Origin of the sequence: Paraburkholderia terricola (assembly GCF_003330825.1) — a bacterium.
Taxonomy (GTDB): Bacteria; Pseudomonadota; Gammaproteobacteria; order Burkholderiales; family Burkholderiaceae; genus Paraburkholderia; species Paraburkholderia terricola.
In genome coordinates, this window is record NZ_CP024941.1 from 1 (window position 1) to 917,256 (window position 917,256).

At 63.4% G+C, this 917,256-nt stretch carries 790 protein-coding genes, 6 tRNA genes, 1 other RNA gene, 8 pseudogenes and 3 riboswitches (1 of these 808 only partly in view); of the genes and pseudogenes, 424 read left to right on the plus strand and 381 right to left on the minus strand.

The window, feature by feature from the left end; translation table 11 throughout:
- From dnaA to CUJ90_RS33095, 7 genes are all read left to right on the plus strand, one after another.
- Entirely contained in the window at positions 1–1,596 is a 1,596-nt protein-coding gene (gene dnaA, locus CUJ90_RS00005; protein ID WP_114161651.1) for a chromosomal replication initiator protein DnaA, read from the plus strand.
- Between the two features lie 218 nt (positions 1,597–1,814).
- Positions 1,815–2,918: a DNA polymerase III subunit beta gene (gene dnaN / locus CUJ90_RS00010; protein ID WP_073427907.1), complete on the plus strand. Its 1,104-nt coding sequence runs from the start codon at positions 1,815–1,817 to the stop codon at positions 2,916–2,918.
- 114 nt (positions 2,919–3,032) lie between these two features.
- Positions 3,033–5,507: a DNA topoisomerase (ATP-hydrolyzing) subunit B gene (gene gyrB / locus CUJ90_RS00015; RefSeq protein ID WP_073427908.1), complete on the plus strand. Its 2,475-nt coding sequence runs from the start codon at positions 3,033–3,035 to the stop codon at positions 5,505–5,507.
- 630 nt (positions 5,508–6,137) lie between these two features.
- Complete coding sequence (locus CUJ90_RS00020; RefSeq protein ID WP_114161652.1) at positions 6,138–8,171, plus strand: integrase catalytic domain-containing protein; 2,034 nt, start codon at positions 6,138–6,140, stop codon at positions 8,169–8,171.
- 53 nt (positions 8,172–8,224) lie between these two features.
- On the plus strand, positions 8,225–9,151 hold the full coding sequence (locus CUJ90_RS00025) for a TniB family NTP-binding protein (protein WP_006050594.1): 927 nt from the start codon (positions 8,225–8,227) through the stop codon (positions 9,149–9,151).
- Positions 9,148–10,995, plus strand: a complete 1,848-nt coding sequence (locus CUJ90_RS00030) for a TniQ family protein (protein ID WP_114161654.1) — start codon at positions 9,148–9,150, stop codon at positions 10,993–10,995. The genes CUJ90_RS00025 and CUJ90_RS00030 overlap by 4 nt, the downstream gene beginning before the upstream one ends.
- 465 nt (positions 10,996–11,460) lie before the next feature.
- Positions 11,461–11,775 (plus strand): BPSL0761 family protein, encoded by a 315-nt coding sequence (locus CUJ90_RS33095; protein WP_083803834.1) that lies wholly within the window; start codon positions 11,461–11,463, stop codon positions 11,773–11,775.
- 409 nt (positions 11,776–12,184) lie between these two features.
- Here the strand turns inward: CUJ90_RS33095 and CUJ90_RS00050 are convergent, their stop codons facing one another.
- The 4 genes from CUJ90_RS00050 to tnpA are packed head-to-tail and all read right to left on the minus strand — an operon-like array spanning position 12,185 to position 15,152.
- Entirely contained in the window at positions 12,185–12,781 is a 597-nt protein-coding gene (locus CUJ90_RS00050; RefSeq protein WP_114161655.1) for a plasmid pRiA4b ORF-3 family protein, read from the minus strand.
- Between the two features lie 11 nt (positions 12,782–12,792).
- Positions 12,793–14,337 carry an IS66 family transposase gene (gene tnpC / locus CUJ90_RS00055; protein WP_114161656.1) on the minus strand — a complete coding sequence of 515 codons (1,545 nt, stop codon included), beginning with the start codon at positions 14,335–14,337 and terminating at the stop codon, positions 12,793–12,795.
- 51 nt (positions 14,338–14,388) lie between these two features.
- The gene (tnpB, locus tag CUJ90_RS00060; RefSeq protein ID WP_074295443.1) at positions 14,389–14,736 is read right to left on the minus strand and encodes an IS66 family insertion sequence element accessory protein TnpB; all 348 of its coding nucleotides are present in this window, start codon (positions 14,734–14,736) and stop codon (positions 14,389–14,391) included.
- The gene (gene tnpA / locus CUJ90_RS00065; RefSeq protein WP_244219940.1) at positions 14,733–15,152 is read right to left on the minus strand and encodes an IS66-like element accessory protein TnpA; all 420 of its coding nucleotides are present in this window, start codon (positions 15,150–15,152) and stop codon (positions 14,733–14,735) included. The genes tnpB and tnpA overlap by 4 nt, the downstream gene beginning before the upstream one ends.
- 102 nt (positions 15,153–15,254) lie before the next feature.
- Here tnpA and CUJ90_RS00070 point away from each other — a divergent pair, with 102 nt between their 5' ends.
- Positions 15,255–15,506: a MerR family transcriptional regulator gene (locus CUJ90_RS00070; protein ID WP_232292305.1), complete on the plus strand. Its 252-nt coding sequence runs from the start codon at positions 15,255–15,257 to the stop codon at positions 15,504–15,506.
- A 74-nt stretch (positions 15,507–15,580) separates the two neighbouring features.
- Positions 15,581–15,784: a hypothetical protein gene (locus CUJ90_RS00075; RefSeq protein WP_006050589.1), complete on the plus strand. Its 204-nt coding sequence runs from the start codon at positions 15,581–15,583 to the stop codon at positions 15,782–15,784.
- Positions 15,785–15,822: 38 nt separating this feature from the next.
- On the opposite strand, the gene trfA is transcribed toward CUJ90_RS00075, so the two are convergent.
- Complete coding sequence (gene trfA, locus CUJ90_RS00080; protein WP_006050588.1) at positions 15,823–16,914, minus strand: plasmid replication initiator TrfA; 1,092 nt, start codon at positions 16,912–16,914, stop codon at positions 15,823–15,825.
- 939 nt (positions 16,915–17,853) lie between these two features.
- Here trfA and CUJ90_RS33100 point away from each other — a divergent pair.
- Positions 17,854–18,393, plus strand: coding sequence for a hypothetical protein (locus CUJ90_RS33100; protein ID WP_232292304.1), 540 nt, complete (start codon positions 17,854–17,856; stop codon positions 18,391–18,393).
- On the opposite strand, the gene CUJ90_RS00085 is transcribed toward CUJ90_RS33100, so the two are convergent.
- The 11 genes from CUJ90_RS00085 to CUJ90_RS00140 all read right to left on the minus strand — a co-directional run bounded on the left by CUJ90_RS00085 (position 18,348) and on the right by CUJ90_RS00140 (position 32,941).
- The gene (locus tag CUJ90_RS00085) at positions 18,348–18,740 is read right to left on the minus strand and encodes a hypothetical protein (protein WP_244219941.1); all 393 of its coding nucleotides are present in this window, start codon (positions 18,738–18,740) and stop codon (positions 18,348–18,350) included. The genes CUJ90_RS33100 and CUJ90_RS00085 overlap by 46 nt on opposite strands.
- 6 nt (positions 18,741–18,746) lie before the next feature.
- Positions 18,747–19,031: a PAAR domain-containing protein gene (locus CUJ90_RS00090; protein WP_083803833.1), complete on the minus strand. Its 285-nt coding sequence runs from the start codon at positions 19,029–19,031 to the stop codon at positions 18,747–18,749.
- A gap of 42 nt (positions 19,032–19,073) precedes the next feature.
- Entirely contained in the window at positions 19,074–20,039 is a 966-nt protein-coding gene (locus CUJ90_RS00095) for a DUF6708 domain-containing protein (RefSeq protein ID WP_006050585.1), read from the minus strand.
- Positions 20,040–20,049: 10 nt separating this feature from the next.
- On the minus strand, positions 20,050–22,620 hold the full coding sequence (locus CUJ90_RS00100) for a T6SS effector BTH_I2691 family protein (protein ID WP_006050584.1): 2,571 nt from the start codon (positions 22,618–22,620) through the stop codon (positions 20,050–20,052).
- A 34-nt stretch (positions 22,621–22,654) separates the two neighbouring features.
- Positions 22,655–23,458 carry a DUF4123 domain-containing protein gene (locus CUJ90_RS00105; RefSeq protein WP_006050583.1) on the minus strand — a complete coding sequence of 268 codons (804 nt, stop codon included), beginning with the start codon at positions 23,456–23,458 and terminating at the stop codon, positions 22,655–22,657.
- A gap of 8 nt (positions 23,459–23,466) precedes the next feature.
- Positions 23,467–26,010, minus strand: coding sequence for a type VI secretion system Vgr family protein (locus CUJ90_RS00110; protein ID WP_006050582.1), 2,544 nt, complete (start codon positions 26,008–26,010; stop codon positions 23,467–23,469).
- Positions 26,011–26,704: 694 nt separating this feature from the next.
- Positions 26,705–27,607 (minus strand): plasmid partitioning protein RepB C-terminal domain-containing protein, encoded by a 903-nt coding sequence (locus tag CUJ90_RS00115; protein ID WP_114161658.1) that lies wholly within the window; start codon positions 27,605–27,607, stop codon positions 26,705–26,707.
- Positions 27,604–28,473 (minus strand): ParB/RepB/Spo0J family partition protein, encoded by an 870-nt coding sequence (locus CUJ90_RS00120; RefSeq protein WP_422879692.1) that lies wholly within the window; start codon positions 28,471–28,473, stop codon positions 27,604–27,606. Before CUJ90_RS00120 ends, CUJ90_RS00115 begins: the two co-directional genes overlap by 4 nt.
- A gap of 29 nt (positions 28,474–28,502) precedes the next feature.
- Entirely contained in the window at positions 28,503–30,068 is a 1,566-nt protein-coding gene (locus CUJ90_RS00125; RefSeq protein WP_114161660.1) for a recombinase family protein, read from the minus strand.
- A 169-nt stretch (positions 30,069–30,237) separates the two neighbouring features.
- Positions 30,238–30,681, minus strand: coding sequence for a hypothetical protein (locus tag CUJ90_RS00130; RefSeq protein WP_114161661.1), 444 nt, complete (start codon positions 30,679–30,681; stop codon positions 30,238–30,240).
- A gap of 910 nt (positions 30,682–31,591) precedes the next feature.
- A complete protein-coding gene (locus tag CUJ90_RS00140; protein WP_114161662.1) occupies positions 31,592–32,941 on the minus strand; it encodes a reverse transcriptase family protein in 1,350 nt (449 codons plus the stop codon).
- Positions 32,942–33,797: 856 nt separating this feature from the next.
- On the opposite strand from CUJ90_RS00140, the gene eat reads away from it, so the two are divergent.
- The 3 genes from eat to eutC are packed head-to-tail and all read left to right on the plus strand — an operon-like array spanning position 33,798 to position 37,433.
- The gene (gene eat / locus CUJ90_RS00145; RefSeq protein ID WP_114161663.1) at positions 33,798–35,201 is read left to right on the plus strand and encodes an ethanolamine permease; all 1,404 of its coding nucleotides are present in this window, start codon (positions 33,798–33,800) and stop codon (positions 35,199–35,201) included.
- A gap of 43 nt (positions 35,202–35,244) precedes the next feature.
- On the plus strand, positions 35,245–36,639 hold the full coding sequence (locus CUJ90_RS00150; RefSeq protein WP_114161664.1) for an ethanolamine ammonia-lyase subunit EutB: 1,395 nt from the start codon (positions 35,245–35,247) through the stop codon (positions 36,637–36,639).
- Entirely contained in the window at positions 36,636–37,433 is a 798-nt protein-coding gene (gene eutC / locus CUJ90_RS00155; protein ID WP_114161665.1) for an ethanolamine ammonia-lyase subunit EutC, read from the plus strand. The genes CUJ90_RS00150 and eutC overlap by 4 nt, the downstream gene beginning before the upstream one ends.
- Before the next feature lie 5 nt (positions 37,434–37,438).
- Here the strand turns inward: eutC and CUJ90_RS00160 are convergent, their stop codons facing one another.
- Positions 37,439–37,834, minus strand: a complete 396-nt coding sequence (locus CUJ90_RS00160; protein ID WP_114161666.1) for a DUF779 domain-containing protein — start codon at positions 37,832–37,834, stop codon at positions 37,439–37,441.
- Between the two features lie 65 nt (positions 37,835–37,899).
- Complete coding sequence (gene adh, locus CUJ90_RS00165; protein WP_073430374.1) at positions 37,900–39,420, minus strand: aldehyde dehydrogenase; 1,521 nt, start codon at positions 39,418–39,420, stop codon at positions 37,900–37,902.
- 319 nt (positions 39,421–39,739) lie between these two features.
- Between adh and CUJ90_RS00170 the strand changes: the two genes are divergently transcribed.
- A complete protein-coding gene (locus tag CUJ90_RS00170; RefSeq protein ID WP_114161667.1) occupies positions 39,740–40,783 on the plus strand; it encodes a helix-turn-helix domain-containing protein in 1,044 nt (347 codons plus the stop codon).
- Here CUJ90_RS00170 and CUJ90_RS00175 read toward each other — a convergent pair.
- On the minus strand, positions 40,777–43,170 hold the full coding sequence (locus tag CUJ90_RS00175) for a heavy metal translocating P-type ATPase (protein WP_244219942.1): 2,394 nt from the start codon (positions 43,168–43,170) through the stop codon (positions 40,777–40,779). The genes CUJ90_RS00170 and CUJ90_RS00175 overlap by 7 nt on opposite strands.
- Positions 43,171–43,250: 80 nt before the next feature.
- Between CUJ90_RS00175 and cadR the strand changes: the two genes are divergently transcribed.
- From cadR to CUJ90_RS00205, 6 genes are all read left to right on the plus strand, one after another.
- Complete coding sequence (gene cadR, locus CUJ90_RS00180) at positions 43,251–43,682, plus strand: Cd(II)/Pb(II)-responsive transcriptional regulator (RefSeq protein WP_114161668.1); 432 nt, start codon at positions 43,251–43,253, stop codon at positions 43,680–43,682.
- Positions 43,683–43,803: 121 nt separating this feature from the next.
- Complete coding sequence (locus CUJ90_RS00185; RefSeq protein WP_073430372.1) at positions 43,804–44,004, plus strand: hypothetical protein; 201 nt, start codon at positions 43,804–43,806, stop codon at positions 44,002–44,004.
- A 36-nt stretch (positions 44,005–44,040) separates the two neighbouring features.
- On the plus strand, positions 44,041–45,444 hold the full coding sequence (gene dbpA, locus CUJ90_RS00190; RefSeq protein WP_114161669.1) for an ATP-dependent RNA helicase DbpA: 1,404 nt from the start codon (positions 44,041–44,043) through the stop codon (positions 45,442–45,444).
- Between the two features lie 324 nt (positions 45,445–45,768).
- Positions 45,769–46,923 carry a pyridoxal phosphate-dependent aminotransferase gene (locus CUJ90_RS00195; protein ID WP_114161670.1) on the plus strand — a complete coding sequence of 385 codons (1,155 nt, stop codon included), beginning with the start codon at positions 45,769–45,771 and terminating at the stop codon, positions 46,921–46,923.
- Between the two features lie 144 nt (positions 46,924–47,067).
- Positions 47,068–47,862 carry an ABC transporter substrate-binding protein gene (locus CUJ90_RS00200; protein ID WP_073430369.1) on the plus strand — a complete coding sequence of 265 codons (795 nt, stop codon included), beginning with the start codon at positions 47,068–47,070 and terminating at the stop codon, positions 47,860–47,862.
- Positions 47,863–47,991: 129 nt separating this feature from the next.
- Positions 47,992–48,846: an AraC family transcriptional regulator gene (locus CUJ90_RS00205; RefSeq protein ID WP_114161671.1), complete on the plus strand. Its 855-nt coding sequence runs from the start codon at positions 47,992–47,994 to the stop codon at positions 48,844–48,846.
- A gap of 36 nt (positions 48,847–48,882) precedes the next feature.
- On the opposite strand, the gene CUJ90_RS00210 is transcribed toward CUJ90_RS00205, so the two are convergent.
- Complete coding sequence (locus tag CUJ90_RS00210) at positions 48,883–49,470, minus strand: LysE family translocator (protein ID WP_114161672.1); 588 nt, start codon at positions 49,468–49,470, stop codon at positions 48,883–48,885.
- A 421-nt stretch (positions 49,471–49,891) separates the two neighbouring features.
- Between CUJ90_RS00210 and CUJ90_RS00215 the strand changes: the two genes are divergently transcribed.
- The 4 genes from CUJ90_RS00215 to CUJ90_RS00225 all read left to right on the plus strand — a co-directional run bounded on the left by CUJ90_RS00215 (position 49,892) and on the right by CUJ90_RS00225 (position 53,787).
- On the plus strand, positions 49,892–51,055 hold the full coding sequence (locus CUJ90_RS00215) for a DUF4382 domain-containing protein (RefSeq protein ID WP_114161673.1): 1,164 nt from the start codon (positions 49,892–49,894) through the stop codon (positions 51,053–51,055).
- A gap of 51 nt (positions 51,056–51,106) precedes the next feature.
- The gene (locus CUJ90_RS32760) at positions 51,107–51,274 is read left to right on the plus strand and encodes a hypothetical protein (RefSeq protein ID WP_167363294.1); all 168 of its coding nucleotides are present in this window, start codon (positions 51,107–51,109) and stop codon (positions 51,272–51,274) included.
- A gap of 254 nt (positions 51,275–51,528) precedes the next feature.
- Positions 51,529–52,224, plus strand: coding sequence for a phosphatase PAP2 family protein (locus tag CUJ90_RS00220; protein WP_114161674.1), 696 nt, complete (start codon positions 51,529–51,531; stop codon positions 52,222–52,224).
- Positions 52,225–52,560: 336 nt separating this feature from the next.
- Positions 52,561–53,787, plus strand: a complete 1,227-nt coding sequence (locus CUJ90_RS00225) for a glycosyltransferase (RefSeq protein ID WP_114161675.1) — start codon at positions 52,561–52,563, stop codon at positions 53,785–53,787.
- Positions 53,788–53,961: 174 nt separating this feature from the next.
- Here CUJ90_RS00225 and CUJ90_RS00230 read toward each other — a convergent pair.
- Positions 53,962–54,037: transfer RNA gene (locus tag CUJ90_RS00230), tRNA-Lys, on the minus strand.
- A 208-nt stretch (positions 54,038–54,245) separates the two neighbouring features.
- Here CUJ90_RS00230 and CUJ90_RS00235 point away from each other — a divergent pair.
- Both CUJ90_RS00235 and CUJ90_RS00240 read left to right on the plus strand, forming a co-directional pair.
- Positions 54,246–54,650 carry a PaaI family thioesterase gene (locus tag CUJ90_RS00235; RefSeq protein ID WP_073430364.1) on the plus strand — a complete coding sequence of 135 codons (405 nt, stop codon included), beginning with the start codon at positions 54,246–54,248 and terminating at the stop codon, positions 54,648–54,650.
- Between the two features lie 36 nt (positions 54,651–54,686).
- Positions 54,687–55,562 (plus strand): patatin-like phospholipase family protein, encoded by an 876-nt coding sequence (locus tag CUJ90_RS00240; RefSeq protein ID WP_114161676.1) that lies wholly within the window; start codon positions 54,687–54,689, stop codon positions 55,560–55,562.
- Between the two features lie 99 nt (positions 55,563–55,661).
- Here CUJ90_RS00240 and CUJ90_RS00245 read toward each other — a convergent pair whose 3' ends face one another.
- Positions 55,662–56,675 carry a D-2-hydroxyacid dehydrogenase family protein gene (locus tag CUJ90_RS00245; protein ID WP_073430392.1) on the minus strand — a complete coding sequence of 338 codons (1,014 nt, stop codon included), beginning with the start codon at positions 56,673–56,675 and terminating at the stop codon, positions 55,662–55,664.
- Between the two features lie 376 nt (positions 56,676–57,051).
- Here CUJ90_RS00245 and CUJ90_RS00250 point away from each other — a divergent pair, with 376 nt between their 5' ends.
- Positions 57,052–58,908, plus strand: a complete 1,857-nt coding sequence (locus CUJ90_RS00250) for a phosphoenolpyruvate carboxykinase (GTP) (RefSeq protein ID WP_114161677.1) — start codon at positions 57,052–57,054, stop codon at positions 58,906–58,908.
- Between the two features lie 343 nt (positions 58,909–59,251).
- Entirely contained in the window at positions 59,252–60,352 is a 1,101-nt protein-coding gene (locus tag CUJ90_RS00255; protein WP_073430361.1) for a LysR family transcriptional regulator, read from the plus strand.
- A gap of 140 nt (positions 60,353–60,492) precedes the next feature.
- Here CUJ90_RS00255 and CUJ90_RS00260 read toward each other — a convergent pair whose 3' ends face one another.
- From CUJ90_RS00260 to dprA, 3 genes are all read right to left on the minus strand, one after another.
- Positions 60,493–63,156 carry a DNA topoisomerase III gene (locus CUJ90_RS00260; RefSeq protein WP_114161678.1) on the minus strand — a complete coding sequence of 888 codons (2,664 nt, stop codon included), beginning with the start codon at positions 63,154–63,156 and terminating at the stop codon, positions 60,493–60,495.
- A 247-nt stretch (positions 63,157–63,403) separates the two neighbouring features.
- On the minus strand, positions 63,404–63,781 hold the full coding sequence (locus tag CUJ90_RS00265) for a thioredoxin family protein (protein WP_073430359.1): 378 nt from the start codon (positions 63,779–63,781) through the stop codon (positions 63,404–63,406).
- Positions 63,782–63,849: 68 nt separating this feature from the next.
- Positions 63,850–65,250 (minus strand): DNA-processing protein DprA, encoded by a 1,401-nt coding sequence (gene dprA / locus CUJ90_RS00270; protein ID WP_114163400.1) that lies wholly within the window; start codon positions 65,248–65,250, stop codon positions 63,850–63,852.
- A 242-nt stretch (positions 65,251–65,492) separates the two neighbouring features.
- Between dprA and def the strand changes: the two genes are divergently transcribed.
- The 14 genes from def (at position 65,493) to CUJ90_RS00340 (ending at position 78,420) form a co-directional block, all read left to right on the plus strand.
- Entirely contained in the window at positions 65,493–65,996 is a 504-nt protein-coding gene (def, locus tag CUJ90_RS00275) for a peptide deformylase (protein WP_083084996.1), read from the plus strand.
- A gap of 31 nt (positions 65,997–66,027) precedes the next feature.
- The gene (gene fmt / locus CUJ90_RS00280) at positions 66,028–67,017 is read left to right on the plus strand and encodes a methionyl-tRNA formyltransferase (protein ID WP_114161679.1); all 990 of its coding nucleotides are present in this window, start codon (positions 66,028–66,030) and stop codon (positions 67,015–67,017) included.
- A gap of 113 nt (positions 67,018–67,130) precedes the next feature.
- Positions 67,131–67,772 carry a LysE family translocator gene (locus CUJ90_RS00285; RefSeq protein ID WP_073430356.1) on the plus strand — a complete coding sequence of 214 codons (642 nt, stop codon included), beginning with the start codon at positions 67,131–67,133 and terminating at the stop codon, positions 67,770–67,772.
- 102 nt (positions 67,773–67,874) lie between these two features.
- The gene (gene htpX, locus CUJ90_RS00290; RefSeq protein ID WP_073430355.1) at positions 67,875–68,732 is read left to right on the plus strand and encodes a zinc metalloprotease HtpX; all 858 of its coding nucleotides are present in this window, start codon (positions 67,875–67,877) and stop codon (positions 68,730–68,732) included.
- 311 nt (positions 68,733–69,043) lie between these two features.
- Positions 69,044–70,483, plus strand: a complete 1,440-nt coding sequence (gene rsmB / locus CUJ90_RS00295; RefSeq protein ID WP_114161680.1) for a 16S rRNA (cytosine(967)-C(5))-methyltransferase RsmB — start codon at positions 69,044–69,046, stop codon at positions 70,481–70,483.
- Complete coding sequence (locus CUJ90_RS00300; protein WP_073430353.1) at positions 70,480–71,079, plus strand: DUF4390 domain-containing protein; 600 nt, start codon at positions 70,480–70,482, stop codon at positions 71,077–71,079. Before rsmB ends, CUJ90_RS00300 begins: the two co-directional genes overlap by 4 nt.
- Entirely contained in the window at positions 71,069–73,483 is a 2,415-nt protein-coding gene (locus CUJ90_RS00305; protein WP_073430352.1) for a sensor histidine kinase, read from the plus strand. Before CUJ90_RS00300 ends, CUJ90_RS00305 begins: the two co-directional genes overlap by 11 nt.
- Complete coding sequence (gene esaR / locus CUJ90_RS00310) at positions 73,484–74,173, plus strand: response regulator transcription factor EsaR (protein ID WP_114161681.1); 690 nt, start codon at positions 73,484–73,486, stop codon at positions 74,171–74,173.
- 97 nt (positions 74,174–74,270) lie between these two features.
- Positions 74,271–74,346, plus strand: a tRNA-Phe gene (locus tag CUJ90_RS00315).
- 432 nt (positions 74,347–74,778) lie between these two features.
- The gene (queC, locus tag CUJ90_RS00320; protein ID WP_073430350.1) at positions 74,779–75,510 is read left to right on the plus strand and encodes a 7-cyano-7-deazaguanine synthase QueC; all 732 of its coding nucleotides are present in this window, start codon (positions 74,779–74,781) and stop codon (positions 75,508–75,510) included.
- Positions 75,511–75,642: 132 nt separating this feature from the next.
- A complete protein-coding gene (gene queE / locus CUJ90_RS00325) occupies positions 75,643–76,275 on the plus strand; it encodes a 7-carboxy-7-deazaguanine synthase (RefSeq protein WP_114161682.1) in 633 nt (210 codons plus the stop codon).
- A gap of 9 nt (positions 76,276–76,284) precedes the next feature.
- The gene (queD, locus tag CUJ90_RS00330) at positions 76,285–76,728 is read left to right on the plus strand and encodes a 6-carboxytetrahydropterin synthase QueD (protein WP_090518804.1); all 444 of its coding nucleotides are present in this window, start codon (positions 76,285–76,287) and stop codon (positions 76,726–76,728) included.
- A gap of 211 nt (positions 76,729–76,939) precedes the next feature.
- A complete protein-coding gene (locus CUJ90_RS00335; protein WP_114161683.1) occupies positions 76,940–77,722 on the plus strand; it encodes an HpcH/HpaI aldolase family protein in 783 nt (260 codons plus the stop codon).
- Between the two features lie 50 nt (positions 77,723–77,772).
- Positions 77,773–78,420: a tetratricopeptide repeat protein gene (locus CUJ90_RS00340; protein WP_244220031.1), complete on the plus strand. Its 648-nt coding sequence runs from the start codon at positions 77,773–77,775 to the stop codon at positions 78,418–78,420.
- 133 nt (positions 78,421–78,553) lie between these two features.
- Here the strand turns inward: CUJ90_RS00340 and rodA are convergent, their stop codons facing one another.
- The 5 genes from rodA to CUJ90_RS00365 all read right to left on the minus strand — a co-directional run bounded on the left by rodA (position 78,554) and on the right by CUJ90_RS00365 (position 85,022).
- On the minus strand, positions 78,554–79,702 hold the full coding sequence (gene rodA, locus CUJ90_RS00345; RefSeq protein WP_073430345.1) for a rod shape-determining protein RodA: 1,149 nt from the start codon (positions 79,700–79,702) through the stop codon (positions 78,554–78,556).
- A gap of 10 nt (positions 79,703–79,712) precedes the next feature.
- Entirely contained in the window at positions 79,713–82,061 is a 2,349-nt protein-coding gene (gene mrdA, locus CUJ90_RS00350) for a penicillin-binding protein 2 (protein ID WP_114161685.1), read from the minus strand.
- Between the two features lie 145 nt (positions 82,062–82,206).
- Positions 82,207–82,719, minus strand: coding sequence for a rod shape-determining protein MreD (gene mreD, locus CUJ90_RS00355; RefSeq protein WP_073430343.1), 513 nt, complete (start codon positions 82,717–82,719; stop codon positions 82,207–82,209).
- Positions 82,716–83,825, minus strand: a complete 1,110-nt coding sequence (gene mreC, locus CUJ90_RS00360) for a rod shape-determining protein MreC (RefSeq protein ID WP_114161686.1) — start codon at positions 83,823–83,825, stop codon at positions 82,716–82,718. The genes mreD and mreC overlap by 4 nt, the downstream gene beginning before the upstream one ends.
- Positions 83,826–83,978: 153 nt before the next feature.
- Positions 83,979–85,022 (minus strand): rod shape-determining protein, encoded by a 1,044-nt coding sequence (locus CUJ90_RS00365; RefSeq protein ID WP_004189550.1) that lies wholly within the window; start codon positions 85,020–85,022, stop codon positions 83,979–83,981.
- Between the two features lie 379 nt (positions 85,023–85,401).
- Here CUJ90_RS00365 and gatC point away from each other — a divergent pair, with 379 nt between their 5' ends.
- The 5 genes from gatC to CUJ90_RS00390 all read left to right on the plus strand — a co-directional run bounded on the left by gatC (position 85,402) and on the right by CUJ90_RS00390 (position 90,629).
- The gene (gene gatC / locus CUJ90_RS00370; RefSeq protein ID WP_073430341.1) at positions 85,402–85,701 is read left to right on the plus strand and encodes an Asp-tRNA(Asn)/Glu-tRNA(Gln) amidotransferase subunit GatC; all 300 of its coding nucleotides are present in this window, start codon (positions 85,402–85,404) and stop codon (positions 85,699–85,701) included.
- 149 nt (positions 85,702–85,850) lie between these two features.
- Positions 85,851–87,338: an Asp-tRNA(Asn)/Glu-tRNA(Gln) amidotransferase subunit GatA gene (gene gatA / locus CUJ90_RS00375; protein WP_114161687.1), complete on the plus strand. Its 1,488-nt coding sequence runs from the start codon at positions 85,851–85,853 to the stop codon at positions 87,336–87,338.
- Positions 87,339–87,343: 5 nt separating this feature from the next.
- Positions 87,344–88,819 carry an Asp-tRNA(Asn)/Glu-tRNA(Gln) amidotransferase subunit GatB gene (gatB, locus tag CUJ90_RS00380; protein WP_114161688.1) on the plus strand — a complete coding sequence of 492 codons (1,476 nt, stop codon included), beginning with the start codon at positions 87,344–87,346 and terminating at the stop codon, positions 88,817–88,819.
- A 141-nt stretch (positions 88,820–88,960) separates the two neighbouring features.
- A complete protein-coding gene (locus CUJ90_RS00385; RefSeq protein ID WP_114161689.1) occupies positions 88,961–89,800 on the plus strand; it encodes a PPK2 family polyphosphate kinase in 840 nt (279 codons plus the stop codon).
- Between the two features lie 49 nt (positions 89,801–89,849).
- Positions 89,850–90,629 carry an exodeoxyribonuclease III gene (locus CUJ90_RS00390; protein ID WP_114161690.1) on the plus strand — a complete coding sequence of 260 codons (780 nt, stop codon included), beginning with the start codon at positions 89,850–89,852 and terminating at the stop codon, positions 90,627–90,629.
- 39 nt (positions 90,630–90,668) lie between these two features.
- Here CUJ90_RS00390 and CUJ90_RS00395 read toward each other — a convergent pair whose 3' ends face one another.
- The 7 genes from CUJ90_RS00395 to argB form a co-directional block, all read right to left on the minus strand.
- Positions 90,669–91,862, minus strand: a complete 1,194-nt coding sequence (locus CUJ90_RS00395; protein WP_422879705.1) for a M48 family metallopeptidase — start codon at positions 91,860–91,862, stop codon at positions 90,669–90,671.
- Between the two features lie 68 nt (positions 91,863–91,930).
- Entirely contained in the window at positions 91,931–93,325 is a 1,395-nt protein-coding gene (locus CUJ90_RS00400) for an AmpG family muropeptide MFS transporter (protein WP_114161691.1), read from the minus strand.
- A 14-nt stretch (positions 93,326–93,339) separates the two neighbouring features.
- Complete coding sequence (gene metW / locus CUJ90_RS00405; RefSeq protein ID WP_073430335.1) at positions 93,340–93,948, minus strand: methionine biosynthesis protein MetW; 609 nt, start codon at positions 93,946–93,948, stop codon at positions 93,340–93,342.
- Positions 93,945–95,090, minus strand: a complete 1,146-nt coding sequence (gene metX, locus CUJ90_RS00410; RefSeq protein WP_083084981.1) for a homoserine O-succinyltransferase MetX — start codon at positions 95,088–95,090, stop codon at positions 93,945–93,947. Before metX ends, metW begins: the two co-directional genes overlap by 4 nt.
- A gap of 298 nt (positions 95,091–95,388) precedes the next feature.
- Positions 95,389–96,066: a nucleoid occlusion factor SlmA gene (gene slmA, locus CUJ90_RS00420; RefSeq protein ID WP_114161692.1), complete on the minus strand. Its 678-nt coding sequence runs from the start codon at positions 96,064–96,066 to the stop codon at positions 95,389–95,391.
- Complete coding sequence (locus CUJ90_RS00425) at positions 96,033–96,833, minus strand: pyrimidine 5'-nucleotidase (RefSeq protein ID WP_073430332.1); 801 nt, start codon at positions 96,831–96,833, stop codon at positions 96,033–96,035. The genes slmA and CUJ90_RS00425 overlap by 34 nt, the downstream gene beginning before the upstream one ends.
- A 206-nt stretch (positions 96,834–97,039) precedes the next feature.
- Entirely contained in the window at positions 97,040–97,939 is a 900-nt protein-coding gene (gene argB / locus CUJ90_RS00430) for an acetylglutamate kinase (protein WP_073430331.1), read from the minus strand.
- A 265-nt stretch (positions 97,940–98,204) separates the two neighbouring features.
- Here argB and CUJ90_RS00435 point away from each other — a divergent pair, with 265 nt between their 5' ends.
- Positions 98,205–98,429 carry a cysteine-rich CWC family protein gene (locus CUJ90_RS00435; protein ID WP_083084972.1) on the plus strand — a complete coding sequence of 75 codons (225 nt, stop codon included), beginning with the start codon at positions 98,205–98,207 and terminating at the stop codon, positions 98,427–98,429.
- 40 nt (positions 98,430–98,469) lie between these two features.
- Here the strand turns inward: CUJ90_RS00435 and CUJ90_RS00440 are convergent, their stop codons facing one another.
- Positions 98,470–100,107 (minus strand): tetratricopeptide repeat protein, encoded by a 1,638-nt coding sequence (locus tag CUJ90_RS00440; RefSeq protein WP_114161693.1) that lies wholly within the window; start codon positions 100,105–100,107, stop codon positions 98,470–98,472.
- Between the two features lie 131 nt (positions 100,108–100,238).
- On the opposite strand from CUJ90_RS00440, the gene CUJ90_RS00445 reads away from it, so the two are divergent.
- Both CUJ90_RS00445 and CUJ90_RS00450 read left to right on the plus strand, forming a co-directional pair.
- Positions 100,239–101,549, plus strand: a complete 1,311-nt coding sequence (locus CUJ90_RS00445) for an ATP-binding protein (RefSeq protein ID WP_083084969.1) — start codon at positions 100,239–100,241, stop codon at positions 101,547–101,549.
- Entirely contained in the window at positions 101,546–102,088 is a 543-nt protein-coding gene (locus CUJ90_RS00450) for a response regulator transcription factor (protein ID WP_073430327.1), read from the plus strand. Before CUJ90_RS00445 ends, CUJ90_RS00450 begins: the two co-directional genes overlap by 4 nt.
- Positions 102,089–102,224: 136 nt before the next feature.
- Here CUJ90_RS00450 and hslU read toward each other — a convergent pair whose 3' ends face one another.
- The 9 genes from hslU to CUJ90_RS00495 all read right to left on the minus strand — a co-directional run bounded on the left by hslU (position 102,225) and on the right by CUJ90_RS00495 (position 111,859).
- Positions 102,225–103,571, minus strand: a complete 1,347-nt coding sequence (hslU, locus tag CUJ90_RS00455; protein ID WP_083084967.1) for an ATP-dependent protease ATPase subunit HslU — start codon at positions 103,569–103,571, stop codon at positions 102,225–102,227.
- Between the two features lie 10 nt (positions 103,572–103,581).
- On the minus strand, positions 103,582–104,118 hold the full coding sequence (gene hslV, locus CUJ90_RS00460; RefSeq protein WP_083084965.1) for an ATP-dependent protease subunit HslV: 537 nt from the start codon (positions 104,116–104,118) through the stop codon (positions 103,582–103,584).
- Positions 104,119–104,510: 392 nt separating this feature from the next.
- Complete coding sequence (dksA, locus tag CUJ90_RS00465; RefSeq protein ID WP_006050516.1) at positions 104,511–104,930, minus strand: RNA polymerase-binding protein DksA; 420 nt, start codon at positions 104,928–104,930, stop codon at positions 104,511–104,513.
- A gap of 662 nt (positions 104,931–105,592) precedes the next feature.
- Entirely contained in the window at positions 105,593–106,687 is a 1,095-nt protein-coding gene (locus tag CUJ90_RS00470) for a CobW family GTP-binding protein (RefSeq protein WP_083085066.1), read from the minus strand.
- Between the two features lie 199 nt (positions 106,688–106,886).
- Entirely contained in the window at positions 106,887–108,089 is a 1,203-nt protein-coding gene (locus tag CUJ90_RS00475) for a class I SAM-dependent rRNA methyltransferase (RefSeq protein WP_114161694.1), read from the minus strand.
- A gap of 90 nt (positions 108,090–108,179) precedes the next feature.
- On the minus strand, positions 108,180–109,103 hold the full coding sequence (gene xerC, locus CUJ90_RS00480) for a tyrosine recombinase XerC (RefSeq protein ID WP_114161695.1): 924 nt from the start codon (positions 109,101–109,103) through the stop codon (positions 108,180–108,182).
- 26 nt (positions 109,104–109,129) lie between these two features.
- Positions 109,130–109,849 carry a DUF484 family protein gene (locus CUJ90_RS00485; protein WP_114161696.1) on the minus strand — a complete coding sequence of 240 codons (720 nt, stop codon included), beginning with the start codon at positions 109,847–109,849 and terminating at the stop codon, positions 109,130–109,132.
- Positions 109,850–109,966: 117 nt separating this feature from the next.
- The gene (dapF, locus tag CUJ90_RS00490; RefSeq protein ID WP_114161697.1) at positions 109,967–110,830 is read right to left on the minus strand and encodes a diaminopimelate epimerase; all 864 of its coding nucleotides are present in this window, start codon (positions 110,828–110,830) and stop codon (positions 109,967–109,969) included.
- Between the two features lie 144 nt (positions 110,831–110,974).
- Positions 110,975–111,859, minus strand: a complete 885-nt coding sequence (locus tag CUJ90_RS00495) for a lipid A biosynthesis lauroyl acyltransferase (RefSeq protein WP_114161698.1) — start codon at positions 111,857–111,859, stop codon at positions 110,975–110,977.
- 296 nt (positions 111,860–112,155) lie between these two features.
- Here CUJ90_RS00495 and metK point away from each other — a divergent pair, with 296 nt between their 5' ends.
- On the plus strand, positions 112,156–113,346 hold the full coding sequence (gene metK, locus CUJ90_RS00500; RefSeq protein WP_114161699.1) for a methionine adenosyltransferase: 1,191 nt from the start codon (positions 112,156–112,158) through the stop codon (positions 113,344–113,346).
- Between the two features lie 510 nt (positions 113,347–113,856).
- Here metK and CUJ90_RS00505 read toward each other — a convergent pair.
- Positions 113,857–114,228, minus strand: coding sequence for a hypothetical protein (locus CUJ90_RS00505; protein WP_073430388.1), 372 nt, complete (start codon positions 114,226–114,228; stop codon positions 113,857–113,859).
- 461 nt (positions 114,229–114,689) lie between these two features.
- Between CUJ90_RS00505 and CUJ90_RS00510 the strand changes: the two genes are divergently transcribed.
- Positions 114,690–115,451, plus strand: a complete 762-nt coding sequence (locus tag CUJ90_RS00510; RefSeq protein WP_083084955.1) for a phytanoyl-CoA dioxygenase family protein — start codon at positions 114,690–114,692, stop codon at positions 115,449–115,451.
- A gap of 108 nt (positions 115,452–115,559) precedes the next feature.
- Here CUJ90_RS00510 and CUJ90_RS00515 read toward each other — a convergent pair whose 3' ends face one another.
- The gene (locus CUJ90_RS00515; protein ID WP_073430317.1) at positions 115,560–115,766 is read right to left on the minus strand and encodes a DUF3185 family protein; all 207 of its coding nucleotides are present in this window, start codon (positions 115,764–115,766) and stop codon (positions 115,560–115,562) included.
- 227 nt (positions 115,767–115,993) lie between these two features.
- On the opposite strand from CUJ90_RS00515, the gene mgrA reads away from it, so the two are divergent.
- The gene (mgrA, locus tag CUJ90_RS00520) at positions 115,994–117,037 is read left to right on the plus strand and encodes an L-glyceraldehyde 3-phosphate reductase (RefSeq protein ID WP_073430316.1); all 1,044 of its coding nucleotides are present in this window, start codon (positions 115,994–115,996) and stop codon (positions 117,035–117,037) included.
- 70 nt (positions 117,038–117,107) lie between these two features.
- Here mgrA and CUJ90_RS00525 read toward each other — a convergent pair whose 3' ends face one another.
- Positions 117,108–117,293, minus strand: coding sequence for a hypothetical protein (locus CUJ90_RS00525; RefSeq protein WP_073430315.1), 186 nt, complete (start codon positions 117,291–117,293; stop codon positions 117,108–117,110).
- A 268-nt stretch (positions 117,294–117,561) separates the two neighbouring features.
- A complete protein-coding gene (locus CUJ90_RS00530) occupies positions 117,562–118,857 on the minus strand; it encodes an MFS transporter (protein ID WP_422879693.1) in 1,296 nt (431 codons plus the stop codon).
- 396 nt (positions 118,858–119,253) lie between these two features.
- Here CUJ90_RS00530 and CUJ90_RS00535 point away from each other — a divergent pair, with 396 nt between their 5' ends.
- Together CUJ90_RS00535 and CUJ90_RS00540 are read left to right on the plus strand one after the other, a co-directional pair.
- A complete protein-coding gene (locus CUJ90_RS00535; protein WP_006050502.1) occupies positions 119,254–119,466 on the plus strand; it encodes a hypothetical protein in 213 nt (70 codons plus the stop codon).
- 104 nt (positions 119,467–119,570) lie between these two features.
- Positions 119,571–120,599, plus strand: coding sequence for a serine/threonine protein kinase (locus CUJ90_RS00540; protein WP_073430387.1), 1,029 nt, complete (start codon positions 119,571–119,573; stop codon positions 120,597–120,599).
- Between the two features lie 45 nt (positions 120,600–120,644).
- Here the strand turns inward: CUJ90_RS00540 and CUJ90_RS00545 are convergent, their stop codons facing one another.
- Positions 120,645–122,546, minus strand: coding sequence for a DUF3857 domain-containing transglutaminase family protein (locus CUJ90_RS00545; RefSeq protein ID WP_114161701.1), 1,902 nt, complete (start codon positions 122,544–122,546; stop codon positions 120,645–120,647).
- Positions 122,547–122,874: 328 nt separating this feature from the next.
- On the opposite strand from CUJ90_RS00545, the gene CUJ90_RS00550 reads away from it, so the two are divergent.
- The 8 genes from CUJ90_RS00550 (at position 122,875) to CUJ90_RS00585 (ending at position 132,362) form a co-directional block, all read left to right on the plus strand.
- Positions 122,875–123,612, plus strand: coding sequence for a PepSY-associated TM helix domain-containing protein (locus CUJ90_RS00550; protein WP_114161702.1), 738 nt, complete (start codon positions 122,875–122,877; stop codon positions 123,610–123,612).
- A 1,150-nt stretch (positions 123,613–124,762) separates the two neighbouring features.
- Positions 124,763–125,269, plus strand: a complete 507-nt coding sequence (locus tag CUJ90_RS00555) for a (2Fe-2S)-binding protein (protein ID WP_114161703.1) — start codon at positions 124,763–124,765, stop codon at positions 125,267–125,269.
- A gap of 10 nt (positions 125,270–125,279) precedes the next feature.
- Positions 125,280–127,664 carry a xanthine dehydrogenase family protein molybdopterin-binding subunit gene (locus tag CUJ90_RS00560; protein ID WP_114161704.1) on the plus strand — a complete coding sequence of 795 codons (2,385 nt, stop codon included), beginning with the start codon at positions 125,280–125,282 and terminating at the stop codon, positions 127,662–127,664.
- Between the two features lie 21 nt (positions 127,665–127,685).
- Entirely contained in the window at positions 127,686–128,483 is a 798-nt protein-coding gene (locus CUJ90_RS00565) for an FAD binding domain-containing protein (RefSeq protein WP_114161705.1), read from the plus strand.
- A gap of 126 nt (positions 128,484–128,609) precedes the next feature.
- Positions 128,610–129,497, plus strand: coding sequence for an AAA family ATPase (locus CUJ90_RS00570; protein WP_114161706.1), 888 nt, complete (start codon positions 128,610–128,612; stop codon positions 129,495–129,497).
- 5 nt (positions 129,498–129,502) lie between these two features.
- Positions 129,503–130,780: a vWA domain-containing protein gene (locus CUJ90_RS00575; protein ID WP_114161707.1), complete on the plus strand. Its 1,278-nt coding sequence runs from the start codon at positions 129,503–129,505 to the stop codon at positions 130,778–130,780.
- On the plus strand, positions 130,771–131,367 hold the full coding sequence (locus CUJ90_RS00580) for an SRPBCC family protein (RefSeq protein ID WP_114161708.1): 597 nt from the start codon (positions 130,771–130,773) through the stop codon (positions 131,365–131,367). The genes CUJ90_RS00575 and CUJ90_RS00580 overlap by 10 nt, the downstream gene beginning before the upstream one ends.
- The gene (locus CUJ90_RS00585) at positions 131,340–132,362 is read left to right on the plus strand and encodes an XdhC family protein (protein ID WP_073432406.1); all 1,023 of its coding nucleotides are present in this window, start codon (positions 131,340–131,342) and stop codon (positions 132,360–132,362) included. The genes CUJ90_RS00580 and CUJ90_RS00585 overlap by 28 nt, the downstream gene beginning before the upstream one ends.
- Before the next feature lie 290 nt (positions 132,363–132,652).
- Here CUJ90_RS00585 and bcaP read toward each other — a convergent pair whose 3' ends face one another.
- From bcaP to CUJ90_RS00620, 6 genes are all read right to left on the minus strand, one after another.
- Positions 132,653–134,047: a branched-chain amino acid transporter BcaP gene (gene bcaP / locus CUJ90_RS00590; protein WP_114161709.1), complete on the minus strand. Its 1,395-nt coding sequence runs from the start codon at positions 134,045–134,047 to the stop codon at positions 132,653–132,655.
- Positions 134,048–134,342: 295 nt separating this feature from the next.
- Positions 134,343–134,999, minus strand: coding sequence for a response regulator transcription factor RqpR (gene rqpR / locus CUJ90_RS00595; protein ID WP_114161710.1), 657 nt, complete (start codon positions 134,997–134,999; stop codon positions 134,343–134,345).
- A gap of 10 nt (positions 135,000–135,009) precedes the next feature.
- Positions 135,010–135,879 carry a sensor histidine kinase gene (locus tag CUJ90_RS00600; protein ID WP_114161711.1) on the minus strand — a complete coding sequence of 290 codons (870 nt, stop codon included), beginning with the start codon at positions 135,877–135,879 and terminating at the stop codon, positions 135,010–135,012.
- Between the two features lie 431 nt (positions 135,880–136,310).
- A complete protein-coding gene (locus CUJ90_RS00605) occupies positions 136,311–137,081 on the minus strand; it encodes a ferredoxin--NADP reductase (RefSeq protein WP_073432402.1) in 771 nt (256 codons plus the stop codon).
- 606 nt (positions 137,082–137,687) lie between these two features.
- Positions 137,688–138,485, minus strand: a complete 798-nt coding sequence (locus CUJ90_RS00615; protein WP_083084936.1) for an endonuclease/exonuclease/phosphatase family protein — start codon at positions 138,483–138,485, stop codon at positions 137,688–137,690.
- A gap of 56 nt (positions 138,486–138,541) precedes the next feature.
- Positions 138,542–139,036 carry a hypothetical protein gene (locus CUJ90_RS00620; RefSeq protein WP_114161712.1) on the minus strand — a complete coding sequence of 165 codons (495 nt, stop codon included), beginning with the start codon at positions 139,034–139,036 and terminating at the stop codon, positions 138,542–138,544.
- Between the two features lie 270 nt (positions 139,037–139,306).
- On the opposite strand from CUJ90_RS00620, the gene CUJ90_RS00625 reads away from it, so the two are divergent.
- The 4 genes from CUJ90_RS00625 to CUJ90_RS00640 all read left to right on the plus strand — a co-directional run bounded on the left by CUJ90_RS00625 (position 139,307) and on the right by CUJ90_RS00640 (position 143,736).
- Positions 139,307–140,284, plus strand: a complete 978-nt coding sequence (locus CUJ90_RS00625) for an AAA family ATPase (protein WP_083084933.1) — start codon at positions 139,307–139,309, stop codon at positions 140,282–140,284.
- 299 nt (positions 140,285–140,583) lie between these two features.
- Positions 140,584–141,690, plus strand: a complete 1,107-nt coding sequence (locus CUJ90_RS00630) for an NAD(P)/FAD-dependent oxidoreductase (RefSeq protein ID WP_073432398.1) — start codon at positions 140,584–140,586, stop codon at positions 141,688–141,690.
- Positions 141,691–141,878: 188 nt separating this feature from the next.
- On the plus strand, positions 141,879–142,190 hold the full coding sequence (locus CUJ90_RS00635) for a high-potential iron-sulfur protein (RefSeq protein ID WP_114161713.1): 312 nt from the start codon (positions 141,879–141,881) through the stop codon (positions 142,188–142,190).
- A 253-nt stretch (positions 142,191–142,443) separates the two neighbouring features.
- Complete coding sequence (locus tag CUJ90_RS00640; RefSeq protein WP_073432396.1) at positions 142,444–143,736, plus strand: MFS transporter; 1,293 nt, start codon at positions 142,444–142,446, stop codon at positions 143,734–143,736.
- Between the two features lie 34 nt (positions 143,737–143,770).
- On the opposite strand, the gene CUJ90_RS00645 is transcribed toward CUJ90_RS00640, so the two are convergent.
- Together CUJ90_RS00645 and CUJ90_RS00650 are read right to left on the minus strand one after the other, a co-directional pair.
- Complete coding sequence (locus CUJ90_RS00645; RefSeq protein ID WP_114163402.1) at positions 143,771–145,288, minus strand: amidase; 1,518 nt, start codon at positions 145,286–145,288, stop codon at positions 143,771–143,773.
- Between the two features lie 239 nt (positions 145,289–145,527).
- On the minus strand, positions 145,528–146,226 hold the full coding sequence (locus CUJ90_RS00650; RefSeq protein WP_114163403.1) for a dienelactone hydrolase family protein: 699 nt from the start codon (positions 146,224–146,226) through the stop codon (positions 145,528–145,530).
- Between the two features lie 683 nt (positions 146,227–146,909).
- Between CUJ90_RS00650 and CUJ90_RS00655 the strand changes: the two genes are divergently transcribed.
- Complete coding sequence (locus tag CUJ90_RS00655; RefSeq protein WP_073432394.1) at positions 146,910–148,055, plus strand: branched-chain amino acid ABC transporter substrate-binding protein; 1,146 nt, start codon at positions 146,910–146,912, stop codon at positions 148,053–148,055.
- Between the two features lie 187 nt (positions 148,056–148,242).
- Here the strand turns inward: CUJ90_RS00655 and CUJ90_RS00660 are convergent, their stop codons facing one another.
- A complete protein-coding gene (locus CUJ90_RS00660; RefSeq protein WP_114161714.1) occupies positions 148,243–149,454 on the minus strand; it encodes an MFS transporter in 1,212 nt (403 codons plus the stop codon).
- A gap of 191 nt (positions 149,455–149,645) precedes the next feature.
- Between CUJ90_RS00660 and CUJ90_RS00665 the strand changes: the two genes are divergently transcribed.
- The 3 genes from CUJ90_RS00665 to CUJ90_RS00675 all read left to right on the plus strand — a co-directional run bounded on the left by CUJ90_RS00665 (position 149,646) and on the right by CUJ90_RS00675 (position 152,519).
- Positions 149,646–150,308, plus strand: a complete 663-nt coding sequence (locus CUJ90_RS00665; RefSeq protein WP_114161715.1) for a HugZ family pyridoxamine 5'-phosphate oxidase — start codon at positions 149,646–149,648, stop codon at positions 150,306–150,308.
- 394 nt (positions 150,309–150,702) lie between these two features.
- Positions 150,703–151,005 carry an H-NS histone family protein gene (locus CUJ90_RS00670; protein WP_073432391.1) on the plus strand — a complete coding sequence of 101 codons (303 nt, stop codon included), beginning with the start codon at positions 150,703–150,705 and terminating at the stop codon, positions 151,003–151,005.
- A 272-nt stretch (positions 151,006–151,277) separates the two neighbouring features.
- Positions 151,278–152,519 (plus strand): cation diffusion facilitator family transporter, encoded by a 1,242-nt coding sequence (locus CUJ90_RS00675; protein WP_114161716.1) that lies wholly within the window; start codon positions 151,278–151,280, stop codon positions 152,517–152,519.
- A 79-nt stretch (positions 152,520–152,598) separates the two neighbouring features.
- Here CUJ90_RS00675 and CUJ90_RS00680 read toward each other — a convergent pair whose 3' ends face one another.
- The 3 genes from CUJ90_RS00680 to CUJ90_RS00690 all read right to left on the minus strand — a co-directional run bounded on the left by CUJ90_RS00680 (position 152,599) and on the right by CUJ90_RS00690 (position 154,426).
- Positions 152,599–153,057: an Lrp/AsnC family transcriptional regulator gene (locus CUJ90_RS00680; protein WP_012431468.1), complete on the minus strand. Its 459-nt coding sequence runs from the start codon at positions 153,055–153,057 to the stop codon at positions 152,599–152,601.
- Positions 153,058–153,146: 89 nt separating this feature from the next.
- Positions 153,147–153,785, minus strand: a complete 639-nt coding sequence (locus CUJ90_RS00685; RefSeq protein WP_114161717.1) for a 3'-5' exonuclease family protein — start codon at positions 153,783–153,785, stop codon at positions 153,147–153,149.
- Complete coding sequence (locus tag CUJ90_RS00690) at positions 153,782–154,426, minus strand: MBL fold metallo-hydrolase (RefSeq protein ID WP_083084918.1); 645 nt, start codon at positions 154,424–154,426, stop codon at positions 153,782–153,784. The genes CUJ90_RS00685 and CUJ90_RS00690 overlap by 4 nt, the downstream gene beginning before the upstream one ends.
- Positions 154,427–155,061: 635 nt before the next feature.
- Between CUJ90_RS00690 and CUJ90_RS00700 the strand changes: the two genes are divergently transcribed.
- Positions 155,062–155,667, plus strand: coding sequence for a septal ring lytic transglycosylase RlpA family protein (locus tag CUJ90_RS00700; RefSeq protein ID WP_422879706.1), 606 nt, complete (start codon positions 155,062–155,064; stop codon positions 155,665–155,667).
- A gap of 149 nt (positions 155,668–155,816) precedes the next feature.
- Here the strand turns inward: CUJ90_RS00700 and rsmI are convergent, their stop codons facing one another.
- The gene (rsmI, locus tag CUJ90_RS00705) at positions 155,817–156,695 is read right to left on the minus strand and encodes a 16S rRNA (cytidine(1402)-2'-O)-methyltransferase (RefSeq protein WP_114161718.1); all 879 of its coding nucleotides are present in this window, start codon (positions 156,693–156,695) and stop codon (positions 155,817–155,819) included.
- 37 nt (positions 156,696–156,732) lie between these two features.
- Here rsmI and CUJ90_RS00710 point away from each other — a divergent pair, with 37 nt between their 5' ends.
- The 5 genes from CUJ90_RS00710 to CUJ90_RS00730 all read left to right on the plus strand — a co-directional run bounded on the left by CUJ90_RS00710 (position 156,733) and on the right by CUJ90_RS00730 (position 159,299).
- Positions 156,733–157,182, plus strand: a complete 450-nt coding sequence (locus tag CUJ90_RS00710) for a YraN family protein (protein WP_422879694.1) — start codon at positions 156,733–156,735, stop codon at positions 157,180–157,182.
- A gap of 226 nt (positions 157,183–157,408) precedes the next feature.
- Entirely contained in the window at positions 157,409–157,996 is a 588-nt protein-coding gene (locus tag CUJ90_RS00715; protein ID WP_114161720.1) for a phosphoheptose isomerase, read from the plus strand.
- A gap of 22 nt (positions 157,997–158,018) precedes the next feature.
- Positions 158,019–158,813, plus strand: coding sequence for a BON domain-containing protein (locus tag CUJ90_RS00720; protein ID WP_073432383.1), 795 nt, complete (start codon positions 158,019–158,021; stop codon positions 158,811–158,813).
- Positions 158,810–159,160, plus strand: coding sequence for a c-type cytochrome (locus CUJ90_RS00725; protein WP_114161721.1), 351 nt, complete (start codon positions 158,810–158,812; stop codon positions 159,158–159,160). The genes CUJ90_RS00720 and CUJ90_RS00725 overlap by 4 nt, the downstream gene beginning before the upstream one ends.
- Before the next feature lie 63 nt (positions 159,161–159,223).
- A tRNA-Ala gene (locus tag CUJ90_RS00730) sits at positions 159,224–159,299 on the plus strand.
- A 175-nt stretch (positions 159,300–159,474) separates the two neighbouring features.
- On the opposite strand, the gene CUJ90_RS00735 is transcribed toward CUJ90_RS00730, so the two are convergent.
- Positions 159,475–159,726 carry a hypothetical protein gene (locus CUJ90_RS00735; protein ID WP_114161722.1) on the minus strand — a complete coding sequence of 84 codons (252 nt, stop codon included), beginning with the start codon at positions 159,724–159,726 and terminating at the stop codon, positions 159,475–159,477.
- Positions 159,727–160,291: 565 nt separating this feature from the next.
- Between CUJ90_RS00735 and CUJ90_RS00740 the strand changes: the two genes are divergently transcribed.
- Positions 160,292–161,107 (plus strand): CBS domain-containing protein, encoded by an 816-nt coding sequence (locus CUJ90_RS00740; RefSeq protein WP_114161723.1) that lies wholly within the window; start codon positions 160,292–160,294, stop codon positions 161,105–161,107.
- 690 nt (positions 161,108–161,797) lie between these two features.
- On the opposite strand, the gene CUJ90_RS00745 is transcribed toward CUJ90_RS00740, so the two are convergent.
- Positions 161,798–163,999, minus strand: coding sequence for a glycosyltransferase (locus CUJ90_RS00745; RefSeq protein ID WP_244219944.1), 2,202 nt, complete (start codon positions 163,997–163,999; stop codon positions 161,798–161,800).
- A 411-nt stretch (positions 164,000–164,410) separates the two neighbouring features.
- Between CUJ90_RS00745 and CUJ90_RS00750 the strand changes: the two genes are divergently transcribed.
- From CUJ90_RS00750 to CUJ90_RS00795, 9 genes are all read left to right on the plus strand, one after another.
- Positions 164,411–165,343 (plus strand): hypothetical protein, encoded by a 933-nt coding sequence (locus CUJ90_RS00750; RefSeq protein WP_114161725.1) that lies wholly within the window; start codon positions 164,411–164,413, stop codon positions 165,341–165,343.
- A gap of 224 nt (positions 165,344–165,567) precedes the next feature.
- Positions 165,568–165,864, plus strand: coding sequence for a hypothetical protein (locus CUJ90_RS00755; RefSeq protein WP_114161726.1), 297 nt, complete (start codon positions 165,568–165,570; stop codon positions 165,862–165,864).
- A 2-nt stretch (positions 165,865–165,866) separates the two neighbouring features.
- A complete protein-coding gene (locus tag CUJ90_RS00760; protein WP_114161727.1) occupies positions 165,867–167,204 on the plus strand; it encodes a DUF3987 domain-containing protein in 1,338 nt (445 codons plus the stop codon).
- Positions 167,205–167,453: 249 nt separating this feature from the next.
- Entirely contained in the window at positions 167,454–168,659 is a 1,206-nt protein-coding gene (locus CUJ90_RS00765; protein ID WP_244219945.1) for a DUF3296 domain-containing protein, read from the plus strand.
- 331 nt (positions 168,660–168,990) lie between these two features.
- A complete protein-coding gene (locus tag CUJ90_RS00770; protein WP_244219946.1) occupies positions 168,991–169,314 on the plus strand; it encodes a hypothetical protein in 324 nt (107 codons plus the stop codon).
- Between the two features lie 442 nt (positions 169,315–169,756).
- Positions 169,757–171,070, plus strand: coding sequence for a YagK/YfjJ domain-containing protein (locus CUJ90_RS00775; RefSeq protein WP_114161728.1), 1,314 nt, complete (start codon positions 169,757–169,759; stop codon positions 171,068–171,070).
- A gap of 1,094 nt (positions 171,071–172,164) precedes the next feature.
- Positions 172,165–173,226: a DUF6602 domain-containing protein gene (locus tag CUJ90_RS00785; RefSeq protein WP_152035320.1), complete on the plus strand. Its 1,062-nt coding sequence runs from the start codon at positions 172,165–172,167 to the stop codon at positions 173,224–173,226.
- Between the two features lie 38 nt (positions 173,227–173,264).
- Positions 173,265–173,759, plus strand: coding sequence for an AbiJ-NTD4 domain-containing protein (locus CUJ90_RS00790; RefSeq protein ID WP_114161730.1), 495 nt, complete (start codon positions 173,265–173,267; stop codon positions 173,757–173,759).
- 3 nt (positions 173,760–173,762) lie between these two features.
- Positions 173,763–174,143 (plus strand): hypothetical protein, encoded by a 381-nt coding sequence (locus CUJ90_RS00795; protein WP_114161731.1) that lies wholly within the window; start codon positions 173,763–173,765, stop codon positions 174,141–174,143.
- A gap of 319 nt (positions 174,144–174,462) precedes the next feature.
- On the opposite strand, the gene CUJ90_RS00800 is transcribed toward CUJ90_RS00795, so the two are convergent.
- The 6 genes from CUJ90_RS00800 to CUJ90_RS32255 form a co-directional block, all read right to left on the minus strand.
- A complete protein-coding gene (locus CUJ90_RS00800) occupies positions 174,463–175,911 on the minus strand; it encodes a hypothetical protein (RefSeq protein ID WP_114161732.1) in 1,449 nt (482 codons plus the stop codon).
- A 96-nt stretch (positions 175,912–176,007) separates the two neighbouring features.
- Entirely contained in the window at positions 176,008–177,390 is a 1,383-nt protein-coding gene (locus CUJ90_RS00805; protein WP_114161733.1) for an AlbA family DNA-binding domain-containing protein, read from the minus strand.
- A gap of 136 nt (positions 177,391–177,526) precedes the next feature.
- On the minus strand, positions 177,527–179,305 hold the full coding sequence (locus CUJ90_RS00810) for a caspase family protein (protein ID WP_114161734.1): 1,779 nt from the start codon (positions 179,303–179,305) through the stop codon (positions 177,527–177,529).
- Between the two features lie 126 nt (positions 179,306–179,431).
- Entirely contained in the window at positions 179,432–179,563 is a 132-nt protein-coding gene (locus CUJ90_RS33560; RefSeq protein WP_277998129.1) for a hypothetical protein, read from the minus strand.
- A 150-nt stretch (positions 179,564–179,713) separates the two neighbouring features.
- Positions 179,714–180,628 (minus strand): hypothetical protein, encoded by a 915-nt coding sequence (locus CUJ90_RS00815; RefSeq protein ID WP_114161735.1) that lies wholly within the window; start codon positions 180,626–180,628, stop codon positions 179,714–179,716.
- Positions 180,629–180,668: 40 nt separating this feature from the next.
- Positions 180,669–181,106, minus strand: coding sequence for a hypothetical protein (locus CUJ90_RS32255; protein WP_152035321.1), 438 nt, complete (start codon positions 181,104–181,106; stop codon positions 180,669–180,671).
- Positions 181,107–181,590: 484 nt separating this feature from the next.
- Between CUJ90_RS32255 and CUJ90_RS32260 the strand changes: the two genes are divergently transcribed.
- A complete protein-coding gene (locus CUJ90_RS32260) occupies positions 181,591–182,034 on the plus strand; it encodes a hypothetical protein (RefSeq protein ID WP_152035322.1) in 444 nt (147 codons plus the stop codon).
- 209 nt (positions 182,035–182,243) lie between these two features.
- On the opposite strand, the gene CUJ90_RS33105 is transcribed toward CUJ90_RS32260, so the two are convergent.
- From CUJ90_RS33105 to CUJ90_RS00830, 3 genes and pseudogenes are all read right to left on the minus strand, one after another.
- Complete coding sequence (locus tag CUJ90_RS33105; protein WP_244219947.1) at positions 182,244–182,888, minus strand: toxin-antitoxin system YwqK family antitoxin; 645 nt, start codon at positions 182,886–182,888, stop codon at positions 182,244–182,246.
- Positions 182,885–183,289: a hypothetical protein gene (locus CUJ90_RS33110; RefSeq protein ID WP_244219948.1), complete on the minus strand. Its 405-nt coding sequence runs from the start codon at positions 183,287–183,289 to the stop codon at positions 182,885–182,887. The genes CUJ90_RS33105 and CUJ90_RS33110 overlap by 4 nt, the downstream gene beginning before the upstream one ends.
- An 88-nt stretch (positions 183,290–183,377) precedes the next feature.
- Positions 183,378–183,884: pseudogene (locus CUJ90_RS00830) on the minus strand (hypothetical protein); the annotation flags it as partial.
- Between CUJ90_RS00830 and CUJ90_RS33115 the strand changes: the two are divergent.
- A pseudogene (locus CUJ90_RS33115) lies at positions 183,869–184,036 on the plus strand (transcriptional regulator); the annotation flags it as partial. The pseudogenes CUJ90_RS00830 and CUJ90_RS33115 overlap by 16 nt on opposite strands.
- Here the strand turns inward: CUJ90_RS33115 and CUJ90_RS00840 are convergent.
- From CUJ90_RS00840 to CUJ90_RS33120, 9 genes are all read right to left on the minus strand, one after another.
- Complete coding sequence (locus CUJ90_RS00840) at positions 184,014–184,652, minus strand: cysteine peptidase family C39 domain-containing protein (protein WP_114161737.1); 639 nt, start codon at positions 184,650–184,652, stop codon at positions 184,014–184,016. The pseudogene CUJ90_RS33115 and the gene CUJ90_RS00840 overlap by 23 nt on opposite strands.
- Positions 184,652–184,939 (minus strand): hypothetical protein, encoded by a 288-nt coding sequence (locus CUJ90_RS00845; RefSeq protein WP_114161738.1) that lies wholly within the window; start codon positions 184,937–184,939, stop codon positions 184,652–184,654. Before CUJ90_RS00845 ends, CUJ90_RS00840 begins: the two co-directional genes overlap by 1 nt.
- On the minus strand, positions 184,936–185,319 hold the full coding sequence (locus CUJ90_RS00850) for a hypothetical protein (RefSeq protein ID WP_114161739.1): 384 nt from the start codon (positions 185,317–185,319) through the stop codon (positions 184,936–184,938). The genes CUJ90_RS00845 and CUJ90_RS00850 overlap by 4 nt, the downstream gene beginning before the upstream one ends.
- Positions 185,320–185,432: 113 nt before the next feature.
- Positions 185,433–186,242, minus strand: coding sequence for a DUF4942 domain-containing protein (locus CUJ90_RS00855; RefSeq protein ID WP_114161740.1), 810 nt, complete (start codon positions 186,240–186,242; stop codon positions 185,433–185,435).
- 57 nt (positions 186,243–186,299) lie between these two features.
- On the minus strand, positions 186,300–187,364 hold the full coding sequence (locus CUJ90_RS00860; protein WP_114161741.1) for a hypothetical protein: 1,065 nt from the start codon (positions 187,362–187,364) through the stop codon (positions 186,300–186,302).
- Positions 187,361–188,281: a recombination directionality factor gene (locus CUJ90_RS00865; RefSeq protein ID WP_114161742.1), complete on the minus strand. Its 921-nt coding sequence runs from the start codon at positions 188,279–188,281 to the stop codon at positions 187,361–187,363. Before CUJ90_RS00865 ends, CUJ90_RS00860 begins: the two co-directional genes overlap by 4 nt.
- A 60-nt stretch (positions 188,282–188,341) precedes the next feature.
- A complete protein-coding gene (locus CUJ90_RS00870) occupies positions 188,342–189,337 on the minus strand; it encodes a YqaJ viral recombinase family nuclease (protein WP_114161743.1) in 996 nt (331 codons plus the stop codon).
- Between the two features lie 73 nt (positions 189,338–189,410).
- Positions 189,411–190,379, minus strand: a complete 969-nt coding sequence (locus CUJ90_RS00875) for a DUF932 domain-containing protein (RefSeq protein ID WP_114161744.1) — start codon at positions 190,377–190,379, stop codon at positions 189,411–189,413.
- A 141-nt stretch (positions 190,380–190,520) separates the two neighbouring features.
- Complete coding sequence (locus CUJ90_RS33120; RefSeq protein WP_244219949.1) at positions 190,521–191,291, minus strand: glycine zipper 2TM domain-containing protein; 771 nt, start codon at positions 191,289–191,291, stop codon at positions 190,521–190,523.
- A 294-nt stretch (positions 191,292–191,585) separates the two neighbouring features.
- On the opposite strand from CUJ90_RS33120, the gene CUJ90_RS00885 reads away from it, so the two are divergent.
- From CUJ90_RS00885 to CUJ90_RS00940, 12 genes are all read left to right on the plus strand, one after another.
- Complete coding sequence (locus tag CUJ90_RS00885) at positions 191,586–191,846, plus strand: type II toxin-antitoxin system HigB family toxin (protein ID WP_114161745.1); 261 nt, start codon at positions 191,586–191,588, stop codon at positions 191,844–191,846.
- Positions 191,843–193,060 (plus strand): ImmA/IrrE family metallo-endopeptidase, encoded by a 1,218-nt coding sequence (locus CUJ90_RS00890; protein ID WP_114161746.1) that lies wholly within the window; start codon positions 191,843–191,845, stop codon positions 193,058–193,060. The genes CUJ90_RS00885 and CUJ90_RS00890 overlap by 4 nt, the downstream gene beginning before the upstream one ends.
- A gap of 61 nt (positions 193,061–193,121) precedes the next feature.
- Entirely contained in the window at positions 193,122–194,174 is a 1,053-nt protein-coding gene (locus CUJ90_RS00895) for a beta family protein (protein ID WP_244220034.1), read from the plus strand.
- 19 nt (positions 194,175–194,193) lie between these two features.
- Positions 194,194–194,448, plus strand: a complete 255-nt coding sequence (locus CUJ90_RS00900; RefSeq protein ID WP_114161748.1) for a multiubiquitin domain-containing protein — start codon at positions 194,194–194,196, stop codon at positions 194,446–194,448.
- Positions 194,423–195,610, plus strand: a complete 1,188-nt coding sequence (locus CUJ90_RS00905; RefSeq protein WP_114161749.1) for a ThiF family adenylyltransferase — start codon at positions 194,423–194,425, stop codon at positions 195,608–195,610. The genes CUJ90_RS00900 and CUJ90_RS00905 overlap by 26 nt, the downstream gene beginning before the upstream one ends.
- On the plus strand, positions 195,597–196,025 hold the full coding sequence (locus CUJ90_RS00910) for a ubiquitination-like system serine protease family protein (RefSeq protein WP_114161750.1): 429 nt from the start codon (positions 195,597–195,599) through the stop codon (positions 196,023–196,025). Before CUJ90_RS00905 ends, CUJ90_RS00910 begins: the two co-directional genes overlap by 14 nt.
- 345 nt (positions 196,026–196,370) lie before the next feature.
- Positions 196,371–196,598 carry a helix-turn-helix domain-containing protein gene (locus tag CUJ90_RS00915; protein WP_114161751.1) on the plus strand — a complete coding sequence of 76 codons (228 nt, stop codon included), beginning with the start codon at positions 196,371–196,373 and terminating at the stop codon, positions 196,596–196,598.
- Positions 196,599–196,653: 55 nt separating this feature from the next.
- Positions 196,654–199,086: an EcoAI/FtnUII family type I restriction enzme subunit R gene (gene hsdR / locus CUJ90_RS00920; RefSeq protein ID WP_114161752.1), complete on the plus strand. Its 2,433-nt coding sequence runs from the start codon at positions 196,654–196,656 to the stop codon at positions 199,084–199,086.
- 34 nt (positions 199,087–199,120) lie between these two features.
- The gene (locus CUJ90_RS00925; protein WP_114161753.1) at positions 199,121–200,896 is read left to right on the plus strand and encodes an N-6 DNA methylase; all 1,776 of its coding nucleotides are present in this window, start codon (positions 199,121–199,123) and stop codon (positions 200,894–200,896) included.
- Positions 200,896–202,788 carry a restriction endonuclease subunit S gene (locus CUJ90_RS00930; protein WP_114161754.1) on the plus strand — a complete coding sequence of 631 codons (1,893 nt, stop codon included), beginning with the start codon at positions 200,896–200,898 and terminating at the stop codon, positions 202,786–202,788. The genes CUJ90_RS00925 and CUJ90_RS00930 overlap by 1 nt, the downstream gene beginning before the upstream one ends.
- A gap of 17 nt (positions 202,789–202,805) precedes the next feature.
- Complete coding sequence (locus CUJ90_RS00935) at positions 202,806–204,641, plus strand: AAA family ATPase (protein WP_208645230.1); 1,836 nt, start codon at positions 202,806–202,808, stop codon at positions 204,639–204,641.
- Complete coding sequence (locus tag CUJ90_RS00940; RefSeq protein WP_152035323.1) at positions 204,638–205,489, plus strand: HNH endonuclease family protein; 852 nt, start codon at positions 204,638–204,640, stop codon at positions 205,487–205,489. The genes CUJ90_RS00935 and CUJ90_RS00940 overlap by 4 nt, the downstream gene beginning before the upstream one ends.
- Before the next feature lie 338 nt (positions 205,490–205,827).
- Here CUJ90_RS00940 and CUJ90_RS00945 read toward each other — a convergent pair.
- Positions 205,828–207,003: pseudogene (locus CUJ90_RS00945) on the minus strand (tyrosine-type recombinase/integrase); the annotation flags it as partial.
- Positions 207,004–207,075: 72 nt separating this feature from the next.
- Positions 207,076–208,440, minus strand: coding sequence for a tyrosine-type recombinase/integrase (locus CUJ90_RS00950; protein WP_114163407.1), 1,365 nt, complete (start codon positions 208,438–208,440; stop codon positions 207,076–207,078).
- A gap of 751 nt (positions 208,441–209,191) precedes the next feature.
- On the opposite strand from CUJ90_RS00950, the gene CUJ90_RS00955 reads away from it, so the two are divergent.
- The 4 genes from CUJ90_RS00955 to CUJ90_RS00970 all read left to right on the plus strand — a co-directional run bounded on the left by CUJ90_RS00955 (position 209,192) and on the right by CUJ90_RS00970 (position 214,924).
- A complete protein-coding gene (locus tag CUJ90_RS00955) occupies positions 209,192–210,733 on the plus strand; it encodes a sensor domain-containing diguanylate cyclase (protein WP_114161757.1) in 1,542 nt (513 codons plus the stop codon).
- 74 nt (positions 210,734–210,807) lie between these two features.
- Positions 210,808–211,437, plus strand: coding sequence for a DUF2239 family protein (locus tag CUJ90_RS00960; RefSeq protein ID WP_114161758.1), 630 nt, complete (start codon positions 210,808–210,810; stop codon positions 211,435–211,437).
- A gap of 359 nt (positions 211,438–211,796) precedes the next feature.
- The gene (locus CUJ90_RS00965) at positions 211,797–213,362 is read left to right on the plus strand and encodes a methyl-accepting chemotaxis protein (RefSeq protein ID WP_114161759.1); all 1,566 of its coding nucleotides are present in this window, start codon (positions 211,797–211,799) and stop codon (positions 213,360–213,362) included.
- Positions 213,363–213,616: 254 nt separating this feature from the next.
- Positions 213,617–214,924, plus strand: a complete 1,308-nt coding sequence (locus CUJ90_RS00970; protein WP_114161760.1) for a solute carrier family 23 protein — start codon at positions 213,617–213,619, stop codon at positions 214,922–214,924.
- A gap of 960 nt (positions 214,925–215,884) precedes the next feature.
- Here CUJ90_RS00970 and CUJ90_RS00980 read toward each other — a convergent pair.
- On the minus strand, positions 215,885–217,540 hold the full coding sequence (locus tag CUJ90_RS00980) for a Na+/H+ antiporter (protein WP_083084847.1): 1,656 nt from the start codon (positions 217,538–217,540) through the stop codon (positions 215,885–215,887).
- 384 nt (positions 217,541–217,924) lie between these two features.
- Between CUJ90_RS00980 and CUJ90_RS00985 the strand changes: the two genes are divergently transcribed.
- Complete coding sequence (locus CUJ90_RS00985) at positions 217,925–219,202, plus strand: sensor domain-containing phosphodiesterase (RefSeq protein WP_073432234.1); 1,278 nt, start codon at positions 217,925–217,927, stop codon at positions 219,200–219,202.
- 35 nt (positions 219,203–219,237) lie between these two features.
- The gene (locus CUJ90_RS00990) at positions 219,238–219,933 is read left to right on the plus strand and encodes a copper homeostasis protein CutC (protein ID WP_114161762.1); all 696 of its coding nucleotides are present in this window, start codon (positions 219,238–219,240) and stop codon (positions 219,931–219,933) included.
- 99 nt (positions 219,934–220,032) lie between these two features.
- Here CUJ90_RS00990 and CUJ90_RS00995 read toward each other — a convergent pair whose 3' ends face one another.
- The 9 genes from CUJ90_RS00995 to CUJ90_RS01035 all read right to left on the minus strand — a co-directional run bounded on the left by CUJ90_RS00995 (position 220,033) and on the right by CUJ90_RS01035 (position 232,099).
- Positions 220,033–223,620 (minus strand): indolepyruvate ferredoxin oxidoreductase family protein, encoded by a 3,588-nt coding sequence (locus CUJ90_RS00995; RefSeq protein WP_114161763.1) that lies wholly within the window; start codon positions 223,618–223,620, stop codon positions 220,033–220,035.
- Positions 223,621–223,857: 237 nt separating this feature from the next.
- Positions 223,858–224,859 carry an ion channel gene (locus CUJ90_RS01000; protein ID WP_114161764.1) on the minus strand — a complete coding sequence of 334 codons (1,002 nt, stop codon included), beginning with the start codon at positions 224,857–224,859 and terminating at the stop codon, positions 223,858–223,860.
- 60 nt (positions 224,860–224,919) lie between these two features.
- Positions 224,920–225,165 (minus strand): hypothetical protein, encoded by a 246-nt coding sequence (locus CUJ90_RS01005; protein WP_083085059.1) that lies wholly within the window; start codon positions 225,163–225,165, stop codon positions 224,920–224,922.
- Between the two features lie 65 nt (positions 225,166–225,230).
- Positions 225,231–225,461: a hypothetical protein gene (locus CUJ90_RS01010; protein ID WP_073432230.1), complete on the minus strand. Its 231-nt coding sequence runs from the start codon at positions 225,459–225,461 to the stop codon at positions 225,231–225,233.
- 119 nt (positions 225,462–225,580) lie between these two features.
- The gene (locus tag CUJ90_RS01015) at positions 225,581–226,498 is read right to left on the minus strand and encodes a carbohydrate kinase family protein (RefSeq protein ID WP_114161765.1); all 918 of its coding nucleotides are present in this window, start codon (positions 226,496–226,498) and stop codon (positions 225,581–225,583) included.
- Positions 226,495–227,781 carry an AGE family epimerase/isomerase gene (locus CUJ90_RS01020; RefSeq protein ID WP_114161766.1) on the minus strand — a complete coding sequence of 429 codons (1,287 nt, stop codon included), beginning with the start codon at positions 227,779–227,781 and terminating at the stop codon, positions 226,495–226,497. The genes CUJ90_RS01015 and CUJ90_RS01020 overlap by 4 nt, the downstream gene beginning before the upstream one ends.
- On the minus strand, positions 227,778–228,764 hold the full coding sequence (locus tag CUJ90_RS01025) for a LacI family DNA-binding transcriptional regulator (RefSeq protein WP_114161767.1): 987 nt from the start codon (positions 228,762–228,764) through the stop codon (positions 227,778–227,780). The genes CUJ90_RS01020 and CUJ90_RS01025 overlap by 4 nt, the downstream gene beginning before the upstream one ends.
- A gap of 202 nt (positions 228,765–228,966) precedes the next feature.
- A complete protein-coding gene (locus tag CUJ90_RS01030) occupies positions 228,967–230,820 on the minus strand; it encodes an EAL domain-containing protein (RefSeq protein ID WP_114161768.1) in 1,854 nt (617 codons plus the stop codon).
- Positions 230,821–231,073: 253 nt separating this feature from the next.
- Positions 231,074–232,099, minus strand: coding sequence for a bile acid:sodium symporter family protein (locus CUJ90_RS01035; protein ID WP_073432225.1), 1,026 nt, complete (start codon positions 232,097–232,099; stop codon positions 231,074–231,076).
- Between the two features lie 593 nt (positions 232,100–232,692).
- Here CUJ90_RS01035 and CUJ90_RS01040 point away from each other — a divergent pair.
- The 5 genes from CUJ90_RS01040 (at position 232,693) to CUJ90_RS01055 (ending at position 240,178) form a co-directional block, all read left to right on the plus strand.
- Positions 232,693–233,217, plus strand: coding sequence for a hypothetical protein (locus tag CUJ90_RS01040; protein WP_244219950.1), 525 nt, complete (start codon positions 232,693–232,695; stop codon positions 233,215–233,217).
- 195 nt (positions 233,218–233,412) lie between these two features.
- A complete protein-coding gene (locus tag CUJ90_RS32265; RefSeq protein WP_152035324.1) occupies positions 233,413–233,616 on the plus strand; it encodes a hypothetical protein in 204 nt (67 codons plus the stop codon).
- Between the two features lie 165 nt (positions 233,617–233,781).
- Positions 233,782–234,867, plus strand: a complete 1,086-nt coding sequence (locus tag CUJ90_RS01045; protein WP_073432223.1) for a porin — start codon at positions 233,782–233,784, stop codon at positions 234,865–234,867.
- A gap of 194 nt (positions 234,868–235,061) precedes the next feature.
- On the plus strand, positions 235,062–235,997 hold the full coding sequence (locus CUJ90_RS01050; RefSeq protein ID WP_073432222.1) for a LysR family transcriptional regulator: 936 nt from the start codon (positions 235,062–235,064) through the stop codon (positions 235,995–235,997).
- A gap of 395 nt (positions 235,998–236,392) precedes the next feature.
- Positions 236,393–240,178 (plus strand): methylmalonyl-CoA mutase family protein, encoded by a 3,786-nt coding sequence (locus tag CUJ90_RS01055; protein ID WP_114161770.1) that lies wholly within the window; start codon positions 236,393–236,395, stop codon positions 240,176–240,178.
- Positions 240,179–240,256: 78 nt separating this feature from the next.
- Here CUJ90_RS01055 and CUJ90_RS01060 read toward each other — a convergent pair whose 3' ends face one another.
- On the minus strand, positions 240,257–241,216 hold the full coding sequence (locus tag CUJ90_RS01060; protein WP_114161771.1) for an NAD(P)H-dependent flavin oxidoreductase: 960 nt from the start codon (positions 241,214–241,216) through the stop codon (positions 240,257–240,259).
- 292 nt (positions 241,217–241,508) lie between these two features.
- Between CUJ90_RS01060 and CUJ90_RS01065 the strand changes: the two genes are divergently transcribed.
- On the plus strand, positions 241,509–242,399 hold the full coding sequence (locus tag CUJ90_RS01065) for an alpha/beta fold hydrolase (RefSeq protein WP_114161772.1): 891 nt from the start codon (positions 241,509–241,511) through the stop codon (positions 242,397–242,399).
- A gap of 55 nt (positions 242,400–242,454) precedes the next feature.
- Here CUJ90_RS01065 and CUJ90_RS01070 read toward each other — a convergent pair whose 3' ends face one another.
- Entirely contained in the window at positions 242,455–242,925 is a 471-nt protein-coding gene (locus CUJ90_RS01070) for an Lrp/AsnC family transcriptional regulator (protein ID WP_073432218.1), read from the minus strand.
- Between the two features lie 108 nt (positions 242,926–243,033).
- Here CUJ90_RS01070 and CUJ90_RS01075 point away from each other — a divergent pair.
- Positions 243,034–243,932: pseudogene (locus tag CUJ90_RS01075) on the plus strand (DMT family transporter).
- 339 nt (positions 243,933–244,271) lie between these two features.
- Here CUJ90_RS01075 and CUJ90_RS01080 read toward each other — a convergent pair.
- From CUJ90_RS01080 to CUJ90_RS01105, 6 genes are all read right to left on the minus strand, one after another.
- Complete coding sequence (locus tag CUJ90_RS01080) at positions 244,272–245,192, minus strand: MBL fold metallo-hydrolase (RefSeq protein WP_114161773.1); 921 nt, start codon at positions 245,190–245,192, stop codon at positions 244,272–244,274.
- Positions 245,189–245,644 (minus strand): MaoC family dehydratase, encoded by a 456-nt coding sequence (locus CUJ90_RS01085; RefSeq protein ID WP_114161774.1) that lies wholly within the window; start codon positions 245,642–245,644, stop codon positions 245,189–245,191. The genes CUJ90_RS01080 and CUJ90_RS01085 overlap by 4 nt, the downstream gene beginning before the upstream one ends.
- Positions 245,641–245,865 (minus strand): DUF1289 domain-containing protein, encoded by a 225-nt coding sequence (locus tag CUJ90_RS01090; RefSeq protein ID WP_114161775.1) that lies wholly within the window; start codon positions 245,863–245,865, stop codon positions 245,641–245,643. The genes CUJ90_RS01085 and CUJ90_RS01090 overlap by 4 nt, the downstream gene beginning before the upstream one ends.
- A 4-nt stretch (positions 245,866–245,869) precedes the next feature.
- Positions 245,870–246,391 (minus strand): YbaK/EbsC family protein, encoded by a 522-nt coding sequence (locus CUJ90_RS01095; RefSeq protein WP_114161776.1) that lies wholly within the window; start codon positions 246,389–246,391, stop codon positions 245,870–245,872.
- Between the two features lie 29 nt (positions 246,392–246,420).
- Positions 246,421–247,347 (minus strand): hydroxymethylglutaryl-CoA lyase, encoded by a 927-nt coding sequence (locus CUJ90_RS01100; protein WP_073432212.1) that lies wholly within the window; start codon positions 247,345–247,347, stop codon positions 246,421–246,423.
- Positions 247,348–247,422: 75 nt separating this feature from the next.
- A complete protein-coding gene (locus tag CUJ90_RS01105) occupies positions 247,423–248,364 on the minus strand; it encodes a 2-hydroxyacid dehydrogenase (RefSeq protein WP_114161777.1) in 942 nt (313 codons plus the stop codon).
- A gap of 359 nt (positions 248,365–248,723) precedes the next feature.
- Between CUJ90_RS01105 and CUJ90_RS01110 the strand changes: the two genes are divergently transcribed.
- Positions 248,724–249,326, plus strand: coding sequence for an RBBP9/YdeN family alpha/beta hydrolase (locus tag CUJ90_RS01110; RefSeq protein ID WP_073432210.1), 603 nt, complete (start codon positions 248,724–248,726; stop codon positions 249,324–249,326).
- Positions 249,327–249,452: 126 nt separating this feature from the next.
- Entirely contained in the window at positions 249,453–250,478 is a 1,026-nt protein-coding gene (locus CUJ90_RS01115; protein WP_073432209.1) for a sulfate ABC transporter substrate-binding protein, read from the plus strand.
- Between the two features lie 91 nt (positions 250,479–250,569).
- On the opposite strand, the gene bioB is transcribed toward CUJ90_RS01115, so the two are convergent.
- The 12 genes from bioB to CUJ90_RS01180 all read right to left on the minus strand — a co-directional run bounded on the left by bioB (position 250,570) and on the right by CUJ90_RS01180 (position 264,855).
- A complete protein-coding gene (gene bioB, locus CUJ90_RS01120) occupies positions 250,570–251,682 on the minus strand; it encodes a biotin synthase BioB (protein ID WP_114161778.1) in 1,113 nt (370 codons plus the stop codon).
- A 33-nt stretch (positions 251,683–251,715) separates the two neighbouring features.
- Positions 251,716–252,435 carry a dethiobiotin synthase gene (bioD, locus tag CUJ90_RS01125; RefSeq protein ID WP_114161779.1) on the minus strand — a complete coding sequence of 240 codons (720 nt, stop codon included), beginning with the start codon at positions 252,433–252,435 and terminating at the stop codon, positions 251,716–251,718.
- Positions 252,432–253,616, minus strand: a complete 1,185-nt coding sequence (bioF, locus tag CUJ90_RS01130) for an 8-amino-7-oxononanoate synthase (protein WP_114161780.1) — start codon at positions 253,614–253,616, stop codon at positions 252,432–252,434. Before bioF ends, bioD begins: the two co-directional genes overlap by 4 nt.
- On the minus strand, positions 253,616–254,977 hold the full coding sequence (gene bioA, locus CUJ90_RS01135) for an adenosylmethionine--8-amino-7-oxononanoate transaminase (RefSeq protein WP_114161781.1): 1,362 nt from the start codon (positions 254,975–254,977) through the stop codon (positions 253,616–253,618). Before bioA ends, bioF begins: the two co-directional genes overlap by 1 nt.
- 1,153 nt (positions 254,978–256,130) lie before the next feature.
- Positions 256,131–257,396 carry a dienelactone hydrolase family protein gene (locus CUJ90_RS01140; protein ID WP_114161782.1) on the minus strand — a complete coding sequence of 422 codons (1,266 nt, stop codon included), beginning with the start codon at positions 257,394–257,396 and terminating at the stop codon, positions 256,131–256,133.
- 572 nt (positions 257,397–257,968) lie between these two features.
- Positions 257,969–258,418 (minus strand): YchJ family protein, encoded by a 450-nt coding sequence (locus tag CUJ90_RS01150; RefSeq protein ID WP_114161784.1) that lies wholly within the window; start codon positions 258,416–258,418, stop codon positions 257,969–257,971.
- A 7-nt stretch (positions 258,419–258,425) separates the two neighbouring features.
- Positions 258,426–259,556, minus strand: coding sequence for an acyl-CoA dehydrogenase family protein (locus tag CUJ90_RS01155; RefSeq protein ID WP_114161785.1), 1,131 nt, complete (start codon positions 259,554–259,556; stop codon positions 258,426–258,428).
- 27 nt (positions 259,557–259,583) lie between these two features.
- Positions 259,584–260,261 (minus strand): SDR family oxidoreductase, encoded by a 678-nt coding sequence (locus tag CUJ90_RS01160; RefSeq protein WP_073429301.1) that lies wholly within the window; start codon positions 260,259–260,261, stop codon positions 259,584–259,586.
- A gap of 64 nt (positions 260,262–260,325) precedes the next feature.
- Positions 260,326–261,519, minus strand: coding sequence for an acetyl-CoA C-acetyltransferase (locus CUJ90_RS01165; RefSeq protein WP_114161786.1), 1,194 nt, complete (start codon positions 261,517–261,519; stop codon positions 260,326–260,328).
- Positions 261,512–262,288 (minus strand): carbonate dehydratase, encoded by a 777-nt coding sequence (can, locus tag CUJ90_RS01170; RefSeq protein ID WP_073429303.1) that lies wholly within the window; start codon positions 262,286–262,288, stop codon positions 261,512–261,514. The genes CUJ90_RS01165 and can overlap by 8 nt, the downstream gene beginning before the upstream one ends.
- Positions 262,289–262,383: 95 nt before the next feature.
- The gene (gene aceK / locus CUJ90_RS01175; RefSeq protein ID WP_114161787.1) at positions 262,384–264,228 is read right to left on the minus strand and encodes a bifunctional isocitrate dehydrogenase kinase/phosphatase; all 1,845 of its coding nucleotides are present in this window, start codon (positions 264,226–264,228) and stop codon (positions 262,384–262,386) included.
- A 222-nt stretch (positions 264,229–264,450) separates the two neighbouring features.
- Entirely contained in the window at positions 264,451–264,855 is a 405-nt protein-coding gene (locus CUJ90_RS01180) for a MerR family transcriptional regulator (protein ID WP_083084801.1), read from the minus strand.
- A gap of 187 nt (positions 264,856–265,042) precedes the next feature.
- Between CUJ90_RS01180 and CUJ90_RS01185 the strand changes: the two genes are divergently transcribed.
- Complete coding sequence (locus CUJ90_RS01185; protein WP_114161788.1) at positions 265,043–266,113, plus strand: MBL fold metallo-hydrolase; 1,071 nt, start codon at positions 265,043–265,045, stop codon at positions 266,111–266,113.
- A 90-nt stretch (positions 266,114–266,203) separates the two neighbouring features.
- Here the strand turns inward: CUJ90_RS01185 and CUJ90_RS01190 are convergent, their stop codons facing one another.
- The 6 genes from CUJ90_RS01190 to argS form a co-directional block, all read right to left on the minus strand.
- Positions 266,204–267,790 carry an ABC transporter substrate-binding protein gene (locus tag CUJ90_RS01190; RefSeq protein WP_114161789.1) on the minus strand — a complete coding sequence of 529 codons (1,587 nt, stop codon included), beginning with the start codon at positions 267,788–267,790 and terminating at the stop codon, positions 266,204–266,206.
- A 261-nt stretch (positions 267,791–268,051) separates the two neighbouring features.
- On the minus strand, positions 268,052–268,879 hold the full coding sequence (locus CUJ90_RS01195; protein ID WP_114161790.1) for a helical backbone metal receptor: 828 nt from the start codon (positions 268,877–268,879) through the stop codon (positions 268,052–268,054).
- 3 nt (positions 268,880–268,882) lie between these two features.
- Positions 268,883–269,656, minus strand: a complete 774-nt coding sequence (locus tag CUJ90_RS01200) for an SDR family oxidoreductase (protein WP_114161791.1) — start codon at positions 269,654–269,656, stop codon at positions 268,883–268,885.
- Between the two features lie 16 nt (positions 269,657–269,672).
- Positions 269,673–270,311, minus strand: coding sequence for a thiol:disulfide interchange protein DsbA/DsbL (locus CUJ90_RS01205; protein WP_073429446.1), 639 nt, complete (start codon positions 270,309–270,311; stop codon positions 269,673–269,675).
- 176 nt (positions 270,312–270,487) lie between these two features.
- The gene (locus CUJ90_RS01210) at positions 270,488–271,282 is read right to left on the minus strand and encodes an SPOR domain-containing protein (protein ID WP_073429310.1); all 795 of its coding nucleotides are present in this window, start codon (positions 271,280–271,282) and stop codon (positions 270,488–270,490) included.
- Between the two features lie 79 nt (positions 271,283–271,361).
- Positions 271,362–273,152: an arginine--tRNA ligase gene (gene argS, locus CUJ90_RS01215; protein ID WP_114161792.1), complete on the minus strand. Its 1,791-nt coding sequence runs from the start codon at positions 273,150–273,152 to the stop codon at positions 271,362–271,364.
- Positions 273,153–273,638: 486 nt separating this feature from the next.
- Between argS and CUJ90_RS01220 the strand changes: the two genes are divergently transcribed.
- The gene (locus CUJ90_RS01220; protein WP_073429312.1) at positions 273,639–273,965 is read left to right on the plus strand and encodes a DUF1840 domain-containing protein; all 327 of its coding nucleotides are present in this window, start codon (positions 273,639–273,641) and stop codon (positions 273,963–273,965) included.
- Between the two features lie 123 nt (positions 273,966–274,088).
- On the opposite strand, the gene CUJ90_RS01225 is transcribed toward CUJ90_RS01220, so the two are convergent.
- The 7 genes from CUJ90_RS01225 to CUJ90_RS01260 form a co-directional block, all read right to left on the minus strand.
- On the minus strand, positions 274,089–274,298 hold the full coding sequence (locus tag CUJ90_RS01225) for an acid-shock protein (RefSeq protein WP_073429313.1): 210 nt from the start codon (positions 274,296–274,298) through the stop codon (positions 274,089–274,091).
- Between the two features lie 167 nt (positions 274,299–274,465).
- A complete protein-coding gene (metH, locus tag CUJ90_RS01230) occupies positions 274,466–277,183 on the minus strand; it encodes a methionine synthase (protein WP_114161793.1) in 2,718 nt (905 codons plus the stop codon).
- 84 nt (positions 277,184–277,267) lie between these two features.
- The gene (locus CUJ90_RS01235) at positions 277,268–278,338 is read right to left on the minus strand and encodes a homocysteine S-methyltransferase family protein (protein ID WP_073429315.1); all 1,071 of its coding nucleotides are present in this window, start codon (positions 278,336–278,338) and stop codon (positions 277,268–277,270) included.
- Between the two features lie 252 nt (positions 278,339–278,590).
- Positions 278,591–278,848: a BTH_I0359 family protein gene (locus CUJ90_RS01240; protein WP_007179533.1), complete on the minus strand. Its 258-nt coding sequence runs from the start codon at positions 278,846–278,848 to the stop codon at positions 278,591–278,593.
- Between the two features lie 119 nt (positions 278,849–278,967).
- Complete coding sequence (locus CUJ90_RS01245; protein WP_114161794.1) at positions 278,968–279,756, minus strand: alpha/beta fold hydrolase; 789 nt, start codon at positions 279,754–279,756, stop codon at positions 278,968–278,970.
- A 180-nt stretch (positions 279,757–279,936) separates the two neighbouring features.
- Positions 279,937–281,241: a DUF3108 domain-containing protein gene (locus tag CUJ90_RS01250; protein ID WP_114161795.1), complete on the minus strand. Its 1,305-nt coding sequence runs from the start codon at positions 281,239–281,241 to the stop codon at positions 279,937–279,939.
- A 301-nt stretch (positions 281,242–281,542) separates the two neighbouring features.
- Positions 281,543–282,562, minus strand: a complete 1,020-nt coding sequence (locus CUJ90_RS01260) for an IclR family transcriptional regulator (protein ID WP_412534863.1) — start codon at positions 282,560–282,562, stop codon at positions 281,543–281,545.
- A 19-nt stretch (positions 282,563–282,581) separates the two neighbouring features.
- Here CUJ90_RS01260 and CUJ90_RS01265 point away from each other — a divergent pair, with 19 nt between their 5' ends.
- From CUJ90_RS01265 to rfaE2, 6 genes are all read left to right on the plus strand, one after another.
- The gene (locus CUJ90_RS01265; RefSeq protein WP_083084788.1) at positions 282,582–283,565 is read left to right on the plus strand and encodes a fumarylacetoacetate hydrolase family protein; all 984 of its coding nucleotides are present in this window, start codon (positions 282,582–282,584) and stop codon (positions 283,563–283,565) included.
- A gap of 263 nt (positions 283,566–283,828) precedes the next feature.
- Positions 283,829–285,001, plus strand: coding sequence for an ABC transporter substrate-binding protein (locus CUJ90_RS01270; protein ID WP_244219951.1), 1,173 nt, complete (start codon positions 283,829–283,831; stop codon positions 284,999–285,001).
- Positions 285,002–285,056: 55 nt separating this feature from the next.
- On the plus strand, positions 285,057–285,953 hold the full coding sequence (locus CUJ90_RS01275) for an enoyl-CoA hydratase/isomerase family protein (RefSeq protein WP_114161798.1): 897 nt from the start codon (positions 285,057–285,059) through the stop codon (positions 285,951–285,953).
- A 156-nt stretch (positions 285,954–286,109) separates the two neighbouring features.
- A complete protein-coding gene (locus CUJ90_RS01280) occupies positions 286,110–286,919 on the plus strand; it encodes a PhaM family polyhydroxyalkanoate granule multifunctional regulatory protein (protein WP_114161799.1) in 810 nt (269 codons plus the stop codon).
- A gap of 595 nt (positions 286,920–287,514) precedes the next feature.
- Positions 287,515–288,387 (plus strand): ferritin family protein, encoded by an 873-nt coding sequence (locus CUJ90_RS01285; RefSeq protein WP_073429324.1) that lies wholly within the window; start codon positions 287,515–287,517, stop codon positions 288,385–288,387.
- Positions 288,388–288,568: 181 nt separating this feature from the next.
- Positions 288,569–289,051, plus strand: a complete 483-nt coding sequence (gene rfaE2 / locus CUJ90_RS01290; RefSeq protein ID WP_073429325.1) for a D-glycero-beta-D-manno-heptose 1-phosphate adenylyltransferase — start codon at positions 288,569–288,571, stop codon at positions 289,049–289,051.
- A gap of 72 nt (positions 289,052–289,123) precedes the next feature.
- On the opposite strand, the gene CUJ90_RS01295 is transcribed toward rfaE2, so the two are convergent.
- The 3 genes from CUJ90_RS01295 to CUJ90_RS01305 are packed head-to-tail and all read right to left on the minus strand — an operon-like array spanning position 289,124 to position 291,136.
- The gene (locus tag CUJ90_RS01295) at positions 289,124–289,363 is read right to left on the minus strand and encodes a hypothetical protein (protein WP_073429326.1); all 240 of its coding nucleotides are present in this window, start codon (positions 289,361–289,363) and stop codon (positions 289,124–289,126) included.
- A 52-nt stretch (positions 289,364–289,415) separates the two neighbouring features.
- Positions 289,416–290,234, minus strand: coding sequence for a type III pantothenate kinase (locus CUJ90_RS01300; protein ID WP_114161800.1), 819 nt, complete (start codon positions 290,232–290,234; stop codon positions 289,416–289,418).
- Positions 290,231–291,136, minus strand: coding sequence for a biotin--[acetyl-CoA-carboxylase] ligase (locus CUJ90_RS01305; protein ID WP_114161801.1), 906 nt, complete (start codon positions 291,134–291,136; stop codon positions 290,231–290,233). The genes CUJ90_RS01300 and CUJ90_RS01305 overlap by 4 nt, the downstream gene beginning before the upstream one ends.
- 106 nt (positions 291,137–291,242) lie before the next feature.
- Between CUJ90_RS01305 and CUJ90_RS01310 the strand changes: the two genes are divergently transcribed.
- The 10 genes from CUJ90_RS01310 to CUJ90_RS01355 all read left to right on the plus strand — a co-directional run bounded on the left by CUJ90_RS01310 (position 291,243) and on the right by CUJ90_RS01355 (position 300,023).
- Positions 291,243–292,376: an MlaE family ABC transporter permease gene (locus CUJ90_RS01310; RefSeq protein WP_073429329.1), complete on the plus strand. Its 1,134-nt coding sequence runs from the start codon at positions 291,243–291,245 to the stop codon at positions 292,374–292,376.
- Positions 292,373–293,251, plus strand: a complete 879-nt coding sequence (locus CUJ90_RS01315) for an ABC transporter ATP-binding protein (protein ID WP_073429330.1) — start codon at positions 292,373–292,375, stop codon at positions 293,249–293,251. The genes CUJ90_RS01310 and CUJ90_RS01315 overlap by 4 nt, the downstream gene beginning before the upstream one ends.
- Positions 293,252–293,267: 16 nt before the next feature.
- Complete coding sequence (locus CUJ90_RS01320; protein WP_073429331.1) at positions 293,268–294,230, plus strand: MlaD family protein; 963 nt, start codon at positions 293,268–293,270, stop codon at positions 294,228–294,230.
- Between the two features lie 29 nt (positions 294,231–294,259).
- Positions 294,260–294,898 carry an ABC-type transport auxiliary lipoprotein family protein gene (locus tag CUJ90_RS01325; protein ID WP_073429332.1) on the plus strand — a complete coding sequence of 213 codons (639 nt, stop codon included), beginning with the start codon at positions 294,260–294,262 and terminating at the stop codon, positions 294,896–294,898.
- Between the two features lie 31 nt (positions 294,899–294,929).
- Positions 294,930–296,087, plus strand: coding sequence for a VanZ family protein (locus tag CUJ90_RS01330; RefSeq protein ID WP_114161802.1), 1,158 nt, complete (start codon positions 294,930–294,932; stop codon positions 296,085–296,087).
- 201 nt (positions 296,088–296,288) lie between these two features.
- Positions 296,289–296,612, plus strand: a complete 324-nt coding sequence (locus CUJ90_RS01335; RefSeq protein ID WP_073429334.1) for a (2Fe-2S) ferredoxin domain-containing protein — start codon at positions 296,289–296,291, stop codon at positions 296,610–296,612.
- 8 nt (positions 296,613–296,620) lie between these two features.
- Positions 296,621–297,265, plus strand: a complete 645-nt coding sequence (locus CUJ90_RS01340) for an alpha/beta hydrolase (protein WP_114161803.1) — start codon at positions 296,621–296,623, stop codon at positions 297,263–297,265.
- A 317-nt stretch (positions 297,266–297,582) separates the two neighbouring features.
- Positions 297,583–298,812 (plus strand): D-alanyl-D-alanine carboxypeptidase family protein, encoded by a 1,230-nt coding sequence (locus CUJ90_RS01345; RefSeq protein WP_073429447.1) that lies wholly within the window; start codon positions 297,583–297,585, stop codon positions 298,810–298,812.
- Positions 298,813–298,825: 13 nt separating this feature from the next.
- On the plus strand, positions 298,826–299,782 hold the full coding sequence (locus CUJ90_RS01350) for a D-amino acid aminotransferase (protein ID WP_114161804.1): 957 nt from the start codon (positions 298,826–298,828) through the stop codon (positions 299,780–299,782).
- On the plus strand, positions 299,754–300,023 hold the full coding sequence (locus tag CUJ90_RS01355) for a DUF493 family protein (RefSeq protein WP_073429337.1): 270 nt from the start codon (positions 299,754–299,756) through the stop codon (positions 300,021–300,023). The genes CUJ90_RS01350 and CUJ90_RS01355 overlap by 29 nt, the downstream gene beginning before the upstream one ends.
- A 12-nt stretch (positions 300,024–300,035) precedes the next feature.
- Here the strand turns inward: CUJ90_RS01355 and CUJ90_RS01360 are convergent, their stop codons facing one another.
- Complete coding sequence (locus CUJ90_RS01360; RefSeq protein ID WP_073429338.1) at positions 300,036–301,004, minus strand: transcriptional regulator GcvA; 969 nt, start codon at positions 301,002–301,004, stop codon at positions 300,036–300,038.
- 98 nt (positions 301,005–301,102) lie between these two features.
- On the opposite strand from CUJ90_RS01360, the gene CUJ90_RS01365 reads away from it, so the two are divergent.
- The 3 genes from CUJ90_RS01365 to lipA all read left to right on the plus strand — a co-directional run bounded on the left by CUJ90_RS01365 (position 301,103) and on the right by lipA (position 303,284).
- The gene (locus CUJ90_RS01365) at positions 301,103–301,429 is read left to right on the plus strand and encodes a DUF2917 domain-containing protein (RefSeq protein ID WP_083084769.1); all 327 of its coding nucleotides are present in this window, start codon (positions 301,103–301,105) and stop codon (positions 301,427–301,429) included.
- A 111-nt stretch (positions 301,430–301,540) separates the two neighbouring features.
- On the plus strand, positions 301,541–302,266 hold the full coding sequence (gene lipB, locus CUJ90_RS01370; RefSeq protein WP_114161805.1) for a lipoyl(octanoyl) transferase LipB: 726 nt from the start codon (positions 301,541–301,543) through the stop codon (positions 302,264–302,266).
- A 13-nt stretch (positions 302,267–302,279) separates the two neighbouring features.
- On the plus strand, positions 302,280–303,284 hold the full coding sequence (lipA, locus tag CUJ90_RS01375) for a lipoyl synthase (protein ID WP_073429341.1): 1,005 nt from the start codon (positions 302,280–302,282) through the stop codon (positions 303,282–303,284).
- Positions 303,285–303,402: 118 nt separating this feature from the next.
- On the opposite strand, the gene CUJ90_RS33565 is transcribed toward lipA, so the two are convergent.
- From CUJ90_RS33565 to CUJ90_RS01385, 3 genes are all read right to left on the minus strand, one after another.
- The gene (locus CUJ90_RS33565; protein ID WP_268801995.1) at positions 303,403–303,537 is read right to left on the minus strand and encodes a hypothetical protein; all 135 of its coding nucleotides are present in this window, start codon (positions 303,535–303,537) and stop codon (positions 303,403–303,405) included.
- Between the two features lie 57 nt (positions 303,538–303,594).
- Positions 303,595–304,026 carry a hypothetical protein gene (locus CUJ90_RS01380; protein WP_244219952.1) on the minus strand — a complete coding sequence of 144 codons (432 nt, stop codon included), beginning with the start codon at positions 304,024–304,026 and terminating at the stop codon, positions 303,595–303,597.
- Positions 304,027–304,194: 168 nt separating this feature from the next.
- The gene (locus CUJ90_RS01385; RefSeq protein ID WP_083084766.1) at positions 304,195–304,878 is read right to left on the minus strand and encodes a histidinol-phosphatase; all 684 of its coding nucleotides are present in this window, start codon (positions 304,876–304,878) and stop codon (positions 304,195–304,197) included.
- Between the two features lie 235 nt (positions 304,879–305,113).
- On the opposite strand from CUJ90_RS01385, the gene CUJ90_RS01390 reads away from it, so the two are divergent.
- Together CUJ90_RS01390 and CUJ90_RS01395 are read left to right on the plus strand one after the other, a co-directional pair.
- Positions 305,114–306,781, plus strand: coding sequence for a Na/Pi cotransporter family protein (locus CUJ90_RS01390; protein ID WP_073429343.1), 1,668 nt, complete (start codon positions 305,114–305,116; stop codon positions 306,779–306,781).
- Between the two features lie 105 nt (positions 306,782–306,886).
- A complete protein-coding gene (locus CUJ90_RS01395) occupies positions 306,887–307,984 on the plus strand; it encodes an IS5 family transposase (protein ID WP_073432981.1) in 1,098 nt (365 codons plus the stop codon).
- 154 nt (positions 307,985–308,138) lie between these two features.
- Here CUJ90_RS01395 and CUJ90_RS01400 read toward each other — a convergent pair whose 3' ends face one another.
- On the minus strand, positions 308,139–308,909 hold the full coding sequence (locus CUJ90_RS01400) for a DeoR/GlpR family DNA-binding transcription regulator (protein WP_073429344.1): 771 nt from the start codon (positions 308,907–308,909) through the stop codon (positions 308,139–308,141).
- Between the two features lie 216 nt (positions 308,910–309,125).
- Here CUJ90_RS01400 and ugpQ point away from each other — a divergent pair, with 216 nt between their 5' ends.
- From ugpQ to CUJ90_RS01440, 8 genes are all read left to right on the plus strand, one after another.
- Complete coding sequence (gene ugpQ, locus CUJ90_RS01405; protein WP_114161806.1) at positions 309,126–309,911, plus strand: glycerophosphodiester phosphodiesterase; 786 nt, start codon at positions 309,126–309,128, stop codon at positions 309,909–309,911.
- A gap of 101 nt (positions 309,912–310,012) precedes the next feature.
- A complete protein-coding gene (locus CUJ90_RS01410) occupies positions 310,013–311,125 on the plus strand; it encodes an ABC transporter substrate-binding protein (RefSeq protein ID WP_073429346.1) in 1,113 nt (370 codons plus the stop codon).
- Positions 311,126–311,294: 169 nt separating this feature from the next.
- On the plus strand, positions 311,295–312,233 hold the full coding sequence (locus tag CUJ90_RS01415; RefSeq protein ID WP_073429347.1) for an ABC transporter permease: 939 nt from the start codon (positions 311,295–311,297) through the stop codon (positions 312,231–312,233).
- Positions 312,230–313,021: an ABC transporter permease gene (locus CUJ90_RS01420; protein ID WP_114161807.1), complete on the plus strand. Its 792-nt coding sequence runs from the start codon at positions 312,230–312,232 to the stop codon at positions 313,019–313,021. Before CUJ90_RS01415 ends, CUJ90_RS01420 begins: the two co-directional genes overlap by 4 nt.
- Before the next feature lie 19 nt (positions 313,022–313,040).
- Positions 313,041–314,111 carry an ABC transporter ATP-binding protein gene (locus CUJ90_RS01425; protein ID WP_073429349.1) on the plus strand — a complete coding sequence of 357 codons (1,071 nt, stop codon included), beginning with the start codon at positions 313,041–313,043 and terminating at the stop codon, positions 314,109–314,111.
- A 396-nt stretch (positions 314,112–314,507) separates the two neighbouring features.
- On the plus strand, positions 314,508–315,788 hold the full coding sequence (locus CUJ90_RS01430) for a dicarboxylate/amino acid:cation symporter (RefSeq protein WP_073429449.1): 1,281 nt from the start codon (positions 314,508–314,510) through the stop codon (positions 315,786–315,788).
- A 51-nt stretch (positions 315,789–315,839) separates the two neighbouring features.
- The gene (locus CUJ90_RS01435) at positions 315,840–317,840 is read left to right on the plus strand and encodes a sensor histidine kinase (RefSeq protein WP_114161808.1); all 2,001 of its coding nucleotides are present in this window, start codon (positions 315,840–315,842) and stop codon (positions 317,838–317,840) included.
- 18 nt (positions 317,841–317,858) lie between these two features.
- On the plus strand, positions 317,859–319,211 hold the full coding sequence (locus tag CUJ90_RS01440; protein WP_073429351.1) for a sigma-54-dependent transcriptional regulator: 1,353 nt from the start codon (positions 317,859–317,861) through the stop codon (positions 319,209–319,211).
- Between the two features lie 77 nt (positions 319,212–319,288).
- On the opposite strand, the gene CUJ90_RS01445 is transcribed toward CUJ90_RS01440, so the two are convergent.
- The gene (locus tag CUJ90_RS01445) at positions 319,289–319,819 is read right to left on the minus strand and encodes a TlpA disulfide reductase family protein (RefSeq protein WP_114161809.1); all 531 of its coding nucleotides are present in this window, start codon (positions 319,817–319,819) and stop codon (positions 319,289–319,291) included.
- Between the two features lie 188 nt (positions 319,820–320,007).
- On the opposite strand from CUJ90_RS01445, the gene CUJ90_RS01450 reads away from it, so the two are divergent.
- Positions 320,008–320,691, plus strand: coding sequence for a hypothetical protein (locus CUJ90_RS01450; RefSeq protein WP_244219953.1), 684 nt, complete (start codon positions 320,008–320,010; stop codon positions 320,689–320,691).
- A gap of 333 nt (positions 320,692–321,024) precedes the next feature.
- On the opposite strand, the gene CUJ90_RS01455 is transcribed toward CUJ90_RS01450, so the two are convergent.
- Positions 321,025–322,620 carry a YifB family Mg chelatase-like AAA ATPase gene (locus CUJ90_RS01455; RefSeq protein ID WP_114161810.1) on the minus strand — a complete coding sequence of 532 codons (1,596 nt, stop codon included), beginning with the start codon at positions 322,618–322,620 and terminating at the stop codon, positions 321,025–321,027.
- Positions 322,621–322,740: 120 nt separating this feature from the next.
- Positions 322,741–322,995, minus strand: a complete 255-nt coding sequence (locus CUJ90_RS01460) for an accessory factor UbiK family protein (protein WP_073429355.1) — start codon at positions 322,993–322,995, stop codon at positions 322,741–322,743.
- 396 nt (positions 322,996–323,391) lie between these two features.
- On the opposite strand from CUJ90_RS01460, the gene CUJ90_RS01465 reads away from it, so the two are divergent.
- The 7 genes from CUJ90_RS01465 (at position 323,392) to ptsP (CUJ90_RS01495) (ending at position 331,089) form a co-directional block, all read left to right on the plus strand.
- Complete coding sequence (locus CUJ90_RS01465; protein ID WP_006048089.1) at positions 323,392–323,730, plus strand: P-II family nitrogen regulator; 339 nt, start codon at positions 323,392–323,394, stop codon at positions 323,728–323,730.
- A 44-nt stretch (positions 323,731–323,774) separates the two neighbouring features.
- Positions 323,775–325,271: an ammonium transporter gene (locus CUJ90_RS01470; RefSeq protein ID WP_114161811.1), complete on the plus strand. Its 1,497-nt coding sequence runs from the start codon at positions 323,775–323,777 to the stop codon at positions 325,269–325,271.
- Between the two features lie 245 nt (positions 325,272–325,516).
- The gene (gene gshA / locus CUJ90_RS01475; RefSeq protein WP_073429357.1) at positions 325,517–326,806 is read left to right on the plus strand and encodes a glutamate--cysteine ligase; all 1,290 of its coding nucleotides are present in this window, start codon (positions 325,517–325,519) and stop codon (positions 326,804–326,806) included.
- Between the two features lie 101 nt (positions 326,807–326,907).
- Positions 326,908–327,864: a glutathione synthase gene (gene gshB, locus CUJ90_RS01480; RefSeq protein ID WP_073429358.1), complete on the plus strand. Its 957-nt coding sequence runs from the start codon at positions 326,908–326,910 to the stop codon at positions 327,862–327,864.
- A 332-nt stretch (positions 327,865–328,196) separates the two neighbouring features.
- Positions 328,197–328,715 (plus strand): PTS sugar transporter subunit IIA, encoded by a 519-nt coding sequence (locus CUJ90_RS01485; RefSeq protein ID WP_073429359.1) that lies wholly within the window; start codon positions 328,197–328,199, stop codon positions 328,713–328,715.
- Positions 328,716–328,822: 107 nt separating this feature from the next.
- Positions 328,823–329,092 (plus strand): HPr family phosphocarrier protein, encoded by a 270-nt coding sequence (locus CUJ90_RS01490; RefSeq protein ID WP_054035732.1) that lies wholly within the window; start codon positions 328,823–328,825, stop codon positions 329,090–329,092.
- Between the two features lie 248 nt (positions 329,093–329,340).
- Positions 329,341–331,089 (plus strand): phosphoenolpyruvate--protein phosphotransferase, encoded by a 1,749-nt coding sequence (gene ptsP, locus CUJ90_RS01495; protein WP_083084756.1) that lies wholly within the window; start codon positions 329,341–329,343, stop codon positions 331,087–331,089.
- A gap of 81 nt (positions 331,090–331,170) precedes the next feature.
- Here the strand turns inward: ptsP (CUJ90_RS01495) and CUJ90_RS01500 are convergent, their stop codons facing one another.
- The 3 genes from CUJ90_RS01500 to gpmA all read right to left on the minus strand — a co-directional run bounded on the left by CUJ90_RS01500 (position 331,171) and on the right by gpmA (position 334,737).
- The gene (locus tag CUJ90_RS01500; protein WP_114161812.1) at positions 331,171–331,929 is read right to left on the minus strand and encodes a HesA/MoeB/ThiF family protein; all 759 of its coding nucleotides are present in this window, start codon (positions 331,927–331,929) and stop codon (positions 331,171–331,173) included.
- Between the two features lie 184 nt (positions 331,930–332,113).
- Positions 332,114–333,694, minus strand: a complete 1,581-nt coding sequence (locus tag CUJ90_RS01505) for a S41 family peptidase (RefSeq protein WP_083084753.1) — start codon at positions 333,692–333,694, stop codon at positions 332,114–332,116.
- A 296-nt stretch (positions 333,695–333,990) separates the two neighbouring features.
- The gene (gpmA, locus tag CUJ90_RS01510; RefSeq protein ID WP_073429363.1) at positions 333,991–334,737 is read right to left on the minus strand and encodes a 2,3-diphosphoglycerate-dependent phosphoglycerate mutase; all 747 of its coding nucleotides are present in this window, start codon (positions 334,735–334,737) and stop codon (positions 333,991–333,993) included.
- 137 nt (positions 334,738–334,874) lie between these two features.
- Here gpmA and CUJ90_RS01515 point away from each other — a divergent pair, with 137 nt between their 5' ends.
- From CUJ90_RS01515 to CUJ90_RS01535, 5 genes are all read left to right on the plus strand, one after another.
- Complete coding sequence (locus CUJ90_RS01515) at positions 334,875–335,300, plus strand: rhodanese-like domain-containing protein (protein ID WP_073429450.1); 426 nt, start codon at positions 334,875–334,877, stop codon at positions 335,298–335,300.
- Positions 335,297–335,560, plus strand: a complete 264-nt coding sequence (gene grxC, locus CUJ90_RS01520; RefSeq protein ID WP_073429364.1) for a glutaredoxin 3 — start codon at positions 335,297–335,299, stop codon at positions 335,558–335,560. Before CUJ90_RS01515 ends, grxC begins: the two co-directional genes overlap by 4 nt.
- 153 nt (positions 335,561–335,713) lie before the next feature.
- A complete protein-coding gene (gene secB / locus CUJ90_RS01525) occupies positions 335,714–336,184 on the plus strand; it encodes a protein-export chaperone SecB (protein WP_073429365.1) in 471 nt (156 codons plus the stop codon).
- A 22-nt stretch (positions 336,185–336,206) separates the two neighbouring features.
- Positions 336,207–337,205 carry an NAD(P)H-dependent glycerol-3-phosphate dehydrogenase gene (locus CUJ90_RS01530; RefSeq protein ID WP_083084752.1) on the plus strand — a complete coding sequence of 333 codons (999 nt, stop codon included), beginning with the start codon at positions 336,207–336,209 and terminating at the stop codon, positions 337,203–337,205.
- Positions 337,206–337,314: 109 nt separating this feature from the next.
- Positions 337,315–337,863: an O-acetyl-ADP-ribose deacetylase gene (locus tag CUJ90_RS01535; RefSeq protein WP_114161813.1), complete on the plus strand. Its 549-nt coding sequence runs from the start codon at positions 337,315–337,317 to the stop codon at positions 337,861–337,863.
- Here CUJ90_RS01535 and trmL read toward each other — a convergent pair.
- Both trmL and CUJ90_RS01545 read right to left on the minus strand, forming a co-directional pair.
- Positions 337,836–338,306: a tRNA (uridine(34)/cytosine(34)/5-carboxymethylaminomethyluridine(34)-2'-O)-methyltransferase TrmL gene (gene trmL, locus CUJ90_RS01540; protein ID WP_114161814.1), complete on the minus strand. Its 471-nt coding sequence runs from the start codon at positions 338,304–338,306 to the stop codon at positions 337,836–337,838. The two genes, CUJ90_RS01535 and trmL, sit on opposite strands and share 28 nt — an antisense overlap.
- Positions 338,307–338,324: 18 nt before the next feature.
- Positions 338,325–339,119, minus strand: coding sequence for a ComF family protein (locus CUJ90_RS01545; RefSeq protein WP_114161815.1), 795 nt, complete (start codon positions 339,117–339,119; stop codon positions 338,325–338,327).
- Positions 339,120–339,201: 82 nt separating this feature from the next.
- Between CUJ90_RS01545 and CUJ90_RS01550 the strand changes: the two genes are divergently transcribed.
- The 8 genes from CUJ90_RS01550 to CUJ90_RS01580 all read left to right on the plus strand — a co-directional run bounded on the left by CUJ90_RS01550 (position 339,202) and on the right by CUJ90_RS01580 (position 346,442).
- Positions 339,202–340,167, plus strand: coding sequence for a methyltransferase domain-containing protein (locus tag CUJ90_RS01550; protein WP_073429370.1), 966 nt, complete (start codon positions 339,202–339,204; stop codon positions 340,165–340,167).
- 303 nt (positions 340,168–340,470) lie between these two features.
- A complete protein-coding gene (locus CUJ90_RS01555; protein ID WP_073429371.1) occupies positions 340,471–340,944 on the plus strand; it encodes a DUF2244 domain-containing protein in 474 nt (157 codons plus the stop codon).
- Positions 340,945–341,009: 65 nt separating this feature from the next.
- Entirely contained in the window at positions 341,010–342,647 is a 1,638-nt protein-coding gene (gene coxB / locus CUJ90_RS01560; protein ID WP_114161816.1) for a cytochrome c oxidase subunit II, read from the plus strand.
- A gap of 44 nt (positions 342,648–342,691) precedes the next feature.
- A complete protein-coding gene (ctaD, locus tag CUJ90_RS01565) occupies positions 342,692–344,305 on the plus strand; it encodes a cytochrome c oxidase subunit I (protein WP_073429373.1) in 1,614 nt (537 codons plus the stop codon).
- Between the two features lie 116 nt (positions 344,306–344,421).
- Positions 344,422–344,556: a cytochrome oxidase small assembly protein gene (locus tag CUJ90_RS33125; RefSeq protein WP_090518769.1), complete on the plus strand. Its 135-nt coding sequence runs from the start codon at positions 344,422–344,424 to the stop codon at positions 344,554–344,556.
- Positions 344,557–344,598: 42 nt separating this feature from the next.
- Entirely contained in the window at positions 344,599–345,213 is a 615-nt protein-coding gene (locus CUJ90_RS01570; protein WP_114161817.1) for a cytochrome c oxidase assembly protein, read from the plus strand.
- Positions 345,214–345,243: 30 nt separating this feature from the next.
- On the plus strand, positions 345,244–345,453 hold the full coding sequence (locus CUJ90_RS01575) for a DUF2970 domain-containing protein (protein WP_073429375.1): 210 nt from the start codon (positions 345,244–345,246) through the stop codon (positions 345,451–345,453).
- 131 nt (positions 345,454–345,584) lie between these two features.
- On the plus strand, positions 345,585–346,442 hold the full coding sequence (locus tag CUJ90_RS01580) for a cytochrome c oxidase subunit 3 (protein WP_073429376.1): 858 nt from the start codon (positions 345,585–345,587) through the stop codon (positions 346,440–346,442).
- Positions 346,443–346,600: 158 nt separating this feature from the next.
- On the opposite strand, the gene CUJ90_RS01585 is transcribed toward CUJ90_RS01580, so the two are convergent.
- Positions 346,601–346,810, minus strand: a complete 210-nt coding sequence (locus CUJ90_RS01585; protein ID WP_073429377.1) for a twin transmembrane helix small protein — start codon at positions 346,808–346,810, stop codon at positions 346,601–346,603.
- Positions 346,811–346,921: 111 nt separating this feature from the next.
- Between CUJ90_RS01585 and CUJ90_RS01590 the strand changes: the two genes are divergently transcribed.
- The 5 genes from CUJ90_RS01590 to CUJ90_RS01610 all read left to right on the plus strand — a co-directional run bounded on the left by CUJ90_RS01590 (position 346,922) and on the right by CUJ90_RS01610 (position 351,053).
- Positions 346,922–347,638, plus strand: a complete 717-nt coding sequence (locus CUJ90_RS01590; protein WP_073429378.1) for an SURF1 family protein — start codon at positions 346,922–346,924, stop codon at positions 347,636–347,638.
- Between the two features lie 69 nt (positions 347,639–347,707).
- Positions 347,708–348,373, plus strand: coding sequence for an SCO family protein (locus tag CUJ90_RS01595; protein ID WP_114161818.1), 666 nt, complete (start codon positions 347,708–347,710; stop codon positions 348,371–348,373).
- A gap of 25 nt (positions 348,374–348,398) precedes the next feature.
- Complete coding sequence (locus tag CUJ90_RS01600) at positions 348,399–349,508, plus strand: COX15/CtaA family protein (RefSeq protein ID WP_114161819.1); 1,110 nt, start codon at positions 348,399–348,401, stop codon at positions 349,506–349,508.
- Between the two features lie 5 nt (positions 349,509–349,513).
- The gene (gene cyoE, locus CUJ90_RS01605; protein ID WP_083084739.1) at positions 349,514–350,419 is read left to right on the plus strand and encodes a heme o synthase; all 906 of its coding nucleotides are present in this window, start codon (positions 349,514–349,516) and stop codon (positions 350,417–350,419) included.
- A gap of 4 nt (positions 350,420–350,423) precedes the next feature.
- Positions 350,424–351,053: an SCO family protein gene (locus CUJ90_RS01610; protein ID WP_114161820.1), complete on the plus strand. Its 630-nt coding sequence runs from the start codon at positions 350,424–350,426 to the stop codon at positions 351,051–351,053.
- Between the two features lie 70 nt (positions 351,054–351,123).
- Here the strand turns inward: CUJ90_RS01610 and CUJ90_RS01615 are convergent, their stop codons facing one another.
- A complete protein-coding gene (locus tag CUJ90_RS01615; protein WP_073429383.1) occupies positions 351,124–351,414 on the minus strand; it encodes a YciI family protein in 291 nt (96 codons plus the stop codon).
- A 251-nt stretch (positions 351,415–351,665) separates the two neighbouring features.
- On the opposite strand from CUJ90_RS01615, the gene CUJ90_RS01620 reads away from it, so the two are divergent.
- A complete protein-coding gene (locus CUJ90_RS01620; protein WP_114161821.1) occupies positions 351,666–353,474 on the plus strand; it encodes a methyl-accepting chemotaxis protein in 1,809 nt (602 codons plus the stop codon).
- Positions 353,475–353,786: 312 nt separating this feature from the next.
- Positions 353,787–354,599 (plus strand): MetQ/NlpA family ABC transporter substrate-binding protein, encoded by an 813-nt coding sequence (locus tag CUJ90_RS01625; protein WP_114161822.1) that lies wholly within the window; start codon positions 353,787–353,789, stop codon positions 354,597–354,599.
- A 75-nt stretch (positions 354,600–354,674) separates the two neighbouring features.
- Here CUJ90_RS01625 and CUJ90_RS01630 read toward each other — a convergent pair whose 3' ends face one another.
- Positions 354,675–355,601, minus strand: a complete 927-nt coding sequence (locus tag CUJ90_RS01630) for a bifunctional helix-turn-helix transcriptional regulator/GNAT family N-acetyltransferase (RefSeq protein ID WP_073429386.1) — start codon at positions 355,599–355,601, stop codon at positions 354,675–354,677.
- 22 nt (positions 355,602–355,623) lie between these two features.
- Here CUJ90_RS01630 and CUJ90_RS32270 point away from each other — a divergent pair, with 22 nt between their 5' ends.
- From CUJ90_RS32270 to nagE, 6 genes are all read left to right on the plus strand, one after another.
- Complete coding sequence (locus CUJ90_RS32270) at positions 355,624–355,830, plus strand: hypothetical protein (RefSeq protein WP_152035325.1); 207 nt, start codon at positions 355,624–355,626, stop codon at positions 355,828–355,830.
- Positions 355,831–355,972: 142 nt separating this feature from the next.
- Positions 355,973–356,707 carry a GntR family transcriptional regulator gene (locus CUJ90_RS01635; RefSeq protein ID WP_114161823.1) on the plus strand — a complete coding sequence of 245 codons (735 nt, stop codon included), beginning with the start codon at positions 355,973–355,975 and terminating at the stop codon, positions 356,705–356,707.
- A 93-nt stretch (positions 356,708–356,800) separates the two neighbouring features.
- Entirely contained in the window at positions 356,801–357,904 is a 1,104-nt protein-coding gene (gene nagA / locus CUJ90_RS01640; RefSeq protein ID WP_114163410.1) for an N-acetylglucosamine-6-phosphate deacetylase, read from the plus strand.
- Positions 357,897–358,904: an SIS domain-containing protein gene (locus CUJ90_RS01645; RefSeq protein WP_114161824.1), complete on the plus strand. Its 1,008-nt coding sequence runs from the start codon at positions 357,897–357,899 to the stop codon at positions 358,902–358,904. Before nagA ends, CUJ90_RS01645 begins: the two co-directional genes overlap by 8 nt.
- A gap of 12 nt (positions 358,905–358,916) precedes the next feature.
- Positions 358,917–361,508, plus strand: a complete 2,592-nt coding sequence (ptsP, locus tag CUJ90_RS01650; RefSeq protein WP_114161825.1) for a phosphoenolpyruvate--protein phosphotransferase — start codon at positions 358,917–358,919, stop codon at positions 361,506–361,508.
- A 110-nt stretch (positions 361,509–361,618) separates the two neighbouring features.
- Complete coding sequence (gene nagE / locus CUJ90_RS01655; RefSeq protein ID WP_114161826.1) at positions 361,619–363,403, plus strand: N-acetylglucosamine-specific PTS transporter subunit IIBC; 1,785 nt, start codon at positions 361,619–361,621, stop codon at positions 363,401–363,403.
- 148 nt (positions 363,404–363,551) lie between these two features.
- Here the strand turns inward: nagE and cydX are convergent, their stop codons facing one another.
- The 5 genes from cydX to rpoH form a co-directional block, all read right to left on the minus strand.
- On the minus strand, positions 363,552–363,668 hold the full coding sequence (gene cydX / locus CUJ90_RS01660; RefSeq protein ID WP_083084727.1) for a cytochrome bd-I oxidase subunit CydX: 117 nt from the start codon (positions 363,666–363,668) through the stop codon (positions 363,552–363,554).
- 28 nt (positions 363,669–363,696) lie between these two features.
- Complete coding sequence (gene cydB, locus CUJ90_RS01665) at positions 363,697–364,833, minus strand: cytochrome d ubiquinol oxidase subunit II (RefSeq protein WP_114161827.1); 1,137 nt, start codon at positions 364,831–364,833, stop codon at positions 363,697–363,699.
- A 34-nt stretch (positions 364,834–364,867) separates the two neighbouring features.
- Positions 364,868–366,475, minus strand: a complete 1,608-nt coding sequence (locus tag CUJ90_RS01670; protein WP_114161828.1) for a cytochrome ubiquinol oxidase subunit I — start codon at positions 366,473–366,475, stop codon at positions 364,868–364,870.
- Positions 366,465–366,725, minus strand: a complete 261-nt coding sequence (gene cydP, locus CUJ90_RS01675; RefSeq protein WP_073429394.1) for a cytochrome oxidase putative small subunit CydP — start codon at positions 366,723–366,725, stop codon at positions 366,465–366,467. The genes CUJ90_RS01670 and cydP overlap by 11 nt, the downstream gene beginning before the upstream one ends.
- A 356-nt stretch (positions 366,726–367,081) precedes the next feature.
- Positions 367,082–368,017 carry an RNA polymerase sigma factor RpoH gene (rpoH, locus tag CUJ90_RS01680; RefSeq protein ID WP_073429395.1) on the minus strand — a complete coding sequence of 312 codons (936 nt, stop codon included), beginning with the start codon at positions 368,015–368,017 and terminating at the stop codon, positions 367,082–367,084.
- 362 nt (positions 368,018–368,379) lie between these two features.
- Here rpoH and CUJ90_RS01685 point away from each other — a divergent pair, with 362 nt between their 5' ends.
- Both CUJ90_RS01685 and CUJ90_RS01690 read left to right on the plus strand, forming a co-directional pair.
- Positions 368,380–368,943 carry an acyloxyacyl hydrolase gene (locus CUJ90_RS01685; RefSeq protein WP_114161829.1) on the plus strand — a complete coding sequence of 188 codons (564 nt, stop codon included), beginning with the start codon at positions 368,380–368,382 and terminating at the stop codon, positions 368,941–368,943.
- A gap of 42 nt (positions 368,944–368,985) precedes the next feature.
- Complete coding sequence (locus tag CUJ90_RS01690) at positions 368,986–369,369, plus strand: nuclear transport factor 2 family protein (RefSeq protein ID WP_073429397.1); 384 nt, start codon at positions 368,986–368,988, stop codon at positions 369,367–369,369.
- A 175-nt stretch (positions 369,370–369,544) separates the two neighbouring features.
- On the opposite strand, the gene ybiB is transcribed toward CUJ90_RS01690, so the two are convergent.
- Entirely contained in the window at positions 369,545–370,516 is a 972-nt protein-coding gene (gene ybiB / locus CUJ90_RS01695; RefSeq protein WP_083084724.1) for a DNA-binding protein YbiB, read from the minus strand.
- Positions 370,517–370,730: 214 nt separating this feature from the next.
- Here ybiB and CUJ90_RS01700 point away from each other — a divergent pair, with 214 nt between their 5' ends.
- Both CUJ90_RS01700 and maiA read left to right on the plus strand, forming a co-directional pair.
- Positions 370,731–371,429: a fumarylacetoacetate hydrolase family protein gene (locus tag CUJ90_RS01700; RefSeq protein WP_114161830.1), complete on the plus strand. Its 699-nt coding sequence runs from the start codon at positions 370,731–370,733 to the stop codon at positions 371,427–371,429.
- 27 nt (positions 371,430–371,456) lie between these two features.
- Positions 371,457–372,101, plus strand: coding sequence for a maleylacetoacetate isomerase (gene maiA, locus CUJ90_RS01705; RefSeq protein ID WP_114161831.1), 645 nt, complete (start codon positions 371,457–371,459; stop codon positions 372,099–372,101).
- A gap of 86 nt (positions 372,102–372,187) precedes the next feature.
- On the opposite strand, the gene ftsY is transcribed toward maiA, so the two are convergent.
- Positions 372,188–373,363 (minus strand): signal recognition particle-docking protein FtsY, encoded by a 1,176-nt coding sequence (ftsY, locus tag CUJ90_RS01710; protein ID WP_114163411.1) that lies wholly within the window; start codon positions 373,361–373,363, stop codon positions 372,188–372,190.
- 239 nt (positions 373,364–373,602) lie between these two features.
- Between ftsY and rsmD the strand changes: the two genes are divergently transcribed.
- The 3 genes from rsmD to CUJ90_RS01725 all read left to right on the plus strand — a co-directional run bounded on the left by rsmD (position 373,603) and on the right by CUJ90_RS01725 (position 375,165).
- A complete protein-coding gene (rsmD, locus tag CUJ90_RS01715) occupies positions 373,603–374,217 on the plus strand; it encodes a 16S rRNA (guanine(966)-N(2))-methyltransferase RsmD (RefSeq protein WP_083084721.1) in 615 nt (204 codons plus the stop codon).
- Positions 374,218–374,329: 112 nt separating this feature from the next.
- Positions 374,330–374,845 (plus strand): pantetheine-phosphate adenylyltransferase, encoded by a 516-nt coding sequence (gene coaD / locus CUJ90_RS01720; RefSeq protein WP_073429401.1) that lies wholly within the window; start codon positions 374,330–374,332, stop codon positions 374,843–374,845.
- A gap of 62 nt (positions 374,846–374,907) precedes the next feature.
- The gene (locus CUJ90_RS01725; RefSeq protein WP_073429402.1) at positions 374,908–375,165 is read left to right on the plus strand and encodes a YfhL family 4Fe-4S dicluster ferredoxin; all 258 of its coding nucleotides are present in this window, start codon (positions 374,908–374,910) and stop codon (positions 375,163–375,165) included.
- A gap of 78 nt (positions 375,166–375,243) precedes the next feature.
- Here the strand turns inward: CUJ90_RS01725 and hisC are convergent, their stop codons facing one another.
- From hisC to CUJ90_RS01765, 8 genes are all read right to left on the minus strand, one after another.
- Complete coding sequence (hisC, locus tag CUJ90_RS01730; RefSeq protein WP_114161832.1) at positions 375,244–376,323, minus strand: histidinol-phosphate transaminase; 1,080 nt, start codon at positions 376,321–376,323, stop codon at positions 375,244–375,246.
- A gap of 38 nt (positions 376,324–376,361) precedes the next feature.
- Positions 376,362–376,964, minus strand: coding sequence for an aminoacyl-tRNA hydrolase (gene pth, locus CUJ90_RS01735; protein ID WP_114161833.1), 603 nt, complete (start codon positions 376,962–376,964; stop codon positions 376,362–376,364).
- A 143-nt stretch (positions 376,965–377,107) separates the two neighbouring features.
- Positions 377,108–377,728 carry a 50S ribosomal protein L25/general stress protein Ctc gene (locus CUJ90_RS01740; protein ID WP_073429405.1) on the minus strand — a complete coding sequence of 207 codons (621 nt, stop codon included), beginning with the start codon at positions 377,726–377,728 and terminating at the stop codon, positions 377,108–377,110.
- 164 nt (positions 377,729–377,892) lie between these two features.
- Positions 377,893–378,849 carry a ribose-phosphate pyrophosphokinase gene (locus tag CUJ90_RS01745; protein ID WP_073429406.1) on the minus strand — a complete coding sequence of 319 codons (957 nt, stop codon included), beginning with the start codon at positions 378,847–378,849 and terminating at the stop codon, positions 377,893–377,895.
- Between the two features lie 46 nt (positions 378,850–378,895).
- Positions 378,896–378,972: transfer RNA gene (locus tag CUJ90_RS01750), tRNA-Gln, on the minus strand.
- Positions 378,973–379,024: 52 nt separating this feature from the next.
- Positions 379,025–379,906 (minus strand): 4-(cytidine 5'-diphospho)-2-C-methyl-D-erythritol kinase, encoded by an 882-nt coding sequence (ispE, locus tag CUJ90_RS01755; RefSeq protein WP_073429407.1) that lies wholly within the window; start codon positions 379,904–379,906, stop codon positions 379,025–379,027.
- A gap of 65 nt (positions 379,907–379,971) precedes the next feature.
- Positions 379,972–380,604, minus strand: a complete 633-nt coding sequence (gene lolB, locus CUJ90_RS01760) for a lipoprotein insertase outer membrane protein LolB (protein ID WP_073429408.1) — start codon at positions 380,602–380,604, stop codon at positions 379,972–379,974.
- Positions 380,604–382,445 (minus strand): tetratricopeptide repeat protein, encoded by a 1,842-nt coding sequence (locus CUJ90_RS01765; protein WP_083084711.1) that lies wholly within the window; start codon positions 382,443–382,445, stop codon positions 380,604–380,606. Before CUJ90_RS01765 ends, lolB begins: the two co-directional genes overlap by 1 nt.
- An 86-nt stretch (positions 382,446–382,531) precedes the next feature.
- Between CUJ90_RS01765 and mutM the strand changes: the two genes are divergently transcribed.
- Complete coding sequence (mutM, locus tag CUJ90_RS01770; protein ID WP_114161834.1) at positions 382,532–383,362, plus strand: bifunctional DNA-formamidopyrimidine glycosylase/DNA-(apurinic or apyrimidinic site) lyase; 831 nt, start codon at positions 382,532–382,534, stop codon at positions 383,360–383,362.
- 5 nt (positions 383,363–383,367) lie between these two features.
- Positions 383,368–384,495 (plus strand): A/G-specific adenine glycosylase, encoded by a 1,128-nt coding sequence (mutY, locus tag CUJ90_RS01775; protein ID WP_208645231.1) that lies wholly within the window; start codon positions 383,368–383,370, stop codon positions 384,493–384,495.
- 32 nt (positions 384,496–384,527) lie between these two features.
- Here the strand turns inward: mutY and CUJ90_RS01780 are convergent, their stop codons facing one another.
- The 11 genes from CUJ90_RS01780 to kdsD all read right to left on the minus strand — a co-directional run bounded on the left by CUJ90_RS01780 (position 384,528) and on the right by kdsD (position 393,937).
- Positions 384,528–385,160, minus strand: coding sequence for an LON peptidase substrate-binding domain-containing protein (locus tag CUJ90_RS01780; RefSeq protein ID WP_073429412.1), 633 nt, complete (start codon positions 385,158–385,160; stop codon positions 384,528–384,530).
- A gap of 39 nt (positions 385,161–385,199) precedes the next feature.
- On the minus strand, positions 385,200–386,093 hold the full coding sequence (gene rapZ, locus CUJ90_RS01785) for an RNase adapter RapZ (protein WP_073429413.1): 894 nt from the start codon (positions 386,091–386,093) through the stop codon (positions 385,200–385,202).
- Between the two features lie 97 nt (positions 386,094–386,190).
- Positions 386,191–387,159 carry an HPr(Ser) kinase/phosphatase gene (hprK, locus tag CUJ90_RS01790; protein ID WP_073429414.1) on the minus strand — a complete coding sequence of 323 codons (969 nt, stop codon included), beginning with the start codon at positions 387,157–387,159 and terminating at the stop codon, positions 386,191–386,193.
- Between the two features lie 127 nt (positions 387,160–387,286).
- Positions 387,287–387,802 (minus strand): PTS sugar transporter subunit IIA, encoded by a 516-nt coding sequence (locus tag CUJ90_RS01795; protein WP_073429415.1) that lies wholly within the window; start codon positions 387,800–387,802, stop codon positions 387,287–387,289.
- 284 nt (positions 387,803–388,086) lie between these two features.
- Positions 388,087–388,443, minus strand: a complete 357-nt coding sequence (hpf, locus tag CUJ90_RS01800; RefSeq protein ID WP_073429416.1) for a ribosome hibernation-promoting factor, HPF/YfiA family — start codon at positions 388,441–388,443, stop codon at positions 388,087–388,089.
- A 171-nt stretch (positions 388,444–388,614) separates the two neighbouring features.
- Entirely contained in the window at positions 388,615–390,129 is a 1,515-nt protein-coding gene (locus CUJ90_RS01805) for an RNA polymerase factor sigma-54 (protein WP_083084707.1), read from the minus strand.
- 184 nt (positions 390,130–390,313) lie between these two features.
- Complete coding sequence (lptB, locus tag CUJ90_RS01810) at positions 390,314–391,099, minus strand: LPS export ABC transporter ATP-binding protein (RefSeq protein ID WP_073429418.1); 786 nt, start codon at positions 391,097–391,099, stop codon at positions 390,314–390,316.
- Positions 391,096–391,767, minus strand: a complete 672-nt coding sequence (lptA, locus tag CUJ90_RS01815) for a lipopolysaccharide transport periplasmic protein LptA (protein ID WP_114161836.1) — start codon at positions 391,765–391,767, stop codon at positions 391,096–391,098. The genes lptB and lptA overlap by 4 nt, the downstream gene beginning before the upstream one ends.
- 21 nt (positions 391,768–391,788) lie before the next feature.
- Positions 391,789–392,397, minus strand: a complete 609-nt coding sequence (lptC, locus tag CUJ90_RS01820) for an LPS export ABC transporter periplasmic protein LptC (RefSeq protein ID WP_073429420.1) — start codon at positions 392,395–392,397, stop codon at positions 391,789–391,791.
- Positions 392,394–392,954, minus strand: coding sequence for a KdsC family phosphatase (locus CUJ90_RS01825; protein WP_114161837.1), 561 nt, complete (start codon positions 392,952–392,954; stop codon positions 392,394–392,396). The genes lptC and CUJ90_RS01825 overlap by 4 nt, the downstream gene beginning before the upstream one ends.
- Positions 392,954–393,937, minus strand: a complete 984-nt coding sequence (kdsD, locus tag CUJ90_RS01830; RefSeq protein WP_114161838.1) for an arabinose 5-phosphate isomerase KdsD — start codon at positions 393,935–393,937, stop codon at positions 392,954–392,956. Before kdsD ends, CUJ90_RS01825 begins: the two co-directional genes overlap by 1 nt.
- A gap of 149 nt (positions 393,938–394,086) precedes the next feature.
- Between kdsD and CUJ90_RS01835 the strand changes: the two genes are divergently transcribed.
- From CUJ90_RS01835 to purU, 5 genes are all read left to right on the plus strand, one after another.
- The gene (locus CUJ90_RS01835) at positions 394,087–396,090 is read left to right on the plus strand and encodes a monovalent cation:proton antiporter family protein (RefSeq protein ID WP_073429423.1); all 2,004 of its coding nucleotides are present in this window, start codon (positions 394,087–394,089) and stop codon (positions 396,088–396,090) included.
- A 41-nt stretch (positions 396,091–396,131) separates the two neighbouring features.
- Positions 396,132–396,698: an adenine phosphoribosyltransferase gene (locus CUJ90_RS01840; RefSeq protein WP_073429424.1), complete on the plus strand. Its 567-nt coding sequence runs from the start codon at positions 396,132–396,134 to the stop codon at positions 396,696–396,698.
- A 54-nt stretch (positions 396,699–396,752) separates the two neighbouring features.
- Positions 396,753–397,367 (plus strand): LysE family translocator, encoded by a 615-nt coding sequence (locus CUJ90_RS01845; protein WP_073429425.1) that lies wholly within the window; start codon positions 396,753–396,755, stop codon positions 397,365–397,367.
- Positions 397,368–397,404: 37 nt separating this feature from the next.
- Entirely contained in the window at positions 397,405–398,253 is an 849-nt protein-coding gene (locus CUJ90_RS01850; RefSeq protein ID WP_114161839.1) for an NUDIX hydrolase, read from the plus strand.
- A 116-nt stretch (positions 398,254–398,369) separates the two neighbouring features.
- Entirely contained in the window at positions 398,370–399,239 is an 870-nt protein-coding gene (gene purU / locus CUJ90_RS01855; protein ID WP_083084697.1) for a formyltetrahydrofolate deformylase, read from the plus strand.
- Positions 399,240–399,326: 87 nt separating this feature from the next.
- Here purU and CUJ90_RS01860 read toward each other — a convergent pair whose 3' ends face one another.
- Positions 399,327–400,547, minus strand: coding sequence for a PepSY-associated TM helix domain-containing protein (locus tag CUJ90_RS01860; protein ID WP_114161840.1), 1,221 nt, complete (start codon positions 400,545–400,547; stop codon positions 399,327–399,329).
- A gap of 387 nt (positions 400,548–400,934) precedes the next feature.
- Here CUJ90_RS01860 and CUJ90_RS01865 point away from each other — a divergent pair, with 387 nt between their 5' ends.
- Complete coding sequence (locus CUJ90_RS01865; protein WP_167449643.1) at positions 400,935–403,055, plus strand: TonB-dependent siderophore receptor; 2,121 nt, start codon at positions 400,935–400,937, stop codon at positions 403,053–403,055.
- 73 nt (positions 403,056–403,128) lie between these two features.
- On the opposite strand, the gene CUJ90_RS01870 is transcribed toward CUJ90_RS01865, so the two are convergent.
- Both CUJ90_RS01870 and uvrA read right to left on the minus strand, forming a co-directional pair.
- The gene (locus CUJ90_RS01870; RefSeq protein ID WP_073429430.1) at positions 403,129–404,214 is read right to left on the minus strand and encodes an AI-2E family transporter; all 1,086 of its coding nucleotides are present in this window, start codon (positions 404,212–404,214) and stop codon (positions 403,129–403,131) included.
- A gap of 32 nt (positions 404,215–404,246) precedes the next feature.
- Positions 404,247–407,120 carry an excinuclease ABC subunit UvrA gene (gene uvrA / locus CUJ90_RS01875; protein ID WP_073429431.1) on the minus strand — a complete coding sequence of 958 codons (2,874 nt, stop codon included), beginning with the start codon at positions 407,118–407,120 and terminating at the stop codon, positions 404,247–404,249.
- A gap of 355 nt (positions 407,121–407,475) precedes the next feature.
- Here uvrA and CUJ90_RS01880 point away from each other — a divergent pair, with 355 nt between their 5' ends.
- Together CUJ90_RS01880 and CUJ90_RS01885 are read left to right on the plus strand one after the other, a co-directional pair.
- Positions 407,476–408,663 (plus strand): MFS transporter, encoded by a 1,188-nt coding sequence (locus CUJ90_RS01880; RefSeq protein WP_114161842.1) that lies wholly within the window; start codon positions 407,476–407,478, stop codon positions 408,661–408,663.
- A 173-nt stretch (positions 408,664–408,836) separates the two neighbouring features.
- Positions 408,837–409,385 (plus strand): single-stranded DNA-binding protein, encoded by a 549-nt coding sequence (locus CUJ90_RS01885; RefSeq protein ID WP_114161843.1) that lies wholly within the window; start codon positions 408,837–408,839, stop codon positions 409,383–409,385.
- A 141-nt stretch (positions 409,386–409,526) separates the two neighbouring features.
- On the opposite strand, the gene CUJ90_RS01890 is transcribed toward CUJ90_RS01885, so the two are convergent.
- The 6 genes from CUJ90_RS01890 to CUJ90_RS01915 all read right to left on the minus strand — a co-directional run bounded on the left by CUJ90_RS01890 (position 409,527) and on the right by CUJ90_RS01915 (position 416,229).
- On the minus strand, positions 409,527–410,354 hold the full coding sequence (locus tag CUJ90_RS01890) for an ABC transporter permease (protein ID WP_114161844.1): 828 nt from the start codon (positions 410,352–410,354) through the stop codon (positions 409,527–409,529).
- Positions 410,355–410,391: 37 nt separating this feature from the next.
- A complete protein-coding gene (locus CUJ90_RS01895; protein WP_114161845.1) occupies positions 410,392–411,645 on the minus strand; it encodes an ABC transporter permease in 1,254 nt (417 codons plus the stop codon).
- Positions 411,646–411,682: 37 nt separating this feature from the next.
- Positions 411,683–412,729 (minus strand): ABC transporter substrate-binding protein, encoded by a 1,047-nt coding sequence (locus CUJ90_RS01900; RefSeq protein ID WP_083084686.1) that lies wholly within the window; start codon positions 412,727–412,729, stop codon positions 411,683–411,685.
- 1 nt (position 412,730) lies between these two features.
- Positions 412,731–413,924, minus strand: coding sequence for an ABC transporter ATP-binding protein (locus CUJ90_RS01905; protein ID WP_114161846.1), 1,194 nt, complete (start codon positions 413,922–413,924; stop codon positions 412,731–412,733).
- A gap of 32 nt (positions 413,925–413,956) precedes the next feature.
- Complete coding sequence (locus tag CUJ90_RS01910; RefSeq protein ID WP_114161847.1) at positions 413,957–415,120, minus strand: SRPBCC family protein; 1,164 nt, start codon at positions 415,118–415,120, stop codon at positions 413,957–413,959.
- Positions 415,121–415,302: 182 nt separating this feature from the next.
- Complete coding sequence (locus CUJ90_RS01915; RefSeq protein WP_073429439.1) at positions 415,303–416,229, minus strand: LysR family transcriptional regulator; 927 nt, start codon at positions 416,227–416,229, stop codon at positions 415,303–415,305.
- A 198-nt stretch (positions 416,230–416,427) separates the two neighbouring features.
- Here CUJ90_RS01915 and CUJ90_RS01920 point away from each other — a divergent pair, with 198 nt between their 5' ends.
- From CUJ90_RS01920 to argE, 4 genes are read left to right on the plus strand one after another with little or no spacing between them, the layout of a single operon-like run.
- Complete coding sequence (locus tag CUJ90_RS01920) at positions 416,428–417,786, plus strand: flavin-containing monooxygenase (RefSeq protein ID WP_114161848.1); 1,359 nt, start codon at positions 416,428–416,430, stop codon at positions 417,784–417,786.
- Positions 417,787–417,840: 54 nt separating this feature from the next.
- Entirely contained in the window at positions 417,841–418,278 is a 438-nt protein-coding gene (locus CUJ90_RS01925; protein ID WP_073429441.1) for a RidA family protein, read from the plus strand.
- 10 nt (positions 418,279–418,288) lie between these two features.
- Complete coding sequence (locus tag CUJ90_RS01930; protein WP_114161849.1) at positions 418,289–418,966, plus strand: DUF1028 domain-containing protein; 678 nt, start codon at positions 418,289–418,291, stop codon at positions 418,964–418,966.
- Entirely contained in the window at positions 418,959–420,122 is a 1,164-nt protein-coding gene (argE, locus tag CUJ90_RS01935; RefSeq protein WP_114161850.1) for an acetylornithine deacetylase, read from the plus strand. The genes CUJ90_RS01930 and argE overlap by 8 nt, the downstream gene beginning before the upstream one ends.
- 29 nt (positions 420,123–420,151) lie before the next feature.
- Here the strand turns inward: argE and CUJ90_RS01940 are convergent, their stop codons facing one another.
- The gene (locus CUJ90_RS01940; RefSeq protein ID WP_114161851.1) at positions 420,152–420,979 is read right to left on the minus strand and encodes a bestrophin-like domain; all 828 of its coding nucleotides are present in this window, start codon (positions 420,977–420,979) and stop codon (positions 420,152–420,154) included.
- Positions 420,980–421,287: 308 nt separating this feature from the next.
- On the opposite strand from CUJ90_RS01940, the gene CUJ90_RS01945 reads away from it, so the two are divergent.
- Together CUJ90_RS01945 and CUJ90_RS01950 are read left to right on the plus strand one after the other, a co-directional pair.
- Positions 421,288–422,934, plus strand: coding sequence for a methyl-accepting chemotaxis protein (locus CUJ90_RS01945; protein WP_114161852.1), 1,647 nt, complete (start codon positions 421,288–421,290; stop codon positions 422,932–422,934).
- Between the two features lie 1,037 nt (positions 422,935–423,971).
- The gene (locus tag CUJ90_RS01950) at positions 423,972–425,102 is read left to right on the plus strand and encodes an IS481 family transposase (protein ID WP_114161853.1); all 1,131 of its coding nucleotides are present in this window, start codon (positions 423,972–423,974) and stop codon (positions 425,100–425,102) included.
- Positions 425,103–425,223: 121 nt separating this feature from the next.
- On the opposite strand, the gene CUJ90_RS01955 is transcribed toward CUJ90_RS01950, so the two are convergent.
- The 8 genes from CUJ90_RS01955 to CUJ90_RS01985 form a co-directional block, all read right to left on the minus strand.
- The gene (locus tag CUJ90_RS01955) at positions 425,224–426,393 is read right to left on the minus strand and encodes an IS4 family transposase (RefSeq protein WP_244219930.1); all 1,170 of its coding nucleotides are present in this window, start codon (positions 426,391–426,393) and stop codon (positions 425,224–425,226) included.
- A 281-nt stretch (positions 426,394–426,674) separates the two neighbouring features.
- The gene (locus CUJ90_RS01960) at positions 426,675–427,484 is read right to left on the minus strand and encodes a c-type cytochrome (RefSeq protein ID WP_083084673.1); all 810 of its coding nucleotides are present in this window, start codon (positions 427,482–427,484) and stop codon (positions 426,675–426,677) included.
- Entirely contained in the window at positions 427,481–429,106 is a 1,626-nt protein-coding gene (locus CUJ90_RS01965; RefSeq protein WP_083084671.1) for a b(o/a)3-type cytochrome-c oxidase subunit 1, read from the minus strand. Before CUJ90_RS01965 ends, CUJ90_RS01960 begins: the two co-directional genes overlap by 4 nt.
- Positions 429,093–429,662 (minus strand): cupredoxin domain-containing protein, encoded by a 570-nt coding sequence (locus CUJ90_RS01970; protein WP_114161855.1) that lies wholly within the window; start codon positions 429,660–429,662, stop codon positions 429,093–429,095. The genes CUJ90_RS01965 and CUJ90_RS01970 overlap by 14 nt, the downstream gene beginning before the upstream one ends.
- A 2-nt stretch (positions 429,663–429,664) precedes the next feature.
- Positions 429,665–429,841 carry a hypothetical protein gene (locus CUJ90_RS32770; protein ID WP_167363320.1) on the minus strand — a complete coding sequence of 59 codons (177 nt, stop codon included), beginning with the start codon at positions 429,839–429,841 and terminating at the stop codon, positions 429,665–429,667.
- Positions 429,842–429,865: 24 nt separating this feature from the next.
- Positions 429,866–431,137: a c-type cytochrome gene (locus CUJ90_RS01975; protein WP_421380608.1), complete on the minus strand. Its 1,272-nt coding sequence runs from the start codon at positions 431,135–431,137 to the stop codon at positions 429,866–429,868.
- A 119-nt stretch (positions 431,138–431,256) separates the two neighbouring features.
- Positions 431,257–431,973 carry a c-type cytochrome gene (locus CUJ90_RS01980; protein WP_114161856.1) on the minus strand — a complete coding sequence of 239 codons (717 nt, stop codon included), beginning with the start codon at positions 431,971–431,973 and terminating at the stop codon, positions 431,257–431,259.
- A gap of 496 nt (positions 431,974–432,469) precedes the next feature.
- Positions 432,470–433,357: a LysR family transcriptional regulator gene (locus CUJ90_RS01985; RefSeq protein WP_073432550.1), complete on the minus strand. Its 888-nt coding sequence runs from the start codon at positions 433,355–433,357 to the stop codon at positions 432,470–432,472.
- Positions 433,358–433,454: 97 nt separating this feature from the next.
- On the opposite strand from CUJ90_RS01985, the gene CUJ90_RS01990 reads away from it, so the two are divergent.
- The 8 genes and pseudogenes from CUJ90_RS01990 (at position 433,455) to CUJ90_RS02025 (ending at position 444,838) form a co-directional block, all read left to right on the plus strand.
- Positions 433,455–434,783: an MFS transporter gene (locus tag CUJ90_RS01990; protein ID WP_114161857.1), complete on the plus strand. Its 1,329-nt coding sequence runs from the start codon at positions 433,455–433,457 to the stop codon at positions 434,781–434,783.
- A gap of 306 nt (positions 434,784–435,089) precedes the next feature.
- Positions 435,090–435,758: a response regulator gene (locus CUJ90_RS01995; RefSeq protein ID WP_114161858.1), complete on the plus strand. Its 669-nt coding sequence runs from the start codon at positions 435,090–435,092 to the stop codon at positions 435,756–435,758.
- 136 nt (positions 435,759–435,894) lie between these two features.
- A complete protein-coding gene (locus CUJ90_RS02000; RefSeq protein ID WP_114161859.1) occupies positions 435,895–436,581 on the plus strand; it encodes a response regulator in 687 nt (228 codons plus the stop codon).
- Between the two features lie 112 nt (positions 436,582–436,693).
- Positions 436,694–437,338, plus strand: a complete 645-nt coding sequence (locus CUJ90_RS02005) for a response regulator (protein ID WP_114161860.1) — start codon at positions 436,694–436,696, stop codon at positions 437,336–437,338.
- A 239-nt stretch (positions 437,339–437,577) separates the two neighbouring features.
- Positions 437,578–438,324: an aquaporin Z gene (gene aqpZ / locus CUJ90_RS02010; RefSeq protein ID WP_083084659.1), complete on the plus strand. Its 747-nt coding sequence runs from the start codon at positions 437,578–437,580 to the stop codon at positions 438,322–438,324.
- Positions 438,325–438,379: 55 nt separating this feature from the next.
- A pseudogene (locus CUJ90_RS02015) lies at positions 438,380–442,806 on the plus strand (ATP-binding protein).
- A 510-nt stretch (positions 442,807–443,316) separates the two neighbouring features.
- Positions 443,317–443,751 (plus strand): CHRD domain-containing protein, encoded by a 435-nt coding sequence (locus CUJ90_RS02020; RefSeq protein WP_114161861.1) that lies wholly within the window; start codon positions 443,317–443,319, stop codon positions 443,749–443,751.
- A 121-nt stretch (positions 443,752–443,872) separates the two neighbouring features.
- Positions 443,873–444,838, plus strand: a complete 966-nt coding sequence (locus CUJ90_RS02025) for an alpha/beta hydrolase (RefSeq protein ID WP_114161862.1) — start codon at positions 443,873–443,875, stop codon at positions 444,836–444,838.
- On the opposite strand, the gene CUJ90_RS02030 is transcribed toward CUJ90_RS02025, so the two are convergent.
- Positions 444,808–445,650, minus strand: coding sequence for an EcsC family protein (locus tag CUJ90_RS02030; protein WP_114161863.1), 843 nt, complete (start codon positions 445,648–445,650; stop codon positions 444,808–444,810). The genes CUJ90_RS02025 and CUJ90_RS02030 overlap by 31 nt on opposite strands.
- Positions 445,651–445,788: 138 nt before the next feature.
- On the opposite strand from CUJ90_RS02030, the gene CUJ90_RS02035 reads away from it, so the two are divergent.
- Together CUJ90_RS02035 and CUJ90_RS02040 are read left to right on the plus strand one after the other, a co-directional pair.
- Positions 445,789–447,384 carry an MDR family MFS transporter gene (locus CUJ90_RS02035; RefSeq protein WP_073432560.1) on the plus strand — a complete coding sequence of 532 codons (1,596 nt, stop codon included), beginning with the start codon at positions 445,789–445,791 and terminating at the stop codon, positions 447,382–447,384.
- 31 nt (positions 447,385–447,415) lie between these two features.
- Positions 447,416–447,922, plus strand: coding sequence for a MarR family winged helix-turn-helix transcriptional regulator (locus CUJ90_RS02040; RefSeq protein WP_114161864.1), 507 nt, complete (start codon positions 447,416–447,418; stop codon positions 447,920–447,922).
- A gap of 85 nt (positions 447,923–448,007) precedes the next feature.
- On the opposite strand, the gene CUJ90_RS02045 is transcribed toward CUJ90_RS02040, so the two are convergent.
- On the minus strand, positions 448,008–449,285 hold the full coding sequence (locus CUJ90_RS02045) for an amino acid deaminase (RefSeq protein ID WP_073432562.1): 1,278 nt from the start codon (positions 449,283–449,285) through the stop codon (positions 448,008–448,010).
- A gap of 146 nt (positions 449,286–449,431) precedes the next feature.
- Here CUJ90_RS02045 and CUJ90_RS02050 point away from each other — a divergent pair, with 146 nt between their 5' ends.
- The 3 genes from CUJ90_RS02050 to CUJ90_RS02060 all read left to right on the plus strand — a co-directional run bounded on the left by CUJ90_RS02050 (position 449,432) and on the right by CUJ90_RS02060 (position 452,263).
- Positions 449,432–450,322: a MurR/RpiR family transcriptional regulator gene (locus tag CUJ90_RS02050; RefSeq protein WP_073432563.1), complete on the plus strand. Its 891-nt coding sequence runs from the start codon at positions 449,432–449,434 to the stop codon at positions 450,320–450,322.
- 3 nt (positions 450,323–450,325) lie between these two features.
- Positions 450,326–451,807 carry an N-acyl-D-amino-acid deacylase family protein gene (locus tag CUJ90_RS02055; RefSeq protein WP_073432564.1) on the plus strand — a complete coding sequence of 494 codons (1,482 nt, stop codon included), beginning with the start codon at positions 450,326–450,328 and terminating at the stop codon, positions 451,805–451,807.
- Positions 451,808–451,876: 69 nt separating this feature from the next.
- Positions 451,877–452,263: a RidA family protein gene (locus tag CUJ90_RS02060; protein WP_073432565.1), complete on the plus strand. Its 387-nt coding sequence runs from the start codon at positions 451,877–451,879 to the stop codon at positions 452,261–452,263.
- Positions 452,264–452,323: 60 nt separating this feature from the next.
- On the opposite strand, the gene queF is transcribed toward CUJ90_RS02060, so the two are convergent.
- The 3 genes from queF to ilvA are packed head-to-tail and all read right to left on the minus strand — an operon-like array spanning position 452,324 to position 455,594.
- Positions 452,324–453,148, minus strand: coding sequence for an NADPH-dependent 7-cyano-7-deazaguanine reductase QueF (gene queF, locus CUJ90_RS02065; RefSeq protein ID WP_073432566.1), 825 nt, complete (start codon positions 453,146–453,148; stop codon positions 452,324–452,326).
- Positions 453,145–454,047: a 5'-nucleotidase gene (locus tag CUJ90_RS02070; RefSeq protein ID WP_073432567.1), complete on the minus strand. Its 903-nt coding sequence runs from the start codon at positions 454,045–454,047 to the stop codon at positions 453,145–453,147. Before CUJ90_RS02070 ends, queF begins: the two co-directional genes overlap by 4 nt.
- 23 nt (positions 454,048–454,070) lie before the next feature.
- Entirely contained in the window at positions 454,071–455,594 is a 1,524-nt protein-coding gene (ilvA, locus tag CUJ90_RS02075) for a threonine ammonia-lyase, biosynthetic (protein WP_114161865.1), read from the minus strand.
- 502 nt (positions 455,595–456,096) lie between these two features.
- On the opposite strand from ilvA, the gene CUJ90_RS02080 reads away from it, so the two are divergent.
- The 18 genes from CUJ90_RS02080 (at position 456,097) to CUJ90_RS02165 (ending at position 478,871) form a co-directional block, all read left to right on the plus strand.
- On the plus strand, positions 456,097–460,191 hold the full coding sequence (locus CUJ90_RS02080; protein WP_073428290.1) for a DUF3683 domain-containing protein: 4,095 nt from the start codon (positions 456,097–456,099) through the stop codon (positions 460,189–460,191).
- A gap of 34 nt (positions 460,192–460,225) precedes the next feature.
- Complete coding sequence (locus tag CUJ90_RS02085) at positions 460,226–460,654, plus strand: HIT family protein (RefSeq protein ID WP_073428289.1); 429 nt, start codon at positions 460,226–460,228, stop codon at positions 460,652–460,654.
- A gap of 84 nt (positions 460,655–460,738) precedes the next feature.
- On the plus strand, positions 460,739–461,152 hold the full coding sequence (locus tag CUJ90_RS02090) for a gamma-butyrobetaine hydroxylase family protein (RefSeq protein ID WP_073428288.1): 414 nt from the start codon (positions 460,739–460,741) through the stop codon (positions 461,150–461,152).
- A 66-nt stretch (positions 461,153–461,218) separates the two neighbouring features.
- Positions 461,219–461,950, plus strand: a complete 732-nt coding sequence (ubiE, locus tag CUJ90_RS02095) for a bifunctional demethylmenaquinone methyltransferase/2-methoxy-6-polyprenyl-1,4-benzoquinol methylase UbiE (protein WP_073428287.1) — start codon at positions 461,219–461,221, stop codon at positions 461,948–461,950.
- Between the two features lie 38 nt (positions 461,951–461,988).
- The gene (locus CUJ90_RS02100; protein ID WP_114161866.1) at positions 461,989–462,978 is read left to right on the plus strand and encodes a Tim44 domain-containing protein; all 990 of its coding nucleotides are present in this window, start codon (positions 461,989–461,991) and stop codon (positions 462,976–462,978) included.
- Positions 462,979–463,132: 154 nt separating this feature from the next.
- Positions 463,133–463,777 (plus strand): ubiquinone biosynthesis accessory factor UbiJ, encoded by a 645-nt coding sequence (locus CUJ90_RS02105; RefSeq protein ID WP_114161867.1) that lies wholly within the window; start codon positions 463,133–463,135, stop codon positions 463,775–463,777.
- A gap of 15 nt (positions 463,778–463,792) precedes the next feature.
- The gene (gene ubiB / locus CUJ90_RS02110) at positions 463,793–465,370 is read left to right on the plus strand and encodes a ubiquinone biosynthesis regulatory protein kinase UbiB (protein WP_073428284.1); all 1,578 of its coding nucleotides are present in this window, start codon (positions 463,793–463,795) and stop codon (positions 465,368–465,370) included.
- Between the two features lie 40 nt (positions 465,371–465,410).
- Positions 465,411–466,031: a class I SAM-dependent methyltransferase gene (locus CUJ90_RS02115; protein ID WP_073428283.1), complete on the plus strand. Its 621-nt coding sequence runs from the start codon at positions 465,411–465,413 to the stop codon at positions 466,029–466,031.
- A 223-nt stretch (positions 466,032–466,254) separates the two neighbouring features.
- The gene (locus tag CUJ90_RS02120; protein ID WP_083084632.1) at positions 466,255–466,650 is read left to right on the plus strand and encodes an FmdB family zinc ribbon protein; all 396 of its coding nucleotides are present in this window, start codon (positions 466,255–466,257) and stop codon (positions 466,648–466,650) included.
- Between the two features lie 75 nt (positions 466,651–466,725).
- Positions 466,726–467,379, plus strand: a complete 654-nt coding sequence (locus CUJ90_RS02125) for a DUF502 domain-containing protein (protein ID WP_073428281.1) — start codon at positions 466,726–466,728, stop codon at positions 467,377–467,379.
- 76 nt (positions 467,380–467,455) lie between these two features.
- A complete protein-coding gene (gene aspS / locus CUJ90_RS02130) occupies positions 467,456–469,255 on the plus strand; it encodes an aspartate--tRNA ligase (RefSeq protein ID WP_114161868.1) in 1,800 nt (599 codons plus the stop codon).
- Positions 469,256–469,424: 169 nt separating this feature from the next.
- Positions 469,425–469,979: a dihydroneopterin triphosphate diphosphatase gene (gene nudB / locus CUJ90_RS02135; RefSeq protein WP_114161869.1), complete on the plus strand. Its 555-nt coding sequence runs from the start codon at positions 469,425–469,427 to the stop codon at positions 469,977–469,979.
- Positions 469,976–471,235, plus strand: coding sequence for a cardiolipin synthase ClsB (gene clsB, locus CUJ90_RS02140; protein ID WP_073428278.1), 1,260 nt, complete (start codon positions 469,976–469,978; stop codon positions 471,233–471,235). The genes nudB and clsB overlap by 4 nt, the downstream gene beginning before the upstream one ends.
- Before the next feature lie 231 nt (positions 471,236–471,466).
- A complete protein-coding gene (locus CUJ90_RS02145) occupies positions 471,467–472,066 on the plus strand; it encodes a TetR/AcrR family transcriptional regulator (protein WP_073428277.1) in 600 nt (199 codons plus the stop codon).
- A 114-nt stretch (positions 472,067–472,180) separates the two neighbouring features.
- Positions 472,181–473,968 carry an acyl-CoA dehydrogenase C-terminal domain-containing protein gene (locus CUJ90_RS02150; protein WP_114161870.1) on the plus strand — a complete coding sequence of 596 codons (1,788 nt, stop codon included), beginning with the start codon at positions 472,181–472,183 and terminating at the stop codon, positions 473,966–473,968.
- Between the two features lie 110 nt (positions 473,969–474,078).
- Entirely contained in the window at positions 474,079–476,514 is a 2,436-nt protein-coding gene (locus tag CUJ90_RS02155; protein WP_114161871.1) for a 3-hydroxyacyl-CoA dehydrogenase/enoyl-CoA hydratase family protein, read from the plus strand.
- Between the two features lie 293 nt (positions 476,515–476,807).
- Positions 476,808–478,007, plus strand: a complete 1,200-nt coding sequence (locus CUJ90_RS02160) for an acetyl-CoA C-acyltransferase (RefSeq protein WP_114161872.1) — start codon at positions 476,808–476,810, stop codon at positions 478,005–478,007.
- A gap of 93 nt (positions 478,008–478,100) precedes the next feature.
- Positions 478,101–478,871, plus strand: a complete 771-nt coding sequence (locus CUJ90_RS02165) for an enoyl-CoA hydratase (protein WP_114161873.1) — start codon at positions 478,101–478,103, stop codon at positions 478,869–478,871.
- Between the two features lie 36 nt (positions 478,872–478,907).
- Here CUJ90_RS02165 and fdhD read toward each other — a convergent pair whose 3' ends face one another.
- Positions 478,908–479,738: a formate dehydrogenase accessory sulfurtransferase FdhD gene (gene fdhD / locus CUJ90_RS02170; RefSeq protein ID WP_421380613.1), complete on the minus strand. Its 831-nt coding sequence runs from the start codon at positions 479,736–479,738 to the stop codon at positions 478,908–478,910.
- A 178-nt stretch (positions 479,739–479,916) separates the two neighbouring features.
- Between fdhD and CUJ90_RS02175 the strand changes: the two genes are divergently transcribed.
- Together CUJ90_RS02175 and CUJ90_RS02180 are read left to right on the plus strand one after the other, a co-directional pair.
- Positions 479,917–480,393, plus strand: a complete 477-nt coding sequence (locus CUJ90_RS02175; RefSeq protein WP_073428271.1) for a nitrate reductase associated protein — start codon at positions 479,917–479,919, stop codon at positions 480,391–480,393.
- Positions 480,394–480,564: 171 nt separating this feature from the next.
- Positions 480,565–483,675, plus strand: coding sequence for an EAL domain-containing protein (locus CUJ90_RS02180; protein ID WP_083084624.1), 3,111 nt, complete (start codon positions 480,565–480,567; stop codon positions 483,673–483,675).
- A 43-nt stretch (positions 483,676–483,718) separates the two neighbouring features.
- Here the strand turns inward: CUJ90_RS02180 and CUJ90_RS02185 are convergent, their stop codons facing one another.
- Positions 483,719–484,333, minus strand: a complete 615-nt coding sequence (locus CUJ90_RS02185) for a glutathione S-transferase (RefSeq protein WP_114161875.1) — start codon at positions 484,331–484,333, stop codon at positions 483,719–483,721.
- A 161-nt stretch (positions 484,334–484,494) separates the two neighbouring features.
- On the opposite strand from CUJ90_RS02185, the gene CUJ90_RS02190 reads away from it, so the two are divergent.
- The gene (locus CUJ90_RS02190) at positions 484,495–485,424 is read left to right on the plus strand and encodes a LysR substrate-binding domain-containing protein (RefSeq protein WP_114161876.1); all 930 of its coding nucleotides are present in this window, start codon (positions 484,495–484,497) and stop codon (positions 485,422–485,424) included.
- A 53-nt stretch (positions 485,425–485,477) separates the two neighbouring features.
- Here the strand turns inward: CUJ90_RS02190 and CUJ90_RS02195 are convergent, their stop codons facing one another.
- Positions 485,478–485,873 (minus strand): acyl-CoA thioesterase, encoded by a 396-nt coding sequence (locus CUJ90_RS02195; protein WP_073428267.1) that lies wholly within the window; start codon positions 485,871–485,873, stop codon positions 485,478–485,480.
- 319 nt (positions 485,874–486,192) lie between these two features.
- Between CUJ90_RS02195 and CUJ90_RS02200 the strand changes: the two genes are divergently transcribed.
- Positions 486,193–488,082 carry an ABCB family ABC transporter ATP-binding protein/permease gene (locus CUJ90_RS02200; RefSeq protein WP_114161877.1) on the plus strand — a complete coding sequence of 630 codons (1,890 nt, stop codon included), beginning with the start codon at positions 486,193–486,195 and terminating at the stop codon, positions 488,080–488,082.
- A 53-nt stretch (positions 488,083–488,135) separates the two neighbouring features.
- Here the strand turns inward: CUJ90_RS02200 and murU are convergent, their stop codons facing one another.
- On the minus strand, positions 488,136–488,849 hold the full coding sequence (murU, locus tag CUJ90_RS02205) for an N-acetylmuramate alpha-1-phosphate uridylyltransferase MurU (protein ID WP_114161878.1): 714 nt from the start codon (positions 488,847–488,849) through the stop codon (positions 488,136–488,138).
- A gap of 3 nt (positions 488,850–488,852) precedes the next feature.
- Positions 488,853–489,941, minus strand: coding sequence for an aminoglycoside phosphotransferase family protein (locus CUJ90_RS02210; RefSeq protein ID WP_114161879.1), 1,089 nt, complete (start codon positions 489,939–489,941; stop codon positions 488,853–488,855).
- Positions 489,942–490,163: 222 nt separating this feature from the next.
- Between CUJ90_RS02210 and CUJ90_RS02215 the strand changes: the two genes are divergently transcribed.
- From CUJ90_RS02215 to rsmA, 4 genes are all read left to right on the plus strand, one after another.
- Positions 490,164–492,530, plus strand: coding sequence for an LPS-assembly protein LptD (locus tag CUJ90_RS02215; RefSeq protein ID WP_083084614.1), 2,367 nt, complete (start codon positions 490,164–490,166; stop codon positions 492,528–492,530).
- A 73-nt stretch (positions 492,531–492,603) separates the two neighbouring features.
- Positions 492,604–493,968 (plus strand): peptidylprolyl isomerase, encoded by a 1,365-nt coding sequence (locus CUJ90_RS02220; protein ID WP_114161880.1) that lies wholly within the window; start codon positions 492,604–492,606, stop codon positions 493,966–493,968.
- Between the two features lie 5 nt (positions 493,969–493,973).
- Positions 493,974–494,984: a 4-hydroxythreonine-4-phosphate dehydrogenase PdxA gene (gene pdxA, locus CUJ90_RS02225; protein WP_114161881.1), complete on the plus strand. Its 1,011-nt coding sequence runs from the start codon at positions 493,974–493,976 to the stop codon at positions 494,982–494,984.
- A gap of 96 nt (positions 494,985–495,080) precedes the next feature.
- The gene (gene rsmA, locus CUJ90_RS02230) at positions 495,081–495,953 is read left to right on the plus strand and encodes a 16S rRNA (adenine(1518)-N(6)/adenine(1519)-N(6))-dimethyltransferase RsmA (protein ID WP_114161882.1); all 873 of its coding nucleotides are present in this window, start codon (positions 495,081–495,083) and stop codon (positions 495,951–495,953) included.
- 93 nt (positions 495,954–496,046) lie between these two features.
- On the opposite strand, the gene CUJ90_RS02235 is transcribed toward rsmA, so the two are convergent.
- The gene (locus CUJ90_RS02235; protein ID WP_114161883.1) at positions 496,047–496,982 is read right to left on the minus strand and encodes a DMT family transporter; all 936 of its coding nucleotides are present in this window, start codon (positions 496,980–496,982) and stop codon (positions 496,047–496,049) included.
- Between the two features lie 287 nt (positions 496,983–497,269).
- Between CUJ90_RS02235 and CUJ90_RS02240 the strand changes: the two genes are divergently transcribed.
- The 3 genes from CUJ90_RS02240 (at position 497,270) to CUJ90_RS02250 (ending at position 499,297) form a co-directional block, all read left to right on the plus strand.
- A complete protein-coding gene (locus CUJ90_RS02240; protein WP_114161884.1) occupies positions 497,270–498,391 on the plus strand; it encodes a porin in 1,122 nt (373 codons plus the stop codon).
- A gap of 87 nt (positions 498,392–498,478) precedes the next feature.
- Complete coding sequence (gene gloA, locus CUJ90_RS02245) at positions 498,479–498,865, plus strand: lactoylglutathione lyase (protein WP_073428257.1); 387 nt, start codon at positions 498,479–498,481, stop codon at positions 498,863–498,865.
- Between the two features lie 33 nt (positions 498,866–498,898).
- Positions 498,899–499,297: a DUF4440 domain-containing protein gene (locus CUJ90_RS02250; protein ID WP_073428256.1), complete on the plus strand. Its 399-nt coding sequence runs from the start codon at positions 498,899–498,901 to the stop codon at positions 499,295–499,297.
- Positions 499,298–499,303: 6 nt separating this feature from the next.
- Here the strand turns inward: CUJ90_RS02250 and CUJ90_RS02255 are convergent, their stop codons facing one another.
- The 8 genes from CUJ90_RS02255 to CUJ90_RS02290 form a co-directional block, all read right to left on the minus strand.
- A complete protein-coding gene (locus tag CUJ90_RS02255; protein WP_114161885.1) occupies positions 499,304–500,206 on the minus strand; it encodes a M48 family metallopeptidase in 903 nt (300 codons plus the stop codon).
- Positions 500,207–500,250: 44 nt separating this feature from the next.
- The gene (locus CUJ90_RS02260) at positions 500,251–501,009 is read right to left on the minus strand and encodes a lysophospholipid acyltransferase family protein (protein ID WP_073428254.1); all 759 of its coding nucleotides are present in this window, start codon (positions 501,007–501,009) and stop codon (positions 500,251–500,253) included.
- A 40-nt stretch (positions 501,010–501,049) separates the two neighbouring features.
- Positions 501,050–501,604 (minus strand): D-glycero-beta-D-manno-heptose 1,7-bisphosphate 7-phosphatase, encoded by a 555-nt coding sequence (gene gmhB / locus CUJ90_RS02265; RefSeq protein WP_073428253.1) that lies wholly within the window; start codon positions 501,602–501,604, stop codon positions 501,050–501,052.
- Between the two features lie 10 nt (positions 501,605–501,614).
- Positions 501,615–503,714: a glycine--tRNA ligase subunit beta gene (glyS, locus tag CUJ90_RS02270; RefSeq protein ID WP_114161886.1), complete on the minus strand. Its 2,100-nt coding sequence runs from the start codon at positions 503,712–503,714 to the stop codon at positions 501,615–501,617.
- Positions 503,715–503,729: 15 nt separating this feature from the next.
- The gene (gene glyQ, locus CUJ90_RS02275; RefSeq protein ID WP_073428304.1) at positions 503,730–504,737 is read right to left on the minus strand and encodes a glycine--tRNA ligase subunit alpha; all 1,008 of its coding nucleotides are present in this window, start codon (positions 504,735–504,737) and stop codon (positions 503,730–503,732) included.
- A 136-nt stretch (positions 504,738–504,873) separates the two neighbouring features.
- Positions 504,874–506,484, minus strand: a complete 1,611-nt coding sequence (locus tag CUJ90_RS02280) for an FMN-binding glutamate synthase family protein (RefSeq protein ID WP_114161887.1) — start codon at positions 506,482–506,484, stop codon at positions 504,874–504,876.
- Positions 506,485–506,724: 240 nt separating this feature from the next.
- Positions 506,725–507,894: a tRNA 2-thiouridine(34) synthase MnmA gene (gene mnmA / locus CUJ90_RS02285; protein WP_114161888.1), complete on the minus strand. Its 1,170-nt coding sequence runs from the start codon at positions 507,892–507,894 to the stop codon at positions 506,725–506,727.
- A gap of 57 nt (positions 507,895–507,951) precedes the next feature.
- Complete coding sequence (locus CUJ90_RS02290) at positions 507,952–508,434, minus strand: NUDIX hydrolase (protein WP_073428249.1); 483 nt, start codon at positions 508,432–508,434, stop codon at positions 507,952–507,954.
- 274 nt (positions 508,435–508,708) lie between these two features.
- Here CUJ90_RS02290 and CUJ90_RS02295 point away from each other — a divergent pair, with 274 nt between their 5' ends.
- From CUJ90_RS02295 to CUJ90_RS02305, 3 genes are read left to right on the plus strand one after another with little or no spacing between them, the layout of a single operon-like run.
- On the plus strand, positions 508,709–509,851 hold the full coding sequence (locus tag CUJ90_RS02295; RefSeq protein ID WP_114161889.1) for a Re/Si-specific NAD(P)(+) transhydrogenase subunit alpha: 1,143 nt from the start codon (positions 508,709–508,711) through the stop codon (positions 509,849–509,851).
- A gap of 25 nt (positions 509,852–509,876) precedes the next feature.
- Positions 509,877–510,206: an NAD(P) transhydrogenase subunit alpha part 2 gene (locus tag CUJ90_RS02300; RefSeq protein WP_073428247.1), complete on the plus strand. Its 330-nt coding sequence runs from the start codon at positions 509,877–509,879 to the stop codon at positions 510,204–510,206.
- Positions 510,206–511,660, plus strand: a complete 1,455-nt coding sequence (locus tag CUJ90_RS02305; RefSeq protein WP_114161890.1) for an NAD(P)(+) transhydrogenase (Re/Si-specific) subunit beta — start codon at positions 510,206–510,208, stop codon at positions 511,658–511,660. The genes CUJ90_RS02300 and CUJ90_RS02305 overlap by 1 nt, the downstream gene beginning before the upstream one ends.
- 46 nt (positions 511,661–511,706) lie before the next feature.
- Here CUJ90_RS02305 and CUJ90_RS02310 read toward each other — a convergent pair whose 3' ends face one another.
- Both CUJ90_RS02310 and CUJ90_RS02315 read right to left on the minus strand, forming a co-directional pair.
- The gene (locus CUJ90_RS02310; RefSeq protein WP_073428245.1) at positions 511,707–512,447 is read right to left on the minus strand and encodes a helix-turn-helix transcriptional regulator; all 741 of its coding nucleotides are present in this window, start codon (positions 512,445–512,447) and stop codon (positions 511,707–511,709) included.
- 153 nt (positions 512,448–512,600) lie between these two features.
- Positions 512,601–512,984: a VOC family protein gene (locus tag CUJ90_RS02315; protein ID WP_083084589.1), complete on the minus strand. Its 384-nt coding sequence runs from the start codon at positions 512,982–512,984 to the stop codon at positions 512,601–512,603.
- 333 nt (positions 512,985–513,317) lie between these two features.
- Here CUJ90_RS02315 and CUJ90_RS02320 point away from each other — a divergent pair, with 333 nt between their 5' ends.
- The 3 genes from CUJ90_RS02320 (at position 513,318) to CUJ90_RS02325 (ending at position 524,661) form a co-directional block, all read left to right on the plus strand.
- A complete protein-coding gene (locus CUJ90_RS02320; protein ID WP_114161891.1) occupies positions 513,318–522,065 on the plus strand; it encodes a hemagglutinin repeat-containing protein in 8,748 nt (2,915 codons plus the stop codon).
- A 13-nt stretch (positions 522,066–522,078) separates the two neighbouring features.
- The gene (locus CUJ90_RS32275; RefSeq protein WP_143326654.1) at positions 522,079–522,393 is read left to right on the plus strand and encodes a hypothetical protein; all 315 of its coding nucleotides are present in this window, start codon (positions 522,079–522,081) and stop codon (positions 522,391–522,393) included.
- Positions 522,394–522,897: 504 nt separating this feature from the next.
- Entirely contained in the window at positions 522,898–524,661 is a 1,764-nt protein-coding gene (locus CUJ90_RS02325; RefSeq protein ID WP_114161892.1) for a ShlB/FhaC/HecB family hemolysin secretion/activation protein, read from the plus strand.
- Between the two features lie 443 nt (positions 524,662–525,104).
- Here the strand turns inward: CUJ90_RS02325 and CUJ90_RS02330 are convergent, their stop codons facing one another.
- From CUJ90_RS02330 to CUJ90_RS02350, 5 genes are all read right to left on the minus strand, one after another.
- A complete protein-coding gene (locus CUJ90_RS02330; RefSeq protein ID WP_114161893.1) occupies positions 525,105–526,394 on the minus strand; it encodes a THUMP domain-containing class I SAM-dependent RNA methyltransferase in 1,290 nt (429 codons plus the stop codon).
- Positions 526,395–527,047: 653 nt separating this feature from the next.
- Positions 527,048–527,746, minus strand: coding sequence for a PqiC family protein (locus CUJ90_RS02335; RefSeq protein ID WP_114161894.1), 699 nt, complete (start codon positions 527,744–527,746; stop codon positions 527,048–527,050).
- On the minus strand, positions 527,743–529,401 hold the full coding sequence (locus CUJ90_RS02340; RefSeq protein WP_073428238.1) for a PqiB family protein: 1,659 nt from the start codon (positions 529,399–529,401) through the stop codon (positions 527,743–527,745). Before CUJ90_RS02340 ends, CUJ90_RS02335 begins: the two co-directional genes overlap by 4 nt.
- Positions 529,394–530,044, minus strand: a complete 651-nt coding sequence (locus CUJ90_RS02345) for a paraquat-inducible protein A (RefSeq protein WP_114161895.1) — start codon at positions 530,042–530,044, stop codon at positions 529,394–529,396. The genes CUJ90_RS02340 and CUJ90_RS02345 overlap by 8 nt, the downstream gene beginning before the upstream one ends.
- Positions 530,045–530,051: 7 nt before the next feature.
- A complete protein-coding gene (locus CUJ90_RS02350; RefSeq protein ID WP_244219957.1) occupies positions 530,052–530,843 on the minus strand; it encodes a paraquat-inducible protein A in 792 nt (263 codons plus the stop codon).
- A 418-nt stretch (positions 530,844–531,261) separates the two neighbouring features.
- Between CUJ90_RS02350 and CUJ90_RS02355 the strand changes: the two genes are divergently transcribed.
- The 4 genes from CUJ90_RS02355 (at position 531,262) to CUJ90_RS02370 (ending at position 534,591) form a co-directional block, all read left to right on the plus strand.
- The gene (locus CUJ90_RS02355; RefSeq protein WP_083084579.1) at positions 531,262–531,822 is read left to right on the plus strand and encodes a cytochrome b; all 561 of its coding nucleotides are present in this window, start codon (positions 531,262–531,264) and stop codon (positions 531,820–531,822) included.
- A gap of 8 nt (positions 531,823–531,830) precedes the next feature.
- Positions 531,831–532,394, plus strand: a complete 564-nt coding sequence (locus CUJ90_RS02360; protein ID WP_073428234.1) for a YceI family protein — start codon at positions 531,831–531,833, stop codon at positions 532,392–532,394.
- Between the two features lie 68 nt (positions 532,395–532,462).
- Entirely contained in the window at positions 532,463–533,032 is a 570-nt protein-coding gene (locus CUJ90_RS02365) for a YceI family protein (protein ID WP_073428303.1), read from the plus strand.
- Between the two features lie 281 nt (positions 533,033–533,313).
- Positions 533,314–534,591: an MFS transporter gene (locus CUJ90_RS02370; RefSeq protein ID WP_114161896.1), complete on the plus strand. Its 1,278-nt coding sequence runs from the start codon at positions 533,314–533,316 to the stop codon at positions 534,589–534,591.
- A gap of 110 nt (positions 534,592–534,701) precedes the next feature.
- Here the strand turns inward: CUJ90_RS02370 and secF are convergent, their stop codons facing one another.
- The 5 genes from secF to queA form a co-directional block, all read right to left on the minus strand.
- Positions 534,702–535,652 (minus strand): protein translocase subunit SecF, encoded by a 951-nt coding sequence (secF, locus tag CUJ90_RS02375; protein ID WP_073428232.1) that lies wholly within the window; start codon positions 535,650–535,652, stop codon positions 534,702–534,704.
- A gap of 18 nt (positions 535,653–535,670) precedes the next feature.
- Positions 535,671–537,734: a protein translocase subunit SecD gene (secD, locus tag CUJ90_RS02380; RefSeq protein ID WP_073428231.1), complete on the minus strand. Its 2,064-nt coding sequence runs from the start codon at positions 537,732–537,734 to the stop codon at positions 535,671–535,673.
- Between the two features lie 118 nt (positions 537,735–537,852).
- Complete coding sequence (yajC, locus tag CUJ90_RS02385) at positions 537,853–538,182, minus strand: preprotein translocase subunit YajC (protein ID WP_073428230.1); 330 nt, start codon at positions 538,180–538,182, stop codon at positions 537,853–537,855.
- A gap of 206 nt (positions 538,183–538,388) precedes the next feature.
- Positions 538,389–539,594, minus strand: coding sequence for a tRNA guanosine(34) transglycosylase Tgt (tgt, locus tag CUJ90_RS02390; protein WP_114161897.1), 1,206 nt, complete (start codon positions 539,592–539,594; stop codon positions 538,389–538,391).
- Between the two features lie 204 nt (positions 539,595–539,798).
- Positions 539,799–540,854 carry a tRNA preQ1(34) S-adenosylmethionine ribosyltransferase-isomerase QueA gene (gene queA / locus CUJ90_RS02395; RefSeq protein ID WP_114161898.1) on the minus strand — a complete coding sequence of 352 codons (1,056 nt, stop codon included), beginning with the start codon at positions 540,852–540,854 and terminating at the stop codon, positions 539,799–539,801.
- Between the two features lie 148 nt (positions 540,855–541,002).
- Here queA and recG point away from each other — a divergent pair, with 148 nt between their 5' ends.
- The 7 genes from recG (at position 541,003) to ubiA (ending at position 548,360) form a co-directional block, all read left to right on the plus strand.
- On the plus strand, positions 541,003–543,408 hold the full coding sequence (recG, locus tag CUJ90_RS02400) for an ATP-dependent DNA helicase RecG (protein WP_114161899.1): 2,406 nt from the start codon (positions 541,003–541,005) through the stop codon (positions 543,406–543,408).
- Positions 543,409–543,529: 121 nt separating this feature from the next.
- A complete protein-coding gene (locus tag CUJ90_RS02405; RefSeq protein WP_114161900.1) occupies positions 543,530–544,489 on the plus strand; it encodes a hydrogen peroxide-inducible genes activator in 960 nt (319 codons plus the stop codon).
- 193 nt (positions 544,490–544,682) lie between these two features.
- Positions 544,683–544,805: a hypothetical protein gene (locus CUJ90_RS33570; protein WP_277998130.1), complete on the plus strand. Its 123-nt coding sequence runs from the start codon at positions 544,683–544,685 to the stop codon at positions 544,803–544,805.
- 102 nt (positions 544,806–544,907) lie between these two features.
- Positions 544,908–546,362 carry a catalase gene (locus tag CUJ90_RS02410; protein WP_114161901.1) on the plus strand — a complete coding sequence of 485 codons (1,455 nt, stop codon included), beginning with the start codon at positions 544,908–544,910 and terminating at the stop codon, positions 546,360–546,362.
- A gap of 86 nt (positions 546,363–546,448) precedes the next feature.
- On the plus strand, positions 546,449–546,610 hold the full coding sequence (locus CUJ90_RS32775; RefSeq protein WP_167449644.1) for a hypothetical protein: 162 nt from the start codon (positions 546,449–546,451) through the stop codon (positions 546,608–546,610).
- A 154-nt stretch (positions 546,611–546,764) separates the two neighbouring features.
- Complete coding sequence (locus CUJ90_RS02415) at positions 546,765–547,253, plus strand: Dps family protein (protein ID WP_073428224.1); 489 nt, start codon at positions 546,765–546,767, stop codon at positions 547,251–547,253.
- Positions 547,254–547,496: 243 nt separating this feature from the next.
- Positions 547,497–548,360 (plus strand): 4-hydroxybenzoate octaprenyltransferase, encoded by an 864-nt coding sequence (gene ubiA / locus CUJ90_RS02420; RefSeq protein WP_114161902.1) that lies wholly within the window; start codon positions 547,497–547,499, stop codon positions 548,358–548,360.
- Positions 548,361–548,583: 223 nt separating this feature from the next.
- On the opposite strand, the gene proC is transcribed toward ubiA, so the two are convergent.
- The 6 genes from proC to CUJ90_RS02450 all read right to left on the minus strand — a co-directional run bounded on the left by proC (position 548,584) and on the right by CUJ90_RS02450 (position 555,672).
- The gene (gene proC, locus CUJ90_RS02425) at positions 548,584–549,399 is read right to left on the minus strand and encodes a pyrroline-5-carboxylate reductase (protein WP_114161903.1); all 816 of its coding nucleotides are present in this window, start codon (positions 549,397–549,399) and stop codon (positions 548,584–548,586) included.
- 54 nt (positions 549,400–549,453) lie between these two features.
- The gene (locus CUJ90_RS02430) at positions 549,454–550,152 is read right to left on the minus strand and encodes a YggS family pyridoxal phosphate-dependent enzyme (RefSeq protein WP_083084565.1); all 699 of its coding nucleotides are present in this window, start codon (positions 550,150–550,152) and stop codon (positions 549,454–549,456) included.
- 28 nt (positions 550,153–550,180) lie between these two features.
- Positions 550,181–551,407, minus strand: coding sequence for a glycolate oxidase subunit GlcF (glcF, locus tag CUJ90_RS02435; RefSeq protein ID WP_114161904.1), 1,227 nt, complete (start codon positions 551,405–551,407; stop codon positions 550,181–550,183).
- Between the two features lie 8 nt (positions 551,408–551,415).
- Positions 551,416–552,504: a glycolate oxidase subunit GlcE gene (gene glcE / locus CUJ90_RS02440; RefSeq protein WP_073428302.1), complete on the minus strand. Its 1,089-nt coding sequence runs from the start codon at positions 552,502–552,504 to the stop codon at positions 551,416–551,418.
- Between the two features lie 163 nt (positions 552,505–552,667).
- A complete protein-coding gene (locus CUJ90_RS02445) occupies positions 552,668–554,161 on the minus strand; it encodes an FAD-linked oxidase C-terminal domain-containing protein (RefSeq protein ID WP_114161905.1) in 1,494 nt (497 codons plus the stop codon).
- Between the two features lie 95 nt (positions 554,162–554,256).
- Positions 554,257–555,672 carry an FAD-linked oxidase C-terminal domain-containing protein gene (locus CUJ90_RS02450; RefSeq protein ID WP_114163413.1) on the minus strand — a complete coding sequence of 472 codons (1,416 nt, stop codon included), beginning with the start codon at positions 555,670–555,672 and terminating at the stop codon, positions 554,257–554,259.
- 241 nt (positions 555,673–555,913) lie between these two features.
- Between CUJ90_RS02450 and CUJ90_RS02455 the strand changes: the two genes are divergently transcribed.
- Both CUJ90_RS02455 and hmpA read left to right on the plus strand, forming a co-directional pair.
- Entirely contained in the window at positions 555,914–556,468 is a 555-nt protein-coding gene (locus tag CUJ90_RS02455) for a cob(I)yrinic acid a,c-diamide adenosyltransferase (protein WP_114161906.1), read from the plus strand.
- An 84-nt stretch (positions 556,469–556,552) separates the two neighbouring features.
- Positions 556,553–557,758 (plus strand): NO-inducible flavohemoprotein, encoded by a 1,206-nt coding sequence (hmpA, locus tag CUJ90_RS02460; protein WP_073428217.1) that lies wholly within the window; start codon positions 556,553–556,555, stop codon positions 557,756–557,758.
- 58 nt (positions 557,759–557,816) lie between these two features.
- On the opposite strand, the gene CUJ90_RS02465 is transcribed toward hmpA, so the two are convergent.
- The 3 genes from CUJ90_RS02465 to aroG all read right to left on the minus strand — a co-directional run bounded on the left by CUJ90_RS02465 (position 557,817) and on the right by aroG (position 559,765).
- The gene (locus CUJ90_RS02465) at positions 557,817–558,149 is read right to left on the minus strand and encodes a helix-turn-helix domain-containing protein (protein WP_073428216.1); all 333 of its coding nucleotides are present in this window, start codon (positions 558,147–558,149) and stop codon (positions 557,817–557,819) included.
- 2 nt (positions 558,150–558,151) lie between these two features.
- The gene (locus CUJ90_RS02470) at positions 558,152–558,490 is read right to left on the minus strand and encodes a type II toxin-antitoxin system RelE/ParE family toxin (protein ID WP_073428215.1); all 339 of its coding nucleotides are present in this window, start codon (positions 558,488–558,490) and stop codon (positions 558,152–558,154) included.
- A 201-nt stretch (positions 558,491–558,691) separates the two neighbouring features.
- Positions 558,692–559,765 carry a 3-deoxy-7-phosphoheptulonate synthase AroG gene (gene aroG, locus CUJ90_RS02475; RefSeq protein WP_083084561.1) on the minus strand — a complete coding sequence of 358 codons (1,074 nt, stop codon included), beginning with the start codon at positions 559,763–559,765 and terminating at the stop codon, positions 558,692–558,694.
- Positions 559,766–559,821: 56 nt separating this feature from the next.
- Between aroG and CUJ90_RS32575 the strand changes: the two genes are divergently transcribed.
- Positions 559,822–560,055: a hypothetical protein gene (locus CUJ90_RS32575; protein ID WP_161553678.1), complete on the plus strand. Its 234-nt coding sequence runs from the start codon at positions 559,822–559,824 to the stop codon at positions 560,053–560,055.
- Positions 560,056–560,160: 105 nt separating this feature from the next.
- Here CUJ90_RS32575 and tldD read toward each other — a convergent pair whose 3' ends face one another.
- The 3 genes from tldD to CUJ90_RS02495 form a co-directional block, all read right to left on the minus strand.
- Positions 560,161–561,627, minus strand: coding sequence for a metalloprotease TldD (gene tldD, locus CUJ90_RS02485; RefSeq protein WP_073428213.1), 1,467 nt, complete (start codon positions 561,625–561,627; stop codon positions 560,161–560,163).
- Positions 561,628–561,731: 104 nt separating this feature from the next.
- Positions 561,732–562,586, minus strand: coding sequence for a carbon-nitrogen hydrolase family protein (locus CUJ90_RS02490; RefSeq protein WP_073428212.1), 855 nt, complete (start codon positions 562,584–562,586; stop codon positions 561,732–561,734).
- Positions 562,587–562,715: 129 nt separating this feature from the next.
- The gene (locus tag CUJ90_RS02495; protein ID WP_114161907.1) at positions 562,716–566,900 is read right to left on the minus strand and encodes a YhdP family protein; all 4,185 of its coding nucleotides are present in this window, start codon (positions 566,898–566,900) and stop codon (positions 562,716–562,718) included.
- A gap of 186 nt (positions 566,901–567,086) precedes the next feature.
- Here CUJ90_RS02495 and glnE point away from each other — a divergent pair, with 186 nt between their 5' ends.
- The gene (glnE, locus tag CUJ90_RS02500) at positions 567,087–569,879 is read left to right on the plus strand and encodes a bifunctional [glutamate--ammonia ligase]-adenylyl-L-tyrosine phosphorylase/[glutamate--ammonia-ligase] adenylyltransferase (protein ID WP_114161908.1); all 2,793 of its coding nucleotides are present in this window, start codon (positions 567,087–567,089) and stop codon (positions 569,877–569,879) included.
- A gap of 76 nt (positions 569,880–569,955) precedes the next feature.
- Here glnE and recN read toward each other — a convergent pair whose 3' ends face one another.
- On the minus strand, positions 569,956–571,626 hold the full coding sequence (recN, locus tag CUJ90_RS02505) for a DNA repair protein RecN (protein WP_114161909.1): 1,671 nt from the start codon (positions 571,624–571,626) through the stop codon (positions 569,956–569,958).
- A 73-nt stretch (positions 571,627–571,699) separates the two neighbouring features.
- The gene (locus tag CUJ90_RS02510; protein WP_073428208.1) at positions 571,700–572,602 is read right to left on the minus strand and encodes an NAD kinase; all 903 of its coding nucleotides are present in this window, start codon (positions 572,600–572,602) and stop codon (positions 571,700–571,702) included.
- A gap of 384 nt (positions 572,603–572,986) precedes the next feature.
- On the opposite strand from CUJ90_RS02510, the gene hrcA reads away from it, so the two are divergent.
- The 3 genes from hrcA to CUJ90_RS02525 all read left to right on the plus strand — a co-directional run bounded on the left by hrcA (position 572,987) and on the right by CUJ90_RS02525 (position 575,669).
- Positions 572,987–574,006, plus strand: coding sequence for a heat-inducible transcriptional repressor HrcA (gene hrcA / locus CUJ90_RS02515; RefSeq protein WP_073428207.1), 1,020 nt, complete (start codon positions 572,987–572,989; stop codon positions 574,004–574,006).
- A gap of 175 nt (positions 574,007–574,181) precedes the next feature.
- A complete protein-coding gene (gene hemH / locus CUJ90_RS02520; protein ID WP_083084556.1) occupies positions 574,182–575,252 on the plus strand; it encodes a ferrochelatase in 1,071 nt (356 codons plus the stop codon).
- A gap of 9 nt (positions 575,253–575,261) precedes the next feature.
- The gene (locus CUJ90_RS02525) at positions 575,262–575,669 is read left to right on the plus strand and encodes an RNA-binding S4 domain-containing protein (protein ID WP_073428205.1); all 408 of its coding nucleotides are present in this window, start codon (positions 575,262–575,264) and stop codon (positions 575,667–575,669) included.
- Here CUJ90_RS02525 and CUJ90_RS32780 read toward each other — a convergent pair.
- Positions 575,655–575,807 (minus strand): hypothetical protein, encoded by a 153-nt coding sequence (locus CUJ90_RS32780; RefSeq protein ID WP_167363274.1) that lies wholly within the window; start codon positions 575,805–575,807, stop codon positions 575,655–575,657. The genes CUJ90_RS02525 and CUJ90_RS32780 overlap by 15 nt on opposite strands.
- A gap of 388 nt (positions 575,808–576,195) precedes the next feature.
- Between CUJ90_RS32780 and grpE the strand changes: the two genes are divergently transcribed.
- The 5 genes from grpE to pabB all read left to right on the plus strand — a co-directional run bounded on the left by grpE (position 576,196) and on the right by pabB (position 582,764).
- A complete protein-coding gene (gene grpE / locus CUJ90_RS02530) occupies positions 576,196–576,792 on the plus strand; it encodes a nucleotide exchange factor GrpE (protein WP_073428204.1) in 597 nt (198 codons plus the stop codon).
- A gap of 42 nt (positions 576,793–576,834) precedes the next feature.
- A complete protein-coding gene (locus tag CUJ90_RS02535) occupies positions 576,835–577,281 on the plus strand; it encodes a thioredoxin family protein (protein WP_114161910.1) in 447 nt (148 codons plus the stop codon).
- A 152-nt stretch (positions 577,282–577,433) separates the two neighbouring features.
- On the plus strand, positions 577,434–579,386 hold the full coding sequence (dnaK, locus tag CUJ90_RS02540) for a molecular chaperone DnaK (RefSeq protein WP_073428202.1): 1,953 nt from the start codon (positions 577,434–577,436) through the stop codon (positions 579,384–579,386).
- A 266-nt stretch (positions 579,387–579,652) separates the two neighbouring features.
- Positions 579,653–580,795 carry a molecular chaperone DnaJ gene (gene dnaJ, locus CUJ90_RS02545; RefSeq protein WP_073428201.1) on the plus strand — a complete coding sequence of 381 codons (1,143 nt, stop codon included), beginning with the start codon at positions 579,653–579,655 and terminating at the stop codon, positions 580,793–580,795.
- 25 nt (positions 580,796–580,820) lie between these two features.
- Complete coding sequence (gene pabB / locus CUJ90_RS02550; RefSeq protein WP_114163414.1) at positions 580,821–582,764, plus strand: aminodeoxychorismate synthase component I; 1,944 nt, start codon at positions 580,821–580,823, stop codon at positions 582,762–582,764.
- A gap of 84 nt (positions 582,765–582,848) precedes the next feature.
- Here the strand turns inward: pabB and panB are convergent, their stop codons facing one another.
- From panB to CUJ90_RS02585, 7 genes are all read right to left on the minus strand, one after another.
- Positions 582,849–583,664: a 3-methyl-2-oxobutanoate hydroxymethyltransferase gene (gene panB, locus CUJ90_RS02555; protein ID WP_083084552.1), complete on the minus strand. Its 816-nt coding sequence runs from the start codon at positions 583,662–583,664 to the stop codon at positions 582,849–582,851.
- A 36-nt stretch (positions 583,665–583,700) separates the two neighbouring features.
- Positions 583,701–584,381 (minus strand): deoxynucleoside kinase, encoded by a 681-nt coding sequence (locus CUJ90_RS02560; RefSeq protein WP_073428199.1) that lies wholly within the window; start codon positions 584,379–584,381, stop codon positions 583,701–583,703.
- On the minus strand, positions 584,378–584,926 hold the full coding sequence (gene folK / locus CUJ90_RS02565) for a 2-amino-4-hydroxy-6-hydroxymethyldihydropteridine diphosphokinase (protein ID WP_083084550.1): 549 nt from the start codon (positions 584,924–584,926) through the stop codon (positions 584,378–584,380). The genes CUJ90_RS02560 and folK overlap by 4 nt, the downstream gene beginning before the upstream one ends.
- A 48-nt stretch (positions 584,927–584,974) precedes the next feature.
- Positions 584,975–586,573, minus strand: a complete 1,599-nt coding sequence (gene pcnB / locus CUJ90_RS02570) for a polynucleotide adenylyltransferase PcnB (protein WP_114161911.1) — start codon at positions 586,571–586,573, stop codon at positions 584,975–584,977.
- Positions 586,570–587,256 carry a histidinol-phosphatase gene (locus CUJ90_RS02575; RefSeq protein WP_073428196.1) on the minus strand — a complete coding sequence of 229 codons (687 nt, stop codon included), beginning with the start codon at positions 587,254–587,256 and terminating at the stop codon, positions 586,570–586,572. The genes pcnB and CUJ90_RS02575 overlap by 4 nt, the downstream gene beginning before the upstream one ends.
- Complete coding sequence (gene hda / locus CUJ90_RS02580) at positions 587,249–588,010, minus strand: DnaA regulatory inactivator Hda (RefSeq protein WP_073428195.1); 762 nt, start codon at positions 588,008–588,010, stop codon at positions 587,249–587,251. The genes CUJ90_RS02575 and hda overlap by 8 nt, the downstream gene beginning before the upstream one ends.
- A gap of 85 nt (positions 588,011–588,095) precedes the next feature.
- Positions 588,096–589,172, minus strand: coding sequence for an AI-2E family transporter (locus tag CUJ90_RS02585; protein WP_073428194.1), 1,077 nt, complete (start codon positions 589,170–589,172; stop codon positions 588,096–588,098).
- A 95-nt stretch (positions 589,173–589,267) separates the two neighbouring features.
- On the opposite strand from CUJ90_RS02585, the gene purM reads away from it, so the two are divergent.
- Entirely contained in the window at positions 589,268–590,323 is a 1,056-nt protein-coding gene (purM, locus tag CUJ90_RS02590) for a phosphoribosylformylglycinamidine cyclo-ligase (protein WP_073428193.1), read from the plus strand.
- 62 nt (positions 590,324–590,385) lie between these two features.
- Here the strand turns inward: purM and miaA are convergent, their stop codons facing one another.
- Together miaA and mutL are read right to left on the minus strand one after the other, a co-directional pair.
- Entirely contained in the window at positions 590,386–591,333 is a 948-nt protein-coding gene (miaA, locus tag CUJ90_RS02595; protein WP_114163415.1) for a tRNA (adenosine(37)-N6)-dimethylallyltransferase MiaA, read from the minus strand.
- Between the two features lie 43 nt (positions 591,334–591,376).
- On the minus strand, positions 591,377–593,404 hold the full coding sequence (gene mutL, locus CUJ90_RS02600; RefSeq protein ID WP_114161912.1) for a DNA mismatch repair endonuclease MutL: 2,028 nt from the start codon (positions 593,402–593,404) through the stop codon (positions 591,377–591,379).
- 193 nt (positions 593,405–593,597) lie between these two features.
- Here mutL and CUJ90_RS02605 point away from each other — a divergent pair, with 193 nt between their 5' ends.
- On the plus strand, positions 593,598–594,269 hold the full coding sequence (locus tag CUJ90_RS02605; RefSeq protein ID WP_073428190.1) for a DedA family protein: 672 nt from the start codon (positions 593,598–593,600) through the stop codon (positions 594,267–594,269).
- Positions 594,270–594,383: 114 nt separating this feature from the next.
- Here CUJ90_RS02605 and CUJ90_RS02610 read toward each other — a convergent pair whose 3' ends face one another.
- The 13 genes from CUJ90_RS02610 to ydfG form a co-directional block, all read right to left on the minus strand.
- Complete coding sequence (locus CUJ90_RS02610) at positions 594,384–594,752, minus strand: hypothetical protein (RefSeq protein ID WP_114161913.1); 369 nt, start codon at positions 594,750–594,752, stop codon at positions 594,384–594,386.
- Positions 594,753–595,092: 340 nt separating this feature from the next.
- Positions 595,093–596,892: a chloride channel protein gene (locus CUJ90_RS02615; RefSeq protein WP_114161914.1), complete on the minus strand. Its 1,800-nt coding sequence runs from the start codon at positions 596,890–596,892 to the stop codon at positions 595,093–595,095.
- Positions 596,893–596,970: 78 nt separating this feature from the next.
- Positions 596,971–597,384 carry a MarR family winged helix-turn-helix transcriptional regulator gene (locus CUJ90_RS02620; RefSeq protein ID WP_073428187.1) on the minus strand — a complete coding sequence of 138 codons (414 nt, stop codon included), beginning with the start codon at positions 597,382–597,384 and terminating at the stop codon, positions 596,971–596,973.
- 85 nt (positions 597,385–597,469) lie between these two features.
- Entirely contained in the window at positions 597,470–598,645 is a 1,176-nt protein-coding gene (locus tag CUJ90_RS02625; RefSeq protein ID WP_114161915.1) for an HPP family protein, read from the minus strand.
- Positions 598,646–598,869: 224 nt separating this feature from the next.
- Positions 598,870–598,945: transfer RNA gene (locus tag CUJ90_RS02630), tRNA-Lys, on the minus strand.
- A 183-nt stretch (positions 598,946–599,128) separates the two neighbouring features.
- Positions 599,129–599,878, minus strand: coding sequence for a tol-pal system protein YbgF (gene ybgF, locus CUJ90_RS02635; protein WP_073428185.1), 750 nt, complete (start codon positions 599,876–599,878; stop codon positions 599,129–599,131).
- A gap of 19 nt (positions 599,879–599,897) precedes the next feature.
- Entirely contained in the window at positions 599,898–600,407 is a 510-nt protein-coding gene (gene pal, locus CUJ90_RS02640; RefSeq protein ID WP_073428184.1) for a peptidoglycan-associated lipoprotein Pal, read from the minus strand.
- Positions 600,408–600,438: 31 nt separating this feature from the next.
- A complete protein-coding gene (tolB, locus tag CUJ90_RS02645; protein ID WP_073428183.1) occupies positions 600,439–601,731 on the minus strand; it encodes a Tol-Pal system beta propeller repeat protein TolB in 1,293 nt (430 codons plus the stop codon).
- Between the two features lie 137 nt (positions 601,732–601,868).
- Positions 601,869–602,876 (minus strand): cell envelope integrity protein TolA, encoded by a 1,008-nt coding sequence (gene tolA / locus CUJ90_RS02650; protein ID WP_073428182.1) that lies wholly within the window; start codon positions 602,874–602,876, stop codon positions 601,869–601,871.
- Positions 602,873–603,316: a protein TolR gene (gene tolR, locus CUJ90_RS02655; RefSeq protein ID WP_073428181.1), complete on the minus strand. Its 444-nt coding sequence runs from the start codon at positions 603,314–603,316 to the stop codon at positions 602,873–602,875. Before tolR ends, tolA begins: the two co-directional genes overlap by 4 nt.
- 10 nt (positions 603,317–603,326) lie before the next feature.
- Positions 603,327–604,004 carry a protein TolQ gene (gene tolQ / locus CUJ90_RS02660; protein ID WP_007179119.1) on the minus strand — a complete coding sequence of 226 codons (678 nt, stop codon included), beginning with the start codon at positions 604,002–604,004 and terminating at the stop codon, positions 603,327–603,329.
- Between the two features lie 154 nt (positions 604,005–604,158).
- Positions 604,159–604,638: a tol-pal system-associated acyl-CoA thioesterase gene (gene ybgC / locus CUJ90_RS02665; protein WP_073428180.1), complete on the minus strand. Its 480-nt coding sequence runs from the start codon at positions 604,636–604,638 to the stop codon at positions 604,159–604,161.
- 58 nt (positions 604,639–604,696) lie between these two features.
- Positions 604,697–605,443, minus strand: coding sequence for a bifunctional NADP-dependent 3-hydroxy acid dehydrogenase/3-hydroxypropionate dehydrogenase YdfG (gene ydfG / locus CUJ90_RS02670; protein ID WP_114161916.1), 747 nt, complete (start codon positions 605,441–605,443; stop codon positions 604,697–604,699).
- A 238-nt stretch (positions 605,444–605,681) separates the two neighbouring features.
- Positions 605,682–605,790: riboswitch (ZMP/ZTP riboswitch) on the plus strand.
- 166 nt (positions 605,791–605,956) lie between these two features.
- On the opposite strand from ydfG, the gene glyA reads away from it, so the two are divergent.
- The 7 genes and pseudogenes from glyA (at position 605,957) to CUJ90_RS02710 (ending at position 610,875) form a co-directional block, all read left to right on the plus strand.
- Entirely contained in the window at positions 605,957–607,204 is a 1,248-nt protein-coding gene (gene glyA / locus CUJ90_RS02680) for a serine hydroxymethyltransferase (protein WP_114161917.1), read from the plus strand.
- Positions 607,205–607,210: 6 nt separating this feature from the next.
- The gene (gene nrdR, locus CUJ90_RS02685; RefSeq protein ID WP_012431825.1) at positions 607,211–607,693 is read left to right on the plus strand and encodes a transcriptional regulator NrdR; all 483 of its coding nucleotides are present in this window, start codon (positions 607,211–607,213) and stop codon (positions 607,691–607,693) included.
- A gap of 199 nt (positions 607,694–607,892) precedes the next feature.
- Positions 607,893–608,459, plus strand: coding sequence for a GspH/FimT family pseudopilin (locus CUJ90_RS02690; protein ID WP_167449645.1), 567 nt, complete (start codon positions 607,893–607,895; stop codon positions 608,457–608,459).
- On the plus strand, positions 608,456–608,902 hold the full coding sequence (locus tag CUJ90_RS02695; protein WP_114161918.1) for a type IV pilus modification PilV family protein: 447 nt from the start codon (positions 608,456–608,458) through the stop codon (positions 608,900–608,902). Before CUJ90_RS02690 ends, CUJ90_RS02695 begins: the two co-directional genes overlap by 4 nt.
- A 146-nt stretch (positions 608,903–609,048) precedes the next feature.
- A pseudogene (locus CUJ90_RS02700) lies at positions 609,049–609,831 on the plus strand (PilW family protein); the annotation flags it as partial.
- 89 nt (positions 609,832–609,920) lie between these two features.
- Positions 609,921–610,433: a pilus assembly PilX family protein gene (locus tag CUJ90_RS02705; RefSeq protein ID WP_244219958.1), complete on the plus strand. Its 513-nt coding sequence runs from the start codon at positions 609,921–609,923 to the stop codon at positions 610,431–610,433.
- Positions 610,434–610,443: 10 nt separating this feature from the next.
- Positions 610,444–610,875, plus strand: coding sequence for a type IV pilin protein (locus CUJ90_RS02710; protein ID WP_114161920.1), 432 nt, complete (start codon positions 610,444–610,446; stop codon positions 610,873–610,875).
- 46 nt (positions 610,876–610,921) lie between these two features.
- On the opposite strand, the gene CUJ90_RS02715 is transcribed toward CUJ90_RS02710, so the two are convergent.
- The 3 genes from CUJ90_RS02715 to CUJ90_RS02725 form a co-directional block, all read right to left on the minus strand.
- Positions 610,922–611,392 carry a DUF3318 domain-containing protein gene (locus CUJ90_RS02715; protein ID WP_073428173.1) on the minus strand — a complete coding sequence of 157 codons (471 nt, stop codon included), beginning with the start codon at positions 611,390–611,392 and terminating at the stop codon, positions 610,922–610,924.
- Positions 611,393–611,510: 118 nt separating this feature from the next.
- The gene (locus tag CUJ90_RS02720) at positions 611,511–611,897 is read right to left on the minus strand and encodes a phage holin family protein (protein WP_073428172.1); all 387 of its coding nucleotides are present in this window, start codon (positions 611,895–611,897) and stop codon (positions 611,511–611,513) included.
- Positions 611,898–612,033: 136 nt separating this feature from the next.
- A complete protein-coding gene (locus CUJ90_RS02725) occupies positions 612,034–612,336 on the minus strand; it encodes an ElaB/YgaM/YqjD family protein (RefSeq protein WP_028198798.1) in 303 nt (100 codons plus the stop codon).
- A 343-nt stretch (positions 612,337–612,679) separates the two neighbouring features.
- Here CUJ90_RS02725 and CUJ90_RS02730 point away from each other — a divergent pair, with 343 nt between their 5' ends.
- On the plus strand, positions 612,680–613,318 hold the full coding sequence (locus CUJ90_RS02730) for a peroxiredoxin (protein ID WP_073428171.1): 639 nt from the start codon (positions 612,680–612,682) through the stop codon (positions 613,316–613,318).
- Between the two features lie 111 nt (positions 613,319–613,429).
- Here CUJ90_RS02730 and CUJ90_RS02735 read toward each other — a convergent pair whose 3' ends face one another.
- Positions 613,430–614,620: an acyl-CoA dehydrogenase gene (locus tag CUJ90_RS02735; RefSeq protein ID WP_114161921.1), complete on the minus strand. Its 1,191-nt coding sequence runs from the start codon at positions 614,618–614,620 to the stop codon at positions 613,430–613,432.
- 95 nt (positions 614,621–614,715) lie between these two features.
- On the opposite strand from CUJ90_RS02735, the pseudogene CUJ90_RS02740 reads away from it, so the two are divergent.
- Positions 614,716–615,501: pseudogene (locus CUJ90_RS02740) on the plus strand (IclR family transcriptional regulator); the annotation flags it as partial.
- A gap of 73 nt (positions 615,502–615,574) precedes the next feature.
- Here the strand turns inward: CUJ90_RS02740 and CUJ90_RS02745 are convergent.
- Positions 615,575–616,408 carry an EAL domain-containing protein gene (locus tag CUJ90_RS02745; RefSeq protein ID WP_073428169.1) on the minus strand — a complete coding sequence of 278 codons (834 nt, stop codon included), beginning with the start codon at positions 616,406–616,408 and terminating at the stop codon, positions 615,575–615,577.
- Between the two features lie 305 nt (positions 616,409–616,713).
- Here CUJ90_RS02745 and hmgA point away from each other — a divergent pair, with 305 nt between their 5' ends.
- Together hmgA and fahA are read left to right on the plus strand one after the other, a co-directional pair.
- The gene (gene hmgA / locus CUJ90_RS02750; protein WP_114161922.1) at positions 616,714–618,060 is read left to right on the plus strand and encodes a homogentisate 1,2-dioxygenase; all 1,347 of its coding nucleotides are present in this window, start codon (positions 616,714–616,716) and stop codon (positions 618,058–618,060) included.
- Complete coding sequence (fahA, locus tag CUJ90_RS02755) at positions 618,057–619,361, plus strand: fumarylacetoacetase (RefSeq protein ID WP_114161923.1); 1,305 nt, start codon at positions 618,057–618,059, stop codon at positions 619,359–619,361. Before hmgA ends, fahA begins: the two co-directional genes overlap by 4 nt.
- Before the next feature lie 20 nt (positions 619,362–619,381).
- Here the strand turns inward: fahA and CUJ90_RS02760 are convergent, their stop codons facing one another.
- The 4 genes from CUJ90_RS02760 to CUJ90_RS02775 all read right to left on the minus strand — a co-directional run bounded on the left by CUJ90_RS02760 (position 619,382) and on the right by CUJ90_RS02775 (position 624,313).
- Positions 619,382–621,082, minus strand: coding sequence for a PQQ-binding-like beta-propeller repeat protein (locus CUJ90_RS02760; protein WP_114163418.1), 1,701 nt, complete (start codon positions 621,080–621,082; stop codon positions 619,382–619,384).
- Between the two features lie 119 nt (positions 621,083–621,201).
- On the minus strand, positions 621,202–622,368 hold the full coding sequence (locus CUJ90_RS02765; protein WP_114163419.1) for an MFS transporter: 1,167 nt from the start codon (positions 622,366–622,368) through the stop codon (positions 621,202–621,204).
- A gap of 126 nt (positions 622,369–622,494) precedes the next feature.
- Positions 622,495–623,306 (minus strand): IS5 family transposase gene (locus CUJ90_RS02770; protein ID WP_114161924.1). Its coding sequence is split into 2 segments (ribosomal slippage): positions 622,495–622,967 and positions 622,967–623,306, totalling 813 coding nucleotides; the frame shifts between segments, so codons are not numbered across the junction.
- Positions 623,307–623,491: 185 nt separating this feature from the next.
- Complete coding sequence (locus tag CUJ90_RS02775) at positions 623,492–624,313, minus strand: crotonase/enoyl-CoA hydratase family protein (RefSeq protein ID WP_114161925.1); 822 nt, start codon at positions 624,311–624,313, stop codon at positions 623,492–623,494.
- A 128-nt stretch (positions 624,314–624,441) separates the two neighbouring features.
- Between CUJ90_RS02775 and CUJ90_RS02780 the strand changes: the two genes are divergently transcribed.
- Positions 624,442–625,059: a plasmid fertility inhibition factor family protein gene (locus CUJ90_RS02780; protein WP_083084513.1), complete on the plus strand. Its 618-nt coding sequence runs from the start codon at positions 624,442–624,444 to the stop codon at positions 625,057–625,059.
- A gap of 71 nt (positions 625,060–625,130) precedes the next feature.
- Here CUJ90_RS02780 and CUJ90_RS02785 read toward each other — a convergent pair whose 3' ends face one another.
- Positions 625,131–626,129 carry a 2-hydroxyacid dehydrogenase gene (locus CUJ90_RS02785; RefSeq protein ID WP_114161926.1) on the minus strand — a complete coding sequence of 333 codons (999 nt, stop codon included), beginning with the start codon at positions 626,127–626,129 and terminating at the stop codon, positions 625,131–625,133.
- 438 nt (positions 626,130–626,567) lie between these two features.
- On the opposite strand from CUJ90_RS02785, the gene CUJ90_RS02795 reads away from it, so the two are divergent.
- Entirely contained in the window at positions 626,568–627,791 is a 1,224-nt protein-coding gene (locus CUJ90_RS02795) for a pyridoxal-phosphate-dependent aminotransferase family protein (RefSeq protein WP_114161928.1), read from the plus strand.
- A gap of 347 nt (positions 627,792–628,138) precedes the next feature.
- On the opposite strand, the gene CUJ90_RS02800 is transcribed toward CUJ90_RS02795, so the two are convergent.
- Positions 628,139–629,350, minus strand: coding sequence for an MFS transporter (locus CUJ90_RS02800; RefSeq protein WP_114161929.1), 1,212 nt, complete (start codon positions 629,348–629,350; stop codon positions 628,139–628,141).
- Positions 629,351–629,702: 352 nt separating this feature from the next.
- Here CUJ90_RS02800 and xdhA point away from each other — a divergent pair, with 352 nt between their 5' ends.
- The 3 genes from xdhA to xdhC are packed head-to-tail and all read left to right on the plus strand — an operon-like array spanning position 629,703 to position 634,240.
- A complete protein-coding gene (gene xdhA / locus CUJ90_RS02805; protein ID WP_114161930.1) occupies positions 629,703–631,220 on the plus strand; it encodes a xanthine dehydrogenase small subunit in 1,518 nt (505 codons plus the stop codon).
- A 29-nt stretch (positions 631,221–631,249) separates the two neighbouring features.
- Entirely contained in the window at positions 631,250–633,616 is a 2,367-nt protein-coding gene (gene xdhB / locus CUJ90_RS02810) for a xanthine dehydrogenase molybdopterin binding subunit (RefSeq protein ID WP_114161931.1), read from the plus strand.
- A gap of 21 nt (positions 633,617–633,637) precedes the next feature.
- Positions 633,638–634,240, plus strand: coding sequence for a xanthine dehydrogenase accessory protein XdhC (gene xdhC, locus CUJ90_RS02815; RefSeq protein ID WP_422879695.1), 603 nt, complete (start codon positions 633,638–633,640; stop codon positions 634,238–634,240).
- 112 nt (positions 634,241–634,352) lie between these two features.
- On the opposite strand, the gene CUJ90_RS02820 is transcribed toward xdhC, so the two are convergent.
- The 3 genes from CUJ90_RS02820 to CUJ90_RS02830 all read right to left on the minus strand — a co-directional run bounded on the left by CUJ90_RS02820 (position 634,353) and on the right by CUJ90_RS02830 (position 637,850).
- Positions 634,353–635,327 carry a LysR substrate-binding domain-containing protein gene (locus CUJ90_RS02820; RefSeq protein ID WP_083084507.1) on the minus strand — a complete coding sequence of 325 codons (975 nt, stop codon included), beginning with the start codon at positions 635,325–635,327 and terminating at the stop codon, positions 634,353–634,355.
- 316 nt (positions 635,328–635,643) lie between these two features.
- Positions 635,644–636,288, minus strand: a complete 645-nt coding sequence (locus tag CUJ90_RS02825) for a 2-hydroxychromene-2-carboxylate isomerase (RefSeq protein WP_114161932.1) — start codon at positions 636,286–636,288, stop codon at positions 635,644–635,646.
- A 95-nt stretch (positions 636,289–636,383) separates the two neighbouring features.
- Positions 636,384–637,850, minus strand: a complete 1,467-nt coding sequence (locus tag CUJ90_RS02830; protein ID WP_114161933.1) for a TAXI family TRAP transporter solute-binding subunit — start codon at positions 637,848–637,850, stop codon at positions 636,384–636,386.
- Positions 637,851–638,500: 650 nt separating this feature from the next.
- Here CUJ90_RS02830 and CUJ90_RS02835 point away from each other — a divergent pair.
- Together CUJ90_RS02835 and CUJ90_RS02840 are read left to right on the plus strand one after the other, a co-directional pair.
- Entirely contained in the window at positions 638,501–638,854 is a 354-nt protein-coding gene (locus CUJ90_RS02835) for a BON domain-containing protein (protein WP_073428155.1), read from the plus strand.
- A 357-nt stretch (positions 638,855–639,211) separates the two neighbouring features.
- Positions 639,212–639,460 (plus strand): hypothetical protein, encoded by a 249-nt coding sequence (locus CUJ90_RS02840; protein ID WP_073428154.1) that lies wholly within the window; start codon positions 639,212–639,214, stop codon positions 639,458–639,460.
- A 101-nt stretch (positions 639,461–639,561) separates the two neighbouring features.
- Here the strand turns inward: CUJ90_RS02840 and CUJ90_RS02845 are convergent, their stop codons facing one another.
- From CUJ90_RS02845 to CUJ90_RS02855, 3 genes are all read right to left on the minus strand, one after another.
- Positions 639,562–640,350: a sulfite exporter TauE/SafE family protein gene (locus CUJ90_RS02845; RefSeq protein ID WP_114161934.1), complete on the minus strand. Its 789-nt coding sequence runs from the start codon at positions 640,348–640,350 to the stop codon at positions 639,562–639,564.
- 289 nt (positions 640,351–640,639) lie between these two features.
- Positions 640,640–641,299: a LysE family translocator gene (locus CUJ90_RS02850; RefSeq protein WP_114161935.1), complete on the minus strand. Its 660-nt coding sequence runs from the start codon at positions 641,297–641,299 to the stop codon at positions 640,640–640,642.
- A 529-nt stretch (positions 641,300–641,828) separates the two neighbouring features.
- Positions 641,829–643,754 carry a hypothetical protein gene (locus CUJ90_RS02855; RefSeq protein WP_114161936.1) on the minus strand — a complete coding sequence of 642 codons (1,926 nt, stop codon included), beginning with the start codon at positions 643,752–643,754 and terminating at the stop codon, positions 641,829–641,831.
- 842 nt (positions 643,755–644,596) lie between these two features.
- Between CUJ90_RS02855 and CUJ90_RS02860 the strand changes: the two genes are divergently transcribed.
- Positions 644,597–645,682, plus strand: coding sequence for a glycosyltransferase family 4 protein (locus CUJ90_RS02860; protein ID WP_083084500.1), 1,086 nt, complete (start codon positions 644,597–644,599; stop codon positions 645,680–645,682).
- A 25-nt stretch (positions 645,683–645,707) separates the two neighbouring features.
- Here the strand turns inward: CUJ90_RS02860 and CUJ90_RS02865 are convergent, their stop codons facing one another.
- The 4 genes from CUJ90_RS02865 to CUJ90_RS02875 all read right to left on the minus strand — a co-directional run bounded on the left by CUJ90_RS02865 (position 645,708) and on the right by CUJ90_RS02875 (position 651,361).
- Positions 645,708–648,098 carry a PIG-L family deacetylase gene (locus CUJ90_RS02865; protein ID WP_073428149.1) on the minus strand — a complete coding sequence of 797 codons (2,391 nt, stop codon included), beginning with the start codon at positions 648,096–648,098 and terminating at the stop codon, positions 645,708–645,710.
- 109 nt (positions 648,099–648,207) lie between these two features.
- Positions 648,208–648,660, minus strand: a complete 453-nt coding sequence (locus tag CUJ90_RS02870; RefSeq protein ID WP_073428148.1) for a GDP-mannose mannosyl hydrolase — start codon at positions 648,658–648,660, stop codon at positions 648,208–648,210.
- Between the two features lie 63 nt (positions 648,661–648,723).
- On the minus strand, positions 648,724–648,873 hold the full coding sequence (locus CUJ90_RS32785; RefSeq protein WP_167363273.1) for a hypothetical protein: 150 nt from the start codon (positions 648,871–648,873) through the stop codon (positions 648,724–648,726).
- A 112-nt stretch (positions 648,874–648,985) separates the two neighbouring features.
- The gene (locus CUJ90_RS02875) at positions 648,986–651,361 is read right to left on the minus strand and encodes a hypothetical protein (protein ID WP_090518720.1); all 2,376 of its coding nucleotides are present in this window, start codon (positions 651,359–651,361) and stop codon (positions 648,986–648,988) included.
- A gap of 795 nt (positions 651,362–652,156) precedes the next feature.
- On the opposite strand from CUJ90_RS02875, the gene CUJ90_RS02880 reads away from it, so the two are divergent.
- The 9 genes from CUJ90_RS02880 (at position 652,157) to CUJ90_RS02920 (ending at position 664,607) form a co-directional block, all read left to right on the plus strand.
- Entirely contained in the window at positions 652,157–653,140 is a 984-nt protein-coding gene (locus CUJ90_RS02880; RefSeq protein ID WP_073428147.1) for a GlxA family transcriptional regulator, read from the plus strand.
- Positions 653,141–653,229: 89 nt separating this feature from the next.
- Positions 653,230–654,804: a sugar phosphate nucleotidyltransferase gene (locus tag CUJ90_RS02885; protein WP_073428146.1), complete on the plus strand. Its 1,575-nt coding sequence runs from the start codon at positions 653,230–653,232 to the stop codon at positions 654,802–654,804.
- Positions 654,805–654,867: 63 nt separating this feature from the next.
- On the plus strand, positions 654,868–656,253 hold the full coding sequence (locus CUJ90_RS02890; protein ID WP_073428145.1) for an undecaprenyl-phosphate glucose phosphotransferase: 1,386 nt from the start codon (positions 654,868–654,870) through the stop codon (positions 656,251–656,253).
- 68 nt (positions 656,254–656,321) lie between these two features.
- Positions 656,322–657,461, plus strand: a complete 1,140-nt coding sequence (locus CUJ90_RS02895) for a polysaccharide biosynthesis/export family protein (protein ID WP_083084490.1) — start codon at positions 656,322–656,324, stop codon at positions 657,459–657,461.
- 48 nt (positions 657,462–657,509) lie between these two features.
- On the plus strand, positions 657,510–659,744 hold the full coding sequence (locus CUJ90_RS02900; RefSeq protein ID WP_073428144.1) for a polysaccharide biosynthesis tyrosine autokinase: 2,235 nt from the start codon (positions 657,510–657,512) through the stop codon (positions 659,742–659,744).
- Positions 659,745–659,854: 110 nt separating this feature from the next.
- Positions 659,855–660,973, plus strand: coding sequence for a GDP-mannose 4,6-dehydratase (gene gmd / locus CUJ90_RS02905; RefSeq protein ID WP_083084487.1), 1,119 nt, complete (start codon positions 659,855–659,857; stop codon positions 660,971–660,973).
- A gap of 5 nt (positions 660,974–660,978) precedes the next feature.
- Entirely contained in the window at positions 660,979–661,935 is a 957-nt protein-coding gene (locus CUJ90_RS02910) for a GDP-L-fucose synthase family protein (protein ID WP_073428293.1), read from the plus strand.
- 114 nt (positions 661,936–662,049) lie between these two features.
- The gene (locus CUJ90_RS02915; RefSeq protein ID WP_073428142.1) at positions 662,050–663,192 is read left to right on the plus strand and encodes a glycosyltransferase family 4 protein; all 1,143 of its coding nucleotides are present in this window, start codon (positions 662,050–662,052) and stop codon (positions 663,190–663,192) included.
- An 80-nt stretch (positions 663,193–663,272) separates the two neighbouring features.
- Positions 663,273–664,607, plus strand: a complete 1,335-nt coding sequence (locus CUJ90_RS02920) for a glycosyltransferase WbuB (RefSeq protein ID WP_073428141.1) — start codon at positions 663,273–663,275, stop codon at positions 664,605–664,607.
- Between the two features lie 31 nt (positions 664,608–664,638).
- Here the strand turns inward: CUJ90_RS02920 and CUJ90_RS02925 are convergent, their stop codons facing one another.
- A complete protein-coding gene (locus CUJ90_RS02925; RefSeq protein ID WP_235004834.1) occupies positions 664,639–665,097 on the minus strand; it encodes a hypothetical protein in 459 nt (152 codons plus the stop codon).
- 193 nt (positions 665,098–665,290) lie between these two features.
- Between CUJ90_RS02925 and CUJ90_RS02930 the strand changes: the two genes are divergently transcribed.
- Both CUJ90_RS02930 and CUJ90_RS02935 read left to right on the plus strand, forming a co-directional pair.
- On the plus strand, positions 665,291–665,911 hold the full coding sequence (locus tag CUJ90_RS02930; RefSeq protein WP_073428139.1) for a DapH/DapD/GlmU-related protein: 621 nt from the start codon (positions 665,291–665,293) through the stop codon (positions 665,909–665,911).
- A 165-nt stretch (positions 665,912–666,076) separates the two neighbouring features.
- Complete coding sequence (locus CUJ90_RS02935; RefSeq protein WP_073428138.1) at positions 666,077–667,816, plus strand: FAD-dependent oxidoreductase; 1,740 nt, start codon at positions 666,077–666,079, stop codon at positions 667,814–667,816.
- A 138-nt stretch (positions 667,817–667,954) separates the two neighbouring features.
- Here CUJ90_RS02935 and CUJ90_RS02940 read toward each other — a convergent pair whose 3' ends face one another.
- Both CUJ90_RS02940 and CUJ90_RS02945 read right to left on the minus strand, forming a co-directional pair.
- Positions 667,955–669,169: a glycosyltransferase gene (locus CUJ90_RS02940; RefSeq protein WP_084561378.1), complete on the minus strand. Its 1,215-nt coding sequence runs from the start codon at positions 669,167–669,169 to the stop codon at positions 667,955–667,957.
- Positions 669,166–670,653, minus strand: a complete 1,488-nt coding sequence (locus tag CUJ90_RS02945) for a hypothetical protein (RefSeq protein WP_073428137.1) — start codon at positions 670,651–670,653, stop codon at positions 669,166–669,168. Before CUJ90_RS02945 ends, CUJ90_RS02940 begins: the two co-directional genes overlap by 4 nt.
- A 283-nt stretch (positions 670,654–670,936) precedes the next feature.
- On the opposite strand from CUJ90_RS02945, the gene CUJ90_RS02950 reads away from it, so the two are divergent.
- The gene (locus CUJ90_RS02950; RefSeq protein WP_073428135.1) at positions 670,937–672,085 is read left to right on the plus strand and encodes an acyltransferase family protein; all 1,149 of its coding nucleotides are present in this window, start codon (positions 670,937–670,939) and stop codon (positions 672,083–672,085) included.
- Between the two features lie 119 nt (positions 672,086–672,204).
- On the opposite strand, the gene CUJ90_RS02955 is transcribed toward CUJ90_RS02950, so the two are convergent.
- On the minus strand, positions 672,205–673,392 hold the full coding sequence (locus tag CUJ90_RS02955; RefSeq protein ID WP_073428134.1) for a glycosyltransferase: 1,188 nt from the start codon (positions 673,390–673,392) through the stop codon (positions 672,205–672,207).
- Positions 673,393–673,733: 341 nt separating this feature from the next.
- On the opposite strand from CUJ90_RS02955, the gene CUJ90_RS02960 reads away from it, so the two are divergent.
- Both CUJ90_RS02960 and CUJ90_RS02965 read left to right on the plus strand, forming a co-directional pair.
- The gene (locus CUJ90_RS02960; protein WP_073428133.1) at positions 673,734–674,987 is read left to right on the plus strand and encodes an oligosaccharide flippase family protein; all 1,254 of its coding nucleotides are present in this window, start codon (positions 673,734–673,736) and stop codon (positions 674,985–674,987) included.
- Positions 674,987–676,063, plus strand: a complete 1,077-nt coding sequence (locus tag CUJ90_RS02965; RefSeq protein WP_073428132.1) for a glycosyltransferase family 4 protein — start codon at positions 674,987–674,989, stop codon at positions 676,061–676,063. The genes CUJ90_RS02960 and CUJ90_RS02965 overlap by 1 nt, the downstream gene beginning before the upstream one ends.
- Positions 676,064–676,157: 94 nt before the next feature.
- On the opposite strand, the gene CUJ90_RS02970 is transcribed toward CUJ90_RS02965, so the two are convergent.
- Both CUJ90_RS02970 and CUJ90_RS33130 read right to left on the minus strand, forming a co-directional pair.
- On the minus strand, positions 676,158–677,012 hold the full coding sequence (locus CUJ90_RS02970) for a hypothetical protein (RefSeq protein WP_244219960.1): 855 nt from the start codon (positions 677,010–677,012) through the stop codon (positions 676,158–676,160).
- A 279-nt stretch (positions 677,013–677,291) separates the two neighbouring features.
- Entirely contained in the window at positions 677,292–677,843 is a 552-nt protein-coding gene (locus CUJ90_RS33130) for a hypothetical protein (RefSeq protein WP_073428292.1), read from the minus strand.
- A gap of 96 nt (positions 677,844–677,939) precedes the next feature.
- Between CUJ90_RS33130 and CUJ90_RS32280 the strand changes: the two genes are divergently transcribed.
- From CUJ90_RS32280 to CUJ90_RS02995, 5 genes are all read left to right on the plus strand, one after another.
- Positions 677,940–678,524 (plus strand): hypothetical protein, encoded by a 585-nt coding sequence (locus tag CUJ90_RS32280; RefSeq protein WP_152035326.1) that lies wholly within the window; start codon positions 677,940–677,942, stop codon positions 678,522–678,524.
- Positions 678,499–679,641, plus strand: a complete 1,143-nt coding sequence (locus tag CUJ90_RS02980) for a GNAT family N-acetyltransferase (protein ID WP_159442546.1) — start codon at positions 678,499–678,501, stop codon at positions 679,639–679,641. Before CUJ90_RS32280 ends, CUJ90_RS02980 begins: the two co-directional genes overlap by 26 nt.
- A gap of 367 nt (positions 679,642–680,008) precedes the next feature.
- On the plus strand, positions 680,009–682,777 hold the full coding sequence (locus CUJ90_RS02985) for a type VI secretion system Vgr family protein (protein ID WP_073428129.1): 2,769 nt from the start codon (positions 680,009–680,011) through the stop codon (positions 682,775–682,777).
- A 37-nt stretch (positions 682,778–682,814) separates the two neighbouring features.
- A complete protein-coding gene (locus CUJ90_RS02990) occupies positions 682,815–684,335 on the plus strand; it encodes a hypothetical protein (protein ID WP_235004832.1) in 1,521 nt (506 codons plus the stop codon).
- Complete coding sequence (locus tag CUJ90_RS02995; RefSeq protein ID WP_073428128.1) at positions 684,332–685,438, plus strand: Imm72 family immunity protein; 1,107 nt, start codon at positions 684,332–684,334, stop codon at positions 685,436–685,438. Before CUJ90_RS02990 ends, CUJ90_RS02995 begins: the two co-directional genes overlap by 4 nt.
- 328 nt (positions 685,439–685,766) lie before the next feature.
- On the opposite strand, the gene CUJ90_RS03000 is transcribed toward CUJ90_RS02995, so the two are convergent.
- A protein-coding gene (locus CUJ90_RS03000) for an IS5 family transposase (RefSeq protein WP_114161924.1) occupies positions 685,767–686,578 on the minus strand; the annotation gives its coding sequence in 2 pieces (ribosomal slippage) (positions 685,767–686,239 and positions 686,239–686,578; 813 coding nt in all).
- A 198-nt stretch (positions 686,579–686,776) separates the two neighbouring features.
- Between CUJ90_RS03000 and CUJ90_RS03005 the strand changes: the two genes are divergently transcribed.
- From CUJ90_RS03005 to CUJ90_RS03020, 4 genes and pseudogenes are all read left to right on the plus strand, one after another.
- Positions 686,777–687,502, plus strand: a complete 726-nt coding sequence (locus tag CUJ90_RS03005) for an Imm72 family immunity protein (RefSeq protein WP_244219961.1) — start codon at positions 686,777–686,779, stop codon at positions 687,500–687,502.
- Positions 687,503–687,694: 192 nt separating this feature from the next.
- The gene (locus tag CUJ90_RS03010) at positions 687,695–688,780 is read left to right on the plus strand and encodes an Imm72 family immunity protein (protein WP_073428126.1); all 1,086 of its coding nucleotides are present in this window, start codon (positions 687,695–687,697) and stop codon (positions 688,778–688,780) included.
- 49 nt (positions 688,781–688,829) lie between these two features.
- Positions 688,830–688,953: pseudogene (locus CUJ90_RS33135) on the plus strand (PAAR domain-containing protein); the annotation flags it as partial.
- Positions 688,954–688,977: 24 nt separating this feature from the next.
- Positions 688,978–689,250 (plus strand): hypothetical protein, encoded by a 273-nt coding sequence (locus CUJ90_RS03020; protein WP_073428125.1) that lies wholly within the window; start codon positions 688,978–688,980, stop codon positions 689,248–689,250.
- A 121-nt stretch (positions 689,251–689,371) separates the two neighbouring features.
- On the opposite strand, the gene glmS is transcribed toward CUJ90_RS03020, so the two are convergent.
- The 4 genes from glmS to CUJ90_RS03035 all read right to left on the minus strand — a co-directional run bounded on the left by glmS (position 689,372) and on the right by CUJ90_RS03035 (position 694,675).
- A complete protein-coding gene (glmS, locus tag CUJ90_RS03025; RefSeq protein ID WP_114161938.1) occupies positions 689,372–691,189 on the minus strand; it encodes a glutamine--fructose-6-phosphate transaminase (isomerizing) in 1,818 nt (605 codons plus the stop codon).
- A 134-nt stretch (positions 691,190–691,323) separates the two neighbouring features.
- Positions 691,324–692,574: an O-antigen ligase family protein gene (locus tag CUJ90_RS03030; RefSeq protein WP_073432959.1), complete on the minus strand. Its 1,251-nt coding sequence runs from the start codon at positions 692,572–692,574 to the stop codon at positions 691,324–691,326.
- A gap of 344 nt (positions 692,575–692,918) precedes the next feature.
- Complete coding sequence (locus CUJ90_RS32285; RefSeq protein ID WP_143031972.1) at positions 692,919–693,125, minus strand: hypothetical protein; 207 nt, start codon at positions 693,123–693,125, stop codon at positions 692,919–692,921.
- A 311-nt stretch (positions 693,126–693,436) separates the two neighbouring features.
- Complete coding sequence (locus tag CUJ90_RS03035) at positions 693,437–694,675, minus strand: GNAT family N-acetyltransferase (RefSeq protein ID WP_073432960.1); 1,239 nt, start codon at positions 694,673–694,675, stop codon at positions 693,437–693,439.
- Positions 694,676–695,109: 434 nt separating this feature from the next.
- Between CUJ90_RS03035 and CUJ90_RS03040 the strand changes: the two genes are divergently transcribed.
- Complete coding sequence (locus CUJ90_RS03040; protein ID WP_114161939.1) at positions 695,110–696,291, plus strand: GNAT family N-acetyltransferase; 1,182 nt, start codon at positions 695,110–695,112, stop codon at positions 696,289–696,291.
- Positions 696,292–696,294: 3 nt separating this feature from the next.
- On the opposite strand, the gene CUJ90_RS03045 is transcribed toward CUJ90_RS03040, so the two are convergent.
- Together CUJ90_RS03045 and CUJ90_RS32290 are read right to left on the minus strand one after the other, a co-directional pair.
- Positions 696,295–698,229 (minus strand): acyltransferase family protein, encoded by a 1,935-nt coding sequence (locus CUJ90_RS03045; RefSeq protein WP_073431356.1) that lies wholly within the window; start codon positions 698,227–698,229, stop codon positions 696,295–696,297.
- 314 nt (positions 698,230–698,543) lie between these two features.
- Positions 698,544–698,747, minus strand: coding sequence for a hypothetical protein (locus CUJ90_RS32290; protein ID WP_143031974.1), 204 nt, complete (start codon positions 698,745–698,747; stop codon positions 698,544–698,546).
- 82 nt (positions 698,748–698,829) lie between these two features.
- On the opposite strand from CUJ90_RS32290, the gene CUJ90_RS03050 reads away from it, so the two are divergent.
- Positions 698,830–699,969: a GNAT family N-acetyltransferase gene (locus CUJ90_RS03050; protein ID WP_073431357.1), complete on the plus strand. Its 1,140-nt coding sequence runs from the start codon at positions 698,830–698,832 to the stop codon at positions 699,967–699,969.
- 22 nt (positions 699,970–699,991) lie between these two features.
- Here CUJ90_RS03050 and CUJ90_RS03055 read toward each other — a convergent pair whose 3' ends face one another.
- On the minus strand, positions 699,992–701,128 hold the full coding sequence (locus tag CUJ90_RS03055; protein WP_073431358.1) for an MraY family glycosyltransferase: 1,137 nt from the start codon (positions 701,126–701,128) through the stop codon (positions 699,992–699,994).
- A 676-nt stretch (positions 701,129–701,804) separates the two neighbouring features.
- On the opposite strand from CUJ90_RS03055, the gene CUJ90_RS03060 reads away from it, so the two are divergent.
- From CUJ90_RS03060 to CUJ90_RS03095, 8 genes are all read left to right on the plus strand, one after another.
- Entirely contained in the window at positions 701,805–702,806 is a 1,002-nt protein-coding gene (locus tag CUJ90_RS03060; RefSeq protein WP_244219962.1) for a right-handed parallel beta-helix repeat-containing protein, read from the plus strand.
- Positions 702,807–702,945: 139 nt separating this feature from the next.
- Positions 702,946–705,198: a polysaccharide biosynthesis tyrosine autokinase gene (locus CUJ90_RS03065; protein WP_114161941.1), complete on the plus strand. Its 2,253-nt coding sequence runs from the start codon at positions 702,946–702,948 to the stop codon at positions 705,196–705,198.
- Positions 705,199–705,285: 87 nt separating this feature from the next.
- Positions 705,286–706,563 (plus strand): Vi polysaccharide biosynthesis UDP-N-acetylglucosamine C-6 dehydrogenase TviB, encoded by a 1,278-nt coding sequence (gene tviB / locus CUJ90_RS03070; protein WP_114161942.1) that lies wholly within the window; start codon positions 705,286–705,288, stop codon positions 706,561–706,563.
- A 59-nt stretch (positions 706,564–706,622) separates the two neighbouring features.
- Positions 706,623–707,714, plus strand: coding sequence for an SDR family oxidoreductase (locus CUJ90_RS03075; protein ID WP_073431362.1), 1,092 nt, complete (start codon positions 706,623–706,625; stop codon positions 707,712–707,714).
- Positions 707,715–707,796: 82 nt separating this feature from the next.
- Positions 707,797–709,092, plus strand: a complete 1,296-nt coding sequence (gene murJ, locus CUJ90_RS03080; RefSeq protein ID WP_114161943.1) for a murein biosynthesis integral membrane protein MurJ — start codon at positions 707,797–707,799, stop codon at positions 709,090–709,092.
- Entirely contained in the window at positions 709,089–710,354 is a 1,266-nt protein-coding gene (locus tag CUJ90_RS03085; protein ID WP_114161944.1) for a glycosyltransferase family 4 protein, read from the plus strand. Before murJ ends, CUJ90_RS03085 begins: the two co-directional genes overlap by 4 nt.
- On the plus strand, positions 710,351–711,532 hold the full coding sequence (locus CUJ90_RS03090) for a glycosyltransferase family 4 protein (protein ID WP_073431365.1): 1,182 nt from the start codon (positions 710,351–710,353) through the stop codon (positions 711,530–711,532). The genes CUJ90_RS03085 and CUJ90_RS03090 overlap by 4 nt, the downstream gene beginning before the upstream one ends.
- Positions 711,529–712,710, plus strand: coding sequence for a glycosyltransferase family 4 protein (locus CUJ90_RS03095; protein ID WP_073431366.1), 1,182 nt, complete (start codon positions 711,529–711,531; stop codon positions 712,708–712,710). Before CUJ90_RS03090 ends, CUJ90_RS03095 begins: the two co-directional genes overlap by 4 nt.
- 45 nt (positions 712,711–712,755) lie before the next feature.
- Here CUJ90_RS03095 and CUJ90_RS03100 read toward each other — a convergent pair whose 3' ends face one another.
- Positions 712,756–713,970: a zinc ribbon domain-containing protein gene (locus CUJ90_RS03100; RefSeq protein WP_167449641.1), complete on the minus strand. Its 1,215-nt coding sequence runs from the start codon at positions 713,968–713,970 to the stop codon at positions 712,756–712,758.
- Between CUJ90_RS03100 and CUJ90_RS03105 the strand changes: the two genes are divergently transcribed.
- Complete coding sequence (locus CUJ90_RS03105) at positions 713,906–715,348, plus strand: tyrosinase family protein (RefSeq protein ID WP_114161946.1); 1,443 nt, start codon at positions 713,906–713,908, stop codon at positions 715,346–715,348. The genes CUJ90_RS03100 and CUJ90_RS03105 overlap by 65 nt on opposite strands.
- A gap of 63 nt (positions 715,349–715,411) precedes the next feature.
- Here CUJ90_RS03105 and CUJ90_RS03110 read toward each other — a convergent pair whose 3' ends face one another.
- The 3 genes from CUJ90_RS03110 to CUJ90_RS32585 form a co-directional block, all read right to left on the minus strand.
- Positions 715,412–716,278, minus strand: coding sequence for a transposase (locus tag CUJ90_RS03110; RefSeq protein WP_073431369.1), 867 nt, complete (start codon positions 716,276–716,278; stop codon positions 715,412–715,414).
- 953 nt (positions 716,279–717,231) lie between these two features.
- On the minus strand, positions 717,232–718,449 hold the full coding sequence (locus tag CUJ90_RS03115; RefSeq protein WP_114161947.1) for a pectate lyase family protein: 1,218 nt from the start codon (positions 718,447–718,449) through the stop codon (positions 717,232–717,234).
- A 1,580-nt stretch (positions 718,450–720,029) separates the two neighbouring features.
- On the minus strand, positions 720,030–720,473 hold the full coding sequence (locus CUJ90_RS32585; protein ID WP_161553679.1) for a hypothetical protein: 444 nt from the start codon (positions 720,471–720,473) through the stop codon (positions 720,030–720,032).
- A gap of 41 nt (positions 720,474–720,514) precedes the next feature.
- On the opposite strand from CUJ90_RS32585, the gene CUJ90_RS03125 reads away from it, so the two are divergent.
- Positions 720,515–720,991 (plus strand): SRPBCC family protein, encoded by a 477-nt coding sequence (locus tag CUJ90_RS03125; protein WP_073431371.1) that lies wholly within the window; start codon positions 720,515–720,517, stop codon positions 720,989–720,991.
- Between the two features lie 42 nt (positions 720,992–721,033).
- Here CUJ90_RS03125 and CUJ90_RS33715 read toward each other — a convergent pair whose 3' ends face one another.
- Both CUJ90_RS33715 and CUJ90_RS33720 read right to left on the minus strand, forming a co-directional pair.
- Entirely contained in the window at positions 721,034–721,336 is a 303-nt protein-coding gene (locus tag CUJ90_RS33715; RefSeq protein ID WP_114161948.1) for a diguanylate cyclase, read from the minus strand.
- Positions 721,337–721,397: 61 nt separating this feature from the next.
- Complete coding sequence (locus CUJ90_RS33720; RefSeq protein WP_114161949.1) at positions 721,398–721,646, minus strand: GGDEF domain-containing protein; 249 nt, start codon at positions 721,644–721,646, stop codon at positions 721,398–721,400.
- A gap of 944 nt (positions 721,647–722,590) precedes the next feature.
- On the opposite strand from CUJ90_RS33720, the gene groES reads away from it, so the two are divergent.
- Together groES and groL are read left to right on the plus strand one after the other, a co-directional pair.
- Complete coding sequence (gene groES / locus CUJ90_RS03140) at positions 722,591–722,881, plus strand: co-chaperone GroES (protein ID WP_073431374.1); 291 nt, start codon at positions 722,591–722,593, stop codon at positions 722,879–722,881.
- 52 nt (positions 722,882–722,933) lie between these two features.
- Positions 722,934–724,568: a chaperonin GroEL gene (gene groL, locus CUJ90_RS03145; protein ID WP_114161950.1), complete on the plus strand. Its 1,635-nt coding sequence runs from the start codon at positions 722,934–722,936 to the stop codon at positions 724,566–724,568.
- A 148-nt stretch (positions 724,569–724,716) separates the two neighbouring features.
- Here the strand turns inward: groL and cysC are convergent, their stop codons facing one another.
- The 3 genes from cysC to CUJ90_RS03160 all read right to left on the minus strand — a co-directional run bounded on the left by cysC (position 724,717) and on the right by CUJ90_RS03160 (position 727,030).
- Complete coding sequence (gene cysC / locus CUJ90_RS03150) at positions 724,717–725,346, minus strand: adenylyl-sulfate kinase (RefSeq protein ID WP_073431376.1); 630 nt, start codon at positions 725,344–725,346, stop codon at positions 724,717–724,719.
- A gap of 19 nt (positions 725,347–725,365) precedes the next feature.
- Positions 725,366–725,677, minus strand: coding sequence for a hypothetical protein (locus CUJ90_RS03155; RefSeq protein WP_114161951.1), 312 nt, complete (start codon positions 725,675–725,677; stop codon positions 725,366–725,368).
- A 492-nt stretch (positions 725,678–726,169) separates the two neighbouring features.
- Complete coding sequence (locus CUJ90_RS03160) at positions 726,170–727,030, minus strand: hydroxymethylpyrimidine/phosphomethylpyrimidine kinase (protein ID WP_073431377.1); 861 nt, start codon at positions 727,028–727,030, stop codon at positions 726,170–726,172.
- Positions 727,031–727,318: 288 nt separating this feature from the next.
- On the opposite strand from CUJ90_RS03160, the gene CUJ90_RS03165 reads away from it, so the two are divergent.
- The 8 genes from CUJ90_RS03165 (at position 727,319) to CUJ90_RS03200 (ending at position 734,393) form a co-directional block, all read left to right on the plus strand.
- On the plus strand, positions 727,319–727,489 hold the full coding sequence (locus CUJ90_RS03165) for a rubredoxin (protein WP_007178992.1): 171 nt from the start codon (positions 727,319–727,321) through the stop codon (positions 727,487–727,489).
- A gap of 233 nt (positions 727,490–727,722) precedes the next feature.
- The gene (locus CUJ90_RS03170) at positions 727,723–729,135 is read left to right on the plus strand and encodes a FimL-related protein (protein WP_114161952.1); all 1,413 of its coding nucleotides are present in this window, start codon (positions 727,723–727,725) and stop codon (positions 729,133–729,135) included.
- 259 nt (positions 729,136–729,394) lie between these two features.
- On the plus strand, positions 729,395–729,973 hold the full coding sequence (locus tag CUJ90_RS03175) for a YqgE/AlgH family protein (protein ID WP_073431379.1): 579 nt from the start codon (positions 729,395–729,397) through the stop codon (positions 729,971–729,973).
- On the plus strand, positions 729,970–730,410 hold the full coding sequence (gene ruvX, locus CUJ90_RS03180; RefSeq protein WP_073431380.1) for a Holliday junction resolvase RuvX: 441 nt from the start codon (positions 729,970–729,972) through the stop codon (positions 730,408–730,410). The genes CUJ90_RS03175 and ruvX overlap by 4 nt, the downstream gene beginning before the upstream one ends.
- On the plus strand, positions 730,397–730,939 hold the full coding sequence (pyrR, locus tag CUJ90_RS03185) for a bifunctional pyr operon transcriptional regulator/uracil phosphoribosyltransferase PyrR (RefSeq protein WP_114161953.1): 543 nt from the start codon (positions 730,397–730,399) through the stop codon (positions 730,937–730,939). The genes ruvX and pyrR overlap by 14 nt, the downstream gene beginning before the upstream one ends.
- A 148-nt stretch (positions 730,940–731,087) precedes the next feature.
- Positions 731,088–732,113: an aspartate carbamoyltransferase catalytic subunit gene (locus tag CUJ90_RS03190; protein ID WP_073431382.1), complete on the plus strand. Its 1,026-nt coding sequence runs from the start codon at positions 731,088–731,090 to the stop codon at positions 732,111–732,113.
- A 127-nt stretch (positions 732,114–732,240) separates the two neighbouring features.
- Complete coding sequence (locus tag CUJ90_RS03195) at positions 732,241–733,521, plus strand: dihydroorotase (RefSeq protein ID WP_114161954.1); 1,281 nt, start codon at positions 732,241–732,243, stop codon at positions 733,519–733,521.
- 35 nt (positions 733,522–733,556) lie between these two features.
- Positions 733,557–734,393 (plus strand): lysophospholipid acyltransferase family protein, encoded by an 837-nt coding sequence (locus tag CUJ90_RS03200; protein WP_114161955.1) that lies wholly within the window; start codon positions 733,557–733,559, stop codon positions 734,391–734,393.
- 74 nt (positions 734,394–734,467) lie between these two features.
- Here CUJ90_RS03200 and CUJ90_RS03205 read toward each other — a convergent pair whose 3' ends face one another.
- Positions 734,468–735,352 (minus strand): symmetrical bis(5'-nucleosyl)-tetraphosphatase, encoded by an 885-nt coding sequence (locus tag CUJ90_RS03205; protein ID WP_114161956.1) that lies wholly within the window; start codon positions 735,350–735,352, stop codon positions 734,468–734,470.
- Positions 735,353–735,553: 201 nt separating this feature from the next.
- Here CUJ90_RS03205 and CUJ90_RS03210 point away from each other — a divergent pair, with 201 nt between their 5' ends.
- The 5 genes from CUJ90_RS03210 to rfbD all read left to right on the plus strand — a co-directional run bounded on the left by CUJ90_RS03210 (position 735,554) and on the right by rfbD (position 740,332).
- Complete coding sequence (locus CUJ90_RS03210) at positions 735,554–736,465, plus strand: GDP-mannose 4,6-dehydratase (RefSeq protein ID WP_083085717.1); 912 nt, start codon at positions 735,554–735,556, stop codon at positions 736,463–736,465.
- Between the two features lie 452 nt (positions 736,466–736,917).
- Positions 736,918–737,979 (plus strand): dTDP-glucose 4,6-dehydratase, encoded by a 1,062-nt coding sequence (gene rfbB, locus CUJ90_RS03215; protein WP_114161957.1) that lies wholly within the window; start codon positions 736,918–736,920, stop codon positions 737,977–737,979.
- Positions 737,980–737,989: 10 nt separating this feature from the next.
- Entirely contained in the window at positions 737,990–738,883 is an 894-nt protein-coding gene (gene rfbA / locus CUJ90_RS03220) for a glucose-1-phosphate thymidylyltransferase RfbA (protein WP_073428794.1), read from the plus strand.
- A complete protein-coding gene (gene rfbC / locus CUJ90_RS03225) occupies positions 738,868–739,419 on the plus strand; it encodes a dTDP-4-dehydrorhamnose 3,5-epimerase (RefSeq protein ID WP_073428795.1) in 552 nt (183 codons plus the stop codon). The genes rfbA and rfbC overlap by 16 nt, the downstream gene beginning before the upstream one ends.
- 10 nt (positions 739,420–739,429) lie before the next feature.
- Positions 739,430–740,332: a dTDP-4-dehydrorhamnose reductase gene (rfbD, locus tag CUJ90_RS03230; protein ID WP_114161958.1), complete on the plus strand. Its 903-nt coding sequence runs from the start codon at positions 739,430–739,432 to the stop codon at positions 740,330–740,332.
- Here rfbD and CUJ90_RS03235 read toward each other — a convergent pair.
- On the minus strand, positions 740,329–741,225 hold the full coding sequence (locus CUJ90_RS03235) for a glycosyltransferase family 2 protein (protein ID WP_083085722.1): 897 nt from the start codon (positions 741,223–741,225) through the stop codon (positions 740,329–740,331). The genes rfbD and CUJ90_RS03235 overlap by 4 nt on opposite strands.
- A 164-nt stretch (positions 741,226–741,389) precedes the next feature.
- Here CUJ90_RS03235 and CUJ90_RS32590 point away from each other — a divergent pair, with 164 nt between their 5' ends.
- Genes CUJ90_RS32590 through CUJ90_RS03260 form a run of 5 tightly spaced genes read left to right on the plus strand, consistent with a single transcriptional unit; the run spans position 741,390 to position 747,528 of the window.
- Positions 741,390–743,996, plus strand: coding sequence for a glycosyltransferase family protein (locus CUJ90_RS32590; RefSeq protein WP_161553680.1), 2,607 nt, complete (start codon positions 741,390–741,392; stop codon positions 743,994–743,996).
- Positions 743,984–744,955 (plus strand): CgeB family protein, encoded by a 972-nt coding sequence (locus CUJ90_RS03245; protein WP_114161959.1) that lies wholly within the window; start codon positions 743,984–743,986, stop codon positions 744,953–744,955. Before CUJ90_RS32590 ends, CUJ90_RS03245 begins: the two co-directional genes overlap by 13 nt.
- Positions 744,955–745,914, plus strand: a complete 960-nt coding sequence (locus tag CUJ90_RS03250; RefSeq protein ID WP_114161960.1) for a glycosyltransferase family 2 protein — start codon at positions 744,955–744,957, stop codon at positions 745,912–745,914. The genes CUJ90_RS03245 and CUJ90_RS03250 overlap by 1 nt, the downstream gene beginning before the upstream one ends.
- 38 nt (positions 745,915–745,952) lie before the next feature.
- Entirely contained in the window at positions 745,953–746,801 is an 849-nt protein-coding gene (locus CUJ90_RS03255) for an ABC transporter permease (RefSeq protein ID WP_244219965.1), read from the plus strand.
- 7 nt (positions 746,802–746,808) lie between these two features.
- Entirely contained in the window at positions 746,809–747,528 is a 720-nt protein-coding gene (locus CUJ90_RS03260) for an ABC transporter ATP-binding protein (RefSeq protein WP_027801963.1), read from the plus strand.
- A gap of 101 nt (positions 747,529–747,629) precedes the next feature.
- Here the strand turns inward: CUJ90_RS03260 and CUJ90_RS03265 are convergent, their stop codons facing one another.
- The 4 genes from CUJ90_RS03265 to CUJ90_RS03280 all read right to left on the minus strand — a co-directional run bounded on the left by CUJ90_RS03265 (position 747,630) and on the right by CUJ90_RS03280 (position 754,021).
- Positions 747,630–748,682 carry a methyltransferase domain-containing protein gene (locus tag CUJ90_RS03265; RefSeq protein WP_114161961.1) on the minus strand — a complete coding sequence of 351 codons (1,053 nt, stop codon included), beginning with the start codon at positions 748,680–748,682 and terminating at the stop codon, positions 747,630–747,632.
- 59 nt (positions 748,683–748,741) lie between these two features.
- Entirely contained in the window at positions 748,742–749,974 is a 1,233-nt protein-coding gene (locus tag CUJ90_RS03270) for a glycosyltransferase family 4 protein (protein WP_114161962.1), read from the minus strand.
- A complete protein-coding gene (locus CUJ90_RS03275; RefSeq protein ID WP_114161963.1) occupies positions 749,967–752,714 on the minus strand; it encodes a rhamnosyltransferase WsaF family glycosyltransferase in 2,748 nt (915 codons plus the stop codon). Before CUJ90_RS03275 ends, CUJ90_RS03270 begins: the two co-directional genes overlap by 8 nt.
- A 167-nt stretch (positions 752,715–752,881) precedes the next feature.
- A complete protein-coding gene (locus tag CUJ90_RS03280; RefSeq protein ID WP_114161964.1) occupies positions 752,882–754,021 on the minus strand; it encodes a hypothetical protein in 1,140 nt (379 codons plus the stop codon).
- Positions 754,022–754,399: 378 nt separating this feature from the next.
- Here CUJ90_RS03280 and CUJ90_RS03285 point away from each other — a divergent pair, with 378 nt between their 5' ends.
- Genes CUJ90_RS03285 through CUJ90_RS03300 form a run of 4 tightly spaced genes read left to right on the plus strand, consistent with a single transcriptional unit; the run spans position 754,400 to position 759,118 of the window.
- The gene (locus CUJ90_RS03285) at positions 754,400–755,245 is read left to right on the plus strand and encodes a glycosyltransferase family 2 protein (RefSeq protein WP_114161965.1); all 846 of its coding nucleotides are present in this window, start codon (positions 754,400–754,402) and stop codon (positions 755,243–755,245) included.
- A complete protein-coding gene (locus tag CUJ90_RS03290; RefSeq protein ID WP_114161966.1) occupies positions 755,242–756,198 on the plus strand; it encodes a UDP-glucose 4-epimerase family protein in 957 nt (318 codons plus the stop codon). The genes CUJ90_RS03285 and CUJ90_RS03290 overlap by 4 nt, the downstream gene beginning before the upstream one ends.
- Positions 756,199–756,206: 8 nt before the next feature.
- On the plus strand, positions 756,207–757,229 hold the full coding sequence (locus CUJ90_RS03295; RefSeq protein ID WP_083085737.1) for an MraY family glycosyltransferase: 1,023 nt from the start codon (positions 756,207–756,209) through the stop codon (positions 757,227–757,229).
- A gap of 11 nt (positions 757,230–757,240) precedes the next feature.
- Positions 757,241–759,118: a polysaccharide biosynthesis protein gene (locus CUJ90_RS03300; RefSeq protein WP_083085738.1), complete on the plus strand. Its 1,878-nt coding sequence runs from the start codon at positions 757,241–757,243 to the stop codon at positions 759,116–759,118.
- A gap of 61 nt (positions 759,119–759,179) precedes the next feature.
- Here the strand turns inward: CUJ90_RS03300 and CUJ90_RS03305 are convergent, their stop codons facing one another.
- Positions 759,180–760,280: an MraY family glycosyltransferase gene (locus CUJ90_RS03305; RefSeq protein WP_114161967.1), complete on the minus strand. Its 1,101-nt coding sequence runs from the start codon at positions 760,278–760,280 to the stop codon at positions 759,180–759,182.
- A gap of 272 nt (positions 760,281–760,552) precedes the next feature.
- Here CUJ90_RS03305 and CUJ90_RS03310 point away from each other — a divergent pair, with 272 nt between their 5' ends.
- The 8 genes from CUJ90_RS03310 (at position 760,553) to atzF (ending at position 772,195) form a co-directional block, all read left to right on the plus strand.
- Entirely contained in the window at positions 760,553–762,103 is a 1,551-nt protein-coding gene (locus CUJ90_RS03310) for a methyl-accepting chemotaxis protein (RefSeq protein WP_114161968.1), read from the plus strand.
- A gap of 172 nt (positions 762,104–762,275) precedes the next feature.
- A riboswitch (guanidine-I (ykkC/yxkD leader) is annotated at positions 762,276–762,375 on the plus strand.
- A 57-nt stretch (positions 762,376–762,432) separates the two neighbouring features.
- A complete protein-coding gene (locus CUJ90_RS03315; RefSeq protein ID WP_073431710.1) occupies positions 762,433–763,503 on the plus strand; it encodes a putative urea ABC transporter substrate-binding protein in 1,071 nt (356 codons plus the stop codon).
- Between the two features lie 36 nt (positions 763,504–763,539).
- On the plus strand, positions 763,540–764,355 hold the full coding sequence (locus CUJ90_RS03320) for an ABC transporter permease (RefSeq protein WP_114161969.1): 816 nt from the start codon (positions 763,540–763,542) through the stop codon (positions 764,353–764,355).
- Positions 764,352–765,167, plus strand: coding sequence for an ABC transporter ATP-binding protein (locus tag CUJ90_RS03325; RefSeq protein WP_114161970.1), 816 nt, complete (start codon positions 764,352–764,354; stop codon positions 765,165–765,167). The genes CUJ90_RS03320 and CUJ90_RS03325 overlap by 4 nt, the downstream gene beginning before the upstream one ends.
- Positions 765,168–765,185: 18 nt before the next feature.
- On the plus strand, positions 765,186–765,890 hold the full coding sequence (locus CUJ90_RS03330) for an urea amidolyase associated protein UAAP1 (RefSeq protein WP_374709808.1): 705 nt from the start codon (positions 765,186–765,188) through the stop codon (positions 765,888–765,890).
- A 14-nt stretch (positions 765,891–765,904) separates the two neighbouring features.
- Positions 765,905–766,546: an urea amidolyase associated protein UAAP2 gene (locus CUJ90_RS03335; protein ID WP_208645232.1), complete on the plus strand. Its 642-nt coding sequence runs from the start codon at positions 765,905–765,907 to the stop codon at positions 766,544–766,546.
- Positions 766,547–766,731: 185 nt separating this feature from the next.
- Positions 766,732–770,358, plus strand: coding sequence for an urea carboxylase (uca, locus tag CUJ90_RS03340; protein ID WP_114161972.1), 3,627 nt, complete (start codon positions 766,732–766,734; stop codon positions 770,356–770,358).
- Between the two features lie 25 nt (positions 770,359–770,383).
- Positions 770,384–772,195, plus strand: coding sequence for an allophanate hydrolase (atzF, locus tag CUJ90_RS03345; protein ID WP_114161973.1), 1,812 nt, complete (start codon positions 770,384–770,386; stop codon positions 772,193–772,195).
- A 34-nt stretch (positions 772,196–772,229) separates the two neighbouring features.
- Here the strand turns inward: atzF and galE are convergent, their stop codons facing one another.
- The 4 genes from galE to CUJ90_RS03365 form a co-directional block, all read right to left on the minus strand.
- A complete protein-coding gene (galE, locus tag CUJ90_RS03350; protein WP_114161974.1) occupies positions 772,230–773,252 on the minus strand; it encodes a UDP-glucose 4-epimerase GalE in 1,023 nt (340 codons plus the stop codon).
- A 12-nt stretch (positions 773,253–773,264) separates the two neighbouring features.
- On the minus strand, positions 773,265–774,413 hold the full coding sequence (locus tag CUJ90_RS03355) for a glycosyltransferase family 4 protein (RefSeq protein WP_073431669.1): 1,149 nt from the start codon (positions 774,411–774,413) through the stop codon (positions 773,265–773,267).
- A gap of 69 nt (positions 774,414–774,482) precedes the next feature.
- Positions 774,483–775,310, minus strand: coding sequence for a glycosyltransferase (locus tag CUJ90_RS03360; RefSeq protein ID WP_114161975.1), 828 nt, complete (start codon positions 775,308–775,310; stop codon positions 774,483–774,485).
- Positions 775,307–776,569: an oligosaccharide flippase family protein gene (locus CUJ90_RS03365; RefSeq protein ID WP_114161976.1), complete on the minus strand. Its 1,263-nt coding sequence runs from the start codon at positions 776,567–776,569 to the stop codon at positions 775,307–775,309. The genes CUJ90_RS03360 and CUJ90_RS03365 overlap by 4 nt, the downstream gene beginning before the upstream one ends.
- A 292-nt stretch (positions 776,570–776,861) precedes the next feature.
- Here CUJ90_RS03365 and CUJ90_RS03370 point away from each other — a divergent pair, with 292 nt between their 5' ends.
- The 5 genes from CUJ90_RS03370 to CUJ90_RS03390 all read left to right on the plus strand — a co-directional run bounded on the left by CUJ90_RS03370 (position 776,862) and on the right by CUJ90_RS03390 (position 782,754).
- Positions 776,862–778,256 carry a phosphomannomutase/phosphoglucomutase gene (locus tag CUJ90_RS03370; RefSeq protein ID WP_114161977.1) on the plus strand — a complete coding sequence of 465 codons (1,395 nt, stop codon included), beginning with the start codon at positions 776,862–776,864 and terminating at the stop codon, positions 778,254–778,256.
- 369 nt (positions 778,257–778,625) lie between these two features.
- On the plus strand, positions 778,626–779,567 hold the full coding sequence (gene waaC, locus CUJ90_RS03375; protein ID WP_244220005.1) for a lipopolysaccharide heptosyltransferase I: 942 nt from the start codon (positions 778,626–778,628) through the stop codon (positions 779,565–779,567).
- Between the two features lie 48 nt (positions 779,568–779,615).
- Positions 779,616–780,500: a Kdo hydroxylase KdoO gene (kdoO, locus tag CUJ90_RS03380; protein WP_083085761.1), complete on the plus strand. Its 885-nt coding sequence runs from the start codon at positions 779,616–779,618 to the stop codon at positions 780,498–780,500.
- 67 nt (positions 780,501–780,567) lie between these two features.
- Positions 780,568–781,878, plus strand: coding sequence for a lipid IV(A) 3-deoxy-D-manno-octulosonic acid transferase (waaA, locus tag CUJ90_RS03385; RefSeq protein ID WP_114161979.1), 1,311 nt, complete (start codon positions 780,568–780,570; stop codon positions 781,876–781,878).
- A gap of 126 nt (positions 781,879–782,004) precedes the next feature.
- On the plus strand, positions 782,005–782,754 hold the full coding sequence (locus tag CUJ90_RS03390) for a Fic family protein (RefSeq protein ID WP_114161980.1): 750 nt from the start codon (positions 782,005–782,007) through the stop codon (positions 782,752–782,754).
- Between the two features lie 4 nt (positions 782,755–782,758).
- On the opposite strand, the gene ureG is transcribed toward CUJ90_RS03390, so the two are convergent.
- From ureG to urtA, 13 genes are all read right to left on the minus strand, one after another.
- Complete coding sequence (ureG, locus tag CUJ90_RS03395; RefSeq protein WP_114161981.1) at positions 782,759–783,412, minus strand: urease accessory protein UreG; 654 nt, start codon at positions 783,410–783,412, stop codon at positions 782,759–782,761.
- 11 nt (positions 783,413–783,423) lie between these two features.
- Entirely contained in the window at positions 783,424–784,104 is a 681-nt protein-coding gene (locus tag CUJ90_RS03400) for an urease accessory protein UreF (protein WP_073431678.1), read from the minus strand.
- Complete coding sequence (gene ureE, locus CUJ90_RS03405; RefSeq protein ID WP_114161982.1) at positions 784,091–784,711, minus strand: urease accessory protein UreE; 621 nt, start codon at positions 784,709–784,711, stop codon at positions 784,091–784,093. The genes CUJ90_RS03400 and ureE overlap by 14 nt, the downstream gene beginning before the upstream one ends.
- A 2-nt stretch (positions 784,712–784,713) precedes the next feature.
- Positions 784,714–786,420, minus strand: a complete 1,707-nt coding sequence (gene ureC, locus CUJ90_RS03410; protein WP_083085768.1) for an urease subunit alpha — start codon at positions 786,418–786,420, stop codon at positions 784,714–784,716.
- Between the two features lie 55 nt (positions 786,421–786,475).
- The gene (locus CUJ90_RS03415; RefSeq protein ID WP_114161983.1) at positions 786,476–786,781 is read right to left on the minus strand and encodes an urease subunit beta; all 306 of its coding nucleotides are present in this window, start codon (positions 786,779–786,781) and stop codon (positions 786,476–786,478) included.
- 12 nt (positions 786,782–786,793) lie between these two features.
- Positions 786,794–787,096 (minus strand): urease subunit gamma, encoded by a 303-nt coding sequence (gene ureA / locus CUJ90_RS03420; RefSeq protein ID WP_011487082.1) that lies wholly within the window; start codon positions 787,094–787,096, stop codon positions 786,794–786,796.
- Between the two features lie 177 nt (positions 787,097–787,273).
- Entirely contained in the window at positions 787,274–788,077 is an 804-nt protein-coding gene (locus tag CUJ90_RS03425) for a transporter substrate-binding domain-containing protein (protein ID WP_073431682.1), read from the minus strand.
- 228 nt (positions 788,078–788,305) lie between these two features.
- Positions 788,306–789,223 (minus strand): urease accessory protein UreD, encoded by a 918-nt coding sequence (locus CUJ90_RS03430; protein WP_114161984.1) that lies wholly within the window; start codon positions 789,221–789,223, stop codon positions 788,306–788,308.
- 105 nt (positions 789,224–789,328) lie between these two features.
- Positions 789,329–790,021, minus strand: a complete 693-nt coding sequence (gene urtE, locus CUJ90_RS03435; protein ID WP_114161985.1) for an urea ABC transporter ATP-binding subunit UrtE — start codon at positions 790,019–790,021, stop codon at positions 789,329–789,331.
- A gap of 976 nt (positions 790,022–790,997) precedes the next feature.
- Entirely contained in the window at positions 790,998–791,861 is an 864-nt protein-coding gene (gene urtD / locus CUJ90_RS03440; protein ID WP_114161986.1) for an urea ABC transporter ATP-binding protein UrtD, read from the minus strand.
- On the minus strand, positions 791,858–793,042 hold the full coding sequence (gene urtC, locus CUJ90_RS03445; RefSeq protein WP_073431686.1) for an urea ABC transporter permease subunit UrtC: 1,185 nt from the start codon (positions 793,040–793,042) through the stop codon (positions 791,858–791,860). The genes urtD and urtC overlap by 4 nt, the downstream gene beginning before the upstream one ends.
- Positions 793,042–794,688: an urea ABC transporter permease subunit UrtB gene (gene urtB / locus CUJ90_RS03450; protein WP_114161987.1), complete on the minus strand. Its 1,647-nt coding sequence runs from the start codon at positions 794,686–794,688 to the stop codon at positions 793,042–793,044. Before urtB ends, urtC begins: the two co-directional genes overlap by 1 nt.
- 140 nt (positions 794,689–794,828) lie before the next feature.
- A complete protein-coding gene (gene urtA, locus CUJ90_RS03455) occupies positions 794,829–796,127 on the minus strand; it encodes an urea ABC transporter substrate-binding protein (protein WP_083085774.1) in 1,299 nt (432 codons plus the stop codon).
- Between the two features lie 431 nt (positions 796,128–796,558).
- On the opposite strand from urtA, the gene aptA reads away from it, so the two are divergent.
- On the plus strand, positions 796,559–797,890 hold the full coding sequence (gene aptA, locus CUJ90_RS03460; protein WP_114161988.1) for an omega-aminotransferase AptA: 1,332 nt from the start codon (positions 796,559–796,561) through the stop codon (positions 797,888–797,890).
- 43 nt (positions 797,891–797,933) lie between these two features.
- Here the strand turns inward: aptA and CUJ90_RS03465 are convergent, their stop codons facing one another.
- From CUJ90_RS03465 to CUJ90_RS03485, 5 genes are all read right to left on the minus strand, one after another.
- On the minus strand, positions 797,934–799,241 hold the full coding sequence (locus tag CUJ90_RS03465; protein WP_208645233.1) for a DUF3443 domain-containing protein: 1,308 nt from the start codon (positions 799,239–799,241) through the stop codon (positions 797,934–797,936).
- A gap of 27 nt (positions 799,242–799,268) precedes the next feature.
- A complete protein-coding gene (locus tag CUJ90_RS03470; RefSeq protein ID WP_114161990.1) occupies positions 799,269–799,736 on the minus strand; it encodes a DUF2844 domain-containing protein in 468 nt (155 codons plus the stop codon).
- A 215-nt stretch (positions 799,737–799,951) separates the two neighbouring features.
- On the minus strand, positions 799,952–801,469 hold the full coding sequence (locus tag CUJ90_RS03475; protein WP_114161991.1) for a TolC family outer membrane protein: 1,518 nt from the start codon (positions 801,467–801,469) through the stop codon (positions 799,952–799,954).
- A gap of 16 nt (positions 801,470–801,485) precedes the next feature.
- A complete protein-coding gene (locus tag CUJ90_RS03480) occupies positions 801,486–801,809 on the minus strand; it encodes a rhodanese-like domain-containing protein (RefSeq protein ID WP_114161992.1) in 324 nt (107 codons plus the stop codon).
- Between the two features lie 81 nt (positions 801,810–801,890).
- Positions 801,891–802,544, minus strand: coding sequence for a protein-L-isoaspartate O-methyltransferase family protein (locus tag CUJ90_RS03485; protein ID WP_073431694.1), 654 nt, complete (start codon positions 802,542–802,544; stop codon positions 801,891–801,893).
- 288 nt (positions 802,545–802,832) lie between these two features.
- On the opposite strand from CUJ90_RS03485, the gene CUJ90_RS03490 reads away from it, so the two are divergent.
- The 6 genes from CUJ90_RS03490 (at position 802,833) to CUJ90_RS03515 (ending at position 809,692) form a co-directional block, all read left to right on the plus strand.
- Entirely contained in the window at positions 802,833–803,891 is a 1,059-nt protein-coding gene (locus CUJ90_RS03490; RefSeq protein WP_114161993.1) for a LacI family DNA-binding transcriptional regulator, read from the plus strand.
- A 3-nt stretch (positions 803,892–803,894) separates the two neighbouring features.
- Complete coding sequence (locus CUJ90_RS03495) at positions 803,895–805,382, plus strand: sugar ABC transporter ATP-binding protein (protein ID WP_114161994.1); 1,488 nt, start codon at positions 803,895–803,897, stop codon at positions 805,380–805,382.
- A complete protein-coding gene (locus CUJ90_RS03500; RefSeq protein WP_073431697.1) occupies positions 805,363–806,376 on the plus strand; it encodes an ABC transporter permease in 1,014 nt (337 codons plus the stop codon). The genes CUJ90_RS03495 and CUJ90_RS03500 overlap by 20 nt, the downstream gene beginning before the upstream one ends.
- A gap of 78 nt (positions 806,377–806,454) precedes the next feature.
- Entirely contained in the window at positions 806,455–807,432 is a 978-nt protein-coding gene (locus tag CUJ90_RS03505; protein ID WP_073431698.1) for a substrate-binding domain-containing protein, read from the plus strand.
- A gap of 34 nt (positions 807,433–807,466) precedes the next feature.
- On the plus strand, positions 807,467–808,519 hold the full coding sequence (locus tag CUJ90_RS03510) for a sugar phosphate isomerase/epimerase family protein (RefSeq protein WP_114161995.1): 1,053 nt from the start codon (positions 807,467–807,469) through the stop codon (positions 808,517–808,519).
- Positions 808,520–808,540: 21 nt separating this feature from the next.
- Complete coding sequence (locus tag CUJ90_RS03515; protein WP_114161996.1) at positions 808,541–809,692, plus strand: Gfo/Idh/MocA family protein; 1,152 nt, start codon at positions 808,541–808,543, stop codon at positions 809,690–809,692.
- A 50-nt stretch (positions 809,693–809,742) separates the two neighbouring features.
- On the opposite strand, the gene CUJ90_RS03520 is transcribed toward CUJ90_RS03515, so the two are convergent.
- The 5 genes from CUJ90_RS03520 to CUJ90_RS03540 form a co-directional block, all read right to left on the minus strand.
- Positions 809,743–810,003, minus strand: coding sequence for a hypothetical protein (locus tag CUJ90_RS03520; RefSeq protein WP_073431701.1), 261 nt, complete (start codon positions 810,001–810,003; stop codon positions 809,743–809,745).
- 71 nt (positions 810,004–810,074) lie between these two features.
- A complete protein-coding gene (locus tag CUJ90_RS03525) occupies positions 810,075–813,284 on the minus strand; it encodes an efflux RND transporter permease subunit (protein ID WP_114161997.1) in 3,210 nt (1,069 codons plus the stop codon).
- A 15-nt stretch (positions 813,285–813,299) separates the two neighbouring features.
- Positions 813,300–814,502 (minus strand): efflux RND transporter periplasmic adaptor subunit, encoded by a 1,203-nt coding sequence (locus CUJ90_RS03530; protein WP_114163422.1) that lies wholly within the window; start codon positions 814,500–814,502, stop codon positions 813,300–813,302.
- A 157-nt stretch (positions 814,503–814,659) separates the two neighbouring features.
- On the minus strand, positions 814,660–815,820 hold the full coding sequence (locus tag CUJ90_RS03535; protein WP_083085789.1) for an ABC transporter substrate-binding protein: 1,161 nt from the start codon (positions 815,818–815,820) through the stop codon (positions 814,660–814,662).
- Positions 815,821–815,852: 32 nt separating this feature from the next.
- On the minus strand, positions 815,853–816,794 hold the full coding sequence (locus CUJ90_RS03540; protein WP_073431704.1) for a CysB family HTH-type transcriptional regulator: 942 nt from the start codon (positions 816,792–816,794) through the stop codon (positions 815,853–815,855).
- Positions 816,795–817,010: 216 nt separating this feature from the next.
- Between CUJ90_RS03540 and CUJ90_RS03545 the strand changes: the two genes are divergently transcribed.
- The 6 genes from CUJ90_RS03545 (at position 817,011) to cobA (ending at position 823,242) form a co-directional block, all read left to right on the plus strand.
- Entirely contained in the window at positions 817,011–818,690 is a 1,680-nt protein-coding gene (locus CUJ90_RS03545) for a nitrite/sulfite reductase (protein ID WP_073431705.1), read from the plus strand.
- A gap of 22 nt (positions 818,691–818,712) precedes the next feature.
- Positions 818,713–819,270, plus strand: coding sequence for a DUF934 domain-containing protein (locus CUJ90_RS03550; protein ID WP_073431706.1), 558 nt, complete (start codon positions 818,713–818,715; stop codon positions 819,268–819,270).
- A complete protein-coding gene (locus CUJ90_RS03555) occupies positions 819,267–820,013 on the plus strand; it encodes a phosphoadenylyl-sulfate reductase (RefSeq protein ID WP_114161998.1) in 747 nt (248 codons plus the stop codon). The genes CUJ90_RS03550 and CUJ90_RS03555 overlap by 4 nt, the downstream gene beginning before the upstream one ends.
- Positions 820,014–820,128: 115 nt before the next feature.
- Positions 820,129–821,091 (plus strand): sulfate adenylyltransferase subunit CysD, encoded by a 963-nt coding sequence (cysD, locus tag CUJ90_RS03560; RefSeq protein WP_073431708.1) that lies wholly within the window; start codon positions 820,129–820,131, stop codon positions 821,089–821,091.
- 21 nt (positions 821,092–821,112) lie between these two features.
- Positions 821,113–822,429, plus strand: coding sequence for a sulfate adenylyltransferase subunit 1 (locus CUJ90_RS03565; protein WP_073431709.1), 1,317 nt, complete (start codon positions 821,113–821,115; stop codon positions 822,427–822,429).
- Positions 822,430–822,486: 57 nt separating this feature from the next.
- The gene (gene cobA / locus CUJ90_RS03570; RefSeq protein ID WP_073431713.1) at positions 822,487–823,242 is read left to right on the plus strand and encodes a uroporphyrinogen-III C-methyltransferase; all 756 of its coding nucleotides are present in this window, start codon (positions 822,487–822,489) and stop codon (positions 823,240–823,242) included.
- Positions 823,243–823,377: 135 nt separating this feature from the next.
- On the opposite strand, the gene CUJ90_RS03575 is transcribed toward cobA, so the two are convergent.
- From CUJ90_RS03575 to lptF, 6 genes are all read right to left on the minus strand, one after another.
- Complete coding sequence (locus tag CUJ90_RS03575) at positions 823,378–824,547, minus strand: IS4 family transposase (RefSeq protein ID WP_244143167.1); 1,170 nt, start codon at positions 824,545–824,547, stop codon at positions 823,378–823,380.
- 225 nt (positions 824,548–824,772) lie between these two features.
- A protein-coding gene (locus tag CUJ90_RS03580) for an IS3 family transposase (RefSeq protein WP_244219966.1) occupies positions 824,773–825,902 on the minus strand; the annotation gives its coding sequence in 2 pieces (ribosomal slippage) (positions 824,773–825,644 and positions 825,644–825,902; 1,131 coding nt in all).
- A 105-nt stretch (positions 825,903–826,007) separates the two neighbouring features.
- The gene (locus CUJ90_RS03585) at positions 826,008–827,177 is read right to left on the minus strand and encodes an IS4 family transposase (protein ID WP_244143167.1); all 1,170 of its coding nucleotides are present in this window, start codon (positions 827,175–827,177) and stop codon (positions 826,008–826,010) included.
- Between the two features lie 278 nt (positions 827,178–827,455).
- Positions 827,456–827,836 carry a sirohydrochlorin chelatase gene (locus CUJ90_RS03590; RefSeq protein ID WP_073431946.1) on the minus strand — a complete coding sequence of 127 codons (381 nt, stop codon included), beginning with the start codon at positions 827,834–827,836 and terminating at the stop codon, positions 827,456–827,458.
- 10 nt (positions 827,837–827,846) lie between these two features.
- Positions 827,847–828,995 carry an LPS export ABC transporter permease LptG gene (gene lptG / locus CUJ90_RS03595; RefSeq protein ID WP_073431947.1) on the minus strand — a complete coding sequence of 383 codons (1,149 nt, stop codon included), beginning with the start codon at positions 828,993–828,995 and terminating at the stop codon, positions 827,847–827,849.
- A gap of 3 nt (positions 828,996–828,998) precedes the next feature.
- Positions 828,999–830,096: an LPS export ABC transporter permease LptF gene (lptF, locus tag CUJ90_RS03600; RefSeq protein ID WP_114162000.1), complete on the minus strand. Its 1,098-nt coding sequence runs from the start codon at positions 830,094–830,096 to the stop codon at positions 828,999–829,001.
- Positions 830,097–830,233: 137 nt separating this feature from the next.
- Between lptF and CUJ90_RS03605 the strand changes: the two genes are divergently transcribed.
- From CUJ90_RS03605 to CUJ90_RS03615, 3 genes are all read left to right on the plus strand, one after another.
- Positions 830,234–831,745: a leucyl aminopeptidase gene (locus CUJ90_RS03605; protein ID WP_114162001.1), complete on the plus strand. Its 1,512-nt coding sequence runs from the start codon at positions 830,234–830,236 to the stop codon at positions 831,743–831,745.
- 52 nt (positions 831,746–831,797) lie between these two features.
- The gene (locus tag CUJ90_RS03610; RefSeq protein ID WP_114162002.1) at positions 831,798–832,214 is read left to right on the plus strand and encodes a DNA polymerase III subunit chi; all 417 of its coding nucleotides are present in this window, start codon (positions 831,798–831,800) and stop codon (positions 832,212–832,214) included.
- A gap of 93 nt (positions 832,215–832,307) precedes the next feature.
- Complete coding sequence (locus tag CUJ90_RS03615) at positions 832,308–832,952, plus strand: DUF2486 family protein (protein ID WP_114162003.1); 645 nt, start codon at positions 832,308–832,310, stop codon at positions 832,950–832,952.
- A 73-nt stretch (positions 832,953–833,025) separates the two neighbouring features.
- Here the strand turns inward: CUJ90_RS03615 and CUJ90_RS03620 are convergent, their stop codons facing one another.
- Together CUJ90_RS03620 and ilvD are read right to left on the minus strand one after the other, a co-directional pair.
- Positions 833,026–833,367 (minus strand): c-type cytochrome, encoded by a 342-nt coding sequence (locus tag CUJ90_RS03620; RefSeq protein ID WP_114162004.1) that lies wholly within the window; start codon positions 833,365–833,367, stop codon positions 833,026–833,028.
- 196 nt (positions 833,368–833,563) lie between these two features.
- Positions 833,564–835,237, minus strand: a complete 1,674-nt coding sequence (gene ilvD / locus CUJ90_RS03625; protein WP_114162005.1) for a dihydroxy-acid dehydratase — start codon at positions 835,235–835,237, stop codon at positions 833,564–833,566.
- A gap of 191 nt (positions 835,238–835,428) precedes the next feature.
- Here ilvD and CUJ90_RS03630 point away from each other — a divergent pair, with 191 nt between their 5' ends.
- Together CUJ90_RS03630 and lgt are read left to right on the plus strand one after the other, a co-directional pair.
- Entirely contained in the window at positions 835,429–836,409 is a 981-nt protein-coding gene (locus CUJ90_RS03630) for a LysR family transcriptional regulator (protein WP_114162006.1), read from the plus strand.
- Between the two features lie 134 nt (positions 836,410–836,543).
- Entirely contained in the window at positions 836,544–837,449 is a 906-nt protein-coding gene (gene lgt, locus CUJ90_RS03635; protein WP_073431955.1) for a prolipoprotein diacylglyceryl transferase, read from the plus strand.
- Positions 837,450–837,543: 94 nt separating this feature from the next.
- Here lgt and CUJ90_RS03640 read toward each other — a convergent pair whose 3' ends face one another.
- From CUJ90_RS03640 to CUJ90_RS03660, 5 genes are all read right to left on the minus strand, one after another.
- Positions 837,544–838,275: an SIMPL domain-containing protein gene (locus CUJ90_RS03640; protein WP_073431956.1), complete on the minus strand. Its 732-nt coding sequence runs from the start codon at positions 838,273–838,275 to the stop codon at positions 837,544–837,546.
- Positions 838,276–838,509: 234 nt separating this feature from the next.
- Positions 838,510–838,968: an EVE domain-containing protein gene (locus tag CUJ90_RS03645; RefSeq protein WP_114162007.1), complete on the minus strand. Its 459-nt coding sequence runs from the start codon at positions 838,966–838,968 to the stop codon at positions 838,510–838,512.
- Positions 838,969–839,063: 95 nt separating this feature from the next.
- Positions 839,064–839,245, minus strand: a non-coding RNA gene (gene ssrS, locus CUJ90_RS03650) — 6S RNA.
- 112 nt (positions 839,246–839,357) lie between these two features.
- Positions 839,358–839,672, minus strand: a complete 315-nt coding sequence (locus CUJ90_RS03655; protein ID WP_073431958.1) for a cell division protein ZapA — start codon at positions 839,670–839,672, stop codon at positions 839,358–839,360.
- A complete protein-coding gene (locus tag CUJ90_RS03660; protein WP_073431959.1) occupies positions 839,669–840,025 on the minus strand; it encodes an ATPase in 357 nt (118 codons plus the stop codon). The genes CUJ90_RS03655 and CUJ90_RS03660 overlap by 4 nt, the downstream gene beginning before the upstream one ends.
- A gap of 207 nt (positions 840,026–840,232) precedes the next feature.
- A riboswitch (cobalamin riboswitch) is annotated at positions 840,233–840,487 on the plus strand.
- A gap of 89 nt (positions 840,488–840,576) precedes the next feature.
- On the opposite strand from CUJ90_RS03660, the gene CUJ90_RS03665 reads away from it, so the two are divergent.
- From CUJ90_RS03665 to CUJ90_RS03695, 7 genes are all read left to right on the plus strand, one after another.
- A complete protein-coding gene (locus CUJ90_RS03665; RefSeq protein ID WP_114162008.1) occupies positions 840,577–842,484 on the plus strand; it encodes a TonB-dependent receptor plug domain-containing protein in 1,908 nt (635 codons plus the stop codon).
- Between the two features lie 27 nt (positions 842,485–842,511).
- The gene (locus CUJ90_RS03670) at positions 842,512–843,573 is read left to right on the plus strand and encodes a FecCD family ABC transporter permease (RefSeq protein ID WP_114162009.1); all 1,062 of its coding nucleotides are present in this window, start codon (positions 842,512–842,514) and stop codon (positions 843,571–843,573) included.
- Complete coding sequence (locus CUJ90_RS03675; RefSeq protein ID WP_114162010.1) at positions 843,570–844,367, plus strand: ABC transporter ATP-binding protein; 798 nt, start codon at positions 843,570–843,572, stop codon at positions 844,365–844,367. Before CUJ90_RS03670 ends, CUJ90_RS03675 begins: the two co-directional genes overlap by 4 nt.
- 34 nt (positions 844,368–844,401) lie before the next feature.
- Positions 844,402–845,463 carry a nicotinate-nucleotide--dimethylbenzimidazole phosphoribosyltransferase gene (gene cobT / locus CUJ90_RS03680; protein WP_114162011.1) on the plus strand — a complete coding sequence of 354 codons (1,062 nt, stop codon included), beginning with the start codon at positions 844,402–844,404 and terminating at the stop codon, positions 845,461–845,463.
- A 33-nt stretch (positions 845,464–845,496) separates the two neighbouring features.
- Positions 845,497–846,273: an adenosylcobinamide-GDP ribazoletransferase gene (locus CUJ90_RS03685; protein ID WP_083085811.1), complete on the plus strand. Its 777-nt coding sequence runs from the start codon at positions 845,497–845,499 to the stop codon at positions 846,271–846,273.
- On the plus strand, positions 846,258–846,848 hold the full coding sequence (gene cobC, locus CUJ90_RS03690) for an alpha-ribazole phosphatase (RefSeq protein WP_083085813.1): 591 nt from the start codon (positions 846,258–846,260) through the stop codon (positions 846,846–846,848). Before CUJ90_RS03685 ends, cobC begins: the two co-directional genes overlap by 16 nt.
- Positions 846,849–847,069: 221 nt before the next feature.
- A complete protein-coding gene (locus tag CUJ90_RS03695) occupies positions 847,070–848,485 on the plus strand; it encodes a Fic family protein (RefSeq protein ID WP_114162012.1) in 1,416 nt (471 codons plus the stop codon).
- Positions 848,486–848,487: 2 nt separating this feature from the next.
- Here CUJ90_RS03695 and CUJ90_RS03700 read toward each other — a convergent pair whose 3' ends face one another.
- The 4 genes from CUJ90_RS03700 to cobU all read right to left on the minus strand — a co-directional run bounded on the left by CUJ90_RS03700 (position 848,488) and on the right by cobU (position 851,995).
- Positions 848,488–849,378, minus strand: coding sequence for a cobalamin-binding protein (locus CUJ90_RS03700; protein WP_114162013.1), 891 nt, complete (start codon positions 849,376–849,378; stop codon positions 848,488–848,490).
- Positions 849,379–849,460: 82 nt separating this feature from the next.
- Positions 849,461–850,501 carry a threonine-phosphate decarboxylase CobD gene (gene cobD, locus CUJ90_RS03705; protein WP_114162014.1) on the minus strand — a complete coding sequence of 347 codons (1,041 nt, stop codon included), beginning with the start codon at positions 850,499–850,501 and terminating at the stop codon, positions 849,461–849,463.
- A gap of 4 nt (positions 850,502–850,505) precedes the next feature.
- Positions 850,506–851,441 (minus strand): adenosylcobinamide-phosphate synthase CbiB, encoded by a 936-nt coding sequence (gene cbiB, locus CUJ90_RS03710; protein WP_114162015.1) that lies wholly within the window; start codon positions 851,439–851,441, stop codon positions 850,506–850,508.
- Positions 851,441–851,995: a bifunctional adenosylcobinamide kinase/adenosylcobinamide-phosphate guanylyltransferase gene (cobU, locus tag CUJ90_RS03715; RefSeq protein WP_114162016.1), complete on the minus strand. Its 555-nt coding sequence runs from the start codon at positions 851,993–851,995 to the stop codon at positions 851,441–851,443. The genes cbiB and cobU overlap by 1 nt, the downstream gene beginning before the upstream one ends.
- A gap of 214 nt (positions 851,996–852,209) precedes the next feature.
- On the opposite strand from cobU, the gene CUJ90_RS03720 reads away from it, so the two are divergent.
- Complete coding sequence (locus tag CUJ90_RS03720) at positions 852,210–853,703, plus strand: cobyric acid synthase (RefSeq protein WP_244220006.1); 1,494 nt, start codon at positions 852,210–852,212, stop codon at positions 853,701–853,703.
- Positions 853,704–853,844: 141 nt separating this feature from the next.
- Positions 853,845–854,261 (plus strand): DoxX family protein, encoded by a 417-nt coding sequence (locus CUJ90_RS03725; RefSeq protein WP_114162017.1) that lies wholly within the window; start codon positions 853,845–853,847, stop codon positions 854,259–854,261.
- Between the two features lie 138 nt (positions 854,262–854,399).
- On the opposite strand, the gene CUJ90_RS03730 is transcribed toward CUJ90_RS03725, so the two are convergent.
- Positions 854,400–854,819 (minus strand): PaaI family thioesterase, encoded by a 420-nt coding sequence (locus CUJ90_RS03730; RefSeq protein ID WP_073431971.1) that lies wholly within the window; start codon positions 854,817–854,819, stop codon positions 854,400–854,402.
- Between the two features lie 210 nt (positions 854,820–855,029).
- On the opposite strand from CUJ90_RS03730, the gene CUJ90_RS03735 reads away from it, so the two are divergent.
- Positions 855,030–855,668, plus strand: coding sequence for a ParA family protein (locus CUJ90_RS03735; protein ID WP_114162018.1), 639 nt, complete (start codon positions 855,030–855,032; stop codon positions 855,666–855,668).
- An 87-nt stretch (positions 855,669–855,755) separates the two neighbouring features.
- Here CUJ90_RS03735 and panD read toward each other — a convergent pair whose 3' ends face one another.
- From panD to CUJ90_RS03755, 4 genes are all read right to left on the minus strand, one after another.
- Positions 855,756–856,142, minus strand: a complete 387-nt coding sequence (gene panD, locus CUJ90_RS03740) for an aspartate 1-decarboxylase (protein WP_073431973.1) — start codon at positions 856,140–856,142, stop codon at positions 855,756–855,758.
- Positions 856,143–856,192: 50 nt separating this feature from the next.
- Positions 856,193–857,026, minus strand: a complete 834-nt coding sequence (gene panC, locus CUJ90_RS03745; RefSeq protein ID WP_073431974.1) for a pantoate--beta-alanine ligase — start codon at positions 857,024–857,026, stop codon at positions 856,193–856,195.
- A gap of 191 nt (positions 857,027–857,217) precedes the next feature.
- The gene (locus CUJ90_RS03750; RefSeq protein ID WP_073431975.1) at positions 857,218–858,093 is read right to left on the minus strand and encodes a segregation and condensation protein A; all 876 of its coding nucleotides are present in this window, start codon (positions 858,091–858,093) and stop codon (positions 857,218–857,220) included.
- Positions 858,094–858,097: 4 nt separating this feature from the next.
- Positions 858,098–858,283 (minus strand): DUF3460 family protein, encoded by a 186-nt coding sequence (locus CUJ90_RS03755; RefSeq protein ID WP_073431976.1) that lies wholly within the window; start codon positions 858,281–858,283, stop codon positions 858,098–858,100.
- A gap of 427 nt (positions 858,284–858,710) precedes the next feature.
- On the opposite strand from CUJ90_RS03755, the gene CUJ90_RS03765 reads away from it, so the two are divergent.
- The gene (locus CUJ90_RS03765) at positions 858,711–860,549 is read left to right on the plus strand and encodes an autotransporter assembly complex protein TamA (protein ID WP_114162020.1); all 1,839 of its coding nucleotides are present in this window, start codon (positions 858,711–858,713) and stop codon (positions 860,547–860,549) included.
- 28 nt (positions 860,550–860,577) lie between these two features.
- Positions 860,578–864,921 (plus strand): translocation/assembly module TamB domain-containing protein, encoded by a 4,344-nt coding sequence (locus CUJ90_RS03770; protein WP_114162021.1) that lies wholly within the window; start codon positions 860,578–860,580, stop codon positions 864,919–864,921.
- Between the two features lie 147 nt (positions 864,922–865,068).
- Here the strand turns inward: CUJ90_RS03770 and metG are convergent, their stop codons facing one another.
- On the minus strand, positions 865,069–867,210 hold the full coding sequence (metG, locus tag CUJ90_RS03775; RefSeq protein ID WP_114162022.1) for a methionine--tRNA ligase: 2,142 nt from the start codon (positions 867,208–867,210) through the stop codon (positions 865,069–865,071).
- Positions 867,211–867,560: 350 nt separating this feature from the next.
- Entirely contained in the window at positions 867,561–868,214 is a 654-nt protein-coding gene (locus tag CUJ90_RS03780) for a YiaD family glycine zipper/OmpA-like lipoprotein (RefSeq protein ID WP_073431981.1), read from the minus strand.
- A 339-nt stretch (positions 868,215–868,553) separates the two neighbouring features.
- Between CUJ90_RS03780 and apbC the strand changes: the two genes are divergently transcribed.
- From apbC to CUJ90_RS03810, 6 genes are all read left to right on the plus strand, one after another.
- Positions 868,554–869,642, plus strand: a complete 1,089-nt coding sequence (gene apbC, locus CUJ90_RS03785; protein ID WP_073431982.1) for an iron-sulfur cluster carrier protein ApbC — start codon at positions 868,554–868,556, stop codon at positions 869,640–869,642.
- Between the two features lie 132 nt (positions 869,643–869,774).
- A complete protein-coding gene (locus CUJ90_RS03790) occupies positions 869,775–870,308 on the plus strand; it encodes a superoxide dismutase family protein (protein WP_073431983.1) in 534 nt (177 codons plus the stop codon).
- A gap of 302 nt (positions 870,309–870,610) precedes the next feature.
- Positions 870,611–871,180, plus strand: coding sequence for a dCTP deaminase (gene dcd / locus CUJ90_RS03795; RefSeq protein ID WP_012432068.1), 570 nt, complete (start codon positions 870,611–870,613; stop codon positions 871,178–871,180).
- 87 nt (positions 871,181–871,267) lie between these two features.
- A complete protein-coding gene (locus tag CUJ90_RS03800) occupies positions 871,268–873,553 on the plus strand; it encodes an arginine/lysine/ornithine decarboxylase (protein WP_073431984.1) in 2,286 nt (761 codons plus the stop codon).
- 11 nt (positions 873,554–873,564) lie between these two features.
- On the plus strand, positions 873,565–874,293 hold the full coding sequence (locus CUJ90_RS03805) for a lysozyme inhibitor LprI family protein (protein WP_244219967.1): 729 nt from the start codon (positions 873,565–873,567) through the stop codon (positions 874,291–874,293).
- Positions 874,294–874,488: 195 nt separating this feature from the next.
- A complete protein-coding gene (locus tag CUJ90_RS03810; protein ID WP_114161853.1) occupies positions 874,489–875,619 on the plus strand; it encodes an IS481 family transposase in 1,131 nt (376 codons plus the stop codon).
- A gap of 753 nt (positions 875,620–876,372) precedes the next feature.
- Here the strand turns inward: CUJ90_RS03810 and CUJ90_RS03815 are convergent.
- The 3 genes from CUJ90_RS03815 to zwf form a co-directional block, all read right to left on the minus strand.
- A complete protein-coding gene (locus tag CUJ90_RS03815; protein WP_073430796.1) occupies positions 876,373–878,289 on the minus strand; it encodes a bifunctional transcriptional regulator/glucokinase in 1,917 nt (638 codons plus the stop codon).
- Entirely contained in the window at positions 878,267–878,974 is a 708-nt protein-coding gene (pgl, locus tag CUJ90_RS03820; protein ID WP_114162023.1) for a 6-phosphogluconolactonase, read from the minus strand. Before pgl ends, CUJ90_RS03815 begins: the two co-directional genes overlap by 23 nt.
- A 162-nt stretch (positions 878,975–879,136) precedes the next feature.
- Positions 879,137–880,600, minus strand: a complete 1,464-nt coding sequence (zwf, locus tag CUJ90_RS03825; protein WP_114162024.1) for a glucose-6-phosphate dehydrogenase — start codon at positions 880,598–880,600, stop codon at positions 879,137–879,139.
- 542 nt (positions 880,601–881,142) lie between these two features.
- Between zwf and CUJ90_RS03830 the strand changes: the two genes are divergently transcribed.
- From CUJ90_RS03830 to CUJ90_RS03845, 4 genes are all read left to right on the plus strand, one after another.
- Positions 881,143–882,390, plus strand: a complete 1,248-nt coding sequence (locus CUJ90_RS03830) for an ABC transporter substrate-binding protein (RefSeq protein WP_073430793.1) — start codon at positions 881,143–881,145, stop codon at positions 882,388–882,390.
- Between the two features lie 225 nt (positions 882,391–882,615).
- Positions 882,616–883,554, plus strand: a complete 939-nt coding sequence (locus CUJ90_RS03835; RefSeq protein ID WP_073430792.1) for a carbohydrate ABC transporter permease — start codon at positions 882,616–882,618, stop codon at positions 883,552–883,554.
- Entirely contained in the window at positions 883,544–884,401 is an 858-nt protein-coding gene (locus CUJ90_RS03840; RefSeq protein ID WP_073430791.1) for a carbohydrate ABC transporter permease, read from the plus strand. The genes CUJ90_RS03835 and CUJ90_RS03840 overlap by 11 nt, the downstream gene beginning before the upstream one ends.
- A 115-nt stretch (positions 884,402–884,516) precedes the next feature.
- A complete protein-coding gene (locus CUJ90_RS03845; RefSeq protein WP_083085490.1) occupies positions 884,517–885,632 on the plus strand; it encodes an ABC transporter ATP-binding protein in 1,116 nt (371 codons plus the stop codon).
- A gap of 61 nt (positions 885,633–885,693) precedes the next feature.
- Here CUJ90_RS03845 and CUJ90_RS03850 read toward each other — a convergent pair whose 3' ends face one another.
- From CUJ90_RS03850 to trxB, 5 genes are all read right to left on the minus strand, one after another.
- Entirely contained in the window at positions 885,694–886,611 is a 918-nt protein-coding gene (locus tag CUJ90_RS03850) for a LysR family transcriptional regulator (RefSeq protein ID WP_073430789.1), read from the minus strand.
- A gap of 90 nt (positions 886,612–886,701) precedes the next feature.
- Positions 886,702–887,361, minus strand: coding sequence for a glutathione S-transferase family protein (locus CUJ90_RS03855; RefSeq protein ID WP_114163425.1), 660 nt, complete (start codon positions 887,359–887,361; stop codon positions 886,702–886,704).
- Between the two features lie 148 nt (positions 887,362–887,509).
- The gene (locus tag CUJ90_RS03860; protein ID WP_114163426.1) at positions 887,510–888,130 is read right to left on the minus strand and encodes a trimeric intracellular cation channel family protein; all 621 of its coding nucleotides are present in this window, start codon (positions 888,128–888,130) and stop codon (positions 887,510–887,512) included.
- A 13-nt stretch (positions 888,131–888,143) separates the two neighbouring features.
- Positions 888,144–888,902, minus strand: a complete 759-nt coding sequence (locus CUJ90_RS03865) for a Smr/MutS family protein (RefSeq protein ID WP_073430788.1) — start codon at positions 888,900–888,902, stop codon at positions 888,144–888,146.
- 174 nt (positions 888,903–889,076) lie between these two features.
- Positions 889,077–890,075 (minus strand): thioredoxin-disulfide reductase, encoded by a 999-nt coding sequence (gene trxB, locus CUJ90_RS03870; RefSeq protein ID WP_114162025.1) that lies wholly within the window; start codon positions 890,073–890,075, stop codon positions 889,077–889,079.
- 394 nt (positions 890,076–890,469) lie between these two features.
- On the opposite strand from trxB, the gene CUJ90_RS03875 reads away from it, so the two are divergent.
- Positions 890,470–892,785, plus strand: coding sequence for a DNA translocase FtsK (locus tag CUJ90_RS03875; protein WP_073430786.1), 2,316 nt, complete (start codon positions 890,470–890,472; stop codon positions 892,783–892,785).
- A gap of 256 nt (positions 892,786–893,041) precedes the next feature.
- The gene (gene lolA / locus CUJ90_RS03880; RefSeq protein WP_114162026.1) at positions 893,042–893,785 is read left to right on the plus strand and encodes an outer membrane lipoprotein chaperone LolA; all 744 of its coding nucleotides are present in this window, start codon (positions 893,042–893,044) and stop codon (positions 893,783–893,785) included.
- 147 nt (positions 893,786–893,932) lie between these two features.
- On the opposite strand, the gene CUJ90_RS03885 is transcribed toward lolA, so the two are convergent.
- Positions 893,933–895,033, minus strand: a complete 1,101-nt coding sequence (locus CUJ90_RS03885) for an IS5 family transposase (RefSeq protein WP_073432307.1) — start codon at positions 895,031–895,033, stop codon at positions 893,933–893,935.
- A 102-nt stretch (positions 895,034–895,135) separates the two neighbouring features.
- On the minus strand, positions 895,136–896,056 hold the full coding sequence (locus tag CUJ90_RS03890; RefSeq protein WP_114162027.1) for a LysR family transcriptional regulator: 921 nt from the start codon (positions 896,054–896,056) through the stop codon (positions 895,136–895,138).
- Between the two features lie 158 nt (positions 896,057–896,214).
- Between CUJ90_RS03890 and speB the strand changes: the two genes are divergently transcribed.
- Positions 896,215–897,204, plus strand: a complete 990-nt coding sequence (gene speB / locus CUJ90_RS03895) for an agmatinase (protein ID WP_073430783.1) — start codon at positions 896,215–896,217, stop codon at positions 897,202–897,204.
- 79 nt (positions 897,205–897,283) lie between these two features.
- Here speB and cytX read toward each other — a convergent pair whose 3' ends face one another.
- Positions 897,284–898,600 (minus strand): putative hydroxymethylpyrimidine transporter CytX, encoded by a 1,317-nt coding sequence (gene cytX, locus CUJ90_RS03900; RefSeq protein ID WP_114162028.1) that lies wholly within the window; start codon positions 898,598–898,600, stop codon positions 897,284–897,286.
- A gap of 300 nt (positions 898,601–898,900) precedes the next feature.
- Here cytX and CUJ90_RS03905 point away from each other — a divergent pair, with 300 nt between their 5' ends.
- From CUJ90_RS03905 to minE, 8 genes are all read left to right on the plus strand, one after another.
- Positions 898,901–900,214, plus strand: coding sequence for a replication-associated recombination protein A (locus CUJ90_RS03905; RefSeq protein ID WP_073430781.1), 1,314 nt, complete (start codon positions 898,901–898,903; stop codon positions 900,212–900,214).
- 146 nt (positions 900,215–900,360) lie between these two features.
- A complete protein-coding gene (gene serS, locus CUJ90_RS03910) occupies positions 900,361–901,656 on the plus strand; it encodes a serine--tRNA ligase (RefSeq protein WP_073430780.1) in 1,296 nt (431 codons plus the stop codon).
- 174 nt (positions 901,657–901,830) lie between these two features.
- A tRNA-Ser gene (locus CUJ90_RS03915) sits at positions 901,831–901,920 on the plus strand.
- Between the two features lie 752 nt (positions 901,921–902,672).
- The gene (gene map / locus CUJ90_RS03920; RefSeq protein ID WP_073430779.1) at positions 902,673–903,458 is read left to right on the plus strand and encodes a type I methionyl aminopeptidase; all 786 of its coding nucleotides are present in this window, start codon (positions 902,673–902,675) and stop codon (positions 903,456–903,458) included.
- Between the two features lie 192 nt (positions 903,459–903,650).
- Positions 903,651–904,184, plus strand: coding sequence for a GNAT family N-acetyltransferase (locus tag CUJ90_RS03925; RefSeq protein WP_073430778.1), 534 nt, complete (start codon positions 903,651–903,653; stop codon positions 904,182–904,184).
- A 224-nt stretch (positions 904,185–904,408) separates the two neighbouring features.
- Entirely contained in the window at positions 904,409–905,224 is an 816-nt protein-coding gene (gene minC, locus CUJ90_RS03930; protein WP_114162029.1) for a septum site-determining protein MinC, read from the plus strand.
- 105 nt (positions 905,225–905,329) lie between these two features.
- On the plus strand, positions 905,330–906,145 hold the full coding sequence (gene minD, locus CUJ90_RS03935) for a septum site-determining protein MinD (RefSeq protein WP_027799748.1): 816 nt from the start codon (positions 905,330–905,332) through the stop codon (positions 906,143–906,145).
- 14 nt (positions 906,146–906,159) lie between these two features.
- Positions 906,160–906,414, plus strand: a complete 255-nt coding sequence (gene minE / locus CUJ90_RS03940; RefSeq protein WP_012432104.1) for a cell division topological specificity factor MinE — start codon at positions 906,160–906,162, stop codon at positions 906,412–906,414.
- Positions 906,415–906,446: 32 nt separating this feature from the next.
- Here minE and CUJ90_RS03945 read toward each other — a convergent pair whose 3' ends face one another.
- Positions 906,447–906,632 carry a hypothetical protein gene (locus tag CUJ90_RS03945; RefSeq protein ID WP_114162030.1) on the minus strand — a complete coding sequence of 62 codons (186 nt, stop codon included), beginning with the start codon at positions 906,630–906,632 and terminating at the stop codon, positions 906,447–906,449.
- A 143-nt stretch (positions 906,633–906,775) separates the two neighbouring features.
- Here CUJ90_RS03945 and CUJ90_RS03950 point away from each other — a divergent pair, with 143 nt between their 5' ends.
- A complete protein-coding gene (locus CUJ90_RS03950) occupies positions 906,776–907,087 on the plus strand; it encodes a YXWGXW repeat-containing protein (protein WP_073430775.1) in 312 nt (103 codons plus the stop codon).
- A 192-nt stretch (positions 907,088–907,279) separates the two neighbouring features.
- Here the strand turns inward: CUJ90_RS03950 and CUJ90_RS03955 are convergent, their stop codons facing one another.
- On the minus strand, positions 907,280–908,698 hold the full coding sequence (locus tag CUJ90_RS03955; RefSeq protein ID WP_073430774.1) for a chloride channel protein: 1,419 nt from the start codon (positions 908,696–908,698) through the stop codon (positions 907,280–907,282).
- A 214-nt stretch (positions 908,699–908,912) separates the two neighbouring features.
- Between CUJ90_RS03955 and waaC (CUJ90_RS03960) the strand changes: the two genes are divergently transcribed.
- Entirely contained in the window at positions 908,913–909,917 is a 1,005-nt protein-coding gene (waaC, locus tag CUJ90_RS03960) for a lipopolysaccharide heptosyltransferase I (RefSeq protein WP_073430773.1), read from the plus strand.
- Positions 909,918–910,467: 550 nt separating this feature from the next.
- Positions 910,468–910,605: a hypothetical protein gene (locus CUJ90_RS32795; protein ID WP_167363299.1), complete on the plus strand. Its 138-nt coding sequence runs from the start codon at positions 910,468–910,470 to the stop codon at positions 910,603–910,605.
- A gap of 89 nt (positions 910,606–910,694) precedes the next feature.
- Here the strand turns inward: CUJ90_RS32795 and CUJ90_RS03965 are convergent, their stop codons facing one another.
- The 3 genes from CUJ90_RS03965 to CUJ90_RS03975 all read right to left on the minus strand — a co-directional run bounded on the left by CUJ90_RS03965 (position 910,695) and on the right by CUJ90_RS03975 (position 913,363).
- Positions 910,695–910,874 (minus strand): hypothetical protein, encoded by a 180-nt coding sequence (locus tag CUJ90_RS03965; RefSeq protein ID WP_114162031.1) that lies wholly within the window; start codon positions 910,872–910,874, stop codon positions 910,695–910,697.
- Between the two features lie 91 nt (positions 910,875–910,965).
- On the minus strand, positions 910,966–912,273 hold the full coding sequence (locus tag CUJ90_RS03970) for an MFS transporter (protein WP_114162032.1): 1,308 nt from the start codon (positions 912,271–912,273) through the stop codon (positions 910,966–910,968).
- 523 nt (positions 912,274–912,796) lie between these two features.
- Positions 912,797–913,363: an energy transducer TonB family protein gene (locus CUJ90_RS03975; RefSeq protein WP_083085463.1), complete on the minus strand. Its 567-nt coding sequence runs from the start codon at positions 913,361–913,363 to the stop codon at positions 912,797–912,799.
- Between the two features lie 238 nt (positions 913,364–913,601).
- Here CUJ90_RS03975 and CUJ90_RS03980 point away from each other — a divergent pair, with 238 nt between their 5' ends.
- Entirely contained in the window at positions 913,602–913,907 is a 306-nt protein-coding gene (locus CUJ90_RS03980; protein WP_073430769.1) for an NIPSNAP family protein, read from the plus strand.
- Positions 913,908–914,151: 244 nt separating this feature from the next.
- On the opposite strand, the gene argH is transcribed toward CUJ90_RS03980, so the two are convergent.
- Positions 914,152–915,558: an argininosuccinate lyase gene (gene argH / locus CUJ90_RS03985; protein ID WP_073430768.1), complete on the minus strand. Its 1,407-nt coding sequence runs from the start codon at positions 915,556–915,558 to the stop codon at positions 914,152–914,154.
- Between the two features lie 133 nt (positions 915,559–915,691).
- Positions 915,692–916,504, minus strand: coding sequence for a helix-turn-helix transcriptional regulator (locus tag CUJ90_RS03990; RefSeq protein ID WP_114162033.1), 813 nt, complete (start codon positions 916,502–916,504; stop codon positions 915,692–915,694).
- 151 nt (positions 916,505–916,655) lie between these two features.
- On the opposite strand from CUJ90_RS03990, the gene CUJ90_RS03995 reads away from it, so the two are divergent.
- A protein-coding gene (locus CUJ90_RS03995; protein ID WP_114162034.1) for a class I SAM-dependent methyltransferase crosses the window boundary here: on the plus strand, positions 916,656–917,256 show its 5' portion. Its footprint extends 152 nt past the window's final position; the window shows 601 of its 753 coding nt (coding positions 1–601); its start codon is at positions 916,656–916,658; its stop codon lies beyond the right edge, outside the window.

Below are 917,256 nucleotides of genomic sequence, written 5' to 3' on the forward strand. Positions count from 1 at the left end.
ATGAACGATTTCTGGCAACACTGTTCCGCATTGCTGGAGCGCGAGCTCACGCCCCAGCAGTACGTGACGTGGATCAAACCGTTGGCCCCGGTCGCCTTCGACGCCGCTGCGCACACGCTCAGCATTGCCGCGCCGAACCGCTTCAAGCTCGACTGGGTCAAGAGCCAGTTCTCCGGCCGCATCGCCGATATGGCCCGCGATTTCTGGCAGGCCCCCGTGGATGTTCAATTCGTGCTCGACCCGAAAGCCGGTATGCGCGCGCCGGCGGCAACGGCGCCGGCCCAGGCGCGTCCGTCTTCCGGGCCCGGTTCGATGGGCGGTGGCCAGCCGTCTGGCTCGAACGGCGGCGGGGTCGCCGTGGACGCGGCCGTCGGCGCGGTGCAAGCGGCGCACGCTGCGCGCGCCAACGGCGCGATGGCTATGCATCATGCGAACGCCCGCGCGGCGGCTGACGATGCCGCCGACCTCGATCTTCCTGGCCTCGACGCGAACGAAGCGGCAGCCGCCCGCCGCACGTGGCGTCCGGGTCAAAGCGCGAGCTCGAACGGCAACGGCGATAACGACTCGATGTACGAGCGTTCGAAGCTCAACCCGGTGCTGACCTTCGACAACTTCGTGACGGGTAAAGCCAACCAGCTGGCGCGCGCCGCGGCGATTCAGGTCGCGGACAATCCGGGCATCTCGTACAACCCGCTGTTCCTGTACGGTGGCGTGGGTCTCGGCAAGACCCACCTGATCCACGCGATCGGCAACCAGCTTCTGATGGACAAGGCCGGCGCGCGGATTCGCTACATTCACGCGGAGCAGTATGTGTCCGATGTGGTGAAGGCGTACCAGCGCAAGGCGTTCGACGACTTCAAGCGCTACTACCACTCGCTCGACCTGCTGCTGATCGACGATATTCAGTTCTTCTCCGGCAAATCACGCACGCAGGAAGAGTTCTTCTACGCGTTCGAGGCGCTGGTGGCGAACAAGGCGCAGGTGATCATCACCAGCGACACGTATCCGAAGGAAATTTCCGGCATCGACGACCGCCTGATCTCGCGCTTCGACTCCGGCCTCACGGTGGCGATCGAGCCGCCCGAACTGGAAATGCGCGTCGCGATCCTGATGCGCAAGGCGCAATCGGAATTCGTGAGCCTGAACGAAGACGTTGCGTTCTTCGTCGCCAAGCATTTGCGCTCGAACGTCCGTGAACTCGAGGGCGCGTTGCGCAAGATCCTCGCGTACTCGAAGTTCCACGGCCGTGAAATCACGATCGAACTGACGAAAGAAGCGCTGAAAGATCTGCTGACGGTGCAAAACCGGCAGATTTCGGTGGAAAACATCCAGAAGACCGTCGCCGACTTTTACAGCATCAAGGTCGCGGACATGTATTCGAAGAAGCGTCCGGCGAACATCGCGCGGCCGCGGCAGATCGCCATGTATCTGGCGAAGGAGTTGACGCAGAAAAGTTTGCCGGAAATCGGCGAACTGTTCGGCGGGCGCGACCACACTACCGTTCTGCACGCGGTGCGCAAAATTGCCGACGAGCGCAGCAAGGACGCGCAACTGAACCACGAATTGCACGTACTGGAGCAGACCCTGAAGGGCTAGGCGGCTCCATGGAAAAATCGATCTGTTTATTTCGGAACTCGCCCCCATTTTAGGGAAGCGGTTCCGTTTTCAGGCACAATACAGGTTTAACCGCCCGGCGGCCGCGGGCGGATTTCACGCCGTGACGGGCGCTGCGTGGCGCCGGCGGGGGGCCGGGGCTGCGTGCCGGAAAACTGGTAAGCCAGGCGCGCAGGTCGTCATATCAACGAAGGAACTCTATGCAACTGGTCAAGACCGAACGCGATAACCTCCTCAGGCCGCTGCAAACCGTGAGCGGCATCGTCGAACGCCGCCATACGTTGCCGATCCTCGCCAATTTGCTGATTACCAAGAACGGCCCGGACGTGTCGTTCCTGTCGACCGACCTCGAGTTGCAGATCACCACACGCGCCGATTTCGGCGTGGGCGGCGATTCGGTCGCGACCACGGTGGCGGCAAGAAAGCTCCTCGACATCTTGCGCGCGATGCCTGACGGACAGGTCACGCTGACCCTGAACGACAAGCGCTTGACCGTGCAATCCGGCAAGAGCCGCTTTGCGCTGCAAACGCTCGCGGCCGACGAGTTCCCGACCGTCGCTCAGGCTAAAGACTACGGCGCGAACCTCGTGGTTCCCCAGAAAACGTTCCGCCAGCTACTCGGCATGGTCCATTTTTCGATGGCCCAACAGGACATCCGCTACTATCTGAACGGCATGCTGCTGGTGGTGGACGGCGACCAGTTGATGGCGGTCGCAACCGACGGCCATCGCCTGGCGTTCTCGTCGATGAAGATCGAAGGCTCGTTCGCACGCCAGGAAGTGATCATTCCGCGTAAGACGATTCTCGAATTGCAGCGCCTGCTGGAAGACATCGACGACACCCTGGAGATCGACATCGCGCCCACGCAGGTGAAATTCACGTTCGGCCAGGTCGAACTGGTGTCGAAGCTGGTGGAAGGCAAATTCCCCGACTTCCAGCGCGTGATTCCGAAGTCGCACAAGAATCAGTTCGTGATCGGCCGCGAAGAACTGCAGCGCTCGCTGCAACGCGCCGCGATTCTGACCTCGGACAAATTCAAGGGCGTGCGCTGCATCATCGAGCCGGGCCAGTTGAAGATCATGTCGACCAACGCCGATCAGGAGGAGGCGCAGGAAGAACTGGAAATCGCGTACGACGGCGACAGCGTCGATATCGGGTTCAACGTCACGTATCTGCTCGACGTGCTCGCGAACCTGAAGGTCGACATGTTGCAAGTGAGCCTGGGCGACGCCAGCTCCAGCGCGTTGATCACGATTCCCGAGAACGACGAATTCAAATACGTCGTGATGCCGATGCGCATCTAACGCGTCCAAAAACCACGAACACACCAAGGGGCGCAGCGCCCCTTTGGCGTTTTTATGGTGTTTTGAAAAGTCCCGAGCAGCAACCTTGCAGTAACGCAGAACCGGAAAAAATCCATGACTGAAACGAACAATTCGCAACCCGATAACAGCAGCTACGGCGCTTCCTCGATTCAGATCCTCGAGGGTCTGGAGGCGGTGCGCAAGCGGCCCGGGATGTACATCGGCGATACATCGGACGGGACCGGTCTGCATCACCTCGTATTCGAAGTGCTGGACAACTCGATCGACGAAGCGTTGGCCGGGTACTGCAACGACATCCAGGTGATCATTCACGCGGACAACTCGATCTCGATCACCGACAACGGTCGCGGCGTGCCCACCGGCCTGAAGATGGACGACAAGCACGATCCGAAGCGCAGCGCCGCTGAAATCGTGATGACCGAGTTGCACGCGGGCGGCAAGTTCGACCAGAACAGCTACAAGGTGTCCGGCGGCCTGCACGGCGTGGGCGTGTCGTGCGTGAACGCGCTCTCGGCGTGGCTGCGCCTCACGGTGCGCCGCGACGGCAAGAAGCACTTCATGGAATTCCACCGTGGCGTGCCGCAGAACCGCGTGCTCGAAGAGATCGACGGCGTGACGGTGTCGCCGATTCAGGTGATCGGCGACACGGAAAACCGCGGCACCGAAGTGCACTTCCTCGCTGACGCGACGATCTTCGGCAATGTCGAATACCACTACGACATTCTCGCCAAGCGGATTCGCGAACTGTCGTTCCTGAATAACGGCGTGCGGATTCGCCTGCTCGATCAGCGCAGCGGCAAGGAAGAAGATTTCGCGTTCGTGGGCGGCGTGAAGGGTTTTGTCGAGTACATCAACAAGAACAAGGCCGTGCTGCACCCGAATATTTTCCACGTGAGCGGCGAGAAAGACGGCGTGGGCGTGGAAGTGGCGATGCAGTGGAACGACAGCTACAACGAAAACGTGCTGTGCTTCACGAACAACATTCCGCAGCGCGACGGCGGCACTCACCTGACCGGGTTGCGTGCGGCGATGACGCGCGTCTTGAACAAGTACATCACCGATCACGAAGTCGCTAAGAAGGCAAAGGTCGAGACGGCCGGCGACGACATGCGTGAAGGGCTGTCGTGCGTGCTGTCGGTGAAGGTGCCGGAGCCGAAGTTCAGCGCGCAGACCAAGGACAAGCTGGTGTCGTCGGAAGTGCGCGCGCCGGTGGAAGATGTGGTCGCGAAGGCGCTCGAGGAATTCCTGCTGGAAACGCCGAACGACGCGAAGATCATTTGCGGCAAGATCGTCGATGCGGCGCGGGCGCGCGATGCGGCTCGCAAGGCGCGTGAAATGACGCGTCGCAAGGGCGTTCTGGACGGCGTCGGTTTGCCCGGAAAGCTGGCGGATTGCCAGGAGAAGGACCCGGCGAAGTCGGAGATTTATATCGTTGAGGGCGACTCGGCGGGCGGCTCGGCGAAGCAGGGGCGGGATCGGAAGTTTCAGGCGATCTTGCCGCTACGCGGCAAGGTGCTCAATGTGGAGAAGGCGCGCTATGACAAGCTGCTTTCTTCGGAGCAGATTGTGACGCTGATTACTGCGTTGGGTTGCGGGATCGGCAAGGAAGATTACAACCTGGACAAGCTGCGTTATCACCGCATCATCATCATGACCGATGCTGACGTGGACGGCGCGCACATTCGAACACTGCTGCTGACATTCTTCTATCGGCAGATGCCGGAGATGATCGAGCGCGGGTATATCTATATCGCGCAACCGCCGCTCTTCAAGATCAAGGCGGGCAAGGACGAGCGGTATATGAAGGATGAGTCCGAGGTTAATGCTCACATTCTGAAGCTGGCGTTGCAGGGGTCGGAACTCGTGCCGGCTGAGAACGCGACGGCGATTACCGGCGATGCGTTGGGTGAACTGGCTCGGGCTTATTTGCTTGCTCAAGCCGTGGTGAATCGTCTGAGCCGGTTGTATGACGCTGGGGCGCTCGAGGCGGTGATGGACGGGGTCGTGATCGACCTTTCCAGTGAGGAAGCGGCGGAAGCTTCGGCTAAGGCGCTTGAGGCCAAGCTGCGGGATGATGCGTTAAAGCCCGAGGTCACCGTTACGACGATGTATGACCCGGTGCGTGAACTGCGCTCGCTGAAGGTGGCGCGGACGCATCATGGGAATCAGAAGGTGTCCGTGCTGGATCAGGATTTTCAGTTGACCGCTGATTACCAACAGCTGATTAATACCGCTAATACGTTTAAGGGGTTGATTGGGGCTGGGGCTGTCATTAAGCGCGGTGAGCGGAGTATGGCGGTTAATGACTTCAAATCTGCCATGAAGTGGTTGCTGGCGGATGCTGAACGCAATATCTCGAAGCAGCGATATAAGGGCCTCGGTGAAATGAACCCTGGGCAGCTTTGGGAGACTACGATGGATCCGACCGTGCGTCGCTTGCTTAGGGTGCAGATCGAGGATGCTATTGCGGCTGATGGGATCTTTACTACGCTCATGGGGGACGATGTGGAACCGCGTAGGGCTTTTATTGAGTCGAATGCGTTGCGGGCGGGGAATATTGATGTTTAGTGTCCGTTGTAGCGGGAACCATAAGGTGAGATTTTGGGAGGCATCCATTGAGACTTTTATTGAATGATGCGTCCCGATAGCTCAAGCTGATGACGTCCCGTTAAGCGCTATTCCGAAAGGAAAAACGGCCACCTTTATGAGGTGGCCGTTGTGTTTTTAGTGAGAAGTCCCGGACTGGGGTTCGCGATAGTCGCCGGCGGTCTCGCCTTCGAACAACACTGCCGCCGGCTACCTAGTCATAGCGATGGCCTAATGTCAGATGAAGCTAGGTGGCTTTTTTCTTAATAGCTTGGGTTTGTCGACGACGGAAAAATAGCGACGTCTTCCAATCCGATGTCGACAAACCGTGGAATGTGGCGAAGTTGGTGACGGTGGAGTGAGTGAGGCGATGGGGGGCTGCTGCTTGCTGAGTTGCATTAATTTCGGTTACGAGGCCTCGATTTAGTTTCGGTTACGGGGGCTCTTACCTGCCGCTGAGCCTTACCAGACAGGACGTAGCTAGAATTAATGTAAAAAGGCCGCTGGAGCTTTTTCCAGCGCCTTTTTTTGCGCTCACATCTGCGCGACTCTGCAAGTTTCGGCCGCATATGGCGACCTGAGCCACCTCTGCCTGATTGAGGAGCTGCGGCCATGATGCCCGACCTGCGCGCTGGCGACAGGTTGTCGCCGCCCGGTAAGCCGGACAGCTACTTCGAGGTGCTGGACAGTCACCTCCATGCCGGCTCAATCCACATCTTCGATGCCGAGAAACGTGAGGCCCGGTATGACGATGAACCGCGCCTCCGAGCCGCAATTTCGGAAGGCAGCCTGGTCCTGCATCGAAAAGGGATGCCGCGCGTCAGCATCGCTGCTCAATACGACAACCATGCACTGCACGACCAGGTCCGTGTGCTGACCTATGCCCTAAGGCGCATTGATGAAATCCGTGAGCAACGCGGCATTTCGTTTGACGCAGCCATTCCTCTGGCCCGTGATGCTTATGGAAAGGAGCGAGTGGGGCAACTGCTGGTTCGTCCGTTTCCCTCGCGCGCGACCCTGTACCGGGCTCACAAGAATCAACGGCTTGGCCTTCCGGTCCTCAAGGGTGACAGGAATAAAGGCAATTCAACGGCCAGGTATTCAAAGGAGCTTGTCGAATTCGTCGAAGAGGTCATCGAGAGCGAATACCTGGTCACCGAATCGAAGTGGACAGTTCTCGACACGACGGAATACATCGACCGTGAGGCGCGACGTCGTGGCCTGCATGTTGCGAAGCACGCTATCAGCCGCAAGTTCGTATGCGCGAGGATTCGTGACCTGACCGTCGATGCCGAATACGACCGCATGGACCCGCTCGACCGTGTCGCTGGCAAGTCATATGCGAAAAAGCGAATTCGGGCGGCGTTCCCGTTCGCCCGCATCGAGCAGGACGCTCTGCACCTGCCATTCGTCGTGCGCACACCTGATAGCACCGCCCGGACCGTCTATCTGGTACTGGCGATTGATGTCTGTACCGGATATCCCGTGGGATGGCATCTCGTCAATGGTTCGCCACGGGAGATGGATTCACTTTTGTGCCTCGAAATGTATTTGACGCCGGCCAAGGCAGCCCGCTTTGCAGAGCTTGGCATTCTTCACGCGCTGAACATTTTTGGCACGCCCGCACAAGTGATTTTTGATAACGGCCCAGAGACAAAGGGAGGACGAATTTTCCGCCTCGAGCGGCTAGGAATGGACGTCAAGCACTGCAAAGCAAAAGAAGCTCAAGGCAAGCCATTCATCGAACGCCTGAACAGGTCGCTCAAGGAGGCACTTCAGCGTCTCCCAGGATGCACGCGCTTCGAGGGAAAGGATGGAGTGCGCGACCCGGAGGCGCTGGGCGACGAGTTGATGACTGTCGAAGCACTCGAGAAGTGGATTGTCAGGTGGCTTTATGAGGACTGGGTCAACAGCCCGCTCGAGCGGCTATGTTGGGACGAACTGCTGGTCGATTCAGTCAAGGGCAAGACGCCACTTGAACGCCTGACTTACCAGACCGAAGAAATGGGGCAACCCATCACCATGCCGCCACCGCGTCATGAATGGATGGCGGCACTCTTCGAGCACGAGCCGTGCACGTTGAGCGCCCACACAGGTATCACCCTCAAGCATGGATTCAGGTACAAGGGCGAAACCATTTCGTACCTGCTGGCCACGCATGGCGACCATGCTGAACTTCACGTGGTCTACAACCCTGACGATTTCCGCCAGGTGTATGTATACGAGGGAAGTGACCGTCCGCTCGTCACGTTAACGCACGAACACGTTCGCCCGGACACACCGGCTTGGACTTTCGCAGAAGCTAAGGCCCGAATCGATACGGGCATGAAAAACTGGACGGCTCCGGACGCAAAGGTCCAATTCGAGCGCGACATGGACGAGGCGGTCACCGGAAACGGAAAAGCCAGCAAGCGCAAGACCCGCGGTAAGCGCGAGGAAAACAGGGAATCCGTGCGTCGCGCCAGAGACGGCCTGGCAATTCAGCGAGCCATCGACCGGCCGCTCTCAGCGGAAGCGCCGTTTGGACCTGCACCTTCGACGAATCCGTCATTGCCGACGGAAGATTTTAAGCGCGTCGTCATCTCTTACGACAACGCGCCGTCAATGGAAATCGTAGACAGAAACACTGGAGAAAAACTGCTGTGACGCCAGCCCAACTACTGCGTAAAAGAATTGAGGAATGCGAACTTGGACATCCTATGTTCATGGCGCACCTCACTGCGCTCAAACGGCGCGTCGATGACGCCCTCGCCGAATTTGCACCCAAAATTGTTCGCGTTCCGGGGCCCAGCCGGGCGGGCAAATCCTCGCTCATCGCGCGCCTGGCGCGCGACTACCCCGCCAACCGCATCGACGGCCGGCGCCATGTGCCCATTCTGGTCGTGAAGGTACCCCCGTCTGCGACGGTCAAACTACTTCCTAATAGCGTGCTGGCTGCGTTAGGCATCCAGGTTCCCCGCAGCATGACTGCGGGCGCGATGTTCGACCTGATGGCGGAGCAACTTCGCCTGGCTGGCACTCGCGTGGTGATTTTCGACGAGATTTCGCACCTCGTTGACGAAGGGTCCCGAGTGCCTCCTCGCGCAGCAGGCGACTGGCTCAAGACCCTTTCAGACACGCTCCGCATGACGCTGATTCTCTTCGGCATTCCGCGACTCGAGCGGCTTTTCTTGGCCAATGAACAGCTGCGCAGCCGCGCTTGCCCACCGCGCAACTTTGTTCCGTACGACGCAAGCGACGCCGACCAGATGACCGCTTATGGCGACTGCGTCGTCGCTTACGCTCGCCTGTTCTCTGCGGCGGGTTATCGCATCGACGTGCCCGCAGACGTACTCACCCAGCAATGCTATCTGCTCACCGGCGGCCTCATAGGCGTGCTCGCCGACTTCATGCGCGAGCTGGCCAGCTGGATTGCGAACGAAGCGCCGCGTGCCATTACGTACGCTGACTGTCGCGAGGCGCTTAAGGATGTCAGTCACGCGGGGTCACCGCACAGACTGTCATTTCAGGACTCTGGCCTCGGCGCAGTCGTGGAGCCAGCGGCGCTGAAGCAGGCATACGTTCATGTCCTGACCAGTAACGCAGCGTCCGTACCAATTCGTAAAAACTCAGGAGTGAAGCAATGAGCCTCGTTATCACCTACGCGCCGAAGGACGATGAGTCCGGAATGGGCTTTTACCGACGCCTCGCCGCGGGCAATGCGCTTTTCAGTTGGCGCGACCTTGCAAGTACGGCGGGTGTCGAGCGTAATCGCCGCGCCTTGCTAACGCGCACAGCCGACGTGGCCCGTAACCTCGGCCTGGAATCAGCGTGGACCGAATTCAGCCGGCAACAGGAAGACCTCTGCCGGGGTTGGGGAGGGCTGCACCGTGCGCAATCTGACGCCGTGTGTCCCGCGTGCCTCGCTGAGTCGCCTTACTTGCGACACCACTGGGAGCACGCCTATGTCACCGCGTGTTCGCAGCATCAAATCCTGCTGGTCGACCAGTGCGACGCCTGCGGAAAGCACCTGTCGCAGGAGCGGCTCTACATCGGATTGTGCTCGTGCGGTCATGACCTGGGCAACTTGCCGCGTGTGCGGGCGACTCGCGGTCAGCAGTGGCTATCGACGCTGATTGCGAGCAACGGTCAGCAGTCTGGCAGCGTCAAACCGCCTGTGCACGGCGTGGACATCAACGTGCTGGTAAAAGTCATCCGCACGCTTTGTCAGTACGCGGACCCGACGAGCCCCGGGTTGCCGCGCAGCGCGGCATTGCCGAAATTTATCGCCGATGCGGTCGAGTTTCTTTCGCCGCTCGAAGCGTTGCTGGTGGACTGGCCGACGGGCTTCCGAAGTCACGTCGAGCAGCGCATTGCTGCCGGTCGCAAAGATGCCCGCACGCTGAACACGTTGCTCGGCGACTGGTACATCAGATTGCGCAAGCTCTGCCTCGGCACTGCGCTCGAACCTCTGATTCAAATTGTCATCGACGTCGCCGCGCAGAAGTCCGAGTGTGTTCTGGGCATGGATTCGGCCAAAGGCATGGCCGAAGATGCGACGGGCTACATGCGCGCGCCAGCTGCTGCGAAGGCTATCGGCGTCAGCGTTTCAAGTTTGCGTGACTCGATAGACGCTGGCGAGTGCGAACACCGCGCGCGACGCACTGGCACCCGCGGCCAACTGTTCGAAATTCCGTGCGCTGAGGTAGAGCGCATACAGCGGCAACGCGCCGGGTGGATTTCCGACTACGACGCCAGCGAACTGGCGGGCGTGCCTCCCATCGTGCTCGAACGCATGAAAACCGGCGGGGTGGTCCGGTCAGACAAGCGCTGGCGCGAAGACCTCATGAAAGGTGGTCCGGTTGAACGTCAATCCATCCTGGATTTGTATGAGCGTGTGGAACGATGGGCGCAGCCCATTGCGCTGGCCGACGACGCGACGCTCACGTGGGCGCAGTTGACCAGCCGGCGTATGGGTGACAGAAAGGCAATCGAGTCGCTGATGCAAGCCATCGCAACTGGCAAGGTGAAAGCTGTCGCGCGCGGCAGGAATCTCGGCGAAATGTCCTTTCTGACGACAGATGTGTCGCAGTATTTCGGCACTCCGCTGCTTGAGGCCGGCATGTCAATTCAGCAACTGGCCAAAGCGACTGGATGGAAATGGGAGTCCATCCAGAACTGGGTGGACGAAGGACTGCTGGCATCGGAACTGATTCAACGGCGCGGTCAGCCTTGTCGCGTCGTGCTGCCGTCACAGTTGCTGGAGTTCCGTCAGGCCTACGTTCCGCTAGCGGACCTTGCCCGTGCCATGGGTTCGAGGTCATCGGCACTGTCCCGCTCGCTCCCCGGCGTCGAACTGGTCGGTGCGAAGCAGCTTCCTGACGGCGCCACGCGCGGCGCGCTGCTGCGTATCGCCGAGCTCGGCCGGCTGGCGGTTATCGGTGCGAGAGCAGGGCATGACCTTTTTGTGCCTGCATCGTTGACGCCATGAACCAGCGAGCGACACGTCGAATGACCGGCATGCTCCGGCCGGCGAATTGTGCGCCGGTCGGGACGTGGTCGGGCCCGCACGGAGTGCCACCCTGTCTCTCCGTCTAAACGAAGCGTATGGCTCTCTACCACCATCAGGAGACTGCGATGCCCATCTGGAAACCGCGACCCGCTTCCGAGATTCCAAGGATTCCGTTGTCCCGTTGGCGCATATTCGAGACCGAGGATGGGAGTCGTCATTTTGTTGGCGTGGATATGTTTGACCGGTCGGGACGCGTTAGCTCCCCGATAGTGACGTTCGACCCGGTCACTATGCAGGGCACGACTCACACTGGACGCATTTACGAGCTGGTCGGCAGCAAAGGCTCGTCATTGAACGTTGACTACGTCTGGATGCGGTGGTGCGAACTGTACGAGGTGATGTCGTACACCGACGTCACCGAACGTCTGCTTGACGGAGCTGGTGATGACGACCCCACTTGAGCGTACGAAAGCCGTGACTGATACCCGGGAGCTATTGCGGATGCTCGCCCGTGCCGACGAAATAACCATCGGCGGTCTTGTCCAGACGGTGGCGCTAGGCCTGCTCAGGCACTATCCGCTCGACATCGACCTGGACGTGTCGGCCGCTGCATCACCCGAAATCTGGGCCGCGCCGAAACGCCGACGGTCTTGCTCTACATCAGCGATAGAACGTCGAACACCCATTCCCAGTCGCAGTGAAGCTGATGAGATTCGCAATCAAGGAACCGACGATGGCCAGACGGCATGTGGTTCCTGAGGACTTCCCGAGAGAGCCATCGCCCGGACTGGTGCCGGGTACGCAGCCAAAGCTTCTTGTGCGCAAGACGCACGGGCGGTATTACACCGGTCTCACGGACGAAGAGCTGTGGACACGCTATGACGCGTGCGAGGACCTGGCGGGTCAGCTCGCGGAGTACGCGTCGCGAAAGATGTCTGCGTCTGGCCTGTCGTTGGACGATGCACTGGAGCGGGTCGAGAAAGGTCTGAAAGCGAAGGTGGATGGCGGCCAGTGGGATTTTTCTCGCGCAGAGATAGCGTGGACGTGGAATCGCTTGCATAAGCTGCTGTCGGCAGCGCGAAATGGCATAGGAGGCAGTGGGGGGTTGGTAACAATACGCGCCCACCGCACGTTCTCAGTAAGCGTCAATCTGAGGCCGTCTTGACGATCAGACCTTGACCTCTGAGAGCCGCTGATTCGTGAGCACGAGATCGAAGGCGGCGGGATCGAAGCTGCCGCCACACCACTCGAGGAAGTGGTCGTGCTCCTCGTGCGTCGGATCGGTGATCGCTTCGAGGAAGTCGGCATATCCTGGAACTCCACCGACGTCTTCCGGTGGACACGCATTCTGCCCGTCCAGGCACAGCGGCCGGCGCATGTCTGGATCAGGCGTCAGCGCCTTCTCGACCTTGATCCGATGCTGCCAGTTGTCACCGTAATCGTAGACGTAGGTGAATGACTTCAGCCCGCCCAGCGCCTTCGCCAGCGTGACCCGTGCCTCATTGAGCATCGGTGGATCGCTCTGGAATCCGAAGTCATCAGGTTCACCATAGTTGGTTTCGCCGAAGACGAACTCGTGCAGGTGCCCGCCCTCCCAGCCCATGGCCAGTTGCAGCACGACATGCAGCTTGCCCAGCCGGATCGAGCCGGGAACGATGATTCGTCGCCAGATCGCCGGCTTGATGTACTTCAGCTCAACGCGCAGTACGTAATCGGGCACTGGCGCCTTGACCAGGCGCACGGCAGGTTTGCGGGGTTGGACCATCGGGTTGATTGTCAGGCGGCTTGCTGCTCGATGTGTGCAGCCGGCATCAGGCGCCACGGCAGCAACTCGTCGATGCGGTTGATGGGATGATCGGCGATGCGCTCAAACACCGTGCGCAGGTAGGCAAACGGCTCGATGCCGTTCAGGCGCGCCGTACCGATCAGGCTATAGATCACCGCCGCGCTTTGGCCACCGCCGTCGGAGCCTGCGAACAGATAATTGCGCCTGCCGAGAACCAGCGGCCTGATCGCGCGCTCCGCCGTATTGTTGTCCACCTCGATGCGCCCGTCTTCGCAATAGCGTATGAGTGCATGCCAGTGCCCCAGCGAGTATCTGATCGCCTTCGCCAGCCCCGACTTCGCCGATACCTGTGACAGCGTGTGTTCGAACCAGGCCTTCAGTTCAGCGAGCAATGGGGCCGAGCGCAGCTGACGCGCAGACAGGCGCACGTCCGGCGTCTGGCCGCGAACCTCGCGTTCAACGGCATACAGCGCCCCAATGCGGCGCAGTGCTTCCTCGGCAATTGGTGAGCTGTCCAGCTTGTACAGGTCGTAGAACTTGCGCCGCGCATGCGCCCAGCACCCGGCCTCGATGACCGTGCCGTCACGATACAGCGCGTCATACCCGCTGAAGGCATCTGCCTGCAGGATTCCCGTGTAGCCCGCCAGATGTTCCCGAGGTCGTTCACCTTTGCGGTCGGGTGAGTACCTGTACCAGACGGCTGGTGGCGCGCGGCTCCCTGCCGGGCGGTCATCCCGCACATAGGTCCACAGGCGCGCCGTGCGTGTCTTGCCACGCCCCGGCTCCAGCACCGGCACGGGCGTGTCGTCGGTATGGATCTTGTCTGCGGCGCGCACGTAACCACCGAGTGCGTCTGACAGGGGTTGCAGCAGCGCAGCCGCTTCACGCACCCACGAAGCCAGTGTTGCCCGGTCCAGTTCGATGCCCGCGCGGCGATAGATGCCGGCCTGCCGGTATAGCGGCATATGGTCAGCGTACTTCGCGACGACGACCTGTGCGAGCAGCCCCGCACCCGCCATCGAGCGTGCTATCGGCCGCGAAGGTGCCGGCTTCTGTACTACTGCGGCACAGCGCGGGCAGCTCAGCTTCGGACGTACGTGGCGCAGTACCTTGAAGTAGCCGGGCACATAGTCGAGCACCTCCGAGACGTCTTCGCCGAGCGCCCGCATCTGTTTGCCGCATTCCGGGCATCCGCAGTTTGACGGCGCATGCACAACCGTTTCGCGAGGAAGATGTGCAGGGAAGTGCCGTGACTTGCGGCGCAGTGGAACAAGGTTCGTAGTGGCCGGCGTATCCGCAGTCGCGTCGGCATCAGGCGCCTTCGCCGGTGCGGCCATATATGGTTCATGAACAGGCAGCTCACCGAGGGCGAGCTGCAGCTGGTCCATCAGTTCTGTCATGCGCTCAGATGAGCGGCCATACTGCCATCGCTTCAGTCGCGAGATCTCGGCCAGCAACTGCGCGATGGTCTCGTCGCGCGAGGCAACGATGCGCTTGAGAGCGGCGATGTCATCGGGCAGATGGCGGGCTGGCATGCATGCCAGTGTAAATGAAGGCCACGCGCTTGTGGGCTCCCGCACCCTGCCTTATGCCGCGTGCGTCGGCTGCCACGTCCGCTCGGGATGCCGCCAGTCAATCCCTTCGAGCAGCATCGACAGTTGGGCGGCTGACAGATGGACTGTTCCCGAGTCCGCCTGCGGCCACACGAAGCGTCCACGCTCGAGTCGTTTCGCGTACAGGTTCATGCCGTCGCCGCTCCACCATAAAATCTTGATGAGATCACCGCGACGCCCGCGAAACAGGAAGATGTGCCCCGAGAAGGGATCACGTCCGAGTGCTGACTGCACTAGCGCGGCAAGTCCATCCATGCCACGGCGCATATCGGTAACGCCCGCTGCCAGCCATACGCGGGTACCGCCTGGCGGCGCAATCATGCTGGCATCAGGCAGCGCAGCACGAGGCGCAACTGCACGGGGTCGACCATGCCCGTGACGCGTACACGGGCACCATTCAGTTCGATCTCGATGCCCGACGCTGCTGGTACGCTCTCGCGATGTGGCTCGACAGGCTGTAGAGCGAGCGACGCCGGTTCTGCGGTCTCGCCGGTCGGTGCATCAGGTAGCGCTACGGGCAGCAACACCGCTGTGCTGTTCGCCACTCCTTCAAACAGGCCCGCCCGCAGTTGCCGGCGCCACTTGAACACCATATTGGGATTCAGTCCGTGCGCCTGCGCGAGCTTGGCCACCGAAATACCCGGCTCGCACGCCGCGACGGCAACTTGCCGTCGGTACTCTGGTGTGTAATTCGGTCGGCCCTTGCGGTTCGATGATCGCGCATTCCGTGTGTCCAAAGTAGTCCCCATCACTTGAAGTAACGGACATCACTTTGGACACCGGCTTCAGCTCTGTCCATGCGGCCACGGAATGACGCTTACCGTTCTCACGTTATGAGTATGGATTCCGGGATGATTGCCGAGGGGGCCGTTGTGACTATCGCAGAAGCAGCAAACTACCTGTTCGTCAGTCGTCCACACGTTCGCAAGCTCTTCGCCGCAGGAAAACATACTGAGGTGTTGCCGAGAGACCCAACTGGCCGCATCAATATCGACGTTTTTTCCGTAGAGTCATACCGGACTGCGAGGGACGCCGCGATGCGCGCCTATGTCGATTCGCAGACCGAGGACAGCGACCCGTTGGGACTATGAGAGTGGGTTACGTCGGCCTGTGATTCGGGTACCCGACCGTTTAACCATCGCTCGCCGCTAATGAGGAGGGAAATATGTCTTCGCCAAACAGTCTGGACCTGGATATTGCGCTTCGGAAGATTCACAAGCTGGCTATCGCAGACGGCGATTTAGGGTTCGCCTACTGGCACGCAATCGGGCAGCTTCTACGGCGAGCAGGTGATATGCAAGCCGAAATAGATTTCCTCACAAAAGAGCTGGAACGATGTCGCGCCATGCTTGCTCGAAATAGCGGCTGAACTTCGCGAGCACTATCGTTACGTCACCTATCAGGAGGTCATGCCACCCACGCGGTGCGAACTACGTAAATGGTCTTGCTTTCCTTGGAGAAGTGATAGCTCGCCACGCGGCAGCATGCAGGCGTGAATGGGTCCTTGAGCTTTTCCAATGCGCGCACGAGACTGGCCCTGAAATTACTCTTGCTGGGCCCGTATCCGCAGAGCTGATGCAACAGTTCAGCCGGCAGCGGCTTCGGCTGAGCGTGCCCCGCGTAAAAGTTTGCGAGCCATCCTCGCAGTCCATCATATCTTGCGGCGTCATTTTCGACAGCTGTCCACGCGCCCGGTCCGAACAGCTCCGCCACGGAAGTCGTGACCCGAAGCAAAAGCGCGTCACGGCCTTTGAAACCTTCAACGGACTCACTACCCTCGAACTTCACCGACAGCAGCCTGGGCACCTCGATGTTCATGCGCTCCTGGCGAATGCGCACATGGGCAAAGCTCAAGCGCAGCAGACTGGCCCGTATGGCCCTGTGCGCCTTGACGCTGTAACTGTTTCCCAAGCGGCTCGCGAACTCATAGAACGTGGTTCGCTGATACTGCAGACTCTCTTCAGGGCAAATGGGTAGGTCACGGTAGTATTCGAGGCAGGTCGAGTAGACCAGCCGGTCGAACTGACAAAGGCGGTACCCGCTGAACATCATGGTGGTGTCTTTGAACGTACCAATTTTCTCTTCAGCCACCGGACCGGTCGAGCCGCCCGCGAGCAGGTCTGCGCTGTCGGCCTGCACACCTCGCGTCGCCGCAAACAGGGCTGAGCGGAGAAACACGTTCGGCAGCGCTCGCGCTGTTGCGGACCAGCCCGGCAGATACACTTCCGCGCCCACGCGGGTAGCCTGTCGCCGCCGAGAATGATGAATCTCGTACGCCGTGGCATTTGCGGGAAGTTCGGCGACCGCGACTTGTTCGAGCGACTTTCTCTTCCGGCGTTCGAGTCCGTCGGCGATGTCATGGAGCCGCTTCGCCGCGTCGAGTACAGTACGCTGCCGGTCGGGAGCAGCAGTCAATGCCGCGTCGGCCGTGAGATGCGCAAGAGTACGCAGGTCGGCGACGTTGCCCCCCGGATGCTTTGTCCCCCGCGGCCTAATCATTGTGCTGCTCCGGGAGCTGGACCATGGCTTTCGTTGTCTGCGACATCGCGGCGTCAACGACGTGGAATCGGAATAATTCGGGAGCTGTGCACCGCGGAAAGCGCAGGCCGCTCGAATAGCGCACCGGTCGAAGCGGGCAACGTAAATCTGGTCTGGTCATGACGAGGACGTGCAGGTTGGTGATACCTGTGTATATGCGCGCCGGACGACCATGGCATCACGACGATGGGCCTTGCAGCACTACCAGCCCAAATATCCCAAAAAAATCAGGGTAGCTCCGCTTCGGCTGCGGATTGTGCGACTTGTACTCCGCATCGGCGCGGCTTGCACCCTGCATCGCCGGCACGCGTACCCCACATCACCGCATCGTGTACTCTGCATCGCATTCCGCGTGGCCGACGCGAAGAATAACCACTGAAGTCAGGAAATTATCGCCGGCCGCCGCATGGCCTAATATCTGTAGACTCTGTAATCGAGATAGCCGGGCGAGTGCAGCCCAAGGCGGGCGAGCTTCTTCGTCAACTGACTTCCGGTGCTCCGAGGCGGCGCGGATGCCTCCAGCCGACTCGGCCTGCATTTTTTAGTCGCGCGACATCGCCCGATGTTCAAGGAAAACGGCGATGCGACGCGACTCATCGTGAATGCAAGCGCCAGTCACCGCCCTGGTCAGCAAGGCGTGCCTCCCGCGAGTCTCCTGTCACGCCCAAGTTCGCAGGCAACCGGACGGTCATCGCAAACGCCATCCGCTACGAGAACCGGAATTGAATCCTCGGTCGACGTCTTGCTGACCAGGGCGGCCGGTACTACACCGCGCGTCTTGAGTGCTGCTACCACCCCATGGGCGTGGCGCCTCTCGTTTATGAATGCCCCTCCAACAGTCCCGCCCTCACCGCGCTTCCGGGCGCGCGACGCAACTTCCGCCTTCCAGTGAATGCCCCAATGCGCGCTGAAAAGCCAGTCTCCGGTGCGCCGGTGAACCTCAATGTGAATCGGCGGTTCGCATCAACGATGACTGCGGACGAATACCTGGCCAGCATGCAGGCTTCCGCCGAAACACCGGGTGCCGGCGCCGCGCAAACAATAGCCCGGCCCGACGCGATACCGCTCGTCAATGACAGGCACCATCCGTTCTTGCTGTTCAGCGACTCCTTCTCGACGTGCAACAACAAGGGTGAATCAGCTCTGGTCGTTCGCCGCCGCGTTACCGCGCACGAATCCGTAGCCGGCAGATGCATCCGTTTTCTGCGGGCGACTTCACGACAGTTTGGCGAGCAGCTTGATGAAGTTGCGCTTCGCGCGATACGCAGCCCGAATCTCCTCCAGTTCACTCGCGAACTCTGCACGTTCATCCACCCGCGCCCGCAGCATGCTGATAGCCCGCACGATTTCGAACGCCTCGTCATATCGGGCGTTGCGCGTACCGCCCTCGGCCGCTACCGGAAGCAGCCGGTGATACAGGCGATGGCCTCGTGCGGATGAGTCTTGCCACGGACCGACGCCATTTCAGGCCATAGCTGCGTGGCGACCGGGCCGCCGGTGAATGTTTCCCATGCGACCTCGTTCTCCTTGCCAGCAAGAAAAATCCTGACCAGTTCGGTTCGCGTGCCGCGTTGCCAGACGGTGCGCTTCAATTTTGCAGTCGCTTCCTCTTCGCTGACCAGCGCCCAGAGATGTTTGAGTGCACGCTCCCGGGTTTCTGCCTGTCTGCCGGTGGCAGTCGCGACCTCCATTAAAGCCGGAAATGCTTCAGCCGTCGGATGGGTCTCGAAACGTCGCCACGCGTACGCATCCGCCTTCTCGAATTCGCTACGCCGCAGATACCGCACTCGTCACTAAGTGGATAGAGAGCCACGTGTCTGAGATGCAACGAGCTTGGGCAACGGTTCGCAAGCGCATTTGCAGACGTCATTTTCCAACGCAACCTGCTTACCCATTACTGATACGGTATGTGGCGTACCGTCAGTGATGATGACACCCTCTTTGTCGCAGCTGTGGCATTTGACGACGCCGCCGATGTAAGCCAGTGGTTTTCCGTCCAGCGATGACCCACTTATGCCGTCCATTACGACGCCGTTACGGTCAGTTGTGTCGCCCTGAACGATGAATCTACGTCCCATGTCTTTATCTCTGAGAGCAATGTTTTCGGTACGGGTGTCGCGCTAGGCGCGCGCAAGCGGCGCGGCTGATGTATCACGGCAGGCGACCTCGACTTCCGCGGGCCAGACGGGCTCTCGACTTGTTAGCTGCGCGATGTAATGAAGCACTGATAGTAAGAAAACCGGTCCGCTCATCACAAAGGAAAAGGCTCGCAACGCCGAGCTCGCGCGACCAATATCGCCTAGCCCGTAGAACCAGACGCTCATTGAGTTGCGCAAGGACGGTTCCCGCGGCAAATACTTCTTCACCGGCGGAACGGCGGTCCTGCCTTCTTCCATATATCGCCGGATGAACTCGAAGTTTGCCTGCACCTGATAGAGAACCTGTCGTCCATATTCGGAAGACTCGTTGGCACCATTTACGGTGCGCAAGCCGAAACTGAATGTATTGACTACCTTACTGGTGTCGTCTAGCACAAGACATCGCATCATCGTTGGCGCTCCGCCCATCATGGAGTTGGAAGCCTGCCTGTGCACATAGAAGAATGCCTTGTCCCACGGAACCTGAACGACACCGCCCGGGCCGTTGTGGCGGAACGCATAGACCATCCGTGTTCGGCGGTTGAACCTGACCGACTTATGGCGATAGTTAAAACAATCCTTGAGTAGTAGGACAATGGTAAAGGCGCAGCCGGCAAGCGCGACGGCACACAGAGCCCAACCGGATGCACTGAACCAGGCCGCGTCCCCATTGCGGACAATCGCCGCCGGCACCTCTATCGAGTCCATCGCGTTCGAGATGGCAAGAAATAGCAGGACCGGGAACCCAACCAGAAAAGCCATAAGACACCAGCCCACCTGGAAAAAGGATGCGTCGCAAATTTCAAGGTATGTGTCGTTCATGCCAAAGACCGTGTAGGCGTCTGCGGCTTCGTCTGCTACCGGCTTGCGAACGTCTACGCGTCTCAAAGCTTCCTTCTCGGTGACGGGGCGGTTGAAGGCAATCCGCGTCATGTAGTCATATGCCATATCATCTCGCTCACGAGGTCAAGGCCTCAAACTGCTTACGTTCGTCCTCGGCAGAGAAGTGCTCGTCGCCCGTGCCGAAGATGCATTTGCTTAGCCATTCATCGATTTCGCGATGCTTTTTCCATGCTATCAAGATTCCAATAACAATGAGAATAATCATGAGCGGGAGAACGAGGCTCGTCGCGCCGGCGATTGTCGCGACACAGAGAATCGCGCTCGCTATAGCGGAAGCGCCATATAAGCGCGCGAGCATCGCATGTCCCTGTTTCATTTCCGACTGGGATTGCTTGTAGTCATACCACGCGCCTATCAGTCCGGCGACAGCACCTATCGTACGACCAGCGATTTCGATGAACTTACCATAGCGAGCCATAACTGCAGAGTAGCGGAGCTCCAGTTTGCCGAGCGCCTTGAAACCACTTCCTACGGTCTGGCCGCCAGCAGCCCAGGTAGACACAATTGCAGCCCAAAATTTTTGCTGGGTTTCCGTCCGGTTCAACGCGCTCGACTTTTCAAGCTCCTTGCTGGCGAGCATCCAGTTCACACCATTGAAAATGACACCAATCGCACCATAACCGACTTCGCCTTGCGTCACGGCTCGGAACTTCGGCAGGAAGCTGGACGTCACGTTCTCTTCCGTCAGCACTGCCCGCACACCCGGCCCGAATATCGCATTTCCAATGGCCCGACCGGACTTCGCCTCCGCTGATGCTGCGAGAGCTTCGTCGGCATTGAAAAGGACGTATTGTGGGACTTTAATGGGTCCATCCTGAGGAGATGAGGCCTTGAACGACTTGCGAAGGTTGTCTTTCAGGGAATTCAGGCTTGGCCGCCGATTCGCTGGCATCTGCTCATAAATCTCTCGAGCCATGTATGAAAGCCACTGGTTAAGATTTCCTTCCACGGGTTTATAGACGACGGTCGTTTTCGTGCGCAGACACATGCAGGCGATGAAGACCTTCGTGCCGACGGCGTCGCCTCCGCGTGCAATAAAGTTTGCAACCGGCCCACCGACCTGATGGATGATGCTGGCGCCGACCTTGTCCGCGCGCAGCAAAAGACCAGCTTCCTCGCGCTCGAGAATCTCGTTGGTGACGTTGTTGGACTCGATAAGCTTTGCGAGCGGTTCGCGCAATTCAGTCAAAGGAAATGCGGCCGCTTCCTTAACTTTTTCCGCGGTCGGGTTGTGGTTAAGCACCAAGGAGCGCAGCAACGGGTTGTGTCTATCCATTACATCGCCTTGTGCCCATTGGAGAATCAGGTCAAACACCTGCTTGCGGTCGGCAGAATCAGCAATGCACGCATGAAAGAGCTCAGCGTAGTCGATGCCTTTGACCGGGTCGTGTTCATGGTAGTCGAAGGCGAACACGGTCTTCAGGGCAGTGCTTTTTAACCAGGCTACATGGTCATCCGCGATTGGATTGAGTGTGCTGTCTTCCACCTGTTGCATGTTTTTTTTCATGTCATTGCGGAACTGCGTAACCGCATTCGGACTGTAAGACTCGGTGTACGGCTTCCAGGCGGCCGTCTTCACTGACTCCATCTCGCGTTCCGTCTGCGTATCGATGGACTGTACTTGCCGCTCGTACGCCTTCCCGCCATCGAATAGTGAGTACAGCGCGTAGGATTCAGCCGCCTGCCCCTTGAGTTGTTCCGCCGCAGCGTTTTCGTCCTGCTCTGCGCTTTCTTCGATTGCGGTTTTAAGCCCCTCAATGGCGCTAGCGGTCCACAGCTTGCGTTGATAGGGCGCCATCGCGGCCCCATACGCCAGAACCTGTTCAGTATTGATTTCCTGCGTGATACCAGCGGGGTCCCACAGCGCAAAGAAAAGCCCTTGTCCTTTGACATGCGAATCCATGGAATCCTTGAGAGCCTGGGCTTGCCCTGTCCGGTCCATGAAGTGAAAGGGCGAACCGGAAGCTGCAATGGCAAGTCCACCTTTGTACTCGAGCACAAAGTCTGCAAGATGGTCAATCTTCTCTGCGTGCTTCTGAGTGTGGTTGCCGCCCGCCCAACCCGCAGCGTCGAGCATCTGCATCCGATGGTCACGACAGCCGCTTTCGTTCGTCTCATAGCGTTTGCGTACTGGCGCAGTCCACCGCACATCGCTGAACGCGAGATAAACCTTACCTGCCTTCTTGGGCTGTTCGATGCTGATGCACTGCGCGAGTTGCATATGCCCCGCCTGCTTGCAACTGAACGCCTTTTCCTGGGCCGGACTGAGGTCGGCATCAAGCGGGTAGTTGAAGACGTAGCCTTCCGTCGTGACACCGTAAATCTGCCACTTGTTAGTGGACGGATAGTAGACGTGAATGAAACCCTTTCGAACCGAGCGCAGGAAGTAGCTGGCCTTCTTTGCGCCGACTGCTGTCACACCGTCGCCAAATTGCCCTTTGGGCAACGCGAGCGCGGTCGCCCCGCCGAGATTGTGCGCACCGCTTGCCGCAGCTGCGGCGTAACGGACGGGCAAGATAAGAAGGCCCTTCTTCTCGCACATGTCACAGCTAGTCGGCCCGGCCGCATTTGCTTTCGCGTTCGCTGACGCGGCTTGTACCTTGGGAATGTTGCTTGCGGTTGCCATGATGGCTCTCTCTTTTCGTTATTCGCTGTCGCGGTCACACGTACGACTGGGTGTCATGGAAAATTTGCGCCCATTCTTCGTCGGACCATTGTGTCGTGACCTCCGCATAGGACGAAGACGCGCTGCGTTGCAGGGCCGCGATAACCTTAGGATGTCGGTCAAAGTGAGGGGAAACGAGTGCGCCCTGAACAACGAATACCGCAAGGTCCTCGTCGGTGAGGCTGTAACGGGCGCCTTTTTCAAAGAGCGAATCAAGTTGGCGCGCCGTGCGATGGTCGGTAGCCTCGCCCGCTTCACCGATGGATTTCAACGCCTTCTCAATGAGGTGAAGCCGCGTCAACGTCGCGCGCTGCTCCGCCGTCGGCTTGAAGGGCAACACAGGTTCGAGTGGACGCTCGACTGTTGCCCAGCCTTGGTTATTGTCAAGATAGCGCCAACGATTGACCGGCCCGAAAAGCGCCGAAAGCTGCTCCGGTTGAAGCACCCACGGAAGGTGCCGGAAGACTCGAGGGTCGTAAAAGCGAAACACGGAATATCCCTCGGACTCGCGAGCCAACGCGATGGTGCTCCTGAGAGAGGCCATCAGGTCCCCGGCGCTCGCTTGAGTCTCGAGGAGTGCGCACGCGCGTGGCGGCCGACCAGCTTCGAAGTCCTTGCTGGCGATAGCCTGGATGACCGGTACCTGCTGTTCCGGATGCTCAATCGCATACAGAATCGGCATCACGCCCTTCAACTCAGGCATGGCGGGGGGAACAATCTCGCCAATCTCAAACATTCGAGGCGCCGCGCCCAGGTCGACATGCCCATTGTCCGGCTCAACAATCAGATAAAGGTCCATGGGAGCGCCTAGTCAACAATGGCGGCACCGGCCCGCGCGGCGGAAGCGAACTTTTGCGCACAGGCTTCAGTGGACGGTAGTTGGGCCGTACTGTTCTCGCTCGCCGGTCCTTCGAATGAATGCTGGCTGCCTTTCACTTCGACGAGACCTGGCGCGTGTACGTAGATGTTGCCGCCGGCGATGCGAATCGTGGCACCTCCCGCTGTCAGTTTGATTTCTTTCTGCGCAGTAATATTGACGGCGTCAGAGGTCGAAACGACCATAACCGTCCTATCGGCCGTGATTTCCACGTTATCCGACTGGGCCTGCAACTCGACCTTTCCTTTACCCGCAAATAGCTTCATCCCTGCGTTCTGCACGAAGAAGCTAAGTTTCTCGCCCACGCTTGCAATGAGTGACTTGGACGCGGCAATGTGCGTGCTGGCGCCACTCACGATGTTGACGTGCTCGGTCGCCGCGGCCTGAATGGATTTCTGTGTCGACAGCCCAATACCGGATGGGCTTGCCAGCAGCATCACTGGCTGGGAGAAACCGTTCGCCTCGCCTGTCCCACCCCCGCCCGTGTTGCCGCCGCCTGTGTTCGATTGAACGGCATTTTGTGTCGCGGCGGCGAAGTCGTTGATTGTGTCCTGCGCATCCTGAAGCCCTTCCGCCTGACTACTGGTGGCCACTTCTGAACGCCGCTCCACTACGCCGCCCGAATCGACGAGATGCTGACGCGCTTCCTTCACATCGAGCGGCTGGCTCGACGTGCCGCCCCGCGCATAGGTCGACAGATACATGCCCTGTCCGGCACGTACCGCTCCGTAAGAATTCGTCTTGAGGTCGAAGCCCTTCCCGACGAAGGAGCCACGAGTGTTACCTTGCTGGTCGATGAGGTATCCAAGATGCAAGTAGCTCTCGGACGTACTGCTAAAAAGCTGAGCGCGGTTCTGGCCCGTCGAATCGTCCATTACGAGCTGGTTGTAGCCTGTGCCCTGAAATTCCTTCGATTTGTAACCCGACAGCAAGCCGTTGGAATGCCATTGCGGTGTCTGCTGTCCGTTGAACAGACTGCCGCTGACGACCGGTCGGTCACAATCGCCGTCCAGGTAGACGATTCCCACTTCATGTCCCACACGCGGGACAAATACCCCGCCGAGCGTCCCACCGGCATTTGGTGACATGACGCGCAGCCAGCAGGAAGCCTTTTCATCTGCGTCGCTGATGCGGTCCCAGTGCATTTGCACTTTGACCCGATTGAGGCTGTCCGTGAAGACCTCCTCCTGATTCGGGCCGACCACCGTCGCGGTCTGGGTATGCATCAGGGGCTTACGGTGTTCGAAGGGGCTACGAAACGGAACGGTGCGTCTCTGCGTTTCGAGTTCGACGAGGAAGAAACCTTCGCCACCCAACGCGTCCTTTACATTGAAGACGTCGGACGAACCCGCGTGATATGAGCGAGCTTCAGCAAGTTGTGACTGGAGGCTGTGGCGGAACTGTGTTCCCGTCGAAACGGGCAGGTTGTTCTCGATGTACCAAGTGACGGCCAGAATCGCGAACTGACGATTTTCCGCGCTATCCGACGAGAGAGCGGTTGCGCCGTCAAGTTGGAACCAGCGACCCACATCGGCCCGCCGTACGCTGCCTGTCGCAAAGAAGCGCTTCGCGCGGGACTCCCATTCTTCCATCCGGGTCTTGGACAAAGCGTTGCCACGAGCACTGTCGCCATAGGTATAGGCGCCCGTGTACTCATACACCTCCGCCTGGTCGGGCAGGTCGCCCTGCCTGTCAACTGTCGGTGTGGACAGCTCTTTGTTAAAAGTTGGATTCTTATAGTCGAATGTGCGCGTGGTGTAGCTCGTGCTCTGCAACGTGCGCGCTCCGCCCCACTGAACTATCGCGTCCGTTTCGCTTCCAGCGCCTGCGCGATAAAACGGTACCTCTTGAGGCGTTAGAGCTTTAACGGTGTAGAGGTCGTCGGTGATGACCAGCGTGTGCGCTTTGCCATCGCCCGCCTGTTCAAAATAGCCGAAAAGACCTTCGGCTTCCATAATCCGGTGCACGAAGTTCCAGTCGTCTTCATATTGAACACAGAACGACCGTGGAGCTAGCTGGTTACGCAGGTCAAAGCGATACGCGCCGCTTGACTGGGGATGCTCGTCGAATACCGTCGAAATAATGTCTTCTGCCGTCTTGTCCTGAAATATCCGCGCGTCACTGCGAAATTTCAGGAAATGCAGCCACGACGAAAAACTAATCTGGTAAAGCTGAACGCTGCCGTCGGAGCCCAAAAATCGCGCAGTATGAACGTAGCCGTGACGCGGTAAATACGAAGAGTCAGTCTGTTGCGTCCAGAGCGTGACCGGTTTCGCAATGAGGGTTTTGAGCTCTATCGAATCTTTTAGCGAAGCGACATCGACAGTAAAGTCGTAGTTGCGGCCAATGCGCGAAGTGCCGACGACGCGGACTGGCACTAGCGCATTTGCGCCCAACGCAGTATCGAGTTTCAACAAGCGTCGGGATTGGTCCATCCCCGCGCTCAGCACTGTTGCCAGGTCATTTACCGTCATTTCCGAGTAAGCCCCAAATTGCCACGCCGAATAATATGATGAAAATCCGCGGCGGACAATTTTTGTAAAACGCGTGTGGCAGGGACCAATTCGGCACCATTTACTAACCAGGGAATATAAAAGGTATTTTTTGCCGCTCCACCGACGACTGCCTGCCGTAACAAGATAGTCAAGTAGCGGCCAGCACCTGTGCCGGCCGAATGCGTCGAAATTGTGACCACCCAACTCGCGTCGTCACGAGTGGCCAGCGGGGCCGCTATTGCGAATCGACAGTCTTCGCGCCACCCGGTCAGCGCTCGCGCATTTTATGTATTGGAAGCCATTAACTGGCTGTGCCATGGGTCATCTTTCCAACCCGGTCGATTGGCCGTCGACCTCGATACTAGCCAAGCCACCTGTTCTTCCAACAGTACTAACCGGACGATGCCGTATAAGGCCTCCCTGATAATCTGAAAGTTCTGTCCTATGCATTATGAATGGAATGATGCTGGGCCGACGCTTCATCGAGAAGGTCGCTCGCGACCAAAATGCTGCTGCTATTAACACTGCCAAAATCGAACGGGCGGCAATCACTGCGTCGCCGGCTTGCGCGGAAACTTTAAGGCAGACAGTAGGAACGCGCAACTGCTGTCAGCCTATTGCCGCGTTCGCGAGACGGCGACATAACGTGGACGGTAACTCTGTGCGGACGCGACTAAATTGCCACGCTGAATTGCTGCTGGTCGAGAGAGATGGTTGCAATGATGGACTCGAACTCCGCCATCAAATCCGGATGGCGTTGTGCAATGTATTGCCGCGCAGATTCGTTTTCGAGGAGCTTGGCGAGATACCCTTTCGCAAGCACAAGATTCAACACATCTTGACCGTAGTTCTGTTCAACGAGCTTGTACTGCCCCTGCAGATTGCTCATTTCCCGCTCCATTTTCGCCATCTGCTCGGGGCTAACGCCGGTCAGTTTGCGTGGCTTTCTGCCCTCCACGAGAAGTGCTGTCGGCGTAGCTACCAACAATGCCTCGGCGTAAGAGACGGACACATTGTTCGCGGCCACCATCAGTTCAACGCATTCAACCTGCCGTGTGGGCTTCATTTTGCGAATAGCGCGAACAAGCTCCGGCGAGAACTGCCGGTCCCCGAGAAGTTCAGCCGCCTCTGGGCACACGCCGTCGAGCAGCGACATCTTCTTCATGATTTGGGATACATCCACGGAAAGAGCTTTCGCCAATCGTTCGGGCGATACGCCTCGGTCAATCACGCGCCGAATCATATAGTGCTCCTGGATTGTCGAAAGGCGATTGACACGATTGTTGTATGTGTAGGTCTCATCGTCGGTCGCGACGAGACAGGCAGCCCGCTCGTGCCCCAACCCCTGGATGGCGAGTAAGCGCAGATGACCATCCAGTAGAACATGCTGTCCGGACGACTGGTCCGCAGCTGTTACAGAGAGCGGTTCTATGAGGCCTACCTCCTCAATGGAGGTTTTTATCTGTTTGAATTTACGCGAGTCGACCACGGGTGCCGGTATCCTGCGCGATGGCAGGATGCTGGAGACCAGCACCGACAGCGGCTCGGGGATGAATCCAAGACTTACGCCGGTCATGTGGCGCCTCCAGTTGGCCAAACGCGTTCCGCAAGATACCTCGGCAGGCTGGCCAGTCCCTCGGCGCGCAGCAGGTTGATGAAGTTTTCATCGGCAAGCATTTGCCTCAACGCACCCACCACAAAAAGCAACCGCTGTTGGGTGAATTCGGCCTTTCTGACCATGGATTTCTGACGTTCTACCTCGCGCTCATACGTCCGCACGAGACTCGAGGTCGTGACGGCGGCAGACTTGCTGGTCATATTGTGCGCGGTGCTTCGCCCGAGCGCCTTCCTGCGTTCGATGACACGACGAGCGCTCATCAGTTGCTTGCCCCGGAGTTTTCCCGACTCATAGGCCCCCTGGAGCGCTGCTTGAATTTCGGCGTCGTCGTCGCCGGCCCCAACAATCATCAGGGCGGCATTCAGGGGAACCAGGCCTTTCTCTACTGCAACCACAAGCCTCTCTTCTCCCTGATGCAGCAGCGTGAGGATGCCGTGAACATAAGTTGGTGCAAGACCTGTCTTTTCTGCAATGACCTTCGGCGCATATCCCTGCTCCTGCAATTGCCGAATGCCGGCGAGCCGTTCGAGTGGGCGACACTGTCTGCGCGCGATGTTCTCGGTCAGACTCATTACGAACGCTTCCTCATCGCTCACGCTCACGACGAGTGCGGGAATAGTCGCTTCCCCAAGCGAGCGGAACGCCTTCAATCGCCCCTCGCCGCACACAAGCAGATATTTTTCTATGCCGCTGGTCGTCGCTCGGGGCGTGACCACGATAGGCTTTTTCAGACCGATGGTCTTGATGTTATCGACGATTTCCTTAAAAACCCGACCGTTGCGTTCTCGCGGATTGATGACTTCAATCTGGGCAATCGGGACCATCCGGATTTCTCCGGGCTGCTGCCGCGAGTTCACGCTACTCTCCTGAGACGGGCGCGCTCAGCCATGCCGTAGAGGTAGTCCAGGGTATCGAACCGATAACTTTCAAACTCGATTGGATTCTGGTCGGCGAGGTGAATACGCGGTTGCCCAAAATCGAGGCGAGGCAACAGATAGTAGTCCAGCGCGCAAGCATTTGTCTGGTCGAGCCGGACCGCAACAGTGATGTCCGGCAGGAGGCTTGTATCAAAGCGCACCTTCCAGTGATTCCGACCATTGTCATGCGACTGGCAGCGCGCCAGCACGATGCAGGCCGTGAACTCGTCGTTGACTGTCAGCAGGTCGGTTGCCGGGTCGCGTATCACCGTGCCGCCCAAATCGGCGATTCTCCTTTCCGTCTGCGCGATGATTTCTGGATGCAGTTGTCGAAGGAAACGGTTGGTCTCAATGTATCGATAGTCTCGGCCAGGAGTAAAACCGACTGTCTGGTAGGCACGAATCAAGCTGCCGAACCGATAAACATAGACCGACGTAGATGGCATGCCATCTGTTTCATCAATCACGACGCCAGACAAAAACCCGCGACTGCGGTACAGGTTGCGCAACCGCTCGATTAGCTCCTCATTCGAATAATGCCGCGCCCTCGCTCTCATAATGCCCTGAGCCGTGTAGAACGTTTCGCCTGGCACAATTGCCTGAAATGCTCCCTCCTTTCGAATCCACATGTCCGGCGTGTTGGTCACCCGCATCTTTTTCAGCTTGAACGACACACGGTTATATACGTTGTTGCCGATGTATTTCTCATTGGTCAATACTTCCCGCACCGTGGCCCGAGTCCACTCCCGGTCAAGGTCGGTCCGCACGTGCATGCCGTTCAGGCGAGCTGCGATTTCGTATTCGTCGAGCGACTCATCGATAAACCAGTTATAGATTAGATTGACAGTTCGCACCTCGCTCTCCGGCCCCGGCATGAGGATTACCCGGTCCGTCTGCAGGCTTTTATGTTCGCCCCGACACAGCTCCGCCTTCATGAGTCCGTGCTCATCGACCAATACCCGGCGAAGCCCATAACCGGCTGGGCCTCCTTGCCGAAAACCCATCTCAATTAAACGGCACTGCCCCGCGAACACTTTCGCGGACAATTCTCGACTGTACTCACCAGCCATTGCCCGCTTGACACCTTTCACGATGGTCGAGACAGGCGACCCGTCGTTCTCGAACTGCTCGGCGCAGTACGCAACCTGGATGCCAGCACGGCGGCAGATGTACTCGTAGTACGCGCTCTCGTCGGCATCCTGGAATCTCCCCCAGCGACTCACGTCATAGACGAGGATTACGCAGAAATCGGCCTTGCCATTAGCGACATCGGAGATGAGATTCTGAAGGGCCCGGCGGCCGTCGATTCGAAGACCGCTTTTACCCTCGTCGGCGTAGGTGCGGACGATTTCGAATCCTCGGCGGGTCGCGTAGTCCCGAATTCGGTCGCGCTGGTTCTCGGTCGAATACTGCTGGTGCTCGGTCGACATACGGACGTACTCAGCTGCCCGTCCTGCCATGGAGCCGGCGACGACTGCTGGACCCGCGCTATTGATTGACATGCTCCGCTCCGCAACTCAGACACAGACACGCGGCAGGCACCGAGCGCAATGGGAGCCCCAAAATGCGAACGCCGCGGCTTCACATCAGGCGGTGGCGTTTGAAAGCGAACGGTGACAAGGCAAAGGTAGCAGGCCAAACGCCAATGTGTATCACGTCATCTCTTTGCAATCACACGGGCGGTGCTGGCGGGGCAGACAGCACGGCGATGTGAACGGTCCACGCGTCCATTTTTGCAGCGCTGGCATCATCCGCGTGACGCAGCACATAGAAGCCAGAGCCCAGCGGCCGGGGGAGTTCGAAGACATCCATCTTTGCAATCGGCTTGAAACTCCGTCGTGCATTGCGCATCCGCTGCATGCTGCTGTTGCGCTCCCGATACGCCGGATGTGCAGCTCGATATTCGCGCCAATAGCCGGCGTGGCCTGCGCGCCATCTCGCCTGAGCACGGGCCTGGTTGTCGCGATAGTCGCGGTCGATACGGAGCCGGTGGTTCTGCCAGTCGCGTCGACGGGCGCGCTGGCAAGCTTCCGACGAGCAGTAACGCTGACGGGGAACATGCGCCAGCGGCACGAACGCGTTGCCACACGCGAGACAGAGGCGGGGGGATTTCATGAGTGCCCTCGAGGTCGGGTTGCGACGGGCAGACGCCGACGCCTCGACCAGCCACCGAAACGGCTGGCCTGAGACGGGATAGAGAGGGGTTTAACTCGGTAGTTGCTTCGTTAAACAGCCATCGCTGTCTGCTTGGCGCGTGAGTAGGTCAGTCTCGGAAACTTGGACATTTCTTGACCACCGGCGTGCATCGAGATGGGTCGCTCACGACGGCCCTATGGGAGATGGCGATGGGAGAGCTTCGCCAGGAAGGTACCCCGTTGTCATGCCGGTTCAGCTGCGTGCAAAAAAATCTCACGCGATGCTTCCCCAAATCCCATCCGATGCGTCCCACAGTCCGCAGAGCCTTGTCTGACGGGACCAAAAATCTCACGTTTTGAGTGTCGCTACACCCGTCTGTAGATAGACGCATAACCTGAGAAAAACAAACCCATAAGTTGAGAAATTTATGGGTCTTTTCTTTTGGTAGCTTGAGCTTATCGAGGATTCCTTGTCAGGCAAAGAGGTCGCGCACGCGTTCGAAGGGGAGGCCTGATTCGGCGGCACGTCGAACCTTCCGTTCGAGCACATGGTTTAACGGAATCCCCCTATCGAGGGCGTCGAACAGGTCGAGTCCGTCCATACAGATAACGCGCTTTGCTCGACCGAAGGCGGCCAACCCGTCCGGCGTGAAGCCGCTGTTGCTTACGAACAAGCCGCGGGCCCATGCCGGTTTCTGCTCCAGCTTCCCGTGAAAAGCGTGCAAATCGGCAGCCGGGGTCTGGGCTGGCCGATTAGAAGGATGGGGCATTCTATGCAAGCTGATGCGGCCTGCATCTGTTGGGACTGACGGTTTTTGCCAGCGTAGTGGAACGTGAAGCTGGAAGACGATCTACGAGCCTACGAGGGGTTCCAACCGCTCGATGCCGCTTCATGACTGGTCTCTCTCGTCCCACCCAATCCGCTCAAAGATCCCTTTAAGCTTCTCCCCCCTCGCCGCATTCAGCATCGTGACGTGCGCGACCCTTCCCGCGAGATGCGCTCGAAAATCCGTGTGAGCGTCTCTATTCTGGGAGCGCGGCCCGTGCCGCACGCAATTGGTAAGCAGGGCCTTGAGAGCGTCAAACGCCGGTCGCTCCAGATTCGGATGGCTATTCACCACGACCCCAGCCAGATGCTGCCTCACCGCATGACGCATCACCCGCGTCTTCCGCATGTTCACCGCAAACCCTTCCTCGATGGCAATCGCCGCCACGCGAATCGACAAACGCTCGGTCATCCGCGAGAGATCGTTCCCACCAGAGAAAGCCAGATCATCCGCATACCGCGTATAGCTCGCCCCAACAGACCGCGCCAACCCAGCCAGGCGAAGATCCAGTCGAAACGCACACAGATTCGCCAACGCTGGCGAAGTCGGCGCGCCTTGTGGCAGATGCCGGTTTCGATAGCGTTGCCGTTCCTGCCAGTCGATCCTGTCGCGCACGTCCGGCGCCAGCAGGCGACCACTCGGCACCCGATTGGTACACAGCGCAGTCAGCGCTCGCGCAACTTCCAACGGATAACCCAAAGCATGAATCGCAGAGTAAACACGTCCCGCATGAACCGACGCAAAAAAATCGGTCAGATCGAAGCGAAACACAACCGCTTTTCCAGCGTGAGGCGCCGCGAACGTGACCGTGTTCCTGCCGCGCCGAAAACCATGCACCGCATCGTGAGCGGGAATCCGGTCGAGCAGGCCATGCAGCACTTTCCGCTGCAATTCCCGCAACCGCGACTTGGGAATTTCGATGATTCGACATCGACCGTCGCGTTTCTCTATCGCCTTGTAGGAATAGTGGTGAAGCCGCGTCGTCGCATCGTGAGCCGCTACACGCCAGCGATCTGCAAACCAGTCCAACTCCAGGGGTTCCACATCGAGCCACGCAGCCAGATCGCCGAGTGTCGGCAGTTGCGGCAGCGTGACGTCCCGCAACCAGCGCGGAGCAGGTCGCTGAACAGGCGGTCGCGTGAGCACACGAACAATGCGCGGACGGTTCTCGCTTCTCCACGCCGCAACAAAGCCCGCGGTTTCAGCGATGATCTTCGACAGGTGTTTGGCTTCGACGCTGTCCCAGCGCGCGCCAAATCGTCTCTCGACCCGGCGCGCCAATCCAGTCATCCAGTCGGCGGACTCGCCCAATACGCGCGTCATCCGCTCGACCATCGTGGCCGGATCGGCAGGCCCGGCGAGCATGGCGTCGGCGATCGCGTAGGTGACGACTTGCAGGGAAGATTGCGGCATAGAGCAAAGGAGGGCGGGACGGCAGTCAACGCGTCTTGTGCTGCGTGAGCGTATTTGCGCAACGCGCAACAACGGGCTCATGCGACGAACTGCGGAGGTCATTCTGATCCACGGGGTAGCCCCGTAGTGCCCGGAACGTATGCGGCCCGAACCGGGGCAAGCTTGACCAACCGTCCCGCGACGCGACGATAAGCGACGGGCTCGCAGCTTGTCAACGCCTTGGTAGTGCGAACATTTTTGCGATAAACGCACCGGCGCTGCGGCGCATGAATCGAGGGTTTGCGCCAAAGCCTTTCCTCCTTGGCCGGGCGACACAAAGCCGTCCAACTTATCCACAGTCCCCTCTGGACAACTTTTGTAAAAGCCGCCTGACACGTTGTGGGCGAAACCTTGATAAGGCCGCGGCGTCGCCGGACGGCACAAAAGTTTTCCCTGGCTGCGCGTCGCTGTCCGCAGGCGCTTCGCAGGGTTATCGATTCCGCAGGCTTCTGATTCGCAAACGAAGTTTCAGGTTATCCACAACCGCATCCCATGCTTGTTAACTATTACTACGTATACATATACAAAGACTATAAAAACCAGAGAGACATCCGCGAAGCCCGCTGCACAAGCGGGCACCGAGCAGGCAAAGCGGCGGACAAGGCATCAAACCAGACGTTCGGCAAAACATCACCCGCCCATTCAATCCTCGCCAAACAGCCCCGCAGTTAAGCGCCCACTGATATAACCCCCGCCAAAATTTGCCGAATTTCGATAACACCTCGATTAATGGCTCACTACCATCGGCGGAAGCCTGTCCGCCCATGCACCGCAAAGCCTTGCGGCGTCGAGCAAGCGGCACCCTCAGGAGAGTCCGATGAAAACAGAGTCCAGCAGTCAGCACGTCGGTAAGGTCACGCATCACGAGTTGAAGCAGACGCTCGGCACGTGGCAATTGTGGGGAATCGCGGTCGGCCTCGTCATTTCCGGTGAGTATTTCGGCTGGAGCTATGGCTGGGCGAGCGCGGGCACGCTGGGCTTCGTCATCACGGCGGTCTTCATCGCCGCGATGTACACGACCTTCATTTTCAGTTTCACCGAACTCACCACGTCGATTCCGCATGCGGGCGGCCCGTTCGCCTACGCGCGGCACGCGTTCGGCCCGACCGGCGGTTATCTGGCGGGCGCGGCGACCCTCGTCGAATTCGTGTTCGCTCCCCCGGCGATCGCATTGGCGATCGGCGCCTATCTGCACGTGCAATTTCCGGGTCTCGAGCCGAAGCACGCGGCGATGGGTGCGTATCTCATCTTCATGGCGTTGAATATCGTCGGCGTGCAGATCGCCGCGGCCTTCGAATTGTGCGTGACGCTGCTCGCGATCTTCGAGTTGCTGGTGTTCATGGGCGTGGTGTCGCCGGGGTTCCAGTGGTCGAACTTCACGAAAGGCGGCTGGGCCGGCGCGGATACCTTCAGCATGGGCTCGTTTCACGGCATGTTCGCGGCGATTCCGTTCGCGATCTGGTTTTTCCTTGCGATCGAAGGCGTCGCGATGGCCGCCGAGGAAGCGAAGAACCCGAAGCGTTCGATTCCGATCGCCTATGTCGCCGGCATCCTGACGCTGGTGGTGCTCGCGATCGGCGTGATGGTGTTCGCCGGCGCGGCGGGCGACTGGACCAAGCTGTCGAACATCAACGATCCGCTGCCGCAAGCGATGAAGTACATCGTCGGCGAAAACAGCGGCTGGATGCATATGCTGGTGTGGCTCGGCCTGTTCGGACTCGTCGCGTCGTTTCACGGCATCATCCTCGGCTATTCGCGGCAGATTTTCGCGCTGGCTCGCGCGGGCTATCTCCCGGAGTGGCTCTCGAAAGTGCATCCGCGCTTCAAGACCCCGCATCGCGCGATCCTGGCGGGCGGCGTGGTCGGTATCGCCGCGATCTATAGCGACGAGCTGATCCAGTTCGGCGGCCAGACGCTGACGGCGAACATCGTGACGATGTCCGTATTTGGCGCTATCGTGATGTATATCATCAGCATGATGTCGCTGTTCAAGCTGCGCCGCATCGAGCCGAACATGGAGCGCCCGTTCCGCGCGCCGCTGTTTCCGTTCTTTCCGGCGTTCGCGCTGGTGGCCGCGGTGATCTGTCTCGGGACGATGGTCTACTTCAACTTTCTGGTGGCCGTCGTGTTCGCAATCTTCCTCGCGCTGGGCTACGTCTATTTCCTCTTGACGCGCCATCAACGCGAAGCGGCGCCGGCGGACGCCTTGCTGGAAGAGTGACGAATCGAGCCGCTGTGCGAGCAGCGGCGATGGAGTCGTAAAGATGAGCTATACGGAGACGATCGGCAGCCGCGCGTATCGCTTTGCCGATCTGAAAACATTGATGGCGAAGGCAAGCCCGCAGCGTTCCGGCGACCAGCTCGCCGGCGTCGCGGCGGCGAGCGAGGAGGAGCGCGTCGCGGCCAGGATGGCGCTCGCGCAGGTGCCGCTGCGCACGTTCCTGAACGAAGCGCTGATCCCGTACGAAAGCGACGAAGTCACGCGTCTCGTGATCGACGATCACTCGCAAGAGGCGTTCGCCGACATCGCGCATCTGACGGTGGGCGACTTCCGCAACTGGCTGTTGAGCAGCGCGACCGACGCCGACGCGCTCACGCGCATCACCGCCGGCCTCACGCCGGAAATGGTCGCGGCGGTCTCGAAGCTGATGCGCAACCAGGATCTGATCGCGGCGGCGCGCAAACGTCCGGTGATTACGCGCTTTCGCAACACGGTCGGTTTGCCGGGGCACATGTCAGTGCGCCTGCAGCCGAATCATCCGACGGACGATGTGAAAGGCATCGCTGCCTCGATGCTCGACGGCCTGATGTACGGCTGCGGCGACGCGATGATCGGCATCAATCCGGCCAGCGACAATCTCGGCGCGATCACCAGGCTGTTGCTAATGATCGACGACTTCCGCCAACGCTACCAGGTGCCCACGCAATCGTGCGTGCTCACCCACGTCACCAACACGATCGCCGCGATCGAAAAAGGCGCGCCGGTCGATCTCGTGTTTCAGTCGATCGCGGGGACGGAAAAAGCGAACGCCGGTTTCGGCATCTCGCTCGCGCTGCTGCAGGAAGCGTATGAAGCGGGACTGTCGCTGAAGCGCGGCACGGTCGGCAACAATCTGATGTATTTCGAAACGGGCCAAGGCAGCGCGTTGTCGGCGGACGCGCATTTCGGCGTCGACCAACAGACCTGCGAAGTGCGCGCCTATGCGGTGGCGCGCAAGTTCAATCCGTTTCTCGTCAACACGGTGGTCGGTTTCATCGGGCCGGAGTATCTGTACGACGGCAAGCAGATCACGCGCGCGGGTCTGGAAGACCATTTCTGCGGCAAGCTCTTGGGCGTGCCGATGGGCTGCGACATCTGCTACACGAATCATGCCGAAGCCGATCAGGACGACATGGACAATCTGCTCACGCTGCTCGGCGTGGCCGGCATCAACTTCATCATGGGCATTCCGGGCGCGGACGACGTGATGCTCAACTATCAAAGCACCTCGTTCCACGACGCGCTTTACGTGCGCGACGTGCTCGGCTTGCGCCGCGCGCCCGAATTCGAAGCGTGGCTGGAGTCGATGCGAATCACCGACGCGCGCGGCGCGCTGCTGAGCGCATCCACGCAACAACCGCTCCTGGAAGGCGCGCGCGACTGGATGGGCATAGCATGAGCGACTTCCTCGAAAAGAACCCGTGGAACGCGCTGCGCCAGTTCACCAACGCGCGTATCGCGTTGGGCCGCGCGGGCAACAGCTTGCCAACCGAGCCGTTGCTCGCGTTCAACCTGTCGCATGCGCAGGCGCGTGACGCCGTGCATCATCCGCTCGATACCGACGTGCTGCACGAACAGTTGCGCGCGCAGAACTTCAGGACATTGGACGTGCATAGCGCCGCGCCGGATCGCGAGCATTACTTGCGGCGTCCCGATCTCGGCAGGCGGTTGAGCGACGAAAGCCGCGAGGCGCTGAAACAGCTCACGGTCGATTCGCCCGAGGTCGTGTTCGTGATCGCCGACGGCCTCTCGGCGTTCGCGGCGTCGAAGCAGTCGATTCCGCTTTTGCAAGCCGTCCGCACGAAACTCACGGATTGGAAGATCGGGCCAGTGGTGGTCGCACGCCAGGCGCGCGTCGCGCTCGGCGACGAAATCGGCGAGTTGCTCGGTGCGAAACTGGTGGTCATGTTGCTCGGCGAGCGGCCAGGCTTGAGTTCACCCGACAGCCTCGGCATCTACCTGACGTACGCGCCGAAAGTGGGTTGTAGCGACGCGCAACGCAACTGTATTTCGAATGTGCGTCCCGAAGGTCTCGACTATCCGGCGGCCGCGCACAAGTTGCATTACCTGCTCACGCATGCAAGGCGCCTAGGCGTCACCGGCATCGGCCTGAAAGACGATAGCGACGCGCTGCTCGCGAGCGCGGCGCCAACGCCCTCGATCAGCGACGCGTCAAACTCGAGCGCTGAATAAAACAATCAGGCATCCGCCCGCGCCACCGGATGCTTTGCGAGCCACGCGTTCTCGTCGTCCTCGAAAAGCCGCGAGCGCGTCAGGAACCGTAATCCGCTAGGCCGTTCCAGCGAAAACATGCCGCCATTGCCGGGCACCACGTCGATGATCAACTGCGTGTGCTGCCAATATTCGAATTGCGAGTTGCTCATGTAAAACGGCACGCTGGCAATCGTTCCGAGTTTGACATCGGACGAACCCACCATGAATTCGGCTTGCGGAAACATCATCGGCGCGCTGCCGTCGCAGCATCCGCCGGATTGGTGGAACAGTACCGCCCCGTGTTCGGCGCGCAGCTTGTCGATCAGTTCGACCGCGGCGGGCGTTGCGATTACGCGGGCGACTTCCTTCTCATCAGCCATCACATGTCCTCGCTAAAAAGAAGCGAGCCGCGCAAGGCGGCCCGCTGGAACGTGAGCGCTACCGCTCAGAAGAAACCGAGCGGCTTCTCGCTATAGCTCACGAGCAGGTTCTTGGTCTGCTGATAGTGGTCGAGCATCATCTTGTGATTCTCACGGCCGATGCCCGATTGCTTGTAGCCGCCGAACGCCGCGTGCGCCGGATACGCGTGATAGCAGTTGGTCCATACGCGGCCCGCCTGAATCTGCCGGCCGAAACGGTAGGCGCGCGTGCCGTCACGCGTCCAGACGCCGGCGCCCAGGCCGTAGAGCGTATCGTTGGCGATGTCGAGCGCTTCTTCCTCGTTCTTGAACGTCGTCACCGAAACCACCGGGCCGAAGATCTCTTCCTGGAAGATGCGCATCTTGTTGTGGCCGCGGAATACGGTCGGCTTCACGTAATAGCCCTTGCTCAGTTCGCCGTCGAGCTGATTGCGCTCACCGCCGATCAGACATTGGGCGCCTTCCTGCTTGCCGAGATCGACATATGACAGGATTTTTTCCAGCTGTTCCTGCGAGGCCTGCGCGCCGATCATCGTCTTCGTATCGAGCGGGTGCCCTTGCGTGATCGCGGCGACGCGCTTCAATGCGCGCTCCATGAAGCGGTCGTAAATCGTTTCCTCGACCAGCACGCGCGACGGACACGTGCACACTTCACCCTGATTCAACGCGAACATCGCGAAGCCTTCGAGCGCCTTGTCGAAGTAGCTGTCGTCCTGGCTCATCACGTCGGCGAAGAAAATGTTCGGGCTCTTGCCGCCGAGTTCGAGCGTCACCGGAATGATGTTCTGGCTCGCGTACTGCATGATCAAACGGCCGGTGGTGGTCTCGCCGGTGAACGCGATCTTCGCGATGCGTTTGCTCGATGCAAGCGGCTTGCCGGCTTCCAGGCCGAAGCCGTTCACCACGTTCAGCACGCCCGGCGGCAGCAGGTCCTGGATCAGTTCCATCAGGACGAGAATCGACGCGGGTGTCTGCTCGGCCGGCTTCAACACGACGCAATTGCCGGCGGCAAGCGCGGGCGCGAGCTTCCACACCGCCATTAGAATCGGGAAATTCCACGGAATGATCTGACCGACCACGCCGAGCGGTTCGTGAAAGTGATAGGCGACGGTGTCGTCGTCGATCTCCGAGATCGAGCCTTCCTGCGCACGCGCGCACCCGGCGAAATAGCGGAAGTGATCGATCGCGAGCGGAATGTCCGCAGCCATGGTTTCGCGCAACGGCTTGCCGTTGTCGATCGTTTCCGCGACCGCGATACGCTGCAGATTCGCTTCCATCCGGTCGGCGATGCGGTTGAGGATGTTCGCGCGGTCGGTGGTCGAGGTCTTGCCCCATGCAGCTTTTGCGCGGTGCGCGGCGTCGAGCGCGAGTTCGACATCGGCTTCACGCGAACGTGGGATCGACGTGAACGGCTCGCCGGTGATCGGCGACACGTTGTCGAAGTACTCGCCGCCCACCGGCTTGACCCATTCGCCGCCGATAAAGTTCGCATACTGCTTTTTGTACGGGAATTCGGTGGTCAGAAACTGCATCTCTGCGTGATTCATCAGTGTGCTCCTCACATGTTTAACGGGCTCTATTCGGCGCGATGTTTCGCTGGGCCGCAACAGCGTAGAGCCAGAAGTGTGCCAATGCACCGCACTGGTGAGCCGTGCACGCGCAGCACGCACTCGCACCCGACATGACGGGTTGCCCCGTTCAAGCGGAGACAGGTGAACGTATCGTTTCGGATCAACGCGCGCGGCGCTGTTCATGAAATGAACAGGCGGCCGGGCATGCGTGGACGCGCGTGCAAGCGGATCGCCCAATCCGTTCGGCATGGGAATTGCCTTGTTTTCGCCGATATTCCGTTTTCGCCGATCCGGTATGACGATTGAAGCCCATCCCGAGAGCCTGACAGGTTCAACGCTCGCGCAGCAGCCCAGCTTCTGCGTGCAGACTTGCGTCGCTCACGACGCCGACGAGCAGGCGCGCAACCTGCACGGCTGGCATCAGACCTACGACCAGTTGACCGCCGGCCGTTTTATCGGCGGCCTGACGGAGTTGTGTCTCGACGATATGCAGGTGTTCGTCGAGACGACCAGCCATACGCTGCGGCAAACCTGCGAGGTGCGAAAGGACGCGTACTGGTTCGGCATTCCCACGTGCCCCGCCGGCTCGGGACGTATCGACGCGCAAGTGATCGCGGGCGATGCGCTCGCATTCCGTCCGGGTGGGATCGAATTCGAATTGCTGACCTCGGCGGGCTACGAGATTTTCGGCGTGGTGGTGAAGGGCGAGGTGCTGCGCCGCTATGCGGCGGAAGTGGAGCGCATCGGTTTGGCCGAGCATCTGCCGAATACGGCGGTCGTGCCGATCGGCCTGCCGCGCAAGGAGCGGTTGTGCGCCTCGCTGCGCCAGCTTCTCGACGACGGAGCGGCGCGCGGCACGCCGCTCTCCACGTTGGCGCGCGGCAACTTGCAGGCGTCGGTGCTCGCGTCGCTGTTCGACGTGGGCGCATTGCCTGGCGGCGAGCCGCTGGCGATGCCCGCGCGTGCGCGTCGTCAGTCGATCGTTTCCGAAGCGCGCGAGTATGTGCTCGCCAACCGCGAGCGCGCGGTCAACGTGCCCGAGTTGTGCGAGCGCCTGCACGTGAGCCGGCGCACGCTGCAATACTGCTTTCAGGACGTGCTCGGCATGGCGCCCGCCATCTATCTGCGCACGATTCGCCTGAACGGCGCGCGGCGCGATCTGTGCAATGCGTCGCGTGAATCACGCTCGGTGCAGGACGTCGCGGCGGCGTGGGGCTTCTGGCATCTGAGCCAGTTCGCCACCGATTACCGGAAGCTTTTCGGCATGCGGCCGTCGGATACGTTGAAGGCCGGGATCGGCGCGTTTCAAACCACGGCGAGTCGTTCGTTCGCTCACTGATCTGATTGGCGCAGCAGTCGCAGTCCGTTCGCCACCACCAGAAGACTCGCGCCCACATCGGCGAACACCGCCATCCACATCGTGCCGAGGCCCATCACCGTCAGCACGAGGAACACGCTCTTGATGCCGAGCGCCAGCGCGATGTTCTGCACCAGCACCGAATGCGTCGCCTTCGACAGACGGATGAACAGGGGAATCTTGCGCAGGTCGTCGTCCATCAGCGCGACGTCGGCGGTTTCGATCGCGGTGTCGGTGCCCATCGCGCCCATCGCGAAGCCGATGCTGGCGCGCGCCAACGCGGGCGCGTCGTTGATGCCGTCGCCGACCATGCCCACTGCCGCGCCGTCCTTCGACCACTGCGCCACCGCGTTCAGCTTGTCTTGCGGCAACTGATCGCCGCGCGCTTCGTCGACGCCGACCTGCTGCGCGATCGCCTCGGCGGTGTGCGGATTGTCGCCGCTGAGCATCGCGGTACGCACGCCGAGGCGGTGCAGATCGGCGATGGCGGCGCGGCTCGTCTCCTTCACCGTGTCCGCGACGGCGAACAGCGCGAGCACGCGTTCGGCGTCGGCCAGCATCACGACGGTTTTGCCCTGGCGTTCGAGCGCGTCGAGCCGCGCTTCGAGCGATGCCGAACAGCGCCCGGGTTCTTCGATCAGGCGATGATTGCCGAGCCAGTACGGCGTGCCGCCGATGTCGCCGCGCACGCCGCGTCCCGCCAGCGCCTCGAACGCATCGACGGTCACGCTCATCACGCCGCCTGTCCTGGCCGCCGCCGCAATCGCCATCGACACGGGATGGTCCGAGCGGCCAGCGAGACTCGCCGCGAGCGTCAGGCAACGGGGCTCGTCGAGATCCGCGAGCGTTTCGAATTCCGTCTGCACCGGCTTGCCGTGCGTAATCGTGCCGGTTTTATCGAGCGCGAGCCGGCTCAGCTTGCGGCCCTGTTCCAGAAAGGCGCCGCCTTTGATCAGAATGCCCTTGCGGGCGGCCGCGGCGAGGCCGCTGACGATCGTCACCGGGGTCGAGATCACGAGCGCGCAAGGGCAGGCGATCACCAGCATCACCAGCGCCTTGTAGACCCACTCGCGCCACAGCCCGTCGAGAAAGAGCGGCGGCAGCACCGCCACGGCGAGCGCGACGCCGAACACGGCCGGCGTATAGATCCGTGCGAACCGATCGACGAAACGCTGCGTCGGCGCTTTGCTGGCTTGCGCTTCCTCGACCGCGTGAATGATGCGCGCGAGCGTCGTATTGCTGGCCGAGGCCGTCACCCGATAATCGAACGAGCCCGCCTGGTTGATCGTGCCGGCGAACACGGCGTCGCCCGCTGCCTTGTCGACCGGCAGGCTTTCGCCGGTGATCGGCGCCTGATTCACGCTCGAGCGGCCCGCGGCGATTTCGCCGTCAAGCGCGATTCGCTCGCCCGGCTTCACGCGGACCAGCGCGCCCAGCGCGATCGCTTTCAGGTCCATCGAGCGCCAACTGCCGTCGGGCTGCCGCACGCTCGCCTGTTCGGGCGTGAGTTGCATGAGGCCCTCGATCGCATTGCGGGCGCGGTCCAGCGACTTGGCCTCGATCAGTTCGGCAATCGTGAAGAGCACCATCACCATCGCGGCTTCTGGCCATTGGCCGAGGATCAGCGCGCCCGTCACCGCAATGCTCATCAGCGCGTTGATGTTCAGGTTGCCGTTGCGGATCGCGAGCCAGCCTTTCCGGTAGGTCGTGAGGCCGCAAGAAGCGATGGCGGCGAGCGCGAGACCCGCGGCTAGCCACATCGGTGCGCCGAGCCAACCGACGGCCTCTGCGCCCGCCGCGGCGACGCCCGCGAGCGCGAGCGGCCACCACGGCTTCGACGGTACGTGAGAAGCGGCGGCGGGCGTGGTGTCCGCGTCGTCGTTCGCGAGTTCGGGCGTGAAGTCGAGCGAGCGCAGCGCGGAGAGGATCGAGTCGAGCGCCTCGGGCGCATGCACGACCGTCAGCACGCGCTGCATCAGGTTGAAGTCCACGCCGCGCACGGACGGCATGCGGCTGAATTTCTTGCGGATCAGCGCTTCTTCGGTCGGACAGTCCATCTGCATGATGCGGATCGCGGTGCGCACGTCGCTGCCGACGATTTCCGAACGAGGAAGCGGAGACGGCGGCGCGAGTGAAACGGGCGCGGGGACGCAGCAGCTTGCGGCGACGTGGTTGTGAGCTTGTGCATTGCCCTGGCTGTGGCCGTGATCGTGTCCGCGACATTCTCCTGTCGCATGCGCGTGTTTGCGGTTCGGCTCACCGTCGACTGCCACCGGCTGGTGGCCGCAGCTTGCGCCGTGTTCATCGCCATCCGCACAGGCTTTCGGCTGTTCATGGCGGTCGGCTTCGGCGTGATGAGCGTGGGGCATAGGTGGCTTCCTGGTTCGATTTGTGGTCTAGTAAACACCTTGAAGCCACTACAAGGTCAAGACCGCCACCCGGAGGGTCCATGAAAATCGGCGAACTGGCGAAAATCGCCCATTGCACGACCGAAACCATCCGCTTCTACGAAAAAGAAGGCTTGTTGCCCGAAGCGGAGCGCACCGAGGCCAATTACCGCAGCTATACCGCGAGGCACGTCGAGCGGTTGCGCTTCATCCGCAATTGCCGCGCGCTCGACATGACCCACGACGAGATTCGTGCGTTGCTGCTTCTCACGGACGCGCCGGCGAACGGCTGCGGCGGCATCAACGATTTGCTCGACGAGCACATTGCGCACGTCGACACGCGCATCGAGGAATTGACGCAGTTGAAAGTGCAGCTCACCACGCTGCGCGAGCAATGCCACGGTGAACAGGCCGTCGAAGACTGCGGCATCGTGCAGGGCCTCAACGACATGGACGTGAGCGCGACGCGGGCGCGGCATACGCATCTGGGTTGAAGCGCGCGGCGCGTGAGCGGCGGCAACCACGGCAACCGCGGCGGCGACCCAAACCTCATTCACGGCCAGGCCGTTCGTGCGGCCCGTCCCATAGACAATCGAATCCAGTTGGAGAATCAACGTGTTTACCTGTAGAAACCAGTCCTGCGGCGCGCAATGGGAGCAGTCGGACGTCGTCATCAAGAACGAGGGCCAGGGGCTCCTGTTCCGTTGCCCGATGTGCGGCGCGCGCAATTACGTCGAACGTTTCGACGCGGACGATGGCTCGGTGCTGTACGAGCAGATCGAAGGCCGTCCCTCCCCCGGCCCGATGGCCGTTTAGTCCCCAGCCTTCAGTCGATAGCGAGTCATCACCTCCATGAACAGTCCCACCACCGCGGGCGCGCCGTTTAGCCAACTGGCGCTGCCGCCCGCGACGCTCGCCAACCTCACGCAACTCGGCTATGTCGAGATGACGCCGATCCAGGCCGCGAGCCTGCCCATCGCGCTCGCCGGCCACGATCTGATCGCGCAGGCGAAAACCGGCAGCGGCAAGACGGCGGCGTTTTCACTGGCGCTGCTCAACCGCCTCGACGTGCGCAACTTCGCCGTCCAGGCGATGGTGCTGTGCCCGACGCGCGAGCTCGCCGATCAGGTCACGCAGGAAATCCGCCGCCTCGCGCGCGCCGAGGAAAACATCAAGGTGCTGACGCTGTGCGGCGGCACGCCGATGCGTCCGCAAACGGCGAGCCTCGAACACGGCGCGCATATCGTGGTCGGCACGCCGGGCCGCATCATGGACCACCTCGAGCGCGGCAGCCTGCCGTTGCAGTCGCTCAACACGCTGGTGCTCGACGAGGCCGACCGCATGCTCGACATGGGTTTCTTCGACGATATCGCGACCGTGGTGAAGCAATGCCCGAAAGAACGGCAAACGCTGCTGTTTTCCGCGACGTACCCCGAAGGCATCGTCAAGCTGAGCCAGCAATTCCTGCGTCACCCGAAAGAGGTGAAGCTCGCCGAGCGGCACGACAATACGAAGATCCGTCAGCGCTTTTATGAAGTGACCGAGGACGAGCGTCTGCATGCCGTCGGTTTGCTGCTGAACCACTATCGTCCGGTGAGCACGCTCGCGTTCTGCAACACCAAGCAGCAGTGCCGCGATCTGCTCGACGTACTGCGCGCGCAAGGTTTTCATGCGCTCGCGCTGCATGGCGAACTCGATCAGCGTGAACGCGACCAGGTGCTGATCCAGTTCGCAAACCGCAGTTGCTCCGTGCTGGTCGCCACCGACGTCGCGGCGCGCGGCCTCGACATCGCGCAACTGGAGGCGGTGATCAACGTCGACGTGACGCCGGACCCCGAAGTGCACGTGCACCGCATCGGCCGCACGGGCCGCGCCGATCAGGAAGGCTGGGCGCTGAGTCTCGCGAGCATGAACGAGATGGGCCGCGTCGGCAGTCTCGAACAGGCGCAAAAGCGCGACGTCGAATGGCACAAGCTGTCCGAGCTCAAGGCGGCAAGCAACGAACCGCTGTTGCCGCCGATGGAAACGCTGCAGATTCTCGGCGGCCGCAAGGAAAAAATCCGCCCCGGCGACGTGCTCGGCGCGCTGACCGGCGAGGCCGGTTTTGCCGGCTCGCAGATCGGCAAGATCAACGTGACGGAAATGTCGACGTATGTGGCGGTGGAGCGCAGCGTCGCGCGCGAAGCGGTGCGCAAGCTCAGCGCCGGCAAGGTGAAGGGCAAGAAGGTCAAGGTCCGCATGATGGACGACGCCTGACAGCCGGGCGGTCCGGCTGTCGAGGTTGCCGAGGCTGCGATCGGTCACGATCGCGGCCTTGAACATCCGCATCACATTACTTCATACCTGCGCTGTTTTCCGCGTTGCTCCAGCGGCCTCAATTCCTCCCCGAAAGCCCAAGCCCATTGGCCTCGCCGATGCGGCAAGCCTTCTCGCCGGCCATGACGTAAACGCATGCCGCGCATGACAAAGTTTCGATTGTGACGATTCTTTGGCTGATGCCTAATCACCGAACCGGACGGAACCGCCGCGCAGTCGGCTGTGCGCGAACCCGCCGCCGGATGGAGAAAGGGAGAAAGTTTTATGCAGAGCGCCATGCAAGCCCGCTCGAAACTGCCTGACGTAGGCACGACGATTTTTACCGTGATCGGTCAACTGGCCGCGCAATACGACGCGCTGAATCTGTCCCAGGGCGCGCCGAATTTCGCGCCGGACGCGAAACTGGTCGACGGTGTCGCTCAAGCCATGCGCGCCGGTCACAACCAGTACGCGCCGATGGCCGGCATCGCTGCGTTGCGCGAAGCGCTCGCGGACAAGGCCGAAACGCTGTACGGCGTGCGCTACGATCCGGCCAGCGAAGTGACCGTGATCGCGAGCGCGAGCGAAGGGCTGTATTCCACGATCAGCGCCTTGGTGCATCCGGGCGACGAAGTGATCTACTTCGAGCCGTCGTTCGACAGCTATGGACCGATCGTCCGCCTGCAAGGGGCGACGCCGGTCGCGATCAAGCTCTCGCTGACCGATTTCCGCGTGAACTGGGACGAGGTCGCCGCCGCGATCACGCCGAGGACGCGCATGATCATCATCAACACGCCGCACAATCCGACCGCGACGGTGTTTGGCGAGGCCGACATCGCGCGCCTGAAGGCGGTAACGCGCAACACCGATATCGTGATTCTCGCCGACGAAGTCTACGAACACGTGGTGTTCGACGGCGCTAAACATCAGAGCATGGCGTGCGATGCCGAACTCGCGGCGCGCAGCGTGATCGTCTCGTCGTTCGGCAAGTCGTATCACGTGACCGGTTGGCGCGTCGGCTATTGCCTCGCGCCCGCCGCGTTGATGGACGAGATTCGCAAGGTCCATCAGTTCATGGTGTTTTCCGCCGATACGCCGATGCAGTACGCGTTCGTCGACGCATTGGCGAATCGCGACAGCTATCTCGGCTTGTCGGCGTTCTATCAGAAGAAGCGCGACCTGCTCGCGCATGCGCTCAGCGATTCGCGCTTCGAATTGTTGCCGAGCGAAGGCAGCTTCTTCATGCTCGCGCGTTTTCGCGGTTTCTCCGACGAAAGCGATAGCGATTTCGTGCTGCGCCTGATTCGCGATGCACGCGTTGCGACGATTCCGCTGTCGGCGTTCTATACCGATGGCACGGATTCGGGTTTGATCCGCCTGAGTTTCTCGAAGGACGACGCGACGTTGATCGAAGGTGCGCGGCGTTTGTGCGAGATCTGATTAGCGACATCTCATGCGCGGCTGCATGGGAAGAGAAGGCCGCATTTTTTGACCAAAGTATGATCGTCGCGAGATGACGCCGCGGTGACGCCAGGCGCGTTGCCCGACGGCGCTACAACAACATCGAAGAGAAAGGGACCAGCCATGAAATTGCTCAAACCGCTATTGGCGCTGACGTGCGCATTCACGTCGCTTGCGGCGTCGTCGGTCGCGATAGCCGCCGACACCTCGACGCTGCGTTTCGGACTCGAAGCGCAGTATCCGCCGTTCGAATCGAAAGGCCCGAACGGTGAATTGCAGGGGCTCGATATCGACGTCGGCAATGCGGTATGCGCCGCCGCGCATTTGACCTGCAAATGGGTCGAGACCTCGTTCGACGGTTTGATTCCCGCGCTGCAAGGCCGCAAGTTCGACGCGATCAATTCGGCGATGAACGCCACCGAGCAACGCCGCCAGGCCATCGATTTCACCACCGTCGTATATCGCGTGCCGACGCAACTGATCGCGCGGCGCGACAGCGGTCTGCTGCCGGCCGCCGAATCGTTGAAGGGCAAACGCGTCGGCGTATTGCAGGCGTCGATTCAGGAAACCTTCGCGAAGACGCATTGGGAATCGGCGGGCGTCACCGTCGTGCCGTATCAGGACCAGAATCAGGTTTATACGGACCTCGTCGCGGGCCGTCTCGACGCGACGCTCGTGCTGGCGCCGGCGGGTGAGACGGGTTTTCTGTCGAAGCCCAGCGGCAAGGATTTCGCGTTCGTCGGCAAGCCGGTGCGCGACGACAAGATTCTCGGCAGCGGTATCGCCTACGGGATTCGCAAGGGCGATACGGCGCTGCGTGAGCAGTTGAACGCGGCAATCGCAAAGGTGCAGGCCGACGGTACGGTGAAAACGCTGGCCGCGAAATATCTCGGCAATATCGACGTGACGGCGAAGTAGTTTCGCCGCGCGTTGCGGTGCGCCGCGCCGCATGCGTTCTCCACCAGTTCGCTTGTTGACGGTGCGTTTGACGGCTACGATACGTGGGCTTCGCCGCGGCGAGGTCTGCTTGAGAACCGGAGAGCGCATATGAACGAGATGAGCGGAGCGGCGACGGCTGCAATCCACACCAAAAGCGCTCGTGCGCCGAAGTTCTGGCGCAGTGACGCGCTGCCGTTCATCGAGGCGCGTTCCATCGACGACGGCCGCGAAGTCTGCTACGCCAAACATTCGCATGAAACGTTTTCGATCGGCGCGGTTACCGGCGGACGCAGCGTATACGTGAATCGTCGCGCGCGCGAATGGATCGGCGCGGGCGCGGTCGTCATGATGAATCCGGATGACGTGCATGCGTGCAATCCGGTGGCCGACGAGCGCTGGTCGTATCGAATGCTGCATGTCGATGTCGCGTGGCTCAACCGGCTGCAGCACGAACTGGGCTTCAGCGAGAATCACGCGTTTCGCGCGTTCTCGCAGACCATGACGACTGACGCCGCATTGTTCGACGGCCTGAACCGGCTGTACGGGATTCTCGTGGACGGCACGGCCGAAACCATGCGCAAGGAAAGCGCGGCCGTCACGTTCTTTTCTGAAGTACAACAGAAGCTGAACCCGGCGCCCTTGCCCGATCACGACACGAGCCTGCAACTCTCGCGGGCGGCGGAATTCATCGCGGCAAACTGCACACGTTCGCTAAAACTCGAGGACGTCTGCAAGGTGGCCGAGTTGTCCGCCTCGCATCTGATCCGCGCTTTTAAACAGCGCTACGGCATGACGCCGCACGCGTATCAGATCAATCGGCGTATTCAGTACAGCCGCGCGCAACTCAGGCGCGGTCGTCTGATCGCGGAGGTCGCGCTCGACGCGGGTTTCGCCGACCAGGCGCATTTGCAGCGCACCTTCAAGCGGTTGGTCGCGGCCACGCCGGGGCAATATCGCAGTTGAGGCACGCGCCCGCATGCGGGCGCCTGGCCTGGCGCATCACGCGGCCAGCAGATACAACGCGCTGGCCGCAAGCAATGCCGCCACCACACGATTGAACAGCCTGACGCTTTTCGACTCCTGCAAGTAGCGTCGCAGGAACGCGCCGGCATAGGCCCAGCTCGCAATCGACACGTAGCAAATCACGAAATACACGACGGTGAATTGCCACACGAGCCGACCATCGCCGTCGGCCGCATAGGCGCCCATGCCGGCGAGCGACGCGAGCCATGCTTTCGGGTTGAGCCATTGCATGGCCGCGCCGTACATGAACGACGGGCCGCGCGACGGTTTATCCGCGCCCAACTGGCCGCTATCGACGGCGAGTTTGTAGGCCATATAAAGCAGGAATGCGACGCCCGCCCATTTGACCGCGCTGATCAGAGCGGGGACATGCGCGAGCAGTTCATGCAGGCCCAGGCCGATGAGCAGAAGCAGCAAGGTGAAGCCGACGGTCGCGCCGGTAACGTGGCGCATGCTCGCGGCGAGTCCGTGCCGGGCGCCGGCGCTGAGCGCGACGACATTGACCGGCCCCGGCGTGATCGACGAAGCCAGCGCGAAAGCGGCCATGGAAAGTAAGACGGTCATCTGATGCCTCGATACGTGAGTGCGCGGGATTGGCGACGCTCAACGGTAGCGGGCAACAAGACGGACTGTATTGAAGGAAATTGCTTTTCAGCGATGGCGGCGCGCGAAGCCGATGCCGCCAGCCAACAGGGCGTGAAATTCTTTGTAACATGCGGCGCGCGCCGACGCTCGTCAGACCTCTGCAAATTGTGTGCACGGCAGGAAAGTTGAGCGGACTTCGTGATCAGGCGACCAGCGGCGGACTGTGGCTCGTCCGTCGCCACGGACCGGCACATTGCACGCCATGAGAGCGTGGACGCCAAAGTTGCTGCGCTGCGCAAGCGCGGAACGCTCGCGGACAAGTTACGCTTCGTTGCAAATTCTAAAAAGGCCGTGCCCCCCTTTTTGTATCCTTCATTCACAAAAACTTGGGGGAACAAACATGAAAACGATACTTAAGGCATGCATCGGTTTGCTGGCTATTCCAGTCATGCTGGCCGGATGCGGCGGAGGCGATGGAGGTTCAGGCGGTGCGGCCGGCACGCTTCATGTGGCCATGACAGACTCGCCGTCCTGCGGGTTCGATCACGTTTACGTGACGGTCTCGAAGGTCCGGGTCAATATGAACGCGCAGGCGGGTGACAGTGACGCCGGTTGGTCCGACGTGACGCTGGCAAGCCCGCAAAAAATCGATCTGCTTTCACTCACCAACGGCGTGCTGGCGGATCTCGGACAGACCGTGCTACCCGCTGGGCAATATCAGCAAATCCGCCTCGTCCTGGCGCAAAACCAGGGCAATACGCTCGCCAATTCGGTGGTGCCCACCGGTGGCGCCGAGCAGGCACTGGCAACGCCGAGCGCGACTCAGAGCGGCTACAAGATCATCCGTCCGTTCACCGTTCAGCCGAATACGCTTGTCGACCTCGTGCTCGATTTCAATGCGTGTAAATCGGTCGTGCAGAAGGGTAACGGCTCCTACAGCCTGAAGCCGGTCGTGACCGCCACGCCCACGGTGGTGAGCGGGACGATCTCGGGCTACGTGGCGCCGGGGCAAGCAGGTGCGGCCGTGTACGCCGAGCAGAACGGCCAGGTCATCAAAGGCACGGTCGCGGATGCCAACGGGCAGTTCATCTTGACGCCGCTGGTGCAGAGTTCGACGAACGGTAACTACGATGTCGTGATCGTCGAGAACAACTTCGCGACGGGGATCGTACGATCCGTGCCGGTCGTGGTGAATTCGTCGACGGCTGTTTCGACGTCGGGCGCGCCGATCGCCTTGCCTGCTTCGATCATGCGTACGGCTAGCGGCACGGTGACGCCGGTGAGCGCTCAGGCAATCGTCAGGGCCTTGCAGTCGGACGGTGCCGCGACGTACGAGATCACGTCGTCCAATGCGAATCTGGACACGGGCGCGTACTCGCTCAATCTGCCGGCTGCGGCGCCGCTTACCGGAACGTACTCGGGCAGCCTGCCGGTCGCGCTGGCAGCGGTGCCCGCGTCGGCGGGGATTTACACCGCGGAAGCCGATTCGATCACTGGCGCGACGCAATCCGCGGCGGTCAACGTGACGACGACGAATCAGGCGAACGTCAACTTCGCCTTCTAATAATCAACGAGTGCAGTCGGGAGGGAGCGTGCTCCCTCCCTGGAGAGAAACATGACAAGAATGATGTGTATCTGGATCGCAAGCGCGAGCTTGCTCGGGGGATGTGCGCTGTATGTGCCGGATCAGCCGGGTGTGGTGGTGGTGCCGCAGGGTGGCCATCAGGGCGGGCCGGGCAATGGCTTCTGTCCGCCGGGACAGGCGAAGAAGGGCAACTGCTGAGGAAACAGGTGACGGCCGCGCAATCAACCTGCGCGGCCGATTTCCGATCCGTGGCTTATTCAAGCTCACGAGAGATCCGCGCGATTCCATTGACGGGATCGCGCTTCCCCGATTAGAACGGCGTGCCGTGCGGGTTTTGACGGCGCGTCTTTTTTGCTTCTTAAGGGCATGCAAACCCCGACAGACGGCATCCGCATCGGAAGATGTGGCCGCCCTCGCGGGAAGAAATCGACATTCGAAGTGGATGCGTTGAGATGAACAGTTTCGATACGGCGGTGCAGGTTTTCCTCACGCAACACGCTTTTCAGTCGGCGACGATCAATCACATCATCAGGGTGATTGCGGGCCAGGCCAGTTTCAAGGGCTTCGTGCTCGTCCCCGTGTTGTGGTGGATGTGGTTCGGCCGCAGCGAGCGCACAGGGTGGAAGCGCGAGATGATCATCGCGACCGTCGCGAGCGGCCTCGCCTCGCTCGCCGCGGGCCGGCTCCTCGCCGCCTCATTGCCTTTCCGCGAGCGGCCGCTTTATGACCCGGACCTGCATCTGAACTTTCCGTCGGTTGGTCTGCAAGACGCGATCGTGCGCACGTGGAGTTCATTTCCCAGCGATCACGCGATGCTGTGGACGGCTATCGCAACCGGAATCTTTCTGATCAATCGGCGCGTCGGCACGCTTGCGCTGCTCTATACGGCGGTTTTCATCTGCCTGCCGCGGGTTTATCTCGGACTGCATTATCCGACCGACGTACTCGTCGGAATGGCGCTCGGCATGGTCTCGACTTATCTCGCGACACGGGACGCCGTGAGGGTGCGTTTCGCCGCGCCGATTTTGCGGCGGATGCAGATGTTTCCCGCGCCGGGATATACGTTCGCGTTTCTTTTGAGCTTCGAACTCATTACGCAGTTTGATGATTTACTGCTGTTCGTGCATGCGGGGTTGAAGGTGTTGTGATGATGGAGCGCGAGACCGCGGATAACGATTTCTAAACCGCCGCGCACACGAAAATGCGGATGGGTTCATCTCCGGCGGTTGCCCCAATAATCAAGAGTTTGGTAACCTCACCGGTAATCGCCGCGGCACATTCAAGAATGCCGGGACCGGGCCGATAATAAAGTAAGATCAGTACCGATCTCACCCATGGTTTTCTGCTGGGACGCGTCGGCGGGAAGTCCAATATCCCGCCATGCGGCAGCCCCGAATGGACCAATAGACGGCGGGTTCTCCAATAACAACTACACACCGATGATTAGCGGCCCCGGTTGCGAGAACTTCAAGAAACACGAGTGCATGTCCAATATCGAATCTCCACCTGAGAACCACCAACGTATCCGTGTTCTCTTCCACATCACGGATTTCAACGACGGCGGTATCGAATCTTCGCTGATCCAGTGGCTGAGGATTCTCGATCGAACCCGCTTCAAAGTTTCGCTATCGGTGATGCACACGTCGCCGGCATTCGAAAATCGCTTTCGCGCGCTGATCCCGCCCGATGTGGACGTGGAAGTCCTCGTGGATCGTCCGTGGCTCGGATATTTCCAGTCGAAGCGATATGGGCGGCGTCTCGGCAAACTGGGGCGCATCGCGCGCGACGTCCACAATACGTTGGCGGTGCGTCCGCATGTGGCAAAGCGGGCGGCACGGCTTGCGCATGGCGTGGACGTTATCGTCGACTTCGACATGTCCTTGCGTCGGCTTTCCGGCCGCTTCGACGTCGCGTGGCTGGGCGTCAACCACTTCAGCTTCGACGCGCGTCTCGGCGGCCGGCATCGCAAGATCCAGCGTCTGCTGACCCAGTACCGGCGTTATCACGGCGTTGCCGCGTTGAACCAGCATATGGCCGACGAGGCGGCGCGGATTTTCGAGGGCAAGTTGGAGCGAGTGATTGTCTTGCCGAACGCCATCGATATTGAATCGATCCACGAGCGCGCCTCGGCGCGCCACGGCGACATTCAGGTGACGCCCGATGGCGCGCCCTACATCGTTTCCGTCGCGCGTCTCGATGAGGTTCAGAAGGATCATCGAACGCTATTGCGCGCGTATGCCGAACTGGCGCGGCGAGGTACCGTTGCCGAGCATCTGGTCATTGTCGGGAACGGCGCCCATCGCGAGGAACTGGAGAGCCTGGCGCACGAACTGGGTGTGCGCGAACAGGTGCATTTCGCGGGCCAGCAAGACAATCCGCACCCCATCGTGGCAGGCGCATCCTTACTGGTTTTGAGCTCGAAATACGAGGGAATGCCGATGGTGTTGCTGGAAGCCCTGGCAATCGGCAAGGCAATCGTCGCGACCGATTGCCCGACTGGGCCGCGCGAGATTCTCGATGGTGGAAGAGCCGGCGCTCTTTTGCCGGTGGGCAATGTCCGTGCGATGGCGGATGCGATCGAGCGGCTGTTGACGGACCGCCGGACTCGCGAGGCATTGAGCGCTCGGGCCCGGACGCAGGCGGCGCATTACGGTATCGAGGAGAGTAATCGCAGGCTGCTGTCGTTTCTCGAGGCGGTGGGGGCGGCGTAGGCGATCTGGAGATGGACCGCGTTTGCCGGTTTTGCTGGAGACGCGCCTGGCGGGTGAGGTCGGTCCGTAAGCTTGTTGGTCTGGCTTGGCTGGAAATGCCTGCCCCCCTTTCGACAGGGGATACGGAAAGCAAAAAGCCCGGTCACAAGGACCGGGCTTTTTGCTTGATATCTTTGGTGGGGCGTGAGTGACTCGAACACTCGACCTACGGATTAAGAGTCCGCTGCTCTACCAACTGAGCTAACGCCCCCAACAGAAGCGAAATTATGCAGAAATTTCGCGAGCTTGCCAAGTCCCCCTCGCAGATTTCTTAAAAAAAATATTCGCCCTGATCGACTCGAATAACCCCTCGGCCGACCAACATCCACCGACAACGCGCCGCGTTCAGCGTCCCGGTATCATGTCGCGGACACGTGCCGCGCGAAGCGTCGCGCGCTTTCGACCGGAGGCTGGCTGCAATGGATGACAAAGAGATTATCGATCTGCTCGACCGCATCCTCGCGCCGTGGGTCCGCGCGCTCACGCTGGCTCCGGTCAAGGTCGACGACGCCGGCGCGACGCTGCGCCTGCCGTTTTCCGGTGGATTTCGCCATTCGGGCGGCGTGATCTGCGGCCAGGTCTTCATGGCCGCCGCCGACACCGCGATGATCGTCGCTATTTCCGCCGCGCTCGGCGGCTTCAAGCCGATGAGCACCGTCTCGCTCAACATCAATTTCATGCGCGCGGTCCGCAACGGCGACGTGCTCATCACCGCGCGCGTGCTCCGCATGGGCCGCAATCTGGTGTTCGGCGAAGTCGAATTGTTCGACGAAGCGGGCAACATGGCCGTCCACGCCACCACCACCTACGCGCTGCTCGACTAGAGCGCGGCCGCGAGCCGCATCAAAGGGAAAGCCAGGATGTTCGATCAGGTCGTATTCGCAGGCGGCGGCAATCGCTGCTGGTGGCAGGCGGGTTTCTGGGACGTGGCGCAACCGGCCTTGCACATCCGCCCACGCGTCATTGCCGGCATTTCCGCCGGCGCCGCCACCGCGTGCATGCTCTACACGCGCGATTCCGATTGGGTCATGCGCTATTACGAAAACGCGTTGCGCCACAACACCCGCAACGCCTATTGGGGCAATCTGCTGCGGGGCGAGTCCGTGTTTCCGCATTACCGCATCTACCGGCAGGCGCTGCTCGACATCTACGGCGACAAATTTTCCGCGCTCGCCGATGCCCCGGAAATCCGCATCGGCGTGTCGCATCTGCCGCGTTGGCTCGGCGCGCGCAGCGCGGTCGCCGCGGGTCTCATCGCGTACAACATCGAAAAATACGTGCGCAAGACGCTGCATCCCACGCTGGGTCAGACGCTCGGTTTTCATCCGGAATTCGTGCGCGCGCAGGATTGCGCGACCGTCGAGGATCTCGCGGATCTGATTCTGCAATCGTCGAGTACGCCGCCGTTTACACCCGTTCTGCGGCGCAATGGCCGGCCGGTGCTGGACGGCGGAATGGTGGACAACGTGCCGGTCGGCGCGCTCGATGCCGATGCGCCAGGCAACGTGCTGGTGATGGTCACGCGTCTTTATCCGCGGCCGCAGATGTTCGTCGTGCCGCACGGCGTGCAGCAACGGCTCTATGTGCAGCCATCGCGCAAGGTGCCGATTTCGAGCTGGGATTACACGAGCCCCTCGCAGATGGCGCATGCGTACAACCTGGGGCGCGTCGATGGCGAGGCTTTCCTCGAACGCATGCCCGATCTTCTGGAAGCCGGCGCGCACGAAGTGCGTTGAGCCGGCGGCGTTGTTTTAGCCCAGCGAGCGGGAGAACCGCGCCGCGCCAAACCAACCGAACCGCTTCGCGAACAACGCCGCTTGACGAACGCTCGACGCTCAGCGCCGCCGTCCACCCTGCAACGCTTCGGGATTCGCCACACTGGCCGTATCGCCAGCGTCGAAAGCCAGAATGTTGTTGAACGCCGCGGTGAAGTACTGCTCGTAGCTTTCGCGTTCGACATAGCCGATGTGCGGCGTGCAGATCACGTTTTCCATGCGCAGCAGGCTATAGCCCTGCAGAATCGGCTCGCTTTCGTAGACGTCGATTGCGACCATTCCCGGGCGGTTGTGCGACAGCGCGTTGACCAGCGCATTTTCGTCGAGCAGCTCGGCCCGGCTCGTGTTGACGAGCAACGCGGTCGGCTTCATCCGCATCAAGTCTTCCTGCTTGACGATGCCGCGCGTGTCGTCATGCAGACGCAGATGCAGCGACAGCACGTCGCTCTGCTCGAATAGCGCCTCGCGGCTCTCGGCCACGCCGTAGCCGTCGGCGCGCGCCGCTTCGCGCGAATGCTCGCGGCCCCAGATCAGCACGTTCATGCCGAACGCCTTACCGTAGCCCGCAACCAGCCGGCCGATCTTGCCGTAGCCCCAGATTCCGAGCGTCTGACCGCGCAGCACCTGGCCCAAGCCGAAGTTCGGCGGCAACGCGGACGTCTTCAAGCCGGATTGCTGCCAGGCTCCTTGCTTAAGGTTTGCCACGTATTGCGGAATTCGCCGTTGCGCCGCCATGATGAGTGCCCACGTCAGCTCGGCCGGCGCGAATGGCGAACCGCTGCCTTCCAGCACGGCGATACCGCGCTCCGTGCATGCCGGCAGATCGATGTGGCTGGACACCTTGCCGGTTTGGCTGATCATGCGCAGACGCGGCAGTTTATCGAGCAGTTGCGAGTTGATGCGGGTCCGTTCGCGAATCAGAACAAGCGCGTCGACTTCGGAAAGACGACTCGCCAATTGGCCGAGACCGCGCACGGTGTTGTTGAAAACCTTGACCTCATGGTCGGCCAGCAGTTGAAAGCAGTCGAGCTTGCGAACGGCGTCCTGGTAATCGTCGAGGATGGCAATCTTCATGGTATGTGTCTTGCGACGCACCATAGCGGTGCGGAACGGAGTGTTATGCTGACTGTCCCAGCATGTGACTTGGGTCACATGCTGGTCTGGCTGGATGCCTTAACGTAGAAGCTGTCGCCAAGAACGGCAGTGCCACGTCAAAGGTCGATTGATATCGTTTTTAACAGTTTGTTGCGTGTTGAGGCAAGCCGCTTTACAGACGGTTGCAGAAGGCCGCCGGTAGGCGCTTCCGCCCAACAAGCTGTGTAGCCCATGATGACCTGCACAATTGCGCGTCGAGTGGTGGAAACGTCGACGCGATGAATTGGACGCCTCTCGCATGCAGCGTCACTGGGCTTGTACCGTTTTCTTTTGCTTTCATAACGGAGACAAGTCGATGAATCATCCCTCATTCGAAGGACAGCCCACCGTCGAGGCGCCCGCGTGGGTCAAACACCGAAAGCTGATCGACTGGGTTCAGCGCATTGCCGCCATTGCCAAGCCTGCCAGGATCGTCTGGTGTGACGGCTCCCAGGAAGAATACGACCGCCTCTGCGCGCAAATGGTCGAAGCAGGCACCCTCAAGAAGCTCAATCCCGCCAAACGCCCCAATTCTTATCTGGCATGGTCCGATCCCTCGGACGTGGCGCGCGTCGAAGACCGCACCTTCATCTGCTCGCAGCGCCCGGAAGACGCCGGTCCCACCAATAACTGGATTGCACCGGCCGAGATGCGAACCACGCTCGACGGTCTGTTCGACGGCGCCATGCGCGGCCGCACGATGTACGTGGTGCCGTTCTCGATGGGCCCGCTCGGCTCACCGATCGCGCATATCGGTGTGGAGTTGAGCGATAGCCCCTACGTGGTGACGAACATGCGCATCATGACGCGCATGGGCCGCAAGGTGTACGACGTGCTGGGCGAGAACGGCGACTTCGTGCCGTGCGTGCATTCGGTCGGCGCGCCGCTCGAGGCAGGCGCTAAAGATGTGCCCTGGCCGTGCAATTCGACGAAATACATCGTTCACTTCCCCGAATCGCGCGAAATCTGGAGCTATGGGTCCGGCTATGGCGGCAATGCGCTGCTCGGCAAGAAGTGCTTCGCGCTGCGCATCGCGTCGACCATGGGCCGCGACCAGGGGTGGCTCGCCGAACATATGCTGATTCTTGGCGTGACGTCGCCGGAAGGGCGCAAGCATCACGTCGCGGCCGCGTTTCCCTCGGCCTGCGGCAAGACCAACTTCGCGATGCTGATTCCGCCGCAAGGGCTGAACGGCTGGAAAATCTCCACGATCGGCGACGACATTGCATGGATCAAGCCGGGCAAGGACGGCCGCTTGTACGCGATCAATCCGGAAGCCGGCTACTTCGGCGTGGCGCCGGGCACAAGCGAAAAGACCAACTTCAATGCGATGGCGACGTTGAAGGAGAACGTGATCTTCACGAACGTCGCGCTCACCGACGACGGCGACGTCTGGTGGGAAGGCATGACCGACGAGCCGCCCGCGCACCTCATCGACTGGCAGGGCAAGGACTGGACGCCGGCCGGCGCGAAGGAGAGCGGGCGCAAGGCGGCGCATCCGAACGCGCGCTTCACGGCGCCGGCCGCGCAATGTCCGTCGATCGATCCCGAGTGGGAAAATCCGGCGGGTGTCGCGATCGACGCGTTCATTTTCGGCGGCCGCCGTTCCACCACCGTGCCGCTCGTCACCGAAGCGCGCAACTGGGTCGAGGGCGTCTACATGGCGGCGACCATGGGCTCCGAGACAACCGCCGCCGCCGCGGGCCAGCAGGGCGTGGTCCGCCGCGACCCGTTCGCGATGCTGCCGTTCTGCGGCTACAACATGAGCGACTACTTCGGCCACTGGCTGAAAACCGGCGAGCGTCTGGAGCAGTTGAACGCGAAGCTGCCGAAAATCTTTTGCGTCAACTGGTTCCGCAAGGGCGAGGACGGCAAGTTCGTCTGGCCTGGATTCGGCGAGAACATGCGGGTGTTGAGCTGGATGGTCGGCCGCATAGAAGGCACGGCTCAAGGCGAGGAGCATGCGTTCGGCGTATCGCCGCATTACGAGGACATCGACTGGAGCGGCCTCGATTTCAGTCGCGAGCAGTTCCACCAGGTGATTTCCGTGGACGATAAAGCCTGGCGCGACGAACTCGCGCTACATGCCGAACTCTTTGACACGCTGCAACATGGTCTGCCGCCAGCGCTGGCGCAAGCAAAACGCGCCTTGGAAGGCAAGTTTATCGCCTGATCATGTGAGCGTTCGCTTCACAGACAAAGCCGCCTCCGGGCGGTTTTTCTTTTGGGTCTGCCGTTCAAGCGCCATTTTTTGCCTTTGGATAGTAGCGAAGCAGCCCTGCCGGCTGTTCGAACAAAAAAGCCCGTTCAAGCTGCATCGCAGCACATTGTTTCCTGATTCGGAACAATCGGCGCCCATGCCCTACGTTGGGGAATACAGTGGCACGAAAACCGACAAAATTTCCGCTTTCGCGGGCAACTTCTGCACGATTTCGGGAGTCGTAGGAGAATTCCAAGTTCCGCTTCACTGGTTTTCACTAATTGTCAGGAAGCAGCAATACGGCAGGAGTCGTTATATGGATCATTTGCAGTCGATGCGAGTTTTCGTCAAAGTGGCGGATCTCGGCAGTTTCGCCCGCGCTGCGAGCGCGATGGATATTTCCAACGCAGTTGCCACCCGTCACGTTGCCGATCTCGAAGGGCGTCTGGGTACGCGGTTGCTCAATCGAACCACCCGCAGTTTGTCTCTGACCGAATCCGGCCAGGTTTATCTCGAGCGTGCGCGCCAGATCCTCGACGAACTGGAAGACGTCGAGCAGATGGTGGTCGCGCGAAATCACGAGCCGGTCGGCACGTTGCGAATCGTCGCACCGGTCGTGTTCGGCCTGCATAACCTCGCGCCCGTGCTGCAGACGTACGCCGAGCGCTATCCGAAAGTCATTCCCGATGTCACGCTGGTCGATCGCCAGGTCGATCTGGTCGAAGAAGGCTTCGACGTGGGCGTAGTGATCGCACGGCAAATGCGCAGCGCAAGCATCGTCACGCGGCGTCTGACCACCGGCTGCATGACCGTGTGCGCCACGCCGGCCTATCTGGAGAAGCACGGCACGCCGACGCGTCCCGAGCATCTGCTGGAGCATCCGTGCCTGAGCCTGCCGTCCGAGTACTGGGGCGACGAGCGGGTGTTTACCGGCCCGGAAGGCGAAGTACGGGTGCGGCCGTCGAACGTGATCGTGGCCAACAACACGGAAATGTTGCGGCAATTTGCGTTGCTTGGCATGGGCATCGCAATCCTGCCGAGCTATCTGATCGGCCGCGATATGACACGCGGCAGGCTCGTGCGTCTGCTCGGCGACTACCGTCTGCCGCAGGTGGAGATCAACATTGCGTATCCCAGCCGTCGTCACTTGCCGGCGAAGGTGCGTACGTTCATCGACCATCTGGTCGAGCATTTCAGCCAAACACCGAACAGCTTGCTCGGCGAACAGTGGATCAAGGACGGCCTTGGCCGGCCCGCCACGTCCGGGGCGCTCGATTCGGCGGACTCCATGCCGCCGGAAGCGTTCGACGGCGCTGAGCCGCTCTCACGCCTCCTGGATAGCGAGTTATCGCCAGTGCCAAGCACTTTGGCAAAGACCACGAATCGTCCGAGGACGACGGTTTTGTCGCGGCTGTAAGCGGTGGGGCGATGGGGACGGTAGCGCTTCCCGGCACGCAAAATGAAAAAGGCGCAGTCACGTAAAGTGACTGCGCCTTTTTTCTGGACACGCACAATGGCGGCCGGCAGTTCAAGAACTCCCGGTCGCCGGTTTTTGAATCACGAGCCCGTCTTTCGAGCCACCGCTTTCTTCGCCGGTGCCTTCTTTGCAGCCGCGGTTTTGGTCGCGGATGCCCTTTTAGCCGCCGCTTTTTTTGCCGCAGGCGCGGTCTTCACCGCGACCTGCGCTTCTTCGTCATCCGAGTCCGTCGCGGCGTCGGCAGCCGACTTTGCCGCTGCGGCCTTCGCAGCCGTTTTGGCGGACGGTTCCTTCTTCTCGAACTCAAAGCCGATCTTGCCGTCGTTCTGCTTGACGAGGAACGCCTTGAAATTGCGGCCCGTGCGCGACGACTTGAAGTTCGTCAGCAGATCGGTGCGCCCCTCTTCGAGCAGCTTGGACATCTGCTCGCGGGCAATTTCCTGCTGCAGAATGACCTTGCCCGAGCGGAAGTCGCAAGTCTTCGGATTGGCGACCGAGTTCTCGCAGACATAGCTCATGCCATGCTCGAACACGTGCCCCTTGCATTTCGGGCATGCGCCGACCGGTTGTTGATCGGAGAAGTCCGGCGGTTCCCCATCTTCGCCGCCTGAATCCTGGCCGAAATCAAACTCCAGCTTGTAGTTCTTGATTTCGTCGTCGAGCGACAGCTTCAGGATTGCCGAGAAGGGCCGGCCCATCTTGCTGCGGAAACCAGAGAGTGGTCCGATCGTCTTGTTCTGCAACAACTCCTCGACTTCGGGAATCTCGAACTGACGTCCGCCGGGAATCTTCGAAATCGAGAACTCGCATTTCGAGCAGGCAAAGCGCCGGTAGTTTTCCTTCACCTGACCGCCGCAATTCGGACACGGCGTCTGCAACGTGGCGTAATCGCCGGGAATCGTGTCGGAATCGTATTCCTTCGCGCGCTTGACGATGGTTTGCGTCATGCGGGCAATTTCCTGCATGAATGCGTCGCGCGGCAGGTTGCCACGCTCCATCTGCGAGAGCTTGTACTCCCATTCGCCGGTCAATTCCGGCGCGGTCAGTTCCTTCACGCCGAGGCCGCGCAATAGCGTCATCAACTGGAAGGCCTTGGCGGTCGGAATCAGATCGCGGCCTTCGCGGATCAGATACTTTTCACCGAGCAGACCTTCGATGATGGCGGCGCGCGTGGCCGGCGTGCCGAGGCCTTTGGCCGCCATGGCTTCGCGCAGTTCATCGTCCTCGACCAGCTTGCCCGCGCCTTCCATGGCCGACAGCAAGGTCGCTTCGTTGTAGCGTGCGGGCGGCTTCGTGACCAGTTGCTGGGCGGCGATCTTGTCGGTCTTGACCTTTTCGTCCTTCTGCACCGGCACGAGGTTCGCGTCTTCGCCGCTGATTTCACGACCGTAGATTTGCAGCCAGCCCGGCTCCACCAGCACCTTGCCTTCCGTCTTGAAGTGATGGCCGACCACTTCCGTGATCCGCGTCGTCACCTTGAATTCGGCGGCCGGGAAGAACACCGAGAGGAAGCGCTTCACGACCAGGTCGTAGAGCTTCTGTTCCGGCTCGGACAGATTCTTCGGCGCTTGCAGCGTCGGGATGATTGCGAAGTGATCGCTGATCTTCGAGTTGTCGAAGATGCGCTTGTTCGGTTTCACCCAGCCCTTGTCGAGCACCTGCTTGGCGAACGGCAGATAGTTGTTGCTCTCCTTGAGCATGCCGAGCGTCTGCTTGACCGTATCCATATAGTCTTCCGGCAGCGCGCGAGCGTCGGTCCGGGGATAGGTCAGCACCTTGTGCTTTTCGTACAGCGCCTGGGCGAGACCCAACGTGTTCTTCGCCGAGAAGCCGAAGCGGCCGTTGGCCTCGCGCTGCAAGCTGGTCAAATCGAACAGCGCCGGCGACAGTTGCGTGGACGGCTTGGATTCTTCCGTTACCGTGCCGATCTGGCCGCGGCAGGCGGCGACGATGGTCTCGGCCGCGGGCAGCGCCCACAGACGCGAATCGCGTTTCTCCGGGTCGAACTCGTCGCGCTTGAATTTCGGATCGAACCAGCGGCCTTCGTAAAAGCCGGCCGCGCAGACGAAGTCCGCTTTCACTTCCCAATAGTCGCGCGGCACGAAGCGGCGAATTTTCTCCTCGCGCTCCACGACGATCGACAGCGTTGGCGTCTGCACCCGCCCGACCGTGGTAAGGAAGAAGCCGCCGCCCTTGCTGTTGAACGCGGTCATTGCGCGCGTGCCGTTGATGCCGACCAGCCAGTCCGCTTCCGAACGGCAACGCGCCGCATCGGCGAGCGGCTGCATTTCCTCGTCGCTACGCAGACGAGCGAAGCCGTCGCGGATCGCGGCCGGCGTCATGGATTGCAGCCACAGGCGTTGCACCGGCTGCTTGGCTTTCGCGTGCTGCGCGATCAGGCGGAAAATCAGCTCGCCCTCGCGCCCCGCGTCGCATGCGTTGATCAGGCGGTCGACATCCTTGCGCTTGAGCAGCTTGGTCAGCACCTTCAGGCGCGACTCGCTCTTGGCGATCGGGTTGAGATCGAAATGCGGCGGAATGACGGGCAGATTGGCGAAACTCCACTTGCCGCGTTTGACTTCGTAGTCTTCGGGCGCGGCGATTTCCAGCAGATGGCCGACTGCCGAGGAAAGGACGTACTCGTCGCTTTCGTAGTATTCGTCATGCTTGGTAAAGCCGCCCAAAGCGCGCGCGATGTCGTTCGCGACGGAAGGCTTTTCGGCGATGATCAGTGCTTTGGACATGACTCGATGTGAGGTTGGTAGATCAGGGTTGATGGCCTTGAGTGCGCTTTCTCCAGCGCGACCCTCGTTTGCGACCTTTGCGACCCAATAACGACCGCTTTATAGCACACGCCGTGAAAGCGGCGTGTCAAGTGCATGAAAAGCGCGCCATCATAATTGCGCGCCTGGTAATCGGGCAAGCTGCGGCAAACGCGCGGTGCACCGCCCGCAACGTCCGTGCCGCAAGGCTGGACGGCCGGCGCTACGTTCAGGCCACCGCCAGCGCGGGTCGCAGTTTCGGCGCACCGCTGATGCCGGGCACGGCCGTCAGGTCGGACAACATCCGCTCCACGATTGCCGCTTGCGGCAATACGGTGCCGAAAAAACGTGTCGTGATCGAGTCTTCGATCAGGATGGTGGGGAAATTCTCGACATCCAGATCGTCGAAACGGTCCGCGTGGGTTTCGATGTCTATCCATGCGAAACAGATATCCGGGTGCCGATCGGCCAGCTTGTCGAAGGCGTCCCGATACTCGCGACAGGTTCCGCACCACTCCGCGCACAGACACGCAACGAACAGCGTGTCCGGGTCGTTGACGCGCTCGGCGATCCGGTCTTGGTCGGTGTCGAGGTTTAGCGCGGGCATGGTGGTTCCTTACGTACTTTTGTCAGGTGCTTTGGCGCGAATGTAGCATGGCCGATTCCGGATCGTGGTCAACCTTGTGCACCGCGGGGGCGGCCTGGGCTCGCCCGCATGAAGCGGCCGCCGGGTAGCGCGGTCACCTGGCCGGCAAGTTCGAGTTGCAGCAAGGTGGTTTGTAAAGCCGCGTCCTCCATCTCGGTGCGGGTGGCAAGAATTTCAAGCGTGGCGGGCGCGTGGCCGAGCGCCGCGAGCAGTCGCTCGGCTTCCTTGCTGAACGTGGGCGAGGGCGGACTGCATGCTTGTGTCGAGGCGGCGTTCGCCCGAGGCGGCGCGCTTGTTTGCGGCCCTGCAAAGTCGGACGAAGTAGCGCCTGGTGGCGTCTGTGCGGACGCCGCCACTTTTGCCGCTTGCGCCCCGGCTGGCTCGGCCGCCGACTCCTTCGCGTCTGTGGAATTCGTCCGCGCCGCTGCGGCGTCCGGCACCACGGCTGTCGTGGCACTCACCTTCCGCGGATGCCGCGAATCGGCTCCGTCCCACCGAACCGTTCGCGTGCCGGCAGCCTTATCTCCCGCCAGCCTGGCGAAGCCGAGTTCCTCGAGTACCTCGTCGGGTGTCTCAACCAGCTTCGCGCCTTGCTTGATGATCCGATGACAGCCACGCGAAAGCGGCGCGTGGATCGAGCCGGGCAGCGCGAAGATATCGCGGCCCATTTCGTTGGCGAGCCGCGCCGTGATCAGCGATCCGGAGCGCATCGCGGCCTCGACGATCACGACACCGCTCACGAGCCCAGCGATCAGGCGATTGCGCTGCGGGAAGTTGGCGGCGCGCGCCGGCGTGCCAAGCGGCCATTCGGACAGGATCGCGCCCTGCACCGCGATCTGCCGCGCGAGCGCATGATGCGCCGCCGGGTACACCAGGTCCGCGCCGGTGCCGATCACCGCGACCGTGCCGCCGATACCTTCCAGCCCGCCGCGATGCGCCGCGCCGTCGATGCCGAGCGCCAGCCCCGACACGATCGTCACGCCGGCGGCCGACAGCTCCCGCGCGAAACGCTCCGCATCCTCGACGCCTTGCGGCGTGGCGCTGCGGCTGCCCACCAGAGCGACCGCGCGCGTGTGCAGCAGATTCAGCCGGCCCTTTATATATAGCAGTGGAGGCGGATCAGGCATGGTTAGGAGCGCGGGCGGGTACGCAGGGTCGTCGAGCGTGACGACCTGGTTGCCGGGCAGCGCGCGCCACGCGAGAACCGCGTCGAGCTGGGCGTCGAGATCAGGGCCCGCGGGAGCCAGCGCGGCGCGCGCGGCGGTTTCGCCGGCGATCGCGGCAAGCGTCGCGTGCGATTGATGGAAGATTGCTTCCGGCAGCCCGAAAGCGCCGAGCAGTAAGCGCAGCGCGGCCGGTTTGAGCCCTGGTGCGAGCGAGAGCCGCAGCCACGCGGCGAGTTCGATATCGGTTGCGGGCAAGGTGTGCATTGCGAGTGAATCCTCTTGCAGGGCCAGCGGGCAGGCGGGCGCCATGCTAAAATTTTCATCATCCGAAATAACCGCAGCGCCGCGCCCACCCGCGCGGGCTCGTCGTTGGCGCACGAGGCGCGTTGAATCGAACCGGTTCGACACCATCTATCCTGTGCGCAATGCGATGCGCCCACAACCTGGCCGAACGGCTAACGCGAGCCTTCCACCGGTCAGCGGCGCCCAAAATCACATTCAAGATCATGGCTTTACTGAACATCATCAATTACCCGGACAAACGGCTGCACAAGATTGCGAAACCGGTCGAGGCGGTCAACGACCGCATCCGCCGCCTCGTCGCGGACATGGCTGAAACGATGTACGCCGCACCCGGCGTGGGCCTCGCCGCGACCCAGGTGGACGTGCACGAGCGCGTGATCGTGATCGACGTGTCGGAGACGCACGACCAGCTGCTCGCTTTCATCAATCCGGAAATCATCTGGTCAAGTGACGAAAAGAAGCTGTCCGAAGAGGGCTGCCTGTCGGTGCCGGGGATCTATGACAACGTCGAGCGCGCCGAGAAAGTGCGTGTGCGCGCGTTGAACGAGAAGGGCGAGACCTTCGAGATGGATTGCGAAGGGCTGCTCGCGGTGTGCATTCAGCACGAGATGGATCACTTGATGGGCCGCGTGTTCGTCGAATATCTGTCGCCGCTGAAGCAAACGCGCATCAAGAGCAAGATGAAGAAACTCGCCCACGCAATGTAATGCGCGTCCACCTCGCCTACTGCTCCCGTTCATGAGCCATTCGTTGCGCGTCGTCTTTGCCGGTACGCCGGAGTTCGCCGCGGCCGCGCTGGCCGCGATTCACAGCGCCGGTTTTCCCGTGCCGCTCGTATTGACCCGAGCCGACCAGCCTGCCGGACGCGGAATGAAAATGCAGGCGAGCCCGGTCAAGCGCTACGCGCAGGAGCACGGGATCGCTGTCGCTCAACCGCCTTCGCTGCGCCGCGCAGGCAAATATCCGGCCGAAGCCGCAGCCGCGATCGATCAGCTACGCGCCACGCCGCACGACGTCATGGTGGTAGCCGCCTACGGTCTCATCCTGCCGCAGGAAGTGCTGGAGATTCCGCCGTTTGGCTGCATCAACATTCACGCATCGTTGCTGCCGCGCTGGCGCGGCGCGGCGCCGATCCATCGCGCGATCGAAGCAGGCGACGCCGAAACCGGCATCACGCTGATGCAGATGGACGCGGGCCTCGACACCGGCGCAATGATTTCGGAAACGCGCACGCCGATCTCCGACGACGACACCACCGCCACGCTGCACGACCGTCTCGCGCAAGACGGCGCGAAGCTGATCGTCGAGGCGCTGATCGAACTGGAGCGCAACGGCAAGCTGGCGGCAACGCCGCAGCCGGCGGACGGTGTGACGTACGCGGAAAAGATCGCCAAGCACGAAGCAGCGCTGGACTGGCGCCGCCCGGCCGCGGCGCTCGCGCGCCAGGTGCGTGCGTTCGATCCGTTTCCCGGCGGCGTGGGCATGCTGGAAGACGGCATGTCGATCAAGGTCTGGTCGGCTGCCCCGGTGGACGCGGCTGGCAATCGCGCCGCAGCCGGCACGATCATGGCGGTATCCGCCGAAGGCGTGGTCGTGGCCTGTGGCGAAGGCGCGCTGCGTCTCACGCAACTTCAGAAACCCGGCGGCAAGCGTCTGCCGGTGCGCGAATTCCTGGCGGGCGCGACGCTGGCCGCTGGGCAGCGTTTCCAACTTCCCGAAGCAAAATAACAGACTCACGCGGGTCTTGAACATCGTCCGTTCGGCCGAGGCTCACGGCCGCCGCCGCGAGCCGGCGGCGCGTTAGAATCACTTAAGCAACGGTCCAGGTTTCGAGGATTTCCATGTTCGGCATCACCCATTTTGAGTTCTTCGTCGTCGCGGTCTTTTTGCTGAACGTGACGCCCGGTCCCGATACGGCTTACATAGTCGGGCGCAGCGTCGCTCAGGGCCGCGGCGCGGGTCTGATGTCGGTGCTCGGCATCTCGGCCGGCTCCTGCGTTCATTCGCTCGCCTGCGCGTTCGGCTTGACCGCGCTGCTGGCGGCGTCGGCTACAGCGTTCACGATCATCAAGTTCGTCGGCGCCATCTATCTGATCTATCTCGGCGTGCGCCTGATTTTCGCCAAACCGGCCACGGATCAAGCGGGTGGTGAAGCGCGCGGGGCCGGTGCCCCCAAGTCGCTGCGCCAGCTTTTCCTGCAAGGCTTCTGGACCAATGTGCTGAATCCTAAGGTCGTGCTGTTTTTCGTGTCGTTCTTCCCGCAATTCGTGACCACCGGCGGCGATCATAAAACGCTGGCGTTTCTCACGCTCGGCGGCGTGTTCGTCGTCATGAGCATGATGTGGAACAGCTTCGTCGCATGGATCGCGGGTAGTGTGACGCAACGTTTTTCCGGCAAGCCGTCGGTGAAGAAGTGGCTGGATCGCGGCGTCGGCGGTGCATTCGTCGGTTTGGGCATCAAACTCGCCACCGCATCAAGATGATTGAATTTTCCTCACGCGCCCATATCTAACATTTCGCTTACAATCAGGCGCCGCGATCATGCGGCGCAGAGATGAACCGCGTTAGGGCAAGGAGTTGCAGACATGTTCAATTGGGTCAAAACCGCGATGTTGATGGCCGCGATCACGGCCCTTTTCATCGTGATCGGCGGGATGATCGGCGGGTCGCGCGGCATGATGATCGCGCTCGTGATCGCCCTCGGCATGAATTTCTTTTCGTACTGGTTCTCGGACAAAATGGTCCTGCGCATGTACAACGCGCAGGAAGTCGACGAAACCAGCGCGCCGCAGTTCTATCGCATGGTGCGCGAACTCTCCACGCGCGCGAATCTGCCGATGCCGCGCGTCTATCTGATCAACGAAGACGCGCCGAACGCATTCGCCACGGGCCGCAATCCGGAGCACGCCGCGGTTGCCGCGACCACGGGTATTTTGCGCGTGTTGTCGGAGCGCGAAATGCGCGGCGTGATGGCGCACGAACTGGCGCACGTGAAGCACCGCGACATTCTCATCTCGACCATTTCGGCGACCATGGCCGGCGCGATTTCCGCGCTGGCGAACTTCGCGATGTTCTTCGGTGGCCGCGACGAAAACGGCCGTCCCACGAACCCGATCGCGGGCATCGCCGTCGCGCTGCTGGCGCCGATCGCGGGTGCGCTGATCCAGATGGCGATTTCGCGCGCGCGGGAATTCGAAGCGGACCGTGGCGGCGCGCAGATTTCCGGCGACCCGCAGGCGCTTGCCTCGGCGCTCGACAAGATCCACCGCTACGCGAGCGGCATTCCGTTTCCCACGGCCGAGCAGCATCCCGCTACCGCGCAGATGATGATCATGAATCCGCTATCGGGGGGCAGCATCGCGAATCTGTTCTCCACGCACCCGGCCACCGAGGAACGCATCGCGCGTCTGATGGAAATGGCGCGCACGGGGCGCTTCGAATAACGAGCGACGAGCGCTGCGTGCAGTCAACGTGGTGCGATGAAGGGCGAGCCCGCGGGCTCGCCTTTTTTTCGGGCAGTAAAAATCGCGCGAGCGGCAACGGCGTCCCGCGTGCGCGCGAAGTCGCGCAGAGCCTGGCTTCGCGAAACCCGAACGATCTACGCGGCGTATGCGCTAACTACGGGCTCGACCGTCTCCTTCACGCAGCCCTCGGCTCCGCCAAGCCCCCCGTCGCACAAGCCCCGTTGCCGCGCCACGCTACAATGTCCGCTGTTTGCGTCGCGCGCACCGCGCTACCCGCCCTTGCCTTTTTCATGACCCAAAAATCTTCTTCGCGTTCTGCTTCGCCGTCGGCGCGTCCGCGCGAATCCCGTTTGTCGATGCTGCATCTCGCGCCCGAATCGCTCGCCTTCGCGCTCGACAGCGCGGGCCAGGCCGTCGGCGCCGTGCGTCTCGGCGCGGCTTTGCCCGCCGCGCTGCAATCCGTATTCGTGAACGCGCCTGAGGGTAGCGCCGCCGCCGCACGCGGCGCGGTGCAGGACATTGCGTACCGCACCATGCGGCGTCTCGCAACCGCCGAATGGCTGATCGCGAAACTGGTGAAGAAAGCGCCGCCGCCGCACGTCGGCCACGTGCTCGCGTGCGCGCTGGCCTTGCTCGTCGACGACGAAGCGAGCGCCGCCTACACCCCGTTCACCGTGGTCGACCAGGCGGTGAGCGCGATCGGCGCGCGTCGCGAATTCGCGTTCGCGAAGGGCCTCGTCAACGCGGTGCTGCGCAATTTTTTGCGCGAGCGTGAGGCGCTGCTGAACGCCGCGCAAGCCGACGAAGTCGCGCGCTGGAACTATCCGGCGTGGTGGATCGAGGCAGTGAAACGCGCATGGCCCGACGCCTGGCAAACGGTGCTCGCGGCCGGCAATAGCCAAGGCCCGCTCACCCTGCGTGTGAACGCCCGCCGCTCGACGGTGGACGCCTACCTGCAAGTGCTCGCGGACCATCACATTCTGGCGAGCAAAGCCGGCGACCACGCCGTCAAGCTGGCCGCGCCAATGCCGGTTGACCGCATTCCCGGCTTCGAGGACGGTGTAGTCTCAGTGCAGGACGCCGGTGCGCAACTCGCCGCTCAACTGCTCGGCGTGCGCGACGGCATGCGCGTGCTCGACGCGTGTGCCGCGCCCGGCGGCAAGACCGGTCATCTGCTCGAACTCGCCAACCTTCAACTCGTGGCGCTCGAAAGCGACGTCTCGCGCGCGCGCCGCATCGGCGAAAACCTGCAGCGGCTCAAGCTCGAGGCGGAAGTGCGGATCGGCGACGCGGGCGCGCCGGCAAAATGGCACGACGACATCGACCAGCCGTTCGATCGCATCCTGGCCGATGTGCCGTGTTCGGCGTCGGGCATCGTGCGGCGTCATCCGGATATCCGCTGGCTGCGCCGCGAATCCGATATTCCCGCACTGGTCGCCGAACAGCGCCGCATTCTCGGCGCGCTTTGGCCGCTCGTGAAGCCAGGCGGCGAGTTGCTCTACGTTACGTGTTCGATCTTTCCAGAAGAAGGCGAATTGCAGGCGCAGTGGTTTGGAAACAAGTATCAGGATGCGGTACGATTGGACGCGCCGGGGCAACTTTTACCTACAGTCGCTCGCGCGCCCGCCGATACATCGGCCGGTTCCGATGCCGGACAACTCGCTGAAGCGAGCGACGGCGCGAACTCAGACCACGACGGATTCTTCTACGCGCGCTTTCAGAAACGGTGACCATCAAACGCTTCCTTCCGCTTCGGCTCGCCGCCGTGCTCTGGATCGCGCTGGCCGTATGGCTGGCCGCACCGGGCGTGGCGCACGCCGACTCGATCGCGGTGCAGCGTGCGTCGCTGCAAGCCGACAACTCCGGCTGGAGCCTCGACGCGCGTTTCGACTTCGACTTGAACAGCAATCTCGAAGACGCCGTCAATAAAGGCATTCCGCTTTACTTCACGACCGACTTCGAACTGAGCCGGCCGCGCTGGTACTGGTTCGACGAGCAACCGGTGAGCGTGTCGCAGAGCATCCGCCTGTCGTTCCAGCCGCTGACGCGCGAATACCGCGTGTCGAGCGTGTCGTCCGGCGGTTTGCAGCTCGGCTTCACCACCCTCAAGGACGCGCTCGCGGTGATCAAGCACATTCCGTCGTGGCATGTGATCGAGCGCAATCAGGTGAACGTCGGCGAGACTTACACCGCGTCGGTGCGCATGCAACTCGACATCGCGCTGATGCCCAAGCCGTTCCAGATCGACGCGGTGAACAACCGCGACTGGAACCTCGCGTCCGAATGGAAGCGCTTTACCTTCACGGTGACCGAACGTGCTAAATAGAGTGCGCCGAGCCACCAGTGTCAGCAGCGTCGTCGTGCGCGTGCTGGTGTCCACGGTCGCAGTGACCGCCGTGCTGCTGCTCGTGCTGCTGGCCGCGGCGAGCGCGAATACCGAATTCTTCGACCGCTATTACCAGTGGCTCTATGCCGCGAACCTCGTGGTCGCGATGATCTTTCTGCTGGTGGTGGCGACGCTCGTCATCATCATCATCGTGCGGCTGCGAAAGGGGAAGTTCGGCACGCGGCTGCTGGCGAAACTCGCGTTCTTCATGGCGCTGGTCGGCGTGGTGCCGGGCGGCATCATCTACGTCGTCTCGTATCAGTTCGTGTCGCGCAGTATCGAGTCGTGGTTCGACGTGAACGTGGAAACCGCCCTGACCTCGGGCCTGAATCTCGGCCGCGGCATGCTCGACGCATCGCTGTCCGATCTGCAAACCAAGGGCCGCCTGATGTCCGAACAGCTGGCGAGCGCGGACGCGGCCGGCACCACGCTCACGCTCCTGCGCTTGCGCGATCAGTTCGGCGTGCAGGACGCGACGATCGTCGAACCCACGCGCAGCATGTCGGGCGCGACGCCGGATATGCATGTGGTCGCGCAAGCCTCCAGCAATTACGCGACGCTCGTGCCTAACGATCTGCCCACGCCGCTGATGATCGACCAGGCGCGCGGCCGCGGTTATGCGGCGATCGAAGGCGAAGTCGACGGCGATCCGCGCGCGCATGGCAGCAAGGGTGCGTTGCGGCTGCGCATCGTGCAGCGTATTCCCGATTCGAACGCGGCGCTGCTGCAGCCCACTGAACGCTTCCTGCAACTCACGCAGCCGGTGCCGCCATCGCTCGCGCGCAACGCCGACGCGGTGCAGCGCGCGTATCGCGAGTATCAGGAGAAGGCGCTGGGGCGCACCGGCTTGCGCAAGATGTATATCGGCACGCTCACGCTCGCGCTGTTTCTCGCCACCTTCATCGCGATGATGCTGGCGCTCGCGCTCGGCAATCAGCTCGCGCGGCCGTTGTTCCTGCTTGCGCAGGGCACGAAGGAAATTACCGAAGGCGACTACACGCCGAAGCGCGAAATCAAGTCGCGCGACGAATTGGGCTTCCTCACGCAATCGTTCAACGCGATGACGCGGCAGTTGTCCGAGGCGCGCGCGGCGGTCGAAAACAACCGCATCGCGCTCGAACATTCGAAGGCGTATCTGGAAAGCATTCTCGCGAACCTGACCGCGGGCGTGTTCGTGTTCGACCGGCAATTCCGTCTCACCACCGCGAACCGCGGCGCCGAGCGGATTTTCCGCCAGCCGTTCCAGACGGTGATGGGTTCCGCGCTCGAGCAGATCGGCGTGTTGAGCGAATTCGGCGGCATGGTGCGCAAGGCCTTTGCCGATCGCGAAGCGGCGAGCGGCGACGGTCACGACGACCGCGGCCATTGGCAGCAGCAATTCTCGGTGCAGGTGCCGGGCGAGACGGAGCCGCTCACGTTGCTCGTGCGCGGCGCGCGCCTCGTCTCCGCCACCGACCGCGACGCGGAAGACATGCAAACGTCCGGCTACGTGGTCGTGTTCGACGACATTTCCGACGTGATCTCCGCGCAGCGTTCGATCGCGTGGGGCGAAGTCGCGCGGCGCCTCGCGCACGAGATCAAGAATCCGCTCACGCCGATCCAGCTTTCCGCGGAGCGTCTGCAAATGAAGCTCGCCGACAAGCTGTCGCCGACGGACGCCGATGTGTTGAAGCGCGGCGCGACCACGATCGTCAACCAGGTCGCGGCAATGAAGCAGATGGTCGACAATTTCCGCGACTATGCGCGCACGCCTCCGGCCGTGCTCGCGCATCTGCAACTGAACGAACTGGTCAGCGAGGTGCTGACGCTGTACGGTATCGAGGAAGGCAAAAGCGCGATTCAGGTCGAACTCGCGGCGTTGCCGGCGATTCGAGGCGATGCGACGCAATTGCGTCAGGTGATTCACAACCTGCTGCAGAATGCGCAGGATGCGGTAGCCGACGTCGAACAGCCGCATGTGCTGCTCGAAACGAGGACAGTAGAATACGGAGACCCCGACGCGGAAGGCAAAGTACGTGTCGCGGTGCGTCTGACGGTGTCGGATAACGGACCCGGTTTCCCCACGCGCATCCTCACCCGTGCATTCGAGCCTTACGTCACGACCAAGGCCAAAGGTACGGGTCTGGGTCTTGCGATGGTCAAGAAGATCGTCGACGAACATGGCGCGCGCATCGACGTTCGCAACCGGATGAAAGCGGGCGATGTGGTCGAGGGCGCGCAGATTTCGATTCTCTTCCTTCAACTGGCAGACGATGCCGCGGCGCCCGAGACAGGGTCGCGGCCGGCGCACGGCGGTGCGTCGCAGGGAACGACAAAAGCAACAGTGCAGACAAGGGCAGCGTAAATGGCAACCATCCTGGTGGTAGATGATGAAATGGGCATCCGGGAATTGCTCTCGGAGATCCTGAGCGACGAGGGGCATGTCGTGGAGGCCGCGGAAAACGCGCAGGAAGCGCGTGAGTTCCGCTTGCGCCAGGCGCCGGATCTGGTGCTGCTCGACATCTGGATGCCCGACACCGACGGCGTGACGTTGCTCAAGGAGTGGGCCGCGCAGGGGCAACTGACCATGCCGGTGATCATGATGTCCGGTCACGCAACCATCGATACCGCGGTGGAAGCGACCAAGATCGGCGCGCTCAATTTTCTCGAGAAGCCGATCGCGTTGCAAAAGCTGCTGAAGGCCGTCGAGCAGGGCCTCGCGCGTGGCAATGCGGCGAGTGCGCCCGGCGGCGCGGCGGCGAAGCCGATGTTGCCGGTCAGCGCCTCGGCCGTGGCTTCGGCGGCCGCGTTGCCGATGCTGTCCGCGGACGGTATGGGCAGCGGCGCGTTGGCTGCGCAAACGGCCTCGATTTCGTTCGATATCCCGTTGCGCGACGCGCGCGACGCCTTCGAGCGCGCGTACTTCGAATATCACCTCGCACGTGAGAACGGCAGCATGACGCGCGTCGCCGAAAAAACCGGCCTGGAGCGCACGCACCTGTACCGCAAGCTTAAGCAGCTCGGCGTCGATCTCGGCAAGAACAAAGGGGAATAAGTAGCCCTTGCGGCCGGCGCGCGAGCCGCTCGGGGCAGATTTTTCGAGAAGGGACTTGCCCGCCTGCTGACCCTTTGATATCATTTCGTTCTTCGTTGGCCCGGTAGCTCAGTTGGTAGAGCAGCGGATTGAAAATCCGCGTGTCGATGGTTCGATTCCGTCCCAGGCCACCAGGATTCAGCCCCAGGAAATCGCAAGATTCCTGGGGCTTTTCCTTTTCTGACGGGCTTTCGTTTCTTGGGCCTGTACGCGCGGTGTGCCGAGACAGGCGCGGCGGTATTCGGCGTCGCATGATAAAATCGCGTCAGTTCAAGGACTTGCATGCGAGTGGGTCGCCTGAGTGCCGCTGCGCCAGCCAAGTCCTTTGGCGTTTCTGGGCGGACCTTTTGCGCTGCAACCCGGCATGGGAGCGGCCAGGGCGACAATCGGCAACTGGCACCAAAGCTTTCGCCCGACGATCAACGGTATAACGCCCAGCGACTCTGCGCGCGGAAGGCGCGGCCTATACTGATTTGGGCCGGCAGCAGTGCCGGCACGCGTCGCGTTGCTCGCATGGCGCACCTCGCGCAGCGCGACGCGGCGCTCATCATTCACGGAGTTTCACGGTGATCCGCAAAGACGCTAAACGTAGCGCTCTCGTGCTGTTTTCCGGCGGCCAGGATTCCGCCACGTGCCTCGCCTGGGCGCTCGAACGCTATGAAACGGTCGAGACGCTCGGCTTCGATTACGGTCAGCGGCATCGCGTCGAACTTGAATGCCGCGAAGGATTCCGTCAGGCCGTCGCGCGCGCATTTCCGGCGTGGGCGAAGCGCCTCGGCGACGATCATATGATCGACTTGTCGGTCTTGGGCTCGATCAGCGATACCGCCATGACGCGCGAAATCGCGATCGAAGCCACGGCCAACGGTTTGCCGAATACGTTCGTGCCGGGCCGTAACCTGATGTTCATGACGATTGCCGCGGCCATCGCGTATCGGCGTGGTTTGCAGGTGCTGGTCGGCGGAATGTGCGAGACGGATTTTTCCGGCTATCCCGATTGCCGCGACGACACGATGAAGGCATTGCAGGTTGCGTTGAACCTCGGCATGGACTCGCGTTTCCTGCTCGAAACGCCGCTCATGTGGCTCGACAAGGCGGACACGTGGCGTCTCGCGCACGAGCTGGGCGGCGACGAACTGGTCGAGTTGGTGCGCGTTGAAACGCATACATGCTACGTCGGCGAGCGCGCGGAATTGCATGCGTGGGGTTTCGGTTGCGGCGAATGCCCGGCGTGCCGCTTGCGCAAGCGCGGCTACGAAGCGTATCTGGCGGGCGAAAAGGTCACCGAGCCGGTGTGAGGCCGGGTCTGGTTTCAACGCCGGCATACGCCGCGCGGCGAACTTGAATACGGGGCGCTGGGCAGCACCTACGCCTGGCCCCGGCAGCATGCGAACAGGCAGCATCTTCAGGAACACGAGGCAAAAAGCAGCATGACTTACGCGGTCAAGGAAATCTTCTACACGTTGCAGGGCGAGGGCGCGAACGCCGGGCGTCCGGCCGTGTTCTGCCGGTTCGCCGGCTGCAATCTGTGGTCGGGCCGCGAGGAAGATCGTGCGGATGCCGTGTGCCGCTTCTGCGATACCGATTTCGTCGGCACCGATGGCGAGAACGGCGGCAAATACCGTAGCGCCGAGGAACTCGTGCAAATGATCGCGTCGCTGTGGCCGCAAGGCGAGGGCGAGCGCTTCGTGGTGTGCACCGGCGGCGAGCCGATGCTGCAGATCGACCCGCCGTTCGTCGACGCGCTGCATGCGGCCGGCTTTGAAATCGCCATCGAAACCAACGGCTCGCTGCCGGTGCTCGAGACCATCGACTGGATTTGCGTGAGCCCGAAAGCCGGCGCGCCGCTCGTCGTCACCAAGGGCAACGAACTGAAGGTCGTGATTCCGCAGGACAACCAGCGCCTGTCCGACTACGCGAAGCTTGACTTCGAGTATTTCCTCGTCCAGCCCATGGACGGCCCGTCGCGCGACATCAACACCAAACTCGCGATCGACTGGTGCAAACGCCATCCGCAATGGCGCCTGTCGATGCAGACCCACAAGTATCTGAACATTCCCTGACTTGCCGTGCTGACGATTACACGAAAACTCGAATTCGACGCGGGCCACCGCATCCCCGATCACCGCAGCCAGTGCCGTAATCTGCACGGCCACCGCTATGTGCTCGAAATCACGCTGCAAGGCGATCTGGTCGACACCGAGGGCGCGCCCGACCGCGGCATGGTGATGGACTTCGCCGATGTGAAGTCGCTCGCCGTCGAGCATCTGGTCGACAAGTGGGACCATGCGTTCCTCGTCTACGAAGGCGATACGCAGGTGCGCGGCTTTCTGGAAACGATGGCCGGCCACAAGACGGTCGTCCTCGACCGCATTCCTACTGTCGAGAATCTTGCCGCCGTGGCGTTCGACATTCTCGCGAACGTCTACGACGCGCATTACGGCGTGAATCTGCGTCTGCACAAGCTGCGTCTGTACGAGACGCCGAATTGCTGGGCCGACGTGGTCCGCGATTAAGCGCCAGGGCCGATCGCGCACGCCGAACCCCCGCGTTATTGTCACGGTATGATCGCTCCGATAACCATACGGAGCGAGACATGCCGGTCACCGCATTGCGTCGCAGCAGGCAGCCGGGCCGCGAGAGTCCTGGCGTTCGCCTGCACTGCATCACCCGCATCCTGAGTCGCTTTCCGCACGACGTATCCCGTCGCCGTGACGGAGCGCGCCGATGAGCACTTTCACCAATCCCCTCAAGCAACGTTTGAAGGAAGCCGATCCGCTGTTCGGTCTGTGGCTGTCGCTCGGCAGCGACGCCGCGGCGGAGGCGCTCGCGCACGCGGGTTTCGACTGGTTGCTGATCGACATGGAACACGCGCCGAACGATAGCGGCGACGTTACTTCGCAATTGCGCGCGATCGCGGCGGCGCATCTGCCGAGCGAGCCGGTGGTGCGCGTGCCGGCCACCGAGGCGTGGCTCGTCAAGCGCGTTCTGGATGCCGGCGCGCGCACGCTGATGTTCCCGAATATCGCGTCGGCGGACGAAGCGGCGCATGCCGTGCGTCTCACGCAATATCCGAGCGCCGAGGCGCTCGACGGTCAGCGCGGCGTCGCCGGCATGGTGCGGGCGGGAGCCTACGGCATGCGGCGCGACTACGTGCAGACGGCGAATGCGCAGATCTCGACCATCGTGCAGATCGAGTCGGCGCGCAGCCTCGAGGAAGTGGAAAAGATCGCGGCGACCCCAGGCGTCGATTGCCTGTTCGTGGGTCCCGCCGACCTGGCCGCGAGTCTCGGTCATCTCGGCGATTCGAAGCACGCCGACGTGCAGGCGGCGATGGCGCGCATCGTCAGCGCCGCCGACAAGGCTGGCATCGCGGCGGGCATTTTCGCCATGGACGCCGTGAGCGCGAGGCAGTATCGCGATGCCGGTTTTCGTTTTATCGCGCTGGCCGCCGACGTCTTATGGATGTTGCGCGCGACTCGCCAGGCGTTGCAGGAGGTGAGGTCATGAAGGTGAAGGTGCAGGGCGTCGTCGCGCGCCTGGCGATTGCGGCGGTGTTGATGGCGAACGTGGCGGCGCATGCGCAGGACCGGGTCCCGAAGCCCTCCGATGCCGAGACGCAAACCGCGGTCGCGGACTACAACGCCGGCAATCTGACCGCGGCGCTTGCCGAATTCCGCAAGGCCGCCGAGCGCGGCAGCCGGCTCGCCGAGTTCAATTACGCGATGATGCTGCTCAACGGCGAAGGCACCCCGGCCAACGTCGACGAAGGCAAGAAATGGCTGCGCAAGGCCGCCGACGCCAACATGTCTCACGCGCAATACGTGTACGGCAAGATGTACGACGATGGCGAGTTCGTCGGGCGCGATCCGGTCGAGGCGCATCGCTGGTTCCTGAAGGCCGCGCAGCAAGGACACGTGCAGGCGGAGCTTGCGCTTGCCAACCAGTTCCTCGACGGCCGCGGCACCGAGCGCGACAACAAGCAGGCATTCGTCTGGTACAAGAAAGCGGCAGAGGGCGGCGACATGACCGCGCAATACGTGACGGGCTCGTTCTACGAGCGCGGCGGCGACGGCGTGGACAAGAACCTGAACGTGGCGCGTGCCTATTACGCGGCCGCCGCGGCACAGGGCGATCCGGCGGCGCGGCTCAAGTACCAGGAGCTCAGCACGCAGTTGCGGGATCGGAAGGAAGTGAAACCGCAGTGAACGATGCAGTGAACGAGGCCGTAAACGAAACAGGGCGCTCCTTGCGGTGCGCCCCTTCCGGTTCGTCGAATTCGTTGCGGCGCTTTGTTTGCGACAGCCCGCATCGGTTTGCGGTTGCCAGCGCGCTGGAGCGCTAGCTCTGCATCAACCGTTTCTGTCGCGCGACGTTCATGATCAGGCCGGCCGCGACCCCCAGCGTAGTGAGCGCGGTGCCGCCGTAACTCATGAACGGCAACGGCACGCCTACCACCGGCAAGATTCCGCTCACCATGCCGATGTTGACGAACGCGTAGGTGAAAAACGCCATCGTCAGCGATCCGGCCAGCAGACGTCCGAACAGCGTGGCTCCATTGGCCGCGATATAGAGTCCGCGCGCGATCAATAGCATGTACAGGACGAGTAATACGATCCCTCCCGCCAGCCCGAATTCTTCGGCGAACACGGCGAAGATGAAGTCGGTGTGCTTCTCGGGGATGAATTCCAGATGCGCCTGCGTGCCCTTCAGCCAGCCCTTGCCGAGCGGGCCGCCCGAGCCGATTGCAATCACCGCCTGGATCGTATGGAAGCCCTTGCCGAGCGGATCGGAGGTCGGATCGAGCAGCGTGCAGATGCGGTGCTTCTGATAGTCGTGCATGAGCGGCCACTGCACTTGCGGCTGGCAGATCTTGTCCTGAAACGCCGCGATGGAGCCGACCGCGATCACCCCGGCAAGCAGCACCGGCACGATCAGCTTGAAACTCAGACCCGCGAAGTAGATCACGAAGAACCCGGCCGCGAACACCAGCACGGCGGTGCCGAGGTCGGGCTGCTTGGCGATCAGGCCGACCGGCACCGCGAGAATCAGCAGACCGACCAGATAGTCGTACCAGCGCATCACGCCCTCGCGGCGCTGGTAGTACCACGCGAGCATCAACGGTGTGGCGATCTTCAGCATCTCCGAAGGCTGGATCACCACGCCGACGTTGATCCAGCGCTTCGCACCCTTGCGCGTGAGGCCGAACAACGCCACCGCGACCAGTAACGCGATCCCGAACGTATAAAGCGGGACGGCGAAGCGCATCAGCATGGTGGGCGGCACATTGGCAAGCGCCCACATCAGCAGGAACGTCAGCATGATGTTGCGCAGTTGATCTTCCACGCGGCCGGGAACGTCCAGACTCGCGCTGTACAACGTGACGAGGCCGACGCACAACAGCAGGAACACGATCAGTGCGAGCGGACGGTCGAAGCCCGCGAACATCCGCTTGATGCGGTCGAGCCAGGCGCGCTTGTCGAATTGCATGCCTTTCTCCTTACTCGTCGATGCCGCCGGAAACCGGCTGGCGTGGCGACGTGGGCTGAGTGCCGTTATCCCGCGACGGTTCTCCGACGGGATTTCCTTCCGGGCGTGCGGCGGCGCTCGGCGCCGGCTCGCTACCCGGACGGGGTGGATGCGGAGCGCGGGGTTTGCGCGGCGTCTTTACGGCGGAGGACGCGGGCGTGGCTGCCGACGCCCCGGTACCCGTTGCAGCGGGCGCCGACGAGGCCACCGCCGCCGATGCAGCCGCCGATGCGGATGCCGCCGCCGCGGCAGAAGCCGCCGCTGCCGCCGAAGCCGCGCCCGGCATCGGCAACGCCGTGAAGCCCGCGGCGATCCTGACCGGCTGCGTCGCCGCATCCTGAGGTGCCGGTGCGCCGCCCACTTCGGGCGCGGAGGCATCCTGGGTCGCGGAAGCCGCAGTCGCGATAGCCGCTGCTTGCGCGCCGGGCTTGTTCTTGCCGACGAGGTAATAATCGAGCACACGTCGCGCGATCGGGCCGGCGGATTCCGCGCCCCAGCCGCCGTTTTCCACGATCAGCGCGAGCGCGATCTTCGGCTGCTCGGCGGGCGCGAACGCAATGAAGAGCGCGTGATCGCGCAGGTGCTCGGCGGTCGTCGCATGGCCGCGGTAGTTCGCGCCCTGCAGCGAGTAAACCTGGGCCGTACCGGTCTTGCCGGCCGCCAGATACGGCGCGCCGATGAACAGTTTCGACGCCGTGCCGTTGGTCACGACGCCTTCCATCGCGCGCTTGATGATGTCGATATCGGATTGCTTCACGGCGAGCTTGTCGGTCGGATCGCGCACGACCGCGCGAGTGTCCTTGGTGATCGGATTTTCGACGTCGCGCACGAGGTGCGGCTTCATCACGACGCCGTTGTTCGCAAGCGTGGCGGTGGCGTGCGCGAGCTGCAAAATCGTGAACGAGTTGTAGCCCTGGCCGATGCCGAGGCTGATCGTTTCACCTTCGTACCAGCGTTGCTGCTCGGGCTTGCGATACGCCTTGCGCTTCCAGTCGGTCGAAGGAAGAATGCCGCGCGCCTCGCCCGAAATGTCGATGCCGGTGATCTGGCCGAAACCCCACGGCTTCATGAAGCCGGCGATCGCATTGACGCCGAGATCGTGCGCGAGCATGTAGAAATACGTGTCGTTCGACACCACGATCGCGCGGTTCATGTCGACCCAGCCCTGGCCCGAGCGCACGTCGTTGCGGAACGTGTGGCCACCGAACGTGTACGAGCCCGGATCCTGGAAGCCCCAGCCCGGCGTGCGCTTGTGCAGCGTCAGCGCGGCGAGCGCCATGAACGGCTTGTAGGTCGAGCCCGGCGGATAGGTGCCGTGCAGCGGGCGGTTCAGAAGCGGGTGATCCGGCGAGTTGTTGAGCTCGTCCCAGGTTTGCTGATCGATGCCGTCGACGAACGAATTGGGATCGAAGCTCGGCGCCGACACGAAGGCGAGCACGTCGCCCGTGGCCGGCTCGATGGCGACCAGCGCGCCGCGGCGGCCCGCGAATGCCTGCTCGGCGACCTGCTGCAAGCCGATATCGAGCGACAGCACGAGGTTGTTGCCGGGCGTCGCCTGGGTGCGCGACAACGTCCGCACCGGCCGGCCGCCGGCGGTGACTTCGACTTCCTCGAAACCGGTCTGGCCGTGCAGCTCGGTCTCGTAGCTCTGCTCGACGCCGATCTTGCCGATGTAGTCGGTGCCCTTGTAGTTGTTCGCGTCCAGACGCGGATCGTAGTGGTCCGGGTCCTTGTCGTTCTGGTCGCTGGCGTCGTCGATGCGTTCCTGGTCGCGCTGCGAGATCCGGCCGATATAGCCGATCACGTGCGCCGCGGTCGGCCCGAGCGGATATTGGCGGAACAGGCGCGCGCGCACTTCCACGCCGGGGAAACGGAAGCGCTGCGCGGTGAAGCGCGCGACTTCGTCGTCGGTGAGGCGGGTGCGAATCGGCAGGCTCTCGAAGTTCTTCGAGTCTTCCTGCAGCTTCTTGAAGCGGCGCCGGTCGCGTGCGTCGATCGAGACGACCGTGGCCAGGCTGTCGATCACGTTTTCGAGCGAATCGTTCAGCTTCGACGGCGTGATTTCAAGCGTGTAGGCCGAGTAGTTCTTGGCCAGCACCACGCCGTTGCGGTCGGTGATGATGCCGCGGTTCGGCACGATCGGCGCGACCGAGATGCGGTTTTCGTCCGCTTGCAGCGAGTACTTGCTGTAGTGCCAGACCTGCAGAAACAGGAAACGGAAGCCGATCAGCCCGAAGCAGACGAACACGAACACGCCCGCCGCCGCCACGCGCACGCGGAACTTCGAGAGCTGTTGCTGAGTGTCCTTGAATTCGGTCATGCGATTCTGCAAAAGGCCGGGTCGCGGCCATCATGAGTGTGCGCCTGATCCGGTCGGAACCGGGAGGCATGAACGGCGATGTGCGTCGAGCGGGCCGCGGGCGTGGGTTCGACTGGAACGGCCGGCGCGCTCGCTGCGTGATCGATCAAATCGGCCGGGTGTCGTCCGGGTCGGCCGGGCGGCGTTGGGGCATCAACAGCAGGATGCTTGCAATCGGCCACAGCGCGGCTTCCACGAAGCCGTCGATCAGATAACCCCAGCCCGGAAACGCCGCGCCCGTCAGCAGACGGATCACGAACGGCACCAGTTGCGCGACCACGAGAAGCGGCATGACCGCGAACGTCTGCACGCCGAGCGGCATCCACAGCACCCGGCGGTGGATCGTGATCGCGCCATACGACAGCAGCGTGTACGCCAGCGCGTGCTCGCCGAGCAGGCTGGCGTTGTGCACGTCCATCAACAAGCCGAGGAAGAACGCGATGCCCATGCCGACTTTGCGCGGCTGGTGCACGTTCCAGAACAGCAGCACGAGGGCGACGAAGTCCGGCACGCCGACGAGGCGCCCCCACGGCATCAGGTTCAGCAGGAACGCCGCAGCGAGACTGAACGCGATGAAGTACGGATTGACCGGCTGCAGAATGTATTGCGGACGGTTCATGGTTGCGCCCCCGGCGCGGCTTGCGGCTTCACGTTCTTGTCAGCGGTCGGCTTCTTTTCGGCGGCGGACTTTTTCTCCGTGGCGGGCGCGGCCGGGGTTTTCTCAGGAGGCCTGGCGGCGGCCGCGGGTTTTTCAGCCGGTTTCCCGGCTGGCTTGGCTGCGGACTTATCCGCCGCAGCCTTGCTGTCCGCACCCTTGCCGGCTTTCTTGGCCTTCGCGGCTTCTTTCGCCGCGGTGGCCGGATCGGGCTCTTCCGGCGGACGCGGCGGTATGTCGTTCACGTAATGCAGCACCAGCAGCTGACGCGCGCCGCGCACCGGTGCGACCGGCAGGCAGATCACGCGCGCAAAGGCGGTATCGGCCTGTTTGTCGACCCGCACCACCTTGGCGACCGGCAGCCCCGGCGGATAAATGCCGTCGAGTCCGCTGGTGACGAGTTCGTCGCCGGTTTGCACGTCGGCGCTGATCGGCACGAAACGCAGATCGAGCGTATCGCCCTTCGGCGTACCGTAAATCACGCTGCGCAAACCAGTGCGCACGATCTGCACGGGCACCGCCTGATCCTTGTCGGTGAGGAGCGTCACCTCGGCCTGCAAGGGGAACACGCGCGTGACCTGGCCGACCACGCCGTCTTCATTGACGACCGGCGAGCCGTTCTGGATGCCTTGCTGCGCGCCACGGCCGATCACGACCTTCTGCGTGAACGGATCGCGTGTGTCGTACTGGATTTCAGCGGGCAGCGATTGCGTGGTGGCGCGCTGCGACAGTTGCAGCAGCGCGCGCAGATGGGCGTTCTCGGCGGCCAGTTCGGCGGCTGTATTGGCTTGCTGCGAGAGTTGCAGGTCTTTCGTGCGCAGCTTGTCGTTTTCGCTGCGCAGCGTGGCGCTGGTCACCGCGAGGTCGGCGGCACCCATGAAGACGTCGCGCGGCACGAGGGCCGCGCGCTGCAACGGGTAGAGACCGGCACCGAGCACGCCGCGAACGATCTCGAGCGTTTTGAACCGTGCATCGGAGATCAGCAGGGCCAGCGCCAGCACGACGAAAAACACCAGCCGCGCGAGTGCGGATGGGCCTTGCTTGAACAGGGGCGGCGGACTGTATTCCATGGTCGGCGCCGGGGGCGTGAGCGGTTGGGTGAGACGGCGGCGCGCCGGGGACGCGCGTTCAGCACGCGGAGGCTGGAAGGTCCAGCCAACGGCAAACCGGCCCGCAAGGGGCCGTTTGCCTGATCCGCGCTACTGACATGGAGACGGGCTCGCTTACTCGTACGAGAAGATGCTGCCCAGCTTGTCCATGCGTTCGAGCGCCATGCCCGAGCCGCGCACGACGCACGTGAGCGGGTCTTCGGCGACGAGCACCGGCAGGCCGGTTTCTTCCGCGAGCAGGCGGTCCAGATCGCGCAGCAGTGCGCCACCGCCCGTGAGCATCATGCCGCGCTCGGCGATGTCGGCGCCGAGTTCCGGCGGCGTTTGTTCGAGTGCGATCTTCACCGACGACACGATCTGGTTCAGCGGATCGGTGAGGGCTTCGAGAATTTCGTTGCTGGAAATCGTGAAGCTGCGCGGAATGCCTTCCGACAGGTTGCGGCCCTTCACTTCCATTTCCTTGACTTCCGAACCGGGGAACGCGGAGCCGATTTCTTTCTTGATGGCTTCGGCGGTTTGTTCGCCGATCAGCATGCCGTAGTTGCGGCGGATGTAGTTGACGATGGCTTCGTCGAACTTGTCGCCGCCCACGCGCACCGAACCTTTATATACGATGCCGCCGAGCGAGATCACGCCGACTTCCGTCGTGCCGCCGCCGATGTCCACGACCATCGAGCCGGTAGCTTCAGACACCGGCAAGCCAGCGCCGATCGCGGCGGCCATGGGTTCTTCGATGAGATAGACCTGCGAAGCGCCGGCACCGTGCGCGGCTTCCTTGATGGCACGACGCTCGACCTGAGTCGAACCGCACGGCACGCAAATGATGATGCGCGGCGACGGCGAGAACATGCGCGATTCATGGGCAGTTTTGATGAACTGCTTGATCATCTGTTCGGTAACGGTGAAGTCGGCGATCACGCCGTCTTTCATTGGGCGGATCGCCTCGATGTTGCCCGGCACCTTGCCGAGCATCTGCTTGGCTTCCTTACCGACTGCCTGAATGGTTTTCTTGCCGTTGGGACCGCCTTCCTGGCGGATCGAGACCACCGACGGTTCGTCGAGAACGATACCTTTGCCACGCATGTAGATGAGCGTATTGGCAGTGCCAAGGTCAATGGCCAGATCGTTGGAGAAATAGCTGCGCAAAAAACCGAACATTCAAAATCCTGTCTCGCTTGGCGCCGGGCCTCGCAACGTATGCGCAGGGCGGCAGCGGAAAAAATAACAGCCTCAACCGGGCGAAATGGGCGCCGCTGATCTTGAAGCTGCGGGGGAGTCTACCGGAGGCCGGTGCAAAGCCACGTTAGAAAAATCCGAACCATCTCTGAGAACTGATCGGAAAGGCCGTGTTAAGTCGGTCCGGGTTTGGGTCGAACGCGTAATGATACCTTATAATTTTGGATGTTTTGAAGGAAACGGCTGGCACTTTTTGCCACCGCTGGCCCCTTTTTCGAGGTCTTCCTCCTGCGTCGTAACCCGCTGTCGCGGCATTGTTTTTTCGTTGCCGCGGCGGTCCACCACATTTTCCGGTGACTGCATGGCTCTGACCCTGACCGATGTAAAACGCATCGCGCATCTCGCGCGGCTCGACCTTGCCGAAGCCGACGCCGAGCACACGCTCGTCCAGCTCAATGACTTCTTCGGCCTCGTCGAGCAGATGCAGGCGGTCGATACCACCGGCATCGCCCCGCTTGCTCATCCGATCGAGCAGATCGAAGACGTCGCGCTGCGCCTGCGCGACGACGCGGTAACCGAAACAGTCGAACGCGAAGCTTTCCAACGCCCGGCGCCGGCCGTGCAAGACGGCCTGTACCTCGTGCCGAAGGTGATCGAGTAAGAATCGCGCATCGAGCCCGGCACGGCGTGCGAACGGAATACCGCTCGAATCCGCGCCATCCGGCTTCCTCGGCTCGGCTTGCCGGCGGGCAGCCGAACGCCCAAACGGCAGCGTTGCCCGCGCTGCCGCGCTCTTCAGGATAAAACGCAATGCATGAAAAAAGCTTGACCGAACTGCGCGCCGCACTGGCGGCCAAGGAATGCTCCGCAGTCGAACTGGCCCAGTTGTATCTGAAGCGGATCGACGCCGCCAATAGCCTCAACGCATTCATCCAGGTCGATGCCGATCTGACGCTCGCGCAGGCGAAAGCCGCGGACGCGCTGCTGCACACCGGCCACGCGGGTCCGCTGGCCGGCCTGCCGATCGCGCATAAGGATGTGTTCGTCACCAAGGGCTGGCGCTCCACCGCCGGCTCGAAGATGCTGTCGAACTATCAGAGTCCGTTCGACGCAACCGTGGTCGCGCGTCTGCAGAACGCCGGCATGGTGTGCGTGGGCAAGACCAATATGGACGAGTTCGCGATGGGCTCGTCCAACGAGAATTCGCATTTCGGCCCCGTGCAGAATCCGTGGGATCGCCAGGCTGTGCCGGGCGGTTCGTCGGGCGGCTCGGCGGCTGCGGTCGCCGCGCGTCTCGCGCCGGCCGCCACCGGCACGGATACGGGCGGCTCGATCCGTCAGCCGGCATCGTTCTCGGGCATCACCGGCATCAAGCCGACGTACGGCCGCGTGTCCCGTTACGGGATGATCGCGTTCGCCTCGTCGTTGGATCAGGGCGGCCCGATGGCGCGGAACGCCGCGGACTGCGCGACGCTCCTCAACGCAATGGCCGGTTTCGACGAACGCGACTCCACGAGCCTCGTTCGCGACGACGAAGACTACACGCGCTACATCGGCAAGCCGTGGCAGGAAGACGGCGCCAGCAAGCCGCTCGCCGGCTTGCGCATCGGCCTGCCGAAAGAGTATTTCGGCGCGGGTCTCGCCGACGACGTGCGTGCCGCCATCGACGCCGCGTTGAAGCAATACGAAGCACTCGGCGCAACGCTGGTCGAAGTCTCGTTGCCGAAAACCGAACTGTCGATCCCCGTCTACTACGTGATCGCGCCGGCGGAAGCTTCGTCGAACCTGTCGCGTTTCGACGGCGTGCGCTTCGGCCATCGCGCCGCGGAGTATCGCGATCTGCTCGACATGTACAAGAAGTCGCGCGCCGAAGGTTTCGGACCTGAGGTGAAGCGCCGTATTCTCGTCGGCGCCTACGTGCTGTCGCACGGCTATTACGACGCGTACTACCTGCAGGCGCAAAAAATCCGCCGCATCATCGCCCAGGATTTCCAGGAGGCGTTCAGGCAGTGCGACGTGATCATGGGACCGGTCGCGCCGTCGGTGGCGTGGGATCTCGGCGCGAAAGGCGACGACCCCGTGCAGATGTATCTGGCCGACATCTACACGCTGTCGGTGAGTCTCGCCGGGTTGCCGGGCATGAGCGTGCCGTGCGGCTTCGGCGCGGGCGCGAATGCGCAGCGTCCGGTGGGTCTACAGATCATCGGCAACTATTTCAATGAAGCCCGGATGTTGCAGGTGGCCGACGCGTTCCAGCGCGCGACCGACTGGCACCGCAAAGCACCGGCAGGAGTGTGAGCACCATGACCAAGCAATGGGAAGTCGTGATCGGTCTGGAGACCCACGCGCAACTGTCGACCCAATCGAAGATTTTCTCGGGCGCCTCGACGCAGTTCGGCGCCGCGCCCAACACGCAGGCGTGCCCCGTCGATCTCGCATTGCCGGGCACCTTGCCCGTGATGAACCGCGGCGCCGTCGAGCGTGCGATCCAGTTCGGTCTCGCGATCGGTTCGACGATCGCCCCGCGCAGCATCTTCGCGCGCAAGAACTACTTCTACCCCGATCTGCCCAAGGGCTATCAGATCAGCCAGTATGAAATCCCCGTCGTGCAGGGCGGGCAGGTGAAGATCCAGGTGCCGGCCAACGAAAAGGCGGGCAAGGAAGCGTACGAGAAAGTCGTCAACCTCACGCGCGCTCACCTTGAAGAAGACGCCGGCAAGTCGCTGCACGAAGACTTCGCGGGCATGACCGGCATCGACCTGAATCGCGCGGGCACGCCGCTGCTGGAAATCGTCACCGAGCCGGAAATGCGCAGCGCGGCGGAAGCGGTCGCCTACGCGAAAACGCTGCACACGCTCGTCACGTGGCTCGGAATTTGCGACGGCAACATGCAGGAAGGCTCGTTCCGTTGCGACGCGAACGTGTCGGTGCGCCCGGTCGGTCAGGCGGAATTCGGCACGCGCGCCGAAATCAAGAACCTGAACTCGTTCCGCTTTCTGGAAGAAGCGATCCAGTACGAAGTGCGCCGTCAGATCGAATTGATCGAGGAAGGCGGCACGGTGGTGCAGGAAACGCGGCTGTACGATCCGGACAAGCGCGAAACGCGTTCCATGCGCAGCAAGGAAGACGCGCACGATTACCGCTATTTCCCCGATCCCGATCTGATGCCGCTCGTGATCGATCCGACGTGGGTCGAGCGTGTGAAGCGCGAGATGCCGGAATTGCCGGCAGCGATTCAACAGCGCTTCGTGACGCAATACGGCCTCACGCCGTACGACGCGAACATGCTCACCTCGAGCAAGGCGATGGCCGCGTACTACGAAGCGGTGGTCGCCAAGGTCGGCCCGGCGAACGCCAAGGTCGCGGCCAACTGGCTCATGGGCGAGGTGTCGTCGCAACTGAATCGCGAAGGCCTGGATATTGCCGAAAGCCCGGTTTCGTCCGCGCAGCTTGCGCTGTTGTTGCAACGTATCGCCGACGGCACGATCTCGAACAAGATCGCCAAGGAAATTTTCCTCGCGATCTGGGAAGAAAAGGCCACCGACGAAGCCGCCGCGGATCGCATCATCGAGGCCAAGGGTTTGAAGCAGATTTCGGACACCGGCGCGCTGGAAGCGATCATCGACGAAGTGCTCGCCGCGAACCAGAAGTCGGTCGAGGAATTCCGCGCCGGCAAGGACAAGGCGTTCAACGCGCTGATCGGCCAGGCGATGAAGGCGACCAAGGGCAAGGCCAATCCGGCGCAGGTGAATGAGCTGTTGAAGAAGAAGCTGTCCTGAGCCGGCGCAGTTCAGACGCAGTTGGGGAAACCCGGTTGAAGCGCGAGCTTCAGACATCGCGGGCCGTTGCCGGAAACGAAAGTGGGGCAACGGCCCGTTTCATTTACGGGCCCGTTTGAACGCAGATCACGGAGAGTGTGAATGGCGAAGCAACCCGAACTCGACGACTTCCGCGTGCCGTATTTCGAGGCCGGCAAGAAGAACGGCAAGTTCTCGCTCGGCAACGTCGACCCCGCCGCAAGGCCGTTTTCGAGCGGTTCGAAAGACGCCGACCGGGCGCGCTTGTCCGAGATCGGCGCGAAGCTCGACATACAGCAGGAGTGTCTCCACGCGCAGCAGAAGCGTCGCGTGCTGCTGGTGCTGCAAGGCATGGACACGAGCGGCAAGGACGGCACCATCCGCGCGGTGTTTCATGAAGTCGATCCGCTCGGCTTGCGCATCGTGCCGTTCAAGGCGCCCACCGCCACCGAACTCGCGCATGATTTTCTGTGGCGCGTGCATTCGCAGGCGCCCGCCGCCGGCGAGCTGACCGTCTTCAATCGCAGTCACTACGAAGACCTGCTCGTGCCCACCGTGCTCGGCACGTTGGATGCCCAAGGCTTCGAGCAACGCTGCCGCCACATTCGCCAGTTCGAGGAGATGCTGGCCGATAGCGGCACGACCATCCTCAAGTGCATGCTGCACATTTCGAAAGACGAGCAGCGCGTGCGCTTGCAAGCGCGCATCGACGATCCGAGCAAACACTGGAAGTTCGACGTGTCCGATCTCGATGCCCGCAAGCACTGGGACAAATATCAGGCGGTGTATCGCGACGCGTTGGCGGCGACGTCGACCGAATACGCGCCGTGGTACGTGGTGCCGGCCGATTCGAAAACGCACCGCAACGTCGTGATCGCCGAGTTGCTGCTGCGCACCTTCGAATCGTTGAAACTCGCATATCCGCCGCCCAAGGAATCGCTAAGGGGTGTCAGGGTCGCGTGACCCCGTGCCCTCCGCTACCAGAAACGAATCGACATCAAAAAGGAACGACATGTTGCGTGTGATTACCGCCAACCTGAACGGCATCCGCTCAGCGGCCAAGAAGGGCTTTTTCGAGTGGTTCGGCGAGCAGCAGGCCGACGTGCTGTGCGTGCAGGAAATCAAATGCTCGCAGGACGATATGACGCCGGAATTCATGGCGCCGCACGATTTCACCGGCTACTTCCAGCATGCGGTGAAAAAAGGCTATAGCGGCGCGGGCGTGTACACCCGCCATGAGCCGGACGAAGTGGTGATCGGTTTCGGCAGCGAGGAGTTCGACCCGGAAGGGCGCTATGTCGAATTGCGTTTCGGCAAGCTGTCGGTGATCTCGGTGTATGTGCCGTCGGGATCGAGCGGTGACGAGCGTCAGCAGGCCAAGTACCGTTTCATGGACGAATTCATGCCGCATCTCGCTGAACTCGCCAGGGAGCGCGAGGTGATCGTGTGCGGCGACGTGAACATCGTCCACAAGGAAATCGACATCAAGAACTGGAAGAGCAACCAGAAGAACTCAGGCTGCCTGCCGGAAGAGCGCGCATGGCTGACCAGGCTTTTCGACGAAGTGGGTTACGTCGACGTGTTCCGCACGCTCGACCAGCGGCCGGAGCAGTACACATGGTGGAGCAATCGCGGCCAGGCTTATGCGAAGAACGTAGGGTGGCGGATCGATTATCAGATCGCGACGCCGGGCATCGCGGGCAAGGCGAAGCGCACCGACGTGTTCCGCGACATCAAGTTCAGCGACCATGCGCCGCTGACCGTCGATTACGATCACCAGATCGACAAGTAGTCATTGCCCGAGCCGCACGCGGCGTGCGGCTCGCGAAATTCACTCGCGGGCCAGCTTGCGGCGCGGACGGCCTATGCCGCCGTAGTCGGGCAACTCGTCGATCGTTTTGTCGATGGCCTTTGCGTAGAGCGGCAACATGTCCGGCAAGCGCTTGATGATGTCCTGGCGGCGCGCCTGCGTGTACGGATGCACGTAGATGAAACCTTGCTCGCGGTTGGCGCGCGTCGCCGCCGCCAGTTTGTCCCACAGCCCGATGGCCGCGCGCGGATCGAAGCCGGCGCGCGATGCGATATCGCTGCCGATCACGTCGGCTTCCGTCTCGTCGGTGTTTTCGTACTTCATTTCGAGCAACTGCGAACCGATGCCGAGCGGCGCCACGCCGAGATCGGCGAGACCGAAGAGTTGCGGGATCGCGCCCGACGAACTGATCTGTCCCGCCTGCCGTTCGCCGAGCCGCTCGCGCGCATGCTCGCGCAGCGCGTGCGCGATCTCATGCCCGAGCAGCATGCCGAGTTCGTTGTCGTTCAGACGCACCCGGTCGAGCAGTCCGCTATACACGACGATCTTGCCGCCAGGCAGACAGTACATGCGGATATCGTTCGAGCGCACCACCGCGACGTCCCACTTCCAGCCCTTGGCCCGCTCGTTCCATTTCAGCGAGTAGGGAATCATCTTGTCGAGCATCGAACGCACGCGCGTGACGTGCGCGTCGGCATCGCTGTACAGGCGATTCGCGTGCTCCGCGCCATAGGCGATCTGATCGAACTCTTCGGCGGCTTGCGTTTCGAGCACCGGCGAGGGGATCAGGTTGCGGAATACCAGGTAGCCGCCGTAGCGTAGCTGTGTGTTGGGGCCGTACGAGGGCGACGCCGGCTCGCTGGCGGCGGTTGCCGACGTGGCGGCGGGCGCCTTGGCGGCTGCGGGCGGTGACGATGTGGCCGCGGGGGTGCGCGGCGTCACCGGCGCCGGGGGCGGTTGCGGCGAAGGCGGCGTGACGGCCGCGGGCGTGCTGCCGGCATTGGCGGCGCCGTTCGCGCCGGGCGTCGATGTCGAATTCTCGGGGCTCGCCGGGCTCTGCGCCGGTTTTGCCGTTGGCGCTGCGGAGGGTGGCGTTGCGGTTGCCGATGTCGGTGCGCTAACGCCGGCCGCCGGGGCCGTGGCGTAGGCGTTCAACGGCATGACGGCCCATGCGAGGCCCGCGCAGCCGAGCGCCCGTACCACATGCAGCGCGATGCGGCCAGGCTCGAACGCCTGCGCCTCGGCGCTATCCCGGCGCCCCGCGCGCGTTGCCGCAAGCGCCGTCACGACTGAGTCCTCCACGGCGCGATGCGCAGCAGAAGCAGCATGCCGGGCAGCGCCAGCACCGTGCAGACGATGAAGTAGTCGAACCAGCCAATCTGCGCGACCACGTAACCGCTTGCCGCCGACGCCAGCGTGCGCGGCACCGAAGCGAGACTCGTGAAAAGCGCGAACTGCGTGGCCGTGTAGCGCGGATCGGTGGTGCTGGCGATATACGCGGTGAAAGCCGCCATCGTCAGGCCGGTGGAAAAGGTCTCGAATCCGTAGACGAGCGCCAGCGCGACCGAGCGCGGCTCGAGCTGCACGGCCCAGTCGATGCCCACCAGCGCCAGCAGCTTCGTCGTGCCCTCGCTCAGCCACACGGCGATGTCGTAAATCACCGCGAGGCCCGGCGAGGCGGGCCCGAGATGCGCGAGCCACGCGAAACCGAGCGTCGACACCATTTGCAGCACGCCGAAGATCCACAGCCCGCGGCCGATGCCGATCTTCATCAGCCAGATGCCGCCGACGATCCCGCCCGCGAGACTCGCGCCGAACGCGGTGGTCTTCGCGATCACGCCGACCTGCGTGCGCGAAAAGCCGATGTCGAGGAAGAACGACGTGGACAGCGTGGTCGCCATCGTGTCGCCGAGCTTGTACAGAAAGATGAAGCCGAGCACGAACAGCGCGCCGCGCCAGCCGTCGCGGTGAATGAATTCGCTGAATGGCTGCACGATCGCCTCGCGCAGATTCTTGGGCGGCGTGCCATGCACTTCGGGCTCGCGCACCACTAGCGTCATCACCATGCCCGGCAGCATGAACGCTGCCGTGACGATGAAAACGGTGGTCCACGGCAAATGGTCGGACAGAATCAGCGCGAGCGATCCAGGGACCAGCGCCGCGATCTTGTAAGCGTTCACATGAACCGCATTGCCGAGCCCCTGCTGGGTATCGCTCAGCAATTCGCGCCGGTAGGCGTCGATCGAGATATCCTGGCTTGCGCCGAAGAACGCGACGAGCGCCGTCAACGCGGCCACCGTCCAGATCGAATCGCGCGGCGACACGAAGCCGAGCGTCGCGATCGCGCCGGCGACCAGAATTTGCGTGACCAGCATCCAGCCGCGCCGTCTGCCCGGACGCCAGCCCGGAAAACGCGGCACGTAGCGGTCCATCAGCGGCGCCCAGATGAATTTCCAGGTATAGGGAAACTGAATCAGCGCAAACAGGCCGATTTCCTTCAGGTTGACGCCTTCAGAGCGTAACCACGCCTGCACCAGATAGACGAGCGTGAACAGCGGCAATCCCGACGTGAAGCCGAGAAAGACGCAAATCAGCATGCGCGTATTCAGGAATGCGCGCCAGCCGGGATGTTCTTCGTGAGCGGTAAGTGCGGGCGCCTCATGCGGCGGGTTCGACATGTGGATAACTTGCGTTAGCTTTTCTTGACGCGATAGACCGCAAGACTACCACGCCAGTTCGCCCCCCATCGCACCGCCTGACCTTCGTGGAGGACGACGCGGTCGAGAATCTCGATGCCGACTTCGGGCGCGAGCGCCTCGAAATCCTTGATGGTCAGCACCCGCACGTTCGGCGTGTTGTGCCACTGATAAGGCAGCGACTTCGACACCGGCATGCGGCCTTGCAGGACCGAAAGCCGGTGCGCCCAGTAGCCGAAATTCGGGAACGAGACGATGCATTCCTTGCCGACGCGCACCGTCTCGCGCAGGATCGCCGCCGTCTGATGAATGGTTTGCAGCGTTTGCGACAGAATCGCGAAGTCGAAACTGCGGTCTTCGAACAGACGCAGGCCGTCTTCCAGATTCTGCTGGATCACGTTCACGCCGTTTTGCGTCGACGCCAGCACGCCCGCGTCGGTGATTTCGATGCCGTAGCCCTGCACGTCCAGCTCTTCGGTGAGCAGCGACAGCAGCGAGCCGTCGCCGCAGCCCAGGTCGAGCACGGTGGCGCGCGTTTCGACCCAGCGGGCGATCGCGCGGAAGTCCGGGCGTAGCGCCAGGTAATCGAGTGCTCGCTGGTTCATGCGTTCACCTCGTTCGCAATGCGTTCGTAATAGGCGCGCATCAGGTTGTGATAGCGCGCGTCGTCGAGCAGGAAGGCGTCGTGGCCGTGCGGCGCGTCGATTTCAGCGTAGGTGACCGTGCGCTTGTGATCGAGCAGCGCCTTCACCAGTTCGCGCGAGCGGGCCGGCGCGAAACGCCAGTCGGTCGCGAAGCTGGCGATCAGGTATTTCGCCGTGGTGTGCGCGAGCGCGGCGGTCAGATCGCCGTCGAAGGCCTTGGCCGGGTCGAAGTAGTCGAGCGCGCGGGTAATCAGCAGATACGTGTTCGCGTCGAAGTAGTCGGCGAATTTGTCGCCCTGGTAGCGCAGATACGATTCCACCTCGAATTCCACGTCGAAGTTGAAGTTGTACGCATCGAGCGCGCCTTCCGCGCGGCGCAGCGAGCGGCCGAATTTCTCGGCCATGTCGTCGTCCGACAGATAGGTGATATGGCCGATCATGCGCGCGACGCGCAAGCCGCGCTTCGGCTTCACGTTGTGCGCGTAGTAATTGCCGCCGTGAAAGTCGGGATCCGACAGGATCGCCGAGCGCGCCACCTCGTTGAACGCGATGTTCTGCGCCGACAGCTTCGGCGTGGACGCGACCACGATGCAGTGCGCGACGCGCTCGGGATACATCATGCTCCACGCGAGCGCCTGCATGCCGCCGAGGCTGCCGCCCATTACCGCGGCAAAGCGCGTGATGCCGAATTCATCGGCGACGCGCGCCTGGGCGTTGACCCAATCTTCGACCGTCACCACGGGGAACGTCGCGCCGTACGGTTTGCCCGTGGCCGGATCGATGCTCATCGGCCCGGTCGAACCGAAGCACGAGCCCAGGTTGTTCACGCCGATCACGAAGAATCTGTTGGTGTCGAGCGGCTTGCCGGGGCCGACCATGTTGTCCCACCAGCCGAGGTCCTTCGGATTGTCGGCATACACGCCGGCCACGTGATGCGAGGCGTTGAGCGCGTGACAAACCAGCACGGCATTGCTGCGCGCGGCGTTGAGCGTGCCGTAGGTCTCGACCATCAGGTCGTAACCGGCCAGCGAGCTGCCGTTCTGCAAACGCAGCGGCTCGGTGAAATGCATTTTTTGGGGAGCGACGATACCGATCGATTCCATTCATTCCGCCATTTGACAAAGACAGGGCGGCTAGATGGCGTCGGCGAAGCACGGAGAGGAACGACTGTGTGCGCGGCTGACGACCTCTTTAGCCGCATTTATAGTGAACCGCGGGATCTTCCCGGCAGTTCGCGCGCCCGCAATCGAGTCAGCAAATCGGCGCGTGATGGATGTTCAGGAGCGCGGCCCCGGATGCTTCGTGGTGCCGCAGTCAGGCGCAAAGTATAGCGGAAAATCCCATGCGGCAGCGTCGCGGGCACGGTCCTGGCGCGACATCATCCGAGATGCGCGGCGTGGACTATTGGAGAATCAGCAGGAGCTGCGCGTCGGCATGTTCGGCGGGCATGCGCGCGAAACCGCTGCGCACATAGCGATGCCAGCGGCCGATGATATAGCTCAGCAAAAGGCTCGCGCGGACGGCGGGGTCGTAGCCGGCGGGCAGCGGGACGGCAACGTTTTCGCCCGTGATTGCTCCTGCTTCCATGTGTGCCACCCGCAGACATTGTTTCAACGACGCCTCGACGCGCTCCAGCATCTGATTCACACGCTCGGTCAGCCGTTCGTGCTCGCCGACCAGCGCCTCGCACGTCAACACGCGCGTCATGCCGGGATTCTTCGCGGGGAAGTTGAGCAGCATCAGCGCGATCGCGCGAGCTTGCAGCACGCCGTTGCTTTCCTTGTCGGCGATCTGGTTGATGAGCCCGAAGATGGTTTGCTCGATGAACTCGATCAGCCCTTCGAACATTTGCGCCTTGCTGGCGAAATGGCGGTAGAGCGCCGCTTCCGACACGCCGAGCCGGGCGGCGAGCGCCGCCGTGGTGATCTTTTCGCTCTTCGGCGCCTCCAGCATGGCGGCGAGCGTCTGCAGGATGTGGACGCGGCGCTCGCCCGGCTTCAGGCGCTGCGCGCGCCCGGCGACGGGCGCTGTGCGCTCGTGTTCGGCTAAGGCTTCGTCGGGCTTGTCGATCGGCTGCATGGCTGTCGTCCCTGCTGTCCCTTCAATCGAACCGAGCGGGTGCCCAGTCGAAGCGATTTTAACGAACGAATGGTCCGATCGACATAGTGCGGCCGGCCGGTGCCCGGCAGGCGCGTCGGCACGCCGTCCGCATGCGGCTTGCGCGGCAGATGGCCGGTGATCCACACGGTGCGGATGCCGAGGCGCCGATAGTGCTTTAAATGCGAGCGCGTGTCTTCAACGAGGATCACGTCCTTGAGCGACACATGCGCGTCGCGCATCGCCTTGCGCAACATCGCGTGGTCGGGTTTGGCGCGCCAGTTGCGGCGATCGCGCATGTGCTCGATGGCAATCACCTGTTCGAACAGACGCTCGATGCGCAGCTTGGCGAGCACCGCGCGCGCATAGCTTTCGGGCGCGTTGGTCAGCACGATCTTGCGGCCCGGCAGCGCCGCGACGAGGCGCGCGACACCGCGTTCGTGGCGAATCATCGAACCGAGGTCGGGAAACGTATGCACGACCTTCAGGAAGTCGTTCGGATCGAGCGGATGATGGCGCGCGAGACCGAGCAGCGTCGCGCCGTAGCGCTGCGTGTAACCGGTGCGCAAGCGGTTGGCTTCGTCCATTTCGACTTGCAGCGCGTCGATGATGTACTGCGTCATCGCCTGATTGATCGCCGGAAAGATCGCGTGCGAAGCGCGGTGCAGCGTGTTGTCGAGATCGAACAGCCAGACCGGGCGGCCGCCAGCGATGTGCGGGCGGCGGCGTCGGGAAGTGGGAGTGCGCATGATGAAAGGCGCCGTTCAGGCGCGAGCGGTCGCATTACGCGGCAAACGCGGACGGTTCGCGGCGCGGACGGCGATTGAGGAAGGGTGAGTGTGTCGGCGTGAGACGCTGGCGTGCAGCGGGATAACGGCCAACGAAGCAGTGAAACGACGCGGCACACATGGCGCGTCTTGCGAGCGCGCCGTGCGTGCCGGGTTTGAGGCAGGAATCAATGCGAGCGGATCATCGTGCCGAACGGCTGTTCGGTGAGGATTTCCAGCAGCACCGAGTGCTCGATCCGGCCGTCGATGATGTGCACCGAACGCACGCCGCTCTTGGCCGCGTCCAGCGCCGACGAGATTTTCGGCAGCATGCCGCCGGAGATCGTGCCGTCGGCGAACAGGGCGTCGATTTCGCGCGCTGAAAGATCGGTGAGCAGATTGCCTTCCTTGTCCATCACGCCCGGAATGTTGGTCATGATGACCAGCTTTTCCGCGTTCAGCACCACGGCCAGCTTGCCGGCGACCAGGTCCGCGTTGATGTTGTACGACAGGCCGTCTTCACCGAAGCCGATCGGCGAGATGACCGGAATGAACGCGTCGTCTTGCAGCGCCTTCACGACGGCCGGATTGATTGCCTCGACTTCGCCTACCTGGCCGATGTCGACGTATTGGCCGGGGTTGTCGCGATCCGGCATTTGCATCTTGCGCGCGTGGATCAGGCCGCCGTCCTTGCCGGTGAGGCCGACCGCATGACCGCCGAAATGATTGATGAGCGTGACGATGTCCTGCTGCACCTCGCCGCCGAGCACCCATTCGACGACTTCCATCGTCTCTTCGTCGGTGACGCGCATGCCCTGGATGAACGTGCCCTGTTTGCCGATCTTCTTCAGCGCCTGATCGATTTGCGGACCGCCGCCGTGCACGATGACCGGGTTGATGCCGACCAGCTTCAGCAGGATCACGTCGCGCGCGAAGCCTTGCTTCAGGCGCTCTTCGGTCATGGCGTTGCCGCCGTATTTGATGACCACGGTCTTACCGTGATATTGGCGAATGTAGGGCAGCGCCTCGGCCAGGATTTCAGCCTTCAGGGTGGGCGCAATCTGCGAAAGGTCGGGAAGCTCGGACATGGCGGCAGGCTCGGGCACGGGACGGTTAAAACAGGGCGAATTGTACAGGACTGGCGCGTTGCAACAGGGTTTTCGACAGCGACGGCGACGCCTGAGCGCGCCGGTTTTGTACACCGCGCAGAGGCGGCCCGCCACCTGTAGCCGACGATCGAGCGTACCGCTGTTGAGACGCGCCCCGCAATTGGCCGAATGGACGACTGACGGAGCTTCGCCAGTCGTGGCATCATTTCCTGACCAAGGCTGAAGCGAGACCACCTGGCACGTCATGAAACCGTCCGCCTCCCGCTCCGAAGGCAGCGCGCGCTGCCCGCGCTGCGGTAACGCTTTTGATTGCGGCATGCATGCCCAGCCGTCCGAGTGCTGGTGCCGCGAGATGCCGGTGCTGCCGGCAGACAGACTCGATCCGGCCGGCCGTTGCCTGTGTCCCGAATGTCTTGCCGCGGAAATTGCACGAGCGGCTCGGGAGCGACCGAACGCCGGTTCGTCCTGAAGCAGGCGCAAGCGGCGCGGCTTCGACGAAACGCGGCGCTCTATGCCACGCGATGCCGCGCCGCGAGTGCGCTCAGGTCACGGGCGACGTTTTCCAGCACCGGCTCCCATTGCCCGAACCGTGGCTGCCGGTACAGCGTCGCGCTCGGATACCACGGGCTGTCGCGCCGATCGAGCAACCAGACCCAATGCGGGTTGACGTCGAGCAGCACCCAGGTGCGCTGGCCGAGCGCGCCGCTCAAATGCGCGGCCGACGTGCACACCGTGATCACGAGGTCGAGCGCGCTGACGAATGCGGCGGTATCGTCGAAGGTTCTGAATTCGGCGGTGTAGTCCGTCATGGGCAGGCCGGCTGCTCGCGCCGCCGCAACGTCAGCGTTCGCGCCCGGTTGCAACGAATAGAAGGACACGTTCCGCATGCCGCTGAAATGGGCCGCATAACGTTCCCAACCGACGCGCCGGAACGGATTGCGCTGATGGCCGTGGCTGCCGGTCCACGTGAGTCCAACCTTGAGCCTCGTTTCTCCGGCGAGCCGTTCTTGCCACGACGCGCGGGCTGCCGCGTCCGCGTGCAAATACGGCGTGGCGCGCGGAATCGTGTCTTCGCGCGTGTCGAAAATCAGCGGCAGGCTGAGTAGCGGTATTTCGTAATCGAACGGCGGGAGCGAATCGACACCGCCGCCGGCCGAATAGGCGTCGACATGGTGACCGAGGCTGCGCGCGAGCAGCGCGCCCATCTGCGGAAACGAATTCCAGACGAGACGGCCGCCGTCGCGATGAACACGCTCGGCCAGCATCGGCATGTAGCGGCAGAACTGCAAGAGATCGCCCATGCCCTGTTCGCCCCACACCAGCAGCGTTTTGCCGCCGAGCGGTTCGCCTTGCCAGGTGGGCGCCGGCATGACGGGGCGGTTGCCGCTCAGTTCCTGGGCGCCGTCCCAGCGCGCTTCGTGCGAGAGCCAACCGGCCGCGTAATCGCCTCGCACGAGTTGCAGCATCGCGAGATTGGAGCGCATCTTCGCGTCGTCGGGCGCCAGCGCGCAAGCCGCTTCTCCCGCTTGCGCCGCCTCGTCCCAGCGTTGTGCCTCACGCAGCGCCAGCGCATAGTTGTTGTGCGCCAGCGGGCTGCCCGGCGAGCATTGCACGGCTCTCGCGCCGGCTTCGATCGCGAGCGGCACGTTCATGCTCATGCGGTATACGTTCGCGAGATTGGTCCAGCCGTCCGCATCGTCGGGATCGTCGCGGACGGTGCTCTCGAGCAGCGCCAGTTGCTCGCTCAGGTCGCCGCCGGTAAGCATCAATGCGGCGGCGAGATTGCCGCGCAGGCGCGGAAGCTGCGGATCGATTGCGAGCGCCCGGCGATAGGGCGCGATTGCGTCGGCGTGCCGATTTGTCATCTGCAGTGTGTAGCCGAGGCGGAAGTGCGGAATGGCGCTTTGGGGATCGAGTTGGGCAATAATGGCGGCGAGTTGGATCGCGTCGGCGTGCCGGTTGCGCTCACGGAGCGCGGCGGCGAGCGAATCGAGCGAGGCGTCGTCGAGCGGATGGATTTCTGCCGCGGCGTTGAGCCATCGAGCCTCCTCTTCGGCCGCGCCGTTTTTCCTGGCCGCGGCGGCGCGCAGCAGGAAGGTCAGGAACGCTGAGAGGGCGTGCGTCTCGCTATCAGAGGTGGGCTGCATGAGTGGATTGTGCGGTGGAAGAACCGATGATGACCGATCGGTCCGTGCGAGGCGTTCGCAAAAAATGTCATCTTACCCGCGCGAGGTGGCTGCATAAGTCGTACCGGTCCGAACAGGTGAGCTAAAGAGTCATGCATCGTATAACCAACACCGGCCGGGTCAATCTCGGTCATCTGTTCTGGCTGCGCAGCCTCGCCATCATCGGGCAACTGGTGACGATCGCGGTCGTGCAGATGTTCGTCGGCGTGCACTTGCCGTTGCCCGCGATGCTGCTTGTGATTGCCCTCGAAGTGATCTTCAACGCACTCACATGGTGGCGCGTCTCGCAGCAGCGGCCCGAGTCCAATATGGAGCTGTTCGGCCAGATCTGGGTCGATCTCGGCGCATTATCCGCGCTGCTGTTTCTCTCCGGCGGCACCACCAATCCATTCGTTTCGCTGTATCTGCCGTCGCTCGCGATTGCCGCCGCCGTATTGCCGTGGCATCTGATGGCGTGGCTCGCGGCGTTCGCCGTGGCCTGCTACGCGGTACTCGGTTTCGACTCCGTGCCGCTGAATCTCGACAACCCCGCGAATCTGTTCGACTACTATCGGGCCGGCATGTGGGTGAACTTCATGGTCAGCGTCGGGCTGATCGCGTGGTTCGTCGCGCGTATGTCGCGGGCTCTGCGGCTACGTGACGCAGCGCTCGGAGAAGCGCAGCAGCGCTTGCTTCACGATGAACGCGCGGTCGCGCTCGGCGTGCAGGCCGCCACCGTCGCGCACGAAATCGGCACGCCGCTGTCCACCATTGCGATGCTGTCCGAGGAATTGCGCGACGCGGCGCGCACCGACAAAGGACTCGCGCCGTACAGCGCCGATCTGGAATTGCTCGAACAGCAGATGACACTGTGCACGTCGGCGCTTGCCCGATTGCGTAGCCGCGCATCGACAACCACCAACCGTCAACTGATCGGCGAGTGGCTGGAGTCGTTCGGCGAGCAGTGGCGCTTGCGGCATCCGCATGTGAAGTTCGAACGGCTCGGCGTGCCGCCCGCGGACGTCAGCCTTGACGATACGGTTGCCGTGAGTCAGATTCTCACGATTCTGCTCGACAACGCCGCGCGCGCGAGTCGCGATCACGTGACGTTGTCCTGCGCGCTTGCGGCTCGCGGCGACCAGATCGTATTCGAAGTATGCGACGCGGGCCCCGGCATTCCGGCGCCGCTGCGCGGGTCGCTCGGCACCATGCCGGTCGACAGCACGCAGGGCGGACACGGCGTGGGCCTCTATCTGGCGTTTTCGGCGGCCGCGCGTCTCGGCGGATCGATCGAACTGACCGATGTCAGTCCGATCAAGCCGCGCGGCACGCGCGCAGTCCTGCGACTGCCGCTCGCGGGGCGCAAATTAGCAGGCGCGGGCCGCCAGGGCGCCGCGCCATCCAACACGGAGAAACAGGCATGAGTGACAAGAATTTTCTGGTGATCGACGACGATGAGGTGTTCTCCGGCATCCTCGCCCGCGGTCTCACCCGGCGTGGTTATACGGTGAGCGAGGCGCATAACGCCGAGGAGGCGATCAAGCTGGCGAATCAGCAGAAGTTCAGCCAGATCACGGTGGACCTGCACCTCGGCAACGACTCCGGCCTCACGCTCGTCGCGCCCTTGCGCGACTTGCAGCCCGACGCGCGCATGCTGGTGCTGACCGGCTATGCCAGTATCGCGACGGCGGTGCAGGCGGTGAAAGACGGCGCCGACAACTACCTCGCCAAGCCGGCCAACGTCGAGACGATCCTGTCGGCGCTGCAAAGCGAGGCGAGCGCGCTGCAAGCCGAGGAGGCGATCGAGCATCCGACGCCGTTGTCGGTCGCGCGTCTTGAGTGGGAGCATATTCAGCGCGTGCTCGCCGAGCATGGCGGCAACATTTCGGCTACCGCGCGTGCGTTGAACATGCATCGCCGGACGCTGCAGCGCAAGCTGGCGAAGCGGCCGGTCAAGCAGTAAGCGCGAGCCGATTCCTCCGCTTGCGTCGCGGCGGAAAACAAAACGGGCTGCCTTGGCAAAGGCAGCCCGGTTTTTATCGTGACGCTTGATCTGCTTCAGGCAATGCGCGCAGCTCGTATTGGCATCAGCAGCGGCATCACAGCACGTAACGCGACAGATCTTCGTCTTCGGCCACTTCGTTCAACGCGCGATCCACATAGGCGGCGTCGATCTGCACCGTCTTGCCCGAATGATTGCCGGCCGCGAACGAGACTTCCTCGAGCAGCTTTTCGATCACCGTGTACAGCCGGCGCGCGCCGATGTTCTCGGTCTTCTCGTTCACCGAGTACGCGATTTCGGCGAGACGGCGAATGCCGTCGTCGGCGAATTCGAGGTGCACGTCTTCAGTGGCGAGCAGCGCCTGGTATTGCTTGACGAGGCTCGCATCCGTGGACACCAGGATCGATTCGAAATCCTTCACCGACAACGAATCCAGTTCGACGCGAATCGGAAAACGGCCTTGCAGTTCGGGAATCAGATCGCTCGGCTTGGCCAGATGGAACGCGCCGCTCGCGATGAACAGGATGTGATCGGTCTTCACCATGCCGTACTTGGTGTTGATCGTCGTGCCCTCGACGAGCGGCAGCAGATCGCGCTGCACGCCCTGACGCGACACCTCGCCGCCGCCGGCTTCATTGCGCGACGCGATCTTGTCGATTTCGTCGAGGAACACGATGCCGTTCTGCTCGACGTTCTGCACCGCCCGGGTTTTCACTTCCTCGTCGTTGAGCATCTTGCCGGCTTCTTCGTCGGTGAGGACTTTGAGCGCTTCCTTCACCTTCATCTTGCGGCGCGTTTTCTTGCCGCCGCCGATGTTCGCGAACATCGAGCGGATCTGCTCGGTCATGTCTTCCATGCCCGGCGGCCCCATGATGTCCATGCCGACTTGCGGCTGTTCGACGTCGAGTTCGATTTCCTTGTCGTCGAGCAGGCCTTCGCGCAGACGCTTGCGGAACGTCTGACGCGTGGTGCCGCCTTCGTCGGCGGTGTCCACGGCGCTCGAACTCGCGCCGAAACCGACCGGGCGCGCGCTCGGCAGCAGAATATCGAGGATGCGGTCCTCGGCCTGATCCTCTGCCTTGGTGCGCACCTTGCGCATTTCGGTTTCGCGCGTTTGCTTGACCGAAATTTCCATCAGATCGCGCACGATGCTGTCGACGTCGCGGCCCACGTAGCCAACCTCGGTGAACTTGGTGGCCTCGATCTTGATGAACGGCGCGTCGGCCAGTTTCGCCAGGCGCCGAGCGATTTCGGTCTTGCCGACGCCGGTCGGGCCGATCATCAGGATGTTCTTCGGCGTGATTTCCTGGCGCAGCGGTTCTTCCACCTGCTGACGCCGCCAGCGGTTGCGCAGCGCCACGGCCACCGCTTTTTTCGCGCGGCCTTGGCCGATGATGTGTTTGTCGAGTTCCGAGACGATCTCGGCAGGGGTCATGGTGCTCATCGTGGGGTCCTTACTCGATCGTCTCGATAACGCGGTTGTGGTTCGTGTAGATGCACATGTCGCCGGCGATCTCCAGTGACTTCTCCACGATTTCGCGGGGCGACAACGCCGTGTTGTCGGTGAGCGCTTTCGCCGCGGCCTGCGCGTAGGCGCCGCCCGAACCGATCGCGCAGATGCCGCCTTCCGGATCGAGCACGTCGCCGTTACCGGTGATGACGAGAGTGGTGGTCGCGTCCGCCGCGATCAGCATGGCTTCGAGACGGCGCAGCATGCGGTCGGTACGCCAGTCCTTGGCGAGTTCGACGGCGGCGCGCGTGAGATTGCCCTGGTGTTTTTCGAGCTTCGCTTCGAAGCGGTCGAGCAGCGAGAAGGCGTCGGCCGTGCCGCCGGCGAAGCCGACCAGCACCTTGCCGTTATAGATGCGCCGGACCTTCTTCGCCCCGCCCTTCATGACGATGTTGCCCAGCGTGACCTGGCCGTCGCCGCCGAGCGCGACCTGGTCGCCGCGGCGCACGGAGACGATCGTCGTGCCGTGAAATTGCTCCATATGCGTTCCTCTTTGCAAAACGGGTAGGACGCGGCAGCGCAGCCACCGCATGAATCCGGCAAGCGGACGGCGCGCGACGCTGAAACCGGACCGGCCGGTGCGCGCGCTCGTACAACGCATGTTCGATTTATTTTAGGGCGTACGCGGTCATATCAAGAGCCGGCAAATGGCATAAGACAAAAAACCGTGTTTCGGCGGAAGTGCGCGTGCGGAGTAGGCAAACTTCGCGGGCAGGGCGAGCGAGGCGCTAAAGCGCCGGCAGCAGGCGTGGAGCGGGATGGTCGGCGCGAACCGACGGGTGTCGCGCAAAAGAAAAAAGGCGCACGGACCACCGTGCGCCTCTCGACGAAGCAGCGTAACAGGGCGCGGAGCCGAAGCCGCGCCGCAGGCGTTCAGTCGCCGAACAGCTTCTGGCGCAGTTCGCGGCGTTCCTGCGCTTCGAGCGACAGGGTGGCCGTGGGGCGGGCGAGCAGACGCGGGATGCCGATCGGCTCACCGGTTTCCTCGCACCAGCCGTAATCGCCGGAATCGATGCGCGCGAGCGATTGCTGCACCTTCTTCAGCAGCTTGCGCTCGCGGTCGCGCGTGCGCAGTTCGAGCGCATGCTCTTCCTCGATCGTTGCACGGTCGGCCGGGTCCGGCACGATTACGGTTTCGCGCAGGTTCTCGGTTGTTTGGCCGGCATTGCGGAGAATTTCCGCCTGCAGCTGTTCGAGCTTGTTCTTGAAGAAAGCGAGCTGATCCTCGTTCATGTAATCCTTGTCGCTCATCTTCAGGATTTCGGCTTCGGTCAAGAGTCGTTTCGTCGTCATCTGGCTTACTTCTTCAATGTGAGGCAAAACTCTTACATAGTGCCCGCACTTTCGTATTGCCCGCAAAGGCGCTTGTGGACGCTGAACGCGGGGCTCGCACCGACGCTGAACTGTCGTGACGCCCAAGCGCCTCCGCGCCCACACACCGGGCGTCGCTACGCCAATGCGGGGCCGAACTCCTCTGGAAACCGGTTCTCAAATGCTCCTGAGGCATTGCTTGCCGCCAGCACGCCTTTCAGGCTGTGCCTGCCGGCATCATCGGCGCGTTTCCGGATAAGGTTTTCCGGCGCCGCTTCAGGCCCGGCACGGTGAACGCGCTGACCGGGCAATTCGTTGTCATTCTCCAGTGGGCACGTATTGTAACTGAACCACAATCCGGCACGGCAACCGGTGAAAATCCCCCTGCGCTGCCGCGATATCCCGAAAATATAACGCGCGCAGCACCAAAAAGCGATGCTCGTGCACGTTTAATACAGCAGGGTTTTCACGCGTTTTTCATACATACGACTTTTCGCCCGCCTTTCGGCGCCGTTCAGCCGGATTCGGCAGAGGATTGGCCTCGATTTTCCCATTGCGCATAGATGCGATTCGAGCGCCGCGCATGGCGGGCGCCGCCTGCTGGCCGGCCCGCGGCGATGTCGCTCATGCGCATGGGCATGCGCTTACGCGAGGCAAGCGTCCAACCCGTCCGTGATGAGGTCTTGCGGCAGTTCGATGCCGATGAACACCATCTTGTTGGTCTTCTTCTCGACCGGTTGCCACTTCGCGGCCAGATCGCTGCCCATCATTTGATGCACGCCCTGGAACACGACCTTGCGGTCGACGCCCTTCATATACAGCACGCCCTTGTAGCGCAGCAGGCGCTCGCCGTAGATTTGCAGAATCCCGCCGAGGAAGTCCTCGAGCTTGTTCGGATCGAACGGACGGTCGTTGCGGTACACGAACGACTTGATTTTGTCGTCGTGATGCGCGTGGTGGTGGTTCGTGTGAGCGTGGCCTTCGTGATCGCAATGGCCGTGGTCGTGATCGCAGTTTTCGTGATCGTGGTCCGCGTGCGTATGGCCATGCTCGTCGTGCGCGTGAGCGTGGCTGTGCGCATGGTCGTCTTCGACGAGGAAGTCCGGATCGATCTCGAGCTTCGAATTCAGGTTGAAGCCGCGCAGGTCGAAGATTTCCTTGATGTCGGCGTCGCCGAAATTGACGACCTTGATCGCCGCCTTCGGGTTCATGTGCAGCAGGCGGTGGCGCAGATCGGCCACGTGCTGTTCGTCGACCAGGTCGGCCTTGGTGATGAACAGGCGATCGGCGAAACCGACCTGGCGCTGCACCACTTCATGCTCGTCCAGTTGTTGGTTCGCGTGCTTCGCGTCGACCAGCGTGATGATCGCGTCGAGCAGGAATTCGTTGGCGATCTGGTCGTCCATGAAGAAGGTCTGCGCGACCGGGCCCGGATTGGCGAGCCCGGTGGTCTCGATCACGACGCGGTCGAAATCCAGCTTGCCGGACTGTTTCTGCGCCGCCAGATCGCCGAGCACGCGCGAAAGATCGCCGCGGATCGTGCAGCAGATGCAGCCGTTGCTCATCTGAATGATCTGTTCGCCCGTGTCCTGCACGAGGATTTCATTGTCGATGTTCTCTTCGCCGAACTCGTTTTCGATCACGGCGATCTTCATGCCGTGCTTTTCGTTCAGGATGCGCTTGAGCAGGGTGGTTTTGCCGCTGCCGAGAAAGCCGGTCAGGATGGTGACTGGAATCATGTTGGTCGCCTGTATGTACGTGAAACGGTCCGTAATGGAAAGCATCGCGGGCGCGGCGGCCTGGCGGCGCGCGGCCCTGTCTAGCCGGTTATTGAAACATATCTGTCAAGCCGGCGCTGGCCGGCGGGGTTCGAGCCGGCACGGCGCGCACGCCATGTGCGCGGCATGGCGCGGCAAATAGACCTGAAACTATGGGCGATCACGCGATTTGCAACAATAGGCCTTTCAGGTATTCGCCTTCCGGGAAAGCGGTGAGCAGCGGATGATCCACCCCGGCGCCGAGGCGCTTGAGAATCCGCGCATCCACGCGCGCGTCGGCCGCCGCGCTCGCGACGATCTTCTGGAACAACTCGGAGTCGATTGCGCCGGAGCACGAGTAGGTGAAGAGCAGCCCGCCCGGGCGCAACAGCTTCAGGCCAGTCAGATTGATGTCCTTGTAGGCGCGCGACGCGCGGTCCACATGTTCACGCGACGGCGCAAATTTCGGCGGATCGAGCACGATCAGGTCGAAGCGCTCGCCCTCGTCGTACAGGCGCCGCAGTGTCTTGAAGGCGTCGGCGTCGAGCCACGCGGCGCGTTCGGCATCGAAGCCGTTGGCCGCCACGTTCTGCTGCGCGAGCGCCAAGGCCTCGCCCGACGAATCGATCGACACCACGCGTTTGGCGCCGCCTTTCAGGGCCGCCAGCGAGAAACCGCCCGTGTAACAGAAGCAGTTCAGGACGTCGCGATCCTGAGCGAGTTGCTGGACCAGCAGGCGGTTGTCACGCTGATCGACGTAGAAGCCGGTCTTGTGGCCGTTGCGCACGCCGACGTGATAACGCACACCGTTTTCGCTGGCGATCAACGTCTCCGACGGCGCTTCGCCCGCGAGCACGCCGGTGATCTGTTCGAGTCCTTCCTTCTGGCGAATCGACACGTCCGAGCGCTCGTACACGTTCGGGCAGCCAGTCGCTTCGACCAGCGCCGCCACGATCGCTTCCTTCCACGCTTCGACGCCCGCCGCCATGAACTGGCAGACCAACTGGCTGCGCTGTCCTTCATCCTCGGCGACGTAGTGATCGACGATCAGGCCGGGCAGTCCGTCCGCCTCGCCGAAAATCAGCCTCACGGCGCCGGTGTCATGCACCATCGTTTGACGATGCGCGAGCGCGCGCTGCACGCGGCGCTTGAAGAACGCGTGATCGATCGGCTCGGTTTCGTCGAAGCTCCACACGCGAGCGCGGATTTGCGAATGCGGGCTGTACGCGGCGCGCGCGAGAAAGCGGCCGTCGTGCGCGCGCACCAGCACGGTGGCGCCGGGAGCGGGATTGCCGTCGACCCGGTCGATCGCGTTGGCGTAGACCCACGGGTGGCGGCGCAGCAGCGATTTTTCTTTCGACGGTTTGAGCGTAACGGTATTCATCAGGGTGTCAGCAGGGCAATGGGCCGTGGGGTAGAAGCATGCGGCCGGTGAAGCAAGGCGGAAACTGCAAACTGCAAAAAGAAGGCGGAGTCAGTCGCGTTTTTTGGCGCGCGGGTGCGCCTGATCGTAGACCTGCGCGAGATGCTGGAAATCGAGCGCGGTGTAGACCTGGGTGGCGGTGATGCTGGCGTGGCCGAGCAGTTCCTGCACCGCGCGCAGGTCGCCGCTCGATTGCAGCACGTGCGTGGCGAACGAATGGCGCAACACGTGCGGATGCACGTTGGCGGGAATCCCGGCGACCAGCGCCGCGCGCTTCACGCGGTCCCGCACCACGTTCGGCGACAGACGATTGCCGCGCGCCGACAGAAACAGCGGATGCGGATCGTGCTTGACCATCTGCTCGCGCACCGCGAGCCACGCGTTCAAGGCCTCGATCGCCTTGCTGCCGACCGGCACGACGCGGCGCCGGTTGCCCTTGCCGAGCACTTCGACTTCGGCGGACTCCAGCTTGAGCCAGCCGGCGGAGCGGTAGCCGCCGGCATCGGCGAAACGGGCGTCGAGGCCGACGAGTTCCGACAGACGCAGGCCCGACGAGTAGAACAGTTCGAGCATGGCGTGATCGCGCAAACCTTCGAGCGACGCGGCGGGCGGGCTTTCCATCAGGCGCGTGGCGTCGTCGACGGAAAGCGCCTTGGGCAGCGCCTTGGGCTGTTTCGGCGCGCGCACGGTGGCGACCGGGTTGGCCGGCAGATCGACGCGGCCGGCGAACCAGCGGTAAAACGCGCGCCACGCCGAGAGCCGATGGCTGATCGAGCGCGCCGTCAGTCCGCCCGCGTGCGCACGCGACACGGCGCCGCGAATGTCGACGGCGGTGAGGCTGGCGAGCGGCCGCCCCTTGGCCAGCAGCCGGAGTTCCTCGAGTTCGTGGATGTAGCTGCGCAGCGTATGCGCCGACAGCCGGCGCTCGTGTTCGAGATTCGACAGATAGGCGGCGATCGGGTCGGCTTCGGTCACGATGTTTTTATAGCGGCGCGATGTGCTCAGCGCGGCAGCAGACGGCTCAGCGCCGCGCTCGCCAGCGCGCCGATCTGCGTGAGGAAATCGGTGGCCATCCCCTCGTGGAATCTGCGCGGGTCGGCCGAACCCATCACCAGCAGGCCGAAGGCGGGCGCTTCTTCCTTGCCTTCCGGGTCGCGCAACGCGAGCAATGCGATCGATTCAGTGGCGTGCGCGGATTCGGCGGTGCTGCCCGCCGCCGACGCTTCCTCGCTCACGACCGCCGCCGGCAACAGCCATTGCGCCGCCTCGAAGCCGGTGTTCGCGCCGCAATACGGCGTGGCGAGGCTGTTCGCGAAGAGCCGCACTTCCTCGCCGACATGGCGCGCGAAGTCGGCTTGCGCATAAGGCTCGGCCACGTCCCACACGCGCAGCGCGGCTTGCGGCACGTCGAAAATATCGCGCAAGCCGGTGGCAATCGTGCGCGGCAGCGCATACGGATCGCGCTCGGAGATTACGCGGATGGTCCAGCGATTGAATTTCGACGCGATACTGTCGTTCTCGTGACCATAACGCAGCAGTTCGGCGAGGCGCCGTTCCAGATGCTTGTTCTTGTCGCGCAGCATTTCCATCTGCCGCTCCTGCAGCGACACCGCGGCTTTGCCGTGCGGGTTCGCAAGCCGGATCGTCGCGAGCATCTCCGCGTGTTCGGCGAAGAATTCGGGGTTGGCGAGCAGGTATTCGGCGACTTCGCGATCGTTCATGGTTTCAGCTAGAGGACTACGGGCCGACGCGGTGAGGGGCGCATCGGTCAATGGGTTTAATCGGCCGCTCGACCGGCAGGTTCATCGGAGAACCCGGTCGGGCAATTCAGTCGCAACTCAATCGGCCAACTCGATCTCGCCTTCGAAGACGGTCACCGCCGGGCCGGCCATCAGGAGCGGCTGGCCGTCCTGCGTACCGTCCCACGAGATCGTCAACTTGCCGCCATGCGTGTGCACGAGCACCGGCGCGTCCAGCAGTCCGCGGCGGATGCCCGCGGCGACCGCCGCGCACGCGCCCGTGCCGCACGCCAGCGTTTCACCGGCGCCGCGTTCGTAAACACGCAGCCTGATTTCGCCGCGGCCGACGATCTGCATGAAGCCCGCGTTCACCCGCTGCGGGAAGCGGGCATGCCGCTCGATCACCGGGCCTTCGATCAGCACCGGGAATCCCTCGACGTCGTCCACTACTTGCACGGCGTGCGGATTGCCCATCGATACGACGGAGATCCAGCGGGTCGCGCCGTTCACGTCGAGTGGCCAGAGCGTATCGGCGCCTTCGCGGCGGCCTCCGAGACCCTTGGTCGCGAACGGCACGCGCTCGGGGTCGAACACCGGCGTGCCCATGTCGACCAGCACTTCGCCGTTTTCCTGCATGGTCAGCGTGATGATGCCGTTTTGCACTTGCACGCGCACGCTGCGCTGATCGGTCAGGCCGCTGTCGCGAACGAACTTGACGAAGCAGCGCGCGCCGTTGCCGCAATGCTCGACCTCGCCGCCGTCGCAATTGAAGATGCGATATCTGAAATCGACACCGTTCACGGTGGGCTTTTCGACCAGCAGCAACTGATCGGCGCCGACGCCGAAGTGCCGGTCCGCGAGCGCGCGCACCTGCGCCGGCGTGAGATTGACCGGTTGGCGGTAGCCGTCGAGCACGACGAAGTCGTTGCCCGCGCCGTGCATTTTGGTGAATTTCAGTTTCATCTCGCTATTGTAAGTGACGCGCCCGCGGCTGAGCCGAACGCCGCATTTTTTCCACCGGCTCACCCGCGGCGGTTGTCTGTGCGCTCGGGCACGTTTTTCGAAGACCGCTTTGAAAACCTTGGCGCAAGCCGCGTCGAAAACCGCTCAATACACGCTCGGCTGGCCCGGCGGGCGCGTCTTGAAGCGCTTGTGCACCCAGTAATACTGCTCGGGAATCAGCGGAATCTGCGTTTCGAGGAAGGCGTTCATGCGTCGCGCATCCGCGTCGTCGTCGTCGCTCGGGTAGTGTTCCCACGGCTCGAACACCCGCAGCCGGTAACCCTTGTAGTTCGGCAGCACCTCGCCGATGAACGGCACCACTTGCGCATGCCCGACCTTCGCGAGACGGCCCACCGCGGTCAGCGTGCAGGTCGGCACGCCGAAGAACGGCACGAAGGTGGAATTGCGCGCGCCATAGTCCATGTCCGCGCCGAGCATGACCGGCTTGCGTTCGCGCAGCCAGCGCAACACGACGCGCGCGCTGTCGGCGCGGCTCGCCATATCCGCGCCGAAGCGCGCGCGCGCCGCCTTGGCGACTTGCTCCAGTTCGGGGTTCGACATTGGCTGATACAGCGAGCCGCAGTGGCGCTTGAGCGAGTAGTTGAGGAAGATCGAGCCCGCCTCGATACCGACGAAGTGAAAGCCGAGAAACAGCGTGGGCGGCAGGTTCGGGTCGGTGAGATCGATCGCGCTGTCGAGTTCGATCAGCTTTTCGAGCTTCTTCGCCGAGCCGAACCACTGCACGCTGCGCTCGACATAGCTGCGGATCGCATGACGGAAATGCTGTTGCGCGATCTCTTCACGGCGCGCGTCGCTCCATTCGGGGAAGCACAGCTTCAGATTGATATGGACGATGCGCTTGCGGTTGCTCGGAACCTGGTAGAGCAGCCAGCCGAGCCCGTCGCCCAGGCGGGCGATGAAACCATAGGGCAGCAGCGCGAACAGTTTCAACAACCCGATCGCGAGCCTCGCGCCATAGCGGCTCAGCATGCGACCTCCAGGGAAGACGTGGATGAGGCGTTCTGCGTGACGGGTTCAAGGAAAGCGGAAGAATTGACGTAATACCGCACTCGTGGACACTCTGTGACAATCAAGGGAAGTCGCTATAATAAGGGCTTCGCCGAGTTAATAGACAACTTGCGGGGCGAAGCCGGCGGGTGCGATCCACGTGAAATGACGTGATATGCGCCCATCGGTAAGGTAATCCGCTAAAGCGTCGCCGCTTCAAGGCTCCCGAAGCTGGCTACGTGAAACTCAACCGTAACCACACAACAGGAGTCTGCAACGTGGCAAACGACTATCTCTTCACCTCCGAATCGGTCTCCGAGGGCCATCCCGACAAAGTCGCGGACCAGATTTCGGACGCCATTCTCGACGCCATCCTGTCGCAGGACAAATACTCGCGTGTTGCAGCGGAAACGCTGTGCAACACGGGTCTCGTCGTGCTGGCCGGTGAAATCACCACCACCGCGAACGTCGATTACATCCAGGTCGCGCGCAACACGATCAAGCGCATCGGCTACGACAACACCGACTACGGCATCGACTATCGCGGCTGCGCGGTGCTCGTCGCGTACGACAAGCAGTCGCCGGACATCGCCCAGGGCGTGGACCGCGCGCACGACAACAACCTCGATCAAGGCGCCGGCGACCAGGGCCTGATGTTCGGTTACGCCTGCAAGGAAACGCCCGAACTGATGCCGTTGCCGATTCACCTGTCGCATCGTCTGGTGGAGCGTCAGGCGAATCTGCGTCGCGACGGCCGCCTGCCCTGGCTGCGTCCGGACGCGAAGTCGCAAGTCACCGTGCGTTATGTCGACGGCAAGCCGCATTCGATCGACACCGTCGTGCTGTCCACGCAGCATTCGCCGGACATCGATCTGGCCGTGCTGCGCGAAGCGGTGATCGAGGAAGTCATCAAGCCCACGTTGCCGGCCGATCTCATCAAGGGCGACATCAAGTTCCTGGTGAACCCGACCGGCCGGTTCGTGATCGGCGGTCCGCAGGGCGATTGCGGTTTGACGGGCCGCAAGATCATCGTCGATACCTATGGCGGCGCGGCGCCGCATGGCGGCGGCGCGTTCTCGGGCAAGGATCCGTCCAAGGTCGACCGTTCGGCTGCTTACGCCGGCCGTTATGTCGCGAAGAACATCGTGGCCGCCGGCCTCGCTTCGCGCTGCCTCATCCAGGTGTCGTACGCGATCGGCGTTGCCCAGCCGACTTCGGTGATGGTGAATACCTTCGGCACGGGCCGCGTGTCGGATTCCACGATCACGAAGCTCGTGCAGGAGCATTTCGATCTGCGCCCGAAGGGCATCATCCAGATGCTGGATCTGCTGCGCCCGATCTACGAGAAGAGCGCGGCCTACGGCCACTTCGGCCGCGAAGAGCCGGAATTCACATGGGAAGCCACGGACAAGGCGCTGGCGCTCGCCGAAGCGGCCGGCACGGAACCGGTTGTGGCGTTGGCGGAATAAGCCGGCAAGTCGTTCGCCGTTTGCTTTTGTAAAAAACCCCGTCGGCGTGAGCCGACGGGGTTTTTTCTATCTGTGCGATCCGCACGGACGCGGCGCGCCTACGGTCGACGCCACAGCGGCGGCGGGCACGCGCTGTCGCAAATGGACGCGCACGGCGTCACGCGAGGCCAAGGATTGCGACGTTCGGCGCGCTCAATGATCCGCGAGGCGCCGGCCTACAGCGGCGGGCTCCAGCGCGCCGAACTCAACGCGCCGAACCCGACGCGCCAAGCTCAACGCGCCGAACTCAACGCGCCGAACCCGACGCGCCGAACCCGACGCGCCGAACTCAACGCGCCGAACTCAACGCGCCGAACTCAACGCGCCGAACTCAACGCGCCGAACTCAACGCGCCGAACTCAACGCGCCGAACTCAACGCGCCGAACTCAACGCGCCGAACTCAACGCGCCGAACTCAACGCGCCGAACTCAACGCGCCGAACTCAGCGCACCAAACCCAACGCACCAAACTCAACGGCTCGCGAATGCAAACGCAAACCAGCCGGTGCTGCCGCTCGTCGACATGCGGCGCGGCCGGCGGCTCGTGCTCTGCGGCACGGCGACCGGCGCCGCACGGCGGGTAGCGGCGAGGCGCAGCGGCGTCGGTTTGCGCAGCAGCGTGCGGAGCGAAAAACGGCGCGAACCGCCTTGCAGACGCAGTGCCGAAAAGAAGGTATGGAACCAGGTGCGAATGCCGTCGACCGCTTTGGCCTCGCGCCATTGTTCGCCCAATGCGCGAGTGCGCGTGGCGTGGTGACGCAGCGCACGCACGACGTGGCGGCGCGCCGGACGCGCCGCTTTCAACGCGGCGCGAGTAAGACGGGTGCTCAGAAGAGTATGCATGGCTTCAGAAGTGGGCAACGTGTCGCGCGACGGAATGTGTGCCAACCGCAGCACCAAATGTGCCAATGGCGTGGTCGCGAGGGACGGCGTGAAAGCCCGGAATTCGATTTGAAAGGGCACGAGGGACGGCGGAATCGGCGTGGACGGCCTGTGCGCGCCGTGAAAGTGCGGGAATGGCGATCAACATGCGTGCAGGCTACACGCGATTCGTGACGTCAGAAAGTCCGTTTTTACCCTGCGAGCCAGGGTTTTCACGGGGCGCCCGATTGCCGCGCGCGCCCCTCAGCCGTGCCCTCCATGATCGACGATCGTGCGTGTTTGCCCATCGAGCGTGCTAGACGGTTCGTCGTTGGGAACCGGGGTAATGCGTATCTCATGACCTTTCGCAAGGCGAACAGCACGCAGCCTGATCGCGCCCGTTTTACAATCGAGCATCAGCTAGTCGACAGTCGCGGAGCACCATGTCACTTCACTCGAAGAAAGAGCAGATTCACACGTTGCGGGAGCAGGGCTTTGTCGTCGTGCCCGGACTGGTGTCGCCGGAGCGTTGCAGTGAACTCAAGCAGATTGCCCAGCGGCAGTTAGAGGAAGCCGCGGCGCCGATCGAGTTCGAGGCGGATCTGCAGTACCCGGGCGCGCCGACGTCGAGGCATGCGGCAGGCGGTCATACGGTCCGGCGGCTGCTGGATGCGTATGGGCGTCATCCGAGCTTCGCGCAATGGGCCACCGCGCCGGAAATTCGCGGCTGGATGGAGCTGTATTTCGGCGAGGAACCCCGCCTGTCGCGGGCGCATCACAACTGCATGATGACCAAACATCCCGAGTACGGCAGTTTGACCGGCTGGCATCGCGACGTGCGTTATTGGTCGTTCGAACGGGACGACCTGGTGTCGGTGTGGCTCGCTATCGGTTCGGAGACGGTGGACAACGGCGCACTGTGGCTGGTGCCGAAGTCGCACAGTGCGGCGTTCACGTCCGACCGGTTCGACGAAGCCAAGTTTTTCCGTTCCGATCTGGAAGAGAATCAGGCATGGATTCGCAACGCGGTCTCGCCTGAACTCAAGGCCGGGGACGTGGTGTTCTTTCATTGCAACACACTGCATTCGGCCGGCAAGAATCTCAGCGATCAGGTGAAGTTTTCTCTCGTGTACACCTATCACGGCGCGAGCAACGTGCCGTTGCCCGGTACGCGCTCGGCCGCGAAGCCCGAGATCGCTTTTTAAGTTTCTGACCGAAGCGGCGGCGCTCGTTCGCGTGCGTCCAAAGCGCGCGGGATGCAACGCGCCGCCCGCGCGGCAAGCCGCTTACCGCTTGCGCCTTATCGCTTACGCTTACCGCTTGCGTCCGGACAACGCCATTCCGGTCAGCCCCGCGATAGTGGCGATGACACCGCCCACGATCAGCATGATCGCCTTGTTGGTCGGCGAGCCGGTGAACACGCGCGACACGTCGCTGCTAACCGAATTGAACGCCTGCCCGCCGAAATACAGCAGCACGATACCGCCGACAATCAGCGCGATTGAAATCGCCTTCGCCATGCACTTCTCCCATCAGCCTTGATCGGCGAAAGTGTAGGGGACCCGCCAGCAATCGTCCATCCCGCATGCTGGGCGTCTGCACGCATTGCGTCGATTGGCTACCATAACGATCTTGCCGCACGCAGTCGCACGAACATTACATAAACATAAAGACAGCACGCCTCCCGCACCATGCGATTCCCCACGCCCGACATAATCGGGCGGCCTCAACATCAAGGACTCTAGCAATGGCTTACGAAGCAGCTTCAGAACGCTATTCGGACATGCAGTACCGCGTCTGCGGCAAGTCGGGTCTCAAACTGCCGGCGCTGTCGCTCGGCTTGTGGCACAACTTCGGCGATACCACGCCGATCTCCACGCAGCGCGACATTCTGCGCACGGCCTTCGATCTGGGCATCACTCACTTCGATCTCGCCAACAACTACGGCCCGCCGTACGGCAGCGCGGAAACCAATTTCGGCCGGCTCTTCAAGGACGATTTCAAACCGTATCGTGACGAACTGCTGATTTCGTCGAAGGCGGGTTGGGATATGTGGCCGGGCCCATACGGCCAGGGCGGCGGCTCGCGCAAGTATGTGCTTGCGAGCCTCGATCAGAGCTTGCAACGCATGGGCCTCGATTACGTCGACATTTTCTATTCGCATCGTTTCGACGCCGACACGCCGCTCGAGGAAACAGCCGGTGCGCTGGCGAGCGCGGTGCAGCAGGGCAAGGCGCTGTACATCGGCATCTCGTCGTACTCGGCGACCAAGACGCTCGAAATGACGAAGCTGCTCGCCGAATACAAGGTGCCGCTGCTGATTCATCAGCCCGCGTACAACATGCTCAATCGCTGGATCGAACATGAACTGCTCGATACGCTGGAGAAGGTCGGCGCGGGCGCCATCGCCTTCACACCGCTCGCTCAGGGCCTGCTGACCGGCAAGTACCTGAACGGCGTGCCGGAAGACGCGCGCGTGAACAAGCCGGGCGGCGGTTCGTTGAAGCAGGAGCATTTGAGCGCGCAAAACATCGAGCACGTGCGCAAGCTCAATGACATCGCCGCGCGTCGCGGGCAAAGTCTTGCGCAGATGGCGCTCGCCTGGGCGCTGCGCGATTCGCGCGTCACGTCGGTGCTGATCGGCGCGAGCCGTGCGGAGCAGGTGCGCGAGAACGTCGGCGCGTTGAAGAACCTCGCGTTCTCGAAGGAAGAACTGGCGGAGATCGATCGCTACGCGACCGAAGGCGGCATCAACCTGTGGGAAAAACCGTCGACGGATCAGGCGATCTGATCCGCGCGAGTTTCACGCCGCGGATATGCCGTGGAGAAGAGAAAGCCGCCCGGGAGGCGGCTTTTTTTCGCTATACCAGCGCGGGTAAGCCTTCGACCAGCACGACCGCGAACACCACACCGAGGAGCGCCCCCAGGACCCGCAGCACGTTGTGCCGGAATTCCGTCTTGCACGGAAGCGCGCCGACAAACAGCGCCCCGGCCAACGCCATCGGAATCACCAGGATGAAATCGCCGATCGTGAAGTAGGTCGTCATAGTCGTCTCCTTATGTATTACCGGCGCAAGCAGCGGCTCTGTTTGGTGGAGTCGTGCGCTGCCAACGTCCGATACGAGTATAGGTGACGCTCCAGCCAACGTAACGACGCATCGAGCTGCGGCCTTGCTTATTCGCAAGCCGCTGAGCCCGCGCTGCCAAGGCGCGCCGCAATTGGCGCGCCGCAACAAACAGCGCCAAAACGGCGAAGCGCATGCTTACGCGGGCCTTACTTTCGATGGCGATCCGATGCGCAGCGAATCGACTCGATCAAGCGGCTGTGCGTTCGCGTGCGCGCAACCCACGCAATCTCAAGGCCGCCGCGAGGCCGATGACGAGCAGCACGCCCACTAGTCCCGCGACGCCGTTCCATCCGTAACCGGCCCATACGTGACCGCCATACGAACCAACGAGGCTCGAACCGAGGTAATACGCGAGCAGATACAGCGCGGCGGCCTGGCCCTTGGCTTCTCTCGCGAGCCGGCCGACCCACCCGCTTGCCACTGAATGTCCCGCGAAAAAGCCAAAGGTCACACACGCGATGCCGAGCGCGATCGCCGTCAGCGGATGCAGCAGCGTGAGCGCAAGACCGAGCGCCATCAGCGCCAGGCTGCCGATCAGCACGCGAGCGCGACCGAACGTATCGGCCATGCGCCCCGACAACGGCGAGGCGATCACGCCCGCCAGATACACGACGAAGATCGCGCCGATCTCCGCCTGACTCAATCGATAAGGCGGCGCCAGCAGCCGGTAGCCGATGTAGTTGTACAGCGTGACGAAACTGCCCATCAGCACGAAGCCGAGCAGAAACAGCAAGGGCAGGCCGGGTCGCGTGAACTGTTTGAGCAGCGCGGTGCGGTGATGGTTGAAACCCAGCCCGCGCCGCGGCACGAAATGATGCGACGGCGGCAGCAGCGCGCGAAACGCGAGCGTCGACAGAATGCCGAGCACGCCGATCGTGCCGATCGCGACCCGCCACGAAAACAGATCCGCGACAACACCGGTAATCACACGCCCGGCCATGCCGCCGATCGCGGTGCCGCCGACATAGAGGCCCATCGCCAGGCCGAGCCCTTCGGGGTGTACTTCTTCGGCGAGATACGCCATCGCGACGGCGGGCACGCCGCCGAGCGCGAGTCCTTCGAGCGTGCGCAACACGAGCAGTTGATGCCACTGCGGCGCGATCGAGACGCCGATCGTCAGCAGCGCGGACGCCATGAGCGATAGCGTCATCAGATGGTGGCGGCTCCAGCCTTCCGAAACGAAACCGGCGATGAACACGGCAAGCGCGAGCGCCGCCGTGGTCAGCGACAGCGACAAACTGCTTTCGGCCGGCGTCACATTGAACGCCGCTGAAAACGACGGCAGCAACGGCTGCACGCAGTACAACAGCGAGAACGTGGCATAGCCCGCAAACAGCAGGGCGATGCTGGGACGCCAATAGGCACGCGTGCCGCGTTCGAGATAGGGAATGGGGTGGGCGTCGGGCACGGCGGGGAACATGAAAGAGGCGGAAAAAGAAAGAGCCGAAGCGATAGGCCGATGACACTCCGGCGGCGCGACCAAGGAATCTCCGTTGGCGGGTGCAACGCATTGAAAGGCGTTAACGATACGCTGAAAAAAGCGCTGAGGTGGCGCGCCGGCCATGATGGGCGGACTGTCGGACCGCTGCCTGTTTTTGATATCTCGCCCTCGCAGGGTTTATGATGGTCTCGTTACGGCGCGCTCGGCATCATCGGCTCGGCGCACCGTGATGGGGATGACGCGAAACGACGGGTGAAGTCCCTTTTGTTCGCGCTATCCACGGCCCCGCAAAACGGGAACAATGATTCGAAATTCTCACGCGGTTGACGCGCAGCAGATTGGGGGCGTTCGCAACGTCATCGGCGAAGCGGCGCTTTTATCATCACCTTGACCGGCGAGGAAACCATAAAGCCGGCTATGGGAGAACGGGGAAACATCATGCAAATCGGTTCCATTGTCCGATCGGTGCATATCGCCGTGCCGCAAGGCGCGCGCGGGATCGTCATGCGCATTCTCGGCGACATGGCCATGGTGGCGTGGTATGCCGGCGAGCCCGGCGCTTCGCCGCAACTGAACACTGAACCCTTTTTCCTCGAAGACCTGATCGATACCGGCGAACTCGTGCGTCCGTCGAGCGCGCAGATGCATTGAAAGCAGTTTGCGTTCGACTTGTCTGTCAGTTGTAAGACGCGCGACGAGCGGCGTGGTGAGCCGTGACCCTCGTCTTTGACGGCGGCACGGCGCACAATGCGCCCATGAACAACGACACTCCCGATTCGCGGGACGACGCCGATAGCGCCGTCCCTTTCGCCCGGCTCAGGCCGGAAATCGTGCTCGACGCGCTCGACAGCGTGCTCGCCAGCGTCGGTGTGCGTACCGATGGCCGCATGCTCCCGCTCAACAGCTACGAGAACCGCGTCTACCAGGTCGGCGTCGAAGACGGTCCGCCCGTGGTCGCGAAGTTCTATCGGCCGGAGCGTTGGAGCGACGCCGCCATTCTCGAAGAACACGCGTTCGTCGCCGATCTCGCCGCGCGCGAAATTCCGGCGGTGCCCGCGCGTGTTTTCGAAGGCCGTACCCTGCATGACTTCGACGGTTTTCGCTTCTCGATCTTCGAGCGGCGCGGCGGGCGCGCGCCCGATCTGGACCGGCGTGACACGCTCGAATGGCTGGGGCGTTTCATCGGCCGCATTCATGCCGTTGGGCAGACGCGGAACTACATCGAGCGTCCCACGCTCGACATCCACACCTTCGGCTATGAGCCGCGCGACTTCCTGCTGTCGCAGCGCTTCGTGCCCGACGATGTGCGCACGGCATGGGAAACCGTGGTGAACCTCGCGCTCGAAGGCGTCGAGCGAGCGTTCGAGCGCGCGGGCGAGATTCGCATGATTCGCATGCACGGCGATTGCCATCCGAGCAATGTGTTGTGGACCGACGCGGGTCCGCATTTCGTCGACTTCGACGACAGCCGCATGGGTCCGGCGGTGCAGGATTTGTGGCTGCTGCTGCCGGGTGAGCGCGCCGAGGCGTCGCGTGCATTGACGGATCTGCTTGCCGGTTACGAAGACTTCTGCGATTTCGAGCCGCGCGAACTTCATCTCGTCGAAGCGTTGCGCACATTGCGTTTGATTCACTACCAGGCGTGGCTCGCGCGTCGCTGGGACGACCCGGCGTTTCCCGCCGCGTTCCCGTGGTTCAACACGCAGCGCTATTGGGAAGAGCGCATCCTCGAACTGCGCGAGCAGCTCGGCGCGATGCAGGAAGGCCCGTTGTGGCCGGTTTAAGCGGTTGGTGTTCGCGCGCCCGCGCGGCTCAATGTGTTCAGCGCTTCAAGGCGCCTGCGATGCCACATTCGACGATTCCACCAGCGTCGACTTGACGATCACTTCGGCGCGCACGTCGCGCCCGATCGCTTCGATCGCGGGGCGCATCTGCGCGAAGTCGTCGGGCGTGCAGACGTCGCTGTCGAAATGGGTGGCGCCCTCGCGCGTCATCGTCACCGCGTTGCTGTGCGGATCGAGCGTGTACTGCGACTCGAAATCGACGAAGCGGTTTCGCGTTCGCTGCGCCTCCGGCATGTCGAGCACGCGAAAATTGGCCGGCAATTCGACGCGCGCCCGTTCATGCAACACGAGGTTGTGGCAGACGAACGGCTGCGTGCGCTCGCGTTCGCCGAGCCAGTAACGCGCGTCCGCCGCGAAGCCGCCGGCGAGGCTGGTCAGCGCCGGAATGGCCGCTGCCGCGCCCGGCACCACGAGATTCTCCAGCGTGCCCTTCATCGTGATGGTCAGCGGGCCGTCGGCGACCGTGAGGTCGCTGGTGGCGAGCGTCGCGGTGCCGCGCAGATTGGCGCTGCGCAACTCGGACTGGATCGACTCCTCGCGTTGCGCGTGAGTCTGCCGGCGTAGCAGGGCGCGCGTCTGTTCAACGGACGCGCCGGACGCTTCCAGCCGATACGTGAAGCTCGCGGAGCCATCCGGCTGGACCTTGATCGACAGGTCCGTGCTGCGCGTCACGAGCGCGGTGGCGGGTGTTCGCGCGAGTACGCCCTGGCCGACGAGCACGGTCGGCCGGTTCATATCGGACGAGGGCAGAAAGCCGAATTCCACATTCGACGCAGTGGAGTCGGCGTAGAGCTGCAAGTCCGGCAGCCATGTGATGACGTGATTGATGACGCCATAGCCCGGCACGCTCGGCAGCGTGTAGATCGTGCCGCTGCTGATCAAGGCCGGCTCGTTGCGGATGCCGACCGCGTCGAGCAGCGCGCCGTAGAGCGCCACGTGATCCTTGCAGTCGCCATAGCGGTTGACGAGGACCGCGCTCGCGCTGTGCGGCACCACGGCGCCGCGTCCGACGTTGATCGCCACGTAGCGGATACTGCGGCGCACCCAGTCGTACAGCGTCTTGGCCTTGTCGCGCGGCGTGCGGTCATGCGCCGTGAGGTTCCGCGCGAGCAGCGTGACGGCGGCGTCGCGCGCGTCCGGATCCGCGGCGGACGCCCGATAGCTTGCGGCGAACGTGGCGTAGTCGGGGAAGGTGGACACCATCAGCCGGTCGCCGTATGACACGTATGCAATCGAGCCGCGTTCGAGGCGGCTGAAATGCGCCTTGTCATAGCGGTATTCGTAGCGCGTGCGGCCCTCGCGCGTCACCGGTTCGAGCGCCGTGAAGCCGCGCGCGTCCGCATAGAGCGGCTTGTTGGCGGGCAGATCGTAGATCAGACGGAAGTTGCGCGTCGGCGCGAGTTCGGGCGCGGTGAAGTCGCTGAATTCTCCCGGCACGATCGGCTGCTTTTGCGTTTTGCGGTAGGTGAGATGCACGCGCGCGCCGGGTTCGACGGCAGGGAACACGATCACCTTTTCCTGGATGTCCTGGAACATCGGTGCGTCGAACGAGCGCGCTTCCTGCACGTCGCGGATCTGCTCGGGCTGCACGTCATGGCGTACGCCGTCCGCGGTGGTCGTGTAGGCCTCGAGGATCTGCACGTCCGCCATGTTGCGGTTGAACCAGACGTATTGCTGCGCCGCCCGCGCGACGCCTGCTTCGTTGTTGACGCGCAGCGTCATTGAATCGAGCTTCGCGTAGGAGCCGTCGGCGTTGACGGTGAAGGTCTGGGTTTCGCCTTCGTTCGTATAGGGATCGTCCAGTTTCGCCGCGCTGTTCGCGTTCGCGGCGTGGACGCCGGCAAGCCAGCCCAACGAGGCAAGACAGACCCAGGAGAAAAGACGCATGGCAGGCAGGTATCCAGAACCGCAACATTGACGGGATCGCCCGCTAGAGTCCGTTTGCGCCGTCTGGATGTCAAGCGGATGTCGCGCGCTGCGATTGAGCAAATACCATTATCGTGTAATGATAGCGATTCTCAATTGAAAGGCATCGCCAGCGTTCGTCACATTTCTCCTCCTCTGTGACGGCCAGCCAGCCTCTCAACCGGACGGCCCGGACCGCAAGCCGGGTCGTCCGGCCCCTCCTTTCGATACCTCATTCACTGCTGCTGTGAGCGTGCGCGTTGTCGCCGCGCGCCGGCGATGATTAACCTGCTGCGCCTGGAGCCTGGATGTGAACGCGCCTGAATCGATCGACTTGAAACCTGCCGCGGGTGGCACGCAATACAGCGCTCACGCTCCAGAGCGCGGTCGTCATCTGATGGACGCCGCCGAGCAGGCGGCGCGGCGCCAGCGTTCGCGGCGCGCGAATTTCATCAAGTGGCTGCGCAAGGTGCATGGCTGGGTCGGCTTGTGGGGCGCGGTGCTCGGGCTAATGTTCGGCGCGACGGGTTTCCTGTTGAATCATCGGGCCGGGCCGCTGAAGGTGTCGTCGGGTGAGCCGCAGGTCGAGGAGATGCAGATTTCCGTGCCGCAGAAGCAACTGCACTCGCCGATGGACATGGCGAAGTGGCTCAAGAGCGAGCTGAAGATCGACGGCAAGCCGGGCAAGGCGAAACGCGAGCCGGCGCATCCGGTGGCCTGGGGCGATCGCAGCACGATGCAGCCGGAATTCTGGCAGGTCGGCATTTTTGGGGCGACGCAGAATGTGCAGGCTGAGTACTGGGTGGGCAATGGCTTTGTCGCGGTGAAGCGCACGCACAACTCGTTTCTTACCACGATGAATAATCTGCACCGCGGCGTGGGATTGAGCGTCGGGTGGGTGTTGTTGATCGATACGATCGCCGGCGGGATGATTCTGCTTTCGTTGACTGGTGTGTTGCTGTGGACTGAGCTGAATAAGCGTCGGTTGGTGGGGGTGGTGTTGGTGGGTGGGTCGGTTGTTGCTGCTGTGGTTTGTGGGTTGATGTAGTGGTTTTTTTTTGCCTGGGCGGTGGTGGTTGTGCTGTTATGGCGTTGGCCTTTCCTTGTGTTGTTAGTGGTCTATTAGTGTTGCCCCTGTGCGGGGCGGCACCTACTTTCTTTGCCGGCCGCAAAGAAAGTAGGCAAAGAAAGCGGCTCACACCGCCAGCTTTGAAGCGGGTCCCCTGGCTTGGAGGGGGCAGTGGTGCATCTGGAATCGGTGTCCTCGCGCATTCGACGCTCGTGACACAGCAGTCATACTTCCCGCCTCGCGCTGCGCGCTCGCCGGAAGGGGCACGCGCGGAAACCGGCGGTTCATTTGTGCGTGGTGGGAGCCATCGGCTTCGCCTCGGCGATGCGCGAAACCAGACGCGCTCGTGACAAGGCAGTCATTTCTCCGGCTGCGCTTCGTCAAACCGCAGGCTGCTTCGGCGGTCAGCAGTACATCTCCACACCTTTAGTGCTGCACGCGCCAAGCGCCGCTTCACCAACCGCTGGCGACTTCCCGCGCGTCGATGCGCCGTCAGACTATTAACGCCGCGCCGCGCCGCGCCGCGCCGGAACCGGCACCGAGATCGGCACTTAGGGCGTTGTGTTTATGGCGTTGCCTCCAGCGCGCTGCGACCAGCGGCATCTCCAAAACAACCGCGCGGTTTCAGCACCTCGCCGAGGCGAAGCCGATGGCTCCCACGTGCGCAAACGAAGCCCATGGTTTCCCTGGCAGACCCCTCCGCGACGCACGCAGTGCGGAGTGGGAGCGGATGACGGCCTGGTCACTGACGCTAGCTGCGCGAGGGATCATCCGTTTATCGCACCACTACGCCCTCCAAGCCAGGGGACCCGCTTCAGAACTGGCGGTGTGAGCCGCTTTCTTTGCCTACTTTCTTTGCGGCCGGCAAAGAAAGTAGGTGCCGCCCCGCACAGGGGCAACGCCAATAGACCACTAACACCACAAGAAAAGGCCAACAAACCAACCCCACAAACCCCACAACCCCCACCGCCGCCCAGGCGAAAAAAATTCCACCCCGCGCCCTCCCAATTTGTGCTTTACTTTTCGGCAGACTCATAAAAAACCGCAGCACCCTATCGGACCCCACGAGCAGGCAGCTGAAGGCAAGAAAAACCAAAGGTCCGGTCTCACCCCATCAGGAGACAACTTCATGGCGATCAGCATCAGTCTGACGGTGAACGGCGCGCCCATCAGCGCCTCAGTCGACCCCGGCACCCTACTTGTCCAGTTCCTTCGCGATCAACTTCGCTTAACCGGTACGCACGTCGGCTGCGATACCGCGCAGTGCGGCGCCTGCACCGTCCATCTGAACGGGCGCGCGGTCAAGGCCTGCAACATTCTCGCGGTGCAAGCCGAAGGCGCGAACGTCACCACGATCGAAGGGCTCGCGAAAGACGGCGCGCTCCATCCGATGCAGGCGGCGTTCAAACACTGCCACGGCTTGCAATGCGGCTTCTGCACGCCCGGCATGGTGATGAGCGCGGTCTCGCTCGTCGAGCGTCGACCCAATGTCACCGGCGACGACGTGCGCGCCGAGCTCGACGGCAATCTGTGCCGCTGCACGGGCTACCACAACATCGTCAAAGCCGTGCTCGAAGGCGCCGAAGGGATGAAGGCATCCAGCGCCGCCCCGGCCGCCGCGCCGGCCACCGCCTGAGGAGCAGACGATGAACGCACCCGACTCCCATCGCCTCGTCGGCGCATCCGTCGAACGAAAGGAAGACTATCGCTTCCTCACCGGCAACGGTCAGTACACCGACGACATCGTCCTACCCCAGCAAACCTACGCGGTGTTTCTGCGCTCGCCATACGCGCATGCGCGGATCAAGCGCATCGACACCGCCGCGGCGAAGCAGTCGCCCGGCGTGGTGGCGATCTTCACCGGCGCCGACATGGCCGCGGACAACGTCGGCGGCCTGCCGTGCGGCTGGCTGATTCACAGCACCGACGGCAAGCCGATGAACGAGCCGCCCCATCCGATCATCGCGCACACGAAAGTGCGGCACGTCGGAGATCAGGTCGCGCTCGTGATCGCCGATTCGATCAATGCCGCGAAAGACGCCGCCGAACTGATCGATGTCGACTACGACGTGCTGCCGGCCGTGGTCGACACCGCGCACGCAGCCGATCCGGGCCAGCCCGCGGTTCACGACGAAGTGCCGGACAACGTCTGCTACAACTGGGGCCACGGCGACAAAGCCGCGACCGACGCCGCGTTCGCCAAGGCCGCGCACGTCACCACGCTCGACATCGTCAACAACCGGCTGATTCCGAACGCGATCGAACCGCGCGCGGTCAACGCGAGCTATTCGGCGCAGGACGACGGCTACACGCTCTACGTCGCGAATCAGAACCCGCACGTCGAGCGCCTGCTGATGGCCGCGTTCGTGCTGTCGTTGCCGGAATCGAAGCTGCGCGTGATCGCGCCGGACGTAGGCGGCGGCTTCGGCTCGAAGATTTTCCTGTACGCCGAGGACGTCGCGCTGACGTGGGCATCGAAGAAGATTCGCCGTCCGGTGAAATGGACCGCCGAGCGCTCGGAAGCTTTCGTCTCGGACGCGCATGGCCGCGATCACGTCACCAAGGCCGAACTGGCGCTCGACGCCGACGGCAAGTTCCTCGCCATGCGCATCCACACGATCGCGAACATGGGCGCGTATCTGTCCACCTTCGCCTCGAGCGTGCCGACCATTTTGTACGCGACGCTGCTCGCGGGACAGTACGCCACGCCCGCGATCTATGCCGAGGTGAAAGCGGTTTTCACCAACACCGTTCCCGTCGACGCTTATCGCGGCGCGGGCCGCCCCGAAGCGACATTCGTGGTCGAACGCCTGGTCGAAACGGCGGCGCGCGAGATGAAGCTCGATCCGGCGGAAATTCGCCGCCGCAATTTCATCCGCGAGTTTCCGTATGCGACGCCGGTCGGCCTCACCTACGATACCGGCGACTACGAAACCATTCTGGCCCGCTCGCTCGAACTCGCCGACGTGAAAGGCTTCGAGGCGCGCCGCCAGGAATCGGAGAAGAACGGCAAGCGGCGCGGCCTCGGCTACTCGTGCTACATCGAAGCCTGCGGCCTCGCGCCGTCGAACATCGCGGGCGCGTTGGGCGCGCGCGCGGGCCTGTTCGAGGTCGGGCAGATTCGCGTGCATCCGACCGGCTCGGTGACCGTGTTCACCGGTTCGCATAGTCACGGCCAGGGACACGAGACGACCTTCGCCCAAGTGGTCGCGGACCGGCTCGGCATTGCATTGGAAAGCGTCGAGATTGTCCACGGCGATACCGGGCGGATTCCGTTCGGCATGGGCACCTACGGCTCGCGCTCGATCGCGGTGGGCGGCTCGGCGATCATGAAGGCGCTCGACAAGATCGAAACCAAGGCGAAGAAAATCGCCGCCCATCTGCTCGAAGCGGCGGCGGAAGACATCGAGTTCAAGGACGGCGTGTTTCGCGTCGCGGGCACCGATCGCACCAAGGCGTTCGCGGAAATCTCGCTCGCCGCCTACGTGCCGCACAACTATCCGCTCGACGTGCTCGAACCGGGTCTCGAGGAAAGCGCGTTCTACGATCCGAGCAACTTCACGTATCCGTCGGGCGCGTACATCTGCGAGGTCGAGGTCGATCCGGAGACGGGCGTGTGCAACATCCAGCAGTTCACCGCGGTCGACGATTTCGGCAACGTCATCAATCCGATGATCGTCGAAGGCCAGGTGCATGGCGGGCTCGCGCAGGGCATCGGCCAGGCGATGCTCGAGCGCTGCGTGTACGACGACGAAAGCGGCCAACTGCTCTCCGGTTCGTACATGGATTACGCGATGCCGCGCGCGTCCGATCTGCCGAACTTCACCGTCGAAACCTCCAAGGGCACGCCGTGCACGCACAACCCGCTCGGCGTGAAAGGCTGCGGCGAAGCGGGCGCGATCGGCTCGCCGCCGGCGGTGATCAACGCGATCATCGACGCGCTCGCGCCGCTCGGCGTGACCGACCTGCAAATGCCGGCGACGCCGCATCGCGTGTGGTCCGCGATTCACGCCGCGAAGCAACCCCATTGAGATCCTAGCGGAGCATTCGACATGTATTCATTCGAGTATCAACGCGCGACGGATCCCAAAGCGGCCGCCGCAGCCATCGCCGCCGACAGCGACGCCAAGTTCATCGCGGGCGGCCAAAGCCTGCTGCCCACCATGCGGCTGCGCCTCGCGCAACCGTCGCAACTGATCGACGTGACGCGCATTCCGGCGCTCAAGACGATCGCCGTCGACGCCAAAACGGTGACGATCGGCGCCGCCGTCTGTCATGCCGACGTAGCGGAGCACGCGGAAATCCAGCGCGTGTTGCCGGCGCTCGCGGAGCTTGCCGAGCACATCGGCGACCGCCAGGTGCGCGCGCTCGGCACGATCGGCGGCTCGCTCGCCAACAACGATCCCGCCGCCTGTTATCCGGCTGCGGCGACGGGCTTGGACGCGACCATCGTCACCGACCGGCGGCGCATTTCGTCGAGCGATTTCTTCGTCGGCATGTACGAGACCGCGCTGGCGCCCGACGAGCTGATCGTCGCGGTGGAGTTCCCGGTGCCCGAGCGCGCGGCCTACGAGAAATTCCGCAATCCGGCTTCCCACTTCGCACTCGTCGGCGTGTTCGTCGCGAAGTTCGCCGGCGGCGTGCGCGTCGCGGTGACGGGCGCGGCGGCTTCGGTGTTTCGAGTGCCGGAACTGGAAAGCGCGCTCACGGCGAATTTCACGCCCGACGCGGCACGCGCGGTCAGCGTGCCCGCCGACGATCTGAACACCGACATGCATGCCAGCGCCGAATATCGCGCGCATCTGATTCCGGTGCTGGCCGCGCGAGCGGTGGTGAAGGCGAACGGTTAGCGGACTCCCGCTGTTTGCGGTCGAAGTGGCATTCGCGGGCAGCGGAACGCCACTTCCGCCGCGTTCGCTCACGCACGCGCGACGGCCATGCCGACTCGCGTTTCACCGTGCAGATTCAGGACCATCATGCAGCCTGCTTCCATCGACGACACCCTCACGCAACTCGCCGCGCAAAGCTACTTCGCCAGCCGCGAACTCGCGACCGCGTTGTATCTCGCGCTGCGCATGGAGCGGCCGTTGTTCGTCGAAGGCGAGCCGGGCGTCGGCAAAACGGAACTCGCCAAGGCCGCGGCGGGGATGCTCGGCACCGCGATGCTGCGGCTGCAATGCTACGAAGGCCTCGACACCGCCAGCGCGCTCTACGAATGGGACTATCCGCGCCAGATCATGGCGCTGCGTCTCGCCGAGGCCGCCGGCGAACGCCCCGACAACGACACCTTGTATCGCGGCGAATTCCTGCTGAAGCGTCCGCTGCTGCAGGCGCTGATGCCGGACGAAAACCATCCGGGCGCGCGGCGCGTGTTGCTGATCGACGAAATCGACCGCGCCGACGAGCCGTTCGAAGCGTTTCTGCTGGAACTGCTGTCAGACTTCCAGGTATCGATTCCCGAATACGGCACCGTCCGCGCGGAGCAGAAACCGCTCGTCGTGATGACTTCGAACCGCACGCGCGAAGTGCACGACGCGCTCAAGCGCCGCTGCCTGTATCAATGGATCGGCTATCCCGAGCGCGATCGCGAACTGGAAATCGTCGCCGCGCGGGCGCCGCAAACCTCGGCGCAATTGCAGCGGCGCGCGGTCGATTTCGTGCATCGGCTGCGCGGCATGGATCTGTTCAAGGCGCCCGGCATCGCGGAAACGATCGACTGGTGCCGCGCGCTTGAAGCGCTCTCGGTGACGGAGCTCGATCCGCAATCGGTGCAGAACACGCTGGGCGTCCTGCTCAAGTATCAGGACGATCTGGCGCGCGTCGACGCCGCGCAAATCGCGCAGTGTCTTTCCGAGCCGGGATAGCGGGCATGAGCAAGCGATCGGATGCGAGCGGCGGTGATTCGGCTGGCGTTGGCGAGAAGGCCGGAGCGTCCCCCACGCTCGCTCGCAACGTCGTGCATTTCGTGCGCGTGCTGCGCGGCGCGGGTTTGCCGATGTCGCCCGCGCAAGCCGTCGATGCGATCGCCGCGTTGCACTGGATCGACCTCGGCCGCCGCGACGACGTGCGCGCCGCCCTCGCCGCCTTGCTGGTATCGGCGCCCGACGAGCGCGAACTGTTCAACGCCGCGTTCGACCTGTTCTGGCGCGATCCCGATTGGGAAGGCAAGCTGCGCGCGCTGCTGCTGCCGAAGGTCCGCGACGGGCTGCCGCCGCCCAAACGCAACAACCGTCTCGCGGACGCGCTTGCCGTGCGCGCGCCGCCGTCGCCGCATGCCAGCGCGCAGCAGGAAACCGAGCAGCACGAATTGCACGCGCACATCAGCTTCAGCGCGGAAGAGCGCCTGCGTCACCGCGATTTCGACTCGCTGTCCGCTGACGAATGGCGCAGCTTGCGTCATCTGATCCGCGGCCAGCGCCTGCCGCTCGCCACCGAGCCGACGCGTCGCCTGAAGGCCGCCTCGCACGGCACGCACGCGGACTTGCGCGCGAGCGCCCGGCACGCGGTGCGCGCGGGCGGCGACTGGACCGTGTGGAAGTATCGCGCGGTGGTCGAACGCAAACCGCCGCTGGTGTTGCTGCTCGACATATCCGGCTCGATGAGCAGCTATTCGCGCGCGGTGCTGTATTTCTGCCACGCGCTGTTGCAGTCGCGCGAACGCTTGCAGGTGTTTCTGTTCGGCACGCGTCTCACCAACGCGACGCGCGCGCTGCGCGAGCGCGATCCCGACGTGGCGATCGCGGCGCTCGCCGATCAGGTGGTCGACTGGTCGGGCGGCACGCGGATCGGCGCCGCGCTCGCCGAATTCAACCGGCGCTGGGCCCGGCGCGTGCTCAGCGGCCGGGCCACGGTGCTGCTCGTGACCGACGGCCTCGATCACGAAGCGATCGACGTGCTCGGCGCCGAAATGGCCCGCCTGCGCCGCTTCGCGCACCGTATCGTGTGGCTCAATCCGCTGCTGCGTTTCAGCGGTTTTTCACCGAAGGCGCGCGGCATACAGGCGATCCTGCCGTATGTCGACGCGCATCGTCCGGTTCATAATCTAGACAGTCTGGCCGCGTTCGGCCGCGATCTCGCGCAACTCACGCGCGCGCCGCGTTCGGGCGCATCCGCCACGACATCCGCGGGAGCAATGCCATGGAACTGAGCGAAACTCATACGCTGCCCGTTTCGCAGCAACGCGCGTGGGAAGCGCTGAACGACACCGACATCCTGCACGCGTGCATTCCCGGCTGCGAGACCATCGAAGCGGACGGCGAGCACGCGTACAACGTGGTGCTGAGCGCGTCGGTGGGTCCGGTGAAGGCGCGCTTCAAGGGGCGCATGCAACTGACCGATATCGAGGCGCCGAACACGTACACCATCGTGTTCGAAGGCCAGGGCGGCGCGGCGGGCTTCGGCAAGGGCACCACGCGCGTCACGCTCGCGCCCGAGGGCGACGAGGCGACCCGGCTCGAATACACGGCGAGCGCGCAGGTCGGCGGCAAGCTCGCGCAGATCGGCTCGCGTCTGGTCGACGGCGCGGCGCGCAAGCTCGCCGGCGAGTTCTTCAAGCGTCTCGGCGTTCAGCTAGGCGGCGACGCGGGCGCCACGGCGGCCCCCGCTGTCAGCGAGCCTGCAGCCGATGAAACGATGCCGCAAAATAGCGAATCGCATGAGGCTGCGGACAGCGAGTCCGGCGGCGATGCACCGAAAAGGAAGAAATCATGGACAGCGTGGATCTCGAAGTCCTGAAGTCCAGCGCACGATGGCTGGAAGAGGGACATCGCGCGCTACTGGTGACGGTGGTGAAGACGTGGGGCTCGTCGCCGCGTCCCGAGGGCGCGATGCTCGCGGTGCGCGACGATGGACTCGTGGTGGGGTCGGTATCGGGCGGTTGCATCGAAGACGATCTGATCGACCGCGTGCGGCAAAGGGGCATCGAACAGACGCGCCCCGAGGCGGTGAAGTACGGCATCACGGCGGAAGAGGCGCATCGCTTCGGCCTGCCTTGCGGCGGCACGATCCAACTGGTGCTCGAACCGCTGACGCCGCACAGCGGCATTGCCGAACTGTGCCGCGCGGTGGAAGACGGACGCCTCGTGGCACGCGAAGTGGATATGACGACGGGCGCCGTGCGGCTCGATCATGCGCAGGCAACGGACGGCGTGCATTTCGACGGCGAGCGTCTGCTGACGATTCACGGCCCGCGTTACCGGATGCTCGTGATCGGCGCGGGGCAGTTGTCGCGCTATCTGTGCCACATCGCGGTGGGGCTCGACTATCAGGTGACGGTCTGCGATCCGCGCGAGGAGTACACAGAGGAGTGGAACATTCCGGGCACGAAGATCGTTCGCACGATGCCGGACGATACGGTGACCGAGATGAAGCTCGATGAGCGTTGCGCGGTGATCGCGCTGACGCATGATCCGAAGCTCGACGATCTTGCGTTGATGGAGGCGTTGAAGACGCCGGCTTTTTATGTCGGCGCCCTGGGTTCCAGACGGAACAATCAGGCGCGGCGCGAGCGGTTGAAGGAGTTCGATCTGAACGACACTGAACTCGCGCGCTTGCATGGGCCGGTCGGGATTTATATCGGCAGTCGGACGCCGCCTGAGATCGCCGTGTCGATTCTTGCCGAGGTGACGGCGGCCAAGAACGGGGTTTCCTTGCCTACCTTGCTGCAGGTTGAAGGCGCCAAGGCAGCGCGGGAGATTGCGGCTTCGGGTGGAGCGGCTTGTAGCGTTTGATTTTTGTGTCACCGCAGTGTTGTTGGTGGTGTTTCCGGTTCTTCTTCCGCATGTCCCGGTTTGCCGCTGCGTCACGCTGGTCCGAGCCGGCAGAGGTCTTGGATCATCGCTCGGGTCGGCCGTCGAACTGCGCGGTTCACGGTCCTGCCGCTCCAGCGCTTTCATACGTCGAAGAAAGTAGGTGCTGCCCCGCACAGGGGCAACGTCAATAGACCACTAACAAATCAAGGAAAGGCCAACCCACCAAGGCAACGAACCCAAACCGCCGAGCAGGCAAAAAACCAAAACCCCTACTTAACCGCCAACTTCGACCGCCGCCGCGAATACCCAAAGTAAATAACCATCCCAACGAGCAACCAGACCACAAACGCCACCCAGGTGACAGCCTGAAGATTGGCCATTAAAAACAGACAGGAGGCAACAGCCAACACCGGCACAACCGGCACGCCAGGGCAGCGAAACGCCCGAGGCAACTCAGGATGCGTCTTACGCAAAACGAGCACCGCAATCGACACCATCGAAAACGCGGCCAGGGTTCCGATGTTGATCAGCTCGGCCAGCACCTTCAACGGCACCAGCGCACCAATCAAACCGAAGAAAATCCCCACCAGCCACGTAGTAAAAAACGGCGTGGCAAACCTCGGATGCACCCGCGACAGTCTCGCGGGCAACAAGCCATCACGCGACATCGCGAAGATCACCCGCGTCTGCCCATAAGCCATCACCAGAATCACCGTCAGCATGCCCAGCACGGCGCCCAGGTCGATAAAGCCGGCCACCCACGTTTGACCCGCCACCTGCAACGCGTACGACACCGGATTCGGAATATCCGCGAACTGCGCCGACGGCACGATGCCCGTGACAACCGCCGCCACCGCCACGTACAACACCGCGCACACGCCCAGCGATGCAATGATCCCGATCGGCAGATCGCGCTTCGGGTTCTTCACTTCCTCGGCCGCGGACGACACCGAATCGAAACCGATGAACGCGAAGAACATCACCGCCGCCGCGCCGAATACGCCGCTCCAGCCATTCGGCATGAACGGATGCCAGTTGGCCGGCGTCACGTGAAAGACGCCCACGCCGATCACCAGCAGCACCACGGTCACCTTGATCGCCACCATGACGTTGTTGATTCGCGTGGATTCGCGCACGCCGACGGACAGCAACGCCGTAATCGCCATCATCACGAGGAACGCGGGCAGATTGAAGAACGTGTCCTGGCCCGGCAATGCGCCCGGCGCCGCCGTCAACGCAACGGGCAACGAAACGCCGAAGCCCGACAGCAGCGATTGCAGATAGCCCGACCAGCCCACCGATACCGCCGACGTGGCCAGCCCATACTCCAGCATCAAGTCCCAGCCGATGATCCACGCGGCCAGTTCGCCGAGCGTCGCGTACGAGTAGGTGTAGATGGAACCCGCCACCGGAATCGTCGACGCGAACTCGGCGTAGGCCAGTGCGGCGAAACCGCACGCGATCGCCGCGACCAGGAAGGAGACCATCAGCGCCGGCCCGGCCTGGACGGCGCCCGTGCCGGTCAGCACGAAAATACCTGTGCCGATGATGGCGCCGACACCGAGGAAAGTCAGATCGAGCGCGCCGAGCGCTTTCTTCAGGCCGGCGTTCTGAGCGCTCGCCGCGATCATGTGCTCGACGCTCTTCGTGCGAAACAGGGACATTGGCGGGGTCTCCAGTAGTGCACGCATCTTGCGCGCCGAATGTCGGAAAACCCACGATTTTAGCGGATGCGCGCCGCCGCACCATTTTGGGATCAGCTTTTAACGGGCGATGGTGAAGGGCGGAAAATCCCTGCCAGCGGGATGCCGATGGCACATTCCCGCGCCGGACAATGGCCATCGGCAAAGCCTTCGCACGATGCGCGGCCGGGCCGCTCAGAATCGCTCTCGCGCACGCTCGCCCGTCGGGGCGCGCGCTGTTCAGCGCGCCGCGGCGTCGCGTTGCCGGAAGCAGATGTCAGCCCGCCATCGCCGGATTCAGATCGACCAGGCGGTTGCTCATCACATAGAAGGTCAGTTCGGCGTTGTTGCGCAGCTTCATCTTCTCGAGTAGCCGTGTGCGATACACGCTAACCGTCTTCACCGACAGCGACAGCGCCGCGGCGATGTCCGTCAGCCGTTTGCCCGATGCGAGCATGCACAGCGTCTGATATTCGCGATCGGAAAGCTTCTCGTGCGGCAATTGTTCGCCGTCGAAGGAGACGTAGTCGGCCAGCGCTTCGGCCATCGCCGGGCTCACGTATTTGCGGCCCGCGGCGACCTGCTGGATCGCGCCGATCATCTGCGCGGCATCGACCGTTTTGGACAGGTAGCCGGCGGCCCCGGCCTTCAACGCGCGCACCGCGTACTGGTCCTCGCGATACATCGAGAACATCAGCACGGCCACGCGCGGCGCCTTGCGCTTCAGACGCTTGAGCACTTCCACGCCGTTCATGTCGGGCAGCGAAATGTCGAGCAGCACCACGTCGTAGCCATGCAGGGTGACGGCGTCGAGCGCTTCGGTGCCACTTTGCGCCTCGGTGACTTCGCGGGCGACGCCACGGTCGAGCAGCAATTGACGGACACCTTGGCGAACCACCGCGTGGTCGTCGGCGATCAGGATACGCAGACTCATGACGGCGTGCTCACGATTGCAGCGCGCGGCGTTCGACGTGAGGCGCGTTCGCCAGCATCGCGTCCCACGCAAAACGCGCATGCACGAGCGTGCCGCGCGATTCCCTGGCGCCGTCGCCGCGGCGCTGGCCAACGCGCCGGGCGCCCACGCGCAGCGTGCCGTCGAAGGCCGCGCAGCGCGCCTGCATGCCGCTCAGGCCGAAATGGCCGCGACGGCTGCGCGCGTTGCGCGTGACGCCGATGCCGTCGTCGCTGACGATCAGCGTGAGATGACGGCGGCTGGTTTCGATCCGCACGTCGGCGGATTCGGCGCGCGCGTGCTTGGCAATGTTGTTGAGCGCTTCCTGCGCGACACGGAACACGGCCAGCGCCGCTTCGGCGGGCAGGCGCGTGAGACGCACGTCGGCCGCGCAGACAAAGCTCGTGCGCAACTGCGTGCGCGTGGCGAAGTCGCCGGTCCATTGCGCCAGCGCCCCGACGATGCCGGCCTCGAGCGACGGCGCATGCAGTTCCGCGACGGCCTGGCGGCTGGCGGCGCACACGGCGTCGAGCGAACGGTTGGCGACGGCGAGCGCGGCGGCGCACTGCGACGGCGCGTCGGCGGGCAGCCAGGTTTCGACGCCAGCCAGCGCGAAGCGCGTCGCGGTCAACTCGGCGCCCACGCCGTCGTGCAGTTCGCGCGCCACATGGCGGCAGGCGGCTTCCTGTGCCTGCACGAGTTCGGCCGACAGTTCGCGCACCCGGGCGCGCAGCCGCGCCAGTTCACGTTCAACCGACGGCGACGCCACGACGGCACTGGCCGCGACGGACGCGTCGCATCCGTCACGCGGCGGTGACGGCGGCAGAGGCGAGGCGAACGGGACGACAGTCGACGTATCCATGACTTTCCCTCTCAGGAAGCGGGGCGGACGACGAAGCGCGTGCGCGTCGGCGGCGCGAAGACGAAAGAACGCATGCGAGTCTCAAGCCTCCAGGTGCGGCCGGAACACGTACGGTTCGACGGCCGGATTACTACGGTCGAGTGTAACGAAATTTACATTCAGTAACATGTAGCGCGGACTCTGGCAGGCATGCCGGAGCGGCGGTCGTGTGCCGCGATAATATCTCAAAAAAAGAAATAATGTAGGCGCACCAAGGCTTAGCGCCGATATTTCGCGCGACGGTTGACGTTCCGCAACACCGGCTCTGTCAGAAGAACACTGACGCGAAATGTCAGGCCGAGCGCGTCAACTTGTAACCGCCAAACAAAAAAGGAGCCCGGAGGCTCCTTTTGCCGAGTCCGCGGCGCGAGCCGCGAATTCGAATGTACGTCTTAACCGACGAACGCCTTTTCGACCACGTAGTGGCCCGGCGCGTTGTTGCTGCCTTCCTGGAAGCCCAGGTCGTCGAGCAGCTTGCGCGTGTCGCGCAGCATGTGCGGGCTGCCGCACAGCATCACGCGGTCGTCTTCGAGCGAGAAGCCCGGCACGCCGAGGTCGGCGAACAGTTTTTCCGTTTCGATCAGTTCGGTGATGCGGCCGCGGTTCTGGAATGCCTCGCGCGTGACCGTGGGGTAGTACAGCAGCTTTTCCTGCACCAGTTCGCCCAGGTGCTCGTGCGCCGGCAGGTGCTCCGTGATGTATTCCTTGTACGCCAGCTCGTCGACGAAACGGCAGGTGTGCGTGAGCACCACGCGTTCGTAGCGGTCGTAAATGTCCGGATCTTTGATGATCGACATGAACGGCGCGAGGCCTGTGCCGGTGGAGAGCAGCCACAGCGTCTTGCCCGGCAGCAGGTTGTCGGCCATCAGCGTGCCGACCGGCTTCTTGCCGATCAGGACTTCGTCACCGACTTTCAGATGCTGCAGACGCGACGTGAGCGGGCCGTCCTGCACCTTGATGCTCAAGAATTCGAGGTGCTCTTCGTAATTCGCACTCGCGAGACTGTAGGCGCGGATCAGCGGCTTGCCTTCGACTTCGAGGCCCACCATCGTGAACTGGCCGTTTTCGAAACGGAACGACGGATCGCGCGTGCAGGTGAAGCTGAAAAGCGTATCGGTCCAGTGATGGACGCTCAGGACGGTTTGTGAATTGAGGTTGCTCATGGCTTCTTGGATAGTGCGAAAACAAAGGCGGCCAGTCGTTTTAGCCGGCCGGCACGGCAAGGGCGATGCTGCGCTGACCCGAGGTCGGAAAGCACGCGCAATCCGCTATTTTACCGCGCCGGCTGCCCGAAGGCGGCGGTGCGGCGGTTGAGCGTGGTCAAGCGGATGACTGAAGCCGGCCGCGTCGGCGCCGGAATGTCGTGCATACCGGCACCGCGAAGTACCTGGCGTGGATGCGGCCGCGCTTCGGCAAAATGTCCGGCGAGGGACGAACGCCGCGCGGGGCGGCAGCCATCGGCTGTCCGGCATGCGCCGGATAGGCGCGCCACACGGGCAACATTTTCGAGATCATACCGAAACCCGCCGTGCGCTGCAGCATTGACCCTGCTGATAAAACTGGCAAACGCTGAGCAAGTGAGCATGAAACGCGAGGAAATTGCGCCTTGCGAAAATGGCTCGCGCGAGTGGGGCGGCTTACTTTTCCCGAGCCGACTGGTCCCTGCCGTATTGGTACACAGCGGCGCGCACGCGACCCGATGAATCGCTGTAATGCCTTCAGGAAAAAGGCTTTTTGCGTTTTGTATTTTGGTTACTTCGAGCGAGCGCTTATTCAACCCGCAACCGCGCCATATACGGCAAGTGATCCGAAAGCCACGCGGTTTCCTGGGTCGGCGGAATCCACTCGATCGGCTTCATGCCGCGCACGAACATCTTGTCGAGCGCGAGCGCCGGTGAAAAGGCGGGGAAGGTGCGGCCCGATTCGCCGAGCAGCGTCGCCACCTCATGCAAGCCGTGCTCGCCGAAGAGCGGCACCGAATCATTGCGCCAGTCGTTGAAGTCGCCCGCCAGGACCAGCGGACCCTCCGGCGCTTCCTTCGCGATCCAGTGCGCGATCCAGTTCATCTGACGCAAACGCGCCGAGCGCGTGAGTGCAAGGTGCGCGCACAGCAGCGTGACCGAATGACCGCCGAAGGTCGCGCGCGCCACCAGCAAACCGCGTTTCTCGAAGCGATGCGCGGAAATGTCCCAGCGTCCGCCGAGATCGAGCGGATGCGGCGACAGGATCGCATTGCCATGCCGCCACGACGGCTTGAATACGTTCGGCCCCAGCGCGATCTCGAGTTCCAGCGCGCGCGCGATCTCGGTGGCCTGGCAGTGCCAGATGTCGCTCAACGGATCGGCGACCGGCGCGCCGAAACTGCTCGCCAATACCGGCGACGGCATGCGCCGCGCCATGGCTTCCTGCAAAAAATACGCGTCGGCGTGAGTCGACTGAACCCAGCGCTGCATCGCCTGCCACGCTTGAAAGCCAAGCGGCGTGCGGCCTTTGTGCAGGTTCCAGCTCACCGCAACGAAATCCTTGGGCGCAATGCCCTCGCGGATCAATTCTTCTGGGTTTCGCATGCCGCGTTGTCCACGTGTTCTGTTTGGGCTTCGGTTGTTCGGTTCGGTTGTTCGCTTCAGTTCATGCTGCTCTCGACTCCCGCACGCACGCGGTAGACGAGGTTCGGGTCCTTGTCGACGATCGTCCAGCTCGCCCATTGGCCGGTCGGCACCTTGAGGCCCGGATGGGTGGCGCTCACCTGGCGCGGTTGCGGCGGCAGCTTGCAGCCGGTGTCGGTTTGGCGCGCGGCGTTTTCCTCGAAGGTTTCCTGCGCTTCGATCGACATGGTGACCTCGTTGGTATCCGCCTGCAGCGGCGACACCGTCAGCGTGCGCGCCAGATCGATGCTGCCGGCAGGCTGGTCTTTACATCCGACGTTATGCTGCACCATCTTGTGATGCGTATCCGTGCGCGCCTGGCCGACCGTGGTGGTGCCCTCGAACGCGTCGATCTGCTGGCCGTCGCGCATCACCTGCAATTGCCATTGCACGACCTGCTGGGCCGGCCGTTGCTGCGCGCTCGCAAGCAGCGAGGTGCCGAGCAGCACGGCCACGAGACTGGTTTTCCACATAAAGAAAATCTCCGGTTACTGCGTCCGGCAGTGTAGTCAGAGAGGGCCATCTTACCCCCGATGGACGCAACACTTTTGTGACCTATGCACGAGGGCCGGGTTCAGCAATGGTGCATTTCAGATGGGGCGGTGAGGCCGCTAAAACAACCCGTCGTTAGCAGCAGAGCCGCATGACTGCTGGCTTGCACACGATTCTGGCGTCATTACACTGGACTTGAAACGGTGTCCGCGAGGCGCCGCCGCAGCAAGACCAGCCAGACGGGGTGAGCGATGACAACAGCAATGGTCAAACAGGAAATCGCCGTGGCGTCCTTCAGCCGGGTGTACGACCTCGATCAGGTCGAGACCGCGTTGAACGATCTCGGCGAAGGCGCGAACGAGGCGCTGCGCGCCACGTACGAAAAGATGCTGAAAACCGGCAATTTGCGCTTTTGCGTGAAGCCGAACCGGATGCCGTCGATCGACGATCTGATCGACGCGCTGCCCAACTTTTCCGCGCCTCTCGACGATATCCGCAAGCAGGTCGCGCTGTGTCTTGAAACCGACGACCGGCTCGAACTGATGCCGATCCTGCTGCTCGGCGACCCCGGCATCGGCAAGACGCATTTTGCCAAGCAGCTGGCGCGCCTGCTCGGCACCGCCTATCAATACGTGGCGATGAGTTCGTTGACGGCCGGCTGGATTCTCTCGGGCGCTTCCTCGCAATGGAAAAACGCGAAGCCGGGCAAGGTGTTCGATGCGCTCGTGAACGGCAGCTATGCGAACCCGGTGATCACCGTCGATGAAATCGACAAGGCCTCCGGCGACTCGCAATACGACCCGCTCGGCGCGCTGTACGCGCTGCTCGAACACGACACCGCGCAGACTTTCATCGACGAGTTCGCCGAGATTCCGATCAATGCCGGCCACGTGATCTGGATCGCGACGGCCAACGACGAGCGCTCGATCCCCGAACCGATCCTCAACCGGATGAACGTGTACGAGATTCCGTCGCCGGATCATGACGGCGCGCGCCGCATCGCGCAGTCGATCTACGACGAGATCCGCTCGGCGCACAACTGGGGCCTGCGCTTTCCCGAGACGCTCGGCGACGCCGCGCTCGACGCGCTCAAGCAGGCATCGCCGCGAGCGATGCGTCGCGCGATATTGAATGGATTCGGCGCGGCGCGCATCGACGGACGCGACAGCATCGAAGCTGGCGATATCCGCCTCGACTACGGAAATCGCCGAAAACCGATCGGTTTTTGAGCGGTTTTTGCACAAAAGCCGCCTGCGGGCGGCTTTTTCACGGCGGCAAACCGGGCCTTCTCCATACGATTGTGTTCGCCCCGTCCGGGGCTTTGAAACTGCTCAACGGCCGAGCGCCCGCAACCGTTCACGACGGCGGCCATTGCTGTCTGTGCGGCGTCGTACAATTTGCATAGCGGTTGCGATAGGGCAGATGCGTTCGACAGCGAGCGGTGTGCGGCACTCGATAGCCGCATCCTGTCCTCATGTGTATCGGGTGAACGAGGCAGCGCGCGGCGAAATCGGCTGCGTCAAGGGACATGGACCAAATCGAATGTGTAGTGATCGGCGCCGGCGTGATCGGCCTGGCGGTGGCGCGCGCACTGGCGGCGCGCGGACATGAGGTGATCGTGCTGGAGGCGGCCGAGGCGATCGGCGTGGGCACCAGTTCGCGCAACAGCGAGGTGATTCACGCGGGCATCTACTATCCGCGCGGTTCGCTCAAGGCCACGCTTTGCGTGCGCGGCCGCGAGTTGCTTTACGACTACTGCGCCGCGCGCAACGTCCCGTATTCGCGTTGCGGCAAACTGCTGGTCGCCACCTCGCGCAATCAGATCCCGCAACTCGAAAGCATCATGGCGAAGGGGCGCGACAACGGCGTGCTCGACCTGATGCGGATCAGCGGCGACCAGGCGCAGGCGCTCGAACCGGCGCTCGAATGTGTCGAGGCGGTGTTCTCTCCGCAGACCGGCATCGTCGACAGTCACCAGTTGATGCTGGCGCTTCAGGGCGATGCGGAGCGCGACGGCGCGGTGTTCGCGTTTCATGCGCCGGTCGAAGCGATCGAGGCGAGCAACGGCCGCTTCATCATCAAGGTGGGCGGCAATGCGCCGACCACGATCAGCGCCGCATGCGTGATCAACAGCGCCGGTCTGCACGCGAACGCGCTGGCCCGCAAGATTCGCGGACTCGACGCGCGCCACGTGCCCCCGCTCTATCTCGCGCGCGGCAACTACTTCAGCATTTCGGGGCGCGCGCCGTTCAGCCGCCTCATCTATCCGATGCCGAACGAGGCCGGTCTCGGCGTGCATCTGACGATCGATCTCGGCGGCCAGGCGCGTTTCGGTCCCGACGTCGAATGGGTCGACACGATCAACTACGACGTCGATCCGCATCGAGCGGAATCGTTCTATGCGGCGATTCGCACGTACTGGCCCGCGCTTCCCGACGGTGCGTTGCAGCCCGCTTATGCGGGGATTCGTCCGAAGCTTTCGGGCCCCGGCGAGCCCGCCGCCGACTTCGTGATTCAAGGCCCGGCCGCGCATGGCGTGCGCGGGCTCGTCAATCTGTTCGGGATCGAATCGCCCGGCTTGACGGCGTCGCTCGCGATTGCGCGGCGCGTCTGCGAACTGAGCGGGCGGGAGTGACCGGCATTCACCTGGCGGCCCGCCTTGCGCGGATCGAACCGCATCGCACGCGTGACGTTCGAGCCTGGCGTCGTACCGATTCGCTTATCTCTATCATTTGAGTCGTCACGCGCGGCGGCTTCGTTGCTATGCTTGGGGACCGCTGTCATCAGAACGGCGATCAGTTCATATAAACGGAGTGAGTCCCCATGAAACCTTCCCGTCGTACGTTTTTGATCACGAGCATCGGTGTGGCGTCCAGCTTCGCGCTGTCGCGCCAGGCTTTCGCGGATGCACCCAAGGTCGCCGAAAGCGACCCGACCGCGCAGGCGCTCGGCTATAAGGAGGATGCGAGCAAGGTCGACAAGGCCAAGTTCGCCAAATATGCGCCGGGCCAGGACTGCGGCAACTGCAGTTTTTATCAAGGCAAACCCACCGACGCCTACGCCGGCTGCCCGATGTTCGCGGGCAAGCAGGTCGCGGCTAAGGGGTGGTGCAGCGCATATAACAAGAAGGTCTGATGCCGCTCTTGCCGCGTGTGTATTCGATATCGCGGCAGATGCGCTGCAACATGCCCGCGCGAGATTCAGCGCGGATGATCGAGGCGTCTGCCGCTCAGTGCGGCAGACGCCTTTTTGCTGCTTGAAAACAGCTTGCGCCCTCTTTACACTCCGTGACGGCCGCTGCGGGCAGCGTCGGTTTGTCCGGCGTACTCACGCGCCTCTACGTTGATACGACGCACCGCGAGACACTTTTCGCAAGCTGGAGATTTGAATGGCACCAGCGTCAAGTAGCCTCCACAGACGGGCCGTCGCCGCGGCGGTGATCGGCAATGCGCTCGAGTGGTATGACTTCACCGTGTTCGGTTTCCTGACGGTGGTGATCGCGCAGTTGTTCTTCCCGGCGGCCAACGATTATTCGTCGCTGCTCCTGACCACCGCGACCTTCGGCGTCGCTTTCGTGATGCGGCCGGTCGGCGGCATCGTACTCGGACTCTATGCGGATCGCGCGGGACGCAAGGCGGCGCTGTCGCTCGTCATCGCGCTGATGACGCTCGGCATTCTGCTGCTCGCGATCGCGCCGCCGTATTCGGCGATCGGCATCGGCGCGCCCTTGATGATCGTGCTCGGGCGTTTGCTGCAAGGCTTTTCCGCCGGCGGTGAGTTCGGCAGTTCGACCGCCTTGCTGATCGAAGCGGCGCCGTTCTCCAGGCGCGGCTTTTACGGCAGTTGGCAGATGTCGAGCCAGGCGGCGGCGCTCCTGCTCGGCGCCCTGGTGGGCGCGTTGGTCACGCGCGGCCTGTCGCCCGAGGCGTTGAAGTCCTGGGGCTGGCGCGTGCCGTTCATTCTCGGCTTGATCATCGGGCCGATCGGCTTTTACATTCGCCGGCATCTTGCCGATTCCGAAGTTTTTTTGCTCGCGAAAAAAACCGCGCGGCGCGCGACACTCGGCGAACTGTTCCGAAACCATAGCCGCGACGTGCTGTGCGGGCTAGGCGCGGTGATCGCGCTCACGGTGACGATCTACGTACTGATCAGCTATCTGCCGACCTTCGCGGTCAAGCAACTGAAGCTGCCTTACGGGCAATCGTTTTATGCGGTGATCGTCGGCAATCTGCTGTTGACCGTGCTCTCGCCGCTCACCGGCGCATGGTCCGACAGGATCGGACGCAAGGGGCTGTCGTTGTGGTCGCTGGCGATCACGCTCGTGATCATCTATCCGCTGTTCGCATGGCTCGCGGCAGAGCCGAGCGTGTCGAAACTGATACTCGTGCAGGCGCTGCTGTCGATCACGCTGTCCGGCTACTACGGGCCGTTCGGCGCGCTGATCGCCGAACTGTTCCCGGCTAACGTGCGCTCGATCGGTCTCTCCCTTGCCTACAACGTCGCGGTGATGATATTCGGCGGCTTCGGGCCTTTCATCGTGACGTGGCTCATCAAGACCACCGGCTCGCCGCTCGCGCCGACGTACTACGTGATGGCCGGGCTGGCGCTCTCCCTCGTCGCGGTGGCGTGCATGCCCGGCAAGCGCCACGCGGATCTCGACGCGCAGCGCAAACCGGCGTGAGCGTCGTCGAGACGATGAGCGGGCGTTACTCCATCTAGCTGCGCGCCGGCATCAGCGGCGGCCGCTTGTCGAACCACGGCCGCGCCGCTTCGAGTTGCGCGGCCAGCCGAAACAGCGTTGCCTCGCCGCCGTCACGCGCGGCGAATTGCACACCGACCGGCAGGCCGCGCGCGTTCCAGTAAAGCGGCACCGACATCGCCGGCTGCCCGCTCAGATTGAACAGCTCGGTGCATCCCGCCCACGCGAATGCCTTGTTCGACGCTTCCATCAGCAGCTTTTTCATTAGCGGTTCGAGCGGCATCGCGGTGACGGCGCGCATCTGCATGCGTTCCGCGGAGGTGGGCTGCATCTCGCCGATCTTGATCGGCGCCGCCGCGAGCGTCGCGCACAGAATCACGTCGTAGCGGTGCAGCAGATCGGTGAGGCGTTCGGTGATGCGGCGTTGTTCCTCGAGCGCGGCGGGCAAGCCGCGTTCGCCGAGTTTGCGGCCGACGTGCGCCATCGCCCACGTCGAGATTTCGAATTCCTCGCGCAGCGGCTTGCGACCGGTGATGCGGTCGGCGTTCAGCACGAGTTCTTCGGCGGTCACCGACCAGAGCGTCAGAAACGCATGGCGCACAGCCGCGAAATCAATGCCGAGCGAGACGGGCTCGATGTTGTGACCGAGCGAGCGCGCGAGTTGCGCGGCGTCCTCGAGCGCGGCGCGCGAGTCGGCGGAGAGCGAAGGCGCGAGCATCGGTTCGGTGACGTAGGCGATATTCAACGGCTTGCAGGGTTCGCGGCTCGCACCGAGGAACGTGCCTGGCGCACCGGACGGTCTGTCCGCATTGCCCGCCAGCAGATCGAGCAGCAACGCGCTGTCGCGCACGCTGCGCGATACCGCATGATCGACGCCGAGTTCGCCGGCGGCGCTCGGCGTGGCGCGCGGCACGCGCCCGCGAGAGGGTTTGAGACCGAACAGTCCGCAGCATGACGCGGGAATGCGGATCGAGCCGCCGCCGTCCGACGCATGCGCGAGCGGCACGATGCCCGCCGCGACCGCCGCTGCCGCGCCGCCGCTCGAACCGCCGGGCGTATGGTCGAGATTCCACGGATTGCGGCACGCGCCGAACAGTTCGGGTTCCGTATAAGGCATCTGGCCGAGCTCGGACGTGCTGGTCTTCGCGAAGATATTGAGGCCGGCCGCTTTCGCGAGTGCGACCACCGGCGCGTCCTCGGTGGGAATGAAGTGCCGATAGTGGCGGCTGCCCATCGACATGCGCAGCCCGGCGACCGGCGCGCCCAGATCCTTGATCAGAAAGGGCACGCCTGCGAGTGCTCCTTGCGCGCGGTCGCTGTCGGCATGGTTCGCGCCGTTTGCCCGCTTCGCGTCGTCGCGCGACGCGCGTTCGCGCGCCGCGTCGTAGTCCTTCAGCACGATCGCATTGATCGCGGGATTGACGGCCTCGGTGCGCGAGATCGCGATGTCCAGCAATTCGCGCGCGCTGGCTTCGCGGGTTCGCACGAGTTCGGCGAGGCCGATGGCGTCATGGGCGAGATAGTCGGATTGCACCACGGATGAGCCCTCGCGAGTCGAGTGTTGGACCTGCCGGTTGCCTATGCGCGCGACGAACCGCTCTGCCGGAGATTCGCTGGGCGGGGTTCATCGCCATGCATCGAGGAGGACGGCGCGCCGTCTGTGGGGAGAGTACCTGAGTTGCGGGGGTGAACTGCACGCGCGGATCAAAAGCGCGCGTGACGGTCACGGGCCACGGGTCACAGCCGCGAGTTTCGCGAGTTATAGCCGGCGAATTACAGCCGCTCACCGAGGAAGGCCAGCGTGCGGCCATGCGCGAGCGCGGCGGCGCGCTGGTTATACGACGCACGGTCCGAGCAGTTGAAGCCGTGATCGGCGTTCGGATAGATGTGAAACTCGGCATCGGTGCGGCCGGCGAAGCGCTCCTGAACCTGGCCGACCGCCGACACCGGAATATTCGCATCGAGTTCGGCGTAGTGGAATTGCATCGGCACCTTGATCTTCGCCGCTTGCTCGAGCTGATTCTGGATGCCGCCGCCGTAATAGGCGACCGCGCCGTCGAGCGTGCCTTGCGCCGCCGCCAGGTAAGCGAGCCGTCCGCCGAAGCAGTAGCCGATTGCCGCAATCTTGCCGGTCACTTCCGGCATGGCGCGCAGCGCCGCGGCGGTCGCGCCGATATCGGCGACGGCCTGATCGACGTTGGTCTTTTGCAGCAGTTCGATGCCCTTCGCGCGATCCGCGCCGTCATACGTCAACTCGACGCGCGGCTGCACGCGCCAGAACACGTCCGGCGCGAGCGCGACGTAGCCGTCTTGCGCATACTGATCCGCGACCGAGCGGATATGGCTGTTCACGCCGAAGATTTCCTGGATGATGATGACGGCCGGTCCCTTGCCGCCATTGGGCAACGCTAGGTAGCCGCCGAAGCTGTCGTTGCCGGCGGGGATGTCGATCCATCGGGAAGTCGTGCTCATGCTGCTCTCCAATATACCCATGCGCCGCTGCGCGAGGTCGGTCTGAATGAAGCCAAGGCTTGAATGCCTGAAGCGGGCGGTCAGTTTGCCACCAAAAGAAACGCCTTGCAGGACGCCCCCTGCGCCGCGAAGGCGCACTCGACGAAGCGCGGCGCGCGGTGAGAACCGCGTGCGGCGAATGACCATGCTCGATGATTCATCTTTCGGCGGCCGGCGCGAATCGTCGCGCTGGCGCATTTGCTTCGGTGTGATTCGAGCGCGTTCGCACGCGTCTCGCGCGCGCCCGTATAAAGCCTGTTTTTAGGCAAAAAACATGACCGAAGCATTAACGGTTTAACACGCTAAAAGCGTTGAGCCGCGCGGTTAGACGAAAGCCTCACATAGCGGAAACCCGCATGGGTTGGTGCTTTCCAGTCGATGCGTCCAGTCGGAATCGGTCGCTGTTGGATAAACGCTATTAGTGTTGATCCCACTTCCTCAAAAAAGCCCCACAAATTAATTTGATGGCCTACACTTGCGCGCAAGTACGGCTTGCCGCCTGCCACAAACAGTCCGGCAAACGTGCTTGCCAAGTGCATGAACGATGCAACCGGCGTGGTCGTCCACGGGATTGAGCGACACGTGTTGGTGAAGCGGGGGCACAGGCGATTACGTTGTTTTTGGGACCGAAACTGGAGACTTACATGAACATCAAGATTCAAAAGCTGTTGCCCATCAGCGCTGCGGCGATGCTGTTCGCAACGTTGGCAACAACGGCTGCAGCCGACACGGTCGTGAAGATCGGTCACGTTGCGCCGCTCACTGGCGGTATCGCTCACCTGGGGAAAGACAACGAAAACGGCGCGCGCCTGGCAGTTGAAGAAATCAACGCCAAGGGCCTGACGATCGGCGGCCAGAAGGTCACGCTGCAACTCGATCCGCAAGACGATGCAGCCGACCCGCGCACGGCTACGCAAGTCGCGCAGAAACTGGTCGACGACAAGGTCGTCGCGGTGGTCGGCCACCTGAACTCGGGTACGTCGATCCCGGCTTCGAAGATCTATAGCGATGCGGGCATCGTGCAGATCTCGCCGTCGGCAACCAACCCGGCCTACACGCAACAAGGTTTCAAGACGACGTACCGCGTCGTGGCAACCGACGCGCAACAAGGTCCGGCGCTGGCTAACTACGCCGCCAAGGGTCTGAAAGTGAAGAGCGTCGCGATCGTCGACGACTCGACCGCTTACGGCCAGGGTCTCGCAAACGAATTCGAAAAGACCGCCAAGTCGCTGGGCCTGAAAGTGATGTCGCATGACGCGACGAACGACAAGGCTGTCGACTTCCGCGCGATTCTGACGAAGATCAAGGGCGAAAACCCGGACGCGATCATGTACGGCGGCATGGACGCCACCGGCGGCCCCTTCGCCAAGCAAGCCAAGCAGCTCGGCCTGCGCGCCAAGGTGCTGGCAGGCGACGGCGTGTGTACCGACAAGCTGGCCGACCTGGCAGGCGACGCAACCGACAACATCGTTTGCTCGGAAGCCGGTATGGCGCTCGAAAAGATGGCCGGCGGCCCGGCGTTCCTCGCCAAGTATCAGAAGCGTTTCGGTCAGCCGATCCAGATCTACGCGCCGTTCACGTATGACGCGGTGTACATCGTCGTCGACGCCATGAAGCGTGCGAGCTCGACCGATCCGGCGAAGATCCTGGCAGCGATGCCGAGCACCGACTACAAGGGTGTGATCGGCGAAACCACCTTCGACGCGAAGGGCGATCTTCAGCATGGCGTGATCTCGCTGTACAACTACAAGTCGGGCAAGAAGACGCTGCTCGACGTGGTGAAGATGTAAGACTGCATGTCCGAAGGCAGCGTTTGTCTGTCTTCGGTCGAGCGGTTAAAAGGCACGCGCGCCGTAGGGCTCGCGTGCCTTTTCTTTTATGCGTGGTCGATATGCCGATTCAAGGCGCCGCGCTGGCGCAATCGTTTGCCCGCGCGTGAATGGATAGGCTGGGTGTCGTGCGCGGCCCGCGCTCGTGTCAGATCTTCAAACGACGCAGCACCTTCGGTCCGGCAATCGCGATCAATGCGCAACACACGGCCACCACGGACAAGCCGATCGGCAAACTGGTCGCCTGCGTCACGGCGCCGATGATCACCGGTCCAAGCAGCAGCCCGAAGTATGCGAGTCCGGCGACGTGCGCGAGTCCTTCCGCAGCGTGAATGCCCTTGACGCTCGCCGCCGCCGCGAACAGCACGGGCATCATGTTCGCGAGGCCGAGCCCCATCAGCGTGAAGCCGACGAGCGCCGCCACCGGGTTGGGCAGCAGCAATGCGCCGACCATTCCGGCGCCGGCGAGCGTCGCGCTCGCCATCACCAGTTGTGGCGCGCCGAAGCGGGCGCGCACCGCGTCGCCGGCGAAGCGCGCCGCCGCCATGCCGCCCGAGAACGCCGCATACGCGGCACTCGCGAGCGCGGGCGTGCTCAGCACGACGTCGCGCATATAGACAGTGGCCCAGTCGTACATCGCGCCTTCCGCGATCAGCGCGACCAGGGCCATCACGCCGAGCGCCCACAAGGCCGGCGAGCGCCAGCGGTTGGCGCGCGGCGTGGCGGCGTCGGGATGCTCGGCATGCGGCACGTGCGGCAGCACGGCGGGGCAGGCGGCGATCAGAACCAGCGCGCTGACCGCCGCGGCCAGCGCGAGATGCAGCGCCGGCGCCATGCCGCGCGACAGCAACGCGCCGCCAGCCGCCGCGCCGAACATCCCGCCGACGCTGAACATGCCGTGCAGCGATGACATGATCGGCCTGCCGAGCGCCTTTTCGACGGCGCTGGCTTCGGCGTTCATCGCGACGTCGAGCGTGGCCATGCCCGCGCCGAAAATCGCCAGCACGATCAGCAGCAGCCAGTACGCCGGCACGATCAGAATCAGCGCCGCGCACGCCGCCATCACGAGGCCGCCAGCGAGACAGGCGCGGCGCGTGCCGACTCGCGCGATCCACGACGCATTGGCCGCCATGGCGCCGATCGAGCCGCCCGCCACCGCGAGCAGCGCAAACGAGAGCATCGCCGCATTCAGATGGAAGCGGTCGCGCACCGTCGGCACGTGCACGCCCCACGACGCGTACATCATCCCCGCGATGAAGAACACGGCCATCGTGGCGAGGCGGGCCCGCTGCCTGGCTGTGTCGGACAGTTCGCGGTGAGCGGCAGGAAGGGCGGCGAAGTCGGAAGAGCGGTCGGACACTGAGATCCCGTGGACGGATGACACGCGGAAAGCGCGTTGCGGTGAATTTCCGATTCTAGCGAAGCGGCCGGGCTTATGCTTGCGAGGCGCTTTCAGGAGACTTGGAAGCCGGTACTTGAACGCCTACGATTATTTGAGCCATACGTGACGGACGCATTAGGGGCGTCCGCTATCCATCGAGGAACGCGTACTTGAACATTCCCGCTCATGCTCCGCTGCATCTGCTGCACACGACTGCCGTCGGCACGCTGGCTACTCACGCTCGCGAGCCGGAGGGCTTTCCTTATCCCACCGTGCTGCCGTTCGCGCCGGACCCGCGGCATCGCCCGACGATTCTCATCAGCCGGCTCGCCGAGCACACGCACAATCTGCGCGCCGACCCGCGCGCCGGTTTCCTCGTCGTCGACGCACCCGACGGCGACGTGCTGAGCGGTCAGCGCGTGACCTTGCTGGGCACCTTCGAAGCGATCGACCCGGCTCCCGAGGTCGTGCAGCGCTATCTGCGCTATCACCCGGATGCGCAACGCTATCTCGCGCTCGGCGATTTCACGTTCTGGACCCTGCAAATCGAGCGTTTGCGCTATATCGGCGGCTTCGGTGCGATGGGATGGCTCGACGGCGCGGAACTCGATCCGCTGCCGCCGCTCGGTTTCGACGAGGAAAGCGCGCTGCTCGCGCACTTCAGCGACTATCGTGAGGGCGTCGACGGTGTGCAACTGCTCGGCCTCGACCGATATGGCGCCGATCTGAAACTGAACGGAGCACGCCGCCGCTTTGCCTTCGAGGACGCCAAACGCGATCGCGAAGCGTTGCATGCGGCAGTGGAAGATTGCATGCGGCGACACGCCAATTAGGTGATTCATTGCCATGCCGGGAAAACACGCATGCGGCAATAACACCGCGCAACAAGTCTGACAATATGTTACGGGATTGCAGCTAAGCTGTCATGAAATGAAATGTTGATGCTGGATCGACATCTTAAGTTTCATTTTTTGATAATTAATCCAATAATTACTGATACCGGTTGGAATGCTTCTGTAAAAATCTCAATCCATCTATTCGGAACATGTGCGCAACCCCACGTTGATCCGAAATTTTTCGAAACGAAATTGAATTAATTTTCTCCGCCCGCTTTTATTGTCTTTCTATTTTGTGTTAATCTCGCCGTCAAATTCCGAGGCATGATCACTTACAAGGGCAAGCCGGCTTAAGACTGGCAGTCATTTATCCGAACCACAAAGGGAATCTATGTCTTCCTACAAGGAACTACTCGCACAGCGCGAGAAGCTTGAAAAGCAGATCGAAGAAGCGAAGTCGCGCGAATACGCGGAAGTGTTGAATGAGATCAAGCAGAAAATGGCCGATTACGGCATTACGCTGGCGGAACTCGGTGGCGGCCGGGCTGCCAAGGGCGCTAAAGCCGGGCGTCCGCGTGCAGGTGTCGCACCGAAATATCGCGACCCGGATAGCGGTAGCACATGGTCGGGCCGTGGCAAGCCGCCGCGCTGGATCGCCGGTCTGGACCGCGATAAATTTCTAATTCAGAAATAATCCCATCGCATCAATAGTCGTACAAATAGGTTCAATCAGCCGCGCACATGATGCGTTGCTGTCCGACAAAAACCGCGTACCAGTCAGGGCGCGGTTTTTTTATTGCGTCAGCGTGCTGCCGCGGTCTCTTGCATACGCTCGAAATGGTTCGAACACGAATGCTTTTCGTTTAGATAAGCAACTGATTTGAAAGGATATTTCTGGCATTTTCCGCTCGTTTTCGAGATGCGGCGGGTAGAATACAGGGATTGAACTTTTCATCTGCTTCTCCGATGCCTTCCGTCGCCGCAGTCCAGTCCGCAGAGAAACAGCACGTTGCGCGCAAAAGCACCCTTGTGAGTATTGCGCTCAACGCGGTGTTGATGACGCTGCAAATCTTCATTGGCGTGTTTGCTCACTCCCAGGCACTCGTCGCGGACGGCATCCATTCGCTCGCCGATCTGATTTCCGATTTTGTCGTCCTGATCGCCAATCGGCACAGCGGCGCAAAGCCCGACGCGGATCACAATTACGGACACAGCCGCTATGAAACGGTGGCTTCGTTATTTCTGGGCGGATTGCTGATTGCGGTGGGCGTCGGCATGTTGTGGCGTGCCGGCACGCGTCTCGCCGATCTGGAAAGCATCCCGGCCGTGCATATGAGCGCGCTCGTCGTCGCCGTGCTGGTGCTGATTTCAAAAGAGAGCCTGTTTCGCTACATGCTGCGCGAAGCGCAGCGCGTGCGCTCGGCCATGTTGATCGCGAACGCCTGGCATGCGCGCTCCGATGCGGCGTCGTCGTTGGTGGTGGCGATCGGCATTGTCGGCAGTCTCGCCGGGGTGCGCCTGCTCGACCCGATCGCCGCGGCGATCGTCGGTTTCATGGTGGCGCGCATGGGCTGGATGTTTGGTTGGGACGCGCTGCAAGATCTCTCGGACCGCGCGCTCGATCAGTCGGCTACCGCCGACATGCGCGCGCTGCTGCTCTCCACGCCGGGCGTGCGCGACGTGCATGAAATGCGCACGCGCAAGATGGGCGACTTCGCGCTTGTCGACGCGCATATTCTGGTCGATCCGCTGATTTCGGTCTCGGAGGGCCATTACATCGCCGAGTCGGCGCGCTTGCGGGTGCTGACCGACAATCGCGTGCTCGACGCTCTGATTCACGTCGATCCGGAGAACGATGCGCTCGCGCGTCCGCCAGTCGATCTGCCTACCAGGGAGCGGGTGGTTGCCGAGGTGGACGCCGCCTTGGCCGCGGCCGGCGTGAAAGCCGCAGCGGTCAACATCCACTACCTGAGCACGGGACTCGACGTCGAAGTGGTGTTGCCCGCGCTGGTTTCCGACGCGGACGGCGGGCGACGGTTAGCGCGCGTCGATCTAGGTGCGCTCAAGCGTCGCCTGGGCGCCCGCAAACTCGACGTACTGCAGGAATTGAACGCGCCCTCGGCCGGCGGATCCGATTCGGCGGCAGTGACGGGGAGCGGTGGGTCGATCGCGCGCGCGAAGGGCGCGGAGCGGCACAGTACCACCTGATCGCGGCGCGGGCACGAACGGCGTCACTAGATAAACCGAAGCGCCAAGGATCGAGCGCGGCGGCGGAATCCACTCTTCTTTACAGCGGCAATTGCGTGTCGAATTTGATTTCGCGCAGCACGACGCTCGTGCGCACCTGCGCGACGGCGGGAATCTTGAAGATGCGTTCGTGCAGAAAGCTGTCGTACGCCTTGATGTCGGGCGCGACGATCTTGAGGATGTAGTCCGATTCTCCGGTCGTGCTGTAGCACTCGGTGACTTCCGGACAGGTGGCGATTTCCCGCTCGAACTGCTCCACGCCGCCTTCGGTATGGCGCGTGAGATGAATGTGCGCGAGCGCGCAAACATGCAGCCCCAGCTTTTCGCGATCGAGCAGCGCCGTGTAGCGCTGGATCACCCCCGATTGCTCCATGTCCTTGATACGCCGCCAACATGGGGTGCTCGACAGGCCGACCTGGTCGGAAATCTCCTGCACCGAACGGCGCGCGTCGAGCTGTAGCAGACGCAGGATTTTTTGAGAGAACGTATCGAGTGTCAACTGCGCCTCCGTTTGCGTCGCCGTATCATGCATGGTAGAGGGCGCGAAAACGAAACGCAATCTAAAACGGCTCCAACGAGGGAGATTCCCTAATTTGCCGGTTCCTCAGCGGCGTTTTGTCCTGAGCCGTCCCCATCTTTAGCTGTTGCGAGTACCGCGGCCTGGGTTGCCGCCTGGGTCGCGCGCAAGTCCTTCAGCATGTTGCAGAAGAGCGCGCCCTGTTCGATCGCATCGTCCAGCGCCACATGCGTATGCGGATGCTCGTCGAACCAGTGTTTCGGAAAGCGCGGCTTGATGTTCTTGCGGTACGGCAGGCCGGTCATCGCGAACGCAAGCGTCTTGATGTCGAGCGCCGACCACGAAAACGGGCAGCGGCCGACGAACCGCATCATGTACCAGAACATATAGGTGAAGTCGAAGCCCGCCGGCATCGCCACGAATACCGGCTTGCCCGGCAAGGCCTCGACCCAGTCGACGTAAGCCGTCAACGCGGCCGCGGGATGCTGCAAGTCCTTGCGGCAGGCTTCCCACGCCTCGGGCTGCGTCTTCCACCATGCTTCCTGCACCGGATGCGGCTTGGCGTCCTCGAGCAATTCGAGATTCGCCGAGAAAGTGGCGATCAACTGCTTGTCTTCCGTGTAGGCGGCGGAGGCGAAACTGAGCATCGAATGCGGGCCGGGAATCGGACCGTCCGCTTCGACGTCGGTGCTCACATAGATTTCGCTCATGCCTCGACTCCGTCGGCGACATACGGATTGGTGCGGCGCTCGTCACCGAACGTCGAGGTGGGCCCGTGGCCGGGCACGAACGTCACGTCGTCGCCGAGCGGCCAGAGTTTTTCGCGGATCGAACGCACCAGGTCCGCGTGATTGCCGCGCGGAAAATCCGTGCGGCCGATCGAACCGGCGAATAGCACGTCGCCCACCAGCGCCAGCCGATGCGCGCGGCTAAAGAACACCACGTGACCCGGCGTGTGTCCGGGGCAGTGATAAACCTCGAGCGTTTCGTCGCCGAACTGCACGGTGTCGCCGTTGTGCAGCCAGCGGTCCGGTTCGAACGCGTCGGCGGCGGGGAAACCGAAGCGGGTGCTTTGATCCGGCAGCTTGTCGAGCCAGAACCGCTCGTCGGGATGCGGGCCTTCGATCGGCACGCCGTAGTGCATGGCGAGCGTCTTCGCGCCGGCGCAGTGATCGATATGGCCGTGCGTGAGGAAGACTTTTTCGACCGTCACGTTCTGGCGCGCGATCTCGCCCTGGATGACGTCGAGGTCGCCGCCCGGATCGACGACGGCCGCGCGTCCGGTCGCCTCGCACACGAGCAGCGAACTGTTCTGCTGGAACGGCGTGACAGGGATCAAGGTGACTTTCATGAGTGACGGCGCCGCAGGTAAAACGCTGATTGTACCGGCCTCTTGCCGACTCTCGCGGAGGCCGCCGAGGTCCGTGGTCGGCGACTTTTGTCTGCTCATTTTTGCAGCACGCGTGAAAATTCATCAAGGTTTTCAGTCGCTTGCCGTCTCAAAAATTTCTTTTAGGTATAATGCCGCTATGCACGGGTCATTGTGCATGCCACACGGCGATGCGTCCCCATCACAAAAGGGGCGCGGGATCGCCAGTCAAGTATGGGCCGCCGCAGTTGTCGGCGGCCGTCAGGTATCGATGCATTCGATGCACACGTCTTGCCCAGCCAGGCGCCGCGCGCCTGCTACGGACTTAACGTCCGTGACGCTGGGTGGGGCCTACGCCGCCGTTCCTGTGCGCTGAGTTTCGCGCGCAAGAACGTGTTTGCCACGTTCGATGGCGGCATGTGGGGTCTGGTCAGGCTGCCGGGGACAGGTTGCGCCAGACGTGAAAATTAACCGTGCGGTAGCGGCTGGTTAGCCGCATCCGGGCTTTGACGTACTGCGCTCATCTGCGCGGCGCGTTGTCGTCCCTTATCGCCGGAGTCGCAGGCAACACGCTCAACTTTCGCGTGATGCGGCTCGACAATGTGATTACACGTCTTATGAAAACTCGGTTATCCCGTGGTCTGGGGACTCTTTTTGCTTTTTTTGTGCTGGCCGGCTGTGCGACCCCTCCGGACGCCCGCAACACCTCGGCAAGCGGTGCGCCGCTGAGCACGAAAAACGCGCAAGCGACCTCGTTCGGGCCGCAAGCCTTCGGTAGCGCGCCGGCATCTGGCGCCGCGGCCCAAGGTCCGTCGCTGGCCGACGCGAAGCCTCTTACCGAGGACGGCCCCGCCGCCGCGGATTTCCGCCAGACCGGTCGCGCGTCGTGGTACGGCCGCGCCTTCCATGGCCGCCGCACCGCCAACGGCGAGCGTTACGACATGCATGCGCTCACCGCCGCACATCGCACGTTGCCGCTCGGTTCTTTTGTGCGGGTGACCAATCCGGCAACTTCGCGCTCGGTCGTCGTGCGTATCAACGACCGCGGCCCGTACGCGCGCGGCCGAGTGATCGATCTGTCGATGGCCGCCGCGAACGCACTCGACATGCGCCACGCCGGTACGGCGCGGGTCAAGATCGAGGGTTTGACGCAGCAGGAAGCACGCGCCGCGCGTAACGAAATGCTGGCGTCGAACGCGTCGGGACCGAGCGCGGAGAAATAAAGTGATGACGGCGGGCGTGTTTCGCGCGCGCTCGTGGTTGCCGCGCGGCACGATGGGCAGATCATGCTCACGCGTTGCCGCAGGAACGAAAAGGGCTGCACAGTCGAACAACTGTGCGGCCCTTTTTGTTTGCCCCTGTTGCCCTCTGTTTATGCTTCGTCTTTCTTCAGCGCCAATGCGCGGGTGTATAGCGCATTGCGCGACGCTCCGGTGATAGCCGCCGCGACTTTCGCCGCGCTGCTCACCGTCAGTTCTTCCAGCAAGATGCCCAGCAGAGCGTCGTGATCGTGTTCGCCGGCGGCCTCGGGCTGCGCACCTTCCACCACTAGCACAAATTCACCGCGCTGCCGGTTCGGATCGGCCGCGAGCCACGTTGGCCCTTCGGCCAGGGTGCCGCAATGCAGCGCTTCGTGTAACTTCGTCAATTCCCGTGCGATGAGCAGCTTGCGCTCGCCGTCGAAAGCGTCGGCCAAGGCTTGCACCGTTTCGACGATCCGGTGCGGCGCTTCGTAGAACACCATTGCGTGCGGATGCTTCGCGAGCGCTTGCAGCGTCGCGGCGCGCGCCTTTGCCTTCGGTGGCAGAAAGCCGAGGAACGAGAACGTCGCCACCCAGTCGCCGGCCGCGCTCAATGCGGTCGCGAGCGCGCTCGCGCCTGGCAATGGAATGATCGGATAGCCGGCTTCGCGTACTGCGTCCACGAGTTTCGCGCCGGGGTCGGAGATGCCCGGCGTGCCCGCATCCGACACGTAGGCGACACGTTCGCCGGCTTGCAGATGCTCGATCAGGCGCTGCGCCGCCGCGCGCTCGTTGTGCTGATGGACCGCGACGAGCGGCTTGGAAATGCCGTAGCGCGCGAGCAGTTGACCTGTGTTGCGAGTGTCTTCGGCGGCGATGCGGTCCACCAGTCCGAGCACATGCAGCGCGCGCAGCGTGACGTCGGCGATGTTGCCGATCGGCGTCGCCACCACATACAGCGCGGCGGTGGGGTACTGCTGCCCTTGCGCGAGTTCGGAGAGAGGAGTCATGAGGCAGAAGACGCAAACAGACGGAAGAAGGCCGCCATTGTGCCACGCAGGGCCGGGCGATCCGGGCGGCGGCCCGCCGGCGCGGCGCGCATCCGCCGACCGGCACAACTTTTCGAGATCAACTGGGTCGAAATTCGTCGGCTCCGCTTTCGAGGCGCGCGCGCAGGAATTCTTGCAGCGGCAGCGCTTGCGGTTCGTCGCGCGTAACGTGTCGTGCCGTGGCGGCGAAATCGATCTCGTGATGCGCGATCGCGACGGCGCGCTGGTGTTCGTCGAAGTCCGCGCGCGGGCGCAACGGCACTATGGCGGCGCGGCGGCGAGTATCGGCTGGCAGAAGAAGCAGCGGATCGTGCGCGCCGCGCGGCATTATCTGGCGAGTCGCAGCCAGTGTTCACAAAATGAGCCTGCATGCCGTTTCGATGTGATTGCGTTCGAAGCGGGTCGGCTTGTCTGGCTGCGCGATGCGTTTCGCGCAGACGAAGTCTGACGCCATGCGCTGAGAAGGCGCGTGAGTGCGATAAACTTGCGCTCGCGTGCGGGCCACGGGGCGATGCCGACGATGCGGCCAGCAGCGTGTCTCGCGATGTTCGTCACGCGACCGATGAGTGCGCTGCATGACCGGCATGGCTCGTCAACGTAACGCGACTTCGCAATACGACTTCACAACACGGCCGCGCACTGCGGTCCATTCGCGGTAGAAAGATAGAGACTCGATGTCAGTCGAACGCATTCAACAACACTTCCGCGATAGCGCGGCAGTCAAACTCGAAGCCTTGGAAACCCTGTCGATGCCGATCGCCGCCGCGATCGACACGATGTTCGCCGCGCTCGCCAACGGCAACCGCATTCTGGCGTGCGGCAACGGCGGCTCGGCGGCGGACGCGCAGCATTTCGCCGCCGAACTGATCGGCCGGTTCGAGCGCGAGCGTCCGGGCCTGCCCGCGATCGCGCTTTCCACCGACACGTCGGTGCTTACCGCGATCGCCAACGATTATTCGTTCGAGCAGATTTTCTCGAAGCAGGTCTGGGCGCTCGGCCAGCCGGGCGACGTGTTGCTGGCGATCACCACCTCGGGCAATTCCGCCAACGTGCTCGCCGCGATCGAGGCCGCGCACGAGCGCGAAATGATCGTGGTCGCGCTGACCGGCAAGGGCGGCGGGCGCATGCAGGACGTATTGAGCGACACCGATATCCACGTGTGCGTGCCGTCCGATCGCACCGCGCGTATCCAGGAAGTGCATTTACTGACCATCCATTGTCTGTGCGACGGCATCGATGCCATGTTGCTGGGCGAAGACTGACTGATTCAAGGAGAGCTGGTTGATGAGCGTATTCCGCGTCAAGAAGACACTGGTGAGAACCGTGCTCGTGGTTGGGTTCGCGGCGGGGTTGTCCGCGACGTTGCAGGGTTGCTTCCTTGCGGTTGCCGGCGCGGCGGGCGGCGGCGCGCTGGTGGCGACCGACCGGCGCACGCTCGGCGCGCAGACCGAAGACCGTGAATTGCAGGTGAAGGCGCTGTCGCAGATCAGCCAGAATCTGCCGGACGCGGCGCACGTCAACGTGGCGGTGTTCAATCGCCGCGTGCTGCTGACCGGCGAGGTGCCGGGCGAAGTGTCGAAGCAGCGCGCCGAGACCATCGTGCGGGGCTTGAACAACGTGAATACGATCGTCAACGAACTGGCGATCATGCCGGCGACCTCGTTCTCGTCGCGCACGAACGACACGTATCTGGAGACGCGTGTGAAGACCGCGCTGATCGCGGAGAAGAATATTTCGGCGAACAACTTCAAGGTCGTGGCCGAGCGTGGCTCGGTCTATCTGATGGGGCTCGTCACGATGGACGAAGGCAATCGCGGCGCCGACGTCGCGAGCCGCGTGCCGGGTGTGACGCAGGTCGTGAAGGTGTTCCAGTACATCCAGCCGCAGGAAGCCACGGCCGCAGCCGCTGCTGCGGGAACCGCGCCGGTGGCCGCGTCGCAACCGGACGCCAGCGCTCCGACGATCGGGGCGATTCCGGATTCGTCGGTGAGTTCGCGCCCGCTCGAACAGCAGGCGCCCGCGCCGGTTACCAATTCGAACTCGGTGCATCCGGGTAATCCGAAGGCGACGACGCCGTGAAGCGGGGCGTGGCTGTCTTTGCTGCCACATTGACGCTTGGCGTGGCGGCGAGTGCTTTCGTATCCACGGCGCACGCTGACGATACGCCGCGTGGTCGAATGGTCGCGAACGCGAATGCCTGCATGGGATGTCACGCGGTGGACCGCAAACTGGTCGGGCCGTCGTTCCAGCAGATCGCCGCGAAGTACAAGGGTGACGTCCAAGCGCCGGCGAAATTGTCGCGCAAGGTGAAGGAGGGCGGCTCCGGCGTGTGGGGCATGATTCCGATGCCGGCGCATCAATCGATGAGCGATGCGGACATTCGCACGGTGGTGGATTGGGTGCTTGCCGGCGCGCCATCGAAGTGACTTTTGGCGTGCCGCGGCGCTTGGCAAAACGGAAAATGCTTGTGCTAGAATTGTTCGCACATTGGGGGGGTAGCTCAGCTGGGAGAGCGTCGCGTTCGCAATGCGAAGGTCGGGAGTTCGATCCTCCTCCTCTCCACCAATAAAATCAAAGGGTTACAGGTGTTTTGCCTGTAACCCTTTTGTGTTTCTGCGGCCCGTGTAACCGCTGCGTAACCAAATTTGTTCCACTTCGATCTATCTCCCTCCGTGTCGGGAGCTCGGCGTGGTCGCTGACCGTGGAACTCGACAAGGCCCGAAGGGCCACCCCACAGGGATCAGGCGTTCTTTGATTGCGAGTCGCCGCAAACGTAATCGATCTGGTAGCGGAACGCGAGCATAAATTTCACTCGATGGCGGCGCATTTTGGTGATCTGAGAAGAGAGCATGTGCCATGCCAATCGAGCGGCGTGCGTCTCGCGTTCGGCCGCAAGGCGTTGCCGCTCAAGCTCCTCTGCCTCGCGCCTCGCAAACGCCGGCTCGAACGCGCCCTGCGTTTCGGCGGCACGCGTCTGCGCTGCCTTGAACAACTAGATCGCCCGGCCGAGCAGCGCCGATCATTTCCGCAGTGATGGGCACGCGCGCGATGAGCTAGGGCTCCACTCGGCCGGCCACGGCGTTGGCCGACTCGCGGTCATGGAGTGTCGCGGTGACTTCGCGGTTAGAGTGCAGCCGCGCCCGAGGTTCCGGCTGCCGACGCTCACGAAGCCGTTGTGGTCCAGCACAATCTTTGCGCGGAGTCTCGGCACATGAAACAGCTGGTGGCCGGCGGCGAGCACTTTTCGAAGGGGCGAAAGTCTTGATGCGCCCGACGCGAAAAGTTCGACCTCGAACACCGTATGCACGTTCTGCCGCGCCCAAACGCCCAGCACGCACTCGGAAACGCGCGATGTCAGGTAGGGTAGAAGGCCAGAAGGTCGGCCTCGCATTGCGCCACAGCGGCTTTGCTCTGGCGATGAATATGCTTCGCGTGAAAGCGGATATGCGCTTTGTTTCGAGCAATGCTGATTTCTTTTTTCTGAATCGTGCGAGCGGCCTGCGTCTGCAGCTCTACAATCGTGCTCCATCTATTTTCACCCGGAGACGAGTGTACCGATGGCAAAAGAGCCGCCACCGCCCCTGCGCCCACTCAGCGCAGGTGAGCGCGTGTATTACCGTGACGAGCTGCGAGCCGCCCGCTACGCTGCGCTCGCGGATTCGGAGAGCTTTACGGAAATCTGCTTTGTCATCGAAGCGCTCGGGCTGCGCCTGCTGGGCAGACAGGAGGCCATGGGAGAATACAAGGAGCGGATCGCAGAGTGTGCTCAGGGTTCACCTCTGTTCGGACTGTTGCCGCAGACATTTCCGGCGACCTTCAAGACGTTCGAGGCGCTATACCGGACAGTCAAACAGGCCCGTAACGACGCGATGCATACTGGGGCATACGCCCGACACGCAACTGAAGCAGCCATCGAGCTGTGCATTGGACTCGAAGAGGCCTTGATGACGAACGGCAAACCTGACGTGGGCGACGTAATGGTCAAGTCGCCAATCACGGTCGAGCCTTGGCAGCCCGTGGCGCACGCAAGACAGTTAATGCTCATGCACTCTTTCTCATTCCTGCCTGTGCGGATCGGCAACACCTGGTATCTCATATCGGAGCTCGGACTCGCGCGATACCTGAACGTCGGCGTTAAAAAGAAGGCGGAACGCCTAGGAAAGTCGATCGACGCTGCTATCGCAGATGGGATGGAATTGAAGGACGTCCACCCGGAAGCGATCCTCCGCGCCACGGACTCGACGGACAAGGCGCTCGCTGCTGTGCCCGGCCAGGACGGCCCCTCGCTCTGGCTCGTCGTCGAGACCCTTTGCGTCGACGGAAAGGATCTGACGCGCCTCGCAGGCGTGTTGTCCCCGTTCGAGCTCATGTAATCAGCGGTCGAGGCCAGCCCGCATCGCCACCAGTCATGGTGGGCAAGCTGCGCCCCCATCAAATCTTACGAGCGCTGGACCGGTCTCATCGCCAGCTCGGACTGGCTAGGAAACAATGCGCTTCTTAGCGCGTGTGCATCCGCAATCTAGAGGCAGGTGAATTTGGCAACTCTCGTCGTAACTGGTTTTCTCTTCTCTTCTGTTGCCTTTCTTCTGTAGGCCGCGATTTGCACCACGAGGTCGAATAACCGCAACTGACCACATCCGGAAGTTCGTCTGGGGTGGCCAGCTCGTCGCGCGACCCGCAGTGCTGCGAACTTCATCTGTCGATCCTTCACGGTTCTTCGCCGCCTCGCCCGCCGAACGGCGGCCTTCGAATTGCGGTCGGAATGTCAGCAACCGCGCCCGCGACAGACGTGTCGCCGAACGACTACATCTTTGTCGACCGAAAGACCGAAAGTCTGCATCGGGCCGCTAACCGCTGTTGATCACGGCGCCCCGACCGGCCACAGCCTGTCTGGAGTCTTTGGTCTGACAGCCGCGTCTGCGGCCGCTAGTGTTGGCCGAACGCGGTCCGGCGTTGAGCTTCCGCAGTTAGGCGGTGGGCAAACGATCGAACTGGGGAATGTAGCTGGACGACGGAGTATCCGGGGGAATGGCTGCCGATTCTTCAGTGGGCCGTCACGACCATCACGGCCGCCAACATCTCGTATACAGAGCCGGCAAGCGCATGCGGGACTGCGCGACATTCTGCGCGTCTCGCACGATTACCCGCTCGACAATACCCAGACGCTCAAGCATTTCGACTTGTTGAGCCACCGATCCCTCATCCGGCGAGAACAGGTTTTGAACTTCACTGAGCGCGAAATCGTCGATCCTCCCTGCACGCAGATTCCGGAGAAACGTCGGAGCAACACGGAAATCGTCGGTGGCCTCATCGAAGCTGAGTTCCGATAATCTCGTCATGGCGGAACGCAGAATCGATTCGCTGAACAGCGGCACGGTATCGAGATGATAGTTAGCCGCTTCCGGCAAGTCTCGCATCAGTACGAGCAGCAAGATCAATTGGCGTGGAGAGACACGTCCATTCCCGTTTCGCGTTGAATGCCAGAGCCACTCCTCGAATGGGCGCCCGTCGACTTGAGCCGGGAACAGAAGTCGCAACGCATCGCCAACCAGAGGTTTGTCGCCGTCGAATGCGACATTCCTAAGGCGCTGGAGGATCGGATTCGCGAATATGCGATCAAGCATCATCTTGATCAGCGCTTCGGTTTGCCACTGCAGGTTGAGTCTGCGGGTTACCAGTTTGTTCTTCTCCTGGATGTCATAGGTCTCAAACAGATCGCTCCGAATGAAAATCATTAGAGTGATCTCGGAACCATGCGCGGGACTGGACTCGGCGAGGAACAGTCCCTGCACCAACGGCTCCTGAATTTGTCGCTGGTATTTGTGGACCTCGTCGATGCGATCGACCGCGACAATCACCCTGCACCCTTCAGCCTTCAGTGCTGCGCACGTTTCGCGTAGAAACTCAGTCAGATCGATCGGCCGCCCGCCGTGAACCTTCCCGGCCGACTTGGGTGGGTCAAAGACCACGGGCCCCAACTGAATCTTCAACGAGCCATGCGTCAACCACTTCAAAAGGCGCTTCAACGGTCCCACACGCTCGCCTTTGTTGGCGATACCAGGAAGAGCCTCGCGCAACTCGGCCGCCAACTTGGATTGAGTGGGCGACTCGGTTCTCAGATGGACCGCCAGTGTACTTGCGACCGATAGCAGCCACGCTGCGCGGAACTGATCGGCGGTAGACAGAGATTTGCCATCAGACTCCAAGCGCAACACGAACTCTGCGGGATCCTCGAGCTTCAATATTAAGACTTTGCCATTCTCCACATCCTCGGAATCCGCAAGGGTGGCGAACAGCGCACTCTTACCCGCACCACGGTCCCCGACGACAATGTTTCTGCGTCCGTTGAGTAGGTCATCTAGCCCGGCTGGTGGCACAAAGTGATCGGCCAAAAGCGGATCCCGTTCGGCCTCCTCTGCGCCGAAGTCAAGATCGCCAAGGCACGACGTCGCGGGCGGCATCACGCCAATTGCGCGAATGAGCTCCGGACCTAATGTTGGGTCGAGCAGGCGGATGTAGTCGCCATCATCGACCACTGGTGCTAGTTCAGCAATGCGCAAGCTGTCAGACGTCAGTTCACTCTTTCTCAGTCCCGCCCCTTCACTCAGCACCAGGCGGATCAGAGGGCGCGCGAGCGCATCGAGCGGTACGCCGATGCGATCGGCATGACGTGCTAACAGCGCTTCGAGCACCTCGCGCGCTTGTCGGGGGGCTACAGCCTCCTGCTCGATCGTACCTTCGTCAGTTCCCGCGACGATTTGCGAAAGCGTCAGCAGTGCGAGCCGCGGGTTGCCGGCGGAGATATGCGCGGTACGATCAATCACTTCTTCTGAAGCTTCAGGTTCGATCCTTTTGAGGTATTCGGCCAGTTCGGCCCTGCTCCATGGCACGGCGTCGATTCGTCCGTAACGGGCGCCCGGGAATCGTCGACGAACTTCTTCCATGGCATCTGGAATGGTTGCCACCACTACCTGAACACCAGCTTGTCCGAGTCGCAAGGCGAGTTGCGCGATACTACTCATCGATTCGCCCGTTCGTTGGAAATCATCGAGCAATATCAGCGCATCGTCAGCATGACCCACAATCGCCTCAACCCCTGACTCCAGTGCACTTTCGGACGAACTCGCCACAACGCGCGGAGCAATACGATCCTGCAGCACCCGGCCGAGAGCATCAACCAAGTTTGCAATGCTCTCGACGTCTGTCAGATTAACGTACGCGCTCGGGCGCCCAGTGGCCTCCCATTCCCGGGAGAGCTTAAACATCAGCGTCGTCTTACCGGCTCCTATCTCACCGCATAGGAAAATCGGGGAGGTTCCATTGACCACCTCCCTTCTAAGGCTATGCATCACCTCAGTTTCGAGGTAGTAACGCACCTGTCCGTCAGCTGGACGCAAAGATCCCTGTATCCGCCCGTCATTCATTCTTGATCCCCGTTCGCGAGCTAAACTCGAGACGATCGTTCATTTTGCCAGATTATTACAGGTTAATTCGGGCGCGCGCTAAGGTTGGCGCTCTAGCTTGAGCCCGAGGCTTGCAGACTGTTCAATGAACAAGGAAGCTACGCGAACTGAGGTTGACGCTATCCAGCTGAGCGAGAGATCCTTGGCTGGTGCCCAAAGCAAGTAACGACCCACTGGACCGATTTTCAACACGCTACAGGTTCCTGAACATCCATGACAGTGCAAGCTCCGAAGGTCCAGCGTATCGCTGAACCGTTGTACGAGGAAAACCTGCCCGACAAGCCGTGTATCACGCTCGACGAGGTGATCAGCTTGATCGCCCGGCATGGCGTTGAGATTCCTGAGGAAGAGGCCAGGCAGATCGAAGATTTCATTGAGAAGTTGCTCAATAACTCGGTGATGTCTCGGTTCCAGCGCGGGTTGCCACCGGCCGCGGTGATGGAATCTCTTTATCGTCGCTGGTTTGCGGCGAGTCGGCTGCATTGGGAACTGATGGAGCATGCGAATCGCAGTCCAGTGTGGCGAAACTGGAGCGTGACAGGCCAGCCGGTCCGTCTCGACGCTGAAGGTAGGAATCGGGCTATGGCCATACTGGCGCGCGTGATTTCCTACAACCAGGATCGATTCAACGATTTCCTGTCTGGACGAGAGCAATTGACCCAGTGGTCGACTACAGCTGATTCTGCGGCTTTCAATGCAGAAGATCGCAAGTGGCTGAATGCCCTTGGTTTCGAGACGAAAGAGGTGCTCGAATTCTTCCGAGCGAAGGAGCCACTGCGCGAGGGGCACGAAGGGGAGCCAGAGTCAACGTCACAGATTTCAGTGGCTTCAATTCCGAGCGGCGAAATAGCAGTAAATGTCGATGCCGTTGTACCTAACCCTGTTAGGCAAAAGCAGCGACGGAATGAATTGGACGATGTCATTGACAAGGCTATCGCATCGGTTGATTCCTATCGAACACCTACAGTCTGGCAGGCCCTTCGGGAGCTCGCACTGGCCGGCGAACTACCTTTTACAGGCGGGTTGGATGAGAACGGCTCGCTCATGTACACAAAAGATCAATATTCACGTGACGAGAAGGAACTTGCCGTCCTTACCAAAAAGTCTCTCGGCTTGCGCTTAATTCGACGTGCGGGACGCGCTTGAGAAGAGCGACGCACGGAAATAAGCTTCGATAGCCTACCGCAAGCTTCGATCGTCTTCGATAGCCTTCGCGAAGCTTCCGAAGCCTCCAGCCCGCGACTATTGTTCGCTCCACGCTGTTTGCAGTGATCTGGGGCGATCTAGATCGAAAGAATTTGATCTAGATCGCCCCAGCTCTTGCGACGCGAAACCCCCCTTTTGTTTCGTACTTTGCTAGGAGCGAAAAAATGCAGCAACGCGTCATCACCCAGGCGAACAGTCCGGATCGCAGCCTGCCTCTCAACCAACCACCTCGGCCGGTTGTTCAGCACGCTTACATCCGTCCCAGTCACGTTGACACCGCCGTTGCCGCACTGATGTTGTTGGTCGCGCCGGAAACGATGCTCAAGTCGCACAGTCTGAACGGCCATTACTCGGGTATCCGCCCGGTTCGCCTGCCATCACGCAAGCTGGCTTGGCCAATCGCCGCGATCGAAAAGCTGCTGAATGGGTCGGCCGCTGTTGAGGCGGCGACGGAGGTGTAATCGTGCTTCACTCCATCCACTGCGCTCTGTCCGTCGATCCGGCTCGCTTTCCCAAGGAAGCGCTACCGCCGAGGCTCCTGCGCATTGCTACGAGATTGACTGATGCAAAGAGGATCACTCCGTCGATTGCCATCCCGATTCTTAACAATGGTGCCGCGTTGGCGGTTTCACCGCGCTTCCGCATCAGACTGCCGGGCGGTGGCCACAAACCAGTGAATAACATGAGCTGGATTACTTCACCTTCGGCACAAGGGCGCTCTCTGACGGCGGATCTCGCGTACGAGCCCTTCCACGATCGGGTGTTTCGCGCAGCGGCCAAAGGCGACAGCCTTACCCCGAAATCCAAGGCCCCGCTCTCGCTGTTTCACAATGCGACTCCAGAGGCAATTGTTTGCGGCATGCCAGGTGGGTTGGCGGCCGGGGTGCTGGATGATGAAGGCGCCTTGCCACGCAACCCCCGCTTCGTGCAGAACATCCCGGTGTTCAACCGGGGATTTGACGACGCGCCGATCATCACCGACACAAAAAGGGGCGGTCGAATTGTCGTCGAATCGCCGAACCTCAGCATGGCGATCCTGACGCAGCCGGAAGTGACTGCGCGTTTTGATGCGCGCCACGCCCAACTACTCCGCAGTAGCGGTAGTGCCAGCCGCGTACTCGTAGTCCATATTTGCCATATGGCGTCGCCGCGGTTCATGCCGGAGGGGACAGTGCCGGAAGTCGATATGTCGGAATGGAACGATCTCGTGAACGGCCACCTCGACGAAGCGGAATCCGGCATCGCACGCGGTATGACGGACCGACACGAGCTTAGTTTTGTAGCAGAGGCTGAACGCTGCCTTACGTCGTTTCACAACGAAAACATGGTGCGAACCATGCCGGGAGGAGATCTCGTTCTGTTGCCGGAGCACGGCGCACGGCAGATGGAGAACGCTGCGCGCCTGGCTGGTGCTTTTCACGCATTCGAGCGGATGTCGGGGCACATCTCCGCAGAAACCACTGAGTGCGCAGTGACAGTCGTACGCTGGCATACGGAGCAATACAAGCTGCGCTTCATACCACAGCCGAATGTGCCACAAGAGTACGAGGAGGCCGATCGCCTCGAACAATGGCTGCATGGGTTCGTGTATCGAACAGGAGCATTGTCTCTCAGACGTAGCGAGTTGCGTGCATACGCGCCTGAGATGGGCTTGAGTAAGGCGGCGGTAGAACGGGCGCTGACGGTGCTGTGCTCCTCGAACTACGCCCGGATTTCGCTCGGGAAGTCAACGTGGGTCGAGTTCAATCCGGCTTATTTTCACCCGCGGCGTCACGTAAATCCCTGGGGCGTGCAGTTCTGACCGAACCTGGGCGCGGTGGCGCCCTTTATGCACAGACTTGCGGGACTTCGCCAACCGAAATTTGGTGGTAGCAATCGAAGCAACGGCCGGTGAACACTTCGAAGGTTGATCAGTACTACTAGTTGATGATTGATCGCAGCCAAAATCGTGATCGACGTAAGCAAGTAGATGCACAGCCGTGAATGGCGGTGGAGACCAACATTAATCGCGTCGAATGCCGTAGGCGGTTGACGCGAAAAGGACTTTGACATGGCACCAAAAAAAGAATGGCTCGATGCAGAACGAGCACAGCAACTGATGGACGACGCACTTGCCTTCAAGGAAGTGCACAACCGCGTATTCGGTGATCGCGACTCCGAAATCCTGCATAGCTTCACGCAGGGCTCCTTGTATTCAGTCATTGCGTTTGTGCAACAGGTGATCCGGACGAAGGACGTGGCGTACAGAATCGTTGACCGGAACGGTAGGAAGAAGGCGATCGAGGCATCGACGTTGGCCCGGTACTTCGGATTGCTCGGAGGGATGGCGCGCGTGTATTCGCGCCGGTACAGCTATTCGCCGCTCCTTGATCTTTTCTTTGCCATCTACGCAAAGCACGCAATTCGTCAGTGTACTTTGCGAGGTCCGAGCCGGCAATTCGACAGCTGCTCGATTGAAGGGGAGGTGTTTGAAGACTTCGTTAGGTGCCTGCGTGAAGAAGGTACGCGTGTTGGCATCGTCAATCAGGTCAACGACTGGGAAAACACCAGCGACGAAAACGACCGGAACGTTCGGCAATATGTTGAGACGCTGTTTGATAAACATGGATCACTCTTGCCAGTCGATGTAGATCTTTGCTACGGAAGTTCGTGCGTCGACGAAGGGCAGATGTTCGAATTCGCTACGGCGATTGCGCGGGAGCACGACGAAGACATGGCGTTCCTGTACGGCAGCGAGGCTAATGCTGCTGACACGCACGAACCGATACCGCAACACCAAGTTGCCACGGTGATAACCGACCGGGACCGTCTTTGCACGAATATGCGTGCGAAGCCGTCAATCTTCGGGAGCATGGTCGGGTACGTGTGGCGGATCGAATGGGCTTGCACCGGGTTCTACCTGCACATGGTGCTTCTGTTCGAGGGGTCGACGCCGACGACCGACGTTTGGTTGGGCGATCAAGTCGGTCAATACTGGGTAGAGTCCGTCACCAAAGGCCGTGGTTCCTTTCGCAACCTGAAGCGTTCTCGCCGAAAACTCGATGATGGTTCGGTGGTGACCGGGAAGATCGAACAGAGCGAGACAGAAAAGTGCGGGACGTTGACGCGCGCGCTTTGTTGCATGGCGCGGAGGGATCGATACGTTGTCGTGAAGCCTTTGTCGAAGTGCAAACGCTTTGGCATGGGGCGTAGGCCGTCGACGAAGCCAGATAGGGCAAGGGCTGGCAGAGCCGAGTCCAGACGCAGACCCCAGTAAGGGTGTTCCCCGCGGGCAGAGGTGGCAAGCGTTGATGCCTATCAGAGATAGCTCTTCAACCATATCCGAGGTAGCTCTTCCCCTTATCCAGCAAGCCCGCGGGGCATCTCTTACACCGGCTTGCCATCTGATCCCTTGGACGGGACATAACGTTGCCGGCAGCCCGAACAGTGCCTGACCGCCGGTCCGCCACGTAGTGGTCTAGACGGGCGTCATGATTGATTCGTCGTTGATCGGCGCGTGTTTCGGGGCGGTCAACGATTCGTGAGATACCAGGTCCTCAGGTATCGGAGGGTGGACGGTGCCAACAGAATTTTTACAGGAAACGAACATGAACATGAACGGAAATGGAAAGCATGGCCCAATGGGTGAGGTGATGTCGCGTGCGCGAGGCGACAGCTCGAAGCGTGCGCTCAATGAACTTGACATCAACGCGCTCCGGTCGGGCCTGGAGGCGTTCACGCCCCCGAAGAGGTACACGGCGATCGAAATCGTGCGCGTGTTGTTTCCCTTACTCGAGACGAAGCGTAAAGAAGGCGCTTCGCCGGAACAACTTGCCGAGGTTCTGGGCGAGAACAATTGGGAAGTTTCGGTGCAAACGCTGAAGACGCTTATGTCGAAGGTTCGTAAAGAGCGAAGCGATCAGCGAACGTGAAGCGACAAGGTCGCGATTGAGCACTCCGATGTCCGCCGGTGGACACCGGGATGATGGGGCGTGTCGCTCGCGCATTCTCGTGACACCGCGCACGGAACACTCATGCAGTTTCGCATGCTCCGTTCGGCTCAGGCGAGGTGGCGAACACTAACTTGACTACCTCTAGTACGGGATGCGTTTCACGCTGCCGACGTGAAAGCTTCGTAGTCCAACCGCGGCATCCACAGTAATGAAGTAGAGAAGCAATTCCGGTTCTTACCTTGTTAGGTTTTTAGGTTGAATGCCTCATCTCAGATAGCTTGATGTTTCGTTGAATCATCCGACTCTGATACATCAATGGATCTCGAGATCTCTCACGTCGAACCGTTGATCACCTTGCTGGGGATATACAAGAGGACGCCGATCCCCATGGATAAGTTGAAGAACGAATAAGAGAAGAACGATGAGCGAAATCACTCAAATAAGCGAAGTCGCTCGAGGCGACGCAGACATCGAAAGGTGGTTGCTCGATTTTGCGATCAACTCGATGAAGAAAAACGACAAGCGCAGACCTCACGACGGTGCTGATACGCGTGCGGAAGATGCAGCAACGATCACGAAGTGCATCCGAGACATCATCGACTCGGACGACACGCTGTTTAGCATCGTTCGCAAAAGCGGTATCGCATTCGAATCTCCTCGGCTGCTTAGACTCGTTCCGACACAACTCGGAACGAAGTTCTTGCACTGCCTGGACATCGACGTCGAATATCTCAGCATGGGAGAGTCGATAGACGAAGCCAATCCGTTTGTGGGCCTCTTCAAGCGAGCGGTTGACCGCAACCATATGGACGATCTAACGGCGGGTCTGCAACTGAGCCCGGCCCGATACGAGCTGCGATTCTTGTCATCGATGCGACGGGGCCTGTTTGATGATGACGTGTCGGCGTTTGCATATGCGTTAAATGACGCAGTGGAGGAGATTCGAAAGCAGGGTAGAGCGAAGCCCTTCCTCGACGAGTTGACGCTTCATCTTAGACGCGCAGCGAAGAACTATCGTTCAATCGTCAAGCTGCTTCGAGCACTGTTCGAGAAGCATCGTCGCCTGCTGATCATCCGTGTGGACTTTGAATACATGAAAGCAACCCGGTCGATACCCTATGCGGAAGTGCGTAAGCACGCAAACGCTTTGGTCCGGTATCTGAAGCGCATCCGGCATCGCAACCGTAAGATATTCAAGGCCTACGTGCTCAAGCTCGAATACGCGCTTCGTCGGGGCTGGCATTTTCACGGCTTGATCGTGCTTGATGGCCACGTAGTTCACGGAGACATCCACTACGGCAAGAAGTTCGGCGAGCACTGGAATAAGGTGACGACCAAAGGAAAAGGCGGCTACTACAACTGCAACGCCACGCCCCGCAAGTACGGCAAAACTCTCGGCGTCGGGATGGTTGAGCGTCATAACCGGGATCGTCGCCACGCGCTGGAAACGATCGTTGCCGGCTATCTCGCGAAGCCGGACTTCTACGCGCCGCTGATGAAAGCCGACGGCGACCGTCTGCTGTTCAAGAGCGAATTGCCGAAAATGCGAGCAGTAAAGCGCGGACGCAGGAGCCTGAGGGCCGATGCATCGCTTATACCCGATTGCAATCCGTTTCCCTTCGAGGTAAAGCGGGGCAACGCGGCCGGGAACTCATTCGATGTCGAGTCGTTTGATGAGTCGGTTGCCGAAGTGATCTCGCTTGATGGTGATTGGGGAGATCAAATCGAGCCATAACAGGCCCAATTATCATGCGGCTACCTCGGGGTGGGCATCGAATCACGGTGCTCACCAAGACGCTGCTATGGGCTTTGCGGGCAAGGAAACCGACCGCTCGTTCCATGCTTGAACGCTGCGTGTCCGGCCCCACCCGTCTGGCGAGACCTATCGAAGAGTGAAGGGTGGCTTGGGGTGTCGCCGACCGTCGATGTGGGCTTTCGCGTATTCAACCGCAAACTGGCAAGCCGCTTGCTCGGACGCGCATAGCCGAGAATACCGAGCGCTTCCCGTTTGCCGCTCCGGTGTGTAACCAGTGCGGTTGCAGCGTAGCCTGGCATCGAGACCGAGGCCAGAGGCATAATGGTCGATGTCTTGTATTCCACGGGATCAGCATGCATGGCGGTTTCTCCGTGGTCGCCCGCTCAGCAAGCCGGCACATCTCGACGACACTACGTCGTGGTGATAGACCGGTGGCCGCTCGACGCCAACCTATCCATGCTCGCCGTCTCTTTCGCGAACATATCGGTGACGAATCGCTGATTCGCGTTAAGCCGACTGCGACGGCGTGCACGCTGACGATGGGGCGTTAGGGTTTGTCGTGGAAGCTGGGTGAGCAGGAAAGAAGGTGACGAAACCGAATAAATGGGGCTATAACGATTCCGTTTTCCGGTTGGCTGTGTCGGTGTGGGCGAGGAACTGGAAAGGCCCGCCAGCCGGTTGTAACCGGCTCCAATTCAATTTTAGGCCAGTCGCGCGGAAGAATTGCGTGAGTCTCGCTGTGCCGATCCTGCGACTTCACTGGTTGCACAAGGGCTCGGCACGACCGAAGCGCGAGTAGATCTCCTGCTGGATTTTGTGTGCGTGGTCGTGCTGGAAGGAGCCGCCTGTCTGCCCGGTGCTTCGCCGGACCCGAGGCGGTCGCGTCCGATCTGAATAGACCATGTTGCAATGGGAAGGCGGTTGTGCCGAAATCGAAAGCGGCGCCGGAGGGGCGTGTTGAGTAACGCTTGCCAAGGGGATCGTCGTCTTGGCGCGATTCGTATTGCTTTTCGCGCTTGCCGTTGCATAGGCAGAGACCTCCATACTCGGTAGCTTCAGTCGGCGATAATGTCGTGCGAACATCGCTTCGCGATTTGCCGGTCAGTTTGAATGTCGAGCGCCGAGCCGACTTGCTCGTCTGGCAGACGAGCCAGGCGACGCCTCCCAAGGTCCAGCTTCTCTGCAAGATTGCCAAAATGACAAAACAGCAAGTAGGAAACGCGCTGCAGGCGCTTCTAGACGAAAAGATGCGGGTGTTTGCCGAAGCCTTTGTTGATGGATCGCGGCGCCTTTTCGTCGATGATAAAGGGGCACTGGTCCATCCCGGTGAGTTCGGCTCATACCGAGAGGCCATCACTCATGTCTTTTTGCGTGCTTTTATTCCGCAGCGAATGGCGGCCGACTCAGGTTTCGTCGTAACGTCATCGGGTCACATCAGTACGCAGTGCGACGTCGTCATCTACGACCGCTCGGTGACGCCGCTGCTGCAGAACGACTATAAGCAGCGATTCTTCCCTTTGGAATCTGTCTGTGCGGTGGGTGAAGTTAAATCGGTCATGTCATTGGCGGATCTCAAGGCGGCGCTGCGGAAGCTCTCGGGCGTGAAGTCCCTGCGGGACACGCTGTACGAGCCGAGGTACGTGCACTGCGTCAAGGAGGACGGGCTTGCTTCTGAATACGAGCCGCATCGCGATGAACGCGATCAGATCATCACGTTTCTGATCTGCGAAGGATTTGCATTTGACATTGCTGACAAAATGGAAGAGGTGCTGTCGTGTTACATTCAGGAACATCCTCAATACCCGTCGAACCTTCGCCATAACTTCGTTTTAAGCATCCGGGACGGATTGCTGACATACGTGCACCACTCTGGCCCACTGTTTCCGTTTCCGACGAAGTCGACTGAGGTGGTGCACTACGACAATACCTCTGAACCTCAGCGGGTCACAGTCGAGGGGCGTCGAATGAAAAATCGCCTAGTGATGCCGCATCCAGGATCATTCGAGCATCTCAGGCATTTCTCAACCATGATGCATCAAGCGCTCACGATAGTCTCTGTGTTGTTTCCGGATATGGGAAGGTATATTCAAGCGCAAGACGATGTCTGGTACAAGGATGTCGACGCTGTCGCCTGAGCGCTGCTGCATCTGATTGTCGTAAGGGGGACCGGCACATGAAGAAGTTTTATACGGAGCGGCATGGCAGTATCAAACCGAGGATCGCGGAGGTGCTGGACGACGCGGCACGTAGCGCACTTCTGACGCTTGTATGCGCCCGTATGGACGAGGAATGGTTCGGCCTAGCCTTTCCCGAAAAGTGCAGCGACGGCTATGCATATGCCGGAACGGATTTCGGCAAGCTCAAAGCTACGATGACTGGATACGGCCTCTTATGGCCCCGGGAACCAGTCGATCACGATGCCCCGCCAGATGATGGCGCGATTTTCGATCTGGTCGAGTTCTCTTACGAGTACGTTGCCGAAGCGCTTTATCCCGAGTTCCACTCGTACATGAGCCATTCGCATTACACGTACGACCAGGAGAGCGGTCGGCAGAAGTTTGCCTTGGACGTGAATCGCATCTTCGAACGCAATGGCATGGCTTTCGAACTGGTCGATGGTGAAGTGATCCGCCTTGCCCCTGCTGTTATCGACGATGAACTGGTCTAAGCATTGTTTCAGACTGGCGACGCAGCGCTCGATAGTCTGCTTGAGACTGCGCGACATAAGTTCCTGAATCGTTCTACGGATGTGAGGCGAGAAGCGCTCGAGAAGTTGTGGGATGCGTGGGAGCGTCTGAAGACACTTGAACCGGGCAAGGACAAGAAAGCCAGTACAGCGGCGTTGCTGGACAAGGTATCGTCGGAGCCAGTGTTCCGGGAGTGTCTTGAACACGAGGCTACCCGACTGACCGAAATTGGCAACACGTTCATGATTCGGCATACCGAGATGAACAAGGTGCCAATTGTCGAGTCGTCACAGATCGATTACCTATTTTCTCGGATGTTCGCTCTGATCCGCCTGGTTCTGAAGACAACGGGCCGCGGTGGGTAGATGCCTGTCGGCCGCGTGCGAACCCACTGGCGGGTCGTGAATGAAGGCAGTCCGGTCGGCGACTATCCGTTAGCAGCTGATGGCACTGCCATGCCTGACCTTGGCAAGCGCCGGAACGGCCAAAATTGGGCGTGGATGATGAAGGCGATCTGTGCGAAGCGCAATTACCATCCGATTCGCGCCGATGCGCCAACCGCGTCGCATTGGAAGCGTGGGTCTACCCAAACCGCCGGTGCGCGGGCGCCGCACGACAGCTAACCCGCGGCAGACACGGCGTTCTCAAATCGGATCGACGCGGGTTGCGGCGGGTAAAGAGAATCTAACGTGTGCGGGGAGGGCGATCGTCTGGCACCGGCTCTGAAAGCTGTCTGATTGGGCGATTGAGCGTGTAGTAGTCGTAGTAGTGGTCGCTCGACCGACTGATCGATAGCAGAATGCGATTCGTCAGCGTGCGCAGGACTTTGTTTTCGCGGATGGCCTGGATAGCTCGGTCTTCAGCGATACCGCCGCCGTGCGCCGCCCGGTTCCTGTTCAGCCATACGTCTCTTTCGAGCGCACTGACATCCAGCCCTATCGCCGCAAAGAATCTGTCGGCCAGAAGGCCCTGCGGCGCCGAGTTCAGATGCTGCGCCTTGTTGCCCAGCATTCGCTTCTCGTCGGGCGACAATGCGGAGTCCTGGATGCACCGATTGATCTGCGTGTATAGGTTTTGCCAAGCGGCATCGTCGGCCACGATGCGACTGTGAATTGCAGTGCCCGTCTCGCCGAAGTACGTTCGCTGCAGCGCCTCGATTGCTGCCCCAAAGTGCGCCGCGGCCATGTGTATGGGTGCCGCGATGGCGTGCCAGTAGTTCCAGAACGCGTTGCGGAGGTTGTAGATGTCGTAGGCTTCGAACAGCCCAGACGCCAAACGGCCCAGTAGCGCAGCATCAACTTCACCTTCGTAGCGCGTTCCGAGTGGAGCCGGGGGACGACCACTGATGTCAGCCGCGTCTTCGACAAGCGCGTGTCCCGCCCTCCCGAGGAATGAGCTCGGCTTCCATTCGGCGTCGAAAGTGGTGCTTCCGAGGTGGATGAAGTAGTCGCCCAGGCAGAAGGAAAGGCATTGTCTGATGCGCGAACGGGTCTCTTCGTCGGGCAAGCCGAGGTAGAGAATAAATCCCGGATCTTGTACGTGTTCCGGTTTCGCGCGAGATTGGCCGATGACGACGTCCCAGCCGCCAACAGAAAGCCGGGCACAGGAGCGGCTATGCTTCTCCGACGTCGACGTTAGTGGAATGACAATCTCTCCGCGTGCCGATTGCAATGTCCTGCTCTTTTGCTCAGTTTGCTCAACATCGTCGGAATCTGGCCATATAAAACTGCCCGACAGGTTTCCTATCCAGTCCATCACGTACAGCGCTTCGCCTGCATAGCTGTGGGTCCAATGCAGTGACTGGATCGTTGAGGTCTGAACCACCTTGCGTTCCTCTGCCGAAGTGGTCGTGCGGTACTCCAAAGGGATAACGCCGTGCGCGGTGACGGTAGCGCCGCCATGCATGCCCTGCCAATGCACCGCACCATCTGCCGTCCAGACCCGGTTTGCCACCGACTCGGAACGAATCGCCCCGCCGTCCGCTGCCGAGATGGTTTCCAGCACGAGATCGAGACGGCGGTTCCGCCTGACGACAAACGAGGTCACCGGGCCAAGCAATGGGCCGTGGTCAGTGACCGTATAAAATCGGCTGTCGATTCCGGTCTCAAAGAACTCCCACTCCTGGTAATCCATTTCTATCGCCCACCTTGTTAGAGTTGTACGTTTCCTTCGAAAATTTCTGAGGTGACGAACGGCTGCGGAGGAGGGTTGGTGGTGCACAACGCCAAGCTAGCGTGAGAGCGGAAACCCAAATGCGTCACTCGACTGCGTGTCCAATATGCTTCTCCACGACTCCGGCAGCACCTTTCGGTTGCTCGCCCCTGCTCGTGCGTAAAGGTAGGCGTCGTGTTGCACGGCGACTGGCTTTTGCGCGGCTGAGAGGACTTCGACAATCACTATAAGCGCTTCGTTGAAGTAGGTCCGGGAAAGGTGGAATTCGACTTCTCCCTGAATGGAGCCTTTGATCTTGCTTTTCAGCAGACCGAGATACCGATCGATGCAACCTTCGTCAGCCGACGCTTTGGCCCACCGCTCCAATTGCTGCTCGATGCCGACCGGAATACAGTCATCGTCAACTCCGATGTAGATATGGCCACCCTGCGTGTTAGCGAACGCGACTACCGTTGTTACGATCTCCCTTAGCTTTGTCTTGTTTGCTCCCGTGCCGAGAGGTTGTTCCGGTTCGATGAAGGGCTTAAACTCGACACCCTGACCTTCCCCATCATGCAGGGCCTTCCCAATCTGTTCGCCGAGTGATCGTTGCTTTGGTCCGAGGATCTTCTTCCCCAGTGACATGCCGGATAGGCGATCCTCGCGATGAAAATCGAAAACCGAACAATCGTGGTCGATCAGGTAGTACTCTAGGCGGTCGATGTGAGCGGGGACTGCGATCCTGCACATTGAGTTTTCCACTGGCGCGTCGAAATGGCGGATTGCCGTTCCTTCCCAATATGCACCTTTTGTGATGAGAGAGATCTGATCAACCTGGGTTCCTGCTACGGTGATATTCAGCGTTCCGTCATCGGATATTCTCGCATCAGAAACATATGCCCTGGTCTCGGGCAGCAAGAAGAAAATCTGATCGTTCCGGCCATCGTGACTCCCGTGGTACACGCGGAATGGCAACCAGTCGCGGGCCGCCTCTTCAAAATCAGGGTAGTACGGTTGATCTGGCAACAAGAGCGGTGCCACGTATGCGTGAGCGTGCGCCCCGGCGTGACCGATGCGTAGGCCGACAACCAGCCCGGCGCTAGCCAAGTACTCGTTGTTCGGAGGTACGAGGTCAGTGCGCCATTGAAGTGGCGCCTCGCGCGTCAGCCTTAGGTCGTCAAACACAGCGAACCCATTCGTTAGTTCGGTCGCGAATTCGAGGCATTGCGTTGCGGAGAGCATGTCCTCGTACAGGATAGCCTCTTCATATCGGCGAGTGGAGGCAGCAATGGGCATCTCCCCATCGCAACGGAACCATTCGACGGTACAGCAAAGTAGTTTCCATTTGCCGTTACCGCCTATTAGTACGGCGCGTCGGCGAAAGCGACCCGTTCCGTTAACATTTGCGAGATATTCGACCAGTTTGTTAGGCAATGCGTCTGAGGTGTACTCGGGATTCATGATTCAAGTTGCCGTTCGCATAGGTTCCAGCACGTTTGTCCAAAGGTGGCGCGCGAGTTGCAGCAGAAGACTGTACTTCATGGTCGCGATTGTGTCTGGGGGCTATCGTTGTGTTCGCAGTATTTTTGCAAGACGACTATTCGTCGTCATCGTCCCAGTCAGCCTCATCGACGTAACGGAGCGCATTCTCGTAGGGGACACCTGCTAGCGAGTACAAGCGCACGGTACCCGCTTGATCGAGCACGGCAAACTGCTCGGCGTCGAGAAAGCAGATACCTTCGATGCCGGTGGCGCGGCCGGCGGCGTTGTCAACGACCTCAATCTCTCGTCCGTCCCGGTGATCGAGGAGATAAAGCAAACCCTCACGGCTGGCGACGACAAGAATTGGCGACGACGAGGTGCTTGCCGAGAACAGCAGGTCGTTTGACGCAAGACTGTCGCTGAGGCAGCTTCCCTGTTCAGCTGTGAGGCTTTCTGGCTCAAAGAGAAAGCGGCGGATGATCTCATTGTCGGTCGCCGTGTTCAGAATTGATTGCATGCGAGCCGCCGGCGTTCGCACGGTTCGCCCGAGTTCGCGTGTCCATACGACCTTTCGTGATGTTAGCGAGATCTTGTACACCTTTCCTCGCGAGCCACCGATTACCACGTGGGGGTCGTCCACACGACAAATGAAGTACAGCATTTCTTGCGTGTGAAGATCGATGTCTCGAATCACCGGCTCGCCGCTGCCGAACTCGACTTCGCACAATCCGCCCGAGGAGCCGCCAATCCAGGCTCGCGTTTCGTCGAGAAACAATGCCGTGTACCAGGACTGATTCGGGGTGTCGACCTCACGGACGCTCCGACGGGGTATGTCAACGAGATAATAGCTGGAGGTTCCTCCGAAAATCACGTGGTTGCCCGCAGGTGACGACGCAACCCACAGAGGTTCCTTGATCCCGAGCTTCACACGCCGGTACCGTCCTCGTTTTTCCTCTTTCCACAACGTATCCTGATGGTTATAGACGATCAGGCCCTCTCGCCAGGTGGTCATTAACTGCACCTGCTCATCAAAAGTGTAATAACCCTGGCCGGCGATCCCGTCCACGCAGTGGGCTTTGCGACTTCCATCCCTGTACGCGATGACGCGGCGATCGTGAGGGTCCTTTACGAGCCCCCTTGTGCTGTCAACAAGCGGGGTTTCAACTGCGATAGTTGCCACGACATTTGGAAGATCGCTAAAGGTCAGGTCTGACGACAGGTTCGAATAGAACCATGGTCGCTGACGACCATTGCTCGCGGTGGAGACTTGCATGCCGACGTCTTTGAAGACGTCCTCTACCGTGAGACGGTGCTTCAGCAGCAACGGGCTGAGTTGAGCACAGTACGGACCGTTTGAGCCGGAGCCGTCGGACGCGGATTCGCCAGAACTTGTCGAATAAGCGATCAGGGTATTGGGGTGAACTTGCCCGCCACGGTGTTTTGCAGCTGTCGCAAGCTCCTCAAAGCGAGTTCTCTCATCCGAGGTCCAGGACGTCTCGCTTGTGCGGCAGCAGTCCAGGATTAAAATGCGTGGAGTCGCTTCAGGGTGCGGTTCGCCCAGGATTTCCGTCGTGGACACGGCATACTGGGGAATCAATGGTGCACTTCCGCCCGGCATGTCAACGGGGTAGAGATAGGTCAGTCCGTGCTGCTCGCAACCATGTCCGGCGTAGTAGAAAACCGCATAAGACGGTGTGGCAACGATTTTCGCGCAGAACCCGGCGATGGCTGCGCTCATTCGGTTGGCATCGAGATCTGTGTGTAGTTCGGTCTCGAATCCTCGATCCTTGAGATCTTTCGCGATCTGTCCGGCATCGGGGGCCGCATTCGCGAGCTGATCAAAATCTTTGGCAACGTAATTGCCGTTGCCGATTACGAGCGCGATTCTTTTCACTTGCTTTTCCCGGAATTTGTGTCAAGGTTTGCCGCCGCGATTGGCGCATCTCGCGAAATGAGCTTCAATCCCCGCCGATGATAAGCAGCCACCGGGCACAAAGAAATGACCCCCAAATCCTTGATGTCAGGCCAGATGCGTGCATGCCTCCGGCGGCGAGAGGCGATCAGCGTGCCTTTCGATCCTCTCAAGCTGGTAGCCGAATCTGTAGAGCGGAACGATGCAGCATCTGTTCTGCTGGCGCAGGGCGAGCTTCATGATGCACCCTTCGTGCAGTTCGGAGGTCTTGTCACTTGGCAATGATCCGTTGAATCTCCAGTTGAGTCTTGTCAGTACGGTTGTGGATGTAGAGATGATCGCTTCACGTCCCGAGCGCGAAGGTTCCGCCAGGTCGCCCACGGACGCCGACTATTTGAAGTTCGGGTACTGAATATCGGCTGCGAGGGAACAGACTAGACGATGATCGTTCACGTGGATCAAAGTGAGGTCATCGCGATCTTGCGCGCCGATGAAGAACAGATAGCCTTTCTCCTTCGAATCACGCGGACCTTCCTTGCGCGTCGCATCGATTTCCTTTGCGACAACGGTTCGTCGGGTCTTGCTCCAATTGCGCCAGTCGACTCGTACCCGAAAAGGCCATTGAGGTGCCTTGCTATCTCCCCATTCACCAGCACTCAATGTGACTTCGAGGTGGTCGTCGGTCCGTATTGGTGCGCTCCATGCAAGTTCCGCATAAAACAGTTTTGGCTCACCGAGCTGCGCGAGAGTGTCCCATTTGAGTTTCCTGAAGGCCGTCAGGTACGTTTTCGCCTCGACGCCGGGGATCTCAAGAACGCGATCGCGATCGTAGGGGAAGTTGATGAAGCTGCGGCAAATCGGCCGAATTGTGTTGGCTTCTGTCTGACGCTCCGTCCTGTTATCAGCGGGAGGGCGGGTTTGTCCGCCGCTAGTAGCTGTCGGTGCGGGCGTTATGTCTGTAGCGTCAATATCAGGGGCTCCCGTTAGACGGGGCGTACGAAGCACAAGCCGGGACGGATAGCGCGCTGGAAATCCGGTTTCCTGATTAGTGAGCCTTTTGGTCTTGCCGCGGCGTATCCATTCCACCTGCTTTTCGACGTCGCAATCCGCCTTGTGAGTCGTCGGGTCGCGCATCTGAAAATACGGCCGTGGGATGTTCTCTGGCTTGTAGGACATGGGCCAGAGCTTCGCCTCGCAGCCGATGCAGGCGTAGCGATCCTTGTCCACACCCCCCGTCAGCTCGATTTCCCACAGGTCTTCGGCCTCAACGATCTTACGAGTGCTTGTGTCCAATGCTGAATGCATGCATACCTCTTACGATGCTTGCCGTACGTTCTCTGTGACACTATTCGAAGCTGATGTTCTCGGTTGTTGCCCAGCCCACCTTGTTCGCGCACTGGCCCGACAGTATTTTCACTTTCTGCCACATATCGAGACCAGCCATTTTTGCCGTTTCGCCATAAAGCGAAATAGGTGTGCCGGCCGGCGCCACGCAAACTTGAAGGGCTGGGACAGTGGCGGCATCCAATGTGGGGCGCGAAACGACGAGACTTGCACCAGCTGAGCGATTCCGCAGGACGTAACCCTTCTCATGAGGGGCTGCCGAACTGCCATAGTTGATCGTCACATTTCCCTGGTTTGTGCCAATGGCGGGGCTTTCAGTACCTGCGGTAGACACTTGAACCTTCGGTTCATTTTGCGATGCCGCTACCGGCGGATAGAAATACAACGCGAGACTAACGATTGATGCGGCGGAGCCCCAAAGCCCAATCTTTTCTACCATTGACAGATCCTTGTGCCATGAAAGCAGTTTCGAAAAAAACATGATGTCGTGTTAAAGCTGTGTAGTCTCCTTGGTATATCGGTGCAAATGCCGTTATCTTTAGTGCGAACTTGGCTGTTTTTATGCGTATTGCGTGCGCCTCGGTATGGCGAGGGAGTCCGATGTTGTTTACGCGTGCTTTGCGACGCGAGGTGTGCGAATCGGCGCGCCACCAAGATCGCGACTATTTGTCATGCGGCCTTACTCTGAATCTAACTCAACATCACCGCGTCACCATTGCGTATGTGCCTGAAGACTTTGATCAGGGTCGGACAAATATCGGCAAGCAGCGCATTGAGCTGTGGCAACTGCGGATAGCTGGAGCGAGGTACTGCGCCACAGTCATGTACTATAGGAGCGAGCCAAGAAATCGTCGAGTCAATGCCCGTCTGGCCGACACATCACATTGGTTTTCATCGATTCTTTACCTTGAGAGCTTCAAACAATGCCAACTACCGGCTTTCACTCGGAATGGATTACCATCAGATCCACGCATTTTCACCGAATCCTTTTGGAATGTCGGGCGAGCTTTCCCGCTGACGATGAGCAATTAATCGCGAGAGTCGCAGTTGAACTGCTGGACAGAAATTCATCTGGCGAGGCTAGGGTGCTGAGCGTTTACTACGACGACAAATCGTGTATGCACAATGTCCTCATCGCTTCCACAGATCAAAATGATCGTACGCTTGAGGATACTCTTCGTGATGTCCTTCAAGCCATTTTTGGAAACGGGAACCCGCAGGTAGAGTTTATCCATGTCGCCCCCGGCGATACCAGCTCCGATCATTACGACCACATGGAGCATCTAAGCGTTGGCGCTGATGTAGCGGTTAATCGCTGGAAGCATCGGGACGACGAGTACATGAAAACTGTATTGTCTCCAAGCTGAAACCAGGAACAACGAAATTGCACGTTGATGTGCCTAGCGTTCTCCACGATTGTTTCGCTTACCGACGCATCGGGGCTACGTTCATTACATACTCGTATCCGGTGCGAACCTTTTCGTTGCCGGCGCGGTTGAGCAAAAAAAAATCCGGGCGTGCATGGCGAGGTGCGCCCTACGGCGCACCTCTGGCGGCGATGACCGAATTCGCGAGACTAGCTAGGTTGCTTGCCCGCCTTGCACCATGATTGCCATTCACCGAGTTGATCCGCCGTGACCATCGCATCGGCGCCGTTTTCACGACGGTACGCTGCGGTCCATGCGTCGACGCAAGCGGTTGAGCCAGGCGACGTGTTGGAGACTGTTCGGCCAGGTACGGCAGGGGCGGAGGGATGTTTGCCTGTGCGACAGGACTCTTCCCATTGCTGCTTCAGTTCTGGTGCCGGAAACGCTGGATGGTCGGGCACCGCTCGATAAGCGTCATCCCATTCGTTTATGCAAGTATCGAAGTTCGAGCCGTCCGCGCCCACTTCGATACCGTCAGAATAGGTCTTGTCGGAGATCAGCGTACCGTTGGCGTCCCATTCCTTGTACGCCCCGTTCAGCTTGCCGTTCGTATAGGTTGACCTGAGGGTGATCTGCTTGCCGTTGGGCGCGTAGTGGACGACTTCCCCCTCATACTTTCCGTCGACGAATGTTGCGCGCTTAGCGACCGCACCGGTATTCGGATCGAAGGCTTCCTCGGTGCCCGCCGCGATGCCCTTGTCCCAAGGGAAGGTGTGAATGAGTTTGTGATCGGTCCAGCTATACACCTTTTCTGTACCCTCGGGCTGTCCGTTGCTGAATGTCACCTCCATCACGGACCATCGTCCTGCCCACCGGAAAGCTTGAACGAACCGTCGAGCGCGCCGTGCTTAAACGATGTTCCGATGCGCACGACGTCCGACTGCGGCGTTTTGCAGACCGCCGGGCCGTCAAGCAGGCCGCCGTCGATCTGGACATCACACATGGCGCCGGAGAGCAGGGTTTCGGCGCCCGATCTGCCGAGGAACGACTGAGCATTGTTTTCAGCCGCGGGCACGCTGCCGGCGATGGCGATGGCGATGGCGATGGCGATGGCGATGGCGATGGCGATGCTCGCGAGTTTGCCCGTGAGCTGAAACCCGGCTTGGCCGATCAGCAGCAAGCGATCAGGAACGTTCGTGAGTTTCCCGGAAAACGGTTCGTTGGCGCTTCCGTCATAGACTTTGCCATTCACCATCTGAGCGTTGCGATAGTCGAGTACTCCGCCTTTGCAGCTGGCGAGAATTACGGCTGTAAACGCAATGGTGGCGAGCGCCGCGCTGCGGTGTTGGCGCACCGAGCGACTTCGGCAGGCTGATCATGATGACATTGGCGTTGCGCGGATACGCCGACCACGAACCTGTAACCGGATAGCTGTTCGTGTCGGTCCCGTTATAGGTGCAACCCGAGGCATCGCTTTTGTCGACGGTCGCAATGCCGTTCGCTTTGATGTTCAGCAGAAGGCAACCGCCGCCGATGTCCGTCTGTGTCCCCACTGCCTGCTGTACCGACGTGTACGCCGTGTTGGGATCGCCGAGCGTGTACAGCACCGATCCGTTGACGGTCGTCGCCGAGTTCACGTCCGTGCCATTGATCCAGGGCAGGCCAAGCCCCTGATTGACGAGCATCACGCGATCGTTCGCGTACGCCGTGGTGGCAAGCCAGGCAGTCGTCCCGGAGGGGAACGTGCCGGACATCGCGCCGCGCACGGGATTGCGGTAGTCGATCTGCAGCGCGCTTGAGAGCGGTTGACCGCTGACGTCCGTGGTGCGATACGAACCCGTCACCTGATCGGGTCGAGACGCTGGCGAACATCTGCCATGCGCTTGGCATCACGCTCGCGTCGCTGTTCGGGCCGCTGGACGGCGTTTCGCTTGCACCGACCGGTATGCGCCGCACGGATGCGGCGACGCCACCGGAAATCAGGCGCAGCCGGTACCGGTAGCGCCGTCGTCCAGCAGCCGGATCGACACGGTACCAACCACGTTCGCCCGGATTGTTGCTCTGGCCGTGATGTAAGAGGCGTACGACTCCCCGAATTCCAGCCGCGCGTTGCACGCGGCCAGCATCGGCGCAGTCTCTGCCGGATCGAGCAGCAGCAGCGCTTTCGGTATCGTGTCCCGTTCCTCGATTCCAGTCACCAGCGCTGCATGTACGTTACCGGTTCGACGGTTGACGACCCAGACGATCACTGGCCATCCCGCAGCCAGTTCCTCCGGGCAGAAGCGCAGGAGTTCACCGGACGTACCTGAGAGATGAACCGGCAGCACGCCCGCGTTGAGTTCACAGACAAAGCCGGCGAGCGCGGAAGGCGTCAGGCCGTGCAGGTAGTGCAGCCATGCCCGGTCCCAGAATCGCGCAATGGGACCGCTCGGGTAAGCCCGGACATCGACGGCATCGGCCAGCCTGCCGAGCATCGCGAGCGCCATCGCCGCGCAGTGCAGCGCGCTGCCGCCATCCCAGTCACATTGCCGGCTGAAGAGCGGCTCACGCTTTCCCGCAAGCGTGAGCTGCCGTCCCGGATGCAGCGCCGGATGCAGCTTCTGGATCAGGGTGGACATCAATAGTCCTCCGGCAACAGGATCGTCGTGAGCGCGCGGTCGGCCTCGGTGATTAGCCAGACCTTGCCGCCGCCCGGTATTGCGTAGCTCGACAGCAGCCGTTTGCCGGACAGCAGCGCGAGTTCGTTGGCCGCTAGGTCTTCGGCGGGAAGCTCACCCCAGTCACCATGAATATGACGCGCCAGCAGCCGTATGGGATGGATGCCGGCAGCATGGAGCGCGGCTTCTGCCGCGGGCGTGATGGCGGTGCGCCCCATCGGGAAGCGTGGGCCATTGATGGAGTTCATGCGCGAAGCTCCTCCTCGTATTGAGTGGCGGCCCAGGCTGGATACCGGCGGCGTGCCGGCTGGACTTGGGGCATGCCGTCTTGGGGCACGACATCATTGAGACGCTCGATGGTCGTGTTCGCGCGATTCCATTCGGTGACCACGAGAATGCGCGTCTGGTCAGGCAGGCGGTAGACGGAGATGAGTCGCAGGCCGGTCGCGATCGACAGGTCGTTCTGGCGCCTGTCATCTTCGGAGACGATGCCCCAGTCGCCGGCGATATGGCGTAGCACGATGCTGATAACGGGAACGCCGTTCGCGCGCAGTGCGGTGAGTGCAGCGGGTGAGACGAGCAGCCTGCCCGGCTGAAACAGCGGCTTGAGTCGGGTCGGTTCATGCATGTGTCGCTCCTGGGAATGGACGAGCACGTGGCTCCGGAAGAACCGGATGCGTGACACGTGGAAAGCGGGTGAGGAAGTGAGGAAAGGAAAACGGGGGGCTGAACCGCCCGGGATCAGCGTGCTTCTGAGGCGAGAGCGTTCGGATAGTGCTTTGCGAGGATCAGGTTCATCTTCTCGACCAGATCGGGGCGCGCGAAGGTCAGGTGCCCGTTGCCGTTCTTGAACCACCTCAGGTGGAACCAGTCATTCCCAGCTTCCGTCTGCCGCGATTGCCGGGCTTCCGAGATGAGGCAATACGCGCCATGCCGGTGATCCGGCTCCGGCTTGCCGTCAAGCACGCAGAACGCGCGGATCAGGTCGTCCAGCTCATCGGTGACGCGGTGATTTGTGCTGCCCTGCGAGAGCAGGTACTTCACGATGATGCGTTTTCCGAACCTGAACGGCTGATTCGTTTTGTAGTTCCACGACAGACGCCGGAAGCACTGGAGCACGCCGCCTTCGAACATGTCGCCACGCGAGCCGTAGAGCTGCGTGAATGTGGCTTCGATATTAGCGGCGGTGAGTTCGGGTACGTCGCCATCGGAAAGCTGGCGGTTCCACTGGTCACGGGCCTGTGCGTCCATGAAGGTGCGCAGGCCCGACTCGTCCATCAGATAGGTCCAGCCACCCACGTCGATCACGCGCGTGATGGCGTCTTGAGCCTCGTCGCGTTTTGCATATTCCCCTGTAACGGTTGGCCTGCCACGACAGGCATAAGCGTCATCAAGCACGAGTCGCGGGAAGCCGAGATGCGCGGCTTTCGCAAGCTGTTCGGCTTCGTGAAGCAGGTCGAGTGCGGCGCGCACGCGTTCGACGACGGCGGTCCGCTGGTTGGTGAGATTGGTGACGCTGATACTTTTGACGAGATTGGTGGTCGCTTCCATACCGCTCCGCTGGGTGGGTTTGTCGGAAAAGAAAACGCCGGGCACGAGACCTGGCGTTTATGCCGTGGCGTTGCGCCCGGCGAGTTGTCGGCGTAGCGCGCTCGCCCGTGCCTGGGAACAACCGAGATGCCGGCGGATGTCGGCCACGGTCGGGCGGACGTGACCGGCCGCGACGGCCCGGGCGAGCTGCACGAGTTCACCGCCGGCAGCACCAGGCGGTGCGCCGTCCGGTAACGGCGTAACGGGATCGTCACGGTGCGGGCGGTCGCGCGCCACGATGGCGCGACGCCCAGTCGCCGCATCGTGACTGACGGCCGCCCCGACGTGACTCGCTGTGACTCCTGTCGCGACTGGGGGAGTCGCGTCAGGCGCGTCCACGACCGGCGCGGTGGTTACCGGTGCCGCGTCCGTCACGGCTGGGACGACGACCGGCAACCGTGACGGACGAAGCGCGACGACCCACAGCAGGCACGCCACGCCTTCGAGTACTGCGGCGAACGCCAGTCCTGACTGCAGATCTACACGCGCGGCAGTCACGCCCAGTAGCGCGGCGAGTCGTGCCGTGACCGGATCGCCGAGTAATGCATCGCGTTGCGCCCTGGCCCGGTCACGCTCCCCCTCGATGCGTCCTACGTCATCGGCCTCGGCGTTCAGCGCGTCGAGCCTCGCAGCCAGGGGCCGGCGACGTGCATCAAGCTTTGTGCAGTCGCGGGAACAGTGCGCGAGGTCGATCCACGCCAGCTGCCGGGTGAGCGTTGTGCGCTCGGCCATCACAACCGTCAGGCTGCGCACCCGCGCGGACGAGGGAACGACCACTGCCGCCGCTCGCCGTTCTCCCGCATGCTGTTGCGCTAGCACAAAAAACGTGACGTGACCGTAGCCTGCCGTCGTCATGCACGCGAACCATAGAAGGGTACCTGTCGCTCGCACGACGGGCGGCTCGCCACGGACCAGGGCGGGCAGCAGATGGGCGCTGACGACGAGTACCACGCCAATCGCAACCCACGCGACCCGCTCGGACAGTGTGGCGCCGCGCTGCAGTCCTGCCAGAACCGCCAGGCAGAGCGAGGTACCCGTTGCGCCGATCGCCAGCGCGAGCGGCAGACGGGATGTTGCCCTCATGCCGCAGCGCTCCTCAGAAGCGTTGCCTTCCGGTCGAGCTTGTCACGCAGCGATGGACGTGACGCTTGCGGTGTTTCAGTCCCGGCGGCAGGGCGATCCTCCAATTCGCCAGTTGTTGATCCGGAATAGAACTCGTCGACGACTGCGCCACCATCCTCGATACTCTCCTCGAATGCACCATTACTGAAGCCGGCGTGCGCGGCGGTATCGAGCGCCTGCTGATCGAATCCGGCCGCCTTGCGCCGCGCATCGAGTTCGCGCGCCTGCACAATGGCGTCTTCAAGCGTGCTGCCGGCGCGTACGGCCAGGTCCACGTAGTAGATCGCCGATCTGTAGCTTTGCGTCGTGGACTTGCCTCGCAGTTTCAGTTCCAGTGGTAGGCACGCGAGCAGGTTGCCCGAAACCGCGGCGAAGTAGTGCAGTCGCGCGGCAAGCGTACGAATCGAGTTATACGACGTGGTGCGGAAGATGAACGAGCCCATCTCGTCTTCGTCGCCGATCAGCGCGTTCAGTCGGCCATAGGGCTTGCACGCGCCCGCCTGGCCGAACGCGCAACCGTCCGGTGACGGACAGGGGAGTTCCTCGATACCGGCGTCCCCCGCGCGCCGGCAGGTCTCACCGTCTCCGACGCAGACGGGGCGGCCCGTCTCGCGGTCGAAGCATGAGTACTCGGCGCGCAAGTTCAGGTCGGGATCGTTGAAGAGGAAGCGAACGGGAATGGCGCGCAGCTTGCCGGTGCTCTGCTTGCGCAGCGATTCGTGCAGTGGATGGAGCACCCATTCGCCACGCTGCTGGATTTGCGTAGTGATTGTGAAAGCGTCGTCTTTTTCGGGAAGGCGCTTGCCTTGCCTTTCGACGACGCGACCTATTGAGATTCGCCCGATGATGGGCGGCGTAATGGCGAGACCTTTGAGCATGGGACTTCTCCTGTATAGGTAGGAAGAGGAATGGGCGGCGGGGGCGCGCAGTGGGGGCGGTCAGCTGTTCACGAGGAACCGCCGTGAGCCCGGCTTCGTGACCGCGTACTGCGAGTCAAGCCCGGGGTGGTCGGCGAGTAGCTGTTTCAGATCGACGGCGGCACTGTCCCTGCTGCGCCGGTACGAAACGGAACCCGTCGCGAATTCCGCCCGGTCGGCCTCGCCCATGGCCTGTACGATGGTCTGCCGCAGCTGGCTCTCGACCTGCTGGCGTGACTCGATGTCGGTCCGCACGGCTACGAGATCGGCAAACATCGCCGACAGTTTCCGATCGTTTGTGAAATCGACGGTGCCGCCTGTGCCCGGATACAGGCAGCGCAGCGCGCGATCCGCGGAATCCGAACCGTCGGCTGCTGGCGGGGTGTCGGTTTCGACGTGCCTCCAGAAATCCGATTCGAGTTCGATCAGTCGGGCGATCAGCGCGTCGTCGCGCTCGACGCGATGCACTTCGAGTTTCTGGCCACAGAGCAGTAAGGCGACATCCGCCGCCTGTCTGCCCGTCACCGCGAGCTGGTGCTGTGCCTGGATCTGCACATATTCCGGTACCCCGTCACGCCAGAGCCGTGCACCGAATTCTCCCGCCGTCTTGCATTCCAGCAGCTGCACATCCCGAGAACCTACGACTTCACGGTCAATGTTGGCGAGCATCCACGGAATTGACCGATGCCGGAGCACGGCATTGACGCGCCGCACGCGGTTGCCGGTTTGTTTGGTGTAGCTCGCCGCGACTATCGGCTCGAGCAACGTCCCCCAGTAAACCGGCTCGGTCGTATCGTCGGGATTGGGCAGAGGAAGACTCGCGTCGCGACCGGTCTTGATGAGCCACAATTCGAGCGCGCTTTGATACGGGTGCAGGCCCACGGCAGCTGCCGCATCCGACCCTCCGATCCCAGATTTCCTCACCTCAAGCCAGTCTTCACGAGAGAGGTCCTTCGTTTCGACGAGCCGAAGCGCAGGGTGATTCCTGCCGCGTCTGGCCAGATCTGCCAAAGCCATTTGCTGTCTCCAGAAAGAGAAAGGCCCGGCGGGGTAGATCCCGGCCGGGCCGTATGACGTCATGGACATGGATTCAGGCGACGAGCTTCATGGCTTCGTCCCAGGCACGCTGCTTAATTGTTGCGCCCGCACCAAACCAGGCGGCATCGAGGCGGTGATCCTCGCTACGCGCGCGGCGATGATGGTCCGTGTACTCCGTTACCGCATTCAGCAATCCCCATGCGGTGCCCGATGCGGACGCCAGATCGGCTCCCTTGCCGCGACCGGTATAGAGCTGGCCGACAGCCTTTATCGCGCGCTCGTTCACGGAGAGCGCGTCCCGGTCCGGGGTGGCTGCCGGGGAATACGTGAGAACGCGCCGCAGGAACTTCTCCGCGCCGGCATCGTTGACCTTGCATTCCGACAGTGCCTTCATACGAACCATGAAGGAGTCCCAGGACGAAACGGCAATACCGAGCTGGCGCTTCACCGCCTGCGCATCGAACTGCGAGCGGTGCGGAACCTTCACGGCGCATGTGCCATCGCCCAGCGCAATGGCGAGCGTGTTGTTGCACACGACGCGCACGCTGGTGAACTGCGCGGTCGTGGCAAGCGAGCCATCGCAGGCTGTCGCCAGCAGCAGATAGCCGTTGACGGTATCGCGCCCCTTGAGCGTGGCGGACTGCCCGGTCCTTGCAAGCGCCCAGAGCTTTTTGCCTTCCTTAAGCACGCCAGCTGTCTCCAGCTCGTAGCCGCCGACTTCCGTGAGGTCGCGGTAAAACTCCAGGATCTCGGAAGGTTGCACGACCTGATAGCGGGCGGATACGACCGAGAGCGGCGCTTTGGTGTCCGAGCGAAAAAGAACCTTTTGTTCGGGAAAGGCGTGGATCGACCCGAGATTCCGGTTGCCAGCGGCAACAAAGCGCACTTCGGCCTCCTCAATGCGCCAGTCCATACCGGCAGCACGAGCCCAGACTTCGAGCGGTTGTTTTGGGGCGAGATTGTTGCCCAGGCCGTGCCATGGTTCGGCCCCGGCGTAGGCCATGGATTGAACGAGATGCATGAATAGCTCCTTGTAAACGGCATAAAGCCCGGCAGCAAGCCGGGCACGATGGGAGAAGCGGGGAAATCGAAGCAAGAGAAATGGAAACGGGAGGGCAGGGCTGAAGTCAGTTCAGCGGAACCCGTGCGCGACGAGCGTCGCTTACGAGCGAGCTGCGCTGAATGTGTGGCCGCAGGAGAGACATACATTGTTGTCGAGCACGTTGTCGTCGATCGCCGCGCCGACAGCGGAACCGGCGGCACATCCGGCGGCACTGCCGAGCAGTCCTGCGATCACGGCACCCGCGAGGCCGCCGAAGAGGGAGCCGACCGGCCCCAGGACGGCACCGGCTACCGCACCGGTTTCCGCTCCCGCGAGCGCCGCAGTCATGCCGCCCGTCGCCCCTGCAACGCTGCCGATGGTGCTGCCCGCCTTGCGCGCACGGTTGAACGTGTCGATGCGTGAAGAGCGGCATTGGGGACAACGCGACATCGAACCGGATGAAGGCGACGTGGTTTCCGCATAGTTGACGCGCGATGCTGAGTCGAACGACGCAGACGCGTCATGCGTTTCGCGTGCCAGTGCTTCATGCAACTCATGTTCCAAGTCATCGGTGTTCTGGGCGTCGGGCGATGGGCGTTGGCTCAAGGGCTCCGACGCGTCGCGTAAATCGTCGCGATGGCTGGAGGTCGGGTGTGCGCAGTGTTCGTGCCGGTGGGCGTTAGCATCCCATTCGATCGTCTCGCCAGGCGTGAACGATGCGCCCGCGGCTTCTACGGGGTGCTTAGGGGCCGTGGAAGCGGCGGCAGGGGCTGCGGGCGCAGGGGGAGCGGGGCGCGGACGATTCATCTTGTTGAGCGAGTACAGCCCGATCGCGAACATGACGACAAGTACGACCGTGAGGACAATGGAAATAAGGATGGTGGGATTCACGTGAACTCCTGAGCGTAGTGCGCCCGTGCGTGGCTGCGCGGACGGAGCGGCCAGGGCGGCCGGGATCAGGAAGGTGATATGTGATTGAAAGTTTCTGGAATCGCTGTCCAGTTTAGGCAAAGTCAGCTGAGCTCATGAAGAGCTCACGCTCGATGGCGCAACCCATAGAACACAACTAGCCCCCTCGGCTCCCACCCCGGCACGTTGCCGATTCGCCAGCGATAGGAAATCCCAATTTGGGAACTTTACAGCGGGCTGTGTTGGCGCTATAGTGTTCCCAACTTGGGAACAGACATGCGGCTACTCGGTAAAGACAAGCTTCAGGTTGCTTTGGACAAGGACGCCCAACTCTGGCTGCGAAGCTGGATTTCGGAGTTGATGTCGGCGCATTGGAAGGACGCGGCGGAACTGCTCGCGCAGTTTCCGCGCGCGACGGCTACAGGGGCGGACACATTCATCTTTCGCGTGGGGGCAGCCGTGTGGAACATCGAACTTGCTGTGCATTTCCCGCAGGAGATTGCGCTGGTGGTAGGCATGGAACGAGCAGCATCATGAGCGAAGTGAAGGTTATTAGGTCGGACGAGCAGTATCGAGACTATCTGGAACAGGTGCACTGGTTGATGCGGCAGCATCCGGAGCGCGGCAGTCAGGATGCAGAGCGGCTGGAGTTATTGTCGGTGCTGGTTGACGACTACGAGGCGCACCGTTACCCGGTCGAAGCACCGGATCCTGTTGATGCGATTTTGTTTCGTATGCAAGAGCGCGGACTCAAACAGTCTGATCTGGTGCCGTACTTCGGCACGCGAAGCCGAGTTTCGGAGGTTCTCGGAAGAAAGCGTCCGCTAACAGTTCCGATGATTCGCGCGTTGTCGATCGGTCTCGGGATCTCCGCTGACACGCTGATCGGCCTCGCGTCGGTCAATGAAGAGAAATCGGAAGATTCAGTTGATTGGTCGAAATTTCCGGTCAAAGAGATGGTGGCTCGGGGTTGGCTGTCGAAGCTGTCCTCGAAGACGACAAAGAGTGCGGATGAATTGGTAAAAAACTTCATCGCGGACGTTGGACTCCAGTTTGGAGCGACAGCGTTTCGTAGAACAATAGGCGGACACGCTTATTCTCCGACGACGAAGTATGCCCTGCATGCCTGGCTTGCGCGTGTGATCCAGAAGGCCAGAGCTGCAAAGAATCCTGCACGCTCTTTTTCGCCAGAAGTGTTTTCGGCCGAGTTTCTTCGCGAGATCGCGCAATTGAGCTGGTTCGAGCAGGGCCCGTTGCTGGCCGTTGAATTTCTGGAGAAGCACGGAATCGTGGTCGTAATGGAGCCGCAGTTGAAGGGTACGGCTTTGGACGGCGCCGCTTTGAAAGATAATGACGGAACACCGATCGTGGCAATGACACTCCGTCAAGATCGTTTGGACAACTTTTGGTTCACGTTACTGCACGAAGTTGCTCATCTATGGAAGCACGTTAGCCAAGATGAGACGTTCCTTGATGACTTGGATGCCTCAAGCGAGGATCGGAGAGAGGTTGAGGCAAATAGGCTTGCTCGTGAGGCATTTATCCCGCGCGTAACCTGGAAAAGAAGTGACGCCTTCATGGCGCCGAGCAAGGAAAACATAGATGCGCTTGCCCGGGAATTAAAAATCAGTCCGGCTGTGATCGCGGGTCGGCTGCGGCGTGAGCTGAACAATTTTCAGCTCTTCAATGACGTGGTCGGCTACGATCAGGTTAAACGGTTATTCGCGAATCGATTGGGTCAGGGAGTATAAATTGCTTACTTATGTGCCTATCCTCCGAGCGAAAGACGGGGAGTTCGATGCCTTGCGACACATGCACGATCGCGTTGCCCGATCAGTGATGCCGTTGCTCGACGTCCAAAAGCAACCGCCGCAAACCTCCAAAAAGCCTAAGTCGCTCCAGGACTACCTGAGCGATGTGGCCGGAAAACTTGCCGATGCGCACAACGATCGTCCGCTGTTCGTTGACATGTTCACTTTTGGTCCTGCCGATAAAGTTGAGAGCGGGGAGCATGTTTATACGTATTTCTGTGGCGAGCTGCATGCGCACGGCATGAATTTTCATGCCGTTGTGGGTATGGACCGCTGGTCGAACAGCGAGTACCGGGCCGCGATCGGCCACGTGTTAGCGATGAACGGCGGCAAGGCATTGCTGCGCCTCGAGACTGAAGATCTCGAGGACATGTCCGATCCGACCATGTTTGATGACATGCTTGGCGATGTGCTGGATGAGTGCGGTTTGGTCGCGAAGAACCTTCCCGTACTGATTGATCTTGGCGATATTCGGAACCTGCCTATCGCTGATTTATTGCCGGATGTTTCCTCAGCTCTCGAGTTCCTGCGTATTCGCGGCTTTGTCCAGGTCGTGATCGCAGGCTCTTCAATGCCTACAAGTATCAACGAGGCGGTCAAAAAGCATAATTCCGCAGCTTTTCTCCAACGGGGCGAAATGATCTTGTGGAAGACGTTGCTTCCGTCGACCCCGGGAGTGCGGGTGGTTTTCGGTGATTACGGTGTACGTAGTCCGAGGTCGAGCGACGCAATGTCGCCTGACACTAACGGCAAGATCCGATACACGGTTGGGAACGAGTTTTTCATCGTTCGTGGACATTCGATGAGGATCGGCCCCAAGGGCGGGCAGATGTGGGCCCTGGCACACTTTATCGTGACGTCGCCGCAATACGCGAAGGAAGGGTTTAGCTGGGGTGATGAAATGATCAAGCAGTGCAGCGAGCACAAGATCAAGGGTAGTTCCACCCAGTGGATTGCCTTTGATACCAGCCATCACCTAGCTTCGGTTGTTGCAGAGATCTACGAATATGCCCGTACGATAACTGGCATCAGCGCGTTGAATCAGCCTGCATAAAGCTTAAAAGGAGGCTGTAATGGCTCACGAGCCGCAAACCGTCACGATCATTGTCGAAGGCACTCCGCATCAGTGGCCCAAGAACGAGGAGATCTCGTATGCCCAGGTCGTCACGTTGGAGGTGCCTGACTACTCGCCGAATTCTGGCATCAGCTACGCAGTCAAGTACACGCGCGGCGAGGGCCATAAACCGGAGGGTATCTTGTCGCCGGGTGAGTCGGTGAAGGTTAAAGAAGGGATGGTGTTCAGTGTTTCAGAAACTGGTCAATCATAACGAGGACCTTCAGCGCCTGGTCGAGAAGGGCTACGCCGTGGCGTTCGACGGCCCGCACCTGATCGTGCGTGACATCCCGTATCTCGATGCTGCCGGATCGCTGCACTGGGCCGCATTCGTCGCGAAGCTGGTCTTCGTCGACGAGGTGCGCGTCGTCCAGGACGACCACCAGGTCTACTTCAGCGGCGGTGTGCCGCACAACATGGATGGGACGCCCGTCCAGAATCTTGCCGGCGGTTCGCATACGTTCGCCTTGAGCAAGAACTCTGAAGACGTGGTTGTGCAGCGCTCCTTCTCAAACAAGCCCCGCTCGACGGGCAAATTCGAGAACTTCTTCGACAAGATCGAGAGCTACGCGGCGCTTATCGCCGGACCGGCCATGTCGCGCCACAACGTGACTCCATACACGTTCAGGATCGTCGAGACCGAGCAGGAGCCTTCTGTTTTCAAGTTCCAGGACACGCTCACGAGCCGCGCTGAGATCACCGAGCTCTCGCGCAGGTTCGCTGATGAAATCGTTGCCATCATCGGGCTTGGCGGGACCGGCAGCTTCGTACTCGACTACATCGTCAAGACGCCGGTCAAGGAGGTTCGGGCCTTCGACCTCGACCCGTTCCATGTCCACAACGCCTTCCGCTCGCCAGGTCGCCTAGTCGCGAGCGAGCTCGGCAAGTCCAAGGCTGAGGTGTACGCGGACCGCTACGGCAACTTCCGCCACGGGTTGGTGCTGCAGCCGAAGCTGCTGGACAGCGCTTCAGCCAGCGAACTCGACAGCGTGACGTTCGCCTTCGTCTGTGTGGATAAAGGTTCAGCGCGCGCCGAGGTCTTCCGCATGCTCATCGAGAGAGGCATCCCTTTCATCGACGTGGGCATGGGACCATCGCTATCGAAGCAGGGCCCAATCAAGGGGATGCTGCGCACGACTTACTTTGCTCCGGAGAAAGCGGCCGACATTCTAGCTTCGGGCTACGCGGAGACGCAGGACGCGCCCGAGGATGTATATAGGACCAACATCCAGATCGCCGAGCTCAACGCCTTGAACGCTGCCATTGCCGTAATCCGGTTCAAGCAGTTGCGTGGTTTCTACGTGGACGACGTCCAGGGAAACAACTTTCTCTTCGACATCCGAGATTTGAAGATTGCATCCAATGCCGAAGATTGAGCAACTGCGCCTCGAGCGCGTCCATTACATGCCGAAGGTCCTCGAGCCGGGCGTGCTGTACGCTTCAGAAGAGTTCGGCACTGCCGCTCATCTGTGCGCCTGCGGCTGTGGGGCAAAGATCCGCACGCCGCTCGGGCCCACCGAGTGGAAGCTAGAAGAGACGAGCAACGGCCCGAGCCTGAGTCCTTCCGTAGGCAATTGGCAGCAGCCCTGCCGGTCCCACTACTGGATCTGGCGAGGGGGAGTCGAGTGGCATGGTGACTGGACGGAGGCGCAGGTCCAGGCCGGCCGACGCCGCGAGCACCAGCGCCGAAGGGCGTACTTTGCCGAACGCGAGAAGCAGCGCCGCTCTCAAACACAGTCGCCTGGTCAGCGCATCTGGAACTTCATCAAGAACTTCTGGCGCCGTCGCTAGACCTGTTGCCCGAATGCTGGTGCGCGGCACGGCCGGCGAGCCCTTCCCGCCGTGCGTCATTTTCTACTTGGAGTCGGCCGTTCAGGAGGCGCATCCGTACAGCCTCTTGAAATGCAGCTCACCACGCGAGTTTAGCCTTGGGAGGAAATTCGCTAACCTAGGCGAGACAGTGACCACATGTCCGGGCATGCGAGGACAAGCCTGCACACGGCGCGAAATCACGAACGGTAGTAGTGATCGAGTAGTACGGTCAGTTCCAACCGGGTATGCTAGACTTCATAATTAAAATCGTCGCTTAGTTGATGATTTCGTTGCCCTTCTGATCCCATTCGTCCTGGTGCGTAAGTGATTCGAATTCATCTGTCGCGCCTGATGGGCGAGAACAAGGAAAAGATCGTCGACTTGCTTCGTTCAACTGGCTTGTCGCGTAACACGGTCACAAGTCTCTATCGCGAGACTTCGGCGCGCATTGACCTAGAGACTCTCAATGCCATCTGTAGGCACTACCAGTGCAATGTCGCCGATATTCTGGAATATGCACCGGATGTGGACACCACCGCGACGAATGATTGATCGAGGCATTTTCAAGCCAAGGAGGTAGTCAGCGGCAGAACGAGGGGAGAACCGGGTGGATAAGCACGAGCTAAGCGAACGAGATATTTGCACCAAGTTCATTACCCCTGCCATTCGGGCGGCCGGGTGGCGGCAGGACCAGTTTCGTGAGGAGGTGGCACTCACCGATGGCCGTGTGATGGTGCGCGGAAAGCTCGCTGCGCGTATCAAAAATCCCGACGCCAAAGGCGGCCCTAAGCGGGCCGACTACGTTCTCTACGCCCGCCCTAACGTCCCAATTGCCATCGTTGAAGCCAAGCAGGCCAAGTATTCTTTGGGGCATGGGATGCAGCAATCCTTGGCCTATGCCGAGATGTTGGATGCGCCCTTTGCGATTAGCAGCAATGGCGATGGCTTCCTGCTGCATGACCGCACAGGCCTGACGCAACCCGTCGAGCGCGAACTCGCGCTCACAGAATTTCCGTCACTGGACGACTTGTGGCCGCTTTACAAGCAATGGAAAGGCCTTGTCGATGCCGTCGCCGCCAAGCTGGTCGAACAGCCCTTCTACACCGATGGCAGCGGCAAGGAGCCACGCTACTACCAGCGTGTCGCAATCAACCGCACCATTGAAGCCATCGCCAAGGGCCAGCAACGGGTACTGCTGGTCATGGCCACCGGCACTGGCAAAACGTACACGGCCTTCCAGATCATCTGGCGACTGTGGAAAGCCAAAGCCAAGAAGCGCATCCTGTTTCTGGCTGACCGCAACATCCTCGTCGACCAGACGATGCAGCAGGACTTCGCCCCGTTTGGCGAGGTGATGCACAAGGTCACCAATCGCGAGGTCAAGAAGAACTACGAGATCTATCTGGCGCTCTACCAAGCCGTGACGGGCAGAGAGGAATGGAAGCAGATCTACCGCCAATTCCCTGCGGATTTTTTCGACCTCGTGGTGATCGATGAATGCCACCGTGGCAGCGCCGCCGATGATTCGGCCTGGCGTGACGTGCTCGACTATTTCAGCAGCGCCACTCACCTCGGCCTGACCGCTACGCCTAAGGAAACCAAGGAGGCCAGCAACACTACTTACTTTGGCGCCCCCGTCTATACGTACTCGCTCAAGCAAGGCATCGAGGATGGCTTCCTCGCGCCCTACAAGGTCATCCGCATTGCCACCGACGTCGATGCCGTGGGCTATACGCCTGAAAAGGGCAAGATCGATAAGCTCGGCCAGGCGGTCGAGCAGCGCCTTTACAACACCAAGGATTTTGACCGCAACCTAGTGCTGGAAAAGCGCACCCGCTTGGTGGCCAGCAAGGTCTGGGAATACCTAAGATCTACAGACCCGATGGCAAAGAGCATCGTCTTTTGCGACGACCAGGACCACGCCGAGCGCATGCGGCAGGAGCTGGTGAAGATCATCCCAGCTGCGGCCAGCAACCGACGCTACGTGATGCGCATCACCGGTGACGATAACGAAGGGAAGTCCCAGCTTTCCTACTTTATCGACAACGACGAGCCTTATCCGGTCATTGCCACCACGTCTAAGCTGCTCACTACGGGGGTGGATGCCAAAACCTGCAAGCTCATCGTACTGGATCAAAATATCAACTCGATGACTGAGTTCAAGCAGATCATCGGCCGCGGCACACGGCTGCGCGAGGACTACCAGAAACTCTACTTCACGATCATGGACTTCAAGGGTGCCACGCGTTTGTTCGCTGACCCAGACTTCGACGGCGAACCGGTGGTGATTTACGAGCCCAAGCCTGATGACCCAGTGGTGCCGCCGGATGTCACTGAAGTGCCTAGCATAGGGGAACTCGAACCGCCGTCCTATCGCCCTGACCTGATAGGCGGCGATGACACGCTCCCCGATGGCAATACGGGTGGTGGCGGAGAAGGTCGCGTTAAGTACGTGATCGACGACGTAAATGTACGCGTCGCCGTCGAGCGTTCGCAGTACCTCGACGCCGACGGTAAGCTCATCACCGAAGATTACCGCGTCCTGCTGAAGGACGAAATTAAGAAGGCCTTGCAATCGGAGTTTGGTAGCCTCACCGATTTCCTGCGCCGCTGGAACAGCGCCGAGCGCAAGCTGGTCGTGCTGGAAGAACTGACCGACCACGGCGTGCCGCTGGACGTCCTGCAACAGGCCGTGCCCAACGGCGCGGAACTCGATGTCTTCGATCTCGTTGCCCACGTCGCATTCGACCAGAGGCCGCTGACCCGTAGCGAGCGCGCCAACAACGTCAAGAAGCGCAATGTGTTTGGCCAGTACGGAGAACAAGCCCGAGCCGTACTCGAAGCACTGCTCGAGAAGTTTGCCGACCACGGCGTACAGGATCTCGAGGATGCCAAGGTGCTGGAATTGCCGCCTTTCGACCAGTTCGGCAGCAAGACGCAAATCCGGCGCGGTATTTTCGGCAGCATCGAACGATACACCCAAGCCGTACAGGCTCTCGAACAAGCACTGTACGACCAGGGCGAACAGAAGCAGGCTTGATCTATCTCAGACCTCGTGATACGAGAATGACAAAATGAACCTAAGTAGCACCATTAAATCCATCCAGGACATCATGCGCAAGGACGACGGCGTCGACGGCGACGCCCAGCGTCTTGGCCAGCTTACCTGGATGCTCTTCCTCAAAGTCTTTGACCAGCGTGAAGAAGAATGGGAAGACGATGACCCAAAGTACCAGTCCCCGTTGCCTGAGCACGCGCGGTGGCGCAACTGGGCCGCCTATGTTGCGGGCGTGGACGGCAAAAAGGCACCCCAAAGGGCTGCCAGCGAGATTATCGGCTTCGTGAACAACGAGTTGTTCCCCACGCTCAAGGAACTTGATGCCAATGCGAGTAGGCAGCACAAGGTGATCCGCAGCGTCTTCGAGGACGCCAACAATTACATGAAGTCTGGCACCCAGCTGCTGGCAGTGATCGAGAAGCTGGAAGAAGCCATCAACTTCCACGACTTCAAGACGCGCGCTAACTTAGGCGACGTTTACGAGCAACTGCTTAACGATCTGCGTGGCGCCGGCAACGCCGGTGAGTTCTACACACCGCGAGCGATCACGCAGTTCATGGTAGATCGCGTCGATCCGCGGTTGAAGAGCAAGGATGTAGTTCTGGATCCGGCGTGTGGAACTGGAGGTTTCCTTACAGCCGCCATTGACTATTTGCGAAATCAGCGGACGACCAAGTCAGGCGCAAGAGAGCAAAAGACCATCGAGGAAGCCATTCGCGGCATCGAAAAAAAACAGCTGCCGCACCTGCTATGCACCACTAACATGCTGCTGCACGGCATCGACGTACCCAGCCAGATAGAGCACAAGAACACCCTTGGCATCGGCTGGAACGAATGGAGCACCAACGACAAGGTGGACTGCGTCATCACCAACCCGCCGTTCGGCGGCTATGAAGATGACGGCGTCGGCAGCGACTACCCGTCTGACCTTCGTACACGCGAGACGGCCGACATGTTCATGGCCCTCATCATTAAGAAGCTGCTGAAGGAAAACGGCCGCGCTGCCGTGGTCCTGCCAGATGGCTTTTTGTTTGGCGAGGGCATCAAGGCTACGCTAAAGAAGCTGCTGCTGCGCGATTGCAATCTGCACACCATTGTTCGTCTGCCCAAAGGGGTGTTCGCGCCTTACACCACCATCAAGACCAACTTGCTGTTCTTCACTAAGCGCGCGATGGTGGACGACGGCACTGAGCACTTCCACACCGAGACGATCTGGTACTACGAGCATCCGTACCCGTCGGGCTACAAGAGCTACAGCAAGACTAAACCGATCCGATTCGAAGAGTTCAAGCCGGAACAGGACTGGTGGGGCACTGAGGCCAACGACTTTGCCGACCGCGTAGAGAATGCATTCGCCTGGAAGGTGGATTTTAAGACTAGGCGCGAGCAGGCCGAGGCTGCGGCGCAGCCGCATTGGGACCGCGCCGAACGATTGAGCAATGAAGCCGTTGCGCTGGATAATCGCATCCGTGAATTGCGAGACTCCATCAAGGGCGTGAGCAATGCCAAACAACGCCGGTCGGCGGAGAACGAGATTGAAATGCTGCGCCCGCAAGTCGAAGGCCTGCGCCTGCAAGCCCGCGACGCCCAGGTTGCTGGCGACCGTCTGTATTGGCCGATCTACAATCTTGACTTGAAGAACCCCAATGCTCCGGAAGAAGAGAGCCACGATCCCGACGTGTTGCTGGAGAAATACAAGACCCTACTCGGCCAGATCGAGGAAACAGAAAATAGCCTAAAGAATGAACTCGCCACCGCACTAGCGCACCACTTCGTCAGCGAGGAGGTGTGATGGATGCGCAACAGTTCTTGGCTGAGTTTGGGCATATCGCAGATGCACCTGGAGGAGTGGCGCGGTTACGGGAGTTGGTGCTCCATCTCGCAGTTTCGGGAAAATTGAGCAATCAAACTCCTGGAGAGCAGGCTTGCGATTTTCTTGAAGAGATCAACGCAACGCGGCAAGCCCTTCAGGCGGATGGGGCGATCCGAGTAAACCGAAAGGTTCGATCCGCGAGCGATTCAGGAAATTGGGTTATTCCAGCGAATTGGATTTGGTGCCGGTTCGGTGAGCTTTGCAGCTTCTCTGCAGGTCGAACGCCTTCGAGAAAAGAAGGGCGATACTGGAACAGCGGTGGCTACCCATGGTTCTCGATAGCGGATTTGAAGCACGGCCAGGTCGTCGCAACGTCTAATGAGTCTGTTTCCGACGTTGCACGTTTAGAGGTATTCAAGGGTGCCCCGAGTCCGGCTGGCTCCCTTTTGATGAGTTTCAAGCTTTCGATCGGAAAGCTCAGTGTGCTTGGCGTCGACGCCTATCATAATGAGGCGATCGTAACGATTGATCCATTTTCAGCCGTTCTGAAGGAATATTTCTTTAAATGCTTGAATGGGTTTGATCTTGCGGCTGGCAACAAGGCTGCAATTAAAGGAAGTACTCTAAATAAGGATTCCTTATCTAATATTTTCATTGCACTACCGCCGAAAAATGAGATTCCCCGCATCGTTGCCAAAGTCGATGAGTTAATGGTCTTGTGTGACCGGTTAGAGATGCAGCAGAAAGACCGCCGCAAACTTCAAAACACTCTGCGCCAGTCCACCCTAGAAGCCCTCGCTAGCGCTCAAAGCACGTACGAACTGAAGGAAAGCTGGGAACGCCTGCAATCCAACTTCGAGTTTCTGTTCGGCGAGCCGGCGGATGTTCGACTTCTCCGCGATATGCTCTTCGATCTGGCGCTACGGGGCGTCCTTTTGGCAGAGTCGAAACTGAATGCGAGCGATGAATCTTCGAGGGAGGACCGGCGCCCACTTCCAGATGGATGGGAATGGAAAACGTTAGCCGACCTTTCCGAATACATCACCAGTGGATCGCGAGGCTGGAAAGCCTACTTGTCGAGTACGGGTGATTCTTTCATTCGTTCTCAAGACATTCGTCAGGATGCCCTAGTCTTTGAAAATCCCGCCTTCGTCAGTTTGCCGGAGCGAGTCGAGGGCAAGAGAACCCTGGTTCGCCCAGGTGACCTTCTGCTTACGATCACCGGTGGAAATGTCGGCAGATGCGCAGTTGTTCCTGGGCTGTCTAACAGCGCTTATGTTAGCCAGCACGTGGCTCTGATTCGACTGCAAAAAACGAGCCTGTCTGAGTTCATTCACTGCTGGATGATCAATGCTTTTGGCGGCCGAGCTTTCTTGGCGCAATACATCTATGGCGACAAGCCGGGGCTGAACCTTGTCCAGGTAGGTAGCGTCCCAATTCCAGTTCCGCCGGCGCATATTTTGCCCGAGATATTGACAACTTTACGCAGGCATCGGCAGCTATGTGATGCCTTCGCTCAGCAGCTCAAGGCCAAGAGCGATGTTGCGGGAAAGCTCTGTTCCGCCGCGATCGCATCCCTCACTGGCATCAGCATCGAACAAAACGTGGATACCTCTGTGAAAGCCCCGCAAACCGAACTGAATGCTCCACTGCGGCTGAGCACTTCGCCCGATGTGAAAGCTCACGCCCCTCTCGCCAAATTTTTGGCGCGCAATAACGGCGAGATGCAGGCACGCGATCTCTGGCAGCGCTTCGGCGGTGAGATCGACGCATTCTACGCGCAACTTAACGTTGAAGTGGCGCACGGTTGGATTGCCGTGCCTGCGGTGGCTAACGTCCGTGAGAAGGCCGCCGAAGCGGCGGAAGGCTGAGTATGCGGCTGCGACACTTGGCCATTCCACACTTTCGCAATTTGCGCGAGATGGTGATCGATTTCGCGACGGAGCTCTCGCCTATGCCAGGCGCAGCCACCGATGCGACGCCCGAGGCCATCCGGAGCCATGCCTTGATTGGTCAGAACGGGACCGGCAAGTCCAACTTAATCGAGGCGCTGGTCACCATCTTTCGCGACGTGGATCTCAATCGAGATGCTGCGTTTGATTACACGCTGGAGTACGAGATTCGTGGCCATATCGTGCGGATTCAGGCCGACACTACGAAGCAAAAGCGGCCCTATGTTTGGGTGGATGGTGATCGTGTTACACAGGACTATTTGAACAAGAACGATCCGCCCGAGAAGATTCCGCGTGACGAGAGGCGTGGCCCGCGTTTGTTGCCAACGCACGTCTTTGCTTACTACTCGGGCCGCAACGAGCGTATCGAAGCCTTGTTCCAGGAGCATCAACGCCGTTTCAACCAGCGCCAGGAGATCGCCACGGACGAGGTGCTACCCGAGCAGCTACTTACCCACTTCACTGCAAGCGACGCGGATATTAGGGCAGTGGACGAAGCGAAACGTCGCAGAGAGACCCGGTTGAAGCAGGCCGGCGATGACCGTCTGCGCCGACTGTTCTATTGTCGCGGCGGCCACAGTCAGTTGGTGCTGTTAGCGTGCCTACTATCGGACGACCCGGTATTCCAGAAGGTACTGACGAGTCTGCACATCGAGTCGCTGGAATCTGCGTTGTTTGTGCTGAAGGAGCCGCACCGGTTGCGCATCAAACGCCGTGAAGGGAAATTCGACGAGAGCGAATTGAATGAAGGCGATCCGCGTTTCTGGTACGCGCGCGGCAATGTAGTGAGTGAATTCCTCGACAAGCTATGGCAAGTGGCCTGGGCGCCTATCGAGCAGGAAACCAACAAGCAGATTGATTTCCGCGGCCGCACCGAGAGGCAACGCCAGCTCTACTTATTTGTTCCTAGCCATACCAATCTGAAAAAGTTGGGCGATCTGGTAGGGGGCACGGACAGCTTTTTTCGCTATGCCGAAGGCGCCTACATTGGCGACTTGATCGACGAAGTACGCATCACGGTCAAGAAGCTCGACGAGCATGGCGGCAAAGTGAGCTTCACCCAGCTCTCTGAAGGCGAGATGCAGATGCTGACTGTTCTCGGCTTAATGCGTATCACGCGGGAAGACCATTGCCTGTTCCTGCTCGACGAGCCGGACACGCACCTGAACCCGCTGTGGAAGCTGCGCCTGTTCGATGACATCAAGGATGCGATGGGGAACGAGGCTGGCCTAGGTGCGTCAGGGGAGTCGCAGGTCTTGCTGACCACACATGACCCGATCCTGCTCGGAAGCCTGCAACGTGAGCAGGTACACATTCTGCGCCGAGGCGCCGACAGGACTGTGGTAGATGTGCCGGATGAAAATCCGCGCGGCATGGGTGTAGCTGGGCTACTCAAGAGCGAATTGTTTGGTTTGAGTTCAACGTTGGATCAGCGAACCATCGAAGACTTAGACCGACGAAACGAGCTACTCGCTAAGGAGGCGAAGCACGAGCTTACCCGGAATGAGACGACCGAGTTGGAGCGCCTGAAGGCATATCTGACTGACCTTGGGTTCTCGCGCGAGTACAAGGATCCCCTTTATCAATTGTTTATCCAGAAGATGTACGAGGCACGCAGTTTACCGATGGCGCAGTTGCTGACGTCGGAGCAGCAGGCCCATCAAGACCAGTTGGCTCAGCAGATTACCAAAGCCATGATTGCGGATAAGCGTTTAAGTGAAATGGAGTCGCTTGCGAAAGCCTTAAAACCGACGAAGGCGGGCGAACCATGAGGCCAGTTCGCATTCCTCCAGGTAGTTCGCCTCCGCAAGACTGGCTAGACGAAGCCGCGGCGTTAACTGAGCAGCTCACTAATGCTCCCGATGACAAAGCACGCATTGCCTTGGCATTCGCACATAGGCAGCTTTGGCGTGATCCAAGACTTTTGAATTGGCTGACGGACATCCACCACCGTAAGTGCTGGTACAGCGAAGCGAAAGAATCCGTGTCGTCGTACCACGTGGATCATTTCCGACCCAAAGGCCGTGCGGCACAAATGGACGGAACTCAAAGAGCGGGCTACTGGTGGCTGACCTTCGACTGGAAAAATTATCGCCTTGCGGGACAGCTTCTCAACGTCAAGAAGCGAGATCTCTTTCCTGTGCAGATGCCAGGTATTGCGCAGCCGACGGCGTTGCCATCTCTGCTGGCAGAAGGGTCTCTGCTCATTGATCCGCTTGCAAATGAAGCGTGGTTTGTGTCGTTTGAGCGTTTCGACGATGGAGAGTGCGTAGCAACGCCTAGCCCTGGCTTGTCACAGCAGAACGAGGATCGGGTAAGGCTCACTATCGATGTGTTGGGCCTGAATCGCCTGCGTTTGCTCAACAAGAACCGGGCAGAGATTTGGGACAAGTGTCTTGAGCGAATCAAGGAGTTCGAAACCGCAGATTCGCACGCGCTGTTAGAGACACAGAATGCGCTGCGCCTAGTGGCTGCACGAGCCCTCGCGCAACTCTGTTCGGAGGATCAAGAATTCTCGTCCGTTGCAAAGGCGTGTGTCGAAAAACAGGCACCGAAGGCACTGTGCCTGTTTGTACATGATCTCCTTGCACATCCAGAACTGCTCAAGTTTGCGGCCTGACCTATGACGATACGTCCTTACCGTTTCATGAGCTTGAGCTTTTGGTGACAGAACTCGCTCCGTTAGCGTAAGTGGCGTCACGCTATGGAGCGACCTCAGGGACTGGCGAATTTTCGGTCTGAATAATGAGCAACGGCAAACGCATGTGCCAGATAGCGGAGCAATTTTGCCAAAGCCAAGTACGAAATTGGTACGGTGGTCTTGTCGGCTAAAAGGCCATTGAGATCGGATTGGGACATGAGCACTTCAAGCCGGCATCGGCTGTCGGCAGCGCGAGCTGACGTTGGTTTTGTGTGCGTGCTGGAATCGCTCGTGTCCGCCGCTGGGGTGTCCTTGTCGGCTTTCAACCGATCCAGATAGTCAGCCCACGCCTGCATCATGTCAATTCGGTCTTCAAGGAACCTTGTCCGATTATAAGCAGTGCCGAGAATATCGGGCACTCGATGCGCAAGTTGGTGCTCTATGACTTCCGCCGGAAAGCGAAGACGCTCATGAAGAATCGTTCTCGCCATAGCGCGAAACCCATGGCCAGTGATCTCAGTTTTCGTATCAAACCCTAGCCGCTGTAATGCTGCGTTTATTGCTGCTGAGCTCATCGGCTTTCTGCGATCTCGGCCGGGGAATACAAATCGCCAATTTCCTGTAAGGACATGCAGCTCTCTCAAGATTTTTACTGCCTGAGTCGCAAGTGGCACGAGATGTTCGGTTTTTGTTTTCGATACGATAAAGCGCCACTCGCGACGATCCAGATCGAACTGCGACCATTCCGCCTGACGGAGCTCCCCGGGGCGGACGAACAACAGAGGCGCTAGTCGCAATGCTGCACCAACGACAGACGTGCCGGCGAATCCGTCTAGCGCCCGCAACATTTCACCCACTTTGTCCGGGTCAGTAAGAGCGGCGAAATGCGTGTGCTGATTCGGCCGCAACGCGCCGCGTAGATCAACGCTCACGTCGCGCATCGCGCGGCCGGTTGCAACCGCGTATCGGAAGATCTGCCCACAGGTCTGATGGAGTCGATGTGCGGTGTCGTTTGCGCCACGCAATTCGGCACGGCGCAACACTTCGAGAACCTCTGGCGCAGTTATCTCCGCAATTGGGCGTGGCCCCAGCAATGGAAACGCATCCTTCACGAGGCGCCCCAGAATTTTTTCCGAATGGCTGTCGGTCCATCCCGGCGCTTGTCTTTCAAACCACTCCAGCGCAACGACCTTGAATGTATTTGTTGAGCTCAATAGCGTGAGGCGCTTTTTCTCCTTCTTGGCTTGGCTCGGGTCGATTCCATCTGCCAGCATGGCACGTGCTTCGTCCCGCTTCCTGCGGGCTTGAGCGAGCGTTACGTCCGGATAAACCCCCAAAGCAAGCCTTTTTTCGCGAGCATTGAATCGATACTTTAAGCGCCAATATTTTCCACCTGTAGGAGCAACTTCAAGATACATGCCGCGACCATCTGAGATCCGGTATGTTTTCTCCCGTGGCGCTGCCCGTCGAACTTCCAGATCGGTAAGAGACATGGTGAACCTCGATCTATGGACGAGACCAAAACTGTATTTGGTGCTCGCCCCGATGCGCTCGGGAGCAGACCGTCACTTCGGCGGTTCAAACTCGAGCTGCGCTTGCTCAAGCATCCAGGCTTCAATCTTGTCGTGCCACGCACGTAGCAGGTCGAGAGGTCGGCGGCGATAGTGCTTCTCAGCAAGTGCGGAAGGCTTATGCCCCTGGATTTGAGCGACGACGCCGACCGGAACCTCGACCCACTCTGAAAGTGTGCCAAAGGAGCGGCGGAGGCCATGCAGCGAAATGTGAGGCAGACCCGTTGGAGCCAACGCTCGATTGTGCGCGTGACGCGGTTCGGCAATCTTTCCGTCCGCTGCAGTTTTACTGGCGAACACCCATTCGGAAGGCTCCCACCGCTCCCCCTTTTCTGAGAGACGCGCGGCTTGGCGTCTATTTGGGGGCATCTCGTTGAGCCGCTGAAGGTGACGCAGTAGGCTCGCTAAGTATGGGGTGAGCGGGATGGTCCGACCGCCGGTACCTTCAACTTTGTCGTTCATCGTCAGGCTCCTCCATCGGAAGTCCACATCTTCCCAGCGCAGTGCGGCTAGCTCCTCCCGGCGGGCTCCTGTGATCAGGAGGCCCTGCAGGTATGCACTGATGACCGGATTCGCGATGCCACGTACGGCGCCAAACCAAACAGAAAGCTGCTCCCGCTGTAGGCAGTCGTCCTTTGCGGCGCTGCGGGGGAGAATGCCTTTGACCTTCGGCGACGAATAGGCGTCGTGGGGAATGATGCCCGCGTATGCCTCGTCGCTGTCACACCATCGAATGAACGCTTTGAACAGGCCGAAGGCATGACCGGCATTTGTCGGTCCCCGGGGTATCTCAGCCTCGAGCCACTCCGACATGGACGTCGCCGTGATCTCGGTCAATCTCCGCGGCATGAGCGGGGCCAATGGCCCACGCACCTTTTCTTTGCCGCCGCGTTTAGCAATACCGCCACCGGGCGAGGAGAGGTTGATGTGATCGATGATGTATCTTTCGGACCGTGGTTTTTTCGTTTTGGGGGAGATCTTCGTTCGCAGATGCTCCAAGTAGTGCTCCCACGCTTCGCCGACAGTCACGTCCTTACGGCGCTTCGCTGCTTGGCGGGCCTCGTGTTCGGCCTTCTGCTCGGCCTCTCGCTCTCGCGGATCAACTCCGCCGTCGATAAGCGTCTGGAGATTGCGAGCGCGCTCCTGCGCCTTGTCGATCGTCCAGCTCCTCGGATCGCCGATCGTCATCCGGACCGTCGAGCCATGGATCTTCCCTTGATAGATGTAAGCCTTGGCTCCGCTAGGCGTGGCTCGCAAGCCGAGCCCGGGAGTCTTACTGTCCCAAAGAAATGACTGCGACTTACCCTCTTCGCAGCGATGCGCCTCTACACGAGCCGCAGTGAAGTTGACCTTCGCCACCAAACCTCCTTGCCCATACGCCGGCGGTTCCATGTAACCGCCATGTAACCGGATTATGCGCCAATAGAGGAATTTCGATCAACAGCAATGAGATGCGAGTCCAGTAAAATTCGTTTAAATTCATGGAATTGATGGCTTTAATAAGCGCTAATCCATCTCAATCAATGCCGACTTGTTCGCATTCGCAATGCGAAGGTCGGGAGTTCGATCCTCCTCCTCTCCACCACCGAAGTTGCAGTTAGCAATGTCTTTCACGGAAACCCCGAAGGTCTATCGTCCTTCGGGGTTTTTTATTGCCTGCGTTGATCAAGTTCTTAAACTGGCAGGCGCAAGCAGAACGCCAGCGTCGACCCGTCGGAAATCTCGCCTACAGTGTTTGAGGCCGGAGCCTCAATCCGCGAAGCCGCGCGATCCCAGCCAGCTATCCTCGATGCCCCGTTCCTCCCGACAATCGCAATCCGATATGGCAGTCATCGACATGCATTGACGCGCACATGGCCGCCAACTCGAATCCGGGCAACCACACATCCACGACGAGAAACACGCAATACGCAACACCGCAACCGCGGCAAATAGATTTTCCAACGCTACCCAACACCCGCCACTAACGCATCAAAACCCCCTCTTCTCGGCCATTCGCCACCTCCATCGTCTGCTACCCTACCGAAATCCCGGCCCGCGCCCGCGCACGCCGCCAACCCCAACCTCCCCCGCGCGCGGCCCGCGCCAGCCTCGAACGACGAAAAAAACCATGGTGATGCGCCACCCGAACATTGTGATTGCGATCAGCATCGTGCTGGCCAGCGCGATACTCGCGATCGCCGTGTGGGTGCTCGCGCAAATGCACGACGACGCGTTGCGGCGCGCGCAGGATTCCGTCTTCAACGTGTCGCTGCTGGTCGAGCGCGACGTGTCGCGCAATCTCGAGATCTACGACCTGTCGTTGCGCGCGGTGATGGAGGGGCTGAAACAGCCTGGCGTGCAGGACTTGCCGCAGGCCATGCGTCAACTATTGCTGTTCGACGGCTCCGCCGGCGCGAAGGATATGGGCTCGATTTTCGTCCTCGACGAAGCCGGCGACATCAAGTTCGACTCGCAAGCCTCGCCGCCGCGCCGTATCAACCTCGCGGATCGCGAGTACTTCAAGGTGCAGCGGGATTCTCCCGACGTGAGCCTGTACGTCAGCCGTCCATTTTTGCCGAAGATCGCCGGCAAGGAAGTCAGCATCGCGTTGAGCCGGCGTATCTCCCGGCCGGACGGCAGCTTCGGCGGCGTGGTCGTCGGCACCATGCGCCTGAGTTATTTCCGCGGCCTGTTCGCCGATATGAATCTCGGCCCGGGCGGCTCGATGGCGTTGATGCTGAGCGACGGCACGATGCTGATGCGACGACCCTACGATCCAAAAATCATCGGCCGCAATCTGAAGGGCACCGCGAATTATTCGCGCTTTCTCCTGCAGCCGAGCGGCGATTTCTTCGGCACGGCGGCGATCGACGGTGTGGAGCGCTGGTACGCGTTCCGCCATATCGACATGTATCCGCTGATCCTCGACGTCGCGCTTTCCACGCGCGACATCTATGTGGAATGGCGGCGTCGCGCATGGATCATCGGCTCGCTGATCGGCGCGCTCGACCTGACGATCATCGCGCTTGCGATCCTGTTCTCGCAGCAGTTGCGGCAACGCCGCGCCGCCGAGGAAGAGTTGCGCGTGCTAGCGCGCACCGACGGACTCACCGGCCTGAACAACCGCCGCATCTTCGAGCAGGACCTGGACGAGGAATGGGGCCGCGCGCAACGCCATGCGTGGCCGTTGTCGATGTTGTTGATCGACGTCGACAGTTTCAAGGGCTTCAACGATCTGTATGGCCATTCCGCCGGCGACGCGGCGCTCATCGAGGTCGCGCGCTGCATCACGAACAACTTGCGGCGTCCCGGCGATACCGCGGCGCGCTACGGCGGCGAGGAGTTCGCGGTGCTGCTGCCGGACACCGACGAAGCCGGCGCAATGAACCTTGCCGAGCAGATTCGCGCCGCGATTCAGGAGCGCGAGATTCGCCACGTGGCGAGTTCGCACCATGTGCTGACGGTCAGCATCGGCATTGCCTGCACGAGCGGCCAGATATTCGCCACGGCTCGCGAGCTGATCAACGCAGCCGACGAGGCGCTCTACGAAGCCAAGGACGCGGGCCGCAATCGCACTGTCGCCTATGGCACGGCCACGCAAGCGCCAGGCGGCGACACCGGCGTCCCAGGATACTTAACTCCAGAATTCTCGCCCCACATCTATCGTTAATTTCATCCGGGTAATATATTGCTTTTGTATTTTACCCGGCTATAATTCGACAAATTCTTTTCTGGGAGTTTGTCATGACCGTTTATCGCGCTACTTGCACTGCCTTCGAAGGCCACCGCCGCATCGCGTCCGGCGCCCTCTCCGACGTAGCGCTAGCGGTCAGGGCGGTGCTGGCGCGTGGCGAACAGGCGCCGGTGCTGATCTTCGACGACGCCACGAGCCACCCGGTCGAGTTCGATCTGCGCGGCACGCCCGAAGAGATCGTGGCGAGGCTCGCGGCCGAGCATGCAGGTGAAGAAGCCGAAGCTGCGCAAACCACCCCCGCCTCCGACGCGACGGCTGAGGACCCCCCGCGCGGGCGAGGTCGGCCCAAGCTGGGTGTGGTGGCAAGGGAGGTGACCTTGTTGCCGCGTCATTGGGACTGGCTGAACGGGCAGCCGGGCGGCGCTTCAGTGGCGTTGCGCAAACTGGTCGAGGCGGCGCGTGTCGCCGGCGAGCACAAGGATCGTCAGCGTGCGGCGCAAGAAGCGGTGTATCGCTTCATGACCGCGCTGGCCGGCAATCTGCCGGGTTACGAGGACGCCACGCGCGCGCTGTATGCGGACGATCGGCCGCGCTTCGAAGCGTTCGTCGCTGCCTGGCCGGAGGACGTGCGCAATCACACATTGCGTCTCGCGAGCCGCGCTTTCGTCGAGCAGACATGAACGGGCGCGGCTCGCAGCGAATGCATGCGATGAAACGCACAGGCAAAAAAAAGCCGCTCACACCGGGGAGCGTGAGCGGAAAGTCGGAGAGTTACAACAACATCGCTTGCGCTTACTCATGGGGGTCAACGCAGCCAATAAAGTCTAAGCAGTGCGCGCGTGCGTATATATAAGACAAATCCCAATCATGTCCGGATCTAGCCGTAAGAACGCGCAGACGTTCGGGGGCTACGCTATTAAGCCCGGTTGAACGTCCCATTTCGCTTATTCCCGTCATTTATCGCTTCAGCCCCTTGCCATCGCGGCCGTAAAGAGAAGGAGAGAAGGGCCCCAAACAGAAACTTAACCAGGATGGCGAAATGAAGTGGTTCGACCGCATGACCGTGTTCCGAAAGCTGCTGCTCGCATTTGCCGTCGTGATCGGCTTTTCGGTCGTAATCGGAGGAATGGCGTTGGCGGCGCTTTCGTCGCTGCATGAGATTTCCGACGCCATTGCCGATAAAAGCATGGATGGCCTGTATTGGCTCGAAGAGGCGAACCGTCACAAGATCGACGCCGATCTTGCCGCCGCGAATCTTGGCTATGCCACCGACGACGCCGGCCGCCAGAAGCTGAAGGACGGCATCGTCGCATCGCTCAAGGACATGCATGGCGCGTACGACCAGTATCGCCCGACCATCGCGAGCAGCAAGGGCCGGGAGCTGTTCGACGAAGTGCTGCGCAAGTCGGCGCTTTGGGAAGCTATCGTGCACCAGCAGATCGGTCTCGAACCGATTCCCGCCGGAGTCGACAACAACGAAGTCGTGCGCCGGGCGATTGCGTCGAGCGAGGCGCTGCGCGATCGCATCGTCGCGCTGATCGACTTTCGCCGGCAGCAGGCGGACGACTTGCAGGCCCAGTCGGCCAGCAAGTACGAGCGCATGCATCTCGTGATGCTCGGGCTGGTGCTCGGCGCGATCGTGGCCGGCGCGCTGCTCGCGTCGACGATCGCGCGCCGCCTGTCGCGCCAGCTAGGCGGCGAGCCGTACTACGCGATGGAGATCGCCAACCGCATCGCGGACGGCGACTTGAGCGTGCGCGTCGACACCCGCGCGGGCGACACCGACAGCATGCTGTTCGCGCTGCGCAACATGCGTGAACGGCTGGCCGGCATCGTGTCGGGCATCAGCGTGTCGAGCGAATCGATCCTGATGGCTTCGGGCGAGATCGCGCAGGGCAACACCGACCTGTCGCAGCGCACCGAAGAGCAGGCCGCCGCGTTGCAGGAAACCGCGTCGAGCATGCAGGAACTGACGTCGACGGTAAAGACGAACGCCGAGAACGCGCAGCAGGCGGGCAGCGTGGCGCACGGCGCGTCGGAGGTGGCGGCGCGCGGCAGCAGTCTCGTCGGCGATGTCGTCGAAACGATGCGCGAGCTGGCGGCCGGTTCGAAGCGCATGACCGACATCATCGCCGTGATCGAAGGCATCGCGTTCCAGACCAACATTCTCGCGCTCAACGCTGCTGTCGAAGCCGCGCGCGCGGGCGAACAGGGACGCGGCTTTGCCGTGGTGGCGGGCGAAGTGCGCTCGCTCGCGCAGCGCAGCGCGGTGTCGGCCAAGGAGATCAAGGCGTTGATCGAAAGCTCGACGGCGCGCGTGGGCAGCGGCGCCCAACTGGCCGAGCGGGCCGGTCAGACGATGGCCGACGTCACGCTCGCGGTGAAACGCGTGACGGACATCATGGGCGAGATTTCGTCGGCGTCGCAGGAACAAAGCACGGGCATCGAGGAAGTCAATCGCGCTGTCGCGCAGATGGACGACGTGACTCAGCAGAACGCGGCGCTCGTCGAGCAGGCGGCGGCCGCGGCGTCGTCGATGGCGGACCAGGCGAGGCAATTGCAGGCGGCCGTCACGGTGTTCTCACTGGAACCGCGGCGCGGCTGATTTTTCGTCGCCGACTCTTCGCGCAGGCGGGCTGTTGCGTCGGCGTGATTGGGAGGCGAGGCGTTCGTCGCGGGTTCGAACCGGTCGATCAGCGCGGTTGTCGTCACCTCATCGGCCTCGTATCGCGATCGGTTCAGCGCGCCTTTCGCCGCCCTTGCCAGGCCAGGTGGCACTCCGTACACTCGCGCGTAATTCCTGGGCGGCGCGTTTTCGGGCGCCGTCGCCATCACGCCGAACAGAGGAGAACCCCCGCCATGGCCGATTCCTATTTCCCGCGCTGGCGCGCGCAGTCCGCCGCCGCCGAGGGCCGCATCGTCGGTATCGACGAACGGCTTGCGTGGCCGCAGATGTTCGCGATGGGCATTCAGCACGTCGTCGCGATGTTTGGTTCGACGGTGCTCGCGCCGCTCCTGATGGGCTTCGATCCGAATCTGTGCATCTTCATGTCGGGGATCGGCACGCTGCTGTTCTTCGTGGTGGTGGGCGGGCGCGTGCCGAGCTATCTCGGCTCGAGCTTCGCGTTCATCGGTCTCGTGATCGCCGTGACGGGGTACGGCGGGCAGGGCCCGAACATGAACATTCCGGTGGCGTTGGGCGGGATCATCGCGTGCGGCGTGGTGTACGCGATCATCGGGTTGATTGTGTCGGCGGTCGGCACCCGATGGATCGAGACGCTGATGCCGCCGGTGGTGACGGGCGCGATCGTCTGCGTGATCGGTTTGAATCTTGCGCCGATCGCGGTGCGCGGCGTGAGCGCCAGCAATTTCGATTCGTGGATGGCGCTCGTGACGGTGCTGTGTGTCGGCGCGGTCGCGGTGTTTGCGCGCGGCATGCTGCAGCGTTTGCTGATTCTGGTGGGGCTGCTGATGGCGTATGCGATTTACGCGATCGTCACGAACGGCCTCGGCATGGGTAAGCCGATCGATTTCTCGATCGTCGCGAACGCCGCGTGGTTCGGCATGCCGCACTTCACGGCGCCGGTGTTCGAGCCGCGGGCGATGACCTTGCTCGCGCCGATCGCGGTGATTCTCGTCGCGGAGAACCTCGGGCATATCAAGGCAGTGAGCGCGATGACCGGTCAGAACCTCGATGGCTATATGGGTCGCGCATTTTTCGGCGATGGTCTCGCGACGATAGTCTCCGGTTTTGCCGGCGGCACGGGCGTGACGACTTACGCCGAGAACATCGGCGTGATGGCCGTGACCAAGATCTATTCGACGCTGGTGTTCGTGATTGCTGCCGTGATTGCGCTGGTGCTGGGTTTTTCGCCGAAGTTCGGCGCGGTGATTCGGACCATTCCGGGACCGGTGCTGGGCGGCGTGTCGATCGTCGTATTCGGTTTGATTGCCGTGACCGGCGCGCGGATCTGGGTCGTCAATAAAGTGGACTTTGCCGACAATCGCAATCTGATCGTTGCCGCGGTGACGCTCGTGCTTGGGGCGGGGGATTTTTCGTTGAAGCTTGGTGGGTTCGGGCTGGGTGGGATTGGGACTGCCACGTTTGGGGCGATTATTCTTTACGCCTTGCTCAGGGGGGAGCCGGCGCGGGGGCCGGTGGGTTGAAGGTGGGGTTTGGCCTGCTCGGCGGTTTGGGTTGTGGGGTTGGTTTTTTGGCCTTTGCTTGATTTGTTAGTGGTCTATTGGGGTTGCCCCTGTGCGGGGCGGCACCTACTTTCTTTGCCGCCGCAAAGAAAGTAGGCAAAGAAAGCGGCTCACACCGCCAGCTTTGAAGCGGGTCTCCTGGCTTGGAGGGGATCGTGGTGCATCTGGAATCGGTGCCCTTGCACATTCGACGCTTGTGACAAGGCCGTCATACTTCCCGCCTCGCGCTGCGCGCTCGCCGGAAGCGGCGCGCACGGAAACCAGCGGTTTCATTGGGCGCGGTGGGGCCATCGGCTTCGCCTCGGCGAGACGCCGAAAAGCCAGGTGCTGTTTCAGATGTGTCGCTGGTTGCACGACACCGGTTGTGGATTGTGGGGCGGGTCGCCGGTCGCCGGTCGCCGTGCTGAGCGTCCGGCCGCGCGCCGATGCGCCGGCAAATTGTCGGCAAAGTCGCCGGCATTCGATGCAGTGACGCCGGGCGCACGCAGCGCTATTGGTTTGGAGAACTGCGGCTGACGGCGGTTTGTCTGCGGCATCGAGAACTGCTGCCGACCGCGAAGCGCCGTGCGACTTTATGAAGTACCGCGACGGCGCGCGCAGCGTCGCCGGAAGAATGACTGCCTTGTCACGAGCGCGGAGTGCGCGAGGGCACCGATTCCAGATGCACCACAGTCCCCTCCAAGCCAGGAGACCCGCTTCAGAACTGGCGGTGTGAGCCGCTTTCTTTGCCTACTTTCTTTGCGGCGGCAAAGAAAGTAGGTGCCGCCCCGCACAGGGGCAACGCTAATAGACCACTAACAAAGCAAGGAAAGGCCAACAAACCAAGCCCAACAAACCAAGCCCAACAACCCAAGCCCAACAACCCAAGCCCAACAACCCAAGCCCACAACCACAACCAAAACCGCCGAGCAGGCCAAACCCTTACCGCCTCCGAACAGTCAAAGCCGTCTCCGACAAATCCACCTCCCGCATGAGCTTGTTCAAAGTTTCATCGTTAATCGCCTGAGAACCACGCAGCGCGAGCAGCGTCTTCCTCTCGGCTCGCATCGCCGCCAGCTTCATCCTGAACTCCAACGCATCGGCGCGGCGCGCCAACTCGCGCGGCTCCTGGTCCTCTCCGAGCGTGGCGAGCCGCCGTCGATAAAGGTCCATCACGCGCGCGGTCACATCAGCGGCATACGCCGATGCCGCTTCGTCCAGATTCGCGCACTCGCTATCGTGCACATCGTCGACAGCGCGAATCGCCGCCTGCGCCGCCAGCTTGCGCGCGAAAACTTCCTCCGCCGCATGCGGATCCTTGCCGCGCCGCCAGCCGCGCAGCAACAACGGCAAGGCAACCACCGCGACCAGCAGCGACAGCAGAATCACGCCCGACGCGATGAAAATCGCGAGGTCGCGGCCCGGCAAAGGCACGCCGCCAGGCAACACCTCCGGCAACGACAGCACGCCCGCCAGCGTCAGCGCGCCACGCACGCCGGCCACCGTCGTCACCGCCACCGTGCGCAAGCCCGGCACCGCGTTCGCCACGCCGTGCTTCGCCGCGCCGCGGCTCGCGAACCAGCGCAGCAGCCACACCCACACGAAGCGCATCGCATACAGCGCGGCCCCGACCGCGGCGATGTAGCCGATCAGCAGCCACACCTGCGCATCGCCGGTCTCGTGCGCGTCGAGCAGAGCCCGGCCGAAAATGTGCGGAAACTGCAGCCCCAACAGAATGAACACCATGCCATTGAAGACGAACTCGATCATCGTCCACGTGCTGTTTGCACGGATGCGCGACGATACCGAGCCGGCGTTCACGATGCTCGTGTAATTCATCATCATGCCGGCCGCGACCGCGGCGAGAATGCCCGATAACTCCAAACGCTCGGCGATCAGATAAGCGGCGAACGGAATCAGCAGCGTCATCACGACGATCGGCGCCGGATCGCCTTCTTCCGTGAGGTTCAGAAAGCGTGTCGACACAATGCTGAACAGCCAGCTCGCGGCCGCGCCCGTCGCGAGTCCGCCGGCGGCGATGATCACGAAGCTGATCGACGCGTCGCGCAGCGAGAACACGCCGGTCAATGCCGCGGCAATCGCGAACTTCAATGCGACGAGGCCCGACGCGTCGTTCATCAACGCCTCGCCTTCGAGGATATGCATGAGCCGTCCGGGAATCTTGCCCTTGCCGGCGATGCCGGAGAGCGCCACGGCATCGGTCGGCGACAGCACCGCGGCGAGCGCGAATGCAACCGGCAGCGGCATCGACGGCACCAGCTCATGGACGAAGTAGCCGACCGCGAGCACCGTCATGAAAACCAGCCCGAGCGCGAGCATCAGGATCGCGCGGCGCGCCATGAAGAATTCGCGCTTGGGAATGCGCCATCCGTCCGCGAACAGCAGCGGCGGAATGAACAGCATCATGAAGATTTCCGGATCGAACGTGACGTGCAGTCCAAGCCGCGGCCACGCGAGCATGGCGCCGATCGCGATCTGCACGAGCGGCAGCGGCAACGTGAGCGGCAAGAGGCGCGTGACGACGCCTGACGCGGCAACCGCAAGCAAAAGAATCAATACGGTGAAGACAATTTCCATCGGTCTGTTTCTGAGCCTATAACGTGTTTATCCGTGATGTCGACGGCCTCGCCGCGTCATGCCGCGCGGGCGGAAGGCCGAAGTTTAGCCCGAGGACGCACGGCGCCCATGCGACCCCGGCACGGCTTCGAGCGAGCGGGCCGCGAACGAGGCAGCCGAGCGCGCGAACCGGGCGGCGCACCTAAAGAGTGCCTGCCGCGCCCCCGCGCGGCGCATTGGCCCTTTTGCCGGTGCAATCTTTCATGCGAATTACTTACCAAGGTGCGTTAGCGCGCGCATGGAGCTTGCTTAACCCATATCGACAACGCACATTTTGAGAGAGACGGCGCCGAGGTTGCTCGCTTCCGCGTTCGGACCGGCCCGGCTTTCGCGTGAGAGGATCGCATGACGATTGCGCAGCAGGAAAGGACGGCCAGTGCGCCGCATGGTTTCGACGTCGAGGTGACGTCGGGACTCGAACGTTTTTCGGTTCAGCATGGCGAGCTGACGCTGACGAGCGTGTTTCAACCGATTTTCAGCCTCTCGCATATGCGGGCGGTCGGCTACGAGGGACTGCTGCGCGCGCACGACGCGCTCGACCGTCCCGTGTCGCCGCTCGACGTATTCGGCGAGGCCGCGCGGGTCGGCGACGTCCTTCAACTGGACCGGCTCTCGCAGACGCTGCATCTGGAAAACTTCAAGGTGCTCGGCGCCGAGCGCGAATGGCTGTTCCTCAACGTGCATCCCGGCGCGCTCACCGATCCGTACCACGCCGCCGCATTGCTGGCCAATCTGCGGCGGCTCGATCTGCCGCCGCGGCGCATCGTGCTCGAAGTGCTCGAACAGCGCGCGGAAGATCTCGAACGTCTCGCCGACGCCGTGCGCCAGTTCCGCGACCGCGGCTTCCTGATCGCGCTCGACGATTTCGGCGCGGGACATTCGAACGTCGAGCGGATCTGGCAACTGAACCCGGACATCGTGAAGCTCGATCGCATCATGCTGTCGCACGCCGCGCATCGCGCCGACATGGCGACGATCTTGCCGGGACTCGTCGCGCTGCTGCACGAAGCGGGCAAGCTCGTGCTGATCGAAGGCGTCGAAACCGAGCACGAAGCGCAGATGGCGCTCGCCTGCAACGCCGACTTCGTGCAGGGCTTCTTCTTCGGCCGCCCGAGCCCCGCCGCGGCGGACGCCCTCCAGGCGACGACTTGCATCAGCGACCTCACCGAGCGCTATCGCGAACAGGCCGAAGCGCGCGAGCGCCACAATGCGAGCCGCCTCGCACCGTATCTGCGCGCCTTCGAGCGCGCGGCGGAGCGGCTTGCCGCCGGCGAGCCGCTAGAGGAGGTCTGCTGGAATTTTCTCGCGCTCGATCACGCCGCGCGCTGTTTCCTGCTCGATTCGAAAGGCCGGCAGGCGGGCCGCAATGTCGTGCTGCGCGCCGATCGAGCGGCGCATGAAACGCGCTTTCTGCCGCTCGCCGACGCGCAAGGGGCGAACTGGCTGCGTCGTCCGTATTTCCGCGCGGCGATCAATGCGCCGGAACGCGTGCATGTGACGCGTCCGTATCTGTCGATCAACGAGGCGTTGCCGTGCGTGACGCTTTCGGTGGCGACGCGCGTCGGCGCGCAAACCTGCGTGCTGTGCGGCGACATCGACTGGGTGGACGAAGAGCGGTTCTGAGATGATGTCGTTTTCCACGACGCGCGTTCATCCTCATGTCCGTTCTGCTCGAAGTCATTGCCACCACGGTGGCCGATGCGCGCCTCGCCGCGCAAGCCGGCGCCGACCGTCTCGAACTCGTCACCGCGATGGGCGAGGGCGGCCTGACGCCGAGCGTCGGCTTGATCGAGGCGGTGGTGAGCGCGGTCGATATTCCTGTGAATGTGATCGTGCGGCCGCACAGCCGCTCGTTCGTCTACGACGCCGACGACTCCGCGGTCATGCTGCGCGACGTGCGCGCGGCAAAAGCGGCGCGCGCCAACGGCGTGGTGATCGGCATGCTGACCCAGGCAGGGCAGATCGACCGCGACGCACTCGCCCGCGCGATCGACGCGGCCGACGGCCTCGCGATCACCTTCCACCGCGCATTCGACGAAGCGCGCGATCTGCAAGAAGCGCTCGACGTGCTGCTCGAATTCGAAGCGGTGACGAACGTGCTGACGTCGGGCGGAAAAGCCTCGGTACTCGACGCGCAAGCAACGCTAGGCGACCTGGTCAGGCAAGCGTCCGGCTCGCATTGCACGGTGCTGGCCGGCGCGGGCTTGACGGTCGACGCGGTTGCCGGCTTCGTCCGCGCGACGCAAGTGCAAGCGGTGCATTTCGGCTCGGGCGTGCGCGTCGGCGGCAAGGGGCTCGCGCCGGTCGATGCCGCCAGGGTTGCGCAAGTGAGAGCGCTGCTGAACGCGGCATAGCGCGGCATAACGCGCGCGCAAAGCGCGATAAAAAATGCCGCTTCGGAGCCGAACCCCGAAGCGGCATTTGCAACACGCACATGCCCACGCACACGAGCCTTACTTCGCGACCACCACCGGAATGCCGCGCAACTGCCCGGCGCCTTTCACCTCGTCCAGCGACTTCTTCACGCACGCGCCCGTTGCTGCTTCGATCTGCAAGCGCGCGGCGAGATCGCGTTCGCCACGCTTCACGCCCGCCAGATTCGCCAGCTTCACGTGACCATAACCGCGCACGCGAGCATGCAGGTCGGCCAGCTTCGCGACGTCTTCCAGGTTGTTCGCGTTGAGCTTTGCAAACGCGCGTTGCAGCGTGGTTTCGTAATCGTCGGCGAGTTCGCGCTCCATCTTGCGTTCGAGCGTGCGGCCGAACGGATCGAGCATCGTGCCGCGCAGGCCGCGCCATTTCGCCAGCATGCCGAGCACCGGCCACATCCATTGACCGAAGGTTTTCTTGGCCGGGTTGATGCCGGGCTGCGGACGCGTCAGCGTCGGCGGCGCGAGATTGAACCTGATGCCGAAGTCCTTGCCCGCCACGCCTTCGAACTGCGCTTCGAGCGCCTCGCGGAATGCGGCGTCCGTATGCAGGCGCGCCACTTCGTATTCATCCTTCACGGCGAGCAGACGGTAGAACGTGGTCGCCACCGCGCGCGTGAGGCGCTCGCTCCGTGCGTCCACCGCGGTCTCGGCGCGACGTGCAGCATCCACCAGCGCGCGATAACGCTTCACATAGCGCTCGCCGCCATACGTTTGCAGACGCCCCTCGCGATGCGCGATCAGTTCATCGAGCGTATCGACGCGCACCGTTTGCTTCGCGACATGCCGCGCTTCCCACAATGCTTCGAGCGCGGCGGGGTCTTCGGCGGCGAGCCGGCCGATCGAGAACGCCAACTGATTCATCTGCACGGCGACGTTGTTCAACTCGATCGCGCGCATCATCGCGGCGAACGATACCGGCACGAGACCGAGCTGCCACGCATAGCCGAGCATCAGAATGTTCGCGCCGATGGTGTCGCCGAGAAAGCGCGTGGCAAGCGCTTGCGCGTCGCACGTGGACATGCGTTCCGCACCTGCCGCGTGACGCATCTTGTCGATCAGCGCATCCGCATGCAGCGTCGCGTCGGGGTTCTGCACGAAGCTCGCATTCGGAATCGCATGCGTATTCACGACGATGCGCGTGCGGCCATGACGCACCGTTTGCAGGGCATCGGCGCTCGCGCCCACCACCATGTCGCAGGCGAGCAGCACGTCGGCCTGTTGCGTGTCGATCCGCACCTGGTTGAGCCATTCGTCGCGCGCGGCGAAGCGCACGAACGACAGCACCGAGCCGCCCTTTTGCGCGAAGCCCATGAAGTCGAGCACCGACGCGCTCTTGCCTTCCAGATGCGCCGCCATGCTGATCAGCGCGCCGACCGTCACGACGCCGGTCCCGCCGACGCCCGTCACCAGAATGTCGTAGGGCGCGGCGTCGAGATGCGTCGCGGGAACGCGCAACGCAGCGACGCGCGCCGCCAGCGCTTGCGGATCGAACGCCACGCCCGCGGCTTTCTTCAGCTTGCCGCCTTCCACGGTGACGAAACTCGGGCAGAAGCCGTTCACGCAGGAATAATCCTTGTTGCACGACGATTGGTCGATGCGCCGCTTGCGTCCCAATGCCGTTTCAACGGGTTCCACCGACAGGCAATTCGATTGCACGCCGCAATCGCCGCAGCCTTCGCAGACTTCCTCGTTGATGAACAGACGCTTGTCGGGATCGGGGAATTCGCCTTTCTTCCTTCTGCGCCGTTTTTCCGCCGCGCAGGTCTGGTCGTAGATCAGCACCGTCACGCCGTCGGTGTCGCGCAATTGGCGCTGCATGGCGTCCATTTCGCTGCGATGGTGAAACGTCGTGCCCTTAGGAAACAGATCGTGATGGCCGTCGTATTTCTCCGGCTCGTCGCTCACCACGACGAAGCGCGACACGCCTTCGGCTTCCACCTGGCGCGCGATCTGCGGCACCGAGATGCTGCCGTCGACCGGCTGCCCGCCCGTCATCGCAACCGCATCGTTATAGAGAATCTTGTACGTGATGGTGGCTTTCGCGGCCACCGCCTGGCGGATCGCGAGAATGCCCGAGTGAAAGTACGTGCCGTCGCCGAGATTCTGGAACACGTGACGCGTTTTCGTGAACATCGAATGCGACGCCCAGTCGACGCCTTCACCGCCCATCTGGATCAGCCCCGTCGTGTCGCGCTCCATCCACGAAGCCATGAAGTGACAGCCGATGCCCGCTTGCGCGATCGATCCTTCCGGCACTTTCGTCGATGTGTTGTGCGGGCAGCCCGAACAGAAATACGGCGTGCGCTTCACGCTGTCCGCGGCGTTCGAGAGAATGTGCGGCGCGACCAGATCGACCACGCGCTCGCGCCGGTCGAGCGCGGGTTTGTGTTTGGCGAGCCAGTTCGCGAACACCGGCAAGATACGCGAAGGCCGCAATTCACCGAGCGACGACAGCAGCATCGTGCCGTCCTCGGCATGCTTGCCGATCACGATCGGCCGCGTGCCTTGCGTGCGGTTGTACAGATAGTCCTTGATCTGCTGTTCGATGACCGGGCCCTTCTCCTCGATCACCAGCACTTCGGACAAACCGGCAACGAACGCGTCGATGCGCGTCATCTCCAGCGGAAACGACAAGCCGACCTTGTAGATCCGCACGCCGGCCGCGTCCAGATCGGCGACCGTCAGATCGAGCCGGCGCAGCGTCTCCATCAGGTCCAGATGCGCCTTGCCGCAAGTGACGATGCCCACGTTCGCGTGCGGGCTCGGCGCGATCCATTTGTCGATGCTGTTGGCGCGCGCGAAGTGGCGCACCGCGTCGAGCTTCGCGTGCATGCGCGATTCGATCGTCAGGCTCGGCAGATCGGGCCAGCGGTTATGCAGGCCGCCGGCTGGCGTCTGGAAATCGTGCGGCGGCGTCCATTCGGTATGCAGCGCGTCGAGGTCGACGGTCGAGCCCGATTCGACCGTCTCGGAGATCGCCTTGTAGCCGACCCACGCGCCCGAGAATCGCGACAACGCCCAGCCGTACAAGCCGAATTCGAGCATGTCGGCGATGTTGGACGGATTCACGATCGGCATATGCCAGGCCATCATCGCGAAGTCGCTCTGATGCGGCATCGACGACGACACGCAGCCGTGGTCGTCGCCCGCCACCACCAGCACGCCGCCGTGCGGCGACGAGCCGTATGCGTTGCCGTGCTTGAGCGCGTCGCCGGCGCGATCCACGCCGGGGCCCTTGCCGTACCACATCGCGAACACGCCTTCGACGGTGCGCTCCGGGTCGGCCTCCACGCGCTGCGTGCCGAGCACGGCAGTGCCGCCGAGTTCCTCGTTGATCGCCGGCAGGAAGCGAATATCGCTCGCCGCGAGCAGTTTGTTCGCTTTCCACAACTGCTGATCGACCATGCCGAGCGGCGAGCCGCGATAGCCGCTGATGAAACCGGCGGTGTTCATGCCGCGCGCCCGATCGAGCGCGCGCTGCATCAACGCGAGGCGCACCAGCGCCTGGGTGCCGGTCAGGAAAATGCGGCCGCGCGTCGCGGTGAGGTTATCGGACAGCTTGTAATCGGCGAGAGCGGGCGTGCCATCGATGGGCAGGCGAGCGGTCATGGGTGAGTCTCCATTATCTGCATCCGCGCGCCGTGGGTGGGGACCACATGGGCGACGCGGCGAAAGAGACTCTATTTTTCAGCGCCGATTAGAGTAGATTTTTTCTAGTTCGAACGGCTGACGGCGAATGAGCGAGAAGAGTCGCGCATTTTGCCGACGTTTCGAGAGGGATTTGCCAGGCGGGCGGAGGCTTCGGGTATGCCCTGGTGTTCCCGCGCGACGCCCAAGGCGGCGTATTCAGTTCCCGGCGACCGTATCCGGCTGCGCGGTCGCGGCGGCCCGCGCCGTGACGTCGAGCGGTGCCGCGTCGAGCGGCACGATCTCGTCGAAATGCGAGTAGTCGATGTGACTCACGCCATCCACCTCGCTCATGACGTCCACGAAGCGATGCTGCCAGTAGATCTCGTCGAACGTCCACACGTAGCGCGCCTGCATGGTTTGCGCAGTGGATTCGTCGACCCCTTCGAGCGTCAGCAGCAGCGAGGTGTCGCGATTCTTGAGCGTTTCGGCGGTTTCGCCGAACAGCGGACTGCTTTCGTCGATGACGTGCATGAGGCTCCAACCCAGCTTGAATACGGGATGCTGGTCCCGCACGAGCGTCAGGTCGTGGAGCTTGCGCAGCGTATAACCCTCGGCGGTGGTTTCCCTGCGCAGAATGCGCAGCTTCGCGCGCGCTTCGGCGATGACGTTCTGACGCGCGTTGGCCGTGCGCACCATCAGCGTCATGCGGCCATCGAGCGGCCGCACGACCGCATAACGGGCGAACATGATCTTGGCGTGCGGACGCGAAAAGCGCGCGAAGATCAGGCCCGTCGCCAACGCGATGCTCGACATGCCGATGAAGATTTCGAGCGTGGCGATCCAGTGCGCGTAGGTGGTTCGCGGATGCATGTCGCCGTATCCGACGGTCGCGAGCGTTTCGACGCTGAAGAAAAACGCGCCGCCGAAGCCCGGCGGAAACTGATTGGCGATCGCCTCGTCACCGAGCATGTAGAGCGCGGCGAACGCGGTGTTGAGCACCAGGAACAGCACCGCGAGCGAGACGAAGAACATCGGCCAGCGCACCACGAGCGCGCGGTGATAGAGGTCCTGCCAGAGCGGCGTGGGCATGCCGTGCGCGATCACCACGCGATCGTCGAGGCGCATCTCGCGGCCGCCGGGCGTGCGGCGCCGCCGCGCACGCACGCCAGCGTCGCCGAGGCCGGTGCCGGAAAATCGGTCTGAGGGTTCGCTAGCCATTGCGTGCTCGTGGAGATGAAAACGCGCAAAGCGTAGCACGGCGCCTTGCGCGCGTTCGCGCTACGGAAATGTTCGCGGCTTGGGTATGCCGGCGCCGTGCTCGATATCGTTGACGGCTTGCTGATGCGCGGCGGCGACCGCTTCGGCTTCGTCGGCGTAACCGTCGTCGCCGCCGACGGTCGCCCACGTTTTGACCGCTTTCTCGCGATGCCGGATTTCGTATTCCGCGTCCCAGCGCGCGCCGTTGAGTTCGAGTGGGCGGACGTGAATGGAGTACACGCCGTAGAGGAAGAGCTGTTCAGCCATGATCGCCTCCAGCCGGTTGTTCGGGTGGCGCAGCGCGCGACGCAACGCGGCGCCGGTTTGACTACCTAGAGTTCGATTTCCCCGAGAATACGGTGAGCGAGCGCCTTGGCTTCCTCGAGCGCTTCCTCCGGCGTCGACGAAGTCGCTTCCACTTCGTAGACCGTCGTCTCCTGATCGTTGGCTCCGCCGCCTTCGTCGCGCGTGAGGGTGACGAGGCCCTGGTACGAGTCGGTCTGTAACTCTCTTACCGAGGCGGTAGCCGTGTAGATGCCTTTGGTGTAGGTGATGTCGTCCATGGCGTCGCTCCTTCTTCCAAAGGTTTCGGTTTTTTCATGCTAGCACGATGATCGAGCTTCGGTTTTCGCGGCGCGGCGCTCCGTCGTCATGACAATGCGCGCCGCGCAAGACAGCGGAATTACAGCAGCGCGACGACTTCATCCAGCGACGGCGCGTGCGCGCCGGCGTGCCGGCAAGCCGCCGCGCCAGCGGCCAGCGCGAACGCCAGATGCTCCGGCCAGGCCCGCTGCGGCGCGGTCATCAAGCTGAACAGCAAGCCGCCGATGGAAGCGTCTCCCGCCCCCACGGTGTCGACCACCTCGACGCGCGGCGGCCGTGCTTCCGTCAGCATCGCGCCGTCGATCAGCATGGCCGTTTCCGGTCCGCGCGTCACCAGCACGGCGGCGGACGGATTCATGGCTTGCAGTTGCGCGAGCGCGGCGGCCTCGTCGTCGGTCTTGAAGAGCAGGCGCAAATCCTCGTCCGAGACCTTGATCAGATCGGCGAGCGCGGCCATCTTGCGCAGCGTGGGCGCATACCCATGCTCCATCAGATTCCGGTAATTCGGATCGAAGCTGATCTTCACGCCGCGCGAGCGCAGTTCGGCCGCCAACCCGGCCAGCGTATCGCCGAGCGGCTGCCGCACGAGGCTGATGCAGCCGAAGTGCGCCCACTTCACCTGCTCGATCCAGCCGGCCGGCAAGCGCGCCGGGTCGAACGCCAGGTCCGCGCCGTTTTCGCCCATGAAAAAATACGCGGGCGGATGCGTCTGATGAACGATCGCCAGCAAGGGCGGGCGCTCCACGCGCTGCATGAAGCGCATGTCGAGCCCGGCGGCGACGCTCGCGTTCCACAGTTCGTCCGAGAAATTGTCGACGCCGAGCGACCCGGCGCACGCGGTCGGCAAACCGAGCCGCGCGACGCAGCGCGCCACGTTCCAGCCGGCGCCGCCGGGACGCGACAGCCATTGCGAGGGGCCAGTGCGCACGAGATCGGTGAGGATGTCGCCGGCCGAGACGAAGAGAGGGAGTGCGCTATTCGCGCTGAGGTCGTTCATTTCGTCTGCTCCGCGGATTCCTTCGCAGCGGCCGTGCTGTCGGGCAGTGCGTGCGCCAGCACCTCGTAGCACGCGCCCATCGTGTGATAGTCGGTCTTGCCGGCGGGACTCTTTTCGTCGCTGTACTTGCGGTTGTCGCAGGTGAGGATGCGATACCACGCGCCATGCTTGTGATCGACGAAGTGCGCCCAGCTATAGCGCCAGATCTCGTCGTACCAGTCCCAGAAGCGTTCGTTGCCGGTGCGCTTGCCGAGCAGCGCGGCGGTGGCGAAGGTCTCGGCCTGGACCCAGAAGTATTTGTCGTGGTCGCACACGGTGCCGTCCGGGCCGAAGCCGTAATAGAGGCCGCCGTGGTCTTCGTCCCATGCGTGCGTCATCGCGGCGTCGAACAGTTCGATCGCGCGCGGCAGCAGCCACGGCAACGGACGGTAGCGCTCCAGAATCAGCAGCAGCTTCGCCCATTCGGTTTGATGTCCCGGCTGAAAGCCCCACGGGCGGAAGATGTTCGAGCTGTCTTCCTCGTTGTAATGCCAGTCCACCGACCAGTCCGCGTGAAAGTGCTCCCACACGAGCCCCTGCGAGAGCTTCGCCTGGCGCAGCGTGATATTCGACGCGACCCGTTCCGCGCGATCCAGATAGACGAGGTGGCCGGTTGCTTCATGCGCGGCGAGCAGCGCCTCGGTGGTGTGCATGTTCGCGTTCTGCCCGCGGTACGAACTCACGCGCCATTCGGGCGATGCCTCGTCGGCGTAGAGACCGGCGGCGGGGTCCCAGAAGCGGTGTTCCATCAGTTCGAAGGTCGCGCCGATCATCGGCCTCGCTTCCTCGACGCCCGCCATCGCCGCATGCGAATAGGCGAGCAGCACGAACGCGAGACCGTAGCAGTGGCGCGTGGCGTCGAGCGTGCGCTTCTTGCCGTCCCGCCATTCGAGCTCCCAGTCGTAGCCCTCGTGGTGCGGGTCCCAATGCACTTCGCGCAGGAAGCGCAAGCCGTGGCGCACGTACTCGAGATGCCGCGGGTCGCCGAACTGGCGATACGCCATCGCGTAGTTGAAGACGTAGCGGCAACTGCTCACCAGATGCCGCGTGGTTTTGTCGTAGACGGAACCGTCGTCGCGGAAAAAATGAAAGAAGCCGCCGCTCGGATCGAGCACGTTCGGCGCGTAAAAGCGCAGCGTGTCCTGCACATGCGCGAGCAGGAAATCGCGGCTGCGGAAACTGTCGACGGGCGGCACGGCAGCGGCCGCGCCGTTTGCGGGTTGATGCGGATCGGATTGCGTCATGGCTTTTCCATCAAAGTACTGGCACGGGCAATGAGATGAACGGGCAAGCGGATTTCCAGTTCGGCAGGCGCGTCTTCGAGCAGCAACTCCACGCCGCGCCGGCCGAGCGCTTCCTTGTCGACCGAAATGGTGGACAGCGGCGGCGTGGCGTGGGCGGCGGCGGGAATGTCGTCGAAGCCGATGATGGCGATGTCCTCGGGCACGCGCAGGCCGCGCGCGAGGCACGCGCGCAGCGCGGCGAGCGCGGCGGCGTCGTTGTAGGCGAACACGGCGTCGGGCCATGGGCCGGGCGCGTCGAGCAACTGATGCATCGCGCGCGCGGCGCCGCTGTCGGGGTCGAGGCCGGCGTCGATGGTCACTTCAAGCGACGGGTCGAACAGCAGCCCCGCTTCGAAAAACGCGCGCCGGTAACCGAGCGCGCGCTGGGCGATGCTGAAGTGCGCGAGCGAGCCGCCGATGAACGCGATGCGCTTGCGCCCCTGCCCGAACAGATGCCGCATGGCGAGCATGGCGCCCGCGGCGTTGTCGAGGTTCACCGAGCGCAGGCCGGGCGCCCACAGGTCGATCAGCACGAGCGGACGGCGCATCGCCACCAGCGTGCTCAACGTTTCGGGTTCGACGAAACCGGCGATCGCCACCGCGTCCGGCGCGTGCAGGCGCATCTGCTGGATCACGTCCTCGGTGGGACCGGCGGTCAGCACCGACGGGACGATGCCGCGTTCGCGGCACGCGTCTTCCACGCCGTGCAGCACGTGCGAAAAAAACGGGCTGACGGCGAAATTATTGTGCTGACGATGCAACAGGAAGGTGAGACGGCGAATGCGCGGACGCAATTGGGCGGCGTCGTAACCGAGCTGCCGCGCCGCTTCGACCACGCGCACGCGCGTGGCTTCGGAGAGGCCGGGCTGGTTCTTCAGTGCACGGGAGACGGTGCCGATCGACACGCTCGCCGCGCGGGCGACGTCGCGGATGGTTGTGGCCATCGAATGACACGGCCGAGCAGGGCCGCACGGTGTTTGAATTCGGGCGATTGTATAGTAAAACCCGCCGGAAACACCTTTGGAAACCGGCGATCCACACCCGGAAATACCCGTAGATGTTGAGGTTGGCCCGGAATTTGTCGTTTAGTAAAATTCACTAAACATGGCGTGGATCGTGGCTCCAAGGGCTGTTGCTGTTGCGCATTCAGTCGAAGGGCGCTTGAAGAACGGCCTCGGCCTGGCCGCGTAATAACGTCAGGCTTTCCTCCGCGTCGATCAGGACGAAACCGCTCGTCTCGTGCTTCGCGCGACGCTTCGCCAGCGCCGCGACCGAGGCGATCTCCTCGCTGCTGTAGAGCGCGGGGCCGCCGTCCGGTGCCACGCGCACGCAGCCGATCGCCATCGTCACGAAACCGAAGAAGGTCGGATTGCCGCGCCGGTCTTCGCCGTGGATGCCGCCCGCGAGCCGGTCGGCGGGCGCATAGAAGCGCTGCGCGCCTTCGTTGAACACGTGGATCGCGCGCAGCACGCGCTCGCGCCAGTCCTCGCTCTGGAACAGGATCATGAAGTCGTCGCCGCCGACGTGGCCGAGAAAATCGCGCGTCGGATCGCACACGTCGGCGAGCACGGCGGCGGCGAATTTCAGCACTTCGTCGCCTTGCCAGTAGCCGTACTGATCGTTAAAGGGCTTGAAGTGATTCAGGTCGACGTAACACGCGTGAAAGCCCGCGTCGTTGCCGAGCAGGCGGGCGATATGCGAGCTGATCGGAATGTTGCCCGGCAGGAAGGTCAGCGGATTCGCGTAGCGCGCGGCTTCGATGCGCACCTCGGTCACCGCGCGCACGAGGTTCTCACCGGTGCCCAGCCCCGCGTATTTGCCGTTCTCGGTGATCACGAAACCGTCGGCGAGATAGCGCTGGTCGTCGCTTGCGAGCAGCCTGGCCATTTGCTCGACGGTCATCGATTTCTCGATGATCACCGGCGATGCGTTGGCGAACAGCAAACACGGACGCTTGCCGAACAGCTCGCGGTGGTACGGCAGCGCGTAGCGGTCCATGAAGCTGCGGCGGTTGATCAGCGCGACGGGTTCGTCATGTTCGACCACGGCGACCGCGTGCAGGTCGGGCAGACGGTTGAACAGTTCGAGCACGTCGTTGTTGGTGGCGTGACGCGGCAGCGCGGGCGCATGCACCAGCATCTTCGCCGACGCCATGCCGCCCGACGGCGACGCGCCGCTCGCCATGCGCGTCGGCTCCGGGAATACGGCGATGTGACCGGCGCGCAGCGCGTCGCGGGCGTCGTCGGTTACGTGGCGCGCCGGCTGCGCATGCGGGCGGCCGAAAAAATAACCCTGCCCGCAGGCGATGCCCATGTCGCGCACCACGATCAGATCGGCTTCGTTCTCGATACCCTCGGCCACCAGTTGCGCGCCGCTCGCGCTGGCGAAGTGCTGCATCGCGCGCACGGCTTCGAACTTGAGCGGATCGCAGGCGATGTCGTGAATGAAGAAGCGGTCGATCTTCACCACATCCGGTTGCAGCCGCACCCACAGATTCATGCTGGCGTTGGCGGTGCCGTAGTCGTCGAGCGCGAATTGCGCGCCCGCCGTGCGCAGCGCCGAGATCACCGGCAGGAAGCTGCCGACGTCCGCGATCATGCTTTGCTCGGTCAACTCGATCACGATGCGCTGCGGGTCCAGCCCGCGATGCCGCAGCAGCGCGAGCGTGTCCTCGCGCGCGTCGGCCAGTTGGCGGATCGCGCCCGCGCTGAAGTTGAGGAACAGCTTGCCGTCCACGCCGAGTCTCGCGAACGCCTCGATGCAGGTGTGCGCGGCGGCGCGTTCGAGTTCGATCGCGCAGCCCTCGGCGAGCGCCTGCGAAAACAGCGCGAACGGCGCTTCGAGCGGCGTGCCGGCCGGGCCGCGGATCAGCCCTTCGTAGCCGAGAATCGCGCCGTCCTCGAAATCGATGATCGGCTGGAATACGGCGGACAGATCGCGCCGGGAAATCAACTCCGCGATGCACGGCGTGGCGAATCGGGAGGGCGAGCGAGGTTGCATGGCAGGTAGGCGTAGCGATCGACGTTCGGCTTATCGGCCCGCCTGGCGTGGAATTAAGTGAAGTTTTAGTGAAGCGTCGCACTGGATTGGTGCGCGAGGCCAGGCGCCTCCAGGATTTTGCCTATGCCGTCCGGCCGAGGCGACAGCGGCGGCGTTTGCGCGTGAAATAACAAAAAAGCCGCACGCGGCGGCTTTCTTCAAATGACGCTCAGGGAGGGCGCTTATGAATGTCCTGATTGCATTGCGCGCGTATTCAACGGCGCGCCACGGCGGCGGCGGACCGCTCGCGCGCGGCGGCGCGGGTTTCGCCGCTGGTGTCGCGGGCGCCCCAGCGCTGCGCGAGCGCGGCGCACACCATCAACTGGATCTGGTGGAACAGCATCAGCGGCAATACCACGGCGCCCACCGCATGCGAGGCGAAAATGACCTTGGCCATCGGCACGCCGGCGGCAAGGCTTTTCTTCGAACCGCAGAAGATGATCGTGATCTGGTCGGCGCGGTTGAAGCCGAGCCGCTTGCTGACGAACATCGTCGCGGCCAGCGCGAGCGCGAGCAGCACGACGTTGACCACCAGCAGGCCGCCGAGCGCGGAGAGCGGAATCTGATGCCAAAGGCCCTGGTTGACCGCTTCGCTGAACGCGCCGTACACCACCAGCAGGATCGAGCCCTGGTCCACGAACTTCAGCACGCCGCGGTTGCGCTCGATCCACTTGCCGATCAGCGGCCGCAGCAACTGCCCGGCCACGAACGGCACCAGCAGTTGCAGCACGATATTGCCCACCGTATGCCACGGCGAACTGCCGCCGGCGGCGTGATTGGTGACGAGGAGGCTGACGAGCGCGGGCGTGATGAAAATGCCCAGCAGGCTCGAGGCCGACGCGCTGCACACGGCGGCCGGCACATTGCCCTTCGCAATGGAAGTAAACGCGATGGACGATTGCACCGTCGACGGCAACGTGCAGAGGAAGAGGACCCCCGCATAGAGCGCCGGCGTGACAAGTGGCGAAAGGAGCGGCTTAAGGGCGAGGCCGAGCAGCGGAAACAGCGCGAACGTGCTGAGCAGCACTACCAGATGAAGACGCCAGTGCGTCGCCCCCGCAATAATCGCTTCGCGTGAAAGTTTTGCGCCGTGCAGGAAAAACAGCAGGCCGACCGCCACGTTCGTCACCCAGTCGAACCCGGCGGCGGCCTGCCCGTGAACCGGCAGGAAGCTGGCAAGGATCACGGTGCCGACGAGGCACAAGGTGAAGTTGTCGGGAAGCAGTTTCGGGCGAGCCATGTCGGAATCTCGATTCGGTGATGCGGAAAAGCGCACGGCAAACGCGCGTGCAAGTCGCCAGCCTCAAGCTATGGGAGGCGTCTATTGTTGTTGAAAATCGATTGAAAAAGCAAATTCATTTGCCGAATTCATTAATGAATAGCCTGCATCCAATCACATGAGCAAGCGGCTGGCCGGCTATCGGTGGTCGCCGTTCAAGATTCGCGAGGCGGTTTGTCCGGTCCATGGTTTCGACAATCGGGCGAAGAATCCGGGGGCGATTGGTCGTAAGCAAGCGTGAGCCAGGTGCCCTCGGCGATGCCCCCGAGCAAGCGGTTCCAAGGCTTTAACGCAAGCGCACTGTCGCGGAAAAACGTCGCAGTAACAAGGTGTTACATCCGCGGTTGGGGCATAACACTTTTTGGCTCGACACCCTTTGTCAGCACCCATAAATTACGCTTCAAAGGCCATCGGGATGCTCCCGCGCCGCGATATATCCGCAGCGCTCGTGCCAGTCCCAGAACAAGTCCATCGCAGCTCGAACGGTGGGTTTCAGGCAAGTCTTCGGGCATGAGAGTCACTGGGTGGACGCGTTGTCGAGAACGAAGCACTGGGTGTTGGGCGCAGTCATCGCCGCGCTGTGCTCGTTCGCCTATGCAAAAGCGCCGGGCATGCTGCACGGCGGCGGTGGCGGTGGGTACGCGTCGGGAGGCGCGGCACATGCGATGCGCGGTGACGCGCGCAACGACAACCGTTACTACGGCGCGCCCAACGCAAGGCCGGCCCGCAACGACACGGCTGACCGGAACATGCGCCTGCCGCGCGGCGGTGCGGACCTGGCTGGCGGCATTTACGCGAACGGCTTCGGCAACAACGAGCCGCGCATGCGTCGGATTGCAGGACCGTCGGGTCCCGCCTATCCGGGCGTGGGACGCGGCGGCATCCAGTACGCGGGCGCGATTAAGCCGGTGAGCGCCGAATCGCGCTCCGCGCAGCGGCCGCCGGGCAATGGGCCGGTTCGCAGCGGTTCGATCCGCGCCGACGTCGCCCGCTATAACGAAGAGCGCGGCTCGACGCGCGCCATGCCGCGCCAGTCGGACGATCCGCGTCAACAGGAAGGTTCGCCGTACCGGAACTAGCCGTCGCACGGTGACGCAGCCGTCGCCGTTCTTGTTGCACGGGCAGGCAAACGCTCGCTCGCGGGTACGACAAGCGTTGTTCGCTTCCTTCTTCCTCTCCTTCGCCGCATTACTGCGGCGCTCGCCCGTTTTCCAGGCGGCCTTGGCATCGTCCGAAATGCCCCCGCCAATCTGACGTTTCGACGCCACACTTTTTTGAAAACGCTCGGCAGCGAACCGTCTCCCATCGTCAAATTTGGTGGTTTGCGCGGCGGCGCGTCATCCGCATGCCGTCTGAAGCGGTGTTACCCGGCCCGGCGCAATGTCAGCACTGTTTTTGATGGCGCGGCGAGCTTTGCGGCGCTGCCGCGCGGGCGGCTGGAACACGCGCTTTATCAGGCCGATAAGCGACAAAACTAATCAGACCGATATACCCGCAATAACCAACGATATTTTTGTCCATAAAAATGGTCCGCAAAGATGGTCCCGCCCAGATTGGCTCGATCACCGAACGGACAACAACAATGGTTCGCGCGAGCTTCCCCTTTCGCACAGCCACCCCTTTTGACAAAGACAGGAGAATCCATGAAAACAAGCATCAGCCGTGCGCTGAAGACCACTCTCAAGGCAACCGCGTGTGCCGCTCTGCTGGCCAGTGCATCGTCTGCTTTTGCGCAATCGAGCGTGCAGCTTTACGGTCAGGTCGACGAATGGGTCGGCGCGCAGAAGTTTCCGGGCGGCAAAACGTCGGTGCAGGTGTCCGGCGGCGGCATGTCCACGTCGTACTGGGGCTTGAAGGGGGCTGAGGATCTGGGCAACGGCTACAAGGCGATTTTCACGTTGGAAGACTTCTTCCGCGCGCAGAACGGCCAGTACGGCCGCTTCAGCGGCGATACGATGTTCTCGCGCAATGCGTATGTCGGTATCGAATCGCCGTACGGCACGGTCACCGCCGGCCGTCTGACCACCCAATTGTTCGTATCGACGATCCTGTTCAATCCGTTCATCGACTCGTATGTCTTCTCGCCGATGGTCTATCACGTCTACCTCGGACTCGGCACGTTCCCGACCTACTCGACCGATCAAGGCGTGACGGGCGACTCGGGTTGGAACAACGCGGTGCAATACTCGTCGCCGAATTTCAACGGGCTCTCCGCGAGCGCGATGTACGCACTCGGCAACACGACGCAGAACGGCGCGAAAAAGTGGAGCGGCCAGGTGCTGTACTTCCACGGCCCGTTTGCGGCGACCGCGGTGTACCAGTACGTGAACTTCAACAACTCGCCGGGCGACCTGGGCAGCTTCGATTCGTCCGGCGTGCCGGGCCTGAAGGCGCAGGGCGTGGCGCAGCTCGGCCTGTCTTATGACCTCAAGTACGTGAAGCTTTTCGGTCAATACATGTACACGCACAACGATCAGACCTCGACGAGCTGGCACGTGAACACGGCGCAGGGCGGCGTCTCGGTGCCGGTGGGCCCGGGCACCGTGATGGCGTCGTACGCGTATTCGCGCGACGGCGGCGGCTTCGACCAGACCCGTCAGACGGCCGCGGTCGGCTACGACTATCCGCTGTCCAAGCGCACCGACATCTACGCGGCCTACCTGTACGACCACATCACGGGCCAGTCGAGCGGCAACACCTACGGCGTCGGCATGCGCGCCAAGTTCTGAGCGTGCCGCGCGGCGTCTGCTTCGCGGCAGTCGCCGCATGACGGCTAACCTGCCGCGGCAATATCCGCAAGGCCCGCTTTCTCCCGAAGGCGGGCTTTGTCGTTTCTGACGTCCGCGCGTAGCCGATCCGCTCACCGTCTGGTTGATAAACCCTGCAAAATGACGCTGATTAATTCCCTCAGCGAGCGATTGAGATGGACACCCTCGTCAGCATGAAAGTGTTCCGCCACGTGGTCGAGATCGGCAGCTTTGTCGGCGCGGCCGAGCGGATGGAGATGTCGGCGGCGATGGCGAGCAAGCACGTGATGCACCTCGAACAGCAACTCGGCGCGCGTCTTTTGAACCGCACGACGCGGCGCGTCGCGCCGACCGAGGCGGGCCGCGAATACTACGAGCGCCTCTCGCAGGTGCTCACCGAACTCGAGGAGGCCGAGCAGGCGGTCGGCGCGGCGAGCGTCGTGCCGCAGGGGCGCTTGCGGGTGTCGTCGCTGTCGGCGTTCGGCTTGAGCCACGTGATGGCCGCCGTGGCCGACTACGCCGCGCAGTATCCGCAAGTCACCGTCGACATGACCTTGTCCGACCGCGTGGTCGAACTGATCGACGAGGGCTTCGACGTCGCGATCCGGGCCTCGCCGGGCGGGCTGAAGTCGTCCTCGCTGATCGCCCGGCAGATCGCGACCGCTCACCTGGTGCTGTGCGCGTCGCCGGCCTATCTGCGCCGTCACGGCACGCCGAAAACCGTCGCCGATCTCGCCCGCCATAACTATCTGCACTATGCCGGCGTGTCGGCGCTCGAAATCGCGCCCGGCATGGGCGACGCCTCGCGCATGCGTCTGTCGGGCAACCTGATCGTCAATCATCTGGAAGCGCAACGCGTGATCGTGCTGCAAGGCGCGGGTATCGCGTTGCTCGGCACCGAGGTGATCGGCGACGATCTGGCCGCGGGGCGTCTCGTGCCGTTGCTGGTGGACGAGGTGCCGCCGCGCGAGCTGCCGATTCATGTGGTGTATGCGAGCCGCCGGCATCTGTCGGCGAAGGTGCGTTCGTTTGTCGACTTCCTGGCGGAGCGGTTCGCGAACGAATCGCTGTGGCCGTCGCTGGAGCAGATCAAGGCGTTGGCCGCGCGTTAGGCGCTGGCGGTGCGCCGCCGTTCATCGGTGATGACGGACGACGCCAAAGTTGCCTATCGGTGATGGTCGGGCTAACTGGCGCGCCGCACGCGGGGGGTAGGGGAAGCGGCCTGCCGCGCCAAACGCGTCAAACGCGCCAAACGCGCCAAACGCGCCAAACGCGCCAAACGCGCCAAACGCGCCAAACGCGCCAAACGCGCCAAACGCGCAAAACGCGCAAAAGACGCAAAAGACGCAAAAGACGCAAAAGACGCAAAAGACGCAAAAGACGCAAAACGTGGCAAAGGCGAAGGACGCCAGCCACGCCACACCCCGCCTCCATCCCGCCCGGACGCCGCCCCTCGTTTAGCTATACTGGTTGCCAGCACCCATACGCGTAACGATCTGGGGGAGACATGACCGATCTGTCCACGCCGCGGCGCGCCGGTAGCCACAAGCTGCCAGCGGGCCGGCGTCTGCGTTTCGTCACGGCCGCCGCGCTATTCGACGGACACGACGCGTCGATCAACATCATGCGGCGCATCCTGCAGGCGAGCGGCGTCGAGGTGATTCACCTGGGCCACAACCGCTCCGTCGATGAAGTCGCCACCGCCGCGCTGCACGAAGACGCCGACGGCGTCGCCGTGTCCAGCTATCAAGGCGGGCATAACGAATACTTCCGCTATTTAGTCGAACTCTTGCGCGCGCGCGGCGGCGAGCGCATCAAGGTATTCGGCGGCGGCGGAGGCGTGATCGTCCCCGAGGAAATCGCCGAGCTCGAACGCTACGGCGTGGAGAAAATCTATTCGCCGCATGACGGTCAGCGGCTCGGCTTGCAAGGCATGATCGACGACATGATCGCGCGTTGCCTGGAAGCCGCGCGTGCCGTCGAGGGCAGCCGGGAAAATGCGGTGGGTGCGTGGATCGCCGATCTGTCGGCGCGCAGGTTGCCGCGTTTGGAAGCGCGCACGGAGGCGTCCGCCGACCATCAAAGCGGCGGCGGTCGCGATCCGCTCCACAACGCTCGCGAAGCCGGCGAAACGGCGCAAGCGGACACCGTCCCGCACACCGTCGGCAAGGCGTCCGCCGACCATCAAAGCGGCGGCGGTCGCGATCCGCTCCACAACGCTCGCGAAGCCGGCGAAACGGCGCAAACGGACCCCGTCCCGCACACCGTCGGCAAGGCTTCCGCCGACCATCAAAGCAGCGGCGGCCGCGACCCGCTCCATAGCGCTCGTCAAGCCGGCGAAACGCCACAAGCGGACACCGCAAAGGCGCCCGCCGTCACGCCCACTGCTCCCGTCCTCGATGCACGCGATTCGGTATCGCCCACCTTCCGCCGACTCGCGCAACTGATCAGCGCGTTCGAAACGGGCGGCGTCGCGCCGGCCGAGCGCGAAAAACTGTCGGCGCTTGCGAAGGCGGCCGAGGTACCCATCCTCGGCATCACCGGCACCGGCGGCGCGGGCAAATCCTCGCTCACCGACGAACTGGTTCGCCGTTTCCGGCTCGACCACGGCGACGCGCTCACCATCGCCGTACTCGCCATCGACCCGTCGCGCCGCAAATCCGGCGGCGCGCTGCTCGGCGACCGCATTCGCATGAACGCGATCGCCGACTGGGGCGGCGGCGCGCGCGTGTACATGCGCTCGATGGCGACGCGCGAAGCGTCGAGCGAAATCTCCAACTCTTTGCCCGACGCGCTCATGCTGTGCAAAGCGGCGGGCTTCGATCTGATCGTCGTGGAGACGTCCGGGATCGGCCAGGGCGATGCGGCGATCGTGCCGTTCGTCGACGAATCGCTGTATGTGATGACGCCCGAGTTCGGCGCGGCCAGCCAGTTGGAGAAAATCGACATGCTGGACTTCGCTGGCTTCGTCGCGATCAACAAGTTCGATCGCAAGGGCGCGCCGGACGCGTTGCGCGACGTCGCCAAGCAGGTGCAGCGCAATCGCGGCGACTTCGCGAAGCCGCCCGACGCGATGCCGGTGTTCGGCACGATCGCCTCGCGTTTCAACGACGATGGCGTGACCGCGCTGTATCAGCAAGTGGCAAGCGCGCTGCGCAAGCACGGCTTGCGCGCGGGCGGCGGCCGTCTGCCCACGCTCGATAACGTGCGCTTTTCGAGCGGCCGCAACGCCATCGTGCCGCCGGCCCGTGTGCGCTATCTCGCCGATGTCGCGCAGACGGTTCACGCTTACCGTGAGCGCGCCGACGCGCAAGCGCGCGTGGCGCGCGAGCGTTGGCAACTGGTCGAAGCGCGCCGCATGCTCGGTGAAGCAAATGCGGGCGAGGGTGCGAATGCGGGCGCACATAACAGTGCGATCTCGACGTCAACGGCGAGCGTAGCGTCCTCCGCAGAACAAGCGCCCGAACAAGCCACCACCGCCGAAACCCCGCTCGACAGCTTGATCGCCCAGCGCACCGCCGCCCTCGGCGAACGCGAACGCCAACTACTCGAAAGCTGGCCGCAAACCGTCGCCGCCTATTCCGGCGACGAACACGTCGTCCGCATCCGCGACCGCGAGATTCGCACCGCGCTCACCGTCACGACCCTGTCCGGCTCCGAAGTCCGCAAGGTCGCACTGCCGAAGTTCGTCGACCACGGCGAAATCCTGCGCTGGCTGATGCTCGACAACCTGCCCGGCTACTTCCCGTTCACCGCCGGCGTGTTCCCGTTCCGCCGCGAAAACGAAGACCCGACGCGCATGTTCGCCGGCGAGGGCGACCCGTTCCGCACCAACCGCCGCTTCAAGCTGCTCTCCGAGAGCATGCCGGCCAAGCGTCTTTCGACGGCCTTCGATTCCGTCACGCTCTACGGCGAAGAGCCGGACGAGCGGCCGGACATCTACGGCAAGGTTGGCAATTCGGGCGTGTCGGTGGCGACGCTCGACGACATGAAAGCGCTCTACGACGGCTTCGATCTGTGCGCGCCGGAAACCTCGGTCTCCATGACGATCAACGGCCCCGCGCCGACCATCCTCGCGATGTTCTTCAACGTCGCGATCGATCAGCAGATCGCGCGTATGGAACAGCAGCACGGCCATCCGCTCACGCAAGACCAACTCGCCGCGGCGCGCCGAGCCGCGCTTGAAAACGTGCGCGGCACCGTGCAAGCCGACATCCTGAAGGAAGACCAAGGGCAGAACACCTGCATTTTCTCGACCGAGTTCAGCCTGAAAGTGATGGGCGACATTCAGGCGTATTTCGTCGAGCACGGCGTGCGCAATTTCTATTCGGTGTCGATCTCCGGCTATCACATCGCCGAGGCCGGCGCGAATCCGATTTCGCAACTCGCCTACACGCTCGCGAACGGCTTCACCTATGTCGAGGCCTATCTGGCGCGCGGCATGTCGATCGACGATTTCGCGCCGAACCTGTCGTTCTTCTTTTCAAACGGCATGGACCCGGAGTACACGGTGCTGGGCCGCGTCGCGCGACGCATCTGGGCCATCGCGATGCGCGAGCGCTATGGCGCGAACGAGCGCAGCCAGAAGCTCAAGTATCACGTGCAAACCTCGGGCCGCAGCCTGCATGCGCAGGAAATCGACTTCAACGATATTCGCACCACGCTGCAGGCGCTGATCGCGATCTACGACAACTGCAACTCGCTGCACACCAACGCATTCGATGAAGCGATCACCACGCCCACCGAGGACTCGGTGCGCCGCGCGGTGGCGATCCAGTTGATCATCAATCGTGAATGGGGTTTGGCGAAGAACCAGAACCCGAATCAGGGCAGCTTCGTGATCGAGGAACTGACCGATCTGGTGGAAGAGGCGGTGTTGGCCGAATTCGATCGGCTCACCGAGCGCGGCGGGGTGCTCGGCGCGATGGAAACCGGTTATCAGCGCGGGCGCATTCAGGACGAATCGATGCTGTACGAGCATCGCAAGCATGACGGCTCGTATCCGATCGTCGGCGTGAATACATTTTTGAGCGCGCATCCGCATGAAGCGCCGCAGCCGATCGTGCTGGCCCGCTCCACCGACGCGGAAAAACAAAGCCAGTTGAAACGTCTGCGCGACTTCCAGGCGCGGCATCGCGAGGACGCGCCCGCGGCGCTCGAACGCCTGAAGCGCGCGGTGATCGACGATGAAAACGTGTTCGCGGTGTTGATGGATGTCGTGCGCGTTTGCTCGCTGGGGCAAATCACGCACGCGTTGTTCGAAGTGGGCGGGCAGTATCGCCGCAATATGTGAGGCGGGTATGAGCCGCGGCTCGGCAGCAGACGTACGAGCCGCGACCAACCGCCTTGAAGCGAAGCACTCGCCTCGCGCTCAGCGCGCAATCCCCAGCCGTGCCTTCGCATCGTCGTATTCCTTCGATAAGCGCCGCACCAGTTCCGCGACGCTCGGCACGTCGTCCATCAAACCGACGCCCTGGCCCGCGCCCCAAATGTCTTTCCACGCCTTCGCCTTGTCGCCGCCGAAGTTCATCTTGGTCTTGTCCGATTCCGGCAGCGCGTCCGGGTCGAGCCCCGCGTTCACGATGCTTTCGCGGATGTAGTTGCCGTGCACGCCGGTGAACAGGTTCGTGTAGATGATGTCCGACGCCGTGGAATTGACGATGGCCTGCTTGTAGCTGTCCACCGCGTGCGCTTCTTTCGTGGCGATGAAACGCGTGCCCATGTACGCGAGGTCCGCGCCCATCGCCTGCGCGGCGAGAATCGAGCCGCCGTTGGCGATCGAGCCCGACAGCACGATCGGGCCGTCGAAGATGCGCCGCACTTCGCCCACCAGCGCGAACGGCGAAGTCGTGCCCGCGTGGCCGCCGGCGCCCGACGCCACCAGGATCAGTCCGTCGACGCCCGCTTCCAGCGCCTTCTGCGCATGGCGCAGATTGATCACGTCGTGCAGCACGATGCCGCCGTAGCCATGCACCGCATCGACGATTTCACGCGCGGGCGCGCGCAGGCTGGTGATGAAGATCGGCACCTTATGTTCGACGCACACACGCACGTCGTGCTCGAGCCGCGTATTCGACTGATGAACGATCTGGTTGACGGCAATCGGCCCGATGATCGCATCGGGATGGGCGGCCTTGTGATCGGCGAGCTGCGTCTGAATCTGCGTGAGCCATTCGTCGAGCAATTCCGCGGGGCGTGCGTTCAGCGCGGGAAACGAACCGACAATGCCGGCCTTGCATTGAGCCAGAACCAGTTCGGGATAGCTGACGATGAACATCGGCGAGGCGACGACGGGCAGCGCAAGTTTTTGCAGGACGGCGGGCAATGCCATGATGCGAGTCTCCTGATTTGAGCGACCGGTGCGGCGTGCAGCGCCCGGCGATGATGAGTTTAGCGGCACCTGGCCGACGGCGCTTCGAAGCTCGCGCATCTGTCCATCATGCCGCCGTCTATTAAAGAACGGTCGTTCGATTATAGGCGAAGCGCCTCGCTTGCGTTCGCGTGTTGCTTTGGAACGGTTGGAGGGAGTGTTCAGGTTCTATGCTTGCGTGGGCTAACCCACTCGGGGTGTACATATTGCGCTCCTACAATGCACAGACTTCCAAACGACACGAGACTCCGTTATGGCCTTCGAGAAATTCACGCCCTTTCGCGTCGCCACGGGCGATGTCGACATTTTCGGAGTGAAGGGCGGAGCGGGGCCGCCGCTTCTGTTGCTGCACGGTCATCCGCAATCGCATCTGATCTGGCGGCGCTGCGCCGCGCAACTGGCCGAACACTTCACCGTCATCGCCACTGATCTACGCGGCTACGGCGCGTCGGACAAACCGCCGAGCGACGCCGCCCACACGCCCTATTCGAAACGCGCGATGGCGGCCGACCAGGTCGCCGTGATGCGCCACTTCGGCTTCGAACGTTTTCTGGTGTGCGCGCACGACCGCGGCGCGCGCGTCGCGCATCGCATGGCGCTCGACCATGCCGACGCCGTCGAGCGTCTGATGCTGCTCGACATCGCGCCGACGCTCGCGATGTACGAAGCCACCGACCGCGCGTTCGCCACGCATTACTTCCACTGGTTCTTCCTGATCCAGCCCGAGCCGCTACCCGAGACGTTGATCGGCGCGAACCCGGCCGCGTATGTCGATTCGGTGATGGGCAGCCGTCATGCGGGGCTGGCCGCGTTCGAACCCGACGCGCTCGACGCCTATCGCTCCGCGCTCGCGCAACCCGGCGCGGTTCACGCGATGTGCGAGGACTACCGCGCGGCGGCGAGCATCGACCTCGAGCACGATCGCGCCGATATCGAGCGGGGCCACAAGATCGGCTGTCCGCTGCGTGTGCTGTGGGGCGACAAGGGCGTGATCGAAAAGTGCTTCGACGCGCTGGCGGAATGGCGCCGCGTGGCGCGCGACGTGAGCGGCCGGTCGCTGCCTTGCGGGCATTACATTCCCGAAGAGGCGTCTGAGCCACTGCTCGCGGAAATGCTGTCTTTCTTCGAAGCGGTCGAACAGTAAGCCGCTTCATTCATGCGCGAGCGCCCGCTTGTTAAGAGCCCGCCGCGCCCGCCGCTCAACCGAGCGGCGGCAAGCGGCGCGCGACCGGCGTCGACTTGACGATCGCGGTGCTGGTTTCCGCCCGCTCGGTGACTTTCGACAGAATCTCATCCAACTGCTCGATCGAATGCAGATACAGGCGGCAGATAAAGCAGTCGTCGCCCGTCACCTTGTCGCATTCGACGAACTCCGGAATGCGCCGGATCACTTCCTCCACCAGATGCAACTGACCGGGCAGGGGCTTCACGCGCACGATCGCCTGCAACGTGAAGCCGAGCGCGCGCGGATCGATCTGCACCGTGAAGCGCTCGATCACGCCTTGCGCTTCGAGCCTGCGGATGCGCTCCGCCGTGCTCGGCGCCGACAGGCCGACCGCACGCGCCAGTTCGGCGACCGGCTGACGGGCGTCCTCGGCGAGCGCGGCGAGCAGCGCCCGGTCGGTTTCGTCGAGCGACGCGGGCACAGAGGGAGCAAGGCGTTTGATCACGATGGCCTTCGATTCTTAGGTTTAATCGCCGGAAGGCTTAAGTTTAGCCATGTATTGGCGTCGTCGGATTAATTACACTGCCTGTCGATTCAATTCGAGGATCGAATCATGGCTTCAAATGAAATTCGCCGCGGGGCCGCGGAGATGAGCATGGCCATGCTGATGTCGGCACCATCGGCTGGCTGGTGGTGTCGTCGCAGCAGAGCTCGTTCAACGTGGTGTTCTTCCGCTGCATTTTCGGCGGCGCGACCTTGGCGCTGGTGTGCGCCGTATTGGGTCTCTTCAGGCGCAAGCTGTTTTCGTGGACGATGCTCGGCCTCGCCTTGCTCGGCGGCGCGGCGATCGTGCTGAACTGGGTGCTGCTGTTCGCGGCGTATTCGCGCGCGTCGATCTCGATGGCGACGGCCGTCTACAACACGCAGCCTTTCATGCTGGTCGCGCTTGGCGCGCTGATTTTTCGCGAGCGCATTAGCGCGTCGACGGTGGCATGGCTGGTGGTCGCGTTCATCGGCCTCGTGTTCGTCGTGAAAGTCGAGCCGGCGGTGTTGGCGGTGCCGGGGCAGTATCTGGTGGGCGTCGCCTATGCAGTGGGCGCGGCGGCGATGTACGCGGTGTCGTCGATCATCACGAAGCGGCTCAAGGGCACGCCGCCGCATCTGATCGCGCTGATTCAGGTGTCGCTCGGCGTGGTGATGCTCGCGCCATTCGTGCGTTTCGACGCGCTGCCGACCAATGGCGTGCAGTGGCTCGAATTGATCGTGCTCGGCGTGGTCAATACCGGCCTCATGTACGTGCTGCTTTACGGCGCGATCCAGAAGCTGCCGACTTCGATGACCGGCGCGCTGTCGTTCATCTATCCGGTGGTGGCGATCATCGTCGATCGAATCGCGTTCGGGCAGACGCTCGCATGGATTCAGATACTCGGCGCGGTGCTGATTCTGCTCGCGGCGGCCGGCGTCAATCTCGGCTGGCGAATCGTGCCGCAGAAGCGCTTGTCGTCGACGTGACGAGCCTCCGCTTGCTCGCGTTCCGTGTGGATGCTACGGATTCCGGAACGAGGCATTGTTCATATGGGCGGATCAATGCGCGAACGGATCGCGCGCAAAGCGAGCGGCCATGCGGGTTCGCGCGACACCACCTGTATGCCGGATTAAAACGCGGCGTCAAACTTCTGTAGGGAAATCACTGATGCGGTCGCAAATCCGGCGCGCGTATCATTCGTAACGACGCTGATCACGTCCGACAGAATTTCCGCCGCTCGCCATTCTCAATGGTCGAGCGGCTTTCTTTTTGTGGCGACGGTTTTTAGCCGCACGCCGCTTGGACCCCACACCAGCGCGTGAGCGTCAAGCCTGACGGGCGACGATGCGCGCGCCGTCCACCGCCAGCGGCCCATTTCGCGCCGCGAGTTCCTCGACGATCTCCCGCACCAGCGCCGGCCATTCGCCGCGCGGCTTGAGCATCGACGCGGCGGCGCGCATCGCGGCAGCTTCATCGAGCATTCGCAGCAGGACGTCGAAGCCCATCTCGCGGACTTCGAGCAGCTTGAACACGATCAGCACCTTCAACGCATTCCTCGCATTGCGCGCCGGATCGGCTCGCAACCATGCGACGCGCGAAAACGCCCGCTCCAACGCTTGCCCGACATTCGTGAAAGGCGCGCCGTGGCCGGGAATCACGAGGCGCACGTCCCGTTCCGCAATTGCTTCGAGCACCGCTTGTTCCTCGGCGAAACCGCTTTCACCTTCCAGCTCGGGGAAAATCACGCCGAAGCCGTTTTCCCACAGCGCGTCCGCGCTGATCAGGATGCGCTCGTCCGCGCAATACAGCATCAGCGAATGCGGATCGTGGCCGGGCGCACCGAGCACCTGCCAATCGAGCGCGCCGAGCCGCAACCGCACGCCGGGCGCGATGGTCTCGGTGAAGCTGAAGCGCTCGCAAGTTTGCCCCGTCGCGCGAAACGTCAGACGCGTTTCGTCCCATGCGCGCACGGCGTCGGCTTCGGAGACGGGAATCGCGGTCCTGCACGGCCACGTTGCCTGCAAGAGCGCGTTACCGCCGCAGTGATCCGAATGCAGATGCGTGTTGACGATCAGATCGAGCGGCCGCGCGCCGAGCGTCTGCCGCACCAGGGCGAGCGTTTGCGGCGCATGCGTCGCATAGCCGGTATCGACGAGCGCGGCGCACGCATCGTCGATCAGTAGCACGTTGTTCGACGAGAGCCAGCCACGCTCGAATACCTTGATGGATGGTGGCAGCGCAATCACGATGCGTTCGCCGATGCTTCGGGCTTCGGCATCACCAGAACGGTGGACGTGCCGATCAACACAGTGTCGCCGCGCTGGTTCACCACCGCTCCATCGAGATGCGTCAGATCGCCGTTCAGGCTCGGCTTCCAGTAGGCGTCGCGCACGCGCCAGGTGATCGTGAGCGTGTCGTTCGCATGGACCGCCTTTTTCAGCTTGATGTCGAACTCGAGACCGAGCGGCTGCGCGTAGGTCGAAAAATGCGTCGCCAGCAGCGCCATGAAATAGGCGGTGGGCTGCGTGCCCGAAGCGATCAGCCCGCCGAAGCGGCTTTGCGCGGCATAGGCGTCGTCGTGATGCAGCGGGTTCAAGTCGTTGACGAGCGTGGCGAACGATTTCACCGAATCCGCCGAAAGCGCGAGCGTCGAGCTGAACGTCTCGCCTATCGTGACGATGCGCGGCGGCGCGTTCATCGCGGCACCTTGGCTTGCATCGCCATGAACTGCGCGTGACGCGCCTCGATCGCGTCCCACACCGCGCGCTTCGCGTCGTTGTCGAACGAGGACCAGCCGGCGATTTCGTCGATGCTGCGCAGACACCCCTCGCACCAGCCGGTCGACGCGTCCATCTTGCAGACGTTGATGCAGGGCGACGGCACGGCAGCGCCGTCGTCGTGGCCGAGGCTTTCGGTCATGGCTTCACGCGGTTTCGCGCAGCGCCACGTCGATCACCGGCGCACCCGTCAGCGTAATCAATTCCTGTGCCGTGAGATTGAACACCGCATGCGGATGGCCCGCCGCGGCCCACAAGCTGTCGAGCGTCAGCAGGTCGGCATCGATCAGCGTCACCGGTTCGGTCGCATGGCCGATCGGACACACGCCGCCGATCGCATAGCCGGTTTTTTCGCGGACGAACTTCGCATCCGCGCGGCCGATCTCGCCGACCTGCTCGGCCACCTTCTTCTCGTCGACGCGATTCGCGCCGCTCGCGACCACCAGCACGGGCGCGTCGTCCTCGCGACGGCGAAACAGGATCGACTTGGCGATCTGCGCGACCGAGCAGCCGAGCCCGGCGGCGGCTTCGGCGGAAGTCTTGCCGGTTTCCGGCAGCATCACGATGCGGCCGGCGTGGCCGCGCTCGCGCAGCAACAGCGCGACGCGGCGCGCCGAGTCGGGCAGCGCGGCGAGATTGTCGGATTCGAGGAAAGCGTCGTCCATCATTGTTTTAGATCCTGATTGATTGGCTGAGGTCAAACACAGTTGCCCGCTTCGCTGCGCGCCTTGGCGAGCAGCGCCTTGCCGGCGCGCGATACGTTGGGCCGGCCGATCGACGTCGAGATGAAATCGCCGATCGCCACGACTTGCGCGAGGTCGATGCCGGTTTCGATGCCGAGGCCGTTCATCAGATACAGCACGTCCTCGGTCGCGACGTTGCCGGTCGCGCCCTTCGCATACGGACAGCCGCCGAGCCCCGCCACCGACGCGTGATAAATCTCGATGCCTTCCTGCAACGCGGCGTAGATGTTCGCGAGCGCCTGGCCGTAAGTGTCGTGGAAGTGGCCCGACAGACGTTCACGCGGAAACACCTTGGTCACCGCATCGAACACTTCGCGCGTGCGCTTCGGCGTGCCGACGCCGATCGTATCGGCAATGTCGATTTCGTCGCAGCCGAGCGCCGCGAAACGTTCGACCACATCGACCACCGAGGCCACCGGCACCTCGCCTTGATACGGGCAGCCCAGCGCGCACGACACGCTACCGCGAATCCGCAGGCGGTTTTCCTTCGCCGCGCGCGCCACGGGTGCGAACCGGTCGATGCTTTCCGCGATGCTGCAATTGATGTTCTTCTGCGAAAACGCTTCGCTGGCCGCGCCGAAAATCACGATCTCGTCGGCGCGCGCGGCGAGCGCGCCTTCGAAGCCGCGCATGTTCGGCGTCAGCACCGAGTAGATCGTGCCTGGGCGCCGTTCGATACCGGCCATGACGTCGGCGCCGTCGGCCATTTGCGGCACCCATTTCGGCGAGACGAACGACGCCGCTTCGACGTTGCGAAAACCCGCCGCCGACAAGCGGTTGATCAACTCGATCTTGATCGCCGTGGCGACGAATTCCTTTTCGTTCTGCAGCCCGTCACGCGGACCGACTTCGACGATTTTCACTTGCTGCGGTAAGGCCATGATGTGTCTCCTGCCGCGCTTGGCGGCGCTCCTTCATTGATGTCTCTCAGTGCCTGCTCGGGGCTCACCCGGTTCTCAATACCCGCGTTCGATATTCACCACGCCGCTGACCGTTTCGCCGCGCGCGAGCGCCGTGATTTTCCGCGCGACCTGCGCGACGCTTTCCTCGCGCAACGTCAGCGCGGAGATGTGCGGCGTGATCGTGATACGCGGCTCCCGCCAGAACAGATGATCGGGCGGCAACGGCTCCTCGCGGAACACGTCGAGCGTGGCGGCGGCGAGTTGGCCGCTCGCAAGCGCTTCGAGCAGATCCTGTTCGACCAGATGCCCGCCGCGCGCGACGTTGATCAGATAGGCACCGCGCGCGAGCTTCGAGAAGGTGCGCGCGTTCAGCACGTCGGCTGTATCCGGCGTATGCGGCAGCAGATTCACCAGCACTTTCACGCCGTCGAGAAATGAGCCGAACTGCGCCTCGCCGGCGAAGGTCGTGATGCCCTCGATGTGCCGCGCGCCGCGGCTATAACCGCGCACCGGCATGCCGAAGCCCGCGAGCGTTTGCGCGACATGCGCGCCGAGCACGCCAAGCCCGAGCACGCCGACCGTGAAGGTCTCGCGCGGATGCGGTTCGAGCACTTCCCAGCGGCGTTCGCTTTGCAGTGTCTGGTATTCGTCGAAACGGCGCAGGTAGCGCAGCACCGCGTGCGCGACGTACTCGGCCATTTGCGGCGCCATGCCGGTGTCCTCCAGGCGGATCAACTGGGCGTTGCGCGGCAAGATGCCGGGCTGTTCGCTTTCGAGCGAGAGGATCGCATCCACGCCCGCGCCCAGATTGAAGATCGCGCGCAAGTCGTCGCGGCCGGCCAGCATCTCGCGCGGCGGCCGCCACACGACCGCGAAGTCCGCCGGCGCGGTGTCGCCAGGCTGCCACTCGCGCAGATCGGCCTCGGGCAGCGCGCGGGCAAAGTCGTGAAGCCAGGCGGCGGCATCGGCATGCGGCATGTAGAAGAGGATTTTCATACGGTCAGGAAGACGCCTGCGTTGTCGGGGCGGATTGCGGGGAAGGCCCGTTGTGACGGCTGCGACGCGCGCGGCGCTTCAGACGACGCTTGCGGCATGGAGCCTCCTCCTTTTATGGGTAGGCTTCATTCTACTTTTTCGACGCCGATCGCGCGCGTTTGCGGACGGCCGTGCAATTCGCCGGTCACGCGGCACATGGCGCCGGCCGTGTCGCGGGCCAGTCGCCAGCCACGTCGACAGTCACGGCGCCGCCATCTCGACCGCCATTCAGCCCGATAAACAAAGCACAAAAACTTGGTTCGTTCGCGCGGCGCGCAGCGGGACAATACCTTCCCGGATTCCCTTTGCGAGGGACAGACATGCTTTCATGCACCAAATCGACATGGCCGCCGCGGCTCGTGACCGTGCCCGGTCTGCACGGCAGCGAGGGCGCGCATTGGCAAACATGGCTGGAGCGGCAGTTCGCGCGCTCGCTGCGCGTCGAACAGGCCGACTGGGACGCGCCGGACCTCGCGCTGTGGGCGAAGTCGCTGCGCGATCTGCTCGCGCGCGAGCGCGGACCGTTCGTGCTGGCCGCGCATAGCTTCGGTTGCCTCGCGACCGCGCATGCGCTGCAGCAGGCGTCGTATGCAAACGACGTGGTCGGCGTGCTGTTCGTCGCGCCCGCGAGCCCGGAGAAATTCGGCTTCGCGGGAACGTTCGACGCGCGGCGCCTCGGCGTGCCGTCGATCCTGATCGGCAGCGAAACCGATCCGTGGATGCCGCTCGCCGGTTCGCGCGATCTCGCGCAGCGTTTCGGCAGCGCGTTCGTCAATCTCGGCGACGCGGGGCATATCAACACCGCGGCCGGTTTCGGCCCCTGGCCGCGAGCCAAGTATTTCATCGACACGCTGGTGCATTGCGCCGCGCCATTGCGCTTTCGCGAGGATGCCTTCGAGGCCGCGCAGCACGCATTCGTTTGAGGCTTCGCGCCGCGCTCGAGGCGCCGGCCCCGGCACGAGTGAGCCAGTAAGCGATCCGTTAGAATCCCGCTTCATGCCGCGCGTTCGTGCGGCCACCGGTTTTCATCATCGATAGGCGGGGACAAGATGGCAGGCAAGACGGGCACATCGCGCTGGCTGGCAGCCGGCATGACGGCAATCACGCTCGCGCTCGGCGGCGTGTCGACGGCGCACGCGCAAGCGTCGTTGCTCAACGTCTCGTACGACGTGACGCGTGAGTTGTACAAGGACATCAACGCCGGCTTCATCGCGGCGTACAAGCAGAAGACCGGCGAGACCGTGTCGATCCGCCAGTCGCACGGCGCGTCGAGCGCGCAGGCCTTGTCGGTGCTGCAAGGCTTGCAGGCCGACGTGGTGACGATGAACCAGCCGAACGACATCGACCTGCTCGCCGAAAAGGGCCAACTGGTGCCGACCAACTGGCGCGCGCGCATGCCGAACGACAGCGCGCCGTACACCACGACGATGGTGTTCCTCGTGCGCAAGGGCAACCCGAAGCACATCAAGGACTGGGACGATCTCGCCAAGCCCGGCGTGCAGGTGGTGATCGCCAATCCCAAGACCTCGGGTAATGGCCGCTACACGTATCTGGCCGCGTGGGGTTATCGCAAGCAGCACGGCGGCACCGACGCGCAGGCGCTCGACTTCGAAAAAGCGATCTTCAGGAACGTGCCGGTGCTCGACACGGGCGGCCGCGGCGCGACCACCACCTTCACGCAGCGCGGCATCGGCGACGTGCTGGTGACGTTCGAAAACGAAGTCGCGCTGATGAACACGGGTGTGGGCGCGGGCAATTTCGAAGCGGTGTATCCGTCGGTGAGCTTGCTGGCGGCGCCGCCCGTGGCGATCGTCGACAAGGTGGTGGACAAGCGCGGCACGCGCAAGGAAGCGCAGGCGTATCTCGACTATCTGTGGTCGGCGGCCGCGCAGGAAATCATCGCGCAACATCATCTGCGTCCGCGCGACAGGAACGTGCTCGCCAAGCATGAGGCGGAGTTCAAGCCGATCAAGACCTTCACCGTCGAAGAGATGTTCGGTAGCTGGCAGAAAGCGCAGCAAACGCATTTCTCCGATGGCGGGACGTTCGATCAGATCATCGTGGATAGGAAGTAAAGCTTCGGGTGAAGCACAAAGGCCGCCTTCGGTTCGTTACCGAGGCGGCCTTTTTTATTGCGCGAATTGCTATCGCATGCGCTTGTTACGTTTAGTTGGGCGCGGCGTGCGAGTCATGACCGTGTTCGCAGCCATGCTCGCAACCGCTCTGATCGAGCGGCATCTGTTGCGCCGCTTCCGCCCGAATCCCCAGGCGCTCCAACAGCTTGCGATCCGCCTCCGCTTGCGGATTGCTGGTGGTCAGCAACTGATCGCCATAGAAAATCGAGTTCGCGCCGGCGAGAAAGCACATGGCCTGCAACGCTTCGTTCATCTGCTCGCGTCCCGCCGACAGACGCACCATCGCGCGCGGCATCGTGATGCGTGCAATCGCGATCGTGCGCACGAACTCGAACGGGTCGATCGCTTCCGTGCCGGTCAGCGGCGTGCCTTCCACTTGCACCAGGTTGTTGATCGGCACCGACTCGGGATACGGCTCCATGTTCGCCAGTTGCGCGATCAAGCCAGCCCGCTCGCGGCGCGACTCGCCCAAACCGACGATGCCGCCGCAGCACACGTTGATGCCCGCGTCGCGCACCCGTTCGAGCGTGTCGAGACGGTCCTGATACGTGCGCGTCGAAATGATCTGGCCGTAGAACTCCGGCGACGTATCGAGGTTGTGGTTGTAGTAGTCGAGGCCCGCTTCGCGCAGAGCTTGCGCCTGGTGCGTCTCCAGCATGCCGAGCGTCACGCAGGTTTCGAGACCCATCGCCTTCACGCCGCGGATCATGTCCTTGATCGGCTCCAGGTGCCGGTCTTTCGGATTGCGCCACGCGGCGCCCATGCAAAAGCGCGTTGCGCCGTTTTGCTTGGCGGCGCGCGCGGCGGCGAGGACTTCGTCGACCGGCATCAGCTTGTCGGCCTGCAGGCCCGTGTCGTGATGCACCGACTGCGGACAGTACGCGCAATCTTCCTCGCAGCCGCCCGTCTTGATCGACAGCAGCGTCGACAGTTGCACGGTGTTCGCGTCGAAATGCTCGCGATGTGTTTGCTGCGCGCGGAACATCAGATCGTTGAACGGCAGTTCGTACAGCGCGACGATGTCGGCGACGCGCCAGCGCGCGAGTTGCTTGCCGTCCGATGCGGCGCTGTTGGCGTTGTGATTGGCATTGCTGTTGGCGGCCGCCGTGTCGACCGGCGTCGGAGCGATGTTCAGTTGCGTCATGTCGTCAATCCTCATGGATGGATGTGATGTTGATCAGCGCCGCGCATGGCGCAGCGTCTGCAAGAGTCGGTCGATGTCGAGCCGGTCCGCCGCGAGTTCGGGCGAAGCCGGGCTCAGATGCGGCACGATGCCGAGCAAGGGCGCGTCGTGTTCGCGCGCAAGATGCTCGCGGATCGACGCGATGTTTTCGTCGGGGAACGTCATGTCGGGGTCGACACGGTTCGCCACCCAGCCGGCGAGCGTCAGTCCGCGCGCGGCGATCGCTTCGGCGGTGAGCAGCACATGGTTGATGCAGCCGAGGCGCAGGCCGACCACCAGCACGACCGGCAGTTTCAAGGCGACGGCGAGATCGGCGGTGTCCGCAGTCGCCGTCAACGGCACGCGAAAGCCGCCGACGCCTTCCACGACCACGACGTCCGCGCGCTTCACAGCCTCGGCATGGCAAGCGACGATGTGCGCGATATCGAAGGTGACGTTTTCGAGCGCGGCCGCGATGTGCGGCGCGGCCGGTTCTTTCAGCAGATAGGGCGTGCGAATGTCGGGCGGCAGCAAGACGTTCGATGCGGCGTCGAGTTGATCCGCGTCCTCGTTATGCAGAACGCCGTCGAGTTCGAATGCGCCGGCGGCGATCGGCTTCATCGCGGCGGCTTGCAGGCCTTCGCGAACGAAGCCGCGCAACAGCGCCGACGAAACGAACGTCTTGCCGATTTCCGTATCCGTGCCGGTGACGAAGAGAGACAGCGCCGTGCTCATGCCGCTTTCGCTCCCGCTTGTTGCAAGCCCGCTTCGAGCCGGTCGAGATCCGCTTGCGCGTGCGCGGCGGAAAGCGAAATACGCAAGCGCGACGTGCCGGTGGGCACGGTCGGCGGACGAATCGCCGGCACCCACAGACCCGCGCGGTCGAGCAGGGCGGCGATGTCGAGCGTGGCTTCGTTCGCGCCGATGATGAGCGGCTGCACGGCGGTATGCGAATCGACCGGAAGCCACGGCGTGGCTTTCAGCATCTCACGCGTGCGTTCGATCAATTGCCGAAGATGCGCGCGCCGCGCATCGCCTTCGTCGCCGCCGATGATGCGCAAACTCGCCGACACCGCATACGCGGCGGCAGGCACCGAGGCCGTGGTGAAAATGTACGGACGCGCGCGCTGCACGAGCCATTCGATCACGGTGCCGTGCGCGACGACGAACGCGCCCGAGACGCCCGCCGCCTTGCCGAGCGTGCCGATCGAAATCAGGTTCGGCGAGCGCAGCGCGGTTTGCGCGATTGCGCCGCGGCCTTGCGGACCGAGCACGCCGAAGCCATGCGCGTCGTCGAGAATCAGCCACGCGCCGTGTTGCTCGGCGAGTTCGAGCAGACGCGGCAGCGGCGCGATATCGCCGTCCATGCTGAAGACCGTATCGGAGACGATCACTTTCACTTCCGCGTCGGAAGCGTCGAGCATCGCGCTCAACGCTTCGGTATCGCAGTGGGGGTAGATCTGCACGTCGGCGCGCGACAGGCGCGCGCCGTCGATCAGCGACGCGTGATTCAATGCGTCGGAGAAAAGCGTCGTGCCGCGGCCCGCGAGCGCGGTGAGCGTCGCGAGGTTCGCCATGTAGCCGGTGCTGAAGTACAGCGCGCGCGCATTGTCGACGAAGCCGCCGACGAATTCCGCGAGGTCGTCTTCGAGTTGCGCATGCGCGCGCGAGTGGCCGCCGAGCAGATGCGAACCGCCGCTGCCCGCGCCATAGCGCCGCGCGCCTTCGCCGATCGCGGCGATCAGTTGCGGATGCGCGGCGAGGCCGAGGTAGTCGTTACTGGCGAAGCCGATGATCTCGCGGCCGTCCACCGTCATGTGCGCGGCGCACGGCGTGTCGGCGGTGCGGCGGCGACGGCGCAGGCCGCGTGCGTCGATGTCCTTCAGGCCTTGTGCAAGTGTGTCGAGCAAGTGCATTAGCGCGCCTCCGCGAGCGTGGCTTCGAACGTTTCATGAGTGCGCGAGGCGAGCAGCGCAAGTTCTTCGTCGTCGAGAATGTACGGCGGCATCAGATACACGGTGGTCGAAATCGGGCGCAGCAGCAGCTCGCGCTGCAACGCGTTTTCGAAGAAGCGGCGCGAGAATGTCCTCGCGTGTTGAGCGTCGTCGATCACCGCGTCGAACGCGAAAATCGTGCCGCACTGGCGCAGATTGCGCACCTGCTCGTGCCCAGCGAGCGGAGCAAGCGCGGCCTTCAGTTTCGCGGACTTCTGCGCGTTGACGGCGAGGACGTTGTCGCTCGCGAACAGGTCGAGCGTGGCGAGCGCCGCGCGGCACGCGAGCGGATTGCCGGTGTAGGAATGCGAATGCAGGAAGCCGCGCGCGGTGTCGTCGTGATAGAAGGCCGCGAAGATTTCATCGCGCGACAACACGATCGAGAGCGGCAGATAACCGCCGCTAATGCCTTTCGACAGACACAGAAAGTCCGGCCAGATACCCGCTTGCTCGCATGCGAAGAACGTGCCGGTGCGACCGCAACCGACGGCGATTTCATCGGCGATCAGATGCACGCCGTACTGGTCGCACAACGCGCGCAATCCGGCGAGATACGACGCGTCGTGCATCGCCATGCCGGCTGCGCATTGCACGAGCGGCTCGACGATCAGCGCGGCGATTGTGTCGGCGCGCGCTTCGAACAGCGAGCGCACGTGATCGAGCGCGCGGCGCGCGACGTCGGCGGCGGTCTCGCCAGGCTGCGCGAGGCGCGCATCGGGCGACGCGACGACGTGCGCGTGGCGGATCAGCGGGTCGTAGGCGTCCTTGAAGAGCGCGACGTCGGTGACGCCGAGCGCGCCGATGGTCTCGCCGTGGTAGCTGTTGGCGAGGCAGACGAATTCCTGCTTGTCGGCGAAGCCGCGATTGCGCCACGAGTGGAAGCTCATCTTCAGCGCTATTTCGACGGCGGATGCGCCATCGGACGCGAAGAACGCGTGGCCGAGCGTGTTGCCGGTGAGCGCGCCGAGGCGCTCCGCGAGTTCGATGGCCGGCTCGTGCGTGCAGCCCGCGAGCATCGCGTGTTCGAGCGTGTCGAGCTGGTCTTTCAGCGCCGCGTTGATGCGCGGGTTCGCGTGGCCGAACAGATTGACCCACCAGGAGCTGATCGCGTCCAGATAGCGGTGATCGGCGCGGTCGTAAAGCCACGCGCCCTGGCCGCGCGCGACGGGAATGAGCGGCAGACGCTCGTGGTGCTTCATCTGCGTGCAGGGGTGCCAGACGGCGCGCAGGCTGCGGGCGATCCAGTCTTCTCGTGATGACGGTTGTGTTGCCGGGTTTTGCAAAGCGGGTACTCCAGGATGCTTTTTGCCGCTGCGCGTACGGCTTTTTAGGGCCGTTTCGTTGCGCTGCGCGCGGCGTTTGGCGATGCGCGCGGGGTCGAGATTAGCGGTTTATTTCGTTGCGCGCACCTGCGCTGGAATTTGGGGTTTTGCTTGCTGGGCTGGGGTTTGGGGCTGTTCGATGCAGGTCGTTTCTGTTTTCTCGTGAAGGTCGATGATCGGTGCAGTTGACGACGGCAAAGTAGTGGGATGTAGGTGGGGTTTGGCCTGCTCGGCGGTTTGGGTTGTGGGGTTGGTTTTTTGGCCTTTGCTTGATTTGTTAGTGGTCTATTGGCGTTGCCCCTGTGCGGGGCGGCACCTACTTTCTTTGCCGCCGCAAAGAAAGTAGGCAAAGAAAGCGGCTCACACCGCCAGCCTTGAAGCGGGTCCCCTGGCTTGGAGGGGATTGTGGTGCATCTGGAATCGGTGTTCTCGCGCACTCCGCGTTCGTGACAAGGCAGTCATACTTCCCGCCTCGCGCTGCGCGCTCGCCGGAAGCGGCGCGCACGGAAACCAGCGGTTTCATTGGGCGCGGTGGGGGCCATCGGCTTCGCCTCGGCGAGACGCTGAAATGCCAGGTGCTGTTTCAGATGTGTCGCTGGTTGCAGGACACCGGTTGTGGATTGTGGGGCGGGTCGCCGGTCGCCGTGCTGAGCGTCCGGCCGCGCGCCGATGCGCCGGCAAATTGTCGGCAACTCGCCGGCATTCGATGCAGTGACGCCGGGCGCACGCAGCGCTATTGGTTTGGAGAACTGCGGCTGACGGCGGTTTGTCTGGGCATCGAGAACTGCTGTCGACCGCAGAAGCGCCGTGCGACTTTATGAAGTACCGCGACGGCGCGCGTAGCGTCGCCGGAAGAATGACTGCTGTGTCACGAGCGCGGAGTGCGCGAGAACACGGATTCCAGATGCACCACGATCCCCTCCAAGCCAGGAGACCCGCTTCAGAACTGGCGGTGTGAGCCGCTTTCTTTGCCTACTTTCTTTGCGGCGGCAAAGAAAGTAGGTGCCGCCCCGCACAGGGGCAACGCCAATAGACCACTAACAAATCAAGCAAAGGCCAAAAAAAAATCAAACCCCAAAAACCAACCCCGCCGAGCAGGCAAAAAAACCGACCCTCACTCCCGGCTAGCAATAGCATGCCGACCTTGATCCGCACCGCTCGCAGCGGTCTGAGTACCCCCAGAACCCCAAACAACCGCGTTATCCACCGCATACAACCGGCAAGGCGCCGAACTCTGCTTCTGGCAATTGGCAATCGCCACCGACATCGGATCGTCGCCGCCCTCGGCCCACGACCACGCGCCGGTATCCGACACGGCAAAAGCCCGGCTAGGATATTGATGCAGGAAGTTCCGATAGCCATTGCGCCCGGCTTCGTCGACGAACGGCACCGCATCCACCGCATCGACAGCGGCAAACCCGCTCGCCTTCGGCAACGAAGGATCGGACACGCGATACTGCACGCCCGTGGGCATGCCCACGCGGGCCAGGAAAGCCTCGACGGCCGGCCACCACACATGCACGCCGTCGCGGTCGCCCACCAGCCGATGCGCGTCGTTCTTGTAGTTGCCGAAATCCACCATCTTCGCGCTCGCGCCATGCTCGGCATACGCGGCGTACATGCCCGCCACCAGCGGCGCGGTCCACACCGAGTCGTTATCGCCGTACATCCACAACGACGGCACCTTGGTCTTTTCACCGTACGCGCCGAATGCGCGCGTGAGGTTGGCCTGCCAGCCGCTGCACGCGTCCTGCCGCAAACCGCCCGAGAAATTGATCAGCGCCCGCACGCCCGGCGCGGCTTCGGTGCCGTAGGCCATCGTCGCGAGACCGCCGTGCGAGGTGCCGGCCACCACGATATGCGTAGCGTCCACGTAAGGCTGCTTCGACATGTAGCCGATGGTGGCCGCCACGTCGCCGGCCTGGCTCATGCCATTGCGTTCGACGTCGCAACCGTCCTGCTGATAAACGCCGTCCGAATGGCCGAAGCCCTGGCGGTTCGGCGCCACCACCACGTAGCCGCGGCGCACGAATTCGCGCGCGAACGGCAGCGGGTTGCTGCGTTCCTGCGTGCGCGGGTCGCCGGGAATCTTGCCGTGGTTGAACACGATCATCGGAAACGGGCCTGGGCCGTCCGGTTTGTAGATCGTCGTTTCGAGCGTGACCGCGCCGGCAGCGTCCACCGGCACGCGGATGATTTTTTCGTTGAGGCCCGCAGCCGGCAGATAGACGTCGTCGTCGAGCGCGATGCGCGGCACCTGCGCGCGGGCGAGAGGTCCCGCCTGGGTGTCGGCGAGCGGAGCGGCGTGCGCGACGGCGACAGCGCACGCAGCCGCTGCACAGATCACCGCACACTTCGTCAGAACCTTGCTGAACACCATTAACGCATCCGCCTCAAAAACTTGCCTGAATACCGTCATGCCCACTTGTCCAGAACGGCTGCTGACATTTTGCTTTCACCGGTGTTTTCGACACGCAAAAACATACCCGCGTACTGCTGCGCGAAGCGCACGCACGCCACTGGAGATCGCACGGGATTGAACCCAAACGGCCGACGCGACCCCACGCGCCGATGATGAGCGCCACCCATGCTGCCCGGAAGCGCCGCCGAACCCACACTATCTGGTGACCGGCAGCGTCCTTGCGCATTTTGCGTAGCCGGTTATGACCGGCTTTCGCAACGTGACGCCATGAAGCTACGGCCTCATCCTGGCACGACAATTTTGTTTTGTGCAATCAAGGAGAACCCGCGACGAAAAAATTGCCGTGCGCGGCTTGGGCTCATGCGGGCTGGAAGACGCTGGTCTCGCCGGCGGCCGGCTGCACGAGGCAAGGTGGCGGGCGCATGGGCTGTGGCGCCGGGCCAACACGAACAGGAAGCCGGTCTTTGAGGGCCGCATGTGAACGCGCCTCGCAGGCTGGCGCATGGTGTAAGGCTCGGGAAGGCGTCGGGCTATTCGCTCACGTCGCCGTCGACATAGCGCCAGCGGCCGTCCTCATCGCGTATGAAGCGGCTCAGCTCGTGCAGCCGGTGCGCGCGGCCACCCACCTTGTAACGCGCGACGAATTCGACCGTCGCGTGATCGGCGTCGGTTTCAGCGAATGCCTTGATCTGAAGTCCGAGCCAACGTGGCGCATCGGGCGCGGCGGGGTCCGCGTCGAGGTCGGCGGGGCAGGTGTGCGGCGCCCAGGTGGCGCGCAAATAATCCGTCGCGCCGAGAACGTACGCGCTGTAACGCGAGCGCATCAGTTCGAGCGCGCGCGGCGCCGCTTCGCCGCCGTCGATGTAACGGCCGCAGCATTGCGCGAAGCGGGGCGCGCGGGCGCCGGCGCGCTGGCCGGGCGCGGCGCCGCCGCAGGGACAGTCGGATGGACGCTGCGCCGGCAACAATGGCTCGTTCATTGGACGTTCAGCCAAGACCGCGAGCGATCAGGATCTTCTGGATGTCGCTCGTGCCTTCGTAGATCTGGCACACGCGGACATCGCGGTAAATACGCTCGACCGGGAAGTCGCTCAGATAGCCGTAGCCGCCATGAATCTGCAAGGCCGCGGAACAGATGCGCTCGGCGGCTTCTGAGGCGAACAGCTTGGCCATCGCGGCTTCGGTGAGGCACGGCTGGCCGGCGTCTTTCAGCGCAGCGGCATGCCAGATCAGCTGACGCGCGGCCTCGAGTTGCGTCGCCATGTCGGCGAGGCGAAACTGCACGGCCTGGTGCGAGAAGAGCGGCGCACCGAAGCTCTCGCGCTCCTTGGCGTAGGCCAACGCCGCCTCGAACGCGGCGCGCGCCATGCCGACGCTTTGCGCGGCGATGCCGATGCGCCCGCCTTCGAGCCCGGACAGCGCGATCCGATAGCCTTCGCCTTCCGCGCCGATGAGGTTCGCGGCCGGCACGCGGCAGTCCTCGAAAATGATCTGCGCCGTATCCGACGAATGCTGGCCGAGCTTGTCCTCGATTCGCGCGACGACGTAGCCCTTGGTATCGGTCGGCACGATGAACGTGCTGATGCCGCGCTTGCCCGCCGCCTTGTCGGTCACGGCCATCACGATCGCGACGTTGCCGTTCTTGCCGCTCGTGATGAACTGTTTGACGCCGTTCAGCACGTACGCGTCGCCGTCGCGGGTCGCGGTGGTGCGCAGCGCGGAGGCGTCGGAGCCGGCCTGCGGTTCGGTCAGGCAGAACGCGCCGAGCATCTCGCCGCGCGCGAGCGGCGTGAGCCAGTCGCGCTTCTGCGCGTCGTTGCCGTAGCTCAGCAGGATGCTGCACACCGGGCAATTGTTGACGGAAATGGCGGTGGACGTGCCGCCGTCGCCAGCGGCGATTTCCTCGAGGATCAGCGCGAGCGCCAAGGCGTCCATGCCCGCGCCGCCGTAGGCTTCGGGCACCAGCACGCCGTATGCGCCGAGTTCGGCGAGTTGCCGATGCACGTCGTGCGGAAAAACCCGCTCGCGGTCCCACCGCGCCGCGTGCGGCGTGACGGCTTCGCGCACGAACGTGCGCAGCGCGTCGCGCACCATCAGGTGGTCCTGGTCAAGCACCATCGCTCAGTCTCCTCATTCTTGGCGCTCTCACCAGTCGAGCGGCGTGCCGTCGTATTGATAGAAGCGGCCATTGAACGCCTCGCGCGCGGCCGCGGCCTGTGCCAGCAATTCGCGCATGCCGGTGACGCTGCGCGCCGGATCGATCGCCGCCTCGGCGCCGCCCATGTCGGTGCGCACCCAGCCCGGATGCAGCGAAACGCAGGTCGCGCGCCTGACCTCGAGCGACGCGAGTTTCAGCGCGTTGTTGAGCGCCGCCTTGCTCGCACGATAGAGCCAGCCGGTCGTGCCGCCCGCGTCGCCGATGCTGCCCATCTTGCTCGAGATCACCGCGAACACGCCGCCGGTTTCCTCGACGAGCGGCAGCAGGATCGGCATCAACTGCATGGGACCGCGCACGTTGGTGTGCATGACATGGTCGAAGTCGTCGGCGGTGATGGTCTCGATGCCCGCGGTGCGCGGGCCGTAGACGCCCGACACGACGATCGCCGCATCGAGCCGTTCGCCGTCGAGCTTCCAGCCGAGCGCGGCGATTTCGTCGGGCGCGGTGACGTCGACGGAAAAAGTCTCCGCGCCGAGTTCGTTCAATGCGTCGAGCGCGGCCCCGTCGCGCGCGGTGGCGAGCACGCGCCAGCCGCTCTTTTTGTATTGCCGCGCAAACTCCTGGCCGATGCCGCGCGACGCACCCACGATCAACACTGTCTTCATCGAATCACCTCGAGCCTCAACTGCCGCAACGGCCCCGACTGCCTGGAGTGCCTGGAGCCGCGCGTCAAACCAGTTCGATACCCATCGCGGTGGCTTCGCCGCCGCCGATGCACAGCGTCGCGACGCCGCGCTTCAAGCCGCGCTGTTTCAGCGCGCCGATCAGCGTGACGAGAATCCGTGCGCCCGACGCGCCGATCGGATGCCCGAGCGCGCAAGCGCCGCCGTTCACGTTGACCTTTTCGTGCGGCAAACCGTGCTCCTTCATCGCGGCCATCGTGACGACGGCGAACGCTTCGTTGACCTCGTACAGATCCACTTCGTCCGCGCGCCAACCGTTCTTCTCGAACAGCTTGCGAATCGCGCCGACCGGCGCGGTGGTGAACTTCGCCGGCTTCTGCGCGAAGGTCGAATGACCGACCACGCGCGCGATCGGCTCGACACCGAGGCGCTTCGCGGTCGACTCGCGCATCATCACGAGCGCGGCCGCGCCGTCGGAAATCGACGACGAGTTCGCCGCCGTCACCGTGCCGGTCTTGCTGAACGCGGGCTTGAGCGTCGGAATTTTTTCGAGGTTCGCCTTGAACGGCTGCTCGTCGCGATCGATGCTCACCTCGCCCTTGCGGCTTGCGACTTTCACCGGCGCGATTTCCCACGCGAACGAGCCGTCCTCGTTCGCGCGCTTCGCACGGTTCAGCGACTCGACGGCGAACGCGTCCTGCGCCTCGCGCGTGAAGTCGAACGACGCCGCGCATTCCTCGGCGAACGTGCCCATCAGGCGGCCTTTCTCGTAGGCGTCTTCCAGGCCGTCGTAGAACATGTGGTCGAGCACCTGGCCGTGGCCCATGCGCATGCCGCCACGCGCCTTGGGCAGCAGATACGGCGCGTTCGTCATGCTCTCCATGCCGCCCGCGACGATCACCTCGACCGAACCCGCGGCCAGCATGTCGTGCGCGAACATCGCCGCGCGCATGCCGGAGCCGCACATCTTGTTGACGGTGGTGCTGCCCGTGGCGAGCGGCAAGCCGGCGCCGAGAGCCGCTTGACGCGCGGGCGCCTGACCGAGCCCGGCGGGCAGCACGCAGCCCATCACCACTTCGTCGATCTGCCCGGGTTTCAGGCCCGCGCGTTGAACGGCGGCTTCGATCGCGACCGAACCGAGTTGCGGCGCGGTCAACGAAGCGAAGTCGCCTTGAAATGCCGCCATCGGCGTGCGGGCAACGCCCACGATGACGATCGGATCAGCGTTTGTCTCACTCATGTTTCAGCTCCTTGATCACACCTTCGACGATCGCCGGCACCTCGCCGAGTTGCGCGGCGTCGGCCGCGACCATGTCGTTGTCCGCGCCGTGCGCGCCGCTTGCCGATACTCCCGCGACGCAGCCCTGATAAACCGCGTCGAGCGCGCCCGGTTCGCCGACGGTCATGCCGAGATTGCGCACCTTGCCATCATGCACGCCGTACACCCAGCCGTGCACGGTCAGTTCCTGGCCGCGCGCCCAGGCATCGTTGACGATGGTCGTGCGGCACACGTTCACCACCTGCTCGATGGTGTTCAGTTCGACCAGCCGCCGATGCCGCGCTTCACCGAGCGGCCATTCCTCGATCAGCGCCGCATGCTTGGTGCGCACGTCCTGCACGTGATGCAGCCAGTTGTCCGCGAGACCCACGCGGCGGCCGTGCAGCGCCGCGCCGACGCCCGAGCAGCCGTAGTGGCCGACCACCATGATGTGCTTGACCTTCAGCAGATCGACGGCGAACTGGATCACCGACAGACAGTTCAGATCGGTATGCACGACCACGTTGGCGATGTTTCTGTGCACGAATACTTCGCCCGGCGGCAGGCCGATGATCTGGTTGGCCGGCACACGCGAATCGGAGCAGCCGATCCATAGATATTCGGGCGTCTGCTGATGCGCGAGGCGCGAAAAGTACTCGGGGTCTTCGGAGAGCTTGCGAGTCACCCACGCATCGTTGTTGTCGAAGAGATGCGCGAGCGGGTTCGGAGGAGTGGAAGCGTTCGAGTTCATGGTGCGTCTTGGCGGTTGCTCGACCGATAGACCGGTCGGTGTCGTTACATAAGGTTTCGGACGATGCGTTCAGCAATGCGGACGGCGCAGGATGTTCACGCCACCCGCACGCTGCGCTCGTCGGCTTGCGCGTCCGTTGCGTCTGATGGGGCCGGTGCTTTCGCAGCATCGGCGAAGCGTTCCGGATAGCGGATGCAAAAGCGCACACTGCTGTCGTACGGGAAAAAGTCCGGCAGTTCGCCTTTCAGTAGATGATCCTTGTGCCGCTGCCACAGCGCGGGATCGAAAAAGTCCGCGTGATGCCGCATGAAGGAACGGCGCACGCGCGGGTCGCCGAGCAGGAACGTGCCATACGTCTCCGGGAAAATGTCGTGCACGCCGACCGAGTACCACGGCTCGCCCGACATTTCGTCTTCCTCGTTGCGCGGCGTGGGCACCGCGCGCACGTTGCAGTCGGTCAGGTATTCGATTTCATCGTAGTCGTAGAACACGACGCGGCCGTGACGCGTCACGCCGAAGTTCTTGTACAGCATGTCGCCCGGAAAAATGTTCGCCTGCATCAGTTCCTTGATCGCGTTGCCGTATTCCTTGATGCCGTGATCGACGTCCTCGTCGGAGCCGTGTTGCAGGAACAGATTGAGCGGCACCATGCGGCGCTCGATATACATATGGCGGATCACGAGGTTCTCGCCGTCGTATTCGAGCAGCGACGGCACTTCCTTTTCGAGTTCGCGCACGAGCGCTTCATCGAGCCGCGAGCGCGGCAGCGCGACGCTCGAATATTCGAGCGTGTCGGCCATGCGGCCCAAACGGTCGTGCCGCTTGACGAGCTGATACTTCTCCTGGATCTGCGCGCGCGTGGTTTCCTTCGGCGGCGGGAAGCTGTCCTTGATCAGCTTGAATACGTATGGGAAAGACGGCAGCGTGAACACCAGCATCACGAGCCCCTTGATGCCGGGCGCGACGATGAACTGGTCGCTGGAATGCGACAGGTGATGCAGCAGATCGCGATAGAACAGATTCTTGCCCTGCTTCTGCAAGCCCACCGAGGTATAGATTTCCGCCTTCGGCTTGCCCGGCATGATCGTGCCGAGAAACTCCACGTAAGCGGACGGCACTTCCATATCCACGAGGAAATACGAGTGCGAGAAGCTGAAGATGATCAGCAACTGATCGCGCTTGAGCAGCACCGTGTCGAGCGCGAGCACGCCCGGCCTCACATGACGCAGCGGCACCGCGAACGGCAACAGCAAATCGCCGTTGATGATCCGCCCGACGATATACGCCGACTTGTTGCGGAAGAACAGCGACGAGAGCACGTGAATCTGGAAGTTGGGCGCTTCGTCGAATACGCCGAAGGCGTCGTGAATCGCCTGCATCACGCAGCCGACGTCGCGTGTCAGATCCTCGAACGGCGTCTCCAGTTGAAAGTTCGTGACGATGCGCTCGAGCGTGGCGGCAAGACCGTCCTTGCCGGGGTAATACGCGCGATACGTCGGCTTCGCGGCCGGTTCGTCGTTCTCGATGTATTCGGTCGAGATCGCCGGCCGCACGAAAATGAAGGCGTTGTTGAAATACGAGCGATGCAGGATCTTGCAGCAGACTGAATTGAAGAACGTCTCCGCGCACTCGGGCTGGCGGTGCGTGGTCAGAAGGCCGATGTAGTGCAGCTTGATCTGCTGCCACACATCGCTGTCGATATTTTCCGCGTCGTATTCGTCTTGCAGCAGTTCGACGCATTCCTCGACGCGATCGTCGTATGACGTAATGCGATCGCGCGCGAGTTTTTGCAGGCCGTGCCAGTCGCCGCGTTCGAACAGCGTCTTGGCATGGACCGCGGCCTCGCGAAAGATGCGGTAGTGGCGCTCGAATCCTTCGAGCATCGTCTGGGCGACGTCAAAGCCGATCTGCGACGACAACAGTTTGGGGAAGTGATTCATGTCGACCGTGCATTCGTCCCATGTCGTGAAGACACCCGTGATTGTATCGTCCGGGTGGGCCCGCGACGCATCGCGCCGCTCGACTCATGCCTTGGCGCATGCCGCGCCCGGCGTGCATTTTCGCGGGCGTTCGCCGACTTTCCGGCTATCTCCGCTCAATGCGTCAGTTTGGCATGCCTTAATCGGCTCAACTGCCGGCAAAAAAATTTGCGTGGTCCGCTTTCATGCGGGCCTGGCTTCGCGTGTGCCGCTTTCCAGCAGCGCGCGCGCCTGGGTTTCGTATTGCGCGAGGTCTTCGAGCGTCGCGTTCAGGTCTTCCAGTTGACGTTCGAGCACTTCGCGATGGCGCGCGACCGTGGCGAGGAACGCGTGCAATTGCGCGACGGTGTCGGTCGGCGATTCGTACACGTCCAGCAGATCGCGGATCTCCGACAGCGTGAAGCCGAGCCGTTTGCCGCGCAGCGTGAGCTTGAGGCGCGTTCGGTCGCGGCCTGAATAGACGCGGCGCAAGCCGCTCGATCCTTCGCGGCTTGGCGAGAGTAAACCCTGGTCTTCGTAGAAGCGGATGGCGCGCGGCGTGACGTCGAATTCCCGCGCGAGCTCGGTGATCGTGTATTGCGTGTTCATCGGGGCATGCCGTGGCCGGGCAGAAAGTTGGATTGGACGATAGAATCAACGTTAACGTTATCGTCAACTTGAGCGAAACGCAACCAGGCGCAATACGGCACCGGCATGCCCCAACCGGGCCGCAACCACGCCGCCCGGCATCGCATACCTCGCCATGCCGGACGGCCGACGGAGGAAGACACCCGCAATGAATGCACTCGAACATCAACTCGACTATCCGTTCAACGACAGCTTGCCGGAAGCCGGCCACGCGATGGAAGTCGCGCCCGGCGTGTTCTGGCTGCGCATGCCGCTACCCTTCGCGCTGGACCATATCAACCTGTGGCTGTTGCGCGATGAGATCGACGGTCAGCCGGGTTGGACGGTGGTCGATTGCGGCATTACGTCGGACGCGATCAAGGAGAACTGGGAGAGAGTATTCGACTCGGTGCTCGACGGCCTGCCGGTGCTGCGCGTGATCGTCACGCATTGCCACCCGGATCACATCGGTCTCGCGCACTGGGTGTGCGCCGGCGGCGACAAGCAACGCTGGGACGCCCGGCTATGGATGACGCTCGGCGAGTACATGCAAGCGCGCGTGATGGCGGCCGGCGACGGCTCGAATGCGGGCGGCGAGGGCGCGGCGCGTCACTTCGCGCGGCACGGCGTGACCGACGAAGCGTCGCTGGACAAGCTGCGCGCCCGCAAGAGCTATTACGCGAGCCTCGTGCCGGCGATTCCCGGCCAATACCGCCGTTTGCGCGAAGCGGACGGCGTGAGGATCGGCGGCAAGACGTGGCGGGTGGTGACGGGCTTCGGCCATTCGCCGGAGCACTGCGCGCTGCACTGCGAGGAGACCGGCGTGCTGATCTCCGGCGACATGGTGCTGCCGCGCATTTCGACCAACGTGTCGGTGTTCGACATCGAGCCGGAAGGCTCGCCGCTCGCGCTGTATCTGGAATCGCTCGGCCGTTACGAGACGATGCCTGAAGAGACGCTGGTGCTGCCGTCGCATGGCAAGCCGTTTCGCGGCGTGCGCACGCGCATCAGGCAACTGCGCGAGCATCACGACGCGCGCCTCGCCGAAGTGCGCGAGGCGTGCGCCGAAAAACCGCAAAGCGCAGCGGATATCGTGCCGCTGATGTTCAAACGCCAGCTCGACATCCACCAGATGACGTTTGCGATGGGTGAAGCCTTGGCGCACTTGCATCTGCTGTGGCTCGCGGGCACGTTGAAGCGCACGCAGGCTTCGGATGGCGTGATCCGGTTTGCGGCTTGATCGGTTTTACCCTTCAACCTTTTGATGAAAAAAGCCCGGTGCTTTCGCAACCGGGCTTTTTCATGCGGTTTCGTTCAAGCCTAAGCGGTATTACTGCACGGCCACCGTGCCGAAGTTCTGCCGGCCAAACGGGCTCACGTGATAACCGCTCACGTTCGTGCGCGTGATCGCCGCCGCGGTCGGATAACCGAGCGGAATCCACAGCGCCTGGTCGTGGATGATCTGCTGTGCCTGTTCATACGCCTTCGCACGCTTGGCCTGGTCCGGCGTGGCCTTGCCGTCCGCGATCAGCTTGTCGAGGTCCTCATTGCAGAAGCGCGCGAAGTTGATGCCCGACTTCACCGCGTTGCAACTGAAGAGCGGCGACAGATAGTTGTCCGGGTCGCCGTTGTCGCCGGCCCAGCCCATGAACAGCGAATCATGCTGGCCTTGCTTCGCCTGCTTGATGAGTTCGCCCCATTCGATCACCTTCACGTCCGCCTTCACGCCGATCTTCGCGAAGTCGGCCTGCAGCAGTTCGGCGCCGGCCTTCGGATTCGGGTTCAGCACGCTGCCGTTCGGACGCACCCAGATCGTCGTTTCGAAGCCGTTCGGGAAACCCGCGTCCGCGAGCAGCTTCTTCGCTTTCGCCGGATCGTACGGCCACGCCTTCACCGCCTTGTCGTAGCTCCACGTGTTCGGCGGATACGGGTTCACGGCCGGCGTGGCGGTATTGTCGAACACTGTCTTGAGATACGTGGTGCGATCGAACGCCATGTTCAGCGCGGCGCGCACCTTCTGGTTGTCGAGCGGCTTTTTCTGCGTGTTCAACGCGACGAACGCGGTCATGAAGGCGGGCGTCTTGACGATATCCAGCGACTTGTCGGTTTTCGCGTCGGCGAGATCCTGCGGCTTCGGCGACAGGGCGATCTGGCATTCGCCCGCCTTCACCTTCTGCGCGCGCACGGTGGCGTCCGGCGTGATCGCGTAGATCAGGCGATCGATCTTCGGCTTGGGACCCCAGTAGGTCGGGTTCACGTCGTAGCGAATCACCGCGTCTTTCGTATAGCTCTTCAGTACGAACGGGCCGGTGCCGATCGGCTTCGCGTTCAGATCGACCTGCTTGCCGGCCTTGAGCAATTGATCGGCGTATTCAGCCGAATAGATCGACGCGAAACCCATTGTCAGGATCGGAACGAAGGTCGCGTCCGGCGCGTTCAACTCGAACTTGACGGTGCTGTCGTCGACCTTGGTGACCGCCTTGATGAGCTTGGGCAAGCCCATCGACTGCGCATGCGGAAAGCCGCTCGCGCCCGCCACCTTGTGCCACGGATTGCTGTCGTTGAGCATGCGGTCGAACGTGAACACCACGTCGTCGGCATTCAGCGTGCGAGTGGGCTTGAAGTAATCGGTGGTCTGGAACTGCACGTTCGGACGCAGATGGAACGTGTAGGCGAGGCCGTCGGCGCTCACCTCCCACTTGTCGGCCAGCGCCGGCACCACCTTCTTCGTGGCCTCGTCGTATGAGACCAGCGAGTTGAAGACCACGTCCGCCGACGCATTGGTCGTCACCAGCGAATTGAACTGCACGACATCGAAGCCGTCGGGGCTCGACTCGGTACAGACGGTCAGCGGTTTGGCGAGCACGAGCGCGGGCGCCGTGAACAGTACGGCGGCTGCGAGCAGTTTGAAGCGCATAGGATCTCCCATAACGAGCGCGGTCAGGCAGTGCGTCTTGGTGTGCTTGTGTTCCGGTGGCGGGTGGCGGGTCGTCAAGGGTAGCCGACGCCCGCCTCTATGATTGTGATACGTTTCCGGCGCTGCCGCATGGGTGGATGTCGCCTCCATCGACGCGGCGCGGCCTTCGCGAAAGCTTATCGAAGGGTGCTGGCGGCGACAACCACTTAATCCACATATCCATATGGACGGCGGGACGGCGGGACGGCGGGACAGCGGCGCTTATCCCCGCGCGGCGCGTTGCATCAGATAGTCGATGCCCTCGATCGCGCGCACGCCGTACCACGACACCAGTTCGCCATCGATCAGTTCGATACGCTTCCTCGCCAGCCGCGGATCGCGTTTCAATGCATCGCAATGCGCTTGCGTGAAGCGATAGGGTTCGCTGGACAGCAGAATGCGATCGACATCGGCAAGCCACGGAGCATGGTCGAAGTCGAGCGTGGTGAGCACGGGATAGCGAGCGGCGCCCGCCGCACCGCCTCGCACATCGGGCAGCGTGCGCCAGTTGACGAGCCGCAGCATGGCGGCGATATAGGTATCGCGCGCGACGCTCATCCACGGCTCACGCCAGATCAGATACAGCACGTTTTGCGTGGGAAACGTATGCGCTGCGGCTTCATGCAGGCGGTTTTCGAGCGCGTCGCTCAGGCGCCGCGCTTCCTCTTCACGGCTGAAAATCGCACCCAGCAGCGTGTAGAGCGATTGATTGTCTCGCGGCGTGCGCGGATGCGTGACGACGATATGCGGCACGAACGCGCGCAACTGGTCGACGGTATCGCGCTCGTTTTCGTCGACATTGACGATCAGATGGGTAGGGCGCAACGCGCGAACGGCGTCGATATTCACGGCCTTGGTGCCGCCTACCTTGCGCACCTGGCGTACCTTCTCACGCGGATGCACGCAAAAACCGGTGCGCCCGACGATCTGCCTGTCCAATCCCAAGGCAAACAGCAGTTCAGTGATGCTCGGCACCAGCGAGACGATGCGCGCCTCGGCGCTCGCCGGTTCGTGCGCGACGCCGGCTGCATCGACCGCACTGTTCTCCATGGCCTACTCGGTGACGGCGCGCGGCTTGCGCGGCGCGCGTTCGAAAACGCGGTCGTAGAGCCAGCGCGGCAGCACATGCAGCAGCATCGCCGCGATGCGCATTTGCCACGGAAACACCGCAAAGGCGGTTTGACGCTCGATCGCCCCGGCAACCTTCACCGCGAAACGGTCGGCGTTCATCAGGAACGGCATGGTGTACGGGTTGTGCTCGGTCATCGGCGTGCGGATATAGCCGGGCGCGATGGTGACCACGCCCACGCCGTGCGGCCGCATCTCGACGCGCAACGCTTCCAGGTACTTTTGCGCCGCCGACTTCGACGCGCTGTACGCGCCCGACCCCGGCAAGCCGCGCACGCCCGCGACGCTGGCGATGCCGACCAGCGTGCCGCGTTTCGCGGCGACCATCGCGGCGGCGAACGGCTCGAAGGTCGCGACCATGCCGAAGTAATTGATATCCATCACTTCGCGGAACGTGCGCAGGTCGCCGTGGCCGGTGAGCGCGCCGCGGCTGATCCCGGCGTTGGCGATCACGACGTCCGGCAAGCCATGCTGCGCGATGAAGCGCGTGGCCGCCTCGGCGAGCGCCTCGGCGTCGCGAACGTCGACGGCGTAGATAGAGACAGCGTTTTGGGGATGGGACTGCTGGAAAGCCGCGAGCGCGTCGCCGCGGCGGGCGACGAGGCCGAGAATCGCGCCGCGCCGCGCATATTCGGCGGCGAGCGCGAGGCCGATGCCGCTCGACGCGCCGGTAATGAAGACCTTCAACGGTGAACTCATTCCGGCGCCTCGGACATTACATCTTCTTGGCGCGGACCTGCTGCACCAGGTAGTCGAGGACGTCGAGCGTGCCCGTCAGGCTGTTGGTCGCGGCCGGACCCGTCTCATACTTGCCCTGCACCGCCAGCGTCGGCACGCCTTCGATCTTGTAGCTTTCGAGCATCTTCTTGTCTTTTTGCAGCGCGCTTTGCGTCGAGAACGAGTTGTACGCTTCCATGTACTTCTTCGGATCGACGCCGTTCTTCGCGAGGAATTTGGCCTGATCTTCCGGCGTCAGCAGGTAGTTCTTGTTGACGTGGATTTCCTTGAAGATCGTCGGCGTGAGTTTCTCACTGAGGCCGAGTGCTTCGAGCGCGTGGAACATCTTCGAATGCGGAATGAAGTCGTCGCGGAAGGCAACCGGCACGCGCTTGAACACCACGTCCGGGCCTTGCTTCTTCACCCAGCCGTCGAGGTACGGGCCGAATTCATTGCAGTGCGGGCAGCCGTACCAGAAGAACTCGATGACTTCGATCTTGCCGGCCGGCACGTCGGTGGGTTGCGCCGTGGACAGCACGGTGTAGTCCTTGCCCGACACCGGCGTGGCGGGCGCGGCATGCGCCGCGGCGGCGATGAGGCCCAGCGAAAGGAACAGAATGCTCAGCAGTTTTTTCATGTGTTGATGACCCAAGTAGGCGGTAAAGCGGTGGCGCCACGCAATGCCCGTCACCGTTTGTGAATCGGCGTTGAACGTTTTCAGTGTTCCGTTGCCTGTGACACGCGCCGTTCGCCGATAGTTCATCGGCGGCGCGCTCCGGCAAATCAAGGTTTATTGGTGATTGGCGTGTTGCTTCATTGTTTCGTAAAGCGGATCACGGCGGTATCCACGCCCGCGTCGGACAGACGCTGACGGCTCGAATTCATGTCCTCGAACTTGGAGAACGGCCCGATGCGCACGCGATAGTACGTGACACCGCCCGCATCGCGCTGCGTGACCTTCGATTCAAAACCCTGGAACGCGAGACGCGCGCGCTGTTGCTCGGCGTCGGCGGCGGTCTTGTAGGCGCCCACTTGCAGGAAGTAGCCGGTGTTCGCATCGCCCGGCGCCGGCGCCGCGCCCGAACCGGGCTTGGCGTTGGCGGTCGTGGCCGATGACGTGCTCTTCGGCGCGGAGCCCGCGGCGGTCGCGCTCGGCGCGCTCTCGCCCGGCTTCTTCACGGGCGCCGTTGCCGTGCCGTTGTCCGGGGCGGGCTTCGGCGCGATCGCCGTGCCGTTCGCATTGCCGTTATTGGCATTGGACGGCGGCACTTCGACGATTTGCGGTTCTTCCAGCATGCCCGACTGGGTCTGCGCGTTGGTCGCGCCGGGCGCGGTGTTCGGCGGTGCGGGTTGCGCGGCTTGCGGCACCGGCTGGCCCGGCGTCTTGCCTTGCAGCGGACGGTTCGGATCGTATTGCTGCGGCTGGCTCGCGCCGGCATCGGACGCCGCGGGCGGCGCCACCTTCGAGACGAACGGCGTAGGCGCACGGGTGATATACAGCGCCACCACTACCGCGATCGCAAGGCCGACGATCAGGCCCAGCACGATGCCGAGAAAAGTCCCCCCGGTTTGTTTCGATTGCTTTGTTGTGCGGCGTGGTTTTGCCATCGTATGAATCACCTACGAAAAGAATCCTGGAACGGCCGCCGATTATAGCGACGGCCGCATGCATGTTGCGCCGGAGGACTTACATCTTGACGGGAGCGGAGACGCCGATCGTCGCGAGACCGTTGGCCAACACCTGGCGCGTGGCCGCGAGCAGCGCGACGCGTGCATTGCGTTCGGCTGCATCGTCGACCAGCACGCGCTCGGCTCTGTCATTGTAGAACGAGTGGAATTCCCCGGCGAGGTCGCGCAGGTAGAACGCGACCGCGTGCGGCGCGAGTTCGTCGGCCGCGTGTTGCAGCATGTCGGGGAATTCGGCGAGCTTGTTCAGCAAGGCCATGGCGCGTTCGCTGGTGAGCGGCGCGACGTTCACGTTGGCGAGCGTGCTTTCGTCCATGCCGTAGCGCGCCTTGCATTCGGCGATGACCGAGCAGATTCGCGCGTGCGCATATTGCACGTAATGCACCGGGTTTTCGTCATTCTGTTTCAACGCGAGGTCGATGTCGAACACGAATTCCGTATCGGCCTTGCGCGAGATCAGGAAGAAGCGCACGGCGTCGCGGCCGCGGCGAATCGTCTCTTCGTCGATCAGGTCGACGGCGGCTTCCGTGCCCGGCGTCGCGCCGCCCGACCATTCGATCAGGTCGCGCACCGTCACATAACTGCCGGCGCGCTTCGAGATCTTCACCTCCTCGCCGTTGCGCATCACCGTGACCATTTTGTGCAGGACGTAATCGGGGTAGCCATTCGGAATGCCGACGCCGAGACCTTGCAGACCGGCGCGCACGCGCGCGATCGTGCCGTGGTGGTCGGAGCCCTGGATGTTGATGACCTTGGTGAAGCCGCGTTCCCACTTGGCGACGTGATAGGCGACGTCCGGCACGAAGTACGTGTAGGTGCCGTCGGTCTTGCGCATCACGCGGTCCTTGTCGTCGCCGTCGTCGGTGGTGCGCAGCCACAGCGCGCCTTCCTGCTCGTAGGTCTTGCCGGCGGCGATCAGCGCCTCGACGGTTTTCTCGACGCGGCCTTCCGTGTATAGCGACGACTCCAGATAGTACTGGTCGAACTTCACGCCGAAGGCCTGCAAGTCCATGTCCTGCTCGCGGCGCAGATAGGCGACCGCGAACCGGCGGATCGCTTCGAGATTTTCGACGTCGCCCGCGCCGGTGACCGGCTCGCCGTCGCTCGCCGCCACCGTGACGCCGTTCAGATAGTCTTTCGCGATGTCGGCGATGTACTCGCCGTTGTATGCCGAAGCCGGCCAGCCCGCATCGCCGGGGGCGAGGCCGCGGGCGCGCGCCTGCGTGGACAGCGCGAGCGTGTGGATCTGCACGCCGGCGTCGTTGTAGTAGAACTCGCGATGCACGTCCCAGCCTTGCGAGGCCAGCACGTTCGAAAGCGCGTCGCCGAGCGCGGCCTGGCGGCCGTGGCCGACATGCAGCGGGCCCGTGGGGTTGGCCGAAACGAATTCGATCAGCACGTGCTTGCCGGCGTCGCGTGACGAGCGGCCAAACGTCTCTTTCTCCGCGAACACGGCGGCGATCACCGCCTGCTTCGCGGCAGCCGCGAGGCGCAGGTTGATGAAGCCGGGGCCGGCCACTTCGGCGGTTTCGATCAGACCCAGGGCGCGCGGCTGCGCGAGCAGCGCGTCGACGATCTGTTGCGCCAGTTGGCGCGGATTGGCGCGCAGCGGCTTGGCGAGTTGCATCGCCACGTTGCACGCGACGTCGCCGTGCGCGGCGACCTTGGGACGCTCCAGCGTGATGGTGGGCGACACGAAAGCGGCTTCGGTCGCGCCTTGGGAGGCTTGCGCCACCTGCTTCACCGTATCGGCGAGCAGTGTTTCGAGAGTGTGTTTATGTGCGGGCAGCATGCTTGTTGCGAGTCCAGTGAGGCAATCCGGTGATGCGGAAGAGGCACCGGCCGCGCGACGGGCGCAGCCGGTTCGTCAGAAGCGTGGAAAGCGGCGATGTGCCCGCCCGGATTTGCCGGGCGCGCCGGGCACATTAGCGGCGCCACGGGGCACATTGCCTGCGTCGCGGTGAGCGCGGCGTGCGGCGACATGCAAGGGCTGCGCGGCGGGCAGCAAGCGGTGGCAACAACCGCTTGCCGTTGCACGCGGCGCCTAAGCGGGGTGGGCCAACCGGGCCCAGCCGCGCTACCTGCGCCATGCCGCGCGCGGCGCATGGCGGCGCGCTTTTCCGTCCAGACGGATTTTAGCAGGTGCTAATATGTTCAATGAGATGCCCGGCAAGGGCCGTGGCCGCCGCGCCTGATCGGCGGGCTAACGTAACGCGCGCCGGCAGTCGTCCACGAGCCGCTCGCGCGTCGATCCAACATAACGAAAAAGGGAACAGACATGCTGATTACTTTCAAATGCCGCGCCTGCCCCGACGTGGTGATGCTGGAGAACCTCGCACAGTATCTGGTCGGCATCATCGGTAAACGCCTTGGCGAGCGGGGCGTCGTTGCCCATGATGAACTGGGCGTGGCGATCGCGAAACTCGAAGCGGCCATCACCATCGACAAGCAGGAACGCGCCGAGCACGACGGCCATTTCCATGAAGGCGAGGAAGGTCACGAGCATCATGAAATTCCGCCGGGACTCGCGCAGCGCGCGTACCCGTTCCTCGACATGCTGCGCGCGGCGCAGAAGGAAAACGCGGATATCGTGTGGGGTCTGTGATCCCGGCGCGATGTCGGTGACGGCGCGCTTTGCGCCGCTGACGCCGGTGTGCCAATGAAAAGAGCCCGCTGAGTGCGGGCTCTTGTGTTTACCGGACGCGAACAACCGGCCGGCGTGCGCTGCTTACTGGCTGGCGGCCTCCGCCGGGGCCGCTGCCGGCGCCGACGCACCCTTCTTCATTTTCTGCTTCCTGGGTTTCTTGACGTGCTTCACGGTGGGCGGCGAATACGAGCTGACCGCGCTGGAGCCGCCGGGAGCGGCAGGCTGGGCCAACACCGCCGGGGCGCCCAAGGCAAGGGAAACTGCAGTCAATAACAGCGTCAGCTTCTTCATATGATTCTCTCCGTCGACGATTGCAATTAGATGAGCCGACGCGTTTTTCGGCCGCGTCTGGCGGTAAAAGCAATTCAGTCTACAAAGACGAAAATTACGCCGCCGCAAATATTCAGTGTTTCCCGCCCGATATAGTGGGTTTGACGCCACGCCACGCCACGCCGTGCCTAGAGCAATGGTGCGAGAGCCCGTTCGGCATCGGCCTTCGACAACGACATGCGCTGTGCGTAGTCTTCGAGTTGATCCTGACCGATCTTGCCGACCGAGAAATAGGTGCTGTCGGGATGCGCCAGATAGAAGCCGGAGACGCTCGCCGCCGGCAGCATGGCGAGCGATTCGGTCACGGTCATGCCGATTTCATTGGCTTGCAGCACGTCGAACATATCGCGCTTCACCAGGTGGTCCGGGCACGCCGGATAGCCGGGCGCCGGGCGGATGCCGCGATACTTTTCCGCGATCAGTTCGTCGTTGGAAAGCGTTTCGGCGTTCGCGTAGCCCCACAGATCGCGCCGCACGCGCGCATGCAGCGCCTCGGCAAAGGCTTCGGCGAAGCGGTCGGCGAGCGCCTTGAGCATGATCGCGCTGTAGTCGTCGTGATCCTTTTCGAACTGCTTTTCCTTCACGTCCACGCCGAGGCCCGCCGTGACCGCGAACATGCCGATGTAGTCGGCCACGCCCGAATCCTTCGGCGCGATGAAGTCGGCAAGCGACCGGTTCGGCCGCATCACGCCGTCCACCACCGGCCGCACGCTTTGCTGACGCAGGTTGCGCCAGGTCAGCGCGACTTGCGAGCGTGATTCGTCCGTGTAGATTTCGATGTCGTCGTCGTTCACCGTGTTGGCCGGCAGCAGCGCGATCACGCCGTTGGCTTGCAGCCAGCGGCCCTGGATCAGGCGCGCGAGCATCGACTTGCCGTCGGAGAACACACGCCGCGCCGATTCGCCGACGATCTCGTCGTTCAGGATCGCGGGGTACGGGCCGGCCAGGTCCCAGGTCTGGAAGAACGGACCCCAGTCGATATAGTTCGCGAGTTCGTTCAGATCGAAGTTCTTGAACATGCGGCGACCGATGAACTTGGGCTTGACCGGTTGATAGCTCGCCCAATCCACTTTGGTTTTGTTCGCACGGGCTTCGGCGAGCGTGACCATCGGCAGCGCTTTCTTGTTGGCGTGCTGAAGGCGGATACGGTCGTAGTCGGCCTTGAGTTCGTCGACGTACTTCGCCGCGCCTTCGTCGGAGAGCAGGCTCGACGCCACCGACACCGAGCGCGACGCGTCCGGCACGTACACCACCGGGCCTTCGTAATGCGGCGCGATCTTCACGGCGGTGTGCACGCGCGACGTGGTCGCGCCGCCGATCAAAAGCGGTATCTTCTTGATGCGGAAATGATCGTCGCGCTGCATTTCGGACGCGACGTAGGCCATCTCTTCCAGGCTCGGCGTGATGAGCCCCGAGAGGCCGATGATGTCCGCGCCCTCGACCTTTGCTCTCGCAAGAATGTCGTTGCACGGGACCATCACGCCCATGTTGACCACTTCGAAGTTATTGCACTGAAGCACCACCGACACGATGTTCTTGCCGATGTCGTGCACGTCGCCCTTGACGGTGGCGATGACGATTTTGCCCTTCGCGCGCACGTCGCCGCCGGCGGCGGCCAACTGCTTCTTTTCTTCCTCGATGTACGGAATCAGGTGCGCGACCGCCTGCTTCATCACGCGCGCCGACTTCACCACTTGCGGCAGGAACATCTTGCCCTGGCCGAACAGATCGCCGACGACGTTCATGCCGTCCATCAGCGGACCTTCGATCACGTTGATCGGCCGGCCACCCGCCGCGGCGATTTTCGCGCGCACTTCCTCGGTGTCTTCGACGATGAAGTTGGTGATGCCGTGCACCAGCGCATGCGACAGACGCTTCTCGACCGGCTGATTGCGCCATTCGAGGTTCTCTTCCTTCTTCGCGGCGCCGGTCTTGAACTTGTCGGCGATTTCGAGCAGACGGTCGGTGCCGTCTTCGCGGCGGTTCAACACGACGTCTTCCACGCGCTCGCGCAACTCGGGGTCGAGCTCGGCATACACGCCGAGTTGCCCGGCGTTGACGATGCCCATGTCCATGCCGGCCTGGATCGCGTGGTAGAGGAACACGGTGTGGATCGCTTCACGCACCGGATCGTTGCCGCGGAACGAGAACGACACGTTCGACACGCCGCCGCTCACCTTCGCATACGGCAGGTTCTGCTTGATCCAGCGCGTGGCGTTGATGAAATCGACGGCGTAGTTGTTGTGCTCTTCGATACCCGTTGCGATCGCGAAGATGTTCGGATCGAAGATGATGTCTTCGGGCGGGAAGCCCACTTCGTTCACGAGGAAGTCGTACGAGCGCTTGCAGATTTGCGTCTTGCGCTCGAACGTATCGGCCTGGCCTTGCTCGTCGAACGCCATGACCACGGCGGCCGCGCCATAGCGGCGAATCAGGTTCGCGTGATGGCGGAACGCTTCCTCGCCTTCCTTCAGCGAGATCGAGTTGACGATCGCCTTGCCTTGCACGCACTTCAGGCCCGCTTCGATCACTTCCCACTTCGACGAGTCGATCATGATCGGCACGCGCGCGATGTCCGGCTCCGACGCGATCAGATTCATGAAGCGCACCATCGCCGCTTTCGAATCGAGCATCGCCTCGTCCATGTTGACGTCGATGACCTGCGCGCCGTTTTCCACCTGCTGACGCGCGACCGCGACCGCTTCGTCGAACTGGTCGTTCAGGATCATTCGCGCGAACGCCTTGGAGCCCGTCACGTTGGTGCGTTCACCGACGTTGATGAAGAGCGTCCCGGAGGTGACGTTGAACGGCTCGAGGCCGGCAAGGCGCATGGTGTGATCGGTCATGGCGTAGGTGCGAGTGATTTGCGGGCGATTGATGCGTCTGTTTCGATGGCGGGAAGCGGCGGCCCGGAATCCGGGCCGCCGTTTTCAGGCTGCGTCGCGGTACTGCGTCGGCCATTGGCGCGGCTTCACTTCAGCCAGCGCCTTGGCGATCGCCGCGATATGCTCCGGCGTCGTGCCGCAGCAGCCGCCGGCGATATTCACGAGGCCCGCCTGCGCGAATTCCTTGAGCAGCCCGGAGGTATCGGCGGGCAATTCGTCGAAGCCGGTGTCGCTCATCGGGTTCGGCAAGCCCGCGTTCGGATAGCACGACACGTAGGTGTCGCACAGCTTCGCCAGTTCGGCGATGTACGGGCGCATCAGCGCCGCGCCCAACGCGCAGTTCAGGCCGAACGTGAGCGGTTTGGCGTGACGCAGCGAGTTCCAGAACGCCTCGACGGTCTGCCCCGAGAGAATGCGCCCCGACGCGTCGGTGACGGTGCCCGAAATCATGATCGGCAGACGCTCGCCGGTGTTTTCAAACAGCTCGTCGAGCGCGAACAACGCGGCCTTCGCATTGAGCGTGTCGAAGATCGTTTCGACGAGGAACAGATCCGCGCCGCCGTCGAGCAAGGCCTTGGCCTGTTCGTAGTACGCCGTGCGCAATTCGTCGAAGGTAACGTTGCGTGCACCAGGATCGTTCACGTCGGGCGAAATGCTCGCCGTCTTGGGCGTGGGCCCGATCGCGCCGGCGACGAAGCGCGGCTTGTCGGGCGTCGAATACTTGTCGCACGCCGCGCGCGCGAGCTTGGCCGACTCGAGATTCATCTCGACTGCAAGCGCTTCCATGCCGTAGTCGGCTTGCGCTACCGTGGTCGCGCCGAACGTGTTCGTTTCGATGATGTCCGCGCCCGCGGCCAGGTATTGCTCGTGAATCTCGCGGATGATCTGCGGTTGCGTGATCGACAGCAGCTCGTTGTTGCCCTTGATGTCGCGCCCATAGTCCTTGAAGCGCTCGCCGCGATAGCGGGCTTCGTCGAGCTTGTAACGCTGGATCATCGTGCCCATTGCGCCGTCCAGGATCAGAATGCGCGACTTGAGCAGCGCGGGCAGCGCCGCGCCGCGCGTGTAGGCGGCGTCGGGACGGGCTGACGGGGCAATTTGAGCAGGCTGGTTCATGGCGGACTTGGGCTTGCGCCGGCTTTTCTCGGGAGCCTGTCATTGTAGCCGCTGCTGCCCGGTTCCGCCGGGCGCGGGCCGGAGCAACCATGCCCGCAATCGGGGCATGCGCCGCGCGGATAACAAAACGGCCCAGCAAGGCAAAAGCCTGCTGGGCCGTTTCATGCTGCTGACCGCCTTATAAGGGCCGCCGGCGGAGCCGGACGGCGCGGTCGATGTAGGTCGCCAAAAACGTTGAGCCGAACCCTGCGGTTAGTGAAGAATGACCGGTTGATGCATCAGGCTGTCGAACTGGCCGAGAAATTCGTCTACTTCGTCCAGCGACGGTTCCTCTTCGATCAGCTTTTGCACGTGCTCGCGAAAACGCGCCGCCATTGCACCGTCGATGTAAATTTCGCGCTGCATGTTTTTATCGACGATCTCATAGCCACCCGACTTCATGGCCAGCGGACCTTCCTGCGGCGGAAACTCGACGACACAATAGTTGGGGCTGTTATAGATCATTTGCATGGCGACACTCCTTATTTCCGTTGGCTCCTGGCCGTTCCTGCGCCATATCTGGAGCTTGTGGTGTGGAATTCAAGGGGTGGGTCCGGGATTGACGCTCCTAAAGGTTCCGAACCTACCGGTTAGACCGGTCTTTCAAGAAACGTTTCAAGCAGTGCAGCAAAACGGTGAGCTTGCTCGACAGGCGCAAGATGAGCGGCGTCGAGTAGTTCGAACTGCGCGCCTTCGATGGCGTCTGCTACCGCCTGTGTCGCAGCAGGCGGCGTGCCCGTGTCGTGGCGGCCCGCCACGGTCAAGGTTGGACAACGTATGGCTCCCAGCTTACTGCGTACGTCGAAATCGCGCAGGGCTTCGCACGCCTTGGCGTAGCCTTCCGGCAACGTATGGCTCAGTACCTCGCTGATCTGTTCGACCGCTTCGGGGTGCGCGGCCTGAAAGCCGGGCGTCAGCCAGCGGCTCAGTGTGGCGGATACCAGCGGCGCCATCCCGTCGTGGCGGGCCGCGGCGGCGCGTTGATCGAAAAGCGCGCGGCCCTCGGGCGGCGTCCCGCCCGTGCTGTCGGCAACGGTCAACGTATCGACGCGCGAAGGGTAGTCCAGTGCGAATTGTTGCGCGACCATGCCGCCCATCGACATGCCGACCAGATGCGTGCGAGGTGCGTCGAGCGCATCGAGCAGCGCGGCGAGGTCGCGCGAAAGATCGGCGATGGTGAAGGGTTCGCTCGAGACCGCGGTTTCTCCGTGACCGCGCAGGTCGTAGCGCAGCACGGTGTAGTCGTCGCGGAAATAGCCGGCGAGCTGGTCCCACACGGACAGGTCGCCGCCGAGCTGGTGGATGAACGTGAGCCAGGGGCCGCCGCCCTCATTGCTCAGCACATAGCGCGTCTCGATGCCGTTGATGTTCACTTGCATACGGGCTCCTTGAAGGGAACGCAGTAGAAGGATCCATTCGCGCGCTGTAGCGGGCGTCGGACGACACGCCGTTACCACATCATACTCAGCGCCGCGCAAACGGTCGGAACTGTTTGTGCGAGCGAGCGTTGACGCGGAAGTTTCGCGATTTGCTCGAGACCGTGCTCGGGTCCCAGGCTTTCAGGGCTTGATGATGCCTGGGTTATTGGCGGGATCGGACGAATCGGCGGGAGCGGGTGGCGCGGGTTCCGGCCCCGGCCCGGACGGAACCGCTGACGTGCCTGAAGGCGGCGGGCTCGCCGAATCATCAGGCGACGCTGTGCGGCCATCGCCAATACCATTGGCTCCTCCCGCATTCGACGAACCGACGGCACCATTGGCGTCGAGCTTGCCGCGCCACACCAGTTCGAATTGCGTGCCGTTCGGCTCGGTCTGCAGGATTCTCGCGGGAAGCCAGCCGAGCGAAGGCGCGAGCCACACGTCGATGCGGCGCCGGTCGCCCTCGCGGCGGGGCAGGCGTTTGAAATGGCGCGTATCGAGGTAGCCCTGAGCGGTGCGGATGGTTTCGTCGCCGATCGTCTCGACCGGCCAGTTTTCGCCGCTATCGCTGTCGGCCACGAAGAATTGCCGCGTCACGCCCGGTTGGTAGGCGGCGGGATCGCCACGCACCAGGCTCGCAAGCTGCATCACCATGCTGAAACGGTCTTGCGCGCCGTCGGGCAGCGGCAGTGTGGTCGGCGTGCGCGTAAAGGCGATCTTTTTGTCGACGCGATTGAAGATCGAAATGTCTTCCGCGCGGCGGCCGCGTTTTTCGACGTACTGATCCGGCGCGAGGCCGAATGCGTCGATGCGGCCGTGGCTCGAATAGACGAATGTGCCGACGAACGGCAACGGCACGGAGACGACCATTTCGTAGTTTTGCGCGCTGCTGGACCAGTGGATCGTGCCGGGCTGGTTACGCACGCCGTTGTAGAACGTGTCGTATTGCAGTTCGCCGGATGGCGGAACGGAGAACTTCACGCCCGGTGATGCTTGCGGTGCGCTCGCGCCTGCGGGCGCGCTGGCTGCACCGGCGCCGCTGGCACCCGCATTGGAGTTCGCATTTGCGTTCGCATTGGGGGCGCTTGCCGCGGTGTCCGATGCAGCAGCCGGAGCTTGCGTCGCCGGCTGCAACGCCGTCAGCACATGTTCGCGCGGCTTGCTCGGAACTGCCTTATGCGTCGGCGCGGGTGTTGGTGCTTGCTGCGCGGCGGCCGGTTTCCGCTCGATGCGTTCAGGCGTCAGCAGCGCGACCTGCACGGGGACATGCTCGTTATCCGACGGATTCAGCGTCGCGCGGTTGCGCTCGAACCATTGCGCGGCGATCCAGTGCAGAACGGCCACCAGCACGAGAGCCGCAATCCACCGCCACGCGCGCGAGCCGGCGCGCTGCGCGGCGGGCGGCAGGCGGTCGGAGCGGCGGCGTGCGGTGAAGGGTGAGGCCATTTTTTGGCGATGAATGCGTGCGGAAGGAAGTGTCGGGATTGGACAACGCCTGTGGGCATGTGCGCGGCGGCTACCGTGAAAAACCGCCGCAAAAACCGCCGCCGAATGCCGCCGCAAAATGCCGCGAAGAACTGGCGGGCCGCATCGGCCCGCCGAGCCGCGAGGCCGGCAGCGAACGGATTCGACCGCGCCGCCGCAAACGATGTTCCGCGACGGCGAAATCGCACCCACGCCGAAGGCATCGAATCGCGTCAAGCTGGCAACGTCAGCGTGCCGACCTTATGCCGCGCGGGCTCGAACCCTAGCGGGGCGTCGCACTATACCCCAACTCATACGAGAGCTTCTGCGCGCATTCGCGCAACGCCGTATCGATCTCGCCGCCCCAGCGGATATCGAACGCACCCTCATGGCCCAGCGCCACGATGCCGAGCGCGAGTTCGCCGGTGGAGTCGAACACCGGCATGCAGAAGGCGTGGATGGTCGGCAGCAGCATGCCTTCCACGCGTGCCGCTTCATGCCGCCGCACGTCGGCGAGCACACGCTCGACCTCTTCGTGCGTGCGCGGCCCGCCCATATGGGACGAGCGGCGCGAATCGGCCAGTTCGCGTTCGAGCATCGCCGCCGTCTTGCTCGACGGCAGATACGCGGCAAACAGCAGACCGGTCGCGGAGCCGAGCAACGGCATGACGTCGCCGAGTTTCAGCGATGCCTTGGCCGGATGGCTCGATTCCATCCAGTGAACCATTGTGGGTCCCTGATTGCCCCAGACCGCGATGCCCACTGTCAGGTCGAGCCGCTCGCGCAGTTCGGCCAGCGCAATGCGCGCGAGCTTCACGCCGTCGACGCGCGCGAGCCGAGCAAGCCCCAATTGCAACGCGAAGCCGCCCAGTTCGTAGCGACCCGACAGCGGATCCTGCGCGACCACGCCAAGGCGCAGAAAACTCACCAGATAGCGATGCGCCTTCGCCGGGCTCATGCCGGCGCGTTGCGCCAGATCGCGCAGCATCATGGCGCGCGGCTCGTGGGTCAGCACGTCGAGCAAGCGGAAACCGACTTCGATCGACTGAATGCCCGAGCGCAGTTTTTCCTCGCCGGTCTCGACGCTTTCGTCGTCGGTTTCGGGCGTATCGAGCGGCTCAGCGGAGTCGGCGTTGCTGTGAATCGCGCCGGAGCGGGCAGTTGGAGGCATGAGCGAGGCGCACGGAGCGCGTTTAAACGACGGTGAGAAAGGTGCCTTGATCGGCGTGGCTCGCGGCCGAAACCTGCAGTCGCTTGGGCCGCGCCGATTCACCATCGTAGAATAGATTCCTTCCATCGTCACCAACACGGTTCACTCCCCTATGAAACTTGCCACGCTGAAGGACGGCACGCGCGACGGCCAACTGATCGTCGTGTCGCGCGACCTGCATACCGCGGCCATCGCCGACGCGATCGCGCCCACGTTGCAGCGCGTGCTCGACGACTGGACCTTCTACGCGCCGCAATTGCAGGAACTTTACGAAGCGCTCAATCAGGGCCGCGCGCGCAACACCTTCGCGTTCGACGCGAAGGAATGCATGGCGCCGCTGCCGCGCGCATTCCAATGGGCCGACGGGTCGTCGTATGTGAACCATGTCGAGCTGGTGCGGCGCGCGCGCGGCGCGGAAATGCCGCCCGAGTTCTGGACCGATCCGCTGATGTATCAAGGCGGCAGCGACGACTTCATCGGCCCGAAAGACGATGTGCTGTGCGCGTCGGAAGCGTTCGGCATCGACTTCGAGGCGGAACTCGCCGTGATCACGACCGACGTGCCGATGGGCGCCACGCCCGACCAGGCGCTCAGAAGCGTGCGTCTGATCACGCTCGCGAACGACGTCTCGCTGCGCAATCTGATTCCCGCCGAACTGGCGAAAGGCTTCGGCTTTTTCCAGAGCAAGCCGGCCACCTCGTTCGCGCCGGTCGCCGTAACGCCCGACGAACTCGGCGAACATTGGCGCGAAGGCCGCGTGCATCGGCCGATGATCGTCCACTGGAACGGCAAGAAGGTCGGCCAGCCGGACGCGGGCACCGACATGGTGTTTCACTTCGGCCAGTTGATCGCGCACGCGGCGAAAACGCGCAATCTGCGCGCCGGGACGATCGTCGGTTCGGGCACGGTGTCGAACAAGGATGCGAAGCGCGGCTACTGCTGTATCGCCGAAAAGCGCTGCCTGGAGACCATCGAGCACGGCGCGCCGCAAACCGAGTTCATGCGCTACGGCGATACCGTGAAGATCGAAATGTTCGATGAAGCCGGCAAGTCGATTTTCGGTTCGATCGACCAGGGCATCGCGCCGCTGGATTGAAGCGGCGAAAGGGTTTCGCCCGATGCCGCGGCCCCGGCGCGCCGCTACACTGACTGGCGCGGCCGCATGCCTCGGGGTGGCCCGCCGCCGTTCATCGCGAGCGTCGGCGCGCGCGGTACAAACAATCAGCAAACAAGCCGCAAAAAAAGCAGCACGACATCGGCAGTACATCAAAAAACGAAAGACCGACGTGAGGAGACAGCATGCCGCGACTTGAATCCCTTGAACCTGCAACCGGAGACGCTCGCGCCACGAAAGCCCGCATGGGCAAATCGCGTCTTGCGCTTCAGCGTATCGCCGCCGGACTCAGCGCCGCGCTCGCCGCGTCATGGCCCGCCCTGGCGCTCGCGCAGGTAAAGATCGGCCTCGTGTTGTCGCTGACCGGACCGGCCGCATCGCTCGGCATTCCCGCCCGTGACACGGCCACGCTGCTGCCCAGACAGATCGGCGGCCAGAGCGTCGAATACATCGTGCTCGACGACGCGTCCGACACCACCCAGGCGGTGCAGGACACCAAGAAGCTGATTTCGGAGAATCGCGTCGACGCGATCATCGGCTCCTCGATCACGCCGAATTCGCTGTCGATGATCGACGTGGTCGCCGACGGCGAAACGCCGATGATCTCGCTTGCGTCGTCGGCGAAAATCATCGAGCCCGTCGACGCCAGGCGCCATTGGGTCTTCAAGACGCCGCAGACGGACGCGATGATGGCCTCGGCCATCGCCGAACACGCCAGCACGCGTGGCGTCAAGACGATTGCGTTCATCGGCCAGGCCGACGCGCTCGGCGAGACGTTCTACGTCGAGGTCGCGAAGTTCGCGCAGTTGCATCGCATCAACGTGGTCGCGAGCGAGCGTTTCAACCGCACCGATCCGAGCGTGACCGGCCAGGTCCTCAAGATTCTCGCGACGAAGCCCGACGCGGTGGTGGTGGGCGCCGCCGGCACGCCCGCCGCGTTGCCGCCGAAGACGCTCAGGGAACGCGGCTACAAAGGGCTGATCTATCACAATCACGGCGTCGGCAACAACGACTTCCTGCGCGTGTGCGGCGCCGATTGCAACGGCACGTTCCTGCCCGCCAGCCCGGTGCTGGTGGCCGCGCAATTGCCGGCCGATCATCCCGCGAAACGCCTCGCGCTCGACTACATCGCGCGCTTCGAAGCGCTGCGCGGACCGGGCAGCGTGTCGGCGTTCGGTTCGTACACGTGGGACGCGGGCATGCTGCTCAGCAACGCCGTGCCGGTCGCGCTGAAGACGGCCGCGCCGGGCACGCCGGAGTTTCGTCGCGCGCTGCGCGATGCGCTCGAAGGCACGCGCGGTCTCGCGGACACCAACGGCGTGGTCAACATGAGCGCCACCGACCACCTCGGGCTCGATCAACGAGCGCGCGTGATGGTCGAAATCAGAAACGCGAAGTGGGTTTATCAGTCGCGCTGAACGGGTTTTTAGCGCAGCGGTTTCAACCGATGCATCGATCGACGGATTACCTGCCATGTCTCACGCACCCTATCGCAACGACGCGCATTACGCGCACTACCAGGCGCTTCAATTGCACCGCCATCCGCACGGCGTGCTCGAAGTCGTGATGAGCGGCGAGGGCGCGAACCGCAGCGCACTCGCCACCGCCGACGCGCGGATGCATTTCGAGCTCGCCGAAATCTGGCGCGACATCGATCGGGATCCTCAAGTGCGTGTCGCGATCATTCGCGGCGAAGGCAAGGGCTTTTCGGCGGGCGGCGATCTGCAACTGGTCGAGGACATGGCGACCGATTTCGACGTGCGCGCGCGCGTGTGGCGCGAGGCACGCGATCTGGTCTACAACGTCATCAACTGCAGCAAGCCGATCGTCTCGGCGATGCACGGCCCGGCGGTCGGCGCGGGGCTCGTGGCGGGCCTGCTCGCCGATATCTCGATCGCGGCGAAGACGGCGCGCATCATCGACGGGCATACGCGTCTGGGCGTCGCCGCCGGCGATCACGCGGCGATCGTCTGGCCGCTGCTGTGCGGCATGGCGAAAGCGAAGTATTACCTGATGCTGTGCGAGCCGGTGAGCGGCGCGGAAGCGGAGCGGATCGGCCTCGTATCGCTCGCGGTCGACGAAAACGATCTGCTGCCCAAGGCCTTCGAGGTCGCGCGCAAACTGGCCGACGGCTCGCAAACGGCGATTCGCTGGACCAAGTATGCGTTGAACAACTGGCTGCGCTCGGCGGGGCCGGCGTTCGATACGTCGCTCGCGCTGGAGTTCATGGGGTTTGCCGGGCCGGATGTGCGCGAAGGCGTGAGTTCGCTGCGCGAGCGGCGCGCGCCCGACTTCGGCGGAGCGGATCCGTGGAGTGGGCGGCCGCAAAAGTCGGCCCGCGGCGCTGCGTCGGACGACGAGAATTCCTGAGGCGCGGCGGCGCGCAGCCTACGCAGCGTATCAAGATGCGCCGGCAAAAAACGGCCACGAGCGAGACGCAAAAGCAGGCGCCTCGCACGGTATCATCGAATCAGACGCGCGCGGGACGGCGCTATTTCCTTCCCTTCAAGCAGCGAGGCGACAAGCATGACCGATACACCTGGCTCCACGCCGCCCTTTCCCGGCTTCCCTGGCTTTCCGCCCGCTGAAATGCTCGACCAGATGTGGGGCATGATGCGGCTCTCTCCGTTCGGCTCGGCTTTTTCCGGCGCGCAACCCGGCGCCGGCCTCGGGCCGTCGCTCTCGATGATGTCCGACATGATGGCGCCGCTCACCAGCGTCGAGGAACTCGACAAGCGCATTACCGACATGCGCGCCGTCGAGCAATGGCTCAAGCTCAATCTGAGCATGTTGCAGTCCGCCATTCAGGCGCTCGAAGTGCAGCGCGCGACGCTCGCCACGTTGCGCGCGTTCGGCGCGTTCGCGCAGGCGTCGATGGAACAGCCGGCTGCATCCGCCGCGCCGAGCCCGTCACCGGCGACCGGCTGGCCGCATTCCGACGCGCCGCGTCCAGCCTCTAGCAGTGCCGGGCCATCGGGGGCATCGTCTCCGGGCGCGGCCGAATCGGCGGGCGATCAGGACGAGGCCCCCGCGACCACTCCCTTCGACGCCTCCGCGTGGTGGAACCTGCTGCAATCCCAGTTCAATCAGATCGCCCAATTCGCGATGACACAGCCCGCGGCGGGCGCCGCAACAGGCAGTTCGCCGACGGAGTCCCCGGAAGAGGAGGCGAAAGCGCCGGCGTCGGGAGGCGCGCAGCCGTCTGACGCGCGCGAGGAGCCCGAGTCGGTGCCGCAAGCCGCGCCCAGGCGACCGGCGGCGAAGCGGGCATCGACATCCACGAAGCGCACGGGCAGCGCGAGCGTGAGCCCGCGAGTCGCGAAAAAGTCCGTTTGACGGCGGCAATGAAACGGGGCGCGACTGGCGCGGCATCGACATAGACGACGCAAAGCGCGCAAAAGACGCACGAACGGGCGGTGCCCATTCAATCGAGAACTCGAATTCACCGCCTGTCATGGTTTTGCCCCAGATCGTCCACCACACTCGCTGGATCGCATGGTTCATTGAGGCAGGTCAATCGGGCACCGCACTTGCGGCCGCTACCGCGAGGGTCCCGTAAAGTCAGCGTGCTATGATTGTGTAAGCTTTATCTGGCTTTTGGGCGTGCGCTGAAAACAACCAATCCAGCCGCCCTTGCTCCATTCGCCGCCGGCACCACCGGCGCAGGGCTGGACGGCGCGGCTTCATCGCAAAACTGGCTCGACCTCAGGCACAGGGTATCCCTCACCCACGGTTGGCCGCGCAGCGCGTCATCAAGATCAGGCGCCCGCGCAAACGCCCGGACTTCTTGCTGCCCGGCGCATCCAGGCAGCCGATTACCGCGTAAAATTGAATGCTTGGCCGGCGAACGGTGCGTTCGTTCGTCGTCAGCAAAAGTGCTACATGTAGTAGTGACAGACACAGACAGTATGCGCAGAACAGGGGTGGGACTATGAACACCATGCTTTATCCGGAACTTTATAAATCGCTCGAATCCGTTCGATGGGACATGGAGAAAGACATTCCCTGGGACAAGTTCGATGCATCGCTCTTGACCGACGAGCAGGCCGCGACGATCAAGATGAACGCGATCACCGAATGGTCGGCGTTGCCCGCCACGGAAATGTTTCTTCGTGACAACCACCACGACAGCGATTTCTCCGCGTTCATGAGCGTGTGGTTCTTCGAGGAGCAAAAGCATTCGCTGGTGCTGATGGAGTATCTGCGCCGCTTCAAACCGGAAATGTGTCCGACGGAAGAAGAACTGCACGCCGTGCGTTTCGAATTCGATCCGGCGCCGCCGCTCGAAACGCTGATGCTGCACTTCTGCGGCGAAATCCGCCTGAATCACTGGTATCGCCGTGCGGCAGAGTGGCACACCGAGCCGGTCATCAAGCATATCTACGAAACCATTTCGCGCGACGAAGCGCGTCATGGCGGCGCTTATCTGCGCTACATGAAGAAAGCAATGGCGCAGACCGGCGACATCGCGCGCGCGGCCTTCGCCAAGATCGGCGTGTTGATGGCGTCGGCGCGCCGCACCGAAAAGCCGCTGCACCCCACCAATCTGCACGTGAACCAGGCGCTGTTCCCGCGCGACACGATTCAGTCGCGTCTGCCGGATCCGGAATGGCTCGAACGCTGGCTCGACGAGCAAATCCGTTTCGACGACGGCTGGGAAAAGAAGGTGGTCGAACGGATCCTGCATAATCTGTCGATCCTGTTCGAGCGCACGTTCAATACGGCGCAGGAATTGAATCGCTACCGCAAGGAAGTGGTTGCGCGCTTGCAGGCCGACCAGAAATCGGCTGGGCAGCCGGCTTGATGGCTGTGAATTCGCTGGCTTGAGTTTGCCGGTATGAGTCGACTCCGGCGGCGCTCGCGCCACGAACAGGTCTTACGGTTTCAAAGAACGGTCCGGCAGGCGTGAGCTTGCCGGACCGTTTTGCTTCGTGCCGCCCAACGTGTATCGTGGCGGCACTTTCCCGTTTCTTTCCGACTCCGTCATGGCTGCTACTTTCGAACGCAAGATTCTCACGCGCGATGCGCTGGTCGAGCTCCGTCCCTCGTTGAGCGCGCCGGTGGTATTTACCAATGGGGTATTCGATATCCTGCATCGCGGGCATGTCACGTACCTGGCGGACGCGAAAGCGTTGGGCGCCTGTCTGATCGTCGGCGTGAATAGCGACGCCTCGGTCCGCATGCTAGGCAAGGGCGACGATCGGCCTATCAATAACGAGGCTGATCGGATGGCTCTGCTGGCGGCTCTGGAGAGCGTCGATTACGTGGTGTGCTTCGGCGAAAAGACGCCTGTCGAGTTGATTTCGGCACTGCGGCCGGATGTGCTCGTCAAGGGCGGTGACTACGACATGGATGCGTTGCCCGAGTCGGCCATCGTGCGCGGATGGGGCGGGAAGGCGTTGGCGATCCCGTTCGAGCATGACCGCTCGACCAGCGCGCTGCTGAAGAAGGTTCGCACGCAAGGCTGAACGACGCGCTCGCTCGCGCGCCGCGCAAGTCTCATGTGCTTACGCGCTGTCTGCGCCCCTTCGTGCGTCTGCTTACTGAGGCAAGGCCGATGCCGCGATCGGCGCGGCCGGCGCCGGGCCGCCGACTACCGGCTGGTCGGCGGCCTGAGCCGGCGTGATGGGTTGAACGCGCAACCACTCCGGATGGACTTGCCGGTTCAAATGGTTAGGCTCGCGTCCTCCGGCTGTGGGCGGGGGCCCGAATACGCCGCGCACCGCGACGAATGCCAGCAGGTTGGCAAGAAAGAGTATGGCGATCAGCCAGCGCAGCATTGTTGTTCTCTCACTCCGAAAATCGGGCCGCCGTTATCTTGATGGGCGGAACTCAGGCGCCGCGTTGCATCGCGCGTTCGGCGGCAATCAGCGCAAGACCGGACAGCACGAGCGAATCGTGGCGAGTATGCGGCACTTTGAGCGCGCTTGTCACTTCATCGGCGGCGCCGCCGCTCACTACCAGACGCACCGGCACCTGCCATTCTTCCTGCAAGTCGCGCCACATCCGCTCGATCAAGCCGGCTTGCGCCAGCGTGCAACCGGCCGACAGCGAACGCGGCGTGTCCGTCGCGAAGAACGGGCCGCGGTGCGCCGCCCGGAGCGTGCCGCCGGCGTCGAGCAGGCCGCGCGCCGCGTCGGCGTCGAGCGTCGGCAGTTGCGCGGTGTGCTCGCCCAGTGAGCGCATCATCAAGGTCCAACCCGGCGCGATCAGGCCGCCGACAAAACAGCCGTCCGCCCGCAACGCCTCCAGCGTGGTCGCCGTGCCGAACGTCGCGATCAGCAGAGGTTCGCCGGGAAACGCCGCGTGCGCGCCGATCATGCCGGCCCAACGGTCGCTGCCGAGCGCGTGCGGCGTGGTGTAGCTGTTGGTCACGCCGCATTGCCGCGCGCAGGCGCGAATCGTCGTGAGCGGCAATTGCGGCCAGCGAGTGGCAAGCAGCGCTGTGATCCGCGCCGCGACGCCATCGCCCGCGACGTTCGATAACCATGCGCTGCCGGGCGTCGGCAAGTTCGACCACTGAAGAGCGTCTTCGGCGCCGTCGTGCGCCAGCGCCCCCGACGCGATCCGCGCGCCGTCCGCCCGCACCAACGCCCACTTGATGCGGCTATTGCCCGCATCGATCAGCAGATAAGGCGCACCGTTCGTCATGCGGCACCGTTGGCGAGACGCAGCGAGACGTCGCCGGTGGCGATGGCCTGGCGGCCCGCAGCCGTGTCGAGCAGCAATTGACCCCGCTCGTCGACGCCCGCCGCCACGCCGCGCGCCAGTTCCTCGCCTTGCTCCAGCAACACGACTTCGCGCCCCGCGTACGCATGCACGGCGTTCCAGCGCGCCTGGAACGCCGCGAAGCCGTCGGCGCCGAAGCGCTGCAGCGCGGGTTCGAGCGCGTTCAGTTCGGCGGCGAGCGTGTCGGTGAGATTCGCGTTGGGCAGCGCGCGTTGCAGTGCCGTCGGCGCGGTGCCGCGCGCCTGCGGCGGCGTGCCGGCGTTCAGTGCCCCGACCTTGGCCGCCAGTTCGTCCGCGCCCTTCACGTTGGTGCCGATGCCGATCACGACGGCGCTGGCCTCGTCGGTGCTCCACGCGGTTTCGATGAGGATGCCGGCCAGTTTGTCGCCTTCGAGCAGCACGTCGTTCGGCCACTTCAGCGCGATCTGGCCGGGACCCGCGACCGGCAGCGAACGCAGCCCGTCGACCAGCGCCACGCCGACAGCGAGACTTAGCCCCGCCAATCCTTCGAGAGGGCGCGGCAGCACGCACGCCACCGAAAACAGCAGCGCATTGCCGGGCTCCGCATACCAGGGACGGCCGCGGCGCCCGCGCCCGGCCGTTTGCAGATACGCGACCCGCACGATCGGACGCGGCAGCGCACCGGCCTTGCGCGGCAACGCCTTGACGCGGGTCATGAGGTCGGCGTTGGTCGAGCCGGTTTCCTCGACGATTTCGATCGGCCAGTCATGCGCGTGCGGGCCGAACAGCGCGACGGCGCGCTCGCGATCGATACGCCAGTCGGCGGCCGCGGCGGCCCGGGATGAGGTCTTGTCAGCGTTCATGTCCGGTATTGTAGCGACAGCCAACCGGGCCGGCCGCCGGCACGATCTATCCGCCGCGCCTTCGCTACAATGGCCGCTTAATCCGATAACCAGATTCCTGCGATCCTTGAACTACGACACTCCGCCCGGCCTTGAAGTCGCGGCCGGCAGCCAGGGCAAGATCGTCCGGCTCTCGGGCCAGTGGACGGCGCTCGCGCTCGCGCGCGACCGCGCGACCGGACACGTGATTCCCCAGTTGCGCTCGCTGATAGGCGCCACGGGCATCCGCCAGTGGGACCTCTCGGGCATCGACCGGATGGACCACGTGGGCGGCCAGGCGCTATGGCGCGTGTGGGGCCACCGGATGCCGCCGGACACCGAGCTCACCGATACGCAGCGCGATATTTTCGAGCGCATCGCGCTGCTCGACACGGCGCGCGAAACGGCCGAGCCGGTCGTCAAGTTCGATCCGTTCACGCGGCTCGGCCTCGCGATCTTCTCGTTCTTCGAGCATCTATATGGCGGCGTCGGCATGCTCGGGCGCGTCGTGCTCGATCTGCTGGCGATCGTGCGCAAGCCGAAAATCACGCCGTGGACCGAGATCTCCGCGAACATCTACAACGCCGGCACCCGGGCGCTGCCGATCACCGCGCTGGTGGCGTTCCTGATCGGCATCGTGCTCAGCTATCTGTCCGCGCAGCAACTGCGGCTCTTCGGCGCGAACCAGTACATCGTGAATATTCTCGGGCTCTCGGTGATCCGCGAACTGGGGCCGGTGTTGTCGGCGATCCTGGTGGCGGGCCGTTCGGGCTCGGCGATCACCGCGCAAATCGGCGTGATGCGCGTGACCGAGGAACTCGACGCGATGCGCGTGATGGGCATTCCGCACGGGCTGCGGCTGATCCTGCCGCGCGTGATCGCGCTCGGCGTGGCGATGCCGCTGCTCGTGATGTGGACCAACATCATCGCGCTCGCCGGCGGCGCGCTGGCCGCCAAGATCGTGCTCGGCATCGACATGAGCTACTTCGCGCGCGCGTTGCCGGGCGTGGTGCCGGTCGCGAATCTGTGGATCGGCCTCGGCAAGGGCGTCGCGTTCGGCATGCTGATCGCGCTCGTCGGCTGCCATTTCGGTTTCCGCATCAAGGCCAATTCGCAGAGTCTCGGCGAAGGCACGACGACTTCGGTGGTGACCTCGATCACCATCGTGATTCTCGCGGACGCGGTGTTCGCGATCCTCTTCCAGAACGTGGGGCTCGGATGATCGCGCCACTTACCCAAGCCGTGCGCGGCCAGCCGATGCCCTCGATCGCCGAGCCGGTGATCGAGGTAATCGACGTGACCAAGCGCTACGGCCGCAACATCGTGCATCAGCACCTGAATCTGGACGTGCGGCGCGGCGAGATCGTATCGATCGTCGGCGGCTCGGGCTCCGGCAAAACCACGCTGGTGCGGCAGATTCTCGGTTTGGAGCGGCCGTCGTCGGGCACCATCAAGCTGTTCGGCGAGGACCTCGCGACCATCTCGCCGGAAACCGCGCTGCTGATGCGCAGCCGCTCCGGCATGCTGTTTCAGCGCGGCGCGCTGTTCTCGTCGCTCTCGGTGTTCGACAACATCGCGCAGCCGGTGCGCGAACTCGGCCAGGTGCCCGAGGACCTGTTGCGCGACATCGTGATGCTCAAGCTGGAGATGGTCGGTCTGCCGTGCAAGCACGCATCGAAGATGCCGTCGGCGCTGTCGGGCGGAATGATCAAGCGTGTAGGCATTGCGCGCGCGATCGCGCTCGAACCCGAACTGCTGTTTCTCGACGAACCGACCGCCGGGCTCGATCCGCAGGCGTCCGATGAATTCGTCGAACTCATCTCGGCGCTGCATCGCGCGCTGGGCTTGACCGTGGTGATGGTCACGCACGATCTCGACACGATGGTCGCGCTGTCCACCCGCGTCGCGGTGCTGGCCGATCGCAAGGTGCTGGTCGCCGCGCCGGTCGAGGAGGCGGCGGGCGTCGATCATCCTTTCATCCGCGAATATTTCCTCGGCCTGCGCGGGCGCCGCGCGTTGCAGGCGCTGCCGCCGGAGCGCCGCGCGAAACTGCCGCGCGCGGCGCTCGAACCGGCGTCGTCCGAATTGCCGCTGTGAACCAGGGAACCTGACAATGGAAAACAAATCACACGCCTTCTGGGCGGGGCTCTTCACGATCGTCCTGCTGGTTGCGATCGCGGTGGCGGCTTTTTTGTTCAACGTCGACCGTTCCGTGCGGGTGCCGTACGATCTGATCGCGCGCACCAACGTGACGGGTCTTTATACCGACGCGGCGGTGCGCTATCGCGGGCTCGACGTCGGCAAGGTGCAGTCGATCAAATTCGACCGGGCTCATCCGGGGCAGATTCTGATCCGCATCCTCGTCGACACGCACGCGCCGATCACCCATTCGACTTTCGGCAGCCTCGGTTTCCAGGGGGTGACGGGCATTGCCTTCATCCAGTTGGACGACAGCGGGCGCGATCCGTCGCCGCTGCCGTCGTCGCCCAAGCAGGTCGCGCAGTTGCCGATGCGTCCGGGCTTGCTCGATCAATTGCAGCAACGCGGCGACGTGCTGCTGCGCAAACTCGAAAAAGTCGCGGACGACGTCGATAATCTGCTGTCGCCGGAAATGGCCGCTCAACTGCAAGGCACAGCGGCCAGCATCCAGAAGGCCGCCGACGGTGTGGCCACGCTGACCCAGCAGGCGGCGCCGGTCGCCGGCAAGCTGCCCGCCACGATCGACCAACTGGATCGCACGCTCGCGTCGACCAATCAGTTGATCACCAGTCTGAACCGCCCGGACGGTCCGTTCGAGACCAACCTCAACAAGGTCGGCGCGGCGGCGCAGCAGGCGGGCGACGCGTTGACGTCGATGAACGGCTCGCTGCAGGAGTTGTCGGCGCGGGTCGGCTACGACACCTTGCCGCGCGTCAATTCGCTCGCCGAGGACGTGCGCTCGGCGGCCCGTTCGGTGGACCGCGCGGCCGATACGTTGAGCAGCAATCCGCGCAGCGTGCTGTTCGGCGCGCCGGGCGCGGCGCCCGGACCTGGCGAGGCCGGTTTCAAGTGGCCCGCCGCCCGCGCCGATAAATGATTTGAAGGTTTTGAAGAAGGAAGATGGTTATGTCACGCTCGATTCACCGATTGTTGTCCTCGGGATGGTCCACGCGCGCCGCGCTGGCGGCGCTGCTCGCGTTCGGCGTGCTGGCTGCGGGTTGCGCGGGTAATCCTGCGGCAATCTCGGACATCCGCTACGATTTCGGCCCGCCGAATCAGGCCGCTTCGGCGGGCCAGTTGCCGGCTGTGAAGATACTCGACGTCAGCGCGCCGGGCATGCTCGAATCCGACAAGCTGATCTACCGGCTCAGCTACGCCGACGCGCAGCAAACCGCCGCCTACGCGAACAGCCACTGGACGATGCCGCCCGCGCAGTTGCTGACCCAGCGTCTGCGCAACGCGCTCAGTTCGAACGGCACCGTATTGACGGGCGCGGACGGCGTGCGCGCACCGGTGCTGAAGGTCGATCTGAGCGAGTTCGAGCAGGTTTTCGACAGCAGTTCCCAGAGCCACGCGGCCGTCACCGCGCGCGCCACGCTGACGCAGAACGGCAAGGTGATCGGCCAGCGCACGTTCGTCTCGCGTGCGCCGGCCAGTTCGTCGGACGCCGCCGGCGGCGCGCAGGCGCTCGCCACGGCCAGCGACGATCTGGTCGCGCAAATCGGCGCGTGGCTCGGCGTGCAGGCGCTGGTCGCCGCGCAATGACCTCCCGGCGGCGCACGCAACGGAGCGCTGCATGAGCGAAAAGCCCTGGCAGCGGCGCCCGTCGGCGCTCTCCCGGCAGGCGCTGGTGCTGTATGCCGCGCTGATCGTCTACGGTTCGTGGTATCCGTTTTACGGTTGGCGCTCGCTCGGCCTCGCACCGTTCGCCTTTCTGTCCGATCCCTTGCCGCAGTACCTCACGGCCTTCGACGTGATCACCAACGTGCTCGGCTACATGCCGTTCGGCGCGCTCGTGGTGCTCGCGGTCTATCCGCGCTGGCGCGGCCCGCTGGCGGTCGCGTTGGCCTTCGTGCTGGGCGGACTGCTGTCGGGGACCATGGAGGCGGTCCAAACCTATCTGCCCACGCGCGTCGCTTCCAACGTCGATCTGGCCGCCAATGCGCTCGGCGCGCTGCTCGGCGCGGCGATCATGTCGCCCGCCACCGGCGCGCTGCTCGATCGCGGCTTGTTGCGGCGCTTGCGGCTCCTGTGGTTCGAACGCGACCGTGCGGCGCTCGCGTGCCTCATCTTCTCGTGGCCTTTCGCGACGATGTACCCGGCGCCCCGCCTGTTCGGTCTCGGCAACTGGCCGCGCGCGTTGTGGCTGCGCTTCGATTCGACGACACAGGATGCGCTGCTCGCATGGACGCCGCTGCGCTGGCACGTCGGCGCATGGCCGGCACGGGTCGCCGCGTGGCTGCCCGTCGACCTGTGGGAAGCGGCGATCACCACCCTCAATCTGTTTGCCGCGCTCGCGCTGGCGTCGCTGGCGGTGCGCCGTCATGCGCCGCGCGTGCGACTGTTGATCGCGTTCATCGTCATGACCTTGGGTGTCAAGGTGGGCGCGACGTTTCTACAGTCGCAGTCGGGTCTGACATTCGACTGGGCGACCTCCGGCGCGCTCGCCGGGCTTGCGTGCGGCACTCTCGCGGCGCTGCTGGCGCTGCGCTTGCGGCGCCGCTCGCGCGCGGCGCTCGCGGCCTGCGCGCTGACGGTCGCGCTGGTGTTCGTCAATCTGCTGCCGGTGAATCCGTATTTCGACGTGGTGCTGGCGGACTGGCGGCAGGGGCGGTATCTGCATTTCAACGGTCTCGCGCACTGGCTCGCGTGGATCTGGCCGTACGCGGCGCTGGTGTGGCTCGCGTTCGTCGTCGAGCAGGCGTGGCTCAAGCGGCGCGTGACGCACGTTTGACGGCGCGTGGGGCGCCGGCTGCCAGGGCGCGTGAAGGAGCCCGGTGCGGCCGCCACCTCCACACGTGGCGCGGACCCGCCGAAGCACGGCCCGCCGCCCAGCGATCGCGAGCCCCGCTCGCTATAATCGTCCGCATCACCGACAGGCGCGCCGTGGCGCATCCAGCGCCCTCTCCACTCTTACAGCCTCGCCACCGCACACATGGATTCCTTCTACAAGTACCACGTTTTCTTCTGCCTCAATCAGCGCGAACCCGGCGCCGATCGCCCAAGCTGCGCGAACTGCAACGCCCAGGCGATGCAGGAGTACGCGAAAAAACGCGTGAAGCAACTCGGCCTCGCCGGCCCCGGCCAGGTGCGAATCAACAAGGCCGGCTGTCTCGACCGCTGTGAGCTCGGCCCGACGCTCGTCGTGTACCCGGAGGGCGTCTGGTACACGTATATCGACGAGAGCGACATCGACGAAATCGTCGATTCGCATCTCGTGAACGGCAAGATTGTCGAGCGCCTGAAAATCGATCAATAAGCGTCCCCATGAACGTACACACGAAGAAGTATCTGATCGACGGCCCGGTCGGCAAGATCGAGGTCGCGCGCGATCTGCCCGACGGAACCCGTGAAAACGGCGCCGCGCCGCGCGGCATCGCGCTGGTCGCGCATCCGCATCCGCTGTTCGGCGGCACGATGGACAACAAGGTCGCCCAGACGCTGGCGCGCACGCTCGTGCAGTTGAACTACGTGACGTATCGCGCGAATTTTCGCGGCGTCGGGCAAACGCAAGGCGAGCATGACGCGGGCATCGGCGAGCGCGACGATCTGCGCGCCGTGATCGATCACATGCGCGCTGAAGCCGGGCAGGGCGATCTGCCGCTCGTACTCGCGGGTTTTTCGTTCGGCACGTTCGTGCTGTCGCACGTCGCCGCGAAGCTGCGCGAGGAAGGCCAGGCAATCGAGCGCATGGTGTTCGTCGGCACGGCGGCGAGCCGCTGGGAAGTCGCGCCGGTGCCGGACAACACGCTGCTGATTCACGGCGAAACCGACGACACCGTTCCCATTCAATCCGTTTACGACTGGGCCCGGCCGCAGGAATTGCCGGTGATCGTGATTCCGGGCGCCGAGCACTTTCTGCATCGCAAGCTGCACATTCTCAAGCGGATCATCGTCGACGCGTGGCGCTGAAGGGCGGGCGGCGCGCGTTTTCCGGGGTACAGGTACGCACAAACGGCAATTAATCGCCGCGCCCCGCGCATGGTTGGCGAGATAGCGCGCGTATAATGGGCGCTCTTTTTTGGGCGCAGCGCCGCCCACCCGGCAGTTCGCGCGACGCGTGGCTTCTTCTCGCGCGCAGCGGTGCCGGATGCGGGCGTGCTGCGCGAACCGACCGCGTGGCCGGAAGTCCAATGGGCGCCGCGCCGTTTTACGGCCAGACGCTCGCCGACCGGCTCTTCCAACAATGCGCCCTGCGCACGATGTACTTTTCCGCACGAATCGACCCTATGCGTTTCTCAACTTTCGGCCGCACGTCATTTCCATCCGCTGTTTCCTTCGTTCCTAATACGCTTGGCCGTGCCGTCACCCTCGGCATCGTGTTGCCGGCAACCCTCGTTGCCAGCACCGCGTTCGCGCAAGTGCCGCCGCCGGCGGTGAACGCGCGTTCGTGGGTGCTCGTCGACGCGACCAGCAACCAGGTGCTCGCATCCGGCAATCCCGACGAGCGCGTGGAGCCGGCGTCGCTCACCAAGCTGATGACCGCGTATCTCGTCTTCGAGGCATTGCAGACGAAGAAGATCACGATGGAGCAAACGGTGATGCCGGGCGAAGCGGTGCGCCGCGTTCGCACCGACGAATCGCGCATGTTCATCGAATCGAATAAGCCGGTCACCGTGCACGACCTGGTGTACGGCATGATCGTCCAGTCGGGTAACGACGCGGCGATCGCGCTGGCCGAACTGGTCGGCGGCAGCGAGTCGCAGTTCGTCAACATGATGAACACCGAGGCGCAGCGCCTCGGCATGAAGAACACCCATTTCGCCGACGTGAACGGCATGCCCGATCCGCAGCACTACACCACCGCGGGCGACCTCGCGGTGCTGTCGGCGCGTCTGATTCGTGACTTTCCCGACTACTACAACATCTTCTCGGTCAAGGACTTCACGTACAACAAGATCAAGCAGCCGAACCGCAACCGTCTGCTGTGGATCGACCCGACGGTCGACGGTCTGAAGACCGGCCACACGCAAGCTGCCGGCTACTGCCTGATCGCGAGCGCGAAGCGTGAGCTGCCGGGTACGCCCGGCGCGGCGCGCCGTCTGGTCACGGTGATGATGGGCGAGCCGAAGGAACACGACCGCGTGCAGGACAGCCTGAAGATGCTGAACTACGGCTACACCGCGTACGACACGGTGCGTCTGTACAAGGCGGCGCAGGTGGTGGGCACGCCGCGCGTCTACAAGGGCGCGCAGGACACCGTGCAGATCGGCGTGAAGAGCGATCAGTACATCACCGTGCCGAAGGGCATGGCCGACAAGGTGAAGCCGCAGATCGAGCAGATCGATCCGCTGATCGCGCCGATCGCCAGCGGTCAGCAGGTCGGCACGGCGAAGCTGGTTGCCGACGGCAAGGTGCTGGCGCAATTCCCGGTGGTCGCGTTGCAGGCCGTGCCGCAAGCCGGCGTGGTGGGCCGCGTGTGGGATTCGCTGATGCTGATGTTCAACAAGAAAAAATAAGCGCCCAATCGCGATGACCGCCCTTTCCGATGTTTCGTTCGACCCGATCGTTTATCTGAACGGCGAACTGGTGCCGTTGTCCGAAGCGCGCGTGCCGGTTCTCGACCGCGGCTTTATTTTCGGCGACGGCATTTATGAAGTCGCGCCGCTGTATGCGCATGCCGGCGGCCGCACGGCGTTCCGTTTCACGCAACATCTCGCGCGCCTCGCCCGGTCGGTCGACAAGATCGGCATCGTCAATCCGTTTGGCGACGCCGGCTGGCGCGAGTTGATCGAGCGCGTGGTCGCGGCGAACGAAGCGGACGCCGGCCTCAGCCCCGAGCAGGACGCGATCGCCTACATCCAGGTCACGCGCGGTGTCGCGAAGCGCGCTCACGCGTTTCCGGCCGGCATTCAGCCGACCGTGTTCGTGATGGTCACGCCGCTCAATCTGCCCGGCGCCGCGCAGCGCGCGCAAGGCGTGCGCTGCGTGAGCGCCGAGGACCGTCGCTGGCTCAATTGCGACATCAAGTCGGTGTCGCTGCTCGGCAATGTGCTGATGGCGCAATACGCGGCGGAAAACGACGCGTTCGAGACGATCCAGTTTCGCGACGGCATGCTGACCGAGGGTTCGTCGTCGAACGTGTGGATGGTGAAAGACGGTGTGTTGTCCGCGCCGCCGCGCAGCCACAAGATTCTCGAAGGGATTCGCTACGGGCTGATCGAAGAACTGGCGAGCGAGTGCGGCATCCGCTTCGAGGCGCGCGAGATCGCCGAAGCCGAATTGCGCGCGGCCGATGAGATCATCGTCAGCTCGGCCACCAAGGAAGTGCTGCCGGTCACGCAACTGGACGGTCAGCCGGTTGGCGACGGTAAGCCGGGCGCGGTGTTTGCGGCGCTGTACGCGGCGTATCAGCGCGCCAAGGCAAAGCAGGCGCGAGAGGCGCGGCAAGGAGTGGAAAATGAGTTCCGTGAACGAATCATTGCTTGAGTTTCCGTGCGATTTCCCGATCAAGATCATGGGCAAGTCGCACCCCGAATTCACCGAGACGATCGTCACGGTGGTTCGGCAGTTCGATAGCGAAGTCGACGCCGCAAACGTCGAGACGCGGCCGTCCAGCAGCGGCAATTACACCGGCCTGACGGTGACGGTTCGCGCCACCAGCCGCGAACAGCTCGACAATATCTACCGCGCGCTTACCGGTCACCCGATGGTGAAGGTGGTGCTTTAACGCGCGCGAGCGTCACGGCGCGGCGCGCAAGGCGTTCGCCGTCTGCTCGGTGCCTGCCGCGGGCCGCGCCTCGCAGGCCCGCTCGAAAAGCTGTTTGAAGCGGCCCACCTCGTCGAATACCCAGTCGCGGAACGCCTTGACCCGCGCGGTTTCGAGCATCTGCGGCGGGCAGATGAAGTAGTACTGCCACGGGCTCGGCCCATCCACATCGAATAGCCGCACGAGGCGCCCGGCGGCGATCTCGTGCATCGCCAGCGAACGGCGCGTGAGCGCGACCCCCTGGCCGTCGATGGCCGCTTGCAAAAGATTCGACGAATCCTGATACAGCACGCCGCGTTTCGGCTCCGGCCAGTCGGTGAGGCCGGCGGCGTCGAACCACGGACGCCACAATTCGTCGTCGGAGCGCAGCAGCGGCACCTTGGCCAGATCGGTCGGCGTTTGCGGCAGCTTGCCGCCGTTGAAGGTCGGCGCGCACGCCGGAAAGAAAATCTCCTCCAGCAGAAGCTCCGAATGCAGCCCCGAATATTTGCCGAAGCCGAAACGGATCGCCACGTCGACGTCGTCGCGCGCGAAGTCGGTTAGCGCGTTGGTGGACAGCAGTTCGAGATCCCACTGCGGATGCGCTTCAATAAAGCTGCCGATGCGCGGCGTCACCCAGCGCGCCGCGAACGAAGTCAGCATCGACACGACCAGCCGCCGCTCACGGTCGCCCGCGCGGATTTCGCGGGTGGCGTCGGCGAGCGCCATGAGCGCCGAGCGCACCTGTGCGGCGTAGCGCCGGCCGGTTTCAGTGAGCCGCACGCGTTTGCCGTCGCGGGCGAACAGTGAGACGCCCAGTTCGGCCTCGAGCGCACGAATCTGATGGCTGACTGCGCCGTGGGTGACGAACAGTTCGTCGGCGGCGCGCGAGAAGCTCTCGTGGCGGGCGGCGGCCTCGAATGCCTTGACTGCGTTCAGCGCGGGTAATTGCCGGAGATCCATCGAAATTTTTCTCACATAGAGGTGAAAATAGATCGTTTTGCGTCAACCCTTGCTACGCCTACGATTGTAGCCATGAAACGATTTTTGGCGAGGGCATCATGCGAGAAATTTCCTCTAGCATTGCGTTTGAAATCCGCCGTGGCGAAACGGTTCCGATGAAGGTGGCGCGCAGCACCAGGCTCGTCGTGCAAGGCGGCGCGGTCTGGGTGACACGCAGCGACGACACGGAAGACTATTGGCTGCAACCCGGCCACACGCTACGGCTTCGGCGCGGCGAGCGGCTTTGGCTGAGCGCCGAGGACAGCGCGCAGGCGAAGGTGATGTTTTCCGTGCCGACGCGCTGCGACGAACGCGCGTTGAACTGGTTCGCCCGGGTTGGCGAACGGCTGGCGGCGCGCATGCGCGGCGGCTGGCGGACGGTTTGAGCGGGGAATCGCGCACTGGCAGGTCCGGCGCAGGCCGCGCTTCCGGCGTTCGCCTCGGCGTCGCCGCCGCGCCCGGCGGGGATCGCCGGTTTTCGGTAAACTAGCGCCACCATGTGCGCCACCCCGGTTTCCCCGTCTCCATTGTCCGCCGCGGCGCCGCTCACGCTGCGCTGGCGCGGCGGCGAACCTTACGAAGCCAGTTTCGAAGCCATGCGCGCATTCACCGACGCGCGCATGGCCGACACTCCCGACGAAATCTGGCTGGTCGAACATCCTCCCGTCTTCACCTTGGGCCAGGCCGGCGATCCGTCGCATCTGCTGGCGGCCGATAGCGGCATTCCGCTCGTCAAGGTGGACCGGGGCGGTCAGATCACGTATCACGGGCCCGGTCAGGTGGTGGCCTACCTGCTGCTCGATTTGCGCCGCCGCAAACTGATGGTTCGGGAACTGGTCACGCGGATCGAGCAGGCCGTGATCGACACCCTCGCGGCGTATAATCTCGCCGGAGAACGCAAGGCGGGCGCCCCCGGCATCTACGTGGCGCCTTATCCGCAAGCCGGCTTGCACGCCGGCGCGAAGATCGCCGCGCTGGGTCTGAAAATCCGCAACGGCTGCAGCTATCACGGCGTGAGCCTCAATGTGAACATGGACTTGCGGCCGTTTCTGGCCATCAACCCATGCGGCTACGCGGGGCTCGAAACAGTCGATATGGCGACGCTCGGCGTTGCCGCCGGCTGGGACGACGTGGCCCGCACCCTTGCAGCACGCCTCACCGCAAACCTCGACGGCAGTCCCGCGGCCGTCGCCCAACCGCAGGCCGGTGCGATCACCGCCTGACTGGACCGAACGAATGACTGACGTTACCGCGAACCTCGCAACTTCTCCCGCCGCCGAAGCCGTGCCGGCTTCCGCCGCCTACGACGCCACCGCGAAGCAGAAGGCGCAAGCCAAAACCGCCCGCATTCCGATCAAGATCGTCCCGATCGAAAAATTGAAGAAACCGGATTGGATCCGCGTCAAGGCGGCGACCGGCAATTCGCGCTTCTACGAAATCAAGCAGATTCTGCGCGAGCACAATCTGCACACGGTGTGCGAAGAAGCAAGCTGCCCGAACATCGGCGAATGCTTCGGCAAGGGCACCGCGACCTTCATGATCATGGGCGACAAGTGCACGCGCCGCTGCCCGTTCTGCGACGTCGGCCACGGCCGCCCCGATCCGCTGGACACCGAGGAGCCGGGCAACCTCGCGCGCACCATCGCCGCGCTGAAGCTGAAATACGTGGTGATCACCAGCGTCGATCGCGACGATTTGCGCGACGGCGGCGCGGCTCACTTCGTGGAATGCATTCGGCAGACGCGCGAGCTGTCGCCGGAAACGCGCATCGAAATTCTGACGCCGGACTTCCGCGGCCGCCTGGATCGCGCGCTCGGCATTCTGAACGCCGCACCGCCCGATGTGATGAACCACAACCTCGAAACGGTGCCGCGTCTGTACAAGGAAGCGCGTCCGGGTTCCGATTACGCGCATTCGCTGAAGCTGCTGAAGGACTTCAAGGCGCTGCATCCGGACGTCGCCACCAAGTCCGGCCTGATGGTCGGCCTCGGCGAAACCGAGGAAGAAATCCTGCAAGTGATGCGCGACCTGCGCGAGCACGACGTGGACATGCTGACGATCGGCCAGTATCTGCAACCGTCGGAACACCATTTGCCGGTGCGCTCGTATGTGCATCCCGACACGTTCAAGATGTACGAGGAAGAAGCGTACAAGATGGGCTTCACGCATGCCGCCGTGGGCGCGATGGTTCGATCGAGCTACCACGCCGATTTGCAGGCGCACGGAGCAGGCGTGGTCTGAGCGGGTTGATTACGGTCGGTTTGAAAAAAGCAAAGCCCGCACATGTTGCGGGCTTTGTTCTTTTTGGCAAGCGAACTGTGAGCGCTGGAATCATGCGCTCACGGAACATGCGAGCGGACTACCGGTAGTAGCGCGCGAGCAGCATTGAGATCGAAGCCAGCGTTGCACCAATTAACGTGAACGGGTACATGAGGTCGATAAAGCGATTGCGCAGCGCGCGATTCTCGATGAGGTGATCGATCAGATTCGGCATGTTGGCTCTCCCTGTTAGGCTCGGTGAAAAAGTATAGTGCAATCGTCCTGGTATTGGTTAGGCTAGCGAATAATGAGATGCGGAGAAAGAGGCGGCGACGGCTGCGGTCATGAATAGCGAAAACCACATCAGCCTTCGGTCGCGCGGTTCTTCGCTGTCGTTTCGCGCGGGGTGATACACCGCGTCAGCCGCAGCGAACGATACGAGGATCGACGCCAGCGAGCCGTCGGTTCGTGCGTCGCCTAGCGCAGAGCCAATCTCATAACAAGCGCTCGCGCACATCGAAATGACGACCCAGAGAAGCTGTCCGTCTTTGATGGCTTTTATCGCAATGCCCTGCGACGCCCGCCGAAAAACGCGCGATAAACTCAACAAGGGCAGCAGTGCAATCGGCCCAAACACCGGCACGCCGACATTGAAGAACAGCCAGCTCAAACAACTGAATACGCAGACCATGGCGGATGCGAAGAATGGCAACGCGAAGATCATCGCGCTGCGTGCCGCACGCGGTCAATCTGCCGAACGGCCAGCTTGCGCAACTGGATATCGACGCGTCATCATTCGCGAGAACCCATGCAGTGCCCGTTGCGGGTCGCTCAGTCGCGGCATGCAGGCGCTGGAGCCGCGGTTAACACCGTCGAGGCGACGCCTGTCGATTCAAGCAAACAGCTCGATCACCGGCCAGCCGCGTTCTGCCGCAATCGCTCGCAGCCGCGCGTCGGGATTCGTCGCGACCGGGTGCGTGACGCGCTCCATCAAGGGCACGTCGTTGATCGAGTCGCTATAGAAATAGCTCTGCGGAAAATCCTGCAAGCAATGGCCGAGCGACGCCAGCCAGTTCTCGGTGCGCGTGATCTTGCCTTCGCGAAAAGTCGGCACGCCCACTGAGCTTCCGGTAAAGCGCGCGAGCGGATCGCCGTGTTCCGTGTCGAGTTCGATCCCGAGCAGATGCTCGAAGCCCAGCGCCTTGCCGATCGGCTGTGTGATGAACACATTGGTGGCGGTAACGATGCAGCACAAATCGCCCGCCTCGATATGGCGTTGCACGAGTTCGCGCGCGGCCGGCAAAATCGCCGGCGTGATCACGTCCTGCATGAACTGCGCATGCCATGCGTCGAGTTGCTCGCGCGAGTGGCGGGCGAGCGGCGCCAGCGTGTAGTTCAGGTAATCGGTCATATCGAGCGTGCCGGCCACGTACTGCCGGTAATACTCGTCGATCTCTTGCGCGTGCCGCGCAGCGCCCTCTATGCCCAGGCCCGCAATGAAGTGAGCCCACGCCTGATCGCTGTCGAGCGGCAGCAGCGTGTGGTCCAGGTCGAACAGCGCAAGATTGCGGCTCATCCAGCGTCCTCGTGATCAAGTGGGCGAACGAAGTAAGTAGCGGAGCGATGAACGACGAAACATGCGTCCACAAAGGTCGACGCCATTCGTACACCGCGTGCCACCGAGCGTATATTTAAAAGCACAAAATTACAATAAGGCAAAATTGTGCAACACTACTGTCATACGCCCCGGGTGCCGGTTCGCGCGGCATGCGGTTCGGGTCATGGCAGCAGGAACGGACGCGCAGTGCCTTATGTTGATACTCCTTAACCTCCTGGCCGGTGTGGCGCTCCTCGTGTGGGGCTCGCACATCGTGCGTACCGGCATCCTGCGGGTGCTCGGCGCCGATCTGCGCAGCGTGCTCGGCCGCAGCACCAGCAGCCGCTGGCGCGCCTTTCTGTCGGGCGTCGGCGTAACGAGCCTGGTACAGAGCAGCAATGCCACCGCGGTGATCGTCACGTCGTTCGCGGCGCAAGGTCTGGTGCCGCTGACCAGCGGCCTTGCGATCATGCTCGGCGCCGATGTCGGCACCGCGCTGATGGCGCGGGTCCTCACACTCGATCTTTCATGGCTGTCGCCGATTCTGATTCTGTTCGGCGTGCCGCTCTTCCTGTCGCGCAAGCAAACGCGCCTGGGGCAGGTCGGGCGCACGCTGATCGGGCTCGGTCTGATCCTGCTGGCGCTGCATCTGATCGTCGAGGCCGCCCAGCCGATGACGCAAGGCGCCGGCGTGCGCGTGATGTTCGGCGCGCTGACCGGCGACACCATGCTCGATGCGCTCGTCGGCGCGGCGTTCGCGATGCTGTCCTATTCGAGCCTCGCCGCGGTTCTGCTCACCGCGACGCTCGCCTCGTCCGGCGTGATCTCGCTGAAGGTCGCGTTGTGTCTGGTGATCGGCGCGAATCTCGGCAGCGGCGTGCTCGCGCTCATGGGCACCGTCGCGCAAAATTCGGCGGCGCGGCGGCTCGCGTTGGGTAGCTTCGCGTTCAAGCTGGCCGGTGCGCTGCTGATCCTGCCGTTCACCTCGCTGCTCGCGCGCGGTTTGCCGGTGTTGATCGCGAATCCGCGCGAAGCCACGGTCGGCTTCCATCTGATCTACAACGCGCTGCGTTGCTGCGCGTGCCTGTCGCTGATCGACCCGGTCGCGCGCATCTGCACCCGCGTGCTGCACGACCGGCCGCTGCCGAACGGCGAACTGCGGCCGCTGCACCTGGATACCGCGGCGCTGTCCACGCCCACGCTCGCGCTCGCGAATGCCTCGCGAGAGGCGCTGCGTATCGGCGACATCGTGCGGACGATGCTCGACAACGTGGCGGAGCTGATTCACCACAACAACCTGGACAAAGCGCGCGAAACCGTCCGCATGGACGACGACGTCGACGAACTCTACGCCGCGGTCAAAACGTACCTCACGCTGATCTCGCGCGAGCAGTTGGACGAAGCCGACAGCCGCCGCTGGACCGACATCATTTCGCTGACGATCAACCTGGAGCATGCGGGCGACATCATCGAGCGGATCGTCGGCGATATCGAGGAGAAGAAGATCGCGCACCGCCTTTCGTTTTCAGAGGAAGGGCTGGGCGAACTGGACGACCTCCAGGCGCGGCTCGTCAGCAATCTGCAACTTGGCCTCTCCGTGTTCCTCAATAACGATCTACGTTGCGCCGAGCGACTGTTGGCCGAGAAGGAGCGCTTTCGCGACCTGGAGCGCGCGTATTCCTACAAGCACCTCGATCGTCTCGCGGGACAGAGCCTGCGCAGCATCGAGACCAGCGCGTTGCATCTGGACCTGATCAGCGACATGAAGCGGCTCAACTCGTTGTTCTGTTCGACCGCCTATCCGGTGCTCGACGCAGCCGGCGCGCTGCACGACACGCGCTTGCGCAAACGCGTGCTCGATACGATGCATGTGAAGGAATAGGCGCGGGCGCCCGATCCTAGCAGGCTGCTGAAGTATCGGCGGTAATGTCATCGCTGAAGGCCCCTGAAGCGTTGATGGAAGACCCCCACTTGCCCCTTGGAGATCATGCGCGGCGCCGACACATTCACCGAGAGTTTGTTTTCCATGCGCAAGCTGGACGACTTCGTTCCGAAGTCGCATCCGTTGCGTTCGATCCGGGTGATGGCGAACGAAGCACTGGTGAAGATGGATCGGTTGTTTGCCGGGATGTACGAGGCCGACCTCAAGGGTGGGCGGCCGAGCATCGCGCCGGAGAAGTTGCTGCGAGCCATGCTGATCCAGGTGCTCTACAGCATCCGCTCGGAGCGCCAATTGATGGATCAGGTGCAATACAACCTGCTGTTTCGCTGGTTCATCGGCCTGGCGATGGATGACGAGGTTTGGGTACCGACGGTCTTCACGAAGAACCGCGAACGCCTGATCAAGCATGATGCGGTGATCGAATTCTTCAACGAAGTGGTGGCGATCGCTGAGAAGAAGTGCCTGCTCTCGGGAGAGCACTTCAGCGTGGACGGCACGCTGATCCAGGCGTGGGCGGGGCACAAGAGCTTCGTGCCCAAGGACAGTGACGATCAGGACAGCGACGGCGGCAACGCAGGCGACTTTAAAGGCGAGAAGCGCAGCAACGAGACGCATGAGTCCCGGACCGATCCCGATGCACGGCTCTATCGCAAAGGCAATACGGCCAGCGAATTGCGTTACATGGGCCACACGCTGACCGACAATCGACATGGTCTGGTGGTCAACGCGTGCGTGACGCGCGCTGACGGGCACGCCGAGCGCGAAGCGGCCAAGGTCATGATCAACGACGCGCGGCAAGCGGCAGAAGATGCGAGCGCAGAAATCACGCTGGGCGCAGACAAGGGTTACGACGCACAGGAATTCATCGAGGCGTGCCAGCAGATGAAGGTCACACCGCACGTTGCGCAAAACACCTCGGGGCGGCGTTCATCCGTGCCCGATACCATTGCCTCGAGCGTGGGCTACGCCATTTCGCAGCAAAAGCGCAAGTTGATCGAACAAGGCTTCGGGTGGGCCAAGACCGTGGGGCGCATGCGCCAGGTGGTGGTGCGCGGGTTGAAGAAAGTGGACCAGATGTTCGTGTTGAACATGGCTGCCTACAACCTCGTGCGCATGCGCTCACTGACACAAGTCCGTCTGTAGCAGCGAAAAACGCGGCAATGAAGCCAGAAATTGGCCTCAAACTGCCGAACAAGCGTGGAATTCACGTTGAAATTGCACAATGCGATAAACCTTGTGGCGAGAGCCGCGTAAGTGCAGAAAGGCTGCTTCTGTCGGACTGTATTTCAGCAGCCTGCTAGGCCAGCACGATTTCTTCCAGCTTCTTTTTTAGCGATGCAAAGTCGGCGGCCTCGGCCGCCTTTTTGTTGGTGACGAGCACGTCGATCCGATCGATCGGGCAGTACGAAATGCGGCTGCGCTGGCCGATCTTGCTGTAGTCGGCGAGGATGATCACGCGGTCCGCGTTGGCGACCATCGCGCGCGCCACTTCCGTTTCGGCGTGATCGTAGTTGGTTGCGCCATGCCGGTGGTCGACGCCGACCGGCGACAGCAGCGCCATGTCCGCGCGATAGCGCTGGATGTCGAGCACGGTGGTGGCGCCGGTGGTCGCCATTGCGCGGTCGCTGATCGAGCCGCCGAGCAGGATCACTTCGTTGGCCGCGTCGGCTTGCTCCACGGCGCCGCGCATTTTCAGCGCGACGTCGATCGAGTTGGTGACAACGGTGAGATTCGCCAGTTTCGCCAGTTGTTCGGCGAGCGCCGCGGTGGTCGTGCCCGCGTCGATGAAAAGCGTCTGGCCGCTCGCGATCAAACCGGTGGCGGCCTTGGCAATCGCCGTTTTCGATTTGACGCGCGTGTGAGCGCGTTCGGCGATCGGCGCTTCGTCGGCGGGTCTGATTGCGCCGCCGTGCACGCGCCGCAGTTCGCCGAGCGCTTCGAGATCGAGCAGATCGCGCCGCACGGTTTCGCGTGACACGCCAAGGTCCGCCATGATCCGTTCGGTCGACACGCGTTGAAGCGTCGACAACAACGCTCGAATTCTCTGATGACGGTCTTCCTGCCACATGCGTTTTTCCCTGGATGCGAACGCGCGTTACACGACTTTGTTTCTAAGGACGACATCGTGGACACGAATGTGTGTCCGGGCGATGTCAAGCGTACTACTTTAGCCGGATTGTGTTGTATTTTTTTGGCAGCTTGCAAGTTTGTGTATTTCAACTTAGCCTTCGCAAATCATAGCGTCGTGCCTATTTCGAACTATCCGCATGGAAGGTGACGAGACGTGGGAAACGGGATTGATCGCGCTGTATCCGCAGACTGGCAGTATCCGCAACTGGTCGCGCATCGTTGCGGCGGCAGCCTCGCGCCTGAGAACACATTGGCCGGTTTCGACGCGTGCGTGCGCCACGGCTACCGCATGGTCGAATTCGACGCCAAGCTTTCCGCGGACAACCAGCTTTTCCTGCTGCACGACGACACCCTCGAACGCACCACCAACGGTCATGGCGCCGCCGCCGACTACACCTGGGCGCAACTCGCCGCGCTCGACGCCGGCGCCTGGTACGGACCGCAATTCGCGGGCACGCGTCTGCCGACGCTGGCCGACGCGGCCATGCGTTGCGCGCGCGACGGCATTGCCGCCAACATCGAAATCAAGCCGTGTCCGGGCCGCGACGAGATCACCGGTCGGCTGGTCGCAAGCGGCGCGCTGACATTGTGGCAAGGACAGACGCCGCCGCTGCTTTCATCGTTTTCATTCGACGCGCTCGCCGCGGCGCGCGACGCCGCGCCTTCATTGCGGCGCGGCATGCTGTTCGAAGAGGTGCCGGCGGACTGGCTGCGCATCGTGCGTGAACTGGACTGCGTGTCGCTGCACGCGAGCCACCGGCATCTGAGCGAGCCGCTGGTCGCGGACATCCGCGCGGCCGGCTTGCGCGTGCTCGCCTACACGGTGAATGAACCGGCGCGCGCCCTGCTGCTGGCGCAGTGGGGCGTTGACATGATTTGTACCGATCGTATCGATAGACTGAAACCCGACATGTTTTCCGCACCGGCTAATCCGGTGTGAACATGCCGCGGGCGGGCGAGTGCGAATCACACCCGCCCGCCTTGATGCTCGAACCAGAAATTTTCCAAACGTAGCAATTTCGGCAGAGGATGGGGAAAACCATGAACCGCACCGCGTTAGCTCGCATACTTTCGCTGTCGACCGTCGCGGGCGTTGCCGCAGCCGGCGTGAGCAGCGCCTCGGCCGCGCCGCTCGACGCGCTGGTCGCCGCCGCCAAGCAGGAAGGCCAGCTCACGGTGATCGCGTTGCCGCACGACTGGTGCAACTACGGTCAACTGGTCGCCGGCTTTCAGAAGAAATACGGCATCAAGATCAACGAACTGAATCCGGACGCCGGTTCCGGCGACGAAGTCGAAGCCATCAAGGCGAACAAGGGCAACAAGGGGCCGCAAGCGCCCGACGTGATCGACGTGGGTTTGTCGTTCGGTCCCACGGCGAAGGCGGAAGGTTTGCTGCAACCGTACAAGGTTTCGTCGTGGAACTCGATTCCCAAGGAACTGAAAGACGCCGACGGCTATTGGTACGGCGACTACTACGGCGTGCTGTCGTTTGAAGTGAACGCCGACATGATCGACAAGGCGCCCACCGACTGGAGCGATCTGCTCAAGGCGGACTACAAGAACGCCGTGTCGCTCGCGGGCGATCCGCGCTCGGCCAACCAGGCGATTCAGGCCGTGTTCGCGGCCGGTCTGTCGCAAAGCAAGGGCGACGTGAGCAAGGCCGATAAAGCCGGCCTCAAGTACTTCGCCGATCTGAACAAGAGCGGCAACTTCGTGCCGGTGATCGGCAAGGCCGCATCGCTCGCGCAGGGCACGACGCCGATCATCGTGCGCTGGGACTACAACGCGCTGGCCGACCGCGATACGTTGAAGGGCAATCCGAAGGTGCAGGTGGTGATTCCGAAAACCGGCGTGGTCGCGGGCGTGTACGTCCAGGCGATCAGCGCGTATGCGCCGCATCCGAACGCGGCCAAGCTGTGGATGGAATACCTGTACTCGGACGAAGGCCAGATCGGCTGGCTGGCCGGCTATTGCCACCCGATGCGCTATAACGAAATGGTCGCGGCGAAGAAGGTTCCGCAAGCGCTGCTCGACAAGCTGCCGCCGCCTTCGTCGTACAAGAACGTGGTGTTCCCGACGCTGTCGCAACAGGACGCGTACAAGGAAACCATCACCAAGCATTGGGACGAAGCGGTCGGCGCGAACGTCAAGTGAGCGTCAGGTAAGCGCTCAACTGAGCGCCAACTGAGCATCAACTGAGCGCAGCGACGAACCTGGCCGCGGACGTACCGCGGCTTCAAACCATAGCGTGAAGTCGGGCCGGCGGCGCGCCGCTCGTAATGAGCGGCGCCCCCGGCGTTAGCCAGATTGCCAAGGGTGAGCTATGAGTGCTTCATCGGATGCCGGGTCGGTCCAAACGGAACTGCTGGTTCCTCCCGTGCCCACCCCAACGCCTCGCGTCGACGGTCCGGGCCGCGCGTCGCAGTTGCTCGCCTGGATCGGCGTGGTGCCGTTTTTCACCTTCGCGCTGCTGTTTCTGATTCTGCCGACCGGCTTTCTGATGATCGGCGCGTTCCAGGATTCGCAAGGTCACTTCACGCTCGCCAACTTTCGTGACCTGCTTCAGCCGACGGTCATGAACGCGTATCTGATCAGTTTCAAGGTGAGCGCGGCGTCGTCGCTCGGCGGCGCGGTGATCGGCTCGCTGCTGGCCTGGGCGGCGGTGCAAGGCAAGCTGCCGCGCTGGATTCGCCCGACCCTGATGACGTTTTCCGGCGTCGCTTCGAACTTCGCCGGCGTGCCGCTCGCGTTCGCTTTCATCTGCACATTGGGGCGCGTCGGACTCGTCACCGTGTTGCTGAAGAAGTACCTCGACATCAATCTCTATTCGACCGGCTTCAGCATTCTGAGCTTTACCGGCCTGACGCTGACTTACCTGTACTTCCAGATTCCATTGATGGTGCTGATCGTCACGCCCGCGCTCGACGGCCTGAAGCGCGAATGGCGCGAGGCGTGCGACTGCCTCGGCGGCACCGCGTACCAATACTGGCGCCACGTCGCGTTGCCGGTGCTGTGGCCGAGCGTGCTCGGCGCCACATTGCTGCTGTTCGCCAACTCGTTCGGCGCGGTCGCCACGGCCTATGCGTTGACGGGAAGTTCGCTGAACATCGTCACGATCCTGCTGTACGCGCAGATTCGCGGCGACGTGATGCACAACCAGAACCTCGGCTACGCGCTCGCGCTCGGCATGGTGCTGGTGACGGGCCTCTCGAACGGCGGCTACATCTGGCTGCGTTCGCGCGCTGAAAGGGGGCGCCGATGAAAAGCCAGTCGCGGGTGGGCGCGTGGGCCGCGATGATCGTCGGTTCGCTGTATTTCCTGATTCCGTTGATCGCCACGGTCGAATTCAGCATGCGCATGAAGCGCGGCGTCTACAGTTTCGAGGCGTACCGCGTCGTGCTGGCCGATCCGCGCTTTCAGGCCTCGTTCGGCTATTCGATCATGATGGCGGTGTTCACGATCGTCGTCGGCGTGCTGCTGGTGGTGCCGACCGCCTACTGGGTGCAGTTGCGGCTGCCGAAGCTGCGGCCGGTCGTCGAATTCATCACGCTGCTGCCGCTGGTGGTGCCCGCGATCGTGATCGTGTTCGGCTATCTGCGCATCTATAACAGCAGTTCGATCCTGCCGCTCACCGGCAACGAGCGCGCAACGGATTTGCTGCTGGTGTTCGGTTACGTGACGCTCGCGCTGCCGTACATGTACCGCGCGGTGGACGCGGGCCTGCGCGCCGTCGACGTGCGTTCGCTGACCGAGGCCGCCGAATGTCTCGGCGCGAACTGGCCGACGATTCTCTTCAAGGTGATCTTTCCGAACATCCGCTCGGGGATTCTCTCCGGCGCGTTTCTCACCTTCGCGGTGGTGATCGGCGAGTTCACGCTGGCGAGTCTGCTCGATCGGCCCGCGTTCGGTCCGTATCTGCAATTGATCGGCGCGAACCGCGCTTATGAGCCGTCGGCGCTTGCGATCATCGCGTTCGTGATCACGTGGGCGTCGATGGGATTGATTCAGGTATTCGGCTCGGCCCGCGCGACCGGCGGCCAAAAAACTTGACGGACTGAGGCAGCGAATCATGGCATTCCTTGAGATCGAAAATCTGCATAAGTCCTTCGGGACGAACACGGCGCTGCATCACTTCGACATGAAGATCGAGCGCGGCGAATTCATCACCTTTCTCGGACCGTCCGGCTGCGGCAAGACGACCGTGCTGCGGATGATCGCCGGCTTCGAAACGCCGACGCGCGGCGTCATCCGGCTCGACAACAAGGACGTCACGCACCTTCGCACGCGGCAGCGCAAGGTCGGCATGGTGTTCCAGTCGTATGCGCTGTTTCCCAACATGACGGTGGCCGAGAATATCGGCTTCGGTCTGAAGATCACGCATCGGCCGCAGGCGGAGATCAACAGCCGCGTCGAGGAGATGCTGCATCTGATCAAGCTGCCGCATCTGGGCGGGCGTTATCCGTGGCAGTTGTCGGGCGGGCAGCAGCAGCGCGTGGCGTTGGCGCGCGCGTTGGCCGGCAAGCCGCAAGTGCTGTTGCTCGACGAGCCGCTTTCCGCGCTCGACGCCAAGATTCGTATTTCGCTTCGGCAGGACATTCGCGCGTTGCAGCGTGAGCTCGGCATCACGTCGATTTTCGTCACGCACGACCAGGAAGAGGCGCTGTCGATTTCCGACCGCATCGTCGTGATGAACGAGGGTCGCGTCGAACAGATCGGCTCGCCTTCGGAAATCTACAACTATCCGCGCACGCGCTTTGTCGCGTCGTTCGTCGGCACGCTGAATATTCTCGCCGGGCATGTGGTCGATCCGGCGACCGGCAAGATGGCCGTGGACGGTCAGGAGCTCACCACCACCCAGGAACTGCCGCCGGACGATGCCGGCAAGAAGCGTCTGCTCGCGTTGCGCCCTGAAGCGATCGTGCTGGAGCCGGCCGCGCCGGGCCGCAACACGCTGAACGCCACCGTCGAGGAAGTGAATTTCCTCGGCGCGGTGGTGCGCATCAGAACGCGCGTGAAAGACGCCGTGATTTCGCTCGACGTGTTCAACGATCCGAATCGCGGCTTGCCCGAACGGGGGCAGCCGGTGTCGCTCGGTTTTTCTCACGAAAACTTGCTGGTGCTGGAAGAAGGCGGTGCTTGACCTTGATTGACGCAGCGCGCGCAGGGCCGAACCGCGCCGTTGAAAAGGCGTCCGGGTTTTCCCGAGGCCGCCGCTCCGATGGATTCCGGATTACCCGACGCCCCTTGTCCCGATTTCCGGAATCCCGGACGCCGCATTCCGCCGCGCGACGAAAAACCGATAAAAATCAAGCGGTTGCGTTTTGATTCGAGCTGGCATCGACCTTGCGAAATAGATAACGCGGCCGCAACGGTCCGACAACTAAAGCAAGGAGACAACGATGTCTGATTTCCCTTCCCGGTATTTCTGAATTCGTCGTCTTGTCGCGGCCTAATGCCGTGCACAGGCGTGACGGGTTCCGTTCGCATGATGCGCAGCGTGGCAGGCCATGGGCTCACCCACATCGCAGGTAATATCGTGAAGAAACCTTTCTACAAAGTGCTGTACGTCCAGGTGATCGCGGCGATCATCATCGGCATCGCGCTCGGCCATTACTATCCGACGCTCGCGGTCGACATGAAACCGCTCGGCGACGGCTTCATCAAGCTGATCAAGATGGTGATCGGGCCGATCATCTTCTGTACGGTCGTGACCGGTATCGCCGGCATGGAGGACATGAAGAAGGTCGGGCGCGTCGGCGGCAAGGCGCTGCTGTACTTCGAGGTCGTCTCCACCTTCGCGCTGATCCTCGGCCTGATGGCGACGCATCTGCTGAAACCGGGCGTCGGCTTCAACATCGATCCGGCCACGCTCGACGGCAAGGCTGTCGCCTCGTATGCCGCGAAGGCGCACGGCCAGACCACCGTCGATTTCCTGATGCACCTGATCCCGGACACGCTCGTGTCCGCGTTCGCCCAGGGTGAAATCCTGCAGATCCTGCTGATCGCGCTGCTGTTCGGCGCGGTGCTCGCGACGGCCGGCGAGAAGGGCAAGGTCGTGACGAACTTCATCGACGGGATCTCGCATGTGCTGTTCGGCATCGTGCGCATCATCACGAAGCTGGCGCCGATCGGCGCGTTCGGCGCGATGGCGTTCACGATCGGCAAGTACGGCATCGGCTCGCTGCTGCCGATGCTCAAGCTGATCGGCACGTTCTATCTGACCTCGATCGTGTTCGTGGTGGTGGTGCTCGGCATCATCGCGCGCGCGGTGGGCTTCAACATCCTGCGCTTCATCGGCTACATCAAGGAAGAGATGCTGATCGTGCTCGGCACGAGTTCGTCGGAAGCCGCGCTGCCGCAACTGATGCTCAAGCTCGAGCGGCTCGGCTGCTCGCGTTCGGTGGTGGGTCTGGTGGTGCCGACCGGTTATTCGTTCAACCTCGACGGCACCAACATCTACATGACGATGGCCGTGCTGTTCATCGCCCAGGCGACCAACATCGATCTCACGTGGACGCAACAGCTCACGCTGCTGGCGGTGACGATGCTCACCTCGAAGGGCGCGAGCGGTGTGACCGGCGCGGGCTTCATCACGCTGGCCGCGACGCTCGCCGTGGTGCCGACCATTCCGCTGTCGGGCATGGTGCTGATTCTCGGCATCGACCGCTTCATGAGCGAATGCCGTGCGCTGACCAACATCGTCGGCAACGGCGTGGCGACGGTCGTGGTGTCGGCATGGGAAAAGGAACTGGACCGCAACAAGCTGAACGCGGCATTGCGCGGCGATGTGCCGCTCAAAGAGCCGGCCGGCGTTTAAGCCGCGTACCGGCTGCCAGAACCACGACGCTCACGGCCGCGGACACCTCGCATGAAACCGGTGGCCGCGAGCCGCAACCCCACGCCGTCGGCCGACGAAGCTCGCGCCGACGGCGTGTCGCCTTATGCCACAATAACTGATCCTCACCGATCGGATATTGCCAACGTGACGCGCCGCCTGCTGATCCTCTTCGCGCTCGTCGCCGGGCTCGTGGCGGCGTGCGGGCTCACTTACAGCGTCGCGTGGCAAAGCGGGATCGACAACTTGCGGCGCAACGCCGCGGTGCGCGTCGACCGCACCACCAGCGCGCTGAAGAGCACGCTGGAGCGCTACGAATCTCTGCCGTATCTGCTGGCCGAACATCCCAGCGTGCAAGACGTGCTGGTCGATCCGACTCCGGCCAACGTCGAGCGCGCCAATCACTATCTCGAAGACCTCAACCGTCACGCGCGCGCGACGGTCACTTACATCATTCCGCTCAACGGGTACTGCGTGGCCGCGAGCAACTGGCGCGGGCCGGGCAGTTTCATCGGCGCGGGCTATCACTTCCGGCCGTATTTTCTCGATGCGGTCAAAGGCGGCGTGGGCCGCTTCTTCGGCATCGGCACGATCTCGCAGGCGCCGGGCTACTACATTTCGCAGCCGGTGCGGCGCGCGGGCAAGATCGTCGGCGTGGCGGTCGTCAAACTCGATCTCGAATGGTTTCAGAGCGCGGATGCGTCCGAGCCGCTCGTCGTCACCGACGATCATGGCGTGATCTTTCTGTCCGCCGTGCCCGCGTGGAAATATCACACGATACGGCCGCTGTCGGGCCAGGTCGCCGATTCGATCTACCAGGCGCGTCAGTACGCGCAGCAGCCGATCGCGCCGCTGCCGGTGACGATCGAGCGCACGCTCGAAGGCAACGCGCAGATCGTGCGCATCGGCGGCGGCCGCTATGCGCCGCGCTACCTCGCGTCGCGGCGCGGCATGGGCGAACCGGACTGGCATCTGATCACGATGTCGCCCGTCGATCCGGTCGACGCCGACGCGCGCAACGCGACCATCGTCACGGGCTTCGGCTACATCTCGCTCGTGCTGCTCGCGTTCTACTGGAGAATGCGCCGCGCTCGCGTGCGCGAGGTGATGAGAAGCCGCGCGCTGCTGCAAAAGGCCTATGCCGAATTGAATCGGCGGGTCGCCGAGCGCACCGCGGATCTTTCGCAGGCGAACGAGCAATTGCAGAAGGAAGTCGCCGAACGCACGCGCGCCGAACAGGAACTGCGCGCCGCGCACGACGAGCTGATCCAGGCGAGCAAGCTCGCCGCGCTCGGCCAGATGGCGGCCGGCATCACGCACGAATTGAATCAGCCGCTCGCGGCATTGCGTGGATTCTCGGACAACACGCGTGTGCTGCTCGATCGCGGCGACCACGCGTCGGCGCGCGACAACCTCGAAGCAATCGCCTCGCTCACCGAGCGCATGGGCAAGATCACCAATCAGTTGAAGCTGTTCGTCGGACGAGCGCGGCCGCGCAATGCGCGCGCGCCGGTCGTGCGGGCGCTGCGCAACGTGATCGGGTTGCTGCAAAAGCGCTTGCAAGGCGTGGAAATGGAGTTCGCCTTGCTCGACGCCGACAGCGGCGCGCGCGCGCCCTTGAACCTCTCCGACGACCATCCCGAACTGATCGCCCATTGCGACGACTTGCGGCTCGAACAGGTGCTGATCAATCTGCTCGGCAATGCGCTGGATGCAACCGCTGGCATGAGTCCGCCGCGCATTTCGATCGAGATCGAAGTCGCGGAGACGAGCTTGTCGTTCGCCGTGAGCGACAATGGTCCGGGCATTCCCGAAGACGTGCTGCCGCGCCTGTTCGAACCGTTCTTCACCACCAAGGAAATGGGGCAAGGGCTTGGCCTCGGCCTCGCGATTTCGTCGTCGATCGCCCGCGATTGCGGAGGGACGCTGGTGGCGCGCAACGCGGCGCACGGCGGCGCATTATTCGTGTTGACGCTGCGCCGCGCTGGCGTGCAAACGAGCCATACATCGGACCCGCTGACGACGGGTTCCTGAATCAGACGGAAAACGACAATGGTGAACCACGGCTTGCAAGTGCTGTATATCGAAGACGACGAACTCGTGCGGCGCGCCAGCGTGCAGAGTTTGCAACTCGCCGGCTTCGACGTGATCGGCCATGCGTCGGTGGAATCCGCGGCGAAGACGATCAGCGCGGATTTCTCCGGCGTGATCGTCAGCGATATTCGCTTGCCCGGCGCGAGCGGTCTCGATCTGCTCGCGCAATGCCACGAGCGCGCGCCCGACGTGCCGGTGATTCTGGTCACCGGTCACGGCGATATTTCGATGGCCGTGCAGGCGATGCGCGACGGCGCGTATGACTTCATCGAAAAGCCGTTTGCGTCCGAACGTCTGATCGAAACCGTGCGGCGCGCGCTGGAGCGCCGCAAGCTGGTGCTCGAAAACCTCGCGCTGCGGCGCGAGTTGGCGGAACAGAATTCGGTGGCGCCGCGCATCATCGGCCGCAGCCCGGCGATCGAGCAGGTGCGGCGGCTGATCGCGAACGTTGCGCCGACCGATGCATCGGTGCTCATCAACGGCGACACCGGCGCGGGCAAGGAATTGATCGCGCGCAGTCTGCACGAGTTGTCGCCGCGGCGTGACAAGCCGTTTATCGCGGTGAATTGCGGCGCGCTGCCGGAGCCGATGTTCGAGTCGGAAATGTTCGGCTACGAACCGGGCGCCTTCACCGGCGCGGCGAAGCGCCGCATCGGCAAGCTCGAACATGCGTCGGGCGGCACGCTGTTTCTCGACGAAATCGAAAGCATGCCGCTCGCGTTGCAGGTCAAGCTGCTGCGCGTGCTGCAGGACGGCGTGCTGGAACGGCTCGGCTCGAATCAGCCGATCCGCGTGAATTGCCGCGTGGTTGCCGCGGCGAAAGGCGACATGGCCGAGCATGTCGCGGACGGCTCGTTCCGCCGCGATCTGCTGTACCGGCTGAATGTGGTGACGATCGCGTTGCCGCCGTTGGGCGAGCGGCGCGAGGACATCGTGCCGCTCTTCGAGCACTTTCTACTCGACGCGGCCGTGCGTTATCAACGCCCGGCGCCGATCCTCACCGATCGTCAGCGCGCGAGCCTGATGCAGCGCGACTGGCCGGGCAACGTGCGTGAGTTGCGCAATGCCGCCGACCGTTTCGTGCTCGGCGTCGCCGAAGATCCGGTGATGTCCTTCGCCGATGACGGCGCGCCCACTCAGCCGCTGAAGGAACGCGTCGAGCAGTTCGAGCGCGCGGTGATCGCCGAGGCGTTGGAGCAGACGGGCGGCGTAGTCGCGGTCGCGGCGGACAAGCTGCAGCTCGGCAAGGCGACGCTCTACGAGAAGATCAAGCGGTATGGCCTCGCGGCCAAGGGGGAAGGGGAGCGGTGAGGATTTGAAGCGCCGGCCAAGGAGATGCCAGGCCGGCGCGTTTGAGTCAGGTTGGAACGTAGGAACCTCGCCTGCGTTCAGGCCGCGTTCAGCGCTTTTTCCAGCAGCTTGTCGAGTTCCGCGAATTGCGGCTCGCCGACGTAGCGCTTCAGAATCTTGCCGTCCTTGTCGACCAGGAACGTGGTGGGCGTGAGCTGCACGTTACCGAACTGCTTCGCGGCCGAGCCGTCGTCCATGGCCACCTTGAACGGCAACTGACGGGTTTGCGTGTAGTTGGTCACGTACATCGGCGCGTCGTAACTCATCGCGACGGCGACGAATTCAAGCCCCTGGCCCTTGAAGCGGTTGTACGTCTGGACCATCTGCGGCATTTCCTTCATGCAGGTGTCGCAGCTCGTCGCCCAGAAGTTGACCAGATAAACCTTGCCTTTCAGGTCGGCGGTCGAGATTTTTTGGCCGGAGAGCAGCGTGAAGGTGGCGTCGGGTACGCGCTGCTGACCCGCAAACGCGAAATAGCCGGCGATCGCGATTGCGACGGCCACGGCGGCGATGATGAGGTAGCGAACCGGACTCGCGCGCCGGGCGGCGGTGGACGGGGTGGTGCTCATTGGGGTGGAACTCATGAACGGAACCTCGAGAGTCGCGCGGAACGCGCGGAACAGTGCGCCGGTTCGGGCTTTTCAGCCCGGTGCAGCATGACTGCCGCCATTGTAGCCCCAATCCGTCGGCGCGGCAGGACGCGGGCCGGGAGCGGATAATAGGGTTTTCCGCTTCCGTCAGTCCGATCTTCCGCCCCATGTTCCGAACCGTTTCGCTCGTTTTTCATCACGTTTTCCATCTGTTCGCTCGAATTTCTTCTGCCCGCTCGTTCGTTCGCCGCTCGCAAGACCGTTTTTCGACTAACTGTCGTTCCGCCGACGGCACTTTGCGCTTGCGGCGGGCCCGGACGGTGATCGGCACGGCGGCCTGCATGCTGGCACTCAGCGCGGCTTTGTCGGCATGTTCGCCCGCTTTCGACTGGCGCACCGTGGCGAACAGCGACAACGGCTACACCATCGACCTGCCTGCCAAGCCGGGCAACGATCAGCGAACGGTGCAGATCGACGGCACGCCGATGCAGATGGCGATGCAGACCGCCGAAGCCGGCGACGCCGTATTCGCGGTGGGCACCGTGATGCTGCCGAACGATGACGAGACGACGCAGCGCGCCGTGCTCGAATTCCTGCGCACCGGTCTTGCCCATAACGTGGGCGCCGCGCCCGTCACCCATGCGGTGCAAATCCCGCTTGCCGCAGGCGGCCAGGTGCTGGGGCTGGAAATGAAAGTGAGCGGCGAGGCCGGTTCCCAGCATGAATCGCGCACCGTCTATGCACGGCTGGCAGCACGCGGGCGGCACGTTTATCAAGCCGCGATCATTACGTCGAAACCATTGCAACAGGAGCAGATCGACCAATTCTTTTCGTCGTTCCATCTGTATTGAAAACGGTAGTTTTGGCCGACGAGGCGTCGCGCCGGTTCATCATGCACAGTGAAAGTTCCTTCGCAGCATCGTGCGCTAATTGCCGGTTTACGTTGAAGTTTTCCCGTTGCACAGACGCCCTGTGGATAACTCTGTTGAGAACTCCGCTTTAATTGCCGCAAATGCCCATCCGGTGGGCACTCCGTCAGTTTCACTTCGCCCGCGCCGGTTGAAAAAACGCAATCGAATCAACGGTCTTTCGTTGAATCGCGCGCCGCACCTTTCACATGTTTCAAAAGTTTGCAGGAACGCGCGAATGTGCATAAGTCAAGTCTTGACAGCATGTTTTTCGCTTTATATCGGGCCCAACGCCCGGCGATATTGGACGGCTTCACCGATTTGCGCGGCGCTCGGCATGGCGGCGCCCGCGAGATCGGCGATGCTCCGGGCCACCTTCAGCACGCGGTAATAAGCCCGCGCGGACCAGCCGAAGCGCTCGCCTGCCTCGCGCAGCAGCGCTTCGCCCGTTGCGTCCGGCCGGCAGACTTCGTCCACCTCGCGCCCGCTCAGTTCGCGGTTGGTTTTGCCCTGCCGGCTCAGTTGCCGTTCGCGCGCGGCGTTCACCCGCTCTGCGATCGTCGCGCTCGTCTCGCCCGTCGCAGTCGATCGGGCCGATAACTCAGCCGGCGTGAGCGCCGGAATTTCGAGCTGGATATCGATGCGGTCCAGCAACGGCCCCGACAGTTTGCGCAGATAGCGCGCGGCGATCTCCGGCGTGCAGCGGCAGCGGCCGTTGGGGTCGCCGCGCCATCCGCACGGGCAGGGATTCATCGCGGCGATCAATTGGCATGCCGCCGGAAAATCCGCCTGCAAGGCGGCGCGTGAGATCGTGATGCGACCCGCTTCCAGCGGTTCACGCAGCGTTTCCAGCACGTGGCGATCGAATTCGGGCAGTTCGTCGAGAAACAACACGCCCAGATGCGCCAGCGTGATCTCGCCCGATTGCGGTGGGTTGCGGCCGCCGACCAACGCCGCGGCACTCGATGAATGATGCGGCGCGCGAAACGGCCGTTGCCGCCATTGCGAGGGAGTAAAACCGGCCCGGCTCGCGGACAGTAGCGCGGCGGAGCTGAGCGCTTCGTCGTCGGTCATGGGCGGCAGCAAGCTCGGCAAACGGGCGGCGAGCATCGACTTGCCGGCGCCGGGCGGCCCGATCAGCAGGACGTGATGTCCGCCCGCCGCCGCGACTTCCAGCGCGCGGCGCGCGCCGCGCTGGCCGATCACGTCGCTCATGTCAGGTGCGGCGACTGGCGCCGTTTCGCCGAGGTCGGGTGCGGCGACAGGGTAGAGCCGCGCGTCGGGCGCGCCCGCCAGATGTGCGCATAACGATGGCAGATCGGCGGCGCCATAGACGTCGACGCCGGGCACCAGCGCCGCTTCCGCGGCGCTTGCGACCGGCAGATAGAGTTGCGGCGTGTGCGGTGCCGGCAAACCGGCTGCCGCGAACTCGCCCGGTGTGACGGAAAGTGCGCCGCCCCCGCCAAGCGCGACGCCGCCGCGCGCCGTGCCGCACGCCATCGCAAAAGCACCGCGCATCGGCCGTAGCGCGCCGGTCAGCGACAGTTCGCCGGCGAATTCCCGATGCAGCAGGGATTCGGCTGAAATCTGGCCGCTCGCCGCGAGAATGCCCAAGGCGATCGGCAGGTCGAAGCGGCCGGACTCCTTTGGCAAATCGGCGGGAGCGAGGTTGACGGTAATCCGCCGCACAGGAAAGTCGAAGCCGCAGTTCTGCAGCGCCGCGCGTACGCGCTCGCGGCTTTCGCGCACTTCCAGATCGGGCAGGCCGACGATCGAGAAAGAGGGTAATCCGTTGGCGAGGTGAACCTCGACGGTAACTTCGGGCGCGCGGCCAGAGGCCGGCGCGCGACTGCGCACCACGGCAAGCGACATGTTTTCTCCCGTCGGACAGCGCGCCGGGGTGCGCGCAAGTCCCCTAAAACGCTGATGACGTCACGGCTCGCTTGCCAGTGATGTGCAGCACTGCGCAGCTAATGCGCGGCGAGCAAAGCCTTACGGCGTTTGCGTGACCGGCAGCTTCTGCTCGAGTTCGGCGACGCGGCGCTCCAGTTCCTCGAGGCGAGCGCGCGTGCGCACCAGCACCTGAGTCTGCGTATCGAATTCCTCGCGCGTGACCAGGTCGAGTTTCGAGAAGCCTTGCGACAGCATGGCTTTCAAATTGCGTTCGACGTCCTTGGCCGGTGAGTTCTTGAACAGCTCGCTCATGCGGGCCTGAAAGTCGTTGAAGACATCGTTCGGTTGTTTCATGGTGTTCCCTTTTCTGCACAGAAAATGTGCATGTTTCATTGCGGCTGTGCCTTGCTGCGCGAAATGCTCAATCTTGGTGCATGACCGGTTGTATGAGGTGTTCTCATGGGCGGCTTTGGTGCGCATCCGGCTGTTCCACGCCGTCAGAACACTCTAGCAACGATCAATAAGCCGCGCCAGCGTGCGCCGACAACGTTGGCCGTCCGGCCAGGCACGCTTGAGCCCTTGCGCAGCGTGCCCCCACGCGAAGTCTGACACAACATGGCATGCGAGTTGCTGTTACTGCCCCGCGCGCACTGCCGGTAGCGTTTTGCCGACAGCGGAACGAGACCACGCGAAGGGGTTACGGGTACGCAAACAGGTTACGAACGGGTTACGCAACTTAGCGAGGATTTCATGAAGCTCATTACCGCAATCATCAAGCCGTTCAAGCTCGATGAGGCGCGCGAAGCCTTGTCGGCCATCGGCGTCTCGGGCATCACGGTGACGGAAGTGAAAGGGTTCGGCCGTCAGAAGGGCCATACGGAACTGTATCGGGGCGCTGAATACGTCGTCGATTTCCTGCCGAAGGTGAAGATCGAGGCAGCCGTCTCGGACGACATCGTCGACCAGGCGATCGAGGCACTCGAGCGCGCGGCACGCACCGGCAAAATCGGCGACGGCAAGATTTTCGTCACGCCGATCGAACAGGTGATTCGAATCCGCACCGGGGAGACCGGCGCGGACGCCCTGTAACACTAAAAGATAGCGACACAGATAGCGATAAGAGGAAACGAAAGATGCGCAAATTATTGATGTCCTTGCTGATGGCCGGTTCGCTGCTTGCGGGCGGTATCGGCGCCGCCCTCGCGGACGACGCTTCCGCCCCGGCAGCCGCCTCGGCCGCTGCTTCCGATACGGCCGCCAGCGCGCCGGCAGCGGATGCATCGGCTCCGGCCGCGGCCTCGGCGCCGGCAGCGGACGCTTCCGCCGCCCCGGCCGCCAGCGCCGCAGCCGCGCCCGCAGCATCGGACGCCGCACCGGCCGCGCCGACCGCGCCGTTCTCGGTCGATTCGTCGAAGATCAATTCGGGCGATACCGCCTGGATGCTGACCTCCACCGCGCTCGTGCTGTTCATGACGATCCCCGGTCTCGCGCTGTTCTACGGCGGCATGGTCCGCAAGAAGAACGTGCTCGCCACGCTGATGCAAAGCTTCGCGATCACCTGCCTCGTGACGATCATCTGGGGCGTGGTGGGCTACAGCCTCGCGTTCACGCCGGGCGGCTCGTTCATCGGCGGCTTCTCGCGCGTATTCATGTCCGGCATGAACTACATCAAGGGCGACAAGGCCACGACGCTGACCGTCAGCCATCTGGCCCAGACGATCCCGGAAACGGTCTACTTCGTCTACCAGATGACGTTCGCGATCATCACGCCGGCGCTGATCACCGGCGCGTTTGCCGACCGGATGAAATTCTCGGCGATGCTGGTGTTCATGACGCTGTGGTCGATCATCGTCTACTCGCCGATCGCGCACATGGTCTGGGAACCGACCGGCTGGCTGGCTAGCGCCGGCATCCTCGACTTCGCGGGCGGCACGGTGGTGCACATCAACGCGGGTGTCGCGGGTCTGGTCTGCTGCCTCGTGCTCGGTAAGCGCGTCGGCTACGGCAAGGAAGTGATGGCGCCGCACAACCTGACGCTCACGCTGATCGGCGCGTCCATGCTGTGGGTGGGCTGGTTCGGCTTCAACGCTGGTTCCGCGGTGGCGGCTGACGGCCGTGCCGGTTTCGCGATGTTCGCGACGCAAATCGCAACGGCGGCAGCAGCGCTGGCGTGGATGTTCGTCGAATGGGCGGCCAAGGGTAAGCCGTCGGTGCTCGGTATCGTGTCGGGCGCGGTGGCGGGTCTGGTGGCCATTACGCCGGCTTCGGGCTTCGTCGGCATGACGGGTTCGCTGGTGATCGGCATCGTGGCCGGCGTGGTCTGCTTCTGGTCGGCAACGTGGCTCAAGCACAAGCTCGGTTACGACGATTCGCTCGACGCGTTCGGCGTGCACTGCATCGGCGGCATCGTGGGTGCGCTCCTGACCGGCGTGTTCGCGGTCAAGGACATCGGCGGCTTCGACGGCAGCGTCCTTCTGCAAGCCAAGGGCGTGGTGACGACGCTGGTCTACAGCGGCGTCGTGAGCTTCATCCTGCTGAAGGTCATCGACATGGTGATGGGCATCCGCGTGACGGAAGAACAGGAACGCGAAGGTCTGGACGTGACCCTGCACGGCGAACACGTCGAATAAGAAAACATGCGCAAGCCCGGCTTCAGGGCTTGAACAATCAGAATCAAGCACAGCGACTTTGGCCCGCCTTCATGGCGGGCTTTTTTCTTGCTGAAAGAGTTGTTCCGTCTTGTGAGCAACAGTTTTCCCCACCTATCATGACGATAGTGAGAATGCATTCGTATCGGCTTGCGAATGGAGAAACCGTCCCCAAATGGGCAAAGCATTTGCTCTACAATCTTTTTTCTCCAGTCTGCGAGTGATCAATGGTTCCGCACCTAGTTACGGCGTTAAACGGCCCGCTGCTCGACCTCGAGCGGAAGATCCTCGACGCTACGCCCGCTATCGAACGCTGGTTCCGGCTCGAATGGCAGGAGCACACGCCGCCTTTCTACTGTTCGGTCGATCTGCGTAATGCGGGTTTCAAGCTGGCGCCGGTCGACACCAATCTGTTCCCCGGCGCATTCAACAATCTGCCGCAGGAAGTGTTGCCGCTCGCCGTGCAGGCCGCGATGGCGTCGATCGAGAAGATCTGCCCTGACGCGAAAAACCTGCTTGTGATTCCCGAGCGCCACACCCGCAACGCGTTTTATCTCGAGAACGTCGCCCGGTTGGCCGCGATCATGCGCCAGGCCGGCCTGAACGTGCGTTTCGGCACGCTCGACGAAAGCATCGTCGGGCCGGTCACGATCGCGCTCTCCGACGGGCAGAAGCTCGTGCTCGAACCGCTCGAGCGCACGCCGCGGCGGCTCGGCCTGAAGAACTTCGATCCGTGCTCGATTCTTCTGAACAACGATCTGTCCGCCGGCATTCCGCCCGTGCTGGAAAATCTGCACGAGCAGTATCTGCTGCCGCCGTTGCATGCCGGTTGGGCGGTTCGGCGCAAATCCACGCATTTCTCCTGCTATGACGACGTTGCGAAGAAATTCGCCAAGATGGTCGAGATCGATCCGTGGATGATCAATCCGTACTTCGCGCACGTCGAAGGCGTCGATTTCCAGGAGCGTACCGGTGAGGAAGCGCTGGCCGATGCGATCGACGGCGTTCTGAAAAAGATCGCCAAGAAGTATCGCGAGTACGGCATCTCCGAAAAACCGTATGTCGTCATCAAGTCTGACGCGGGCACCTACGGCATGAGCGTGATGACCGTGCACGACGCGTCGGAAGTGGCCGCGCTCACCAAGCGCGAACGCGCCAAGATGGCGGCCACGAAAGACGGCCTCGAAGTGCACGACGTGATCGTGCAGGAAGGCGTGTACACCTTCGAGCGGATCGGCGAAGAGGTCGCCGAGCCGGTCGTGTACATGATTGACCGCTATGTGGTGGGCGGCTTCTACCGCGTGCACGGCAGCCGCGAGCGCGATCAGAATCTGAACGCGCCGGGCATGCACTTCGTGCCGCTCGGCTTCGAGCATACGGCGCTGCCGGATGCGCACGCGAAGCCCGGCGCGGCGCCGCCGAACCGCTTCTACATGTATGGCGTGGTGGCGCGGCTCGGGTTGCTGGCCGCATCGGTCGAACTGGAAAAGACCGATCCCGAAGCGATTCAGGTCTAACCACCTTGGGTGGCCGATGGCGGCATGCGTGCCGCCATCGTCATTTTCAACGAGTATATTGACGTTCAATGCCAAGCCCGTCAGGGCGCACCGGGACCTTCATGGACATTCTCTTCATCGCCGATCCGCTCACGCAATTCAAGATCTACAAAGACTCGACCTACGCGATGATGGCCGAAGCCGCGCGCCGCGGCCACACGCTTCACACGTGCGAGCCGAAGCATCTGGCGTGGACGGGCGGCGACGTCGAGGCGAACGTGCGGCGCTTCGCGATCGCGGGCGACGTGACCGATCTGCATCGCGACACCTGGTACGCTGCCGAGGCCGCCGCGCCACGCTCGCTGAAAAGCTTCAGCGCGGTGGTGATGCGCAAGGACCCGCCGTTCGACATGGAATACGTCACGTCGACGTGGCTGCTGGAAATGGCGGAACGCGGCGGCGCGCGCATCTTCAACAAGCCGCAGGCGATTCGCGATCACTCGGAAAAGCTCGCGATCGGCGAGTTCGCGGAGTTCGTCGCACCGACCTTGGTCACGCGCGACGCGGCTCGCTTGCGCGCTTTCCACGAAGAGCACGGCGATGTGATCCTGAAGCCGCTCGACGGCATGGGCGGCATGGGCGTGTTCCGTGTGAAGGCCGACGGCATGAATCTCGGCTCGATCATCGAAATGCTGAGTCACGACGGCGCACGCTCGGTGATGGCGCAAAAATTCATTCCGGAGATCAAGGAAGGCGACAAGCGCATTCTGCTGATCGGCGGCGAAGCGGTGCCGTTTTCTCTCGCGCGCATTCCCCAGGGCAACGAGGTGCGCGGCAATCTGGCCGCGGGCGGGCTGGGCGTGGCGCGCCCGCTCACCGATCACGATCGCAAGATCGCCGGCACGCTTGCGCCCGTGCTGGCGGCGCGCGGTTTGCTGCTGGTCGGACTGGACGCGATCGGCGACTGGCTGACCGAAGTCAACGTGACGAGCCCGACGTGTTTTCGCGAGATCATGGATCAGACCGGCTTCGACGTCGCGGCCATGTTCATCGACGCGCTGGAGCGGGCGGTCGGCTGAGGCACTGCCCTTGATTGGACGCCATGGCCCCCAAACTATGTAGTAACTCCGCGCGGGGCGAAACGCCCGCTTTGGCGCGAAAATGAGCCTGCTACAATGCCCGCTCCGCCGCGCCAAGCCGACTCGGTGGCGTCAGCCGGACGTCACGGGCATGGATTGCGGACTGTGAGCGAGCAGTTTTCCGCATGCGTCCCGGTTGGACCGGGCGTCGCGGGCCGCTCGTCAAAACGATGCGTTCCGGCCCTCATGGCCCACGGCCGGTCGAGGGCGCTTGGGATCCGGGCCTCGTCCCGGTCCACGGTTTGGGGCCGTTCTTTTGCAGTAAGGCTGACATGGCAGGCATTCTGATCATTGCGCACGCTCCGTTCGCCACCGCGTTGCGCGATTGCATTTCGCATATCTATGGTGGCTTGCCGGCTCGCATCGGCGTGATCGACGTATCGCCGGATTGCGATCCCGCACAAATGGTCTCGTTCGCCAATTCGGAAATCGAGCGGCTCAAGGAAGAGAACGGCGCGCTCGTGCTCACCGACATGTTCGGCGCCACGCCGGCGAATATCGCCGGGCGGCTCGCGTCGGTGCCGAATGTGCGCGTGCTGTGCGGCGTGAACCTGCCGATGCTGGTGCGTGCCGTCTGTTATCGCGCCACGCCGCTCGACACGCTGGTCGACAAGGCGCTCGCCGGCGCCACCAAGGGCGTGCATGCAATCGGCCCGGCCACCCCGCAGCCCGCCGCGGCTTGCGAACCGTGTTCGCCCGCGTTGCCGGCCGATGCCGCTGCTGGCGACTGTTTGCCCGCCTTGCCCCCCGAGGCCGATTTGACCCAGAAAACCGACTCCACGGGCTTGTAACCGGATCGAACGGCGTTCAAAGGGCGTCAAGCGATTTCAAAACGCATTGCAACCGGTTTGCAGTTTCATCCTTCACAACAACACTTACCCGCGCTTCGGACCATCACATGCTGCAACAGGAAACGACCATTGTGAACAAGCTAGGGCTGCACGCGCGTGCGTCGGCCAAGTTGACGCAACTCGCCGGCAACTACCAGGCGGAAATCTGGATGAGCCGCAACGGCCGCCGTATCAACGCCAAAAGCATCATGGGCGTGATGATGCTGGCAGCAGGCATTGGAAGCACCGTGCTGATCGAAACGGAAGGCACCGACGAAAAGGAAGCGATGGACGCACTGTTGAAACTGATCGCCGATAAATTCGGCGAGGGCCAGTGAGCTCGCGCGTCCACGTTGCGAAGAGCATCCACCACGCCGCGGCTGTCCGCGGCGTTTTTTTTAGCGCATGACAATGGGTGATTCGGCGTCCATGGAACCGATCGAAGATCGTTGCGGCTGCGACAATTCGTGCTGCGCTGCACACAGCCCCGGCGCCCGCGCGAGGGGCGTGGAATTTATAATGGCGACGAGAGTCTGAGAGCACTGCAGCGGTTTGCCGCGGCATCACACAACTAGAGGAGGTGCGCGTGTCCTTCACGCTGCATGGAATTCCCGTGTCACGCGGTATCGCCATTGGGCGGGCTTACCTGATCGCCCCGGCTGCACTCGACGTAGACCATTACCTGATCGAACCCGCTCAGATCGAGAGCGAGGTCGAGCGTTTCCGTGCGGCCCAGCAGTTCGTTCATGGCGAACTCGACACGCTGCGTGCCGACCTCGCCGCGGACGCGCCCAGCGAAATGGGCGCGTTCATCAACGTTCATTCAATGATCCTGAACGATGCGATGCTCGTGCAGGAAACCATCGACCTGATCCGCACGCGCCGTTATAACGTGGAGTGGGCGCTGACCGAACAGCTCGAGCGCCTGTCGCGCCATTTCGACGACATTGAGGACGAATACCTGCGTGAGCGCAAAGCCGACATCGAGCAGGTGGTGGAGCGCGTGTTGAAGGCGCTCGCGGGCGCGTCGGTGGCGCTGGTGGACGGTGTGCACGGCGCGTGCGACGAAATGATCGTGGTTGCGCACGACATCGCGCCGGCCGACATGATGCAATTCAAAACGCAAACGTTTCAGGGTTTCGTCACGGACCTCGGCGGCCGCACCTCGCATACGGCGATCGTCGCGCGCAGTCTCGGCATTCCGGCCGCGGTCGGCGTGCAGCACGCGAGTGCGCTGATCCGTCAGGACGACCTGATCATCGTCGACGGCGATCATGGCATCGTGATCGTCGATCCGGCGCCGATCGTGCTGGAAGAGTACTCGTATCGTCAAAGCGAAAAAGCGCTCGAACAGCGCAAGCTGCAGCGCCTGAAATTCTCGCCGACGCAAACCCTGTGCGGCACGCGTATCGAACTGTGCGCGAACATCGAACTGCCGGACGACGCGCGCGCGGCGCTCGATGCGGGCGCAACGGGTGTCGGACTGTTTCGCACCGAATTCCTGTTCATGAACCACAAGGACCGCTTGCCCGAGGAGGAGGAGCAGTTCGGCGCGTACCGTCGCGCGGTCGAGTTGATGAACGGCTTGCCGGTCACGATCCGCACGATCGACGTGGGCGCCGACAAGCCGCTCGACTCGATGGGTGGCGGCGATGGCTACGAAACCGCCGCGAATCCGGCTCTCGGACTGCGAGCGATTCGCTGGAGCCTTTCGGAGCCGCAGATGTTCCTCACGCAACTGCGCGCGATTTTGCGCGCGTCGGCGTTCGGCACAGTGAAGATCCTGGTTCCGATGCTCGCGCACGCGCAGGAAATCGACCAGACGCTCGATCTGATTCGCGAAGCCAAGCGTCAACTGGACGATGCCGGCATGGCCTACGATCCGAACGTGCAGGTCGGCGCAATGATCGAGATTCCGGCTGCGGCGATCGCGTTGCCGCTGTTTTTGAAGCGACTGGATTTCCTGTCGATCGGCACGAACGATCTGATTCAGTACACGCTGGCGATCGATCGCGCGGACAACTCGGTCGCGCATCTGTACGACCCGCTGCATCCGGCGGTGCTGCATCTGATCGCGTTCACGCTGCGCGAGGCGAAGCGGGCGGGGGTGCCGGTGTCGGTATGCGGCGAGATGGCGGGCGATCCGGCGTTGACGCGCCTACTGCTCGGCATGGGCCTCACCGAGTTCTCGATGCATCCGAGTCAACTGCTGGTGGTCAAGCAGGAAATTTTGCGCTCGCATCTGAAGACGCTGGAAAAGCCGGTGGCCGATGTGCTGGCTTCGTTCGAACCCGAAGAAGTGCAGGCCGCGCTCAAGCGCGTGGCGTTGGCTTAGCGAGGTTTGCCGGATCGGATCGGCTTCGAATGAACAAACGCCGCACATCTGCGGCGTTTGTTCATTCAGCGTCTTGCATGCTCAGTCCCGATGCTGTTCACCACACACTGGGCAATCCGGCTGGCGCGCAATGCGCATCGTGTTCCATTCCATCCGCAGCGAATCGAGCATCGTCAGGCGGCCCGTCAGCGGCGTGCCGATATTTCCGATCACTTTGAGCGCCTCCGCAGCCTGCATCGAACCGATGATGCCGACCGTCGGCGCGAACACGCCCATCGTCGAGCAGGCGACTTCCTCGAACGGCTGGTCTTCCGGAAACACACACGCGTAGCAGGGTGACGCGTCGTCACGAAAATCGAAGGTGCTGATCTGGCCGTCGAAGCGCAGTGCCGCGCCCGACACCAGCGGCACGCCGTGCCGCACGCAGGCGCGATTGATCGCGTGGCGCGTCGCGAAGTTATCGGTGCAATCGAGCACGACAGTCGCGTGCGGCACTTCGCGGTCGAGCCACGCGTCGTCGACGCGTTCCGCCACCGCGTTCACCGCGACCTCGGGATTGATCCGCGCGATCGCGTCGCGCCCGGATTCCACTTTTTTTCTGCCGACCGATGCCGTCACGTGCAGGATCTGCCGTTGCAGATTCGTGAGATCGACCGTATCCGCATCGACCAGCGTCAAATGGCCGACACCTGCCGCCGCGAGATACATCGCAGCGGGCGAACCGAGCCCGCCCGCGCCGACGACGATCGCGTGCGCGTCGATAAAGCGCTGCTGCGCCTCGATGCCGATTTCATCGACGAGGATATGGCGGGAATAGCGGAGGAGTTGGTCGTCGTTCATGGCGGGGCGCGTGAGTGTCGCGCAATGGAACGCAAACCGGCGGTTTGCGGCGCGCGTTTTCGTTGCTGTTATTTTAATCGCGCGAAGGGTGCGGCTTGCTGCGGGTTTTGCTGGAGCGTTTTTTCGTGTTCCGAGGCGTGTCTTCGCAGCAAGTTTCGCTGCGAAGACACGTCCGGTTTGCTGCTTACTTGGCCGGAGCCGAGGCCGGTGCGGCCGCCGAAGCCGGACCCGATGCGCCCGGAACCGGTTGAGTCGGCTTCACCGCCACCGGCGCGGAGGCCGATGTGGCCGGCTTGTTCTGTGCCAGACGCCGCTCGGTCAGCGACTTCGATTCCTGCACGGTCTTGCCTTGCAGCTTGTTCAAAGCCTGTTGCAGCATGAAGTCGTCGCCCGAACCGAACTCCACCGGCTTACGCTCACGATCCTTCTGACGCTGTTCAGGCGTCTTCTTGTCGTTCTGCTCCTCGAGCTGGCGCAACTGATCCATGCGTTCCTGTTCGCGCCGTTCCGCTTCCTTCTTCTCGTTCGGATCCTGGGTGTTCGCCAGGTGATTCGAGTAGTCGACTTCGCGAGTGACCAGCGCGTCGTCCGGATCGCCTTCGGCGTATTGATCCACCGCGATGTCAGGACGGATGCCCTTGTTTTGAATCGAACGGCCGCTCGGCGTGTAGTAGTACGCCGTGGTCAGGCGCAGCGCGGTTTCGGCCGTCATGGGCCGGACGGTTTGCACCGAGCCCTTGCCGAAGGTGGTCTTGCCGACGATCAGCGCGCGGTGCTGATCCTGCAGCGCGCCCGCGACGATTTCCGAAGCCGACGCCGAGTAGGCGTTGGTCAGCACGACCATCGGCACGGTCTTGAAGATCGGCGCTTCGTCCTTCAGCGGATCGCTGTCGAAGGATTGCAAGCGGTAGTTGTCGTAGGTGTCGCGATAGACCTGTTTCGAATCCGGAATCTGCCCGTTGGTGGACACCACCACCGAATTCGGCGGCAGGAATGCGCCCGCGACGCCGACCGCGCTTTGCAGCAGACCGCCGCCGTTGTTGCGCAGGTCGAGCACGAGACCCTTCAGGTTCGGCTGCTGACGCGCGATGTCCTGCAGCCGCGCGGCGAGGTCAGGCGTGGTGCGTTCCTGGAAGCTGGTGATGCGGACGTACGCATAGCCCGGCGCGAGGATCTTCATCTTGACCGACTGGACCTTGATGATCGCGCGCGTGACCGTGAGCGGGAACGTGCGGTCGTCGGTCTTGCGGAAAATGGTGAGCGTGACCTTGGTGCCCGGCTCGCCGCGCATCTGCTTGACCGCCTGGTCGAGCGTCATTCCGCGCACGGGCTTGTCGTTGATACGCGTGATCAGGTCGCCCGGGCGAATGCCAGCGCGGAACGCCGGCGTGTCTTCGATCGGCGAGATCACCTTGATCAGGCCGTCTTCCGACGAGATTTCGATGCCGAGCCCCGCGAAGCGACCCTTGGTCTGCTCCTGCAGTTCTTCGTAATCGGTCTTGTCGAGGTACGACGAGTGCGGGTCGAGGCTCGACACCATGCCCTTGATCGCGGCGGTGAGGAGCTTTTTGTCGTCGACCGGTTCGACGTACTCATGCTTGATCTGCCCGAACACTTCGGCAAAGAGCCTGAGCTGGTCCAGCGGCAGCGGGGTTGCCGTGGCGCTGGCGGGTTGCTGGGCCGAGGCCGAGAGTTGCAGGGTGGCAAATGCGCCAGTAGCAAGGCCCGCGGCAATCAGGCCGATAGTTTTCAGGTTCTTTCGCATAGAGTCTGTTGCGGTCGGAAGCGCGTGGCAGCGTCGATAGAGATGGGGACGGACAAGTATAACTGCACACCCGCGCACTCAGGGCGCGGTGCGGGCAATCGTGATTCGACAGCACATGCCGGGCCTGGTTCGACGGAATGTGCCCCACCGCCGAAGTCATGCACCGCAAGCGGCGGACGCCGGCCACGAGCGCGCCTGTGCGATGCTAGCCGCGTCTCTGCCGTTCGGCGCGGGGCTGCGCCGTTTGCCGCGCCCAGCCGTATTTTTCATCGGAGGGCGGCGGCCGGACGACGCGATCAGCCCGCCTTGCCTTGCTTGGCGACCGCGGCTTGCGCCTTCGCGATCGCTTCCTGGTCGCCCAGATAATAGTGCTTGATTGGCTTCAGATTCTCGTCGAGTTCATAGACGAGCGGCACGCCGTTCGGAATGTTCAGCCCGACGATGTCCGCGTCCGAAATATCGTCCAAATACTTCACCAGCGCGCGGATCGAGTTGCCGTGCGCCGCGATCACCACCTTGCGGCCCGACTTGATGGCCGGCGCGATCGACTCGTTCCACAGCGGCAGCACTCGCGCCACGGTGTCTTTCAGGCACTCGGTGAGCGGCAGTTGCTCGCGCGGCACCTTGGCATAGCGCGGATCGTCGTAGGGCGCGCGTTCGTCCGACGGCTCGAGCGCCGGCGGCGGCGTGTCGTAGCTGCGGCGCCAGACCAGCACCTGTTCGTCCCCAAACTTGGCGGCGGTTTCGGCCTTGTTCAGACCCGACAGCGCGCCATAATGACGCTCGTTCAGACGCCACGAATGCACCACCGGCAGGTACATCAGATCCATCTGATCCTGTACGTGCCACAAGGTGCGGATCGCGCGCTTGAGCACCGATGTGTAGGCGATGTCGAACGTGTAGTCCGATTCCTTCAGCAGCACGCCCGCTTGCTGCGCCTCACGATTACCCTGCTCGGTGAGGTCGACGTCGACCCAGCCCGTGAAGCGGTTTTCCTTGTTCCACGTCGATTCGCCGTGGCGGATGAGAACGAGTTTGTACATGAGATTGCCGGTCGGTAGTAAGGAAGCGGTAAAGCGCGGCGAGCTTGCTCGCGAGGAGCGTCGCCATCGCGTCAGACGGTTATTTTATAATGGCCGGATTGCCCTTTTCGATTTCTCTCTTTTTCGGCGGATTTTCCGTGAAGTTTTTCACTGATTACACAAACCTTGTACTGATCGCGATCGTCCTCATCTCCGGTGGGTTGCTGCTGTGGCCGACGATCAGCCGGCGCGGCCGCGGTGGCCTGTCGGCCGCTGAAGCCACGCAACTGATCAACCGGCGCAACGCGGCGGTCATCGATCTGCGGCCGTCCGCCGAGTTCGCCAAGGGTCATTTGCCCGCGGCGCGGCACCTGGAATTCGCGGAGCTGCAGGCGAAAGTCGCGCAGCTCGTGAAGAACAAGAGCAACCCGGTGCTGCTGGTCTGCCAGAACGGCCAGCAGTCGAACAAGGCGGCGCGTATCGTTCAGGATGCAGGGTACGCCGAAGTCCACGTTCTGGAAGGCGGCGTCGACGCCTGGCAGAAAGCCGGCATGCCGGTGGTGAAACAAGGAGTAGCCAAGTGAATAAAGTCATCATGTACAGCACGCAGGTGTGCCCGTATTGCCAGATGGCCGAACGTCTTTTAAAGTCGCGCGGCGTCGAGCACGTTGAGAAGGTACTGATCGACAAGGACCCGGCCCGCCGCGAGGAAATGATGACGCGGACCGGCCGCCGCACGGTGCCGCAGGTGTTCATCGGCGAGACGCATGTCGGCGGGTACGATGACCTTTCCGCGCTCGATCGCGCGGGCGGTTTGATGCCTCTGCTCGAAGAAGCCGCCTGAATTCGCGGCGCCCGCGCGCCGCATGAGCAGGGCGGGTGAAATACAAGCCGGCGCATCCCGGCCTTTACAGGGCGGGCGATGCGTCGCAACGATCTGGCGGCCCTTGAAGCCATGGGCCGCCGCTATGCACATCCATCAGGGAACCATTCAATCATGTCCGACGAGAATAACCAGCCGTTCTTCAACATCCAGCGCATCTACCTGAAGGACATGTCGCTCGAGCAGCCGAATTCGCCGGGCATCTTCCTCGAGCAGGAAATGCCCTCGGTCGAAGTCGAAGTCGACGTGAAGGCCGAACGCCTCGCCGACACCGTGTTCGAAATTCTCGTCACGGGCACGGTCACGGCCAAGGTGTCGGAGAAGGTCGCGTTCCTCATCGAAGCCAAGCAAGCCGGCATTTTCGACATCCGCAACATTCCGGCCGAACAGATCGATCCGCTGGTCGGCATTGCCTGCCCGACGATCCTGTTCCCATACCTGCGCTCGAACATCGCCGACGCAATTACCCGCGCCGGTTTCCCGCCGATCCATCTGGCCGAGATCAACTTCCAGGCGCTGTACGAGCAACGTCTCGCGCAAATGGGCGGCCAGGACGGCGCGGCGCAAAACGGCGTCACGCATTAACGCGCCACAGGCGGTGCCGGCTATGAAGGTCGCTGTACTCGGCGCCGGTGCATGGGGCACGGCCCTCGCCGGCCATCTGGCCGCGCGGCACGACACGGTGTTGTGGGCGCGCGAGCCAGCGCTCGTCGCCGAGCTCCGCGCTTCGCGCGAAAACGCCCGCTACCTGGCGGGCGTTGCCTTGCCGCCGGCACTTCGCTATGAAGCTGACCTGGGCGCGGCACTCGATCACGCGCTCGCCGACGACGCGTTATGCGTCGTCGCAACGCCCGTGGCCGGACTGCGCGGTCTCTTTCAGGCGATGCGGGATGCGGGCAAGGTGCCGGCGCACGTAATCTGGCTGTGCAAGGGTTTTGAAGCCGACTCGCAGTTGTTGCCGCATCAGGTGGTCGCAGCCGAACTGCCGGGGCATGGCAGCACCGGCGTACTCTCGGGTCCGAGTTTCGCGCGCGAAGTCGGCCAGGGCTTGCCGGTTGCGCTGACGATCGCGAGTGTGTCGGCGGCATGTCGCGAGCGCACGGTCGCCGCGTTCCATCACGGCGCCATGCGCATCTATACCGGCGACGACGTCGTCGGGGTGGAGGTGGGCGGCGCGGTGAAGAACGTGCTGGCGATCGCAACGGGCATCGCCGACGGTCTCGGTCTCGGTCTCAACGCACGCGCGGCGCTGATCACGCGCGGTCTCGCGGAAATGTCACGGCTGGGCGTGACGCTCGGCGGACGGGCCGAAACGTTCACCGGCTTGACCGGCCTCGGCGATCTGATTCTCACCGCAACGGGGGACCTGTCGCGCAATCGCACGGTCGGCATGCAACTCGCCGCGGGTCGTACGCTCGACGACATTCTCGGCGGCCTCGGTCACGTGGCCGAAGGCGTGCGTTGCGCGCAGGCCGTGCTGGCGATCGCGCGCGCTCACGCGATCGAGATGCCCATCACGCAAGCGGTGTGCGCCGTGCTGTTCGACGGCATAGCGCCTCGCGACGCCGTCAGCGCCCTGCTGCGGCGCGATTCCAAAGCCGAATAGGCGCCACCTTACAGTTCGAGTCTTCAACCGTTCAACGCGCAAAAGCGCTGAACGGTTGCCCCATCTCGCTGTCCACGTTTTATCGACGCTTCGGACCAGCGAGGTTCCCATGTTCACCTTCAATCGTTGCACGCTCGAAGCACGCGTGGTCGACATCACGACGCTCGGCGTGGATGCGATCGTCAACGCGGCGAATACGTCGTTGTTAGGCGGAGGCGGCGTGGATGGCGCGATTCATCGCGCGGCCGGCAAGGAGTTGCTGCATGAATGCGAGCAGCTCGGCGGCTGCGCGACCGGCGACGCGAAGCTCACCGGCGGCTACCGCCTGCCTGCCAAACATGTGGTCCATGCGGTCGGCCCGGTCTGGCGAGGCGGGGCGCACGGCGAAGCCGACCTGCTCGCGTCCTGCTATCAGCGTTCGCTCGAAGTGGCGCGCGAGGCGGATTGCAAGAGCATCGCGTTTCCCGCGATTAGCTGCGGCATCTACCGTTTCCCCGCCGACGAAGCGGTGCGGATTGCGGTCGGCACCGTACTCGAAAACTTGCCGCGCGCGCCGCGGATCGAGCGGGTGATATTCGCCTGTTTCGACGATGCAATGCTTGCGCGCTACGAAGCCGAATTGAAGCGCCGTCAGGCGCCGCCCTCGAAGCCGGTCTGACGCCAGGCCTCGAACACCACCACCGCCACCGTATTCGACAGATTCAGGCTGCGATTGCCGGGGCGCATCGGCAGACGCACGCGCTGCTCGTTGGCGAACTGGTCGAGCACCGAGTCGGGCAGGCCGCGCGTTTCGGCGCCGAACACGAACCAGTCGCCGGATTGAAACGCATGCTCGTGAAAGCGACCCGAGCCGCGCGTGGTGAAGGCGAACATACGCGCCGGGTCCGGCGATTCCTTGGCGACGAACGCCGGCCAATCGGCATGCACGTTCATTTGTGCATACTCGTGATAGTCGAGACCGGCGCGGCGCATCCTGGCGTCGTCGAGCGGAAAGCCGAGCGGTTCGATCAGATGCAGCCGCGCGCCCGTGTTGGCGCACAGACGGATGACGTTGCCGGTGTTCGGCGGAATTTCCGGTTCTACGAGAACGACGTTGAACATGATGAGACCAGGTGGAGACTAGTTTTTCGGTGTGCGCAGCGCGACGAAGTTGGTGACCCGCCGCGCACCGGCGGCTTTGAGCGTGCTTGCCAGTGCCTCGAGCGTGGCGCCGGTCGTCATCACATCGTCGACGATGCCGACATGCAGGCCTTGCACCGGTTCGGCCACCTTGAAGGCGCGGCCCACGTTCAGCCGGCGCGCCTCCAGGTCGAGCCGCGATTGCGGCGCGGTATGGATCACGCGATGCAGCAAGGTGGCGTTGCCGCGCACAGTCAGCGCGCGGGCCAACGGCCTCGCGATTTGCCACGCCTGGTTGTAGCCGCGCTCGGCGAGACGTTGGCGGGCGAGCGGCACGGGCGCGATCACATCGGGCCGCGCCGATCTGTCCTGCCACGAGTCTTGCGCGAGCCGAGCGAGGCGTAGCGCGAACTCGCGCGCCAGCATCAACCGGGCGCGAAATTTCAGGCCGAGCGCCAACGCGTCGAGCGGTGGACGGTAATCCGCCAACGCGAGGGTCGCGTCGAACGAGGGCGGCTCACCGATGCAATCCGCGCAGCGATAGTAGGCACGGCTCGCCGCTCGCATCTCCGACAAGGGCTCGGCGCATACCGTGCACCGCAATCGGCTTTCATTCCAATACGCTTCGTCGCAACCGGCGCACAGTGTCTTATGCGACAAATCGCCGCATAACGCGCACAGATTCGGCCGCACGGCTTGGGTCACATGCGGCCATGCCGAACGCAAGCCGTGTGCAAAACGAACGAAGCGCGTGGTCGAACCGCCGGGGAATGAAGAAAACAGACGGAATGGCATGATTCGACCGCCCGAAGGCCTTTCGCACTGAATGAAGGGAAGCGAACGAGTATACTTCGGGCTCCACGCCAGTACGACACTCATGTCCCCAACTTCCGCTCAATCTGGCCGTCCGGCCTATGATTCCCGGCGTCTGCGGCGGATTTTCGACCGCCGTGCCGCGACCTTCGACGAGGTCGCCTTCCTGCCGCGCGAAATCGCCCAGCGCATGCGCGAGCGTCTCGATTACATCAAGGTGACGCCGGCGAGCGTCCTCGATGCCGGCTGCGGGGCGGGCGAAGACATTCCCGCGCTGCGTGAGCGCTTTCCCGAGGCGCCGGTGTTCGGCTCCGATCTCTCGCATGGCATGCTCAGCCGCGCGCTGCGCCACGATTCCGGCGACACGAGTTGGCGGCGATTTCTGCCGGCAACGCTCGGCAAGGCGCTCGGCGCCCGCGGCCCACGATTCGCGCAGGCCGACTTCTCGGCGCTGCCGTTCGCGGCCGGCGCCTTCGAATTCATCTGGTCAAACCTCGCGCTGCACTGGCATTCGCGTCCCGATCTCGTCTTTCCAGAATGGCAGCGGGTACTGAAGGTCAACGGGCTCCTGATGTTCAGCACGCTCGGCCCTGATTCGCTCAAGGAATTGCGCGGCGCCTATGCGGAAGTCGAGGCCGCGCACGGCGTCGTCATGCGCAAGCACGTGATCGACTTTGTCGATATGCATGATCTGGGCGACATGCTGGTCGAGAGCGGCTTCGAGATTCCAGTGATGGACCAGGAAACGCTCACGATCACCTACAAGTCCCCCGAGTCGCTGCTCGCGGACGTGCGCCGCTGGGGCGCCTATCCGTTCGAGCGCGAAGCGTCATCGAGTGCCGCCGCACGCAGGCTGCACAAGGCGCTGCTCGGGGCGCTCGAAGCCCGTCGGCGCGCGGACGGCACCATCGCGCTGACCTTCGAGGTGATCTACGGACACGCATGGAAAGCCGTGCCGCGCACCACGGCCGAAGGTCATGGCATCGTGCGGATCGAGGATATCGGACGAGGTTCCTCGAGGAACCGTTGAGGAATCAACGAGGCGGTAAAGCGGGCATCTGTTATGCCCGAAATTACCGCTTCGAAGGACGCGCAAAAGGTGCGTCAAAACGGCGCGGAGGCTTGTCACGCCTGGCTTGTGAGCCAGCCGAGGCTTGCTTGTGGATGCTATGGATCGCGCCTATAATGCGTCAGTTTGTCGCCCGGAGTTCCCACATTTGGGGCGGCAGGCCCGAGACGCAGGGCTGCAAAATGAAGTGGCGCGGCGGTGTAGCGAGCGGCCGCATGGTGGTCGCGAGCACTGTCCGCAGCCGGGGATTCGCAGGAGGCTGCGATGGAAGCATCAGATCTGCTGGCGGATTCGGAACCGGTCCTCAAAGACTGGATCATGAAGCGCAACTGTTCGATGTCTCCACGGCAGTTCGTATGTCTCTACGTGTCGCTTGCGTTGTTCTCGTTGGCAATTGCTTTCATGCTGGTTCTGGTCGGCGCCTGGCTGGTGTTGCCGTTCACCGGTATCGAATTGCTGGCGGTGGGCGTCGCGTTTGCCATCTATGCGCGTCATGCTGTTGATTACGAGCGCATCCGGCTGTTTCAGAACCGGCTCGTGATCGAGCAGGTCAGCGGCGAGCGGCTCACGCAATTTGAATTCAATCCGCGCTGGGTGCGGATCGAGGCGGGCGCAACGCCGCGCGAGCAGATCAAGCTGATCTCGCGCGGGCAGACGGTCATGATCGGGCAACATCTCGCGCAGTATCGGCGCGCGCAGTTCGCAGGCGAACTGCGCATGTGGCTCACACGTTGCTAGACGTGTCGAGCGCGCGGCGTTCACGGGGAGCGCGGGGCAGCCTGCCGGCGGGGTCGAGGGTTTGAATGGAAATTTTGGGTAAGGAAGCTATGAAAACAATCAAGCGAGCCCTCATGGGCGTGCTGGCGACCAGCGGACTGCTTTTCGCCGGTGCCGCCCTGGCAGTGGGCGATGTTCCGGGCGGCCCTGCCGTCAACGAGATCAATCTCCAGCCGCCTGTGACGAAAATCGCTGAGGAGCTCTACAGCCTTCACACGTTCATGCTGATTCTTTGCACGGTGATCTTCATCGGCGTGTTCGCTGTGATGTTCTATTCGATCTTTGCTCACCGCAAATCGAAAGGCCACAAGGCTTCGAATTTCCACGAAAGCACCACCGTCGAAATCATCTGGACGATCGTGCCGTTCGTCATCGTCGTGCTGATGGCGCTGCCCGCCACCAAGACCGTCGTCGCGATGAAGGACACCACGAACGCCGACGTCACCATCAAGGTCACCGGCTACCAGTGGAAGTGGGGCTACGACTACGTGAAGGGTCCGGGCGAGGGCATCAGTTTCCTGTCCACGCTCTCCACGCCGCGTGCGGAAACCGACGGTCGTCAGCCGATTTCCACTACCTATCTGCAGGAAGTCGACAATCCGCTCGTCGTTCCAGTCAATAGCAAGATCCGCATCATCACCACCGCGAACGACGTGGTCCACTCCTGGTACGTGCCGGCTTTCGGCGTGAAGCAGGACGCGATTCCGGGTTTCGTGCGCGACACGTGGTTCAAGGCTGAAAAGGTCGGCACGTTCCGTGGCTTCTGTACCGAACTGTGCGGCAAGGAACACGCGTTCATGCCGGTGGTGGTCGAGGTGCTGTCCGCCGACGACTACGCGAAGTGGGTCGACACGCAAAAGAAGAAAATGGCGGCCGGCAAGGACGACCCGAACAAGACCTACACGTTGGCCGAGTTGATGGAGCGCGGCGGCAAGGTGTACGCGGCGAATTGCGCGGTCTGCCATCAGCCGACCGGCAAGGGCGCGGGCGCATTCCCGGCGATCGACGGCAGCAAGGTCGCGCACGGCCCGCTGGCCGAGCACGTAAGCCTCGTGCTGAAGGGCAAGAACGCGATGCCTGCGTGGGCGCCGACGCTGAACGACGTCGAGATCGCCTCGGTCATCACATACGAACGTAACGCGTGGAGCAACCACACGGGCGACATTCTCCAGCCGAAGCAGGTGGCGGACGCGCGTAACGGCAAGCTGCCCGAAGGCGGCAACCATCTGGCCGACGCAGGCGCGGCGGCGAGCGGTGCCGAAGCGGCTTCGGGTGCGGCGGCGGCTTCGGGTGCCTCGGGCGCGGAAGCAGCCGCGGGCGCTTCGGACAGCGCGGCCGCAGCGCAAGCGGCATTGCCGGCAAGCGTCTACTTCGATACGGGCAAGAGCACGCTGCCGGCCGACGCGAAAGCGGCGGTCGAGGCGGCCGCGGCTTACGCGAAGGCGCATCCGGACGCGAAGTTCACGCTGTCCGGTTTCACCGACGCCACCGGTTCCGCCGACACCAACGCCAAGCTCGCGAAGAGCCGCGCCGAAGCCGTGCGCGACGCGTTGAAAGCAGCCGGCATCGCCGAAGACCACATTATTTTGAAGAAGCCGGAAACGATCACGGGCGGCAGCGACGCGAAAGAAGCCCGGCGTGTTCAGATCAGCCCGGCTGCCTGACGTGTTCATGGTCAGCATCGCAGTATTTGCTTTAGGAGATTGTCATGTCTAGCATCGGACACGATGTAGTCGCGGGCCACGAGCACGTGCACGGCGACCATGCCCACGAAACGCCGCATGGCTGGCGCCGTTGGCTGTTCGCAACCAATCACAAGGACATCGGTACGCTGTACCTGATCTTCTCGTTCGTCATGTTCCTCTCCGGGGGCGTGATGGCGCTGATGATCCGTGCCGAACTGTTCGAGCCGGGTTTGCAGATCATGCGCCCCGAGTTCTTCAACCAGTTGACCACCATGCACGGCCTGATCATGGTGTTCGGCGCGATCATGCCGGCGTTCGTCGGCTTCGCGAACTGGATGGTGCCGCTGCAGATCGGCGCATCGGACATGGCTTTCGCGCGGATGAACAACTTCAGCTTCTGGCTGCTGCCGGTGGCGGCGGTCCTGCTGGTCGGTTCATTCTTCTCGCCGGGCGGCGCGACCGCCGCCGGCTGGACGCTCTACGCGCCGTTGTCCACGCAGATGGGCCCCGGCATGGACTTCGCGATTTTCGCGGTCCACCTGATGGGCGCTTCGTCGATCATGGGCGGGATCAACATCGTCGTGACGATCCTGAACATGCGCGCGCCCGGCCTCACGCTGATGAAAATGCCGATGTTCGTCTGGACATGGCTGATCACCGCATACCTGCTGATTGCCGTGATGCCGGTTCTCGCAGGCGCGATCACCATGGTGCTGTTCGACCGTCACTTCGGCACGTCGTTCTTTAACGCGGCCGGCGGCGGCGACCCGGTCATGTACCAGCATATCTTCTGGTTCTTCGGGCACCCCGAGGTGTACATCATGATCTTGCCGGCGTTCGGAATCGTGTCGCAGGTGATTCCGGCGTTCTCGCGCAAGCCGCTGTTCGGCTATAGCTCGATGGTGTACGCAACCTCGTCGATCGCGATTCTGTCGTTCATGGTCTGGGCGCACCACATGTTCGCAACCGGCATGCCGGTGACGGGCCAACTGTTCTTCATGTACGCCACGATGCTGATCGCGGTGCCGACAGGCGTGAAGGTGTTCAACTGGGTCGCGACGATGTGGCGCGGTTCGCTGAGCTTCGAAACGCCTATGCTGTTCGCGGTCGGCTTCCTGCTGGTGTTCACGTTCGGCGGTCTGTCGGGCCTGATGCTCGCGATGGCGCCGCTCGACATTCAATATCACGGCACCTACTTCGTGGTGGCGCACTTCCACTACGTGCTGGTGGCGGGGTCGCTCTTCGCGCTCTTCTCCGGCTGGTACTACTGGGCGCCGAAGTGGACCGGCTGGATGTACAACGAAACGCGCGGCAAGATCCACTTCTGGGCGTCGATGTTCTTCTTCAACCTCGCGTTCCTGCCGATGCACTTCGTCGGTCTCGCAGGCATGCCGCGTCGCTACGCTGACTACCCGGCCCAGTTCACCGACTGGAATCAGGTCATCTCGATCGGCGCTTTCGGTTTTGGTCTGGCGCAGGTGTACTTCCTGTTCGCGGTTGCATTGCCGGCCTACCGTGGCGGCGGCGACCATGAAAAGGCCGGCGACAAGCCGTGGGACGGCGCAACGGGCCTCGAGTGGACCGTGCCGAGTCCGGCTCCGTTCCACACGTTCGAAAACCCGCCGACGGTCGAGTAATCGTCAGCCAGCGCGATAGCCGGTTTCGGCGGCGGCGCGGATAGCGCGTCGCCCTCCGGGCCGGCAGCCGTAGCGGCGGTTTCCGCCGTGTCACAAAGGTATTCAGAAGCTTGAGCATGACGCGCAATCCACAGGAAAGACGTACGCCGGAACAGATTCGCGCAAGCAACAGGCGGATTGGACTTGTGATGTTCGCCATCGCAGCGATATTTTTTGCGAGCGTCATCATCAATCAGGCGTGGTTCTCCTGACGCGGCGGTTGAAGTCCGTTTGCAGGTTTGTTGAGGATTGAGATGTCGACGCAACCGCCGGCTCACGCCGACCGCTCTTTTAACCGTTCGATGCTGATCAAGCTGTTCGTGGTCGCGTTGATGATGTTCGGTTTCGGTTTTGCGCTGGTGCCGATGTACCGCGCGATCTGCGAGATCACCGGCATCAACAACCTCGTGCAGCGTGATGCCACGGCGCGCGAGGCGAAGAATACGCAGGTCGACATGAGCCGCACGATTTCGATCGAATTCGACGCGAACGCGCGCGGCCCGTTGGGTTTCAAGCCGGAGCAGCGCAGCCTCGACGTGCACCCGGGCGAAGTGACGACGGTGATGTACGAGGTCAGCAACGAGCAGGCGCGCACGATTCAGGCGCAAGCCATTCCGAGCTACGCGCCGAAACAGGCCACCGAGTACTTCAGGAAGATCGAGTGTTTTTGCTTTACGCAGCAGACGTTGACCGCGAATCAGACCAAGCGGATGCCGGTGGTGTTCGTGGTCGATCCGAAGTTGCCGAAGGATGTGAAAACGATCACGTTGTCGTACACGTTCTTTGAATTGAGCACGCCGGCCGCGGCGAAGACCGGAAGCGCGGCGCTCCCGGCCAATACGGCGGCAACCGCCGCCAACCCCGCTTGACGGCATGAGCTGCTGGCGAAGGAAGACGAGATGAGCAATAACGGCGGCAGTCCGCGCAAGAGCAGTTTTGGCCAGTCGATGCGAGCCGTGCTCTGGTCGTTTTTCGGCGTGCGCAAGCGCCGCGATCTGGAAGCGGACGCCACGCAGTTGAACCCGCTGCATGTGATTGCGGCGGCGTTGATCTGCGCGGCCGTTTTCATCGGCGTGCTGATCCTGGTCGTGCGGACCGTGGTGGGTTGAAGCGGTAGGCGCGCGCAGGATACAGGGCGAAGCAAAGCCCACGAATTAGAGTGAAGCGGTGCGGTATCGACGCGCCGCCGAAGATACAGCCGGAGATTCCGGAACAACTGGACTGAAGTGGAGAATCAAGAATGAGCGGTCAAAACGAGAGCCCGTACTATTTCGTACCGCATCCGTCGCGGCATCCGATTAGCGCCGCGGTTGGGTTGCTGGTCATGCTCGGATCGCTGGCGGCCTGGATCAATGCGCATGACTGGGCGCCGATTGGCGTTGTCGTCGGTTTGTTGTGGCTGCTCTTTACCTTGTGGCACTGGTTCGGCGACGCGATCGCCGAGTCGGAAGGCGGCATGTACGGCAAGAATGTCGACAAGTCGTACCGCTGGAGCATGAGCTGGTTCATCTTCTCCGAAGTGATGTTCTTCGGCGCGTTCTTCGGCGCGCTGTTCTACGCGCGCGAAATCGCGCTGCATCAACTCGGCAGCCTCGATTACAAGCTGATCTGGCCGGACTTCTCCGCGGTGTGGCCGAACAATGGTCCGGCAGCGCTGGTGTCGACCTTCAAGTCGATGCAGCCGTGGCCGATCCCGACCATCAACACGGCGCTGCTGCTGTCTTCGGGCGCCACGCTGACCGTTTCGCACCACGCGCTGCGCGAAGATCATCGCAAGAAGGCGATGATCTGGCTGGCGGCTACGCTCGTGCTCGGCGTCGTCTTTCTGTTCTTTCAGGGCTACGAGTATTTTCACGCTTACCACGAACTGAACCTGACGCTGGCCTCGGGCGTGTACGGTTCGACGTTCTTCCTGCTGACGGGCTTCCACGGTTTCCACGTGTTCCTCGGCGGCACGATGCTGGCGGTGGTGCTGGCGCGCATGATTCGCGGCCACTTCACGGCGGAGCATCACTTCGCGTTCGAAGGCGCCGCCTGGTACTGGCACTTTGTCGACGTGGTGTGGCTGGGGCTGTACGTCGTGGTGTACTGGCTGTAACGCAGTCCGGCTTGCGTCCGCCGGTTCGCCGGAATCGCATGAGAAGCCGGTCGCGCAACGTCTGTGAAGGACGCGGCGCATAAGGAACGGATCAGCGCCGCCCTCGACCCTGTCAGGGCGGCGTTTTGTTTAGCGGAGTGGGGGACTTTCCGCCGGGCTCAACGCCCGTAAGGAATACCGGTCGACTGAATCCAGCCCATCCAGTGTGCGAACAGGATGAACAGGAACAGCGAGATCGACAGGCCCACCCGCGTGGCGAGCGACCAGACCATCCGCTTGGTTTTGCCCTTGTCATGCATCATGAAGTACAGCGCCGACACCATGCTGGCGATGATCAGGACGAAGGCGACGGGAACGAGAATGTGCATGGAACCAACTGAAAGCGGAAAGCGCATTGGCGAGACGATCATTATCTCACCGCGCGCTAGCGTCTGCCGTACCTTCCCGGTGGTGCGGCGCGCGATGCCGGAGCACGTTCGATGAAAATTCGCCTCATTCCCGCACTGCTGATTCTGCTGGTGATCGTGGTGACGGTGCGGCTCGGTTTCTGGCAGCGCGAGCGCGCGCATCAAAAGGAAGCGCTCGAAGCGCACATCACGCAGTTCGAGCATGCGCCGGCGCAGCCGGTGAGCAGCCAGGCGGTCGAATTGAAGGACATCGAATTCCATCGCGTGAAGGCGCGCGGCAGTTTCGTCGCGGACAAGGTCGTGTACCTCGATAATCGTCCGTATAACGATCAGCCTGGCTTTTACGTCGTGATGCCTTTTAAACTGGCCGACGGTGGTTATGTGCTGGTCAATCGCGGCTGGTTGCCGCGCAACATGAGCAATCGCGAGACCATCGCGCCGTATGCCACGCCGCAAGGCGAGATCGAAATCGAGGGTATCGCGCGCGCCGATGCTTCGCGCGCTTTCGAGTTGGGGCAGGGCGGTTCGGCCGCGCATCAGTTGATCCGGCAGAATCTGGATATTGCCGCTTACGCCGCGGAAACCGGCCTGCCGCTGCAATCGTTCGTGATCCAGCAATTGAACGACGACGGCGACAAACTGGTGCGCGATTGGCCTGCGCCGACGAGCGGCGTCGAGCGCAATTACGGCTATATGTTCCAGTGGTGGGGCATGGCGGCCGCGGCGCTCGTCTTCGGCGTGTACGCCGCGCGCCGCGCGGCAAAAAAAGAGCACGCGCCGGGCGTGTAACGCAGCGCATGCGGTTTCGTCGGCCACGCACGGGCCGGCGACCGCGCAATCATTGAAAGAGGTTCTGTAGTGTCGACGCAATCTCCCCGTTCGCCGCAAGCCGGCAAATCCGAAGCTCCGAAGCAAGCGATGCCCGGCCAACCCAACGGCAAGGGCTCATGGGAGCGTGGCCGCTGGATCCTGTTGTTGCTGGCGATCGTCTGCGCGGCGCCGATCGTCGTGTCGTATGTCACGTACTACGTGATCAAGCCGACCGGCGGCAGCACGAGTTACGGCAAGCTGGTCGAACCGCAGCGGCCGATCCCCGACTCGCTCATGGTCACGGGCGAGGACGGCAAGCCGCTCAAGTTCGCTTCGCTGCGCGGCCGCTGGCTGCTGATTTCGGTCGACAACAGCGCGTGCGACAAAGCCTGTGTCACCAAGCTCTACTTCATGCGGCAAATCCGCGCGGCGCAGGGACCGGAGCGCGAGCGCGTCGTCGAAGTATGGCTGCGCACCGACGCAGGCAACGTCGCGGACGTGATACAAAAAGCGTATCCCGATACCAACATGCTGATCGCCGACCCGGCGCAAGTGGCCGCGTGGCTGCCGGCCGATACCGGCACCCAACTCACCGATCACATTTACATGGTCGATCCGAACGGCAATCTGATGATGCGTTTCCCGAAAGATCCGAACCCCAGCAAGATCAAGGGCGACGTGACCAAGCTGCTCAAATGGTCGAGCATCGGCTGATGCCGCAACCAGGATAAGAGAGAAGATGTTCGTCCTGCAATTGGCCTTGATCGGCTTGTGTATCGCGTTGTTGCCGCTGTCCTACGTGTGGGTCAAGGCCGACGACAACAAATTCCGCAAGCTGGTCTGGCTCACCACCTTCCTGACGCTGGACCTGGTGATGTTCGGCGGCTTCACGCGCCTCACCGATTCCGGCCTCGGCTGTCCCGACTGGCCGGGCTGCTACGGCACGTCGTCGCCGTTCATCGCGCATGCGGCGATCACTGCCGCGCATCAGGCGATGCCCACCGGCCCGGTCAGCATGACGAAGGCATGGATCGAAATGATCCACCGCTACTTCGCCATGGCGATCGGCGTGCTGATCATCGCGCAGACGGTGATTGCGTGGACGGCGCGCATCAAGCGCCGCCCGCTGCATGTGTCGCCGTGGTGGCCGACCTCGCTGTTGCTGCTGATTCTGGTGCAGGGCGCATTCGGCGCATGGACCGTGACGATGAAACTGCAACCGGTGATCGTGACGATTCACTTGCTGCTCGGCCTCGCGCTGCTCGGCACGCTCGGCTGGCTGGCCGCCCGGCAGACGCCGTTGCCCGCTTACGAGCCCGAAGCCGCGCGCTGGCGCGCGGCGGCCATCGCCGGCCTCGTGCTGCTGATCGTGCAGATCGCGTTGGGCGGATGGGTCAGCACGAACTACGCCGTGCTCGCCTGCACGGACTTCCCGACCTGCAACGGCCAATGGGTCCCGTCGATGGACTTCGAGCACGGCTTCCACCTGTGGCGCGCACTCGGGATGACCCGCGACGGCGACATGATCACGCAGGATGCGTTGGTCGCGATTCACTGGACGCACCGCACGTTCGCGATCGTGGTGGTCGCCTATCTGGTGTGGTTCGCGCTGAAACTGCGCCGCTTCGAGTCGCTGCGCCGTCCGGCAGACGGCGTGCTGCTGGTCGTGCTGATCCAGTTCATCACCGGGCTGTCGAACATCGTTTTGCAATGGCCGCTACCCGTTGCGGTCGCCCATAACGGCGGCGCGGCGATCCTGCTGCTGCTACTCGTTATGCTAAACTTTCGAATCGCTTCTAGCCGTCCCGGCCGCGCCGCGTTGCCCGCGCGCGATGCCGCGCCAGCGTGACCCACATGGACAGCACAACTCTCTCCCAAACGCCCGGCAGCCGGGTCTCCCAGTACATCGCCCTGACCAAGCCGCGCGTCACGCAGCTTGCGGTGTTCTGCGCGGTCATCGGCATGTTTCTGTCGACGCCCGGCATGGTGCCGTGGACCGTGCTGATCGGCGGCACCGTCGGCATCTGGCTGCTGGCCGGCGCGGCGTTCGCGATCAACTGCCTCGTTGAACAGAAAATCGACGCAAAGATGCGCCGCACCTCATGGCGGCCGTCCGCGCGCGGCGAAATCACCACCACGCAGATCCTGTCGTTTTCGGCCGTGCTCGGCGGCCTCGGCATGTGGACGCTTTACACGTTCGCCAATGCGCTGACCATGTGGCTGACGCTGGCCACCTTCGTCGGCTACGCGGTCATCTATACGCTGCTGCTCAAGCCCGCCACGCCGCAGAACATCGTGATCGGCGGCGCCTCGGGCGCAATGCCGCCGGCGCTCGGCTGGGCCGCGGTCACCGGCCACGTGCCTGGGGACGCATGGATTCTCGTGCTGATCATCTTCGTGTGGACGCCGCCGCATTTCTGGGCGCTCGCGCTCTATCGCCGCAAAGACTACGAAAACGCCGGCTTGCCGATGTTGCCGAACACGCACGGCGAGAAGTACACGCGTCTGCATATCCTGCTCTACACGGTGATCCTGTTCGCGGTCACGATGATGCCGTTCATCTCCGGCATGAGCGGCGTGGTGTACCTCGCGGCGGCGGCGCTGCTCGGCGCCGTGTTCCTCGCGTATGCGTGGAAGATCTATCGGGAGTATTCGGACGATCTGGCGCGCAGAACCTTCCGTTATTCGATCGTCTATCTGTCGCTGCTGTTCGCCGCGCTGCTGATCGACCATTACGCACGCGTCCTGATCGGCGTTTAATCCCATGCTCAAAAACCGCTTCGCGCGCACGGCGCGTGCTGCCGTGCGGACCGCCGTGATCGCTTGCGCGCTTGGCGGCACCGCGCTGCTGGCAAGCTGCGGCAAGCAGCCGCCGGCGTTCCAGAATCTCGACATCACCGGCAATACTCAATTCGGGAGCGACTTCGCGCTGCCCGACACGTCTGGCAAGATCCGCACAATGGCGGATTACAAGGGCAAGGTCGTGGTGCTGTTCTTCGGCTACACGCATTGCCCGGATGTCTGCCCGACGACGATGGCCGAACTCTCGCAAGCGCTACAGCAACTCGGCCCGGAAGACGCGAAGCGCGTACAGGTGCTTTTCGTCACCGTCGATCCCGAGCGCGACACGCCCGCTTTGCTCGCGCAATATGTGCCGGCGTTCAACCCGACGTTCGTCGGCTTGCGTCCGGCCGATCAGGCGCAACTCACCAAGGTCACGAAAGACTTCCGCATCTACTATGCGAAAGTGCCGGGCAAGACGCCGGACAGCTACACGATGGATCACACGGCGGCGAGCTACGTGCTCGACACGAACGGCAAACTGCGTCTGTTCGCGCGCGACGGCCAGGGCGCGGCGCCCTGGGTGCACGACATCAAGCTGCTGCTCGACTGACGCTTCGATACATGGGGGCGCGCCTATCAGCCGCGCGCCCCGTTCTCAAATCCCTTCCTCGCTGCCGTTTTCAAGCCGGAACCGGCAAATTCAACCCCGCCGCGAGGCGCGTCGTCTTGAACTCCGTCACTTCGTAACGCGCGAGATTTTGTTGCGCGAACGGGTCGCTCGCGAGAATCTCGTCCAGCTTATCGCGCTCGATGCGCACCGCCAGAATGATGCCGCCGTCGCGCGGCATCTTCGGCCCGGCGGCCACGAATACGCCTGCATCGAAGTGCTTCGTCAGAAACGCGCGGTGCGCTTCGAGCGCGTCGTCGATACGTTCGAGCGGTGCGGTGTAGATGAGATTGATGACGTACATAAGTGTTCTCGCAGGCAATTGAATGAATCGAATGGACCGCTCGGATTCGCGGCCACCTGGCCCTCGATTATCGGTCAGCCGCGGGTTTCCTGCGTACGGCCGACTCGCCTCGCGGCCTTTCTTCCAGCGATCGGGCCCCTTACGGTTTTCTCAAGTTGAGCGTCCGCCATGCCGATATAACCGTGGCAATCGTTTGCCGCCGGTATTGGCGTGCGCGGCACTCAAAACGAAATCACACGAGAGAGACCTCAATGAGCAGGATGAGTTTGAATCGCAAACTATGGCTGTCGCTCGCGCTCGTATGGCTGGGGCTGCTCGGCGTCGGCTTGTGGAGCGCGATCGAAACGCGCGGCACGATGCTGGCCGAGCGCAAGGCGGGCATGGCGAACCTCGTCGAAGCGGCGCAGGGCGTCGTGAACGGCTACTACGCGCTTTCGCGGAACGGCAAGATGAGCGAGGCCGATGCCCAGCGCGAGGCGCTCGCCCGTCTTGCGACGATGCGCTACGGCGAGTCCGGCTATCTGTTCGTAATGGATTCGAAACCGGTCGTGCTGATGCATCCGACGCTGCCGCAAATGACCGGCAAGCCGGTGGGCGACTTCAAGGACCCGGACGGCAAGTTGTTGTACGTGGCGATCGTCGATGCCGCCAAGGCCAGCGGCCGCGGCTTCGCGCAATATCGCGGACGTTTGCCGCACAGTGAAACGGCGGTGCCGAAAGTCAGCTATGTGGTGCGTTTCGCGCCGTGGGACTGGAACATCACGAGCGGCGTGTTCATCAAGGACATCGACACCGTCTACTATCAGACGCTGCTGGGACACCTCGCCGTCGTGCTCGTGATCGGCGCGCTCATCTCGCTGGCGATGGTGCTCATCATCCGCAACGTGCGCGCCAGTCTCGGCGGCGAACCGGAACAGGCGGCGCGGCTCGCGGCGCATATCGCGCAGGGCGATCTGACGCAAGCCGTCGCGGTTCGTCCGCATGACAAGACCAGCATGATGGCCGCGATGCATGAAATGCAGAGCCGATTGCAGCGGACCATCGGCGAAATTCGCAGTTCGGCGGAATCGATCGCCTCGGCGACGCAGCAGATTGCAGCCGGCAACGGCGATCTGTCCCAGCGCACCGAGCAGCAGGCGGCCTCGTTGCAGGAAACCGCCGCGAGCATGGAAGAGCTGACCGCGACGGTCAAGCAGAACGCCGACAACGCGCGCCAGGCGAGCGGCCTCGCGCATAACGCGTCCGAGATCGCGACGCGCGGCAACGACGTGGTGAGCCGCGTGATCGACACGATGGGCGAGATCAACGAGAGCTCGCGGCAGATCGCCGACATCATCGGCGTGATCGAGGGTATTGCTTTTCAGACCAACATTCTGGCGTTGAACGCGGCGGTGGAAGCCGCGCGCGCGGGCGAGCAGGGCCGCGGCTTCGCGGTCGTCGCGGGCGAGGTGCGCAGCCTCGCGCAGCGCTCGGGAACGGCGGCCAAGGAGATCAAGCAGTTGATCGGCGCGTCGGTCGAACGCGTGCACAACGGCTCGACGCTCGTGCAGCAAGCGGGCGCGACGATGGGCGAAATCCTGCAAGCGGTGCAACGTGTGACCGACATCATGGGCGAGATCGCGGCGGCGTCCGAGGAACAGAGCGGCGGCATTTCGCAGGTCGGCCGCGCCGTCACGCAAATGGACGAAGTGACGCAGCAGAATGCGGCGCTGGTCGAGCAGGCCGCGGCCGCGGCGGCTTCGTTGCAGGATCAGGCGAGGCGTCTGCGCGACACCGTGAGTGCATTTCGCGTGAACGGCGCGGATGCCGTGGCCGAGCGACCGGCTGCCCTGGCGGCGCGCAGAGTGACGGCGGCGGTGCAGGCGGGCGGGAAGCGCGAAGCGGGCGCAACGGGGCGGATGCAGTCGGCCGCGCGTGCCGAGCCGCAGTCGGTTCGGCTGAAGCTTTCCGCGCCTGTCGCATCGGCCACGTCTGCTGCAAGCACGAAGCCGGCGCTCACGCGCCCGGCCGCCGCGGACGCGAAGCCGGCCGCCTCGGACGACGACTGGACCGCGTTCTAGCCAGCCTCGCCGCATTGCAGGCATGTGAGCGCGCGAACCTCTCGTGCGCTCATAGGCCCGTAGCCGGCCACGGAGGCTCGACCGCTTGTCGGGTCGTCGCCCGCAAGCAAAGCCGCGCACGTTCCTGTCTTGCGCGCGAACGCGCATACCTATATGCGATCGTGATATTTCCCATCTCGCCGGGCCTATGAGAGCATTTACGGCCGAGTTGGCGGCGCTGCCATCAGTCACGCAGAGCAACGCGAAGCATCGCTGAGCAACGCCGCCCGCTTCCGCCCGAATCTGACATCGATCAGAAAAAGCGAGAACTACATGCAGCGCAGAAACATACTCAAAGCCCTCTCGGCAGTCGTCGCCGGCGCGGCGATCGTCACCAGCTTCGGCGCGCACGCCGACGACAAAGCCATCAAGGTCGGCACCATCGGCGGCTCGGATGCGCAAATCTGGGAAGTCGTCACGAAGGTGGCGAAGCGCGAAGGGCTGAACGTGAAGGTCGTCGAATTCAACGATTACGTGCAGCCGAACGCCGCGCTCGACGCGGGCGACCTCGACGCGAACAGTTTCCAGCATCAGCCCTACCTCGATAGCCAGATCAAGCAGCGCGGCTACAAGATCGTCAACGTCGGCCTGACGTATATCTCGCCACTCGGCATCTACTCGAAGAAGCTGAAGTCGCTGAAGGATCTGCCGCAAGGCGCGAAGGTCGCGGTGCCGAACGATCCGTCGAACGAGAACCGCGCGCTGCTGTTGTTGCAGGCGCAAGGCGTGATCAAGCTCAAGGCCGGCGCGGGCGCGAACGGCAATAACGCGACCGCGCTCGACGTCGCCGACAATCCGAAGAAGATCAAGCTCGTCGAACTCGACGCCGCGCAACTGCCGCGCTCGCTGTCGGACGTCGACGCCGCCGCGATCAACACCAACTTCGCGCTGGCCGCCGGATTGCAGCCGACCAGGGACGCCATCGCGCTCGAGGACATTCACAGCCCGTATGCGAATCTGATCGCCGTGCGCGCACAGGACAAGGACAAGCCGTGGGTCAGGAAGCTGGTCGCGGCTTACCAGTCGGAAGACGTGCGCCAGTTCATCAAGACGCAGTTCAGGGGTTCGGTGGTGCCGTCGTTCTAAGCGGCTGCGTTCAAGCGAGTGCGAGTGAAAGGGGAACCGGCAGTTCCTTCACTCGCATGCGGGCCAGCCCCGCTCCTACAACTCGCGCTCCCACCGCTCAACCGTCAGATCCTTGCCGAAGCGCCGCTCCGCCGCCGTGCCCGCGAGCGTGAAGCCGGCGCGCTCGCATAGCCGGCGCGGGTCCGCAAGCGTGCTCGCGGTGGTCAGCGTGAGCTTCGTGTAACCCGCGCGCCCGGCGAAGCGCAGGCATTCGCTGAGCAACTGCGTGCCGATGCCGAGACGCCGCGCGTCCGGTTCCACCCACAACAGCCGCACGCCCGCCACCGTCGTTGAGACGCCGACGATGCACACCGAGCCGACCACGATGCCTTCCTGATCGGCGACCCAGCACATCTCGCGCACCGGATCGTTGCGTTGCGTGTAATCGGCGACGACGCGTGCGAGCAGTCCTTCGAACGATTGGTCCCAGCCGTATTGCGCGGCGAACCATTGCGCTTGCCGATGCACGAGCCAGCCGCATTCGCCGACGCGCGGCTGCCGAAGCTCGACCGGTCCAGCGAGTTGCTTGCCGCGGAGCAGCCGTTCGATCAGCTTCATCGCAGCGATGAGATCTTGCTGGGCGCGCGGCGCGAGGCCGCCCAGTACCCCGGACACTTCTTCGATCGCCGCCGCATCGAGCGGCGCATAAGCCGCTTGGCCGTTGTCGGTGAGCGCGATCAGCGACTGCCGCGCATCCGAGTCGGACGGGCGCCGCGTGATCAGATTGCGTCGCTCGAAGCTGGTCAGCAGACGGCTCAGATAACCGCTGTCGAGCCCGAGCGCGCGGCCGAGCGCCGACGCTGTCTGCGCATGTCCGCGGGAGAGTTCGTGCAGGACTCGCACTTCCGTAAGCGAGAAGGCGCTTCTTGCCAGATGCTCATGCAATGCGCCAATGTGCTGGGTATAGAAGCGGTTGAAATGGCGGACGGCCTGAGCGCGTCGCAGCGCCTCGGAATCTGTCAATGCTGCTCCCGGAGGGATTTTTATGGGCTGGGAACACAACACTATATTTGAAGGCATTCCATTAAAAAAGCCGCTTGGGCGGCGGCGCGGCAAGTGGTATCAAAAAGGTATGGATCATGGTCATCTCGCCCGGCTTGTAGGAGCCCAGTATGGATCGCGTTTTTCGGGTTTCGCCTCCCGCGTGCGGGTAAATCCTGGTGCCGGAAAAGCATCGTCCAAGGCGCTGTAATGCCCGGCTGACGCTTATCCGGCAAGGCTTTGACACAGGCCGTGGCAGCATGGAACCAGTCGATTGACTGGTATTATGTTGGTTATATAATGGGCTCTCTTTTTCGTAGGCCGGACTCTCCCACGCACACCGCCGGAGCCCCATGGAAACTCGCTGGTCCGCACTCATGCCTGACGTCCGCAACGTCACGCCGCTCTATTTGCAGCTGGCGCGCAATCTCGCGACGGCGATTCACTGCGGCGTGTGGTCGGCGGGCGAGGCGCTGCCGTCGGAGCGCACGCTCTCCGACGCGATCGGCGTGTCGCGCATCACCGCGCGCAAGGCGATCGAGTTGCTGGTCGAGCAGGGTTTGATCCGGCGCGCGCGCGGCGCGGGCAGCTTCATCACGCCGCGCGTCGAAGATCCGCTGTCGCGGCTCACCGGCTTCACGAAGAAGATGCAGCAGCGCGGTTTCCGCCCGGATTCGGTGTGGCTCGAGCGCGATATCCGCGCCGCCAATCGCGACGAACTGGTGCACCTCGGGCTCTCGCCGGGCGCCGCCGTGGCGAGCTTGCGGCGGCTGCGGCGCGCGGACGGCATCGTCATGGCGGTCGAGCATTCGGCGCTGCCGGCCGCTGTCGTGCCCGACCCGCACGCGATCGGCGTGTCGCTTTACAGCTATCTGGAACAACGGGGCGCCGCCGTCGTGCGCGCCTTGCAGCACTTTCGCGCGGTCAACGCCTCGAGCGAGATCGCATCGTTAATGGACATCGAACCGCGCTCGGCGCTATTGGTCATTACGCGTGTCGGATATAGCGCGGACCAGCGCGCGATCGAACTGACCGACACCTATTGCCGCGACGATTACTACGATTTCGTCGCTGAATTGCGCACCTGAAAAGTCGCTTTGACGCATGGCGGCCTGCCGCCGTCGACAACGCAGGCGAACGCCATTCAGTCGCACCTGTATCACGCCTCACCAGAGAGACTCATGCTGACCGGAAACATACTCACCACCGATGGGTGGATTCACGGCACGCTCGAATACGAAAACGGCCGCATCACGGCGCTGACGGGCGAGCGTGTCGATCCGTCGACAAACGACGCGCCCTACATCCTGCCCGGCTTCATCGATCTGCACGTGCATGGCGGCGGCGGCGCCGACGTGATGGAAGCCGGCGACGCGATCGAAACGATCGCGCGCACGCATGCGCGCCATGGCACGACGAGCCTGCTTGCCACCACGATGACCGCGCCGCGCGACGAACTGATGAGCGTCGTCGCGGGCTTGGGCCACAACGCAAAGATACGCACGCCGGGTGGCTCGCGGGTGCTCGGCGTGCATCTGGAGGGGCCGTACATCAACCCCGGCAAGCTCGGCGCGCAACCCGACGCCGCCGTTTCGGCGGTGATGGACGAGGTGCTGAAGTATCTGTCGACCGCGCCGATTCGCGTCGTGACGCTGGCGCCGGAGATCGCCGGCCATATGGAAATCATCTCGGAGATGGCGGCGCGCGGCGTGCGCGTGCAACTCGGCCATTCGCTCGGCACCTACGACGACGCCGTCGCCGCGCTCAAGCACGGCGCGTGCGGCTTCACGCATCTGTTCAACGCGATGTCGCCGCTGCATCACCGCAATCCCGGCATCGTCGGCGCGGCGCTCGCGCACGCCGAATTCGCCGAAATCATTCCCGACTTGCTGCACGTTCATCCGGGCGCGATCCGCGCCGCGTTGCGCGCGATTCCGCGTCTCTACGTGGTGACGGACAGCACTTCGGCCACCGGCATGCCCGACGGCGAATACCGCCTCGGCAGCCAGCACGTAACGAAGTGCCTCGGCGGCGTGCGTCTCGCCGACGGCACGCTCGCCGGCAGCACGCTGACGATGGATCAGGCGCTGCGCAATCTCGTCTCGATCGGCTTGCCGATCGCCGATGTATCAAACCGTTTGTCGCGCTACGCCGCCGACTATCTCGGCATCGAAGACCGCGGCCGCATCGTGCGCGGCGCGTGGGCCGACCTGGTCGTGTTCGACCGTGAACTGGCGTTGACCGCGACTTACGTCGAAGGAGAAGCAATTGTCGAATATGCTTAAAGAGGCGCTGGCGTCCGCTGAAACGGTCGCCGCGCAACTCACGGACACCGCGCGCGTGGCGGCGTTGGCGGCGAAGCTCGCGCAGCAGCCGCGCCATGTCGCGCTGACGGTCGCACGCGGCAGTTCGGATCATGCCGCGAGCTACTTCGCCAGCCTGACGATGAGCCGCCTCGGCGTGCCGGTCGCCTCGCTGCCGATGTCGGTCGCCACGTTGCAACAGGCGCCGCTACAGGTGCGCGACCAGCTTGCGCTCGCGTTCTCGCAGTCGGGCAAGAGCCCCGATCTGATCGGCACCATGCAAGCATTGCGCCGCGCCGGCGCGTTGACGGTGGCCGCGGTGAACGCGCCGGGTTCGCCGCTGGCCGACGCGTGCGAATTCCACTTGCCTCTGCTGGCCGGACCGGAGTTGAGCGTCGCGGCCACCAAGAGCTACATCGCGATGCTGTCGATTTCCGCGCAACTGGTCGCGCATTGGCAGAATGACGCGGCGCTGCTCGGCGCGTTGAACACGCTGCCCGACGCGCTGCAAGCGGCCGGCAAGCTCGACTGGTCGAAAGCCGTGGACGAATTGCGCGGCATCGAGCGCATGATCGTGATCGGCCGGGGTCTCGGTCTCGCGACCGCGCAGGAAGCCGCGCTGAAGCTGAAGGAAACCTCCGGCATTCAGGCCGAAGCGTTTTCGAGCGCGGAAGTGCGCCACGGTCCGATGGAACTGATCGACCGCGATTACCCGCTGCTGGTGTTCGCACCGCGTGGACCCGAACAGGCCGGCCTTCTGCAACTCGCGCGCGACATGCAGGCGCGCGGCGCGCGCGTGCTGCTCGCCGCGCCGGCCGACGTGACGGAAGCGAGCTTGCCGCTCGCCGCCACCGCGCATGCGGCGCTCGATCCGATCGCCGCGATCCTTTCCTTTTATGTGATGGCCGCCGGCCTTGCCGCCGCGCGCGGGCGCAATCCTGACGCGCCGCGCCATCTCAACAAAGTCACCGAAACTCACTGACGAGAAAATCAGATGCGACGTGTCGAGGAGTCCCGCTTGAAGAGCCATTCTGAAGGCCATATTGTTTTGCTCGCGCCGATGACCGGTCCGGTCGTGCCGCTCGCGAACGTGCCCGACCCTGTGTTTTCGGGCGGCATGTTCGGCGACGGCATCGGTGTCGATCCGCTCGAGGGCCGACTCGTCGCGCCGTGCGACGGCATCGTCACCCACCTTGCGCGCACCGGTCACGCGTTGACGCTGGCCACCGCGGAAGGCGCGGAAATTCTGCTGCACATCGGTATCGACACGGTCGAGCTGAGCGGCAAGGGCTTTACGCCGATGGTCGAGCAAGGCGCGCACGTGCGCACCGGCGACGTGCTGATCGAGTTCGATCAGGACCAGGTCGCGCTGAATGCGCCGAGCCTTGTGTCGGTGATCGCGATTGCCAATTCCGACGCGTTCGAGATCGTCGAGCGTGTGCAAGGCGGCATGCTGAAAGCCGGCGAAACGCCGCTGCTGGTGCTGCGCGCACGCGGCGGCGCGGCGGCCCATGCGTCGCGCGAGGCGAGTGCGACGAACGTCACCGAGGAAGCGCGTCAGCAGGTCACGCTGGCCCACGCCGGCGGCCTGCATGCGCGGCCCGCCGCGCGTGCCCGCGAAGCGGCGCGCGGTTTCGACGCGCGCGTCGAAGTGCGTTACGAGGGGCGCAAGGCGTCGATCGAAAGCGTGGTCGGCCTGCTTGGGCTGGGCGCGGGTGAAGGCGCGACGGTCGAGTTGCTCGGCGTCGGTCCGCAAGCCCAGGCCGCGGTCGATGCAATCGCCCGCGAATTGACGCGCGAAGCGCACGGCGAAGTGGAGGAAAAACCGGCGCGCGTCAGCTCGCCGGCGCCGCAAGCGATGGCGCGCGCGGCGGACGAAGTGCTTGCGCCGAATACGCTCGCGGGCGTCTGCGCGGCGCCGGGCGTCGCGGTCGGCAAGCTGGTGCGCTGGGACGATGCGGACATCGATCCACCGGAGACGGCGACCGGCACATCCGCCGCGGAGAGCCGTCTGCTGGACAAGGCGATTGCCACCGTCGATGCCGATCTCGGCATTACTGTGCGCGACGCCTCACAACGCGGCGCGCATGGCGAAGCGGGCATTTTCGCGGTGCACCGTGTGCTGCTCGAAGACCCGACGCTGCTCGACGCGGCGCGCGATCTGATCAGCCTCGGCAAGAGCGCGGGTTTCGCGTGGCGCGAGGCGATCCGCGCGCAGATCCGCATCCTGACGAACATCGAGGACGCGTTGCTCGCCGAACGTGCCGCCGATCTGCGCGACATCGAAAAGCGCGTGCTGCGCGCGCTGGGTTATACGAACGCCGCAGCGCGCACGCTGCCCGACGAAGCCGTGCTGGCGGCCGAGGAATTCACGCCGTCCGATTTGTCTTCGCTGGATCGCTCGCGTGTCACCGCGCTCGTGATGGCGCGCGGCGGCGCGACCTCGCATGCGGCGATTCTCGCGCGCCAGGCGGGCATTCCCGCACTGGTGGCCGTTGGCGACGCGCTGCACGCGATTCCCGAGGGCACGCAAGTGGTGGTGGACGCCAGCACCGGCCGGCTCGAATTCGCGCCGACCGAACTCGACGTGGAACGCGCGCGGCTGGAGCGCACGCGTCTGGCCGGCGTGCGCGAAGCGAACCGCCGTACTTCGCAGCAGGCCGCGGTGACGTCCGATGGCCGCGCGATCGAAGTGGCCGCGAACATCGCCACGCTCGACGACGCCAAAACCGCCGTCGACAACGGCGCCGATTCCGTCGGCCTGCTCCGCACCGAATTGCTGTTCATCCATCGCTCGGCGGCGCCGACCACGGATGAGCATCGCCAAAGCTACCAGGCCATCGTCGACGCCTTGAACGGCCGCACCGCGATCATCCGCACGCTGGACGTGGGCGCGGACAAGGAAGTCGATTACCTGACGCTGCCGCCCGAACCGAATCCGGCACTCGGTCTGCGCGGCATCCGCCTCGCGCAAGTGCGCCCCGATCTGCTCGACGATCAGTTGCGCGGTCTGCTGGCGGTGCAGCCGCTCGGCGCGGTGCGGATTCTGCTGCCGATGGTGACCGACGTCGGCGAGTTGATCCGCATCCGCAAACGGATCGATGAGTTCGCCCGCGAATCGGGCCGCACGGAGCCGATCGAAGTCGGCGTGATGATCGAAGTGCCGTCGGCGGCTTTGCTTGCCGATCAGCTTGCGCGGCACGCGGATTTTCTGTCGATCGGCACCAACGATCTGACGCAATACACGCTGGCGATGGACCGCTGTCAGGCCGATCTCGCCGCCCAGGCCGACGGCCTGCATCCGGCGGTGTTGCGCCTGATTTCGGCGACCGTGCAAGGCGCGAGCAAGCATGGCAAATGGGTCGGCGTATGCGGCGCACTGGCGGGCGATCCGCTGGCGATGCCGCTGCTCGTCGGTCTCGGCGTGACCGAGCTTTCGGTGGATCCGGTGTCGGTGCCGGGCATCAAGGCGCGCGTGCGCAACCTCGATTATCAGCTGTGCCGTCAGCGCGCGCAGGATGCACTCGCGCTCGAATCGGCCCAGGCGGTAAGGGCAGCAAGTCGCGAAACCTGGCCTTTGGACTGAACCCACGCAGTCCGCAGCCGGCTTCGCTCGATCAACCACGTATAGCGACGAAACTCAACGACGACAGTCGACAACGACAGTCCACAACGAGACAAGGATTGGAGATATCAATGGATGGGAATCCGTTTCTGAAGATTCAGCGCCTGGGACGCGCGCTGATGCTGCCGATCGCGGTGCTGCCGGTTGCCGGCCTGCTGCTGCGCCTGGGCCAGCCCGATGTGTTCAACATCAAGATGATCGCCGACGCCGGCGGCGCGATCTTCGACAACCTGCCGCTGCTGTTCGCGATCGGCGTGGCGGTCGGTTTCGCGAAAGACAACAACGGCGTGGCGGGTCTCGCGGGCGCGATCGGTTATCTGATCGAAGTCGCGGTAATGAAGGACATCAACGACAAGCTCAACATGGGCGTGTTGTCCGGGATCGTGGCGGGTATCGTCGCGGGCTTGCTGTACAACAAATACAAGGACATCAAGCTGCCCGACTACCTCGCGTTCTTCGGAGGGAAACGCTTCGTGCCGATTGTCACGGGGGTGGCCTGTCTCGCGCTCGGGATTGTGTTCGGTTATGTGTGGCAGCCGGTGCAAGCCGTGATCGACACGGCCGGCCACTGGCTGACCACCGCGGGCGCGTTCGGCGCGTTCGTGTTCGGCGTGCTGAACCGCCTGCTGCTGGTCACGGGCTTGCATCACATTCTGAATTCGCTCACGTGGTTCGTGTTCGGCACCTTCACGCCGCCGGGCGGCGCCGCGGTGACGGGCGACCTGCATCGCTTCTTCGCGGGCGACCCGAGCGCGGGCACGTTCATGACGGGCTTCTTCCCGGTCATGATGTTCGGTCTGCCGGCCGCGTGCCTCGCGATGTTCCATGAAGCGCCGAAGGAGCGCCGCGCGGTGGTCGGCGGCCTGCTGTTCTCGATGGCGCTCACCTCGTTCCTGACGGGCGTGACCGAGCCGATCGAGTTCAGCTTCATGTTCCTCGCACCGGTGCTGTATGCGATCCACGCGCTGCTGACCGGCGTCGCGCTTGCTGTTTGCTCGGCGCTCGGCATTCACCTCGGCTTCACGTTTTCCGCCGGCGCGATCGACTACGTGCTGAACTACGGCCTCTCGACGAGGGGCTGGTGGGCGATTCCGATCGGTCTCGTGTACTCGGTGTTGTACTACGGGCTGTTCCGTTTCTTCATCCGCAAATTCAACATGGCGACGCCGGGCCGCGAACCCGCTGCCGCCGATGAACAGGTCGAATCGTTTGCCGCCGGCGGCTTCGTTTCGCCGGTAGCCGGCGCAGCCGTGCCGCGCGCGCAGCGTTATATCGCGGCGCTGGGCGGCGCGTCGAATCTGTCGGTGGTGGATGCCTGCACGACGCGTCTGCGTCTGTCGGTGGTCGACTCGGACAAGGTCTCGGAAAACGAACTGAAGACGATCGGCGCGCGCGGCGTGCTCAAGCGCGGCGCGACCAACGTGCAGGTGATCATCGGACCGGAAGCGGACATCATTGCGGACGAGATCCGCGCGGTGATCGCGCAGGGCGGCGGCGAAGCGGTGAAGGCGGTTACTGTGTCCGCTGCTGCGCCTGTTGCGCCTGCCGCGGCTTCCGCGACTGCCGCCGCGAGCGCTCAAGGCGGTCCGCTCGATCCTGACCCCCAGCGCTGGCTCGCCGTATTCGGCGGCGCGGGCAACGTGCTGTCGCTGGATGCCGTCGCGGCGACGCGTCTGCGTATCGTCGTGCGCGATCCGTCGGCGGTGGATCGTCAGCGCCTCGCCACGCTCGATACGGCGTGGGTGTCGGCGGACACGTTTCATATCGTGGTCGGCGAGTCGGCGCAGCGCTATGCCGCGCAACTGGCGACGCGTCTGTCGCCCACGAGCGGCGGCGCGACGCCTTTGCCGGCTTGATGTCGTGTGATGCAGCGGCCTCTGCGCCGCTTACCGCGCGTCTCTTCTGACAAGACAACGCGACAATAAAAAAGCGGCACCTTCAATTCAAGGCGCCGCTTTTGCGTTTACCCGCTTGCGCTAGCCGGCATCGCCGGCAATGGCTCGATCAACGCGCTTTGTGCTTTCCCACTTCCGCCGGCCGGCGCGATTCCAGCCACATGACGTTGATGATGCCGAACGCCAACGCCACGCCAATGCCGAGAATCCAACTGAAGTACCACATCGCAAACTCCTGTTAATCGTATTGCCGGTCAATACATCGAATGATGATTTTCTTCGAGCGCAGCCGCGGTCACCTTGCCTCGCATCACGCGGTAGACCCAGCTCGTGTAGATCAGGATGAGCGGCAGGAAAACCACGACCGCCACCAGCATGATCTGCAGCGTCATGCGGCTCGAGGTCGAATCCCACACGGTGAGGCTGCTGCGGCCGTCGAGCGACGAGGGCATGATGAACGGGAACATCGAGAAGCCCGCCGTCAGAATGACGCCGATGATCGTCGACGAGGTCGCCAGGAACGCGCTCTTTTCGAAGCGCGAGCGCGCGAGCAACGCGGCGAGCACGCCGCCGCCGAGACCCGCTATCGGCGCGGCCGTCATCCACGGATAGGTCGCGTAGTTGGTGAGCCACAGACCCGGCGCGCCGATCACGCTCTTCATTAGCGGATTGGCGACCGCATCGAGCGGCGCGGCGTCGACGATCTGATAGCCGCCGATCACCACCGCGATCAGCGCGCCCGCGATCAGGAACAGCACGACGCCGGCCAGCGACGCGATGCGCAGCGCGAGCGAAGCGCGTTCGGCGACGATGCCGTCCGATTTCATCTTCACGAAGGCTGCGCCGTGCGCGGCCAGCATCGACACGCTCACGAGCCCGCACAGCACCGCGAACGGGTTGAGCAAGGCGAAGAAGCCGCCGTGATAGGTGACGCGCAGGTCGGTGTCGAACGAAAACGGCACGCCTTGCAGCAGGTTGCCGAATGCGACGCCGAACACCAGCGCCGGCACGAAGCCGCCGACGAACAGCGCCCAGTCCCACGCACTGCGCCAGCGCGGGTCCTCGCGTTTGCTGCGGTAGTCGAAGCCGACCGGCCGGAAGAACAGCGCGAACAGCACCAGCAGCATCGCGAAGTAGAAGCCGGAGAACGACGCCGCGTACACCAGCGGCCACGCGGCGAACATCGCGCCGCCTGCCGTGATGAGCCATACCTGATTGCCTTCCCACGTCGCGCCGACCGTGTTCACGACGATGCGCCGCTCGGCGTCGGTCTTGCCGATGAACGGCAGCAGAATCGCGGCGCCCATGTCGAAGCCGTCGGTGAGCGCGAAGCCGATCAGCAGGACGCCGATCAGCACCCACCAGATCAGTTTGAGGGTTGCGTAATCCATGATGAGGTTTCCCTTGAAGCAGAGTGGCGGCGAATCATGCGGCCGTGTTGGTCGGCAGCGGCTGATTCACCGGCTGATGCCGCGGCTGTTGCAGTTCGTGGTGATAGCGCCCGGTGTGCAGCGACGACGGTCCGAGCCGCGCGTACTTGAACATCAGCATGATTTCGATGATGAACAGCACGGTGTAGAACACCACGAAGCCGGCGATGCTCAGATACAGGTCGCCCGGCGTCAGGCTCGAGGCGGACAGGTGGGTCGGCAGAATGCCGGCGATGGTCCACGGTTGACGGCCCACTTCGGCGACGATCCAGCCGAATTCAGCCGCGAGCCACGGCAGCGGAATCGCCCAGACGGCCCAGCGCAGGAACCAGCGGCGCTTTTGCAGCAGCAGCGAGCGCTGCGCGCAGAACCAGAACGCCAGCACGAAAGTGGCGAGGAACAGGATGCCGAGGCCGACCATCAAGCGGAACGAGAAGAACACGGGCGCGACGGGCGGTATCGTCTTTTTTGCGGCCTGGGCGATCTGCTCCGGCGTGGCGTCGGTCACGTTCGCGGTGAACTGCTTGAGCATCAGACCGTAGCCGAGGTCTTTCTTGTGCGCGTCGAACTCGGCCTTGGCTTCGTCGGTGGCGTCGCCCAGCTTGAGCTTCTGCAGCGCGGCGTAGGCGAGCATGCCGTTCTTGATGCGCACTTCGTTCTGCGCCATCAGGTCTTTCAGGCCGACCACCGGTTCGTCGATGGAGCGCGTGGCGATGAGGCCGAGCGCGTACGGAATCCGGATGGCGTAGTCGGTGCGCTCTTCCTTCTGGTTCGGAAGACCGACGAGCGTGAACGGCGCCGGCGCGGGCGCGGTTTCCCATTCGGACTCGATCGCGGCCAGCTTCACCTGCTGGACTTCGCCGGTACGGTAGCCGGATTCGTCGCCGAGCACGATCACGCACAACGTCGACGCAAGGCCGAAACCGGCGGCGATGGCGAACGAACGCAGCGCGAATTCGGTGTCGCGGCGCTTCAACAGATACCACGACGACACGCCCAGCACGAACATCGACGCCGTCACGTAACCGGCCGAGACCGTGTGCACGAACTTCACTTGCGCGACCGGATTGAACAGCACGGAGAAGATGCTGTCGAGTTCCATGCGCATGGTCTGGTAATTGAAGGTGGCGCCGACCGGATTGTTCATCCAGCCGTTGGCCACCAGAATCCAGAGGGCCGACAGGTTCGAGCCGAGCGCGACGAGGAACGTGACGGTGACGTGCTGCACTTTCGAAAGCCGCGTCCAGCCGAAGAAGAACAGGCCGACGAAGGTCGACTCCAGGAAGAACGCCATCAGACCTTCAACCGCCAGCGGCACGCCGAAGATGTCGCCGACATAGTGCGAGTAGTACGACCAGTTGGTGCCGAACTGGAATTCCAGCGTGAGACCGGTGGTGACGCCCATCGCGAAGTTGATGCCGAACAGCTTGCCCCAGAACTGGGTCATGTCCTTGTAGATCTGCTTGCCGGTCATCACATAGACCGATTCCATGATGACGAGCAGCCACGACAGGCCGAGCGTGAGCGGCACGAACAGAAAGTGATAAAGCGCCGTGATGGCGAACTGGAGGCGCGACAGTTCTACGACTTCGCTAACGGGCATGTTGATCACCTTGGGACGGATGCGGGGCAGGCGTTGACAGCAGCGCCTGCGAAACCTGCTCAGGCGGCAGCCACATGTGCTCCGCCTGGGGATGATTGAAGAACGTGTACTTGAGCACCATCAACAGCGTGAATTTGATGGCGAGGACGATGGCGATATCCCGCGCCAGCGTCGGACCGCGCACCCACCCGGCGAGCCGTTGACGCAGGCTCGGGCGAGGGCGGTTATTGCGATTGAGGGCTAGGGTCATGGGCGGTCGATGGCGACTTCACGCCGGTTGGTCCGGCTGGATCCAGATCGCGCGAGCGATCCGGCGAGTGCATCCCGATTTTAGGAGCGGGACCTTGCGCGCGTGGGTTCCGCGCTGCGGCATCGGGTCGCTGGCGTCACACGGTTGATGCAGTATTGCCAGGGGGGTTGAGGTAGGTCAAGGAACGCCGGCCGGCCGGCCGTGGCCCTGCGTCGATGCGCGCACGGCGAAGGAGGCGGGGCTTCGACGCTTCGACGCCTGGACGGAAAAAAGCCCCGCCGTCTTGCGAGGGCGGGGCTTTGCGGCCGGCTGGTCAGCGTGCGTCGCGCGAACCGGTTTGCTCGGTTTTTCAGACCTTACGCATACTCGGTCAGTGCGCCGCGCATCTTCTTCATTGCGCTTGCTTCGATCTGGCGAATCCGTTCGGCCGAGACGCCGAATTCGTCGGCCAACTCGTGCAGCGTCGAGCCGCCCGAGCCGTCGTCCTCCACCTTCAGCCAGCGTGCCTCGATGATGCGGCGGCTGCGGGCGTCCAGTGCATCCAGCGCGCTCGCGATACCGTCGGTTTGCAGCTTGTCGCGCTGACGCGAAGCCAGCACGGCGGTCGGCTCGTTATGCGAGTCGGCAAGGTAGGCGATCGGCGCGTACGACTCTTCGCCGTCTTCGACCTGGCCTTCCAGCGCGATGTCGCCGCCCGAGAGGCGCGTTTCCATCTCGGCCACTTCCTCGCGCTTCACGTTCAGCTCCTTGGCGAGACCTTCGATCTCGTCGGGCGTGAACGCGCCCAAGCCCTGCTTGTGGCTGCGCAGGTTGAAGAACAGCTTGCGCTGCGCCTTGGTGGTGGCGACCTTCACCATGCGCCAGTTGCGCAGGATGTATTCGTGGATTTCGGCCTTGATCCAGTGCATCGCGTACGACACGAGGCGCACGTTCTGCTCGGGATCGAAGCGTTTCACGGCCTTCATCAGGCCGATGTTGCCTTCCTGGATCAGGTCGGCATGCGGCAGGCCATAACCGAGATAGTTGCGCGCGATCGACACGACCAGCCGCAGATGCGACAGGACGAGACGACGGGCGGACTCGAGATTGCCCTGCTCGCGAAATTCGGTGGCGAACTGGCGTTCTTCCGCAGGCGTCAGCATCGGAATGCGATTGACGGCCTGGATGTAGGCGTCGATGTTGCCCAGTTGACCGGGCAGCAGCGAGGAATGCGAGAGCGCCAGTGCACCTGCCGAAGCGGCCTTAGCCGACGACGGGCTCAGAGTACTCGGAAGGGTCATTGCATGGCTCACGTAAAAAACTCCTTTGGAATCAGGTAACAGCGTATTCAGGTGACGACTCCAGCGTTGGATGTTAGCACTCTGATTTCCTGAGTGCTAATACTTAGAAGCGGTAGGGGCATCCAAGTTCCGTCATTTTCTATTGAAGTTCACTTCCTGATAGCCATCATACGCCGCTTGCGCTTGCCCTGTGTGGGCCGTAGAACTTACCGGGCTATGCTGTTCCGCGATCATAAATGAACGATATTTGCCGTTTTAGAAGTGACTAATTGCGAAAAATAAGATTTCTTCATACGATCCGCCTGATCGTGATTGAATTTAGAATAGGCAAATCTGTTACAGATTGTTCAACGTTCGGCGAGCTCGGGTGTTAGATGAACAACAAAAAGAAGGCTTGGCGTGTTCTGGCGCTGAAAAGCGCGTCGGCAGCGGTGCTGTTGGGTGTATCCGGACTGGCCGCGGCCGATCAGTTCGGTTTGCAGGTCGCCGGCGGCGTGGGCGATCATCATGTGAAAAAGCTCGACCTCGGCGTGGTCTGGGATCCGGACCTCACCTGGTGGCAAATCGGTGACTGGCATTTCACGCTGATCGGCGAGGCGCACATGGCCTGGTGGCATACCAACGAAGGCAACGTGCACGACAACATCGGCGAGATCGGCGTGACGCCGATGATTCGCTTCATCAAGGCATCCGGGTCGATCCGTCCTTTCATCGAAGTGGGCGCCGGCGTGCGGCTCCTGTCGAGTCCGCGAATTTCCTCCGACTTCACGCTCGGCTCGGCGTTCCAGTTCGCCGACGTCGCGGGCGTGGGCGTGCAGTTCGGCCATCGTCAGCAGTATCAGGCGGGCTACCGCTTCCAGCATATTTCCAACGGCGGTATCAAAGAGCCGAATCCTGGTATAAATTTCAGCCAGCTATATTTGCAATATAACTTCTGACGACCGTGGCCATGTTCGGCTCACCGGTGCGAGGGCTGAGCAATGGCGGCAAAGATAATCGAAGCGATTCGCGGGCTCGAGCGAGAGCGCTTTCGTGCGATGGTCGACGGCGACGGGCAATCGCTCGACACACTGCTCGCGGACAACGTGAGCTATGTCCATACCAACGGCAAACGCGAGACGAAGCGGCAGTTCATCGACGGGATTACCGGCGGCCGCCGCCGTTACCGGCAGATCGAGGTGCAGTCGCAAGACGTGTTGCCGGTGGGGCGCGAGACCTGCGTCGTCACGGGGCGCGCGCTGATCGAGATGGAGGCGAATAACGGCGCACTCCTGTTCCCCATCGCGTACACCGCGATTCATACGCACGAAGCCGGGCAATGGCGGCTGATTGCGTGGCAAGCCACCCGTTGCGCGATCGAGTGAGCCTGCCGGTTGGCGCTTGAGCGGCGTCGAGCCGTCATGCGCCGGTCGTCCACGCCGCAGCCAGATTGCCCTATCACTCGCATGGCGATGCAGCGACAGCCCGATGCTGTCGCGTCAGGCGAGATGCGGTCCATCCCTTGCAGCAAGCGCAATCACCACGCTCGCGCAGCGCCCTTCACACCTGCGTCTTCGCGACGTCCACGATCAGTTCGACCTGTCGTTCGATCGCGCTCGGCACGGGCGCCTCGCCGCGCAGCACGGCGCCGATCCACGCCGCCGTGGTGGGTGCGTCGCGCGCTTCGGGCAACGCCACTTCCGGCGCGTCCGGCGACGAGCGCTCATGCGGCACGCGCGTTTCGCAGATGCCGTCGTGCAGCCAGTCGACCTGCACCTGGCGCCGCGTGTCGGCTACCGCTTCGCCCTCGGTGCCGCGCGCCAGCAAGGCGCCGCCGGCCGCCGCGTCCGCATGCGTGTTGAACAACTGCGTGAGACTGTCCCGATACGGCGGATGCGTGTAGTTCACGAGCCGCAGGCCGGCCGGCGCGAACGGCTGGAGAATCTTCACGAGCGTATGCGTCGAATTACGCACGCCCATGCGCCGGCGTAGCGCGAGCAGGCGCGCGAGTTTCGGCGCGAGCACGTCGATCGGCGCGAACGCTAGACGGCGCTCGGCGAGACCGTCTTCGATCTCGGCGTGCGAGCGCGCGTGCGGAATCTGCAAATGCGTGAAGATTTCAGCGCTCGTCACGCGCCCCGGGTCTTCGGTCACGCCGTGCACCAGCACCGGCACGCCTTCACGCGCGAGCAGCAGGGCGAGCAGCGGCACGAGGTTCGGCTGTTTGCGCGCGCCGTTGTACGTGGGGATCGAGACGGGCCGGAAGGCGCCGTGCGGCACATGAACCGGTTCGAACGACGCATGGGCGCCGGCCAGCATCGCGGCGAGTTCGTCGGCGGTTTCACCCTTCACGCGATAGGCGAGCAGCACCGCGCCGAGTTCGAGCTCGGCGACGCGGCCGTCGAGCATGGCGGTATAGAGCGCGCGCGTGTCTTCGGCGGTGAGCGCGCGGGCGCCGTTCGGGCCGCGGCCGATTTCCTTGATGAAGCGGGCGCAAGGGAAGGGATTGGCAGTGTCGGCGGAATCAGTCATCGGGACAGTGGAACGGTGTGGCGGTGCCGCCCTGAAGCGGTGGCCACGGTATTCAAGGGACGCTATTGGGTGTGAGTATCGCATCTATGGCAAACCGGCGAGACGATTCGCCTGGCGCGCCCTGTCCATCCGCCGCGCGCCGCACTTTGCCGCGCGTTACACTCGATGTTTTTCTCGCCGCGCTGGCGGCACAATCGAAGAAACGGAGAACGGGATGAGTTACGTATTCGCACCCGCACCGGTGGTCGCGGTGCCAGTTGTCGGGTCCGGCGAGCAGTTCGCGGTGCGTCGCATCTACTGCGTGGGCCGCAACTACGAGGCGCATGCGCGCGAGATGGGACACGATCCCGACCGCGAGCCGCCGTTCTTCTTCGCCAAGCCCGCCGACGCCGTGCTGTACGTCGCGCCCGGCGCCACCGGCGAATTTCCTTACCCGTCGCAATCGAAAAACGTCCACTTCGAGATGGAACTGGTCGCGGCGATCGGCAAGGGCGGCAGGAACATTCCGGCTGAAAGCGCGCTCGATCACGTCTACGGTTACGCGCTCGGTCTCGACATGACGCGCCGCGATCTGCAGGCGGAAGCGAAGAAGCTCGGCCGTCCGTGGGACACCGCGAAGGGCTTCGATCATTCGGCGCCGCTCGGACCGATTCATCCGGCGGCGACGGTCGGCCATCTCGGCAAGGGCGCGATCTGGTTGTCGGTGAACGGCGAGGAAAAACAGCGCTCGGATGTGTCGCAACTGATCTGGTCGGTGGGCGAGACGATCGCTTATCTGTCGACGCTGTTCGAGTTGCAACCCGGCGATCTGATTTTCACGGGCACGCCGGAAGGCGTCGGCGCGGTGGTGCGGGGCGATCTGATGAAGGGCGGCGTGGACGGGCTCGGAGAGTTCAGCGTGCGCGTGGTCTGACAGCCGGTTGGAGGAGGAGACAACAACATGAAGCTCTACAGCTATTTCCGCAGCTCGGCGTCGTATCGCGTGCGCATCGCGCTGAACGTGAAGAACCTGCCGTACGACTACGTGCCGGTGCACCTCGTGCGCGACGGCGGCGAACAGTTGAAACCCGGCTACCGCAAGGTGAATGTCGACGGCATCGTGCCCACGTTCGTCGACGGCAACGAGGTGATGCCGCAGTCGCTCGCGATCATCGAGTATCTGGAGGAAACGCATCCCGAGCCGCCGCTGCTGCCCAGGACGCCGGCCGATCGCGCGTACGTGCGTTCGGTGGCGTTGCAGGTTGCGTGCGAGATTCATCCGCTGAACAATCTGCGGGTGCTGAAGTATCTGAAGCACACGTTGTGTGTCGACGACGACGCGAAGGACGCGTGGTACCGGCATTGGGTGGAAGCGGGCTTTGCGACGCTGGAAACGCATCTGGCCGGCAGTTCACGCACCGGCAAACTGTGTTTCGGCGATACGCCCACGCTCGCCGACGCCTGTCTGATTCCCCAGGTATTCAACGCGCAGCGCTTCAAGGTCGACACGGGCAAGTTTCCGACGATCCAACGCATCTACGATCACGCGATGCAACTCGACGCGTTTGCTCGCGCGGCGCCAGGCGCCCAGCCTGACGCGGAGTGATCTTCGCGGCTGAATGAAGAAGGGCGCTCGTCAGTTGACGGAGCGCCCTTTCTGCTTGTTCAGCCGCGAATGCCGGGTGGCCGTGTTCACCCGCCCAGCAACGCGTCCGAAAACTCTTCCGCGCTGAACGGCTGCAGATCCTCCACCTTCTCGCCGACGCCGATGAAGTACACCGGAATCGGACGCTGCCGCGCGATCGCCGCGAGAATGCCGCCCTTCGCGGTGCCGTCGAGCTTGGTGACGATCAGGCCCGTGAGGCCGAGCGCGTCGTCGAAGGCTTTGACTTGCGCGAGCGCGTTCTGGCCGGTGTTCGCGTCGATCACCAGCAGCACCTCGTGCGGCGCGCCGTCTTGCGCCTTGCCGATCACGCGCTTCACCTTGCGCAGTTCTTCCATCAGATGCAACTGGGTCGGCAGACGGCCGGCCGTGTCCGCCATCATCACGTCGATCTTGCGCGCGCGCGCTGCGCCGACCGCGTCGAAGATCACCGCCGCCGGGTCGCCGCTTTCCTGCGACATCACCGTGACGTTGTTGCGCTGGCCCCAGATGGCCAACTGCTCGCGCGCCGCGGCGCGGAACGTGTCGCCCGCGGCCAGCAGCACCGATTGGTCGAAGCTCTGCAGATGCTTCGCGAGCTTGCCGATGCTGGTGGTCTTGCCCGCGCCGTTGACGCCGGCGATCATCATGACGAGCGGCTGCGCTCGGCCTAGCATCAACGATTTTTCCAGCGGCTTGAGCAGGTCGACGAGCAGCGTGCGCAGCGCCGTTTTCACCTGCTGAGGATCGGAGAGACGTTCGGTGCGGACTTTCTCCCGCAGCGCCTCGAGCAGAAATTCGGTGGCCTCGACGCCCGCGTCCGACATCAGCAGCGCGGTTTCGAGCTCCTCGTACAGATCCTCGTCGATCCTGGTGCCGACGAAGATGCCGGTCAGGTTCGAACTGGTCTTCGACAAGCCGGTCTTCAGGCGGTTGAGCCACGAGCGCCTCGCGCCCGCATCCTGCACCGGCGGCGGGACGATCTCGACGGTTTCCAGTTCGGGCTCTTCCGGCTCGGGTTCCGGTTCGGGTTCCGGTTCGTTTATGGACGAAGCGCCCGGTGACTGAATATCGACGCTGACCGGCGCTGCCGGACGCGGCGTAGCGGAGGCCACCGGGGGCTCCTCGGCGTGTTCGGGCGCCAAGGCCTCCGGCGCCGTTTGCGATTCTGCCGGCGTGTTATCGGACTCTTTCGAACCCTTGAATCGTTTGAAAAAGCTGAACATGATCTGGCGTGGTGAGAGCGCGCGCCGATGCGCGCAGCCGGCAATGACCGGCAAGCGGCAGGCAGCGTTGCGATGCGGGATGCAAGGCGCTGGAAGCCGCACATTTTATCAGGCGCGCCGCCCGCCGTCGTATCGGCCGAACGGCCAGGGTGGACGCCGATAGCCCCTGTGGTAACGTTGCCGCTCCAGCCCGTGCGCATCGACGTCGCGGGCGCTTTCATTACGCAATCAAAACCTGCATGCCTCGTTCCGCACCTTCACGCGCCCACGGCGCTTCATCCAAAGGCGGCAAGCCGCACGCCATTCGCATCATCGGCGGCGACTGGAAACGCACGCCGCTGCCCGTGCTCGACCTCGACGGGCTGCGCCCCACGCCCGACCGTGTGCGCGAGACGCTGTTCAACTGGCTCGGCCAGCGGCTGGACGGTCAGCGTTGCCTCGATCTGTTCGCCGGCAGCGGCGCGCTGGGCTTCGAGGCGGCTTCGCGCGGCGCGGCGCGCGTGCTGATGGTGGAGCGTAACGCGCGAGCCGCCGGTCAGTTGCGCGCCAACCAGGAACGGCTCGCGGCGCGCACAATCGAAATCGCCGAGGCGGACGGCTTGCGCCTTGCCGCGAGTCTCGCGCCCGGATCGTTCGACGTGGTGTTTCTCGATCCGCCATTCGGCGACGATCTGCTCGACAAGGCGCTCGCGCTGGCCGTACCGCTGGTGAGCGCCGAAGGCTTTCTGTATGTGGAAGCCGGTGCCGCCCTCGAACTGGCTGGAAACGAGACGCTTGCAGGTTGGGACGTCATTCGGCACGGCAAGGCGGGTGCGGTCCACTTTCATTTGCTGCAGCGCGAAAATAAGGAATAATGCGCGTTCGATAACAAGCGCCGGGCGGTTTATCGCCACGCGCGCGGCCGGTGCCAAATGCGTCGCGTGGACGCTTTGACGTGCCCATTTGTCTGAAGAGAGGAGAAGTCTCATGGTAGTCGCCGTGTACCCGGGCACGTTTGACCCGCTGACGCGCGGTCACGAAGACCTCGTTCGGCGCGCGTCGAGCATTTTCGACACGCTGGTGGTGGGCGTTGCAGACAGCCGCAACAAGAAGCCTTTTTTCACGCTCGAGGAGCGCCTCGACATCGCGCACGAAGTGCTCGGGCACTACCCGAACGTCCAGGTGATGAGCTTCAAGGGCTTGCTGAAAGACTTCGTTCGCAGCAACAACGCACGTGTGATCGTGCGGGGCCTGCGCGCCGTGTCGGACTTCGAATACGAGTTCCAGATGGCCGGCATGAATCGCTATCTGCTGCCCGACGTCGAAACCATGTTCATGACGCCGTCGGATCAGTATCAGTTCATCTCGGGCACCATCGTGCGCGAAATCGCGCAACTGGGCGGCGACGTCAGCAAGTTTGTGTTCCCCTCGGTCGAAAAATGGCTGACGGAGAAGGTTGCCGCGCTGGACCCGGACGGCGGCACTTCGGCGGCGCAACCGTAACCGGCGTAAACTGTCGGCTTGACGGATTAAGCCGGTTTCAGCCGGCGTGAAGTGAGAGAAGCATGGCCTTGATGATTACCGACGAGTGCATCAATTGCGACGTGTGCGAGCCTGAGTGCCCGAACGACGCAATTTCGATGGGCCCGGAAATCTACGTGATCGACCCAAAAAAATGCACCGAATGCGTCGGCCATTTCGACGAGCCGCAATGCATTCAGGTGTGCCCGGTCGAGTGCATTCCGCGCGATCCCGAACATCTGGAAACGCCGGAAGGGTTGATGGCGAAGTACCACGCGCTGCAGGCCGACAAGGCCGCGTGAGAGTTGAATGAACGGCGAGGTGTCAGCCTCGCCGTTTTCCCTTTTGCGGCAACGTTTTCCGCTGCGCGCGCCGCCGGTCTATCCCACGTAGGCGCTGAAGATATCGCGCAACGCATCCAGCAGAATGTCGCATTCGGCATCGGTGCCGACCGAGATTCGCAGATGCTGGGCGATTCGTGGCGCATTGAAGTGGCGCACGAAAATCTCCCTTTCCCTGAGCCGCAAAAGAAGCGTTGCCGCGTCGTGGCCTTCGTGGCGCGCGAACAGCAGATTCGCCGCCGACGGCACGACTTCGAAGCCCAGCGCCGTCAGGCCAGCGGACAGGCGCTCGCGGCTCGCGATCACTTTCGCGCAATTGTCTCGGGACCACGCATCGTCCTCATAAGCGGCGATGGCCGCGACCTGCGCCAGCCGGTCGAGCGGGTAGGAGTTGAAACTGTCCTTCACGCGGTTCAGCGCGTCGATCAATTCCCGATTGCCGAACGCGAAGCCGACCCGCATGCCGGCCAGCGAGCGCGACTTCGACACTGTCTGAATGACCAGCAGATTCGGGTAGCGGTCGATCAGTTTGATGGCCGACTCAGCGCCAAAATCCACATATGCCTCGTCGATCACGACGACAGAATCGGTGTTTTTCGCCACCACACGCTCGATGTCGGCGAGCGGCAGCGGGCGTCCGGTCGGCGCGTTGGGATTGGGGAATAACACGCCGCCGTTGGGCGCTGCGTAATCGTCCACGTTGATCGCGAAGCTGTCGTCGAGAGCGACCGTCCGGTAATCGATTTCGAAGAGCCGCGCGTAGGTCGGATAGAAGCTGTATGTGATATCGGGGAACAGCAAGGGTTTATCGTGCTTCAGCAATGCCTGGAAGGTGAGCGCGAGTACCTCGTCCGAGCCGTTGCCCGCGAACACCTGCTCGGGGCGAATGCCGTGATGCGCGGCGACCGTCTCGCGCAGCTTGAGCGAGGTCGGGTCGGGATAGCGCCGCAACGATTCGCCGGCGTCGCCCAGTTCCCGCCGGATTGCATCGAGCACGCGCGGCGACGGCGGATAGGGATTCTCGTTGGTGTTCAGCTTCACGGGGCGTGCAGCGATGGGCTGCTCGCCCGGCACATAGGGCGTCAGACGGCGAACGACGTCACTCCAATAGCGGCTCAAGCGGTTCTCCTGTCGATGGGATGGGGCGGGGCGAGCGACTACGAATTGCGATGCAACTGCATCATCGCCCGTTCGAGCTCGCCCTTGATGATCTGCGGCATCACGGCGAGCGCGCGTTCGACCGACGCGTCGATCGCGTCCTGCTCTTCCCGCCGCGGCGGCTTCAGCACGTAATTGGCGACATCCGGCTTGGCGCCGGCGCGCGCGCTTTCGGGAATCAGGTCACGCGGATGGCCGATGCCGATCCGCAGCCGCCAATATTGCTGCGACGACAGATGCGCGGTGATGTCCTTCAACCCGTTATGGCCGCCGCTGCCGCCGCCGAGCTTCAGCTTGACGCTGCCTGGCGGCATGTCGAGTTCGTCGTGAACAACCAGAATCTCGTCGGGGAGAATCTTGAAGAACTGCGCAACGGCGACAACCGACTGACCCGAGCGGTTCATATACGTCTGCGGTTCCAGCAGATGCACTTCCTCGCCGTGAAGCCGCGCCTTCGCATAGAAACCGTGGAAGCGCCGTTCATCGCGCAACGTCGCGCCCGCTTCGCGCGCCAATTGATCGACCAGCCAGAAGCCGGCGTTGTGGCGAGTCGCGGTATATTCGGCGCCCGGATTGCCGAGCCCGACGATCAGCTTGATCATGATTGCGTAGGTCCGTCTGACTCAGGCGTTGAACGCGGCCGAGCCGAAAAAAACCGAAAAAAAACCCGCCGGGGCGAACCTCGGCGGGTCACATCGACCGTTTCATGGAAACGGCTCGAGAGGATTTGCTCGCTCAGTGCAGCTCAGGCAGCCGGCGTTTCGCCTTGGCCTTCCGCAGCAGCCTCGCCTTCAGCGATTGCGCCAGCCGGGATCGTTGCAGCAGCGACCACCGGGTTTTCCGCTTCGAGGTGAGCGACCAGCGCCACGCCTTCCGGCAGCTTCAGGTCTTTTGCGTGCACCGATTGACCCGCTTCGATCGTTGCCAGATCGACTTCGATGAATTCCGGCAGTGCCGACGGCAGGCACTCGATTTCGATTTCATTGATGACGTGCGAAATCACCGCGCTCGACAGCTTCACTGCCGGGTTGGTTTCCTGGTTCAGGAAGTGCAGCGGCACCTTGGTGTGCAGCTTCTTCTTCGCGTCGACACGTTGGAAGTCCACGTGCAGCACGAGCTGACGGAACGGATGGTATTGCACGTCGCGCAGCAGAACCTGTTGCGACTTGCCGCCCACTTCCAGTTCGAGAATCGACGAATGGAAAACTTCTTTCTTCAGCGCGTGCCACAGCGCGTTGTGGTCCAGTTCGACCAATTGCGTTTCAGCACCAGCGCCATATACGATGCCCGGGGTCTTGCCCGAGTTACGCAGGCGGCGGCTCGCACCCGTACCTTGCAAATTACGCTCGAAAGCGACTACTTTCATGTTGAATCTCCAATGCACCGCCCGCGACCAGGCAGTAAAAACGGGGCCTCCAAGCCGTTACGGCTGAGGCCCCCGAACTGCGGCACGAACCTTCGTTCGTTCGCGCCGATTGTGCAAAAGCGCGGCGTGCATTAGTGCAACGCGCGCCGCGCCTTCGCAAATACTTAACTTTCAGCGAACAGCGACATCACCGAATCGCCGCGGCGAATCCGCGAGAACGTTTCGGCCAGCAGGCCAGCGCTGGTCAACGAACGGATCTTCGCGCAGGAGCGGGCTTCGTCGCCGAGCGGGATCGTGTCGGTGACAACGAGTTCGTCGAGTGCGGAAGCCGCGATGCGCTCGCCAGCACCGCCCGACAGAACCGGGTGGGTAGCGTACGCGAACACCTGCTTCGCGCCACGTTCCTTCAAAACCTGAGCCGCCTTGCAGAGCGTGCCGGCGGTGTCGACCATATCGTCCATGATCACGCAGGTACGGCCTTCGACTTCACCGATGATGTTCATCACTTCGGCAACGTTCGCCTTCGGGCGACGCTTGTCGATGATCGCCAGATCACAATTCAGTTGCTTCGCCAGGGCCCGGGCACGCACCACCCCGCCGACGTCCGGCGAGACAACCAGCAGGTCCTCGTAGTTCTGCTTGCGCAGATCGCCGAGCAACACGGGCGTGGCGTAAATGTTGTCGACCGGGATGTCGAAGAAGCCTTGAATCTGGTCGGCGTGCAGATCCATCGTAATGATCCGCTCGACGCCGGCGATTTCCAGCATGTTCGCCACGATCTTCGCCGAGATGGCGACGCGCGCCGAACGCGGGCGTCGATCTTGACGGGCATAGCCGAAATAGGGGATGGCGGCAGTGATCCGGCCAGCGGATGCGCGCTTGAGCGCATCGACCATGATCATCAGTTCCATCAGGTTGTCGTTCGCCGGCGCGCAGGTGGACTGCAGAACGAAGACATCCTTGCCACGCACGTTTTCCTGAATCTCGACCTGGATTTCACCGTCCGAGAAACGGCTAACCATGGCTTTGCCGAGGGGAATACCGAGGATTTTGACGACTTCCTGTGCAAGCGCGGGATTTGCGTTGCCAGTAAAAACCATCAGGCCGTCATGGCTGCTCATCGTGCACCTGCTTCAGGCTGGGGGCGAGGGGAAATGCGAGAATTTTTGGCAGGGGAGAAAGGATTCGAACCTTTGCATGCCGGAATCAAAATCCGGTGCCTTAACCAGCTTGGCGACTCCCCTACACTAACTTTGAGCTCCGCCGAACGTGGAGTTTCGTTCGACGATGCAAAACTTATGACGCGAAAGCAAAGAGTGGATGCTGATCGAGACTGGCGGCCACTGCGCTGTTCCATTCGCCTGGCAGTGTGGCTTGCACCGCTTCTGCCTCGGCTTTACTACGGAACGCTGCAAAAACACTTGCACCTGATCCAGACATCCGCGCTGGCGCGACGTTTTCAAACCATCGCAGCACTTGCGCTACTTCCGCGTATTTTCCTACGACAACCTGCTGCATGTCATTCCGGCCAAAACTTTCCGGCCATTCAGTATTGCAGCTAAGTTCTGCAGGAAAGTCCGTAATTCTGAGGGGTTTTGAATCTCTTGTCAACGTTTTTTCAGAGAAAATCGCTGCGGTCGGAACATGAACCCTCGGCGTCACTACCAGGAAATGACGCGGCGGCAATTGTACAACGTCTAATGTTTCTCCGACACCCTGCGCGAATGCATTTTTCCCAAAAATAAAAAACGGCACGTCCGCGCCGAGTCTTAACGCCAGCGCCTGCAATTCCGGCCGCGGCAGGTCGAGTTTCCACAAACGGTTTAGCGCAAGCAGCGTGGTGGCCGCGTCGGAGCTGCCGCCGCCGAGACCCGCGCCCATTGGCAGACGTTTCTCGATTTCGATGTCGACGCCTTCCGGTGAGCCCGTATGCGCCTTGAGCAGCGTTGCGGCGCGCACGGTGAGGTCGTGTTCGGGCGGCACGTCGGCGATTTCGGTGCTGCGCGTGATCAAGCCGTCGTCGCGCCGCCTGAAGTGCAGCGTGTCGCCCCAGTCGAGCAACTGGAAGACCGTTTGCAGCGTGTGATATCCGTCCGGCCGGCGGCCGGTGATGTGCAGGAAGAGGTTGAGTTTCGCTGGCGCGAGGCAATCGCGCAGCGAGTCGGTCGTTTCAATCATGAGTCTGGGCTACATGCGCCAAAGTGGCGCCGACGAAGCGGCAGGGTCGCGCGACGCGGCGCGGGTTACTGATCCAGCACGAGCTTGATGTCGAGCGGCGGCTCGGCACGGCTCAGGTTCACGCGCTTCACGCCGGTGGCGGGCGCGTCGGCGTAGGCCAGATAATCGATTGTCCAGCCGTCCTGTGTGATCTGCTTCAGATGCGACGGTTGCTCCGGATCCTTCTCCGTCCTGGCGCGCGAGGTGGGCGCCGGCGACGGCTGCAGCCAGTAACGCAAGCCTTCGACCGGCAGCGAGAAGCCGAGCGCGTTCTGCATGAGCGTGGATACGTTATCGGCGGTAAGCGGCTGGCGGTTCGGCAACTCGAGCGTGGCCGAACCGGGCGAAGAAGTCACGATCGCGAGAGTCTGGCCGAGCGGATTGCGCAATTGCAGGGAGACGGTGTCGCCCGTTTCCTGCCAGGAGAAGTTGCCGTAAGCGTTGCGCTGCTGGCCGTTCTGATCGTTGTACTGGATCGCGAAACGGCCCAGGTAGGCACGGCTCGTCTGAGCGGTGACGGCAGTCGCGGCATTCGACGTGGACGGCCCTTGCGGTTTCACCGACGCACAACCGGCCAGCGCGACAACCGCTGCAGCCACGAGTCCGAGCGCCGCGCCGCGCGGCGCCCGGGAACGGGAAATCAAACGGGAAAGACGCATCAAAGATCGTTTACCTGAAGACGTTGCAGCGTTTTAACAAGCGTGTCGTTATCCGGTTCGAGCTTGCGCGCATCGCGGAAAGCGGCGCGAGCCTGGTCCTGCGCGCCGGTTTTCCACAACACTTCGCCGAGATGTGCGCCGATTTCGGCGTTCGGCTGGATGTCGTAGGCTTTGCGCAGCACCTTGATCGCGTCCGACGTATTGCCCATCCGGTATTTGACCCAGCCCACGCTGTCCATGATGAATGCGTCGTTCGGTGCCAGCGACGATGCCTTCTCGACCAGCTTGTCCGCTTCCGCGAGGCGCTGATTGCGATCGGCCAGTGAATAGCCGAGCGCGTTATAGGCCTGGGGATTGTCGGGCTGACTCTGGATCAGCTTGCGCAACTGCGCTTCCATGACATCGAAGTGGCCGTTCTTTTCGGCGGCCATCGCGTAATCGTAGGTGAGGTCAGGATCGTCGGGAAAGGCCGCGGTGACTTGTTGCAGGCGCTTTTCCGCTTCCGGATAGCGCTTTGCGTCGAACAGGATCGCCGCGTCGGTGCGCGCAAGCAGCGCCTGGTCGCGCGGATCGGGCGACTGAAGACTCGCCAGCAGCTTGCGGGCGTCGTCGGTCTTGCCCTGCTTGGCGAGCAATTGCGCGCGCGTGACCTGGGCGGGCATGTATTGCTGGCTCGACGGCGAAATCTTGTTCAGCCAGTCGCCCGCCGCCGCTTCGTTTTTCTGTTCGAGCGCCAGTTGCGCCAGATAGATATACGCCTGGCCCGGATCGGCGCCCGGCGTTTTCTCGGCTTGCTGCGCGTATTGAGTCAGATACGTTTGCGCTTCGTTGAAATTCTTTTGCTGGATCTTGATCAGCGCGAGCGCCATCAGCGGCGTGAGGTCGTTCGCATTGTTCTTGTGCATGACCTCGAACTGCTTCTGCGCGTCGTCCAGACGGTCGCTTGCGAGGTACATCTGTGCGAGCGCGAGGCGCGCGTCGTGCGATTTCGGATTCTGCTGCACGTACTTTTCGAGCGACGCGATGCCTTCCTTGCGCTCCTCGGGACCCATTTGCGACAGCATCAGCGCGGCCGGCAAATAGTCGGGCTTGAGCGTGAGCGCCTGTTCGAGCGACTTGCGCGCGCCCGGCGCGTCGTCCGATACGAGCTGCTGGCGTGCGACGGCCAACTGCGCTTCCGGCCGGTTCATGTCGTTCTTCAGCAAATCCTGCAGCACATGCAGGCCGCCGATGCGGTTGGGGCCGCGCGAGATCAGCAGTTGCAACGCCAGCATCGCGCTGCCGCGATTTTCCGCAGGCACTTTCGCGAGTTCGCGGGCGAGGAGCGGCGAAGCTTCGTCGGGCTTGCCGGACAGCACGAGCAGCGATGCGTCGAGTTGTGCGGCGCGTTCCGAATCCGGCGCATATTGCTGCCACAATTGCGCGGCGGCCAGCGCATCCGATGGACTCTGCGCGGCCAGCGCGATTTCGGTGGCGCGTTGCGCCATGCGCGGATCGTGCGTGTCGCGCGCGAGCGCGAGATAAGTCTGGTAGGCGGGCGCGGGCTGATCGCGTTGCAGCGCGACTTCGGCGGCGAGCACCTGGAATACGATCTGGCTCGACAGCGCGAGCCTGGGCAGCGACTTCTGCTCGTCCGCCGAGGGCGGACCGAGCGGGTCCGCCAGTGCGACGGAGGTGTCGTCCGAGCCGGGTGAAGGGTCCTGCGCGTATGCGGGCACCGCGGACAACGCCCAGACCGCGAGCGCGGCCGCGCCGAGCACCCGCCGGGCGGACACGGCGTGCGGCACGCGGGATGCGCTAGCCGGGCGCTTCGAAAACAGCTTCACGAAGGACAAGTTCATGGAAATCCGTTCAATGTTTCGGACGATTGTAACGCGCTCGCTACAATACGCGCACACCACTCACGCAAGTTGCAGACCAGTCAGACATGCCAGAGTTGCCAGAAGTTGAGGTTACCCGACGGGGAATCGAACCGTATGTGTCCGGCCGCAAGGTTGAACGCGTCGACGTGCGTACGCCCGCGCTGCGTTGGCCGATTCCCGCCGACCTTGCGAAAACCTTGCGTGGCCACGTGGTGCGCAAGGTCGAGCGGCGCGGCAAGTATCTGCTGTTCGAGATCGACGCCGGCTGGTTCATCGTGCATCTTGGCATGACCGGCACGTTGCGCGTGCTGCGTCACGTGCCGCATCCGCCTGCTGCCGCGAAACACGATCACATCGACTGGATCTTCGACGAATTCATTTTGCGCTATCGCGATCCCCGGCGCTTCGGCGCGGTGCTGTGGCATCCTCGCGAAGCCGGCGACGTGCTCGTGCATCCACTGCTCGCGAGCCTCGGCGTCGAGCCGTTTTCGCCGGCGTTTTCCGGCGCGCTGATGCATCGGCTCACGCGCGGGCGCAAGGTTTCGGTGAAGCAGGCGTTGCTGGCCGGTGAAATCGTCGTGGGCGTGGGTAATATCTACGCATCGGAGAGTCTGTTTCGCGCGGGCATCCGACCGACCACCGCGGCGGGCCGCGTCTCGCTCGTCCGTTACGATCTGCTGGCCGACGCCGTGCGCGTGACGCTCGCCGCCGCGATCGAGAAGGGCGGCAGCACATTGCGCGATTTCGTCGGCAGCAATGGCGAAAGCGGTTACTTCCAGCTCGATTATTTCGTCTATGATCGCGCGGGGCTGCCATGCCGCGTGTGTGGAACGCCGATCAAACAGATCGTGCAGGGGCAGCGCTCCACGTATTTCTGTCCCACCTGTCAGCGCTAATTTCAATGCCCTCTCGCTTATCTCCGCGTTCGTCCCCATCGGCCGCACGCCAAGCCCCCGCGTTTGCCGCGATGTCCGATTTTTCCGCGCGGCTGATTGCGTGGCAGCGCCAGCATGGCCGTCACGGTTTGCCGTGGCAGAACACCCGTGACCCGTATCGCATCTGGCTGTCTGAAATCATGCTGCAGCAGACCCAGGTGTCGACGGTGATTCCGTACTACGCGAAGTTTCTGGCGCGTTTTCCCGATGTTGCGGCGCTGGCCGCCGCGCCCGTGGACGATGTGATGGCGCTGTGGGCCGGCCTTGGCTACTACACGCGTGCGCGCAATCTGCATCGTTGCGCGCAGGCCGTGGTCGAGCAGCATGGCGGCGCGTTTCCGGCATCGGTGGATGAGCTTGCGGCGTTGCCGGGCATCGGCCGCTCGACGGCGGCGGCGATCGCGTCGTTCGCCTTCGGCGCGCGCGCGACGATTCTCGACGGCAATGTGAAACGCGTGCTGGCGCGCGTATTCGGCGTGGAAGGTTTTCCAGGTGAAAAGAAAGTCGAGAACGCGATGTGGACGCTGGCGGAGTCGCTGCTTCCGTCGAATGCATCGGACGACGACGTGAGCGCCTACACGCAAGGTCTGATGGACCTCGGCGCGACGCTCTGCGTGCGCGGCAAGCCGGACTGCCTGCGTTGCCCATTCGCCGCCGACTGCGTGGCCAATCTGAGCGGACGCCAGCGCGAATTGCCCACCGCGCGGCCGAAGAAAACCGTGCCGACGCGCCGCACATGGATGCTCGTGCTGCGCGACGGCAACGCGGTGATGCTGGAAAAGCGCCCGCCGTCAGGCATCTGGGGCGGCTTGTGGAGCCTGCCCGAAGCCGCCGGCGAAGACGCGCTCGTCGAGCGTGCGCGCGCCTTCGGCGGCGATGGAACGGTTTCGCCGCTGGCGCCGCTCACGCACGTATTCACGCATTTCAAGCTGAATATAGAGCCGCGGATCGCCGAACTCGATCGTGGGGCGGGCGCGTTGGCCGCGCTAGCCGATTCCGACACCGCGTGGGTCGCGCTAAGCGATCTCGACTCGTTCGGTGTGCCAGCGCCGGTGCGCAAACTGCTGGACGGTTTGCAGGGTTCGCTGATCTGAACGAATCCGGTAAAACAACAAGCGCCAGCGCTTCAAAGCAGTTGATGCTGCTGCATATAGTGATGAACCACGTCGATGCGCGCGCCGGCGTCCTGTACTTCCATCAATTTCTGGCGCGCGCGCAGCGCGATCGGCAGCACTTCCGCGAGACGGTTCGACACCCATGAAGGGTCCTCGAGCCTGAACGGCTCTGCGAACGGCAGGCTGTCGGGGTCCCGTTCACGGATCGTTGCGATGATCCGCTCGAGCACTTCGGCGCACGCGCCGAACTTGGCCAACTGGTCGTTGCCCTCGAGCGGCATGTCGTCGCCGAGCGGCTCCGCCATGCCGACCAGCAAGCCGCTCGACTCCACGCGATGCGACAGCAGACGGAAGCGCCGCGTGCCGCGTGCGCGGATCAGCAGCATGCCGAACGCTTCGACGTCGCATTCCTCGATTTCGGCAAGACAGCCGATTGCTTCGGGTACCGACGGCTCTTCTTCACGCGCCACCTCGGCACCGCTTTTCAGCAGACAGACGCCGAATGGCGTCTTTTCGCGCAGGCAGTCGCGCGCCATGTCGAGGTAGCGCGCTTCGAAAATCTTGAGCGGCAGCAGTCCGTCGGGAAACAGCACCGTATGCAGCGGAAACAGCGGCAAATCGGCAAGCACAGTAGAAGAAGACATGGCGCAACGCTTCGAGTTGAGGCCGCGCGATGCGGCCAGTTAAGCCACTAATCTCGATGACTGACCGGCATCTACCGGCGCATCCCTGTGCCGCACAATCACATTCGCCGAAGGCGCGAGACGCGCGGCGAGCGTCTCCGCAATGAACACCGAGCGGTGCTGGCCGCCCGTGCAACCGATAGCGACCGTCAGATAACTGCGATTGTCGTCACGGAAATGCGGCAGCCATTTGGCGAGGAATTTCTCGATGTCGTCGATCATTTCATGCACGAGCGGCACTGCGTCGAGAAAATCGATCACCGGTTTGTCGAGGCCCGTGAGCGGCCGCAATTCATGATCGTAGTACGGGTTCGGCAGCGTGCGCACGTCGAAAACGAAATCGGCGTCGAGCGGCACGCCGCGTTTGAAGCCGAATGACTCGAACATCAGCACGAGTCCCGCGTCTTTCTGCTCGATGAAGCGTTTGACCCACGCGCGCAGCACGTTCGCGCGCAGATTGCTGGTGTCGATCTGATGCCCGAATTCGGCGAGGCCCGCCACGAGTTCGCGTTCGCGTTCGATCGCTTCCGCGAGCGAGGTGAGCAGGCCCACGTCCGCATCGTGCGCGGTGGAACCGGATAGCGGATGGCGCCGACGCGTTTCGGAGAAGCGCTGAATCAGCGACTGCGTGCTCGCGTTCAGAAACAATACGCGCACGTCGTGAGCGCGCGACAGGTCGCGGATCATGGCGGGCATTTCGTCGAGCGAAGCGCTCGAGCGCGCGTCGATGGCGACGGCGAGGCGGTCTTGCCCGTCCACGGCGAGGTAATTGGCGAGTTGCGGCAGAAAACGCGGCGGCAAATTGTCGACGCAGTAATAGCCTGCGTCTTCAAGCGCGTTCAGGGCAACTGACTTGCCGGAGCCGGATATACCGGTGATCAGGATTATGCGCATGGAGTCGTGGGATCCGTACATTTCATCATAGCATCTGGTCTCCCGTGCGCGTACCCGCGGCTGCCGGTGGCCGCGGGCGCGACGTGGTGCAGCCAGCCTAGATCAATTTGCCGGGGAACTGGCTATCGGGGTCCTGCATCGCCAGACGCTGGCGATCCATGAAGTCACGCAACGTGTCGATGCCGCGCAGTTGCAGGATGGTGTTGCGCACGGCCGCTTCCACCAGCACCGCGAGGTTGCGGCCGGCGGCCACCTGAATCGTCACTTTGCTGATCGGCAGGCCGAGTACGTCGACGGTTTGACTCTCCAGCGGTAGCCGCTGAAATTCGCCGTCGGGACGGCGTACCAGTTGCACGATCAGCTTGAGCTTCATTTTGCGGCGGACCGCGGTTTCACCGAAGATCGTCTTGATGTCGAGCAGGCCGAGGCCGCGCACCTCGAGCAGGTTTTGCAAGAGCGGCGGGCAGCGCCCTTCGACGAAATCCGGGCCGAGCCGCACGAAGTCCACCGCGTCGTCCGCGACGAGGCCGTGGCCTCGGCTGATCAGTTCCAACCCGAGCTCGCTCTTGCCGAGGCCCGAGTCGCCGGTGAGCAGCACGCCCATGCCGAGGATGTCGAGAAACACGCCGTGCAGCGTGGCGCGCGGCGCGAGGATGCGCGACATGTAGAGGCGCAGGCTGTCGATCACAGCGGCGGCCGACATTGGCGTGGTGAAAAGCGGCGTGGACGAGCGCGTGCAGCGCAGCACGAGTTCCGGCGGTGCGGCGACCCCGCCCGCCACCACCAGAAACGGCGGTTCCAACGCGATCAGCTCGGCCATGTGGCGCGAGCGGTCTTCGTCGGTTTGGCGTGTGTAATAGTCGATTTCGGCGTCGCCGAGCACCTGGATCCGGTTCGGGTGGATCAGGTTCAAGTGGCCGACGAGGTCTGCGCTCGACGTGGCATTGGCGACCGATTCCGAAGAAAAGCCGCGTTCCCAGCCTTCATGCCCCGTCAGCCAGCTCAGCTTCAGCGTGGCGGCGTTGTCGTCGAAAATGCTTTGGGCGTTGATGCTGGACGTATCCATGAGTCAGTGACTCCAGTGTGGGCCGCGTGCCGGGCAAGGGGGCGGCCGCGCTAACGCGGGCCGTGCACCTTCCCAGGCTGAACCCGCGTGCTGGCGGGTGACCGGCGTGCGGAGAACCGCCGATGCATCAAGGTTGCCACTGAGTGAGCAGGCGATGCAACGATTCGCGGTCTGCTTCCGTGTGCAGGCGCTCGCGGGCCTCGCGGTCGGACAACAACTGGGCGATTTCCGAAAGGATTTCGAGGTGCTGCTGGGTGGCCTGTTCCGGTACCAGCAGAAAGATCAGCAGCGAGACCGGCTGACCGTCAGGCGATTCGAAGGGGATGGGTTCGGCAAGACGCACGAACGCGGCGAGCGGCTGCTTCAAGCCTTTGATCCGGCCATGCGGAATCGCGACGCCCTCGCCGAGCCCCGTCGATCCGAGGCGCTCGCGCGCAAACAGATTGTCAGTGACTGTGCTGCGGGCGATGCCGTTCTGGTTCTCGAAGATCAGGCCCGCTTGCTCGAACACGCGCTTCTTGCTGGTGACCGATAGTCCGACGACGACGTTCTCGAGGGGAAGAAATTTGGCTAAACGATTCATGTTGACAGGCGAAAACGTGGCCTGGGTTCTCCTCGCTGGGGCATTTGAGTGGTGTTCCATTCGTTTGATGCTCACGGCGACGTACGTGGAGCCCGAAAGCGCAGGACTCCGGCCGACGACCTCCATGTGAACTAACTAGACCCCGATGGTAACCGGAACATTATAGAACAGGGTAGCCGCCGATGGTGCGGCGCGCCATCGATGCCCCATAGGTTTATTCGAAGGACAACTCGTGCCGCGCCGCCGCACCAGAAAGGCGCCTGGAAACGAAAAACCGCCCGGTCTTGGGCGGTTTGGCTGGTGAAAACGGAAGCGAGGAAAATGAAGAAAACCTTCTAATTTTCCTATTGCGGCGGCACGTCTAGCAGCGGCGCCGGTTGGTACTTGATCGCCTCATGCGCATGGCCCTGCAGACGATCTTTGTGGCGTATCACTTGTCGGTCAAGCTTGTCGATCATCAGATCGATCGCAGCGTAAAGATCGCTGTCACAGCTCTCGACAAAAATGTCCTTGCCCTTGAGATGAAGGTTGATTTCAACCTTTTGACGCTTTTCCTTTTCCTTATGGTTGTCGACCGAGAGGACCACACTGCCGTCGATGACCTGATCGAAATGTCTTAGCACCCTATCCAGTTTGGTGATCACGTATTCGCGCAACGCAGGCGTTACTTCGAGGTGGTGTCCACTGATCTGCAGATTCATAGTGCTTCTCCAAGCTAATGGCCGCTTGGTCCACACGATGACGTAGGTCCGGTCGATCTGTCGGCTTGCCTGAGTCGCCCCCCGGTGACTGACTTCTGGCAGGTCGCATCGGCCGGCCTGTCCGCCAAACTGCGGAGCGGCCGGTAAATGCCCGCCACGGAAGGCGACGGGCTACAGAGACTTGCGCAGGTTGACTGCCGGAATCTTGAGCGCTTCGCGGTACTTCGCAACGGTACGCCGTGCGACCACGAAGCCCTGTTCCGCCAGCAGTTCGGCTATGCGGCTGTCTGAGAGAGGCGATTTCGAGTTTTCCGCTCCTATCAGTTGTTTGATGAGCGCGCGAATGGCCGTGGAAGAAGCCGCGCCGCCCGTGTCTGTCGAAACGTGTGATCCAAAGAAGTACTTAAATTCAAGCGTCCCGAATGGGGTCAGCATGTATTTACCGGTTGTCACACGCGAGACAGTTGACTCGTGTAGACCCAGCGTATCAGCAATTTCCCGCAAAACCAAGGGGCGCATGGCAATTTCGCCGTGCACAAAAAAGCTCTTTTGACGCTCGACAATGGCTTGCGCGACCCGGAGGATCGTTTCGAAACGCTGCTGGATATTTTTGATCAGCCAGCGCGCTTCCTGCAGTTGCTGGCGCAACGATCCGCTGCCGGGATCGCCGCGGTTATTGCGCAAAATATTCGCGTACAGGTGGTTGATGCGCAGCTTCGGCACCACTTCCGGATTCAGTTCGGCCTGCCACCCCTGAGCCGTCTTGCGCACCATGATGTCCGGCACCACGTAGTCCGCTTCGGCCTTGCCGTAGGCGGCGCCGGGGAACGGTTCGAGCGAGCGGATCAGCAGGTGGGCATCGCGCAGGTCGTCGTCGCTTGCCTTCAGATGTTTGCGCAGACGCGTGAAATCACGGGCCGCGAGCAGTTCCAGATGATGCGCGACGATCTCGAGCGCGAGCGTGCGGGTAGGAGACGGTTCGAGCCGCAGCAATTGCAGCTTCAGACACTCCGACGCCGAACGCGCGCCGACCCCAGCCGGGTCGAAGCTATGCAGCAGCGCGAGGGCCGCGTTCAGTTCATCCAGGTCGACTTCGAGTTCTTCCGGCAGGTCGGCCAGCACTTCTTCGAGCGTGGCGGCGAGGTAGCCGTCGTCGTCGAGCGATTCGATCAGGAAGGTGATCAGCGCCCGGTCGCGTTGGCCCGCCTGAGTGACGCGCAATTGCGCCATCAGGTGGTCGCGCAGCGAGGTGCTCGATTCGTGGATCTGCAGCGGGGGCAAATCGTCGTCGTCGGACGCATTGCCGGAGCGGCCGTAGTCGTCCAGATTCCATTGCGACGCGTCGCCGTTGCTGTCGCTCGCGAGACCGTTGTATTCGTCGACGCCCTGCGGCTCGCCGTTCTCCGCGCGCTCGCTGCTGCTAGACGATGACGACGTATTGCCGCCCATCTGATCGGGCGGCGGTGAGGAGTTGGGCGACTGGGCAATCAGCGAGCCGTCGGCCGCCACGCGCAGGGGGCTCGCGATCCAGTCGTCCTCGTTTTCGAGGAGCGGATTCTGCGAGATCGCCATGGCGACTTCCTGCTGCAGTTCGAGCGTAGACAGCTGAAGCAGCCGGATGGACTGCTGCAGTTGCGGGGTCAGCGCAAGATGCTGCGATAGGCGGAGTTGGAGGCTGGCTTTCATGGCAATTTGAGATTCATTGTAGAGAGTTTGCCACGACCGCGATACCTTGCGACATTCGCAATTACGCGTGCACCGCGTTTTCGGCGGTGCTGGGCGCGAAACGGCCCAGATCAAAAATGCTGCGGGGTGCGTGCAAAGGGACCGGCGGGTGGCGCGTTGGCACCGCCGGCAATCCCGTCGCTGCTTACATGCGGAAGTGCTCGCCCAGATAGACGCGCCGCACGCTTTCGTTTTCGATGATTTCGCTCGGCGCCCCGGCGGCCAGCACGCTGCCGTCGCTGATGATGTAGGCGTGGTCGCAGATGCCGAGCGTTTCGCGCACGTTGTGGTCGGTGATCAGCACGCCGATATTGCGCTGCTTCAGAAACTTGACGATCTTCTGGATTTCCAGCACCGCGATCGGATCGACGCCCGCGAACGGCTCGTCGAGCAGGATGAAGCTGGGGTTGGTGGCCAGCGCCCGTGCGATTTCGACCCGGCGACGCTCGCCGCCCGACAGGGACAGCGCCGGATTCTCGCGCAAATGAGCAATCTGCAACTCATCCAGCAAGGCTTCCGTGCGGTTCGTGATGGCCTCTTTCGTGAGCCGCTTGCCGTTGTCTTCGTGCTGCAACTCCAGCACGGCGCGAATATTTTCCTCGACGGTCAGCTTGCGGAACACCGAGGCTTCCTGCGGCAGATACGACAAGCCCAGCGACGCGCGCTTGTGGATCGGCAGCAAGCTGATCGACTTGCCGTCCAGGTCGATTTCACCCGCGTCGAGCGGCACGAGGCCGACGATCATATAGAACGATGTGGTCTTGCCCGCGCCATTCGGGCCGAGCAGACCGACCACTTCGCCGCTTTTCACGTCGAGCGACACGTCTTTGACGACCGTGCGCGAGCCGTAACGCTTCTTCAGGCTGCGCACCACCAGCGAACTGCTGGTGCCGGCCGGCTTACGATTGGGGAGGGACGCGGAAGAGCTCACTGGTTCGGCGCTCCCTGGATCGTGGTGGACGGCGCGAGCGTGGCCGACGCGCCGTTCAGCCCAGCCGCGCCGCCGTTGCGCGGCGCCAGCATCGCGCGCACGCGGCCGCTCGGGTTGCCCGGACCGGCGACGTCCTTGCCCGCCTTGGCGGTGTAGAAGTCTTTCTGGCCGTCATACGTGATGACGCTGCCGCGCACCTGGTCCATCACCGTCGAGAGGCCTTGCAGACGCTTGACCGTGGCGTTGGTGGTGAGTGTGGTGAGATCCTGCTTGCCGTCGTAGTCGATGCGGATAGCCGTGCCTTCGATGTATTCGTCGAGCCCCTCGCGTTTCTGGCGGAAATACGACAGATTGCCGCCGCTCGAGGTGCCGGTGGCGTACTGATAGCCCTGCGGGTCTTGCGTCACTTCCACGCGATCGGCCTTGATCACGATGGTGCCTTTGGTGGCGACCACGTGGCCGGTGAAGACGTTGACCTGCTTGAGGTCGTCGTAAGTCATGTTGTCCGCTTCGACGTTCAGCGGCTTGTCCTTGTCGGCGCGGTCGGCGTGCGCAAGCGGCGCGAAGCCGGCGAGCGGCAACGCGACGATGAGCGCGGCGAGTCCGGCGCGGCACGCGGACAGGGTACGCGAGCGGCCGGTGTCAAAACGGGGGAACGATTCGTTCATGCAGTCACGCCTGGAATGGATTTACCCGGGTTGCTTGGGCGAGTTGCCGCCGGCTTCGGACGCGGCGATCGCGCCTTTCACGTTGCCGAACAGCTTCATCACCCGGGTGACGTTGTTGTAGTTCATGCCGCTGGCAGTCATCACGGACATGCCGCGCTGAAGTTTAACCGGCTTTTCGGTCTCGATCACATCGTCGTTGACCAGCACCCTAAAATGCTGCGAATCCGCCTGCATCTGCGGATCGCCGTTGCCGGGCGCCCGCAGGATGCGGGCGTTGTCGTATAGATCGACGATCGACGCGTCGCCGTTCACCTTGCCGATGTCGCCGGTTGCGGTGACGATCGGCTTGCCGGGCTGGAACGCGCGCATGGCGGGTTTCACCAGGTCGCTCAGTTCGTCGTCTTCGTAATGGATCAGTGACTGGGCCGTCAGGCGGTATTGCGTGGAGCCCGACTGATCGAGTTCGGAAACCGAGAAGTTTTCGGCAAAGTAATCCGGCGTGTGTTCCTTGGGACGCACCACGCCTTCGTTCTGGCGCGGCAGCGTGGCTTGCAGCAGCCACCACGTAATGCCGGCGAGCGCGGCCATCGCGACGAGCGGAATCAGCGACGTCAGGCGAAACTGATTCATCCGACGAGACCCCGCTGTTCGCCGCGACAGGCCGCCGCGAGCAGTGCCTCGTATTTGTGCTGCGCGCGCAGCAGTGTGTCGCAGACTTCGCGCGCCGCGCCGTGACCGCCGCGCGCTTCGCTCACCCAATGAGCGCGCGCGATCACTTCAGGATGCGAATTGGCCGGCGCCGCCGCGAAGCCGACCCTGAGCATCACGCCCAGGTCGACCCAGTCGTCGCCCATGTAGCCGCATTCTTCCGGGCTCATGCCGGTTTGCTTCAACAGGTCCGCGAATGCCTGGGGTTTGTCTTGCACGCCCTGATAGACATGGGCGATGTTCATCTCTTTCGCGCGCGCCGCGACGATGCCCGACTGGCGCCCTGTAATGATCGCCGTTTCGATGCCGGCCTGGCGCAGCAGCTTCATGCCGTGGCCGTCCATCGAGTTGAACGCCTTCATCGTGTCGCCTTCCGCCGTGAACAGCAGACCGCCGTCGGTCAGCACGCCGTCGACGTCGAAAATCATCAGCTTCACGCGGCTCGCGCGTTCGGTAGCGGTAGGCGGGGCGACGGCCATCAGATCACCTTCTTCGAGAACAGATCGTGCATGTTGAGCGCGCCGATCAGCTTGTGTGCTTCGTCGACGACCAGCATCTGATTGATGCGGAAGCGTTCCATCAGTTCAACGGCTTCGACGGCGAGTTGGTCCGGGCCGATGGTGCGCGGCCCCGCGGTCATCACCGAGGAGATCGGCAGATTGCGGAAGTCGCCGTCACGTTCGAGCACGCGGCGCAAGTCGCCGTCGGTGAAGATGCCGGCCACGCGGTCGTCCTGGTCGACGATCGCCGTCATGCCCATGCGCTTGGCGGTCAACTGGAACAGCGCGTCGCGCACGGTGGCCTCGGGCGTGACCTTCGGCACCTGGTCGCCGGTGCGCATCACGTCGCGCACATAGGTGAGCAGACGCCGGCCGAGCGCGCCGCCCGGATGCGAGCGGGCGAAATCGTCGCGGCCGAAACCGCGCGCGTCGAGCACCGCGACCGCGAGCGCGTCGCCGAGCGCGAGCGCTGCGGTCGTGCTGGCGGTGGGCGCGAGATTCATGGGACAAGCTTCTTTCGCCACGGCGGAATTCAGGTGCACGTCGGCCAGTTGCGCAAGACTCGACGACGGGCGTCCGGTCATCGCAATCAGCTTCGCGCCGAGCCGCTTGATGAGCGGCAGGATTGTCACGAGTTCCTCGGTTTCACCGGAGTTGGAGAGCGCGAGAAACACGTCGTCGGCGGTGACCATGCCGAGGTCGCCGTGGCTTGCTTCAGCGGGATGCACGAAGAAAGCGGGGGTGCCGGTGCTGGCGAGCGTGGCCGCGAGCTTGCGCGCCACGTGGCCGGATTTGCCGATGCCGGAAACGACCACGCGCCCACGGCAACCCAGGATGAAATCGACCGCCCCGACGAAGCCATCGTCGAGTTGATCGCGAAGCGCGCGCACCGCGTCCGCTTCGATGTCGAGCACGTCGCGAGCGAGCGCGAGTGCCCGGTCGCCATTGATTTTCGCTATCATTCGCGGAGTATAGCAAAGGCGCTTGTTCGCCGCGCCGGGCCTGCTGTGCAAAGCCGCTACCTTTGACGGCCCCTCAACCTTGTCGCACGGCGTGTCGCGTGCGCGGTTCCGCTGACGAACGAGGACGCTTCACCCATGCGCTTTTGCCGATGATTTCCCCACTCGAAATGACGCTGTTCCTGCTGCTGGCTTCAGTCGCGGGCGTGGTGCTTTTTCGCTTTCTGAATCTTCCACCGATGCTCGGCTATCTGACGGTCGGCATCGTCGTGGGGCCGCACGCGCTAGGTCTGATTCCCGACTCCGCGGGTGCGCAGAACCTCGCGGAATTCGGCGTCGTATTCCTGATGTTTTCGATCGGGCTGGAGTTTTCGCTCGCGAAGCTGCGCTCGATGCGCCGGCTTGTCTTCGGTCTCGGTCTATTGCAGGTGCTCGGCACCATTGCCGTTGCGGTCACGCTCGGCTTCGTGCTCGAACGCTGGGTGCACATCAGGTGGCAGGCGAGCGTGGCGCTGGGCGGCGCGCTGGCGATGTCGTCCACGGCGATCGTCAGCAAGATGCTCGCGGAGCGGCTCGAGATCGAAACGGAGCATGGCCGCAATATCTTCGGCGTATTGCTGTTCCAGGATCTGGCCGTGGTGCCCCTATTGATCGTGATCGCGGCGCTGGGCGGCAATTCCGAGGATCTCATGAGCGCGCTCGGGCTCGCGGCGATCAAGATCGTCGTGGCGTTGGCGCTCCTGCTGATAGTCGGGCAGCGCTTCATGACGCGCTGGTTCAACGTGGTCGCGCGGCGCCGCTCGCAGGAACTGTTCATTCTCAATCTGTTGCTGGTGACGCTCGGCGCGGCGTTCATCACCGACAAGTTCGGCCTGTCGCTCGCGCTCGGCGCGTTCATCGCCGGGATGTTGATCGCCGAAACGCCGTACCGGCATCAGGTGGAAGAGGACATCAAGCCGTTTCGCGATGTGCTGCTCGGTCTTTTCTTCGTCACCACCGGCATGCTGCTGAATCCGCGCGTGATCTGGGAGCATCCGTTCATCGTGCTCGGTTTCCTGGTCGGCCCGCTTCTGCTCAAGGCGGTGATGGTGATGGGGCTGTCGCGCCTGTTCGGCGCGTCGCCGGGCGTGGCGATGCGCACCGGCATCGGCCTCGCGCAAGCGGGCGAGTTCGGCTTCGTGCTGCTGAACCTGATCCTCGACAAGCATCTCGTCGACGCCACGCTGTTGCAGGCGATTCTCGCGGCGATGCTGCTCTCCATGCTGGCCGCGCCGTTCCTGATTCAGAACGCGGACCGTATCGTGCTGCGGCTGTCGTCGACTGAATGGATGATGCAGTCGTTGCAGATGACGCGCATCGCCACGCAGAGCCTGAAGCAAAGCGGCCACGTGATCATTTGTGGCTATGGCCGCGCCGGCCAGAATCTCGCGCGCATGCTGGAGCATGAAGGTTTGTCGTACGTCGCACTGGATCTCGACCCTGACCGCGTACAAGCCGCGGCGGCAGCCGGTGAATCGGTCGTGTTCGGCGATGCCGGGCGGCGCGAATCGCTGCTCGCCGCGGGTATCCATCGCGCGGCGGCGATCGCGATCACCTACGCCAACACGCCGTCGGCATTGCGCGTGCTGCACAACATCCACGAGATGGAACCGACGCTGCCCGTCATCGTTCGTACCGTCGACGACGCCGATCTGGAGAAGCTGCTGGCCGCGGGCGCGACCGAGGTGATTCCGGAAATCGTCGAGGGCAGCCTGATGCTGGCGTCGCACACGCTCGTCGTAATGGGCGTGCCGATGCGGCGCGTGGTGCGGCGGGTCGAGGAAATGCGCGACGAGCGCTATGCGCTGTTGCGCGGCTATTTCCACGGCGCCGACGACATGGACGACGACGACGGCCACGAACAGGTGCGGCTACAATCGGTTCCGGTCGACGAACACGCGGACGCGGTGGGCCGCACGCTCGCGGAATTGGGCCTGTTCGATCTGGGCGTCGAAGTGACGGCGATTCGCCGGCATGGCATTCGCGGCGTCGAGCCGGACCCGTCCACCAAGCTGCGCGCGAGCGATATCGTGGTCTTGCGCGGTCTGCCTGAACAGTTGGCGCAAGCCGAGGAGCTGCTGTCGAAGCACCGGCGCGCGGGCGCCGCCGCAGCCTGACTTGCCTTTCACCGGACCCGCGAGGTCCATCCGGAGACAACATGCCCAACGCGCTCGCGAGCGCGCCGCTCGATGCGGCCGACTACATCAAAAGCCACATTCGCACGGTGCCTGACTGGCCGCAGCCGGGCGTGCAGTTTCGCGACATCACGCCGCTTCTGCAGGAGCCGAAGTCGCTGCGCGTGCTGATCGACCTGTTCGTGCAGCGCTATATCGACGCGAAGCTCGACTACATTGCCGGGCTCGACGCGCGCGGTTTCATCATCGGGCCGATTCTCGCGTACGAGCTGAATCTCGGTTTCATCCCGATCCGCAAGCAGGGCAAGCTGCCGTATAAGCGCGTCTCGCAGTCGTACGCGCTCGAATACGGCGTGGCGACCGTCGAGATTCACGAGGACGCCTGCAAGGCGGGCGACCGCGTCGTGATCATCGACGATCTGATCGCCACCGGCGGCACGATGATGGCCGGCAAGATCCTGCTCGAGGGGCTCGGCGCGGTCGTGGTGGAAGGCGCGGCGATTATCGATCTACCGGAACTGGGCGGCTCGAAGCTACTGCGCGACGGCGGCCTGCCGCTCTACACGGTGACCGCATTCGACGGTCATTGACCGTTCGCCGCGAACCCTCTTTCGCGCACGCTGCACACAAGGAAGGTAACAACGATGCCCAACTTTCTGTTGTTTCTCGCCACGTCGGTCGCCATCACCATGGCGCCTGGTCCGGATAATCTGCAAGTGCTCGCCCGCGGCATCTCGCAGGGTCGCGCGGCGGGGTTGGTCGCGGCGCTCGGTTTCGCGGCCGGCATCACGTTTCACACCACGCTTGCCGCGCTCGGCGTCGCTGCGTTGCTGCGCTCCTCGCCGCTTGCCTTCGAGGCGATCAAGCTGGCGGGCGCCGCGTATCTGATCTGGATCGGCGTGAAGGCGCTGCGCAGCCAGGGCCTCGCCACCGCGCACGAGCGTGCGCCGCAACCGCTAATGGCGGTGTTTCGTCAGAGCGTGCTCGGCAATCTGCTGAATCCGAAGGTGACGCTGTTCTTCGTCGTGTTTCTGCCGCAGTTCGTGCAGCCGCACGGCACGCAAAGCGTCACTGTGCAGATGCTCGAACTCGGCGCGCTGTTCATGTTGCAGACCGTGGTGGTGTTTTCGTTGTTCGGCGTGTGCGCGGGGATCATCGGCGGCTGGTTGAAACGGCGGCCGCGCGTCGGCGTGTGGCTCGACCGCCTGGCCGGTGCGACGTTCATCGCGATCGGGATTCGCGTGGCGTTGCGCGATTGAGCGTCGCGGACACCGCTGAAAACAGTTGGAGCTTCACATGACCTTGCCTTGCATCACCGCCGCGCGCCGCTTCGACGTTCACGCACATCTGCCGTTCTGGATCGACGCGGAGCAGGTCGGCTGGATTCGCTCGACCGATGTGCCGCTGCTCGCGCGCTGGCCCGATGTGTTCGACATCGACAGCGCCCGCGTGACCCTGACGCCAATCTTCAACACGATCGATCTGCGCAGTGCGGCGCTCGGCTCCGTGATCGGCGCACTCGCCGCCGAAGGCCGCATTCCTGGCTGGCGCAACGAGACTTACGCGATCCGCAATGGGTTCGATGCGAAGCCGCTCGCGTATATCGAGCGCGCCGCGTCGCGCTTCTTCGGCACGATGACGTACGCGGTTCATCTGAACGGCGTCGTAGAATACGCGGATGGCGCGCCGCAACTGTGGATCGCGCGCCGCAGCGACACCAAGGCGACCGATCCGGGCATGCTCGACAATGTGGTGGCCGGCGGGATCGGCTGGGGCTTCGGCATCGAGGCGACGATCGTCAAGGAATGCTGGGAAGAAGCCGGCATTCCGGAAGAGATCGCCGTGCGCGCCGTGGCGGGCCGCACGGCTCATGTACTGCAATCGTTGCCGGAAGGCACGCAGGCCGAACAGATCTTTATCTACGACCTCGCGCTTCCGGCCGATTTCGCACCGCGCAACCAGGACGGCGAAGTGGGCGAACACCGGCTCGCGCGCATCGACGAAGTGGCGCGCTGGATCGAGGAAGGCGCAATGACGGTGGACGCGAGTCTCGCCACGCTGGATTGTCTGCTGCGCCGCCGTTGGATCGATGAAGACGCGTGTCCGGGCATTGGCACGTTGTTCGCACCGCCGACGTTCGCCTAAGCGCCCGCGCGAGCGACCCGCGCGCTGAAGTACTACTGCACCGTTGGACCTGAATCGCGCTATCGGGCAGCACACACCGAACGAACCACGCATTGAAGAAGGGAGTCACCCAGGTCATGTCGACCGATCACAGCTTTATCCTCAAACTGTCGTGCGCCGACCGGCCCGGCATCGTCCACGCGGTTTCCGGCTTTCTGTTCGAGCGTGGCAGCAATATTCTCGACTCGGCGCAGTTCGGCGACAGCCGCACCGGCGAATTCTTCATGCGCGTTCATTTTCAGCAGGTGGGCGGCGATCCGGGGCTGGAGGCGCTGCGCACGTCGTTCGCCGCGCTCGCTGAACAGTTCGGCATGCGCTGGGAGTTGCACGATGCGTCGGTGAAGCCGCGTGTGGTGATCATGGTGTCGAAAATCGGTCATTGCCTGAACGACTTGCTGTTCCGCTATCGCACCGGTCAACTCGGCATCGAGATTCCAGCGATCATCTCGAATCACAAAGAGTTCTATCAGCTCGCCGCCAGCTACGACATTCCGTTCCATCACTTCCCGCTGCTGGGCGGCACGCCCGAGGCGAAGGTCGCGCAGGAAGCGCGCGTGCTCGAAGTGATCGACGAGCACCAAGCCGATCTGGTCGTGCTCGCGCGCTATATGCAGATTCTGTCGCCGAAACTGTGCGAAGCGCTCGCGGGCCGCGCGATCAACATTCACCATTCGTTCCTGCCGAGCTTCAAGGGCGCGAAGCCGTATTACCAGGCATTCGACCGCGGCGTGAAGCTGATCGGCGCAACGGCCCACTACGTGACGACGGATCTCGACGAAGGTCCGATCATCGAGCAGGAAGTGGAGCGGGTCGATCACAGCATGACGCCGGAGCAACTGACGGCGATCGGCCGCGACGTCGAATGCGTGACGCTCGCGCGAGCGGTGAAGTGGCACGTCGAGCATCGCGTCGTATTGAACGGCAGCAAGACGGTGGTGTTCCGCTAAAAGCAGCCGACGCGCTTGCAGTGGCGGGGGCCCGACTTTCCGCCAATGCTGCAAGCGTGTGCGCCGGAAGCGACCTTTCCCCGAGAACTACGCTACGGACCTGCCGCCGTCCCGCACGCGGCTTGCGTTTTGCGCCGAACGGCGGCGCGCGTTCAGCTTCTTCAGCCAGATCAGCAGTCCCGTCGCGCTCAGCACGGCGACCGCGATGCCGACCGCGCTAATCAGAATCCGCCCGCCGATTCCCAGAATGCGCCCCGAATGCAGCGGGTACTGCACCTGCATGAAGATGTCGCCGGCCGTGCCCTTGCCGGGAATCTGCGCGCCGAGCGGCTTGCCGGTGGCGGCGTCCCAATACATCCAGGGATTACCCAGGCCGATATCGCCGTGATCGTTGCCGGTCGCGTAGAAGCCCACGCCGTAGGCGTGGAGGAACTCCGCGTAGTAGAGGCCGCCCGGCGGTGCGTTGAGATCACGCGCCTTGCCGGCTGCCTCGGCCAGTTGCACGATGCGCTCGCGGCTCAGCACCTGGTCGCCCGGTTGCGGGGCGCGCAGGATTTCCGGATTGTTGATCGGGTCCGGCGTCAGCGTCGAGAACAGCGACACGATTGGCCGCACGACAGGCGCCGCGAGATTCATCGACACCGACGTCAGCGCGACGATCACCAGCAAGCCCCAGATCCAGACGCCGCCGGAGCGGTGCAAATCGAAGGTGAGCGCATAGCCGCCTCGTCCGAAGCGAAAGGCGAACGACTTGCGCCACGCCTTCAGACTAGGGAACGACAGCCATAGCGCGATCACGCTATCGAACAGCCACACGATCCCGACAATGCCCATCAGCCAGACGCCGATATCGACGCCGCCGGTAAACGGCAACTGCAGCGTGTAATGCAGTTTGTAGATGAAGGGAATCAGGTTGAGCCGGGCGAGCGATGCCGCACCCCATTCGCGACGCCCCTGAATCTCGCCGGTGGCGGGATCGACCGCGATCTGGTTGAAGTCGAGTGTGTAAGGCTGTTTGGTCGCGGGATTGGTGCGCGGCAGCACCATCATCTGCAACGTGCGGCCGGGTTCGGCGGCAAGCGGCAGATACGTCACCTGGAGACGCGGATCGGCGGCTTCCACGCGACGTGCCAGTTCAAGTCCGGAGAGCGCCGGACCCGCGCTGCGGGCCTTGAAGAGCGATGGGTTCAGCGCCGCATCGAGTTCATGATCCCACGCGATGATCGCGCCGGTGAGGCCCGCGACGAACAGAAACAGCGCCGTGGCGACACCGAACCAGCGGTGCAGACGGATGAGTTGCTGCCTCATACGCGAGCCGGAGGGGTAAAGCGGAAGTTCGGATGAGCTGTCACGGCACCGGTTCTGCATAAATGGGAATTGTTCGCATCTTAGGGAATCGTGCCATCGGCTGCAAGTTTTCCGTAAGCGCAACACGGTTAAGCCGACGGAGTGACGTTCGAGCATTGCGCGACGCCCCATCTGGCAAGGCCTCCAGCTCGCATCGGTTATGCGCATGCGGCAAAATGCCGCATCTCGAAGCTTACAATTCGCATAGCTTTTTCGGCATCATCGCGGCCTGTACGAATTGGGAATGATTCTCATTTGTTCGGGATATCCAGAAAAACAGGGTCAGCGATGAGCGTAAGAGACGGGGTAAGAAACGGAATAGAACCGCTGCCGCAGAAACGGCTAACGATGCGGCCGCTGCATTGGGCTGCGTGTCTGGCGTTTGCGGCGAGCCACGCTGCCTTCGCGCAGCAGGCGCCGGCATCGGAGACGCCTGAAGCGGGCGAAAAAGCGTTGCCAGCAGTCAAGATCACAGCGGCGCAAGACACCGAGCAGCATCTGAAGGAAGCACTCAGCAGTGGCGCGCTCGGCACGCGTTCACAACTTGACACGCCGTTCTCGACCACCGTCGTCACGAGCGAACAATTGCAGGACCGCCAGCCGTCCAAACTCGGCGACGTGTTCGCCACCGACGCCTCCGTCTCCGACAACGGCAACGCCTACAACGCATGGGCCACGTATCTGACGGTGCGCGGCATGCAACTGGACTGGCAGAGCGGCTTCAAGATCGACGGCATGCCGTTCAACAGCTACGGCATCACGATGCCGTACGAGCAGCTCGAAAAAGTGGAACTGCTCAAGGGGCTGACCGGTTTCATGTACGGCTTCGGCGCGCCGGGCGGCGTCGTGAACTACGTGACGAAGAAGCCGCCGCTGTCCGGCACGCCGGTGCGCAGCATCGACATCGGCTATTACACCGACGGCGTGTGGACCGAGCACGCCGATCTCGGCGGCCGCGTCGGCCCTGACGGCATGTTCGGCTATCGCCTGAACGCGACGCATGAGGAAGGCAAGACCTACAACAACGGCAACGTGCGGCGCGATTCAGTTTCCGTCGCGCTCGACGCGCGCATTACCCGCGACCTGAAGGCGACCTTCGGCGCGCTCTACCAGGAGCGTCATTCGACCGGCATCACGGGCGCGATTTCGACGGCGCTGTATTCCGGCACGGGCCTGCCGCACACGATGAGCGGCGGCACGGGCGACCTCTCCGGTCCCGATCAGCACCTGAACACGAACCTGCAGCTTTACACCGCGGGCGTTCAATACAACCTGAGCCCGGACTGGACGCTCAATGCGAGCTACAGCTACAGCAAAAGCTCGCGCGACCGCAACGAGAGCACGTACTACCTGCTCAATGGCGCGGGCGATTACACGGACAGCCGTTTCGCCGGCAAGGAAGGGCATCAGCTGAGTTTGTGGCAGGTGTCGGCGGAAGGCAGCGTGAAGACCGGACCGTTGCAGCACCAGCTCGTGATCGGCGCTGCGTATCAGCGTCAAACGAACGATTACGGCGCGAACAGTTTCTTCGGCCAGATCGGCACCGGCAACCTCTACCAGCCGAACACCAACACCTTCGGCGGCGCGTCGAACTATTACACCTATCGCGACAGCGACATCACGCAAAAAGCGCTGTTCGCGAGCGATACGATCCAGTTGACCCAGCGCTGGTCGGTGCTCGGCGGCGTGCGTTACACCAACTACGAGCAGCACGGCTACTCGACCACCGGCGCGACCACGTCGACCTACAGCCAGAACGGCGTCGTCACGCCGACCGTCGCGCTGATGTTCAAGCTGGCGCCGACCACGACGCTTTACACGAGCTACGTCGAGTCGCTGGAAGCGGGCACAGTGGTGGGCGACACCTACGCGAACCGGGGCGAATTGCTCAAGCCGTTGCGCAGCAAGCAGTATGAAGTGGGCATCAAGACCGAGCATGCGCGCTGGAGCGCGACGGCCGCGCTGTTCCGCATCGAGCGCGGCGCGGCGTACGCGAACAGCGCGAACGTCTATACGCAGGACGGCGAGTCGATCTTCCAGGGCGTGGAGTTTGGCGGCGACGTGCGTCTGGGTTCGAGCTGGAATGTCGGCGGCGATCTCATGTGGATCAACACGAAGTACGAAAAGGGCGCGGCCAACAACGGCAACCGCGTGGCCGGCGCGCCTCAGTTCGTGGTGGCGGGTCATGCGACGTACTCGGTGCCCTACGTGCCGGGTCTGCGCATCGGCGCCGACGCCAAGTTCACGGGCAATACGAACGTGCGGCCGGCCGGCAATCTGAACGCGCCGGGCTATATGCTGGTCAATCTGGGCGCGAGCTATGCCACGCGCATCGGCGGCTATGACGTGACGTTCCGCGCGGCCATCGACAACCTGCTCAATCGCCGCTACTGGGAGTATCAGTACGCGGATTACGTGACGCCGGGCGATCCGCGCACCTTGTCGCTGAATGCGCGCATCGACTTCTGATGCATGCATAAAAAAACGGCACCGCGGTGCCGTTTTTTTTCGCCTTGCCGTTGTGCGCGCCGCGCGCGGCAGTTCAAACCAGCCGCAGATAAATCAGTTCGCGCTTGATATACGCATAGAAGATCGGCGCCGCGACCACGCCCGGCAGGCCGAACGCGGCTTCCATCACGAGCATCGCGACCAGCAGTTCCCAGGCGCGCGCCTCGATCTGCCCGCCGACGATGCGCGCGTTCAGGAAATATTCGAGCTTGTGAATCAGGATTAAAAACGCGAGCGACATGACCGCAGCCGGGAAGCTCACCGAGAGCGCCACTGCGACGATGATCGTGTTCGAGATCAGATTGCCGATCACCGGCAGCAAGCCGACGATGAACGTCACCATGACCAGCGTCTTGGAGAGCGGCAACTGATCGTGGAACATCGGCAGTACGACCAGCAGGAAGATGCCGGTGAACACCGCATTGATCGCGGAAATCTTCACTTGCGCGAACACGATGCGGCGGAACGCTTCGGAGAAACGTGTCACGCGCGTGACGAAAGCCGTGGAAAGCGGCAGCCGATGCATATGCTTCTGCGCGCCCACCGCGATGATCGCGCCGATGATCATGCCGATCAGAATGTGAGTGAAAGCGCGCGCCGCCGTCTTGCCGCTTTGCTGCAGCATGTTGGCGTGCGTCTGCATCAGTTCGGCGGCCTTGGCTTTCATCTGCTCGGTGTCGACCGGCAGATAACTGGCAATGAATTGCGGAATCCGTCCACGCGCCTGATCGATCAACTGCATCGCCTGATCGAGCAGCTTCTGCACGCTCGGCACGTCGTTCTCGAAATGCTCGATGAGGCCGAGCGTGATGCCGGTGAGCGAACCCACGATCACCACCGAGAGCAGCACCACCGCGAGCCAGCGCGCGCGCTGGCTCGACATATGACGCTCGATGCGCGGCGCGATGGTGTGAACCAGTTGGAACACGAGCATCCCGGCCAGCAGCGCGCCGAGCAGCCTGAGTTGAATGACCGCCCACATGCCGATCAACATCACCACGTAACTGCCGATTTCGACCGCCGACAGCTTTGGCAGGCTCATGTCGCTAGTCAGCCTGACCGGGCGTGGGCGTAGGTCCTGCACTTGCCCGTCGTCGCGCGCCTGATTCCGCTTGGCCATGGCTTTTCCCGTTCCACCCGTGTTGTGCACCGTTACTTTCTGCTGGCGGCGCGTTTCAGCAACGGCGCCAGATACCTGCCGGTAAAACTTGCCTTCGACTTCGCAACCTGCTCCGGCGTGCCCTGGGCGATGATCTGCCCGCCGCCCGCACCGCCTTCCGGACCGAGATCGATCACCCAGTCGGCAGTTTTTATCACATCGAGATTATGCTCGATGATAACGACGGTATTACCCTGATCTCGCAATCGATGAATAACTTCCAGCAGAAGGGCAATGTCGTGGAAGTGCAAACCGGTGGTCGGCTCGTCGAGAATGTATAGCGTGCGACCCGTGTCGCGCTTGCTCAGTTCCAACGATAGCTTGACGCGCTGCGCCTCGCCGCCCGACAAGGTAGTGGCCGACTGACCCAGCCGGATATAGCCCAGGCCGACGTCCAGCAAGGTCTTCAGCTTACGCGCGACGACCGGCACCGGCTTGAAGAACTCGTAGGCGTTCTCCACGGTCATGTCGAGCACTTCGCTGATGTTCTTGCCTTTGTACTGCACGTCGAGCGTTTCGCGGTTGTAGCGCTTGCCGTGGCAGACATCGCAAGGCACATAGACGTCGGGCAGAAAGTGCATTTCCACCTTCAGCACGCCGTCGCCCTGGCAGGATTCGCAGCGGCCACCCTTCACGTTGAACGAGAAACGGCCCGGATCGTAGCCGCGTTCCTTGGCCGCCGGCACGCCCGCGAACAGTTCGCGGATCGGCGTGAAGAGGCCCGTGTAGGTGGCCGGATTCGAGCGCGGCGTGCGGCCGATCGGCGACTGGTCGACGTTGATGACCTTGTCGAAGTGCTCGAGACCCTCGATCGATTCGTACGGCGCGGGCTCCGTGGCCGAGCCGTACAGGTGATGCGCCACCGCGTGATACAGCGTGTCGTTGATCAGCGTCGACTTGCCTGAACCCGATACGCCGGTCACGCAGGTCAGCAGGCCCACCGGCAGATCGAGCGTGACGTGCTTCAGGTTGTTGCCGTGCGCCTCCACGATGCGCAGGCGGCGCTCGTCCGGGTCTTTTCGCTCGTCGGGAAATTCGATGTTGCGCGCGCCGGACATGTACTGACCGGTCATCGAAGCCGCGTTGGCCTGCACTTGCCTGGGCGTGCCTTCGGCGATCACCATGCCGCCGTGCTCGCCCGCGCCGGGGCCCATGTCGACCACGTAGTCGGCCATGCGGATCATGTCCTCGTCGTGCTCCACGACGATCACCGAATTGCCGAGATCGCGCAGATGCTTGAGCGTGGCGATCAACCGGTCGTTGTCGCGCTGATGCAGGCCGATCGACGGCTCGTCCAGCACGTACATCACGCCGGTCAGACCCGAGCCGATTTGCGAGGCGAGGCGAATGCGCTGCGCCTCCCCGCCCGAGAGCGTTTCCGCGCTGCGTTCGAGCGACAGATAGTCGAGCCCGACGTTATTCAAAAACATGAGCCGCGCGACGATTTCCTTCACGACCTTGTCGGCGATCTCGCGTTTCGAGCCTTCGAGCCGCAGCGTCTGGAAATAGCCGAGCGCATCGCGCAACGGCCAGCCGCTGATTTCGAAGATGCCGCGGGCGTCGCCGTCCGCGCCGATCCGCACGAAGCGCGCTTCGCGGCGCAGCCGCGTGCCGGCGCAAGCGGGGCACGGCTGATTGTTCTGGTACTTGGCGAGTTCCTCGCGCACGGCGGCCGAGTCGGTCTCGCGATAACGCCGTTCCAGGTTCGGGATGATCCCTTCGAACACATGCTCGCGAACCGACGTGCGGCCCCGCTCGTTGATGTACGAGAACGGAATCTCCTGCTTGCCCGAACCGTACAGCAGAATCTTGCGAACTTTTTCCGGCAGATCCTCGACGGCGGTGTCGATGTCGAATTCGTAGAACGCCGCGAGGCTTTGCAGCATCTGGAAGTAAAACTGGTTGCGCCGGTCCCAGCCCTTCACCGCGCCCGCCGCGAGCGAGAGCGACGGATGCGCGACCACCCGCTTCGGATCGAAGAAGGTGATCTGGCCGAGCCCGTCGCATTCCGGGCACGCGCCCATCGGATTGTTGAACGAGAAGAGGCGCGGCTCCAGTTCCTGCAGCGAATACGAGCAGATCGGGCAGGCGAACTTGGAGCTGAACAGATGCTCTTTATCCGTATCCATTTCGAGCGCGATCGCGCGGCCGTCGGCAAGACGCAGCGCCGTTTCGAACGATTCGGCGAGGCGCTGCTTCATATCGCCGCGCACTTTCAGACGGTCCACCACCACGTCGATTGTGTGCTTGTCGTTCTTTTTCAGCTTGGGCAGCGAGTCCACCTCATAAATCCTCGCAACGCCTTCATTCGCGGTGCCGCCGCCCGAGCGCACCCGGAAGCGGATAAAGCCCTGCGCCTGCATTTCCTCGAACAGTTCGACGTGCTCGCCTTTGCGGTTCGCCACCACGGGCGCGAGGATCATCAGCTTGGTCTCTTCCGGCAACGCGAGCGCCGCGTCGACCATCTGCGAGACGCTTTGCGCTTGCAGCGGAATCTCGTGGTCCGGGCAGTAAGGCGTGCCGACCCGCGCGAACAGCAGCCGCAAATAGTCATGAATTTCGGTGACGGTGCCGACCGTGGAGCGCGGATTGTGCGACGTCGCCTTCTGTTCGATCGAGATCGCCGGCGAGAGGCCCTCGATCAGATCGACGTCCGGTTTTTCCATCAATTGCAGGAACTGGCGCGCGTAGGCGGAGAGACTTTCGACGTAGCGCCGCTGTCCTTCCGCATAGAGCGTGTCGAACGCGAGCGACGATTTGCCTGAGCCGGAAAGGCCCGTGATAACGACGAGCTTGTGACGTGGAAGGTCGAGATTGACGTTCTTCAAGTTGTGGGTGCGAGCCCCACGAATACGGATTTGTTCCACGGATTTATTCCATGAACTGCGGAAAGAGGAAGAGGCTAAACCTGCTACTATAACGACTTTTCAAGACCGCCGTTACGGCTTCCTGACCGCCCGAACGGGCGCCACGGCAAGCTGTAAGGCAGCGGTCCAGCGTCGCGGGAACAGGTTTAACTGGGGCCGTTTTCCGCGAGTACAAGCTAGCCGCGAGGCAACAGCGGGGCGGCGCGAGCGGGGAGTGCGCGAAGCCGCCGGCTCGAATGCCGCGCCGCATACTGTCTGTGTCCCGCAGTCCCGTGGTAAGCCGGCTGGTCGTGGCCGCCCCGTCTGGGCCGGCCGCCCGCGGTGCGCCGCCCAGCTCATTCGAAGAACGCTCCCGATGTCCAATCCGTCCGCCACACCCTCACGCATGAGCGCGCCCGAACTGCGCGCGACCGTGTCGCTCGCCGCCATCTTCGCGCTGCGCATGCTCGGTCTCTTCATGATCATGCCGGTGTTCTCGATCTATGCGAAAACCATCCCCGGCGGCGACAACGTGCTGCTGGTGGGCATCGCGCTCGGCGCATACGGCGTGACGCAGTCGATGCTGTACATCTTCTACGGCTGGGTCTCCGACAAGGTCGGACGCAAGCCCGTGATCGCCACCGGCCTGCTGATTTTCGCGCTCGGCAGCTTCGTCGCGGCGGGCGCGCACGACATGACGTGGATCATCGTCGGCCGGGTGATCCAGGGCATGGGCGCGGTGTCGTCCGCGGTGATCGCGTTTATCGCCGATCTCACCGCCGAGGAGCATCGCACCAAGGCGATGGCGATGGTGGGCGGCAGTATCGGCGTCTCCTTCGCGGTGGCGATCGTCGGCGCGCCGATCGTGTTCCACTGGGTCGGCATGAGCGGATTGTTCACGCTGGTCGGCATTTTCTCGATTCTCGCGGTGGGCGTGGTGCTGTGGGTCGTGCCCGACGCGCCCAAGCCGGTGCACGTGCGCGCGCCGTTCGCCGAAGTGCTGCATAACGTCGAGCTGCTGCGCCTGAATTTCGGCGTGCTCGTGCTGCACGCGACGCAAACCGCGCTGTTCCTCGTCGTGCCGCGCATTCTCGAAGCGGGCGGCTTGCCGGTCGCCTCGCACTGGAAAATTTATTTGCCGGTGATGGGCCTCTCGTTCGTGATGATGGTGCCGGCGATCATCGCCGCTGAAAAACGCGGGCAAATGAAAACCGTGCTGTTGTCGGCGATCGGTCTTATCCTGATCGGACAGTTGTTATTGGGCGTCGCTCCGCATACGATTCTGAGTGTGGCGGCGATCCTTTTTGTGTACTTTCTGGGCTTCAATATTCTGGAGGCCTCGCAGCCGTCGCTGGTGTCGAAACTGGCGCCGGGCACCCGCAAGGGCGCGGCTGCCGGCGTGTACAACACCACGCAGTCGATCGGTCTTGCGCTGGGCGGGATGATCGGCGGCTGGCTGCTGAAGGTGGACGGTCAGAGCGCCGTTTTCTTCGCGTGCTCTGGCCTCGTGTTTTGCTGGCTTATAATCGCCGCAAAGATGAAACAGCCGCCGCGCAAGGCGTAATACGGCGACCCCGAAGGACGCACCCCGTAGACCGCACTCGGGATTCGCCCCAAAAACACCAGAACTCACCCGGCGGCGGGATGCGGCGCACTTCCGGTCTCGGGCCCGCCGGCCCATGAGACGCGAACCGTGCACCGCCGCGCCGCCCGAAATGGAATCAACAGGAGAAACTCATGGCATCCGTGAACAAGGTCATTCTCGTCGGCAATCTCGGAGCCGATCCGGAAGTCCGTTATCTTCCGAGCGGCGACGCAGTGGCGAACATCCGCCTTGCAACGACGGATCGGTACAAGGACAAGGCGTCCGGCGAATTCAAGGAAGCCACCGAATGGCACCGTGTGTCGTTCTTCGGCCGGCTCGCTGAAATCGTGTCGGAATATCTGAAGAAAGGCTCGTCGGTGTACCTGGAAGGGCGCATTCGCACCCGTAAATGGCAGGCGCAAGACGGCACCGACCGTTACTCGACCGAAATCGTCGCCGAGCAGATGCAAATGCTGGGCGGCCGCGGCGGCTCGATGGGCGGCGGTGGCGACGAGGGCGGTTATAGCCGCGGTGAGCCGTCGGAGCGCAGCGGCGGTGGCGGTGGTGGCCGTGCGATGTCGGGCGGCGGTTCGCGTGGCGGCAGCGGCAGCGCGGGTGGCGGCGCCAGCGGCGGTTCTAGCCGTCCGAGCGCCCCGGCCGGCGGCGGCTTCGATGAAATGGACGACGACATTCCGTTCTAAACCCGACTAAAACAGTTTTGCAGGTACAAGCCCGTCCTCTTTGTCGAGACGGGCTTTTTGTTTGCCCGCCTATTCATGGCCCGCTGTTGAGCCGGCGAATCCCTGCTTCAGCGCGACCACGAAGCGACGCGCCCCGGTGCGTCAGATAACAGCGTTGCTGGCCGCAGCCGCCCGTCCGCGCAGCCAGTTGATGCTCGCGAACAGCAGCACCGCAAACACGATCAACATCGTGGCCACGGCGAGGATCGACGGGTCGATCGAATCGCGAATACCGCTCCACATCTGCCGCGGCACGGTGGTTTGATCCGGCCCGCCGATGAACAGAATGACGATCACTTCGTCGAACGAGGTCGCGAAAGCGAACACGCTGCCGGTCGCCACCGCCGGCGTGATGAGCGGCAACGTCACGCGCCTGAATGCGACCCAAGGCGGCGCGCCGAGTCCGGAAGCGGCCCGCAACAGACTGTGATCGAAGGAAAGCAATGACGCCGTCACGGTGATCACGACGAACGGCGTGCCGAGCGCCGCGTGCGCCAGCACGACGCCGGGATACGAGTTCACGAGGCCGAGCGGCGCGAAGATCAGATAGAAGCCCGCGGCAACGACGACGATCGGCACGATCATCGGCGAGATGATGAGCGGCATGATCAGACCGCGCAGCGGAAACTGCGCGCGCGAGAGGCCCAGCGCGGCGAGCGTGCCGAGACAGGTGGCGATCAGCGTCGAAGCCGCGCCGATGCCGATGCTATTCAGCAGCGCGCGTTGCCAGTCCGCGCTCGTGAGCGCCTGCTCGTACCAGCGCAGCGAAAAGCCCTGCATCGGGTACGAGAAGTACGAGCCAGCATTGAACGAGAGCGGGATGATCGCGAGAATCGGCGCAATCAGAAAGAACAGCACGAGCGCGCTATGCAGCCGCACCCCGCGGGCGGCGATGCGCTCCGTCAGCACCTTGTTGCGTTGATCCTGCATGTCCCGTTCCTTCGTCGTGTGCGTGTTTCGACCCGGTTCAACCGAAGCGCAAGCGGTCGATGCCGACAATGCGGTTGAACAGGAAATAAAAGATCGCCGTGAAAATCACGAGATAGGCCGACAGCGCGCCGGCGAGGCCCCAGTTGAGCTGCGTGTTGGTTTGCATCGCGATGAGCTGGCTGATCATCTCGTCGCCGGCGCCGCCGAGCAGCGCAGGCGTGATGTAGTAGCCGAGCGCGAGCACGAATACCAGGAAGCAGCCGGCGCCGACGCCCGGCAGCGTCTGCGGCACGTAGATCCGCACGAACGCGGTGAACGGATGCGCGCCGAGCGATTGCGCGGCGCGCATGTAAACGGGCGACACGCTCTTCATCACCGAATAGATCGCGAGAATCATGTAAGGCAGGAGCACGTGCGTCATGCCGATCAGCACGCCCGCGCGGTTGAAGATCAGCGGCAGCGGATGCGTGGCGAGACCGAGACCCATCAGCAGGCTATTGATGACGCCGCCCGGTTGCAGCAGCACGTACCACGCGGTCGTGCGCACGAGCAGCGAGGTCCAGAACGGCACGATCACGAGAAGCATCAGCCGGTTGCCGCTTTTCGCGGGCAAGTTCGCGAGCAGCCAGGCGACGGGATAACCGAGTACGAGGCACAGCAGCGTGACGGCGGCGCTGATCGAGATCGTGCGCGCGAACGCCTGCCGATAGACGGAAGCGTTGTCCGGGACGAACCCGACCGCGCCTTGCGGCGCGACTTGCGCATCGACCGCGGCGAGCAGATAGTCCGGCGTCGGCGACGCGGCGGCGCGCTTGAGCAACCGCCAGGTCTCCGGCGAGTTCCAGCGGTCGTCGAGTCCGACGAGCGTCGTTTTCCACGCGGGCGGGGCATCGGCGGGCAGTTGGCGCGCGGTGCGCATCAACAGGCTGCGAAACTCGGGCTGTGCGAAGTTCAGCCGCCGCGCCACCGTGCCGAGCTGCCCGCTCTGCTGCGCCTCCTTGAGCCCCGCCGCGAGCAGGGCGAACGTGTGTTCGTCCGGCACGCCGCCACCGTCCCACGCATCGAGCGCGCGCGCAAGCGCGGGCATGCTGTCGGGCACTTCGCGGTTCTGCACGCTGCGCGCGAGCAACAGCATGATCGGCGCAATGAAGGTCGACAGCAGAAACACGAGCAACGGCAGCGCAAGCAACAGCGCTTGCATCGATGCGCGGCGGCGCGTCTTCTGAAACGACGCGCGGCCGTCGGCTCTCGTCGGTGAGCCCGGCACCGGGCCTTGGGCGGAAGCGGGCATGCTGGTAGTCAAGTTGGGCTCTCGTCGGACGATGGTGTTACTGCGTCAGCCACACCTGGAACCGCTTGTTGATCTGGTCCGCGTTGTCGGCCCAGAAGTTCGCGTTGATCTGCAGCGCGCGCTTGAAGTTCTCGGGTGCGGTCGGCAGATCGGCGAGGCGCTGCTTGTCGACCAGCGCGATCGCGTCCTTGCGCGGCGGCGCGTAGGCGATGTACTTCGACAACTCCGCATAGGCCTTCGGCTGCGAAGCGGTGACGATGAACTTCGCGGCAGCGTCGGCGTGTTTCGCGCCCGTCGGCACACCCCACCAGTCGAAGTCGTAGACTTGCGCGTCCCAGACGGCCTTGAACGGCTTGTTGTCCTTCTTCGCGGCATCGGAAATGCGGCCGTTGTAGGCCTGCGTCATCACGACCGCGCCGTCCGCCAGCAACTGCGGCGCCTGCGCACCCGACTCCCACCACACGATGCTCTTCTTGATCGTATCGAGCTTCCTGAACGCGCGATCCACGCCGGCGGGCGTGCCGAGCACCTTGTAGACATCCTTCGGGTCGACGCCGTCCGCAATCAACGCCCATTCCATCGATACCTTCGGCGACTTGCGCAAGCCGCGCTTGCCCGGGAATTTCTGCAGGTCGAAGAAGTCGTTGACGGTGGTCGGGGCGGTCTTGAGTTTGCTCGCGTCGTACGCGTAGACGGTGGACCAGACCATGCTCGCGACCGCGCAATCGCTGATCGAGCCGGGGATGAAGTCGCTCGTCTTGCCGATCGTCTTCCTGTCGAATTTTTGCAGGAGCCCCTCGTCGCAAGCGGTGATCGCATCGTTGGTTTCGAGGTCGATCAGGTCCCACGTGGTGTTCTTCGCCTGCTCCATCGCGGAGAGCTTCGCGAGGCCGCCGTCATACGATTCGGTGGAGAAGCCGATTCCCGTGGCCTGCGTGAACGGCTCGAAATACGCTTTCTTGGCCGCCGCTTCGTATGCGCCGCCGAAGGTCACGACGGAGAGCGTCTCCGCCGCCTGGGCGGCCACGGTGGCGAATGCGAGTACGGCGAGTGCGGCGCATTGTGCTTGGATGAGGGTGCGCATGTCAGTTGGCTCCTGCTGGTGCGGTCGTGATGATGGAAGGTGAAGGCGGTGCGGATACGGGCATCGCGGGCGCGCTTCGCGGCGCGGTCATCGCGAGAATCTTGCAGTCGTCGTGGCGCCACGCGATCTCGATCGTGCCGCCGGGCGAAGGCAGCGCGTGGCGCTGCGTATTCGGCACTTTCACGACGATCGAATCGCGCGAGCCGAGCTTCAGGTGCACGCGATGATGATCGCCGCAATACACCCGTTCCTCGACGCGCGCGCGCACCACGTTGTTGTGTTCGTCGGCGCGCGTGCTTGCCTGCGTGCCTTCCGCGCTCGGGATATGCGCGCGTTCGGGGCGCAACGCGAGCATCGCGTCGTCGCCTGGCCGCAGGCCGTGTTCGCAACGGCCGCGAATCACGCTGCCGTCCGAGAGCGCCAGCGTCGCCCAGCCTTCGCCCGCGGTGACGACGCGCCCGGTCAACCCGTTGTTCTCGCCGACGAAATTGGCGACGAACGCGTTCTGCGCGTTCTCGTACAGTTCGCTCGGTGTGGCGGCCTGCTGGATACGGCCGTCGGAGAACACGGCGACGCGGTCCGACATCGTCAGCGCTTCGGCCTGGTCGTGCGTCACATAGACGATCGTGAGCGACAGCTCGCGATGCAGGCGCATGATTTCGTATTGCATCGTTTCGCGCAGGCGCTTGTCGAGCGCGCCGAGCGGCTCATCCATCAGCACGACGCTCGGCTCGAACACGAGCGCGCGTGCGAGCGCCACGCGCTGCTGCTGTCCGCCGGATAACTGCGCGGGACGCCGGTTCGCCAGATGCGGCAGCTCGATCATCTCGAGCGCGCGCTTCACACGAGCCTTCTGTTCGGCGCGGCTCACGTGCCGCACGGAGAGCGGAAACGCAACGTTCTCCGCGATCGTCAGATGCGGAAACAGCGCGTAGTTCTGAAACACCATGCCGATGTCGCGTTGATGCGGCGGCTTGTCGTCGAGCCGCCGGCCGTCGAGACGAATCTCGCCGTGAGTGGGCGTTTCGAAACCCGCGAGCATCATCAGCGTGGTCGTCTTGCCCGAGCCCGAGGGGCCGAGCAGCGACAGGAATTCTCCCTTGCTCACGTCGAGATTCAGATCATCGACGACGTACTGGGCGCCGTCATACGATTTGCTCACGCGCGAGAGCGAAATGAAGGCAGGGTTCGACATGTGATCGCGTTCCTCTCGATGGTGCGTCGTAATCAGGGCGTGCCGGGCTTCGTCGCGGCGATCTTGCCGGCGACGTAGCGCGCGAAGTCATGGTTGGGGCGTTCGAGATGGCTCAGATGGCCGGGCTTTGCGAGCGGCGCGTGCACGCCGCGGAACACCGCTTCCACGCCGCGCCGGTCTTCCGCATTCACCTCGTCGAGCAGTTTCTTCAACGTGGCCATGTGCGCGCCGGCCTCGGGATCCGCGATGAACTCCGGCGCAAGCCCGCCGCCGAAACGGATATGCACGCGCCCCACGCCTTGAGGTTGCAGCACGAGATACCAGAAGTAGCCCGGCGTGAGCGTGACGAGATGCGTCGGGTAGATGGCGAGCAGCGCGGTAGTCTTGCGCCAGTGTCCCGTGAGACGCGTGTTGTCCGGATGCGCGTTGCCGATGGGCAAGGACGCTTCCTTCGTGATCCAGTGATAGTTGAACGCGGGATAGCCCGGCGGGCATTCCATTTCATCGAGCCGCGAATGCGGTCCTACCGTCGCGCGATGCAGCATCGGCAGGTGATAGCTTTCCATGAAGTTTTCCGCGAGGATCTTCCAGTTCGTGTCCCACACGTGCTCTTCATGGAAGGTCTCGATGTAGTCCGACATGCCGTATGCGCCGATGAGTTCGCTCAAACCGGCAAGCTGCGTATGCACGGGCGGCGCGTTTTCGTCGAGCGTGACGTAGAGCCAGCCTTGCCATTCCTCACAACGCACGGCGGGCAGCCTGTAGCTTTCCTTGCAGAAGCCCGCTTGCCGATCCATGAGCGGCGCGCCTTGCAGCGCGCCGTCCAGCGAATAGTTCCACGCGTGATAGGGGCAGACGATGCGGCGTACATTGCCGCGTCCTTCGAGCAGCACCGACATGCGATGCAGGCACACGTTCGACATCGCCTTGAGCTGCATCTGTTCGTCGCGCAAGACGACGACCGGTTGCGCTCCGATGCGCGCGGTCATGTAATCGCCCGGCGCCTTGAGCGCGCTGGCGCGGCCGACGCATTGCCATTCCCGCTGGAAGATCGCGTGCTCTTCCAGCCAGAGAAATTCGGGCGACGTGTACACGCCGGGCGGCATCGCATGCGCGTCGCTGAAGGGCCGTTCGCAACCCGTGCGCAGGTCGTCGACAAGCGCTTGCACTGCGATCGTCCTTGCCGGGCTGGTCATGATGTCCCCCTCGAGTCGTCACGTTAAGAGCGCGTCGTCGCGAGGCTTTGCGTGGCGGCGCTCAACATGGACATCAATCTATCAAGCCAATTTGCAAGGCAAAATATTGTTTTCAGATACAAAGCAGAGCTTTTGCCTATGCAGCGCGCGAACGCGCGAAGCGGCCGATTGAGCGCTGCGCGTCATGCGTCGATATGCAGTCGCCGAATATAGTGCTCGCAGAACGAAGCGAAGCGCTGCACGACCTGGCGGGGCTTCATCGTGCGTGATTGCGCGATGCCGAGCATCGTTGCGTTGACGTTGTCCTTGAAGCGCTTGATCGCGAACTCTTCGCCGTCCACGGTGCGATTCGACTTGAGCGGAAAGTTGAGCAGGCTATAGCCGAGACCGTTGGCCACCATGCCGCGCACGACCTCCGGCTGCGATGAACGGAACGCGGGCACCGGGCGGCTGCCCACCGCGTCGAAGAGCGCCGCGAAATACTCGCGGCTGTGCGGCAGATCGAGCATCACATAGGGCTCGTGCAAGAGGTCTGCGAGCGACACCTTGCGCGCGCGCGCGAGGCGATGCGTCTTCGGCAGGATCACGTAAGGCGGCAGCGAGAGCAGCGGCGTGAAGGCGATGTCTTCCGTCAGGTCGAGACTGTAGGTGAGGGCGAGATCGAGCGAGCCGTCGTGCAGGCCTCGCAAGAGGCCATCCTGATGCGCCTCGACGGTGCGAAACGAAATGCCCGCGTGCTCGCCCGTGAAACGGCTGATCAGCCCCGGCATGAGCGGCGGCGCAAGCGAGACGAGACAGCCGAGCGCGATGGCGCCCGTCATGCCGCCGTCCATTTCCTTGGCGGTGGTCTGCAATTCCTCCGCGATCTTCAGGAGATTGCGCGCTTGCCCGAGCAGATCGCGTCCCGCTTGCGTGAGCGACAGACCGCTCGCGTGATGCCGGATGAAGAGTTGCACGCCGAACGACACTTCCAGATCCGCGAGCGCCGTCGAGATGGACGGTTGCGAGATGTGCAGACGCTTCGCGGCGGCGGTGAACGACAACGCTTCGGCGGTGACCACGAAATAGCGCAACTGGCGCAACGAGTAGCGCAACGGGTGGCTTTCCATCGACGACGCTCCCTCTTCAAGGTCTTCAATGCGCCGCATTGTGAAGCGGTCAAAAAGCGCTGCATAGGTAAACCCAATGCTATGCATTTTTTAAATGTGTTTTTCGGATTCGGAACGGGCGGGTAGATTTTCACGCAGACGAATGGCCCAGGCGGCACACGCCATCGCAAACCACCGCCTCTTCAGAAGGACACAGTCATGACAGTGGAAAGAACGTCAATCGATACGCTGGTGGTCGGCGCCGGTCAGGCCGGCGTCGCCATGAGTGAACATCTAAGCAAGCTCGGCGTGCCGCATCTCGTGCTGGAGCGCGCCCGTATCGCCGAGCGCTGGCGCACGGCACGCTGGGATTCGCTGGTGGCCAACGGTCCCGCGTGGCACGATCGTTTCCCCAATCTCGAGTTCGCGGATGTCGACCCGGACGCCTTCGCTTCAAAAGAGCAGGTGGCGGATTATTTCGTCGCGTATGCAAGGAAGTTCGAGGCGCCGATCCGCACCGGCGTGGAAGTTCGGCAGGTTGTGCGCAATGCGGCGCGGCCGGGCTTCACCATCGAAACGTCCGAGGGCGTGGTGGAGGCCAATCGCGTGGTCGTCGCGACCGGGCCTTTCCAGCGCCCCGTGATTCCGCCGATCGCGCCGCGAGATTCGACTCTCACGCAAATTCATTCCGCCGACTATCGCAATCCGGGGCAATTGCCCGAAGGGGGCGTGCTCGTGGTCGGCGCGGGATCGTCCGGCGTGCAGATCGCGGACGAGCTGCAACGTGCGGGCAAGCGCGTCTATCTGTCGGTCGGTGCGCATGATCGTCCGCCGCGCGCCTATCGCGGCCGCGACTTCTGCTGGTGGCTGGGCGTGCTCGGCGAATGGGACGCGGAGGTCATGAAGCCCGGCAGGGAGCACGTCACGATTGCCGTGAGCGGCTCGCGCGGCGGTCATACGGTGGACTTCCGGCGTCTCGCGCAGCAGGGCGTGACGCTCGTCGGTCTCACGAAGTCTTTCGATAAGGGCGTGGCAACCTTCGAAGCCGATCTCGCGGCGAACCTCGCGCGCGGTGACGAAAACTATCTGTCGCTGCTGGACGCGGCCGACGCGTATGCCGAGCGCAACGGCCTCGATCTTCCGCCAGAGCCCGAAGCGCGTGTCATTCCCGCCGACCCCGAGTGCGTCACGCATCCGTTGCGCGATCTCGATCTGGCGACAGCCGGCGTGACGTCGATTGTCTGGGCGACCGGCTACGCGGTCGATTTCAACTGGCTGAAGGTCGACGCCTTCGATGAAAAGGGTAAGCCGGTGCATCAGCGCGGTGTGTCGAAGGAGCCGGGCATCTATTTTCTCGGCTTGCCGTGGCTGTCGCGTCGCGGTTCGGCATTCATCTGGGGCGTGTGGCACGACGCGAAGCACATCGCCGATCACATCGTCACGCAGCGCAAATATCTGGCGTATTACGACGAATCGCAGCGCCATGCGCGAGGCCGCAACGAGGAAAGCGCGGAAAGCGCCGAGGGTGCGTCCGCCGGTTCACGCGTCCACAAAGTTAGCGAAATGGGCGTGAATTGAACGCCACGCCGCTTTGATCCGCGATCTATTTCTTCCCCGCATTGAGGTGCATCGATGAGCCAACCCACGCATACCCGTATCCGCATGTTCAACACGAAGGATACGTATCCGAACCAGACGCTCGACAACGATCTTTGTCAGGCCGTGCGCGCCGGCAACACGGTCTATGTACGCGGCCAGGTGGGGACGGATTTCGAAGGCCGCCTGGTCGGCCTCGGTGATCCGCGCGCCCAGGCCGAGCAGGCGATGAAAAACCTCAAGCAGTTGCTGGAGGAGGCCGGCAGCGATTTGTCTCACGTCGTCAAGACGACGACCTACCTCACCGATATCCGTTATCGCGAGCCGGTCTATCAGGAAGTCGGAAAGTGGTTGAAAGGCGTATTTCCGATTTCCACCGGCCTGGTGGTGGTCGCGTTGGGTCAGCCGCAATGGCTGATGGAGATCGACGTCATCGCCGTGATTCCCGATGGCTGGACGCGGCCGACAGCCTGAGGAGCACGACATGACATTCTCTATCGTCGGACGTTGTGCGCGCTCGGGGCAGCTCGGTATCGCGATCAGTTCCTCCAGCGTCGCGGTCGGCGCTCGCTGCCCGTGGGTGCGGACAGGCGTCGGCGCGGTGGCGACCCAGAACGTCACGCTGCCCGCGCTGGGCCCGCGAGTTCTCGACCTTCTGGAGAGCGGGAAAATCGATCCTGCCGCGGCATTGGACCGCGCGCTCGGCGCAAGCGAGTGGAGCGAATATCGGCAGGTGACGGTGGTCGATAGCCTGGGCCGCACGGCGTTCTTCAGCGGCAAGGAAGCGTTGGGCACCTATCACGCCGTCGCCGGCAAGCAATGCGTGGCCGCGGGCAACATGCTCGCGGGCATCGAAGTGATCGAGGCGATGGTTCCGGCGTTCGAGCAGGCATCCGGCGCGCTGGCCGATCGGCTGCTCGCGGCGATGCATGCGGCGATGGCCGCGGGCGGGGAGGCGGGGCCGGTGCATTCGGCGGCGCTCAAGATCGTCGGCGACGTGAGTTGGCCGATGGTCGATTTGCGGGTCGATTGGGCGGACGACGATCCCATCGGCCAACTCGACGGTTTGTGGCACGCGTATCGGCCGCAGATGCAGGACTACCTGACCCGCGCGTTGAATCCGACCGCCGCGCCCAGCTACGGAGTGCCGGGCAATGAATGACAGATCCAGCCGCGCGCTGCTCGCAAGCCTGATCGGCTTTCCGACGGTCAGCCGCGATTCGAATCTGGACATGATCGCGTTCATTCGGCGCTACCTCGACGAACTCGGTGTCGAGAGCGAACTGTTCTACAACCCCGAGCGCACCAAGGCGAATCTGTTTGCGACCATCGGTCCGCGCGAGCGCGGCGGCATCGTGCTGTCCGGCCATACCGACGTGGTGCCGGTCGAAGGCCAGGCGTGGACCGTCGATGCATTCCGTCTCACGGAACGCGATGGGCGGCTGTATGGCCGCGGCACGGCCGACATGAAGGGTTTCATCGCATCGGTGCTGGCGGCGGTGCCCGGCTTTGTCGAGCGGACGTTGAAGCTGCCGGTGCATCTCGCCTTTTCCTACGACGAGGAAGTCGGCTGCCTCGGCGTGCGGCCGATGCTGGCGGAACTGGAGCGGCGCGCGCATAAGCCGGTTCTGTGTCTGATCGGCGAACCGACTGAACTCAAGCCGGTGCTGGGGCACAAGGGCAAGCTGGCGATGCGCTGTCACGTGAAGGGCGCGCCTTGCCATTCGGCCTATGCGCCGTATGGCGTCAACGCCATTCAGTACGCGGCGCGGATGATCGGCCGTCTGGAACAGATCGGCGATCAACTGGCCCAACCGGAGCATCACGACGAGCGTTTCGATCCGCCGTTCTCGACCGTGCAGACGGGCGTAATCAAAGGCGGCCGTGCGCTGAACATCGTGCCGGCGGAATGTGAATTCGACTTCGAAGTGCGCGCGCTGCCGGGTTTCGACGCGCATCGTGTAGCCGACGCATTGCAGACCTACGCCGAAGCCGAGTTGCTGCCGAAAATGCGCGCGGTGAAGTCCGAAGCCGACATCCGCTTTCAGTCGCTCTCCGCTTATCCGGCATTGGCGACTTCGCCCGATAGCGAAGCGGCGCGTCTTTTGGCGTTGCTCAGCGGCTCCGAGGAATTCGGCACGGTGGCGTTCGGCACGGAGGGCGGGCTCTTCGAGCAGGCGGGCATTCCCACGGTGATCTGCGGACCCGGCGGCATGGACCAGGGACACAAGCCCGATGAATTCGTCACCGTCGAGCAATTGCGCGCTTGCGACGCCATGCTGGCTCGCCTGGCGGATTACCTTTCGGTCGCTCGTTGAGACGGAGCATTAAGGACGGCGCCGCGGTGTCACGCATCGTCCGGTGAGACAGGGGGCGCCGCGAGGAGATGCTCCAACGCATCTCTCATCGGCGAACTGGAAATAACGATCGGCCCTGAAAACGGCGAATCCAGATCGACGATGACATAGATAGCGGAAGCGATCGAAACAGCCCCCAGCGAAATCGTGACGAGCGCCAGCGCGTTGCGAGGCGCGATCAACCCGAAGCTGAGAAAAATCACGCACAACCAGAAAGTCAGCGTCTTGAAGAAAGGCTGCGAGATCGAGCTGTGCGCCTCCTCGATGAGTTTCCACCGCGCATCCACGACGCGCCGGAACTGCGTCAAACCATCATCGAGCGCGCGCTGCTGCAAGGCGTCGCGCGCTTGCAATTGCCGCAGCCGCTGGCCCACCGTGTTCAACAATTCGCCGAGGCGCACGTTTTCCAGCTTCGTCGAGCCGGGTCGCGTGCCGATGTTCTTCGGATAATCACCGGCGGGCGCGGCCTCGCCGGGCCACGTCGACGCAATCGCCGCCGCGGTATAAGCCCGCAACAGGCGGCGCGGCTCGGCGGTTTCGTCGCCGTATTGCCGCAGCGTCGTATCGAATTCGATCAGATCGGCGGCAAAGGTGCGCAAATCATTCGACGCCGTATCGAAGCTGGATTTCGCCGACGCCGTCATCAAGCCCAGCACCAGCGCGGCAAACGTCACCAGCATCCCGATCACCAACTGGACGAGTTGCACCGTTTCGTGCGCCTTGTGCTCTTCGGGCAAAAGCGGGCGCACCCACACGCCGAGTCCGGTTGCGGCGAGCAACAAAACGAAGACCAGCAGAGCCGTGGCTATTTCCGACATAGAAATGCTCCGAAGACGCGTGCCTCGTCACTTTCCATCAACCGCCGCCAACCAGGAACCCGGATAGTCCCGCAAAAGGCTCTCCGGGCAATGGCTTCCCGCTTTCGCTCGTATCTTGATGGATCGCAAGCTCACGCGCTACCAGCCATAAAGTTTTGCGCGATTCAGCCGTAGTCCCTTTATGTGTCGCAGTCGCATGAATTCGAATAAAAAGTTGCGGACCTGGCCGAAGGGGCTTAGGCGCAGCAGGCGTGGCCGAGGCTAATCACTGAACAATTCGGTCAGGCAGCCCCCCTTGGAGAGAGCCAATGCTGAAAAATCTGTCGATTCGCACCTGTCTTACCCTGATGATCGCGTTCTTCGGCGTGGTGCTGCTGCTCGGCGCCGCCGCCGGTCTGCTGTCGCTGCGCGCGAGCAATGCGTCGCTGCAGCAGATGTACACGGTGGATACGCCCGCGGTCGCCGACCTCGAAGGCAGCGCCGGCCAGTTGCTGCGTTTACGCCTGGCGCTCGCGACGTACGCATCGCTCGTCGATCTGAACGATCAGGACGGCGCGGATGCCGTGCTGAAGCGGTTCGATCAATACCAGAAAGCATCCAACGAGCGTCTTGCCCACTATCTGAGCCGCGCGAGCACGGATGCCGACGAACAGCGCCTGATCAAGGAGATGCAAGACAAGCGCGACATTTTCCTGCGCGAGGGCGTCGATCCGTCAATGGCCGCGCTTAAATCGGGCGACAAGACCGCATTCCAGCAATTGCAGGCGCGAAAGCTGCCGTCGCTCTACAGCGCGTACGAAAAGGCGATGCTCGCGCTCGAAAAATTGCAACTCGATCGCGCCGCGCAGCGCTATCAGGATGCGCAGGACCTGTTCTACGCGATCTGCATTGCGGTGGCGATCGGCATGGCGGCGTCGCTGCTGGCCTCGTGGATCGGCCGCGCGGTGCTGGTGCGCGCGATCGTCAGTCCGGTCGATGCCACCATCGCGCAATTCCAGCGCATCGCCGGCGGCGACTTGACCGGCCAGATCGTCGTGAGCAGCGACAACGAAATGGGCCGCCTCGCCGCCGCGTTGCGCAAGATGCAGGACTCGCTGATCGCGACGGTGAACTCGGTGCGTCAGGGCACGGAATCGATCGACACCGGCGTGAGCGAGATCGCCGCGGGCAATACCGATCTGTCGCAGCGCACCGAGGAGCAGGCCGCGTCGCTCGAGGAAACGGCGGCGAGCATCGAACAGCTCACCTCGACGGTCAAGCAGACCGCGGACAACGCGAAGCAGGCGAGTTCGCTGGCCCAGGGCGCGTCGACGTTGGCCGCGCAGGGCGGCAACCTCACCGAGCAGGTGGTGGGCACGATGCATGGCATCGTCGACGACTCGCGGCGGATTGCCGACATTGTCGGCGTGATCGAAGGGATTGCTTTTCAGACCAATATCCTCGCGCTGAACGCCGCCGTGGAAGCCGCGCGCGCGGGCGAGCAGGGACGCGGCTTTGCGGTGGTGGCGAGCGAGGTGCGGTCGTTGGCGCAACGAAGCGCGGCGGCGGCGAAGGAGATCAAGGGTTTGATCGACGCGTCCACGGCGCGGGTGGAGGCCGGCTCGGAACTGGTCGAGCGATCGGGCTCGACGATGACGGAGATCGTCAACGCGATTTCGCGCGTCAGTTCGATCATGGGCGAGATCGCGGCGGCTGCGATCGAGCAGAGTACCGGTATCGATCAGGTCAATCTCGCTGTCGCTCAGATGGACGAGGTGACTCAGCAGAATGCCGCGCTGGTCGAGCAGGCTGCGGCGGCGGCCAGTTCGCTGGAAGAGCAGGCGAGGCGGTTGACGGCTGCCGTGGCCGTGTTTCAGACGGGGGGCGGTCGTGGTGCTGGGGGTGGTGCTTCGGCTGCTTTTGCCGGGCGGCAGAGGGCGGTTGAGGGGGCTGTGGGGGAGTTTGTCGCGGGTTAGGTTTTTTTTGGGGGTTTTTTGCCTGCGGCGGTTTGGGTTGTGGGTCTGGTTTGTTGGCCTTTTCTTGTGGTCTTAGTGGTCTATTAGTGTTGCCCCTGTGCGGGGCGGCACCTACTTTCTTTGCCGCCGCAAAGAAAGTAGGCAAAGAAAGCGGCTCAAACCGTCAGCCTTGAAGTGGGTCTCCTGGCTTGGAGGGCGTAGTGGTGCATCTGGAATCGGTGTCCTCGCGCACTCCGCGCCCGTGACAAGGCAGTCATACTTCCCGCCTCGCACTGCGTGCTCGCCGGAAGGGGCGTGCACGGAAACCAGCGGTTTCATTGGGCGCGGTGGGAGCCATCGGCTTCGCCTCGGCGAGGCGCCGAAATCAGGCGGGTATTTCAGACATGCGGCTGGCCCCTGGCCGTAGGCGCGGATAGTCTGACCGCGCACCGATGCGCCTGGCGAGTCGTCAGCATTCGGTGCAGTCGCTTGGCGCACGCAGCACTACCGGTTTCAAGTCCCCCTGCTGACCGCAGAAGTGGCTTGCAGTTTGGAGAACTACTGCTGACGCAGAAGCGCCCTGCGGTTCGATGAAGTACCGCGACGGCGCGCGCAGCGCTACCGGAAGAATGACTGCCTTGTCACGAACGCGGAGTGTGCGAGAACACGGATTCCGCAGAAGCGCCCTGCGGTTCGATGAAGTACCGCGACGGCGCGCGCAGCGCTACCGGAAGAATGACTGCCTTGTCACGAACGCGGAGTGTGCGAGAACACGGATTCCGCAGAAGCGCCCTGCGGTTCGATGAAGTACCGCGACGGCGCGCGCAGCGCCGCCGGAAGAATGACTGCCTTGTCACGAGCGCGGAGTGCGCGAGAACACGGATTCCAGATGGACCACTAGCCCCTCCAAGCCAGGAGACCCACTTCAAAGCTGGCGGTTTGAGCCGCTTTCTCTTGCCTACTTCTCTTTGCGGCCGGTGTACAGACCGGAGACATAGCTGACAGGTGTGCGAGGACATGGTTGACACTTCCGGGTACGAAAACGCCCGGTCCCGACCATGCCCTGGAACGCAAGAGACACCATGAGCCTCAGACAGGAATTTGTTCATCTGGCCAGTCAGCGCACGCTCACGGTCACCGAACTGTGCGAGCGCTTTAACATCAGCCGGCAGACCGGCTACAAATGGCTCAGACGTGGCGAGGACGCGCTGGCGGATCAGTCGCGGCGCCCTGCCAGCAGTCCCTCAAAGACCACCGTTGAGATGGAGCAGGAGGTGGTGCGCCTGCGTCAGGCACACCCGCGCTGGGGCGGCCGCAAGATCAGCCGGCGCCTGCGGGATCTGGGCTTTGAAGCGGTGCCGCAGCCCAGCACCGTGACAGCCATCCTGCACCGGCACAATCTGATCCTGCCGGCCGGTTCAGCGATGAGTGAACCCTGGAAGCGCTTTGAGCACGAGCAGCCCAACGTCCTCTGGCAGATGGACTTCAAGGGACACTTCGATACCCTCGAGCAGGGGCGTTGTAGCCCCCTGACGGTGCTCGACGACCATTCGCGCTTCAGCATCCTGCTGCGCGCCTGTGGGCCAACCGATACGGCCACGGTGCAGGCGGGCCTGCGCGAGGCATTCGGCCACTACGGCCTGCCGTTGCGCATCAACACCGATAACGGTTCGCCATGGGGTTCACCGGGCAGCCCGGGGCAGCTCACCGAACTGGCCGTCTGGCTGATCCGGCTGGGGATCCGCATCAGCTACAGCCGGCCTTACCATCCGCAGACCAACGGCAAGGACGAGCGGTTTCACCGCACGCTGAAGGCCGAAGTGCTGAACGAACGGAGCTTCGCCACCCAGCAGCACGTGCAACGCGAACTGGACCGCTGGCGCACCATCTATAACTGCGAGCGCCCGCATGAGGCGATCGGCATGGACACTCCGATGAGCCGTTACCAGCCGAGCCCGCGGGCGTTTCCATCGGTCCTGCGCGAGCCGGAGTACGGCCCGGATGACGTGGTGCTGCGGGTCAAGGCAAATGGCGAGCTACGCTTTGAAGGACGGCGCCTGAAGGTCTCGAAAGCACTTTACCGGCTGCCGGTTGCAGCACGCGCAAAGGACGGCGAAGACGGCGTATTTGAATTCTGGTTTGCCCATCACCGCATCCTCACCCTTGACCTGAGGAGCGAAAACCGCTGACCATAAAGTGTCAACGATGTCCTCGCACGTTCGTCAACCATGTCTCCGGTCTGTACACGGCCGGCAAAGAGAAGTAGGTGCCGCCCCGCACAGCAATGCTCTCAACTTAAGCCCCGCTGCATCAAGCGAGTTTGTACGCGAGATGGAAGTGGGGCTTGGCTTTTCTGGGTGGTCTTGGATAGGAGCGTGAGGGCTGTATCCGGCATCGGGTCTGGTGGATCATTTCCAGCACACCGGCGAGGCCGTCCAGACAGCGCTGGATGCGCAGAAGACACGCGCCGAGGATGGGCTTGAGTGCGCCCAGTGCATACACCCGGTTAGGACGGCTGGCATGTCTGTCGTCGTGCGGCGCATCGAGATCGCTGAGCAGTGTGCACAGGTTGTCGGCGAGGATTTTTGCGCCGAAGTCCTGCTGTAACGCCAGGTAATCGAGGCCTGTGACGGCTTCCAGCCGCAGCCGGTGCTTGAGTCGTTTGAATGCTTCCTCGACCCGCCAGCGCTGGTGATAGAGCGCGCCGAACGATGCCGCCGGATAACGCCCGCCATCGAGCAGCGAGGTCATCAGCACACGCACGCGACCGCCCGGCGTGACGTCGCGGATCAGGCGCACAGTCGTGGGCGTACGCGCCAGTTCATAGGCGCGGGCATCCGGTTCGCTGGGCGCTTCCAGTGTCACCACATGCTCGGCTTTACCGCTGCGGATAAAGGCGCTGACGCATTTCCAGTTACGCGCATCGACGCGCATGCAGAACGGGATTTCGCGCTGTGCGAGCGCCGCCACCATCGCGTTGCCGATATAGCCGCGATCGAGCAGCAGCAGGTCGGTATGCGGTTGCAGTACATCGAGGGCTTCGAACAGCATCTGCCGCTCGCCGCCGTCGGCGGGATGAAGTGCAGCGTGCAGGGTCAGTTCGGAACCCGGCAGGAACAGCGCAAACGCGTAGTGATCGGCGCGCAGTTCATGGCCGCGACGCGTGCCCACACGCAGGCGGCTACCGTCAGCGGCGACCAGCCTCAGGCCGTGCCAGCGCATCGAATCGATATGGGGTTGGGCCAGCGAGATCAGGCGGGCGCGGGCCAGTTCGAACAGTTCGGCAGACACTCCCCGTCGCGCCTTGCTGAAGGCCTGTGCGCTGACAGCGCGGGTGCGCCCGCCGCTGCTTCCCAGTGCGCCGAATAGCGCGTCAAGTTCGGCCTGCACACTGGCGCACATGCCGGACATCATCAGCGCGGCCATGCGCGGCAAGGTCAGTGTGCGATTGCGGGTAAAGGCAGTGGGAGAACGACGCACGCGATCGGCGAGCGCCGGATCGAGCAGGAAATCGGAGAACTCAGCCAGAAGCCGCGAGGACGCTGGTATTTGAGTTCATATCGTTGATTTATCAGTGAGTTATGCGATGAAGTTTACAGGGGCAATGCCTCGTTTACAAGCTCTTTGAGGCTTAAGTTGAGAGCATTGCCCCGCACAGGGGCAACGCCAATAGACCACTAAGCCAGCAAGGAAAGGCCAACAAACCCAGCCCAACAAACCCAGCCCACAACCCAAACCGCCGAGCAGGCAAAACCCGTCACCTACTGCATAGCCGCATAATACTTAGCCAACCCATCAATCTCCGCAGAAGTCATCTCCCGCACCACATTCCGCATCTGCTCGTTAATGTCATTCCGCCGCGCGCCGGAAGCAAACGCCCGCATCTGCGCAGCGAGATAAACAGACGACTGCCCGCCAAGCCAGGGCGCCGCGCCTTTGCGATCGAGTTGCCCATGACAGGCAGCACAAGGCGCGATATTGCGCCGCGGATCACCCTGCATCGCAAGCCTCACGGCATTCGCATCCGGCTGCGCACCGGTCGGCAAAAGCTCGGCCGCGGTCGCGCGAGGCAACGACGCATAGTAAGCCGCCAGATCGTGCAGATCCTGATCGCTGCGCGCCGCGATGATCGGCTGCATGATCGCGTTCTTGCGCACGCCCTTCTGATAATCCCGCAATTCCTTATAAGTCACGTCGGCATATTGCCCGGCCAGCGCGGGCGCCGTCACCTGCACCGTGCCCAGCACGCCGTGGCACATCGAGCAGTTCTGCGTCGCGATCGTCGCGCCGCGGCCGATCGAATTCGCGTCGGCTCGCACGCGGTGCAAGGGCGGCAAAACCACCACGTCGCTCGGCGCCGGGCCGGCGATGTTGGCGCCGCCGTACCAGCTCGACGGCGCGCCCGCGGCGCTGCAAATCGTCGCCCACAAGCCGCGCCCAGCGAACGAACTATTCGCCGAGGGTAACCAGATAAAGCCGATCAGTATCGCCACGACGGCAATCGCAAGCGTGCCGCCCACGCTCACCGTGAACCACGGATTGCGGAAGCTGAAGACGCGTTCCTGATTCATCGCTGTGCTCCGACGACCACCGCGGGCACCGACGTCTGCGGCAACTTGAGCAACTGCACGATCGGCACACTGTAGTTGACAACCGTCAGCCCGATCATCAACGCCACCCACAAGCCGAAGCTGTTGAGCGCGGCGGGCACGCGCTCCACCGGATGCACCGCGCTCGCGAACTGGAAGCGCTGCTGCTCCACCGCCGGTCCGAACTGCGACTTCGCGAGGATGTAGACGAACAGCACGCCGGACACCACCAGGATCAAGCCGCCCACCGCGGACATGCCCACCCAGAACGCCTGCGCTTCCATCCCCGGCATCGTATAGTCGTAATAGGCCATGCGGCGCGGCGCGCCGAGCAGGCCGACGTAGTGCCAGGGCAGCGTCACCACCAGCATGCCGATGAACCACAGCCACAACTGCGTGCGCACCAGCTTCAGCGAGACGATCGCGCGGCCGGTCAATTGCGGCCATAGTTCATACGCGATCGCGAAGTACATGATCACGATCGCGCCGCCGAAGATCAGATGGAAGTGCCCGGTCACCCACTGCGTGTTGTGCACCGTCGAGTTCAACTGGTAGCTCATGTTGATCAGGCCGCCGGCGCCGCCGAGACCCAGCATCACGAACGAAAACGCGATCACGAGCATCATCGGGTTCCGCCACGGCAACGCGGTGAGCCAGCCGAACGCGCCCTTGCCGCCGCGCAGCCTGCCGGCGATTTCCACCGACGCGCAGATCGTGAACACCGTCAGCAGGGTCGGCACCGACACCATGCCGGTGAACACCGCATGCACGAACTTGAAGCCTGAGCCCACCTGCGGATCGACGAACAGATGGTGAATGCCGATCGGCATCGCGAATACGAGGAACAGGATGAACGACACGCGCGCCATCGAGTCGCTATAGAGCCGTCCGCCGATCGCGCGCGGCACCAGCGTGTAATACGCGATGTACGCCGGTATCAGCCAGAAATAGACGATCGCATGCAGCGTCCACGAGAACAGGACGCGTGAGAGGCCGGCGTCGATCGTGCTGGTGAGACCGAGCGCGACCGGGAGGATCTGGAACAGGATCTCGAGCGCCGCGCCGAGCGCGGTCCACGCCCACAGGTAGGCGCCCGCCACGTTGGCGAACATCGCGAGCGGCACGGCCCGGCCCGGATTGGCGCGTTTCCAGATGCGCAGATTCACGTGCATCAGCGCGACCCAGATCCACGAGCCGACCACCACCAGCACCACGCCGATGTAATAGAAGGCGCTGCCGATCATCGGCGGATAGAAGGTGTAGAGCACCGAGGCGCTGCCGAGCGCGACGGGCACCATCGCCATCACGGCGCCGATCGCCAGCATGATGAACGCGGCCCACGCCCATTTGAGTCCGGCGAGCCGCTGCGCGAGCGCGAGTTCGACGATCGCATAGCCGAAACCCATCGAGACCAGGGTGGGCAGCACGTAGGCCATCACCGAACCATGCGCGGTCACCGAGCGGTAGTAGAGCTCGGGGTCGCCGACCCACGGCGCGAGGGGGCTGCGTACCAGCATCTGCCAGGCGCCGAGAAGCAGCGCGATCAGAAACGCGATGAAGGCGAGCCAGAAATGCGCAAGAACGAGTCGCTTAGCGTGAAACACAGCTGAGTCTCCGGGATTGTCGGGCCTGCTCGAAGAAGGCGGCTTTGTCGATCACTTTCACGTGCGCCCACATGGCCTGGTGGCCGAAGCCGCAGAACTCGTGGCACGGCATGGTGTGATCGGCCGGTTTGTCGAAGCGCGTGTTCAGCGTGGCGACGTAGCCGGGCACGACCATCGTGTTGATGTTGGTGTCGGTGACGAGCAGGCCGTGCACGACATCGGCGCTGGTGGTGCGGATCGTGACCGGCGTGTCGGCGGGCACCAGCAGACATTGCGGCGTGAACGAATACTGCTGCGCGACGAAGCGCACGACCACCGAGCCGTCGGGCTCCACCGCCGTGCCCAGGTTGTCCTCGACGAATTCGCCGGACAGTTGCAGCCGCGAGGGATCGATCGTCTCGACCCGCGACGGCGGCATCATCGCCCAATGCAGCCCCGAGTACACGATGACGGCCAGCATCAGCAGGATCAGCGCGCCGGCGAAAATCGCCCAGCGGCGCTCGGCGCGCAAGGCGACCGCGTGGCCGCCCGATGAATGATTGGAATCGGTCGACATGATCAGTGAACGACGCCGCGCGGCAGGAACACGAAAAAGTAGAAGCCGAACCAGATCGCCATGACGATCAGCGTGGCGACGCCGGCTACGGCAATCGCGCCATGCGGGCCGGCCGCGATGACGCTTTCCACCTCGTCATCGGTCGGCGCGGGCGCGCTGCGGGTATCGTTCGCTTCCATCAAAAGTCTCTCCAGTGCAGCGGTTCAATGCAGCGGCGCGTTGCGTAGCTCGTTGACGTCGCGAGCCGTCACCGGCTGGCCGTGATTGCCCCACGCGGTGCGGATATACGTGACCACGGCGGCGGCGTCGGTGTCGTTCAGTTCCTGCGCGAAAGGCGGCATGCCGTAAGGCTCCGGATTGCGCATGGTGCCCGGCGGAAAGCCGCCGTTGAGCACGATACGGATCGGATTCACCGCCGAGTCCATTTCGATCGACTGGTTGCCGGCGAGCGGCGGGTAATGCTGCAACTTGCCTTCGCCCTTCGCGCCGTGGCAAATCGCGCATTTGTCGGCGTAGATCTTTTCGCCGAGCGCGAACACGTTGGTGTTGGTCGGCGCGGACGGCCCCGACTTGCGGCCGCGATTGTCCGGCAACGTCTTGAGATACACGGCCATCGCCTTCACGTCCTCGCCCGTCATGTACTGAAGGCTGTGGTAGGTGACTTCGGCCATCGGCCCGTACACGGCGCCGCGATCCGAAATGCCCGCTTGCAGCAGATCGACGATGTCCTTGATGCTCCAGTCGCCGAGACCGCCGTCCTTGTCGGACGTGAGCGACGGCGCGTACCAGTTCTGCACCGGAATCAGGCCGCCCGCGAACTGCTCGCTCTGCGACGAGCCGCCGAGCATGTTGATCTTGGTGTGGCACATCGTGCAGTGCCCGAGCCCTTCGACCAGATACGCGCCGCGGTTCCATTCCACCGACCTGGTCGGATCGGGCTGGAACTCGCCTTCGCGGAAATACAGCGTGCGCCAGCCGTACAGCAGCTTGCGCTGATTGAACGGGAAGCGCAGCGTGTGCTTGTGGCTCGGCTCGCGTACCGGTTGCACGCTCTTCAGGTAGGCGAAGATCGCGTTCGAATCCTCGCGCGTGACCTTGGTGTATTGCGCGATCGGCATGGCCGGGTACAGCAGCCTGCCGTCCTGCGCGAGGCCGGTGCGCATCATCTTGAAGAATGCTTCCTCGCTCCACGTGCCGATGCCGTATTGCGCGTCCGGTGTGATATTCGGCGAATACAGCGTGCCGAACGGCGTCTCCATGGCGAGACCGCCGGCGAACAGCTTGCCGCGCGGCGCGGTATGGCAGGCGACGCAGTCGCCGGCGCGCGCCAGGTACTCGCCGCGTTTGACGATGTCGGGGCGGGTATCGGCGTTGGCGCCTGGCGTCGTTGCAGGCGTTGCAGCGGGCGTGGCTTCGGCGGCGCGTGCTTCCTCGATCAGCAGCACATGCGGTGCGCGCGGCAGCACGACGCTCATGACCAGGCCGGCAACCAGCGCGCCGCATGCGAGCGACGCGACTGCGTGGCGGCGCTTGTTCGCGACGTCAGACAGAGAGCGCAGGGCGCGAAGCGCGCGCGAAAGGCGAGAGGTCGACTTCATTGCGGTTGGCTCCCGCATGCGAGAGGCAGCCGCTCGGCGGAGGCCGGTGCAGGCCGCGGATCGGCCGGGCGTGGCTGGCGCGCGAGCCAGCTCGATACCGCGGTGATGTCCTTGTCGGTCAGCTTGACGGCGATCGCACGCATGCAGTCGGGGGCGAGCGCATGACGCGTGCCCGAGCGCCAGGTGCCCATCTGTCCGGCGATATAGCTCGCGTGCAAGCCGAGCAGACCGGGGATGCCGGGCTGTTTGCCGGTCATGCGCGCGCCGTGACACGCGACGCATGCGGGTATCTTGCGCGCCGGGTCGCCTTGCGTGACGAGGCGCTCGCCGGCGGCAAGCACGGCCGGCGCGACTTCGCCTTGATCGGCGTTGGGGTAGGGCGGCTGGAGGTCGGCGAAGTACTGGCTGATCTTGCGCAGATAGTCGTCGGGCAGAAACGCCAGCAGATAGCCCATTGGCGGATACGTGCGGCCGCCGTCGCGGAATGCGGCCAACTGATTGAACAGGTAGTCGGCAGGCTTGCCGGCGATACGCGGGAAGTAATCGTTGTTCAGGCCTTGGCCTTGCACGCCATGACACGAGGTGCACGCACGCACGCGCTCGTCCATGGCCGAGGGCATGGTGCCTGACGTGTTGGCCGCGGCGAAAGTCGCGCCGCTCCACAGGACGTAAAGCACAAACAGAACCGAAGATCCAAGAGTTCTACGATGCACGCCAAGCCTCGTTTAGGGACGTTCTTTTTCTCGAGTTATTTTCGATCAATCATCCAATGGATTCATTCGCGAATCCAATGAACGATGCATGACAAATCAGCCCATCTTTCTTTTATAGCGACTGCGTGAACGACAAATCGGAACGGATTTTGAAGGATAACGGTGTCGACTCGATGCGGCGATGCAATAGCCTGGCAAAACAATAATCCGCGCTGAATGCGCCATGAGAGGCGGCTTTCGGGCTGCGGAAATCAACGCATGACACATTGGGCATCGTGTAGCAGTTGCAGGAACTCATCCCATGCGTCAATGGAAAGGCCAAATGGCTACCTGACCATCATAGGCGGCGATTAGGGGCCTTTCAATCATTCAATGACACGCGCTTCGAACACGTACGCGATCGGGCGAATGTGTTCGCGAATGTGATCGATTAGTGTTGGGTGGCGCGCTTTCAAAGGATTCTGCCAGCCGTCGGTCGCAGCCGGCATGACATAGATCAACTGAACAGCCGCATGAGTGCCGTGCGTGCGTTGCTGACCCGTTCGCTTTCACCCACCCGCCCCGGCAACAGATGAAACTCGACCGCGGGCAATGCGGGCAAGCCGACATTCGCCGGGCATGCCACGACGCCGCCGCCGATCGATGATTCGTTCAGACACGAGATGCCGAGCCCCGCCTTCAACGCCAGTTGCAAGCCGGCGACTCCGGACGCGGAATGCGACACGAGATACGGCACCTTGTGCTCGTCGAGCAGCTTCACGACGAAGCGCTGCAACTGGCAACTCGACGGCAGCAGGACGAGTGGATAGGGCGTGGCCGGCCGCGGGTCCGCGTCGGCGGCGCGGACCCACAGCAGTTTTTCGCGCCGCACGACGGTGCTCGGCGCACGGGCGCGCGGGTTTGCGGAGCGCGTTTTGCCGGTGACGAGCCGCAGCGAGAGGCCGATGTCGAACGATGCGTCGTCGCCGGCATGGCTGTCGATCACGGCGCTCGGCAATACGGTGACGTGCAGTTTCAGGCGCGGGTGCTGTTCCGAGAACGTCTTGAGAATGCGCGCGATGTCGTGCGGACGGTAATAGTCGGTGATCGCGATGCGCAATTCGCCATCGAGCGAGCGGCCTTGCAGGTCTTCGAACGCCGCTTCGCTCATTGCGATGATGCGCCGCGCGTGATCGAGCAGACGGCTGCCGGCCGGCGTGGCGCTCACGCCCTGCTTGCTGCGGACGAAGAGCGGCTGGCCGGCGCGCTCCTCGAGTTTCTTCAACTGCTCGCTCACGGAAGACTGCGACAGGAACAGTCGCGCCGCGCCCGCCGAGACGCTGCCCGATTCCGCGAGGGCGACGAAGGTCCGCAACTGCGTCAGGTCGAATCCACGTTGGCTCATGATTCGGTATATCCGATGGATGTTATCTAAATTTCCGGCTTTTCCGATGGAATGCCCAGCCGTAGGATACCTCCAGATTTCTTTACGGAGGGGTGTGATGGCAAACGGATCGGTTGACGCGGTTCGCGCGTTGGGTGAGCGCGGGGCGAGCCATCGGTGGAAGGTGCTGGGAGTCGGCTTCGCGGCCAATGCGAGTTTTTCGGCGGCGTTCTCGGGGATCCCGACGACCGCTGTTTTTTTGCGTTCGGGCTATCACCTCGGCAACGACGGCCTGGGGCTGGTGCTTGGCATGCTCGGCTTGGGCATCGCGGTGAGCGAATTGCCGTGGGGGCTCCTGACCGATCGTTGGGGCGACCGCCGGGTGCTGTTGCTCGGACTGCTTTCGACGGCAGCCGCGCTGGCCGGGCTCGCATTGTTCGTGGTGCCGTCGGGCGATCACGTGCCGGGCGTCGCGACGCTCGCACTCGGCCTGTTGCTGATCGGCCTGCTGGGCGGCAGCGTCAACGGTTCGAGCGGCCGTGCGGTGATGGCCTGGTTTCAGGAGGGTGAGCGCGGGCTCGCAATGAGTATTCGACAGACGGCAGTGCCGGCGGGCGGTGGGCTCGGTGCGTTGTTGCTGCCGGTGCTGGCATCGAGGTTCGGTTTTGCCAGCGCGTATGCGGTGTTGGCCGCGGCGTGCGGGGTCACGGCGGTGTTCGCATGGCTGTGGCTGCATGAACCTTCGCATGCTGATGCGGGCGATGTTCGCGCCGGTCGCAACGCAGTCCAAAACGCGGTGATGGCCGAGGGCGAGCCACCGAAGGTTTCACCGTTACGCGACATCGGCATCTGGCGTGTGGCGCTCGGCGCGGGAGCGCTGTGCGTGCCGCAGCTCGCCGTGATCACGTTCGGGACTGTGTTCCTCCACGATTCCGGCCGCGCCGGCGTGCTGGCGATTAGCGTGACGATGGCCGCCGTTCAGGCCGGCGCTGCGGTCGCGAGGGTTTGGAGCGGGCGTTGGACCGACCGGAATCGCAATCGCAGGCCTTACATGCGTGCATGCAGCTTGACGACCGCCGCGCTGTTCGCATCGCTTGCGTTGCTGACGGGTCTCGCCGGTACGCATGACGCGGCGACGACGGCGGTGTTTGCGCTGATGATCGTGCTGGGCGGCGTGAGCGCGTCGGCGTGGCACGGCGTCGCCTTCACGGAACTCGCCACGCTGGCCGGCACGAGTCGCGCGGGCACCGCGCTGGCGATCGGCAACACTTGCGTCTTTCTCACGCTGTTCGTCACGCCGCTCGCGATCCCGCCACTTCTGACAATAGGTTCGTGGCCGCTGGTGTGGGCTGTGGCCAGCGCATGCGCGCTGATCGCATGGCCGATTCTTCCGCGCGCGGCGCGCGGGGCAAAGACGAGCGCCGCGCGAGCGTGTGATGCGACCTGACGTGACAACGCTGCCGATGTGCGATGCCATCCGCACCGCGACATCAGATGCGGTTTCGCGCAGGCATTAACAGCGATGGAAATATTCGTTTTGGGTCATTCCGCGTTTTTCTTTTAATAGAACCGCAATGGGCTGTCAGTTTCTTTGCCGGATTCAGAACACTCCGATTTCGCTGGCGAGTGTAGCGATGATTTTATGAGCGGCTTGGCGCATTCATGCCGAGCCAAGGTGCCGTTAAAGCATGCGCAGAGCGTGTCAATACTCTGCGCTTTTCGCTGATTACACCTACAACAAAGAGACAAAATCATGGCGAACACTCGAATCATTCTGGCAGACGATCATCCCTTCGTTTTACTTGGCGTCCGTTCCGCGCTGGACGCCCATGTCGGCGTCAGCGTTGTTGGCGAGGCGATCACTCCCACGTTATTGATCGAGTTGTTGCGGAGCACGCCATGCGATGTGCTCGTCACCGACCTCTCGATGCCCGAACCCTCCGGCGCCGTCGAAGATGGCCTCAGCCTTGTCAGGCGAATCCGCGATGAATGGCCGCTGCTGCGCATCGTCGTGATGACAATGCTGACGAACGCCGCGATTCTTCGCGCCGTCGTGTCAGACGGCACCGTGAGTGCGCTCAGCAAGACAGAATCGATGGATCAGCTTTGGCAAGCGATCGAGGCGAGCCGCAGTGGTGGAACGTACCTCGGGCGTTCGATCAACGAGGCGCTCGCCGAGTCGTGGAAGGAGGACCGGGAGCCGCCGCCCGTTGCGCGCTTATCGAGGCTGCAGGCGGAAGTGGTCAAACTGTTTGTGAGCGGCCAATCGATTTCAGAAATCGCGGCGGCGCTTGGGTGCCATCGTCGTACGGTCAGCCGGCAAAAACGCGAAGCGATGGTCAAACTTGGCGTTACTAACGGTCCCGGACTTTTCTCTTACGTCCGTGCGCACGGAATTCCTAGCTTTGAATCGCATATCTAATCAATTACTCAGACCGATTGAATAAGCCATTTCGGAGCGATCTTATGTCTATTCTCCTAGGAATGTTTAATGATCGCCGCAGAGCCAGTTTCTTCGACGAAAGAGGCCGGAACTTCAAGGTAGGGGGAGATAAACAATGAACGACACAGCAGATATAAGCGCACCCATCAGAGCCATCATCGCAGACGATCACCCGCTCGTTCTACTGGCGATCGAGAACCTGATGGGTGGATATCCGAACATGCGGGTCGTCGGTCGCGCTGCTGACGCCACCGAACTTTTCCAGGAAGTCGATCGCAAACCCTGCGAACTGGTCCTCATGGACCTATACATGCCGGGCGGCTTCGATGGCGATGGACTCGAAGCGGTCAGGCAGTTCAAGCTGCGCTACCCGGATATCGCGCTCGTCGTGCTCACCATGGAAACCGAGCCGGCTGCGTTGCAAAAGGTCATTTCGCTCGGCGTGGATGGACTGGTAAGCAAGCGCGACCGGATCGATCTGATTCACGTGGCGGTGATAACGGCGCTGGCGCGCGAATGCTATCTCGGGCCCGCGGTGCGCTCGCTGATTGCGGAGGCAATGGTGAACCGGCGGCTCGATTTCGTACGGCAGATTCTTTCGCGTCGTGAACTCGAGGTGTTCACGCAATATGCGTCAGGGCTCGGCGTCACGGAAATCGCGGCGCGTTTGGGCCGCAGCGTCAAGACCATCAGCGCGCAAAAATGCACCGCGATGCGCAAGCTCGATCTGAACAGCGACGCTGAGTTGTTCCGCTTCGCTGCCGAGTACGGGGTGGTTCCCGAGGAGCGCACGCAAAACTGATAATCAGTGGGCGAGGCGTCGCGCCGCAGCGGCGCGACGAACAGAAGATGTATTGGCACAGCCCGGGGAAACACATCGCGTGCAGGGCGGGCCAGTCGATAAGACAACAAAAATGACACAAAAAATCCGCGTTATCGTTGCCGACGATCACGACTGCGTTCGTGTCGGCGTTCGGCGGTTGCTGCAAGCCGTGCCACATATCGAAGTGACCGGCGAGGCGGCCGACACTCACAAGCTAGCTGAACTGATCGACAGTTGCACATGCGACGTCGTCGTATCGGACATCAGCATGCCCGGCATTCACGGAGGCAGCAATGCAGTGCCGTTCCTGCGGCGCCTGTTGCGGGCGCGACCGCATCCTCACCTCGTCGTGCTCACGATGATCTGCCATGCACACATGCTGACAGGTCTTCTCCACATCGGTGTCAGCGGAATCGTCGATAAACGCGACGCCGCCACGGACTTGATCGATGCAATCGAGGCTGCTGTTGCTGGCGGCGTTTATCTGTCGGGACAGGCTCGCCTCGCGATAGAAGCGGCTGATACGCCGCTGCAGCTTCGAGCAGGTGTGCTGAGCGCACGAGAATGGGAAATCTTCCAGCTTTACGTGCAAGGCCTGGCGGTCCATGAAATCGCGGCGCGCCTGCAACGCAGCGGAAAAACGATCAGCACGCAAAAGCGCAGCGCGATGCGCAAGCTCGGGCTCGAAACGGAATCCGATCTCATTGACTACGCACGGCAAATTGGGCTGGCTTGAGCGCAGTCGGAATTTTCGATCGCACCGGTCGATGATTTGGAGTTTAGGACTGTTCTGATTGGTTGGTGGACGTTGCCGTCTCATAGTTCTGAATTGGCTGCGCCTTTGCTTCATGCTTGTCCAACGAGAGCATTCGTTTGGTCATGCTGAGCAGTAGGAAGCCGGGAAAATTCAGGCAGATGTCTTGCGGCAATTACGAGTGATGCCGTCTGCCTCGTAGAGATAAAACGGGAGGCGGCATGGTCGCGCTAGGTAAGCGATTGTTGGTGGAGGGCGCGGGAACGGCTTGGGTTGTCTTCGTTGGATGCGGTACCGTGGTATTGAATACGAGCGGAATCCAGCAAGGGTACGACGTACTGGAAATGTCGCTAGCGTTCGGCGTCGCGCTTGCCACGGCCACCTACTCGTTCGGTAGGATCTCGGGCGCGCATTTCAACCCCGCTGTCACTGTTGGCTTCGCGATCGCGCAACGTTTTCCGGTCAGGGACCTGTTGCCATACATTGCCGCGCAACTTCTGGGTGCCATCGTCGCTTCAGCACTGCTCGTTTATGTGGCGAGCGGCCGACCCGGATTCGAACTGGCCGCTAGCGAATTTGCGGCGAATGGTTTTGGCGCCCATTCGCCCGCCGACTATCAGTTGCACTCGGCGCTGATCATCGAGTTCGTGCTGTCCTTCGTTTTTGTCCTGGTGTACCTGTTGACGGCGTGCCGGCAAGAGCGGGGATGGGTCGCGCCGCTTATCGCTGGCGCTTGCCTGATGCTGGCCTACATGGTGTCGATTCCGGTCACCAACGGCTCGATCAATCCCGCCCGCTCCACGGCCCAGGCGTTATTTGTCGGCAACTGGGCCTTGGACCAGCTCTGGCTGTTCTGGGCCGCACCAATGTCGGGCGGCATCGCGGCCGGCGCGCTGTTCTCCTTCCTGCGTGGCAGACCAGACTGGTCTGCCGCCACGCCCGCCCATGGGCAGGGCGAAGTTGCGTGAACGCGGAATGGTGCGGCCCCTCGTGTCTCTCCTCCAATCGCTGCAAAGCCTTGCAATGAGGCTGGTACTGCGGCGCGTCTCGCTATGCCTGCTCGCGCTGTCCTTATTCCTTGGCGTGCAGGTAACGGCGCTTGCCCAGTCGGACGGCGACCTCACCCATTCGCAAGCCGCAGGCGCTTTTCCTGAAAAGCTGACCGTCGGCGTTCTCGCGGACCGCTGGCTGCCGTTCGAGGCACTTCAGGACGGTGAACTCACCGGTATGAGCGTCGACTATCTGCGCGCACTCGTCGGGCCGAATGTCGTCATCGAAGCCGAGGCATTTCCAGACATGCCGCAGCTACTTGCCGCTGCATGCGCCGGAAAAGTCGATCTGTTGATGAGTCTTGCGCGAACGCCCGAGCGCGAACGTTGCATCAGTTTTACCGCGCCGTATTTTCGTTCATCCACTTCAGCGGTGGTGCGCCGGGAGAGTGACGACTATGACGGGCCCGCCCGGCTCACCGGTGCGCGCATCGCGGTAGAGAAAGGTTATGCGCGCGAGCGCGCAATGCGCGACCGGTTCCCGCGCGCCGAAATCAATACCTTCGCCACAACGCATGCCGCACTCTCCGCGGTGGCCCAAGGCGAGGCCGACATTTACTTCGGCTTTACTCCCACGGTGCGGTATGCACTAGGCACGGACGAGTTCCGTCGTCTGCGTGTTGCTTTCGAGGAAACCAGCAAGACTGCCGATCTGCGCTTTGGCGTACCGCGAAGCCGGGCCGCATTGCGAGACGAACTCGATCACGCGCTTACGCGCATCAAATCGGCCGACGACGCAGCAATTCGCGCGCGCTGGCTATCGGGCAATTTCGACGCGACATCCGCGTCCAGCATGTATCGGCTTGCACTGACGTCACAAGAGCAGGCCTGGCTCCGTTCGCTGCCTCCAATACAAGTTGGTTTCGACAACGATTGGCCACCGTTCAGCTATGTCGACGAGGCCGGGCGGCCCGCTGGCATTGCAGCGGATTATCTGGCTTATCTGAGTCGTACGCTCGGCGTCGTGTTCAACCGCGCGCGCACCGGCGACTGGCCCGCCACGGTCGACGCGTTTCAAGGCGGGCAGTTGGCGATGCTCGCCACCGCCTCCAGTAGCGACCCGCGTTTAAAAAACGCACGGCACACGCGGACATACGAAAGTTATCCGCTTGTGATCGTCGGGCGGGAAGACGAGCCGGCCGCACGCTCACTCAATGATTTTGCGTCGCGCCGCATCGTCGTCTCCGCGCATGTCGCCGGAGCGGTTCCCCTCGCGTTCAAGCAGATTCCTGCAGACCAAGTCGCTGTTGCGCCCAGCCTGGACGACGGACTCCACATGGTCGAAACCGGCGAGGCCGATGTTTTGGTCGGCAACGTGGCAGCCATCGACATCCTGCTCAAGGAGCGTTACGCCGGCGTGCTCAAGATTCTCGGTACGGTCGGCGAATCGGACCGCCTCGGCTTCGCGGTCCGCGCAAATCTGGGCCCGCTCGCGGGTCTGATCGACCGCGCCTTACTGGCCATGCCGCCCGCCGAAAAGCAGCGCATTCGCCAAAAGTGGGTCACCGGCAATGCGCCGGAAACCCGGCTATGGAGCGTTAACGCAGTGCGTCTGCTGCCGCTGCTGATTGGCATCGGCGTCGTGTTGCTGGTCACACTGCGTGCTTATCTGTTGCTGCAACGCGAAGTGAAGCTGCGCAAGGAGACGGAGCGGCAACTCGAGACGCAGTTGAACTTCCAGGAAACCATGATGAAGATGGTTCCCTATCCGCTCGTTGCCAAGGATCTGAACGGCCGCTACATCGCCGTCAATCAGGCTTATGAAGAGGCGTGCGGAATGCCCCGCGAAGCGGTCATCGGGCGTACGACCACCGATGTCCATACCTGGGGCGAAGCCAACAGCGGCGTGCTCGACGACATGGCGCACGAGGTGCTGCAACATGGCGAGACGGCGAAGATGGAACTGCAGTTCAAGCGCAGCCCCGGCGATTTGCGGCATGGCCTGTTCTGGACCAGCCTCTGTCGTAACAGCGACGGTCAACCGGTCTGCGTGCTTGGAACGATGGTCGACATTACCGACATCCGGCGCGCCGAAATGCGCGCGCGCGAAACAGAGCGGCGTCTGTTTGATGTCACGCGGTCGTTGCCAGCGGTGGTATTTCAACTGCGTCGTACCGTTGACGGTGTTTATTCGTTTCCCTACTTCGGCGGCGACCCCGGCATCTGTTGGGTGGTCTGGATCTTTCTCAGATAGAGCGCGACGACGTCGATTTCCGGTGGATATACAAGCAGGACCGGCCATTGGTGCTGGCCGAACTGGAACGCTCGGCACACGCCGAAACGCCGGTGCATATCGAGTTTCGCTTCGAAACCGAACGTGGCCTTTATTGGGCGCGCGCGGAGTTGGTGCCGCGCCGTGAGCCGGACGGCAGCGTCGTGTGGAGCGGTTACTGGGTGGACGTGAGCGTGGAGCGCGCGCGCTCCGAGGAACTCGCGCGAGCGCGCGACATGGCCGAGGCGGCTTCGCGCGCCAAGGACGACTTTTTCGCCATGATGAGCCACGAAATCCGTACGCCGATGAACGGCGTGCTCGGTCTCGTCGAAGTGCTGGAACGCACGCCGCTCAATAACGATCAAGGAGAAATGCTGAGCATGATCCACGAGTCGGCCGGCGCGCTACTGCAGATTCTGGACGACTTGCTCGACTATTCGAAAATCGAAGCGGGACGGCTCACGATCGAAGCCGAACCCCTCGACATCCGCGAACTGGTCGACAACTCGGTTGGCTTGCTCGCGGGCCGAGCGCATGAAAAGGGTTTGAAAGTGCGCGTGGACATCGCACCCGAAGTCGCCGCCACACTTCGAGGCGACAGCGTGCGACTGCGGCAGATTCTATTCAACCTGCTCGGCAACGCCATCAAGTTTACGTCGGAGGGCGAGGTCGAAGTATGCGTGTCGGTCGTCGCGCAAGCCGCCGGCGCTCAGACGCTGGAAGTAATCGTGGCGGACACGGGCATCGGCATCGCGCCGGAGGTGCAGGCCAAACTCTTCGAGCCGTTCGTGCAAGCTGAATCGTCCACCACGCGCCGCTTCGGGGGCACTGGCCTTGGGCTGACGATCTGCCGTAAGCTGATCGACCTCATGAACGGCTCACTCGCACTGCGCAGTGAACCGGGGGCGGGAACACGCATGATCGTGCGGCTCACCATGCCTGTCGAAACTGAGCGCTATTGCGCTGGCGGCTTGCGCGGCAAGCGCGGTGTCGTGGCCATTGGCGACGCACGCGTCGCTCAGGCTTTGATGCATTTTGGCGAGGCGCTTGGGCTCAAACTGCGCCGCGTCTCACCCGATGCCGCGGAACTGCGCGAGCGCGCCGCGCTGGCAGACGTGGACCTGCTTTTCGTGAGCGAGAACGTGAGGTTGCCGGCAGGCGGCAGCCTAGGCTCACGCGTCATTTGCCTGACCGAAAAGCCGAAGCCGACGGGCTACCGCATTTTCGACGACAACGTACGCGTCAGCATCAACCCTATTTCGTGGCGCGGACTCGGTGCCGCATGCGCCGCCGCGTTGGCGGGGCTGCCGTCGGTGGCTCAGCGCCCGGCGGGCAAGCCGCGCGCGGCCGAGGGCTGCACCGTGCCGCCGGACCGTGAAAGCGCCATTGCCAGCGGCCGCCTGATTCTGGTGGCGGAAGATCACCCGGTCAATCAGGAGTTGATCCGTCATCAACTGGCTTTGCTCGGCTTTGCATGCGACGTGGCGAACGACGGTGCGGAGGCGTTGGTCGCGTTGGAACGCACGAGCTATGGATGCCTGATCACGGATTGCCATATGCCGAACCTGTCCGGCTATGAACTCACGCGGCGCATCCGCGAGCGGGAGCACGGTGGCGCGCAGCGTCTGCCCATTCTCGGTATCACGGCGAACACCGCGCCCGAAGACCTGAATCTATGTCGCGATGCGGGCATGGACGACTGCCTCGTCAAGCCGACCCGGCTCGCCACGCTGCGCGACTACCTGAGCCGCTGGTTCGGCCCCGACAGCGCGTGGCAAGCCGCTCCCATTGAAACGGTGAGCACCCCGGCAGTCGCAGGGCCGGATGTTCACGGCGTCACAGAGCCGTTTGTTCCAGTCGATCTGGCGCACATGACGCAGTTGTGGGGTAGCGAATCGACCGTCAAGGCGTTGCTCGACTCGTTTGTCTCGTCCGTGCGCGAGGACGTGGAGGCGTTGTCGCCACTGGTCGAAAGCGCTGAGATTGGGCGCGTGCGTGAGTGGTTGCACAGGGTGGCCGGGGCAGCGAGCGTGCTGCAATATCCGCCGCTGCTCAATGCGTTGGACGAATATCGTCGAGATATCACCGTCAAGCCACCGGAACGCGTGCGCAGTGAGGGATTGATATTGATCACCAAGTGCCAGGTCATGCTGGATCGAATCGAGCAGCAGGCCGCCTTGCTCGCGTGACATTGCACCGCTTGGGCGGCGCGGTGCCGTTCCTCGCTACAGGTGTGACCGAAAAGAGGACTGAGCAAAACAAATCCAACAATGAGCAGACGAAAAAAAACGCGGCCGAAGCCGCGTTAAGGTTTGGAGACATCCTTCGATGAAGGAGTCACTTCTCGCAGTCGGAAGCATAACTCGGATAGCGCTAACCATTCGTTCCGAAATCCGCAATTAACTGTTTGAGGAAATCGACGAAGGCGCTGCTCGAATTCGCTCGAAGTTGCGCTTATTCAGGAGCGGACGAGATTCGCGCGAGCGGCCTGATGCGTTTCGATACCACGGATAACTACGAAACCAACGAGCACTATGAATCAGCCTCTGCGCTCACGATAGTCAGGCCCTTGTGCCGCGCCCTATACATCGCTTGCTCACCCGCCATCCGCAAACGTATTCAAGAAATTTGCACTAGTATGTGGTGGCTCCGCGCAGCCGAAACGTCGGTGCGGCGGTGCATCAAGTCCGGAGAAGACCATGATTGTGCTTCGAAAACTGAACCTTGCTGTGGTGCTGTGGGTGTTGACGTCGGGCGTCGCCTTCGCGGATACGGTGGCCTTGAAAGCGGATCTTGAGCCGTCGAGCGAGGTGCCGCCGCGAGTGAGTCATGGGCACGGCACGTTGAACGCCACGTTCGATACGTCGACCAAATCGCTGCAATGGACGATCAGCTATGAAGGATTGAGCGGCCCGGTCACCGCCGCGCATTTCCACGGCCCCGCTCCAGTGGGCCAGAACGCCAAGCCTCAGGTGCCAATAGGAAAGAGCGCGCTTGGCAGCCCCATCAAGGGATCGGCGGCGCTCACCGAACAGCAGGTCACCGATCTGATGGCGGGCCAGTGGTACTTCAATATCCACACAGCACAGAATCCGACGGGCGAAATTCGCGGGCAGGTGTTGCCAGCGAACTAGACCGGATAGAAAGAAGCGCATTCGGGAAAGCGCGCGCTTTTAGAGATTAGAATCGCTCGCCCATCGCCGCAACCGCGAACGCACGTACCATGAAGGGACACTATCGAAGGAGCGTGTCCCGATGAGTTGGCAAAGCGCACTCGCCTGCTGGATTTTGCGCAGGCAGTTTCGGCCAGAAACCCTCAAGCCATGTATCGATGTCGAGAGAGCGCGGGCGTTGACCGCCAAGCGCGTCTGGTCACCGCGGGTTCCCGCCGGCTGGCGTCTGCGAGAGTTGTACGGCCCGCATGACCGGCCGCTGCGCGGGGAGTGGATAGAGCGCGCCGGCGGCAAACCAGCGCCTAGCGCTGAACCGACCGTACTGTATTGCCACGGCGGCGGCTATTACTTCTGTTCGCCGCTCACGCATCGTTCGCTAGTGTTCGGTCTTGCAACGCGCGCCAACGCTCCGGTCTTTTCGCTCGACTATCGCCTTGCACCCGAACATCCTTTCCCTGCGGCGCTTGACGACGCCACTGCGGCCTATCGCAAGATAATCGCCGATGGCGTGCCGCCCGAGTCGATTGTGATCGCGGGCGATTCCGCGGGCGGCGGCCTCGCACTCGCCACGTTGATCGCGCTTCGCGACGCCGGCGATCCCATGCCGGCCGGTGGTCTACTGTTCTCGCCGTGGACCGATCTGGCCGCTGCCGGCGCGAGTATCCGCACCAACGACAGTCGCGATCCGATGTTTTGCGGCGCCGCGATCGAGCGGGCCGCGAAGGTCTATCTCGGCGACACGCCGGCCACGCATCCGTACGCTTCGCCGGTTTATGCCGAACTGCACGGTTTGCCACCGCTCTTCATCATGGCGGGCAGCACCGAGGTGTTGCTGGACGATTCGCGACGCGTTGCCGACAACGCGCGCGCGGCGGGCGTCGACTGCGAATTCGAGGTATGGAAGAAGATGCCGCACGTGTGGCCGCTGTTCACGCCGTTCATGCCCGAGGCGAATCGCGCGCTCGACGGCGCCGCGGCCTTCGTGCGGCGCGTCACGAACCGCGCCACGAACGCCGCTCAGCCGGCGAGCGCGATGTCGATCGTCTGATAGGCGGCCTCGACCGTTTCGTGGCCGTACTGCCTTTCCAGCCGCCGCACGGTGAAATGACCGTGCGCGACCTGCTGGAAGTGGTCGATGAACACCGTATTGACCATCGCGCCGAGCACGGCGCCGATCGCCGGAATCGACTTGGCGGCGATCTGTTCGCTCACCTGCACAGAAAAACGCGCGGTAATCGTATGAAGCAGGCGCAGCAAGGCTGCGGAACCGTGCGCGGTGAAACCCTTGGTCGCGATTTCAGATGACGCTTTCGACACCGCCTGCGCCAGCGCGCCGCGCATGATGAAGTAACCGAAGTCGGCGTCGTCGTCGGCAGTGGACGTGCCGCCCATGCCCAGCACCGTCAGACACTGCAGTTGCGTATCGATCGAGGTCAGGTCTTCGCCCTCGCTGCGCGCGATATCGCAGATCGAGCGGAACATGAGCGTGGTCGTGATCGGCAACTCGACGGGCAGCGCGAACAGGCCGAAGGCGCCGCCGGCGGCGCCGGTGGTCGCCACAGCGAACTTGTGCAGCAGGTTGCTCGGCTTGTCGGGCGCGGCGAGCGGCGCAGCGCTGTCTTGCCGCCCCAACGTGCGCAGCGCGATCGCGAGGCACTTGCGCAATGCCAGTTCCGTTGCATCGGCGATCTTTTCGTTGGCGAACGCCGGCATGCGCGCGAGCAGTTTCTCCAGCGGCGCACCGACGATACTCGCCAGCTTCATCGCCAGCGCGGGGCTTTCCAGCTCGTGTTTGGCGCGCCGCAGCGCGTTCAGGTCTTCGTCCGATAAGGATTGTGCTGCGAGCGAACTCTGCTCCATATGCCTCCCTGGCATCATTTGTTGACTATTTGCGGTCGATAGTCCGTTCAGCGACGGCCTGCGCACGGTCCAGCTTAGAGCATGGCCTCGTGGTATGATTCCCCATCATTTGACAAGTCAACTGTTGCGTCCGCAAAAATGGCTGTCCATACCGCTGCCCACCATTCGAGTGGGCAAGTCTTACCTTTCCGCGAATCGCTGCTGGCAATGCTCGGCATTTCCTTCGTCACGATGCTGGTCGCGCTCGACCAGACCGTGGTCGGCACCGCATTGCCCACGATCGTCGCCGAACTCAAGGGCTTCGAACTCTACGCATGGGTCGCCACGTCGTATCTGCTGACCTCGGTGATCACGGTGCCGATCTTCGGCCGCCTTGGCGACTACTATGGACGCAAGCCCTTCGTGATCGCGTCGATCGTCGTGTTCACGGGCGCGTCGGTACTGTGCGGCGCCGCCGACAACATGCTGTTCCTCGTGCTGGCGCGCGGGCTGCAAGGCATCGGCGGCGGCATGCTGGTCGGGACGGCCTTCGCTTGCATTCCCGACCTCTTCCCCGACTCGGTCGTGCGCCTGCGCTGGCAGGTGTTGATGAGCTCCGCATTTGGGATCGCGAACGCAGTGGGGCCGTCGCTCGGCGGTTTCCTCACGCAGTATTACGGCTGGCGCTCGGTGTTCTATGTGAATCTGCCCGTCGGTCTGCTGTCGCTATTTTTCGTCTGGCGCTTCCTGCCGCATCTGCGGCATGTCGAGCACGAAGGCAAGATGCGGCTCGACTGGCCGGGCGCGGTGCTGATCGCGGTGGCGCTCGGCTCGCTGCAACTCTTCGTCGAATTGCTGCCGAAGCACGGCGTCACGTTCAGCGCGTTTGCGCTGCTTGCGTTGAGCATCGCTTCGGCCTACGCGCTGTGGCAGTGGGAAAAGCGCTGCCCGACCGCGATCCTGCCGGTCGACATGTTTCGCAACCGCAGCCTCGCCGCGCTCTTCACGCTCGCGGTGCTGGGCGGCTTCACGATGTTCTCGCTGCTGTTTTACGCGCCGTTGCTGTTCCAGGGCGGCTTCGGCATGTCGCCGAAAGAAGCGGGGTTCGTCATCACGCCGCTCGTCGTGTTCATCACGATCGGCAGCATCGCCAACGGGCGCATCGTTTCTCGCGTGCGCAACCCGAATCTGATGCTATACGTCGGCTTTGCGCTGGTCGCGCTCGCGTGCCTCGGCATGGTGGTGGCGACGCGTTCCATGCCGCAATGGCTACTGATGTCGTTCATGATGGTCGGCGGCCTCGGGCTCGGTTTCGTGATGCCCAACCTCACGATCTTTGCGCAGCAGACGGCCGGTCGCGAACATCTCGGCATCGCCACGGCGCTGCTGCAGTCGTTGCGGATGATCGGCGGCATGATCGGCACGGCGCTCACCGGCACGCTGGTGAGCCACATGTACGCAAGCGGCGTGCGCAGCGCGCTGGAAAACGATCGCGCATCGCAATGGTTCGCCGATCTGGGCGATCCGCAAATCCTGATCAATCGTGACGCGCAAAGCGCCGTGCTCGGCCAGTTGACGCATGCCGGCCACGACGGCGCGATGCTGCTCGAAAGCGCGCGCGAGGCGCTCGTCGCGGCGATTCATCTGGGTCTCGCGCTGGCGGCGATCATCGCCGTGGTGTCGGTGTGGCAAAGCCGCCGCGTTCCGCCGATCAAGCTCCAGCGCAAGCTCGAGCCGGTGGTTCACGCGGACTGATTTTTTAGACTTACCGTTTTACTGACAAATCATGGAAGAACAGGACCGCGTCGCCGTCATGCAGCAATTCGGCCGCACTTATCGGGCGTTCATGTCGGCATTCGAGGCGCACGTCGGCCACCCGTTGCCGCGCTGGCGCATTCTGCTCGCGCTGCACGAGCAGGCGGGCGAGTCGTCGCAGAAGCGGCTGGTCGAGCGCTTGCGGGTCGATCCGGGCGCGCTCACGCGGCAGTTGAAAACGCTGGAGGGATTAGGCTGGATTGCGCGCAGCATGGATACGCGCGATAACCGCGTGACCAACGTGCGCTTGACCGAAGCGGGACTCTCGGCAACCGAAGCGAGCCTGCCGCGTCGCAATGCCTTTTTGCACGACACGATGGCCGCGTTGCCGGACGACGCGCTGAGCGCGCTGTCCGGCGCGTTGAAGATGCTGGAAGCGCGGATCGGTGAAGTGGCGGCGACGGCCGGCGTTACCGATCCGGCTGGTTCTTCTCAGGTGTCTGAAGCGGCGGTGAACAACGAGGGATCGCCGCGATAACCGGCGCGATCGCGACTGCATCAGGCGGTCGGCGACAACCGCGCGGCGCGCCACGTTGCCGTGAAACGCGCCGTTCTCGTCAAGATCAGAAGAACGTCTCGATCACTTCCGTGACCCGATACGACGGATCGACCACCAGCACCTGGCGCCACTTGTCGAACGTCAAGCACGGGTGCGAGATGTCGAACGCGATCATGTCGCCCACTTTGAGATCGGCGCCTGCGGGAATCCGCAGATAGGCGTGCTGGTCCATCAAGCCGAAAATCTCCCAGCCTTCGCTCGCCGCGATGTCGCGCGGCGCTTCGTTGCCCGGACGATAGTGGCGCGCCGGCTCCGGCATGCCGGCGTCGAACGCGGAGTCGCGCTTGCCCAGACCGATGATCGCGCGATCCGGCTCGGGAATCGACTGCACGTACGCCCATAGTTGCAACGCGGGGAGCAAGCCTTCGCCCATTTTCTTCGCGACCGGATTGCGCGCAAGGATGTCTGTCTGCGCCTTGCGGTAGATGCCGACGTCATGCGTCAGATAGCAGCCGGGACGTAGCACGACCTCGACCTTACCGGCTTCCGAGGCCTTCACGAATTCTTCCGCGACCACGTCGTACCACGCCGACCCCGCGCCGGACAACACCGCCGGCGTGCGAGCAAACCTCCCTTCGTCGACGAGTTTGCGCGTGAGCGCGACCGCGCTTTGCAGGAACGCGCGCACTTCGTGCTCTTCCTTCAACACGCCTTCGTACAACTCCACACCGGCGAGCTTCAATATGTTCGGATAACGCGCGATCGCGGAGAGCACCGCGTTGCGCTGTGCTTCGTCGCGCACGCCGGTGCGGCCGCCCGGCACACCGAGTTCGAGCAGCACCTGCAGCGGCTTGCGCACCGACGTGAAAAACTGGCCCAACTGATCGACGCCTTCAACCGAATCGACGAGGCAGAAGAATTCGAAATCCGGATCGCTCAGCAACTCGGCGACCATCATCATGTTGCGGCGGCCGACCAGTTGATTGGCCATCAAAATGCGCGAGACGCCGCCGTGATACGCCGCGCGCACCTGGTGCGCGGTGGCGAGCGTGATGCCCCACGCGCCGGTTTCCAGTTGACGCCGGAACAGTTGCGGCGCCATGGTGGTCTTGCCGTGCGGCGCGAGCTTGACGCCGTATTCCGCGACGAACGCCTGCATCCACTTCAGGTTGTGTTCCACGCGATCCGCGTATAGCACCGCGGCGGGCAGGCTCACGTCTTCGTTCAGCAGATTCCACTCGAGGCGCGCTGCATCCGTGAGCTGGATGCTGGTGCCCGGCACCATGCCGAGACCTTTGCTATAAGGATCAATCGTTGCGCCCTGATAGTTTGTAACTTTCATGTCACCCAGCTCCATCGTCCGGTTAAATTGAATCAGATTTGACTTTATCATGTTACCGAAAGTACGATGGATGAAGAAATGTTATTTAGTACCACGGCTTTGCGCCGGCTCGATATGAGCCGGTGCGCGGCCTTCCACGCTCTGCAATGAACTCAACCGCCGAACCGCTCGCTTTCGACATCGTCGCGCGCATCGCCGAATGCGCGCCGGAATTGCGCTCGGCCGAACGCAAGGTCGCCGCGCTGATTCTCGACGATCTCACCGGCGCGTCGCGCGCCAGCATCGGCGCGCTCGCACAGCAGGCGCAGGTGAGTGTCGCGACCGTCACGCGCTTTGCCAAGGCGGTCGGTTGCCGCGACGTGCGCGAACTGAAACTGCGGCTCGCGCAGGCCGCGGCGGTCGGCCAGCGGTTTCTGCAACCGGGCGGCGCCGTCGGCGCGCCCGAGCCGATCGCCACCCGCGTGTTCGACGAATTGCAGACCGCGCTTGCGCATAACCATCAGTTGCTGCGCCAGGCGCCGCTCGGCGAAGCGGCCGCCGCCTTGCGCGCGGCGCGCATGATCTACGTATTCGGCATGGGAGGCGGCTCGACCGCCCTGGCCGACGAAATGCGCTTCAGGCTGGTGCGTCTCGGCCGGCCGGTCGCGACCTATCAGGACGGCTTGTTGCAGCGCATGGTCGCCAGCACCGTATCGCGCGACTGCGTGGTGCTCGCGCTGTCCACCACCGGGCGCGTGCCCGAGATGGTCGAGAACTGCAAGATCGCGCGCAGCTACGGCGCGACCGTGATCGCGCTGACCGCGCCGGCCTCGCCGCTCGCGAAGCTTGCGGAATGGGTGATTCCGATCGTCGCGTTCGAGACCGATTTCATTTACAAGCCGTCGTCGTCACGTTACGCGATGATGATGGCGCTCGATGTGCTCGTCACCGAGCTTGCCGTCAGTCAGGGTGACGAGAGCCGCGAATTGCTGCGCCGCATGAAGCACGCGCTCGACGCGCACCGCGGCGGCGGCGATCGACAACCGTTAGGAGACTGATCCATGCATTCGCATCCTGAAGCCGCCGACACACTGATCGTTGGCGCGCAACTATACGACGGCACGGGCGCGCCGCCCGTCGAGCGCGACGTCGCGATCCGCGACGGCCACATTGTCGCGATCGGCAATCTGTCGAACTGGCTCGCCGAAGAGGTGATCGAGGCCAACGGCCGTGCATTGGCGCCCGGTTTCATCGACGTCCATACGCACGACGACACGCACGTGATCCGCTCGCCGCAAATGCTGCCGAAGATCACGCAGGGCGTGACGACGGTGATCGTCGGCAACTGCGGCATCAGCGCCGCGCCGGTTTCGCTGAAGGGCGATCCGCCCGATCCGATGAATCTGCTCGGCGAGCGCGACGCCTTTCAATACCCGACTTTTGCCGCTTACGTCGAAGCGGTGAACGCCGCGCGCCCGGCGGTGAATGTGGGCGCGCTGATCGGCCACACGGCGTTGCGCAGCAATCAGATGGACCGGCTCGATCGCGCGGCCACGCCGCAAGAAATCGAAGGCATGCGCGCTCAGTTGGAAGAGGCGTTGTCGCACGGCGCGCTGGGTTTGAGTTCGGGTCTCGCCTACGGCTCGGCCTTCGCTGCGCCCACCGAGGAGGTGATGGCCTTGGCCGAACCGCTCGCCGCCGCCGGCGCGCTGTACACGACGCACATGCGCACCGAATTCGACGCGATTCTCGACGCGATGGACGAAGCGTATCGCGTGGGACGTCACGCGCACGTGCCGGTGGTGATTTCGCATCTGAAGTGCGCGGGTCCGTCGAACTGGGGACGCAGCGAAGAAGTGCTGAAGTCGCTGGAAGGCGCGCGCCGCATGCAGCCGATCGGCTGCGACTGCTATCCGTACAACCGCAGTTCATCGACGCTCGATCTGAAGCAGGTGAGCGGCGACATCGACATCACGATCACATGGTCCGAGCCGCATCCCGAGATGGCCGGCAAGCTGTTGAAAGAGATCGCCGCCGAGTGGAGCATCACGCAGCAGGAGGCGGGCAAGCGTCTGCAGCCCGCGGGCGCCGTCTATCACAACATGTCCGAGGAGGACGTGCGGCGCATCCTGTCGCATCCCGCGACGATGGTCGGCTCGGACGGCTTGCCGAACGATCCGTTGCCGCATCCGCGCCTGTGGGGCGCGTTTCCGCGCGTGCTCGGCCACTATTCGCGCGACGCCGGCTTGCTGCCGCTCGAAGAGGCGGTGCGCAAGATGACCAGCTTGTCGGCGCGTCGCTTTGGTCTCGCGCAGCGCGGCGAGGTGCATATCGGCTATCACGCGGACCTGGTGTTGTTCGATCCCGCCAAGGTGCGCGACGCGGCGACGTTCGAGAAGCCGCAGCAGGCGGCGGACGGCATCGACGCGGTGTGGGTGAACGGCGTGTTGTCATACCGCGACGGCGAAGTCACGGGCGAACGCGCAGGCAAATTCGTGGCGCGTGGCGCGGCGTCGAAAGGCGACGCGCACGGCGCATTCTGATTTTTTGATGGATCGAGGCGCGCGGCGGTTTTGCCCGTCGCGCGCGAACCTTTTGTGAGGAGTTGGACGATGAAGCGATATGGCGTTGAAGGCGGGAAGGGAACGGGCGGTCAGCATATGCCGTTTGCCCGGGCAGTCGAAGCGGATGGTTGGCTGTTCGTTTCTGGACAAACGCCGATGGAAAACGGCGAGGTGATCAACGGCGGGATCGTCGAGCAAACGCACAAGGCGATTCAGAACGTGTTCGCGATTTTGAAGGAAGCCGGCTATGGCGCGGAGCATGTCGTCCGCTGCGGCGTGTGGCTGGACGATCCGCGCGATTTCGCGTCGTTCAACAAGGTGTTTCGCGAGTACTTCGGCGACAATCCGCCGGCGCGGGCTTGTGTCGTTTCCTCGATGGTGATCGACTGTAAGGTCGAAGTGGATTGCGTGGCTTATAAAAAGCCATCGGCGTAAAGCTTTCCTCGTTCGCCGCGAGCATGGATCATCGCCCGCGGCGCGCGAGACATTGACAGGCTACTGCCGGGCGAGCCGCATATTGTCCGGCATCGGCAAGTTGTAATTGGTGCGGAACGGATTGATGTCCAGCCCGCCGCGCCGCGTGTAGCGCGCATATACCGCGAGTTTCACAGGCTTGCACGCCTTGAGCACGTCGATAAAAATCTTCTCGACGCACTGCTCGTGAAAGCCGGTGTGATTCCGATACGAGATGATGTAGCGCAGCAAGCCCGCGTGATCGATCTGCGGGCCAATGTAATGAATCTGCACGCTGCCCCAATCGGGCTGCCCGGTCACGGGACAGTTGGACTTCAGCAGATTGGAAAACAGCGTTTCCTCGACCGGCGCTTCATCCAGCGCCGCCTTCAGCAACGAAGCATCCGGCTGATAAACGTCCGTATCCAGATCCAGCCGATCCAGCGACAAGCCCTCAAACTCTTCCATCTGCAACTTGCCGAACTCGTAAGGCGCCGTTAGATGAACGGAAACCGTTGCGCCGCAAGAAGCGGACACGTCTCGCTTGATCGTCTCCCGCACCGCGTCCATCGACTCGAAAGCCGTCTGCGCGAATGAGCCGAGATACAGCTTGAACGATTTCGACTCGACGATATTCGGCGAATCGGCCGGCACGAAAAAAGTCGCCACTGCGATCTGCGGCTTGCCGCGCGCGTTCAGCCAGGAAAGCTCATAGGCATTCCAGATATCGGTGCCGAAGAAGGGCAATGGCGCACTGATGCCGATCGCCTCGCGCGCATTGCCGCGCGCGATCGGGAACAGCAGCGAAGCGTCGTATTGTTCGGTGTAAGCGGAAGGCTTACCCAGCGGTGACTGTTCAGGTGTCATGATGCGTTCACGATGCCACTCAGCACGTGCCCCGTCGCCGTCACGACGCGGGCCGATTCGCAATGGCCGATTTGGTCGTCGAAGAAAAAGTCCGGCTCGAATTCGCGCAGGAATGCGCTCTTGTCGAGGCCGCCGAGGAACATCGCTTCGTCGATTTCGATGTTCCACGCCATCAAGGTGCGGATCGCGCGCTCATGTGCGGGGGCCGAGCGCGCCGTCACCAATGCGGTACGAATATGCATGGGCGCGGCTTCGTCCGCGAGTTTTTGCAGCCGGTGCAGCGCTTCGAGCAGCGGCTTCAACGGCCCGTCCGCGAGCGGCAGGTTTTTGTTGTGAATCTCGTGTCCAATGAATGCGCGCAAGCCATCTTGCTGGAACACGCGTTCGGCTTCGTCAGAAAACAGCACGGCGTCGCCGTCGAACGCAATGCGGATTTCGTCGGGATACTTGCTCGCCATTTTCGCCGATTCGGGCAGGACGCGCGCGGCCGGAAAACCAGCGGCGAGCGCGTCGCGCACGTCGTCCTGATTCGCGGACAAAAACAGCGACGCGTTCAGCGGCTTCAGATAGCCGAACGGCGCGCGTCCGCGTGTGAACACGCCGCGCTCGATCGCCAACCCGTGTTCGCGGCACGAATGAAACGCGCGCAGTCCGCTGATCGGATCGCTGCGCGACAGGATCACCACTTCCACGCGATGCCCGCCGGCGTTCAGCGCCAGCAGCTTGCGGATCAGCGGAAACGCTACGCCCGGCTTGGCGGGCACGGTCAGGCGGTCGCGCTGCAGCGCTTCATATGCTTGCAGATCGCCTTCCTCGTACACGCGGTTCTCTTCCTCGAAGTCGAACAGCGCGCGCGACGAGATTGCCACCACCAGTTTGTCGACAAGCGAAAGAGCCATCTGCGCGTTTCAATCCCAAAAGATCAGGCGAGGAATAAGCGGTACACCGGATTGCCGGTCTCTTCCCAATACGGATACCCCAGCGTCGCGAGAAAGCGTCCGAACTCGCTGTTCTCGCTGTCGGGCACCTGAATGCCGACGAGAATCGAGCTGTAGTCCGCGCCCTGGTTGCGATAGTGAAAGAGGCTGATATTCCAGTTCGGCGCCATCGACGACAGGAACTTCATCAGCGCCCCCGGCCGCTCGGGAAACTCGAAGCGGAATAGCCGCTCGTCGTGCGCGAGCGGCGAGCGGCCGCCGACCATGTAGCGGATGTGCTGCTTCGAGAGTTCATCGAAGGTCAGGTCGACAGTGGCGAAGCCGTGCGCTTCAAAGGCGCCCGCGATCTGCGCGGACTCGCTGCGGTTGCGGATCTGCACGCCGACGAAGATATGCGCCGAGCTCGCGTCCGCGATCCGGTAGTTGAACTCGGTGACGCTGCGCGTGCCGACCAGTTCGCAGAAGCGCCGGAAGCTGCCGCGCTCCTCGGGAATCGTCACGGCGAACACCGCCTCGCGCGCTTCCCCCACTTCGGCGCGCTCGGCCACGAAGCGCATGCGGTCGAAATTCATGTTCGCGCCCGACGTGATCGCGACCAGCGTCTGGTTCTCGATGCCTTCGCGCTCGGCATACTGCTTCGCACCGGCCACCGCGAGCGAGCCGGCAGGTTCGAGCACGCTGCGGGTGTCCTGGAACACGTCCTTGATCGCCGCGCACAGCGCGTCGGTGTTCACGAGCAGCACGTCGTCGAGATACTCGCGGCACAGGCGGAAGGTTTCCTCGCCCACCAGCTTCACCGCGGTGCCGTCCGAGAACAGGCCGACCTCGTTCAGCGTGACCCGCTCGCCGGCTTTCAGCGACGCGGCCATCGCGCACGAATCGTCGGTCTGCACGCCGATCACCTTGATCTCCGGGCGCACCGATTTCACGTACGCGGCGACGCCCGCCGCGAGTCCGCCGCCGCCGATCGGCACGAAGATCGCGTGAATCGGTCCCTGATGCTGGCTGAGAATTTCCATCGCGACGGTGCCCTGGCCGGCGATCACATACGGATCGTCGAACGGATGCACGAAGGTCAGGCCGCGCGCTTTCTGCAGCGTCAGCGCATGCGCGTACGCATCGCTATACGACTCGCCCGACTGCACCACCTCGACGGTCGGCCCGCCGTGCGCGCGCACCGCATCGACCTTCACCTGCGGGGTGGTGACCGGCACGACGATGATCGCCTTCACGCCCAGCCGTGCCGCCGACAGCGCCACGCCCTGCGCATGATTGCCCGCCGACGCGGTGATCACCCCACGCTCCAGCGCCTCGGCCGGAATGTGCGCCATCTTGTTGTACGCGCCGCGCACCTTGAACGAGAACACCGGCTGGTTGTCCTCGCGCTTCAGGTAGACCGGATTGCGCAGGCGCGCCGACAGATTCGGCGCGCGTTCCAGTTCGGTCTCGCGGGCCACGTCGTAGACGCGTGCGGTCAGGGTTTTCTTCAGGTAGTCGTGGGAAGCCATGCGGGTGGCGCGGTGCGCTTTATAAGACGGGAAAGGACCAATGATAGCGCCAACGGCGTGCGCTCCGGCTTCCGCGCGGCGGTCGGAGCCGCGCCCCGAGCGCCGCCTGACCGCCCGGTTGGTCAATTGGCCATATGCACGAAGGCGCGTGTGTTAGTGACGAAAACCCGCCAAGCCCCGCCACGCCTCCGATTTCAGCCGTCAACGCGCGGCGGGATCATGCGGTAGAATTCCATTTTGGAATAAGGATCGGAAGATGCACTGGCAGCCTCGGATCGCCCATTCGATGCCCATCCCGCGTGAGTGTTGCCCCGCGGCGGAGCGTCACGCCCGCCGGGCACGATCGTGTAGCTGCATCTGAGCGCCGTGAAGCGATCGATGTGAGGAAACCGTCGGTTGCGCTTCGCTCCACTAGAAATTTTCCAGCATTGCGCCCCACGCGCACCGTCAGCCGACGCCTTCCACCTGAGCGCGGCCGGTTGACCCACCGAGTCGTCCGAACATGAACGCACCTCAAGTATTCGATCCGCACGGGGCCGCCGCCGCGGTGGCCGCCGATCCCGAAGCGCGTCTGCGCGAAATTCCCTATAACTACACGTCCTTTTCCGACCGCGAAATCGTCATTCGTCTGCTCGGCGACGACGCCTGGGCGGCACTGGCCGAACTGCGCGCGGAGCGCCGCACCGGCCGTTCGGCACGCATGCTTTACGAAGTGCTCGGCGACATCTGGGTCGTGCGTCGCAATCCCTACCTGCAAGACGATCTGCTCGACAACCCCAAGCGCCGGGCGATGTTGATCGAAGCGCTGCATCACCGTCTGTCTGAAATCGAAAAGCGCCGCCGCGCCGATCTGGTCGAGCATGGCGACGAAGCGGGCGTCGACCGGGCCGCTCGGGTCGAAACCCTGGTCGAGGCCGCGCGCCGCGCCGTCGACGACTTCGAAAGCGAATTCCAGAAAACCTACGATCTGCGCCGCCGCGCGACCAAGGTGCTGGGCCGCGTCACCGAAAAAGACAACATCAAGTTCGACGGTTTGTCCCGCGTCTCGCATGTGACGGACGCCACCGACTGGCGCGTCGAGTACCCGTTTGTCGTGCTCACGCCGGATACCGAAGCGGAGATCGCCGGCATGATCAAGGCGTGTTTCGAACTCGGTCTGACTGTGATTCCGCGCGGCGGCGGCACTGGCTACACGGGCGGCGCGGTGCCGCTCACGCCGTTTTCGGCCGTCATCAACACGGAAAAGCTGGAACAACTGGGCGCGGTCGAGATGACCGAACTGCCGGGCGTCGAGCGCAAGGTGGCGACGATTTTCTCCGGTGCGGGCGTCGTCACGCGCCGCGTGACCGAAGCGGCCGAGCAGGCCGGCTTTGTGTTCGCGGTCGATCCGACCTCGCTGGATGCGTCCTGCGTCGGCGGCAACGTCGCGATGAACGCGGGCGGCAAGAAAGCGGTGCTGTGGGGCACGGCGCTCGACAATCTCGCCTGGTGGCGCATGGTCGACCCGGAAGGGAACTGGCTCGAAGTGACGCGTCTGGACCACAACCTCGGCAAGATTCACGACATCGAAGTCGCGCGTTTCGAGCTGAAATGGTTCGACGGCAACTACGCGCCGGGCGAGAAGCTGCTGCGCACGGAGGCGCTCGACATCAAGGGCCGCGTGTTCCGCAAGGAAGGTCTCGGCAAGGACGTCACCGACAAATTCCTCGCCGGTCTGCCGGGCGTGCAGAAGGAAGGCTGCGACGGGCTGATCACGTCCGCGCGCTGGGTGCTGCACAAGATGCCGGCGCACACGCGCACCGTCTGCCTCGAATTCTTCGGCCAGGCGCGCGACGCGATCCCGAGCATCGTCGAGATCAAGGACTATCTGTTCGAAACGTCGAAGCAGGGCGGCGCGATTCTGGCCGGCCTCGAACACCTCGACGAGCGCTATCTGCGCGCGGTCGGCTACGCCACCAAGAGCAAGCGCAACGCGTTTCCGAAGATGGTGCTGATCGGCGACATCGTCGGCGACGATGCGGACGCGGTCGCGCAGGCCACCTCGGAAGTCGTGCGCATGGCCAACGGCAAGAGCGGCGAAGGCTTCGTCGCGGTCAACGCCGAGGCGAGGAAGCGTTTCTGGCTCGACCGCAGCCGCACCGCCGCGATCGCCAAGCACACGAACGCGTTCAAGATCAACGAAGACGTGGTGATTCCGCTCGACCGCATGGGCGAGTACACGGACGGCATCGAGCGCATCAATATCGAGCTGTCGATCAAGAACAAGCTGCAACTGGTCGACGCGCTCGAAGCGTTCTTCAAGGCCGGCAAACTGCCGCTCGGCAAGAGCGACGACGCCAACGAAATCCCGAGCGCCGAACTGCTCGAGGATCGCGTGCAGCAAGCGCTCGATCTGTTGAAGCGCGTGCGCACGCGCTGGGAATTCCTGCGCGACAAGCTCGATCTCTCGTTGCGTGAAGCGCAGCACTACCTGGTCGGTCTCGGCTACGAAGCGCTGGCGGAGAAATTCGCCGATCGCGCGGACGCGCAGCCGGACGCCACCGTGTTTCACGTCACGCAAGACCGTACGATCCGCGTGTCGTGGAAGCAGGAGATTCGCGCCGAACTGCGGCAGATCTTCAACGGCGGCGAGTTCAAGCCGATCCTCGACGAAGCCCAGGCGATCCACAAGCAGGTGCTGCGCGGCCGCGTGTTCGTCGCGCTGCACATGCACGCGGGCGACGGCAATGTCCACACGAACCTGCCGGTCAACTCCGACAACTACGAGATGCTGCAGGACGCCCACACGGCGGTCGCGCGCATCATGAAGCTGGCGCGTTCGCTCGACGGCGTGATTTCCGGCGAGCACGGCATCGGCATCACCAAGCTCGAATTCCTCACCGACGACGAGATCGGCGAATTCCGCGCGTACAAGCAGCGCGTCGATCCGCATGGGCGCTTCAACGCCGGCAAGCTGCTCGCAGGCGCCGACCTGCGCAACGCCTATACGCCGAGCTTCGGGCTGATGGGCTATGAATCGCTGATCATGCAGCAGTCCGACATCGGCGCGATTTCCGAGTCGATCAAGGACTGCCTGCGTTGCGGCAAGTGCAAGCCGGTGTGCGCGACCCACGTGCCGCGCGCGAACCTGCTGTACAGCCCGCGCAACAAGATTCTCGCCACTTCCTTGCTGGTCGAGGCGTTCCTGTACGAAGAGCAGACGCGCCGCGGCGTGTCGATCAAGCACTGGGACGAATTCAACGACGTCGCCGATCACTGCACCGTCTGTCACAAGTGCGTGACGCCGTGCCCGGTGAAGATCGATTTCGGCGACGTGACCATGAACATGCGCAACCTGCTGCGCAAGATGGGCAAGAAGAAGTTCAATCCGGGCAACGCGGCCGGCATGTTTTTCCTGAACGCGACCAATCCGCAGACGATCAACCTCGCGCGCACCGCGATGATGGGCGTCGGCTACAAGGCGCAGCGCCTCGGCAACGACCTGCTGAAGAAGTTCGCGAAGAAGCAGACGGCGCACCCGCCGGCCACCGTGGGCAAGCCGCCGGTCACCCAGCAGGTGATCCACTTCATGAACAAGAAGATGCCGGGGAATCTGCCGAAGAAAACCGCGCGCGCGTTGCTGGATATCGAGGACAACAAGATCGTTCCGATCATCCGCAATCCGCAAACGACCAACGCCGACACGGAAGCGGTGTTCTACTTCCCCGGCTGCGGCTCCGAGCGGCTGTTCTCGCAAGTCGGGCTGGCGACCCAGGCCATGCTGTGGGAAGCCGGCGTGCAAACAGTGCTGCCGCCGGGTTATCTGTGCTGCGGCTATCCGCAGCGCGGCTCGGGCCAGTTCGACAAGGCCGAGCAGATCGTCACCGATAACCGCGTGCTGTTCCACCGCGTCGCGAATACGCTGAACTATCTCGACATCAAGACGGTGGTGGTGTCGTGCGGCACGTGTTACGACCAGCTCGCCGGTTACGAATTCGAAAAGATTTTCCCCGGCTGCCGGATCATCGACATCCACGAGTTCCTGCTGGAAAAAGGCATGAAGCTCGAAGGCGTGAACGGCGTGCGCTACATGTATCACGACCCGTGTCACACGCCGATCAAGACGATGGATCCGGTCAAGCTCGTCAACGAACTGATGGGCTCGGAGAAAGATGGCTACAGGATCGAGAAAAACGATCGCTGCTGTGGCGAGTCCGGCACACTGGCCGTGACTCGGCCTGACATTTCGACGCAGGTGCGCTTTCGCAAGGAAGAGGAAATCCGCAAGGGCGCGGCGAAGCTGCGCGGCATTCCGCTGCTCGCGGAAGCCGGCGCGAACGCGATCAATCCGGTCAACGCATCGGCCGGCTCGGCGGGCGCGCCGAACGGCTCCGTGCTGAAGGCCGGCGACGGTCCGCAGCCGAAGGGCGCCACCGACGTGAAGATCCTGACGAGCTGCCCGTCCTGCCTGCAAGGCCTGTCGCGTTACAACGAAGACGCGAATATCGACGCGGATTACATCGTGGTCGAGATGGCGCGTCATGTGCTCGGTGAAAACTGGATGGCCGATTACGTGCAGCGGGCGAACAATGGCGGAATCGAGCGCGTGCTGGTTTAATGCAAGCACTGACGATTTTTGCCTGAGGACGACGATGGATTGCGTTTTTTGCCATGAAGATGGCGGCGATGTGCTGTGGCAGGACGACACCTTGCGCGTCGTCCTCGCCGACGAACACGATTATCCGGGCCTTTGCCGGGTGATCTGGAACAGGCATGTAGCCGAGTTTTCCGATCTCGACGGAAGCGACCGCGATCGCGTGATGAAGGCCGTTTATGCGGTCGAACGCGCGATGCGGCGCATCCTTCAGCCGGTGAAGGTCAACCTGGCGAGCCTCGGCAACCAGGTGCCGCATGTGCACTGGCATGTGATTCCGCGTTTTTCGAACGACGCGCATTTCCCGCTGCCCATTTGGGCGCCACGCCAGCGCACGGTGTCCGAAGCCATGCTGTCGTCGCGCCGCGCGCAAGCTACCTTGTTGCGCGAAGCCGTGCGGCAGGAAATCGAACAAGCGCTTGGCTGAGCGCCCCGTAACCTGCCGCTACGCGCCAAGCTCCGCGACGGGGCGACATCTTGGGGCGGCCCGGCGTTTTCTTTTGAGGCCATCATGAGCGGACTGACCCCCGATACACCGGTGCCGACCGGCGTCGTCCTGCATTCGAAATCGCGCGTGCTCGAATTGCAGTATGCAAACGGCGAATCGTATCGCCTGCCGTTCGAACTGCTGCGCGTGTATTCGCCTTCGGCGGAAGTGCAGGGTCACGGGCCCGGCCAGGAAACGCTGCAAACCGGCAAGCGCGAGGTGACGATCACGATGCTCGAAGGCGTCGGCAACTATGCGTTGCAGCCGACTTTCTCGGACGGCCACGCCACCGGCATCTATTCGTGGGATTTGCTGTACGACATGGCGGTCCGCCAGGATGAACTCTGGCGAGCCTACCTCGCCAAACTGGAAGCCGCCGGAGTCGACCGCGATACGCCGATGGTTCCAGCCGGCGCTGCGCACGGGCATTGTCACTGATACGATTCGCCCCATCGCCGCACTGATGCGGCGCAACATTTCAGAATACGCGAAAGGACGAGCGCGATGAGCAAAACCCACTTCGGCTTTCAATCGGTCGACGAACAGGAAAAGGCGCAGAAGGTGGCGGGCGTATTCCACTCGGTTGCCGCTAACTACGACCTGATGAACGACCTGATGTCGGGCGGATTGCACCGGGCGTGGAAGATGTTCACGATCGCCCAGGCCAACGTGCGGCCGGGTTTCAAGGTGCTCGACATTGCGGGCGGCACGGGCGATCTGTCCAAGGCGTTCGCGAAGCAGGCGGGCGACACGGGCGAGGTGTGGCACACCGACATCAATGAATCGATGCTGCGGGTGGGCCGCGACCGCCTGCTGGACAAGGGCGTGATCACGCCGGCGCTGCTCTGCGACGCCGAAAAAATCCCCTTTCCGGACAATTACTTCGACGTGGTGACCGTGGCATTCGGCTTGCGCAACATGACGCATAAGGATGTCGCGCTGGCGGAAATGCGCCGCGTGTTGAAGCCGGCGGGCCGTCTGCTGGTGCTGGAATTCTCGAAGGTATGGGACCCGCTCAAGAAGGTCTACGACGTCTATTCGTTCAGAGTGTTGCCGTGGCTCGGCGACCGCTTCGCGAAGGACGCCGAGAGCTACCGCTATCTCGCCGAGTCGATCCGGATGCACCCGGACCAGGAAACCTTGAAAACAATGATGGAACAAGCGGGCCTCGATGGCGTCAAATATTACAATTTGTCAGCTGGCGTGGTAGCTTTACATGTGGGGACCAAATACTAGGGTTCCTAACCCATCGATTTTTAAAGGAAAGTACGAAAATGTCCGATTCAGGTGTGTCATCTCCCCGTAAGGTGTCGAGGTCGTTGGTGAGAAGAATCGGACTGATCGCAATGGTCGGTCTGATCATGGCCGGCTCGCTCGCCTCGCTCGACGCGGAAGCTCGCCGCATGGGCGGCAGCCGCAGCATCGGCCGTCAGTCGAATACCGTTCAGCAACAGCAGGCGGCGCCGACCCAACCTTCACCGACCAATCAGGCTACGCAGCGTGCCCAGCCGGCCCCCGCGCCTGCGGCGCCGGCCCCGCAGCCCAACCGGTCGCGCTGGCTCGGGCCGATCGCCGGTCTGGCCGCCGGTCTCGGCATCGCGGCGTTGCTGTCGTACTTCGGTCTGGGCGGTGCGTTCGCCAGCGCCATGGCCAACATCATCGTGATTGCCTTGATCGCGATGATCGCCATCTGGTTGATCCGCCGCTTCATGGGTCGCAAGCGCGATGCGGCGCACCCGGCCTACGCGGGCGGCGCGCCGACTCTCAATTCGGGCGGCACCGGCTACTCGCAGGAACCGCGTTACACCGCACCGCCCACCGGCTCGTACCTCGAACCGCAAGGCAATCCGTTGACCACGCCGTCCATCAACGCTGTGCCCGCCGTGCCGGCCGGCTTCGATTCGGAAGCGTTCCTGCGCAACGCCAAGGTGTATTTCGTGCGGCTGCAAGCCGCATGGGACGTCGGCAACATGGACGACATCCGCGAGTTCACCACGCCCGAAATGTTCGCTGAAGTGAGGGTCGATCTGTCTTCGCGCGGTGCAGAGCCCAATCAGACCGACGTGGTGCAGCTGAACGCCGAACTGCTCGGCGTTGAGGAGCGCGCGAACGAGTACTTCGCCAGCGTGCGCTTCTCCGGCTTGATTCGCGAGGCACCGGGTGCGGCGGCGGAACCGTTCGTCGAAGTCTGGAACCTGTCGAAGTCGAACCGGGCCGGCGAAGGCTGGCTGCTGGCCGGCATCCAGCAGGTTGCGCAGCACTGAGGCGCGAGCAGGGAAGAGCCGAAGCGGTAGGGCTTAGCCCTGACTTTGCACAAAGCGTTGGCCGTTTGGCATAGCGAGCCGCGAAGCGAACGGACGTTACAATAGGAACCCGCGTGGGCACCTCGCCCGCGCGGGTTTTTTCTTGCCACTTTCAATGACCCTCGCCGCCAAGCCTTTCGCTGCTGCTGTCAATCATCTGCTCGCCCGCGAATCGTGGGCTCGTGAGCGCCTCGCCCCCTACGCGGGCAAAACCGCCAGGCTGACGTGCGCGCCAGTCGTGCTGATGTTGCTGGTGCAGCCGGATGGTTATCTGAGTGCGGTCGGCGAAACCGAGGCGCAACGGTTCGATGTGACCATTTCGGTGCCGTCCGATGCATTGCCGGCCTTCGTGCAAGGCGGCCAGGCCGCCGTGATGAAGCACGTGAAGATCGAAGGCGACGCGGAGTTCGCGCAGGTGATAGCCAAACTCGCCGAGCATCTGCGCTGGGAGCCCGAAGAAGATCTTGCCAGGCTAATCGGCGACGGTCCTGCATGGCGGGTTGCCTCGGTCGTGCGCTCGGTCGGCCAACACGTGCAGCGCACCGGGCGCAATCTGCTCGACACGGCCGCCGAATATCTGCTCGACGAGAACCCGCAACTGGTGCGCCGCGTTGCGCTGGAAGACTTCAATGTCGAACTGGCGCGCGCGCGCGATGCCCTGGCGCGTGTGGAAAAGCGCATCGAGCGTCTTCAACAGAAGGTCGAAGCCCGCGGCGCAGATGCGCCAGGCGGCGCCGCCACGTCGCGCGGCACGCGCTAGTCACTGGGCACAACCATGCGTTTTCTGCGTTTCCTCAAGATTTTTTTCACGGTTATCCGATTCGGTCTCGATGAGATGATGCTCGGGCGCATCAACGACCGGCGCGTGCGTCTGCTTCTGCGCATCACCACCATCGGCCGCAAGTTCGATGCGCCGCCCGGCGTGCGTTTGCGGCTCGCGCTGGAAAGCCTGGGGCCGATCTTCGTCAAGTTCGGTCAGGTGTTGTCCACCCGGCGCGACCTGCTGCCGGTCGATATCGCCAACGAACTCGCCAAGCTTCAGGATCAGGTGCCGCCGTTCGATTCGACGGTCGCGATCGGGCTGGTGGAAAAGTCGCTGGGCGCACCGGTCGACGTGCTGTTCGACGACTTCGAGCGGGTGCCGGTGGCGAGCGCGTCGATCGCGCAGGTGCATTTCGCCAAGGTGAAGGCCGGCCAGCATGCGGGCAAGGCGGTTGCGGTGAAGGTGCTGCGGCCGAACATGCTGCCGGTCATCGACTCCGACCTCGCGTTGCTGCGCGACATCGCTGTCTGGGCCGAGCGCCTGTGGGCGGACGGCAAGCGCCTCAAGCCGCGTGAGGTGGTGGCGGAATTCGATAAATATCTGCACGACGAACTCGACCTGATGCGCGAGGCGGCCAACGGCAGCCAACTGCGGCGCAATTTCGCCGGGCTCGATCTGCTGTTGGTGCCGGAGATGTACTGGGAGTTCTGTACGCCCACAGTGCTGGTGATGGAGCGCATGGTCGGCGTGCCGATCAGCCAGGTGGAAACGCTGCGTGGGGCGGGCGTCGATATCCCGAAGCTGGCGCGCGAGGGCGTGGAAATTTTCTTCACTCAAGTGTTCCGCGACGGTTTTTTCCATGCCGACATGCACCCCGGCAACATTCAGGTGAGCCTCGACCCTGTGCATTTCGGCCGCTATATCGCGCTCGATTTCGGCATCATCGGCGCGCTGTCGGACTTCGATAAGAACTATCTGGCACAGAACTTCCTCGCGTTCTTCAAGCGCGACTATCATCGCGTCGCCACCTTGCACCTGGAGTCGGGCTGGGTGCCGCCCACCACCCGCGTCGAGGAACTCGAAAGCGCGATCCGCGCGGTCTGCGAGCCGTATTTCGACCGCGCGCTGAAAGATATTTCGCTGGGCCAGGTGCTGATGCGGCTGTTCTCGACCTCGCGCCGCTTCAACGTCGAGATTCAGCCGCAACTGGTGCTGCTGCAAAAAACCATGCTGAACGTGGAAGGGCTCGGCCGCTCGCTCGATCCTGAACTGGATCTGTGGAAGACCGCGAAGCCCTATCTCGAACGCTGGATGAACGAGCAGATTGGTCTGCGCGGCTGGTACGAGCGCCTGAAAATCGAGGCGCCGCAGTGGAGCAAGACGCTGCCGCAGTTGCCGCGCCTGATCCATCACGTGCTCGCTGAGCGTCACGACCACGGTCGCGGCATGAACGACGACATGATTCGCCAGATTCTGCTCGAGCAGAAACGCACGAACCGGTTGCTGCAAGGCTTGCTGCTATTCGGCGTGGCGGTCGGTGTCGGCGCAGTGTTGGCGCGGGCGTTTCTGGCTTTCGCTTACGGCGGTTGAGGCCGATCCAGGTCCAGGTCTACATTCAGGCGAGCATTCCATGAGCGACCCAACGCAACCCTCCGCGCCCGACTTTGCAAGCCGCGACCCCAACTCGCCGGAGTTCTGGGACGAGCGCTTCGAGCGTCACCACACACCGTGGGATCAAGGTGGCGTGCCGTCCGCGTTTCAGTCGTTCGCGGCTCGTCACAGCGGCGCGGCCGTGCTGATCCCTGGTTGCGGCAGCGCCTACGAAGCGCTCTGGCTGGCCGAGCACGGCAACCCGGTGCGGGCGATCGATTTTTCGCACGCTGCGGTCGCAGCCGCGCATGAGCAGTTGGGCAAGCATGCGCACCTCGTCGAACAGGCGGATTTCTTCGTCTATGAGCCGCCGTTTTCGCCCGCATGGATCTACGAGCGCGCATTCCTGTGCGCGTTGCCGCCGTCGCGCCGCGCCGACTATGCGCAGCGGGTAGCGGAACTGTTGCCTGCGGGCGCGCTGCTGGCCGGTTTCTTCTTTATCGGATCGACGCCGAAAGGACCGCCGTTCGGCATCGAGCGTAACGAGTTGGACGCACTGCTCACGCCCAATTTCGAACTGATCGAAGATGAAGCCGTGAACGATTCGATTCCCGTCTTTGCGGGACGTGAGCGCTGGCTCACTTGGCGTCGGCTGGCTTGAGGGCTGCCGCGCCGCACTCCGGCGCGGCTCGGTCAACGTTTTCGCGCGGCGCGGCACGGCTCCAAAACGGCTCGGACCGCACTTGATTCGGCGGCCGCCGCCCCCATCTGCCGCAACGGCGGCCGCGTCGATCGCCCGCCCCGAAATCCGGGGAGGGGAGATCGTTTGCGGCTATAATTCAAGGCTTTGCAAGCGTTTACAAGATTTCAGTAGGGAAAAGATCATGCCGATCTACGCTTATCGTTGCGAATCATGCGGCTTCGGGAAGGACGTGCTTCAGAAGATGAGCGACCCCCAGTTGACGCAATGTCCCGAATGCGGGAAAGACAGCTTTCGCAAGCAGGTGACTGCGGCCGGCTTTCAGTTGAAGGGCTCCGGCTGGTACGTCACCGATTTCCGCGGCGGCAATAGCGGCGCGGGCGCGCCTGCCAAACCCGACGCGAATGCCGCTTCGAATGGCGGCTCGGGAGAAAGCGCTGCAGCCGCGAATGGCGGCGGCGCCAAATCCGACACGGCTTCGGCCAACGGCGCGGCCGCAGCCGGTTCATCGAGCGTGGCTGCAACGCCTGCCGCGCCAGCTGCTGCACCGGCCGCCACGAGCGGTGCCGGCAGCGCCTAGCGGGACTGCCGCTCAAACGAGCGGCGCACACGCCGCGCGCCGTTTACCGGCTCGCGCGGCTTTCTGGCGGTACACATGACGACGAAAAAAACGACGCTCAAATCGGTGTTCCTGACTGGCCTGCTGGTGCTGGTGCCTCTGGCTATCACACTGTGGGTGCTCGGCCTGATCATCGGCACGATGGACCAGACGCTGTTGCTCCTGCCGCGCGCGTGGCAGCCCGAGCGCATATTCGGCTTTCGCCTGCCCGGCCTGGGCGCGGTGCTCACGCTGGCGTTCATCTTTGTCGTCGGCTTGTTGACGCAAAACTTCGTCGGGCAGAAGCTCGTGAAGTGGTGGGAAGTCGTGGTCGCCCACATTCCGGTGGTCGGGCCGATCTACACCAGCGTCAAGCAGGTGTCGGACACCTTGCTGTCGAGCAGCGGCAACGCGTTTCGCAAGGCTCTGCTGATCGAGTATCCGCGCCGCGGCTCCTATACGATCGCGTTTCTGACCGGCATTCCGGGCGGCGACGTGGCCAATCACCTGAAAGAAGATCACGTCAGCGTGTATGTGCCGACCACGCCGAATCCAACGTCCGGCTTCTTCCTGATGGTGCCCAAGAGCGAAGTGATCGAACTCGACATGACGGTCGACGCCGCGCTCAAGTACATCGTCTCGATGGGCGTCGTGGCGCCGTCCGCGCCGCCGGCGCCGATGCGCCGCACGACAGTCGAGCCTCCGCTGTAATGCCGGCGCGCAGCGTTTCACGCAGGGTCCAACTGCGGCGCGCCGTTCAACCAATGCAAAACGAAAGACAAACATCATGTCGATGAGATCTGAATACTGCGGTCTGGTGACCGAAGAACTGCTGGGCCAATCCGTCTCGCTGTGCGGCTGGGTAAGCCGCCGCCGCGATCACGGCGGCGTCATCTTCATCGACCTGCGCGACCGTGAAGGCCTCGTCCAGGTCGTTTGCGACCCGGACCGCGCTGAGATGTTCAAGGCGGCCGAAGGCGTGCGCAACGAATTCTGTCTGCAGATCAAGGGCGTGGTGCGCAGCCGTCCGGAAGGCACGACGAATGCCGCGCTCAAGAGCGGCAAGATCGAAGTGCTGTGTCACGAACTGATCGTGCTGAACCCGTCCATCACGCCGCCGTTCCAGCTCGACGACGACAACCTGTCGGAAACCACGCGTCTCACGCATCGCGTGCTCGACCTGCGCCGTCCGCAGATGCAGCACAACCTGCGTCTGCGTTATCGCGTCGCGATTGAGGTGCGCAAGTATCTCGACGCGCAAGGCTTCATCGACATCGAAACGCCGATGCTCACCAAGAGCACGCCGGAAGGCGCGCGCGACTACCTCGTGCCGTCGCGCACCAACCCGGGCCAGTTCTTCGCGCTGCCGCAGTCGCCGCAACTGTTCAAGCAGCTTTTGATGGTGGCGAACTTCGACCGCTACTACCAGATCGTCAAGTGCTTCCGCGACGAAGACCTGCGCGCCGACCGCCAGCCGGAATTCACGCAGATCGACTGCGAAACCTCGTTCCTCTCGGAACAGGAAATTCGCGACCTGTTCGAGGCGATGATCCGTCACGTCTTCAAGGAAACGATCGGTGTCTCGCTGGACGTGAAATTCCCGGTCATGCTGTATTCGGAAGCGATGCGCCGCTTCGGCTCGGACAAGCCGGACCTGCGCGTGAAGCTCGAATTCACGGACCTGACCGATGCGGTGCGCGACGTCGACTTCAAGGTGTTCAGCACGCCGGCCAACACCAAAGACGGCCGCGTCGCGGCGATCCGCGTGCCGAAGGGCGGTGAACTCACGCGTGGCGATATCGACAGCTACACGGAATTCGTGCGCATCTACGGCGCGAAGGGCCTCGCGTGGATCAAGGTCAACGAAGTGGCGAAGGGCCGTGACGGTCTGCAAAGCCCGATCGTCAAGAACCTGCATGACGAAGCGGTCAAGGCCATCATCGAGCGCACCGGCGCGCAAGACGGCGACATCATTTTCTTCGCGGCGGATCGCGCGAAGGTGGTGAACGACAGCCTGGGCGCGTTGCGTCTGAAAATCGGTCATTCGGAATTCGGCAAGGCCAACGGTCTCGTCGAGTCGGGCTGGAAGCCGCTGTGGGTGGTGGACTTCCCGATGTTCGAGTACGACGAGGAAGACAACCGCTACGTCGCCGCGCATCACCCGTTCACGAGCCCGAAGGACGAGCATCTCGAGTATCTGGAAACGGACCCGGCGCGTTGCCTCGCGAAAGCCTACGACATGGTGCTGAACGGCTGGGAAATCGGCGGCGGGTCGGTGCGTATCCATCGCGAGGAAGTGCAGAGCCAGGTGTTCCGCGCGCTCAAGATCGGCGCGGAAGAGGCGCAAGCCAAGTTCGGCTTCCTGCTGGACGCGCTGCAATACGGCGCGCCGCCGCACGGCGGTATCGCATTCGGTCTCGACCGCATCGTCACGATGATGGCCGGCGCCGATTCGATCCGCGACGTGATCGCATTCCCGAAAACGCAACGCGCGCAGTGCCTGCTCACGCAGGCGCCGAGCGAAGTGGACGAGCGTCAGTTGCGCGAGTTGCATATCCGTCTGCGTACGCCGGAACCGAAGGCATAAGCCGAAGCTGTCTGAAAACGACAGCCCGAGGTGGATGAAAAAGCGAAACGAAAAAGGCGCCATGCGCCTTTTTCGTTTTTTGCGTTACAGTCGATGCAACGGCTTTCGACCGCTCACTGCACCATTCGCCGACATGTAGCGCGCAAGCGTTGCGCCCAGTTTTCACGCCATGCCGAAACCGCCGAAGATTCCGCAATCCGTGCTCGTCATCATCCATACGCCCTCGCTCGACGTGCTGCTGATCGAGCGCGCCGACCACGCGGGTTTCTGGCAGTCGGTGACGGGTTCCAAAGACCAGCTCGACGAGCCGCTCATCGAGACGGCGGCGCGTGAGGTCGCGGAAGAGACCGGCATCGTGGTCGGCAGCAAGCTGGTGCCGACGAGCGCGTTATTCGATTGGCAGTATTCGATCGAATACGAGATCTACCCGGAGTTCCGGCATCGTTATGCCGAAGGCGTGATCCACAACACCGAGCATTGGTTCAGTGTGGAGGTGCCCGAGCAGCTAGAGGTGACGCTCGCGCCGCGCGAGCATACGGCGTTTCTGTGGCTGCCGTATGAGGAGGCGGCGTCGCGCTGTTTTTCGTCGTCGAATGCGGATGCGATCTTGCAGTTGCCCAGCAGGCTCGAAGCCCGGCGGCGGCTCGATGCTTCGCTCGACGCGCTGTCTGGTGAGCGGCCGGACACGCCCATTGATGGGCGCTCCAAGGAGCGCGGCCGGTGAGCGTCGGCGGCGCGCGCCGTTTCGCTCGACTGCGGCAATCGCTGCTCGGCCGCCGCTATTGGCAACGCTACCGCTTCACGAGCGGCAACGACGTCAAGCTGCTGCGTTCCGGCGACGAGTTCTTCGCCGCACTGGTCGAACGGATCGACGCGGCGCGCGACGACGTGGTTCTGGAAACCTACATCTTCTGCGATGACAACGCCGGCCAGGCCGTCAGCGCGGCGCTGCTGCGCGCGGCTTCGCGCGGCGTGAAGGTGCGCGCGATCACCGACGGCATCGGCACCGCGCGGCTGCCGATGTTCAACGAGTGGCCGGTTGCCGGCATCGACCATCGGATCTACAACCCGCATCTGTTCGGCCGCTTCGGCTTTTCGCGCACGCACCGCAAGCTGGCGGTGATCGACGATCAGTACGCGTATTGCGGCGGCATCAACATCGTCGACGATTACGAGAACAACGGCGTAACGCTGCCTTACCGCCGCTGGGACTTCGCGGTCGAATTGCACGGGCCGGTGGTCGCGGACGTCCGTCAGGCGTTCGAACTGCAATGGCGGCGGATTCGCCTCGGGCATCGTCCGATCGAATCCCTGGAGCCCGATCTCGGGCCCAAGACCACTGCGTCGCTCGGCAGTCTGCGCCGGCGCCGCCGTCGCCGTAACGAGGCACTGTGGGCCGGCGGCCAACCGTGCGTGGCCTTCGTCGCGCGCGACAACCTGATCAACCGCCGCGCCATCGAGAAGGCGTATCTCACCGCGATCGGCCAGGCGCGCAGCGAAGTGCTGCTCGCCAATCCGTACTTCATGCCGGGGCGCAAGCTGCGGCGCGCGCTGGTGCTGGCGGCGCGGCGCGGCGTCGAGGTAAAGCTCATCATCGGGCGTAAGGAGTTCAAGGCGCTCGATTACGCGGTGCCGTTTCTGTACCGCGCGTTGCTCAAGGCCGGTGTGCAGATCGCCGAGTACGAGAAGACCATGCTGCACGGCAAGGTCGCCGTGGTGGATTCCAACTGGGGAACGGTCGGGTCGTCGAACCTCGACGCGTTGAGCCTGATGCTCAACAACGAAGCCAACGTGGTGCTGGTGAACGATCCGTCGATCGAGGCTTTGCGCGAAGCGATCCTCGTCGCGTTCAGGGATTCGCGCCGGATTGACGAGGCACGTTACGACGCGCGTCCGGCCGGCGAGCGCGTGCTCAACTGGCTCGCTTATACGACCTACCGCGCAGTGATGAAGCTGCTGACGGTAGGCGGGTACGATTAGCGCCGCGTCTGCCGACCGCCTCACCCTCCTTCCTTCATTGCAAGCCGTTCGGCACAGAATAAAAGACAAACGCCTCTAAAAAATCTCATTCCACTGATTGACGGATGCCGCAGAATTGAAGCCAGGTTAGAAACCGGTTTCTAATAAAGTCCTTGTTTCGCGGACGGCCGCACACAATAATAGTACGGCCGTTCGATTTTATTTCGGTCACATTAGAACGGTAGGGAAGCTATGCGAAAAGGCGAACAAACACGAGCCGCGATTCTCGAAGCAGCACTCGATCTGGCAAGCCGCGACGGACTCGAAGGTCTGACGATTGGGCTTCTGGCCGAGCGCATGCAGATGAGCAAAAGCGGTGTGTTCGCGCATTTCGGGTCGCGCGAGGATTTGCAGGTCGAAGTCGTGCGCGAATATCACCGTCGTTTCGAAGACGAGGTGTTTTTCCCGAGCCTGCGCGAGCCGCGTGGCTTGCCGCGCTTGCGCGCCATGATTTCCCGCTGGATCGAGAAGCGCATTCAGGAAGTCACGACCGGCTGCATCTACATCAGCGGCGCGGTCGAATACGACGACCGCGCGGACAACCCGGTGCGCGAGCAACTGGTGTCGAGCGTGACGATGTGGCGTGCGGCGCTCACTCGCGCGATTTCGCAGGCGGTGGAAGAAGGGCATCTGCGTGCCGATACCGATCCGCAGCTCATGCTGTTCGAACTGTATAGCTTCACGCTCGGTCTGCATCACGACGCGCGCTTCCTGCACTTGCCGGACGCTGTGCGTCTCACGTGGGCCGCGCTGGAAAAACTGATTGTTTCGTATCAAAGCGAAAGCCGTTAGCAGCGCCGCCGAACCGACAGACGGGACCCACCGGACCCAGCGGATTCAGCGGCGCGGAATCCGACCACGGACTCAGCTAACAGCCTGGCTTCTTGTCAAACTTTGGAGAGAGTCATGGGACAGTACGCCGCGCCGCTGCGCGACATGCAATTCGTGTTGCACGAACTGCTCAACGTCGAAGCCGAAATCAAGCAGATGCCGAAGCACGCGGATCTCGATGCCGACACGATCAACGCGGTGCTCGAAGAAGCCGGCAAGTTCTGCTCCGAAGTGCTGTTCCGGCTCAATCACAGCGGCGATCAGGAAGGCTGCACGTATGTCGGCGACGGCGTCGTGACCACGCCGAAGGGCTTCAAGGAAGCTTATCGACAGTACGTGGAAGCGGGCTGGCCCGCACTGGGCTGCGATCCTGAATACGGCGGCCAGGGTTTGCCCGCGTTCGTCAACAACGCGCTGTATGAAATGCTGAACTCGGCCAACCAGGCCTGGACGATGTATCCCGGCCTTTCGCACGGCGCATACGAATGTCTGCACGCGCACGGCACGCCGGAGTTGCAGCAGCGCTATCTGCCGAAGCTGGTCGCGGGCGTCTGGACCGGCACGATGTGTCTGACCGAACCGCATTGCGGCACCGATCTCGGCATCCTGCGCACCAAGGCCGAGCCGAACAGCGACGGCTCGTACGCGATCAGCGGCACGAAGATTTTCATCTCCAGCGGCGAACACGATCTCGCCGAGAACATCGTTCACCTGGTGCTCGCGCGTCTGCCGGATGCGCCCACGGGCACCAAGGGCATTTCGCTTTTCATCGTGCCGAAGTTCATCCCGAACGAAGCGGGCGCGCCGGGCGAGCGCAACGGCGTGAAGTGCGGTTCCATCGAGCACAAGATGGGCATTCACGGCAACGCGACCTGCGTGATCAATCTCGACAACGCGAAGGGCTGGCTGGTCGGCGAGCCGAACAAGGGCTTGAACGCGATGTTCGTAATGATGAACGCGGCGCGTCTGGGGGTCGGCATGCAGAGCCTGGGCCTGACCGAAGTCGCGTATCAGAACTCGCTGACGTATGCGAAAGAACGTCTGCAAATGCGTTCGCTGAGCGGCCCGAAGGCGCCGGAAAAAGCCGCCGATCCGATCATCGTCCACCCGGACGTGCGCCGCATGCTGCTCACGCAAAAGGCCTACGCCGAAGCCGCGCGCGCCTTCTCGTACTGGTCCGCGCTGCATATCGACAAGGAGCTGTCGCACGGCGACGAAGCGGTGCGCAAGGAAGCCGCGGATCTCGTCGCGCTGCTCACGCCGATCCTGAAAGCGTTTCTGTCGGACAACGCGTTCGAAAGCACCAATCACGCGATGCAGATCTACGGCGGCCACGGCTTCATCGCGGAGTGGGGCATGGAGCAGTACGTGCGCGATGCGCGCATCAACATGATCTACGAAGGCACCAACGCGATCCAGGCGCTGGACCTGCTGGGCCGCAAGATCCTCGGCGACATGGGCGCGAAGATGAAGAAGTTCGGCAAGCTGGTGTCGGAATTCGTCGAAGCGGAAGGCGTGAAGCCGGAAATGCAGGAGTTCATCAACCCGCTCGCCGACATCGGCGAAAAGGTGCAGAAGCTGACGATGGAAATCGGCATGAAGGCGATGCAGAACCCGGACGAAGTCGGGGCGGCCGCCGTGCCGTATCTGCGCACCGTCGGCCATCTCGTGTTCGCGTACTTCTGGGCGCGCATGGCGCGCGTCGCGCTGGACAAGCAGGCATCCGGCGATCCGTTCTACAAGGCGAAGCTCGCCACCGCACGCTTTTACTTCGCGAAGCTGCTGCCCGAAACCGCAATGACGATCCGTCAGGCGCGCGCGGGTTCGAAGTCGCTGATGGAAGTCGACGAAGCGCTGTTCTAAGCCCACATCACGGCAAGCGCCGCGCTATGCAAGCGTGGCGCTCCGCCAGCCACACATCGCGAAGCGACGAAACACATTCGCGACACCGCATAACTCCCCGGAGGAACGACGTGAGCAATCTGATCATTCGCAAGGTAGCCGTGCTCGGCGCCGGCGTGATGGGCGCGCAGATCGCCGCGCACCTGATCAACGCCAAGGTGCCCGTGCTGCTGTTCGACCTGCCCGCAAAAGAAGGCCCGAAGAACGCGATCGCCCTGAAGGCGATCGAAAATCTGAAGAAGCTGTCGCCCGCGCCGTTCGGCGTGAAGGACGACGCGCAATACATCCAGCCCGCCAACTACGACGACGATATCGCCAAACTCGAAGAGTGCGACCTCGTGATCGAAGCGATCGCCGAACGCATGGACTGGAAGCACGACCTGTACAAGAAGGTCTCGCCGCACATCGCGCCGAATGCGATCTTCGCGACCAACACGTCGGGCCTGTCGATCACCGAACTCTCGCAAGGTTTCGCGGACGAACTGAAGGCGCGCTTCTGCGGCGTGCACTTCTTCAATCCGCCGCGCTACATGCACCTGGTCGAACTGATTCCCACCGCGACGACGCGCCCGGAAATCCTCGATCAACTCGAATCGTTCCTGACGAGCGTGGTCGGCAAGGGCGTCGTGCGCGCCAAGGACACGCCGAACTTCATCGCCAACCGCGTCGGCATTTTCTCGATCCTCGCGGTGATGACCGAAGCCGCGAAGTTCGGCCTGCGTTTCGACGAGGTGGACGACCTGACGGGCGCGCGCCTCGGCCGCGCGAAGTCCGCCACGTTTCGCACCGCCGACGTGGTCGGTCTCGACACGATGGCGCACGTCATCAAGACGATGCAGGACAACCTGAAGGACGATCCGTTCTTCCCGGTCTACGAAACGCCCGCCGTGCTGGCCGAACTGGTGAAGAAGGGCGCGCTCGGCCAGAAAACCGGCGGCGGCTTCTATAAAAAGGAAGGCAGGGCCATCAAGGTGCTCGACCCGAAAACGGGCGAGTACGTCGACGGCGGCGCGAAAGCGGACGAACTGGTCGGCCGCATTCTGAAGCGTCCGCCGGCGGAGCGTCTGAAGCTCTTGCGCGAATCGGAACATCCGCAGGCGCAATTCCTGTGGTCGATCTTCCGTGACGTATTCCACTACATCGGCGTGCATCTGGAATCGATCGCCGACAACGCGCGCGACGTCGATCTCGCGATCCGTTGGGGCTTCGGCTGGAACGAAGGCCCGTTCGAAGGCTGGCAGACAGCCGGCTGGAAGCAGGTCGCCGAGTGGGTGCAGGAGGACATCGCCGCCGGCAAGGCGCTGTCGGATGCGCCGTTGCCGTCGTGGGTGCTGGACGGTCCGGTCGCGGAAAAGGGCGGCGTGCATGCGAACGAAGGTTCGTGGTCGCCGGCTTCGAAGACGTTCGTGCCGCGTTCTTCCCTGTCGGTGTACGACAAGCAGGTGTTCCGCGCGCCGCTGGTCGGCGAAACCTTGGCTGATCCGAAGACCTACGGCAAGACGCTGTTCGAAACCGATGCGGTGCGCGCATGGGTCGACGACCGCGCGGGCGAGAACGACGTGCTGATCGTGTCGTTCAAAAGCAAGATGAACACGATCGGACCGTCGGTGATCGACGGTCTGACGCAGGCAATTGAACTCGCCGAAAAGGACTACAAGGGTCTCGTCGTATGGCAGCCGACGTCGCTGAAACTCGGCACGCCGGGCGGCCCGTTCTCCGCCGGCGCGAACCTTGAAGAAGCGATGCCCGCGTTCATGATGGGCGGCGCCAAGGGCATCGAGCCGTTCGTGAAGAAATTCCAGCAAGGCATGCTGCGCGTGAAGTACGCGAGCGTGCCGGTCATCTCGGCGGTGTCGGGCATCGCGCTCGGCGGCGGCTGCGAACTGGTGCTGCATAGCGCGAAGCGTGTCGCGCACATCGAAAGCTATATCGGCCTGGTGGAAGTCGGCGTGGGCCTCGTGCCTGCTGGCGGCGGCCTGAAGGAAGCGGCGCTGCGCGCGGCGGAAGCCGCGACGCAAGTGGGCGCGACCAACGACCTGCTGAAGTTCGTGCAGAAATCGTTCGAAAACGCGGCGATGGCGAAGGTCTCGGCCTCCGCGCTCGACGCGCGCGCGATGGGCTATCTGAAGCCGTCGGACACGATCGTCTTCAACGTCTTCGAACTGCTCGACGTCGCGAAGAAGGAGGCGCGCGCGTTATCGGCGGCCGGTTACCGTCCGCCGCTGCGCGTCACGCAAGTGCCGGTCGCGGGGCGCTCGGCGATCTCGACCATCAAGGCATCGCTCGTCAACATGCGCGACGGCCGCTTCATCAGCGAGCACGATTTCCTGATCGCGAGCCGCATCGCGGAAGCGGTGTGCGGCGGCGACGTCGAAGCGGGCAGCCTGGTCGACGAGGAATGGCTGCTGCAACTCGAACGTCGCGCGTTCGTCGATCTGCTCGGCACGCAAAAGACGCAGGAACGGATCATGGGCATGTTGCAAACCGGCAAGCCGGTGCGTAACTGAGCGAGTGGGATACGACTGCATGCGACCGGAGGCAGCGCTGAAGTGCTAACTCCTGCCGACCGCGATAGAACTGCATGGGACGGAAGTAAGCGCTAAAGCGCTAACTCCTGTCGACCGCGATAAAACTGCATGGGACGGAAGTAAGCGCTAAAGCGCCAACTCCCGTCGACCGCGATAGAACCGCATGGGACGGAAGTAAGCGCTAAAGCGCTAACTTCCGTCGACCGCGATAGAACTGCATGGGACAGGAGTAAGCGCTGAAGCGCTAACTCCTGTCGACAAAGGAGCTTTAAATGACGAAGCAATTGCAAGACGCCTACATCGTCGCCGCGAGCCGCACGCCGATCGGTAAAGCGCCGCGCGGCATGTTCAGGAACACGCGCCCGGACGAACTGCTCGTGCACGCGATCAGATCGGCCGTGGCGCAAGTGCCCGGCCTCGACACGAGCGTGATCGAGGACGCGATCGTCGGCTGCGCGATTCCCGAAGCGGAACAAGGGCTCAACGTCGCGCGGATCGGCGCGTTGCTGGCCGGCCTGCCGAACACCGTCGGCGGCGTGACGGTGAACCGTTTCTGCGCGTCGGGCCTGACCGCGCTCGCGATGGCGGCCGACCGCATTCGCGTCGGCGAATCGGACGCGATGGTCGCGGGCGGCTGCGAGTCGATGAGCATGGTGCCGATGATGGGCAACAAGCCGTCGCTGTCGCCGCATATCTTCGATCGCAACGAGGACGTGGGCATTGCCTACGGCATGGGTCTTACCGCCGAAAAGGTCGCCGAGCGCTGGAAGATCAGCCGCGAGGCGCAGGACGCGTTCTCGGTCGAATCGCACCGTCGCGCGATCGCCGCGCAGCAGGCCGGCGAATTCAACGACGAAATCGCCGCGTACACGATCACCGAGCGTTTCCCCGATCTCGCCAGCGGCGAAGTGCGCGTGAAAACGCGCGAAGCGTCGCTCGACGAAGGCCCGCGCGCGGACACGTCGCTCGAAGGTCTCGCCAAACTGCGCACGGTGTTCGCGAACAAGGGTTCGGTGACGGCGGGCAATAGCTCGCAAACCTCGGACGGCGCGGGCGCGTTGATCGTCGTGTCGGAAAAGATCCTCAAGCAGTTCAATCTCACGCCGCTGGCGCGCTTCGTCAGTTTCGCCGTGCGCGGCGTGCCGCCGGAAATCATGGGCATCGGTCCGAAGGAAGCGATTCCGGCCGCGCTGAAGGCCGCGGGTCTCAAGCAGGACGACCTCGACTGGATCGAGCTGAACGAAGCGTTCGCCGCGCAATCACTGGCGGTGATTCAGGATCTCGGCCTCGATCCGTCGAAGATCAACCCGCTCGGCGGCGCAATCGCCTTGGGTCATCCGCTTGGGGCGACGGGCGCGATTCGGGCGTCGACGGTCGTGCATGGCCTGCGCCGCCGCAACTACAAGTACGGCATGGTGACGATGTGCGTCGGCACCGGCATGGGCGCGGCGGGCATCATCGAGCGCCTGTAAGATCGGCTCGATCAAGACCGTAATGAACGGAACGGTTCGCAGGCTGCGTGGCTTGCGAACCGTTTTTCACATTCGCAGCAGGACTACGAGGAGATGACGATGGATATTCTGATCGGGCGTGCCGACGGCGTGCTCACGATTGCCTTCAACCGGCCCGACAAGAAGAACGCGATTACGGCCGCGATGTATCAGACGATGGCCGACGCGTTCGTCGAAGCGCAAGGCGATGCCGCGGTGCGGGTCATTCTGATTCGCGGCAGCGCGGGCATTTTCAGCGCCGGCAACGATCTCGAGGACTTCATGAAGGCGCCGCCGGCGGGCGAGGACGCGCCGGTGTTCCGGTTCCTGCGCGCGATCAGTTCGGCGGAAAAGCCGGTGGTGGCGTCGGTGGCGGGGCCGGCGGTCGGCATCGGCACGACGCTGCTGCTGCACTGCGATCTGGTCTATGCGGCGGACACGGCGAGCTTTTCGCTGCCGTTCGCACAACTCGGGTTATGTCCGGAAGCGGCGTCGAGCCTTCTGTTGCAGCGTGTCGCCGGCTATCAGGCGGCGGCGGAAAAGCTGCTGCTGGGCGAAGCCTTCGACGCGCGCGAAGCGCAACGCATGGGCTTCGTGAATCGTCTGCTGCCCGCCGCCGAAGTCGACGCGTTCGCGGCTTCGCAGGCCGCTAAACTGGCCGCGTTGCCGGCCTCGTCGTTGCGTGTGACGAAGAGCTTGATGAAGCGCGCGAGCCACCACGACGTGCAAACCCAGATCACCGACGAAGCCGTGCACTTCGGCAAGATGCTGCTGGCGCCGGAAGCGCGTGAGGCGTTGAAAGCGTTCTTCGAGAAGCGCAAGCCGGACTTCCGGCAGTTCGATTGAACCCTCGCGCGTGCAGGCGAGAGCCGGCGGCGCGGCTCACGACTGCGCCGGCTGCAACGTGTCGTAGTCGACGTAGCTCGTTTCGCGGCAGAAGCTGACGAGCCGCACGCCCGCCTTGCGCGCAATCGCAATCGCGAGCGACGACGGCGCCGAGATGGTGGCGAGCATCGGCACGCCGACGCGAGCGGCCTTGCGCACCAACTCGTAGCTCGCGCGGCTCGACAGAAACACGAACCCGTCTTGTGTGTCCACGCGATCGAGCACGAGCCGGCCGATCAGTTTGTCGAGCGCGTTGTGACGGCCGACGTCCTCGAACGCGTAGCGGATCGCGCCTGCCGCGTCGCACCATGCGGCGGCGTGCAGGCCGCCGGTCAGCCGCGTCAGCGCCTGGTGCTCGGGCAATTCGCGCGCGGCGCGAGCAATCGCATCCGGCGCGAGCCGTTGCAGAAAGCCGGTATCGGGCACCCGCTCAGGTTGCAGATCCAGCAGATCGATGCTTTCGATTCCGCACACGCCGCAGCCGGTGCGCCCGGCCAGCGCGCGGCGCTTTTCCTTCAGCGCGACGAACGCCTGCTGCACGACCTGCAATTGCACTTCGGCATGCGGCAATTCGCCGTCGTCGTGCAATTCGACCTCGATGTCCTGAATATCGCTGCCGCGCCCGACGATGCCTTCCGAAATCGCGAAGCCGACCGCGAACGCTTCGAGATCGCAGGGCGTGCACATCATCACCGCGTGCGAAATGCCATTGAAGACGAGCGCCACCGGCCATTCCTGACCGATGTGATCGGTAACGGTTTCGACCGCCGCGCCGCGATGCCGGCGCACCTGGCGCTCGACCGCGCCCGGCTGTCCGGCTGTTTCCATATCGTTCAAGCTGGTTCACTCCTTTGCCATGCCGCGCGCCTGCGCGCTTGCGGCCTCTGCCCGCCCCGCGCCGCCAAGGGTAGCGACGGCTTGAAGCCGCGCCGCCTTTACGCGAATAAGGTTCTAAAATACCCCAAGCCGGGCTTGCGCGTTGCCCGTCATCCAAGAGGAACTTGTCATGGGACTCAACGAAGCACCGCTGCTGTTCAACTTCGAGGTCGAGTCCTCGGAGAATTTCACGTATATCCCCATGTCGGTGCGGTTCAATCTCGACCGTTTCGGCCTGCGCATCACGCTCGCGCAGTGGCAGTTGCTGCCGCTCGAGGACCGCAAATTGCTGGCGCGTTTCCCGGTGGAGGAAGACGCGGAAATCGAGCCGAACTTCGATCACGCGCTGTTCGAGATGCTGCGCACTCACGCGAACGTCGAGCCGGAATGGTTCACGCCCGAGGAGTCACCGGCCTGGCGCCGCATCGACAGCGTGCCGGAAGGCGTCGCGCAGCAAGCGGGGCTGGCCGGTCTCGCCGCGCCGAGCGTCGCCCAGTGGGCCGCCCTCGCGCCATTCAAGCGCTACGTGCTCGCCAAATTGTCGCGCAAGCCGGAAGCCAATCACGACTTCGTCCCCGCGATGAAGGAATTCGGTGCGGCCGGCTAGGCGCGGCCGGCTAGGCACCCCCCGCGATTTTTTTCACTCACCCCCCTCAACCTGTCCCGAACGCTGCCGTTATCCATGAGTTGGCGCGTAAAAGGACTTGCCTCGATGCGCCGCGGCGCATCGGCAGCGGCCGCGCGCTCCCGTCAAGAGAACGATTGACGTTCGGAACCCATGACTCCTTTTCTCACGAAGCGGCTGCTGATCAATATAGCGGTCGTCGCCGCCGCGCTCGGCGCGAATGCGTTCGTCGCCTATACGCAGATTTGCGGCCAGCGCGACGCCGACGCACGCATGCTGCGTTCGACGAACGTGCGCCAGAACCTCGACGCGTACCAGGCCGCGCTCGACGGCGGACTCGCGGCGCTGGGCCGTTTCGAGGCATCGGGCGAGCCGGCGCCCGCGCATGCGGCCACCGCGCTGAGCGCAACGCTCGCCGGTCTCGAGCGCGATCTGCGTGCCGAACTCGCCGGCGAGCCGGCCATGCTCGCCGCGCTGGCGAGGCTGAGCGCGGACAGCCTGGCGCTGCGCCATGATCTCGACGACGCGCTCGTCAAAAGCGCCCACGCCGAACCGGATACCTCACGCACGTGGGCGGCATCCGCCTATACGCATCTCGGGCTCGTGCTGGATCGCGTCGAAGCCGCGCTGGCGGCCCTGCGCAGCGAGGAGAACCGCGCGTTGAAGGCGTCGCTCGCGGCGTCGGCGAGCGAAACCCGGCGCGCGACGTTTCTGCTGATCGTGACGATGCTGGCCGGCAGCGCGCTGTTGATTCTCACGTTCAGCGCACGCGAAAACAGCGCGCGCGAGAAGCTGCGCAGCGTCCGCGCGCTCGGCCGCAACGACGAGCGCTTTCGCAGCCTGTTCGACGATCATCCGGTGCCGATGTATATCTTCGATCGCGAGACGCTGCGCTTTCTCGCCGTCAACGCGGCCGCGATTCAGCAATACGGTTACACGGAAACAGAATTCCTGCGCATGACGATTCGCGCGATCCGGCCGGACAGCGAAGTCCCGCGTCTCGAATCGCACTTGCAGCGCAGCGACGCGGTGTCGCACGGCCGCACGATGGCGGGCATCTGGCATCACCGGCGCAAGGACGGCTCCACGATCAGCGCCGACATTTCGTATCACGCGCTGAATTTCATGGGGCGCGCCGCGCTTTTCGTGCTGGCCGACGACGTCACCGAGCAGATCAACGCCGAGGCCGAAGCGCGGCGTTCGAACCAGATGCTCGAAACGGTGATCGACAACATTCCGCAGCGCATCTTCTGGAAGGATCAGCAATCGCGCTATCTCGGCTGCAACATGGCGTTCGCGCGCGATGCCGGGCTCGCCTATCCCGAGCAGGTGGTGGGCAAGAGCGACGCCGACATGCCGTGGCGCGCGTTCGCCGATCTGCTGAATCAGCACGACCAGGAGGTGGTGAGCACCGGCGTGCCGAAGATGAATTTCGAAGTCGACGTGATGATCGGCGGCGTGCATCGCACCACGATGACGAGCAAGCTGCCGTTCACCGACGGCGACGGCCGCGTGATCGGCGTGCTCGGTTCGTATACGGACATTACCGAGCGCAAGCGCGCCGATCTCGCGTTGCGTCTGCAAAGCCGCGCGCTCGACGCCAGCGTCAACGCGATTCTGATCACCGCGCCATCGCCGGCGGGCAATCTGATCGAATACGTGAATCCGGCGTTCATGCGCATCACCGGTTACGATCCCGCCGAAGTGATCGGCCAGGATTGCCGCGTGCTGCAGCGCGACGACCGCGACCAGGAAGGCGTCGCCTCGATTCGCCAGGCGCTCGCGGCGAACCGCGAAGTGAGCGCGGTGGTGCGCAACTATCGCAAGGACGGCGCGCTGTTCTGGAATCAACTGTTCATCGCGCCGGTGCCGAACGCGGAAGGCGTGATCACGCATCACATCGGCGTGATCAACGACGTGACCGACCTGATGCGCTATCAGGAACAACTCGAATACCAGGCCAACTACGACAGCCTCACGCGGCTGCCCAATCGCAACCTGCTGCGCGACCGTCTGCAGCACGCGTTGATCGTCGCGCAGCGGCAGCACAAGGGCGTCGCCGTCGTGTTCATGGATCTGGACGGCTTCAAGAACGTCAACGACAGCCTCGGCCATAGCGTCGGCGACCGTCTGTTGAGCGTGGTCGCGGAACGGCTCGCGCGCTGCACGCGCACGAGCGACACCGTGGCGCGGCACGGCGGCGACGAGTTCGTGATCGTGATGACCGATACGGTCGACGAGCAATCGCTGATCGCATGGATGGAGCGCGTGCGCGCGTCGATTTCCGAGCCGGTGTGGCTCGACGGCACCGAGCTGTACGTGGGTTGCAGCATGGGCGCGAGCCTCTTCCCGCAAGACGGCGACGACGCCGAAACGCTGATGAAGAAGGCCGACCTCGCGATGTATCGCGCGAAGGACATGGGCCGCAACACGTTCCAGTTCTATCAGCCGGAGATGAACGCGAGCGCGAGCGCGCGGCTGAACCTCGACCGGCGTCTGCGCCGGGCGCTGCGCGACAACGAATTCCTGCTGCACTATCAGCCGCAGGTGGACATCGTGAGCGGACAGATCGTCGGCACCGAAGCGCTGGTGCGCTGGCGCGATCCCGAAGCGGGGCTGGTGCCGCCGTCGTCGTTCATTCCGGTCGCGGAGGAAAGCGGGCTGATCGGGCCGCTTTCGGAGTGGGTGTTGCGCGAGGCGTGCCGCCAGAACAAGGCCTGGCAGGATGAGGGTTTGCCGCCGGCGCGCGTATCGGTGAACCTGTCCGCGCGGGTGTTCCAGCAGCGCGACATCGCCAAGCTGGTGATGCAGGTGCTGGCCGAGACCGGGCTCGAACCGCGGTATCTGGAACTCGAACTGACCGAGAGCACGATCATGCGCAACGCCGAGGAGGCGGTGTCGATGCTCAACGAACTGCATGCGCTCGGCATCGGTCTCGCCATCGACGACTTCGGCACCGGCTATTCGAGCCTCAGCTATCTGAAGCGCTTTCCGGTGGACCGCCTGAAGATCGACCGCTCGTTCGTATCGGACATCGGCATTTCTGGCGACGATGAAACCATCACGTCGGCGATCATCGCGCTGGCGCACTCACTGAAGCTGCAGGTGATCGCCGAAGGCGTGGAGACGTCCGCGCAACTCGATTTCCTGAAGGAGCGCGCGTGCGACGAAATGCAGGGCTTCTACTTCGCGAAGCCTTTGTCGACGGACGCGATTTCCGCATTGTTTCAGGGCGGCGTGGGGCGCGAACTGGCGACGGTGTGACGCGCGGTGCGGCGAGCGCGGTCGAGCGCTCGCCGCGACACGCTCACACCGGGGGCGTGCTCACGAATTCCGGCAGTTGCTCGGCGCGCGCGGCGAACGCCTGCAAGCGCGGATGGTCCGCTGCGCTGACGATCTGCGGCAACATCATCTGCGTGAAACGCCAGGCCACGGCCACCGTGACGTCGGCCGCGCCGAAGTGATCGGACTCGATCGGCAGCGGTGCCGCCGCCACTTCCTGCTCGAGTTCGCCGTAGGCCGCGAGCATTTGCGAGCGCACGCGCTCCATCCAAGGCTCATGCTGCTTATCCGCCGGGCGCAGATTGCGTTCGTAGACGATCTGCACGGTCTTGTCGCACGCGGCAAGCGCGAGCCCCGTGAGACGGGCGGCGCGCAGGCAGGCGTCCGGGCGCGACGGGAAGAGCCGTTGCTCCGGCCCGGCGAGCGTCGCGAGGTACTGAAGAATCACCGTCGAATCCATCACGCTCTGGCCGTTGTCGGCGATCAGCGTGGGCGCCTTGACGACCGGGTTGATTTTCGCGAACTGGTCGTAGGTGCTGAACACGGAGATCGACTGGTGCTCGAAGTCGAGCTTCAGCAATTTGAGGCAGATCGCGACGCGGCGCACGTAAGGCGAATCGAGCATTCCGATCAGTTTCATCGCATTTCCCGTTAGAGGATCTATCATTGCGCGCCTCGGTTCGCGGCACTGCGGCTAGCCGGTCAGTGGCGGTGACGGTGGCGCATCGAACCGATAGCTTAAGCATCTCTTCGCGCCAAAAAAAGCGACATTATTCGACGGTTTACGTCAGAATTTCTTACATGAAACCCATCCCGCCTTTAACCGCGCTTCGCTGTTTCGAAGCCGTCGCCCGCTTGGGCGGCGTGACTCAGGCCGCGCGCGAGTTGCATGTCACGCATTCGGCCGTGAGCCAGCAAATCAAGGTGCTGGAAGAGTCGATGGGGGTCGCGCTGTTCGTGCGCGAGGCGCGCGGCCTGCGGCTCACCGAGGAAGGACGTTTCTACGCGCTCGAAATCCGCGCGGCGCTGCGCGACATCACGCAAGCCACGCGCCGCGCGCAGGCGCGTCCGCACGAAAGCGAACTGGTGATCGCGACCTTGCCGTCGTTCGCGCAACATTGGCTCGTGCCGCGTCTCGCGAGCTTTCGCCATGCGCATCCTTACTATCGGGTCCGTTTGCTGACAAGTTTGCAGATCGAGGACTTGCGCCAGGGCGTGAGCGACGTCGGCATTCGCATGGGCCAGGGGCACTGGCCGGACGTCGCGCAACAGAAACTGTTCGACGACGAGATGGTGGTGGTTGCCGCGCCGCATTTCGCGCTCGCGCCGAACGGCCGCTTTCCCGTCAGCGCCGAGGACGTGATCGCCTGCCCGCTGATTTCAAGCCCCGACGCGCCGTGGGCGCCGTGGTGTCAAGCGGCCGGGGTGGCGGAGCCGGACGCCGAAGCGGTGGTGCTGTCGTCGAACGATTCGAACATCGTTCTCGGTGCAGTCCTGCTCGGGCAGGGCGTGGCGCTCGAACGGCGCAGCCTGGTCGCGCATGCGCTGACGCGCGGCGAACTGGTGCAGATCACTGAGATTCGCGTGCCCTACCGGTATCCGTATTGGCTGGTGTGGCAGCAGCGCGAAACCCTCGATGCCAGGCAGGCGCATTTCGCGCAGTGGATCGAAGGGCAGGTCGACGCCTATTTGCGTGACAGCGGCTCGCCTTTGTCGATTGCCGCGAAGTAGCTTCGCGCTTCGCGCGCTGGTTCGTGCAGCGCGAGCCTCTTTGCGCGAGCCGCTCAGTCCAGCACCGGCAGCGCGCGCGGACGGCGGTCGCTGTCGGTGGCGACGTAGGTCAGGGTCGCCTCGGTCACCTTCACGACATCTTGCGTCAGGCTCATACGCTGCGCGTAGACCTCGACCGACACCGTCACCGACGTGTTGCCCGTCTTGACGATATCCGCGTAAAAACTCAGCAGATCGCCGACGAACACCGGCTGCTTGAACACGAACGAATTGACCGCGATGGTGGCGACCCGCCCGTTGGCGCGGCGGCTTGCCGGAATGGAGCCGGCTATGTCCACCTGAGCCATGATCCAGCCGCCGAACACGTCGCCGTGGACATTCGCGTCCGACGGCTGCGGCACGACGCGCAGCGCGCAAGGCTTTTGCGGGAGTTGCGGAAGATCGGTCATCGGGACACCCTTGAAAACGTATGTGGCTCGGTCGGCTCGACCGGCAGGCGGGGATTCACGACAACGGTACGACACGGCCGTGGGGCACGACCGCGCGGCCAACGTGAACGATGGGCCGGACAACCCGTGGAAAGCGGCGCCAGCCGGCTTCTGCGACAATGGAAAGACTAGGAATTGTACGGGAAAGCGCCCAGCCGGGTCGCGCGACAAAAACCAGTGTGACGGGCCGGGAGGCCGCGTCCGCTGGGTCACTCAAGTGTCGTCGCGCGCGCCGTTCGCTGCGAACTCCGTCGCTTCCACCCTCTCCCCAGCCGATCCCATGCGCCGCACGCCCTCGTCCGAACCCTCGCCGATTTCCACCCAGCCGCGCAACGACTGGCAGACGATCCTGTCGCTGCTGCCGTATCTCGCCACCTACAAATGGCGCGTCGCGTTCGCGCTGAGTTGCCTGATCGGCGCGAAGATCGCCAACCTCGGCGTGCCGATCGTGATGAAGCGGATCGTCGACAATCTCGCCTCGGTGCAGCATCTCACCGCGCTCGGCCGCGCGCAGGATTCGCCGGGTATCGTGCTGCTGGGCGGCGTCGGCTTGCTGGTGGTCGCGTATGCGGTGGTGCGGCTCTCCACCTCGCTCTTCACCGAGTTGCGCGAGATCCTGTTTTCGAAAGTGACCGAAAGCGCGGTGCGCCAACTTGCGCTGAAGGTGTTCCGCCATTTGCATGCGCTGTCGCTGCGGTTCCATCTGGAACGGCAGACGGGCGGCATGTCGCGCGACATCGAGCGTGGCACGCGCGGCATCACGCAACTCATTTCGTATTCGCTGTACAGCATTCTGCCGACGCTCGTCGAAGTCGGTCTCGTGCTTGGGTTTTTTGTCGTCAAATACGAGGCGTATTACGCGGTGGTCACGTTCATCGCGCTCGCCGTGTACATCGTTTTCACGGTGAAGGTCACCGAATGGCGCACGCATTTTCGCCGCACGATGAACGATCTCGATTCGAAGGCGAACTCGCGCGCGATCGATTCGCTGCTCAACTACGAGACCGTGAAGTACTTCGGCAACGAAGAGTGGGAAGCGCAACGCTACGACGAAAACCTCAAGCGCTACCGCACGGCGGCGATCAAGTCGCAGCGCTCGCTGTCGGCGCTGAATTTCGGTCAGCAGGCGATCATCGGCACGGGGCTCGTGTTCATTCTGTGGCGCGCGACCGAGGGCGTGATGGCCGGGCGCCTCACGCTCGGCGATCTGGTGCTGATCAACACGTTCATGTTGCAGCTCTATATTCCGCTGAATTTTCTCGGCGTCGTGTATCGGGAACTGAAGCAAAGTCTCACCGACATGGACCGCATGTTCACGCTGCTCGGCGCCGCGCGGGAAGTGCCCGATCTGCCGGACGCGCCGGCGTTGAAGGTGAGCGGCGCGCAAGTGCGCTTCGAGCATGTGAACTTCGCGTATGAGCCGGCGCGGCAGATTCTGCACGACGTGAGTTTCACGATTCCCGCCGGCACCACCACGGCGGTGGTCGGTCATAGCGGCTCGGGCAAATCCACGCTCGCACGGTTGATGTTCCGCTTCTACGATCTGGACCGCGCGACGGGTGGCGCGATCACCATCGACGGTCAGGACATTCGCGACGTCACGCAGGATTCGCTGCGCGCGTCGATCGGCATCGTGCCGCAGGACACCGTGCTGTTCAACGACTCGATCTACTACAACATCGCTTATGGCCGCCCGTCGGCGGCACGCGAGGAAGTGATCGCGGCGGCGCGCGCGGCGCACATTCACGAATTCATCGAAGGCTTGCCGAAAGGGTATGAGACGCCGGTCGGCGAGCGCGGGTTGAAACTGTCGGGCGGCGAGAAGCAGCGGGTCGCGATTGCGCGGACCATCCTCAAGAATCCGCCGATCCTGCTGTTCGACGAAGCGACCTCCGCGCTCGATTCACGTTCGGAGCGCGCCATTCAGCACGAACTCGACCAGATCGCCCGCGAGCGCACGACGCTGATCATCGCGCACCGGCTGTCGACGGTGGTGCACGCACAGCAGATCATCGTGATGGATAGAGGGCGGATCGTCGAGCGCGGCACGCACGCCGAATTGCTGCGCGCGAACGGCCTGTTCGCGCAGATGTGGGCGTTGCAGCAGCAACGCGCGGCGGAGACGCCGGAAACGGTGGGCGCGATCGACGCGGGCGAAGGCGGGCGTTGATTTACTGCTTTCCGGTGTGCGCTTCTCGGTGGGCGCTTTTCAGCGAGTATTTCTCAGCGCCCGTTCAAACGCTCATCCAACGCGTGCAACTGCGCCGGCGTGCCGACGTTTTCCCACAAGCCTTCGAATAACTCGCCCCTCGCGAGGCCGCGCGCGATCGTCTCGCGGTAGTACGGCCTGAGCGCGCGCCGCGTGCCGCGCGGCAGATCGCGAAACATGCGCGTGTCGTAAAGCCCGATATTGCCGAACGTGAAGCGCGGCTGTGCATCGAGCGAGAGCGCGCCGTCGATCAAACCGAAGTCGCCTGCCGGATGAAACGCCGGGTTCGGCACCATCACCAGATGCATGCCCGGCTCGGGCATTGCCGCGAGCCGGGCAGCCGGTGCGTTCAACGCGGCGTAATCGTAATCGGCGTATACGTCACCGCTGACCGCGACGAATACTTCGCTAGCGCCGCGCTCTTCGAGCAACGGCAAGGCCTGCACGATTCCGCCCGCCGTTTCCAGTGCTTCGTGCTCGGCCGAATAGCGCAACTGGACATGCCAGCGCGAGCCGTCGCCGAGCGCGGCTTCGATCCGCTCGCCGAGCCACGCATGGTTGATCACGATGGTTTGAAAGCCCGCGCTCGCGAGCCGTTCGATCTGCCACACGATCAGCGGCTTGCCGCCCACCTCGAGTAAAGGCTTGGGGCACGCGTCGGTCAACGGACGCATGCGTTCGCCGCGGCCCGCGGCGAAAATCATCGCTTTCTTCAGGGGCATCGTCATTGGTCAGAAGGTGTAGCCCACTTCATTCGCGCGGCCTTCGAGATCGTCGAGCAGCTTCGCGAACGGACGCAGCGGCGCATAGCGTTCAGCCACCTTGCGCGCATAGCCGATGAAACGCGGCAGATCTTTCATGTAATGCGGCTTGCTGTCGCGATAGTTGATCCGGCAGAACAGGCCCAGCACCTTGATGTGCCGTTGCAGGCCCATCCATTCGAGCTGGCGGTAGAACTCGCCGAAGTCGGGGTCGACCGGCAGGCCGGCTTTTTTCGCGCGCTCCCAGTAGTACACGAAGCAATCCAGTTCGAACTCTTCGTCCCAACTGAGAAACGCGTCGCGCAGCAGCGAGGCCACGTCGTAGGTGATCGGACCGTACACCGCGTCCTGGAAGTCGAGCACGCCCGGATTGGGTTCCGCGATCATCAGATTGCGCGGCATGAAATCGCGCAGCATGAACACTTGTGGCTGCGCCCGCGCGCTCGCGATCAGCAGCGCGAAGGTGCGATCGAGCAGCCCGCGGGTTTTTTCGTCGACCTCGCGACCCAGGTGCCGGGCGATGAACCATTCCGGCATCAACTCCATCTCGCGGCGCAGGAAGGCTTCGTCGAATGGCGGCAGCACGTTTTCACGCGACGTGAGCTGCCAGCGGATCAGCGCGTCGAGGGCGTCGCGCATCAGCGTGCGGGCGCGGCGCGGCGCGTTGGTGTCTTGCGCGTCGCGCGCATCGTCTTGCGCGCCGGTCAGCGCGCTCAGATAAGAGTCGGTGCCCAGATCGGTGACGAGCATGAACCCGGCCTCCAGATCGAGCTCCAGCACGCGCGGCACATGCACGCCGGCCGCATCGAGCAACTGCGCGATCTGCGCGAACTCGCGGCACTTTTCGGGGGGAGGCGCATCGACGGCGATCAGCGTGCCGATGTCGTCGCCTTCCGCCGCCTTACCGGCGAGCCGGAAATAGCGGCGAAAACTGGCGTCGGACGAGGCCGGGGCAAGCGTCTCCAGCACGAGCGCATAGCGCGCCGCATGGCCGTGCAGCCAGGCCTTGAGCAGTTCGAGGCGGGTATCTGTGAAGTCTTTGGAAGGGGGCAGCGTCATGAAAACCGGCGGCAAATTCAGGGGGGCAACGTCTTGCCATATAATACCCCACGACTTTTTTGACGCGACTCACGCCAGCTTTTCGCGTATTCCGCTTTGCCGCCCGCCTCACCGTTCGACCGATTGTAAATTTGATGTGCAGCCGACTGTCACGGTCGTGGTGCGCAGGCGGTGGATCGTGACTACGAAAGCTGACGGACGGGCCGATTCGCCAAACGATACATGCCGCCTAGACAGCTTTCCCATACGATTCCCTCTTGTGCCTTAGTGCCACGCAAAAGGCGGCTCGTCGCGGCGTTGATCGCCGTTCCGGGCCTGATGCCCGCGCTTGCGCACGCCCAGTTGGTTGGGGAAGCCGCGCAGCCGCAATCGATCGACGCACCTTGGGGCATGCGGCTCGCCCCGCAGCTCGAAGAACACCCGTTGCCGGCTGGCCAGAAGCCGGCCACGTTCGTGCTTGGCGACAGCACCAGCGGCACGACGGACCAGGACATGGCCGCCAAGGGCTCGGCCGAAGTGCGCCGCAATACCGCGGTGATCAAGGCCGACGCGCTGCATTACGACCAGGACACCGACATGGCCGACGCATACGGCCAGGTTCGCGTGATCAACAACGGCAACTCGTTCGCCGGACCGGAAGCGCATCTGCGTGTGGATTCGAGCGAAGGCTACATGTCCGCGCCGAAGTACCGCTTCAACATCACGGGCGGCTCGGGCAGCGCGGAGCGCGTCGATCTGCTCGACAACGAGCGCTCGGTATTTACGAAGGGCACCTACACCGCCTGCGCGTGCGCGGACGATCCCGCCTGGTACATCAAGGGCAGCGAATTCGATTTCGACACCGGCGCGGACGAAGGCGTCGCCTATAACAGCGTGCTGTTCTTCCAGGGCTTGCCGGTATTCGCGTCGCCGTGGCTGTCGTTCCCGCTTTCGGGCGCGCGGCGCAGCGGCATCTTGCCGCCCACCTTCTCGCTGAGTTCGTCGAACGGCTTCGAACTGTCGGTGCCGTATTACTTCAATATCGCGCCCAATCGCGATCTGACGATCACGCCGCGTGTGATCTCGAAGCGCGGCGTGCAGGTGCAGTCCACGTTCCGTTATCTGTCGCCCACCTACGCGGGCTCGATCACCGGCGAATTCCTGCCCAACGACCGGCTCACGCGGACCAACCGCTACGCGCTGTACATTCAGCACAACCAGAACTTCGGCAACGGGTTCGGCGGCTACATCTACTACAACAAGGTCTCGGACAACACGTATCCGGAAGACCTGTCGTCGTCGGTCAATCAGTTCATGAACGGCACCCAGCTCCTGTATCAACAGGAAGCCGGGTTGACGTACAACAACGGTCCGTGGTCGGTGCTCGCGCGCGAACAGCACTGGCAGACGCTGACGCCGTCCATCGCGCCGTATGGCCGCGAGCCGCAGTTGAACGTGAAGTACGCGAAGTACAACGTCGGCGGCTTCGACTTCGGCGCGGAAGCCGACTACACGAATTTCCGCATCACCACCCAGGACATGACGCAAGGTCAGCGGGTGATGTTCAACCCGTACCTCTCGTATTCGGTGGTCGGGCCGGGCTACTTCGTCACGCCGAAGGTGCAATGGCACTTCGCGTCGTACAACCTGAACAACATTTCGAACGACGTGCCGGCTGGCACGCCGAAGAACTTCAACGAATCGATCCCCACGCTCACCTTCGACACGGGGCTGATTTTCGACCGTTCGGTGCGCCTCTTCGGCCAGGATTACATTCAGACGCTCGAGCCGCGGCTGTACTACGTGTACACGCCGTATCGCAACCAGGCGTCGGCGCCGCTGTTCGACACGGCCGATTCCGACTTCGGGCTGGCGGAGATTTTCACGCCGAACACCTTCGTCGGCAACGACCGGATCGCGGACGCGAACCGTCTGACCGCGGCCATCACCACGCGCTTCATCAATCCGGCCACCGGCGACGAACGCGCGCGCTTCGTGCTCGCGCAGCAGTACTATTTCCAGGACCAGCGGGTCACGCTGCTGCCGAATCAGACCAGCACGCAGGCCACGCATTCGGACCTGATCGCGGGGGCGTCGATCAAGCTCGGCGCCGGTTTCGCTTCGGAAACCGCGTTCCAATATAATGCCGACAACAACCAGTTGGTGAAGACGAGCATCGGCTTCGGGTTCAGTCCGGGCACCAACAGGGTGATCAACGTCGCGTATCGCTACACGCGCGCGAACACCACGCTGGACAACCAGCCGATCAACCAGGTGCTGATTTCGGGGCAATGGCCGCTGTCGCACCGGGTGTACGGCGTGGGCCGTTTCAATTACGACCTCGGCGGGCATCGGATCGTCGACGGCCTGGTCGGGCTGCAATACGACGCCGACTGCTGGACGCTCGGCGCCGGGATTCAGCGTTATGCGAACGGTCTGAACACGTCGTCGCAGCATCAGTCGAGCACGCGGTTTCTCGCGCAGTTGACGTTCAAGGGCTTGTCGACCGTCGACAACGGGCTGATGACCGCTTTCCGCAACAGCGTGGCGGGTTACACGCCGTTGCCGCCGCCGCCGCCGCCGGAAGCGCGCTTCACCAATTACGAATGACGCTGGTCCGACAGCGGTCGTTTATAGAATGCGAAAAGACGGGCCAGGCGCGCCCGACATCATTGGAGTATCTGTGGCAATCATGAAAAAGCTTCGCTTGGCAACACTCGCGGCCGGTCTTGCCGCCGCGGCGTCTTTCCTGTCGGTTGCGCCGGTGCAGGCGCAGGCGCTGAACGGCGGTCGCGGTCAGACGGTCGACACCATCGCCGCAGTGGTCAACAACGGTGTCATCACGCGGCGCGAACTCGACGAGCGCACGAGCCTGATCACGCGCCGGCTGAATCAGCAGAACGCGCCCCTTCCGCCGACGGACCAGCTGCGCCAGCAGGTGCTCAACCAGATGGTGCTCGAACGCATCCAACTGCAAAAAGCGAAAGAAGACGGCATCAACATCGACGACGCCACCGTGCAAAAAACGCTCGAGCGGCTCGCCCAGGCGAACAACCTCACGCTCGACACCTATCGCGCGCGCATCGAGGCGCAAGGCGTGCCCTGGACCACCTTCACCAGCGACGCGCGCACCGAGCTCACGCTCTCGCGTCTGCGTGAGAAGGAAGTGGACAGCAAGGTCACGGTCTCGGACGCCGAGGTCGCGAACTACATCGCCAGTCAGCGTGGCCCGAACGCCGGCCTGACGAGCGACCTGCATATGCAGCACATTTTCCTGAAGGCGCCGCTCAACGCGTCGGAAACCGACATCGAGGCGGCGCAGAAAAAGGCCCAGGCGCTGCTCGCCGAAGCCAAGGGCGGCGCCAACTTCGAAAAGCTGGCGAAGTCGAATTCGCAGGCGCCCGATGCGTCGAAGGGCGGCGATACCGGTTTCGTGTCGCCTTCCAAGCTGCCGCCTGAGTTCGTCAAGGCGGCCTCCGCGCTGCGCCCCGGTCAGGTCAATGCCGATCTGATCCGCACCAACGACGGTTTCGAAATCGTGCGCCTCGTCGAGCGCCGCGCGGGTCAAGGCGCCGGCTCGGCGGATGCCGTCAAGCTCGTGCAAACGCACGTGCGCCACATTCTGCTGCGCGTCGGCGACGGCATGTCGGAGCCGCAAGCGCGTCAGAAGCTGCTCGAGATCAAGAACCAGATCGCCGCGGGCGGCGACTTCGCCAAGTTCGCGCACACCTACTCGCAAGACGGTTCGTCGTCGCAAGGCGGCGACCTCGGCTGGATCAGCCCCGGCGAGACGGTGCCGGACTTCGAGCGCGCGATGAACAGCCTGCAGGACGGCCAGATCAGCGACCCGGTCCGCAGCGAATACGGCTACCATCTGATTCAGGTGCTGGGCCGCCGCGAATCGGAAGGCTCGGCTGCGCAGCAGATGGACCTGGCGCGTCAGGCAATCGGCCAGCGCAAGGCGGAACAGGCCTACGCCGACTGGCTGCGCGAATTGCGCGACACCGCCTACGTGGAAGTGAAGCCGAACCTCTCGGCTTTGCCATAAGCATCATGACAAGCGCCGCGCCGTCCGCCAGCCTTCCGTTGCAGATCGCCATCACGACCGGCGAGCCCGCGGGCGTCGGCCCCGAGCTGACGGCGCAGGCGCTGGCCGGCGCGGCAACCCATTGGCCCGGCGCGGAGTTCACCGTGCTGGGCGATGCGGCTTTGCTCGCCGACCGCGCGCGCGCGGTCGGCGTCGACTGGGCCGCGTTGTTGGCGCACGGCAAGCGCGTGCAGGTGCAGCACCGGCCGCTCGGCGCACCTTCGCAGGCGGGCAAGCTGAACGCGGCCAATGGCCGCTACGTGCTCGATCTGCTCGATAGCGCGATCGACGGCGCGATGGCCGGCACCTTCGACGCGATCGTCACCGCGCCGCTGCAAAAAAGCACCATCAACGACGCCGGCGTGCCGTTCACCGGCCACACCGAATATCTGGCCGAACGCGCCCACACGCCGCGCGTGGTGATGATGCTGGCCGGCACCGGCAAGCGTCCGCTGCGCGTCGCGCTGGCTACCACGCATCTGCCGCTCAAGGACGTCTCCGCCGCGCTGTCGGTCGAGGGCATCGTCGAGACCTTGCGCATCGTCGATCACGACTTGCGCCACCATTTCGGCTTGCCCGCGCCGCGCATTCTCGTGACGGGGTTGAACCCGCACGCGGGTGAAAACGGTTATCTCGGCCGCGAGGAAATCGACGTCATCGCGCCGGCGCTGAAGCTCGTGAATGACCAGGGCATCGACGCGCGCGGGCCCTATCCGGCCGACACGCTGTTCCAGCCGCGTTACCTGGACGAGGCCGACTGCGTGCTCGCGATGTTCCACGATCAAGGCCTGCCGGTGCTGAAATACGCGACTTTCGGCGAAGGCATCAACATCACGCTCGGCTTGCCGATCATCCGCACCTCGGTCGATCACGGCACCGCGCTCGATCTGGCCGGCACCGGTCGCGCCGACGCGGGCAGCCTGATCGCCGCGATCGATACGGCGGTGTCGATGGCGCAGCACCGCCGCGCGGGCTGATTCGGCGGCTTGCTGCGCGCGGCCCGTCGTTGCGGGCTCGGCATGCGTCGAGCGTGCTCTTTTTCTCAAGCAGTTCTCTTTCTTAGCGTTTCTTCGATGTCCACCAGCAGACAGCAACAGGGCCGGCACCAAGGTCATATCGCACGCAAGCGTTTCGGTCAGAACTTCCTGGTCGACATGGGCGTGATCGATTCGATCGTCGACGTCATCCGGCCGCGGCGCGGCGAACGCATGGTCGAGATTGGCCCGGGTCTCGGCGCGCTCACCGAACCGCTGATCGAACGTCTAGCGACGCCCGAGTCGCCGTTGCACGCCGTCGAACTCGACCGCGATCTGATCGGGCGTCTCAAGACGAAATTCGGCGACCTGCTGCAACTGCATGCGGGCGACGCGCTCGCCTTCGACTTCGGCTCGCTGGCCGCGCCCGGAGATAAAGCGTCGCTGCGCATCGTCGGCAATCTGCCGTACAACATTTCGAGCCCGCTGCTGTTTCATCTGACCGCGTTCGCGCAGCGCGTCATCGATCAGCACTTCATGCTGCAGAACGAAGTCGTCGAGCGGATGGTGGCGGAGCCGGGCACCAAGGCGTTCGGCCGTCTTTCGGTGATGCTGCAATACCGTTACGTGATCGACAAGCAGCTCGACGTGCCGCCCGAAGCCTTCAATCCGCCGCCCAAGGTCGACTCGGCGATCGTGCGGATGATTCCCTACGAACTGCATGAACTGCCGGCCGTGAACGAGCGCGTGCTCGGCGAAGTGGTGACGGCGGCGTTCTCGCAGCGCCGCAAGATGCTGCGCAACACGTTGGGCGCGTTTCGCGATTCGGTGGACTTCGACGCGCTCGGCTTCGATTTGCAGCGTCGCGCGGAAGATGTGCCGGTTGCCGAATATGTGCGCGTGGCGCAGGTGGTTCAGGCGCTGCCGTCGCGCGGCGCGGCAGCCGGTGGGAGCGACGCGGACGAAGCTTGAGTCGACGCGTGCCGTGTCTGTCAGTCACAAACAGGTTCGTTCGAACGAGGCGCGCCATGCGCTTGCCGGCGCACCTGAAAATCTCCTCAGCCCTTAACCGGCAACCCGTTTTGCCGGCGCGTTGACGAGCGCAATGCCGGTCAATACCAGCATCGCCGCCATCAGAAAGCGCAGGCTGAACGATTCGCCCAGCAACAGCACGCCGAAGGTCACGCCGAACAGCGGCGTCAGGAACGAGAACACCGACAGGCGCGATGCGCTATACCGCGTCAACAACCAGAACCACACCAGATAGCTGACGAACGCGACCACCACCGCCTGATACGCGAGGCTCATCACGGCCAGCGGCGTGACGGCTTCGACGCGCGCCTGGCCGAGTCCCAGCGCTAGCGCGAGCAGCACCACCGCCGACACCGTCAGTTGATAGAACAGCGTCTTGCTGGCGCTCGATTGCGCGAGACGCGTGGCGCGCACGACCACCGTGGTCGCGGCCCAGGCGACGCCGGCCAGCACGCCGAGCGCGTCGCCGGCGACCCCTCGCAGCGTCGAGCCCTGCGCCGGATGGCCGTGCAGAAAGCCGTCCGCGAACGCCAGCGTCATGCCCGCGAACGCCGCGAAGATGCCGACCCACTGAATCCGCCGCATGCGCTCGCCGTCGACGAACCAGTGCAGGCCGAGCGCCGTGAAGCAGGGCGCGGTGTACAGAAAGACCGCCATGCGCGACGCGCTGGTCAGCGTCAGACCGAGAAAAATGCACACGAATTCGCCGGCGAACAGCACGCCCGCGAACAGGCCGGCGGCGAGCGTGCCGTCGTCGCGAAAGAGCGGCGTGCCGCGCGAACGCGCCCAGCCCCACACCAGCACGGCGGCGATCGCCGAGCGCAAGCCCGCCTGAAAGAGCGGCGGCAGCGCCGCGTTGGTGCTCTTGATCGCGACTTGCTGGAGTCCCCAGATCGCGCACAAACCGATCATCAGCACGATCGCGAAGCTATCGGGGGCGCGGCGCGCGGGCAGGGCGGTAGTGCTCATGGGGGGATGGCCATATGAAGGGTCGGTGATTGCTGGCCGTACGATAACAAACCTGCCCGCCGAGCTTCGCGATGACCCCACCGCCCGCGCGTGCTTCGTTCTTCGCCGCCCACGATTCGCGGACTTAACAACACCCACGTCACACTAATTTCTTACCGTTGCCGTTTCGCGCTAAGGTTGCGCCACATGCGTTTCGTCGGGTGGACCGTGCGTGTGATGAGTCGATTCGTGCCGCCAAAACAGACGAACCGTATCCGCACAATGCGGAACCCGGACGAGGAGACGAGATGAGCAAGGCAAGGAGGTGGACGGCGATCGTGATGCCCGCGGCGCTGGCGTCGTTGGCTTGCCCGATGGCGCAGGCTCAGTCCAGTGTGACGCTGTACGGCGTGGTCGACGAAAGCGTGCGTTATCTGACCCACGCCAACAAGGCCGGCGATTCGTCGCTCGGGCTCGGCGCCGGCGGCATGACGGAGAGCCGCTGGGGGCTCAAGGGCGTCGAGGACCTGGGCGGCGGCTGGTCGACTTTCTTCAAGCTGGAAAACCGTTTTTATATCAACGGCGGGCAGAGCGACCCCACCTTGCCGTTCTTCAACGAAGCACAAGTGGGCATCCGCTCGAATGTTTATGGCCAGGTGATCATTGGGCGTCAGTACAACCTGATGATCGAAGGCATTTCGGTGGCCGGCTACGGCAGCAATCTCTGGATCCCCTACGATTTCAGCTTCCAGCCGGAAGTGACGATGACCGGCGGTATCTGGACCAGCAACCAGGTGCAGTATCAGGCGCGATATAACGGCTTCAATTTCGCCGCGGGCTACGCGTTCGGCGGCAACGCGGGCAATTCATACGGCAGCCAGATCGGCGCGGCCGCGGCTTATGCGCCGGCGGGCGGTCTGTTCAGCATTGGCGGCGCCTATGAAGTATCGAAGGATTCGGTCAACGGCTCGTCCGCCACGGCATGGACCTTCGGCGGCTCGTACACGTGGAACAAGACCCGCTTTTCCGCAGGCTATATCGTCAATCAGAACGACGCCGGCTTTTCGACGTTCGCCAACGGGCCGTTCTCCGCGGCCGCGCTCGTGGCGCTGAAGTACACGGACTTTTCGCGGCGCCGCATGATCATGGGCGGCATCACGCAGCAAGTCGGCAATGCATGGCACCTCGCCGCGAACGTGTGGCGCACGCTGCAGGACGGCAAGCGCGCCGCGCAGGACGGCTCCGCCTGGCAGTATCAACTGGTCGCCGACTACGACCTCTCGAAGCGCACCGACGTCTATCTGGAAGGCGATTACTCGCTCTATCGGGGCGGTCTGATCGGCGCGCAACTGCAAGGCGTGAACGGCGCGGGACTCGCGCAGAAGGGCACGCAGATCGGCTTGATGGCGGGCGTGCGGCATCGGTTCTGAGCACGCCTCGCGGCGTGTGGCGCGCTGCAGCGCCGCGTGATTCCGGGTACATTGACGGTCTCCATATCACGCAACAGGGAGTGCACAATGCGCCTGCTTCACACCATGCTCCGGGTCGGCGACCTGGACCGTTCCATCGCTTTCTATACCGAACTCCTCGGCATGAAACTGCTGCGCCGTGACGACTATCCCGACGGCAAATTCACGCTGGCCTTCGTCGGCTACACGGACGAGCGCGACGGCACGGTCATCGAACTGACGCACAACTGGGACACCCCGTCCTACGATCTCGGCAACGGTTTCGGGCATCTGGCCGTCGAGGTTGAAGATGCGTATGCCGCATGCGAAAAGATCAAGGCCCAGGGCGGCAACGTCGTGCGCGAAGCGGGCCCGATGAAGCACGGCACCACGGTGATCGCGTTCGTGACGGACCCGGACGGCTATAAGATCGAGTTCATCCAGAAGAAGAAATGACGTAAGACACGCGTCCCTGGCCGAGATCGGGCAATGAATAACAGCAATCCCTACTTCAAGGAACTCGACGACATCCACGTCGAAATCGAGGCTCTGTTCGACGGCTCAGCGGATGACGGTGCGCTCGAGCGCATCATGGCGCGTTTCGCCGAGCCATTCACGTTGATCATGCCGTCCGGTCTCGTGCTGGATCACGCCGCGTTGCGCGAGACCTTCGCGAAGCTGCGCGGCGCGCGTCCCGGCTCGCGGATCAGCATCCGCGATAGAGAGATCGTCGCCGACTATCCGTCGGGCGCGGTGGTGAAATATCGGGAGTATCAGCGCGACAACGCGGGCAACGCGAACGTGCGGCGCTCCACGGCGGTGATGAACCTCGACGCGCACGGCAGGGTGACGTGGCGCCATTTGCAGGAAACGTTCTGCACTGAGTGAGCCGCATCAAAGCGTCGGCAGCAACTCCGGCGGATGCGACTTCAACGTCTGCCGCGCTTCGCGGAACTCGGGAAAAATCGACTCGACCGTTTGCCAGAAGCGCGGACTGTGATTCATCTCACGCAAATGCGCGAGTTCGTGCGCGACGACGTAATCGATGATCGAAAGCGGAAAATGGATCAGCCGCCAGTTCAGGCGAATCTTGCCGTCGCTCGAACAACTGCCCCAGCGCGTGGCCGCCGACGAGAGCGCATAGGCGCGATAGTTCACGCCCAGCTTCTCCGCGTAAATCGCCAGACGCTCGCCGAACACGCGCTTCGCTTCGCCTTGCAGCCAGCCTTGCACGCGGTCCTTGATCTGCTGCGGATCCGCTTGCAGCGGCAACGGCAGTTGCAGCGCCGCATCGTCCACGCTGAACGCGAGCGTGCCTTGCGGCGAACCGAGTGTCACGCGCACCGGCTGGCCGAGATACGGCACTTGCGCGCCGTCTTTCCAATCGACCTTCGGCAACGCGCGCTGCTCCACACGTGTTTGCCATTCGATCAGCTTCGTGAAAATCCACCGCTGCTTCTCGGTGATCGCGGTTTCGATATCGGCGAGCGTGACCCAGCGTGGTGCGGTGATCGTGAGACCGGTGCTGTCGATTGCAAAACCAATCGAGCGGCGCGCGGAACGCTTGAGCGCGTAATGGAGCGTGCGTGAACCGAGCGCGAGGCTGCGCAATTTGCTGCCGTCCGGCGCGAGCGGCACGGCCGGTTGCTGGCCGCCTTGCGAGCCCGTTGAAGAGCCGGGCGCAGGCGCGGACGGTGACGGTGACGACGACGTCGATCCCGGCTCGGCAAAAAGCGGGAGATCGAGCTGCCGGTTATCGAGCGCCGCAGCGGGTTGCGGCGTAGGAGACTTCTGCATCGGATTAGGCTTCGCGCAAATACGCCTTCGAGGGCGTGGGCGCGTCAGATTGGTGCGGCGGCGGAACTGCTTTCCGCCGCGCGGTACGCGGTTGGATCGATGCGACGCATTTCAGCTTCGATCCACTTTTCGACGCGCGTGTTCACTTCGTCGGGCGTGAGCCCCGTCGTCTCAATCGGCTTGCCGATCGACACTGTGACTATACCCGCATATTTGAGAAACGAGTTGCGAGGCCACACGCGTCCGGCGTTGTGCGCGATCGGCACGACGGGTGCGCCGGTGGCGATCGCAAAACGCGCACCGCCGGTTTTGTATTTGCCCTGCTTGCCGGTCGGCGTGCGCGTGCCTTCCGGAAACATGATGACCCATGCGCCTTCGGCCATGCGCGCCTTGCCTTGCCTGATGACCGACTCGAACGCGTACTTGCCTTCCTTGCGGTCGATGTGAACCATCTTCAGCATGCCGAGCGCCCAGCCGAAGAACGGCACGTACAGCAGCTCGCGCTTGAACACGTAGCACAGCGGCCGCGGCATCAACGCCGGAAACGCCAGCGTTTCCCATGCGGATTGATGCTTGGACAGCAGCACGGCGGGACCGTCGGGCAGGTTCTCATAGCCTTCGATCCTGTAGCGGATGCCGTTCAGCCAACGCACCGTGTTGAGCGTGGCGCGGCACCAGCCGGCCGCCATCCAGTAGCGGTGGTCGGCGCGCATGAACGGGAACGCGATGAAGCACGCGGTTGCGTACGGCACCGTGAACAGAACGAAGTAGATCAGCAGCAGGAAAGAACGAATGAAGCGCATCGGCGTGGTCGGTGAGGGTTGGGGACGCGCGTGGCGCGCGTCACTCTTGAGCGTCGGCGAGGAAGTCGAGCACGAACGCGCGCAGATCGTCGTGGACGCGCGTGCCCTCGGGCAGGCCGCCGGCCGCGAGCGTCTTACGGCCCTTGCCGGTCAGCACCAGATGAATCGGGCAGCCGAGCGCGGCGCCCGCTTGCAGATCGCGCAGCGAATCGCCGACCGTGGGCGTATGTTCCGGATCGACGTCGAAGCGCTCGATGATCATCTGCAGCATGCCCGGCTTCGGCTTGCGGCACTCGCAGTGGTCGTCCGCCGTGTGCGGGCAGAAGAACACTGCGTCGATGCGCCCGCCGACCGCCGCCGCCATGCGATGCATTTTCAGATGCATCGCGTTGAGCGCGTTCATGTCGAAGAGCCCGCGGCCGATGCCGGACTGGTTGGTCGCAACCGCGACGCGATAACCGGCCTGGCTCAGCCGCGCGATGGCTTCGAGCGAGCCGGGCAGCGCGACCCATTCGTCGGGCGACTTGATGAACGCGTCGGAGTCGGCGTTGATCACGCCGTCGCGGTCGAGGATCACCACTTTTTTGGTCGGCATGGCGCGGGGCTCAGGCGGCGAGTCGCGAAATGTCGGCGACGCAATTCATCTGCTGATGCAGCGCGCCGAGCAAAGCCAGCCGATTGGCGCGCAGCGCGGCATCGTCGGCGTTCACCATCACGTCGTTGAAGAACGTGTCGACCGATTCGCGCAATGCGGCGAGCGCGGTTAGCGCGCCCGTGTAGTCGCGTGCGGCAAGCTGCGATTGCACGCGCGGCGCGACCTGTTCGAGCTGCGCATGCAGGGCTTTTTCCGCCGATTCGACGAGCAGCGCGGCCTGCACGCCGCCGTTCGTCGCGCCTTCCGACTTCTTCAGGATGTTGGAAATGCGCTTGTTGGCCGCGGCGAGCGATGCTGCTTCGGCGAGTGCCGCGAATTCGCGCACCGCATCCAGACGCGCGACGATGTCGTCGAGACGCGTGGGATCGAGCGCCAACACCGCGTCGATTTCGCCCGGCGCGTAGCCGCGTTCGCGCAGCAGACCGCGCAGACGGTCCATGCAGAATTCGTAGATCGCCTGCGTGGAATCGGCGACGTTCGGCACCGCGGCGAATTGCGCGTAAGCGGTGCGCAGCAGTTCGATCACGTCGACCGGCAGTTGCTTCTCGACGAGGATGCGCAGCACGCCGAGCGCGTGACGGCGCAGCGCGAACGGATCTTTTTCGCCGGTGGGTTGCAGGCCGATGCCCCAGATGCCGACCAGCGTTTCGAGCTTGTCGGCCAGCGCGACGACGGTGCCGGTTGCGGTGGCCGGCAATGCGTCGCCGGAGAAGCGCGGCTGATAGTGTTCCGAGCACGCGAGCGCGACTTCTTCCGGCTCGCCGTCGTGGCGCGCGTAGTACGTGCCCATCGTGCCTTGCAGCTCGGGGAATTCGCCCACCATGTCGGTGATCAGATCGGCCTTTGCGAGACGCGCGGCGCGCATGGCGAGCGCCACGTCCGCGCCGATCAACCCGGCGATCGCGCCGGCCAGCGCTTCGACGCGCTCGACGCGTTGCAGCGCCGAACCCAACTTGTTGTGATACACGACGTTCGCGAGCAGCGGCACGCGCTCGGCGAGCGGCTTCTTCTTGTCCTGCTCGAAGAAGAACTTCGCGTCGGCCAGGCGCGGACGCACCACACGCTCGTTACCTTCGACGATATCGCCCGGCGTGGCCGTTTCGATGTTCGACACGATCAGGAAGCGCGAGCGCAGCTTGCCGTTCGCATCCGTGAGCGCGAAGTATTTCTGGTTCGTCTGCATCGTCAGGATCAGGCATTCCTGCGGCACTTGCAGGAACTCGTCCTCGAAACGGCAGGCGTAGACCACCGGCCATTCGACCAGCGACGTCACTTCATCCAGCAGCGCTTCGGGCATCACCACCTGATCGCCGTCGGCTTGCGCGAGCAGGTGCGTGCGGATGGTTTCCTTGCGGTCGGAGAAATTGGCGACCACGCGGCCTTTGTGCATCAGCGTGTCGGCATAGGCGTCCGCGTGCTGGATCTGCACGAAGCCTTCGGACAGGAAGCGGTGGCCGAGCGTGGTGTCGTCGGCGTCGATGCCGAGCGCGCTGACCGGCACGATCCGCTCGCCGTGCAGTGCGGTGAGACGATGCGCGGGACGCACGAACTGCACATTGGTGCCGTCCGGGCGCTGATACGTCATGAACCTCGGAATCGGCAGCTTGCCGAGCGTTTCGTCGAGCGCGCTTTGCAGTCCTTCGGCGAGCGTGGCGCCGGGCGCCGCGTAACGCAGGAAGAAGGCCTCCGCCTTGCCGTCTTGCGCGCGCTCCAGGTCGCTCACTGAAAAATCGGGGAAGCCGAGCGCGGCGAGTTTCTTGGCGAGCGGCGCGGCGGGCTGGCCGTCTTTATCCAATGCGACGGAAACCGGCAGCACTTTTTCGCGCATGTGTTTTTCCGGCGCGACCGCACGCACGTTTTTAATCGTGACGGCGAGACGGCGCGGCGTTGCGTAGCGTTCGAACGACAGGTCGCCTTCGATCAGGTCGCGCGCCGCGAGGCGCTGCGCAATGCCTTCGGCGAAGGCCTCGCCGAGACGCGCGAGCGCCTTGGGCGGCAGTTCTTCGGTCAGCAGCTCGACGAGCAGGGTAGCTTGATGGGGATGAGTCATTTCTTGGTGTTCTCGTCAGTCCTGGTCGATCTTGCGTTCGACTTTCAGCGGCGGCGCCCAGGCGGGCATCGCGGCATCTTGCGCGTCGGTGGTGAGGCCGGGCACGCCGTGCACCGGATTGCCGAGCATCGGGAAGCCGAGCTTTTCGCGCGAATCGTAGTAAGCCTGCGCGACCAGCTTCGATAGCGCACGAATGCGGCCGATATACGCCGCGCGCTCCGTGACGGAAATGGCGCCGCGCGCGTCGAGCAGATTGAAGGTGTGACCGGCCTTCAGCACCAGTTCGTAGGCGGGCAGCGCGATTTGCGCCTCGATCATGCGCCTCGCTTCCGCCTCGTAGCTGTTGAAGATCGAGAACAGCAACTCGACGTTCGCATGCTCGAAGTTATACGTGGACTGTTCGACTTCGTTCTGGTGGTACACGTCGCCGTAGGTCAGGCGGCGGATTTCGGGGCCGTTCGGACCTTGTTCTTCCCATTCGGTCCAGACGAGGTCGTAGACGTTCTCGACCTTCTGCAAGTACATGGCGAGGCGTTCGAGACCGTAGGTGATTTCGCCGAGCACCGGCTTGCAATCGAGACCGCCCACTTGCTGGAAGTAGGTGAACTGCGTCACTTCCATGCCGTTCAGCCACACTTCCCAGCCGAGGCCCCATGCGCCGAGCGTGGGGTTTTCCCAATCGTCCTCGACAAAACGCACGTCGTTCTGCTTCAGGTCGAAGCCGAGCGCTTCGAGCGAGCCGAGGTACAGATCGAGGATATTTTCCGGCGCCGGCTTGAGCACCACCTGGTACTGGTAGTAATGCTGAAGGCGGTTCGGGTTCTCGCCGTAGCGGCCGTCTTTCGGACGGCGCGACGGTTGCACATAGGCGGCGCGCCACGGTTCCGGGCCGACCGCGCGCAGAAACGTATGAACGTGGGACGTGCCCGCGCCGACTTCCATGTCGATCGGCTGGAGCAATGCGCAACCCTGCTTGTCCCAGTAGGACTGCATTGTCAGGATGATTTGCTGAAACGTGAGCATGAAGTGCCTTTCGGGCATGGGGTCGCGCCGCGAGCGCCGAAGCGCGCGAGGCGACCGTGGAGCGAAGTGCTAAACCTTGGATTTTAACGGAAAGGGGAGGGGGGTGTCCGTTTTGCGGGGTCGGACGGAATCCGACTCAAGCCACCGCCAACCCCACCTTCGGCGCAAAGGAATCGCTTTGCGCCACCGGCCACCACTTCTCATACAGCGAATAGCGATAGGTGCCGTTCAGCAGATCGTTCGGCTCCAGATACTTCAACAACTCCGACATCAACCGCACCTCATGCGACGACACCCGTCGCACGATGTGATGCGCGCGTAATTCCGCCGGATGCTTCAAGCCCGCCGCCTGAATGATTTCCTTCAGCGCATGCAGCGTGTTGTGATGGAAGCTGAACACGCGGTCGGCCTTATCCGGCACGACGAGCGCACGCTGGCGCACCGGGTCCTGGGTCGCGACGCCGGTCGGACAGCGCCCGGTGTGGCAGGTCTGCGCCTGAATGCAGCCGACCGCGAACATGAAGCCGCGCGCCGCGTTCACCCAGTCGGCGCCGATCGCCAGCGTGCGCGTGATGTCGAATGCGGTGATCATCTTGCCGCTCGCGCCGATGCGGATGCGTTGCCGCAAGCCGATGCCGACCAGCGTGTTGTGCACGAGCAGCAGCCCTTCCTGCAACGGCACGCCCACGTGGTCGGTGAATTCCAGCGGCGCCGCGCCCGTGCCGCCTTCCGCGCCGTCCACGACGATGAAGTCCGGCAAGATTCCCGTCTCCAGCATCGCCTTCGCAATGCCGAAGAATTCCCACGGATGGCCGATGCACAGCTTGAAGCCGGTCGGCTTGCCGCCGGACAGCGTGCGCAAGCGGTCGACGAATTCGAGCAGGCCGCGCGGCGTCGAGAACTCCGAATGGGTGGCGGGCGAAATGCAATCGCGGCCCATCGGCACGCCGCGCGTTTCGGCGATTTCCGGCGTGATCTTGGCGGCCGGCAGCACGCCGCCGTGACCGGGCTTCGCCCCTTGCGAGAGCTTCACTTCGATCATCTTCACCTGCGGCTCGGCGGCCTGCCTTGCGAATTTTTCCGCGCTGAAGGAGCCGTCGTCGTTGCGGCAGCCGAAGTAGCCCGACGCGATTTCCCAGATGATGTCGCCGCCATGCTCGCGGTGATACTTGGACATCGAGCCTTCGCCCGTGTCGTGCGCGAAGTTGCCTTTCTTCGCGCCGAGGTTCAGCGCCATGATCGCGTTCGCGGACAGCGAGCCGAAGCTCATCGCGGAGACGTTGAAGATCGACATCGAGTAAGGCTGCGCGCGCTCGCCTCCCACTACGATGCGAAAGTCGTGGCTATCCAGCCTGGTCGGCGCGAGCGAATGACTGATCCATTCGTGCGCGACGGCCTTCACGTCGAGCTCGGTGCCGTAAGGGCGGCTGTCGACGTCGTTCTTCGCGCGCTGGTAGACGATGCTGCGCTGAGCGCGCGAGAACGGCTTCTCGTCGGTATCGTTCTCGACGAAATACTGGCGGATTTCCGGGCGGATGAATTCGAACAGAAAGCGCAAGTGTCCCCACAACGGATAGTTGCGCAGAATCGCGTGGCGCTGCTGCGCCAGGTCGAATACCCCGAGCGCGACGAGCGCCGCCGGCACGATGAGCCAGAACCACGCAATGCGGTGCGTTGCGGCGAGCGCCGCGCAAACGGCGAGCAGCACGGCTGCGCACCACATGGCCAGATAACGCCGAGAAAACATGGAGACTCCGGTGCAGTGAGGATCGTCATGGCGGGATCGTCGGCGCGGATTGCGCCGGCGGAATCCGCCCACGAGGGAAAACGAACGACTGCTTCTTATGGTGAAGCTGGCTGCGACTTGAAGATGCAACGCACGCGTGGAGCGCGCAGTGTCGAATCAGAAGACGCGGTGTGAACTTGAAGCGTAAAGATAAAACGCGTGCGGCGATGACGAGCCTTGCCGCACGGTGCAACGCGGCGCCTAGCGAGCGGTCAGCAGCGCGGCCGTTTGCGGCTGACGTGCCGTCGGCTGCCCGGTCACCGCGTGTTCGATGATGCCGCCGCCGAGACACACGTCGCCATCGTAGAGCACCGCCGATTGCCCCGGTGTGACAGCCCATTGCGCAGTGTCGAAGTTCAGCGCGAAGAGGCCTTCGCCGGCGTTTGCCGCGCTTGCAGCCGCGCTTGCAGCCGCACCGAACGTGCAGCGCGCATCCGCTTGCCGGTAACGGGTTTTCGCGCCGCACGCAAAGCCGTCCGCGGGCGGCTCGCCCGCGACCCAGCTCGTATTGCCCGCAGTGAGCGTATGGCTGAGCAGCCACGGATGGTCGTGGCCCTGCGCGACGTACAACGTGTTCGACGGAATGTCCTTGCCGGCGACGAACCACGGCTCGCCGCTGCCGTCCTTGCTGCCGCCGAGGCCGATACCCTTGCGCTGGCCGAACGTGTAGAACGCGAGGCCGATGTGTTCGCCGACCACTTTGCCGTCGGTGGTTTTCATCGGGCCCGGCCTGGTCGGCAGATAGCGATTCAGAAAATCGCGGAACGGCCGTTCGCCGATGAAGCAGATGCCCGTCGAATCTTTTTTCTTCGCGTTCGGCAGGGCGATCTGTTCGGCGATCTCCCGCACCTTGGTCTTGGGAATCTCGCCCAACGGAAACAGCGTCTTCGATAACTGCGCCTGATTCAGCCGATGCAGGAAGTACGACTGATCCTTCGTATGGTCGAACGCCTTCAGCAATTCGAAGCGGCCGTTGTTCTCACGCACGCGTGCGTAGTGGCCGGTCGCGATGGTTTCCGCGCCGAGCGACATTGCATGGTCGAGAAAGGCCTTGAACTTGATTTCGGCGTTGCACAGCACGTCCGGATTCGGCGTGCGGCCGGCCGAATATTCGCGCAGGAATTCGGCGAACACGCGGTCCTTGTATTCGGACGCGAAGTTGACCGCTTCGACGTCGATGCCGATCAGGTCCGCCACCGACACGACGTCGATCCAGTCCTGCCGCGTCGAGCAGTATTCGCTGTCGTCGTCGTCTTCCCAGTTTTTCATGAACAGGCCGACCACGTCGTAGCCCTGTTCCTTCAGCAGCCATGCGGTCACCGACGAATCGACGCCGCCCGACATGCCTACTACGACTTTCTGCTTGCTCATAAGATGCTCACTGGGTACTGCGTGACTTCATTGATCGTGGGTTGGCCGCTCATCAGGCTACGGCCGTTTTTGCGCGACCGAATGCGTATGCACGAAGTCGAGCGGGAAACGCCGGCCCGCGAGGTAGTCGTCGAGGCATTGCATGACGAGCGGCGTGCGATGCCGTTCGGCACAGGCGCGCAATTCGTCGGCGCTCATCCACAGCGTGCGGGCGATGTCGGGATCGAGCGCGCACTCCGCGTTCGGTTCGCCGCCCGTGCCGCAATAGGTGAAGCGCAGATACGTCACCCCCTCGCTGCCGGGCCGCTCGAAATGCGTCATGTACATGCCGACCAGCGCTTCGGGTTCGAAGGGATGGGCGGTTTCCTCGAGCGTTTCGCGGATTACCGCTTGCAGAAGCGTTTCACCCGCCTCCAGATGGCCGGCGGGCTGATTCAGGCGCAGGCCGTCGGCGGTATTTTCCTCGACCATGAGAAAGCGCCCGTCGCGCTCGACGATGGCCGCGACGGTCACGTGCGGCAACCAGGTTTCCGGTTTCATGGCTGCGCATTTTACCGTTTATGGGCGGGGGCTGCCGGAATGCGGGCGACCGCTCGCCTTGGCTGGCGGCAGGCGCATGGGCCGGAGAGCCGGCGATTGCGTGCGCAGCGGCTGCGATGTGCAAGCCGCCCGCCCGGCCGGGCGCCCCCGGATTGTCCCCGATTTCTGCGCACCCCCGTGTTTCGGTTAAAGTGAGGCGTTAGCCGTTGCACTCGTAAGCCGGCGTGCCTCGTCGGCGATCTGTCGTAAAACAGGAAGTCGAGGAGGAACAACGATGCACATCGGAGTGCCAGCCGAGACGCGCGCGCACGAAACCCGCGTCGCCGCGACGCCCGAAACGGTCAAGAAGTACGTGGCCCAGGGCCATCGGGTCACCATCCAGAGCGGCGCCGGTTCCGGCGCGAGCTTTCCTGACGATGCCTTCACAGCCGCCGGCGCCGAAATCGTCGACGCGGCCACCGCGTTCGGCGCCGATCTCGTCCTCAAGGTGCAGTCTCCAACCGATGCCGAACTGCCGCTCCTCAAGCGCGGCGCGACGCTGATTGGCATGCTCGATCCGTTCAACGCCGAAAACGCGTTGAAACTCGCGGCAGCCGGCGTCACCGCCTTCGCGCTCGAAGCCGCGCCGCGCACCACGCGCGCGCAGAGCCTCGACGTGTTGTCGTCACAGGCGAACATCGCGGGATATAAGGCGGTGCTGCTGGCGGCCACGCTTTATCCGCGCTTCATGCCGATGTTGATGACCGCCGCGGGCACCGTGAAAGCGGCGCGCGTGCTGATTCTCGGCGCGGGCGTGGCGGGTTTGCAGGCGATCGCGACCGCCAAGCGCCTGGGCGCGGTGATCGAAGCGTCCGACGTGCGTCCGGCGGTGAAGGAGCAGATCGAATCGCTCGGCGCCAAGTTTCTCGACGTGCCCTACGAAACCGACGAGGAGCGCGAAGCCGCGCAGGGCGTCGGTGGTTATGCGCGGCCGATGCCGCCGTCGTGGCTGCAACGGCAATCCGCGCTCGTTCATGAGCGCGCGAAACAGGCCGATGTGGTGATCGCCACCGCGCTGATTCCTGGCCGCGCCGCGCCGACGCTGATCTCGGTGGAAACGGTGCAGGCGATGAAACCCGGCTCGGTGCTGATCGACCTGGCGGCGGGCCGCGGCGCGGAGTACGAAGGCCGGCGCGGCGGCAACTGCCCGCTCACCGAGGCGGACCAGGTCGTGAGCAAACACGGCGTGACGATCGTCGGCTATACGAATCTGGCCTCGATGGTGCCCGCCGACGCGTCGTCTTTATACGCGCGCAACCTGCTCGACTTCCTCAAGCTGATCATCACGACGGAAGGCGCCCTGAACATCGATCTCGCGGACGATATCGTCGCGGCCACGCTGCTGGCCCGCGACGGCGAAGTCACGCGCAAGACATAAAACGAATCCACCAGGAGAAACGGCGATGGAAGTGCTCAACCACACCGTCATCAATCTGATCATCTTCGTGCTGGCGATTTACGTCGGCTACCACGTGGTCTGGAATGTCACGCCCGCGTTGCACACGCCGCTGATGGCCGTGACCAACGCGATCTCGGCGATCGTGATCGTCGGCGCGATGCTCGCAACCGGCCTCACGCTCGGCGCGCCCGGCAAGTTCTTCGGCACGCTCGCCGTCGCGCTCGCGGCGGTCAACGTGTTCGGCGGCTTTCTCGTGACGCGGCGAATGCTGGAGATGTTCCGCAAGAAAGAGCCGAAGAAACTCATCGCGGACAAGACCAAGGGGAACGCGTAATGAGCCTGAACCTCGTCACGCTGCTTTATCTGGTCGCGTCGGTCTGCTTCATTCAGGCGCTCAAGGGGCTGTCCAATCCGAAGACGGCGCGCATCGGCAATACCTTCGGCATGGTCGGGATGGCGATCGCGATCCTCACCACCATCGCGCTGATCGCCAAACAGGCCACCACGCTCGGCTCGAATCTGGGCCTCGGGCTCGGCTTGCTGCTGGTTGCGTTGGTGATCGGCGGCGCGGTCGGCGCGTTCGTCGCGGCGCGCGTCGAGATGACCAAGATGCCGGAACTGGTCGCGGCGATGCACTCGCTGATCGGTCTTGCCGCTGTCTGCATCGCGTATGCGGTGGTGTCGGAGCCCTCGGCGTTCGGCTTGATCGATCCCGAGAACCCGGTGCCGGGCTTTCTGCCGTATGGCAATCGCGTCGAGCTATTCATCGGCACGTTCGTCGGCGCGATTACGTTCTCCGGATCGGTGATCGCGTTCGGCAAGCTGTCGGGCAAGTACAAGTTCCGGCTGTTCCAGGGCGCGCCGGTGGTGTACGGCGGTCAGCATCTGATCAACCTCATGCTCGCGATTGGGATGCTCGGCTTCGGCATCATCTTCTTTCTCACGCAGTCGTGGCTGCCGTTCATCATCATGACGATCATCGCGTTCGTGCTCGGCGTGTTGATCATCATCCCGATCGGCGGCGCGGACATGCCGGTGGTGGTGTCCATGCTCAATTCGTACTCGGGCTGGGCGGCGGCGGGCATCGGCTTCTCGCTGAACAATCCGATGCTGATCATCGCGGGCTCGCTCGTCGGCTCGTCGGGTGCGATCCTGTCGTACATCATGTGCCGCGCGATGAACCGCTCGTTCTTCAATGTGATTCTCGGCGGCTTCGGCAATGAGCCGGGTGCGGCGGCGGCGGGCGGCGCGGCGGAGCAGCGTCCGGTGAAATCGGGTTCGGCCGACGATGCGTCGTTCATGCTCGGCAACGCGGAAACGGTGGTGATCGTGCCGGGTTACGGTCTCGCGGTGGCGCGCGCGCAGCATGCGTTGAAGGAGCTGACCGACAAACTGGTCGAGAAGGGCATCGAGGTGAAGTACGCGATTCACCCGGTGGCCGGACGGATGCCGGGTCACATGAACGTGTTGCTCGCCGAAGCCGAAGTGCCTTACGACATGGTGTTCGAGATGGACGACATCAACGGCGAGTTCGGTCAGGTGGACGTGGTGCTGGTGCTCGGCGCGAACGACGTGGTGAACCCGGCGGCGAAGAACGACCCGAAGTCGCCGATCGCGGGCATGCCGATCATCGAGGCGTACAAGGCGCGCACCGTGATCGTCAACAAGCGTTCGATGGCGGCGGGCTACGCCGGTCTCGACAACGATCTCTTCTACATGGACAAGACGATGATGGTGTTCGGCGACGCGAAGAAGGTGATCGAGGATATGGTGAAGGCGGTCGAATAAGCACGCGTTGGCGATTCGCGGCTTGCCTCGCGGCGGGCCGCGATTTTTATTTCGGCTTCGCGTTCACATGCCGCAACAGGTCCGCGAGCCGCCTGCCTTCCTGATCCGGATAGGGTTCGCGCATCTGAAGATCCCGGATCTTCTCCAGCCCGAAATTGCGGAAGTCGCCGCGCAATTCACACCACGCGCCGAGGGTCCAGCGTGCGCCCCAATAGGCGAGCGCGAGCGGCCAGACGCGGCGCTCGGTCGCCGCGCCGTTCACGTCGGTATAGGCAAAGCTCACCACATGTCTTGCATCGATCGCCCGATGCAGCGCGTCCAGTTGCGCGGAGAAATCGCTCTTGATGTGAAACGACGGCGCGAAGATCGCGAGGCGTTCGAGCGTCGCGCGCTTGTCGGCGGGCATTGCCGAGGCGATCTTCGCGAGCGCCCCGCGTGCGCCGCTCGCAAAGCCGGCGCCGCCCCACGATTCGAGCATCCGCGCGCCGGCGGCGAGCGCGGCCAGTTCGTCGGCGGTGAAGGTGAGCGGCGGCAGACTCGCCGCGCGGCTCAACCGGTAGCCGATGCCGGCTTCGCCTTCGATCGGCACGCCCGACAGTTGCAGATCGCGCACGTCGCGATAGACGGTGCGCAGTGAGATGTTCAGCCAGTCGGCGAGTTGTTGCGCGGTGGTCAGGCGCCGTCCGCGCAGCAGTTCGGCGATCTGGAACAGGCGGTCGGCGCGGCGCGTCATCGTGGGCGTCTTGTAGAAAAGGACGGGAACAGTTCCGCGATGATAGCGCCGCATGCCGCGCTCCGGTTTGCGTTTCGGTCTGCGCTACGCTCAGCCGTTGCGCGGCGCTTGCGCGGGCCCTGGACGTTGCTATGACGTTGCCGTGCAGGCTGTGCACGTTGTACGTGAGCGCTGCGCCGCGCCGCGCCGCGTCGTGTCGTGTCGCCGTTAACCGTTGGTCCGCGAATGCAGGCCGAGGCGGTTGCCTTCCGTATCCGTGAAAAACGCAATGTAGCCGATGTCCTGCGGCAGCTTGATCACCGGTCCGTCGGTCTTGCCGCCGGCCTGCTCGACACGGGCGAGCGCGGCGTCGACGGTCGGCTGCGCGTTCAGATAGACGAGCACGCCGTCGCCGGTGGGCGTCATCGACGGACTGTGGACGATCGCGCCGCCCGTCGCCGGTTCTTCATAGCCGAAGACCGCGATCGGCTGGCCGCCGATTTCCTGGCGATTCAGTTCGACGTCGAGCGCGGCTTCGTAAAAGCGAACGGCGCGATCGAAGTCGATCGACGGAATCTCGAACCATGCAACAACTTTGGATGATGCGGACATGACATTCTCCTGTGACGGGCGGGTAAGCCGGGTAAAGCGCCGGATGGCGTGAGGAGAAGTGTGCGGGGGTGCTGCTGACAGCGTGGTGTCAGTAGGGTGTGCCGCGACGCGGGTTGCGGAGAAAACGTTGGCAGAAGTTAGACGCCGACAACAGCGATAGTCTTTGCCCGCGTCGTGCGTTTTTTTCGCCCGCATGGGCTGGAAGAACCGTCAATCAGACGACGTTGATTCGATGTGAAGTGTTGCGCGCGGGCCGATGTTGACAAACCTTGACAGTGGTATTCGTCGGGTTCCACTACGTTACGGGTCCGTTACTGATTTCGCGCAACAGCAATGAACCGAGGAACGCACAGGCTGGTGTTCAGCCGACTGAGAGGCATGCTGGTCGCCGTCGAGGAAACCGCCACGGCGACCGGCAGGAACGCAGGCCAGACGCGCATCCGCGCACGCCGCACGGCATCAGACCGTGACGCGCTGTTCACACTGCGGCAGATCGCCTTCGCCGCCCTGGCGCTGCTCGGCGCATTGCCTGCGATCTCGGGCGCGCAGATCGTTCCCGGTGGCGCGCATGCGCCCTCCGTCATCCAGACGCAGAACGGCCTCGATCAGGTGAACATCAACCGGCCGTCCGGCGCCGGTGTTTCGGTGAATACCTACGGCCAGTTCGACGTGCAGCAGCGCGGCGCGATCCTGAACAACTCGCCGACCATCGTGCAGACGCAGCAGGCGGGCATGATCAACGGCAACCCGAACTTCGGCCCCGGCCAGTCCGCGCGGATCATCGTCAACCAGGTCAACAGCGGCGCGGCGAGCCAGATCAACGGGCATCTGGAAGTCGCGGGCCAGCGCGCGGAAGTCGTGATCGCGAACGGCTCGGGCATCAGCGTGAACGGCGGCGGCTTCATCAACACGTCGCGCGCGATCCTGACGACAGGCACGCCGAACTTCGCAGCGGACGGCTCGCTGACGGGTTTCAATGTGACGGGCGGCAACATTACCGTGCAGGGCGCGGGGCTGAATGCGTCGAACGTCGATCAGGTCGATCTGATCGCGCGCGCGGTGCAGGCGAACGCGGCGATCCATGCGAAAAACCTGAATGTCGTCACGGGTGCGAATGCGGTCGGGCACGACACGCTCACGACCACCCCAATCGCGGGCGATGGTCCGGCGCCGGGTGTGTCGATCGACGTGAGCAACCTGGGCGGCATGTACGCGAACCGCATCGTTCTCGTCGGTACGGAGAACGGCGTCGGCGTGTCGAACAGGGGCGTGCTCGCGGCGCAGGCGGGTGATCTGATCCTGACCGCGCAGGGCAGGCTCGTGCTGGCGGGGCAGACCAACGCGAGCGGCAGCATCAATGTATCCGCTCGCGATGGCATCGACAACAGCGGCACCACCTACGCGCAGCAGAACGTCACGGCGGACACGTCGGGCGCGCTCACGAACAGCGGCGTGCTCGCCGCGCAGCAGAACACAAATGTCAATGCAGGCAGCGTGGCCTCGACCGGCACACTCGGCGCGGGTGTGAACGGCGACGGCACGATTGCCAATGCGGGCGACCTGTCGGTTTCCGCCCAGGGCGCGCTCAGCGCGACCGGCCGTAACGAAGGCGGCGGCAACACGACGATCCAGGGCGCGTCCGTCAGTCTCGCCGGCAGCAACACGTCGGCGAATGGCACGCTGACGCTGGCGGCATACAGTGGCGACCTGGATCTGTCTGGTGCGACGACGACGGCAGGCGGCGCGCTCGACGCGAGCGCAGCGGGCACGCTCACCAACGACCACGGCAACCTGTCCGGCGGGTCGGTCCAGGTGACGGCGGCGAACGTGTCGAACCGCGGCGGTCAGTTCGTTTCGGGCGGCGCACTCAACGTCACGTCGGCGGGCGGCCTGTCGAACCAGGGCGGAACGATCCAGGCAGCGGGCGCACTGTCCGCCGCTACCGGTTCGCTCGAGAACACCGCGGGTCGCATCGTGTCGCTCGGCAGCGACGGGATGACCCTCACGACGACGGGCGCGCTCGTCAACGGGACGGGCGGCACCATCGGCACAAACGGCGCGTTGAATGCGTCAGCGGGCACGCTCGCGAACCAGGGGAAAATCAGCGCGGCGAGCGATGCCCGGGTTCGCGCGCAGGGCATCGACAATCACGCTGGCACGATCGGCGCCGGCGGCGCGCTCGATGTCACCACGACCGGCGCACTGAACAATGCGGCCGGCACGCTGTCAGGCGCGGCGACCACCGTGTCAGCGGCATCCATCGACAACACGAGCGGCGGCATCGAAGGCGATACGCTGGCTGTCTCGGCATCGGGCGACCTCACCAATCGCAGCGGCAGGCTCACGCAGTACGGCACAAGCGATCAGACCGTCAGCGCGGGTGGCACGCTCGACAACACGGGCGGCACGATCGCCTCGAACGGGAACAGCCTGACGGTGTCGGGCCGGTCGGTCGCGAATGACAGCGGCACGCTCCAGCACGCGGGCACAGGCTCGCTTGACGTGAGCGCGACGGCGGCGGTCTCGAACGTCGCGGGTACGCTCCAGACGAACGGCGCGCTCGCCGTCAGCGGGGAGCGCCTCGATAACACCCACGGCACGCTGTCCGCGCAGAAAGCGGCTCAGGTCGACGTGGCCTCGGACATCGTGAACCGGAGCGGCACACTGTACGGCCACGACGGCCTGACCCTCACCGCTCAAAGCGGCATCGACAACACGGACGGCTCGGCGCAGACAGCGGGCGACCTGTCGGTGACGGCGGGCGGCGCGCTGTCGAACGCACGGGGCACGCTGACCGCCAACGGCGCGCACGGCGTGGCGAACGTGACGGCGGCGAGCCTCGACAACACGGCGGGCAGGCTGACCAACGCAGGCGACGGCGCGACGACTGTTTCCGCCGCAAGCGTGACCAGCACGGGCGGCACGCTGGGCGGCAATGGCGACGTGACGCTCAACGCCCAGACGCTGGCGAACGACGCGGGCGCAAATCTCGTCGCGGGCGGCGCAGCGAACCTGAACGTCATGCAGGCCGTGAACAACGCGGGCGGCACGATCTTCGGCGGCACGGCGCTGAACCTGAACCAGGCGGGCGCGGCTGTGATCAATGACGGTGGCGCGATCCTGGGCGGGTTGGATGTGTCGGTCAATGTCGCTTCGCTGTCGAACGCGGGCGGTGCGATCCGCGCGAATCGCGACATCTCCGCAAGCGGTACGGTAGCGGGCGACGGCGACATGGTCGCGGGCCGCAACCTGTCGCTCGCGGTCCTCGGCGACTACACCAACAGCGCGGCCAACAACCTGCACGCCGATGGCGACATGAGCGTGAGCGCGACCGGCACGCTGACGAACGCCGGCACGCTCGCGGCGGCGGGCGCATTGACGGCGACGGGCGCGAACGTCGTCAATTCGGCGGGCGCGGACATCAATTCGTCGTCCACGACCGTGAACGCAGTGGGCACGCTCACGAACGATGGACGCATCGAAGGCGACACGGTCACCACCTCCAGCGCGACGCTCGCGAACACCGGTACGGTCATCGGCAACAACGTCACCGTGAACGCGAACGACGTGCGGAATACCGGCGCCGCAGCCGTGATCGCGGGCGCGAACAGCGTCCGTCTGTACGCGCAGAACTCCGTCACCAACGCCGACGGCGCGCTGATCTACAGCGCCGGCAATCTGGAGATCGCGAAGGACGGCACGCGCGACGCGTCGGGCATGCTCGCGAACCAGACCGGCTCGCTCACGAACAGCGCCGCGACCATCGAGGCGGATGGCGATATCGACATCGCCGCGCGCACGGTGAGTAACGTGCGTACGGGTGTTGTCACGCAGGCGGGCACGCCGCAGGATGCGGGCTCGACTACGCTGACGCTCTGGACCGGGGGGATGTCCGTCGATGACCTCGGTTTCTACGACAGTTTCGACTATCCGCAGTGGAGGTGGAGCCCAGGGGCGATCGGCGGGGAGAGTATCGGCAAGTTAATGACGCCGATCACCGTCACGGTTCCAAAATCGCAGGTCGCCAATCTGGACGCAACCAAGCAGACGCTCTCGCTCACGCAGCCGCTGACCGACACGTACATCAGCGCCACGACGCCGCTCGTCGAGGTCTGCAACGCCCACGATTTCTGCAGCCAGCAACACGTCAAGGCGACGCGCACGATCACCAGCAACGCGACGCAGTACTACAACAGCATTACGGACAACGGCAGCACTTACACGATTACCTTGTGGCCGGACTACGATCCGAAGACGAACATCCGGCCTGACCAGGTGGTGGTGCGAACCGACCTCGGCTCGGACAGTCACGACTACGTGGAGATGTCACGCACCTCGACGACGACCACGGCGACCGACCAGCTCGTCAGCGCGGGCAACGCGGCAACGCTCCGGGCCCAGGGCGCGATCCGTATCAACGCGGACGGCGGCAGCATCAGCAACCAGTCGTCCACGATGGCCGCGGGCGGCGATCTGGTTCGCCGCGCCACGGGGGGCAGCGTCGACGATACGGGCATCGTGCTTCAGCAGACCGTCACGCAAGACTCGCAATCGACGTTCTACTGGCACCAGAAAACCGGCGGCAGCAACGACACGCAGGTGATTGGCACCGGCATCACCCAGAGCACGACGAGCGTCGATGCGCTGCCCGCGATTGCCACGTCGAACCAGACGGTGCAGACCGATGCGCGGGATATCAGCATCAATTCGGTCAACCGTCAGGGGCAGACGGTTGCCGGCTCGGGCGTCACAGGCGGTAGCGCTGACGGCACGCAGACAGGCACCATCAGCGGTCAGTCGAGCCGGCCACAGACGGTCGGCGGCGCGACGGGCGGCATTCCGAACCTGAAACTGCCAGTCGGTGGCCTGTACACCTACAACACGGCACCGGGAGCCACCTATCTGGTGGTCACCGATCCGCGCTTCACGCAGTACAGCAGATTCATATCGAGCGACTACATGCTCGGACAGCTCGGGCTCGATCCGCAGAAGATCCAGAAGCGCCTGGGCGACGGGCTCTATGAAGAAAGGCTGATGCGCGACCAGGTCACGCAACTGACCGGCCGCACGTTCCTCGCGGGCTATACGGATAATCTCGCGCAATATACGGCGCTGATGAACAACGGCGTCGCGTATGCGAAGGCGTTCGGGCTGGAACCGGGCATTGCGCTGTCGCCATCGCAGATGCAGCAGCTGACCACCGACATGGTGTGGCTCGTGTCGCAGGACGTGACCTTGCCGGACGGTTCGCACCAGACGGTGCTGGTGCCCCAGGTCTATCTCGCGCAGTCCAGCACGGTTGACTTGGCGCACAGCGGCGCGCTTGTCGCGGGTAATGCGGTGAACCTGAACGCGAGCGGCGACGTGAATAACAGCGGCCACGTCAGCAGCAATCTCGCGACGACCATCATCGGCAACAACATCACGAACCGCGGCGTGATCGGCAGCGCGGGCGCGACGGCTGTCGCAGCGGTCCAGGACGTGCGCAACACGGGCGGCCGGATCGGCGGCGGGGACGTCGTCGTGCAGGCGGGGCGCGATGTCGTCAATGAGACGCAGACCTATGGTGTGTCGAAATCGTTCGGCTCGAACACGCTGACGGGCAGCGTCACGGGAACCGGCGTTGACGCGATCGGCACGATCTCGGCGACGAACAGCGCCACGGTGATAGCCGGGCGCGACGTGAACCTGACGGGCGCGACGATCCAGGCGGGCGGCAACGCCGCCATTGCGGCGGGCCGCGACCTGAACGTCGGCACGATCACGCTGACCAGCACGCAGGACGTCCAGACACACGACGGGCTGAACGGCGGACACGACAGGGTCACGCAGAACCTCGGCAGTGCGATTGTCGCGGGCGGGAACCTCGCGACCGTGTCAGGGCGCGATACCACGTTCACGGGTGCGACGGTGCAGGCAGGCGGCGATGTCGCGATGGTCGCCGGTAACAACCTGACGGTGACGGCGGCGAAGGACACGCATGAGCATCAGGAGCGGTCGATGGGCGGCAGCCTGTCGCATCACACGAGTTCGTCATACGACGAGTCGGTGCAGGGTTCGAATGTGAGCGCGGGCGGCAATGTAACGCTCGCGGCCGGCCAGAGCGGCGGCGGCAATCTCGCGATACTCGGCTCCAGTGTGACCACCGATGCGGCGGGCACGGGTAGCGTCAGACTCGTCTCGACGGGCGACGTGACGATCGGCGGCGTCGGCGAAACGCACGATTCGCAACGCTGGTCGCATGATGAACGTTCGGGCTTCCTGTCGAAACAGAAAACGACCGACGCGGCCAGTTCGCACCAGGTGATCGCGCAGGGCTCGACGGTATCGGGCGATACGGTCACGGGCGCGGCCGGTCACGACATGACGGTCAGCGGTTCGACGATCGCGGCCACGCACGACGTGACGCTCGCGGCGGGCAACAACCTGACCATCAACACCACGCAGGACACGAGTGAGAGCAGCCACTTCCATCAGGAGGTGAAAACCGGTCTGGGCAGTTCGGGCGGGGTCGGCATCTCCTACGGCAAGGTCGACCAGAAGGACACGACGCACGACAGTTCGGTGACGCAGAACGGGAGTCTCGTCGGTAGCACGGGTGGCAGCGTGAATCTGTCCGCGGGGGCGGACCTGCATGTGACGGGCAGCGATCTGATCGCGGCGCGCAACGTGACGGGGACGGGCGCGAATGTGATCATCGATGCGGCCACCGGTACTAGTCATCACGACGAGGTGCATGAGGTTAGCAAGAGCGGTTTTACGCTGGCTGTGAAGGGCGGACTCGTGGATGCGGTGCAGGGCGCAGTCGATCAGGCGCATGCGGCGGGCGATAGCAAAGACTCCCGCGCCTCCGCCCTGCACGCGATTGCCGCAGTCGGGAGCGTGGCTTCGGCGGGCGAAATGGCTGCGGGCGGTGCGCCCGACATGAAGATCGAACTGAGTTACGGCAGCAGCCACAGCAAGGATACCTTCACGGAAGACTCGGCATCCCAGCAGGGCTCGACCGTGCGCGCGGGCGGCACAGCCGCGTTTGCCGCGACAGGCAACGGTACGCCGGGAAGTGGCGACGTGACGATTGCCGGTTCGGACGTGAATGCAAACGACGTGGTTCTCGCCGCAAGGAATCACGTCAATCTCGTCAATACGACGAATACGGACACGACGCGCAGCACGAACCAGTCGAGTAGCGCGAGCGTGGGCGTCTCGTATGGCACGCAGGGCTTTGGCGTGTCGGCGTCGATGTCGAAGGCGCACGGCGACGCGAATAGCGACGCTGCGATGCAGAACAATACGCACATCGATGGTGCGAACAGCGTGAGCATCACATCGGGCGGCGATACGAACATCATCGGTTCGAACGTGAGCGGCAAACAGATTTCCGTTGGCGTGGGCGGCAACCTGAATGTCGCAAGCGTGCAGGACACGACCGTCAGCAGCGCGCATCAGGAAAGCTCGGGCGGCGGCTTCAGCATCAGCCAGGGCGGCGGTGGCGCGAGTTTCAGTTCACAGCACGGCGACGCGCACGGCAACTATGCGGGCGTCAACGAGCAGGCGGGCATTCAGGCGGGCTCGGGCGGGTTCGACATCAACGTGAAGGGCAACACGGACCTCAAGGGGGCCGTGATCGCCGGTGACGCCGACGCGTCGAGGAACACGCTGACAACGGGCACGCTTACCTTCTCCGATATACAGAACCGCTCGGACTACAGTGCGTCGAGCAGCGGGTTCAGCGCGGGCGCGTCCATCGGTGCGCCGGCCAGAGGCACAGGCGTATCCTCGGTCGGAAATGCGGGCGGCGTCACGCCGATGCTGAGCCAGCACGACAGCGGCAGTGATAGCGCGCTGACGAAGAGCGGCATCAGCGCGGGCACGATCAATGTCACGGACAGTGCGCACCAGACGCAGGACGCGGCCAGCCTGAATCGCGACACGACGAACACCAACGGCACGGTCGCAAGGACGCCGGACGTGAACGATCTGCTGAACCGGCAGGCCGACATGATGAACGCGTCGAGCGCGGCGGGCGAAGCGGTGGCGACGCAGATCGGGCAATATGCCGACAGCAAGCAGAAAGATGCCTTGGCCGCCAAGCAGCAGGCCCTTGACGCAAATGACACAGAACTCGCCGCGCAGTACGCGCAGGAAGCGGCTAACTGGGGCGAAGGTGGCACGTATCGCGTGGCGCTGCATACGGCAGGCGGCGGTCTGATCGCAGGCCTGGGTGGTGGCAACGCGCTGGCAGGCGCGGCAGGCGCAGGTCTGTCGTCAGCCCTAGCGGGTAACCTGAACCAGGTCAGCAACGCCGTCTATGATGCGAATCCGACCGGCGACGCTGACACGAACCGCATGCTCGGGAACGTCCTGGCGAATGCGCTGGCGGATGGCGCTGGCGCACTGGTCGGCGGCAATTCGGGGGCGTTCACCGGCTCGAATACCGATCTGTACAACCGGAGCACTTCGTGCGACGGCGCTCATTGCGACGACAGCAATGCAATCGGCAAGGGCAGCGATCCGCTCAATGCCATCCGGGTCGATCTGGTGAACCGCTATTGCGGCGCGGGCAATGTCTGCACCGATGCGCAATACAAGCAAGTTCTCCAGGCGCAGGGCGAACTTTCGCAGGCGGTCAACCAGAACGCGATGGGCGTGGTCGCCGTGGGTGGTGCAACAGCGGCTCTTGCTGCGGCCGCAATTGCTGGACCGGAGGCGCTCGCTGCGTACAAGGCCGCGCAGGCGGGATATTCGCTTTACACGGCGGCGCTCACTGGTGGGGCCGTCTCCGCGGTAGCGTATACATTTACTGGAGCTGCTGCTGCGGCTATCGCGAAGTTCCAAGGCGGCGACGCCGGAACTGCATTTGATCAACACTTTTCGCTATTGGGCCTTGGTGCTGCTACTACAGTTGGCGCAATGAATGGGATTTTTGGTGCCTCGATGTTCAAGTGGGCGGAAATTCCAAACAAACTCACGAATGTAATAACGATACCTGGTGCAGTGATTCGCCTCAATGGGATGGTACAGGGGCAGGCGGCAGGTAAGGCGGCTCAAGCAGCGATAAATCAGCACGAGCAGAATAGATGATTTGGAGAACATCATGAAACAGGATGTACTTGCGGGTGCGATGTACGGACTGATTGTGCCCATTGTTATGCCGCTCATTGCATATTGGACTCGTAAAGTGAGCTACTGGACATTCTTCGCTTGTGGTGCGCTTGGAATCCCGGTATCCGCGTTTGTATCGATGGGACTACGAGCGGGATGGGCTCGTTCCGTCGATGAAGTTTTACCTCGGGTTTTAACTCTCGAAGGCATCTTGATTATGGTGGGTTTCGGCTGCGCAACGGTATTTTTGGTCTGGATTGCACGTTTGTCCGGCTTCGTGGCATCCGAACGTGCTGATAAGCCGTGAACTACTCCAGCAAATGATAGAAGGCCAAGCTGACTGCGCAGCAACTTGGCATTTCTACGAGGCCGCATTGCGGCGGAAATATCACGCATCCAGAATTTCGTCGTCCCCCGGTAGGGCCGCATCGTTCCACGTGGCCCTACCGCTTTGCCGAATTGTTCTTCGCTACGATTGCGAAGGCGACGATGGTCATTGCCGTTTTGCTTCTTGTTGCTCTCGAACCTTTCAGTTGGGGCATGGGCACAGGCGGGGGCCTAAGCGACCTTCCAACAACTGGCAGAGGTTGGCGAAATCTATTGCTCGTTATGCTGACGATTCTCGTCGTTGTTGCGCTCGGTATTTATTTCTTTGCGCCCACAGTGAGTCACCCGCATCTCTAGACGATCCAGTTGCACTGCGGGCACGTGAAGGTGTGAACGTGGATCACTTCAACCGGCAATTACACGCTGGTGGGACGAATGTTCGCTTCGCCCGCGTAACGAACAGAATCAAAAGATTGGAACAACAATGAAAATCAGCAAGAGGCTATCGCTTCTGCCGTTGATAGCCTCTGCCTCGCTGGCGGGTCAGGCTGTTCACGCGCAGCACGCGCCGACTCCCGCCGACATCGCCACAGCAGCCCGCGCGAACGCCGAACAGAACCAGCAGGTCCAGCAGCAGCGCGAGGCGCAGGAACGCGAGAAGACCATCAACGCGCCTGCGGTGCGCTCGACCGTACCGAAGGCCGGCGTGTATCCCGAACTGCCGCATGAAGAACCCTGCTTCCGCATCGAGTCGTTCACGCTCGACGTCCCGGCGACCCTGCCCGATAGCGTGCGCAAGCACGGCGCGTCGGCGCTGCCGCTCGACCGCTTCGCCTTCGCGCGCGAATGGCTCGACCACTACCGGGGCCAGTGCGTCGGCAAGGGCGGCATCGACACGCTCGCGAAAGGATTGCAGCAGACGATCCTTTCACGCGGCTACATCACCACACGCGTACTCGTCCCACAACAGGACCTGTCAACCGGAACACTGGCCTTCGCTCTCGTGCCAGGCGTCGTGCGCCAGATCCGCTTCGCCGATCCTGAGACGCGTGGCACATGGAAAACCGCATTCCCCGCGAACAACGGCGACCTGCTGAACCTGCGCGATCTCGAACAGGGACTCGAGCAGATGAAGCGCGTCGCCTCGCAGGACGTGGACATGAAAATCGAACCGACCGACACGCCGGGCGAAAGCGATGTCGTGGTGAGCGTGAAGCGCTCGAAGCCCTGGACGTTCGTCGCATCGGTCGATAACTCCGGCACGGAAGCGACGGGCAAATGGCAGGGCAACGTGAGCCTCGGCATCTACAACCCGCTCGGCCTGAACGACGTGTTCACGGTCGGCGCGAACCAGGACCTGTCGTTGCATAACAAGTCGCTCGGTTCGCACGGTTTCAACGGTTCGTACTCGGTGCCGTGGGGCTACTGGACGGCAACCCTGTCGGGCAGCACGAACACCTACTACCAGCCTCTCGCCGGCGCGAACGAGACATTCGTGTCGAGCGGCAACGCGCAGACAACCGCGCTACGTCTCACGCGTGTACTGAGCCGCAGCCAGAACGACGTGTTCGGCGTCGAGTTCCAGCTTTCGAAGCGCTTCGGCGAAAGCTTCATCAATGACGCGAGCATTCCGACGCAGCGGCGCAACAACACCTTCATCGAAGCGGGCCTGACCGATCGCCATTACTTCGGCGCATCGCAGTTCGACGGCACGCTCGCCTACCGTCAAGGTATCGGCGGACTCGGCGCGACGCCGGACCCGTATCCGGGCGGCCCCACCTACCGCTTCCACATGACCGTGCTCGACGCGAACCTGTCGGTGCCGTTCTCCGTTGCGAAACAGAACTTCCGCTACGTGACGACGCTTCACGGCCAGTTCACGAACGACACGCTGTTCTACCTGGACGACCTGACCATCGGCAGCCGCTACACGGTGCGCGGCTTCGACGGTGAAACGATGCTGGCGGCGGAGAAAGGTTTTTACTGGCGCAACGAACTGCAGATGCCGATCGGGCAGACAGGACAGTCGCTATACGCGGGCATCGACTATGGGCGCGTGTTCGGCCCGAATACGGCATTCCTGGCGGGAACGCAACTGGCGGGCGCGGTCATCGGTATCCGTGGCGGCATACCGGCGAAGTACGCGGGACTCGCGTATGACCTGTTCGCGGCAACGCCGATCTACAAGCCGTCCGGCTTTCCCACCGCGCGCGTGACGGTGGGCTTCCAACTCACCGCGCAGTTCTAACCGGCTCAGGCAGAACTCGCATCGACGAGCCCCGTCGCCCACCACCTCTCATCCAATAGCTCGACCTACGTCGAGTACGACGGCGCAGTCCGCTATGGCGAATTGCTGACGGCGGGGGACATGCGCGACCGATTGCCCGCCGCATACAACCGCATCGCGGCAGATTTCAGCGCACAGGAAGAGCAGAGGATCGGCGCGTCGCAGCGACGGCGCTCCGCGGCGGCGTTAAAGAATGTCCTCGAGCCTCGAAGCCAACCCAAGAGCGAGCGTCGCCGGATTTGCTCATTGGATTCCACGACGGCAACGGCAGGGCGCCCGGCGAGACGGAAAGCAACAGGAAGAGCGGAGAGGAGCCGCGATCGTGAGCGCGGTCCTAACCGGAGTACCTCGAAAAAAACGCGGACCTAGGTCCGCGTTCGCTGGTTCGACGCGCAATCGCTGCGTCATTGCGCCGGCGTATCGCTTTGCGGCCGCTGCCGCACGCTGCCCGCGATCAAATCGAAACGGAACAGCCGGCATTCGAGCGCGCCGTTAAAGAGCGGCGTCTTGGTCGATTCACGCAGACGCAACTGCCCGGGCAGCTTGCGATCCGACGTGAGAATGAACGCATGCCAGCCGGTGAAGCGCTGCTTCAGCGCGTCGCCGAGCGACTGGAAAAACTCGCTGTCAGGTGCTTCTTCCTGGGCGCGACGGAAACCGTCGTCGTCGCGGTTCTCGCGATTACCGCGTTCGCGGATTTCGCCACGCGCATTGCGGCCGCGCACTTCGATCCGTTCGCCATACGGCGGATTCGCAACGAGGATGCCGGGCTCCGCGCTCGGCGGCGTCATGCCGCGCGCGTCGACCTGCTTGAGCGGAATGGTCGGCAAACCGGCGCGCTGGAAGTTCGCGCGCGCCTTGTCGAGCATGTCGCCGGAAATATCGCTGCCGTAGATCTGGATATCGGCGCGCGAATTGCGGGCCGCCTGCTTCGCGTCGAGCGCGGCGGCCTTCAGCGTTTGCCAGGTCCTGGCGTCGAATTGCTTGAGCTTTTCGAAGCCGAAGCGGCGTTCAGCGCCCGGTGCGATATTCAACGCCACTTGGGCGGCTTCCGCGAGGAAGGTGCCGCTGCCGCACATCGGATCGTAGAGCGGCGTGCCGGCGGTCCAACCCGTCAGACGCAGGATGCCCGCCGCCAGATTTTCGCGCAGGGGCGCCGCGCCCTTGTCGAGGCGCCAGCCGCGCTTGAAAAGCGGATCGCCCGAGGTGTCGAGGTAGAGCGTGCAATCGGTGGCCGTGAGGAACGCGAACACGCGCACGTCGGGCATGCCGGTGTCGATGCTCGGTCGCGCGCCGCTGACTTCACGCAGACGGTCGCAGATTGCGTCCTTGACGCGCAGCGTCGTGAATTCGAGGCTACGCAGCGGCGATTTGATCGCGGTGACGTCCACGCGCAGCGTTTCGTTCGCGGAGAACCACTGCTCCCAACGCTGTTCGACGGCAAGCGCGTACACGTCCTGCTCGCTGCGATAGGGCCGATGCGCGATCTTCAGCAGCACGCGGCTCGCGATGCGCGAATGCAAATTGGCGGCCATGCCGGCGGCCCAGCCGCCGCGGAAATGAACGCCGCCCGGCACTTGCGCGCCTGCCGTAAACGGCGCGCCGTTCAGGTGTTGCGCGGCAATTTCGGCGAGTTCGGCCGCGAGCGAGGCTTCAAGGCCGCGTGGGCAGGGGAGGAAGAAATCGAAGGACATTGAGTTGCCGGAAGGCGTTAGATAAGGCGCCATTGTACGCGGTCGGGGTGGGACCGGCGGCGCGCCGGCCGCGCGGTTTCCCGCGGATGCCGGAACACGCCGCCGGAACACGCGCTGCCAGATCGCGCAACGCGACGGCGAGCGCACCGCATCGCCCGCGATTTGACCGCCCTACAGAAGACGAACGCAAAACACACAGCCGCGCCGAGTTTCGCGATGCGCGCCGACGCCACGACCGCAACAAAGTGCCCGGTGTTGTAAAGCACCGCGACGGCCGACCAGAGTGCCGGGTATTGCAAAGTGCCGCGACGGCCGACCAGGGTGTAGGTGTTACGAAGCACCGCGACGGCGCGCGCAGCGCCGCCGGAAGAATGACTGCCTTGTCACGAACGCGGAGTGCGCGAGAACACGGATTCCAGATGCACCACTACGCCCTCCAGGCCAGGGGACCCGCTTCAGAACTGGCGGTGTGAGCCGCTTTCTTTGCCTACTTTCTTTGCGGCGGCAAAGAAAGTAGGTGCCGCCCCGCACAGGGGCAACGCTAATAGACCACTAACAACACAAGGAGAGGCCAACCAGCAACAGCACAACCACCACCCAACCAGCAACAGCACAACCACCACCCAACCCGCCGAGCAGGCAAAAAAAAAGCCTCAACCCCCACCCCCCGAAGGGCACCCCGGCACACCCACACCCCCCCCTTTCCCCCGCGAAACAGAACCAGCCATAGCCTTTACAGCAGCCCCAACCTGCAAGGAAACCTGCTCCAACGCCTGCCGATGCCCCTTCACCAGAGAATCATACCCACCGCCAACCGGCTCACTAACCACACTCCGGCAAGTCATCACCACCGCACTCCGCACAGCCCGCACACTCCACACCGCATCGATCAACGCATGCGACCCAGGCCACGACTCAAACCGCTGCACGTTCATGCTGACTCGATAAACCGGCGTCGCATCCGGATAAGCGGTGCCGTACACATCGATGGTATCGAGCTGCTGGGTCAGAGTGGTCGACAAAGCCCGGCGAATCTCGTCCCCCGGCAGGGACGCCCAACGCTCCTGTTCGAGCACGCTGACTTGCGTCGGCGCCGTCTGCACCACCAACTGATTTCTTGCCACTTGCGGCGGCACGTTGATCGGCGCGACTTCGATCAGCCACGCGGGCGCAGCCGAAGTCCGCGTGCCGACAGAAGCCGCGGTGCCGGCCACGCCGCCATCGCTCAATGTATAGAAGCGGCTCGAAGGCGACGAACAGGCCGTCATCGCCAGTAATCCGACCAGGGCGCCAGCGTAAACGGCGCCGCGCACGGGCCCGCGCGGCAGGCGAGGGAGCCGGGCAAACATCATGGTTTATCTCCTGATTTACCGCGCAACAGCGATTCGGGATGACGCTCGAGGTAATCCGACAGCGCGTTCAACGATTGCAACGTGCGCGTGAGTTCCTGCAACGCCTGATGCACATCCGACTGCAACGGCGAGTCCTGCTGCAACGTCGCCTCGGCCGAGCCGAAGGTCTGCTTCGCGGCTGCCAGCGTGTCGCGGGCCTGCGGCACGACTTCCTTGTCGAGTCGGGTGAAGAGCTGATCGGCGTTCTTCAACGCGCTGTTCAGGTTGGCACCGATCTGGTCGAACGGCACCTTGTCGAGCTTCTTCGCAATGTCGGCGACCTGCAACTGCAATTCGTCGAGCGTGTTCGGAATGGTCGGCAATTCGAGCGGATCGCTTGCGACGTCGACGGTGGCCGGCGGCGCCTTCGGGAAGATGTCCAGCGCCACATACAACTGGCTCGTGATCAGATTGCCGGTACGCAACTGACCGCGCAGGCCATGCTTGACGAGCTGTTGCAGCATGGTTTGCCCCGCGATGCTGCCCGGCACCGGAGCCGTTTCGCGGAAGCGCTTGCCGAGCCGGTCGGGGTACAGGTTCATCGTCACCGGCATGGTGAAGCTGCGTTTCTGCGGATCGTAATCGATGCCGATGTTGGTCACCTGGCCCAGCACGATGCCGCGGAAATCCACCGGCGCGCCGACCGACAAACCGCGCAGCGACTGGTTGAAGTTCATCACCACGCGCAGCGGCACGCCGTCCGGCTCGCGCATCGCGTCGGCTTCATCGGAGCCGAGGCGGAACGTCATGTTGTTCGGCGCCTGCGCGCCCACCCCCTGGCCGGGCGGCGACTCGAACGACAAGCCGCCGACGATCACCGTCGCGAGCGACTGCGTGTTCAGCTTGAAGCCGCTCGAGTCGAGCCGCAGATCGACGCCGCTCGCATGCCACCAGCGCGAATTGGTGCCGACGTACTGGTCGAACGGCGCGGACACGAACACCTGCATGGTGACGCCCGTGCCGTCCTTGTCCAGCGAGAAGCCGACCACCTGGCCGACCTGCACGCGCCGGTAGAAGATCGGCGAACCGATGTCGATCGAGCCGAGCGACTCGCCGTGCAGAATGAATTGATGGCCCTTCTGGTCGCCGGTGATCGGCGGCGGCGTTTCGAGGCCGACGAAGTTTTTCTCGGTCTCCGACGAATGACCCGCGTCCGCGCCGATGTAGGCGCCCGAGAGCAGCGTGGTGAGCCCCGAGACACCGCTCGCGCCGACGCGCGGGCGCACCACCCAGAAGCGCGAATCCTTGACCGCGAAGTCCTCGCCTTCCTTGGTCAACTGCACCTGAACCAGAACGTGCGAAAGATCCTTCGACAGCGTGATGGTCTTGACCGCGCCGACGTCGACGTCCTTGTACTTGACCTTGGTCTTGCCCGGTTCGAGGCCCTCGGCGCTGGTGAAGCTGAGCGTGATCGTGGGGCCTTTCTCGGTCACCGACTTGATCACGAGCGCGATGCCGATCAGCGCGGCGATCAGCGGAATCACCCAGACGAGCGAAGGCAGCCAGCGGCTGCGGGGCTCGATCTCGGGGTCGGGCAGTTGGGGCGGCAGCGTGGGTCCGTTCGAATCGTTGCGCGGCGCCTCGGAGGCGGGCGTCGGTCCTTGCGGGCTAGTCATGGTCTGGATCCTGAGGTTCTTTGGTATTGCCTTCCACGTGATCCCAGATGAGCCGTGGATCGAATTGTATGGAGGCCATCATCGTCAGAATCACGACGGAACCGAAGGCGATTGCCCCCGGCCCGGCGGTGATGACGGCGAGCGATTTGAAGCGCACCAGCGCGACAGTCAGCGTGACGACGAAAATATCGAGCATCGACCAGCGGCCGATCCGCTCGACCATCCGGTAAAGCGTGGTGCGTTGCCCCGGCCGCCAGCGCGAGCGGCGCTGCGCGGTGACGGTGAGCAGCACCAGCACGCTCAGCTTGAGCATGGGCACCATGATGCTGGCGACGAACACGATCACAGCGAGCGGCCAGTCGCCCGAGGTCCAGAAATAGACGACGCCGCTCATGATGGTGTCTTCTTCGGAACCGAGCAGCGACGAGGTGTGCATCACCGGCAGCAGGTTGGCGGGAATATACAGCAGGGCCGCGGCGATCAGCAGCGCCCATGTGCGCATGAGGCTGTCGGGATTGCGCGAGTGAAGGCGCGCGCCGCAGCGCCCGCAGTGCTGCGCGGTGACCGAGCGGATGCGGGGTTCGACTCTTCCGCAGGCATGGCAGGCGACGAGACCCGCGCGCTTCGCGGTGACGTATTTCATCGTGCGCTCACCCGTGACGCGGCTTCGGCGGCGCGCCGCGCGCCGAAGTGGGGGACGCCGGCGTTTGGGCCGCGCTTTGAACCGCGCTTTGCACCGCATTGTGCATGCCGGGCGGCGCGGGTGGCCCGGCAACCGAACTGACGGCCGCCGCCGCGCTGTCGGCGGCGGTACGCGGTCGCGGCCGCCGCGTGCCGGCGCCCAGCTCGTCGGCGAGATCCCACAGAATGCGCGGATCGAACGTCACGACCACCGCGAACATCAGCGTGAGCGCGCCGAACGCGAAGAGCGCCGCCTCGGGAATCACGCGCGCGAGACTCACCATCTTCACGATCGTGATCAGCACGCCGAGCATGAAGACCTCGATCATGCCCCACGGGCGCACGAATTGAATCGCGCGCAGCACCTGGTTGAAGGCGGGCGGCACGTGGCCCGCGCGCAGCGGGATCAGCACGTAGAGCAGCGCGACCAGTTCGGTGAGCGGAAACAGCACGGTCGAGCAGAACACCATGACGGCGACGATCTGCATGTCTTCGTTCCACAGCGCGACGAGCGCGCCGAACAGCGTGGTTTGCGAGGTGATGCCGTTGGCTTCGAGTTCGACGATGGGAAAGCCCTGAGCTATCAGGAAGGTGATCAGCGCGCCGAGCGTCATGGCGCAGATGCTGTCGAGCTTGCGGGAGACCCCGCTGTAGAGCGTTGCGCCGCAGCGCGGACAGCGCGCGACCTTGCGCCCGACAAGCGTTGGCTTGCGGAACAGCGTATCGCATTCGTGGCACGCGATCAGGTTCTCATGGTCCATGCGGCAAAAGGCCTACGGTGTGAGGGGGAGCGTGCAATACCGGTTCTTGTCGCGCGGGTCTGCAAAATTTGCAGCAATAGTACCAAAACGCGCCCGGGCGTCGCGCCGGCCGCACCCCGAATACAGTTGCGACGCGGGTTGCGTCGCCGTTCGACTGGTTTCTAACGGAATCGCCGTGGCTCTGACAACCTCCGTCCCTAATTGTTCAATAGGGATGCACAGCGATTGAAAGCTTCCAGCGGCGCACTCGACACGAGCCGCAGCCAGCTTTTTCCGCTTGGGGTAGCATGGCGGCCTTGGCGTGTGCCGCATGGCATGTTCCGGTGAAATGTTCCCGTTGGATGCACGGTTTGCATCCGCATGGGGAATAGCGGGGCCGGCCGCGCCGTTAACCTTTATTGGCTCGTGCTGATCTGTCATGGCAATCAATCCTTCCTTCGGCGAACAGGAGTCGTACACGCGCACCGCGATCGCCTTTCACTGGCTGATCGCGCTCCTGATCGTGTGCGGCTTCGCGCTCGGCTGGGTGATGACCGACATCCCCGGCTTCACGCCCACCAAGCTGCGCTACTTCTCGTGGCACAAGTGGATCGGCGTGACGGTGTTCGCGCTCGCGGTGCTGCGCATTCTCTGGCGCGCCACGCACGTCGGCCCGCCGATGCCGCGCCGCATGCCGGCCTGGCAGCGCGGCGCCGCGCATCTCACGCATGTGTTGCTGTACGTGCTGATGATCGTGATTCCCCTGTCGGGCTATCTGTACAGTTCGGCGGCCAACGTGCCGGTGGTGTACCTCGGACTGATTCCGCTGCCGCGCCTGATCGCGCCTGATCCGCATCTCAAGGAACTGCTGAAGAACGTGCATATCGCGCTGAATTACACGTTGCTCGTGCTGGTCGCGCTGCACGTCGCGGCCGCGCTCAAGCATCAATGGCTGGACCGCGACGGTCTGCTGTCGCGCATGCTCCCTTTCATCAAATAAGGACGACCATGAAAGTTTCGTTTTACCGCTACATGCTCGCCGCGTTCGCGGCGGCCTCGTTGACCGCGGCCGGCAGCGCGCTCGCCCAGGTCGACGTCGCGAAGAGTTCGGTGACGGCCACCTCGAAGCAGATGAACGTGCCGGTCGAAGGCAAGTTCGGCAAGTTCACCGCGCAGGTCAAGTTCGATCCGGCGAAGCCCGCCGAGGGCAGCGCGCAGATCAACATCGACGTCGCCAGCTACGATCTCGGCGACGAAAGCTATAACGAGCAGGTGCGCGGCAAGGACTGGTTCGACGCCAGGACCTATCCGAGCGCCACCTTCGTTTCGAGCGCGATCGCGCCCGCCGGCGGCAACCAGTTCAAGGTGACCGGCAAGCTGACCATCAAGGGCAAATCGCAAACGGTGGTGGTGCCGGTCACGGTCACGCAGCAGGGCGGCACGGAAACCTTCGACGGTGCGCTGCCGATCAAGCGTTCGCAATTCGACATCGGCACCGGCGAATGGAAAGACACGTCGGTGGTGGCCGACGAGGTGGTGATCAAGTTTCATATCGTTGCAGCACGCAAGTGACGTTCGCTGCGCTGTTCCGGCGCAGCCGCTTTTTTTCAAAGACCAAGGAGCATGAATTGAAAACATCCATGTTGATCGCCGTTGGCGCATTGGCTTCCTCGCTCTCGCTCGGCGCGTTCGCCGCCGCCGACACCTATCAACTCGATCCGACTCACACGTATCCGAGCTTCGAGGCGGATCACTTCGGCGGCCTCTCGGTGTGGCGCGGCAAGTTCGCCAAGAGTTCCGGCACGGTGACGCTCGACCGCACGGCGAAAACCGGCACGGTGGAGGTGACGGTCGATCCGGCGTCGGTTCAGACCGGCAACGGCAAGCTCGACGAGCACTTGCAGGGCTCGGATTTCTTCGACGTGGCCAAATTCCCGTCGGCGACTTACAAAGGCACCGACATCAAGTTCGACGGCGACAAGCCGGTTGAAGTGGTCGGCAGCCTGACGATGCACGGCGTGACCAAACCGCTGAATCTGAAGATCGAATCGTTCAAGTGCATGCCGCATCCGATGCTCAAGCGGGAAGTGTGCGGCGTCGAGGCGAGCGGCCATTTCAGCCGCGCCGATTACGGCATGGATTCCGGCGTGAAGTACGGCTTCAATATGGATACCAAGCTGCATATTCAGGCCGAGGGCATCAAGCAATAAGCGCCTCGACACGCCTTTTTGCCTGATCGCATTGAATGGCGTCCACGTTACGCCGCAACAAAAACCGCTTCCATTCGCTTTGGCGAGGAAGCGGTTTTTTATTGCCTGTCTGAAGCGCCGCAGACCTGAGGTAGCGGCTCGCCGTCATTTGGCGATAGCATCCGTTTAATTTTTAAGATACATAGAGCGCTGAGGCCGTTTGGCTGCGCGCGCATCCAGTCGGCCATATCGGGCGTAAAAGAGCCCGAATCAATAACAGCTCGCGCGAATTGGAGATCTTCATGGACGCAACGACAGCAGTCAGCCGGGCGGGAACCCGGCAGAACTCGTGGCGAGCGGTGGTCGCCGCCTCGATCGGCAACGCGCTCGAATGGTTCGACCTCGTGGTGTACGGTTTTTTCGCGGTGATCATCGCGAAGCTGTTTTTCCCGGCCGGCAATGAGACGGTCTCGCTGCTGCTCACGCTCGGCACCTTCGGCGTGTCGTTCTTCATGCGGCCGCTGGGCGCGGTGGTGATCGGCGCTTACGCGGACCGCGCCGGGCGCAAGGCGGCGCTCACGCTGTCGATCGTGCTGATGATGAGCGGCACGCTGATCATCGCGGTCTTGCCGACCTACTCGAGCATCGGCCTTGCCGCGCCGGTGATCCTCGTGATCGCCCGTTTGATGCAGGGATTCTCGGCGGGCGGCGAATTCGGCAGCGCGACGGCGTTTCTCGCCGAGCACGTGCCGGGCCGGCGTGGTTTCTTCGCGAGCTGGCAGGTGGCGAGCCAGGGGCTGACCACGCTGCTCGCCGCCGGTTTCGGCGCGCTGCTGACCGGCGAACTCTCGCCGCAACACATGGCGTCGTGGGGCTGGCGCGTGCCGTTCGTGTTTGGCCTCCTGATCGGGCCGGTCGCCTGGTACATCCGCACCCGGCTCGACGAGACCCCCGAGTTCCTCGCGGCGGAAACGACCACCACGCCGCTGCGCGACACGTTCACGAGCCAGAAGCTGCGCTTGCTGATCGCAATCGGCGTGGTGGTGCTGGGGACGGTGTCCACCTATCTGGTGCTGTACATGCCGACTTACGGCGTCAAGCAACTGGGACTCGCGCCCTCGGTCGCCTTCGGGGCGATCGCGTTGACCGGCGTGATCCAGATGCTGTTCGCGCCGCTGGTCGGCCATCTGTCGGACCGCTACGGGCGCACCACGATCATGCTGGCGCCGGCGCTGCTGCTGCTCGTCCTGATCTATCCGGCCTTCGTGTACCTGATCGCGCATCCGAGCTTCGGCACGCTGATCGCGCTGCAGATCGTGTTCGGCTTTCTGATGACGGGCTACTTCGCGGCGCTGCCCGGTTTGCTCTCGGAGATGTTCCCGGTGCAGACGCGTACCACCGGCATGTCGCTCGCCTATAACATCGCGGTGACGATTTTCGGCGGCTTTGGGCCGTTCATCATCGCGTGGCTGATCGGCTTCACGGGTTCGAAGGCGGCGCCGAGCTACTATCTGATTTTTGCCGCCGTGGTGAGTCTCGTCGCGTTGATGGCGGCGCGGCGCAAGCTCGGGTTTCGCTGAGGCGCGAAGTTTTTTCGCCGCGCCTCGGCGAGCGCGGCGTAAACGCAAAAGGCCGGTTCGAGAGAACCGGCCTTTTGCATGGAGCTGCGAAGTCTGCGGCTACAACCGACTCAGACTTGCGCGCCCGCGTTCGGATCGTTTGGATCGGTGCCGACCTTCTTGTCCTTCAACAGATCTTCACGCTTCACGCCGAACCACATGGCGAGCGCCGCCGCGACGAACACCGACGAGTAGATACCAAACAGGATACCCACCGTCAACGCGAGCGCGAAGTAGTGCAGCGTGGGGCCGCCGAACAGGAACATCGACAGCACCATCATTTGCGTACAGCCGTGCGTGATGATCGTGCGCGACATCGTGCTGGTGATCGCGTGGTTGATCACCTCGATCACGGTCATCTTGCGTTCGCGGCGGAAGGTTTCGCGAATCCGGTCGAAAATAACCACCGACTCGTTCACCGAATAGCCGAGCACCGCGAGCACCGCGGCCAGCACCGACAGCGAGAACTCCCACTGGAAGAACGCAAAGAAGCCGAGAATGATGATCACGTCGTGCAGGTTCGCGATCACGCCGGCCACCGCGTACTTCCATTCGAAACGGAACGACAGGTAGATCACGATGCCGATCACCACGCAGGCGAGCGCGAGCAAGCCGTCCGTGGCCAGTTCCTTGCCGACCTGCGGGCCGACGAACTCGACGCGCTGCAATTGCACCTGCGGCGTCTCGGTTCGCAGCGCGCCCATCACCTGGTCGCTCTGTTGCGCGGACGTAAAGCCCTGCTTGAGCGGCAAGCGGATCAGCACGTCGCGCGAGGTGCCGAAGTTCTGCACTTGCGCGTCGGCATAGCCGAGTCTCGCGAGCGTGCCGCGCACCGGTTCGAGCGGCGCGGCGCCCGGATACTGCACTTCGATGACGGTGCCGCCGGTGAACTCCACCGACAGATGCAGCCCGCGATGCAGCAGGAAGAACACAGCGGCAAGGAACGTCAACAGCGAGACTGCGTTGAAGATCAACGCACGCTGCATGAACGGAATGTCTTTGCGAAAACGGAAAAATTCCATGGTCTTGTTCTCCGGGACTCAGCGGGATGAACCCGGTTTCTGCGGCGTGTTCGACGCATTCGGCGACGCATTCGACGCATTGCGGCGGCGCACGGTCGGCTTGCCGGCACGCGCTTGCGCGCCAGCGTTGGCCTTCGGCTTCGCGGTGACGGCAGCGACGGCTTGTGCGGTATCCGTTGCTGCGTCTTCGTTACCGAGGTACGCGGCGGCACCGTCGATACCTTCCGCTTGCGGACGCCACACCTGGCCGATCGCCAGCGACTTGAGCTTCTTCTTGCCGCCGTACCAGAGGTTGACGAGGCCGCGCGAGAAGAACACGGCCGAGAACATCGACGTCAGAATGCCGATACAGTGGACCATCGCGAAGCCGCGCACCGGGCCCGAGCCGAACGCGAGCAGCGCGAGACCGGCGATCAGCGTGGTGACGTTCGAGTCGAGAATCGTCGCCCATGCGTGCGCGTAGCCGTTCTGGATCGCCAGTTGCGGCGGCGCGCCGTGGCGCAGTTCCTCGCGCACGCGCTCGTTGATCAGCACGTTCGCGTCGATCGCCATACCGAGCGCGAGCGCGATAGCGGCGATACCCGGCAACGTGAGCGTGGCCTGCAGCATCGACAGCACGGCGACCAGCAGCAGCAGGTTGACCGACAGGCCGATCATCGAAATCACGCCGAACAGCATGTAGTACGCGATCATGAAGACGGCGATTGCCGCGAAGCCCCACACCACCGAGTGGAAGCCCTTGTTGATGTTGTCCGCGCCGAGGCTCGGACCGATCGTGCGTTCTTCGATGATCTCCATTGGGGCCGCCAGCGAACCGGCGCGCAGCAGCAGCGCGAGGTCGGCGGCGCCTTGCGGCGTGGCCTGGCCGGTGATCTGGAAGCGGTCGCCCAGTTCCGACTGGATGGTCGCCACCGTCAGCACTTCGCCCTTGCCCTTTTCGAACAGCACCATCGCCATCGGCTTGCCGATGTTGTCGCGCGACACGCTGCGCACCGCGCGCCCACCCGCCGAATCGAGGCGGATGTTGACCGACGGACGCTGATGTTCGTCGAACCCGGCCGACGCGTCGATAATCCGGTCGCCCGTGAAGATGATCTGCTTTCTCAGCAGCACCGGCGTCTGGTTGCCTTGCGTGAACAGTTCGTCGCCCGGCGGCACCGGGTCGGACGGATTCGGGTGCGTGTTGACCGGGTCGGCCAGACGCGCTTCGAGCGTTGCCGTGCGGCCGATGATGTCCTTCGCCTTCGCCGTGTCCTGCACGCCCGGCAGTTCGACCACGATGCGATCCGCGCCTTGCTGCTGGATCACCGGCTCGGCCACGCCGAGTTCGTTCACGCGGTTGTGCAGCGTGGTGATGTTCTGCTTGAGCGCCGCATCCTCGACGGTTTTCTGCACCGCGGGCGTGAACGTGCCGACGAGTTGCACGCTGCCGTCGGCGCTGGCTTGCGAGGCCCACTGGAGTTCGCTGATGCCGCGGCCCAGTTGCTTGAGCGCCGCGTCCGCCGTGGCCTGGTCGGCGAAATTGATCACCACCGTCTGGTTGACGCGATTCACGCCGCCGTCGCGGATGTTGTTGTCGCGCAGGAGCGTGCGCGCGTCCGAGGCGTCCGAGTCGAGCTTCTTGTTGAGCGCGCCGGCCATGTCGACCTGCAGCAGGAAGTGCACGCCGCCGCGCAGGTCGAGACCGAGGTACATCGGCAGCGCGTGCAAGGCGGTCAGCCAGCGCGGCGACGCGCTTTGCAGGTTCAGCGCGACGATGAACTGCGGGTCGGTGGGGTCGCTGTTCAGCGACTTCTGCAGCAGGTCCTTCACGCGCAATTGCGTGTCGGTGTCCGTCAGGCGCACGCGAATGTTCGCGTTGGCCGACGTGTTGTCGAACGTGACGTCGGCCGGCTTGATCTGACTGGCCGCGAGCGCGGCTTCGACCGCCGACAGCGTGGTCGAGTCGAGCTTGACCGTTGCCTTGCCGCTCGACACCTGCACCGCCGGCGCTTCGCCGAACAGATTGGGCAGCGTGTACACGAGGCCGATGACCAGAGCCACCAGCATCACGGCGTATTTCCAGAGGGGGTAACGATTCATGAGTGGTCCAACGGGAAGGTTGGCTTGGAAGCGATGCGCCCGGCGATGAGCGCGGGCGGTTCGGCGTTGCGTTGCATGAACCGCCGGCGAGGCCGCGCCGGACGCGAGAGAGCAGGCCTTACAGCGACTTGATCGTGCCCTTCGGGAGAATCGTCGTGACCGACGCTTTTTGCACGGTGATTTCCGTGCCTTCCGAGATTTCGATGCCGACGTAAGCTTCGCCCACCTTGGTCACCTTGCCGACGATGCCGCCATTCGTCACTACCTCGTCGCCCTTGGCCATCGCGGCGAGCATGCTGCGATGTTCCTTCTGGCGCTTCATTTGCGGGCGAATCATGATGAAGTACAGCACGCCGAACATCAAGATCAGCGGCAGGAAGCTCATCAGATTCGATTCAATGCCACCAGTTGCTGTGCCTTGAGCGAAGGCATTGGAAATGAACGACACGTTGGTCTCTCCGTTATAAGTCAAAAACGATCAAAAAAATCAGCCGGTTATTCTACCACTGGCCCTATGCGCGTCGGCGCGGCGAATCGGCTTTGCGATCAATCGGTTAAAGCCTGTTTACCTCGCGCGCGAAAGTGGATTGTAAGGTTTTCCGCGTGACGCCGACGGAATCCTCATGCAAATCCTTCGGCGCGCGCACCGTCTGTCTAATCGATGCCGCGCGCGCGGTTCTCCTGGAAACGCCGGCGGAACGGCTCGAACATTTTTGCGTCGATGGCGTCGCGCATTTCCTGCATCAGTTCGAGGTAGTAGTGCAGGTTGTGGATCGTGTTGAGCTGCGCGCCGAGGATTTCCCCCACGCGATGCAGATGGTGCAGATAGCCGCGGGTTAAGTTTCGACAGGTATAGCAGCCGCATTGCTCGTCGAGCGGGCGCAGCGAATTTTTGTGCGCCGCGTTGCGGATCTTGATGTCGCCGAAACGCGTGAACAGCCAGCCGTTGCGCGCGTTGCGGGTCGGCATCACGCAGTCGAACATGTCGACGCCGGCTGCGACGCCCGCCACCAGATCCTCCGGCGTGCCGACGCCCATCAGGTAGTGCGGCTTGTCGGCCGGCAGCTTCGGGCCGATGTGGTTCAGCACGCGCAGCATGTCTTCCTTCGGCTCGCCGACCGACAACCCGCCGATCGCCAGCCCGTGGAAATCCATTTCCGCGAGACCCGCCAGCGATTCGTCGCGCAGATCCTCGAACATGCCGCCCTGGACGATGCCGAACAGCGCATTCGGATTGCCGAGCCGGTTGAATTCGTCGATCGAGCGCTTCGCCCAGCGCATCGACATGCGCATCGAATCGGCGGCTTCCTGGTGCGAGGTCGGCACATTGTTGGTGGCGTACGGCGTGCATTCGTCGAACTGCATGACGATGTCCGAGTTCAGCACCTTCTGGATCTGCATCGATACTTCCGGCGACAGGAACAGCTTGTCGCCGTTGATCGGCGAAGCGAACGTGACGCCGTCCTCGGTGATCTTGCGCAGATCGCCGAGCGAGAACACCTGAAAGCCGCCGGAGTCCGTCAGGATCGGCTTCTTCCAGCCCATGAAGCCATGCAGGCCGCCGTGCGCCTCGATCGTTTCCAGCCCCGGACGCAACCACAGGTGGAAGGTGTTGCCGAGAATGATCTGCGCGTGCATTTCCTCGAGCTCGCGCGGCTGGACGGCTTTCACCGTGCCGTACGTGCCGACCGGCATGAAGATCGGCGTTTCGACCACGCCGTGATTCAGCGTGACGCGCCCGCGGCGCGCCTGGCCGTCGGTGCCGAGCAGTTCGAATGCGAGGCCGTTATCGGGGCGCGAGGCGGTGTTCCCGCCGGTATTGCCGCTACCGCGTGTATCGTGGGTATGACCTTCGGTCATGGAGACTCCTGTGCCACCGGAGAACAGTCCGGCGCGGTATCGAACGCCGCCGGGTCAGCCACGGCGGCAGGGTAATAAAACTCGAGATGCGGGCATGCCCGCTCAAGAGCGGGGCAAGCACCGCCGCCACATCAACGCGGCAAGGAGCGGCAGACTACCGCGCACATGGCCGGCGCGCAACGCCATCGGCGCGATACGACGGTCTCAGCCTTCCCGCCGCGTAAGCAGCATGGCGTCGCCGTAGCTGAAGAAGCGGTAACGCTCGTCGATCGCATGGCGATACGCTTCGCGAATCGTCTCGACGCCGGCGAACGCCGACACCAGCATCAGCAGCGTCGACTTCGGCAAATGGAAATTGGTCACCAGCCGGTCGACCACGCGGAATTTGTAGCCCGGCGTGATGAAGATGTCGGTTTCCGTGCTGGCGGCGGCAAGCGGCCGGCCGGCGGCTTCGGCGTCGCGCGCGGCGGCTTCGAGCGCGCGCATCGAGGTCGTGCCGACCGCGATCACGCGGTTGCCGCGCTCATGCGTGGCCGCGATCCTGTCGGCGAGCGATTGCGGCAGGTGATACCACTCGCTGTGCATCTTGTGCTCGGCCAGGTTCTCGACCCGCACCGGCTGGAACGTGCCCGCGCCGACGTGCAGCGTCAGCGTCGCGCGTTGCACGCCTTTGGCGTCGAGCTTCGCGAGCAGCGCGTCGTCGAAATGCAGGCCGGCGGTGGGCGCGGCGACCGCGCCCGGATTTTGCGCGAACACCGTTTGATAACGCGTTTCGTCGGTTGCGTCGGGATCGTGCTCGATGTACGGCGGCAACGGCAGGCGGCCGTGTTGCTCGATCAGCGTCAGGCAGTCGTCCGGGAAATGCAGCGTGTAGAACGGCTCGACGCGTTCGCCGACGGTGACGTCGAACGCGTCGGCCAGGCGGATCGTGGTGCCCGGCTGCGGGCTCTTGCTCGCGCGGATTTGCGCGAGCGCCGTGCGCTCGCCGGTGAGGCGCTCCACCAGCACTTCGACCTTGCCGCCACTGGCCTTCTGGCCGAGGAAACGCGCCTTCAGGACTTTGGTATCGTTGAAGACGAGCAGGTCGCCCGCCGCGATGCAATCGGGCAGTTCGGCAAAGCGGCGGTCGATCAGGCGCGCGGCGCCGGCATCGAGCGGATTGTCCACCTCGAGCAGACGGCTCGCGCTGCGCTCGGGCAGCGCGACTTGCGCGATCAGCTCGGGTGGCAGATCGAAATCGAAATCGGAAAGCGTAAACATGCGGACGACTGGAAGCGAATTGGGACGGAATTGAGCCGAAGCCGGAGCCGGGCGGCTATGATTGCGGGACGCCTGAGCGGCCCGCGAGCCCGCGCGCTGATTGGCGGCGACATCTTTGACAGCCGATATTGTACTTGCGAAGCAACCCATGCCTTTGTCCGAACGCCGATTGCCCTCCGCTACCGACGAAGTGAGCGCCGAGCCCAAGCGCCGCGTCTCGCGGGGCAGGCCGGCGGCGGGTGCGGCCGATGCGGTTGGTGCGGGCGGTGCGATGAGCGGCGCGAGCGGTGCTACTAACGTCACCAACGCCACCAACGCCACCAGCGCCAAAGTCGCACCGGACCCGGCAACTCCCAGCGGCGCCAAAGCCGCACCTGACTCAGCCCCCGCGAGCAACGTCAGATCCGCATCCGAATCGGCAACCTCGAACAGCACCAAAACCGCCGCCGCGCCGGACAAAAAGAAAGCCGCGTCCCCGGCGGCCAAGCCTGCGGCCAAACCCGCCGACAAACTCGCCAAGCTCGGCCTCACGCGCGACATCGACCTCGTGCTGCATCTGCCGATGCGCTACGAAGACGAAACCTCGCTGACGCCGATCGGCCACCTGCTGCCGGGCGGCGTCGCGCAAACGGAAGGGGTGGTGTTCGACAACGAGATCGCCTATCGTCCGCGTCGCCAGTTGCTGGTGAAGTTGCGCGACGACGCCGGCGACGAGCTCGTACTGCGCTTTCTGAATTTCTACGGCTCGCAGGTCAAGCAGATGGCGATCGGCGCGCGCCTGCGGGTGCGCGGCGACGTGCGCGGCGGTTTCTTCGGTCTGGAGATGGTGCATCCGGCGGTGCGCGTGGTCGACGAGGACACGCCGCTGCCGCAGGCGCTGACGCCGGTGTATCCGAGCACCGCGGGCGTGACCCAGGCGTATCTGCGCAAATCGATCGACAACGCGTTGTCGCGCACCGCGTTGCCGGAATTGCTGCCCGAGCCGATCGCGCGGGCCTATCTGCAGCCGCTCGGCGTGCCGACGCTGATGGACGCCGTGCGCACGCTGCATCATCCGGGCGTGCAGTCCGATGAAACCGCGTTGATCGACGGCACGCATCCGGCGTGGGTGCGCATCAAGTTCGAGGAATTGCTCGCGCAGCAGATGTCGCTCAAGCGCGCGCACGAAGAGCGCCGCAGGCGCGCGGCGCCGGCCATGCCGCGCCGCAAGCTGGGCGACGAATCCGCGCTGGTGGCGCGTTTGCTGAAGGCGCTGCCGTTTTCGCTGACGGCGGCGCAGGAGCGCGTCGGCGGCGAGATCGCGCTCGATCTGACGCAGCCTCATCCGATGCAGCGGTTGCTGCAGGGCGACGTCGGCAGCGGCAAGACGATCGTCGCCGCGCTGGCGGCGGCGCAGGCGATCGACGCCGGCTATCAGGCCGCGCTGATGGCGCCTACCGAAATCCTCGCCGAGCAACACGCGCGCAAGCTGCGCGGCTGGCTGGAGCCGCTCGGCGTGAGCGTCGCGTGGCTGGCCGGCAGTCTTAAGACCCGCGAAAAGCGCGCCGCGCTCGAAGCCGCCGCGCTCGGCACGGCGCATCTCGTGATCGGCACGCACGCGATCATTCAGGACGCGGTCGAATTTGCGCGGCTGGGGCTCGTGATCGTCGACGAACAGCATCGCTTCGGCGTCGCGCAGCGGCTCGCGTTGCGCGCCAAGGCGCCCAAAGCCGCCGACGGCGTGCGCGAGTTCCAGCCGCATCAGTTGATGATGTCCGCCACGCCGATTCCGCGCACGCTCGCGATGACCTATTACGCCGATCTCGATGTCTCCACGATCGACGAATTGCCGCCGGGGCGCACGCCGATTCTCACCAAACTGGTGTCCGATGCGCGCCGCGAGGAAGTGATCGGCCGCGTGCGCGAAGCCGCGTTGACGGGGCGCCAGGTGTACTGGGTATGTCCGCTGATCGAGGAAAGCGAGACCTTGCAGTTGCAGACCGCGGTGGAAACCTACGAGACGCTGGTAGCCGCGTTGCCCGAACTGAACGTGGGCCTCGTGCATGGCCGGCTCGCGCCGGCCGAGAAGGCGGCGGTGATGGACGCCTTCACCCGCAACGAGGTGCAGTTGCTGGTCGCGACGACGGTGATCGAAGTGGGGGTCGACGTGCCGAATGCGTCGTTGATGGTGATCGAGCACGCCGAGCGGTTCGGCCTCGCGCAATTGCACCAGTTGCGCGGACGGGTGGGGCGCGGGAGCGCGGCGTCGGTTTGCGTGCTGCTTTACACCGGGCCGCTGTCGATGACGGCGCGCGCCCGCTTGCAGACCATGCGCGAGACCACCGACGGCTTCGAGATCGCTCGAAAGGACCTCGAGATCCGCGGGCCGGGGGAATTCCTGGGCGCGCGGCAGTCGGGCGCGGCCATGCTGCGCTTCGCGGATCTGGAGAACGATCAGTGGCTGATCGAGCCGGCGCGCGAAGCCGCGGCGGCGTTGCTCGAGCAATACCCCGAGGTCGTGATGCAGCATCTCGCGCGGTGGCTCGGGGCGCGCGAGCACTATCTGAAAGCGTGATGCCGCTTGGCGGACAAACAGCAGCGCCTTCGGGAAAGCCGGGGGATCAAAAGGTTGGCGAACCGACCCTATAGGTGTATAACTAGAACCTATCGAATTCACCGCACTGATTGGTCCCCTAATGACGCTCACCGAATTGAAATACATCGTCGCGGTTGCCCGCGAGCGGCACTTCGGCCGGGCCGCCGAAGCGTGTTTCGTTAGCCAGCCGACCTTGTCGGTGGCGATCAAGAAGCTCGAAGACGAGTTGAACGTGCAGATTTTCGAGCGCGGCACCAGCGAGGTCAGCGTCACGCCGATCGGCGAACAGATCGTCACGCAAGCGCAGCGCGTCCTCGAACAGACGCTCGCCATCAAGGAAATCGCCAAGCAGGGCAAGGACCCGCTGGTCGGAGCGCTGCGCCTCGGCGTGATCTATACGATCGGGCCATATCTGCTGCCCACGCTCGTCAAGCAGATGATCAAGCGCGTCCCGCAAATGCCGCTGATGCTGCAGGAAAATTACACGCTCAAGCTGATCGAGCTGCTCAAGCAGGGCGAAATCGACGTCGCGATCATGGCGTTGCCTTTCCCGGAAACGGGCCTGATGCTGCGCTCGCTGTACGACGAGCCGTTCGTCGTCGCGCTGCCCTCGGGCCACGCGTGGGAAAACCGCAAGGAAATCGACGCCGACGATCTGAAGCAGGAAACCATGCTGCTGCTCGGCAGCGGCCATTGCTTCCGCGACCACGTATTGGGCGTGTGCCCGGAATTGATGCGCTTTTCGCAGAACGCGGACGGCATCCAGAAGACTTTCGAAGGTTCGTCGCTGGAAACCATTCGCCATATGGTGGCGAGCGGCGTCGGCATTACCGTGCTGCCGCGCATGTCGGTGCATGAAGTGAAGGCGCATGCGGGCGGCATCGACTCGGGCCTGCTGAGCTACGTTCCTTTCGGCGAGCCGGTGCCGGATCGCCGCGTCGTGCTCGCCTGGCGCAAGAGTTTCACCCGCATGCCCGCCATCGAGGCCATTTGCGACGCGGTCAGCGCCTGCGATCTGCCAGGCGTCAAGAAGCTGGACCTGCCGGTCGCCGTCAACTGATTTTCACCCGCTGATTGTTACCCGTTTCGCGCCGAAGCCGGCTCGCCAAGTATCCTGGCGGCCCGGCCATCGCCCAAGGCGCCGTTGGTCCCGCGCCTATCAAATAGATTAAATTAATTAACCACGGAAGTTCGATAGGGTTGATATAGTTTCTCCAACGGATCACCCGATCCCATAAGACCCGGAGGACATCATGGCCCAACCGAATTCGCAGCAAGCCCAAGCCGTCGCCACGCCCCGCGCGTTCGCCGCGTCGATGCTGAATATGCGCACCGTCGCGTTCTCGTTGCTGGTCGACCGGGCTCTGTCCGCTTAGTGCCCACTTAGCATTCGCTCGATATCGGCTCAAGTTTCCGGCATCAGTGTGCCGCGCCTCTCCCCACATTCAGTTTCGATACAAGACACCCAGGAGTCACGCATGTCAGAACGCAAGCTCACCAATGCCGCCGGCGCACCCGTCGCCGACAACCAGAATTCGATGACTGCCGGCACGCGCGGCCCGGTCGTCCTGCAAGACGTATGGCTGCTCGAAAAACTCGCCCACTTCGATCGTGAAGTGATTCCGGAGCGCCGCGTTCACGCCAAAGGCTCGGGCGCATTCGGCACGCTGAAAGTGACGCACGACATCTCGCGCTACACGAAGGCGAAAGTGTTCGCCGAGGTCGGCAAGGAAACGCCGCTCTTCATGCGGTTTTCCACGGTGGCGGGCGAGCGCGGCGCGGCCGACGCGGAACGCGACGTGCGCGGTTTCTCGATCAAGTTCTACACGGAAGAAGGCAACTGGGACGTGGTCGGCAACAACACGCCGGTGTTCTTCATCCGCGATCCGCTGAAGTTCCCGGACTTCATCCATACGCAAAAGCGTGACCCGTACACCAACATGCGCAGCAACGTCGCGGCGTGGGACTTCTGGTCGCGTCATCCCGAGTCGCTGCACCAGGTGACGATTCTGATGAGCGATCGTGGTATTCCGAAGAACTATCGTCAGATGCACGGTTTCGGCTCGCACACGTACTCGTTCATCAACGCGAACAACGAACGTTTTTGGGTGAAGTTCCACTTCAAGTCGCTGCAGGGCGTTGAAAATTTCACCGATGCCGAAGCGGCGCAAGTGGTCGCGCAGGACCGTGAAAGCGCGCAGCGCGATCTGGTCGCGAACATCGACGCGGGCAATTTCCCGAAATGGCGCTTCGCGATTCAGGTGATGCCGGAAGCGGAAGCCGCGGCATATCGCTTCAATCCGTTCGATATCACGAAGGTGTGGTCGCAGAAGGACTATCCGTTGATCGACGTCGGCACGATCGAGTTGAACCGCAATGCGGCCAACTATTTCGCGGACGTGGAGCAGGCGGCGTTCACGCCGGCCAACGTGGTGCCGGGCATCGGCTTCTCGCCGGACCGTCTGTTGCAAGGCCGTTTGTTCTCGTACGGCGACACGCAGCGCTATCGCCTCGGCATCAACCATCACCAGATTCCGGTGAATGCGGCGCGCGTGCCGAACCCGCATTCGTTCCATCGCGACGGCGCGATGCGCACCGACGGCAACCTCGGCGGTAACGTGAACTACGAGCCGAGCCGTTTCGGCGACTTCGCGCAGGACGCGAATGCGTCCGAGCCGCCGCTCGCGGCGGGCGCGGTGGATCGCTACGATCATCGGCTGGACGACGACTACTACACGCAGCCGGCGATGCTGTTCGCGCTCTTCGACGCCGCGCAGCGCGAGCGTCTGTTCGGCAATATCGCGCGCCATATCAACGGTGTGCCGCAGGAGATCGTCGCGCGTCAGATCGAGCATTTCCGCCGCATCGATCCGGCCTACGCCGAAGGCGTGACCGCCGCGCTGGCCGCGCTTGCGGAAGCCGGCAAGAAGTAAGCGGTCGAAGTAATCGGGAAGTGATGCAGCAAAGCGGGGCGCATCGGCGCCCCGCCGGTATTGAGACGAATCGAGGAAGCACGATCATGATCCAGATGATGATGGCGACCATCGGCGGCACGCCGTCGACGCGCGGCGCGCAACAGCGGCAGGCATGGATGGCGCGCAAGACCGTGGGTTTCGCGATCTTCACGAGCGGACTGGCGGTGATCGTCGCAGAAGCGCTCCGGCACGCGTCAGGCGGCTGATTCAAGCGCTTGCCGCAAGGGCGGCAAGTGACCACGCGTCACACGAACGCGGCACCTTTCTAAGATAAACTGTCGAGCGTTCGATGTTTCCGGTTTGTCATTCGCAAACCGTTAGTTTGCCGACCGGTTCGTATCACTCTTCAAAGGAGTCATCATGGCCAAGAAAGAAGCCGTACAGCATGTCAACATCGGGATCAGCGACAAGGATCGCAAGAAGATCGCGGAAGGTTTGTCGCATCTGCTCGCCGACACCTACACGCTGTATCTGAAGACCCACAACTTTCACTGGAACGTCACGGGTCCGATGTTCAACACGCTGCACCTGATGTTCGAAACGCAGTACAACGAGTTGGCGCTGGCGGTGGATTCGATCGCCGAACGTATTCGCGCGCTGGGTGTCCACGCGCCGGGCAGCTACAAGGATTTCGCCAAGCTGTCGTCGATTCCCGAAGCGGACGGCGTGCCGGCTGCCGAGGAAATGATCCGCCAGTTGGTGGAAGGTCAGGAAGCCGTGGTGCGTACCGCGCGCGCGATTTTCCCGTCGACGGAAGCCGCCAACGACGAACCGACCGCCGACCTGCTGACGCAACGCATGCAGACGCATGAGAAAACCGCGTGGATGCTGCGTTCGATGCTGGCTTGAGCGGTTGATCCGCTTGAGCGGCGGCGTGCGGATTCATCGACCGGCGCTTCGGCGTGTGTGATGAATCCAGACGGAGCCTCCCTTTACGGGAGGCTTTTGTTTTTTTACGGGGCGGATTTCGGCTTCGACGCTGGCGTTCGCTCCTGCGTCGGCGCCGAGCGCGTGACCGTCGTCCTGCCGAAGCTCCCCGCAGCCCGCATCCCGTAAAATAGCCGCACATCTCCGCATTCCACCGAATCCGCCATGTTCGCCCGACTTCCCCTGTATTTGCGCCTCGTGCGCATGGACAAGCCGATCGGCAGCCTGCTGCTGCTGTGGCCCACGCTCAACGCGCTGTGGATCGCCTCCGACGGTCATCCGTCGTGGCCGCTGCTGGTGATCTTCACGGTGGGCACGGTGCTGATGCGCTCGGCCGGTTGCGCAATAAACGACTATGCGGATCGCGATTTCGACCGCTACGTGAAGCGCACCGAAAACCGTCCGATCACCTCGGGCAAGATCAAGGCATGGGAAGCGGTGGCGCTCGCGGCGGGCCTGTCCCTGCTGGCCTTTCTGCTGATCCTGCCGCTCAATACGCTGACCAAGGAGCTGTCCGTCGCCGCGTTGTTCGTCGCCGGTTCGTATCCGTTCACGAAGCGTTTCTTCGCGATTCCGCAGGCATACCTCGGCATCGCGTTCGGCTTCGGCATTCCGATGGCGTTCGCCGCGATTCAGGACCACGTGCCGATGCTCGCCTGGGTGATGCTGTTGGCCAACGTGTTCTGGTCGGTCGCGTACGACACCGAATACGCGATGGTCGATCGCGACGACGACATCAAGATCGGCATCCGCACCTCGGCGCTGACCTTCGGGCGCTTCGACGTGACCGCGATCATGCTGTGCTATGCGGCAACGCTGGGGATTTACGTCGGCATCGGCGTACTGCTCGGTTTCGGCGTGCTGTACTGGCTGGGATGGGCGGCGGCGGCGGGCTGCGCGATCTATCACTACACGCTGATCCGCAACCGCGAGCGGATGGCCTGCTTCGCGGCGTTCCGGCATAACAACTGGCTGGGCGGCGCGCTGTTTGCCGGCATCGCCGCGCATTACGCGGCGGCTTCGTTCTAGTTTTTCAGCGCTGTGTTCGCGTTGCCTTTGTGCCGCGCACGCCGCCTCGGTTCGAATCCACTTCTGTTCTAACTGCTCGTCGGCGCGGAGCGCGACGACCGCGCTAACCGCTCTGATCGCCGGCCGAATCCGTCAGCTAATTTCGAGGCGCCGCGTCCTGCGGCGCACTTTTCCTGACTGACTGCCTGATCCGCGCTTAACGCGTCGAGCGCACCAACCGCGCTTACTGCTTGCCGAACTCGTCGCCCATTTCCTTGGCACGCGCATCGGCGGCCAGCACGCCGCGCACGATTGCATCCTTGATGCCGCTCGCGTCGAACGACGCCAGCGCGGCTGCGGTGGTGCCGCCCTTCGACGTCACACGTTCGCGCAGCACGGACGGCGGCTCGTCCGAGTTCGCGGCGAGTTGCGCCGCGCCGGTGAAGGTCGCCACCGCCAGCGCGCGGCCTTGCGCTTCGTTCATGCCGAGCTGGCGCGCGGCTTCCTGCAACGCTTCGATGAAATGGAACACGTAGGCCGGGCCGCTACCCGAGATGGCGGTGACCGCGTCGATCTTCGCTTCGTCGTCGAACCAGACGGTTTCGCCCACCGCGCCGAGCACCTGCGACGCCAATGCGCAACCCGCTTCGTCGACGCTGCGCGTGGCGGTGAGACCGGCCACGCCCATGCCGATCAGCGCCGGCGTATTCGGCATCACGCGCACGATGCGGCTGTGGCCGTTCAGCCAGCGCGACATATCGTCCATGCGAATCCCGGCGACGATGCTGATCGCCAGTTGCGACGCGTTCAAGTGCGGCGCCAGCGCCTCGGCGACGCTCTTCAGGATCTGCGGCTTCACCGCCAGCACGACGGCGTCATACGACGCGAGCGCGGCGTCCGCCGCGGCGCCGGTCCGGATGCCGAACTGCTGCTCGTTGCGCTTGCGCGCGTCCTCGTTGGGATCGATCGCATAGAGATCGGCGGGCGCGACGCCACGTTTGATGAGGCCGCCGATCAACGCCGCAGCCATGTTGCCGCCGCCGATAAAAGCAATTTTCATGATGGTCCGAAAGAAGTTCCGTTGAGAGCCCGCCTGGGTTCGAACAAGCAAGGGTCAGTGAGAGTAATCCCGCGCGCCGAAGATCGCGGTGCCGACGCGCACGATCGTCGCGCCTTCCAGCACGGCCGCCTCCAGGTCGCTCGACATGCCCATCGAAAGGGTATCGAGCGGCAGACCGTTCTCGCGCAGGCGCTCGAACAGTTCGCGCAAGCGGCGATGCGGCACACGTTGCTCGTCGATGCCGCCGGCCGGTTCCGGAATCGCCATCAAGCCGCGCAAACGCAGCTTCGGCAGCGCGGCGATCGCCTGCGCGACTTCCACCGCCTCGGCCATGCTCACGCCGCTTTTCGACGCCTCGCCGCTGATGTTGACTTGCAAGCACACGTTCAGCGGCGGCAGATTGTCCGGCCGCTGCTCCGACAAGCGTTGTGCGATCTTCAAGCGGTCGACCGAATGCACCCAGTCGAAATGCTCGGCGACCGGCCGCGTCTTGTTCGATTGCAACGGTCCGATGAAATGCCATTCGAGCGCGGCGCGCAAATCGGCCAGCGCTTCGATTTTCGCAATGGCTTCCTGCACGTAGTTCTCGCCGAACGCGCGCTGGCCCGCGTCGTAGGCGGCGCGCACGTCTTCGGCGGGAAAGGTCTTGGAAACCGCGAGCAGGTCGATGGTGCGCGCGTCGCGTCCGGCCGCGTGCGCGGCGGCCGCGATGCGCTGCCGCACCGCTTCGAGGTGGTGAATCAGATCGGACATGGAACGGATCCGGAGGGCGATGACCGGATTATACGGACAGCATGTGCTCGACCAGTTCGATCCAGTGCGCGACCGGCGTGGACGTGCCGCTTTGCAGATGCGCGATGCAGCCGACGTTCGACGACACGATCACCTGCGGTTCCTGCGCATGGAGCCGCTCGAGCTTCTGGTCGCGCAACGCATACGAGAGCTTGGGCTGCGTGAGCGAGTAAGTGCCGGCCGAGCCGCAGCACAAGTGGCTATCCGTGGGAAGACGCACTTCGACGCCGAGCGCCGTCAGCAGATGCTCGACCTTGCCGCGCACCTGCTGACCGTGCTGCAACGTGCAGGGCGGATGAAACGCCACCGTGTGAACCGAGCGGCGCCTCGTGGCCGCGATCAGGCTTTCCTCGAACTCCGGCAAGATCTCCGCGATGTCGCGCGTCAGTTCGACGATGCGGCGCGCCTTCTCCGCGTAGGCCGGATCGTGGCGCAACAGGTGCGCGTATTCCTTGACCGTCGCGCCGCAACCGGACGCGTTCATCACGATCGCTTCCACGCCGTTTTCAACCTGGGGCCACCATGCGTCGATGTTCGCACGCAGATCGTCGAGCGCTTCGTCGTTGTAGCCGAGATGCAGGCGGATCGCGCCGCAGCAGCCGGCTTCGGGCGCGACCACGGTCTCGATGCCGAGCGCGTCGAGCACCCGCGCGGTCGCCGTATTGACGTTCGGCATCATCGACGGTTGCACGCAGCCCGCCAGCATTAGCATCTTGCGCGAATGTTTCGCGCTCGGCCATTCGAGCGGACGCTGCCGCGCGGGCACCTTGTCGCGCAGCTTCTTCGGCAGGAGCGGGCGGACATGCTGACCGAGCCGCATGGCCGGCGTAAACAGCGCGCTGTTCGGCACGAAGCTCGCGAGGAACCGCCGCACCACCCGCTGACCGAACGGTCGCGTGACTTTTTCCTCGGTGAGCTTGCGGCCGATTTCCACCAGCCGGCCGTATTGCACGCCCGACGGACACGTGGTTTCGCAGTTGCGGCAAGTGAGGCAGCGGTCCAGATGAACCTGCGTGCTGCGCGTGACCGGCGCGCCCTCGACCATCTGCTTGATCAGATAAATGCGTCCGCGCGGGCCGTCGAGTTCGTCGCCCAGCAATTGATAGGTCGGGCAGGTGGCCGTGCAGAAACCGCAGTGCACGCAATTGCGCAGGATGGCGTCGGCTTCGTCGCCGTCGGGCGTATTGCGAATGAAGTCCGCGAGGTTGGTTTGCATCGCGTCGCTTAGAAGTCGGGGTAGAGACGGCCGCGATTGAAGATGCGGGCTGGATCGAAGGCCGCTTTCAGGCCGCGATGGATTTTCATCAGCGGCGCGGGCAGCGGCGTGAACACGCCGGTGCTGCGGTCATAGCCGTGGCCGGTGCGGAAAATGGTGGCGTGGCCGCCCGCCTGCTTGGCGCTGATGCGCACGGTTTGCGCGTCGGTGTCGGTGATCCACCAGCGCTGGGCGCCGCCCCATTCCATCAACTGCGCGCCCGGCAACTGCATGGGCTCGGTGATCGACGGCAGCGCGAGGCGCCACAGCGCGGCCTTTGGCGGAATCGCCGAGAAAAACAGGTCGGTCTGTTCGCGCAGGCCCGCCCAGAAGCGTTCCGCCTCGACCGCATCGACGACTTCGCCGCCAAGCGTCGTGCGCGCTGTCTTGACGGCGCTTTCCGCGCCGGCCAGCCGCACGGCCAAGGTGCCGTGACGCCATGCGCTCGCGGTGATCGGCAGCGGCCGGCCGCCCCATTCGTTGAGCTTGCGGACCGCGTCGGTGCCGTTCATATCGAACTTGAGGGTCGTTTCGGCCTGCGGCAGCGGCAACACCTTGACGGACAATTCGAGGATCAGCCCTAGCGTGCCGAGCGAGCCCGCCATCAGGCGCGAGACGTCGTAACCGGCGACGTTCTTCACCACTTGCCCGCCGAAACGCAGCGTCTGCCCCTGGCCGTTCATGACGACGGCGCCGAGCACGAAGTCGCGCGCCGCGCCCGCAGCCGGGCGGCGCGGACCGGCGATGCCCGCCGCGATGCAGCCGCCGAAGGTGGCCTGCGGCCCGAAGTGCGGCGGCTCGAACGCGAGCATCTGATGGTGTTCGGCGAGCGCCGCCTCGAGCTCCAGCAAAGGCGTGCCCGCGCGCGCGGTGATGACCAGTTCGGCCGGATCGTACGCGATGATGCCGCGATAGGCGCGCGTGTCGAGGATCTCACCTTCCAGCGCCTGACCGTACCAGTCCTTCGTGCCGCCGCCACGGATGCGCAACGCGCGTCCCGCGGCGCTGGCCGAACGCACGCGTTCGGACCAAACGGCGACGATGTCGTCCTCTTCCATGGTGTCCTGCTTCATTGTGTTTCGTTTGATTGTACCGGCCGGGAGCGCGCTGACAACCCGGAGCGGACCCGCATCGGGTAATCAGGGTGAACGCCGGAAAGCCCCGCCAGAGCGGGCTATGCGCGCTGCGTCAGTTCGCCATGGGTGAGCGGAAACCCATGAGTTAAAACCGCGGAAGGTCGGGATGCGGCAGCAAGCCGCCGCGCACGTGCATCTTGCCGTATTCGGCGCAGCGCGCTCGGGTGGGAATGCCCTTGTCGGGGTTGAGCAGGCCCGGCGCGTCGAAGGCGCGCTTGACCGCGTGGAACGTGTCGCGCTCCTCGGGCGAGAACTGCACGCACATCGAGTTGATTTTCTCGATGCCGACGCCGTGTTCGCCCGTTATCGTGCCGCCGAGTTCGACGCAGGTTTCGAGGATGTCGCTACCGAACGCTTCCGCGCGGTGCCACTCGTCCCGGTCGTTGCCGTTGAACAGGATCAGCGGATGCATGTTGCCGTCGCCGGCGTGAAAGACGTTGATGCAGCGCAGGCCGTATTTCTTCTCCATCGCTTCGATGCGCGCGAGCAGCGGGCCGATACTGCGGCGCGGCACCGTGCCGTCCATGCAGTAGTAGTCCGGTGAAATGCGGCCCGCGGCCGGAAACGCGTTCTTGCGCCCGGACCAGAAGCGCAGCCGCTCGTTCTCCGAGCGGGAAATCTGGATGCGGGTGGCGCCCTGTTCACGCAGCACCGCCGTCATGCGCACGATTTCGTCGGCGACTTCTTCGGGCGTGCCGTCCGATTCGCAGAGCAGGATCGCGGCTGCGTCCAGGTCGTAGCCCGCATGGACGAATTCCTCCACCGCGCGCGTGGCCGGTTTGTCCATCATCTCCAGGCCCGCCGGGATGATGCCCGCGGCAATGATGCCGGCCACCGCGTCGCCGCCTTTCACGACGTCGTCGAAACTGGCCATGATGACCTGCGCCGTTTGCGGCTTCGGGATGAGCTTGACGGTGACCTCGGTGACGATCGCGAACATGCCTTCGCTGCCGATCAACACCGCGAGCAGATCGAGGCCGGGCGCGTCAGGCCCGAGCGAGCCGAATTCGACGATCTCGCCTTCCATCGTCACGGCGCGAACGCGCAGCACGTTGTGCACCGTGAGGCCGTACTTGAGGCAGTGCACGCCGCCGGAATTCTCGGAGACGTTGCCGCCGATCGTGCAGGCGATCTGCGACGACGGATCCGGCGCGTAGTACAAGCCATAGGGCGCGGCGGCCTCGGAAATCGACAGATTGCGCACGCCCGGCTGGACCGTGGCGGTACGCGCGTAGGAGTCGACCTCGACGATCTTGCGAAAGCGCGCGAGCGACACCACCACGCCGTGGCGAATCGGCATCGCGCCGCCGGACAAACCGGTGCCCGCGCCGCGCGGCACGATCGGCACGTCGAGGCGATGGCAGATCTGCACGATGCGCTGCACCTGCGATTCCGTCTCCGGCAACGCGACCGCGAGCGGCAGACGCCGGTAGGCGGCAAGCCCGTCGCAGTCGTAGGCGACGGTGTCTTCCTCGCGGTATAGCAGACAGTGGGTCGGCAACACGGCCATCAGCGCCTGCACGACTTCGCGCTGGCGCTGGGCGAGTACGTCGGCCGTCAGTTCAGCGGGTGCGTTCATGTGGGTTGTCTCCTCGTGTCGCTCACCCGGCGTGCTCGTCGGGTTCGATGCGGCGGCGGCGCCGCTGCCGCGCGGCGGCCGTGCCTGGAAATGCCTCAAGCCGCCCAGGAAAAGATCTTGCCGGGGTTCATGAGATTGCGCGGATCGAGCGCGTGTTTGATCGAGCGCATGGTATCCACCGCGACTTCGCCGTGTTCCTCGAGCAGGAAGCCCATCTTGTGCAGGCCGACGCCATGCTCGCCCGTGCAGGTGCCGTCCATGCGCAGCGCGCGTTGCACGATGCGCTGGTTCAGACGCTCCGCTTCGACGAGCTCTTCGGGCTTTTCCGGATCGATCAGGATCGCCACGTGGAAGTTGCCGTCGCCGACATGGCCGACGATCGGGCAGGGCAGCGGCGACGCCTTCAGATCCTGCTCCGTCTCCACCACGCATTCGGCGAGGCGCGAGATCGGCACGCAGACGTCGGTCGTGACCGCGCGGCAACCGGGCTTCAGTTGCAGCATCGCGAAATAAGCGTTGTGGCGCGCGTTCCACAGGCGGCTGCGGTCTTCCGGCCGGGTCGCCCATTCGAAACCCTCGCCGGCATTCTGCGCGGCGATTTCCTGCACCAGCCCGGCTTGCTCCTTGACACCGGCCTCGGTGCCGTGGAATTCGAAGAACAGCGTGGACGCCTCGCGCAGCGTCAGATTCGAATGGCGATTGATCGAGCGGATCGCGAGCGAGTCGACGAACTCGACGCGCGCGATCGGCACGCCGATCTGGATCGTTTCGATGACCGCGCGCACCGCGTCGCCCATCGACGGGAATGCGCATACCGCGGCGGACACTGCTTCCGGCAGCGGATAGAGGCGCACGGTGATTTCGGTGATCACGCCGAGCGTGCCTTCCGAGCCCACGAACAGACGCGTGAGGTCGTATCCGGCCGCCGACTTGCGCGCCCGCGTGCCGGTCTTGATCACGCGGCCGTCGGCCAGCACCACGGTCAGCCCGAGCACGTTCTCGCGCATCGTGCCGTAGCGCACGGCGTTGGTGCCCGAGGCGCGCGTGGCCGACATGCCGCCGATGCTCGCGTCCGCGCCGGGGTCGATGGGGAAGAACAGCCCTGTGTCGCGCAGCGCTTCGTTCAGTTGCTTGCGCGAGATGCCGGGCTCGACGGTGACGGTGAGGTCTTCCGCGTTGATCGACAGCACGCGGTTCATTTCCGACAAGTCGATCGACACGCCGCCTTGCACCGCCAGCAGGTGCCCTTCGAGCGAGGAGCCGTTGCCGTAGGGGATGATCGGCACGTCATGCTGCGCGCATAGCTTGACGATGGTCTGCACTTCCTCGGTCGTGCGCGCGAATACGACGGCGTCGGGCAACTGGGGATCGAAGGGTGATTCATCGCGGCCATGATGGGCGCGCACGGCTTCGGCAATCGACACGCGTTCGCCGAAAGCGGCGTTCAGCGCGCTCAGCAACTCAGCGGGAAACGGCCGGCGCAACGGAGCCGATGGCTCGGGATGGTTCACGCATGTCTCCTGATATAGGGTGGCAGAGCTGGTTTGCAGCAGGCGTTTCATTTTACGCCGATCGCCTTCTGGCCGGCGTCGGGACCGGCTTGCGCTTCTATAATGGCGGCGACCTCGCGATGCGCGCAATATGGATAAACGCGGTGGCTTGTCCGCTGGCTTATCCGGCCGGGTGGCCGATGCGCCGGATGGAATGGCCGGCGCCGCGCGGACGCATCGTTACTAAATGCACGGAGACATCATGGGCAACCGCTTGAGCAAGATCGCCACCCGCACCGGCGACGACGGCACCACCGGTCTCGGCGACGGCCGCCGCGTGCGCAAGGACAGCGCGCGCATCGCGGCGATCGGCGACGTCGACGAACTCAATTCGAACCTCGGCGTGCTGCTGTGCGAGACACTGCCGGACGAAGTGCGAGCGGCGCTCGTCGCGATTCAGCACGATCTGTTCGATCTGGGCGGCGAGCTTTGCATCCCCGGCCACACCATGATCACCGACCAACATCTCGGCCAGCTCGACGATTGGCTCGCCGACTACAACGCGACGCTGCCGCCATTGAAGGAATTCATTCTGCCGGCGGGCTCGCGCGCGGCCGCGCTCGCGCACGTGTGCCGCACGGTGTGCCGGCGCGCGGAGCGGGCGATCGTCGCGCTGGGCGAAATCGAAGCGATCAATCCGGCGCCGCGCCAGTATGTGAACCGCTTGTCCGATCTTCTGTTTGTGCTGGCGCGCGTGCTGAATCGCGCGGACGGCGGCGCGGACGTACTGTGGCAGCACGACCGCGGGGCCGGATAGGCGCATTGGTGGCCCTGTGACAATCTGTCCGGGCAAGTCTTTTCTTAAAGAGGTATTCTACGCGCATCTTTAGGAGAAAGCCTGATGACCACGCTCACCGCTGACCAGATCGCCCGCGTCAAAGCCACTGTTCCCGTGCTCGCCGAACACGGCACCATCATCACCAAGCACTTTTACAAGCGCATGTTCGCGCACCACCCCGAGTTGAAGAACGTGTTCAACCAGACCCACCAGAAGAGCGGCAATCAGCCGGAAACGCTGGCGAAAGCGGTGTATGCGTATGCAGCCAATATCGACAATCTCGGCGCCCTCGGCCCGACGGTCTCGCGGATCGCGCATAAGCACGCCAGCCTGAATATCCGCCCGGAGCAGTACCCGATCGTGGGCCGCCACCTGCTCGGCGCGATCGTCGATGTGCTCGGCGACGCGGTCGATCAGGAAACGCTCAGTGCATGGCAAGCCGCGTACGGGCAGTTGGCCAATATCTTCATCGGCACCGAGGCGAAGCTGTACGACGGCGCCGCGTGGACCGGCTTCCGGCCGTTCAAGGTCGCCCGCAAGGAAGTGGAGAGCGACGAGATCACGTCGTTCTATCTGACTCCCGCCGACGGCTCGCCGGCCTGCGGTTTCGAACCCGGCCAATATCTGAGCGTGAAGCGCTTTGTCGATGAACTGGGTGTTGACCAGCCGCGGCAATACAGTTTGTCGGATGCGCCCAACGGCAAGTGGCTGCGCATTTCGGTGAAGCGCGAAGCCGGCCGCGAGGACACGGCGCCGGGCCACGTATCGAACCTGATGCACGACGGAGTGGAAGTGGGCGAGGTGGTGCATGTGAGCGCGCCGATGGGCGACTTCACGCTCGACCGCAAGAAGACGACCCCGGTGGTGCTGATGAGCGGCGGCGTGGGCGTGACGCCGATGACCTCGATGCTGTCCACGTTGTTGGCCGAGAAGAGCGAGCGTAGCGTGACCTTCGTGCATGCGTGCCGCAATGGCCGGGTACACGCATTCCGTCAGTGGCTTAACGATACGGTTACAGCGCACCCGAACGTGACCCGCGCAGTGTTCTATGAAGCTGTTGAAGCGACCGACCGCCTCGGCGTCGACTACGATTTCGAAGGCCGTCTCGACGTGACGAAAATCGCCGACAAGGTGATCGTGCCCGATGCGGATTACTACATCTGCGGGCCGCTGCCGTTCATGCGCGCGCAGTGCGATGCGCTGGCCGCGCTCGGCGTGGACGCTGCGCGAATCCACACCGAAGTGTTCGGTTCAGGCGCCGTTCAGTAAGGCAAGACGCATGGCAAACCGCTCCGGGCGAAAGCCCGCCGCGCAGCTTGCCATGCTCTTACCCGACCGCCAGCGTGACTGGCTTGCCGATCCGGCTCATCATTTCGACGAGCGTGTCGATGGTGAACTTGGTGGTCTTCTTGTTCACCACGTCGGACACACGCGGGCGCGACACCATCAGAATCTCGGCGGCCTCGGCCTGCTTCAAATGATGCTGTTCGATCCAGCTTGAGAGCTCGGTCATCAACTGCTCCTTGAGCAGCCGCGTGTCGTTGATCTGTTTCTGCGATGCCGCGTGCAGGCGCTTCGCCTCTTCGGCGGAGAAGCCGAGCTCGAGGAACAGATTGGCACCGGGCTTGGTTACGTGACGGACTTTGGCATCGATCGTCATTTTCAAATTTTCCTCTCAGTCATGATGGCGCGATAACGCGTCTCGGCAATCTGTTTATCGTGCGGACTCAGCTTCTGCGTTTTCTTCTGGAAGCAATGCAACACATAGAGCGCTTCCACGAACTTGGTCACATACATGACGCGATAGATGCCGTCCGCTTCCTTGATGCGAATCTCGCGGGTTCCTGCGCCGATCGAATCAAATGGCTTCCAGTCGTCAGGGTCGAGCCCTGCCTGGATCTTGCCCAATTGAAACCCTGCCCGCCGACGCGGCTCTTCGGGAAAAGCGAGTAAATCGCGGTAGCTGGAGCCCATCCAGCGAATTTCTTTTTCCTGCTCCATAGCCGCCTTTCATGTACAAAATTGTATACGCAACACCTCGGCCCGGTCAAGTCAATTTCGACCCGGCGGCGAGCCCGGCAACGAGTTGTTACGGTACAGAGGCGGCAGGCGGCGCACCATTCGTCCGTTCGGCTAACAAAAAAGCCCGGCTCGATTGAGCCGGGCTTTCTAAACTAACTTGCAGCGATCGAGCGGGTTTTCTCAGTTGCCGCTGCCGCGCGCAATACGCCGTTGCTTGACCGCGTCGGCGAGACCTTCCAGCACGGCTACGCTTTCGTCCCAGCCGATGCATGCATCGGTAATGCTTTGCCCATAGGTCAACTGGCAGCCTTCCTGCAGATCCTGGCGGCCCGCCACGAGGTGCGATTCCACCATCACGCCGACGATCCGTTCGTCACCCGAAGCGATTTGCCGGCCGATGTCCGCGCACACCGGAATCTGATTCTCGTGCTTCTTCGAACTGTTCGCGTGGCTCGCGTCGATCATCAGGCGCGCGGCGAGACCGGCCTTGCCGATGTCGGCGCACGCGGCATTGACGCTGTCCGCGTCGTAGTTCGGCGTCTTGCCGCCGCGCAGGATGATGTGGCAGTCCTCGTTGCCGGCGGTCGAGACGATCGCCGAGTGGCCGCCCTTCGTGACCGACAGGAAATGGTGCGGCTGCGAGGCGGCCTTGATCGCGTCGACGGCGATCTTCACGTTGCCGTCGGTGCCGTTCTTGAAGCCGACCGGGCACGACAGTCCCGAAGCGAGTTCACGGTGCACCTGCGACTCGGTGGTCCGCGCGCCGATCGCGCCCCACGAGATCAGATCCGCGATGTATTGCGGGCTGATCATGTCGAGGTATTCGGTGCCGGCCGGCAGACCGAGTTCGTTGATGCGCAACAGCAGTTCGCGCGCGGTGCGCAGACCGTCGTTGATCTTGAAGCTGTTGTCCATGTGCGGGTCGTTGATGAGACCCTTCCAGCCCACCGTCGTGCGCGGCTTTTCGAAGTACACGCGCATCACGATTTCGAGCTCGCCGGCGAAGCGCTTGCGCTGTTCGACGAGACGACCCGCGTATTCGAGCGCCGCCTTCGTGTCGTGAATCGAGCACGGTCCGATGACGACGATCAGACGGTCTTCCATGCCGTGCAGAATGCGATGCATCGCGTTGCGCGAGTTGTAGATGACGTCGGACACCGTTTCATCGCAAGCGAATTCGCGGATCAGATGAGCGGGGGGCGTGAGTTCTTTCAATTCGCGAATGCGGACATCGTCGGTGTTGTGCGGGGGCATGTTGTTCTCCTGAATCGGTTCGTAGCGTGTTCGCGCGGGTAACGAGGGCTGCGGCAATGAGCAGCGATGCACGCGCGGACGACAATCAAAAAAGTTGCAACGACAAAAGTTCTAACGGCATGGGGCGAAAAAAAACCGCCAGACTCGCTGGCGGTTTTTCGGGAATTCTCGGTGTCTTGCGTGCACTAACACCCCTCTCGATCCGCCAGCGGTCTGAGATGCCAAAAAAAGTAAAAGTAAAACTTGGCGGACATGGCGAAATGAGGTCGCTGGTCAAAAAGGGTGAGTGACTTTATAACCCCTACAGGCTCGACTGGCAAGCCGGAAGGCGTAAAAATACGGAAATTCCGCATACTTCGCGCATTTTATGCACGAAGTATGCGTTTTATCTGGATTCAGGCGGTGCCGCCGACGGTCATGCGGTCGATGCGCAGCGTCGGCTGGCCGACGCCGACCGGCACGCTTTGGCCTTCCTTGCCGCACACGCCCACGCCCGAATCGAGCTTCATGTCGTTGCCGATCATGCTGACGTATTTGAGCGACTCGGGGCCGCTGCCGATCAGCGTCGCGCCCTTGACCGGGTAAGTGACCTTGCCGTTTTCGATCATGTACGCCTCGGAGGCCGAGAACACGAACTTGCCGTTGGTGATGTCGACCTGGCCGCCGCCGAAGTTCACCGCGTACAAACCGTTTTTCACGGAGGCGATGATTTCCCGCGGGTCCTTGTCGCCGTTGAGCATGTACGTGTTGGTCATGCGCGGCATCGGCAGCGCGGCGTACGATTCGCGGCGCGCGTTGCCCGTGACCGGCATTTTCATCAGACGCGCGTTCAGCGTGTCCTGAATGTAGCCTTTCAGGATGCCGTCCTCGATCAGCGTCGTGCATTGCGTCGGATTGCCCTCGTCGTCGATATTGAGCGAGCCGCGGCGGTTCGGCAGCGTGCCGTCGTCGACCACCGTGACGCCCTTGGCCGCAACCTGTTCGCCGATCCGCCCCGCGAACGCCGACGAACCCTTGCGGTTGAAGTCGCCCTCCAGCCCGTGGCCGATCGCCTCGTGCAGCAGCACGCCGGGCCAGCCCGGTCCGAGCACCACGGTCATCGCGCCGGCCGGCGCCGGGCGGGCGTCGAGGTTCACGAGCGCTGCGTGCACCGCGTCGTCGACATAGCCCGACAGTACTTCGTCGGTGAAATAGCCGTAGTCGAAGCGGCCGCCGCCGCCGCCGCTGCCGATTTCGCGGCGGCCGTTCTGTTCGGCGATCACCGTGACCGACACGCGCACCAGCGGACGGATGTCGGCCGCGAAGCCGCCGTCGCTGCGCGCGACCAGCACGACGTCGTACTCGCCGGCAAGGCCAGCCATGACTTGCTGAATACGCGGATCGCGACCGCGCGCCATCTGTTCGACGCGCTCGAGCAGCTTGACCTTGGCGGTGGCGTCGAGCGAATGCAGCGGGTCGGACGGCAGATACAGGTCGCGGCCGGCGATGCCCGTCAGCGACGACGCCACCTTGATCTTCTGCTTGCCGCCGCCGGCCTTGGCGATTGCGCGTGTGGCGATGGCCGCCTGGCGGATCGCTTCGGGCGAGAGGTCGTCCGAATAGGCGAAAGCGGTGCGATCGCCCGACACGGCGCGCACGCCGACGCCCTGGTCGATGCTGAAACTGCCCGACTTCACGATACCCTCTTCGAGACTCCACGCTTCGCTGCGCGTAGCCTGGAAGTACAGGTCGGCGTAGTCGATCTTGTGCGTGAAGATTTCGGCGAGCGTGCGGGTGAGCAGGGATTCGTCGAGGCCGTAGGGCGTCAGGAGGATGTCCTTGGCGGTGGCGAGATTACGGATACCGGGTTCGATGATGTTCATGCGAAGTATGTTCTGCTCGATACGAAGGATTCGGTTAGCGCCACGCTCGCTATATGAGTGGCAGGCGCCGCAGTTTCAACGTCTTGATGCGTCAGGTCAATGAGTCAACTCAGCACGCGGTGACGCCAGGCGGGCAGGCTTTGCCGCACTTCGTCGATGCGCGCACGCTCGAGATCGCCGGCGACCACGCCCGCGCCCTCGTCGCGCACCGCGACGATTTCGCCCCACGGGTCGATCAGCATGCTGTGGCCCCAGGTACGGCGGCCGTTTTCATGTTTGCCGCCTTGCGCGGCGGCCAGCACGTAGCACTGGTTCTCGACCGCCCGGGCGCGCAGCAGCATCTCCCAGTGCGCGCGGCCGGTGGTGTAAGTGAACGCGGACGGCACCACGATCAGCGCGCAATCGCCCATGCGGCGGTACAGCTCGGGAAAGCGCAAATCGTAGCAGACCGACAGGCCGACCCGGCCGAACGGCGCCTCGAAGGTGCGGACCTCGCCGCCGGGACAGATGGTGCGCGCCTCGTCGAACGATTCCTCGCCTTTTTCGAAGTTGAACAGATGGATCTTGTCGTAGCGGGCGGCTTCGTTGCCTTGCGGATCGAACACCAGCGTGGTGTTCAGCACGCGCGACGCTTCGGGTGCCATCAGCGGCAGCGTGCCGCCGATCACCCAGAGCTGGTGACGGCGTGCGGCGTCGGCGAGAAAGCGCTGGACCGGGCCGTCCTGATAGGCTTCGCGCACGGCGAGCTTGTCCGTGTCCTTGAAGCCCATGAAGCAGAAGTATTCGGGGAGCAGGACGAGCTGCGCGCCGTCGGCGGCGGCCTCGGCGATCAACCGGTCCGCTTCGGCCAGATTGCGCTCGCGCTCGGGCGTGCTCACCATTTGCAGCGCGGCGACGCGAAAGACGCTTGCGGAAGATCCGCTGGACGACGGCAATGAAGAGACGTGTGTTTCGCTCATGAGCGTTTCGAGAAACTCCCGGCAAGGCGGCGGCGCGAATCGCTCGGGCCGCGGACGTCGTTCAAGGCTGGCTGCGGCCGGGCGGCGCGGCGCCTGGTTTTTTCGGCCGAACGAGGGGTCGAATAAAGCTCAATGCGCTTGCACGGCCGAAGCCGGAGCGTCCATCTTACCGCGATCGCCCTTCACCCGCTCGATGTGCGGTTTCGACCACGAACCGGTGATCGCGTACTCCCGCGAAAACGCGTGCGAGATCGACTGGCTGAACGCCAGATCGGCCACCAGCGCGCCCAGGCCGAGCAGCGGATTGATCACGGTCGCGGCGATCACGGCGGCGCCAGCGCTGACCGTCGGCACGATCTGAACGTGCAGATTCTGCGTCTCCTGGGCGAGATCGACCGAGCCCTTCATGTCGACGCGAGCCGGCGCCGTCACCATCTCGAAGTTCTCCGTGCGGCCGATGCCGTTGCGGACCTGGGCGGTCCCGGTCACGTGTTCGAACGGCAGACCTTCGCCGATCACGTCGCGGAAATTCAGCGTGGCGAAGCGCGCGAGGCTTTGCAGACTCAGCACGCCCAGCAGCTTGGCGACGCCCGGGTCGACCTTGAGAATCTGCCCGTGGCGCAGATCGACGGCCAGGTTGCCGTTGAGCGTCGGATAGTCGATGGCGGTCGGGCCGCCGCGCCACACCATCTTGCCGGAGAGCGAACCGCTGCCCGACTTCAGCGTGCGCGGCTGGCCGAAGCGTTCGAGCAGCGCGCCCGCGTCCTTGATGTCGAGCTTGAAATCGAACACCGTGCGGCGCGGCGTCGTTTCGTCGGCGGCGCTGCCGAGGCCCGTCGAGGTGCGCCAGTTCGCGGTGGCGGTCAGCGTGGCGGCGGCGTTGGTGATGCCGAGCTTGTCGAGTTGCCAGACCGGCACGCCGTCCTCGTCGAAGTTGTGCGCGTTCACTTCGAGACGGCCGACGTTGCGATCGCGGAAGATCAACTCGTTGACCACCAGATCGATCGACGGCATGTTCTGCGCGGGAGCGGAGATCGCCTGGCCGAGCAGGTCCTTGTCGGCGACCGAAGGAATCACCACGCGCGCGAAGCGCGCCTGCAGCGTGCCCGGCGATTCCTTGCTGGGGCCCGGCAGCCACGACACGTGGCCGGATACCTGATTCGACGCGATGTTGGCCTGCCATTTGCCGTCCGCATGCGACGCGCCGACGATCACGCTGTCCCAGTGGCGCTTGAGCAGCGTCAGCGTGCCGATGTGCAGCGCGAAGCGGTTGGGCAGGAACTGCGTGAGGATCGGGTTCGGCGCGGCCGGCGGCGCGGCGGCGGGTGCTTCCTTGTTGCGCATCTGCGCCACGAGCGCGCGCCAGGCGTCGGCGTCGAATGCCTCGACGTCGACGGCCGCGATCACGCCTTCGGACGGCAACTCCGCAGGCTTGTTGACGCCGATCGCGCCGCGCACGACGGTGGGCGCCGCCTTCGGCTGGTAGCCCAGCAGGTAGGCGGCGGCGACCGGGCCGAACGTGAGATCGGCGCGTTCCAGGCCGGTCTCGCCCGGCGCCGCCGACGGCCTGACGGCAAAGCGCAACGGCATCGGCGTGCCGACCGGCTTGTTGAACGGCGCGGGGAAGTCGAGCGCGAGACCGGTGAGGTCGGAGTTCGCCGTCACGTCCGGCAACCGGCCTTTCGCGCCGCGCACGGTCAGCGCATACGGCGCGCTGCCGCTCATGCGCGCGAGCACCTCGGCGGCCGGACCATGCAGATTCAGATCGCGCGCCGCATCGACGGCAATGTGGCCGCCGAGGTCGAGCGCATAGGTGCCGTCCTTTTTCAGCCCGCCGCTCGCATGCACGTCGCCGCCGAGGAACTGGCCGGAGAGCCGATCCGCCTGAGCCGTATATTCGGTGAAGCGCACCTTGCCGTTCAGTCGCGACAGCGGCGGCACGTTCTCGACCGTCAGCCGGTTGTTCTGGAAACCGACCGCGCCTTCCACGGCGATATGCGGCTTCGGCGTGCGCGGCACCGTCAGCTTGAGCGCGAGCGACGCCGGCCCTTCGGCGCGCACTTTCTCGGTTTCGTGCTTCGCCATGATGCCGAGCGAGCTTTCGTTGACGTAGTCGAGCATGTCGGCGAGCGGCCCGCGGCCGTCGCCCTGAATGACCAGGTTCGACGCCTTGGTGCCGAGATCGTCGATCTTGCCGTTGACGCCCATCAGCGCGACCTGCTTGTAATGCGCGCGGTCGATGTCGAAGCGCAACATGTTCTGGCTCAACTCGAACACGCCGTCGATGCCGTCGAGCGGCGGCCACACGTTCGGCGTGCCGTTTTTCATCGTGCGCGGCGGGTACGGCGAGGGATCGAACTTGCCGCCCTTGAACGGCGCGACGATATGAAAGATGCCGGCCTCCGGGTCGCGCGAGTAGGGGAACCTGGTCAGATCGCCGTGCACCTCGATGGTCGCGCCCTTCGATACGCCCGCTTGCAGCCCATGGCCGAGATAAATGCGCAGCTTCTCGCTGATGCTGGTCGGGAGATAGCGGACGATGCGCGTCACCTGCGCGCGCTCGAAGTCGGCTTTCAGGTCGAGCGCGCCGCGGCCGTGGCCGGGGTTGCTGTAGTCGGCGGTGGCGCTGGCCGCGACGTCCGCATTGGCGACGCTGAGATGGGCCACCTTCACGGCAAAGGCCGGGTGGTTTTCGCCGGGCGCCTTCGGCGTGATGGTCCAGTCGGCGCGGCCTTGCAGACGGTCGAACTTCAGGCGCGGATCGTCGAACACGCCCGGCAGCGTGATCGCGACGTTGGATGTGTCGAGTATCGCGGTGCCGCGCTTTTCGTCCGCATCGACGCTGCCCCACAGGTTTTCGATGCCCGGTATGCCCGCGCGCGGGTGATTGCGCAGCGTGAGCCCCGGCGGCGGTTCCTGCGCGGCCACGCTGATGCCTTGCAGGTCGCCCTTGAAACGATAGCGCTCGATCGGCTCGGTCCCGCTCGCGAGATGGTCGCTGCCCGCCTCGCCGGATTCGGGTTTGCCGCGCTCGACCTCGATCACATAATTGGCGACCAGCCCGCGCGGATTGAAGCGCACGAGACCGTTCAGCAGGCGCCGCGGCAGCGGCAGCGCGCGGCTGAATTCGGCGAGGATGCCCAGGTCGACGCGGTCGCCGCTCACGCTGAGCAACTGGCCGCGCTGCTGCGTGGCGGTGCGAAAGCGTCCGCTCAACGTCGACAGCGCGAGGATGCGGGTGAGCGAGGTGCCGTCGTCGAGCGGCGGCTGGCCGAGCTCGGCGTGCAGGTCGTTCAATTGCAGCTTGTAGTCGCCCTGGTCGGCTTCGAGGCGCCATGAAAAATGAGCAACCGGCAGCAGCAGCTTGGGCTGTGTGGGGCGCACTCGCAGGGCGACGTCCGTGCCGGCCAACTGCCCGCTCGCCGCCTTCATGCGGCCGTCGGCGAAGTCGGCCCAGATCGCGTTGTCGATGCGGCCGGCAAACGTCTCGATCGGGAATTTGACATAGCGCGCGAGCATCGGCAGATCGACCGGGCCCGTCGAGACATACACCTGGCCCTTCCAGTTGACCGGCGCGCCGATCTCGGAGAGACGCGCGTGTTTGAAGTTCGTGCGGAAGTCGATCGGGCCGCGCAGGACCTGGCCGTCGGCGGGAGCCTGCAACGCCAGCCGGTGATCGTAGCCGTCGTTGAGAATCGCGATGCGGATGTCGCGCAGCGCGAGTTCCGGTGCGTCGCGCTGGGCATCGCGCCAGCGCAGCACGCCGCCGCGCACGACGATCGCCTGTTGCCGCAGTAGCCAGGTCGTCAACGTGGCGTTGCCGCTATGCCGGGTCGGCACGGGCACGCCCGCCACCGACAGCACGCCGTCGCCGGCGCGCGAGACCAATACGTCCGGCTTGTCGACGATCAGGCTGGAGAGCGCTGGACGAAACTGCCAGAGCGACTTCCACGAGAGCGTGGCGGTGGCGTGCGGAATCGTCAGCGCCGGTTTGCCCTCGCGGTCGCGAATGACGAGATCGGTGATGTCGAGGCCGGGCTGAAAGCCGCTCCAGAGAGGCGCGAGCTTGCCGATGGTGAACTGCGCATGCAGCTTCTCGGAGACGGTGGCTTCGATGCGCGGCCGGAACGAATCGGCACGCGGCAACACCACATAGCGCAAACCGAGGAACAGACCCGTCGCAATGAAGTAGAGAACGAGGGCGAGCGCAAGGACGACATGCAAGGTCCGGCGCAGCACGACGTGATCGCTTCCGCTCGCAGGCCGGACCTGCCCGGTTTCGTGCGGGTCGGCGGATTCGTTTCGCTCGGGCATGCTGCGGCGGGTGGGCGTATGGTAGTTTTGCGAATTAACGACGAAATGTAACACACGGGCAAGCGTCGGCAGTACTTCCTGCAAAGCCAGTCTGCATGCGCCTCGCGACGTTCGCAAGGACGCCGGAACCGTGTGCCGCGATGAACTGAACCACGCTAATCAAGCAACGAGCGAGCCAGATCCTTGATGACTGACGCCACACTACTGAGTTCCAACTATTCGCATTACGCGGCGCGTGCGGTGGCGGCCCGTCCGCGACTCGCGGCGCACGTGGCGGCGCTTGCCGCCATGCCGCTGACCCGTGAGCGCATCGACGCGCGCTTTGACGCGCTGTGCGCCGAAGCCGCCGGCGCGAGCGGCGCTCCGTTGAGCGAGGACGCGCTCAAGCGGGCCTTGCGGCAGTTGCGCACCGAGGTGTTCTGCGCCGTGATGGAGCGCGATCTGACCGGCGAGGCGGACGTCGCCGAAGTCACCGGGGCAATGACCGATCTGGCGGAGACGACGATCCAGCGCGCGCTCGCGGTGTTGTCCGCCGAACTGGAAACGTTGTACGGCGAGCCGCGCGGACCGCAAGGCGAGCGGCTTGCGCTCGGCGTCGTGGGCATGGGCAAGCTCGGCGGGCGCGAGTTGAATGTGTCGTCGGACATCGATCTGATCTTCGTCTACGAAGAGGACGGCGAGACCGCGGGCGGCCAGCGCGCGCCGATCCCCACTCAGGATTTTTTCACGCGCCTCGGCAAGCGCCTGATCGGCGCACTCGCCGAAGTCACCGCGGATGGTTATGTGTTCCGCGTCGACATGCGCTTGCGGCCGAACGGCGACTCGGGGCCGCTCGTCTCCAGTCTCGGCATGCTCGAAGAGTATTTCTACGTGCAGGGCCGCGAGTGGGAGCGCTATGCGTGGATCAAGGGCCGGCTCGTGTCCGAAGGCGCGAGCGACGCGGCGCGGCGATTGCAGAAGCAGCTCGACGCGATCGTCACGCCGTTCGTCTATCGGCGCTATCTCGACTTCGGCGTGATCAGCGCGATTCGCGCGCTCCATCTGCAGATTCGCCAGGAGGCGCAGCGCCGTGCGTCGATGCGGCCGGACAAGGCCGACGACATCAAGCTCGGGCGCGGCGGCATCCGCGAGATCGAATTCAGCGCGCAGGTGTTTCAGTTGATTCGCGGCGGCCAGGACGCCGGTTTCCGGGTGCGGCCGACGCTTGCCGTCTTGCGCTATGCGGCCACGCATGGGCTGATCGACTCGGCGGTCTGCGTGAAGCTCTCGCAGGCCTATCGCTTCCTGCGCGAACTCGAGCATCGGCTCCAGTACCGCAACGATGCGCAGACCCACGCGATGCCGGTCGATGCCGAGGAGCGCGCGGCGCTCGCTCGCGCGATGGGTTGCGATAGTTATGCCGCGCTGATGACGAAGCTCGACGCGCACCGCGAATTCGTCGAGCAGCAGTTCGACCAGATTTTCGCCGACAAGGTGAGCGGCCGCGACGGCTGCGGCGCGCCCGAAGACGGCGCCGCCGCGTGGGTGTGGAGCAGCGCGCTCGCCGACGACAGCGCGGAAGATGCCCTGCGGGCGCGCCTCACCGAACTCGGCGTTGCCGAGCCGGGCGAATTGCTCGCGCGGCTGCGCGGGGTGTGGCAGTCGTCGCGTTATGCGGGGCTGGCCGAGCGCAGCCGGCAACGCTTCGACATCGTCGCGCAGCGCGCGCTCGATGCCGCTCGCACGCTGGAGCCGCCCGAGCGGCGCGGCGACACGGTGGCGCGCCTGTTCGATCTGCTCGAGGCGGTGGGCCGGCGCGGCGCGTATCTGGCGTTGCTGACCGAATATCCGCAAGCGCTGCACCAGGTGCTGTCGGTGCTGGGCGCCTCGCGCTGGGCCGCGGGCTACCTGATCCGGCATCCCCAGTTGCTCGACGAACTGCTGGACGACGAGGCGATCAACAGTCCGTTCGACTGGCCCGAGTTCAAGCGCTCGCTGCGCGTGCGCCTCGCCGCCGCCGACGGCGTCGAGCAGCAGATGGATCTATTGCGCCACGCTCACCAGGCCGAGGTGTTTCGTATCCTGCTGATCGACCTCGCGGGCAAGCTGAGCGTCGAGCATGTGAGCGACCGCCTGTCCGAACTCGCCGACGCCGTGCTCGACGTCACGCTCGAAGCGGTCTGGAAGCAGTTGCCCAAACGCCACCGCGAGGCGCCGCGCTTCGCGGTGATCGCCTACGGCAAGCTGGGCGGCAAGGAACTGGGCTACGCGTCCGACCTCGACGTGATCTTCCTTTACGACGATCCCGACGATGCCGCAGCCGACGTCTATTCCACCTATACCCGCCGCCTCATCACATGGCTCACGACCGCGACCGGCGCCGGCACGCTATTCGACGTCGACTTGCGCTTGCGGCCGAACGGCGAGTCGGGTCTGCTCGTTACCGATCTGGACGCGTTCCGCCGCTACCAGTTGCGCGAGGGCGACGCGGCGAATACCGCCTGGGTCTGGGAGCACCAGGCATTGAGCCGCGCGCGGTACTGCGCGGGCGATGCCGAGATCGGCGCGAAGTTCGAGGCGATCCGCGAACAGGTGCTCACGACGCAGCGCGAAGCCGCGCCGCTTGCGAACGAGATCGTGGAGATGCGTGAGCGCGTCGAGGCGGGGCATCCGAACCCCACGCCGCTGTTCGATCTGAAGCACGACCGCGGCGGCATGGTCGATATCGAATTCGCCGTGCAGTACTGGGTGCTGTTGCACGCGGCGAGCGATCCCGCGCTGATCCGCAACACCGGCAACATCGCGCTGCTGCGCGAAGTGTCGGGCCTTGGCTTGATGAGCGAGGCGGAAGCGGAGACGGTCGGCGCGGCTTATCGCACTTACCGCAAGTTGCAGCACAAGCTGCGGCTGGACGGGATGGAGAAGGCGCGGGTCGATCCGGCGTTGGTTGCCGCCGAACGGAAGGCGGTGCTGGCGCTGTGGAAGCGGGTGTTCGGGTGAGGGGTAAGGCGCTGCGTTGGCTGGGGGGGCGCGGTTCGGTGCGCCGCTGCGATTCCCCTGTCCTCGCACAATTACGCTACGCCGCCAGCATTTCCTTCGCGTGCTTGCGGGTGGTCGCGGTGATTTCCAGGCCGCCAAGCATGCGCGCGACTTCTTCCACGCGGCTCGCCTTGTCGAGCGAGATCACGCTGCTGACCGTGCCGCCCTTGCCGTTGCCCGCCTTCGCCACCTGGAAATGATGGTCGCCGCGTGCCGCGACCTGCGGCAAGTGCGTCACGCACAACACCTGGCGCGCTTGCCCGAGTTGATGCAGCAAACGCCCGACCACTTCGGCGACGCCGCCGCCGATTCCGGTATCCACTTCGTCGAAGATCAGCGTGGGCGTCGGGCTGGCGGCGCTCGCGATCACCGCCAGCGCGAGGCTGATGCGCGCCAGTTCGCCGCCTGAGGCAACCTTCGCGAGCGGCCGCAGCGGCACGCCGGCATGACCGGCGACGCGGAACTCCACCTGCTCGAGTCCATGTGCGCCGCCTTCGGGTAGCGGCACCAGCGCCACCTCGAAGCTGCCGCCTTTCATCGACAGTTCCTGCATGCCGGTGGTGACCGCCGCGCCGAGCGCCTTGCCGGCTTTGGCGCGCGCTTTCGACAGTTTTTTCGCTTCGGCCAGGAAGGCTTCGCGGGCCTGGGCTTCGGCGGCGTGCAGGCTATCGAGATCGGCGGCGGCGTCGAGCGCGGCCAGTTGCGCGCGGCGCGCTTCGTGTTCCTCGGGCAGCGTTTCGGGCTGCAAGCGGAATTTGCGCGCGGCCGAATGCAATGCGTCCAGACGCTTTTCGACTTGCGCGAGACGGTCCGGGTCGAGTTCGAGCTTTTGCGCGTAATGACTGAGCGAATACGCCGCTTCCTGCAACTGGATCTCGGCCGGCTCGAGCGCGGCCAGCACGTCGTTCAGCGCCGGATCGATCTCGGCCAGGTCGCGCATCTTCGAGATGATCGACGCAAGGTGCGTGATCATCGCCTCGTCCGATTCGGACAGCGCGGCGAGCGCGCCTTGCACGCCGTCGATCAGATTGGCCGAATGCGACAGCCGCCGATGCTCGCTGTTGACCTCCTCCCATTCGCCCGGCTGGGGTGCGAGCTTGTCCAGTTCGGCGAGCTGCCATGCAAGGCGCTCGCGCTCCAGTTGCAACTCGCGGTCGCGCGTTTGCGCGTGCTCGACTGCCTGAACCTTTTCGCGCCACGTGCGCCACGCCCGCGTTACCGACGCGGCGGTCTCGGTCAAACCCGCGTGCGTGTCGAACAGTTCGCGTTGCGCGTCCGGCCGCATCAGCAATTGATGCGCGTGCTGACCGTGGATATCCACCAGCATTTCGCCGACTTCGCGCAGTTGCGCCAGCGTCGCCGCCGTGCCGTTGATGAACGCCCGCGAGCGGCCATTCGCGTCCACCACGCGCCGCAGCATCACCGTGCCGCCGTGTTGGCCGTCGTCGGCGGTGGCCCCGAGCGCCTGCTCGTCGAGCCACTGCTCGACTTGCGCATGCGTCTCGAACTCGGCGGTGATGTCGGCGCGGCTCTCGCCGGTGCGCACCACGCTCGCATCGGCGCGCGCGCCAAGCGCGAGCGCCAGCGCGTCGATCAGGATCGACTTGCCGGCGCCGGTTTCGCCGGAGAAAACGGTAAAGCCGCTGTCGAATTCGAGATCGAGCGCGGCGACGATGACGAAGTCGCGTATCGAGAGATGGCGAAGCATGGAGGTCGTCTGGTGAGCGTGAGATTCAGGGTTCGGCAGCGGCGGCGTTCGCGTTCCAGTGATTGCCGGCCGCTCAGGGTTTGTCGTCTTCTTCGTGTGACGGGTATTCGTTCCAGTGCAGCTTCTTTCGCAGCGTCGCGTAATGGCTGTAGCCGACCGGATGCAGAATCGGCACGGTATGGCGCGAGCGGCGCACTTCGATCGTGTCGCTCAGTTCGAGCGAGGTGAACGACTGCATGTCGAAATTGACGTTCACTTCGCGGCCCGAGACGATCTGAATGCTCACCTTTGAATCGTCCGGCAGCACGATCGGCCGGTTCGACAGCGCGTGCGGCGCGATCGGCACCAGCACGATGCCCTGCAACTGCGGATGCAGGATCGGCCCTTGTGAAGAAAGCGCGTAAGCGGTCGAGCCGGTCGGCGTGGCGACGATCAGGCCGTCGGAACGCTGGTTGTACATGAAGCGCCCGTCCACCGAGACATGCAGTTCCGCCATGCCCGAGAAGCCGCTGCGGTTCACCACCACGTCGTTGAAGGCCAGCGCGTGATAGATCGGGTTGCCGCCGCGCATGATGCGCGCTTCGAGCAGCATGCGTTCCTCGCGCTCGAAGTTGCCGCACAGCATTTGCGGCACGGTCTCGCGCATGTCGGAGATCGGAATGTCGGTAATGAAGCCGAGCCGCCCGTGGTTGATGCCGATCAACGGCGTGCGGTAAGGCGCGAGCTGACGGCCGATGCCGAGCATGGTGCCGTCGCCGCCCAGCACCACGGCGACGTCGGCGCGCGCGCCGATCTCGGCGGGACGCAACGCCGGGTAGTCGGTGATGCCGATTTCAGCGGCCGTCTCGGCTTCGAACACGACGTCGAAGCCGCGCTTCGCGATGCACGCGGCGAGCTCGGTCAGCGGCTCGCCGATGCCCGGCGTGTTGTTGCGCCCGACGAGCGCAACGGTCTTGAACTGGCTGGTTACTTGCATGCCGGCATTACACCATAGGTGGGGCCTGAAAAGAACCGCAGACAGACCCGGTGGCGGGCCGGCTGGAGCGGGCTGTCAGCGTATCGCGCGATTGTCGTTAGAATGGTGAAGCCTTGATGACATGCGCGCCGGGTAAAGTGCGGCGGCGCGCTGCCGTCGGATTCGTCGGACTGGCGGCCGGCGAGGCGCTGTACCGAGCGATGGACTTCGCGCCGCCACTGGATCGCGCGGGCGCAAGAACGCTGGACGAAGCGCCGAACCGCGGGCTGGCACGCGCGCCGCAGCGAATGCGAAACGCCGTCCCGCCGGCTTGCGGCGCGGCCGTTAGGGGCGGGCGCCGTTAGCGCTCGCGGTAGCGCTGTCATTGAGCTAAAATTTTCCGTCATGCTAGATCCTCGCGCACAAACCCTCCTCAAAACGCTGATCGAGCGCTACATCGCCGAAGGTCAGCCGGTCGGCTCGCGCACGTTGTCACGCTATTCCGGCCTCGAACTGAGTCCGGCCACGATCCGCAACGTGATGTCCGATCTCGAGGACCTGGGGCTCGTGATCAGTCCGCATACGTCGGCGGGCCGCATTCCTACTCCGCGCGGCTACCGGCTCTTCGTGGATACGATGCTGACGGTGGAATCCGCCGCGGACGAAGAAGCCGTGATGCGTACCGTCAAGACTACGCTGCAGGCGGGCGAACCGCAGAAAATCGTCGCCGCGGCGGCGAGCGTGCTCTCCAATCTGTCGCAGTTCGCCGGCGTGGTGCTCACACCGCGGCGCAGCCATGTGTTCAAGCAGATCGAATTCATGCGCCTGTCCGACAAGCGCATCCTGCTCATCATCGTGACGCCGGAAGGCGACGTGCAGAACCGCATCATGGCCACCCAGCGCGACTTCTCGCCGTCGCAACTGGTTGAAGCCTCGAATTACATCAACGCGCACTTCGCTGGCCTGTCGTTCGACGAGGTGCGCCGCCGCCTGCGTGAGGAAATCGACGAACTGCGCGGCGACATGACCACGCTGATGCACGCCGCCGTCACCGCCAGCACGGACGAAGCCGACACCGGCGAGACCGTGCTGATTTCCGGCGAGCGCAACCTGCTGGAAGTCGCCGATCTGTCCTCGGACATGGCGCGCTTGCGCAAGCTGTTCGATGTGTTCGACCAAAAGACGAGTCTCCTTCAATTGCTCGACGTGTCGAGCCATGCGGCGGGTGTGCAGATTTTCATCGGCGGCGAGTCGAACCTGGTGCCGATCGAGGAAATGAGCGTCGTCACCGCGCCCTACGAGGTGAACGGCAAGATCGTCGGCACGCTCGGCGTCATCGGGCCGACCCGCATGGCCTACAACCGCGTGATCCCGATCGTGGATATCACGGCGCGTCTGCTTTCCCTCACCCTCAGCCAGCAGTAACACGGCCGCCCATCGCGGCCGCGGAGGTTCGTGCCGCACATGATGCGCGACGGCGCCCGGCTTGCCAATTGGCCGAATGGCCAGGGGTCTCCGGCGGACCTCGCCGGGAACCGCGCCGCTATAATGAATCCCACCTGAACCGACTTTCCGCCCAAAGCGGTTACCCCTCCTGCCTATGCGCTTCGACCTCGAGCGGCCTTCACAGAACGCCACGTCACATCGTGTCGCCGTGCTGCTGATCAATCTCGGCACGCCGGACGCGCCGACGCCGCGCGCGGTCCGCCGCTATCTGGCGCAGTTCCTGTCCGATCCCCGCGTGGTCGAGATTCCCGCCTTGCTCTGGCAGGTGATTCTGCGTCTGCTGATCTTGCCGTTGCGCGGCCGGGCGTCGGCGAAGAAATACGCGGCGGTCTGGATGCCCGAGGGCTCGCCGTTGCGCGTGCATACGGAGAAGCAGGTGGAGGCGTTGCGCCATCTGTTGCAATTGAACGATTACACGGTGCTGGTCGACTACGCGATGCGTTACGGCACGCCCGGCATTCCGGCCATGCTGAACCAGTTGAAGCTGGCGGGCGCCGAGCGCGTGCTGCTCATGCCCATGTATCCGCAATACTCGTCGTCCACCACGGCCACCGCGTTCGACGATGCTTTTTCGGCTCTCAAGCGCATGCGCAACCAGCCGGAAATCCGCACGGTGCGGCATTACGCCGACCATCCGGCCTATATTGCCGCCCTCGCCGCGCAGGTGCGTCAATACTGGCATCAGCATGGCCGGCCTGACTTCGCGGCGGGCGACAAGCTGGTGCTGAGTTTTCACGGCGTGCCCAAGCGCACGCTCGATCTCGGCGATCCGTACCACGAGCAATGCCAGCAGACCGGCGCCTTGTTGATGCAGGCGCTCGAACTGACGCCGGTGGAATGCCGCATTACTTTCCAGTCGCGCTTCGGCAAGGCCGAATGGCTGCAGCCGTACACTGCGCCCACGCTGAAGGAATTGGGCGCGGCGGGCGTGCGGCGTGCTGATGTGTTCTGTCCAGGCTTCACCGCCGATTGCCTGGAAACCATCGAGGAAATCGGCATGGAAGTGCGCGACGAGTTCCTGCATGCGGGCGGCAAGGAGTTTCACCGGATCGCCTGCCTGAATGCGTCGCAAGCGTGGATCGCGGCGCTCGGCGAAATCGTCGCGCAGAATTTGCAAGGCTGGCCGGTGCAGGCGGTGCCGGTGCCGCATACGACAGGGGCTTGACCGAGGCTCATGAATTACAGGATCTCCACTGAACCGGGCGCGAGGCTGCGCATCGACAAATGGCTGTGGGCGGCGCGCTTCTTCAAGACGCGCTCGCTGGCGGCGGACGCGGTCGACAAGGGGCACGTGCGCATCGGCGGCGCGACCGTCAAGCCGAGCAAGGACGTGCGGGTCGGCGATCTGGTCGAGATCGAGATCGAACGGATCGTGTGGCAGGTGGAAGTGCTGGGCGTGTGCGACGTGCGCGGCCCCGCGAGCGTCGCGCAGACGCTTTATGCGGAAACCGGTGAGAGCAAGGTAAAGCGGCAGGCCGAGCAGGAACGGCGCAAGACGTATCGCGAACCGGCCGCCGCATTGCACGGCAGGCCGACCAAGCGCGACCGGCGCACTATCGACAAATTGTCAGGTGGCGGTTAAACAGAACAGTTGTTCCAAGGTCGCGTTCACGCCGCCGTATTCGGTCGTGCGATCGTTGACAGCGCCGGACATGCAGATGGTCGTGGTGCCTGCAATCAGTACCAAGGCGACCACCGAGATTGCAAAGGTCAGTTTCACGGTACTCCCCTCGGGACGTTGCAGGATAGAAACGGGCGTTTCGGTTGGAATTTGAAAAATGTCGGAAAGGCGCTTGTCAGACTAGGGTTAACACGTCTTTTCCGATGCTTTATTGGAGCATAGGCCACTTGTTGGTCGCACTCAATCTCAATCTGATTGCGCCGATCCAATGGTTGTAACGGCGCATTTCCGCCACGCGTCAGCGGCGTGAAAAGTTCGGGCAGAGGCGCTTGAAACGGGTCTTTCCGGCCCCATCTGCGGTGGCGATACGCGGTGACGCGCCCAATCCGCGCCCGGTTGTTGTCGCAATATTGCAACGCACGAATGGCACCGGTTGTTGGGCGCCGCCACCACCGTTGGCTTTTACTTTTTAACGACTTTCAGCGACATGGAAAACACGCAAGAGAACCCGACGAGCCAGAATCCCACGCCCGCCGACGAAGCCGCGCGCCAGGCCGCAGAGGCTCCCGAGGCAACTGCTCCGCAACAGGACGAGGCAGCCGCGGGCGCCGCCGCCGAGGCGCCCGCAGCCGCCGCGCAAGCCGCGCTGGCCGAAGCCGAGGCGAAGATCGCCGAGTTGCAGGAAAGCTTCCTGCGGGCCAAGGCGGAGACCGAGAACGTGCGCCGCCGTGCGCAGGAAGACGTGGCCAAGGCCCATAAATTCGCAATCGAAAATTTCGCTGAGCATCTGCTGCCGGTGGTCGACAGTCTCGAAGCGGCGGTTGCCCACTCGTCCGACGATCTGCAGAAGGTGCGCGAAGGCGTCGAACTCACGTTGCGCCAGCTCAATGGCGCGTTGGAGAAGGGCCGCGTCGTCGCCTTGAACCCGGTGGGCGAGAAGTTCGATCCGCACCGTCATCAGGCGATTTCGATGGTGCCGGCCGACCAGGAGCCGAACACCGTGGTCGCGGTGCTGCAAAAGGGTTTCGTGATCGCCGACCGCGTGCTGCGCCCGGCGCTCGTGACCGTCGCGGCGCCGAAGTAAGCGTCGCGGGGTTCCGGTCAGCCGTTTCGCATAGCCGCCGTCATGATGAACATTCCCGTCGACGCCACCGCCTTCACGGTGTTCGACATGCGGGAACTCAGCGCCGCATCGTTCGACGCCGGGCTCGCGGAAGCGGGGGACGCACTGGCCGTGGTGTTTTTCTGGGGGCTCGACTGCTTCAACTGCGAGATCGCCAAGAAGGCCATGCTGGCGCAGCCCGACGCGATTCGCGCGCTCGGGCTCAAATGGTTTCACAGCAACGTCTACGAGCATCGTGAACTGGGCCGGCGCTTCATGCTTCACGGCGTGCCCACCTGGTTTTTCTTTCACCGCGGCAAGCGGCTCGGCCGGGCGACCGGCTGGCACGGCCTCGGGCAGTTCCAGGCGGCGGTCGCGGCCGCGCGGGACAAGACCCGGGCGGCCAATGCGAGCGGTGCCGCGTCGTCAGACGGCAGTGGCGCGAATTCGGACAAAAGTTCGGCTGATTGAAAAAATTAAAGACCGCATCGCAAAAGAGGTCTTGAAAACGATGCGGACGCACTTATGTTGAGTGCAGGTTATGAATTGAGAGCGGAGCGCCTGACCGCCACACGGCAAAAACGGCGCTTTCCGCAGCGATCAAAGTCAGGAGATTAGTAAAAATGGGCAAAATTATCGGCATCGACCTCGGCACGACCAACTCGTGCGTGGCGATCATGGAAGGCAATTCGGTCAAGGTGATCGAGAACTCGGAAGGTGCGCGCACCACGCCGTCGATCATCGCTTACATGGAAGACGGCGAGATTCTCGTCGGCGCGCCCGCGAAGCGTCAGTCGGTCACGAACCCGAAGAACACGCTGTACGCGGTCAAGCGCCTGATCGGCCGCCGCTTCGAAGAAAAAGAAGTGCAGAAAGACATCGGCCTGATGCCGTACAAGATCATGAAGGCCGATAACGGCGACGCATGGGTCGAAGTGCGCGAGCAGAAGCTGGCGCCGCCGCAAATCTCCGCGGAAGTGCTGCGCAAGATGAAGAAGACGGCTGAAGACTACCTCGGCGAGCCGGTCACCGAAGCGGTGATCACGGTTCCCGCGTACTTCAACGACAGCCAGCGTCAGGCAACCAAGGACGCAGGCCGCATCGCCGGTCTCGAAGTGAAGCGCATCATCAACGAGCCGACCGCGGCCGCGCTCGCATTCGGCCTCGACAAGAACGAGAAGGGCGACCGCAAGATCGCGGTGTACGACCTGGGCGGCGGCACGTTCGACGTGTCGATCATCGAAATCGCGGATGTCGACGGTGAAAAGCAGTTCGAGGTGCTGTCCACGAACGGCGATACGTTCCTCGGCGGTGAGGACTTCGACCAGCGCATCATCGATTACATCATCGGCGAGTTCAAGAAAGAGCAAGGCGTCGATCTGTCGAAAGACGTGCTCGCGCTGCAACGCCTGAAGGAATCGGCGGAAAAGGCCAAGATCGAGCTGTCGTCGAGCCAGCAAACCGAAATCAACCTGCCGTACATCACGGCCGACGCGTCGGGTCCGAAGCACTTGAACCTGAAAATCACGCGTGCGAAGCTCGAGGCGCTGGTCGAGGAGCTGATCGAGCGCACGATCGAACCGTGCCGCGTGGCGATCAAGGACGCGGGCGTGAAGGTCGGCGAAATCGACGACGTGATTCTGGTCGGCGGTATGACGCGCATGCCGAAGGTGCAGGAAAAGGTCAAGGAATTCTTCGGCAAGGATCCGCGCCGCGACGTGAACCCGGACGAAGCCGTGGCCGTTGGCGCCGCGATTCAAGGCCAGGTTCTGTCGGGCGACCGCAAGGACGTGCTGCTGCTCGACGTGACCCCGCTGTCGCTCGGCATCGAAACGCTCGGCGGCGTGATGACGAAGATGATCAACAAGAACACCACGATCCCGACCAAGCACGCGCAGGTCTATTCGACGGCCGACGACAATCAGGGCGCCGTGACGATCAAGGTGTTCCAGGGCGAACGCGAAATGGCGGCCGGCAACAAGCTGCTGGGCGAGTTCAACCTCGAAGGCATTCCGCCGGCGCCGCGCGGCACGCCGCAGATCGAAGTGAGCTTCGACATCGACGCGAACGGCATTCTGCATGTCGGCGCGAAAGACAAGGCGACCGGCAAGGAAAACCGCATCACGATCAAGGCGAACTCGGGTCTGTCCGAAGCCGAGATCGAGAAGATGGTGAAGGACGCAGAAGCGAACGCGGAAGAAGATCACAAGCTGCGTGAGCTGGCCGACGCCCGCAACCAGGGCGACGCGCTGGTCCACAGCACGAAGAAGGCGCTCACCGAATACGGCGACAAGCTGGAAGCCGCCGAGAAGGAAAAGATCGAAACCGCGTTGAAGGAGCTCGAAGAGGCGCTGAAGAGCGGTTCGAGCGACAAGGCGACGATCGAAGCCAAGATCGAAGCGGTAGCCACGGCCTCGCAGAAGATGGGCGAGAAGATGTACGCCGACATGCAGGCAGCGCAAGGCGCTGAAGCCGCGGCAGCGGGCGCGGCTGGCGCGGGTGCATCGGCGGGCGGCGCGAGCCAGCAGCAGGACGACGTGGTCGACGCCGAGTTCAAGGAAGTCAAGAAAGACTAAAGCCAGGTCGCATTTCGACCGTAAAGCCGCACACAGCGATGTGTGCGGCCCGGCTGCACAAGGGACCGAGCCGTTCTGGTCTCGCGAACGTGCAAGAGCGGTTATCTCGCCTGGCGAGCCTTTTGGGCTCTCCGGGCACATTTGTTTTATGGAGGGCGTTGTTTTAGCCGCCTGAAAGCGGCGTGAACAGCGGCCGGACGAGTCGTGAGACTCCAGCATTCAAGAGGAGCCACCGCGCCGTATTGCGCGAGTGGCGTTGAACCGATATGGCGAAACGGGATTACTACGAGGTTCTGGGCGTTGCGAAGAACGCGAGCGACGACGAAATCAAGAAGGCTTATCGCAAGCTTGCGATGAAGCACCACCCTGACCGCAATCCGGACAACAAGGATGCGGAAGGGCATTTCAAGGAGGTGAAGGAAGCCTATGAAATGCTCTCGGACTCGCAAAAGCGTGCCGCGTACGATCAGTACGGCCACGCCGGCGTCGATCCGAATATGGGCGGAGCCGGTGCGCAGGGCTTCGGCGGTTTTGCCGATGCGTTCGGCGATATTTTCGGCGACATCTTCGGTCAGGCGGCCGGCGGCGCCGCACGCGGCGGTGGCGGCCGGGCCGGCCCGCAGGTCTATCGCGGCGCGGATCTGCGCTACAGCATGGAAATCACGCTGGAACAGGCCGCGCACGGCTACGACACGCAGATTCGCGTGCCGAGCTGGGTATCGTGCGAAGTCTGTCACGGCTCGGGTGCGAAGCCCGGCACCAAGCCCGAAACCTGCCCGACCTGTAGCGGCTCCGGTGCGGTGCGCATGTCGCAGGGCTTTTTCAGCATCCAGCAGACTTGCCCGAAATGCCACGGCACCGGCACCTATATTCCCGAGCCCTGCGCCCACTGCCACGGCGCCGGCAAGGTGAAGGAAACCAAGACGCTCGAAGTGAAGATTCCGGCAGGTATCGACGACGGCATGCGCATCCGCTCCGCCGGCAACGGCGAGCCGGGTATCAACGGCGGTCCGTCGGGCGATCTGTACGTCGAGATTCACATCAAGCAGCATTCGGTATTCGAACGCGACGGCGACGATTTGCATTGCCAGATGCCGATTCCCTTCACCACGGCGGCGCTCGGCGGCGAGATCGAAGTGCCCACGCTGGCGGGGCGCGCCAGCTTCACGGTGCCGGAGGGCACGCAGTCGGGCAAGACGTTCCGTCTGCGCGGCAAGGGTATCAAGGGGCTGCGTTCCAGCATTGCCGGCGATCTGTACGTGCACGTGCAAGTGGAAACGCCGGTCAAGCTCACCGAGTCGCAGCGCGAGTTGCTTCAGCAGTTCGAGAAGGCGCTGGTGGAAGGCGGCGCGCGGCATAGTCCCCAAAGCAAAAGCTGGTTCGACCGGGTGAAGAGCTTCTTCGATTGATGGCGGTTTGATTTTGGCGGTCAGCATGACGGCGGATGAGCGCGACGCGGTTTTCGCATTGCTCGACGATTGCGACGCGACGGCGGCGCGGCGCTCGAGCCGTCTCTACACGGGTTTTTCGCATGAGCTCGTTTGTGCGGATTCCGCGCAGCTCGAAGCCGTGTGTGAAACCGTGGCTGCCGAGAGCCGGCGCGGATTGCATGCCATCGTGCTGGCCGACTATGAATTCGGCCGTAATCTGCTTCTCGACGGGAATTCCCGGCACTTCATGAAAACGCAGCGTGGCGATGCCGCGCTGCGTTTTTTATTGTTCGAACGTTGCGAGAAACTTTCGCGCGACGAGGTCGACGCGTGGCTCATGGCGCGCGATGGCGGCGCGCTTGAGCCCTCAGTGGCGGGCACGGCCAACGTGAGCGCGAGCGTCGATGCGGCGCAATTCAACCAGGCGATCGACGCGATCCATGCCGCCTTGCGCGCGGGCGATTCCTATCAGGTCAACTACACCTATCGGCTCGGCTTCGATGTGTTCGGCTCGCCCGCGGCGCTGTATCGGCGCTTGAGAACCCGGCAGCCGGTTCGGTACGGCGCGCTGATCGCGTTGCCGGCAAATCGTTGGGTGCTGTCGTGCTCGCCGGAACTTTTCATCGAGAAGGCAGGTTCGACGTTGCGCGCCCGGCCGATGAAAGGCACGGCGTCGCGCTCGGCCGATCCGGCGGCCGATCGCGCCGCGGCCGAATTCCTCGGCAACGATCCGAAAAACCGCGCCGAAAACGTGATGATCGTCGACCTGCTGCGCAACGATCTTTCGCGGGTCGCGCAAACGGGGTCCGTCAAAGTGCCTGCACTGTTTTCCGTCGAGCCATATGCCTCGGTTTGGCAGATGACATCCACGGTGCAGGCAACGTTGCGCGCGGGCACCTCGTTCGCCGAAATCATGCGCGCGCTGTTTCCGTGCGGCTCGATCACCGGCGCGCCGAAGCATCGCACGATGCAGTTGATCGACGAGCTCGAAAGCACGCCGCGCGATCTTTACACAGGGGCGATCGGTTGGCTCGATGCGCCGGCGCCTGGCCACGACGAGGCCGCCACGTCGTCCGCATCGAATCCCGACGCACGCGAAAACGCCTGCGGCGACTTCTGCCTGTCGGTCGCGATCCGCACCTTGGTTCTCAAGCCGACGACGGCCCGGTCAGCCGAACTGCAAGGCAAGCTCGGCATCGGCGCGGGCATCGTGCTCGACAGCGTCCCCGCCGACGAATATGCGGAATGCCAATTGAAGGCGCGCTTCCTGACCGGCGCCGACCCTGGCTTCGAGCTATTCGAAACGATGCACGCGACGCGGGAAGAGGGCGTGCGATATCTGTCGCGGCATTTCGCGCGGCTCTCGTCGAGCGCGGCGGCGCTGGGCTTCGGACTCGGCGAGGAAAGCGAACTTCGCGCGCAGCTTGCAGCGAAATGCGAGGCGCTGCCGCCGCAAACCCCGCACCGCATGCGGCTCGCATTGAGCAAAAACGGCGCGATTCACATCACCGCCGCGGTGCTGACGCCGCTAGCCCGCTCAGACTCCGACCAAACGGTCGGCGTACTGCTCGGCCCGGACCACAATTTTCCCGCCACACGAGCCGACGACGCGCTGCTGCGCCACAAGACCACGCGCCGGGCCGAATACGATCGAGGCTGGCGTGAAGCCGAAGCGAAGGGCGCATTCGACACGCTGTTTTTCAACGAGCGGGGCGAGCTGACCGAAGGCGGCCGCTCGAATGTCTTTGTGAAGCTGGCAGGGCGGTGGTGGACGCCGCCGCTCGCGTCGGGCGTGCTGCCCGGCGTGATGCGAAGCGTGTTGCTGGAAGAGGATTCGGGCCTGCGAGCGGCTGAAAAAATACTTACGCGGGCCGACGTGCTGAACGCCGAAGCATTGCTGATCTGCAACGCGTTGCGCGGCGCGTTGCCGGCGCGGATCGTCCGCTAAAACCGGAACGCGGAGCCACCCGCGCGCGTCCGCAAAAACAAACCGCGGCCTCGGCGACCGAACCGCCGAGCCGCGACAGTCAAATCAGAACATGTGCTCAGGCCCAGGAAACGAGCCGTCCTTCACCGCGCGCACATACGCTTCCACCGCGGCCAGAATGCTCGGCTGGCCGTGCATGAAATCCTTCACGAAGCGTGGCCGCTTGCCGGGGAAAATGCCCAGCATGTCGTGCAGCACCAGCACCTGACCCGAGCAATCCAGACCCGCGCCGATGCCGATCGTCGGAATCCGCAGTTGTTTCGTCACTTCGCTCGCGAGCAGCGTCGGAACCGCCTCGATCACGATCAATTGCGCGCCGGCATTTTGCACCGCGAGCGAATCCCGCAGCAGCTGGCTCGCGCCCGCCTCGGTTTTCCCTTGCACCTTGAAGCCGCCGAACGCGTGCACCGACTGCGGCGTGAGCCCAACGTGCGCGCACACGGGAATCGAGCGCTCGACCAGAAAACGCACCGTGTCCGCGAGCCATTCGCCGCCTTCGAGCTTCACCATCTGCGCGCCGGCGCGCATCAATTCCACCGAACTGCGGAAGGCATCTTCCGCCGTACCGTAGGTGCCGAACGGCAAGTCGGCGACCACCAGCGCCGAAGGCCGCACCCGCGCGACGCTCGCTGTGTGATACGCGATGTCCGCCAACGTCACCGGCAATGTGGTCGTCTGACCTTGCAACACGTTGCCGAGCGAATCGCCGATCAACATGACGTCGACGCCCGCGCGATCCAGCAACGCGGCGAAGCTCGCGTCGTAACACGTGAGCATGGCGATCTTTTCGCCGGCATCGCGCATTGCCTGCAGTTTCGGCACGGTGATGGCGTTCCGGCTCGCATCCTGCAAATAGGTCATGGGTCAATCCGTTGGAAAAAGAGGTGGCCGAGCCGCTTAAAGCGACGTGCCTTTGACAAAGAATTCCTTGCGGCCGCGCATGGTTTCGATGCGTTCGGCGAGCAGCGCAAGGTCCGCGTCCGAGTCGAGCGGATTCAGATGTTCGGCGTTGACCGTCAACACGGGCGTGCTGTCGTAGTGATAGAAGAACTCGTTGTACGCGTCGCACAGCGCGTGCAGATACGCATCGGAAATCTGCAGTTCCATCGGCACGGCGCGCTTTTGAATGCGCGCGAACAGCACCTCGGGACTGGCCTGCAGATAGACCACGAAGTCCGGCGCCGGCGCGCTCACCTCGAGCCGCGCGGCGAGCGCGCGATACAGGTGCCACTCGTCCTCCTGCAGCGTCAGACGCGCGAAGATGTCGTTCTTCTGCGTCATGAAGTCGGCGATCAGCGGCGTGCCCGACACATGCGCCACGCTCACTTCCTGCGCCTGCTGAGCGCGTTGCAACGCGAAGTGCAACTGCGCGGGCAATGCGTAACGCGTGGTGTCGCGATAAAAGCGTTCGAGAAAGGGATTGTCCTGCGGCCGCTCGAACATTTCCTGCATCGACCAGCGTTGCGCGAGGCGCCGCGCGAGCGACGTCTTGCCGACGCCGATCGGCCCTTCGATCGCGAGATAGCCGAACGGAGGCCGCAGATGCGGCGCGGTGACGGTAAGCGGTGGAGAATTCATTCGCAGCGGCCTTTGCTGTCCGTGCCGGCGCCTGTCGCGAACGCATTGAGCATCGGACACTGGCAGGTTGATTTGACCTTTTCGATACGCTGATCGGCGACGCCGGCGAGCAACCCGTCCGCGCGGCCATGCTGCGGGATGATGAGCGCCGCGTCGATTTCGATCAGCGGCACGAGCGCAAAGGCGCGTTCGATCAGACGCGGATGCGGCACGATCAGATCGGGTTCGTCGATCGATTGATCGCCGTAGAGCAGGATGTCGAGATCGAGCGTGCGCGGTGCGTTGCGAAACGGCCGTTCACGGCCGAACTGATGCTCGATCTTATGGCACAGCGCAAGCAGGTGCCGCACGGGGAGCGCCGTTTCGATCTTCACGGCGCAATTGAAATAATCGTCACCGCCCGCGTCGATCGGGGCAGTGCGATACAGGCTCGACTTGGCGAGCACGGTGATGGCGTGCTGTTGTGCGAGGCACACCACCGCGTCTTTCAGGGTCTGGCGCGCGTCCCCGAGATTCGCGCCGAGGCCGAGATAAGCAACCGTCATGGCATAACTTCCTGCAACTATCGTTCGACGGCTTCAGCGAACGCGAGGTCAGTTTTCGTGCGAACCGTCATGGCCCGCTTCGTTGGCTGTGCGTTCGGCTGGCGTGCCGCCCTCCATTCCGTCGCCCGCATTGCGGTTCCTGGCGCCACTGCTGCGCCGCCGTCGTTTTCGGGGACTCCGGTCCTTCCCGCCTTGCGTGAGCAAGGCCTCACGCGCCGCGACGTCTCCTTCGATGAACTCCGTCCACCACGCACCGACCGACTCGTCGAGTTCACCCGATTCGCAGCGCAACAGGAGGAAATCATACCCCGCTCTAAATCTTTGGTGTTCCAGCAGCTTCAGCGCGCTCCTTCCCGAGCGTTTTTCGAGGCGCAACTGCAGGCCCCAGATTTCGCGCATGTCCGCCGAAAAGCGCTTATGGATCGCAAGTTTCCCGGTTTGCATATCGAGGACTTCGTCCATCGCGCGATGCAGCGCGGGCACCGGATATTCACCGTTCGCTTCAAATTTCTGCCAGCGCTGCTGCACGTCGTGCCACAGCAGCGTGGCGAACAGGAAGCCGGGCGACACCGGTTTGCCGGCGCGCACTCGAGCATCCGTGTTGGTGAGTGCAAGCGTGATGAATTTTTCGCCGGTGGGTTGCTCCAGCACCACATCGAGCAACGGCAGCAGGCCATGATGCAGGCCTTCCTGGCGCAGACGCTTCAGGCAGGCGAGCGCGTGGCCCGACAGCATCAGCTTGAGCATCTCGTCGAAAAGACGCGCGGCGGGCACGTTGTTGATCAGATCCGCCATGTCGGCGATCGGCGCGCGCGTCGTGTGCTCGATCTCGAAGTCGAGCTTCGCGGCAAAACGCACCACGCGCAGCATGCGCACCGGATCCTCGCGATAACGCGTGGCCGGGTCGCCAATCATGCGCAAGAGGCGCGCGCGCATGTCGGCCATGCCGTTGTGATAATCCAGCACGGTTTGCGTGGCCGGATCGTAGTACATCGCGTTGATCGTGAAATCGCGGCGCGTGGCGTCTTCGTGCTGCTCGCCCCAGACGTTGTCGCGCAGCACGCGCCCGCTCGCGTCCACGGCGTGCGTGCGGCGGTCGAGTTCGTCGCGCTTCAGGCGGCGCTGCGGCGGCGCGTCGGCGGCCGGCGGATCGACCAGCGCGCGGAACGTGGAGGTTTCGATGATTTCCTGGCCGAACTGCACGTGCACGATCTGAAACCGCCGGCCGATGATGCGCGCGCGGCGAAACAGCTTCTGCACCTGTTCGGGCGTGGCGTCCGTGGCGACGTCGAAGTCTTTCGGCTTGATGCCGAGCAGCAGATCGCGCACCGCGCCGCCGACGATGAACGCGCGGTGCCCCGCCTGTTGCAGCCCTTCGGTCACGCGAATCGCGTTTCTCGAGATCAGCGCCTGATCGATGCCGTGCACGTCGTGCGGAATGATGACCGGTACATCGGGATCGGGCACGGTTTTGACCGCCGCGCCGCCGCGGGCGGGTTTGCGGCGTGTCTTGCCGGCGCCTGAGGCGCCTGCTGCATGGCGTGCCGGTGCGCTGCCGGTTTCGTCTGCTTCGGCTTCGGCGGATGGGGTGTCCTCAGCGGGCGCCGAGTCCTGGCCGAATAGCTTGCGGATAAATTTTTTGATCACGTGGATTGAAAGAGTTCGAGGATGCGCCAGCCTTTGGCCTGCGCATGGGCGCGCAATGTGTCGTCGGGATTGGTCGCGATCGGATCGGTGACCTTTTCGAGCAGCGGAATGTCGTTGTGCGAGTCGCTATAGAAATAGCTGCGCTCGAAGTCGCTCCACGTCTTGCCGAGCGAGGCGAGCCACGCCTCGGTGCGCGCGATCTTGCCTTCCTTGTAGCTCGGCATGCCGGTGGGGCGGCCGGTGTACGGCGAATGCGGCTGGCCGTCGACGGTTTCCACTTCGCAGGCGATCAGCGTGTCGACGCCGAACGCTTGCGCGATCGGACGGGTGATGAATTCGTTGGTGGCCGTGACCACGCAGCAGAGGTCGCCCGCTTCCTGATGTTGCTTCACCAGTTCCAGCGCGACCGGCTGGATCGCCGGTGTGATGACTTCGTGCATGTACTGCGCGTGAAAGTCGGCGAGCTGCGCGCGCGTGTACTTGGCGAGCGGCGTGAGCATGGCGATCAGGTAAGCGTGAATGTCGAGCTGGCCGGCTTTGTAGTCGGCGTAAAAGCGGTCGTTTTCACGGGCGAAATTGTCGGCGTCGACCATGCCGTGTTTCACCATAAAGCGGCCCCATTCGTGGTCGCTGTCAGTGGGAATGAGGGTGTGGTCGAGATCGAAGAGTGCGAGATTAGCCATGAGGGCCTATTTTACTTGAAGCGGCGGGTGACGCAGACGAAGCGGACGCCGCGCGCCGTTCGTCGGCGTCCGGCTTGGCGAGCATGGTGCGCAAAAGCGGCAGCGTGACGGCGCGCTTCTGTTCGAGCGAGAAGCGGTCGAGCGCGTCGAGCAGCGCCATCAGGCTCGGCATGTCCCGGCGAAAATGCGTGAGCAGGTAGGCGGGCACGTCGTCGGCGAGCATGATGCCGCGCTCGCGCGCCGCGTGCTTCAGCACGGCGGCCTTGTCTTCGTCCGGCAGCGGCGCCAGATGGAACACGAGGCCCCAGCCGAGCCGCGTGCGCAAATCCTCGCGCACCGTCATGCCGATCGGCGGCGCGTTGCCCGCGGCGACCAGCGCGCTCGTGGGATGCGCGCGCACTTCGTTGAAGAGATTGAACACGGCGATCTGCTGCGCGGCCGACAAAGCGTCGCAATCGTCGATCGCATACAGCGCGACGCGCGGGTCGAACGTGAAGGCGGCGAGACTGCTCTGGGGACCCGCATAGCGCGCATGGCCCGGCGGCGCTTCGTGCACCAGCGCCTGCAAAAGATGCGTGCGGCCACTGCCGGCTTCGCCCCAGATATAGAAGGTGCGATCGGCCACCGGCCCGGCCGCGAGCGCGTTGTCGAGCTCGCGCAGCCGCGTGACCAGTTCGGCGTTGGCGCCGGCGAAGAAATTATCGAATGTCGATGGCGGCGGGGTGCCGAGATCGAGCGTCAGTTGACGAAGCACAGTAGGTTGATGCCGAAAATGAGGCTTGGGCCGCGAATGGCCCGAACCTCGGGCCCTAAACAGTCGATGACAAGTCAATGACCCGTCAGTTGTTGTAAAGCGTGCTCGTCAGATAGCTTTGCCGCAACTCGCGCATCGCCACCGAGAGAATCGCGCTGACCGGCAGCGCCAGCAACACGCCGAAAAAGCCGAACAGCTGGCCGAACGCAAGCAGCGCGAAGATGACCGCAAGCGGGTGCAGGCCAATGCGTTCGCCGACGAGGCGCGGCGTGAGAAAGAAGCTCTCCACGATCTGGCCGACGCCGTAAATCAGCGCGACCGCGCCGAAGCCATACCAGTCGCCGAATTGCAGGAGCGCCGCGAGCAGCGCCAGCGCGAGACCGGTGGCGAAACCGATGTACGGGATGAACACCGCGAGACCCGTGAAAATGCCGACCGGCAACGCGATCTCGAAGCGGGCGATGGTCAGCGCGACCGCGTAGTACACGGCGAGCACGCCCATGACGAGCAACTGGCCGCGCAGGTATTGCGACAGCATCTGGTCCATGTCGCGCGCGAGTTGCAGCGTCTTGTCGAGCCAGCGGCGCGGCACGACGGCCTGCATGCGCGCGAGCATGCGATTCCAGTCGTACAGCAGATAGAACAGCACGAGCGGCACCATCACGACGTTGCCGACCACCGTCATCATGACGTTGCCGCTGGTGCGCACGGAGGTCCACACGTAAAGCGCGACGGTTTGCGCGCTGCCTTCCAGTTGCCCCATCACGAGATCGCGGATGCTGGCGAAATCGAGCGAATCGGCAAGGCCCAGCAGCGCGAGTTTCGGTTGCAGCCACGCGTTGATATGCGTGAACAGCACCGGAACCTGCTGCCTGAGTTGCGGCGCTTCTTTCTGGACGACGGCCAGCACCAGCAGTACGAGCATGGTCATGAGGAGCGTGAACAGCAGCATCATCAGCAACGCGGCGACGGCGCGCGGCACACGCCGGCGCACCATCCACGCGACGCCAGGCTGAAGAATGTACGCGAGAATCGCGCCGAGCAGAAACGGTGTGAGGACCGGGCTCAGGAGCCACAGCAAAATGCCGACGCCCAGTGCGATGGCCAGCCAGATGAAGGCGCGGCGCTGAACGGGCGTCAGGATCGAGGAGTTCTGTTGCAAAGTTTGTTTCCCAGGTGTCGTCGGAACGCGTGAAATCCAGCCAACCGGCCGGCATCGGGTAAAATCGCATTTTACCGACCTTCTCGCTCTTCCCCATGAATCAACCGAAATCCGCCCCTGACGCCCAAGGTTTGTCGTATCGCGACGCCGGCGTGGACATCGACGCGGGCGACGCCCTTGTCGACGCGATCAAGCCATTTGCCAAAAAGACGATGCGCGACGGCGTGCTGGGCGGCATCGGCGGGTTCGGCGCGCTGTTCGAAGTGCCGAAGCGCTACAAGGAGCCGGTGCTGGTGTCGGGCACCGACGGTGTCGGCACGAAGCTGCGCCTCGCGTTTCAACTGAACAAACACGACACCGTCGGCCAGGACCTGGTGGCGATGAGCGTGAACGACATTCTCGTGCAAGGCGCCGAGCCGCTGTTCTTCCTCGACTACTTCGCGTGCGGCAAGCTGGACGTCGGTACGGCGGCCACGGTCGTGAAGGGTATCGCATATGGTTGCGAACTGGCGGGCTGCGCGCTGATCGGCGGCGAGACGGCGGAAATGCCGGGCATGTATCCGGACGGCGAGTACGATCTGGCCGGCTTCGCGGTCGGCGCGGTCGAAAAGAGCAAGATTATCGACGGCAGCACGATCGCCCCCGGCGACGTGGTGTTGGGGCTGGCTTCGAGCGGGATTCATTCGAACGGTTTTTCGCTGGTGCGCAAGATCATCGAGCGCGCGCAGCCTGATCTGAATGCGGATTTCGACGGCCGCTCACTCGCCGACGCGCTGATGGCGCCCACGCATATCTATGTGAAGCCGTTGCTCGCCGTGATGCAGCAGATCGCCGTGAAGGGTATGGCGCACATTACCGGCGGCGGGCTCGTCGAGAACATTCCGCGCGTTTTGCGTGAAGGCCTGACGGCTGAGCTGGATCATCGCGGCTGGCCGTTGCCGCCGCTGTTCTCGTGGCTGCAAAAGCACGGCGGCGTGGCGGATGCCGAAATGCACCGCGTGTTCAACTGCGGCATCGGGATGGCGGTGGTGGTGTCCGCCGCGGATGCGGACGCGGCGATCGGGCTGTTGTCCGCAGCCGGTGAACAGGTCTGGAAAATCGGCGCGATTCGCGAAAGCGCGCCGGGCGAAGCTCAAACGGTCGTGGTTTAACCCAAGGCTCGTTTGCCTGCGCGGCGTGGAAGTTTCAAGCGCCGCGCGGAGCCGATAGCGATTCAGATCAACGCTTCAATCACATCGAGCACCCGCGCGGTAGCGTGCGGGTCGCAGCAATCGATCACTACCCGCTCAGTCATGCTCCGCAGCCACGTAAGCTGCCGCTTGCACAGTTGCCGCGTAGCGAAGATTCCCTTGTCCCGCATGGTCGAATAATCGACGGCTCCGTCGAGATATTCCCATACCTGCCGATAGCCCACGCAACGCATCGACGGCATCTCCGGCGACAAATCCCCACGCTCGCGCAGTTTCACCACTTCATCGACGAAGCCGCCCGCCAGCATCGCGTCGAAGCGCTTTTCGATGCGCGCGTGCAGCACGCTTCGATCGGAAGGTTCCAGCGCAACCGGCACGAAGCGCCACGCCGAAGCGGCGTTGTCCACCCGAGCCGGCGCGGCCAGCAACGCGGACATCGGCTGGCCGGTCAACATGAACACTTCCAGCGCCCGCTGAATCCGCTGCGAATCGTTTGGCGCAAGACGAGCGGCCGTCACGGGGTCGAGCGCGGCAAGCCGCGCATGCATTGCGGGCCAGCCTTCGCGCGCGGCATCGGCGTCGAGCGAGGCGCGAAGCTCGGCGTCGGCGGGCGGCAGGTCGTTCAGTCCTTGCGTGAGCGCCTTGTAGTACAGCATGGTCCCGCCGACCAGCAACGGCACTCGCCCGCGCGCGCTGATCTCGCCCAGCAGGCGCAACGCATCCGCGCGAAATTCGGCCGCTGAATAGGCGTTGGCCGGATCGACGATGTCGATCAGATGATGCGGCGCCGCCGCGCGCTCTTGCGCCGTCGGTTTTGCCGTGCCGATGTCCATCTCGCGATAGACCAGCGCCGAATCCACACTAATGATTTCCACCGGCCGCCGCGCGGCCAGCGCGAGCGCGGCGGCGGTCTTGCCGGATGCGGTGGGCCCCAGTAGGCAAGCGACCGGCGTGGCAGTGCGTGAAGTCATGGGGAAACCGGCGCGCGGCGATTGAGCGTGATCGAGCGCACCGCTATTGCCCACGCATGAACAGCCGATCGAGATCGGAGAGCGTCAACTGATACCACGTCGGACGCCCGTGGTTGCATTGATCGGCGCGCTCGGTCGCTTCCATCTGGCGCAGCAGCGCGTTCATTTCATCGAGCGTCAGGCGCCGGTTCGCCCGCACCGCGTGATGGCAGGCGAGCGTGCCGAGCAGTTCGTGCTGACGCTCGGTCAACACGCGCGAGCCGCCGAACGCGTGAAGGTCGGAGAGGACCGCGCGCGCCAGCGCCTGCAGATCGGCGTCTTTCAAAAGCGCGGGCACGGCGCGGATGGCGAGCGTGGTGGGCGACAGCACCGCTAGGTCGAAGCCGAGCGCGTCGAGCGTGTCGCGCTCTTCCTCGACCGTGCCGATTTCGATCGGATCGGCCTGCATCGTCTGCGGAATCAGCAGCGGTTGGACGGCGATCGTGCGATCGGCCAGCGCGTTCTTGAACTGCTCGTACAGAATGCGCTCGTGCGCGGCGTGCATGTCGACGATCACGAGGCCGTGCGCGTTCTGCGCGAGCACGTAGATGCCGTGGATCTGGCCGAGCGCGAAGCCGAGCGGCTGTTCGTCGGCGACGTTGAAGGCGGGTGACGCATAAGGCGCGGAGGCGTTGTACGGCGCGGTTGTTTCCGTGGCCGAGTCGCGCGCTTCGAAGAGCGTCGCGCCTTCCACTGCGCCGGCGTTTGTGTCTCTGCGGCCGAACAGCGCGTCGTAAAACGCCAGCGGTTGGGCAACGGGCAAGGTGCCTTGCGTCATGCGCGCCTGGCGCATCCATGTGTTGCCCGGCTGTGACGACGAGCCAGATCCGCCACCGAAGCCGCCTGCGCCCGCGCTCGTACCAAAGCTGGCGGCACCCGCTGCACCTAACGGCGTGGCGCCGAACGAAGCCGGCCCGCCCATCGACGCTTCCAGATGCGCCGCATGTCCGCCCGCCGTCGTTTCCGGCGACGCGCCCGCATGCCGCGCCAGCGCGCGCTGTACCGCGTGGAACACGAACTGGTGAATCGAGCGCGAATCGCGAAAACGCACTTCGATCTTCGACGGATGCACGTTCACATCGACGGCTTCAGGCGGCAGATCGAGAAACAGCACGTAGGACGGATAGCGGTCGCCGTGCAGCACGTCTTCATAAGCAGCGCGCACGGCGTGCGTGAGCAGCTTGTCACGCACGAAGCGGCCGTTGACGAAGAAATACTGCTGGTCGGCGCGCCCGCGGCTCGCGGTCGGCAGACCCGCGCAGCCGTAGACGGCGAGCGGTCCGGCGGATTCGTCGAGCGGCAGATGCGCCGTTGCAAATGTCTCGCCGAGAATCTTCGCGACTCGCACGGGTGGTTCGCTGGCGTTCCAGTGTTCGACCGCCTTGCCGTTATGCAGCACCGAAATCGCCACGTCCGGTCGTGCCAGCGCCGCGCGGCGAATCTGTTCGAGACAATGGCCGAGTTCGGTTTGCTCGCTCTTCAGAAACTTGCGGCGCGCGGGCGTGTTGAAGTACAACTCGCGCACCTCGATCGTGGTGCCCTGGGTGCCGGCAGCGGGGCTCAGCACGCCGGTTTGCGCGTCGACGCGCACCGCATGCGGCGCGTCCGCGGTGCGGCTCGTGATGTACATCTGCGCGACCGACGCGATCGAGGCTAGCGCCTCGCCGCGAAACCCCAGCGTGGCGACCGCTTCCAGTTCGGCAAGCGAGCGGATCTTGCTGGTCGCATGACGCATCAGCGCAAGCGCCAGTTCGTTTTCGGGAATGCCGCAGCCGTCGTCGGTGATCGAAATACGTTTGACGCCGCCTTCGTCGAGCATGATGCGCAAAGTCTGCGCGCCCGCGTCGAGCGCATTTTCCAGCAACTCCTTGACCACCGAAGCGGGCCGCTCGACCACTTCGCCGGCCGCGATCTGGCTGATCAACTGGTCGGGCAGCGGCTGAATCGCGCGCAATGGGCGTGGGGCGGGCGCAGCGGCGGAAACCGCGGCCGCGGCGGTGGTGCCGGCAGACGTTTCGGAGAATTCGGACATGGCGAAATTATAGCGATTCGGCACCGCCGGCCCCGAGGCGTCCGAGCGGCCGGACTTTTTTAATTGCGGCCGGGCACTTTCGGTATCATGACGCGGTCAATTGCGGGGCGGTGAGCGAGTGCTCGTCGCCTTCGCTCGCAGGCTCGCAGAGCTATTCCCCGCCGCGCTCACATTCGCTCAATAAAGGACGCCTTTGGACACGTTGCTACATTTCGCCAATCTTGTCTTGCACATCGACAAGTTTCTGGGAGACTTCATTCACGTGTACGGCGCCTGGGTCTATGCGGTGCTGTTTCTGATCGTGTTCTGCGAAACAGGGCTGGTCGTCCTGCCGTTTTTGCCCGGCGACTCATTGCTTTTCATCGGCGGTGCTTTCTGCGCGACCGGTGAAATGAACGTTGGCTTGCTGATCGTGCTGCTGCTCGTCGCGGCAATCAGCGGCAACACGGTCAACTATATGATTGGGCGGGCCATTGGACCGCGGGTGTTCAATTCGCACATCCCTTTTCTCGAGCGCTTTCTCGACCGCAGCGCATTGCAGAAGACCCACAATTTCTACGAAAAGCATGGCGGCAAGACCATCGTGCTGGCGCGCTTCATTCCGGTAGTGCGGACCTTCGCGCCCTTCGTTGCGGGCGCGTCCGAAATGACGGTGAGCCGGTTTCAGCTTTTCAACGTTCTCGGCGCGTTGTTGTGGGTGTTGCTGCTGGTGTTGCTCGGCTATTTCTTCGGCAACATTCCGTTCATCCGCCAATATCTGAATGTGATCGTGCTGGTGGGTATCGGCGCGGCAATCGTGCCGGTTCTGCTCGGCGCGCTGTGGAAGATGATGCGCAAGGACGCCTCCAAGCCCGGCACCCGCTGACGCTTCGCCGCTGGTGTAGCCGGAACGACAAACGGCGTCGCGAATCTCGCGACGTCGTTTTTTTTCGCTCCCTCGGGCGATTTTGCAAAACAATTGATCGCAAAGGGCGTCGCGTTACATCGGCAGATGCGATTCCGAATACGGCGAAGTGCGGATGACAAGCGAGTCACCGGCTTTAGCCTGGCGCGAGCGGCGCGACAGATAGCGCCAGCCGAAGGCGGCGATCCCCGCAAGCCCATAGGCGCCGGCGCGTTGAAAGAACGCAGCACGCGTGCTGAACTGGCCGTAGCGGTTTTGCGCATCGGCGAATACGAGAAAGGTCAGCGCGGCATCGAACAGCAGTGCGGCCAATGCGAGCCCGACAAACACATGCGGCCCATTGAGCGTCGCGCCCGGTATCAGCCGGTTGCATAGATGACAGACAATCAGCACGGCCGCCAGCAATGCGAGGTTTGAGACAAGATTGAACAGGAAATTGGCCATCTCGACGGAATGAAAGCGCAGGGGGCTGCGGCGTTGCCAGAGCGTCTACTCACGCGGTATCACAGCCTGTTTCGCTGGATCGGCGGCGATCATTGCACGTCTTGATGTCTCAATAAATGTTCACGTTTGTTGTCCGTTGTATCTATCGGTGCTGGTTAAGACGCGTGTAGGAGTGCGGCTCTTGTTGTACGTGCAATGACGACGAACGCTCTGGGATTGTTCGTTTCGACTGTGGGAAATGCAGTCATGTCATTCCGATTCAGCGCGATTTGCAACGGCTCACGGCCCGTTGCCCGCTCGCTCGCGCGACGAAAATCGCGCCCGGTTAGGGCTGGCGCGCTCAGCCGGCACGCCGCACCGGCGACAGGCGGCGCTTTGCCGAGCGTGGGCCGAGACGCCTGAAGCGTTCCTTCTTATGCTCTTCGTCGAAGTGCGCGAGCGACGGCTTCACCAGATCGCTGCGGGACACGATGCCGACGAGCCGCCGCGTGTTTGCATCGTCCACCACGGGCACGCGTTCCAGGTTATGAACCGCAAGCCGCGTTGCCACCAGGCGGCAAGTTTCGCCCGGCACCGCGACGACCGGCGCACGCGTTTTCATCAATTCGAGCAGCGTGGTCGCGGCGCCAGCGCCGTCGCGCTCGGCGCGCGCACGTTCGAGCGTCGCACGCTCGACCACGCCCGCCACCTTGCCCGCATCGATCACCGGATACGCCCGATGCATTTGCGTCGCGCCGAAGTACTTCGCTAGCGCTTCGCCCACCGTCAGTTGGGCATCGATCGTTTCCACTTCGCGCGTCATCACCTCGTCGATGTAATGACGTTCGAGCGGATCGACGCCGTATTCACGATAAATGTGATAACCGCGGCGCGCGATTTTCTCGGTCATGATCGAGCGTCGCATCACGACCGTCGCGAAGCCGTGCGCGACCAGCGTGGCGGCGAGAAGCGGCAGCAACGCATTGCTGTCGTGAGTCAGCCCGAAGGCGAACACGATGGCGGTAAGCGGCGCGCCCAGCGTCGCACCGAGCGTGGCCGCCATGCAGACGAGCGGCCACAGCGCGGGGTCGCTGCCCGGCAGCAGATGGCTCATCACCACGCCTAGACCGGCGCCCAGCATCAGCAGCGGCGCGAGCACGCCGCCCGACGTGCCCGAACCGAGCGCGACGACCCACATGACGGCTTTCACGAGCAACAACGCAAGCGCCGCCTGCAATGCCAGATGCAGATGCAACAGATCGCCGATGACGTCATACCCGACACCGAGCGCGCGCGGCTCGATAAAGCCGCCGATGCCGACCACGAGGCCGCCGAGCGCGGGCCACCACATCCAGTGAATGCTCAGCTTGCCGAACAGGTCCTCGGTCTTGTAGAGCGCCGCGGACAGCCCCGCTGCCAAGGCTCCCGAGAGCAGCCCGGCCAGCACGCACGCGAAAAGCGATAGTGCGCCGGGCGGCGTCGTTTCAAGCGGAAACAGCGGCCCCGCGCCGAACAGCGGTGCCCGCGCGAAACCCGCCACCGCGCACGCCAGCGCGACGGGCAAGAAACTGCGCGGCCGCCATTCGAACAGCAGCAACTCGACCGCAAGCAGCACCGCCGCGACCGGCGTGCCGAACACCGCGGTCATGCCGGCTGCGGCGCCCGCGACCAGCAGCGTCTTGCGTTCCGCCGCGCTCACGCGCACGCACTGCGCGATCAGCGAGCCGAGCGCGCCGCCCGTCATGATGATCGGGCCTTCGGCGCCGAACGGGCCGCCGCTGCCGATCACGATGCCCGAGGACAGCGGCTTGAGCACCGCTACCTTCGGCGACATGCGGCTCTTGCCGAACAGGATCGCCTCGATCGCTTCGGGGATGCCGTGGCCGCGAATCTTTTCCGATCCGTAGCGCGCCATCAGGCCGACGATCAGCCCGCCCGCCACCGGCACCAGCACGACCCATGCGCCTAGCGTGTTATGCGACGGCGAGCGGTCCGCGAAGGACAGCGCGCCGAAGAAAAACAGGTTCGTGAACAGGTGAATCAGGCTCAGCAGCGCGAAAGCCGCCAGCGTACTGATTGCGCCGATGCACGCGGCCAGCAGGGCGATGCCCGGCAGGCGGCGGTTGGCGGCGAAGTCGCGTTTGTAGGTGTCGGCGGTCATGGTCGGGGCGGTGGTGGGTTAGCGGGCCGCGGCGGGTGGTCGAACGCGGTGGTCGAAAGAAAAGCGGCTCAAAGACGCCTAAAGATCGATCTGCGGAACATTGAAAGCGCCTTCGAGCGACTTCAGTTCGGCGCGGTGCAGTGCGGCCAGCTTCGCGAGCGTCTTTTCGCCGGGCTTTTGCAGATGCACTTCCACCTGGCGGCGATCGGTCTCGCTGACCTTGCGCTTGACGAGGCCGAGCGCTTCACAGCGCGACACCAATGCCACCACACCGTGATGCTGCGCTTGCAGCCGCTCGGCCAACTCGCCGATCGTCGCCCAGTCGCGCCGCGGATAGCCTTTGATGTGCAGAAGCAGCAGATATTGCAAGGGCGTGATGCCTTCGCTCTGGGCGGCCTGTTCGGAGAAGCGTTCGAAGCGCCGCATCTGATAGCGGAACTCGGATAGCTGCTCGAAATCGGCTTTGCCAAGCTCGCGAGGGTGAGGCTTCATGGGCGGCTCGTGGAAAAGGGTGCGGCTATCTTTGTCATGACGTGCGATTTCGGGGCGTAGTGGGGCTGAGCGAAGTCGGTTCGAATCAGGCGGCGGCGCGCTGTTGTCGCGCTGGTGCTTGCAGTTGCCTGTGCGGCTGACGATACAAACCGGCGATCAGGTCGGCCTGGGTCACCATGCCGGCCAGTCGTCGCGTCTCGCTGTCCAGCACCGGAATGTGGTGATGTCCGAAGTCGGCGAAAAGCGGCACGAGGTCCGCGATCGAGGTGGAGGTGTCCACCGTGCGCACCTGGGTGGTCATCAGCGCGCCCACGACGGGTTCGCCGGCGCGCCGGCGGCCAAACAGCTTGTGGCGGACGCTGGTGAACATGCCGAACTGCTGACTACTGCCGAGGTCGGCCCGTGTGACGATGCCGATCACATGTTGCGCTTCGTCCGTTACCGGCAAGGCTTTCACGCCGTGGCGTTTCAGGATGCTCCACGCGGTCGCCGCACGCGTTCCCGCCGACACGGTGATGACGCCGCGCGACATGATGTCCGCGCACGTCAGTTCGTCGAAAGTGCGAGCGTAGGTTTGCAACTGCAATGCACGTAGCAGGGATTCGAGGTCGTCGGGCGCGATGTCGAGCAGTTCGCCTTGCCGCTTGAGCACGGCGTCGAGATCCGCACGCGTGAAGCCGGAGCGCGGCTGCGCGGTCGCGGCCGTTTTGTCGCCGTGGTGCCGCGCGGAATGGGGATAGCGATGCCCGGTCAGCGTGTGATAGACGATCGCGGCGCAGAGCAGCGCAGCCGATTGGAGCGCGATCGGTTCGATCACGAAGCCGTAACCTAGCGAATGCACGGCCGGGCCGCCCAGCACGGCGGTGAGCGCGACCGCTCCGGACGGCGGGTGCACGCAGCGCAGCGCAAACATCGCGCAGATCGCCGCCGCGACGGCAAGCGCCGCCGCCGGCAAGGGATCGTCGACCCAGATGGCGCACGTGACGCCCACCGTCGCGGAAACGAGGTTGCCGCCGATGATGGACCACGGTTGCGCAAGCGGACTCGCCGGCACGGCGAACAGCAACACGGCGGAGGCGCCCATCGGCGCGACCAGCATCGGAATGTTGCCGCTCGAGCCGAGCAGAAGATGAGTGACGGCGCCGGTGAACGTGATGCCGATGAGCGCGCCGAGGCACGAACGAAAGCGCTCCTTCCATTCGATGGCGATGGTGGGCGGAGCGAAGCGGGCGAGCCAGCGAATGACGGCGGAGTGCAGCAAGATCGGATCGGTAGTGAGTGGCTTGAAGGTTTGTGCCGCGGCGCGTGAGGCTCTTTCAGAAGCCGGGCGCGCAGAGCGAAAGCGTCGATTATATGTGATTGTGATATAAATTGTCGCGGCAGATCGGGGCGCGATTTTTGACGCCGCAAATGAACAAAGTTGGAAAAGGATGCGGAAAAAGAAAAGGGCTTACGACGCAAACGCGTGTAAGCCCTTGAATCTTTTGGTAGGCCGTACGGGATTCGAACCTGTGACCAACGGATTAAAAGTCCGCTGCTCTACCAGCTGAGCTAACGACCCAAAAGAGAAGCGAAATTATAGCGATAGCGCGTGTCGGCTGTCAACCGATGGTGGTTGGCCAAGCTATCGGCACTTCAGATAGTGAAAAACCCGGGTAGCGATACCCGGGTTTTTCAGCGAGAGGCGCGCGTGGCTTTGACGTCGGACACTGCGCGTGACTGCCAACTGCGAGGAACTTCTGCGCTACTTGATTTGCGACAGCTTGCTCTGAGCCGACTGCGCGACATCCGAGCCGCCATATTGCGCGACGATCTGTTCGAGCGTCTTCTTTGCCGCGGCCTTCTGACCTTGCTCGAGCTGATTGTTCGCAATCGCGAGCAGCGCTTCCGGCGCACGCGGATGTTGCGGGTAGTTCTTCACCACACCTTGCCACGTCGCCGTCGAGCCCTTGTAGTCGCGCAGCGCATACAGCGCGTTGCCGAGCCAGTACTGAGCGGTCGGCTGATAAGGGCTATTCGGATACTTGGAGATGAAGCTACGGAACGACGCCGCCGCGTTCTTGAAGTCGCCGCTGCGGAACTGTTGCGAAGCCGCATTGAACGACTCGGTTTCGCCCGGCTGCACTTCGCCCTGGACCCCGTCCACCGTCTGTTGCTGCGGCTCGAATTTCTTCAGACGCGTATCAAGATCGGTGTAGTAGTCCTTCTGCTGCTTTTGCACCGCGGCGAGCTGGTTGGCCATGTCCTCGTTCTGCCCGCGCAGCGTGGCGACCTGCTGATTCAACTGGTCGAGACGGTTGGACTGATCGAGGATCGTGCGTTGCGCGGCCGACAACTGGCTCGACAGGCTTTCGGTCTTCGAGCGCAGATCGAGAATGGCCTGGCGGGCCTGGTCGTCGTCGAACATGCCCGCATGCGCGGGCACAGCCGCGAAGGCCGTGCCCGCGACGCAGGCCGCTGCGGCAAACCGCAGCCAGGAGAAACGATGCGTCATTCGGCTCATCACCCGTTACTTACTGTTGGTACACGAGGTCGGCGCGGCGGTTCTGTGCCCACGACGATTCGTCATGACCCGTGGCTTGCGGCTTTTCCTTGCCGAGGCTCACGGCTTCCATTTGCGAGTCCGTCACGCCCATCAGCGACAACGAACGGCGCACGGCTTCAGCACGCTTCTGGCCGAGCGCCAGGTTGTACTCGCTCGTACCGCGTTCGTCGGTGTTGCCCTGAATCAGCACGTGGCGTTGCGGATGGCTCTTCAGGTATTGCGAGTGTTGCTGGAGCAGCGACTGATAGTCGTCCTTGACCGAGTAGCTGTCGAAGTCGAAATAGATGCTGCGCTTGGCGAGCGGGCTGTTCGGATCGTTCAGCGGATCGACGTTGACCTGTGCGACATCGGTCGGGTTCGGTTGCGTGCCGATTGCACCGCCCTTGTTGGCGTTTTCGTCGAGCTTGACGCCCGAGTGACATGCGGCCAGCGCACCGACCATCAGAACGGCAAATGCGAAACGAAGCTTGGACATCATTTTTTACTCTCCTTGTGTTATTGCATCAACGTTATTGCATAAACGGGCCCCAGGACGGCTCGCGCACGCTGCCGCCCTGAACGGACAGGACCTGCCGGGTGCGACCATCGGTCGATACCGCGGCCAACACGCCACGGCCGTTCACCTGTGTGGCGTAAAGAATGTACTGACCGTTCGCCGCGAAGCTCGGCGATTCGTCATGTGTCGTGTCCGTCAGACCCGTGGCCGTATTGCCTTGCAGGTCCTGGATATAAAGCTTGAATCCGCCGCCGACGCGCGAAATATACGCGAGTTGCTTGCCGTCGGGGCTGACGCGCGGGCTCGTGTTGTAGCTGCCCGTGAAGGTGACGCGCTGCGCGCTGCCGGCGCTTTCGCCTTGGGCCGACATCTTGTAGATCTGCGGTTGGCCGCCACGATCGCTGGTGAAATAGATCGACTGGCCGTCAGGCGAGAAGGTGGGTTCCGTGTCGATCGAGCTGCCTTGCGTCAGACGCCGCAGCCCGCTGCCGTCCGCATTGACGGCGAAGATCTGGGTGTTGCCGGTGCGCGAGAGCGCGACGGCCAGCGTGCGGCCATCCGGCGACCACGCCGGTGCGCTGTTATTGCCCTTCTGGTCGGAGACCACGACGCGACGGCCCGTGGGCAGATCGTGGATATAGACGATCGGCTTCTTCTTCTCGAACGAAACATAAGCGACCTTGGTGCCGTCGGGCGACCATGCCGGCGAGATGATCGGCTCAGGGCTCGACAGCGCGATGTGCGCGTCCTGGCCGTCCGAATCGGAGATTTGCAACTGATAACGGCCGCCGGTCTTGATGACGTACGACAGGCGCGTGGCGAACACGCCGCGCCCGCCCATCAGCTTCGCGTAGATGTAGTCCGCGACCTTGTGCGCGCTCATGCGCAAGCCGCTTTCCGGGCTCACCAGGACGAGGCCGCCGAGGCTTTCCTGTTTGACCGTGTCGTACAGCTTGAAGCGCACTTCGTACTGGCCGTTCGGCAGACGGTTCACACTGCCCGACACGAACGCATTGGCGCCCTTGGCCTTCCAGCTGCCGAGGTCGACGGACGCCGTTTCCGGCACCGGCGTGCTGCCCGCGTCGATGTTGGTGAATTTGCCGCTGCGTTGCAGATCCTGCCGCACGATCGTGCTGACCTGTTGCGGCGAGTTCGCTTCATTGGCGAAATTCGCCGTTGCGATCGGAAACTGGGTGGACCCGACGCCCGTCACGAGGACGTTGAGTTGTGCGTTGGCGGCGCCGCCGACGGCGATCAGGCACGACGCTACAAGTGTCCGCAGGCCTAGCTTGGTCATCAAACTCATGCTGTATGGATTCCCCAAAAACGGTTTTACTAACGCTTCACAACAGCAGACAGACCCTCGAACCTTTATTTCGTTCCCCGGCGCGCCACGCTGGGCGGGGCGCCGCGTCTGCTGTCAACTGACTGTCAAGGCCTTCGTCAACCTGCCGGGCGCAGCGTGATCTTGAAGCTGCCCGGCGTCTTGCCGTCGATGTCCTGAGGCATCGGATCGGAACGCTGCACGGCGCGCAACGCGGCGTCGTCCCACGCGGGGTTGCCGCTGCTGCGCGAGATCGTTGCGCTCAACAAGGTGCCCGTCGGCGAACAGCGCACGGAGATCACCGTCTCCAGGCCTTCCGTTTCGCCGCCCCACGTAATGTTCGGGCGCACCACGCGACGCACCTTGTCCGCGTAACCCGGCGACGCCGCCGTGCCGCCCGAGCCGCTGCCGGTGCCGCTCTTCGCAAGCCCGTTGCCGGTCGAGCCTTCGCCGCCCGCCATGCCTTGCATTTGCGCGAGACGCGCGCGACGTTCGGCATCGAGTTTCTTCGCTTGCGCGGCAGCCTCGGCCTGAGCCTTGGCCTTTGCCGCCTTCTGCGCGTCCGCTTTCTTCTGCGCTTCGGCTTCGGCCTGTTTTTGCTGTTCCTGCTGCTGTTCCTTCAATTGCTGCTGTTTCTGCTGCTCGGCCAATTGCTGTTGCTTGAGCTTGTCGGCCTGCTGCTGCTGTTGCTGCAACTGCTTCTGCTTGAGCGCCGCGGCCTTTTGCGCCGCCTGCTCCGCGGCGAGTTGCTGCTGACGTTTCGCCTCGGCTTCCTGTTGAGCCTGCAATTTCTGCTGACGCTGCTGCTCGGCGAGTTGCGCCTCGCGCGCGGCCTCCTGCTGCTTGCGTTTCTTCTCCTGCAACGCGATGTCAGCCTGTTCATCGGGCAGCGGCGGGGCAGGGGCCACCGGCACGGGTGGAGGCGGAGCCGGGCGCGGGATCGCCGTGTCCGGCACCTCGGTCCAGAGCTCCGCTTCAGCGCCTTCCGGCGTACTGTTCTGCCACTGGATGCCGTGGTACAGAAAGAACCCGAGCAGCGCGTGCATCACCAGAGCGAACGCAAAGGCTCGCCCGGTGCCGCGTTCACGCGGCGGCTGGAGCGGGTAGTCGGAATTCTTGCGGATCATTGCGATTTGACGAGCAATCCAACGCGTTTGACGCCCCGGGCTTTCAGCTCGGACATCACGTTCATCACGACTTCGTACTTCACGGTCTTGTCGGCGGCGATCACGACAGGCTGGTCAGGATGCGTTTGCGAACGGTCGGTGATGAAGCCGTTGAGGTCGGCTTTCGTCATGTTTTCCTGCTGCTGCGCGCCCGCGTCGTCTTTGTACTTGACGCTCATGTTGCCGTCCGCGCGGATATTCACGATCACGGGCGGGGTTTGCTGCTGCGGCGCGGCGCCGCCGACGGTCGGCAGATTGACGATCGACGGGGCGACGAGCGGCGCGGTCACCATGAAGATCACGAGCAGCACGAGCATCACGTCGATGTACGGCACGACGTTGATGTCGGACATCGCGCGGCGCGAACGGCCGCCACGCATACTGGAATGTGAGCCTGCCATCTTGGACCCCTTACTGTGCCTGGCGCTGCAGGATGTTCGAGAACTCTTCGATGAAGGTCTCGAAGCGGATTGCCAGGCGGTCGATGTCGTGCGCGTAGCGGTTGTAGGCAACCACGGCCGGAATCGCGGCGAACAGGCCGATCGCGGTGGCGGTCAACGCTTCGGCGATGCCCGGCGCGACGTTCGCAAGCGTGGCCTGCTGGACGTTGGCGAGACCGCGGAACGCATTCATGATCCCCCAGACCGTGCCGAACAGACCGATATACGGGCTGACCGAACCCACCGAGGCGAGAAACGCGAGATTGGCTTCGAGCACGTCCATTTCACGCTGGAACGCGGCCCGCATGGCGCGGCGTGCGCCGTCGAGGATCGCGCCCGGATCGTTCAGGCGTTTTTCCTTGCCCTTCAGGAATTCGCGCATGCCGGATTCGAAGATCCGTTCCAGCGCGCCGATCGTGTGGCGATTGTTCGCGGCGCTCTGATAGAGCGCCTGCAGGTCGCCGCCCGACCAGAAATCGCGTTCGAAGCGTTCAGTTTGCGCGCGCGCCCGGCGGATCGCAAACCACTTGCGGAAGATGAAAGTCCACGACAACAGCGACAACAACAGCAGCAGGGCCATGACGGCCTGCGCCAGCAGGCTCGCATTGAGTACGAGGGAAACGATCGACAGATCTTGTGTAGTGTTCATAAAGGTTCGTTTTAACGTCCCGGAAGGGGGCGTCCGGCTGCAAGGCCATCGAAGCCTGCCGTGAGCAAAACGGCAGCATCGGCGACGCTGCAAGCCGAACCATGCTTTGTGCTGCTTGATCGATACGAGTTCACCGGCCCCGTAACAACGAGGTTCAGTCGTTGTCCGTTGACACCCCGCCTTCGCCGATGCCCGGCCCGCGGCGCAACGCAGCGAGTACCGGCGGAGGAATCGCGGCCGGCCGCAGCGCGGTTCGCTCGACGCAGCCGACCCGGATGGAGCCGACCGCAAGCAAAGTGCCGTCGCGCCATGCTTCCTGCGCGAAGTCGACCGAGGCGCGGCCGAGCCGCTCGATCCGGCTCACGACGTTGACGACATCGTCGAGCCGCGCAGGCGCACGATAGTCGACCGCCGTGCTGCGCACGATGAAAATCGCGCCCGTTTCGTTCGCGAGCCGATTCTGGTCGACGCCGCACGCGCGCAGCCATTCGGTTCGCGCCCGCTCGAAAAATTTCAGGTAGTTCGCGTAGAACACGATGCCGCCGGCGTCGGTATCTTCGTAATACACGCGGATCGGCCATGTGAAGCCGATTTCCGTGCCGGGCTGGCTGGTCGACATATTCATGCGGCGCATTTTACCGGAACGCACACCAGGAGGTCTGTTTCAAGATGTGCGTCCCGCCTGGCGGGCTTTAGCCGCGATGAATGGCCAAACCGGCAAATGATTGCGCGACCGGCATCAGCTCGATCGTGTTGATGTTGACGTGCGCGGGGCCCGTGGCGATCCAGTAGATCGAGTCGGCGATATCCTCCGCCGTGAGCGGTTGGACGTTCTCATAGACCTTGCCGGCTTTTTCGTCGTCGCCGCGAAAACGCACGTTCGAGAATTCGGTGCCGCCGCACAGGCCCGGCTCGATGTCGGTCACGCGCAGCGCGGTGCCGGCCAGATCGGCGCGCAGGTTCAGGCTGAACTGGCGCACGAATGCCTTGGTGGCGCCGTAGACGTTGCCGCCGGGGTAGGGCCAGCGGCCGGCCACCGAGCCCAGGTTGAAGATATGCCCGCGGTTGCGCTCCACCATGCCGGGCAGGAGCGCGTGCGTAACCTGCACGAGGCCGGTGCAGTTGGTCTCGATCATCGTGTTCCATTCGTCGAGGCTCGCCTTGTGCGCCGGCTCCACGCCGAGCGCAAGGCCGGCGTTGTTCACGAGCACGTCGAGCGCCGCGAAATCGGCTGGCAACGCGGCCGGCACGGCTTCGACGGCGGCGCGGTCGCGCACGTCGAGCTCGTAAGGCAGAAGCGCGTCGCCGAGTTCGTCGGCGAGCGCCTGCAGGCGGTCCTTGCGGCGCGCGGTGGCGACGACCCGATGGCCGCCCTTCACGAAAGCGCGAGCGATGGCGGCGCCGAATCCCGCGGACGCTCCGGTGACGAACACAATCATTGCAGTTCCCTGGTCGGTTGGAGAGAAAGGCCCCAAGCCTACTTCCAATGCGGCGCTGCGGCAAGGATGAACCAGCCTTACAAGCGGCTCTGGGAGGAATGCGGAACGGCCTCCGGGCCGCCCTTCCTCAGACGTTTGCGCGCCGCATACAACGACGCCATGGCCCGCTTCGGAAGTGCCCGCGGCGGCGGCGGGAAGCCGGTTGCCTATTCGATCCTCTTCCAATAAACTAACGCGCTCATCCCTGCGTGACTGGCGATAGAACCGGTTCAAGCAATCGGGTTCAAGGTGGAACAACCCACCGTGAAGCGCAGGGTGCCGTTTTGCCGTTCGCCTGGGCAGCCGTGATCCGCGCGCATCGATCTGCGCTGACGGTGGCTGTCCTGCCTCGCGTGTGCGGCGACTCTCCTTCCGCCACGTCTGGGCTGGCCCAGCCGCCAGCAGCGCCGCGTACCCTCTACGCAAGATTCGGCGCACAATCCGGTCAACCTGAAAACACTCAACGGAATCCGTATGTTTGACAGAGCCCAAAGCACCATCGCCAACGTCGATCCTGAACTCTGGAAAGTCATCGAGCAGGAAAACCGCCGTCAGGAAGAGCACATCGAACTGATCGCGTCGGAAAACTACACGAGCCCGGCCGTGATGGCTGCGCAAGGCTCGCAACTCACCAACAAATACGCCGAAGGGTATCCGGGCAAGCGCTACTACGGCGGCTGCGAATTCGTCGATATCGCCGAGCAGCTGGCGATCGACCGCGTCAAGCAACTGTTCGGCGCAGAAGCCGCGAACGTCCAGCCGAATTCGGGTTCGCAGGCGAACCAGGGCGTGTTCTTCGCCATGCTCAAGCCGGGCGACACGATCATGGGCATGAGCCTCGCGCACGGCGGTCACCTCACGCACGGTTCGCCGGTCAACATGTCGGGCAAGTGGTTCAACGTGGTGAGCTATGGCCTGAACGAGGCCGAAGACATCGACTACGACGCAGCCGAGAAGCTCGCGCAGGAGCACAAGCCGAAGCTCATCGTGGCGGGTGCGTCCGCATTCGCGCTGCGTATCGACTTCGAACGCCTGTCGAAGATCGCCAGGTCGGTTGGCGCCTACTTCATGGTCGACATGGCGCATTACGCGGGTTTGATCGCCGCCGGCGTCTACCCGAACCCGGTGCCGCACGCCGACTTCGTCACCACCACCACGCATAAGAGCCTGCGCGGCCCGCGCGGCGGCGTGATCCTGATGAAGGCCGAGTTCGAGAAGCAGATCAACTCGGCAATTTTCCCCGGCATCCAGGGCGGTCCCCTGATGCACGTGATCGCCGGCAAGGCCGTCGCGTTCAAGGAAGCGCTGTCGCCGGAATTCAAGGCGTATCAGCAGCAGGTCGTCGAAAACGCACGCGTGCTGGCCGAAACGTTGGTCAAGCGCGGTCTGCGCATCGTCTCGGGCCGTACCGAAAGCCACGTCATGCTGGTCGATCTTCGCGCGAAGAAGATCACCGGCAAGGCAGCGGAAGCGGCGCTCGGCGCCGCGCACATCACGGTCAACAAGAACGCGATTCCGAACGATCCGGAAAAGCCGTTCGTGACGAGCGGTATCCGTCTCGGCTCGCCGGCCATGACCACGCGCGGCTTCGGCGTCAAGGAAGCGGAGCAGGTGGGCAACCTGATCGCCGACGTGCTGGACAACCCGGAAGACGCCGCCACGCTCGAACGTGTGCGCGCGCAAGTCGCCGAGCTGACCCAGCGCTTCCCGGTCTACCGCTAAGCCGTCATGCACTGCCCCTTCTGCCGTCACGCCGATACGCAGGTCGTCGACTCGCGCGTGTCCGAAGACGGCGCGACGATTCGGCGGCGGCGCCGCTGCCCGGCCTGCGACAAACGTTTCACGACGTACGAGCGGGTCGAGCTGGCGTTGCCGTCGGTCGTCAAGAAGGATGGCAGCCGCACCGAATTCGATCGCCGCAAGATCGTCGCGAGCATGCAACTGGCGCTGCGCAAGCGGCCGGTGGCGGCGGACGCGATCGACGCGGCGGTCGCCCGAATCGAGTATCTGTTGCTCGGCAGCGGCGAGCGCGAGGTGCGCAGCGAGCGCCTCGGCGAACTCGTGATGAACGAGCTGCGCGCACTCGACACGATTGCCTATGTTCGCTTTGCCTCCGTCTACCGGCGCTTTGAAGACGTCTCCGAATTCGAGGACGTCATCGAGGAATTCCGCCGCGCCTCCTCGCCTCCCAAGCCTTCTCGCAAGCGCTAATCGCTGTCGCGCCTCGCGTCGTGTTCGAGGTGCCGTCTTTTGCCGCGTTGTCTCGCGCATTCGCATCTCCCGCTCCCCATGATGTTTGGTCGCGTGCATTTTTGCGCGGGATGGCGTCTGAGCGCCACCTGGCCGTTCGGCCGATTGTTGGCGCGTTTGCAAATCGCTAGATTGGCTGCATTCTTTGTAACGAGCAGGGATGCAGATGAAAGCGGATGCGTTTTTCATGCGGCCGTGCCGCGGCTTCACGCTTGTCGAAACACTGGCCGTCGTCGCGCTGCTGGCGGTGATCGCGGTGATGGCAACGCCGTCGTTCGTCGCGTGGCACGTGCGCGATCAGGTCGACGCGCGCACGAAGGCGCTCGCTTCAACGCTCGCCTATGCGCGCAGCGAAGCGCTACGACGCGGCGCACGAGTCACGGTGTGCCGGATCGACGCGGCGCGGCATTGCCTCGCCGCCGGGCAACCGTGCGGCGATGGCGTGACCGACTGGTCGTGCGGCTGGGCGGTGCTGGCCGAGCGGGGCAGCACGGTGTCGCTGTTGCGCGCGCATCCTCTGCTGGCGGCGGTAAGCATTGTCGGCACGCAAACGAATCTCACGTTTACGCCGCCGGCGGGACAGTTGATCGGCACCTTTCGCAGCTTTGATATCGGACCGCGCGCGCCATCCAAGGCGACGCAGGGAGACAAGTGGCGACGTTGCCTACGGATCGCGGCGGGCGGCCGCGTGCGGATCGTCGAAGGGGCATGCGGGGCGGAGTCATGAGGCGATATTCACAGAGCCGATGGTCAAGCCGCCGCGGATCGAAACGCCGCGGCAGCACGCTGATCGAAGTCATGCTGGCCGTCGTGTTGATGGCCGTCACGGCCCTCGGGTTGATCGCCGGTCAGGTGTGGAGCGCGCGCGAAGCTCGTGCGATGGCAATGCGCGAACACGCGGCGTGGATCGCCGACTCCGTCGCGGAAACGATGCGCGAGCCCTCCGCTGGCGACTCCGCGATCAGGCAATGGAGCGTGCATGCAGCCGCTCTTCTGCCGCAAGGTCAGGCCTCGGTGGCTGAAAGTGGCGGCGTCTCTTTTGCGCGCGTCACATGGGCGTCCGTGCGAGACATGCCAGGTGCCGACGACGTGATCGACAAGCCCGAGTCTTGCGGCGGCGTGGACGTCCCTGCGGGTTCCTCATGCGTTGCGCTGGCGTTCGCGAAATGACGCGGCGCCTGTATCGTGCACGCGCCCAACGCGCCCAACGCGCCCAACGCGCCCAACGCGCCCAACGCGCCCAACGCGACCAACGGGACCAACGCGACCAACGGGACCAACGCGCCCAACGCGCCCAACGCGACCAACGCAGCCAACGCGGCCATACGCTGGTCGAGTTTGTAATCGCCATGGCGCTGGGACTGGTGGTGACCGCGGGTGCGGTGTCGCTGTATACCACGCAGCGCTCCGCATTCGAACACGCGGGCGATGCGATGCGCATTCGCGAAGCCGGCTTGACGGCGCTTACGCTGGTTGGCCAGCAATTACAAATGGCCGGCTTCGTGCCCGCGGACGTCGCGCGTTACAACAGTCCGCCGCCCTTGTTCGGATGTTCGGGCGGTCGCCCGACAGGGGCCGACGACAGTCTTGCCTGCGAGACGTTGCCCGGTCACTCGGACGGCGTGGCCGTTCGTTACGTGGGAGACAACGTTTCCACGTGGCCCTCCGCGAGCGGACAAACAACCGACTGTCTCGGTCAGGCCGTGGCGAACAGCGGCGCGGTGCTCGGCGACCAGGGCGTGCCCGTGGTCAATCGATATTTCGCCCGCGTCAGTGGTTCGACGGGCGAGCCCGAGCTTTACTGCGAAGGCAGCGGCAGGGTGGGATTCGCGCAGCCGCTCATCGAAGGCGTCGAACGGGTGCGGCTCAAGTACTGGCTGGCAGGCGCGCCGAGCGCGGTCGACGCTTCGGCGGTGACGGCCGATCAATGGGCCAGCATCGTTGCGGTCGATCTCTGTGTGCTGGTGCGCGGCGCGCCACGGAGCCAGCGCTTGCCCTACGTCGATTGCGACGGCGTCAGCATGCCTGGGGCGGATTCGCGCGCTCGGCAGGCGTTCTCGCGGCGAGTCGCGATACGCAATCATGCGGAGGCCTCTTGATGGTGAAACGTCGAAGCAAACTGGCGTTGCGCTGCGCTTGCGGGAAGCATTCACGAGGCCGCGAGCAGCCGCAATATCTCGGACGCATCATGCGCATGGCAGGCGGCCGATTCCGCGATCGTCAAAGCGGCGCAGTCCTGCCAATCGTCCTGCTGATTTCAGCGATGATGCTGACCACCTCCGCGGCATGGTTCGAAACGTCGCTTGCGGCGGCGCGCGTCACCACCAACGTGCGCGATTATTTGCAGGCGTTTCATGCCGCCGATTCAGCGTTGCTCCTGTGCGCGCGCAGTGCCATCGCGGCAGCATCCGTGACGCCGATGCCGGCCGCGCCCGGAGAGCCGGCGCAATGGAAACTCGAAGCCGCCTTCGAGGCGAACGCCGTCGCGCCCCTTGCGCAATGGCCAGGATCGGTGCGCGCGCCGCAATGCCTGATCGAAGCCTGGCGTCTCGGCACCCGCGCCGATGCTCGAGCCTATCTGCTGACCTCGCGTGGCTTCGGCCGTAACAACGAGTCACAGGTCTGGCTGCAGATGCAACTGGTCATCGAGGACGAAACGATCGAGCGTCATTGGCGCCACGTCGCCGCACGGCCATTCTGACGGGAGGTCCATGACAAGGCTGCACACATCCGCATTCACGCTGCTCGAACTGATGATCACGCTGGCGATAGTCGCCACGCTGGCAGTGTTCGCCGTACCTTCGTATCGCGATCACGTCGCGCGAACGCATCGCATCGACGCCGCGTCCGCCCTTTATCGCGCCGCGCAATTCGTCGAGGGCGCGGCAAGCGGCAGCGCGTCCACGCTGTTGCCGGGCATGGACCAGGCGCCGCAATTCGGCGCGGCGGTCTACCGGCTGCGCGTGCTGCAGGCGGACGATTCCAATGGTGGCTATTCGATAGAGGCCGCGCCGAGCGAAACCGGTCCGATGCGTGACGACCCCTGCGGGGTTTTCACGCTCGACGCGACGGGGCAGCGAGGCAACAGGAATGGAGCAAACGGTGTGGCGCCGACAAGCGGCGAATGCTGGAATACGGGCTAACCACGCAGAGGCAGGGCTTATGCCGGAAGCAATGCCGCGCTCACCGTTACGGGTTCGATTCGGTCTTGACGGTACGAGGCGCAGCGGAATCGCGCTTCATTTGCTGCCAGATCCGATACGCTTCCCATGCGGCAAGCGCGAGGCCGCCCCACTTCAGTGCGGGTTTTGCACCTGCCGCGACGGTTGCACGCAGCGGTTTGGCGAGAACCAGCGAGGCGATCGAACTGATGAGGGGATACTGTTTGAGGAGCACGCCAATGGTCCCCGCGTTGATCAAGCTCGACTTCGTTCCTTTGCCCACGCGCACGCCGCCCAAGCCCGGCAGAATAAACTTGAGCCAACTGAAATGCGTGACCGCCTGCCGCAATTCGATGGTGGCCTGAGCGAGTTCCATGCGCTCCACATCCGCGCGCACCAGCAGCAATTCCTTGCGCAACGCTCGCAAGTGTGGCGCGCTCAGATCCTTGGCCGGTTGGCGCTTGGCACGGAAGGCGGTATCGGAATGGCTTTGGCTCATGGTGTGTCGGCGGCAGTGAAGGTGGTGCAGTCAAACGGCGCTGCAAATCGCTCGATATCCCAACGAAATCCCAACGCGAGCGCCGGGCGTCGTAGCGACACCCGTTGCGCGTGGGTTGTCACGGTTTGCGGAACACGTCGCGGTCTTTTTCGAACTCCGCAAGGGTGGCCTCGAACACCAGCGGTGCGTTGCGCAAACCGCTGCGCGCTTTCAGCGCACAGACTAGTCCCGCAATCGCATACACGGCGGTAATGCCGGCGAGCGCCTGCCATCGGTAGGTGTCCCAGAACGCAATGGCGATCAGCGCGGTCAAGGCGATCAAGGCCATCGTGGCGAGCATCATGGCGGCGAGACCGAGGAATAGCACGGCGAGCAGCCGGTCTTTTTCCTCGGCGAGCTCGATGCCGACCAGTTCGAGCCGCGTTTGCAGAATGGCGAACACCGAACCGACGATGCGGCGTAACGGACTATGTTCTGCGCGCTGTGTTTGTGTTTCGATCGTCATGGCTGTGGGCGTTGCGCGTGATGGCCTGGGCGGCGCGTGCAAAGGTGCGCGCCAGGAGAAACGGACCGGCCAGGCATGCGCCGGTCCGCTCGATTTACCAGTGGGCCGGACGCGACCGTCCGGCAGCGTCACCGTGTTACTTGCGGTTGATCAACAACCCCAGCAGCACGCCCGCACCCGCCGCGATACCGATCGATGCCCACGGATGCTCGTGCACGTAGTCGTCGGTGGCGCGGGCGGCCTTCTTGCCTTTTTCGACCACCACGACCTGGACGTCAGCCGCCTTTTCCTTCGCCTGTTTCAGACGCGTAAGCGCCGTTTCACGCAACTCCGAGGCGCGCTCGCCGGTGGCGCTCGCGGCCTGTTTCAGCAAATCTTCAGCGTCCGCGAGGACCGTTTTGATATCCGACATCAATCTCTCCTTGTTGACTTCCGACATTGACAGCTCCCCTTCGTCTCACGCCACGCGTGAATCGTAACCAAAGAAACGGCCGCTGGCGAGCGCAGTGCTCGGTTGACGCAAGCGAACGCACGAACCGTTCCCGGTTGAAGCAAAGCCATTGCACGACGACCCGCAACACATTGCAGGTGACAGTTTGCCTCCGATGGAGTTGATCTGTCCCGCAAAGTTTCCACTATATCGGTGAAAATTACAAAAACGCATAAAGTAGTGACGCGATGTTGGTTCGTCATGTACCGCCGCTACCATATGATTTATCGTGGCGGGGCGGCGCGGGCGAATGCTCGCGCGGAATGCCCGAATACTTTAAAGGAGATGCAACATGAGTCTACGTCTTGGCGATATCGCACCCGATTTCGAACAGGAGTCGAGTGTCGGCCGCATCAAGTTCCATGAATGGCTGGGCGATAGCTGGGGCGTGCTGTTCTCGCACCCCGCCGATTTCACGCCCGTCTGCACCACGGAACTCGGCCTGACGGCGAAGCTGGCCGACGAGTTCGCAAAGCGCAACGTGAAGACGATCGCGTTGTCGGTCGACAGCGCGGAGTCGCATAAGGAATGGATCAAGGACATCAACGAGACGCAAGCCGCCAATGTCGGCTTCCCGATTCTCGCCGACGGCGACCGCAAGGTGGCCGAGCTGTACGACATGATCCACCCCAACGCCAATGAAACGCTCACGGTCCGCTCGCTCTTCGTGATCGACCCGAAGAAGAAGGTGCGGCTGATCATCACGTATCCGGCAAGCACGGGCCGCAATTTCGACGAAGTGCTGCGCGTGATCGACTCGCTGCAACTCACCGACAACCACTCGGTTGCCACGCCCGGCAACTGGAAGCAGGGCGATGACGTGGTGATCGTGCCGTCGTTGAAAGACGAGGAAGTCATCAAGCAGAAATTCCCGAAGGGCTACAAGGCGCTGCGTCCGTACCTGCGCATGACGCCGCAGCCGAACAAGTAGGCGGTTGATGCACCGTGAAGCGCGCCGTTAGCTGCAGCGCGGCGCCGCAACGAAAAAGGCCGGTTCGAGGTGAACCGGCCTTTTGCTTTTTATCGGCATGTCAGGAAGACATCAGAAAAACGCCTGAATTCCCGTTTGCGCGCGCCCGAGAATCAGCGCGTGAATGTCGTGCGTGCCTTCGTAGGTGTTGACCACTTCCAGATTCACCAGATGCCGCGCGACGCCGAACTCGTCGGAGATGCCGTTGCCGCCGAGCATGTCGCGCGCGAGCCGCGCAATGTCCAGCGCCTTGCCGCATGAGTTGCGTTTCATGATCGAGGTGATCTCCACGGCCGCCGTGCCTTCGTCCTTCATGCGGCCGAGGCGCAGCACGCCTTGCAGTCCGAGCGTGATCTCGGTTTGCATGTCGGCGAGTTTCTTCTGGATCAACTGGTTCGCGGCGAGCGGCCGGCCGAATTGCTTGCGATCCAGCACGTACTGACGCGCGGTGTGCCAGCATGCTTCGGCTGCGCCGAGCGCGCCCCAGGCGATACCGTAGCGTGCCGAATTCAGACATGTGAACGGACCGCGCAAGCCGCTGACTTCCGGAAAACGGTTTTCTTCGGGAACGAACACTTCGTCGAGCACGATTTCGCCGGTGATCGACGCCCGCAATCCCACCTTGCCATGGATGGTGGGCGCAGACAGCCCCTTCCAGCCTTTCTCGAGAATGAAGCCGCGAATCGCGTCCTTGCCGTTTTCCTCGAGCTTCGCCCACACGACGAACACGTCCGCGATCGGCGAATTGGTGATCCACATCTTCGAGCCCGACAGCGAATAGCCGCCGTCCACCTTCTTCGCGCGCGTGACCATGCTGCCCGGATCGGAGCCGTGGTTCGGTTCGGTCAACCCGAAGCAGCCGATCCATTCGCCGGTGGCGAGTTTCGGCAGGTACTTCCGCTTCTGCGCCTCCGAGCCAAATTCGTGGATGGGCACCATCACCAGCGAGGACTGCACGGACATCATCGACCGGTAGCCGGAATCGACGCGCTCCACTTCACGCGCGATCAGGCCGTATGCGACGTAGTTCAAACCGGGGCCGCCGTATTGCTCGGGAATCGTCGGGCCGAGCAGGCCGAGTTCACCCATTTCGCGAAAGATCTCGATGTGGGTCTTTTCATGACGGAACGCTTCGAGCACGCGCGGCTCCAGCTTGTCCTGCGCATAGGCCGCGGCGGCCTCGCGCACCATGCGTTCGTCTTCGGTGAGCTGCTGATCGAGCAGCAGCGGGTCTTCCCAGTGAAACTGCGCGGCCTCGGCCATGACGTATCTCCTGATTCCTTGCTTGATTCCAACTTGACTTATGTTCCGCTACGCGAAACAATGTTTTGCAAATCACCGATCGAGTGTATCACCTGATGACGCCTGCATCCACCCTCTCCGAACCGCTCGACGAGCGCAAATTCGTCGTTGCCCTCGCGCGCGGGCTGGACTTGCTGCGCGCGTTCAAGCCGGGCGAAACGATGCTGGGCAATCGCGATTTCGTCGAACGCACCGGTTTGCCGAAGGCGACGGTCAACCGCCTCGCTTACACGCTGAGCGTGCTGGGTTATCTGCGGCTCGATGAAACGCTGGGCAAATACGCGCTCGACGCCGGCGTGCTCTCGCTAGGATTCGCATTGCTTTCGGGCACGGACACACTCGAACTGGCTCGTCCGCATATGCGTAATTTCGCGCGCGAGGTGGGCGCGGCGGTTTCGCTCGGTTGCCGCGACGGGCTCGACATGATTTATCTGGAGACGATCCGCAGCGAAACCGCGTTGACGCTCGGGCTCGCATCGGGTTCGAAACTGTCGATGCTGACGAGTTCGATGGGGCGCGCGTATCTCGCCGTGCAGCCGGCGGACGTGCGCGCCGCGTTGCTCGTCGAGCTCAGGAAAGCGGCGGGTAAACCAGGCGCGCCAGGCGCGGCGCTGATCGCGGAGGCGGAAAAGTCGATCGCCGCGTTCGCCGGCGAAGGCTGCTGCTATTCGTTCCGCGCGTGGCACGACGACGTGAACGCGGTGGCCGTGCCGTTTCGCGAGCCGCGTGAAGGACGCTGGCTGGTGCTGAGTTGCAGCGGGCCGGCGTCGTCGATGGGAGAGGAGGTGTTTCGTGAAACCGTCGCGCCGCGGCTCAAGGCGCTCGCGCGGCGCCTGGGCGATACGGTCGAAGCGCCGGCGCGTGCAACCGCAAGCCACATCAACCAGCCGGTCAAGCCGCCGATCAAGCCGCCGATCAAACAGCCCGGTCGTGGTAATGCGCGTTGAACAATGGCCCTTGCACGAAGCGCACGTCGTACTGTTGCAGGGCCACGAACTGCGGCTCATCCATCACGCGATTGAAGATCAACGGAATCCGCAACCGGTTCGCGTAACCCACTAGCGGTTTCACGGTCGCATCGCGCAACGCGGTCGCGGCGTCCATCTTCAGAAAATCGAGCCGCGCGGTTTCCGACACCGACAAAATCTGCCCCGCATTGGACAGATTGCCCGCCACCTTGAAGCCGTAGCGCTGATAGCTCTGCGTCAGATAGCCGAGGAAGGTCTTATGCGCGACCGCCGCGGCCGGCAATTCGATCACCACCCGCGACGGGTTCAGCCCGAACGACACCAGCACGGTCGAAAAATGCAGTCCGTGGTCGTACTTCACGCTCTTGAGCAGACGTTCGTGCACGCGTAGAAACAGCAGACCGTGCCGCTGCGTCCCGAAGAAATTGATCGCGTGCAGCGCGCGCGACATGCGGTCGAGCGCGACCAGTTCCTGATCGTCGACGATGCGGTCGAACGGATCGAATACCTCGAACGGCGGCCCGTCCAGGCGCTGGGTGACCGCCTGAAAGCCGAGTTCATCGCCGAAACGGTCGACACCCTCCGGACCCGACGACAACGACTGCGCCAACGCATGCACGCTGATGTCGAAGATCGGCTCGTAAGCGCTGGTGAGCTCCTGCCCGTCGAAGCGTGCGAGCGCGATGTCGTGATGCGCGCCCGTTCCCATTGCCAGATGTTCGCCGAGAAACGGGTGGTGGGCGGCGCGCTCGATGAGGTTGGGGATGGTCGGCGGAATCATGTAGGCGAAAGATTGGCAATGGACGCGCTCGGCGCTCGGCAACGCGACTCGGTTGCCGCATTCCATTGATGGTAGCAGTCCGCACCGTGCGCACATGAACAAAATGCTCATAACGTTATCGGCCGAACGCTTGTCGTTACGGGCTTCCGGGGCTTGTCCGGGTCGTCTTCAGGGTATACGTTAGTTTCACTATTCGTAATTGCTTTTACTATACGTAAATTCATCTGCGGCGACGCCACCGGTTCGCGCATCGAGCCGCAGGCCGCCTGGAACCGACAAGATCGAGCCTCAACGGAGAACCTTGCATGAACACCGCCACCGGTACGCCGGCTACCGCCGGCTCACGGCTAGAAATCGAGCCGGGCTATCAATCGGGCTTCGCGAACGAATTCGCCACGGAAGCCTTGCCGGGCGCCTTGCCCCAAGGCCGCAATTCGCCGCAACGCGCGGCCTATGGCCTGTATGCCGAGCAACTGTCGGGCACCGCGTTCACCGCGCCGCGCGGTCACAACCGCCGTTCGTGGCTGTACCGGATTCGTCCGGCGGCCGTGCATAAGCCTTTCGCGCCGCTGCCTTCGGAGCGGCTCGTGGCGAATTTCGCCGAGGTGCCGCCCACGCCGCCTGACCAGTTGCGCTGGGATGCCTTGCCGATGCCGGCCGAGCCGACCGATTTCATCGACGGCTGGGTGACGATGGCGGGCAACGGCGCGGCGGAATCGATGAGCGGTTGCGCGATTCACCTGTACGCGGCGAACCGTTCGATGAAGGACCGCTTCTTCTACAGCGCCGACGGCGAACTGCTGATCGTGCCGCAGGAAGGGCGCCTGCATATCGCGACCGAGCTGGGCCGGCTGGACGTGGAGCCGTTCGAGATCGCGGTGATCCCGCGCGGCGTGCGCTTTGCGGTGGGCCTGCCGGACGGCCCGGCGCGCGGCTATATCTGCGAGAACTTCGGCGCGCTGCTGCGTCTGCCGGATCTCGGCCCGATCGGTTCGAACGGCCTCGCCAATCCGCGCGACTTTCTCACGCCGCACGCGGCGTATGAAGATCGCGAGGGCGATTTCGAACTCGTCGCCAAGATGAACGGCAACTTGTGGCGTGCGGACATCGGCCATTCGCCGCTCGACGTGGTCGCGTGGCACGGCAATTTCGCGCCGTACAAGTACGACTTGCGCCGCTTCAACACGATCGGCTCGATCAGCTTCGACCATCCCGACCCGTCGATTTTTCTGGTGCTGCAATCGCAAAGCGACACACCGGGCGTCGACGCGATCGACTTCGTGATCTTCCCGCCGCGCTGGCTCGCCGCCGAGGATACCTTCCGTCCGCCCTGGTTCCATCGCAACGTGGCGAGCGAATTCATGGGCCTCGTGCACGGCGTGTACGACGCGAAGGCCGAGGGCTTCGTGCCGGGCGGCGCGAGTCTGCATAACTGCATGACAGGCCACGGGCCGGACGCCGACACGTTCGAGAAGGCATCGCACAGCGACACGTCGACGCCGAGCAAAGTCGGCGACACGATGGCCTTCATGTTCGAAACGCGCACGCTGATCAAGCCGACCCGCTTCGCGCTCGAAACCGCGCAATTGCAGGCGCATTACTACGAGTGCTGGCAAGGCCTCAAGAAACATTTCAACCCGGAGCAACGATGAGCGCATTGAGCGATCTTCAGGCGACGCTCGATCCGTCGCGTAAGAGCTGGGTCGAGTCGGCCAACGATTCGAACCATGATTTCCCCATCCAGAATCTGCCGTTCGGTATTTTCAGCGACAGCAACAACGACGCGCGGCGCGTGGGCGTCGCAATCGGCGACGAGATCGTCGATCTGGCGGCGTTGCAGGCGGCGGGATTGCTGAACGTGCCGGCGTCGAAGGCCGATGTTTTTGCGCGCGATACGTTGAACGATTTCATCGCGCTCGGCCGCGATGCATGGCGCGGCGTGCGGATTCAGTTGAGTCACCTGCTCGCGCGCGATACCGCGACCTTGCGCGACAACGCCGGCTTGCGCGCGAAGGCGCTGGTGCGTGCGGCCGATGCGCGGTTGCATCTGCCGGTGCGGATTCCGGGCTACACCGACTTCTATTCGTCGAAGGAGCACGCGACGAACGTCGGCTCGATGTTCCGCGATCCGAAGAATGCGCTGCTGCCGAACTGGTCAGAGATGCCGATCGGCTATAACGGACGCGCGTCGTCGGTGGTGGTGAGCGGCACGCCGGTGCGCCGTCCCAACGGCCAATTGAAGCTGCCGGACGAAGAGCGTCCGGTGTTTGGCGCATGCCGCAAGCTCGATATCGAACTGGAAACGGGCTTCGTGATCGGCGCCGGCAATGCGTTGGGCGAGCCGATCGCGTGTGCGGACGCCGAGGCGCATATCTTCGGCATGGTGCTGCTGAACGACTGGAGCGCGCGCGACATCCAGCAATGGGAATACGTGCCGCTCGGCCCGTTCAACGCGAAGACATTCGCCACGACGATCTCGCCGTGGATCGTGACGCTCGACGCGCTCGAACCGTTTCGCGTCGCGCAGCCGGTGCAGGAACCGCAGCCGCTTGCGTATCTGCGCCACGACGGCGCGCATGCGTTCGACATCACGCTCGAAGTGAGGCTGCGCCCGCAGCAGGCCAAGCAGGCCACCACGATCTCGCGGACCAACTTCAAGCACATGTACTGGACGATGGCGCAGCAACTCGCGCATCACACGGTGTCGGGCTGCAATACGCGCGTGGGCGATCTGATGGGCTCGGGCACGATCAGCGGTCCGACGGAAGATTCGTATGGCTCGCTGCTCGAATTGACGTGGAACGGCAAGAAGCAGCTGGCGCTGAAGGAGGGCGGCACGCGCGGTTTCATCGAGGACGGCGACGAACTGACGCTTGCCGGCTGGTGCCAGGGCGATGGTTATCGGGTGGGCTTCGGCACCTGCGTCGGTGAGATCGTGCCGGCGCGAAACTAAGGCACGGGACCACGGACCCCTCACCCCTTGAGCAACCCAAACACCGCCACGCCATTCATCGTTCCGACATAAACCTTCCCGTGAGCGATCATCGGCGTGATGAACTTGTTCCCCGCGCCGAAGTGATCGCGCGTTCCCATCTGATTGCTGCTGTACAACTCGGTGGCGAGATTGGCCGGATCGAATGCATGCAACGCCGCCACGCTGCCGTTCTCGGCCGCCCACACAATGCCGTTCGCCGAGCCGTTGGCCGAGACGCTGGGCGTGGTCCCAGGATAAGGAAAAGTCATCGCGCTCTGGCCGGTCGGCGTTGCCGACAAGCGCGCGTTAGTGATCGTGAAGGCCTTCAGATGGTCGCCCACCGAACCGAAATAAATCCGGCCGTTGAAATAAGCCGCCATGCCGAACTCGCCGCCGCTCAATTGCCCCGCGATCTCCTGGTAGATCTTGTTGCCGCCGGCGTTGAATTTCCCCATCGACTCGCGATCCAGAACGTAGATGATGTCGTCCTTGCCCGTCCCTAGCGTGAGGTGGCGAACCGCGCCGCTCGCATCGGTGAGATCGGGCAGCACGAGCGCGCCGCCCGAACCGAGATCCGCATCCACGGCGGACGCCTGCACGATATTCGACATCGCGAAGTAATCGACGACCGAGAGCCCGCCCGCCGTGCCCAGCTTCAGATACGTATTGCCGAAGTTGCCTTGAGCCGGAAAACCGTTTGCGTTCAGCGTGGTATCGAACGTGCCGTTGCCGTCGAGCAGATAGATCGACGAGCCGTCCGACGCGGGGCCCGCGCCGCTCATCCAGATGGCGCCCTCGGAACCGTTCGGCGTGACATTGAGCACGGAGGTCTGCTGCAACGTGTCGGCGCTGTAGGCGATGATCCAGCCGGTGTAAGCGCCCGCGTCGCAATGCGAGGTCCACGTCGTGTAGATCATGCCGTTGAGCAGGAGCAAACCCGCGCGCTCGGCATATGACGAAGGCGCGAACACGACGCGTCCGTTCGAACTGTTGGCGCCGTTGCCCGGATAGCTTGCGGCGACTTCCGTGGGTCCGTTCAGCAGTTCCGCGCCCGTCGCGAGATCGAGCGCGTGCACGCGCTGATGGTAGCCGCCGCCGGAATCCTTCGACATCGCGACGACATAGATCGTGCCGTGAGGTCCGCGCGAGCGGTCGATCACCGGCGTCGAGGTGATGCCGATCTCCGGCGTGATCTGCCCGCAGCCCAGGTCGTCGCTCGGCGTTTCGCCCGCCTTCAGCGTGCGGACCTGCCATAGTCGCGCGCCCGTGTCGGCGTCGAAGGCGAATACGCTGTCGTGTTCGGTCACGACGTACAGCACGTTATGCGTGCCGCCCGCGATCGCCAGCGAGCCGACGAAGAGCGGCTCTCCATCGACCTTGCCGTCGACGGCGAAAAAGCCGACCTTGCCGAAGCTTGCCGCGTTGACGTTGGCCGGCGTCAGGATGGTTTCGTCGAGGTACTGGCCGGTGCGCGCGATGTCGTTGTGATAGGTCACGACGTCGCCCTTGGCGGACATCGCGGTGCCGCCCGAGGACGTGCCCGAGCCGCCCGAGCCGCCCGAGCCGCCGGCGCCGCTGCCTGTCGCCGCGCCGGTCGCGGCTTCATCGCCGCCGCCTCCGCAACTTCCGAACGTCATCGCACAGAGAAAGATCAGCGCGCTCAGCAGGTAAAAACGGCGCGACAAGGGCAGAGTTTGCATGGCGTTCTCCGCATTGCCGGCGTGGGCGCCATGAACGCATGGCCCGCTCAGCGAAATGCCGTGCAATGTGCGATGAAACTAGCATCAAGCGTGCTAGCCCGCGGAGATCCGCAGCTGGCTTACCCTGCGACCGCCATGCGTTGCGCGCGTCGGTCGATCGACACGGACCACAGCGTCAGCGCGAGCGCGCCGATCGACGTCGCCACGCCGACCCACGGCAGGGTGGTGAGCGGCGCGCCCGCGCCGATCGCCATGCCGCCGAGCCAGGCGCCCGTCGCATTGCCGAGATTGAACGCCCCCTGGTTCAAGGTCGACGCCAGATTCGGCGCGTGACTCGCGCGATCGACGATCAGCATTTGCAGCGGCGGGACGATCGCGAAGGCCAGCACGCCCCACGCGAAAATCGTGATCATCGCGGGAATTTCGCTGTGCATCGTGCCGGCGAAGATCGTCAGGATCACGACGATCGCCAGCAGAAACGCCACCAGCGAAGGCATCAGCCGCCAGTCCGCGAGCTTGCCGCCGAGCGTGCTGCCGACCGTCAAGCCGAGGCCGAACAGCAACAGCACGAGAGTGACGGCATGCGGCGTGAAGCCGGTCACGTCCTCGAGAATCGGCGTGATGTACGTGAAGGTGGAAAAGAGGCTGGCCGACGCGAGCACGCTGACGCCGAGCACCATCAGCACTTGCGGGTTCTTCAGCACGCTGAATTCGCGCATGAGGCTCGCTTTCTGCATTTCGATCCTGGCGGGCAGGCACACGGCAAGCGCGGCCGCCGCGACGACGCCGATGACCGTCACCGCCCAGAAGGTCGCGCGCCAGCCGACCGCCTGGCCGAGCGCGGTGCCGAGCGGCACGCCGAGCACATTGGCGAGCGTGAGGCCGGTGAACATCAGCGCAATCGCTTGCGCGCGACGGTTCGGCGCGACGAGACCCGCGGCCACCACCGAGCCGATGCCGAAGAACGCGCCGTGGCAGAACGCCGTGACGATGCGCGCGGCCATCAGCACCGCGTAGCCCGGCGCGATCGCGCACAGCAGATTGCCGACGATGAACACGCCGATCAGGCTCATCAACGCTTTCTTGCGCGGCATGTTGGCGACCGCGATCGCAACGATCGGCGCGCCGATCGTGACGCCGAGCGCATAAGCCGACACCAGCATGCCCGCCGCCGGGATCGAGACGGACAGATCGCGGGCGACATCGGGCAGCAGCCCCATGATGACGAATTCGGTGGTGCCGATGCCAAAGGCGGCAACGGCGAGAGCGAGCAGGGGCAAAGGCATGGTGATCGAACGGGATTCAGCGCGACGTGAAGCGCCGCGCGACAGACGCGCGTTTTCGGGGCGAAAACGCATGCGCTGTGCAAGGGTAAAGCAGTAGGGGATTCTACCTAAGAAGCTGTTGCGAAATTAGTTAAACCAAGGCTTGAGGCGCGTCCAGCAAATCAAGGCGCAAGCTAACGAGAGGAAAGCCTCGTGGATATGGGCGTAGCGTTCATAGCGAATCTTCAGGCGTCGAAACGAGTGAAGCCAGGCAATCGAGCGCTCGACTTGCCAACGCGTTTTGCCGAGTCCGCTGCCATGGGGCGAGCCAATTTTTGCGAGCACGGGCGTGATGCCACGTTCGCGCAAGCGCTGCCGATGTGGCTCGGAACTGTAGCCCCGGTCGCCCTGAACGATTTGCGGCTTGTGCAGGGGACGTCCCCGTTTGCCCCGGATATGTGGAATGGCCTGGACCAGTGCATCGAGCTGCGTAATGTCGTGGCGGTTTGCGCCGGTCAGGATGACCGCGAGCGGGATGCCTTGCGCGTCGACGATGAGGTGGTGCTTGCTGCCGAGCTTGCGCCGGTCCGTGGGATTCGGGCCGGTTTTTTTCCCGCCAGCATGGCGCGAATTGATGAGCTGTCGACGATGGCACGCGTTAAGTCGATTTCGCCACGGCGGCGCAGTTCGGCCAGCAGCGTTTCGTGGATACGTTGCCAGACACCGGCCTTCTGCCATGCGACGAGCCGTCGCCAGCAGGCGGTGCCTGAGCCGCAACCCATTTCCTGCGGCAGCAGGTTCCACGCAATGCCCGAGCGCAGCACGAACACGATGCCAGTCAGCACTGCTCGGTCTGGCGTCGGTTTGCGGCCCGCGTACTGGCGATTGCGCGGTGCTCGCGCGGGCAGAAGCGGTTCGATGAGTGACCACAATTCGTCGTCTATGAGTTCTTTAGGCATTGCTTCCTGTCAGGCAAAACAAGACAAGAAGTTAACACCAAGTCAGAAAAGTTAACAGACCCAAAACTTAATTTCGCAACAGCTTCTAAGTCAAAACAGTGCCGCTGGCCGTCGAGGCGGCTGTTGTTTTTTGCTGAAAAGCCGCTACGGAGTGCGCTTTTCCGGCGTGCGACGGCTGTGCGTCATCAGGTGCTTTCGTCTGGATCGAGCGCGTTGCCGTGACGGCCGGCGCCTTGCGCAAAACGCGCGGCGCCCGCGACGCCCTCGTCGAATACCGCCTGATAGCCGCCCGCGCCTTCGCGTCGCAGCGCCTCGGCGAAGTCGTCGAGCAGGCTGTTTTGCAGCGCCGAGCGGCGGTCCGCCAGCAGCGCCGCTTGCGGGAAGGCCGCCAGTTCGGCAGCGAGACGCTCGGCCGTCGCGCGCGCCTCGCCTTTCGCGACGACGCGGTTGGCGAGACCGAAGTCGAGCGCTTCCCGCGCGTTCACCGCGCGTCCGGTCAGGATGAGGTCGAGCGCCCGCGACAGTCCGATCAAACGCGGCAAGCGGATCGTGCCGCCGTCGATCAGCGGAATGCCCACGCGCCGGCAGAACACGCCGAGCACCGCGTCTTCCTCGACGACCCGCAGATCGCACATCGCAGCCAGTTCCAGACCGCCCGCCACCGCATGTCCGGCGATCGCCGCGATCACCGGCTTGCTGAAGCTCATGCGCGTCGGGCCCATCGGCCCTGGACCGCTGCCGTCGGCGTGCAGTTCGTTGCGGCGCGTGTCGTCGGCGAGCGCGCTGAGATCCGCGCCCGCGCAAAACGTGCCGCCCGCGCCGAACAGCACCGCCGCGCGCCAGGCCGGCTCCGCTTCGAAGCGGCGGAACGCGGCGGCGAGCGCATCGGCGGTGGGGCGGTCCACGGCATTGCGCCGCGCGGGCCGCTCGAGAACGAGGGTCGCGACGCCCGTATCCTCGTCGGCTTCGATACGCACATGTTCATTGAAATTTTGGGTGGTTATCATCGTCGTTTCCGTAGATGTCAGCGTGTTCCCTTCAGTGACGAGGCGCGTTCCCGAGCGCTCATGGAGTGCGTGCACGAAGCATGCTTATGCAGTCCGCTCATGCAGTGTGATTAATACGGTGGCCTGTCATGCCTCTTTCACAATCGGCTCGTAGCGTTAGCGCTCTTTTAACGCGCTGGCGAGTTTTCGCCAGCTTATCGAGCCTGCCTTTGTCCTTGTCCAAATCATCGTCGGCCGCCATGCCGGCTTCTGCCGGGACGGTCTGGATCGTGCCTTTGCATCACCATCCATGGTACGACCACGTATGCCTGCAACGCGTTTTCGACGCGGACGGCACGCGGCATCAAGTCGTGCTCGTCGACGTGCGCAAGCTGCTCGCCTGCGCGGACCGCGACAACACCGATTATGTTCTGAAGCCGGTGGCCGAATGGCACTCGGGCAAGGTGCGCGGCATACGCGAATTTCTCGATCCTGAGAACCCGCGCATTCCGCAAATGCCGTATGTGACGATCTCGACGCGTCGCGCGCCGGGTCTGCTGGGCTGGCTGGGTCTGGAGCGCGAAGGCGTGGTGGCGTTTCGCAACGGCCAGCATCGCGCGCGCTATCTGGCCGACGCGGGGGCGCGCTGGTTTCCGGTGGAAGTGCATGAGCGCGAGGCGGCGCTATTGCGCGAAATCTGCGGCGCCGCGGACGACGCCCGCACCGCGCTCCGCCCGACCACGCTGACGAGCGAAGGCGGCGATTGAGGTTGGCGCTTGGGGCTCGCGCTTGGGGTCCGCGAGCGCGGCTCGCTTGAGGCTGCTGCCCAAACTGGCGCTTAACGAGCGGGACTCACCACATTGCGCGGCGTGCCGGCCCGCCATGCCGCGACGTTGCCGAGCGTGGTCTGCGCGATCTCGCTCATCGCCTCGCGCGTGAAGAACGCCTGGTGCGCCGTGACGATCACGTTCGGGAACATCAACAGACGCGCGAGCACGTCGTCCTGCAACGGCAGGTTCGAGTGGTCCTCGAAAAAGAGGCCGCCTTCCTCCTCGTACACGTCGAGCCCGAGGTGGCCGAGCTGGCCGTCCTTCAACGCGCCGATCAGCGCATTGCTTTCGACGAGACCGCCACGGCCCGTGTTGATCAGCATCGCGCCGCGTTTCATCCTCGCGAGCGCGCGGCTGTCGATCATATGGTAGGTGGCCGGCACCAGCGGGCAATGCAGACTGACGACGTCCGACTCGGCGAGCAGCGTGTCGAGCGGCACGTAGCGCGCGCCGAGCGCGAGCAGATCGTCGGCCGGCGTGCCTGGGTCGTAGGCGAGCACCTGCATGCCGAAGCCCGCCATGATGCGTCCGAACACGCGGCCGATCATGCCGGTGCCGATCACCCCGACGGTCTTGCCGTGCAGATCGAAACCGAGCAGCCCATGCAGCGAGAAATCGCCTTCACGTGTGCGCGCGACGGCGCGCGGCAAGCGCCGATTGAGCGCGAGGATGAGACCGACCGCGTGTTCGGCGACCGCGTGCGGCGAATAGGCCGGCACGCGCGCGACCGTCATGCCGAGACCCTCGGCCGCGGCCAGGTCGACGTGATTGAAGCCGGCGGAGCGCAGCGCGATCAGGCGGGTGCCGCCGGCATGGAGACGTTCGAGCACGGCCGCGTCGACGGTGTCGTTGACGAACGGGCAGACCACGTCGTAGCCCTGCGCGAGCACGGCGGTTTCCAGGTCGAGATGCGACTCCTGAAAGCGCAGTTCATAAGCGTGCGCGGCATTGGCTTCGGTGAATGTGTCGCTGTCGTACTGGCGGCTGCTGAACAGGATCATGCGCATGAGCGGCTCCGTGAATTGCGTGCCGGCGCTGAACAGGCGAATCGAGGCGAACTGAGGGGCGCGGCATATAGGCGGTGGGCTAGCCAGTATACGGTAGCCAATGCATGGCGCGGAGGGCTGACCAACCCGTCGATTCGTGAGTCGGCACGATCGCTCGATTGCTGAGGTCATTCGTCTGGAGCGCGCGAGGCGCAGGCTTGGAGTCGGCTCATTGCATCGGCTATGGCATCGGCTCATTGCGCGTGGCGCCAATTGCGCCTGGCGGCGTTTGCGACACGTCGATCATTGCGGCGCCAGGCGGCAAGGCATGGTCAAAAAACTTGCGCAATCAACTTGCGCAATCGCGCGGTTCAGTGAATGATCGGACCGACGGCCTCGCCGGCGGTAGTGCCGGCGAGGCCGCTTGCTCCTTTGCGTCCTGACATTCACGTATCGATCATGCCGACTTCATCCTCCACCTCCGTTTCCTCCGCAGTGCCCTGTCCGGTTGTCGAATCGCTCGACGCGATTCTTCCCGAAGAACCGCTCCTGATGATGGGCGCCGGCCCCGTGCCGATTCCCGCGGCCGTCGCCAAGGCCAACACGGTCGTGATCAATCACCTGGGCGGCACGATGGTGAAGGTGATCGGCCAGGTCAAGACGATGGCGCGCTACGTGTTCCAGACGAAATCCAAATGGGTGCTGGGCGTGGCGGGACCGGGATCGGCCGCGATGGAAATGGCGATCTGCAATCTCGCGTGGGAAGGCACGCGTGTGCTGAGCATCAGGAACGGCTTCTTCAGCGAGCGGATGGCGGAAATGGGCCGCCGCGTCGGCGCGCGGGTGAGCACGCTGGACGTCGACGACCGTTCCGTCGCGAGTCTCGATCAGGTCGCCGAGGCGATTCGCCGCGAGCGCCCCGAGATCGTGACGGTGGTGCAGGGCGAGACATCGAATACGGTGTGGAACCACCATCTGAAGGACATTGCCGCACTGGCGAAAGCGGCCGGCGCGCTGGTCATCGTGGACGCGGTGTGCACGCTGAGCACGATGCCGTTGGAGATGGACGAGTGGGGCATCGACGCTGTGATTACGGGCGGGCAGAAGGGGCTGTCGTCGATTCCGGGCGTGTCGCTGATTGCGTTTTCCGACGCCGCGTGGGAGCGAGTGAAAGGGCGCACGGCGCCGAATGCGCATTGGTGTCTGGATGCGTCGCTGGCGGAGAACTTCTGGCATAACGCCGGGTATCACTACACCGCGCCGGTGTCGGGCGTGCTGGCATTGCACGAGGCGTTGCGTCTCGTGTGCGCCGAGACGTTGGAAAAGCGCTTTGCGCGGCATTTGAAATGCTCGCTGGCGTTGCAGCAAGGCGTGACGGCGTTGGGTTTGCAACTGTATACGCCGGCGGCGTGCCGGTTGAATTCGGTGGTGGGAATCGAGGTGCCGGCCGGGCTCAGTCCAGGCGATGTCTGCGCGCATATTTCGCGGATGCATCAGGTGGAGATTTCCGGCTCCTTCGGTTTGCCGATCGTGCGGATCGGGCAGATGGGGGAACAGTGCCGCGAGCACAATCTTTTCCGCACGGTGCACGCCCTTGGAAGAACGATGGTTGACCTCGGCGTCAAGGTCGACTTGCCGGCCGGCGTAGCGGCGCTCGAGCGGGGCTTGTCGGAAGGAAAGTAGTGGTCGCGCCTCTCGGCGCACCTTGACTACCAAACGCCCCACTGTTTGTCAGGCAGACCCTTCCGACGAGCGCGCAGCGCGAGTCGGGAAGCATGACTGCCTTGTCACTAACATTGAATGCGCGAGGGCACGGATTCCAGATGGGCCACTGCCCCCTCCAAGCCAAAGGACCCGCTTCAGAACTAGCGGTGTGAGCCGCTTTCTTTGCTTACTTTCTTTGCGGCGGCAAAGAAAGTAAGTGCCGCCCCGCACAGGGGCAACGCCAATAGACCACTAAGAAAGCAAGAAAAGGCCAACCCCGCAAGCAAACAACCGAAGCGCCGCGAAGGCAAAAAAAAGCAAAACCCTTAGAGCGCCGCAGGCAAATCAGTCACCTTAACATTCCGCAAATAAAGCAAACAACAAAGCCCCGCAGCCGCAGCCGCCGCGACCGCGGCAAACAGAAACACCGACCCATACCCAAACTCCCCGGCGATATACCCGGCCAACGGCCCGGTAATCCCAAGCGAGAGATCGAGAAACACGGAATAAGCCGACAGAGCCGCCCCACGGCTAGCAGGCGGCACAAGCCCGACGGCCTCCACCCCAAGCGAGGGAAACACCAGCGCGAATCCGAAGCCGGTCAACGCCGCCCCGGCCAGCGCGATATGCGGCTCAGGCGCCAGCCACAGCATCAACAAGCCGACGCATTCAAACGAGAACGAAACAATCGCCACACGAAACCCGCCGTAGGTCTTGATCGTGTTGGCGAACAACAAACGCGCGCCGATGAACAGCGTGCCGAACACCGTCAGCGACAAAGCCGCGTTCGGCCAATTCTTCGCGGCATAGAACAGCGTGATGAAAGTGGCGATCGAGCCGAAGCCGACGGACCCGAGCGCCAACCCGATACCGTGCGGCAACACCCGCGTGAACACGCTGCGGTACGACATCCGCTCGCCATGCACGACGGGGACCGGCGCCATCGGCCGGGCCAGATAGAAGCCGAGCGCCGCCAGCGCGATCACCAGAATGCCCAGCGCGGCAAAGCCGACCGTATGCGCAATCGCGACCCCGAGCGGCGCGCCGACCGCGAGCGCGCCATACGTCGCGATGCCGTTCCACGAAATCACCCGGGCATTGTTGGTCGTGCCCACCCGGCCGATGCCCCATAGAATCGCGCCCGTGCCGCACAGGCTTTCGCCGAATCCGAGCACGAGGCGGCTGCACACCAGCAGCCCCAGGCTCAGCACAGGCCAGCCCTCGCACAACACCGCCAGCAACAACAGAATCCCGCTCGCGCCGCAACCCAGCAAACCGATCGACACCGTGCGCTTCGGCCCCAGCGTATCCGCCGAACGGCCGGCCAACGGCCGCGAGGCCAGCGTCGCCAGGTATTGCACGCTGATCGCCGCGCCCGCGAGCACGGCGCTGTAACCCAGGTCGTCGTGGACGTAGCCGGGCAGCACCGCCAGCGGAATGCCGATCGTCAGGTAGCAAAGAAACGTGAAAAAGACGACTGGAATGATCTGCAGGGTCGTCGCAAATTCGCTGCGAGGTGTCGCTGAGTCGGTGGACATGGGGAAAACGAGACTTGAAAACGGCGGGAAGGCGTGATTTTCCCATGGAACCGATTCTCTTGCAGGAGTTGCTTAATAATTCGTCGGACCAAAGGCAGGCGCAACATCCACATAGTGGTCGATTTTGGCTCCATGAAACGTCCTTTTCCCGCCCTCGGCATGGGCGGATGAGGGCCGATTAGCCGTGTAGACAGCAAAAGAGCGGCAAAACTACCGCTGCTACATAAGCCAATCGCCACTCGAACCCGTCTCTTTATCGTCTCGCGGATATGTCCCGCATGCGGCCCCCGCTATGGGTTGCCTTTATTGACGGTGATAGTTTTCGAACCGTCACCTTCGAGAGCAACGAGACATGACTGAGCCGATTCGCTTCTACCACCGCAACGCGATCCGCGAGATCGAGGACGCCCCCGTCACGCGCACGGTCCTGCAGTATCTGCGTGAGGACGCCCATTGCACCGGCACCAAGGAAGGCTGCGCCGAAGGCGACTGCGGCGCCTGCACGGTCGTGATCGGCGAGCGCAACGAGGCGGGCGGCGTCGACTTCAAGGCGGTCAACGCCTGCATCCAGTTCCTGCCGACGCTCGACGGCCGCGCGCTCTTCACCGTCGAAGACCTGCGCCAGCCGGACGGCTCGCTGCATCCGGTACAGCAGGCGCTGGTCGAGTGCCACGGCTCGCAGTGCGGTTTCTGCACGCCGGGCTTCGTCATGTCGATGTGGTCGCTGTACGAAAAGCACGGCCACGAACACGGCTGCGCGAACAAAACCGTGCCGTCGCGCGAAGCGATCGGCAACGCGCTCACCGGCAACCTGTGCCGCTGCACGGGCTACCGTCCGATCGTCGACGCGGCCGTACGGATGTTCGAAGCGCCCGCGCCGAAAGCGCCGCTCGACATCGGCGCGCTCGCCGGAACGCTCGCCACGCTCGAGCGCGTCGACACCTTCCACTATCAGCACGCCGGCCAGCAGTTCAATGCGCCGCGCACCGTCGAAGCGCTCGCGAAGATCAAGCAAGCCGAACCGGCCGCGCGCATTCTCGCGGGCAGCACGGACATCGGCCTGTGGGTCACCAAGCAGATGCGCGAACTCGGCAACGTCGTCTACGTGGGCCAGATCGCCGCATTGCAGAAGCTCGAAACGAATGACGACTGGATCGCGATCGGCGCGGGCGTGACCGTCGAAAAGGCGTATGCGGAACTCGCGAGGCACTACCCCGAACTTACCGAAATGTGGCTGCGCTTCGCGTCGCTGCCGATCCGCAATGCGGGCACGCTCGGCGGCAACATCGCGAATGGTTCGCCGATCGGCGATTCGATGCCCGGCCTGATCGCGCTCGGCGCGCGCGTGATCGTGCGCGGCGGCGAGATCGAACGCGAGATGCCGCTCGAAGACCTGTACCTCGCGTATCAGAAGAAGGCCATGGCGGAGCACGAATTCGTGGTCGGGCTGAAAGTGCCGACGCGCACCGGCGCGCGCAAGAACCTGCACTTTCGCACCTACAAACTCTCGAAGCGTTTCGATTCCGACATCTCGGCCGTCTGCGCCGCGTTCTCCTTCATCGCGGACGGCAACGTGATCCGCGAGCCGCGCATCGCATTCGGCGGCATGGCCGCCACGCCCAAACGCGCGACGCACGCCGAAGCCGTTTTGCGCGACGCCGACTGGCACGAGGCCACCGCGCAGGCCGCGATGCTCGCGCTCGGCAACGACTACGCGCCGCTCTCCGACATGCGCGCGACCAGCCACTACCGCCTCGAAGCGGCGAAGAACACGCTGTATCGCTTCTGGCTCGAAACGCGTCCGAACGATCCGCTGCCGAAAAGCGCGCTGGATGTGCGCGCGGTCGCCGCGGCGTGCGCGAACGCCTGATACGCCGCGAGCCTACGGAGAACACGACAATGAACCAGCATGCCGAGCCGTTCCTGAAAGATCTTCAGGATCAGGAAAACTTCACTCAGGTCCACGTCTCGCGTCCGCATGAATCCGCGCATTTGCATGTGAGCGGCCGCGCCACTTACACCGACGACATACCGACGCTCGCCGGCACGTTGCACGCCGCGCTCGGCCTGTCGTCGAAAGCGCACGCGAGGCTCGTGTCGATGTCGTTCGACGCAGTGCGCGCCACGCCCGGCGTGGTCGCGATCTTCACCGCCGGCGACATTCCCGGCGCCAACGACGTCGGCCCGATCATCCACGGCGACGATCCGATTCTCGCGGACGGTGTCGTGCAATACGTCGGCCAGCCGATCTTCATCGTGGTCGCGACGTCGCATGAAACCGCGCGTCTCGCGGCGCGCCGGGCTGAAGTCGTCTACGAGGAATTGCCCGCGATTCTCACCGCGCGGCAGGCGCGCGCCGCCAACCAGTCCGTGCTGCCGCCGATGAAACTCGCGCGCGGCGCGGCAGCCGCGAAGATCGCCCGCGCCGCGCATCGCGATGCCGGCGAGATGCTGCTCGGCGGTCAGGAGCAGTTCTATCTGGAAGGCCAGATTGCCTACGCGGTGCCGAAGGACGACGACGGCATGCACGTCTACTGTTCGACCCAGCATCCCACCGAGATGCAGCACCTGGTCGCGCACGCCCTGGGCGTGGCGTCGCATAACGTGCTGATCGAATGCCGGCGGATGGGCGGCGCGTTCGGCGGCAAGGAATCGCAATCGGGCCTGTTCGCGTGCTGCGCGGCGCTCGCCGCATGGAAGCTGCTGTGCCCCGTGAAGCTGCGCCCCGATCGCGACGACGACATGATGGTCACCGGCAAGCGGCACGACTTTCACTACGCGTATGAAGTGGGCTACGACGAGCACGGCGTGATCGACGGCGTGAGCGTCGACATGACCTCGCGCTGCGGTTTTTCCGCCGACCTGTCGGGTCCGGTGATGACGCGCGCGCTGTGCCACTTCGATAACGCGTACTGGCTGTCGGACGTGACCATCGACGGCTTCTGCGGCAAGACCAATACGCAGTCGAACACCGCGTTCCGCGGCTTCGGCGGTCCGCAAGGCGCGTTCGCGATCGAATACATCATGGACAACGTCGCGCGTTCGCTCGGCGCGGACGCGCTCGACGTGCGCCGCCGCAATCTGTACGGCAAGACCGAGCGCAATCAGACGCCGTATGGCCAGATCGTCGAGGACAACGTGATTCACGAACTGATCGACGAACTCGAAACGACCAGCGAATACCGCGCGCGCCGCGCGGCGATCGACGACTTCAATGCGAACAACGACGTGCTGAAAAAGGGGCTCGCGCTCACGCCGGTCAAGTTCGGCATCGCGTTCAACGTGACGCACTTCAACCAGGCCGGCGCGCTCGTGCACATCTACACCGATGGCTCGGTGCTGGTGAATCACGGCGGCACCGAAATGGGCCAGGGCTTGAACACGAAGGTCGCGCAGGTGGTCGCGCATGAACTGGGCGTCGGCTTCAAGCGCATTCGCGTCACGGCGACCGACACCAGCAAGGTCGCCAATACATCGGCGACGGCCGCATCGACCGGTTCCGATCTGAACGGCAAGGCGGCTCAGGATGCGGCGCGCCAGTTGCGCGAACGTTTGTCGGCATTCGCCGCCGAGCGTTTCGGCGCGGGGCGGGTGAGCGCCGCCGACGTGCGGTTCGCGCACGATCGCGTGATCGTCGGCGAGACGGTGGTGCCGTTCGAGGACGTGATCGCCAAGGCCTACCTCGCGCGCATCCAGTTGTGGTCGGACGGCTTCTACGCGACGCCGAAGCTCCATTGGGACCAGGCGAAGCTGCAAGGCCGGCCGTTCTACTACTACTCTTACGGCGCGGCCGTCTCCGAAGTGGTGATCGACACGCTGACCGGCGAAATGCGCGTGCTGCGCGCGGACGCGCTGCATGACGTGGGCGCGTCGCTGAACCCCGCGCTCGATGTCGGCCAGGTGGAAGGCGCGTTCATTCAGGGCATGGGCTGGCTCACCACCGAGGAACTGTGGTGGAACGCGGACGGCAAGCTGATGACGCACGCGCCGTCCACTTACAAGATTCCGACCGTGAACGATACGCCGCCGGTCTTCAATGTGCGGTTGTTCGCTAACCGCAATGCGGAGGACAGCATCCATCGTTCGAAGGCGACCGGCGAGCCGCCGCTGCTGCTGCCGTTCTCGGTATTCTTTGCGATTCGCGACGCTATTTCGGCGGTCGGCGATCACACGGTCAATCCGCCGCTGAACGCGCCCGCGACGAGCGAGGAAATCCTCAAGGCAGTCGGCGCGGTGCGGGCGGCGCGCGCGGCGGCGCGGCAGTAAACTTTGAACGCAAGCGCGGCCATGATGCACGACTCGAACCCAACTGGAATGATCGCCATGAACGAGTTGCCGTCCGTTCGGACCGGCCGGCGCGGCGCACTGCAAGCGCCGCGTCCGGCGCCGCTGCATATCGTGCTGTTCGGCGCGGGGCATGTCGGCCATGCGCTCGTCACGTTGCTCGGCAGCCTGCCGTGTGTCGTGCAGTGGGTCGACGAGCGCGACGAACTGTTTCCCGACGAAACGCCCGCCAACGTGCAGATCGAAGCGACGGACACGCCCGATGCAATCGTCGACACCGCGCCGCCCGGTGCCTACTTCCTCGTGATGACGCATCGCCACGCGCTCGATTTTTCGCTGGCCGAACGCATCATGCGGCGGCGCGACTTCAGCTACTTCGGCATGATCGGTTCGAAGACCAAGCGCGTGAAATTCGAGCGGCGTTTGCTCGAGCGCGGCGTGGCTCGGGAGCGGCTCGTGGAGATGACGTGTCCGATCGGCGTGGCCGGCATCGTCGATAAGGCGCCCCCGGCGATCGCGGTGGCAGTGTGCGCGGAGTTGTTGCAGGTGCGGGCGCGGCGGGCAGCGGCACAAGCGGTGACGCGGGTGCTTTGCGCGAGCGGGTGAGCGCGGCGGGGCCACGCCTCATGCAACGCAGTCGAAGCAACGCAGTCGAAGCAACGCAGTCGAAGCAACGCGCCCGACATCCAGCGCCTACCTCCGAACCAAAACGTCGGCCCTATCCGCCTGACGTTGCCTTCGTGCCCGCCCGCTTCACGCGCCGCACCTTCTGCGCGACCAGCCCATCGGACACCTGCGACATCAGCGCGCGCAACCAGCCGATGTCGCTCGGCCTGTCCGGCTGCGGATGCCACATCTGATAGCACTTGATGCGCGGAAACGGAATCGGCACCTCCACAACCGCGAGCGGCAGGATGCTTGCATAGTGCGTCGCGAAACGCCGCGTGGTCGTGAAGATCAGATCCGATTGCAGCAGGGTTTGCGGCACGAGGCCGAAGTAGGGCAGCGTGGCGACGATGCGCCGCTCGGCGCGCGCCCGCGCGAAACCAATGTCGATGGCGCCGCCGCGCGCGCCGCTGTAGGGCGTGGGCGCAAGATGCGGCGCCGCGAGATACGCTTCGCGCGTCAACGGCGCGCGGGTCAGCGGATGATCGGCGCGCATCAGGCACACCACCGTATCCGCGAACAGATCGCTGCGCTCGAAACGCGGATCGGGCTTCGGCCAGTTGCCGATCACCAGGTCGAGTTCGCCGGCCTCGAGCGCCGCGGAATGATCGAGCATCGGGCTCAGCGAATCGATTTCGAGCCGCGCATGCGGCGCGGACTCGCGAAACCGCGCGATCACCGTCGGCATGAAAAAGTCGTTCAGATAATCCGGCGCGGCCACGCGAAAGGTGCGGCGCGAACGGCCCGGATCGAAGTCGCCGTGCGGCGTCGCGACGAAATCCACTTCGCGCAGCACGCGTTGCGCGGAGGCCAGCAGCGATTCGCCGTATTCGGTCGGCACCATGCCCGATTTGCCGCGCACGAGGATCGGGTCGTTCAGCGTCTCGCGCAGTTTGCGCAGCGCGGTGCTGATGGCGGGCTGGGTCTGATTCAGACGCAGCGCGGTCTGCGTGACGCTGCGCTCGACCAGCAGCGTGCGCAGCACGCGCACGAGCCAGATATCGAGGGAGGCGGCGGTGTCGTCCATGGTTCAGGCGAGGCGGTGCGAGCGGATCGGGCGCGGACAAAGCGTGCTTACGGAACCGCTCGCGCACCACCACTCGCGTAGCGGGGCGCAAAGGTTATTACCTTAGGCCCGTTTGCGGTGTGGCGGCCATAGCAGGCGCGGTATGGCCGGCATCAGCCGCGCCTTTGCGACGCCACGGCTGCGCACATTAGCTCGCGCGGATCGAGGAAATTCCACGGCGGGGCATGCTGATCGCCGCAGTCTGTTGCGCACCGCGTGGCGCGCAAGTGCGTCTTCGGCGCGCCGCCTCGAACCAGGGCCGACCTCTGCCCCGCGCTCAGTTGTTCGGGAGGCCCGAGGGCAGCAAACTGATTCGCTTCACTTCCGCCGAGTCGAGCCAGTTCGGCGTGCGCGCGCAGTACAGCACCATCGGCAACGCGTCCTCACCCCAGAACAACTGCTCGTTCAGACGGAAGGTGGGCACGCCGTAGACGCCCAGGCTGATCGCGTCCGCCGTGTTGCGCTGCAATTGCGCCTTCACTTCCTCGCTCTTGATGAGTTCGGGCCCGTCGGGCATGCCGACGCGCTCGCACAACTCGGCGAATGCCTCGTCGCTCGACGGATCACGCCCTTCACGCCAGATGAAGCGGAAAATCTCGCGCACGAAGGCGATGTCGCCATTCGCCGCGGTGGCGAGCAGCAGCGGCTTGGTCGAATCGAACGGATGAGCCGGCGGCATCTTGTAGGGAATGCCGAGTTGCTCCGCGCGAAACAGCGCGTGGCGATACATGAAGATGCGCTTGGCGGGCACGCTGTAGGCCGGCAACTGGCCCCAGTGGCGATACAGGTCGTTCAGCACGATCGGCGTGAACACGAAGTCGAAGCCCGGCCATTTATCGTGTTGCTCGAGCAACAGATAGGTAAACGGCGAGACAAAATCGTAGAACCACAGCGGCTGCCTGGCGTCGATGCCAACGGTCATGAATGTCTCCCGGATTGCTTTTCAGAACGGTGCGTCTGCTGGATTGTCGGAATTGTAATGATCTTACGCGGTGCGCTCGCTGCTTGCACCGGTCACTAGGGTTTGCGACCGGTGTCTTCGGGCGTCTCGCCGATTTCGGCCGCTTCGTTCGCCGCGGACGGCGTGGGCGGTGTCGGCGGCGGAGAGCCGGCGTCTTTCTCGTCCGGCGCGTCGCGCTGAATATCGCGGCTTTGCGTGAGCCGCGCGCGCACGAAGCCGATATGCTCGCGCAGCACATAGAACTGATCGGCGTAAGCGAGCGGCATCTTCAGACCATTGACCGACTCCTCGATCGCGTCCAGCCGTTCGATCAGCGACGCGCGCTCGGCGGCCGAATATTCGCTGAGCGCGCTGCGCTCGATCGCGATCAGCGCGCCGTACCACCGATAGATCCGCGACTTGACCCGCCACGCATACAGCGACGGCACGAGCCGCAGCGCCGGAATCAGCAACACGATCAGCGGCACCACGACCACCAGCAGACGGTCGGCGAGACTCGCGAGCCAGAACGGCAAGATCCGGTAGAGGAAGCTCTTGCCCGACTTGTAGTAGCGCGCGGCGTCGTCGCTGATCGGGAAGTCGTGCGCGAGCGGCGCGGGAAATTCGCCGGCGCGCTGCATGATGTTGGCCTTGCCGTGCACCTCGCGCGCGGCTTCGATCAGCAGATCCGAGAGCGCGGGGTGCAGCGAGTCGCGCGCCACCAGTTCAGCGGTCGGCGCCACCAGATGAATCGGCGCGGACGGCAGGTTCTTGCCCAGGTCGAACGCGCCCATCGGCATCGTGAGTTCGGTCAGATAGGGAAAGCGGCGCGTGTAGGCAGTGGCCTGCGTGAAGTCGTAGAACTGCACGTTCGGCGTGCGGTAGAGCTTGCCCATCACCGCCGGTTGCGCCGAGTCGCCAGCCAGAAATGCCGCGTCGACCTTGCCGGAGACGAGCGCCTCGGCGGCGTCGTCGCCTGAGAGCGGCAGCAGTTTGGTCGAGCCGCCCGGCGCGATGCCGTTGGCCTTGAGCAGCGCGAGCGCGAGCTCACGCGTGCCGCTCCCCTCGGCGCCGACGGCGAGCCGCTGACCCTTGAATTCGGCGAGCCGCGCGATCGTCGGACCGTGATAGAAGATCGCCAGCGGCACATACGCCACGCTGCCGAGCGACATCAGGCCGCCGCTCGCCTGGGCCGGCGCGACGCCGTCCTGCACGAAGCCGACGTCGACATCCGAGTTCGGGTCCGAAAGCCGCTTGAGATTCTGCAGCGAGCCTTCCGAAGGCAGCACGTTCAGCGTGATGCGGTTGCGCGCCAGGATCTCTTTGTACTTTTGCGCCGCGGTCCAGAAGGTGCTGCCTTCGGGGCCGGCGCTGATCGTCAGCGTGCTGGGCGGGGCGGGCTGGATCAGCCGCACGGCGACCCAGATGGCCGCGACGGCGATCAGCAGAATCGGCCCGAACGAGACGGCCAGATCGCGCCAGGAGATCGCGACGAAACGGGCAACGAGACGGGGAGGGCCTTTGCGGCCGGTGGCGGGCTTCATCGGATGACGTGACGGCTACGCTCGAAAGGACACAGGTTGACGGCGCTTCGTGGCGCACGACTGAACGAAAACGCACGCGCCATGCCAGGGCCGGCTGCCGCGAACGCCGGGCAAACCGCGCGGCGGCGCGCGACGCGCCCGATGGTACCCGAGATTCATGCGGCGGCGAAAAGCGCGGCGTCGATGCCGCCGAGAAACCCGTAACAAAACGTGAATGGCGCATGTACGGCGCATGAATGCCGCGTGAACGATTGCTCGAATCGTGGGTAAGCGAGGCTGAATCGACGGACAATCGGCCCGCGAGCCGCACCCGCCGCGCGTCTCGCGCATGACTAAACCCTTTGCGCTTCTTGCCCGCCTGGATTAAATTGTCGTTCGCTGCCGCGAACACACGTTTGCGCGGCGCGACCCGGCACGACACACAAGAACCGGGCGCGTCGGCGGACTTCGCGGCTTGCCGGCGCCCGTGCCGCATCGCATGCAGCCGTCGCATGCGGTAATGGCAGCCGGCCTCTCTCGCCTCTCGCACACCGTGTCGCCGCCTCAGTCGGCCGTCGCCGCGCCTTGTCGCGCCGCGCGAACGGTCGCCGGTAGTCGTAACGAAGCCGCTTGTATAGGCGGTCCAATGTGAAGCTAAGGAGAAGAGAGCTATGAAATCGGTCGGTTTTCTGAAAACGCTGGGCTCGGTGGTGGCGATGGTGGTGGCGTGCAACGTGTACGCTCAGGCAAGCGATGCATCGGCAACCGGCACGACCGCGGCACCGGCTGCCAGCGCCAAGTCCACCAAGAAGGCGAATAGCCAGCTCGGCCGCAAGGTGCGCGCCGCGATTGGCAAGGTGCAAGGCGTCGACGTGTCGAGCATCTCCGTGCGTGCTCGCGGCGGCGCCGTGACGCTGACGGGCTCGGTGCCCGACCAAGGCCAGATCGACGCCGCCGGCGAAGCCGCCAAGAGCGTCCCCGGCGTGACGTCGGTATCGAACAAGCTGAACGTCATGCAGCAGTAAGCGGGCCGCGTCGGCGCGCGAGCATCACGCGGGAGCATCGAGCGGGCGCGATGACAGCCGCATTCGTGCGGGCTTGAACCGCGCTGGCGTCGTATGCGGCATGTGTGTATCGGCTGCCGCGCACGCGGTTTCATCCCGTCGTGCGCCAGCGTGATGCGCGGCAAGACCAGGGCTCCGGCGAAAAATGCCGGGGCCTTTTTTATTTTCCCGCGCGGATTTTTGAAGCGGTGATGATGGGTCACACGGCATGAATCGCGGCCGCCGCGAGCGGGCGTCGCCGCCGTCGTCCGTACGCTATGACACACAATTGACGCGGCTTGAAGCGTAGTGTGATGGATGGGAACCGGAGTCAACGCCATGGAATCCACGCTTTTGCGCTACACCGATTTGCCGATCGGCGATCGGGCGGCTTTCGAACTGGTGTGCGCCCGGCACGGTTTTGCGCCGGCGCACTTCGACATCAGCGTCTGCATGGACCCGGCCGATGCCGCGCACGAGCGACTCATCACGGTGCGGCGCGGCGGTTGGGCGCAGTCCTATCACGACCGTCATGGTCAATGGATCCGGCAGTTCGAGGCCGATCTGAACTGCAGGTTCTTCAAGTAGCCGTAGCCGCGCTGCCGGCAGGGGCAGTCGTATCGACTGTGCTTTGGTGCGCTCGCAACATCAGTAGATGAGGCGCGCTATCCCGCCGGCCGCATCGACCATCAAGCCAGCACGAGCCGCACGCCGACCAGCGTCAGCGTGGCGGCGAGCAGATTGCGCAGCAGCGCATCCGGCGCGCGCGCCGACAGGTAGCTGCCGATCGCGATGCCCGGCAGTGAGCCCACCAGCAGCGAGAGCAGCATCGACCAGTCGACCGAACCCAGCAGCCAATGGCCCGTGCCCGCCAGCAGCGTGAGCGGCACCGCATGCGCGATGTCGGAGCCGACGATGCGCGTGGTCGGCAGCAACGGATACAGCAGCAGCAACACCGTCACGCCGATGGCCCCCGCGCCCACCGAAGTCAGCGACACCAGCACGCCGAGCACCGCGCCCGTCACCATCGTGAGGACGAGGGTGCGCCCCTGGGTGGGTGTGCGCTGGCGGAGCGCGCCGAGCGCCGCGAGTTGCGGACGGAACACCAGCGCCACCGCCGTGATCAGCAGCGCCACGCCGAGCACGATCTGGATCAGCCGGCTCGCGCCCGGCGTATCCATGCCATAACGATGCAGCAGGATCAGCGTGAGCGTGGCGGCGGGTACGCTGCCGGCCGCGAGGCGCAGCGTGACCTGCCAGTCGATCGAGCCTTTCAGGCCGTGCACCAGCGTGCCGGTCGCCTTGGTGGCGGACGCGTACAGCAAGTCGGTGCCGACCGCGGTGGCCGGATGCACGTTGAACAGCAGAACGAGGATCGGCGTCATCAGCGAGCCGCCGCCGACGCCCGTCAGTCCGACCAGAAAGCCGACGAACAGGCCGGAGACGGAGTACAGCAGATCGATATGGGGAAGAGCCATTGAGCGGACCGCGGACGGTCGGGTGGGTTGGACAGTTAGGCGCCAAGGCCGGCGCGTGCATGCCTTGCACGCTCGGCGGATGCCGGCGGAAGGCCCGCCGCGGCGCGGCGAAAGGCGCTATTGTCGCAAAACCGCCGCGCTTGCGTGTGGAAACACCGTGACGGCTATGCCGGGTGTCTGTACGAAGCGCCGTCACGGCCCATGCCGGACTCGCACGAGGCGTGCAAGGAGCGCGATGGCGCGTCGTCTTGCGCCGCTAACGTCGGCGGCGCATCCGCACGCGCTCCGCTCAAAGCGCGCGGCGAATCTCGACGATGCCGAAGGCCGCGAGCGTGAGCCCGACCGCCTTGTCGATCGCGACGCGCAGCTTGCTGCCGATCGCATGGCGCGCGAACGACACCACGGTCACGAGGAAACACCACCACGCGATCGAGCCGCAAAACACGCCGCCCACCGTGGTGAGCGCGATGCTCGATGAAAACGCGCCGCGCGGCGCGAGCGTGGTGAACAGCGCGGCGAACATGATGACGGTTTGCGGATTGGTCAGCGTGAGCAGCAACGAACTCGCATAGGCGCGCAGCGCGCCGGCGCGGCCGATCTGCGCGAGCTGGCCGGTGCCGCCGTTGCTGCTCTCGCCGTTGCCGTTCGTCGCGTCGACGGGGGATTTTTGCAGCAACGTGCGTACGCCGAGATAAAGCAGAAAGAGACCCGCGAGCAGATGCAGAGGCCGGTCATAGGCGAGCATGAACTGCGAGATGCCGACGAGGCCGAGCGCCGCGATCAAGCCGTAGACCGCATCGCCGGTCGCGATGCCGAAGCCGATCGCAAGCCCCGCGCGCGGACCGCCGGTCAGCGTGCGGCGGATGCACAGCATGCCCATCGGGCCGACCGGCGCTGCAATCGCGAGGCCGACGCCCGCGGCGGTGAGAAAAAGACTGGTGGTGGACATGGGCAATCCTTCCTGCCTGGTTGTTCTGATTTGCCGTGCTTCGGCCGCGGTTCGCGCCGGAGTGCGGGCGCGTGCGCCATTGTGAGCGAAGCTGCGTCCCTGGTCGACGAACGCAAAATGGAACTGAAAGTGGAAGCAGATGCCGGCTGACGGCTGACGGCGAGAGCCCGCCCTGCGGGGCGGGCTTGCGCTTTTTAGTGTTTCTTCTGAGTGGCCGACGTGCTAGGCGCCACGCGGATCGGCGGCGCGCCCGAAGGCGACGTGGCGGGTTGGGGTTTCTTCGGTTGCTTCGGTTTCTTGACTTCCCGGTTACTACGCATTTGACCTTTTGCCATGATGGACTCCCAATTGGCTTATTTTCGCTCCACGTGGAAGCAATTAGGTAGTGTGCGCTGATTTTGTCGTGTGTGCCGGGGTTTTTGCCTTTTCGCCGATGCGTTCACCGCCCCGCGTGCGCGACCCCGGAAAAAACGTCAGCCGGCCCTGGAGCCGGCTGACGTTTTTGCGTCCGCTGAAGCGAAGCGCGGGGTTAAATCCCGACGTACCCCACCGGAACCGTTGCGTTGGCCTTCGCGACCGACGCATTGTTCGACACGACATACACCGGCGATTCGGTCAGGTTCAGCGTGAGCACGCCGTTGCTGTAGTTCGCGCTCGTCGCATTGCCCATCATGTCGACCACCTTCACGGTGCCGCTCGTGCCCGGCGCGTCCACGGTGAAGCTGTACGACACGCTATAGGTCGAGCTGAAACCCGCGCTCGCGTTCCAGACGCTGTTGTTGTGCGCCCATAAGGCGGTGATCACCGCGCCGTTGCCCACTTGCTGGAACGCATAGGCGTAGACGCCGGTCGGCGTGCCGTTCACGGGGCCGAGCGTGGTGGTGCCGTCGAGCGTATGCGTCATCGCGCTGATCGCCATCGCGACCGGCTTCGGGCTGATGTTCGACGCGCCGAATGCGCCCTGCGCATCGGCGAGATCGAAGAACGTGCCGTAGCCGACCTCGTTCGGATAATCCGCGCCATAGAACACGTAGGTCTGATCCGCGCCTTCGCCGAGCGTGATGATGTGCATGCGCGCGGCCACCGCGGCTTGCGCGTACAGCACGTTCGCGCTCGGATAGTTCGGGCCATACGCGCTGCCGAGGTCGTAGCTGATGCCGGCTTCCGTCGAGAACAGCTTCATGCCCGGGCGATAGTCGCTGGCCATTTCCGCGCGCAGATTGCGCATCTGGCCGCGCAGCGAACCGTCGGCGGTGGCGGGATCGGCGTCGTAGCGCTCGGGCGGATGCGACGGCGAGGTGCCCGCGTCGTAGTAGCCGTGCGTGGCCACCGCGTCGATGTACTGACCGAAGCCGAGCGACGCGAGGCGCTTCAGGCGCGTCGTGGTCAGGCTCGGGAACGCATCGGTCGGACCCATCACCACGGCGTGCGGATCGGTCGAGTGAATGCCCTCGTGGACCGCCTTGTACAACGCGACGAAGTTCGCGTCGGTGTCGGTCCACATCTGGTTCGGCTCCCACGTCACCTGATAGTAGTTCGCCGACTGGCTCGGGAAGTACGCCGCGCGAATCGCGTTCGACTCGGTGCCGACGCGGCCCATGTAGCTCTGGTAGTACGACAGGTCGGTCGGCAGTCGCGTGTCGTCCTGGAACGCGCCGGTGCTGCTCGCCCACGCGGGAATCCCATCGAGACGGATCAGGCGCATCACGTTGCCGGACTTGTAGAACGCGTCGAGGTTGCCGGCCGACGGGTTGAACGTGTTCGGACCGTTCGGCTCCATCGTCGAGAGCTGGCGATCGTCGATGGTCGACGAAATGCCCAGGGCGGCAAGCAGCGGACCGTTGCCGTTCGCGCCCTGCATGCCGAAACGGTGCTGCTCCTGGCGCGCATAGGTGACGATGGGAACGATGCCGGAAAGATTCGGCGTCACGCCGAAGGTCGCAATGCCGACCGGACGCGTGCCGGCTTGCGGCAACTGCCCGCCGTTTTGCGCGAGCGTGCCGGTCGCCGCGAAATAGCCGGCCAGCGTCGACGTGCAATTGAACGTGATGGTTTTCTGGCCGCTCGCCACGCCCGTGCTGCCGCTTGCCGCGACCTTGCCGAGCGTGTCCGTGACGGCCCAGTTCAGCGTGTCCGCGCTCGGCGCGTTGGTGGTGAAGGCAAGCTGGAAAGCGGCGCCTTGGGCGAAGATGCGCGTGCCGTCCGCGCTGGGCGTATCCGCGGCGATCGTCGCGCTGCCCGAGCCCGCCGACGTGACCGGCGACGCGCAACTCAGCTTCGCGGTGGATTTGCCCGCGGCGTTCAGCGCGGTCGAGCCGCTGCTCGTGCTGCCGCTGGTGCCGTTGGTGCCATTCGCCTGCGTGGCCGCGGCGCCGCTGGCACTGTCGCCGCTACCGCCGCCGCATGCGGCGAGCGCGAGGGAAAGCGTGGAGAGGAGGAGTAAGCGAGGTTTCATCGATCTGTCAGCCATGCGTTGGTGGACACCCGTCCGGCTCTTCGCGCGAGGCGCGTGGGGAGACGGAGCGAACGTCGCGGTCATTTGCGAGCCGGCGCGGCGCGCGAAGCGTCGGCACTGGCAGTCCTGGTTGCGCAACGATTCAATTGCGCGAACGTGATGGTCTTCCCGGGTCGTCGGTCAAAAAGCGCGTCTTTCGGAGAACCTCACGTCATACGAAACGGCTTTTCAAACGAAATGAATCTGGCGGAATCCGACGATCAGGAGGTACGACGAAAAGACTCGTTGCTCAGAGGAATAGCGCGATGAGCGCTGGAGTACTTCGCCTCATTCACTTTCAGCGGATGAAGTTCTTTCCTTCTGTCTGTGATTAAACGCACGAATGGGAAGAATCGACCGCCACGATACGCATTAGTCTGCTTAAAAGAAGTAACGACTCGTAACGTATGAACATTCAATCAGCACTATTTGCATCGATCGGATGAAAGGCAATATCTGTTGAAAACCGTCTTTATCCGCCAATGAAAATTGGGCATGCGAATAGCCGAGCCGGATACCTAACTATCCACTCCGGCGGCAATCACCCGCGAAATGGGCGCTGGCGCTCATTGCGCAGCCGATCGAATCTTGGAGTTGGCGTAAAAGCGCTGGGCCTTGGGTGTAACTTGTCCGGGCGACAGTGACTTCGCAGCGGAACTGTCGCTGTTCTCGGAGACGGTCGCCTTTCGAAGAAAGGCGCCAAATACACACAAGAATGGATGCCGAAGTCAGTGAGGGCCGGTGCAGGGCTTCGGCGTGTCCATCCGCTGCGCAAAAAAGGCGGTTATCCAGAGAGATAAATCGTGAGAATTCTTCAATTGGTTCACGCACCGCGGTTGTCCGGGGCAGAAGTACTCGTCAAAGGTCTCGCCATTCACCATCAGCGCGCCGGCCATGAAGTTTGTGTGGCTTCGCTGCTTCCGCAACAGGACGATTTCGCCGGCATTCGTGCGGAGCTTCAGGCCGCCGGCGTCACGTGTCTGTTTCCTCGGGCTCGCCACGGCAGAGTGGGCAAACTGCTGCATCTATATCGTGTGGTGCGCCAGTTTCGGCCCGACTTCATCGTGGCTCACGCCACGCTCGCCGCGTTGTATGTGCGGCTGCTGCCTGTGCATACGCCCATCGCATGGGTGATGCATTCCGGCGTCAACGATTTCGAAAACGGCGCGCTCAAGCGAGCGGAACGTCTGTTGTCGCGCCGGGCGAGGGCGATCATCGGCGTGTCGCAACAAAATATCGACGACTATCTGCGCGAAATCGGCACGCATCCGTCTTTGGTCGTGATTCCGAACGGCGTGGACGCCTCTCAGTTCGCCGAGCACGACGACGCACCCGCGCCGGGTCTCGCGGCGCCCGCGAAGCAGATCGTTCAGTTGGGCCGCTATATCGAGGGCAAGAGCCAGCTCGATACCGTTCGCGCGTTCGAACGCGTGGTGCAAAGCGAGCCCGACGCGCGGCTGCTGTTGTGCGGTGTCGTGGAAGACCCCGCCTATCACGAGGCGGTGTTGTCGCTCGTGACTCGGCTCGGGCTGGAGAGCAAGGTGACGGTATGCGGCCCGCGAACCGATGTCGCGGCGATTCTCGGCGCCTCGCGTGTGTTCGCGATGCCGTCGCGCTTCGAGGCGCAGAGCATCGGTTTTCTGGAGGCGCTCGCGTCGGGCATTCCGGTTGTCGCGAGCCGGATTCCGTCGTTCGGTTTTGCGAGCGGATTCGCCGGCGTCAGCCTCGTCGATACGACGGATTGCGAAGCCTACGGTCGCGCGTTGCTGAATGCGCTCGACATGCCGCGAGCGAAACGGCAACTCGCGGGCTATACGCTGCACGACACCGCGGATCGCTACATGACGATCGCGCGCAAGTTCGTTCATCCGCTGCACGTGTCGGCCTGAGTCGAATCCGAACGACCGGCTTTCGCTACCGCGCGAGCCGGTCGATTCGCACTGTCTCCGAAAAAAGCCCGGGCAGTTCGCCGAGTTCCTGCGCGGCGCCCAACGCGAAATCCTCCGTCACCGCGTAGCGCGACAGCGCCGCTGAGCCGCCCGTGAAATAAAAATCTCCAAGCGTCGCATCGACTCTCCGATACAGCACGAGCGCCGCATGGCCGTTCTCGCGCACGAATGCCGGGAAAACATCCGACCACGACATGCCGCTCAATGTCGCCGCCTGAATCGGCGTGCTCGTCGCGTCGTGCGGATTCATCGTGGCGATGTCGATCATGGCGTCGCCGTTGCTACCGTCGAGGTGCGGTGTCAGCAGAATCAGCGCATGGCTGTCTTTGCCCTGTGTCGCGCCTGCCGTTACTTTCACGAAGTCCGGGGAGAAACGAGGCGGCAATGGTTTGCGCTCGCCGAGCGTCAGACGCGCGCCGTCGTTGGCGATTGGGGTGAGTGCGAGCCGCCCGTCGACGTTCTCCACCGCGACGAGTGACGCGCGCGATCCTGCCATCTTGAGCGGCACAAAGTTGGCGTTTTGCCGCAGGTTTCTGGCTTGCGCCCAAAGCGCCGGTGCGGAGCCGGAAGATCCCGCGGACGACGCCACCCATAGATCGAGCCCGCTATCGGCGCGCTTCTGCGCGATCAGCACGCCGGCTCGCCCCGTTCCCGTGAAGTCCGCCGCCACATATTGCTGCGTGAGTTCGGGCTTGAACGCGCTGCTGGTTTGCAGCCAGAGACGGGGCGCCTCGAAGCGCGCCCCGGTGCTCCGCAGCAACCAGAAAGCGGTGCCCGCTTGACGCGCGGTGACGACCATCAAATCCGCCTTGCCGTCGCCGTCGAAATCGCCGAGCAGGAAGCGCGCGCTGTCGAAGCACAGCTTGTCGTTCGCGCAACTCGGCGAGAGCGCGCGGGGATCGAAAGGCACGGCGCTGGCATACCAGAGCGCGGGGCGCGACGCCTTCGCCAGCGCCACGGCATACACGTTGAATCCCGGTCCGTGGGGCTGCCGTTGAACATACACCGCCGCTTGCTCGCCGCTGCCCGCGAGGTCGCCGTACATGGCGGTGGCGAGCCGCGCGTCGTTCGCCTGCGTGCGTTGCGTGGCGGCCCATCGAAAGCGGGTGGTGAGCGCGGTGCAGCCGCGCATGACGAGTTCGCCGGCGTTCTCGCCGAGGCAATGCCGTTGCGGCGTGTAGACGAGGCCGAAGTCCCACGGCGTCCAGCGCTGCGCCATGTCCCATTGATCGCAGGTTTCGGAGACCAGATACCCGTCGCGCTCGGCGATGCATTGCGAAGTGAGCACGCTGACGAGCGCGGCGTTGCGCGTGTTGCCGGGATAAACCGTCAGCGGCTCCCATCGCCATTGCTGCGCGGCCGAGCCGTCGCACGCGGCCAGCGTCGGCGCATGGCCCGCGCCCGCGGAACTCAGGCAACGGCTCGCCGCCGCATTGAATAGCTGCACGGGACGGGACTGAAAATCCGCCGCGCGCCGATCGCTGCGATCGGCAAACGCATAGCGGCGCGCAATCCAGTTGCCGTCCCATTGAAACTCGCCGAACACATGCGAGGACTCGCCGCCGTCGATCGAAAAGTAGCTGGCGACGATGTCGCGCTTGCGTTGCACTTCGGCGGCGGGAAGATTGCCGGGCCAGCCGCCGGTAGGGTAGGTGACGTGATATTCGATCGGCACGCTCTTGCCGAGCGTCTGCGCGACATGGCGCGTGATGCGCGCGGCGTAGATGTGGTCGGGATGCTCGATGAACGGCACGGTATCGGGATTCAGCGTGAAGATCTCCGACGCCGGCGCGAGGATCGCTTGCAGCGTCGCCGAAAGCGAGTCGCGGTCGTACTTCACGCGCGCGGAGCCGTCCGCGTTCATCGGATAGGTCGACAGCGTGGCGTGCTGTTCCCACAGCAAGCCGAGCGGCTCGCGCCCGCCGCGCACGCCGCCGCCCGGCAAGCGGAATTCGAGCAGGCGGACTTGCGGCTTGTCCTTCAACACCATCTGATGCACGAGCTTGCCGGCAATCGCGATAGTGGATTCGAGCCATTCGTCGCGCACGCCGGCCATGCGTGCATACGCGAGCCGCGAGGCGCGCTCGCGGGTCTGCACATAGGCGAAGTCCGCGCCGTTGGCTCCGCCGATCAGATGAACGGTGGTGATGCACCAGCCGGCGTCGAGACGCTCGCTGATGGCGGGGTCCACGAAGAGCAGATCGTCATCGAGATGCGCGACCACCGTGATCAGCGTGCCGGGGCTGCAATCGGCCGCGCGCGCGGCAACCGGGAGGACGGCGAGCAATAGAAGCGCGAGAAGCGCGAGCAAGGCGGTGAATGAATCGCGAACGAACCGGGTTGCCGATAATCGCATGATGATTCGAGTCCTGACGGTGGGCTCGATCTTACTGTAGGGGCCTGGCCCGCCACGTTGCCGAACTCGCAGTGGACTCGCATTCGCTGCCGCCGCGCAGAATGCCGTGCTAGCGGAAATAGGCCTTGGTGTTCTCGTGAACATCCACGCGCGCGAGCAGGTCCGACGGCGCGAGCCAGAGATAGCCGCTGTGCTGATCGGGCCGGCCGATCGGCACGGCGCTGCTGAACGTCAGCGAGTAAGCGAGCACGATGTAGTGGGTCGACACGTCCGGCTCGTCGGCGAAGTTGTCGTGGTAGTGATGTTCGTAGACGCCCTCGAAGCGCGCGCTGGAACGCGCCAGGCTGCCGATGCCCAGTTCGGCTTCGGCGACGCGCGCGAACGCCGCGTCGAGGGTCTCGTCCTTGAGAATGCGCCCGCCGGGCACGAACCAGGTGCCGCGCGCGGGGCGGTTGCGGCGATGCCCGATCAGCACGCGCCCGTCGGCGTCCCTGACGATCAGGTCGATCGAGACCAGAGGCGTTAGGCGGACCACGTCCAGGAAGTCGATCCCCGTCAGCATGTCATCTCCAGTGAGGCGTGTGTCGTTTTCATTTCAGCGTGCGCCGTGGTGGTCGCGAATCCGCTACGGATCGCGACGGTCGTCGTCGTGCCGGGCGAGGCGGCCTGAAACGTTCGCCAGCAGCAGCACCAGCGCGACGGCGCCGATCGTCGCGAAGAGAAACGCGCCGATCATCGCCGCCAGCACCAGCATCGTCCATGCAAGGCCGCTCATGTTTCGGCTCCAGCGTGTTGATTTTCATGCTAACCGCCCGCGCACGGACTCTCTGTGCGCCAGCACCCGCGGGGACTGTCGCCTGACGCCGAAGTATCGCCAGCTCGCGCCGCTAGCGTGCGACATAGCCTTCCGGCGTCGTGACCGCGTCCTTGAACACGTCGGCGTTGCCGGAGACCACGTAGAGCGGCGCCGGCGACAGCTTCAGGTTCGCCACGCCGTCGCGGTACGGCACGCGCGTGGCGTTGCCCATCATGTCGAACGCGGTCACTTCGCCGGCACTGCCCGGCGCGTCGACCCGCAGCCGATAGTCCGCGCCGCGGCTCGCGTCGAAGCCTGTTCTCGCGTTCCACCTGGCGTTGTCGTGCGTCCATAGCGCGGTCACGATCTTGCCGCCGCCGAGCCGGAGGAACGCATAGGCATGGACGCCTTTCGGCAACCCTTTGAGCGGTCCGAGCGTGCTGGTTCCGTCGACGATGCGCGTCATCGCCGCCACCGCGAGTGCGGCCGGCTTCGGACTGATGTTGGACGGACCATAGGCGCCCTTCGGATGATCGAGCTCGAAGAAAATGCCGTAGCCGGGCGCGGCGTCCGGCATGTCCGCGAGATAGAACACATAGGTCATGTCCGCGCCTTCGCCGAGCAGGATCAGATGCGTGCGCGCGACGACCGCGGCTTGCGCGTACAGCACGTTCGCGCCCGGATAGTGCTTGCCATACGACTCGCCGATGTCGTAGCTGATGCCGGTTTCGGTCACGAAGAGCGGCGCGCCGGGTTTCAGGTACTGACGGAGTTCGTGGCGCAGCGCCCGCATCGAGGCGGGCAGCGCGCCCGGCACGGTGCCTTGATTGCCGGTGTCGACGACGCGCTCGGGCGGATGCGACGGCGTCGTGCCGATGTCGTAATAGCCGTGCACGGTCATGCCGTCCATGTAGCGGCCGATGCCGAGCGGGCCGAGTCGGCGCATCCACGTCACGTTGCCCTGCACCGACGAATAGGTCGGGCCCATCACCACCGCGCGCGGATCGGTCTGATGGATGCCTTCCCACACGGCCTTGTACATCGCGACGAAATTGGCGTCGGTGTCGCGCCACGGCAGCCCGCCGTCCGCGTCCGGCTCCCACGTCACCTGATAGTAGTTGTCGCGCTGTTTGGGGAACCAGGTCGTGCGAACGCGGTTCGACTCGGCGCCGACCTTCGCCATGTAGTCCTTCATCTGCGCGAGCGAGGTCGGCGCATAGCTGTGCGTTTGCTTGCCGTTCGGGCTCGCCCACTGCGGAATACCGTCGAGCTGGATCAGGCGCATGATGTCGCCGCCCTTGAAGAAGGGCGTGAGCGGCTTCGCGGCGGGATCGAAGGTGCCGGGTTGTTTCGGCTCTTCCATGTACCAGTTGCGGTTGTCGTTGGCCCACGCAAGCCCGAGCGCGGTGTACACCGGCCGATAGCCGTCGCCGTCGCAGCAGTGTTGCCCCGGCGCGAGATACGCGGTTCCCTGTCCGCCGAATCGATGCAGATCCTGGTACGGAAAGCGCACGGCGGGTAATGCGGCCGACGTGTCGGGCAGCACGCCGAAAGTGGCGATGCCCGCAGGCCGCGTGCCGCGCGATTCGAGCTGGCCCTGGGCGCGTTCCAGCGAGGCGGAGACGGCGAAGTACCCGGCCACGCTCGACGCGCAACTGAGCGTGGAGGAGGTCGAGCCCGCCGCGACGCTGAAGCGTCCGCTCGCGCGCACGGCGTTCCAGCTATCGCGTATCTGCCAGTCGAGCGTGTCGCCTTGCGTCGGGCGCGTGGTGAAGACGAGCGCGAACGGTTGGCCGGCCGTGAAAAGGCGCGTGCCGTCGCCTGGCGTGTCGGCTTCGAGCAGATCGCCGTTCGCGGCCGCGCGAGCTTGCGACGACGGCGCGGCGCAACGCAGCCCTTGGCCGGGCGGCGCCTTTAATTCATTGGACGCAGCCGCCGATTGCGCTGATTGCGCCGATTGCGTTTTGAGCGATGCGTCATTCGCCGTGGCGATCGCCGCCGACGCCACGCTCGCCGCGGCATTGGCATTGGCATTGGCATTGGCATTGGCCTTGGCATTGGCCTTGGCCTTGGCATCGCCCTTCGCCGCCCCAGCCGCGCCGGCCGCAACCATGCAGCGCTTCTCCACACCCGGCGCCGGATCGCCGAACACGCCGTTGTTGCATTCGGCGCTGTTCGTGAACGCCTTGACGACATGCTGTTCGACCGTGCCATACAGCACGTCGCGCGTGCCGCTGAAACGACAGGTGCCGTATTCCGCCGCGCACGGTGTCCACTTTGCGCCGTCGACGGCGATCTCGGCACGGCTCGTGGCCTGCTGGTCCGCACCGGCCGCGCCGCCCCGAACGGCGGCGAGCCCGAGCACGAACAAGACCGCCGCCGCGATGGCGACGCGCCGCATGGGCCCGCGCTCGACCGACCCGCCGATGCGCGTGCGCGGCGCGCGATGTTCGCATGGATTCGACATATGTTTCCCGCGTCTTTTGCTGCAGTTGCTCGCGACGATGCGTCGCCCAACTGCTAGTTCACCAGGCCGGAGCCGCCTTGCCTCGCCCCGGTATCGCAAACTGTTGCGGAAATCGCATAGCGTATTTCCGCAATCCCCTGGCGGAATTCGACCGGCCTTCAGCCGACGGCATCCGCCATTGCCCCGTCTATTGCACAGCGGGCTCAGGTTGTCTTATTACCGTGTTTCACGTCTGAAACATTAATCGACTTGTTTATATTCTTCAGTTCCAATTACAACAAATTAATTAATCTTGCCGCGCCGGGAATTGCTTATATTAGAGACTCGCTTTGCTAATTGTCTGTCCCGGATTGTATCGTCGGAACAAAGCCGAAGCGGCGCCGCTTGCAGAAAATCCCGCACGGATAGGCAAATCATGCTTGCCACGACCGCCGGGCCGGGAACAATCACCCGCAACGAACGAAATAGCGGGCTGAACGATTAGCAACTTCCACGTTTCGAGTAGCTGCCGTGTGTGTGCTGGCGTACTAAATGGCTTTTCTGTTTGCATTAAGATTCGCAAACTGCAAATCGATTCATATGTTGAATCGGCAATTAATTCAATGAAAAACAGGTGGGCGGAAAGATTGATCCGAAATCGACTGACTGGCCGCCTGTTCGATACGCCAGCCTGTCTCTCCTTTCAGACATGGCGATTAAATGCTGGATTGGCGGTGGCCATGATGCGCCGCACAGGCGGCCGCTCCGTGGCCGTCCAGGGTGAAAGTAGATCCGTTTTCTGGTGAGAGGATGACTATGACCTGCGCGAGTCTCGAGTCTGCAATGCTGCGTTGGGTGCACGCTCCGAACAAGGGTATGCGGCGCATCGCGATATTGATGTTCAACGACTGCTCGTTGCAGGGCGCCGGCGTCGTTGCCGAGGTTTTCCAGGCAGCGAACGAACTGGCTTCGTCCGGCACCGGCGGTTGGACCTACGACGTTTCTTTCCTGTCCGCCGACGGCGGCATGGTGACTTCCTCGTCCGCGTTGCGGGTCTGGACAGACGGACTCGATGCGCGCCACTACGGCGGCTTCGACGCGCTCTACGTGGCGGGCGGCAAGGGCGCGGCGGCCGCGGCCGGCGACGAGCGGCTGATCGCGTGGCTGCGTCGCATTCGGCGCAACACCGGCATGATCCGCCCGATCGCGGAAGGCCGCGCGCTGCTCGAGGCGGCCTACGTGCCGGACGGCAAGGAGAGCGCCGAATTCCGCGCGCAGCCGATCCCGCCGCGCCAGTCCGAACCGAGTGCCGACGCGGGCGACCGGCTCGAATCGATGAGAAGCGCGCTCGCCATGATCAAGCGCGATCTCGGCAGCGCGACCGCCCGCACGGTGGCAGAACGGCTGCTCGCCGATTCCTGCTCGAACCTCGCGCCGTTGCTCGGCGAGGACGGCGGCCTGAGCCCAGGCGACAAGGTGCGCGCGGCGGCGCGCTGGCTGCAGGAAAACTGCCAGCAGGCGATTTCGATCGCCGACGCGGCGCAGTTCGCCGCGATGAGCGAACGCAACTTCCTGCGCCGCTTCAAGATGGAAATGGGCATCACGCCCTCGAGCTTTCTGTTGCACGAACGCCTTGCGGTGACGTGCAGCCTGTTGACCGAATCCGAATTGCCCGTCGACAAGATTGCCCGGCGCACGGGCATGGGCAACGGTGACCGGCTCGCGAAGGTGTTCCGCAAGCGGATGAGAATTTCTCCCACCGAATTCCGCATTCAAAGCCGGCGCATGGTCGGCGAATAACGCAGACGGGGCCAACTGGAAGGCCGCGCGCGAATGCGCGCCGCCAGTCAATGTTTTCGTGGACTTCTGGAAAGACAAGGAATGCGGATATGTCGATTGAGCGAGCTGTGAGCGGTGCTTGCACCCAACCCGGCGATGCGGATGCCGCAACGAGCCGCGCGCGTTGCGCGCGCATCGTTCCGGTGATCCTCGCCGGGGGCTCGGGCACGCGGCTATGGCCGGTATCGCGGGAAAACTATCCGAAGCAACTGATCGACGTGGTCGGCTGCGACTCACTGTTGCAGGCCACCGCGCGGCGCATGGACGGCTTTCCCGCCGGCTGGAACGTGGATGCGGCGCCGATCGTCGTGTGCGGCGAGGAACATCGCTTCGTGATCGCGGAGCAGCTTCATGAAAACGGCGTCGAGGCTCGTCTGATCGTCGAACCGGCGCGCCGCGATACGGCGCCGGCGTTGACGCTCGCGGCCTCGCTCGCCTGCGCGGACGGCAGCGACGCGATTCTGATCGTGATGCCCGCGGACCATTCGATCGCGGACCTGCACGCGTTGCAAGCCGCGTTCGACAGCGCCGCGCGCTACGCGGAACGCGGCGCGATCGTGACGCTCGGCGTGCCGCCCACGCGTCCCGACACGGGCTTCGGCTATATCCGCATCGGCGCGGAACTGTCCGACGGCGCGCATGCGATCGGCGGTTTCGTCGAAAAGCCCGCCGAGGAAATCGCGGCGCAGTACGTCGCGGCGGGCACGTATTGGTGGAACAGCGGCATCTTCATCGTGCGCGCGAGCGTGTGGCTCGACACGCTCAAGCGTCTGCAGCCGGAGATGCATGCGGCGTGCGAGCTTGCCTTCAGCGGCGGCCGTAGCGAGGGCGCGTACTTCCGTCCGCTGGTGGACGCGTTTCTCAGCGCGCCCGCGGATTCGATCGACTATGCGGTGATGGAGCGCCTCACCGAAACGGACGAGGCCGAAGCCGAGGCCGAAGCCACGCAACGCGCCGACGCAAGCGCGTTCGTCGTCAATCCGCCGGGTGTCGTCATCCGGCTGGAAGCGGGCTGGTCGGATCTGGGTTCGTGGGACGCCGTGTGGGCCGCGATGGACAAGGACGCGAGCGGCAACGCCGGGCGCGGCCGCGTGACCTTCGAAGGCGCCGTGTCGAGCTATGCCTATTCGGAAGGGCGGCTCGTCGCCTGTGTGGGCACGACCAATGTGGTGGTGGTCGAAACCGCCGACGCGGTGCTGGTGGTCGACCGCTCGCGCGTGCAGGACGTGAAGGGGCTCGTGTCGCGCATCAAGGCGCAGCACGCGCCCGAGGCCGACGCGCATCGCAAGGTGCGCCGCCCCTGGGGCTTCTACGATTCGATCGACCACGGCGAGCGCTTCCAGGTCAAGCGCATCGTCGTGACGCCGGGCGCGCAACTCTCGCTGCAACTGCATCACCACCGGGCCGAACACTGGGTGGTCGTGCGCGGCACCGCGCTCGTCACGCGCGGCGACGAGCAGTTCCTGCTGAGCGAAAACGAATCGACCTACATTCCGATCGGCACGCGGCACCGGCTCGAGAACCCCGGAAAAGTGCCGCTCGAAATCATTGAAATCCAGTCAGGCGTCTATCTCGGCGAAGACGACATCGTGAGGTTCAACGACAACTACGGCCGCTGCTCGTAGGCGGCTCGCCGGCACGGCTTCGCGGACAAGAACGGCAAGAACGGCAAGAACGAGGGAAGCAAAATGCGCAGGTTCCAGGATTTGCTGGCGCGAGTTTTCGATGTCGCGCTGGTGCTCGCGGGTGCGGCGGTGGCGTCGCAGATCCGCTTCGACTATCTCGCTCAATCCGGATTCTATTGGGCGCTGGTGATGTTTTCCGCCGCCTTCGCGCTGGCCATCTTTCCGGCGTTCGGCGTCTACGAATCATGGCGCGGCCGCTCCAAGCTCGCTCTCGCGGGCCAGGTCTCGCTCGCGTGGCTGATGGTGCAGGCGTGCGCGCTCGTGCTGATGTATTCGCTGCATCGCATCGACTTCGTGTCGCGCTTGTGGTTCTCGTACTGGACGGCGGTGACCGGCGGCCTGCTGATCTCATGGCGGCTCATCACGCATGCCGTCCTGGCGCGCGCGCGTCAACACGGCATGAACCTGCACCAGGTCGCGATCGTCGGCAGCGGCTCGCAATGCGACGCCATCATCCGCCGCATCGAATCCGCGCCGACCACCGGCTTTCGCGCCGCCGCCGTCTACAACACGCGCCCCGACACCGCGCCCGTGACCAGTTCGCGCGTGCCCGTTTTCGGCACCGTCGACGCGCTTGCCGACTACATCCGAAGCAACGACGTGCACGAGCTCTGGCTGATGCTCTCGCTCACCGAGGAGCCGCTGATCTGCTCGCTCGTCGGCGAGTTCCGCGACGACCTGGTGAACATCCGTTTCATGCCGGACGTGCGCAGTCTCGCGCTTTTCGAAGGCAGCGGCGTGATCGATCTGCTCGGCGTGCCGGCGATCAACCTGGTCGCGTCGCCGCTCTCGGCGAGTTCGATGCTGAAGAAGGAAATCTTCGACCGCTTGTTCGCCGCGGCCGTGTTGATCTGTCTTGCGCCGATCCTGCTCGCGATCGCGATCGCCGTGAAGCTCTCGTCGCGCGGCCCGGTTTTCTTCAGGCAGAAGCGCAAGGGCGCGGACGGCCGCGTCTTCACGATCTACAAGTTCCGCTCGATGCGTGTGCATACCGAGCAGAAAGGCACGCTCAAACAGGCCACGCGCGACGATCCGCGCGTCACGAAGGTGGGCGCTTTCCTGCGCCGCACGAGCCTCGACGAACTGCCGCAATTCTTCAACGTGTTGCGTGGCGATATGTCGGTCGTCGGACCGCGTCCCCATGCGCTCGAGCACGACGACCTCTATCAGAAGGTGGTCGCGGGCTATATCAATCGCTACCGGATCAAGCCGGGCATCACGGGCTGGGCGCAGATAAACGGCTTTCGTGGCGAAACCGACCGCATCGAAAAAATGGAGCGGCGCGTGGAGCATGACCTGTATTACCTGGGGCATTGGTCGTTCGCGCTCGATATGCGGATCATCGGCGCGACGATCATTGCCGGACTAGTGCATCGAAACGCTTACTAAGCAGTCAACAAGCACGCCTGACGCTGCCTCCATCGAGGACAGCCGCCGTGGCGCAAGGAGGAAACATCATGAGCTCGCTTGTCATACGCACGGGAAGTCTTCTGGTTTGCGCAGTGGCGACACTGCTTTCGGCCTGTTCGCTGGCGCCGGGCCAGCACCTGGTCACGCCTGCCGCCCTACAGGACACGGGCGGTGAATACAGCACCGAGGCCTCGCAGCAGGTGCAGATTCCGATCACCGACATCAACCTCGCGCTGCTGCGCAAGATGAACGCGGCGCGCCAGGCGGCCGGGGTGGCGCCGGAGACGGCCGGGCTGTTCGGCAAGCCGCCCTCGTACAAGGTCGGCCCCGGCGACGTGTTGCAGATCGTCGTATGGGATCACCCCGAACTCGCCGCCGCGCTCGGTCAGCCGCCGGCGAACGCGAAGACGTCGGATGCCGCGCCGGGTTTTCTGATCGATGAAAACGGCGACGTGCAGTTTCCGTACGCAGGCACGGTGCACGTGGCGGGCAAGGACGTCGGCACGATTCAGAAAGAGCTGCACAGGAAGCTGAGCGTCGTGTACCAGAAGCCCGAAGTGACGGTGCGGGTCGCGTCGTTCCGGGCCGCGCAGGTGTACGTCGACGGTGAAGTGCGTCTGCCGGGCGCGCAGTCGATCAACGACATTCCGATGTCGCTCACGAGCGCGATCAACCTGGGCGGCGGCTTCAGCGCCAATGCGGACCGCAGCCGCGTGGAACTGATCCGCAAGGGCGTGACGTATCCGCTGAACATCGACGATCTGATCAAGCGCGGCCGCAATCCGTCGGACATCTACCTGCAACCGGGCGACCTGGTGCGGGTGGCCTCGCGCGAGGACAGCGCCGTGTTCGTGATGGGCGAGGTCAACAAGCCGGCCACCATCACGCCGATGCGCAACGGCACGCTGTCCTTGTCGCAGGCGCTGTCGGACAGCGGCAGTTTCAATTCGAATACGGCCGAGACCAAGCAGCTCTTCGTGATCCGCAATTCGACGAGCGACCAGCCGCAGGTCTACCACCTCGACGCGAGGTCGCCGGTGTCGATGGTGCTCGCGAACCAGTTCGAGCTTCAGCCGAAAGACGTGGTCTACGTCGACAACGGCGGCCTCGTTCGCTTCAACCGCGTGCTGAACCTGTTGCTGCCGGCGATCAATGCCGCGGTGACCGGGGTCATCGTCGCCAAATAACGATACGAATCTGGACCTTGAACCGCCGGGCTTTGTTGGGTGAACACTATGGCAATCAACTTCGAAAACCGCTATACGGATGTGTCCGGGCAGGATGAGCTTCACCTGTCCGACTATCTGCGCACGATCGTGCGAGGCTGGCGCACGATCGTCACGGTGACGCTCATCGCGCTCGCGCTGGGGTGCGCGTACGCGTTCCTCGCGCCGCCGACGTATCGCGCCGACGTGCTGTTCCACGTCGAGGACAAGACCGGCAACAACAACGGCAACGGCAAGGATTCGCTGCCGCCGCTCACCGGCATGTTCGACACCAAGCCTTCCACGGCGGCCGAGATCGAGTTGCTGAAGTCGCGTCTCGTCACCGAGGAAACCGTCAAGAAGCTGCATCTCGACATTACGGCCACGCCGCGCTATCTGCCGCTGGTCGGCGGCAGGATCGCGGGGCTGGTGAACGGGCAATGGGGTTTCAGGCTGCCGTCGTTCATCAATCTGTCGGGCTATGCGTGGGGCGACGAGCGCATCGCGGTATCGCGCTTCGACACGTCGAAGGAGATGTACGACACCACCTTCACGCTGATCGCGGGCAACGAAGGCGCATACGTGCTGCGCGACCGGAACGGCATCGCGATTCTGTCCGGCCGGGTCGGCGAGACCGTGGAAACCGATACCGCCGACGGTCCGATCGCGCTGCGCGTCGATTCGCTGGTCGGCGCGCCCGGCGCGCGTTTCGAATTGCAGCGCGCCTCGACGCTGAGCACGGTGGACCGCCTGCAAAAAGCGCTGGTGGTGGCCGAAACCACGCTGCAGTCCGGCGTGATTCGCGCGAGTCTCGAAGGCGGCGACAGCGCGTTGACGGCGGCGATCGTCAACAGCATGGCGCGCGAATTCGTGCGCCAGGATGTCGCGAGCCGTTCGACCGAAGCGGAGCACATGCTCGCGTTTCTCGATCAGCAACTGCCGGGGCTGCGCAAGGAACTCGACGAGGCGGAGCAACGCTACAACAAGTTCCGCAACACGCACGGCACGGTCGACCTCGGCGAGGAAAGCCGGCTGCTGCTGCAGCAGATCGTCGACAACAAGACCAAGCTGCTCGATCTGCAGCAGCAACGCGCGGAGATGTCGCAGCGCTTCACGGCGAACCACCCGTCGGTGGCCGCGCTCGACGCGCAGATCGCGGCCTTGCAGGGCGCGCAGGCCGCCATGAACCGCAGCGTCGCCGTGATGCCGGATACCGAACAGACCGCGTTGCGCCTGTTGCGCGACGTGCACGTCGACACGGAGCTGTACACCAACCTGCTCAACAGCGCGCAGCAACTGCGCGTGGCGAAGGCCGGCCAGGTGGGCAGCGTGCGCGTGGTGGACTTCGCCGAAGCGCCCGACGAGCCCGTGCGTCCGAAGCGCGTGCTGGCGATCCTGATCGCGCTCGGCGGCGGCCTCGTGCTCGGCATCCTGCTGACCTTCTTCAGGCGCGCGATGTACGGCGGCGTGGAGCGTCCCGACGAACTGGAAGCCGTGCTCGGCGTGCCGGTGTTCGCGGTGGTGCCGCGCAGTCAGACGCAGTTGCGCTTGCAGGAAAACGTCATGCTGCGCCGTCGCGGGCTTCACGTGCTCGCGCAACAGGCGCCGGAGGACATCGCCGTGGAAGGCGTGCGCAATCTGCGCACCTCGCTGCAACTGTCGCTCGATCATGCCGAGAACAACGTCGTGATGATCACCGGCTCGCGGCCCGATACCGGCAAGTCGTTCCTCTCGGTGAATCTCGCGGCGCTGGTGGCGTCGGCGAACAAGCGCGTGCTGATCATCGACGGCGACATGCGGCGCGGCGACGTGCATTCGCATTTCGGCATCGGCCATCAGCCGGGTTTGTCCGACGTGCTGAGCGGCGGCGATCTGGCCGCGATGATCCAGCGCAACGTGCTGCCCGGCCTCGACGTGCTCGCCAAGGGCACGCTGCCCTCGCATCCGTCGGAACTGCTGATGAGCAAGCGCTTCCAGACCCTGCTCGACGAACTGAAGCCGCATTACGACCTTGTGATCGTCGATACGCCGCCGGTGCTGGCGGTGACCGACTCGACGCTGATCGGCAAGTACGCCGGCACGACGCTGCTGGTGGTGCGCCACGGCCGCCATCCGCTGAACGAGATCACCGAAACCGCCAAGCGGCTGCGCAACGGCGGCGTGGCGCTCAGGGGCGTGCTGCTCACCGACGTGCCGCAGGAAGGCGCGTTCCTCGGCTCGGGCTATCAAGGCGGTTACTACGGGTACGACAGCATCGCGGGGTGAGGCGGCCCACGGTCGGGGGTCGGGGTCGGGGTCGGCCGTGTCGCGGTATGGGCATGGGGCATGGGGCATGGGTATTGGCATTACAACAAGCTCAACGAGGAGAACACTCAATGAAACGCAAGGTCGCGCTGATCACCGGCGTCACGGGACAGGATGGCTCCTACCTGGCCGAGCTGCTGCTCGCCAAGGATTACGACGTGCATGGCATCAAACGCAGGTCATCGCTGTTCAATACCGACCGGATCGATCACCTGTATCGCGATTCCCACGACCCGGAGCAGAGACTTTTTCTGCACCACGCGGATCTGACCGACTCGACCAGCCTGCTGCGCGTGATCCAGCGCGTCGAGCCCGACGAGATCTACAACCTCGCGGCGCAGAGCCACGTCGCGGTGTCGTTCGAGGAGCCGGAATACACGGCCAACGCCGACGGTCTCGGCGCCTTGCGGATTCTCGAGGCGATCCGCATTCTCGGGCTTCAGCAGAAGACGCGTTTTTACCAGGCGTCCACCTCGGAGCTGTACGGCCTCGTGCAGCAGGTGCCGCAATCGGAGACCACGCCGTTTTATCCGCGCAGCCCCTATGCGGTCGCCAAGCTGTTCGCGTACTGGACCACGGTCAATTACCGCGAAGCCTATGGCCTCTATGCGTGCAACGGCATTCTGTTCAATCACGAATCGCCCGTGCGCGGCGAGACTTTCGTGACGCGCAAGATCACCCGCGCGGTGGCGCGCATCGCGGTGGGCATGCAGAAGACGCTATATCTCGGCAATCTGTCGGCGCTGCGCGACTGGGGTCATGCGCGCGACTACGTGGAGATGCAGTGGCGCATGCTGCAACAGGAGCAGCCCGAGGATTACGTGATCGCGACCGGCGTGCAGTACAGCGTGCGTCAGTTCGTGCAGCATGCGGCCGCCGAACTGGGCGTCACCGTGCGGTTCGAAGGCACCGGCGTGGATGAGGTGGGCATCGTCGAAAAGGTGGAAGGGCGCGAGGTCAAGATGTCGCCGGGCGACGTGATCGTGCGTGTCGATCCGCGCTATTTCCGGCCCGCCGAAGTGGAGACGCTGCTGGGCGACCCGTCGAAGGCGCACGCGAGGCTCGGCTGGCGGCCCATCACGCCGTTCGGCACGCTCGTCAAGGAAATGGTGCGCGCCGATTATCAGATTGCACGACGTGACGCGCTCGTCACGCTGGCCGGATTCACGGCGCTGGAACATCACGAGTGAGCGCGATGAACAAACAGGCACGCATCTTCGTCGCGGGGCACCGCGGCATGGTCGGCTCCGCGCTCGTCAGGCGGCTCGCCGCCGAGGGTTATCCCAACGTCGTCACGCGTTCGCGGGCGGAACTCGATCTGATGGATCAGGCCGCCGTGAACCGCTTCTTCGAGGCGGAGCGGATCGACGTGGTGCTGCTCGCGGCGGCGCGCGTGGGCGGCATTCTCGCCAATGCGTCGCGGCCCGGCGAATTCATCTACGAAAACCTCGTGATCGAAACCAACGTGATCCACGCCGCGTATCGCGCCCGCGTGGAGCGGCTGGTGTTCTTCGGCTCGTCGTGCATCTATCCGAAGCAATGCCCGCAGCCGATTCGCGAGGAGTATCTGCTGACCTCGCCGCTCGAGCCCACCAACGACGCCTATGCGATCGCGAAGATCGCCGGCCTCAAGCTGTGCGAGGCGTACAACCGCGAATACAACACGCAATACGTCGCGTTGATGCCGACCAACCTGTACGGCCCCAACGACAACTACGACCTGAACAGCAGCCACGTGCTGCCCGCGCTGCTGCGCAAGGCGCACGAAGCCAGGCTGAACGGCGCGGCCAGTTTGACGGTGTGGGGCTCGGGCACGCCGCGCCGCGAATTCCTCCACGTCGACGATCTCGCCGCGGCCACGCTGTTCGTGCTCGAACACAACGTGACCGAGGGGCTCTTCAACGTCGGCGTCGGCGAGGACCTGTCGATTCGCGAGCTGGCCGAAGGCATCTGCAAGGTGGTCGGCTTCGAGGGCGAACTCGCGTTCGACGCCTCGAAACCCGACGGCACGCCGCGCAAGCTGCTCGACGTCTCGCGGCTTGCGCAAATGGGTTGGCGCGCGCGAATCGGCCTCGCGGAAGGCCTCGCATCCACGTATCGGCAATTCGTCGCAGCGCATGCCGGCTCGCTGCCCGCGACGCTGCAAGCCTAGGTGCGCGCCGTGCGAAGCGAGCTCAATTTCCGGCTGAGGACGCGCCTCGCGACGTTGTGGGGGCGCGGCGCGCGCACCGCGCGGAGAGACGATCTTTCGAGGAGCGGCATAAAAATGACAGCGTCAGTCACGATCTTTCACAACGTCGTGTGGTCGCGCCACAAGGGTGTCGTGTTTTCCGCCCTGCATAACATTTCGGCATCCGGGGCGATCCGCTATTCGATGGTGCAGATCGCGGACACGGAGCACGACCGCGTGGGTTTTTCCGATGTCGACTATTCGTACCACCGCTATCCGATGCAAAAGCTGTTCGACGGCTGCTACGAAGACGTGCCGACGCTGAAGATGATCGCGCGGCTCACGTGGGAAGTATTGCGGGCCAAGTCCGATTTGATCGTGCTGCCCGGCTATCACCGCCCCGAGTACTGGGCGATGCTGGCGGCGTGCATCGTCACCGGCAAGCGGCGCGCGGTGTTTTGCGATTCGACCGCGCGCGACCGGCCCAAGAAGCTGCTCACGTCGATCCCCAAGCGCGTGTTCTTTTCGCTCTGCGACGGCTATTTCGGTTTCGGCGAGCGCAGCCGCGAGTATCTGCTGTCGCTCGGCGCGAAACGCGACAAGATTTTCGTGCCCTGCCAGGCCGCCGCGCTGCCGGGTTCGTTTTCGCCGGAGCGCGCGCTGGTCGAACGGGTCGCCGCGCGTGCCGGCAATCCGCCCGTGTTCCTGTACGTCGGCCGTCTTTCGGAAGAGAAGGGCATCGGCACGCTGATCGAGGCGTTCGCCGGTTTGCGGCGGCGCGTTCCGGCGGCGCAACTGCGCATTGTCGGCACCGGGCCGATGGCCGACGCGCTGCACGCGAAGGTGGGCGAACTCGGGCTCGGTGAAGCGGTGATCTTCGCCGGCAGTTTGCAGGACGAGCCGCTCACGCAGGAGTATTACCGCGCCACCTGCATGGTGCTGCCGAGCCACAGCGAGCCGTGGGGCCTCGTCGTCAACGAGGCGCTCGCGCACGGCTGCCCGGCGGTGGTCAGCGAGAGTTGCGGCTGCGTGCCGGAACTGGTGATCGACGGCGTGAGCGGCTACGCGTTCATGGCGGGCGACGTCGCCGGCTTGCAACGCACGCTGTTGAAATCGATGGAAGCGTTCGCCGACGCCGCGGGCACCGCCCATCGTTGCATGGATGTGATTCGCCGTTTCGATCCGCCTTCCGCCGCCGCCAATATCGCCCGCGGCTGCGCCTTGATGTTGCGCGATTGACGTTGCGCGACGGATGGCACGCATGACCGCAAGACGCGAGCATTGCGCCCGCGGAGCCCTAACACGTTCTGGCAGTCACAATGAAGATCCTCATCTACGGTCTCAACTACGCGCCTGAGCTGACGGGAACGGGCAAGTACACGGCGGAAATGGCCGCACTTCTGACGAGCCGCGGCCACGAGGTCCGCGTGGTGTGCGCGCCGCCTTACTACCCGGAGTGGCGCGTCGCGGAGGGCTATGCAGGGTGGCGCTATCGGCGCGAAACGCGCGACGGCGTGGAACTGTGGCGCGCGCCGCTGTGGGTGCCGTCGCGCCCGAGCGGCGTCAAGCGGATGCTGCACCTCGCCACCTTCGCGGCGAGTTCGCTGCCGCTGCTCGCCTGGCAGGCGCTGTGGCGCCCCGACGCGGTGATGCTGATCGCGCCGACCTTGATGTGCGCGCCGGGCGCGCTGGCGCTTGCGCGCATGACGGGTGCGAGCGCGTGGCTGCATATCCAGGACTACGAGGTCGACGCGGCCTTCGAACTGGGTCTGCTGAAAAGCTCGCGCGCCGCGCGCGTGGCGCGCTGGGTCGAACGCGCGTTGCTGCGGCGCTTCGATGCCGTGTCGTCGATCACGCGGCAGATGAGTTCGCGCGCGGCGGCCAAGGGCGTGGATCGCTCGCGGGTGGTGTGCCTGCCCAACTGGGTCGACGTGTCCGCCGTTTTTCCGCTTGCGCGAGCGAGCGAATACCGGAGCTTGCTGGGCATTCCGGCCGGGCAGAAGGTGGTGCTGTACTCCGGCAACATGGGCGCGAAGCAGGGCATCGAAACGCTCGCCGACGCCGCCGCGTCGCTGGCCCGGCGCACCGATATCACGTTTGTTTTCTGCGGCAGCGGGGCCGCGAAAGAAAGTCTGTTCGAGCGTTGCGCGGGCTTGACCAACTGCATCTTCATGCCGCTGCAACCGGCGGAGCGTCTGAACGAACTGCTCAACCTCGCCGACATTCACGTGCTGCCGCAACGCGCGGACGCCGCCGATCTGATGATGCCGTCCAAGCTCACCGGCATGCTGGCGAGCGGCCGCGCGACGGTGGCGATGGCGCGCCGCGGCACCGCGCTTTATGAAGCGGTCGCGCCGCGCGGCGTGGTCGTGCCGCCCGATAACGTGAAGGCGCTGGCCACCGCGATCATGGCGCTGGCGAGCGACCCCGCACGCCGCGCCGCGCTCGGCAAGGCGGCACGCAGTTATGCGGAGCGCGCGCTGTCGCCGGAGTCGACCCTACGCACCTTCGAGGAGCGGCTCGCGATGCTCTCGCGCAAGTCACGCGGCAGGCGTGTGAAACGCGCCGCGCCGTCGTTCGCAGCGGGTCCGTCGAGCGCGGCGGTGCTGCGTCACGGCAAGCCCGCCACAGCGGAGGACGCCGCGCCGGAATGATCCGGCACGCGGCCCTGTCATGAAAGGCATATCACCACGGCGAACGATAGACGGGACGCTTGCCCGTCGCATACGGATCGGCGTAAGCGTTTCTCGCCGCGCCTTCGGGCAGCAGCGCTTCGGCGGCGTTCGCACGTCCCGGCCTGGCGGCGACGGGCACCTGGCCGGCTCGAGGCTTGCCCTTGCCGGGCGCCGGCTTGCCGCCTCCCAGCACGGTCATGCGTCGTTCGTCGAGCAAGGTTTGTTGCGCATCGCCGGCCTTGCCGAGCGGCGCGTCGTCGAGGCTGTATTGGCGCGGCGCGCCGAGCAGCTTCTGCTCGCGGTCCTGGTGCTTCGCGCGCCGGTTCGCCGGGGCTTGCGCGGCGCCGCCGTAGCCGGCGGCGGCCGCCGCGGGAGCGGGTCCGGCGGCGGGCGCGGCGTTCTGCGCGAAGACCGGCATGGCCGACGTTGCAATGGCGAGAAGCATCGAGATAACAGTGCGTCGAAGCATAAGGTCCATCGTATTCCCCAGCAGCAGGCAGTCGCGATACAGCTATCGTGCGCCAGGCGGCAGGCGGGCAACCGCCAAAACGCTTGCCCGCACGGCCAGCGTGCCGAGCCGGGGAACGAGCCGCAACATAATGCAGGCAATCCGGCGGCAAGCATGCACATGCGCGCCACCGCTGCCGACGGGGAGACAACTCATGGGTAAGGTCGCCGACGATCCGCGCATCGGCCGCAGGCCGCAAGCAGAAGCCGCGCGCGAGCCGGGCCGCGTGATCGATCTGAGCCTCGCGGGCAAGGGCAACTATCGCGCGAAGCGCGGCGTTCTGATCGAGCTGGTCTGGTTTGTCGTCGAAGCCTGCGTGATCAACAACAAGCTGCTGCCTTTCTCGTTCGTGCGCGTTGCGTTGCTGCGCCTGTTCGGCGCGAGGATCGGAACGGGCTGCCGGTTCGTGCATCCGTTGCGCGTGAAGGCGCCGTGGAATCTGCAAGTGGGCGATCAATGCTGGTTCGGCGTCGACGTGTGGATCTACAACCAGGCGCCGATTCGCATCGGATCGAATGTCTGCATTTCGCAGGGCACGTTCCTCAGCGCCGGCTCTCACGACATGAGCACGACGATGGATCTGCGCGTCGCGCCGATCGTGATCGAGGACGGCGTCTGGATCACGTCGAAATGCGTGGTGCAAATGGGTGTGACGATCGGCCGTTCAGCCGTGGTCACGCCGTTGTCGGTCGTGCACCGTTCGCTGGAACCGGAAGGCGTCTATGGAGGCAATCCTTGCCGCTTCATCCGCAAGCGTTTCGATTCCGTGAGCTGAACCACAGACTTAAAACCGCAGCGTCGATACGCTGAGGAGACCCAGGACGTGATCGCGGACAAGCCGTGCCCGGTCACGACATACACGTGATTGACTTGCAGTCGCCGGCCGGCGAGAGCCAGTCACGCACTCCAGAAACGCATGCATAAAGATCGGGAGCCGTGGATGTTCATCGATACTCGCACAGTCGAACCAAACACAGTCATTGAAACGACGGTCTGCATCATCGGCGCGGGGGTGGCCGGCATCACGCTTGCGCGTGAAATGTCGAAGGCCGGTGTGGATACCTGCATGCTCGAGAGCGGCGGATTCGGACCCGACGACGAAACCCGCGACCTGTATCGCGGGGAGAGCGTCGGGCTTCCCTATGCGTTCGCCGACGGTTCGCGCAGCCGCTACTTCGGCGGCAGCAGCAACTGCTGGGGCGGATGGTGCCGTCCGCTCGACCCGTGGGACTTCGAAAAGCGCGACTGGATCGCGCATAGCGGCTGGCCGTTTCGCCTCGACGAACTGGCGCCGTATTACGCGCGCACGCATGAACTGCTGAAACTCGGTCCGCAAAATTTCGACCCGGCGTACTGGGAGCGCGAGATCGGGCGCGATGACGTGCGGCGCATGCCGCTCGCCACCGGCGACATGCGCGATACCGTCGCGCAATTCAGTCCGCCCGTGCGCTTCGGCAAGGCGTATCGCGAGGAATTGTCGCGCTCGAAGCGGGTGCGCGTGTTTCTCTACGCGAACGTGCTGAATATCGACGCCGACGCTCAGGGCACGACGATTTCGCGGGTGCGCGTGGGCACCGTCAGCGGCCGCAGGATGACGGTGTCGGCGAGAATTTTCGTGCTGGCGACGGGCGGCATCGAGAATGCGCGCCTGCTGCTCGCCTCGAACAACGTGCAGGCCGCGGGCCTCGGCAACGCCAACGATCTGGTGGGCCGCTATTTCATGGATCATCCGCGAATGATGTCGGGCAAGGTGCGCTTTCGTCCGGGCATCGCGCGCAACAAGCTCTACGACATCAAGTATCACTATCAGAACGCGGCGGTCTCGGCGCACGGCACGAAGATCTCCTCGCAGTTCGCGCCGAAGCAGGAACTGATGGAGCGCGAGAAGCTGCTGAATTCGCGCGTGTGGCTCTATTCGCGCTGGTACGGCGAAGGCAGCGCGGGCTCCGAGGCGCTGATCCGCTGCAAGGAAGCGCTGCTGCAGAAAGATCAGCCGGGCCGCAGCCTGAAGGCGGACATCGCGACCATGGCGATGCACCCGATGCAAACGGTCGGTTACGGCCTGACGCGTCTTTTGCAGTGGCCGGCGCTGATCACCGGCGTGACGCTGCAGGCGATCGTCGAGGCGGTGCCCGATCCCGATAGCCGGGTCACGTTGTCGGCCGATCAACGCGACCGCTTCGGCATGCCGCGCGTGAGAGTGGCGTGGCGTCTCGGCGAACAGGTGCAGCGCACCTTCGACAGAACCTTCGCGCTGCTCGCGCAGGAGTTGCAGATGGCCGGCATCGCGGACGTCGAGCTCGATGCGCCGCTCGAAGGCCGGCCGTGGCCCGCGAAGCTGGAGGGCACCTGGCATCACATGGGCACGACGCGCATGCACGATTCGCCGCGCGAGGGCGTGGTCGATCGCGATTGCAAGGTGCACGGCATCAGCAATCTGTATGTGGGCGGCAGTTCGGTGTTTCCGACCGTGGGCGCGAATTTCCCGACCATCACAATTGCCGCGCTGGCGCTGCGTCTCGCGGGGCATCTGGTGCGGCAGCTCGATGTGCCGGACGTCATCAGCACGACGCGGGCCGAAGCCGCGAACAGCAGCTTGACGTCGGTTCACGCAGCACCGGAAGTCGACACGCTGCCGATCGCGGCCGCCACGTTGACGCCGTTGATGAAGGAGCAGTGAGGCGCGAAGGAAGCCGTTGATGGCGCGTCATTGACGCGCCATCAACGTTTCCGGGGGACTGCTGCGAGATTCGATGAGGCGAGGCAAGCTCGCGTGAATTAGCGGATCAGCGGATCAGCGGATCAGCGGATCAGCGGATCAGCGGCTCGGCTGCGTGGCTTCGTGCAGCGCGGCGAGCGGGTTGTCGCGCACGTCCTCGGGGCCGCCGCGGGTTTCGAGCAGGGCGGTCAACGCGCTGACCATCGTTTCGATCCTGAAGCGCGCATTGAACGTGCGGACCGCCTGGGCGCGCATGGCCTCGCGCGCCGCGTCGTCGAGTTCGAGCCAGCGCAGCAGATTCTTTTCCGTTCCCGCTACCGTGTCGGCGGCGACCATGCCGGCGCCGTCCGCCTCGATTTCGCGCCATACGTTGACCTTGTCGGAGATCAGCGCCGGCAGTCCACAGCCGAGCGCCTCCGCCACCGCCACGCCGAAGTTCTCCTGATGCGACGGCAGCGCGAACACGTCGCTTGCGTGAAAAGCGCCCCACTTCAGGTCGCCTTGCAGCATGCCGGGAAGACTCACGCGCTGCGCGATGCCCGCCGCCTCGGCCTGGGCGCGCAGCGTCGCGACCCAGCCGGTTTCGTCCGGGCCGGCGATCACGAGGTGCAAGGCCTGATCGCGGCTGGCGATGCGCGCGAACGCGTCGATCAGCAGATCGCAGCCTTTCTTCGCATGCACGCGGCCGAGAAACAGGACGATGCGCTTGCCGCGCAGGCCGGGCACGGCGGTGAGGAACGCTTCGCGCAGCGGCTGCGGGTCTAGCGAGGGCACGGTGGTGCCGAACGGCACGATCCGTTCACGCGCGCGATACAGCCAGAACGATTGGCGCGCCCGCGTGCGCTCTTCTTCCGTCGTGAAGATGACGGCGCGCGCGTCGCGCAGCACGCGGTACTCGGCCCACGGCCAGTACAGCCACTTCTTCAGATGCTTGAGCGGATACGCTTCCTTGAACCACGGATCGAGCATGCCGTGCGCGTACACGTAATACGGCACCTCGCTTTTGCGCAACGCCTTCCAGGCGGCGAGGCCGTGGTACTGCCACAGGCCGTGCACGATGACCGCGTCGAAGCGGCCAGCGTTCGCGGCGAGCCACGGCGCGAGCCGCTTGCAATAGCTGTAGCGGCTGCGGGTCGGGCCGAACACGTGCACCGGAAACGGAAACGCCGCGAGGTAGGCGTCGCCGGGCGCATCGCAGGTGGCGACTTCGATCTCGTGTCCGGCGTCCCGCATCGCCATGCCGCTGCGGCGAACGCCTTCAACCGGACCGCCGGCGCGTGGATCGACGCTTGCAAGCAGGTGGAGAATTTTCATCGGGCGATAGTCGGTCGGTTGGAGCGTTGCGTGGGCGACGTGCGCGACACCAGCGCGCCGAATTCGCTCGCGCCGTGCGTTGCCGAACGCGATACGCCGAGCGTGGTCGCGAGATCGGCGCGGCCCATGCCGGGTTGGATTCGTCCGGGCAGGTCAGGCGGCGTGGCGAGGCGCATCAGCGGCGGCTTGCGCACGCGTTTCGCGCGCGCCGGCAGCGCGCGTTGCAGGCGCGCGTGCGTGGCGATCATCAAGCCCAGGCCGATGCCGAAGATCAGCCCGGAAAAACGCGGCCCGAGCGGATTGCCGCCGATCGACGTCGCGGGCAACGCGGCGAACAGCATGATGGCGCGTCCGAGCACCGGCAGCATCGGCGCGTCCGGCACGACCGAGCGCCAGTAGCGATATGACAGGAAGCAGATCACGAGCGCGGCAAGCGACGCCAGCGGCATGCCGATGCCGAACAGCAGCCCGCCCGCGAAGAATTGATAGACCCAGAAGTTATGGCCCGCGGCCCATTCGTTGATCGCGTAAAAGTCTTTCTCGCTCATCTGGCCCGCGAGGTCCGGCAGGTAGGCGGGCGAGTAGCGGTAGTAGTGGCCGTAGCCTTCGCCGAACAGCAGCGTTTCCGGCGACGCCGTCACCTGGTCGAACTGGTCGCGCATTTCGGCGAGACGGGTGATGGTGGTCGGGTCCTTGCCGGAGACGGTTTCCTTGGAGGCGAAAATGCGCTGAGCCCAATGTTCCGCCACGGTCGGCATGCTCAGTACCGCGATGCCGGCCACGCCGGCCAGCAGCACGCCCGCCACCATGCCGCGGCCGACCGCGCGCCAGATCTGCCGAATCGACGGCGCGCTCAGCGCCATTGCGATCACGAACAGCAGCGCGGTGCCGACCAGCAGACTGCGGGTCACGCTCAGCAATTCGATGACGATGCTCGTGGCGAACACCGCGACCGTGACGAAGCTGAAGCGCCGCGCGACGACGAATTCATGCAGCAGCACGCCTTGCAAGCCGAGCAGCGTGACGGAGATGATGCGATAGCGCACGTCCTCGAGGCCGCCGCCGGTCGCCATGCCATAGCCGAAGGTGAAGGCGAGGCTGACCACGTTCGCGACGAACACGGCTTTCTCGAACTGCGCGATTCTGAACTCGCTCCACGGCCGGCACGCGACGAGATAGCCGAGCATGAAGAGCCCGAACGGCAGCAGCACGCGCAGGTAATTGCCGGTGTCGTTGTCCTGAACCAGTTGAGCGACGACGCTGCCGAGCACGCAGAGCAGCACGCTCGCGGTGACGGCCGAGCGCAGCCGCGAGCGCTCGTGAAAGCGCGGCGCGATCAATGCGAGGGCGAGGCCCGCGGCGATCGCGGGCAGAACGAAGACGAACTGGGCGAAGTGGCCCGTGTTCGCATCGGTGGCCTTGTAGTCCAGCGCAAGCGGTAAGACGAAAAACCATATCCAGGGCGTTGCGTACTGATGGCGCATTGCTTGATTCCTCCCCGTCGCCGTCGATTCGCCGTCGGTCTGCTGCTAACGGTCTCACATCGGTTCATTGTGCGGGAATATCCCCGCCTGCCAATTGGCGTGGCCGGTTTCGTCGCCCATTGCCTGGGTTCTGGCGACAGTGGCAAGGGCGCGCTCTGCAAGACCCGCGCACGCTTTCCGATCTTGTCGGCCAATGCCTTGATGTTGGCGCGCACGCACGGCTAGCGCCACCGAAGATGCAGAAAGGGACATGCGCCCGCGACAGGCGAGAGGAGAGAACAAGATGAAATTATTCGGCGGGGCGGGGCCTTCCAAAGCAGGGCGATCGATCGAACTCGACTTCGTTCGCGGCATCGCGATCATCGCGGTGATGGGCTATCACTTTCATGCGGTGCAGACCGGCAATGTGCTGATTCAGATCATCGAATATCCGTTGAAGAACTTCGGGCGCGAAGGCGTGAACCTGTTCTTCACGCTCAGCGGTTTTCTGGTGGGCGGCCTGCTGCTTCGACAGTATGCGGAAACCGGTCATGTCGACGCGCGGCGCTTCATCATCCGGCGGATTTTCCGCATCTGGCCCGCGTATTACGTGCTGCTCGCGTTTCATCTGCTGGTCGCGCGGCATCCGTGGAACACGTTCCTGTTCCAGAACCTCGCGCACTTGCAGAACTACCTGGGGACGTCGATCACGCAGACCTGGAGTCTCGCGGTGGAGGAACACTTTTATCTCGTGCTGCCCGCGTTGCTGTTGCTGTTCGCGCGCTGGCGGCTCGGCGCATGGACGATCGTCGGCGTGCTCACCGGCATTTGCGCGGTGGTGCTCACCGCGCGCTGCTTCGCGGTCGCGGACGGCAATCTCGAAGGCGCCTTCGCGTACACGCAATATCGGATCGACAGTCTGCTGGTGGGCGTGATTCTCTCCGCGATCTACTGGATGAAGCCGGGCGTCTACCATCAACTCGCGAAACGCAAATGGCTGCTGATCGCAAGCATCGTGCTGCTGTGCGCATGGCTCGCGTTCGCGACGAAGAACCTGGCGCTCGACGAAAGCATCGGCTACACGATCCAGGCGATCGGGTTCGCCGCGTTGATCGTATTCGTGCTGGAGTATTCCGGGTCGCTGCGTTCGTCGTGGCTCTATCGCGGGGTCGCCTGGATCGGCCTCTATTCCTACGGCATTTACCTGTGGCATTCGCTGGCGCTGGCGCCCGGCGACATGCTGATTCGCAAGGTGAGCGCACTCGGCCTCGCACCGAGCCTGATCTGGATCGTGGCGCTCACGTTCCAGTTCGCGCTGGCGATCGCGATCGGCTATGTGACCACGCGCGCGATCGAGTATCCGTTCCTGATGATGCGCAACGCGCTGTTCCCGGAAAAACGCAACAGTTCGGTGCGCGAGGAAGTGCCCGTGGCCGGTGGGCAATTGTCTTGAGTCGACGGTGGTGGGTGGTGGCGCGGCCGGCTGCGCTAGCGCGCCGACCGCCGCGCGGCTTGGACGCTTCGCCTGACCGTGTGCGGGGCAACGCCTTTGCCGCCCCGCCCGCTGTGCGATCACGCCATCTGTTGCAGCAGGGTCTGCTTGAATTGCCCCAGCGTATGCCGTGACAGCAGATCCTCCCGCGCGGACGCAACGGCCTCGCGCGCATGCGGCCACGAGGTCAGCGTCTCGGTGATCGCGCGGCCGATCGACGCGGAGCTGAGATCGCTCAGGATCGGTCCCAGTTCGCAGCGCCGGCTGAACCAGCCGATCAAGCCGTCCTCCGTGGCGATGACCGGCTTGCCGAAGCGGTAGGCCTGCACCAGCACGCCGCTCATGCCGTAGTGCCCCTTGTAGCCGAGCCACACCGCGTCGCACGCCGAGAACAGATCGCGCTCGACGTCGTTCGAGATGAAGGCGTCGAGCACCAGCGGCGGCGGCGTGAGGCTGCGCACGTGATTGCGCATGAAGTGGCGCGTGCCCGCGTCCTGCTCGCCGGCGACGATCAGCGTGGGCGCATGTTCGAGACGCGTCAGCGCGTGCACCAGTTCGTAAATGCCCTTGCGTTCGGTGATCGCGCCGTATACCAGCAGATAGCGTTGCGCGGGGTCCAGTCCGAGCCGCTCGCGAGCGAGCACCGGGTTCTCTGCGCGCTCGTCGGGAAACGGGTCGGCGACGTAGGCGACCGTCGCGCCGGCCAGCGAATGACGCGCCGCCCATTCCGGCAAGGTGGGGTCGATGGTCAGCAGCGTGCGCAGTCCGGTGCAGCGTACCGCGCGCTTGAAGAGCCGCGCCTTGAGCGCATTGACGAGCGGGCGATCGGGCGCCTTAATGCCGACCTCGTGATGATGGAACGTCGCGCGCATCGTGATGCCGATCCAGGGCGTCTGGCCGAACGGCGAGCCGAGAAACGGCAACGCATGGAAAAAGTAGTCGACATACGGCACGACCACGAGCCGGATCTTCTGCATGCGGCTGATGATCGTATGCACGCGCTTGAAATAGCGGTGAAAGCGCCAGTACTGGTTACGTTCGAACGGACGCCCGCGGCGCGGGGCTTCGGGATCGACGAAGGCGATCTGCTGATCGGGACGGTTGGCGGCCCTGATCTGCCTCGCGAGCCGGTGATCCTCGTTGGCGCATACGGTCACGAGAAGGCACGGATAGCCGGCCTCCTCGCAAGCCTGCATGGTCCACTCGACATAGCGCCACCGATGGCCGGTGAGATTGGGCTCGACAATCAGGACGTAGTCTTGTTCCATCGTTCGGTAGGCCGTGTGCGTGGTGGAAAAAATGCCCGGACGCCGGCTGTCTCGCGGCGCTGGCGCAACAACGTTAGCATCGCCGGCACGCGCGGACCCAGTCAATTTGACCCGCTTTGTGCGTCAACGTACCGGAGCGCGACGGCTTCGGCTGAACCGCGCTAGCTGATGGCGGTTGTCGCCGATTGTCTCGCGGTAAGGTCGTGCATGCAGTGCAATGAAAAATTCGCCAGCTTACTGGCGCGACCTAACTAACCATGCGCCGGCGGCGTGCGCAGCGATGCGTGGAATCGCTGCGCGCGGACCGATCCAACGGCGTGTCGATTCGACGGAGAGACAGCTTGCGGGCGAACAGGCTTCCGGCGTTCTCGGTAGCGGGCAGCTTCGGCGCGAGTGCGGCGACGTGGGTGCTGCTGCAGCAGTTCGCCGTGCGCGGCCTGGTGGCCGTCAAATTCCTCGCGATCGGCCGGATGCTCGGACCGGAAGCGATCGGCAGCGTGAGCGTGGCCCTGCTCGCGGTGGCGATTGCCGAGGCGCTGTCGGATACCGGCCTCGCGCAAGCGGTCATTCAGGGCGAACACGCGCCGACGCGCTCGCAACTCAGCGCGGTATGGACGACGCTGACCGCGCGCGGCGTGCTCATTTCGTTGCTGCTGGTCGCGCTCGCGCCGTTGCTGAACAGCCAGTTCCATCTCGACGGTTCACTCGTGCTGCTGCAACTCGCGGCGCTGCTGCCGTTGTTGCGCGGTCTCGCGTCGCCCACTTACTACGTCGTGCAGCGCGAGCGGCGCTTCCAGCATATCGCGGGTGTGGAAGTGGCGGCCGCCTTCGTCGATTGCTCGGTCGGCCTCGCGCTCGCCTATGGCGGCGTGGGCGCGGTTTCGGTGCTGCTCGGCCTGGTGGCCGGCGAAACCCTGAAAAGCGCGCTGACCTGGCTGACGATGACGCCGCGTCCGCCGCTACGCGTGGTGTGGTCGGGCATCGGCCAGTATGTCGGTTTCAGCCGCTGGATCTGGGCGAGCAGCGTGATTAATCTGCTGCTCAACCAGTTCGACAAGGTGGTGGTCGGCAAGCTGCTCGGCCCGGCGCAACTGGGCAGCTATCAGATGTCGTCGCGGCTCGCGCAGATGCTGCTCGCCGACGCCGCGATCGCCATGTCGCAATACCTGTTTCCCACCTTCGCGGCGCATCATCGCAGGAATCCGCAGGGTGCCGCGCGGCTCATCAAGGTCTATCTGCTGGCGGTCGCGGTCGGCCTCGCGGTGTTCGTCGAGGCGCTGCGGCTGGTCGCCGAGCCGCTCTTCTCGCTGCTGCTCGGCGCGGCGTGGCTGCCCGCGGTGCCGCTCTTCAGGATCCTGGTGATCAACATGGCGATCGGCGCGCTGATCGCCGTACTGGTCGCTTATCTGCGCGCGGTGGGCGACGCGAAGGCGACCGTGCATGCCTCGGCGATCCAGGTGGTCGTGTTGCTGGCGAGCGCGCCGCCCGCGGTTCATTGGTGGGGCGTCACGGGCATTGCCTGGTCGATGACCTTGGGGCTCGGCTGTGCCGCGGCCTGGATGCTGTTCAGGACGCTGACTGCAAGGACTTCGTGATGCGTGTCTTTCATCTGGTTCTGGCGCCGCGCCTGTCGGGCGCCGAAGTGCTCGCGAAGGATCTCGCCATCGACCAATGCGCGGACGGCATGGCGGTATGCGTGGCCTCGCTCATGCCCGTGCACGCCGACTTCGTGCCCTTGCAGAACGAACTGGAGGGGCACGGCGTGCAGTGCTGGTTCCCGGCGCGGCGCCATCGCGCGGCTCGCAAGCTGTGGAATCTGCTGGTCGCGGTGCGGCGCTTTCGTCCTGATGTGATCTTCGCGCATGCCACCATTCCGTCGTTTTACGCCCGCGCGTTGCCGTTGCGCGTGCCGGTCGTCTACGTCATGCACTCGGCGACCAACGACTTCGAGCGCCCGTTGTTCCGGCGCATCGAGCATGTGCTGTCGGGACGCGCGCGGGTGGTGATCGGCGTCTCGCAGCAAGGCCTGACCGACTACGTGCAGGCGATCGGGCCGCATCCCGCGATGACGGTGGTGCCGAACGGCGTGGACCTCGCGCGCTTTGCCTTTACCGACGGCGTGGAAAGTGGCGGACGCGCGCCGCAGATCGTGCAGATCGGCCGCTATGCGTCGGTGAAGAATCAGCTTCTCACCGTGCGGGCCTTCAGCGAAGTGCTCAAACGGGTGGACGACGCGCGCCTCGTGTTGTACGGCGTCGTCGAGGACCCCGACTATCAGCGCGCGGTGATCGAACTGGCGAAACAACTGGGCGTGGCGGAACGTGTCGTGGTGGCCGGCCCGCGCACCGACATCGCCACCGTGTTGTCGGAGTCGAACGTGTTCGTCATGCCGTCGCGCTCCGAGGCGCATAGCGTGGCGTTTCTCGAGGCGCTCGCTTCCGGCGTGCCGATCGTCGCGAGCCGGATTCCGTCGTTTGCCTTCGCGAACGGCTTTCCGGGCGTGCAACTGGTCGATACCGACGACGTGCAGTGCTATGCCAATGCGGTCATCGTTGCATTGGGGCAAGCGCGAGCGCAGCGTTCGCTCGTCGGCCTGACGCTCAGGGATACCGCCGCGCGCTACCGGGCGATCGCGCAACAGGTGTGTCTCGCCGCCGTCTCGGCCCGTTAGCGCGCATCACGCGTGAGTGCGGCCGCATGGTCTTTCGGCGGCGCGATGAGTGATGGGCCAAGCCGTGCAATACCTCGCTCGATGCCGCGTGTCGTCAATGATGGTTGCTCGGGGAGCGAATCTCCAGCGTGGGCTCCACGGCGGGCTCGGCGGGCGGCGTGTTCTCGAACGCGGACTCGTGCATCGCGAGCGTGGCGAGCCGCTGCGCTTCCTTGCTGCTGGAGTCGACTTGCAGCGCGTTGCTGGCGTTGCGCCACATGCATGCCCATCGCGAGACATAGCCGCAGGCGCGCGCGAGATTCAGGAGCGCGTCGCGCTGCTGCTCGCGTGTGTTCACGGCCGTGCGCAGGTTCAGGGCGTCGCGGTTGGCCGGCTGTGCGGCGACGGCCGCCGCGAGGCGCGCTTTCGTCGCCGATAGATTGTTCTGTTCCAGACTCGCGCGCGCGGCCTTGAGATGTCTCGACACATCCGTGCGGGGTTTGTCCGGTTGATCGTTCGTTTTCGTGCTGGGCGTGCGCTGAGGCGGCGGCATGGCGGCTATCGCGGGCGCGGCGGCGATGACGCGGCGCGCGGGCGGCGACGGTGGCGGCGGTGGTGACGCGACCTGCGGCGAAACCGGCGGCGGCCGCACGGGCACCGCGCGCGCGGCAGCGGGCTGCTGGGCGATGACGACGGACGGCCGGGCAGCGGCAATCGGCGCTTTGGCGGCTTGCATCGTCACCTTGCCGGACACGACGATTGGCGTTCCGACGCTCGAATCGTCGCCGTGGATGAAACCCAGGTACACCGCGGACGCCACCACCAGCGCCGAGGCGCTGATCGCAACGGGCTCGCGCAGTCTCTGATACGCGGACAACGCGACCACGGGCTCTTCCGCGATGTCGTACGGATTGACCAGCGCGCGCGACGCGGGACGCCAGATGCCGCGCGCCGGCAGCGGGGTGGTCACGATCGGCGAGCTATCGTGCAGCGGAACGTTCAGGGAGCGTGGCGGCGCAAAGCGCGAGTCGAGCGAGTCGAGCGAGTCGGCCGCGCGCGTGTGGCACGAAGGGCATCGTGTGAAACGCCCGGCTAGCGGTGCACCGCAGTGTCCGCATTGGCGAGAATCGCGTTGATCGGAAGTCATGTCGCTAAGCATTGCCGTGTCGCAAACGGGCGTCGAAGGCCGGCGCCGCAACTAGAGAACAAGGCACCGCAACGAGGCTTGCATGTCGGGCTATTGCGGAGGTCACTGCGCAACGACGTAACCCCGAGCTTGCATGCACGCGCCGTACGCGGCCCAATACTGTGTCATCGGCGGTTCCGGTGCCGGCAGCGGCGGCAGTTTCACGTTGGACGCCGCAGTCGTTGGCGGCGCGCTGGCCGCGGTTGTCTCCGAGGCGCCGTCGTTCGCGTCGGCCGCGGCGCTCGTAGCCGGGGCGCTTGCGGTGGTGGCGCTCGCCGCCCTGGTGGTCGAAGCCGGTGTTGCCGTTGCCGCGCTCGCGGCGGACGGCATGCTCGCGCCCATCGGCGAGGACGAAAAGCTGCTGGAAGGCAACGGCGGCCGCGATGGCGCGCCGGTCGACGAGGACTTGGCGGCGGGCGGTTTGCGCGGCGGAATCTGCGGTTCGCGAGCGATGTTGACCTTGGTCTGCCTGTTCGCCGCCGCGAAGCATAGTGCGTTGTCGACGCTGCGCTGGTACGCGCTCTGACTTCGGATCGGATAGGTGAGCGGTTGCCACCCGAAGGCGCCACTGCTGAACACCATTATCGTCAGTACGGTATATGTTCTGATTCTCATCGCAGTCGCTCCCGCAGCGATGTTTCGCCGTTCGCAGGCAATCGCACTTCGCGGCGTGTTCTGATGGCTGTCGATTCTGCCGCTGAACGGCGGCTCATGACCGCGAAGGCTGCTTTCTTCAGCGTAACACTGCGCCTTGCCGGCGCGACGCGCTGCATAGCGCGAGAAAACGCCATCCTGCAGTCGAATCACGACATATTTGCGCAAACAGGTGGACAGGTTGGTGATCCGTACGGGCAATCCCTGGCGCGGTTGTCCGCCGACGATGCCGGTATTGCGCAACCGTCGCCGGCATGCCGCGCGAACGCGATCGGCACTTTCATCGCCACGTTGTGCGGTACGCCGCACAACGAACGACGGCAACAGGAGATGATCGACCTCGAAGACATCGGCAAGCGGTTCGTCACGCTGTTGCGCGTCCGGGGTCGACGCACACGACGCACGTATCGCTTGATCGTTGCCAGTTGCCTGATAGTTGATAACCGTGCAATCACAAGTCACGGTCTGCTTCGCGCAAGCAGTCTTTCGTCCCTTGCCGGGGACGAATGCAGAGGCGATCCAGGAACCACTGACCGGAGCCAAAATGGACCTTACTGCGCGAACAAAAATACAGAGCGCGGCTCATTCTTTCTTTCACACGCATCGCCAAAATACGATGACGGCGGACGCCATATCGTTTGACGTCGTCGACGATATCGAGCGCTTTCGTGCGCTTCAACGCGAGTGGGACGATCTCTGGCGTCTTGCCGACGGGCAGTTTTTCCAATCCTTTGCTTTTTGCCATGCCAGCCTGATCGCCGAGGAAAAGGGTTCGCGACGGAAGCTTCACTGCGTCACTGGACGGCAAAACGGCCGCCTTGTTTTCGTGTGGCCGCTTGTTACCTACTGGAATAGTGTCTGGAAGTATGCCGCGCCGCTCGCGCCGCGGAACCGCTCGCCCAGTGACATCCTCGTTGCGCCGGAATGCGGCAGCGAGCCACTCGTGAAGTTAGCGTGGGATGCGGCGCTCAAGTCGACGGGTGCGGATATCGTGGAGTTGTGGCGCGTCCGTTCGAGCTCGCTGCTATGCCGGTGCGCGACGACGTACGCCGCGACCCGTCGAACACAGATCGAGCCGACATACTATGCGTCGCTGCGCGGCCTGGAAGATTGGGAGGCGTTTTGCCGCTCGCGGCCGGGACGGAGTAAACACCCGGACTATCTGAAGCGAAAGCTTGCCAAGCATATTGATTTCAACCTCGAAGTACTCGATCGGAACGACGCCCGGACCTCCTCCGTGGTGAACTGGCTCGTCTCCCATAAGCGCGAGTGGGCGCACGTCAAGGACATCGACAGTCAGTGGGTCTTTTCCGAATCCAGTGACAAGTTCTGGGGCGATCTGATGTTGAACAGGACATACGAAGCCGGTGTAATGCGTGTATTCGTACTCTGGCATCAGCAGCGACCCATTGCAGCCCTGATCGTGGCAGTGGGTGCGAAAAGGGTGGACTTCCTGACCGTCACCTACGATATGGAGCTTGCGAAGTTATCGCCCGGTACGGTTCTTCTGGACGAAGGCGTGAAATGGGCATTCGAGCATGGACTCGATGTCGATTTCACGCCCGGAAGTGAGCCGTACAAGGTGTCGTGGAGCGGGCGTGCGTCATACACGACTTCATCGTTCCTCGTTTTGCCGACCACGTGGGGGTTGATGGGCTACAGGGCAAAGATGGCCGCGAAAAAGCTTCAGGGCATGATGGGGCGCGCCGTCAGCCTGCTTTCGTCGCGGCATGCCGAGGTGGATCGCACGGGCGGATGAGTGCGGGGGAGGGTTGTGATTGCCGAGACGTTCGTCATCAGGAACACCACACCCGTACCTGCCTCAGCGGTAGTACCCAACCGGTGCAAGCATTCCCTTTCTCTTTCTATTCATTTTGGATAAACAGCGCAATTCGATTGATCTTTGTGCTGGTCCGTCAAATCCGTGTTGGCTGTTCCCGTTTTCAATTGAGCGGCCTTGGGCTAATGAGCAACCGGAAACGGCGGCAGTATGAAGCGATAAAGAAAAGCGCAACGTCGAATTGCGTGTCAGTCAGAGCGCGACGCACACGCGGTATTGTGCGATATTCGTGTTCATCATATGATTCCGGACGTTTCAAAATTTGGATTTTCCCGGGGTCAGAAAGATGGGCGCGCAAGACCTTGTTTCGGCAATCAACGCAGGCATAAATCAAACCGAAAGGCTGCTGAAGCTGGATACGCCGCTCGGCACAGAGGTTCTCGTGCCTCAACGGGCCATCGGAACGTCGCGTATCGGTCGCAACTTTGAATTTACGGTTGATGCGGTTTCATTGCGCGATTCGCTGGAACTGAAAACGCTGATTGCCCAGCCTGTCACCCTCTGGATTCAGACCGCCGACAAATCCTATGCGCCATATCATGGATACGTATATACGGCGCGGCGTCTCGGCTCTGACGGTAACCTGACCACCTATCAGTTTACTTTCGCGTCATGGATGCATTTCCTTCGGTTCCGAAAAGACGCGCGCATCTTTCAGGACAAAACGGTCGATGAAATACTGTCGACCGTCTTCAACGGTCATCCTCAGGCACAGGGCGCGTTCCGCTTTGACTTGCGAACGCCGCTGCCGCAGCGGTCGTTTTGCGTTCAATACGAGGACGACTGGAATTTTTGTCAGCGGTTGATGGAGTCGGAAGGCCTGTTCGGTTATTTCGAGCATGCCGATGATGGTAAGTCGCACACGCTCGTTGTCACCGACGATGTGTATTCGTTAAAGCCAATCGAACCGGAGACCCTGCAATTCTCTCGCGCGGGTACGAATACGTCATCTGACGCATGGGTCCAGTGGTCAGGTTCGCGCACGCTGCATAGCTCGTCGTTGTCTACGAGGACGTTCGATTACAAATCGCCTGGCGATGAAAAGTCGACCAACGTGCCCACCCTGCCGGGCCATGGGAATCTGCCTGCCCAGGCTGAAGTATATGAATACACCGGCGCGTACACGCATCTAACGCAAGACCGCGGCGACCACCTGTCCAAAGTCCGGATGGAGGAATGGGAGTCCCGAGCGAAACGCTTCATGGCTGTCGGTGGTGTACGGAACATCGATGCCGGGAAGTGGTTCCAGCTCGAAGGTCATACGGAACACGACCTGGATGGCGAACAGCAGCGGCAGTTTGCGGTTATCGAGGCCCGCTGGTACATCGAGAACAATCTGCCGGTCTCGGCCACCGCCGGTTTTCCGCATAGTCTCAGGACAGAACTCGCGCAGGTGCGCGCAGCGCATGCGGGCGCGGTATCGGCGTTCCTTGTCGCCCACCACGACGGGAGCGAAGGGTTTTATCTCGTTGCAGTTGAAGCGCAGCGCCGCACCGTTCCATTCCGTAGCCCGCTCGAGCACGTCAAACCGGTGATGAGCCTGCAGACGGCCACGGTCGCGGGGCCGGCCAACGCCGAAGTCTTCACTGATGAGTTAAACCGCATCAAGGTCCGCTTTCACTGGGACCGACTGAACAGCGGTGACGAAAACGCGTCCTGCTGGGTCCGCGTGGCCTACTCGGATACGGGCGGCGCCTACGGTGGCGTTCATGTACCGCGCGTCGGCGAAGAGGTCATCGTCTCGTTCCTCGACGGTGACTGCGACCGCCCCATCGTCTCCGGCCGGGTCTTCAATTCTGACAAGTCACCGCACTGGCATTCAAACGGATTGCTGTCGGGATACAAGTCCAAGGAGTATGGCGGCGCTGGGTACAACCAGCTAGTGATGGATGACGCCAGCGGACAGAACCGCGTTCACCTGTATTCGACCAATACCCATGCGCATTTGCATCTCGGCTATCTCATCGAGCAGTCGGGAAACATCCGCGGCTCGTACCTCGGAAGTGGATTCGACCTGAAGTCCGATGCTTACGGCGCCGTGAGGGCGGGTCAGGGTTTGTACGTGTCGACTCATCCGGCGAACGGTTCGTCGAGCCAGCCGCTCGATGTTCGTGAGACGCAGCAGCAGCTCATCAATTCCGAAAGCGTCATGGAGGCGTTGTCGGGCGCCAGCGAGACCCATCAGGCCGAGAGTCTGAAGCACGGACATGATTCGCTGAAAGCGTTTACCGATGCGACACAAAACAGCGTTTCGGGAACATCGTCGGGAGGCAACACCGCTGGCGGGGGCACAGGCAACGCCAATGCTTTCAAGGAGCCGGTGATGCTGTTTGGAAGCCCGGCAGGCATCGCCCTGTCGACGCCACGCTCCACGCATGTTGCGGCCGACGAGCAGGTGAATATCGTCAGTGGACAGAACACGCACATAGCGACAGGTAAGTCGCTCGTCGCAAGCGTCGCCCAGCGAATCAGCCTCTTCGTCCAGAACGCCGGCATGAAACTGTTTGCCGCGAAGGGCAAGGTTGAGATACAGGCCCATTCCGACAACATCGAACTGACCACCCAGAAGACGCTGCGGTTGCTGTCCGCCACCGAGAAAGTCGAGGCAGCGGCGAACCAGGAAATCCTGTTGACCTCGGGCGGCGCGTACATCCGCATTGCCGGCGGCAACATCGAGATCCATGCGCCGGGCAACATCGACATCAAAGGGAGCCAGCATTCGTTCAACGGGCCCGCCAGCACCACATACCCGCTGCCAGCGCTGCCGACATCCAGATACAACACGGCGATGCAGTATCTGTATCACGACGATGAACCGGTTCAAGGCGCGAAATACATAGCCACGCTGGCTGACGGCAGTACGCGCCAGGGCGCTCTCGATGCACAGGGACGGATGAGACTTGAGGATGTCCCGGTGGGGCCGGTCAAGGTCGAGCTTGGACCGGATGCGCGTTCCTACGCCCGCAAGGACAGGACCAGCAATCCAGACTTTAAAGGCGAACAACTGTCCGACGCCGACATTGATTCGCTGATTCAAAAGCACTGGGGAGCGTGACAGTGAGCTGGAGCGTAGAAGACTTCAAGGCGCTTCGTTGGAGGTCGGTCAATGGTGCTGGGGGACGCTGCAGGGCGCGTTCAACGAGAAGCAGACTATCAGCCAGGTCATCACCGATGCGGCTATCGGCATGATTCCGCTGGTGGGCGACGTAACCGCCGTGCGCGACCTGTTGTCTGTGAGCATAGGGATGAGTTCGGACCCCCGAAAACGCCAGGAAGTAATGCAGTGGGTCTTGCTCATCGTTCTCGTATTCGCGCTGATTCCTGTTGTCGGCGGAGTTATCAAGGGGGTTGGTCGGCTTGCATTGCGGGTGGCGGGTGACGCGGCAAAGGATGCGGAACTGCTGCACGAGGTGGTCCAGTTCCTGAACAGGATGGGGCACGGTGATGCGCCGCAGTGGTTGAAGGCGCTCGACGTCGGCAAGTACCAGTCGCAGTTGCTCTCCAAGGTGAAAGACTTCTGTGCGACCGTGCGTCTGGCTATCGAGCGCTCGCTGAAAGCGCGCGTCGGACAGCTTCTGCCAGAGATGTGGCGCGCGCAACTTGCACGGGTTGGCGACGGGTTTCGCGCTCTGCAGGATCTTGCGGACCAGATGGTTCCAAAGGCTGTCAAGGAACTCGATGCGAAACTGAAGACCCTCCAGAATATGGTCTATCGTGGCGAAATTCATGAAATTGCCACGGGCGGCATGCCGAAGGTAAGGCGTGAGGCCGAGGCGTATCTGGAGGAACGCAAGCTCGCGCGGGAAATTCGCCAGGGGCGTTTTGCTTCGACGGAGTGCGCCGCCGATAAGGGCAAGGTTGAAGCGGCAATCCGTGGCAAGTATCAATCGAAAATCGACCAGGGGTGGCCGGATATTCTGGCGCGCAGGGGCAAAACCGTCGCGACCGGTGATGCGGAAGTCTTCACGAAACTGGCCACGTTTCATGGTGAAGTTGTCGCAATGGATGCCAATGACTTAGCAGGAAAATCTGTATATCGGGCCTTCGGGAATCCGAGCACACACGCTCCAGAGGGAAGCATGGCGGCTGGATATAACCAGCCGTCGTTTTGGGGGCTGGGTTCAGCGCCCAAAGACGCAGAGGAGTGGCGGGTGCGAGCCGCTGTGCTTGACGAGTGGAACGGTAACGGCTTTCTAGCGGTCCTTCAGTTCCCTGCCGACCTCGCTAAGCGTATGCCTGAGGCGAAAGCGTGGGCTGGTCAAATTGCCGAGCAGTTCGGCATCAAGAGGCCTGCCCAATACCTGGAGGGTGGCGGCAAGCAGCTTGTCATTGATATGGGAAGATTTGCCGAAGAGATTAACACCGTCGGAAAGCGCGTGAAAGAAACGGGTGAAGCAGAGTCGATGGTGATAGACGGAGTGAGGATGGACTTTTTTCCTACCCATTGGACAAACGTTGAAGATGTGTACGGTTATAGTAAGTTCTCGTCGAGTACTCACGGTGCGGTGCGAACGAGGAGGCTGGCAAGTGATGAAATTCAGACAAAGATGACAAATGCGAAGGCGACAGCTGGCCTACGCGTTGACAGCGCGAACGAGGAGCGGGCACAGTGAGCTATCCGGTGACGCAGTACGATATGCAGGACGACAGTACACGACGTCAAGTATTCTGGTTACTGAAGAGGTTGAGCAGCTATTCGCTCTGGGCGCGAAAACGAGACGCATGGGAAACGTTTACCCATGCCTACGAGACGGCGGTCAAGACGTGGCCAAAGAGCGACCCGGAGCAGATGTCTGCAGACCTGCTCCCAATCATCTACGAGACGTTAAGTCTGTATAACCAAGGTTTGGAAGAGTTGGCGAAAGGTCGACGCTTCGTGTGGCGTGAAGGCCAGCCATTTCGGTTGGCCATAACGAACTACTACACTGTCACCAGCTACTTTTATACAGACCCCCGTTATTGGGAGCGCGGTCAGCAGGAGGCTCCATATCCGCCGAAGGTGGAGGCGCTAAATCGTCTCATGCGTGCTTCCGAGTATCACGGCGAGCAGTCTGCTCTCGAGGTGCCGTATGTTCCAAACCTATCTGCACATTGGACATCACCTGGGGGACTGCTGAACCCAGACGCCTATAAATATGAGTTTTACCAACTCCCGTACCCGGTATTCCCGAACAACCTGCCAGAAGTGCCCCTTGGCGCGGAGCCGATTGTGCGCTCGGGGCAGGAAATTCCGGTCGATGGCATATGGGAGCCCGTAAAAATCCATCGTGAGAAAGTACTAGGGGTTATCGCTTTCGGCGCAAAAAGCGAAAAAAACGAGGGGTGCTTTAACTATCTAGTAGCTGGGACGCGAGCGCCCGCGATAACAGGCGAGTTTCATGCGGCGACAGGCCAGGTGGACAAGGTCAGTACCCATTGGCGGCTCCTTTGGGAAGACGACCGATACAAGGACGGTGTTATTCCCGACGAGTCTGAGTATTTCCTTGAACGTGCGCCGACGGATGGGGCAACGGACCGCGACGAGCCCGTGGAGGAAATTGAAGTCCGAACAGGCGACGTTTGCCCGGTAACGGGTACGTGGGAAGCGAAAGACTTCGAGAATCACCGCATCGAGGCATCGAAGGGCAAGGTCATGCCGGATGTTCTCGCCAGCGCGCCCGGTTCGGGTGAGCGCCGTGTTCACTGGGTTACATGGCGTCTCGTCAGGCGAGCGTGAAGCTCTTATACATTGCCGACAGTTCAATTGGGAAAATGAAGTGACCAGCGTGAGCCGCAGAGTTATCCTGAAGGACGACAAGACGGACCGCAACGGCGTAATGCTCGACGGGATTGCAGAACGAAGGTGTTGTCGTAGGAGGCGATTCGGCTCTCGGCCGATGAAGTTCAGAGCAAGGTTACGCAGACGAACAGTGTGAAGACGGCTGGGGTGAGAACTGGCGCCAATCTCGAGACGCAACGGTGACATATACGATGAAGCAATACGACATGCAGGATGACTTAACTCGCCGTCAAGTTTTCTGGTTGCTTAAGAAGCTGTTGCGAAATTAGTTAAACCAAGGCTTGAGGCGCGTCCAGCAAATCAAGGCGCAAGCTAACGAGAGGAAAGCCTCGTGGATATGGGCGTAGCGTTCATAGCGAATCTTCAGGCGTCGAAACGAGTGAAGCCAGGCAATCGAGCGCTCGACTTGCCAACGCGTTTTGCCGAGTCCGCTGCCATGGGGCGAGCCAATTTTTGCGAGCACGGGCGTGATGCCACGTTCGCGCAAGCGCTGCCGATGTGGCTCGGAACTGTAGCCCCGGTCGCCCTGAACGATTTGCGGCTTGTGCAGGGGACGTCCCCGTTTGCCCCGGATATGTGGAATGGCCTGGACCAGTGCATCGAGCTGCGTAATGTCGTGGCGGTTTGCGCCGGTCAGGATGACCGCGAGCGGGATGCCTTGCGCGTCGACGATGAGGTGGTGCTTGCTGCCGAGCTTGCGCCGGTCCGTGGGATTCGGGCCGGTTTTTTTCCCGCCAGCATGGCGCGAATTGATGAGCTGTCGACGATGGCACGCGTTAAGTCGATTTCGCCACGGCGGCGCAGTTCGGCCAGCAGCGTTTCGTGGATACGTTGCCAGACACCGGCCTTCTGCCATGCGACGAGCCGTCGCCAGCAGGCGGTGCCTGAGCCGCAACCCATTTCCTGCGGCAGCAGGTTCCACGCAATGCCCGAGCGCAGCACGAACACGATGCCAGTCAGCACTGCTCGGTCTGGCGTCGGTTTGCGGCCCGCGTACTGGCGATTGCGCGGTGCTCGCGCGGGCAGAAGCGGTTCGATGAGTGACCACAATTCGTCGTCTATGAGTTCTTTAGGCATTGCTTCCTGTCAGGCAAAACAAGACAAGAAGTTAACACCAAGTCAGAAAAGTTAACAGACCCAAAACTTAATTTCGCAACAGCTTCTAAGAGGCTGACAAGCTATGCGCTCTGGAAAAGGAAGCGCGACGCGTTTGCCACCTTTGCGAACGAGTACGAAGTCGCCGTCAAAACTTGGGCAGAGAGTGACCCGGAGTACATGCCGGCTGACAACCTGTCGACCATCTACGAGATTCTGGGTCTATATGACAAGGGTTTGGAACAGCTAGCGCGTGGATATCGTTTCATTTGGAAAGATCGTCAACCATTGGAACTCGCGGTCGGTCGCTACTGTCATCTCTGCCAGTATTTCCTTCCCCACCCGTCGTATTGGGAGCGAGGCGCTCAACTGGCTCCATATCCGCCCAAGGTGGATAGACTTGCCCGATTGATGCGTGCATCCGAGTTCCAGATGGAGCACGCGCCGTTCGAGGTTGCGGCCTCAAACGACAATTTTGCCCAGTTGCGGTCGGCGACATTACTTCTGGACCAGGACCGCTACAAGTACCAGTTCTACGAATTGGATTACCCTGTTTTTCCCCCCTCACTTCAGGAAATCCCTCCACCCCAAGGTCCGGTAATCGAGTCCGGCGACGAGGTTACTGCCGACGGCATTTGGGAGCCAGTAAAGATTAGTCGCGGTAAGGTGCTAGGACCGCTATCGGTCGGCGAGAGGACGGAAGAAAACAATGGGTGCTTTAACTATTTGGTCAAAGGGACTCACGCGCCGAATATCAAAGGGCGGCCGGACCCGCGCACCTTGCAGTCTGCGGTCACGAGTACTCACTGGCGTCTATTGTGGGAAGACACGAGATATAAGGATGGGGTGATTCCGGACGAGTCACAATATTTCCTCGTTGCGAAGCACGAAGATGCGCCCGCCTAGCCTGCTGACGTTCCAGACGTTAAGACCGGTGACATCTGCCCCGTTTCTGGCGTGTGGCGTGCAGAAAAATACGACGATTCGCCTATTCACGTAGCTGCAGGCGCGGTGATGCCGGACCTGATGGTTGCAGATAACCTGGGCGAAAAGAAAATGCATTGGGTGACTTGGCGGCTGTTCGGGAGAGCGTGAAGCATGTATGACATGCAGGACGACGACGTGCGGCGTCGCGTCTTCTGGTTGCTAAAGCGGCTCAGCAGCTATTCGCTGTGGAAGCGCAAGCGTGATGCTTGGGAGTTGTTCACGCACTCGTATGAAGCTGCAGTGAAGAACTGGTCGAAGAGCCAGCCAGAGCAGATGGACCCCGATACACTGCCCGGGATTTATGAGGTTCTGAGCCTTTATAACCGAGGTTTGTCGGAGCTCGCGAAGGGTCATCGATTTGTGTGGCGTGCGGGAGAACCTTTTGCGCTCGCGCTCGACAAGGCCGGCACGATATCTCGGTACTTCTATACGGACTCAGACTATTGGGAGCGAGGTATGCAACTGGCGCCCTACCCGCCGCTCGTGGAAGCGCTTCACAAGTTAATGCGCGCGAGCGAATTTCCAGGCGAGTATGCGCCTACGGAAGTGCCTGATGCGCCGCATATGACTGCCCTTTGCCCGAGCGCTGGGAGTCTCTTAAATCCAGACGCCTATAAATTCTTGTTCTATGAGCTGCCTTATCCCGTCTTCCCCGCCGAGCTTCCCGATGTGCCGACCGGCACCGACCTCATTGTTCGCTCCGGGCAGCGCGTGCCAACGGATGGCATATGGGAACCAGTCAGGGTGGAGCGCGAGAAGGCGTTCGGCATCGTACCCTTGGGCGTCAAGAAAACAGAGAACAATGGCTGCTTCAATTATCTGGTCGCCGAAGGGAAGGCGCCTTATATCGATGAGTGGAGCGAGGCACAGGCGCGAGCGGAACGTGTTGGAACCTATTGGCGCCTTCTATGGGAAGATGTCCGATACAAGGACGACATCCTCCCAGACGAATCCGAATATTTCCTCGAACGCAGGATAGATTCAGAAGCTAGCGTCCAGGAAGAACCCGCAGGAGAAGTTGAAGTCCGAACAGGCGACATTTGCCCGGTAACGGGTACGTGGGAAGCGAAAGACTTCGAGAATCACCGCATCGAGGCATCGAAGGGCAAGGTCATGCCGGATGTTCTCGCCAGCGCGCCCGGTTCGGGTGAGCGGCGTGTTCACTGGGTTACATGGCGTCTCGTCAGGCGAGCGTGAAGCTCTTATACATTGCCAACAGCTCAATTGAGAAAATGAAGTGACCAGCGTGAGCCGCAGATTTATCCTGAAGGACGATAAGACGGACCGCACCGGCGTGGAGCTCGACGGGATTGCTGGCTCGTCGTTTGAGGTGGCGCCCACTAGCCTATCTCGGCGCCCCGGTCTTTTGCAACACCGACAGCAAGGAGACCCGGATGATACGTAAGACGCTCAACGCCTCCAGGCTTCAGCAGGAGGTTGACCGGCGAATCCATCGACTGCAGGCAATCGTCGAGGACGGTGTGAAGATTCGCGTGCCGCGACCGCAGGTGCAGGAGCCTGACAAAACGGGATGTAACTGGAACATGACCCATTTCGGCAACGCAGTCGGCTTCGACCGCGACATCGAGGACGTGCTCAAGGCCGTGCGTGCGGAGTACAACCTCAGTACCGAGGTCAAGGATACTGACAACCCATTTGGAGACTAGCTGTCGCGGATGCGGGAAGCGGTGAAATCTCCGACAAAGGAGTGGCCGGACGAGTACCCGGCTGCGGCGGTGGAGTGGCTAATGGTACTGCCCAATGGGCCGGCCAACGCGCCTTGGCCCGTCACTCAACCGTAACCGATTTCGCCAGGTTCCGCGGCTTATCCACGTCCGTGCCCCGCGCGCACGCCGTGTGATACGCCAGCAACTGCAGCGGCACCACGTGCAGAATCGGCGACAGCAGGCCATAGTGCTCCGGCATGCGGATCACGTGCAGCCCCTCATCGTTGACGATCTTCGTATCGGCATCGGCGAATACAAAAAGCTGACCGCCGCGCGCGCGCACTTCCTGAATATTCGACTTCAGTTTTTCCAGCAGCGCGTCGTTCGGCGCGACCGTCACCACCGGCATTGCTTCAGTGACGAGCGCGAGCGGCCCGTGCTTCAACTCGCCAGCCGGATAAGCCTCGGCGTGAATATAGGAGATCTCCTTGAGCTTCAACGCACCTTCGAGCGCGATCGGATAGTGCAAGCCGCGCCCGAGGAACAACGCATGCTCCTTGCGCGAAAACTCTTCCGACCACGCAATAATCTGCGGCTCGAGCGCCAGCACGCTGTTCAACGCGGCTGGCAGGTGACGCAAATGCCTGATGTAGTCCGCTTCATGTTCCGCATCCACATGCCCGCGCATCTTGCCGAGCGTCACGGCCAGCACGAACAGCGCGACCAGTTGCGTCGTGAATGCCTTCGTCGACGCCACACCAATTTCGCGCCCCGCGTGCGTCAGGAACGCGAGTTCGGTCTGACGCACCATTGCGCTAGTCGCGACGTTGCAGATCGCGAGCGTGTGCTTGTGCCCAAGCGACTGCGCATGCTTGAGCGCCGCCAGCGTATCCGCCGTTTCGCCCGACTGCGAGATCACCACCACCAGCGATTTCGGATTCGGCACCGACTCGCGGTAGCGATACTCGCTGGCGATTTCCACCTGTGTCGGGATCTTTGCGACCGATTCCAGCCAGTACTTCGCGGTCAGCCCCGAGTAATAGCTGGTGCCGCACGCGAGGATCAGGAGACTGTCGATCTCCGAAAATGCCTCGGCTGCGTTGTCGCCGAACAGCGAGGCGTCGAAGGTGTCGGCTTGCGGAAGCGTGTCCGTCACCGCACGCGGCTGCTCGAAAATTTCCTTCTGCATGAAGTGACGATATGGGCCGAGTTCGACCGCGCCGCCGTACGTTTCCACGTGACGCGTCTCACGCTCCGCGGGCTCGCCATCGCGATCGACGATGCGCACGCCGTCGAACGTCAGTTCGCAGACATCGCCCTCTTCGAGGAAGATAAAGCGGTCGGTGCTGTGCTCGAGCGCGAGCGCATCCGACGCGAGAAAGTTTTCGCCTTCGCCCAGGCCGACGACGAGCGGCGAACCCCGGCGCGCGCCGACCACCGTATGCGGCTCGTCGTTATGCAGCACCGCGATCGCATAGGCGCCGTGCAAGTGCTGCGTCGCTTCGCGCACGGCGGCGAACAGATTGCCGCGATACAGGCTATGCACGAGGTGCGCGATTACCTCGGTATCGGTTTGCGAGGCGAATTCATAGCCCTTGGCGCGCAACATCTCGCGCAGCACCTCGTAGTTCTCGATGATGCCGTTGTGCACGAGCGCGATTTCATTGCGCGAGAAGATCGGGTGCGCGTTGTCCGTGACGGGCGCACCGTGCGTGGCCCAGCGCGTGTGCGCGATACCCGTGACGCCGTCGAGATGCGAGTTGCGCACCTTGCCGTCGAGGTCCGACACGCGTGCCACGCTGCGCGCGCGTCTCGGTTCGCCGTTCGCCAGTACGGCCACGCCGCATGAATCGTAGCCGCGATATTCAAGGCGACGCAGCCCTTCGATCAGGACGGGAACGATGTTTCTTTGCGCTGCCGCGCCGACAATGCCGCACATGATGAAGGCCTCAAGCGGAGTTGCAATCTGGAATCTGAATCAATCTTCTCGTCCTCGCGTATCGAGGCGTGTGGACGATTGGCGAGCCGGCGGTTCTTCGACACGTGGCTGCCCGAAAACGCCACGCGTCCCCGTCATGTTCCTCTTAGGTGTTCCGGCGACGCTCGATGCACGGGCAGGCGAACTTCCGCTTCGCTGTCTTGCGGTGCGCAGGCGCGCGCCGGCAGGCGCATCAGCAAGGGGAGCAGCCCGAAAAAGAGCGCGGGCTCGGAATAGTTGAGCTTCAGACTCATGATCACCACAAAAAACAGCACATGCGGCAGGTCCTTTCGCATCTTCATGAACATCAGCGCGGGAACGATCAGCCCCAGGATGCCAAAGCGCACGACGAAGTATTGAATCAGTCCGGCGTCGTTGAGTGACGCTACGTGCACGCCGCCACCCGGTTTCGCGAGATGGTATAGCGAGCTTTCGAGCGTAAAGGGACCGTAGCCAAGGAGCCAGTCCCAACCGGTGCGAACGTTATAAATGTAGTCCAGCAGTTCCAGTCGGATTGCGGAGGACTCGTCCATCTTCATCGCAAAGCTGTTGAAATACGCCTCGAAAAAAGACGGAGCCGCCAATAACGCAGCGACGCACAGAATGATGATCATCACTCGGGCCGACTTTCCCTTGACGAGAAGAATGGCGAATATCAGCAACGCGCATTGCACGATGGCCGCTGTCGATTGGGTGATCAACATCGCAACGATCGCGAGCAAAACGGGAAAGAAATGCGCTTCGCGTTGACGCACCTTGCCCAGCACCACATAGCCAATCGTCAACGAGGCAATCACTGCGCCGAACGTGGATGGCTCGATGAACAGGCCGGTCGGTCGGTACGCAAAGACAGGATTGAGACCCTCGTAATTGTGAAAACGCGACGGCTCGCCGGTCACCGGCTCGACGAAATCAATGTAGTTGTTCGTGGCAATCAGAGACGCGGTCTGCGCGAATTGGACCACGGTATTGAGAACGATAAGTCCCACGAGCGAAGCGCTCAGCTCGTCGGGCGTCGCAACGACGAGCGCATGAAAGCACAGCACGAAAAGCGTGACCAGGACGAGGAATGCGTAGTTGTTGAACGCGGACTTCTCAAGGTCAGGCGCGCCGTTCGCCACGGGAAAGAGGAGGTAATAGAGAAAGAAGCCGGTAATGATCGCCAGCACTGCTGCGGCCAGCATGAGGTTTCGATGTCCGAGCAATTCCGCACGCGTACTGTGGGTGCCTATGCAGTACGCGCACAGCAGCAGGATGCCAGCCATCTGAACATAGGCGCCGTGGCTCACCAGCGACGACAGAAGCAGCGCGATAAACAGGATCGGAAAACGAAGAATGCGGCTCATGGGCGATCTTGCCTTCGTATACCAGCCCGCAAAGGCAGGCAATGTTGCGCTTCGGCGCGTTTCCCGCGCATTTCACGTTCCGCTGGCGTCTTTGTCATGCCTTTGCAGACAGCACAAGCCTGTTCCAGCGAGGGCGCGAAAGTCGGAAGTCTTGCCGTTCAAGCTCGCTCGCGATCACAAAGAAGCGCTGCGAGACGGCTTAATTTCGTGTGTCAAGCGTGATACAGGCTCACATGCACCACAGTGCGGCATCACACATATGAACGGAGAGGGGGCGGTCGAGCCGGAAAGGCGGGAGCGGGGAAGGAGGGGAAGCGGCAGCTATTTTGCGTGAACGGAAACGTTCAGCGCCGACGAGCAGGTTTTTCGGCAGCAAGGTCTTCTTCGCCCGTCAAATGCGAGCGGGAAGGCGTTTTCGAGTCGGATTTCTGAGTACCATTGCGGCCCCGTCTTGAACCCGGCTTGAGGGAGAGAACATCGAAGACGGCCAGCAGTGATAGGGCGACAACAGCCAGAAAGATGACCGTGCCGATGATATTGAGCAAACCCATATCTCACTCTCTACATGGAAGATCTTCAGCATCTCACTGAGCCGAATGCCGCAAGCGCCGATGCGCATTCCGGCAGCGCAGCGCGAGACGGCGCGCGTTGAAGACATGGTAGCACGACGATATGTGCGCTATCGCGCACTATGGTAGGGAAGGCGCTTGACGCCTTGGTCAGGAGGAACAGGGCGGATTCGCGCTAGAGGCGAACACGGTCCCAAGCCACGGCCCGTCTGATTCCGCTTCGAGTGCGGACAGGCGATAGCCCGGCTTTCGTCCTACGAAAGCCGAGGGGATTTCATCGGCGCACGGGCCGATCACGTTGCATCGTCTGCGCCAACAAGAGTCGGGCCGCTTCGAGCGTTGCGTCGCTCCTTCGTCCGTTGGCGCTTTTCGCCTCGGCATTCACCGCTATCTGGCGCTTCGGTTGCGCCGTCGTTCTCAGCAAACGACGGTTGCCGGAGTCGTGAGACGAGGGCCGAGTTTCGCGAAATGAGTTTTCTGACGCCAAACGCGACGCGCCCCCATGCTGTCGCGGCAACCTCCGCACTTGCCACGGTTACGGCGTTGTTTCGACTCCAATAGGATTTGAAGCTCTCTGAGCCCACACCAAAATCGAAATCGAGGCGATGGTCGAAGGCCCACTTCACCATGTACTCGACGACGAGCTGACCGGGGCTGTACTTTGCGTAACGTTGGTCGAAACCTGTAAGCAGCCCTTTGATCGAGGACTTCCCGATGCCGATGATCGTCGTGGCGAGCGGGACATCATCGAGTGTGATGAGATAAAGGCGCGCTGCGGGCTCGTGTGCTTGCGTGTTGAGCAGCGAGACGAGAAAGTCCCGGTACTGGGCCGAATATAGCCACGCGCCCCGCTTATCCACGCGCGATGCCCATTCACGCTTGCGCGAGAGCGTCCAGTCGACCAGTTCGCGATTTCTTTCTGCTTCGTCCGGCGAAAGAAGACGTGCCTCGAGCTTGCCTTGCTTTGCCAGCCGCCTTTCCAGCGCGCCCGGCTTCTTGCCCGACAGCGTGCCAAGGGCGCCGGCGAAAGACCCCCAATCTGTCTCCGCGCGAAGCCTTGCAATGGCGGCGCTGCGCTGCTCGCCGAACACGATATGTCGCTCGCTCGAGATGATGCGGTGGAGCCGGGATCTCTCGTCAAGATAAGGCACCCGCAACACATCCGCTCCGCAATGCTTCATGGCTGCGCGCCATGCCTGATCGACCAGTAATTGAGCGTCGGCCTCCGGGTCGAGCAGCATGCTCGTGTAATCGGCAGCCTCGGGCCCTAACATGCGAAGTACTCTCCACAATGCACGCCGGGTAACGACCAGTGGCCATACCATGACGAGCCGGCCGTTTTGGCGCCCAACGATACACCGCAGCTTGCTGCCGCGCGGTTCTGCAATATTCAGCCAGCTTTCCCAACAGACCGCGAACGCCTCATGGTAGCGACCGTTTGCTCGCGACCACAAATCCTCCCATTCGTTTCTCAACGCTCGAAAGCGCTCTACGTCAGAGATGATCTCGATATGCGACTTCGGGTTGTGCATTTTGGTCTCCGCGGCCGATGCGTCACCTGAGATCGATGGAAAACCTCAAGATACCAGGTGATCGGCACATGCCCATATTCTGCTCATTCCAACCTGCGGAAATGTGGGTTTGCCAACATACCTGACGAATAGGCAAAAAGCGCGCCGAATCGCCGGCTTTCCATTATGTGTCGAGTTATATGACCGGCGATCGGCCGACGTTCGGCTCGCGTTACGCGAGTTGCGATATCGGACGTGAGACAGCGATATTCGCCGCGGTAGCGATGAATCACGAGTGTTTGATCGCGCACAGTGGTGCATTCGAACTGCCGCTACGCTTGGTCTGCCGCACTTTCTGGGTTCGTTTCAGGACGGTGACTACAATTTGACGTGACGCCGCAATAGCGGTGTTGAGCGCCAAGGCGCGACGGGGCAGCGACTATATAACGGGTTTCATGAATGAAGCCTCGGCGGCCGTGTCGATATTTGAACCCGTTATCTGTAAACGCTCCAGCCGATTGAATCCTTATGTGGCTGCTTGCGACAGTTACGCTGGTACCGTGAACATGGTTAACGAAGACGTCTCCGTGAAGCTGATGCCTGCACCACGAATCGAACTCGACCGGATGCGCACCGATGTGAGCAACGCCAGGACAACTGTCATCCACGCCGCACGCGCCGGTCTGAACGAGCGCTCGATTTTCCATGAGCCCTGGTGGCTGGATATCGCGACCGGGGGCAACTGGAAGCTGGCGTCGGTTCATGAGCGCGGTCAACTGATCGCTGAAATGCCGTACACCGTGACGCGCAAGGGCATCTGGCGCCTCTCGACCTTGCCCCCGCTAACGCGCACGCTCGGTCCCGTGATTCCGGCAGCAAAAGGCACGAGCGACGATGACTGGCGTCATTGCTTCGGTGCAACGCAAGCCCTGGTCGAGCAGTTGCCGGAGTGCGCGCTGTTTCACCAGCGGTTCGATCCGCACGTCTCGGATGCCATGGGATTTGCGTTGCTGGGCTTCGAGGTCGCCGTAAGCTATACGATGCGGATCGAGCCCGGCAGAGCCGAGCCGGAGGTATGGGCCGGACTTCGTCCGAATACCCGCAACCTGATTCGCCGTGCCGGCGAACAGCACACCGTTCGTCAGATAGCGGACGCGAACCTGTTCGTCAGCTTCTACGATGCCAATTTGACGCGCCGGAATCGTGACAACGTGTACGGCACGCACGTCATGAGGCAACTCGTCGATGCCTTCATCTCGAGGGGATCCGGCATGGTGCTTGGCGCCTACCAGGCGGACGGCAGCTTGTGCTCCGCCATCGCGGTGATATGGGATAAACACACGATGTATTACCTGCTGTCGTCGAGAAAAGAAGGTGCCCATGGCGGTGTCATCGGCCTGTTGTTATGGAACGCCATGCGCAGTGCCAGGGAAAAAAACCTCACTTTCGACTTCGACGGCATTTCCAATGTCGGCATTCTCAAGTTCCTCAGCGGTTTCGGGGGAACCCTGGTTCCGCGGCTCGAGGTCGAGCGGGCGAGAGCGGACTATGCCGCGATGCGAAGCATCCTGCATCTGGGGCGATGCGTATCACGTTCGGTACGCCAGCGCGTAAGGCGACTGAAACGTGGCGGGTGACGTCTATTGCGACGACGCGAACACTTGCTTGAACATCGGAACGAGAAAACGATTCCCGTATTCGCTCATGTGATGCCTGTCCGAATAGAGCGGCCTTCCCTGGTAGGAACCCAAACACTTTCCCTCCGGGCAGAGATACGGCGTGGGATCGAGCAGTTGGACGCCGCACTGATCGCGTGCCTCACGCAATAACTTGAGCACTCGCGCGTTGCGCTTGTAGTACTCAGCCATGTCTAGCGTCAGGTCGGGGGCGCCTGGGTCCGCGAGTTTTTCGCGCGCGAGCGTATTCGGCACGTTCACGTCGAATTCAGGAACCGGTTGCACCAGATAGACGGGCCGCGTTTTAGCGAGACCGCACATGGTCGATAGAAAGTGCCTGCGGTATTGATCGACCGAGTACGGCTCGCCCTTGTATCCCGGTTGATTGGTATCCGAAAAAGACAGCTTGCTGGCGGATTCGCCCGACATGTATTCGGACCAGTGGTTGACGATAATGACAGGCGGACTCCTCGACGATTGTTTGCCGAGCAGACGGATGTATTTCCGGTTGGCCTCGAAGCATTCGCCGTTATCGCGGCGCACGCCGTCGACCGTCGGGCAACCCTGCACCGCGATCAGGATCACGTCGCCACGCTTGCCGTTCGGCACGGCGGCGTTCACCGCCTCGGCGAGCGCGTCCGCATGGCTATCGCCGAGAATCACGGCACGACTCGCCAGTTGCGTTTTATATACGTCGCATGGATCCATGAGCATATGACAGACGCTACGGTGCGGATTGGTGTCGTACGTTTCTTCGTCCGCGACGAAGACCGAATGGTCGAAGCGCTCCGGTACACCCTGCCGGTAGTAGATCGCGCCGCCGCCGATGAAAACCAGCAACGCGAATGCAAGCGTCACGGGCAGTGGAACGCTGGGCAGAAAGGCATGAGAGGGGGCGGCCTTGCCTTGCGTGCGCAATTCCACGAACTTCCACGAGAGATAACCGAGGACGAACGAAGCGAGAATGCCGCCTGCGATCCACACTGGTTGAGTGGCCTTTTCATAGTAGTTTTCCGCCACGACTATCGGCCAATGCCACAGGTACACCGAATACGAAATCTTGCCGATGAATTGCGCGGCCGCGTTGCTCGTCGCCCACGATGTGCTTCGCGCCGCGGCGATGATCAGCGCCGTGCCGGCCACGGGCAATAGCGTCAACCAGCCAGGCCAACTGACTCCGGCGTTGAAGCTCAATAGCGCAAAGGCTATCAGCCCAAGGCCGGCCCACTCCATTGCCGCTCGCGTACGCTCGGGCGCGCGTATCGGGTAGAGATACGCGAGTGCGCCGAAGAGCATTTCCCACGAACGCGTCGGCAAGAGATAGAACGCCGCGCTGGGCCATCTCGTTGGGGCGGACAGGTAGATGCAGGTGGCAAGGGAAATCACTGTCCCGATCATGATCCATCTGCGCAACCATGCGGCGGACAGCCAGTTTCTCAACGCGACAAGCACGAGCGGGTATAGCAGGTAGAACTGCCACTCGACTGAAAGCGACCAGGTATGCAACAGCCACTTATCGAGGGATCGAACATCGAAATAGCCGGCCTCGCGCCAGAACGAGATATTGGAGAAAAAGCCGATGCTGGCAGCGGCTTGCTTGCCGAGGGCGCGAAACTCCGAAGGCAAAAGGACGAACCAGCCGATGGCCAACACCATGAAACACATTGCCGCCAACGCGGGAACGATCCTTCGTGCGCGGTACCTGTAAAACGTAAGAACCGAGAACGAGCCTTTGTCGATGCCCCTGAAGATGATGTCGGTCATCAGGAAGCCCGATATGACGAAGAACACGTCGACGCCGATAAACCCGCCGCCAAAGTGCGGCACCGAGAAGTGGTAAAGGACGACGGCTGCTACGGCAATGGCACGCAGACCGTTGATGTCACTTCGGAATTTCATCGAAGTCTCCCGGGTGCCGATAAACCGACGATGGCGAACGTCGGCGGATGAGGTCCTCACATACCTGGATCACAGAGGCTGGACGCTGACCCGAGTTGAATGATGCATCGCCCGGGCGAGCTGTCGATGTGCGATGGCGCACGCTTTCAGTGCTCGCTTGGCGCGGGGAAACGCCTACGGAAAAATCGTGACAATTGAACGTTCGCCACTTCGCTGGCTATTACTGTCTCGCTTAATGAATGGAAAAAGGAATAGCCAATGTGCGCTTGCGCACGCTTCTCTCCGAATAGGAGGAAGCGGCTTACGACAAGCCTTCATAATGTGACCTTTGTGATTTCATCCCGCACTTCGCGGCCTGTGCGCACGATATCTGGTTTTCTTCCGCCAAACGGAACGATCACGTTCGTCGACTCTTTTGCAATGGTGAGCGTGATGTCGAACTGCTCACACTTCAATCGGGAAAGTGCGGAAGCGCCGCTACTCACGGGTGGCCGCTTGCGATGGCGCGGCAGGTCCATCGCCGGCTTGATCGGCTTACGGGCGGTCCACAGAGCGTCGCTCGCCCCCTACGCACGATGCGACGCGTAAAGGAGTATCACGATGGCAATGAGCCCCGTCGCGTTTGAAGTCGTTCGTGACATCGACCGATTCCGCGCGCTGCAATCCGATTGGAACGACCTGTGGCGTCGCGCGGAAGGCGAGTATTTCCAGTCCTTCGCTTTCTGCCATGGCACGCTTGAGGCGGAAGACGCCGCATCCCGACGCAAACTCCACTGCATCGCCGGACGGCGCGAGGGCAGGTTAGTCGTGGTGTGGCCTCTCATGACGTTCTGGAGAAGCTGCTGGAAGTACGCTACAGCACTTACGCCCGCCAACCGGTCGCCCAGTGACATCCTTGCCTCGCCGGACGGGGACGTCGAGCAGATCGTGAATGGCGCATGGAAAGCGGCACTGCAATCGACTCGCGCCGACGCCATCGAGCTATGGCGAATTCGCTCGGACTCGCCGCTGTGTCGCAATGCGACGCGCCATGGTGTTATCGAGCGAGGCACCGAAGAAACGACACCCTACGCCAGATTGAGAGATCAGGGCCCGTGGGAGACGTTTGTGCGCGCGCTGCCGGGCCGCAAGAAAACCCGGCCGGAGTATCTGGAACGGCGCCTCGCGAGGCATGATGAAGTGAAGTTTGAAATCATCGATGTCAACGACAGTCGCGTGCCGTCACTCGTCGAGTGGTTCGTGTTGCGCAAGCGCGAGTGGGCGCAGCACAATCTGATCGACAGCCGGTGGACTTTTTCGGAAGCCAGCAGCAAGTTCTGGCGCAGCCTGTTGTCGAACGATTCGTCTGGTGTTGGCGTATTCCGCCTGTTCGTCCTGACGCTGGCCGGAGAGCCGGTAGCCTTGAATATCGTCGCCGTGCAGGCTACGCGCGCTTATCTGGTGGCCAACACCTACGATCTCAGATACGGGAAGTTGACACCAGGAACGGTGCTTGTCGATTACTGCGTGAAATGGGCATTCGACAATCGGCTCGACATGGACTTCGGGCCAGGCGACCAGCAATACAAATCCTTCTGGAGCGCCGGGCACTCGTACCTCACTTCGTCGTTTCTCGTCATTCCGACCCGCTGGGGGCAGGCGGGTTATGCGGCGAAGCAGGTCGCCAAACAACTTCGCACGGTGACCTCGAACATCGCGGGCCGGCGAACGCCCGAACAGAATCCGGTGCATTCGCCGTAGGGCGGCGCGCCGCGCGCGCGGTTCAGTGGTGCCGCGTCTTGTCAGGGGCGGACGCGGTAATCACTTCGTGGTGGCCCATGAGCAGCCAGTGTGGTGTTCTGAACCGCACGATGCAGCTATAGAGCCAGAGATACACGGCGACGAAGGCGAGCGCCGCGCAGGCAAGCAGGAGCGGGCTTTGCCAGAAGAGTGTGGCGGGCACAATGCCGATCAGCGCCATTGCCCAAAGGTAGATCGACGCAGTCGGATTGCCGCGCTCGCGCCGCCGGGTGTGACCGGAATACACGCCGCGCCGTGCGATGCGCTTGTAGACGAGCGTATGCATATGCAAACCGTCGGGCTGACTCGCTGGCCGGCCCTTGAGCATGCGCCGGCGATAGATCGAGAAGACGGTTTCGAACAGCGGATAAATGGTGACGACCGCGGCATACCAGGCGGACACATTCGGATGACGCAGTATCAGGATCACCAGCAGCTCCGCCATCACGAAGCCGGCGAAGTATGCGCCGCCGTCCCCGAGAAACACCGATGCCATCGGATAGTTCCAGATCACGAAGCCCAGGATCGCGCCGACCATGGTGAGCGCGACGCTCATCACGAACCAGTCCCCTACCTCGTGCGCGACGTAACCGATCGAGCCGAAGATCAGGATAGCGGTGACCGAGGCGAGGCCGTTCATGCCGTCCACGATATTCATGGCATGAGTGAGGCCGGCGACGGTCAGCACGGTGAGACCTATCGCGACTGGCGCGAACGTCAGGTACGCGTCGATCAGCGGCAAATCCACACGCACCACTACCGCATCGAGCAGATACACGCCTAGCCCGGCGCCTGCCATGGCGAGCAGCAGGCGCACGCGTGGACTGACGCGCTTGGTCAGATCTTCAGCGAGGCCGCTGCAAAAGGCGGGCGCGGCGACCGCTAACAGCAGCATCGTTTCGGCACGTGGATTGGTTCCGAACAGCGCGCCAACGAAACAGGTGAAGCAGGTTGCACTCACGACGCCGATGCCGCCGACTCGCGGCACAGCGTAGGTGTGGTTCTTCTGCACCCCGTGCAAGTCGTAGTCCATCGAGAACTTGCCGAACATGCCCGCATAGCGAACGATCAGCATCGTGACGAGGAAAGAACTAATGAAACTAAGCGAGAGATTAAACATGGTATCCAGGCCGGCAGCTCAACTATGGGACGACTCATGAACGGAGTGCGCTTTGCGTCGACTTTTCGGTTTAGTGAAGAATATGTTTCGCATAATGCTTACGTATGAGCGAGCCAGATGAACAGCCAATCCCGCGACCGTTTCATCATAGCCAGAAAAAGCGGGCGTTCAAGATTATTTGGCATGGCGGTTTACCTTCATTCGACGCACAGAGATAGCAGCGTGGCCGGCCCGATCAGCAAAAGACCGCACACGTCCGCCGTATTACCGTGTTAGTACGCCACTCGCGCAGCGGCCAATGTCTGCTAGCGCACATAGGTTCCGCGGTTTGCTTAATGGACGCTTGTTCCATCGGAGATGTGATGCGCGGATAACACTGATTAAGCGGGAATTAATATATATGAGGAATTGCGTGATTGAACGGCCGGGTAACCGCTTAGTGTTTTTCGACTCGCTCGTTTAAGAATGTGAGTTAAAGTTTTGACGGGCGATGTCCATGCCAGCGTATGAACCCGCGCGGAGGAGACGACATGTGTGCTATCGAACGGCAACCTGATTCCGCGGGCCGGCAATGAGGCGCCGCGAGGGGACGGCGCAAGATGCGCGCAAGACCGGGCAATCGATTTCAGTCGCGCGGCGGCGCATCGTCCGCGCGCTTCCGTTGCTGGCATGCCCGATGGCGGCGGGAATAACACACGCGGCGCAGGCGGCGCAGGCGGCGCAGGCGGCGCAGGCGGACAACGCGTCGAACGAACCGGTCGTGATGGCCAGTGCGTTTGGCGTCGTAGGCGACGGACAGGCAAACGATCGAGCGCAACTGCAGGCGGCCATCGACCGATCAGTCGGCAAGACGCTGGTGATCACGGGCGCATGCCGCATCGACGCGCGAGGCCTGGATCTGCGCAGCGGGAGCCGCGTGCGGTTCGCGCAAGGCGCGTCGATCAAGCTGCTGCCGCACGATGCAGCCTTCTATCAAATCATCCGCATCTGGGACGTGCAGAACGTCGTGCTGGAACGCGCGATGCTGGACGGCAGCAAGGCGTTGAATGCCGCGCCAAAAGATACCCGTAATGGCGGATACGGCATGGGCATTTCGATTGCCGGAAGCTCGAACGTCACGCTCATAGCGCCGACCACGTCGGAATGCTGGGGCGATGGCATCTATATCGCCAACAGCTACACGTACAAGGGCCGATTTCCCAGCGCCATCAAGGTGATTGGCCATCGGGCGTACGGCTGCCGCCGCCAGGGCGTCTCGATCATCAGCGGCTCCGACATCCTTTTCGAGCACCCGGTCTGGGAGAACATCGGTGGGACGATGCCGTCGGCGGGTCTGGATATCGAGCCGAACAGCAACCTCGATGTGTTGCAGAAAATCCGCGTCGTGAGCCCGACCACGCGTAATTGCCGCACGGGCATCCTGATGTATTTGCAGGAGATCGTCGGCCCGATCCCCAAGGTCATTCAGATCGAAATAACAAATCACCGCGACGAGTCGGCGGCCGTTTCCCCCGTCAACATCTCGGGGCTCGAACTGAATGGCCGAATCGTGAAAGGCCGCATCGTGATCGACTCGCCGGTGTGGGTCAAGCCGCGCCTCGCGGCATTGAGAAGCGAGAACTATGACCGCGTGAGCGGCCCGGAGATCGTCGTGAACAATCAGAAGATCATCCCCTAGCTGGCTCGCCGCAGCCGCGCCTGGATTGGGCCGTCGTGCGTGCGTGCGCTCCCGAACATACCTGAAGAGGGTGCGCTGATAGCTTGAGGTACGCGCTGACAGGCGGATAGCGCTGCAACAGTCTTTAGCGAGAAAGCCCATGAAAGAAGCTTCAACTATAGAGGCGAGCGTCGGCCGGGACGAGCGGGCAGGTCTGGCTTCAATCCTCGACGCTTTGATCGAATACCGTGTGATGATTATCGTCACGACGCTCGTTGTCATGCTGCTCGGGGCGAGCTACGCATTTCTCACGCCATCGATTTACGAGGCGAGCGTGCTCATCAAGGTCGAAGACTCGACCGGCACGGCCCCACGACATGACGGTAATGAACTCCTGAATAACATTTCGCCCGGCTTCGACGAGAAGTCGTCCGCCGAAAGCGAAATGCAGGTACTCGGGTCGAAGTTGATCATTGCGCGCGCGGTGGATGCGCTGCACCTTTACGTCAACGCGAAGCCGCAATACTTTCCTGTGATCGGCGAATGGCTGGCTCGCCGCGCGGACGGTCTGTCCGAGCCCGGCGTCATGGGGCTGGGAGGATATGTCTGGGGCGCCGAATCGATCAAGGTCGAGTCGTTTGAAGTGCCGCAACGAGATCAGGGCCAGGGTTACACGCTGAAGGCGCTGCAGAACGGGCTGTATTCGTTGAGCGGGCCGGGACTGCCCGACGAAGGCGCAACCGGCACGGTGGGGCGCGTACTGCGCGTCGACTCGGCAGCCGGTCCGATCACGCTGCTGGTCAAATCGCTTGTGGGACGCCCCGGCGCCGAATTCGATCTGTCGAGGGAATCGCGTCAACTGACCGTCGACCGGCTGCAGCGAACCCTCAAGATCAAGGAGCAGGGCGCCAAATCCAGCGTGCTGAAGGTCTCGATCGAAAGCCCCGATGCCGCTCGCGCCACCGAGACGATCAATCAGATCGGCCGCGAATACGAGCAATGGAACGCTGCGCGCAAGGCGGTCATCGCGAAGAACTCGCTCGACTATCTGCAAAGCCAGTTGCCGTCGATGGCGCGGCAGGTTCGCGAGGCGGAAGACGCGTACAACAACTATCGCAATGGGCACTCGCTGCTGGACATGAACGAGGAGGCGCGACTGCTTCTCTCGCGCAGTGCGGAGGCGACGACCAAACTGATCGAATTGCAGCAAAGGCGCGCCACGCTGCTGGCGACCTTCTCGGCCAGCTATCCGGCCGTCGCGGCACTCGATAAGCAGATCGGCTCCGCGCAGAAGTACATCGACGACCTGAACTCGCAGATCAAGGGGATGCCCACCGAGCAGCAGGGCGCGATGCGGTTGATGCGCGACGTTCGCGTCAACACGGACCTGTACACGACGCTGCGCAACAACATCGAACAATTGCGCGTTATCCAGGCTGGCAAAGCTGCCTCCGCGCAGTTGATCGACACGGCGGACGTGCCGGAAAAGCCGGTCAAACCGATCAAATGGCTCGTCATGCTGGTTTCGACGATGTTCGGGCTGCTCTCGGGCATCGGACTCGCGATTGCGCGTGACTACGTCTTCCGCGGCGTGACGGACTCGCGCGAGATCGAAATAGGCACGGGCCTGAGTGTATTCGCGGTCATTCCGCAAAGCGACAAACAGCAGTTGGTGGACAGGAAGGCAAAGGCCCGAACCGGTGAAAGCCTGCTGCTTGCTTCGCTCTATCCGAGAGACGCCGCCGTCGAAGCGTTGCGTATCCTCCGCTCCGCGTTGCAGTTTGCGCAGATCGGCGCGCGCAACAACGTCGTGATGATCGCGGGCCCGCTGCCGGGCATCGGCAAGTCGTTTCTGTCCGCCAACCTGGCGGCGCTGCTTGCATCGGGCGGCCGGCGCGTGCTGCTGATCGACGGGGATCTTCGCAAAGGACACCTGCATCGCCTGGTTGGTTTGCAGCCTGGTCAAGGTCTCGCGGATGTGCTGGCCGGAACCTGCGAACTCGAAGCGGCGATTGCGCGAGACGTGCAGCCGCGGCTCGATGTTCTGCAGACCGGTCCCTATCCGACTCACCCCGCCGAACTGCTCATGCTGCCGAGATACCGGGAGATGATCGAAAGCGCATCGGCGCGCTACGACATCGTCGTTATCGACGGACCTCCGGTGTTGGTCGCGTCGGACACAGGCATCATGGCGCCCGTCGCGGGCTTGCTGTTCCTCGTCGCGCGGTTCGCGGACACGCGTGTCCGCGAACTGGAGGAGTCCGTCAAGCGGCTTGGACAGACCGGCGCCCGAGTGAACGGCGTGCTGCTGAACGGCACCAACATGCACACGATGGACTATGCGCTCGCGCGCCGCTACGGCAGTCGCGCCTACGTCGCGTACGACTACCATTCGGACTCGACGACGCGTTAACCGATCTTAGCGGCTGCACATTCAAGAACAAAGCGGGCGCAATACGTGGGCGCCCCAACGCAATCGTTGCATTAGCGGAGACTGGTCATGCGTGAGTCGAATGGACTAAAGGTCGCGGTAGTCGGCTTGGGGTACGTGGGTTTGCCTTTGGCGGTGGAGTTCAGCAAGCATCGTCCGGTAGTCGGGTTCGATATCAGCGGCGCGCGCATTTCGGCGCTACGGGAAGGGCGCGACGCGACGCTGGAAGTGAGCGAGGAAGAACTGGCGGCGGCGACCGGTATGACGTTTACGTCCGACGTGGAGGATCTGCGGACATGCAACGTTTTCATCGCCACCGTACCCACGCCGATCGACCGTTTCAAGCGCCCGGATCTTGGCCCGCTACTGCGGGCGAGCGAAACGATCGGCTCCGTGCTCAAGAGAGGCGACATCGTGATCTACGAGTCGACCGTGTATCCCGGTGCGACGGAAGACGACTGCGTGCCGGTTCTCGAACGGGTGTCGGGCCTCAAATACAACGTGGACTTCTTCGCGGGCTATAGCCCGGAGCGCATCAATCCCGGCGACAAGGCGCACCGCGTGACCGACATTCGCAAAGTCACCTCGGGTTCGACGCCGGAGATCGCGGAGGTGGTCGACGCGCTTTACCGCGAGATCATCACGGCCGGCACGCACAAGGCGAGCAGCATCCGCGTCGCGGAAGCGGCCAAGGTGATCGAGAACACGCAGCGCGATCTGAATATCGCGCTCGTCAACGAACTCTCGATCATCTTCAACAAGCTTAACCTCGATACCGAAGCGGTTCTACAGGCCGCCGGAACCAAATGGAATTTCCTGCCGTTTCGTCCCGGTCTCGTAGGCGGCCACTGCATCGGCGTCGACCCGTACTATCTGACGCATATGGCGCAGTCGATCGGTTATCACCCGGAGATCATCCTTGCCGGACGACGGCTGAACGACAGCATGGGCGAGTACGTCGTATCGCAAATGATCAAGGCGTTGACGCGCTCTGAAATTTTCATACCCGGTGCGCGGGTGCTCGTGCTGGGCCTCACGTTCAAGGAAAACTGCCCGGATCTGCGCAACACGCGCGTGGTCGATATCGTCCACGGCCTGAAAAACTACGGCGTGCTCGTCGATGTATTCGATCCTTGGGTATCCCGGGAGGCCGCGCACCACGAGTACGGGATCGATCCGATCGAGGAACCGGAGGTGGGTGTATACGACGCGACCATTGTTGCCGTTGCGCACAGGCAGTTCGTCGAGTGGGGATACGAGAAACTGCGTTCGTTCGGCAAGCCGCGGCATGTGCTTTACGACCTCAAATATGTGCTGCCGGCAGAGTCGAGCGACCTGCGCCTATAGTGCTCGATAAACCCGTCGGCCTTCGGTGCCGGCATGAGTGTCATGGTCAGGAGACTTCAATGTCAAACCGATACGATCGGGTACGTCGCGACCTCGTTCAGCATCCGCAAACGTGGCTTATTACAGGTGTGGCCGGTTTCATCGGTTCGAATCTTCTGGAGACATTGCTCGAGCTCGATCAGCATGTGGTCGGGCTGGACAACTTCGCGACCGGCCATCGCCGCAATCTCGACGAAGTCCGTTCGCTGGTCGGCATCGACCAATGGCAGCGCTTCAGGTTCATCGAAGGCGATATACGCAATCCCGCCGAATGCGCGGCGGCTGTGAAGGGCGTCGATCACGTGCTGCACCAGGCGGCGCTCGGCTCCGTGCCGCGTTCGTTGCTGGACCCCATTGCGACCCACGAGGTGAACCTCAGTGGTTTCCTCAACATGCTGCTTGCCGCACGCGATGCGAGCGTCAAAAGCTTTACCTATGCCGCCTCGAGTTCCACTTACGGCGATCACGCCGGATTGCCAAAGGTCGAGGACTGCATAGGGCGCCCGTTGTCGCCCTATGCGATCACCAAGTACGCGAACGAACTGTACGCATCGGTCTTCGCGCGCAACTACGGTTTCAAAACGATCGGCCTTCGCTATTTCAACGTTTTCGGCCAGCGCCAGGACCCAGACGGCGCCTATGCGGCGGTGATTCCGCGCTGGACGGCCGCGCTCATCAACGGCGACGAGGTGATCATCAATGGCGACGGCGAGACGAGCCGGGACTTCTGCTTCGTCGCCAATGCGGTGCAGGCGAATCTGCTGGCTGCGTGCGCCGACGAAGCGAGCCGCGACCAGGTCTACAACGTCGCGGTGGGTGACCGTACCACGCTCAATCAGCTGTACGACTATCTGAAAGCGACGCTCGCGCTTCATGGCGTTCAGCCAGGCGAGCACCGTGCCACTTATGGCCCTGCGCGCGACGGCGACATCCGCCATTCGCAGGCCAACGTCGAGAAGGCGGAACGACTGCTCGGCTACGCGGACGCCATTCCACTCGCGCAGGGACTTGCCGTGGCGATGCCGTGGTATGTGCGCTTCGTTGCTCAGCGCAACGGCCGAGGGGACGACGCTCGCGGCTTCGATGAAGCCATTCACATGACGGCGGGGTGAGCGCGTGTTTTCGTACTTCGGCGCGTTACGAAGCAAGATCCCGCCATTTCACCCCGATCATTTGCGCATCGCACGTGGTGCGATGCGCATTTCGGTTTTCGTGCTGGCGGGACGCTGTGCGGGCGCATTGAAGGAAATGGCCGTCGCGTACCGTTATGGCACAGGCCCTGTGGTCGATGCATACCAACTGACCATGACGCTGGTGGGCTGGCTGCCCGTGGTGATCGCGACGATATTCATCATGGTGCTTGTGCCAGTCTTTGTCGATCTTCGCGCGCAGCCGCTTGCGGATCAGACACGCTTTCTGGGTGAACTCGAAGCATGGGCCATAGCGGTGGGCGCGGCGTTGACGCTATTGCTCTATGCGTGCTGGCCGCTCGCGCTGCAGATCGGCGCGAAGAGTCTGTCGGCGGAAACACGCGCCCTGTGCCGGCAGATGATCCTGACGATGGGACCGGTCGGCGCGCTCATGCTCGTGTCCAGCGCATACGCGGCGCGGCTGCAATCGCGCGAACGCCACATCAACACGCTGCTCGAAGGTCTGCCCGCCGGCTTCGTGCTGGCCTTCGTTCTATCGATCGGCGACCAGACCAAGGCGCTGCCGCTCATATACGGCACGATCGGCGGGTACGTGGTCCAAACCCTGGTCGTGCGAGCGCTATCGGTGCGGGTCGACCCGATTCGCTACAGGCTCCGTCTGACGCTGAAGGCGCCGCAATGGCAGCGGGTGTTCCGGGCGGTGCGGGTGCTCGCCCTCGGCCAGGTGGTCATGTGCTGCACGCCGATACTTGATCAATTCTTCGTGGTCGCCTATGGCGATGGCGCGGTCGCCACGGTGGGCTACACGAACCGCATTCTCTCGCTGCTCCTCAGCATGGGCGCGCTCGCAATCGGTCAGGCAATCCTGCCGATCCTGTCGGATATCATCGGCGTCGGCGATCTGTCGCGCGCCCGCCATACTGCCGTGAAGTGGACGATGCTCATGTTTCTGCTCGGCTCGGCCATTGCGCTGGTGTCGTGGTTGCTTGCGCCGCAGGCCGTTGCGCTACTGTTCCAGCGCGGCGCATTTACCGCGCGGGATACGGCGGCCGTGACGGAGCTTTTTCGCTGGGGGCAAATGCAGGTGCCGTTCTATTTCTCCGGCCTCGTGCTATTGACGCTGTTCGCGAGCGCGGGAAGTTACCGGGAAATGGCCACCATCGCCCTGCTGAGTTTTCTCGTGAAGGTCGCCGCCAACGTCGTCATGACGCACTGGCTGGCCGTGCCCGGCATTTTCGCGGCCACTGCGCTGATGCACGCGACGACGCTCATCTGCTATCTCGTGTACGTGCAAGGCTGGCCAACGGGCACCGCCACGACGGCGGCAGGGCAGCCATGAATATCGTTCTTCTCGTGAGTTCGATGGGCACCGGCGGCGCGGAACGCGTGGCATCGACGCTCGTCAATGCGTGGGCCGGGCGGGGCGACACGGTGACGCTCGTCATCACCTATAGCGGCCGCGGCACCTGCTTCTATACGCTCACGAGCCAGGTGCGGCTCATCTATCTCACCGATCTCGCGGGGCGGAAGCGCTTGGGGCCGCGCGGTTACGCGGCACGCCTGCGCGCACTGCGCACGTTGCTTTGCGACAGCAAGCCGGATGTCGTCATTTCGTTTCTCACCAACGTCAATATTTCGGCGATCCTGGCGTCGAGGGGATTGCGCGTGCCCGTCATCGTGTGCGAACACAATGATCCCGCCGCCGACGGGCGCTCCCGTTTATGGCGGCTCGCGTGCCGTCTCCTCTATCCACGGGCGAGCCTTGCGGCGGTGCTGACGGAGAACGTCGTCGCGCCGTTCAGGCAGATGGTGCCGCGCATGGCGCGCGTCGCCGTGATGCCCAATCCGCTGCCCGACGAACTGTTCGATCGCGCCGATCGCGGCGGGCTCGCCCTCGAGCGAGGCGTGACAGAGCATGGCGATGGCAGGCGACGGCTCGTCTCCGTGGGCCGCTTGCACGAGCAGAAGCAGTATGACCTGTTGATCGCCGTGTTCGGGTCGCTTGCCGATGCTTTCCCTGAATGGGATTTGTGGATCTGGGGCGACGGGCCGGAGCGCGCAAGGCTCGAGGCGCAGGTGGCGGGGGCGGCGTTGAAAGAGCGCGTCTTTCTGCCCGGCAAGACAGTCGACCCGTGGGCGGAAATGGCGCGCTCGGACCTCTTTGTGCTGTCGTCGCGTTTCGAAGGCTTGCCGATGGCGCTGATGGAAGCGATGGGACTCGGCATGGCAACGATCGCATTCGATTGCCGTAGCGGCCCCAGGGAACTGATGCGCGCCGGTAGCGACGGATGGCTGGTGCCGCCGGGCGACGCGTACGGAATGGAGCAGGGCTTGCGGCGCCTGTTCTCCGATGATGCGTTGCGTGCCGAACTCGGCCGCAGAGCGGCGCGGTCAATCCGGGAGCGTTTTTCGGCGCAGGCCGTGCTCGACATGTGGGATGCGGAATTCGAGCGTGTGGGCGCGCGCCCGCGGCGCGCCGGCGCGGCAGTGAGTGCCGCGATGCCGGCCGTCCCGCCCGACAGTTCGCGCGGGGACATACGCCAACCCGCACGCCAGCCCGCGCTCGTAAACATTCAGCGCGTCGACAAGGAGCCGACATGAGCAAGGTGATCCTGTTTGCCAACACCGATTGGTACCTCTACAACTTCCGGCTATCGCTCGCGCGGAAGTTGCGCGAACTGGGTCATGAGGTCGTGCTGCTTTCTCCGCCAGGCGAATACGGACCGCAACTGCGCGCGCTGGGATTTCGCTGGGAGCCGGCCCCGATGGTGCGGCGCAGTCTCAACCCATTGCGCGAAGTGACGCTGTTGATGTGGCTCGTGCGTTTCCTGCGGCGCGAACAGCCCGACCTCGTGCACGGCTTTACCATCAAGTGCGCGGTCTACGGATCGTTGTCGTCCCGTCTTGCCGGGGTGGCGGTGCGCGTCAACGCCGTGGCGGGAATGGGCTATGTTTTTTCGAGCCGCGACGTCAAGGCGATCGTTTTGCGTCCGCTGGTGCGCAGAGTGATGCGCACGGCGTTTGGCGGCAAAGGCAGCATGCTGATCCTGCAAAACCCCGACGATCTTGCGCTGTTCCGCACGGCCAATATCGTCGACGAACGGGCGATACGCGTGATCAAGGGTTCGGGGGTCAACATCAGCCGCTTCAAGCCGCGTTCCGAGGAAGCCGATCCGCTCGAAGCGCAGCCGTTGCGCGTGGTTCTGGCGGGACGGCTGCTGTGGGACAAAGGCATCGCCGAGTACGTCGAAGCGGCGCGCATCCTCAAAGCCGAAGGCCGCAGCGTGCGATGCATTCTCGCGGGAACACCGGACCCAGGCAATCCGGCTGCCGTCGACGAGAACTTGCTGCGGGGCTGGGTCAGGGATGGACTCGTCGAATGGCTGGGACACGTTAGCGATATGCCCGCGCTCTTTGCCGAGACCGATGTGGCGGTGCTGCCCAGTTATCGCGAAGGGCTGCCCAAATCGATGATCGAGGCGGCGGCGTGCGCGTTGCCGCTCATCATTACCGATGCGCCGGGATGCCGCGAGGTTGTCGGCATCGACGGCGAAGAAGGGCTCGTGGTGCCGGTGCGCGATGGCCGCGCACTCGCCGGCGCCATTCGTCGTCTCGACGACGACCGGGCGCTGGCGCGCAAGCTCGGTGAGGCGGCGCGGCAAAAGGCGCTACGGGAATTCGACGAACAGATCATCATCGAGCGCACGCTCGCCGTCTACCGGGAAGTGCTCGCGCCGGCGCGGCAGGCCATGCCCGTGAGCGGGAGCGTCGTCCCGTGAAGATCGTTCACGTGATTACGGATCTCGCCGTCGGCGGCGCGGAGACGATGCTGGTGCGGCTGATCCGAACGTCACAGCGCGAGGGCTTGCAGCATGTCGTCATATCGCTGTCGCGCGAGGCGCCGCTGGCCGATCGTCTCGTCGAGCTCGGCGTAGAGGTGCGTGTACTCGGGATGAGGCGCGGCATGCCCGACATCAGGACGTTTCGCCGCCTCATCCGATGGCTCGACGAACTGGAACCGGATGTCGTGCAGACCTGGATGTATCACGCCGACCTGATGGGCGGCGCAGCCACCTATGGGGCGCAAGCCGTGCGTTTTTTGCGCGGCGCGCATGTGAAGCGACCCGCGCTGCTGTGGGGCGTCCATCACACGGATCTGCGTTTGACCGGCAGCGCCCGCATGACGCGCTGGATCGCGCGCGCATGCGCGCTGATCTCGTCGCGCATACCTGATCGGATCGTTTGCTGCGCCGAATCGGCGAAAGCGTCGCACCGCCTGGGCGGCTACTGCGCGCAGCGCATGACCGTCATTCACAACGGCATCGACCTCGAACGCTTCCACGCCAGTCGGGGGGCGCGCGAGACGTTGCGGCGCTCGCTCGGTATCGGGGCGCTCACTCCACTCGTCGGAATTGTCGGCCGCTACCATCCCGTCAAGGACTATGGGACGTTCATCGCCGCGATGCGCATCGTTGTCGACGCGATGCCGGAATGCCGCTTCGTGATGGCCGGTCAGGGGCTCGAACCGGATAATGACGAACTGGCAGCGCTGCTCAACGCCGCGGGAATCGCTCATGCCTGTAGCCTGGTTGGACCGCAGGCGGAACCACAGACCCTGCTCGCCGGACTCGACGTGTTCTGTCTGTCGTCAAGCAGCGAGGGCTTGCCGACTGTGATTGGCGAGGCGATGGCCTGCGAAGTGCCGTGCGTTGCAACGGATGTCGGCGACACCGCGTTGCTGATCGGCACGACCGGCCGCGTCGTGCCGGCGCAAGATCCCGAGGCGCTTGGTCGCGCGTTGTGTTCGTTACTCGCGTTGCCGCGTGACGAACTCACGAGGCTCGGACATGCGGCGCGAAGACGGATTCAAAGCCGCTTCTCCATAGAAGCGAGTTGGCGCCGTTACGAAGAGGCTTACGTGGAGGCGCTGGACAAGCGAGAACAGTCGGCGGTTTGAGCGGCGGATCGCACATGGCGTCTAACTGTCCGTTCGGGAAGTGGTTTAGTCCGCACTGCCTCTTTGCGTAGTAGCGCCCGTGTCAAGGGTCCAGCCGTACTGCTTGATCGCCTGTTCCAAGGCCTCTGGGTCGCTAATGTTTGAAAAATCCGGGGAGAGTGCCGGCCGTTGCTGTGACTGGGAGACGTCGGTGTCTGTAACAGGGTTGGGTTCTGCTACTGCCGCTGCCATGGTTTCCGCGACCGTGCGGTTATCAGTAGGTGATGCGTCGACACGCATGTCTTTGTCGGTGGGTACTCGGGTGGGGGAGAGGGCCGTATCGGTCGACGTAAGCCCGGAAGGCGGCGCGGTGTCGAACTTGTCTTTGGGCATGCCGAGTGTTGCATCGATCTCGCGCAACGCGCGCGGTGTCATGTAGGCGGTGTCGGCAGACGAATTCTGTTCTGCAGCGGCAGCGTCATGAGGGGCAGGCTGCGCTTCGTCGCGGACTGCTACAACTGGTGCATAGCGCAGATAGGTCAGGCCGAAGGCGACGGCAGCCGCGATACATGCGCCCAATAAAGCCGTCCTCACGCTGAGCGTTCGCTGCAACAGCGAAGGCGGCCTTGGAGGAAACGCGGACAGGCCGTGAGCGTCGTAGGCGTCGACGTTCACCAGATCGCGCTCCGGAGGCTGAGAGTGCTGCACATTCGCTCGTTGTGAGTACGTGCCCAACTGGTCGCGGTTTGCTTCGGGCACGGCGGACTGAAACGCTCCACATCGGGTGCAGAAGCGTTGGTCTCGCTGTATGAGGCTTCCACAGCGCGGGCAGACGGCGGAAACCATGGCGACCGGAAACAGCATGCGCTTGTTCATACTCGAACCTTTCGAATGATCCGCGCCCTTGCTGGTGTATGTCGCTTTATAGCCAGCGACGATGGCCATGATGTCCGTCAATACGCAACGACCCGATACGATGAAGGTCGCCGAACGCGGCTGGCGGCCGTCGAAGCGCGGATATTGATGTTGTGCTGTTCGGCGAAATTGAAGTGTGGGCTCGACCACATTTCTCGCGGGAATAGCACCGTGATCGATGAGCAGCCAGGCTATCGTGTATCTGTGGCTATAAAGGCGCGATCGGATAAAAGACGGTTTCAATAAACAGCCGGCACCCTGAAGCACGGCCCCCGATCTTTCCGATTTGAGGAGAACCTGAATGTCAAGGAACCACTTCAGCCGGCGTTCTTTCCTGCAGGGGTCCGCATCGGCTGCGGCTCTCATGTCGCTTCCAATGCCGGCCATGAGCGCAGGGTCGGTTTCGACCCGGCTGGAATGGCAGGTTTTCAAAACCACGCCGCAGTACGCATCGTTCCTGAATGCGGTAAAACTGATGAAAGCGGCCACGGACGCGACAAAACCGACCTCCTGGGCGTATTGGGTCAACGTCCATATGAACTACTGTCCGCATATGGTGCCGTACTTTCTCGCGTGGCATAGGGGCTACATTTACTACTTCGAACAGCAGTTGAGAACGGTGTCCGGAGACAGCCTGTTGACCTTGCCGTACTGGGACTACTACACGTATCCCACCATGCCCAGTGAGTTTACCGATCCGTCCAGCGGTAATGCACTTTATGTGTCGGGCCGGGCCAACTCGAACGTCTATTCCGCGCTCACGCTTGCGCCGTTCGCACCGAACGTAACCAATTTTCAGCGCGGTACGTCCAACTCGTTTGAGGCGTCTTTCGAATCGGCTCCGCATAATCCGGTGCACAACATCATCGGTGGATGGATGGCCGACATGCAGTCGCCGACCGACCCGATCTTCTATTTGCATCACGCGAACGTCGACCGCCTATGGGACGCGTGGGCGCAGCAGCCGAAAACCACGATGCCTTATCCGAACAGTTCGTACTGGTCCGGAACGTTCACTTACGCAACCGGCCTGACGATGAAGAAATCGACGACCTATATGCCCTCGTTGCTGAACTACCAATATTCGAATCAAAAGGTGCCGACTGCAATGCCGCTGAACGCTCAGGAAGGACGCATCATTCGTGTGCAGGCGCAGCATGCCCCGATCCTCGTGCGACCGGCGCTCGGCAGCTTTTCAACGACGCCCCCGCGTACCATCGCGACGACCCGCCGGTCGCTTGGCGGCGTCGCGAATCTTACGCTCAACGAGCGGTCTGTCAGTGCGCGTTTGCCCTTGCAGGCGTCAGGCACCACCTCCTTGCAGGATGCAGTGGCTGCGAATGCGTCAACCGTCGATACAGCCACCACGAGCGAGACGACAACGACAACGACAACGTTCAAGTATCCGCGCATCGTGCTGGACAAGCTTGGTGTCACCAGTGCGGGAAAGCAGGGCGGCTATTTCTATAACGTCTACCTCAATCTGCCCGCTTCGGGTAACGCGGACGTCGAGAGTCAGTCGCATTTTCTCGGCACGTTCGGGCCATTCGAAGTGTCGGGTGCAATACACCATGGCGAGGGCAGCCTGGTATTGCCGGCGACCGACGTGTTGCGCAACGTCGGCGTAGCGAATCTGAAGGAGGTTGTGATCTCGCTAGTACGCGTCAATGGTCCGAACTACCCAACGGGTCCGGTATTGACGGTAGGCGAGATGCGTCTCGAGCTGTCGACGGAAGGCCCGTGATCTGCTGAGAGTGTGAGCGCTGCGACGCGAGGGCATTGTTTGCGCGCGTCGCAGCCGCACACTTCAGCCTCTTCGCAATGTTGCCCTTGACCCGGTTGTGTAGCGGCTGGAGTTCGCAGCGTCCTCCTGCTTGTCGATCCAATCGCGCGCCCAGTCCAACGCACACTGCCTGGCAGCCTCCGGCGCGATAAACCTCGGACCCACGAGGCCGGAGTGCGCCACCCGTTGTCCGTTTTCCGTGATTTCCGCCCAGCCTCGAAACAGATCGTTCTGCATGAGGTCCGCAGCGGCGTGGACGACATAGCCCCGCTCGTTGACGACGCTCGTTCCGCTGGCTTCTGACGCGCTCCGCCATGCCCCCTGGGAGTAAACGCGCTGACGTTTCGACGATGCTTCTTCCTGCGCGCTTGCGTCGTCGTTGCATGCTTCTGCAGGACCGGGCTCCGTGTCGCGCGTGCGGCCTATGTCGCCCAATATCCAACTGTCGGCATGGTACGCCGTGCGCTCGGTGCTCGTACTCAGCCACGACTCCTGGCTTTTCCAGACCACGTCAGGTGTGCCGACGTCGTCCTCCGTGCCCGCATCATCGAGCGGAGCAACGGCTGGTTTCTGATCCGCCTTCTTCTCTGAAGGCGGTCGATCGGGAACATATGAAAAATGCCGTCCTGCACGCGACAGGACGCGCATCATTTCCGCCAGTTTTCCATTTATCCGCCACTGTTCGAATCGGTACCTGCAAGTGGGCTGCGACGGATATTTCTCTGGCAGCTTCGACCACGATTCTCCCGTGGTCAAAATCCACAAGACCGCGTTGGTGACCACCCGCGGCTGTACCCGCGGACGGCCGCGTTTCGTCAGGCGAACAACGGGATCGGCCAGCATGGGGCCGATCAATGACCACTCCTCGTCGGAAAGCTCTTCGAAGAACATTGCAACCTCCAGGACATTGCAACTCCCAAGTCTCACCGCGCGCGAATGCAGCTCGACGGGCATAAGCGGTGACGACGCGTATTGTCTGCGGAAATAGCGGTGACAGAGCTTGCCCGAGGCTTGGGCTGTTCTGTCGCCCGCTGAAACCGGATAGGTGCGGCAGGGCAATGCGAAGTTCCCGCCTGATAGTGATTGACCCATGCCATATTGTTTTTTGCAGTCAGGGTTTGGACACGACTCAACGCAGCGTCCACTGAATCTTTTGTCAGGATACGCTGACGCAGGATCTGTCCCTTGGCTGGACACGCCAGCAGTGGTGCGGTTTGACGGGGGAATGTGTAGCCATTGCCTTGATGGCTGTCTGGGCCGTTCAAGTGCTTCATCCGTCGTGGCGCGACGAGTGGCGACCTGCCGCTCATGCAGGCGAGCGACTTTGAAGGTGCCGCTAGTTTTGTGTGCCGAGGTCGGTATGAGGGTTCTTGGCTGAGGGTAACGCGCTCGTCGAACGGAATGCCGAATTGTCGACTGCTGCCGTCGGGTCACGGGCAGCGTGTTTCAATCCACATCGATGTTTCGCAAGACAAGCTGTCGCCGCGTGCTGACGTGCGTCATCGCGGACATCGCGCACCTTGGGCACGGTACATCGCATGCCGGTGGTCGCGCCGCATTGCGCGGGATGAAGCGGGGAGATTGGCTGCACCCAACAGGGAACTGACGATCATGCCGTGCATGAAGTGACCAGCAACATTACCGCGGTTGTCAACGTGCTTTGGGTGCACTTCGGTCGCGTCATGGTTGCAGTTCTCAGCAAGTCAATCCTGTCGAGTACCTGTGGGTGCACCTCGAGGGTCATGCGGGGTCATGCGATTGTGAAATCGATGCCCTGACAGCAGCAGAGTCGAGCCAATCGCGCACGTAGTCCGACTCTGCTTTCTTCATTTACTGCCGCACGATTACTGCGTAACCGAGCATCCCGAAACGCAGGTATTGTTCGAATACTGCGCGGCTTTTACGCCCCAGTTCTTGCCAATGATGGTTCGGCTCGGGATGTTAGCGCCACGGAAGCCCTGCGCGTTGCTCGTGCCAGATACCGTGTTGTTGCGCACGATGTTGGTTGAGTAGTCCGCACTCGCCGCGACACCGCCCGTCAGCATCACCGAGGAAGACATGTCAGGCGCACCATAGCCATAGACGGCCTTAATGGTGTTGTACTCGATCACGTTATGGCCCGTCTGTTGCGTGGTGTTGTCATTCTCGATACCCACAGCGCAGTCGGTCACGGTGTTGTGTCCGATGTAGCCGTTCGTATGAGCAACGAACACCGGCCCATAGTAGCCGCAGCTCGCGAAGGTGTTGTAGATGATTTTGTCGCCGCTTCCGCCGTTGGTCGAGCCGTAGGTCTGGAACATCGATTGGCCGAAGAACTGCTTGAAGCTGTTGCCTGCCAGGAAGAAGTTGCTGACCGGACCAACGGTTTCAACCGGAATATCCCAATGCCGTGCGTCGTTGTTGTAATACTGCGGCACCACGGTGTTGGCGCCCACGAAATTACAGTTAACGATACTGTCGTCGTGATAGTAGTTGTTGTAGTCGCCGATGACGAACATCTGGTTGGCGTAGCCGGTGGTGCGCTTGAGCACGGTCTGTTGGCACTGAATGTGCCGGTTGCTCGCCCTCACATTGAGGGTGCCATTGATGACGCAAGTCCCGGACGGAACCAACACGTCGCCTGCATTGATTGCCTTCTGGAATGCGGCCGTGTCATTCGTTACACCGTCGCACTTCGCGCCATAGGCCATCGGATTCACCGGGTTCACGAGCGCCGGCGGGGTAAATTGTGTGGACGTCGATGTAGATGCGGACGTAGACGTGGCCTTGATATAGCACGCTTTCTGATAGCCAACCGCAGGATCGGCCATGGCGCTGTTGTCACACGGCACCTTGCCGGTATAGGTGCCATTCACCGCGTACATGGCCGAAGGTGCGCTCGGAGGCCACGCCCCATAGAGTACGCTCTGCGTGCCGGAGAAGGAGCAGGTGCCATGCTCGTCTGCACACTTGTTCCACGTAGTACCGTTCACGACGACACTCGACGGGTTGTTCTGCGCGTAAGCCGCGGGCAAAAAGGCGAGCGAAAAAAGGAAAAAAAGCAGGTATTTGAGATGTCTCATTCCGTTACATTCCAAAGTTAGACATGGCGCTATTTCTAGCGAAGAGGCGAAACAAGGGAACGCGTTGACCGCGTTCATTGCTGAAGAAGCTGACGCTTCCAATGTGCCGATATGCGCTCGCAGATACCGTTAGACGAACGTGTATCGACTGCTGCCACTAGGGCAGTGTTCTAAACCTGTTGATCGGGAAATAGTCATCAGGTGAATATTTGGTAGTACTTAATGTACGCTTGCATGTGATCCATATAGCGAAGTGCTATTAGTGATTAAAGCCTTGGATTGCACCACTAGGCCGGAGTACACGATCGGGCGAGACTCTCCCGTACGTACTCGACCTGCGACACGACTTAGTCGACCTCTCAGCTAGGTCGACGACTCGTCCCCCACACGCGGGACCAAAGGCCGACGCATGAGGTTTATGCATGCCGGGGCTAGCGTGTAAGACTTACGCTAGATTCTCAGCATGCTTGTAGATGTAACAACAGACTTCGACTTGATGCTTCAATTTCAAAATTGAGGATAACTAAAAGATCAGACAGATCTCTTTACCCCAAGATTTCATGCATAACGCCTCGGTGCGAACCGAATGGGCCTTGGGCCAGTCCGCGCCGAATTGCGTAGCGCAGCATCCGCGGCGCGCATAGCCACGGATATTCGAGGCTCCGGTTCCATTAGTCAGTGCTGGGCGTCTACCGACAGTACAGAACCGGAATCGGTAAATATTGCTTATTCTTCAGGGTTCACGGTATTACTTGCAGAAGGTTTTGGCAGAAGAATTATAAACGTTTCACTTCTGTAACGAGTTTGGAAAAACTGCTGATAAGGACGAATCAGAAGCGGTCGTTTAATATTTGCTCAAAATGTTCCGCGGTTCGTGGTAATAAGAAAGCCGCACATTGTCTACGCGGGAAAATGAGTATTTTTATTTTTTTACGCGTTAATCTGGACTTGACTGACTAATAATTTAAAGCTACGGCAATTTATATTATTAATATTAAATCGGCCTCAGCCATTTTATCAGATCAATATCGCGAATCGAATTAATCGGTCGCTTCGGGGTGAACTCGGGCGGTTCAAGTGGTTCTGTAATAGGCGCGGTTAGGGTATTCGTTGGACGCTCGAGTCGCGACGCGGTCGTGGCCGGGTATTCCCATGCATTGCGAAAGCGCCGCTGCGGTCAAGGCGGTGAGGTTTTCCGAAGTATCGTTCGCGCTACACTACAACGCCCATTGTCGTGAGCCGATTTCCGGTACTACCTATCTACGACGTGGCATCTGTGGCGCGATCTAAGTCTCGATGGAGGCGACGACGTCACGGCGATGCTCACAAATCATTATTGCGCTGCTGTTTGTGCGCAACGTCGATGGTTTGCGCTGGAAAAATACTGCGTGCAAATCGCAAACGAACCATTACTTCAGCAGCAACGGGAAAAGGTGCTCTTCTTTTGCGACGCAGGGGTCTCCAGACGTGTTGGATTGCCGAGCTCCCCAAGCGCGAGAAGCATCAGCAGCGTCGTGTGTCACCATTTGAATGATCGGTCCAGCGATGGCCGTAGGCACTCGAGTTGCCATCGCCATTGGTTAGATTTTCGAGTGTTGCAGAGACATATTCGCCGGCGTCGGCCGGACATGAATGCGTTGCTGACAACTCCGCGGGCGCAGATGCGTCCAATCATGTAGTTGTACCTCGCCTTTCGCCGTTGCTGTCTCACCTCTGTCGTCGTGGTCAAAGACTTTGATTTTGAAGTTTGAGCCGGCAAATCGAAAGTAGCGATGGTGGATCTGGCCGCTATTGCCAACGACAACTGCGGGCGAAGCGCCACACGAGTCGTCTACCGTCACGTCCACCTCAAGGGTGCAAGAGATGATCGTAATGGCTTTCGCTGGGATTGAAGCTTTCAGCCATCGACTCTCATGCACCATTCGTCCACCTTCAACTATCCTGCATTCTGTCGCAGCAGGCTTGACGAGATGAGGATTGAAAAGCGGTGCCCCTTCGCGGGTAATGGAAAGGGCAGTGAGCATCTGACAAAATCTCTGCAAGAACATCAAAAAATGGAGGTCGAGTGCGGACGGTCGAATACCGCTTTTGCACCATTTGGCGCATCGACGCGCCAGTGCAGGAAGTTTGGGCGGCAATCCAGGATTCGGCGCGCTGGCCCGAGTGGTGGATTAACGTCGAGCGCGTGGACCAGCTAGAGGCCGGTTCCGATCAGGGCGTGGGCGCCGTACAACGCTATACGTGGAAAGGCCGGTTGCCCTATCGTCTCGTGTTCGACATGCGAGTGACGCGCGTCGAACCCTTGGTAGCGCTGGAAGGGGAAGCCAGTGGCGACGTCGAAGGCGTCGGCCGGTGGAGCTTTTCGACTGACGGACGCGATCTTACCGTGGTCCGCTATGACTGGTGCGTCCGTACGAACCGCGCATGGATGAATGCATTGGCGCCTTTATTGCGACCGGTTTTCCAATGGAACCATGACGCAGTGATGCGCGAAGGCGGCGCGGCGCTGGCGCGGCGGCTGCTTGGCGTCGAGCATGGATGAAGCCAGCGTGGCAATGGATTGAACGCTTTGCACTCGAGGCGCTCAGTGACGATGTAAGGCCGTAGCCGATGACGGAAAGTCACCCGTGGCGCCACGCGTTCGATTTCGTCCTTTGCGCTTTGCCTCACGCAAAGCCTTGTCGGCAGCGAGTATTAGCTCCACGGGCTCACCCACACTTCGCATCGGCATCCGCTCGTCAACATCTGCGCTTATCGTGACGAAGCCGGTTCGGTTGCCTGAATGTTCAATTTTCAGGCTACGGATAGCGCTGCGGATAGTGTCCGCGATTGCTGCGGCATGGGCTACATCGGTATACGGAAGAAGCGCTGCAATCTCCTCTCCCATAGCGTGTGGCCAACTCTCCAGAACGTCGGGCTATCAGATCTCTGATGAAATGGCCAATCGTTCACAGGCGGTCATCGCCCGCTGCGTGTCCCTGGATGTCGTGGTATCGCTCGAAGCAATCGACATCCAGCATGATCAGTGCAAGAGCATTCACGTGACGCATGGCGCGACTGAATTCGCCATGCAATGCGATATCGAATTGGCGGTGATTTGCGAGCCAAGTCAGGCCGTCTTGTAATCCAAGTCGATCAAGAGTTCGATTTGGCGGATTAGATGCCAGACGAACAATCGCACCACAATGACGAGGCAAAGCACGTCAGCGGAATGCCCAGATTGTGTGGCGCCAGTACTCATGCAAAATCTCGTCTTTGGACAACGCAACTGCTACAAAGGACAGTGCGGGTGGCTGCGGTAGTTGTTCAGCCGCATGACGCCATTCTGCGATTCTCCTCGAAACGGGAATAACCCACCTTGATCTGCTTATCACGCGGGCGCCAATGCGCGGACCAAGGTTAGCGTGCTGTCGCTCGACTGCCCATGCACTTCAACTTCGCGAGCCATCAAGCGCAACGAGAGACAGGCACGCAATCACCACGAAGGCAATCGCGCGCCAGAGATGGTTTATTCAAGGTCAACTATCCCCGCAGACAGCGTGGAAGCACCTTGTAGCGAGGCATTTTCTTCGGAGAGAAATTCGCCATAGCCGCGAACGCATGGCGAGTCCATCGGCATCCGACCGCACGTCTTGACGTCCACGCGCTTCGAGAGAGGCCTTGTGTCCGCGTCGCGAGTTCACCAATGCGCATGTGCAGCGGAATACATGATCAGCACGCCCCGCGGCCGCTTCGTCGAAGCTGCATGAAGGCCGACAAATATTTCTGGCTACCGGTCTTGATAGGGTTTTCCCTGCCAGGATGCTTGCGCATCGAATTGCGGCGCGCTGATTCTCAGGATGGCGGTCCGCGCCTGAACCGGTGACGCCTAGCGATACGCGAGAAACCGTATAAGTACTTGTTGCGAAATAACATTATTCGAATGAGACGCCGATTTTTGCTGCAATGCAAGGTTCGAACCGAAGCAAACAAAGCGCAAAGGTAAGCGGATTTCGACAATCGCCGCATCCCTTCTTGAATTTGTCACCACCCGTCCATATAATTAGCACTCGCTGCACGAGAGTGCTAACAACATCGCCGGTTGGCTCGGCCAGCCGGGTTTTCTCAGCGTTCTTCAGTCTCAATCAAGAGAGGAGTATGTATGAACCTTCGTCCTTTGCATGATCGCGTGATCGTCAAACGTCTGGATCAAGAAACCAAGACCGCGTCGGGCATCGTGATCCCCGAAGCCGCAGCGGAAAAGCCGGATCAAGGCGAAATCCTGGCAGTCGGCCCGGGCAAGCGTGACGACAAGGGCGCATCCATTGCGCTCGACGTGAAGGTGGGTGACCGCGTTCTGTTCGGCAAGTACGCAGGCCAGACCGTCAAGGTCGACGGCAACGAACTGCTCGTCATGCGCGAAGAAGACATCATGGCCGTGGTGCAGAAGTAGGCGCAAGTCGCTACTTCCCCGGTTATATCCCAAGAATTCAAGGAGTTAGAAGATGGCAGCTAAAGACGTCGTATTCGGTGATTCCGCCCGTGCCAAGATGGTTGAAGGCGTGAATATCCTCGCGAACGCTGTGAAGGTCACGTTGGGTCCGAAGGGCCGCAACGTTGTCCTCGAGCGCAGCTTCGGCGGCCCGACGGTCACGAAAGATGGCGTTTCGGTCGCGAAAGAGATCGAACTGAAAGACAAGCTTCAGAACATGGGCGCGCAAATGGTCAAGGAAGTCGCTTCCAAGACCAGCGACAACGCCGGTGACGGTACCACGACCGCAACGGTCCTGGCTCAGTCGATCGTCCGCGAAGGCATGAAGTACGTCGCATCGGGCATGAATCCGATGGACCTGAAGCGCGGTATCGACAAGGCCGTGACCGCCGCGATCGAAGAACTGCGCAAGATCAGCAAGCCGTGCACGACCAACAAGGAAATCGCTCAGGTTGGCGCGATCTCGGCGAACAGCGATTCGTCGATCGGCGACCGTATCGCTGAAGCGATGGACAAGGTCGGCAAGGAAGGCGTCATCACCGTTGAAGACGGCAAGTCGTTGCAAGACGAACTGGACGTCGTCGAAGGTATGCAATTCGACCGCGGCTACCTGTCGCCGTACTTCATCAACAACCCGGACAAGCAAGTTGCCGTGCTCGAAAACCCGTTCGTGCTGTTGCACGACAAGAAGGTTTCGAACATCCGCGATCTGCTGCCGGTGCTGGAACAAGTCGCAAAGGCAGGCCGTCCGCTGCTGATCATCGCTGAAGACGTCGAAGGCGAAGCGCTGGCCACGCTGGTGGTGAACAACATCCGCGGCATTCTGAAGACGGTTGCCGTGAAGGCTCCGGGCTTCGGCGATCGCCGTAAAGCCATGCTGGAAGACATCGCGATCCTGACTGGCGGCCAAGTCATCGCGGAAGAAACCGGCCTGACGCTCGAGAAGGCAACGCTGGCCGAACTGGGTCAAGCAAAGCGCATCGAAGTGGGCAAGGAAAACACCACGATCATCGACGGCGCTGGCGAAGCTGCAAACATCGAAGCACGTGTGAAGCAGGTTCGCACGCAAATCGAAGAAGCTACGTCGGACTACGACCGTGAAAAGCTGCAGGAACGCGTTGCCAAGCTGGCAGGCGGCGTTGCAGTGATCAAGGTTGGCGCTGCGACCGAAGTCGAAATGAAGGAAAAGAAGGCGCGTGTCGAAGACGCACTGCACGCAACGCGCGCAGCTGTGGAAGAAGGCATCGTGGCCGGCGGCGGCGTCGCGCTGATCCGCGCACGCACGGCAATCGCAGGTCTGAAGGGCGCCAACGCCGATCAGGACGCAGGTATCAAGATCGTGCTGCGCGCGATGGAAGAGCCGCTGCGCCAGATCGTCACGAACGGCGGCGAAGAAGCCAGCGTCGTGGTGGCGGCTGTTGCTGCCGGTAAGGGCAACTACGGCTACAACGCGGCAACCGGCGAGTACGTCGACCTGGTTGACGCAGGTGTCGTGGACCCGACGAAGGTGACGCGCACCGCGCTGCAAAACGCAGCATCGGTTGCAGGTCTCCTGCTGACGACCGACGCAGCTGTGTGCGAACTGCCGAAGGAAGACGCTCCGATGGGCGGCGGCGGAATGCCGGGCGGCATGGGCATGGACATGTAATTCCGCGTGGGCCTCGTTACGAGGCTCGCTTGGGAATGCATGGGAAAGCGCGCCGCGAGGCGTGCTTTCCAACGAAAAACCCGCAAGGCATTTAGCTTTGCGGGTTTTTTCTTGGGAGCAGGCGGCGCGCGCGCGGGCACCCCCGGTATCACGAGGCCGCTTCGCGGGCGAGCTTCAGGGCGAGAGCGTTCTCGCGCAAATAGTCGAATATCTTCGCCACGCTTTGATCCGGCGTCAATGTTGCGGTATCGATCCGCAGCTCGGGCTCGACCGGGGCTTCATAGGGTGCCGATACACCGGTAAACGAAGGAATCTCTCCCGCCCTGGCTTTCGCATAGAGGCCTTTCGGATCACGGCGAGCGCACGTGTCGACCGGCGCGGAAAGATGGGTCTCGATGAATGTGCCCGCCCCAATGATTTCGCGCGCCATGGCCCGGTCTTCACGCATGGGAGAAATGAGCGCCGTGATGACAATGAGACCGGCGTCGTTCATCAACTGTGCGACGTGTGCGACTCTGCGAATGTTCTCGCGCCGATCTTCCTTTTCGAAGCTGAGGTCGCGCGCCAAGCCGTGACGGATATTGTCGCCGTCGAGCACATAGCACGCATGTCCGAGTGACACGAGCTGTTGTTCGAGCGCGAACGCGATGGTCGACTTGCCTGCACCTGAAAGACCGGTGAGCCAGATGGTGACCGGCCTTTGGCGGAACATCCGGATTCTGTCCTCAGCGGTAATCGCACCATGGCAACGTTGCACGAAAGCGTGAGACTTTCCCATTGTCATGCTCCCCTGGCGCTCAGGCGTGGTGCCATCGTTGGCGCCGGATTCCCGCGTTGCTCAGGCGCTCCGGTGAGTTCTCGGGTTCATTTATTCGGGCGACAACACGCTGAACCCATTGCCGATCTTTCGAGAAATTGCTGCCCGATTCGAGTGCACGCTTTTCGATTTCCGAGTTGGCATGAACAAAGAGTTCGTAATCGAAGCTATTGTCTTCAACGAATTCCGTTTTGGCCTCTCCGCTCAAACGGCTTGCGCTTTTTTGTGAACCGCTGGTCCTGTTTGTTTCGAAAACGAGCGGCAGGACAATGTGGTAATTGGCGGTGCTCATCGGGCTTCTGTGAATGCGATATGCGTGCTGGCCGCCGCCAATACGCGTTGCTCGACGCCTTGCGCGGCAGCTTTTCCGCCCTTGTCGATCGCATTCGAAGTGGAGGAATCGACCTTTGCCTTTATTCAAATCGAAAAAGGGAATGGCGGATGATCCCCCGCCGTTCGGTAGGGGAAAGAAAAAGACGGGCAAAGACATGGGGTTAGGTGACGGATTTGCGAGTTGTAAGTGTAGCGTGATCAAAACTACGCTGGTTGTAACGTTTGATTGCGCAATACAACGCCTCGTTGCGTCGTTCAAGCGGCGATTCGTTTACCGACGGCCATGTAATTATGCGAAATCACATGTGCTGCTTATGCAAGAGCAGAAGGTGCCTCAAGAGAAAACCCGCACGGAGGCGGGTTTTTTGACCGTCAGTAGCTCGGGACCAACAGCGAGGCCAACTGCGCCGCGCCCGCGCTTTTTATCAGCAACAGACACGCCCCACACATTTCAATGCCGCGCTTCGCCTGGCGCCGCGTCCTTGCCGGCCGCGGGCGGCGTTTCGTCGTCGCTGCTGCGCGCCCAGAAAAAACGGTCCGGCATATAGGCGCCCATGCCCGGCCGGAATGCGCTGCGCATGGCCTGATACAGATATTCCTGCGCCTCACGCACGGCCTCGGCCGGTTCCTGGCCGTTGGCCAACAGCGCGGCGATGGCGGCTCCCAACGTATCGGTCAGTCCCATGATCCGATGGCTGCCGCGGTCCCACATGTCCTGACGCAACTGGCCGTCTTCGCTGAACAGCGTATTGACGAGCCGGTGGGTGCCGGTTTCCGTCGACAGTATGTATTCGCAGCCTTGCGACAGCAGATGCGAAATCGCGGCGTCGAGGCTCGGCGCCTCGGCGTCGCCGTCCGGCTGGGCGAGGGCGAGCAGCGTGGTGGAATCGGCGACCAGCAAGGTGGTTTGCGGCGCCAGCAGATCGGCGATCGCTTCGCGCAGTTCGTCGGCGGCGAGCACGTGTTCGTCGTCGAGCGTGAAGTCGGGGGCGAGAATCAGCGGAATGTCGTCGTAATCGGCGACCACTTCGGCGATGGCGCTGACCACTTCGGCGCGTGTGCACGCGCCGACCTTGAACGCGGCGATCGGCATGTCTTCGAGTAGCATCCGCGCCTGGGTCGCGACCACTTCGGGGTCGAGCCCGTTGACTTCGTCGCAGCTGGCCGAGTCGCGCACGGTATAGCCCGTGAGCACGGTGACGCCGTGGCAGCCCATGCTTGCAAGCGTCATCAGGTCGGCTTGCAGGCCCGAGCCGCCGGTGGGGTCGGAGAGGCCGAAGGTGAGGACGATCGGAGGCGTATCGCTGGGCATGAAATTGACAAAAGGAGCGGTATTTAGGCGCAGAGAGTGCGCAATCGACTCAATTATGCGGCCTAAACTGTCGCGAGGGCGTTTTTTCGCATTCCTGGGCGCAATGCCGGGAACGAGCGGCGCGCGCAAGGCCGCACGGTGCCCGAGCGACCGCCTGCGGCGACGCAACCGGCATAGCCAGCGGCCGCTGCGGACTGCGATCGCGCGCTTGTGATTGCTAGGCATTGGGGCGGCAACACGGTACCATCATGGCTCCCATTTCCACGGACTCTACGACGCGACACAAGAATGGAATATCAAAGCTGGATGTGCCTGATTTGCGGCTGGATTTACGACGAAGAAGCCGGTTTGCCGGAGGAAGGCATTGCGCCGGGCACCCGCTGGGAGGACGTCCCCATTAACTGGACCTGCCCGGAGTGCGGAGCGCGCAAGGAAGACTTCGAGATGGTCCAGATCTGAACGCGGGCATACCGGCGAATGCCGGCGCGGCGTTGCCTTTGCAAAACGGCGTGCGCCGCATCGAATGCGCCGGTTGCACGCCGGCGCACTGTCCGCCGTGGCGACACCGAACGTTCTCGATTGCGCCGCGCCGCAGCGGTAATCTGTCATTGTCCTGTCGCCGGTTCGCGCGTTAGCCGATCAGTCTGCGCGCGGCGCGAAGCGGCGGCCCGTCAGCTTCCTCTCGCCTGCTCATGACTCTCCGATCCGCCGCACCTGATTCCTTCGATGCCTTGCCGAATCCGCGCGGCGGCGCCGTCCGTTCCGCAGAGCTTGCGTTGGCCGAAGCGCTTCTCGCATTCGAACAGCGCGGCGAGAGCACCGCCGCGCTGGTGCGTGCGTCTCATGCGTTGCGCGTTGCCGGCTGGTTGAGCGCGCAGCGTTTCGCGGACGCCCTGGTGCGGCTCTCGCCGTTGGCGGCGGCCGATCCGGCCGAGGCGGACAGCACGCGGCCCGTGTTCGGCGCCGCGCTGCGTGATTTCCGCACGGCGCTCGAACGGCACAATCTGCGCGAACTGGCGTGCTCGCCCACGCTGTTCGAGCGCTATCGGGCCCTCTGCTCGCATCTGGCCGATCATGCGCCCGGCTTCACCATCGCTTTCGAAGACCTCGCGCTCAGCGCGCGACCCGTGCCGCCGGTGTCGTTTCACGCCCAGGCCGCCGACCGGCTGGCCCATTTGCGCGCCCGCTACGAACGCGCGCTGCTGCCGGTACTGCGCTCCCAGCCGGACACCGGCAGCGCGGCCGCGCGGGCCGCCACCCATGCGGCGCTCGACGAACTGGACGCCGTGCTCGCCGAACTCGCCGGCCCGGACCCCTACGACTTCTGGCGTCTCGCCAAAGCCTGCACCAAAGCGTTGCGCGCGGGCGGCCGCGCCACCGGGGAAACCGACGCGCGGCGTTTCTACGCTCGCTGCAATCTCGCGCTGGCCGACCATGCACGCGGTATCCAGCGAGCGCCGCGCTCACTGGTGCGCGCAACGCTGGCGCTGCTGTGGCGCGACTACGCATTGTTCGGCGCCGCAGCCGAAGACGCCGATCAGGTCGAGGTGCTGCACGACTATGGCTTGACGGTCGATTGGCACGTCGCGGGAACGCTGGCATCCGAAATGCTATGGGAGGCAGGTGCCGTGCAGGCGCAAACGATCAGCGCCAGCCGTTCCGCGCTGACACGCGAATTGGGCGTGCTCACGGTCAACGCGCATGCCTATGAAGACTTTCTTCAGACAGCGGATGCCGCGATTTCGGCATTGACCGAGCACGCCCGCGCGGCGGACCAGCCCGAGAAAGCCGATCCGAGCGAAGCGCTGCAAGCGGGCGACGCCGCCTACCGGCTCGGCGCCGCCGCCTGCGCGCTCGGCCTGGGCCATGTGGCGCTGCTTGCCGACGCGCTGGGGCTCGCCTGGCGCCGCCGCGCGCATGCGGGCGTCTCGACCCCGGCGGTGCGCGAGCACGTGATCGTCGGCGCGCCGGCGGCGAGCACCCTGGAGCAGACCGCCGAAGCGTTGCGCGCGATGCTGCACAAGGTGGCGGCCGGCGTCGCTCCACCGGCCGGCGGCGCCACGCTGGCCGCGTTGACGCGCTCGATCGAGGAGGGCGACGCCTGACGGGCATGCGCGGCGGGCCGTGTCCGTGGCGAGCGTCGCCGCCGGCAGGAGAGCGAACAACGAAGGAAGCAATGATCGAACCGGGAGGCACATTAAATGCGTGCCGCAAACCGCTAACCTGCAACGTGGCCAGGGCTCGCGTGCGTGATAGAGTGGAACTTGACTGGCCGTCGATGGCTCGCGGCGCACTGCATCGCGCACATCGCGGTCCCATGCTCAAAGCCCGCCACACTGCATCGTCTTTGCTAAAATCCGAACTATGTCCAAGAGTAACGATCGCATCAATCTGACCAACCAGTTCCTGATCGCCATGCCGAACATGGCCGATCCGACGTTTTCGGGAACGGTGGTCTACCTTTGCGATCACAGTGAGCGCGGCGCGCTCGGTCTCGTGATCAACCGGCCGACCGATATCGACCTCGAAGCGCTCTTCAGTCGCATCGATCTCAAGCTCGAGATCGAACCCCTTCTTCACGTGCCCGTGTATTTCGGCGGTCCGGTGCAAACCGAGCGCGGCTTCGTGCTGCACGATCCGAAAGACGGCAACGTGTACACCTCGTCGATGTCGGTGCCGGGCGGGCTCGAGATGACCACATCGAAAGACGTGCTCGAAGCCGTCGCGAGCGGCACCGGTCCGGAACGTTTCCTGCTCACGCTCGGCCACGCCGGCTGGGGCGCGGGCCAGCTCGAGGAAGAAATTTCGAAGAACGGCTGGCTCACAGTGGAAGCCGACCCGAAAATCGTCTTCGACGTGCCCGCCGAAGAGCGTCTCGAAGCCGCGCTCGCGCTGCTCGGCATTTCGCTGTCCATGCTGTCGGGCGAGGCGGGCCACGCATGAACCTGCCGGCCGGACGTGAGGCGACGCTGCTTGCGTTCGACTATGGTGAAAAACGCATCGGCGTGGCCGTCGGCAATTCGCTGACGCGCCACGCGCGGCCGCTCGTGATCGTGCCGAACCGCAGCCGCGAATACCGGTTCGAGGCGGTCGGCAAGTTGATCGCCGAGTGGAAGCCCAACGCGTTGGTGGTCGGCTTGCCGATGCATCCCGACGGCACGCCCCATGAAATGACCCAGCTTGCGAAGCGCTTCGGCAATCAGCTTAACGGTCGCTTCAACCTGCCGGTGACGTGGGTCGACGAGCGCTATTCGTCGGTCGAGGCGAAGGCGGGAATCCGCGCCGGCAACGGCCGCGCCGACATGCTCGACGCCGAAGCCGCCAGCATCATCCTCCAGCAATATCTAGACGGACTTTCCGACGATCATGAGTTCCATTGACGCCGAAGCGCTTTATCGCGCGTTGCTCGAGCAGATTCGCGCCGTATATGGCGAGAAGCTCGGCGCGGGGCAAGACGGTGCGCAAGGCGCCGTGCTGGCCGGCATCTATAGCGGCGGCGCATGGCTCGCCGAGCGGCTCGCGCGCGATCTGAACCTGCCGAGCTTCGGCGTGGTGAACGTCGCGCTGCATCGCGACGACTACGCGAAAAAAGGCCTGCACTCGCAGGCGAGCCCGACCTCGCTGCCGTTCCCGGTCGACCAGTCCCGCATCGTGCTGGTGGACGACGTGCTCTACACCGGCCGCACCATTCGCGCCGCGCTGAACGAGCTATACGACTATGGCCGTCCGGCGTCGGTCGAACTGGCGGTGCTGGCCGATCGCGGCGGACGCGAGTTGCCGGTGGCGGCGCGCTTTGTCGGCGGCACGGTGAACGTGCCCGCCGACGCGACGCTCGTGCTGGCTCGCGAAGAGGGCGGCGCGGCGGGGCAGCAGCGTTTCACTTTTCACACCGAGGCACGCGTCGACTGAACGCGGCTTTGCACGCTGCGCGAAACCGTCATTGACTACCCGCGGGCGCACCGCGTTTCGCGCAAAGGGCCGGCGTAGCCGAAAACCACGCAAGCAGTCCGCATCGACATCGATCACGTTGAAGCCCGTATTTGAAGCAGGTACACCCATGAACACCGCCACTCAGGCTCCGAAGGATCCAGCCGATAGCGCCACCGAGCGCTTCCGTCATGGCTTCCTGAAGGGCAACCCGCAGCTCACGAAAAACGGCGAGCTCAAACATCTGTTGTCGATCGAGGGCTTGCCGAAGGCGATCGTCAATCACATTCTCGATACCGCCGAGCAGTTCGTCAGCGTGACCGATCGCGAAGTGAAAAAGGTGCCGCTCCTGCGCGGCAAGTCGGTGTTCAATCTGTTCTTCGAGAACTCCACGCGCACCCGCACCACCTTCGAGATCGCCGCCACGCGGTTGTCGGCGGACGTGCTGAATCTGAACATCAACGCGTCGTCCACGAGCAAGGGCGAATCGCTGCTCGACACGATCAACAACCTCTCGGCGATGCATGCCGATATGTTCGTCGTGCGTCACGCATCGAGCGGCGCGCCGTATCTGATCGCCCAGCATTGCGCGCCGCACGTGCACGTGATCAATGCCGGCGACGGCCGTCACGCGCACCCCACGCAAGGGCTGCTCGACATGTACACGATCCGCCACTACAAGAAGGACTTCACCAATCTGCGGGTGGCGATCGTCGGCGACATTCTGCATTCGCGGGTCGCGCGCTCCGACATTCATGCGTTGACCACCCTCGGCGTGCCGGAAGTGCGCGCGATCGGTCCGCGCACGCTGTTGCCGGGCGGGCTCGAACAGATGGGCGTGCGCGTGTTCCACAATCTCGACGAAGGCTTGAAGGACGTCGACGTCATCATCATGCTGCGTCTGCAAAACGAGCGGATGAGCGGCGCGCTGCTGCCCTCGGCGCAGGAGTATTTCAAGAGCTGGGGCTTGACGCCGGAGCGCCTCGCGCTCGCGAAGCCCGATGCGATCGTGATGCACCCCGGCCCGATGAATCGCGGCGTCGAAATCGATTCGCAGGTGGCCGACGGTCCGCAGTCGGTGATCCTGAATCAAGTGACGTTCGGCATCGCGGTGCGCATGGCGGTGATGGGCATCGTCGCGGGCAATCACGATTGAACTTGCCGGTTTCGAGCGCGGTCACGCAACGGGTGTCACGGCGCGCCGTCAGCACGACGGCACGGCAGCGTGCGAACCCGCGGCAAGTCACGCGAAACCTGGCTGAACACTGAACACAAGGCAGCGCATGAAGATTCATATTCAAGGCGGCACGCTGATCGATCCGGCAGCGGGCACCGAACAACAGCAAGACATTTTTATCGCGGCGGGCAAGATCGCCGCGATCGGCAACGCGCCTGCCGATTTCCAGGCCGAGAAAACCATCGACGCAAAAGGTCTTTCGATCGCGCCGGGCCTGGTCGACCTTGCCGCGCGCTTGCGCGAGCCGGGCTATGAGCACAAGGCCACGCTCGAATCGGAAATGGCCGCGGCGCTCGCGGGCGGCGTGACCAGTCTCGTGTGCCTGCCGGACACCGATCCGACGCTCGATGAACCGGGCCTCGTCGAGATGCTCAAGTTTCGCGCGCGCAATCTCGATCAGGCGCACGTCTATCCGCTTGGCGCATTGACCGTCGGTCTCAAGGGCCAGGTAATCACCGAGATGGTCGAACTGACGGAAGCGGGCTGCATCGGCTTTTCGCAGGCCGACGTGCCGGTGGTCGACACGCAGGTGCTGATGCGCGCGCTGCAATACGCGAGGACCTACGGCTACAGCGTATGGCTGCGTCCCGTCGATGCCTATCTCGGCAAGGGCGGCGTGGCCGCGAGCGGCGCGTTGGCGTCGCGCCTCGGGCTCTCGGGCGTGCCGGTGTCGGCGGAAACCATCGCGCTGCATACCATTTTCGAACTCGTGCGCGTGACCGGCGCGCGGGTGCATCTGTCGCATGTGTCGTCGGCGGCGGGCATTGCGCTGGTACGCGCCGCCAAGGCCGAGGGCTTGCCGGTGTCATGCGACGTCACCGTGAACCACGTGCACCTGATCGACCTCGACATCGGCTATTTCGACGCCCAGTACCGGCTCGATCCGCCGCTGCGCCAGCAACGCGATCGCGACGCGATCCGCGCGGGACTCGTCGACGGCACGATCGACGCGATCTGCTCCGACCACACCCCGGTGGACGACGACGAAAAGCTGCTGCCGTTCGCCGAAGCCACGCCGGGCGCGACGGGTCTCGAACTATTGCTGTCGCTGACGGTGAAATGGGCCGACGAAGCGGGCTTGCCGCTCGCGAAGGCGTTCAACCGCATCACTGCGGCGCCGGCCGATGTGCTGAACCTGGAAGCCGCGGGCCGCATCGCGGTGGGCGGCGCGGCGGACCTGTGCGTGTTCGACCGCCACGCGCATTGGCTCGTGGAACCGCGCGCGCTGAAGAGCCAGGGGCACAACACGCCGTTCCTCGGCTATGAACTGCCGGCGCGCGTGCGGGCGACCATCGTGTCCGGCCGCATCGCGTTCGAACAGCGCTAACATCCGCGGCATTGCCCGTTACGGAAAGCTCCGACATGAAGCTCGCGTTACGCAAGGCCCGTCTCATCGCGCATCTGCTGCACGGCATGTGGATCGTCGCGACGCGCTTTCCTAAAGCCGGCCCGGACCGGCGTCATGCGCTCAATCGCGCATGGTCGCTGAAAATGCTGCGTTTGTGCGGCATGCGGCTCGTCGTGCATAACGACGGTGCGCGCCTCGACTGCGGCGCGCTGGTGGTCGCCAATCACATCTCGTGGATCGACATCTACGTGATCAATGCGTGGCGGCCCACGCCGTTCGTGTCCAAGGCGGAGATTCGCAATTGGCCGCTGGTGGGCTGGCTCGCGCAGCAATTGGACACGGTGTTCATCCAGCGCGAGAAGCGCAGCGACGCGAAGCGGATCATGCATGAGCTCGCCGACCGCTTGAGCGCCGGTGAACTGATGTGCGTGTTCCCCGAAGGCACGACGTCCAATGGACTCGCGCTGCTGCCGTTTCACGCGAACATGTTTCAGGCGGCGGTATCGGCCTCGGCGCCGGTGCAGCCGCTGTGCATCATGTACGAGGACGCGCAGGGCCGGCAATCCACCGCGCCCGCCTATATCGACGATCTGTCGCTGGCGGATTCGCTGAACCTGCTGTTGCGCGGCGGACCCTTGACCGCGCATGTGTATGTGGGTGCGCCGCTGGCGCCGGGCGCCGACCGGCGCACGCTGGCGGCCGAAGCGGAAGCGGTCATTGCGGCTGCGTTGCGGGAAATGCAAAGCGGCACGGCGAGCGCCGGTGCCGTGTGTGCCGAGGAAGCCGCAACGCCTGCCGCGGCGCATGCGCTGGTCGAAGAGCCAATCGACCAGCAGGGCCGCTCGGCGTAACGGTCAGTCGCTTCGGCCGACAGACGGATCGTTGCGCCGCGATGAGCCGGCGGTTCTTGCCAGGCACAACCGGCTCAATTACCGGTGCCAGCCTCGCGGCAAGGCTCGCAATCGACCTGCGTCAGCGTGCGCTCGGCGGGATTGGGCGCGAGGCGCACGGCCGACAGCTTTTCGCCCCATACGCAGCCGGAGTCGAGTCCGATCAGGTTGTCGCGCAAGGTCAAGCCGACTGCGGCCCAATGGCCGAACACCACGGTGACGTCGGCGGTTTTGCGCGACGGCACGTCGAACCACGGCAGGCAACCCGGCGGCGCGGCGTTCAGGCCGCCGCTCGTGCTGAAATCCATCGCGCCATCGGCGGTGCAGAAACGGATGCGTGTCAACGCGCTGCACGTCAGCCGCAAGCGGGTGATGCCCTTCAGGTTGGGCGTCCAGCGGTTCGGCTCGTTGCCGTACAAACCGGCGAGCGTTTCCTTCCAGCTCGGCGCGCGCAGCGCGCGCTGCAATTCGTCGGCGAGTTCCATCGTGAGGTCCGCGTCCCACTGCGGCAGGACGCCCGCGTGCACCATCAGCATGCCGTTGTCGAAGTGCGCGAGCGGGCGGTGGCGAATCCATTCGAGCAGTTCGGGGGCGTCCGGCGCGGCGAGGATTTCGTCGATCGTGTCGCCTTTCCTCGACTTGCGAATTCCCGCCGACACCGACAGCAAATGCAGATCGTGATTGCCCAGCACCGGCACGGCGAGCTCACCCATCGCGATGACGTCGCGCAGTGTGGCGAGCGATTCCGTCCCGCGATTGATCAGGTCGCCGGCGAACCACAGCGGCGTGCCCGCCGGCGGCGCGGCCTTGGCCAACAGCCGCTGGAACGGCGTGCGGCAGCCTTGCAGGTCGCCGAAGGCGAGCGGTGGCGGGTGCGGCTGGGAAGCGGAGTGGGCGCTGGAAGTGCTCAAGGGTGTCATCGAGGGATTCGGTGCAGTTTGATACATGCGGTTACGCATGCGACGTGGCGCGGTGGGCAGTGCAACATCGTAGCGTGACATAATAGCCCGTTTGAAGCGCGGGCATCGCGCCATGCGCCGTCAGGCGCAGCCGGAAGGGCACAGCGCTGGCGCCCACGCGATATTGCGGCACAACAGGATGACCTCGTGAACGGAGAAAGCATGTCGACCTCTCATGCGAAGCAACCCATCCGCACGCTCGTCACCGGGGCGAGCGGCTTCACTGGCCGTTATCTGGTCGACAACCTGCTCGGCCGCGGGCATACGGTGATCGAAACGATCGCCGGGCGCGACGAGCCGGAAACGCCCACGCGCCTGCGTCTCGACATCACGTCGCCGGATGCGTGCCGGCGCGTGATCGAAACGGCGCGGCCCGACTACATCGTGCACCTCGCCGCGATCAGCTTCGTGGGTCATAACGATCCGCTCGACTTTTACCGCGTCAATGTAATCGGCACGCTCAATCTGCTCGAGGCCTGCTCGGCCGTCGGTCATACGCCGCGCAAGCTGCTGATCGCGAGCAGCGCGAACGTATATGGCAATGTGACGAGCGACGCCATCGACGAGAGCTTTCCGGTCACGCCCGTCAACCACTATGCCGCCAGCAAGGCGGCAATGGAAACAATGGTGCGGACGTGGTTCGACCGGCTGCCGATCCTGATCGTGCGGCCGTTCAACTATACCGGTCGCGGGCAGGCGTCGAACTTCCTCGTGCCGAAGATCGTCGAGCACTTCGCGCGGCGTGAACCCTCGATCGAACTCGGCAATATCGACGTTGCACGCGATTTCTCGGACGTGCGCTATGTGGCAAGCGCTTATGAAGCCTTGCTCGATTCCGAGGCCGCTGCCGAAACGGTCAATGTCTGCACCGGCACGCCTTATACGCTGCGCGACATTCTGTCGGCGGCGAGCGATCTCACCGGGCACGAACTCGAGGTGCGGGTCAATCCCGCGTTCGTGCGACACACCGACGTGAAAATGCTGGCGGGTTCGCCGGCCAAGCTGCGCTCGCTGGTGCCGAAGGTCGAGGCGATTCCGTTCATGGATACGCTGCGCTGGATGCTGGCCGCTTAAGCGGCTTAAGCGGCTTAAGCGGCTTGAGCGGCTTGAGCGGCGGCATTCGCGCCAGTCCGTTGCCATTCGTGCGCACGCGCTGAACGCGGTGTCCACCCGGCGCACGCCATGCGCACACACTGACTTGCTCTCACCGCATATTCCGCACGCTGTCTCCCCCGGACGCTGCGGCTGTCTCGCGGCGCTCCACGACACTCGGCACGACCTTACGCCGAAATAGTCGCACTCCAGATCATCCGAAACCAAACCTGTCAAGCTGTTTCAAGTTGTTAGGGCGCTAGTTTTTGCCCCGAGCGGCTTTATAATCGGGGCTTCATAAGATTGGCGTCTGAACGCCTGCTCGCCGTGCAGCAAGGCGGCGCGGGCGTCACGAGAATCGGACATCACACTGCGAGGTGTGGCAGGCCGGCGAACCGATTCCGACCTGCCACTAACATCTAGAAGGGAATTTCATGATCCTGGTAACGGGCGGTGCCGGCTTTATCGGCGCCAATTTCGTGCTCGACTGGCTCAACGCGTCGGACGAAGCGGTGCTGAATGTAGACAAGCTGACCTACGCCGGCAATCTGGGTACGCTCAAGTCGCAACAGGGCAATCCCAAACATGTCTTCGTGCGCGCGGACATCTGCGATCGCGCCGCGCTCGACGCGCTCCTTGCCGAACACAAGCCGCGTGCCGTGCTGCACTTCGCCGCCGAAAGCCACGTGGACCGTTCGATTCACGGCCCCGCTGATTTCGTGCAGACCAACGTGGTCGGCACGTTCACGTTGCTCGAAGCCGCCCGCAGCTACTGGAACACGCTGGCCGGCGATGAGAAGGCCGCCTTCCGTTTCCTGCACGTCTCCACCGACGAAGTGTTCGGCTCGCTCTCCGCCACCGATCCGCAATTCTCCGAAACCACGCCGTACGCGCCGAATAGCCCGTACTCGGCGACCAAGGCCGGTTCCGACCATCTGGTGCGCGCCTACCATCACACGTATGGTCTGCCGGTGCTCACCACGAACTGCTCGAACAACTACGGTCCGTACCAGTTCCCCGAGAAGCTGATCCCGCTGATGATCGCCAACGCGCTCGGCGGCAAGCCCCTGCCGGTGTACGGCGACGGCCAGAACGTGCGCGACTGGCTGTACGTCGGCGACCATTGCAGCGCGATCCGCGAAGTGCTCGCGCGCGGCACGCCGGGGGAGACGTACAACATCGGCGGCTGGAACGAGAAGAAGAATCTCGACGTGGTGCACACGTTGTGCGACCTGCTCGATCGACTGCGTCCGAAGGCGGGCGGCTCGTATCGCGACCAGATCACCTATGTGAAGGATCGTCCCGGCCACGACCGCCGTTATGCGATCGACGCCCGCAAGCTCGAGCGCGAACTCGGCTGGAAGCCGGCGGAAACGTTCGAGACGGGCCTCGCCAAAACGGTTCAGTGGTATCTGGACAATCAGGAGTGGTCCGACGAAGTGGCGTCGGGTGAATACCGCAAGTGGGTTGAAACCAACTACGCGCAGCGCGCGTAAGGGCACGGCAATGGCGCGCAAAGGCATTATTCTCGCGGGCGGATCGGGCACACGCCTGTATCCGATCACGCACGTCGTTTCCAAGCAGCTGCTGCCGGTGTACGACAAGCCGATGATCTACTACCCGCTGTCCACGCTGATGGTGGCGGGCATCCGCGACGTGCTGATCATCTCCACGCCGCAGGACACGCCGCGCTTCGAAGCCATGCTCGGCGACGGCAGCCAGTGGGGCATGAACATCCAGTACGCGGTTCAGCCTTCGCCGGACGGCCTCGCGCAGGCGTTCATCATCGGCCGTGATTTCGTGGGCAACGATCCGTCGGCGCTGATTCTCGGCGACAACATTTTCTACGGCCACGATCTCGCGAAGCAGCTGGAGCGCGCCGATCAGCAGGATCATGGCGCGACCGTGTTCGCCTATCACGTGCACGATCCCGAGCGATACGGCGTGGTCGAATTCGACAAGCAGTTCCGCGCGCTCTCGATCGAGGAGAAGCCGCTCAAGCCGCGCTCGAACTACGCGGTTACGGGTCTCTACTTCTACGACAGGCGGGTGTGCGATATCGCCGCGGACATCAAGCCGTCGCCGCGCGGCGAGCTTGAAATCACCGATGTCAACTCGCGTTATCTGGCGGACGCCGCGCTCAATGTCGAAATCATGGGGCGCGGCTATGCGTGGCTCGACACCGGCACGCACGATTCGCTGATCGAGGCGGCGACCTTCATCGCGACGCTGCAGAAGCGCCAGGGCCTCGTGGTCGCCTGTCCGGAGGAGATTGCCTACCGCCAGCAGTGGATCGACGGCGAGCAGTTGCTGACGCTCGCCAGGCCGCTCGCGAAGAACGCCTACGGGCAATATCTGCAAAACATTCTTACGGATCAAGTCGCATGGCCATCCAAGTAACCGCTACGGCGCTGCCTGAAGTGAAGATCATCGAGCCGAAGGTGTTCGGTGATGCGCGCGGCTATTTCTACGAGAGCTTTAATGCGCTGGAGTTTGCCGAACACGTGGAAGCCGGCGTGACGTTCGTGCAGGACAACCATTCGCGCTCGGCGAAGGGTGTGTTGCGCGGGCTGCACTACCAGATCCAGCATGCGCAGGGCAAGCTCGTGCGCGTGGTGGAAGGCGAGGTGTTCGACGTGGCCGTCGACATCCGCAGGAGCTCGCCGAATTTCGGCAAGTGGGTGGGCGTGACGCTCTCGGTGGACAACCACCGGCAACTGTGGGTGCCGCCGGGTTTCGCGCACGGTTTCGTGGTGTTGTCGGAGTCCGCGCAGTTTCTCTACAAGACCACCGACTACTGGTTCCCCGAGCACGAGCGCAGCATCGTCTGGAACGATCCGGCGATCGGCATCGAGTGGCCGATCGACGCCGAGCCGTTGCTGGCCGCGAAGGATGCGGCGGGCAAGCGGTTGGCCGATGCCGAGCATTTCGCGTGAGGATGGTTGAATGACTACACGGAAACCCGCGACTATCCTGCTGACTGGCGTGAATGGCCAGGTCGGCTTTGAACTGGCGCGCAGCCTTCAGGGTCTGGGTCGGGTTGTCGCGCTCGATCGCGGCCGTCTCGACCTTGGCAATCTCGATCAGGTGAGGAGCGTCGTGCGGGAAGTCAAGCCGACGTTGATCGTCAATCCCGCCGCGCACACGGCTGTCGATAAAGCGGAAAGCGAACCCGATCTGGCAATGCGCCTGAACGCGGAGGCGCCCGCGGTTCTGGCGGAAGAAGCCAGGCGATTGAACGCGGCGTTGGTTCATTATTCAACCGACTACGTCTTCGACGGCACGAAGATCGGCGCTTATGTCGAAGACGACGCGGTCAATCCTCAGAACGTGTACGGCAAGAGCAAGCTTGCCGGCGAACAGGCGATCGCGGCTTCCGGCTGCTCGCATCTGATTTTCCGCACGAGCTGGGTGTACGGCACGCGCGGCAAGAATTTTCTGCTGACGATGCTGCGCCTCGGCGCGGAGCGCGATGAACTGAGCGTGGTGGCCGACCAGATCGGTGCGCCGACATGGTCGAACACCATCGCAACGTTGACGTCGAATGTACTGTCGCAATCAGTAGTAGGTGATCCCGACGACTGGTGGAAGCGGAACTCCGGCGTGTATCACCTCACGGCTTCAGGCGCAACGTCGTGGCATGGTTTTGCGCAAGCGATCTTCGACAACTCGACGTTGGCGAAAAAGCCCACGGTCAAGCCGATTCCCGCCGCTTCCTATCCAACGCCCGCCGCACGCCCGGCCAATTCGCGGATGTCGAACGATAAGCTGTATGCGACGTTCGGAGTCAAGGCGCCGGAATGGGAAGACGCGTTGCGGCTGAGTCTCGACTCACTCGTGCGTTCTTAATCGAGCTTGCCGCCTTTGCCGCGAAGACCGTCGCAGATACCCTTGCTCATCATTACGATGTCTTCACGCCGGCGACTGGACAGCAGGGCGAAGATAACGAATTTGATCGCTAGCCTGCACAGTTCGTTGACTTTCCAGCTGAGTGAAATGTAAGGGCGGCGGCAAAGCAGCAATGCGTTGCGATAGTAGTAGTAACGTCGGATCGGCTTGTGAACCGCGAGGCGAACGGTTGCGACTTCAAGCGCCTTTTCGCCAATGGTATGCGTCATCGTGACGTCGTAGGCGCCATAGCTTTGATAGCCTTTCGCCTTCGCCCGCAAGCCCCATTCGATATCCACGTAGTCGATAAACAGGTCTTCGTCCATTGGACCGACTTTCGTAATCGCGGCGAGTGATATCAGTGCGCCCGACGTGATGAGATAGTCGGCTGTCGTGACTCTCGGCCCGCCATCGTCACGCTTGCGGCGCGGGAAACCATGATGGAACTCGATAAACGGCAGGTAATAGCCGCGGTTGGTCTCGAAGAAGTACGGGCCGATCTGCGCAAACGGGGCGCGCGACGCGAGTTGGTCGGCATGTGTTTCGAGCCGCTGGATCATGTCGTCGAGCGGGGTGCTGTCCTGATCGAACAGTGCGCAGAACTCACTCGTCGTGTGCGTCTGAACGGCGGTGAAGCCGCGATTCAGAGCCGCTGAGATTCCATTGTTCGACGACAGGCGGATGATGCCGGTCACGACGGGTTCGAGCGCTGCATTCCATGCCGGGAAATTGCTGGACGCGTTGTCGATGATGAACACCGCTTGAACCTGCGGCGCAAGATGCTTCGCAAGACGCAGAAGCGCTTCGGCTTCCGGTTCGTAGGTGACAATGACGGCTGAAGTTCGGTTTGACACTACTGGGAATTCCTGTCGGGATCGAGAGCGAGGGTAATCGAAGAACGAGGAGTGGTCAATTCAGCCGTCTGCTGCGCGACGCGTAGCTGGCGCTCGTATAGCGACCGCTTGGGCTGGGGCACTGAGGGCGTGGCGTGCCGCGTTTGAACTGATGTTAGGAAAACATGCAAGCTGACAAATTTCGCATCGTGTTGCTCGATACGAAGTATCGAAATCCGAACCACTATATTTGTATCGCGCTGGGTAGCGCGTTCGAGCGCAATCCCGATGTCGAGTTTGTCAGGAAGGCCGATCCGCTCGATGCGCTGAGCGTCGCGCACGAGCATCGCTGCAATCTGTTCGTTGCTTTCGACGGCGAGGAACTCGACGCGATTCTCTGCGAGCGTTTATCCACGTTGTGTGGCCGTTCCGTCCTCTGGGTCACGGAAGATCCTTACGAGATCGATGTCAACGGTCGTCATTCGAAGCTGTTCGATCTTGTCTTCACCAACGATTCGGCCAGTGTCGACAACTACGGTCCCAAGGGACGTCATCTGCCGCTCGCGGGGGCAACCGAGTTTCACGACCACGCCGTGATTCCGGCCGACAAGCCGCTGCGGTACGAGCTGTTTTTCGCCGGGACGGCATGGCCCAATCGCACGGCGTTCGTTCGCTCGGTATTGAGAGACATACCCCCCAACTGGCGTTTCAAGCTTGCGCTGCCGACCAACGAACATCTGCCGCCGCGCGACGTCGACATGCCCGAGAGCATGTTGTCATGGCGAACGTCGCCGGTCGACTTCGGGCGCTTTGTGAATCACAGCGCGGCGACGGTCGTCTTGCCGCGTAAATTTTCAGCTTCGGGTACGCGCGATTTTGCCGAGACGCCACCTCCGCGCCTGTTCGAAGCGGCGCTAGCGGGCGGAGCGCAACTCGTCCATGGTTCGCTGGCGGAGGTTGCGCACTCGTTTGCTCCCGAGCAGGAGATCCTGTTTTTCGACACCGAGCGCGAATTCATCGAGAAAGCCACGGTGCTGGTCAACGATCGTCCCTACCGTAATCGCATCGCGCAAGCCGCGCGGGAGCGCGCTTTCCGCGACCATACCTATGACCGGCGTGTTGCGACGATCCTCGATCACTCGCGGCTTCTCACGCCTGCAAAGCCAGTCGAATGGCGTGCCGGCAACGAGCCCGCAGCCGCCGGTGCTTCCGGTAGCAAGACCCGCAAGACGCTCCTCTTCGTCTGTCACAACATGGTGGAGCGCGGCAACTTTGGCGGAGTGGAGGTGTATCTCGACCGGATGCGCACGGCGCTGCGCGAGGAGTTCGATGTCCTTTTCTACGTGCCTGGCGAGCGCGGTCATCACCATGAAGCCCATCTGCTTTCGCACGATTACACCGTGCTAAAAAGCGTCAAGTTCAGGGAAGGGTATAGCCCGGTGTTGATGGCATCGGCGGAACGCGAGCAAGCGTTCTATTCGATTCTTGTCGACTACCAGATCGACCTGGTTCACTTTCATCATTTCATCGGCCACGTGCCTTCGCTCGTTTATGTGGCAAAGGGCTTGGGTGTGCCGACCGCGATCACCGCGCATGATTTCTTGCCGCTCTGTAATGAGTTCAATCTGATCTCATTCAACGGGCGCTTTTGCGGCGCGCCGAAGGTCTCGCTGGCGCAATGCGACACCTGCCTGCTGGAGAAGCATTCGATTCCGCCAGGCTCGCAGGCCACACGCCGGAATTTCTGGAATGGCGTGCTGGGCGCAACAGACGTATTGGTGTTCAACACCGCCGGCACTCGCGACATATTGAGCGACGTTTACCCGGCAGTGCGCGAGCATCGCGGGCTCAAAATAGTCCCGGTCCCGATTCATGACGACGTGCCGCGCCGAACTGCGTCCGGTCGGCCCGCGGGGGAAATCCCCACCGTGCGAGCTTCGCAACCGACGCAAGCCGACTCGACGAAGTCGTCCGGGCCAACCACGCAGGTCGAGCAAGGCGGACAAGGCGGCCGACCCACACTGAAAGTGGCGATTCTCGGCAATTTGACGCCCGAGAAAGGGGGCGACGTTCTGCTTCACGCATTCGCCGGCCTTGCCGATGCGCCTGTCGAATTCCATGTGTTTGGCCGCGTCAACCTGGGCTATGAGGAACTCACCGATACCGCTCGGTATCCCAACATCACGCTGCATGGCTCATATTCCGCGGATGACATTCCCGAGGCTTTATCCGAATGCGAAGTCTCGGTTCATGCATCGATCTGGCCCGAGACCTATTGCCTGACGCTCTCAGAAGCGTGGCAGCAGGGCATCGTGCCGATCGTCACCGACATCGGCGCACTCGGTGAACGCGTGTCGCATGGCGTGAACGGCCTCAAGGTTCGCGTGCAGAGTGAAGGCGATCTGATCGACGCCATTCGCTTATTGGCGGAAGACCGGCATCTGCTCGCGAAGCTGAAGGCGAATATCACAAGCGGGCTGTATGAAACCTTGACCGCGCATGTGGAAGCGTTGAACGCCGTGTACAGCCCGTTACTTCGTTCGTTGCCCGCGCAGTCGACCCAGCATGAGCCGCCGAAACGGCTTCCCGTGCTCAAGGACTACGGCATCGTCCTGCAATCGAATGCGTGGACCCATCAGACGGTGGGGCGGACGCGAATTCCGCGGTGGCGGCCCGCCGGTCCGCGCGGCGGCAGGGCCGTCCGTGTCTATCAGTTCTATAAGGAAAGAGGACCGGTGCAGACATTCAAGCTTTTTGTTAAACACGGCAAGAGGATTCTATGGCGCCGATAGAACGCGTACTGGTTTGCGGTGCGTCGCTGGATGCCGTCAACAATAACTCGGTGTTGCGTGGTTACGTGGGCCGCGGCTTCGGCGAGGTGCTCGGGGATGCCGCGGTGCGCACTTCTTCGCTCGAAGCAGCCGAGCAGATTGCGGCGGAGTTCTCGCCCCAGCTCGTGGTCGTATTCGGCTCGTGTATGCCGCAGACCTCCATCTATCATGGGCTGCGCAACCACTGCGCGCGCTCCGGCGCCGTGCTGAGTTTCTGGTTGCACGACGATCCGTACGAATTCGACTATCACTACAAGATTCTGGACGTCGCGGACATCATTTTCTCGAACGATCGCTGGGCCGCCACCCATTATCAGCACCCGCACACGTACCACGTCCCGCTCGCGGCTGATCGCGACGCTCACTTTCGCGAGACCGGCGGCATCAAGGACCGCGACGTGTTTTTTTGCGGAGTCGGATTCCCGAACCGTCAGCAGTTGCTGCGCGACTGCGCGCCGCGGCTCACGGGTTTGAAGGTCGAAGTGCTCGGCGATGGCTGGCCCACCGATATCGCGTTTGCCCGTAATGAGCGAATTGCGAATTCCGCGCTGCCCGATTGGTCGGCGAGATCGCTTGTGACGCTGAACATCGGGCGTCGCTATAACCTTGCAAACGAGCGCTTCAATCTCGATGCATCGACGCCCGGTCCGCGGACCTTCGAGGCAGCAATGGCAGGCGCTGTGCAGTGCATGTTCGTCGAAGGGCTGGAGATACTGGACTATTTCGATCCCGATAACGGTGAGATTCTCCTCTTCGATTCCCCCGAAGAGTTGCGTCGGCAAGTCGACGCGTTGCGCGACGATCCCGAACTCGCGATCCGCTATAGCCAGGCGGCACAGCGCCGTGCGCTTGCGGATCACACGTACAGGAACCGGGCGGAACTCATCCTGAACACGGTTCGTTCGGTCACGCGCGCGTGATGGCCGAAGATCCAACGAGCGAGCCAACGGCGGACCGTCTTGCGGCGCGGCAGACCGGTGAAAGCCGCATCTTCGCGGTCGTCGTCACGTTCAATCCGGACGCGGTTTGTCTTGCCGAACTGGTCGCGGCCACGCTTGCACAAGTCAGCGGTCTGGTGATGGTCGATAACGGCTCGCGTGAGGACGTGTCCAGGTTTTCGCTTCTGGAAAACGATCGCATCGTGTTCCTTCCGCTCGGGCGGAACGCCGGTGTTGCTGCGGCGCAGAACGCCGGCATGGAGTTGGCCAAGGCACACCACGCGACCGACATTCTGCTTCTCGATCACGACAGCGTGCCCGACGGCAGCATGGTGGCGCGCCTGCTTCGAGCGCGCCAGCAACTGTCCAGTCAAGGCATCCCGGTGGGTGCCGTCGGTGCGGTGGCGGTCGACCGTCGAACCGGCAAGCGCGCGCCCGTCGCGCGATCGCGTGAGGGCCGCGCTTCATTTGCCGTTCCCGCGGTTGACGCAGGACCGATCGAAGCCGATTATCTGATCGCCTCGGGAACGCTCATATCGATCGAGGCATTGTCGGCAGTGGGCCCGATGAACGAATCGTTTTTTATCGACCAGGTGGACGTGGAATGGTGTTTTCGAGCCGCCGCGCGGGGCTTGAGGCTGTTCTGCGAGCCGGCGGCTTTGCTTCACCATGCGATAGGCGAGCGCGTTATCCGCGTGTGGCTGTTCCGGTGGAGAGAGCTGAGCGTGCATGCGCCCCTACGTAACTATTTCTTCTTCCGCAACACGCTTGCCTTGTTCCGGTCGGGGCTGGTTAGCGCGCCGTGGAAGAGATACTGGACGCGCGTGCTGGTGCTGTCGTTTGTCGCTCAGACCTTGTGCGTGGCGCCCCGCGCAAAACGGCTCGCGGCGATGACGCGCGGAATCCGCGACGGGCTCAGAGCCGAAGCGGCGGCGCCTTAGCGGCTCTGCAGCGCTGGTATGCGACGGCTTCGGAAGAAGTGCTTCAGATACAATACTCGTTCGTAATTTGCTGGAATCGTATGGAACACGACAACACCCTGAAAAGCTACGGTGGACTTCGCGAGTTTCTCGCGGCACTGGCCACGCCGCATCTTTGGGCGCTACTGGCCTGGTACGACATCCGGCAACGTTATAGAAGGTCCGTTCTCGGCCCGTTTTGGGTAACGCTTTCGACTGGCGTCATGATCGGCACGATGGGCCTGCTTTGGTCAGTGCTTTTCAAGAGCGACGTGCGCGCCTATCTGCCGTTCTTTGCAGTCGGTAATATCGTCTGGACGTTCTATTCGACGCAGATCAATGAAGCCTGCCTGGGCTTTACGCAGTTCGAGAACATCATCAAGCAGATCCGCTTCCCGATGGCGGTTTATCTGCTGCGGATCCTGATGCGCAATCTGATTATCCTGGCGCACAACTGCGTCATCATTATCGTTGTCCTGGTGTGGCTCGCTCCGCCGTTGACCTGGGTCGCCTGGCTCGCATTGCCCGGACTGCTGCTCGGCAGCGCGGCAATGATGGGCGCCTCGCTGATCGTGAGCGTGTTCTGCACGCGCTTTCGCGATATGCCGATGATCGTGCAAAACCTGATGCTGGTGATGTTCTATATCACGCCGATCATCTGGCGCCCCTCGGCGCTCGGTCCGCAGCATCAATGGGTCGCCACCTATAACCCGTTTGCGCATTTGATCGAGATCGTCCGGGCTCCGTTGATCGAGGCAAGGTTTCCTGTCGAGTCGTGGCTGTGGTCGCTGGCAACGGCGGCAATCCTCCTCATTTTTGGCGTAATGCTGCAAGGTCGCTTCAAGGACCGCATTGCGTATTGGCTTTGATTAATTGATGACTGAATCTTATATTCGCGCGACGAACCTCCTGGTCGAATTCCCGATCTACAACGCGTCGCATAGATCGCTGCGGAAATCGTTGCTTAGCGCAACGACCGGGGGACGGGTCGCTTCCGACGCGGGGCGCCGCGTTACCGTGCGCGCCCTCGACGACGTTTCGTTCGAGCTTCGGCCGGGTGACCGGGTCGGTCTCGTGGGGCACAACGGCGCGGGCAAGACAACCATGCTGCGGGTTCTGGCGGGCGTGTATCCGCCAGTGTCCGGACGCCTGGTCGTGAAAGGCAGCATCGTATCGCTGATCGACATGTCTCTCGGCATGGAACCTGAGGCGACCGGCTACGAGAACATCTTTCTGCGCGGAATCATCATGGGTTTGCGGCCCGCCGAGATCGAGGAAAAGCTCGACGAAATCGCGGCTTTCAGCGAACTCGGCGAAGACTTCCTGAACATGCCCGTGCGTACCTACTCGAGCGGCATGATGTTGCGTTTGGCATTTGCGGTGTCGACCGCGGTCAAGTCGGACATCGTGCTCATGGATGAATGGCTCTCCGTGGGCGATGCGTCGTTCAACGACAAAGCCGCAAAGCGCCTCACTCAGGTTGTCGAGGAATCGGCCATTCTCGTTTTGGCGTCGCACTCGCCGGACATGGTCAAGCGCATGTGCAATCGGGTATTTTCATTCGAGCACGGCAAGATTACCGAGATATCGGTGTGAACGTATCGCTTGCGCAGGCCGTTGAACGGCGAGATAGCAGGGCGTCCGCCGCTCCCGTCAATCGTGCGCGGAACGGGAGCAACAACCACTCGCCGGCGTGTTTATCGACTGGCGCGTCTATTGAGCGTGGTTTTCATTTTTCTTAGCGGCTCGGTCACTCGCCACGAACTCGAGTGATGTATCGACTCGATGGTCTTGAGCGCGTTTTGCAAGCGAGCCTCGGTAACGTTGAGCGTCTGTTGCAGTCGCTCGACGTCGGCTTGGGTTGCCGCTAACGCTTCTGTCGCCATCGACAACTGGTTGGTGAGATCGCTGATAGCGGTGCTCTCGGCGGTATCGGGAGCCTCGACATTGCACGTCTCGGCCATGCGTCGCCAGCTATCGACGACACGTGCCCTATCTTCACAGGGGCGGAGGGCGACGAAAAACTCTATGGTGTCCCGCTCCGTGTCGAAAAACTGTTCGCAACTCAAGGATACGAGCCCCGCCGCGGCCAATTGCTCCATCAACGTTGCGAACGAATAAGGGGTAAAAACCCAGCAGTGCGCATCGCAATACACGCCTGTTTCCAAAGCGTTCTTCGCGCGCTCTAATGTGCGACGCACATCGGCGGTTCGGCTCAGGTTCTCGGCGTGAATGTCGCCTCGCCACGCGGCCATGGCATCGATTGGAATGGCATTCAGAAAATAGTCGAGAATGAAATAAGGCTGTGGCGCTCGAGGGTGCGTCAGATGAGCCGCCAGAACTTCCGCGAGTTGGGTTTCCCTGCGGAGAAAATCAAAGGTAAAGCGTCGGTCCGGCACCGCGAGTCGGATTTCACCGGAGGGAGACAAGACTGAATGGAGTTCATTGAGCCAGGCAACCAGGTCCGGGACATGTTCCACGACATGGGATGCGATGACGAAGTCAATTTCCCGGTTCAGGGACTCTTTTAATGTTTTTGCTCCCCAGATAACGTCGGTCTCGACGATCTTTGCCGGATCGACGTGGGGATTGCCGTGATAGTGCCGTCTAAGTGTGTCGGCGTCGGCGTAGTCCACGTAAATGACCGCTGCATCGGCCTTGGTCAATATCGGATTGCAGAGGGCTCCTATCTCGACGCCGACGGCCGTTTGTAGATCCAATCCATCAATCAATTTGCCTCTGCGGTCCATGCATGTCTCCGGTTTTAGGGCGCCCTCCGTCGTCTTGCGAACGGCGGGGCGGGGCGCGCCTAGAGTTGAGCTAATGCTGCTTCGGGACTACTCATCTGGTCGCTGTGGGGTGAAATCTGTTTGCCGAAAATGGTGTTGACGATTGTCTTGCCATATTGGTCCCAGCCATAGTTCTGCTTCGCGTAGTCGAAACCGGCTACCGCCATTTTCGCGTACTCGTCCCTGTCGCGTAATAGCATCAGCGCACGCGACAACTTGGCTTCCCACTCGTGAGACTTGGCGAGAAACCCGGTCTTTCCATCGACGATCGAATTGCGGAATGTGAAGATCGGCGTGGCTATCGAGATCGTGCCGGCAATCGCCGCTTCAAAAAACTTGAGTTCGGATTTGCAGTTCGTGAACGTATTGTCGATGAGTGGCGCAATATTGATTTCGGTTTGCGCGATTAGCTGCTGAAGATTCAGATAATCCTGGAGCGGGTATCGGTCGATGCGATCCGCGTACTGTTCGAGCGATGGCCCCGGTTGCAGGAATCCGACGATCACCAACCGAAGGTCGTCGTCTTGCCTGAGCAACTGCGCTAACGTTTGCGAAACCACGGCGAAGTCACGGTTATGCGTGGGAGATCCGCTGAAATAGCCTATGTGGTATGGAGCGCTCGACTTGAAGCCAGTGACTTCCTTGCGCCTGAAAAGTCGCTCTGATACCGCCTGCTGCTCGCGGTTAAGAAAATTGGGTATGACGCCGACGGTGACATGTGGCGCAAAAGTCCGTATCTGCTGCGCCAAAAATGTATTGGTCGTAATCGCGCCATCGCACGCCCGTAACAAAGCACCGTTTCGCGAGCAATAAGCGAAGAAATCGTCGAGCACAGGTTCCTGGTCGACGTCCCGGTCCAGCGTGTCCAGGACCAGATGCACGTAGTCCGCGTTGAACACCAGATCGTCGACGTCGTACAGCACTCGCACGCCACGGTTTTTCGCGTGGGACACCAGTTGCGCAATACACGGCGCGTATCTGGTGCGGCAAAACACGAGCGCATCGACTTGATCGATCACCGCGTGCATTCTCTTTATGTCGCCGTAGTGGAACCAGGACGCGGACACCTCGCCTTCCGCGTTGAGCGCCTCGACCATATTGAAAATTCTGTACCGGAACGTGCTGTTGTCTGGCCTTTCATAGAAATAGGCGACACGCGTCGGCGCGGTGTTCAGCATCGAAAAGCGCTGTTCGAACGTGAGGTGCCACGGGTCACTGTATTCGATACGGTCCGTGAGGGCAGACTCAAACATGACGCCCCTCCGAGCCCGCGTCAGGGTAAAGCTGGTACAGGCATTGGCTTAGAGATTCGGACCAGTTTTCGCCGATCTTGTTTTGAGCGAAGTTCGCCGATCTTCTCACTGGATCGTTTGCCAATGCCACGGCTTTGACGATTTCCTGCTTGAGGCTGCTCACACTGTGATCGGCGCAGAGAATGTTGCGGGAATATCGTTCCAAAGACTTCTTGAGCCCGCTTCGATTAGTGACGACAACGGCGCCCGTAGCCGCGAGATCAAGCGGCGGATAGCTGGGATGGGGAGTATCCATGAGGCACAGTCCAACGTCCATGGTCCGCACCAGATCGATATAGTCTTGCCACGGCAGATTCTGGTGAAAGAACGGCCGAATACCATGAGGCAGTTCGATGTCGTGCATATCCTTGCCAACGAAATGGAACTCCCACTGCTCGGCGGGAAGCGTTCCATCTTCCAGGCACGCGCTAATCGCTTCGAGGCCTCTCCAATACAGATTGCGAAGGTTATGCGGGCGAGCGTAGAAAAAGAATCGACGCACGCCGTTCGTCGCCTTCGGATGGTTCTCGCCGTTAAACAGTGTCGGAAATGCGGGTTCGAACCACGCGCCGTTCCGCGATACGTTCGCAAGTGCATCAGGACCGGTTGTCAAATGATCGAATAGCATCCTGGTGTTGATCACGATGCGAATGTCCGGATCGCTGACCGTTTCAATGCAGCGAAGTCGCTCATCGCCGTGCGCATAGAACATTCGCTCATCTTCCTGCATCAGATAAATAATGCGGTCCGGGTGAGCTATCTGTCGCACCGATCTGGTGGTCCACCATGAGGTGGTGACGAACAGTTCGTCGGGTCCTACCGGTACTTCGTGTCCACCGGTTATCCCCGAGAAAATGAAGTCGATGTTGTCGTGCCAGTCGATATTGTTCAGTTTGAGGATATGCCCGAATGCATTCGGATCAGCCGGTTCGCTTCGCGTAACGAGGCGCAACCGTGCGCCGATGTGCTTGGCCAGCGAAGCCGCGAACACGATCGAGGTGCCGACCCCGCCGAACAAACTACCGGGGCCAATGCTATCGGTAACCAAGGTGACGCGCCTCGGCTCGCCGGTCACCGCGTACGTGCGCAATGGGGCGATTGACGCAAAGTGTTGGCTGAGTAAATCGCGGACGTCGATCGGATGACGGATTCCCTGCGCCGCATGAACATACGTATTCGACGCTACGGAAGGCGAGCGGGAAACCGGTTGAATGGCGCGATTTTGTTCTCGTCCATACTTTTCGTAGTGGACGAGAGGATTGAGTTGCATTGCCGCAGCATCCGCGTAGTGGCTCAGATACCAGTTGGCGTCGAACTTGAGGCTGGGATTTCTGCGATCGGTCCAGACCACCGCGTAGTGCAACGCGGGCGGCAGACCGGAGGCTGCGACATCGGGGTATTGAGAGACGTACCAGGCGGCGTCGAAAAGAGGAGAGCGGCTGATGATGGCCGCGGCCTCCGTTCTTTGCCTGCGCTCCACGAGCTTGGTGCGGAGTTGGCCTCGCAGCGACCAGAACACGACCTTGGCGGCGCGGACGGCATTGCGATGCACTGCCGGGTGTGAAGTAAGAAAGCTTCGAGCCGGGCTTGTCAGGCGCCAGAATATGCTCGATTCGATCGCCATGCGTTGCGCCCGCTCATCGGCGAGCGCTTTCTCCACTTCTGGACGAACTGCCGGAGCGGCATGAATGCGCTCACTCATCGCCGCTATCTCGCGCGCATGATCGTCCCGCTCGCGTCTGAGCGTTGCTTCGAGTTTGGCGGCACGCGCGTTGGCGGTTCGCTCCCTGACCTCGGCCTCCACGACATGAGCGGCCATCTGCCGCTCGCCGACTTTGGCCTGTTCGAGTTCCGCGTTCGCGGAAGCTCGCGCGTCGTTCAGAGCCTGGACGTGTGCTTGAGCCTGAGCGCCCGCGTATTCGATATGTCCTTTTTCTCTTTGCTCCGCTTCCCAGCGTCCGCCTATCAGGGCGAACCGGTTGCGGACCGTCGCCGCGTCCGCATTGCCGAGTGCGCACAGCGTGCTGACGCTTTCACTGACATTCGCGCCGACGGCAAGGACGCCGAGACCATGCGCATGAAGAAACTCGAACGACGGAAATTGCGTTCGCAGTTCCGCCCATAATTTCCATACGCCGAAATCGTCATGTCGCTCGTTGGTGTCGTGAAACAGAACGACGGCTCGATCGCTTAGCTTGCTTTTCCAGGTTTCGAAATCGTGCTTGACCGCTTCGTAGGTATGGAGACCGTCGATATGAAGCAGATCGATCGTTCCATCCGCGAAATGCGGTGCCGCGTCGTCGAACGTGCAGCGCATGAGCGTGGAGAATGCCGCGAACTTGGTGCGGTGATACTGATCCAGATCGGCAAAGATCTGGTCGCCGTATCGTCCTGCGTGCGGGTCTCCGGTCCAGGTGTCCACCGCATAACAACGCGTATTGAGGCCGAGGCGCTCGATGGCCAGGCAGAACGCGGCGTAGGAAACGCCCGTATGAGTGCCCAGTTCTACGAATAGCCTTGGCTTGACCGCACTTATGATCCAGTGCGCGAAGGGAATATGCCCGCTCCACGCGCTATGCGCATCAATTCGGTCCGCTACCCAAAAAAGAGGGTCGAGCCGATCATCGTACAGTCGTTGGACGGATAGATCGGGGAGGTCGGCCGGTCCAGCGGTACCGACAGGCAAGTTGGCCGTATTCATGCGCCTCGAGATATTGTTGCGAAAGGAGGCACAAATTATATCCAGAGATTACGGCGGCTTGTCGTTCGTTACCACGAAAGGTCATTTCACGGGCACCGCTGGCGCCGGTGCGGCCCGCCTGGCAGCGGCCTCCGGGCGAATCGATCCGCGAAGAACGCGGATATGCGCTACGATCTGCCGCGGACTCGCCGGGCAATCACACGGATCGGTTCGGTGACGCGCCACGAGGTGGAGTCGCGTAGATGGGCGATCGAATGTTCGAGCGCCGCGATTCGAGCACTGGCTTCTGTTCGCTCATCTCGCGTTCTTTGTTCGTAATCCTGCTGTAACTGCTGCTCAAGCTCGCTGGCGTGCATTCGCGCTGCTTCTTCATGCGCTTTCAGATCGGCTTCCGCTCTGGCTTGTGCGTCAGCCGCTTCCCGTATCGTTTGTTCGAGTTGTGAGCGGAGCCCCTCTTTCTCCGCGGACAAACGATCGGCGAGTGCGCTCGCTTGCTCGGCCTGACCTTGCCAGTGAACCGCGTCCGCCGACCTGGCCTTGACTTCGCCTCGCAGGCGGGTGAGTTCGCGTAAAAGCGCCGCGCGATCGAGCGTTTCATGCGACGGAAATGAGACCTGGCTCTTCGACAGCTTCTCCGGTTGGCCCGACTGCGCCTGTTGCTTTGCAGCTTCGCCAATCTCCTTGCCGGCTCTCACCTTGCCGGAATCCGCGATCCTCGAGTGGACAGCGTTCGCGTCCTGCCGATTGATGCGGGTCTGCAGAATCGGTTCGAGCTTGGACCAGAGATAATCTCCTTCCTCGACGAGCCGGGGGAAGTCCAGAAAAATCATCGGGACATCTTTTTTGACGAGCGCCCTCACCGTTTCATGGAAACCCAAGGCGAGGATTCGCGCCTGGTCGATCGGATTGAGCGAATAGACGATGCCGCCGGGCGTCTGGCCCCAGGTCTCCCATTGCGCCACCTGGGGATCCACGTTTTCGTTGCCGTAGCGAGCGCGCATTTCGAGTATGACGCGGCTTGTCGCCGCCTCGACGATGTCGCGCATCGGCATGATGACCGCGTCGAGGGTGATGTCGGTCCTCGCCATCAGGTCGTCGACCACCTCGAACAACCACGGAGACTTGACGATGTACGGCAGCGCATGGCCGGCGATCGGCGTGTCTTCCAGGCCCGCGTTTGCGTTCTCATCGAGCTTGTCGTCCGGGTTCGCCGCCAGATGCGTTTCCAGGCCGCAGGCGGCGAGATATTGAACGAGAAAGCTGGTGCCGGCACGTCCGGTGCCGGCGATAATTACGTGGTGGCTCATATTTAGCGGCTAAAGACGCGAATCGATTTCGACGGGTGGCGAATTGTACAAGAGGAGCCCCGGCGGGCCGTCAATCGAGCTTTCATCGCTCTCGTTTTCCTCAATGGGCATTAATTGTCCAATTTACTTAACGTTTGACAACCCCCGACCTCGGCGTCCCATGCTTACCGTGGCTTACCCGGCTTGCCGCGACGTCTTGCCGAACCACGTGGCGTGCATATTCAACGCAATTTTTCTGTTTTATGCCGCTATCCGCATGCCGTTCGAGTAACAAAGCGCAAAGCCTGTTGCTCTAATCGGCGCTTTTAAGCACACTTGCGCTTTTGTTGCGGCCCTCCTTACGATAATTTCCAAGAGGCGCCAGACCGCTTCGTCCACATGAATGCCACAAGCGCGCCCCGTTCCACAATTGAAGGTTTGTCCGTCTCCGTCGTGGTCTATCGGCCGGATATGGCGAAATTGCAAAGCACGCTTGCAAGCCTCGGCGCTGCCTGTGATGCGTTGATTGCCAGGCGGCCGGGCTTTCCGATCGCACTCCACCTGATCGACAACGGCGGGCTGCCCGACGTATCCGCGACCCTTGACGCGCTCCGGGCGCACGGCGTCGTCTGCACGATCGTCGCCGGGCACGGTAACGTGGGCTATGGGCGCGGTCACAACCTGGCGATCGAGCGCATCAGCAGCCGTTATCACCTGGTGCTGAACCCGGACATCGAACTCGAGCACGACGCGCTCGACCACGCGCTCGATTTTTTCGAGGCGCACCCCGAGGCAGGTCTCATCACGCCCTGGATCGGCGACGAGCAGGGAGACCAGCAGTTCTTATGCCGTCGCTACCCGACGCTTCTCGATCTGTTCGCACGCGGTTTTCTGCCTGCGCAACTGCGCCGGCTCTTCAGGCGTCGTCTTGCTCTCTACGAGATGCGCGACCGGATCAATGCGCACGACGTCGTATGGGATCCGCCGATCGTCAGCGGCTGTTTCATGTTGTTCCGCACGTCCGTGCTCAAGGAGCTGAAGGGCTTCGACGCCCGTTATTTCCTTTACTTCGAGGACTACGACCTGAGCCTGCGAGCCCATGACGTCACCCGGGTCGTCTACACACCCGCGGTGCGCGTGCTGCATCACGGCGGCGGCGCGGCGCGCAAGGGCTCCGCGCATATCCAGATGTTCGCGGCATCGGCGTACAAATTCTTTCGCCGCTTCGGCTGGAAATGGCTATGAGCCGGATTCTCGTCACCGGTGCGAACGGCTTCGTCGGGCGGGCGCTATGCCGAACCCTGGTCGACCACGGTCATAACGTCACGGGCCTGGTGCGGCAAGCGGGCGGCTGCGTGAGTGATGTGGATGAGTGGGTCGATGCCACCCGGGATTTCGCCGGTCTTGCAAGCACATGGCCCGAAGCGCTGACACCCGACTGTGTCGTCCATCTCGCGGCACGCGTCCATGTCATGCGCGACAACGCCGCCGACCCCGACGCGGCGTTTCACGCGACCAATGTCGAAGGCGCTTTACGCGTCGCGCAGGCCGCGCGGCATCACGGCGTGCGGCGCTTCGTATTCGTGAGCAGCGTCAAGGCGCTGGCTGAAAGCGACCCCGGCCGTCCGTTGCGTGAAGACGACCCGCCGGCCCCGCAGGACGCCTATGGCCGCTCCAAGCTTGCCGCCGAACAGGCCCTGTCGCGCTACGGCGAGGAAACCGGCCTCGACGTGGTGACGGTGCGTCCGCCGCTGGTTTACGGGCCCCAGGTGCGCGCCAATTTCCTGCGTCTGATGGACGCAATCTGGAAGGGCGTGCCTTTGCCGCTCGGCGCGATCAGCGCACGGCGCAGTCTCGTCTATGTCGACAACCTGGCCGATGCGCTGATGCACTGTGCAATCGACCCGCGCGCCACGCCCCAATGCTTCCACGTCGCGGACAGCGACGCGCCCACGGTCGCCGAACTGGCGCGCGCGCTCGGCCGTCATTTGCACAAGCCCGCGCGGTTGCTGCCGGTGCCTGCCGGCTGGCTGCGGCTCGCGGGCCGCTTGAGCGGGCGCACGGCGCAAGTCGACCGGCTGGTGGGCGCCTTGCAGCTCGACACCGCCCGGATTCGCGCGGCGCTCGACTGGCAGCCGCCGTATTCGACCGACGACGGGCTGGCTGCGACCGCCCGCTGGTATCGATCCACGCACTGAGGGCGCGCATGTCGACGTACATTTCCACGCTCCCGATCTGGATGACCGTGACCTTGATCGCGCTCGGTTCCGCTGGCGCGTGCGCCGCCATTCTGTGGGCGCTGCTCAAGACCGGCATCGCCTGGCGGCTTGCCACCGACGTCCCCAACGACCGCTCGCTGCACGTCGCGCCGACCCCGCGCGTCGGTGGCTGGGGCATCGTCCCGGTGGGCGTGGCGGCAACGCTGCTGCTCGCGCCGAGCCTGTGGTACGCCGCGCTGGGCACGGCCTTTCTGGCGGCGGTTTCGCAACTCGACGACCGTCGCGGCTTGCCGGCGCGCGTCAGGTTCGCCGCGCACATGGTCGCCGTGGTCGGACTGGTCGCGCTGTTTCCCGCCGACGCGCCCTGGTGGTTCCTGGCAATTCTTGCGTTTTTGATGTTATGGCTGGTCAATCTTTACAATTTCATGGACGGCGCGGACGGTCTTGCAGGCGGCATGGCGCTGTTCGGTTTCGCCGGCTACGCGGCGGCGGCCCTGCTCAGCGATCATCCTCTGCCGCAACTCGCGTGGTCGGCCAGCGCGCTTGCAGGCGCGGCGCTCGGCTTCCTGCTGTTCAATTTCCACCCGGCGCGTATTTTTCTCGGCGACGCCGGTTCCATCTCGCTGGGCTTCCTGGCCGGTGCGCTCGGCTATTGGGGCTGGCGCGCGGCCGTCTGGCCCGTGTGGTTCCCCGTCATGGCGTTCGCGCCGTTCATCGCCGATGCGTCGGTCACCCTGGCGCGGCGGCTGCTTCGCGGCGAAAAATTTTGGCAAGCTCACCGCGAGCACTACTATCAACGTATGGTGCGTTCCGGCATCGGGCACGCCCGGACAGCTTTGGCGTGGTATGTCCTGATGGTAGCTGGCATAATGCTTGCTCTTTGTGCGCTGGGCAGCGCCCCTGTTTTTCAGTGGGGCGTGGTTGCCGGTTGGATCGTCGTTCTCTGTGTAGCAGGCGCGGTAATCGATCTGCGCTGGCGTCGGTTTCAATCAACACTGTCCGATAACTGAGGTAGACGCTGATGCTAAGAACCAAGGCCACCTGGCTGTCTTTCAGCGCTTTCCTTTTCGACTTATGCGCGGTGGCCGGCTCCTGGCTCGTCGCGTACATCATCCGCTTCAACGGCACCGTTCCCGAAGACTTCCGGGTCGGCGCCTTGCACTCTCTCCTCTGGGTGCTGCCGGTCTACGGCGTCATGTTCCGCATCTTCGGCCTGTATCGCGGCATGTGGGTTTTCGCGAGCTTGCCGGATCTCGTCCGCATTTCAAAAGCCGTGGTCGCCGGCGCGCTGGTTGCCATGGTCGTCTCGGTGATGGTCCAGCCGGTGCCGATCGTGCCGCGCTCCGTGCTGGTCGTGTCGCCGTTATTTCTGTTCCTCGCAATGGGCGGCGCGCGCGCGCTGTATCGGGCGACCAAGGAGTTTTATCTATACGGCGGACTCGTCGGCCAGGGCAAGCCGGTAGTCGTGCTCGGCGCCGGCAACGCGGGCGCCAATCTCGCGCGTGAACTCTCCCGTTCGAGCGAATGGCGTCTCGTCGGCCTGCTCGACGACGACGTTTCGAAGCATGGGCGCGAAATCTACGGCTACAAGGTGCTGGGCTCCATCAGCGCATTGCCGCAAATGGCCGAGGAACTGAAGACGGAATACGCGATCATCGCGATTCCGTCGGCTTCGGTGGATGTTCAGCGTCGCGTCGCGACACTGTGCGTGCGCGCCGGCGTGCGCGCCCTCGTGCTCCCCGCGCTGACGGATGTCACGCAAGGCCAGGCGTTTCTGTCGCGCGTGCGGCAGATCGATCTCGAGGATTTGCTGGGCCGTGATCCCGTCCACATCGATACGCCGCATGTCGAGGCGCTGCTGCGCGACAGGATCGTCATGGTCACGGGCGCGGGCGGATCGATCGGCTCCGAGTTATGCCGTCAGATCTTGCGGTTTCAGCCGGCTCAACTCATTGCCTATGACCTGTCCGAATTCGCGATCTATCGGCTCACCGAGGAGTTGCATGACCGCTTCCCCGGCCTGTCCGTGATTCCGGTGATTGGCGATGCGAAGGACTCGCTGCTGCTCGATCAGGTCATGTCGCGCCACACGCCGCACATCGTATTTCATGCGGCCGCCTACAAACACGTCCCGCTGATGGAAGAGCAGAACGCGTGGCAGGCCGTCCGCAACAACGTGCTCGGTACTTATCGGGTCGGGCGCGCCGCGATCCGGCACGACGTCAAGCACTTCGTGCTCATCTCGACCGATAAGGCGGTCAACCCGACCAACGTGATGGGCGCAAGCAAGCGGCTGGCGGAAATGGCTTGCCAGGCCTTGCAGCAGACCAGTTCTCGCACCCAGTTCGAAACCGTCCGGTTCGGCAACGTGCTCGGCAGCGCCGGCAGTGTGATTCCGAAATTCCAGCAGCAGATCGCGAAGGGCGGTCCGGTCACGGTCACTCACCCGGAGATCACGCGCTTCTTCATGACCATTCCCGAAGCGTCGCAACTCGTGTTGCAGGCATCGAGCATGGGGCATGGCGGCGAGATTTTCATTCTCGACATGGGTGAACCCGTCAAGATCGTCGACCTGGCTCGTGACCTGATCCGCCTGTACGGCTTTACCGAGGAGCAGATCAGAATTGTGTTCACCGGTTTGCGTCCTGGCGAAAAGCTTTACGAAGAACTGCTCGCATGCGACGAAACGACGACACGCACGCCGCATCCCAAACTGCGGATCGCGCGTGCGCGGGAAGTATCCGACGATCTATTGGACAAGTTGTTGCCGTGGCTGATGCAGCATCGCGTGCTAAGCGACGACGAGGTGCGCCGCGATCTACGGCGCTGGGTGCCGGAATACCAGCCGGCCGCCGCGCCCGCATTGCGCAGCGTCGAGGTGGCGACGCGGGCGTCGTAGAACCGAAGCGGTGCGATGAGTCTGCACGATGAAAAAAGGCGCCCACGGGCGCCTTTTTTCATTACCGCTTCGCCTTTCGCACCACCATCCATCTTGGCGACTTGAAGCGCACGATGCTCATATAAAGCCATACGTAGGTGGCCGCGAACACCACCACGAAGCAGAACAGATGCAGCGTATGCCGCCAGAACAACGTCGCCGGCACGACCGCGATCAGACAGAGCAGCCACAGATACGGCGACGTCAGCGAATTGCGCCGCGTCAACTCGCGAGCGGTGCGCGCGCCGACCGCCCAGCGCATCAGCCGCTTGTACACCAGCATATGCAGATGCACGCCATCGGGAATGCCCGGCGACATGCCGCGAATGAACTTCTTGCGGTAGATCGAGAAGCAGGTCTCGAAGATCGGATACATGAAGAGCAGCACCGGATACCACGCCGACACGTCGCGATTGCGCATCACCAGCATGATCGACAGTTCGGCCAGCATGAAGCCGATGAAATACGCGCCGCCGTCGCCGAGAAAGATCAGCCCCGCCGGAAAGTTCCAGATGAAGAAGCCGAGCACCGCGCCCATCATCATGAACGACGCCGACAGCACGATCGGGTCGTGCACCTGGAACGCCACATAGGCGAGCGACGCCAACATCATGAACGCGACCATCGACGCAAGGCCGTTGAAGCCGTCGATGATATTGATCGCGTTGGCGAGCGCCGCGACGGCAAGCACCGTCACCGCAAACGAAATCACCGCATACGACAGCAGAAAATCGAGCGGCGGCACGCTGATGCGCGTGACCGCGATATCGAGCAGGAAATAGGCGAGGGCGGCGGCCGCCATCGTGCAGACGAGGCGCGCGAGCGGCGACACGCGCTTGGTCAGATCCTCGATGAGCCCCGAGCCGAACGCCGGCATGCCGCACGCGATCAGCCCGAGAATGCCGCCCGACACGGCCGGATAAGCGCCATGCAACTGCACGGCCGACACGATCAGCCCGAGCAGAATTCCGGTTCCGCCGATGCGCGGCACCGGCCGCACATGGAACTTCTGCACGCCGGCCAGATCGGTGTCGGTGGAGAATTTTTCATGCAGATGCGCGTAGCGCACGATCAACAGCGTGATCAGCAGTGAAACGAGAAAGCCGAGCGCAAAACTGAGCATGAAAGTGGGCCTGAGCGAAGACGCCGAATTATACAAATGAAATCCGGGCCGCCCGGAAAAGCGGCATTCCCGCCGAGCCCGCGCAAAATCCCAGATAGTGAGGTTCGAACTGCCCGCAAACGCCCGCCAGTCATGGATTCCACCTATTTAGCGAGCACTCGCGCGCGTCGTTAACCCGGGATGCGGCGACGTGTCGGTCATGCGCCGAAAGAAGCATGCCGCGCATGCCAGCCTGTTTTCGCCGCCGATCGGCAAGACGTTCCGGAGACCCAATGCTAAATAACATCACAATTCGTGGCGGCCTGACGCTGGTGATCAGCGTATTCGTCGTTTTCCTGCTGACGGTGATCGGTGTCGGCTATGGCGCGCTCAAGCTCGCCAACAGCAGTCTCGACGACACGCAGCGCAGCGCCGTCGCGCTGTCGCATCTGAAGGCGAGTTCGGAGAAGCTGCTGCAAGTGCAACTCGCGCTGGGCACGTATCAGACGCTCTTTAGCGTCGGCAAGCAGACCGACGATCTGTTGCCGGCCGCGCACAAGGTGCTGGTCGAATCGAACAAGGATTTCCGCAACTACATGGCGGGCCCGTTCACCAGCGAGGACGAAAAGAAGCTCGCGCAAAGCGTCGAGCAGGCGCGCGCGACGCTGGTCGATAAGGCGATCGAACCGGAGTTCAAGGCGCTCGCCGACTTCGACTTCAATACCTTCCGCAACATTCAGGGCGAGACGGCCAACGGCTTTTACGCGAGCTATTCGAAGGCCATCGACGCGCTCGAGCGTTCGCAGACCGGCAACCAGCGCCAGCAAGCCGCAACCGCCGAACAGCGCTTCGAAATGGCGACGCTGCTGTTCGTCTCGGTCGGCGTCATCGCGATCGTGATCGGCGTGGCGGCGCGCGCCGCTTTGTCGGCGGCGCTGATCAAGCCGGTGAACGCGACCGTCAAGCATTTCGAGCGAATCGCCGCCGGCGATCTGACGGTTGCGATCGCGAGCAAATCGCGCAACGAGATGGGCCAGTTGCTGAGCGCGCTGACGAAGATGCGCGACGGTCTTGTGGAAACCGTGGCCAAGGTGCGCGGCAGCACCACGGCAATCACGCTGGGCGCGAACGAAATCGCCTCGGGCAATGCGGATCTGTCGTCGCGCACCGAGCAGCAAGCGGCCGCGCTTCAGCAGACCGCGGCGAGCATGGAACAGCTTTCGGCCACGGTGAAGCAGAACGCGGACAACGCGAAGCAGGCGAACCGCCTCGCGCAAGGCGCGCTCGATACGGTGACGCGCGGCGGGGCGGTGGTGTCGCGCGTCACCGAGACCATGGACGGCATTACCGAATCGTCGCGCAAGGTGGCCGAGATCATCGGCATGATCGAGGGCATCGCATTTCAGACCAACATCCTCGCGCTGAACGCGGCGGTGGAAGCGGCGCGGGCGGGCGAGCAGGGGCGCGGCTTCGCGGTGGTGGCGTCGGAAGTGCGCAGTCTCGCGCAGCGTTCGGGCGCGGCGGCCAAGGAGATCAAGGAACTGATCGGCGAATCGGCCGCCAAGGTGCGGGAGGGCGCCTCGCTCGTGTCCGACGCCCAGAAGACGATTCAGGAAGCGCTCGGCGCGGTGCAGCGCGTGACCGGCGTGATGAACGAGATCGAGGCATCCGCGCACGAGCAGAGCGACGGCATCGAACAGGTCAACAAGGCGGTTTCGCAAATCGACGAAGTCACGCAGCACAATGCGGCGCTCGTCGAGGAGGCCGCCGCGGCGGCGAAGTCGCTGGAGGAACAGGCGGGGCTGTTGCGCGACGCGGTCGCGGTGTTTCAGGTGGCGGCCTAGCGCCCATGCACGAATGAGGTGCCGGTCGCGCATGCCGCGGTGCGCCCCGTCCCCGCAGCGGGGCACATATCCGCCGCGCCGGGCCGAAATGCGGCGATTTCCCGCTGGCACGCTTCTGGCATAAGAACAGGCGCAAGGAGCCGGCGCGTCATCCGGTTCAGCACACAATCTGGAAATGGACGGCTAGGGTTCCGGCCTGCTTCACGCAGGCGCTGGTCCGAGAGCTGTCGACCTCAGGCGAGGTTACACGGCGGGATAAAAGCCCGGGAGAGAACGCGATGTTTGCGCTGCTCCCTGCCGCCGCTAACCGTCCCTTCGAGGTCAACCTCATGCGCAAGCTCGTCCGCTTTCTCGGCATTGCCGCCGTCTCCCTCGCCGCCTTCACCTCAACGACTTCGTTTGCCGCCGGCCGCACCGACTTCAAGGTGTGCTGGACCATTTACGCCGGCTGGATGCCGTGGGGCGAGGCCAAAACCCAGGGCATCGTCTCGAAGTGGGCGAAGAAATACGGCATCAACGTCGATGTCGTGCAACTGAACGATTACGTCGAATCCATCAACCAGTACACCGCCGGCAAGTTCGACGGCTGCGCGATGACGAACATGGACGCGCTGACCATCCCGGCCTCGGGCGGCGTCGATTCGACCGCGCTCATCGTCAGCGATTATTCGAACGGCAACGATGGCGTGCTCATCAAGGGCAAGGGCAAACAGGTCGCCGATCTGAAGGGCCAGCAGGTCAATCTCGTGCAGTTCTCCGTGTCGCACTACCTGCTGGCGCGCGCGCTGGACAGCGCGCACATGAGCGAGCGCGACCTCAAGGTGGTCAACACGTCGGACGCCGACATCTCGGGTGCGTTCGCGACGCCCGCCGTCCATAACGCCGTGACGTGGAACCCGATGCTCGCCGATCTCAAGGCGCAGCCGAACGTCACCGAGGTCTTCGATTCGAGCCGGATTCCCGGCGAAATCATGGACATGATGGTGGTCAACACGCAGACCCTGCGCGACAACCCCGCGCTCGGCAAGGCGCTGACGGGCGCCTGGTTCGAAATGGTCGCGCTGATGCATGCCAACAGCGCCGGCAGCACGGCCGCGCTCACCGCGATGGCGAAGGCGTCGGGCACCGATCTCGCGGGCTTCAAGGGCCAGTTGTCGACCACCGCGCTGTTCTACACGCCGCAGGCCGCCGTCGACTTCGTCACCAATCCCGATCTGCCGAAGATCATGGCGCGCGTCGCGAAGTTCTCGTTCGATCACGGTTTGCTCGGGCAGAACGCGAAGAGCGCCGACGTGGTCGGCATGGCGTTCGACAAGGGCGTGGTGGTCGGCAGCAAGAGCAACGTCAAGCTGCGCTTCGATCCGACCTACGTGAAGATGGCCGCGGCCGGCCAGCTCTGAGTCCGATTCCTCACGCTTTCTGCAAGGCAGGCATCCATGCGACTCATCAATCGACATCCGAGCCGAAGCGGCGGCCTGATGCTGCTGTTGCTGCCGTTCATCGTCATGGCGGCGGTCTATTTCACCGGCTCGTCGATGCGGCTCAAGGTCAATCCCGATGACAAGCTGCTGCCGGGCGCGACGCAGATGAGCGACGCCATCAAGGAAGTGGCGTTCACCGAGGACAAGCGCACCGGCGAGTATCTGCTGTGGGCCGACACCGCGTCGAGCTTGCGGCGGCTCGGCATCGGCCTCGCGGTGAGCGCCGTGATCGCGCTCGCGGCGGCGCTCGCGACGTCCGCTTTTCCGCTCGTCAGCGCGACGTTTTCGCCGTTCGTCACGGTGATATCGATGATCCCGCCGCTCGCGGTGCTGCCCATCCTGTTCATCGTGTTCGGGCTCGACGAATTGTCGAAGGTGGTGCTGATCGTGGTCGGCATCACGCCGATGATCATTCGCGATCTGCACGCGCGCGGCCGTGAGATCCCGACCGAACTGTGGGTCAAGGCGCAAACGCTCGGTGCGACGAGCTGGACCTTGATCCTGCGCCTCCTGCTGCCGCAATTGCTGCCGCGCCTGCTGGTCGCGATGCGGCTTTCGCTCTGCTCCGCGTGGCTGTTTCTGATCGCAGCCGAAGCGATTGCGGCGACGGACGGGCTCGGCTATCGCATCTTTCTGGTACGCCGTTACCTCGCGATGGACGTGATCCTGCCTTACGTCGCGTGGATCACGCTGCTCGCCTGGGTCACCGACGAACTGCTGCGCCGCCTCACGCGCTGGTCGTTCCCGTGGTACGGCGGAGACGCGCGATGATCGAGGTGCGCAACGTCTGGAAGTCTTATGGCGATCAGGTCGTGCTCGAACGGCTCGACCTGCGGATCGAAGCAGGCGAGTTCTGTTCGATGGTCGGCGCGTCGGGCTGCGGCAAGTCGACGTTCCTGCGCCTGCTGCTCGGCCAGGAACGCGCGACGCGCGGCGAGATCCTGCTCGACGGCGAACCGCTGCCGGCGGAACCGGATGCGCATCGCGGCGTGGTGTTCCAGCGCTATTCGGTATTCGGGCATCTGAGCGTGCTTCGCAACGTGATGCTCGGCCTCGAACTGCCGCGCGCGAAACTGACCGGCCGCCTCTTTGGTGCGAAGCGGCGCGCCGCGCGCGACGAAGCCGTCGCGATGCTGGAACGCGTGGGCCTCGGCGCGTCGCTGGACAAGTATCCGCAGCACCTGTCGGGCGGCATGCAGCAGCGTCTCGCGATTGCCCAGGCGCTGATGATGAAGCCGCGCGTGCTGCTGCTCGACGAGCCGTTCGGCGCGCTCGATCCCGGTATCCGCAAGGACATGCACGACTTGCTGCTGGGGCTATGGCGCGAAGCGAAGCTGACGATCTTCATGGTCACGCACGACCTGAAGGAAGGTTTCACGCTCGGCAGCCGCGTGCTGGTGTTCGACAAGGTCCGTGTCGATCCGCAGGCGCCCGGCGCCTATGGCGCGCGCATCACCTACAACATTCCGCTCGACCACAGCCGCGCCAGCGCATCGTCCCTCCATCTGGCCCAGGCGGTGGTGCGGGGCGCGGAACGGGTCGACGCGCGGACGGACTCGCGGATCGCCACGATCCCGGTGTGAAGAAAAATCATGAACGACATGAACGTGTTACTCGAAGAAACCATTCCCGGCGGCGGCCACGCATCGCTGATCGTCAAGCGCGGCCAATCGTTGCGGGTCACCGACCTGCGCGGCGGCGCGAACGTCAGCGTCATGCTGGTCAACGCCGCCGAGAAGAGCGAACGGCTCAACCTGCCGGATACGCTCAAATGCCAGCACACGGCGAAGCTCACCGCCGGTCATTGCCTGTACTCCGACATGGGCCGCGTGCTCGCCGCGATCGTCGCGGACACCTGCGGCTGGCACGACAGCATCGGCGGCGTATCGAATGCCGAGGAAGTGCACGAGCGCTACGGCACGGGCCGCTATCAGGAACTGCGCAACGCGTTCCATCGCAACGGCGCCGACAACCTGCTCGTCGAAATGGGCAAGTGGGGGCTCGGCATTTCCGATCTGCTGATGACGCTCAATCTCTTTAGCCGCGTCGACGTCACGCATGCGGGCGCCTTGAATTTCGTGCCCGGCAATTCGAAGGCGGGCGACTACGTCGAACTGTATGCGCCGATGAACACGCTCGTCGTGCTGACCGCGATCCAGCACCCGCTCGATCCCGATCCGCATTACGCGCCCAAGCCGGTCAAGCTCACGTTGAGCCATGCGTCGCCCGACGTCGCCGAGCTGTGCCGCACGTCCTGCGACGAAAACGTGCGCGGGTTCATCAACACCGAACGTTTCTTTCTTTGACGGGAGCCGACATCATGACGAATACGCTGACGCTCAGCGACAAGCGCCCCGAACAGGCGGTGTTTCGCGAGACGCTCGCGGCCGGCGAACCCTGGCTGCACGAACTGCGCGCCGGACAGACGCTGCGCATTCTCGATCTCGAAGGCAATCAGGCGGTCGATACGCTGTTCTACAGCCTCGCCGATCCGCGCGAGCGCTTCGACCCGCAACGCACGTTGCGCCGGCAGGGAAGCCTTTATCTCACGACGGGCACGGTGCTGTATTCGAATCTCGGCAAGCCGATGCTCACGATCGTCGCCGACACGTGCGGGCGTCACGATACGCTCGGCGGCGCGTGCGCGCAGGAAAGCAACACCGTGCGCTACGCGCTGGAAAAGCGCCACATGCATAGCTGCCGGGACAACTACCTGCGTGCCTGCGCGCACGACGGCCGCCTGTCGAAGCGCGATATCGGCGCGAACATCAACTTCTTCATGAATGTGCCGGTGACCTCGGAAGGCGGTCTCACGTTCGAGGACGGCATCTCGGCGCCGGGCAAGTACGTCGAACTGCGCGCGGAAATGGACGTCATCGTGCTGATTTCCAACTGCCCGCAACTGAACAACCCGTGCAACGCCTACAACCCCACGCCCGCGGAGTTGCTGATATGGAACTGAAGCGCATCCGCCTTTGGCTCTACTACGTGCTGCTGGTCCGTTCCGGCCGCTGCTGCACGCTCACGCGCGAACAACTCACGCACGCCGGGCGCTGACGCGTACCTCTGCCGTGCATGCTGCCGCGGACGACCCCGGCATGCATCTCCCACGTGGCGGGACGACCCGCCGATGAATCCAGTCATCTCATGTTCGAGAAAATCCTGATCGCCAATCGCGGCGCCATTGCGTGCCGCATTCTCAGAACGCTGCGTGAACTCGAGGTAACCGGGGTCGCCGTGTATGCCGAAGCGGATCGCGCGAGCCTGCACGTGAGCGAGGCGCCCATCGCGCACGCGCTCGGCGACGGTCCCGCGTCGGCCACCTATCTCGACATCGACAAGATCCTCGACATCGCGCGCCGCGAGGGCGTTCAGGCGATTCATCCGGGCTACGGGTTTCTCTCGGAGAACGCGGCTTTTGGCGAAGCATGCGAAGCGGCGGGCATCGCGTTCATCGGACCGACGCCCGAGCAGTTGCGCGCGTTCGGCCTCAAGCACACGGCCCGCGCCATCGCCGCAAAAGAGCGGGTACCGATGCTGGAGGGCACCGGCCTGCTCGACGACCTGCGCGCCGCACTCGCGGCGGCCGCGGCGATCGGTTATCCGGTGATGCTCAAAAGCACGGCGGGCGGGGGCGGGATCGGCATGCGGGTGTGCTGGAACGCCGACGAACTCGGCGCGCATTTCGACGCGGTCAAGCGCCTCGGTCAGAACAATTTCAGCGACGCCGGCGTGTTCCTCGAAAAATACATCGAGCGGGCGCGGCATCTGGAAGTGCAGGTATTCGGCGACGGCCGCGGCGACGTGATCGCGCTCGGCGTGCGCGACTGCTCGGTGCAGCGGCGCAACCAGAAAGTACTGGAGGAGACGCCTGCTCCCGGTTTGCCGGACGGCATGTCGCAAGCCTTGTGCGAGGCCGCGATCAAGCTCGCGAAAGCGGTGCGTTACCGCTCCGCCGGCACGGTGGAATTCGTCTACGACAGCCTCGCGCGGCAATTCTATTTTCTCGAAGTGAATACGCGCCTGCAGGTCGAGCATGGCGTGACCGAACAGGTGTGGGGCGTGGACCTGGTGCGCTGGATGATCGAACTGGCGGCCGGCACGCTCGCGCCGTTGCACGAACTCGCGGCGGGTCTGGAGCCGCGCGGTCACGCGATTCAGGCGCGGCTCTATGCCGAGGATCCGGGCCGCGACTTCAAGCCGAGTCCGGGCCTGCTGACCGACGTTGCGTTTCCTCCGGCCGAGGGCCGCGCGCTGCGCATCGATACGTGGATCGATGCGGGTTGCGAAGTGCCGCCATATTTCGATCCGCTGCTGGCGAAGCTGATCGCCTGGGCGGCGACGCGCGACCAGGCCCGCCACGCGCTCGCCGACGCCTTGGGGAACACGCGCCTCTATGGCATCGAGACGAACCGCGACTACCTGCGCCAGATTCTCGACGACCGGCCCTTCGCGTCCGGCGAGCCGTGGACGCGCTGCCTCGAAGGGCTCGCCTATCGGGCGAGCACGGTCGAAGTCGTCAGCGGCGGCCGGCAGACTACCGTGCAGGATCATCCGGGGCGGCTCGGCTATTGGGCCGTCGGCATTCCGCCGTCGGGTCCGATGGACGATCGCGCGTTGCGGCTCGGCAACCGGCTGCTGGGCAACGCCGCCGACGCCGCCGCGCTCGAAATCACGATGAGCGGACCGATCCTGCGTTTCAACACGGATGCGGTCGTCGCCGTGACGGGCGCGAGTTTGCCGCTGACGCTCGACGATATCGAACAGCCTTTGAACACCGCGCTGTTCGTCGCCGCCGGCTCGACGCTCGCGCTCGGCACGATACGCGGCGCGGGCGCGCGTGCGTATCTGTGCGTGCGCGGCGGCTTCGATGTCGCCGTGTATCTCGGCAGCCGCAGCACGTTCACGCTGGGCCAGTTCGGCGGCCACGGCGGCCGAGCGCTGCGCGCCGGCGACGTGCTGCATCTTCAGCCGTTGCGGGACAAGCGTGCGGGCGCTGCGCTCGCCCACGTCCCGGCGCTGGCGGCGGTGCGCACGCTGCGCGTGATCTATGGTCCGCACGGCGCGCCCGAATACTTCAGTCCGCGTTATATCGAACGGTTTTTCGACACCGAATGGGAGATCCATTTCAACTCCAGCCGCACCGGCGTACGCCTGATCGGACCGAAGCCGGAGTGGTCGCGCGAGGACGGCGGCGAGGCGGGCTTGCATCCGTCGAACATTCACGACAACCCGTATGCGGTCGGCGCCGTCGATTTCACCGGCGACATGCCGGTGATCCTCGGACCCGATGGTCCGAGCCTGGGCGGCTTCGTGTGTCCGGTGACGATCATCGAGGCCGATCTGTGGCAGATCGGCCAGTTGAAGGCGGGTGACAAGCTGCGCTTCGTGCCGGTCCAGATCGCCGAGGCGCGCGAGGCGATGCGCCGGCGCGAGCACGAACTGCGGACGCTCGAATGCGACGCACAAGCGGCGGAAGCGGCTGAAGCGACACAAGCGGCCACCACACCGCACGCGCCCCTCACGTCGCCGATCGTCCTCGATACCGGCGCGGATCGCGAGCGCCTCGTCGCGCGCGTGTCGGGCGATACGCATCTGCTGCTCGAAATCGGTCCCACCGAACTCGATCTCGTGCTGCGTTTCCGCGGTCATGCGCTGATGCAGTCGCTGCAAGCGCTGGCGTTGCCGGGCGTGATCGATCTGACGCCGGGTATCCGTTCGCTGCAGATTCACTATCGGCCCGACAGCCTGCCGCTCGCGCGCTTGCTCGCGATCGTCGAGCGTGCATGGCAGGACGTGCTGTTGCAGAAGGACTTGCGCGTGCCGTCGCGCATCGTGCATTTGCCGCTGTCGTGGGACGATCCCGCGTGCCGGCTCGCGATCGACAAATACATGACGACGGTGCGCAACGATGCGCCCTGGTGTCCGAGCAACCTCGAGTTCATCCGCCGCATCAACGACCTCGATTCGATCGACGCGGTCAAACGGATCGTCTTCGACGCCAGCTATCTGGTGATGGGTCTCGGCGACGTGTATCTCGGCGCGCCGGTCGCCACGCCGCTCGATCCGCGCCACCGGCTCGTGACGACCAAGTACAACCCCGCGCGCACGTGGACGGCGGAGAACTCGGTGGGAATCGGCGGCGCGTATCTGTGCGTGTACGGCATGGAGGGGCCGGGCGGCTATCAGTTCGTCGGCCGCACGCTGCAGATGTGGAACCGCTATCGCGACTTCGCGGATTTCGCGGGGCGGCCGTACCTGCTGCGCTTCTTCGACCAGATCCGTTTTTACGAAGTCAGCGCCGACGAACTGCTGCGCATCCGCGCGGATTTTCCGCTCGGCCGATACCCGCTGAAAATCGACGAGAGCATGCTGTCGCTGGCGGACTATCAAGCGTTTCTCGCGCGCGAAGCCGCCGGCATCCAGGACTTCCGCGCGCGTCAGCAAGCCGCGTTTCAGACCGAGCGCGAGCGTTGGCGCGAAGCCGGGACAACGGAAGCGTCCTTCGATGCGCCTATCGCCGAGGGCGCCGAACCGGCGCCGCTGAAAGACGGCGAAGTGGCGGTCGAGAGCGAGATCGCCGGCCGCCTGTGGCAGGTGAGAGCGGCGTCGGGCGACACCGTCGCGGCGGGCGACGTGCTGCTCGTGATCGAGTCGATGAAGATGGAGATTGCCGTGTGCGCGCCGTGTGCGGGAACCGTCGGCGAGATTCATGTGGCGCCCGGCTCGCCGGTGCGCGCGGGGCAGCGTGTCGCCGTCATCGAACGTATTTGAATTGGACCATTCGGGGAACCCACTCATGTCTTCATTCGATTTGCGCCTCTCCACGCTGCGCGCCGCCTACCGCGCGAAGACGCTCACGCCGCGCCAACTGATCGGCGATCTGCTGGCGAAAGCCGCGGCGCTCGATCCCGAGTTTCATCTGTTCATCCGCCTTCTGGACGACGCCGAACTCGCGCCCTACCTGGACTGGCTGGAGACCCAGCAGATCGATGCATTGCCGCTCTACGGCATTCCGTTCGCCATCAAGGACAACATCGATCTCGCCGGCATTCCGACCACGGCGGCGTGTCCGGCGTTTGCCTATACGCCGGCGGAATCGGCGACGCTGGTCGCGCAGTTGATCGCGCTGGGCGCCGTGCCGCTCGGCAAGACCAATCTCGACCAGTTCGCCACCGGCCTGAACGGCACGCGCTCGCCCTACGGCAAGTGCCGCAACAGCGTGCATCCCGACTATCCGTCGGGCGGATCGAGCGCGGGCTCGTCGCTGGCGGTCGCGCTGGGCCTCGCGAGCTTCGCGCTCGGCACCGACACCGCCGGCTCCGGCCGCGTGCCCGCGGGACTGAACAACCTCGTCGGACTGAAGGCGACCAGGGGATTGCTGTCGACGGCCGGCGTCGTGCCGGCCTGCCGCACGCTCGATTGCGTGACGTACTTCACGGCCACCGCGCACGAGGCCAGCGAACTGCTCGCGTTGACCGCGCGGCCCGATCCGCGCGATGCCTACAGCCGAAGGAATCCGCAGTGGAACGACGCACGCGCGTTCGGCACGCCGACGAAGTTCCGCTTCGGCGTGCCGTCGGCACTCTATTTCGCGGACTGCGCGGAAAGCCCCGCGCTGTTCGCAGCGGCGCGCGCGATACTCGAGGCGGCGGGCGGTGAAGCCGTCGACATCGACTTCGCACCTTTCGTCGAAGCGGCAAAACTGCTCTATGAAGGTCCGTGGGTCGCGGAGCGGTACAGCGTCGTAGGCGAGTTGCTGGAGGCCGACGCGGATGCCGTGCTGCCGGTCATTCGCGACGTGCTGGCGCGCGCGCCGGGCGCGAGCGCTGTCGAACTCTTTCGCGCGCAATACCGCCTGCAGGCGTTGAAGGCTGTCTGCGATGCCGCGCTCGAACCTTTGGACTTCGTGCTCACGCCGACGTATCCGCGGCCCGTCACGCTGGCGGAACTGGAGCGCGACCCGATCGGGCCGAACTCGCTGCTCGGCTACTACACGAACTTCATGAACCTGCTCGACTATGCGGCCGTCGCGACGCCGACCGCGTTCATGGCGAACGGTTTGCCGTGGGGCGTGACCGTGTTCGGCCGCGCGTTCACGGATCAGTATCTGTTGAGCGTGGCCGACACGTTGCAGCGCATGAGCGGTGTTGAATGCGTCGGGCACGGCAAGCCCGATACCGATACGAGCGAGCGCTCGGCGGCGCTCAACGATCGGGTGCGCGTCGCGGTGTGCGGCGCGCATATGCAGGGTTTGCCGCTCAATCGTGAACTGGTGTGCCGCGGCGCACGCCTGATAGCGGCGACGCACACAGCGCCGAATTACCGGTTGGCCGCGCTGGCGGCCACGCCGGGCGGTACGAGTCGGCCCGGTATGTGGCGAGTGTCGGACGGCGGCAGGGCGATCGCGGTGGAGGTCTGGGAGATGCCGAGCCTGGAGTTGGGTTCGTTCGTCGCCAGCATTCCCTCTCCGCTTGCGCTGGGGAAGGTTGAGCTGGCGAATGGCGAGTGGGTCACCGGCTTCGTGTGCGAAAGTTTCGGGGTGGACTCCGGGACCGACATCACCGGGTTCGGCGGTTGGCGCGCGTGGCTTGCCGGTGAGCGCGCATGACGCGTGCGTGGGCCGGCAAGCCGCTGCTGTCAGGTCACACGAAGCCGTTGGGATTCGACGACTGCCAGCGCCAATGGTCCGCGCACATCCGCTCGATGCCGAACTGCGCGCGCCAGCCGAGGATTTTCTCGGCCGCAGCCGGATCGGCGAAACACGAAGCCACGTCGCCGGGGCGGCGCGCGACGATCTCGTACGGCACCGGCTTGCCCGAGGCTTTTTCGAACGAGCGCACCACGTCCAGCACGCTATAGCCCTGGCCCGTGCCGAGATTCACCACGAAGCTCGCATCCTGGGTGACGAGCGCGTCGAGCGCGGCCAGATGCCCGCGTGCGAGGTCGACCACATGAATGTAGTCGCGCACGCCCGTGCCGTCCGGCGTTTCGTAATCGCCGCCGAACACGCGCAACTTCTCCAGCTTGCCGACCGCCACTTGCGCGACATAGGGCATCAGATTGTTCGGAATGCCGGCGGGGTCCTCGCCGATCAAGCCACTCTCGTGCGCGCCGACCGGATTGAAGTAGCGCAGCGTCGCGATCCGCCATGAGGGATCGGCCACTTCGAGATCGCGCAACACCTGCTCCGCGATCAGCTTCGACTGGCCATAAGGGTTGGTGGCCGACAGCGGAAACGATTCGTCGATCGGCGAGCTTTTCGGCACGCCGTACACCGTGGCCGACGAACTGAACACGAACTGCTTGACGTTGCGATCGCGCATCACGCCGAGCAAGGCCAGCAAACTGCCGACGTTGTTGCTGTAGTACTCGATCGGCTTCGCCACCGACTCGCCCACCGCCTTGAGCGCGGCGAAGTGAATCGCGCCCGTGATCGGATGCGCGTCGAAAATGCGGTTGAGCGCCGCTTCGTCGCGCGCGTCCGCTTCGTAAAAGCTCACCGCGCGGCCGGTGATCCGCTCCACGCGCCGCAGCGATTCGCGGTTGCTGTTCACGAGATTGTCGATTACCACGGCGTCGTAACCGCCGTTCAGCAGTTCGACACAGGTGTGCGAGCCGATGAAGCCCGCGCCGCCCGTTACCAGAATCGTGCCCTTCGTGGTCATTCTGTTGCTCCGTTAAAGTAAAACGCCCGTCATTTTTTGCACCAGGTCCTTGTACGTCTCGACGACCACGCGTTCGTCGAATTCTTCCGCGACTTTCTTGCGGCCGCGTTCAGCCATTGCGCGGCGCTCGGCGCCGCTCATGTCGAGCATCCGCGCGAGCCGCGCCGCGAGACTTTCCGCGTTGCGCACCTCGCACAGCAATCCGTTGACGCCGTCGGTCACCACTTCGCGGCAGCCCGGCACGTCGGTCGCGACGATGGGCCGGCCCATCGCCGATGCTTCCATCAGCGTGCGCGGCACGCCTTCGCGATACGACGGCAAGACGACGCAATCCGCCTCGGCGATGACAGGCCGCACGTCGTGCGCCTCGCCGAGATAGTCGATGATGCCTTCCTGTTGCCACGCCGCGACTTCGGCGTGCGTGATCGCGCTCGGATTGTCGACGCCCACCGGACCGAGCAGTTGGAACCGCGCGTGCGGATAACGTTCACGCAAGCGCCGCGCGGCTTCCACGTATTCGCCGACGCCCTTGTCCCACAACAGCCGGCCGATCAGCACGAACCGGAATTCGGCGCGCTCGGGCAAGGGCGTGAAGGCGAATTGCTCCAGATCGACGCCTTCCCCATGCAACAGCCGCGCACGCTCAGGATGCACCAACAAATTCTGCTCGACAAACGCTCTCTGATCGTCGCGATTCAAAAACCAGATTTCGCGCGGGAAACGGAACGCGAAACGATACAGCTTCTTGGCGACCTGGGCGGCGCGGCTGTGCTGGATGAATACGTAGCCGAGGCCGGTAGTCACCGCAACCGACTGCACGCCCGCGAGCTTCGCCGCGATCGAGCCGTAGATGTTCGGCTTGATCGTATAGTGAAACACCACGTGCGGGCGGATGGTCCGGTATTGCCGGTAGAGCGCGACCAGCGTGCGCAGGTCGTCGCGCGGATTGGTGCCTTTCGACGCCACCGGCAATTCGATGCAGCGGCAGCCCATTGCCGTGAGCAGCTCGAACGTGCGATCGCGCGGCGCGAGCACCGTCACGTCGACGCCGCGCCCCACCAGCATGCGAATCAGCCCTTGCCGATACGTATAGATTGCCCAGGCGGTGTTACACACGAGTGTAATGCGCAGCGCGGGCGTCGACTTCAGGACAGGCTTCATGCGGGAACGGGCTCGGCGGTGAATGGGACGGCGAATCGGGCGTTGAATGGAGAATGAATCGTTCACGGGCTAATGGCTCGCACGGGGCGCGAGCAAGCCGCGCTTGACCCGCTGCAACGCGCGGTAGGGCGTCACCAGATGCAGCAGATTCTTGGCGAGGCCGAGCCAGTCGTAGAAATTGGCGGCGTTGAAGTAACGCAGTTGCAGCCGCAATGTCGAGCTCACCTGGCGGCGCCTTCGGGTCGCGCTGATGCCGCCTTCGTTCAACTCGTAGTAAAGGCCGAGTTCCGGCAGGTTCGCGCAGTCATAGCGCTCCATCAGACGCACGAACAGATCGAGGTCCTCGGCGGCATGGTAGTCGGCGCGATAGTTGCCGACCGCGCGCACGGCGTCGATGCGCAGCATCATCGAAGGATGTGCGAGGCATGAGCGGAAGAAGCGCAAGCGCCGGATCGCGTTCGGTTCGGCGGGCGGCGTCAGCATGAAGAGCGGCTTGCCTTCGCGCGCGACGACTTGCGTCCACATGCCGAGGCCCGCCACGCGCGGATGCAGTTCCATGAACATGCGCTGCCTCGCGAGCCGTTGCGGCACGCTGCGGTCGCCCGCGTCGATGCGTGCCGCGTAGCGAAAGCCGCGCTGCGCGAGGGCGTCGATGCCGGTTTGCAACGCGCGCTCGATGCCGCCGTTGCGCGGCATGCGCAGCACCTCGATGTGCATGTTGGGGATCGCCGGCGCGACGATCGGCGGCGTGCTGCCGTCGTCGACGATCATCACGTGAATCGGCGCGCTCTCGCTGAACGAAGCCAGCGTGAGATCGACGTCGGCCTGGCCGTTGTAGGCGGGCATGAGCACCGCGACGTCGTCGAGCGAAACATGCGCGGCGGATGAATTCGTCATGGGCGCAATTTGAAACGAATGTAATAAAGATTAACCGACACGGCGGCCAGATAACCGGCGGCAAGTCCCACGAGCGGGCCGTAAGCCCCGAGCCGTGGGATCGCCAGCAGATTCACCACGAACGCGACGGCCAACGCCAGCAGCCATTTCGTGAGCAACACGAATTTGGCCTGATATTTGAGCACGATAAGATTGCTGACCGCCTCGATGCCGGCCGGCACCGAAAGCCACACGGCCCAGCGAAAAATCTCGATCGCGCCTTCGAAGCCCGGTCCGAACACGCGGCGGATGATGAACCCGGCCAGCAGATCGAGCACGAGCGCGCCGCTCACCATCAACACGGCGGTCAGCGCGCTCAGGCGCCACACGTTGCGGCGCAGTTGCGCGGCGTCCTGCACGCGGTAGATGAAGGCGGGCGCGATGGTCTGCGCGAGCATCAGCGCGAGCATGATCCAGTTTTCGTTCAACTGCTGCGCGGCGGAATAGCGCCCGAGGTCGGCGAACGAAATCGCGCGTTCGAGCATCAGCCGGTCGAGTTTCAGGAACAGATACATGCAGATGAGGCCCAGCCAGAACACCGTGCCCGCGCTCGCGAAATGCTTGAGAAGCGAGCGCTCGACATGCCAGCCGAGCTTGCCGCCATGCCGGCGCGCGTAGTAGATCAGCAGCACGGCGCCGATGGCCGCGGATTCGAGCGCCCACAGCCAGCCGAAGTGCGCGGGCGCCGTCGCCGTGCGCACCAGCAGGTAGACGAGCGCGGCTTTCAGCACCGCCGTGCTCATGCTGGTGAGCAACTGCGGCTTGCTGTACGTCATGCTTTGCAGCCACGCATTGATCACGCCGACGAAGGGCTCGCGAAACAGCATCGTCACCGCGAGACCGGCGAGCATCGCGCCGACGAGCGGCTCGAAGACGTGCAGCACGATGGCGAGCCAGGTGAGCAGCAAGGCTGCGGCCGAGACGTAAAAGCGCAGCGCGAAAGCGCTGCCGAGTACGGTGCCGAGTTGAGCGGGCGGGCGGTTGACGATGGTGGGCACCAGGATTTCGGCGCCGCATACCCAGGTGATGGGCGAGAGCACCAGCAGCAGCGTGTTCGCGTACTGCCATTTGCCGAAGGTGTCCGGGCCGAAGTAACGCGCCACCATGCCGCTGATCAGAATCGCCACGCCGATCTGCGTGAGCCGTTCGAGCCCGAGCCAGATGATATTGGTGAAGGCGCGCGTCACGTCGGGATTGGCGAAGCGCTTGAGCGTCAGCATCCGGTGAGCGCTCGCCGGTTCGCTTCTCCGCGGCGCCCGGATGGCGCGAGTTGCGCGCACGGTGCGGTGGCGATGCGCGTCGCTGCCCACCTGGCCGATCGTCGCGGCAACTTTACAAAGGGAGGGCGTCTAAGCATTAGAATGGCGCTACCAGGCTGGTCCGAAAAGCGCAATTATAAGTTGGAACCGGATCGCTTCCGGCAAGGGTGCATCGCCCGGTATGACAGCTAGTTTTACCGATCATTCGGCGATGTGCCGGTCAAAATTTTCCATTGCACGCAAGTGAGCCAACATGATCTCCAAATCCATTTTCAAGGCGTATGACATTCGCGGTGTGATCGGCAAGACGCTCGACGCCGACGCCGCGCGTTCGATCGGCCGCGCATTCGGCAGCGAAGTGCGCGCGCAAGGCGGCGACGCCGTGGTGGTCGCGCGTGACGGGCGCCTCTCGGGCCCCGAACTGATTCAGGCGCTGTCGGACGGTCTGCGTGCGGCCGGCGTCGACGTGGTCAATGTCGGCATGGTGCCCACGCCGGTCGGCTACTTCGCGGCCAGCGTGCCGTTGCAGCTCGACGGCGGCGAAGGCCGCGTCGATTCGTGCATCGTCGTGACGGGCAGCCATAATCCGCCCGACTACAACGGCTTCAAGATGGTGCTGCGCGGCGCGGCCATTTATGGCGAGCAGATCCTCGCGCTGCATCAGCGCATCGTCGACGAAAACTTTTCGGCGGGCAGCGGCACCTACACCGAGTACGACATCGAGGATGCTTACCTCGATCGCATCGCGAGCGACATCAAACTCACGCGGCCGATCAAGATCGTGGTCGACACGGGCAACGGCGTGGCCGGTGGTCTCGCTCCCAGGCTCTTCAAGAAGCTCGGCTGCGAACTGGTTGAACTGTTCACCGAGATCGACGGCAACTTCCCGAACCATCACCCCGACCCGGCTCACCCGGAAAACCTTCAGGACGTGATTCGCGCGCTGAAGGAAACCGACGCCGAAATCGGCTTCGCGTTCGACGGCGACGGCGACCGCCTGGGCGTGGTCACGAAAGACGGCCAGATCATCTATCCCGACCGTCAGCTCATGCTGTTCGCGGAAGAAGTGCTGTCGCGCAACAAGGGCGCGCAGATCATTTACGACGTGAAGTGCACGCGCAATCTCGCCAAGTGGGTGAAAGACAAGGGCGGCGAACCGCTGATGTGGAAAACCGGCCATTCGCTCGTCAAGGCGAAGCTGCGTGAAACCGGCGCGCCGCTGGCCGGCGAGATGAGCGGCCACGTGTTCTTCAAGGACCGCTGGTACGGTTTCGACGACGGCCTGTACACGGGCGCGCGTCTGCTGGAAATCCTCACGCGCGTGGCCGATCCGAGCCAGTTGCTGAACTCGCTGCCGAACTCGAACTCCACGCCGGAACTGCAACTGAAGCTGGAGGAAGGCGAGAACTTCGAACTGATCGCGCGCCTGCAGCAGAACGCGAAGTTCACCGGCGCGGACGACGTCGTGAAGATCGACGGCTTGCGTGTCGAGTATCCCGACGGCTTCGGCCTTGCGCGTTCGTCGAACACCACGCCGGTGGTGGTGATGCGCTTCGAAGCCGATAACGATGCGGCGCTCAGGCGCATCCAGGAAGACTTCCGTCGCGTGATCCTCGCGGAGAAGGCCGACGCGAAGCTGCCGTTCTGAACGCTGTGGCGGTTTCAAGGTAGCAAGCACGCAGCAAGCAGGCAGCAAAGAAGCAGCAAAGAAGCACAACCACGGCGGCGGCGCGGTTCGAACTGAACGCGCGGGCCGCCAGCCAACGCGGCGCGGGTTTCACTTACCGCGCCGCGTTTTTTCATGCCACTTACCTGTGACGCGCTAAAATTGCCGACCTCGTGAGAAAACGCCGGGCCGCCCCGCGGTTTCTCACCCCCTCGGGAGGCCTGGCGCGAAGCGGCAGGTTCGGGGGCTCTCTCAACGCATCTTCGGGCCGGATAACCGGTTTTCCCACTCTTGAGCGCGCAAAAGATTCTGATCGTGAGGGTGTCGTCATTGGGCGACGTCGTTCACAACATGCCGGTGATCGCCGACATCCGGCGCCGCCATCCCGAAGCCCAGATCGACTGGCTCGTCGAAGAAAGCTTCGTCGGCCTGGTCGAACTCGTCAGCGGCGTGCGGCGGGCGATTCCCGTGTCGCTGCGGCGCTGGCGCAAGCGCATCCTCTCGGCCGACAACTGGCGCGAGATCGGCGCGTTTCGCCGCGCGCTCGCCGCCGAGCACTACGATCTCGTGATCGACTGCCAGGGGCTCATCAAGACCGCGTGGGTCGCGAGCATGGCGCGCGGACCGTTGGTCGGCCTCGGCAATCGCACGGACGGCGCCGGCTTCGAATGGCCGGTGCGTTTCTTCTACGGCAAGCGCGTGCCGATCGAGCCGCGCACGCATGTGGTCGAACGCACGCGCCAACTGGTGGCCGCGGCGCTGAACGACCCGCCGCCGCAAGCCACCGACGAGATCGACTTCGGCATCGACACGCGCCGCGCGGCGCTGGCGTTGTCGGAGGCGAAGGTGAATCTGCCGGTGCCTTATGTGGTGTTCGTGCACGCCACCTCGCGCGCCGACAAGCAATGGCCCGATGCCGCGTGGATCGAGTTGGGGCAGTCGTTGGTGCGGCGCGGGGCGTCGATCGTGCTGCCCTGGGGCAGCGAGGCGGAGCGCGCGACGAGCGAGCGGCTCGCGAAGGAATTCGGCGCGGCGGCCATCGTGCCGCCGAAGCTGTCGTTGCCCGCGGTGGTCGGTCTGATCGAAGGCGCCGCGGCGACGGTCGGGGTTGATACAGGTCTGGTTCACATCGCGGCGGCGCTGAAGCGGCCGACAGTCGAGTTGTACAATTTCGCGACCGCGTGGCGCACCGGCGGCTACTGGTCGCCGAACGTCGTCAATCTCGGCACCGCCGGCAAGCCGCCCACGCTGCAAGAGGTCAAATCCGCGCTGGCCGGCTTCGGCCTGTTGTAAAGAACCGGCGCGCCTCGCCTTACGCTCCATCCGTTTTCAAGGGCGACCATGAACGAAACCCAGATCATCGAAGTAGCGAGCGCCGACTGGCACGCACGCAATCTGTCCGTGCCGCGCGAGACGCTGCTTGCCGGCGTCGAACGCGGCAAGGTGCTGTATTTCCCGAACCTGCGCTTTGCGATCGAAGGCGGCGAACAGGCGCTGCTCGACCCCGCGCTCGCCGACCCCAACCGCAAGAACATCAGCCTCGAACCGAACGGCGGCGCGCTGCACGGCGTGGCCGGCGACGCGGTCACGCAATCGGCGGTGCGCGCGCTGATCGCGCGTTATCAGGCCAATGCGCGCACGCTGGTCGATGGACTTTTTCCCGAATACAACGGCAAGCTGCGCGTCGCGCCGACGAGCTTGCGGCTGCATCAGGTCGAAACGCGCCAAACGTCATGGCGTAAGGACGATAGCCGCCTGCACGTGGATGCGTTCCCGTCGCGGCCCAACTACGGCGAGCGCATCTTGCGCGTCTTCACCAACATCAATCCGCATGGCGCGCCGCGCGTGTGGCGCGTGGGCGAACCGTTCGAGGACATGGCGAAGCGCTTTCTGCCGCGCATCAAGCCGCAAATGCCGGGCTCGGCATGGCTGCTGAATCTGCTGCATGTGACGAAATCGCCGCGCAGCGAATACGACCATCTGATGCTGAATCTGCACGACGGCATGAAGGCCGACCTCGACTATCAGAAGTCGAGTCCCCAGGAGACCATGCCGTTCCCGCCGGGCAGCGTGTGGATCTGTTTCTCGGACCAAACCTCGCACGCGGTGATGTCCGGCCAGTTCATGATGGAGCAGACTTTCTTCCTGCCGGTCAAGGCGATGGCGCAGCCCGAATGCGCGCCGCTCGGCATTCTCGAGCGCCTGAAGGGCAGGGCGCTGGTTTGAGCGCCGCTGTCCGTTGGCCGGTTTTGCGCGGCGTGTTCAGGCGCGCGCTCAGCAACGCGGAGCCCCGATGCTGAGGGCGGTTTATAACGCGCTCTGGTGGATCGTCGCGCCGCTGGCGGTGCTGCGTCTTTTGATCCGTTCGCGCAAGGAGCGCGGCTATCGCGAGCATATCGGCGAGCGCTTCGGTTATGCGCGCGGGCGGCTGCCCGAAGACAGCGCGCCGTTGATCTGGGTGCATGCGGTGTCGGTGGGCGAGACGCGCGCCGCGCAACCGCTGATCGACGCGCTGATCAAGGCGCGCCCCGATGCGCGCATCCTGTTGACCCATATGACGCCGAGCGGTCGCGCCACCGGCGAGCAGATTTTCGGCGACCGCGTGTTGCGCAGCTATTTGCCCTACGACATGCCGCATGCGGTGCGGCGTTTCTTGCGGACATGGCGGCCGTCGTTGGGTCTCGTGATGGAAACCGAAGTGTGGCCGACGCTGATCGACGAATGCCGTCGCGCGGACGTGCCGCTGGTGCTGACCAATGCGCGGATGTCGGCGCGCTCGTTCGGGCGCGCGGCGAATTTCGGCCAGGCGGCCAAGGGCGTGTTCGGCGGCTTTGCGCGCGTGCTGGCGCAGAGTCCGTCGGATGCGGAGCGGCTCACCGCGCTCGGCGCGCGCAACGTCGCGGTGCTCGGCAATCTGAAGTTCGACATGAGCACGCCGCCCGAGCTGGCGGCGCGCGGCCATGCGTGGCGTGCTGCGATCGGCGCGCGGCCGGTGTGGGTCGCGGCGAGTACGCGTGAAGGCGAGGAGCAACTGGTGCTGCAGGCGTTCGCGGCGCTCGGCGTCGACGATGCGTTGCTGATCCTGGTGCCGCGTCATCCGCAGCGGTTCAACGAAGTGGCGGCGCTGGTCGAGAAAGCGGGGCTGCGGCTGGAGCGGCGTTCGGGTTGGGCGCCGGCGGCGCAGGTGGCGTCGGGCGCGGGCGTGTTGGGCGACGTGCCTGCGTTGCCCGCTGAAGTCAACGTGCTGCTCGGCGATTCGATGGGCGAGCTGGGTGCTTACTATGCCGCTGCCGATCTGGCGTTTATCGGCGGCAGCTTGTTGCCGCTCGGCGGACAGAACCTGATCGAGGCGTGCGCGGTGGGCGTGCCGGTGCTGATCGGGCCGCACGTGTTCAACTTCACGCAGGCCACCGCGGATGCGGTCGCGGCGGGCGCCGCGGTGCAGGTGCAAGACCCGGCCGATCTGGCGCGGGCATTGCGCGAGCTGTTCAACGACAGGGCGCGACGGCTGGCGATGGGCGGCGCGGCTTCGGCGTTCGCCGCTCGGCATCGTGGAGCGACCGCGCGGACGGTGGATGTGTTGATGGCGGTGTTGCCGGAGTGAGGGGCATCGCTCGCGAGATGCCGTGCGTGGCTCAGGTTTCGAGCGTCGATAAATAATATATTCTGCGAACATCGGGCACGCGCTGCGCTGGCCCTAAGACTTGAACTGTTTCTTCTTCCGCCTGCGATGACGCTCTTCACCGACCTCGGCTTTCAATGGGATCGCGCCGCGATTCCACAAGACATTCCCGCCCATTCGATCAAACGGGTGTGCTTCCGTTTTCATCGAATGCTGCCGGAATTCGTGTGGGACGCGAGTGTGCTCGAAGGCAATCCCTTCACGTTTCCCGAGGTAAAAACGCTGCTCGACGGCGTCACGGTCGGTGGCCGGAAAATCTCCGATCACGAACAGATCCTGAACCTCGCGGAGAGTTCGAAGCATCTGCTGGCCATTGTGCAGACGGGGCGGTTCGCGCTCGACAAGCCGACGTTTTGCGACCTGCATCGTCTCGTTGCACGTAACGAGACGCTTGAGTGGGGCGTATTCCGAGGAGAAGGCGAGGAAACGCGCTATACACCTGACGTTGCGTTGGGTGAGGCGGGGCGGCACACGCCGTTGCCCACCTTGCCGGGCGCCCCCGAACTGAATCGCGTTTTTGCCGCGGGCGCGCGTGCGCTGACCGATCAGGTGCCCAACGCGTTCGAACGCGGCTGCGCTTTCTTCCTGTTCGGCGCGTTGCAGCAGTTTTTCTTCGACGGCAACAAGCGCACCTCACGTTTCATGATGAACGGCGTGCTGATGTCGAACGGCATCGACGCGATCAGTGTGCCGGCGCAGCGCGCCGGTGACTTCAACGAAAAGATGGTGCGCTTTTATCTGTCGAAAGACGCGACGGAGATGATGGCGTTCTTGCTCGAGTGTCATCCGGGCGAGTAACGCCTCAAACCTTCAACAACCCCTTCGCCTCGATAAACCTCACCACCTCCGCGAGCCCGTCGAGCGCCTTCAGATTGCACATCACGAAGGGCCGTTCGCCGCGCATCTTCTTCGCGTCCGATGCCATCACGTCGAGGTTCGCGCCGACCATCGGCGCGAGGTCCGTCTTGTTGATCACCAGCAGATCCGACTTCGTGATGCCGGGGCCGCCCTTGCGCGGAATTTTCTCGCCGCCCGCCACGTCGATCACGTAGATGGTCAGGTCCGACAGTTCCGGGCTGAAGGTCGCCGCGAGATTGTCGCCGCCCGATTCGATGAACACGATGTCGGCATCGGGAAAACGCGTCAGCATGCGATCGACGGCTTCGAGGTTGATCGACGCGTCCTCGCGAATCGCCGTATGCGGGCAGCCGCCCGTTTCGACGCCCATGATCCGCTCGGCGGACAAGGCGCCCGCCACCGTCAGCAGACGCTGGTCCTCTTTCGTATAGATGTCGTTGGTGATCGCGACGAGGTCGTACTGCTCGCGCATCGCCTTGCAGAGCATTTCGAGCAGCGTGGTCTTGCCCGAGCCGACCGGGCCGCCGACGCCCACGCGCAGCGGCGGCAGTTTCTTCGTGCGGGCGGACGAGTGGGCAGGATGATGAGGTGCGTTCATGATGGATCGTCTTATGAGCGAAAGAGCCGCGAATACTGCGACTCGTGACGCGCCGAGAGAATGCCTAACTGCGGCGCGAAGGTGTTGATGTCGGCGGGCGTCGTCGCCAGGGCGCGCGTGACGGCGGCGTCGATCGGCTCGCGCAGCGCGACGATGATGCGTTGGCCCGCGAGTTGGCCCAAAGGCACGGCCTTCAACGCGGCGGCGGCCTGGTTTTCCACCCAGCTAAAAGCGTAAGCGGCCAGTGCGGCGTCGACGGCCGTGTCGTGCGCGTAGGCGGCGAAGGCGAAAGCCGTGGGCTGCGCGAGCGGCGTCATCGCGGCGAGCGTGTCGCGCCTCGCTGCATCGCCCCATTCGAGCGAGACGCACAGTTGCCGCAGCGACCAGCCCATCTGCCCGGTTTCACGCCTCAATTCCGCCGATTCGCGGCTCGCAAGGAATTCGCTGTTGGCTTGCGCGAGGCCGGCTGCATCATGCGCGCGCCAGCGTTCCATTTGATGCGCGAGAAACGGCAGCTCGCCGTGAGCGAGCACGTCGGTCAGGCCGCTCGCGATCCAGTCGCGGGCCGAGTCCGCGTCGGTGATCAGTTGCGCTTCGATCGCCGCTTCGAGTCCCTGCGAGTAGCTGAATGCGCCGATCGGCAGCGCCGGCGACGCGAGATGCAGCAGCGCCGTGAGTTCAGCGATGCGCATGATGGTGGTGATGCCCGTGGCCGCACGATTCGTCGTGGACGTGATCGCCGTGGTCGTGCGCAGGGTCATGCTCATGCGAATGCTCATGCCCGTGATGCTCACCGAACACCTGCTGCGCCAACGCATAGTCTTCAGCGAACGTCTCGTCGTGACCGTGCTTGTGGCCGCCGCCATACGCGCCCGACTCCGGCTGAAACGGCATCGATACCTGATCGACGGTCGCGCCGATGCGCTTGAGCATATCGGCCAGCACCGGATCGTATTCGAGCTTCAGATAGTCCGCGCCGACTTCCACCGGCGTATGACGATTGCCGAGGTGATAAGCGGCGCGCGTCAGCGTCAACCCATCTTTCGCGCGAACATACAGCACCGCTTCCGGCGCCGCGATCACCCGCACCAGACCGCCGTCGTCGGCGACCAGCACATCGCCGTCGCGCAACACCGTGCCGCGCGGCAACAGCAGCGCGACTTCCTCGCCGTTATCGAGCGTTGCCGCGAGCCGGCTCTTGCGGCGTTCGTCGAACGCGAGCGTCAAGGTCGGCGCGCGCTTCACCAGCACGGGCGCGAGCTTCAGATGCGGGGCAATCAGTTTGTCGATGGTGCGCATGGTCAGAACAGGAAGTAGCGTTGCGCCATCGGCAGCACGGTGGCCGGTTCGCAGGTCAGCAACTGACCGTCGGCGATCACCTGATAGGTTTCCGGATCGACGCTGATGCTGGGGCGCCACGCGTTGTGAATCATGTCCGCCTTCGAGATGTTGCGGCAGTTCTTCACGGCAACGATACGCTTGTTCAGGCCATAGCGCTCGCCGACGCCCGCATCGGCCGCCATCCGCGAGACGAAGGTCAACGACGTGCGCCCGAGCGCGCCGCCGCGCGTCGCGAACATCTCGCGATAGTGGACCGGCTGCGGCGTCGGAATCGACGCGTTCGGGTCGCCCATTTGCGCCATCGCGATCATGCCGCCCTTCAGGATCAGCGACGGCTTGATGCCGAAAAACGCCGGCTCCCAGAACACCAGGTCGGCCCACTTGCCCGGCTCGATCGAACCGACTTCATGCGCGATGCCGTGCGTGATCGCCGGGTTGATCGTGTACTTCGCGACGTAACGTTTCGCACGGAAGTTGTCGTTGCGGGCGTTGTCCTCGGCCAGCGCGCCGCGTTGCACCTTCATCTTGTGCGCGGTCTGCCACGTGCGGATGATCACTTCGCCCACGCGGCCCATCGCCTGCGAATCGGACGAGAGCATCGACAGCGCGCCGAGATCGTGCAGGATGTCCTCGGCGGCGATGGTCTCGCGGCGAATTCGCGATTCGGCGAACGCGATGTCTTCCGCGATCGAGGGGTCCAGGTGGTGGCACACCATCAGCATGTCGAGATGCTCTTCGAGCGTATTGACGGTGTACGGGCGCGTCGGATTGGTGGACGAAGGCAGCACGTTCGCCTCGCCGCACACCTTGATGATGTCCGGCGCGTGGCCGCCGCCCGCGCCTTCCGTGTGATACGTGTGAATCGTGCGGCCCTTGAACGCGGCCACGGTCGCTTCGACAAAACCGGCTTCGTTCAGCGTGTCCGTGTGAATCGCGACTTGCGTGTCGGTGTCGTCGGCGACGGAGAGGCAGTTGTCGATCGCGGCCGGCGTCGTGCCCCAGTCCTCGTGCAGCTTCAAACCGATCGCGCCCGCCGCGATCTGCTCGAGGGCCGGTTGCGGCTGGCTCACATTGCCCTTGCCGAGAAAGCCGAGATTCATCGGATAGCCGTCGGCCGCTTGCAGCATGCGTTCGAGATGCCACGGCCCCGGCGTGCAGGTCGTCGCGTTGGTGCCGGTCGCGGGGCCGGTGCCGCCGCCGAGCATCGTCGTCACGCCGCTCGCGAGTGCTTCCTCGATCTGCTGCGGGCTGATGAAGTGAATGTGCGTGTCGATGCCGCCCGCCGTGACGATCAGGCCTTCGCCGGCGATCACCTCGGTGGCCGCGCCGATCGCAATCGTCACGTTCGGCTGGATGTCGGGATTGCCCGCCTTGCCGATCGCGGCAATGCGGCCGTTCTTGATGCCGATGTCGGCCTTGACGATGCCCCAGTGATCGAGAATCACCGCGTTCGTCACGACGGTATCGACCACGTCGGCATGCACGCGTTGCGACTGGCCCATGCCGTCGCGAATCACTTTGCCGCCGCCGAATTTCACTTCTTCGCCGTAGGTGGTGAAGTCGCGCTCGACTTCGATCAGCAGTTCGGTATCGGCGAGGCGCACGCGGTCGCCGGTGGTGGGGCCGAACATTTCCGCGTATGCGCGGCGGCCAATGCGTAGGGTCATGGTGTGGATCCGGAAATGAGCGGGGCGGTCAGGGCAAGCGCGCGCAAGCGGCGCATCACAGCTTGCCCATCACCTTGCCGTTGAAGCCGTAGACGACGCGATCGCCCGCCAGTTCGACCAGTTCGACGGTGCGTTCCTGACCCGGCTCGAAGCGCACGGCGGTGCCCGCCGCGATGTTGAGGCGGAAGCCGCGCGCCGTTTCGCGGTTGAAGGCGAGCGCCGCGTTCACTTCGTAGAAGTGATAGTGCGAGCCGATCTGCACCGGCCGGTCGCCGGTATTCGACACCACCACGGTGACGGTGGCGCGGCCCGCGTTGAGTTCGTGTTCGCCGTCGTCGATCAGGAGTTCGCCGGGAATCATGGAGCCTGCCTGTTAGGGGATCGGGTGATGAACGGTGACGAGCTTGGTGCCGTCGGGGAAGGTGGCTTCGACCTGGATGTCGGGGATCATCTCCGGCACGCCTTCCATCACGTCGTCGCGCGTGAGCAGCGTGGTGCCGTAGTGCATGACCTCGGCGACGGTCTTGCCGTCGCGGGCCGCTTCCATCAGCGCGGCGGTGATGAAGGCGATCGCTTCCGGGTAATTCAGTTTGAGGCCGCGTGCGCGGCGCCGTTCGGCGAGCAGCGCGGCGGTGAAGATCAGCAGCTTGTCCTTCTCGCGGGGTGTCAGCTTCATCGAGTCAGCTTCGTCGAATGGGTGCGTTGGATTGCGCCGGGCCTGGGCGGGGCCGGCTGTGGCAAGGTTAGGCGCTGCGTGTCATGGCCGCGATCGCATGCTACGCACGGGATGCGGCCACGACAAGTGCAATGCCGGATAAGCCCGCCACGCTATCAAGTTTGGCTAACGACGCGCTTACAGATCGGTCGGCAGCGCCGCGCCGAACCACTTCTTCGACATCGTGTTGAGCGTGCCGTCCTGCTTGGCTTGCGCGAGCGCGGCGTTCACTTTCTGCTGCAGGCGCGCTTCGTTCTTGTTCATGCCGACGAAGCATGGCGAATTCTTGATGACGAACTTCGGCTCCGGGCGGCGCGGCGGATTCTTCGCGAGAATCGCGGCGGCGACGATATTGCCGGCGGCGATCAGTTGCACCTGGCCGGACAGGAACGCGGCGATGGTCGCGTTGTTGTCCTCGAAGCGCTTGATCGTGGCGTTCGGCGCCATTTGCGTGAGACCGATTTCCTCGAGCGCGCCGCGCGTCGCGCCGACCGTCTTGCCGGTGAGATCGGCGGGGCCGGCGACCTTGACGTCGGCGGGACCGAACACGCCCTGGTAATACGGCGCGTAGGCGGTCGAGAAATCGATGACCTTCTCGCGATCCGGCGTCTTGCCGAGCGACGAGATCACCAGATCGACCTTGCCGGTTTGCAGATACGGAATGCGGTTCGCGCTGTTGACGGGCACCAGTTCGAGCTTCACGTTCATCGACTTCGCGAGCAGGGCGGCGGTCTCGATGTCGTAGCCTTGCGGCTTCATGTCCGCGCCGACCGAACCGAACGGCGGATAGTCTTCCGGCACGGCGACTTTCAGCACGCCGGCCTTGGCGATGTTGTCGAGCGTGTCCGCGTGAGCGGCGGGCGCATTGAGCGCGAGGACGGGCGAGAGCAGCAGTGCGGCGAGCCAGGCGCGACGCGCGGGGCGAAGAGTCGATCGGTTCATGTGATGTGAGCGGTGGTGGTGGCGGCAAGCCGGTCGGCTGCCGTCAGGACGCGGCAGCATCGTGACGGTTCTCAACGCAAGGTGTGTGCCATGCCGGTGCAGCATGCGCTTGCTGGACGTAAGGCGCGGCCGCGCACCGGGTTGGGGCTCGCGAATGCCTCGGCTTGGTGCGCTGCTGTGCTTACGGCGGTGAAAGGCTCGATGCAGCGGCACGAGCCATGAAGCGAATCAGGTGGACCAGATTCTTAGCGGCACCGCATCGACACCATGCACGACCGGCCTGAGTTGAAGCCAGCACGTCGTCAACGCGTTTTGCAGCGTCTCCATGGAACGCGACACCGCTCGCACGAGTAGCACGCCTTGCGTGACGCAGGAGGCCGCCGCGCGCAGCGTATCGTCGAACGGTAGTTGCGCGGTGAGCGCTTCGGCGAGCGCATCGTCGCAAGCGGCGCCGAGCGCCCACAGCGCGCCATATGCCGGAAAGCCGGCCAGCCCTTGCGCGGCATCGCGCAGCGGATCGTCGGCGGTGAGGCTCGCGCGTTCGAGCCACAGCAGTTCGCCATTCGCGCCCACGATGCGCGACACCGCCTGCAAGCGTCCCGCCGACCACCGCTCACCGGCCGCTTGCCGCCCGAGTTGCGTCGCATCCCAGCCGAGGGCGGTCGCGCCTTCGCTCAGTGTCAGCGAGAAATCGAGCATCGCGTTCGCGTGATCGAAAACGATATTGTTCTGCGGCAGCCAGTCGAGCCTCGCGTGCTCGCCGACGCGCACGGCGATGGTTTGCTGCGCGGCGCGTCCATTGGACTTGTACCACTTGGTCGCGCCAGGCGTGGTGATGACGGCATGCGCGCCGGCGCCGACGGCCACGTCGATATCGAGCTGATCGCCGCCCGCGATGCCGCCTGGCGGATGCACGATCACCGCATGACAGATCGCATGGCCTTCGGGATAGAGCGGCCGTTGCACGCGCAGCGGTCCATCGTGCAGCCGATGCTTGAGCGTGGTGCGTTGGTCGTGCTTGACGAAGCCGAGTTCGAGACGCGCGCGCCATTGCGAATGGGCGCCGGCTTGGGTGCCGGATTGCGTGCCGGTTTGCGTGTCGGCTGGCGCGCTCGCGAGCGTGATGTGGTTTTCGTGAAGCGACATGCGAATGGACTTGCGGTGGACGGAGTGAGGCGGAGCGTGCCTATGCGAGTGAGCCGCGTTGCCCCGGCATGCGGCGAGAATAGCACGCGGGTTGGCTCATATCCGTCACACGGCGATGAGTGTGCGCACGCCGTCCGCGTCCATGTTGGCGCCTTCGCCGCCCGCGATGATTTCACCGCGGCTCATGACCCAATAGCGGTCCGCGATGTCTTTCGCGAAGTCGTAATACTGTTCGACGAGCAGTACCGTCATGCCCATTTCCTCGATCAGTTGACGCAGCGTGCGGCCGATGTCCTGAATGATCGACGGCTGAATGCCTTCGGTGGGTTCGTCGAGAATGAGCAGTTGCGGATCGCTCATGAGCGCGCGGCCGATCGCGAGTTGTTGTTGCTGACCGCCGGACAGATCGCCGCCGCGACGGGTGCGCATGTCCTTCAGGACGGGGAATAGTTCGTAGATGCGGTCGGGGATTTTTCTTGGGGCTTTTTTGCTGGCGGCGCCCACTAGCAGGTTTTCCTCGACCGTTAGCCGCGGGAAGATGTCGCGGCCTTGGGGGACGTAGGCCAGGCCTTTTTCTACTCGCGAGTAGGTGGGGAGTTTGGTGATGGGCGTGTCACGCCAGGTGATCGAGCCGCTTTTGGTTTGGACTACGCCCATCAGGCATCTCAGCAAGGTTGTCTTGCCTACGCCGTTGCGGCCCAATAGGACTGTTAGTTTGCCGGCTGGCACTGTGAGCTTCACGTCTCTTAGGATGTGGCTGCCGCCGTAGTACTGGTTTAGGTTTTGTACTTCTAGCATTTTTTGAACGTCCGTTGGGGTGGGGTTTTTGCTGTGGTGGCCTTTGCTTGATTTGTTTGTGGTCTCTTGATTTGTTAGTGGTCTATTAGCGTTGCCCCTGTGCGGGGCGGCACCTACTTTTCTTTGCCGGCCGCAAAGAAAAGTAGGCAAAAGAAAGCGGCTCAAACCGCTAACTTTTAAGTGGGTCCCCTGGCTTGGAGGGGATCGTGGTGCATCTGGAATCCGTGCTCTCGCACACTCCGCGTTCGTGACAAAGCAGTCATTCTTCCGGCGACGCTGCGCGCGCCGTCGCGGTGCTTCATCAAACCCCGCGGCGCTCTTGGGGTTAAGTGGTACTTCGTCGAACCATGCGGCGCTTTTGGGGCTAAGCGGTGCTTCATCAAACCCCGCGGCGCTCTTGGGGTTAAGCGGTACTTCATCGAACCATGCGCTGCTTCTGGCGCTAAGCGGTACTTCATCAAATCACGTGCAGCTTCTGGGGCTAAGTGGTGTTTCATCGAACCATGCACTGCTTTTGAGGCTAAGCGAAACTTCGTCAAGTTATGCGCCGCTTCTGGGCTAAGCGGTGCTTCCATTCAACTCGTGCCTGGCTCTGCGCACACATTTAGCGCCACGCCGAGGCGAAGCCGACGGCCCCCACGCGCACAAACGAAGCCGTTGGTTTGCGGGCAGACCCTTCCGCCGAGCGCGGAGCGCGAGGCGGGAAGTATGACTGCCTTGTCACGAGCGCGGAGTGCGCGAGAGCACGGATTCCAGATGCACCACGATCCCCTCCAAGCCAGGGGATCCACTTAAAAATTAGCGGTGTGAGCCGCTTTCTTTTGCCTACTTTTCTTTGCGGCCGGCAAAGAAAAGTAGGTGCCGCCCCGCACAGGGGCAACGCTAATAGACCACTAACAAATCAAGTAAAGGCCAAAAAATCAGAGAACAGAAAGACCAGAGAACAAAAAAAACCAGAGAACAAAAAAATCAGCCCTCACCTCCCAAGATAAGACTCAATAACAGTCTCATCCCTCTTCACCTCATCCAAACTCCCATGCGCCAAAACACGCCCTTCGGCCATGACAGTAACCTTCCCGGCCTCGCCGGCCAAAGCAGCGACAAACTCCATATCATGCTCGACAACCATCATCGAACAAGTCCCCCGCAAATGATTGAGCAATTCAGCCAACCGCATGGTCTCGTCATCAGTCATCCCAGCCGCAGGCTCATCGAGCAACAACAACGCCGGTTGCTGCATCAGCAACATCCCAATCTCGAGCCGCTGCTTCTGCCCATGCGACAACTCGCCGGCCAGCCGCCGCGCCTCACTCTCGAGCCCGATCAACAAAAGCGTCTCTTCAATCCGCGCCTGCGCCTCGCGATCCAACCGCGCCCGTAACGACGACCACCACCCCTTGTCAGCCTTCATCGCCAACTCGAGGTTCTCCCACACGGGATGCTGCTCGAACACCGTCGGCTTCTGAAACTTGCGCCCGATCCCGGCACGCGCAATAGAAGGTTCATTCATGCGCGTGAGATCGATCGACTGCCCCAGAAAAACCTTGCCCGAATCGGGCTCGGTCTTGCCGGTAATCACATCCATCATCGTGGTCTTGCCCGCGCCATTCGGGCCGATGATGCAACGCAGTTCCCCGGCGTCGATGGAAAGCGTCAGCGCATTCAACGCGCGAAAACCGTCGAAACTCACGGTCACGTCTTCAAGGTACAGAATCGTGCCGTGCGAGATGTCGATTTGCCCCGGCACCACCGCGTGCCCCATGCTCGCGACGCCGCTCAACGAATGTTCAGCGGGTTGTTCCGGTAATGCCAAGTCGGGAACCATCGGGTTTTCGTTCATGAACGGTTCCTCTTGCGCGTCACGATGTCGATCAGCCCCATGATGCCGTTCGGCAGGAACAGCGGAACCAGCACGAAAATCAGACCAAGAAAGAACAGCCAGTATTCAGGGAAGTTCGCCGTGAAAAAGCTCTTCGCGCCATTCACCGCGAACGCGCCGACGATCGGCCCGATCAGCGTGCCGCGTCCGCCCACGGCGACCCAGATCGCCATTTCAATCGAGTTGCCCGGCGACATCTCGCCGGGATTGATGATGCCGACCTGTGGCACGTACAACGCGCCGGCGATTCCGCACAAGACGGCGGACACGGTCCACACGAACAGCTTGTACGCGAGCGGGCTGTAACCGAGGAACATCAAGCGCGTTTCGCCGTCGCGCACCGCGGTCACCACGCGGCCGAGCTTCGACGTGACGATTGCCCGCGCGCCGATGAACGCGAGAATCAGCACCGCGAACGTGATCAGCAACAGCGCCGTGCGCGTGCCCGCATGCGTGATCGGAAATCCGCCGATGCGCTTGAAATCGGTGAAGCCGTTATTGCCGCCGAAACCCGTTTCGTTGCGGTAGAACAGCAGCATCGCGGCAAACGTCATCGCCTGCGTGATGATCGACAGGTACACGCCCTTCACGCGCGAGCGGAACGTGAAGAAGCCGAACACCCACGCGACCACCGCCGGCACCAGCACCACCAGCAGCAGCGCGTAGCCGAGATGCTGCGTGCCTTGCCAGTACCAGGGCAGTTGGTGCCAGTCGAGAAACACCATGAAGTCGGGCAGGTCGCTGCCGTATTTGCCGTCGTGACCGATCGAACGCATCAGGTACATGCCGATCGCGTAGCCGCCCAACGCGAAGAACAACGCGTGCCCGAGACTCAGGATGCCGCAGTAGCCCCACACGAGATCGAGCGCGAGCGCGGCGATCGCGTAGCACATGAACTTGCCGGTGATCGTCATCGCGTAGGCGGACAGATGCAGCGGGCTCGTCTCCGGCACCACGAGTGTCGCGAACGGCACGCCGAGGCCGAACACGATGATGAGCGCGATCAGCGCGAGCCACGCGCGGCGCGACAACAGCGCGGGACGCGGCGGCAAGCCGAGCGCGAAGCCGGAATCGGCGCCGCGTCCGGCCGCGGCACGGCTGCCCGCCGTGCCGACGTGGGGCGATGAAGTAGCCGATGTCATCATGCCTCCGCGCTGCGGCCCTTGAGGGCGAACATGCCCTGCGGACGCTTCTGGATGAACAGCACGATCAGCACCAGCACCGCGATCTTCGCGAGCACCGCGCCCCAGAACGGTTCGATCGCCTTGCTGACGAGTCCGAGCCCGAAGCCGCCGATTACCGTGCCGGCGAGTTGGCCGACGCCGCCGAGCACCACGGCCATGAACGAATCGATGATGTAGCTCTGGCCGAGGTCGGGTCCGACATTGCCGATCTGCGACAACGCGCAGCCGCCCAAACCGGCGATGCCCGCGCCGAACGCGAACGCATACGAATCGACGCGCGCGGTCTTCACGCCGACGCACGCGGCCATGCGCCGGTTCTGCGTGACGGCGCGCACGAAGAGGCCGAGGCGCGTTTTAGTGAGCACCGTCCACGCGATGCCGACGACGATCAGCGAGAACGCCAGGATCGCGAGGCGGTTGTACGGCAGGATCAGATTCGGCAGCACGGTCACGCCGCCGCTCATCCACGCCGGGTTCACCACTTGCACGTTCTGCGCGCCGAACAGCATGCGCGTCGCCTGAATCAGGATCAGGCTGATGCCGAAGGTGGTCAACAAAGTCTCCAAAGGCCGGCCGTACAGATGCTTCAGCACCAGCCGTTCGAGCACGATGCCCACCAGCCCCGCCGCGGCGAACGAGGCCGGCACCGCGAGAAGCGGATACCAGTCGAACGCGCCGGGCGCATAGCGCTGAAACAGGTTCTGCACGACGTAAGTGGCGTACGCGCCGATCATCAGGAATTCGCCGTGCGCCATGTTGATGACGCCGATCAGGCCATACGTGATCGCGAGGCCGAGCGCCGCGAGCAGCAGCACGCTGCCGAGCGACAAGCCGGCGAACAGCGTGCCGGCGATCTGGCTGCGGCGCTGGATCGCATCGAGTTCGTCGATGCCGCTTTGCGCGGCCGCGCGGATGCGCTCGTCGGCTTCATTGAAGCTGCCGTCCGGCTTCTTCGCGACGAGCGGGCGCAGCAGTTCGTTCATGTCGAGATCGTGCCGGGCGGCGACCAGTTGCACGGCTTCGAGACGCCTCGCCGGATCGGCGTCGTGCAGGGCGGTCATCGCCCACAGCGTGTCGAGGCGCTTCTTCAGCGCGGGATCGGTTTCCTTCGCGCGGGCCGCGTCGACCAGCGGCTTGATCGCCGGGTCGGGGTTGCGCAGCAGCGCGGCGGTCGCGGCTTCACGGGTCGCCCTGTCCGGCGAATCGAGTTGCAGGCCGGACAGCGCGCCGGCCACTTTCGAGCGCAGCAGGTTGTTCAGCGTGACCGGTTGCGCGTCGCCGGCGGCGACGGTCTTGCCGGTGACCGCGTCGCGCGCGGCGTCGCCGTCTTGCAGCAGCACGGCGCCGGCATCGGTGGCGAGCGCGCTGTCTTCGGAGAGCGCCTTGAGCACCGCGACCGATTCCTTGTCGTGGTTGGCGATCAGCTTGTCGATGGCGGCGGACTTCGCATCGAAGTCGTCGGCGGCGAGCGGCGCGACATCGGCCGGGACGAGCGCGAACGCGGCAAGCGGCGCACCCGCGAGAAGCGCGAGGAGCGCGAGCGCCACGCCGGCGATGGCGCGCCGTGCGCCTGGTCGTACAAACGTCGGAAATGAAAACGCCATGATGGCCTTTGAAGATAAACCAGCGGGGCGGCGCGGCATCGCGCGCGCGAGAGCCGCGGCCGCGACGGGCGCGCCCCTCTGTCGATCACACCGGATCGCCGCGCCGGCCGACTGCGCCCGCATGACGATCCGGCGTGCGGTCAGGCGACGCGCGCGCGCTTCAGGAACGCCGGAATCGAGCTGACCACGTCCGGCTTGCTCGAATTGCCGGCGATGAACGGGCTCCACGGCTGCGCGCGAATCGCGGTCTTGGTGCGCCACACCACGTTGAATTGGCCGTCGGCGCGCACTTCGCCGATCATCACCGGCTTGTGCAGATGGTGATTGCCGTCCATCTCCAGCGTGAAGCCCGACGGCGCGACGAACTGCTGGCCGACCATCGCGACGCGCACCTTGTCCACGTCCGTGCTCTTGGCCTTCTCGACGGCCTGCTTCCACATATGAATGCCGACGAAGGTCGCTTCCATCGGGTCGTTCGTCACGCGCTTGGTGCCGCCCGGCAGATTGTTCTCCTTGACCCACGCGGCCCATTGCTTCTTGAACTTCTCGTTGGCCGGATTGCGTACCGACATGAAGTAGTTCCATGCCGCGAGATTGCCGACCAGCGGCTTGGTATCGATGCCGCGCAGTTCTTCCTCGCCGACCGAGAACGCGACGACCGGCACGTCCGACGCCTTCAGCCCCTGGTTGCCGAGTTCCTTGTAGAACGGCACGTTCGAATCGCCGTTCACCGTCGAGATCACCGCGGTCTTGCCGCCTTGCGAGAAGGTCTTGATGTTCGCGACGATGGTCTGATAGTCGCTGTGGCCGAACGGCGTGTAGACCTCCTGGATGTCGGCCTCCTGCACGCCCTTCGACTTGAGGAACGCGCGCAGGATCTTGTTGGTCGTGCGGGGGTACACATAGTCGGTGCCCAGCAGGAAAAAGCGCTTGGCGCCGCCGCCTTCCGCGCTCATCAGATATTCGGTGGCGGGAATCGCCTGCTGATTCGGCGCGGCGCCCGTGTAGAACACGTTGCGCGACATTTCCTCGCCTTCGTACTGCACCGGATAGAACAGCAGGCCGTTCAGTTCCTCGAACACCGGCAGCACCGACTTGCGCGACACCGAGGTCCAGCAGCCGAACACGACCGCGCACTTGTCCTGCGTGATCAGTTGGCGCGCCTTTTCGGCGAACAGCGGCCAGTTCGACGCCGGGTCCACCACCACCGGCTGCAACTGGCGGCCCATCACGCCGCCGCTCTTGTTGATCTCCGCGATGGTCATCAACGCGGTGTCCTTCAGCGAGGTCTCCGAAATCGCCATCGTGCCCGACAGGGAATGCAGAATCCCCACCTTGATCGGACCGCTGCCGGACTGCGCCTGGGCAAACGGAACCTGACCAGCAAGCGCCAGCGCGCCCGACATGGAGCCGAACTTCAACAGACTGCGACGTTTCATGTGTATCCCCTTGCCATTGATGATGAATGTTTATGGGCGTCGATTTCGGTCAGCGTTGCCTATCCCGTATGACTTGCCGCTCCTGTACTGCAAGGCACATGCCATGCGGCAAGTTCGACTGGAAGTGCGTGCGGTTCACGCTGCGGCGCGGCTGCGAGCGAGGTAAGTTATGCGCGCTGCGGCGCCGTTGTGGTGCACGCGGGGGGCGTGCGCTTCGTTGGGGTGCGTGCCGCGCCGCGACGAGGCGTGCGCATCGGCCAGCGGGCGTCGGCGGTGCATGGCCGCCGCGCGTTTGTGCATGGGCCGCGGTTTGCCTACACTGAAAGGCCAGTCATGCAGGCTTTGCGTGGCACCGGAGCGCGCTGCGTGGACCGGCGTGAATGCCGAAGCATGAACTCCGATCGACATGGGCGCTTTGCAGGAGACATGAAATGACCGAGCACGCCGGCGTCAATCCACCGGATATGTCCGCTTTCTGGATGCCCTTCACGGCCAACCGCCAGTTCAAGAGCGCGCCGCGTCTGCTGGCAAGCGCGAAGGGGATGTACTACACGTCGCACGACGGCCGGCGCATTCTCGACGGTACGGCCGGGCTATGGTGCGTCAACGCCGGTCATTGCCGCGACGAAATCGTGGCCGCGGTGCAGGCGCAGGCGGCCGAAATGGATTTCGCGCCCACCTTCCAGATGGGCCATCCCAAGGCTTTCGAAGCCGCCACGAAAATCGCCCGGCACACGCCTCACGATCTCAAGCACATTTTCTTCGTCAACTCCGGCTCGGAGGCGGTCGATACCGCGCTGAAGATCGCGCTGGCCTATCACCGCTCGCGTGGCGAAGGGCAGCGCACGCGCTTCATCGGACGCGAGCGCGGCTATCACGGCGTGGGCTTCGGCGGCATTTCGGTGGGCGGCATCGCGCCGAACCGCAAGGCGTTTTCCGGCGCACTGCTGCCCGCGGTCGATCATTTGCCGCATACGCTGAACCTCAAGGAGGCCGCGTATTCGAAGGGACAGCCGGCGTGGGGCGCGCATCTCGCCGACGAACTCGAGCGGCTCGTCACGCTGCACGATGCCTCGACGATTGCGGCGGTGATCGTCGAACCGGTAGCGGGCTCGACGGGTGTGCTGATTCCGCCGCAAGGCTATTTGCAGCGGCTGCGCGAGATTTGCGACAGGCACGGCATCCTGCTGATCTTCGACGAGGTGATCACCGGCTGGGGGCGCCTCGGCGCGCCGTTCGCCGCGCAGTACTTCGGCGTCACGCCCGATCTGCTGACGATGGCCAAGGGCACCAACAACGCCGCCGCGCCGATGGGCGCGGTCGCCGCGAGCACGCGGATTCACGATTCGATCGTGAACGGCGCGCCGGGCGGCATCGAGTTTTTTCACGGCTACACCTACTCCGGGCATCCGATCGCCGCGGCCGCGGCTTGCGCGACGATCGATCTATACGAGCGCGAGCAGTTGTTCGAACGGGCCGCGCGGATGGCGCCCGTCTTCGAGAACGCGATTCACGCACTGCGCGGCGAGCGGCATGTGATCGACGTGCGCAATCTCGGCCTGGTGGGCGGGGTGGAGTTGGCGCCGCGTGACGGCGCGCCCGGCGCGCGTGCTTACGACGTATTCGTGCGCTGCTTCGAGAAGGGCGTGTTGACGCGTTATACGGGGGACATTCTGGCGTTCTCGCCGCCGTTGATTATCGAGGAGGCGCAGATCGAGGAGATCTTTGCGACGGTGGGCGAGGTGTTGAGGGAGACGGAGTAGGAGGCGCGCCCACGAAGCAGCGCCTCCCTGATTCATGCGGTTATCAGAACGCGACGAACGGACCGGTCAGCGTGCCGATCTTGCTGTCGCCGATCACCGTGTAGACGCTGCGGCCGTAAAAGAACGGCAAGCCCCACAGGAACCAGCGGCCGGACGACATGGACGCCCCCACGTTGTTGAACGCGGCGTTGCCGGTCGCCGCCAGGTTCAGCGCGTTCTCGATCTGGAAAGGCACCGCAAGCGGCGCACCGGAGCCGGCCGAGGCCTCGATCGTTGCCGACAGGTCGAGCGCGCTCGCCGGCGTGTAGAAATCCGAGGTCGTGGGAATCGCGCTGTCGGCGAAAGCGTACACGTTGGTGCCGCTGTCGATCGCGCTGTAGTTGAACGCGGTGCCCTGGTAATGGGTGGTCAGGAAGCCGTATGTGTCCACCGTGAAGATGTTGGCGTCGGCGGGCAGCGCATTGTTGGCCTGCGTGCCCACGCCGAATATCAGTTCACCCGTGACGGAGGCCTGGCCGCTCGCGGGCACTGCCGGCAAGCGGATGATCGTGCCGTTGTAATCGGCGCTGAATGCGGCAACCGGGTTCATCACTTGCTTTTCGGCCTTCACGCGGGTGCTGACGCACGAGTTCGCCGACGGGCAGTAGTAGTAGTTGCCGGGTATCGCGGTGGTCAACGCGTCCTTGGAATCGTGGACGCCGTGCCCGATGCCCAGGATGCCATTGGCGCCGAGGCTTCGGGCCGTGCTGTAGTCGGCTCCGCCGTGCGCGGTGCAGTCGGACGGCGTGGTGAATGCGCCGTCGCCCATCACCTGGACCGGAATGTTGCTGGCCGTCCTGCTGCCGATCTTGACGTCGGCGCGCTTGACCGAGCCCCAGGTGAAGCCCGAGGCGAACGGCATGCATTCGGCGATCGGGAATGCGCCCGTCGTATCGTCGAGCGCGCCGATTTGCGTGAGCAGTTTCGGGTTGAGCGACTGAAGCGCGCTGGCCGCAATGCGCACGCCGGTCGAACCGGTGTCGACCAGCATGTTGTCGACGGTCACGCATTGCCCCCGACCCGGTTGACCCGGCACGCACACGGTGATCGAGGCCGACAGCATGTTGAGGTTGCCCATCGAGTTGTCGACGCGGATCGGCACCGTATTGTCCGACTCCGTTTTGATGCCCGCCGAGTTACCGTCGTTGTTCGAATTCCCCGAATTGCCGGGGCTGTTGCCGACCCAGTCGGGGGTTGCATTCCAACTGACGGAATTGTTGCCCTGGCCGTCGCCGCCACCAGCGCCGCAGGCCGTCAATATGACGGTGGCGGCCACCGTGGCGACCCGCAGCGTCTTGTTCAATGTGTTCATTTTGTTTTTCCTGATTCGACGGAGGGCTTATTGGAGATCGCCAGGACGCACGCCCGCGGGCATCAGACGAGGCAGGTAAGCCATGCCGAAGAAGCGCCCGAGGCGGCCGGCCGACTCGACGCGAAAATCGTCGTTGCCGTCGATGAGCGGCCCCGTGCCGCGCGCACGGCTGTGACCCGCGCTCACGTAGTTGGGGAAGTAGCTGCCGAGCAGCGCCGTCATGTCCGGGCGGATCGGCCCGTCCCACGTGACGGCGAACACGACGTTGCCAGGCAACACGTATTCGCGGATCGTCACGCCGTTGGCGTCGATCGATTGATGCAGGGTGTAGGACGCCGCGCGCGCGGCCCCGGCCGCTGATGCGCCGGCGACCGACTGCATGGCGCGCGGCGCCGACTGGGAGGAAGCGCCGGCGCTCGGCGCGCCGCCCAACGTTGCATACGAGGAGAGCGGCAACAGCGTTGCGGCCAGTATTGCGAACTTCAAAACGCTCATCACACGGCTCCGGCAAAAAAGGTCGGAGCATGGTGCCTGTGCGCTGGCCGGGAATTCGGGTGAAATTTCGTGGGTGGATGCGCGAAGCGGCGCAATGGCTACGCAGTGTTCGCGACGTTGCGAAGCGTGCAAGGTCGGGCTGCGGCTAGTGAAGCCACAAATAACCGTGCACTGCGCAACGCGGAAAGAGAGGAAGCGGTGAAGAAGAAAGAGACCTACCGCGGCGTCGTCACGTTCGGCATCGTGTGTCGTCCCGACTTGCCCGCCGCGCCTTTGGCCGCCGCACCCGGATGCGGCACCGTCGGCGCCTGGGGCAACGCGGTCAGCGAACCGTTGTCGACCGGCGAGAGCAGTGCGCTCAACTGCAGCACGTCCTGATCGGTGAGACTCGCCGTCGCGGCCTTCAGCTTGAGGCTGTTGATCAGCGTGTCGTAGCGCGCCTTCGCCAGATCGCGGCGTGCGGAAAATAGCTGATCCTGCGCGTTGAGCACGTCGGTATTGATCCGCACGCCGACCTGATAGCCGAGCAGGTTCGATTCGAGCGACGTGCGCGCCGATTGCTCGGCGGTTTGCAGCGCGCGCACCTGCGCGAGTCCGCTCACCACGCCGAGAAACGCTTGCCGCGCCGAGAGCGCCGCGTTGCGCCGCGCGGTGTCGAGATCGGCGGACGCCTGGTCCTCGAGCGCGAGCGTCTGACGCACGCGGCTTTGCGTCGCGCCGCCGGCAAAGAGCGGGATTGTGACCTGCACGCCGATCGCGCTGCTCGTGTACGAGCCCAGGCCGCCGAAGCCGGCGGCGAGCGGCGGCGTGCCGGCCGCGGGCGAATTCGCGCCGCTGCCGAAACCGCCGAAGTTGCCCGCGCCCGCCGAGCCGAGACTGCTGCGCGAGCGGCTTGCCACCAGATCGACGGTCGGCAGATGGCCGGACCTGGCCTTGGAAGTTTCGCGCTGCGCGCTGTCCAGCGCGATCTGCTTCGACACGACCTGATAGTTGGCGTCGGTCGCGGCGTCGACCCACTGGTTGATGTCCGCGGGCATGGGCGGCGGCAGCGGCGTACCGGCGGCGAGCCCGTCGACATGCTCGACCGGATGCCCGACGATCTGCTGCAGCGCGGCCAGCTTCACCGCGAGATCGTTCTGCGCGGCGATCTCCTGCGAGATCGCCTCGTCGTATTTGGCTTGCGCTTCGTTGGTGTCGGTGATGGTGGTGTTGCCCACCTCGAATGAACGTTTGGCCTGTTCGAGCTGCTGCGCGATCGACGCCTTCTGCGAACGCGCGATCGCGACGCTGTCCTGCGCGGCGAGCGCGTTGAAGTAAGCCTCGCCGAGACGCACGATCAGGTCCTGGCGCGCCTGCGCGAACGACGCCTGCGCCGCATCGACCGCGAGCTTGCCTTGCGCGTAGCCGTACCAGCTATCCACATGAATCAGCGGCTGCGTGAGCGACAGCACATAGCCGTGGCTGTTGCCGTAGGAAGCGGGAAAGCCGCCGCCGAAATCGGTGTTCTGACGGCTCGCGTTGAGCGACGCGGACAGTTGCGGCAGCAGTTTGGCGCGGGCGAGCGGCAGTTCCTCGCTGTTGGCGGCGAGCGCGGCGCGCGCGCTTTGCAGTTGCGCGTCGTTGGCGAGCGCTTCGTCGTAGAGCTGGGCAAGACCCACGGCTCGCGCGGGAAGCGCGGGCAGCGCGCACGCGAGCGCCACGGCGGCCAGGAGGACCGCCACCCGCCAGCGCATCGTCAAGGCCGTTCGATCAGTAAGTGGGGACGGCCGGATCGACCTGACGCGACCACGCGTCGATCCCGCCTTGCAGATTGAAGACGTTGGCATGGCCGCGCGATTCGAGGAACATCGCGACCTGGGCGCTGCGCGCGCCGTGATGGCAGACGCAGACGATTGGCGCGTCGTCGTCGAGTTCCTCGCTGCGCGCGGGAATCTCGCGCATCGGAATCGACACGGCGCCGGCGATCGACGCCGTCTGGATTTCCCACGGCTCGCGCACGTCGAGCAGCACGGGCGCGGGACGCGACGGATCGGCGAGCCATTCGGCGAGCGCGGGAGCGGTCAGGTTTTGCATCAGCGGGACATCCAGTTCAGGTGACGGCGGCGAGCCGGCCGTCCGGAAAAACACGCAAGCGAGCGAGCCGATCGGAACCGATCAGAACTTGAAACGCGGCGGCTGCACGGCGTTGACGAGCGGCTCGACATAGGTTTCGAACACGTCGGCGATGCGGTACTGCTTCTCGTCGATACGCGTGATGATCTGCGCCTTCATGACCGGCGCGGTGCCGACGAACGCCGCGAGCCGGCCGCCGACCTTGAGTTGCTCGAGGATGTCCTGCGGCAGCACCGGCAGGCCGCCCGACACGCAGATCACGTCGTACGGCGCGGCGTCGGCCCAGCCGCGCGAGGCGTCGCCGGTGGCGACTTCCGCGTTCAGCACGCCGTTGGCGATCAGGTTGTTCCTGGCCAGTTCGGCCAATTCCGGTTCGATGTCGACCGTCAGCACGTGCTGCGCGCGATGCGCGAGGAGCGCCGCCATGTAGCCGGAGCCGGCGCCGATTTCGAGCACGCTTTCGTGTTTCTTCACCGCCAGTTCCTGCAGCACGCGCGCCTCGATGCGCGGCGCCAGCATATGCTGGCCGGCCGGCAGCGGCACTTCGAAGTCGACGAAAGCCAGATCGCGGTAGACGGTGGGGACGAAATTTTCACGCTTGACGATCGAGAGCAGATTCAGCACGTCCTGGTCGAGCACTTCCCAGGGGCGGATCTGCTGTTCGATCATGTTGAAACGCGCTTGCTCGATGTTCATGATGGATTCGGCGGTTTGATTTGGCGGGTTTGGCGGTTTTGCCTCCGACCGGGGTCTCGCGGCGCCAAGGTACGGCGGGCACGTAAGCCACGGCAGGGTAACCGCCGGATTGTACCAAAATGGCGACGCCCGGCCGGCGCCCGCGGGCAGTGCGCTGCTCGGCCGCAGCGCGAGGCGGACCGTGGCTCGGTCCGCTCGCCTCCGTGTTAATCCCTAGCGATCGGTGCTTGCGATTCCGGCTTGAATCGTCCAAAAATGTAATCGATTACATTTTCGAGGGCATTCAACTTGTCCAGATCGTCGTCCAGGACGGATTCCACCTCCGCGTCCAGCGTGCGTCCGCCGCGCGCGGCCGAAGGGGTCTCGATTGCCGGCGTCGCCGAGCAGGCGGGCGTATCGGTGGCGACGGTCTCGCGTGTGCTGAACGGCCACGAGAACGTGCGGCCCGCAACCCGCGACAAGGTGCTGGCGGCGATCGACGCCAGCGGCTACCGCGTCAACGAACTCGCGCGCAATCTGCGCACCGCCGAAAGCCGCCTGCTGCTGACGATGGTGCCCGACTTCGGCAATCCGTTTTACGCCGAGATCGTGCGCGGCATCGACAGCGTCGCGCGTCAGCACGGCTACTTCATGCTGCTCTGCGACACCGGCGCCGATCCGGGCCGCGAGCGCAGCTACTTCGACCTGTTGCAGCGCCGCCGCGCGGACGGCGCGATCTGCCTCGACCCGGCGACGATCCAGCAGGCGCTCGGCGAGGCGTCCAGCGCGCTGCCGTGGGTCGCGTGCTGCGAGTTCGATCCGTCGGTGGGCGTGCCCTACGTGGGCATCGACAACTACCGCGCGGCCGGCGACGCCGTGCGGCATCTGCTCGCGCGCGGCCATCGGCGCATCGGGCTCATCAATTCCGACGTGGACTACCTGTACGCACGGCAGCGTCAGCAAGGCTATCTCGACGCGTTGGCCGAAGCCGGCATCGCGCCGGACGAACGCTGGCGCATGAACCTGAACAGCCTCGACTACCAAGCGGGCGCGTCGGCGGCGGCCACCCTGGCCCAGCAGCCGCAAGCGCCGAGCGCGATCTTCGCGGTCTCCGATACCCTGGCGATCGGCGTGATCCATGGCTTGCGCAGCGTCGGCAAGCGCGTGCCCGACGACATCGCGGTGGTCGGCTTCGACGACATTTCGCTCGCCGCGCAAATCGATCCGCCGCTCACCACGATCGCGCAACCCATGCGCGAACTCGGCGAAACCGCCGCGCGCCTCCTGCTGCAACGGCTCGCGAATCCATTGGCGAACGTGCCGGGCGTGCTGCTGCCGCATCGGCTCGTGATTCGCGGGAGCGCGTGAATCATGAGCCTCGCCGTTCGTTTCGACGACATCCGTAAAGACTTCGGCCCGGTGCGTGTACTGCACGGCGTGAGTTTCGAGCTGACGCCGGGGCGCATCTACGGTCTGCTCGGCGAGAACGGCGCGGGCAAATCGACGCTGATGAAAATTCTCGCCGGCTATGAAACGGCGACCTCGGGCAGCTTGCTGATCGACGGCCACGCGCAGCGGTTCATCGGCTCGCGCGAGGCGCAAGCGCAAGGCATCGTGCTGATTCACCAGGAGTTCAATCTCGCCGAGCACCTGACCATCGCGCAGAACATGTACCTCGGTCACGAGAAGAAACGCGGCTGGTTCGTCGACGACGCCGCGATGCGTGCCGAAGCGGCGCGTTATCTCGCGCAAGTGGGTCTGGAGAAAGCGCCCGACACCAAAGTGCGCGAATTGATCGTCGCGGAAAAGCAGATGGTGGAGATCGCCAAGGCGCTCTCGCGGCGCGCGCGTTTGCTCATCATGGACGAGCCGACCGCCACGCTCACGCCTTCCGAAACCGAACGGCTTTTCACGCTGATGGCGAAGCTCAAGGCCGACGGCGTGACCATCATCTACATCTCGCACAAGCTCGACGAAGTGGAGCGCATCACCGACGAAGTGATCGTGATGCGCGACGGCCGCTTCGTCGCCCGCGGCGCAACGGCGGGGCTCGCGCGGCAGCAGATGGCGAACCTGATGGTGGGGCGCGACGTGTCCGACATGTTCCCCGACAAGCTCACCGTCTCAGCCGATGCGCCGATCGCGCTGCGAGTGCAAGGACTCACGGTGCCGGATTGGGTGGACGACCTGAGCTTCGACGTGCGCGCCGGCGAAGTGCTGGGCTTTGCGGGCCTCGTCGGCGCGGGCCGCACCGAGGCGTTCGAAGCGATCATCGGTTTGCGCAAGCGCACGGCGGGCCGCATCGAGATCGCCGGCCGCCGCGCCGATCTGTCAAGCCCGCGCGACGCGATGCGCCACGGCCTCACGTATCTCAGCGAGGATCGCAAGGGCAAGGGCCTGCACGTGAACCTGAGCTTGCAGGACAACGTCACGTTGATGACGCTCGAACGTTACGCGCATCCGCTGCTCGATCTGAAGGCGGGCCGCGCGGCGTTGACGAAAGCCGTGAGCGAATTCGGCATTCGCACCGGCGACCTGTCGAGCCGCGCGCGCATGCTCTCCGGCGGCAATCAGCAGAAGCTCGCGCTCGCCAAGTTCCTGCAGCCGGACCCGAACGTGATCGTGCTCGACGAGCCGACGCGCGGCGTCGATGTCGGCGCGAAACGCGACATCTATTTCCTGATTCATCGTCTCGCCGCGCAAGGCCGCGCGGTGATCGTCATTTCATCCGAACTGATCGAGCTGATCGGCTTGTGCCACCGCGTCGCCGTGATGCGCGCGGGGCGCCTGCAAGCCACGCTCACGCTCGAACATCTGACCGAAGAGGAGTTGATCGCCCATGCGACCGGCACCCACTGAAGCCGTGCAATCCGGGCGCGCGCTGCGCTTCGCGCATCGACTGTACGCACTCGGGCCGCTGGCCGGCTTGATCGCGCTGTGCATCGTCGGCACGCTGCTCAACCGCGATTTCGCGACGCTCGACAACATGATGAACGTGCTCACGCGCACGTCGTTCATCGGCATCATCGCGGTCGGCATGACCTTCGTGATCATTTCGGGCGGCATCGATCTGTCGGTCGGCTCGATGGCCGCGCTGATCGCGGGCAGCATGATCTGGCTGATGAACGCGCTCGCCGCGGGCCTCGGCGGCCATACCTTCGCGCCGCTCGCGATCGTCACGCTCGGCATCGTGTTCGCGCTGCTGCTCGGCGGGTTGTTCGGCTGCGCGCATGGGCTGCTGATCACGAAAGGACGGATCGAGCCGTTCATCGTCACGCTGGGAACGCTGGGTATTTTTCGCGCGGTGCTCACCTGGCTCGCCGACGGCGGCGCGTTGACGCTCGACAACTCGCTCTCCGATCTGTACGGGCCGGTGTATTACGCGAGCCTGTTCGGCGTGCCGGTGCCGATCTGGGTGTTTCTCGTGGTGGCGGCGGGCGGCGCGCTGATCCTCAATCGGACCGCGTTCGGCCGGCACGTGCAGGCGATCGGTTCGAACGAACAGGTCGCGCGCTATGCGGCGATTCGCGTCGATACGGTGAAGATCGTTACCTACGTGCTGCTCGGCATTTGCGTCGGCGTCGCCACGGTGCTCTACGTGCCGCGGCTCGGCTCGGCCACGCCGACCACGGGCCTGCTATGGGAACTCGAGGCGATCGCCTCGGTGGTGGTCGGCGGCACGGCGTTGAAGGGCGGCGAGGGACGTGTGGTCGGCACGGTGATCGGCGCGGTCCTGCTGTCGGTGATCGCGAACATTCTGAATCTGACCAGCATCATCAGCGTGTATCTGAACGCGGCGGTGCAGGGCGTGGTGATTATCTTCGTCGCGTTCGTGCAGCGCGGACGGCGGTAGTCGTGGTGGCTTCAGCGTGACACACAGGCATATTCCAGAACCGGGGCGCACGAACGCCTCACCATAGGAGACACAACCATGAAGCGGATCATTCGAGCGGTCGGCGCCGGCATGCTGGCGTTGGGAGTACTGGGTACGGCGGGCGTGGCCGGTATCGGCACGGCGCGCGCCGCGGAAAAAGTCACGCTGGGCGTCGCGATTCCGACGGCCGATCATGGCTTCACGGGCGGCATCGTCTGGTGGGCGAACAAGGCGAAAGCCGATCTGGAGAAAATGCACCCCGATCTGAAAGTGATCGTGAAAACCGCGGCCGGCTCGCCGGAACAGGCGAACCAGTTGCAGGACCTCGTGACGGTGAACAAGATCAACGCGCTGGTGATTTTCCCGTTCGAATCGGCCTCGCTCACGCAGCCGGTCGCGCAGGTGAAGAAGAAGGGCATCTACGTGACGGTGGTGGACCGCGGCTTGACCGACAAGAGCGCGCAGGACGCCTACGTCGCCGGCGACAACACCGCGTTCGGCAGGATCCCCGCGGAATATCTGGCGAAAGCGCTCGACGGCAAGGGCGACATCGTCGCGCTGCGCGGCATTCCGACGACGCTCGACAACGAGCGCTGGGCCGCGTTCACCGGCGTGCTGAAGGCCTATCCGAACATCAAGATCCTCGATGCCAAGTACGCGAACTGGAATCGCGACGACGCGTTCAAGGTGATGCAGGATTACCTCACGCGCTTCAAGCACATCGACGCGGTGTGGGCCGCCGACGACGACATGGCCGTCGGCGTGATCAAGGCGATCGATCAGGCGAGGCGCAGCGACATCAAGATCGTGTTCGGCGGCGCGGGCTCGAAGGGCATGGTGAAGAACGTGATGGACGGCGCGCCGCTGATTAAGGCCGACGTGTCGTATTCGCCGAAGTTCATCTACGACGCGATCAAGCTCACCGCCGAAGCGCGGCTCAAGGGCGAGAAGCTGCCGGCCACCACCATCATTCCATCGGTGCTGATCACGAAGGAAAACGCGCAACAGTTCTACTTCCCCGACTCGCCGTTCTGAGCGGCGAGCGCGTCGAAGTGTGAGGAACCAGACAATGAAAACCATCCAGGGCCCGGCGATCTTTCTGGCTCAGTTCATGGGCGACGAAGTGCCCTTCGACAATCTCGCGCATCTGGCGGGATGGGCCGCGAGTCTCGGCTTCAAGGGCATTCAGGTGCCGTGCGACGCGCGCCTGATCGATCTCGAACAGGCGGCGGCGAGTCAGACGTATTGCGACGAACTGCGCGAGATCGCTGAAAACGCGGGCGTGACGATCACCGAATTGTCGACGCATCTGCAAGGGCAACTGGTCGCGGTGCATCCCGCTTACGACGCGTTATTCGACGGCTTCGCCGCCGAGCATGTGCGCGGCAATCCCGCCGCGCGCACGCAGTGGGCCGTCGAGCAGATGAAACTCGCGGCGCAGGCGTCGCGGCGCCTGGGCTTGAACACGCACGTGTCGTTTTCGGGCGCGCTGGCGTGGCCGTATCTGTATCCCTGGCCGCAGCGTCCGGCAGGCTTGATCGAAGCCGCGTTCGACGAACTCGCGCGCCGCTGGTCGCCGATTCTCGATGCATTCGACGCAGCCGGCGTCGACGTTTGCTATGAACTGCATCCGGGCGAGGACCTGCACGACGGCGTCACGTTCGAGCGCTTTCTCGACGCCGTGAAGCAACACCCGCGCGCCAACATTCTCTACGACCCGAGCCATTTCGTTCTGCAGCAACTGGATTACCTCGCATTCGTCGACATCTATCACGAACGCATCAAGGCGTTTCATGTGAAGGACGCGGAGTTTCGCCCGAACGGCAAGCAGGGCGTGTATGGCGGATACAGCGGCTGGGTGGAGCGCGCGGGCCGCTTCAGATCGCTCGGCGACGGGCAGATCGATTTCGGCGCGATCTTCTCGAAGATGGCGCAATACGATTTTCCGGGCTGGGCGGTGCTCGAATGGGAGTGCGCGCTGAAGCATCCCCACGACGGCGCGCGTGAAGGCGCGGAGTTCATCCGGCGGCACATCATCCGCGTGGCCGAGCATGCCTTCGACGACTTCGCGGGCAGCGGCGTGGATGCGGCGCAATTGAAGCGCGTGCTCGGCATCCGCTAGCGATCACCAGGAGCGGGAGCGATGTCATATAGAAGGCTCAGGTTGGGCATGGTCGGCGGCGGACAGGGCGCGTTTATCGGCGCGGTGCATCGGATCGCGGCGCGGCTCGATGACCGGTTCGAACTGGTCGCCGGCGCGTTGTCGTCCGATCCGCGGCGCGCGCAAGCAAGCGCCGCCGAGGCCGGGATCGCGCGCAGCTATGCGGACTGGAATGAGATGGCGCGCGCCGAAGCCGCGCGCGACGACGGGATCGACGCCGTCGCGATCGTCACGCCGAATCATCTGCATGCGCCGGTTGCAACGGCTTTTCTCGAAGCGGGCATCCACGTGGTGTGCGACAAGCCGCTGGCGATTTCGCTGGTCGAAGGCGAGGCGTTGGCGAGGCTCGCTCGCGAGAAGAACAAGCTGTTTGCATTGACGCATACGTACTCCGGTTATCCGCTCGTGCGTCACGCGCGCGAACTGATCGAACGCGGCGAACTGGGCGAACTGCGCGTCGTGCAAGTGGAATACGCGCAGGACTGGTTGGCCGAGCCGATAGAAACGAGCGGGGTGAACAAGCAGGCCGGCTGGCGCACGGACCCCGCGTTGGCGGGGCCGGCCGGCTGTCTCGGCGATATCGGCACGCATGCGTATCATCTCGCCGCGTTCGTCACCGGCATGACGCCCTCCGCGTTATCCGCCGAGTTGCATACCTTCGTGCCCGGACGCCGCATCGACGATCACGTGCAGGCGATGCTGCGCTATTCGAACGGCGCACGCGGCATGCTGTGGGCGAGCCAGGTGGCGAGCGGCGCGGAAAATGCGTTGCGTCTGCGCGTGTATGGAACGAGGGCGAGCCTCGTCTTCGATCAGGAGCACCCCAACGCATTGTGGTTCACGCCCCTCGGCGGTTCGGCTGAGCGCTTGACGCGAGGGCGCGTGACCAGCGCGATCGCGGCGCACGCGACACGCGTGCCGCCGGGGCATCCCGAAGGTTATCTGGAAGCGTTCGCGCAGTTGTACAAGGACGCGGCGTTGCAGATCGAAGCGTTGGACGAAGGCCGCCCGCTGCCTGCTGAAAGCCTGCTGCTGACGACGGTGGAAGATGGCGTGGCCGGCTTGCGTTTCATCGACGCGGTGCTGGCAAGCAGTGCGGCGGATGGTCAGTGGCGGGAAATCGGCGTCGCTTGAAAGAGACGGGGAGCGGCCGATCGCGAAGCGTTGAAACTATCGCCCGCCGTTCAACCGCCCTTGCTTTTCTTGATCTGCTCTTCGAACGCGATATCGAGCTTGCTGGCCTTGCGCGGTTTGGGCGGACCGTAAGCGTCGACGAATTTGACGAAGTCGTCGAGCGTGAGCGGATCCGAGACTTTCTTGTCGGCGCCGCCCGATTTGTCGACCAGATAGAACAGGCCGCCCGACAGGCTGATCGCGGCGAACCGCGGATTGCCGCTGCGCGTTTTCAACCGTTCGACAGCGTGGATGGCTCGAGTGGTGCGCATGATGGGGGACCGTTGATCGGGGAAAGATCACTACTTTAACAATTTCGCGCGGGCGGGGCGGCGGCCCCACGTCATCGCTTCACCGCGGCTTGCAGCTTGCGGCGGAATTTACGCCGCAACCAATCCGCCCAATCCTCCAGCACCGTATAGACCACCGGCACGACCACCAGCGTCAAGATCGACGACGTAATCACCCCGCCGATCACGGTCTGCCCGAGCGGCCCGCGTTGCTCGCCGCCTTCGCCGAGCGCGGCGGCGAGCGGCAGCATGCCGAAGATCATCGCCAGCGTGGTCATCAGAATCGGCCGCAGACGCACGCGCGCCGCTTCGAGCAGCGCCTCGCGCCGCTCCATCTTGCGGCCCTTGCCCGAGGCGTCGAGCAGCGTGCCGCGCCGCGCCTGATTGGCGAAGTCCACCAGCAGGATCGCGTTCTTGGTGACGAGCCCCATCAGCATCACGAAGCCGATGATCGAGAACATGTTCAGCGTGCTGCCGAACAGCAGCAGCGCGATCAATACGCCGATCAGCGTGAGCGGCAGCGACGCCATGATCGCGAGCGGCTGCGCGAAGCTCGCGAACTGCGACGCGAGAATCATATAGATGAAGATCACCGCGAGCGCCAACGCCTCCACCGCATACACGAACGACTCGTTCATGCTCTTGGTCGAGCCTTCGAAACGGTAGTGATAGCCCGCCGGCAGATGCATCGCGTCGAGCGTCCTCGCAATGTCCGAAGCGACGTCGCCGGGCGAGCGGCCGTTCACGTTCGCCGACAGCATCACCTCGCGTTGCAGGTCGCGCCGGTTCAACACATCCGGGCCGGTCGTCGTGACGATGTCCGCGATCTGCCGCAGCGGCACCAGCACCGGCGCGCCGTTGGCGTCGGTGCGGTTGGTGGCGATCATCAGCTTCGCGAGATCGTCCACATCCTGGCGGTGCGCGCGCGGCAGGCGCACGCTCACGTCGTAGTCCTGGTCGTCGGGCGCGCGCCAGGTGCTGATCGCATCGCCGGAGAGCAGCGGCCGCAATGCGGTGCCGATGTCGGCCACGCCCACGCCGAGGTCGGACGCCAGTTCGCGCTTCACGTTGATCGCGACGATCGGCTTGTCCGCCTTCAGGCTCGAATCGAGGTCGACCAGCCCGGCGATCTTCGCCATTCGCGCCTGGGCCGCTTCGGAGAGCCGGCGCAGTTCGTCGATGTTCTCGCCCTGCAAACTCAACTGGATCGCCTTCGTGCTGCCCGCGCCGTCCGGCACGCCGATCTCGGTGACCGATACGCCCGCCACCGAGGCGAGCCGCGCGCGAAACACCTGGTTCAATTCGACCATGCCGCGCGTGCGCTCGCGCCGCTCCTTGAGCCGCACGGTGATGAGCGCGGTGTTCTTGCCCTGCGTGTTGCCGGAGTTGACCGTCGCGTAGGTGAAGCGCACTTCGGGATAGGCGGCGAGAATCGCCTGCACCTGTTTGACTTTCTCCGAGGTGGCTTCGAGCGAGGTGCCCACCGGCGTGTTCAAGCCGATCTGCGTTTCGGAGAAGTCCGCATTCGGCACGAACTCGGTGCCGACGAACGGCACCAGAAACAGGCTGCCGAAAAACGTCGCCGCGGCCACGATCAGCGTGAGCGCGCGATGTCTGAGCGACCAGCCGAGCAGGCGTTGATAGAAGGTCGTGAGTTGATCGATCCGCGAATCGAACAGGTGCAGGCAACGCTCGATGAAGCGGCCATAGCGATAGCCTTTGCGGCCCGTGTCCGCGTCGTGCAGATCGGGGTCCGGCCAGATCGACGAAAGCATCGGGTCGAGCGTAAACGACACGAACATCGAGATCAGCACGGCGGCGGCCACCGTGATGCCGAACTGATGGAAGAAGCGGCCGATGATGCCGCCCATGAAGCCCACCGGCAAAAACACCGCGACGATCGAAAAAGTGGTGGCCAGCACGGCGAGCGCGATTTCCTTGGTGCCGTCGAGCGCGGCCGTGCGATGGTCCGCGCCGAGCTGCACGTGGCGCACGATGTTTTCGCGCACCACGATCGCGTCGTCGATCAACAGGCCCACGCACAGCGATAGCGCCATCAGCGTGATCACGTTGATCGTGAAGCCGCATGCGTACATCACCGCGAAGGTGCCGATCAGCGCGATCGGCAGCGTGAGGCCGGTAATCACCGTGCTGCGCCACGAGCCGAGGAACAGGAACACGATCAGCACCGTGAGCAACGCGCCTTCGAGCAAGGTGCGCTTCACTTCGTTCACGCTTTCCTCGATGTTGATCGACGAGTCGTCGGTGATGCTGAGCTTCACGCCCGGCGGCAATTGCGGCTGCAGGCGCGCGACTTCCGCGCCCACGCCCTGCGCGACCTCCACCGTGTTCTCGCCCTGCGCCTTGACGACCGACAGGAACAACGCGCGCTGCCCGTTGAGCAGACCCATGCTGTCCGGTTCCTGCTGACCGTCGACCACGTCGGCGACCTGATCGAGCGTGACCGGCTGCGTGGCGGACGACGCCGTTGGAATCGCCGACTGCGCGCCGCGCCGCGCGACGATGATCCGCCTGAAGTCGTCCGGTTTCTCGAAGCGGCCCTTGACCTGCACCGTCTGCTCGACCTGGCTCGACGTGAGCGGCCCGGCGGGAATCTCCTGATTCTCGTTCTGCACCGCGCGGATCACCTGATCGACGCCGATCGAGAGCGCCTGCAGCTTCTGCGGATTCACGTCGATCCGCACTTGCCGCTTGACGCCGCCCACCAGCGACACCGAGCCGACGCCGCGCACGGTTTCGAGCCGCTTCCTCACGATCTGATCGGCGACGGTGGTGAGCTCGCGCGTGGAGAGCGACGCGCCCGGCGCGTTCGATACGGCCACCGTGACGATCGGCATATCCGCCGGGTCGTAGCGCAATACGCGCGGCTCCTTCACGCCGTCGCGCAGATCGGGGCGGATCAGCGCGATCTTGTCGCGCACGTCCTGCGCGGCCTGCACCGCGTCCACCGCGAGATCGAACTGCACGATCACCACCGACTGCGCGTCATACGAGCGCGAGGTGATCTGCTCGATGCCGCTGATCGTGTTGACCGCTTCCTCGATCTTGCGCGTGACGTCCGACTCGACCGATTCCGGCGACGCGCCCGGATACGCGGTCTGCACCACCACGACCGGAAACGTGATGTCGGGAAACTGGTCGACCTTCAGCCGCTGATACGAAAACAGACCGATGACGACGAACGCCATCATCATCATCGTGGCGAGCACCGGGTTGCCGATGCTGATGCGCGTGAACCACATGGGCGAGGGCTCCGGTCAGCGCGGGCTGCTGGCGCTCGAAGCGCCGGCCGCTGGCGGCGCGGCTTGCGCCGGCAGCGCAGGTTTAGCGGGCTGTACCACGCGCACGGTGCTGCCGATGCGCAACGAGCCGAGATTGTTCTTCACGATCTGCTGGCCGACCGCCAACGGCCCGCCGACGATTTCGGTCCACGCGGCGCCTTCGCCATCGTTGCTCACGCCGCTCACGCCGGTCTGCACCGTCTGCTCGACCAGCTTGCCGTCGATGAGCGCATAGACGCTGCGGCGCGCGCCGTCGGTGCGCACGGCGGTGACGGGCACCACCAGCGCATTCGGCCGGCTGCCGACCGCGATCGTGCCGGTGCCGAACATGCCGACCCGCAGCGTGCCCGACGGATTGGCGACCTGCACGTACACCATGATCGAGCGCGAGCCGGTCTGCGCGGCGGGATTGATGCGCGTGATCGCGCCTTGCACGGGCGTCTCGATGCCGTCGAAAGCAATCCGCACCGGCTGGCCGATCCGCACGCGGCCGATCTCGCCGACCGGCACCGGCGCCTCGAGTTCGAGCGTGCGCAGATCGACTACATCGAACAGCTTGGTGTCGACGGCGACTTTCTCGCCGGGCTCGACCGAGCGCGTGGCGATCTGCCCGTCGAGCGGCGAGTGCACCACGGTATCGGCCAGCGAGAGATTCGACGACGCCAGCGCCGCCCTCGCCGCATCCAGATTCGCGCGGGCGATCTCGTACTGGCTTTGCGCGGTGTCGAACGCGTTCTTCGAGATGAAGCCTTTTTCGACCAGCACGCGATTGTTGTCGAGCGTCTGCCTGGCGATGTCGAGCTGGCCGGCCATCGCCGCCATCTGGCCGCGGCTTTGCTCGGCTCGGGCCACGTAATCGCGGGCGTCGATCTTCGCGAGAATCTGGCCGGTCTTGACCGCGTCGCCCTCGCGCACCAACACGTCGAGCGCGGAGCCGGCCACCTTGGATTTGACCGCTGCCTGAGTGACGGCGCGCAGCGAGCCGGTCAGCGGCAGCGTTTCGGAGAGCGTGCGGCGGCTCACCGTGGTGAGATCGTCGGGGGCGAATTCGACGACGGAAGAGACCGTGGCGGTGGCGGCGGGCGCGCCGCGCTTCCTGATGGCCTGGACGATCGCGATCGCGAGGATCACGACGGCCACGGCGGCGGCGATGAGAATGCGTTTTCTGGTTCTAAGCATGCGCGATGGGACGGACTTCACGGACTGGCGGTGCGCGGCGCCTTTGCCTGTCGGCAAAGGCGCCGCGCGCTCGCACGGAATCGGCAAATCAGCCTGAGCCCGCGTTCACCGCAAGCCGGCCGTCAGCATGGTACACGGTGCCTCGCGCGGCGCCCGTTCACTGGCTCAAATAGACGAACTTGCCGTTCCTGATCGCGCCCATCACGCTGGCGCGCTGGTCCAGCCCGACGTGGTCCTTGGCGCTCGTGCTGACCACGCCGTTCGGCACGACCAGTTCATGCGCGCGCTCGAGTTCGTCGCGCAAGGCGATGCGAAAAGCCGGCGTGCCCGGTTGCGCGGTTTTCAACGCCCGCGCCACCGCGTCCTGAAGGCGCGGATAAACGCCCGCCGCGTCGCCCGCGAATTGCGTCACGCTGCCCGGGCCGTACTTCGCCTCGTACTCGTTGGCGAAGGCGAGCGCCGCCTTCTTCGCCGGATGGTCGGCCGGCAAGGTGCGCGCGACGACCACCGGCTGGGTCGGGAACAGCGTGCCTTCGACGTCCTTGCCGCCCAGCTTGATGAACTCGGGCGTGGCGATGCCGTGCGTCTGATAGATCGGCCCCTTGAAGCCGCGCTCGATCAGCGTGCGCTGCGGCAGCACGGTCGGCGTGCCCGCGCCGGCGATCAGGATCGCGTCGGGCTTGGCGGCCATCAGCTTGAGGATCTGGCCGGTGACGCTCGCGTCGGTGCGGTTATAGCGCTCGGTGGCGACCAGTTGGATGTGGCGCAGCGCGGCGAACTTGCTGAACTCGTTGAGCCAGCTTTCGCCGTAGCCGTCCGCGAAACCGATGAAGCCCACCGTTTTCACGTTGTGGTTCGACATGTAGCGCGTCATCACGTCGGCCATCGCGCTGTCGGTCTGCGCCATCTTGTAGGCCCACACCTTCTTGCCTTCCTGCGGTTCCACCACGCTCGCCGAGCCGATCAGCGTGATCATCGGCGTCTGGTTTTCGGCGACCGCGTCGAGCGCGGCCATTGCCGCCGGCGTGATGTTCGGGCCGACGATCACGTCCACGTGATCTTCGTTGATCAGCTTGCGGATGTTGCGCACGGCGGCGCCGGGGTCGGAGGCGTCGTCGAGGAAAATGTAGTCGGCTTTCTGGCCGGCGATCGTGGCCGGCCACATCAGCATCGCATTCTTGCTGGTGATGCCGATCACGGCGGCCGGACCGGTGCTCGACAGATCGATGCCGACCTTGAGGTCCGCGTGGGCGGCGGTGGCGAGCAGCAGCGCGCCGAGCGCGGCGAGGCCGCGAAGTTTTTTCTTATACGACGTCATCGAAAGGTCTCCGTAGCGGGAAGCGTGCGAGGTCAAAGTTCGTAGGTTTCGTGTTCGCCTTTTAGCGCCTGTTCGATCAGCTTGCGGTTCATGCTCGGCGACAACAGTTCGACGAGCGTATACACATAGCTGCGCAGATACGCGCCCTGTTTCAGCGCGACCCGCGTGACGTTGCTGCCGAACAGGTGGCCGACCGGCATCGCGCGCAAATGGCGGTCGCGCTCGGCGTTGAAGGCGATATCCGCCATGATGCCGACGCCCAGACCCAGTTCCACGTAGGTCTTGATCACGTCGGCGTCGATGGCTTCCAGCACGATGTCGGGGTGCAGCGCGCGCAGACGGAACGCTTCGTTGATCTTGGTGCGGCCCGCGAACGCGTTGTCATACGTAATCAGCGGATACTGGGTCAGATCATCCAGCGACAAAAGTTTGCGGTCGAGCAGCGGATGATCCGGCTGCATCACGGCGACGTGGTGCCACTGGAAGCAGGGCAGCGAGACCAGTTCCTTATAGTTGGCGACGGCCTCGGTGGCGATCGCGAGGTCGGCCTGGTCGTGAATCACCATCTCGGCCACCTGGGTGGGGCTGCCTTGCAGAATTGAAAGATGAACCTTGGGGAAGCGCTTCTTGAATTCGGCGATGGCGGCCGGAAGCGAGTAGCGCGCCTGGGTGTGGGTGGCGGCGATCACGAGGTTGCCCTGGTCCTGCGCCGCGTAATCCTTACCGACCCGCTTGAGGCTCTCGACTTCCTGCAGGATTTTCTCGACCGACTGCAGGATAATGCGCCCCGGCTCGGTGAGCGAGCGCACGCGCTTGCCGTGGCGGGTGAAGATTTCCACGCCCAGTTCGTCTTCCAGCTCGATGATCGCCTTGGAGACGCCGGGCTGGCTTGTATACAGTGCCTTGGCCGCTTCGGTCAGATTGAAGTTCTGCCGCACAGCCTCGCGGACGAAGCGGAATTGATGCAGGTTCATATAACCCCTCCGCATATCAAAAGAATTTTTTAGTCGTTTGAAATATAAGGCGAGTTTATTACGATCTGTCCATCTTTTTCAATATGGATATCTGTATTTGTTATAAGCAAATGAGAGATGGGTCTAAACCCTGACGCTCGCTTGCTGACAAACGGAAATTCAGGACGCGGCGGAACCGGACCGTCGTGTGTCACGCAAAAATATTGGGGTCCCCGAATGTACCAATACGATCAGTACGACCAGACCATCGTCGATGAACGGGTCGCGCAGTACGCCGATCAGGTTCGCCGCCGCTTGTCGGGCGAATTGAGCGAAGAGGAGTTTCGTCCGCTGCGTCTGCAGAACGGCCTGTACTATCAGCGCCACGCCTACATGCACCGCATCGCGATTCCATACGGCAATCTGCGCAGCGACCAGATGCGCGTGCTGGCCCAGATCGCGCGTGAACACGACCGCGGCTACGGCCATTTCTCGACGCGCTCGAACATCCAGTACAACTGGATCAAGCTCGAGGAAACGCCGGAAATCCTGCGCAAGCTCGCCGCGGTGCAGATGCACGGCATTCAGACCTCGGGCAACTGCATTCGCAACATCACGGCGGATCAGTTCGCCGGCGTCGCACCGGACGAAGTGGTCGATCCGCGTCCGTGGGCGGAAATCCTGCGCCAATGGTCGACGTTCCATCCCGAGTTCGCGTGGTTGCCGCGCAAGTTCAAGATCGCCGTCTCGGGTTCGCGGGAAGACCGCGCCGCCGTGCAGGTTCACGATCTCGGCGTGTATCTGAGGAAAAACGCGCAGGGCGAACTGGTGGCCGACATTCTGGCCGGCGGCGGCCTGGGCCGCACGCCGATCGTCGGCGCGATCATCCGCCGCGATTTGCCCTGGCAGCATCTGCTGACGTACTGCGAAGCCGTGCTGCGCGTGTACAACCGCTATGGCCGCCGCGACAACATGTACAAGGCGCGCATCAAGATTCTCGTGAAGGCGCTGTCGCCGGAAAAATTCTCGGCGCAGGTCGAGGAAGAATGGCAACACCTGAAGGACGGTCCTTCCACGCTCACGCAAGCGGAAGTGGACCGCGTGTCGCAATACTTCCAGCCGCCCGTCTACGAAAAGCTGCCGGACACCGACGCGTCGTTCGAAAAACACCTGCTGGAAAACCGTGCGTTCGCGCGTTGGGTGGAGCGCAACGTGCGTCCGCACAAGGTCGAGGGGTATGCGTCGGTGACGCTGTCGCTCAAGCCGACCACGATCGCTCCGGGCGACGCCACCGACACGCAAATGGAAGCGGTCGCCGATTGGGCCGACGAATATTCGTTCGGCGAAATCCGCGTGTCGCACGAACAGAACCTGATTCTCGCGAACGTGAAGAAGCGCGACCTGTTCGCGCTGTGGGAAAAAGCCAAGGCGCAAGGTTTCGCGACGCCGAACATCGGCTTGCTGACCGACATCATCGCGTGCCCCGGCGGCGATTTCTGCTCGCTCGCGAACGCGAAGTCGATTCCGATCGCGCTGGCGATCCAGGAACGTTTCAACGATCTCGACTACGTGTACGACCTGGGCGACGTCTCGCTGAATATCTCGGGCTGCATCAACGCTTGCGGTCACCACCACGTCGGCAACATCGGCATTCTGGGCGTCGATAAGGACGGCTCGGAGTGGTATCAGGTGACGCTCGGCGGCGAGCAGGGCACGGGCGCCACCGGCGCGCACCTCGGCCGCGTGATCGGCCCGTCGTTCTCGGCGGAAGAAATGCCGGACGTGATGAGCAAGGTGATCGATACGTTCGTCGAGAACCGCCACGAAGGCGAGCGCTTCATCGAAACGTACAACCGCATCGGCATCACCCCGTTCAAGGAACGCGTGTACGCGTCGCGTCAACCGGCTCACGCGTAACCGCGCAAAGGATACTGAACAGATGGCTTCTATCATCAAGAACCGCGCAATCGTCAACGATGACTGGACGGTGGTGCGCGCCGCTGAAGACGGCACGCTGCCGGCGGTGAACGCATTGCCCGCCGGCAAGGTGCTGGTGCCGCTCGCGTTGTGGCAGGCGGAGCGCGACGCGCTGAGCGCTTCGCGCGGCGCGGCTGAAATCGGCGTGTGGCTCGCGCCGGACAGCGAACCGGCGGACATCGCCGGCGACTTCGACAAGATCGCGCTGATCGGCGTGGACTTCCCGGTGTTCCGCGATGGCCGCGGCTACAGCATCGGCCGCCTGTTGCGCGAACGTCATGGCTACAAGGGCGAGTTGCGCGCGATCGGCGACGTGCTGCGCGATCAGCTCACGTTCATGTTCCGCTGCGGCTTCGATGCGTATGCGCTGCGCGCGGACAAGGACCTCGACGACGCGTTGAAGGCATTCGACGAATTCAGCGTGCAGTACCAGGGCGCGGTCGACAACCCGTCGCCGCTGTTTCGCCGCCGTGGCGCCGATGCGTCGGCCGCCGCCGCTACGCAAAAGGTCCCGGCATGAGCACCGCGCAATCGCTCACGCCGGAACTCGCCGCGAAGGTCGAGCGCCTCGATGCGCTGCTCGATTCGATCGCCGTGCGCCACGCGAACGTGAAGCTCGCCAGCAGCCTCGCCGCCGAGGACATGCTGCTCACGCACGCGATTCTGTCGCGTGGCGTGAAGATCGGCATCTTCTCGCTGAACACGGGCCGTTTGCATGCGGAAACGCTTGGCATGCTCGATCGCGTGAAAGAGCGCTATGGCTACGAGATCGAACAGTTTCATCCGCAAGCCGCCGCGGTCGAGGAATACGTGAACTCGCACGGTCTGAACGCGTTTTACGAAAGCGTCGACCTGCGCAAGCGCTGCTGTGAAATCCGCAAGGTCGAGCCGCTGAACCGCGCGCTGTCGGACGTCAGCGCATGGGTGACGGGCCAGCGTCGCGAGCAGTCGGTGACGCGTGCGGAGTTGCACGAGGAAGAGCACGACGCGGCGCGCAATATCGCCAAGTTCAATCCGTTGACGGACTGGACGGAAGCCGACGTGTGGGCTTATCTGAAAGCGTTCGACGTGCCGGTCAATCCGCTGCATGCGCGCGGTTATCCGAGCATCGGTTGCGAGCCTTGCACGCGTGCGATCCGTCCCGGCGAGGACAGCCGGGCAGGGCGCTGGTGGTGGGAGTCGCGCGACACGAAGGAATGCGGACTGCACATCACGACGATCACGCCGATTCCCGTTGGCAGCAGCGAGAACGCTTCGGCATAAAGCATTCAGGCGCTCCAGGCCCGGGTTTTGGGTTTGGACGCCGCAGATACCGATTTGAATACTTCCGCTTAGGCGAGCAACCGCTCGGTCAAGCGAATCAACGAAGGACCCAAACATGAGCAGCACGCTCGATTCCACTATCAACGCTCCGCTTGCCAATACGGCGAACCGGATGGATCACCTCGATTGGCTCGAAGCCGAGTCGATTCACATCCTGCGCGAACTGGTCGCCGAATGCAGCAAGCCCGCGCTGCTGTTCTCGGGCGGCAAGGATTCGGTCGTGGTGCTGCACCTCGCGCTGAAGGCCTTCGGCATCGGCGCGAATCGCAAGACCGTGCTGCCGTTCCCGCTCGTGCATATCGACACTGGTCACAACTACGACGAAGTGATCGACTTCCGCGATCGTCGCGCGGCGGAGATCGGCGCGGAACTGGTGGTGGGTCACGTCGAGGATTCGATCAAGCGCGGCACGGTGCGTCTGCGCCGCGAAACGGATTCGCGCAACGCCGCGCAAGCCGTCACGCTGCTCGAAACCATCGAACAGCACGGCTATACCGCGCTGATCGGCGGCGCGCGCCGCGACGAGGAAAAGGCCCGTGCGAAAGAGCGGATCTTCTCGTTCCGCGACGAATTCGGCCAATGGGACCCGAAGGCGCAGCGCCCGGAATTGTGGAGCCTCTACAACGCGCGCCTGCACAACGGCGAACACCTGCGCGTGTTCCCGATCTCGAACTGGACCGAACTCGATGTGTGGCAGTACATCGCTCGCGAACAGCTCGAATTGCCGTCGATCTATTACGCGCATCAGCGCGAGATCGTGCGCCGCAACGGCTTGCTCGTGCCGGTCACGCCGCTCACGCCGATGCGTGAGGGCGAGACCAGCGAAACCGCGCTGGTGCGTTTTCGTACCGTCGGCGACATTAGCTGCACGTGCCCGGTGGAAAGCGATGCCGACGATCTCGAGAAGATCATCGCCGAAACGGCCGTGACCGAAATCACGGAACGCGGCGCGACGCGGATGGACGATCAGGTTTCCGAAGCCGCGATGGAACAGCGTAAGAAGCAAGGTTATTTCTAAGCACACGAGGATAAGGCAATCATGAGCGGTATTCATCAACCAGAAGACCTCGGCGTGCTGCGTTTCATCACCGCGGGCAGCGTCGACGACGGCAAGAGCACGTTGATCGGGCGCCTGCTGTACGACAGCAAGGCTGTCTTGAGCGACCAGCTCTCGGCGCTGTCGCGCGCGAAGAACAAGCGTACCGTCGGCGACGAAATCGATCTGTCGCTGCTGACCGACGGCCTCGAAGCCGAACGCGAGCAGGGCATCACGATCGACGTCGCGTACCGTTACTTCGCCACTGCGAAGCGCAAGTTCATCATCGCCGATACGCCGGGCCACGAGCAGTACACGCGCAACATGGTGACGGGCGCATCGACCGCGCACGCGGCGATCATCCTGGTCGACGCGACGCGCGTGACCTTCGTCGACGGCGTGGCGCAGTTGCTGCCGCAAACCAAGCGCCATAGCGCGCTCGTCAAGCTGCTCGGCTTGCAGCATGCGATCGTCGCGATCAACAAGATGGATCTGGTCGACTACAGCGAGACGCGCTTCAACGAGATTCGCGACGCGTATGTCGAACTCGCGCGTCAACTGGGTCTGAACGACGTGCGCTTCGTGCCGGTGTCGGCGCTCAAGGGCGACAACATCGTGACGGCGAGCGAGAGCATGCCGTGGTATGCGGGCGAACCGCTGCTGGACTTGCTCGAGGCGTTGCCGGTCGAGATTCCGACGGGCCAGGCGCTGCGTTTCCCGGTGCAATGGGTCGCGCGTCAGGACGGCAGCCAGGCCGACGATTTCCGCGGCTACATGGGCCGTGTCGAAGCGGGCGAAGTGAAGGTCGGCGATACCATCGTCGTGCTGCCGGCGAACCGTGAAGCCACGGTGGCCGAGATCATTGCGCCGGTGGTGGGCGGAACCGCTCAAGTGGACCGCGCGTTTGCCGGTCAAACGGTGACGATCCGTCTGGCCGAGGACGTCGACGTGTCGCGCGGCGATACCTTCGTGCTGCGCGAAGCCGCGCCCGAGCCGGCGAAGAAGCTGGAAGCCGACCTGTGCTGGTTCGACGACACGCCGCTGTCGACGCAGCGCAAGTATCTGTTGAAGCAGACCACCAATACGGTGTTCGCGCGCATCGGCGCGATCAAGGAAGTGCTCGACGTGCATACGCTGTCGCAGGCGACCGACCGCAAGGAACTGGCGATGAACGACATCGGCCGCGTCGCGCTGACGTTGCAAAAACCGCTGGTGTGCGACGTGTACGACACGCATCAGGGCACGGGCGCATTCGTGCTGATCGACGAAGCGACGCATCACACGGTCGCGGCCGGGATGATCCGTGCGTTTTCGGCGTAACAGGCGCATGGCGCGTTGCCATGCACCGTGGACGCCCTAACGAACAGGTTGATGCAAATGGGTAAGGTTTATCTGATCGGCGCGGGGCCGGGTGCCGCGGACCTGATTACGGTGCGTGGCGCGCGGCTGCTCGGCGCCGCTGACATCGTGCTGCATGACGCGCTGGTCGAGCCGGCGATGCTCGACTATGCGCCTTCCCACGCGCGGCGGATTGCGGTGGGCAAGCGCTGCGGGCAATTGTCGACGGCGCAGCAGTTCATCAACAAGCAGATCGTGGATGCCGCTTTGGAGCACGACGTTGTCGTGCGTCTGAAGGGCGGCGATCCGATGTTGTTCGGACGCGCCGACGAAGAGATGCGAGCCCTGGAAGCGGCGGGCATCGAGTACGAGGTGGTGCCTGGGATTACCGCCGCGCTGGCGAGTGCGGCTTCGTTGAAGCGGTCGCTGACGCTGCGGGGTGTGTCGCGCAGCGTTGCGTTGGCTACTTTTAGCCGGGCGCCGGGGTCTGCGGAGATTCGCGAGCAGGTGAATGCCGATTCGCTCGTGTTTTATATGGGCCGGGATAGTGGGGTTGAGATTGCGCAGCAGTTGATTGATGCTGGGAAGCCGGTTTCCACGCCCGTGGCGATTGTCGAGGCTTGCAGCACCGAGCGGGAGCGGACGCTGACTTTGACGCTCGAGGCGCTTGCTGCTGGGGAGGCGCAGCGGTGGGTCGATGCTTCGCAGCCCAGTTTGTTGATGATCGGGGAGGCGTTTGCTGCCCGGCAGCGGGGTGTTGTTCGGTTTGTGGATGGGATTTTGGTTGCTGCGTAGGGGGTGGTTTTTTGCCTGGTCGGCGGGTTGGTTGTCTGTGTGCTTGCGTGCCGCGTTGGCCTTTACTTGATTTGTTAGTGGTCTATTGGCGTTGCCCCTGTGCGGGGCAATGCTCTCAACTTAAGCCCCGCTGCATCAAGCGAGTTTGTACGCGAGATGGAAGTGGGGCTTGGCTTTTCTGGGTGGTCTTGGATAGGAGCGTGAGGGCTGTATCCGGCATCGGGTCTGGTGGATCATTTCCAGCACACCGGCGAGGCCGTCCAGACAGCGCTGGATGCGCAGAAGACACGCGCCGAGGATGGGCTTGAGTGCGCCCAGTGCATACACCCGGTTAGGACGGCTGGCATGTCTGTCGTCGTGCGGCGCATCGAGATCGCTGAGCAGTGTGCACAGGTTGTCGGCGAGGATTTTTGCGCCGAAGTCCTGCTGTAACGCCAGGTAATCGAGGCCTGTGACGGCTTCCAGCCGCAGCCGGTGCTTGAGTCGTTTGAATGCTTCCTCGACCCGCCAGCGCTGGTGATAGAGCGCGCCGAACGATGCCGCCGGATAACGCCCGCCATCGAGCAGCGAGGTCATCAGCACACGCACGCGACCGCCCGGCGTGACGTCGCGGATCAGGCGCACAGTCGTGGGCGTACGCGCCAGTTCATAGGCGCGGGCATCCGGTTCGCTGGGCGCTTCCAGTGTCACCACATGCTCGGCTTTACCGCTGCGGGTAAAGGCGCTGACGCATTTCCAGTTACGCGCATCGACGCGCATGCAGAACGGGATTTCGCGCTGTGCGAGCGCCGCCACCATCGCGTTGCCGATATAGCCGCGATCGAGCAGCAGCAGGTCGGTATGCGGTTGCAGTACATCGAGGGCTTCGAACAGCATCTGCCGCTCGCCGCCGTCGGCGGGATGAAGTGCAGCGTGCAGGGTCAGTTCGGAACCCGGCAGGAACAGCGCAAACGCGTAGTGATCGGCGCGCAGTTCATGGCCGCGACGCGTGCCCACACGCAGGCGGCTACCGTCAGCGGCGACCAGCCTCAGGCCGTGCCAGCGCATCGAATCGATATGGGGTTGGGCCAGCGAGATCAGGCGGGCGCGGGCCAGTTCGAACAGTTCGGCAGACACTCCCCGTCGCGCCTTGCTGAAGGCCTGTGCGCTGACAGCGCGGGTGCGCCCGCCGCTGCTTCCCAGTGCGCCGAATAGCGCGTCAAGTTCGGCCTGCACACTGGCGCACATGCCGGACATCATCAGCGCGGCCATGCGCGGCAAGGTCAGTGTGCGATTGCGGGTAAAGGCAGTGGGAGAACGACGCACGCGATCCGCGAGCGCCGGATCGAGCAGGAAATCGGAGAACTCAGCCAGAAGCCGCGAGGACGCTGGTATTTGAGTTCATATCGTTGATTTATCAGTGAGTTATGCGATGAAGTTTACAGGGGCAATGCCTCGTTTACAAGCTCTTTGAGGCTTAAGTTGAGAGCATTGCTGTGCGGGGCGGCACTGTAGTGGTCAAGTAAACCTGGACACCCCAAAGGCGAATTTTTAAAAAAGTGAAGCTTCGCACCGTGCCGGTGGCAGACCGCCTGCCGCCGAATGGATGCGCCTGTAGTTATAAAAGTTGTCGATGTAGGCCCCGATGTCGCGCTCGGCCTGCGCGTGATCCGGGTACCCTTTCTCGTCGATCCACTCGTTCTTCAGGCTTCTGAAGAACCGTTCAACCGGCGCGTTATCCCAGCAGTTTCCCTTTCTGCTCATACTCTGAATGATGCCGTTTGCCTTCAGTTCGTTCACGAAATGTGCGCTGGTGTACTGGGCGGAGTGGAACATCAGGCCGGGCGGCGGGCGTCGATGCTCGCGCGCCCTTTGCAAGGCCCGGATAACCAGAACCGTATCCGGCAACAACGCGAACGCCCAGCCGACGATACGGCGCGAATACAGGTCCATCACGATCGCCAGATAGGACCAGCCCTGAAGCGTTCTCACGTACGTAATGTCGCCCGCCCACACCTGATTGATCGCCGGCGGCTGGAAGCGGCGCTCAAGCAGGTTGGGCGCCACCAGCGCTTCACCGTCAGCCCTGCGGTAACGGTGCGTTCGTCGTCGCGTCACGGCCAGTTGCGCCTCACGCATCAACGACCGCGCGCGGTAGCGTCCGATCGCATGGCCCTGGTGCTGTAACGCCTGAGCCATCCTGCGGCTGCCATAGCTGCCGCGGCTTTCGTTGTGAATTTCACGCACGGCCCTGAGCAGGGCCGGCGAAGCCGCAGCCCTGGCGGGCCGCCGCGCGGCAAAGGTGTAGTAGCTGCTTCGCGGCACCTTCAGCAACCGGCACATCACGCTGACTGGCCAGGCCTTCTTCAGCGAACGGATCACCTCGAGGAGCGATCCAGTTCCTTGACGAAGAAGGCCGTGGACTTTTTTAGTATCTCGCGCTCCCTTTCGAGCTCGGTCACGCGTGCCTCCAGCTCCCGGATACGTCGCTGGTCGGCCTTGAGCTGCACCTCGGTGCGCGGAGGCTCAGCCTGCTCGGCCCGCCATTGCGCCACCCACCGCCGCAACGCGGTATCGCCAATGCCCAGCGCCTCGCAGGCCTTGGCAAACGAATAGCCCTGCGCGACAACCAGCTGCACCGCCTCGGCCCTGAATTCGTCGGTTATGTTCCGTCTGCTCATTTCTCACCTCGGTTGGAGATTATCCCCTTTAGAGGTGTCCAGAGTCATTGGACCACTACAGGTGCCGCCCCGCACAGCAATGCTCTCAACTTAAGCCCCGCTGCATCAAGCGAGTTTGTACGCGAGATGGAAGTGGGGCTTGGCTTTTCTGGGTGGTCTTGGATAGGAGCGTGAGGGCTGTATCCGGCATCGGGTCTGGTGGATCATTTCCAGCACACCGGCGAGGCCGTCCAGACAGCGCTGGATGCGCAGAAGACACGCGCCGAGGATGGGCTTGAGTGCGCCCAGTGCATACACCCGGTTAGGACGGCTGGCATGTCTGTCGTCGTGCGGCGCATCGAGATCGCTGAGCAGTGTGCACAGGTTGTCGGCGAGGATTTTTGCGCCGAAGTCCTGCTGTAACGCCAGGTAATCGAGGCCTGTGACGGCTTCCAGCCGCAGCCGGTGCTTGAGTCGTTTGAATGCTTCCTCGACCCGCCAGCGCTGGTGATAGAGCGCGCCGAACGATGCCGCCGGATAACGCCCGCCATCGAGCAGCGAGGTCATCAGCACACGCACGCGACCGCCCGGCGTGACGTCGCGGATCAGGCGCACAGTCGTGGGCGTACGCGCCAGTTCATAGGCGCGGGCATCCGGTTCGCTGGGCGCTTCCAGTGTCACCACATGCTCGGCTTTACCGCTGCGGGTAAAGGCGCTGACGCATTTCCAGTTACGCGCATCGACGCGCATGCAGAACGGGATTTCGCGCTGTGCGAGCGCCGCCACCATCGCGTTGCCGATATAGCCGCGATCGAGCAGCAGCAGGTCGGTATGCGGTTGCAGTACATCGAGGGCTTCGAACAGCATCTGCCGCTCGCCGCCGTCGGCGGGATGAAGTGCAGCGTGCAGGGTCAGTTCGGAACCCGGCAGGAACAGCGCAAACGCGTAGTGATCGGCGCGCAGTTCATGGCCGCGACGCGTGCCCACACGCAGGCGGCTACCGTCAGCGGCGACCAGCCTCAGGCCGTGCCAGCGCATCGAATCGATATGGGGTTGGGCCAGCGAGATCAGGCGGGCGCGGGCCAGTTCGAACAGTTCGGCAGACACTCCCCGTCGCGCCTTGCTGAAGGCCTGTGCGCTGACAGCGCGGGTGCGCCCGCCGCTGCTTCCCAGTGCGCCGAATAGCGCGTCAAGTTCGGCCTGCACACTGGCGCACATGCCGGACATCATCAGCGCGGCCATGCGCGGCAAGGTCAGTGTGCGATTGCGGGTAAAGGCAGTGGGAGAACGACGCACGCGATCGGCGAGCGCCGGATCGAGCAGGAAATCGGAGAACTCAGCCAGAAGCCGCGAGGACGCTGGTATTTGAGTTCATATCGTTGATTTATCAGTGAGTTATGCGATGAAGTTTACAGGGGCAATGCCTCGTTTACAAGCTCTTTGAGGCTTAAGTTGAGAGCATTGCCCCGCACAGGGGCAACGCTAATAGACCACTAACAAATCAAGCAAAGGCCAAAACAACAAAACAGCAAAACAACAAAACCACACCCCAACCCGCCGACCAGGCAAAAAAATCAAACCTGCCGAAGGCAATACTCAGCCACAGCATCCAAAACGAGATCATCCTCGCCAACGGCGACAGCACACCGAATCTCGGCAGAAGGAAACAACCCGCGACACCGCTCGACCACCGCAGGCAAATCCCGGCGAACATGCCCACCTTGCCCAAAAAAAACCGGCACAACGGTAACGACAGAACACCCGTCAGCGACAAGAACCCCAACAGCCGTCGGCAAATCAGGCTCCATCAACTCGAGAAAGGCCAACAAAACCGGCCCGGCCTCGCCGCGAGATGCCCGCGCGGCCCGCAGTTTGTCGGCGAGCCGCTCGAACGGCTCGCGCCAGCGCACATCGCGCGCGCCATGCGCAAACAACACCATCCCATGTGTAGCCATGACAAGGCTCCTAATGGCGATCGACCCACTTCAATCCGACTAACCCGAGCACCAGGTACACGAGCCCCGGAGTGGCCGCGGTCAACGCCGCTGGCCACGTATTCAACGTGCCGATATGCGAGAACAGCGTGTTGAACAATTGGAAACTCATCCCCAGCATAATCCCGCCGAACACCTTCACGCCCACCACGCCGGCGCGTGTATGCAGATAAGCAAACGGCAGCGACAACACCAGCATCACGAACACGGCGAACGGATACAGCAGCTTGCGCCACAGCGCGATTTCATACCGCTGCGTGTCCTGATGATTCTCCGTCAAATGCTGGATGTAGCGGAACAGGTTGAACATCGACATGCGGTCCGGCGACACCAGCAGCACCGACAGAATCTGCGGCGTCAATTCCGAACGCAGCGAATACTCCGGCAAGCTCACCTGCTTCGCGCGGTACACGGGGTTCAACGCATCGGCGGGCGTGCCGGTGGGCGGCGCTACGTCGATCAACTGCGTATCGGTCACGCCCGTCAGTTGCCAATGACCCGGCGGCTGGTACTTGCCGCTCTTGGCCATGCGGACGTTCGACAAGCGGAACTTCGAATCGAATTCGTAAATGCGCACGTTGCTGATCGTGGCGTCGGGCTTCAATTCGCCGACGTTCACGAAACGCGTGACCTGCTCGCCGTCCGAGCGCGCCGTGAGCGTGTCCTTCACCCACACGCCCGACTCGAAATTGCTCGATACCGACGAGCCCATCGCCTCGAGCCGCACGCGCTCCGACAATTGATCCGTGTACGGGCCGACCACTTCGCCGATCAGATACGTGAGGAACACGAGCGGAATGCCGATCTTCAGCAGCGAGCGCAGCGCCTGATTGGTGGCGAGACCGGATACGCGGAAAATCGTGTACTCGGAGTTCGCCGCCATCTGCGCGAACACATAGATCGCGCTGATCAACGCGGCGACCGGAATGATTTCGTAGAACCGCGAAGGCGTTTGCAGCGCAACCCGCAGCACCGCGTACTGGAACTTGTAGTTGCCGTGGCCGACGGAATTCAGTTCGTTGATCAGGTCGAAGAAAAAGAACAGACCCGAAAACGCAAACAGAATGAAGATGAACGTGAGGTAGATCTGACGCGCGAAATACCTTTCATAGATGCGCATCGCTCAGCTCCCCCGCGAACGGTTGAACATCGCCCGCGTGAAAAGCGGCCGGTTGCGCACGCGCAGCCAGAAAATGAACGCGACGATCGCCGCCACGACGACGTGCAGGCTCACGAGCCCAACCCCGAACGACAGCTTGCCTTGCTCGATCCACGCCTGCACCACGTTCAACAGATTCGAATACGTCAGATAGATGAGGACCGCCATCACCAGGTTGATGGTGCGGCTGCGTCGCGGATTCTGGTGCGCAAGCGGAATCGCTAGCAGCATCAGGTTGATCGCGATCAGGGGCAGTCCCGCGCGCCATGCGAATTCGGCGAGGTTCTCGCGGGTCGGATTGCGCAACAGCGTGAGCGTGGGCGTGCCGGTGGTGGTCGGCTTGTTGACGACCGGCTGGCTTTGGATCTTCACGCCATAGCGCTCGAATTCCATGATGCGGAAATCGGGGTGCCCCGGTTCTCCGTCGTAGCGGCGGCCGTTTTCCAGCACCACGAAGCGGTCGCCGTTCTTGCGCGTCTCGGTATGGCCGTTCTTCGACACCACCACGTTGACCTTGCCGTTCTCGGTGCTGGTCACGAACACGTTCTCGACATGCCCCTGATCGGGCGACATCTTCTCGATGAAGAACACCCGGTGGCTGCTGGCCGACTCGCGGAACTGGCCCGGCGCGAGCAGCGAAACCTCGTCGCGCTGCTGGAAGCGCGCGCGGATCAGTTTGTTCTGCTGGTTCGACCAGGGCCAGCCGACGAACACGAAGAACATGATGAGGAGGATGATCGGCGTGGCAAAGACGCCGATCGGCTTGATGAATTGCGTGAGACTCACGCCCGACGATAGCCATACGACCATCTCGGAGTCTTTGTACCAGCGTGTGAGGACGAACAGGATCGACACGAACAGGGTAGCGACGAGCATGATCGCCAGATAGCCGATCACGGTCAGGCCGATCAGGACCAGCACGTCGCGCGGGTCGATCTCGCCCGAGGCCGCGAAGCCGACGATGCGGATCATCATCGTCGTCAGCACGAGCGTGAGCAGAACCATGAACACGGCACCAGCCGTGTACGCGAGTTCGCGCTGGAGGGAGCGTTCGAAGATCATTATTGATGACGAGAGGGGGCGCTCTCGGCGGCGCGCGGGTTGCTCCCCATCACGCCCCCGGTGCAGCCGCCGCGGGAAAAATAGCGGATAATTGCGGCTTTCATCCTAAGCCCAGATTTTATCCGAGGACAAGCGCGATGGACTTTAGCATAAAAGCCTGTGATTGGACCAAAGGCTCGTCAAACGGTTTCCTGACCGGGAAATCGGATTGCATCGTAATCGGCGTGTTCGAGTCGCAGACGCTCTCGGGCGCAGCGCTGGAAATCGACGCGGCCACCAAGGGCCTTCTCACCCGCATCATCAAGGCGGGCGACATGGAAGGCAAGGCAGGCACCACGCAGTTCCTCCACGAAGTGTCGGGCATCGGCGCGTCGCGCGTGCTGCTCGTCGGTCTCGGCAAACAGGACGCGTTCAGTCAGAAGGCCTACGGCGAAGCCGTGCGGGCCGCCTGGCGCGCGCTGCTCGGCACCAAGATCGTCCAGGTCACCTTCACGCTCGCGCAGTTGCCGATCCAGGAGCGCTCGGCGGAATGGGGCGTGCGCGCCGCGATCCTCGCGCTGCGCGAACTGACCTACAAGTTCACGCAGATGAAGAGCAAGCCGGAGAACGGCGCGCGCGCGTTGAAGCGCATCGTCTTCAGCGTCAACACCGGCGACGAGAAGGCCGCCAAGCTTGCCGCGAAGCAGGGCGCCGCGCTCGCCAACGGCATGGATCTCACGCGCGACCTCGGCAATCTGCCGAGCAACGTCTGCACGCCCACCTACCTCGCCAACACCGCGAAGAAGCTCGCCAAGGACTGGAAGCTGAAGGTCGAGGTGCTCGGCGAGAAGCAGTGTGAAGCGCTCAAGATGGGCTCGTTCCTGTCGGTCACGGCAGGCTCGGTCGAGCCGGCGCAGTTCATCGTGCTGCAGTACCAGGGCGGCGCCGCGAAGGCCGCGCCGGTGGTGCTGGTCGGCAAGGGCGTCACGTTCGACACGGGCGGCATCTCGCTCAAGCCGGGCGAAGGCATGGACGAAATGAAGTACGACATGTGCGGCGCCGGTTCGGTGCTGGGCACGTTGCGCGCCGTCGCCGAAATGGGCCTGAAAATCAACGTCGTCGGCATCATCCCGGCGGTCGAGAACATGCCGTCGGCCACCGCCACCAAGCCGGGCGATATCGTCACCAGCATGAAGGGCCTGACGATCGAAGTGCTGAACACGGACGCCGAAGGCCGCCTGATCCTGTGCGACGCGCTCACCTACGCCGAGCGCTTCAAGCCGGCGGCGGTGATCGACATCGCCACGCTGACGGGCGCCTGCATCATCGCGCTGGGCCATCACAACAGCGGCCTCTTTTCGAAAGACGACGCGCTGGCGGGCGAGTTGCTCGACGCATCGCGCGAAGCATCCGATCCGGCCTGGCGCCTGCCGCTCGACGACGAGTACCAGGATCAGCTCAAGTCGAACTTCGCCGATGTGGCCAACATCGGCGGGCGTCCGGCGGGCAGCGTGACGGCGGCGTGCTTCCTGTCGCGCTTCACCGATGCCTATCCGTGGGCGCATCTGGACATCGCCGGCACGGCCTGGAAGAGCGGCGCGGCGAAGGGCGCCACCGGCCGTCCGGTGCCCTTGCTCGCGCAGTTCCTGATCGACCGCGCCGCGCAATGACGCATTGCTGTAAGGTTGAAAGTGCGTCTGTGGAAGCACAGCGGAGCCGCCGATGACGAGAATCGACTTTCACTCGAACGTCGGCGATTCGCTGCTGTATGCGTGCCGCCTGGTCCGCAAGGCGTATCAGGCGAACCAGCCGACCATCGTGCTGGCCGAGCCCGCGCGCCTGCGCGCGTTCGACGAACAGTTGTGGACGTTCTCGCCGCTCGACTTCGTGCCGCACTGCATGGCGGGCACGCCGCTCGCCGCGCAAACCCCGATCGTGCTCGCCACGAACCTCGACGATGTGCCGCATCATCAGGTGCTGCTCAATCTCGGGGCAACGGTGCCGCCGCAGTTCGCGCGTTTCGAAAGATTGCTGGAAGTGGTCGGTAACGCACACGACGAACTCGCTGCTGGCCGCGAACGCTATCGTTTCTATCGCGATCGCGGCTATGCTTTGAACAATTACAAGCAGGGCAGTTAGGTCTTATCACGCCCGCGTCGCGTTGTGTCGTTGTCTTAGGATGCGGCGTGCGCGCGGCCTGCCTCGGCTTCGACTCAAACACGGAGAGCGCACGTGTCCGATTCCAACGACAATTCGATCCCGGTGCTGCACGAGGTTCTCGTACCGGGCAATCCTGCCCAGGCGCGTCCCGCGGCGGCCACGCAACCGGCGGCCGAGCCCGGCGCCCCGCGCGAACCGAGCTTCGCTGTCGAACCGGTGCTTGCGCCCGAACCGGTACATGCGGCCGAACCTGCTCTTGCCCGGGACTCCGCGCAGGCGGCGGAACCCGCGCATCACGCGGAACACGCTCAGCCGAGAAAGCGGACAAGAGCGCACCCCGCCCTTGACTCGCTGCACGAGCGCGAAGCCGCGCTGGCTGCGCAACCCGGCGTGTTCGACCGAACCGAGCCGTTTGCGCCGCTAGAGGCCGGCGCGACCGTGCCGCCGGACATCGCTCGCGAACCCGTCGACCAGGCACAGGCGGGCCTCGATGCGGATGCGATTGCCGAACGGCTGCGCGCACGGTTCGCGGGTTTTCTGGCAGGCGAGGGACGGGGCATCATCGAAGCGCGCTGCCGCGATGCATTGCAGGACCACACCGCCAGGCTCGTCAACCAGATCACGCGTGAAGTGGCGCTGAGTCTGGAGACCGAGATGAGCGGCTGGGTACGGGACGCGGTGGAAGAAGAAATGGCGCGGCGCTCAGGCAACGCCTGATGTGATGAAGCAGGGGCGCCCTTGCTGGCGCCTTCATTTGGCGCCTTCGTTCGGCGCTTTTAGCAAAGCGCCTTCACTTGAGCGTCATCACCCAACTCGCGAGCGTGGCCGCCTGGTCAGGCGTGAGTTGCGTGTTGGCGGGCATCGGCACCGGACCCCATACGCCCGTGCTGCCATCCAGAATCTTGCGCTTCAGATACGTGACGGCGTCTTCGCGGACGGCATATTTCGCCGCGACGTCGTGCAGTGCCGGTCCCATGAAAGAACGGGATACCGAATGGCAGCTCATGCAGTTCTGCTGCTGCGCCAGCATGAGTCCGGCGGCGGCCTCCGCGTGCGCCGCGGGACTGCCGACGCTTAGGATCGCGCCGAGCACGCCGGCTATTGCAAGCGCTGCATACGACATTGATTTCATTCTGGTCTCCACCGGTGCAGGTGCCCGGCTTGTGGTGCAAGCATTATAAAAGCAAAGGGGCGCACGGTTTTCCGTGCGCCCCTTTGCGCTTTTACGTAGCCGCTTGTCGCTCACCGCTCACGATGCACACACGACCCGGAGCTTCAGCTTCGCCCCGCAACCAGGCCGAATCCGCGGCGTGCCCAACGGCGTTGGATCAGCCCGTCACCGCGCCCTTGTTGGCGGGCAGCGCGAGTGCCGAATACTTCGCGAGTACGCCACGCGTGTAGCGCGGCTTCGGTTGCTGCCATGCCGCGCGGCGACGCTGCAATTCGGCGTCGTCGATGTTCAGTTGCAGCAGCAGCTTATGCGCGTCGATCGTGATCGAGTCGCCTTCCTGCACGAACGCGATCGTGCCGCCCACGAACGCTTCCGGCGCGACGTGACCGACCACCATGCCCCACGTGCCGCCCGAAAAACGGCCGTCGGTGATCAAGCCGACGCTTTCGCCGAGACCCTTGCCGATGATCGCGGAAGTGGGCGCGAGCATCTCCGGCATGCCGGGGCCGCCCTTCGGGCCGAGATAGCGCAGCACCACCACATCGCCGGCGACGATCCTGTCGGCCAGGATCGCTTCCAGCGCGCTTTGCTCGTCGTCGAACACGCGGGCCGGGCCGGTGATGACCGGGTTCTTCAAGCCGGTGATCTTGGCGACCGCGCCGTCTTCGGCGAGATTGCCCTTCAGGATCGCGAGGTGGCCTTCGTTGTACAGCGCCTGCTCGATCGGGAAAATCACCTGCTGGTCGGCGCGCGGCTTGCCCGGCACGTCTTTTAGTTCCTCGGCGATCGTCCTGCCGGTGATCGTGATGCAGTCGCCGTGCAAAAGACCCGCGTCGAGCAGGATCTTCATGACTTGCGGAATGCCGCCGGCCTTGTGCAGATCGGTCGCGACGAACTGGCCCGACGGCTTCAGGTTGCAGATCACCGGCACCTTCTTGCGCATGCGCTCGAAGTCCTCGATGCTCCATGCCACTTCGGCCGCGTGCGCGATCGCGAGGAAGTGCAGCACGGCGTTGGTCGAGCCGCCCGTGGCCATGATCACGGCCACGGCGTTTTCGATCGACTTCTTCGTGATGATGTCGCGCGGCTTCAGATCCTTCTTGACCGCTTCCACCAGCACGCGTGCCGATTCGGCGGCCGAGTCGACCTTTTCCTGATCGGGATTGGCCATCGTCGACGAGTACAGCAGCGACATGCCGAGCGCCTCGAACGACGAACTCATCGTGTTGGCGGTGTACATGCCGCCGCATGAACCCGTCGACGGACACGCGTTCTTCTCGACCCCTTCGAAATCTTCCTGCGACATGCGGCCGGCCGTGAACTCGCCCACTGCCTCGAACGACGACACGATGGTCAGGTCCGTGCCCTTCCAGTTGCCCGGACGGATCGTGCCGCCGTACACGTAGATGCTCGGCACGTTCGCGCGCAACATGCCGATCATGCCGCCCGGCATGTTCTTGTCGCAGCCGCCGATCACGACCACGCCGTCCATCCACTGGCCTTGCACGCAGGTCTCGATGCAGTCGGCGATGACTTCGCGCGACACGAGCGAGTACTTCATGCCTTCGGTGCCCATCGACATGCCGTCCGAGATCGTCGGCGTGCCGAAGATCTGCGGATTCGCATCGGCGGCCCTGACCGCGGCGACGGCCGCGTCGGCCAGACGCTGCAGGCCGGCGTTGCATGGCGTGATGGTCGAATGGCCGTTGGCGATGCCGATCATCGGCTTGTCGAAGTCTTCCTTCTGATAGCCGAGCGCGTAGTACATCGAGCGGTTCGGCGAACGCGCCACGCCTTGCGTGATGTTCTTCGAACGACGGTTGTATGCCATGGGGAACTCCAGTCTGTTTTGTTTTGACCCGGGCTGCAGGTTCGCCGCGGACCTTGTCGATGCGCTTGCCGGCGGGTGCCGCCGGCGCGTCAGTTCAGTGTAGTTCCGACGCGTCGCGCAAGGATGCGGTTTTGCAAAGCGCCTGTCCAATATATTATTCGGGCTCGACTAGGTCGTAAAATCTATTAATCATGCTGCCCGCCATTCCCGACTTGCGCCAGTTGCGCTATTTCGTCACCGTCGCCGAAGAAAAGCACTTCGGCCGCGCCGCCGCGCGCCTTTCGATGACGCAGCCGCCGTTGTCGCAGGCGATTCGCGCGCTGGAGGAGACGCTTGGCGTCGAACTGTTCGCGCGCACCAAGCGCTCGGTCGAACTCACGCCGGTGGGCGCCGATCTGCTGCCCGAGGTGCAGCGCCTGCTGGCGAGCGCCGAGGGCTTGCGGCCGCTCGCGCAAAGCCTCGCGCGCGGCGAGGCGGGCGTGCTGTCGCTGGCGTTCGTCTCCACCGCGGACTACGGCTTGCTGCCGCTGCTGCTGCGCGATTTCGGCGCGAGGCATCCGCGTGTGCGGCTCGAATTGACCGAAGCCACCAGCGACGTGCAGGTGGACGAACTGGTAGCCGGGCGCATCGACGCAGGGCTCGTGATCGCGCCGCTGCCGTCGCGTCATGCCACGCAACTCTCGTGGCTGCCGATTGCCCGCGAGCCGCTGGTGATTGCGATGTCGACGGAACTGGCGCAGCGGCTAGGCGCCGCCGCCGGGTCCGATGCGGACCCGCAGGCCGAGTGGCTCGACACGCCCGTCAGCCTGCGCGACGTCGCCGACGCGCCGCTCGTGATCTTTCCAAGGCGTTTGGCGCCGGGCTTTTATGACATCATTATGGATTGCTACGGCGTGGCGGGCCTCGCGCCCCGCGTCGGCCAGGAGGCGATCCAGATGCAGACCATCGTGAGCCTCGTCTCGGCGGGAATGGGTGTCGCACTGGTGCCGCAATCGTTGCGTAATCTGCGCCGCACCGGCGTCGTGTACCGGCCGCTCTCGGAGTCGGTGCCCGCGATCGAAACGGGGCTGGTCTGGCGCACCGCGGAGGTGAGCCCGGTGCTCGCGGGCTTCATCGAAATCGTGCGCGCGCATGCGGCCACTGTCGAGGCGCAGTCCATGCCGCGTCTTTAGCAGCGGGGCGGCCGCGAACGCATTGCGCGCCGCACCGTCCAACGCATGCGCCGCCCGCTGCGTGCACCGCTTTCCGCCATTCGACAATCGCTTGAACAATCCGCTTCTGAACCTGAACCGCCCATAACAACACGATGCTCATTCACCCGAATTTCGACCCCATTGCCATTCATCTGGGGCCGCTCGCCGTGCGCTGGTACGGCCTCATGTACCTCGTCGCGTTCATCGCGGCGATCGTGGTCGGCCGGCTGCGGCTGCGCTTGCCGTATGTCGCCGCACAAGGCTGGACCGCGAAGGACATCGACGACATGCTGTTCTACGGCGTGCTCGGTACGATTCTCGGCGGCCGGCTGGGCTATGTGCTGTTCTACAAGGCGAGTTTTTATTTCGCGCATCCGCTCGACATCTTCAAGGTGTGGGAGGGCGGCATGTCGTTTCACGGCGGCTTTCTCGGCGTGACGGTGGCCATGGCGCTGTTCGCGCATCAGCGCAAACGCTCGTGGCTGCAAGTCACCGATTTCGTCGCGCCGATGGTGCCGACGGGGCTCGCGGCGGGACGCCTCGGCAACTTCATCAACGGCGAGTTGTGGGGCCGCGTGACCGACCCGGCCGCGCCGTGGGCGATGCTGTTTCCGGGCGCCGCGCCGGAAGACGCCGCATGGCTCGCCGCGCATCCGCAGCTTGGCGCGCAATGGCATCTGAGCGAAGTGTTCACGCAATATCACATGCTGCCGCGTCATCCGTCGCAGTTGTATGAGATCGCGCTGGAAGGTGTCGCATTGTTCTTCGTGCTGTTCTTCTTCTCGCGCAAACCGAAGCCGCTGGGCGCGATTTCGGCGGTGTTCCTGATCGGCTACGGCCTCGCGCGTTTCACGGTGGAATTCGCGCGCGAACCGGACGACTTCCTTGGGCTGCTGGCAATGGGGCTGTCGATGGGGCAGTGGCTGTCGCTGCCGATGATCGTCGCGGGCATCGCGATGCTGGTGTGGTCTTATCGCCGGGCGCGACGCGAACCGGCGGTGGCGGCGGGCGCGAACTGAGCGCCGCCCTATCTGTTGTCTTCGTAGTCAATTAAAAAGCCACGGCATGCCGTGGCTTTTTAACAGCGGTGCGTGAGATTCAGCGCAAAACGCGTTACTTCATTTGCACCGAACCCGATACGTTGACCGTCACGGTCGACGTGCCGCCTTCGATCGGCATGGGCGCCGAGACCTTGGCGTCGGCGCTCATGGCGCGCGCGCTCATCATCATCATGGGGCGCGGAATGACGCCGTTGTGTCCGACGTTGACCTCACGAATCGAATAACCGCCGTAGCCGAACGCTTGCGCCGACGAAGCGGCCTGCTCGCGGAACGACTTGATGGCCTCGCCGGTGAGCTTCTGTTCCGCGGCGCGCTGCGCTTCGGGCGACAGCGAGAACTGTACGTTGCCGACTTGCATGATCGATGCCAATTGGCCCGCGAGCTTCGAAGCCGCGGCGAAGTCGCGCGACTTGAGCACGACCTCGGTGCGGCCGCGCCATGCGGAAATGCGCCCGTCACGATCGGTGGACGGATAGATCGAGAACGAACCCGTGCGCGCCGTCACCTCGTTCACGCCCTTGGCTTTTTGCAGCGCCGAGTCGGCGCGCTGATTCAACGTCGACGTGAGCGCCGACGGATCCTTCGCTTCCTGCTCGTAGAACAGCGTGATGTCGACCACGTCTTGCGGCACGTCCGCGCTGGCCTGTGCGTTTAGCGACAGCACGCCCGCCGGCTGATACTGCGGCGCGTTCTGCGCGCGAGCCACGGCCGGCGTGAGCGCAAGCGCGGTGGGAGCGATGCATGCGAGAGCGAGCGCGATTGCACGTGCGGTGTTTTTCTTCATTGTTGGACTCCTTGCCTGAACAGGTGATGCACGATCGGAGCGAACGCCGCGCATTGGCGACGCCATCGGCATGAGCCAATGGCACGGCGTTTGCGGTCCAGCGTTTGCGAGTCCGTTAGGCGCTTGTAACCTGAGCTTGGTTCCCTAATTTGACGTTGCCTGACAGGCTTGATCCTTGCTGCGCGCAGTTCGGCGCATGGATTGCGCCGTAACGTGCCGCGTGCACGTGCAATGTCAAATGAGTCGTTGGGTGATGAAGCGCCATTCGGCTTCGGTCACCGGCGTAATCGATAGGCGGTTGCCTTTGGCGAGCACGCGCATGTCCTTCAACCCTTCGTGCTCGCGCAATGCGGCAAGCGGAATCAGCGGAATCTTCTTCTTGAACACGACGTCGACGAGCATCCAGCGCGGCGTTTCCTGCGACGACTTCGGGTCGTAGTAGGGACTCTTCGTGTCGAACTGGGTGGGGTCCGGATAAGCGGTGGACGATACCTCGGCGAGCCCCGCAATGCCCGGCTCGGGACAACTCGAGTGATAGAACAGCACGCCGTCGCCGACCTGCATCATGTCGCGCATGAAATTGCGCGCCTGATAGTTGCGCACGCCGGTCCACGGCAACGTGCGGTGCGGTGCGTTGGCGAGATGGTCGATGCTTGCTTCGTCCGGTTCGGACTTCATTAGCCAGTAGCGCATGAATCGAATTGGAACGTTAAGGGTTTGAAGATGCGGAAGAAAATCGAGGCCCAAAGAAAAACGGCACCGAACCGAAGTCCGATGCCGTTCCAAATAAGGTCCCCGCCTTAGCCGCTAGGCCGGCATCCTGAACCGGGGGTTCAGAATTGGTCGCAGTTAGCAACACTTCGGGTACATCAGACAGAGTGACGCGCACACCCGTGCTACAAATTTCCGCAACCGTGCACATGGCATTGGTTCAAGGAATATATGACCTTGGCGAACCAGGCAGGGAAGCTAAACCGATGAAACTAAAACGATGGAATTCAAACGTTTGCCGAGTCTTATTGACTACCGCTCATGCACTTCGCTTGAATCCGCAGCCAATCTCGCGACCGGCCACTAGATAGTTATTGCATGCTGTACTGCTCGATCACAGTACCCAGTTGCTCGTTCATTTGATGCATTGTACGCCGGATTTCCTCAGCGGGAAATGCTTCTCCGTGCCGCACGCTGCTTTGCAGCTTAAGCAGTTCCGATGCCAGCGACAACGCAGCCATGACGGCAATGCGATCCGTGCCGCGCACGTTGCTGTTATTGCGGATCTTCGACATTTCGGCGTCGACACGCGCGACCGCTTCAAGCAGTGCGCCTTCTGTTTCAGCCGAGCAGGCGAGACGATAGGGCACGCCGAGAATCGACACTTCGATCTGCTTCGTGGTCATGCGTTTTCTCCGTGGCGGGTCACGTCGCTCCCGGTTTCGGCTTGATGCTGAGCGGGCTCGAGCAGATCGAGCTGGTTGTCCGGCTCATTGTGCGCGCGTGCCCGCGGCAGTTTCTCGAGAATCGCATTCAGCCGCACCTGGGCGTCGTCGATCTTGGCCGACAGTGCGTCGCGTTCCGCTTGCAGCGCATCGCGTTCCTCGCGAAGCATTGCAAGTTCCGTGCGCGTGGCTTCGACTTCGGCGCGTGATTGGGCGAGCTGCTCTTCGAGCGCGAGGCGCGCTTCGTTGTGGCGCTGGCTGATCGCGATCAGCTTGCCGATGTTCTGTGAAAGTGTTTCGAGTTCGGTGAGCATGTGCTGCGTCCTCTAAAGACATCGCATTTTAGCGCGGAATATCGCGGGTTCCGACATTTGTCTCGTTTCGAGACGTAACAACCTCGCTTTATGCAGGCATTGATCGACCATATGATGAAAAAGTACTCGCGCATCGGACAATAACCCGCACTTAACCGAACAGATCGCGCAACGATCAACGATTCTTGACGGGCTCGGGGGCCGCTCCTAAACTGGCCGCACTCTGGTGCCCGCGCGCGCTTTCATAGTGCGCGCAGTTAAACGGGAAGCAGGGCGCGTCGTTCGCCAGAACGCGCGAACCTGCGCTGCCCCCGCAACGGTAAGCGACCGCATTCATCATGCAGGTCGGTCCTGATCGCGTGTTCGAAGCTGAACGTGCGAGTGTGCCACTGCGCGTCACGCGTGGGAAGGCGGGATCGATGTGTCGCCAGCCCGGATACCGGCCAGAGGGAGAGGAACGTCCGCGAAAACGTTGAAAAGCGCGGGCGCCTCGTTACGCATCGGCCTGCGGGGAAGCGGGCCGCGCACGTTACCCACAGGAATGTCATCCCATGCTGTCCCCCATCGCTCGCGCGGCGTGGCTCGTTTTTGCGGGCGTGCCGCTCGTCGTGCACGCTCAGGCCGCTGCTGTTTCCACCTCTTCCGATGCGTCTTCTTCCACCTCGTCCGCGGCTGCCGCGGCTGCAGGTTCATCGCCCATCGTGTTGTCGCCGGTGGTCGTCACGGCGGGGCGTGGCCCGCAAGCGCTCGCCGACGCGATTCCGCCGACGGCGCTGTTCGATCAGCAGGACATCGCCGACAGCACCGCGACCGACTTGCCCGGCCTGCTGCAACTCGCCCCCGGCGCGCAAATCTCGCGTACAGGTGGCCCTGGTTCGACCACGAGTCTGTTTTTGCGTGGCGCGTCGTCGACGCAATCGCTGGTGCTGATCGACGGCGTGCGGGTCGACTCGGTGACCCTCGGTACATCGCAACTCGCGCAGATCCCGCTCGACCAGATCGATCACGTGGAAGTGGTGAACGGCAACGGGTCCGCGCTATACGGTTCGGGCGCGATCGGCGGCGTGGTGCAGGTGTTCACGAAAGACGGTGGCGACCATCCTCCGCGTTTCAACTTTTCGGTGGGCTACGGCAGCTATCACACGCAGACGCAGCAGGCCGGCGTGAACGGCGCATTGGATAAGGACGGCGCCACCACCTTCAACCTGTCGCTCGCCCGTTCGAAGGACGACGGCTTCTCGTCGCTGAATCCGCGCGAGGCGCCGCAAGCCAATCCGAACGCAAACGGCTATCTGAACGAAAGCATTTCGGCTTCGCTGCGTCACAGGTTCAACGACCAATGGAACGCGGGCGTCACGTATTTCCAGTCGAACGGCAACAACAGTTACGACAACGCGTATGGCGTGCCGACCGATTCAAACAATCTGTATAGCAAGGTGCGTCAGATGTCGGTGTTCGCGAACGGCAAGCTGACCGATTGGTGGACCACCCACTTCATCGTCTCCGAAGGCGACGACCGCAGCGTGTCGAAAACCAACGGCATCTATAACGGCCGCTTCGATACCGACAATCGCCAGTACACGTGGCAGAACGATTTCACGTTCGCCGCGCAGCAGAAGTTGCAGGTGGGCTATGAGCATCTCGATCAAAGCCTCGACTCGGATACGTTCGCGGCGCCGGATCGTCATGTGGATTCGGGTTTCGTCGGCTATACGGGGCGCTTTGGGCGCAACCAGATTCAGGCCAATGTGCGGCGCGACCAGTATTCCGATTTCGGCGGAGCGAACAGTTACTATCTCGGCTACGGTTTCGACATCACCGGCCATTGGAAGGCGACTGCAAGCTATTCGGATTCGTTTCGCGCGCCGAGCTTCGACGATCTGTACTATCCGTACAGCGGCAACGCGTCGATCGAGCCGGAGCGCAGTCATTCGATCGAGGCCGCGTTGCAGTACGCGTCGAACGCGCTCGGCGTGATGCGCCTGAGCGCGTTCCAGACGCGCTATTCGAATCTGATCGATTATCAGCAGGTGACGCCCGGCATCTATCTGGCCGAGAACGTCGGGCATGCGAAGGTGCAGGGACTCGAAGGATCGTGGAGCGGCCATGTCGGCAAGACGGACGTGCGCGCGTCGTTGACGCTGCAAAATCCCGTCGACCTCGACAAAGATGCCGACCTTCTGCGGCGCGCGCGGCGTTTCGGATCGCTCGCGGTGAATCGCAGCATCGCCTGCTGGCGCGTGGGCGGCGAGTGGATCGTGAGCGGCGCGCGCGAAGATAGCAGCGGCAAGCTGGGCGGCTACGGTGTGGTGAATCTGTCGGCGCGCTACAACATCACGAAAGCGTGGTACGTGGCCGCGCAAATCCACAACCTGTTGAACAAGGACTATGAAACGGCCTACTCGTATAACTCGCCCTGGCGCGGTGCGTATGTCACGGTTGGCTGGCAGCAGCAGTGACGAACGTTCCTGCATGAGCACGCGCCGATGAACCGCGGTTCGAGTTCGACCACCCCAACCACGAGCACGATGCGCGTCATGAATGCGAAGCGTGCCGCCGCGATCTGGCTTGCGCTCGCGGTGGTCGCGCTCGTCGTGTTGATGGCGTCGCTCGCACTGGGCAGCGTGGCGCTTCCGCCCGGCCGCGTGTTGGCGGCGCTGATGCCCTCGTCCTCGGCGCATGGCGGGTCCGCCGATCTGACCGCCGAGATCGTTCGCACGCTGCGTTTGCCGCGCGCGTTGGCGGGCTTCGCATGCGGCGCGTTGCTCGCGTTGGCCGGCGCGCTACTGCAAGTGCTGTTGCGCAATCCGCTGGCCGAACCCTACGTGTTAGGCGTGTCAGGCGGCGCGGCGACGTTCGCTCTCGTCGCGATGATCGCGGGTGGCGCGTGGTGGATCGTCGACGCCAGCGCATTCGCCGGCGCGTTCGTGTCGATCCTGCTGGTGCTCGGCCTCGCGCGCCGCGAGCTGTGGCGCGGCGAGCCGCAGGATACGTCGCCGCGTTTGCTGCTGACCGGCGCGGTGATCGCGGCGGGCTGGGGCGCACTCATCACGTTGCTGCTGAACCTCGCGCCCGACAATCGCTTGCGCGGCATGCTGTTCTGGCTGACCGGCGATCTCAACGGCGGGGCGATGCCGTGGACGGCGCTCGCCGTGCTCGCCGTCGCGCTGCTTGCGATCGTGCCCGCCGCGCCGCGGCTCAATGTCCTGTTGCGCGGCGATGCCGCCGCGCAAGCGTTGGGCGTCGCCGTGGTGCCGCTGCGCTTGCGCGTGTACCTGGTGGCGTCGCTGGCGGCGGCTGCGGCGGTGACCACCGCGGGCACGATCGGCTTTGTCGGCCTCGTGGTGCCGCATATGCTGCGGCTCGCGTTCGGCAACGATCAGCGCATGCTGCTGCCCGCTGCGGCGCTCGGCGGAGGCGTCGCGGTGATGGGCGCCGATCTGATCGCGCGCACCGCGATAGCGCCGGCGCAGTTGCCGGTCGGCGTGATCACCTCGATCATCGGCGTGCCGGTGTTTCTGTGGATGCTGCTGCACAGGCGCCGATGATGAAAGCACACGACGCCTCCCACGCCGCGCTCAGCGCGCAACGCCTGACCTTGCGTGCCGGCACGCGCACCTTGCTCGAAGCGTTCACGCATACGTTCTACGAAGGCGAACTCTGGTGCGTCGCCGGCCCGAACGGCGCGGGCAAGACGACGCTGCTCGCCACGCTCGCGGGTCTGTTGCAGCCGTCGGCGGGTCAGGTCGAACTCGACGGCGTGCGCCTGGCCGACTGGCAACCGCTGCCGCTCGCGCAACGCCGCGCGCTGATGCCGCAAAGCGCAGCGGACGCGTTCAGTGCGAGCGTGCTCGACATCGTGATGCTGAATCGCTTCCCGCATCTGACCGGCTGGGGCTGGGAGCGCGAGGCCGATCGCGACGCCGCGCATGCCGCGCTGGAATTGCTGGGCCTCGCCGCATTCGCCACGCGCGACGTGTTGTCGCTCTCGGGCGGCGAGCGTCAACGCGTGGCGCTCGCCGCGGTGTTATGTCAGGACGCGCCGTTGCTGCTGCTCGACGAACCGCTGTCGCATCTCGATCTGCACCACCAGATCGATTGTCTCGAAGCGCTGGGCGGGTGGGCGCATGAGCCTGGGCGTACAGTGCTGTTTTCCTGTCACGATCTGAACCTCGCGCGCCGCTTCGCGACCCATGCGCTATTGCTCGACGGTGACGGCGGCGCTTACGCCGGACCGGTGCACGACGTGCTGACCCCCGCGCTGACGAGCCGCGCATTCGGCTATCCGTTGATCCTGATTCGCGACGGCGAACACGAGGCGCTGATTCCCGCGCCGCGCTGAGCGCTTTGTCAAAACCTTCCTTTTAAAAAACCTTATGACTTCCTTGCCACGCTCGTCGGGATTATTCGAAGTCGAACCGCTCGATCAAACGCTGCGCGACGACCTGCAACACATCATCGACACCAAGACCAAGCCGCCGGGCAGTCTTGGACGGCTCGAGGCGCTCGCGCGCCAGATGGGCCTGATTCAGCGCACGACGCATCCCACCGTCGAGCGCCCGGCGCTGATCGTATTCGCCGGCGACCACGGCATTGCCGATGAAGGCGTGAGCCCCTATCCGCAAGCGGTGACCGCGCAGATGGTCGCGAACTTCCTGGCTGGCGGCGCGGCGATCAACGCATTGAGCCGCGTTGCCGGCATCGAGCTCGAAGTGGTCAACGCCGGCATTGCGACACCGTTGCCGTCGTCGGAAGGTCTTGTCGACATTCCGGTCGCGGCCGGCACGCGCAACTTCGCGCGTGAACCCGCGATGACCCGCGACGACGCGCTGGCCGCGATGCAGGCGGGCGCGGCGCGCGTGCGGCATCACGCGGCGCTCGGCAGCAACGTGATCGGGTTCGGCGAGATGGGCATTGCGAACACCTCGTCGGCCGCCTGTCTGATGAGCCGTTTGTGCAACGTGCCGATCGAAGAATGCGTCGGCCGCGGCACCGGGCTCGACGACGCGGGGCTTGCGAAAAAGCGCGACGTGCTCGCGTCGGCGCTCACCCGTCACGCCGTTTCCTCCGATCCGCTCGACGTGCTCGCGACCTTCGGCGGCTTCGAGATTGCGATGATGGCGGGCGCGTATCTCGCGGCGGCGCAAGCGCGCATGACGATTCTGGTCGACGGCTTCATCGCCAGTTCGGCCCTGCTGGTCGCCGATGCGTTCGCGCCGAACGTGCGCGAGTACTGCGTGTTCGCGCATGCGTCGAACGAGGCGGGGCATCGGCGCATGCTCGATCATTTCGGCGCGCAGCCGTTGTTGTCGCTGGATATGCGTCTCGGCGAAGGCACCGGCGCGGCGCTCGCGGTGCCGCTGCTGCGCGCGGCGGCGGCGTTCGTCAACGAGATGGCGAGCTTCGAATCGGCCGGCGTCGCGAATCGCGATGCGTGATCCATCGTCTCGAAACCTGCCTCCGGCCCACCCATGAATCCGCTCGCCGAACTGCGCTATTTCTTCACCGCGCTCGGTTATTTCACGCGCGTGCCCGTGCCGCGCTGGGTCGGTTATGAGCCGCACTATCTGAATGCGGCGGCGCGTTATTTTCCGCTCGTCGGTTTGTTGGTCGGCGGATCGAGCGCGCTGGTCTATCTCGCGGCGCTGCGTGTGTTTCCAGCGGGGGTCGCGGTGCTGTTGTCGATGGCCGCGTCGCTGCTCGTCACCGGCGCGTTTCACGAAGACGGTCTCGCCGATTGCGTCGATGCGTTCGGTGGCGCCTATACGCGCGAGAACGTGCTGCGCATCATGCACGATTCGCGCATTGGCGCGTTCGGCGCGATCGCGCTCGTGATCGCCCTGGCGCTGAAGTGGCAAACGCTTGCCGCGTTGCCGCCGATGCGCGCCGCGGGCCTGATGATCGGCGCGCACGCGGCGAGCCGCGCATTCGCGATCAGCTATCTGGCCACGCTCGACTACGTGCGCGCGGAAGGCAAGGCCAAACCGGTCGCGCAGCGCCTCTCCGCGCCCGCGTTGCTTTGTGCGGCGCTATTCGGTTTGCCGTGGTTGCTGTGGCCGAATGGACCTGCTTCAGCGGATTGGCGTTTCGCGGCCGTGACGCTGCTCGTCCTGGTGGCGCTGCGCTTCGCAATGGGCCGTTATTTCGTGAGACGACTCGGCGGCTATACCGGCGATTGCCTCGGCTTTGCGCAGCAGGTCTTCGAATTGAGCATCTATCTCATGGGGCTCGCATGGATATCGTCCTGATTCGTCACCCCGCCGTCGTGGTCGATGCCGGCGTCTGTTACGGCCAAAGCGACGTCGCGCTCGTCGAGGATGCCGACGTGTCGTCGGCGGCGCTCGCGTTGCGGCTCGCCGCGTTGCAGGTGCCGGCGCCGCGCGTGTTGATGTCGAGTCCGTCGACGCGCTGCGCGGCGCTCGCGGCGGCGATGTCGAACGATTTCGGCTGCGCGCTCAGTCACGACGATCGTCTGAAGGAGATGAACTTCGGCGACTGGGAAGAGCGGCGTTGGGATGCGATCGATCGCGAGTTGCTCGACGACTGGGCGGCCAACTTCGAGCACGCGCGGGCGCACGGTGGCGAAAGCGTGACGCAATTCGTCGCGCGGGTGCGCGCGTGGTTCGACGCGTTCGCGCAAACGCGCGAGCTGACGCCGGCTTACGTGGTCACGCATGCGGGCGTCATGCGGGCCATCGCGTCGCTGGTGCTGGACGTGCCGTTGGAGCGCTGTCTGCGGTGGTCGCTCGATATGACCGGGATTGTCTGGCTGCGTCGCGATGACGAGGCGCGGCAGTGGTCGTTGGTGCGGTGGAATGCGTGAGCGGATTCGAGCAACGATTAGTCCGCGCCAACGCTGCATTCAAATTGCGCCACCTCGTTTTGACTTGCGTGCCACTTTTCTCGAAAATTTGTCACGATATCGCGTTTCGTGCCACTTTGTGCCGCTGGATTTGGCACGAAACCCGTGTTCCGTGCCATAATTCTTGGAAAGGTGGCGCTATTCCGTGCTAATCGCGCCACTTCGACTGCACGGTGGCGCGTATGAACAGCAATGGCATCAAACAGGAACTGGATCTGATCGAGCAGCTCATCGCCGCAAGCGCTGAGGGCCAAGGCGTGCGCGCGCTCGCCGCGGCCGTTGCCGCACGCGGGCATCCCATGCCCCGGCGCACGCTGCAACGCCGGCTCGACGGGCTGCTCGAAGCCGGCCGCATCGGCTCGGAAGGCGCGGGACGGGCGCTCGTCTACACGCGAGTGCCCGCTTCCAGCGACGCCGTTCTTCCGGCGCAGCCCACCGGCAGCGCAAGCACCGCGAGCGAGGCTTATGTGCCGGTCTCGAGCGACGGCCTCGAAGTGCGCGCGGAGGTGAACCGGCCGCTCCACGAACGCCGGCCGGTCGGCTACAACCGCGCTTTTCTGGAGCGCTATCGTCCGAATCAGGATGCTTATCTATCGCAGTCACAGCGCGAGCGGCTTCACGAGTGGGGGCGCACGTCGGCGGATGCGCGGCCGGCGGGCACTTATGCGCGCGACATCATGGGCCGGCTTCTGATCGATTTATCGTGGGCGTCGTCGCGGCTGGAGGGCAATACCTACACGCGGCTCGATACGGTGCGGTTGATCGAGCAAGGGCAGATCGCGGAGGGCAAGGACGCGCAGGAAACGCAGATGATCCTGAACCACAAGGCCGCGATCGAAATGATCGTTGAGAGCGCCGACGAGGTGGGCTTCAACCCTTTCACCGTCCTGAACCTTCACGCGATCCTCTCCGACAACCTGATGTCGGACCCGTTCGCGAGCGGTCGCTTGCGCGTGCGCGAAGTGGAGATCAGCGGCACCGTGTTTTTTCCGCTCGCCGTGCCGCAGCAGATCGCGGAATGCTTCGAGGCGCTGCTGAACAAGGCCGCGCAAATCGACGATCCCTTCGAACAGGCCTTTTTCAGCATGGTGCACCTGCCGTACCTGCAACCGTTCGAGGACGTCAACAAGCGGGTCTCGCGTTTGACCGCGAACATTCCGTTGATTCGCGAGAATCTGTGTCCGCTATCGTTCGTGGACGTTCCGCGGAAGGCGTATATCGAGGGCACGCTCGGCGTCTACGAAACCAATCGCGTCGATCTGTTGCGCGACGTTTTCATGTGGGCCTACGAGCGTTCGTGCCAGCGCTATCTGGCGATTCGCCAATCGATCGGCGAGCCGGACGCATTTCGGCTCAAGTATCGCAATGCGTTGATACAGGTGGTGCAGGAGGTGATTCGCGGCGGCCTCGCGGGCTCGCGGAGCGAGGTTGAAACACTCGCGCGCGAGCGGGTGAGCGCGGGCGACCTGTCGTCGTTTGTCGACGCGATCCAGTCCGATCTCGATCACCTTTATCCCGGCAACGTCGCGCGTTACAGGCTTCGGCTATCCGAGTTCGAACACTGGCCGTTCAAGCGCGCCGAGACCGCGTTACGTTGATGTCATTTCCGGCGTGAGCGCGCCACTTCGAGGTCTTCGCACAGTTGCCTTGCGCCTTGAGCGATACGCGGCGCCGGCCGGTTGATCAGATCGCCGTCGATGGCGAACAGGTTGTTGTTCGCCACCGCGCTCAGGCTCGGCCAGGCGCGCCATACGCCGAGCTGCGGCAACGTGGTGTCCGGTCTGGTCGCGCCGGGCGCGGCCGTGACGATCGCTTCCGGGTTCGCGGCGAGCACCGCTTCGGTCGAGACGGTCGGCACCAGTGGTTCGAGTTTGGCGAATACGTTGCGGCCTCCGCATAGCGCGATTACGTCGCTGACCATGTGCTCGCCGTTGAGCGTCATCAACGGTTGATCCCACACCTGATAGAACACGCTGACGGGCGGCCGGCTCGCATATTGCGCGCGCAATCTCGCGATGTCCCGGCGGTATTCGGCCGCCGCTTTATCCGCAGTGGTTGAGGTGCCCAGCAATTGCCCGAGCCTGGTCAGCGATACGGCAATGTCGTCGAGATGATGCGGCTCGCTGAAGTACAACGGCACGTGCATCTCGCGCAACCGATCCAGTTGACGCTGCGCATTGCCATGCCGCCACACGACGATCAGATCGGGCTTCAACGCGACGATGCGTTCCAGGTCGAGCGCCTTGTTGTCGCCGACGCGCGGCACTTGCTTCGCTTCAGGCGGATAGTCGCTGTAGGAGACGGCGCCGACCAGTTTCGCGCCGCCGCCCGCGGCATACAGCAATTCGGTGACGTGCGGCGCCAGGCTGATTACCCGTTGCGCGGGAGCGGCAAGGGTGACGCCGGCGCCGGTGTCGTCGGTGACGGTGATCGCGGCGTGGGCGTGCAGCGTGGCAACGCAGAAGAAGACGGTGAGGGCGAAGCGGGTCATCGAGTGGCGGCGCGTTGGTCGCGCGAGGCGGGTGAATCGGACAACGGTTCCTGTTATTCGCATCGTTGGCTTTGATCCGCTGTCACGGGGAATCGATCTCTCGAACCGCCTCGCGCAAGCTTTCGTCGAAGCGCGCCCATTCCGGTTCGTTCGCGGGCAGGCCGACACGCACGCTGCCCGACGGCGTGAACAGCCGCGTCCACACGCCGCGCCGGGCCAACGCTTCATGCAAGGCGGCGGCGCGTGCGTCGTCGGTCCATGCGAAGAGCGGCGTGCCGCGCGTGTTCAGACCTTGCGCATGCAGCAGTTTCACGAGGCGCGCGCTTTCGGCATCGAGCCGCGCGCGCATCTCGCGTTGCCACGCCTCGTCGTCGAACGCGGCTTTCACGGCGTGACGCGCCGGACCGCTGACCGTCCACGCACCGAGCGTGCGGCGCAACGCATCGAGCAACGCGGGCGCGGCGAGCACGAAACCCGCACGCACGCCCGCGAGGCCGAAGAATTTTCCCGGCGAGCGCAGCACGATCAAGCCGTCGCGATTCGTGCTGGCCGCGAGCGATTGCGAGGGCATCGTATCGGCGAACGCTTCGTCGACGAGCAACGTGCCGCCGCGCGCGCTCAATTGCGCATGCCAGTGCAACAGCTTGCCGGCGCTCAGATGCTCGGCGGTGGGATTGTTCGGATTCACGATGGCGACATGCGTGAGCGCGTCGGGCAAGATTTCGCGGGACGCATCGAGCGGCATGACCTCATGGCCGGCCCGCTCGAAAGCGGGCGCGTATTCGCTGTACGTGAGCGCCGCGATGCCGACGCGTGCGCGTGGCAGCAGCGAGGGCAGCGCGCGAATCGCCGCCTGGCTTCCGGCAACGGGCAGCACATGTTCCGCGTCCGGCGCGCCGTAATATCGCGCGGCGCAGGCGGCGAAGCCGTCGCCTTCGTCGGGTAGACGGCGCCAGGCGTCGGCGGGAAGGGGCGGCACCGGATAGCCGTGCGGATTGATGCCCGTCGAAAGATCGAGCCACTGCGCGTACGGAATGCCATACCGTTGCGCCGCTTCGTACAGATTGCCGCCGTGAACCACGGCATGGATGGCAACGCCGCCAGCGGTGATTGAATCGAGCATTCGATCAGCCATGAAACGGCACGCTCAGCAACGCCAGCACGATCAGCACCGCCAGCCAGAGGACGAGCGTGCGTTCGACCAGCATCAATGCCGCCACGATGTGAGCGGCTTTCGCCGGATGTCCGAAGCCGAGCGTCGGCCTGTCCTCGAGCACGCCGTGATAGACCGCCGGCCCGCCGATCAACACGTTCAGGCTGCCCGCGCCCGAGGCCATGACCGGTCCGGCGTTCGGGCTGTCCCAGCGCGCGGCCTGCTCGCGCCAGCAGCGCCATGCGGTGCGCGTGTCGCCCAGCAGCGCGTAGCTCGCCGCGGTCAGCCGCGCGGGAATCCAGTTGAGCACGTCGTCGAGGCGCGCGGCCGCCCAGCCGAAGCGCAAATAGCGCGGCGTGCGATAACCCCACATCGCATCGAGCGTGTTGGCGAGACGAAACGCGAGCGCGCCCGGACCGCCCGCGATGGCGAACCAGAAGAGCGCGCCGAAGATCGCGTCGTTGCCGTTTTCGAGCGCCGATTCGACGGCGGCGCGCGAGAGCGCGGCTTCGTCGGCCTGACTGGTGTCGCGCGACACGATGCGTGAAGTCAGCAAGCGCGCCTGCGCGAGATCGCGTTGCGTGAGAGCCTGCGCAATCGGCGCGATGTGATCGTGCAGGCTGCGTGCGCCGAGCGCGAACCACAACAGCACGACATGCACCGCGCAGGCCGCAAAAAACGGCAGCGCCGCGACCAGCCACCAGGCGATCAACACGGGCGGCATGACCGCCAGCGACCACGCGAGCAGTCCCTTGAGCCGCAAGCGCCGGCCGCGGTTATGACGCGCTTCGAGCCGCATCGCCCATTTGCCGAAAACCACCAGCGGATGCGCGGTGCGCGGCTCGCCGAACCAGCGGTCGATGACGACGCCCGCAGCCGTCAGCGTGACGATGAGAGGCAGCGACAGCATCACGCGCCGCCGGCTGTTTTCAGCGCGAGCGGCAAGCCCGCGACCATCATCGTGACGTGGCGGCTCAACGCGGCGACGCGCTGATTGAGCCGCCCGAGTTCGTCGACATAGAGGCGCGTGGCCGCGCCGAGCGGCACCACGCCGAGGCCGATTTCATTGCTGACCACGATGAGCTTGCCTCTTGCGTTGACGAGCGCCGTTTCGAACGCGGCGCAATGCGCCTGATAGCGGTCGACGGGCAGGCCGTCGCCTTCGGGCGGACACAGCAGGTTGGCGAGCCACAGCGTCAGGCAGTCGATCAGAATGCAGTGGCCAGGCGCGTCGAGTTGCGCAACCGCGCCAGCGAGATCGACGCTCGCTTCGTGCAACCGCCAATGCGCCGGACGCCGCTCGCGATGATGCGCGATGCGCGCGCTGAATTCGGCGTCGCCGGACACACGCGCGGTGGCGATGTACGTGACGGGCAGGGCGCTGTCGCTCGCAAGCCGTTCGGCGTGCACGCTCTTGCCCGAACGGGCGCCGCCGAGAACGAAGGTGAGGTCGCGGGAAGTCATCGCGTGATTGTACCGGCGCGATGGGATAATGCCGCGTTCAAGCGCGCGTTGCTGCGTTGCCGTGGGCCGATGCGTCGCCGGCTATCGCGCCGTCGTTCGCCGCCGCGTTGCTGCGAAGTTGCCGCTTCATGTGTTCTTCACCGCCGAGCCCGACATTCACGTGACCACCAATTCGACCCCGCATGACGCCGTACCCGTGCCGCGCGGCACGCTGATGATTCAGGGCACCACCTCCGATGCGGGCAAGAGCACGCTGGTCGCCGGATTGTGCCGGCTCGCGCGCCGCGCCGGGGTGCGGGTCGCGCCGTTCAAGCCGCAGAACATGGCGCTCAACAGCGCGGTGACGGTCGACGGCGGCGAGATCGGCCGCGCCCAGGCTCTGCAGGCGGTAGCCGCCGGCATCGCCGCGCACACCGATCTGAACCCGGTGCTGCTCAAGCCGACGAGCGACCGCGGCGCGCAGGTGATCATCCACGGCAAGGCGCGCATGAATCTCGATGCGCGCGCGTATCACGACTACAAGCCCATCGCGTTTGAAGCCGTGCTGGCATCGTATGCGCGTCTGCAGGCGGCGTACGACACGATTTTCGTCGAAGGCGCGGGCAGTCCCGCCGAGATCAATCTGCGCGAACGCGATATCGCCAACATGGGTTTCGCGGAAGCCGTCGATTGCCCCGTCGTGCTGGTGGCCGACATCGACCGCGGCGGCGTGTTCGCGCATCTGACCGGGACGCTCGCGTGTCTGTCGGCAAGCGAGCAGGCGCGGGTGCGCGGCTTCATCATCAACCGTTTTCGCGGCGACGTCGGTCTGCTGAAGCCGGGGCTCGAGTGGCTCGAGGCGAAGACCGGCAAGCCGGTGCTCGGCGTCGTGCCCTACCTGCACGGACTCACGCTCGACGCGGAAGACATGCTGCCGCCCGAATTGCGCGCCGCGAACAGCGACGCGGGGCGCATGCTGCGCGTGGTCGTGCCGGTGCTGCCGCACATCAGCAACCACACCGATTTCGATGCGTTGCGCGCGCACCCCCAAGTCGATTTTCATTATGTGCGCAGCGGCACGCCGCCGCCGTCCGCCGATCTGATCATCCTGCCCGGCTCGAAGAACGTGCCGGGCGATCTGGCGTTTCTGCGCGCGCAAGGCTGGGATGCCGTGCTGCAAAGGCATCTGCGCTACGGCGGCCGGGTGATCGGGATTTGCGGCGGCATGCAGATGCTCGGGCGCGAAGTGGCCGATCCGCATGGCGTGGAAGGCTCGCCGGGCACCTTCGCGGGCCTCGGCTGGCTCGATTACTCGACGGTGCTCACGCGCGAAAAGACGCTGAGGAACGTGACCGGGCGCCTCGCGTTGCCCGGCTCGCCGGCGGTGGCCGGCTATGAGATTCACATGGGCGAGACGCAAGGCCCGGCGCTGGAGACGCCGGCGCTGCGGTCGGTGCAATCGGTGCAACCGGTGCAACGAGACACGGCGCATGGGACGCAAGAGGCGCACTCCGACGGCGCGTTTTCCGCCGATGGCCAGATTCTCGCCACCTACGTGCACGGTCTGTTCGACACGCCCGACGCATGCGCCGCGCTGCTTGCGTGGGCCGGTTTGAGCGATGCCGCGGCAATCGACTATCCGGCGCTGCGGGAGGCGTCGTTGGATCGGCTGGCGGATACGCTCGCCGAGCATCTTGATCTTTCGAAGCTCTTTGCGGCGATCGGGTGATTTGGAATCGGGTGAGCGTCGCGATTAGATCTTCACGGGAAATAATCAAAGCCTGAGTGGCGGTTTTTCGCTGCATCCGGTTCGAATACAGTCCTCGTGTTAGCGGCCGGTCGCCGGCCGCTTCTCTTTCAAGGATCTCTCATGAACCCGAATCGCTCCGCCGACCTGGCCGCTTTCATCCTCCGGCTCGCCCTGGGCGTGCTTTATCTCGCGCACAGCCTGCAAAAGATCTTCGTTTTCACGCTGCCCGGCACGGCGCAGTTCTTCGTGTCGCTCGGCCTGCCGGGATGGCTCGGCTACGTGACGGCGTTCGTCGAACTGATCGGCGGCATTGCGCTGCTGCTCGGCGTGCAGGTCCGCTGGGTCGCGCTGGTGCTGCTGCCGTTCATGCTCGGCGCGACCTCGCAGCATCTGCATAACGGATGGGGTTTCGCGTCGCCGCACGGCGGATGGGAGTATCCGGCGTTCTGGGCGGTGACCTTGGTGGTGCAGTCGCTGCTCGGTGGCGGCGTGCTGGCGCTGGGTGGGCAGAAGGCGGGGCGCGTGGCGGCTGCTTGATGCTTTGGGTGACGGTTGTTTTGATCGGCGCCCCCAATGCGCCCGCGCCCTCAACCGCGAGACAACAAAAAGCACGCGCCGTGAGGCCGCGTGCTTTTTCCAATGGCGCCGCCTTGCCGCGCCGCCCCTATCCGCCGATCAGTACAGCACGATCTGCGTGCAGCGAAACAGCGCCATCGTCTTGCCGTCGGGATCCGTGACCGTGGCGTCCCACACCTGCGTGCTGCGCCCCAGATGCACACCCTTGGCGACCGCGCGGATCGTGCCTTCGGTGGTCGTCCCAAGAAAATTGCTTTTCAGCTCGATGGTCGTGAAGTTGCGCGCGGTCGGCGGCAGATGCGCGAGGCAGGCATAGCCGCAAGCGGTGTCGGCGAGCCCGATCACCGTGGCCGCATGCAAAAAGCCGTTCGGCGCGAGCAATTCGTCGCGCACGGTCAACTCCGCGGTCAACGTGCCTTGCTCCAGCGACAGCACATGCACGCCCAGCAAGCCCGGCAGCCTGCCCTCCTGGCGTTCGTGCAGACGCTCCACGGTGTATTCAGGGCGAAGTTTGCTCATGAAATTCGGTCCTCGAAGGAAAATCGGCGCTGCCGGAGTGATCAATTAGCCGTTGCGGGGCTTCGACCCCGCTGCATTTGTCGATATTATCAACGGCTGGATCGGCGGGTGAACCTGAATCCGGTCAGGATCGGGGCTCATCGGCGCAAGTCAGAGCAAACAGCGCGGCAAACCGGCTGGCAGTGTCCAGCCTTCTTTCCGGGAGAATTCATGACGGTGATCGTGGTGGCGAATCCGAAGGGCGGCGTGGGTAAAAGCACGTTGTCGACCAATCTGGCCGGCTATTTCGCGGCGTCCGGCGAATGGGTCGCGCTGGCCGATCTGGACAAGCAGCAGTCCGCGCACGCCTGGCTGTCGCTGCGGCCCGACACGCTGCCAGCCATCGAAACCTGGGAAGTCGACCCCGAAACGCCGGCCAAGCCGCCGCGAGGATTGGAGCACGCGGTCGTCGACACGCCGGCCGGCTTGCATGGCAATCGGCTGGGCATCGCGCTTGATCTGGCCGACAAGGTAATCGTGCCGCTGCAGCCGTCGATGTTCGATATTCTCGCCACGCAAGAATTTCTTGAGCGGCTGGCGAAGGAAAAGGCGGTCAGGAGAGGCGCGATCGAGATCGGCGTGGTCGGCATGCGGGTCGATGCGCGCACGCGCTCGGCGGAGCAGTTGCACCGCTTCGTAGAAGGTTTGAAGCTGCCGGTGCTGGGTTATCTGCGCGACACGCAGAATTACGTGCAACTGGCCGCGCACGGCCTGACCTTGTGGGACGTCGCCAAAAGCCGCGTGGAGAAGGATCTGGAGCAGTGGCAGCCGATCCTCGAATGGACCAGCAAGACGGGCAAGAAGGCTTGAGGGCTTGAGGGACAAAGAGCAGGCGGCGTGGCCGCCCGCTGCATGTGGCTGTGTGGCGTTGAGAAGCGGCGCGAGTGAACTACGGCCTCAAGTCCAGTTTTGCGTCGGCACGTGATCGCGGCTGCCCTTGATCTTGTTGTGCTCGTCGACGAACACGAGGTCCGGCTTCCAGCCCGCCTTCAGTTCCGCTTCATCGACCACCGCGAACGCCGCGATGATCACCAGATCGCCGAGCTGCGCGCGCCGCGCGGCCGAACCGTTCAGCGAAATCATGCCGCTGCCGCGTTCGCCCTTGATCGCGTAGGTCGAGAAACGCTCGCCGTTGTTGATGTTCCAGATGTCGATGCGTTCGTTTTCGACGATGTTCGCCGCTTCCAGCAAATCCTCGTCGATCGCGCACGAGCCTTCGTAGTGCAGTTCGCAATGCGTGACCGCGACGCGGTGGATCTTCGACTTCAGCATGTTGCGTTGCATGACCAATCCCTTGTGGCTTCCTGTCCGTTTCTACGCGACGTAAGACGATTTCAGATTTCGAGGTTGTCGATGAGGCGAGTCGTGCCGAGCTTGGCGGCGGCCAGCACCACCAGTTCGGCGTTGGCGTCTTGCGGTCCCGGCGGGAGCAGATTCGAGCGCTTGCGCACCGCGACGTAATCGGGCTGCCAGCCGCGCGCGGCCAACGCCGTCATCGCCGCCTGTTCGAGCTTGGCGAAGTCGCGCTCGCCGGACAGCACCGCGTCGCGCACGCGATTGAGTTCGGCGGCCAGCCTCGGCGCCTCGGCGCGCTCGGCGGCCTGCAAAAAGCGGTTGCGCGAGCTGAGCGCGAGGCCGTCGGCGTCACGCACGGTTTCGGCGGCGATGATGTCGGTGGGCAGCGCGAACTGGTGGCACATGCTGCGCACGATCATCAACTGCTGGTAATCCTTCTTGCCGAACACGGCGACGCGCGGCTGCACGCACGACATCAGTTTCATCACCACCGTGCACACGCCCTGGAAGAAGCCGGGGCGGAATTCACCTTCGAGAATGTCGCCCAGATCGTGCGGCGGATGCACGCGGTACTCCTGCGGCTCCGGATAGAGGTCTTTTTCCGTCGGCGCGAACAGCACGTAGACGTTTTCCTTTTGCAGCTTCTCGATGTCGGCTTCGAGCGTGCGCGGGTATTTGTCGAAGTCCTCGTTCGGGCCGAACTGCAGCCGGTTGACGAAGATGCTCGCCACCACCGGATCGCCGTGCTGACGCGCGAGACGCATCAGCGACAAATGGCCTTCATGCAGATTGCCCATGGTCGGCACGAAGGCGGTGCGATTCTGGCCGCGCAACTGGTCGCGCAATTCATGGATCGAGCTGATGACTTTCATGATCGGACTGGAAATTCCTGGCGCGACGCGAGACTGGGTTGGTGCGAAAAATCAGCTTTTCGCGCGGCCCGCCGCCTCACTGGTGATGAAAGGTTCGGAGCGCGGGATTGTAGTGGATTTGCGCCGCTGGCGCACCGGAACGAGGCATGCGGGCCGCGCGTGGTGCACGGATCGGCGCATGGCTCGCGGCTTCATGCCGGCAGATAGGCAAGGCGCACATAGATCGGCGCGAACGGCTCGGCCTGAGTGATTTCGACGAGCGACTCGCGGCACAGTTCGAGCACGGCAATGAAATTCACGACCACCACCGGCACGCCCTTGCTCGTGTCGAACAGGTCGGCGAACTCCATGAAGCGCGCGTTCTGCAATTGCCGCAGGATCGAGCTCATATGCTCGCGCACCGACAATTCCTCGCGCGAAATCTTGTGATGCTGAACCAGCTTGGCGCGCTTGATCACGTCGGCCCACGCGGCGCGCAGGTCTTCGCTGTTCACGTCCGGAAAGCGCGGCGTGATGCTTTGTTCGATATAGACCTCGGCGCGCAGGAAGTCGCGCCCGAGCTGCGGCAACTGGTCGATGCGCTGCGCGGCGAGTTTCATCTGCTCGTATTCCAGCAGGCGGCGCACCAGTTCCGCGCGGGGGTCCTCGGCTTCCTCGCCGCTGTCCGCCTTCTTCACCGGCAGCAGCATGCGCGACTTGATCTCGATCAGCATCGCGGCCATCAGCAGATATTCCGACGCGAGTTCGAGATTGGTCTGGCGCAACTGCTCGACGTAGCCCAGGTACTGCACCGTGACGTCCGCCATCGGAATGTCGAGCACGTTGAAGTTCTGCTTGCGGATCAGGTACAGCAACAGATCCAGCGGTCCTTCGAACGTTTCGAGAAACACCTCGAGCGCGTCCGGCGGAATGTACAGGTCGGTCGGCAGCTTGAAGAGCGGCTCGCCGTACAGGCGCGCGAAGGCGATGCCGTCGACGGTGTCCGGCGTCGAGTCGGTGGTGGGCGCGGCAAGCGCGGCGTCGCCGGCGGCCGGCCGTGCGCCGTGTGCCTCGTCGGCGTGACTCACGCGCTTAGAAGTTTTGATAGTACGAGTAAGGCGTCTGTTCGACGCGCGAGGCTTTCTGCTCGGCGCGTTCTTCCAGGTCGATCGGCTGTTTGTCCCACAGCAGCGCGCGGCCGCGGCGTTGTTCGGCCTCGAGGCTGGGCTTCTGTTGCTTGAGCTGGTTCAGGAACTGGGTGATGTCCGATTGATACATGGCTCGACGTCCGTGGTGTGGGAAATGGCGGCGGCCTGGCAGTAAGAGGGGAGCGGCGCCGCAGCTATTCCATAATTTTACCGCATGCGCCGCGCGCGGACGAAAAACGGCGGCCGCGCGAGAGGGCGGTGTGCAAGAATTCCTGGAACCCGCGCGGCGCGGGGCGCGTCAAAGGCGGGCATCGCCGATACGGCGGCGTCTGACGCATGACACGGTATTCGGCGTGCATTCCCCGAGCCGATCGGCGCGCACGGCGTTGGGCCGACGGCATCGCGCATTGCGCATGCGTTGAGCGCCCATGCGCTGCGGCGTCGGGCGAACGCTTGTGAACCGATTGCGCGACGTCGCCGATGTGGTCAAATAGCGAGCTTCGGCCGCCGCGGCGCGCCTGAGCGACAGAATTCATCAACCACGTCCGGAGGATTGTTTGGCGGGATGTGCGATCGAAAAGCCGCATCCGCGGCGCGGCGAGACCGGCCTCGGGCGCGGGCACATGGCGTCCATCCGGCGCTGGCTGCGCGCGTGGCTGGCATTCGGCATCGTCATGTCGATGCTGGCCGTGACCGACGCCCACGCGGCGCGGCGCGCGGCCGCCAGCTACAAGGTCGAGATCGAAGCCACGCCGCGTTCGCTGCGCAAGCTGCTCGAGGAGCATCTGGATATCGCGCGGTTCGCCAAACGGCCCGACATCAGCGACGACCAGTTCCAGTTTCTGATTACCGCCACGCCCCAGCAGGTGCGCGACCTGGCGTCCACGCAGGGTTATTTCACGCCGGTGGTACGCACCGACGTGCGAACCGTCGACGATAAAAAGCGCGTCACGGTCAGTGTCGATCCCGGCCCGCTCACCACCATCAGTTCGATTTCGATCTCGTTTCGCGGCGCGGTGCTGACCGAGGACCCGGCGCAGGAAAATACCGCGCGCTTCGCGTTCTCGTTGCACGAGGGCGATCCGTTCTCGCAGGGCGGCTGGGACGACGCCAAGAACGCGGCGCTCAAGGCCTTGCAGGCGCGCCGCTATCTCGGCGCGAAGATCTACCATTCCGAGGCGCGCGTCGATCCGCGCACGCACGAGGCGACGTTGTCGGTCACGTATGAAAGCGGGCCGACCTTCACGATGGGCAAACTCGACGTATCCGGCACGCGGCGCTATCCCGAGCAGATCGTCGACAACGTGAATCCGATTTCGGTCGGCGACATCTACGACGTGCAGCGCGTCGCCGAATTGCAGCGGCAGTTGCAGAACACGCCGTATTACGCGAGCGTCGCGATCGACGTGGACAGCGACCCGGCCAAACCGCTCGAGACGCCGATGCACGTCAAGGTGTCGGAGTACCCGTACAACAGCGTGCGTGGCGGCGTCGGCTATTCGACGGACAACGGCCCGCTGATCCAGGGCGCGTACTCGTATCTCGACACCTTCGGCAAGGCGTGGCCGTTCACGATCGAGGGCCGCGTCGACCAGAACCAGCAATACGGACAAATCCAGTTGGCGATGCCGCCGGGGCGGCGCGCGTGGACCAACAGCGTGCTGGCGTCCTACACCACCACCGACGTTTCCGATACGCGCATCTACAGTATTCGCGCCGGCGTGCAGCGCGCCCGTACCTCGCAGTTCATCGACTACAACTACTCGATCCTCTTCTATCAGGACCGTCTCGACCAGAATGCGATTGCGCCGACCACCAGCCGCGCGCTGGTGCCGTCATGGTCCTGGACCCGCCGCCATACCGACGACCCGTTGTTTCCGCGTTCGGGCAACCTGCTTCACGTCGAGGCGGGCTTCGCGGTCAAGGGCGTGCTGACCGACCAGACGTTCATCCGCGGCTACGCGCGCGGTCAGCAGTATCTGCCGATCGGCAAGGAAGACATCGTGCTGCTGCGCGCCGAACTCGGCGGCGTGTTCACGAGCGGCAGTTCGAGCGGCATTCCGGCTTCGCTGCTGTTTCGCGCCGGGGGTTCGAATTCGGTGCGCGGCTATGGCTACCAGAGCATCGGTAATAGCGTCGCCGGTTCGGTGCTGCCCACCAAGTATCTCGTGACGGCGACGGCCGAATATCAGCACTGGTTTACTCACGATTGGGGCGCCGCCGCGTTCTTCGACATCGGCACCGCGACGGATACCTGGGGCGAAAAAGTTTTTTATCCCGGCGTCGGCATCGGCGCGCGCTGGCGCAGCCCGGTCGGTCCGGTGAACGTGGACGTCGCTTACGGCATCCGCAACCAGAGCGTGCGGCCGTATCTGACGCTCGGCATCGCCTTCTGATGGACACCTGCTTCTACATGATCCACGCATGACCACGGACGTTTCCGCTCAATCTTCCGCGCAGCCGCCCGGCACGCCTCCGCCAGGAGAGCCGCCCGGACAACCGCCGCCTGCCGACGCGCCGCCGCCGAGGCGCCGTCTCGGCCGGCTGCTGCTGAAAACGCTCGCGTGGACGGTCGCGGTGTTGGTGCTGCTGCTCGCGCTGGCGCTCGGTCTGCTGTACGGCGCGCTGACGACCGAGCGCGGCACCGCGTACGCGTGGCAGGCGGCGGTCAGGCTGCTGGGCGGCAAGCTCACGGGCACGCTCGAAGGCGGCGCGCTCGCGAACGGCGTGCAACTGCGGCAAGTACGCTGGCGCAGCCTCGACGGCAGCGGCACCGACATCCAGATCGACCGCGTCGCGGGCCGCTGGGGACTCACGCGCGAGCCCTGGCGCTTCGCGATCGACTATCTGCATGTCGGCACGATCGACGCCCGGGTGGGCGCTTCGTCGAAGAGCAGCGAACCGCTGACGCTGCCGCAAGACTTGCGCTTGCCGCTGCAACTCGAGGTGCGCGACGTCCGGGTCGATAAGCTGTTGTTGCGCCAGGGCGGGTCGACGACCGAGTTCTCGCATTTCGCGTTTCATGGCCGCAGCGACGGGCGTCATCATCAAGCCGCGATCGAGCGGCTCGACACGCCGTTCGGCGCCTTGACGGCGACGGCCAGGCTCGATGGCGCGCGGCCGTTTCCGCTTTCCGGCGACGTCGGCTATTCGGGCAAGGTCAACGAGGAAGCGGTTCAGGTGGACGGTCATTTGAGCGGCTCGCTGGAAAATCTGGTCGCCGAACTCGACGCCACCGGCATGAAGCTCGCCGGTCATGCGCGGGTCGAGGCCACGCCGTTCGGCGCGGTGCCTTTGCAGCGCGCCACGCTGACCTTCGATCACGTCAATCCGCAGGCGTTTGCGCCGGGTGCGCCGCTGGCGGATCTGGCGGTGCGGGCGGAGTTGCAGCCGGTAGGGCACGAGGAGGCGCCGGGCGGGGCGGGCGCGGTCGAGCTGGTTCCGGGCGCGGCGAGCGGGACGATGGCGGCGAGCGCTGCCGAGGCCGGCGGAGCTTCCGGTGCGGTGGGCGCCGGCAACGGCCGCGTTGCTCCCCACGCCGCCCAAAAAAGCGCCGCCGGTTTCGCCGTGGCCGGCCACATGTCGATCGTCAACGCCAAACCCGGCGCGATCGACCAGAACCTCCTGCCGCTGATCGACGCCAACGCCGACGTGCGCCTCGACGCCGAGGCGCAGCGCATCTCGAACCTGAACGTCCGGCTCGTGAAGAACGCCACGCTGACCGGCGGCGGCGCGCTGACCGGCAAGCGCGGGCGATTCGATCTACAGGTCGCCGGGCTCGACCTGAACGCGCTGCAGGCAACCGTGCGGCCCACGCAGCTTTCCGGCCCGATCGGCGTCCGTCTGAACGACGACGTGCAAAGTCTCACGCTCGATCTCGTCGATCCAAAAGCGGCGCTGCGCGCGCAAGGCAAGCTGATATTCGATCCGGCCCGCATCGCCTTCAACGACGTGCGCATCACGTCGGGCAAGGGCCGCATCGATCTGTCCGGCGCGCTCAAGCACGACGCGAACTCCAGCTACAACCTGAAAGCGCAACTGACCGATTTCGATCCGTTGACGCTGACATCGCAGATGCCATCGCGCACGCCGGTGACCGGGGCGACGCCGGCGTCGAGGGCCGACAAGGCCAAACAGGCCGCGGCCGAAGCGGGCAGCACGGCCGGCGCCAAAAGCGCGGCCCCAGGCGACAAAGCCGCCGCCGTGGCGAAAAACACCGCGAAGGCCACGGTGAAGTCGGAAGTCGTTCAGCGCAAGACACCGCCGCCACGACGCGGCGCGCCGCCCGTCCGCAAGATCGAGGCACGCGTGAACGGCACGCTCACCGCGGCCGGCATGCTGGCTCCGGTCTTCACCACCAAGGCCGAATTCAAGCTCGGTCCGAGCGTCTACGACGGCCTGCCGCTGACCGGCGGCGGCACGATCCAGCTCGCCGGCTCGCGGATCTTGCCGAGTCGCGCGAATCTGTCGGTGGCGGGCAACCAGGTGGACCTGCAAGGCAGTTTCGGCGCGCGCGGCGACCGGCTGCGTTTTCGTGTCGACGCACCGCAACTGGCGCGCCTCGGTTTCGGACTCGCCGGCCTGGTGGCGGCCGACGGCGATCTCACCGGCTCGTTCGAGCACCCGAATGTCGTGCTGAACTACAAGGCTGACAGCGTGGTGTTCAGCAGCAACCGCGTCGGTCATGCGGAAGGTCATGCGGAACTGCGCGACGGCGCGAACGGCGCGCTGGTCTTCAGCACCGACGCGCGCAACGTGAGCGCGGGCGGCGTCGACCTGGCCACGCTCACGGCGCGTCTGTCCGGCACGCGCGCCAATCACACGCTCGAGGCCGCGGCCACCGGCAAGCTGCAGGACCGTCCGCTCGCTCTCACGCTCGCCGCCAACGGCAAGCTGACCGAAGCCCGCGACGGCACGCGCTGGGACGGCACCGTGACCCGTTTGCAGAACCGCGGCACGCCGGCGCTGAATCTCGAAGCGCCGCTCGCGGTGAGCGCCGGGCCGAGCCGCCTGACCCTCGGCGCGACCCGCCTCACGCTCGAAGGCGCGGTGCTGAGCCTGAAATCGTTCGCCTTCGACCACGGCAAGATTCAGTCGGCGGGCAGCTTGACCGATATTTCGCTCGCGCGTTTGCAGGATCTGCGGCGCGAGGTCACCGGCACGCCGCCCGCCGTCAAGACCGATCTCGTGTTCGACGGCGAGTGGGATTTCTCGCTGGGCAGCACGGCTAGCGGCCACATCCAGTTGAAGCGCCGCGCCGGCGACGTCACGGTCGAAATCGGCCGCGGCCTCGCCTCGCTGGGCATCACCGACCTCAGCGCGCGCGCCGACTTCACCGGCGGCAACCGGCTCAATGCCACCGTGCATGCGCAGGCCAACCGGATCGGCGTGATCGATGCCGACGCGCACACCACGCTCGCGATGCGCGACGGTTTCCTCACCGTGAACGAAGAGGGCCCGCTCACCGGCAACGTGAATGTGAACGTGCCGTCGCTCAAAACCACCGGCGGCCTGTTCGGGCCGAGTTATCTGCTCGACGGCCACCTCGCGCTCAAGCTAGCGCTCGGCGGCACGGTCGCCAAGCCGAACCTGACCGGGTCGCTGATCGGCGACGGTTTGTCCGCGACGCTGGTGGACCAGGGCGTGCAGTTGAAGGACGGCGTGGTGCGCATCGCGCTCTCGCACAATCTGGTCGATTTCCAGCAGGTCGAGTTTCACGGCGCGAGCGGCACGCTGCGCGCGACCGGGCGCGTGCGTCTGGACGGCGCGGAGCCGGACCTGACCGCGAGCATCGTCGCGGACAAGCTCGAGCTGTTCGCGGCGCCGGACCGGAATTTGTCGCTGTCGGGCAGCGCGAGCGTGGCCAACGCCGGCGCACAGGGCGGCATGGCGATCAACGGCAAATTCGCGGTCGACCATGCGTTGTTCGACATGCCGGAAGAGTCCGCGCCGAAACTGGGCGACGACGTGGTGGTGGTGCGCCCGGACGGCACGGTCGCGGGCGAGCGGCCGAAGCCGGTGCCCGGCACCAACAAGCCGGTCGGCCCGTTCGCGCCGCGCGCCAATATCGACATCGACCTCGGCAAGGATTTCCGTTTCCGCGGACAAGGCGCGGACCTGGGCCTGACCGGCACGATCACCGCGATGAGCGCGCCGAATCTGCCGCTGCGCGCGGTCGGCAATGTGCGGGTCACGCCAGGCTCGACGTATACGCAGTTCGGCCGCAAGCTCAACATCGAGAACGGCTTTTTCACGTTCAACGGTCCGGTGGCGAATCCGGGCATCAATATTCTGGCGATGCGCCGCAATCAGCAGGTCGAGGCGGGCGTGCAGGTCACGGGCACGGTTCAGTTCCCGGTGGCGAAGCTGGTGTCGGAGCCGAACGTGCCGGATAACGAAAAGCTTTCGTGGCTGCTTTTCGGCCACGGCACGGACCAGGGCAACAACGTCGGACAGCAAAGCACCATGACGACGGCGCTCGCGCTGCTCGGCAGCGCGAGCGGCAAGCGGATCGCGCAGACCTTTGGGCTCGACGAGTTTTCCATCGGCCGAAGCGAGGTCGGGCTGACCGATCCGCAGGTGGTGATGGTGTCGAAGGCGATCAACGAGTGGCTCGTGATCGGCTATGAGCAGGGGCTGCAGTCGGCGAGCAATGCAATCAAGGCGACGGTCAATCTGACGCGCTACTGGTCCGTTGCGACTTACGGCGGCACTTTCGACGGCGTCGAACTGCTGTATACGCGGCGCTTCGACCGGATCCGGTGGTGATGGCCGGATCGCCGCGAGAGCGGCGCGGCGGGCAACGCCACGTCACGGCATAAAAAAACGGCACGCCTTTGCAGGGCGTGCCGTTTTTTGTTCGTGCCTCCCGGCTTTGAAGCCGGGCGCCGCGCTTCCTTCGGGCTTACTTCACGTTTATTTCACGCGCATGCCCGGCTTTGCGCCGCTGTCCGGCTCCAGCACGTAGAGGCCCGGTTCGGCTTTCTCGTCCGTGGCCGACGCCGCGAGCACCATGCCCTCGGACATGCCGAACTTCATCTTGCGCGGCGCGAGATTCGCGACCATCACCGTCAGCTTGCCGACCAGTTGCTCTGGCTGATACGCCGACTTGATGCCCGAGAACACGTTGCGGGTGTTCTCCTCGCCGACGTCGAGCGTGAGTTGCAGCAATTTGTCCGAGCCTTCCACCGCCTTGCAGTCGACGATCTTCGCGATGCGCAGATCGATCTTGGCGAAGTCGTCGATCGAGATGATGGCGGGTGCTTCGTCTTTGTCGGCAGCGGCGGCCGCTGCTGCCCTTGCCGCCTTCGACTTGTGCTTCGCGTCGGCCGGCGCCGTTTCCGGCGTGGCTTGCAGCGAATCGCGATTGGCCGCCAGCAGCGCCTCGATCTGCTTCGGATCGACGCGCGTCATCAAATGCTTGTACGCGTTGATGGGGCGCGCGGAGGACAGCGGCACGTTGGCGTCGGCCCACACCAGCGGCTCGATGTCCAGGAAGCCTTCGACGGCTTCGGCCAGCTTCGGCAGCACGGGCTTGAGCGCCAGCGACAGCAGACGGAAAGCCTCGATGCTCACGCTGCAGGTTTCATGCAGCGCGTCCGGGTTTGCCGCGTCTTTCGCCTGATCCCACGGCTTGGCGGTGTCGACGTAGGCATTGACCGCGTCGGCCAGGTCCATGGTTTGACGCAGCGCGCGGTTGTACTCGCGCGCCTCGTAGTTCGCGGCGATCTGCGGCACGGCGGCGCGCAGCGAGGCGAGCAGCGGATGCTGCATCGCGCTGTCCCGCACGCGGCCGTCGAAACGCTTGATCAGGAAGCCGGCGGCGCGGCTCGCGATGTTCACGTACTTGCCCACCAGATCGCTGTTCACGCGCGCCTGGAAGTCGTCGAGGTTCAGGTCGAGGTCTTCCATCGTGCTGTTCAGCTTGGCCGCGAAGTAATAGCGCAGCCATTCCGGATTGAGGCCCGTGTCGATCACGCTTTGCGCGGTGATGAAGGTGCCGCGCGACTTCGACATCTTCGCGCCGTCCACCGTCAGGAACCCGTGCGCGAACACGTTGGTCGGCGTGCGGTGGCCCGAAAACTCGAGCATGGCCGGCCAGAACAGCGTGTGGAAATACAGAATGTCCTTGCCGATGAAATGGTATTGCTCGGCGGTCGAGCCTTGGCGGACCCACGCGTCGAAATCCAGCCCGCGTTTTTCAGCGAGGTTCTTGAAGCTCGCGTAATAGCCGACCGGCGCATCCAGCCACACGTAGAAATACTTGCCCGGCGCGCCCGGAATCTCGAAGCCGAAATACGGCGCGTCGCGCGAGATGTCCCAATCGGCGAGCTTCGCTTCGCCGGCGTCGCCGAGCCATTCGCGCATCTTGTTGGTGGCTTCGGGCTGCGCCAGGCCGCCCACCCACGCGCGCAGGAAATTCTCGCAGCGCGGATCCGACAGGCGGAAGAAATAGTGCGTCGACGTCTTGCGGATCGGCGTGGCGCCGGAGACCACCGAATAGGGATTGACCAGTTCGGTGGGCTGGTAAGTGGAACCGCACACTTCGCAACTGTCGCCGTATTGGTCTTTCGCGCCGCACTTCGGACACTCGCCCTTGATGAAGCGGTCCGGCAGGAACATTTCCTTGACGGGGTCGTAGGCCTGTTCGATATCGCGCGCGTCGATCAGGCCGGCTTCTTGCAACGCGAGATAGACGTTCTCGCTGAGAATGCGGTTCTCTTCGGAATCGGTCGTGTAGTAATTGTCGAAGGAAATCCCGAAGCTGTCGAAATCGCGCTTGTGCTCCTGCCACACGCGGTCGATCAACTGTTTCGGCGTGAGCCCTTCCTTTTCCGCGCGCAGCATGACCGGCGTGCCGTGCGTGTCGTCGGCGCCCACGTAATAGACCTCGTGACCGTGCATTCGCAACGTCCGAACCCAGATGTCCGTCTGGATATATTCGACCAGATGGCCAATATGGATTTGCCCATTCGCATACGGAAGGGCCGACGTGACGAGAACCTGGCGACGGCCTGACGGCGCGCCTGCGGAGAGATCGGTTGCGGGTGCTGACATAAGGATGGTGGGAGCCTGCGGTGGGACGAAACGTTGATTCTAGCAGGGCAGGCGCCCGGCGCGGCGCGGGCTGGATCGGCTGGAGGGGCCGTGAAGAAGCGCGACGGTGTATACCGAGCGCCCAAAAAAAACCGGGGCTATTAAACCCCGGAGCAACAACGACAAGAGGAGAATGGTGACGCGGCGGCGATTGCCAGCCACGTACCGTAAAGAGAGACAGCGGATTTTCAGCAGAGTTCGAAATTTTTTACGTTCTCGTGCAGGTTTTCTCCCAGCTCGGTTTTACGGTTCGCGGACGCCCGCGGCACAAGCCCGGCGCCCGCTTCCTCATCCTCTTTCGAGCCGTGACGTCATTGCGTGGCGTGCTGCGCCGTGGCGCGCAGATAGATTTCCACGCGACGGTTCGCGGCGCGGCCGGCTTCGGTGTTGTTGTCGGCGATCGGCTGGTTCGGGCCCATGCCTTGTGCCGACAGGCGTTGCGGCGCGACGCCACGTTGGCCCAGGTAGCCCGTCACGCTTTGCGCGCGGTTGACCGACAGCGTCTGGTTGTACGCCGGCTGGCCGGTGCTATCCGTGTGGCCGACCACCTGAGCGATCAGTTCCGGGTTCTGCTGCAGGGTCTGCGCAAGCTGATCCAGCACCGGCGCAAACGACGGCTTGACCGCGTAGCTGTTCGTGTCGAACGTGACCGAGCTCGGAATGTTCAGCTTGAGCGAGCCGTCCGGCTGCTCGGTGATCTGCGTACCGGTGCCCTTGGTGGCGCCGGAGAGCTTGTTGTGAATGGCTTGCCAGTTGTAGCCGGTGATGCCGCCCACCGCTGCGCCGACGCCTGCGCCGATCGCCGCGCCCTTGCCGCCGCCGAAGATCGCGCCCAGCGCCGCGCCGGTGCCGGCGCCCACGCCCGTACCGACGGCCGTGTTAGTGCCCTGTTGGCTTGCGCAGCCTGCCAGCAGGGAGCCGGCAACGGCGAATACAGCCAGGCGAGTCATGATTTTTGCATTCATTTTTGATTCCTCTTGAGTGAAGCGAGTAACGCGGCGGTTAGCGATCAATCCATTTCGGCTAACGTGACGCGAGTAAAGCGGACTGCTCGACAATACGGAAAATCCTACGCTTTCTAAGTCCCGGTCCGACAGTGAAGCAGGGTCTTGCGGCACGGCTTGGCGCCAGCCACTACAATATTAGCTGGTGTACGCAGCGATGCGACCCCTTCGGCGTTCCGCCTGCCGGAAGGGTGCCCGGCAGGCCGGGTTTTCGCAATGCTGTCTAACAATTTCTTTCAAATTCCGGCGCGCGCGCAGACCCGATTCGCGCCGCGCCGCAAGTGTTCCCACGGAGTGTCAATGAGTATCGATCGGGCTTTGATCGACGCTGCCCTCGCAGCCGTCACCGACCCCAACACGGGCCGGCCCTACGCCGCTGCCAGGAACATCAAGAACGTCGCCGTGGAAGGCGACACGGTCAGCCTCGAGGTGGTGCTCGGCTATCCGGCGAGACGCCAGTTCGAAGCGGTCCGCGCGCAGTTCGCGGACGCGCTGCGAGGCGTGCCGGGCGTGACGAACGCGCGCATCGAAGTGTCGCAGCAGATCGCGGCGCATACCGTGCAGCGCGGCGTGAAACTCTTGCCGAGCGTGAAAAACATCGTCGCGGTGGCGTCGGGCAAGGGCGGTGTCGGCAAGAGCACGACCGCCGTGAACCTGGCGCTGGCGCTAGCGAGCGAAGGGGCGTCGGTCGGCATACTCGACGCGGACATTTATGGTCCGTCGCTGCCCATGATGCTCGGCATCGTCGGCCGCCCCGAGTCGCCCGACGAGAAGTCGATGAACCCGATGACCGGCCACGGCGTGCAGGCCAATTCGATCGGCTTTCTGATCGAACAGGACAACCCGATGGTGTGGCGCGGCCCGATGGCCACGTCGGCGCTCGAGCAACTACTGCGGCAGACCAACTGGCAGGATCTCGACTACCTGATCGTCGACATGCCGCCTGGTACCGGCGACATTCAGCTGACCTTGTCGCAACGCGTGCCGGTGACGGGCGCCGTGATCGTCACGACGCCGCAGGACATCGCGCTACTCGACGCGAAGAAGGGTCTCAAGATGTTCGAAAAGGTCGGCATTCCGATTCTCGGCATCGTCGAGAACATGGGCATGCACATCTGCTCGAACTGCGGCCATGAAGAGCACATTTTCGGCGCCGGCGGCGGCGAGCGAATGGCGAAGGAATATGGCGTCGAGGTGCTCGGCAGTCTGCCGCTCGACATCGCGATCCGCGAGCAGGCCGACTCGGGCCGGCCGACCGTGGTGGCGGACCCCGAAGGACGCATCGCGGAGATCTACCGGTCGATCGCACGCAAGGTCGCGGTTCATATCGCCGAGCGGGCGCGCGACATGACGTCGAAGTTCCCCAACATCGTCGTGCAGAACACCTGACCGGGCGTTTGGGCGAGGCGCCTGTCCGCGCCTATTTGCGCCTGTTTGCGGCTGGTCTCGCGGTATCATGTCGGCTTCACAAGTTCGGCTCGGCGGCCGCAGGGGCGGCCGCCAGGCCGGCAAGAGGATCGCATGGGAAAACGAATCGACGGGCAGGCGGTGCATGCGTTCATCGTCCTGGCTGCCAGCAGTCTGCTGTTATGCGGCTGTAGCGCGTTCCTGAGACCACAGGAAAAGCGCGCCGACGCGCAGTTGCTGCCCACCGTGGGCAACCAGGCGCGCGGCCTCGTTACGTTCATCGAGCGCTCGGACGGCGTGCAGGTCACCTACAATCTCGCCGGCTTGCCGCCCAACAGCGACCATGCGCTGCAAGTCCACGAGCGCGGCGACTGCAACGCCGCCGACGGCTCCAGCGCCGGCCAGGTGTTCTCGCCGGCCGCCGAGCGTCTGAAAGCGGGCGCGCGGGTCGAAGGCGATCTCGGCAATATTCATGCGGATGCGAACGGCGTGGCGAGCGGCTTCATCGTCGCGCCGGACGTGTCGCTCGACGGTATCCGCTCGGTATTGCAGCGCGCGGTGCTGCTGCATCACGATGCGACCGACCCCTATGCGTATCCGCAGCATGGCGCGGGCTCCGCGCTCGCCTGCGGTTTGATTCGCCAGTGAGCGGCGGGAGTTCGATCTCCTTGCGGGCGGCCTTTGGAAGCGCGGCCGGTCATGTCTGATCGCGCGTTGGATTGTTTCTCCGGCGCACCCGCGGCAGTCTTCGTGATCGCGTAAAATGAGCGCCTTTCGTTGAGGCCGCCTGGCCCAAGGCGCGTAGGCGGGAATCCAGCCAGGCTCCACATGGCGCGGCGGCGCGGCGCTTGAAGCCCGCGGTAGCCCGCCAGTAGCCCGCCGCGAAAGTTACCCGTTGAAACCGGGCCGTTATCCGTCACCCTGTCATTCACGTCGAGCAGCGTTCACCTATGACCATCAAATCCGACAAGTGGATCCGGCGCATGGCCGCGTCGCACAACATGATCGAGCCGTTCGCGCCCGATCAGGTCCGCGTCTCCGAAGACGGCCGGAAGATCGTCAGCTACGGCACGTCGAGCTACGGTTACGACATCCGCTGCGCCGACGAATTCAAGATCTTCACGAACATCAATTCGACCATCGTCGATCCGAAGAACTTCGACGAGAAGTCGTTTGTCGATTTCAAGGGCGACGTCTGCATCATCCCGCCGAATTCGTTCGCGCTCGCCCGCACCGTCGAATATTTCCGTATTCCGCGCAGCGTGCTGACCGTGTGCCTCGGCAAGTCCACCTATGCGCGCTGCGGGATCATCGTCAACGTGACGCCGTTCGAACCGGAATGGGAAGGACACGTCACGCTCGAATTCTCGAATACGACACCTTTGCCTGCCAAAATCTACGCGAACGAAGGCGTCGCCCAGGTGCTGTTTTTCGAAAGCGACGAGATTTGTGAAACGTCGTACGCGGATCGCGGCGGCAAATATCAAGGTCAGCACGGCGTCACGTTGCCCAAGACGTAACGCCGGCAGCGCACTGATCCACCAGCTATACGGGGTGACCGCTGCAATTGACAGAATGCAGCGGTCGTTCTTTTTGGAGAATCGCCCATGAAGTTTCGTTTTCCCGTCGTCATCATCGACGAAGATTTCCGCTCCGAGAACATCTCGGGTTCCGGCATCCGGGCTCTGGCCGAGGCAATCGAGAAAGAAGGCGCGGAAGTGCTCGGGCTGACGAGCTATGGCGATCTGACGTCGTTCGCGCAGCAGTCGAGCCGCGCCTCGTGCTTCATCCTCTCGATCGACGACGACGAGCTGCTGCCCTACGTCGATAACGTCGTGGTGGAAGGCGAGACGCCGGAGCTGGCCGCCGCGATCGTCGCATTGCGCGCGTTCGTGGCCGAAGTGCGCCGCCGCAACGCGGACATTCCGATCTTCCTGTACGGCGAAACGCGCACCTCGCGCCACTTGCCGAACGACATCCTGCGCGAGTTGCACGGCTTCATCCACATGTTCGAGGATACGCCGGAGTTCGTCGCGCGCCATATCATCCGCGAGACCAAGGTGTACCTGGATTCGCTCGCGCCGCCGTTCTTCAAGGAACTGGTGCAGTACGCGGAAGAAGGCTCGTACTCATGGCACTGCCCCGGTCACTCGGGCGGCGTCGCGTTCCTCAAGAGCCCGCTCGGCCAGATGTTCCACCAGTTCTTCGGCGAGAACATGCTGCGCGCCGACGTGTGCAATGCCGTCGACGAACTCGGCCAGCTGCTCGACCACACCGGGCCGGTCGCCGCGTCCGAGCGCAACGCCGCGCGCATTTTCAGCGCCGACCACGTGTTCTTCGTGACCAACGGCACGTCGACCTCGAACAAGATCGTCTGGCACGGCACGGTGGCGCCCGGCGACATCGTGCTGGTGGACCGCAACTGCCACAAGTCGATCCTGCACGCGATCACGATGACCGGTTCGATTCCGGTGTTCCTCACGCCGACGCGCAACAATTTCGGCATCATCGGCCCGATTCCGCGCAGCGAATTCGAGCCGGAAAATATTCGCAAGAAGATCGAGGCGAATCCGTTCGCGCGCGAAGCGCTGGCGAAAAACCCCAATCTCAAGCCGCGCATCCTGACCATCACGCAGAGCACCTACGACGGCGTGATCTACAACGTCGAGATGATCAAGGGAATGTTGGGCGAATGGCTCGACACGCTGCACTTCGACGAAGCGTGGCTGCCGCACGCCGAATTCCACGAGTTCTATCAGGACATGCACGCGATCGGCGCGGGGCGCCCGCGCATCGGCGCGATGGTGTACGCCACGCACTCCACGCACAAGCTGCTGGCCGGCATTTCGCAGGCGTCGCAGATCGTCGTGCAGGATTCGAAGAACAGCCGCTTCGACAAGCACCGCTTCAACGAAGCGTATCTGATGCACACGTCCACCAGCCCGCAGTACGCGATCATCGCGTCGTGCGACGTGGCCGCCGCGATGATGGAAGCGCCGGGCGGCACCGCGCTCGTCGAGGAATCGATTGCCGAAGCGCTCGACTTCCGCCGCGCGATGAGCAAGGTCGACGCCGAATACGGCGACGACTGGTTCTTCAAGGTGTGGGGCCCTGACCAGTTCGCCGAGGAAGGCATCGGCTCGCGCGAGGACTGGATGCTGCGCCCGAACGACCCGTGGCACGGTTTCGGCCCGCTCGCCGACGGCTTCAACATGCTCGACCCGATCAAGGCGACCATCGTCACGCCGGGTCTCGACATGGACGGCGGCTTCGGCGAATCGGGCATTCCCGCCGCGATCGTCACGAAGTACCTGGCCGAGCACGGCATCATCGTCGAGAAGACCGGGCTGTATTCGTTCTTCATCATGTTTACGATCGGCATCACCAAGGGCCGCTGGAACTCGATGGTGACCGAGTTGCAGCAGTTCAAGGACGACTACGACAACAACCAGCCGCTGTGGCGCGTGTTGCCCGAGTTCGTCGCGCATCATCCGATGTACGAGCGGGTCGGCCTGCGCGATCTGTGCCAGCAGATTCACAGCGTCTACCGTGCGAACGACATTGCGCGCCTGACGACCGAGATGTACCTGTCGAGCATGGAACCGGCGATGAAGCCCTCCGACGCGTTCGCCAAGCTCGCGCACCGCGAGATCGACCGGGTACCGATCGACGAACTCGAAGGCCGCGTCACGTCGATTCTGCTGACGCCGTATCCGCCGGGCATTCCGTTGCTGATTCCGGGCGAGCGCTTCAACCGGACGATCGTCAATTACCTGCGTTTCGCGCGTGAATTCAACGAGCGCTTCCCCGGTTTCCACACGGACATCCACGGGCTGGTCGGCGAAACGATCAACGGGCGCATCGAGTACTTCGTCGATTGCGTGCGCGCCTGACGATGCGGACGATGAGGTTCCTGTGGAGCGTCGACGGCTGGCGGCGCGGGTTCGGCGCGCTGGTTGTCGCGTTCGCGCTCGGCCTCGTGCTCGGCGCCGCGTCCTCGGCGGCGCGCGCCGAAGTCGCCGCGGCCGATCCGATCGACGCGTCGATGCGTACCTGTCTCGCGCGCAGCGACATGTCGTCGGCGGCGGGGCAGGTGCAGTGCATGGACACCGCTCGAATCGCCTGGAAAACCGCGATGGACAACGCGTGGCAGCAGCTTCAGCAAGGCTTGCCGCCGGCGCGGCGCAAGCAGTGGGAAAAGAGCCAGGCAAGCTGGCAAGCGTCACGCGATGCCGAGAAGCAATTGCTCGCGGCGGTGTTCGCGACGACGCGCGGCACGAGGTATGTGCTGGCCGAAGCCGACATGCAGTTGCAGCCGGTGCGTGACCGGGCGCTCGCGCTGCGCGGCGCGGTGGCGGGGATCAACGCCGGTGGCGATCCGCCGCGCCGTCCGCGTGCGTGCGGCGCGGATGCGCGGTGCGAACATGCGATGTTCGATCTGAACCGTTATTACCGTCGCTTGCAGTCGAAGATGCCGGTGCATTCGCGATCGACGCTGACGCGGGCGCAGAAGGCGTGGACCGTGTATCTCAATGCGAGTACGCCGTTGCTCGATGAGCGTGGCCGGATCGATGTGATTGGCGCGAGAGTCGCGACGATTAAGCGGTTGTCGGAGACGGTGGGGAATGATTAAGGTGGGTGGTGCACTGCGGGCGGGGGGCTTGCTGTGTTTGGGCCTTTTCTTGATTTGTTAGTGGTCTATTAGCGTTGCCCCTGTGCGGGGCGGCACCTACTTTTCTTTGTCGGCCTGTACAGACCGGAGACATAGCTGACAGGTGTGCGAGGACATGGTTGACACTTCCGGGTACGAAAACGCCCGGTCCCGACCATGCCCTGGAACGCAAGAGACACCATGAGCCTCAGACAGGAATTTGTTCATCTGGCCAGTCAGCGCACGCTCACGGTCACCGAACTGTGCGAGCGCTTTAACATCAGCCGGCAGACCGGCTACAAATGGCTCAGACGTGGCGAGGACGCGCTGGCGGATCAGTCGCGGCGCCCTGCCAGCAGTCCCTCGAAGACCACGGTTGAGATGGAGCAGGAGGTGGTGCGCCTGCGTCAGGCACACCCGCGCTGGGGCGGCCGCAAGATCAGCCGGCGCCTGCGGGATCTGGGCTTTGAAGCGGTGCCGCAGCCCAGCACCGTGACAGCCATCCTGCACCGGCACAATCTGATCCTGCCGGCCGGTTCAGCGATGAGTGAACCCTGGAAGCGCTTTGAGCACGAGCAGCCCAACGTCCTCTGGCAGATGGACTTCAAGGGACACTTCGATACCCTCGAGCAGGGGCGTTGTAGCCCCCTGACGGTGCTCGACGACCATTCGCGCTTCAGCATCCTGCTGCGCGCCTGTGGGCCAACCGATACGGCCACGGTGCAGGCGGGCCTGCGCGAGGCATTCGGCCACTACGGCCTGCCGTTGCGCATCAACACCGATAACGGTTCGCCATGGGGTTCACCGGGCAGCCCGGGGCAGCTCACCGAACTGGCCGTCTGGCTGATCCGGCTGGGGATCCGCATCAGCTACAGCCGGCCTTACCATCCGCAGACCAACGGCAAGGACGAGCGGTTTCACCGCACGCTGAAGGCCGAAGTGCTGAACGAACGGAGCTTCGCCACCCAGCAGCACGTGCAACGCGAACTGGACCGCTGGCGCACCATCTATAACTGCGAGCGCCCGCACGAGGCGATCGGCATGGACACTCCGATGAGCCGTTACCAGCCGAGCCCGCGGGCGTTTCCATCGGTCCTGCGCGAGCCGGAGTACGGCCCGGATGACGTGGTGCTGCGGGTCAAGGCAAATGGCGAGCTACGCTTTGAAGGACGGCGCCTGAAGGTCTCGAAAGCACTTTACCGGCTGCCGGTTGCAGCACGCGCAAAGGACGGCGAAGACGGCGTATTTGAATTCTGGTTTGCCCATCACCGCATCCTCACCCTTGACCTGAGGAGCGAAAACCGCTGACCATAAAGTGTCAACGATGTCCTCGCACGTTCGTCAACCATGTCTCCGGTCTGTACACCGGCCGCAAAGAAAAGTAGGCAAAAGAAAGCGGCTCACACCGCTAATTTTTAAGTGGGTCCCCTGGCTTGGAGGGGATCGTGGTGCATCTGGAATCCGTGCTCTCGCACACTCCGCGTTCGTGACAAGGCAGTCATACTTCCCGCCTCGCGCTGCGCGCTCGCCGGAAGGGTCTGCCTTGCAAACCAGGGGCATCGCTCGCACGCAGTTGGGAGCCGTCGGCTTCGCCTCGGCGTGGCGCCGAAAGTCGCGCCGTTCAGTTGCGCGCGACAGAGGGCAAGCACGAGTTGAATGGAAGCACCGCTTAGTCGAGAAGCGGCGCATGGTTTAGTGAAGTAGCGCCTAAAGCTACGCGTGGTTTGATGCAGTACCACATAGCGTCAAAAGCGCCGCGCGGTTTGATGAAGCACCGCGACGGCGCGCGCAGCGCCGCCGGAAGAATGACTGCCTGGTCACGAGCGTCGAATGTGCGAGGGCACGGATTCCAGATGCACCACTGCCCCCTCCAAGCCAGGGGACCCACTTAAGAGTTAGCGGTGTTAGCCGCTTTCTTTTGCCTACTTTTCTTTGCGGCCGGCAAAGAAAAGTAGGTGCCGCCCCGCACAGGGGCAACGCTAATAGACCACTAACAAATCAAGTAAAAGCCAAAACTACAAAACCACAACCCAACCCGCCGACCAGGCAAAAAACACCACATCAATCCCGCGCCGAAGAAGCGGCCCCATGACTCAACCAATCCAGCACGGCGCTCGCATCATCATCGGCACCTTGCCGCGCCCTGGCAACCGTCTCCGCCACATCCGCGCTAGGCACGGCGCGCCGAATCGCCACCCCCACAGCAAGAATATCGATCATCACCAGATGCAGAATCCGCGAAATCATCGACAACTGCGACTCGCGAATTTCAATGTGATCGGTTTCCAGCGCGACGGTCGCCCGCTTGGCCAACGGCGTATTGCTCGAAGTAATGGCAATCACCTTGGCCCCCGCCTGCATCGCCACATCCAGCACGCGCAGTAATTCGGGCGCGCGTCCCGACTTGGACACGGCAACGATCACATCACCCTTGCCGAGCAGCGCAGCCGACGCCGCCTGCATATACAGATCGCCGTAGGCAATCGTCGGAATGCCGAAACGGAAAAACTTGTAATGCGCATCCTGCGCGACGATGTTCGAATTGCCGAGCCCGTAAAACTCGATGCGCCGCGCGCCGTTCAACAGATCGATCGCCCGCTCGACATGCTCGAAGTTCAGATGCTCGCGCAACTGCAAGATCGCCGACACGGTGTTGTCGAGCACCTTCGCGCCGAAGTCCGTCGCCGTGTCGCCCAGATGCACCTGGCTATGACTCACCGGAATCGTGCCGGTCAAACCCGTCGCGAGCTTCAGCTTGAAATCCGACAAACCTTGGCAGCCGAGCGAACGGCAAAAGCGGATCACCGTCGGCTGACTCACGTCGGCCTTGCGCGCGATATCGACGATCGGATCGTTGATGATCGAGCGCGGATGATTCAGCGCGAGATCGGCCACGCGGCGCTCGGCCGGCGTCAACGCGTCGCGCATCTGGCGAATCCGTTCGAACACAGCCGATGAACTGCCGCCCGCGCGATTCGACAACTGCTCGGCGAGAATCGCCGAAACGCCGAGAAACGCCGGGTATTCGGCGGTGATCACATAGGTCGGCACGTTCTGCAAATACGCCTCGAAGCGGCCCTTGGCCTCGAACCGCTTGCGAAACGACGAGCGCGCGAAGAACTCGCCCAGGCGCGGCACCACGCCGCCGCCAATGTAGATGCCGCCCAGCGCGCCGAGCGTCACCGCGATATTGCCGGCGAAGGTGCCGAGAATGCCGCAGAACACGTCGACGGATTCGGCCGCGAGCGGCTCGCCTTCCAGCGCGCGCTTGACGATCTCGACCGTGTCGACGCTCGCCGCCACGCGTTTCTTGTCGCGGCCCGCCAGCGCGCGGTAGATGACCTCGATGCCGGGACCCGCGGCCACGCGTTCGAACGACACGTGCGACCACTTCTTGCGCGCGTATTGCAACACGATGTCCTCGCGTTCGTCCGCCGGCGCGAAGGTGGCGTGGCCGCCTTCGCTGCCGAGCGCGATCCAGCGGTCGTCGGCGGGAATCAGGCCGGATACGCCCATGCCGGTGCCCGGGCCGAGCAGGCCGATCACGCTGTTCGGACGGCGCGTGCCGCCGCCCACCTGCACGCGTTGCGCGTCGGTGAGTCCTGGCAGCGCCATGGCGAGCGCGGTGAAGTCATTCACGACCAGCAGCGTGTCGAAGCCGAGCGCGCGGCGCGTGGCTTCGATCGAAAAGCTCCAGTCGTGATTCGTCATGCTCACCTGATCGCCGTCGACCGGGTTGGCAATCGCGATGGCCGCATGATTCACGCGGCCGATCCTCGTGTCCTTCAGGTACTTCTTGATGACTTCGGCCACGCCCGGATAGTCGGCGCAAGGGTAGACCTGCACCGAGCCGATCTCCCCCGGACTGTTTTCCAGCGCGAAGCGCGCATTGGTGCCGCCGATGTCGGCCAGCAGCCTCGGTCCATCGGCGTGCTGGCCCGCGCCCGGAACAGCCTTAGTTTGCACACCAGTAGACATCGAGTCTCACTCCCTTGTCGTTCGCCAACTGCGAGATGGCATTTTTTTGTAGCGAAGCGGCGGCGGCATTCAGCACGTCCATCTTGCGCGGTCCGGCGATCAGCAGGAACAGATGCTTCACTTCTTTCAACGCGGACAGCGACCAGCTCACGCGCGCATGCGGCGCATTGCCGGGATGCACGGCGACGAAGCGCTCGGCGGTGGTGATCGCGTGATCCCATTCGGGCGCGTCGGCAAAGATCGACGCGGTATGGCCGTCTTCGCCCATGCCGAGAATCGCGACGTCCGGCACGACGCTAAAGCGCGGGTCGGCATTCAGCGCGGCAACATGCGCGTGCAGATCCTGAGCGGTGTCGGCGAGCGGCCAGAACGCGGCGTGTCGCGCGGCGTTTTGCAAGAGCGTGTCGTGTACCAGTTGCGCGTTGCTCGCGCTGTCCGTCTCGGGCACCCAGCGGTCGTCGACCAGCGTCACGGCAATGCGCGCCCAGTCGAAGGATTGCGTGGACAGCGTCTGCAGAAACGGCCGCGGACTGCTGCCGCCGGATACGGCAAGCAGGGCAGGGCGCGTGCCGGTGGCGGCCGTGGCCGCCGATGCGGCGAGCGACGCATGTAACGCGTCGCCGACCGCTTTCGCCAACGCGTCGGATTGGGCGCGTTGGTCGTCGAAAGCGTGAAGCTCGATCACTTCTCCTCCGTGCTGCTTTCTTGTTAGATCCGCGGAACGTGCGGTACTGCTCCCGTTCGACGCCTGCAAGCTGGGATGACTTGCAGGCGCCTTCGTGATACCGGCGCCATTCCGTTCAGTTCGTCGGTGGGTCTTACGGGCGGCGCGCCGCGCCGCCGTGATTCAATTCTCTTCCTCGAGCCAGCAGGTGCCGTGCTGCGCCAGCATCGCGCTCGCCGCGGCCGGCCCCCACGTGCCCGATGCGTACGGCTTGGGCGGCTTGTTCGAGGCCGCCCATTCGTTCAGGATCGGTTCGACCCAGCGCCAGGCCGCTTCCTGCTCGTCGCGCCGCACGAACAGCGCGAGGCGGCCGTTGATCACGTCGAGCAACAGGCGCTGATACGCTTCCATCTGGCCTTCGCGGAAGAACCGGTCGAACGCGAGGTCGAGATGGACGCTGGCGAGATTCATGCCTTCGCCCGGCTGCTTGGCGAGGCAGTAGAGGCGAATGGTTTCGTTCGGCTGCAAGCGGATCACGAGGCGGTTCGCCCCGGCGCGCAACGCGGACGCGCCCAACGCCGAATGCGGCACCGGGCGGAAATTCACCACGATTTCAGCGACGCGGTCCGCGAGCCGCTTGCCCGTGCGCAGGAAAAACGGCACGCCGGCCCAGCGCCAGTTCTCGATCTCGACCTTCAGCGCGACGAAGGTTTCCGTCGTGCTCTCCGGCTTCACGCCGGGCTCGGTTGCATAGGCGGGCACCGTGGCGCCGCGAATCACGCCCGAATGATATTGCCCGCGCACGGCGACCTTGCTGATGTCGCGCTGATCGATCGGTTTCAATGCGCGCAGCACGCGCAGCTTCTCGTCGCGCACCGAGTCGGAATCCATCGAATGGGGCGGTTCCATCGCGACGATCGAAAGCAGTTGCAGCAAATGGTTCTGCACCATGTCGCGCAATGCGCCGGTGTTGTCGTAGAAGTCGCCGCGCGCCTCGACGCCGAGTTCCTCGGCGATCGTGATCTGAATGCTCTCCACCCATTCGCGGCGCCACAGCGGCTCGAACAGCGCATTGCCGAAGCGCAGCGCCAGCAGGTTCTGCACCGGCTCTTTACCGAGGTAGTGGTCGATCCGGTAGATCTGTTCCTCGGCGAAGATTTCGCCGACCGCATCATTGATCGCATTCGACGACTTGAGGTCATAGCCGAGCGGCTTTTCGAGCACGATGCGCGCGTTCTCGTTCAGCCCCACCGACGCCAATGCGCGGCAGATCGGCACGAACAGCGACGGACCCGTTGCCAGATAGAACACGCGAATGCCGGGCAAGTCGCTCACGGCATCGCGCAGCAGCGCGAAGTCTTCGGGATTGCCGAGATCGAGCTTCACGAACTCGATGCGTTCGAGAAAGCTCGCCCATGCCGTTTCATCCAGACCGTTCTTCGACACATATGGCTTGACGTGCGTATCGACCCATTCGAGGTAGCCGCCACGATCGGCCACATGGCGCGCCACCGCGACGATCTTGCCGCTCGCGGCGAGCATGCCGCCCGCACGGTGCGCTTCAAACAGTGCCGGAAGGATCTTGCGCATCGACAGATCGCCAGTTCCGCCGAAGAGAACGAAGGTGAAGCTTGAGTCGGTTTGCATGAGTCTCCGTCGATGTCCTGGGGCCGCCGCGGTCAGCAGAAAGAGCGGCCGTAGTCCGATAAAATATTTTTTGACACTGAATTGTAGTTTAACTACAATCCAAATCAAGAGGTAGCGCTAATTCGATGAAAAAAGCGTGTGGCTGCAAGGCAAAAACATGCGTTTTTCCCAATCGGCGGGCGTCCCCTGCATGTTAACGGACATTACGTGTCGGCACTTGCCAGCATGCGCCGGCGGCCTTTCGGAAAGCCGGATATCTAGGCAGCCGGCAAGGGTGCCGCACCAGGTTGACATGCGAGGCACCTCGAGTCTGCCGCGCGAAGCGGGCAGGCAAAAATCAAAAGAGGAGACAGTCAGTTGCATCCCGAACCACTCATCTCTTGAGCTTCCAGCGGACGAACATCGGTCCGCCGGCACATGCGTCACGCATGCGCCCGACCGTGCTCGATCGCCCAGTGTTTTGCCTGTTTGAACCAACCACAGCACCCTGGCGACATCAGGGGCCATTCGTTTTTTGTTCAGGTGTCTGGAGGAGATAAGCAATGAAATTTCGCGCGATCATGGGCGCTTTGTGCGCCGCGGGTCTGATGTGTGGCGTCTCGGCCGTGCAGGCCGCCGAGTCGGTCGAAGTGTTGCACTGGTGGACCTCGGGCGGCGAGTCGAAAGCCGTCGGCGTCCTCAAGGACGACATGACGAAGCAGGGTTACACGTGGAAGGACTTTGCGGTGGCGGGCGGTGCGGGCGCGGCTGCCATGACGGCGCTGAAGACGCAGGTGATCTCGGGCAACGCGCCGAGCGCCGCGCAGATCAAGGGTCCGCTGATTCAGGACTGGGCACAGCAAGGCGTGCTGGTGCCGATCGACTCGGTCGCAGGCGACTGGAAGAAGAACCTGCCGCCGGAAATCGACAAGATCATGCATGCGGAAGGCCACTACGTGGCGGCGCCTTTCTCGGTGCACCGCGTGAACTGGCTGTACATCAACAAGGCGGCACTGGAGAAGGCGGGCGGCAAGGCGCCGACCACGTGGCCCGAGTTCTTCGCGGTGGCCGACAAGATGAAGGCCGCGGGCATCCAGCCGGTCGCGATGGGCGGTCAGCCGTGGCAAGACCTGACGCTGTGGGAAGACGTCGTGCTGTCGCAAGGCGCCGACTTCTACAAGAAGGCGCTGGTCGATCTCGACGAAAAGACGCTGACCTCGGACAAGATGGTCGGCGTGTTCGACACGGTCCGCAAGATCCAGGGTTACTTCGACGCGGGCCGCACGGGCCGTGACTGGAACCTCGCCACGGCCATGGTCATCAACGGCAAGGCCGGCATGCAGTTCATGGGCGACTGGGCGAAGGGCGAATTCGCCAACGCCGGCAAGAAGTCGGGTTCGGACTACATCTGCGCCGCCGTGCCGGGCACGGAAAAGTCGTACACGTTCAACGTCGATTCGTTCGTGTTCTTCCAGCAGAAGGGCCAGAAGGCAGCCACGCCGGGTCAGCTGGCGCTCGCCAAGACGATCATGTCGCCGGAGTTCCAGGAACAGTTCAGCCTGAACAAGGGTTCGATTCCGGTGCGTCTGGGCGTGTCGATGGCCAAGTTCGACGACTGCGCGAAGAAGTCGTATGCGGATGAACAGGTGGCGATCAAGTCGGGCGGCTATGTGCCTTCGCTGGCGCACGGCATGGCGCAACCGGATGCAGCAGCCGGCGCGATCTCGGACGTGGTCACGAAGTTCATGAACTCGCAGCAGGATTCGAAGAGCGCGGTTGCCGCGCTCGCGAAGGCAGCGAAGACGAAGTAAGTCGCACGTCGTGGTTTGAGTGAAGCGGCGCGCCCGGCCGTTGCGGCAACGGGCGCCGGGCGCGCCCTTCAGGACGCTGATCGCGCCGCATGTGCCAGATGCGTTGAACAGGCCGGCAGCAGGCGCTTTCACCCCTGGTTTCATCGAGTCACACCTATGCCGTCGCGGCCTCGTGCATCGCAAGCGCGAGCCACCCGGCGGTACAGTTTCAGCAGGAGTCGAGTAGTGACTGCTTCTATCAGCGGAAACGGGAAAACGGCCACCGTCTCCCGCCGCGCGTCGCCCATGGCGGCCCTTGCCGATCGCTGGATTCCGAAGCTGGTGCTCGCACCCAGCGTCGTGATCAGCCTGGTCTTCGTGTATGGCTTCATTGCCATCACCGGCTATCTGTCGCTGTCCAATTCGCGGCTGATGCCTCGCTATGATTTCGTCGGCCTCGACCGTTATCGCGAACTGTTCGATAACGACGTGTTCTGGACCTCCGCCGCCAACCTCGGCTGGTTCGGCATTCCGTTCATCGGCATCTGCATCGGCCTCGGTCTGTTCCTCGCCATTCTGCTCGACCAGCAGATCCGCAACGAAGGCGCGCTGCGCGCCGTGTTCCTGTATCCGATGGCGCTCTCGTTCATCGTTACCGGCACCGCGTGGCAATGGATCATGACGCCGAGCATCGGCCTCGAGAAAGTGTTTCACGACTGGGGCTGGACGAGCTTTTCGTTCAGTTGGCTCGGCGACCCCGACAAGGCGATTTTCTGCGTCGTGATCGCGGCGGTGTGGCAATCCACCGGTTTCGTGATGGCGCTGTTTCTCGCGGGCTTGCGCGGCGTCGACGGTGAAATCTTCAAGGCCGCGCAGATGGACGGCGCGAACCTCCCCACCATCTATCGCAAGATCGTGATTCCGAGCATGCGCCCGGTGTTCTTCTCCGTGCTGCTGATTCTTTGCCACATCACGATCAAGACCTTCGACCTCGTTGTCGCGTTGACGGCGGGTGGTCCTGGCACGTCGTCGTCGCTGCCGGCCATTTTCATGTACACGTTTTCGTTCAATCGCGGGCAACTCGGCGTCGGCGCGGCATCGTCGATGATGATGCTCGCCACCGTCGTGGCCGTGCTCGTGCCGCTCATGTATCTGGAATCGAGGAGCACCCGCAATGCAGCCTAAGATGACGATCAGCCGTGCCGTCATTTATGCGGCCCTGATTCTGTTCGCCCTGTATTTCCTGTTCCCGCTCTACGTGATGCTGTCCACGTCGTTCAAGGACATCGATCAGCTTCGCACCGGCAATCTGCTCACGCCGCCCACTCACTGGACCGTCGAGCCGTGGATCAAGGCATGGAGCGGCGCCTGTACGGGTGTGCGTTGCGACGGCATGCAGCCGTTCTTCATGAACTCGGTGCGGATGGTGATTCCCGCCGTGCTGATCTCGTCGATCGTCGGCGCGTTCAACGGTTATGTGCTCACGCACTGGCGTTTTCGCGGCGCCGATCCGATCTTCACGATGCTGCTGGTCGGCTGCTTCATTCCGTTCCAGGCGATCCTGCTGCCGATGGCGCGTTTCGAAGGCTTTCTCGGCCTGTCGAACACGACCACCGGTCTGGTGGTCGTGCACGTGATCTACGGTATCGCCTTCACCACGATGTTCTTCCGCAACTTCTACGTGAGCATTCCGGCTGAACTCGTGAAGGCGGCGCGTATCGACGGCGCGGGCTTCTTCACGATCTTCACGAAGATCCTGCTGCCGGTATCGCTGCCGATTTTCATGGTGTGCCTGATCTGGCAATTCACGCAGATCTGGAATGACTTCCTGTTCGGTATCGTGTTCTCCGGCGTCGATTCGATGCCGATCACGGTGGCGCTGAACAACCTCGTCAACACCTCGACCGGCGTGAAGGAATACAACGTGGACATGGCCGGCGCGATCATCGCCGCATTGCCGACCTTGCTGGTCTACATCATCGCCGGACGCTATTTCGTGCGAGGTCTGACGGCGGGCGCAGTGAAGGGCTAATGAACCCAGGCTAGACCATCCGAGCGCGGCGAGGCTTTCTGCCTGTGTGCACGAAGCGCCGCCGTCACCCGACAAGACGTTTTCAAGCAGTACCAGAGACAAGAGGAATCACAGCATGGCAAGCCTTTCCATCCGTGACGTGTACAAGACTTACCCGAACGGGGTGCCGGTTCTGAAGGGTGTCAACATCGACATCGAAGACGGCCAGTTCCTGATTCTCGTCGGCGGCTCGGGCTGCGGTAAGTCGACGCTGCTCAACATGATCGCCGGCCTCGAAACCGTGACCAAGGGCGAGATCCAGATCGACGGCAAGACGGTGAACAACCTGTCGCCGAAAGATCGCGACATCGCGATGGTGTTCCAGTCATACGCGCTGTATCCGTCCATGACGGTGCGCGAGAACATCTCGTTCGGCCTGAACATCCGCAAGGTGCCGAAGCAGGAGCAGGCGCAGATCGTCGATCGCGTGTCGAATACGCTGCAGATCACGCACCTGCTCGATCGCAAGCCGGGCCAGTTGTCCGGCGGCCAGCGTCAGCGTGTGGCGATGGGTCGCGCGCTGGCGCGCGATCCGGTGATGTTCCTGTTCGACGAGCCGCTGTCGAATCTCGACGCGAAGCTGCGCATCGAAATGCGTTCGGAAATCAAGCTGCTGCATCAACGCCTCGGTACGACGATCGTCTACGTGACGCACGATCAGATCGAGGCGATGACGCTCGGCGACCGCATCGCGGTGATGAAGGACGGCATCGTGCAGCAGTTCGGCGCGCCGCAGGAAATCTACGACTCGCCGTCGAATCTGTTCGTGGCCGGTTTCATCGGCGCGCCGCCGATGAACTTCATTCAGGGCAAGCTGGTTGAACAGGGTTCGGGCGTCGGCGTGGAGCTGGATACCGGCGTCGCACGCACTGCGTTGAATTTGCCGTTCGACTCGGCGAAGGTGAAATCGCACGTCGGCCGCGAGGTGATTCTCGGCTTGCGCCCGGAGCGCATCACCGACTCGCGCGGCGCGCATGGCGACCATGGCAAACTGCAACAGATCGAAGTGAAGGTCGACGTGATCGAGCCGACCGGCCCGGACACGCTCGTGTTCGCGCAGGTCAACGGCAAGCGCATCGTGAGCCGCGTGCACCCGGCGTCGAACCCGCAGCCGTTGTCGAACACGACGCTCCTGTTCGATACGTCGAAGGCGGTGTTGTTCGATCCGTCCAATGAGGAGCGGATTGCCTGATGGCGAGAACCTGAGCGCGAAGTCCCATTCGACGGCTTTTTGCTGTTGGCGTGGGTGCGTTCTACGCGTCGGGAATGCGCAGATCCGGATTGTTGCGCACGAGTTCGGTCACCCACTCGGTGAACGCACGCAGCCGCGAACTCAGATTTCGGCGATGCGCGTAGAGAATCGACAGCGGCGTGCTGGGGCTCGCATAGTCCGAGAGAATTTCCTTGAGCGCGCCTTGTTCGATCAGATCCGCGACCATGTAGCGCGACGGCTGGATGATGCCGTGGCCGAGCGCACCCGCGCCGATGTAGACGCTGCCGTCGTTCACCGCGAGCACGCTCTTCATCGCGACCTTGACGAGCTCGCCGTTTACTTCGTATTCGAACGGGAAGGTCCTGCCGGTGCGCGCCGACACGTAATTGACGGCGCGATGCTCGCCGAGCTCTTCGAGGGTGGTCGGCGTGCCGTACTGCTCCAGATACGCGGGCGACGCGCACGTGACGATCCGCGCCTGACCGATGCGCCGCGCGACGAGGCTCGATTCTTCCGGCGTGCCCATGCGGATCACGCAATCCACGCCGTCCTGGATCAGATCGATATTGCGGTCCGCGAGACCGAGCCGCACGTCGATTTCGGGGTATTGGCGGTAGAAATCATCGAGCGCGGGAAGCAGCAGCGCGCGGGCGAGCGTGCCGGAGGTATCCACGCGGATCGTGCCGGACGGATGCTCGCGCTTGTTCGACAGCGACGATTCGGCGTCGGTCACTTCGGCGAGGATGCGCACGCAGCGCTCGTAGAACAGCGCGCCGTCCTCGGTGACGCTGACCTGGCGCGTCGACCGGTTCAACAGACGCACGCCGACGTGTTCCTCCAGCGCCTGGATGGTGCGGCTGACCTTGGCGCGCGGCAGGTCGAGCGATTCCGACACCTTGGTGAAGCTGTTCGCCTCGACCACGCGCGTGAATATCTCCATGGCTTCGAAACGGTCCATCTTTTGCCCTATGAGTGATTGGCGGAAGTGGCTTGCGGAGTGAAGTGTATAGGTTGGAAATATTGTTGTCGCATAGCCGCCGCGCCGCGCTCAATCCCGGTCGGGTGCGCCGAGCGGGAAAAGCGGCCGATAGGGGCGCGCCTCGTCCACCGCGCGGGCGAACGACGGTCGCGCCAGCAGCCGCTTCCGGTAGGCGAGCACGTGCCTGAAAGCCGGGCCGATGCGGTGCGTCCAGTCGGCGTAGAACAGGAACGGTGCGGCGCCGCAATCGGCGAGGCTGAAGGTGTCGCCGGCGGCCCATTCGCGCTCCGCCATCACGTTGTCGAGCCAGCCGTAGGCGGTGTCGAGCATTGCGCGTGCTTCGGCGACGGCGCGCGGGTCGCGCTCCGGCTCGGGCCGCAGGCTGTCGTAGACGATTCTTTGTTGCGGCGTGGAGATGTAGTTGTCGAAGAAGCGGTCCATGCCGCGCACTTCCAGCGCGGCCCGGGCATCGGCGGGCAGAAGCGGCACCGGCCCGGGATGGTACAAGCCGAGATACTCGATGATGATGCTGGCCTCAATCACCGTGCGGCTGCCGTCGACCAGCAGCGGAAAACGCTTGATCGGCCACAGCGCGGCGAATTCGGCCATGACTTGCGGGTCGTCGTGAGCAAGTAGGCGCAGTTCGAACGGCGTGCCGTTTTCGTAGAGCGCGGTGAGGACCTTCTGGCAGTAAGAGGAGAAGGGATGGGCGTAGAGCTTGAGGGGCATCGTGATCACCTGGGGCGGTTGCTGAGCGCGCTGTGGCGCAACGACGGCGCTAGGGCCGTTTACCTCACGACGAACGGCGGTGGCGGAAATCGACAGCCGTGAAAATTCACCCGATGCCGTTGTTTGCGTTCGCGGTTTGCGTTCGCGGCTAGTGCGGCAAACGAACGTCGAACCTGAACGTCACCAGCCTCGCCAGCAGAATGAAAGCAGTGGCGCCCAGCACGCTATACACCGTGTCGACGTTCAGATAATCCAGCAGCACGTACAGCCAGCATCCCACGAAGGCGCAGGTCGCATACGGCCGCGAGTCGCGCAAGATCAGCGGCACCTCATTGCACAGCACGTCGCGGATCACGCCGCCGAAAACGCCGGTCAACACGCCCATCAACACGGAGGTGAACCATGGCATCTGCGCGTCGTGCGCGATCGAGGTGCCGGCGATACTGAACAAGCCCAGCCCGATCGCGTCGGCCACCAGCAGAACCCGTTCGGAGATCAGCCGCGAGGTCATCTTAAGAATCGCCGGCGCAAACAGCGACATCACGAAAATCGCGATCAGATACCCTTGATGCTCGACCCAATAGAACGGCCGCCGCTCCAGCAGCACGTCGCGCAACGTGCCGCCGCCGAAGGCCGTGGCGATCGCCACGAGGAACGTGCCCACCGCGTCGAGCCGGCGGGTTCGTGCTTCGATGAAGCCGGAAATGGCATACGCGAAAATAGCCAGCGCTTCCATGATGGTCAGCGCCAGCGTCAACCTGGGATGGATCACCGCGACTCCGTCAGGGCTTGGTCTGAGCGGGCATCGCGCCCGGCTGCAGCAGCACGACCACCGCGCCGGCGCCGCCGTCGTGCGGACGCGCCTGACAGAACGCGATGACCTCGGACTTCTGCACGAGCCACGCGCGCACCTTGCCCTTCAACACCGGCTCCTTGCCGATCGACCCCAAACCCTTGCCGTGGATCACACGCAAACAGCGCAAGCCGCGCTTCACGGATTCGCGAATGAACTCGGCCAGCGCCTCGCGTGCTTCCTCGCGCCGCATGCCGTGCAGATCGATTTGCGCCTGCACGATCCAGTCGCCGCGCCGCAGTTTTCGCACGACTTCCTGACTCACGCCCGGACGGCAATAGGACAGCGTCTCGTCGGTTTCGAGCAGTATCTCGGGATCGAACTCGTCGGAGATCGCTTCGTGCAGCACGGCTTCTTCGTCGAGCCTGGTCTGCACGGGCAGCGGCGGCGGAGGATTGCGCGGCAAAGTGGCGCGCGGCGGGACCGCGAGCGGCGCGACCGCGCCGATCTCGCGGCGAAACAGATCGGCGTCCGCCGACGCCTCGCGCTGCGCGGCTGCCGCCGCCGCCCGTTCGCGCTCGCGTCGTTGCGCATCGACCTTTAACGCATCGCGCAGCGCGCCGAGGCCGGCGAGACCCGCCGCCGGTTCAGGCTTCGGTTTGTCCACGGCCGCGGCCGGTTCCGGCGCGGGCCTGGCGACGGCTCGCACGCGTTTCGGCTCGTTAGGGTGAGGCTGATTCTTCGGCATATCGGCTAATACACGCAGAAAAGTAGGTCGATCGCGGGGCGCAAAAAAGGCCGCCGGCTTCTCAGCCGCGGCCTTCGCTCATGCAGGCGGCCGGGCTCACGCCCAGCCGCTATTTTACCGTTGCGCCTAATACGAAGCAGCGTTGTTGACGGCGGTACGGCTTGCCATCCTGGATCAACGCTCGGCTTCCGCGCTCATCACGTGCTCGCCGATTTCCTCGATGCTCTCCAGATAGCGTTGCGCATCGAGCGCGGCCATACAGCCCGTGCCCGCGCTGGTGATCGCCTGACGGTACACGTGGTCCTGCACGTCGCCCGCCGCGAACACGCCCGGCACGCTGGTGGCGGTGGCAAAACCGTTCAGGCCGCCCTTGGTGATGATGTAGCCGTTCTTCATCTCCAACTGGCCTTCGAAGATATCCGTGTTCGGCTTGTGGCCGATCGCGACGAACAGACCCTGCAAAGCAATATTGGTGGTTTCGCCGCTTTGCGTGTGCTTGATGCGCACGCCGGTCACGCCCGATTGATCGCCGGTGACTTCATCGAGCGTATGGTTCCACTTGATCTCGACGACGCCTTCCTTTTCCTTCGCGAGCAGCCGGTCGATCAGGATCGGCTCGGCGCGGAACTTGTCGCGGCGATGGATCACGGTCACCTTCTTCGCGATGCCCGACAGGTACAGCGCTTCCTCGACCGCGGTATTGCCGCCGCCGACCACGGCCACGTGTTGTTGCTTGTAGAAGAAGCCGTCGCAGGTGGCGCAGGCCGACACGCCCTTGCCCATGAATGCCTCCTCGGACGGCAGGCCGAGGTATTGCGCCGATGCGCCGGTCGAGATGATCAGCGAGTCGCACGTGTATTCGCCCGAATCGCCGATCAGGCGGATCGGTTTTTCATCCAGTTTTGCCGTGTGGATGTGGTCGAAAATGATTTCGGTGTTGAAGCGCTCGGCATGCTCCAGAAAGCGCGTCATCAGTTCCGGGCCTTGCACGCCGTTGGCGTCGGCAGGCCAGTTTTCGACGTCGGTCGTGGTCATCAGCTGGCCGCCTTGGGCGAGACCCGTGACGAGCACCGGCGCGAGATTGGCGCGCGCCGCGTAGACCGCCGCCGTATAGCCGGCGGGGCCGGAACCGAGAATCAGAACCTTGGCGTGTTTCGTGGAAGTAGCGGGCATGATCGAAATCCTTATACGGCGCCCGGCTCGCCCATGCGAGGCCGCGCGACTTGGGCTGAAACTGTAGATGGGTGTCAGTGCGGCATTATAAAGGGCGGGGCGCCGGCCTGCTTCATGAAGCTTTCTGATCGCGGCGATAGCGTCGCCTGCGGGTGCGGCGCGCTTTTGCGTGGCCAATCGGCCAAGTTACCGTCATTTACAGCCTCGCGTCCGACACTGCGTTTACAATAGGCCGGATCGAACTTCCCGGTCGCCGGGATCGGGCCCGAAGCCGCGCCGGGCGAGGCTTCGGCCGCGACTCAGGCGGGGAAATGAGCCGGGCAATCAGCCAGGCACCAAGCCGGGCGCCACGCCGGAACGCGGCAACACTCGGGCCACACACGCAACAGGATCAATGGCAAAAGCTCCCTATTCCGCGAGCGCGCAGGCATTGCCGCACCGCATGTCGCGCCTTTTCACCGAAATCCGCTGGATCCTGCAGGTGGCGCTCGGCGTGTTCCTGCTGATGGCGCTCGTCAGTTACAGCAGGCGCGACCCGAGCTGGACGCACGCCGCGCAAGTCGACCACATCGCCAACTGGGCGGGCCGCGTCGGTGCGTGGACGTCCGACATCCTGCTGCTGCTGTTCGGCCTGTCCGCCTACTGGTGGATCGTGCTGCTCGGCCGTCATATCTCCGCCAACTACAAGCGCATCACCCGTCACGAGGATCTTGACGAAGACGCGCCGCGCGACGCCAGCTGGCTCGCGGACGCGTTCGCGTTCATGCTCGTGCTGCTGGCCTGCGACGGCATCGAGGCGCTGCGCATGTGGTCGCTGAAAGTGCAGTTGCCGCGCGCGCCGGGCGGCGTGATCGGCGAGGCGGTCGCGCGCGGCGTGTCGCATGCGCTCGGCTTCACGGGCGGCACCCTGGCGCTGTTGATCGTGCTCGGCATCGGCTTGTCGCTGTATTTCCGTTTTTCGTGGCTGTCGGTGTCGGAGAAGGTCGGCGAATCGATCATCTCCGCGGTGACGTTCGCCAAGCTGCGCCGCGAGGCCGGCCGCGACCGCAAGCTGGGCGAGGCGGCCGCCGTCAAGCGCGAAGGCAAGGTCGAGAAGGGCCGTGTGCGGATCGAGGAGCACGAACCGGTCATGATCGTGCCGCCGGTCGTTTCGCCGGCCAAATCCGAGCGCGTCGAGAAAGAACGGCAAGTGCCGCTCTTCACCGATCTGCCCGGCGACTCCACGTTGCCGCCGATCTCGCTGCTCGATCCCGCGCCCGTCGCGCAGGAAAGCATCTCGGCGGATACGCTGGAATTCACATCGCGTCTGATCGAGAAAAAGCTCAAGGACTTCGGCGTCGAAGTGAGCGTGGTGGCCGCCTATCCCGGTCCGGTCGTCACGCGTTATGAAATCGAGCCGGCCACCGGCGTGAAGGGCAGCCAGATCGTCAATCTGGCCAAGGACCTTGCGCGGTCGCTGTCGCTCGTGTCGATCCGCGTGGTCGAAACCATTCCAGGCAAGAATTACATGGCGCTGGAGTTGCCGAATCAGCGCCGGCAAACCGTGAGCCTCTCGGAGATTCTCGGCTCGGCGGTCTACGCGGACGCCGCCTCGCCGCTCACCATGGGCCTCGGCAAGGACATCGGCGGCAAGCCGGTGTGCGCCGACCTCGCGAAAATGCCGCACTTGCTGGTGGCCGGTACGACCGGCTCGGGCAAGTCGGTGGGTATCAACGCAATGATCCTTTCGCTGCTCTACAAGGCGAGCGCCGACCAGGTCCGCATGATCCTGATCGACCCGAAGATGCTCGAAATGAGCGTCTACGAAGGCATTCCGCATCTGCTGTGTCCGGTGGTGACCGACATGCGCCAGGCCGGTCACGCGCTGAACTGGGCGGTCGCCGAAATGGAGCGCCGCTACAAGCTGATGAGCAAGCTCGGCGTGCGCAATCTCGCCGGCTACAACAACAAGATCGACGAAGCGGCCAAGCGCGACGAAAAGCTGCCGAATCCGTTCAGCCTCACGCCGGACGAGCCGGAACCGCTCACGCGCCTGCCGCACATCGTCGTCGTGATCGACGAACTGGCCGACCTGATGATGGTGGTCGGCAAGAAGGTCGAGGAACTGATCGCGCGAATCGCGCAGAAGGCGCGTGCGGCCGGCATCCATCTGATTCTGGCCACGCAGCGTCCGTCGGTCGACGTGATTACCGGGCTGATCAAGGCCAATGTGCCGACGCGGATGGCGTTCCAGGTGTCGTCGAAAATCGACTCGCGCACGATTCTCGACCAGCAGGGCGCGGAATCGCTGCTCGGCATGGGCGACATGCTGTATCTGCCGCCGGGCAGCGGCCTGCCGGTGCGGGTGCACGGCGCGTTCGTATCCGACGAGGAAGTGCACCGCGTGGTGGACAAGCTCAAGGAACAGGGGGAGCCGAACTACATCGAGGGCATTCTCGAAGGCGGCGTGACGGGCGAGGGCGACGAAGGATCGGCGGGTGCAGGCGGAGCCGGGTCCGGCGACGGCGAATCGGATCCCTTATACGATCAGGCGGTCGACGTGGTGCTGAAGAACCGCCGCGCTTCGATCTCGCTGGTGCAGCGGCATTTGCGCATCGGCTACAACCGCGCGGCCCGTTTGCTCGAGCAGATGGAGAACTCGGGCGTGGTGTCGGCGATGTCGTCGAACGGCAATCGCGAGATTCTCGCGCCGGCGCGCGAAGCGGAGTAGGGCGCGTGGCCTGGTCCGCCTGGATGGCGGCGCAAGTTGCGCATGCGCGCATGACCGGTGCGTCCCATCCACCGCAGCATCGCATCGCATGGCCCCAATAAGCCCCGTTTAAGCCTCGGCGACTAAGCTGATACGGCAAGGTCGCGGGCAGCGCTCTCGACCTCGCGGCACGCACAGCCGCCACGGTCCCGCAGCCGCTGGTTTATTCGCCGGCCGCCGCGACCGCTCAACGAATTCAATCAAGGGAGAACACAACATGCAGCTATTCACGCAGCGGCACGCTCGACAGCGTGCTGAATCCAGCCGTTTCGGCCAGCTTGCGGGGACCATCGCGCGTCGCATCGGCAGCGTGGCGATCGGCGCGTCGATGCTGGTCGCGTCGCAGGCATTCGCTGGCGGCACCGAGCAACTGAAGGCATTCGTCGCGCAAGTCCACTCGGCGCGAGGCACGTTCGTGCAGCAGGAAGTGCGGGCGCCAGGCAAGGCGCAAGGCGCCAGCGCCGCAAGCGGCGTGCTGTCCACCGCGGGTAGCGGCAAGCGCGGCACGTCGAGCGGCACCTTCACGTTCGCGCGGCCGGGCAAATTCATCTGGCAATACGAGAAGCCTTATGCGCAACTGCTGCAAGCGGACGGCGACAAGCTCTACGTGTACGACAAGGATCTGAATCAGGTCACGGTGCGCAGCTTGGGCGGCGCGCTCGGCGCGAGCCCGGCGGCGATCCTGTTCGGCAGCAACGATCTGGAGAAGAACTTCACGCTGCACGATGCGGGCGTGAAAGCCGGCATCGACTGGCTGGAATTGACGCCGAAGGCGAAAGACACGCAGTTTCAGCGCGTGGGCATCGGCTTCAAGGACGGCAATCTCGAAGCGATGGAACTGCACGACGTGTTCGGCAACGTGACGCTGCTGACGTTCTCGAACATTCAGAAGAACCCGCCGTTGCCGGCCGATGCGTTCAAGTTCACGGTGCCGAAGGGCGCGGATGTGATCAACGGTTAGCAGGCCGTTGAAATATCCGTCGTTGATGCGCTCAGATGCATTACGACGGATGCTGGGTTTGCACTTTTGAAACGCGGAACACGATTGCGGGCATTCGGCGTTACTCGGGGGTTCACCATATCGGTGTTATCCATTGCTTCCAGCCCCTCAACCGGCAAGTGTGCGCATACGCGTCAGGTTGTAGCCGACCTGCGTCAGCACGAAGAGCTGGTCTACGCGTTCAAGTCCCCGATACATCGCTTGTCGAATTCGCCCGACTGTCTTGCCCCATCCGAACACCTGTTCAATGCGTTTACGTTTTTGCTGGCTGACCGCGTAGCCCGGCCAGCGCGTAGTTCGCTCGTCAATTGCTGAACCTCCTGGACGCCCATCGTTTTGTGCCACATGCGGCGTCACACGGTTCGCTCGACAACTGGCCACGAAACCGGCGGTGTCGTAGTTCTTGTCCGCGCCGACTGTGATGCCGAGCGGCGCAACACTTGCGGCATCGGCAAGCATCAGCTCGGCCGCGTCGCGCTCGGCGGTGCCCGTCGCCAGCGTCACCTGCGCGTTGACCACCAGGCCATGCCGGTTGTCTGTCAGCACGTGGCCCATATAACAGAGCATCGCTCCGGTTCCTTTGCTCTTGCGAAACAGGCGTGCCTGCTCGTCCGTCGTGGATTGGTGCGTCTCGTTACTGCGTTTCTGTCCGTGCCAGTTGTCATTCGGCGCTGGCGGTTCGTCAGGAGGCGTGTCGTCTTCGTCTGGACTTGCCTTCGGCACGAAGCTCTTATGCCCGGCCCATGCCTGAATCAACGTGCCGTCGACGCTAAAGTGCTCCCCAGAAAGATATCCGCGCTCGCGCGCGGTCTCGACTGTCTCGTTGAACAGCAACACCAGCACATCGTGTTCGAGCAACCGGTCGCGGTTCTTGCTGAACGTCGAGTGGTCCCACACGGTCCCGTCCATCGGCAGGCCGACGAACCAGCGGAACAGCATGTTGTAGGAAATCTGTTCCACCAGCATGCGCTCGCTACGAATCGAATACAGAACCTGCAGCAAAAGAGCTCGCACCAGCTTCTCCGGCGCGATGCTCGGCCGACCTCCTTTCGCGTCAGCCTCGTACATCCGCGCGAACACATCGTCCATGCGTTTAAGCGCGCCATTGAGCCAGATGCGAATCGGACGCAAGGGATGGTCCTTCGGCACAAAATCGTCCAGCTTCAACACCGTGAACATTGACTCGGTAAAACCATCTGGCCCACGCATCCGTTCCATCTCGCTCTCATTGATGACATCAGTTCAACGTTTACGCCTGCGTCCCGGATGACCGCTACATGAGGTATTTCACCGGCCTGTTAAGCGAACGCGCTACTCGTTCGCTTTCGGAAGTTTGGCCGCATGTGCGGCCTTCATATCGTCGATGAACGCCTCGACGATCTCCGTTCGGTGCTGCCGCGCCCGCGTGACCATATGGAACACGACGCGGTAGCGCATCCGCGCCGGGTTCAACGCGGCGAGCAGTCCTTGCTCGACGAACGGCGCCGCGAAATGCCCCGGCAAATAGCCGAGATGATGCCCGGACAGCACGAGCATCGCGACCGCTTCCATGTTGTCCGCGACGGCGGTCACGTTGGGCGGCGTGGTCGAGTTCTCCGCTTCGGGCAGCGGATAACTGCGCCACGCCCATTCATGCGCTGCGGCTTCATCGGGCGACACTTCGCCGGCTGAAGCGAACAGCGGATGCCCTTTCGCGCAATAGGCGAACTGGTCCTCCGCGAACACTTCGGTGTAGTCGAGCGACGGCACGCGATGCCAGAAATAGCCGATGCCGATCTGAATCCGGCCATTGAGCAGCAACTCTTCCAGCTCGCCCGGCGAGCGCACCAGAATCGAAAAACGCACCGACTGATCGCGCGCGCGGAACCGGCCGATCGCGTCGCTGATGCGCGCGCTCGCCGATACCGGCGTGTGGCCGATCATGCCGATATCGAGCGTGCCCACCAGTTTGCGGCCGACGTTGCGGACCTGCATGCCGAAGGTATCGACGGCCGACAGCAGGGCGCGAGCGGCGTCGACGAACTGCTCGCCGCGCGCCGTCAGGCTGAAGCCGCCGCGGCCGCGCGCGCAGAGGCGATAGCCGAGGCGCGTTTCCAGCGTCGCAAGCTGCGTGCTGATGGTCGACTGGCCGATATTGAGCGTGGCCTGCGCCGGCGAGACGCCGCCGGCGTCGACGATGGCGAGAAACACGCGGATCAGCCGCAGATCAAGATCGGTGAGTTGAGAAAACATGCTTGAGGATACATCGCTCGGAATCGATGTGAACTTTATTCTGTTCACATTTGACGTTCCGGGAAACTGCTCAAGAATCAAGGCTCATCCGGCAAAATGCTGACCCTTGCGCCGGTCCGCACGCATCCGCCTGTGCGCCTTTTCATTGCCGAGCCACGATGAAACCCTCTTCCTTCATTTCCCCCGAAGCCGGCGAACGGCCGCAACCGCTGTCCGGTAACGCGATGCCCCGCTGCGGCGGCATTGCGACGATGATGCGGTTGCCGAACGTCGGCTCGGCCGCGGGTTTCGACGCCTGCTTCGTCGGCGTGCCGTTCGATCTCGGCACGTCGAACCGCACCGGCGCGCGCTTCGGGCCGCGCCAGATCCGCAGCGAATCGGTGCTGCTGCGCCCGTACAACATGGCCACGCGCGCCGCGCCGTTCGATTCGCTGCGGGTGGCCGATCTCGGCGACGTCGCGATCAACCCGTACAACCTGCACGATTCGATCGCGCGCATTGAAACCGCCTACGACGAGATCCTCCAGCACGATTGCAAGCCGATCACGCTGGGCGGCGACCACACCATCGCGCTGCCGATCCTGCGCGCGATTCATCGCAAGCACGGCAAGGTCGGGCTGATTCACGTCGACGCGCACGCCGACGTCAACGACACGATGATGGGCGAGAAGATCGCGCACGGCACGCCGTTTCGCCGCGCGGTGGAAGAGGGCTTGCTCGATTGCGAGCGCGTCGTGCAGATCGGTTTGCGCGGTACGGGTTACGCGGCCGACGATTTCGATTGGTGCCGCGATCAGGGCTTCGAGGTCGTGCAGGCCGAGGCGTGCTGGAACCAGTCGCTCGCGCCGCTGATGGCGCGCGTGCGCGAAAGGATGGGCGACGCGCCGGTGTACATCACGTTCGACATCGACGGGATCGATCCGGCGTTTGCGCCGGGTACGGGTACGCCGGAAATCGCCGGTTTGACGGTGCCGCAAGCGCTGGAAATCATTCGCGGCTCGCACGGACTGAACATCGTCGGCTGCGATCTGGTTGAAGTCGCGCCGCCGTATGATCCGTTCGGCACGACCGCGTTGCTCGGTGCGAATCTCGCGTTCGAATTGCTGTGCGTGTTGCCGGGCGTCGAATATCGGGCGGCCACGCGTTAGGCTGATGCGCTCCTGAGTTGTATTGGCGTAATGGCCCGCGAATGCGGGCCATTTCCATCCATCGCGCGGATGTTGAAACTCACGCGTATGCAGTCTTGCGCGTCGACACGAACACCAGATAACACACCGCGCCGATCACCAGCGCGGGCAGCGTCGCGCCGAGATTCGGCAGCCATTGATTGATCGCCTGATACGCGGCGATGCCGATCGCCCACGCGATGAACGCGCTCAGATGCCAGCCGCCGGAGAAGCCATAACGGCCGCGCACGTCGGCGAGTGCGGCGGCCTCGATGCGGCGCTTGCGCACGATGAAGTGATCCACCAGCACCACGCCGAACAGCGGCGCGAACACCGAGCCGATCAGCAGCAGGAAGTTCTGATACTTCGCCATCGGCACCATCAACGCGATCAGCGTGCAGAGCGCACCGAATGCCGCCGACAGCAACGGCACGCTGCCGCGCGTCCAGAAGGTGCCGGTCGAGACCGCCGCGGAGTGAATGTCGGCGAAGGCGTTGTCGACCTCGTCGATCAGGATCAGCAGCAGCGCGAGGCCGCCGCCGGCTTGAGCCAGCGCGCTCGTCAACAGCGTGTCGCCGCCGCCCGCCGCGAGGCCGTAGATCGCGCCGAGCGCGTAGAACCAGATGTTCGCGATGCCGTAGCCGAGCAGCGTGCCGCGGAAGGTTTCGCCAGGGCGTCGGCCGAAGCGCGTGTAGTCGGCGATCAGCGGCAGCCACGACAGCGGCATCGCCACCACGAGGTCGATCGCGCCGCCGAACGGCATCTCGCCGGTGCCGGGGCGGCGCATCAGCGCGGCCAGATCGTGTTTGGCGAGCAGGTTCCACGTGAGCCACGCGGCGCCCGCCAGCAGCAGCCAGATGCCCCAGGTGCGCAGAAAGCGCCGCACGAACGAGAGCGGGCCGCTGATCGCGAGCAGCGTGGCGAGCAAGCCGAAGATCACCGTCCAGATCAGCGGCATCGAGAGGCCGAACGACTGCCTCGCGAGCGCGTCGGCGGAATCGCGCATCACGATCACTTCGAACGAGCCCCAGCCGACCAGTTGCACCGCGTTCAGCACCGCCGGCACCGACGCGCCGCGCACGCCGAGCGTGGGCCGCAGCGACGACATCGCCGCGAGCCCGGTGTCCGTGCCGATCACGCCGGCCAGGGCCAGCAGCACGACGCCGATCGCGCTGCCGATCACGATCGCGAGCAACGCATGCGGCAGCGACAGGCCCGGCACGAGCAGCGCGCCCGCTTGCGCGACCAGCAGGCCGATGCCGAGCGAGAACCACAGCGCGAACGCGTCGCCGGTGCGAAACGCGCGGCGGGCGTCGGGCACCGGCGTGAGCGGTGCGTAGGTGGAACCGGCGTCGCCGGCGAGTGGGTCTTGTGCCATCTGGGTAGTGTTCCTGTCGATGTTGTCGGCGACGCTGCGTGTCGCTGTCGATTCGCGTGCAATGTTGGCCGCGCATGCGTCTGCTGCGTTGCGCGCTGATTGGCGCCGTCACGCGGCGTTGCGTTTCCGGCTTCGCCGCGCGGATCGCTCCGCCACGCCGGGCCGCTCATCGCCGGGCCTCGGTCACTGTCATAATGCAGGACGTGGCCCGCGCCTTCGCGTGCCGGCTTTGTTCATCCGGCAGCACGCCGCCTTCATACGGACCGCGTCCGCAAAAGCCGAGATTATCCCCAAAACGTCATGTTTGAAGAAACCCGTAGCAATGTGCCGCTCGCCGAACGCCTGCGGCCCCGCAATATCGACGAAGTGATCGGCCAGAAGCACCTGCTCGGCCCGAACAAGCCGCTGCGGGTCGCGTTCGAATCCGGCGAGGCGCACTCGATGATCCTCTGGGGTCCGCCCGGCGTCGGCAAGACCACGCTCGCGCGCCTGATGGCCGACGCGTTTCACGCCGAGTTCATCGCGCTCTCCGCGGTGCTGTCGGGCGTGAAGGATATTCGCGAAGCCGTCGAGACCGCGCAGATCCATCGCGCGAACGGGCACCAGACGCTGGTGTTCGTCGACGAAGTGCATCGCTTCAACAAGAGCCAGCAGGACGCGTTCTTGCCGCACGTCGAGTCGGGGCTGTTCGTGTTCGTCGGCGCGACGACCGAGAATCCGTCGTTCGAGGTGAATAGCGCGTTGCTCTCGCGCGCCGCGGTCTACGTGCTGAAGAGCCTGAACGACGACGAGCAGCGCGAACTGCTCGATCGCGCGCAGCAGGAACTCGGCGGCCTCACGTTCACCGACGAAGCACGCGACGCGTTGATCGGTTCCGCCGACGGCGACGGCCGCAAGCTGCTGAACAACCTGGAGATCGTCGCGCGCGCGGCCTCGCAGCAGAAAACCACGGAAATCGACGGCGCGTTGCTCGGCAGCGCGCTCGCGGAGAATCTGCGCCGCTTCGACAAGGGCGGCGACGCGTTCTACGACCAGATCAGCGCGCTGCATAAATCGGTGCGGGGCAGCAGTCCCGACGGCGCGCTGTACTGGTTCTGCCGCATGCTCGACGGCGGCGCGGACCCGCGCTATCTCGCGCGGCGCATCGTGCGCATGGCGTGGGAGGACATCGGTCTCGCCGACCCGCGCGCGGCCCGCATCGCGCTCGACGCCGCCGAAACCTACGAACGCCTCGGCACGCCCGAGGGCGAGCTGGCGCTGGCGCAGGCGATCATCTATCTGGCGGTCGCGCCGAAGTCGAACGCCGGGTACAACGCGTACAACGAAGCGCGCCGTTTCGTCGGCAAGGACCAGTCGCGCGGCGTGCCCGTGCATCTGCGCAACGCGCCGACCAAGCTGATGAAGGAACTCGGCTACGGCCACGAATACCGCTACGCGCACGACGAACCCGACGCGTATGCGGCCGGCGAGACTTATCTGCCGGACAACATGCGCGACCCGCATTGGTACGAGCCGACGCCGCGCGGTCTCGAAGGCAAGATCGCCGACAAGATGGCGCGTCTCGCGGAACTCGACGCGCAGTGGCGCAGCGAGAACAAGCCGAAGAAGGGTTGAGCCGGACCGGTTCGTTGCGGCGTCTGCCGTGTCGCCGCGGCGCATGCCATGTCGGCATTCCGCCCGCCTCGACCATCTAACGCACCGGCCGCCCGCGCCGGTGCGCTAAAATCCCAGCTTCATACAACGAACACCCGCCCCATTCCATGCTCGACATCCAGTTGCTGCGCAAAGACCTCGACGGCGTTGCCAGGCGCCTCGCCGACCGCGGCTATACCCTCGACGTGGCGGCGTTCACCGCGCTCGAAGCGGAACGCCGCGACACCCAAACCCGTACCGAAGAGATGCAGGCGCGCCGCAACAGCCTGTCGAAACAGATCGGCGCGATGAAAGGGCGGGGCGAGGACACTTCGGCGGTGATGGCCGAAGTGAGCGGAATCGGCGACGAGATGAAGGCCTCGGCGGCGAGACTCGACGATATCCAGAAGCGCTTGTCCGATCTGCTGCTCGGCGTGCCGAACCTGCCGCACGAAAGCGTGCCTGTGGGCGACGACGAAACCGGGAATGTGGAAGTGCGCCGCTGGGGCACGCCGCGCCAGTTCGATTTTGACGTGAAGGATCACGTCGACGTGGGCGCGCCGCTCGGGCTCGACTTCGAGACCGGCGCCAAGCTCTCCGGTGCGCGTTTCACGTTGTTGCGCGGACAGATCGCGCGGCTGCATCGCGCGCTCGCGCAGTTCATGATCGACACGCATACGCAGCAGCACGGCTACACCGAGATTTACACGCCGTACATCGTGAATCCCGAGATTCTGTACGGCACCGGCCAACTGCCGAAATTCGCCGACGACATGTTCCGCGTCGAGAAGGGCGGCGACGAGAACACGGTCACGCAGTACCTGATCTCGACGTCGGAAATCTCGCTGACCAACACCGTGCGCGACAGCATCGTCGAAACGGACGCGCTGCCGATCAAGCTCACCGCGCATTCGCCGTGCTTCCGCTCGGAAGCGGGCTCGTATGGCCGCGACACGCGCGGGCTGATCCGTCAGCATCAGTTCGACAAGGTCGAGATGGTGCAGATCGTCGCGCCGGAAGCGTCGTATGACGCGCTGGAGCAGATGGTCGGTCATGCCGAGGCGATCCTGCAGAAGCTCGAACTGCCATACCGCGTGATTACGCTGTGTACGGGCGACATGGGTTTCTCGGCGGCCAAGACCTATGACCTCGAGGTCTGGGTGCCGGCGCAAAACACGTATCGCGAGATTTCCAGTTGCTCGAATACCGAGTCGTTCCAGGCGCGCCGGATGCAGGCGCGCTATCGCAATGCGCAGGGCAAGCCGGAGCTGGTTCATACGCTGAACGGATCGGGTCTTGCCGTGGGCCGCACGCTCGTCGCGGTGCTGGAGAACTTCCAGAACGCCGATGGCTCGGTGACGGTGCCGGCGGCGCTGCGGCCTTACCTCGGTGGTCTCGAACGGCTGGAAGCGACGGCGGGCTGATTGATCCACTGGCTGGCGCGTGGCTGTGGTCGCGTTGGGTTGCTTGGCCTCGTTGAAATTTTTTAAGCGAGGGGCTTGGAAATCGGATTGGGCTGTTTTATAATCTTTTTCTCCCAAGCGACGACCCGCTTGGATCTGACGAAACAGCCCCGTTGTTGTCGAGTTGGAAGACCCGGAAAGGTGGCAGAGTGGTCGAATGCGCCGGACTCGAAATCCGGTGTACCTTTAGGGGTACCGTGAGTTCGAATCTCACCCTTTCCGCCAGAATTCATCAAGAACCCCGCGAAGTCGAAAGACTCGCGGGGTTCTTGTTTTTTGGCTCACATTTCATCTATCAAACGCCATCTATCAAACGCATGATCTGAAGACCAAGGCGGGGCAGTGATAGTCCGCCCATAGTCGTGTTCGCACCTGCACTCGGGGTGGATTCATCTGCAAGGCGTCGAGCGAATCGAACAGTGCGCGCAACGAGATGCGGTTGGTTGAATGCCGACGAAATGGCAAGGTGCTTCTCGTGTCCTCCATGGTCTACACCAACAACAAGAAAAATCAAAAGACCGCATTCTTGGCCAATACGAGCGTAATGGTTGGTGGCAGTTGCAAGTGGTAACGCCACGCAGTTTGTGAAAAACGCTCGCTGAAGAATGTTGTTCCAGCTAGAGCGAGCTAGCCGTGATGGCTTCGTCGAAACTGGAACGACGCCGTCCAATGGGATCAAAAATCCGATGCCTCACAGCGCGTTATCGCCAATGCTAGTGATAGCTTTCTGCTAGTCAGTGGCAATGGCGGCAAGGTATCCATACCGTCGCAGCGCCAGTGTCCGTGCCGCATGAATTCCGCTCCGGCAATGATCGCGGTCAGTCCGCTATCCAGATCGTCGATCAACACCGCTGAAAACGCGCCGAACCGCCAAACTCGACCCGGCTCGCCAGGCCCCGCCAACGATCCTCTGTACAATTGCGCGATCGAAAGGCTGCGCCGCGCCCATCAAACACCGACTCCCATCGACCGAACTCATGGCCATTTCCTACAAGACTCCCGATGACATCGCGAAGCTGCGCATTTCCGGCCGCCTCGCGGCCGACGTACTGGCGATGATCGGCGAACACGTCAAGGCCGGTGTCTCCACCGACGAGCTCGACGCGCTGTGCAACGACTACATCGTCAACACGCAGAAATCGGTTCCGGCCAACGTCGGCTATCTGGGTTTTCCGAAGACGGTCTGCACTTCCGTCAACCAGGTGGTCTGCCACGGCATTCCGAATCGCAGCGAAATCCTCAAGGACGGCGACATCATCAACATCGACGTCGCGATCATCAAGGACGGCTATTTCGGCGACACCAGCCGCATGTATTGCGTCGGCCAGCCGAGCACCGTCGCGCGCCAGTTGATCGACACGACCTATGAAGCGATGCTCGCGGGCATCCGCGAAGTCAGGCCGGGCGCAACGCTCGGCGACGTCGGTCATGCGATTCAGCAGGTCGCGCAACGCGACGGCTTTTCGATCGTGCGCGACTATTGCGGCCACGGCATCGGCAAGGTCTACCACGAAGACCCGCAAGTGCTGCACTACGGTCAGCCGGGGCAGGGCGTGCGTCTGAAGCCCGGCATGGTCTTCACGATCGAACCGATGATCAACGCGGGCCGCGCCGGCACGACGGTGTTGCGCGACGGCTGGACAGTGGTCACCAAGGACCGCTCGTTGTCCGCGCAGTGGGAGCACATGATCGCCGTGACCGACGAAGGCTACGAGCTGCTGACGCCCTGGCCGGACGGCACCGGCAGCTACGCGGCGCCTTGAGCCGCGCTTGTGCACTGCATCGCATGACGCAGTTATGCCGGGCGCGTGAAATGCTGCTCGGTTTGCGCGCAACGCGTGCTTTGCCGCGTGCCCTTGCGTCGCGCCGTATCTGTGCGCCAGTAAATAATGATTTGACTCGCGCGCCGGTTCGGTTAAAGCTACGCCTTAAGGTTTTAAGGGGTTTTCGTCTGCATGAGTCCGTCACTGACCGTTCGCCGTATCGCCGCTGATCAAGGCGCCGTTTTTCGCGAACTCCGTACCGCATCGCTGCGCGAGGCGCCCTATGCCTTCGGCGCGACGCTAGAAGACGCGTTGTCGGCCGACGCCGCGAGTTTCGACGCCACCGCCGCGGAACACGCGGTTTCATTGCGCATCACCACCTTCATTCTTTACACCGAAGGCCATCCCGCCGGCTTGATCGAAGCGCATTTCGACGACACCACGCCGCGTCGCGCGTTCGTCTGCGAGTTGTGGGTGGCGCCGGCCGTGCGTCATCTGCGGGGCGGCGAGTTGCTGGTCGACACGGCCAGCGCCTGGCTCGCCAACCAGGGCGCCACCGAAATCCACGCGTGGGTCGCCGACGCCAATCGCAATGCAATGCGCTTCTACGAAGCGCTCGGCTTCGGTCCCACCGGCGAACACCGGCGCGTCGCGCGCGCGCCCGAGCAAGCCGAAAGTCTGCTGGTGCGGCACGTGCCCACCACCTCACAGGCATCCCAGCAGTGATCTCGCGAGCGGCGCAACAAGCTGCCGCTCGATTCCCCTCCGCGTGTGCCCAACTGCGTCTGTCCGGCGTTTTCGGCCGGCTCGACGGTGCGAGCGCAGCCTCTTTGGCTACCGCGTGGCCGTCCTCATGGTAACGGCGTGTTCGCGGCAGTCGCTCTCCCGGCAAAAAAGCTGGCCGCACGCGCGGACGCCTGTAAAATACGCAAAATTTTTTGCCGAACGCTATGTCGCCCAAGAAATCGCCCTTTTTCGAACTCCGCAGCGGCTCTGTCGACACGCTCCTGTTTGTGGTCAAGACAACCGACCTCGACGCCATGCGTGCCGAATTGACCCGGCGCTTCGAGGCGACCCCCGAATTTTTTGCCAACGATGTCGTCGCGATCGACGTGCGCCGTCTCGCGGAGAACGAACGCGTGCCGCTCGCCGACATCGCCCAACTGCTCGACAGCGTGCGCATGCGCCCGGTCGGCGTGGTCGCCAGCGCGCAGCAGGCGTGGGCGGCCGAATCGGCATTGCCGCTGCTCGAAGCGCGCGACCGCCGCGGCCCCGCCGCCAGGTCCGCGGACGAGGAAAGCGCCAACGCATCCGCGGCGGCACCGGATGCCGCCGTCACGAACGCCACGCCGGCGGACGATCTGTTCTCGGCAGCCGCAGCCGCAGCCGACCCGGCGCCCGCCGCGGAACCGGTACGTCTCGCCACCTCGTCGCAAACGATGGTGGTCGACAAGCCGCTGCGCTCGGGCCAGCGCATCTATGCAAAGGGCGATCTCGTCGTGCTCGGGTTGGTGAGCTACGGCGCGGAAGTGATCGCGGAAGGCAACATCCATATTTACGCGCCGTTGCGCGGCCGGGCCTTGGCCGGCGTGCAGGGCAACCACGACGCGCGCATTTTCTGCACGTGTCTCGAACCGGAACTGATCTCGATCGCGGGCATCTATCGAACGACCGAGAACCCGCTGCCGGCCGACGTGCTCGGCAAGCCGGTGCAGATCTGGCTCGAAGACGAAAAACTGATGATCGAACCACTGCGGCTCACTTGAGCGGCGTGAAGCGCGCGGCTGTCCCGAACGGTTTCGGCACGCGGCGCTTCACGGCAAATATGGCCGCACATAATTGACGAATTTGACGAACACAAGGTAAGGGTAATGGCAAAAATCATTGTGGTGACTTCGGGCAAGGGTGGCGTGGGCAAGACGACCACGAGCGCGAGTTTTGCATCTGCCCTCGCACTGCGCGGCAGCAAAACCGCCGTGATCGACTTCGACGTCGGCCTGCGCAACCTCGACCTCATCATGGGCTGCGAGCGCCGTGTGGTGTACGACCTGATCAACGTGATCCAGGGCGAAGCCAACCTGAACCAGGCGCTGATCAAGGACAAGAAGTGCGAGAACCTGTTCATCCTGCCGGCCTCGCAAACGCGTGACAAAGACGCGCTGACCATGGAAGGCGTCGAGAAGGTCATCAACGATCTGATCGCGATGGACTTCGAATACATTGTTTGCGATTCGCCGGCCGGTATCGAATCGGGCGCGCTGCTCGCAATGCATTTCGCCGACGAAGCGCTGATCGTGACCAATCCCGAAGTCTCGTCGGTGCGCGACTCGGACCGCATTCTCGGCATTCTGTCCTCCAAGACCAAGCGCGCGATCGAAAGCAAGGAGCCGATCAAGGAACACCTGCTGATTACCCGCTACAACCCAAAGCGCGTGAGCGAAGGCGAAATGCTCTCGCTGACCGACATCCAGGAAATTCTGCGTATCGATCTGATCGGCGTGATTCCCGAGTCGGAAGCGGTGCTGCACGCGTCGAACCAGGGTCTGCCGGCGGTGCACCTCGACGGCACCGATGTGGCCGAAGCCTATAAAGACGTCGTGTCGCGTTTCCTCGGCGAGCAGAAGTCGCTTCGCTTTACCGATTACCAGAAGCCCGGGCTGCTGCAGCGCCTCTTCGGCACCAAGTAAGGGGAGCGCACGTAATGTCGATTCTTTCGTTTTTGCTGGGCGAGAAGAAGAAATCCGCGTCGGTAGCGAAGGAACGCCTGCAGTTGATCATCGCGCACGAGCGCGCCGGCGGCCATGCACCCGCCGATTACCTGCCTGCGTTGCAACGCGAACTGGTGGCCGTGATTTCGAAGTACGTGAAGATTTCCCATGACGATATTCGCGTGAGCCTCGAGCGCCAGGACGATCTCGAGGTGCTCGAGGTCAAGATCGAAATACCGCAGGCCTGATCCGTCGCGATTCGTTTCGCGAGGGGTTTTATTCAAGGTGGCGCGTGCTTCGCTTCGTTGAGTCGTGGTGACTTGACGTGACGAAGCGCGGGCCTGCGCTGCGGCTGCGCCGGGTCCGCCGCCTTCGCCGCGTGGTTATCGCCGCGCTTGCCGTTTTCGCGTTTCCCCGCCTCGCCGTTCTTTTTCCCTCGGTGGTCCATGTTCATGCGCGCGTGCATGGGCCTCGTCACGCGCGCTCGGCGCGTCGAAATAATCCGTAGCACTTCAGGCCGCGCCGTAACACGTCCAGGGTCAGCGTGTTTGTCCCCTCGCGCATTAAACGGGTAACGCCGCGTGCGGCGTCTTTCCACAGAGGGAAAACATGAACAAAACCTTTCGCTTGCTGCTCGCCAATGCCGTGCTGATCGCTGCCGGCGCGTCCGCCGTGGCATCGGCGTCGGCCGCTGAAGTCGTCGTGATCGCGCCGTCGGCGCCGCCGCCGGTGCGTTATGAAGCGGTGCCCGCGCCGCGCGTCGGCTATGTGTGGGATCACGGGCATTGGCGCTGGGAGCACGGCCGCTATGTGTGGGTCGCGGGTCATTGGCAGGCCGAGCGTGTCGGCTATCACTGGGTGCCGGGCCACTGGATTGCGCACGGACCGCACTATCGCTGGGTACAGGGCCACTGGGCCTGACATGAACGCATGAGCGGCGGGCGCGGCGTGTTCGGCATGCGGCCCGCGCAGCGCAGCGTCCGCCTGCCTGGTCACCGAGGAATCATGGATGAAGAAGAATCTGCTGCTGCTCGCCGCACTGGCTGTCGTGCTCGCCGGTTGCGTGGTGGTGCCGGCGCGGCCGGTTTATCTGCGCGCGCCTGCGGTAGTCGTCTATTGACGCGGGGCGCCGGCGTCGTCGTTAGCGGACGCGTCGCCGGCGATTTCCTCGGCGACGGGTCCGGGCACCTCGACCTCGGGCACCTCCGGCACAGGAGCGGGCGCCGGCTGCGGCAGCGGCGCCCTATAACGCTCCGCCAGCGACTCATACAGCGGCGGCGCGAAAAAGCGCGCTACGCGGCTCGCGATCAACGCGGTGGCCATCAGCGAGATCACGAGCGCGTGACCGTCGATCATCTCCATCACAATCACGAACGACGTGATCGGCGACTGCGTGACCGCGGCCAGATAGCCGACCATCGCGAGCGCGATCAGCATCGGCAATTGCATCGAGCCGAACACCATGTGCAGCAGATTGCCGAAGCCCGCGCCGATCGATAGCGAAGGCGCGAAGATGCCGCCCGGAATGCCGGGCAGATACGAGCCGACCATCGAGATCATCTTCAGAAACGGGTAGAACACGGACAACTGCGCGTGTCCGTCGAGCAAGCCGCGCGCTTCCGCATAGCCGCTGCCGAAAGTCGTGCCGCCCGAAATCAGGCCGACCACCGCGATCACGAAGCCGCACAGCGCCGCGAACACGACCGGCCGCTCGCCATGCAATTGACGCAGCGGCCCCGGAATCCAGCGCGCGGTGTTCAGCAGCAGCCAGCCGAACACGCCGCCCGCGATGCCGGTGACGATCGCCGTGAGCAGCACCGCGAGCGCGAGCAGATCGGGGAAGTGCGCGCCGATCTGGATGGTGCCGAAATACGTGTAGTTGCCGTTCAGCCCGAGCGCGATCACGCCGGCGATGATGATCGCGGTGATCAACACGCCGCTCGCGCGCGCCTCGAAGCTGCGCGTCAATTCCTCGATGGCGAACACGATGCCCGCCAACGGCGTATTGAACGCCGCCGACAAGCCCGCCGCCGCGCCGGCCAGTACCAGTTGCCGCTCGATCAGCGCGTTCGAGCGCGGATAGAGCCGCCGCAGATTGAACATCAGCGCCGCGCCCACCTGCACGGTGGGCCCTTCGCGACCGATCGTGAAGCCGCCCAGAATCGCCAGAAACGACACGGCGATCTTGCCGAACAGAATCCTGAACGACAGCAGCCGCGCGCCGTATTCGCCGGGTTTCGCATGCAGCGTGGCGATCACTTGCGGAATGCCGCTGCCTTCGGCGCCGCGAAAGAACTTGCGCGTGAGCCAGACGGCGAGCGCCGCGACCGCCGGCGTGACGAGCAACGGCGCCCACACGTGCCGTTGCTGCATCGCGCGAAATTCGCCGTAGCCCCAATCGATCAGCCTCGCGTACAGCACCGCAATGAGGCCGACCGCGATCGCGCCCAGCCAGAACACGCCGTATTGCCGCCACAAACGTCTTGCGCGACGGACGATGGCGGAAGAAAGCGGAGGCAATGCCCTGGACATGGCGGTGTGCTGGCGCAAAAGGGAAAATTATATCGCTCGCTGAATCGGCGAAACGGTGTGAAAGCGTTTAGAAATGGAGTAAAAGGGCTGGTTGTAAGGCATCGCGTGTAATACGCCGTAGTGATGCCAGGCCCGGCGCGCTGCGGCGTTCGGCAAGGAACATTTCAATCGTCGGCTAAAATGCCTCGACGTTCGAACAACCAACAGGTCATTAATGAAGCGAGTCCTTATCGTCAAGGTCACCTCACTCGGCGATATCGTGCAGGCGTTGCCGGTCGTGGCCGACATCAAACGCGCATATCCCGGCGTTCAGGTTGACTGGGCAGCCGACGAAGCATTCGCCGAAGTGGTGCAATGGAGCCAGAGTGTCGACCGCGTGCTTTGCGCGCCGTTGCGCCGCTTCAAGAAAGCGCGCCGGTGGGGCGATTTCCGGGCGATCGCGGCGTCGATCGCGGAACTGCGCGCCTATCGTTACGATTTCATCATCGACATTCACGGCGTATACAAGAGCGCGATCATCGCCTTTCTGGCGCGTTCGTCGCGGCGGATCGGCTATCAGTCGCAAGACCTCGGCGAGCGCGGCGCGGCGTTCGCTTACACCGGGCGCTTCGGTCCGCGTCCGAAATGCAATGCGTGGCACGGCATGCGCATCAGCACGGGTGAAGCGCTCGGCTACGAGGTCGAAGGCCCGCCTATTTACAACCTGCGCTTGCCCGAGCCTGCCCGGCCGCCGTTCGAGTCCATTAGCGCGCCGGTCGCGGCGCTCTTTCATGCCACCTCCAAGGACGACAAGAAGTGGCCGTCGACCCATTGGGCGGCGGTCGGGCGTGAATTGACGCAGCGCGGCTTCCACGTGGTGCTGCCTTGGGGTTCCGAAGGCGAGCGCGCCGAGGCGGAGCAAATCGCCTCGCAGGTGCCGGGCTCGGCCGTCTTGCCGAAAATGAGCGTGACCGGCATCGCCCAGATGATCGACGCGTGCGCGCTGGTGGTCGGCACCGACACCGGCTTCGTCCATCTTGCGCACGCGCTGCAGAAGCGCACGGTGATGATTTTCGTGTCGACGTCGCCCGCGCACTGCGGGATCGAGTCGCCGTTCCGTTCGATCTCGATCGGCGACGGCCATTCGGTGCCGCCGATCAGCGCCGCGCTCGAGGCGATCGACTACGTGCATGGCGAGCCGCGTGTCGCCGATTTACAGCACGGCTCGACCACCGCCTGAACGCCGGGTCCGGCAATCGTTTGCCAAAAAATAGAGGCGCGACGCGCAGTCAGCCCGAATGGGCATTGCCGCGTAACGCCTCCAGAAAGCGCCCGCGTCGGGGAACTACGGGCGCAAAGGCATTGATGGGCCGTCAGTCAGCCGATCGCGCCGGGCGGTTCAGACCAGGCGCCGTGCATTACACGCCTGTTAAATCTGTCGCTATTCGTTGAGCGCGGTATGAGCCGCGCGGACTTCTTTTGCCGGGTCGCCCGCACGCGCATGGTGCGCGAAGGCGCTGACCCGCCGCTTGCCGACTTGACTCCCGGCGGCGAAACGGCCACCGGCGGGGTTCGTGCCGCTGGAACGTCCTTAAACCAGTATAGGCGGTGTTCCTCTACGAGGTGAGCGCGCGGCGGCCATCTTCCCCCGCCGCTGTCACGTGTTCGGAGCGTGTAACACCTTCGTGATGTTCGCTTACAAATCGCAACGCCCGCGTGGGGCGTCGTCGTGTCCAATCGGGTCATTCGGGATTTCAGCTCGAATGAAATCTGACTCGACGGAGAACAACATGAAACGCCTCATCCTTACCCTGATCGCCGGCACGCTGCTCGCCACGGCACTCGGCGGCTGCATCGTCGCCCCCGCGCCTGGCTACTACTACGGCGGTGGCGGTTATTACCATCACGGCGGTTACTACTATCGGTAAGGGTATGGCGTAAAGATGGCTCGCGCTGCATCTGAACCGCGGTTCAGATGCAGCGCGAAGCCGGTGCGGCGCCGCAGCACCGAAGCGTGTCAAGCCAGCAGCATTTCGAATGCGAGCACGGCCGTGACGGCCGCCGCGTTCGCCGCCAGCGCCTCGACGACGATGCCCTTCCAGGTCGCCGGGCGAAAGCGCAACGCCAGCAATAATGCGCATAGCAGCGCCAGCGCGATGATCATCACGATATCCGCGTTGTGGAGATGAATACTCATCCAGCCTCCCTGCTTGCCTTAGGGTCTTTGGAAACGAGTATAGGCAAGTCAAAAAGACGCGCAAGACGGGGAATCACGTTGGCGCGCGTCGTTACATCAACCGCGTGTCGCGCGTCTCGCGCATGCACAGCACGCCGATCATGCTGACCGCCGCCGCGATCGACACATACGCGCCGACCCACGGCAGCCCGCCGCGCGCGGCCAGCATCTGCGCGATATACGGCGCGACCGATGCGCCGAGAATCCCGCCGAGGTTGTACGACACGCCCGCGCCGGTATAACGCACGTTGGTGGGGAAAAGCTCGGGCAGCAGCGCGCCCATCGGCGCGAAGGTCACGCCCATCAGGAACAGTTCGATCACGAGGAACAGCAGCACGAGCTGCGTCTGTCCGCTGCCGAGCAGCGGCGCCATCGTGAAGCCCGACAGGATCGCCGCGACGATGCCGACCATCAGCACCGGCTTGCGGCCATAGCGGTCGCTCGCCCAGGCCGACAGCGGCGTGGCGAGCGCCATGAACACCACGGCGATGCACAGCAGCCCGAGGAACGTCTGCCGCGGAATATGCAGCACGGAGACGCCGTAGGACAGCGAAAACGTCGTGGCGTTGTAGAACAGCGTGTAGCAGACCACCATCGCGAGCGCGCCGAGCAGCGTCGGCAGCCAGTGCTGCGAGAGCAGCGTGGCGATCGGCACCTTCACGCGCTCCTTGCGCTCGATCGCCGCCTGGAAGGCCGGCGTCTCGGCGATTTTCAAACGCACGTACAGCCCGAGCAAGACCAGCACCGCGCTGACGATGAACGGCACGCGCCAGCCCCAACTGCGGAACTGCTCGTCGGTGAGCGACAAAGCCAGCGCGAAGAACAGACCGTTGGAAGCGAGAAAGCCGACCGACGGTCCCAGTTGCGGAAACATGCCGAACCAGCCGCGCTTGCCGGCCGGCGCGTTCTCGGTGGCGAGCAACGCCGCGCCGCCCCATTCGCCGCCGAGGCCGATGCCCTGGCCGAAGCGCAAGATGCACAGCAGGATCGGCGCCAGGCTGCCGATCGCGTCGTAGCCGGGCACGAAGCCGATCAGCGTGGTCGACACGCCCATCACCAGCAGCGAGGCGACCAGCGTCGACTTGCGACCGATCCGGTCGCCGAAGTGGCCGAACAGGAACGAGCCGATCGGTCGCGCGACGAACGCGATGCCGAACGTGACGAAGGCCGACAGTGCCTGCGCGGTGGCCGAGCCGTGCGGGAAAAACACCGGCCCGATGACGAGCGCCGCGGCGGTCGCGTAGACGTAGAAATCGTAGAACTCGATCGCGGTGCCGATGAAGCTCGCGAAGATGATTCGCGCGCTATTGTTCTGCCCGGCTGCGTCGGGCTGGGCCGCGGAAATCGGCGAAGTGGACATGCAGGGTCTCCATGTGTCGTGATGCCGTCGGGCGCCGTGCTTCGTCGCACGCTGGCGCGGTCGCTCGGCGGTTTTTCGGGGTCATGCGCTTGCGCGTCGCGCGCCGGTTTGTTCAAGGCGACATGCGGCCACGCGCGGCGCTGGCAATGCGGCAACAGCTTACAACGGCAGCCGGCAAAACTCGCCCACGAAAGCGGCCATACCAGGGAAATAACCCGGCGAGGTGCGCGACGCGTGCGGGCTGTGAGGCGGCCGGTCGATGCACCGCACGGATCGCCGCGATCAGGCTTCGCATGCGTCGTGCATCGTGCGTGCATCGGGAAGCGTGCATCAAGCAGGCGGCGCGCGGATGGCGCGGCAACGCTGCAATCGGGCTTGCGCCGCGCCGGCGGATGAGCGGGCGGCGTGAGCCAATGCCGGAAGACTCCGGCGCGGGGAATCGAAAAATTATAGCGAGCGTGACTGCCACGCAGCAAGGCAGCGCGCGACTTGCCGTGCGCGCGTTGCCATGCCGATAGCGTGTTCAATCAATGGTCAACGCTTGCGGCGATGCGAGTTGGCGCAACTGGAACTTGCCGTTGTCGTTGAAAAGCCAGTCTTCGAACAGTTCGAGTTGCCCGCGGCCGTTCAGCAATTTGCCGGGCGGCTCCGGGAATGGCGCCGCGCGCCGCAAGGTGGCGAGCGCGGTGCTCTCCGCTTCGTCGTCGCCGTTGCTGCGATAGACCGACGATTGCACCACATGCCCGTTGCGGTCGACCGTGAACGACACCACCACCAGCGAGCGCAGCATCGCTTGCGGCGTGCCGCGCAGCACATAGGAAGGATTGCGTTCGACGATGCGTTTCGCGACGGCTTCGCGATACTGGTCGAGGGTCAAACTGTTGACCGCCGCGGCCGGCGTGGTGACGACGGGACGTTGCGGCGGCGTGAACGTGCAGCCCGCTACGACGATGGCCAACGCCGCCGTTAGCGCACGAGCCCCGGCGGAACCGCGCACATGCAGTGAAGAGACGCGCGGCGCAGCCACCGCGCAAACGTGTGAAGCGACGCATCCGGTGACGCGCCGAGGATAACGTGAGCGGGTATGCATGGCCGTGGCAACGACAAGTGATTGTTCTAAAGTTGATGGTAGCCAAAACGCGCGAGGATTCAATTGGCGTTCGCCCTGTATGCCGGCGCAGGTTCATGGCATGGTGCGGGCTCGCGGATTGCTGCGCGAGGTCCTGGCATATCGTTCTGTCGCATGCCGCGAAAGCGGCTGAGCGATTCAACTCGCGCACGAATTGACATACCATCCGGTTCTGTCCATTACCGAACGAACCGACATCATGGTCACTTGCTATTTGCGCTACATCGTCGATCCGTACAAGCTGAAAGAGTTCGAGCACTACGGCAAGCTGTGGATTCCGCTGGTCGAGAAATTCGGCGGACGGCATCACGGCTATTTCCTGCCGTCCGAAGGCACGAACAATGTCGCGCTCGCGATGTTCACGTTCGAATCGCTCGCGGCGTATGAGGCTTACCGCATCGAGTCGATGGACGATCCCGAGTGCCAGGCCGCATTTGCGTATGCGGAACAAACGCGCTGTATCGTCAGTTACGAACGCAGTTTTTTCCGGCCGGTTTTCAGCTGAATGCATGCGCTGTAACGCGCCGAAATTTGGCCGGATTTGTGTATGGCGCAAACGCGCCTACACTGCGATGGCCTCTTTCGAGAGGCATCGGTGGAAGTCTTTCATTTAGCCCGCTTCGCGCGGGCTTTCTTTTGTGCGGCGCCTTGCGCAATCGGTCCGGCGTCGCGGCGCACAAACGAAAAAGGCGAACCCGTCGATGAGTTCGCCTTTCCTTGCGCTTTGGTGCCTGTCTTCGAAACTAGCGTTACTTCAACGCTTCCCGCGCAGCCTTCACGGCGGCCAGCACCTGCTCCGGCGCGGTGCCGCCCGGATGATTGCGGCTCGCCACCGAACCTTCCAGCGTCAGATACGAGAACACGTCCTCGCCGATCAGTTGCGCGACGTTCGGCAGTTCCGCGCGCATTTCGTCGAGCGTCAGATCCGCCAGATCGCAGCCGCGATCCGCGCACACGCGCACGGCCAGCGCGACCGCTTCGTGTGCGTCGCGGAACGGCAGGCCGCGCTTGACGAGGTAGTCGGCCAGATCGGTTGCCGTCGAGAAGCCTTGCAGCGCGGCGTCGCGCATCGCTTGCGGCTTGACCGAGATGCCGGCGACCATTTCAGCGAAGATGCGCAGCGTGTCGGCTACCGTATCGACCGTGTCGAACAGCGGCTCCTTGTCTTCCTGATTGTCTTTGTTGTACGCGAGCGGCTGACCTTTCATCAGCGTGAGCAGCGCGATCAGATGACCGTTCACGCGGCCCGTCTTGCCGCGCGCGAGTTCCGGCACGTCCGGGTTCTTCTTCTGCGGCATGATGGACGAACCGGTGCAGAAGCGGTCGGCCAGATCGATGAAGCCGACGCGCGGGCTCATCCACAGCACCAGCTCTTCCGAGAAGCGCGACACGTGCGTCATGATCAGCGCCGACGCGGCCGTGAATTCGATCGCGAAGTCGCGATCGGAGACGGCGTCGAGCGAATTCGCGCAGATGCCGTCGAAGCCCAGCGTTTTCGCCACCGCGTGACGGTCGATCGGATAGCTGGTGCCGGCGAGCGCCGCCGCGCCCAGCGGCAGACGGTTCACGCGCTTGCGGCAATCGAGCATGCGCTCGGCGTCGCGCGAAAACATTTCGACATAGGCGAGCAGATGATGGCCGAACGTGACCGGCTGCGCGACCTGCAGATGCGTGAAGCCCGGCATGATGGTGGACGCGTTTTTCTCCGCCATGTCGAGCAGGGCGGTGCGCAATTGCGTGAGCAGGCCGCCGATGCGGTCGATCTCGCCGCGCAGCCACAGCCGGATGTCCGTCGCGACCTGGTCGTTGCGCGAGCGGCCGGTGTGCAGGCGCTTGCCCGCGTCGCCGATCAGCGCGGTCAGGCGCGCTTCGATGTTCAGATGAACGTCTTCCAGATCGAGCTGCCACTCGAATTCGCCGCGCTCGATTTCACCCTTGATCTGCGCCATGCCGCGTTGGATCGCGGCGAGGTCGTCGGCGGCGATGATCTTCTGCGCGGCCAGCATCGAGGCGTGCGCGAGCGACCCTTCGATGTCGACGAGCGCGAGACGCTTGTCGAAGAAAACCGACGACGTGTAGCGTTTGACGAGTTCCGACATCGGCTCCGAGAAGCGAGCCGACCAGGCTTCGCCTTTTTTGTGCAGTTGGGACGTCATGGTGTTGGGCAGTTGAACGAGCGGTGAGAGGCTGACGGCGCCTGGTTGGATACACGTACCTTAGGCACGCCGGATACGCTAAATGCGCCGCCGAAACGAAGAAACCGGCAAAGGCCAAGATTTTAACACTCGCCTATTCCCGCACCAGCACCACCAGCTTCAGGTCTTCGCGATGCGCGGGTTTGAAGGTGATCTGGTCGTAGACGATGCGGCCCTCGCGCGGATGATTGAACTCGCGCCGCCCGCCTTCACGGCCGCCCACGTCCTGCGACGCCCAGAAGCGTGCGAACGCGTCGCTGGCGGCGCTGAGCGAGTCGATCAGCGCGCGCGTGGGCGCGTCGTTCAGGTGGCGGATCGAGTCGGCGCGGAATTCGGCGGCGAGGCGCCGCGCGCGCGTTTCCCAGTCGACGATCAACTCGCGCGCGGCCGGCTCGGTGAAGGTGAAACGCAGCAGATTGCGGTCGTGCGCGCCGTCCAGCCAGCCGACGAACAGGTCGGCGGCGCGCTCGTTCCAGGCGAGCGCATTCCACTGGCGGTCGAGCACGTAGGCCGGCGCGTTCACGAGCTGCACGGTTTCGAGCAGCGTGGCGGGCGCGTCGGCGGCGGCCGGATCGGGCTCGGCCGGATCGCGCTGGGCGGCCAGTTCGAACAGATAAGCCCGCTCGGCGCGCGACAGTTGCAGCGCGACGGCGATCCGCGCGAGCGCGTCGGCGGAGGCGGAAACCGGCCGGCCTTGCTCGATCCACGTGTACCAGGTCGGGCTCACGCCGCACAGTTGCGCGACTTCCTCGCGCCGCAAGCCCGGCGTGCGGCGGCGCGGGCCGGGCGGCAGGCCGACCGCTTGCGGCGTGAGCCGTTCGCGATGAGCGCGGATGAAGTCGCCGAGCGCGCGGGCTGGCGTGGCGTCGAGCGGCGGCGGGTTGTCGGCGGTGGACGGCGTGGTCATTCTGATCGGGCAGCGCGTGGAGGCATTAGGGGGTGTGATTGATACCAGAATAATTGCTTAACTTGTACTGGTACATGGCGGGCTCTATTGTAGCGGCAGGCACGGCGCGATGCCGTTCCGAGCAACCCCACCTGGATAAACGGAGTCTTCCATGAAGCACCACGATCAGGTCGCCGACGCCTTCGGCTCGACCGCCGCCGCGTATTTGATGAGTCCGACCCATGCGAGCGGCGCCGATCTGCGGACGCTGGCCGAAGCGATCGCGGCGACGCCCGACGCGACGGTGCTCGACATGGGCTGCGGCGCGGGCCACGCGAGTTTCGCGGTCGCGCCGCACGCGAGGGAGGTCGTCGCCTACGACATCGCGCCGCCCATGCTGGCGACGGTGGAAGGCGCGGCGAAGGAACGCGGTCTCCCGAACATCCGCACGCGGCAGGGCGCCGCCGAAACGCTGCCGTTCGACGACCATTCGTTCGACTGGGCGATCAGCCGGATGAGCGCGCATCACTGGCACGACGTGCCGCTTGCGCTCGCCGAAGTGCGGCGCGTGCTGAAGCCGGGCGGCAAGGTGTTGTTCGTCGACATCGCCGGCAGCGATCATCCGTTGCTCGACACGCATATCCAGGCGGTCGAACTGTTGCGCGACGGCTCGCATATCCGCGATTACCGCGCCGACGAATGGATCGCGTTTTTCGAAGCGGCGGGTTTCAGCGCATCGATTCGCGAGCGTTGGCGCATCGACATCGAGTTCG

What these genes read in the sequence shown, in the direction of transcription:
- panB (WP_083084552.1), bottom strand. Translation starts at nt 583,664, where the DNA reads ATGACCTATTTGCAGGATGCGAGCCGGAACGCCATCACCGTGCCGAAA.
- tolA (WP_073428182.1), bottom strand. Translation starts at nt 602,876, where the DNA reads ATGATCCGCAAGAATTCCGACTACCCGCTCCAGCCGCCGCGTGAACGC.
- CUJ90_RS02060 (WP_073432565.1), top strand. Translation starts at nt 451,877, where the DNA reads ATGAAGCGATATGGCGTTGAAGGCGGGAAGGGAACGGGCGGTCAGCAT.
- CUJ90_RS01205 (WP_073429446.1), bottom strand. Translation starts at nt 270,311, where the DNA reads ATGAAAAAACTGCTGAGCATTCTGTTCCTTTCGCTGGGCCTCATCGCC.
- htpX (WP_073430355.1), top strand. Translation starts at nt 67,875, where the DNA reads ATGTTCAATTGGGTCAAAACCGCGATGTTGATGGCCGCGATCACGGCC.
- cbiB (WP_114162015.1), bottom strand. Translation starts at nt 851,441, where the DNA reads ATGCTGTCGCTGCCTCTCATCGTCACGCTGACGGCTGCGGGCGTCGTC.
- argS (WP_114161792.1), bottom strand. Translation starts at nt 273,152, where the DNA reads ATGCTGCCCGCACATAAACACACTCTCGAAACACTGCTCGCCGATACG.
- CUJ90_RS02350 (WP_244219957.1), bottom strand. Translation starts at nt 530,843, where the DNA reads ATGGACCATGAGAACCTGATCGCGTGCCACGAATGCGATACGCTGTTC.
- CUJ90_RS00245 (WP_073430392.1), bottom strand. Translation starts at nt 56,675, where the DNA reads ATGAAGATTGCCATCCTCGACGATTACCAGGACGCCGTTCGCAAGCTC.
- CUJ90_RS03670 (WP_114162009.1), top strand. Translation starts at nt 842,512, where the DNA reads ATGAACCGCGGTTCGAGTTCGACCACCCCAACCACGAGCACGATGCGC.
- lolB (WP_073429408.1), bottom strand. Translation starts at nt 380,604, where the DNA reads ATGCGTCTTTCCCGTTTGATTTCCCGTTCCCGGGCGCCGCGCGGCGCG.
- CUJ90_RS02910 (WP_073428293.1), top strand. Translation starts at nt 660,979, where the DNA reads ATGAACAAACAGGCACGCATCTTCGTCGCGGGGCACCGCGGCATGGTC.
- urtA (WP_083085774.1), bottom strand. Translation starts at nt 796,127, where the DNA reads ATGAAACGTCGCAGTCTGTTGAAGTTCGGCTCCATGTCGGGCGCGCTG.
- CUJ90_RS03245 (WP_114161959.1), top strand. Translation starts at nt 743,984, where the DNA reads ATGGCGCCGATAGAACGCGTACTGGTTTGCGGTGCGTCGCTGGATGCC.
- CUJ90_RS01845 (WP_073429425.1), top strand. Translation starts at nt 396,753, where the DNA reads ATGCCCAACTTTCTGTTGTTTCTCGCCACGTCGGTCGCCATCACCATG.
- rsmB (WP_114161680.1), top strand. Translation starts at nt 69,044, where the DNA reads ATGACCCAAAAATCTTCTTCGCGTTCTGCTTCGCCGTCGGCGCGTCCG.
- folK (WP_083084550.1), bottom strand. Translation starts at nt 584,926, where the DNA reads ATGACGGTTGCTTATCTCGGCCTCGGCGCGAATCTCGGGGACGCGCGC.
- CUJ90_RS00885 (WP_114161745.1), top strand. Translation starts at nt 191,586, where the DNA reads ATGCGGCTACTCGGTAAAGACAAGCTTCAGGTTGCTTTGGACAAGGAC.
- CUJ90_RS02690 (WP_167449645.1), top strand. Translation starts at nt 607,893, where the DNA reads ATGCAGATGAAAGCGGATGCGTTTTTCATGCGGCCGTGCCGCGGCTTC.
- CUJ90_RS01410 (WP_073429346.1), top strand. Translation starts at nt 310,013, where the DNA reads ATGAACCGCACCGCGTTAGCTCGCATACTTTCGCTGTCGACCGTCGCG.
- recG (WP_114161899.1), top strand. Translation starts at nt 541,003, where the DNA reads ATGCCTTTGTCCGAACGCCGATTGCCCTCCGCTACCGACGAAGTGAGC.
- CUJ90_RS00840 (WP_114161737.1), bottom strand. Translation starts at nt 184,652, where the DNA reads ATGTCCACCCTGATCCAGAAGCTGCATCCGGCGCTGCATCCGGGACGG.
- CUJ90_RS03170 (WP_114161952.1), top strand. Translation starts at nt 727,723, where the DNA reads ATGACTCTCCGATCCGCCGCACCTGATTCCTTCGATGCCTTGCCGAAT.
- CUJ90_RS01505 (WP_083084753.1), bottom strand. Translation starts at nt 333,694, where the DNA reads ATGCGAAAGAACCTGAAAACTATCGGCCTGATTGCCGCGGGCCTTGCT.
- CUJ90_RS01345 (WP_073429447.1), top strand. Translation starts at nt 297,583, where the DNA reads ATGCGTTTCTCAACTTTCGGCCGCACGTCATTTCCATCCGCTGTTTCC.
- CUJ90_RS02215 (WP_083084614.1), top strand. Translation starts at nt 490,164, where the DNA reads ATGCCGCCTAGACAGCTTTCCCATACGATTCCCTCTTGTGCCTTAGTG.
- rfbB (WP_114161957.1), top strand. Translation starts at nt 736,918, where the DNA reads ATGATCCTGGTAACGGGCGGTGCCGGCTTTATCGGCGCCAATTTCGTG.
- CUJ90_RS01285 (WP_073429324.1), top strand. Translation starts at nt 287,515, where the DNA reads ATGAACACCATGCTTTATCCGGAACTTTATAAATCGCTCGAATCCGTT.
- CUJ90_RS01015 (WP_114161765.1), bottom strand. Translation starts at nt 226,498, where the DNA reads ATGAACGACCTCAGCGCGAATAGCGCACTCCCTCTCTTCGTCTCGGCC.
- CUJ90_RS03050 (WP_073431357.1), top strand. Translation starts at nt 698,830, where the DNA reads ATGGCAATGAGCCCCGTCGCGTTTGAAGTCGTTCGTGACATCGACCGA.
- CUJ90_RS03845 (WP_083085490.1), top strand. Translation starts at nt 884,517, where the DNA reads ATGGCAAGCCTTTCCATCCGTGACGTGTACAAGACTTACCCGAACGGG.
- tolQ (WP_007179119.1), bottom strand. Translation starts at nt 604,004, where the DNA reads ATGAACACTACACAAGATCTGTCGATCGTTTCCCTCGTACTCAATGCG.
- CUJ90_RS00540 (WP_073430387.1), top strand. Translation starts at nt 119,571, where the DNA reads ATGAACAACGACACTCCCGATTCGCGGGACGACGCCGATAGCGCCGTC.
- CUJ90_RS02125 (WP_073428281.1), top strand. Translation starts at nt 466,726, where the DNA reads ATGACGACGAAAAAAACGACGCTCAAATCGGTGTTCCTGACTGGCCTG.
- CUJ90_RS03890 (WP_114162027.1), bottom strand. Translation starts at nt 896,056, where the DNA reads ATGTTTTCTCAACTCACCGATCTTGATCTGCGGCTGATCCGCGTGTTT.
- CUJ90_RS03685 (WP_083085811.1), top strand. Translation starts at nt 845,497, where the DNA reads ATGAATCCGCTCGCCGAACTGCGCTATTTCTTCACCGCGCTCGGTTAT.
- CUJ90_RS00250 (WP_114161677.1), top strand. Translation starts at nt 57,052, where the DNA reads ATGAATCATCCCTCATTCGAAGGACAGCCCACCGTCGAGGCGCCCGCG.
- gmd (WP_083084487.1), top strand. Translation starts at nt 659,855, where the DNA reads ATGAAACGCAAGGTCGCGCTGATCACCGGCGTCACGGGACAGGATGGC.
- CUJ90_RS02920 (WP_073428141.1), top strand. Translation starts at nt 663,273, where the DNA reads ATGAAGATCCTCATCTACGGTCTCAACTACGCGCCTGAGCTGACGGGA.
- CUJ90_RS03085 (WP_114161944.1), top strand. Translation starts at nt 709,089, where the DNA reads ATGAATATCGTTCTTCTCGTGAGTTCGATGGGCACCGGCGGCGCGGAA.
- CUJ90_RS02610 (WP_114161913.1), bottom strand. Translation starts at nt 594,752, where the DNA reads ATGGCCAATTTCCTGTTCAATCTTGTCTCAAACCTCGCATTGCTGGCG.
- hslV (WP_083084965.1), bottom strand. Translation starts at nt 104,118, where the DNA reads ATGGAGCAATTTCACGGCACGACGATCGTCTCCGTGCGCCGCGGCGAC.
- CUJ90_RS01250 (WP_114161795.1), bottom strand. Translation starts at nt 281,241, where the DNA reads ATGGCCTCACCCTTCACCGCACGCCGCCGCTCCGACCGCCTGCCGCCC.
- ubiA (WP_114161902.1), top strand. Translation starts at nt 547,497, where the DNA reads ATGTTCGCCCGACTTCCCCTGTATTTGCGCCTCGTGCGCATGGACAAG.
- dcd (WP_012432068.1), top strand. Translation starts at nt 870,611, where the DNA reads ATGACCATCAAATCCGACAAGTGGATCCGGCGCATGGCCGCGTCGCAC.
- CUJ90_RS00770 (WP_244219946.1), top strand. Translation starts at nt 168,991, where the DNA reads ATGAACATGAACGGAAATGGAAAGCATGGCCCAATGGGTGAGGTGATG.
- coaD (WP_073429401.1), top strand. Translation starts at nt 374,330, where the DNA reads ATGGTAGTCGCCGTGTACCCGGGCACGTTTGACCCGCTGACGCGCGGT.
- CUJ90_RS00625 (WP_083084933.1), top strand. Translation starts at nt 139,307, where the DNA reads ATGACAACAGCAATGGTCAAACAGGAAATCGCCGTGGCGTCCTTCAGC.
- CUJ90_RS03280 (WP_114161964.1), bottom strand. Translation starts at nt 754,021, where the DNA reads ATGAGCCACCACGTAATTATCGCCGGCACCGGACGTGCCGGCACCAGC.
- CUJ90_RS00615 (WP_083084936.1), bottom strand. Translation starts at nt 138,485, where the DNA reads ATGCGAAACCCAGAAGAATTGATCCGCGAGGGCATTGCGCCCAAGGAT.
- CUJ90_RS03250 (WP_114161960.1), top strand. Translation starts at nt 744,955, where the DNA reads ATGGCCGAAGATCCAACGAGCGAGCCAACGGCGGACCGTCTTGCGGCG.
- CUJ90_RS01110 (WP_073432210.1), top strand. Translation starts at nt 248,724, where the DNA reads ATGCTTTCATGCACCAAATCGACATGGCCGCCGCGGCTCGTGACCGTG.
- CUJ90_RS01445 (WP_114161809.1), bottom strand. Translation starts at nt 319,819, where the DNA reads ATGAGCACCACCCCGTCCACCGCCGCCCGGCGCGCGAGTCCGGTTCGC.
- CUJ90_RS02725 (WP_028198798.1), bottom strand. Translation starts at nt 612,336, where the DNA reads ATGTCGGAAGTCAACAAGGAGAGATTGATGTCGGATATCAAAACGGTC.
- hpf (WP_073429416.1), bottom strand. Translation starts at nt 388,443, where the DNA reads ATGAATCTGCAGATCAGTGGACACCACCTCGAAGTAACGCCTGCGTTG.
- CUJ90_RS00030 (WP_114161654.1), top strand. Translation starts at nt 9,148, where the DNA reads ATGAGCCTCGTTATCACCTACGCGCCGAAGGACGATGAGTCCGGAATG.
- CUJ90_RS01295 (WP_073429326.1), bottom strand. Translation starts at nt 289,363, where the DNA reads ATGCTGCGCTGGCTGATCGCCATACTCTTTCTTGCCAACCTGCTGGCA.
- CUJ90_RS00565 (WP_114161705.1), top strand. Translation starts at nt 127,686, where the DNA reads ATGTATTCATTCGAGTATCAACGCGCGACGGATCCCAAAGCGGCCGCC.
- ybgF (WP_073428185.1), bottom strand. Translation starts at nt 599,878, where the DNA reads ATGACGCATCGTTTCTCCTGGCTGCGGTTTGCCGCAGCGGCCTGCGTC.
- CUJ90_RS02080 (WP_073428290.1), top strand. Translation starts at nt 456,097, where the DNA reads ATGAACGCACCTCAAGTATTCGATCCGCACGGGGCCGCCGCCGCGGTG.
- CUJ90_RS00110 (WP_006050582.1), bottom strand. Translation starts at nt 26,010, where the DNA reads ATGACGGTAAATGACCTGGCAACAGTGCTGAGCGCGGGGATGGACCAA.
- CUJ90_RS03210 (WP_083085717.1), top strand. Translation starts at nt 735,554, where the DNA reads ATGTCGACCTCTCATGCGAAGCAACCCATCCGCACGCTCGTCACCGGG.
- CUJ90_RS01765 (WP_083084711.1), bottom strand. Translation starts at nt 382,445, where the DNA reads ATGAACTTGTCCTTCGTGAAGCTGTTTTCGAAGCGCCCGGCTAGCGCA.
- argB (WP_073430331.1), bottom strand. Translation starts at nt 97,939, where the DNA reads ATGTCCGAGCTTCCCGACCTTTCGCAGATTGCGCCCACCCTGAAGGCT.
- tgt (WP_114161897.1), bottom strand. Translation starts at nt 539,594, where the DNA reads ATGACCGAAGGTCATACCCACGATACACGCGGTAGCGGCAATACCGGC.
- mreC (WP_114161686.1), bottom strand. Translation starts at nt 83,825, where the DNA reads ATGGAATACAGTCCGCCGCCCCTGTTCAAGCAAGGCCCATCCGCACTC.
- CUJ90_RS00020 (WP_114161652.1), top strand. Translation starts at nt 6,138, where the DNA reads ATGATGCCCGACCTGCGCGCTGGCGACAGGTTGTCGCCGCCCGGTAAG.
- eutC (WP_114161665.1), top strand. Translation starts at nt 36,636, where the DNA reads ATGAGCGACTTCCTCGAAAAGAACCCGTGGAACGCGCTGCGCCAGTTC.
- CUJ90_RS03055 (WP_073431358.1), bottom strand. Translation starts at nt 701,128, where the DNA reads ATGTTTAATCTCTCGCTTAGTTTCATTAGTTCTTTCCTCGTCACGATG.
- trxB (WP_114162025.1), bottom strand. Translation starts at nt 890,075, where the DNA reads ATGCCCGCTACTTCCACGAAACACGCCAAGGTTCTGATTCTCGGTTCC.
- apbC (WP_073431982.1), top strand. Translation starts at nt 868,554, where the DNA reads ATGAGTATCGATCGGGCTTTGATCGACGCTGCCCTCGCAGCCGTCACC.
- CUJ90_RS02490 (WP_073428212.1), bottom strand. Translation starts at nt 562,586, where the DNA reads ATGAGCGAAACACACGTCTCTTCATTGCCGTCGTCCAGCGGATCTTCC.
- CUJ90_RS00485 (WP_114161696.1), bottom strand. Translation starts at nt 109,849, where the DNA reads ATGAACGATCGCGAAGTCGCCGAATACCTGCTCGCCAACCCCGAATTC.
- rsmA (WP_114161882.1), top strand. Translation starts at nt 495,081, where the DNA reads ATGTCCACCAGCAGACAGCAACAGGGCCGGCACCAAGGTCATATCGCA.
- CUJ90_RS00675 (WP_114161716.1), top strand. Translation starts at nt 151,278, where the DNA reads ATGCCTTCCGTCGCCGCAGTCCAGTCCGCAGAGAAACAGCACGTTGCG.
- CUJ90_RS03165 (WP_007178992.1), top strand. Translation starts at nt 727,319, where the DNA reads ATGGAATATCAAAGCTGGATGTGCCTGATTTGCGGCTGGATTTACGAC.
- CUJ90_RS01105 (WP_114161777.1), bottom strand. Translation starts at nt 248,364, where the DNA reads ATGAAAATCCTCTTCTACATGCCGCATGCCGATGCCGCCGCCTGGCTT.
- ydfG (WP_114161916.1), bottom strand. Translation starts at nt 605,443, where the DNA reads ATGATTGTGTTCGTCACCGGAGCGTCCGCGGGATTCGGCGCCGCCATC.
- CUJ90_RS03365 (WP_114161976.1), bottom strand. Translation starts at nt 776,569, where the DNA reads ATGCTGACGCTCAAGCGCTTCGCCAATCCCGACGTGACGCGCGCCTTC.
- CUJ90_RS02775 (WP_114161925.1), bottom strand. Translation starts at nt 624,313, where the DNA reads ATGATAACCACCCAAAATTTCAATGAACATGTGCGTATCGAAGCCGAC.
- nagA (WP_114163410.1), top strand. Translation starts at nt 356,801, where the DNA reads ATGCTGACCGGAAACATACTCACCACCGATGGGTGGATTCACGGCACG.
- CUJ90_RS02915 (WP_073428142.1), top strand. Translation starts at nt 662,050, where the DNA reads ATGACAGCGTCAGTCACGATCTTTCACAACGTCGTGTGGTCGCGCCAC.
- CUJ90_RS01745 (WP_073429406.1), bottom strand. Translation starts at nt 378,849, where the DNA reads ATGAGCAGCCATGACGGCCTGATGGTTTTTACTGGCAACGCAAATCCC.
- nrdR (WP_012431825.1), top strand. Translation starts at nt 607,211, where the DNA reads ATGCACTGCCCCTTCTGCCGTCACGCCGATACGCAGGTCGTCGACTCG.
- tldD (WP_073428213.1), bottom strand. Translation starts at nt 561,627, where the DNA reads ATGAACATCATCGAACCCGGTATCCGTAATCTCGCCACCGCCAAGGAC.
- CUJ90_RS01470 (WP_114161811.1), top strand. Translation starts at nt 323,775, where the DNA reads ATGCGCAAATTATTGATGTCCTTGCTGATGGCCGGTTCGCTGCTTGCG.
- CUJ90_RS01195 (WP_114161790.1), bottom strand. Translation starts at nt 268,879, where the DNA reads ATGGAGAACAGTGCGGTCGATGCAGCCGGCGTCGCGCACGAACCGGCG.
- CUJ90_RS01725 (WP_073429402.1), top strand. Translation starts at nt 374,908, where the DNA reads ATGGCCTTGATGATTACCGACGAGTGCATCAATTGCGACGTGTGCGAG.
- CUJ90_RS02175 (WP_073428271.1), top strand. Translation starts at nt 479,917, where the DNA reads ATGGGACTCAACGAAGCACCGCTGCTGTTCAACTTCGAGGTCGAGTCC.
- CUJ90_RS02760 (WP_114163418.1), bottom strand. Translation starts at nt 621,082, where the DNA reads ATGCAAACTCTGCCCTTGTCGCGCCGTTTTTACCTGCTGAGCGCGCTG.
- CUJ90_RS01600 (WP_114161819.1), top strand. Translation starts at nt 348,399, where the DNA reads ATGTTCGTCCTGCAATTGGCCTTGATCGGCTTGTGTATCGCGTTGTTG.
- CUJ90_RS00765 (WP_244219945.1), top strand. Translation starts at nt 167,454, where the DNA reads ATGGCACCAAAAAAAGAATGGCTCGATGCAGAACGAGCACAGCAACTG.
- CUJ90_RS00445 (WP_083084969.1), top strand. Translation starts at nt 100,239, where the DNA reads ATGCATCGTATAACCAACACCGGCCGGGTCAATCTCGGTCATCTGTTC.
- CUJ90_RS02415 (WP_073428224.1), top strand. Translation starts at nt 546,765, where the DNA reads ATGGCCAAGAAAGAAGCCGTACAGCATGTCAACATCGGGATCAGCGAC.
- CUJ90_RS03430 (WP_114161984.1), bottom strand. Translation starts at nt 789,223, where the DNA reads ATGTCGCTTCACGAAAACCACATCACGCTCGCGAGCGCGCCAGCCGAC.
- pyrR (WP_114161953.1), top strand. Translation starts at nt 730,397, where the DNA reads ATGAGTTCCATTGACGCCGAAGCGCTTTATCGCGCGTTGCTCGAGCAG.
- CUJ90_RS01940 (WP_114161851.1), bottom strand. Translation starts at nt 420,979, where the DNA reads ATGTCGGAAATAGCCACGGCTCTGCTGGTCTTCGTTTTGTTGCTCGCC.
- CUJ90_RS33715 (WP_114161948.1), bottom strand. Translation starts at nt 721,336, where the DNA reads ATGGGAGAGGAGATTGCAGCGCTTCTTCCGTATACCGATGTAGCCCAT.
- CUJ90_RS00105 (WP_006050583.1), bottom strand. Translation starts at nt 23,458, where the DNA reads ATGGACCTTTATCTGATTGTTGAGCCGGACAATGGGCATGTCGACCTG.
- CUJ90_RS00960 (WP_114161758.1), top strand. Translation starts at nt 210,808, where the DNA reads ATGACCGTTTATCGCGCTACTTGCACTGCCTTCGAAGGCCACCGCCGC.
- CUJ90_RS00535 (WP_006050502.1), top strand. Translation starts at nt 119,254, where the DNA reads ATGCAAATCGGTTCCATTGTCCGATCGGTGCATATCGCCGTGCCGCAA.
- CUJ90_RS00655 (WP_073432394.1), top strand. Translation starts at nt 146,910, where the DNA reads ATGAACATCAAGATTCAAAAGCTGTTGCCCATCAGCGCTGCGGCGATG.
- CUJ90_RS00895 (WP_244220034.1), top strand. Translation starts at nt 193,122, where the DNA reads ATGCACGATCGCGTTGCCCGATCAGTGATGCCGTTGCTCGACGTCCAA.
- CUJ90_RS00225 (WP_114161675.1), top strand. Translation starts at nt 52,561, where the DNA reads ATGTCCAATATCGAATCTCCACCTGAGAACCACCAACGTATCCGTGTT.
- CUJ90_RS03270 (WP_114161962.1), bottom strand. Translation starts at nt 749,974, where the DNA reads ATGTTTGAGTCTGCCCTCACGGACCGTATCGAATACAGTGACCCGTGG.
- CUJ90_RS01690 (WP_073429397.1), top strand. Translation starts at nt 368,986, where the DNA reads ATGGCGGCAAAGATAATCGAAGCGATTCGCGGGCTCGAGCGAGAGCGC.
- can (WP_073429303.1), bottom strand. Translation starts at nt 262,288, where the DNA reads ATGAACTCGAACGCTTCCACTCCTCCGAACCCGCTCGCGCATCTCTTC.
- CUJ90_RS32290 (WP_143031974.1), bottom strand. Translation starts at nt 698,747, where the DNA reads ATGGACCTGCCGCGCCATCGCAAGCGGCCACCCGTGAGTAGCGGCGCT.
- gatB (WP_114161688.1), top strand. Translation starts at nt 87,344, where the DNA reads ATGACCAAGCAATGGGAAGTCGTGATCGGTCTGGAGACCCACGCGCAA.
- CUJ90_RS02315 (WP_083084589.1), bottom strand. Translation starts at nt 512,984, where the DNA reads ATGTCCGCATCATCCAAAGTTGTTGCATGGTTCGAGATTCCGTCGATC.
- CUJ90_RS02980 (WP_159442546.1), top strand. Translation starts at nt 678,499, where the DNA reads ATGACGGCGGACGCCATATCGTTTGACGTCGTCGACGATATCGAGCGC.
- CUJ90_RS00740 (WP_114161723.1), top strand. Translation starts at nt 160,292, where the DNA reads ATGGCAAAAGAGCCGCCACCGCCCCTGCGCCCACTCAGCGCAGGTGAG.
- murJ (WP_114161943.1), top strand. Translation starts at nt 707,797, where the DNA reads ATGCGCATTTCGGTTTTCGTGCTGGCGGGACGCTGTGCGGGCGCATTG.
- CUJ90_RS03850 (WP_073430789.1), bottom strand. Translation starts at nt 886,611, where the DNA reads ATGGACCGTTTCGAAGCCATGGAGATATTCACGCGCGTGGTCGAGGCG.
- serS (WP_073430780.1), top strand. Translation starts at nt 900,361, where the DNA reads ATGCTCGACATCCAGTTGCTGCGCAAAGACCTCGACGGCGTTGCCAGG.
- CUJ90_RS00560 (WP_114161704.1), top strand. Translation starts at nt 125,280, where the DNA reads ATGAACGCACCCGACTCCCATCGCCTCGTCGGCGCATCCGTCGAACGA.
- gyrB (WP_073427908.1), top strand. Translation starts at nt 3,033, where the DNA reads ATGACTGAAACGAACAATTCGCAACCCGATAACAGCAGCTACGGCGCT.
- CUJ90_RS03010 (WP_073428126.1), top strand. Translation starts at nt 687,695, where the DNA reads ATGTATGACATGCAGGACGACGACGTGCGGCGTCGCGTCTTCTGGTTG.
- CUJ90_RS01425 (WP_073429349.1), top strand. Translation starts at nt 313,041, where the DNA reads ATGGCATTCCTTGAGATCGAAAATCTGCATAAGTCCTTCGGGACGAAC.
- CUJ90_RS01280 (WP_114161799.1), top strand. Translation starts at nt 286,110, where the DNA reads ATGACCGATACACCTGGCTCCACGCCGCCCTTTCCCGGCTTCCCTGGC.
- CUJ90_RS02950 (WP_073428135.1), top strand. Translation starts at nt 670,937, where the DNA reads ATGAAATTATTCGGCGGGGCGGGGCCTTCCAAAGCAGGGCGATCGATC.
- CUJ90_RS01825 (WP_114161837.1), bottom strand. Translation starts at nt 392,954, where the DNA reads ATGGCCGTCGCCCCGCCTACCGCTACCGAACGCGCGAGCCGCGTGAAG.
- CUJ90_RS03320 (WP_114161969.1), top strand. Translation starts at nt 763,540, where the DNA reads ATGCGACTCATCAATCGACATCCGAGCCGAAGCGGCGGCCTGATGCTG.
- CUJ90_RS02305 (WP_114161890.1), top strand. Translation starts at nt 510,206, where the DNA reads ATGAGCCTGAACCTCGTCACGCTGCTTTATCTGGTCGCGTCGGTCTGC.
- CUJ90_RS02360 (WP_073428234.1), top strand. Translation starts at nt 531,831, where the DNA reads ATGAAAGTTTCGTTTTACCGCTACATGCTCGCCGCGTTCGCGGCGGCC.
- cadR (WP_114161668.1), top strand. Translation starts at nt 43,251, where the DNA reads ATGAAAATCGGCGAACTGGCGAAAATCGCCCATTGCACGACCGAAACC.
- ispE (WP_073429407.1), bottom strand. Translation starts at nt 379,906, where the DNA reads ATGATTGAAACGACCGACTCGCTGCGCGATTGCCTCGCGCCAGCGAAA.
- tolB (WP_073428183.1), bottom strand. Translation starts at nt 601,731, where the DNA reads ATGAGTTTGATGACCAAGCTAGGCCTGCGGACACTTGTAGCGTCGTGC.
- CUJ90_RS03300 (WP_083085738.1), top strand. Translation starts at nt 757,241, where the DNA reads ATGCTAAGAACCAAGGCCACCTGGCTGTCTTTCAGCGCTTTCCTTTTC.
- CUJ90_RS01985 (WP_073432550.1), bottom strand. Translation starts at nt 433,357, where the DNA reads ATGAGCCAACGTGGATTCGACCTGACGCAGTTGCGGACCTTCGTCGCC.
- CUJ90_RS00285 (WP_073430356.1), top strand. Translation starts at nt 67,131, where the DNA reads ATGTTCGGCATCACCCATTTTGAGTTCTTCGTCGTCGCGGTCTTTTTG.
- CUJ90_RS01440 (WP_073429351.1), top strand. Translation starts at nt 317,859, where the DNA reads ATGGTGAACCACGGCTTGCAAGTGCTGTATATCGAAGACGACGAACTC.
- CUJ90_RS02925 (WP_235004834.1), bottom strand. Translation starts at nt 665,097, where the DNA reads ATGCTTCGACGCACTGTTATCTCGATGCTTCTCGCCATTGCAACGTCG.
- CUJ90_RS01945 (WP_114161852.1), top strand. Translation starts at nt 421,288, where the DNA reads ATGCTGAAAAATCTGTCGATTCGCACCTGTCTTACCCTGATGATCGCG.
- CUJ90_RS00580 (WP_114161708.1), top strand. Translation starts at nt 130,771, where the DNA reads ATGGAACTGAGCGAAACTCATACGCTGCCCGTTTCGCAGCAACGCGCG.
- kdoO (WP_083085761.1), top strand. Translation starts at nt 779,616, where the DNA reads ATGAACGAAACCCAGATCATCGAAGTAGCGAGCGCCGACTGGCACGCA.
- CUJ90_RS03800 (WP_073431984.1), top strand. Translation starts at nt 871,268, where the DNA reads ATGAAGTTTCGTTTTCCCGTCGTCATCATCGACGAAGATTTCCGCTCC.
- CUJ90_RS03275 (WP_114161963.1), bottom strand. Translation starts at nt 752,714, where the DNA reads ATGAATACGGCCAACTTGCCTGTCGGTACCGCTGGACCGGCCGACCTC.
- CUJ90_RS03725 (WP_114162017.1), top strand. Translation starts at nt 853,845, where the DNA reads ATGAACCCGAATCGCTCCGCCGACCTGGCCGCTTTCATCCTCCGGCTC.
- CUJ90_RS03790 (WP_073431983.1), top strand. Translation starts at nt 869,775, where the DNA reads ATGGGAAAACGAATCGACGGGCAGGCGGTGCATGCGTTCATCGTCCTG.
- metH (WP_114161793.1), bottom strand. Translation starts at nt 277,183, where the DNA reads ATGACCGATCACACCATGCGCCTTGCCGGCCTCGAGCCGTTCAACGTC.
- lipB (WP_114161805.1), top strand. Translation starts at nt 301,541, where the DNA reads ATGTGCGCCACCCCGGTTTCCCCGTCTCCATTGTCCGCCGCGGCGCCG.
- bioD (WP_114161779.1), bottom strand. Translation starts at nt 252,435, where the DNA reads ATGAGCACGGCGCTGTCTCTCTTCGTCACCGGCACGGATACGGAAATC.
- CUJ90_RS03855 (WP_114163425.1), bottom strand. Translation starts at nt 887,361, where the DNA reads ATGCCCCTCAAGCTCTACGCCCATCCCTTCTCCTCTTACTGCCAGAAG.
- CUJ90_RS02935 (WP_073428138.1), top strand. Translation starts at nt 666,077, where the DNA reads ATGTTCATCGATACTCGCACAGTCGAACCAAACACAGTCATTGAAACG.
- CUJ90_RS00150 (WP_114161664.1), top strand. Translation starts at nt 35,245, where the DNA reads ATGAGCTATACGGAGACGATCGGCAGCCGCGCGTATCGCTTTGCCGAT.
- CUJ90_RS01990 (WP_114161857.1), top strand. Translation starts at nt 433,455, where the DNA reads ATGGCAAACGGATCGGTTGACGCGGTTCGCGCGTTGGGTGAGCGCGGG.
- CUJ90_RS00700 (WP_422879706.1), top strand. Translation starts at nt 155,062, where the DNA reads ATGAAAACTCGGTTATCCCGTGGTCTGGGGACTCTTTTTGCTTTTTTT.
- argE (WP_114161850.1), top strand. Translation starts at nt 418,959, where the DNA reads ATGAATGACAGATCCAGCCGCGCGCTGCTCGCAAGCCTGATCGGCTTT.
- CUJ90_RS32785 (WP_167363273.1), bottom strand. Translation starts at nt 648,873, where the DNA reads ATGAGCGGCCTTGCATGGACGATGCTGGTGCTGGCGGCGATGATCGGC.
- CUJ90_RS02785 (WP_114161926.1), bottom strand. Translation starts at nt 626,129, where the DNA reads ATGCGCATGATCCTGTTCAGCAGCCGCCAGTACGACAGCGACACATTC.
- CUJ90_RS02840 (WP_073428154.1), top strand. Translation starts at nt 639,212, where the DNA reads ATGGAATCCACGCTTTTGCGCTACACCGATTTGCCGATCGGCGATCGG.
- cobC (WP_083085813.1), top strand. Translation starts at nt 846,258, where the DNA reads ATGGATATCGTCCTGATTCGTCACCCCGCCGTCGTGGTCGATGCCGGC.
- xdhC (WP_422879695.1), top strand. Translation starts at nt 633,638, where the DNA reads ATGATGCACGACTCGAACCCAACTGGAATGATCGCCATGAACGAGTTG.
- CUJ90_RS01615 (WP_073429383.1), bottom strand. Translation starts at nt 351,414, where the DNA reads ATGTACGTCATCAATCTCATCTACACCGCACCGCTCGAACGTATCGAC.
- CUJ90_RS32275 (WP_143326654.1), top strand. Translation starts at nt 522,079, where the DNA reads ATGAAACAGGATGTACTTGCGGGTGCGATGTACGGACTGATTGTGCCC.
- CUJ90_RS33095 (WP_083803834.1), top strand. Translation starts at nt 11,461, where the DNA reads ATGACGACCCCACTTGAGCGTACGAAAGCCGTGACTGATACCCGGGAG.
- CUJ90_RS00440 (WP_114161693.1), bottom strand. Translation starts at nt 100,107, where the DNA reads ATGCAGCCCACCTCTGATAGCGAGACGCACGCCCTCTCAGCGTTCCTG.
- CUJ90_RS01915 (WP_073429439.1), bottom strand. Translation starts at nt 416,229, where the DNA reads ATGGAAAGCCACCCGTTGCGCTACTCGTTGCGCCAGTTGCGCTATTTC.
- CUJ90_RS02730 (WP_073428171.1), top strand. Translation starts at nt 612,680, where the DNA reads ATGAGTCTACGTCTTGGCGATATCGCACCCGATTTCGAACAGGAGTCG.
- CUJ90_RS01870 (WP_073429430.1), bottom strand. Translation starts at nt 404,214, where the DNA reads ATGGCCAAGCGGAATCAGGCGCGCGACGACGGGCAAGTGCAGGACCTA.
- CUJ90_RS00140 (WP_114161662.1), bottom strand. Translation starts at nt 32,941, where the DNA reads ATGCCGCAATCTTCCCTGCAAGTCGTCACCTACGCGATCGCCGACGCC.
- CUJ90_RS00265 (WP_073430359.1), bottom strand. Translation starts at nt 63,781, where the DNA reads ATGCCCGCGCTAAACCTCGACACCGACCAAGACCGGATCGCCGAGCGC.
- CUJ90_RS02165 (WP_114161873.1), top strand. Translation starts at nt 478,101, where the DNA reads ATGACGATGGATATTCTGATCGGGCGTGCCGACGGCGTGCTCACGATT.
- CUJ90_RS00600 (WP_114161711.1), bottom strand. Translation starts at nt 135,879, where the DNA reads ATGGATACGTCGACTGTCGTCCCGTTCGCCTCGCCTCTGCCGCCGTCA.
- CUJ90_RS00450 (WP_073430327.1), top strand. Translation starts at nt 101,546, where the DNA reads ATGAGTGACAAGAATTTTCTGGTGATCGACGACGATGAGGTGTTCTCC.
- CUJ90_RS03550 (WP_073431706.1), top strand. Translation starts at nt 818,713, where the DNA reads ATGGCTTCTATCATCAAGAACCGCGCAATCGTCAACGATGACTGGACG.
- CUJ90_RS03260 (WP_027801963.1), top strand. Translation starts at nt 746,809, where the DNA reads ATGACTGAATCTTATATTCGCGCGACGAACCTCCTGGTCGAATTCCCG.
- CUJ90_RS02235 (WP_114161883.1), bottom strand. Translation starts at nt 496,982, where the DNA reads ATGAGCACTACCGCCCTGCCCGCGCGCCGCGCCCCCGATAGCTTCGCG.
- ureC (WP_083085768.1), bottom strand. Translation starts at nt 786,420, where the DNA reads ATGACCCTACGCATTGGCCGCCGCGCATACGCGGAAATGTTCGGCCCC.
- CUJ90_RS03310 (WP_114161968.1), top strand. Translation starts at nt 760,553, where the DNA reads ATGCTAAATAACATCACAATTCGTGGCGGCCTGACGCTGGTGATCAGC.
- CUJ90_RS03360 (WP_114161975.1), bottom strand. Translation starts at nt 775,310, where the DNA reads ATGACGAATTCATCCGCCGCGCATGTTTCGCTCGACGACGTCGCGGTG.
- CUJ90_RS00940 (WP_152035323.1), top strand. Translation starts at nt 204,638, where the DNA reads ATGAGGCCAGTTCGCATTCCTCCAGGTAGTTCGCCTCCGCAAGACTGG.
- CUJ90_RS03495 (WP_114161994.1), top strand. Translation starts at nt 803,895, where the DNA reads ATGAGCCTCGCCGTTCGTTTCGACGACATCCGTAAAGACTTCGGCCCG.
- rapZ (WP_073429413.1), bottom strand. Translation starts at nt 386,093, where the DNA reads ATGCGCATAATCCTGATCACCGGTATATCCGGCTCCGGCAAGTCAGTT.
- ubiE (WP_073428287.1), top strand. Translation starts at nt 461,219, where the DNA reads ATGAGCAAAACCCACTTCGGCTTTCAATCGGTCGACGAACAGGAAAAG.
- CUJ90_RS01245 (WP_114161794.1), bottom strand. Translation starts at nt 279,756, where the DNA reads ATGCAAGTGAACATCAACGGCATCGAGACGCGCTATGTGCTGAGCAAT.
- CUJ90_RS01860 (WP_114161840.1), bottom strand. Translation starts at nt 400,547, where the DNA reads ATGAGGCAGCAACTCATCCGTCTGCACCGCTGGTTCGGTGTCGCCACG.
- CUJ90_RS03415 (WP_114161983.1), bottom strand. Translation starts at nt 786,781, where the DNA reads ATGATTCCCGGCGAACTCCTGATCGACGACGGCGAACACGAACTCAAC.
- minD (WP_027799748.1), top strand. Translation starts at nt 905,330, where the DNA reads ATGGCAAAAATCATTGTGGTGACTTCGGGCAAGGGTGGCGTGGGCAAG.
- groL (WP_114161950.1), top strand. Translation starts at nt 722,934, where the DNA reads ATGGCAGCTAAAGACGTCGTATTCGGTGATTCCGCCCGTGCCAAGATG.
- CUJ90_RS00365 (WP_004189550.1), bottom strand. Translation starts at nt 85,022, where the DNA reads ATGTTCGGTTTTTTGCGCAGCTATTTCTCCAACGATCTGGCCATTGAC.
- CUJ90_RS02320 (WP_114161891.1), top strand. Translation starts at nt 513,318, where the DNA reads ATGAACCGAGGAACGCACAGGCTGGTGTTCAGCCGACTGAGAGGCATG.
- rsmI (WP_114161718.1), bottom strand. Translation starts at nt 156,695, where the DNA reads ATGACTCCTCTCTCCGAACTCGCGCAAGGGCAGCAGTACCCCACCGCC.
- CUJ90_RS03035 (WP_073432960.1), bottom strand. Translation starts at nt 694,675, where the DNA reads ATGCACAACCCGAAGTCGCATATCGAGATCATCTCTGACGTAGAGCGC.
- CUJ90_RS33570 (WP_277998130.1), top strand. Translation starts at nt 544,683, where the DNA reads ATGGCCCAACCGAATTCGCAGCAAGCCCAAGCCGTCGCCACGCCCCGC.
- CUJ90_RS00160 (WP_114161666.1), bottom strand. Translation starts at nt 37,834, where the DNA reads ATGGCTGATGAGAAGGAAGTCGCCCGCGTAATCGCAACGCCCGCCGCG.
- CUJ90_RS00990 (WP_114161762.1), top strand. Translation starts at nt 219,238, where the DNA reads ATGTCCGTTCTGCTCGAAGTCATTGCCACCACGGTGGCCGATGCGCGC.
- CUJ90_RS03285 (WP_114161965.1), top strand. Translation starts at nt 754,400, where the DNA reads ATGAATGCCACAAGCGCGCCCCGTTCCACAATTGAAGGTTTGTCCGTC.
- dprA (WP_114163400.1), bottom strand. Translation starts at nt 65,250, where the DNA reads ATGCACACCTTGCCCGCAACCGATATCGAACTCGCCGCGTGGCTGCGG.
- CUJ90_RS03195 (WP_114161954.1), top strand. Translation starts at nt 732,241, where the DNA reads ATGAAGATTCATATTCAAGGCGGCACGCTGATCGATCCGGCAGCGGGC.
- CUJ90_RS03100 (WP_167449641.1), bottom strand. Translation starts at nt 713,970, where the DNA reads ATGAGAGCCGCAGCCGATGCGGACCCCTGCAGGAAAGAACGCCGGCTG.
- CUJ90_RS01460 (WP_073429355.1), bottom strand. Translation starts at nt 322,995, where the DNA reads ATGAAACAACCGAACGATGTCTTCAACGACTTTCAGGCCCGCATGAGC.
- CUJ90_RS03115 (WP_114161947.1), bottom strand. Translation starts at nt 718,449, where the DNA reads ATGAGACATCTCAAATACCTGCTTTTTTTCCTTTTTTCGCTCGCCTTT.
- CUJ90_RS03770 (WP_114162021.1), top strand. Translation starts at nt 860,578, where the DNA reads ATGACCACGGACGTTTCCGCTCAATCTTCCGCGCAGCCGCCCGGCACG.
- CUJ90_RS01210 (WP_073429310.1), bottom strand. Translation starts at nt 271,282, where the DNA reads ATGGCAAAACCACGCCGCACAACAAAGCAATCGAAACAAACCGGGGGG.
- CUJ90_RS00650 (WP_114163403.1), bottom strand. Translation starts at nt 146,226, where the DNA reads ATGAGCACGACTTCCCGATGGATCGACATCCCCGCCGGCAACGACAGC.
- bioB (WP_114161778.1), bottom strand. Translation starts at nt 251,682, where the DNA reads ATGACGCAACTGAACATCGCTCCGACGCCGGTCGACACGGCGGCCGCC.
- CUJ90_RS02965 (WP_073428132.1), top strand. Translation starts at nt 674,987, where the DNA reads ATGCGTGTCTTTCATCTGGTTCTGGCGCCGCGCCTGTCGGGCGCCGAA.
- CUJ90_RS01035 (WP_073432225.1), bottom strand. Translation starts at nt 232,099, where the DNA reads ATGGCTCGCCCGAAACTGCTTCCCGACAACTTCACCTTGTGCCTCGTC.
- CUJ90_RS03315 (WP_073431710.1), top strand. Translation starts at nt 762,433, where the DNA reads ATGCGCAAGCTCGTCCGCTTTCTCGGCATTGCCGCCGTCTCCCTCGCC.
- CUJ90_RS02495 (WP_114161907.1), bottom strand. Translation starts at nt 566,900, where the DNA reads ATGCCCGAGCGAAACGAATCCGCCGACCCGCACGAAACCGGGCAGGTC.
- CUJ90_RS00545 (WP_114161701.1), bottom strand. Translation starts at nt 122,546, where the DNA reads ATGCGTCTTTTCTCCTGGGTCTGTCTTGCCTCGTTGGGCTGGCTTGCC.
- CUJ90_RS00670 (WP_073432391.1), top strand. Translation starts at nt 150,703, where the DNA reads ATGTCTTCCTACAAGGAACTACTCGCACAGCGCGAGAAGCTTGAAAAG.
- mgrA (WP_073430316.1), top strand. Translation starts at nt 115,994, where the DNA reads ATGGCTTACGAAGCAGCTTCAGAACGCTATTCGGACATGCAGTACCGC.
- argH (WP_073430768.1), bottom strand. Translation starts at nt 915,558, where the DNA reads ATGACGTCCCAACTGCACAAAAAAGGCGAAGCCTGGTCGGCTCGCTTC.
- aceK (WP_114161787.1), bottom strand. Translation starts at nt 264,228, where the DNA reads ATGAATCACTTCCCCAAACTGTTGTCGTCGCAGATCGGCTTTGACGTC.
- CUJ90_RS01885 (WP_114161843.1), top strand. Translation starts at nt 408,837, where the DNA reads ATGGCATCCGTGAACAAGGTCATTCTCGTCGGCAATCTCGGAGCCGAT.
- CUJ90_RS00505 (WP_073430388.1), bottom strand. Translation starts at nt 114,228, where the DNA reads ATGCATACTCTTCTGAGCACCCGTCTTACTCGCGCCGCGTTGAAAGCG.
- gatA (WP_114161687.1), top strand. Translation starts at nt 85,851, where the DNA reads ATGCATGAAAAAAGCTTGACCGAACTGCGCGCCGCACTGGCGGCCAAG.
- CUJ90_RS01900 (WP_083084686.1), bottom strand. Translation starts at nt 412,729, where the DNA reads ATGCGCACCCTCATCCAAGCACAATGCGCCGCACTCGCCGTACTCGCA.
- CUJ90_RS01050 (WP_073432222.1), top strand. Translation starts at nt 235,062, where the DNA reads ATGGACACCCTCGTCAGCATGAAAGTGTTCCGCCACGTGGTCGAGATC.
- rfbC (WP_073428795.1), top strand. Translation starts at nt 738,868, where the DNA reads ATGGCCATCCAAGTAACCGCTACGGCGCTGCCTGAAGTGAAGATCATC.
- CUJ90_RS03155 (WP_114161951.1), bottom strand. Translation starts at nt 725,677, where the DNA reads ATGAGCACCGCCAATTACCACATTGTCCTGCCGCTCGTTTTCGAAACA.
- CUJ90_RS00860 (WP_114161741.1), bottom strand. Translation starts at nt 187,364, where the DNA reads ATGAGGGCAACATCCCGTCTGCCGCTCGCGCTGGCGATCGGCGCAACG.
- CUJ90_RS02295 (WP_114161889.1), top strand. Translation starts at nt 508,709, where the DNA reads ATGCACATCGGAGTGCCAGCCGAGACGCGCGCGCACGAAACCCGCGTC.
- fahA (WP_114161923.1), top strand. Translation starts at nt 618,057, where the DNA reads ATGAGCGCATTGAGCGATCTTCAGGCGACGCTCGATCCGTCGCGTAAG.
- CUJ90_RS02710 (WP_114161920.1), top strand. Translation starts at nt 610,444, where the DNA reads ATGACAAGGCTGCACACATCCGCATTCACGCTGCTCGAACTGATGATC.
- CUJ90_RS01225 (WP_073429313.1), bottom strand. Translation starts at nt 274,298, where the DNA reads ATGAAGAAGCTGACGCTGTTATTGACTGCAGTTTCCCTTGCCTTGGGC.
- trmL (WP_114161814.1), bottom strand. Translation starts at nt 338,306, where the DNA reads ATGTTCAACGTCGTTCTCGTAGAACCGGAAATTCCGCCGAACACCGGC.
- CUJ90_RS02620 (WP_073428187.1), bottom strand. Translation starts at nt 597,384, where the DNA reads ATGAAGCCTCACCCTCGCGAGCTTGGCAAAGCCGATTTCGAGCAGCTA.
- CUJ90_RS03190 (WP_073431382.1), top strand. Translation starts at nt 731,088, where the DNA reads ATGAACACCGCCACTCAGGCTCCGAAGGATCCAGCCGATAGCGCCACC.
- cysC (WP_073431376.1), bottom strand. Translation starts at nt 725,346, where the DNA reads ATGGGAAAGTCTCACGCTTTCGTGCAACGTTGCCATGGTGCGATTACC.
- CUJ90_RS02890 (WP_073428145.1), top strand. Translation starts at nt 654,868, where the DNA reads ATGCGCAGGTTCCAGGATTTGCTGGCGCGAGTTTTCGATGTCGCGCTG.
- CUJ90_RS01905 (WP_114161846.1), bottom strand. Translation starts at nt 413,924, where the DNA reads ATGTCGAACCCTGCCTTCATTTCGCTCTCGCGCGTGAGCAAATCGTAT.
- CUJ90_RS02985 (WP_073428129.1), top strand. Translation starts at nt 680,009, where the DNA reads ATGGGCGCGCAAGACCTTGTTTCGGCAATCAACGCAGGCATAAATCAA.
- CUJ90_RS02340 (WP_073428238.1), bottom strand. Translation starts at nt 529,401, where the DNA reads ATGACTAGCCCGCAAGGACCGACGCCCGCCTCCGAGGCGCCGCGCAAC.
- CUJ90_RS01095 (WP_114161776.1), bottom strand. Translation starts at nt 246,391, where the DNA reads ATGATGGACGACGCTTTCCTCGAATCCGACAATCTCGCCGCGCTGCCC.
- CUJ90_RS03390 (WP_114161980.1), top strand. Translation starts at nt 782,005, where the DNA reads ATGACGCTCTTCACCGACCTCGGCTTTCAATGGGATCGCGCCGCGATT.
- CUJ90_RS02510 (WP_073428208.1), bottom strand. Translation starts at nt 572,602, where the DNA reads ATGCAAGTAACCAGCCAGTTCAAGACCGTTGCGCTCGTCGGGCGCAAC.
- mutL (WP_114161912.1), bottom strand. Translation starts at nt 593,404, where the DNA reads ATGTCCGAATTCTCCGAAACGTCTGCCGGCACCACCGCCGCGGCCGCG.
- lptG (WP_073431947.1), bottom strand. Translation starts at nt 828,995, where the DNA reads ATGCGCATCTATGAAAGGTATTTCGCGCGTCAGATCTACCTCACGTTC.
- CUJ90_RS00985 (WP_073432234.1), top strand. Translation starts at nt 217,925, where the DNA reads ATGACGATTGCGCAGCAGGAAAGGACGGCCAGTGCGCCGCATGGTTTC.
- pal (WP_073428184.1), bottom strand. Translation starts at nt 600,407, where the DNA reads ATGATGTCCAAGCTTCGTTTCGCATTTGCCGTTCTGATGGTCGGTGCG.
- CUJ90_RS02525 (WP_073428205.1), top strand. Translation starts at nt 575,262, where the DNA reads ATGAATTACAGGATCTCCACTGAACCGGGCGCGAGGCTGCGCATCGAC.
- CUJ90_RS32760 (WP_167363294.1), top strand. Translation starts at nt 51,107, where the DNA reads ATGACAAGAATGATGTGTATCTGGATCGCAAGCGCGAGCTTGCTCGGG.
- mrdA (WP_114161685.1), bottom strand. Translation starts at nt 82,061, where the DNA reads ATGACCGAATTCAAGGACACTCAGCAACAGCTCTCGAAGTTCCGCGTG.
- metW (WP_073430335.1), bottom strand. Translation starts at nt 93,948, where the DNA reads ATGAACCAGCGAGCACTCGATTACCTGGCGCTACGCCCGGACTTCCGC.
- CUJ90_RS32585 (WP_161553679.1), bottom strand. Translation starts at nt 720,473, where the DNA reads ATGCTCACTGCCCTTTCCATTACCCGCGAAGGGGCACCGCTTTTCAAT.
- waaC (WP_073430773.1), top strand. Translation starts at nt 908,913, where the DNA reads ATGAAGCGAGTCCTTATCGTCAAGGTCACCTCACTCGGCGATATCGTG.
- CUJ90_RS03485 (WP_073431694.1), bottom strand. Translation starts at nt 802,544, where the DNA reads ATGAACATCGAGCAAGCGCGTTTCAACATGATCGAACAGCAGATCCGC.
- CUJ90_RS03020 (WP_073428125.1), top strand. Translation starts at nt 688,978, where the DNA reads ATGATACGTAAGACGCTCAACGCCTCCAGGCTTCAGCAGGAGGTTGAC.
- CUJ90_RS32255 (WP_152035321.1), bottom strand. Translation starts at nt 181,106, where the DNA reads ATGGTAGAAAAGATTGGGCTTTGGGGCTCCGCCGCATCAATCGTTAGT.
- CUJ90_RS02030 (WP_114161863.1), bottom strand. Translation starts at nt 445,650, where the DNA reads ATGGAGCAGAGTTCGCTCGCAGCACAATCCTTATCGGACGAAGACCTG.
- CUJ90_RS02865 (WP_073428149.1), bottom strand. Translation starts at nt 648,098, where the DNA reads ATGCGATTATCGGCAACCCGGTTCGTTCGCGATTCATTCACCGCCTTG.
- glcF (WP_114161904.1), bottom strand. Translation starts at nt 551,407, where the DNA reads ATGCAAACCAACCTCGCGGACTTCATTCGCAATACGCCCGACGGCGAC.
- CUJ90_RS01685 (WP_114161829.1), top strand. Translation starts at nt 368,380, where the DNA reads ATGAACAACAAAAAGAAGGCTTGGCGTGTTCTGGCGCTGAAAAGCGCG.
- CUJ90_RS00075 (WP_006050589.1), top strand. Translation starts at nt 15,581, where the DNA reads ATGTCTTCGCCAAACAGTCTGGACCTGGATATTGCGCTTCGGAAGATT.
- CUJ90_RS00685 (WP_114161717.1), bottom strand. Translation starts at nt 153,785, where the DNA reads ATGAGCGAAATCTATGTGAGCACCGACGTCGAAGCGGACGGTCCGATT.
- minC (WP_114162029.1), top strand. Translation starts at nt 904,409, where the DNA reads ATGTCGCCCAAGAAATCGCCCTTTTTCGAACTCCGCAGCGGCTCTGTC.
- CUJ90_RS00605 (WP_073432402.1), bottom strand. Translation starts at nt 137,081, where the DNA reads ATGAGCAACCTCAATTCACAAACCGTCCTGAGCGTCCATCACTGGACC.
- CUJ90_RS01835 (WP_073429423.1), top strand. Translation starts at nt 394,087, where the DNA reads ATGATTTCCCCACTCGAAATGACGCTGTTCCTGCTGCTGGCTTCAGTC.
- adh (WP_073430374.1), bottom strand. Translation starts at nt 39,420, where the DNA reads ATGAATCACGCAGAGATGCAGTTTCTGACCACCGAATTCCCGTACAAA.
- CUJ90_RS02240 (WP_114161884.1), top strand. Translation starts at nt 497,270, where the DNA reads ATGAGCAAGGCAAGGAGGTGGACGGCGATCGTGATGCCCGCGGCGCTG.
- CUJ90_RS02160 (WP_114161872.1), top strand. Translation starts at nt 476,808, where the DNA reads ATGACGAAGCAATTGCAAGACGCCTACATCGTCGCCGCGAGCCGCACG.
- CUJ90_RS03980 (WP_073430769.1), top strand. Translation starts at nt 913,602, where the DNA reads ATGGTCACTTGCTATTTGCGCTACATCGTCGATCCGTACAAGCTGAAA.
- CUJ90_RS02880 (WP_073428147.1), top strand. Translation starts at nt 652,157, where the DNA reads ATGACCTGCGCGAGTCTCGAGTCTGCAATGCTGCGTTGGGTGCACGCT.
- CUJ90_RS01920 (WP_114161848.1), top strand. Translation starts at nt 416,428, where the DNA reads ATGACAGTGGAAAGAACGTCAATCGATACGCTGGTGGTCGGCGCCGGT.
- CUJ90_RS03780 (WP_073431981.1), bottom strand. Translation starts at nt 868,214, where the DNA reads ATGAATGCAAAAATCATGACTCGCCTGGCTGTATTCGCCGTTGCCGGC.
- CUJ90_RS03830 (WP_073430793.1), top strand. Translation starts at nt 881,143, where the DNA reads ATGAAATTTCGCGCGATCATGGGCGCTTTGTGCGCCGCGGGTCTGATG.
- cobA (WP_073431713.1), top strand. Translation starts at nt 822,487, where the DNA reads ATGGGTAAGGTTTATCTGATCGGCGCGGGGCCGGGTGCCGCGGACCTG.
- CUJ90_RS00050 (WP_114161655.1), bottom strand. Translation starts at nt 12,781, where the DNA reads ATGGTCCAACCCCGCAAACCTGCCGTGCGCCTGGTCAAGGCGCCAGTG.
- CUJ90_RS00425 (WP_073430332.1), bottom strand. Translation starts at nt 96,833, where the DNA reads ATGCGCACTCCCACTTCCCGACGCCGCCGCCCGCACATCGCTGGCGGC.
- tnpB (WP_074295443.1), bottom strand. Translation starts at nt 14,736, where the DNA reads ATGATTGCGCCGCCAGGCGGTACCCGCGTATGGCTGGCAGCGGGCGTT.
- CUJ90_RS01995 (WP_114161858.1), top strand. Translation starts at nt 435,090, where the DNA reads ATGGCGAACACTCGAATCATTCTGGCAGACGATCATCCCTTCGTTTTA.
- CUJ90_RS02765 (WP_114163419.1), bottom strand. Translation starts at nt 622,368, where the DNA reads ATGCCTTTGCCCCTGCTCGCTCTCGCCGTTGCCGCCTTTGGCATCGGC.
- CUJ90_RS01200 (WP_114161791.1), bottom strand. Translation starts at nt 269,656, where the DNA reads ATGAGTTCACCGTTGAAGGTCTTCATTACCGGCGCGTCGAGCGGCATC.
- CUJ90_RS02325 (WP_114161892.1), top strand. Translation starts at nt 522,898, where the DNA reads ATGAAAATCAGCAAGAGGCTATCGCTTCTGCCGTTGATAGCCTCTGCC.
- CUJ90_RS03810 (WP_114161853.1), top strand. Translation starts at nt 874,489, where the DNA reads ATGCCCTGGAACGCAAGAGACACCATGAGCCTCAGACAGGAATTTGTT.
- CUJ90_RS03040 (WP_114161939.1), top strand. Translation starts at nt 695,110, where the DNA reads ATGAATGAAGCCTCGGCGGCCGTGTCGATATTTGAACCCGTTATCTGT.
- lptC (WP_073429420.1), bottom strand. Translation starts at nt 392,397, where the DNA reads ATGAATCAGTTTCGCCTGACGTCGCTGATTCCGCTCGTCGCGATGGCC.
- ureA (WP_011487082.1), bottom strand. Translation starts at nt 787,096, where the DNA reads ATGAAGCTGACACCCCGCGAGAAGGACAAGCTGCTGATCTTCACCGCC.
- CUJ90_RS02705 (WP_244219958.1), top strand. Translation starts at nt 609,921, where the DNA reads ATGCGCATGGCAGGCGGCCGATTCCGCGATCGTCAAAGCGGCGCAGTC.
- CUJ90_RS01500 (WP_114161812.1), bottom strand. Translation starts at nt 331,929, where the DNA reads ATGAACGACGACCAACTCCTCCGCTATTCCCGCCATATCCTCGTCGAT.
- CUJ90_RS00805 (WP_114161733.1), bottom strand. Translation starts at nt 177,390, where the DNA reads ATGAATCCCGAGTACACCTCAGACGCATTGCCTAACAAACTGGTCGAA.
- CUJ90_RS33125 (WP_090518769.1), top strand. Translation starts at nt 344,422, where the DNA reads ATGACGCGCAATCCACAGGAAAGACGTACGCCGGAACAGATTCGCGCA.
- CUJ90_RS01235 (WP_073429315.1), bottom strand. Translation starts at nt 278,338, where the DNA reads ATGAACCAGCCTGCTCAAATTGCCCCGTCAGCCCGTCCCGACGCCGCC.
- CUJ90_RS02845 (WP_114161934.1), bottom strand. Translation starts at nt 640,350, where the DNA reads ATGGCTCTTCCCCATATCGATCTGCTGTACTCCGTCTCCGGCCTGTTC.
- CUJ90_RS03885 (WP_073432307.1), bottom strand. Translation starts at nt 895,033, where the DNA reads ATGCGTGGGCCAGATGGTTTTACCGAGTCAATGTTCACGGTGTTGAAG.
- CUJ90_RS33130 (WP_073428292.1), bottom strand. Translation starts at nt 677,843, where the DNA reads ATGAGAATCAGAACATATACCGTACTGACGATAATGGTGTTCAGCAGT.
- eat (WP_114161663.1), top strand. Translation starts at nt 33,798, where the DNA reads ATGAAAACAGAGTCCAGCAGTCAGCACGTCGGTAAGGTCACGCATCAC.
- CUJ90_RS01160 (WP_073429301.1), bottom strand. Translation starts at nt 260,261, where the DNA reads ATGAAGACAGTGTTGATCGTGGGTGCGTCGCGCGGCATCGGCCAGGAG.
- CUJ90_RS01625 (WP_114161822.1), top strand. Translation starts at nt 353,787, where the DNA reads ATGCAGCGCAGAAACATACTCAAAGCCCTCTCGGCAGTCGTCGCCGGC.
- atzF (WP_114161973.1), top strand. Translation starts at nt 770,384, where the DNA reads ATGTCTTCATTCGATTTGCGCCTCTCCACGCTGCGCGCCGCCTACCGC.
- CUJ90_RS03545 (WP_073431705.1), top strand. Translation starts at nt 817,011, where the DNA reads ATGTACCAATACGATCAGTACGACCAGACCATCGTCGATGAACGGGTC.
- CUJ90_RS01805 (WP_083084707.1), bottom strand. Translation starts at nt 390,129, where the DNA reads ATGAAAGCCAGCCTCCAACTCCGCCTATCGCAGCATCTTGCGCTGACC.
- urtB (WP_114161987.1), bottom strand. Translation starts at nt 794,688, where the DNA reads ATGGCGTTTTCATTTCCGACGTTTGTACGACCAGGCGCACGGCGCGCC.
- CUJ90_RS00570 (WP_114161706.1), top strand. Translation starts at nt 128,610, where the DNA reads ATGCAGCCTGCTTCCATCGACGACACCCTCACGCAACTCGCCGCGCAA.
- CUJ90_RS03325 (WP_114161970.1), top strand. Translation starts at nt 764,352, where the DNA reads ATGATCGAGGTGCGCAACGTCTGGAAGTCTTATGGCGATCAGGTCGTG.
- CUJ90_RS02745 (WP_073428169.1), bottom strand. Translation starts at nt 616,408, where the DNA reads ATGATTCCGCCGACCATCCCCAACCTCATCGAGCGCGCCGCCCACCAC.
- urtE (WP_114161985.1), bottom strand. Translation starts at nt 790,021, where the DNA reads ATGCTAGAAGTACAAAACCTAAACCAGTACTACGGCGGCAGCCACATC.
- CUJ90_RS32260 (WP_152035322.1), top strand. Translation starts at nt 181,591, where the DNA reads ATGCCAACTACCGGCTTTCACTCGGAATGGATTACCATCAGATCCACG.
- esaR (WP_114161681.1), top strand. Translation starts at nt 73,484, where the DNA reads ATGGCAACCATCCTGGTGGTAGATGATGAAATGGGCATCCGGGAATTG.
- CUJ90_RS00800 (WP_114161732.1), bottom strand. Translation starts at nt 175,911, where the DNA reads ATGGATTACCAGGAGTGGGAGTTCTTTGAGACCGGAATCGACAGCCGA.
- waaA (WP_114161979.1), top strand. Translation starts at nt 780,568, where the DNA reads ATGCTGAGGGCGGTTTATAACGCGCTCTGGTGGATCGTCGCGCCGCTG.
- CUJ90_RS33560 (WP_277998129.1), bottom strand. Translation starts at nt 179,563, where the DNA reads ATGAAGCTCGCCCTGCGCCAGCAGAACAGATGCTGCATCGTTCCGCTC.
- CUJ90_RS01350 (WP_114161804.1), top strand. Translation starts at nt 298,826, where the DNA reads ATGACCGCCCTTTCCGATGTTTCGTTCGACCCGATCGTTTATCTGAAC.
- maiA (WP_114161831.1), top strand. Translation starts at nt 371,457, where the DNA reads ATGAAGCTCTACAGCTATTTCCGCAGCTCGGCGTCGTATCGCGTGCGC.
- CUJ90_RS32590 (WP_161553680.1), top strand. Translation starts at nt 741,390, where the DNA reads ATGCAAGCTGACAAATTTCGCATCGTGTTGCTCGATACGAAGTATCGA.
- CUJ90_RS00175 (WP_244219942.1), bottom strand. Translation starts at nt 43,170, where the DNA reads ATGCCCCACGCTCATCACGCCGAAGCCGACCGCCATGAACAGCCGAAA.
- zwf (WP_114162024.1), bottom strand. Translation starts at nt 880,600, where the DNA reads ATGCAAACCGACTCAAGCTTCACCTTCGTTCTCTTCGGCGGAACTGGC.
- CUJ90_RS03520 (WP_073431701.1), bottom strand. Translation starts at nt 810,003, where the DNA reads ATGCGCACCACTCGAGCCATCCACGCTGTCGAACGGTTGAAAACGCGC.
- CUJ90_RS02195 (WP_073428267.1), bottom strand. Translation starts at nt 485,873, where the DNA reads ATGACCGATCTTCCGCAACTCCCGCAAAAGCCTTGCGCGCTGCGCGTC.
- CUJ90_RS03535 (WP_083085789.1), bottom strand. Translation starts at nt 815,820, where the DNA reads ATGACGTCGTATAAGAAAAAACTTCGCGGCCTCGCCGCGCTCGGCGCG.
- CUJ90_RS01365 (WP_083084769.1), top strand. Translation starts at nt 301,103, where the DNA reads ATGCGAGAAATTTCCTCTAGCATTGCGTTTGAAATCCGCCGTGGCGAA.
- CUJ90_RS01020 (WP_114161766.1), bottom strand. Translation starts at nt 227,781, where the DNA reads ATGACGCAATCCGATCCGCATCAACCCGCAAACGGCGCGGCCGCTGCC.
- CUJ90_RS00340 (WP_244220031.1), top strand. Translation starts at nt 77,773, where the DNA reads ATGGCGAACGTGGCGGCGCATGCGCAGGACCGGGTCCCGAAGCCCTCC.
- rsmD (WP_083084721.1), top strand. Translation starts at nt 373,603, where the DNA reads ATGCCTCGTTCCGCACCTTCACGCGCCCACGGCGCTTCATCCAAAGGC.
- CUJ90_RS02830 (WP_114161933.1), bottom strand. Translation starts at nt 637,850, where the DNA reads ATGAAGCCCGCCACCGGCCGCAAAGGCCCTCCCCGTCTCGTTGCCCGT.
- CUJ90_RS01060 (WP_114161771.1), bottom strand. Translation starts at nt 241,216, where the DNA reads ATGGCATTGCCCGCCGTCCTGCAAAAACTTGCGCTGCCCGTCGTCGCC.
- CUJ90_RS01925 (WP_073429441.1), top strand. Translation starts at nt 417,841, where the DNA reads ATGAGCCAACCCACGCATACCCGTATCCGCATGTTCAACACGAAGGAT.
- CUJ90_RS02695 (WP_114161918.1), top strand. Translation starts at nt 608,456, where the DNA reads ATGAGGCGATATTCACAGAGCCGATGGTCAAGCCGCCGCGGATCGAAA.
- ubiB (WP_073428284.1), top strand. Translation starts at nt 463,793, where the DNA reads ATGCGTTTTCTGCGTTTCCTCAAGATTTTTTTCACGGTTATCCGATTC.
- CUJ90_RS02100 (WP_114161866.1), top strand. Translation starts at nt 461,989, where the DNA reads ATGTCCGATTCAGGTGTGTCATCTCCCCGTAAGGTGTCGAGGTCGTTG.
- CUJ90_RS32280 (WP_152035326.1), top strand. Translation starts at nt 677,940, where the DNA reads ATGACCGCGAAGGCTGCTTTCTTCAGCGTAACACTGCGCCTTGCCGGC.
- CUJ90_RS01220 (WP_073429312.1), top strand. Translation starts at nt 273,639, where the DNA reads ATGCTGATTACTTTCAAATGCCGCGCCTGCCCCGACGTGGTGATGCTG.
- trfA (WP_006050588.1), bottom strand. Translation starts at nt 16,914, where the DNA reads ATGATTAGGCCGCGGGGGACAAAGCATCCGGGGGGCAACGTCGCCGAC.
- CUJ90_RS32285 (WP_143031972.1), bottom strand. Translation starts at nt 693,125, where the DNA reads ATGGGTTTGCTCAATATCATCGGCACGGTCATCTTTCTGGCTGTTGTC.
- bioF (WP_114161780.1), bottom strand. Translation starts at nt 253,616, where the DNA reads ATGCACTTGCTCGACACACTTGCACAAGGCCTGAAGGACATCGACGCA.
- CUJ90_RS01960 (WP_083084673.1), bottom strand. Translation starts at nt 427,484, where the DNA reads ATGAATCAGGAACGCGTCTTCAGCTTCCGCAATCCGTGGTTCACGGTG.
- CUJ90_RS03045 (WP_073431356.1), bottom strand. Translation starts at nt 698,229, where the DNA reads ATGAAATTCCGAAGTGACATCAACGGTCTGCGTGCCATTGCCGTAGCA.
- ilvD (WP_114162005.1), bottom strand. Translation starts at nt 835,237, where the DNA reads ATGGCATACAACCGTCGTTCGAAGAACATCACGCAAGGCGTGGCGCGT.
- CUJ90_RS00200 (WP_073430369.1), top strand. Translation starts at nt 47,068, where the DNA reads ATGAAATTGCTCAAACCGCTATTGGCGCTGACGTGCGCATTCACGTCG.
- CUJ90_RS03370 (WP_114161977.1), top strand. Translation starts at nt 776,862, where the DNA reads ATGATCTCCAAATCCATTTTCAAGGCGTATGACATTCGCGGTGTGATC.
- CUJ90_RS03970 (WP_114162032.1), bottom strand. Translation starts at nt 912,273, where the DNA reads ATGTCCACTTCGCCGATTTCCGCGGCCCAGCCCGACGCAGCCGGGCAG.
- CUJ90_RS01330 (WP_114161802.1), top strand. Translation starts at nt 294,930, where the DNA reads ATGAGCGAAAAGCCCTGGCAGCGGCGCCCGTCGGCGCTCTCCCGGCAG.
- CUJ90_RS00525 (WP_073430315.1), bottom strand. Translation starts at nt 117,293, where the DNA reads ATGACGACCTACTTCACGATCGGCGATTTCATCCTGGTGATTCCGATG.
- CUJ90_RS00510 (WP_083084955.1), top strand. Translation starts at nt 114,690, where the DNA reads ATGTCACTTCACTCGAAGAAAGAGCAGATTCACACGTTGCGGGAGCAG.
- CUJ90_RS00100 (WP_006050584.1), bottom strand. Translation starts at nt 22,620, where the DNA reads ATGGCAACCGCAAGCAACATTCCCAAGGTACAAGCCGCGTCAGCGAAC.
- dbpA (WP_114161669.1), top strand. Translation starts at nt 44,041, where the DNA reads ATGAACAGTCCCACCACCGCGGGCGCGCCGTTTAGCCAACTGGCGCTG.
- CUJ90_RS00555 (WP_114161703.1), top strand. Translation starts at nt 124,763, where the DNA reads ATGGCGATCAGCATCAGTCTGACGGTGAACGGCGCGCCCATCAGCGCC.
- CUJ90_RS01150 (WP_114161784.1), bottom strand. Translation starts at nt 258,418, where the DNA reads ATGAACGAGCCATTGTTGCCGGCGCAGCGTCCATCCGACTGTCCCTGC.
- cydB (WP_114161827.1), bottom strand. Translation starts at nt 364,833, where the DNA reads ATGGATTACGCAACCCTCAAACTGATCTGGTGGGTGCTGATCGGCGTC.
- tviB (WP_114161942.1), top strand. Translation starts at nt 705,286, where the DNA reads ATGCGTGAGTCGAATGGACTAAAGGTCGCGGTAGTCGGCTTGGGGTAC.
- CUJ90_RS00095 (WP_006050585.1), bottom strand. Translation starts at nt 20,039, where the DNA reads ATGGCATATGACTACATGACGCGGATTGCCTTCAACCGCCCCGTCACC.
- CUJ90_RS01190 (WP_114161789.1), bottom strand. Translation starts at nt 267,790, where the DNA reads ATGCGCTTCAAACTGCTCGCAGCCGCCGTACTGTTCACGGCGCCCGCG.
- CUJ90_RS02365 (WP_073428303.1), top strand. Translation starts at nt 532,463, where the DNA reads ATGTTGATCGCCGTTGGCGCATTGGCTTCCTCGCTCTCGCTCGGCGCG.
- CUJ90_RS00205 (WP_114161671.1), top strand. Translation starts at nt 47,992, where the DNA reads ATGAACGAGATGAGCGGAGCGGCGACGGCTGCAATCCACACCAAAAGC.
- CUJ90_RS03525 (WP_114161997.1), bottom strand. Translation starts at nt 813,284, where the DNA reads ATGTGGTTCACGCGCATCAGCATCGGCAACCCGGTGCTCGCCACGATG.
- CUJ90_RS00475 (WP_114161694.1), bottom strand. Translation starts at nt 108,089, where the DNA reads ATGAATACCGTTACGCTCAAACCGTCGAAAGAAAAATCGCTGCTGCGC.
- CUJ90_RS03290 (WP_114161966.1), top strand. Translation starts at nt 755,242, where the DNA reads ATGAGCCGGATTCTCGTCACCGGTGCGAACGGCTTCGTCGGGCGGGCG.
- CUJ90_RS00970 (WP_114161760.1), top strand. Translation starts at nt 213,617, where the DNA reads ATGGCCGATTCCTATTTCCCGCGCTGGCGCGCGCAGTCCGCCGCCGCC.
- ruvX (WP_073431380.1), top strand. Translation starts at nt 729,970, where the DNA reads ATGAACCTGCCGGCCGGACGTGAGGCGACGCTGCTTGCGTTCGACTAT.
- CUJ90_RS03425 (WP_073431682.1), bottom strand. Translation starts at nt 788,077, where the DNA reads ATGAACCGATCGACTCTTCGCCCCGCGCGTCGCGCCTGGCTCGCCGCA.
- CUJ90_RS01165 (WP_114161786.1), bottom strand. Translation starts at nt 261,519, where the DNA reads ATGAGTGAGACAAACGCTGATCCGATCGTCATCGTGGGCGTTGCCCGC.
- CUJ90_RS00980 (WP_083084847.1), bottom strand. Translation starts at nt 217,540, where the DNA reads ATGGAAATTGTCTTCACCGTATTGATTCTTTTGCTTGCGGTTGCCGCG.
- CUJ90_RS01355 (WP_073429337.1), top strand. Translation starts at nt 299,754, where the DNA reads ATGAGTTCCGTGAACGAATCATTGCTTGAGTTTCCGTGCGATTTCCCG.
- CUJ90_RS01550 (WP_073429370.1), top strand. Translation starts at nt 339,202, where the DNA reads ATGTCCCCAACTTCCGCTCAATCTGGCCGTCCGGCCTATGATTCCCGG.
- CUJ90_RS03735 (WP_114162018.1), top strand. Translation starts at nt 855,030, where the DNA reads ATGACGGTGATCGTGGTGGCGAATCCGAAGGGCGGCGTGGGTAAAAGC.
- CUJ90_RS03355 (WP_073431669.1), bottom strand. Translation starts at nt 774,413, where the DNA reads ATGAAGCCTGTCCTGAAGTCGACGCCCGCGCTGCGCATTACACTCGTG.
- ilvA (WP_114161865.1), bottom strand. Translation starts at nt 455,594, where the DNA reads ATGGCTTCCCACGACTACCTGAAGAAAACCCTGACCGCACGCGTCTAC.
- kdsD (WP_114161838.1), bottom strand. Translation starts at nt 393,937, where the DNA reads ATGATAGCGAAAATCAATGGCGACCGGGCACTCGCGCTCGCTCGCGAC.
- CUJ90_RS00995 (WP_114161763.1), bottom strand. Translation starts at nt 223,620, where the DNA reads ATGACCGCTCGCCTGCCCATCGATGGCACGCCCGCTCTCGCCGATTAC.
- CUJ90_RS03945 (WP_114162030.1), bottom strand. Translation starts at nt 906,632, where the DNA reads ATGCACGCGCGCATGAACATGGACCACCGAGGGAAAAAGAACGGCGAG.
- minE (WP_012432104.1), top strand. Translation starts at nt 906,160, where the DNA reads ATGTCGATTCTTTCGTTTTTGCTGGGCGAGAAGAAGAAATCCGCGTCG.
- CUJ90_RS00025 (WP_006050594.1), top strand. Translation starts at nt 8,225, where the DNA reads ATGTTCATGGCGCACCTCACTGCGCTCAAACGGCGCGTCGATGACGCC.
- CUJ90_RS02445 (WP_114161905.1), bottom strand. Translation starts at nt 554,161, where the DNA reads ATGAACGCACCCGCTGAACTGACGGCCGACGTACTCGCCCAGCGCCAG.
- recN (WP_114161909.1), bottom strand. Translation starts at nt 571,626, where the DNA reads ATGCTTCGCCATCTCTCGATACGCGACTTCGTCATCGTCGCCGCGCTC.
- hemH (WP_083084556.1), top strand. Translation starts at nt 574,182, where the DNA reads ATGCGCTTCGACCTCGAGCGGCCTTCACAGAACGCCACGTCACATCGT.
- CUJ90_RS02085 (WP_073428289.1), top strand. Translation starts at nt 460,226, where the DNA reads ATGGATTGCGTTTTTTGCCATGAAGATGGCGGCGATGTGCTGTGGCAG.
- CUJ90_RS33565 (WP_268801995.1), bottom strand. Translation starts at nt 303,537, where the DNA reads ATGCCGAATCTGATCGATCACCTCATCGAGAATCGCGCGCTGCGCAAT.
- CUJ90_RS00130 (WP_114161661.1), bottom strand. Translation starts at nt 30,681, where the DNA reads ATGAAATCCCCCCGCCTCTGTCTCGCGTGTGGCAACGCGTTCGTGCCG.
- dnaA (WP_114161651.1), top strand. Translation starts at nt 1, where the DNA reads ATGAACGATTTCTGGCAACACTGTTCCGCATTGCTGGAGCGCGAGCTC.
- ptsP (WP_114161825.1), top strand. Translation starts at nt 358,917, where the DNA reads ATGCGACGTGTCGAGGAGTCCCGCTTGAAGAGCCATTCTGAAGGCCAT.
- cytX (WP_114162028.1), bottom strand. Translation starts at nt 898,600, where the DNA reads ATGGCACAAGACCCACTCGCCGGCGACGCCGGTTCCACCTACGCACCG.
- CUJ90_RS03465 (WP_208645233.1), bottom strand. Translation starts at nt 799,241, where the DNA reads ATGAACACATTGAACAAGACGCTGCGGGTCGCCACGGTGGCCGCCACC.
- CUJ90_RS03640 (WP_073431956.1), bottom strand. Translation starts at nt 838,275, where the DNA reads ATGAAGAAAAACACCGCACGTGCAATCGCGCTCGCTCTCGCATGCATC.
- CUJ90_RS01055 (WP_114161770.1), top strand. Translation starts at nt 236,393, where the DNA reads ATGACCGATCTGTCCACGCCGCGGCGCGCCGGTAGCCACAAGCTGCCA.
- hslU (WP_083084967.1), bottom strand. Translation starts at nt 103,571, where the DNA reads ATGAGCACCATGACCCCTGCCGAGATCGTCTCGGAACTCGACAAACAC.
- CUJ90_RS01620 (WP_114161821.1), top strand. Translation starts at nt 351,666, where the DNA reads ATGAGCAGGATGAGTTTGAATCGCAAACTATGGCTGTCGCTCGCGCTC.
- pabB (WP_114163414.1), top strand. Translation starts at nt 580,821, where the DNA reads ATGACGGCGGATGAGCGCGACGCGGTTTTCGCATTGCTCGACGATTGC.
- CUJ90_RS00210 (WP_114161672.1), bottom strand. Translation starts at nt 49,470, where the DNA reads ATGACCGTCTTACTTTCCATGGCCGCTTTCGCGCTGGCTTCGTCGATC.
- CUJ90_RS03660 (WP_073431959.1), bottom strand. Translation starts at nt 840,025, where the DNA reads ATGCTCACCGAACTCGAAACACTTTCACAGAACATCGGCAAGCTGATC.
- CUJ90_RS03200 (WP_114161955.1), top strand. Translation starts at nt 733,557, where the DNA reads ATGAAGCTCGCGTTACGCAAGGCCCGTCTCATCGCGCATCTGCTGCAC.
- coxB (WP_114161816.1), top strand. Translation starts at nt 341,010, where the DNA reads ATGGAAATTTTGGGTAAGGAAGCTATGAAAACAATCAAGCGAGCCCTC.
- groES (WP_073431374.1), top strand. Translation starts at nt 722,591, where the DNA reads ATGAACCTTCGTCCTTTGCATGATCGCGTGATCGTCAAACGTCTGGAT.
- CUJ90_RS02795 (WP_114161928.1), top strand. Translation starts at nt 626,568, where the DNA reads ATGCCGACTTCATCCTCCACCTCCGTTTCCTCCGCAGTGCCCTGTCCG.
- metG (WP_114162022.1), bottom strand. Translation starts at nt 867,210, where the DNA reads ATGTCAGCACCCGCAACCGATCTCTCCGCAGGCGCGCCGTCAGGCCGT.
- CUJ90_RS03060 (WP_244219962.1), top strand. Translation starts at nt 701,805, where the DNA reads ATGGCGGCGGGAATAACACACGCGGCGCAGGCGGCGCAGGCGGCGCAG.
- CUJ90_RS03565 (WP_073431709.1), top strand. Translation starts at nt 821,113, where the DNA reads ATGAGCGGTATTCATCAACCAGAAGACCTCGGCGTGCTGCGTTTCATC.
- CUJ90_RS01085 (WP_114161774.1), bottom strand. Translation starts at nt 245,644, where the DNA reads ATGAACGCGCCGCCGCGCATCGTCACGATAGGCGAGACGTTCAGCTCG.
- CUJ90_RS33100 (WP_232292304.1), top strand. Translation starts at nt 17,854, where the DNA reads ATGCGCGCTGAAAAGCCAGTCTCCGGTGCGCCGGTGAACCTCAATGTG.
- CUJ90_RS03470 (WP_114161990.1), bottom strand. Translation starts at nt 799,736, where the DNA reads ATGAGCGTTTTGAAGTTCGCAATACTGGCCGCAACGCTGTTGCCGCTC.
- CUJ90_RS03305 (WP_114161967.1), bottom strand. Translation starts at nt 760,280, where the DNA reads ATGCTCAGTTTTGCGCTCGGCTTTCTCGTTTCACTGCTGATCACGCTG.
- bcaP (WP_114161709.1), bottom strand. Translation starts at nt 134,047, where the DNA reads ATGTCCCTGTTTCGCACGAAGAGCGTCGAGCACATGATCGCGGCGAGC.
- CUJ90_RS01670 (WP_114161828.1), bottom strand. Translation starts at nt 366,475, where the DNA reads ATGCCCGTTAGCGAAGTCGTAGAACTGTCGCGCCTCCAGTTCGCCATC.
- CUJ90_RS00195 (WP_114161670.1), top strand. Translation starts at nt 45,769, where the DNA reads ATGCAGAGCGCCATGCAAGCCCGCTCGAAACTGCCTGACGTAGGCACG.
- CUJ90_RS01305 (WP_114161801.1), bottom strand. Translation starts at nt 291,136, where the DNA reads ATGAACGCTGACAAGACCTCATCCCGGGCCGCCGCGGCCGCCGACTGG.
- CUJ90_RS02820 (WP_083084507.1), bottom strand. Translation starts at nt 635,327, where the DNA reads ATGGACGACACCGCCGCCTCCCTCGATATCTGGCTCGTGCGCGTGCTG.
- glyQ (WP_073428304.1), bottom strand. Translation starts at nt 504,737, where the DNA reads ATGCTCACGTTTCAGCAAATCATCCTGACAATGCAGTCCTACTGGGAC.
- dnaJ (WP_073428201.1), top strand. Translation starts at nt 579,653, where the DNA reads ATGGCGAAACGGGATTACTACGAGGTTCTGGGCGTTGCGAAGAACGCG.
- CUJ90_RS03160 (WP_073431377.1), bottom strand. Translation starts at nt 727,030, where the DNA reads ATGCCCAGCGATACGCCTCCGATCGTCCTCACCTTCGGCCTCTCCGAC.
- CUJ90_RS00575 (WP_114161707.1), top strand. Translation starts at nt 129,503, where the DNA reads ATGAGCAAGCGATCGGATGCGAGCGGCGGTGATTCGGCTGGCGTTGGC.
- CUJ90_RS03815 (WP_073430796.1), bottom strand. Translation starts at nt 878,289, where the DNA reads ATGTCTACTGGTGTGCAAACTAAGGCTGTTCCGGGCGCGGGCCAGCAC.
- CUJ90_RS01865 (WP_167449643.1), top strand. Translation starts at nt 400,935, where the DNA reads ATGCGGCCGCTGCATTGGGCTGCGTGTCTGGCGTTTGCGGCGAGCCAC.
- mutM (WP_114161834.1), top strand. Translation starts at nt 382,532, where the DNA reads ATGCCAGAGTTGCCAGAAGTTGAGGTTACCCGACGGGGAATCGAACCG.
- CUJ90_RS02180 (WP_083084624.1), top strand. Translation starts at nt 480,565, where the DNA reads ATGACTCCTTTTCTCACGAAGCGGCTGCTGATCAATATAGCGGTCGTC.
- CUJ90_RS01970 (WP_114161855.1), bottom strand. Translation starts at nt 429,662, where the DNA reads ATGTCGACCGATTCCAATCATTCATCGGGCGGCCACGCGGTCGCCTTG.
- CUJ90_RS32575 (WP_161553678.1), top strand. Translation starts at nt 559,822, where the DNA reads ATGAGCAGCGATGCACGCGCGGACGACAATCAAAAAAGTTGCAACGAC.
- CUJ90_RS03295 (WP_083085737.1), top strand. Translation starts at nt 756,207, where the DNA reads ATGTCGACGTACATTTCCACGCTCCCGATCTGGATGACCGTGACCTTG.
- CUJ90_RS03065 (WP_114161941.1), top strand. Translation starts at nt 702,946, where the DNA reads ATGAAAGAAGCTTCAACTATAGAGGCGAGCGTCGGCCGGGACGAGCGG.
- CUJ90_RS02255 (WP_114161885.1), bottom strand. Translation starts at nt 500,206, where the DNA reads ATGCAGAAGTCTCCTACGCCGCAACCCGCTGCGGCGCTCGATAACCGG.
- map (WP_073430779.1), top strand. Translation starts at nt 902,673, where the DNA reads ATGGCCATTTCCTACAAGACTCCCGATGACATCGCGAAGCTGCGCATT.
- CUJ90_RS02855 (WP_114161936.1), bottom strand. Translation starts at nt 643,754, where the DNA reads ATGAAACCTCGCTTACTCCTCCTCTCCACGCTTTCCCTCGCGCTCGCC.
- CUJ90_RS01400 (WP_073429344.1), bottom strand. Translation starts at nt 308,909, where the DNA reads ATGTGGCAGGAAGACCGTCATCAGAGAATTCGAGCGTTGTTGTCGACG.
- CUJ90_RS00925 (WP_114161753.1), top strand. Translation starts at nt 199,121, where the DNA reads ATGAACCTAAGTAGCACCATTAAATCCATCCAGGACATCATGCGCAAG.
- CUJ90_RS03110 (WP_073431369.1), bottom strand. Translation starts at nt 716,278, where the DNA reads ATGTTCTTCGAAGAGCTTTCCGACGAGGAGTGGTCATTGATCGGCCCC.
- CUJ90_RS01880 (WP_114161842.1), top strand. Translation starts at nt 407,476, where the DNA reads ATGTCCAATCCGTCCGCCACACCCTCACGCATGAGCGCGCCCGAACTG.
- CUJ90_RS03205 (WP_114161956.1), bottom strand. Translation starts at nt 735,352, where the DNA reads ATGACACCCTTGAGCACTTCCAGCGCCCACTCCGCTTCCCAGCCGCAC.
- CUJ90_RS02105 (WP_114161867.1), top strand. Translation starts at nt 463,133, where the DNA reads ATGACCCTCGCCGCCAAGCCTTTCGCTGCTGCTGTCAATCATCTGCTC.
- hprK (WP_073429414.1), bottom strand. Translation starts at nt 387,159, where the DNA reads ATGGATACGTCCAGCATCAACGCCCAAAGCATTTTCGACGACAACGCC.
- CUJ90_RS02025 (WP_114161862.1), top strand. Translation starts at nt 443,873, where the DNA reads ATGAGTTGGCAAAGCGCACTCGCCTGCTGGATTTTGCGCAGGCAGTTT.
- CUJ90_RS02410 (WP_114161901.1), top strand. Translation starts at nt 544,908, where the DNA reads ATGTCAGAACGCAAGCTCACCAATGCCGCCGGCGCACCCGTCGCCGAC.
- CUJ90_RS00635 (WP_114161713.1), top strand. Translation starts at nt 141,879, where the DNA reads ATGAAACCTTCCCGTCGTACGTTTTTGATCACGAGCATCGGTGTGGCG.
- CUJ90_RS02825 (WP_114161932.1), bottom strand. Translation starts at nt 636,288, where the DNA reads ATGACCGTTGGCATCGACGCCAGGCAGCCGCTGTGGTTCTACGATTTT.
- galE (WP_114161974.1), bottom strand. Translation starts at nt 773,252, where the DNA reads ATGACCACGAAGGGCACGATTCTGGTAACGGGCGGCGCGGGCTTCATC.
- CUJ90_RS03805 (WP_244219967.1), top strand. Translation starts at nt 873,565, where the DNA reads ATGAGGTTCCTGTGGAGCGTCGACGGCTGGCGGCGCGGGTTCGGCGCG.
- dapF (WP_114161697.1), bottom strand. Translation starts at nt 110,830, where the DNA reads ATGAAACTGAAATTCACCAAAATGCACGGCGCGGGCAACGACTTCGTC.
- ureG (WP_114161981.1), bottom strand. Translation starts at nt 783,412, where the DNA reads ATGAACGCACCTCATCATCCTGCCCACTCGTCCGCCCGCACGAAGAAA.
- CUJ90_RS01435 (WP_114161808.1), top strand. Translation starts at nt 315,840, where the DNA reads ATGAAACCGGTGGCCGCGAGCCGCAACCCCACGCCGTCGGCCGACGAA.
- CUJ90_RS02210 (WP_114161879.1), bottom strand. Translation starts at nt 489,941, where the DNA reads ATGACGCTGCCCCCTTCCAAAGACTTCACAGATACCCGCCTCGAACTG.
- fdhD (WP_421380613.1), bottom strand. Translation starts at nt 479,738, where the DNA reads ATGGAAACAGCCGGACAGCCGGGCGCGGTCGAGCGCCAGGTGCGCCGG.
- cyoE (WP_083084739.1), top strand. Translation starts at nt 349,514, where the DNA reads ATGGACAGCACAACTCTCTCCCAAACGCCCGGCAGCCGGGTCTCCCAG.
- CUJ90_RS01575 (WP_073429375.1), top strand. Translation starts at nt 345,244, where the DNA reads ATGAGCAATAACGGCGGCAGTCCGCGCAAGAGCAGTTTTGGCCAGTCG.
- rfbA (WP_073428794.1), top strand. Translation starts at nt 737,990, where the DNA reads ATGGCGCGCAAAGGCATTATTCTCGCGGGCGGATCGGGCACACGCCTG.
- ftsY (WP_114163411.1), bottom strand. Translation starts at nt 373,363, where the DNA reads ATGTTCAGCTTTTTCAAACGATTCAAGGGTTCGAAAGAGTCCGATAAC.
- CUJ90_RS00910 (WP_114161750.1), top strand. Translation starts at nt 195,597, where the DNA reads ATGCCGAAGATTGAGCAACTGCGCCTCGAGCGCGTCCATTACATGCCG.
- CUJ90_RS01950 (WP_114161853.1), top strand. Translation starts at nt 423,972, where the DNA reads ATGCCCTGGAACGCAAGAGACACCATGAGCCTCAGACAGGAATTTGTT.
- CUJ90_RS01270 (WP_244219951.1), top strand. Translation starts at nt 283,829, where the DNA reads ATGGGCAAATCGCGTCTTGCGCTTCAGCGTATCGCCGCCGGACTCAGC.
- CUJ90_RS02335 (WP_114161894.1), bottom strand. Translation starts at nt 527,746, where the DNA reads ATGATGTTTGCCCGGCTCCCTCGCCTGCCGCGCGGGCCCGTGCGCGGC.
- mreD (WP_073430343.1), bottom strand. Translation starts at nt 82,719, where the DNA reads ATGAACCGTCCGCAATACATTCTGCAGCCGGTCAATCCGTACTTCATC.
- rfbD (WP_114161958.1), top strand. Translation starts at nt 739,430, where the DNA reads ATGACTACACGGAAACCCGCGACTATCCTGCTGACTGGCGTGAATGGC.
- CUJ90_RS00220 (WP_114161674.1), top strand. Translation starts at nt 51,529, where the DNA reads ATGAACAGTTTCGATACGGCGGTGCAGGTTTTCCTCACGCAACACGCT.
- cobD (WP_114162014.1), bottom strand. Translation starts at nt 850,501, where the DNA reads ATGCTCGATTCAATCACCGCTGGCGGCGTTGCCATCCATGCCGTGGTT.
- lptF (WP_114162000.1), bottom strand. Translation starts at nt 830,096, where the DNA reads ATGATCTTCGAACGCTCCCTCCAGCGCGAACTCGCGTACACGGCTGGT.
- CUJ90_RS01850 (WP_114161839.1), top strand. Translation starts at nt 397,405, where the DNA reads ATGACCTTGCCTTGCATCACCGCCGCGCGCCGCTTCGACGTTCACGCA.
- secD (WP_073428231.1), bottom strand. Translation starts at nt 537,734, where the DNA reads ATGAATCGTTACCCCCTCTGGAAATACGCCGTGATGCTGGTGGCTCTG.
- CUJ90_RS02115 (WP_073428283.1), top strand. Translation starts at nt 465,411, where the DNA reads ATGAGCGACCCAACGCAACCCTCCGCGCCCGACTTTGCAAGCCGCGAC.
- CUJ90_RS01895 (WP_114161845.1), bottom strand. Translation starts at nt 411,645, where the DNA reads ATGCCCGCTTCCGCCCAAGGCCCGGTGCCGGGCTCACCGACGAGAGCC.
- CUJ90_RS02050 (WP_073432563.1), top strand. Translation starts at nt 449,432, where the DNA reads ATGAACTCAACCGCCGAACCGCTCGCTTTCGACATCGTCGCGCGCATC.
- CUJ90_RS00390 (WP_114161690.1), top strand. Translation starts at nt 89,850, where the DNA reads ATGTTGCGTGTGATTACCGCCAACCTGAACGGCATCCGCTCAGCGGCC.
- CUJ90_RS02940 (WP_084561378.1), bottom strand. Translation starts at nt 669,169, where the DNA reads ATGAAAATTCTCCACCTGCTTGCAAGCGTCGATCCACGCGCCGGCGGT.
- uca (WP_114161972.1), top strand. Translation starts at nt 766,732, where the DNA reads ATGTTCGAGAAAATCCTGATCGCCAATCGCGGCGCCATTGCGTGCCGC.
- CUJ90_RS01335 (WP_073429334.1), top strand. Translation starts at nt 296,289, where the DNA reads ATGGATTCCTTCTACAAGTACCACGTTTTCTTCTGCCTCAATCAGCGC.
- CUJ90_RS00070 (WP_232292305.1), top strand. Translation starts at nt 15,255, where the DNA reads ATGGATTCCGGGATGATTGCCGAGGGGGCCGTTGTGACTATCGCAGAA.
- CUJ90_RS00890 (WP_114161746.1), top strand. Translation starts at nt 191,843, where the DNA reads ATGAGCGAAGTGAAGGTTATTAGGTCGGACGAGCAGTATCGAGACTAT.
- CUJ90_RS02090 (WP_073428288.1), top strand. Translation starts at nt 460,739, where the DNA reads ATGAGCGGACTGACCCCCGATACACCGGTGCCGACCGGCGTCGTCCTG.
- hmpA (WP_073428217.1), top strand. Translation starts at nt 556,553, where the DNA reads ATGACCACGCTCACCGCTGACCAGATCGCCCGCGTCAAAGCCACTGTT.
- rodA (WP_073430345.1), bottom strand. Translation starts at nt 79,702, where the DNA reads ATGCAATTCGACAAGCGCGCCTGGCTCGACCGCATCAAGCGGATGTTC.
- dksA (WP_006050516.1), bottom strand. Translation starts at nt 104,930, where the DNA reads ATGACGACGAAACGACTCTTGACCGAAGCCGAAATCCTGAAGATGAGC.
- CUJ90_RS01155 (WP_114161785.1), bottom strand. Translation starts at nt 259,556, where the DNA reads ATGGTGCTTGACCAGGACCACCTGATGGTGCGCGACGCGCTGCGCACG.
- CUJ90_RS03955 (WP_073430774.1), bottom strand. Translation starts at nt 908,698, where the DNA reads ATGTCCAGGGCATTGCCTCCGCTTTCTTCCGCCATCGTCCGTCGCGCA.
- CUJ90_RS00515 (WP_073430317.1), bottom strand. Translation starts at nt 115,766, where the DNA reads ATGGCGAAGGCGATTTCAATCGCGCTGATTGTCGGCGGTATCGTGCTG.
- cobT (WP_114162011.1), top strand. Translation starts at nt 844,402, where the DNA reads ATGACTTCCTTGCCACGCTCGTCGGGATTATTCGAAGTCGAACCGCTC.
- CUJ90_RS00850 (WP_114161739.1), bottom strand. Translation starts at nt 185,319, where the DNA reads ATGCATGAACCGACCCGACTCAAGCCGCTGTTTCAGCCGGGCAGGCTG.
- lipA (WP_073429341.1), top strand. Translation starts at nt 302,280, where the DNA reads ATGACTGACGTTACCGCGAACCTCGCAACTTCTCCCGCCGCCGAAGCC.
- fmt (WP_114161679.1), top strand. Translation starts at nt 66,028, where the DNA reads ATGAGCCATTCGTTGCGCGTCGTCTTTGCCGGTACGCCGGAGTTCGCC.
- CUJ90_RS01795 (WP_073429415.1), bottom strand. Translation starts at nt 387,802, where the DNA reads ATGGAACACCACTCAAATGCCCCAGCGAGGAGAACCCAGGCCACGTTT.
- CUJ90_RS03925 (WP_073430778.1), top strand. Translation starts at nt 903,651, where the DNA reads ATGAGTCCGTCACTGACCGTTCGCCGTATCGCCGCTGATCAAGGCGCC.
- slmA (WP_114161692.1), bottom strand. Translation starts at nt 96,066, where the DNA reads ATGCAGCCGATCGACAAGCCCGACGAAGCCTTAGCCGAACACGAGCGC.
- pdxA (WP_114161881.1), top strand. Translation starts at nt 493,974, where the DNA reads ATGACAAGCGCCGCGCCGTCCGCCAGCCTTCCGTTGCAGATCGCCATC.
- CUJ90_RS01890 (WP_114161844.1), bottom strand. Translation starts at nt 410,354, where the DNA reads ATGCAGGATCAACGCAACAAGGTGCTGACGGAGCGCATCGCCGCCCGC.
- CUJ90_RS01320 (WP_073429331.1), top strand. Translation starts at nt 293,268, where the DNA reads ATGGAAAACAAATCACACGCCTTCTGGGCGGGGCTCTTCACGATCGTC.
- CUJ90_RS32270 (WP_152035325.1), top strand. Translation starts at nt 355,624, where the DNA reads ATGGGCTGGGAACACAACACTATATTTGAAGGCATTCCATTAAAAAAG.
- dnaN (WP_073427907.1), top strand. Translation starts at nt 1,815, where the DNA reads ATGCAACTGGTCAAGACCGAACGCGATAACCTCCTCAGGCCGCTGCAA.
- CUJ90_RS03875 (WP_073430786.1), top strand. Translation starts at nt 890,470, where the DNA reads ATGGCAAAAGCTCCCTATTCCGCGAGCGCGCAGGCATTGCCGCACCGC.
- CUJ90_RS02875 (WP_090518720.1), bottom strand. Translation starts at nt 651,361, where the DNA reads ATGTCGAATCCATGCGAACATCGCGCGCCGCGCACGCGCATCGGCGGG.
- CUJ90_RS03840 (WP_073430791.1), top strand. Translation starts at nt 883,544, where the DNA reads ATGCAGCCTAAGATGACGATCAGCCGTGCCGTCATTTATGCGGCCCTG.
- CUJ90_RS01930 (WP_114161849.1), top strand. Translation starts at nt 418,289, where the DNA reads ATGACATTCTCTATCGTCGGACGTTGTGCGCGCTCGGGGCAGCTCGGT.
- xdhA (WP_114161930.1), top strand. Translation starts at nt 629,703, where the DNA reads ATGACTGAGCCGATTCGCTTCTACCACCGCAACGCGATCCGCGAGATC.
- CUJ90_RS01590 (WP_073429378.1), top strand. Translation starts at nt 346,922, where the DNA reads ATGAAAATTCGCCTCATTCCCGCACTGCTGATTCTGCTGGTGATCGTG.
- lgt (WP_073431955.1), top strand. Translation starts at nt 836,544, where the DNA reads ATGCTCATTCACCCGAATTTCGACCCCATTGCCATTCATCTGGGGCCG.
- CUJ90_RS02800 (WP_114161929.1), bottom strand. Translation starts at nt 629,350, where the DNA reads ATGTCCACCGACTCAGCGACACCTCGCAGCGAATTTGCGACGACCCTG.
- CUJ90_RS00170 (WP_114161667.1), top strand. Translation starts at nt 39,740, where the DNA reads ATGACGATTGAAGCCCATCCCGAGAGCCTGACAGGTTCAACGCTCGCG.
- CUJ90_RS33110 (WP_244219948.1), bottom strand. Translation starts at nt 183,289, where the DNA reads ATGGTGAATGGCAAAGTCTATGACGGAAGCGCCAACGAACCGTTTTCC.
- CUJ90_RS02300 (WP_073428247.1), top strand. Translation starts at nt 509,877, where the DNA reads ATGGAAGTGCTCAACCACACCGTCATCAATCTGATCATCTTCGTGCTG.
- CUJ90_RS02120 (WP_083084632.1), top strand. Translation starts at nt 466,255, where the DNA reads ATGCCGATCTACGCTTATCGTTGCGAATCATGCGGCTTCGGGAAGGAC.
- CUJ90_RS01455 (WP_114161810.1), bottom strand. Translation starts at nt 322,620, where the DNA reads ATGTCGCTTGCCGTGGTGCGCAGTCGCGCGCCGGCCTCTGGCCGCGCG.
- aqpZ (WP_083084659.1), top strand. Translation starts at nt 437,578, where the DNA reads ATGGTCGCGCTAGGTAAGCGATTGTTGGTGGAGGGCGCGGGAACGGCT.
- CUJ90_RS03905 (WP_073430781.1), top strand. Translation starts at nt 898,901, where the DNA reads ATGTTTGAAGAAACCCGTAGCAATGTGCCGCTCGCCGAACGCCTGCGG.
- lptA (WP_114161836.1), bottom strand. Translation starts at nt 391,767, where the DNA reads ATGAACGAATCGTTCCCCCGTTTTGACACCGGCCGCTCGCGTACCCTG.
- CUJ90_RS02250 (WP_073428256.1), top strand. Translation starts at nt 498,899, where the DNA reads ATGAATAACAGCAATCCCTACTTCAAGGAACTCGACGACATCCACGTC.
- CUJ90_RS00090 (WP_083803833.1), bottom strand. Translation starts at nt 19,031, where the DNA reads ATGGGACGTAGATTCATCGTTCAGGGCGACACAACTGACCGTAACGGC.
- CUJ90_RS00720 (WP_073432383.1), top strand. Translation starts at nt 158,019, where the DNA reads ATGAGCGTATTCCGCGTCAAGAAGACACTGGTGAGAACCGTGCTCGTG.
- ybiB (WP_083084724.1), bottom strand. Translation starts at nt 370,516, where the DNA reads ATGACTGATTCCGCCGACACTGCCAATCCCTTCCCTTGCGCCCGCTTC.
- CUJ90_RS01555 (WP_073429371.1), top strand. Translation starts at nt 340,471, where the DNA reads ATGGAAGCATCAGATCTGCTGGCGGATTCGGAACCGGTCCTCAAAGAC.
- CUJ90_RS02720 (WP_073428172.1), bottom strand. Translation starts at nt 611,897, where the DNA reads ATGACGATCGAAACACAAACACAGCGCGCAGAACATAGTCCGTTACGC.
- CUJ90_RS02575 (WP_073428196.1), bottom strand. Translation starts at nt 587,256, where the DNA reads ATGGCTAATCTCGCACTCTTCGATCTCGACCACACCCTCATTCCCACT.
- CUJ90_RS02900 (WP_073428144.1), top strand. Translation starts at nt 657,510, where the DNA reads ATGGCAATCAACTTCGAAAACCGCTATACGGATGTGTCCGGGCAGGAT.
- tnpC (WP_114161656.1), bottom strand. Translation starts at nt 14,337, where the DNA reads ATGCCAGCCCGCCATCTGCCCGATGACATCGCCGCTCTCAAGCGCATC.
- CUJ90_RS00620 (WP_114161712.1), bottom strand. Translation starts at nt 139,036, where the DNA reads ATGTGGAAAACCAGTCTCGTGGCCGTGCTGCTCGGCACCTCGCTGCTT.
- urtC (WP_073431686.1), bottom strand. Translation starts at nt 793,042, where the DNA reads ATGACATCGGCTACTTCATCGCCCCACGTCGGCACGGCGGGCAGCCGT.
- CUJ90_RS02470 (WP_073428215.1), bottom strand. Translation starts at nt 558,490, where the DNA reads ATGGAGCAGGAAAAAGAAATTCGCTGGATGGGCTCCAGCTACCGCGAT.
- CUJ90_RS02345 (WP_114161895.1), bottom strand. Translation starts at nt 530,044, where the DNA reads ATGAAATACGTCACCGCGAAGCGCGCGGGTCTCGTCGCCTGCCATGCC.
- urtD (WP_114161986.1), bottom strand. Translation starts at nt 791,861, where the DNA reads ATGAACGAAAACCCGATGGTTCCCGACTTGGCATTACCGGAACAACCC.
- CUJ90_RS01740 (WP_073429405.1), bottom strand. Translation starts at nt 377,728, where the DNA reads ATGAAAGTAGTCGCTTTCGAGCGTAATTTGCAAGGTACGGGTGCGAGC.
- CUJ90_RS02560 (WP_073428199.1), bottom strand. Translation starts at nt 584,381, where the DNA reads ATGAATTCTCCACCGCTTACCGTCACCGCGCCGCATCTGCGGCCTCCG.
- CUJ90_RS02035 (WP_073432560.1), top strand. Translation starts at nt 445,789, where the DNA reads ATGGCTGTCCATACCGCTGCCCACCATTCGAGTGGGCAAGTCTTACCT.
- CUJ90_RS00755 (WP_114161726.1), top strand. Translation starts at nt 165,568, where the DNA reads ATGCAGCAACGCGTCATCACCCAGGCGAACAGTCCGGATCGCAGCCTG.
- dnaK (WP_073428202.1), top strand. Translation starts at nt 577,434, where the DNA reads ATGGGCAAAATTATCGGCATCGACCTCGGCACGACCAACTCGTGCGTG.
- CUJ90_RS01645 (WP_114161824.1), top strand. Translation starts at nt 357,897, where the DNA reads ATGCTTAAAGAGGCGCTGGCGTCCGCTGAAACGGTCGCCGCGCAACTC.
- CUJ90_RS01385 (WP_083084766.1), bottom strand. Translation starts at nt 304,878, where the DNA reads ATGAGCCGCAATCTTGCGCTGTTCGACCTGGACCACACGCTGCTGCCG.
- CUJ90_RS02405 (WP_114161900.1), top strand. Translation starts at nt 543,530, where the DNA reads ATGACGCTCACCGAATTGAAATACATCGTCGCGGTTGCCCGCGAGCGG.
- CUJ90_RS03730 (WP_073431971.1), bottom strand. Translation starts at nt 854,819, where the DNA reads ATGAGCAAACTTCGCCCTGAATACACCGTGGAGCGTCTGCACGAACGC.
- CUJ90_RS03400 (WP_073431678.1), bottom strand. Translation starts at nt 784,104, where the DNA reads ATGCGCATCGCTGAACTCACGGCGCTGCTGCATCTCGCGTCGCCGGCG.
- CUJ90_RS02455 (WP_114161906.1), top strand. Translation starts at nt 555,914, where the DNA reads ATGGGCAACCGCTTGAGCAAGATCGCCACCCGCACCGGCGACGACGGC.
- CUJ90_RS02780 (WP_083084513.1), top strand. Translation starts at nt 624,442, where the DNA reads ATGCCTCTTTCACAATCGGCTCGTAGCGTTAGCGCTCTTTTAACGCGC.
- secB (WP_073429365.1), top strand. Translation starts at nt 335,714, where the DNA reads ATGTCCGACGAGAATAACCAGCCGTTCTTCAACATCCAGCGCATCTAC.
- CUJ90_RS01100 (WP_073432212.1), bottom strand. Translation starts at nt 247,347, where the DNA reads ATGGCCTTACCGCAGCAAGTGAAAATCGTCGAAGTCGGTCCGCGTGAC.
- CUJ90_RS00845 (WP_114161738.1), bottom strand. Translation starts at nt 184,939, where the DNA reads ATGAACTCCATCAATGGCCCACGCTTCCCGATGGGGCGCACCGCCATC.
- CUJ90_RS00240 (WP_114161676.1), top strand. Translation starts at nt 54,687, where the DNA reads ATGTTCGATCAGGTCGTATTCGCAGGCGGCGGCAATCGCTGCTGGTGG.
- CUJ90_RS00335 (WP_114161683.1), top strand. Translation starts at nt 76,940, where the DNA reads ATGAGCACTTTCACCAATCCCCTCAAGCAACGTTTGAAGGAAGCCGAT.
- CUJ90_RS02290 (WP_073428249.1), bottom strand. Translation starts at nt 508,434, where the DNA reads ATGAAACCGGAAACCTGGTTGCCGCACGTGACCGTCGCGGCCATCGTC.
- purM (WP_073428193.1), top strand. Translation starts at nt 589,268, where the DNA reads ATGAATCAACCGAAATCCGCCCCTGACGCCCAAGGTTTGTCGTATCGC.
- glmS (WP_114161938.1), bottom strand. Translation starts at nt 691,189, where the DNA reads ATGTGCGGCATTGTCGGCGCGGCAGCGCAAAGAAACATCGTTCCCGTC.
- CUJ90_RS01585 (WP_073429377.1), bottom strand. Translation starts at nt 346,810, where the DNA reads ATGCACATTCTCGTTCCCGTCGCCTTCGTCCTGATCATCGCCAGCATG.
- CUJ90_RS01910 (WP_114161847.1), bottom strand. Translation starts at nt 415,120, where the DNA reads ATGACCAGCCCGGCAAGGACGATCGCAGTGCAAGCGCTTGTCGACGAC.
- lolA (WP_114162026.1), top strand. Translation starts at nt 893,042, where the DNA reads ATGCAGCTATTCACGCAGCGGCACGCTCGACAGCGTGCTGAATCCAGC.
- CUJ90_RS02850 (WP_114161935.1), bottom strand. Translation starts at nt 641,299, where the DNA reads ATGTCCACCACCAGTCTTTTTCTCACCGCCGCGGGCGTCGGCCTCGCG.
- CUJ90_RS02885 (WP_073428146.1), top strand. Translation starts at nt 653,230, where the DNA reads ATGTCGATTGAGCGAGCTGTGAGCGGTGCTTGCACCCAACCCGGCGAT.
- rqpR (WP_114161710.1), bottom strand. Translation starts at nt 134,999, where the DNA reads ATGAGTCTGCGTATCCTGATCGCCGACGACCACGCGGTGGTTCGCCAA.
- CUJ90_RS02535 (WP_114161910.1), top strand. Translation starts at nt 576,835, where the DNA reads ATGATGAACATTCCCGTCGACGCCACCGCCTTCACGGTGTTCGACATG.
- CUJ90_RS00870 (WP_114161743.1), bottom strand. Translation starts at nt 189,337, where the DNA reads ATGGCTTTGGCAGATCTGGCCAGACGCGGCAGGAATCACCCTGCGCTT.
- aspS (WP_114161868.1), top strand. Translation starts at nt 467,456, where the DNA reads ATGTCGATGAGATCTGAATACTGCGGTCTGGTGACCGAAGAACTGCTG.
- CUJ90_RS01265 (WP_083084788.1), top strand. Translation starts at nt 282,582, where the DNA reads ATGAAACTTGCCACGCTGAAGGACGGCACGCGCGACGGCCAACTGATC.
- CUJ90_RS01340 (WP_114161803.1), top strand. Translation starts at nt 296,621, where the DNA reads ATGAACGTACACACGAAGAAGTATCTGATCGACGGCCCGGTCGGCAAG.
- cydX (WP_083084727.1), bottom strand. Translation starts at nt 363,668, where the DNA reads ATGTGGTACTTCAGTTGGATTCTCGGCATTGGCGTGGCGTTGGCGTTC.
- CUJ90_RS00125 (WP_114161660.1), bottom strand. Translation starts at nt 30,068, where the DNA reads ATGTCAATCAATAGCGCGGGTCCAGCAGTCGTCGCCGGCTCCATGGCA.
- CUJ90_RS01315 (WP_073429330.1), top strand. Translation starts at nt 292,373, where the DNA reads ATGATCGCGCCACTTACCCAAGCCGTGCGCGGCCAGCCGATGCCCTCG.
- proC (WP_114161903.1), bottom strand. Translation starts at nt 549,399, where the DNA reads ATGAAAATTGCTTTTATCGGCGGCGGCAACATGGCTGCGGCGTTGATC.
- CUJ90_RS03755 (WP_073431976.1), bottom strand. Translation starts at nt 858,283, where the DNA reads ATGTATCAATCGGACATCACCCAGTTCCTGAACCAGCTCAAGCAACAG.
- CUJ90_RS03675 (WP_114162010.1), top strand. Translation starts at nt 843,570, where the DNA reads ATGATGAAAGCACACGACGCCTCCCACGCCGCGCTCAGCGCGCAACGC.
- CUJ90_RS00815 (WP_114161735.1), bottom strand. Translation starts at nt 180,628, where the DNA reads ATGCATTCAGCATTGGACACAAGCACTCGTAAGATCGTTGAGGCCGAA.
- CUJ90_RS00875 (WP_114161744.1), bottom strand. Translation starts at nt 190,379, where the DNA reads ATGCATCTCGTTCAATCCATGGCCTACGCCGGGGCCGAACCATGGCAC.
- CUJ90_RS00775 (WP_114161728.1), top strand. Translation starts at nt 169,757, where the DNA reads ATGAGCGAAATCACTCAAATAAGCGAAGTCGCTCGAGGCGACGCAGAC.
- CUJ90_RS32770 (WP_167363320.1), bottom strand. Translation starts at nt 429,841, where the DNA reads ATGGAAGCGAACGATACCCGCAGCGCGCCCGCGCCGACCGATGACGAG.
- CUJ90_RS02870 (WP_073428148.1), bottom strand. Translation starts at nt 648,660, where the DNA reads ATGCTGACGGGGATCGACTTCCTGGACGTGGTCCGCCTAACGCCTCTG.
- CUJ90_RS01610 (WP_114161820.1), top strand. Translation starts at nt 350,424, where the DNA reads ATGCTCAAAAACCGCTTCGCGCGCACGGCGCGTGCTGCCGTGCGGACC.
- ybgC (WP_073428180.1), bottom strand. Translation starts at nt 604,638, where the DNA reads ATGCGCCGCATGAATATGTCGACCAGCCAGCCCGGCACGGAAATCGGC.
- cobU (WP_114162016.1), bottom strand. Translation starts at nt 851,995, where the DNA reads ATGACTTCCCGCGACCTCACCTTCGTTCTCGGCGGCGCCCGTTCGGGC.
- pth (WP_114161833.1), bottom strand. Translation starts at nt 376,964, where the DNA reads ATGATCAAGCTGATCGTCGGGCTCGGCAATCCGGGCGCCGAATATACC.
- CUJ90_RS03540 (WP_073431704.1), bottom strand. Translation starts at nt 816,794, where the DNA reads ATGAACCTGCATCAATTCCGCTTCGTCCGCGAGGCTGTGCGGCAGAAC.
- queF (WP_073432566.1), bottom strand. Translation starts at nt 453,148, where the DNA reads ATGACACCTGAACAGTCACCGCTGGGTAAGCCTTCCGCTTACACCGAA.
- queA (WP_114161898.1), bottom strand. Translation starts at nt 540,854, where the DNA reads ATGTTTACGCTTTCCGATTTCGATTTCGATCTGCCACCCGAGCTGATC.
- CUJ90_RS00470 (WP_083085066.1), bottom strand. Translation starts at nt 106,687, where the DNA reads ATGATTCCAGTCACCATCCTGACCGGCTTTCTCGGCAGCGGCAAAACC.
- CUJ90_RS03105 (WP_114161946.1), top strand. Translation starts at nt 713,906, where the DNA reads ATGTCAAGGAACCACTTCAGCCGGCGTTCTTTCCTGCAGGGGTCCGCA.
- CUJ90_RS01065 (WP_114161772.1), top strand. Translation starts at nt 241,509, where the DNA reads ATGGCCTTCGAGAAATTCACGCCCTTTCGCGTCGCCACGGGCGATGTC.
- CUJ90_RS01840 (WP_073429424.1), top strand. Translation starts at nt 396,132, where the DNA reads ATGCCCAACGCGCTCGCGAGCGCGCCGCTCGATGCGGCCGACTACATC.
- CUJ90_RS03645 (WP_114162007.1), bottom strand. Translation starts at nt 838,968, where the DNA reads ATGCGCTACTGGCTAATGAAGTCCGAACCGGACGAAGCAAGCATCGAC.
- aroG (WP_083084561.1), bottom strand. Translation starts at nt 559,765, where the DNA reads ATGCCCCCGCACAACACCGACGATGTCCGCATTCGCGAATTGAAAGAA.
- CUJ90_RS02185 (WP_114161875.1), bottom strand. Translation starts at nt 484,333, where the DNA reads ATGAAACTGATCGGAATGCTCGATTCGCCTTACGTGCGCCGCGTCGCG.
- CUJ90_RS02150 (WP_114161870.1), top strand. Translation starts at nt 472,181, where the DNA reads ATGGGACAGTACGCCGCGCCGCTGCGCGACATGCAATTCGTGTTGCAC.
- CUJ90_RS02045 (WP_073432562.1), bottom strand. Translation starts at nt 449,285, where the DNA reads ATGAAAGTTACAAACTATCAGGGCGCAACGATTGATCCTTATAGCAAA.
- CUJ90_RS02200 (WP_114161877.1), top strand. Translation starts at nt 486,193, where the DNA reads ATGCGCCGCACGCCCTCGTCCGAACCCTCGCCGATTTCCACCCAGCCG.
- glyA (WP_114161917.1), top strand. Translation starts at nt 605,957, where the DNA reads ATGTTTGACAGAGCCCAAAGCACCATCGCCAACGTCGATCCTGAACTC.
- CUJ90_RS32795 (WP_167363299.1), top strand. Translation starts at nt 910,468, where the DNA reads ATGAAACGCCTCATCCTTACCCTGATCGCCGGCACGCTGCTCGCCACG.
- CUJ90_RS02615 (WP_114161914.1), bottom strand. Translation starts at nt 596,892, where the DNA reads ATGACCGCCGACACCTACAAACGCGACTTCGCCGCCAACCGCCGCCTG.
- CUJ90_RS01025 (WP_114161767.1), bottom strand. Translation starts at nt 228,764, where the DNA reads ATGGCCACAACCATCCGCGACGTCGCCCGCGCGGCGAGCGTGTCGATC.
- CUJ90_RS00115 (WP_114161658.1), bottom strand. Translation starts at nt 27,607, where the DNA reads ATGACCGGCGTAAGTCTTGGATTCATCCCCGAGCCGCTGTCGGTGCTG.
- CUJ90_RS02020 (WP_114161861.1), top strand. Translation starts at nt 443,317, where the DNA reads ATGATTGTGCTTCGAAAACTGAACCTTGCTGTGGTGCTGTGGGTGTTG.
- CUJ90_RS03330 (WP_374709808.1), top strand. Translation starts at nt 765,186, where the DNA reads ATGAACGTGTTACTCGAAGAAACCATTCCCGGCGGCGGCCACGCATCG.
- CUJ90_RS00855 (WP_114161740.1), bottom strand. Translation starts at nt 186,242, where the DNA reads ATGGAAGCGACCACCAATCTCGTCAAAAGTATCAGCGTCACCAATCTC.
- murU (WP_114161878.1), bottom strand. Translation starts at nt 488,849, where the DNA reads ATGACGATGCCCCTGAAGAAAGCGATGATTTTCGCCGCGGGCCGCGGC.
- CUJ90_RS00495 (WP_114161698.1), bottom strand. Translation starts at nt 111,859, where the DNA reads ATGCTGAGCCGCTATGGCGCGAGGCTCGCGATCGGGTTGTTGAAACTG.
- CUJ90_RS01390 (WP_073429343.1), top strand. Translation starts at nt 305,114, where the DNA reads ATGTTGATACTCCTTAACCTCCTGGCCGGTGTGGCGCTCCTCGTGTGG.
- CUJ90_RS02280 (WP_114161887.1), bottom strand. Translation starts at nt 506,484, where the DNA reads ATGTTTTCTCGGCGTTATCTGGCCATGTGGTGCGCAGCCGTGCTGCTC.
- CUJ90_RS00690 (WP_083084918.1), bottom strand. Translation starts at nt 154,426, where the DNA reads ATGAAAGTCACCTTGATCCCTGTCACGCCGTTCCAGCAGAACAGTTCG.
- CUJ90_RS03695 (WP_114162012.1), top strand. Translation starts at nt 847,070, where the DNA reads ATGAACAGCAATGGCATCAAACAGGAACTGGATCTGATCGAGCAGCTC.
- gshA (WP_073429357.1), top strand. Translation starts at nt 325,517, where the DNA reads ATGGTTCCGCACCTAGTTACGGCGTTAAACGGCCCGCTGCTCGACCTC.
- panD (WP_073431973.1), bottom strand. Translation starts at nt 856,142, where the DNA reads ATGCAACGCAACATGCTGAAGTCGAAGATCCACCGCGTCGCGGTCACG.
- CUJ90_RS00965 (WP_114161759.1), top strand. Translation starts at nt 211,797, where the DNA reads ATGAAGTGGTTCGACCGCATGACCGTGTTCCGAAAGCTGCTGCTCGCA.
- waaC (WP_244220005.1), top strand. Translation starts at nt 778,626, where the DNA reads ATGCCGGTGATCGCCGACATCCGGCGCCGCCATCCCGAAGCCCAGATC.
- CUJ90_RS01570 (WP_114161817.1), top strand. Translation starts at nt 344,599, where the DNA reads ATGTCGACGCAACCGCCGGCTCACGCCGACCGCTCTTTTAACCGTTCG.
- gmhB (WP_073428253.1), bottom strand. Translation starts at nt 501,604, where the DNA reads ATGCCGACCAAAAAAGTGGTGATCCTCGACCGCGACGGCGTGATCAAC.
- hmgA (WP_114161922.1), top strand. Translation starts at nt 616,714, where the DNA reads ATGAACACCGCCACCGGTACGCCGGCTACCGCCGGCTCACGGCTAGAA.
- CUJ90_RS02930 (WP_073428139.1), top strand. Translation starts at nt 665,291, where the DNA reads ATGGGTAAGGTCGCCGACGATCCGCGCATCGGCCGCAGGCCGCAAGCA.
- CUJ90_RS01010 (WP_073432230.1), bottom strand. Translation starts at nt 225,461, where the DNA reads ATGGACGACATCACCTACACCAAAGGCATCTACACGGCTACCGCCTCG.
- mutY (WP_208645231.1), top strand. Translation starts at nt 383,368, where the DNA reads ATGCCCTCTCGCTTATCTCCGCGTTCGTCCCCATCGGCCGCACGCCAA.
- mnmA (WP_114161888.1), bottom strand. Translation starts at nt 507,894, where the DNA reads ATGAGCAAGCAGAAAGTCGTAGTAGGCATGTCGGGCGGCGTCGATTCG.
- CUJ90_RS02145 (WP_073428277.1), top strand. Translation starts at nt 471,467, where the DNA reads ATGCGAAAAGGCGAACAAACACGAGCCGCGATTCTCGAAGCAGCACTC.
- CUJ90_RS00630 (WP_073432398.1), top strand. Translation starts at nt 140,584, where the DNA reads ATGGACCAAATCGAATGTGTAGTGATCGGCGCCGGCGTGATCGGCCTG.
- CUJ90_RS03590 (WP_073431946.1), bottom strand. Translation starts at nt 827,836, where the DNA reads ATGGCTACACATGGGATGGTGTTGTTTGCGCATGGCGCGCGCGATGTG.
- glyS (WP_114161886.1), bottom strand. Translation starts at nt 503,714, where the DNA reads ATGACTCATCCCCATCAAGCTACCCTGCTCGTCGAGCTGCTGACCGAA.
- CUJ90_RS00255 (WP_073430361.1), top strand. Translation starts at nt 59,252, where the DNA reads ATGGATCATTTGCAGTCGATGCGAGTTTTCGTCAAAGTGGCGGATCTC.
- CUJ90_RS03950 (WP_073430775.1), top strand. Translation starts at nt 906,776, where the DNA reads ATGAACAAAACCTTTCGCTTGCTGCTCGCCAATGCCGTGCTGATCGCT.
- purU (WP_083084697.1), top strand. Translation starts at nt 398,370, where the DNA reads ATGTCGACCGATCACAGCTTTATCCTCAAACTGTCGTGCGCCGACCGG.
- CUJ90_RS02000 (WP_114161859.1), top strand. Translation starts at nt 435,895, where the DNA reads ATGAACGACACAGCAGATATAAGCGCACCCATCAGAGCCATCATCGCA.
- CUJ90_RS03865 (WP_073430788.1), bottom strand. Translation starts at nt 888,902, where the DNA reads ATGCCGAAGAATCAGCCTCACCCTAACGAGCCGAAACGCGTGCGAGCC.
- CUJ90_RS01415 (WP_073429347.1), top strand. Translation starts at nt 311,295, where the DNA reads ATGAGTGCTTCATCGGATGCCGGGTCGGTCCAAACGGAACTGCTGGTT.
- CUJ90_RS00750 (WP_114161725.1), top strand. Translation starts at nt 164,411, where the DNA reads ATGACAGTGCAAGCTCCGAAGGTCCAGCGTATCGCTGAACCGTTGTAC.
- CUJ90_RS00930 (WP_114161754.1), top strand. Translation starts at nt 200,896, where the DNA reads ATGGATGCGCAACAGTTCTTGGCTGAGTTTGGGCATATCGCAGATGCA.
- CUJ90_RS01325 (WP_073429332.1), top strand. Translation starts at nt 294,260, where the DNA reads ATGTCACGCTCGATTCACCGATTGTTGTCCTCGGGATGGTCCACGCGC.
- CUJ90_RS01240 (WP_007179533.1), bottom strand. Translation starts at nt 278,848, where the DNA reads ATGCAAATGATCTATAACAGCCCCAACTATTGTGTCGTCGAGTTTCCG.
- miaA (WP_114163415.1), bottom strand. Translation starts at nt 591,333, where the DNA reads ATGACTTCACGCACTGCCACGCCGGTCGCTTGCCTACTGGGGCCCACC.
- aptA (WP_114161988.1), top strand. Translation starts at nt 796,559, where the DNA reads ATGACCGAGCACGCCGGCGTCAATCCACCGGATATGTCCGCTTTCTGG.
- CUJ90_RS03965 (WP_114162031.1), bottom strand. Translation starts at nt 910,874, where the DNA reads ATGAGTATTCATCTCCACAACGCGGATATCGTGATGATCATCGCGCTG.
- CUJ90_RS01140 (WP_114161782.1), bottom strand. Translation starts at nt 257,396, where the DNA reads ATGGTGTTCAGCAAGGTTCTGACGAAGTGTGCGGTGATCTGTGCAGCG.
- tolR (WP_073428181.1), bottom strand. Translation starts at nt 603,316, where the DNA reads ATGGCAGGCTCACATTCCAGTATGCGTGGCGGCCGTTCGCGCCGCGCG.
- gloA (WP_073428257.1), top strand. Translation starts at nt 498,479, where the DNA reads ATGCGCCTGCTTCACACCATGCTCCGGGTCGGCGACCTGGACCGTTCC.
- speB (WP_073430783.1), top strand. Translation starts at nt 896,215, where the DNA reads ATGAAACCCTCTTCCTTCATTTCCCCCGAAGCCGGCGAACGGCCGCAA.
- CUJ90_RS00400 (WP_114161691.1), bottom strand. Translation starts at nt 93,325, where the DNA reads ATGTCGAACCCGCCGCATGAGGCGCCCGCACTTACCGCTCACGAAGAA.
- CUJ90_RS03720 (WP_244220006.1), top strand. Translation starts at nt 852,210, where the DNA reads ATGATTCAGGGCACCACCTCCGATGCGGGCAAGAGCACGCTGGTCGCC.
- CUJ90_RS00215 (WP_114161673.1), top strand. Translation starts at nt 49,892, where the DNA reads ATGAAAACGATACTTAAGGCATGCATCGGTTTGCTGGCTATTCCAGTC.
- gpmA (WP_073429363.1), bottom strand. Translation starts at nt 334,737, where the DNA reads ATGTACAAACTCGTTCTCATCCGCCACGGCGAATCGACGTGGAACAAG.
- CUJ90_RS03175 (WP_073431379.1), top strand. Translation starts at nt 729,395, where the DNA reads ATGTCCAAGAGTAACGATCGCATCAATCTGACCAACCAGTTCCTGATC.
- CUJ90_RS01180 (WP_083084801.1), bottom strand. Translation starts at nt 264,855, where the DNA reads ATGAACACGCAATACACGATCACCGAGCTCGCGCGGGAATTCGACGTC.
- CUJ90_RS03665 (WP_114162008.1), top strand. Translation starts at nt 840,577, where the DNA reads ATGCTGTCCCCCATCGCTCGCGCGGCGTGGCTCGTTTTTGCGGGCGTG.
- glcE (WP_073428302.1), bottom strand. Translation starts at nt 552,504, where the DNA reads ATGGAAGAGGACGACATCGTCGCCGTTTGGTCCGAACGCGTGCGTTCG.
- CUJ90_RS01535 (WP_114161813.1), top strand. Translation starts at nt 337,315, where the DNA reads ATGTTCACCTTCAATCGTTGCACGCTCGAAGCACGCGTGGTCGACATC.
- CUJ90_RS03030 (WP_073432959.1), bottom strand. Translation starts at nt 692,574, where the DNA reads ATGAGCCGCATTCTTCGTTTTCCGATCCTGTTTATCGCGCTGCTTCTG.
- CUJ90_RS03700 (WP_114162013.1), bottom strand. Translation starts at nt 849,378, where the DNA reads ATGACCCGCTTCGCCCTCACCGTCTTCTTCTGCGTTGCCACGCTGCAC.
- CUJ90_RS01045 (WP_073432223.1), top strand. Translation starts at nt 233,782, where the DNA reads ATGAAAACAAGCATCAGCCGTGCGCTGAAGACCACTCTCAAGGCAACC.
- CUJ90_RS01700 (WP_114161830.1), top strand. Translation starts at nt 370,731, where the DNA reads ATGAGTTACGTATTCGCACCCGCACCGGTGGTCGCGGTGCCAGTTGTC.
- CUJ90_RS00235 (WP_073430364.1), top strand. Translation starts at nt 54,246, where the DNA reads ATGGATGACAAAGAGATTATCGATCTGCTCGACCGCATCCTCGCGCCG.
- panC (WP_073431974.1), bottom strand. Translation starts at nt 857,026, where the DNA reads ATGAAAGTCATCAGCTCGATCCATGAATTGCGCGACCAGTTGCGCGGC.
- CUJ90_RS03630 (WP_114162006.1), top strand. Translation starts at nt 835,429, where the DNA reads ATGCTGCCCGCCATTCCCGACTTGCGCCAGTTGCGCTATTTCGTCACC.
- CUJ90_RS03090 (WP_073431365.1), top strand. Translation starts at nt 710,351, where the DNA reads ATGAGCAAGGTGATCCTGTTTGCCAACACCGATTGGTACCTCTACAAC.
- queE (WP_114161682.1), top strand. Translation starts at nt 75,643, where the DNA reads ATGACTTACGCGGTCAAGGAAATCTTCTACACGTTGCAGGGCGAGGGC.
- CUJ90_RS00385 (WP_114161689.1), top strand. Translation starts at nt 88,961, where the DNA reads ATGGCGAAGCAACCCGAACTCGACGACTTCCGCGTGCCGTATTTCGAG.
- CUJ90_RS02355 (WP_083084579.1), top strand. Translation starts at nt 531,262, where the DNA reads ATGGCAATCAATCCTTCCTTCGGCGAACAGGAGTCGTACACGCGCACC.
- CUJ90_RS01300 (WP_114161800.1), bottom strand. Translation starts at nt 290,234, where the DNA reads ATGACGAACGGTGCGCCTTATCTGCTGATCGATGCGGGCAATAGCCGC.
- CUJ90_RS01185 (WP_114161788.1), top strand. Translation starts at nt 265,043, where the DNA reads ATGAATGCACTCGAACATCAACTCGACTATCCGTTCAACGACAGCTTG.
- CUJ90_RS03655 (WP_073431958.1), bottom strand. Translation starts at nt 839,672, where the DNA reads ATGACCACGAAGCAGATCGAAGTGTCGATTCTCGGCGTGCCCTATCGT.
- CUJ90_RS03480 (WP_114161992.1), bottom strand. Translation starts at nt 801,809, where the DNA reads ATGCAAAACCTGACCGCTCCCGCGCTCGCCGAATGGCTCGCCGATCCG.
- CUJ90_RS03510 (WP_114161995.1), top strand. Translation starts at nt 807,467, where the DNA reads ATGAAAACCATCCAGGGCCCGGCGATCTTTCTGGCTCAGTTCATGGGC.
- CUJ90_RS00120 (WP_422879692.1), bottom strand. Translation starts at nt 28,473, where the DNA reads ATGGTCCCGATTGCCCAGATTGAAGTCATCAATCCGCGAGAACGCAAC.
- CUJ90_RS02260 (WP_073428254.1), bottom strand. Translation starts at nt 501,009, where the DNA reads ATGCGCTTCATTCGTTCTTTCCTGCTGCTGATCTACTTCGTTCTGTTC.
- CUJ90_RS02715 (WP_073428173.1), bottom strand. Translation starts at nt 611,392, where the DNA reads ATGAGCCAAAGCCATTCCGATACCGCCTTCCGTGCCAAGCGCCAACCG.
- CUJ90_RS03475 (WP_114161991.1), bottom strand. Translation starts at nt 801,469, where the DNA reads ATGCGCTGGCGGGTGGCGGTCCTCCTGGCCGCCGTGGCGCTCGCGTGC.
- CUJ90_RS03620 (WP_114162004.1), bottom strand. Translation starts at nt 833,367, where the DNA reads ATGAAATCAATGTCGTATGCAGCGCTTGCAATAGCCGGCGTGCTCGGC.
- CUJ90_RS01780 (WP_073429412.1), bottom strand. Translation starts at nt 385,160, where the DNA reads ATGTCTTCTTCTACTGTGCTTGCCGATTTGCCGCTGTTTCCGCTGCAT.
- CUJ90_RS02895 (WP_083084490.1), top strand. Translation starts at nt 656,322, where the DNA reads ATGAGCTCGCTTGTCATACGCACGGGAAGTCTTCTGGTTTGCGCAGTG.
- CUJ90_RS00715 (WP_114161720.1), top strand. Translation starts at nt 157,409, where the DNA reads ATGTCAGTCGAACGCATTCAACAACACTTCCGCGATAGCGCGGCAGTC.
- CUJ90_RS02070 (WP_073432567.1), bottom strand. Translation starts at nt 454,047, where the DNA reads ATGGCTCTTTCGCTTGTCGACAAACTGGTGGTGGCAATCTCGTCGCGC.
- CUJ90_RS32775 (WP_167449644.1), top strand. Translation starts at nt 546,449, where the DNA reads ATGATCCAGATGATGATGGCGACCATCGGCGGCACGCCGTCGACGCGC.
- CUJ90_RS03530 (WP_114163422.1), bottom strand. Translation starts at nt 814,502, where the DNA reads ATGCTTAGAACCAGAAAACGCATTCTCATCGCCGCCGCCGTGGCCGTC.
- CUJ90_RS00745 (WP_244219944.1), bottom strand. Translation starts at nt 163,999, where the DNA reads ATGTTTAAGCTCTCCCGGGAATGGGAGGCCACTGGGCGCCCGAGCGCG.
- CUJ90_RS01450 (WP_244219953.1), top strand. Translation starts at nt 320,008, where the DNA reads ATGTTCCGAACCGTTTCGCTCGTTTTTCATCACGTTTTCCATCTGTTC.
- CUJ90_RS02430 (WP_083084565.1), bottom strand. Translation starts at nt 550,152, where the DNA reads ATGTCCGATCTGATTCACCACCTCGAAGCGGTGCGGCAGCGCATCGCG.
- CUJ90_RS00955 (WP_114161757.1), top strand. Translation starts at nt 209,192, where the DNA reads ATGGTGATGCGCCACCCGAACATTGTGATTGCGATCAGCATCGTGCTG.
- CUJ90_RS03990 (WP_114162033.1), bottom strand. Translation starts at nt 916,504, where the DNA reads ATGACCACGCCGTCCACCGCCGACAACCCGCCGCCGCTCGACGCCACG.
- CUJ90_RS02040 (WP_114161864.1), top strand. Translation starts at nt 447,416, where the DNA reads ATGGAAGAACAGGACCGCGTCGCCGTCATGCAGCAATTCGGCCGCACT.
- CUJ90_RS02735 (WP_114161921.1), bottom strand. Translation starts at nt 614,620, where the DNA reads ATGGCCGAGGCCGCGCAGTTTCACTGGGAAGACCCGCTGCTGCTCGAT.
- CUJ90_RS03335 (WP_208645232.1), top strand. Translation starts at nt 765,905, where the DNA reads ATGACGAATACGCTGACGCTCAGCGACAAGCGCCCCGAACAGGCGGTG.
- CUJ90_RS02330 (WP_114161893.1), bottom strand. Translation starts at nt 526,394, where the DNA reads ATGTCCTTCGATTTCTTCCTCCCCTGCCCACGCGGCCTTGAAGCCTCG.
- metX (WP_083084981.1), bottom strand. Translation starts at nt 95,090, where the DNA reads ATGGAATCGATCGGTATCGTCGCTCCCCAAAAAATGCATTTCACCGAG.
- CUJ90_RS00435 (WP_083084972.1), top strand. Translation starts at nt 98,205, where the DNA reads ATGAAACCGTCCGCCTCCCGCTCCGAAGGCAGCGCGCGCTGCCCGCGC.
- CUJ90_RS00260 (WP_114161678.1), bottom strand. Translation starts at nt 63,156, where the DNA reads ATGTCCAAAGCACTGATCATCGCCGAAAAGCCTTCCGTCGCGAACGAC.
- rfaE2 (WP_073429325.1), top strand. Translation starts at nt 288,569, where the DNA reads ATGGCTGCTACTTTCGAACGCAAGATTCTCACGCGCGATGCGCTGGTC.
- CUJ90_RS00585 (WP_073432406.1), top strand. Translation starts at nt 131,340, where the DNA reads ATGGACAGCGTGGATCTCGAAGTCCTGAAGTCCAGCGCACGATGGCTG.
- CUJ90_RS01635 (WP_114161823.1), top strand. Translation starts at nt 355,973, where the DNA reads ATGGAAACTCGCTGGTCCGCACTCATGCCTGACGTCCGCAACGTCACG.
- CUJ90_RS03005 (WP_244219961.1), top strand. Translation starts at nt 686,777, where the DNA reads ATGCCGGCTGACAACCTGTCGACCATCTACGAGATTCTGGGTCTATAT.
- gatC (WP_073430341.1), top strand. Translation starts at nt 85,402, where the DNA reads ATGGCTCTGACCCTGACCGATGTAAAACGCATCGCGCATCTCGCGCGG.
- CUJ90_RS01545 (WP_114161815.1), bottom strand. Translation starts at nt 339,119, where the DNA reads ATGCCATTCCGTCTGTTTTCTTCATTCCCCGGCGGTTCGACCACGCGC.
- CUJ90_RS01380 (WP_244219952.1), bottom strand. Translation starts at nt 304,026, where the DNA reads ATGATCTTCGCGTTGCCATTCTTCGCATCCGCCATGGTCTGCGTATTC.
- gshB (WP_073429358.1), top strand. Translation starts at nt 326,908, where the DNA reads ATGGACATTCTCTTCATCGCCGATCCGCTCACGCAATTCAAGATCTAC.
- hrcA (WP_073428207.1), top strand. Translation starts at nt 572,987, where the DNA reads ATGCTAGATCCTCGCGCACAAACCCTCCTCAAAACGCTGATCGAGCGC.
- CUJ90_RS00640 (WP_073432396.1), top strand. Translation starts at nt 142,444, where the DNA reads ATGGCACCAGCGTCAAGTAGCCTCCACAGACGGGCCGTCGCCGCGGCG.
- CUJ90_RS03075 (WP_073431362.1), top strand. Translation starts at nt 706,623, where the DNA reads ATGTCAAACCGATACGATCGGGTACGTCGCGACCTCGTTCAGCATCCG.
- CUJ90_RS01490 (WP_054035732.1), top strand. Translation starts at nt 328,823, where the DNA reads ATGCTGCAACAGGAAACGACCATTGTGAACAAGCTAGGGCTGCACGCG.
- CUJ90_RS03515 (WP_114161996.1), top strand. Translation starts at nt 808,541, where the DNA reads ATGTCATATAGAAGGCTCAGGTTGGGCATGGTCGGCGGCGGACAGGGC.
- CUJ90_RS02005 (WP_114161860.1), top strand. Translation starts at nt 436,694, where the DNA reads ATGACACAAAAAATCCGCGTTATCGTTGCCGACGATCACGACTGCGTT.
- CUJ90_RS01275 (WP_114161798.1), top strand. Translation starts at nt 285,057, where the DNA reads ATGTCTCACGCACCCTATCGCAACGACGCGCATTACGCGCACTACCAG.
- CUJ90_RS01005 (WP_083085059.1), bottom strand. Translation starts at nt 225,165, where the DNA reads ATGGCTGAACAGCTCTTCCTCTACGGCGTGTACTCCATTCACGTCCGC.
- glnE (WP_114161908.1), top strand. Translation starts at nt 567,087, where the DNA reads ATGACTGACGCCACACTACTGAGTTCCAACTATTCGCATTACGCGGCG.
- CUJ90_RS03500 (WP_073431697.1), top strand. Translation starts at nt 805,363, where the DNA reads ATGCGACCGGCACCCACTGAAGCCGTGCAATCCGGGCGCGCGCTGCGC.
- CUJ90_RS02465 (WP_073428216.1), bottom strand. Translation starts at nt 558,149, where the DNA reads ATGACGATCGATGCCAAAGTCCGTCACGTAACCAAGCCCGGTGCCAAT.
- CUJ90_RS03975 (WP_083085463.1), bottom strand. Translation starts at nt 913,363, where the DNA reads ATGCATACCCGCTCACGTTATCCTCGGCGCGTCACCGGATGCGTCGCT.
- CUJ90_RS01090 (WP_114161775.1), bottom strand. Translation starts at nt 245,865, where the DNA reads ATGACCGAAAGCCTCGGCCACGACGACGGCGCTGCCGTGCCGTCGCCC.
- ureE (WP_114161982.1), bottom strand. Translation starts at nt 784,711, where the DNA reads ATGCGCACCATCGACAAACTGATTGCCCCGCATCTGAAGCTCGCGCCC.
- CUJ90_RS02310 (WP_073428245.1), bottom strand. Translation starts at nt 512,447, where the DNA reads ATGCGGCGCTATCATCGCGGAACTGTTCCCGTCCTTTTCTACAAGACG.
- CUJ90_RS00865 (WP_114161742.1), bottom strand. Translation starts at nt 188,281, where the DNA reads ATGCTCAAAGGTCTCGCCATTACGCCGCCCATCATCGGGCGAATCTCA.
- cysD (WP_073431708.1), top strand. Translation starts at nt 820,129, where the DNA reads ATGAGCAGCACGCTCGATTCCACTATCAACGCTCCGCTTGCCAATACG.
- xdhB (WP_114161931.1), top strand. Translation starts at nt 631,250, where the DNA reads ATGAACCAGCATGCCGAGCCGTTCCTGAAAGATCTTCAGGATCAGGAA.
- CUJ90_RS01530 (WP_083084752.1), top strand. Translation starts at nt 336,207, where the DNA reads ATGAAGGTCGCTGTACTCGGCGCCGGTGCATGGGGCACGGCCCTCGCC.
- CUJ90_RS01395 (WP_073432981.1), top strand. Translation starts at nt 306,887, where the DNA reads ATGCGCGGCGCCGACACATTCACCGAGAGTTTGTTTTCCATGCGCAAG.
- CUJ90_RS03605 (WP_114162001.1), top strand. Translation starts at nt 830,234, where the DNA reads ATGGACTTTAGCATAAAAGCCTGTGATTGGACCAAAGGCTCGTCAAAC.
- CUJ90_RS01115 (WP_073432209.1), top strand. Translation starts at nt 249,453, where the DNA reads ATGGCAGGCAAGACGGGCACATCGCGCTGGCTGGCAGCCGGCATGACG.
- CUJ90_RS02955 (WP_073428134.1), bottom strand. Translation starts at nt 673,392, where the DNA reads ATGGAACAAGACTACGTCCTGATTGTCGAGCCCAATCTCACCGGCCAT.
- CUJ90_RS01580 (WP_073429376.1), top strand. Translation starts at nt 345,585, where the DNA reads ATGAGCGGTCAAAACGAGAGCCCGTACTATTTCGTACCGCATCCGTCG.
- CUJ90_RS02055 (WP_073432564.1), top strand. Translation starts at nt 450,326, where the DNA reads ATGCATTCGCATCCTGAAGCCGCCGACACACTGATCGTTGGCGCGCAA.
- CUJ90_RS00790 (WP_114161730.1), top strand. Translation starts at nt 173,265, where the DNA reads ATGAAGAAGTTTTATACGGAGCGGCATGGCAGTATCAAACCGAGGATC.
- CUJ90_RS03265 (WP_114161961.1), bottom strand. Translation starts at nt 748,682, where the DNA reads ATGGACCGCAGAGGCAAATTGATTGATGGATTGGATCTACAAACGGCC.
- CUJ90_RS01030 (WP_114161768.1), bottom strand. Translation starts at nt 230,820, where the DNA reads ATGCAACCTCGCTCGCCCTCCCGATTCGCCACGCCGTGCATCGCGGAG.
- nudB (WP_114161869.1), top strand. Translation starts at nt 469,425, where the DNA reads ATGCCGAAACCGCCGAAGATTCCGCAATCCGTGCTCGTCATCATCCAT.
- CUJ90_RS01000 (WP_114161764.1), bottom strand. Translation starts at nt 224,859, where the DNA reads ATGGCTAGCGAACCCTCAGACCGATTTTCCGGCACCGGCCTCGGCGAC.
- def (WP_083084996.1), top strand. Translation starts at nt 65,493, where the DNA reads ATGGCTTTACTGAACATCATCAATTACCCGGACAAACGGCTGCACAAG.
- CUJ90_RS03610 (WP_114162002.1), top strand. Translation starts at nt 831,798, where the DNA reads ATGACGAGAATCGACTTTCACTCGAACGTCGGCGATTCGCTGCTGTAT.
- grpE (WP_073428204.1), top strand. Translation starts at nt 576,196, where the DNA reads ATGGAAAACACGCAAGAGAACCCGACGAGCCAGAATCCCACGCCCGCC.
- CUJ90_RS02370 (WP_114161896.1), top strand. Translation starts at nt 533,314, where the DNA reads ATGGACGCAACGACAGCAGTCAGCCGGGCGGGAACCCGGCAGAACTCG.
- CUJ90_RS01360 (WP_073429338.1), bottom strand. Translation starts at nt 301,004, where the DNA reads ATGGATCTCCGGCAATTACCCGCGCTGAACGCAGTCAAGGCATTCGAG.
- CUJ90_RS03505 (WP_073431698.1), top strand. Translation starts at nt 806,455, where the DNA reads ATGAAGCGGATCATTCGAGCGGTCGGCGCCGGCATGCTGGCGTTGGGA.
- CUJ90_RS02190 (WP_114161876.1), top strand. Translation starts at nt 484,495, where the DNA reads ATGAAACCCATCCCGCCTTTAACCGCGCTTCGCTGTTTCGAAGCCGTC.
- CUJ90_RS01465 (WP_006048089.1), top strand. Translation starts at nt 323,392, where the DNA reads ATGAAGCTCATTACCGCAATCATCAAGCCGTTCAAGCTCGATGAGGCG.
- CUJ90_RS03555 (WP_114161998.1), top strand. Translation starts at nt 819,267, where the DNA reads ATGAGCACCGCGCAATCGCTCACGCCGGAACTCGCCGCGAAGGTCGAG.
- CUJ90_RS02945 (WP_073428137.1), bottom strand. Translation starts at nt 670,653, where the DNA reads ATGCGCCATCAGTACGCAACGCCCTGGATATGGTTTTTCGTCTTACCG.
- secF (WP_073428232.1), bottom strand. Translation starts at nt 535,652, where the DNA reads ATGGAATTTTTCCGTTTTCGCAAAGACATTCCGTTCATGCAGCGTGCG.
- CUJ90_RS01420 (WP_114161807.1), top strand. Translation starts at nt 312,230, where the DNA reads ATGAAAAGCCAGTCGCGGGTGGGCGCGTGGGCCGCGATGATCGTCGGT.
- CUJ90_RS02835 (WP_073428155.1), top strand. Translation starts at nt 638,501, where the DNA reads ATGAAATCGGTCGGTTTTCTGAAAACGCTGGGCTCGGTGGTGGCGATG.
- nagE (WP_114161826.1), top strand. Translation starts at nt 361,619, where the DNA reads ATGGATGGGAATCCGTTTCTGAAGATTCAGCGCCTGGGACGCGCGCTG.
- CUJ90_RS00900 (WP_114161748.1), top strand. Translation starts at nt 194,194, where the DNA reads ATGGCTCACGAGCCGCAAACCGTCACGATCATTGTCGAAGGCACTCCG.
- CUJ90_RS01975 (WP_421380608.1), bottom strand. Translation starts at nt 431,137, where the DNA reads ATGAGCGTCGTGCTGCCGCGCGCACCGCATGTGCTGCTGATCGAGGAA.
- ctaD (WP_073429373.1), top strand. Translation starts at nt 342,692, where the DNA reads ATGTCTAGCATCGGACACGATGTAGTCGCGGGCCACGAGCACGTGCAC.
- cydP (WP_073429394.1), bottom strand. Translation starts at nt 366,725, where the DNA reads ATGACCCTAGCCCTCAATCGCAATAACCGCCCTCGCCCGAGCCTGCGT.
- CUJ90_RS01485 (WP_073429359.1), top strand. Translation starts at nt 328,197, where the DNA reads ATGGCAGGCATTCTGATCATTGCGCACGCTCCGTTCGCCACCGCGTTG.